643 protein-coding genes, 7 tRNA genes and 5 pseudogenes (2 of these 655 cut by a window edge) are annotated in these 922,746 nt (G+C 52.2%); 325 read left to right on the forward strand and 330 right to left on the reverse strand.

Annotated features, from left to right (window positions below):
• Together ptsP and P8N76_19675 are read left to right on the forward strand one after the other, a co-directional pair.
• Positions 1-203, forward strand: partial view of a phosphoenolpyruvate--protein phosphotransferase gene (gene ptsP / locus P8N76_19670; GenBank protein MDG2383902.1) — the final stretch only. Its footprint begins 2,095 nt before the window's first position; 203 of the gene's 2,298 nt are visible here — the last part of the coding sequence; its start codon lies off the left edge, out of view; it ends in the stop codon at positions 201-203.
• 57 nt (positions 204-260) lie between these two features.
• Positions 261-1,102, forward strand: a pseudogene (locus P8N76_19675) (HAD-IIA family hydrolase).
• Positions 1,103-1,175: 73 nt separating this feature from the next.
• Here P8N76_19675 and P8N76_19680 read toward each other — a convergent pair.
• The 3 genes from P8N76_19680 to P8N76_19690 all read right to left on the reverse strand — a co-directional run bounded on the left by P8N76_19680 (position 1,176) and on the right by P8N76_19690 (position 5,548).
• Complete coding sequence (locus P8N76_19680) at positions 1,176-1,682, reverse strand: DUF1572 family protein (GenBank protein ID MDG2383903.1); 507 nt, start codon at positions 1,680-1,682, stop codon at positions 1,176-1,178.
• Positions 1,683-1,756: 74 nt separating this feature from the next.
• Positions 1,757-3,538 carry a redoxin domain-containing protein gene (locus P8N76_19685; protein ID MDG2383904.1) on the reverse strand — a complete coding sequence of 594 codons (1,782 nt, stop codon included), beginning with the start codon at positions 3,536-3,538 and terminating at the stop codon, positions 1,757-1,759.
• 90 nt (positions 3,539-3,628) lie between these two features.
• Positions 3,629-5,548 carry a VCBS repeat-containing protein gene (locus P8N76_19690; protein MDG2383905.1) on the reverse strand — a complete coding sequence of 640 codons (1,920 nt, stop codon included), beginning with the start codon at positions 5,546-5,548 and terminating at the stop codon, positions 3,629-3,631.
• A 94-nt stretch (positions 5,549-5,642) separates the two neighbouring features.
• Here P8N76_19690 and P8N76_19695 point away from each other — a divergent pair, with 94 nt between their 5' ends.
• Positions 5,643-6,914 (forward strand): PEP-CTERM sorting domain-containing protein, encoded by a 1,272-nt coding sequence (locus tag P8N76_19695; GenBank protein ID MDG2383906.1) that lies wholly within the window; start codon positions 5,643-5,645, stop codon positions 6,912-6,914.
• 306 nt (positions 6,915-7,220) lie between these two features.
• Here the strand turns inward: P8N76_19695 and P8N76_19700 are convergent, their stop codons facing one another.
• The 3 genes from P8N76_19700 to P8N76_19710 all read right to left on the reverse strand — a co-directional run bounded on the left by P8N76_19700 (position 7,221) and on the right by P8N76_19710 (position 12,148).
• Entirely contained in the window at positions 7,221-8,978 is a 1,758-nt protein-coding gene (locus P8N76_19700; GenBank protein ID MDG2383907.1) for an ASPIC/UnbV domain-containing protein, read from the reverse strand.
• 21 nt (positions 8,979-8,999) lie between these two features.
• Complete coding sequence (locus P8N76_19705) at positions 9,000-10,874, reverse strand: VCBS repeat-containing protein (GenBank protein ID MDG2383908.1); 1,875 nt, start codon at positions 10,872-10,874, stop codon at positions 9,000-9,002.
• A 65-nt stretch (positions 10,875-10,939) separates the two neighbouring features.
• Positions 10,940-12,148: a PEP-CTERM sorting domain-containing protein gene (locus tag P8N76_19710; GenBank protein ID MDG2383909.1), complete on the reverse strand. Its 1,209-nt coding sequence runs from the start codon at positions 12,146-12,148 to the stop codon at positions 10,940-10,942.
• Between the two features lie 523 nt (positions 12,149-12,671).
• On the opposite strand from P8N76_19710, the gene P8N76_19715 reads away from it, so the two are divergent.
• The 4 genes from P8N76_19715 (at position 12,672) to P8N76_19730 (ending at position 22,698) form a co-directional block, all read left to right on the forward strand.
• Entirely contained in the window at positions 12,672-13,457 is a 786-nt protein-coding gene (locus P8N76_19715) for a LamG domain-containing protein (protein ID MDG2383910.1), read from the forward strand.
• Between the two features lie 235 nt (positions 13,458-13,692).
• Complete coding sequence (locus tag P8N76_19720; GenBank protein MDG2383911.1) at positions 13,693-19,806, forward strand: lamin tail domain-containing protein; 6,114 nt, start codon at positions 13,693-13,695, stop codon at positions 19,804-19,806.
• 412 nt (positions 19,807-20,218) lie between these two features.
• A complete protein-coding gene (locus P8N76_19725; protein ID MDG2383912.1) occupies positions 20,219-22,255 on the forward strand; it encodes a vanadium-dependent haloperoxidase in 2,037 nt (678 codons plus the stop codon).
• Between the two features lie 296 nt (positions 22,256-22,551).
• Positions 22,552-22,698: a hypothetical protein gene (locus tag P8N76_19730; GenBank protein MDG2383913.1), complete on the forward strand. Its 147-nt coding sequence runs from the start codon at positions 22,552-22,554 to the stop codon at positions 22,696-22,698.
• A 553-nt stretch (positions 22,699-23,251) separates the two neighbouring features.
• On the opposite strand, the gene P8N76_19735 is transcribed toward P8N76_19730, so the two are convergent.
• Together P8N76_19735 and P8N76_19740 are read right to left on the reverse strand one after the other, a co-directional pair.
• A complete protein-coding gene (locus P8N76_19735; GenBank protein ID MDG2383914.1) occupies positions 23,252-25,009 on the reverse strand; it encodes an arylsulfatase in 1,758 nt (585 codons plus the stop codon).
• 52 nt (positions 25,010-25,061) lie between these two features.
• Entirely contained in the window at positions 25,062-27,542 is a 2,481-nt protein-coding gene (locus P8N76_19740) for a glycoside hydrolase family 127 protein (GenBank protein MDG2383915.1), read from the reverse strand.
• A 170-nt stretch (positions 27,543-27,712) separates the two neighbouring features.
• Here P8N76_19740 and P8N76_19745 point away from each other — a divergent pair, with 170 nt between their 5' ends.
• A complete protein-coding gene (locus P8N76_19745; protein ID MDG2383916.1) occupies positions 27,713-28,978 on the forward strand; it encodes a hypothetical protein in 1,266 nt (421 codons plus the stop codon).
• Between the two features lie 253 nt (positions 28,979-29,231).
• Here the strand turns inward: P8N76_19745 and P8N76_19750 are convergent, their stop codons facing one another.
• The 6 genes from P8N76_19750 to P8N76_19775 form a co-directional block, all read right to left on the reverse strand.
• Positions 29,232-31,199 (reverse strand): sulfatase-like hydrolase/transferase, encoded by a 1,968-nt coding sequence (locus P8N76_19750; protein MDG2383917.1) that lies wholly within the window; start codon positions 31,197-31,199, stop codon positions 29,232-29,234.
• Between the two features lie 44 nt (positions 31,200-31,243).
• A complete protein-coding gene (locus tag P8N76_19755; protein ID MDG2383918.1) occupies positions 31,244-32,701 on the reverse strand; it encodes a sulfatase in 1,458 nt (485 codons plus the stop codon).
• 128 nt (positions 32,702-32,829) lie between these two features.
• Positions 32,830-34,155 (reverse strand): sulfatase, encoded by a 1,326-nt coding sequence (locus P8N76_19760; protein ID MDG2383919.1) that lies wholly within the window; start codon positions 34,153-34,155, stop codon positions 32,830-32,832.
• 169 nt (positions 34,156-34,324) lie between these two features.
• Positions 34,325-35,965 carry an arylsulfatase gene (locus P8N76_19765; protein ID MDG2383920.1) on the reverse strand — a complete coding sequence of 547 codons (1,641 nt, stop codon included), beginning with the start codon at positions 35,963-35,965 and terminating at the stop codon, positions 34,325-34,327.
• A gap of 54 nt (positions 35,966-36,019) precedes the next feature.
• Complete coding sequence (locus tag P8N76_19770; protein ID MDG2383921.1) at positions 36,020-37,843, reverse strand: arylsulfatase; 1,824 nt, start codon at positions 37,841-37,843, stop codon at positions 36,020-36,022.
• Between the two features lie 261 nt (positions 37,844-38,104).
• On the reverse strand, positions 38,105-39,463 hold the full coding sequence (locus tag P8N76_19775) for a sulfatase (GenBank protein MDG2383922.1): 1,359 nt from the start codon (positions 39,461-39,463) through the stop codon (positions 38,105-38,107).
• On the opposite strand from P8N76_19775, the gene P8N76_19780 reads away from it, so the two are divergent.
• Positions 39,462-39,644 carry a hypothetical protein gene (locus P8N76_19780; GenBank protein MDG2383923.1) on the forward strand — a complete coding sequence of 61 codons (183 nt, stop codon included), beginning with the start codon at positions 39,462-39,464 and terminating at the stop codon, positions 39,642-39,644. The two genes, P8N76_19775 and P8N76_19780, sit on opposite strands and share 2 nt — an antisense overlap.
• A gap of 218 nt (positions 39,645-39,862) precedes the next feature.
• Here the strand turns inward: P8N76_19780 and P8N76_19785 are convergent, their stop codons facing one another.
• Both P8N76_19785 and P8N76_19790 read right to left on the reverse strand, forming a co-directional pair.
• Entirely contained in the window at positions 39,863-41,278 is a 1,416-nt protein-coding gene (locus P8N76_19785; protein MDG2383924.1) for a DUF1501 domain-containing protein, read from the reverse strand.
• Between the two features lie 26 nt (positions 41,279-41,304).
• Positions 41,305-42,069 carry an FCD domain-containing protein gene (locus P8N76_19790; protein ID MDG2383925.1) on the reverse strand — a complete coding sequence of 255 codons (765 nt, stop codon included), beginning with the start codon at positions 42,067-42,069 and terminating at the stop codon, positions 41,305-41,307.
• Between the two features lie 381 nt (positions 42,070-42,450).
• Here P8N76_19790 and P8N76_19795 point away from each other — a divergent pair, with 381 nt between their 5' ends.
• Together P8N76_19795 and P8N76_19800 are read left to right on the forward strand one after the other, a co-directional pair.
• A complete protein-coding gene (locus P8N76_19795; protein MDG2383926.1) occupies positions 42,451-44,244 on the forward strand; it encodes a PEP-CTERM sorting domain-containing protein in 1,794 nt (597 codons plus the stop codon).
• 175 nt (positions 44,245-44,419) lie between these two features.
• Positions 44,420-49,591 (forward strand): CotH kinase family protein, encoded by a 5,172-nt coding sequence (locus tag P8N76_19800; protein MDG2383927.1) that lies wholly within the window; start codon positions 44,420-44,422, stop codon positions 49,589-49,591.
• A gap of 407 nt (positions 49,592-49,998) precedes the next feature.
• Here the strand turns inward: P8N76_19800 and P8N76_19805 are convergent, their stop codons facing one another.
• The 16 genes from P8N76_19805 to P8N76_19880 form a co-directional block, all read right to left on the reverse strand.
• Positions 49,999-51,027: a DUF1559 domain-containing protein gene (locus P8N76_19805; protein MDG2383928.1), complete on the reverse strand. Its 1,029-nt coding sequence runs from the start codon at positions 51,025-51,027 to the stop codon at positions 49,999-50,001.
• 274 nt (positions 51,028-51,301) lie between these two features.
• Positions 51,302-51,733, reverse strand: a complete 432-nt coding sequence (locus tag P8N76_19810; GenBank protein ID MDG2383929.1) for a hypothetical protein — start codon at positions 51,731-51,733, stop codon at positions 51,302-51,304.
• 19 nt (positions 51,734-51,752) lie between these two features.
• Positions 51,753-52,766, reverse strand: a complete 1,014-nt coding sequence (locus tag P8N76_19815; GenBank protein MDG2383930.1) for a DUF1559 domain-containing protein — start codon at positions 52,764-52,766, stop codon at positions 51,753-51,755.
• Between the two features lie 134 nt (positions 52,767-52,900).
• The gene (locus tag P8N76_19820) at positions 52,901-54,439 is read right to left on the reverse strand and encodes a permease (GenBank protein ID MDG2383931.1); all 1,539 of its coding nucleotides are present in this window, start codon (positions 54,437-54,439) and stop codon (positions 52,901-52,903) included.
• On the reverse strand, positions 54,436-54,915 hold the full coding sequence (locus P8N76_19825) for a hypothetical protein (protein MDG2383932.1): 480 nt from the start codon (positions 54,913-54,915) through the stop codon (positions 54,436-54,438). Before P8N76_19825 ends, P8N76_19820 begins: the two co-directional genes overlap by 4 nt.
• Before the next feature lie 77 nt (positions 54,916-54,992).
• Entirely contained in the window at positions 54,993-55,904 is a 912-nt protein-coding gene (locus tag P8N76_19830; protein ID MDG2383933.1) for a MoxR family ATPase, read from the reverse strand.
• 74 nt (positions 55,905-55,978) lie between these two features.
• The gene (locus P8N76_19835; protein MDG2383934.1) at positions 55,979-58,270 is read right to left on the reverse strand and encodes a transglutaminase-like domain-containing protein; all 2,292 of its coding nucleotides are present in this window, start codon (positions 58,268-58,270) and stop codon (positions 55,979-55,981) included.
• A 10-nt stretch (positions 58,271-58,280) separates the two neighbouring features.
• The gene (locus tag P8N76_19840) at positions 58,281-59,660 is read right to left on the reverse strand and encodes a DUF58 domain-containing protein (protein ID MDG2383935.1); all 1,380 of its coding nucleotides are present in this window, start codon (positions 59,658-59,660) and stop codon (positions 58,281-58,283) included.
• On the reverse strand, positions 59,657-60,157 hold the full coding sequence (locus P8N76_19845) for a thioredoxin family protein (protein MDG2383936.1): 501 nt from the start codon (positions 60,155-60,157) through the stop codon (positions 59,657-59,659). The genes P8N76_19840 and P8N76_19845 overlap by 4 nt, the downstream gene beginning before the upstream one ends.
• Before the next feature lie 51 nt (positions 60,158-60,208).
• On the reverse strand, positions 60,209-60,790 hold the full coding sequence (locus tag P8N76_19850) for a MerC domain-containing protein (protein MDG2383937.1): 582 nt from the start codon (positions 60,788-60,790) through the stop codon (positions 60,209-60,211).
• A gap of 352 nt (positions 60,791-61,142) precedes the next feature.
• Positions 61,143-61,595: a hypothetical protein gene (locus tag P8N76_19855; protein ID MDG2383938.1), complete on the reverse strand. Its 453-nt coding sequence runs from the start codon at positions 61,593-61,595 to the stop codon at positions 61,143-61,145.
• Between the two features lie 54 nt (positions 61,596-61,649).
• Positions 61,650-62,393, reverse strand: a complete 744-nt coding sequence (locus P8N76_19860; GenBank protein MDG2383939.1) for a hypothetical protein — start codon at positions 62,391-62,393, stop codon at positions 61,650-61,652.
• A gap of 1,374 nt (positions 62,394-63,767) precedes the next feature.
• Positions 63,768-65,048, reverse strand: a complete 1,281-nt coding sequence (locus P8N76_19865) for a hypothetical protein (GenBank protein ID MDG2383940.1) — start codon at positions 65,046-65,048, stop codon at positions 63,768-63,770.
• A gap of 491 nt (positions 65,049-65,539) precedes the next feature.
• Positions 65,540-66,691 carry a GTP-binding protein gene (locus P8N76_19870; GenBank protein ID MDG2383941.1) on the reverse strand — a complete coding sequence of 384 codons (1,152 nt, stop codon included), beginning with the start codon at positions 66,689-66,691 and terminating at the stop codon, positions 65,540-65,542.
• Between the two features lie 81 nt (positions 66,692-66,772).
• On the reverse strand, positions 66,773-67,210 hold the full coding sequence (locus tag P8N76_19875; protein ID MDG2383942.1) for an SUF system NifU family Fe-S cluster assembly protein: 438 nt from the start codon (positions 67,208-67,210) through the stop codon (positions 66,773-66,775).
• A gap of 118 nt (positions 67,211-67,328) precedes the next feature.
• Positions 67,329-67,937 carry a hypothetical protein gene (locus P8N76_19880; protein ID MDG2383943.1) on the reverse strand — a complete coding sequence of 203 codons (609 nt, stop codon included), beginning with the start codon at positions 67,935-67,937 and terminating at the stop codon, positions 67,329-67,331.
• Positions 67,938-68,217: 280 nt separating this feature from the next.
• Here P8N76_19880 and P8N76_19885 point away from each other — a divergent pair, with 280 nt between their 5' ends.
• A complete protein-coding gene (locus tag P8N76_19885; protein ID MDG2383944.1) occupies positions 68,218-68,682 on the forward strand; it encodes a transcriptional repressor in 465 nt (154 codons plus the stop codon).
• Between the two features lie 539 nt (positions 68,683-69,221).
• On the opposite strand, the gene P8N76_19890 is transcribed toward P8N76_19885, so the two are convergent.
• The 4 genes from P8N76_19890 to P8N76_19905 form a co-directional block, all read right to left on the reverse strand.
• Positions 69,222-69,295 (reverse strand) — tRNA-Ile (locus P8N76_19890).
• 651 nt (positions 69,296-69,946) lie between these two features.
• Positions 69,947-70,078, reverse strand: a complete 132-nt coding sequence (locus P8N76_19895; protein ID MDG2383945.1) for a hypothetical protein — start codon at positions 70,076-70,078, stop codon at positions 69,947-69,949.
• Between the two features lie 162 nt (positions 70,079-70,240).
• Positions 70,241-71,857 (reverse strand): arylsulfatase, encoded by a 1,617-nt coding sequence (locus tag P8N76_19900; protein ID MDG2383946.1) that lies wholly within the window; start codon positions 71,855-71,857, stop codon positions 70,241-70,243.
• Between the two features lie 179 nt (positions 71,858-72,036).
• A complete protein-coding gene (locus tag P8N76_19905) occupies positions 72,037-72,321 on the reverse strand; it encodes a hypothetical protein (protein ID MDG2383947.1) in 285 nt (94 codons plus the stop codon).
• 265 nt (positions 72,322-72,586) lie between these two features.
• Between P8N76_19905 and P8N76_19910 the strand changes: the two genes are divergently transcribed.
• The gene (locus P8N76_19910; GenBank protein MDG2383948.1) at positions 72,587-72,976 is read left to right on the forward strand and encodes a VOC family protein; all 390 of its coding nucleotides are present in this window, start codon (positions 72,587-72,589) and stop codon (positions 72,974-72,976) included.
• Positions 72,977-73,185: 209 nt separating this feature from the next.
• The gene (locus P8N76_19915) at positions 73,186-73,521 is read left to right on the forward strand and encodes a tyrosine-type recombinase/integrase (GenBank protein MDG2383949.1); all 336 of its coding nucleotides are present in this window, start codon (positions 73,186-73,188) and stop codon (positions 73,519-73,521) included.
• Between the two features lie 52 nt (positions 73,522-73,573).
• Here the strand turns inward: P8N76_19915 and P8N76_19920 are convergent.
• From P8N76_19920 to P8N76_19930, 3 genes are all read right to left on the reverse strand, one after another.
• Positions 73,574-73,658: transfer RNA gene (locus P8N76_19920), tRNA-Leu, on the reverse strand.
• An 81-nt stretch (positions 73,659-73,739) separates the two neighbouring features.
• Positions 73,740-74,069, reverse strand: coding sequence for a rhodanese-like domain-containing protein (locus tag P8N76_19925; protein MDG2383950.1), 330 nt, complete (start codon positions 74,067-74,069; stop codon positions 73,740-73,742).
• A 137-nt stretch (positions 74,070-74,206) separates the two neighbouring features.
• On the reverse strand, positions 74,207-75,373 hold the full coding sequence (locus P8N76_19930; protein MDG2383951.1) for a DUF1559 domain-containing protein: 1,167 nt from the start codon (positions 75,371-75,373) through the stop codon (positions 74,207-74,209).
• 427 nt (positions 75,374-75,800) lie between these two features.
• Between P8N76_19930 and P8N76_19935 the strand changes: the two genes are divergently transcribed.
• From P8N76_19935 to P8N76_19945, 3 genes are read left to right on the forward strand one after another with little or no spacing between them, the layout of a single operon-like run.
• Positions 75,801-77,129, forward strand: a complete 1,329-nt coding sequence (locus P8N76_19935; GenBank protein ID MDG2383952.1) for a CCA tRNA nucleotidyltransferase — start codon at positions 75,801-75,803, stop codon at positions 77,127-77,129.
• Positions 77,130-77,147: 18 nt separating this feature from the next.
• Positions 77,148-77,765 carry a hypothetical protein gene (locus tag P8N76_19940; GenBank protein ID MDG2383953.1) on the forward strand — a complete coding sequence of 206 codons (618 nt, stop codon included), beginning with the start codon at positions 77,148-77,150 and terminating at the stop codon, positions 77,763-77,765.
• A gap of 17 nt (positions 77,766-77,782) precedes the next feature.
• Entirely contained in the window at positions 77,783-77,953 is a 171-nt protein-coding gene (locus P8N76_19945; protein MDG2383954.1) for a hypothetical protein, read from the forward strand.
• Positions 77,954-77,995: 42 nt separating this feature from the next.
• On the opposite strand, the gene P8N76_19950 is transcribed toward P8N76_19945, so the two are convergent.
• The 7 genes from P8N76_19950 to P8N76_19980 form a co-directional block, all read right to left on the reverse strand.
• Positions 77,996-82,462, reverse strand: a complete 4,467-nt coding sequence (locus tag P8N76_19950; protein ID MDG2383955.1) for an SdrD B-like domain-containing protein — start codon at positions 82,460-82,462, stop codon at positions 77,996-77,998.
• 37 nt (positions 82,463-82,499) lie between these two features.
• Entirely contained in the window at positions 82,500-83,582 is a 1,083-nt protein-coding gene (locus P8N76_19955; protein MDG2383956.1) for a WD40 repeat domain-containing protein, read from the reverse strand.
• Positions 83,583-83,924: 342 nt separating this feature from the next.
• Positions 83,925-85,229: a citrate synthase gene (locus P8N76_19960; protein ID MDG2383957.1), complete on the reverse strand. Its 1,305-nt coding sequence runs from the start codon at positions 85,227-85,229 to the stop codon at positions 83,925-83,927.
• 484 nt (positions 85,230-85,713) lie between these two features.
• The gene (locus P8N76_19965) at positions 85,714-87,063 is read right to left on the reverse strand and encodes a peptidyl-prolyl cis-trans isomerase (GenBank protein MDG2383958.1); all 1,350 of its coding nucleotides are present in this window, start codon (positions 87,061-87,063) and stop codon (positions 85,714-85,716) included.
• A 265-nt stretch (positions 87,064-87,328) separates the two neighbouring features.
• Complete coding sequence (gene mfd / locus P8N76_19970; protein ID MDG2383959.1) at positions 87,329-90,562, reverse strand: transcription-repair coupling factor; 3,234 nt, start codon at positions 90,560-90,562, stop codon at positions 87,329-87,331.
• Positions 90,563-90,657: 95 nt separating this feature from the next.
• Complete coding sequence (locus tag P8N76_19975) at positions 90,658-92,106, reverse strand: NADH:flavin oxidoreductase (GenBank protein MDG2383960.1); 1,449 nt, start codon at positions 92,104-92,106, stop codon at positions 90,658-90,660.
• 34 nt (positions 92,107-92,140) lie between these two features.
• A complete protein-coding gene (locus P8N76_19980; GenBank protein ID MDG2383961.1) occupies positions 92,141-93,991 on the reverse strand; it encodes a carbon starvation protein A in 1,851 nt (616 codons plus the stop codon).
• A gap of 324 nt (positions 93,992-94,315) precedes the next feature.
• Between P8N76_19980 and P8N76_19985 the strand changes: the two genes are divergently transcribed.
• From P8N76_19985 to asnS, 3 genes are all read left to right on the forward strand, one after another.
• Positions 94,316-95,374 carry an FAD-dependent oxidoreductase gene (locus P8N76_19985; protein ID MDG2383962.1) on the forward strand — a complete coding sequence of 353 codons (1,059 nt, stop codon included), beginning with the start codon at positions 94,316-94,318 and terminating at the stop codon, positions 95,372-95,374.
• 118 nt (positions 95,375-95,492) lie between these two features.
• Complete coding sequence (locus P8N76_19990; protein ID MDG2383963.1) at positions 95,493-97,265, forward strand: divalent metal cation transporter; 1,773 nt, start codon at positions 95,493-95,495, stop codon at positions 97,263-97,265.
• Between the two features lie 121 nt (positions 97,266-97,386).
• Positions 97,387-98,778 carry an asparagine--tRNA ligase gene (gene asnS / locus P8N76_19995; protein MDG2383964.1) on the forward strand — a complete coding sequence of 464 codons (1,392 nt, stop codon included), beginning with the start codon at positions 97,387-97,389 and terminating at the stop codon, positions 98,776-98,778.
• Positions 98,779-98,808: 30 nt separating this feature from the next.
• On the opposite strand, the gene P8N76_20000 is transcribed toward asnS, so the two are convergent.
• The 3 genes from P8N76_20000 to P8N76_20010 all read right to left on the reverse strand — a co-directional run bounded on the left by P8N76_20000 (position 98,809) and on the right by P8N76_20010 (position 100,855).
• Positions 98,809-99,687: a sugar phosphate isomerase/epimerase gene (locus tag P8N76_20000; GenBank protein MDG2383965.1), complete on the reverse strand. Its 879-nt coding sequence runs from the start codon at positions 99,685-99,687 to the stop codon at positions 98,809-98,811.
• Between the two features lie 93 nt (positions 99,688-99,780).
• Positions 99,781-100,491 carry an orotidine 5'-phosphate decarboxylase gene (locus P8N76_20005; GenBank protein ID MDG2383966.1) on the reverse strand — a complete coding sequence of 237 codons (711 nt, stop codon included), beginning with the start codon at positions 100,489-100,491 and terminating at the stop codon, positions 99,781-99,783.
• Positions 100,492-100,588: 97 nt separating this feature from the next.
• Entirely contained in the window at positions 100,589-100,855 is a 267-nt protein-coding gene (locus P8N76_20010; GenBank protein ID MDG2383967.1) for a DNA-directed RNA polymerase subunit alpha C-terminal domain-containing protein, read from the reverse strand.
• 235 nt (positions 100,856-101,090) lie between these two features.
• Here P8N76_20010 and P8N76_20015 point away from each other — a divergent pair, with 235 nt between their 5' ends.
• Entirely contained in the window at positions 101,091-103,412 is a 2,322-nt protein-coding gene (locus tag P8N76_20015) for a UvrD-helicase domain-containing protein (protein MDG2383968.1), read from the forward strand.
• A 24-nt stretch (positions 103,413-103,436) separates the two neighbouring features.
• Here the strand turns inward: P8N76_20015 and P8N76_20020 are convergent, their stop codons facing one another.
• Both P8N76_20020 and P8N76_20025 read right to left on the reverse strand, forming a co-directional pair.
• Complete coding sequence (locus P8N76_20020; GenBank protein MDG2383969.1) at positions 103,437-104,378, reverse strand: flagellar motor switch protein FliM; 942 nt, start codon at positions 104,376-104,378, stop codon at positions 103,437-103,439.
• A 43-nt stretch (positions 104,379-104,421) separates the two neighbouring features.
• Positions 104,422-105,693 carry a glutamate-5-semialdehyde dehydrogenase gene (locus P8N76_20025; protein MDG2383970.1) on the reverse strand — a complete coding sequence of 424 codons (1,272 nt, stop codon included), beginning with the start codon at positions 105,691-105,693 and terminating at the stop codon, positions 104,422-104,424.
• A 29-nt stretch (positions 105,694-105,722) separates the two neighbouring features.
• Between P8N76_20025 and P8N76_20030 the strand changes: the two genes are divergently transcribed.
• The 3 genes from P8N76_20030 (at position 105,723) to P8N76_20040 (ending at position 108,463) form a co-directional block, all read left to right on the forward strand.
• Positions 105,723-106,517 (forward strand): hypothetical protein, encoded by a 795-nt coding sequence (locus tag P8N76_20030; GenBank protein ID MDG2383971.1) that lies wholly within the window; start codon positions 105,723-105,725, stop codon positions 106,515-106,517.
• 66 nt (positions 106,518-106,583) lie between these two features.
• A complete protein-coding gene (locus P8N76_20035; protein ID MDG2383972.1) occupies positions 106,584-107,162 on the forward strand; it encodes a hypothetical protein in 579 nt (192 codons plus the stop codon).
• A 425-nt stretch (positions 107,163-107,587) separates the two neighbouring features.
• Positions 107,588-108,463 (forward strand): hypothetical protein, encoded by an 876-nt coding sequence (locus tag P8N76_20040; GenBank protein MDG2383973.1) that lies wholly within the window; start codon positions 107,588-107,590, stop codon positions 108,461-108,463.
• 203 nt (positions 108,464-108,666) lie between these two features.
• Here the strand turns inward: P8N76_20040 and gmd are convergent, their stop codons facing one another.
• The 12 genes from gmd to P8N76_20100 form a co-directional block, all read right to left on the reverse strand.
• A complete protein-coding gene (gmd, locus tag P8N76_20045; GenBank protein ID MDG2383974.1) occupies positions 108,667-109,695 on the reverse strand; it encodes a GDP-mannose 4,6-dehydratase in 1,029 nt (342 codons plus the stop codon).
• Between the two features lie 269 nt (positions 109,696-109,964).
• Positions 109,965-111,680: an exosortase U gene (gene xrtU, locus P8N76_20050; GenBank protein MDG2383975.1), complete on the reverse strand. Its 1,716-nt coding sequence runs from the start codon at positions 111,678-111,680 to the stop codon at positions 109,965-109,967.
• Between the two features lie 135 nt (positions 111,681-111,815).
• Entirely contained in the window at positions 111,816-113,009 is a 1,194-nt protein-coding gene (locus tag P8N76_20055) for a glycosyltransferase family 4 protein (GenBank protein ID MDG2383976.1), read from the reverse strand.
• Positions 113,006-114,211 carry a glycosyltransferase gene (locus tag P8N76_20060; GenBank protein ID MDG2383977.1) on the reverse strand — a complete coding sequence of 402 codons (1,206 nt, stop codon included), beginning with the start codon at positions 114,209-114,211 and terminating at the stop codon, positions 113,006-113,008. The genes P8N76_20055 and P8N76_20060 overlap by 4 nt, the downstream gene beginning before the upstream one ends.
• 57 nt (positions 114,212-114,268) lie before the next feature.
• Positions 114,269-115,609: an O-antigen ligase family protein gene (locus tag P8N76_20065; protein MDG2383978.1), complete on the reverse strand. Its 1,341-nt coding sequence runs from the start codon at positions 115,607-115,609 to the stop codon at positions 114,269-114,271.
• Positions 115,606-115,764 carry a hypothetical protein gene (locus P8N76_20070; GenBank protein ID MDG2383979.1) on the reverse strand — a complete coding sequence of 53 codons (159 nt, stop codon included), beginning with the start codon at positions 115,762-115,764 and terminating at the stop codon, positions 115,606-115,608. The genes P8N76_20065 and P8N76_20070 overlap by 4 nt, the downstream gene beginning before the upstream one ends.
• Before the next feature lie 317 nt (positions 115,765-116,081).
• A complete protein-coding gene (locus P8N76_20075; protein MDG2383980.1) occupies positions 116,082-116,705 on the reverse strand; it encodes a glycosyltransferase in 624 nt (207 codons plus the stop codon).
• Positions 116,706-116,745: 40 nt separating this feature from the next.
• Positions 116,746-117,801, reverse strand: a complete 1,056-nt coding sequence (locus P8N76_20080; protein MDG2383981.1) for a hypothetical protein — start codon at positions 117,799-117,801, stop codon at positions 116,746-116,748.
• Positions 117,802-117,889: 88 nt separating this feature from the next.
• The gene (locus tag P8N76_20085; GenBank protein MDG2383982.1) at positions 117,890-118,927 is read right to left on the reverse strand and encodes a CapA family protein; all 1,038 of its coding nucleotides are present in this window, start codon (positions 118,925-118,927) and stop codon (positions 117,890-117,892) included.
• Positions 118,924-120,234 carry an oligosaccharide flippase family protein gene (locus tag P8N76_20090; GenBank protein MDG2383983.1) on the reverse strand — a complete coding sequence of 437 codons (1,311 nt, stop codon included), beginning with the start codon at positions 120,232-120,234 and terminating at the stop codon, positions 118,924-118,926. Before P8N76_20090 ends, P8N76_20085 begins: the two co-directional genes overlap by 4 nt.
• The gene (locus P8N76_20095; protein ID MDG2383984.1) at positions 120,231-121,133 is read right to left on the reverse strand and encodes a sulfotransferase; all 903 of its coding nucleotides are present in this window, start codon (positions 121,131-121,133) and stop codon (positions 120,231-120,233) included. Before P8N76_20095 ends, P8N76_20090 begins: the two co-directional genes overlap by 4 nt.
• 39 nt (positions 121,134-121,172) lie before the next feature.
• Positions 121,173-123,512 (reverse strand): polysaccharide biosynthesis tyrosine autokinase, encoded by a 2,340-nt coding sequence (locus tag P8N76_20100; GenBank protein ID MDG2383985.1) that lies wholly within the window; start codon positions 123,510-123,512, stop codon positions 121,173-121,175.
• A 961-nt stretch (positions 123,513-124,473) separates the two neighbouring features.
• Between P8N76_20100 and P8N76_20105 the strand changes: the two genes are divergently transcribed.
• Together P8N76_20105 and P8N76_20110 are read left to right on the forward strand one after the other, a co-directional pair.
• Positions 124,474-125,928: a Coenzyme F420 hydrogenase/dehydrogenase, beta subunit C-terminal domain gene (locus P8N76_20105; GenBank protein ID MDG2383986.1), complete on the forward strand. Its 1,455-nt coding sequence runs from the start codon at positions 124,474-124,476 to the stop codon at positions 125,926-125,928.
• On the forward strand, positions 125,906-127,120 hold the full coding sequence (locus tag P8N76_20110) for a polysaccharide pyruvyl transferase family protein (GenBank protein ID MDG2383987.1): 1,215 nt from the start codon (positions 125,906-125,908) through the stop codon (positions 127,118-127,120). The genes P8N76_20105 and P8N76_20110 overlap by 23 nt, the downstream gene beginning before the upstream one ends.
• 29 nt (positions 127,121-127,149) lie before the next feature.
• Here P8N76_20110 and P8N76_20115 read toward each other — a convergent pair whose 3' ends face one another.
• Positions 127,150-127,896 carry a polyprenol monophosphomannose synthase gene (locus P8N76_20115; GenBank protein ID MDG2383988.1) on the reverse strand — a complete coding sequence of 249 codons (747 nt, stop codon included), beginning with the start codon at positions 127,894-127,896 and terminating at the stop codon, positions 127,150-127,152.
• A 366-nt stretch (positions 127,897-128,262) separates the two neighbouring features.
• Here P8N76_20115 and P8N76_20120 point away from each other — a divergent pair, with 366 nt between their 5' ends.
• Complete coding sequence (locus tag P8N76_20120; GenBank protein MDG2383989.1) at positions 128,263-129,219, forward strand: SDR family oxidoreductase; 957 nt, start codon at positions 128,263-128,265, stop codon at positions 129,217-129,219.
• 22 nt (positions 129,220-129,241) lie between these two features.
• Here the strand turns inward: P8N76_20120 and P8N76_20125 are convergent, their stop codons facing one another.
• Positions 129,242-131,311, reverse strand: coding sequence for a hypothetical protein (locus tag P8N76_20125; protein MDG2383990.1), 2,070 nt, complete (start codon positions 131,309-131,311; stop codon positions 129,242-129,244).
• Between the two features lie 473 nt (positions 131,312-131,784).
• Here P8N76_20125 and P8N76_20130 point away from each other — a divergent pair, with 473 nt between their 5' ends.
• Positions 131,785-133,236, forward strand: coding sequence for a PEP-CTERM sorting domain-containing protein (locus tag P8N76_20130; protein MDG2383991.1), 1,452 nt, complete (start codon positions 131,785-131,787; stop codon positions 133,234-133,236).
• Here P8N76_20130 and P8N76_20135 read toward each other — a convergent pair.
• Complete coding sequence (locus P8N76_20135; protein MDG2383992.1) at positions 133,233-134,807, reverse strand: transglutaminase family protein; 1,575 nt, start codon at positions 134,805-134,807, stop codon at positions 133,233-133,235. The genes P8N76_20130 and P8N76_20135 overlap by 4 nt on opposite strands.
• 242 nt (positions 134,808-135,049) lie before the next feature.
• On the opposite strand from P8N76_20135, the gene P8N76_20140 reads away from it, so the two are divergent.
• From P8N76_20140 to P8N76_20150, 3 genes are all read left to right on the forward strand, one after another.
• Positions 135,050-138,151, forward strand: a complete 3,102-nt coding sequence (locus P8N76_20140) for an O-antigen ligase family protein (GenBank protein MDG2383993.1) — start codon at positions 135,050-135,052, stop codon at positions 138,149-138,151.
• Between the two features lie 211 nt (positions 138,152-138,362).
• The gene (locus P8N76_20145) at positions 138,363-139,646 is read left to right on the forward strand and encodes a PmoA family protein (protein MDG2383994.1); all 1,284 of its coding nucleotides are present in this window, start codon (positions 138,363-138,365) and stop codon (positions 139,644-139,646) included.
• Between the two features lie 101 nt (positions 139,647-139,747).
• Complete coding sequence (locus tag P8N76_20150; protein ID MDG2383995.1) at positions 139,748-144,763, forward strand: DUF1080 domain-containing protein; 5,016 nt, start codon at positions 139,748-139,750, stop codon at positions 144,761-144,763.
• Positions 144,764-144,767: 4 nt separating this feature from the next.
• On the opposite strand, the gene P8N76_20155 is transcribed toward P8N76_20150, so the two are convergent.
• Complete coding sequence (locus tag P8N76_20155) at positions 144,768-146,165, reverse strand: MBL fold metallo-hydrolase RNA specificity domain-containing protein (protein ID MDG2383996.1); 1,398 nt, start codon at positions 146,163-146,165, stop codon at positions 144,768-144,770.
• Between the two features lie 250 nt (positions 146,166-146,415).
• On the opposite strand from P8N76_20155, the gene P8N76_20160 reads away from it, so the two are divergent.
• The 7 genes from P8N76_20160 to P8N76_20190 all read left to right on the forward strand — a co-directional run bounded on the left by P8N76_20160 (position 146,416) and on the right by P8N76_20190 (position 155,989).
• Complete coding sequence (locus P8N76_20160; GenBank protein ID MDG2383997.1) at positions 146,416-147,492, forward strand: MoxR family ATPase; 1,077 nt, start codon at positions 146,416-146,418, stop codon at positions 147,490-147,492.
• Between the two features lie 5 nt (positions 147,493-147,497).
• Positions 147,498-148,358 (forward strand): DUF58 domain-containing protein, encoded by an 861-nt coding sequence (locus P8N76_20165; protein MDG2383998.1) that lies wholly within the window; start codon positions 147,498-147,500, stop codon positions 148,356-148,358.
• Between the two features lie 2 nt (positions 148,359-148,360).
• A complete protein-coding gene (locus P8N76_20170) occupies positions 148,361-149,209 on the forward strand; it encodes a hypothetical protein (GenBank protein MDG2383999.1) in 849 nt (282 codons plus the stop codon).
• Positions 149,210-149,215: 6 nt separating this feature from the next.
• Positions 149,216-150,145: a VWA domain-containing protein gene (locus P8N76_20175; GenBank protein MDG2384000.1), complete on the forward strand. Its 930-nt coding sequence runs from the start codon at positions 149,216-149,218 to the stop codon at positions 150,143-150,145.
• A complete protein-coding gene (locus P8N76_20180; protein MDG2384001.1) occupies positions 150,139-151,161 on the forward strand; it encodes a VWA domain-containing protein in 1,023 nt (340 codons plus the stop codon). Before P8N76_20175 ends, P8N76_20180 begins: the two co-directional genes overlap by 7 nt.
• Positions 151,162-151,317: 156 nt before the next feature.
• A complete protein-coding gene (locus P8N76_20185; protein MDG2384002.1) occupies positions 151,318-151,911 on the forward strand; it encodes a hypothetical protein in 594 nt (197 codons plus the stop codon).
• Positions 151,912-151,924: 13 nt separating this feature from the next.
• Positions 151,925-155,989: a hypothetical protein gene (locus tag P8N76_20190; GenBank protein MDG2384003.1), complete on the forward strand. Its 4,065-nt coding sequence runs from the start codon at positions 151,925-151,927 to the stop codon at positions 155,987-155,989.
• 69 nt (positions 155,990-156,058) lie between these two features.
• Here the strand turns inward: P8N76_20190 and P8N76_20195 are convergent, their stop codons facing one another.
• Positions 156,059-156,952 (reverse strand): DUF4922 domain-containing protein, encoded by an 894-nt coding sequence (locus P8N76_20195; GenBank protein ID MDG2384004.1) that lies wholly within the window; start codon positions 156,950-156,952, stop codon positions 156,059-156,061.
• 17 nt (positions 156,953-156,969) lie between these two features.
• Positions 156,970-158,931: an acetate--CoA ligase gene (gene acs / locus P8N76_20200; protein ID MDG2384005.1), complete on the reverse strand. Its 1,962-nt coding sequence runs from the start codon at positions 158,929-158,931 to the stop codon at positions 156,970-156,972.
• A gap of 85 nt (positions 158,932-159,016) precedes the next feature.
• Here acs and P8N76_20205 point away from each other — a divergent pair, with 85 nt between their 5' ends.
• Positions 159,017-159,145: a hypothetical protein gene (locus P8N76_20205; protein MDG2384006.1), complete on the forward strand. Its 129-nt coding sequence runs from the start codon at positions 159,017-159,019 to the stop codon at positions 159,143-159,145.
• Positions 159,146-159,729: 584 nt separating this feature from the next.
• On the opposite strand, the gene P8N76_20210 is transcribed toward P8N76_20205, so the two are convergent.
• Positions 159,730-160,338, reverse strand: a complete 609-nt coding sequence (locus P8N76_20210; GenBank protein MDG2384007.1) for a thioredoxin family protein — start codon at positions 160,336-160,338, stop codon at positions 159,730-159,732.
• 246 nt (positions 160,339-160,584) lie between these two features.
• Here P8N76_20210 and P8N76_20215 point away from each other — a divergent pair, with 246 nt between their 5' ends.
• On the forward strand, positions 160,585-161,769 hold the full coding sequence (locus tag P8N76_20215) for an endonuclease/exonuclease/phosphatase family protein (GenBank protein ID MDG2384008.1): 1,185 nt from the start codon (positions 160,585-160,587) through the stop codon (positions 161,767-161,769).
• On the opposite strand, the gene P8N76_20220 is transcribed toward P8N76_20215, so the two are convergent.
• Both P8N76_20220 and P8N76_20225 read right to left on the reverse strand, forming a co-directional pair.
• Positions 161,766-162,815, reverse strand: coding sequence for a sigma 54-interacting transcriptional regulator (locus P8N76_20220; protein MDG2384009.1), 1,050 nt, complete (start codon positions 162,813-162,815; stop codon positions 161,766-161,768). The genes P8N76_20215 and P8N76_20220 overlap by 4 nt on opposite strands.
• Positions 162,816-163,047: 232 nt before the next feature.
• Entirely contained in the window at positions 163,048-164,427 is a 1,380-nt protein-coding gene (locus P8N76_20225) for a hypothetical protein (protein MDG2384010.1), read from the reverse strand.
• Positions 164,428-164,861: 434 nt separating this feature from the next.
• On the opposite strand from P8N76_20225, the gene rpsB reads away from it, so the two are divergent.
• The 4 genes from rpsB (at position 164,862) to frr (ending at position 168,328) form a co-directional block, all read left to right on the forward strand.
• A complete protein-coding gene (gene rpsB / locus P8N76_20230; GenBank protein ID MDG2384011.1) occupies positions 164,862-165,656 on the forward strand; it encodes a 30S ribosomal protein S2 in 795 nt (264 codons plus the stop codon).
• A 310-nt stretch (positions 165,657-165,966) separates the two neighbouring features.
• Positions 165,967-166,800, forward strand: a complete 834-nt coding sequence (gene tsf, locus P8N76_20235) for a translation elongation factor Ts (GenBank protein MDG2384012.1) — start codon at positions 165,967-165,969, stop codon at positions 166,798-166,800.
• 114 nt (positions 166,801-166,914) lie between these two features.
• Positions 166,915-167,670 (forward strand): UMP kinase, encoded by a 756-nt coding sequence (gene pyrH, locus P8N76_20240; GenBank protein MDG2384013.1) that lies wholly within the window; start codon positions 166,915-166,917, stop codon positions 167,668-167,670.
• Between the two features lie 97 nt (positions 167,671-167,767).
• Positions 167,768-168,328: a ribosome recycling factor gene (frr, locus tag P8N76_20245; GenBank protein MDG2384014.1), complete on the forward strand. Its 561-nt coding sequence runs from the start codon at positions 167,768-167,770 to the stop codon at positions 168,326-168,328.
• 340 nt (positions 168,329-168,668) lie between these two features.
• Here frr and P8N76_20250 read toward each other — a convergent pair whose 3' ends face one another.
• Positions 168,669-168,836, reverse strand: a complete 168-nt coding sequence (locus P8N76_20250) for a hypothetical protein (protein ID MDG2384015.1) — start codon at positions 168,834-168,836, stop codon at positions 168,669-168,671.
• A 675-nt stretch (positions 168,837-169,511) separates the two neighbouring features.
• On the opposite strand from P8N76_20250, the gene P8N76_20255 reads away from it, so the two are divergent.
• From P8N76_20255 to carA, 3 genes are all read left to right on the forward strand, one after another.
• A complete protein-coding gene (locus P8N76_20255; GenBank protein MDG2384016.1) occupies positions 169,512-171,434 on the forward strand; it encodes a peptidylprolyl isomerase in 1,923 nt (640 codons plus the stop codon).
• A 238-nt stretch (positions 171,435-171,672) separates the two neighbouring features.
• Positions 171,673-172,971 carry an aminotransferase class I/II-fold pyridoxal phosphate-dependent enzyme gene (locus tag P8N76_20260; protein MDG2384017.1) on the forward strand — a complete coding sequence of 433 codons (1,299 nt, stop codon included), beginning with the start codon at positions 171,673-171,675 and terminating at the stop codon, positions 172,969-172,971.
• Positions 172,972-173,323: 352 nt separating this feature from the next.
• Positions 173,324-174,472: a glutamine-hydrolyzing carbamoyl-phosphate synthase small subunit gene (carA, locus tag P8N76_20265; protein MDG2384018.1), complete on the forward strand. Its 1,149-nt coding sequence runs from the start codon at positions 173,324-173,326 to the stop codon at positions 174,470-174,472.
• A gap of 22 nt (positions 174,473-174,494) precedes the next feature.
• Here carA and P8N76_20270 read toward each other — a convergent pair whose 3' ends face one another.
• Positions 174,495-175,769: a hypothetical protein gene (locus tag P8N76_20270; GenBank protein MDG2384019.1), complete on the reverse strand. Its 1,275-nt coding sequence runs from the start codon at positions 175,767-175,769 to the stop codon at positions 174,495-174,497.
• A 386-nt stretch (positions 175,770-176,155) separates the two neighbouring features.
• On the opposite strand from P8N76_20270, the gene P8N76_20275 reads away from it, so the two are divergent.
• The 6 genes from P8N76_20275 (at position 176,156) to P8N76_20300 (ending at position 182,471) form a co-directional block, all read left to right on the forward strand.
• Positions 176,156-176,518: a hypothetical protein gene (locus P8N76_20275; protein ID MDG2384020.1), complete on the forward strand. Its 363-nt coding sequence runs from the start codon at positions 176,156-176,158 to the stop codon at positions 176,516-176,518.
• 79 nt (positions 176,519-176,597) lie between these two features.
• The gene (locus P8N76_20280) at positions 176,598-177,104 is read left to right on the forward strand and encodes a hypothetical protein (GenBank protein MDG2384021.1); all 507 of its coding nucleotides are present in this window, start codon (positions 176,598-176,600) and stop codon (positions 177,102-177,104) included.
• 169 nt (positions 177,105-177,273) lie between these two features.
• Complete coding sequence (locus P8N76_20285; protein MDG2384022.1) at positions 177,274-178,557, forward strand: hypothetical protein; 1,284 nt, start codon at positions 177,274-177,276, stop codon at positions 178,555-178,557.
• 518 nt (positions 178,558-179,075) lie between these two features.
• Entirely contained in the window at positions 179,076-180,464 is a 1,389-nt protein-coding gene (locus P8N76_20290; protein MDG2384023.1) for a circularly permuted type 2 ATP-grasp protein, read from the forward strand.
• 74 nt (positions 180,465-180,538) lie between these two features.
• The gene (locus P8N76_20295; protein ID MDG2384024.1) at positions 180,539-181,501 is read left to right on the forward strand and encodes an alpha-E domain-containing protein; all 963 of its coding nucleotides are present in this window, start codon (positions 180,539-180,541) and stop codon (positions 181,499-181,501) included.
• A gap of 58 nt (positions 181,502-181,559) precedes the next feature.
• Positions 181,560-182,471 carry a transglutaminase family protein gene (locus tag P8N76_20300; GenBank protein ID MDG2384025.1) on the forward strand — a complete coding sequence of 304 codons (912 nt, stop codon included), beginning with the start codon at positions 181,560-181,562 and terminating at the stop codon, positions 182,469-182,471.
• Positions 182,472-182,517: 46 nt separating this feature from the next.
• Here P8N76_20300 and P8N76_20305 read toward each other — a convergent pair whose 3' ends face one another.
• Positions 182,518-183,888: a hypothetical protein gene (locus tag P8N76_20305; protein ID MDG2384026.1), complete on the reverse strand. Its 1,371-nt coding sequence runs from the start codon at positions 183,886-183,888 to the stop codon at positions 182,518-182,520.
• 469 nt (positions 183,889-184,357) lie between these two features.
• Here P8N76_20305 and P8N76_20310 point away from each other — a divergent pair, with 469 nt between their 5' ends.
• The 3 genes from P8N76_20310 (at position 184,358) to P8N76_20320 (ending at position 187,324) form a co-directional block, all read left to right on the forward strand.
• Positions 184,358-185,665 carry a Gfo/Idh/MocA family oxidoreductase gene (locus P8N76_20310; GenBank protein ID MDG2384027.1) on the forward strand — a complete coding sequence of 436 codons (1,308 nt, stop codon included), beginning with the start codon at positions 184,358-184,360 and terminating at the stop codon, positions 185,663-185,665.
• 127 nt (positions 185,666-185,792) lie between these two features.
• Positions 185,793-186,491 (forward strand): bacillithiol biosynthesis deacetylase BshB1, encoded by a 699-nt coding sequence (gene bshB1, locus P8N76_20315; GenBank protein MDG2384028.1) that lies wholly within the window; start codon positions 185,793-185,795, stop codon positions 186,489-186,491.
• Between the two features lie 59 nt (positions 186,492-186,550).
• Entirely contained in the window at positions 186,551-187,324 is a 774-nt protein-coding gene (locus tag P8N76_20320; GenBank protein ID MDG2384029.1) for an AMP nucleosidase, read from the forward strand.
• Positions 187,325-187,349: 25 nt separating this feature from the next.
• Here the strand turns inward: P8N76_20320 and P8N76_20325 are convergent, their stop codons facing one another.
• Both P8N76_20325 and P8N76_20330 read right to left on the reverse strand, forming a co-directional pair.
• Complete coding sequence (locus P8N76_20325; protein MDG2384030.1) at positions 187,350-189,755, reverse strand: peroxiredoxin family protein; 2,406 nt, start codon at positions 189,753-189,755, stop codon at positions 187,350-187,352.
• Between the two features lie 62 nt (positions 189,756-189,817).
• Complete coding sequence (locus P8N76_20330; protein ID MDG2384031.1) at positions 189,818-191,077, reverse strand: PQQ-binding-like beta-propeller repeat protein; 1,260 nt, start codon at positions 191,075-191,077, stop codon at positions 189,818-189,820.
• 363 nt (positions 191,078-191,440) lie between these two features.
• Here P8N76_20330 and P8N76_20335 point away from each other — a divergent pair, with 363 nt between their 5' ends.
• Positions 191,441-194,494: a M20/M25/M40 family metallo-hydrolase gene (locus tag P8N76_20335; GenBank protein MDG2384032.1), complete on the forward strand. Its 3,054-nt coding sequence runs from the start codon at positions 191,441-191,443 to the stop codon at positions 194,492-194,494.
• Between the two features lie 58 nt (positions 194,495-194,552).
• Here P8N76_20335 and P8N76_20340 read toward each other — a convergent pair whose 3' ends face one another.
• From P8N76_20340 to P8N76_20355, 4 genes are all read right to left on the reverse strand, one after another.
• Complete coding sequence (locus tag P8N76_20340; protein ID MDG2384033.1) at positions 194,553-195,179, reverse strand: hypothetical protein; 627 nt, start codon at positions 195,177-195,179, stop codon at positions 194,553-194,555.
• 151 nt (positions 195,180-195,330) lie between these two features.
• Complete coding sequence (locus P8N76_20345; protein ID MDG2384034.1) at positions 195,331-196,818, reverse strand: hypothetical protein; 1,488 nt, start codon at positions 196,816-196,818, stop codon at positions 195,331-195,333.
• Positions 196,819-197,007: 189 nt separating this feature from the next.
• The gene (locus tag P8N76_20350; GenBank protein MDG2384035.1) at positions 197,008-197,553 is read right to left on the reverse strand and encodes a hypothetical protein; all 546 of its coding nucleotides are present in this window, start codon (positions 197,551-197,553) and stop codon (positions 197,008-197,010) included.
• Positions 197,554-197,577: 24 nt separating this feature from the next.
• The gene (locus P8N76_20355; GenBank protein ID MDG2384036.1) at positions 197,578-198,462 is read right to left on the reverse strand and encodes a DUF4339 domain-containing protein; all 885 of its coding nucleotides are present in this window, start codon (positions 198,460-198,462) and stop codon (positions 197,578-197,580) included.
• Between the two features lie 452 nt (positions 198,463-198,914).
• On the opposite strand from P8N76_20355, the gene P8N76_20360 reads away from it, so the two are divergent.
• Positions 198,915-199,520, forward strand: coding sequence for a hypothetical protein (locus tag P8N76_20360; GenBank protein MDG2384037.1), 606 nt, complete (start codon positions 198,915-198,917; stop codon positions 199,518-199,520).
• Positions 199,521-199,556: 36 nt separating this feature from the next.
• Here the strand turns inward: P8N76_20360 and P8N76_20365 are convergent, their stop codons facing one another.
• Positions 199,557-200,522, reverse strand: coding sequence for a hypothetical protein (locus tag P8N76_20365; GenBank protein MDG2384038.1), 966 nt, complete (start codon positions 200,520-200,522; stop codon positions 199,557-199,559).
• Between the two features lie 130 nt (positions 200,523-200,652).
• Between P8N76_20365 and P8N76_20370 the strand changes: the two genes are divergently transcribed.
• Complete coding sequence (locus tag P8N76_20370; GenBank protein MDG2384039.1) at positions 200,653-201,750, forward strand: FAD:protein FMN transferase; 1,098 nt, start codon at positions 200,653-200,655, stop codon at positions 201,748-201,750.
• Between the two features lie 28 nt (positions 201,751-201,778).
• Here the strand turns inward: P8N76_20370 and P8N76_20375 are convergent, their stop codons facing one another.
• Positions 201,779-203,326, reverse strand: a complete 1,548-nt coding sequence (locus P8N76_20375) for a DUF1598 domain-containing protein (GenBank protein MDG2384040.1) — start codon at positions 203,324-203,326, stop codon at positions 201,779-201,781.
• Between the two features lie 66 nt (positions 203,327-203,392).
• A complete protein-coding gene (locus tag P8N76_20380; GenBank protein MDG2384041.1) occupies positions 203,393-203,935 on the reverse strand; it encodes a hypothetical protein in 543 nt (180 codons plus the stop codon).
• A gap of 939 nt (positions 203,936-204,874) precedes the next feature.
• Between P8N76_20380 and tpiA the strand changes: the two genes are divergently transcribed.
• The 7 genes from tpiA to P8N76_20415 all read left to right on the forward strand — a co-directional run bounded on the left by tpiA (position 204,875) and on the right by P8N76_20415 (position 209,263).
• Entirely contained in the window at positions 204,875-205,651 is a 777-nt protein-coding gene (gene tpiA / locus P8N76_20385; protein ID MDG2384042.1) for a triose-phosphate isomerase, read from the forward strand.
• A gap of 44 nt (positions 205,652-205,695) precedes the next feature.
• Positions 205,696-206,139, forward strand: a complete 444-nt coding sequence (gene secG / locus P8N76_20390; GenBank protein MDG2384043.1) for a preprotein translocase subunit SecG — start codon at positions 205,696-205,698, stop codon at positions 206,137-206,139.
• A 48-nt stretch (positions 206,140-206,187) separates the two neighbouring features.
• A complete protein-coding gene (locus P8N76_20395; protein ID MDG2384044.1) occupies positions 206,188-207,072 on the forward strand; it encodes a YicC family protein in 885 nt (294 codons plus the stop codon).
• 51 nt (positions 207,073-207,123) lie between these two features.
• Positions 207,124-207,690: a guanylate kinase gene (gmk, locus tag P8N76_20400; protein ID MDG2384045.1), complete on the forward strand. Its 567-nt coding sequence runs from the start codon at positions 207,124-207,126 to the stop codon at positions 207,688-207,690.
• A gap of 51 nt (positions 207,691-207,741) precedes the next feature.
• Positions 207,742-208,005 (forward strand): DNA-directed RNA polymerase subunit omega, encoded by a 264-nt coding sequence (locus P8N76_20405; protein MDG2384046.1) that lies wholly within the window; start codon positions 207,742-207,744, stop codon positions 208,003-208,005.
• Positions 208,005-208,544 (forward strand): flavoprotein, encoded by a 540-nt coding sequence (locus P8N76_20410; protein ID MDG2384047.1) that lies wholly within the window; start codon positions 208,005-208,007, stop codon positions 208,542-208,544. Before P8N76_20405 ends, P8N76_20410 begins: the two co-directional genes overlap by 1 nt.
• Positions 208,545-208,615: 71 nt before the next feature.
• Complete coding sequence (locus tag P8N76_20415; GenBank protein MDG2384048.1) at positions 208,616-209,263, forward strand: phosphopantothenoylcysteine decarboxylase; 648 nt, start codon at positions 208,616-208,618, stop codon at positions 209,261-209,263.
• Positions 209,264-209,273: 10 nt separating this feature from the next.
• Here the strand turns inward: P8N76_20415 and P8N76_20420 are convergent, their stop codons facing one another.
• Positions 209,274-210,380 (reverse strand): HD domain-containing protein, encoded by a 1,107-nt coding sequence (locus P8N76_20420; protein ID MDG2384049.1) that lies wholly within the window; start codon positions 210,378-210,380, stop codon positions 209,274-209,276.
• A 293-nt stretch (positions 210,381-210,673) separates the two neighbouring features.
• Between P8N76_20420 and P8N76_20425 the strand changes: the two genes are divergently transcribed.
• Positions 210,674-211,777 (forward strand): glucose 1-dehydrogenase, encoded by a 1,104-nt coding sequence (locus tag P8N76_20425; protein MDG2384050.1) that lies wholly within the window; start codon positions 210,674-210,676, stop codon positions 211,775-211,777.
• A gap of 76 nt (positions 211,778-211,853) precedes the next feature.
• Entirely contained in the window at positions 211,854-213,515 is a 1,662-nt protein-coding gene (locus tag P8N76_20430; GenBank protein ID MDG2384051.1) for a fucose isomerase, read from the forward strand.
• Positions 213,516-213,521: 6 nt separating this feature from the next.
• Here the strand turns inward: P8N76_20430 and P8N76_20435 are convergent, their stop codons facing one another.
• Positions 213,522-214,751 carry a PQQ-binding-like beta-propeller repeat protein gene (locus P8N76_20435; GenBank protein ID MDG2384052.1) on the reverse strand — a complete coding sequence of 410 codons (1,230 nt, stop codon included), beginning with the start codon at positions 214,749-214,751 and terminating at the stop codon, positions 213,522-213,524.
• 233 nt (positions 214,752-214,984) lie between these two features.
• Between P8N76_20435 and P8N76_20440 the strand changes: the two genes are divergently transcribed.
• The 6 genes from P8N76_20440 (at position 214,985) to polX (ending at position 221,569) form a co-directional block, all read left to right on the forward strand.
• Entirely contained in the window at positions 214,985-216,040 is a 1,056-nt protein-coding gene (locus tag P8N76_20440) for a hypothetical protein (GenBank protein MDG2384053.1), read from the forward strand.
• A 14-nt stretch (positions 216,041-216,054) separates the two neighbouring features.
• Positions 216,055-216,444 carry a hypothetical protein gene (locus P8N76_20445; protein MDG2384054.1) on the forward strand — a complete coding sequence of 130 codons (390 nt, stop codon included), beginning with the start codon at positions 216,055-216,057 and terminating at the stop codon, positions 216,442-216,444.
• Between the two features lie 10 nt (positions 216,445-216,454).
• Positions 216,455-217,060 (forward strand): hypothetical protein, encoded by a 606-nt coding sequence (locus P8N76_20450; protein ID MDG2384055.1) that lies wholly within the window; start codon positions 216,455-216,457, stop codon positions 217,058-217,060.
• Positions 217,061-217,440: 380 nt separating this feature from the next.
• Positions 217,441-218,646 carry a hypothetical protein gene (locus tag P8N76_20455; GenBank protein ID MDG2384056.1) on the forward strand — a complete coding sequence of 402 codons (1,206 nt, stop codon included), beginning with the start codon at positions 217,441-217,443 and terminating at the stop codon, positions 218,644-218,646.
• A gap of 179 nt (positions 218,647-218,825) precedes the next feature.
• The gene (locus tag P8N76_20460; protein ID MDG2384057.1) at positions 218,826-219,815 is read left to right on the forward strand and encodes a 50S ribosome-binding GTPase; all 990 of its coding nucleotides are present in this window, start codon (positions 218,826-218,828) and stop codon (positions 219,813-219,815) included.
• A 23-nt stretch (positions 219,816-219,838) separates the two neighbouring features.
• On the forward strand, positions 219,839-221,569 hold the full coding sequence (polX, locus tag P8N76_20465; protein ID MDG2384058.1) for a DNA polymerase/3'-5' exonuclease PolX: 1,731 nt from the start codon (positions 219,839-219,841) through the stop codon (positions 221,567-221,569).
• Between the two features lie 13 nt (positions 221,570-221,582).
• Here polX and P8N76_20470 read toward each other — a convergent pair whose 3' ends face one another.
• From P8N76_20470 to leuS, 6 genes are all read right to left on the reverse strand, one after another.
• On the reverse strand, positions 221,583-221,864 hold the full coding sequence (locus tag P8N76_20470; protein MDG2384059.1) for a hypothetical protein: 282 nt from the start codon (positions 221,862-221,864) through the stop codon (positions 221,583-221,585).
• Positions 221,865-222,085: 221 nt separating this feature from the next.
• On the reverse strand, positions 222,086-222,988 hold the full coding sequence (locus P8N76_20475; GenBank protein ID MDG2384060.1) for a sugar phosphate isomerase/epimerase: 903 nt from the start codon (positions 222,986-222,988) through the stop codon (positions 222,086-222,088).
• Entirely contained in the window at positions 222,985-223,941 is a 957-nt protein-coding gene (locus P8N76_20480) for a hypothetical protein (GenBank protein ID MDG2384061.1), read from the reverse strand. The genes P8N76_20475 and P8N76_20480 overlap by 4 nt, the downstream gene beginning before the upstream one ends.
• Entirely contained in the window at positions 223,941-224,606 is a 666-nt protein-coding gene (locus P8N76_20485) for a hypothetical protein (GenBank protein ID MDG2384062.1), read from the reverse strand. The genes P8N76_20480 and P8N76_20485 overlap by 1 nt, the downstream gene beginning before the upstream one ends.
• Before the next feature lie 125 nt (positions 224,607-224,731).
• A complete protein-coding gene (locus P8N76_20490) occupies positions 224,732-225,292 on the reverse strand; it encodes a hypothetical protein (GenBank protein ID MDG2384063.1) in 561 nt (186 codons plus the stop codon).
• Between the two features lie 536 nt (positions 225,293-225,828).
• Complete coding sequence (leuS, locus tag P8N76_20495) at positions 225,829-228,666, reverse strand: leucine--tRNA ligase (protein MDG2384064.1); 2,838 nt, start codon at positions 228,664-228,666, stop codon at positions 225,829-225,831.
• A 364-nt stretch (positions 228,667-229,030) separates the two neighbouring features.
• On the opposite strand from leuS, the gene map reads away from it, so the two are divergent.
• Together map and P8N76_20505 are read left to right on the forward strand one after the other, a co-directional pair.
• Positions 229,031-229,840: a type I methionyl aminopeptidase gene (gene map / locus P8N76_20500; GenBank protein MDG2384065.1), complete on the forward strand. Its 810-nt coding sequence runs from the start codon at positions 229,031-229,033 to the stop codon at positions 229,838-229,840.
• 9 nt (positions 229,841-229,849) lie between these two features.
• Entirely contained in the window at positions 229,850-231,463 is a 1,614-nt protein-coding gene (locus P8N76_20505) for a solute:sodium symporter family transporter (GenBank protein MDG2384066.1), read from the forward strand.
• A gap of 19 nt (positions 231,464-231,482) precedes the next feature.
• On the opposite strand, the gene P8N76_20510 is transcribed toward P8N76_20505, so the two are convergent.
• Positions 231,483-234,815 (reverse strand): DUF4332 domain-containing protein, encoded by a 3,333-nt coding sequence (locus P8N76_20510; protein MDG2384067.1) that lies wholly within the window; start codon positions 234,813-234,815, stop codon positions 231,483-231,485.
• 451 nt (positions 234,816-235,266) lie between these two features.
• Between P8N76_20510 and P8N76_20515 the strand changes: the two genes are divergently transcribed.
• Both P8N76_20515 and P8N76_20520 read left to right on the forward strand, forming a co-directional pair.
• Complete coding sequence (locus P8N76_20515) at positions 235,267-236,571, forward strand: HlyD family efflux transporter periplasmic adaptor subunit (protein MDG2384068.1); 1,305 nt, start codon at positions 235,267-235,269, stop codon at positions 236,569-236,571.
• 57 nt (positions 236,572-236,628) lie between these two features.
• Positions 236,629-237,864 carry a terpene cyclase/mutase family protein gene (locus P8N76_20520; GenBank protein ID MDG2384069.1) on the forward strand — a complete coding sequence of 412 codons (1,236 nt, stop codon included), beginning with the start codon at positions 236,629-236,631 and terminating at the stop codon, positions 237,862-237,864.
• A 1-nt stretch (position 237,865) separates the two neighbouring features.
• Here the strand turns inward: P8N76_20520 and P8N76_20525 are convergent, their stop codons facing one another.
• The 6 genes from P8N76_20525 to P8N76_20550 all read right to left on the reverse strand — a co-directional run bounded on the left by P8N76_20525 (position 237,866) and on the right by P8N76_20550 (position 243,765).
• Positions 237,866-238,231, reverse strand: a complete 366-nt coding sequence (locus P8N76_20525) for a hypothetical protein (GenBank protein ID MDG2384070.1) — start codon at positions 238,229-238,231, stop codon at positions 237,866-237,868.
• A gap of 44 nt (positions 238,232-238,275) precedes the next feature.
• Positions 238,276-239,661: an amidohydrolase gene (locus P8N76_20530; GenBank protein MDG2384071.1), complete on the reverse strand. Its 1,386-nt coding sequence runs from the start codon at positions 239,659-239,661 to the stop codon at positions 238,276-238,278.
• Positions 239,662-239,841: 180 nt separating this feature from the next.
• Positions 239,842-240,462, reverse strand: a complete 621-nt coding sequence (gene rdgB / locus P8N76_20535) for an RdgB/HAM1 family non-canonical purine NTP pyrophosphatase (GenBank protein ID MDG2384072.1) — start codon at positions 240,460-240,462, stop codon at positions 239,842-239,844.
• A 172-nt stretch (positions 240,463-240,634) separates the two neighbouring features.
• Entirely contained in the window at positions 240,635-241,774 is a 1,140-nt protein-coding gene (locus P8N76_20540; protein MDG2384073.1) for a hypothetical protein, read from the reverse strand.
• A 128-nt stretch (positions 241,775-241,902) separates the two neighbouring features.
• A complete protein-coding gene (gene mtaB / locus P8N76_20545; protein ID MDG2384074.1) occupies positions 241,903-243,201 on the reverse strand; it encodes a tRNA (N(6)-L-threonylcarbamoyladenosine(37)-C(2))-methylthiotransferase MtaB in 1,299 nt (432 codons plus the stop codon).
• A 216-nt stretch (positions 243,202-243,417) separates the two neighbouring features.
• Positions 243,418-243,765, reverse strand: a complete 348-nt coding sequence (locus P8N76_20550; GenBank protein ID MDG2384075.1) for an ATP-dependent Clp protease adaptor ClpS — start codon at positions 243,763-243,765, stop codon at positions 243,418-243,420.
• Between the two features lie 186 nt (positions 243,766-243,951).
• Here P8N76_20550 and P8N76_20555 point away from each other — a divergent pair, with 186 nt between their 5' ends.
• The gene (locus tag P8N76_20555) at positions 243,952-245,352 is read left to right on the forward strand and encodes a dipeptidase (GenBank protein MDG2384076.1); all 1,401 of its coding nucleotides are present in this window, start codon (positions 243,952-243,954) and stop codon (positions 245,350-245,352) included.
• A 7-nt stretch (positions 245,353-245,359) separates the two neighbouring features.
• Entirely contained in the window at positions 245,360-246,640 is a 1,281-nt protein-coding gene (gene serS, locus P8N76_20560) for a serine--tRNA ligase (GenBank protein ID MDG2384077.1), read from the forward strand.
• 41 nt (positions 246,641-246,681) lie between these two features.
• Here the strand turns inward: serS and glmM are convergent, their stop codons facing one another.
• Positions 246,682-248,025: a phosphoglucosamine mutase gene (gene glmM / locus P8N76_20565; protein MDG2384078.1), complete on the reverse strand. Its 1,344-nt coding sequence runs from the start codon at positions 248,023-248,025 to the stop codon at positions 246,682-246,684.
• A 144-nt stretch (positions 248,026-248,169) separates the two neighbouring features.
• Positions 248,170-248,316, reverse strand: coding sequence for a hypothetical protein (locus tag P8N76_20570; protein MDG2384079.1), 147 nt, complete (start codon positions 248,314-248,316; stop codon positions 248,170-248,172).
• Between the two features lie 137 nt (positions 248,317-248,453).
• Here P8N76_20570 and P8N76_20575 point away from each other — a divergent pair, with 137 nt between their 5' ends.
• Positions 248,454-250,283 carry a phospho-sugar mutase gene (locus P8N76_20575; GenBank protein MDG2384080.1) on the forward strand — a complete coding sequence of 610 codons (1,830 nt, stop codon included), beginning with the start codon at positions 248,454-248,456 and terminating at the stop codon, positions 250,281-250,283.
• A 101-nt stretch (positions 250,284-250,384) separates the two neighbouring features.
• Positions 250,385-251,734 (forward strand): excinuclease ABC subunit UvrC, encoded by a 1,350-nt coding sequence (locus tag P8N76_20580; GenBank protein ID MDG2384081.1) that lies wholly within the window; start codon positions 250,385-250,387, stop codon positions 251,732-251,734.
• Positions 251,735-251,771: 37 nt separating this feature from the next.
• On the opposite strand, the gene glmS is transcribed toward P8N76_20580, so the two are convergent.
• Positions 251,772-253,649, reverse strand: coding sequence for a glutamine--fructose-6-phosphate transaminase (isomerizing) (gene glmS / locus P8N76_20585; GenBank protein MDG2384082.1), 1,878 nt, complete (start codon positions 253,647-253,649; stop codon positions 251,772-251,774).
• A 446-nt stretch (positions 253,650-254,095) separates the two neighbouring features.
• On the opposite strand from glmS, the gene kdsB reads away from it, so the two are divergent.
• From kdsB to P8N76_20600, 3 genes are all read left to right on the forward strand, one after another.
• Positions 254,096-254,887 (forward strand): 3-deoxy-manno-octulosonate cytidylyltransferase, encoded by a 792-nt coding sequence (gene kdsB, locus P8N76_20590; GenBank protein MDG2384083.1) that lies wholly within the window; start codon positions 254,096-254,098, stop codon positions 254,885-254,887.
• Positions 254,888-255,038: 151 nt separating this feature from the next.
• On the forward strand, positions 255,039-256,703 hold the full coding sequence (locus P8N76_20595) for a CTP synthase (GenBank protein ID MDG2384084.1): 1,665 nt from the start codon (positions 255,039-255,041) through the stop codon (positions 256,701-256,703).
• Positions 256,700-257,104, forward strand: a complete 405-nt coding sequence (locus P8N76_20600; GenBank protein ID MDG2384085.1) for a DUF1844 domain-containing protein — start codon at positions 256,700-256,702, stop codon at positions 257,102-257,104. Before P8N76_20595 ends, P8N76_20600 begins: the two co-directional genes overlap by 4 nt.
• 252 nt (positions 257,105-257,356) lie before the next feature.
• Here the strand turns inward: P8N76_20600 and P8N76_20605 are convergent, their stop codons facing one another.
• Positions 257,357-257,860, reverse strand: coding sequence for a division/cell wall cluster transcriptional repressor MraZ (locus P8N76_20605; GenBank protein ID MDG2384086.1), 504 nt, complete (start codon positions 257,858-257,860; stop codon positions 257,357-257,359).
• A 310-nt stretch (positions 257,861-258,170) separates the two neighbouring features.
• On the opposite strand from P8N76_20605, the gene P8N76_20610 reads away from it, so the two are divergent.
• From P8N76_20610 to P8N76_20650, 9 genes are all read left to right on the forward strand, one after another.
• Complete coding sequence (locus P8N76_20610; GenBank protein ID MDG2384087.1) at positions 258,171-259,448, forward strand: beta-ketoacyl-[acyl-carrier-protein] synthase family protein; 1,278 nt, start codon at positions 258,171-258,173, stop codon at positions 259,446-259,448.
• 107 nt (positions 259,449-259,555) lie between these two features.
• Complete coding sequence (locus tag P8N76_20615) at positions 259,556-260,218, forward strand: phosphoribosylanthranilate isomerase (GenBank protein ID MDG2384088.1); 663 nt, start codon at positions 259,556-259,558, stop codon at positions 260,216-260,218.
• Between the two features lie 109 nt (positions 260,219-260,327).
• Entirely contained in the window at positions 260,328-261,641 is a 1,314-nt protein-coding gene (gene ahcY, locus P8N76_20620; GenBank protein ID MDG2384089.1) for an adenosylhomocysteinase, read from the forward strand.
• 103 nt (positions 261,642-261,744) lie between these two features.
• The gene (locus tag P8N76_20625; protein MDG2384090.1) at positions 261,745-263,049 is read left to right on the forward strand and encodes a DUF1015 domain-containing protein; all 1,305 of its coding nucleotides are present in this window, start codon (positions 261,745-261,747) and stop codon (positions 263,047-263,049) included.
• A gap of 366 nt (positions 263,050-263,415) precedes the next feature.
• Positions 263,416-264,162 carry a ParA family protein gene (locus tag P8N76_20630; protein ID MDG2384091.1) on the forward strand — a complete coding sequence of 249 codons (747 nt, stop codon included), beginning with the start codon at positions 263,416-263,418 and terminating at the stop codon, positions 264,160-264,162.
• Positions 264,155-265,222 (forward strand): ParB/RepB/Spo0J family partition protein, encoded by a 1,068-nt coding sequence (locus tag P8N76_20635; protein ID MDG2384092.1) that lies wholly within the window; start codon positions 264,155-264,157, stop codon positions 265,220-265,222. Before P8N76_20630 ends, P8N76_20635 begins: the two co-directional genes overlap by 8 nt.
• A gap of 105 nt (positions 265,223-265,327) precedes the next feature.
• Positions 265,328-265,401 (forward strand) — tRNA-Pro (locus tag P8N76_20640).
• 103 nt (positions 265,402-265,504) lie between these two features.
• Positions 265,505-266,122 carry a hypothetical protein gene (locus tag P8N76_20645; protein ID MDG2384093.1) on the forward strand — a complete coding sequence of 206 codons (618 nt, stop codon included), beginning with the start codon at positions 265,505-265,507 and terminating at the stop codon, positions 266,120-266,122.
• The gene (locus tag P8N76_20650; protein ID MDG2384094.1) at positions 266,115-266,378 is read left to right on the forward strand and encodes a hypothetical protein; all 264 of its coding nucleotides are present in this window, start codon (positions 266,115-266,117) and stop codon (positions 266,376-266,378) included. Before P8N76_20645 ends, P8N76_20650 begins: the two co-directional genes overlap by 8 nt.
• A gap of 577 nt (positions 266,379-266,955) precedes the next feature.
• Here P8N76_20650 and P8N76_20655 read toward each other — a convergent pair.
• Entirely contained in the window at positions 266,956-267,654 is a 699-nt protein-coding gene (locus P8N76_20655; protein MDG2384095.1) for a sulfotransferase family 2 domain-containing protein, read from the reverse strand.
• Between the two features lie 461 nt (positions 267,655-268,115).
• On the opposite strand from P8N76_20655, the gene P8N76_20660 reads away from it, so the two are divergent.
• From P8N76_20660 to P8N76_20710, 11 genes and pseudogenes are all read left to right on the forward strand, one after another.
• Complete coding sequence (locus tag P8N76_20660; GenBank protein MDG2384096.1) at positions 268,116-268,526, forward strand: hypothetical protein; 411 nt, start codon at positions 268,116-268,118, stop codon at positions 268,524-268,526.
• A 663-nt stretch (positions 268,527-269,189) separates the two neighbouring features.
• Positions 269,190-270,347, forward strand: coding sequence for a methyltransferase domain-containing protein (locus P8N76_20665; GenBank protein MDG2384097.1), 1,158 nt, complete (start codon positions 269,190-269,192; stop codon positions 270,345-270,347).
• Between the two features lie 567 nt (positions 270,348-270,914).
• On the forward strand, positions 270,915-271,160 hold the full coding sequence (locus P8N76_20670; protein MDG2384098.1) for an acyl carrier protein: 246 nt from the start codon (positions 270,915-270,917) through the stop codon (positions 271,158-271,160).
• Complete coding sequence (locus tag P8N76_20675; GenBank protein MDG2384099.1) at positions 271,157-271,306, forward strand: hypothetical protein; 150 nt, start codon at positions 271,157-271,159, stop codon at positions 271,304-271,306. The genes P8N76_20670 and P8N76_20675 overlap by 4 nt, the downstream gene beginning before the upstream one ends.
• Before the next feature lie 23 nt (positions 271,307-271,329).
• Positions 271,330-271,931: pseudogene (locus tag P8N76_20680) on the forward strand (hypothetical protein).
• 39 nt (positions 271,932-271,970) lie between these two features.
• Positions 271,971-272,375: a hypothetical protein gene (locus P8N76_20685; protein MDG2384100.1), complete on the forward strand. Its 405-nt coding sequence runs from the start codon at positions 271,971-271,973 to the stop codon at positions 272,373-272,375.
• A gap of 264 nt (positions 272,376-272,639) precedes the next feature.
• Positions 272,640-273,206, forward strand: a complete 567-nt coding sequence (locus P8N76_20690; protein ID MDG2384101.1) for an AMP-binding protein — start codon at positions 272,640-272,642, stop codon at positions 273,204-273,206.
• Positions 273,181-273,799 (forward strand): annotated as a pseudogene (locus P8N76_20695) (AMP-binding protein). Before P8N76_20690 ends, P8N76_20695 begins: the two are co-directional and overlap by 26 nt.
• 60 nt (positions 273,800-273,859) lie before the next feature.
• Positions 273,860-274,165 carry a hypothetical protein gene (locus P8N76_20700; GenBank protein ID MDG2384102.1) on the forward strand — a complete coding sequence of 102 codons (306 nt, stop codon included), beginning with the start codon at positions 273,860-273,862 and terminating at the stop codon, positions 274,163-274,165.
• Between the two features lie 446 nt (positions 274,166-274,611).
• Positions 274,612-275,847, forward strand: a complete 1,236-nt coding sequence (locus tag P8N76_20705; GenBank protein ID MDG2384103.1) for a sialidase family protein — start codon at positions 274,612-274,614, stop codon at positions 275,845-275,847.
• A 483-nt stretch (positions 275,848-276,330) separates the two neighbouring features.
• Positions 276,331-277,440 carry an SGNH/GDSL hydrolase family protein gene (locus P8N76_20710; GenBank protein ID MDG2384104.1) on the forward strand — a complete coding sequence of 370 codons (1,110 nt, stop codon included), beginning with the start codon at positions 276,331-276,333 and terminating at the stop codon, positions 277,438-277,440.
• A 267-nt stretch (positions 277,441-277,707) separates the two neighbouring features.
• Here P8N76_20710 and P8N76_20715 read toward each other — a convergent pair whose 3' ends face one another.
• Positions 277,708-279,162 carry a sulfatase-like hydrolase/transferase gene (locus P8N76_20715; GenBank protein MDG2384105.1) on the reverse strand — a complete coding sequence of 485 codons (1,455 nt, stop codon included), beginning with the start codon at positions 279,160-279,162 and terminating at the stop codon, positions 277,708-277,710.
• A gap of 241 nt (positions 279,163-279,403) precedes the next feature.
• On the opposite strand from P8N76_20715, the gene P8N76_20720 reads away from it, so the two are divergent.
• A complete protein-coding gene (locus tag P8N76_20720; protein ID MDG2384106.1) occupies positions 279,404-279,928 on the forward strand; it encodes an RNA polymerase sigma factor in 525 nt (174 codons plus the stop codon).
• A gap of 76 nt (positions 279,929-280,004) precedes the next feature.
• The gene (locus P8N76_20725) at positions 280,005-280,724 is read left to right on the forward strand and encodes a hypothetical protein (GenBank protein MDG2384107.1); all 720 of its coding nucleotides are present in this window, start codon (positions 280,005-280,007) and stop codon (positions 280,722-280,724) included.
• Positions 280,725-280,742: 18 nt separating this feature from the next.
• Here the strand turns inward: P8N76_20725 and P8N76_20730 are convergent, their stop codons facing one another.
• The 3 genes from P8N76_20730 to P8N76_20740 all read right to left on the reverse strand — a co-directional run bounded on the left by P8N76_20730 (position 280,743) and on the right by P8N76_20740 (position 282,629).
• A complete protein-coding gene (locus P8N76_20730) occupies positions 280,743-281,093 on the reverse strand; it encodes an STAS domain-containing protein (GenBank protein MDG2384108.1) in 351 nt (116 codons plus the stop codon).
• 90 nt (positions 281,094-281,183) lie between these two features.
• Positions 281,184-282,053, reverse strand: a complete 870-nt coding sequence (locus tag P8N76_20735; protein MDG2384109.1) for an endonuclease/exonuclease/phosphatase family protein — start codon at positions 282,051-282,053, stop codon at positions 281,184-281,186.
• Between the two features lie 21 nt (positions 282,054-282,074).
• Positions 282,075-282,629, reverse strand: coding sequence for a hypothetical protein (locus tag P8N76_20740; protein MDG2384110.1), 555 nt, complete (start codon positions 282,627-282,629; stop codon positions 282,075-282,077).
• A gap of 927 nt (positions 282,630-283,556) precedes the next feature.
• Here P8N76_20740 and P8N76_20745 point away from each other — a divergent pair.
• From P8N76_20745 to P8N76_20795, 11 genes are all read left to right on the forward strand, one after another.
• A complete protein-coding gene (locus P8N76_20745) occupies positions 283,557-285,326 on the forward strand; it encodes an OPT/YSL family transporter (GenBank protein MDG2384111.1) in 1,770 nt (589 codons plus the stop codon).
• An 8-nt stretch (positions 285,327-285,334) separates the two neighbouring features.
• Positions 285,335-285,892 carry a hypothetical protein gene (locus P8N76_20750; protein MDG2384112.1) on the forward strand — a complete coding sequence of 186 codons (558 nt, stop codon included), beginning with the start codon at positions 285,335-285,337 and terminating at the stop codon, positions 285,890-285,892.
• 523 nt (positions 285,893-286,415) lie between these two features.
• Positions 286,416-286,820, forward strand: a complete 405-nt coding sequence (locus P8N76_20755) for a metalloregulator ArsR/SmtB family transcription factor (GenBank protein ID MDG2384113.1) — start codon at positions 286,416-286,418, stop codon at positions 286,818-286,820.
• A 124-nt stretch (positions 286,821-286,944) separates the two neighbouring features.
• Complete coding sequence (locus P8N76_20760) at positions 286,945-287,445, forward strand: RNA methyltransferase (GenBank protein ID MDG2384114.1); 501 nt, start codon at positions 286,945-286,947, stop codon at positions 287,443-287,445.
• A gap of 321 nt (positions 287,446-287,766) precedes the next feature.
• Positions 287,767-289,095 carry an adenylosuccinate synthase gene (locus P8N76_20765; protein ID MDG2384115.1) on the forward strand — a complete coding sequence of 443 codons (1,329 nt, stop codon included), beginning with the start codon at positions 287,767-287,769 and terminating at the stop codon, positions 289,093-289,095.
• A gap of 136 nt (positions 289,096-289,231) precedes the next feature.
• A complete protein-coding gene (locus P8N76_20770) occupies positions 289,232-289,957 on the forward strand; it encodes an isoprenyl transferase (GenBank protein MDG2384116.1) in 726 nt (241 codons plus the stop codon).
• An 18-nt stretch (positions 289,958-289,975) separates the two neighbouring features.
• Positions 289,976-290,875, forward strand: coding sequence for a phosphatidate cytidylyltransferase (locus P8N76_20775; protein MDG2384117.1), 900 nt, complete (start codon positions 289,976-289,978; stop codon positions 290,873-290,875).
• 200 nt (positions 290,876-291,075) lie between these two features.
• Positions 291,076-292,041 carry a PhoH family protein gene (locus P8N76_20780; GenBank protein MDG2384118.1) on the forward strand — a complete coding sequence of 322 codons (966 nt, stop codon included), beginning with the start codon at positions 291,076-291,078 and terminating at the stop codon, positions 292,039-292,041.
• Between the two features lie 3 nt (positions 292,042-292,044).
• A complete protein-coding gene (locus P8N76_20785; GenBank protein MDG2384119.1) occupies positions 292,045-294,468 on the forward strand; it encodes an HDIG domain-containing protein in 2,424 nt (807 codons plus the stop codon).
• Positions 294,469-294,470: 2 nt separating this feature from the next.
• Entirely contained in the window at positions 294,471-294,959 is a 489-nt protein-coding gene (gene ybeY, locus P8N76_20790; GenBank protein ID MDG2384120.1) for an rRNA maturation RNase YbeY, read from the forward strand.
• Positions 294,956-296,251 (forward strand): hemolysin family protein, encoded by a 1,296-nt coding sequence (locus P8N76_20795; GenBank protein MDG2384121.1) that lies wholly within the window; start codon positions 294,956-294,958, stop codon positions 296,249-296,251. The genes ybeY and P8N76_20795 overlap by 4 nt, the downstream gene beginning before the upstream one ends.
• 105 nt (positions 296,252-296,356) lie before the next feature.
• On the opposite strand, the gene P8N76_20800 is transcribed toward P8N76_20795, so the two are convergent.
• Positions 296,357-296,830 (reverse strand): helix-turn-helix domain-containing protein, encoded by a 474-nt coding sequence (locus tag P8N76_20800; protein ID MDG2384122.1) that lies wholly within the window; start codon positions 296,828-296,830, stop codon positions 296,357-296,359.
• Positions 296,831-297,617: 787 nt separating this feature from the next.
• On the opposite strand from P8N76_20800, the gene P8N76_20805 reads away from it, so the two are divergent.
• The 3 genes from P8N76_20805 to P8N76_20815 all read left to right on the forward strand — a co-directional run bounded on the left by P8N76_20805 (position 297,618) and on the right by P8N76_20815 (position 302,143).
• A complete protein-coding gene (locus P8N76_20805) occupies positions 297,618-297,839 on the forward strand; it encodes a hypothetical protein (GenBank protein ID MDG2384123.1) in 222 nt (73 codons plus the stop codon).
• A 1,431-nt stretch (positions 297,840-299,270) separates the two neighbouring features.
• Complete coding sequence (locus tag P8N76_20810; protein MDG2384124.1) at positions 299,271-299,840, forward strand: sigma-70 family RNA polymerase sigma factor; 570 nt, start codon at positions 299,271-299,273, stop codon at positions 299,838-299,840.
• Positions 299,837-302,143 carry a serine/threonine protein kinase gene (locus P8N76_20815; GenBank protein MDG2384125.1) on the forward strand — a complete coding sequence of 769 codons (2,307 nt, stop codon included), beginning with the start codon at positions 299,837-299,839 and terminating at the stop codon, positions 302,141-302,143. The genes P8N76_20810 and P8N76_20815 overlap by 4 nt, the downstream gene beginning before the upstream one ends.
• Positions 302,144-302,166: 23 nt before the next feature.
• Here the strand turns inward: P8N76_20815 and P8N76_20820 are convergent, their stop codons facing one another.
• From P8N76_20820 to P8N76_20835, 4 genes are all read right to left on the reverse strand, one after another.
• Entirely contained in the window at positions 302,167-302,499 is a 333-nt protein-coding gene (locus P8N76_20820) for a hypothetical protein (GenBank protein ID MDG2384126.1), read from the reverse strand.
• A 50-nt stretch (positions 302,500-302,549) separates the two neighbouring features.
• Positions 302,550-304,169, reverse strand: a complete 1,620-nt coding sequence (locus P8N76_20825; GenBank protein MDG2384127.1) for a tetratricopeptide repeat protein — start codon at positions 304,167-304,169, stop codon at positions 302,550-302,552.
• Between the two features lie 478 nt (positions 304,170-304,647).
• Positions 304,648-304,718 (reverse strand) — tRNA-Gln (locus P8N76_20830).
• A gap of 35 nt (positions 304,719-304,753) precedes the next feature.
• Positions 304,754-305,410 carry a redox-sensing transcriptional repressor Rex gene (locus P8N76_20835; protein ID MDG2384128.1) on the reverse strand — a complete coding sequence of 219 codons (657 nt, stop codon included), beginning with the start codon at positions 305,408-305,410 and terminating at the stop codon, positions 304,754-304,756.
• 1,079 nt (positions 305,411-306,489) lie between these two features.
• Here P8N76_20835 and P8N76_20840 point away from each other — a divergent pair.
• Entirely contained in the window at positions 306,490-308,334 is a 1,845-nt protein-coding gene (locus P8N76_20840) for a hypothetical protein (GenBank protein MDG2384129.1), read from the forward strand.
• Positions 308,335-308,428: 94 nt separating this feature from the next.
• Here the strand turns inward: P8N76_20840 and P8N76_20845 are convergent, their stop codons facing one another.
• On the reverse strand, positions 308,429-309,031 hold the full coding sequence (locus tag P8N76_20845) for a CPBP family intramembrane metalloprotease (GenBank protein ID MDG2384130.1): 603 nt from the start codon (positions 309,029-309,031) through the stop codon (positions 308,429-308,431).
• 255 nt (positions 309,032-309,286) lie between these two features.
• Between P8N76_20845 and ppdK the strand changes: the two genes are divergently transcribed.
• Positions 309,287-311,950, forward strand: coding sequence for a pyruvate, phosphate dikinase (ppdK, locus tag P8N76_20850; protein MDG2384131.1), 2,664 nt, complete (start codon positions 309,287-309,289; stop codon positions 311,948-311,950).
• A gap of 51 nt (positions 311,951-312,001) precedes the next feature.
• On the opposite strand, the gene lpxA is transcribed toward ppdK, so the two are convergent.
• Positions 312,002-312,865, reverse strand: coding sequence for an acyl-ACP--UDP-N-acetylglucosamine O-acyltransferase (gene lpxA, locus P8N76_20855; GenBank protein ID MDG2384132.1), 864 nt, complete (start codon positions 312,863-312,865; stop codon positions 312,002-312,004).
• Positions 312,866-313,129: 264 nt separating this feature from the next.
• On the opposite strand from lpxA, the gene P8N76_20860 reads away from it, so the two are divergent.
• A complete protein-coding gene (locus P8N76_20860) occupies positions 313,130-313,468 on the forward strand; it encodes a scaffolding protein (GenBank protein ID MDG2384133.1) in 339 nt (112 codons plus the stop codon).
• Between the two features lie 37 nt (positions 313,469-313,505).
• Here P8N76_20860 and P8N76_20865 read toward each other — a convergent pair whose 3' ends face one another.
• Positions 313,506-314,636: a cysteine desulfurase family protein gene (locus P8N76_20865; protein ID MDG2384134.1), complete on the reverse strand. Its 1,131-nt coding sequence runs from the start codon at positions 314,634-314,636 to the stop codon at positions 313,506-313,508.
• An 86-nt stretch (positions 314,637-314,722) separates the two neighbouring features.
• Here P8N76_20865 and P8N76_20870 point away from each other — a divergent pair, with 86 nt between their 5' ends.
• The gene (locus P8N76_20870) at positions 314,723-315,859 is read left to right on the forward strand and encodes an NAD(P)-dependent oxidoreductase (protein MDG2384135.1); all 1,137 of its coding nucleotides are present in this window, start codon (positions 314,723-314,725) and stop codon (positions 315,857-315,859) included.
• 31 nt (positions 315,860-315,890) lie between these two features.
• Here P8N76_20870 and P8N76_20875 read toward each other — a convergent pair whose 3' ends face one another.
• On the reverse strand, positions 315,891-320,219 hold the full coding sequence (locus P8N76_20875) for a tetratricopeptide repeat protein (protein MDG2384136.1): 4,329 nt from the start codon (positions 320,217-320,219) through the stop codon (positions 315,891-315,893).
• 565 nt (positions 320,220-320,784) lie between these two features.
• On the opposite strand from P8N76_20875, the gene P8N76_20880 reads away from it, so the two are divergent.
• Entirely contained in the window at positions 320,785-321,942 is a 1,158-nt protein-coding gene (locus P8N76_20880) for a polysaccharide biosynthesis/export family protein (protein MDG2384137.1), read from the forward strand.
• 57 nt (positions 321,943-321,999) lie between these two features.
• Positions 322,000-322,995, forward strand: a complete 996-nt coding sequence (locus P8N76_20885) for a hypothetical protein (GenBank protein ID MDG2384138.1) — start codon at positions 322,000-322,002, stop codon at positions 322,993-322,995.
• Positions 322,996-323,098: 103 nt separating this feature from the next.
• Here P8N76_20885 and P8N76_20890 read toward each other — a convergent pair whose 3' ends face one another.
• Complete coding sequence (locus P8N76_20890) at positions 323,099-323,701, reverse strand: glycosyltransferase (protein ID MDG2384139.1); 603 nt, start codon at positions 323,699-323,701, stop codon at positions 323,099-323,101.
• 647 nt (positions 323,702-324,348) lie between these two features.
• Between P8N76_20890 and P8N76_20895 the strand changes: the two genes are divergently transcribed.
• A complete protein-coding gene (locus tag P8N76_20895) occupies positions 324,349-324,813 on the forward strand; it encodes a RidA family protein (protein MDG2384140.1) in 465 nt (154 codons plus the stop codon).
• Positions 324,814-324,866: 53 nt separating this feature from the next.
• On the opposite strand, the gene P8N76_20900 is transcribed toward P8N76_20895, so the two are convergent.
• Positions 324,867-326,267 carry a trypsin-like peptidase domain-containing protein gene (locus tag P8N76_20900; GenBank protein MDG2384141.1) on the reverse strand — a complete coding sequence of 467 codons (1,401 nt, stop codon included), beginning with the start codon at positions 326,265-326,267 and terminating at the stop codon, positions 324,867-324,869.
• A gap of 363 nt (positions 326,268-326,630) precedes the next feature.
• Here P8N76_20900 and metG point away from each other — a divergent pair, with 363 nt between their 5' ends.
• Both metG and P8N76_20910 read left to right on the forward strand, forming a co-directional pair.
• Positions 326,631-328,703, forward strand: coding sequence for a methionine--tRNA ligase (metG, locus tag P8N76_20905; GenBank protein ID MDG2384142.1), 2,073 nt, complete (start codon positions 326,631-326,633; stop codon positions 328,701-328,703).
• 319 nt (positions 328,704-329,022) lie between these two features.
• Positions 329,023-329,904 (forward strand): alpha/beta fold hydrolase, encoded by an 882-nt coding sequence (locus P8N76_20910; protein MDG2384143.1) that lies wholly within the window; start codon positions 329,023-329,025, stop codon positions 329,902-329,904.
• Here the strand turns inward: P8N76_20910 and P8N76_20915 are convergent.
• The 4 genes from P8N76_20915 to P8N76_20930 all read right to left on the reverse strand — a co-directional run bounded on the left by P8N76_20915 (position 329,850) and on the right by P8N76_20930 (position 334,840).
• A complete protein-coding gene (locus P8N76_20915) occupies positions 329,850-331,256 on the reverse strand; it encodes a hypothetical protein (GenBank protein ID MDG2384144.1) in 1,407 nt (468 codons plus the stop codon). The genes P8N76_20910 and P8N76_20915 overlap by 55 nt on opposite strands.
• 206 nt (positions 331,257-331,462) lie before the next feature.
• Positions 331,463-333,067 carry a hypothetical protein gene (locus tag P8N76_20920; protein MDG2384145.1) on the reverse strand — a complete coding sequence of 535 codons (1,605 nt, stop codon included), beginning with the start codon at positions 333,065-333,067 and terminating at the stop codon, positions 331,463-331,465.
• A gap of 5 nt (positions 333,068-333,072) precedes the next feature.
• On the reverse strand, positions 333,073-333,813 hold the full coding sequence (locus P8N76_20925; protein MDG2384146.1) for a glycosyltransferase family 2 protein: 741 nt from the start codon (positions 333,811-333,813) through the stop codon (positions 333,073-333,075).
• 235 nt (positions 333,814-334,048) lie between these two features.
• Entirely contained in the window at positions 334,049-334,840 is a 792-nt protein-coding gene (locus P8N76_20930; GenBank protein MDG2384147.1) for a Nif3-like dinuclear metal center hexameric protein, read from the reverse strand.
• Positions 334,841-335,012: 172 nt separating this feature from the next.
• Between P8N76_20930 and P8N76_20935 the strand changes: the two genes are divergently transcribed.
• Positions 335,013-335,807: a sugar phosphate isomerase/epimerase gene (locus P8N76_20935; protein ID MDG2384148.1), complete on the forward strand. Its 795-nt coding sequence runs from the start codon at positions 335,013-335,015 to the stop codon at positions 335,805-335,807.
• 59 nt (positions 335,808-335,866) lie between these two features.
• Entirely contained in the window at positions 335,867-336,412 is a 546-nt protein-coding gene (locus P8N76_20940; protein ID MDG2384149.1) for a hypothetical protein, read from the forward strand.
• A gap of 4 nt (positions 336,413-336,416) precedes the next feature.
• Here the strand turns inward: P8N76_20940 and P8N76_20945 are convergent, their stop codons facing one another.
• Positions 336,417-337,166, reverse strand: coding sequence for a 16S rRNA (uracil(1498)-N(3))-methyltransferase (locus tag P8N76_20945; protein ID MDG2384150.1), 750 nt, complete (start codon positions 337,164-337,166; stop codon positions 336,417-336,419).
• A gap of 320 nt (positions 337,167-337,486) precedes the next feature.
• Between P8N76_20945 and P8N76_20950 the strand changes: the two genes are divergently transcribed.
• From P8N76_20950 to P8N76_20970, 5 genes are all read left to right on the forward strand, one after another.
• Entirely contained in the window at positions 337,487-338,302 is an 816-nt protein-coding gene (locus tag P8N76_20950) for an AAA family ATPase (protein MDG2384151.1), read from the forward strand.
• A 287-nt stretch (positions 338,303-338,589) separates the two neighbouring features.
• Entirely contained in the window at positions 338,590-339,162 is a 573-nt protein-coding gene (locus P8N76_20955) for a hypothetical protein (protein ID MDG2384152.1), read from the forward strand.
• 346 nt (positions 339,163-339,508) lie between these two features.
• On the forward strand, positions 339,509-339,898 hold the full coding sequence (locus P8N76_20960; GenBank protein MDG2384153.1) for a (2Fe-2S) ferredoxin domain-containing protein: 390 nt from the start codon (positions 339,509-339,511) through the stop codon (positions 339,896-339,898).
• The gene (gene trkA, locus P8N76_20965; protein MDG2384154.1) at positions 339,895-341,244 is read left to right on the forward strand and encodes a Trk system potassium transporter TrkA; all 1,350 of its coding nucleotides are present in this window, start codon (positions 339,895-339,897) and stop codon (positions 341,242-341,244) included. The genes P8N76_20960 and trkA overlap by 4 nt, the downstream gene beginning before the upstream one ends.
• A gap of 13 nt (positions 341,245-341,257) precedes the next feature.
• Positions 341,258-343,123: a TrkH family potassium uptake protein gene (locus P8N76_20970; protein MDG2384155.1), complete on the forward strand. Its 1,866-nt coding sequence runs from the start codon at positions 341,258-341,260 to the stop codon at positions 343,121-343,123.
• 53 nt (positions 343,124-343,176) lie between these two features.
• Here the strand turns inward: P8N76_20970 and P8N76_20975 are convergent, their stop codons facing one another.
• A complete protein-coding gene (locus P8N76_20975; protein MDG2384156.1) occupies positions 343,177-344,469 on the reverse strand; it encodes a hypothetical protein in 1,293 nt (430 codons plus the stop codon).
• A 331-nt stretch (positions 344,470-344,800) separates the two neighbouring features.
• Here P8N76_20975 and P8N76_20980 point away from each other — a divergent pair, with 331 nt between their 5' ends.
• Positions 344,801-348,247, forward strand: coding sequence for a right-handed parallel beta-helix repeat-containing protein (locus tag P8N76_20980; protein MDG2384157.1), 3,447 nt, complete (start codon positions 344,801-344,803; stop codon positions 348,245-348,247).
• On the opposite strand, the gene P8N76_20985 is transcribed toward P8N76_20980, so the two are convergent.
• Positions 348,244-350,439: an alkaline phosphatase family protein gene (locus P8N76_20985; protein MDG2384158.1), complete on the reverse strand. Its 2,196-nt coding sequence runs from the start codon at positions 350,437-350,439 to the stop codon at positions 348,244-348,246. The genes P8N76_20980 and P8N76_20985 overlap by 4 nt on opposite strands.
• A 159-nt stretch (positions 350,440-350,598) precedes the next feature.
• Between P8N76_20985 and P8N76_20990 the strand changes: the two genes are divergently transcribed.
• From P8N76_20990 to P8N76_21000, 3 genes are all read left to right on the forward strand, one after another.
• Positions 350,599-353,700: a c-type cytochrome gene (locus tag P8N76_20990; GenBank protein MDG2384159.1), complete on the forward strand. Its 3,102-nt coding sequence runs from the start codon at positions 350,599-350,601 to the stop codon at positions 353,698-353,700.
• A 386-nt stretch (positions 353,701-354,086) separates the two neighbouring features.
• Positions 354,087-354,425 carry a hypothetical protein gene (locus P8N76_20995; protein MDG2384160.1) on the forward strand — a complete coding sequence of 113 codons (339 nt, stop codon included), beginning with the start codon at positions 354,087-354,089 and terminating at the stop codon, positions 354,423-354,425.
• 40 nt (positions 354,426-354,465) lie between these two features.
• Complete coding sequence (locus P8N76_21000) at positions 354,466-355,077, forward strand: fatty acid--CoA ligase family protein (protein MDG2384161.1); 612 nt, start codon at positions 354,466-354,468, stop codon at positions 355,075-355,077.
• A 288-nt stretch (positions 355,078-355,365) separates the two neighbouring features.
• Here P8N76_21000 and P8N76_21005 read toward each other — a convergent pair whose 3' ends face one another.
• The 3 genes from P8N76_21005 to P8N76_21015 all read right to left on the reverse strand — a co-directional run bounded on the left by P8N76_21005 (position 355,366) and on the right by P8N76_21015 (position 360,957).
• Positions 355,366-357,576: a TolC family protein gene (locus tag P8N76_21005; protein MDG2384162.1), complete on the reverse strand. Its 2,211-nt coding sequence runs from the start codon at positions 357,574-357,576 to the stop codon at positions 355,366-355,368.
• A 345-nt stretch (positions 357,577-357,921) separates the two neighbouring features.
• Complete coding sequence (locus tag P8N76_21010) at positions 357,922-359,079, reverse strand: ASPIC/UnbV domain-containing protein (protein ID MDG2384163.1); 1,158 nt, start codon at positions 359,077-359,079, stop codon at positions 357,922-357,924.
• Positions 359,080-359,100: 21 nt separating this feature from the next.
• Positions 359,101-360,957 carry a VCBS repeat-containing protein gene (locus P8N76_21015; protein MDG2384164.1) on the reverse strand — a complete coding sequence of 619 codons (1,857 nt, stop codon included), beginning with the start codon at positions 360,955-360,957 and terminating at the stop codon, positions 359,101-359,103.
• Between the two features lie 279 nt (positions 360,958-361,236).
• On the opposite strand from P8N76_21015, the gene P8N76_21020 reads away from it, so the two are divergent.
• The 7 genes from P8N76_21020 to rfbA all read left to right on the forward strand — a co-directional run bounded on the left by P8N76_21020 (position 361,237) and on the right by rfbA (position 368,585).
• Positions 361,237-363,288 carry a PEP-CTERM sorting domain-containing protein gene (locus P8N76_21020; GenBank protein MDG2384165.1) on the forward strand — a complete coding sequence of 684 codons (2,052 nt, stop codon included), beginning with the start codon at positions 361,237-361,239 and terminating at the stop codon, positions 363,286-363,288.
• A gap of 59 nt (positions 363,289-363,347) precedes the next feature.
• Entirely contained in the window at positions 363,348-364,478 is a 1,131-nt protein-coding gene (gene rffA / locus P8N76_21025; protein MDG2384166.1) for a dTDP-4-amino-4,6-dideoxygalactose transaminase, read from the forward strand.
• Positions 364,479-364,520: 42 nt separating this feature from the next.
• Positions 364,521-364,739 carry a hypothetical protein gene (locus tag P8N76_21030; protein MDG2384167.1) on the forward strand — a complete coding sequence of 73 codons (219 nt, stop codon included), beginning with the start codon at positions 364,521-364,523 and terminating at the stop codon, positions 364,737-364,739.
• Entirely contained in the window at positions 364,736-365,434 is a 699-nt protein-coding gene (locus P8N76_21035; GenBank protein ID MDG2384168.1) for a GNAT family N-acetyltransferase, read from the forward strand. Before P8N76_21030 ends, P8N76_21035 begins: the two co-directional genes overlap by 4 nt.
• Positions 365,435-365,517: 83 nt before the next feature.
• Positions 365,518-366,540, forward strand: a complete 1,023-nt coding sequence (locus P8N76_21040) for a hypothetical protein (protein ID MDG2384169.1) — start codon at positions 365,518-365,520, stop codon at positions 366,538-366,540.
• 37 nt (positions 366,541-366,577) lie between these two features.
• Positions 366,578-367,672 (forward strand): dTDP-glucose 4,6-dehydratase, encoded by a 1,095-nt coding sequence (rfbB, locus tag P8N76_21045; protein MDG2384170.1) that lies wholly within the window; start codon positions 366,578-366,580, stop codon positions 367,670-367,672.
• A gap of 40 nt (positions 367,673-367,712) precedes the next feature.
• On the forward strand, positions 367,713-368,585 hold the full coding sequence (gene rfbA / locus P8N76_21050) for a glucose-1-phosphate thymidylyltransferase RfbA (GenBank protein ID MDG2384171.1): 873 nt from the start codon (positions 367,713-367,715) through the stop codon (positions 368,583-368,585).
• A gap of 82 nt (positions 368,586-368,667) precedes the next feature.
• On the opposite strand, the gene P8N76_21055 is transcribed toward rfbA, so the two are convergent.
• Positions 368,668-369,306, reverse strand: coding sequence for a metallophosphoesterase family protein (locus tag P8N76_21055; GenBank protein MDG2384172.1), 639 nt, complete (start codon positions 369,304-369,306; stop codon positions 368,668-368,670).
• Between the two features lie 679 nt (positions 369,307-369,985).
• On the opposite strand from P8N76_21055, the gene P8N76_21060 reads away from it, so the two are divergent.
• Positions 369,986-374,479, forward strand: coding sequence for a lamin tail domain-containing protein (locus tag P8N76_21060; GenBank protein ID MDG2384173.1), 4,494 nt, complete (start codon positions 369,986-369,988; stop codon positions 374,477-374,479).
• An 85-nt stretch (positions 374,480-374,564) separates the two neighbouring features.
• Here P8N76_21060 and P8N76_21065 read toward each other — a convergent pair whose 3' ends face one another.
• From P8N76_21065 to P8N76_21080, 4 genes are read right to left on the reverse strand one after another with little or no spacing between them, the layout of a single operon-like run.
• Positions 374,565-376,820, reverse strand: coding sequence for a glutamine amidotransferase (locus P8N76_21065; GenBank protein ID MDG2384174.1), 2,256 nt, complete (start codon positions 376,818-376,820; stop codon positions 374,565-374,567).
• An 18-nt stretch (positions 376,821-376,838) separates the two neighbouring features.
• Positions 376,839-379,181, reverse strand: a complete 2,343-nt coding sequence (locus tag P8N76_21070) for a VWA domain-containing protein (protein MDG2384175.1) — start codon at positions 379,179-379,181, stop codon at positions 376,839-376,841.
• Positions 379,182-379,216: 35 nt separating this feature from the next.
• On the reverse strand, positions 379,217-380,110 hold the full coding sequence (locus P8N76_21075) for a DUF58 domain-containing protein (protein ID MDG2384176.1): 894 nt from the start codon (positions 380,108-380,110) through the stop codon (positions 379,217-379,219).
• Positions 380,111-380,126: 16 nt separating this feature from the next.
• Positions 380,127-381,125, reverse strand: a complete 999-nt coding sequence (locus P8N76_21080) for a MoxR family ATPase (protein MDG2384177.1) — start codon at positions 381,123-381,125, stop codon at positions 380,127-380,129.
• Between the two features lie 240 nt (positions 381,126-381,365).
• Here P8N76_21080 and P8N76_21085 point away from each other — a divergent pair, with 240 nt between their 5' ends.
• Positions 381,366-383,705 carry a DUF4159 domain-containing protein gene (locus P8N76_21085; protein MDG2384178.1) on the forward strand — a complete coding sequence of 780 codons (2,340 nt, stop codon included), beginning with the start codon at positions 381,366-381,368 and terminating at the stop codon, positions 383,703-383,705.
• Positions 383,706-383,744: 39 nt separating this feature from the next.
• Here P8N76_21085 and P8N76_21090 read toward each other — a convergent pair whose 3' ends face one another.
• The 5 genes from P8N76_21090 to P8N76_21110 form a co-directional block, all read right to left on the reverse strand.
• Positions 383,745-384,761 (reverse strand): rhomboid family intramembrane serine protease, encoded by a 1,017-nt coding sequence (locus P8N76_21090; protein MDG2384179.1) that lies wholly within the window; start codon positions 384,759-384,761, stop codon positions 383,745-383,747.
• 197 nt (positions 384,762-384,958) lie between these two features.
• The gene (locus P8N76_21095) at positions 384,959-386,479 is read right to left on the reverse strand and encodes a hypothetical protein (protein MDG2384180.1); all 1,521 of its coding nucleotides are present in this window, start codon (positions 386,477-386,479) and stop codon (positions 384,959-384,961) included.
• 229 nt (positions 386,480-386,708) lie between these two features.
• Positions 386,709-387,923 carry a tetratricopeptide repeat protein gene (locus P8N76_21100; GenBank protein MDG2384181.1) on the reverse strand — a complete coding sequence of 405 codons (1,215 nt, stop codon included), beginning with the start codon at positions 387,921-387,923 and terminating at the stop codon, positions 386,709-386,711.
• Positions 387,924-388,108: 185 nt separating this feature from the next.
• A complete protein-coding gene (locus P8N76_21105; protein ID MDG2384182.1) occupies positions 388,109-389,419 on the reverse strand; it encodes a hypothetical protein in 1,311 nt (436 codons plus the stop codon).
• A 374-nt stretch (positions 389,420-389,793) separates the two neighbouring features.
• The gene (locus tag P8N76_21110; GenBank protein MDG2384183.1) at positions 389,794-390,930 is read right to left on the reverse strand and encodes a HEAT repeat domain-containing protein; all 1,137 of its coding nucleotides are present in this window, start codon (positions 390,928-390,930) and stop codon (positions 389,794-389,796) included.
• 186 nt (positions 390,931-391,116) lie between these two features.
• Between P8N76_21110 and P8N76_21115 the strand changes: the two genes are divergently transcribed.
• The 3 genes from P8N76_21115 (at position 391,117) to P8N76_21125 (ending at position 393,579) form a co-directional block, all read left to right on the forward strand.
• Positions 391,117-391,836 (forward strand): lipoate--protein ligase family protein, encoded by a 720-nt coding sequence (locus tag P8N76_21115; GenBank protein MDG2384184.1) that lies wholly within the window; start codon positions 391,117-391,119, stop codon positions 391,834-391,836.
• Between the two features lie 76 nt (positions 391,837-391,912).
• On the forward strand, positions 391,913-392,539 hold the full coding sequence (gene tmk / locus P8N76_21120; protein MDG2384185.1) for a dTMP kinase: 627 nt from the start codon (positions 391,913-391,915) through the stop codon (positions 392,537-392,539).
• Positions 392,536-393,579, forward strand: a complete 1,044-nt coding sequence (locus P8N76_21125; GenBank protein MDG2384186.1) for a DNA polymerase III subunit — start codon at positions 392,536-392,538, stop codon at positions 393,577-393,579. Before tmk ends, P8N76_21125 begins: the two co-directional genes overlap by 4 nt.
• A gap of 9 nt (positions 393,580-393,588) precedes the next feature.
• On the opposite strand, the gene P8N76_21130 is transcribed toward P8N76_21125, so the two are convergent.
• Positions 393,589-394,026, reverse strand: coding sequence for a secondary thiamine-phosphate synthase enzyme YjbQ (locus P8N76_21130; GenBank protein MDG2384187.1), 438 nt, complete (start codon positions 394,024-394,026; stop codon positions 393,589-393,591).
• Between the two features lie 394 nt (positions 394,027-394,420).
• Here P8N76_21130 and P8N76_21135 point away from each other — a divergent pair, with 394 nt between their 5' ends.
• Complete coding sequence (locus tag P8N76_21135; protein ID MDG2384188.1) at positions 394,421-394,651, forward strand: hypothetical protein; 231 nt, start codon at positions 394,421-394,423, stop codon at positions 394,649-394,651.
• Between the two features lie 114 nt (positions 394,652-394,765).
• Here P8N76_21135 and P8N76_21140 read toward each other — a convergent pair whose 3' ends face one another.
• The 3 genes from P8N76_21140 to P8N76_21150 form a co-directional block, all read right to left on the reverse strand.
• On the reverse strand, positions 394,766-394,939 hold the full coding sequence (locus tag P8N76_21140) for a carbon storage regulator (protein ID MDG2384189.1): 174 nt from the start codon (positions 394,937-394,939) through the stop codon (positions 394,766-394,768).
• A 53-nt stretch (positions 394,940-394,992) separates the two neighbouring features.
• Positions 394,993-395,295, reverse strand: coding sequence for a hypothetical protein (locus P8N76_21145; GenBank protein ID MDG2384190.1), 303 nt, complete (start codon positions 395,293-395,295; stop codon positions 394,993-394,995).
• A 384-nt stretch (positions 395,296-395,679) separates the two neighbouring features.
• On the reverse strand, positions 395,680-396,459 hold the full coding sequence (locus P8N76_21150; GenBank protein ID MDG2384191.1) for a hypothetical protein: 780 nt from the start codon (positions 396,457-396,459) through the stop codon (positions 395,680-395,682).
• Between the two features lie 103 nt (positions 396,460-396,562).
• Here P8N76_21150 and P8N76_21155 point away from each other — a divergent pair, with 103 nt between their 5' ends.
• Positions 396,563-397,897 (forward strand): nucleotide sugar dehydrogenase, encoded by a 1,335-nt coding sequence (locus P8N76_21155; GenBank protein ID MDG2384192.1) that lies wholly within the window; start codon positions 396,563-396,565, stop codon positions 397,895-397,897.
• On the opposite strand, the gene P8N76_21160 is transcribed toward P8N76_21155, so the two are convergent.
• The gene (locus P8N76_21160; protein MDG2384193.1) at positions 397,887-398,435 is read right to left on the reverse strand and encodes an endonuclease V; all 549 of its coding nucleotides are present in this window, start codon (positions 398,433-398,435) and stop codon (positions 397,887-397,889) included. The genes P8N76_21155 and P8N76_21160 overlap by 11 nt on opposite strands.
• A 170-nt stretch (positions 398,436-398,605) precedes the next feature.
• Positions 398,606-398,905, reverse strand: a complete 300-nt coding sequence (locus P8N76_21165; GenBank protein MDG2384194.1) for an MGMT family protein — start codon at positions 398,903-398,905, stop codon at positions 398,606-398,608.
• 112 nt (positions 398,906-399,017) lie between these two features.
• On the opposite strand from P8N76_21165, the gene P8N76_21170 reads away from it, so the two are divergent.
• The 5 genes from P8N76_21170 to P8N76_21190 all read left to right on the forward strand — a co-directional run bounded on the left by P8N76_21170 (position 399,018) and on the right by P8N76_21190 (position 404,613).
• Positions 399,018-399,986 carry an SDR family oxidoreductase gene (locus tag P8N76_21170; protein ID MDG2384195.1) on the forward strand — a complete coding sequence of 323 codons (969 nt, stop codon included), beginning with the start codon at positions 399,018-399,020 and terminating at the stop codon, positions 399,984-399,986.
• Positions 399,987-400,054: 68 nt separating this feature from the next.
• A complete protein-coding gene (locus P8N76_21175; protein ID MDG2384196.1) occupies positions 400,055-401,017 on the forward strand; it encodes a GDP-mannose 4,6-dehydratase in 963 nt (320 codons plus the stop codon).
• Positions 401,018-401,093: 76 nt separating this feature from the next.
• Positions 401,094-401,771: a DUF1080 domain-containing protein gene (locus tag P8N76_21180; GenBank protein ID MDG2384197.1), complete on the forward strand. Its 678-nt coding sequence runs from the start codon at positions 401,094-401,096 to the stop codon at positions 401,769-401,771.
• 162 nt (positions 401,772-401,933) lie between these two features.
• Positions 401,934-403,103 (forward strand): hypothetical protein, encoded by a 1,170-nt coding sequence (locus tag P8N76_21185; GenBank protein MDG2384198.1) that lies wholly within the window; start codon positions 401,934-401,936, stop codon positions 403,101-403,103.
• Positions 403,104-403,260: 157 nt separating this feature from the next.
• Entirely contained in the window at positions 403,261-404,613 is a 1,353-nt protein-coding gene (locus tag P8N76_21190; GenBank protein MDG2384199.1) for a fatty acid--CoA ligase family protein, read from the forward strand.
• A gap of 15 nt (positions 404,614-404,628) precedes the next feature.
• Here P8N76_21190 and P8N76_21195 read toward each other — a convergent pair whose 3' ends face one another.
• From P8N76_21195 to P8N76_21205, 3 genes are all read right to left on the reverse strand, one after another.
• Positions 404,629-405,768 (reverse strand): aminotransferase class I/II-fold pyridoxal phosphate-dependent enzyme, encoded by a 1,140-nt coding sequence (locus P8N76_21195; GenBank protein ID MDG2384200.1) that lies wholly within the window; start codon positions 405,766-405,768, stop codon positions 404,629-404,631.
• A gap of 57 nt (positions 405,769-405,825) precedes the next feature.
• A complete protein-coding gene (locus P8N76_21200; GenBank protein MDG2384201.1) occupies positions 405,826-406,248 on the reverse strand; it encodes a hypothetical protein in 423 nt (140 codons plus the stop codon).
• A gap of 400 nt (positions 406,249-406,648) precedes the next feature.
• Positions 406,649-408,202 (reverse strand): MraY family glycosyltransferase, encoded by a 1,554-nt coding sequence (locus P8N76_21205; protein ID MDG2384202.1) that lies wholly within the window; start codon positions 408,200-408,202, stop codon positions 406,649-406,651.
• A 385-nt stretch (positions 408,203-408,587) separates the two neighbouring features.
• Here P8N76_21205 and P8N76_21210 point away from each other — a divergent pair, with 385 nt between their 5' ends.
• The 4 genes from P8N76_21210 (at position 408,588) to P8N76_21225 (ending at position 414,771) form a co-directional block, all read left to right on the forward strand.
• Positions 408,588-410,213, forward strand: a complete 1,626-nt coding sequence (locus P8N76_21210; protein MDG2384203.1) for an alginate lyase family protein — start codon at positions 408,588-408,590, stop codon at positions 410,211-410,213.
• Between the two features lie 495 nt (positions 410,214-410,708).
• Positions 410,709-411,647, forward strand: a complete 939-nt coding sequence (locus P8N76_21215) for an exosortase/archaeosortase family protein (GenBank protein ID MDG2384204.1) — start codon at positions 410,709-410,711, stop codon at positions 411,645-411,647.
• A gap of 57 nt (positions 411,648-411,704) precedes the next feature.
• A complete protein-coding gene (locus P8N76_21220) occupies positions 411,705-414,017 on the forward strand; it encodes a polysaccharide biosynthesis tyrosine autokinase (GenBank protein ID MDG2384205.1) in 2,313 nt (770 codons plus the stop codon).
• A 25-nt stretch (positions 414,018-414,042) separates the two neighbouring features.
• Positions 414,043-414,771, forward strand: a complete 729-nt coding sequence (locus P8N76_21225) for an exosortase-associated EpsI family protein (GenBank protein MDG2384206.1) — start codon at positions 414,043-414,045, stop codon at positions 414,769-414,771.
• Between the two features lie 27 nt (positions 414,772-414,798).
• Here the strand turns inward: P8N76_21225 and tadA are convergent, their stop codons facing one another.
• From tadA to asnB, 4 genes are read right to left on the reverse strand one after another with little or no spacing between them, the layout of a single operon-like run.
• Positions 414,799-415,257, reverse strand: a complete 459-nt coding sequence (gene tadA, locus P8N76_21230; GenBank protein MDG2384207.1) for a tRNA adenosine(34) deaminase TadA — start codon at positions 415,255-415,257, stop codon at positions 414,799-414,801.
• A gap of 36 nt (positions 415,258-415,293) precedes the next feature.
• Complete coding sequence (locus tag P8N76_21235; GenBank protein MDG2384208.1) at positions 415,294-417,033, reverse strand: TIGR03790 family protein; 1,740 nt, start codon at positions 417,031-417,033, stop codon at positions 415,294-415,296.
• Between the two features lie 28 nt (positions 417,034-417,061).
• Entirely contained in the window at positions 417,062-418,225 is a 1,164-nt protein-coding gene (locus tag P8N76_21240) for a glycosyltransferase (GenBank protein ID MDG2384209.1), read from the reverse strand.
• 9 nt (positions 418,226-418,234) lie between these two features.
• Positions 418,235-420,112: an asparagine synthase (glutamine-hydrolyzing) gene (asnB, locus tag P8N76_21245; protein MDG2384210.1), complete on the reverse strand. Its 1,878-nt coding sequence runs from the start codon at positions 420,110-420,112 to the stop codon at positions 418,235-418,237.
• A gap of 319 nt (positions 420,113-420,431) precedes the next feature.
• Here asnB and P8N76_21250 point away from each other — a divergent pair, with 319 nt between their 5' ends.
• Positions 420,432-421,802, forward strand: a complete 1,371-nt coding sequence (locus tag P8N76_21250; protein ID MDG2384211.1) for an O-antigen ligase family protein — start codon at positions 420,432-420,434, stop codon at positions 421,800-421,802.
• Positions 421,803-421,815: 13 nt separating this feature from the next.
• On the opposite strand, the gene P8N76_21255 is transcribed toward P8N76_21250, so the two are convergent.
• The 9 genes from P8N76_21255 to P8N76_21295 all read right to left on the reverse strand — a co-directional run bounded on the left by P8N76_21255 (position 421,816) and on the right by P8N76_21295 (position 433,656).
• Complete coding sequence (locus tag P8N76_21255) at positions 421,816-424,506, reverse strand: NPCBM/NEW2 domain-containing protein (protein MDG2384212.1); 2,691 nt, start codon at positions 424,504-424,506, stop codon at positions 421,816-421,818.
• Positions 424,507-424,753: 247 nt separating this feature from the next.
• Positions 424,754-425,764, reverse strand: a complete 1,011-nt coding sequence (locus tag P8N76_21260; GenBank protein ID MDG2384213.1) for a DUF1559 domain-containing protein — start codon at positions 425,762-425,764, stop codon at positions 424,754-424,756.
• Between the two features lie 195 nt (positions 425,765-425,959).
• Positions 425,960-427,204, reverse strand: a complete 1,245-nt coding sequence (wecC, locus tag P8N76_21265; protein MDG2384214.1) for a UDP-N-acetyl-D-mannosamine dehydrogenase — start codon at positions 427,202-427,204, stop codon at positions 425,960-425,962.
• A gap of 8 nt (positions 427,205-427,212) precedes the next feature.
• Positions 427,213-428,343, reverse strand: a complete 1,131-nt coding sequence (wecB, locus tag P8N76_21270) for a UDP-N-acetylglucosamine 2-epimerase (non-hydrolyzing) (GenBank protein ID MDG2384215.1) — start codon at positions 428,341-428,343, stop codon at positions 427,213-427,215.
• Positions 428,344-428,482: 139 nt separating this feature from the next.
• Entirely contained in the window at positions 428,483-429,121 is a 639-nt protein-coding gene (locus P8N76_21275; GenBank protein MDG2384216.1) for an acetyltransferase, read from the reverse strand.
• A gap of 42 nt (positions 429,122-429,163) precedes the next feature.
• Positions 429,164-429,889, reverse strand: a complete 726-nt coding sequence (locus tag P8N76_21280) for an SDR family oxidoreductase (GenBank protein ID MDG2384217.1) — start codon at positions 429,887-429,889, stop codon at positions 429,164-429,166.
• Between the two features lie 30 nt (positions 429,890-429,919).
• Positions 429,920-430,180: an acyl carrier protein gene (locus tag P8N76_21285; protein MDG2384218.1), complete on the reverse strand. Its 261-nt coding sequence runs from the start codon at positions 430,178-430,180 to the stop codon at positions 429,920-429,922.
• 13 nt (positions 430,181-430,193) lie between these two features.
• Positions 430,194-432,050: a sugar transferase gene (locus P8N76_21290; protein ID MDG2384219.1), complete on the reverse strand. Its 1,857-nt coding sequence runs from the start codon at positions 432,048-432,050 to the stop codon at positions 430,194-430,196.
• 64 nt (positions 432,051-432,114) lie between these two features.
• Positions 432,115-433,656 (reverse strand): NAD(P)-dependent oxidoreductase, encoded by a 1,542-nt coding sequence (locus P8N76_21295; GenBank protein ID MDG2384220.1) that lies wholly within the window; start codon positions 433,654-433,656, stop codon positions 432,115-432,117.
• Positions 433,657-434,537: 881 nt separating this feature from the next.
• Here P8N76_21295 and P8N76_21300 point away from each other — a divergent pair.
• The 8 genes from P8N76_21300 (at position 434,538) to P8N76_21335 (ending at position 445,475) form a co-directional block, all read left to right on the forward strand.
• Positions 434,538-435,086 carry a hypothetical protein gene (locus P8N76_21300; GenBank protein MDG2384221.1) on the forward strand — a complete coding sequence of 183 codons (549 nt, stop codon included), beginning with the start codon at positions 434,538-434,540 and terminating at the stop codon, positions 435,084-435,086.
• A gap of 456 nt (positions 435,087-435,542) precedes the next feature.
• Positions 435,543-438,818: an AmmeMemoRadiSam system radical SAM enzyme gene (amrS, locus tag P8N76_21305; protein ID MDG2384222.1), complete on the forward strand. Its 3,276-nt coding sequence runs from the start codon at positions 435,543-435,545 to the stop codon at positions 438,816-438,818.
• Between the two features lie 3 nt (positions 438,819-438,821).
• Positions 438,822-439,340: a PaaI family thioesterase gene (locus P8N76_21310; GenBank protein ID MDG2384223.1), complete on the forward strand. Its 519-nt coding sequence runs from the start codon at positions 438,822-438,824 to the stop codon at positions 439,338-439,340.
• A gap of 170 nt (positions 439,341-439,510) precedes the next feature.
• Positions 439,511-439,780, forward strand: a complete 270-nt coding sequence (locus P8N76_21315; GenBank protein MDG2384224.1) for a hypothetical protein — start codon at positions 439,511-439,513, stop codon at positions 439,778-439,780.
• 40 nt (positions 439,781-439,820) lie between these two features.
• Positions 439,821-441,170, forward strand: a complete 1,350-nt coding sequence (locus P8N76_21320) for a DUF1080 domain-containing protein (protein MDG2384225.1) — start codon at positions 439,821-439,823, stop codon at positions 441,168-441,170.
• A gap of 317 nt (positions 441,171-441,487) precedes the next feature.
• The gene (locus P8N76_21325) at positions 441,488-442,150 is read left to right on the forward strand and encodes a hypothetical protein (protein MDG2384226.1); all 663 of its coding nucleotides are present in this window, start codon (positions 441,488-441,490) and stop codon (positions 442,148-442,150) included.
• 49 nt (positions 442,151-442,199) lie between these two features.
• Positions 442,200-443,981: a HEAT repeat domain-containing protein gene (locus tag P8N76_21330; protein ID MDG2384227.1), complete on the forward strand. Its 1,782-nt coding sequence runs from the start codon at positions 442,200-442,202 to the stop codon at positions 443,979-443,981.
• Between the two features lie 153 nt (positions 443,982-444,134).
• A complete protein-coding gene (locus tag P8N76_21335) occupies positions 444,135-445,475 on the forward strand; it encodes a DUF1501 domain-containing protein (GenBank protein MDG2384228.1) in 1,341 nt (446 codons plus the stop codon).
• Positions 445,476-445,480: 5 nt separating this feature from the next.
• Here the strand turns inward: P8N76_21335 and P8N76_21340 are convergent, their stop codons facing one another.
• Complete coding sequence (locus P8N76_21340) at positions 445,481-447,121, reverse strand: SLC13 family permease (GenBank protein ID MDG2384229.1); 1,641 nt, start codon at positions 447,119-447,121, stop codon at positions 445,481-445,483.
• Between the two features lie 119 nt (positions 447,122-447,240).
• Here P8N76_21340 and araD point away from each other — a divergent pair, with 119 nt between their 5' ends.
• From araD to P8N76_21365, 5 genes are all read left to right on the forward strand, one after another.
• Complete coding sequence (gene araD, locus P8N76_21345; protein MDG2384230.1) at positions 447,241-449,001, forward strand: L-arabinonate dehydratase; 1,761 nt, start codon at positions 447,241-447,243, stop codon at positions 448,999-449,001.
• 170 nt (positions 449,002-449,171) lie between these two features.
• Complete coding sequence (locus tag P8N76_21350; protein MDG2384231.1) at positions 449,172-449,651, forward strand: thioredoxin domain-containing protein; 480 nt, start codon at positions 449,172-449,174, stop codon at positions 449,649-449,651.
• Positions 449,652-450,185: 534 nt separating this feature from the next.
• Complete coding sequence (locus P8N76_21355) at positions 450,186-451,997, forward strand: polymorphic toxin-type HINT domain-containing protein (GenBank protein MDG2384232.1); 1,812 nt, start codon at positions 450,186-450,188, stop codon at positions 451,995-451,997.
• Positions 451,998-452,370: 373 nt separating this feature from the next.
• The gene (locus P8N76_21360) at positions 452,371-452,568 is read left to right on the forward strand and encodes a cold shock domain-containing protein (protein MDG2384233.1); all 198 of its coding nucleotides are present in this window, start codon (positions 452,371-452,373) and stop codon (positions 452,566-452,568) included.
• A 324-nt stretch (positions 452,569-452,892) separates the two neighbouring features.
• Positions 452,893-455,571: a glucosidase gene (locus P8N76_21365; GenBank protein MDG2384234.1), complete on the forward strand. Its 2,679-nt coding sequence runs from the start codon at positions 452,893-452,895 to the stop codon at positions 455,569-455,571.
• Positions 455,572-455,599: 28 nt separating this feature from the next.
• On the opposite strand, the gene P8N76_21370 is transcribed toward P8N76_21365, so the two are convergent.
• The 5 genes from P8N76_21370 to P8N76_21390 form a co-directional block, all read right to left on the reverse strand.
• A complete protein-coding gene (locus P8N76_21370) occupies positions 455,600-457,141 on the reverse strand; it encodes an FGGY-family carbohydrate kinase (protein ID MDG2384235.1) in 1,542 nt (513 codons plus the stop codon).
• A 475-nt stretch (positions 457,142-457,616) separates the two neighbouring features.
• Entirely contained in the window at positions 457,617-458,558 is a 942-nt protein-coding gene (locus P8N76_21375; GenBank protein MDG2384236.1) for an NAD(P)-dependent oxidoreductase, read from the reverse strand.
• A gap of 4 nt (positions 458,559-458,562) precedes the next feature.
• Entirely contained in the window at positions 458,563-458,859 is a 297-nt protein-coding gene (locus P8N76_21380; GenBank protein MDG2384237.1) for an NIPSNAP family protein, read from the reverse strand.
• Positions 458,837-459,850 carry a hypothetical protein gene (locus P8N76_21385; GenBank protein MDG2384238.1) on the reverse strand — a complete coding sequence of 338 codons (1,014 nt, stop codon included), beginning with the start codon at positions 459,848-459,850 and terminating at the stop codon, positions 458,837-458,839. The genes P8N76_21380 and P8N76_21385 overlap by 23 nt, the downstream gene beginning before the upstream one ends.
• Positions 459,850-460,542 carry a 2OG-Fe dioxygenase family protein gene (locus P8N76_21390; GenBank protein MDG2384239.1) on the reverse strand — a complete coding sequence of 231 codons (693 nt, stop codon included), beginning with the start codon at positions 460,540-460,542 and terminating at the stop codon, positions 459,850-459,852. The genes P8N76_21385 and P8N76_21390 overlap by 1 nt, the downstream gene beginning before the upstream one ends.
• 163 nt (positions 460,543-460,705) lie before the next feature.
• Between P8N76_21390 and P8N76_21395 the strand changes: the two genes are divergently transcribed.
• Together P8N76_21395 and P8N76_21400 are read left to right on the forward strand one after the other, a co-directional pair.
• A complete protein-coding gene (locus P8N76_21395) occupies positions 460,706-466,642 on the forward strand; it encodes an amino acid adenylation domain-containing protein (GenBank protein ID MDG2384240.1) in 5,937 nt (1,978 codons plus the stop codon).
• A 254-nt stretch (positions 466,643-466,896) separates the two neighbouring features.
• Positions 466,897-468,123, forward strand: coding sequence for a potassium/proton antiporter (locus P8N76_21400; protein MDG2384241.1), 1,227 nt, complete (start codon positions 466,897-466,899; stop codon positions 468,121-468,123).
• 94 nt (positions 468,124-468,217) lie between these two features.
• On the opposite strand, the gene P8N76_21405 is transcribed toward P8N76_21400, so the two are convergent.
• From P8N76_21405 to P8N76_21420, 4 genes are all read right to left on the reverse strand, one after another.
• Positions 468,218-470,131 carry a sulfatase-like hydrolase/transferase gene (locus tag P8N76_21405; protein MDG2384242.1) on the reverse strand — a complete coding sequence of 638 codons (1,914 nt, stop codon included), beginning with the start codon at positions 470,129-470,131 and terminating at the stop codon, positions 468,218-468,220.
• Positions 470,132-470,291: 160 nt separating this feature from the next.
• Positions 470,292-471,056 carry an ROK family protein gene (locus P8N76_21410; GenBank protein MDG2384243.1) on the reverse strand — a complete coding sequence of 255 codons (765 nt, stop codon included), beginning with the start codon at positions 471,054-471,056 and terminating at the stop codon, positions 470,292-470,294.
• A gap of 291 nt (positions 471,057-471,347) precedes the next feature.
• Positions 471,348-472,844: a PQQ-binding-like beta-propeller repeat protein gene (locus P8N76_21415; protein ID MDG2384244.1), complete on the reverse strand. Its 1,497-nt coding sequence runs from the start codon at positions 472,842-472,844 to the stop codon at positions 471,348-471,350.
• A gap of 134 nt (positions 472,845-472,978) precedes the next feature.
• A complete protein-coding gene (locus tag P8N76_21420; GenBank protein ID MDG2384245.1) occupies positions 472,979-473,233 on the reverse strand; it encodes a hypothetical protein in 255 nt (84 codons plus the stop codon).
• Positions 473,234-473,548: 315 nt separating this feature from the next.
• Here P8N76_21420 and P8N76_21425 point away from each other — a divergent pair, with 315 nt between their 5' ends.
• A complete protein-coding gene (locus P8N76_21425; GenBank protein MDG2384246.1) occupies positions 473,549-475,687 on the forward strand; it encodes a bi-domain-containing oxidoreductase in 2,139 nt (712 codons plus the stop codon).
• Positions 475,688-475,756: 69 nt separating this feature from the next.
• On the opposite strand, the gene P8N76_21430 is transcribed toward P8N76_21425, so the two are convergent.
• The 3 genes from P8N76_21430 to P8N76_21440 form a co-directional block, all read right to left on the reverse strand.
• Positions 475,757-476,209, reverse strand: coding sequence for a YaiI/YqxD family protein (locus tag P8N76_21430; GenBank protein MDG2384247.1), 453 nt, complete (start codon positions 476,207-476,209; stop codon positions 475,757-475,759).
• Between the two features lie 206 nt (positions 476,210-476,415).
• Positions 476,416-477,279, reverse strand: coding sequence for a sulfotransferase (locus P8N76_21435; GenBank protein MDG2384248.1), 864 nt, complete (start codon positions 477,277-477,279; stop codon positions 476,416-476,418).
• A gap of 140 nt (positions 477,280-477,419) precedes the next feature.
• Positions 477,420-477,492, reverse strand: a tRNA-Ala gene (locus P8N76_21440).
• Between the two features lie 86 nt (positions 477,493-477,578).
• Between P8N76_21440 and P8N76_21445 the strand changes: the two genes are divergently transcribed.
• Positions 477,579-478,679 (forward strand): lysylphosphatidylglycerol synthase transmembrane domain-containing protein, encoded by a 1,101-nt coding sequence (locus tag P8N76_21445; protein ID MDG2384249.1) that lies wholly within the window; start codon positions 477,579-477,581, stop codon positions 478,677-478,679.
• 13 nt (positions 478,680-478,692) lie between these two features.
• On the opposite strand, the gene P8N76_21450 is transcribed toward P8N76_21445, so the two are convergent.
• Positions 478,693-479,634: a right-handed parallel beta-helix repeat-containing protein gene (locus tag P8N76_21450; protein ID MDG2384250.1), complete on the reverse strand. Its 942-nt coding sequence runs from the start codon at positions 479,632-479,634 to the stop codon at positions 478,693-478,695.
• A gap of 173 nt (positions 479,635-479,807) precedes the next feature.
• On the opposite strand from P8N76_21450, the gene P8N76_21455 reads away from it, so the two are divergent.
• Positions 479,808-480,362 (forward strand): macro domain-containing protein, encoded by a 555-nt coding sequence (locus P8N76_21455; GenBank protein ID MDG2384251.1) that lies wholly within the window; start codon positions 479,808-479,810, stop codon positions 480,360-480,362.
• On the opposite strand, the gene P8N76_21460 is transcribed toward P8N76_21455, so the two are convergent.
• Complete coding sequence (locus tag P8N76_21460; GenBank protein ID MDG2384252.1) at positions 480,359-481,393, reverse strand: bile acid:sodium symporter; 1,035 nt, start codon at positions 481,391-481,393, stop codon at positions 480,359-480,361. The two genes, P8N76_21455 and P8N76_21460, sit on opposite strands and share 4 nt — an antisense overlap.
• Positions 481,394-481,670: 277 nt before the next feature.
• Here P8N76_21460 and aroC point away from each other — a divergent pair, with 277 nt between their 5' ends.
• Both aroC and P8N76_21470 read left to right on the forward strand, forming a co-directional pair.
• On the forward strand, positions 481,671-482,810 hold the full coding sequence (gene aroC / locus P8N76_21465; protein ID MDG2384253.1) for a chorismate synthase: 1,140 nt from the start codon (positions 481,671-481,673) through the stop codon (positions 482,808-482,810).
• Between the two features lie 15 nt (positions 482,811-482,825).
• A complete protein-coding gene (locus P8N76_21470; protein MDG2384254.1) occupies positions 482,826-484,007 on the forward strand; it encodes a hypothetical protein in 1,182 nt (393 codons plus the stop codon).
• Between the two features lie 12 nt (positions 484,008-484,019).
• On the opposite strand, the gene P8N76_21475 is transcribed toward P8N76_21470, so the two are convergent.
• The gene (locus P8N76_21475) at positions 484,020-484,778 is read right to left on the reverse strand and encodes an alpha/beta hydrolase-fold protein (GenBank protein MDG2384255.1); all 759 of its coding nucleotides are present in this window, start codon (positions 484,776-484,778) and stop codon (positions 484,020-484,022) included.
• Between the two features lie 816 nt (positions 484,779-485,594).
• Between P8N76_21475 and hpt the strand changes: the two genes are divergently transcribed.
• From hpt to glgC, 3 genes and pseudogenes are all read left to right on the forward strand, one after another.
• On the forward strand, positions 485,595-486,116 hold the full coding sequence (gene hpt, locus P8N76_21480) for a hypoxanthine phosphoribosyltransferase (GenBank protein ID MDG2384256.1): 522 nt from the start codon (positions 485,595-485,597) through the stop codon (positions 486,114-486,116).
• A 33-nt stretch (positions 486,117-486,149) separates the two neighbouring features.
• The gene (locus P8N76_21485; GenBank protein MDG2384257.1) at positions 486,150-487,253 is read left to right on the forward strand and encodes a glycosyltransferase; all 1,104 of its coding nucleotides are present in this window, start codon (positions 486,150-486,152) and stop codon (positions 487,251-487,253) included.
• Between the two features lie 902 nt (positions 487,254-488,155).
• A pseudogene (gene glgC, locus P8N76_21490) lies at positions 488,156-489,418 on the forward strand (glucose-1-phosphate adenylyltransferase).
• Between the two features lie 72 nt (positions 489,419-489,490).
• Here the strand turns inward: glgC and ispD are convergent.
• From ispD to P8N76_21510, 4 genes are all read right to left on the reverse strand, one after another.
• Positions 489,491-490,231 (reverse strand): 2-C-methyl-D-erythritol 4-phosphate cytidylyltransferase, encoded by a 741-nt coding sequence (ispD, locus tag P8N76_21495; protein ID MDG2384258.1) that lies wholly within the window; start codon positions 490,229-490,231, stop codon positions 489,491-489,493.
• Positions 490,232-490,404: 173 nt separating this feature from the next.
• Positions 490,405-492,348 carry an acyl-CoA/acyl-ACP dehydrogenase gene (locus tag P8N76_21500; GenBank protein MDG2384259.1) on the reverse strand — a complete coding sequence of 648 codons (1,944 nt, stop codon included), beginning with the start codon at positions 492,346-492,348 and terminating at the stop codon, positions 490,405-490,407.
• Between the two features lie 179 nt (positions 492,349-492,527).
• On the reverse strand, positions 492,528-493,685 hold the full coding sequence (locus P8N76_21505) for an acetyl-CoA C-acyltransferase (protein MDG2384260.1): 1,158 nt from the start codon (positions 493,683-493,685) through the stop codon (positions 492,528-492,530).
• A gap of 75 nt (positions 493,686-493,760) precedes the next feature.
• Positions 493,761-495,896, reverse strand: coding sequence for a 3-hydroxyacyl-CoA dehydrogenase NAD-binding domain-containing protein (locus P8N76_21510; GenBank protein ID MDG2384261.1), 2,136 nt, complete (start codon positions 495,894-495,896; stop codon positions 493,761-493,763).
• Positions 495,897-496,279: 383 nt separating this feature from the next.
• Between P8N76_21510 and P8N76_21515 the strand changes: the two genes are divergently transcribed.
• Complete coding sequence (locus tag P8N76_21515) at positions 496,280-496,696, forward strand: DUF4430 domain-containing protein (GenBank protein MDG2384262.1); 417 nt, start codon at positions 496,280-496,282, stop codon at positions 496,694-496,696.
• A 56-nt stretch (positions 496,697-496,752) separates the two neighbouring features.
• Positions 496,753-497,334, forward strand: a complete 582-nt coding sequence (locus tag P8N76_21520) for a hypothetical protein (protein MDG2384263.1) — start codon at positions 496,753-496,755, stop codon at positions 497,332-497,334.
• 141 nt (positions 497,335-497,475) lie between these two features.
• On the opposite strand, the gene P8N76_21525 is transcribed toward P8N76_21520, so the two are convergent.
• Positions 497,476-498,744 (reverse strand): hypothetical protein, encoded by a 1,269-nt coding sequence (locus P8N76_21525; GenBank protein ID MDG2384264.1) that lies wholly within the window; start codon positions 498,742-498,744, stop codon positions 497,476-497,478.
• A gap of 258 nt (positions 498,745-499,002) precedes the next feature.
• On the opposite strand from P8N76_21525, the gene P8N76_21530 reads away from it, so the two are divergent.
• Together P8N76_21530 and P8N76_21535 are read left to right on the forward strand one after the other, a co-directional pair.
• Positions 499,003-499,488 carry a hypothetical protein gene (locus tag P8N76_21530; protein ID MDG2384265.1) on the forward strand — a complete coding sequence of 162 codons (486 nt, stop codon included), beginning with the start codon at positions 499,003-499,005 and terminating at the stop codon, positions 499,486-499,488.
• 31 nt (positions 499,489-499,519) lie between these two features.
• On the forward strand, positions 499,520-500,176 hold the full coding sequence (locus P8N76_21535) for a hypothetical protein (GenBank protein ID MDG2384266.1): 657 nt from the start codon (positions 499,520-499,522) through the stop codon (positions 500,174-500,176).
• 13 nt (positions 500,177-500,189) lie between these two features.
• Here P8N76_21535 and P8N76_21540 read toward each other — a convergent pair whose 3' ends face one another.
• Positions 500,190-501,557 (reverse strand): PQQ-binding-like beta-propeller repeat protein, encoded by a 1,368-nt coding sequence (locus tag P8N76_21540; GenBank protein MDG2384267.1) that lies wholly within the window; start codon positions 501,555-501,557, stop codon positions 500,190-500,192.
• A gap of 636 nt (positions 501,558-502,193) precedes the next feature.
• Between P8N76_21540 and P8N76_21545 the strand changes: the two genes are divergently transcribed.
• The 3 genes from P8N76_21545 to P8N76_21555 all read left to right on the forward strand — a co-directional run bounded on the left by P8N76_21545 (position 502,194) and on the right by P8N76_21555 (position 504,568).
• Positions 502,194-503,651 (forward strand): multiheme c-type cytochrome, encoded by a 1,458-nt coding sequence (locus P8N76_21545; GenBank protein MDG2384268.1) that lies wholly within the window; start codon positions 502,194-502,196, stop codon positions 503,649-503,651.
• 171 nt (positions 503,652-503,822) lie between these two features.
• On the forward strand, positions 503,823-504,341 hold the full coding sequence (locus P8N76_21550; GenBank protein MDG2384269.1) for a hypothetical protein: 519 nt from the start codon (positions 503,823-503,825) through the stop codon (positions 504,339-504,341).
• Between the two features lie 26 nt (positions 504,342-504,367).
• The gene (locus P8N76_21555; protein MDG2384270.1) at positions 504,368-504,568 is read left to right on the forward strand and encodes a hypothetical protein; all 201 of its coding nucleotides are present in this window, start codon (positions 504,368-504,370) and stop codon (positions 504,566-504,568) included.
• Positions 504,569-504,770: 202 nt separating this feature from the next.
• Here P8N76_21555 and P8N76_21560 read toward each other — a convergent pair whose 3' ends face one another.
• From P8N76_21560 to P8N76_21635, 16 genes are all read right to left on the reverse strand, one after another.
• Positions 504,771-505,241, reverse strand: a complete 471-nt coding sequence (locus tag P8N76_21560; GenBank protein MDG2384271.1) for an EVE domain-containing protein — start codon at positions 505,239-505,241, stop codon at positions 504,771-504,773.
• Between the two features lie 96 nt (positions 505,242-505,337).
• Positions 505,338-509,261 (reverse strand): HEAT repeat domain-containing protein, encoded by a 3,924-nt coding sequence (locus P8N76_21565; GenBank protein MDG2384272.1) that lies wholly within the window; start codon positions 509,259-509,261, stop codon positions 505,338-505,340.
• 20 nt (positions 509,262-509,281) lie between these two features.
• Positions 509,282-510,424, reverse strand: a complete 1,143-nt coding sequence (locus P8N76_21570; GenBank protein MDG2384273.1) for an ABC transporter ATP-binding protein — start codon at positions 510,422-510,424, stop codon at positions 509,282-509,284.
• The gene (locus P8N76_21575) at positions 510,424-511,419 is read right to left on the reverse strand and encodes an ABC transporter ATP-binding protein (GenBank protein ID MDG2384274.1); all 996 of its coding nucleotides are present in this window, start codon (positions 511,417-511,419) and stop codon (positions 510,424-510,426) included. The genes P8N76_21570 and P8N76_21575 overlap by 1 nt, the downstream gene beginning before the upstream one ends.
• Before the next feature lie 5 nt (positions 511,420-511,424).
• The gene (locus P8N76_21580; GenBank protein ID MDG2384275.1) at positions 511,425-512,603 is read right to left on the reverse strand and encodes an ABC transporter permease; all 1,179 of its coding nucleotides are present in this window, start codon (positions 512,601-512,603) and stop codon (positions 511,425-511,427) included.
• The gene (locus P8N76_21585; protein MDG2384276.1) at positions 512,600-513,544 is read right to left on the reverse strand and encodes an ABC transporter permease; all 945 of its coding nucleotides are present in this window, start codon (positions 513,542-513,544) and stop codon (positions 512,600-512,602) included. Before P8N76_21585 ends, P8N76_21580 begins: the two co-directional genes overlap by 4 nt.
• A gap of 43 nt (positions 513,545-513,587) precedes the next feature.
• On the reverse strand, positions 513,588-515,438 hold the full coding sequence (locus tag P8N76_21590; GenBank protein MDG2384277.1) for an ABC transporter substrate-binding protein: 1,851 nt from the start codon (positions 515,436-515,438) through the stop codon (positions 513,588-513,590).
• Positions 515,439-515,593: 155 nt separating this feature from the next.
• The gene (locus tag P8N76_21595) at positions 515,594-516,004 is read right to left on the reverse strand and encodes a hypothetical protein (protein MDG2384278.1); all 411 of its coding nucleotides are present in this window, start codon (positions 516,002-516,004) and stop codon (positions 515,594-515,596) included.
• A gap of 23 nt (positions 516,005-516,027) precedes the next feature.
• Positions 516,028-517,149, reverse strand: a complete 1,122-nt coding sequence (locus P8N76_21600; protein MDG2384279.1) for a DUF1559 domain-containing protein — start codon at positions 517,147-517,149, stop codon at positions 516,028-516,030.
• Positions 517,146-517,550 (reverse strand): hypothetical protein, encoded by a 405-nt coding sequence (locus tag P8N76_21605; GenBank protein MDG2384280.1) that lies wholly within the window; start codon positions 517,548-517,550, stop codon positions 517,146-517,148. The genes P8N76_21600 and P8N76_21605 overlap by 4 nt, the downstream gene beginning before the upstream one ends.
• Positions 517,550-518,119 carry a type II secretion system protein gene (locus P8N76_21610; protein ID MDG2384281.1) on the reverse strand — a complete coding sequence of 190 codons (570 nt, stop codon included), beginning with the start codon at positions 518,117-518,119 and terminating at the stop codon, positions 517,550-517,552. Before P8N76_21610 ends, P8N76_21605 begins: the two co-directional genes overlap by 1 nt.
• Complete coding sequence (locus P8N76_21615; protein MDG2384282.1) at positions 518,116-518,514, reverse strand: prepilin-type N-terminal cleavage/methylation domain-containing protein; 399 nt, start codon at positions 518,512-518,514, stop codon at positions 518,116-518,118. The genes P8N76_21610 and P8N76_21615 overlap by 4 nt, the downstream gene beginning before the upstream one ends.
• The gene (locus P8N76_21620; protein ID MDG2384283.1) at positions 518,511-519,743 is read right to left on the reverse strand and encodes a type II secretion system F family protein; all 1,233 of its coding nucleotides are present in this window, start codon (positions 519,741-519,743) and stop codon (positions 518,511-518,513) included. Before P8N76_21620 ends, P8N76_21615 begins: the two co-directional genes overlap by 4 nt.
• Before the next feature lie 8 nt (positions 519,744-519,751).
• Positions 519,752-520,798 carry a type II secretion system F family protein gene (locus P8N76_21625; protein MDG2384284.1) on the reverse strand — a complete coding sequence of 349 codons (1,047 nt, stop codon included), beginning with the start codon at positions 520,796-520,798 and terminating at the stop codon, positions 519,752-519,754.
• Positions 520,799-520,883: 85 nt separating this feature from the next.
• The gene (locus P8N76_21630; GenBank protein MDG2384285.1) at positions 520,884-521,957 is read right to left on the reverse strand and encodes a type II secretion system F family protein; all 1,074 of its coding nucleotides are present in this window, start codon (positions 521,955-521,957) and stop codon (positions 520,884-520,886) included.
• Between the two features lie 13 nt (positions 521,958-521,970).
• Complete coding sequence (locus P8N76_21635; protein ID MDG2384286.1) at positions 521,971-523,182, reverse strand: GspE/PulE family protein; 1,212 nt, start codon at positions 523,180-523,182, stop codon at positions 521,971-521,973.
• Positions 523,183-523,362: 180 nt separating this feature from the next.
• On the opposite strand from P8N76_21635, the gene P8N76_21640 reads away from it, so the two are divergent.
• The gene (locus P8N76_21640) at positions 523,363-524,031 is read left to right on the forward strand and encodes a sigma-70 family RNA polymerase sigma factor (GenBank protein MDG2384287.1); all 669 of its coding nucleotides are present in this window, start codon (positions 523,363-523,365) and stop codon (positions 524,029-524,031) included.
• Complete coding sequence (locus P8N76_21645; GenBank protein ID MDG2384288.1) at positions 524,028-525,710, forward strand: serine/threonine-protein kinase; 1,683 nt, start codon at positions 524,028-524,030, stop codon at positions 525,708-525,710. The genes P8N76_21640 and P8N76_21645 overlap by 4 nt, the downstream gene beginning before the upstream one ends.
• 96 nt (positions 525,711-525,806) lie before the next feature.
• On the opposite strand, the gene P8N76_21650 is transcribed toward P8N76_21645, so the two are convergent.
• The 5 genes from P8N76_21650 to P8N76_21670 all read right to left on the reverse strand — a co-directional run bounded on the left by P8N76_21650 (position 525,807) and on the right by P8N76_21670 (position 533,357).
• Positions 525,807-526,301, reverse strand: coding sequence for a DUF1499 domain-containing protein (locus P8N76_21650; GenBank protein ID MDG2384289.1), 495 nt, complete (start codon positions 526,299-526,301; stop codon positions 525,807-525,809).
• A gap of 78 nt (positions 526,302-526,379) precedes the next feature.
• On the reverse strand, positions 526,380-527,348 hold the full coding sequence (locus P8N76_21655) for a hypothetical protein (GenBank protein MDG2384290.1): 969 nt from the start codon (positions 527,346-527,348) through the stop codon (positions 526,380-526,382).
• The gene (locus P8N76_21660) at positions 527,345-528,229 is read right to left on the reverse strand and encodes an ABC transporter ATP-binding protein (GenBank protein MDG2384291.1); all 885 of its coding nucleotides are present in this window, start codon (positions 528,227-528,229) and stop codon (positions 527,345-527,347) included. Before P8N76_21660 ends, P8N76_21655 begins: the two co-directional genes overlap by 4 nt.
• Before the next feature lie 215 nt (positions 528,230-528,444).
• Positions 528,445-531,744 (reverse strand): DUF1549 and DUF1553 domain-containing protein, encoded by a 3,300-nt coding sequence (locus P8N76_21665; GenBank protein MDG2384292.1) that lies wholly within the window; start codon positions 531,742-531,744, stop codon positions 528,445-528,447.
• Positions 531,745-531,845: 101 nt separating this feature from the next.
• A complete protein-coding gene (locus P8N76_21670; protein ID MDG2384293.1) occupies positions 531,846-533,357 on the reverse strand; it encodes a hypothetical protein in 1,512 nt (503 codons plus the stop codon).
• A 991-nt stretch (positions 533,358-534,348) separates the two neighbouring features.
• On the opposite strand from P8N76_21670, the gene P8N76_21675 reads away from it, so the two are divergent.
• The 5 genes from P8N76_21675 to P8N76_21695 all read left to right on the forward strand — a co-directional run bounded on the left by P8N76_21675 (position 534,349) and on the right by P8N76_21695 (position 547,349).
• Positions 534,349-542,109 (forward strand): Ig-like domain-containing protein, encoded by a 7,761-nt coding sequence (locus P8N76_21675; GenBank protein ID MDG2384294.1) that lies wholly within the window; start codon positions 534,349-534,351, stop codon positions 542,107-542,109.
• A gap of 622 nt (positions 542,110-542,731) precedes the next feature.
• Positions 542,732-544,105, forward strand: coding sequence for a mandelate racemase/muconate lactonizing enzyme family protein (locus tag P8N76_21680; protein ID MDG2384295.1), 1,374 nt, complete (start codon positions 542,732-542,734; stop codon positions 544,103-544,105).
• A 61-nt stretch (positions 544,106-544,166) separates the two neighbouring features.
• Positions 544,167-544,880, forward strand: a complete 714-nt coding sequence (locus tag P8N76_21685) for a hypothetical protein (GenBank protein MDG2384296.1) — start codon at positions 544,167-544,169, stop codon at positions 544,878-544,880.
• A 10-nt stretch (positions 544,881-544,890) separates the two neighbouring features.
• Positions 544,891-546,318, forward strand: coding sequence for a sulfatase (locus P8N76_21690; GenBank protein ID MDG2384297.1), 1,428 nt, complete (start codon positions 544,891-544,893; stop codon positions 546,316-546,318).
• 44 nt (positions 546,319-546,362) lie between these two features.
• The gene (locus P8N76_21695; protein MDG2384298.1) at positions 546,363-547,349 is read left to right on the forward strand and encodes an amidohydrolase family protein; all 987 of its coding nucleotides are present in this window, start codon (positions 546,363-546,365) and stop codon (positions 547,347-547,349) included.
• Positions 547,350-547,360: 11 nt separating this feature from the next.
• Here the strand turns inward: P8N76_21695 and P8N76_21700 are convergent, their stop codons facing one another.
• Positions 547,361-549,928: a hypothetical protein gene (locus P8N76_21700; protein MDG2384299.1), complete on the reverse strand. Its 2,568-nt coding sequence runs from the start codon at positions 549,926-549,928 to the stop codon at positions 547,361-547,363.
• 354 nt (positions 549,929-550,282) lie between these two features.
• Positions 550,283-550,645: a cupin domain-containing protein gene (locus P8N76_21705; GenBank protein ID MDG2384300.1), complete on the reverse strand. Its 363-nt coding sequence runs from the start codon at positions 550,643-550,645 to the stop codon at positions 550,283-550,285.
• A gap of 344 nt (positions 550,646-550,989) precedes the next feature.
• Between P8N76_21705 and P8N76_21710 the strand changes: the two genes are divergently transcribed.
• The 5 genes from P8N76_21710 (at position 550,990) to P8N76_21730 (ending at position 565,467) form a co-directional block, all read left to right on the forward strand.
• On the forward strand, positions 550,990-557,781 hold the full coding sequence (locus P8N76_21710) for a lamin tail domain-containing protein (protein ID MDG2384301.1): 6,792 nt from the start codon (positions 550,990-550,992) through the stop codon (positions 557,779-557,781).
• A complete protein-coding gene (locus P8N76_21715) occupies positions 557,768-558,400 on the forward strand; it encodes a c-type cytochrome (GenBank protein ID MDG2384302.1) in 633 nt (210 codons plus the stop codon). Before P8N76_21710 ends, P8N76_21715 begins: the two co-directional genes overlap by 14 nt.
• Before the next feature lie 330 nt (positions 558,401-558,730).
• Positions 558,731-560,938: a hypothetical protein gene (locus P8N76_21720; protein ID MDG2384303.1), complete on the forward strand. Its 2,208-nt coding sequence runs from the start codon at positions 558,731-558,733 to the stop codon at positions 560,936-560,938.
• A 299-nt stretch (positions 560,939-561,237) separates the two neighbouring features.
• Complete coding sequence (locus P8N76_21725) at positions 561,238-562,962, forward strand: cytochrome c peroxidase (GenBank protein ID MDG2384304.1); 1,725 nt, start codon at positions 561,238-561,240, stop codon at positions 562,960-562,962.
• A 117-nt stretch (positions 562,963-563,079) separates the two neighbouring features.
• Positions 563,080-565,467, forward strand: a complete 2,388-nt coding sequence (locus P8N76_21730) for a CRTAC1 family protein (GenBank protein MDG2384305.1) — start codon at positions 563,080-563,082, stop codon at positions 565,465-565,467.
• 77 nt (positions 565,468-565,544) lie between these two features.
• Here the strand turns inward: P8N76_21730 and P8N76_21735 are convergent, their stop codons facing one another.
• Positions 565,545-567,044 carry an oligosaccharide flippase family protein gene (locus tag P8N76_21735; protein ID MDG2384306.1) on the reverse strand — a complete coding sequence of 500 codons (1,500 nt, stop codon included), beginning with the start codon at positions 567,042-567,044 and terminating at the stop codon, positions 565,545-565,547.
• Between the two features lie 272 nt (positions 567,045-567,316).
• On the opposite strand from P8N76_21735, the gene P8N76_21740 reads away from it, so the two are divergent.
• The gene (locus P8N76_21740) at positions 567,317-568,978 is read left to right on the forward strand and encodes an asparagine synthase-related protein (protein ID MDG2384307.1); all 1,662 of its coding nucleotides are present in this window, start codon (positions 567,317-567,319) and stop codon (positions 568,976-568,978) included.
• A gap of 42 nt (positions 568,979-569,020) precedes the next feature.
• On the opposite strand, the gene P8N76_21745 is transcribed toward P8N76_21740, so the two are convergent.
• Both P8N76_21745 and P8N76_21750 read right to left on the reverse strand, forming a co-directional pair.
• Positions 569,021-569,497, reverse strand: a complete 477-nt coding sequence (locus P8N76_21745; GenBank protein ID MDG2384308.1) for a hypothetical protein — start codon at positions 569,495-569,497, stop codon at positions 569,021-569,023.
• A gap of 82 nt (positions 569,498-569,579) precedes the next feature.
• Positions 569,580-571,646 carry a hypothetical protein gene (locus P8N76_21750; protein ID MDG2384309.1) on the reverse strand — a complete coding sequence of 689 codons (2,067 nt, stop codon included), beginning with the start codon at positions 571,644-571,646 and terminating at the stop codon, positions 569,580-569,582.
• Positions 571,647-572,109: 463 nt separating this feature from the next.
• Between P8N76_21750 and P8N76_21755 the strand changes: the two genes are divergently transcribed.
• On the forward strand, positions 572,110-574,791 hold the full coding sequence (locus tag P8N76_21755) for a hypothetical protein (GenBank protein MDG2384310.1): 2,682 nt from the start codon (positions 572,110-572,112) through the stop codon (positions 574,789-574,791).
• Positions 574,792-576,164: 1,373 nt separating this feature from the next.
• Positions 576,165-576,536 carry a DNA polymerase ligase N-terminal domain-containing protein gene (locus tag P8N76_21760; protein MDG2384311.1) on the forward strand — a complete coding sequence of 124 codons (372 nt, stop codon included), beginning with the start codon at positions 576,165-576,167 and terminating at the stop codon, positions 576,534-576,536.
• Here P8N76_21760 and P8N76_21765 read toward each other — a convergent pair.
• The 10 genes from P8N76_21765 to rpmI form a co-directional block, all read right to left on the reverse strand.
• The gene (locus tag P8N76_21765) at positions 576,503-577,258 is read right to left on the reverse strand and encodes a hypothetical protein (GenBank protein ID MDG2384312.1); all 756 of its coding nucleotides are present in this window, start codon (positions 577,256-577,258) and stop codon (positions 576,503-576,505) included. The genes P8N76_21760 and P8N76_21765 overlap by 34 nt on opposite strands.
• 451 nt (positions 577,259-577,709) lie before the next feature.
• Positions 577,710-578,993 carry a tyrosine--tRNA ligase gene (tyrS, locus tag P8N76_21770; protein MDG2384313.1) on the reverse strand — a complete coding sequence of 428 codons (1,284 nt, stop codon included), beginning with the start codon at positions 578,991-578,993 and terminating at the stop codon, positions 577,710-577,712.
• 31 nt (positions 578,994-579,024) lie between these two features.
• Entirely contained in the window at positions 579,025-579,543 is a 519-nt protein-coding gene (locus P8N76_21775; GenBank protein ID MDG2384314.1) for a DUF1877 family protein, read from the reverse strand.
• A 46-nt stretch (positions 579,544-579,589) separates the two neighbouring features.
• Positions 579,590-580,684, reverse strand: coding sequence for a hypothetical protein (locus tag P8N76_21780; protein ID MDG2384315.1), 1,095 nt, complete (start codon positions 580,682-580,684; stop codon positions 579,590-579,592).
• Positions 580,685-580,703: 19 nt separating this feature from the next.
• Entirely contained in the window at positions 580,704-582,017 is a 1,314-nt protein-coding gene (locus P8N76_21785) for a DUF1501 domain-containing protein (protein MDG2384316.1), read from the reverse strand.
• 26 nt (positions 582,018-582,043) lie between these two features.
• Complete coding sequence (locus tag P8N76_21790) at positions 582,044-584,029, reverse strand: PSD1 and planctomycete cytochrome C domain-containing protein (GenBank protein ID MDG2384317.1); 1,986 nt, start codon at positions 584,027-584,029, stop codon at positions 582,044-582,046.
• Positions 584,030-584,234: 205 nt separating this feature from the next.
• A complete protein-coding gene (gene pheT, locus P8N76_21795) occupies positions 584,235-586,253 on the reverse strand; it encodes a phenylalanine--tRNA ligase subunit beta (protein MDG2384318.1) in 2,019 nt (672 codons plus the stop codon).
• 64 nt (positions 586,254-586,317) lie between these two features.
• Positions 586,318-587,358: a phenylalanine--tRNA ligase subunit alpha gene (gene pheS / locus P8N76_21800; GenBank protein ID MDG2384319.1), complete on the reverse strand. Its 1,041-nt coding sequence runs from the start codon at positions 587,356-587,358 to the stop codon at positions 586,318-586,320.
• A gap of 174 nt (positions 587,359-587,532) precedes the next feature.
• Positions 587,533-587,889 carry a 50S ribosomal protein L20 gene (gene rplT, locus P8N76_21805; protein ID MDG2384320.1) on the reverse strand — a complete coding sequence of 119 codons (357 nt, stop codon included), beginning with the start codon at positions 587,887-587,889 and terminating at the stop codon, positions 587,533-587,535.
• 166 nt (positions 587,890-588,055) lie between these two features.
• Positions 588,056-588,259, reverse strand: coding sequence for a 50S ribosomal protein L35 (gene rpmI, locus P8N76_21810; GenBank protein MDG2384321.1), 204 nt, complete (start codon positions 588,257-588,259; stop codon positions 588,056-588,058).
• A 260-nt stretch (positions 588,260-588,519) separates the two neighbouring features.
• On the opposite strand from rpmI, the gene P8N76_21815 reads away from it, so the two are divergent.
• Together P8N76_21815 and P8N76_21820 are read left to right on the forward strand one after the other, a co-directional pair.
• The gene (locus P8N76_21815; protein ID MDG2384322.1) at positions 588,520-589,029 is read left to right on the forward strand and encodes a hypothetical protein; all 510 of its coding nucleotides are present in this window, start codon (positions 588,520-588,522) and stop codon (positions 589,027-589,029) included.
• Entirely contained in the window at positions 589,022-590,332 is a 1,311-nt protein-coding gene (locus tag P8N76_21820; protein MDG2384323.1) for a glycosyltransferase family 4 protein, read from the forward strand. The genes P8N76_21815 and P8N76_21820 overlap by 8 nt, the downstream gene beginning before the upstream one ends.
• 125 nt (positions 590,333-590,457) lie before the next feature.
• Here the strand turns inward: P8N76_21820 and infC are convergent, their stop codons facing one another.
• Positions 590,458-590,946 (reverse strand): translation initiation factor IF-3, encoded by a 489-nt coding sequence (gene infC, locus P8N76_21825; GenBank protein ID MDG2384324.1) that lies wholly within the window; start codon positions 590,944-590,946, stop codon positions 590,458-590,460.
• 259 nt (positions 590,947-591,205) lie between these two features.
• On the reverse strand, positions 591,206-593,206 hold the full coding sequence (gene thrS / locus P8N76_21830; GenBank protein ID MDG2384325.1) for a threonine--tRNA ligase: 2,001 nt from the start codon (positions 593,204-593,206) through the stop codon (positions 591,206-591,208).
• A 314-nt stretch (positions 593,207-593,520) separates the two neighbouring features.
• On the opposite strand from thrS, the gene P8N76_21835 reads away from it, so the two are divergent.
• Positions 593,521-593,595, forward strand: a tRNA-Val gene (locus tag P8N76_21835).
• 126 nt (positions 593,596-593,721) lie between these two features.
• Here the strand turns inward: P8N76_21835 and P8N76_21840 are convergent.
• Positions 593,722-593,982, reverse strand: a complete 261-nt coding sequence (locus P8N76_21840) for a hypothetical protein (GenBank protein MDG2384326.1) — start codon at positions 593,980-593,982, stop codon at positions 593,722-593,724.
• 200 nt (positions 593,983-594,182) lie between these two features.
• Between P8N76_21840 and P8N76_21845 the strand changes: the two genes are divergently transcribed.
• The 4 genes from P8N76_21845 to P8N76_21860 all read left to right on the forward strand — a co-directional run bounded on the left by P8N76_21845 (position 594,183) and on the right by P8N76_21860 (position 600,681).
• A complete protein-coding gene (locus tag P8N76_21845; protein MDG2384327.1) occupies positions 594,183-596,204 on the forward strand; it encodes a neutral/alkaline non-lysosomal ceramidase N-terminal domain-containing protein in 2,022 nt (673 codons plus the stop codon).
• 504 nt (positions 596,205-596,708) lie between these two features.
• Positions 596,709-597,347, forward strand: a complete 639-nt coding sequence (locus P8N76_21850) for a PEP-CTERM sorting domain-containing protein (protein MDG2384328.1) — start codon at positions 596,709-596,711, stop codon at positions 597,345-597,347.
• Positions 597,348-597,481: 134 nt separating this feature from the next.
• Positions 597,482-599,905: a fused MFS/spermidine synthase gene (locus P8N76_21855; protein MDG2384329.1), complete on the forward strand. Its 2,424-nt coding sequence runs from the start codon at positions 597,482-597,484 to the stop codon at positions 599,903-599,905.
• Between the two features lie 167 nt (positions 599,906-600,072).
• The gene (locus P8N76_21860; GenBank protein MDG2384330.1) at positions 600,073-600,681 is read left to right on the forward strand and encodes a class I SAM-dependent methyltransferase; all 609 of its coding nucleotides are present in this window, start codon (positions 600,073-600,075) and stop codon (positions 600,679-600,681) included.
• Positions 600,682-600,818: 137 nt separating this feature from the next.
• Here the strand turns inward: P8N76_21860 and P8N76_21865 are convergent, their stop codons facing one another.
• Together P8N76_21865 and P8N76_21870 are read right to left on the reverse strand one after the other, a co-directional pair.
• Positions 600,819-602,261, reverse strand: coding sequence for a DUF1501 domain-containing protein (locus tag P8N76_21865; GenBank protein ID MDG2384331.1), 1,443 nt, complete (start codon positions 602,259-602,261; stop codon positions 600,819-600,821).
• Between the two features lie 33 nt (positions 602,262-602,294).
• Complete coding sequence (locus P8N76_21870; protein MDG2384332.1) at positions 602,295-604,994, reverse strand: DUF1553 domain-containing protein; 2,700 nt, start codon at positions 604,992-604,994, stop codon at positions 602,295-602,297.
• A gap of 737 nt (positions 604,995-605,731) precedes the next feature.
• Here P8N76_21870 and P8N76_21875 point away from each other — a divergent pair.
• The gene (locus P8N76_21875; protein MDG2384333.1) at positions 605,732-606,733 is read left to right on the forward strand and encodes a sulfotransferase; all 1,002 of its coding nucleotides are present in this window, start codon (positions 605,732-605,734) and stop codon (positions 606,731-606,733) included.
• Between the two features lie 189 nt (positions 606,734-606,922).
• Positions 606,923-607,858 (forward strand): glycosyltransferase, encoded by a 936-nt coding sequence (locus P8N76_21880; protein ID MDG2384334.1) that lies wholly within the window; start codon positions 606,923-606,925, stop codon positions 607,856-607,858.
• A gap of 139 nt (positions 607,859-607,997) precedes the next feature.
• On the opposite strand, the gene P8N76_21885 is transcribed toward P8N76_21880, so the two are convergent.
• On the reverse strand, positions 607,998-608,123 hold the full coding sequence (locus P8N76_21885; GenBank protein ID MDG2384335.1) for a hypothetical protein: 126 nt from the start codon (positions 608,121-608,123) through the stop codon (positions 607,998-608,000).
• Positions 608,124-608,147: 24 nt separating this feature from the next.
• On the opposite strand from P8N76_21885, the gene P8N76_21890 reads away from it, so the two are divergent.
• The 4 genes from P8N76_21890 (at position 608,148) to P8N76_21905 (ending at position 612,676) form a co-directional block, all read left to right on the forward strand.
• Positions 608,148-609,032, forward strand: a complete 885-nt coding sequence (locus P8N76_21890; GenBank protein MDG2384336.1) for a PP2C family protein-serine/threonine phosphatase — start codon at positions 608,148-608,150, stop codon at positions 609,030-609,032.
• Between the two features lie 157 nt (positions 609,033-609,189).
• Positions 609,190-610,698: a tryptophan 7-halogenase gene (locus P8N76_21895; GenBank protein MDG2384337.1), complete on the forward strand. Its 1,509-nt coding sequence runs from the start codon at positions 609,190-609,192 to the stop codon at positions 610,696-610,698.
• Between the two features lie 221 nt (positions 610,699-610,919).
• On the forward strand, positions 610,920-611,591 hold the full coding sequence (locus tag P8N76_21900) for a hypothetical protein (GenBank protein ID MDG2384338.1): 672 nt from the start codon (positions 610,920-610,922) through the stop codon (positions 611,589-611,591).
• Positions 611,592-612,088: 497 nt separating this feature from the next.
• Positions 612,089-612,676 (forward strand): CIA30 family protein, encoded by a 588-nt coding sequence (locus P8N76_21905; GenBank protein MDG2384339.1) that lies wholly within the window; start codon positions 612,089-612,091, stop codon positions 612,674-612,676.
• Between the two features lie 53 nt (positions 612,677-612,729).
• Here the strand turns inward: P8N76_21905 and P8N76_21910 are convergent, their stop codons facing one another.
• The 11 genes from P8N76_21910 to P8N76_21960 form a co-directional block, all read right to left on the reverse strand.
• A complete protein-coding gene (locus tag P8N76_21910) occupies positions 612,730-614,103 on the reverse strand; it encodes a hypothetical protein (GenBank protein MDG2384340.1) in 1,374 nt (457 codons plus the stop codon).
• Between the two features lie 387 nt (positions 614,104-614,490).
• Positions 614,491-616,086: a phosphoenolpyruvate carboxykinase (ATP) gene (gene pckA, locus P8N76_21915; protein ID MDG2384341.1), complete on the reverse strand. Its 1,596-nt coding sequence runs from the start codon at positions 616,084-616,086 to the stop codon at positions 614,491-614,493.
• Positions 616,087-617,078: 992 nt separating this feature from the next.
• Positions 617,079-619,484: a patatin-like phospholipase family protein gene (locus tag P8N76_21920; protein ID MDG2384342.1), complete on the reverse strand. Its 2,406-nt coding sequence runs from the start codon at positions 619,482-619,484 to the stop codon at positions 617,079-617,081.
• Positions 619,485-620,035: 551 nt separating this feature from the next.
• Entirely contained in the window at positions 620,036-620,527 is a 492-nt protein-coding gene (locus P8N76_21925) for a hypothetical protein (protein MDG2384343.1), read from the reverse strand.
• Between the two features lie 213 nt (positions 620,528-620,740).
• Positions 620,741-621,706 (reverse strand): DUF1559 domain-containing protein, encoded by a 966-nt coding sequence (locus tag P8N76_21930; protein MDG2384344.1) that lies wholly within the window; start codon positions 621,704-621,706, stop codon positions 620,741-620,743.
• A 140-nt stretch (positions 621,707-621,846) separates the two neighbouring features.
• The gene (locus P8N76_21935) at positions 621,847-624,630 is read right to left on the reverse strand and encodes a serine hydrolase (protein ID MDG2384345.1); all 2,784 of its coding nucleotides are present in this window, start codon (positions 624,628-624,630) and stop codon (positions 621,847-621,849) included.
• 360 nt (positions 624,631-624,990) lie between these two features.
• Positions 624,991-625,875 (reverse strand): alpha/beta fold hydrolase, encoded by an 885-nt coding sequence (locus P8N76_21940; GenBank protein MDG2384346.1) that lies wholly within the window; start codon positions 625,873-625,875, stop codon positions 624,991-624,993.
• Between the two features lie 414 nt (positions 625,876-626,289).
• Positions 626,290-627,606 carry a sugar-binding protein gene (locus tag P8N76_21945; protein ID MDG2384347.1) on the reverse strand — a complete coding sequence of 439 codons (1,317 nt, stop codon included), beginning with the start codon at positions 627,604-627,606 and terminating at the stop codon, positions 626,290-626,292.
• A 302-nt stretch (positions 627,607-627,908) separates the two neighbouring features.
• Positions 627,909-629,693 carry a CRTAC1 family protein gene (locus P8N76_21950; protein ID MDG2384348.1) on the reverse strand — a complete coding sequence of 595 codons (1,785 nt, stop codon included), beginning with the start codon at positions 629,691-629,693 and terminating at the stop codon, positions 627,909-627,911.
• Positions 629,690-631,051 carry a tetratricopeptide repeat protein gene (locus tag P8N76_21955; protein MDG2384349.1) on the reverse strand — a complete coding sequence of 454 codons (1,362 nt, stop codon included), beginning with the start codon at positions 631,049-631,051 and terminating at the stop codon, positions 629,690-629,692. Before P8N76_21955 ends, P8N76_21950 begins: the two co-directional genes overlap by 4 nt.
• Before the next feature lie 147 nt (positions 631,052-631,198).
• Complete coding sequence (locus P8N76_21960; GenBank protein MDG2384350.1) at positions 631,199-632,077, reverse strand: sugar phosphate isomerase/epimerase; 879 nt, start codon at positions 632,075-632,077, stop codon at positions 631,199-631,201.
• Between the two features lie 399 nt (positions 632,078-632,476).
• Between P8N76_21960 and P8N76_21965 the strand changes: the two genes are divergently transcribed.
• The 4 genes and pseudogenes from P8N76_21965 to P8N76_21980 all read left to right on the forward strand — a co-directional run bounded on the left by P8N76_21965 (position 632,477) and on the right by P8N76_21980 (position 637,732).
• Positions 632,477-633,088, forward strand: a complete 612-nt coding sequence (locus P8N76_21965) for a response regulator (GenBank protein MDG2384351.1) — start codon at positions 632,477-632,479, stop codon at positions 633,086-633,088.
• Positions 633,089-633,170: 82 nt separating this feature from the next.
• Entirely contained in the window at positions 633,171-634,817 is a 1,647-nt protein-coding gene (locus tag P8N76_21970; protein ID MDG2384352.1) for an ATP-binding protein, read from the forward strand.
• A gap of 108 nt (positions 634,818-634,925) precedes the next feature.
• A pseudogene (locus P8N76_21975) lies at positions 634,926-636,542 on the forward strand (FAD-dependent oxidoreductase).
• A gap of 35 nt (positions 636,543-636,577) precedes the next feature.
• Positions 636,578-637,732 (forward strand): sialidase family protein, encoded by a 1,155-nt coding sequence (locus P8N76_21980; GenBank protein MDG2384353.1) that lies wholly within the window; start codon positions 636,578-636,580, stop codon positions 637,730-637,732.
• Positions 637,733-637,806: 74 nt separating this feature from the next.
• Here P8N76_21980 and P8N76_21985 read toward each other — a convergent pair whose 3' ends face one another.
• Positions 637,807-637,938, reverse strand: coding sequence for a hypothetical protein (locus P8N76_21985; protein MDG2384354.1), 132 nt, complete (start codon positions 637,936-637,938; stop codon positions 637,807-637,809).
• Between P8N76_21985 and P8N76_21990 the strand changes: the two genes are divergently transcribed.
• Entirely contained in the window at positions 637,937-639,208 is a 1,272-nt protein-coding gene (locus tag P8N76_21990) for an LssY C-terminal domain-containing protein (protein MDG2384355.1), read from the forward strand. The two genes, P8N76_21985 and P8N76_21990, sit on opposite strands and share 2 nt — an antisense overlap.
• A 311-nt stretch (positions 639,209-639,519) precedes the next feature.
• Here the strand turns inward: P8N76_21990 and P8N76_21995 are convergent, their stop codons facing one another.
• Both P8N76_21995 and P8N76_22000 read right to left on the reverse strand, forming a co-directional pair.
• Positions 639,520-639,915 carry a redoxin domain-containing protein gene (locus P8N76_21995; protein MDG2384356.1) on the reverse strand — a complete coding sequence of 132 codons (396 nt, stop codon included), beginning with the start codon at positions 639,913-639,915 and terminating at the stop codon, positions 639,520-639,522.
• A 4-nt stretch (positions 639,916-639,919) separates the two neighbouring features.
• Positions 639,920-640,132 carry a hypothetical protein gene (locus P8N76_22000; GenBank protein ID MDG2384357.1) on the reverse strand — a complete coding sequence of 71 codons (213 nt, stop codon included), beginning with the start codon at positions 640,130-640,132 and terminating at the stop codon, positions 639,920-639,922.
• A 231-nt stretch (positions 640,133-640,363) separates the two neighbouring features.
• Here P8N76_22000 and P8N76_22005 point away from each other — a divergent pair, with 231 nt between their 5' ends.
• The 3 genes from P8N76_22005 to P8N76_22015 all read left to right on the forward strand — a co-directional run bounded on the left by P8N76_22005 (position 640,364) and on the right by P8N76_22015 (position 642,765).
• Positions 640,364-640,660 carry a DUF167 family protein gene (locus P8N76_22005; protein ID MDG2384358.1) on the forward strand — a complete coding sequence of 99 codons (297 nt, stop codon included), beginning with the start codon at positions 640,364-640,366 and terminating at the stop codon, positions 640,658-640,660.
• A gap of 306 nt (positions 640,661-640,966) precedes the next feature.
• The gene (locus tag P8N76_22010; protein ID MDG2384359.1) at positions 640,967-641,776 is read left to right on the forward strand and encodes a HEAT repeat domain-containing protein; all 810 of its coding nucleotides are present in this window, start codon (positions 640,967-640,969) and stop codon (positions 641,774-641,776) included.
• Positions 641,777-641,802: 26 nt separating this feature from the next.
• A complete protein-coding gene (locus P8N76_22015) occupies positions 641,803-642,765 on the forward strand; it encodes a transglutaminase-like domain-containing protein (protein MDG2384360.1) in 963 nt (320 codons plus the stop codon).
• Positions 642,766-642,843: 78 nt separating this feature from the next.
• On the opposite strand, the gene P8N76_22020 is transcribed toward P8N76_22015, so the two are convergent.
• The gene (locus P8N76_22020) at positions 642,844-644,337 is read right to left on the reverse strand and encodes a BBP7 family outer membrane beta-barrel protein (GenBank protein ID MDG2384361.1); all 1,494 of its coding nucleotides are present in this window, start codon (positions 644,335-644,337) and stop codon (positions 642,844-642,846) included.
• 530 nt (positions 644,338-644,867) lie between these two features.
• Between P8N76_22020 and P8N76_22025 the strand changes: the two genes are divergently transcribed.
• Positions 644,868-646,577: a hypothetical protein gene (locus tag P8N76_22025; protein MDG2384362.1), complete on the forward strand. Its 1,710-nt coding sequence runs from the start codon at positions 644,868-644,870 to the stop codon at positions 646,575-646,577.
• Between the two features lie 180 nt (positions 646,578-646,757).
• Here P8N76_22025 and P8N76_22030 read toward each other — a convergent pair whose 3' ends face one another.
• Both P8N76_22030 and P8N76_22035 read right to left on the reverse strand, forming a co-directional pair.
• A complete protein-coding gene (locus P8N76_22030; GenBank protein ID MDG2384363.1) occupies positions 646,758-649,619 on the reverse strand; it encodes a hypothetical protein in 2,862 nt (953 codons plus the stop codon).
• Positions 649,620-649,792: 173 nt separating this feature from the next.
• Positions 649,793-650,941 (reverse strand): lactonase family protein, encoded by a 1,149-nt coding sequence (locus P8N76_22035; GenBank protein MDG2384364.1) that lies wholly within the window; start codon positions 650,939-650,941, stop codon positions 649,793-649,795.
• Positions 650,942-651,128: 187 nt separating this feature from the next.
• Between P8N76_22035 and xdhC the strand changes: the two genes are divergently transcribed.
• A complete protein-coding gene (xdhC, locus tag P8N76_22040; protein ID MDG2384365.1) occupies positions 651,129-651,923 on the forward strand; it encodes a xanthine dehydrogenase accessory protein XdhC in 795 nt (264 codons plus the stop codon).
• Between the two features lie 213 nt (positions 651,924-652,136).
• On the opposite strand, the gene P8N76_22045 is transcribed toward xdhC, so the two are convergent.
• The 6 genes from P8N76_22045 to P8N76_22070 all read right to left on the reverse strand — a co-directional run bounded on the left by P8N76_22045 (position 652,137) and on the right by P8N76_22070 (position 663,259).
• Complete coding sequence (locus P8N76_22045) at positions 652,137-652,958, reverse strand: hypothetical protein (protein MDG2384366.1); 822 nt, start codon at positions 652,956-652,958, stop codon at positions 652,137-652,139.
• 9 nt (positions 652,959-652,967) lie between these two features.
• Positions 652,968-654,254 (reverse strand): hypothetical protein, encoded by a 1,287-nt coding sequence (locus P8N76_22050; protein MDG2384367.1) that lies wholly within the window; start codon positions 654,252-654,254, stop codon positions 652,968-652,970.
• 403 nt (positions 654,255-654,657) lie between these two features.
• A complete protein-coding gene (locus P8N76_22055; protein ID MDG2384368.1) occupies positions 654,658-656,238 on the reverse strand; it encodes a glutamate synthase subunit beta in 1,581 nt (526 codons plus the stop codon).
• A gap of 71 nt (positions 656,239-656,309) precedes the next feature.
• Positions 656,310-660,899: a glutamate synthase large subunit gene (gene gltB / locus P8N76_22060; protein ID MDG2384369.1), complete on the reverse strand. Its 4,590-nt coding sequence runs from the start codon at positions 660,897-660,899 to the stop codon at positions 656,310-656,312.
• A gap of 83 nt (positions 660,900-660,982) precedes the next feature.
• Positions 660,983-661,924 carry a LysR family transcriptional regulator gene (locus P8N76_22065; protein MDG2384370.1) on the reverse strand — a complete coding sequence of 314 codons (942 nt, stop codon included), beginning with the start codon at positions 661,922-661,924 and terminating at the stop codon, positions 660,983-660,985.
• A gap of 201 nt (positions 661,925-662,125) precedes the next feature.
• On the reverse strand, positions 662,126-663,259 hold the full coding sequence (locus tag P8N76_22070; protein ID MDG2384371.1) for a peptidylprolyl isomerase: 1,134 nt from the start codon (positions 663,257-663,259) through the stop codon (positions 662,126-662,128).
• 177 nt (positions 663,260-663,436) lie between these two features.
• Between P8N76_22070 and P8N76_22075 the strand changes: the two genes are divergently transcribed.
• On the forward strand, positions 663,437-664,042 hold the full coding sequence (locus tag P8N76_22075) for an RsmD family RNA methyltransferase (GenBank protein MDG2384372.1): 606 nt from the start codon (positions 663,437-663,439) through the stop codon (positions 664,040-664,042).
• A 104-nt stretch (positions 664,043-664,146) separates the two neighbouring features.
• Here the strand turns inward: P8N76_22075 and clpB are convergent, their stop codons facing one another.
• A complete protein-coding gene (gene clpB, locus P8N76_22080; protein ID MDG2384373.1) occupies positions 664,147-666,834 on the reverse strand; it encodes an ATP-dependent chaperone ClpB in 2,688 nt (895 codons plus the stop codon).
• A gap of 280 nt (positions 666,835-667,114) precedes the next feature.
• Entirely contained in the window at positions 667,115-669,055 is a 1,941-nt protein-coding gene (gene dnaK / locus P8N76_22085) for a molecular chaperone DnaK (GenBank protein ID MDG2384374.1), read from the reverse strand.
• Between the two features lie 370 nt (positions 669,056-669,425).
• Here dnaK and pheA point away from each other — a divergent pair, with 370 nt between their 5' ends.
• Positions 669,426-670,532: a prephenate dehydratase gene (gene pheA, locus P8N76_22090; protein ID MDG2384375.1), complete on the forward strand. Its 1,107-nt coding sequence runs from the start codon at positions 669,426-669,428 to the stop codon at positions 670,530-670,532.
• Positions 670,533-670,555: 23 nt separating this feature from the next.
• Here pheA and P8N76_22095 read toward each other — a convergent pair whose 3' ends face one another.
• Complete coding sequence (locus P8N76_22095) at positions 670,556-671,068, reverse strand: nicotinamide-nucleotide amidohydrolase family protein (GenBank protein ID MDG2384376.1); 513 nt, start codon at positions 671,066-671,068, stop codon at positions 670,556-670,558.
• A 259-nt stretch (positions 671,069-671,327) separates the two neighbouring features.
• Here P8N76_22095 and P8N76_22100 point away from each other — a divergent pair, with 259 nt between their 5' ends.
• On the forward strand, positions 671,328-672,566 hold the full coding sequence (locus P8N76_22100) for an LL-diaminopimelate aminotransferase (GenBank protein ID MDG2384377.1): 1,239 nt from the start codon (positions 671,328-671,330) through the stop codon (positions 672,564-672,566).
• Between the two features lie 117 nt (positions 672,567-672,683).
• Here P8N76_22100 and P8N76_22105 read toward each other — a convergent pair whose 3' ends face one another.
• The 8 genes from P8N76_22105 to P8N76_22140 all read right to left on the reverse strand — a co-directional run bounded on the left by P8N76_22105 (position 672,684) and on the right by P8N76_22140 (position 681,231).
• Positions 672,684-673,343, reverse strand: coding sequence for a response regulator (locus P8N76_22105; GenBank protein ID MDG2384378.1), 660 nt, complete (start codon positions 673,341-673,343; stop codon positions 672,684-672,686).
• A gap of 162 nt (positions 673,344-673,505) precedes the next feature.
• Positions 673,506-674,945: a DUF58 domain-containing protein gene (locus tag P8N76_22110; protein ID MDG2384379.1), complete on the reverse strand. Its 1,440-nt coding sequence runs from the start codon at positions 674,943-674,945 to the stop codon at positions 673,506-673,508.
• Positions 674,942-676,123: a MoxR family ATPase gene (locus tag P8N76_22115; GenBank protein MDG2384380.1), complete on the reverse strand. Its 1,182-nt coding sequence runs from the start codon at positions 676,121-676,123 to the stop codon at positions 674,942-674,944. Before P8N76_22115 ends, P8N76_22110 begins: the two co-directional genes overlap by 4 nt.
• Before the next feature lie 341 nt (positions 676,124-676,464).
• Positions 676,465-677,628, reverse strand: a complete 1,164-nt coding sequence (locus tag P8N76_22120; protein MDG2384381.1) for a hypothetical protein — start codon at positions 677,626-677,628, stop codon at positions 676,465-676,467.
• A 12-nt stretch (positions 677,629-677,640) separates the two neighbouring features.
• On the reverse strand, positions 677,641-678,432 hold the full coding sequence (locus tag P8N76_22125) for a hypothetical protein (GenBank protein ID MDG2384382.1): 792 nt from the start codon (positions 678,430-678,432) through the stop codon (positions 677,641-677,643).
• The gene (locus P8N76_22130; protein ID MDG2384383.1) at positions 678,432-679,310 is read right to left on the reverse strand and encodes a hypothetical protein; all 879 of its coding nucleotides are present in this window, start codon (positions 679,308-679,310) and stop codon (positions 678,432-678,434) included. The genes P8N76_22125 and P8N76_22130 overlap by 1 nt, the downstream gene beginning before the upstream one ends.
• 4 nt (positions 679,311-679,314) lie before the next feature.
• Positions 679,315-680,283 (reverse strand): stage II sporulation protein M, encoded by a 969-nt coding sequence (locus tag P8N76_22135; GenBank protein ID MDG2384384.1) that lies wholly within the window; start codon positions 680,281-680,283, stop codon positions 679,315-679,317.
• A 27-nt stretch (positions 680,284-680,310) separates the two neighbouring features.
• The gene (locus P8N76_22140) at positions 680,311-681,231 is read right to left on the reverse strand and encodes an RDD family protein (GenBank protein MDG2384385.1); all 921 of its coding nucleotides are present in this window, start codon (positions 681,229-681,231) and stop codon (positions 680,311-680,313) included.
• Positions 681,232-681,411: 180 nt separating this feature from the next.
• On the opposite strand from P8N76_22140, the gene P8N76_22145 reads away from it, so the two are divergent.
• Positions 681,412-682,140 (forward strand): SDR family NAD(P)-dependent oxidoreductase, encoded by a 729-nt coding sequence (locus P8N76_22145; GenBank protein ID MDG2384386.1) that lies wholly within the window; start codon positions 681,412-681,414, stop codon positions 682,138-682,140.
• A 382-nt stretch (positions 682,141-682,522) separates the two neighbouring features.
• The gene (gene msrA, locus P8N76_22150) at positions 682,523-683,044 is read left to right on the forward strand and encodes a peptide-methionine (S)-S-oxide reductase MsrA (protein MDG2384387.1); all 522 of its coding nucleotides are present in this window, start codon (positions 682,523-682,525) and stop codon (positions 683,042-683,044) included.
• Positions 683,045-683,099: 55 nt separating this feature from the next.
• On the opposite strand, the gene P8N76_22155 is transcribed toward msrA, so the two are convergent.
• Complete coding sequence (locus P8N76_22155; protein ID MDG2384388.1) at positions 683,100-684,143, reverse strand: type II secretion system F family protein; 1,044 nt, start codon at positions 684,141-684,143, stop codon at positions 683,100-683,102.
• A 272-nt stretch (positions 684,144-684,415) separates the two neighbouring features.
• On the opposite strand from P8N76_22155, the gene P8N76_22160 reads away from it, so the two are divergent.
• The 3 genes from P8N76_22160 (at position 684,416) to purQ (ending at position 689,064) form a co-directional block, all read left to right on the forward strand.
• On the forward strand, positions 684,416-685,261 hold the full coding sequence (locus P8N76_22160) for a prephenate dehydrogenase/arogenate dehydrogenase family protein (protein ID MDG2384389.1): 846 nt from the start codon (positions 684,416-684,418) through the stop codon (positions 685,259-685,261).
• Positions 685,245-688,163: a phosphoribosylformylglycinamidine synthase subunit PurL gene (gene purL, locus P8N76_22165; protein MDG2384390.1), complete on the forward strand. Its 2,919-nt coding sequence runs from the start codon at positions 685,245-685,247 to the stop codon at positions 688,161-688,163. Before P8N76_22160 ends, purL begins: the two co-directional genes overlap by 17 nt.
• 112 nt (positions 688,164-688,275) lie before the next feature.
• Positions 688,276-689,064, forward strand: a complete 789-nt coding sequence (gene purQ, locus P8N76_22170; GenBank protein ID MDG2384391.1) for a phosphoribosylformylglycinamidine synthase I — start codon at positions 688,276-688,278, stop codon at positions 689,062-689,064.
• Between the two features lie 3 nt (positions 689,065-689,067).
• Here purQ and P8N76_22175 read toward each other — a convergent pair whose 3' ends face one another.
• Positions 689,068-689,502 carry a DUF393 domain-containing protein gene (locus P8N76_22175; GenBank protein MDG2384392.1) on the reverse strand — a complete coding sequence of 145 codons (435 nt, stop codon included), beginning with the start codon at positions 689,500-689,502 and terminating at the stop codon, positions 689,068-689,070.
• A 291-nt stretch (positions 689,503-689,793) separates the two neighbouring features.
• Here P8N76_22175 and P8N76_22180 point away from each other — a divergent pair, with 291 nt between their 5' ends.
• From P8N76_22180 to P8N76_22190, 3 genes are all read left to right on the forward strand, one after another.
• Positions 689,794-691,455 carry a hypothetical protein gene (locus P8N76_22180; GenBank protein ID MDG2384393.1) on the forward strand — a complete coding sequence of 554 codons (1,662 nt, stop codon included), beginning with the start codon at positions 689,794-689,796 and terminating at the stop codon, positions 691,453-691,455.
• A 270-nt stretch (positions 691,456-691,725) separates the two neighbouring features.
• Entirely contained in the window at positions 691,726-692,958 is a 1,233-nt protein-coding gene (locus P8N76_22185; GenBank protein MDG2384394.1) for an SHD1 domain-containing protein, read from the forward strand.
• Positions 692,959-693,019: 61 nt separating this feature from the next.
• Positions 693,020-694,441 (forward strand): acetylxylan esterase, encoded by a 1,422-nt coding sequence (locus P8N76_22190; GenBank protein MDG2384395.1) that lies wholly within the window; start codon positions 693,020-693,022, stop codon positions 694,439-694,441.
• On the opposite strand, the gene P8N76_22195 is transcribed toward P8N76_22190, so the two are convergent.
• On the reverse strand, positions 694,429-699,369 hold the full coding sequence (locus P8N76_22195; protein MDG2384396.1) for a c-type cytochrome: 4,941 nt from the start codon (positions 699,367-699,369) through the stop codon (positions 694,429-694,431). The two genes, P8N76_22190 and P8N76_22195, sit on opposite strands and share 13 nt — an antisense overlap.
• A gap of 695 nt (positions 699,370-700,064) precedes the next feature.
• Here P8N76_22195 and P8N76_22200 point away from each other — a divergent pair.
• Complete coding sequence (locus P8N76_22200; GenBank protein ID MDG2384397.1) at positions 700,065-703,508, forward strand: c-type cytochrome; 3,444 nt, start codon at positions 700,065-700,067, stop codon at positions 703,506-703,508.
• Positions 703,509-703,529: 21 nt separating this feature from the next.
• Here the strand turns inward: P8N76_22200 and P8N76_22205 are convergent, their stop codons facing one another.
• Positions 703,530-704,816 (reverse strand): Nramp family divalent metal transporter, encoded by a 1,287-nt coding sequence (locus P8N76_22205; protein ID MDG2384398.1) that lies wholly within the window; start codon positions 704,814-704,816, stop codon positions 703,530-703,532.
• 869 nt (positions 704,817-705,685) lie between these two features.
• Between P8N76_22205 and P8N76_22210 the strand changes: the two genes are divergently transcribed.
• The 3 genes from P8N76_22210 to P8N76_22220 all read left to right on the forward strand — a co-directional run bounded on the left by P8N76_22210 (position 705,686) and on the right by P8N76_22220 (position 712,531).
• Positions 705,686-706,480: a YdjY domain-containing protein gene (locus P8N76_22210; protein ID MDG2384399.1), complete on the forward strand. Its 795-nt coding sequence runs from the start codon at positions 705,686-705,688 to the stop codon at positions 706,478-706,480.
• Positions 706,477-710,091, forward strand: coding sequence for a DUF6288 domain-containing protein (locus P8N76_22215; protein MDG2384400.1), 3,615 nt, complete (start codon positions 706,477-706,479; stop codon positions 710,089-710,091). Before P8N76_22210 ends, P8N76_22215 begins: the two co-directional genes overlap by 4 nt.
• 151 nt (positions 710,092-710,242) lie before the next feature.
• Complete coding sequence (locus P8N76_22220) at positions 710,243-712,531, forward strand: sialate O-acetylesterase (GenBank protein ID MDG2384401.1); 2,289 nt, start codon at positions 710,243-710,245, stop codon at positions 712,529-712,531.
• A 342-nt stretch (positions 712,532-712,873) separates the two neighbouring features.
• Here P8N76_22220 and P8N76_22225 read toward each other — a convergent pair whose 3' ends face one another.
• The 3 genes from P8N76_22225 to P8N76_22235 all read right to left on the reverse strand — a co-directional run bounded on the left by P8N76_22225 (position 712,874) and on the right by P8N76_22235 (position 717,721).
• A complete protein-coding gene (locus tag P8N76_22225; protein ID MDG2384402.1) occupies positions 712,874-715,276 on the reverse strand; it encodes a CotH kinase family protein in 2,403 nt (800 codons plus the stop codon).
• A 1,336-nt stretch (positions 715,277-716,612) separates the two neighbouring features.
• Positions 716,613-717,095 carry a hypothetical protein gene (locus P8N76_22230; GenBank protein MDG2384403.1) on the reverse strand — a complete coding sequence of 161 codons (483 nt, stop codon included), beginning with the start codon at positions 717,093-717,095 and terminating at the stop codon, positions 716,613-716,615.
• 552 nt (positions 717,096-717,647) lie between these two features.
• Positions 717,648-717,721: transfer RNA gene (locus P8N76_22235), tRNA-Arg, on the reverse strand.
• Between the two features lie 304 nt (positions 717,722-718,025).
• Here P8N76_22235 and P8N76_22240 point away from each other — a divergent pair.
• The 3 genes from P8N76_22240 (at position 718,026) to P8N76_22250 (ending at position 724,260) form a co-directional block, all read left to right on the forward strand.
• Complete coding sequence (locus tag P8N76_22240) at positions 718,026-718,769, forward strand: FHA domain-containing protein (protein MDG2384404.1); 744 nt, start codon at positions 718,026-718,028, stop codon at positions 718,767-718,769.
• A 197-nt stretch (positions 718,770-718,966) separates the two neighbouring features.
• Positions 718,967-722,518, forward strand: coding sequence for a DNA polymerase III subunit alpha (gene dnaE / locus P8N76_22245; protein MDG2384405.1), 3,552 nt, complete (start codon positions 718,967-718,969; stop codon positions 722,516-722,518).
• Positions 722,519-722,769: 251 nt separating this feature from the next.
• Positions 722,770-724,260 carry a DUF1598 domain-containing protein gene (locus P8N76_22250; GenBank protein MDG2384406.1) on the forward strand — a complete coding sequence of 497 codons (1,491 nt, stop codon included), beginning with the start codon at positions 722,770-722,772 and terminating at the stop codon, positions 724,258-724,260.
• A gap of 57 nt (positions 724,261-724,317) precedes the next feature.
• Here P8N76_22250 and P8N76_22255 read toward each other — a convergent pair whose 3' ends face one another.
• The 8 genes from P8N76_22255 to P8N76_22290 all read right to left on the reverse strand — a co-directional run bounded on the left by P8N76_22255 (position 724,318) and on the right by P8N76_22290 (position 734,770).
• The gene (locus tag P8N76_22255) at positions 724,318-726,549 is read right to left on the reverse strand and encodes a penicillin acylase family protein (GenBank protein ID MDG2384407.1); all 2,232 of its coding nucleotides are present in this window, start codon (positions 726,547-726,549) and stop codon (positions 724,318-724,320) included.
• 479 nt (positions 726,550-727,028) lie between these two features.
• On the reverse strand, positions 727,029-727,463 hold the full coding sequence (locus P8N76_22260) for a response regulator (protein ID MDG2384408.1): 435 nt from the start codon (positions 727,461-727,463) through the stop codon (positions 727,029-727,031).
• Positions 727,464-727,582: 119 nt separating this feature from the next.
• Positions 727,583-728,485, reverse strand: a complete 903-nt coding sequence (locus P8N76_22265) for an NAD(P)-dependent oxidoreductase (protein MDG2384409.1) — start codon at positions 728,483-728,485, stop codon at positions 727,583-727,585.
• Between the two features lie 111 nt (positions 728,486-728,596).
• Positions 728,597-729,277: a hypothetical protein gene (locus P8N76_22270; GenBank protein ID MDG2384410.1), complete on the reverse strand. Its 681-nt coding sequence runs from the start codon at positions 729,275-729,277 to the stop codon at positions 728,597-728,599.
• Positions 729,278-729,304: 27 nt separating this feature from the next.
• Positions 729,305-730,357: a flotillin-like protein FloA gene (floA, locus tag P8N76_22275; protein MDG2384411.1), complete on the reverse strand. Its 1,053-nt coding sequence runs from the start codon at positions 730,355-730,357 to the stop codon at positions 729,305-729,307.
• An 85-nt stretch (positions 730,358-730,442) separates the two neighbouring features.
• Positions 730,443-731,018, reverse strand: a complete 576-nt coding sequence (locus tag P8N76_22280) for an NfeD family protein (GenBank protein MDG2384412.1) — start codon at positions 731,016-731,018, stop codon at positions 730,443-730,445.
• 32 nt (positions 731,019-731,050) lie between these two features.
• Entirely contained in the window at positions 731,051-733,315 is a 2,265-nt protein-coding gene (locus P8N76_22285) for an NfeD family protein (GenBank protein ID MDG2384413.1), read from the reverse strand.
• Positions 733,316-733,618: 303 nt separating this feature from the next.
• A complete protein-coding gene (locus P8N76_22290) occupies positions 733,619-734,770 on the reverse strand; it encodes a TIGR03009 domain-containing protein (protein ID MDG2384414.1) in 1,152 nt (383 codons plus the stop codon).
• Positions 734,771-735,514: 744 nt separating this feature from the next.
• Between P8N76_22290 and P8N76_22295 the strand changes: the two genes are divergently transcribed.
• The 3 genes from P8N76_22295 (at position 735,515) to P8N76_22305 (ending at position 739,637) form a co-directional block, all read left to right on the forward strand.
• Positions 735,515-736,909 carry a sulfatase-like hydrolase/transferase gene (locus P8N76_22295; protein MDG2384415.1) on the forward strand — a complete coding sequence of 465 codons (1,395 nt, stop codon included), beginning with the start codon at positions 735,515-735,517 and terminating at the stop codon, positions 736,907-736,909.
• A gap of 293 nt (positions 736,910-737,202) precedes the next feature.
• The gene (locus P8N76_22300) at positions 737,203-738,897 is read left to right on the forward strand and encodes a Calx-beta domain-containing protein (GenBank protein MDG2384416.1); all 1,695 of its coding nucleotides are present in this window, start codon (positions 737,203-737,205) and stop codon (positions 738,895-738,897) included.
• Between the two features lie 101 nt (positions 738,898-738,998).
• A complete protein-coding gene (locus tag P8N76_22305; protein MDG2384417.1) occupies positions 738,999-739,637 on the forward strand; it encodes a prolyl oligopeptidase family serine peptidase in 639 nt (212 codons plus the stop codon).
• Between the two features lie 111 nt (positions 739,638-739,748).
• On the opposite strand, the gene P8N76_22310 is transcribed toward P8N76_22305, so the two are convergent.
• From P8N76_22310 to speA, 3 genes are all read right to left on the reverse strand, one after another.
• Positions 739,749-741,683 (reverse strand): hypothetical protein, encoded by a 1,935-nt coding sequence (locus P8N76_22310; GenBank protein MDG2384418.1) that lies wholly within the window; start codon positions 741,681-741,683, stop codon positions 739,749-739,751.
• A gap of 98 nt (positions 741,684-741,781) precedes the next feature.
• The gene (locus tag P8N76_22315; GenBank protein MDG2384419.1) at positions 741,782-742,300 is read right to left on the reverse strand and encodes an ACT domain-containing protein; all 519 of its coding nucleotides are present in this window, start codon (positions 742,298-742,300) and stop codon (positions 741,782-741,784) included.
• A gap of 121 nt (positions 742,301-742,421) precedes the next feature.
• Positions 742,422-744,326, reverse strand: a complete 1,905-nt coding sequence (gene speA, locus P8N76_22320; protein MDG2384420.1) for a biosynthetic arginine decarboxylase — start codon at positions 744,324-744,326, stop codon at positions 742,422-742,424.
• A 124-nt stretch (positions 744,327-744,450) separates the two neighbouring features.
• On the opposite strand from speA, the gene P8N76_22325 reads away from it, so the two are divergent.
• From P8N76_22325 to P8N76_22335, 3 genes are all read left to right on the forward strand, one after another.
• Positions 744,451-745,089, forward strand: a complete 639-nt coding sequence (locus P8N76_22325) for a hypothetical protein (GenBank protein ID MDG2384421.1) — start codon at positions 744,451-744,453, stop codon at positions 745,087-745,089.
• Positions 745,090-745,385: 296 nt separating this feature from the next.
• Positions 745,386-746,465 (forward strand): PEP-CTERM sorting domain-containing protein, encoded by a 1,080-nt coding sequence (locus P8N76_22330; protein ID MDG2384422.1) that lies wholly within the window; start codon positions 745,386-745,388, stop codon positions 746,463-746,465.
• A 52-nt stretch (positions 746,466-746,517) separates the two neighbouring features.
• On the forward strand, positions 746,518-748,116 hold the full coding sequence (locus tag P8N76_22335; GenBank protein ID MDG2384423.1) for a PEP-CTERM sorting domain-containing protein: 1,599 nt from the start codon (positions 746,518-746,520) through the stop codon (positions 748,114-748,116).
• A gap of 93 nt (positions 748,117-748,209) precedes the next feature.
• Here P8N76_22335 and P8N76_22340 read toward each other — a convergent pair whose 3' ends face one another.
• Positions 748,210-750,027, reverse strand: a complete 1,818-nt coding sequence (locus tag P8N76_22340; GenBank protein ID MDG2384424.1) for an arylsulfatase — start codon at positions 750,025-750,027, stop codon at positions 748,210-748,212.
• Positions 750,028-750,231: 204 nt separating this feature from the next.
• On the opposite strand from P8N76_22340, the gene P8N76_22345 reads away from it, so the two are divergent.
• From P8N76_22345 to fae, 5 genes are all read left to right on the forward strand, one after another.
• On the forward strand, positions 750,232-751,092 hold the full coding sequence (locus P8N76_22345) for an ATP-binding cassette domain-containing protein (GenBank protein MDG2384425.1): 861 nt from the start codon (positions 750,232-750,234) through the stop codon (positions 751,090-751,092).
• A 154-nt stretch (positions 751,093-751,246) separates the two neighbouring features.
• A complete protein-coding gene (locus P8N76_22350; GenBank protein MDG2384426.1) occupies positions 751,247-752,146 on the forward strand; it encodes an isochorismatase family protein in 900 nt (299 codons plus the stop codon).
• A 276-nt stretch (positions 752,147-752,422) separates the two neighbouring features.
• Positions 752,423-753,364: a CHAD domain-containing protein gene (locus P8N76_22355; protein MDG2384427.1), complete on the forward strand. Its 942-nt coding sequence runs from the start codon at positions 752,423-752,425 to the stop codon at positions 753,362-753,364.
• A gap of 446 nt (positions 753,365-753,810) precedes the next feature.
• Positions 753,811-756,291 (forward strand): heavy metal translocating P-type ATPase, encoded by a 2,481-nt coding sequence (locus P8N76_22360; GenBank protein ID MDG2384428.1) that lies wholly within the window; start codon positions 753,811-753,813, stop codon positions 756,289-756,291.
• A gap of 184 nt (positions 756,292-756,475) precedes the next feature.
• A complete protein-coding gene (gene fae, locus P8N76_22365) occupies positions 756,476-757,024 on the forward strand; it encodes a formaldehyde-activating enzyme (GenBank protein MDG2384429.1) in 549 nt (182 codons plus the stop codon).
• 340 nt (positions 757,025-757,364) lie between these two features.
• Here fae and P8N76_22370 read toward each other — a convergent pair whose 3' ends face one another.
• The 4 genes from P8N76_22370 to P8N76_22385 form a co-directional block, all read right to left on the reverse strand.
• Positions 757,365-758,975 (reverse strand): hypothetical protein, encoded by a 1,611-nt coding sequence (locus P8N76_22370; protein MDG2384430.1) that lies wholly within the window; start codon positions 758,973-758,975, stop codon positions 757,365-757,367.
• Positions 758,976-759,102: 127 nt separating this feature from the next.
• A complete protein-coding gene (locus tag P8N76_22375; protein MDG2384431.1) occupies positions 759,103-760,497 on the reverse strand; it encodes a DUF1552 domain-containing protein in 1,395 nt (464 codons plus the stop codon).
• Positions 760,498-760,579: 82 nt separating this feature from the next.
• On the reverse strand, positions 760,580-762,862 hold the full coding sequence (locus P8N76_22380) for a DUF1588 domain-containing protein (protein MDG2384432.1): 2,283 nt from the start codon (positions 762,860-762,862) through the stop codon (positions 760,580-760,582).
• A 277-nt stretch (positions 762,863-763,139) separates the two neighbouring features.
• Positions 763,140-764,291, reverse strand: coding sequence for an acetylxylan esterase (locus P8N76_22385; GenBank protein MDG2384433.1), 1,152 nt, complete (start codon positions 764,289-764,291; stop codon positions 763,140-763,142).
• Positions 764,292-764,648: 357 nt separating this feature from the next.
• On the opposite strand from P8N76_22385, the gene P8N76_22390 reads away from it, so the two are divergent.
• Positions 764,649-764,879: a hypothetical protein gene (locus tag P8N76_22390; GenBank protein MDG2384434.1), complete on the forward strand. Its 231-nt coding sequence runs from the start codon at positions 764,649-764,651 to the stop codon at positions 764,877-764,879.
• 79 nt (positions 764,880-764,958) lie between these two features.
• Here the strand turns inward: P8N76_22390 and P8N76_22395 are convergent, their stop codons facing one another.
• Positions 764,959-765,216 (reverse strand): hypothetical protein, encoded by a 258-nt coding sequence (locus P8N76_22395; protein ID MDG2384435.1) that lies wholly within the window; start codon positions 765,214-765,216, stop codon positions 764,959-764,961.
• A 241-nt stretch (positions 765,217-765,457) separates the two neighbouring features.
• Between P8N76_22395 and P8N76_22400 the strand changes: the two genes are divergently transcribed.
• From P8N76_22400 to P8N76_22415, 4 genes are all read left to right on the forward strand, one after another.
• Positions 765,458-766,900, forward strand: a complete 1,443-nt coding sequence (locus P8N76_22400) for an amidohydrolase (protein ID MDG2384436.1) — start codon at positions 765,458-765,460, stop codon at positions 766,898-766,900.
• 54 nt (positions 766,901-766,954) lie between these two features.
• Positions 766,955-768,136, forward strand: coding sequence for a DTW domain-containing protein (locus P8N76_22405; GenBank protein MDG2384437.1), 1,182 nt, complete (start codon positions 766,955-766,957; stop codon positions 768,134-768,136).
• Between the two features lie 103 nt (positions 768,137-768,239).
• On the forward strand, positions 768,240-768,590 hold the full coding sequence (gene hspQ / locus P8N76_22410; protein MDG2384438.1) for a heat shock protein HspQ: 351 nt from the start codon (positions 768,240-768,242) through the stop codon (positions 768,588-768,590).
• A 109-nt stretch (positions 768,591-768,699) separates the two neighbouring features.
• Complete coding sequence (locus tag P8N76_22415; protein MDG2384439.1) at positions 768,700-769,959, forward strand: hypothetical protein; 1,260 nt, start codon at positions 768,700-768,702, stop codon at positions 769,957-769,959.
• Positions 769,960-770,032: 73 nt separating this feature from the next.
• Here P8N76_22415 and P8N76_22420 read toward each other — a convergent pair whose 3' ends face one another.
• Both P8N76_22420 and P8N76_22425 read right to left on the reverse strand, forming a co-directional pair.
• Positions 770,033-770,950, reverse strand: coding sequence for a diacylglycerol kinase family lipid kinase (locus P8N76_22420; protein MDG2384440.1), 918 nt, complete (start codon positions 770,948-770,950; stop codon positions 770,033-770,035).
• 207 nt (positions 770,951-771,157) lie between these two features.
• Positions 771,158-773,344, reverse strand: a complete 2,187-nt coding sequence (locus P8N76_22425; GenBank protein MDG2384441.1) for a Tex family protein — start codon at positions 773,342-773,344, stop codon at positions 771,158-771,160.
• A gap of 253 nt (positions 773,345-773,597) precedes the next feature.
• Between P8N76_22425 and P8N76_22430 the strand changes: the two genes are divergently transcribed.
• Positions 773,598-773,957 carry an antibiotic biosynthesis monooxygenase gene (locus P8N76_22430; protein ID MDG2384442.1) on the forward strand — a complete coding sequence of 120 codons (360 nt, stop codon included), beginning with the start codon at positions 773,598-773,600 and terminating at the stop codon, positions 773,955-773,957.
• Between the two features lie 9 nt (positions 773,958-773,966).
• On the opposite strand, the gene P8N76_22435 is transcribed toward P8N76_22430, so the two are convergent.
• Positions 773,967-775,052: an AI-2E family transporter gene (locus P8N76_22435; GenBank protein MDG2384443.1), complete on the reverse strand. Its 1,086-nt coding sequence runs from the start codon at positions 775,050-775,052 to the stop codon at positions 773,967-773,969.
• Between the two features lie 182 nt (positions 775,053-775,234).
• Here P8N76_22435 and P8N76_22440 point away from each other — a divergent pair, with 182 nt between their 5' ends.
• From P8N76_22440 to P8N76_22465, 6 genes are all read left to right on the forward strand, one after another.
• Complete coding sequence (locus P8N76_22440; GenBank protein ID MDG2384444.1) at positions 775,235-776,764, forward strand: sulfatase-like hydrolase/transferase; 1,530 nt, start codon at positions 775,235-775,237, stop codon at positions 776,762-776,764.
• Positions 776,730-778,166 (forward strand): adenosylmethionine--8-amino-7-oxononanoate transaminase, encoded by a 1,437-nt coding sequence (gene bioA, locus P8N76_22445; protein MDG2384445.1) that lies wholly within the window; start codon positions 776,730-776,732, stop codon positions 778,164-778,166. Before P8N76_22440 ends, bioA begins: the two co-directional genes overlap by 35 nt.
• A gap of 97 nt (positions 778,167-778,263) precedes the next feature.
• Complete coding sequence (locus P8N76_22450) at positions 778,264-779,562, forward strand: Gfo/Idh/MocA family oxidoreductase (GenBank protein MDG2384446.1); 1,299 nt, start codon at positions 778,264-778,266, stop codon at positions 779,560-779,562.
• 61 nt (positions 779,563-779,623) lie between these two features.
• Positions 779,624-780,697, forward strand: coding sequence for a PilT/PilU family type 4a pilus ATPase (locus P8N76_22455; GenBank protein MDG2384447.1), 1,074 nt, complete (start codon positions 779,624-779,626; stop codon positions 780,695-780,697).
• Between the two features lie 192 nt (positions 780,698-780,889).
• Positions 780,890-781,774: a cation diffusion facilitator family transporter gene (locus P8N76_22460; protein MDG2384448.1), complete on the forward strand. Its 885-nt coding sequence runs from the start codon at positions 780,890-780,892 to the stop codon at positions 781,772-781,774.
• Between the two features lie 87 nt (positions 781,775-781,861).
• The gene (locus P8N76_22465; GenBank protein ID MDG2384449.1) at positions 781,862-783,493 is read left to right on the forward strand and encodes a cyanophycinase; all 1,632 of its coding nucleotides are present in this window, start codon (positions 781,862-781,864) and stop codon (positions 783,491-783,493) included.
• A 34-nt stretch (positions 783,494-783,527) separates the two neighbouring features.
• Here the strand turns inward: P8N76_22465 and P8N76_22470 are convergent, their stop codons facing one another.
• A complete protein-coding gene (locus tag P8N76_22470) occupies positions 783,528-784,679 on the reverse strand; it encodes a VCBS repeat-containing protein (GenBank protein MDG2384450.1) in 1,152 nt (383 codons plus the stop codon).
• 165 nt (positions 784,680-784,844) lie between these two features.
• Here P8N76_22470 and P8N76_22475 point away from each other — a divergent pair, with 165 nt between their 5' ends.
• A complete protein-coding gene (locus P8N76_22475; protein ID MDG2384451.1) occupies positions 784,845-786,098 on the forward strand; it encodes an acetylxylan esterase in 1,254 nt (417 codons plus the stop codon).
• A gap of 707 nt (positions 786,099-786,805) precedes the next feature.
• Positions 786,806-787,033, forward strand: coding sequence for a phosphopantetheine-binding protein (locus P8N76_22480; protein MDG2384452.1), 228 nt, complete (start codon positions 786,806-786,808; stop codon positions 787,031-787,033).
• 91 nt (positions 787,034-787,124) lie between these two features.
• On the opposite strand, the gene P8N76_22485 is transcribed toward P8N76_22480, so the two are convergent.
• Complete coding sequence (locus tag P8N76_22485) at positions 787,125-787,667, reverse strand: GNAT family N-acetyltransferase (GenBank protein MDG2384453.1); 543 nt, start codon at positions 787,665-787,667, stop codon at positions 787,125-787,127.
• Between the two features lie 98 nt (positions 787,668-787,765).
• On the reverse strand, positions 787,766-790,258 hold the full coding sequence (locus tag P8N76_22490) for a CehA/McbA family metallohydrolase (protein ID MDG2384454.1): 2,493 nt from the start codon (positions 790,256-790,258) through the stop codon (positions 787,766-787,768).
• A 302-nt stretch (positions 790,259-790,560) separates the two neighbouring features.
• Here P8N76_22490 and P8N76_22495 point away from each other — a divergent pair, with 302 nt between their 5' ends.
• Both P8N76_22495 and P8N76_22500 read left to right on the forward strand, forming a co-directional pair.
• On the forward strand, positions 790,561-791,277 hold the full coding sequence (locus P8N76_22495) for a hemolysin III family protein (protein ID MDG2384455.1): 717 nt from the start codon (positions 790,561-790,563) through the stop codon (positions 791,275-791,277).
• Positions 791,278-791,341: 64 nt separating this feature from the next.
• Positions 791,342-791,590: a hypothetical protein gene (locus P8N76_22500; GenBank protein ID MDG2384456.1), complete on the forward strand. Its 249-nt coding sequence runs from the start codon at positions 791,342-791,344 to the stop codon at positions 791,588-791,590.
• A gap of 160 nt (positions 791,591-791,750) precedes the next feature.
• Here P8N76_22500 and P8N76_22505 read toward each other — a convergent pair whose 3' ends face one another.
• On the reverse strand, positions 791,751-792,701 hold the full coding sequence (locus P8N76_22505; protein ID MDG2384457.1) for a CorA family divalent cation transporter: 951 nt from the start codon (positions 792,699-792,701) through the stop codon (positions 791,751-791,753).
• A 530-nt stretch (positions 792,702-793,231) separates the two neighbouring features.
• On the opposite strand from P8N76_22505, the gene P8N76_22510 reads away from it, so the two are divergent.
• Both P8N76_22510 and P8N76_22515 read left to right on the forward strand, forming a co-directional pair.
• Complete coding sequence (locus P8N76_22510) at positions 793,232-794,908, forward strand: dicarboxylate/amino acid:cation symporter (GenBank protein MDG2384458.1); 1,677 nt, start codon at positions 793,232-793,234, stop codon at positions 794,906-794,908.
• 33 nt (positions 794,909-794,941) lie between these two features.
• Positions 794,942-796,003 carry a lactonase family protein gene (locus P8N76_22515; GenBank protein ID MDG2384459.1) on the forward strand — a complete coding sequence of 354 codons (1,062 nt, stop codon included), beginning with the start codon at positions 794,942-794,944 and terminating at the stop codon, positions 796,001-796,003.
• 50 nt (positions 796,004-796,053) lie between these two features.
• On the opposite strand, the gene P8N76_22520 is transcribed toward P8N76_22515, so the two are convergent.
• Positions 796,054-797,508, reverse strand: a complete 1,455-nt coding sequence (locus P8N76_22520; protein MDG2384460.1) for a phospholipase D-like domain-containing protein — start codon at positions 797,506-797,508, stop codon at positions 796,054-796,056.
• Between the two features lie 18 nt (positions 797,509-797,526).
• A complete protein-coding gene (locus P8N76_22525; protein MDG2384461.1) occupies positions 797,527-797,793 on the reverse strand; it encodes a hypothetical protein in 267 nt (88 codons plus the stop codon).
• Positions 797,794-798,486: 693 nt separating this feature from the next.
• Between P8N76_22525 and P8N76_22530 the strand changes: the two genes are divergently transcribed.
• The 8 genes from P8N76_22530 (at position 798,487) to P8N76_22565 (ending at position 812,881) form a co-directional block, all read left to right on the forward strand.
• Complete coding sequence (locus P8N76_22530) at positions 798,487-799,512, forward strand: MoxR family ATPase (GenBank protein ID MDG2384462.1); 1,026 nt, start codon at positions 798,487-798,489, stop codon at positions 799,510-799,512.
• 66 nt (positions 799,513-799,578) lie between these two features.
• Positions 799,579-800,484: a DUF58 domain-containing protein gene (locus P8N76_22535; GenBank protein ID MDG2384463.1), complete on the forward strand. Its 906-nt coding sequence runs from the start codon at positions 799,579-799,581 to the stop codon at positions 800,482-800,484.
• Positions 800,485-800,600: 116 nt separating this feature from the next.
• The gene (locus P8N76_22540; GenBank protein ID MDG2384464.1) at positions 800,601-802,643 is read left to right on the forward strand and encodes a BatA domain-containing protein; all 2,043 of its coding nucleotides are present in this window, start codon (positions 800,601-800,603) and stop codon (positions 802,641-802,643) included.
• A gap of 46 nt (positions 802,644-802,689) precedes the next feature.
• Positions 802,690-804,888, forward strand: coding sequence for a hypothetical protein (locus tag P8N76_22545; GenBank protein MDG2384465.1), 2,199 nt, complete (start codon positions 802,690-802,692; stop codon positions 804,886-804,888).
• Positions 804,889-804,948: 60 nt separating this feature from the next.
• Positions 804,949-807,633, forward strand: a complete 2,685-nt coding sequence (locus tag P8N76_22550) for a hypothetical protein (protein MDG2384466.1) — start codon at positions 804,949-804,951, stop codon at positions 807,631-807,633.
• A gap of 66 nt (positions 807,634-807,699) precedes the next feature.
• Complete coding sequence (locus P8N76_22555; GenBank protein ID MDG2384467.1) at positions 807,700-808,260, forward strand: hypothetical protein; 561 nt, start codon at positions 807,700-807,702, stop codon at positions 808,258-808,260.
• 329 nt (positions 808,261-808,589) lie between these two features.
• Complete coding sequence (locus tag P8N76_22560) at positions 808,590-809,654, forward strand: squalene--hopene cyclase (GenBank protein ID MDG2384468.1); 1,065 nt, start codon at positions 808,590-808,592, stop codon at positions 809,652-809,654.
• Between the two features lie 71 nt (positions 809,655-809,725).
• Positions 809,726-812,881 (forward strand): TlpA disulfide reductase family protein, encoded by a 3,156-nt coding sequence (locus P8N76_22565; GenBank protein MDG2384469.1) that lies wholly within the window; start codon positions 809,726-809,728, stop codon positions 812,879-812,881.
• Between the two features lie 85 nt (positions 812,882-812,966).
• On the opposite strand, the gene P8N76_22570 is transcribed toward P8N76_22565, so the two are convergent.
• From P8N76_22570 to P8N76_22585, 4 genes are all read right to left on the reverse strand, one after another.
• Entirely contained in the window at positions 812,967-815,366 is a 2,400-nt protein-coding gene (locus P8N76_22570; protein ID MDG2384470.1) for a DUF1559 domain-containing protein, read from the reverse strand.
• Positions 815,367-815,730: 364 nt separating this feature from the next.
• Positions 815,731-816,513 (reverse strand): DNA-formamidopyrimidine glycosylase family protein, encoded by a 783-nt coding sequence (locus P8N76_22575; GenBank protein MDG2384471.1) that lies wholly within the window; start codon positions 816,511-816,513, stop codon positions 815,731-815,733.
• Positions 816,500-821,065 (reverse strand): DEAD/DEAH box helicase, encoded by a 4,566-nt coding sequence (locus P8N76_22580; protein MDG2384472.1) that lies wholly within the window; start codon positions 821,063-821,065, stop codon positions 816,500-816,502. Before P8N76_22580 ends, P8N76_22575 begins: the two co-directional genes overlap by 14 nt.
• A 6-nt stretch (positions 821,066-821,071) precedes the next feature.
• Complete coding sequence (locus P8N76_22585) at positions 821,072-821,410, reverse strand: hypothetical protein (protein MDG2384473.1); 339 nt, start codon at positions 821,408-821,410, stop codon at positions 821,072-821,074.
• Positions 821,411-821,575: 165 nt separating this feature from the next.
• Between P8N76_22585 and P8N76_22590 the strand changes: the two genes are divergently transcribed.
• The 3 genes from P8N76_22590 (at position 821,576) to P8N76_22600 (ending at position 823,901) form a co-directional block, all read left to right on the forward strand.
• On the forward strand, positions 821,576-821,788 hold the full coding sequence (locus P8N76_22590; protein ID MDG2384474.1) for a carbon storage regulator: 213 nt from the start codon (positions 821,576-821,578) through the stop codon (positions 821,786-821,788).
• Between the two features lie 506 nt (positions 821,789-822,294).
• Entirely contained in the window at positions 822,295-823,035 is a 741-nt protein-coding gene (locus P8N76_22595; protein MDG2384475.1) for an SDR family NAD(P)-dependent oxidoreductase, read from the forward strand.
• A gap of 107 nt (positions 823,036-823,142) precedes the next feature.
• A complete protein-coding gene (locus P8N76_22600) occupies positions 823,143-823,901 on the forward strand; it encodes an isoprenylcysteine carboxylmethyltransferase family protein (GenBank protein ID MDG2384476.1) in 759 nt (252 codons plus the stop codon).
• 48 nt (positions 823,902-823,949) lie between these two features.
• Here the strand turns inward: P8N76_22600 and P8N76_22605 are convergent, their stop codons facing one another.
• Entirely contained in the window at positions 823,950-824,786 is an 837-nt protein-coding gene (locus P8N76_22605; GenBank protein ID MDG2384477.1) for a hypothetical protein, read from the reverse strand.
• A 296-nt stretch (positions 824,787-825,082) separates the two neighbouring features.
• On the opposite strand from P8N76_22605, the gene P8N76_22610 reads away from it, so the two are divergent.
• The gene (locus P8N76_22610) at positions 825,083-826,066 is read left to right on the forward strand and encodes a DUF1559 domain-containing protein (GenBank protein ID MDG2384478.1); all 984 of its coding nucleotides are present in this window, start codon (positions 825,083-825,085) and stop codon (positions 826,064-826,066) included.
• 47 nt (positions 826,067-826,113) lie between these two features.
• Here the strand turns inward: P8N76_22610 and P8N76_22615 are convergent, their stop codons facing one another.
• Positions 826,114-827,898 carry an ABC-F family ATP-binding cassette domain-containing protein gene (locus P8N76_22615; protein ID MDG2384479.1) on the reverse strand — a complete coding sequence of 595 codons (1,785 nt, stop codon included), beginning with the start codon at positions 827,896-827,898 and terminating at the stop codon, positions 826,114-826,116.
• Positions 827,899-828,843: 945 nt separating this feature from the next.
• Between P8N76_22615 and P8N76_22620 the strand changes: the two genes are divergently transcribed.
• From P8N76_22620 to P8N76_22655, 8 genes are all read left to right on the forward strand, one after another.
• Positions 828,844-830,073 carry an efflux RND transporter periplasmic adaptor subunit gene (locus P8N76_22620; GenBank protein MDG2384480.1) on the forward strand — a complete coding sequence of 410 codons (1,230 nt, stop codon included), beginning with the start codon at positions 828,844-828,846 and terminating at the stop codon, positions 830,071-830,073.
• Positions 830,074-830,106: 33 nt separating this feature from the next.
• Entirely contained in the window at positions 830,107-833,298 is a 3,192-nt protein-coding gene (locus P8N76_22625; GenBank protein MDG2384481.1) for an efflux RND transporter permease subunit, read from the forward strand.
• A 121-nt stretch (positions 833,299-833,419) separates the two neighbouring features.
• The gene (locus P8N76_22630) at positions 833,420-833,665 is read left to right on the forward strand and encodes a hypothetical protein (GenBank protein MDG2384482.1); all 246 of its coding nucleotides are present in this window, start codon (positions 833,420-833,422) and stop codon (positions 833,663-833,665) included.
• A gap of 63 nt (positions 833,666-833,728) precedes the next feature.
• Positions 833,729-834,028, forward strand: coding sequence for a hypothetical protein (locus P8N76_22635; GenBank protein ID MDG2384483.1), 300 nt, complete (start codon positions 833,729-833,731; stop codon positions 834,026-834,028).
• 205 nt (positions 834,029-834,233) lie between these two features.
• Positions 834,234-835,271 (forward strand): galactitol-1-phosphate 5-dehydrogenase, encoded by a 1,038-nt coding sequence (locus P8N76_22640; GenBank protein MDG2384484.1) that lies wholly within the window; start codon positions 834,234-834,236, stop codon positions 835,269-835,271.
• Positions 835,272-835,284: 13 nt separating this feature from the next.
• Positions 835,285-836,085, forward strand: coding sequence for an SDR family oxidoreductase (locus P8N76_22645; GenBank protein ID MDG2384485.1), 801 nt, complete (start codon positions 835,285-835,287; stop codon positions 836,083-836,085).
• Positions 836,086-836,146: 61 nt separating this feature from the next.
• A complete protein-coding gene (locus P8N76_22650; protein ID MDG2384486.1) occupies positions 836,147-837,238 on the forward strand; it encodes a galactose mutarotase in 1,092 nt (363 codons plus the stop codon).
• Positions 837,239-837,494: 256 nt separating this feature from the next.
• Entirely contained in the window at positions 837,495-838,910 is a 1,416-nt protein-coding gene (locus P8N76_22655; protein ID MDG2384487.1) for a sulfatase, read from the forward strand.
• Between the two features lie 41 nt (positions 838,911-838,951).
• Here the strand turns inward: P8N76_22655 and P8N76_22660 are convergent, their stop codons facing one another.
• Positions 838,952-840,721, reverse strand: a complete 1,770-nt coding sequence (locus tag P8N76_22660; protein MDG2384488.1) for a redoxin domain-containing protein — start codon at positions 840,719-840,721, stop codon at positions 838,952-838,954.
• 326 nt (positions 840,722-841,047) lie between these two features.
• Between P8N76_22660 and P8N76_22665 the strand changes: the two genes are divergently transcribed.
• The 3 genes from P8N76_22665 to P8N76_22675 all read left to right on the forward strand — a co-directional run bounded on the left by P8N76_22665 (position 841,048) and on the right by P8N76_22675 (position 845,254).
• Positions 841,048-843,450: a DUF1592 domain-containing protein gene (locus tag P8N76_22665; GenBank protein MDG2384489.1), complete on the forward strand. Its 2,403-nt coding sequence runs from the start codon at positions 841,048-841,050 to the stop codon at positions 843,448-843,450.
• Between the two features lie 100 nt (positions 843,451-843,550).
• Positions 843,551-844,729, forward strand: a complete 1,179-nt coding sequence (locus P8N76_22670; protein ID MDG2384490.1) for a DUF1552 domain-containing protein — start codon at positions 843,551-843,553, stop codon at positions 844,727-844,729.
• Positions 844,730-845,035: 306 nt separating this feature from the next.
• Positions 845,036-845,254, forward strand: a complete 219-nt coding sequence (locus P8N76_22675) for a DUF1731 domain-containing protein (protein ID MDG2384491.1) — start codon at positions 845,036-845,038, stop codon at positions 845,252-845,254.
• Positions 845,255-845,383: 129 nt separating this feature from the next.
• Here P8N76_22675 and P8N76_22680 read toward each other — a convergent pair whose 3' ends face one another.
• Positions 845,384-845,629, reverse strand: coding sequence for a hypothetical protein (locus P8N76_22680; protein MDG2384492.1), 246 nt, complete (start codon positions 845,627-845,629; stop codon positions 845,384-845,386).
• Positions 845,630-845,931: 302 nt separating this feature from the next.
• Here P8N76_22680 and P8N76_22685 point away from each other — a divergent pair, with 302 nt between their 5' ends.
• On the forward strand, positions 845,932-846,684 hold the full coding sequence (locus P8N76_22685; protein ID MDG2384493.1) for a hypothetical protein: 753 nt from the start codon (positions 845,932-845,934) through the stop codon (positions 846,682-846,684).
• Between the two features lie 88 nt (positions 846,685-846,772).
• On the opposite strand, the gene P8N76_22690 is transcribed toward P8N76_22685, so the two are convergent.
• Together P8N76_22690 and P8N76_22695 are read right to left on the reverse strand one after the other, a co-directional pair.
• Positions 846,773-847,096, reverse strand: a complete 324-nt coding sequence (locus P8N76_22690; protein ID MDG2384494.1) for a sulfatase-like hydrolase/transferase — start codon at positions 847,094-847,096, stop codon at positions 846,773-846,775.
• A 327-nt stretch (positions 847,097-847,423) separates the two neighbouring features.
• The gene (locus tag P8N76_22695; protein MDG2384495.1) at positions 847,424-850,888 is read right to left on the reverse strand and encodes a VCBS repeat-containing protein; all 3,465 of its coding nucleotides are present in this window, start codon (positions 850,886-850,888) and stop codon (positions 847,424-847,426) included.
• A gap of 412 nt (positions 850,889-851,300) precedes the next feature.
• Here P8N76_22695 and P8N76_22700 point away from each other — a divergent pair, with 412 nt between their 5' ends.
• A complete protein-coding gene (locus tag P8N76_22700; protein MDG2384496.1) occupies positions 851,301-852,902 on the forward strand; it encodes a hypothetical protein in 1,602 nt (533 codons plus the stop codon).
• A 178-nt stretch (positions 852,903-853,080) separates the two neighbouring features.
• On the forward strand, positions 853,081-854,532 hold the full coding sequence (locus P8N76_22705) for a neutral/alkaline non-lysosomal ceramidase N-terminal domain-containing protein (GenBank protein ID MDG2384497.1): 1,452 nt from the start codon (positions 853,081-853,083) through the stop codon (positions 854,530-854,532).
• Positions 854,533-854,552: 20 nt separating this feature from the next.
• Here the strand turns inward: P8N76_22705 and P8N76_22710 are convergent, their stop codons facing one another.
• Positions 854,553-855,578: a PmoA family protein gene (locus P8N76_22710; GenBank protein MDG2384498.1), complete on the reverse strand. Its 1,026-nt coding sequence runs from the start codon at positions 855,576-855,578 to the stop codon at positions 854,553-854,555.
• A 137-nt stretch (positions 855,579-855,715) separates the two neighbouring features.
• On the opposite strand from P8N76_22710, the gene P8N76_22715 reads away from it, so the two are divergent.
• Together P8N76_22715 and P8N76_22720 are read left to right on the forward strand one after the other, a co-directional pair.
• A complete protein-coding gene (locus tag P8N76_22715) occupies positions 855,716-857,128 on the forward strand; it encodes a sulfatase-like hydrolase/transferase (GenBank protein ID MDG2384499.1) in 1,413 nt (470 codons plus the stop codon).
• A gap of 55 nt (positions 857,129-857,183) precedes the next feature.
• Positions 857,184-857,747 carry an HD domain-containing protein gene (locus P8N76_22720; GenBank protein MDG2384500.1) on the forward strand — a complete coding sequence of 188 codons (564 nt, stop codon included), beginning with the start codon at positions 857,184-857,186 and terminating at the stop codon, positions 857,745-857,747.
• Positions 857,748-857,803: 56 nt separating this feature from the next.
• Here the strand turns inward: P8N76_22720 and P8N76_22725 are convergent, their stop codons facing one another.
• The 4 genes from P8N76_22725 to P8N76_22740 all read right to left on the reverse strand — a co-directional run bounded on the left by P8N76_22725 (position 857,804) and on the right by P8N76_22740 (position 862,095).
• Positions 857,804-858,283, reverse strand: coding sequence for a hypothetical protein (locus P8N76_22725; protein MDG2384501.1), 480 nt, complete (start codon positions 858,281-858,283; stop codon positions 857,804-857,806).
• Positions 858,284-858,401: 118 nt separating this feature from the next.
• Entirely contained in the window at positions 858,402-859,586 is a 1,185-nt protein-coding gene (locus P8N76_22730; GenBank protein ID MDG2384502.1) for a hypothetical protein, read from the reverse strand.
• Positions 859,587-859,711: 125 nt separating this feature from the next.
• Positions 859,712-859,882 carry a hypothetical protein gene (locus P8N76_22735; protein MDG2384503.1) on the reverse strand — a complete coding sequence of 57 codons (171 nt, stop codon included), beginning with the start codon at positions 859,880-859,882 and terminating at the stop codon, positions 859,712-859,714.
• 53 nt (positions 859,883-859,935) lie between these two features.
• On the reverse strand, positions 859,936-862,095 hold the full coding sequence (locus P8N76_22740; GenBank protein MDG2384504.1) for a family 16 glycosylhydrolase: 2,160 nt from the start codon (positions 862,093-862,095) through the stop codon (positions 859,936-859,938).
• 301 nt (positions 862,096-862,396) lie between these two features.
• On the opposite strand from P8N76_22740, the gene P8N76_22745 reads away from it, so the two are divergent.
• A complete protein-coding gene (locus tag P8N76_22745) occupies positions 862,397-863,767 on the forward strand; it encodes a hypothetical protein (protein MDG2384505.1) in 1,371 nt (456 codons plus the stop codon).
• Between the two features lie 175 nt (positions 863,768-863,942).
• On the opposite strand, the gene P8N76_22750 is transcribed toward P8N76_22745, so the two are convergent.
• Complete coding sequence (locus tag P8N76_22750) at positions 863,943-865,340, reverse strand: DUF1552 domain-containing protein (protein ID MDG2384506.1); 1,398 nt, start codon at positions 865,338-865,340, stop codon at positions 863,943-863,945.
• Positions 865,341-865,425: 85 nt separating this feature from the next.
• Entirely contained in the window at positions 865,426-868,179 is a 2,754-nt protein-coding gene (locus P8N76_22755; GenBank protein ID MDG2384507.1) for a DUF1592 domain-containing protein, read from the reverse strand.
• A gap of 678 nt (positions 868,180-868,857) precedes the next feature.
• On the opposite strand from P8N76_22755, the gene P8N76_22760 reads away from it, so the two are divergent.
• From P8N76_22760 to P8N76_22770, 3 genes are all read left to right on the forward strand, one after another.
• Positions 868,858-869,103, forward strand: a complete 246-nt coding sequence (locus tag P8N76_22760) for a hypothetical protein (GenBank protein ID MDG2384508.1) — start codon at positions 868,858-868,860, stop codon at positions 869,101-869,103.
• Positions 869,104-869,427: 324 nt separating this feature from the next.
• On the forward strand, positions 869,428-870,600 hold the full coding sequence (locus P8N76_22765; GenBank protein MDG2384509.1) for a cytochrome c peroxidase: 1,173 nt from the start codon (positions 869,428-869,430) through the stop codon (positions 870,598-870,600).
• 309 nt (positions 870,601-870,909) lie between these two features.
• A complete protein-coding gene (locus P8N76_22770) occupies positions 870,910-871,305 on the forward strand; it encodes a BlaI/MecI/CopY family transcriptional regulator (GenBank protein MDG2384510.1) in 396 nt (131 codons plus the stop codon).
• A gap of 73 nt (positions 871,306-871,378) precedes the next feature.
• On the opposite strand, the gene P8N76_22775 is transcribed toward P8N76_22770, so the two are convergent.
• Both P8N76_22775 and P8N76_22780 read right to left on the reverse strand, forming a co-directional pair.
• Positions 871,379-872,464, reverse strand: coding sequence for a hypothetical protein (locus P8N76_22775; protein MDG2384511.1), 1,086 nt, complete (start codon positions 872,462-872,464; stop codon positions 871,379-871,381).
• 200 nt (positions 872,465-872,664) lie between these two features.
• Complete coding sequence (locus P8N76_22780; GenBank protein ID MDG2384512.1) at positions 872,665-872,811, reverse strand: hypothetical protein; 147 nt, start codon at positions 872,809-872,811, stop codon at positions 872,665-872,667.
• A 221-nt stretch (positions 872,812-873,032) separates the two neighbouring features.
• On the opposite strand from P8N76_22780, the gene P8N76_22785 reads away from it, so the two are divergent.
• The 3 genes from P8N76_22785 to P8N76_22795 all read left to right on the forward strand — a co-directional run bounded on the left by P8N76_22785 (position 873,033) and on the right by P8N76_22795 (position 878,833).
• Positions 873,033-873,725 carry a GDSL-type esterase/lipase family protein gene (locus P8N76_22785; protein ID MDG2384513.1) on the forward strand — a complete coding sequence of 231 codons (693 nt, stop codon included), beginning with the start codon at positions 873,033-873,035 and terminating at the stop codon, positions 873,723-873,725.
• Between the two features lie 606 nt (positions 873,726-874,331).
• The gene (locus tag P8N76_22790) at positions 874,332-877,355 is read left to right on the forward strand and encodes a PSD1 and planctomycete cytochrome C domain-containing protein (protein MDG2384514.1); all 3,024 of its coding nucleotides are present in this window, start codon (positions 874,332-874,334) and stop codon (positions 877,353-877,355) included.
• 17 nt (positions 877,356-877,372) lie between these two features.
• On the forward strand, positions 877,373-878,833 hold the full coding sequence (locus P8N76_22795; GenBank protein ID MDG2384515.1) for a DUF1501 domain-containing protein: 1,461 nt from the start codon (positions 877,373-877,375) through the stop codon (positions 878,831-878,833).
• Between the two features lie 40 nt (positions 878,834-878,873).
• Here P8N76_22795 and P8N76_22800 read toward each other — a convergent pair whose 3' ends face one another.
• From P8N76_22800 to P8N76_22835, 8 genes are all read right to left on the reverse strand, one after another.
• Positions 878,874-879,665: an SDR family oxidoreductase gene (locus tag P8N76_22800; protein MDG2384516.1), complete on the reverse strand. Its 792-nt coding sequence runs from the start codon at positions 879,663-879,665 to the stop codon at positions 878,874-878,876.
• Positions 879,666-879,671: 6 nt separating this feature from the next.
• Positions 879,672-880,124, reverse strand: a complete 453-nt coding sequence (gene aroQ, locus P8N76_22805; GenBank protein MDG2384517.1) for a type II 3-dehydroquinate dehydratase — start codon at positions 880,122-880,124, stop codon at positions 879,672-879,674.
• 51 nt (positions 880,125-880,175) lie between these two features.
• Positions 880,176-881,243, reverse strand: a complete 1,068-nt coding sequence (locus P8N76_22810; GenBank protein ID MDG2384518.1) for a Gfo/Idh/MocA family oxidoreductase — start codon at positions 881,241-881,243, stop codon at positions 880,176-880,178.
• A gap of 125 nt (positions 881,244-881,368) precedes the next feature.
• Entirely contained in the window at positions 881,369-882,157 is a 789-nt protein-coding gene (locus P8N76_22815) for a hypothetical protein (protein MDG2384519.1), read from the reverse strand.
• A 38-nt stretch (positions 882,158-882,195) separates the two neighbouring features.
• The gene (aroE, locus tag P8N76_22820) at positions 882,196-883,017 is read right to left on the reverse strand and encodes a shikimate dehydrogenase (GenBank protein ID MDG2384520.1); all 822 of its coding nucleotides are present in this window, start codon (positions 883,015-883,017) and stop codon (positions 882,196-882,198) included.
• On the reverse strand, positions 883,014-884,267 hold the full coding sequence (locus P8N76_22825) for a CoA transferase (GenBank protein ID MDG2384521.1): 1,254 nt from the start codon (positions 884,265-884,267) through the stop codon (positions 883,014-883,016). The genes aroE and P8N76_22825 overlap by 4 nt, the downstream gene beginning before the upstream one ends.
• 59 nt (positions 884,268-884,326) lie before the next feature.
• The gene (locus tag P8N76_22830) at positions 884,327-885,217 is read right to left on the reverse strand and encodes a MaoC/PaaZ C-terminal domain-containing protein (GenBank protein MDG2384522.1); all 891 of its coding nucleotides are present in this window, start codon (positions 885,215-885,217) and stop codon (positions 884,327-884,329) included.
• A 61-nt stretch (positions 885,218-885,278) separates the two neighbouring features.
• Positions 885,279-886,289, reverse strand: a complete 1,011-nt coding sequence (locus P8N76_22835) for a 2-dehydropantoate 2-reductase (GenBank protein ID MDG2384523.1) — start codon at positions 886,287-886,289, stop codon at positions 885,279-885,281.
• Between the two features lie 463 nt (positions 886,290-886,752).
• Here P8N76_22835 and P8N76_22840 point away from each other — a divergent pair, with 463 nt between their 5' ends.
• Complete coding sequence (locus P8N76_22840; protein MDG2384524.1) at positions 886,753-887,250, forward strand: hypothetical protein; 498 nt, start codon at positions 886,753-886,755, stop codon at positions 887,248-887,250.
• 286 nt (positions 887,251-887,536) lie between these two features.
• On the opposite strand, the gene P8N76_22845 is transcribed toward P8N76_22840, so the two are convergent.
• Entirely contained in the window at positions 887,537-888,412 is an 876-nt protein-coding gene (locus P8N76_22845; GenBank protein MDG2384525.1) for a hypothetical protein, read from the reverse strand.
• A 517-nt stretch (positions 888,413-888,929) separates the two neighbouring features.
• On the opposite strand from P8N76_22845, the gene P8N76_22850 reads away from it, so the two are divergent.
• The 4 genes from P8N76_22850 to P8N76_22865 all read left to right on the forward strand — a co-directional run bounded on the left by P8N76_22850 (position 888,930) and on the right by P8N76_22865 (position 894,195).
• Complete coding sequence (locus P8N76_22850; protein ID MDG2384526.1) at positions 888,930-890,672, forward strand: alpha/beta hydrolase; 1,743 nt, start codon at positions 888,930-888,932, stop codon at positions 890,670-890,672.
• A gap of 57 nt (positions 890,673-890,729) precedes the next feature.
• Positions 890,730-892,244, forward strand: a complete 1,515-nt coding sequence (locus tag P8N76_22855) for a sialate O-acetylesterase (GenBank protein ID MDG2384527.1) — start codon at positions 890,730-890,732, stop codon at positions 892,242-892,244.
• Between the two features lie 62 nt (positions 892,245-892,306).
• The gene (locus tag P8N76_22860) at positions 892,307-893,419 is read left to right on the forward strand and encodes a metallophosphoesterase family protein (protein MDG2384528.1); all 1,113 of its coding nucleotides are present in this window, start codon (positions 892,307-892,309) and stop codon (positions 893,417-893,419) included.
• Between the two features lie 113 nt (positions 893,420-893,532).
• Complete coding sequence (locus P8N76_22865) at positions 893,533-894,195, forward strand: thiopurine S-methyltransferase (GenBank protein MDG2384529.1); 663 nt, start codon at positions 893,533-893,535, stop codon at positions 894,193-894,195.
• Positions 894,196-894,287: 92 nt separating this feature from the next.
• Here P8N76_22865 and P8N76_22870 read toward each other — a convergent pair whose 3' ends face one another.
• The 8 genes from P8N76_22870 to P8N76_22905 form a co-directional block, all read right to left on the reverse strand.
• Entirely contained in the window at positions 894,288-895,280 is a 993-nt protein-coding gene (locus P8N76_22870; protein ID MDG2384530.1) for a class II glutamine amidotransferase, read from the reverse strand.
• The gene (locus P8N76_22875) at positions 895,281-896,300 is read right to left on the reverse strand and encodes a 6-bladed beta-propeller (protein ID MDG2384531.1); all 1,020 of its coding nucleotides are present in this window, start codon (positions 896,298-896,300) and stop codon (positions 895,281-895,283) included.
• Between the two features lie 102 nt (positions 896,301-896,402).
• Positions 896,403-898,046, reverse strand: coding sequence for an APC family permease (locus P8N76_22880; protein MDG2384532.1), 1,644 nt, complete (start codon positions 898,044-898,046; stop codon positions 896,403-896,405).
• 1,102 nt (positions 898,047-899,148) lie between these two features.
• Positions 899,149-900,327 carry a PEP-CTERM sorting domain-containing protein gene (locus P8N76_22885; protein MDG2384533.1) on the reverse strand — a complete coding sequence of 393 codons (1,179 nt, stop codon included), beginning with the start codon at positions 900,325-900,327 and terminating at the stop codon, positions 899,149-899,151.
• Positions 900,328-900,505: 178 nt separating this feature from the next.
• Positions 900,506-902,389: an ASPIC/UnbV domain-containing protein gene (locus tag P8N76_22890; GenBank protein ID MDG2384534.1), complete on the reverse strand. Its 1,884-nt coding sequence runs from the start codon at positions 902,387-902,389 to the stop codon at positions 900,506-900,508.
• Between the two features lie 6 nt (positions 902,390-902,395).
• Positions 902,396-904,336: a VCBS repeat-containing protein gene (locus P8N76_22895; protein MDG2384535.1), complete on the reverse strand. Its 1,941-nt coding sequence runs from the start codon at positions 904,334-904,336 to the stop codon at positions 902,396-902,398.
• Positions 904,337-904,414: 78 nt separating this feature from the next.
• On the reverse strand, positions 904,415-905,422 hold the full coding sequence (locus P8N76_22900; GenBank protein MDG2384536.1) for a hypothetical protein: 1,008 nt from the start codon (positions 905,420-905,422) through the stop codon (positions 904,415-904,417).
• 261 nt (positions 905,423-905,683) lie between these two features.
• Entirely contained in the window at positions 905,684-906,895 is a 1,212-nt protein-coding gene (locus tag P8N76_22905) for a sialidase family protein (GenBank protein ID MDG2384537.1), read from the reverse strand.
• Positions 906,896-907,540: 645 nt separating this feature from the next.
• Between P8N76_22905 and P8N76_22910 the strand changes: the two genes are divergently transcribed.
• Together P8N76_22910 and P8N76_22915 are read left to right on the forward strand one after the other, a co-directional pair.
• Positions 907,541-909,481, forward strand: coding sequence for a hypothetical protein (locus tag P8N76_22910; GenBank protein MDG2384538.1), 1,941 nt, complete (start codon positions 907,541-907,543; stop codon positions 909,479-909,481).
• Positions 909,482-909,484: 3 nt separating this feature from the next.
• Positions 909,485-913,534 carry a CotH kinase family protein gene (locus P8N76_22915; protein ID MDG2384539.1) on the forward strand — a complete coding sequence of 1,350 codons (4,050 nt, stop codon included), beginning with the start codon at positions 909,485-909,487 and terminating at the stop codon, positions 913,532-913,534.
• Positions 913,535-914,272: 738 nt separating this feature from the next.
• On the opposite strand, the gene P8N76_22920 is transcribed toward P8N76_22915, so the two are convergent.
• On the reverse strand, positions 914,273-915,028 hold the full coding sequence (locus P8N76_22920) for a DUF3592 domain-containing protein (GenBank protein ID MDG2384540.1): 756 nt from the start codon (positions 915,026-915,028) through the stop codon (positions 914,273-914,275).
• 541 nt (positions 915,029-915,569) lie between these two features.
• On the opposite strand from P8N76_22920, the gene P8N76_22925 reads away from it, so the two are divergent.
• Positions 915,570-916,871, forward strand: coding sequence for an outer membrane beta-barrel protein (locus P8N76_22925; protein ID MDG2384541.1), 1,302 nt, complete (start codon positions 915,570-915,572; stop codon positions 916,869-916,871).
• Between the two features lie 35 nt (positions 916,872-916,906).
• Here the strand turns inward: P8N76_22925 and P8N76_22930 are convergent, their stop codons facing one another.
• Positions 916,907-919,273: a PA14 domain-containing protein gene (locus P8N76_22930; protein MDG2384542.1), complete on the reverse strand. Its 2,367-nt coding sequence runs from the start codon at positions 919,271-919,273 to the stop codon at positions 916,907-916,909.
• A gap of 862 nt (positions 919,274-920,135) precedes the next feature.
• Between P8N76_22930 and P8N76_22935 the strand changes: the two genes are divergently transcribed.
• On the forward strand, positions 920,136-921,530 hold the full coding sequence (locus P8N76_22935; protein ID MDG2384543.1) for a DUF1501 domain-containing protein: 1,395 nt from the start codon (positions 920,136-920,138) through the stop codon (positions 921,528-921,530).
• 76 nt (positions 921,531-921,606) lie between these two features.
• A protein-coding gene (locus P8N76_22940; GenBank protein MDG2384544.1) for a right-handed parallel beta-helix repeat-containing protein crosses the window boundary here: on the forward strand, positions 921,607-922,746 show its 5' portion. 198 nt of this gene lie beyond the right edge of the window; the window shows 1,140 of its 1,338 coding nt (coding positions 1-1,140); it begins with the start codon at positions 921,607-921,609; the stop codon falls past the right edge of the window.

The raw sequence follows: 922,746 nt of genomic DNA on the forward strand, positions 1-922,746 counted from the left end.
TGGGCATACGCGACTTGAGCGTCTCACCTCACCGAGTTGGCGAATTACACAAGTTCATCCAGTCGACCGACATCGTGGTTGCAGAACGTCAGGCGAAAAGATTACTTTCAGAGGCAACCATTGCTGGCGTGGAACAGTGGCTTGAGTTGACGGCCGACTTTTCATCAACTGATGCGTTGCCGATCGATGCTCCCGCTTCATGATAAAGAAGACGGAAACGTCATCGGAGGATGGTCTCCCTTGACCCGAGGAGAGCTGGAATGATTAACGGATTCCTAATCGACATGGATGGAGTGATTCACCGAGAAAATCAGCTAATACCCGCCGCAGATCGGTTCATCCGCACGTTGCTGGCAAAGCGAATTCCCTTCCTCTTCTTGACGAAGAACCGTCCAAGGACTCGTCGAGACGTCGCGATGAAGCTGAGACACATGGGGATCGGTGTGGATGATCGTCACGTTTTCACCTGTGCCATGGCAACACTCGGTTCCTCGCCAAGCAAAAACCATCAGGAACGGCATTGGTGATCGGCGATGGTGTTCTGCTTAACGCCCTGCACGAAAAGGGCGATGCCATCGTTGACAGCCAACCTGATTACTTCGTCGGCGAGGGGCGAACCATTAATTTGGAGATGCTCGAGGCAGCAACGCAAATGATTTTGAACGGCGCCCGTCTAATTGCTACCAATCTCGACTCAAGCTGTCCAACCAAAGACGGCCGAACGCGCCCCAGTTGCGGGGCAACGGTCGCCTATTTTGAAAAAGCAACGGGAGCAAAGGCATTGAGCCTGGGAAAACCCAGTCCGGTTATGATGCGGGTCGCACGTAAACAACCGGGCCTTTCAACCTCTCAGACAGTCATGATTGGCGACACGATGTCGACCGACCTTCTGGGAGGTGTGCAATTGGGATATCGGACCGTGCTGGTGCTGTCGGGCGGTACACAAGTTGACGACGTCACTCGTTATGCCTACTCCCCAGACGTCATCGTCAACTCGATCGCTGACCTCTGTAATACGGAAGAAATTGCAGATCAACTCCCCGCCCCTAACCCGGATGATGACAGTCATGACCTGGATCGTTGGCGTGCTCTACAAGCTTAATACTCCATAAGCCGCTTCAGCCGTGCGTTGCCGACGCGTTCATTATTGTGTCGGCTGAGAGTTCTGTTTGGACTCAGCATTGCCGCTCATTCGGCACAAAATAAAACTCGTACTGTTCGCCTAACAATCGACGCGTGATATGCACGATCTCCTGGGTATGCCCCTGAAAATGCGCTACCGAATGAAGGATTGCCCGGCTGCCCGAGACCTGAAAATCTTGAATGGTTCTCACACGGACCAAATCATCCTCACTGACTTGACTTAGGATCTCGCAGGCGCGGGCCACTGTGTCGTCAATCTGCTTCATCAAATCAGTGCCAGACTCAGAACCTCGAGCATCAAACTCTGCTTGGCGTTTGCGAAGATCAAGCTCGCAACCAACGCCCGCAATGATCCACTGACGAACGTTACCCGAGAGATGCAGCAGCAAATTTGCGATGCTATTCATCGAATCGTCGCACCGCCACCATAGTTGCTCTTCGTTCAATTGACTGACGCAATTTCGGATCCGGCGCATCGCCTCACAAAGCTCACTGTTTGCAGCCTGCGTCAAGGAGAATTGGAGAGATGATTCGGACATCGTGGTTTTACTCTTTTCGATGAAAAGCTAAGAGTCAGGTCGCGGAGTCACCAGTCGCCCTACATCGACAACGCTTATTGTTGAGTTACGTCGGTGGCGGCGGATCGATAGGGCGATCCTTGTCGGTAAAGCCGCCATCTCGCTTCAATCTGACCCGCCAAATTGTAATGCGTTTGTCTCTTTGCTAGTTCGACCGCCCTTTGAGCAACTTGGCTCGCCTGATCATAATCGCCGTTCTCTGCTAGGCTGGCAGCCCAAGTATCCAACGCCGCCGGGTGACGACCTTGTGTGATCTCGGCTGCCGTTTTGGCCAAACGGAGCGCCTGATCCCCATCACGAATCGTGTCATCAGGACAGGTTGCCAACAACCAGGCCAGATTATTCATCGCGGGCAAATTGTCAGGGCTGATCTTCATTGCTGCAACATAGTAGCGACAAGCTACTTCGTATTCACCGCGTCCCTCATACCACTGTCCTAGCATCATTTCGGGGCCAACGGTCTGGGGTTCAATCCGTCGGGCCATCCTGAAATGTTGTGTCGCCAACTCTTTGGATCCTTGTTTGAAATGAGCGACACCTAAGCGAACAACCAGGTCGAGAATTGTTGATTTTGAATACAAGGATTGAGTTCGCTGTACAAGTTCACTGGCTTCGTTGAGGAAACCGGCTTCAATCAGCTCTAACACCAGGGCTGCTGTTTTTAACGTTCGCTGCTCGCCGGCCCAGCGTCCCGCAAACGGCACGGATGATTCTCGTCGCTGCTCCGGCCTATCCTGCAAACGCTGAAGATCTATTTTCAGGCGATTCGGTGACAAAGGTCCACGATAAATGGCTGCCAGGCGATTATTTTTGTCAATCAAAAAACTAGTCGGTACTGGCAGGGGCTGATGCAGGCCAAAAAGAAAGTTGTTGACCAACTGAAGCTTGGCACTGGTCTCGGCGGTTGCCTCACCGAACGAGTAGGGAAACGACAGCTGCTGGAGGATATCTTTGGCTACAGCTGCATCTGCCGCCTCCTCCGGAGAGAGGCGATCGACACACAAAGCCAGAATCTTGAGTCCAGAGTCTTCCCATTCCTGCTGTCGGGCGGACAGTTCGGTCAATTCGGCAACACAGGGTTGGCACCAGCTTGCCCACAGGACGAGCAGCACCGGCGAGCCGCGAAAGAACTCCATACTTGATCGTTGCCCGGTCGAATCCACATAATCGAGTGACGGCATGTGAGGCTTAACGAAGGAAGTAACCGACAGACCTGCGATCGAATTAACTTTTGCAATCGGTACGTGAGCCAGGTTGACTTGACGGTCGCTGTTCACCTGCCTGGCCTGGGCCTCGCCTTCCACCAATTGATAGCGTTGGCTAACCGGCAGATCGGAGTATTCGCTCACCCAACCGGAAGGCCACGTCACGCGGACGTCGCATCGCCGCAGATCAGCTCCTACGCCGATCGTGATCCATTTGCTGGACTGAGTCAAATAGCCATCGCCGGCTCGCACGGTCCGCGTCAAGATTGGCTCGGCAGCTGGCGTTGCGATTAATTCCAACCGCGCACCAATCGCATCGCGATTCGACTTTCGGCCTAACAATCGAAAGGCAATCCAACGATTGTCGCTGCTGCTCGCAAGGTCGTTACGCAAGAAACGAACTTGAGGAGCATTCCGATTCGAGACCCATAAATCAAGATCTCCATCCGCGTCCCAATCCACCCGTCCCACTGCCCGGGCATCGTCTGGAAAATCAATACCGCTGACGGCTGCCACATTCGAAAACTTTGAATCGCCCGTGTTAAGGAAAACACAATTCCGCTCGTTGCCACTAAAAGAAAGACCTCGTTGAACCAAACGGATCATCCGCATGGCAGGATCCGCATGCCTACCGCTGGCAATGGCTCCGGAGCTAATGGGTCCCCCTTCTTCTTGCGACAGTACCTGCCGCCAAAAGAAACTTCACAAGTCAGTTGAGTCAGCAGCCGTGATGTAGCCATTCGCTACAATTAAGTCTTCCCAGCCATCATTGTTGAAGTCGGTAAAAACGGAACTCCATGCCCAACGACCCATTTGGGCTCCCGCGCGCTGACTGATATCGACAAACTGGCCTGTCTTATTTTGCAGAAACAGAGAATTACCTTTCGCCATCCGACGGTAAACGGACCGTTGAGCCGGATCGGCATGCGGCTGAAATGAATCCTGCTGAGTAACCCGACTACCGGCCGATGAAAACATGTTGCCAACGTAAAGGTCCATCCGACCATCGCGATTGACATCCCCCCAACTGACCGACATACCGAATCCCGTATCGGCCAAGCCGAATTCTTGCGTCACATCGGTGAAGTATCCTTGCTCGTTCCGATAAAGATAGTTACGTCCGTAATCGTTGGCGACGTAGAGATCCTGATCGCCGTCTCGATCAAAATCCTCCCAAGCGCAGGCTAACGAATAACGATTGCCTCCATCACCCAGTCCGCACTCTCGGGTTACATCTGAAAAACTCCACTTACCCGCCTCAATCCGATTTTGAAATAGGTAATTCATGCCACCACGGGTCGCATTGTGAAAGACAAAGTCCCCGCTTCGATTTGGTTGCGACGGTCGATAAACACAAACAAACAGATCGAGGTCACCATCTTGGTCGAAATCTGCTGCCGATAGCGATTGAGTATCGCAAGGCTGTTCGCCCAACTGTTGTTCAAGCTTGTAGTTGCCCGATGAGTCGTTTGACATCAGCAGTAAACCGCCCGAGGTGGCAATGGCAAGATCTTGGTCACCGTCATTGTCGAGATCAACGAATAGGGCGCTGCTGGTTTGGTCCAACCAGTCAACTCCCGCCGCTTCAGAGCAATCTTGCACCGTTCCATCCGCCTGTTGAATCAACAGGCGATTTGGAAGTCCTGGGCCTTGGCAACGGTACAGATCTTCCAAACCATCGCCGTTGGCGTCGCCAATCGCCAATCCAGTTCGAACAGAATCGTCCATCCCGTGAGCTCGTTCGACACGCTGTATCCAATGATTCAGCCCAAACGAAAGCTGCTCTGTGTAAGCTGCATCGGCTCCGATAACAGCTTGCGTGCAGTCCGCAAAAAAAGTGGCTCGATTCGCCTGGGTTGGGTGACCTCTCACCAATTGATATTGAACCTGCTCAAAATCATCACATCGGATCGATCGCAGCTTCATTTCAGATTCCGTAACCGAAGTCCAATCACAAGTGAGGCGCCCCGTTTGTTGACAGGAACGCTCACTTCCGACCGCATCCGCCTGAAAGAGAGCAACCGTCTGCAACCTTTCTTCATCGACCTCGATGATTTTTATCGCAACCCGGATCGCACCGATTTGCAGTAACGGTTCTAAGAACGCCCGAACGTTCTCGGTAACGGGTAACCGCTCAGTCGAATCTCCTGATTGCCGCCAGATTTGCAGTTGGTCATCCTGATAAAGTTTGCTTAACAAAGGGAGCAACGCCGGCATTTGATCCGTCGCAAAAAATGGTTGTCGTGATGAAACAGTTTTCCCAACCGTAAACAGATCATCTAACCGATGCTTGGCTCGGTCAGCAAATGCTTCCGATTCCCAACCATCCTGATCCGGATCGAGCAAATTAGCGTCGTCTTCCTTCCGCGCGGAAATGTGGCTGAACGTCACCTGAGTTAAGTCACCCGAACCCTCATCGACTTGTTCAACCATTGAAACATCAGGCCTCGGGCTTTGCGTCGGCCGAGCTGGCTCAGTCCGTTGACAACCGACCCAAAGAGCCAGCAACAGAACCGAAAAATGGACTCGTACGATCGTTCGATCGATCGCCATCACCTGCCCCGACAGACTGGTTTTTTCAGGATATCGCTCGCGCTCTGTCAATCCACGGCGCAAAAACATGTTTTCCGATTCCCGGGCAAAGAAAAAAATTGATCACATATGACAATTGTGTTAAACCAGACATTCTAGTCGACGGCAGTCGCGAGATGGGAAGTTGTCGCAAAGTAACATTGATGAACCTCGCATTGCCATTCATTTCCTTGTGTTTCACAGTCGTGAGGTTGTTCCAATGAAGTGCACTTACCTGTTTGTCTTCTCTCTTATCATGTTTTCACCGGTCGCAATAAAAGCCGCTGAAATCTCTTGGTCACCAGCCTTTGAAATTGAAACCGATGCTGACATCGATGTCTCAAAGCCAATTGTTCGTGCCGTTAACGTCGTTTCCCCGGGTGATGTCGACGAAATTGAAGTCGAATTCCCCGGTGATATCACTGTCGAATTCGAGCCGGAACATACGTTTGAATTCAACCTCGAGTTTGATGAAGGAATTGGTAGTGGTTCGGTGACGGGAACCGGAAACTACTACACCGTCGACGGCCTGACGACGGAGAACGATGAACTCGATGCGATTTTTGACAATCACGGTTGGGTCGGTGGTGGCCCTGAGGGTGGCGCAATTGCAGTTCTCGAATTACTTGATCTTGAAATTGGCGAGAGCTACCAGATCCAATTGATCGGTGCGGCTGACGATCGCGGGTGTTGCGAATATCGCCAAATGGAAATCTGGAATGACGATCTCGAAACAGTCGACGACGATCTTTGGTTTGGTCGTAGCAACGACTTTGACGAAGACGACGAACGAGGTCCCGGTTCCACGATCGGCACTTTCGTTGCTGATGCAGATAATCAATTGATTTACCTCGTGGGTACAAGCGAGCTCGACGACGGCGCAGGCAACTTGGGCAACGGGGCCGATCCAGGCTTATCAGCCTACGTGCTTTCTTTGGCCGGTCCCACGGGTCCACGTGGCGATTACAACGGAAACGGTGAACTGGACACGGCAGATCTCGACCTGCAATCGCAAGCGATCAAAGACGGCGATCTTGCATTCGACGAGAATGCGGATGGGGTCGTGAACATCGCCGATCGCATTCTCTGGGTGAACGAATTGAAGAACACTTGGATGGGTGATGCTGATCTGAATGGCGTATTCAACAGTTCGGACTTTGTCGTTGTCTTCAGTTCGGCCAAGTACGAAACAGGGCAACCCGCCGTTTGGACGCAAGGTGATTGGGACGGTGATGGAGTCTTCAATTCGAGTGACTTTGTCGCTGCCTTCTCCAACGCTGGCTATGAGACGGGTCCTCGCCCCGGCGGACCTAACCCCGTTGCGTTAGCAGTTCCGGAGCCTTCGAGTGTGGTGATGGTTCTGATCAGTCTCGTCGGACTCATGGGCTCGATTCGACGTCGCCAATCATCCGAGTGAGCAAGAGCTGGAATGAATCATCTCCAGTGAAGAGTCAACATCAAATTCACAGGCATGCTCCGTTCATTCCGAGTAAAGTCTTGTCGGATGACGCTCCAGGGAGCGTGCCTGTTGATTTTACATTTGGCTGGTTGACTCTGCGGGTAACTCGCGAATCAGGCTCGATTCGCGAAGTCTGATCACAAGCTGACAGGCAAGCGATTGAAACGAACTAGCAACGGCCGATTTCAGCTTGAGTTGATCGGCAGGGAGAGTCAGGCATTAGAAGCCCCGGCCCTTTCAAATCGATTGTGATCAAAAGCAGACCTACTCCAATTTAGAGCGTTTCGCTTTCAAACGCGTCACGAGCTCTGTCTGCTCCCGTTGCTGGGCGATTTCAATTGCTCGATCGAGCGTGGCTCGAGCCTGATCAGATTGCTCAGCCGCCTCGTAAGCGGTTGCCAGCGTGTCCAGGATTGAGGCAACGCGATAGTTGGTCAACTTCGCAGCCGCTTCCGCCTGTTGGATTGCCAGTTGTGGGTCGCGCTGACTTGGATCCGGATGGGTGGCCAAGTGCCACGCCATGTTATTCAGGACGGGCACCGCTTTGGGATCCGCTTCTAATGCCTTGCGGTACATTTCCAAGGCCTGTTCCAAATCCCCTTTTTGAGCCAGCAGCGTCCCCAGATAGCCGACGACTTCGGCATAACCCGGTTGCTGAGACAAGTCCGATTGATGAACACGGACATAGTCAGCTGCTTCCTGAGCTGCCTGGTGATCAATCAAGTCGGCAACCATACCAATCGGTACCGAGCGACGGCGACCATCGAACCAGACACCAGGAAACGGCAGGGCGGCTTCCATCAAACCTTTCGGGTCCGCAGACAAAGTGGCAGCGTCAGCTAAGAATCGATCAACGGAAACAGGACCACGATAAATCGCGGCAAGTTCGCCATCAGCGGTAATCAAAAAACTAGCCGGCAGGTCGGTTTGACTCTGACGACCGAAAATCTGTTGACTGGCAAATTGCAATCGCCGAATCGTTTCGGCCGGAGCCGCTCCAGCGATGAACGGAAACTTCAAATCCTGTACGCAGCGTTTTGCATCCGCCAAACTGGTCGGTTCAACGTTTGGCTGCTCAAAGTCATCGAGCGACAGGGCCACCACTTTTACTCCCGCAGCTCTCAACTCATCAGCTCGCGAACTGATCTCTTGTAGTTCTCTAAGACAAGGTGCGCACCAGGACGCCCACAAATTTAACCAGACGGCCTCTCCTTCCCCCTGAACCACCTGCTGGGTCGCACCATCAAATTGCTTAAATGAAAGCGGTGGCAGCGGCAGTCGACTCGACAACAAGATTTGCGCTGAGTCGCTCGTGCCCGGTAGCTCAAGAGCTTTTGAGACCAACTGTTGGCTCAGATCTCGCCGCCGCGCTAGCTGCTTTGGAACCGGGACATCTTGCATGATTTCGTAAAAGAAATCAGCTTTCAAATCGCGAAAAGATTGTGGTTGAGTCGCTCCAGGCCAAAACACGTCCAGCGATTCAATGGCGGGCGCTGTACGAAGATCTGCGGGTGGCGGACCCAGACCAAAGTGAAGCCATTTGGATGATTGCGACAAAAAGCCTTCGCCAGCGTTTAAGGTCTTCACGATCGGACGCTGTCCGGTCATTTTGACTTCGACACGAGCCCCAATCGCATCGCGATTACAGGATTTCCCAATCAGTCGTAAGGCGATGAATCGATTTTCGTTGGTCGACTCATTGCGCATCAGGCGAAGTCGAGGTGCTGTCCGACTCGTCGTGCAAAGATCAACATTGCCATCTTGATCCCAGTCAACGAGCGCATGAGCCCTTGAATCCTCGAGAAAATTCAACCCCGTCAGCGCTGAAACGGTAGCAAAATGAACCTGTGCGGTAGACGAATGATTCGTTCCCAGATTGAGAAAGGCACAATTCCGCTCGTTACCGCTCCAAGACTCGCCATTTTCCAACATTTGATCAAGACGAGATAACTGCTGACGGTAACCACTCTGCGAGCGCTCTGCTTGACGGGCACTCTCAAGATCATGCGGTGAACGCGACACGACCTGTCGCCAAAAGAAGCTTCACAAATCATCTTGGGGACGGTCGCCCGTAATGTAGCCATTGGCCACGATCAGATCTGGCCAACCATTGTTATCGAAGTCAGTGAACAAGGATCCCCAACTCCAACGTCCCATTGTCACTCCCGATAAAACGCTGACATCCTCAAAAGCCCCACCGGCTGAATTGCGAAACAAGGTATTCCCTCGAGCCAAATGCTGATACTTAGCTCGTTTGGTTTTATCCAATTCCGGCTTAAAGTCAGCCATGCGACTAATACGACTGCCCGCAGAAGAAAACATATTGGCAATGTAAACATCTTCCCAACCATCGCGATCAAAGTCACCGCTGGTGGCAGACATACCAAACGCACCATCTTGCATACCCACTTTGAGCGCGACGTCAGTGAATTTCGGCGGATCGCCAGGAATGCCATCATTGCGGTAGAGATTATTGCGACCAAAGTCATTTGCCACGTAAAGATCTTGGTCCCCGTCGTGATCGAAATCAATCCAGATCGCCGCGTAGCTAAAACGATTGTTATTTTGATCAAGACCGGCAGCCAGAGTCGCATTTGACGTTCGCCACTCTCCTTCATTTCGAATGAGGTAATTCGCCCCACCATTCTGTGCATCAAAATACGGAGCGGGAATCGGCAAGGCAAGTGAATCGGCATCGGCCCGATAATAACGACAGGCATAGATATCCAAATCGCCGTCGTGATCGTAGTCGGCGGCTGCCATCGAATACGCATCAACAATCGCAGTGATATTGTTCGCCAGCGTAAAACGGCCGTGACCATCATTCCTCAGAAACAAAACTCCTGATACGGTCGCCAGTACTAAGTCCTGACTGCCATTGTTATCAAAGTCGATCAGCAACGCGCTGCGTGTATTATCGTGAAAATCGACTCCGGCTTCGGCCGAACCATCCACCACCGAACCGTCAGACTGTTGAAGATAAAGTCGGTTTGGAAGACCACCTGGCTGGCAAACGTACAAGTCATCCAGTCCATCCGAATTGATATCGCCAACTGCGAGACCATGGTGTCCCGACTTGTCGATGATGTGATGCCGTTCGATTCGTCTGCGCCAATGGGTATTGTCATAGGCCAACTGTGTTGAAAACGATTTCGAGTTTCGAAATACGGCTGCCGTCATGTCACCGAACCAAGGTTTCGTTCGCTTCAAAAGTACTTCTTCAAAAGCAGCAACCTCAATCTCCAACAGCTCCAATGATTCCTCTGCCTTGGACGGTTTCCAAGTCACATGCCAATGAGCATCAATCTCAACCAATCCTCTATCGCTTTGCCCGTCGATTTCAATATGGGCGCGGGTGACGATCTGGTCGGCTTGTTTTTCGACCTCGTAGACATGAACAGAAAAATGAATTTCCTGATCCGGACTGAACACCTGCCGCAGTTGTGAAAAGGCTCTTTGAAAATCGAATCTCTGTTCATCGCCTAACAAAGATTGATCCTGACGCCAGACGGTGAAATCCTCGCTTCGAAAAATAACCGCAAGGTTTGAGGGCCGAAGTGAAGATGCTGAAAATCGCTCGGTGACCCAAACCGGAACATCGGCGTCCGGTGATTGCAAACATTGCTGGAGAAGCTTCAGTTGCCGAGTCACTGCCGGAACGACAGATTCGTCGGTGAAGCGGATCGCGTCTCCCACCGCTTTTGACGCGTCCGCTGGCGAGGCCGTCGCGGAAACAGCAGATGCTGCCTTCGCGGGCTCTGCCTTCGCGGGCATCCGATCGGTCGGCCGATCCGGCAACGCATGAGGGGATGAGTGGGTTGCTATTTCTTCCGCCGAACGATCACAACCAACCGAGCCAAGACAAACGAGCAACAGCAGGCAAAGCCGCCACTTTTTTTGAGCCGACAAATGATTCACGACTGATTCCAAATAAAGAAAGAACGGCGACGGCACACGGCCGCCGCCTAATTCATACCTCTATTTTACTTGGAATTTCGTCGCAGACGAGCGAATCCGATCAGCGAGATCAGAAGTAAAACCAAGCTACTGGGCTCAGGAACGGCAGCTGCAGCTGCAGCTCGTGGTCCAATTTCATAGCCAGGACCCTTGGGACCACCGGAAAAAGCCGCCACAAAGTCGCTACTATCGAATTCGGCATCGGCGTTCCAGTCGCCCGTTTGCCAAAGGGAATTCCCTGCAATTCCATCTTCATATTCGGCTGCAGCGAATACACTGACAAAATCGGTGCTATCGAAAACAAGGTCAAGATTCGCGTCGCCCAAGTAGGTATTCTTCAACGACTCTACCCAAAACAGGTGATCTGCCGTGTTTACCACGCCGTCTGAATTGACATCAAAAATCTGCCCCGCTCCACCGGTCAAAATTTCCTCCGTCAACGCGTTAATGTCAGCAGCGTCTAGGACACCATCATTGTTAAAGTCACCGGCGACCCCATCGCCTCCCTCCACAAATGCAGCAACACCATCCGTCATGATTGATTGAATCGCTGTTTGTGAAAGCGTTTCATCCCAAACCGAAACATCGTCGATCTGGCCGATAAAGAAGAAATTGGTACCGACGTCATCGCCTACACCAATCAAGAACGGGTTGCTTTCTTCAGGATTTGCTTCGTAACCTTGATTCGAAACAACGTATCCGTCCTCGCCATTAATGTATAGCGTTTTCGTATCACTTTCACCGTCGTAAGTGATCGCCAAATGCTGCCATTCATCAAGCTCCGAGAGATCACCAAGATTACGTCCCCACGATCCTGGTGCGCCACCGCCACCGGTCCAGAAGTCCCACTCCTCACCGGGCGTGTTGTAGAGGATATATCCAGTGATGTATTGACCTTCGTCTCCTGTCGAATGAGACCTGGTTGAGACAACCGTATTCCATCCCGCAGATTCAGCTGGGTTCACCCAGGCAGTTACCGAAAACGCGTCTTCCGGATTGAGTGCTTCATCGTAGGGCACAGCGATACCACCAAAACCTTCGAACGATGCCGCGCCGCCAAACACTCCGTTGCTGCCATACTCAACTTCGGGGTCATCGCCTTCAAAACCAGAGATCGTGTCGATCGAATCTTCATCAAGCGGAAAATGGGCGACAATGTCAGCTCGGAGCAAGCCGTCGGTCGAGATTGCGAGAAGCAATGCAAAGAAGGTTAGAAACGTGGTCTTAATTCTCATTAGTCAACCTCTGATTCGATCTAAAACATTCCATAAAAACAGATACAGACGACACCGGCCATGGTAATCATTCCTGCAAGAATCGCAATAAGATTTCTACTCAATTAGGAACCGGAATGAGCACCGAGCGAGAGAGCGAGAGAGCGAGGAGAAATAAACCGAATCGGATCTCGCATTGTTAAGCAATCTGAACGAATAGAGTTTTCGATCGTTCACTTCGCGAATCATCGTTTAAATTCGTTGCCAACAAATTCAAATAAACGATTCGATAAACCCAAAAAACTTAAATTGCTGATTGATTTACCACCAAAATCACTTACCATTGTCGCTGTAACTAAAAGAGCTATGAGAATTCGTCGGGCATTCCGACGACAATCGCGGAACGCTACTGACGATCGAACAACAATCAGGAACGCAGTCGAAGGACGTCGCCATGGGCGAGGTTTTTTGACTGCGTTCCTTTTTTTGTTGCTCAAGATCGTCCACAACTTTTGTAAACACTTGTGCATACTGGACCACAAACATGAAAAAGCTTTTTGCACTTGCCTTGGCGGCAACCATTTCAATTGGACTTAGTGGAACGACTAACGCTGACCTTGTAGCACACTGGCCACTGAACGATGGCGGGAACGATGTTGCAGGCGGTCACGATGCGGATTTCATCGCCGAATCGGTTACTTTCGATTCACCTGGTAAATTTGGTAACGCCGCATCGTTCGCGGGATCCGGTGGAATTCAGGTTCCCTTCAGTGCGGACCTCAATCCCGAAAGCTTCTCGTTGACGGCTTGGGTCAACCCGGCCGACACTGCGGGTTGGAATTCGGTTGTGACCAGCCGTGAAGACAATGGCTCGACCGTCAATGGTTACATTCTTTACAACACCCCGGAAAACCAATGGGATTTCTGGACCGGTGGCGGTGGCGCACCTGGAACCTGGGGTCGCGACATTGGACCGAACGGTGCACTCGACACATGGAGTCACCTGGCGATTACCTACGACGGATCAACGGACACGAAAATCCTATGGCTCGACGGCGAAAACGCAGCTGAAGTCAGTGGCCAGGGTTATGTGCCCAATGGTTCGACCGATCCAGAATCAGCTCGACCCTTTAACATTGGTGCTGGCGAAGATTTTGGAACCAACTTCTTCTTCAACGGGCTCATTGATGACATTGGACTTTTCAACTCTGCTCTGAGCCAAGGTGAGATTCAGTCGGTCATGGTGAACGGTGTTCCCGAACCCTCCTCTGCCCTCCTCGCAATTGTTGGCATGCTTTCGCTGCTGTCCTTGCGACGCCGAAAAGCATGAGCTGATTAAAAATCCGACCTGTGATTAAACAAACAACAACGCCGTTCGGCACGCATGCCGAACGGCGTTGTTTTATTTCTTGAGCTTGAGCAGGCGAAATGCCTCGTAGCAAGAGGAATCAATGCTCGCAGATTGCTCTGAAAGCGGCACGCAGGAAGTTAAAATACTCCATTTTTCCCGACAATCGTTACACTGAGAGTCTGGGGCCTCTTCTAGTGCTTGAAAGATGTCATGAATGAATCGCAGACACCACCACTCTCGGATTGAAAGCTTGGAAGCTCGTTGCCTCTTGGCAGCGGACCCAATCATCTCCGAATTCATGGCCAGCAATCGCGGTTCTCTCGTCGACACGTTTGGCGAAACGTCTGATTGGATTGAAATCTACAACGCCGGCGATGCAGCGGCCAATTTGGATGGTTGGTTTCTCACCGATGATCTGGAACAACGCGACAAATGGCAGTTCCCAGTCACGAGGCTAAATGCGGACGAACACTTGCTCGTCCATGCGTCGGGGCGAGACATTACGATCCCCGGCGTAGCACTTCACACCAATTTCCGTTTGTCAGCAGCGGGTGAATCACTGGCCCTGGTCAAATCAGATGGCAACACGATTGTGAGTCAGGTGACCTTCCCCAAACAACTACCAGACGTCTCTTACGGCGTGATACCCGACATTGTTTCGATCGACTTAGCGGGTCCCAACTCACCCCAACAAACGCTTGTTCCTCAGGATGATCAACTCGGGACCCGTTGGACCCGTCATGACGCAACGATCGATGAATCGTGGACGGTTGCCCTCCCCCCTGAGCCAGGAGCCCCTTGGGCCGTTGGATTTGACAGGGGAGCACGGCAACCCGACGAAGGAGCTTATGCGACAACCGTCTTGGCAGATCGTCCCACCGGATACTGGCAGTTGGAAGAATCTTCGGGGCGCGTTGCCGAAAACGTCGGCAGTACGGGACTTTTTCAAGCGGGGTTTCATCAACCACAGATCGAACAAGTGGCGGATGGTGTTTTGATCGGTCAGTTAGATCACGCGCTTCGATTCGAGTCGACGGAAGAACGCAAAGTCGACGTACCCTTTGATCACCAGCTCAACAACGAAAGTTTTACCGCCGAAGCTTGGGTTCAGATTGACGAGGGAAGCGGCTATCGGTCAGTTCTGACATCACGTGACGTTTCACCGCAAGCCGGATACATGCTTTACGCGGGATCTTCGAATCATTGGGAATTCTGGACCGGTGATGGCAAAGGATCTTGGAATATCCTCCGCGGTCCACAGATCGAAACAGCGAAATGGACTCACTTAGTAGGAACCTATGACCAGGAAACCAACCAGCAGGTGCTCTATGTAAATGGCGTCGAGGCAGATCGACTGAATGTTGAGTTCGCGCCCAACCGAGAAAATCCGTTACGTATCGGCGCTGGAGCCACCGAAGGAGAAGCCGACTTTTTCTTTACTGGAACGATCGATGAGGTAGCTGTTTACGACCGAGCCTTATCGCCCGGTCTGATTAGAGCTCATTTCGATCAAGGAAAACCACTACCCACCCAGCTGAGTGAACGAAATCTTCTCTTGGCGGAATTCTCCAATTCGGGACCATCTGCGTTAGGGGAAGATGCCACCCGCTTGGCCGTGGTGGGGAAAACATCTGAATTTGTCACCTACGCGAATCCCGATGGTCGTTTGTTGATCGATGGAGGTGGCAGTGGTAGCGCGGTGTTCTTGTCTCCCCTCTCAGAATTTAACTTTGAGCACCCAGTGGTAGTTCGCACCGAGGCACGCTGGGAGATAGGTGAGGCACCCGGTGCTGATGCGAACGCCAACTTTGGGCTTGTTGCTTTACACCGTCAGGGCACCGGAGCAAAAGGCGGTGATCGAAAAGGGGGGCTCTTTGCCCTGGCCCAGCCACTACAGAACGGTACGGTCGAGTTAAAGTTGGGCTTCCAAACGAATTCCACGGGGACGTTTCGAGACAGCTTCGTGGTGACTTCCAGCGATCAATTTGCTACCGCCATGGATCCCGGCCAACCCTTGCAACTGGAGCTTATTTTGGGCGGCGTTGAGGAAGCCGATCGAATCCGATTCCGAGTCGTGCAACAAGAACAGTCTGTCGAAATGAGTACAAGCGTTGGTGACTTTCGCCGATCGTTGATTAACGGCTCCTCGGTTCAATTGGCATTTGACCAGACGTTGGCCGAGATCCGGCAAGATCCGAGTTCGATGAATGTCGGCTTGATGCGGACACGCCCCACTGGGAACGCCAGCCAAAATGTGGCGGCCTACGACAGCTTTTCGGTTGCGCAACAGATACCTGTGGATGAATCGACGGTGGCGAATTATTCCAGTCAAATCCAGATCGATCTCGCGGGATCCATGCATGGCAAAAACGCAACTGCCTATGTTCGTTTACCATTCCAGACTGATCCAGACATTTCATTTCAGCAACTATCACTCTCGGCAAAATACGATGACGGCTTTGTGGCCTATCTAAACGGCCAAGAAATCGCGCGCAGAAATGCACCCGATTTGTTGAACTGGAACTCAGCTGCGACCGCAAGGCATCCTGACGCGTTGGCATTGGTTTCGGAAACGATCAATCTAACATCTCATCGAACCAAGCTACAGCCGGGCGAAAATGTGCTCGCCGTGCATGGACTCAATGCGGATGCGAATGACGTCGACTTTCTACTGGCGATGAAATTAGAGGGAAAACAATCGAACCTAGACCGTCATGAATTCGCTTATCTGGGCGGCCCATCCCCGGGGGCCGCTAATTCGATTGACGGGGTAACCCTCGGCCCAGTGATCGATCAAGTCCAACACCAACCATTAACTCCCACTCCAACACAACCGATCACAGTGACGGCAAAGCTCGCCACAGCACCTGATGAGTCCGATCTACTCACACTCTCCTACCGAGTGATGTATGAGTCAGAACAACAACTTCCCATGCGAGACGACGGCGTACTACCCGACACCTTGGCGGGAGACGGCATCTACACGGCAATGATCCCCAGCAGCGTGGCGAACCAGGGAGAAATGATCCGTTATTTCGTTTCGGCTCAGGACAAAATCGGAAATCGGTTCCGCTCACCCTACCTGCCAAATCCCGTGGAGACCGACGGCCAAGATCGTTACTACGGCACGGTGATTCGTGACGAAGCGATCGAGACACCGTTGCCCGTGTTTGAATGGTTCGTACCCGAACCACGTTGGCACGTTTCTGGCGGAGGCAACAACACGAAATGGTCAGAAGCATCCGTTTACTATGAGGGACGATTCTACGACAACGTGCAAGTACGTGCTCGTGGATTGACAACCATCAGCTGGACAAAACCAAAGTTCAAATTTGAGTTCAATGAGGGGAACTATTTCCACCACTCCGACGAGTTTGAGCCAGTCGAAGAATTCAATCTCCAATCGCATTATCGTGAGACGGGAGCCGTCTCCTATATGGGTGAAACGCTGGCGTTTGAGTGGCTACGTGAAATCGGGGTAGCAGCCCCCCTGGCCTTCCCCATGCATACACGCCAGAACGGCGATTTCTACAGCCTGGCATCTTTTGTCGAGCAAGTCGACGAAACCTTCCTGCGACGAAATGGCTTCGATCCTGAGGGATCCATGTACAAGGCAAATTCAGGCGCCGTCATGTCGACACTTCGCCCGAATCCTTCCCGAGCACACTACCTGAAAGCAACACGCAAAGACGAATCATTTGACGATCTGACCGCGTTGACCAACGGCATCAACAACCGTATCGATGGGGTCGATCGATCGACTTATATTTTTGATCACATCAATTTGCCTCAGGTCATCAACGATATGGCTGGCAACGTGATCATGCCCAATCATGATCGGCTGACCAAAAACTATTACATGTATCGCGACGTCAATGGCAGCAACCAATGGAGTCGTTTTCCCTGGGACATGGATCAAGCCTTTTCTCGCTTTACCGTCGACCACTTCTCCAGTGTGCTCTACGGTGATTCAGAACATCCCCAGTCCCCCAATCCGATCCATCAAAACCATCTTTACGACGCAATTCTGGACACCCCAGCCACAAGAGAAATGTACTTACGTCGCGTTCGCACGCTTGTGGACCAATACCTCAACACAGGCTACTTCGAACGGGGCGTGGATAAGTACTACAACCTGCTCACCGTTGACGCGGATCGAGATCATCTCAAATGGCGAGCTGGCAACATTCGCAGTGGAGTCAATCGCATCAAATCAAACGTGGCCTTTCGACAAAAACAATTAGAAGCAGAAGGCTTATTACCCGGAAATGAACCGATTACTGCCGACTTGGTTTTGCTCGACGAAAATGTGACTGTCGCTGCCATGGTGCCGCAAGATGATTCGTTGGGACAAAACTGGACAGGGGGTAACGAACCGTTCGATGAATCGACGTGGATCGTCGGGCCTTCGGGAGTGGGCTTCGACAACGGTCGAAATCCGATTTACGCACCCGACATTGGAGTTCGCCTAGAGCCCCGTGAAGTCTGCTCTCGCTGCACCTCCATCTTCGCTCGCTATCGTTTTCAGGTCGAAGATCCGACTGCCGTCAACAATCTGATCTTGCAAATGAAATTCGATGACGGGTTCCTAGCCTATCTCAATGGCGCACCGGTCTGGCAGGAAAATATTGAGGCGAATCCGGGCTGGGACGACCGAGCCAGCTCACCGGCCACTGAAACGACCGACTACCACGACTTTGACATTTCCGCCTTCCCAAACCTGTTGAAACCAGGAGAGAATATACTCGCAATTCATGCGATGAACGCTTCGACCTTCAGTAATGACATGCTACTGCGACCGCGATTACTTGCCGGTGAACAGCGCGTGTCAGAAGCAAAACTCAGCTTTGGGCAAGTGGAGTTCAATCCCGCGTCCGGAAATCAAGACGAGGAATACATCGAGCTCGTCAACGAAGGCAACTCATCCGTTGATCTTTCCGAATGGCAAATCAGCGGTGGTGTCGAATTTCGTTTTCAGCCCGGTACCGTAATCCCCGCAAACTCAACACTCTACATTTCTCCCAATCTCAACGCCTTTCACCGTCGTACGGAGGAGCCTCGCAGTGGCCAGCGGCGGTTTGTGCTCGGCAACTACCAAGGCCATCTGTCGAATTTCGGTGAACAGATCCAACTGATTAGTAATACCGGGGCCGTTGTCGCCACGCACTCCACACCTCAAGCGCCCTCGAACGTACAACGCTTCTTGCGGGTTAGTGAATTACATTACCATCCCTCACAGCTTTCAGATGCCGAATTTATTGAACTCACGAACATCAGCCAGGCCGATCAAGCCACCCTGCTGGACCTGAGCGGTGTGCAAATCAGTGAGGGGCCCAGCGAACCGTTTGTGTTCCCTCCGGGAACACGGCTTGAACCAGGTGAGAGTTGGCTAGTCGTCAAAGACACCAACGCTTTTGTGACTGCGTTCCCCACAGCCGACATTAACCGAATCGCTGGTAATTTCGTCGGACGCCTCAACAACCAAGGTGAGCGGATCAAAGTCGACGATGCAACGGGCAGTACTGTCTTGCAATTCACCTACCAAGATCAAGCTCCCTGGCCAAATCAAGCTGACGGTCAGGGCGCATCCTTGCAACTTGTTAACTTAACCAACGACCCAAATGACCCGAGCAACTGGCAGGCCATTCAACCAACCCCAGGATTGACCCAATCGATAACAGCAGACTTGAATCAAGACGGACAAGTCAATGAGGCTGATATCACTCGCATGTGCCATTTGATCACGACCACCGATCAAGCAGCTGACTTTAATGGCAATGGCTCCGTTGGCATGGAGGATGTGAGATTCTTCATTGAAACGGCCATGGGAACGGATGTGGGTGATGCAAACCTTGATGGACGCTTTGATTCCGCTGATTTTGTGTTGGTGTTTCAGGCAGGTGAATATGAAGATCAAACCATCGGCAACTCAACTTGGTCGGAAGGTGATTGGAATTGCGACGGTGACTTTGCTACCGAGGACTTGGTGTTTGCCTTCCAAGCGGGTGGCTTTTCATTAGCTGCCCAACCTCAACTGCCAATACCAGCAGCAATTGCTGCGGCCCGACTGCGGAGTGAACAAAACGCTCGCGATCCATTGAATGAGGGGCAACAACAACCAAACGTCACAACAGCAGATACGCAAAGCCCATCAGCCTTGCGAGTACGCGAAATGGTTTTTTTGGACTGGGGCTTGCAAGCATCGGAGGATCGAAAACGCACCCTCATTGGCAGAGCCAATCAAAGACTGGCGACCTCGACAACGAGCACGCACGATCTCTTGCTCCAAGAAGTCGACGATCATCATTTTGATAGGTCCACTGATTGAGCGGCGTTAAGCGGCGTGACTTGCCACCGCCCGGTCGGACAGCCAGAGAACGAAACCAAGTTGGATAAACATGACCTCGTAGGAATCGACGGCATGCCTCCTGCCGGCGTTCCCGTGCAGACACTCTATTGATGGCTGATAGCGGAAATCCGACAACGATTACGATACTTAACGATCACGCCGTAGAAACCCTTAATTTCAAACAATTTAATTTTTTTTCCTGGGCTTGGCAACTAATCCCACTATGCTGAATCAACAGGCGAAGGCGGATCGAAGATAAATGAGACGCTGATAACGAAACACGCACCAAGAAACGTGTTTCGTTTCAAAACCACATAAACATGGCAGCGAAACCCGCACAGAGTTTCGACTGATGCGTTTTCACCTTTCAAACGTGTAGCCGAGAGTAACAATGTTGCGCCGAAAAAAAAACTCACTCATCACACTATCGTTGTGCCTAATGAGTTTCTATTACTGGCCAGGCGAGGCAGATGGCCAGTCCGTTGCCCGTCAATGGAATCAAGCACTCTTAGATGCAATCCGCATTGACTTCCCTGCACCAACCGTACACTCCCGAAATCTCTATCACACTTCGTCAGCAATGTACGATGCTTGGGCCACCTATGACCATGTGGCTCAAGGCCATTTCTTCACCGAGAAACACAACTCACCGGATCCCCAGAGTGCCCGCGAAGAATCGATTAGTTTTGCCGCCTACCGGGTGCTCTCACACCGTTATGCACTCGCGTTGGAACCCACGACGTCACAACAACATTTTGCCAATTTGATGACGAGACTCGGGTTTGACCCCTCTAACACATCGACCATCGGGAATAGCCCCTCGGCCATTGGCAATCGAATCGCCGCAATTGTTATCCAAAAAACAATCAATGACGGTTGTAACGAAACTGATCCCATCAATGCCTACCGAGACAACACCGGCTATGTTCAATCGAGTACCGCGATGCTTGTTGACTACCCGTCTGTCTACGACGGAAATCTTAATGAAATCGATCCAAATCGGTGGCAACCACTTCTTGTTGATTCACTCGTCTCGCATAACGGCGGTCCGCTGGAAGCCCGCTTGCAAGAATATATCGGCCCCCATTGGGGCCAGGTGGCAACGTTTGCACTGGGGCGTGAGCATCCGACCGGCACGAATCGTTGGTCAACCATTGACCCGGGGCCACCACCCCAATTCGGTGGAGACGATCATCAAACCTATGTTGATAACGTGTTGGAATTGATCCGCTACAGTCGAAGTCTCGACCCTAATCAGGGTCCGGGCGCTAAGCCGATTAACACTTCACCTGCAGTTAATGGAAATCGTCCGCTTGGAACTAACACAGGCGTGGGACATGCCGTCAATCCCACCACAGGAAAGCCCTACCCTGCCAACTACGTCAAAACAGCGGACTACGGCCGGGTGTTGGCAGAGTTCTGGGCTGATGGACCCGGTTCAGAAACGCCCCCGGGACATTGGAACGTCATTGCAAATGACGTCTCTGATCATCCATCGCTTGTGAAGCGTATTGGCGGATCAGGGCCGGTTGTCGACGACCTCGAATGGGACACAAAATTATATTTTACGCTCAACGGGGGTACCCATGATGCGGCGGTCGCCGCCTGGGGCACAAAACGACAGTATGACTATGCACGACCAATCACAATGATTCGTTACCTAGCGGCGCTGGGGCAATCGACGGATCCTTCACTCCCCTCTTACCATCCGGACGGATTGCCATTAGAGACTGGCCTGGTTGAAATGATTACCGCCGACTCCATAGCGCCCGGTGGTCGGCATCACAATGCCTTCATCAATGCCAATCTTACCAGCGACGGCGTGGTCCAAAACTTTGTGTCACTCGACCAGATCGTCGGTAAATTAGCCATCAACGCTTGGAATCACAAACCGACTTCCCTAGAAAATGGAAACAGTGGAACCGATTGGATCCTCGCCGAGAATTGGGTGCCCTACCAGAATGACGACTTTGTGACTCCCGCATTTGCCTCCTATGTCTCGGGGCACAGCACTTTCAGTCGTGCGGCTGCAGAAGTATTGACGCGGTTCACTGGTGATGCTTACTTCCCCGACGGCTTGGCCGAAGCTACCTTCACGCCCGAATTTCTTGACTTTGAAGCCGGCCCCAGTGAGCCAGTCACGCTCCAGTGGGCAACCTACTACGATGCGGCTGACGAAGCCGGTATTTCCCGCCTCTGGGGAGGAATTCATGTACCGGAAGATGATTTTGCCGGGCGAATCATGGGCCAAGTGATTGGCAATGACAGCTTCAACCTGGCACTCCAACATTTCCATGGCGTCCCGGAACCTTCCTCCTACCTCCTGCTGTTGAGCTCACTTCTGTTCGCACTCAAGATCAAGCGAAACGGAGGCCGAAATCTCAGAATTCTCGACCAACTTTTGCGCCTCGCCGCCCCACGACACTAGAAAATCCGCGACGACGATCTTATTCTTGGATGCTCGAAATAACGACATTGTGTTATTTTTTTCACACCTTGCTAAACCTCAATAAACGAGGTGTGTGGACTTCGATGAACACGTCCATCGATACCAACAGATAGCAACTGGATGCGAGGCTTCACGGCGGCCAACGGACAGAAATTGCCTGACGAAACGGATCTGCAGTACTTGACATTGGCCTGAATGGTCTGCACCATAAAATCGTTTCGTCAAGCAGACAATCAATGTGCGCTGGGTTCGTCCGTGTTCAACGAAGGAATTGAGTGCATTGGCCAGGAGGAATGGAAATCGTGGAATTATTCGAGAAGCCCTCTTTTGAAGCGGATATGACACTGACCACGATTCTGATTCGAGACGACTATTCCGATTCATGCTTTGAAGGTGAAGTACCAGGATACGGTCACGTTTAGCTGACCTACCGGGCGCAATCCGGGAACCAAACTGGCCGGTGATTTTACTGGCAACGGTCGTGGACTACTGGAAGACGGTACACTCATCTCTGGAACCGTGCGGGGAATCTGGCAGCGAGCTGGTTCAGTCATGAAACTGTTCACACTGACCGACAATTCCAATGTCACGCAAACGTTCCAGGTCATCGAAGTTGACCTTGTCGCCAAGACGGCTCACGCGATTGAATCACGCCGACCTGATCGCGATTGACCACCACGTCACCTCAGCCTCGCAAATTACAGCTTCTATGATCTTATTCTTTGGATGCGAGGCTTGCTGGATCACAGCCGTGCTGAAACATCGGTAAAACAGCAACTACGACTTGTTGAAAGAAACACAGCATTCATTGACGGAAAGTGATTTGCGCGTAATCGACTGCCCATCTTTCACCGGATCGGACAAGCCAACGGCCCGGATTCCCAGGAAACTTTCAGCAAAGAAACCCGGTTCGTCCAAGGGAGACACTGGGTGGCAGCACCGTTGTCAGCTTTCCCCTGTGGAATGAGTGCCCCGTTACGGATTGACCGATTTCTCATCGACGCGCTGCTCCGGAAAAGGAGTCGCGGAAACTCGCTCCGCCCATTCGGCCCACTTGCCTTTCAACAACGCGACTTTCTCAGGTTCGTTTGCGGCCAGGTTACGGGTCTCACTGCGATCGTCGCTGAGATTGTACAGCTCCCAGGTTTTGTCTGATCGGTCATTACCGGTGACCAGCTTCCAATGGCCGTCACGGACAGCCGAGTGATTTTCGTGTTGCCAAAAGATCGTTCGTTTCTTGGCTGGCGCGTTTGGATTCTTAATAAAAGGTAGCATGCTAATACCTTCCATCGGCGGAATCGCTTTTCCTTGGTACCTCTTCGGATACTCCGCCTCGGCAATATCGCAAAGCGTTGGCATCACGTCGATTAAGTGGAAAAATTCCTTCGATGAGATGGAGCCAGGTCGATTGATTCCGGCTGGCCAATGGAGAATAAACGGACTCGCAATGCCGCCTTCATGAACAAACTTCTTGAACTTCCGCAGCGGCGTATTTGAGTAGGCTGCCCAGCACTGGCCCTGCGAGATTGACCAACCGCTCTTATTGCGCCACTCTTGGTAGTTATCCGATCGGTAATCATATCGGTTCCAGCCAGATTTCACGTGGTCGTCCCGGCCCTTCTTCCAATTCATACCAAAAAGCCCCATTTCTCCGGAACAGCCGTTGTCGGAAATGAAAGCGATCACGGTGTTGTCGAAGATCCCCTGCTGCTTTAAGTGAGTTATCAACCGGCCGATATTCTGATCCAGATTGTCGATTTGGCCAGCGTACATCGCTCGGCGAAAGTCCATTTCTCTTTGATCTTCCGGGGAGAGCGATTCCCAGGCAGGAAGGCTTTCGGTTTCGACACCGACCTCGCTGAAGCCAGGAACTTTGTCGTTACGGAATCCTTTGACCTCGGGCAGTTGTTGGTTCTGTGAAACCAGCCCCATCCGTTTCATTCGTTCGAGCTTCTCCTTGCGAAGCACATCCCAGCCCCTCATGTATCGACCTCGGTACTTATCGATCAAGTCGTCAGGCGTTTCGAGTGGAAAGTGCGGGACGTTGTAACAGAGATGCAGCAGGAATGGCTGGGACGAACTGTTCGTCGCCTGACTAATGTAATCGAGCGCAACATCAGTGAAGAAATCGGTTGTGTAAAATTCGGCTTCCGGACGATAGGGATTGGTAGGATTTTCTTGAGCTTCGATAAACAGCTGCTTGTCACGGTAGATATCGCAGCCTTTGAGTACTTTCCAGTAGCTATCGACGTGGGAATAGATCCCGGTGAACTTCTGGAAGCCGCGGACTTCCGGGCGGGCGATCAAATCCGTATGCCCCACGTGCCATTTCCCTGACATCATCGTTTGGTAACCGGCGTCTTGCAAAACTTCCGCAAAGGTCACGCACTCCTCGATCAGATTTGGACGATAACCGTGACCGTAGTCACGATAAGCCATAAAGCCGATTCCTGTCTGATGCGGATAGAGCCCTGTCAGCAGACTTGCCCGTGACGGACAGCAGCGAGAGGTATTGTAGAACTGCGTGAAACGAACGCCGCCCTCGGCAAGTCGATCAAGGTTCGGGGTATCGATTTCACCGCCATAGCAGCCGAGATCAGAATAGCCCAAATCATCCACCAAAATGGTAATGATATTTGGGCGTTGAGACTCAGCAAACGAGGGTTGAACCATGGTGAGAAATGCGGCGGCAACAATGCATAACGCTGAAATTCTATATTTTCGAATCATCATGAATATCCGTGTTCTGAAGCGATGCTATGAAGCGAAAAGCATTCCACGTCGTCTATGGATTCTCAAATTCTGTCATCAATTCGAGTATCCCCACACAAGCATTTTCGCGGGGCGTCATTCGCACGCGAATCGCGTCGCAGTCGACAGGCCCTGCCGGGTGGACAACGTTGTATTGATTTGCACGCGTTCCGTACTCGTCCGTCACATACAGTTGGAACGGCTTCCACTTCCCATTCTCTTCGACTTCCAGCGACCATTGAGCCGGAAATTTCACATCGAATTGGTCCTGCATCCAATAAACGCCAACACTTCGCAGACTCTTGGTTTCCTCGAATCGAGCTTCGATCCATTGGGGCTTTCCTCGCTGCGGACGACTGGTCCAACGGGCAACTTTTCTGCCGCTGGAATAGTGCGGTTCCTTCCTGTCACCAATGGCAGTGACGGTGTCTTCGTCAAACGTGTGCGAGGCAGTGACTTTCGAGAAAATGCTCTCCTTGGGCAATCGATGTGGGTCAAATACCGCCAGCTCTTGATCACGAGGAAACCAAACGGTCATCGAACTGACACCCCGATTGTTCCACGCGTAGTAGGGAATCAAGTTCAACGGTAAATCTTTCACCGACGCGTCTGCCGTGACCGTCTCGGCATCGACTCTTACTTGTAGGAACGACCCTGAGTCAATCTTATTTGTCGTCACGCTCGCATTTTCAAGATCGGGAGTCTTTGAGAAAAAGAAACGTTGTGTCGCACCACCGTTATCGACACCCTCCGCACACAGGACAAAAGGGCCGCGTGTCAGTGCAATGCGTTGCACATTTGCCTTCACCGAGGGATGACAATCGTTGATACGGACCTGCATCGGCAGAATCAACCGCACGCGATCGCCCGCTTTCCATTGCCGGTCGATGGCCACGAAGCCCTTCTCGATCTGCATTGGAATCTCTTCGCCGTTGACAGTCAGTTTAACGGGCTCAGCAGACGGACCCATATAACGGTATAACTCCCCCGGCACAAAACGCTCGCCTGTCCAGGTCGGTATCCTTAACAGCATGCGAAACCGCTGAGGCTTATCGGGATTCACGACCACGCTGATTTCGCCATCATTCGGATAAGCCGTCAGCTGCTCAAGTCCAATCTTCACCTCGTCCAACAGAATCTCCGTGCGACTCTCGGCGTAGAACGTGATGTAGATGTCCCGATCATCATGGGCATAAGTCATACCGGGCACCTGCGGCAACAGACGAGCCATGTTCGACGGACAGCAAGCCGTACCAAACCACGGAGCTCGCCCGGCAGTACCGTGATTGAACGGATGCTTGCCGTCCGCGTCCAGCGGGTTGACGTAGAAGAAACGATTGCCTGCAAGGTTCACCGCAGCAAGCACATTATTCAGTAATGCAACCTCTGCAACATCCAAATACTTGGCGTCTTTGTGCAACAGAAACATGCGGTAGTTGAAAAGCACATTGCCCACTGCGGCGCAGGTTTCATTGAAAGCGTCCGCATTGGGAAGTTCGTACTGAGGCCCAAAACCCTCGATCCCATGAACCGCACCGAGCCCACCGGTGATATGCATCCGCGTATTGGTAATGTTTCCCCAGATTTGATCAAGCGTCTCGCCATAACCGGCCTCTCCGGTCAGCGTTCCAACATCGGCCATCGCCGAGTAAAGGTATGTCGCGCGTACCGCATGACCGACGGCTTCTTTCTGCTGCATGACAGGCGCATGCTGTTGAGCGTAGGTGGGTGCCATCACGCCTTCACCCTGCGGAACGTACGTTACGCCGCGTATTTCAAGAAACTTTCTCGCCATGTCAAGGTAGAGCTGCTTTCCGGTTACCCGATGCAGCTTGACCAAAGCTAATTCCAGTTCCTGATGACCAGGTGCCTGGCGGATCGGCTTGCCCTGATTGTATTTTGGATCGCCAACAAAGAAGACTTGATTGATGTGCTGAGCATTCTTTTCAGCGACATCGAGTAATCGCCGTTTTCCTGTAGCTTGATAGTAAGCGATCGCTGCCTCGTAAAGATGCCCGACGTTGTAGAGCTCGTGACTATGAACGACAAACGTAAATGGCGAGTCCCCCATCATGTGTTGTTTTTTACCCACACGCGTTGTGTGCGAGGGATAAAGATATCCGTTTCCCTCTTGCGCGGCCTCGATCAGCGTCGCCAGTTCGTCAAGCTTTGCTTCCAGATCCAGATCTCGACGCAACTGCAACAAATAAGCCGCACCCTCCATCACCTTATACAGATCGGAGTCAATAAACCGGTGTGGCCGATGCCCTTTCAATTCCTTGCCCGCGAGAAAATCGCGGGCAGCTTGAAGGTGTTCGACCCCCGGTTGAGTGCGTTCAAACGCAAAGGGCACAAGCGTCTTACGTTGCGTCTCCAACCGTGGACGCCAAAAATCACTCGTCATTTCCACTCGATTGAACGGCACCGGCTGCAAAGGATAGTCAGCAACTGCCAAATCCACCGTCACTTGAAGACAAAGAGGCAAAACAAGGATTGCCAAAACCCCAATCTTCATCGCTATCGCCCCCAAAACAGGCCCGGAAGGGATTTAAACACAGCGGATTTTAACATAATCAATTTATCCGTGGTTTTTTTTGCAATCAACAAATGGTTTTTCTAGAATCGCGGCAATCGTCTTAGTTTGTTAATTTCTAGGCTTTGCCAGACAAACCATCGGAGCACAACATGAGGACACACGCTTTCCTAATCAAGATTCTTTCGTTACTAATACTAACCGCCTCTTTGTCATCTTTGGACGCAGGTCAAAACTTCACCGACTTTGGCGATGATCATCTCTGGAGCAATCCAGACAATTGGTCCACCGGTGTCGTTCCTGATGACTCCCTTACCCACCCAAGCGAGGTCGATCCAAAATGGCATACGGATATTCAGATGGTGTCGGATGACACCACTCTTTTGATCGATTCAACGGTCGACGCCAATGTTTTCAGCTTACACGTAGGCGCGTTTGGGGGTGATAACCGACTCGAAATGACCGGGGGTTCATTAACAGTTGGCAATTGGGCCTTGAACGTCGGTCGAGGCGGAAATCGTGCCAATCATGAAGGCTCATTTGGCCATATGATCATGTCCGGTGGAACCATCAACGCTCCTTTCGTGGTGGTACCCGAACAGTTTGTTGGTAGCGACGACGATCAAGTACAAAAGGGAGAGGTATCGATGAGCGGAGGCACCATCAACGCGAACTGGCTTCGTGTTGGCGGAAAGATTGGCGAAGGATCGATGTCGCTGAGCGGCACGGCAGAAATCAATCTCTCAAGTCACCTAGATATGAACCCGGATAACACAGGAAAAGCTGCGATCGACCTAAGTGACGAAGCCATTGTGAATATTTCCGGCGCTCGGAATTTCAACAAGTATCAAGCCTACATCGACGAAGGTTGGTTGACTGCCAATGGAGGTTCGACATCCGCAATTCTTAGCGAAACAGACAATGGACTCAGCATTAGCGCTGGTTCCGCGGTGGCCGGTGATTTTGATAATGACGGCGCTTGCACCGTCGCGGACATCGACATTTTACAGACCGCGATTCGCTTGAATGATGAACAAAGCCCATATGATCTGGATCAAAATGGAACGGTAGATTTGCAAGACCTGGAATACATGATTCACGAAATCAAGAATACATGGCTTGGAGACGCCAACCTGGATGGGGAATTCGATTCGTCGGATCTTGTTAACGTTTTTCAAACAGGCGAATACGAAGATGACATCGAGTTCAACTCAACGTGGGCAACTGGCGACTGGACCGCCGACGGCGAATTCTCATCAGCTGACTTTGTTGCTGCCTTCAGTGACGGTGGGTATGAAATGGGAGTGAGGACAGCCGTTCAAGCAGTTCCCGAACCCAACTCGCTCGTATTGTTTTGTACAGCTTTGTTGGCCGCATGCTTGAAGTTGAATCGGATGCCGCGTTCGTCAAGGTCTTAACCATTCGCCTGATGCCAATCCGGCCAACCGCTTCGTCTCACCAGACCGCTAGAGCAAACTTTGCGACAGAAGGCTCATCCAATAGCAGCAGTCTGACGAATGCTGTTTTCCGCAGATGACCGGAGCACGTCACACTCGTTTCTATCAAAACGCCCTCATCGATGACGGAGGGCGTTTTTCGATCAGGAAACGATAACGTTTTACCCATGACATGGGTTCGGGATTCAGACGTCTACCAAAGTTGATAGACGCTTCATGGCGATTCCTCATCCCGGTATTGCCCTAAGCCATCCGAACTCCAACGATAATAAGTTTCTTCCCCAGTGATGGCTTTCATCGCACGCTCAAATGGCTGATTGAGCCCGTAGGGAATACCTCGCAATTCTTTTACGTTCATCTGGGCGGCCGCACCTCGTAATGCTGCCAGGGCGGGCTGGAGTGCGTTGTTGGCAGATGGAGGCTGCGTGTCGAGAATACATGAAGCCCTCACTCGGGCAGCTGGAACCGGATGGTTCAACGCAGCGATGATCGCTGGAAGCCCCGCTTCATAGCGGCCGAGGTTAAAAAGGCCGTCGGCCGCAGTTGTTGAAACACTGACCGATTCGTCCTTCGTGGCATCCAACAAACCGGCAATGACATCGGTATCGTTGGACCGAAGAGTCACCAACCCAAGCACGGCCCAAAAGCGGACGGCTGCATCAGCATCTTTCATCCGGTCAAGCAGCCGAGGAATTGCCGTTTTGCCCTGGATCTGCAGGTCAGCCGTGTCGAGGATCTGCTCGTAGTTTTCCAGAGACTGACCCAAATCCCAGTGCGATGCGTGGGATACCGCCCGTTGCAACGTTTCAGACTCCTCGATCAAGGCCAGGTCGCGGGTTTCGAGCATCCAATCGTGAAGCCGCTTCCGCATCTTTTCCGCGACTTCTGCATAACGAGGATCATCGATCACGTTATGAATCATGTGAGGATCGTATTGGGAATCATACAGCTCCTCCAAGGGCTTAAAACGTCGGTTAAGCATCGCCTGCGGTCCGGTTAGCTCACCCTGTCTCGCGAGCTCAACCCATCTCTTTAAAACCGGAGCGTTAAATTCATAATCTTCGTATGGTTTGAAAGGCAGGTGAGAGAAAAAGTTACGTTGATAACGAAATCGATTGTCACGCACGCTGCGAACCATTTCATAGCGGCTATCTAAGCGATCTCTCATACCAATCAAGAAGTCGTGATAGTCAATTTCACCGGGCCCCGTCTGACACAGCAAGGGCTGGCCATCCATCCAGCTAGGCGTTTCTAAATCAGCCATTGCCAGGACAGATGGTCCGAGATCCATTAGTGTCACCAGACCGTCAATCGTCGATCCAGGATTTGCTGGCGCCAAGTGCTGATATCCCTTCGGAAATCGAACGATCAGTGGAACATGCGTGCCCTGCTCCCAGGCGTTGTGTTTTCCTCGCGGCATGCCAACACCATGATCGGCCCAGACGAAAACAATGGTGTCTTCCCAGAGTCCGTCATCTTTCAACTGTTGGATGATTTCACCGGCCTGATAGTCCACCTGAGTGACCGCGTCGTAGTAGCGCGACCACGCCTTGCGAAATACAGGCACGTCGGGATGATAGGGAGGAATCGGAGCCTTCGCAGGATCGTGAAAATCTTCCGACTTAAGTCGATCCAATCGCTGCTGAACGATCCCATCTTCAGAGATCTTTGTGATGCTGGAATGGCAGGCTCCAAAATTGAAGACGGCAAAGAACGGCTGCTCTTTGTCAGGCCGATTCCTCCAATGGGCTTTCTTCGAACTTTCGTGCCAACGATCACCTCCAATGTTGTAATCCTTCTTAGCGTTGTTGCTGGTGTAATAACCCGCTTCACGCATCAGATTCGGAAGCATTTCGACAAACGCAGGTGGTTGTCCCACATTGCTGCGATGATGTTGCGTTCCCAATGAAGTTGGATACATACCGGTGATGATGCTCGAACGAGACACCGAACAAACGGGCGCAATTGAATGTGCCTTGGTATAGCGAATACTCATGTCCGCGAGCTGATCGAATACGGGAGTGCGCGCGTATTCGTCGCCATAACAGCCCATCATCGGCGTGATATCTTCGAGTGAAATCCAAACAATGTTGGGGCGGGCAGAGCGTTCTTCGGCAGCAAGCGTGATACCCCACAAAACAGACAACAGGGAGGTCGCGATTGTCAAAATGAATTTCGACATTTGTATTTAGCCCGCCTTTGCGGCATCAAAAGGGTAGGGAGCAGTTATCGGAAAGCAGGTTCAACCATTTGCGAATTGAGTTCGTTCCAATCGTTAACCAGTTCATCGAGTCGTTCAGGCTGACTCGCTGACAAATCATGTTGTTCCGAAATATCTTTGGACAGATCAAAGAGTTTCCATTGTTTGCTCGGAAACTGCCGAACAATCTTCAGGTCGCCTTTACGCAGGGCCCGCTTCTCGCCTTGGCGCCAATAGAGGCTCGAATGGGGATCCCCCTGCGCTTCACCTGTGAGATAGGGCAAAAGGTTAACGCTATCCAGCTTCGCTTTCTGGGGGAGGGGAAGCTCCGCCGCCGCAGAGAGGGTTGCAAACAGATCCGTGCTGATCACAGGCCGGTTATACGTTTTCCCGGCAGGCAATCTGCCAGGCCAACGCACCATCATCGGAACGCGAATGCCGCCTTCATACATTTGCCCTTTTTCTCCCCGAAGAGGCAGGTTGCTGCTCGTCAGTTCTCGAGTTGGGCCACCATTGTCACTGAGAAAAACAAGAATCGTGTCCTGCTCGAGGCCCAAGCGACGAAGTTTGTCGGTAATCGCTCCAACGCTGTCATCAAGATTCGCAAGCATGGCAGCAAAGATACGTCGCTGTACATCTTCGATCTGTTCAAATTTTTTCATGTACTGATCGGCGGCCTGGAGAGGACTGTGGACCGCGTTGTAGGCGAGCAAGAGGAAGAACGGTTTGTCTTGTTGTCGGTCGATGAAATCGACTGCTTCACGTGTCAGGGCATCCGTCAGATATTCCTCTTCGTTAATGGGTTGGCTTCCGCGTACGATCGGATTGTTGGCGTCGTAATCCGGTTCGCTGTATTTCATGTGCGTGCTGTAGGTGACCTTTCCAAACGTTCGGCGTCCCTTGCCACCGCCAGGCAAAGTTGCGCGACGCAACCACGTCGTCACGCCCTTCCAAGGTTCGGGGACGAAGTAATGTCCCTCGTGAGTGAACCCGAAAAATTCGTCGAAGCCACGACGCATGGGGTGATAATGGGCCGATCCACCCAAATGCCATTTACCGAACAGTCCTGTGACATAGCCATTGCTTGTCAGCGCATCGGCCAGCGTTTTTTCTTTCAGTGGAAGTCCCTTTTCGGGGTCTTCGTTTTTCGCACCAGTGGGATTGAACTCATGGCCAAAGCGAGTGCCGAAACGACCAGTCAGAATCCCCGCTCGCGACGGACTGCAATTTGGTGCGGTGACATAGCCCGAAGTAAAACGAACCCCTGCCCCCGCAATCGCATCGATATGAGGTGTCGGGATTTGTGGATTCCCCTGGCAGCCAAGCTCTCCGTAGCCTAAGTCGTCGGCCAGCAGAATGATCAAGTTGGGCATCTGGGACACACGCTGATTGCTTGTATCGGGCTGATTCGATTCTTGGGCGGCGACTGCGGCAGGGAAAATCAGCAGCAATACCACAAAACCAGGGAGTTGTTGTTTTGACATATTGAAATCATTCGTCGTTGAAAAGCCATCATTTACGAATTCGTAAAAATGTCAGTGGATCCGTCGAGGGTCAAAAGCAAACGCGGCGGAGGCACGCGATCCTGGAACCGGGATAGATCTTATGCCATTTATCGAGCGTCCGCCTTGAGTTGCTGGAAACGTTGACGCATCTCGCCAAGCTTTTTCGCGTAGTCGGGGTTTTTCGCGAGGTCAGTCTCCTCACGTGGGTCCTTCTGTAAATCGAACAATTGCTCGACGTCGTGATCCGGCCAATACATATATTTAAACTCTTTGCGCACGAGTGCTTCGGAGGCGGGAATAAAATCCGCATTTCGAAACGTCGGATGCTCGTAAAAGAATTCCGTGCGCCACTGCGGTTTCTGCTGGGCGAGATAGAGTGGTGCGATGTCGCGTCCTTGCATCCGTTCCGGGCTTGAAATACCGGCGGCGTTGAGGATTGTTGGGGCAAGGTCGACGCTGAGCGTGAAGTCGTCATTCGTCGCACCCTGTTGGGATTTTTCCATCCGTGGATCTCGTATGATCAGCGGCACGCGAATGCTTTCCTGATGGGGATACCACTTGTCCGCCAGGCCATGCTCACCATGATAGTAGCCGTTGTCTGTCGTGAAGATCACGAGTGTCTTATCGAGCACGCCCTGCTGTCTGAGTTCGTCCAGCACGGCGCCACAAGTCGAGTCAACCTCGCTCGCCATACGGTAATAGTTTTTCATCATCCTTTGGTACTTGTCGGGATCATCGAAACGCCAGTGCCAGCGATTACGGCCTTCATTTTTCTCGTCGAAAAATTCCGGCAGACGCTCCCAAGAAGCCTCGGTTGCGTTGGGCGGAACAGGAATCGCAACATCCTTGTACCGCTGCATCGATTCGGGTTGAGGCAGGAACTGGTCCTTGTGCTGGTCCTCTGCGTGAGTCGCGAAAAACGCGACTGTCAGATAGAAAGGCTTGTCTTGGGGTCGCGTCTTGAGGAACTGGAGTGCATCCCGTTCGTTGCGTTGAGTCACGTGGATCTTACCGCCCGGACTGTTCTTGTCTTGGTACCAATGTCGGCCGTGATAAACCGTGGAAAAATCCCACTTATCCTTCGGGAACGGTGCGTTGTGCCACTTCCCCACATGCCCAAGGTAATAGCCGTTTTCACGTAGTAAACCTGGATAGGTTTCCTCCCACGGAGTCTTCCACATGATAAACCGGTCAGCCCCGTGCCGTGACATCCACTGACCAGTATAAAGATTGGCTCGGCTAATCCCACAAATCGAGGTGGTGACGCAGTTGTGAGTAAACCGCATACCCTGTTCGGCGAGTGCATCAAGCGTCGGTGTCTCGACGACTGGATTTCCCGCGCAGCCAAGCGTGTCATGCCGCCAATCGTCCGCGTAGAGCACAACAATGTTCATCGGATCGGCAGCTTGGCTCAACCCGGTCAGCAGACTCATGCTGAGAAAAGAAACATTCGCAATCAACTTCAATGAAGGTTTTATGTTGATCATAGTTATCTCTTGTGATCTCTCTATTCTTTTGGAAGATTTGCTTCGCACTGTTTCAATTTCCGCTCACAACCATGCGAGCAAATTCGCCCATTTTGCTCAGCAACGCCGCTGAATTCTATTCCCTGGATCCTGTCGACCTTTCTCGCTGCGGCTTGAGGAACAACGCGTCCAACTGCTCGAGCGTAAGCCTTTCTTGCGGCTGTTCCAAAACAGTCGGATTGTAGTTTTCATCCGCTTTAATTTCCTCAAGTCCAACCTTCAAACGATGAACGATATCCGGGTGTTTCCGGTAAAGGTTGTCGGCTTCGCCCAAGTCGACTTCCAAGTTGTAGAGTTGAGCTGGGGGCGCTCCGACTTGCGGTTTCGGCCAAGGGCGTTTCTTGATAAATTCTCCATAACCACAATCCCCCTGACCTTCGATCAGCTTCCATTTGCCAGCCCGAATCGAGATGGCTCCCGTCCCACCACTCGACAAAACCACAGGGCGTTCGGGGTGCGGCAACGCTTGCCCGAGCAAAGCAGGAAGTACATTGTAGCTGTCCGGAGCCGTACCCGTCGGTAAATCCTTGCCGACGATCGCCGCAAAGGTGGCCAACATGTCGGTCGTAGAAATAATTTCCTGGGAACGAATCCCTGACCTGATTTTGCTGGGCCACTTTGCCAAGAATGGAACTCGAATCCCGCCTTCGACCAGATCCCCCTTGCCGCCACGCAGGACAGAACCGCAGGGCTGATGACCGTTGAAGTTCCGAGTGTACCCACCGTTATCACTTGTAAAAATGACGAGTGTGTTTTCAGCCAGGCCCAGACGATCGATCGTTTGAAGAATCACACCAACCGACCAGTCCAATTCGTGAATCACGTCACCGTAAGGGCCTGCCTGGCTTGTTCCTTGAAAGCGGGTATTCGGCCAGTGGGTTTGGCCTTTTACACTGCGAGAACCGATATGTGGTTGCGTCGGGGTGTAGCAGAGGAAAAATGGTTGCTGCCGTTTTGCGAGACTCTCCAGTTGTGAAACCAGCGTATCCGCAAATCGATCGATCAGTTCTTCGTCCGTCCAGCGAGCTCCCTCACCACCCTCCATCTTTCCGTAGTTCTTCGACTCGAGTTTACCGATTGGGCTGTCGGCACGGAGTCCCGCCACGCGGCGATTGTTAATGAAGACATAAGGCGGAAAGCTGTTGGCCACGGGGATCACGTAAGAGTACTCAAAGCCATTCTCAAACGGACCAGGTTTCAGCTCGCCATTCCAATCCGGCCCGCCTGCTCGCGTCTCCCAATAATTCGGAGCCAAATCGCCACGATTATCTTCAAAGCCTTTCTCTTGGCCATAACCGAGATGCCACTTGCCAACGATCGACGTCGAATAACCAACCGACTTCAAAAAGGAAGCGATGGTCACTCGATCTTTTTCGATCAACAACGGAGCATTGGTACTGAGGGCACTGTATTTACACCACGATCGCCAAGGATGACGGCCGGTCATCCATCCATATCGGGTTGGTGTACAGGTTGAGGCTCCGCAGTGTCCATCCGTAAAGAGGATTCCCTCTTGAGCCAGTCGATCAATGTTGGGTGTTTTGATTTTCGTAGCGCCATAACATCCAAGGTCTCCATACCCCATGTCATCCGCCAAAATAAAAATGATGTTGGGCGGTTCTGTCTGCCCAGTTTCTCGCTCAATGCCTACGATGGTTGCCGTGTTCAGGAGCAACAGAGTGACCGTCAAGCCCGCTGCATTCAGTTGGTCGATCATCGGATGGTCCTGTGTGCTCTTAGCTTATTGCGTAAATCCTTCGGCAACCCCAACTCATGGAGACGGTTGGTGAATCTCGCTGCCTTCAGCCTTGGAGGACTCGAAGGGATGTGAGTTTAATGTCAGTACGAGAGAATGGATATCTGCAACGGCCGAGCCTGGTAGATCACTCGCTTGCAAGGTCAGGATGCCCGGACCTTGCTTTAGCTTAATCGTGCCAAGATTAAGAGGCTTGAAATCTTTCACAAATGATTCCGAAGCTCGAGCAGTACGGTCAAATTCTTCGCCGACCAGCGGTGGATCAAATGCCTCCTCAACCTGGGCGCGACCGTTACCACCGGTCGACATCTTGATGTGGATTGTTGACCCGACATTCTTTGGCGCACAGGTATAATAGGCGACTGCTTGGTAACTCCCTGCCGTCCCGACATTCACGTCCCAGGTGATGCGATCTTCGCTGCTCGTCCAATTCGTGAAAAAAGAATGATTCGGTGCCCTATTGCTTCTCTGGATATTCCCTACGTAATTCCCATCTCGGGCAGGCAGCGTGGTGATCGGGCCATAACCGACATGAAAAGGACGTGCCTTACTAGCTTGTAACTGTGGCACCATCTCCCGGGAAAAATCGGCTGCAACTTTCTTGAGTTCACGAGTCAACTCAGGAAACTGTTCCGACACATCCGCACGCTGTCCTGGGTCGACCTCCATATCGTAGAGACAGGCGTCACTGTCGAGCCGATATTGTTGGGTGCGCACACTGACTTCGGCCGTGTTGCCTTTCCTACCTCGCTTAATAGAGATCAACATCCGCTCTGGCCAGTCTTGAGTTTTCCCAAGAAGCAAAGACTTGATGCTGATGCCGTCCAATGTTTTTTTGCCCACGGGCTCGATGCCGGCCATATCCGCCAAGGTCGGCAAAAGATCGATAGCCCCGGCAATTTCCCGTACCTTTTCCCCGGCAGGGATATGCCCAGGCCAGCGTGCCAAGAAGGGCACGCGTACACCGCCTTCATCGATCGCTCCTTTCCGACCCTTCATCCCATCATTCCACCGGTTAGAGTTGGGACCATTATCAGAAAAATAGAGCACAATCGTGTTTTCAGCGATCCCCAGTTCGTCCAATTTCTCGAGTACGCGTCCCACATTCCAGTCGATGTTTTCGCACATCGCCAGCGCTGCCCTGGTCTTAGGCACATCCTCTTTTTCTGGATCGCGATGCTTGAGCTTCAATCGCTTGTCTGCGAACTTGTCATAAAAACGGTCAGGCACCTGCATCGGTGAGTGCGGAGTATTGTAGGGCAGATAGCAGAAGAATGGCTGGTTGCGATTTGCTTCGATAAATTCGAGCGCATGCGTGGTGAAGTCATCAACGATATAACCCTCACCTCTAACCGGCTTACGGTTTTTGTCCATTGGCGCGTCAAAATACAAACCCCAGTGGCCTGAAGTAAAGCCGTAGAATTCATCAAAGCCTCGATCATTGGGATGCAAAGGCGGCTGAGTTCCGTTGTGCCATTTCCCAAACGCGCCCGTCGCGTATCCTGCCGACTTGAATGTATCGGCGATCGTACTCTCATCAGCATTTAGCCTGCCTTCTCCCCGGCTGACACCACTTACTCCTGTCCTAGGATAGTAGCGCCCAGTAAGAAACTCCGCACGGGTAGGTGCACACACATTACAGACATAAAATCGATCCAGGATGGTGCCATCTTTCGCCAGGGAATCGATATTTGGTGTGCTAATATTGAGATTCCCATTTGCACTCAGGTCCCCCCAGCCCTGGTCGTCGGCCAAAAAGACAATCACGTTCGGTCGCTCTACTGCGGTTGCGGAGAGGGCAAAAAGCGAGACGAATCCAAGAACATAAACCCGAAGCATCTGCAACTCCCATGGCTTGATGAATGGTTTCACAGTGGATCGTCTACCGGGAGCAAATCTCACCAACGCTTGAAATAATTGCGCCCACCCTCTGGCGTTCGTAGTTGCGACAGTTAGGTGCCCGAGTGCCATCTGTGTAGTATTCCAAGCATCCATCGATTTGAATTTACTTTTATTTCGTCGGCTGCACTTAAATGAATCACGTTGCCCGCAATTCGGCCAGACTCCAGTTGCTATTCGTGGAACGACGGCATTATGAATTCAGTCGTAGCTGGTGATAACTTGTCGCTCTTTGACAGGCCACCATGCGTCAATCTTGGCAGCGAGATCAGCGACGACTTCGGGATGTTGTTTGGCAACGTTTTGCTTTTCGTGGGGATCCTTTGACAGATCAAAGAGTTGCGGACGTTTTTCGGTTCGAGGATGGCTGCTCTGATAACGATTCACCTCACCGTCGTATGTCAAAAGCAATTTCCATTTCCCCTCGATTCGCCAGCGATAAAGTAGCGAAGCTTCTGGATTTTCGATATCCGCAATATCGTGCGCGAATCCCTCACCGAAGATACCTGATCGCTCAATCGGACGATCGTGCTGGAGATTGTCCAAGATATTTAAACCGGGTAATTCATCAGGTGTCCGAGCACCGGCTGCGGCAAGCACAGTAGGAAACAGATCAATCGACGAAACCAACTCGGAACGCTTGGTCGGTTTAAGTCCGCCGTTTGGCCAAGCGAACATGATGGGCGTTCGGGTACCACCTTCATACGGACTCTGCTTGGATCGCAGAGCATAGGCGGAACGATCAGTTCGATTGATCCAGCCATTGTCCGTTACATAAACGATCAGCGTATCGTCTCTGATTCCGCGTTCCTCGAGCATGTCGATCAGCTGACCACAAGTTTCGTCAAACCACTCACAGTTGGCGTAGTACTTTGCGACAGGCAGAGGGTGTCCTTGTGCCTTGTATCTCTTCAGAATACGCTCCGGAGGATTGTGCGGCGTATGCGGAAGAAAAACGCCATACCAGAGAAAGAACGGTTTCTTCTCTTCGATGGCATGGTCAACAAATGCTTCAATCGGTTCCATCCCCTGCCGACCAATTTTCAGGCCATCATCACCATGGCGACCGCCAGGTTTCGGAAACCCGCGAGTCATTCCATGGGTGAATCCCCCGCGTTGGAAACTTCCTTCCCACCATTTCCCGCTCTGGTGGCTGAGATAACCTCGTTCGGACAACAGTTTAGGCAGCGTCTCGAACTGATCGAGATAGGAAATAAGTTGGGCACGGCGTTGATGGTAAAGGTCTGTATCGGGCTTGGCATGTTTGGGAGAAGGATCGTTACCTGTGATTCCATGTCGGTGCGTGAACTGTCCCGTTGCCAGTGTTGCCAGCGAAGGTCGACAAAGAGCAGTTGGAACATATCCGCGTTCGAAACGAACACTCTCTGCTGCCAACTTATCCAGATTGGGAGTCTTGATATGAGGATGCCCCATGAAACCGTAATCGGTCCATGCCTGGTCGTCGGAAATGATGTAAACAATGTTGGGCGATGTGTCGGCTATCGCGCCAGAACAACTGACAATCAAGGTCCATAGACCAAAGAGGAATCGTGTCTTCATGGGTAGGATCTTTCGAGATGGTGTTCGGGGCGTGGTTGAAGAGAGCTTCGCGTTTTGGGGTCGCTTGGGGGCACCCTCTCAAAGCTCGGATTGTCGAGGCTGGTTTGCCAGTTTGATTGATTGGTATCGTCGGCGATCTCGCAAGGCAACTCTTCGAATTGCAAATCAAGGACTGCTGTGATGGCAGCAAGATGATTGTAACAGCTCAATGCGAACAATGGCTCGATTTATTTCGCGATGGGCGAGCTAATGCAACTGCCTTCTCGAGCGATTTTCAGGTTGTGGGTTGGCGACACAAGTTGCCCTGATTCGTCACGCCAAGGGGCGCTTCGATCGATTGCCAATCTCGGTCACTTTCTTGTCGGAGTGAAGTCCAACAACAAAATGCTCTTGAAGAGATTATGCAATAATCTCTTCCACCACTCGACCGGCGACGTCGGTCAGTCGGAACGGACGTCCGTGATGGGCAAAGGTTAGCCGTTCGTGATTGAGCCCCATCAGATGGAGCATCGTGGCGTGCAGATCGTTGATGTGAACATGCCCTTCGACGCCGTAGTAACCAAAGTCGTCGGTTTGCCCGTGCGTGACGCCGCCTTTGACGCCGCCGCCGGCCATCCACATCGTGAAGCCGTGATGATTGTGCTCGCGACCGTCACCATTTTGTGCGTGAGGCGTCCGACCAAACTCACCGCCCCACAAAACGAGTGTGTCGTCGAGCAGGCCACGTGATTTCAGATCGGAAAGCAGGCCAGCAACCGGCTTGTCAGAGACGGCACAACGATCGGGCAATCCCGTGGCGATCTTATTGTGATGGTCCCAACCGCCAAGCGAGACTTGCACGAATCGCACGCCTGCCTCAGCAAAACGTCTCGCCAACAAGCACTGCCGCCCGAAGCTGTCGGTTGGCTCTTCCCCCACACCGTACAGAGCGAGCGTTTCTTTCGACTCATTTGCCAGATTGACCAGCTTCGGAGTCTCCGTTTGCATGCGAAAGGCGAGCTCGAACGATGCAATCACACCCTCCATCTGTTGATCCGTCTCCAATCGCTTGAGTTGCTGTCGGTTCATCTGCTGAATCAGATCGATGCGATGTCGCTGGATATCTTTTGGCAAAGAGGAATCGGTCAAGTGCCGAATGGGAGCCTTGTCCGCCGAAGACCCCACATGCTGGATCGCGGTGCCCTGATGAATTGCCGGCAGAAACGCACTGCTGTAATTACGTTCGCCTTCCTTGGGAAGAATCGTAATGTAGCTCGGCAATTGCTGGTTTTCAGTTCCGAGTCCATAGGAGAGCCAAGCGCCCATGGAGGGTACCGTGTCAAACAGATTGCCAGTGTGCAATTGCCGAATCGCAACCGGATGGTTCGGGCTGTCAGCCTCGACTGCTCGCAAGACACACAGGTCATCGGCATGCCTAGCCGTGTGGGGTAACAGTTCGCTCATATAGAGTCCGCTTTCGCCGGCGTGCCGAAAGCCGGAAACCGGCCCCAAGAGTTTCGTGTCGTCGAGACCAACAGTCGCTTCGGTCGTGGGCAGCTCGTACGGCAAACCTCCGCCAGATCCTTTTGCCAATTGCGGCTTGTAATCGAAGAGGTCCATCTGCGATGGACCGCCTGACATGAACAGAAAAATGATCCGTTTGGCTTTGGGCGGAAAGTGAGTTGGCTTCGCACCTAATGCAGATCCACTCGCTGAGGTAACTGGCGAGGCTTGGAGCTGCTGCTGAAGCATGCCGCTTAGCGCCAAAGCGCCAAACCCGCAGCTTGTTGTCCGCAGAAAGCTGCGACGACTCGTCTTGTGATGGGTCGGTTTCATCGATTTTTCGGCCGAGTGTGAGTGATTCATTGAGACCGGCTGTTTTCGCCGTTCATCGGAGGAGGATCTCGCAGTTCATCCAGCAAACTGTTGTAAGCCGGGCGAATATGGTCTCGCATTTCTCGTGTCGCCTGTTCCGCGTCACCTGCCACCAGAGCAGAATAGATCCTTGCATGTGAACCTTTCGTCTGCTCTCGGCGATTCTCTGACCAGCGAATTCTCGCTAAATTGGGCTGTAACTTTCTCAAAAGCGAATCAAGCAACGCAGCCATCAAGCTATTTCCCGATAGCCGTCCAATCTCGACATGAAATTCAATGTCAAGCTCAGCAAATTTGGGTGATGCGGTTGAAATCGGAATTGCTGCCATGTCTTCGAGAATTTGCCGTAATCGGAGCAACTCCGGAAGCTCTCTTCGTTCCGCCGCGCGAGCGACCATCGTCACCTCCAGCACTTCCCGTGTTTCGAATACATGAAATAGGTTGTGGTCTTGCTGATCCATCAAGCCCTCGAATTCGCGGCCAAGATCGACTCCTGTCGACTGCCAATCTTCATCACCGTTATTGGATTGGACGATCGCACCGACACGAGGAAGCACCTTGACGAAGCCCTTGCCCTGGGCGTCCAACAAAGCGTCTCGCACAACGCCCGCCTTCACGCCAAACCGAACCGCCAGCTGACGAATGGGCGGGAGTCGCTCGCCATCTTTTAGACCGTTGTTCACGATCAGTTCGTCAATCTGGTCGACGATGGCGGCAGCGTCGCAGGGTCCCATTGTCATTGGATTGCCCATGCAGTTCCCTTTTCCTGATAATCAGTGGTGTGGATGCGTCGATTCTTTCTAGTTTAACGCAACTCACATCTGATCGTCAATCCAATCGCCTGATTAATCAGAGATCTCTTCGGCTTTCAAATACAGCCCAATAACGCCATATAGCGTCAGACTTATTTCCTTCAGAAAAATTAATTGTTTATCAAATTTCATGTCTGTACAATCAGCGGCAATCCCTGTGCTGGTCATTGCAGGTTGGCGAACGGATCCAGCATCAATTACGCTCGACGGGTCATTTACCCCCGTGGCGGCGGAAGAGCGCTCGATGAGAAAAGGCAACTGGTGGAGAGGCAAGAGTCATTCTGGGTGGCAGACAATTTTATATGTGATTGGATTGAGACCATGAAAATTATCCGAACGACTGTACTACTAGGTTGTGTTCTGGGGGGAAATCTGAGCTACGGCGAAATCTTTCGTGAAGATTTCAATTCGTTTTACCTTTCTGAAGCGGCCCTTGGGCAGCCAGGCAATGGCGTTGAAACGGATTGTGATGACCCGTTACCAAATTGTGGCATCCAAGCCAGCACGGACCTCGATGTGTTTGGTTGGGGATGGGTTGAGGGCTGGGAAGCGACGGGGCGTCATGCGGCTCACGGGGTGGACCTGGGGACCTTTGAAAACGAGACCAATTATGCGATCCAATTTTTCAACGGTATTCCGATTGAGCTCCCGAGGGCAGAAACGATTACGGCGGTGGATCCGGCGGTCATGATCTGGCAGAACAACGTGATCACGCTGGAAGACGGCATCGCAGGTTCGAACAGTTCGGATGTGACCTGCACGTTAGACTTTGACGCGAGTCCAGCCGTTTATCAGGCGCCTGGCCAAGTGACAACGGCCGACGATGGACTGCTGATCGAAGTCTTGCGAGACAATGACAGCGTGCTTGCCGCCCATACGAACATGCCGGGTGATTGGGCTGGAGACATCGAGCTCGTGCCCGATAGTTTTCAGTACGTCGGTGACGGCTCTGGTGACATTCGCTTGCGGGTCGGGCCCTCGAATTTCGGTAGCGGTCACTTCGGCGGAGCAATCGATAATTTGAAGTTGACTTGTGGGGCCGAGGTCTTCAGGGATGGTTTTGACGGCTTTAATGCTCCGGCTGCGAACTTTAACGGCGTTCAGTTCGAGTCCGGTTTGCCGGTTGCTCACAGTGGCGACTTGCCGAATTGGAGCAAGGAAGGCGGTGGAACCGCGCATGTCGTGGATGTCGCTGGTGGTGAGGAAGAGCCACCAAAATTCACCAGCGATACGAACACGATGACGCTTGTCGAAGGCATCGACGCCAATGAGGCTGGAGCAAACTATCAACTCAGCGCGCGGATTGGACCCAGCGCCTGGGGCGGCGAGGGCCAGGCCACCACGGAAGATGATTTCATCAAGATTCAGTTGTTACGCGAGGATGATTCGGTGCTAGCCAGTTTCGATGCACGTCCGGAACCTTGGGATCAGGGTAACCCGGATGCCCAGGATCTGGACGGTGACGGCATGCTGGATACGCCGGTGGAGTTTGAGTATGTGGGTGACGGATCTGGTCCAGTACGCATTCAAATATTCGGTGCGGTCGGAGGAACTCGACGATTTGGGGGTGCAATCGATGATTTGGTAATCTCTCGAGGCGCGCTTGCCGGAGATTACAACGAGAGTGGTACACTGGATTCTCGCGACATTGACTTCTTAACGGCGGCGATCGGTTCGGACGATCTGACCTTCGACGCCAACGGCGACGGCAGCGTCAGCGCGGAAGACCGAACGACTTGGGTTGAACAGCTTGCGAACACTTGGTTTGGAGATTCAAACCTGGACCGCGAGTTCAATTCGAGTGACTTGGTTGTCGTTTTTTCAGCCGGCAAGTATGAGCTGGATGAATTTGCGGGTTGGGCAGGTGGAGATTGGAACGGTGATCAGCGATTTGGCAGTGGCGATTTGGTCACCGCTTTTGCCGGCGGGGGTTACGAAGCAGGTCCGCGAAATGGTGTGGCCGTTGTGCCAGAACCATCGTCACTATTCCTGTTGGGAATGGGGCTGCTCTTTATTTCTCGTCGCAAATCATCGCATCAGGTAAGCTATCTGCTTGTCAGTCTGTCATCCACGCACCATGCGGCAGTCGAAGGCTTACGCGACTGTCGCGTGTGAGTTTGCTCGTTGAAAATGTCACAATCGAGACCCGAGGATCCGTATGGGTGTCAGGCACAGTTCAAAATGGTATCGGCATTCAGTCCGGCGCGCTGGCCTTCGTCGCGGCGATCGCAGGTTGGGGCTGCCGCGAGCCTTTCAGCCGCAGCTTGAACGTTTGGAGTCCCGGCAGCTATTGGTTGCAAATCTTACGGCACATTGGTTGGCAGAAGATTTGACTGCGACGCACGAGCAAGGCCAAACGGTTACCAACTGGGTGGACTCGATCGGTGATGTGACGGCGGTGGCTACGGGGGCGCCCGAGCTTGTGCAAGACGTGTTCGGCGGTCAGTCGATCGTCCGCTTTGACCCAAGCAACGGTGGTGATTACTTCCGTGTTCCTGCGACCGACAGTCCGATGTCGGGAGCCAATGACTATACGGTTGTCGTGGTTTTTGCGACTTCGTCAGCCGATCTGGGCAGCGATTCCCGCTTTTGGTTTGATCAGACAGGCCTAATCGACACCAGCCAATTCGGTTTTGCGGACGATTGGGGAATGTCTTTGAATGGCGAAGGACAAGTGGCCGCTGGGATTGGCAAACGCGCGACAACCCAGTTATCAACCCAGACCGGTTTGAACGATGGCAGCCCTCACGTTGCGACCTATACCAAAGGAGGCGACACGATTTCGTTGTACGTCGACGGTCAAGTCGACAGCACATCGGGTGTGTCCCAGGCGCCGCGTGCTGCGCGCGAAATGTGGATCGGAGCGATCACGGGAGGCGTCTTTCCCTATGCAGGTGATGTCGCAGAAATTCGTATCTATGATGATGATCTGACTCCCGACGAGGCCGAAGAACTGAACAGCGAATTGCTCGATCAGTATCAGAACTCACCACCTGTCGTTCAAGACGATACCTTTCGTGTGCATGAAGACAGTCCGCTTGTCGTGGACGCACCCGGTGTACTCGAAAACGACAACGCCGCTGCTGGTACAAATTCGCTGAAGGCAATTCTGGTTGAGGATCCCAGCTACGGCAAAGTGGATTTGCAAGCGGATGGTTCATTCGTTTACTTGCCGGCTGCCAATTTCTTTGGAAGTGATTCGTTTCGGTACCGAGCCAGCGATCAGCAGCAGGATATCGACGCCATCTTTACCGAAGATTTCGATGCAATTACTGGTTCTCGCAGTGAGTTCAACGGCAGTCAATTGGAATCTGGAATGCCTGTGCTTTACGGCGGTAATTTGGGCCGATGGACCGAATCGGGAAGCGGTTCGGCACATGCAGTGGACACGGCCAATGTGACGGCCTGCGCCGAAAACTGCAAGGATGCGACAGATATCGTCAATCCGCGCGATTGGGCGGTGATGATCTGGGAGGATAACTTGATCAAGACTCGTCGGACGATTTCTGAATCGAATACGGCAGGAATTATCTATGCGGTTGATTTCTCTGCGAGTGGTGCCGTCTATCAATCCGGCACGCAAAAAACAGGGAGCACGGATGGTGTAAAGATTGAAGTTCTTCGCGCTGACAACACGGTACTTGCATCCTTTGTTCATCGCCCCGGAGCCTGGACGGGGAGTACGGTACTCGCTCCTGATCGTTTCCATTATGTTGGCGACGGCAGCGGCGACATCCGTCTCCAAGTGGGTCCGGCAACGCCTAATCGTGGTCGCTTTGCGGGGGCGATCGATAACTTGTCGGTATCCGTCGTCGCCGATGCAAGCAGCGCTGGCTTGGTCACGATTGATGTGAGTCCACAGGCGGACGCACCACAGGCGGTCGCTGACAATTTCATCGTGGCTCCTGACTCTGAGACGTCGGTGGGACAGAGGCGGGGAGTCCTCACCAATGATGTTCATCCGGACGGAATTTCCGTCACAGCCGATTTGGTTGACGACGTTCAACATGGAACGCTCCTGCTGGCATCAGATGGATCGTTTCGTTACACGCCAGAACCGGGTTTCGACGGTGTTGATCGTTTTCGCTATCGGCTGGACGACGGTGTCCGACAGTCCGATATTGTCACCGCCGAATTGGTGGTTTCCGCTGCCTCCGTCTTTATTTCAGAGTTTATGGCTCACAACGATGGAGGGCTCTCCACACGGACACGGTTGACGGATGATGCGGATTTCGTGGGGGGAAGCGTCCGTCCTGATTGGGTCGAAATCACCAACCTGTTGAACGTTTCTGTCGATGTGAGTGGGTTTCATCTTACCGATGAACTCAGCGATCGTAAGAAATGGGAGTTTCCCACCGGTTCGGTGATTCCAGCGGCCGGAACGCTCGTCGTTTTTGCTTCCGGACTTGATATCAAGGATACAGCCCTGGACGAGCAGGGGCGGGCTCATACGAACTTCAGGCTGGACGCTCGAGGTGAGTCGTTGGCGATCACCTGGGACGATGGTCGGTTGATTGACACTTTGACCGATCTTCCCCACCAATTTACCGACGTGTCCTACGGAGTCGGGCATGACGGGCTGATTGGCCATTTCACGGATCCATCCCCCAATCAGGCCAATGAGGCGGTTGCCACCACAGGGCCGGTGATCTCGGCAGTCACCGAAAATCCAGGACCGTTGGCCGTTGGTCAGGAGTTGACGGTTACCGCTCAGGTGACAAGCCGGAACCTACCGATCGATTCGGTGAATTTGGTCTATGCGGTAATGTACGGTGCCGAGCAGACGGTCCCGATGGTTGATGACGGCACGGCAGTTGATGCGGTTGCGGGAGATGGCATCTATTCGGGACTCATTCCGGCCGCGGCGAACGCAGCAGAGATGCTGCGTTGGAAGGTTGTGGCCAGAGACCAGCAGGACAACCTCACCAACGCGCCACTCTTTCTCGACGAGTCCTCGGCGAGGCAGTCTCCCGAATACTATGGGACAGTGATCACGGATCCCAACTTGCAAACTGAATTGACGACCTTGCATTGGTATTTGGAGAGTCCCAGTCGAGCGAATCGAGCAAGTGGTAGTCGGGCATCGGTCTATTTGGACGGTGAGTTTTATGACAACGTTTTTGTGCGCGTCCGAGGAGCGTCTTCTCGGAGCGTCCGCAAGAAGTCCTTTAAATTCGAGTTCAATGTGGGCCATGATTTTCGATATACGTCTGATGCACCTCGCGTGACCGAATTCAACTTGAACACCACGTTTCAGGACAAGGCCTATCTCCGTTCACAATTGACCTACGAGTATTACCAGGACGCCGGAGCGTTGGCGAGTAATTCAGGCACCTGGCGAGTGCAGCAGAACGGCGAGTTTTACAGCGTGGCTGCCTTCGCCGAAAATGTCGATGCGGATATGTTGGCAAATCATGGATTCGATCCCGACGGCGCACTCTATAAATTAAACAACGGTAACGGTGTCAGTTCGCCCACGACGGGTGTTGAAAAGAAAACTCGACAGCACGAAGGCAACTTTGACCTTCAGGAGCTTGTCCTTGGCGTAAGACGGTCGAACCCCAATCGAAGCCAATACATTTTTGACAATATTGATATCCCAGGCATGATCTCTTATTTAACTGCTGGAATCATCAGTCAAGATTTTGATCGCTGGCAAAAGAATATCTTCGTATACCGCGACACCAATGGAACCGGCGAGTGGGTGACGATCGGTCATGACAAAGATTTGACTTGGGGTAACCGGTTTTATGATGACGAAATCAGTGGCGACGGATTTTCACACGAACGAAACCTTTCACCAGCAAAACGTCGGGCACACCCCTTTCAGACCGCGATCGCTCACAATTGTTGTGGGCCAAACACGAAGAATGATGCGCTGATCACCGACCCACGTATGCAGGAAATGTATCTTCGTTACCTGCGGACCTTGATGGACCGGCAGCTCCAATCACCCAATACGCCGCCAGCCGAACGAAGGCTTGAGACCCAGATTGACGAAATGGCCGCCGCGCTGGCACCGGACGCCGCGATGGATTTAGAGAAATGGGGAGCGATTTACGGGGAAAGAATCGACTTCCTCACTGCGATCGACGAATTGAAAACCGACTATCTGGAACAGCGTCGAGTTTATCTTTATGAGACTCATGGGCTAGATGGACCTGCCGATTTTTCGGTGGGAATTCCCGGCCCTCAAGTCGGTAACCCAGAGCTGATTATTGGTGAGCTTGACTTTAATCCTGTCAGTGGCGATCAACGCGAAGAGTATGTCCGCATCGACAATCCACACGACGTCGCGGTAGACATTTCCAACTGGAAATTAACCGGGTTGGTGGATTTAACATTCCGCCCTGGCACCGTGATCCCCAGCCACGATTCGATCTACGTTTCACCCGATGTGCAGGCATTTCGTGCACGGACGACGGGCCCGAGTGGAGAACAAGAGCTGTTCGTCCAAGGAGCCTACGAGGGGCGTCTTGCCAATGCGGGTGGTTCGGTACGTGTCATCGGGGCCGATGGCCAGGTCGTGGCCCAGCACACTTACGTTGGCGATCAGCCGACGATTGCTGCCCATTTACGGATTAGCGAACTCCATTACAATCCGGCCAATGCTTCGGATCAAGAGATCGCCGCCGGGCACGACAACAATGATGAATTCGAGTTCGTCGAATTGGTCAACATCGGACCCGATCTCATTCAACTTACGGATGCTCGGTTGACACAAGAGACGATCGCCGAGCGACTCAGAGGCATTTACTTTGATTTCAGTGAAAGTCGAATTACGCAACTTGGGCCCGGTGAACGTGCGTTGGTCGTTGAGGACCTGGACGCGTTTGAGTCTCGATATGGTGGTGAGCTGCCCGTGGCCGGTGAGTGGAGCGGTCGTCTCAGCAACGATACCGAAACGATCACCCTGCGGTCTGGCGATGCAACGATCCATCAATTTACCTACGACGATGCTTGGTATCCGTCCACCGATGGCGCAGGAATGTCTTTGGAGATCGTGGATGTCACCAACTCGGATTTAGCAAGTTGGTCGGCAGCTAGCAGCTGGAATCCGAGCAGTGTTGTGGGTGGAACTCCCGGGACGGCAGCGGATCTCACCGTGCCAGGGGATCTTGATCAGGACGGACAAATTGATGCGACCGACATTGATCTCTTGTCAGTCGCTCTCCGGTTGGGCAGTGACGACAGGCGATTTGATTTGAACGCCGACGAACAAGTGACTCAATCGGATCGTGACCATCTCGTTCGTGAGATCTTGATGACGGATTTTGGTGATGCAAATCTGGATGGAGTATTCAATTCGTCAGATCTTGTTAGCATTTTTCAAGCAGGCGAATACGAGGACGAATCAACGAATAACTCAAACTGGAATGAAGGCGATTGGAACGGCGATGGCGAATTTGATTCCAGTGATTTAATTCTTGCGTTTCAGGCGGGAAAGTTCATGCGCACCTAACGGCGAAACTTCGACCAATTCACCCGTTTGATTGCTGCGTAAGCAAATGAGGCTTACACGAGTAACCAACTCAGGCGTTGGCTTTTCATCTTTTGTTTCAGTCGGAAAAAGGGACGCAAGTAGCCGAAAAGTTTACTAAGGACCTCCAAAGAAGTCCAGCTAAGAAAGCGACGCGCGAGGAATTACAAAGGCCCTGTTTCCCGATACGCTTGCCACTTCTGCCTTGTGGACCAACCAATGAACTTAACTGCTTGGCAGGTCACTCGAGCGCGACGAAAATCGTAACGGAGTGGGAGCGATCGATTTCGAGGCTGGATGACAACGGTGTTCGGTTGCCGTCGTGAAAGCGACGATGTTTTGGGTTGAATCAGATAACTCCATCACAACCGAACAGGCCTTGCCTCTCGCTATGGTACGGCGACGTGTCCCTCCTGATTAGGTATGTGATTAAAAGGATCTTCCGAATGTTCCCCGCAAATCACACAAACCCCCTGCGTTTGAGCACTACCGCCGGACGGATTGACTGGCGGAACTCGACTAGTCAACAGGACCAATTCATCGACCTTGCCTCCGTGCAGTTGAATCGTGGCAAGTTCCATAAAGACATTACGCGAATGTTCGTCATCGCTGAAGAATTCGACATGCGCGTCGCCATACACAAAATGGACACCGCCTGGATGATGACTGGAAAATGCCTCGTCGGCCGCATCATTGATCGCGAACGCCGCACTCCCCAGAACGAGGGCATATGGATTATCAGTTCCCAATCCGATCCCAGGCCAAGTTGCTCTCGGATGTTTCGACACTCGATCTGAGGACCGCTCACCCACCATGATGGTTTTGCTCGTCCCTGCTTCAAACTTTCGATATCTGACGCGACTATTGTGATAAAAAGGCCCTCGGGCGGGGTAGCCGTCGCATTGTCTTCCAGTTCCGATCAAGCGATTGCAGTCGACCAACTTGTTCGCGCCAAAGTTACCGACATAGTTGGCCTTAGGAAACTCAAACGCGCGGTGTCCGGAATGGTAAACAACAAGGCGACCGACGCTCACATCCGAGGGGCATTGCAACACATTAATAGGCAACTGACCGGCCGCGTTTTTCTCATGCAGCATCGGCCGCTGGAGAGACAATCGCTTTGCCAAAACGTCTTCTTCCAACAACGACAATAGATGGGCAGACCATGCCCAACTTCCTGGCCCTTGAACCTCGTGCTCATGAGTCGCGGAGCGCCCCATCCAACCCGGCGGCAAATGGCCACGTATACCGTGAAAAATCTGCAGAGCAATTCCGATTTGTCGCAGGTTGTTCTTGCATTGAGTTTGTCGCGCCGATTCGCGTGTCGATTGGATGGCTGGCAGAGCAAGAATCAAGAGAATTGCTATGACCGCAATCACGACCAAGAGTTCAATCAACGTGAATGCAGATTTTCGCATGGATTAAAAGCTCAACGAATCTTCGTTTTTTAAAATTTATCTTTAGACGAATAAATTGCAGCAGCCCATTCCCATTGTAACCCAAGGATTCGGCTCAATTGGGGCTAATTATTCGAGTTCCGCTCAGCACAAGTCGCATCGTCGGCGCACCTGGTTCATCGTGGTAGACCGCGATCATCGCTCAAGGACAGACCGCCCCAATCGCAACTCGGTAATCATCGTCCCGCACGGAGTTCGACAAGGAACTCGCGTTCGCAAACGCGGGCTACTTCTCTTATTCGCTGACAGTGAAGTTGCGAACGTTGTCACCCTGCTCGACGTTACAGGTCAACGAGGAAGTTGCATACCCTGCGTACGCTTTGTCAACGTGACGCCCATGATGGTGCTCGCGACTGGCATCCGCTGGACTCCGTTTTACAACAGGATTCGGCATGAGCATCTGAATGACGACGACCTGATGTTCTCCGGCGATCGCACCATCATTGACTTGGAAAGTACTCAGCTCGTACCTCCCATTACGATCAATGGTTCCCCGAGCGGTCACGTCGTGCTCTGGATTGTAGAACTCAATCGAACCAAACCGAACAGGATCGCCATCTTCGAATCGAACGCTTCCCGAAGTCGGGTACGTAGGCAGATGGCCTGCACTGCAACCAACAATCGCGAATGCACAGAGACTTAGAGCCAAAAAGGTAATGTGTTTCATTGACATTTTCAGATCAACACTAGCGATCTAACGAGGCCAGGCTGCTACCGTTGTTTCGGTGTGAAAGCTTCTCTAGCAGCCGTGTATTCGTATCCGTTGAGAGGCTGACGACCGAGCAGTCTGCCATGGCGAAGTTGCAGACTTGGGAATGAGCACTGCCAAATGCCAACGGACTTGCCCCCTCGTCGGATGCTCCAAAGGCGATCGGCGCGCCAGGTCCCGCAACACGGGCAAAGCCCCCTAGGTAGTCACCATCGAACGCGGGGGGATCTTCGGGAAACGCTTGGATCCGCGATCTCGGTACGTGCCGCTCGCCGATCAGAAAGGTTTTACTTAATCCATCCTTGATCTTCTTGCTGGAAATCCGATCGATCCAATTGGTAGGCTGACCTCCACGACAGGCGGGACGACTCGTGATAATCGTGCCAGTACCGTTTCCGCCGTAGTAGAAGTCACTCTCGTCGCCCGTCGCGCCGGGGCTCAAATCACCATGATTCGCAGCATAGTCCGTCACGACGCCGGACACCGTTTCAAACGCCTCGCTGTCCGGCACGGTGAAGGTACATCCGCAAGCCGATCGCATCGTCTTTACTGCCCCGGGCTGCGGTACGTCCCGGGTCACCAGAGCACGATCAAGACCTCGGCGAGATGGGCAAATAAAGCCGACGACCTTGGGATTGCGGGCCTCAGCGGGTTGTTCGTACCACGGCCGATAAAGATCCCATTCCGCGTAGACAGCCTGTTCTTCCAGATAAGGCAGGATTCGAACCAACCAAGTCGCCTCGGCGCCGCCACATTGATTCGGATCGCCGGGCCGAGCAAGCAGCCGCGCCGGTGGAAATGCTTGGTGAACCGAGTGGTGATGCTCCGCCGCGATCGCCAATTGGCGTAGACGATTCACGCATTGTGTTCGTCGAGCCGATTCCCGTGCCGAATTAATCGCCGGCATCAGAATTGCCGTCAAAAGTCCGATTATCGCGATGACGATCAACAATTCTACGATCGTGAATGCTTTTCGATATTTTGATGTCATATTGAGATCCAAAAGAGCAAGAACGGCCCCGTACCTAATTGTGGTCACTTCAGCTAGATTTTTTTTGAAAAAACCAGCTTGGTATTGGAAATCAGTTTCAATCCCTCAACCGATTCCCACCGTGGTTTTTTGCTTCATAGTTGAAAGGCTTTTCTGCATCTTCTGTGGGCCAAGAAAATTGGATTCGACATTTTTCTAGCAGACTCAAATTCACCAGCCTCCGCCAAGTCTTTACACCGCTCCAACCAGCCACGAAGCACGCGGCATTGGGTGCGTTGGAAGTCAGTCAACGTGCCATTCCGCAGATAGTAGCCCACCTGCAAACGGCGTGTTAACTCGTCGTACCGCTGGAGATTCCTAGTGGCTGTTAGCTTGTCGCGTGAGGCAACGGCCGAGATAGCCTCAGCACGTACATATTTCATCTCGGCCAACGTCTCCGTTGGGGCTGGATAATAGATGTAACAACCTCCAATACTGGCCGCAACGAGTCCGAAGATTACCACCAACCCCAGCATGGAACTGGGCAATTGCCAATCAAGTCGGCTTGAATCGGACAGATGACTCAATGACGAGCGGGACAACCATTCTTCGAGATCGATCTGTCGAAGCATGACACGAGCCGATAAACCACAGATGCTCATGAACACCAGGATCGAAACGGCGATTCGCTCATAGCCCAATGAAGTTTCAGCCAATTGTCGGCGAAACATAAAATAAGTGTTAGTCGCCGTCCTTTCAAACGGTGCACTGTAGATATCGAATGCGTGCGTGTGAGGATGGTCGACCGTGCCAGCAACACGCAACGGACCTTGAATTCCATAAGCGATTACCGTTACCGAGCCTGCGAAAACAAGCAACAAAACAAGTGTTCGGGATAAGCCATGATTTCGTGCTATCCAAGCCAACAGTCCCAAGTTGACGCCCGTACCTAACGCCAGCAACGTATAAGCCGCACCGATAGAATTTCCATGCACAAACATCGATCCGATCTGCGACATGATGGTCAACGGTGTGGCGTAAACCGGTATTGCCAAGGCCAACATGATCAATGGCGCCCCTGAGTCACCTTGTCCAAACTGGTTTTGCAAGCTTCCCACGGGAAACATGATGCACAACAGCAAATTTCCAGATAGCGCGATCAAGTAGTACAGCAAAATGGAGCCTGACAAATACTGACAAGCTACGACAAAGATGCCGGCAATTCGCTGCCAGCCGGGGGCGATTTCCGGCGTTCGAACCGTGGTCCTATTTCCTTCTGGAGCATACAACCAGTCCCAGCCGCAGCCGAGCAACGTGACCAGTACAAGCGATGCGGTGGCGAATGCGATCACAATCACAGGAGTCGACAAAGTCAGTCCGTAAAGCAGCGAAAGCGGATTGAACAACGGCGCTGTCAGCGCAAATGCAAGAATCGCCCCAGTTGACACGCCCGCGCGTCGCATCTCATACGCGATGGGTATCACGCCAAGCGAGCACACCGGCAAGAGCATCCCAAGTGCCCACGATTGAGGTATGCATCGCCACGTTCCGTTGCCAAAAATGCGCCGCGTGCCCTCCGCATGTAGCATGTGTCGGAATACTCCCGCCAAAAGGACACCGATCAGCAACGTCGGCGCACCCTCCAAGACCGACTGGATGAGGCGAAGTAGCATCCCGAGAGCGAGTGTCGTCATGGTTGAGATTCCTGACTCGGGCTGGCAAGGACGGCGACCTTTTCTTTCAAGACCGAAATTGCATCTTGGACATCTTCCTCAACTTCAGTAAACTTCACGCCTTCCTCTTCGCCGTGAAACCGTGCATCGACTTTGCCAAAAGAGACCATCAGGTTGTCCGATGCCTGCTTGACTTGGTTCCAATCCGACTCATCCAAATCGGTTTCGGCAGCCGCATCGGGCAGCTGTGTGATGAGGTGACCGATCTCATGAAGAGGATCATGTGCTTCATCTTGCTTGTCGGCGTCAAACGCCGCCTTGATGGCATCGCGATGTCCGCATATCCGGATGACCAGCGAATCGAAGGGCATGCGGGTCTCCGCTGAATGGTCGTGGCCGTGGTCGTGGCCAGTCTCCTGCTGATCGTCCGCAGGGGTGCAACCGATAACAAAAAGGCAAAGGAAGAGCAGACAAAGCTGGGACATTATTCGCTTCATATCGGTGGATCCTATCTGATGGTGGCTACGATGAACGTGATTAATTACAAACGGGGAAAAGACGAGAGTCGCACCTCTCATCCGTGAAGTGGAATCGGTTCGGATTGAAGCAGTTCGTCAACGAGCGTATCGATGGAATCAGAATCACTCTCAAGTCGCACCGACAAAACTGACCTCGCAACGGCTTGAATATCATCAGGGGTCACAAAGGATCGATTGTCCAGATACGCATGGGCTTGAGAGAGCGATTGCCAGGTAAGTAGTCCACGTGGACTCATTCCCAACGTGATTCTTGGATCATTGCGTGTACGATGTCCCAGCGCGAGCAGGTATTGTCGTACTCCATTGGACAACTCAACCTGCGACACCTCCGCCTGCAACCGTTCCAGCGCATTAATGTCCAACACAGGCGCGATATCACTCCGATCCAATCCCTGGTTACCGACTGCCGTCGCCAGCATTTCTTCCTCGTTCGCGGCGGCTGGATAGCCAATGCTCAATTTCATGGCGAATCGATCGAGCTGCGCTTGCGGCAGTGGATACGCACCATGACTGTCAAGCGGATTCTGGGTGGCAATGACAAAAAACGTGGGCGGTAGTTCGTACGTTTTGTCGTCGACTGTCACTTGTCGTTCGGCCATCGCTTCAAACAGTGCGCTCTGGGCTCGCGGCGTAGCTCGATTGATCTCATCAGCAAGCAGAATATCAGAAAATACGGGCCCACGCCGAAAATCAAATTCGCGTGTCTTCTGATTGAACATGCTGAATCCCGTCACATCGCTTGGCATGAGATCGGGAGTGCATTGGATGCGAGCAAAACTACCCGCAATAGCTTTTGCGACGGCTTTGGCCAAGGTCGTCTTGCCGAGTCCCGGCTTATCTTCAAGCAGTAGATGCCCACGAGCCAACAGGCACGCCAGGACAAGTTCAATGATGTCCGACTTACCAACAAGAACGGTGTTCAAAGTAGTGCGAAGATCGCGAATCATCTTCAACTTATCTGCAGTCAACTCAGTTGAATCTGATGCAGTCACGGATGTCCTCATGGCGGTAAAGTCTTTGGTTAGGTTGATCTCGGCTGCCGACGGGGCAATACCGACTCAAGGAAGGCGTGACAAATCTGCCGTGGGTTGCTCGATGTTGGACCGTGCTCAGGGCCCGCATACAGGGCCCATTGAACGAGGCGTCGAAACTCTGCTGCCACTGGAATGCGACTCCCCCTGGAGTCCTCAATTACGGTGCGAAGCCATTCTTCAACCGTGATACCTATCGGGCGCTGGCGTCCGCGCAGACACGCGTGTGCATCCAAAACAGTCAGTGACGCTCGAACTAGCGCTCGTTCAGTCCTTGGCAGCGGCAACATCCAAAAGCAGTACAACATGTATACGTAGATGTGTCGACGGTAGATCGCGACCACGACGAAGCACGATACGCCAAAAAGTAGAATGAACTTGTGTGACCAGAGCATGACCAGCGATTCACGCCACCACCGGCCGAGGCGCTCTAATCGGGAAAGTCGAGCATGCTGTATTTCGTATCCGGGACTTGGTTCGATCGTGATCCACGATTGGTCGTTTGCTTGCACTTCAACCCAGAAGTGAACATCGTCTGCATACACGGCGGTCTGCCCCGACGCACGATCATAGTTCTTTGGCCGCGCGTAGAAACCGCTTACAACATGTGTCCGAAAACCATTTTCGCGCAGCAGCCGCGCCGTTGCAATCGCGAAAAGATAGCTTGGTCCGCATTGTTCTACGAGAAGAAACTCGTTGACGACGTCGCTTTCTGTTTCATCAATCGAAGCGATTGGATCAAGCCGACATGTTTCCTGGATGCCGGCCACGATTGACGTGACACAGTCCCAATCTGTCTTCGCTCCCGCCGTCCAAGTTCGAAGTTTTCGCACTATCGCAGGATCAAGACCGGAATCAATGGGAGGCTCATCACGAATCAGACGCACGGCCTGCACAACTTCGCGTCGTGGCGGAATTGAGCGAACGTGAAGAACCGTCATGCGGGGAATCTCACCGCCCGCAAAGCTAAGGACACCATCCTGCGTCCACTGAAAAAACTTAGCGGTGTGTAGTTTATCGATGCCAACGGCGTAGCAGTCCATGGGCAACGGCACGCGACGAGTGCTCAATCGAGCGATCCGAATGACGTGCGTTTCAGAGTCGTCTTGTACGATTGAGTCAGGGCGAGCCGCACATGACACCCAAGTCCGTTGATCTTTGACGAGCGTCAGCTCCGGTCGCTGCACGTCTCCGCGGAATGATAGAGTTGTGCCGTCCCAGGAATTGTAGAGTTCATGCTTGAGATGCACTGGCACACGCCCTTTGAGATAGAACAGTGCCTTACTCTTGATATCATCCATCTTCCCGCCCTCTTTGCGACGAGATTTACGACGTGTAGCCGAAAATTCACGCGACGCGACTTCATTCTTCGCGAGGCGGCTATGGTTTGAAGTAACGTCACTGGGTGCGAGCGGAATCGCCCGAGTCATTTTCTTAGGCTTTCCGGCGGGCTCCTGATAGAGATCGTTGAAAACGTCGTAGATCGACGGCATCGTAGATTCGAGAAACAAATCGCTTTCGATCGGCCCGATTGATTTTGCCGAATCGGTTGCTTCCACCATCTGATCTCCGTTACCGACACCACCGAAGGCGTACGGATCACTCCAACGACTACCACCTGAACTCGGCATGAACCCTGCAATTGCCGTCGTCGTCGTGGTCGCTCGTAACGAAAACAACCCAAACAGCGCGCACGCAAGCGTCAGTCCAACAACGCCTATTTTTGCAGAGCGAGGAATCTGACGTTGAGAGCGGGAAGGCGCCTTGAGATGAAACTTCATCCAGTGCCAACCAATCAGCCAACATATACCCAAAACGCTATAGATAAAGACAATGACAGACGTCGCTAGGCCGTGATCTTGCAGATAGATTGACAACACCGACAAGAGACTCACAGCCACACCGGCACACTGACAACGTTGATCCTTGGGAAACAGGAAGGGCAGAAACGTTAGGTTACGAAGTGCACACATGGCTGTTGCTTCCAGCGGCAATCCCGCCAAGAACATCGCACGGCTGACGATTTCGACCCCAAACGGAATCGCAACCACCACGGGAATAACGATGCTCAATAGTTTCCCTGTCCACCGTTCATGAGCTCTGCGCAGACAATACCGCATTGCGAAGAGCAGTCCCAATGAAATCATCAACTCTGCGACGATCAAACCAACAGGGACGCCGTTTTTCATCAAAACGAGAAACACACCCGTTGTTACGCTAATGGCAATCAATAAAGACGTTGCATTCCCGCGTATATTTTCAGCTGAGCCATCAGTTCGCATGGCTTCACTCTCATCTCTGTTGTGAGGATTGATGAAAATCGGGTCGATTGAACGACCCACTCAAACGCTGGCATTCACGGTGAAAGTCTTCGATCGCCTGCGGCCCCGAGCTAACCGTATGGATTCGGTGGCACGTCGACCGGCCGCCCATCTGCCACGTCATTTCAATGGCGAAGGGCTGCATCGCCACCTCGCCAAGGTTTTGGTCAATCGTGATCCGCACCTGCGATTCGTGCGGCCGCCAGGGAGATGTCTCGTGCAATCTCGTTTTGAGTTCTCCAAGGTCCGCAACCGCCAGCGCATCCATCGCTATTTTTCGCTCATGACGGGATCGTACTTCGAACCGGTGCTTGCCGAACTGAAGCGTCACAGGCATTCGAGTTCGAAAATATGCCTCGCAAAGTCCCGCCGCAACCCGGATCGCCCAATCAAGCGATTCGTCCGAATCGCCGGAAAGCTGCGAGGCAACACGTGGGTACACATCCAAGACAATTTCGGTGTGAGACTCTGCAGCCCCCTGTCGCTCCTTGACCCTGAGCTCATTCAGTCGAGCTGTCGCCGCCCAATGAACGTCACGCATGCCGTCTCCTGATCGATAGGGGCGAATGGCGGTGACGTCCGAATCTTTGCCCACGATGATTGTCGAAGGCTCGACATTTCGGACACGCCGCTGGCTATTCCAATAGCGAGTTTTCATATTCAGAGGCGATGGCCATACGACGATATGCTGGTCGACCATCACTTTTTTCCTCGCGGTCCAAAGACCGAAAGGGAAGGCGATCGTGACCATCGGCGCTCCTTTCGGGTAAACACCGCGGCGTAGTGGTGTGAATTCCCAAGCGAACTCTGTTCGAGTCCAGGCCGGTACATGAGCCAATGCCAACGAGACACCATCGCTCAGGGCCCCGCCCGCTTCGCACCAATCAAAACCTCGTTGGACTGCCAATCCCCAAATGGGAATCGGCCACCGGTTATGCACAATCAATTTTGAACATACGACATCTCGTTCGACGACTCGTTGCTTTCCAAAGGCAATACGACACTCAACGGCCCTGATCGCAAGCCACGGATAGACCAGCCCCACCGTGATCACGCAGACGGTCGCCGCGAGCAAGAGAAAAATCTGCGGAGCCACCAACACCCCACAGACCAAGGTAATCGCAGAAGTCATCAGAAGCACCGAAAGCGGCGTCCTCAGATAGCGAAGGAACGCATTCCACTTTGGAAAGAAGTCTGCGGTAATTAGCCAATAAATCCAGTTGAGCATCTCTTGGACGAGGTACTTAGCCGAGACCATCCCGCGATCATGGAAAATGGTACGGATGCGATTTTTTTCTCCCAGCTGCTTGTCAGCTCGATCAACGAACGTTCTGCTCGACGATGGTCTCATGGTGACACCTCGACAGGATACGTTCGCGGCGCAGAAGAAACTCCAGAACTCATGTCGTGTGAAATGAGGCGAGAAAGCTTGGACTTGAGCAACGGCAACATCGTGGGACCATCGCAGCGATCGACCAGCTTGCCGTTGCGGTAAAACAAGTAGCTGGGGCATAGTCGCAGTCCAAGTTGGGCTTGAACCGCGGATGACGCATTGAAGCTTGCGCGAACGATTCGTGCTTGACCTTTGAACTGTTGTCCTAGTTCGTTCACGACCGGCGTCATCTGCTCGCAACGAGCACAATTGAAGTCAACACCGAACTCAACAAGAATCGGCTCGGTGCTCGTACGGACAAGCTGAGTCAACTCGAGTTCCGTAATCGAATCGTATTGTCGTTCCTGCAGCCCAGAGAACGAATCGCTCTCGTTTGCGTCGGGTGAAATCCGGTCGACCGACAATGGGCGCGAACAGCCTGCGACAATGGCTATTGCAATGAGCAGGAATGTCATCAGCCCATCCCTACCGTGCTGACAACTCACATTCAGCGGTCTAGCATCCATTCAAGACGCCCCCATGAACGATTGACAGTCCTGTTTATCCGAGCAACATCGGCAACCGAACCGATGATTGAGCAAGTGGGCCACAATCAGAACGAATCCGCCGAACGGAGTCACGTAAGGCCTGAGTGTCTTGCCCCAGGATGGCGATGATTCCGACTTAGCCGCGGTTCCTGGTGCGCACGCATCGCACTCGTCACAGGCTACTGCCGCCAGTGAACTATGCATCGTCGTTTTTTGAATCGATGCATCATGCTCGCAGCAGGGTTCCAGCACAAACGCGGCGGAAGATATCAACCCGATACCAACCACACCCAATATCGCTGGGGCGATCAGCCCATGGCACTTCCAACCGGGAACAAAAGCCGCCAGCGCGATAACCACGCAGCTAACGGCCATCCACTGATGAAAACCCTCATCTGCAATCCACGTCAGTCCGAGTGACGGAAGGTAGCCAATCACGAGCGGCATCGTGGCACAGTGAATTGCGCATCCCAACGAGGCCGTCATTCCAGCCAGGTCGGACCACACCACGCGAGAGGTCGGTAAACCCGCTTCGCTAGAAACCATCAGCAAATTATTCATCGCTTAGATCCATCGCTCGTGTGTTATTTGAGTCGCCAGAAAGGTTTGCATGTTAGCCATCCGTCATCAACTCGACGCTACCGACACCTCCGAGCAACCACCCAGCACAACCTTGGTTGATAATCGCCGAATTGGATGTTGCAATTACACAATGGATGTTGCAATTACACAGGACAGTCACGACCCCGCTGCCGCCCTCGTCACCACGGTGCGGTGCTCAAGGTGCGGTGCTCAAGGTGCGGTGCTCAAGGTGCGGTGCTCAAGGTGCGGTGGTCGAGGTGCGGTGGTCGAGGTGCGGTGGTCGAGGTGCGGTGGTCGAGGTGCGACAGTCGAGGTGCGACAGTCAAGGTGCTCAAAGCGTGCAGGCGGATACCAACAGAAGAGGTGGACCACGAGGGAAAATGCTACCGTGATTCAGATTCCAGACTTCGCAGTCGGGAAGACTTAAAGAGGAAAGAGCAGCAACTTCGACCGCAAAACGCACGGGCTGAGCATGCTGCTGCGCGATCGAAAACCAATGGCAAGCGGGGCAATATCGATCCGCCTCAACGAACGTGCCGGGCTCGATCCGAGTGCGTAAACTGTTGCGTTGAAAACCACACCTCTCGGCGTTGGGAGCGGCGGAAGTTCCGATCGCCACCATGAACGCAGCGTCCGTATTCGGAGCACTGCGGGATAACGACCTGCCCGAATGGCAATGGCAGCCCCAACCCGGGAGCCAATGCAACGCCTGGCCCGCCAATACGATCGCCGCGTACGCAACGAGACTTGCGCAAGTAACGAGTTCCAAGCGTTGGCGTTTCATCTTTTCTTCCAGTCGGCAAAAGGGACGCAAGTATCCGACAAACTTGCCAAGGACTTAGGAAGAAGTCCGGTTACGAGTTCGACGAACGAAGGGAAGAGCGCCGAAAATCGCCAGCAAGGATAACAACGCACTGCTCGGTTCCGGAACCAAGCTCGCAAACGCTCCCACACCTTCTTCGAACCTTTCCTCTTCTAAACCGAAGTTGTAGACCATCGCGAACTGATCGGAATCAGCGATCCCAGCGGCATCCGTGCTGATTGAGACCATAAAGCCATAAGCACCAAACATCGATGGATCGGCTGCATCACCTTTCGGCTCCAGAAAGAAGTCCAAATCGCTATGGAAGTCTCCATTCGCCTCGGCTGCGCCGACGCGGTTGATCGCCGGATCGAAGCTTCCAGGCTGAGCACCCGTGATAGCGCTGATGAGCGTGTCGGGAACCAAGGGTGACGGAGGACGATTTACAACGCGAAGCTGGGCGCTGTCAGGAACGGCCTGGAAGCCATCTTTCCAAAACAGCAACTCACTCATGACGTTGTAGACGATCTGGTCGTCTGCTCCGATGCCTCCACCCTCTTCGATCTCCGAAGCGAACCCAGGCTCGCTCGTAAACTGTAGATCGATGCCTTCAGTCGGAAACTCTCCTTCAAAGACAGCACCTTCATCGCCGAACTCAACAGCAATCTTTCCATCCTCGTAAACAAATTCGACATCCGAGTGCCCGTCTTCCGAGTAAGCGATTCCGCTCACGCAGAAGGCTGAAACACACGCCAGGATACATCGTGACCAAATTTTCATCTCTGTTGTCCTCTCAAAAGTATAGATATAAGTAAAGATGCAACATCCATGGAGGATTTCCCAGGAATACATCTTGTTTCCCTGTTTTGGCGGCGATGCGTGTGCCGCATCTCAAAACCGCCACTGACTCGAATTGCAAATCGCAACAAAACTAAGATTCCAATAGCCGTCCCGACCACCAGCAATCGACGAGCGTGAAAGCCCGTGACCACCCAGATTTACAGTTAGAAACCACTACTTCCGCTTAAGTGCCGTTCGCTGCCAAAACCTCAACCCCTTCAATCTGAAAGGCTTGCCTCAACTCGCCGTCGGGACACCGCGTGAACGACTAGCCACGTAAGTTCCGCTGCGCAACGCGAGAAGCGCACCGTTCGCCTTTGAGGAATCAAAGATCGCTAGATGCGAACAATCCTAAAGACTTCAACCGCGTAGCAAACGCCAAGCTGGTTTCGAACTAGCCATTGAAAGACTGGCTTGCGAGAGGAGGTGCGCGGGCAAGATGCAATGCGACAAGGGAAAGAGCCATGCGAAAGGGCTGGCGATCATTCAACAGGTCGCAGTTGTGGGCGAGAGGCAGCTCAATCCGCCAATCCGTTTGAAACTGCGCTTGAGCGAGGAATCGACAGATTAGGCAGTCGTAAGCCAATGTCGAATCAGAGTCAGTTGTGGGATCCGCCCCATGCTGGCAACAGTGATCACACCCGTGCGTTTGGCTCGAGAAATGGTTAGCACTCGGAAGAAAGTGCAAACCTTGTCCAAACACAGAGACAAGGGCGAAAACGCCCAGCGCAACAAGAGCGATCGGATTCCAACGTAAACACATTTTTGCGTTCCAACCAAGCAGGAACTAACGCATGACCGACCGGTTCCCATGCTAAGTCTTGCCGTGATGATTGTCAACCAGCAATCCCTCAAACCACCACTCAGTTGACAAAAGCGCGTGACGAAAGCGCTGCCGTGGCACTCGCTTGATACAGGTTAACAAGAAATTCACATTCTCGGTTTCGATCCGTCGGCACTTCGCGAGAAAACGGTCCGCGATCAGAAACCAAAAACGGCTAACCGATACGCGCGTCGTTGACAAAGTCCAATGCCACCGTAGCCGCTTCGCTGAATCGACGACTTGTCGACCGTAGCAAGTTCGCAACTTTTCAACTTGGAGTAGGAATCTTTGCGAATGCCTACAGAAGTACTTCATCCAGCCGTGTCGAGCATGTCGCTACGAGGGGGCCTTCTGCCGAGTTCGCCCTCGGCTCGACAAGGTCGCTGGATCGCAAAAGACATACGATAACGATGCAGCGGAGAAGATGCTCGAGGAACGACACGCGTTGCGACAGGATTTACTACGAACGAATACTTAACAGAGATGAGCCCTCACGGACAAAGGCTGAACGACCCTCCCGGCCGACCAGTACGACTACGTAGACTGGCGACAAGCAAGATCACCCCGAAAACTATCCCGCTTGAGCCTACGGGCTCTGGAACGGAGTTCGCGATCGAAGGGCGCAGCCCCTTTTCATAACCGCTGTCTTGAAATGCCATGACCAGGTCGCTACTCCCAAACTGCCCACTGGCGTTCCAATCTCCCTCACGCCAAGTTGCTCCCTCTTGAGATTCATATCGACCCGCTTGAAACACAGACACCAAGTCCGTGCTCGAGAATTCGCCATCCAAATCAACGTCGCCGTGCCATGTGTTGGCAATCCGAGTCACCCAATTGTCGAGATCTGAAACGCTCACTCTATCATCTCCGTCGAGATCAAAGCGAAGGTCAGTCGAATCCGTTCGAATGGAGGCGACAAGTGCCTCTGCGTCGCCGACACTAAGCTGACCGTCAAGATCAAAATCCCCGGGTGATGTCGGCTCAGACAACGACTCCTCGAAGAACGCGACGGCGCTCTCGTAATCATCGATGTCCGCACCGTAATGCCAAATAAAATAGAACGGGTCCGAATCGGCAATCGCAGCGCGGTTGGTCGACATCCCAAGCTGGATGGCGTAGGTCCCTAAAGGTGGCTGCGAGTCATCATCGGTGGACTCGAGAAACCATTGCAGGTCAGAATGAAAATTGCCCGACGCGGACGCGCGGCCAACCCGATTGCTTGGCGGATTAAGGCTTCCAGATTGCACGCCCGATTCGACCGATAAGATCGTGTCCGGAACAGATGACGGACGATTCCGTACTCGAATCTGAATGGCATTTAGCTGCTCAGGCTGCAATGCTCCGTCGACCCAGAATTGCAGGTCCGACAGGACGTTGTAGACGATTTCGTCGTTTGGCATGATCCCTTGGTCTACATCCGACTCTGACGCAAAACCTGGCAACGTTTGAAACTGCTTGGAAATGCCGCGGGTCGGAAAATAGCTGGTGAAGGTCCGGGCGTTGACCTCAATCTTGCCGGAATCATATTCGAATAACACGTCCGTGTGCCCAAAATTCTGCGCCGAACAATGCTGAAACGGTATCAGTGATAGCGCAACAGCCGCGCAACATGCGCAAAACGAATCGCCAAACTGACATCGACTCGCGGGACGACAACATTTCGAACACGTCTCGAACGCCTCGCACGAACTCAATGAGTCATCCAGCGCGAATCGGCTCTTCACTCGATGCGTTTGATAGGCTCCTTGCACCGTCGGATTTAATGTTTTCATCTAATTGCATTTCCTTGTTGCAGACAATCAAAAAGAGCCTCATTCCCTGCCGTTTCTTCTGTAACGGCAGCCAAGACTCCCAAGGGAATCTCCGACGCAAGCGTGCATGAAATCAATTGGGTAATTTCTGACGTCACCATCGGGCGTGTAATTTAATCCCCTGACAAAAGTCCCCGTCTCAGGGACGCCGTGGCCAGAGGCCGTGGGCAGAGGCCGTGGGCTCAGTCGCAAGGATCGGAGATGGTGGCTCGCAGGGCGGAAGGCTTCCACCTCAGGTCGACCTGCAGAATAACGCAGATGCAATTGCTTTGCAAGTGCGGACTCAGACCCATTAAGCCATGAAGGCATCTGCAAATTTTTTGCACCAACACAGCGAGAGACGTGACGCGGACGAAGCAATCCTTTCGGGATGCGATCTGCGTGCGAGTGCGGTGAGGGTGGCGATGCTGAAGCGATTGGCGTCGAACGCAGACGCATCGTAGCGTCTGCGTTTATTCAGCCAAACACTGAAGCAATTCGATTTCAAACTCGTTCCAGCCCGACGTCTTGCGGTCAAGAATTATTTCAAGGCGACTATCACGCCGATAAGCTGAGGGGGCGTACGAGGTCCCATCCTTGGCTCGATTGATCATCCACCAATCGTCTTCGCATCGAAATACTCCTTTCAATCGAACGATGGGATGGACGTAACCCAACAGATCAAGCAGCTTATCTCGATCAAAGATGTCATCAACGTGAAAGATCCAGCCGCATGCATCATAACCAGGGTCGTCGTTTTGGAATCGAAGTGGCTGGCGTGGAACAGGGCTTCGTTGAGCAAGATCGGTCCCTGCTTGTTTGTCCGGGCCATCTTCCAAGTGATGATGACTGCTTTCGTCCAAATCGAGAACCGGTAGGTCCGGACGGTTCGGTCTTGGTAGTGGGTGGGCATCGGCAAACATCGGAAAACGCACGGTATCGAATACCATATCCAGCAATCCGGAGTCGAGCACGCCGAAACTAGTTTCCAGGATCAATTGTTTCGCTGGGCTAAAACTCTCGACCCAAAGGCGACAGCGATCGATCAACTCGCGATCACGGTTGTCCGTCCAGTTTAAAACGACGATATCTGCCAATTGCACTTGATCTTGAAATACCTCCGTTTCGCGCCACCGAGGATCCTCAAAATCTTTCGGATCGATCAAACAAATGATATTGCGAAGGTCGATGGCCCTGGAGAAATTTGGTCCGCGAAGAATGTCGACGACTTTCGCCGGATGACTTACCCCCGAAGGCTCCAAGATCAAGCGATCGGGTTTCGTACGACGGATAAACTGCGCAAGCAACGGCTGAAACAAAAATGCCAACGTGCAGCAGGCACAACCGCCACCTAACTCCTCAACAGCGATCCCCTCCTTGCTGGATTCAACCAAAGCATGGTCGATGGAGACCATGCCATATTCGTTGATCAGAACCGACCAATTTTCACCCGCGGGGCGCTGATCGATCAGCTTCGCGATGGCGGTTGTTTTTCCCGAACCGAGAAAACCGACGATCACGTTCGTCGGAATACGCTCTCCCTTTTTCCAAGTCATCTTCGGTGCTCCATCTCCCGCATTACCCCAAGCCGACAACTGGGCTGCGGTTTCGAATCTCTGCTTCATCTAGAGCAACATACGCTCGTGTTGGTCGAATCAGACTCCAAGTATCCGTAGCCCCACGACGGTCACTCATGGTATGTAAGGTCAATTAGATTCGTAGTCCTCAATTATTTCGTCGAGCGCGACCCAGGCCATCGCAGCACATTTGACACGTTGCGGATTACGTGACAATGATTCAAACGCCGATAGGTCACCGAGTGCATCGGTCGATCCATCGTATTGCCCCCGAATCAATGATTTGAAATCAGCCGTCAGCTTCCTTGCAAAATCAACGGTCTGCCCTCTGAGTGATTCCGCGAGCATCGATGCTGAGGCGCGGCTGATGATGCACGCATCCGTATCCGTATCCCATTTAACCTCATCGACCACGCCAAGATCATTGATGACGACGTACAAGGTGATATCGTCACCACAAAGCGGATTGTACGCATCGGCACGCCGCGCGGGATCAGCCAGTTCGCCCTGAAATTCGGAACTCTCCCCGTGATCCAGGATAGTGTCGCTATATAATTCGTCAAACATAATCGATATGAAATAGGGATGCAGCAAACGCGTACGCTGGCCCGATCGAACAGAATCGGAAGCAGCACTTGCTGGGTGAACAGGAAAACCAATTGTCTAGCAGCGTCGAGCTGTCACGTCATGCATACCGACGACTCCGGGGAATGAAGTGCTCAGGATGATCTGCCACCGCCGCGCCTAGCATCCGCCAGGCGTAAGTCATCTGCTCCGGTGGCACCGATCCGTCCTTTCCGTTCCAATCAAGCAACGTCTCGGCTCGGTAATCAATTCCCGCGCGCTCTGCGATCCAAACTTCGTACTGGTGAACCCAATCAATCAAGGTCAACAACAACCGCTGGCAGCACGGCACCTGGCCTGCACGCGGTGAAACAAGTGGTGGCAAGTCTGCCACCAACCATGGCGGCCGAGACAAATCCGCCGCCGGAGTGAACTGCGGTTTGAAATCGAAGCGACGCAGGAACACACCTCCCCAGCGGTTGTCGCCACAGAACAGGCCGAAACCTCGCAAGATGACGCGCGACGTCGGTGATAAATCCAACCGGTAAAGACTGGCAGCGCTGCTGCCCGTCGGCTTTTCGATACGCTGAAATCCGTGCTGCACCAGAAGGTTTCCCTCGGAACCCTCGATATCGCGTCCCCAGCACCAAATCTGCTGGTTCAGCAGACTGGCCGCTTGTTGTGCCGAATCCGGGAGGCCAACTGCCGTACCGTCAGACCCTCGCTTCACAGTAGCTACTCCTCTATCCCTCAACTGACTGCGTCCAGGCTGGAAATGAAGTAATCAGTTTTCAATCGCCTCCAGGCCCAACGCCTCCTTCGCGACCACAGATGCGACTATATCACACCTGCAATCCAATTGCAATACCTAGAGGCCGTCGATCGCCAGCAGTAGACTGTAAAGGAATGCGTCTTACTTGACTTGCTATTGCAATGCAGTTGCAAAGACATTTGCCGCTGGCTAGAATTCCATGTGGACAGTCAACCTCGATAGGGGAGTAGCCTCGCGCATGAGTCGTACTAAAACAGACGCCGCTTGGGCGAAGCAAGCGCTGCGAGACGTGTCTCTACGTGCTACCGCTGCAAGAGTGGCCGTATTGAAGCTGCTGGCGTCAGAAGGGGCCCCGATGAGCCACTCGGAGGTCGTTGAATCGCTTGCCGAGTTTGGATTCGATCAGTCGACGCTGTTTCGCTGCCTGAACGAAATTGCTGATGCCGGACTGGTATCGCGACTTGACCTGGGCGACCAGACAAGACGCTTTGAGCTGAAAAAATCAAGCAGCGAAGCCGAGTTCACCCACCCGCACTTCATGTGCGTCGATTGTGGTGAACTCAAGTGTATGAATGATTTTTCGGTACAGATCACTCCATCACGAGGCCCCCGGCGGAACAGCCTGGGTTCGATCACTGAAATCATGATTCGTGGCCACTGCGGAAACTGCAAGTCAGAGTCGCGCGACGGTCGTACCGTTTAGCGCAAGAGTCGCCTCTCAGTCGTTCCGCTTACCAACGCACGCGGATGAGACTGCAGGTGCGTTCGCTTAGCACTTGGGGAAGTTTCCCACGAAATGCCACACACGTCCCCTGAAAACGTGTACGGCATTTCGCGAGCGAACCCGTGCCAGTCTATGGCCTGGCAAAACTTCGCAGCCGGCAATTCAATCGACGATCGACCGAAGTAGCGGCACGACATCGGACCTGCTGCGCACGGACGTGCCCAAAATTCCGCGCATTCCAATGAGAAGTCGAAGCGTCAACCTGCGGGGAGGCCGCTGTGCATCCTAAATCGTACAAACGATTAATCGTGATCCGTACGACGACAGCGGGCCGATCATTGCGACTCTGTCCACTTTGCCAAAACTGACGAAGAACACAGAGACTTTGACAGAGATCACAATCCCTCCCTGACAAGGCGGTCACCCGATAGCATTCAAGCTGCCAAAGCGATATCGCGCAAGCTGAGAAAAAAACAAGCTGTCATCCCATGTCTCTGGGAAACACAGGATGACGCAAATAGGCCCGGAGGGACTCGAACCCCCGACCAAGGGATTATGAGTCCCCTGCTCTAACCAACTGAGCTACGGGCCCGAAGGCCATTTTGCTGCTATCAAAACGCGGCATTCAAGCCAAAACGCATTCGTCTCTGACTAATGATCACCCTGAGCAATGCAACTTGCCCGACAAAAATTGGCAACTCATCCCGCTATCTCTTCCTGACAACAGGAGCAAGGATGAGACAGGACAATATTCTAGCAAGGAGAGGAAACGGGCAAAACCACACCCGAATTCCCATCGCCACAATAAGAAACTCGCCCAACCCGCAAAAATGGAGCGAGATGAGCGATGCCTTCAGTCCCTCACTCAGCAAAATCAGAAAGTGAGGACACGGAGCATTGGCGATTGGGCTTTTATTGAGTGGCGCCAAGCCCGCGAAGGCCGTAAAACCTCCGCCATTGCCTCACGCTCAGTAAGTCGAGAATCGGAGCGAATCTTCTGGGCCAACCTTAGCGCGATCACCGCAACCGCGAGACGATGGCTCGATCACCTAGCCAGTATGGCAACGAAAACTGAAGAGACATCGGCAGAAGATGACAAGCCGGCCATTGCGGCTAGGCAGCTGCATTACCCCGTTTCATTACCCCGTTTCATTACCCCGTTTCATTACCCCGTTTCATTACCCCGTTTCATTACCCCGTTTCATTACCCCGTTTCATTACCCCGTTTCATTACCCCGTTTCATTACCCCGCTTCATTACCCCGCTTCATTACCCCGCTTTGCGGCGACGAGTCCCGAACCGTTTCATCAAAGGCGTCCATCTCCTCGCGGATGACGGCTTTTGCCGAATGGCGTGGATCATCGTTATTTTCCATGGCAGGTACGCCACAGTTTATTGCCTGGTGACGTGTCAAATCCCGTTGGCGATCGACACTTTCAGCTTTCGGACTTTCTCGTAGTCACCTGCTTAACACGATGTCAATCCATGTCCAAGTATCTTGCCGCCGCCAGCACGGCGACGCCTTTCGATCGTCGGACTATCGACCGCGAGCGGCCCCTTCAATCATCTTTTGAACCTTTTCCAGATTGAAGGATCCCGGAGTCTGGCTGGGTGGGTACTCTTGCATTGTCATCAGAAAGTTCCCGGCCAACTGCTGCATCGGCAAAATTACATAAGGACGATCCAAAAACCAATCGTGGTAGGTATTCGAATTGTGTTGAGCTTTTTCGAATGGATCGCGGCGGAGGTGAAATAGCAGCGGAATTCGCAATTCCGTAAACGGCTCTCGCCAAAGTTGGAACGTTTGGGCGCGGTTTTCCTGGAATACAGCCTTCCATGGACCTAGCCGCATGGCGACAATCGCGCCATCATCATTGACGTAGACAAACTCTTTCCGAGGGCAAGCCTTAATGTTTTCACTTAATGTCTTATGCTTATTCGCGTTAGACAAATACGCGTTCATATCATAGCCGTCGATGTAGTTCCGATACTTGCGACCATTGAGTTCGACTCCTTCCTTGAGCTTTTCTTTGATGTCGGCAGCGCCGGCGACAGACGCAAAGGTTGGAAGCCAGTCTTCGTGAGAAACAATTCCATTGACCGTCTCTCCCGCAGGATATTTCTTCGGCCAACGCACAAAGGCGGGAACCCGATAGGCACCTTCCCAGTTGCTGTTCTTTTCACTGCGGAATGGAGTGGTCGCGGCGTCGGGCCAGGTGTTGTAATGCGGCCCGTTGTCGGTGGAGTAATACACAATCGTGTTGTCCGCAATATTCAATTCATCGAGCAGATCGAGCAATTGGCCGACGTGCAAATCATGCTCCACCATTCCATCGTGATAGACGTTGCCGTCGGGTCCCGAGAGCCCGGTGTGCTCTTGCTTCACATGCGTGCGAAAGTGCATTCGCGTGCCATTCCACCAGCAAAAAAAAGGTTCACCCGCAGCATTCTTCCGCTTGATGAAATCGATCGCTGCTGCGACCGTTTCGTCGTCGATGGTTTCCATGCGTTTCTTCGTGAGCGGGCCCGTGTTCTTGATCGACTGCCCTCCCTTTCCATCCGCCTTGCAGTGCAGGACGCCACGCGGTCCGTACTGCTCAAGGAACGTCTTTCCGTTCGGTAAGATTAGATCGCGGGGATAGTCGCGGTTTTCCGGCTCCTCTTCGGCATTTAAGTGGTACAGATTCCCAAGAAACTCGTCGAATCCATTCACCGTCGGCAGGTGCTCATCGCGATCACCTTGATGGTTCTTACCAAACTGACCGGTCGCGTATCCCTGACTCTTCATGACCGTGGCAATGGTCACATCCGTTTTTTGCCAACCTTCCTTCGCACCAGGCAGACCCACTTTGGTCATTCCGGTCCGCACAGGCACATTGCCCCCCAGAAAAGCAGCCCGTCCTGCGGTACAGCTCTGTTGTCCGTAGTAATCGCTAAAGGAAATTCCTTCCTTGGCAATGCGGTCGATGTTAGGCGTTTCGTAGCCCATCATTCCCCGATTGTTGTGGCTAATATTCCAAATGCCGATATCGTCTCCCCAAATAACAAGCACATTGGGCCTGTTCTGAGCCGATGCGTGATGAGCCAAAACGGCCGTTAGACCAAACGCTACAAGGGTGGTGACCGGAAAAAAAAAACGGTGATGTCTAAACACGCTGTTAGTCCCTTTCGAACAGATTCAATCAAAACCGGAACGCCCGAGAGTGCGCCCTGAATTTCATCTTAGCGAGAATAATTCCTCGATCTTTTATTTGACCCTGTCAGTCTGCTTTTCCATGGTGCACTGACGCCGATCTCACCTCCGAAGAACAAATCTCTCCAGCAACAATGGCCTCATTGAATGGAGATTGACGTGGCTCGCAACATGGCAGCGAAACCGCTGAAGTAACGGACCAAAGTTCCACGCGCATTGTTTCGGATCTTGCTCATTTTGACAAGCTGATCGTCATGCGTAAAAACCATCGCTTTTCGATTCGTTGAATTGTCGCAGTCGATACGGCTCGGCCCCAATCCGGCAGATGTCAGCAACAAGACCAACAAGCGGAAAAACTCATGCTCACTGATAATGGATGCAGCATCCTCATCAAGCAATGCGTAGTAGTCGAGTTCAGTTTTCATCGCCCAAGCCTCCGATGAACCATCAATACGTCAATCGGACGTTCAGTTCCACCGTGTAAGCCGATGTAGCCCGTGTGTCGCGACGATCCTACCCCGCTAAGTGTATCCCCGCAACGACGCAGCCTAAGATAGTCAAGCCTCTTCTTACAGGATTGATGCTTGGTGGAATCCGGAAATCGAAGGCCCAGTGCGTGAAGAATTGAAATAGAGTACAACAGAAACGCCCGGTTTCCATGTCATCTCACACACACCTGAGCGAACCATCATGCAATTCGATCATGTCGCTTTTGAGGTCGTCGATCTTGACGCGTCGATTCGATTCTACGTCGACCGGCTCGGCTTCGTCGAAACCTGGCGGCATCGCAACGACAAGGAAGCGGAAGAGTGCGTCTTCCTTACCGCCGGCGATGTGCGGCTGGAATTGCTCTCCCGGCTGGAGGAGGGAAAGTTCCAGCGACATGAGATCGGGCCACCCTACTGTCCGCATCTGGCGATTGGGGTCGACGACATGGACGCGGCCGTTGCCAATCTGACGGAACACGACATTCCGATCTTGCGTGGTCCGCTAATCGTCGAGGGCGAAGTTCGCTGGCTCTACTTCGCCGACCCGGACAACAACATCATTGAATTCGTGCAATGGCTGCAAAAGAAGTGAGAATATCTAACACGTCGAGTCTGCCGCGCGGAACTGATCGACACCTGCTTTTGACTTGGAATCGATAGTTGTGCGTGAGCTGGCCGCCGCTTAGACCACTGCGAAAAGGAAAGGCAGCGCACTACTTACTCCACGGTAGGGTGGCGAGTCCCCACAGACTCTCAGAGGTGATGAAGCTGTCGTTCCGATTGGGTGAAACCATCAAGACTATGGAACGCCGTCCAACCGAAGAGGGCTACGTCTTCACACCACACAAACTCGACGATAGGTCTGGACGTCCAGCTCATCAACAGGTCGGGAGGATCATCCGTCGAGTTGGTAAATCCGCCGGCATCGAGGTCAACAAATCTGGAATGCACGCATCGGCACACTACCTGCGGAAGACGGGTCTGCAGCGACTGGCGAACGCCGGCATACCACCAAGAGACCTGCCGTTTGTCGCCCGCCACAGTGAGATCAAGACAACCCAGACCTTTTACATTTCCAACGACGCACATTCGATTGCAGATCGGCTTGGGAACATTTCTGGGAACATGCAAGTTTGAGTCGGTGCCCCAGGGCAGTGCCGAAAGAGCGTTTGGCACCGCGATATAAGAGTGGGCCTGAGAGGAGTCGAACCTCCACGTCCGTTAAGGACACTAGAACCTGAATCTAGCGCGTCTGCCAATTCCGCCACAAGCCCTTGTCGCCACGTCATCCGCGGCTAATGCTGTTATAGGCCAATTAGGTCAGCAACCGCAAGTGGCCAGCGGAACGATGATCATCAATACCGAGGCAATTCCGGGGCAACATGACATGCCCACGCATCGATGCCGCCCTGCATGTTCTGCACGCGTAGAAAACCCTGAGCACGCAACCAATTACAAACCATGTCGCTGCGGCCACCATGGTGGCAATAAACCACAACATGCTTTTCTCGGTGCTCCTCCAATTCGGCAACACGTTGAGACAGCTCACCCATCGGGATAAAAACAGAGGCCTCAATCGAAACCAGCTCCCGTTCTTCCGGATTACGACAATCCAAAAGCAGGAAGTCAGCGCCACTATCCTGTAATTTCTTCACGCCCAGAACATCAATTTGCTCATCTAACATGCGATCGCTCATAGCTGTGCCGAAACTACCCCTCGCCACCAAAACTCGTTGCCCGGAGACCGGAAAGAGATTTAAAAAAAACTGCTGCGTCCCTTTCGGCACGCAGCAGTATCGATTGTCATCAGATCTTTCGAAGACTACATCGCATCTGGATCAACTTGCTCACCACCACCACGAGTAATCAGGCGTAAGTAGGCCGTTGAATCAATCGAGTCCGAAATGGCTTGCGTGTGACCATCCGCATAGCTGTGGATGACAACACCACCGCTGTGATCACTACTGGGACCCCAGTCGCGAGCAACGCCACCTTCGTAGGTGCCTTCGCTGGCGTACCATGGTTCGGGATTTTCGCGATTCGAATCAAACGGATCCACATTCAAGTAGGACTTGCCTTGGTTCAAGCCGGTTCGGGTCATATTAGGATCTTGATTGAGACCCATGTAACCGTCTGGCTGCACCATGATATTGCCGGACATTCCCGAATCAACATCAGGCATGAAACCAATAACCCAAGCAGATTGGCCGGAGAACCATGAGTTCATCAGCTCTGCTTTGGACTCGGTGATGATGACCGTCTTCGACGTCCCATCCGTCAGTTCACGAATCTTCAATCCACGCATAGTTGGCGTCATCTTGGAGATAATGGTACCGCCCAGGGTGGGGTCATGGTCATCGACGTAACCGGAGCGATCACTGCAACCTTTGGTAGCAGCCGCGATGGCCACATAGTTGTTACCAGCCACCTCTGCATCGCCAAGATTGTAAGCACCATCCATTACCGAAACAGTTTCACCCGCGAACGAAGGGCACTGCAGGAAACCAACTTTGGTCTCCGCGAGGTGAGGACTGTCGGGCAGAGCTGGGTTCGATCGCACTAACGGCGAAAAGGCCGGTCGTGTGAATTGCTCACTGGAACGAGCAACTTGGTCGTAAAGAGTGTCTTCTTCCATAAAAGCCAGACATTTCACAATCCAGCTATAACCGTCATTCTTCCATCTTTGTCGACCGCGTTGATCAACGTAGTAGTCGTCGTTTGCAGCACCCGGTTCAACCTTACCAAGGTTGCTTCGATTCCCCGTTCTGGGAGGAGCCGAGTTTGCCAACGGGAAACGGCCCGTCGTACTTTCGTGATTGACAACCGCCAAAGCGAGTTGGCGAGAGGTATTGATGCAACCATTCCGGCGAGCCGCTTCACGAGCAGCATTAATGGCCGGCAGCAGCAGCAACACCAAGATGGCGATAATGGCAATCACCACCAAGAGTTCGACAAGGGTGAAACCTTGTCTGCGACTACGCGTCGTCATAGGGAACCTCCGTAAACAGAAAATAGAAATAAAAAAATGAGACATCGAGAATGATCTCGCACCTGCCCCTTCCCGAAAAATAAAGCGAGCAAACACTCGCCTGGAATTCGAGAAATCAGCCTTAATTTAAGCTGGAATACAGTCAATAGTCAATAGTTCGGGCGATCAAGCCCACCCGGAATCCCGATAAGTTTCGGACCCCGTTGAAGATAGGATGGCTCTTCCACGATCATTTCAATATCCCTTATTCTTACGCCAGAAAGATAATTCGTGCAAACATTTGCGGACCGCTGCCCGTGGATCGATTACACCGATCAATGTTTTCCAGCGAAAAACAGTCAAAACCCAGGAAAAAAGAGGGAACCGTGGAGCAAGATGTCAAGCGAACCCGGCGGCCTAGCCCCCTCCCTTTGAGGGAACCACTCCCGTGACGCCCCCAATCGACCCACAACACGCTCGTCAATTCGCCTTGAAGATCGTTTCGACGCTCCGCCATGCAGGCCACCAAGCTTACTGGGCGGGCGGCTGCGTTCGAGACCAATTGTTGGGAAAACAACCCCAAGATTACGACGTGGCGACTGCAGCCCATCCAGAACAGATTCGCACCCTTTTTGGTCGACATCGAACCCTGACCATCGGTGCGGCGTTTGGAGTCGTGACAGTACTGGGGCCGCCCGGTGCGGGACAAATTGAAGTCGCAACTTTTCGACGGGACGAAGGCTACAGCGACGGCCGACATCCTGATCAGGTCGCGTTCAGTACGGCCGAGGAAGACGCACGTCGACGAGACTTCAGCATTAATGGACTGTTCTTCGATCCGGAAAACAAAGAAATCATCGACTACGTTTCAGGTCGAAATGACATTCAAGATCGTGTCATCCGTTGCATTGGCAACGCAAGAGAACGATTTGATGAGGACAAGCTAAGAATGCTTCGCGCGGTGAGATTCGCCACCACGCTCGGCTTTACGATCGAATCGACAACCTTCCAATCAATGAGGACATACGCCGATCAAATCGACTGCGTGAGCCCGGAGCGGATCGCCGCCGAAATGCGGCGGATCCTCGTGCACCCCCATCGACTCACGGGACTCAACCTCTTGCGGGAAAGTGGACTATGGCGAATCGTGCTTCCTGAATCCGTGCTTCCTGAATCCGTGCTTCCTGCGCCCCCTTCTCGGCACCAGCCACAGCAACTATCGACTTGGCAACCGCTGAAGAATCTTTTGGAACATCTATCCACTCACGACTTCTCCACGGCAATCGCGGCCTGCCTTTGGCCTGTAGCACAGTACTCAAATAGAACACGTGTCGCCGCAGAACTAAGTCAGCGTTGGCGATTATCCAACGACGAACACAAGCGAATTGATTGGTTACTTGCCCATGAATCCGAGTTACGTCGCGCGCCACAAATCCCATGGCCACAATTACAGCGAATTTTGATCCATCCCTGGATCGATCACTTGGTGGAATTGAGCCGAGCAATCGCACAAACCCAAGCGGGTGAACAAACGGCTATAGACTATGCAGCACAGAAGCTACAATTAGCTCCCAACGAGCTAAACCCAGCTCCTTTGATCAATGGAAATGATTTGTTGGCAGCCGGAATTCCCCGGGGCCCGCAATACAGTCTCATTCTGCAGGCCGTTCGTGACGCACAGCTCAATTCCCAAATTAGCACTCAAGACGTCGCGATCGAATACGCCAAACAATATTGGAACGAGAGCCGCGATGAATCGGCCCTGGACAACAACTAACGGTAAACCACACGATCAATGATTGCCTTTGATATAATTTTTCGCTGGATCCATCTCCTGACTGCTGCAGTGCTAGTTGGTGGTATCTTCTACCAACGATTCAGCCTGCTGCCCTCACTTTCATCCATTTCTGGCGACGCACAAAAGCATTTGGAAGAAGCATGTCGAAGCCGTTGGGCTCGGATCGTGATGCTAACAAGCGGCTTGTTGCTCGTGTCAGGGCTGGTCAATGCGGTTCGCATTCTGTTAAAAGACGAGTTCACGGGTGACATGTACCCGTTGCTACTGATGGTCAAAATGATGGGCGCACTCGCCATCTTTTGGATTTCGGCCGTACTGTCGGGACGAAGTGCAATGGCGATCAAGTTCCGGGAACGAACTGCATTTTGGCTCAACGTCAACGTGCTGCTCGCCATCCTCGTTATCGTCGTGGCGGGAGGCATGAAAATGACAAAACGAGCGACGACGATGGGCGACGAGATAAATTGCAGGTCCCAAGACATGGACCTTCTGGCCCGAGGCGTAATTACCTCGGGAGAATTGCTGCCTGGGAATGGCATCTACGCATCGGATTTCCCACAGCCGATAGTCGTGGCAGTTTCCCAGCAAAGATCACCCGCACAAAACACCACCTAGTCAAACAAGGTTATGCGATGGATAAAAAAGCCAAGAAGCGAATCGAAGTATTACGACAACGAATTGTCAAAATCCAACAGCAATTGTCTGGGGCCCGCCAACAGGACGACGAACCGGGCGAAGTGGAACGACTCGAGCAGGAGATCAACGACGTCAAAGCGGAAATCGAAAAGCTGAAGTCGAGTTAGCTCGCATCATCAGGGCCGGCAAATCAAGCGCCGGCAAATCGATTAACGAGGATCGATCTCGGCGAAACGGATCGGCTGTTCAACAACTCCAACATCGTCCGTACCGTCGCCATTCCAGTCGCCAACAACCGGCCGTCCTCGTGGTGCAGCAACCACCTGATCTCCCTCATCAATCCGGTGGTTTCGGTTCGTATCCATGATAAATTGAGCACCTCGATAGACGGCAATTTCATCCACCCCATCACCGTTAAAATCTCCCACGACCGGGATATCACCGACCGACCCGAATTTGGCCTCAATGTCATCGTCGCCGAAGTTGCCATCACCGTCGCGATCCAGCCGCCATTCGCCTTTTTCGAACACTCCGATCGTGGCGACCCCATCACCATTCCAATCGCCTGCCACGGGGTGATTGCCGATCGCACCGTAATGAAAGACGTGATCGATTTGATCAGATCGTGTCTCGCCGCGGACCGTGTGTTTTAAGGTACGCGTGGCCTGATCCGTTTCATCACCGTTGTCATGTGCCAGATTCTTTGCCTCACCATGGGAGTCACTTTCTCGGTCTGGCAATCCCCGTTCGCGTCCAACCGCGCGTGGATCACCCGACCAAGCAAGGCCGTAGATCCCAATGTCGTGCTTGCCATCGCCATCCCAGTCGCCTGTAACTGGCAGATCCCCCTGATGGCCCAGTTGGGCCCAGAGATCGTTTTCATCCCACTTGCCATCGCCATTAAGATCGATAAACCACTGGCCTTCCGCGAAGACGCCAATCTCGGTGAATCCATCGCCGTTGAAGTCCCCCGTCACGGGAATTCCATGTTCGATTCCGAACAGGCGTTCCAGCGTTTCACCATTTTGGATCAAGAGCGTCCATTTCATTTCGTGAGCAGCCGGATTGGACCAAGCAATTTCATATTGCCCATGCTTAAGCCATATAGGTCCTTGTGGCGGCACCCGTTCACCATTGCCGCGAGGCGAGCCACCATCAATCACACTCAGATGCCACGTATTGGACCAAGCGTTTTGTGCAAAACCATAGCCGGGCACTTCATAACTCAGCAACTCCAAATCCGGCACGCGGACTGGCTCAATCACCGGAATCTGCAGTCGATAAGCAGGCAAGGCAGCGACGGGGTCTGGGCCGTCGAACGGCACCACGATCAACTTTCGCCCGACATCAATCTCACTAAAATTATTCTGTCGGGAGTACTGGCCTGGCGGCAGCGCGATCCGCACGATCGCATCAAAGTTCGGGTCACTTTCTAATGCATCTAAGATGGTGGGCTCAATCTCATCTTGACGATTGATCGCGACCGAAGGAATCGTACCACCCGAGTCCAGACCGTCGATAAAGCCATCGGGTTGGATTTGGTAGACGGCATAATTTCCTTTATGGAGTCCCTTAAACAGATAGAAGCCATTAGCATCCGTGGTCGTCGTAATCGGTCCTTCAGGATAAACACCCGGCAAGGCAACCGCAGACGCCAGAAGCGGTATACCCGTCACGCCATCTCGCAACTCCAGCACGACATCTTGCAAGCGCTGATCGTCTGGTGTCAGCTCACCATCGCGAAGGGTCGTGATGTCGTCGGGCAAAGACTGGCCCACTTGCAACTGGATCACGGGGCCATCTTGGAACACAAAACCTGAAATGAGGGAGGGAGGTTCCTCGCAAAACGCGTAATCAGTCCAAGCATCGCCTGATCCCACAACGATCTCGGTGATCAAATCCGCTTCCCCAATCTGACCGCCACCAGAACCAGCACGCTGTCCTCCTTGAAAATATCCGTCGGGTTGAATCTCGCGAAGCGCGTAAGTTCCAGGTAACAAATCGTCGAAAAGGAATCGCCCGTCACCCCCCGTCAACATCGCATCGACAACCTGCCCCGTCTGATCGAGCAGTTCAACTCGAACCTCCACGAGCCCTGTTTCTCCCTCTTGCTGGCGACAATCCGCGTTCAAATCGAGATGAACCACGCCCTCAATCCGGCCCAACCGCATCTCACCGAAATTGTAGTCCTGTCCTGATTCCCCCCAAGACAGTCGCAGTTGACCGATCTGATCGCCCGGATTTTCTGCGCGTCCTTCTGGTCGACCATCGACGTTACCGGCCAGATCGATACCGTCGACCCAACCAACGGGTTGTTGCTCGCGAATCGTGTAAATCCCGGCAGGCAACCCTGAAAACTCGTAGCGCCCCGCTGCATCGGTTTGCGTCTCGGCGATTCGCTGCCCCATATCATCGAATAACGTGATGCGGACATTCGCGATCCCTTCCTCAGCGGCAGCTCGCTGACCGTCGTTCGAGCGATCATGGTAAACCACCCCACGAAGTCGGGAGGGTGGCAATTCGCAGAAATCATAGTGAACGGCCTGTTGTCCGGAATTCAGCTGCAGCCCGACAATCTGGCTCGGATCCAACACTTGTCCCATCGCTTTCCCAGCGACCAAACCGACTTGAGCGGCACCCTCAAACAATCCATCCGGAGTCCGCTCGACAATCGAATAAACGCCGGGCATTAAATCGACAAACTGATAGTTTCCCTCAGCATCAGTGCGAGTCGATGTCACCAATTCACCAACTTCGCTCCACAACTCAATCAAAACATCCGGCAACGGATGTGCGGTAATCGAATCAGCAAAGCAGTCAGCGTCAACTCCCGACAAGTGAACATTTCCTGAGATTCGAACGGCTTCTTGCTCACAAAAGTCAAACGAAACTCCTGCTTCACCAGACACGAGGTCGATCTGGGAAATCCGTCCGCGTCCCTCCACAAAGCCTCGCGACAATCCGTCAACGGTTCCTACCTGCGCCGATCCATCGATCAAACCGTCCGGTGTTTTCTCGACGAGCGAATAGACGCCTGGAGCCAAATCACGAAACTCATAATACCCTTGCTGATCGGTAACTGTTTCGGCAATCACAATTCCCTGATCATCTTCTAAACGCACCACAGCGTTCACTACAGGACGATGATCGATCGATTCATCAAAACAATCACCAGCCAGGCTGGGAAAATGGACCTGTCCACTAATTGACACAGGCAAAATCTCACCAAAATCGTAGTCGCGGCCAACCGATCCCGACGAGAGAAAAATCTCATCTATTCTATCGCCAGGATTAATGGCGGTTCCAATCGACACACCATCAATTGTCCCAGCGCTGTCGATCCCATCGAGATAGCCGGGCGGTTGTTCGACTTCGAACAATTCATAGGATCCAGGCATCAGGTTTTGAAATTCATAAAAACCATCCAGATCGGTAACAGCCACTACTGCATCCTGCTCGTCAAACGTGTCGCCAGGCACAGCCTGGATCGAGACGCCAGCAATGGGCTCCTCTCCATCGTCCGGTTGTCCATTTCCGTTGCGATCGTGGAAGACATACCCGCTGATGGAAGCGGGTAATATTTCACCAAAATCATAATCGACGCCCACGGCCCCGCCTGGTAGGAACACGTCATCGATCATGTCTCCGGGGTTCGTGGCAGTTCCAACCGGCCGACCATCAACGGTTCCGGCCCTGTCGACACCGTCGTAATACCCAACGGGCTGTTCGACTTCGACCAACTGATACGAACCGGGCATCAGGTTGCGGAATTCATAAAAACCATCCGTATCAGTCACGGCCAGTACCGAGTCCTGCTCGTCAAACGTATCGCCGGGTAGAGCTCGGATGGAGACGCCAGCAATCGCACCTTCCTCGTCGTCTCGTCGTCCATTTCCGTTACGATCGTGAAAAACGTGTCCGCTGATCGAGGCAGGGATTGGCTGCTGCTGTAAACGAACGACGGCACCCGCGGTTCGATCCCGTTTCCCATCAACGTTATCGGCCGGCAAATCGAGCGATGTGCCGGCAAATCCATCGTCATAGCGATTAACAAATGTCGCAAGCGTTTCCACGGTCTCGAAATGAGGGGCCGTCAGCGTTGCGGACAGCGAGGAATCATGAAATTCAACACCGGAAGTGACTGGATCGAATCCATCGTTGATTCGTGTCAGCTCGCGTTCCGACGGGTCAAGGAACTCGACCTCGTCCACATCAATCGAAAAACGGAGCACTTCCCCAGCATCGAAGCCATCAAAATCTAACACTAGCTCAGACGATCCATCGACAACGATTGGCGTGACACGGTCGATCCCTTCCCGACTGACAATTGAAAAAGGAAACGATGCGTCAGCTCCGAAACCCGAATCAGTTGAATCAAAAAAGATATCGCCACCATCAAATCCGGCACCATTTTGATCGCCATTAATTACGATCCGTTGCAACTCGGAGTTCGGCGCTCCCCCCTCAAAGCTGACTTCGATTACGTCCCCCTGCGCATCGCTGCCAAAATCCTCTTCAATATAGACGGCACCGACAAAAGCCGGTGCAACGCTTAACATCAGCCGAGGTTCGATCTGTTCGAGACAGGCGACAGGGCGACGACGCGCGATTTGCGAAGAGTTACTCGATTCCTGAGCTGTAAATCGCCGACAACGGCGGATTGTGTTTAATAGCATTCCGAGCTACCTCCATGTGCTCGACCGATGCAGACGATTAGCGGTCGCGTTCTAAAGATGTAGGCTGTGTGGTGTTGGCCGGTGGAACTTTGCTGATCGGTTCGTTCGTACCCTGCAAATTCGCTGTGATGCTGCGATCAAGCTCCTCGAGATTCCATAAACGGATTGTCGTGTCAAATCCACCCGAAACCAGCCAGGTATCGTTGACATCCAACGTCGCCACGGAACCCGTATGCCCGCGAAGCTGCGTCAACATCGATTGATCAACTAAATCCCAAATCCGAATCATGTTGTCGCTACAGGCTGTCGCGAGTCGAGCGTTCGGCAGAGCCGTCATCGAAAACACGCGGCCCGAGGAATTACTGAGACTAAACAGATTGTTACCCGAGTAAATATCCCAGGCACGTATGGCTCGATCCTCACCCGCAGTGATCACATGTTGGCCTCGACGATCAAACGTAATGGCACGTATTCGCTGACGATGGGCAGCGAATGTTTGAACTTCTCTGCCCTGGACCAAATCCCAAATGCGGACTCGACCGTTGCGTCCACCAACGGCTAACCAACGATCATCGGGCGAAAAGGCGGCACAACGGATGTCGCGGCATGGACAGTTCAATCGTTGAACAAGTTCACAATCCTTCGTGTCATAAAGTCGCAATTCGTTCGAAAATCCAACCACCGCAATCCGACTGCCAGCATGATTAAACCGCACGTCGGCCACCGCGCCATTCAGGTCATTCCATGTTGCCAATCGATCTCCGGAAGCAACATCCCACAAGAGCACCTGTCGATCACGTCCGCCAGTAACCAACTGGACCCCATCCGGAGAAAACGCCAACGTCTCAACCCAATCGCGATGACCATCAAATTCGCGAACGATTTGTCGAGCCTTTAGATCCCAAAGGCGCACCAGATGGTCATCCCCCCCCAGAGCGATCCACCGTCCATTGGGATGAAGTCGCACACTACTGACCACAGGCGCCCGACTAGGATCGTCGCCTGCCTGGATGCGGATCACTCGACTAGAAAGATTTAACGATTCAGCCGGCAAGGGACGATGCAGCGTGCCCATGATCACCGTCAACAGTAACATTCGAAATAGCCAGGTCTCTAACATCCACTCTTCCTCGCTGGATAACGCGCGACGAAAGCTCTGCCCCGATTCGTGCTCAATCGGACCGATCAGCCATAGGAGCAATTGCTGTTGCGCAATGCTTTAACTTCTGTATCGGTTGCGAAGACCAGTTGGCTAAGAGGAAAACAAGCGGGTCAAACTTTAGCGATTGCAGAGAATGCAGAGACTTCGATCCCTTGCGGCGAGAAAAAGTCCTGTTTTCCAGTGAAGAACGGCCCAGACGAACAGGCACTCCAGCCTGGCGTCATGGAAAACCGTCAACCCGCAGGCCAATCAAACTCGATCCGAGCCCCGGCCAGCGGGAATAGCTCAACAAAATGGATGCTAGCGGTCTTCAATCGGGACAAAAGAACGCTCGGTGGGTCCCATATAAATTTGTCGCGGTCGGGCAATACGTTTCGTGGGCGAATGGTGCATTTCCATCCAATGGGCAATCCAACCCGGCAACCGCCCCATCGCAAACAACACCGTGAACATCTGAATCGGAATCCCTAACGCCCGGTAGATGACACCGGAGTAGAAGTCGACGTTGGGATACAGGCGACGTTCCACAAAATAAGGGTCATTCAGCGCAACTTCTTCCAACTGTTGAGCCACATCGAACAAGGGATCGTCGATCGACAGTTTGGCAAGCAACTTGTCACAGGCGTCCTTGATAATCAGTGCCCGCGGATCGTAATTTTTGTAGACGCGGTGGCCAAAACCCATCAAGCGGAACTGGTGAGTTTTATCCTTTGCCATCCCCACGTAACGCTCCACATCACAGCCGTCAGCGATAATTTGATCGAGCATGTTCACGACAGCTTCGTTCGCACCGCCGTGCAGCGGCCCCCAGAGGGCGCTGATACCGGCCGAGATCGATGCAAACAGATTGGCGTCGGAAGAGCCGACCATTCGCACCGTGGAAGTGCTACAGTTCTGTTCGTGGTCTGCGTGCACGATCAGCAACATGTTTAGCGCCTGAACAAAATCAGGGTCAAGTTCATACGGTTCACTCGGAACCGAGAACATCATGCGGAGAAAGTTTTCGCAATATGTCAGATCATTTTTCGGGTAAACAAACGGTTGTCCCGCCGATTTTTTGTAGGAGTAGGCAGCGATCGTCGGCAGCTTGGCAAGCAAACGATGAATCGATACTTCGACTTGAGCCGGATCACGCGGATCCAATGAGTCTTGGTAGAAGGTCGACAACGCACTCACTACCGACGACAAAATCGCCATCGGGTGAGCGTCACGCGGGAAGCCGTCGTAGAACGACTTCATATCCTCGTGCAGCAACGTGTGTCGCCGGATGGACATTCGAAAATGCTCCAACTGTTCCTGCGTCGGAAGATCTCCGTAGATCAATAGATAGCTGCATTCGACAAAGTCACAGCTTGTAGCCAGTTGTTCAATCGGATAACCCCGATACCGAAGGATTCCGCGTTCGCCATCGAGGAAGGTAATGGCGCTGGTGGTCGATCCGGAATTGACGAACCCTTCATCGAGGGTAATGGCACCGCTGTCGCGTCGCAAGGAAGAAACATCAATCCCGCGTTCGCCCTCAGTACCCTCAACGATCTGTAGCTCCAACTCTTTGTCGTCCAACGTCAGTTTCGCAACTCCAGCCGAGTCTGCAACTTCTGGCATCGACGTCGTCCTTTCAGAAATATGATTCAGAAACTCTTATTGACTATATTCGGCAACTCAACGTTGGCATCGTCCCTTGTTGGCATCGTCCCTTGTTGGCGATACTCGCGAGACCCCGAACATTTGTGTTGATTGAAAGGCCGAACTCACTACCGATTAGCTTTACACGACTCAACTACCCGACCTACACGGCCGAAAGTTGACCGCTTCACGTTCCAGTCCATTCGTTCCAGTGGGAGATGTTTGGGTATTCCGCAGGACATCCAGCCTCCCCGAGAATTTCCCCTTCTCGACAATGCAGTTTAACCGGGGAAGGCTTGCGGGGCAATTCGCCCAGGCAGTCGCTGCTTATCTTTGCTGCAGGCAACTGTTTATGAGAGGGAAACGGAGTTAGGAGAGGTCAAACTGCCGCAGCTAGTTTACGGCTCCTGGGGGGGGTTTGCGGTCTTCGCCGGCAAATTGCTCCCCTTCGTGTGTCAGTAGATTAGCGTTTTAACGCATTGGATCCGTTCGCTGTTTGGGTTTCCTGCTCGTCGAAATAACTCCAGACATAGGTATCTCGCTTCAGGCGCTCCAAATATTCCTTCACCCGTTCATCCCGTTTCTGCTCTTTGATTTTTTCGCGAATACCGACCTGGGCCTCAGTAAATGGTGTAAATCCCCCCGCTTTTCGTTCCAAAACTCGCACAATATGGAACCCTTTTTCGTCCTCAAGAATCCGGCTCATCTGATTCACCGGTAGCGTGAAAAGGGCATTATCGATCACCTCCGAAACGAGACTCCCCTCGCTTGTCCACTCAGAGACTTCATCTGTTTCCCGATTGAGAGCATCCGATTCGCGATTGGCAATCACCGCAAAGGGTGCCCCCCGCAAAATTTTATTACCCATTGTCGCGGTCTTGTTGTAGGCATCCGCTTTGGATTTTCCGTTCGCAAAATAGGAAGAAACAATCTCCCAGCGTGCTTTGCCGGAGAATGAATATTCGTCTTGGTGCTCTCGATAATACTCCAACAATTCATCATGCGTAATTTCGACATCTCCGTCGGTTTCACGGCGAATCATTTCGCGTGCCGTAACCTGCTCGAAGAACGTTCGACGAGTATTATCCAATGACGTTCCCAAGCCTCGGAGACGGTCGTCAAGCTCGGCGAGTGACTTCAGCTGTGCCTTTTCCATCAAGACTGGCAACTGTTTTTCGTCAAATTGCTGGTAGACCTTGGCTCGTACTTGAGACAAATTCTCTGGGGGCATCGATCGAGTAAAATCGAGGTAGACGACTTTTGATTCGATTAAGGAAGGCATCATCCGCTGCATCAGCATCCAACGCTGTTCTTCCATCTGTTCGTCAGTCGCTCCCGCCGCGTAGGGAGCCAGCATTTCATTGATCCGCCCCAACATATCCGCCGCAAGAATCGGCTCACTGCCCACCGTCCCCATAATTTGGCTGGACTTGATAATCTGCCCGTTCGGAGCCACACTACGCATATCTTGTTTTGCGTCAACAGCTCCGATCGTCGCTTGAGCTTCTTCATTCCACCATTTCGCGTTGTTATCTGTTGCCGACCCTCTCGGGCTGGCATTCGCGTCGGGAGATTTTGCTGACGTATTTTGCGCCGAGGGCGCTTGTCGTCGGTCGTTGGGGGCATCTGGATTGGAGCTATCCGTTTGCGGCAGGACACGGGTCCGACCGGCTGATTTCAGCTCGCCCGCCGCCATATCTGATCGCCAGGGAATGTCGTATTTCGTTGGTGGTAATTCCTGCGAAAGTACGACCGACCAACTTTGCATCGCCAAAGCAACCAGTGCGATTCCTCGCATTGTCTTCAACGACATCAATTCTTGCACCGTGAAATGGATCAACGTTACGGTCCTGTTAATACGCAAGCCACGTCACGCCTCAGCGTCGATTCGTTGAATGCGTGTTCTTGTTCGCTTTGCTATGTAGTCAAACTCTATCCGTTACACGACGAGATTCCGTGTACGAACCTGACCGGCCATCGAACCCGCACTGTCATGCCACTTACCTAGCGTCACTGCAAGCATCGGTAAGTCGCTGGATCAACATACCGGATCAGCGCGGGGGAATTCTAGGGAGCGATCAGTTTGCTCGCAACACTGATTTGACTGTTTCGATGATTTGATCGGGATCATCCACCGAATTGGGCAAAGTGAGATAGATTGACTGGTCATCGACAATACGAAGCCGTCCATTGCTAGCCTTGACCAACTGCCGAGCGCGGCCCAAATCCCCAAAATGAAACACCAAATAGGGCGATTCAATTTGAATCGCACTGACTTGCCAGAAAGCCGCATCGGTTTTGAGCTGAGTGAGCTGGAGCAATCGTTCCACAGATTCCGGGGGTGGCCCAAAACGATCGAGAAATTCCTGTCGCAACTGCTTCAGCTCATCATCGCCCACACTCCGAGCCAAGCGACGATAAAGATCGATCTTCGTACGAATATCTTCGACGTAGCTACGGGGAATGTATGCGGCTCCCGGCAATTCGATATTGACGTCGGCGCTGAGTTTCGGCGGCAGATTTCGTTTTCGGCGAACCGCCGCTTCTAACAGTTGGCAATACAGTTCGTAGCCGACTTGAGCGATATGTCCGCTCTGCTGAGTCCCCAACACGTTGCCCGCACCACGAATTTCCAAGTCTCGCATGGCGATTGAAAACCCTGCTCCCATATCGCTAAATTCTTCGATCGCACGCAATCTTCTGGCAGCATTCGGATTCACGGCCTTGTCGGGATCAACCAACATGTAGCAATAAGCACGATGCTTGTACCGACCAACACGTCCACGCAACTGATGCAAGTCGGCCAAGCCATAGCGATCGGCGTCGTCAATAAAGATGGTGTTGGCATTGGGAATGTCCAATCCACTTTCGACAATCGTGGTGGCCAACAACACGTCGAACTGATGGTTGACAAAATCTACCATCACCTGCTCCAGTTGGCCTTCCGGCATCTGGCCATGCCCAATTTCGATCGTGGCTTCTGGCACGATGAACTTCAATTTTTGAGCCAGTGCCTCGATGTCATGAATTCGGTTGTGGACGAAATAGACTTGGCCGTCACGACTCAGTTCCCGCATGATTGCGTTGCGGATCAGTTCGTGACTCCAACGCGTCACACGAGTATCAACAGCGACGCGATCCTCGGGAGGCGTTTCCAAATTTGAGATATCTCGAATTCCAGTCAAAGACATGTGCAGCGTGCGTGGAATTGGAGTTGCGCTGAGAGTGAGCACGTCGATCGTACTGCGCATGGTCTTCAATCGCTCTTTGACTTCCACGCCAAAACGTTGCTCTTCATCGATGACCAACAACCCCAGATTACTGAAGCTCACATCTCGAGAGGCCAGACGGTGGGTTCCGATTACGATGTCAACACGGCCTTCTTTCAAACCGGCGACTGTTTCCCGTTGCTCTTTTGAACTGCAAAAGCGACTCAGCTTCTCAATCGTAAAAGGAAATTCTGACATTCTTTCGCGAAACGTGTGGTAATGTTGCTCGGCCAAGATCGTAGTCGGCACCAGCATGGCAACCTGGTAGCCATTGTCGATTGCCTTGAACGCCGCCCGCATCGCGAGTTCGGTTTTCCCAAAACCGACATCGCCGCAAATCAGCCGGTCCATGGGGCGTGATTTCTGCATGTCAATCTTGATGGCATCCACCGAGACAAGCTGGTCATCTGTTTCGGTGTAAGGAAACGATGCATCGAACTCCTGTTGCCACTCGGTGTCGATGGCAAACGAGATCCCAGGGCGGGATTCACGTTCGGCCTGCAGTTCGAGCAAGTCCGCTGCCAAGTCCTCAACCGCTTCTGCGGCAGCCTTTTTCTGTTTAACCCAATTCTTGCCCCCGATCGTAGCGAGGCGAGGACGGCTCTTGCGAGCTCCGACGTATTTCTGAACCAGTTCAATCTTGGTCGCCGGTACGAAGATTTTTGTACCACCGTGGAATTCAATCTCCAGATGTTCTTCGACCTGCTCTTCCTTACGGATCAGCTGTAACCCCCGGTAACGGCCAATGCCATGGGCCAGGTGCACTACCAAGTCGCCCTGCCGCAAATCGAGGAAACTTTCAATCGCTTTGCCCGCTCGATTCCGGGACGCTCGACGCAGGGGCGTGCGATGAAACAATTCGTTACCGCTGACCACTAACACCTGTTCTGATGCCAGGTGGAAACCAGATCGCAAACGACCGATCACAAAATGCAACCGATTCGCAGTGGCGACTTCTGTCGGCGCTAGGATTTCACCAAGTCGCTTGATCTCGGCCTGAGTTTCGGCGATCAGAAACACTTGATGCTGGCGAGCGACATTGTCAAGTTCCTGACGAACACGCGCGATATCACCGCTGAAACGTTCCACCGTTTCCACTGGCAACCGCTCCATCACCGCCTCGCGACCACTCGCCAACCCGGCAGCGTGGATGGAGCCAAACTGACGAATTTTTTTCGACAACTGGGTGTAGGAAAAAAGCTCTGACGGATCTTCGGTTCGCTCAATCAGATGCTTGGCTTCGGCCTGAATCTGGTCAGGTTCAACGAACACGCAAACGGTGCCCATCGGCAGATAGTCCGTCAAACATCCACGACCGCCTTGCTGCCCGCCAAGAACCGTGATTTCGACCTGGTCGAGCGGTTCTAGACTGCGTTGCGTCGCCACATCAAATCGACGAATCGAGTCAATCTGATCATCAAATAACTCGATGCGAACCGGATCGGCCCAATCCCAAGCAAAGACATCGAGAATCCCACCTCGGATCGAGAACTCTCCCGGCAATTCAACCGCACTTGTTGCGTGAAATCGATTTTTCGTCAACCATTTCGCGAGCGTCTCAACATCCAGCGTCTCGGCACCCCGAATCAATCTCGAATGGCGCTGTACGGCTTCACGTTCAGGAGACGGCTGCAACAAGCTCTGGACAGAAGCCACCACAAAACCAGCAGTTGGCCCATGCAGCATTTTCTTCAGCGTGCGAAGACGATCACCAAAATTATCATCTTGAAGCACCGTGCCCGGCCGATTCTCTAACGCAGGAAAGGTCAACACGGGAGCTGAGGAAAAAAGGGTCAGATCGTCGACCCAATGGTCAATCTCAGCGGATCGCGGACAGATAAGAACGACGGGGGCCGGATCGGTGCGGCCGACCAAAGCGGCAGCCACCAGCGCGCACGACGATCCACAGACTCCGTCGAGCGTCGCAGATTGCCCGGCGGTTACCGTCTGGGCGACTCGATCAAAGCCCGCATCCGATAAGAGTCTTTCGCGAAGCTGCATCAATTGCTGCGACGCGGTTGGCTTCGTCTCGATTTCTGGCATGATGCTGACTGTGCCACATTGTAGCGATCCGCTCGAGATCGGAGAGACCAATTCCGCGAAAGCCGAGAAACGTCTCGCGGGTTGCCAGCGAGAGCTCAATCGTCGGACGAGGCCTTTTCCCCCGTCTTGAACGCCCTCAACTGCTTGGCAGCTTCCATCTGTTTGTAGTAGGGATCCAAGGGGAAACAGCCTGAGACAAGACCATTTCGAGGCGCTGTGGTGCAATCGCTGAAAGTCCTGCAGACTTTTTTCCTTCGCATTCCCCCCTGCTTCAGCGTATGACAGGGCAAATCAGGATAGGACAGGACCATTCGTCCTAGGCCAACCAAATCAATCCAGCCCGCACGGACAACCGCCTGAGCCACGTGAGGCAGATAGTCTTGCAAATAGCTGTAGCCGGTTCCCACCATCGGTAAACTGGGCACGGCTAACTTGCAGATTTTGGCCGCCTGGATCTGTCGTACGACCCCCACCAACGGATCTTCAGGCGGTGCATAACCATCGGAGGGAGGAAAAATGGCCGGACGTTGAACATGCGGATTGTAGTAAGGACTGCCGCAGGAAATGTTGATGGCCAACACGCCCAATTGCTGCAGCTGTTGAATTAACCGGATTGGCTCGGCCAAATCCATCTGACTCGGATCGCCCGGATCGACTCCAAAGCCGAAAGCGTAGGGCTGATCCGCCTCCCAGTCCATTGGCCGACCCACACCGCGTCCTGATTGATACGGCAAGGTATCGAAAACGCTCAAGCGTACGACAACGGACAAATCGGGATATCGGCTTTGAACCGCCTCGATAATCGACGTCAGCAACTTGGTGCGTCCCGTAAAATCGCCGCCAAAGGGACCGGGGCGAGAGCGAGCGCTGAGAAATTCATGCAGCAAATAGCCGTGACAAGCTTTGATGTCGACAAATTGATATCCCGTTTGATAGGCCAATCCAGCGGCAACCACATAGTTGTCGATCAAACGTTGAAGATCGTCGTCGGTCCACACCACCGAATCATCACCCGGATCGATCCGAAACTTTTCGTCGAGCAGCGGATGGTGATAGGCGATACGAGGTTCCAGCTGCTTCGAATGAGGTCGACAAAATCGCCCGGAGTGGGTTAATTGCAAACCCACCAAGAGATCATCGGCCGTTTCGCAAACTTCAAGATGGGCCGCAATCAATTCGTCGCGTAGCGCGGCGAGCCCTTGCTTGTTACTGGGAATCGCAAGTGTTTGATGAGGATTCGCGCGACCATCGGCTTGCACTGCGGCCGCTTCACCACCCCAGATGAGCTTCGCACCGCTTTCGCCAAATTTTCTCCAGCGTCGAAGCGTGTGAGCAGACGGCGATCCGTCCGCGTTAGCGTCCCATCCTTCCATGGGGTGAATCGCCCAACGATTCCCCACATCATGCCTGCCAATCTGCATCGCCTGCGCCATGGGAGACTCTTCTGCTGCGGTGAGAATCCGATCATCGGCAGGCAATTCAAGCTTGAGCTCGTCAAGTCGTTTTCGGAAATCGGAAACCGATTTAAGCTGCGCTATTTTCATGGTGTCACCTTGACCGCAAAGCCCTGATCACGACTCATACTTCCATCTTCGAACGAAGGGGCGGCAAGCTTTCTTCGAGAATACCTTTCACTTTGGGCCCCATCAGCAGAGCTTCGACAAAGATCCAAATCTGCAATCCCGTGATCAGCAGTCCAAAGGCAACGAGAAGATAGTTGGGTTCCGAATCTCCAAGCCCCAGCCAGCCACTTTGCTGATTAAACAAGTTCCATAACATGGCCCAAACAGGCATCGTCATCATCATGAGCATCGGGATGGCGACGAACCAAGTCGGTTGTCCGCGCCGCCAGAGGTAGAAGACGATCACCAACAACGCCAGTCCGGCCAGGACTTGATTGGTCGCACCGAACAAAGGCCAAAGGATCATACCACCGGTCCCGTATCCTTTCGGACCGGGAATCATGGCAACCGCAAACGCTAATGTCAACGAGACAGCGGTGGCCACATATTTATTATTCAACGCATGAAATCCAATAGTGCTGGCCAGTTCCTGTACCACATAACGCTGCAACCGCGTGGCCGTATCGAGTGTCGTGGCGGCGAAACTGGCCACCAGCACGGCCACAATTCCGATTCCCAATCGGAGCGGAATGCCAATTGCTGTTAAAAAATTCGCGCCTCCCTCCACAAACGCACTGATCTTGTCTCGCAATCCGTGATGTCGCCACCCCCCTACAGTCGTCTTATTTCCACTCTCGTCAACCGTCGTCACAATCTGGGCTTGATACTTGCTTTGCCATGCGGCTCGCCCGGTGAGCATTTCCTGCCCTGCTCCGTCGGGCACTCCCATGCCAACCCCGGCACAACAGGCCAAAATCACAATGACAGCCAACGCCCCCTCCAGCAACATCGCTCCGTAACCGACGTACTGCGCATCCGCTTCGCTATTGATTTGTTTGCTACTCGTGCCGCTGCTAACGAGACAATGGAAACCACTAATCGCGCCACAAGCGATGGTGATGAAAAGAAAGGGCATAATTGGCGGCGAATCCAGCGGTCGTTCACTGACTGGCACGATGGCCGGTGCACTCGCAATGAGATCTGCCGAACCCATGAAACTGGCCACGAGTAAACCGGTCACGAGTAAACCGAGAGCGACAATTAGCTGATGACTATTAATGTAATCACGTGGCTGCATCAGGACCCAGACAGGTAACACCGATGCAACGAAGCAGTAAATCATCAGCACGATGGTCCAAACGATCACCGGCGACAGTGGAAGAGATGCGGGCAATTGGATTGGCAGGTAATAGACGCCGACAACGATCGCCACGTACATCAGGATTAAAGCAATCAGGGATGGCACTAGCAGCCCGCCGCTACGACGATAGACAAACAGGCCAATCACAACGGCGATCGGAATTTCAATCCAAACCGAAAGCACGGATTCGGGATAAATGCTGAAGATGGAGGCAATCACCAGTCCAAAAATCGCGAGCACAATGGTCAGCGCGAAAAACAGAATCAACAAGAAGAGAATTTTCGCTCGAGGTGAAATCATGCGGCCGGCAATTTCGCCCACCGTTTGCCCCCGATTCCGCAAACTCACAATCAGCGACCCAAAATCGTGAACCGCTCCAATAAAAATCGACCCCAGCACCACCCACAATAAAGCGGGCAGCCAACCCCAGAAAACAGCGATCGCGGGTCCGACAATCGGTCCCGTTCCCGCAATACTTGTAAAATGGTGTCCGAAAATGACCTCTCGTTTCGTCGGAATGAAATCAACGTCATCACGCAATTGATGGCTCGGCACCTCCGCTTCGCTCGAAACGCCGAAGACTCGGCCTGAAAGCCACCTGCCATAGGTGTAATAGGCCAGAATAAAACCAGCAAAAGATGCTAACGCGATCAGCAACGTACTCATGAAAACTCCCTGCAAGCCAGACGCCATTTCATTGGCCTCCATAATAGCAGGTCGGGGAAACCGGAAATAGCAACGACAGCTGGGGCACCGCTGGGATTCGAGGCTGAAAAAACGTTCAACTCAGCTGTCCCCCATCCGCCATGCTCCGATTCGAGCGGAGCCCGCAGCCCCCAACAACAATCGGCCTTGCCGAAAGGATACTGTTGAAATGGCAAGCTGGGCGACGATCCGATCCAGGAACGGCAGTCGGGACCTACCGTCGCCGAACGGCTGATCTATAATAGCCGCTCAAGATCGCGGCAATGTATGAAAGGAACCCTGAAGTTGCCTGAACACGTCGTCATTATCGGAAGCGGTCCGGCCGGTTGGTCAGCCGCCATTTATGCAGCTCGCGCCAGCCTGAAACCGTTGCTTTTTGAGGGCACCGCCAAACCAGAGATGATTCCACTGGGCCAACTGGCGTTCACGACCGAAGTCGAAAACTTTGCGGGCTTCCCCGCCGGCAACATCCGAGCCTTCGTGGAGAGCGCCGTCGATAAAGACCGGCACTACAATCTGCCACCTGTGCCCGAAGGGCACAGCCAGGATGACCAGCCACATTACGCCGTGCAAGGCGTTGAGCTGATGGAATTGATGAAACAGCAGGCTTTGAATTTTGGCACGCGAGTAATCGGGGATGACATTGTTAACGTTGATCTTTCTCAACGTCCCCTGCGAGTGATTCCCAGCAATGGCGATCCGATCGAGACAGAAACAATCATTATCGCAACCGGCGCCCGGGCCAATTATCTCGGTCTGCCGTCGGAGGAAGCATTCAAGAATCTGGGAGTGAGTGCCTGTGCGGTCTGCGATGGAGCTCTACCACGATTCCGCAACGCTCCCGTCGTCGTGATTGGCGGGGGTGATTCCGCAGTGGAAGAAGCGAGCTATTTGGCCAAATACGCCTCCGTGGTCTACCTCGTGCATCGCCGTGATGAGCTACGAGCTTCCAAGATCATGCAACAAAGAGCATTTGACGATCCCAAGATCGAAATCCTTTGGAACAGCGCTGTCGAGGAAGTCCTCGGAAATGACACCGACGGCATGACGGCGCTGCGACTGCGTAGCACGCAAGACGACTCGCTGAAAGAATACGAAGCCAAGGGCATGTTCTTAGCGATTGGACACACACCCAACACGAATTTTCTAGTCGATAAACTGGAGATGAATTCCAGCGGCTATATCACGTGGACGCAACCCTTCCGCACCAACACGAGTGTCGAGGGTGTATTCGCCGCCGGCGACGTTGCTGATGACAACTACCGACAAGCGATCACGTCGGCGGGTACAGGCTGCATGGCCGCTTTAGACGCCGAACGATACCTGGCAGCCAAGGGGCTCTGATCCGCGAAACTTTCCACGCTGTGCCCCAAAGATGATGTTGGGACACGTTTAATTTCACTGTATCGTACGCATTCAAATCGAAATGGGTGCCAGCTTAAATGACGACTGTAGGGAAATCATGAATCACACGGAATCAAAGATTGAAGCCGACCGCAGGATGCTGGAAGAGGCGAAATCCCAAGGCTTGGGTGGCAAGTTTGCAACGTTCGCCAAACTGTCTGGTCCGGGGTGGTTACAGAGTGCGATTACCTTGGGCGGCGGTTCTCTGGCAAGCAGCCTGTTTCTCGGAATCCTCGGTGGGTATACGTTACTGTGGGTTCAGCCGCTGGCAATGATACTCGGTATTATCATGTTGAGTGCAATCGGCTATGTGACCCTTTCCACCGGGCAACGGCCCTTTCACGCGATCCGTGATCACGTGAATCCTGTGCTCGCTTGGGGCTGGGCGTTGGCGGTCGCCGCAGCCAATATCGTTTGGTGCCTGCCTCAATACTCTCTCGCCTTCGGCGTCGTGAGTCAAAATCTCTTGCCCGGCCTGTTCGGACAAGAAGGAACCGTTACCCAGGCAGGTGGTGACAACGGTTCCTATTTGAGTATGGCCATCGTTTCATCAACTTTGTTGATTATCTGTACCATCATCACTTGGAGTTATGATCGGGGCGGTTGGGGAATCAAGCTCTATGAAACAGTGCTCAAGGTACTAGTCGCCTTGATCGTACTGTGCTTCATCGGCGTCGTTACCGTCTTGACAGTTAACGGCGCGATTGACTGGGGAGCCGTCACTCAGGGAATTATTCCGAACTTTGGCCAATTCTGGAAACCGGCGGCAAGTTTCGAACCGATGCTGGCCAATCTGGACGAATCAGCACGAGAATACTGGTCGAAACTGATCGTCTCCAAACAGCAAGATGTGATGTTCAGTGCCGCCGCGACTGCCGTCGGTATTAACATGACTTTTCTCTTTCCCTATTCGTTATTAAGCAAAGGTTGGACGCGCGAATTTCGCGGCCTGTCAATTTTCGATCTCTCAACCGGCATGTTCATTCCTTACGTGATCGCGACCGGCTGCGTGGTGATTGCCGCATCCGCTCAATTCCATACGAAGGTCACCGATGACTTCCAGGTGGTCGGAAACAAGCTGGTTGCCCCCGCCGACCTGGCCGGTGCCTATCAAGGCACCCTCGAACAGCGGATGTTGGCCAACAACGATTATGCGAGAAAACAACTCCAGGGAACGCCTGCGAACGCGGTTCCGGCGTTGAAGGCCCAGATGATGGCAGCTTTTCTTGCCGAAACCAGCATGTCCGAGCAAGAAATTGCAGCCGCTTTGGTCAATCGCAAGGCCAAACATCTGTCAGGTGCCCTCGCTCCTTTAACAGGCAAATTCGTTGCGGATATCGTCTTTGGACTTGGTGTTCTTGCCATGGCTCTATCGACAATCTCACTCTTGATGCTGATTTCAGGATTTGTTTTTTGCGAGATGTTTGGCTTTGAACCGGGCAGCTGGTTTCATCGCTTTGGAACCCTTGTCGCCGGCGTAATCGGCGCTTTTGGGCCTTACATTTGGAGCGGTGCGTCGTTCTACCTGGCTATCCCGACGTCAGTCTTTGGACTTGCCCTCCTACCCTTCGCCTACATCACGTTCTTCCTGCTGATGAACCAAAAATCGCTACTAGGTGACGACATGCCTCGTGGCGGAGCCCGCGTGGTCTGGAATCTGCTCATGCTGGTCGCAGCAGTCACCGCAACGGCTGCCAGCTTATACGTGGTCTACACCAAGACGCTGAATGGCTTTGGTTCCGGTTGGTATGGACTCGGCGGTATCGGCCTCCTGTTGGGACTGATCCTGGTCGTGCAATTCACGCGCAAACCAAAACACATCCCGGAATAGGCCGGAATAGGTTCGTCATCAAAATTCGTTCGGAAGTAGAAGACAGCCCGAAGCCGTCACTCGATGTGGCGGCTTGGCTGGAAACAAACTCTCAACCTTATTAACGCGACAAAAAAACCGCATGGATACAATCTCAGTTGCTGTAGCCCGCCAAACGGATTCGATCGGTAAACAGGTCAGACTGCAAGGTTGGGTCCGCACACGACGTGACTCGAAAGCTGGCTTCAGTTTCGTCGAGCTAAATGACGGGAGTTGTTTGGCCAACATCCAAGCCATCTGCGATGCCGACTTGCCCAACTACGAAGCTGAAATCAAGAAGCTTTCGGCAGGCTGTAGTGTTTCGATAACAGGCGAAGTCAAGGAATCGGGCGGGAAGGGCCAAGCGACGGAGTTGTTAGCTCAAACAGTCACCGTTCATGGCTGGTCAGACCCGCAAGAATTTCCGCTCCAAAAGAAACGACATTCGTTTGAAAAGCTACGTGAATGGGCCCATCTGCGCCCCCGCACAAACGCTTTTGGCGCCGTGGCACGTGTCCGCAACTGCATTTGCAACTCAATCCACCAGTTCTTTCAGGAACATGGGTTTCTCTATGTCCATACGCCCGTCATCACCGCAAGCGACTGTGAGGGTGCCGGAGAAATGTTCCGTGTTACCACACTGGACCTCGAAAATGTCCCGCGACAGGACGGCAGGATCGATTATTCGAAGGACTTCTTCGATCGTCCCGCCTACCTCACGGTGAGCGGGCAGTTAGAAGCTGAGATTTTCGCCACCGCACTCGGCAAGGTTTACACCTTTGGGCCCACTTTCCGTGCTGAAAACTCGAATACATCACGTCATCTGGCCGAATTCTGGATGATTGAACCGGAAATGGCCTTCTACGAACTTCCCGAAAACATGCAATTGGCGGAAGACTTTCTGAAACGCATTGCCTCTGACGTGCTGTCGAAATGTGGCGAAGACATGGAGTTCTTCAACCAAAGAATCGACGACACCGTATTGTCGACACTGCAAAAAATCATCGACAGCGACTTTGAACGTTTGACTTATACCGCAGCGATCGAACTGCTGGAGAAAAGTGGTAAGAAGTTCGATTTCCCAGTGAACTGGGGGACCGACCTTCAATCCGAACACGAACGCTTCTTGACCGAAGAACACTTTCATGGCCCCGTCATCCTCTATGACTACCCGCGATCCATCAAACCTTTTTACATGAAGGTCAACGACGATGACCGCACAGTCCGTGCCATGGATGTACTGGTCCCACGCGTCGGTGAAATCATTGGCGGCAGCCAACGTGAAGATCGACTCGATGTGCTCGAAGCAAGGATGCGGGAGCAAGGCCTGACTCCCGAGGACTACTGGTGGTATCTCGATCTCAGACGATTTGGCACCGTCCCGCATTCCGGTTTTGGGCTGGGATTAGAACGTGTAATCCAATTCGCTACCGGCATGACCAACATCCGGGACGTCATTCCCTTTCCCCGGACACCAGGCAGCGCCGATTTTTAGAAAACTTCCATCAGGCAGCCGTGTTCAGAGCTACCAGAAGCCGATCATTTTGCCGCGCAAGAAGCTGACACTCTCACGCAACTCTTCCATGCCATTGACTCCGTCTTCGATGCTCACCCAACCGTCGAAGCCGGCAGCCTGCAATGTGGAAAAAATCGCGTCGTAATCATTCAGGCCTTGTCCGATCACACCGTGCGATAGTCGAGCGGCGTAGCCGACGGAATCTTCTTCCTTTCGCAAATCTTCGATCGTACCTTCCGTCAAATAGCGATCGCTCGCATGCATGGTGACCACGCGATCTTTCACGCGTTCGAGTAGTTCCAAGGGATCTTCGCCGGCAAGCAACGTATTGCTCGGATCATAATTCACACCAAAGTTTTCCGCTTGAATCTGATCGACCAGTTCACAGAACACATCCATTTTTTGAGCGAACTCAGGATATTGCCAATAGTTGTCCTTGTAATGATTTTCGATCACGAGTGTGACACCCCGCCTTTCGGCATAGGGTAAACAAGCGTTAATCGCATCGACGGCGTATCGCATGCCGTCTTCGTGGGAAACCTCAGGCCGACGTTGCCCTGATAAGACGCGACAGTATTTACCGCCCAACGAGGAGGTCATCTCAATCCAAGTTTTCTCCAACGCGATCTGTTCCTTGCGAAACTCAGGATCCGGATGGGTAAAATCGGGTGAGCAGCAGAGCATGGGGATGGTAAGCCCTTTTTCGTCGACCAGTTTACGAATTTTCTTCCACGACTTCTTTTCTTTCAGGTCTAAAAAGCCGCTATAGAATTCGAGTCCATCGACGTCCAAGTCGGCGGCCATATCGATCCAGGAGCGGAGCGACATTTCGCCGGTGACACACAACTGGTCCATGAACGCTTTGGGGAATACTGCGAGATCAGCCATAGTTCACGACATGGGCACCTGCGAGGCACCGTCCAACGAGAGTTTCCAACGAACTAAATTGTTCAACCATCGAGCTACAACGATGCGATGTTGTTATGACGAACCACCCAGAGGGACGTCGCCATAGGCGTGAATTGCTTCGCAAATCCGAGCCAAGGAAGATTCCAAATCACCGTCAGCAGTTTGAAATCGTTCACTGTCGATGACCAGAGGTGCCCCCAACACGACAAGTGGAGCTCCATACTTGGGCGTCTGGATCGCTTGATCGAGTGACAATCCCCCGACAGCCTGGACCGGTACCTCAACCGCTTGAACGATTTCTCGCAATTGATCAAGCGGATTCGGCGCGCGATCCCCACGGGCTGCGATGCCTCTTCGTTCATCGTAGCCGATGTGGTGAATCACATATCCACAGCCTAAGTCGGCGAGACGTTGAGCACCGGCAACCATATCCTGAGCAGCTAGGTTATCGCCCATCACACCAACCCCATAATCGCGCCCCGCCTTCACAACACAGCGAATCGTCTCTTCGTGAGCCTGAGACATGACGACCACATGGGTGGCTCCCGCCTTGGCCATCATTTCGGCTTCCAGGTAACCGCCATCCATCGTTTTGAGATCGGCGACAATCGGCACGTCAGGAAATTCGGCTCGCAAACGCTCTACCGCCAGCAAACCTTTGGACAGCAGCAACGGTGTTCCAGCTTCGAGCCAATCGACTCCAGCACGACGCGCCATCCGCGCCGTTTGCACTGCCTCATCGATGTCGATCAAATCAAGTGAGATTTGGACAATCGGATTCATAATCATGCAATAGCGAGAAGCTACCAAGACGCTCTCAAGGAGCGTCTCTAAACTGCAACTCCAGCGCCATGATCTCCTACCTTAGCCACCAACGACCTTAGCGGGGCCGACGGTTATTTCGAAAAAAACCAATCGTTTCTAAAGAGCTGTAGACTTCTTCCAATGTTTTCTCACCGAAGTTCGAGATACTCAGCAAGTCTTCACGCGTGCAATTCAAAAGATCTTGAACGGTGAAAATGCCTCGCTCCTCCAAACAATTGGTTGTACGCACGGACAAGCCGATCTCCGCGGTACTCATATCAAGTCGTTCATTGAGACTTTTCGTCTGTTCGTCGGCGGTGATCAACGGAATACGAGTCGACATAGGGTTCCCTCCCCTTCGCAGATTAAAGCATCTGGTTCATGATGCCCACCCAGGCATCACTTTCCAAGTAAGCCCGTGAGTATACCAATTCTGGCGCGCCATCAAAGGTCTAGGCGGCAGGAGTTGCTAGCGTTCCGGGTGACGAACCCGCCCCGGGCCTTCTATAATGCGGGTTCTTCGCTTCCCCACCTGGGCTGCGTCGGGCAAGCCTATTCGAGACCTCGGGACACGGACGATGACGACTGCCAGCTTTGATTCACTGACCGAGGCACAACGTGCTGCGGTACTCCATCTGCAAGGTCCTCTCTTGATCTTGGCCGGCCCTGGGAGCGGAAAAACACGAGTAATCACGCATCGAATCGCCCATATGATCGATCAGGGCATCCACCCCCGTTCCATTTTAGCGCTCACCTTCACCAATAAAGCGGCTGACGAAATGAGCCGCCGAGTGGAACGACTCACATCGACCGATTCGGTCTGGATCAGCACCTTTCACCGGTTTTGCTCGCGACTGTTGCGGCGATATGCCGACCACGTGGGGCTTTCTCCAAATTTCACGATTTACGACACATCTGACAGCCTCCGCGCTTTGAAGCAAGCGATTGAAGGCACGGACGTCAAACTGTCGATCACAACCCCGGAGCAGATAGCACGGCAAATCAGTGCAACCAAGAACAGCCTGATCACCCACGACCAATATCAGGCGCCCAGCGGCAGTGAAATGGGCACAATCTTACGGGAAGTGTATCCGGCTTATCAAAAGCAGTTGTTGAAGTCGAACGCGGTCGACTTTGATGACCTACTCGTCCACGTCGCCAGCATGTTACGACAGTCCGACGAGTTGCGTCGTGATTTAGATGAATCCTATCAGTACATCATGGTCGACGAGTACCAGGACACGAATCTCGCCCAATACGCGATCGTCCGCGCACTCTCGATCGATCATCCCAACCTGGCGGTGACGGGCGACCCCGACCAATCGATTTACGGCTGGCGGGGTGCCAACCTACAGAACATCCTGGGCTTTGAACGCGACTATCCAGAAGTCAACGTCGTGCGACTGGAGCAAAACTATCGCAGCACTCCGAATATCCTACGAGTTGCTGACGCATTGATCAGCAACAATGTCAAGCGCAAGCCGAAAGATTTATTCACTGAAAACGAGGACGGGGCGCCCGTTCGACTGGTCAGTTATCCGACACAAAAAGAAGAAGCCGACGAAATCATCGCTTCCATCGTCAATCAGATCCAGGAGGGTCGTCGTCGGCCGAAGGACTTCGCTATTTTTTTCCGAGTCAACGCGCTCTCGCGTGCCTTTGAGCACGCCCTACGCGACATGGGTCTCGCCTATCAGATTGTCAACGGCGTCGAGTTCTACCAGCGTAAAGAGATCAAGGACATGTTGGCCTACTTGCATTTGATCAACAATCCTCAGGATGATGTGGCGGTCCAACGGATCATCAACGTTCCAGCTCGTCGGATCGGCAAAACGACGTTCCAACGCCTGAGCGACTTTGCCCACCTCCAGGGACTCTCACTGCTTGACGCCGCTCGACAATGTGCCGCGATCGAATCAATCAGTAAGTCGATACGCCCACGTGTCCTGGACTTCGTGCGTGTGATCGACCGAATCAGTGCGCACCCCGATCAACCGGTCACGGATCTACTGGAATGCATCCTGTCAGAAACCAAGTATTTGCAGCCGCTTCAAAAGTCAGAAGCTCCCGAAGATCACGATCGGCTGGCGAACATCGAAGAACTACTAACCGCCGCGTCAGAATTCGACACTGCTTTCCATGACGTTTCTCCGCTGGAGGCTTTTTTGGAACAGGCGTCGTTAGTGAACGACACAGACGCTTGGAGTGAACAGACCGATCGCATCACCCTCATGACTTTACACGCCGCGAAAGGGCTTGAGTTTCCCGTGGTCTTCATCGCCGCAGTGGAACAAAACCTGTTACCGCACGAGCGTAGCATGGCATCGGAGGACCAGCTCGAAGAGGAACGACGACTCCTGTTTGTGGGCATCACAAGAGCGGAAGAGGAACTCCAATTAAGCTGCGCACGCTTTCGCTCTTATCGGGGTAGCATGACGCGTTGCGTTCCGAGCTGTTTCTTAATGGAATTGCCTCGCGACGAAATGAAATTCGTCGACGTGGGTGAATTCGCACCCTCGATGCATCCCAACGACATGGACGCCAACGAACACGATTATTGCAACGAGTTTATCGATATTGAACCCGACGAAGACGCGGAGATCATACAGACAACGGATGATCACCGAGCGATGGATACCACCATTCAGACGGCGGCGGACATGGTGATCGATGGCGAACTTCACCGCGACGCGACCACCGACGAGGCACACCAGGAGCCTGCGAATATCGACCCGGATCACTTCCGAGTGGGTATGACCGTCGTGCATCCCGAGTACGGCCCGGGCAAGATTAAGTCACTCAGCGGCCGAGGAGTGAAACGCACTGGAATTATCAATTTCCCCACTGCGGGACAAAAAAACTTCGTCCTTGCCTTTAGCGGCATCCAGCCGATCGGCTGACGCCAGAGCGACAGTCCTGCTGGGCTAACGGTCTCGCAATTCCACCGCTCGATGACCGTCGATCGCACCGGGGCGTCCAGAAAAACGGACTTCTCCATCGATCAGCACATCAACCATTCCATCAGCTGGCACCTCTGTCAGAACCACGTCGCCGACTTTCACCTGACTCCATTCAGCAGCCGACAAGGGTTCCATGGCAAGCTTCACGACTAACTCGGACGTCTTGACCGCCTGCTCCTTCTGTCGTTCATCGGGTGCAACGATACCGTACTCACCACACAACAGTTTATCGACCATCTTTCGGATCGCCTGGGTGGGTAAACAGAGCGTAAAGTCACCCGTTTGTTCCGCCACGCGGGTTCGAAAGATCAAAACGATTACCGGGTCACTCGGCGAGACCAACCGTACGCGTTGCGCGTTGCTTTCCATCCGATCGACGGTCAAATTAACCGCCAACAAAGCCTCCCAAGCATCCCGCAATTCATTCAAAAGCATTTCGGTGATGCGTCCTGCCAATCGTTGTTCAAGTTCGGTGGGAGGACGATCGGGGATGGAACAGGGTTGCTTACCACCGCCAAGCAGACAATCCAGCAGCGGATAGAGCACCGGCGGGCTGAGATCCAGGGCCAGCGGTGACGGCAGTGGAGTTGCTTGCAGAATGACGAAGCAGGTTGGCTTAGCCCGACTAAAAGCGAACTGGCTGTAAGTCATCGCCTGAACGTCTTGCAGCTGCACATCCACCAATTGCTGCAAACCGCTTGAAAGGATGTCTTCGAATCGTCGCGCCAGATCAGAATGAAATGACTGGATTGCATCCAGCTGTTCCTGAACATCTCCCAAGTCGGGATTTCTCGGCGGCTCGTCGTGAACCGGCTTGGCACAATCGTTCCCAGGCTCGCGATCGACCTGGATCATCCCGGAGGATAACAGTTCTCGTTCTTCTGTCGTCAAACTTTCTTGTCGCATCCATGCACCTATGAAAGTTAAGGCTTTCCTGGAGCCATCCCAACTAACGAATTTGCCCTTGGCCCTCAACAAGATATTTATAGCTGGTCAATTCTCGCAATCCGCAGGGACCACGAGCATGAAACCGATCGGTGCTAATACCGATCTCCGCACCCAAACCAAACTCAGCCCCATCGTTGAATCGAGTGCTTGCGTTAACCATCACAGCGGCACTGTCTACTTGATTGGTGAATTGTCCGGCTGCTCTCAAATCGTTGGTCACGATGGCGTCCGTGTGCCCCGAGCCGTATTGATTGATATGTTCGATCGCCTCCTGAACCGAATCGACCACCTTGATAGACACGATCGGACCGAGGAACTCGGTTGAGTAATCTTCGTCACTGGCAGGTTTTGCGGCGGGCACAAGCGTTCGAGTTGCCTCATCACCACGGATTTCCACCTCGTATTCGGCAAGCGCGGCGGCCAGCTTTGGCAACGCATTTTCGGCAATTTCACGATGCAGCAAAATCGATTCCGCTGCATTACAAACGCCCATCCGTTGACACTTCGAATTAACAGCAATCTCTTCGGCCATCTCCAGGTCAGCAGCTTGGTCAATATAAACGTGACAATTCCCATGAAAATGTTTGATGACTGGCATGGTGGCTTCTTCGGAAACCCGACGAATCAATCCCTCACCACCCCGCGGAATTGCCAGATCGATGTATTGTGAAAGAGTTAGAAAATGGCCCACTGCCTGACGATCGAGTGTCGCCACCAATTGGACGGCGTCGATTGGCAATTGGCATTCGGCTGCTTCTTTACGAATGATATCAACGACTGCAAGACTGGAGTGGGCCGCTTCTTTGCCACCACGCAAGATGACAGCATTACCACTCTTTACGCAGATCGAGGCAGCATCCGCGGTAACATTTGGACGAGATTCATAGATAAAGAACACCACCCCCATAGGGACGCGCACACGGCTGATGCGTAATCCATTTGGACGGATCGTCGATTCGATCACTTCCCCCACCGGGTCAGGCAGCATCGCGACCTCTTCCATGCCAGTCGCAATCGCGTTGATTCGTTCCGGGTCTAACCGCAAACGATCGGTCTGAGCCTCCGTCAGCCCAAAACCTGGTGCTGCATTGACGTCCTGAACATTTGCTTTCAGGATCAGTTCCGTCTGGTCACGGATCGCTTGCGCCGAGCGACGCAACCAATTATTCTTCTGTTGCCCGGTAGTAAGGTTCAACAGCGCGGCAGCCTGCTTGGCGTTTCTTGCCACTTCTTCACAGTAAACTTGCAGTTGTTGATTCTCAGCTATCGCCATGGATTTCCTCATTTCGACCGTTCATTCTGATGGTCCCTTCATCATATTACATAGGTCGAGTAGACGGCACTCTCAAACCGCACCCCGGAAGATCAAGTACCACCGATGGGAAACCATCGATCAAGGGTTCCCACCCGCTGGCGGTCCGCGCAGACGCTCCCCACCGGTTCGGCAGAAGTATCGGAGAAGAGCTCGGGGCGGTCAATGCAGAAATACAGGCGGCGGCTGACGCTGACATGGAAGCGGCTGCCGTTGACCTAAGTTCCTGGTTTGCCTATAGTTGCCGAGACAGGGAGCCTTCTTTCGATGGACACAAAGGCAGCGAGCAAGACATGAGCAGTGGCGATGACCTGATCGGGGAACTCGGAACCATTCGGGGCCGCAACTACCCGTCGATCCGACAATTCACAGTTTTTCTTGAAAATCGAGTGGGCCAATTGCTCGACGTCGTGAGACGATTTGAAGGGAGCAAGGTCCAGATCGTCGCCCTGTCGATCCACGATTCGACCGAATGCTCATTCGTTCGTTTTCTACTGAGCCATCCGGAACAGGGTCGTGAGATTCTGGAGCGTGCAGGCTTGGCACTGATCGAAACCGATTTGATCGGCATCGAGCTACCCGAGGGCTCCCAACCGTTGCTGCAAGTTTGCACGGCCCTCCTGCAAGCAGAAGTCAACATTGTGCAAGCCTACCCGCTCCTGATGCGGCCACACGATAAACCCGCGGTAGCGTTGATGGTCGACAATCTGGAGATGGGACAAGAAACGCTTGCAGCGAAAAACTTCCAGATGATCACCGAGCGCGACTTGAGCGACGTCGACTGAGGTCGCTCCGCCAGCCGCCCTCTGCGGTATTAAGGCGTTGAGCCATGCTGGGCGATCGCGAAACGCATGTCGAACGAGAATCCCTACCACAGTCCATCTACGAGAAGCCTTGAGGACGTCGCTACAGCGAGGAGAGTTCCCGCGTCGCTCTTTTGGACCGGCATGTTCGCGGGTTCCTTTGTCGGGGCAACCTATGGCGCTGCTGCCGGAGCTCTCTGCGGACTCGGTGCCGGATTATTTTCAATTACCACGACGACAAACGGGGATGCGATCGGACAAACTTTCATGTTCATTGTCGCATTCGCAATTGCCGGTACGCTCTGGGGAGCGTTACTCGGCATGTGTATTGGAACGCTGATTGGCGTCGTTATGACGATTGGCCATCGCTTCTCAATTCATCGCTTACCAACCGTCACTGCCCTGATCTCAATTGTGACTTGTACAAGCGTCACGGCACTTTTGCTCGGCGCATGGAGCCAACAGCGAAACGAAAGCGCCAGCGATTTACAACCCTGGATGCTTCAGTTGGCAGCTTTCACTCTGACAACCATTACGAGTGGACTGGGGGGCCGCACACTCGGACGCGGCTTGCTACGCGTCGCGACAGACTCGCCCCACCAATCAGCCGCTGATCCAGTTGAGTGACAACCGGTCGATCTCTGATCAGATCACGATCGCCACACTCACCTCCCAGGGGTCAACATCGCTGACCGGATTGCTTGTTCAATGAAATCGACCTTTCGCTGTCACCACCAGGTTTCATGATCCTTTGAAGAATGAAATCGTTTCCCTCACAATCTCGACTTCCTGAATGAAGTTCAGAATGACGGGAAACGAACGATGCACATCACAGCGAATCTGAGCCGGCAATCGGTTATCTCCCTGCAACTCCATGATGGCGCACTTTTTACTTCCTTCTGGTGCGCGATCAAACCGAACCGACAATCGCTCATCGCGTTTCCAACTTGAACTTCATTTCGACGCCGGTGCGTGATCCGCCATCGCACCGGCGTCGGTTTTGTTTTCATTTCATCTTTTCGAACTTAACTTATCAAAGGAGCGTTGAGACCATGATTATTTTTCGTCCAATGTTGCCCGCAACGATCACTCGAGGATCGGCCCATTTATGGCGCACCCATTATTTATTCACATCGCATGCAGGAGCAAATCATCCCAAGCGAATCCTAGGAAACCCGGCTCCCAGCATCTCTGACAACTGGAAAGCGACTGGTACTTTGCGGGATCAATTGCCAGGCAGAGGTCAACTTCGTCTTCGCATAATATTCGCGCTGGTGATTGGCTTCGCAAGCTTCAATAACCTGATCGAAAGCGTACTCCGAGCAGAAGTGATCATCGCCTACGACGCGATGAATTCAGCTACGGGTGCAGCGGCAACAGAAACTTTCCCCGACCTCATTCCGCTCGAACTGTCACGTGGCGACGGCCTCGGAGCTGCAAGTGGCGGGACCTACAATTCGTCCGGTTGGACCACGGATGCCAACGACTATTTGGCCTGGGGTTGGCAATCATCCATCCCGCTTGACCTTACCGACCTCGACCTGCGATACGATCGCTCCAATTCAGGACCGACGCAAATTGAAATCCTGTTAGCCATCAATGGGGGCGATTTTACATCCGTCTACTTCGACAGCGATGTGATGCTTAACGGAGAAGATGGCTGGGACATCAATTTGTCGGATTTCATGAGCGTCAGCAGCGCAGAATTTAGGTTGCTTGGCTCTGGAGCCACCTCGGCCAGCGGTACACTCGACATCGAACCTTTATCCGGTGTGATTCCCGATCGCGGCATTGTCGTCAATGGCGTCAAGTCGGTCCCGGAACCCAGTAGCCTGCACTTGTTGGGAGCAGTCGGTTTTCCCGCTTTGTATCTTTTGCACCGATCACGCAGGGAGCCAACGAACCAGAGCTTACCTCGTGCCGTGTGAGGACGAGCTGGATGTGCCACGCGTTGTGAAGGATGCAACAAGTGGCATCTCCTCTCGTGCTGACTCAGCTACCTGACGCCAAGGGACTCCAAGACGGTTTACAAGAAAGGATCTGGATTTGAACGGCCACCATCTGTTGCACTCCAGATCGCTCTTCCTTCAACAGACGTGGACTAATCCGATTGTCCAAAACCTTAGGCGAGCTAGGAAATAGCATCCAGATCCGCGCGAACCATCATGTCCACAAGCTGCTCAAACTTCACAGTCGGATTCCAACCGAGTACTTCCCGAGCCTTACTCGCATCTCCCAGCAGCAGATCAACCTCCGCCGGACGGAAAAAACGTTCGTCGATCGAAATCAAGGTCTGACCTTGAGGGCCGATTCCTTTTTCTTCCATGCCCGTTCCCTCCCAAGTGATTGGCAACTGCACTTTAGCAAACGCCCGTTCGCAAAACTCTCGAACAGTGTGCGTCTCACCGGTGGCGATCACGAAATCATCCGCATTCGGCGCCTGTAATATCTGCCACATGGCCTCGACATAATCGCCGGCAAATCCCCAGTCCCTACGCGCATCGAGATTGCCTAGTAAAAGCACATCGGTCCGACCTCGCTGAAAGGCTGCGGCAGCCCGTGTGATTTTACGAGTTACAAACGTTTCGCCACGTCGCGGAGATTCATGGTTAAAGAAAATCCCATTTGCTGCAAACATGCCGTAAGACTCACGATAATTCCTCACAATATTGAAGGCGAAAACTTTTGCACACGCATAAGGACTGCGTGGATAGAAGGGTGTCTGTTCGTTCTGTGGGGTCTCGCACACCTTGCCAAATTGCTCCGAGGATCCGGCGTGGAACAAACGGGCGTCGCAGCCGACATCCCGCATCGCTTGTAGGATTCGCAAAGTGCCAAGGCCGGTCACATCCGCCGTGTACTCAGGAACATCAAAGGAAATCTTCACGTGTGATTGTGACGCGAGGGCATAGATTTCATCTGGCTGAGACTCCTCGATCACCGATTGCAATGACCCCACATCGGTCATATCCCCGTGACTCAGATGAAGCCGTTCATTGACGGGACAATCTCGCTCTCGCAAATGCCCAATCCGCTGCAAGTTGGTGGTGGAGGATCTTCTAAGCATCCCCCACACCTCGTAGCCTTTACTGAGCAACAATTCAGCCAAGTAGGAGCCATCTTGCCCTGTAATGCCAGTAATCAAAGCGGACTTTTTCAATTGCGTTTCCATCTACAATCAATATGACAGCGTATTCGCCGCCCCTTCACCGAAAGAAATGGCCGGACGAAAATGATCCGACAGCCTCTCAGAGCAACAATTCAACTAGGAAAAGGCTCCATCCGCAACAGGGCGTCCGAAAACTTGACGTTGCGCCCTGCCAAAATAAGGTGGCCGTCACTGTTGTTTCGCATAAGATCGCGTCCACGAAGAATACCGATCGATGAAAGATCTAACTCATCGACGATTCGCAATACAGCATCCGGGGATCAAATTCGGCGGAAATGCTCTCGAAACTGCTCTCGCAATTCGAGCAGTGTTTCATTCACCCGATCTTTGACCTCGCTGGGAATCGGTTCATCGCTTGAGACCCAGACTTGGACTTGGAAAACCTGACTTGAGATCGTCTTTAGCATTCGACGCCTCAACCGTCTCCAAGGGCGAAAAAAGATCAGCTCCGTCGGCGGCGAAAGCCCTTCGGCGTCGGCATTGAGATTACTGAACGCGACATAACCAAATTCATTCTCTCGTGAAAACTCTCCGATGACGAACGGCCAATCGGGGTCCAGAGCAGACGCGTCAGGCAATTGCGCTTTCCGCTTGTCGAGAGTCCATCCGGTGTTCTTGTAGCAGACACAAAGCTCATGCCAGCCACCAGAAAATGGATAGTCGAAAGAGATGAGGTAGTTCAGTTTCGAATCTGGGTCGCGATAGGTAAACGTCTTTGAATAGTCACCAAGCTCATGTTGCTGAGGACGATGAATGGATTCGAAGTCGACAAAGTCCAACCCCGCAAGTTGTTTTGGCAAAAAGTCCTGTTCCACCGTATGGGCGTGATCGACCGACCAAACTCTGGTTTGCGTGGCAAATGCGATGGGCACGATTGAGACCATCCCAAGCAGAACGAAAGCCACCGGCAGCGCGCCCCGGAGCTTCGAGGCGGGAGTTTTGGAAGATGGCTGCGGCGCTGCTGGTCGCGAGGAACGGTCGTTGGCCACGACGTTGGAGGCGACTTTCTTTGGATCTCCGAACTGCGTGACCGTATTCCAAACGGCGGCGAAAGGGTTTTGCTTTTGCCGACCTTCTTCCACGGCTGCAATCGTGATGGGTCGCAACAGAAAATAGAGTATTTGATCCGAGCTGGTTAAGGCGATAAACGTAACCGTGAATAGCAGGAATCCCAACACATCATGCGGATAGCCACCCGAAAGATCAGCTCCCCACCAGGCATGCGCAATGGCAATGACACAAATCCGTGCGACATTCAACGAGATCGCCCACACAACGCCAGCAAAGATAAGCAAAGCAACGTGCAGTGGACTCCGATTAAGCCAGACGGCGTAGATTGCCGCACACGCGATGACGGCCATGATCGAGACAATGCCACTGCAGGCTTCGTCAACGAAGAACTGCTTATCAGGTACCTGCAAGACGTTTCCGAACATCAGGTGGTTGACCTGTAGTAGATCGAGAATGGCGCTGCTGACAGCCGAGCTGATTTGTTGAAGCCTTACCACGATTCGGGTATCGACATCAAACGGTAACGGAACGAGTAGCCAGAGCAGAAACCAAATGCCCCACAAGTTTTGAATTTTCCGTATTCGTGACAGCGTAAAAAGCACGCCAGCAACCAAAACAATGAGTGAAATCGTGGCCAGCCATGCCGATTGAAATAAGGTGGCAGCGGCCAACAGCACCCAAGCAAAAACGTAGCAACCACGTCCAAGCGTTTCGCTACGTTGGGTGACAACGGGCGGCTCACCTGCTTGAAATCGCGTGTAAAGCAAATAGCCAAACGCAGCGATCACAAAGGGAAAGTACTGATACTGTTCCTTGGACCAAAGGTTCCAAAAATGCATCAAGAGCAGAGGCGCATATCCAACGATAACGCAAATAATGCTGATCAATGAAAATGGCAGGGCAGGCAAGCGATACGATTTCAGTCGCGACTGCGGATCGCCAACACTACCAGCGACGCTGGACATTTCCAGAACCTCTTCTCATACGAACTAATTGGATATCGCGTGATTCGTTGCCGACCCATCGGCAACAGGAATTGTTTGACAAGATTCGTCAGAGCCGTTTGCTCTACGCAAACCGGCCCGGCCTCCGCTCTCAATTTAAATCTCAACCTGATCGCGAGTTGGTATCTGCTGAACCTGTTTCTTGGCTTCGTCCAGGAGCTTCGGAGTAAGCTGCCGATAGAGTTCGAGAATATCGTTAATTACGAATTGTTCGTCGAACAGCAACTCGGCCCGTTCCCGAGCATTTTGGCCAAATTCAGTGCGGCTTTCAGGACTTTCAACCAGCTGAGTGATGGCGGAAGCAAGTGATTCAGAGTTACGTGGGGGCACCAACAACCCGGTTCTTCCGGACGTCACTACTTCCCGGCAACCGGGGACGTTGGTGGCAACAATCGGCAGGCCCATCGCCGAGGCCTCAAGCAGCACACGAGACAGACCTTCGCGATAGGAAGGTAGTACAAACATGTCTGCTTCTCGCAAAGTCTGCCGTATATCGCTCACATGACCAGGGAATTCAACGTGGCCTTCCCGCTCCCAGTCCGCTAAATCATCGGCGTTTATGGCAGATCGATTCCCATAATCAATTTCACCACAAGCGACAAAAGTTACGGAAGGATGTTCTTGCCGAACGGCCTTCGCGGCGGAAACAAACTCTCGAATCCCCTTTTCTTCAATCAAGCGACCCGCAAAGACAACTCGCAGTTGAAAAGGATTTCGATTAGACACTGAGACAGGCTGAAAATAATCCAGATCTACTCCAGACCCGGCACTGACAAATGAATTGCTACGAAGCCTTGGAGCGTAGGCTGAAAGCAGTCCGAGATCGACCTCGTTTTGAAAAATTGGATTCGAGCATTTCATCCCCAGCGTGTTTGCCCACAATCGCAACAAGATGGGCCGAACCAATTTAAACTTTGGCGAATCGGACAAAACTGCGTGCCCAAGACCGGTCACACTATTGACGGCATGCATCGTGCCATCCCAGAAGCAAGCGAGCGTCCCGTAGAGACAGCACTTGATAGTAAAGTGATGAACAATGGCAGGTTGATAGGCGCGATAGATCCGGTAGAGATTGAAGAGGGCAATAAAGTCCTCAAAAGGATTAACCCCTCGACGATTCAGCTGCCAATCGATACAGGTAAAACCCAACTCTTCGAGCTTGGGCGTATATTTGTCAAATGGCGCAATCACGAGAACTTCCAGCCCCTGCTTTCTCATCTCAAGCGCGAGATTCAAGCGGAAGTTGTAGACATACCAAGTGGTATTAGAGACTAACGCGATTGGCTTCATGAAGAATGGCTCACTGGAGCGACACTGCTGGCAAGTTGGTGGGCGCGGGCATATGCATCACTTAAACGCGTCGCTGACGCGGCGAGCGAAAACCGCTGTTCATACTGACGCCGGGCAGCCTGGGAAACCCTCTCGGCCTCGGCATCATCCGTGATCAGCTTTAGAACCTGATGTGCATATTGATCGATCTGACCGATTTCCGCAAGGAATCCCGTGTCCCCGTCGGCAATTGCTTCAGAAATGCTTGGAATATTAGATGCCACAATCGGAATCTTGGCGGCAGCTGCTTCCATCACAACGATCGGCAGTCCCTCGTACAGGGAAGGCAAAAGAAAGACGTCAGCAACGGCCATTAGTTCAGAAACATCGTCACGGAGCCCAAGAAACTGAACATCTGCCAGCTGCCTATCGCGGACTTCTGTTTCTATTGTTTCACGTAGTGGTCCATCGCCCACCAAAAGTAGCTTCGCGTCAGGTTCAGCTTCCTTTACCTTAGCAAAAATGGCGAGCAAACCTGAATGGTTCTTCGCAGGTCGAAACGATCCGACATGCAAAACAATTGGGCTGCTGCTATTTCCAACCAACGACTTGCGAATCTGATCTACACGTGGCTTGTCGATTGGTTCGGGTTCCGTCGCCCCGAGATATAAGACTTCCGTCCGATCGGATGGCATCTCTGCATATCGCATCAAGGCTTGAAGTACAGCCTTGGAAACGGGTGCGATGATCTCAGACTTTCGAGCAACGTATCGAACGCTCCAGTGACAGTACAGCTCACTCAACTGTTTCACAACAAATCGGGCTGTTTGTGGACTTAGTCCCACAAGTCGTTCACTGTGAAAGGATGCGACGGTCGGAACCCCGACTTTCTTGGCTCCTAACACTCCAACACCATTATGACTATTGAGGTGACAATGAACCACATCATAGTTATTTTGTTTGATCGTCGTTGCAAGCCTATTGGCAAACGCCAAGGGACGGTACCCCATAGGGGTGTGATGGACTTGAGCTCCATACCCCCGAGCAACATCAGCCAACTCCCCAATCTGCCCGCCCTTGCAACACACATCCATCTGCAACGATTCACGCGAAATCGTTTTTAACATTGTCAGTAACCAAGTTTCGATCCCACCTCTCCCGAGCGTCGAGATCACATGCAAAATGCGAAGTGGTCGACTCGATTGACAGCTCGAATCGTCCATCGCTTGATTGGAAACTGAGGATGCCACTACGTTTTCTACTCCACAGGTATCAACGGTTCATTGAACCGCGACAAGAGGTCGCCTTGAATTAGTCTTCGTGCGACGGCGTTGATTCCATTCATGCTTGATCTCGCCAACGTGATAAGCTCGATAGGAAATCGCCAACAAAAGAGCAAGAAGGCACATGAACGTCTTTTGGTAATACATGACGGCAAAGATTTCGAACGTGGTGAAGGAAAGTAACGTCGCGACAATCCAAATGAACACCGACGGGACGATATACCGTCGTCGAAAGCCGACAATGGTCCGCCAGAGTATCCCAACATGGATTGAGTAAAAACAAATAAAGCCCAATAAACCGTGGTTCGCCAGAATTTCAAGCACATTACTGTGGGAATAGACTCCTAGGAAATTCTTTTTGGCAAACCCCTGGACCCCATGGCCAAAAACAGGGCGTTCTAGCCAGAGTTCCAGAGCGGACCCATAGAGCGATGAACGATGATTGATGCTTCCTTCACTGACGTATTTGCCTTGCATCCAGTGGATCGCGGTAATGAGGCGCTCGGTGTGTCGAGTCGAAGTAAACGTTTTATACACACCAAATCCCATACAAAGAATCAAGAGGACAGCAACAATAAGTCTTTTCGGAGTGACTCGTCCGGAAAACCTGGTCCCTCCCTTAAAAACGATTGAGAAAACGCTGATCAACAAGAGTACCACAAGGATCTGCCCCTTGCGCGAACCAGACTTCACGATCACTTCATAAACGGCGAAGGAACTCCCAGCCGCACCAATCATAACGCGAACATAGTCGAATGTGGAACGAAGGGTTTTCTCAGGAAACACGACAAAAATATTCCAGACGGCGATGAAAGCATAACTGCAGAGATAAAACGCATAGATATTGGGATTTAAAGCCCCCCCCCCCTCATCGCCAACGTCGAAATAAAACCGGGATCTTTCAGTCGCAAGGGAAACATTCCAAGAAGCGTTGTACCAAATGTAAACCAAGCCGAATAAAAGCCCGAACTCCATTGACCAGGTCCGACCTGACAAGACAACAATGAAATAGACGATTACAAAAAGTGAAAACACTTTTAAATTCGTTATGAGATGCTCATTATCATTCGACGCGAACATCGATGAAGCCGCAATCAAGACCACAAAGGCAGCCAGTGGCCACACGGGTTTCGCCAAGACGAAAAGGCGGCCCAAAACTCCCCGAAAGGCAGCCTCTGCCACAAAGACAAGTAGCAGCAGCACACCGATGGCATTCGAATACTTTGTGAGCTTTGGATCAGCGCCAAGCAGCAACACGGACGTAATATAGATCGTCAGCAAGGATTCCGATGCGAACAACGGTACGGTCGAAAAGATATTCGTCGACTTTGGAATCACGCCAACACCTCTCCATAACAGTTCATCATCGCATCCACCATCTGGTTGATACTGCACAACTCCTCGGCGCGTGGTCGAGCGTTTCGGCTCATCTCATCCAACTTTTGAGATTCTCTTAACAATTCTTGCAACGCCTTGAGAAAATCGTTTTTCAAATTAACTCCACAAGCGAATCAATCGACCTCATGTCGCACAATTTGTATTACATCCCCAACGTCCGACACGCCCCCCTCGGCCCGATGCCATTGCCTCAATCACAAGACTTGGCGTACCCTCGTACAATGGGTCGAAATCAGCAAATGGTGGTCTCTCACGACCTCGGAAATGTTGGATTGAAATTTGTGAATCGTCACTTGCATCTCAAGGCCGAGTTGCTTGATTTGTAATTACAAATCAGTTTGCAATTCACCAACACGGTAAAGATCCAGAGTCCAACCTTGACAAGTTTGATTGAGGCCGTTGAGCAAATCGATCAGGTAGCCCCAATTTTTGAGGCTACGAGTCGCCCCACGGCCAAAAACCGCAGCGGCATCTCCGCTTGACTTGCACTACCGGAAAAGAGTTCAAGATCAATTGCATTCCCAACATAATGACAGATCCCTCCGCCGGCGCCAAAACGGCTCTGATCAAATTGGCGGTTCGCGTTGAGACTATTGGCGATTAAAACTCGAGGAAAACGAGCAGACAAGAATCCTCGAACACGGTCAACATTTGCAAGTTCCCGCTGAAAATCACTCCGAATCCCACCAATAGCGTGAACTCCGACTAGCTTTGCGGCCAGCCAAACAGGAAAATTACTGATAAAGCAAAATGACTGTATTAAAGTCGGGCGAAATCGTCTTGCAGTCGCAATGAGTCGCACAATTCTTCCCGGCATACCGAACCGGCTATTCACGTCCGAAACGGTAATACCAAGCTCTCGAATCGGCGCGACATAAACATCATCTTTTCGATATCGCCAAACGGCAACTTCAACATCACAGCCAAGCTGACTAAGTTCGCGAACTAAGTAATACAACTGTCTTTGATAACCACCGCCCACCAACGATCCCGCAACGATAAGCAGTCGAGGTAGGGTAGGAGAATCGCCAGACATGACTGGCTTCACGTTCTCACTGCAACTGGATTTAGCGACCTTACTCACGATTGCTCACCAATTGGTCCAGCGTATTCTGCAGAATTACATCTTGAGGCCAGATACCACCTTCGTGCCAAGTTAAGTTGCGATCCCACCAACCATTGGCATTGTAAACTGCTTCAGGAACAAAAGCATAACTCATCTCAATCACCCGGGGTTCGCCTTGCTGATCATTCACAAAATCGAACGCCAGGCATTGGGCATCAAGACGATCCGTCAATTCGAATGCGATCCGCAGACAACGATGGTCAATCTCAGCAGGTGAATAGTCCAGCAACCCGCTTCCCGACGCGCGAAAATCACCGCCTCGAACCATGCGTTTGAATCCGAATGCGTGGTCACCAATAATCGTTATTCGAGTATCACAATCGTTGTTTGGCAGGAAGTCTTGAAAGTAAACGTAACCGATGTCATGGCCCAAAAGTCGATCGGCTCTACGCAGATGGGCAAAGGTCCGAGGGAATCTGCGCAACTTTCCGATGAAGTCAAAATGCTTTCGAGTTTTCGAGGACTTGAGCTTGGAAATCCGGTCACCAAGGTGGCCTCTCATCGGACGAAATCCACGAGAAAAGGCTTTTGTCACAATACGATGGGCTGCGTCACGCGATTTAATGAGTCTTACATTGGTGGCACCCGCACCACGGCGCAACTTAAAGACTTTAGGAAAGACGGTAGAATCAACCCACTTATGGGCCTCAATTTCATCGAAAAACACGTAGGAAGGAATAAGAGGAGCATCAATTGCTTCCAGCAGGTATTTCTGTGCCACCTTGTCATCATAGGTCCAGTAGGTCGAGGAATTTGGAAACACGACCAACCCCATTGATTCCAACGCTTTAATCACGTGTCGCGCCGACATACAATCTGCAGCATTTGCAAGATTGGTGTGCAGGAGCGCGATGTCGTAATCGGCCACCTGTTGTACGATCTCGGAAGCATGAAAGTCGAAGAGCTTGAATGACAGGTTGCGGTCCGCGCAAAACGCCTGCCAGCGGTCTGAAAACGAGCCTGGTCGATCATTAATTGCGATGCGAATATCTCCGTAAATTGACATTTTTTCCCTGCCGCTACCCGTTTCTAAGAACCTATTAGAATTCACAACACAGCTGATCGTATTTGATTCGTGGCTGAGACTGCCACCTTCATTTACAGTACCGCTTCTGACCCGAAATTAGTTTAAATAGTGTTTGAGCATGTCGAAGGCGGGGAAGTTTTGGCCGAGCAAAATAGGAGGCAATCGCCGCCCGAGCCTGCCCAACCGCGACCGCTCGTTGAAACTCCGCCGACAACACCGGATGCCGAGTAAAATCACGAAAATAGCTTTGGCAGCTTTTGCTACTTGCAACCACCGTCTCACCACGGCGGTAAATTTTCCTAACCGAGGCTTCCCGACGATCCAAGTCAAAGCTCACCCACATGGAAGCATCATTCCATGATCGTTGTTTCTTTCGACACCGCATCGGATCACCATTTTTAGATCGATAGGCAATATCGATATCAGGAAAGAAGAAGTTCCCCAGACCGAAGCAAACAGTGACATCCTCAAACCGTCCAAACGACTGTATACAATGGGAGTGATGACCAACGATCAAATCAACACCAAGCGACACGATTTCCTTAGACATCTCGACATCTCTCGGCCTCGGTAAAGAGACCTCGAGCACGCCCCAATGAATCGCGACGACGATGTGAGTCGCGTTGTTGTCCCGTGCCTGTTCGACATCACGTCGAACGCGTTCGAAATCCAACGGCGCTACTCCCGTAACGGCCCCTGGTGTTTGAGCCTGACCCGTCGGGCCACAGTAGGAAAGAAATGCAACAAGATGTGGACCGACAGCCATAATCCGAGGATTTTGAAAATTGTCAGCCTCACCTCCCGCACCGCAAACCTCGATAGAATCCTGCTGTAATTCTTGCAAAGTATCGGCCAGTCCCTGCTCTCCGTAATCCATGATGTGGTTGTTAGCGACTGAAGCAAGCAGTGGCACTCCAGGAAACGTTCGCCTCAAAAAACACTCGCTTGTTTTCAGGTGAATCTTTCCGGGCACTGGCGATGAACTATCTGTAACAGGAGCCTCGAGGTTAATGACGACCAGATCCCCAAGTTCACTCGGGTCAAGTTTCACATTAACGGGTCGATCAAGAAATGCATCTCCAAAGAACGACACTCTGTGATTCACGCGATTACCCATGGACTGCGGGAACTCCGGGTTAGCAAATTAGCGTAAAGCACAAGACCAATGTTCAGCACGGCACTCGAGATTGCGAATAAGGCAATTGCCGGAATCGCTCCCAACATCATTCCAGCAAGAGTCAAGACACCGGCACGAACAGTAAGAAGTACAATCTGATGAATCAAGATAATGTATTGCCGTCGCATCACCTTCAAGAAGCACACCGAAGGAACGTTCAGAACCATGCACGCTCCCCAGAAAATTAACCATCGGGCATACTGACCTGCCAGCTCCCACTCCGGTCCAAGGACAAAGGCAACGACAAGAGGGGTTGCCAAGAAAAACAGTACGAACACAACAAGCATCGCACCGGCCAGGATCAAAGTCTGTTGTCGTACAAAAGCCAACAGGTCTTCTCCGTTTCGCGACATTCCACTCATTCTCTGCAGGACAACATGTCGTAAAGATTGCGAGATGAGGTTCAACGGGGTCATCACGAGCCGTACCGCCATCGTGAAGGCACCGGCAACACTAAGCCCAAAAAAGGTTGTCAACAAAAAGTAAGGAAGATTTCGCGAAAGCGAGTTAAGGAGTGCGTTGAGGGTATCGTAGGTCCCAAAATCACGAAATTCTCTCGCCAGTTGCCACATCCCCTTTGAACTCGTCTTCCAAGCACGAACGATGTAGTTGAACGTTGCCGGTTCCGCGATCACCATAGTGGCTCCACCCAACATAAATCCGAGAATGTGGCCTCCAATCAGTCCGATCGCACCGACACCGAACCAGCCGGCAACCACCTGAATCACCACTTTCGAAACGGTAGAGACAACCAATGCAACGGAAACGGCCTTGAATTTCGTCAGGCGAACCGAAACCGCACGAAAAACAAGAAAAATTGAGTCAACAGCTATTCCAAGCGGAATCGCCAATAACATGGCGGAATCAATCGGGCGCGGAACGAATGACGGATGAATCACAGAGAGCCAGAGATAAATTAAACATGCAACCGTTAAGCCCGTTGAAATCGTCAAGGCGATTCGCAGGGCCAGTGACGCCAGCCGCTCAGAATCGTCATCATGGTCAGCAACAATGACTGCGTCATCAAACCGAAACGTTCCGAAGACCTGCAGCACGCCGACGACAGCCAGATAGACTCCCAGAATCCCGAATTCACTTGGCGTGTAAATTCTGGCGAGTAATGGAAATGCGAGAAAGGCACAAGCTTGCGCAATGACATTACCAGTAGCAACGGCAGCTACGCGTCCCAGGAAAGTCTTTGCCGAGGGGCGATGCTCAGTTCCTTGCTTATTCATCGATCCCAATGACTCAAATCACGCTGAATGATTTGCGAGAGCCGTTTCACGTCAGGCCGAAAGTAATCGCGCAATTCAGCACGTATGTCACTTGCCATAGGCTCATTAATAGTAACGGGTTTCGGACAGACGCCATTCAATGCGCCTAGAATGGTACGCTTCGGCCAACCGGAAACCAACTTACTTGCAAAATGAAACTGTCTTGGAAATCTTCGTCGGAGCCAAACGACTCGTTCAATATCTAATTTCGCCGTTACATTTCGTGGTTCGAGATCAATCACAGCGTCAGTCGGCTGTTCAAGAAATCCGAATAGATCGGAGCAGACCTGCTGGGGTTTATCAGCGAGATCATCAAATAAAACGACGCACACTTGTGAGCGGTGAAATAGCGACATGTATCGCTCAACCTGACCTGCAAATGATGCCGCATCACGATAAAGGAGGGCAGTCCTAAGGTTCAGGGGCGCAGGTAGATTTTCCCCTCGGGTTCTCGCCGGTTCTGCAGCCAAAGCATCACGAAAGGAACGAATCGTCTCACTTCCATTCTTAACGGCAAATCGAAAGAGTGAGTAAACCATTTCAACCGGATTCCGCAAGGTTATTACGATTTTCGCATCCGGGTTAAAGTCGTAAATCTGCTGGGCTGCGACCTTGGAATAGAGGTACCAAACGGAAGATTCCCCACGAGTCGAATATCCGGCTGCATTTCCAAACAGCTTAAGATAAGACGCTTCCGTGTTGAAAGTTTCAGCTAGAAAACGCCATTGCAAATCGGTTGAAAAGTAATGGGGCTCTTTGGGATCCGACATAAAGATGCCGGGATGCTGTCCAAGGTAATTATGCAGGGATGTAGTGCCACACTTGGGAGCACCCACTAGGAAAAGGTTCGGCTTGGACACGTTCATAATACGGCTAGATGAATATTCAACGTCGAGAGATCAGGCAGTTGGCTTGGAACTGTGTTCGGCTTCCTCGTCGTAGTAACTCTGGATCGCTCGGTTCTCATCCGACTCCGAACCATAGGTGCCATATCCCTCACCGTAACGGTAGTTATAGGCGTAGCGATAACCACCACCGTAGTTTGAACTGTAGCCGCTGTAATATCCGCCGGCGTCTTGCTCCACACCATTTACAACAACACCAATCACTTCAACACCCGTCTGACTCAAAACCTCACGTGCTCGAGTCGCCAAAGGCTTGGCTCGTTTATGAATTCGAAAAGTCATGATCACACCATCAACCCGGGCAGCAACTGCGGATGGATCAGACACAGCCAAAACGGGAGGCGTGTCAACGATCACAAAATCGAATTGCTCCCGCAATGTTTCCAACACATTGGCAAAGTCCTCCGAAGAAAGCAGTTCGGAAGGATTGTCCGGGCGGGGCCCACAAGCCATCACGCGAAGATTCGGCACCTGAGGAACCTCTCGCCAAGCATCGGCCGGATCAGCATCCCCCGCGACGACAGATGCCAGTCCTACCTCCAGCGAATTAATTGCGAACACCTTATGTTGGGTTGGTCGCCTAAAATCAGCATCGAGAAGCAGTGTCGATTTTCCAGACTGCGCGATCGTCACAGCCAAATTTGCTGCCAGTGTGGATTTCCCATCTCCTGGCATCGGGCTAGTTACTTGAATCACCTGATGCTTACTACCGCGACTGTTAAAATACAACGCCGTTCGCACGGCTCGGTACGATTCCGCTTGTGGTGATTTAGGCTTGTGAACGGTGCAAATCACAGCATCGATTTCACATCCCGGCAGCTGCTGAATACTGGCCACATCAATCAACGGCACATGCCCAATCACCGGCAAACGCATGACCTGCCCAACTTCATCTGGACTCCGGAAAGCGTTGTCGGCCATATCGATCAGGTAGGCGATACCAAAACCAAAGAGCAGTCCGCAAAACGCTGAGATAGGCAGAATCGTTCTGACACTTGGTGCCACCTTATCACCGAGTCCGGGGGCTGCAAGTGTTTGGTAGTTATATCCTTCATAATCAGAGACCAAACTGATTTCTTCAAGACTCTTGACAACGACCTCAAACAGTTTTTGTGTCCGTTCGATTTCGTTACGATATCTCTCATCTTTGGCCTGGAAGCTTTGTAGTTTCTTGGCAGATTCTTGCTCTTGTTCAAAAAGTTTGCTCAACGCGGAATCCTGATTTTTCAACTGAATTTGTCGTTGGGTCAACGACTTCAAATAACTCTTCGCAAAGTCCAGCAATTGCTCACTGGATGCAGCCGTTTCACCATCGACAATTTCAGGAAAAGTATCTTCATACCGTTTTTTCTGCCGCTTTTTCGTCAGCACATCCGGATGGTCCTTTCCATAACGACTGACGAGTTCCTCTTCTTCAAGCACTAACGCCATGTAGCGGTCGCGTATCAAGGCTTCGCGGTGCGACATATTCTCTTGGGTCATTCGATTGCCGTTTTGCTCTGCCAACAAGACAATCGACTGTAAATCGACATTGTCTGCAATCGCTGACTCAACCGCATTTATCTGCGCGCTAAGGGCGGCAAGCTGCTTCTGCAAAAGGACGCGTTCTGCCTCATAGTCCGCTTGTCGTTCCGAATGCATATTGATCGCTACCTCACCTTTGTACATCAAAGGCGTGGACACCTTAAACTCCCCATAATCACCTTCTAACGTCTGCCATTTTCTCATCAAATCGTCTTTTGCTGTGACGATAAGCTCCCGAGTCTCTCGCCCCGTATCCCGATAGGTTTCTTGAAGGAACGTCTGGTAAGTGGTTAGAATCGCCGTCAAAACGGCTTGAGTATCTTCGGGGTTGGCTCCCCGAAAACCGATGCTTAAGACATTTGTTCCATCCTGAACGAGCTGGACATCAAGGTTTGAAGTCAGCTTTAACATCGGATCATCCGACTCCGAAAACGTCGTTAGATTCCCAAGGCTATAGCCGTCGAACGCCTGCAACAAAATCCGCGGACTCTGGATCATGATCGCGTGCTTTGCCTCAGCGGACGCATTCATAAATTGATTGTCGATGCCTGAGAGGGCAATCGATGGAGGCTTCTTATCTTCGATGAGCACCTGACTCAGCGATTCGTAGACGGGAGAAGCTTGCAGCAAGTAGATGTATCCCAGACCTACCCCCAGCATCATCATCATGATGATGATCCATTTCCTTCGAAGCAATATCCCTACGACATCAATGCCTTGCTCAGCTGGGACGTTTTCCACTTCGTTCGATTGAAAAGCCATGCCGGAAGACGAGAATTCTGGTTGCTGTAGCTCAGTAAGTTGGCTCATGTTTGACTGTCCGCTGACAAATCTAAAATCGTTTCAATCGTGATAATCCAATCCATACGATCAACCCAGTCGGCGCGGACTCCGTCCCTGTGGGTTGTCGATCATCTGAAAACCGCTTGCTCTAGACATATACCTACTACCTAAATGACATTCATGGGGAGAACTCAGTGATAAATCAGAGGAGACAAATAATCGAAATGTTTACGAAGGAGGGCGTCTCCCGACAATTATCTACACAGGCTAACCTAACTTTCCATCGTATACGTCTGAGGCGAGTTTGAGTGTTTCCAGACCACGAAGCGTTCAGATCCGTTGATATTTCTCACAAAGCAGATCCGATTTTCTTGGTTGTCGCGATCGCTCAGCCAAGTGATCCCACTCCGCCACACCGACTCGATCTCCAGACTGATTCAGTTTATTCGTCGATACCCCTCCGAATTTCATCAGTTACGAAAAAAGGGCTGTATTTTCTAAAAGCAAAAAACGGACTGTTCCAAACAAGAACTCGCAAGCTGTTCAGATCTTTGTCCCTGGGAACAAGCAATCCGAAGGAGGCAAATGGACTTCGGTCATCCCTCCCTGATCGATTTCATCGCAACAAGAGATTCTTGCAGAGGAATAGCCCATCATGAAAACCCTTCCCCTACAAGCCGCATCAAGCCGATGCGGCTAAAAACTTTCCGGGAGAATCGACGAGTAAATAGATAGAGAAAAGACGACTCCGTCATCGTACTCTTGTTCGGGCGAATTGTCACGAACGAGGCCGGTCAATAAAATCCTCAGCGAGAATTCTTACCGTCGGCCCCATGCATCCCTCTCACCCTGTATCCCTTCACAAGCAAATCGATCACCTCCGTCCTGAAAAAATCACCTATAACTGCCTATTCCGCCTCTTGAATCACTCATTTATTTGCATCAACATGCGTTAAGGAACGCGTCCTCCAACCGCAGGAAATTGCTCGTGGATCGCAATTCAACCCAACCGTCAGAAGTAGACACTTCTTTGGACCTGACGGTCTTACAGGGAGGCTATTGCGTTGGATGTGGTGCTTGCGCTTCCCTCCCGGATTCTGGATACCGCATGGAATTCACGGAAGATCGTAATTACCAGGCGATTAAATCTGAGCCCGCGGGGGATGAAAGCTTGGCGGCAAAAGTCTGTCCGTTCTCGGATGAGGCGCCGAACGAGACGGAAATTGCCGAGCAGCTGTTCGGCCAAGATTGCCAGCAGCATGACAAACTCGGCTACTTTCTAAGTGCCTATGCAGGACATGTTGAAACGGGCGAATATCGAACTCAAGGCAGTTCTGGAGGCATGGCAACCTGGATCGCCCAACAATTAATGTCACGAGGCATGGTCGATGCGGTCGCACACATTCACGGTCCCTTGGAGACGACTTTAACGGATCAAGGCGTGCTGTTCAAATTCGGCATTTCCCATGATGAACAGCAGCTAACGGGCAATGCCAAGACGCGCTATTACCCCGTTGAAATGTCGGAGGTAATTGAACAGATTCGGTCCTCACCTGATCGTATTGCCTTTATCGGTGTGCCTTGCTTTATCAAAGCGATCCGATTGTTGTGTCGACACGATGCGGATCTCAACAGCAAGATCAAATACTGTATTTCGTTGGTATGTGGTCATCTAAAAAGTTCACGCTGGGCAGATCTCAGTGCTTGGCAATGTGGCATTCCACCGGCTGATCTGAAAGCGATCGACTTTCGAAAAAAATTACCGGACCGTCCAGCCACCGCCTATGGCGTACAGGTCTTGGGCCGTACCGAAGGCGAGCAACGCGAACAGACACGTCCCGTGTCTGAGTTATTCGGCAAGAGCTGGGCCTACATGTTCTTCGCCTATCAGGCGTGTGATTTCTGCGATGACATTCTCGGAGAAACGGCTGACGTTTCCGTGGGAGACGCTTGGTTAGCCCCTTACAAATTTGATTCACGAGGAACCAACGTCCTGGTGACACGCAACCCGGAAATTGAAGAGATCCTTCGAGATGGGATCCAACAGGGAACCGTCAGTCTCGATCCCCTGGAAATGGACGACGTTGCGACAACGCAAGCCGGCAATTTACGACACCGGCACGATGGCTTGGCCTATCGGCTCTCTTTGGCAAAACGTGCAGGCAAGTGGACACCACGCAAACGAATCCAACCTTGCGAATCTCATTTATCCTCGAAACGTCGTCAGATGTTTCAGCTCCGAATTCGTTTGCGAGAACTCAGCCATTCTATCTTCCGAGAAGCCGTCGCGAAAAATGACCTAGAGGTCTTCATCAAGAAACTGCGTCCGCTCACAGTCAAACACGACGTTTTGGCGGCAGGCGGTCTATTCCTACTCAGCCTTCGAAAAATCAATCGCCTGGGGCGAAAAGTGATCGCATATGCACGCGGAACCCACCAATAAACGCTTCCTGCTGATCGGAATCGGCGGTGTCTACAATTATGGCTGTGAAGCAATCGTGCGAGGAACCACTGCTTTGCTGCGACAACAATGGCCAGAAAGCAAAGTGTTCTATGCTACACCCCGACGTGACCAAGATGCAAAGCAACTTGCTGACATCGATGTGGAAGTCATACCCCGAGAACAAATTGGTCGATATTCGTTGCCGAGCATTGCCAATAAGCTGTCTCGGATGATGGGATATTCGGCCTACGTGCGTCGTGATAAGCTGCGCATGGCACATTCGGTGGATGCGGTGCTATCGATTGGCGGAGATCTTTACACCATTTACGCAAGCGGAAATTACCCGGGCTCGTTAATCAAATATGGCGATGCGGTGCTCGCCAACGGCAAACCGTACGTTCTCTGGGGAAGTTCTATCGGCCCCTTCAGCGCACGTCCTGATGTGGAACGGCTCGTCACACGTCATCTCAAACGCACTACCTTAATCACGGTACGTGACGTCTCGACGCTCGAATACCTCGACAGCTTGGGCATCCAAGCTAATGTAGTCCCCACCGCGGACCCTGCCTTCGCCGTTGCCCCCGAGATCAAGACGTCGCCCCAGGGTCCTGAAAAAACGAAAATCGCTATCAATCTCAGCCCACTTTCCATTCGCTATACAAAACAAACGCGAGACGAAGCGGTCAACCAATCAGCAACAGCCATCGAAAAAATCGTTGAACGATTAAACTGCGACATCCTGCTGACACCTCATGTGGTTCTCAAATCGATGCCAACAGACGACGACCTGGCATTTCTCGCAGAAATTCAGAGACAACTTTCAGCATCAACTCAAAGTCGAACAGAGCGACTGCCCGGTGAAGCCGGATTCATCGAAACAAAAAGACAACTCTCAAACTGCTCTGCCGTCGTGGCCGCACGGATGCACTGTGCAATAAGTGCCATGTCAGCCGCCGTACCCACGTTGCTCTTGGCCTACAGCAAAAAAGCAATTGGAATGGGCAAGTACGTCTATCGTTCGGAAGAGCACGTGCAACCCGTCAATAACTTTGGCGACGAACATTTCCTGGACGGACTCACCGACATGATCGACAATCGATCTCAGATTTCCAGATTTCTTCTTGAGAGAAGTGAGCAAATCCGAGCGGATGCAGATCGTGCTGTGACACAGCTTGCTGCAACTCTGGGCTAACCAAACCAAGTCACACACCATCCGTTCGCCTACCGCATCGGCGGTTCCGCACTTTGATCAGATTTGACGCCGAACAAACCAATGCAAGTCAAAATCCGCAAGGCTGTTATCATCTCACGATGATTGATTTTCGATTTACCAAGTTCTCGGTCGACGAACACGATCGGCGTTTCGGCAAATCGACAATTCAGACGGCTCAGGTGGTAGAGAATTTCTTCAAAAAAGGAATATCCTCGAGACTGAATCAAACCAAAGTCAAGACGCCGTAACGCTTCACACCGGTAACAACGAAACGCACCGCTGTTATCTCGCGTTTTCAGACGCAATAAAATCCGAGCGTACCAGTTGACGGCACGACTCATGCAGCGACGATGCAAGGGCCATCCCGCGATTCCTCCACCGTCGACGTAGCGAGAGCCAATCATTACGTCAACGGCGCCACCGTTTTCAGGATTCATGCCTGCGAGGATATCGGGCAGATGGCTTGGCTGGTGGCTTAGATCGGCATCCATGGTAATGACAAACTCATAGTCATTATTGAGAGCATATCGAAGCCCTTCCACCGTCGCCGAACCCAATCCGAGTTTTCCGCTGCGATGAATGCACCGTACACGCTCATCTTGCCGTGCCAACTGATCGCACCAATCACCCGTTCCATCCGGAGAATCGTCATCAACGATCAACAGATGACAATCCGGAACAAAATGAAAGATGCCTTCAACAAGCTGAGGCAAGTTTTCGATCTCATTGTAAGTTGCGATAGAAATGAGCACCATTTGCTCTAGGATAACGAAATCGCGGTCGTTTCGGCAGATGCCTCTTCGGAGCTTCGAGACTGACCGCGTCGCATTTGGTGGTTGCCAGTAACGACTGTCCCAATTGTTCGAACTCTGCAGGGTAAATTAGCGAGTTGCCGAAAAACCCCATCGTCTAAGAAAAGCTATGTTCTGAGGTAAAGGTAAACGAAACCAGAAATCCCAGAGATTTTGAATCCCACTTCAGCCGTCTAAATCCGAGGATTCATCTCGAAAAACGAGGCCGGAAAGATCTCCCAGCAGCAGCAACAACTGTTTCACTGCCAATCACTTGCAATAAAAGCTCAGATCGAGATACTCGTTTGAAGCGAAGGAGAAGATAGAACAATGACGCGATACCTGGTTACGGGCGGCGCTGGATTCATTGGGTCACACATCGCGGAAGCGTTGGTAAAACGTGGCGATTCTGTTCGAATCCTTGATAACTTCAGCACTGGGTTTCGCGAGAATTTCCAAGATTTTGGCGATGCCATTGAAGTATTTGATGCTGACGTAACGGATGCCGAAACGGTCGCCGAAGCAGTAGACGGCGTTGACTGTGTTTTCCACCAAGCAGCGTTGGCCTCTGTTCCACGCAGCGTGGAACATCCGTTAGCGACGAATGCGGCCTGTGTCACCGGCACACTCACCGTTTTGGATCAAGCACGTAGGGCGGGTGTTCGTCGAGTTGTCTACGCAGCCTCCAGCAGTGCGTATGGCGACCAACCCTTCAGCTCAAAACGCGAGGTCGACTTACCGAGCCCACTTTCGCCTTACGCAGTGGCCAAACTGGCTGCTGAATACTACTGCCATGCTTTCTATCGCACGTACGGCTTGGAAACCGTTTGCATTCGGTACTTCAACGTTTTCGGGCCACGGCAAGACCCAGAAAGCCCTTACTCGGCAGTCATCCCGTTGTTCATCACCGCCTTACTGGAGGGTAAATCTCCAGTCGTGTACGGCGACGGCGAGCAAAGCCGAGACTTTACTTTCGTCGATAACGTGGTGCATGGAAATCTTCTGGCTGCCGAGGCCGAGGGCGTTGCCGGCTTAACAGTGAATGTGGCTAACGGACGGACCACCAGTTTACTCAGCCTCATCCAACAGCTGAATCAACTGTTAGGCACCGATGTTCAACCCCGCTTTGCTGAACCACGCATTGGAGACGTGAAGCACAGCCTAGCCGACATCACGCGAGCAGAGCAACTGCTCGGGTATGCTCCGCCAGTTACATTCGAAGAAGGCCTGCGCCGGTCTATCAAATATTATCGATCGATTCAAAAAGTCGGTTCCGTCGACGAGTAAGCGTTCCAGAGATAACGTGCCCTTACTCCTCGAGATCCGTAAACGACGACTTGACGTGTGAGACAAACACCTCGTCTTCAAAATACGAAACGCCACTGGTAGTGTGGAAACACTGGATCACATCCAAAATCACATTGACCTGATCCAAAACACTTTTATCCACCACTGCTTGATCCGCGGAAATTGAGAAACCGTACTCGATCCAGGGTCGAGCCGTATCAACAAAAGCGGCCAAATTAAACTCGAAAGCTGCCGCCAAAGGACGCTCAAGCGTAGGAAGTTGATCGGTCCGTTCCAACGTCTGGCTTTTCAATAAGCGGCGGCTCATTTCAGGCATGAGAGACATGACCATCAGGTCATCGGAGACGCCCGAATTCGGTGCGATCCGCTTATCCACGCCAGCAACCGAAGGAAGCGGATAGTAATAGAGGGTCGCGTCTCCCGCATCGGCTTGCTGAGGCGGAGTCAATTGCATCGGTGGAACTTGCTCAGGCATGATCGTCGCCAAGTCGGTGATGGCTGTTTGCAACACGTCAAAATATTCAGCGACGCCTGCTTCCAAGAAGTTCGCATTATCCAGACCTGCCACGTAACTTACTACCGGAAATGGCAGAGGTTGCTCCGCGGGCGGCATCGATGCGATCCAACCGTCTCCAAGAATTGCATCCAGCACAATCGCGCTTTGACCGTCCGCAAAGGCAGGAATAAGTTTTTCTCGATTGACTTTATCAAGTCGTTCCACAAGCGGAGTCATCGCGGTTTGGATCTTGACGAAAAGATCTCGCTGTTCGGCATCTAAAAATGGCACCGCGATGCGTTCAGCATAGTTCATCAGCGTGCCAAACCACTTGACCGAAAAATCGTACGCCTTGACATCTGGCTTTTGTCGAAATGCAGTGTAGCCAATCGGGGCGCCACCGATGTGATTGAGAATCGAGAGCGGCCGACTCCCATCCAACCTAATTTCACCCCAGTTGTATTTAAATGATTCAAAGCCATCGTCGGTCGAATATTGATAACTCATGATCGACCCAAGTTTCGGCAATCGCGCCTTCCATTGCTCCGCAAATGAGTCGACATTGATCTGAACACCAACCTTCACATCCTCAGCAATCGGCACCATCGGCAATACGGCCTTAACGGCATTTGCCATCTGATCGATTTGCTGATCTACGGAGGAAGCACGTCGGAGAAAGTCACCACTCACATAGCTGATTCCAGTAACGGGTTTACCCCGCGCGTTATCCAACGCTGCAAACTCCTTGCGATCGACCAACAGTTTTCCTGTGCCGAGCGATCGAAGCGGCTCAAGCGTTTCGGCCAATGAAATCAACAGGTAATCATTCCAAAGACCCAACGCAACTGTGAGCTCCATTTCCTTAAGCTTGGAAATAATCTGCTCTTTCTGATTCGCTGGTACAGCATCCCCCTTCAACACTTCTGTCCAGGGCACGAGCGAGCCGTCAAGATTCAGGGTCAGAAATGACGCGTCCCCGATCGATTCGCGTTTAAACCGATCTTTTAACTCGGGAGATTGTTCTTGGATCCGCTGCTGCACCAAGGCTTCTAAGCGATCGATTTGACGTTTCACTCGATCACCATCACTCACCTTGAATCCGATCACGGCGGATGGAACTTTCAAGATTCCGGGATTCTTATCAATCAGCTCCAGCATCTTTGCGGACGTAATCTCACTCGCGCCCTCACCATTCTGCAATCCGTCCAATCGTGTCATCTGCATCGCATTGTTGAATTGGTTTAAAGCGGCGACCCAAGCTGCAAACCCCTCATTCCCAAAGGCAAATACTTCGTCACCAATCGCTTCGCGCAGCATGGCGAACAATTCTAGATTTTGAGGATTCCCCAAAAAACGACGCAACTCAACCAGATCACCGTTCGCATCAACCTGGCTTTTTGCGGCTTGGATTCCTGACTGAACTAACGGCAACGAACTGAGCTTTGCGAAAGCGCGACTCCGCAGGAATTTGCCGTAAGTCTCTCGATTGCGCAAGGCACTCGAATAGAAAGCGACATCGGCTGGCACGAACTTCAACGCACTCGTTTCCCTGACCGTCTGAGCACCAACTGGCATCGCTGATGCCAAGAGAACAACAAACAACGAGTAAATTGCACAGCGCCTAAGCCTTGGCAGAATCAGCATCACGCACCCCTCATAAAATAAAGCTTGAGATATCAACAGCCCAAACAGAGATCGTCTTTTCGAAGTTCTCGTGTGATTCTTGCGATAATTCCGCGCGAAAACCAGCAGGGCGTTGAGGCCTCTGTCTCATTTTCCAAAGCCGCTCCGCACGACCTGGCAGCTTTTCAGCCGGTTGCTCCGTAAAAAGGGCCTTCCAACCGGGCAAAACCATTCCCCGACCGCCAATTGCCGCGAATTAATGCCGAATTTGCCAGTTTAAAGCAAAAAAGCGGCACAAACACGTGTTTGCCGGCGGATTCCCGCAGATTAACGAACCCCTATTTTTCAGTTCATTGGTAAACTGAGAGTTGGTTGCGTTTTTCAGCCGTCTTCTTACAAATCACACCAGCTGCTTTTGGATGTCAATGATTCGATACTTTCTTGCATGTCTCGTCGCGATCACAGCGTCATCTCAGGTCGATGCGGGGCTCCAGTTCGACTTTGATTACCGCTACGATTCGATGGGTTTTTTTGATGATCCTGCCCGGCGAGAATCATTAGAACTGGCCGGTCGCCTGATCAATCGATATGTAGACGACCTCGAGGCAATTATTCCCGAAGGTGACAACGGCTGGACATCGTTTTTCACACCCCCCGACGGGAGCGGATCCATCTTCCTGTCAGACTTACCAGTCGCCGAAGATACGATGCAGATTTTTGTAGCAGGCCGGTCGCTGCCCGGAAGACTGGCTCAGGCAGTCGACACAAGCCCAACGGGAATCGGCGATGAGGAATGGGTAGCGACGGTCATGTATCGCGGAGAAACCGGCGCCGCAGATACGCCTGCCAGCGATTTCGGTCCGATGGGTGGCCGCATCAGTTTCAACAATGATCCGGAAGAAGTCGCATGGCATTTCGACCAATCGACCGCGAGTCTGGCAGCCGAAGAATTCGATTTTGTCACCGTCGCCATGCACGAAATGTTGCATTTGCTTGGTATTGGCGTCTCTCGTTCGTTCGTTGGTCAGGTGAATTCAAATCGTTTCATGGGACCCGAGGCGGTTGCCACAGGTAGTCCCACCAATCCAGATTTACGCCTGGACGTTTCGGAAGCTCATTACGAGAGCGGCACCGAGAGCCCATGGAATGGAAAACTGCAAGAAGCGTTGATTGCCCCTGGCATTTTCCCGGGCGTCCGTGCCTTTCCAACGCGATTGGATCTTGCAACTCTCCGCGACCTAGGCTGGGAAGAAGCAAAGCCCGGCGACGCGAATCGCGACCGAGAGTTCAATACGCTTGATTTCGTCACAACATTTCAAGCCGGCTTGTACGAGACAGGAAACGCAGCTGGATGGAGTGATGGCGATTGGAACGGAAACGCTACATTCGAGAGCGGTGACTTAATTGAAGCCTTGCAAACGGGGACCTACGAGCAAGGTCCTGACGCGGCGATCGCGGCAAACGAAAGCCGAATGGACGGACAGATCACCGTGATCTATGACCCAGCCACCGGCGACATTCAGATCGATACCGATCAACAGCTCCTGACTTCGATTCAGCTAAGCTCGCAAGGCAAGATCTTTCTACAAGGCATGGGAATGGAACTCGAGGGAGTGTTCGATGTCGATCGACCCGACAAAATCTTTAAGCTCGGCGTCGACGGCTTTGCAGATTTGAATCTTGGTACGATCGCACCAACAGGTCTAGCTGCGGGATACCTGGAATCCGACCTGTCACTCGAAGGTTCGATGTTAGGTGGCGGTGGATTGGAAGACGTAAAGTTGCTGGTCATTCCCGAACCAAGCGCATTATTGCTGCTCGGCATCGGACTGCTTGGCCTGCGATCGCTTGTGCGTCGCAACCTACGGCAACACTAAGCTCCTGAGGAGTCGATCAGTTCGACCTGCATCCGGTCGATCAAAAAGACGACCGGCGAGACCAGGCTGTAGGGAGATTCATCGGCCAAACTGCTGTCAAGAAGCTTCAGGTGCCCAGCACCGATCCCCCGATTCCCCAACGTTGCATCCAAAGGAATCCAACGATCCTTAATCCAGACTTCATTCCACATGTGGTAGAGAAAACGCTCATCACGGGGTGAATAAAGCAACCCGACCACAACACGAGCGGGAATACCGCGGGCGCGGCAGGTAGCTGCCAACAGAACAGCATGCTCGCTGCAATCTCCCCTACGAGCTTCTGCAACCTCAGCAGCCGAAGTAAAAATCTGACTGAAATCTGTCTTGCTGATGCCGAGATAGAGATACTGTTCCAACGCCACAGCAGCCTGCCATGGATCTTGAATTGAACCGGCTACCGCTTCGGCGATGGCAACGACGCGCCGGTCATCGCTTTGGATCAAGCGATTCGAAGCAGTATCTGCTGGCGTGGGTGGCTGCACGTCTTCGGTAACAACGGTCGGTGAATCGGGTGTCACACGACTCACAGTCACCAGCGCCGAACCATCTTCCGCGTCACTTACCTGCTGCGACAAACCTGTCGCAAACACGTCAGTGGGATCAAGCCCGTCGACAGTAACTCGAAAAACTGCGTGACTCGTTTGATGTGGCTGCTCGAACGATTGGGGAAGCGGCACCCCAACATCCAGACCAACATCTAACTGGCTCAGGTCGTTAGGTCGCATCGCCTCAGTTTCGGTGGTACGAATCGTAACGCGATCTAAAAAACCTTCGTGTGTCTTTAAGATTCCACCTTCCCCATCGACCCAGTAGATCGTTGGAATCCCCCACTCATTGGTTAAGTTGTCGGTTGAAACCACTCGCAGCAAGGACTTCGGTTCACCTTCGATTTCGACAACTTCCGAATCGACCGCGATCAATTGCAGTTGAACAACTCGATCCAACAGCGGTAAAAAGGCTTCCACCGTTCGCTTTTCACCGGGAATCATGGGACTGTGCAGCAAGTTGCGCTCGACTGCAAACAGGCCACCGTTGTCTTTCGTCCAGCGAAATCTTTCTTCTTGGATCTTACCACCGCGCCTCGTTTCAAAATTCAGCACATCGCCATCGACATAGCCTTCACCACGATAGCCGGACGCAGCGGAACGGTCCTCACCGCTCTGCACTTGATAGGCCATTTGCAGCACCCGGCCCTGCGAATCTTCCAAACTCACACAATCTAAGTGCTGTCGCGCCACATCACCAAAACGTTTCATCTCCAAGAAATCAGAAGTCTCCCGACGTCGACGTACGGTACCCTGATGATCGGTTTGAAACACGCGAGTTCGACGATGTCCGATTTTCGCCTCGCGGACAAAGTGAGCCTCCCAAAACTCGCTCACCAGATGGCCCGACTCGTCGGTCAACAAATCGTTATATTTGAACTCACTTGATGCATCGCCCGGACTGGGAGCTTTCGGCAGACAGCCAAGTAATAACTGCAGACTGCAGACGAGTACGATCCCACGAATTGCATTGTGTTGGAAACGCATGTTTAAGTCAGAATCCGTGAGTCGAATTAAATACTTCCAAGACGCTATTCTAGAATTGTAGCCCTTCTGAAATTGTAGCCCGATTTTGATCAACGGATAGCATTCGTTCAAATGCAAATCACCGATACTTCCGCCACAGGCAAAATTTCCGGAACAGTTACACAATTGTTTTTGCCAGGAAAAATCACGGCCAAGACTCGAGGCGACACGAAACAGTATGATATTGCAGAGAATAATCACTCATGAATGTATTGGCCAACTTAATTCGAACATCCCTGTTGCTTGTCCTGTTCGTAACACCATGGTTCTTTGGCGGTGTCTGGGCAAGTGTCCAGTGGGTTTTACTGCTGATTCTTGCGATCCTATTGTCCCTCGAGCTGGTGGGAAGATTCGGTGACGAAAAGCGGCCCGGCCTCATTCCCACCGCCTGGATGCCACTAATTATTGGCATCGCCTTGGGCATATTCCAATTGATCCCCTGGACCCCTTCTCTGGCAAATCGGTTCGCCGCCGAATCACAACAATGGCAGCAAGAGTTCACGGAGCCCGTACCGAGCAGCACGACTCTTCAGCTAACCACGAAACGGGCCACTGATACCACGCTGAAGCGGGTCACGACTCGTTCGCTATACACGGTTGCAACTCGTGAATACCTTGCCCTGCTGTGCCTTGCCACGGCGGTATTGATACTGTCATCTTTACATCTCGTGGATCGACAATCGATTCTCTGGCTTTGCACCTCCTCGGCTGTATGCGGAGCCGCGATCTCTTTCTTCGGATTGATCCAGCGTCTTTCCTGGAATGGAAAATTCTATTGGCTTTTTGAGCCGATGTACGGAGGCTGGGAATCCTTCGGTCCTTTCGTGAATCGAAACAACGCGGGCGGCTTCCTAAATATGTGCTTGGCCGCTGGACTGGGGATCTTGATTTGGACACACGGTGCACCACTCGAAAAATCGACCGAATCGACTCAACCGCGGCGACGCCATCGCTCGCAGTCACGACAGAGTCCCTCGCGACGACGCTCCTCAGGACGGACAATCGATCAAACTGGCCGATCATCCGAACACCCTAGTAACGCTTCGCAAAGCTCCAAGGCGCAAATCCCGCAGGGCTCGGAGGACACAGAGAGCGGTAGAGCAAGTCGTCACCACGGAGACGTCATCTATCCCTCCGATGTTCAAACGACCCGCCCTGATTTTTCTCGGCGATCTTTTTCGCAAGCTATTTCTAGATACCTGGGTGAACTCAATGCGCCTCGATTGGGCGCCATCGCACTTGTGGCATTTATGGTCGGTGGAGTGTTCTGTACGGCCTCAAGAGGCTCCATCCTTGCCATGTTCGCCGCCACCATGGCCACCGTCGCCTCACTCGCGATGCATTCCGGGAATCGCAAATACGCAGCCGGACTGTTGTTCGTCATGGTTGCAGGCCTGGGATTGATGAGTTGGGCCGGGCAATCCGATTTTGTCAAATCGCGATTCGAAGACATGGTCACGGACAAACAGTATGAAACTGGACGAGTACCCAACTGGCTAGAAGCACTGGAAACAGTCCCCGATTTCTGGGCCGCTGGCACCGGACTTGGCACCTATCGATTCGTCTATGAAAGATTCCAGCATCGCTACCTGAGCGACATTTCACATTTCCATGCAGAGAACCAATACATCCAAGCATTAGTCGAAGGCGGCGTCATTGCACTCTTCTTGCTACTCGCTGCAATCGCCTTGGTCATCATCGCGATCACCAAACTGTATCGAGCGGGTGGAATCACAAACACGGTCTTAGCAGTCATGGGAACCTTTGCATTGGTCAGTCAAGCCGTGGGAGGATCCTTTGATTTTGGACTCTATATTCCATCAAACACGATCTTGATGGCCAGTATTTGCGGTGCCGTCATCGGTCGAGCTGCCTTACTCACGATCTGGCCCAGCCACGACCTGGATCACATTCATCCCCTCGGCTCCTACGACGCAGATTCTGATTCCTTAGGCCCAATAAAAAGTCGCAGCCCAGCCCTGGCCTCGGAGGATGCTGACGTGATTCCTGGCACGGCCCATACCAGGTCAACGCGCCGATCGCATAGACGGCCCGGAACATCTCGACACAAACAGCCAACCGCATCGCGACTGATTGCCTTCAAGGCTCCAAATTCATTCATCGCCCTCATCATTGGGTTACTTGGGCTTGGTTGCCTGTTCGGATCACTGGAGCTCAACAAAGCGGCAAAGATCGCCGTCGCGATGCGTGAATCTTCACTCGACATCATTTCCGAAATGGACGACCCTGACAAGATTAGCTACGCAATGAGCAACTTGGTTAAAGTGTTGCCACAACGCTGGGACGATGCGCTGGCTCATCGTCGAGCTGCTGTAATCCTGATGCAGCTTTACCAGGCGGAAACTTACCAACAGCTTCTCAGTGAAAAACAATCCAAGTCAGACCTTAGCGCAACCGAACAGGAATCAACCGACACGGAAGACAAGTCATCGCGAGACGAAGATCTTTGGCAGCGTTCATCGGTCTGGCATCTTCACGGAACGATCCGTGAATTACTGCGGAAAGGCGATCGGAAAGCCATCGAGCAGCTCCTGCAACAGCCGACGGTCAAAGATCGTCTCCTGCCGGCCATGAAGCATGTCATCATTGCACGAGACGCAGCTTGTACAATCCCACAGCTTCATTACATGGTCGCTGAACTTCTCGCAAGCAATGCGCCTAACGCCAATGATCAGATTTACCTTGATCGCGCCAAGACCTTGGCCCCGGGGGATGCGAGTCTTTGGTATTGGGCTGGCCTGCTCGATCTCAACAATGACCGAAAAGATGCCGCGTGCCAAAGCTGGCACCACAGCTTGACACTTTCCGATGTCCATCTTAACGACATCATCGAAAATGCTCGTGGCAAACTGACACTGAGAGATCTACTGGAAAAAGTACTTCCCAAGCGCTCGGACATTCTCTTGAAAGTGATTCAACGGAATTTCTTGGGTGATGACAAAATCAAAGTGCGAAATATTTTCCTGCAGCGGGCCGAAGAGTTCATTGAAACCACCGATTTACCGTCAGCCGAAATGGCCTACGTCAAAGGATCCATTTATGGACTCCAAGGCCGAACCACCGAAGCCGCAGCAGAACTCAAGCAAGCCGTCACGTTTGATGGTTCACAATTAAATTGGCGGTTCGAATACGCTCGACGACTCCTGGAACTGGAGGAGTTTGAGGAAGCTCTAAATCAGGTAAAAATCTTGCAAAGCGAGAGACCCAGCCGAGGTGTTTACCGGCGCCTTCGAAAAGAGATCAACAGAAAACGGTATCGGGTTGGAGCCCCTGACACAAAGTAGACGTCAGGCGACACGCCTACCGAGACCACCTCCCCCAATCGAATACCGATCAGCGCCCCCACGAACAGAATTAGCTGGGCGCTAAGCCTCGAAGATTTCGGAAGAATTTTTTCCGGCGATCTTTGCCGCGGTTGACTGTTGTTTTCACCGTGAGAGTGCTTTAGGATGCATCGGCTTAACTCATCATGAACCCGCCGCACCATCATCCATCATGCCGCTCAAATGTCAATCCAAAATCTGCACGCATTTGCTCATCGTCTTGGTCACTTGTGGTTTCGTCGCGAAATCGACTCTTCGTGCCGCCGAAACTCAATTTCAGGTAACCGTCGATGCCGGCGATGTCGATCGTCACCAAGTGCCGGTCACCATTCCATTTCAATTGCCTGAGTCGCTTCAGAACGAAAAAACTGCACGGGTCATCGATGCCGATGGAAAAGCGTCCGTAGGACAAATCACGCGTCCGGCTCTCCTGGCAGGAGATGAACAAGATGCAAACTCACGCGAACTTGTTTTCATTCTCACCAAGCTCGCCGCCGGCAAATCAGCAACCTACGACATTCAGATTTCAACAGATGCTCAAGATCTGACTGAAGGTAGCTTTGCCTGGGACGATCATGTGGGACAGTACACCCAACTAAGTTATGACGGCCGCCCTATCCTGCGTTATATGTACACGCCTTTCGATACTTCGTCGATCGAATCGAGAGAACAAACGATCAAGGTATTCCACCATCTATTCGATCCCGCTGGGCAGCAAATCGTCACGAAAGGACCGGGTGGAAAATTCTCACACCATCGCGGACTATTCTACGGCTTCAACCGAATCCGCTACGGAACAAAACAAGCTGACATTTGGCATTGCCGAAAAGGCGAATCCCAGCAACACGTCTCGTTTGAGGCTCTCGAAGCGGGTCCCGTCTTAGGTAGACATCGACTCGCAATCGACTGGCGAGGCCAGGATGGTGAGGTCTTCGCCAAAGAATTGAGAGAAATGACGGTGTACCACGTTCCCGGCGGGCAACTGGTCGAATTTGCCTCCCAGCTTTCGAGTACTGTGGGGCCCGTCAGATTAGACGGCGATCCCCAACACGCTGGCTTTCAATTCCGAGCGTCTCAGGAAGTAGCCGCACGAACCCATCCGCAAACCTACTACCTTCGTCCCGACGGTCGTGGCAAACTGGCTGAAACACGGAATTGGAAACCCGATCAACCCAACCATCGAAACTTGCCGTGGAACGCACAATCTTTTGTGCTCGGAGATCAAAGATTTACCTGCTCCTACCTGGACCACCCAGCCAATCCCAAACCGGCACGTTACAGCGAACGAGACTATGGAAGGTTCGGCTCTTACTTCGAATACGACTTGGATGAGGACCGACCGTTAAAAACGAACTATCGAATTTGGTTACAGACGGGCGAAATGGATGTTGCCGCCGTCTCAGCGAGGAGCAGTGACTTCGTCTCACCGCCGTCGGTAACCCTGAAACGTAAGTAACACGTAATACCGTACCCGATATCATCTTTTGCCTCGGTTCTGCAACCTCAACTGGATGTCAGCTTGCGTTCCAAGGCGTTGCCTTGAAGGGAAAACTTCGTATGAAACGACGACCTTTGTGGATCCTTCTTTTCGTGTTAGCTTTAAGCTGGCAAGCCTCCTCAACCACCGCAGCGGAAAAAGGATTTAAATCCTTATTTGATGGCAAGACACTCAAAGGCTGGGAAGGCAATCCGGCTTTCTGGAGCGTAAAAGACGGCGCGATCACCGGTCAAACCACCGCCGAGAACCCCACCAAAGGCAATACGTTCCTGATCTGGAAGGGAGGGGAGCCCGCGAATTTCGAACTGCGGATGAAGTTTCGAATTGTGGGAGGCAACTCCGGTGTGCAATATCGTAGCAAAGATCATGGTGACTGGGTCGTGGGCGGCTATCAAGCTGACATTGACGCAGAAGGCAAGTTTGCAGGAATCCTTTACGAAGAGCGAGGTCGTGGAATCCTGGCAATGCGAGGAAACAAGGTCCTGATCAAATCGGACGGCACCAAACAAAATGTCGGAAAAACGGCTGATGAAAAAACGATTCTCGACGGCATCAAAAAAGAAGATTGGAACGACTATCGCATCGTTGCCAAAGGAAACCACTTGATCCATGAGATCAACGGCAATGTGTCAGTGGACGTAACCGACGAGCAAGAGGCAAAGCGAGCCATGTCCGGCGTCATCGCACTGCAATTGCATGCAGGCCCCCCGATGCTCATTCAATTCAAGGACATCGAGATCAAAAATCTAGATGACAAGAAGTCAGCCCAATCTGATCAAGACCCAAAGAAAGTCGTTTTCGTGGCTGGACGCCCCAGCCACGGCTATGGGTCTCACGAACATAATGCGGGCTGCCTGTTGCTGGCTCGATATTTGCGCGACAACGTACCCGGATTCGAAACGGTCGTCTATCAAAATGGCTGGCCGGCCGAAGGGATGGCGGCTTTTGATGGAGCCGACGCAGTAGTCGTTTACTGCGATGGTGGCGGCGGTCACTTATTAAATGCTCACATCGAAGATTTCAATCAACTGATGGAACGCGGCGTCGGTCTAGCCTGCATTCATTACGGAGTAGAAGTCCCCAAAGGCAAGTCGGGGGATGCGTTTCTGGATTGGATCGGGGGCTATTTCGAAACTCATTGGTCCGTCAATCCGCATTGGGATGCTGAGTTCAATTCATTCCCTAAACATCCAATCACACGAGGCGTCAAACCGTTCACGATCAATGACGAATGGTATTTTCACATGAGATTTCGGCCCGAGATGAAGGGCGTGACTCCGATCCTTTCTGCGAAGGCCCCGGCAAGCACCATGTCACGAGCTGATGGCCCACACAGCGGAAATCCTCACGTTCGAGCTGCCGTACAGCGAGGTGATCTACAACACGTCGCCTGGGCTTCGGAACGCCCCGACGGGGGACGAGGGTTTGGCTTCACCGGCGGACATGTCCACTGGAATTGGGGAGATGACAACTTTCGAAAAGTGGTTCTCAATGCGATTGTCTGGGTCGCCCAAGGCGATGTTCCAACAGCTGGAATTGGTGTTCCTACGCCTTCCAGACAAGAACTCGAAAAAAACCAAGACTTCTCCAAACCGGGCGAGAAAAAGTCAGCAAAGGCCAAACTCCCCAAGGATGTAAAACCGATTTTCTCAAGCAAGGTAATCACCCCATCGACCCCCAACCACTCCGTCGACATTGATGTAAAACTTGGCAACGCCAAGAAACTGTTTCTGGTGATTGATGACGGCGGCAATGGCTTCAGCTGTGATTGGGCGGATTGGATCAATCCTCGCTTGGTTGGCCCTAAAGGAGAGCAAAAGTTAAGCGAAATCAAATGGAAGACAGCCACTGCTGACTGGGGACAAGTTCGAGTCAATAAGAATTGCGGTGGACAGGCGATGCGAGTCGCCGGCAAATCCATCTCGAATGGGATTGGCGCTCATGCGACATCTTTGATCGAGTTTGATTTGCCGGCGGGTTTCAACCGCTTTGTTGCCCAAGGTGGTCTGGACAATGGTGGAACGGACCAACCGGGTGGCAAAGATTCCAGCGTTCGATTCCATGTCTTCACTCGCAAACCCGACCAACTTGCCGTCGCGAAAAAAAGCGAGGAGCGCACACCAGAAACAGCTGTTGAAAAACTCGATGTTCACGAACAACTAAACGCGTCATTATTCGCAGCAGAGCCAATGCTGTTGAGCCCATCAAACATCGACATCGACCATCGTGGACGCGTTTGGGTCTGCGAAGTCGTCAACTATCGCCAGCATCGCGGCAAACGACCGGAAGGCGATCGAATCCTGATTTTGGAAGACACCAATGGGGATGGACAAGCCGACAAAAAAACCGTGTTCTATCAAGGAAACGACATCGACTCACCGCATGGCATTTGCGTCCTGGGCAATCGCGTCATTGTCTCTGCCGGCCCCCATGTTCTGTGCTTCACCGATGAAAATGGTGATGACAAACCCGATAAGAAAGAAGTTTGGTTCAAGGGTATCTCTGGAGTGCAGCACGACCACGGAATCCATGCATTCTTGTTCGGTCCGGATGGCAAGCTTTATTTCAACTTTGGTAACGAAGGCAAGCAATTGCTGACCTCGGATGGTGAGCCCGTGGTCGATCAAGCCGGAAACGTAGTCGCCGCTAATCGCAAGCCCTACCAACAAGGCATGGTGTTTCGCTGCAATCAAGATTTGAGCCAGTTTGAAACGCTGGGCTGGAACTTTCGCAACAACTGGATGGCGACCGTCGATTCCTTTGGGACGATTTGGCAATCGGACAATGATGATGACGGCAACCGCGGAGTTCGCATTAATTACGTCATGGAATTTGGCAACTATGGCTACCGAGATGAGTTGACGGGGGCAGGTTGGCAGGCAGCGCGAACAGGAATGGAAAAGGATACTCCAAATCGCCATTGGCATTTGAACGATCCGGGCGTCGTACCCAATCTGCTACAAACCGGAGCTGGCTCACCCACCGGAATCACCGTCTACGAAGGCAATTCTCTTCCGGAACTATTCCACGGTCAATTGATCCATTGCGATGCGGGTCCCAGTATTACGCGAGCCTATCTGGTCTCCCCCGAAGGAGCCGGTTATCGTGCCGAAATCGCAGACATCCTCGATGGGAAACGAGACAAATGGTTCCGCCCCTCCGATGTCAAAGTCGCACCGGACGGATCATTAATCGTTGCCGATTGGTATGACCCGGGTGTTGGTGGACATGCCATGGGAGATTTGGGGCGAGGTCGACTTTTCCGCGTAACAGCCAAAGATGCCGATTCCAAATACGAAGTCCCTCACTTTGATTTTGCGACGCCCGCGGGAGCAACAGCAGCGTTGAAAAATCCTAATTTTTCCGTGCGATATTTGGCATGGACGGCCCTGCATGCCATGGGCGCCGAGGCAGAATCAAATCTCTTAGAATTGTGGCAAAGCGATATTTCGCACGAACGAGCCCGAGCGCTCTGGCTACTTGGAAAAATTAATGGTCGAGGCCAACACTATGTCAACTTGGCAAGCCAAGATTCCGATGCCAACATTCGCATCGTCGCAATCCGACTCGCCCGACAGCTGCCCGAGATCGACACGCAAGCCGTGATTCAATCACTTGCTAATGATGTGTCCCCACAAGTTCGCCGAGAATGTGCCATTGCCTTACGAGAAATCCAGAGTCCCAACAAAGCAGACCTTTGGACAACCCTCGCAACACAATATGACGGCGAGGACCGGTGGTACCTCGAAGCGTTGGGAATTGGCGCCGATCAAGATTGGAATGACTGTTTGTCGACGTGGCTCAAAACCGTCGGTGATCAATGGAATACCGCAGCCGGCCGCAATCTGATTTGGCGATCTCGCAGCGTGGAAACGGCCGATCTCCTAGCGGAAATTATTCAGAATCCAGCCACACCCTCAACCGAAATCCCCAAATACTTAAGAGCTTTTGATTTCTTACCTGAGGGAAGTCGGGGACCTGCCTTGCTCGACTTAGCATTCGCCGACTACGACCAAGTTGACGATTCGCGACGACAACTGATCGTCGTCGAAGCCTTGAGTCGACTCGACAGCTTGGACCCAAAGACTCGAAAACAGGACGAAGCGAAGCTGTCATCAATGCTGGATTCGTTACGAGGCACACGCCAATTCATCGATTTGATTGCTCGCTTCAACCTCAATGATCGCTACGACGAAGTGGCAACACTCGCCAGCACGCGTCCTACGGAGGCAGAAGGAATCGAAGCCATTCGCATGCTGTTGGGAAAAGGGCAAACGCAGCGCATCAAAAATATCGTCAATGGTAAAAATGCTGATCAAGCTCTTGGCATGCTTACGGCATTGGGAAATTCGGCAGACAATCGAGCCGTGACAATACTCGAACCAATCATCGATGATAACTCACTGCCGGACGACGCACGGCGTCAATCGTTACGAGGCATGGCCAAAATTCGCCGTGGCGCTGAATCACTGCTTAACATGGCTGAAAAAGAACGAATCCCCACGGAACTTCAACAAGCTGCAGCAGCCGAGTTGAACAAACTACCGTGGAACGACTTGCGAGAACGAGCGACAAAGGTGTACCCCTTATCACCGTCAAAGGATAACCAATCACTCCCGTCGATTCGTGATTTAGCTCGCCAACGAGGCAATGCGGAGGCCGGCATGGCCGTCTTTCGCGAACAAGGTACCTGCGCGAAATGTCACGTCGTTCAGGAACAAGGCAAACAAGTCGGCCCTGACCTTTCGGAAATCGGAAGCAAACTGAGCCGTGAAGCTTTGCTCGAATCAATCCTCTATCCGAGTGCTGGGATCAGTCACAATTACGAAATGTTTACGCTTGAACTGGCCGACGGCAACTTAGCCAGCGGCGTCATCGTGAGTCAAACCAATGACGCTGTGCAAATCAAAGATATCGAGGCCATTGTTCGCGAATTCCCAAAATCGGAAATCGAATCGATCACTAAGCAACCGATTTCCCTTATGCCTGCCGACTTGCACAAAAATCTAACTCAGCAAGAACTTCTCAACTTGATCGAGTACATGACCACGCTGAAAGCTGTCAAGAAGCAGTAACGACCTACAGATCAACCGTCGACTCATAATCGGGTACGAGCACTCGCCAATCAAGATCCGTACGGATGTGATTGGCGAGGCTCAAAGCTGCGTCTTCGTCACCGTGAGTCAAGAAAAGTCGCCTCGGCGCTTTCCCGAAATGCTTGACCCATCTCAACAAAGCTCTCCGATCGGCATGTCCTGAGAAACCGTAAATTTGGGCGATGTTTGCTTTGACCGGACAATTTCGACCGTGAATCCTAACTTCCGGTCGACCGCCCAAAATCTGGCGACCAAGCGTTCCGTGCCCCTGATATCCAACAAACAAAATGGTGGACTCGGTCCGAGAAATGTTTTGACGTAAATGATGCTTGATGCGGCCGGCCGTACACATACCGGAAGTCGACATCACAATGCTTGGCTCAGTCCGAGCATTAATCGCCTTGGATTGTGCGGTACTTCGAGAAATCTGCAGGCCTGGAAATTGTAATGGAGACTCCCCTTGGTTGATGTAATCCCATGTTTCATCATCAAACCGATCTCGGTGGCGCCGAAAGATTTTGGTCACGTCTACCGCCATCGGACTGTCCAAATAGACAGGAATGTCTGGAATCCGATTTTCATGCACCAACCGACTGATGTAATACATCAACTCTTGTGCTCGTTCGACGGCAAAGGTAGGAATGATCACCTTTCCCCCTGCCTCCACCGTGGTATTAACGATTCGTGCAAGCTGGTCTTCGATGTCACCGCCTTCTGCATGATCACGATCGCCATAAGTTGATTCCATCACAATGTAATCGGCAGCCGAAAATAGGGTCGGGTCATGAATCAGAGGCCTCTCCCATTGGCCAATGTCTCCAGAAAAAATAATTCGAAGAGACTCGCCGCGTTGACGAACCTCGAACTCAAGCATCGCAGAACCCAAGATGTGCCCCGCTTCGTGAAACGTGACCGTCACATCCTCTGAAATCTTGACCGGGGTGTTGTAAGCCTCTGGACGTACCCACGGTAAGGTCTGATCGACATCGCGCCCATCAAATAGCGGTTCCGCTGGAAACCTGCCCGACCGACCTTCACGTCGATGCCGTTTTTTCTTATAAGCCGCGTCTTCAGCTTGAATATGTGCCGCGTCTCGCCACATCAGCTCGACAAGGTCAGCGGTGGGGGTCGTCATCAACAAAGGCGAAGCCAAGCCCTCGCGCACGGCACGTGGTATCAAACCACAGTGATCGATGTGGGCGTGAGTGAGCACCAATGCGTCGATCGTTTCTAGAGGAATCGGACTTTTCCGCCAATTCCGCGTCTTATACTGTCGCTCCTGAAATAGGCCGCAGTCGATCATCACGCGAGACTGCTCTGTTTCCAAGCAGTACCGCGATCCGGTAACCTGACGATTTGCCCCAAGAAAATGCAATTTCACCCGATTAACCTTTGCTCTTTCCTAACCATGGATTCATTTGGCGTTTGCTTCCGTTGACATCGGGCGCCATCCGGCGCCACGAGATCGGCCAAATCGGCTAACTTTCCAGCTTAAAAACCTGCCGATTCGATTTCATGGACACGAAGAATTGTTTCTCCCGTTCCCTTAGGTTCCATAGATATCTTCACAGCTCTGGGTTTTAATGGAAAGAACAGAAAACCGTGACGCGTGACTTCAGGACAAAACAACGATGACGAGCGATCCCACCAACCAAAACGCAGCCCCCAACCGAATTCCTGACAGCACAATCCAATTTGTACAGGACGTGAGAAAGCGGGTCGGCACCGTGGTGGTTGGACAGGACGTAGTCGTCGAGCGTTTGTTGATCGCCCTCTTCACCAGCGGACATCTTCTGCTCCAGGGTGTACCGGGGTTGGCCAAAACGCTCCTTGTTTCGGCTTTATCCAAATCAATTGACTTACAGTTTAGCCGAATCCAATTCACCGTTGATCTTTTGCCCTCAGATATTCTTGGTTCGGAAATTCTCGATCAACAAACACACGAGTTCCGGACTCACAAGGGTCCAATCTTCACGAATCTCCTGTTAGCCGACGAGATCAACCGTGCGGCCCCGAAGGTTCAAAGCGCTTTGCTCGAAGCCATGCAGGAGCGAAGAGTCACGATCGGCAACGAGAACTACCGGCTGCCGGCACCTTTCCTCGTGATTGCAACGCAGAATCCGGTGGAGCAAGCGGGGACCTTTGAGTTGCCTGAAGCTCAGCTGGATCGCTTCATGCTCTGCCATCGACTCGAATACCCAACGGTTGAAGAAGAAAAAGAGATACTCCGTCGGAATGCCGTTTTGGGTATTCGCCGCGAATCAGGCGGTGCTGTCGCTCGTACCGAGTTCGACGTATTGGAAAGCCAACCCGTCGCTTCCCAAGAAGAGCTAGTGACAGCCATGGAGGCCATTGAACATGTCCACGTCAGCGAAACGTTCATCGATCACGTGATGACTCTTGTGGATCGCACACGGAATCATCCCGCCATCGAGCTTGGCTGTAGCCCTCGAGCTGGCATTGCCCTGCTCAAATCTTCCCGAGCTCGCGCATTGATAAACAACCGGCATTACGTCATCCCGGAAGACTTATACGCGTTGGCTGAGGATGTGGTCTTGCATCGTATTCGATTGAACTATGAGGCTTTAGCAGACGGCCTGACCAGCACGGCAGTGCTTCGTGAAATGCTGAACCAACTCGGCAACGGATCGAACTCCACTCAAATTGATAACGCCTCCTTCAATGGCGACAGTAAGGCGATGGCTTAGGCACGATGAAAGGCTATATTCGCGAACATCAGTCATTAGACTCCCGACAGTTCACGATCGCGGTGAGGCGATTGGCGGACAATCTGAGTTACGGCACCGATTCATCCCCTTATCGCGGTTCGGGTCTTGAGTATGTGCAATCACGACCGTACGTCGCCGGTGATCCGATCAAGGCGATTGACTGGCGCGTGACTGCCCGCACGGGAAAGATCTTCATCAAGGAATACGAAACTCCGAAGCGATTACCGGCCTACTTGCTGATCGATACTTCGGCCTCCATGATGCTGGGAAGCGCAACTCGCACAAAATACGAGCATTCGTTATTTGTGGCCGGAGGTTTAGCTTTGGCCTGCCTGGACCGAGTCAGTCCTGTCGGCGTGATGTCGGTTGGATCCCGTCCCTTCCATGTTCAGCCCAGTCTTTCGAAGCAACAAGTGATGCAATGGCTGCACCACTTGCGACATTTTCGCTACGACGAATCAACGACGCTGAGCAGGCGAATTATGGAACTCGGGCCAAGCCTGACGAATCGAGCTTTGGTGATTGTGCTAAGCGACATGCATGACCCGAGCGGACTAGACAGCCTTAAACGCCTGGCGCAGAAACACGATTGTGTCGTCATTCAGTTCCAGGACCCCGCCGAGATCGGCTTACGAGGTGCCGGCCTACTGCGTGCCCGAGAAGCAGAAACCGGCCGAACCTTCGTCACCCACGGACGCGCTCAATGGCTTGATCAGACAAAACTTGAAACCGGATTAAAACGCGCCGGAATCGACCATCTCTTGATTCCAACCAACCAACCCTATGCTCACACACTGCGAAACTTTTTCCAGTCGCGGAATCTTCTTGGCAGAGGAGCCCGATAACGATGCAAATTGTCGCAAGGCTGTTGTGCACGGGCGCAGTGCTGATCACCACCCTCTCAACAGCTCACCAGGCTGCGGGGGAAGAGTCGAACTTCGATTCCCCGATCGGAATGAGTGCCACCATTGAGGAGTTGATCCTACCGGGCACCGAACTCGAAGTAAAACCATTCGCAGAAGACCCGCTGGTCGTGTTACGCATCACCAAAGTCTTCCAGCACGGATCATCTTTTCGCTATCACTTGACCTACTATGGCTTAGAATCGGGCAGTTACGATCTGGCGGACTATCTACAACGCAAAGACGGTTCAACCGCCGATGACCTCCCGGCCATTCAGGTCAAAGTACACGGGATCTTGCCACCTGGCCAAGTCACCCCCAATCCACTGGAGACCGCAACATCTCCAGCCTTGGGGGGATACCGACTGTTGTTAACGCTGGGAGTAATCGTTTGGCTCATCGGCCTATTTTTGCTGCTCCGCTCCAACGGCCAGAGCAGCCTGGGGAAACCCAAGTCCGCCAATCAACCGGCGCGAACGCTGGCAGATCGTTTACGACCACTCATCAAATCAGCGTCAGACGGATCACTGAACGATCCACAACGTGCCGAACTAGAACGATTATTGCTCGCTTTTTGGCGCAAGAAGCTGGGCGTCCACGAATTATCACCAGGAGCGGCGATGGCCGCTTTGAAAGCCGACCCAGCAGCCGGCGAGTTAATGCAGCAACTAGAAATCTGGCTCCACCATCCGAACCCCGATACGGATATCGACTTGGCTGCCCTTTTAGCACCTTACCGTTCGGTCCAAGACCCTGACGCCTCCGAATCATCGTTCACGGGCAGGCAGTACTAAGACACCATGAACTGGCTGAGCTTTTCCCACCATTCTGTCCTATTTTTATCCATCATTCCCGCAATGATGTTGGTCTGGATTTGGCGCCAACGCGGTGGCGGTATCGTGATGCCATTCGATCACGGATCACAAACATCCGGGACGGCCACTCGATTCTTGGTGCAGCTGGCAGAAAGTATCCCGGCATTGATTCTGTTGGTTGTATTGTTGATCCTGGCCGGCCCTCAAAAGACGGGAGAACCCAAGACACGCCGGGTGCTGACCAACATCGAATTCTGTGTCGATGTATCGGGAAGCATGACCGCCTCATTCGGTGAGGGAACTCGGTATGATGCGTCAATGGAAGCCATCAACAGATTTCTCGACTTCCGTGAGGGTGACGCGTTCGGCTTAACTTTTTTCGGCGTCGAGGTCCTGCATTGGGTTCCGTTGACAACTGATGTTTCTGCATTTCGCTGTGCACCCCAATTCATGAATCCGAAGAACCCGGGACATCCACCTTGGCTGGGAGGGACTAGAATTGGCAAAGCATTATCAGAGTGTCGCAAGGTGCTCGCATCCCGAGAAGAAGGCGATCGCATGATCGTGCTGATCTCTGATGGCTCGAGCTCTGATTTATTCGGTGACGCCACCGATGACTTGATTCGAAAACTACGAGCTGACAAGATCTCCGTCTATGCGGTGCACATCGCCAGCGGAAATATCCCCGATCCAATCATCGAAATCACGGCGAGAACGGGGGGGGAAGTTTTTAGTCCTGGTGATCAAGATGGACTGGAATCCATCTTTCGTCACATCGACGAAATGCAAGAAACACGCATGGAAAAAGTAGCTGCGGAAACAACCGACAATTACGTCCCCTTCTGTATCAGCGGGCTGTCGCTACTCGGCATCAGCCTAATCGGTCTATTTGGGATTCGGTTTACACCGTGGTAGAACTTTTAACTGCCATCTCGGTTTTCCTGATCGCTGGAACGGCTGAATTGCTCCATGCGGCTCGCTGCCGTGCAATTGCACCGCTCGCGTTTGGGCCGGCTCGCCGCCCTCGCGTCTGGGCTTCTTTGGCTCCGTTGCTGCGAGTAATTGCCGTCACGCTCCTTGCCTGGGGGATGATGACACTAATGTTACTTCCCCCCAAGGTTCATCGAGCTGCCGCCACCTCTGAGGATAAAATCAAACACGTTATTCTCGTACTCGATGTATCTCCAAGCATGCGACTCGATGACGCTGGACCGTCACACATCCAAAAGCGTTCCCACCGAGCAGCCGACATTATGGAGTCATTCTTTGACCGCGTTCCCATGGAACAGTATCGAGTCAGCGTCATTGCCGTCTACACCGGTGCAAAACAAGTTGTGATCGACACTCGTGACATCGAAGTTGTCCGAAATATCCTTGAAGACCTGCCGATGCACCACGCCTTCAATTCGGGTGACACCGAACTCTTCAGCGGACTCGAAGCTGCGGCTGACGTTGCGCGAGAATGGAAACCGAATAGCACCACCGTCCTCGTCGTAAGCGATGGGGATACCGTACCCGCAACAGGGATGCCCAAAATGCCGGCTGCCGTCTCAAACGTCTTGGTGGTCGGCATTGGCGATCCCCAAAAAGGAAAATTCATTAATGGTCGCCAATCAAGACAAGACACCTCCACCTTGAGACAGATCGCCACAAGGTTGAGAGGCATCTATCACAACGGAAATGAAAAGCAGATCAGCTCAAAAACTCTTTCCATGCTAACCAAAGCCACTGAGACCAGCCCTTTGGCGCAACTCACCAAACGAGAATATGCTTTGGTCGCATGCCTAATCGGCGCCGCTCTCTACGCGTTACTGCCGATGCTGCTCCATTATTTTGGGACGAGATGGACACCGGGCGTTACCTTGAGCGAACCGGATGCTCGACGTCTTCAACCCTCCAGCCGGGAAAGCGGACTCACATCGAACAGCTAATTTGCGAAAATTGGGCCGATTCCAAGGCGAAACAGAAAAATTAAGCCCGCGAAGTCAGATCAAAAGCAGCCGTTTTTGCAACCAAAGTTGAACCATTACCCTCTTGCGGGTTATGATGCACGGAGACATCGATTCAAGTCCTAAACGGGGGTTCGCATGAAAAAGCTGGTGATACTCGTCTGGTTGCTGCTTCCTGTTTTGGTGGGAGCGTACCATCTGGGTCCAGGCCAGAAACAAGTGATTATCGACCGAGCTGGCCAAGCCGCTCGCATTGGTGATCAGATGGCTCAAAACGATCAATGGGCTCAAGCGATCGCTCAGTATGACCTGGCTCTCGAACTCTTGCCGGAGGGTCACGTCGCAGATGCACAGCAGTTGCGTTTGGCTAAGGCAAAAGCACAAATGTTTGATGCCCAGTTGCCGGCCGCTCGACAAGACTTGCAAGCTTTGGTCGACGAACTCAGTGATGATTCCTCGGCAGATCACAAGCTGCTGAATGAAGCACGGGAATCTCTCGCGAATTCTCAATACTACACGACTTGGCTCATGCGTCTCGAAGGTCAACCGAAAGAAGTTTGGCAGCCGGAGATCGAATCATCTCGCCAAATCTACAAACTGTTGGCAGAAGATGCAGATCAGTTCAACGAAAAACAAAGAAAATCACGCCACCAAGAAGATCTTGAGTCCTCCATCCGATTAGCCAGAATGGATCTCAAGGACTTGCAAGGGCTACCATTGCCTTCCCAGTGAAAAGGCACCTGAAGTGGCACTGGCCAGGGTCGCGGTCGCGGCAAAAAACCAAGTCAAGGTAACAAGTCAAAAGATTCACGTGGTGCGAGTTCAGGTCCACCACCCGACAATTCAGGTTCTTGAACCGAAAAAAGGGCGAGCCATGTGCTCGCCCTTTTTCATCGATTCACAACTTTCCTTTGATTCAGCCCACCTGTGGTCGCAAACCATGTTCCTACGCAACAAGCTTATTGCCAGCATCATCTTTGGATTAATGACGACCTCCGCTTACGGACAACCTCCGACAGCGATCCTCGTCGCGCCCGTTCCACAAAGCTCTGCTATTCCTGCGCAAAAGCTAATTCCCGCCAATAGCTCCCCCACGCAAACGGCCCCGGACAAGCCAAACGAAACAACCATGCCGACTTCGACAAGTGGAGAATCGGACAAACCCAATGCCGACAACAACACCTCCCAAGTTAAGCTCGAGCAGGAACGGATCAAGAAACTCACAAAACTACAATTCGATCGCCGCCCCTCGACCATCCTGAAAACTTGGACGAAACCGGTCGAGGAAAAGCAACCCAAGGCAACCGAGCCGCCCAAGAAAACCGAACCGCCAACGCCCGAGGAACAAGCCAAGCAGCAGGCTCAGGCGGCAAAAGCAGCCCAACAGGCAGCAGCAGCTTCCAAGGAATTTGACCAACAGCTCGTCACCTTCCAACGCTCAGTAACCCTGGGAGATTGGAATGCGGTCAAAGAATTCCTGCGCCAATTATCTGAGGCAGAGCAAAAAGCTGGCTATCGTCATCTGCTGCAATCATTGAGCCGTGGCGTATCGACACGACGTCCGTCTAGCTCATCCACCACGAGCACAGGCAGCACATCGCAAAGTCGATCTGCAGCAGCGAAGTTTCGCGAAAAAAACGTCTTTTCATTCAACGACATTATTGGGCTGATCGAAGCAGGCCCGATGCCAATTGAGAAACCGCACCTTGTTTTTCTCGGCACCATTTTGCGACAAACGCTCACAAGTGGTTATGACCTGGACGCCATGCTGACGCGTCTTCGAGCGGAAATGGATCGTCCGGAAAATGAGCAGATTCTATCAAGACGTCAAACGGCCTTATTATTGTTCGCTGCTGGTCAGGACTTAAAAACGGGAGAGTTTCTTCCTACCGCCCAGCAGGCTCAGGCCGAAAATGATCGTGACGCATTAAACCTGCTGTCACGTCACGCCTTATCAAGATATGCCAAAGAGAAGAAGGTGGAATTCCTGGAGCAAGCCTGGGATGCCACCCAAGCGGCTTTAGCGGTGGGTACCGTTGACGAGACCACCAAGCAGGAGGCGTTAAAGCGAGCGGTCGAACTGGCCCCCAAAATCCGTCAAGAACTCGGTTTAGCATGGCTCGAAGAAAGTTTCCAAAATCGCAAGGAACGTGGAGACGAAATTCTAGCCGCGATCGGGACAGCCACCTCGACCAACATGCAGAGCCAAATCATGAATGCCGCAGTGCGACTCAAAGCGCTGCAATTGCAAAAAACTGCCGTCGACGCTTTACTGGCAGCAAATCCGGAAACGACCGCATCGTACGAAATGCAACTAACGGTGTTGGCTGAGAACTGGCTACGAGAAGCTATCTTCACCCAACAACAGGGCACGACTTCTTCCAGCGGCCCTGAACTACGCCGCGACTCGTTCGGCAACATCTACTACGCCGACAAAAACCAAACTTACTATCGATCAACTCGATCAACTCGTGGACAGCCCATCGCAACATCGGACATCATCGATGTACGACCTGATCAGCCATGGCTCAAATACATCAACCAAAGTGTGCGGCCCAAGTTTGACGTTCTCTTTGCTCAGCTTTATTTGAAAGTCAATCAAGAAGAACAGGCTTTCCCCTACATTGAAAAGTTTGCTGAAAACCAACCAGCCAAAGCCTTGGAATTAGCGCACGAATTCCTACGAGTCTGGACCAATAACCACAATCCTAATCAGGCCCGACAGAAAACCAGCTCGTACATGTTCATGTACGGGTTCCAACGACGAGCCAACCAAATCCCGCTGACACGTTCAAAGCAACAACGCAATCTCGAAGAGCTATCGGAATGGGTACACCGTTTAAGAAAGTTGCCGATTGGCGACCTGGACGAAAACCTCATGGTGGCAGCCTTTACCACGTGCCACAGCACAGCTGAAGTTTACCGTCTTGAAGCATTCGAAGACGTCTTCGGCTCCGTCGATGGCTTAAGAGCCGACACGTTGGCCCAGATGGCTCAACAGATGCGAAAGAATCTCGCCGGTATCTGGCGAGATCCGGCAGAACAGAAAAAGAAGAAGACCAATCGCAAACAGAAAGATCTAGAGTCAGAGGTGCAACGAGGCTATCAAGTTGCGAATCAAGTGCTCGACCAAGGTTTAAAGAAGTATCCCGACAGTTGGAGAATTCGACTGGCGAAAGCCTGTTTGTTACACGATCAAAACGACTACGCTCAAGAGATCAAAAAAAGCAGCGACTACTCGGCTCGACGAGAGGCCGCCATGCTCGAGTTTCGTCAGGCCGCCGAAATCTACGCCAATCAGGTGGCCGAACTCAGCGAAGAAAAGGAAACAACCCACTGTTTTGAACTTTGGTTTTACGCCAGTCTTGGTGCCGTTGACCTGGGTGGCATTCGGGAGACGAATCATCCGGATTTAAGCCAGATTGCCATTATTCGTGAAGCCCTGCAGGCCTTACCAGACCCAACCAGCGAACGACACGTCGGACAATTCGCAAACTCGCTCTTCACCCGACTGAGCGCGGTCAAGCCAGAGCTAAAATATCGATACCTGCGCAACGGGTTCGAGATTACCGGCAACCACCCACGAGCTCGCGAAGCAAGAAAGGTTTTCGATTATTACAACGACTTGGTCACCGAAATCAAACTCAATACTCGCATTGATGGAACGGACGTGGTGGGATACGACCAGCCTTTCGGGCTGTTTGTGGAAATCGAGCACACCAAAGAGATCGAGCGTGAGTCTGGCGGGTTCGCAAAGTATCTCCAAAACCAAAACAACCAATATTACGCATTCAATTACGGACGACCAACAGAAAATTACCGGGACAAATTCGAAGAAGCTGCCACGGCCGCACTGCAAGAACATTTTGAGGTAATCTCAATCACGTTTAATCATCCCGACAGCAGTTCCCAATCGCTCTCGGACTATGGTTGGCGACGAACGCCTTACGCCTATCTTCTTCTGAAGCCACGGGGCCCGGAGGTCGACAAAATACCTCCGCTGCGCCTCGACCTCGATTTCCTCGACACTTCCGGATACGCGGTAATTCCCGTTCAGTCAGCCATCATTCCCATCGACGCCAAGGACCAAGGCGAACCGCGCCCCAGTGAAAAAATGCAACTGGTGCAAACGCTCGATGAACGGCAGGCTGACGAAGGCAAATTAATCTTAGAGATCAAAGCCACAGCACACGGCTTAGTTCCTCAACTGGAAACACTCATCGCCTTGGAGCAAAACGATTTCGAGGTCGTTGAAATTGACGACCAGGGTCTTTCAGTGACTCAATTCGAAAAAGACAGCAGCGATCCTCGCATTGTTTCTGAACGGCTTTGGACCGTAAAAATGAGCGCCAAGTCTCCCGACCACACGGCAAATAGTTTCACCTTTCCTGTCGCAAATATCACAGGTACCGAAGTATCGTACCAGCGTTATGACGATGCGGATTTGATTGAATCCCAAGGAACCGTTGAGTTGGCGGGACAGTACAGTCAACCCAACCGCAGCTGGATTTGGGCTGCACCACTGATCGGTCTTGGATTGGTGGGTGTCGCTTTGCTACTCGTCCGCTCTTCTCGTCCACGACAACCTCAACAGCAGACCGGACGATTCCAGATGCCAAACGAGGTCACACCATTTTCAGTTTTGGGGCTATTGCGCCACATCGAATCCAACAATGAGCTCCGGCCAGAACAGCGAAGTGAATTGCAATCCTCGATCCAGCGGCTCGAGAAACATTACTTCGATGCGCCCAGTGCAGCAGAACCCAATCTGGAACAAATCGCTCGAGAATGGATTCAGCAGGCAAAATAACAAAAGGAATTGCTGCTTCAGACGGGGCAAAGCCCGCGTGCGTCCCGGAAAACCGCTTCAGCTTCAACCTCAGCCCTCTGACGCTGTTTGTGGATCTGCCACCCGAATCAAAGCCGTCATCGGGCCGGCAGCGCTCAAGAGCTCCAATTGCTGTTCATTCTTCACGAACAGCGAACCAACAAACGCCATCGAGTTGAGAGAAATGCCTTCGAAACACTCGGCTGTACGAGGCACAAACAGCAGCCACTCTCGAGTCACCAAGAGATTGTAGGGCGTGGTCGCATCCACCTCTGCCCAACCCACGTTCGCAATCATTTCTTCGTAGTAACGGCTACAAAGTTTAGCGGCGGCCAAACTGTCGCTAAGCGGAGGCAAGCGTAACAGTCGGTGCCAAAATGGAATTCCAGCAGATTGAGTCACGGAACCCACGGGCTGCTGCGACAGTTTCCATTGCGACTCGAGTGGAATTGCCCCTCGATGAACTCCAAGCGGCAAGAGCTGCAAATGCTTGTGTGGCTGACTGGCGCCTGCATTGGTGCCTCCGTTATAAAACCCAATCGAGTCGAATTCGAGCAAGCAGCGCCACAACGCTTCAAAGTCCTCAATTGTCAATCGACTATCCTGTGACTCAAACTGTCGAGTAACAATCAACAAATGGTGGTCGACGACATTGAATTTGTTCAGCAATGCAACATGATGTTCGGAAACGTTCGCGACAAACAAATTCGGATCATAGGGCAAGAATGGATTGAAACCCTCTGGCCGCTCACGCCGCTGAATCGATTTACGCTGAAGGTTATCCAGAACGCGTACGTTGAACACCACATCACCGTCCGCAAGCTTTTCGGCTCGCGTCGGAATCGGTTCTAGATGCTGACTTAGCAGCGATTGTTGCGATACGTCGACTAGCCGCTGCCACAAACTACCGGCAGCAAACGGCTCCGTATCATGAAAAGCAGCCATAGCGTCCTACGAAACGTTTAATCGTCATCGTCTCGCAGTTTCGCGAGCACCGTGTAATCCTCAAGCGTGGTCGTGTCACCGATCGTTTCACGACCGGCAGCGATATCACGCAGTAACCGTCGCATGATTTTCCCGCTGCGGGTTTTAGGAAGCGATCCGGTGAAGCGAATATCATCGGGCTGGGCCAACGCTCCGATTTCCTTACGAACATGCTGCCTCAATTCTTGACGCAACTCATCACTGGGCTCCACATTTCGCAAGGAGACGAAAACAGCAATGGCTTCTCCCTTCAGATCGTGAGGGCGTCCCACGGCTGCGGCCTCGGCAACAGCCGGATGGCTTACGAGTGCACTCTCGATTTCAATCGTACTCAAACGATGTCCGGACACATTGAGCACGTCATCAATTCGCCCCATGATCCAGTAATAACCGTCCTTGTCACAACGAGCATTATCACCCGCCAAATAACGGTTCGGGACCTTGCTCCAATATTGCTCACGATACCGTTCATCGTCCCCCCAGATTCCACGCAACATGCCGGGCCATGGATGATTGATGACGAGCCAGCCGCCCTCATTCGTACCGACTGAATTACCCTGCTCGTCGACAATGTCAGGTATGACCCCGGGCAACGGCTTCGTACAACTTCCTGGCTTTGTGGCAATTGCACCCGGCAGGGGTGACATCATGATGCCCCCCGTTTCCGTCTGCCACCAAGTATCAACAATCGGACAATTACCACCGCCGATCTTCTCGTGATACCACATCCAAGCCTCTGGGTTGATTCCCTCGCCAACCGTACCCAGAAGTCGCAAGCTTGACAGGTCATGTTTTTCGACATGCTCATCGCCCCATTTGATGAACGCACGAATCGCCGTGGGAGCCGTATAAAGGATCGTCACCTTGTGACGCTCAACCAAATCCCAAAATCGATCTTCCGCTGGAAAGTTGGGAGCGCCTTCGTAAATCAACGCAGTAGCGCCAGCTGCCAAAGGACCATAAACGATGTAGCTGTGACCGGTAATCCAACCGCAATCAGCCGTGCACCAGTAAATATCATCTTCCCGATGATCGAAAACCCACTCGAACGTCTTCTTCGCATAGAGATTATAGCCAGCCGTGGTGTGCTTGATCCCCTTCGGTTTTCCAGTCGATCCGCTGGTATACAGAATGAAGAGCGGATTCTCGCTATCCAACGGTTCTGCCGGACAGTCCTCTGACGCTTGCTCGACCAGGTCATGCCACCAATGATCCCGGCCTTCTTTCATCACAACGTCGTTTCCGACGCGTTTCAAGACGATGCAGTTTTCAACCGTCGTACTCGATTTTTCGAGAGCCGCATCCACGGTTTCTTTTAGCGGTAGAGCTTTGCCTCGACGCCATCCCGCATCCGAAGTGATCTGGAGTTTGGCGCTCGCATCATGATTACGATCGGCAATCGCTTCAGAGGAAAAACCGGCAAAGATCACCGAATGAACTGCGCCAATTCGAGCACAGGCCAACATCGCGACGACCAATTCGGGAACCATCGGCATATAGATCGAAACCACGTCACCCTGGCCCACTCCCAATGACTTCATCGCGTTGGCAAACTTGCAAACTTCCCCATGCAACTCTTTATAGGTCAGCGTTCTTTGATCACCAGGCTCACCCTCCCAAATCAGGGCAACCTTATCACCTTGTCCCTTCTCAATATGGAGATCCAGACAGTTATAGGAAGCATTGGTTTCTCCACCGACAAACCAGCTCGCGTAGGGCTCCTTCCACTCCAACACCTTGCCGTAGGGCTTAAACCAATGCAATTCGTCCTTTGCCAGACCGTCCCAAAAAGCCGTAGGGTCTGCTTTCGCCCGATCCCACAACTGCTGGTACTCGTCCATTGATTTGATTTCAGCCTGAGCGACAAACTGCTGATTGGGAGCAAACAGTCGATCCTCGTTCATAACTGAGTCGATTTGACCGGACTTGGGTTGATTCATCGGGCACCTCGGCTGAAAGCAACTTTACTGCTGGAAAGCGGCAATTCTATGGGCGCTAGAATAGAGTGTCAACGAAGCCAAACGGATGCATCACCCGCTCACCAACCAGCTCAGACGGTCGTTTCCCAAACAATCATTCGGTGAGCAACTGACAAATACACACTTCGATCTCAGTCTGATCGAAGATCTCACCATCACCAAATATGAACCGTAGTTGCCCGGCTCGATCATCGAGCTTCAAGGTCGGAAGTGTGCCAGATTGATTTTAAAACGCATTCATCGCCTCCCCACCTGCCCCCGTTAGTAGAAGTAAAAGCCGTTACGAGTGCGGCTTCGGCGGCAAGAAAAGCTTTGATCGCAGGTAGATTCTCCGCTTCGCCGATAGCAACCGGCCGATAGCAACCGAGGGTTACGACCAGATTTCGATAACCCTACCTCTCACTGATAATCTACAACTGCACGAAATTCATCTAGGCAAGCAGCGCACCGAGTCGCCCAAAATGAACCAAGATAACCTTCCCAAATGCTGGCTAATAAACGCATTCAGTCCCGAACCATCAATCGGAGTGACTCTCGTCGCAGATTTTCTTTATGAGAATCCATTCCCCTCGTCTTTTCGATCTCACCCTACTCGGATTCTTCGAGACTCGATCAAGATTCACCCAAACAGCCCAACGGAACGAAAATCGAGAGGGCGAACATGAGAGCCTTCATGTAATTCAACGCTTGCCCCCGCCCCGCCAAAATCAGGGCTGACCACGTCAACGGGCTCCTGGCCAGCCCAACAACACGCGAGGGCTATTGAATTTCCCATTTGATCGCGCAGCCAATTTGGCGTGACTCCTGAACCTTCGGCTTTTTCCCAGCAAGCACTGCCTGAACGGCTTCTCGCAGATAATCTTTCTTGACGCCATTCGCGTTCTGCCAGTTGTCGTCAATTGCACCCATGTAGGCGATTTGACGATCCGGCGTCAGCAGGAAAGAGTGTGGCGTACAAACCGCGCCAAGACCGCGAGCCGTTTGCTGAGACGCATCGTGGAGATAAGCGAAAGCAAATCGTTCTTTCTGTGCACGTGACTTCATCGCCGCCAGACTCTCCCCACGATTCACGTTGATCGCAACTACCTCCAGCCCCTGATCCCGAAAATCCGTGGCAAGCGAATTCAAACGAGACTGATAGGCCGATGCTACCGGGCAATCGTTGCTCGTAAAAATTACGGCAATCGCTTTTGCCTGCTTGTGATCCTGCCAACTGTGGTGCTTGCCATCGACACCCGGTAGATCTTTCCAGATCGATACCTTGTCACCGATTTCCACAACACGGTTGTATTTCCCCGCTGTGACTAAAGCACTGCTCAGCAGCAGCAGCAGCAAAGTGCACGAGATAGTCTGACGTTGGCAGTGCATCGAAAGCTCCTGAAAACAAATTAAACCAGATCGATGGGGCAGCCCTCCTCGACACCCCACCAATGAATCGCATTCTAGGCGGCTGAATCAGTCAGTCAAGAATTCTCGCCGCCTGCACCTCGACTGTAAGGCAATCACGATCCAAATCGGCACTTCCTGCCGCAATTTCGGCAATTCCTGCGGACACAGCTACAATGACAGCAGTCACCTAGTCGGGCGATTAGCTCACAGTCTGGAGAGTCCCTCATGGTACCGCTGTTGCTCGGTCTGTTCATTCTACCTGCCGTAGATCCCGCCGAGTCGGGCCAGTGGCGGAAAATTCGCATCGCCACGTTCAACACCTCGTTACACCGCGACAGTCCGGGTAAATTAATCACGGACCTACAACAGGATGATCCACAAGCTCGCCAGATCGCTACCATTATCCAAACGGTTCGCCCGGACGTCATTCTCCTGAATGAATTCGATTTCGACCCAGCCAACAAAGCGGCTGATCTCTTTCGACAAAACTATCTGGCCGTCAACCAGGAAGAAACAAACGCCATTCAGTATCCCCACGTGTTCGCGCGACCCGTCAACACGGGCGTGCCGACAGGGCTTGACCTGGACGACAATCAACGAATTGATGATCCAGCCGACGCTTTTGGGTTCGGCAGACACCCGGGACAATACGGCATGCTTGTGCTTTCCAAGCTACCGATCGACACCCAACGCGTGCGAACGTTCCAGAAATTCCTTTGGCGTGAGATGCCTAACGCTTTACTCCCAACCTTCCCAAGCTCTCAGCAATCTTTTTATACCGAAGAAGCATTACAGATCTTACGACTGTCATCCAAGAGTCACTGGGACCTACCACTGCGGATAGGCAATCAGTCGCTCCACTTTCTGGTCTGTCATCCCACGCCTCCCGTATTTGATGGGCCGGAGGATCGAAATGGGCGGCGGAACTTTGACGAAATCCGACTCTGGGCCGACTACGTCCACCCTGATTCGCAGCGAAGTGCTTACCTACGCGACGATCAAGGCGGGGCAGGTGGACTGGCGAGCGATGCCAAATTCGTGATTGCCGGCGACTTGAACGCTGACCCCGTCGATGGCGCAAGTCGAAAGGGCTCAATTGAGCAGCTTTTGTACCACCCTCGCGTGAACGCAACTCTCGTTCCTGTAAGCCAACAGGGCCAGAAGCAGTCTCAGATCCAAGGAGCGGCAAATCACGAGCACCGCGGAAACCCTGCCCATGACACGGCCGACTTTCCTGATCGGCACACTGGAAACCTGCGAGTCGACTACGTCTTACCGTCCAAGGGGCTTCAGATTCGCGGCGGCGGCGTGTACTGGCCGAAGCAGGACAATAAAAACAGAACCATGCTGGACGCCAGCGATCATCGACTCGTCTGGATTGATCTCCAGCTCAATCCATCACAAGACTAACGGAACGCCCCAGCATCGTGCCCCAACGGCGATAACGCGATACGATGTTGGGCTATTTTCGACATCAAATCGTTGAGGGGAATCGCCAGCAATCGAGCTGCAACAACCTGATTGTATCGCGCCTCGACGAGCGTTGATCGGATAAACTCGGCTTCCATCTGTGCAAGCGTCTGCCACTTTCCATCCACCACGTCAATCGGCAAGATAGATTCGTGTTGATTGACCGATTCAATGGCCTTTGTCTGCGGCTGATGCCGATTCGAATCGGGCTCTTCCATTAACGCAGAGAATGCTTCCGGTCGCAGCCGATGCTCATCATTAAACAAGATGGCACGTTCGACAACACTTCGCAGTTGATCGACATTACCAGGCCATTCGTAGCTTTGCAGCAGTGCCATGGCAGCGGGTGTAAGCTGTTTAAGCGGCAAGCCGTTCTCCAAAGTGACTCGCGCCATCCAATGACGTACCAAAGGCTCGACGTCTTCTACACGATCTCGTAAGCCGAGTGAAGTTACCGGCAAAATATTTAAGCGATAAAGCAACTCGAAACTGAAACGTCCGCCTTGAACCTCACTATCTAAATCCTGGGAGGTTGATGCGATTAGCCGCACGTCGGCCGAAGACGAGCGTTCTGCACCAAAGGGTACGATACGTTTCTCGCGCAGTGCAAATAACAGCTGCAACTGAGAATCTTGGTCAAGGTCACCGGCTTCATCGAGAAACAATGTCCCGCCTTCGGCTGCCCCAAAACAACCCAACGTGGCCGCGCGGGCCAAACCAGGGGCACCGTCGACTTGTCCAAACAATTGCGAAGCGCGCAACGGTTCAGGAACAGCACCACAACGAAAGGGGATGAAAGGATGATCAGCTCGAGGACTGTGAGCGTGAATCGCCCGAGCGATTAACTCGCGACCGGAACCAATCGGTCCAGTGATCAACACGGGATAAGAGTAATTAGAGACCTGCAGAATCCGTCGACGAGTTCTTTTCGTCCACGCAGACTCACCAATTATTTTTTCAAAAGCAAAGGCAAAGGTGTCATGCATTGTAGTTTGAGGTCACTAGCGGTTCCTGGGAATTGTTTGGTAACTAAGTGGTGGTAAGTATCATCCAAACAGCTGAAATTGCAAACACTTTTCAAATGTTTTCGGATACACTCTACTGGCCCGGTAGACCCCCCCCCCCCCACAATTGACTGTTATCTTGTCGCATTAAGATGACGACCGTCAACACAAATAGACAAATCACCGAACCGATCTTTGTCGGTGGTTCAGCAATCTAAACAAGCAGACGGCGGAAGCAGCCGATCGTGACGAGTGCGAAACACAACAAGCTCAGGCAACTGGGCTCTGGAATTGCCGCTGCGGGCGCAGGAATGAATTCACTGCGAGGACCCACATCGTAGCCACCCGTTTGCAGGGCCGCCACAAAGTCAGTCGTGTCAAACTCGAGATCCCCATTCCAATCACCAGTAGCCCACGTCGAATTGGCGGCCATGCCATCCTCGTACTCGGCCGACTGAAATACGGTAATGAAATCTTCCGAATTGAATTCACCGTCGAGATTCGAGTCACCAAAGTAGGTGTGCTTCAATTGTTCAATCCAAATCACGCGATCCGCTTGGCCCAGAGCCCCATCCCCATCGAGGTCAAACTGCGCCTGATAATCAGCCTCGACGCTGGCTAACGTCAACAGATCAATATCAGCAGCCGTCAATTGACCATCGCCATCAAAATCGCCTGGCACGACGACTTCGACAATCTGGTCTCGATACGTCGCCAAGTCAGCATGGTAGGTGATACTGCCGAAAACAGCATTACGAATGATGTTGGGATGTCGCGGATACCCTTCAACAGCGACTGCCATACCCGCCAATTCCCACACGTCATTGTTTTTGACAAACAAAGGACCACCCGAATCATTCACGACCGCCTGTGATTCAAAATTCGAAATGAAGTCACCATCAGACACGACAGTACGGTCTGAGTTACCTTCGCTGTAATCAAACTCGGTGATCAGCGAGATGACATCACCATTCGTCTGTACCACTTTCGTGATGTCATCATCAAATTCGCGACGTCCAAAGAGCTCATCATCCTCAATCAGATTCGTGCCCCATCGCAATGAGTTGGAACCTTGGGTTTGGAATCCAGAATACCGACTTGGGGGGTCCGTTTCCTCCCATCGGCTGTTCCAATGGGTTACCTCGTCCATCCGATCCTTCCCGTAGCCGACGACAATCGCCTCCGTACCTACCGGAGGCGATATCTGGCTGATTAACAGAGGCGGGAGCCCAGGATCTTCGGTAAGCTGAAATAAAATAATATCAGTGTCATTGCTCAAACCGGAGCGACGGGGGTTTTTCAGCCTGACCAGCGAATCAGAGTCAGCTGAAAACAGTCCCTTTTCGGGAAAGTTGACACTGCCCACTCCAACATGATCTGCCGTCATCACCCAGAGATTGCCCAGGTAGATGCCCGTCGACCCCCGAATCACCGCCACATTGTCCCATCCCGGATCGTCGGGCGGACGAGTCGTATTCTCCGTCGTTTGACTGACAACGACCGCTTCGAGTCGGCTCGGCAGAATCACGACGACCAAGCAAAGCAAGAGCCCAAGCCATTTGATCGCCAGACATTTCAAGCAGGGCAAACACATAAAGATGGGCAATTCAAAAAAGGCTGGGAAATGCGGTCCTGAATGATGACAGTCGATACTAATCCATCACCCTTCATATTAGCCTCGGCCCTAATTCTGGACAAGGATTTTGGACCCGCGAAGCCGTGTTAAGCTACGCAAACGGAGCCAAAATCGCCCGGCCTACCTGATCACTACAATCAACACAAGCGATCGAGAAGATGTCGTATCTTAACAGAATCAGCCTTCCCGACCAATTGACCGCTATTCTAGGACCTGTTACTATCCTCGGTTTCCAGCGTATGGAATAAAACCAGCTCGGGGCCTGAGCATCGCCAGCCGATGTCGACAGCTTCTGTTGAAAATAGACCGAGCGGTAGAACTTAACGGCGTGTCTGTTGAGTTCCACTTTCACAGATGTCGATCGGGTGATGGCTTAAGCGAGGAGATTGTTTGTGGCGGAATCGTTGGCAAAGCGTTTAATTGAAGCGGGAGTTCACTTCGGACATCGAGCCAGTCGCTGGAATCCGAAAATGTCTCCGTATATCTACGCCCGCAAAAATCTGATCCACATCATCGACATCCGGGAGACCATTCGAGGTCTACTGCGAGCCGAGCGTTACGCACAGCAGATCGCCGCGCGTGGTGGACAGATCCTGTTCACCGGTACCAAGCGGCAAGCGAGCGACACGGTCGAACGCGAAGCATTGCGGTGCAACATGCCCTTTGTCAGCGAACGCTGGCTTGGAGGCACCTTGACAAACTTCCGCACAATCCGGAGTCGCCTGGGTCGGCTGGAAGAATTGGAATCAATTCGCGGCGGTGACGAACTGGCGACGTACTCGAAAAAGATGCAATCTTCGCTGAATCGCGAATATCGCAAAATGTACCGCAACCTAAATGGCATGCGGACCATGACACGTCTTCCCGAGTGCGTATTTGTCGTTGATCCACGCAAAGAGAAAAACTCGATTCGAGAAGCAAAGAAACTGGGCATCACGACGATCGCCCTGATCGATACCGATTGCGATCCAGACTCCGTTGACTTACCTATCCCAGGCAACGATGACGGTATTCGATCGATCGAATTGATTGTTTCGCTACTCGCCGATGCGATCAACCGCGGTCGTGCGGAAGCCCCCACTGCCAAGGGCGAAGCAGTTGGCGCTGCAAAAGCTGACACGTCAGCCAAAGAAGCGTCAGCCAAAGAAGCGTCAGCGGAGGCCAGCGTTGAGGCAGCCGCCGAGTAAACGGATCGGGTTTTGATCACAAAACGGGGTCGCGACGGACGACAACGGCGAGCGAGGCACTTTCACTGAGAGACCTGTTCACTGAGAGACCTGTTCACTGAGAACTAGCTCTCTCGCTCGTTCAAGCTATTCGGACACCTCCATGGATCGTGAGGGCCAAAGCTCGACTGAGTTGGCAAAGGATGCTCAGTCTCACCGAATTAAGCTCTTCGCCAACAACCTTCTATAAATGTCACGCATCCTCAAATTTCGAAGATGCTTTTCAATTTTGCAACCTAACGATTGAACAAGATTTGGGAGACCTAACACTATGCCCGGTATCACTGCGGCGGCAGTCAAGGCGCTTCGTGAACGAACGGGGCTGCCAATGATGGACTGCAAAAAAGCCTTGACCGAATGCGAAGGCGATGAGGAGAAAGCCGTTGACTGGCTGCGCGGTCAAGGTTTGAAGACGATGGAAAAACGAAGCGGACGCGAGACCGCTTTCGGACGCATGGGACTGTACAAAGGTCTCGACAAGAACAAAGGAGCCATGGTGGAGCTCAAGTGTGAGAGTGCTCCCGTGACTCAAAACGAGGAATTCGTCCAGTTGGCGGATGACCTCGCTCGCCAACTTGCGGAAGGCCCCGGTGCGGAAACAGCTGACGAACTGCTCGACCAACCATCGCCAAGTAAAGACGGCATGACGCTGCGTGAGCAAAAAGAGGATCTGTTTAACCGTATTCGCGAAGTCTTCAACGTCGGGCGCATGCTCCAGTTCGAAGGCCCCTGTGGCGGATACTCGCACAACGCGGGAACAGTCAGCGGTGTCCTGCTCGAAGTCAGTGGTGGCAACGACGACGCGGCAAAGGATATTTGCATGCACATTGCCGCGATGCGGCCCCAAGCCCTCAGCGTCGACGAGCTCGATTCGGTTGTGGTTCAACGCGAACGCGAAGTTCTGACCGAAGCTGCCCGCCAAGAAGGCAAACCGGACAACATTATCGAAAAAATGGTCGAAGGTCGCATGCGTAACTTCTATGCCGAGTCCGTTCTGAAGGAACAGCCCTTCGTGAAGGACGACAAACTGACCGTTAGTAAATTTGCTGATGCTAACGACATGAAGATTGTTCGCTTTGCCCACTGGGAATTGGGAAAAGAATAACTTCCCGGAATTCAACCTTGAGGAACACCCTTGGTTCGGCACCTGCCGAACCAAGATCCGATAGGTCATCGCGATCATCCATCTAATCAGCCATGAAAGAAAGGTATTTTCGTGATGAACTCAGCTGAGAACCAATCGCCTCGATTTCAGCGTATTGTGTTGAAGCTGTCCGGTGAAAGCTTCGCACCCGCCGGAGAACGTGGCATCTCGATGGATGAGGTTGTCGAAATATCTCGGCAAATTGGCCAGGCACAAAAATTGGGCTGTGAAGTCGCTGTGGTGATTGGTGGCGGCAACATCTTGCGCGGGGCCCAGTTCAAGAGTAGTTACGCCGAAATCCAAGAAGCAACCGCTCATTACATGGGCATGTTGGCTACCGTCGTCAACGGCTTGGCACTGCAAGACTCACTGGAATCGATCGGCTGTAAAACGCGATTGATGACTGCCATTCGCATGGATGGTGTGGCGGAACCCTATATTCGCCGACGAGCTCGGCGACATCTCGAAAAAGGGCGCATCGTCATTCTCGCCGCCGGCACCGGCAGCCCATTTGTGACCACCGACACAGCCGCCGCCCAACGAGCCCTGGAACTTGAGGCGGATGTCGTGTTGAAAGCCACACGCGTTGATGGTGTCTACAGCGATGATCCAGAACGAAATCCACATGCCGTGCTGTATCGAGAACTGAATTACAGCACCGTTCTGGAGCAAAACCTCCGAGTCATGGATCACACTGCCATCACCCAATGCATGGAACATGGCATGCCTTTGCTGGTCTTCAATTTCAAACGGAATGGCAATATCGAACGGGCCGTGCTGGGGGAAACCGTTGGAACATTCATTTCCAGCGATGTCAAAGTCGAAACCTAGCCAACGCGGTTTGCCACAGCAATTCGCAAAACGTACAATCGGCCAGAGTAAATACGGTTTGAGCCTTGGTCGTTGACTTGCAAATTGGATCGAACTCATGAGCGCTGAAGAAATTCTGTTTGATACTGAGGAACGTATGGAAAAAGCGGTTGATGTGCTCAAAAAGAGCCTCTCCGGCATTCGCACAGGCCGAGCAAATCCCGGCCTCGTCGATTCACTCCGAGTCGAAGTTTACGGCTCCCCGACTCCCATCAAGCAGATTGCCTCAGTCAGTGCACCAGAGCCCACTCAGATCGTGATTCGACCCTATGATCCCAGCACGATCAAAGATATCGAAAAGTCGATCATCGCTGGTGACCTCGGATTGAATCCGCAAAACGATGGTCGTGTTGTTCGCATCAACATTCCGCCTCTTTCAGGCGAAGTTCGCAAAAAAATGGTTTCTCGGATCAAGGAGTTGGGAGAAGAAGCAAAAGTTTCCATTCGCAATATCCGCCGAGATTCCAATAAAGCAGCCGAGACAGCTGAAAAAGATAAGACCGTCAGCGAGGACACTCGAGACGATATCAAAGACCAAGTTCAAGAATTGACCAAGAATTACGAAACAAAAGTAAACAAGATGACCAAACAACGGGAAGTCGAAGTTCTAGACGATTGACTCGTGCAGAGGCGGCAATCGCTCTCATCAACTGCCCCTGGGATATCAAAAAACTTCTTAGTCACAGCTTCTTTTCTCTCGCTGCGAAACGATTTCCTACCCCTGATGATCTCGTCAGATCCACTCGGGATCGATTCGACAAACAACCGCCGATGCTTTTAGAACGCGCCGGATACGCAAAAATCGGCAGTCGTGCGCGGCTTGCAAAGGACGCCAATCGACCCTGTGCCGAAAAAAACCAAGGCTCTCCCTTGCCCCAAGATCACCCCGCAAAGCTAGTCTGCTACGACGTGTAACCACTCAACTTGCCGACCAAGCAATGATTCAAAAACGATGGCGGCTAGAAAACGAAGAGGAAACCGTTCAGCCCCAAACCGACAAACGTCCGCACGATCGCTTGAATCACCACGCCACAGCAGATCGATTCGGAATCGGTCACAGGAGCTCGCACAACCTCACCGCAAGACCAAACAACGCGATTCCCAGCCAAAGCCGTCAACAACGACATTCCCAGACGAGTCGTCAGCGACCTGTCGTTCGTAGGACAGCAAAGGAGCCCTATCCCGGCTCCAATCAACGGTGCGGCAAGCCAACCTCCCCAAACAGTCGGGCCGAAAAACTTGGCGCCCAGACCGTGTATGCGATCATCGCCCAAAAACACTCGAGGCGGCCCAACTCAAAATACAAGCCGAGAGCGATCCTTTCGATTTGAGCGGTGATGGCCATTGCGACCCGCAGCCGCTGTGCAAGGATTTCCATTGTTCATGCTAGCTTCAAGCGCAAATATAAAACGATTGTTCAACCGCCGAAGCTCATTCACACCTTGGCGAAGTCAAACTCAGCAACGATTCAAGAAGCAAAAAAACGCAATCACTTTAATCACCGCAGCCGCGATCAGCCTTTATCCTACCCAAAACCACTCTCGTCTCGCGTTGAGCCGTCCACGACTCAACAATCGACGTCAACGTGTCGTCTCCAAAATCGGAGCGATACTCTAACAATTCGCGCTGAAGCGGCTCACAGCATTTCACCGTCGGTTCGGCTGACTCAACCATTCAACTCGAATCCGATTGCTTCGATCTTGACCCAGCAGGCGAAGCATCCTAAACTCCTCGGCCCGTGAACTGAGACCCAAACAGTTCAACGCTAGCTTGTCATCACGTTCGGTTTAAGGAGGAACCGCATGTCCCGCAGGCGCATGATCAACAAATCACGCATCCGATTCGTCGCCATCACGGCGATCATCTGTTGGCAAGTCGCAACAACGTCCGCGATCCTTGCCCAAACAAAAAAGCAACCAGCGGATCCAGCTTTGGCTTCTGCCGCAGGTAACGCCAGCTCAAATAAAAACGTTGTCGCCGTCATCAACGGCCAAACGATCACTCGGCAGGAGCTGGCACAACAATGTTTGGAGCGTTATGGCGAACCAGTCCTGGAAAGCCTGATGAACAAACATTTGATCCTGCAGGCATGCAAATCCAAAGGTGTGCGGATCACGAATCAAGACATCGAGGACGAGATTGAGGCAATTGCTAAGCGATTCAACTTAGCGAAAGACCGTTGGCTTGAGATGTTGAAGCATGAGCGAGACATCACCGCGGAACAGTACCGTCGCGACATCATTTGGCCCACATTGGCATTGAAAGCGCTGGCCGCGGACAAAATGGTTGTCAGCGAAGATCAGCTCAAAAAAGCATTTGAATCCGAATACGGACCAAAAATCCAAGCACGCATGATTGCGGTGAGTAACCGAGCGCGAGCCGAGAAGCTGCTAACGGCTGTGAAAGCAAAACCCGATCAATTCAGTGCCTATGCAAAGAAGTACTCGGAGGATCCCAACAGCGCCGCAGCGCGAGGGTTGATTCCTCACATTCGCAAGCATGTCGGTGAGCCCAAAGTAGAGACCGCGGCGTTCGCGCTTGAGCCGGGTGAAATATCCGACATTGTGGAAGTTGCAGGGCAACATCTGATCTTCCAGTGTGAAAAACGCTTACCGGCAACACCGATTTCTCCCGCCTATCGCAAAGTCGCTCGTGCCCAACTCAAAGAGCGTATTGTCGACAACAATCTACGTGACGCTTCCACCACAATTTTTCAGGATTTGCAATCGGGAGCCAACGTGATGAATGTCCTGAACGACTCGGAGCAAAAGGCAAAGCACCCCGGTGTTGCGGCAATGATCAATGGTCAGCAGATCACGGTTCGTGAACTTGCCGAGGAATGTATCGCGAGACACGGGCAAGCCGTACTCGACAGCGAAATTAATCACCAGCTCCTTCGGCAAACGCTGAAGCGAAGTGGCAAGTCAGTCGCAAACGAAGATATCGACGCCGAAATCGCTCGTGCCGCAGAAGCGTACGGCTTTGTAACTCGCGATGACAAGCCGGACGTCGAACGATGGCTAAAAGATGTCACCGCACAGGAAGGCATGGATGTCAAAACTTATATCCGCGACGCAGTCTGGCCTTCTGTGGCCTTGAAAAAAATCGTCGCCGATGAAGTGAAGGTGACGGATGATGATCTAAATCGAGGCTTTGAAGCTAACTACGGTGAACGAGTTGACGTGCTCGCCATTGTGGTCGGCAACCAACGAGTTGCCCAAGAAGTATGGGATATGGCTCGCGGCAAAAAGACGACCACCTTTTTTGGTGAATTGGCCGCCCAATATTCGATCGAGCCCGTTTCCAGGGCCAACCTGGGTGAAGTCCCGCCGGTTCGTCGTTTCAGCGGACAGCCAGCCATCGAACAAGAAGCATTTAAGCTCTCCAATGATGACCCACTCTCGGCAATCGTCGCCGTGGCTGACAAATACATCATCATGTATTACAAGGGTCGTACAAAGCCGGTCGTCGAAGAGCTTTCAGAGGTCAAAGACGAGTTGGAAAAAGATCTCAAGGAAAAAAAACTGCGGGTCGCGATGGCTCAACGATTTGATGACATTCGTGATGGGGCCCAAATCGATAATTTTCTTTCCGGAACGTCCCAATCGGGCAAGACACGCACGCAGTCGACAGTCGGTCAACCCACCGAGACCGCGTCCCGACCCGCTCGTCAGAGCCCTCAATTGGTTCGCCCTGCGTCTCAGAAACGGCGCACGAGTCGCTAAATCCGGAAAATTCGTTCTCCCAACGGCCTTGCGGACCGAATCGCAAGGCCGTTTTTTTTTTCAAATCAAGCGGTCCAATTCGCCAATTACTGTGTTTTTCAGCCCATCTCTTCGTTTTTTAGTTGTTTCACCCTTCGACGCCTGCCAGATACCGAGTTAGCCGTTTGCTCTACCGCTGCAACCGTCTATCTTTAAATGGTGCGACTCATCCCACTTGTAGCCGAGACAACCTGCAGCCATGTCGGAATACGAAATCGACCCGATCGAACAAGCCGCCACTTCGAGTGAACCTTTCCAGGTTCAACTTGCCTCCCGCGTCCATCGGCTGCCACCGTACATGTTCGGGCGCATCAATGCGCTTCTCTATCAAAAACGCCGAAACGGCAATGACGTGATCGACCTCGGCATGGGAAATCCATCCGACCCTCCCGAAGAGCTGGTCGTCGACAAACTAATTGATGCAGCTCGAGACCCCAACAACCACGGCTACAGCAAATCAAACGGAATTCTGAATTTACGCCGTGAAGTCGCCAGCAAGTATTTCAAACGATTTGGCGTGCGACTTGATCCGGACAATGAAGTGATGACCTGCCTGGGTTCGAAGGAAGGATTCTCTCACATGTGCTTGGCAATAATGGGGCCAGGCGACACGGCGATCGTCCCAGCACCCTACTTCCCTGTGCATACCTACGCAGTCGCGCTGGCCTCCGGTAACGTGATATCCCTGGATGTTCGAGACAATGAAACTTTTTTGAAAAACATTGCCTACACATGCCAGCAGCTCTATCCAAAACCCAAATTGCTCATCATCTGCTACCCTCACAATCCATCGACGGCAACGGTCGAACCCGAATTCTTCGTCGAAATCGTTAAGCTGGCGAAGAGATATGGATTCATGGTAATCAGCGACTTTGCATATGCTGACGTGAGCTTTGAGGGCTACAAACCACCGAGCTTCCTTGCCGCCCCAGGTGCTACGGACGTGGGTGTCGAATTCACCACGATGAGCAAGGGCTATAACATGGCCGGCTGGAGAGTTGGGTTTTGCTGCGGCAATTCGGAAATGATCAAAGGACTGGGCGTGATCAAGGGATACTACGATTACGGCCTATTCCAGGCGATTCAAGTCGCGGCCATTATGGCTTTGCGACACACGGATGCAGCCGTCGAACGTCAATCAGAGATTTACCAGCAACGGAGAGACGTGTTGGTGCACGGACTGCAAAGGCTGGGCTGGGATGTGAATCCGCCTCGAGCCGGGATGTTTGTCTGGGCACCAATCCCAGAACCCTGGCGATCCTCGATGAGTACGATGGATTTTGCCATGATGCTCTTGGAAAAGGCCGATGTGGCCGTCAGTCCGGGCAGTGGATTTGGCGATGCGGGCGAGGGACATTTAAGACTGGCTCTCGTCGAAAACGAAAATCGGCTTCGCCAAGCGGTCCGTCAAATCGGTCGCTGCCTGGAAAATGAGGCCAAGAGCCTCTCTTCACCCGCAAATCGTGGCACGACCGCAGAAGCGAAAGCTTCTCCTTAGTTCGCGTCAGGGGCCGCTGTGAAAACACTGCGGAACGCTTATAATGGGGCCGTTTTCGCCACCGTCGACCAATGGCCAAGTCGGTTCGTCGGCGCAGACAGGCCGCCGCGCATAAAAAAAGGGCCCTTGCTCGCCGCAACAAGGACCCAAATTTTGGCTGCCCAGACTCTACCGAGGTATTGTCCGGAGACCCACAGCCGTACAACACTTATCGGGGAGATTGTGGCTGTGACTTTAGGTAGGAAACTGGAACTATCTGTACAGAGCCCAAAAAACGGAATGACATGATCCAGTCATGTCATCTTTTGCGATCAGAGAATATCCGATTCACCCACTCTTAAGTAGCGATTCCATGAAACAAACGGCAAAGTTGGCATTGGAAGACGGCACAGTCTTTACCGGCGAGGCATTTGGCGCCGATGGCGAGGTCGACGGCGAGGTGTGCTTCAATACCTCCATGACAGGTTATCAAGAAATTCTGACCGACCCGAGCTATCGTGGCCAAATTGTCACCATGACCTATCCCCAAATCGGTAATTACGGCGTCAATTCTGAGGATGTTGAAAGCTCTCGTCCGCACCTGTCGGGCTTTGTCGTGCGAGAACTCAGCCGGATTGCCAGCAGCTTTCGAGCGAATGAGGGCTTGAATGAATACCTGAAAAGAAATGGAATCGTTGGAATTGCCGGTATTGATACTCGCGCCTTGGTCCGACGAATTCGAACGCAAGGCGCGATGAAGGGGGTGCTCTCTACTAGCGATCTCGACGATCAGAGTCTGATTGCAAAGGCTCAAGCAAGCCCCGGCCTGGTTGGACGAGACCTTGTCCGAGAAGTCGTGATCGAGGAAAAGCGAGAATGGACCGAACCTCTGAGTGAATGGGCAACTTGTGTGGATCAAAAAAAAGCTCCAGAGTCGGAACAGAAGCTTCACGTCGTTGCACTCGATTTCGGCATGAAATGGAATATTGCTCGCCACCTTCACGACCTCGGTTGTCGAGTCACCATCTTGCCCGGCACGCAAGCAACCGCCCGTGAAATTCTCTCCTTGAATCCAGATGGCGTTTTTCTATCGAACGGCCCAGGTGACCCAGAACCACTTAGCTACGCGATCGAAACAATTCGTGAATTAATTTCAAAGAAGCCAATCTTCGGTATTTGCCTCGGCCATCAGTTGCTGGCACTCGCCAGCGGTGCTCGTACCTTCAAGCTGAAATTCGGTCATCGGGGTGCCAATCAGCCCGTGATCGATTTGGAGACGGGACGGGTCGAAATCACGGCGCAAAACCACGGCTTTGCGGTCGAAGAGGAATCGCTGCCCGAACACCTGGAAATCACGCATCGCAACTTGAATGACCAAACCATTGCCGGATTAAGACACCGCAATGCAGCCGCCTTCGGCGTGCAGTATCATCCTGAGGCGTCATCTGGACCACACGATAGCCAATATTTGTTCAAACGCTTTCATGAACTTATGCTGTCACCGGAAAACGTATCGGCTTGAACCTGATCCAGACTGCCCCGATTCAACTGGATGCGTTCGAAAACAACAATCGGAGCACGTCCATGGCTAGCCTCGCCGTCGATCGGTCGACGTTTCCGGCTGTCTGCAATTGTCGATCGCACTGATCAACGATCAGACGAACATATTGATCCCGCGACTCCTCGATCAATTCACTTGCCAAATGAGCCTTTGCCTGAGGCCAGAGTGTTTCAAGTCGAGAAAAACCTTGATCTAAACCAGCAATCGCATCAAAGATCGCATCGTCAAGTTGGTCGAGTTTCTCTAAAGTTTCTCGATGTGCTAGATCCAACTTTGGCATCGTCAACTGCTGGCTGTCACCGAACTCATTTTGCAATCTTTGCCCTTGATACGATGGGTGGACATCCTGCTGATAGCAAAATCCGGAGTTCGCTGCGATTGTCGACGAGACGTCAGCTGAACTGCTACCACGACAGAGATCATCTTGGGTCAGTGCGTCGTTTGCCAAACTTTTTAAGCTGGCGAACGTCGTCGCTGCCGGCGCCGATCTGACAAAGTCATGACAAGCGTCGGCACCAGACCGATCGAGAAGTCGCTGAATCACATTTGCCCAAGGATGTCGCAAGTCCGTGATCATCCCCAGGCTGTCATCTAGACTCACGACGGAAACACCGGGCGTGTGAAACATGGAAGTCCATGAATCACCCGTATCACGAGCCATACACAGTTGAAATGGATAGGCAGAAAAAGACGAGGTCAAGCCATTCAGCGAAAGTTCACGGCGACACGAAACGGGTAGCAATTCGTAGAGCGAGGAAACAAGACAACGAGCATCCTGCTCCAACAATACGCCCAGTTGCCCGGCCGTCAATAAACAATCCACGAGGCCGCTAAGCACTCCCACCGTCCAGCGACTTTTCGCAGCCTCGAGTTCCTGCATCGACGAGAGCATCCCTCTCCAATCCGATTCATTGCAGGCAGCAACGTCAATCGATTCCACCGTCAACGTCGATTGACGTGCCATCGCATAGTCCAACAACCAAAAGGGCTGGAATTCAAACTTTGCGAACACTGCTTCCGAAAAAAACAGAACGCGCACTTCCGTGTCCCCTTCGGCCTGATAGACAATCAGATAGCGATCAGTCGGTGATGGGCAAACCATCATGCGACAGGGTGGAGATTCCCGTGTACCTTCTGCAAGTAATTGACGCACAAATGCAAGCTCGCTGTCAGTCACCCCGATCGTCGCAACGACCTGACTCAAGTGCGTTTCCGAATATCTGCGTTCGACTGACAGGATGGCTTGGTCAATAATCACTCAGGAAAACTCATTCACAAAAGGCAAAATGGACGGAACCGTGCATCAAAGTCGATGCGCGAAACCAGGCATTCTTAAACAGATAACGAGCAAGCAAGACCCAATGGGAGGGAACGGCCAGGAATCGATTGGACAATCTGCTCCAAAGCGATTTTTCACACCAGCCAACAGCCGTCCGTGCTGCGAGACCGATATCGATTCTCGTCACCTCATCAACCCTATGGCCGAATCTGGCAGAACGCAAGATTTAACGAGGCCTGCAACCCTCTGACATCACGCCCCGACGATTGTGAATGGCGATTTTAGCGATTCCGGGTGTTGCGTTCGCTATTGTCGTCGTAACATGTACCGGTTGTTCAATCGCTATCTTCGAATGCAGGATTAAAATGTCTCGCCCCAAAAAAGGCCAGCGAAAAGCTCCCCAACCGAGCCCAGCCGACCTGGAATCCCGGACGGCCGTGGCAGCAACGGTCGCGTGGATGCTGGCGTTGATGTCCACCATTGCCGCCGAATGCAGCGGAATTTTTGTGCGAATCTTGTTGATGACCAACGACGCGTCGGACCGGTTGCGAGTGCTCTCGACAACGCTGCTGCTGGTCGCATTCCTGTCTGGCACCATCACGCTGATTCTGACTCCCGTCGCATCCCGTCTCCGAAGAACTGCACCGCCTCGAAGCATTGTCATCATCGCTTACATAATGGGAATCGTTCCGCTCATAACAATCGCGTTGCTTAGCATGCTGCCTTGACGTGAAATCCAAGGGGACGGATTTCGATCAAATGTGTACCCACCTGTGAGCCCAGCCCTCCGCTGGTGACATCTCAACCATGTCCGTTCGCTGTAGCAAATGTGGTGAGCAGCTTCTCGGCTCAGTAAATCGTTGCTGGCAATGTGGGCAAACATTCACTGGCAACGCTCAGACAAGTGAAGTCCCACCCATTCGTCGACAAACGGTCGCCTTTGCCGGACAAGAGGTGGATGATTTCGATACCGCAGCTGGGAACCGGGGGACTGGAGATAGGGTGCAAAGCCCGTCCTACCGTCCGGTCAAAGCTCTTTATCAGCAAAAAATATTCCGTGAGAATTGTGCGATCACTTCGGTCGTGGTCGGCGTAATGACGCTCATTGGGTCAATCTTCACATCTTGGGTTTCCTTGCCAGGTACGGTTGGCATTTTCCTGGGCACTTACGGCCTCCAGTCACCCCGTCGCCGCATGGCGTTGGTGGGGATTTCCTTGTGTTGCTTGGCACTAATGGGCAGCGCGACACGGGTGTTAAGCGGACTTTACCAGTCGTACCAACAAAGCCAACAGGAGGAATGGGGCGATTTTTAGTCCTGTTTTCTGGCCGACAGCGAGCATTCCCATGGACGGCTGCGATTTTTGCTTGTCGTCACGTTTCGATCTCATAAAATCGGGGTGAGGGCTGCTCTCCCATTGTAAGCTTTCCTGAAGCCTAAAAATCCCGAGCGTGACATTCAAAAAGGGCGGAGTTTAGATTCCGGTGCGGCGAGCCAGTCCTGAAAACTCGAGAATCGGCGAAGAGATTGATCTTCCTCAGCGTGAAAACCCTGCGGAGCTTTTTCTTGACGCCCAACCTCCCCTCACTCGTTTGACTGGAACGGATCCCGCGAGACGCTGGCTGGACACCTCTAGTTGGATGACCAGTTTGATCCTGCATCTCATCTGTTTCCTACTGATCACTTCGATCACCATCCCTTGGGCTGCCCAAAGTGCTTCTTCCGGCTCACGAGACGGGATCACATTAACGCTAGGTTTTGCAGAAACAGATCATGACGCAGACGGTCAATCACGATCGATTGCGATTGAGCCATCCCCCGAGACAGATGATGGAAAACAGGAAACGGACACTCCTACGGAGCAACCGTCTGGATCCCCTCCGACGCCTCAAGCGGAGCCACAACGGGCTCAGAGTCGGCAGCCGAATCAAGTCCAAGCCAGACGTCAACAATCGCAATCCATGTTTGGCCGTTGGGTCACCCAACGGATGACAGAACCGATCCAGGTTGATTCCTCCTCGAAATACGCAGCCATTCTCAATCGCAAACGAGAGAACATCGAAACATCCTCTCAGCCGGCGCAGCTTCAGACATCCAACACAGCCTCAGCAGAAATCCTGGACGCCCAGCAATTACGTTACGACAAGGTTGTAAACGACTTCATTCAATACGACATTGGGCAACTGCGAGGCAAAGCAGGTCAGGCCGCACGAAAGCGTTTCATGAATTTGGGCGAAGACGCCATTCCGGCTTTAGTACGAGGCTTAAATAAGTCAGCTGGAATTCATGCCAGCTGCCCCGTCGGTGTAATCGCCGGAAAGCTGATTCAGTCACTCCGCGGTTTGAGCGACTCATCATTTTCCCAATATGCGATGGAGAACATTGGTCGGAATGTTCCGGAAGACGCCCCACACTTTCGACGAATACTCGCCTTTCGACGTCGTTGGTTAGGCCAAACAAATCAAGTTCCCGAGGCCGTGGCTGCCGTTGTCGCGGAGCAGACAATGCGGGATGACGGACAGTTACTCGAACTTGTCCTAGCGCTCTCAGAGGCCCCCACTGACACTTTAATTGCCGCCTTAGAATCGGGCGACCAACGTCTTTGCTGCGCGGCGATGATCGCGCTGACCCGCAGTCGAGCCAAGCTCCCCAATCTTCAACAAAGTCGTCTGGTGGGTACGCTATCGCGACTCTCACATTCCGTGGAGACACCGCAGGAAAAGGCCTTGGTCAAGGAAGCGATCTCGTCTGTTCGATCAAGGATCTAGCGACGAACGAGGCAATTGGTTCGCATCGCTCGCTCACCAATAGGCACGACCGGTTCGCCCGCTTTCCGAGACGCAGGCTTTTTATTCCTTCTACTTATCGCGCGGCTTGACAAAAGAAAAGTCGAGCGATTTCTGTAGCGAAGATCCACCATCTGACGAAGTTGTCGATTATGCCGAAAAAACCAGCTGAAGAAACGGCGTATCCCGACTTTTGAGTGGGCATCACCGGATCACTCTCAGATGGTGGCAGCGCAATTCTGACCTTACTTTTTGACAAGCCTTGCAAGGAACCCATGCTTTCATGATTGGATGATCGTGCGAATTGCTCCGAGCAATAACGGACAACTTCTCGTTCCAGACCCACTTCCAATCTTCGTATCCTTTGATCGCGTCGATGGACGTACGGAGAGTTTATGTCAACTGATTTGTTGGAAACGCAACGCGTTGACTTACAACCGCAAGAGCTTGCACCTACGAACGACCGTCCAGTTTACGAAGTTGGTAATTATTACGACGAGATGTTTCGCGGTGATGGTCGACCCCGAATCAGTTGTGAGCCTCTAAACGACACAATCAATTCCATTTCGCCAGATGACCTGAGGCGTCGTCAACTGGCCGCAGACCGTTCGATGATGCAAATGGGGATCACCTTCAATGTTTATGGTGACGATCGAGGCAGCGAACGGGTAATTCCTTTCGACATTGTGCCACGTGTTGTTCAAGGTCGAGAATGGAGTTGGATCGAAGAAGGGCTCAAACAGCGAATTACCGCGCTCAATCTGTTCTTACAAGACATATACAACCGCCAATCGATCATCCGAGACGGTGTTATGCCGCAGGAGGTGATTGAAACCTCAACCGCCTTCCGTCGACAATGCATTGGTCTGACACCACCAAAAAACATCTGGTGTCACATCACCGGAACGGACCTCGTCCGCAATCGTGATGGTCAAATGTTCGTGCTCGAAGACAATTTGCGTTGCCCGTCAGGTGTTTCCTACGTGCTGCAAAATCGTCGACTGATGAAACGATCGTTTCCAGAACTATTTCAGCAATCGGGAATTCGGCCCGTCGACGACTACTGCAGCCGCCTGTTAGACGCCTTGCAGTATTTGTCAAAAGACGCGTCCTCGGAAACTAAAGTCGCGTTGCTGACACCGGGATCTGCGAATTCAGCTTACTTTGAGCATTCGTTTCTGGCACAGCAGATGGGCATCGATCTTGTCGAGGGGCGTGATCTCGCAGTATCGAACGGATCGGTTTACATGCGTACGACGCAGGGTTTCGAGAAAATCGACGTGCTTTATCGGCGCATCGACGATGACTTCCTTGATCCAAACTGCTTTCGATCCGGTTCATTGCTGGGTGTGGCCGGCATGATGGAGGCCTATCGAGCGGGCCGCATCGCCCTAGCCAATGCGCCGGGCACGGGCTTGGCTGACGACAAGGGCATCTACACTTACGTCCCGGCAATCATTCGATACTATCTCGATCAAAACCCAATCCTGCCGAATGTCCCCACTTACCGTTGTTGGGTTAATTCCGAGCGGAAGCATGTACTTAATCATCTGCGTGAATTGGTCGTCAAACCGGTCAATGAGGCAGGCGGTTATGGGCTAATGATCGGTCCTCATGCAAGTCGAGCAGAGCAAGCTGCGATGGCTGATTCCATCTGCGCCAATCCGCGCAACTATATCGCTCAACCGACGCTCAGCCTGTCACGGGTACCGGTCGTCACTCCCCAGGGGCTGAGGGGACGACACGTTGATTTACGACCCTTCATCATTTACGGCTCAGACATTTTTGTCTTACCAGGTGGTCTCACTCGTGTCGCTTTAAAGCCCGGATCACTCGTTGTCAATTCGTCGCAAGGAGGCGGAAGCAAAGATACGTGGGTCTTGACCTGAACTAAGTCATCGCTCAGCGCGATGAAAATCCCCATCTTACAACCGATCGTCGAAGAAACCCCGGAGATCGAAACATGTTGAGTCGAGTTGCCGAATCAATTTACTGGATGAGTCGTTACATTGAACGGGCGGAAAATGTCGCAAGGTTCATTTCAGTCAACCTCAACCTCAGCCTCGACATGCCGGGCGAAGCGGGTGAACAGTGGGCTCCCCTGATCGTCACGATGGATGACGACGAAGCCTATCTCACGCGGTACGGCAGCTACACGCAGAACGACGTCATTCGCTTTATGACGTTGGATGTCGACAATCCTAATTCGATCATATCCTGCCTGAGAAAAGCTCGTGAAAATGCTCGCAGCGTCCGTGAGATCATTTCCGCTGAGATGTGGGAGCACCTCAATAAGTTCTACTTGCTGATGGAAAACTGCAATGGCATCGAAGCAGTGATGAATGATGCCCATTCATTTTTCTCGAGCGTGAATTTCTCGGGCCAACAATTCCTCGGGATCACCGACGCCACGATGACGCACGGTGAGGGTTGGCATTTCAGTCAAATTGGTCGCATGCTGGAGCGAGCAGACAAAACTTCTCGAATCCTCGACGTCAAATATTACATCCTGTTGCCAGATCCCGCCGATGTGGGAACACCCTACGACGACATTCAATGGCTTGCCTTACTTCGATCGGCAAGCGCTCTCGAAATGTATCGCCAACGGCACGGTCGAATTTCCCCCGTGAAGGTCATTCAATTCCTGATCCTTGACCAAGAATTCCCTCGAGCTGTGCTCCATTGCCTCACCTTGGCAAACGAATCACTCCACAAAATCTCGGGAACCTACCTGGACAGTTTCAGCAATCCGCCCGAGCAAAAACTGGGCTACCTCCGAGCCGAGCTTGCTTACACCAAAGCCGAACAGATTGTCTCCGATGGTCTGCATGAATTCGTGGACAGCTTCCAAAGCGGGTTAAATATTGCCGGCAATGAAATCCACGACTCCTTTTTTGCCATGCGTCCGATGGAAACACCCAGCTGATTGACACGCCACTTGTCCGCCTTTGTTAATCCGGCCCAAACCGAGTGACAGGGAAGCCGTGCTACTCCACATCACACATGAAACCCATTATCGTTACTCCGCGCCGGTTGAAATCCAACCTCATCTGTTGCGATTTCAACCACGGAACGACGGCAGCCAAACGACCCAATCTTTTCAACTCGATCTGGACCCGAAACCAGCAGGTTTCACAGAGCAACTCGACTTGGAAGACAATCTCGTTCGATTTGCCTGGTTCGAGGGCAACCACCGGGAGTTATCGATCAAGGTCGCCGCCACAGTCAACACGATCCGACCCAATCCATTCGACTTTCTCAAGCCACACTTAGGCCTGAGTCTCGCTCATCTCTATGACCCGGCTGACCAAACACGACTACGGCATTACCTTTGCCGGGACAAACGGCCCGCCTGCGCTGATCGCGTTGGAGAACTGGCGTCCCGGATCTCAAAGCTCGCAGCAGGGGATCCCGTCCGCTTTCTCATCGATCTAAATCAAGAGATCTGCAATCAAATCCAACTTGAATATCGTGACTCGGGAGACCCTTTCACACCCCACGAGACGCTGCGCAGGGGCGCGGGTGCCTGTCGAGACACGGCCGTGTTATTCATCGATGCCTGCCGGTCGGTTGGGATGGCCGCCAGATTCGCCAGCGGCTACCACTTGAATGAAACTCCTGACGAGTCGAATGAATTGCATGGCTGGGTCGAGGCCTACCTTCCGAACGCCGGCTGGCGAGGCTTTGATCCCTCTGTCGGAATTGCCGTCGCTGATGAGCACGTTACCGTCGCCACTGCCTCATTGCCCCGCAACACGTTTCCAGTCACGGGCAATTATTGTGGGCAAGCGATCCCCGAGATGAAAACGCGAGTTGCCGTGCAAAAACTCTCACCGCCAACTCGCGAATTCTCCAGACACAAAATCGCAGGCCGAAAGCAAAACCTGCTCGTCTAACAATGCAGGCCCGGCACGATTTCATCTGCTGATGAAAACAGTCACACTAGAACTCGATTTTGCAGTCGGGCAAAGCCGCTTGCAATTCCGCTTGACCATCGGCGGAAATTCCTGGATTGAAGGTAATAATCAAGTCCTTCATCGCCTTCAATTGCCCCAGATTACCGACACATTCGGTTGTCAAGTTATTGGAGCCAACGTGTAACCACTTGAGCTTCTGGAGCGGTCCGAGAGCGGCCAATCCCCCATCGGTAATCGTCGTCTTATCCAGGTTCAACCAAGTCAGCTCCGTCATCTCGCCGATCGGCTTGAGACCTTCATCACTGATCAAAGAGAACCAAAGATTCAAACGATTCAATTTTGGCAAATGCTTGATGTGCTCCAACCCAGCGTCGCCGATGGCCGTCTCACTAAGGTCAAGATTCTCCAGGTTCTCAAGCCCGGCAAGACTCTCTAGTGACTCGTCCGTAACAAAGGTTTCACGGAGCCGGAGAATTCGAAGCTTGGGAAACGCCTTCAGCTTAGACAAATCCGAAACTTGCGTTTTGTAGAGATAGAGTTCCTCCAAGTTGGAGAGATCTTGGAGCTGCTCAAGACCTTCGTCTCCCACAGCTGAGAGATCCAGCTGCAGCGATTTCAAATTCGTCAAATCTTTCAAATGCTCCATGCCACGATCAGAAATTCGATCGGTCGAGAGCTTGATACTCTTCAATCGGTTCAGATTCTTGAGATGAACCAAACCATCATCCGTTACCTGTGTGTCACGTAAATCGATCGAAGCCAACGTATCCACATTAGCGAGCTTGGAGAGCCCTTCATCGTCTGTCAAGGTTCGCAGCAACTGCAACGAGCGCAACTTGGGGAGTTGGGCGATGGAAGTTAAACCTTCCGTTCCCACGCTGGCATAGGGCAAACTCAGTGCGGCTAAATTGGGCATCGTCTTGATGGTTTCCAATCCCGCATCTGTCACATTTGTTTTCTCGAGCGTCAGATCTTTCAGCGATTCGATTTTTGCGATGTGTGTCATTCCTACATCGGATACATCACGACCAAACAATCTCAGCTGTTGTAGCTTCTTAAGTTCGTGCAACTGCTCCAAATCGGCATCCGCAACGGGAATCGACAGTTTACCGTCGTAGAAAGAAATTCCCGTGATTTGCTGATCTGCGTTGCGGGTGATTAAAACGCCACTCGACTCGAGTCGTTCCACTAACTCGGGAGGGTCCGGCACGACATTTTTCTTGGGAGCCGGCTTATCCACACTGCTCGCCGAAGCCGTCGCAGCACCGGATGACCCCTTGTCGCCCGCTGCACCCGATGAAGTGTCTCCCTCGGGTGGCGTTTTTTTCGGACATCCGGCCAAGCTCAAGAGACTCAAACTGAAAAGAAGAGTTAACAACAATCTTGGCAATCTCATCGATCAATTTCTCCGGGCCGATTTCGAATTTATGCGAGCCGTCGCAAACCAATCCCACCAACACGCAATTCGGCCGCAAACATTAGGTGCGTGGGTGGCGTAGATAACAATCATGGGGGTTTCATAGCTGAGAAACGACGTTCAACCCTGTACCCCCTTCAGGCTAACGGTTGCGGTGGCTCGTCGTAAAGCCGGCCCAAGTCGCAATTTCCTGGAAAACTACCTCTTCTGAGCCTTTCCAGGCTTGATGATCTCACTTTCAGCCGTCGGAACGGAAACAACGGGGCAGGAAGGGCACAACTTATGCCGAAGACAGCGAAAACAGGAAAGGTTTCCAAAAGAGGGTGAATATTTGTATAATACGGGACCGCTAAAAACTCGGGGCGAATCACTTCTTGTGACTTCATTATTTTGATCCTACCTCAAGTGCCCTTCCATTTTACCGATTACCTTGAAGGAGAAGATTGTCATGGCAATAAAACCCGATCGTCGTAAATTTTTGCAGAGCTCTGCGGCGGCAGGCGTCGGCTACTGGGTTGCTGGTGGTGTCGCCAGCGCCCAAAGCAAATCCCCGAATGAACAGATTCAATTCGCTTGTATTGGCGTCGGCGGCAAAGGTCAAAGCGATTCGGCGGAGGCGGGCCGTAACGGTAAAGTCGTGGCAATTTGTGATGTCGATGACAACACGCTCAAGCGAGCGGGCCTGCGTTTCCGAGAAGCGAAGCCATACAACGACTTCCGTCGACTTTTCGACGAAATGGGCGACAAGGTCGATGCAGTAACGGTAAGTACACCGGACCATAATCACGCCGTGGCGGCCGTGATGGCAATGAAGAATGACAAGCACTGCTTCTGCCAAAAACCGCTCTCACACAGCATCCATGAAGCTCGAGTCATGGGGAATCTTGCTCGCGAAAAGGGCGTAGCAACGATGATGGGAAATCAGGGCACAGCCCTGGACAGTTTGCGCAAAGCCTCCGCCATTACGAATTCTGGCGTACTCGGTGACGTCAAAGAGGTTCACGTTTGGACGAACCGCCCCGTTTGGCCGCAAGGCACGGATCGTCCCAGCGAAGTCAGTGGTGTCCCCAATCACGTTCACTGGCACCAATGGATCGGTCCGGCTCCGACCCGTCCCTACCACGAAGCCTATCACCCCTTCAAGTGGCGTGGCTTCTGGGATTTCGGTACGGGCGCTCTGGGCGACATGGCTTGCCACACGTTGAATATGCCATTCATGGCGCTTGATCTACGTGATCCTACTGCCGTGACAGCCACAACCGCCGGTCATAACAAAGAAACCTACCCAGGTTGGTCAATCATCGACTTCGACTTCCCGGCCAACGACAAGCGTGGCCCGGTCAAATTGACCTGGTACGACGGCGGAAAGCGTCCTGACCCATCTTTGTTTGGTGGTGAAAAGCCGGAGTCCAGCGGTGCCTTAATCATCGGTGAGAACGGTTCTCTTTACGGTCTTCAGGACTACTGCAACAGTTACAAACTGTTGGGCGGCATTGAAGAGCCCAAAGTCGAATTCGACAAGTCGCCAGGCCACTTCACCGAGTGGATCAACGCGATCAATGGCAAAGGTCCAGCAACGTCAAACTTCCCCGACTATGCCGGACCATTGACCGAAACGATCCTGCTCGGCAACTTGGCCGTTTGGGTTGGTGACGGCAAGCGAGTCGAATGGGACGCCAAGAATCTCAAGAGCACGAACATGCCGGAATTGGCTTCGTTCGTCAAACGCGATTACCGACCGGGCTATACCCTCTAGTCACGACATTACATCGATTGACCTACTAGGGCGCGAGCATCATGATTGAGGCTCGTGCCCTTTTTTTAATTTCACGAGATTATCTCGCCCCATTCCCCAATTTCAATTGGCAGGAGCATCACCATCGATGGAAAACTCACTGGATGTACTCGTGATTGCACCACATCCGGACGATGCAGAATTAGGCATGGGTGGCGCCATCCTGAAGTTGCTCGCCGAAGGCCATCGTGTTGGGGTTCTCGATCTTACGAGCGGCGAACCGACGCCGCATGGTAGTCACGAGATTCGGGCAGCCGAAACCCATGCCGCCAGCCAAATCCTGGGACTCAGCTGGAGAAAAAACTTGGGTCTTCCCAACCGGGCACTTCAAGCGACACTCGAAGCTAGACACCAACTGGCCGGCGTGATCCGGGAAACCAAGCCGCGGTGGCTATTCGCCCCGTTCTGGACCGATGCCCATCCCGATCACGTAGCCGCCACCGAATTGGTCGAAGCCGCTCGCTTCTGGGCAAAATTAACAAAGAGTGACATCCCCGGTGACCCCCACCACCCCGAACGCATCTACAACTATTACTGTGTCCACCTGCGACTCGCTCCCCAACCCGCATTCGTACTCGACATTAGCAACCAGTGGGAACAAAAGCTGGCAGCCATTGCCTGCTTTAAAAGTCAATTCATCAAGGGGCGGGAGCATTTGAACCCCAGTTTTCTCGAGCGACTCCGCGACGAAGCAGCCTATTGGGGCAAGACCATTGGCACTCAATATGGTGAACCATTTGCCTGCCGGGAGCCTCTCGGACTCTCGAGTATGAATCGCTTGATCTAACAATCCGACCACTGCACCTTTTCGACTCCGAACCGTCGAAACAACAGAAAGGGTACCTCATGGTCAGCAAACGCGAATTAGTGATGGATTGGCTGCCACGTTACACAGGAATGCCTTTGGAAGAGTTTGGCGAATACATCTTACTGACAAACTTCCGCAACTATCTGGATCGTTTCTCAGAACGATTCGACTGCGAGATCCGTGGCCAAGATCGTCCGATGCAGGCCAGCACCAGCAGCAACGGATTGACGATGATCAATTTTGGTATTGGTTCGCCAAATGCTGCCAGCGTGATGGATCTGCTGACAGCCGTTCATCCCAAGGGAGTGCTCTTCTTGGGTAAATGTGGCGGACTGAAACGGTCGACGGAAATCGGCCACTTCATTTTGCCAATCGCCGCAATCCGAGGCGACGGTACATCGGATGACTACTTGCCGTCCATGGTCCCCGCCCTTCCCTCCTTCAAACTCCACAAATTTGTCTCCGAGAAGCTGGTGGAGCGATCGTTGGACTACCGAACCGGAGTGGTCTACACAACGAATCGTCGCGTGTGGGAGCACGACCAGGATTTCAAAGAAACGCTACGCAGCATGACAGCAATTGCGATCGACATGGAGACAGCGACTCTATTCGTTGTCGGTCACACGAACCAAATCGCACGCGGTGCCTTGCTATTGGTCTCCGACCTACCCTTAACACCCGACGGAGTCAAAACCGAATCCCGCGATGCAAAGGTCACGCGTGACTGGGCCAACCTGCATCTCGATATTGGTATCGATGCCCTCTCAGAAATTGGCAAGAAGGGCGAAACGATCAAACACTTTCACTATTGAGTGACGAAGCCAGAGGTTGATCGGGTCAACGCGCAACTTTCACTAGCGGAGGCGACGAGTCCTTGGCGTCCTGCGCCAGCAATCGCTTCGCTTCTTTCAAAACAAATTCGTGATCCATGAAAGGTTCATAACTAATATCGTGCCAACGAATCCTACCTTTGCCGTCGATGACAAACGTTCCGTGCAAGGGTTGATCTTCGAAATCATCATAAGCGCGATACTGCTTAAAAACGTCTAACGTTGGGTTGGCCAACAGCGAAAACGGTATATTTCCATCGGTGTAGTTTTCTCGTGATTTTTGCAATCCAGGCTGGTCGTCGGAACTGACCGCCAACAACTCGATGCCGGCATCTATAAATCTTTGCCTTTCAGGCCCGAAAGCTTGCAACTGCTCGGCACAATGCAGGCATCCATATCCAAGATAGAAGATCAGAACAATCGGTTTGCCCCGGTAATCACTCAGCGACACTGTCTCTCCATGATCACTCTGCAACGACCAGGCTGGCGCCGCATTCGGTTGCCAACGAAACGGTCCAAGCGTGTCAAGCTCCGGCCGATCCCCCAGATCATCGGCTCGCTTCAGTTCGGGTCGCCAGTCTTCCGACCATTCCATCGCCGTGGCGATCGGCTTTAGACGTTGAAAGCCTGGAATATCAAGATCGATTTCGGCACCATTTTCCTGCAATTCCTTCATGGCTTCCATCGCCTCGTCCTGCTTACCAGCTTGCCAGAGAATGTGTGCCTTGTGCGCAAGCGGCAAGCACTCGCCCGGATGACTCTTGGCATAATCAGCAACCCGTTTGATTGCTTCGTCGGTTTTTCCCGCTTGGAGCTGGAGGAACGCGAGATACCAGCGGTCCACCTCACCCGCTTTGTCGAACATTTCGATCGCAAGTTCATTCGCTTCGCTTTGCACGGCTAAGTGTCCGTACATTTCCTGCAACGATCGTTCGACTTTTCGAATCTCCAAATCCACGCTACGGCGGGCTGCCTTCACCATTTTCTCCGTGGCTTTTTTATCCTTGCTCTCTTGCTTGGCTTTTGCTTCAGCGTCGCTGACTTTTTGTTCGCGCGAAGCGAACTTCTCGCAAAGCTGTGTCTCCAGTTCGGCGACGATCATGGCGCCATTCGCGAAATCCCCCGAACGAAAATAGGCCCGTCCCAGCAATCGCAGCTGCTTGATTTGTTCGGAAAAGCTGTCGGTAGGTTCGAGGTAGGGGCTGTCAGCCAGAGAAATTGCATCGCTCCACAATTCGGCCGCTTGCAGCACTTGAAATAATCGGGTCCTTCCGTACGCCGCGCTCGACCCTCCCTTTGAGACCAGATTGTACTTTGGATGTCGAGGCAACTCAGTCATATTCTTCGCCAAGTCAACCGCATCATGAATCCGACCGATGTGAATCAAGTCCCGAATCAACCATTCGTTATTGTGAGCAAAGTTATGGATTTGATCGGGCAACAATTGATCTCGCATCATCTGTGCGTGATCGGTACGTGCCGAGGCCTCTTGTTGCCAAGCAGCATCTGAGTAGCGTTTCAATTTTGCATAGATGTGACCAGGCATATGCCACATGTGGGCGATGGCAGGCGCAGATTGTCCACACAACGCTGACGATCCGAGGGCTCGAGACGCCTTTTCTGCATCCCAAAGATGAATTCGGTAATGATGTACCGGATGCATGGGTTCGACATCCAAGACCTGTTGAATCAAACCGTCCACGGCCAGATGGCTCGTAATCTTGATCCCATCGCGCCGTCCCTTCCACAACTCGACCGCGATAAAAGCCTGCGCATCCAAATCATCGGAATAGTCGTAGACGATTTTCTCCAATGCCTTGACGTAAGCCTCTGTCGCTGACTTTCCCTTCTTTGTATTCAAGTAAGTGGACAAAGCGGTGATGTAGCGGCACACTCGATCTGTTGCAAGGTATTTGCGATCAACGGCTTTCTGAATCAGCTTCTTAGCCCGATCGCGATTATTGGCATTGGCCATCGCCATTCCCCAATAGGCCGCGGCGCAATCAGGATCAAGGGCGGCAGCTTGGCGAAAAGAACGCTCGGCTTCAAAAAACCAGAATCCGTGTAACTGCCCAACTCCCTGATTGATGAATTCTTGAACCTCAGGCACCTTGGAGGCCACCGGAAAGTTAATCACCCCCGTCCCTTCCATCAGGTAAGCCGCTTGGCGCGGCCCCTCATTGAAAACCTCACCATGAAATGAATGGCCGGCCAAGGTTTCTTGCGAATCGGGCTCCTCGTCGCTGGTTGATTCCTCAGCAGAAGTCTCAGATGCATTCTTTGAATCCGAATCTTGTTTTGAACTGGCTGCTGGCGGATCCGAAGATGACGATCCGCTCTTCGTCTCCCAGCCCAACGCCACACTCGAGATAAACAGAAGGCCAATCGGAATGACGTTTTGCATGATTTGCATTTTGATTAACTCGTTTTACGGTTGAGCCCCCTGAAGGTTCTCCGCCTGGTTCCTCAAGTCACCTATTGCTGTTGCTTCACATCGTAACAGAACAATAGCTCCTGATCTCGCAAAAAGAGCTTACCGTTCGCAACAATTGGGTGCGTCCAGATCCGACCCTTCGGTTTGCGCAACTCGGTCTGAGGATCAAGTTTGAAACGGCCGTGCTCCCGCCAGCCATCCACCGTCGGTTCAACCAGAGCAACGAAGCCGTCATCTTTACTCAAACAATACAGCCGGCCATCCGCATAACAAAGTGCGCCCTTGCCGAACGCTTCACGCTCCCTCCAAACCAATTCACCACTCATCCATTCCTGACATACCCAACCAACACCATCGGAGTATCCGAACAAATGATCATCTACCAGAACAACTCCTCCGTGATGGTTTTTCATCACCTTCTTGGCTTCTTTACCATAGACACCTGTCACTTCTCCGTCGGCACCGATTTCAAACAAGTCACAACCGCTACCGTATCCGGAGGAAACGTAAACATGGCCGTCGCTGTAGATGGGCGTTGGTACGACGGCAACCCGCCCTGGCCAATCCGTCCGCCAAAGCACGTCTCCTGTCTTCGCGTCGATGCCGACAACGCTATGCTGAGTCAGCTGAATGTACTGACGTCGCCCGTCGAAATCAGCAGCGATAATTGAGGAATAATGAGCAGCATCGGTGAAGCTCTCCGATTGCCAAATCTTTTTTCCTGTTCGTTTATCGAGAGCAATTACCGCGCCTTCGTCGCCCCCCGGCGTGCAAACCAACTGATCCCCATCCACCAATACCGATTCTGAGTAGCCCCAATTTGGCACGCTGCCGCCAAAGTCAGCCAGACTGACTTTCCATTGGACCTGGCCACTTGTTAGATCCGCGCAAATCAAGTTTCCATTGGCTCCCAGCGCAAAGACACGATCTCCGTCAATTGTTGGACTTGAACGCGGTCCGTCGCCCCATCCATTTTCATAATTGTCGCCAACATCAATCGCCCATGATTCCTCCCCCGTATTGGCATTGAGACAAATCAATTGCTCGACCTTATCACGAGCTCCCATGGTAACCAGACGATCCTTCGCAACCGTGGGTGCCGAGTATCCAATTCCGCAATTATCGTTCAACCACAACAGAGGCGGCCCGCCTTCCGGCCAAGCTTGCAGCAGCCCTTTCTCTTGCGAAAGCCCCGTCCGGTCGGGACCTCGCCACTGAGGCCAGTCATTGACCTCAGCAAATGTACTAAGTGTCACGGTCATTCCAATCGCGAACGGGATAAGCAACAAAAGTCGGGACATGGGATAGACTCGTTCGTTTCCAGTTGCCAAAAGGGTTAAAACACGGACAAAGCGAGATGGACGCGAGTATCGTCAGCAATGGTGGGATGGCTGAAAACACTCAAAATAACAGCATTATGATAGCAAAAATGGGGCGTCGAGAACGGAGTAAAAGGGGCGGTTCTTGAGCTCTGCGAGCAAGCCGCTCAGGACGGTCCGGGCGGAGGCCACCAACGCGGGCTACGAAGCAGTGTGGACAAGGCTATGATATAGGAACAGACCAGCTTGGAATCCGCTCCAGTCGCCCCCGCGTTCTAGCAATCGGCCGACGGATTTCGACACGCCTTCCCGCACCGGACATGAACTTGAGGAACCGAGAAACTCATGTTAACTCAGCAACCGACTGTCCAATATCCCTTACAACTGTGTTTGATCCTGGCCTGCCTGGGCGTTTTGAGCAATCCGTCAACCGCCCAACATCCGGACCAGCCTGAGTCGACAAACTCGATTGACTCTGCTGAACAGGAAGGTCAACTTTTGTCCGGCACACGTCAATTGACCTTCGAGGGACGTCGGGCGGGCGAAGGTTATTTCAGCCAAGATGGGTCGAAGATGGTGTTTCAGAGTGAACGAGACACAAAGAATCCATTCTTTCAAATCTATCTACTCGATTTCGAGACAGGCGATGTGGACCGAGTTTCACCAGGTCATGGCAAGACAACCTGCGGCTGGATTCACCCCAGCGGCAAAGAAGTCCTCTTCGCGTCAACCCACGAGGACGACAAAGCGGTTGCCAAACAACAGGAAGAACTCGAATTCCGCGAGTCTGGCAAAGAACGACGATATTCGTGGGATTACGACGAGAATTACGACCTCTTCTCTTACGACACGGACAGCCAAGAATACACGAACTTGACCTCCACGAAGGGCTATGACGCAGAAGCTTCTTGGTCTCCGGACGGGCAACACATCGTCTTTGCCTCAAACCGAAACGCCTATCAACAAGATCTTACTCCAACGCAGCGTGAACGATTCAAGATGGATCCGGCGTCCATGATTGACCTCTATCTGATGAATGCCGACGGCAGCAACGTTCAACAGCTAACCAACGTGGAGGGTTATGATGGCGGCCCATTCTTTTCACACGATGGCAAGCGAATTTGCTGGCGCCGATTTTCGCCTGACGGGGCAACCGCCGAGATCATGTCGATGAACACGGATGGCGGCGATGTCCGCACACTGACTCGCTTGGGTGCCATGTCGTGGGCGCCCTACTATCATCCTAGCGGCCAATATCTCATCTTCGCCACGAACGTCCACGGCTTCGGGAACTTCGAACTCTATTTAGTCGACAGTGAGGGAAAGCGAGAGCCCACCCGTGTCACCTACACCGATGGTTTTGATGGACTGCCAGTTTTCACGCCTGATGGAAAGCAACTTGCTTGGACAACAAATCGGACTCGAGGAAAACAGTCTCAAATCTTCCTATCGGACTGGGACCATGACGCCGCGTTAGCACGACTGGGGTTATCACGCAACGACTCACCCGGGACGGACGTATCCGTGGCCGCGGATGCTGCCGCGGACTCGTCACGAATCACGACAGCCACCTGCAATCCCGAGGACATCCTTCGTCACGTTGGCTATCTGTGCCGACCGGAATTGAATGGACGTCGCACCGGCACTCGCGGTGAATTACTTGCAACGGCCTACGTAGCAGCTTACATGGACCAGCTTGATCTTCGCCCCGCCGGTGACGATGACGGCTGGTTCCAATGCTTTGAATTTGCTTCAGGCGTCGCATTGGGCAAAGACAATCAACTGAAGGCTGGCGACCTCTCCTACCAGCTTGAAAAAGATTGGACCCCGCTGGGGTTTTCCAAAGTCGGCCCCGTCAATAAAGCGCCCGTTGTTTTCGCGGGATACGGCATCGTCGCACCTAGCGATGATGGTCAAGCCGAGTATGACTCGTTTGTGCATTTGGATGTAAAAGACAAGTGGATCATGGTCTTTCGGTTTATGCCGGAAGATATCAGCCCTGAACGCCGTCAGCACTTGGCAAGTCACTCGAGCCTGCGATTTAAGGCGATGACAGCAAGGGAGCGTGGCGCTCGCGGCTTGATCGTTGTCAGCGGTCCGACTTCGGGTGTCAAAAACCAACTCGCTTCATTTCGCTTCGACGGATCGTTAGCGGGGAGCGGCCTGCCCGTGATCAGCGTTTCCGACCAGGTCGCCGATTCGTGGCTCAAATCCACCGGCAAGTCACTGAAAGATCTCCAAACCAAGCTAGATAGCGGTGACCCGCAGATGGGTTTTGAGGTTGAAGGCGTGCAAGTCACAGCTAACATCGACATTGAGCAAATCGAACATCAAGGACGAAATGTCTTGGGCCGCCTGCAGGTAGGCGAGCAGCCTTCAAAACAAATTGTGATTGTCGGGGCTCACATCGATCATCTGGGTTCCGGCCCAAGCAGCTCCTCGCTGGCTCGAGACGATGAACAACAGGGCGTTCACTGGGGAGCCGATGACAACGCGTCGGGCGTCGCCGCAATGCTGGAAGTCGCCCAATGGTTAAGTTCGCTCAAGGAAGCCAATCAGCTACCGATCAAACGAGATATTATCTTTGCGGCATGGTCAGGCGAAGAGGAAGGACTGATCGGCTCCAGCCATTTCGCGAAAACTTTTCAGCTTCCAAGTCACGATCACCACGCGCATGCGCTGGCTGGAGATCCTCATGCGCTGGCTGGAGATCCTCATGCAGGCCCCGAGGCGCCGTCCCTTTACCCCACAATCGCCGCTTGCATCAACATGGACATGGTCGGACGATTGGACAAAAAACTCATTCTCCAAGGCGTCGGATCTTCCAGCGTTTGGAAAGGTGAAATTGAACGGCGAAATGCCGTCACCGGGTTACCCATTACGATTCAAAACGACAGCTTTATTCCTACGGATGCCAGCACTTTCTTTATCCGGGGAGTTCCGATTCTATCCGCTTTTACGGGTTCCCACGAAGACTACCACACGCCAAGAGATACGCCGGACAAGCTGAACTACGACGGCAATGCCCAGATCGCAAAATTCATGGGTTTGGTAACTCGTTCCATCGCCAGTCGTGATGATGCGCCCGACTATGTTTCGCAAGAGCGTCCCAAAGAGACTCGGGCCAACTTGAGGGCCTATCTGGGAACCATACCGGACTACGCCGAATCCGACGTAAAAGGGCTACAAATCTCAGGGGTGGCGAAAAAGGGCCCCGCTGCCCTGGCTGGCCTGAAAGGTGGGGACGTCATTGTGGAATTAGCAGGCAGAAAGATCGAGAACATCTATGATTACACTTACGCAATCGAAGCATTAAAGATTGGTCAACCAACCAAGATTGTCGTGCAACGAAAGGGCAAACGACTCAAGCTCGAAGTCACGCCCGGCTCGAGAAATTAGAAACAAACAGGCAGCCGATCAAACGACTGCCTGATGATAGGCTAAGCCATATTCATGCCTAGCGTTGTAGACCTGGGCGTTGCGCTTGTCGGATTTGACTCGGCTCGTTTCGCCTCGCAATCTCAGCATCGACCGCATTCCGCTTTTGCTGTGCATCTAAGGGATCCTCAAAGTTGAGAATCAAGGGATCTTGATCTTCGAAGACCCGCGTGGCCATCCCAGCAATCGCCCAACCCGAATCTTCCTTCCGCAAAATCCAAACAATCTCATAGGTCTGTTCTTGTCCACTCTCGTCCTTGTCTGTCCAAGTACAGAGGACGTGAGCTCCACTCTGCTGTTTACCAAAATACTCGACCTCGTCGACATTGAATTTTGCAGTTGGGCTTCCGGGAGGCTTAATCGCAGCCTGAGTACGTTGCATTTCAGCCTGTGCAACCTTGGTCAGCATTGATGTGGCGAGCGCCTCATCACCACTTTTCAACGCATCAAGGAAGCTCGATACAGCCAAATCGGGCGCCGCGGGAAGATTCGTCGAAGTCGTGACTGTCGACTCACCTTGAGAAGCGGGCGCTTGGGCCGTCGTCGCATTGCCGTCTCCCGAATCGGCCGGTTTGCAACCAAAATTGGCGAGAAGCACCGCACAGGCGGCAAACAAAACAGTTTTACTTGTTGGGGGCAACAGCATAGTCGGGCCTCCATTTCCCGAATCCAATGTCTCGCGATAAGCTCCTGCTCGAAGAAACGCTCTCATCAAGCCGAGTTGGGGCGAAGTGTGCCAAGAACCCCCCGGAACGTCAAGACGGATTCATCCGTAAAATCGGTTACCGTGCCAGCAGCTAAAAATCGGCCATTTCTCGCTCATAGAGAGCAAGTTCTGATTCGAAGCGATCTTTGGGAATTTTCCAATGCGGATCGTCATCCGTGTAAGCGTTGCAGTGAGCCACGAGCAATCGATAGAGGAATTTATGCAGATGTCGTGGTACGCGCAACGATCGGAAGCCATCGAGTAGGCGTGCGTGGGTGATCGAATCATCGAACAAATCAGAGATAACTGGTTTCTTTCCGTCTGCTGCACAAGCCCTGAGCCGAGCATTGGCAACATCAAAGAGCGCTTCCCCGGTCCAAGCGAGAGATGGCACCATATTTTGCTTATCGAGACGCGCCCGCTGTACGAACTCCCGCCCCTCGCGTTCGATGAAGTATTTCAACTCGGCTGGCAGCATCATTTTCACGCCAATTCCTGGATGCTTGAGAAACTTGTTGTCCAACATTGGCCAAATCAGTGCTTTCATCAAGTCAGCCGAACCATTAATCGCATGGGGCTCATCGACTCGGTCGACTAAAACCAAAATACCGCCGAAATCAAGCGCCTCGAGGACCGATTGGAGCTTGCTGATCAATTCGTAACGATCATCGGACCGTTCATGATTCGGTAGCGGTTGTCCGGCGATTTCCCCCACCGTGAATTGCATTAAAACTTTGCGGAGCGCGTTGGTCGAACGCGAAATGACACGCAAACCACGATTAATCCCCATCGCGGTTAACAGTCGACTGAAAAACTTCCAGATCCATGGTGACCAACCGATTAGGAGCACCAGGAAGTAGACCCAGGTGGGTGTTTTTTCCCAGACTTCCTGCACCTGGGGATTTCCATTGGCGTTCAGAAACAGGGCAAGTGCGGTAATTAGCGTAACGACCGAGACCCCCATCCCCAGAATAACTGGCATGCGAGCTTTGAGCGTCCAGAAATGAAGTTTGCGGCGCAGTCGATTCCAACGACTTACAAACGGCTCATCTATCGACTGGTCGTAGCAGGCCGCCAACAGCAACAAATCACGCCGCTGATGTCGATCAAGTTTTGACAGATCTTTAATCGGACCATCTGGGTGATGCTTCTTGAGGACCCGGTTTACGAGGTCGGTGACCCCAAGACTCAGAATCGCATCCATATGATCCCACAACCGCCACGAAGCGAGGGCGCGATCGATTCGTCTCCGCCGATGCGGTAATCGATTGACGAAATGATCAATGAACGGATTGAAATCATCGTATTGAATCGTGAGCAATCGTTGGCTGGGATGCGTCCGATTAAACTCATCTAAGTGCCGAACGATTTGCAGCCGCATGGCCGTTTTACCGGCGCCCTTTTCGCCGAAAACAACGGATGTGGACGGTTCGGCTGGGTCACCGTAAATCTTATCCCAGGAGGGATGGTAGGTGTTGTTGATGCAGAAATCCTTGAAGACCGGATCGGACTGCGCGTCCTCTTCTGCAAACGGATTGCGACCAATGCCGTAGTGGTCCAAAAAATTTTGAATATTCATCCGACCCTATACCAGAATTGTGCCCCCGTTTGATCGGACGCAGGACACACGGGAAAGAAACCTTAGAGCGATTTATCAGTGCGAACGGATCGAGCATCACAATGCGACGCCGCCCTCGACTCTTCTCCGGACAACCATCTAGTATAGCCCACTCTTCGACTTGACCACCGAAAGGATCAGAACTGCCAGCTAGTTTGATTTGATGCTGTTGATCATCTGCTGGAATGCTTTTTCATTTGCCGAAATGGTCGCGGCTGGGCCATAAAACTTGAGGAAATAGAGCCCCCCCGATTTCATCTCAACGATCGCACCAAGCATGCGGTAATCGGCTCGTTTTGTGGCTGGCGCAAACGGACCTCGACGGTCATTATAGGTACCCCGAAGATCGATCTGATGGACCTTCATTCCGTTAACCTGACTGTCCTTGACTACCTTCTTCACACCCGCTGCGTCAAACTGGCCAACCCATCGAGCAAGATTATCCTTTACCGACCCACCCGCCGCCATCATCGTCAAACGACCGGCAATCGAGTCTCCCGCTTTCGCCGGTGCACTGTACTCGTGCTCAATAATCCGCACGGAAGGCTGCTTGCTATCCCACTGGCCGGGTACCTGCAGCGATACGGCACCGTTGGCTCCCTGTACCGGTTTACTCTCCGCAGCTGTCAACCCACTCGCCAAACCATGGAACACCCAACCACCCAGCAACAGTCCCGTCATTACAGCAGCACGCATCGTAACCTTCCTTTCAATCGGTGACTAATTCATAACTTGTACGACGTAAATGAGAGCGGCAAACAGGATCACGCAAGCCACAATCAATGATCCCACCAGCGGTAACGTCATTTTGGTCGATTTACGTTTCCGATGAATCTCCGTAGACGCAACCACGCTCGGCTGAGTCACGATTCGAGGAACCTCCGCCAAGGCGGCGTGACTCCCCGGGGTTAACAAGCCGGAAAAAGTACTGCCTGCTGACTGCCACTCCGGCCATCCTTCTCGCCAAACGAGCGAATCAATCGTGACTCGTCCTTCGGCAATCCAGCTCCGCATGATATCGCCAGAAGCCGGACCGAACTGACCACCTGACGGTGGTCGAACGTACCAAACCGCATGCGGCGCCTCGCTGATCGGATCTACCGTCGCTGCCGGTGTCGAACGGTCCAACTCTGCTCCTTCAGTCATAACCTGAGGCGTTCCAACGGCCTCCGGTATCTTGGCAACTTCCCTGCCGTGGGGCTCCGCACGAATTCGCAAATCTAGACCAGAGGGGTCTGCTTTTTGCCGAAGTTCGGCTCCAAAACCCACATCATCAACGGGGTCACGCCCCACGGGGTTAACGGCAGGTTGATTCGCATTGCCCGCGATTTTGGCTGCAGATACGCCTGGAAGAGCAGCATCACCCGATTTGGATTGTGTGGGCGGATGTCGCTCCGTGGCCGCCTTGATCTGCTCTTTCCCAAGCGCCACCCCTGGATCGACGGACACCTCTTCGTCTGATTGGACATTTTTGACCAGATCTGAATCAGATTCTGCGGGAATCTGGAATTTCGCCCCGCATTTGGGACAGATCCCACGTTTTCCGGCCAAGAATTCTTTGACGTTCAGTCTGTGGCCACTCGGACACCGAAAGCGAATACCCATCTTTGGTTCTCTGTCCAATCGCTGATTCGGGGTGAACGCATCCTCGAGCGTGCACCGACGGGAAGGCAAAAAAGGGGTAACACTTTTATTCAAATTAACTTATATTATAGGAGTCTACTATGGGTAGAGGTAGTTAGTCTGCACATTCGCGACCTGTTTCCTCCCCGCAAACCGACTGAAATAGCGGCTGCTAATTAAGACGTTCCTGCTCAATTTACCGACCAAACAATGTCCACATGCCCTGATTTGGCCTGAGGATACGCAGCTATCGGCTCTCTCGCTTTGGATCAACCGGTAATTTCGATTCGAGCCCGATTCCATTGCTAATTTCACTTGCCCATCGCTTAGATCCAAGACATTTTTAAGGGTGGCTTGCTTGCGGCAGCGAACCCTCTGAGCAAGATCTGTCGAACAACACCCCAGAAATTAGATAAGACCCAGGAAATTCTGAAATGGACCGGATTGAACATCGCCACAACGATGAGTACGAAGGCCCCATCGAAATCGCGTTGGTTGGCGATTTGACGGATAATGAAGGCGAGCTGACCGATCGTTTGCTGGCTGTACCTCCCAACGGAGAATGCACGCTTTTCATCGATTCCCCAGGTGGCAGCCCGTACTGCGCAATCGCCCTCACCACCTTGATTCGCCTCCGTGGCATTCGAGCGACGGGCATTGTAACGGGCGAATGCTCATCGGCGACCTTGTGGCCCTTTGCAGCTTGCGAGCGTCGGATCGTGACTCCGTTCAGCGTGCTCCTATTCCACCCGATGAAGTGGCAGAGCGAAGAACACGTGGGTTTGCAAGAAGCGGCAGAGTGGGCTCGACACTTCGGCTCGTTAGAAGGCGACATGGACCGTCTTTTGTCGGACCTACTGGAAGTCGACTCTAAACTGCTGGATGACTGGATTAACCCAGGGCGATATGTGTCCGGACGCGAATTCGCCGAAGCAGGACTTGCCGAGCTAATCACACTCGAACAAATCACTCGCAAGCCGCCGGCAGCAAGCAACGGGACCAAGGTTACCGCCGCCAAAACTAGCAGCCACACCTCCTGATGCTGGCGGGTCAGACGACTGCTCGATAATCAGCAATCACGCTCGGTATAACTCATGGCAATCGCTGCAACTTTTTTGCATCTTTCCCGCCGATTCACGCGCCCCGCCATAGTCCTCTCGTTTCACCGCATCGACGATCTCTAACGCCGCATCTTTCAGTTGGCGACAATAAGCAACGTAGTCATCGTCATCCGCATCGACCATTCCTTCTCGTGTCAGCACTTCAGCCATACTAGCCATGAGCTGTCCCTCACGAACGATGCGCTCACGCTCTTTTTTGAATTCCTGTTCCGAGGCAAGCCACGACGCCAAACGGTCTTGTTGAGACTGCTTAATCCGCATCATCAGCGGTGCACGCTCGCAAATTGCAGACCAACCGGCATCGGTGTCAGTGGCATCGGTGTCAGCGGCGAGAGTCGATCCACCCACCAAATCTTGAAAATCGATTTGACGCTGTTTTGTTTCCCGATATACCCCAGTTGTGCCGATTTTTGCATTCTTGGCGGTATGAGCCATTCGATCTCGAGCAATGCGAGCCGACTTCTTCCAACGCACTTCCCCATCGTACTGGTCGACGATGGCAAACAACATGGCGGCGGCAGTCAAATCGATTCGCGCTTGTCGGTAGCCTAGCCCCTTAAAATGACCTGCTGAGGTGAGTGATTGATCTAGGCGAAGCTTGATCGCTTTCACTTCATCCTCGATGGTTGACGGAGAAACGATGGCACTCCATGCGAACGAGCCGGCCACTTGGTTTGCTTCCCCTGTCGGAGACTTGACGGTCTGGCCGTCGGTTGCCCCAGCTCGTGTCGACCGGCGGGGGCGTGAACCGAGCAAACCTTCCGCAAAAGCGTCGTCGAAGAAAATACCAGCGGCACCCTGTTCAAAACGGGGATATCGAGCGCGAGGCTCCTGCGGTTTTTGAGTTTGCCCCCACAACAGCGCAAAACTGACAAACATGCCAAGCCCAATCGCAATGCTGGCAACAAACGACTGTTTCATGGGAAGCCTCAAAATCGACTTGGCGAATATCAAAGGAGCGTCTAAGACCAGTATAGTCAAGTTTGCGCTTTTCTCGGCTATAATTGCGTTAATCGTAAGAGCCTCCAGTATCATCACACGATCGAATTCAATGAATCGAAAACCGGATCATTCCACGAGGCGGCAGTTTCTCACTGGACAATCAGCCGTTGATGCCATTGGCAACCTCGGACAATCCGTCCAGCAGAAGCTTCCAACACCCGCTGGGAGCGATTCGTTAGAAGGGCGCACCTATCTCGTCCAAATCGGTCGCCGAGCGATGGCGTGTGAATTTGACGTCTACTTGAACGCCGGGGAGCATGAAGCCGCCACCGAATATGCGATCGAAGCATTGGATTTGATTGAAGAGATCGAAGATCAGTTGAGCGTTTATCGACATCGAAGTGAAGTCAGTCGGCTCAATCTGGTGGCCGCGACTCGACCAGTTTCCGTCGATCGACGGCTTTACCAGCTTCTGAAAAGTGCGATTCAGCTCCACAAAGAGACCAAGGGCGCCTTTGACATTACTTCCGGCCCGCTAATCAAAGTCTGGGGGTTTTATCGTCGTGAAGGAAAACTACCCACATCGGATGCTCTCGAAACCGCCCGCGCATCTGTCGGGAGCGACTACTTGAAATTGAGCGATGACTTCACAGTGGCATTTCGCCGGGCCGGCGTCGAAATCAACCTCGGTGGAATCGGAAAGGGCTTCGCGTTAGACCAATGTCAATCTCTCTTGCGTGAACGAGCCGTGGAAGATTTCATGATTCATGGAGGCAACAGCAGCATTCTGGCTTCCGGCGACCGTGCGGGTTCGGCAGGAAGTGGCTGGACAGTAGGGATCCGCCACCCTTTACGACCCGAGCGTCGCATCGCCGAAATTCGCCTGCGTGACAAATCGCTCGGCACGTCGGGAACCGGAACACAGCATTTCTATCATCAAGGACGCAAGTACGGCCACATTATCGATCCCCGCTCGGGGCAACCTGCCGAAGGTGTCTTGTCGACGACTGTTGTCGCCCCACGTGCTGCCATCGCAGACGCATTGTCAACTGCTTTCTACGTAATGGGAGTTGACGAAATCCGTCAGTACTGTGAGTCCCATCCAGAGATAGGAGCTTTGATCATCTGCGCGGGAAAACAAAGCGGCGTGGTCGACATCAGTGAGTTCGGCATGGATGACACAGCGTGGAGCCAGTTGGAAAACTAACTCCGCCGTCCGCAGCAAACGACAACTCTTAGTCCCACCACCAAGACGCGTGTTTTTTTTTCGAATCATTGCGAGGCTGAGACATCTTACGGATGCGAATGCCTCCCGACTTAAAACCCCGTGCATACAAGTCAGCAGGTCGAAAGCTTACTCCACCACTGACCGCTGCGATCACATACTTGCGATTGATCACACGATGGTTGACAACCGACAGGACTTCGCGCGGTGCGCGACCATGCGGGACGCGATATTTTTCTTCTGTCAACCAGAATCGCATCGGCCAGTTGACTCGCGACGGAATATCCTCGTGCTTAAGTACGGCAGCGACAATCGCCAAGCGGAATAGATTGTCCAATTCCGCGTAGACAGGATAGAGCTTCGCAAGCTCGGCAAAATGATCCGTAAAGCTCTGGGCGAATTCACGATTCAATCGCTCAGACTGCCCCGTATGAACCCGCAGACCTTGGCGCGACAACAATTCATTCTCACTCAAAACTCGGACCACCTGAGGTGCGAAACGGACCCCCGTCTTGTCATCATTCCAAACGGCCAGCCTCTCTCGCAAGGCGAACCACCAACGCAGAACGTCCAAGTCAGGCGGTGCCTCGCCTGGAGCCACTTCAATCCGATCCAGATAGCTGACCACCTCGGGGGAACCGGGCTCCAAACCAATTCCAATTCGTTTCATGTGGTAGTCAGCTTCGATCAGCACCCTCGCAACTCGTGTGTCTGAAGAAATCCCATTGATTTCGATTTGCTGGTGTCCCAATGCGTCTCGTAATCCGATTAACCATTGCTTGCGCTGGCCCGGCTTGAGAGGTTGTTGACTTGACCGGGCCAAAAAGTTTTGAGTTTTCAGCAATCGGTCTTGAGTGGGTGTGATTGAGCAAACAAATAAGCCATCGCTCAAAAAAGCGTTTCGAAACAAAACGACCAGGTCGTCGAGTCGCAACACAGGACGAAGTGTGAGCTGATCAACCACTCTCCCCTCGCCGTTGATAAACCAAGGTCCAGCAGGACCGGCAATAATCACATCCGAGTTATTTTGATCAATCACCAGGTAATCAACCCGATTCAGCCCGGCAAGAAAACGCATTTCCGGCGTCGCAGGCAAACCCTCGGCAACGCGTAACGCCAGTTGCCGTTCCAAACGATTCAAAGAAACTTTTCGTAGGTGGCTAGAACGACCAATCTCTTGTCGAAATTTAACTCGTTCGGCAATCGCATTTGCCGACTTCCAGACAGGCGATAGATCGTTCGCAACCCGCTCCTCGAGTCTGTGCATGACACCTGAAGTGTCAACGAATACGCCTCCTGGAAATCCCTGTAGAGATCCTTCCCCACCGACGTCAGCCCAAGTCGTCGGCGCAATGGTTGCCTGGATCAATTCGATCAAGGTATCGAAGTCTGCCTGGGCAGCGCCCCCCGCTCCCCCAGAAGCCACGTCAACCCGTTCGGTAACGCTTGGATCCTCTGCTTGGCAACGACCAGCGGTAACGATCAGCGTAAGTAAAATCACGCCTGACATGAAGATGGTTGACCAGGTGACAAATCGCCGCTGAACGACACGTGCCATTTCGACCTCCCCGTTCTCGTGGACAAACCCCACCGATCGGAGCTTGACAGAAAAGAGAAGGCCGAGTCAAGCAGCAAGTTGACACAAAAAAAACCCTTGGCAGATGATGCCAAGGGTTTTTGCTTCATTAAACGCATCAGGACGCGTCACTGCGCGTCCATTCGTCGTTTTAGTTGCAACCGCAGGACGGCTCGCAACCGCAAGCGGGCTCACATCCGCATGCAGGTTCGCAGCACGACGAGTGGCGTCGCACCTTGTTGAGCAAGTGCGAAAGCAAACCACCACCGCAACGTTTGTGACCACATCCGCTGTCACATCCGCAGGAAGGCTCACAACCACAAGCGGGCTCGCACGATGCTTCGCAACCACAAGCGGGCTCGCAGGACGTTTCGCAACCGCAAGCAGGCTCACAACCGCAGGCAGGTTCGCAGCATGACGTGTGACGTCGTGCCTTGTTGAGCAAATGCGAAAGCAAACCACCACCGCAACGATTGCGACCACATCCACTGTCACATCCGCAGGAAGGCTCACAGCCACAAGCGGGCTCGCAAGATGCTTCACAACCACAGGCGGGCTCACAAGATGCTTCACAACCGCAAGCCGGTTCACAACCACATCCTAAACGCGAGAAAAGTCCAGCCTCGACGCTGCTACTGCTGATAATCAACAGGGCGATCGCCATAACGGCCGGAGCAACATGACTAAATTTCATGGGAGGGCTCCTTTTGTCATTCCCAAGTACGAAAACACACCTAGCGACTATCTGCTTCGCCGTGGCTCGGGTCCCGCGATGAAGATCGGCGGCAACACGCGTTAAACACATGGCGATCAGCTGAGTTACATTACTCAGGTCTTGCGTTCGTATCGGCTTACCTGTCACGCAAGACTTAACCAGTCAACGCATACTTCGTGTTTTCCGTAAATGCAAGGACTGCCTATAACGGCAAATTGACTTGGAGCAAAAATATCGATTATGCCGGGCAGACGGAGTTTTTGGATCACACGAAGAAAGCGGCCTCTTATCCCGCTACAGCTGGTGAAATCTGCATAACAGACGAGTCATTGGAATGAAGAATCGATACAACCGCCCAAGCCCGTTCCAATCCGCTCACAAACCCATCGGAGCTTGAACTCGGATGACAAACGGCACTCGGCTTTTTCCGACTCGTCGATCTCACTCACAGGATCGCCATTGAGGCTGGCTCTAAAAAGGATGACGAGTCGTCGGAGGTCGTTGTAGAGTGAGGCCGTTGCGAATCTTCCGGCGTTGGTCATTTTCACCCCATCTGCTGCTCTCAACGAAACGACACGGCAAAGGCAATCTGGGCGAGCAAGAAACCGGTAAACCAATGTAAGACAACATGTTACAAACCAACACACCCCCCCCCAACCCTGGCAAAAAGAGCGGACATCAATCGATTCATCTGTCTGCAGCTCGAAGTATCAGTCTCCCTCGACGCATCCCCCCTTTGTCTGCTACACTCCGGGATTGCTTTGAGCCCCTTGTCCTGGGGCTTCCTGACCTCGTGGCAAATCAAACCTGATTGAATGGAGCCCAACGTGAGACGCCCCTTTGTCGCTGGCAATTGGAAGATGAACATGACGCGTCAGAGCTCCATCGACTTGGCGAAGGCCTTGGCGTCGGAATGTTCAGCCGACATCGACGTCGCCGTCTGTCCGCCGAGCGTTTATTTAGACGCCGTTGGCCAAGTCATCAATGGCTCAAAAATTGAGCTGGGAGCTCAAGACGTCTACCACGAAGCCTCGGGGGCCTACACGGGCGAGATTAGCACCGACATGATTCTCGACGTCGGCTGCAAGTACGTCATCCTCGGACATAGCGAACGACGAAACATCCTGGGTGAATCAAACGCAGAGGTCAATGAAAAACTGACAGCAGCACTCGCCTCTGGTTTGATTCCAATCGTCTGTGTTGGTGAACTTCTCGAGCAACGAGAGGCAAATCAAACCCTGAATGTGATCAAAGAACAATTCGATGGTTCGTTCGCAGGTATCCGTTCCGAGCAAATGAAGAAGTGCGTCATTGCCTACGAACCTGTTTGGGCGATCGGGACAGGCAAAGTCGCAACGCCTGAACAGGCAGAAGAAGTTCACGCCGACATTCGTCGAATTCTTACCGAACAATTTGATGCCGCAATTGCTGACGCTGTGCGAATTCAATACGGCGGAAGCGTCAAACCTGACAACGCCGGAGAATTAATGGGACAACCCAACATTGATGGTGCGTTAGTCGGTGGCGCCTCACTCAAGGCCGACAGCTTCTTGGCAATCGTTGGCGCATCACAACAAACACAAACCGCGTGAGCAATCACGTACCAGATACGATTTAACGTAAGGGAGTTTGATCGATGCTTGAGACCATGGTCTTCGCAAGTTTTTTGCAATACGCATTTGGCATCCTGCTAACCCTCACGGCCATCTTTCTGATCCTGCTTGTATTGGTGCAACGTGGTCGGGGTGGCGGCTTGGCTGGTGCCTTTGGCGGCATGGGCGGGCAAAGTGCCTTCGGCACCAAAGCTGGCGATATGTTTACCAAAGTGACGATCGGAGCTTCAATTTTCTGGATTGTGCTTTGCATCGCCTCCATCAAGTTCCTTGGATCCAAAGATGCTGGAGCCTTTGACGACGGGACAATGCCAACCCAACAAAGTGCACCCGATCGATCGAAACCTATCGATGACGGCAGGTCGGGCAGCAACACGCCACCCGCTGATTCCACCGCGCCCGCTGATTCGGCCGCACCCGCTGATTCCAAGGCGACGACTCCGACTCCGCCGGCCGAATCCAACTAGATTTCCCATGGCTTGCCGACTTGCCAGACACTGCAGAGGATTTTCGACGTGTTGTTAAGTATGACTGGGTTTGGCGAGTCTCAGCTTGAAGTCGATGGCTTGCGAATTCGAGCCGAGCTTCGTTCTGTCAATAGTCGCCATCTCAAGCTTTCTTGCCGACTCCCCGATGGATACGCAGGTCTTGAACCTCGGATTGACTCCTTGATCCGAAGTGAGATTCGCCGTGGAACGATTCAATTGTCGTTGCAGATCGATCTGGCAGCAAAAGCCGATGACTACGAAATCAATCGGGCGGTACTGGTGTCTTACCATGAGCAGCTAAACCACATCGCGGGTGAGTTAGAACTCCCTTTGGACTTGCAACTTGAACGGCTTGTTCTCTTGCCGGGAGTGATCCAGGAAAAACGAGAGTCTTCCGAGAATCTCGACGAGCTCTGGTCGACCATCGCGCAGGCTATTTCACAGGCCATGAAACAGCTTAATCAGATGCGGGGGGAGGAAGGCCATGCGATGGAACAGGATTTACGTGAAAACTGCCGCATCGTCGGCAACGAATTAAAGAGCATTCGAGCCCGAGCTCCCGAAGTCGTAAAGGCTTATCAGGCCCGATTGACGGAGCGAATCAGCGGATTATTAGAAGATCATAACGTTCAGGCTGAGCCTGCCGACGTAGTGCGCGAGGTGGGAGTATTTTCCGACCGCGTCGACATTTCAGAGGAAACGGTCCGGCTGGAAAGTCATCTGCAACAGTTCGACAAGATCATGACAGACAGCGAATCTTCCGGTCGCAAACTAGATTTTGTGATTCAAGAAATGTTCCGAGAAACGAATACGATTGGCTCCAAAGCCAACGATGCCACGATCGCCCGACATGTCGTGGAGATTAAAACAAGCATCGAACGTCTTCGGGAGATGATTCAAAACGTTGAATAGTCGGTCGCTGATCAGCGTCACGTCGTCGCAAACGAATCGTGAGTTTCAAGCATGGCTACGGGAAAGGTGGTAATTGTCTCCGGCCCCTCAGGGGCTGGAAAGACGACCGTCGTGAAACGGCTCATTCAGAGCTGCGCCGTACCCCTGGAATTGAGTGTTTCAGCCACCACCCGACCAGCTCGCCCCGACGAGCAAGATGGTATCGATTACCAATTCATGTCAGACGAAGAGTTTCAGCGACGCAAATCTGCCGGGGAATTCCTGGAGTGTTTTGAGGTATTCGGCAGTGGATCCTGGTACGGTACGCTCCGAAGTGAAGTAACTACTAGCCTTGATGCGGGCAAATGGGTACTCTTAGAAATTGACGTTCAGGGTATGCAATCCGTTCAAGCCCAATTCCCGGGTGCTATCTCAATCTTCATTCGACCCTCCAGCCTTGCAGAACTCGAACAGCGCCTACGCGGTCGAGCGACCGAATCGGAAAAGACAATTCAACGTCGGCTCGAAGTCGCGGCGCGCGAGTGGTCCTACAAAACTCAATATGCTTACGACATCGTAAATGAATCGGTTGAAGATACAGTCACCAAGATCAGTCAAGCGTTAAGTTCGCACACCTAATCTAAATTCAAACGCATTTATTGCGTCCTGCCATCCCAAAGAGAGGTATCCATGCTCGAAGAACTGAAAGAGGAAGGTATCGTCAACAAAGTTGGGGGTCGGTTCAAGCTTTCAACGTTGATTCAAAAACGGTTAGTTGCACTCAGCGCAGGCAGCCGCCCTCTGGTCGAGGTCGACACTCAAAACAAAATGGAAATCGTGCTTCAGGAAATCATTCAAGACAAGATTTTCTTGGATGCCTCCAACGAAATCCGCATCACGGGTGAGCCGGAAGAAGGGGCTGGTTTACCCGACCTTGACCCGACGAATCTGTAATGAACGGTCGGCGACTACTGGTTGGCGTCACGGGTGGAATTGCCGCTTACAAAACGGCTGGGCTAGTTAGTCAACTGGTCCAGGCGGGTGGTGATGTTTCGGTCGTAATGACTCGAAGTTCGCTCGAATTCATCGGCCAAGCCACATTTGCCGCCTTAACCGGTCGCCCCGTCGCGACGCAACTCTTCGACCCTCAGTTCCCCTTAGGGGCCCACATTGAGCTGGCTCGAGAAAATGAACTGTTGTGCATCGCCCCGACCAGTGCGCATTGCCTGGCACGTCTCGCCCAAGGGCAAAGCGATGATCTTCTTTCGACGCTTTACCTCTGCTTTGCCGGACCTGTTGTGTTGGCCCCGGCGATGAATCATCAAATGTGGCAAAGTCCGGCCGTGCAACGCAATGTCCAAACACTACGTCAGGATGGTGTTCACTTCATCGACCCTGAGGAAGGCTGGCTTAGTTGCCGTCAATCGGGGGCGGGTCGCATGGCAGACCCGAACGAAATCGCCAAGCGTATCACCCAATTGCTCAGCCAATAAGGTTCGATTATCGACGGAAGTCCCCCCCTTCTCGGCTCCTATCAACTATCAACCGGACCAGCTCCCCAATCATGGCGCGTATCCTTATCACCTCTGGCCCAACGCGACAATATCTCGACCCAGTTCGTTATTTGACCAATGCCTCCAGTGGACGAATGGGAAAAGCTCTCGCCAATGCGGCGGCCCTCGCGGGACACGAAGTCATCGTCATCAGCGGGCCGGTTGAGGTCGAATACGACAAAGGCATGGAAGTCGTTCCGATTGTTTCCACCGAAGAAATGCTCGATGCGGCCAAGCATCTTTTCGAATCCTGCGATGGTGCAATCGGTGTGGCCGCCCCGTGTGACTATCGCCCCACCAAGGTCGAAGCACAAAAGATCTCAAAAACGGGGGAACCCTTGACGTTGCAATTGATCGAGACACCCGATGTGGTAGCAACTCTAGGAGCTCGCAAGCGATCAGACCAATGGGTCGTTGGATTCGCACTCGAGACGGATGACCACCGCTTCCGTGCAATTCGCAAGCTCGAAGAAAAGAGTTGCGACCTGATTGTGTTAAATTCGCCGGAGGCGATGAACTCCCCCGAAACACGTGTGGAAATCCTGAATCCCGCCGGTAATGTTGTCCGGGCAATCGCCGGGGCCAAGTCAGCTGTCGCAGCTGAAATCGTCACCATCATCGACCAGCAACTTGTCAAACAGGTAAATCTCTCCAATTAACTGCTACGGATTAGCCGCCACACATCCGCGAGAGCTCACGCAGATATTCAAGCGCCGCATCCAACTCAGAGGCAGGGACTCCCACCTGGCGACCGTCCCGATCGCACTGAGACAAAAGCATCAACTCCTCGAAGCTCTCGGACTCCCTCAACCGCCGTTGCGCTCTAGCACCCAACGTGCCGTCACGAATCGCGTTAGCATCCATGTGGTGCGCAATCAGCCATGCCGTACGTTCGGTGATAAAACCTTCCAACGATTCGAGTCCCGCCTCCACATGTTGCTCGCTGTCCACAGCCTTCCCCACATCATGCAACAATGCGGCCAGCAAAAACTCTTCGTCGTAGGGGAGTTCGTCACAAGCCAAATCAAACACTTGCAAGCTGTGATAAAGCGCGTCCCCTTCGGGGTGATACTTTCGACTTTGCTTCACATTTTCGAGCGGCAGCAACAACGACTCGTAGAGCTGAAAACGATCCACTTGCTCGCTCGCCTCCGATAGCGCCCGTTGCAAATCGAGTTCGGGATACTCCGTGGCCAAAAACGTTTTGAATTCTGCCACGCTGGCCCGCTCGATTCCCTTACCAGTAATAGAACTCTTGAACACATAATGAGCCCGATTGGCGGGATAGACCGTCAGTTCAACGGGATATTTGTCCTGCAGGTGGATGTGAGTAAAAAGGCGTGTTTGCCCCTGCTTTCGCACTGTTTTCCGTTCAATCTCGAGGACCCAACCCTCATCCTGCAAACAGAGGGCAACCGCCTCGGCACTATCGGAAAACACGTGGAGGTCGATATCAGAACCGTGGCGGATGTGACCGGTGAGAACGCTACCGATTAAACGAGGGCGAAAGCGTGCGATAACCAACATGATTCGCAAGGCTTCGATTCGCATCTCGCGAAGACAATGGGTCCGTTGGTCCCCCTCAAAAACCCTAGCAAACAATTGAACCTGATCGCGGATTTCGGCATTGCTAGGCAAATCAGCCGGTTTTACCCAGCCTCGACAAACCTGCCGAGCCGCTTTCATCTTGGCACGATAATACTCCGACTCCTGGCGATCGTAGAGCAGGCGAGCGGCTTCCCAAGCAATTTGCCTTCGCAATTTCGAATGTTGCATGAAGAGCCGCGTTTAAGCCGGTGTGCGGCGCGAGGCGAAAGGGGATTTGACTCGAATCGGGCGTCCAGGAGTGCATTTCAGCAATCGATTGGACTCATTATACAAGCCTCGGAATCGGCCTCTCAAGTGCCAATTTCCATGCGACAGCCGCTTGCGGGCCGAACAAATTCAACTTGAGCTCCCTGCCACTCGAAATTCCGCGGTCAGATCGCTACCATATGAGGTTCCCCACGACGGCAAAACATCCGCCGGTCCACTCCCCTGTGATTTCAATCTCGATTGAAGGTTAGAAAATGAAAGCAGTTGCCGTTACCCCAGGCAAGCCAAATAGCGTTCACCTCGAAGAGATTGACGTTCCCCATGTCGATCAGTACCCGGATGGAAAAGGCGTTCTGGTCAAAACACTCAAAGTGGGTGTGGATGCGACGGATCGAGAAATCAACGATGCCCTTTACGGAAATTCGCCTCAGGACGACGAATTTCTGATCATCGGTCACGAATGTTTTGGCATCGTGGAGGCAGTGGGGCCAAACGTCACCTCTGTCAAGCCAGGCGATTACGTCACGGCAACCGTGCGACGGCCTGGTGGATCGATCTATGATCAGATCGGCACCTACGACATGACGAGTGAAGAAATCTACTACGAACGCGGCATCAATCTCCTTCATGGTTATCTGACGGAATACTTTGTTGACGGGGAAGATTACATCGTTCGCGTCCCTGGCGGGCTCAAGCACCTCCACGTCTTAATGGAGCCAATGAGCTGTGCCGCCAAGGCGATTCAACAAGCTTTTGAAGTTCAGCGCCGCATGAAAGTCTGGCGTCCCAAAATTGCCTATGTGATGGGGGCCGGCCAGATCGGCCTGCTCGCGACCTTGATTCTGCGTCTGAAGGGGCTCGAGGTTTATACACTCGCCCGTCGCCCCGCACCTCGTCTAAACGCTGAAATCGTGGAGGGGTACGGTGCCACTTACGTGAGTACCAAAGATCAATCAATCGCTCAACTGGCCAGCGAAGTAGGCAAAGCAGACCTGATTGTCGAGGCAACTGGGAGCAGTTGGATTGCCTTTGAAAGCATGAAGGTTTTGGGGCACAACGGAGTTCTTGTTTGGCACAGTGTGACCGGCGGAGACAAGCAGGTCCAAGTACCAGCGGATCAACTCAACATCGAATTTGTCCTCGGAAACAAGCTTCTACTTGGTTCGGTGAATGCGAATCGCGAACACTTCGAAGCCGGGATTCGCGATTTAGCTCTGGGCGAAGCGATGTATCCCGGAGTCACAGAAAAAATCCTGACAACACCCGTTGATGGTTTAGATAACTACAAAGACTTGATGCGATTGCTTGTAGAAGACAAAGACGCGTTGAAAGTCTACGTGAATGTCGCCACCGCATGATCAGCGAGCACCCCTATGAGGCGGCGTTTTTCATGTCACTGCAGGTTCGCTTGTTGAGAGAGGAACGAAAATCGCGATGACCTTAAAGACCCCCCAACGCAAACGACCAACTCGAGCTGGTAAAAAGGATGTGCTGCTCATCGCCAGCGGTGACCTGCGCCTTTCGGCAAATCAAGTTTGCTGGCCAGCGCAAAAAGAAATGGAAAAAGCGTTATTTGAGGCAGTGAAGGATCATGGCTACCGGGTGGTCCGAGCTCACTCCTACCAGAACGCCCAAAAACACGGATTCATTGCATCTCAACGCGAGGGCATGGACGTGTTTGCAGGAATCGATCCGCAGGCGCCACTGATTGTTGCCGAAGCGGTCTGGCAATACTCACATCACGTTCTTCCCGGACTTTGTACGCATGAAGGACCGATTCTCACGCTAGCGAATTGGTCGGGAACTTGGCCCGGCTTGGTCGGCATGTTGAACCTGAATGGCTCATTAACCAAAGCGGGTGTCAAATACTCCACCCTGTGGGCCGAGGATTTCCAGGCCTCCCACTTCCGACAAAAACTTAATCGCTGGCTCGAGACGGGGAAAATCAGCCATCCAACTTCGCATGCCAAGCGTCTGTCGCGCATCAAGATACCCGCCAAACTACAGCGACTTGGGTCCGCTCTCGCCTCGCAATTGAAAACCGACAAGGCAATTATGGGCGTCTTCGATGAAGGTTGTATGGGCATGTTCAATGCGATCATCCCCGACCACCTTTTGAATCCAACGGGCGTCTTCAAAGAACGCTTGAGTCAATCGGCTCTGTTCTACGAAACGAATCAAGTCAGCAACCAGGAAGCGGACGAGGTACGAAGCTGGATGGAGAAACGCGGCATGACGTTTCACACTGGCCGCAAACACGCAACCGACCTGACGGACAAACAGATCCGCACACAATGCAAAATGTACGTTGCTGCCCTGCGAATCGCCGACGACTTCGGCTGCGACACAATCGGCATTCAATACCAGCAGGGACTGAAGGATCTGCTACCTGCTAGTGATTTGGCGGAAGGCACATTAAATAACACGAAGCGTCCACCGGTGAAAGCACGAGACGGCTCAAAGATTTTATACGCGGGAGAGCCCCTTCCTCACTTCAACGAAGTTGACGAATGTGCTGGCCTGGATGGATTGATGACACATCGCGTGCATCGTTCCCTGGGACAACCTCCCGAAAATACCCTTCATGACCTGCGCTGGGGCGATCGCGACGCTTCTGGCACAACCGATGAGTATGTCTGGGTATTCTTAATCAGTGGATCCGCGCCGCCGGAACACTTCCCAGGAGGATGGAAAGGTGCCTCAAGCGAGCGACAACCGGCAATGTATTTCCCCAACGGCGGCGGCACCCTGAAGGGCATCTCAAAACCAGGGGAAATTGTCTGGTCACGGATCTTTGTCGAATCCGGCAAACTAAAAATGGATCTTGGACGGGCCAAAGCGATCGAGTTACCCGAGAAAGAAACTCAGCGACGTTGGGCAGCCACCACGTCGCAATGGCCGATACTGCATGCCGTGACTTACGGCGTCAGTCGCGATCAAATGATGGCACGGCACAAGAGTAATCATATCCAAGTGGCTTATGCTCATGACGCCAAGCAGGCGGATCAGGCGATGCTCGTCAAAGCTGCCATGGCGGCTGAGTTGGGCCTGGAGGTTGCCATCTGCGGTACGCGAGCGGACGGCAAAGCTTGGTAGCGTGGTTCACGGTCGCATGTCCAAGCAAATCAGCTCCCCCTTGTCGCCTTGATTATCACGCACCAGCAGTCTGCCGTGACTCAAAGCGGGCAAGGCTCGGGTACTATGCGGGGAGACGCGATGACGACTGATCTCGCTATACTGCGACGGGCTTGCCTTGGCAATGATCAACTCACCTTCGTTCGTCATTGCCAACAGTCGCTCACCAACCAAAATCAGATTCGCAACACCGAAATCCGGCTGCGACCAGATCACACGTCCAGTCCCAATCTCAATACATCGCAAATCGGCCGACCCCAAATCCTCGCGTCCATGAATTCCATATAAAAAATCAGCTTTAGCAACCGGCGTATTGTATTGGCTTGACATGGAACGATCGTTTTCCCAGATCGATCGTTCCGGTGACCGCAAATTCAACAAGGCGGCACCCACTTGGTAACTCGATGTCAGGAACAGTCGATCTTTAATCACGATCGGCGTGGCCGCATTTACCGTTGGACCGCGACGTCCAAACGGAAATCGGAAAGCGAGTTTACCGTTCTGCGGGTTGATGGCCACCGCATTGTAGCGAGTCACGAACACGACGGATGGGTTTCCACGAACGGAAGCCACGGTAGGTGACGAATAACTCGCCCCCTCATCAGTCGCATGCCACAGCGTTTTCCCATTGCTCAACGACAACGCGACAAGACCCGCCGACGGTCGGCCCCCAACGTTAAACAACACTCGATCATCGACAGCAATCGGGCTGCTACCCGCACCGAAATAACCTTCCTGAGCGCCGTAATCGCCGTACAAGTCGCGAGTCCACAATTTGGCTCCCGTCTTGCGATCGACAGCATGGGCCACACCGGCAGCCCCAAACAAGATAACCCGATCCTGGTGAACCAGAGGAACGCATCGCGGTCCCGCATCCGGATTGATACCACCTCGATAGGTGGCCTCAAAATCAACCTTCCAAAGACGTTTGCCTGTTTCCAGATCCAGTGCATCCAAACGCTCCACATCGTCGACTCGATGGAACAAATAGACGACAGAATCGACAACCGCAGGCCCCGCGTACCCCTGCCCCACTGGGAAACGCCAACTTTGCCTCGGCTCGCTCACGATTGGCTCATCGGCGGCGACACCGTTTCGATGGAGTCCGTGAATCTGCGGCCAATCGGCCCCTCTGGCTGGCGACAGCCCCAATTGGCCTCCTAGGCTAGTCAGCAGAAGGACTAGTATTGATACCATTTCACCGCTAGATCTCTGCTTTACTTTGGCAATCGTCAAATGTTTCCCCTTTCTTCTCGCAGACGGGCATTGCGTTAATCCCCGCCTACTGGGGTACAATGCCGATCTGGATGAGCAGTTCTGGTACAGCTTCATTGTAGCCGGATCGAACTGATGAATTCGACCCTGCAAACTGAAACGGAACCGCCGAAGACTTGTTATTTCGCGAAAAGGCCCCTCAAAGATCAAGACCTTTGAAACCAGCTAAACTCGCTCGCCGTTTTCGGCTCTGGGAAAAAAAACGAGGCGACCGTCGCACGGGCTCCAAGTTATGGGGAACAGCGGGCGAGGCGTTTTTTTTTGCTGCGCTTTTTCTTTTCGGATCCATCTCACTCGCAACTCTCGTGACTGGTGAGCCAATTCCGATCGAAGACGGCTCTTCCTGGGGCGGTTGGGACTGGCTGATCATGATGGTTTTGGCCTCAATGGTCCTGGTCGGAGCGGGTGGCACCATTTACACGATTCTAATGGTCGGCACGACGGCAGAACGTCGTCGTGCATTAGCAAAACGAGCGACCGACATTGATCTTCTTGCCGAAACCCTACCCTCCCCCAAAGAATTCCCGAATGTGCCTCGGGACGTTAACCTCCGGAACAGTCCCGGCATCAAGCTCTCGTACCGACTCCCGATTACATCCTCTCCTGGATGGCAATTGCTGGTAATCGGTCTCTTCAGCTTGCTCTGGAACGGGATGGTCTCGGTATTGGTTGTTCTGGCGTTCCGCAAACACCTAACTCTCGGGGGTGAACCCGACTGGTACTTGGATGCACTTATCCTGCCATTCGCCGGAATCGGGATCATTTCGCTCTATTCCCTGTTTCGTCACCTGCTCGTTGCAACAGCCATTGGTCCTACCAGCCTGGAAATTTCCGACCACCCAATTAATCCGGGTGGATCCTATCGGGTTTATCTCACCCAGGCCGGTCGGCTTTCGGTAAAATCGTTCTCCTTGATTTTGGCCTGTTACGAAGAAGCAACTTACCGACAAGGCACGGATACGCGAACTGAACGACGATTAATTCATGAACATCAAGTGTTCAGCCACGGCAGTTTTGAGATTATGCCCAGCATACCGTATGAGCACGATTGCGAATTAACGTTTCCGAAACGGATCATGCACTCGTTTCAGTCAGAACACAACGCGGTTCAATGGCGACTCGTTGTTCGTGGCACGGTCGAAAAGTGGCCAAAGTATGAACGCGTATTTCCGTTGGTTGTATCTCCATCACCGTCGATCTTGGAAATCTGAGGACAACCGGTCCCATGATGGAGCCATTAATCAGCATCCAGATTCAGGACGATCGACCGTTTCTCAATCCGGGCGACACAATTGCCTGCGATTACCAAATCGATGCGGTCGAAGCGAGCGATATCCAAGCCGTCGAAGCTTCTGTGCTGTGGTATACCGAGGGCAAAGGCGACGAGGACATGGGCGTGCATTACTTTGAGCGCCGCGTTCCTACAGAAACCGAAGAAGATCTGCGGAAATGGCGCCGATTTCAAACGATTTTGCCCAACAGCCCACTCTCGTTCGACGGTGAATTAATCCAAATCCGCTGGTGTGTTCGCGTGAGAGCCTTTCTAAAACTTGGAAAACAGAGTTCCTTCGAACTGCCATTTCAACTGGGTGATGTCGAAAGCCCAAACGGCTGAATCCCAGATCATGCTAAGAACTCCGCGCAATCCGTTCCGCACCCGAAGAATTCGTCCCGAGGCAATGAACTACCTCTTCGATGATGCCTACTCCTGCTCGACGGTAGTGAAGGCACTTCAGCAAAACCATTGGCGTGGCCAAATCATCGGCCCGCACGGTTCGGGAAAAACAACTCTCCTACAGGCACTCCTCCCAGCCTGTCAGCAACGAGATCGTCAGGTTGCACAATTCAGCCTGCATGATCGCGAGCGGCGGCTCCCTTTTCAGTGGAAAGACGCAACAGCTTGGTCCGCAAAAACATTGATCGTCATCGATGGTTACGAACAGCTGAACTGGGTCGCCCGAAGTCGACTCCGAATTCTCACGCAGCAGAAAAAGTGTGGATTACTCGTCACCACGCACCGTGAAGTCAGCTTGCCTGTCATATTCCGCACAAGCACTTCAATCGAACTCACACAGAAAATTGTCCGTCAACTGGTCTCTCATGATTCGCAGATTAGTCCAGCAGACGTCACTTGCGCTTACCAGCAATGTCAGGGCAACGTCCGGGAAACTCTCTTCGCTCTCTACGACCTTTACCAAGATCGACATCGGCAAACGCGTCGCCTTGGATAACGCATTAAGCCCAAATCGAAACCAAATGTCAGCCAGCAATGCAGTCACTCAAATTCACTGGGTAACTCTCGCCGTTTTCGTAGTCCGGTCATCTGGTTAAAGCGAACTAACCGGCGTAATTGATCCCGTTTTAATGACTGCTATCAGCGACATGCTGCTCGCATCAAACTGCTCAATTCAATAGCGTTTTTCTTTACTGAATGATCTTCGTGTCCTAGGATTCATCGAGCGGTGTAACACATGAGGTATCCCCGGGGGGGGAAGCTGCTGAACACGGCAGCCTTCTTGTGATGCTCTTCACAACCGAGATCCAGCCATGGCTGCTGAATTCGACTGTGAACCTTTGTAGAAAACAGGAATAGGTTTCGGAGCATACTCAAATGGACCGTGAATCCATTAAAAGATGGGTAGTCATCTCTGCACTAACGGCGACCAGCCTGATGATTCCGGGCGAGGCAAAAGCTTGCTTCCTTGACTGGTTTCGGCGCCGTGAACCCACCACTTCGTATTACCCACCGGCAACAGCCGCACCGGCTGGCGCGTCCTGCGGAGCGGCCTACTGCGAACAGACCGTCCTACGTTACGTTCCACAAGTGGCTTATCGCACGGTCTGGCAACCGGTTCCGGTCACAACTTACCGCAGAACGGTCAGTTACAACCCCTCAAGCGGCCTGCCAATGACTTGCACACAACCGTGCACGTCCTACACCTACCAGGCTCGACGTGTACCCTATACGTCGTTTCGGCCGGTCTACACGCAAGTCCCGGTTACAAACGGCACTTCCGGATGCAATTCCTGCCAAACAACGGTCGCTCCGCCAGCAACGGCGACGCCTTATTACCAGTCTCCAGCTGCATCACAACCGGCATTTACGCCTTCGACAGGCGGTCTTCCAACCACCTCGGATCTGCCTGGCGCGTCTCCCTGGGAGCCAGTACAACCAGCCGTTCCCAGCCCTGCCGCAACCAATGGTGGCTACCCTGCTCCGCCACCGACAACGACCGATCCGGCAGACGATCGGCCGCGGATTGATCCACAAGCTGCTGACTTCAGCTCAATCCAACGCGTTCCTTCCACGGTAGCAAACAACCGTTTCTCGATTACTCCGAGCAACATCACACCACTGCAGTCAGAGTCTTCGTCGATTTCGGCAGCCGATCCGTTCAACCGAAGAATACCGAATTCCGCTCCATCCACGAGTCCAGCTCCACCGACAAGTTCCGCTCAGTCAACCTGGACCAGCGAGCCCACGGAGCCAAATGTCACGAGATCGCCACCAACGACCACCGATCTCGACATCCGCCCAATCCCGAAAATCAACATCCAACCTTCCGAGGCGCGTGAGCCGGTACCTCCAGTGCTCAACCAACCTCGCTCAAACACGGCCCTAATTCGTCCCATTCCGACAGAATGGGCTTCGAATCGAATTCAGTGGTCAGAACAACAAGTGAGCCACAATGTGTCGCCAGCGGTCAATGATGACTGGAAATCGACAACACCTCGGCGGCTCGATCGTCATCGGCTTCAAACTCCCGAGCAATCTCCGCAATGGGACACTTCAGGCTGGCGATCTGCCCACCGATAAGAAAAATTGGCGACGCTGAGACGCCACCAAGTAGGCCGCGACTGACCCACAGTCCACCGCGAACTCCTCACCGGGGTTCGCGGTTTTTTTTATGCTAGAAAGGTCCTGGCAGGCTTCCAGTCGGTCCATGATAATCACGGTTGATTCGCAATCGATGCCAGCCGGTTGATGTCACTCCCATGCCCGCAAATCTAACACAGAAGTACCACAAAGCGGAACAAGATTATCGTCGTGCTTGCTCGCCAGACGATGAGTTCCGCTGTCTCCAAGTGATGCTTCGCGAACTTCCAAAGCACAAGGGCACCGACAAATTACAAGCTGATTTGAAACAAAGAATCAGCAAGGCCAAACTCGATGCGGAAGCTGCCAAGAGCAGCAAAAAAGGTTACGGAGTCCGTATCCCTCGACAAGGCGCGGGACGTGTGATCCTGCTCGGCAGCCCAAATTCAGGAAAGAGTCAATTACTCTGCTCCTTGACGCGTGCGACTCCAGAAGTGGCCACCTACCCATTCACAACGCGCGACCCGATCCCGGGAATGATGCCTTGGGACGACATTCAAATTCAGCTCATCGATACTCCGCCAATTACAACGGATTTCCTTGAACCCTATCTACAAGGGCTCATTCGAGGTTCCGATCTGGCCTTGCTCGTGGTTGACCTTGCCAGTGATGACGGAATCGAGCAATGCCAGGAAGTTTGGGACCGTTTAGACGGGACAAAAACTCGATTGGCAAGTCGCTCTTATCTGGATGTCGAAGACATTGGACAATCTTTCACGCAATGCTTTCTCGTTGGCAACAAGATCGACGCGGACGGGGCCCCTGCACGGTTGAACTTCCTGTCCGAACTATTGGAGCTTGGCCTGAAAACCTTCCCCGTGTCCGCCCAAACCCAGGTTGGTCTTCACGAACTCAAGCAGTCAATCTACCGCACTTTAGATATCGTTCGCGTCTATACAAAACATCCAACGAAGCGGGAACCGGACTTTGACAATCCCTACACGATTCAGCGTGGGGGAACTCTCGCGGACGTGGCAGCCATGATCCACCACGACTTTGCAACTCGATTAAAATTTGCGAGAGTGTGGGGCTCGGCAGTCCATCATGGTACGACCGTCAAAGGCGACTATGTCCTGCACGACAAAGACATCATTGAACTCCACATCTGACGCATAAATTGATATGGAAAACCATGAACAACGTTAAAATCGCAAATACTTTCGACCAAATTGCCGACTTACTCGAGTTTAAATCGGCGAACCCTTTTCGGGTACGCGCCTACCGACGAGGTGCTCGAACTATTGGCGATCTTTCGGAGCCCATCTCCACGATCCTGAACGACAGCGAACGCAAATTGACCGACATTGACGGTATCGGAAAGGATCTGGCCGCCAAATGCGAAACGTTTGTCGAGACCGGCAAGATACCTTTGCTCGATGAGTTACTCGAGGACATCCCACGAACCGTTCTGGATTTACTTCGCGTTCCGGGCTTGGGTCCCAAAAAAGCGGCGGCCGTTTACCAGGAATTGAATGTCACAACTCTCGACGATCTCAAATCAGCCTGCGAGTCAGAACAAGTCCGCAACCTCAAGGGATTTGGAGCCAAAACTGAGCAGGCGATTCTCAGTGGTTTGGCGATCGCCAACGCGGCAAACCAACGAATCCTTTGGTCCGAAGCGGATACGATCGCGAACGCATTGCTGAATCATATGCACGTGAATTCGAAGATCGAAGAAATGTCGCTGGCCGGCAGTTATCGTCGCGGAAAAGAAACCGTCGGTGACCTCGATCTTCTCGTTGTGGCTCAAGATTCCCAACACATCATGGACCGATTCGCCGAATTTCCAGAGATCAATACCGTCAGCGTGCGTGGTGAAACAAAAATGTCCGTGCGTCTGGATTCCGGTTTTCAGATTGATTTACGAGTCGTTCCCCGCACTTCATTCGGAGCAGCGATCCAATACTTCACCGGCTCCAAGGAACATAACGTTGCCCTCAGAGGTCTCGCCAAAAAGAAAGGACTCAAAATAAACGAATACGGTGTCTACGAAGTCAAGACTAACAAATACGTGGCAGGGGAAACTGAAGCAGAAGTTTACGGCGCCTTAGACCTCATTTGGATTCCCCCTGAACTGCGGGAAGCGAGAATTGAATTTGAAAGCGACCAGGAAGCATTACCTGAATTGATCGAACTTTCCGATATTCGCGGCGACTTACACATGCATACCAATGCAACCGACGGAAAAGCGACGCTTTCAGAAATGGTCACAGCAGCCAAAGCACAAGGACTCAAGTACATCGCGATCACCGATCATTCTCAGCGAGTTTCCATGGCAAATGGACTCGACCCACAGCGACTCCTTGAGCAGTGGGTTGCAATCGACGCGATGAACCAAAAGGAGGGAAAGGCATTTACGATTTTAAAAGGAATCGAATGTGACATTCTTGAACGAGGCGGCATGGATCTTCCGGATGAGGTGCTCAGTCAAGCAGATTGGGTACTTGCCAGCATCCACTACGGCCAAAAGCAGTCTCGACAGCAGATCACGGATCGACTGATTGGCGCTATCCAAAATCCGTATGTCTCCGCAATCGCTCACCCAACGGGGAGGCTTCTCAACCGTCGCGAGGCCTACGATGTCGATCTAGATGCGGTGATGACGGCTACCAAAGAACACGGAAAGTTGCTGGAACTGAACGCCAATCCCAGACGACTCGATTTGAACGAAATCCATTGTGCTCACGCAAAACGTCTTGGTATTCCAATCGTCATCAACACCGATGCACATAGTGTCGAAGGGCTCAGCGTCATGCGATATGGACTCAAACAAGCTCGCCGCGGTGGCCTGACGAAGCATGACGTGGCGAACACGCTCACATGGTTGCAACTCAAAAAATTGATCGGCAAGAGCAATCAATGAGTAAGAAAGTCCGCTAGTTCTGCAGATGGCTCTCGTCATACAGAAATCGCCTCTGCATGTTCAGAGTGGGTCGCGGGGGGCCAGGATTTTCGCTGCGACTCTGACGACTCACTCGCCCGATCAAATAGCCCATCGCCATCAGCCCAAGAAAGGGCCAGAGCAAAACAAAGGTGAAGGCTGCCAGGATGGTCATCGATCGGCTTGGCCGATAACCAGAGACAGGTGGAAAAAGAGCAAAGAGAAATCCGGTTACCAGCGACCCAACCAATGCGTAAACGATTGCCACTAACAACATGAGGCCCACCCTAAAACATTTAACCTGACTCGTCTTGTATCAATTTGTGTCAATCAAAAGCCCACACTGCGAACCCAAGACTATACAGAAAATAATCCGGAATGCCAGTACCGTCTGTCGCCACCGTTCCAGTCGGTAAAATGGGTAGTCATCTATCCGGTCACGTCCCCTGTTGACACCGAACGAGCAGAGTCTCGATGCCTTCGAAAGGGAACCGAATATCAAGAAAAAGCGGCTCGCAGATCGCGTAGCGCGTTTCGGCACTCTAACCGCGGATTACCCGACTCTTCGTATTCGAGCGCCACGTAGCCACGATAGTTTGCGACTTTGAGAAGTTGGGCAAGACGAGCGTAGTTTACAGGATGCTTTACCTGATCGGGTCCGGCCATCACCACTTTAACTTGCACGTTAATCGCGTAAGGAGCGACACGTGCGAGATCGCCATAGATGTCAGCAGAATGAAAATTACCCGTGTCAAGGTTTACACCGAACCAGGGGCTATCCACATCCTTCACAAACCCAAGTAAGCCACTCGCGGTGGCGGTGGGTCCACCATGATTTTCGAGTGCCAAATGGACGCCGTACTGGCCAGCATACTGGCAGCATTCACGGATTCCATCAACGATCAACTCATGCGTTCTGGTTGAGGAATGCCCCTCATGCGCGTGACCTGCAAAAATGCGAATCACGGGAGCCCCTAGAATCTCGGCATAATTAACCCACCGTTTCACGTGGGCGATTTCGCGATCACGCTCTGGCCCAGGAGCTCGTCCAAAGTCATTCCGGACCGCTGTCCCCGACACCCCCAAGCCAAGTCGAAAACAATGGCGTTTCAACCGTCGGAGATAATCGTCTGTTATTTCCAAAGGGAAATAGTAAGAGGTGAGCTCCGTACCCTGCAGGCCGAAGCTGGCACAATCATCAACAAAGTCGAATAGACTGAACTTTGGTGAGGCCCTTTTCAGCAATTTTCGATAGCTATAGGCCGCTAAGCTGAATTTAAAATACGGCTCAGTCCGATTCAGCGGCTCAATTGCCATTGCCGCCGATCGCAAAGAGTTCACACAAAAACTGGCCGCCGAAGCCGCCAGAAATTCACGCCGCCGAAGCTGGATTTTTTTCAATTTGCCAGTTCCGAACCGATTACCTGGGATTCTGAACGCCCCAGCACCGAACGCCAAAAGTCACTCGGCACAAAGGACAAATTCGCCACGATCATTACGGCCGAATGAGCAAGGTTCCCCGTCACGAGAGCAAGTGAGATCCAAATCAAAATGGAAACCACAATCGCCAACGGCCGCAACCATTCGTTCCAAACGCAAACGACGAAAAAGAATGTACCAATTAGGACTGTGTGTGTCCAAAGATTTATAAGAATTGGGTATTCTCGCAAGAAGGTAAAATCAACGAGTCGACTATCGGGCTGCGCGGAAATCCACCAAATCGCATCACCATTCCACCAGGTTTCGCTTCCCAGGGCAGTCAGAGCCATCGCCAAATAGACAATGATCAAATGAACCTGGATTAAGCGGCGAGCCAACGTCGCCCACCAAGTCCAAGTCAACTGGAGGGTAGCCCGCTTGCCCGAGCGAGCATCGACCGAAAGATAGGCACCCACGGGAGCAAAACACAAATAGAAGACGAGCATCGTCAGAACCGGCTCAGCTGGCCCGGCCAGAATCAGCGCCCGGTGCGCGTAGGAGAGCATTACAACCAACGCTCCTATTGCGGTAAATCGAGTCCACAGCCCAATCATAAACGCGAACAGCACACAACTACCTAGCCATTGAGCGATCCAAAGCACGGTGGGATGATTATCGAAACGCAAATAAGAGTAGTTATAACCTGTTGTATCGGCCAACAATCCACTGGCCACTGCATCGTTGAGCCAACCATCAGCTGCGAACCAAGTCGTCAAATCGGCAGTGAACGAGACCTGCCAAATCAACGCCATTGCGCCAACAAGAACTCGCAAGACACACAGATCAAATACATCACTTGGCTCAAACCAAAAACGATTCCAACCACCACTCACATAACCGCTCAAGCCGCCAAAATATGACTTTGCACTGTTCATTATGAACCGGCATCCAACGGAGCCGCCTCCCCTGCATCCACCTTTTTATGAACCATCACCTGCCCAGAATCGGCCACCCAGACATCGGCCTCGTAAATGGTTTCGTAGGCGTTTGGGCCGCCCTCGTCAGCGATCGTGACTCCGCCCAATTCGATGGGCATCCGACGAGTGATTGTCACGACCATCCGATCGCGATCTTCCCGGAGTAAGTTTCGGCCAACGGCCTGGCAAACTTGCGCTAAATACGGATCGTTTTCACTTTGCACGTTCATTGCCAAACGGCGAGTCAGCATTTTCCAACGATGATGCCTGAGACCACCTCGCCAACCGGACCAATCACTACCGGGTTCGGGATAACGCACCTTGCTTTTGGAATCCTTGAATTGAATTTCCACAAAGTGGTCATCTTCGAACTCCATCGCATGAGTCAAGTGGAAGCCCGAAATGACCTGCGGATCCAAGTAAAAGAAGCGGCTGTAAGGACCAAAAACACGAGCCATCCGAATCTGGAGTTCGGATGCATATTGATTGCCCATCACCACCGTTAGAACACAGATGAAATGCACAATGATCAGAAGCGAAACGATGCCGCGTGTCTGATGAGACAAAACTTTCGGCGGCGATGGTGCGCTGCGCGCATCAACCCTCTCAGATGATTCGGACATCTGTTACCCCCCCCTAGATCTCATTCCCCCACGAAAAAAGATCGGACTTCCGGGAAGCCCGATCTTTCAAGATTAGCATGTTTTTTTAACCAAGGCTCTCAAAGTGAGAGTTTTGGCCAAATTGCCTATTTGCGGTAGACGACCGAGCGATAGACAACTTTGCTGTCCGACTTCTTCGAAGCGGAACCTTCAGCGGGTGCATCAGGTACTGATGGAGCTTCTTTAGCAGGTGCTGCTTCGTGATGATGTGCATCGTCACCGTGGCAACCGTGATCGGCAGCCGTACCGCAGCATTTGGTCTCAACAACGCCGCAGCAGTCGTTGTTTCCATGGCAACGGCCATGACATCGACGTGCCTTCAGGCGAGCGAACAGTCCACCGTGGCAACGACGTGAATGGCAACCGCCACAATCTTTGGAACTGTGACAGTCATCAGAGCTGTGACAGCTCGAACCGCTGCAGTTCGAACCACTGCAGCTCGAGTGACAACCTCGCAGGTGACGGAACAAACCGCCATGGCAACGATTGCGGTGCTTGAACCAACCACCACAGCCACCATTGCAGCCCGAGTCGGCGTGACATCCACCACAATCACTACCAGCCGTTGCTTCTGTACCATTCCCCAAAACAGCAATACTTAGGATGGCAAAAAACAATGCCAATCCGAAACCTAGTGTGCGATTCATCGCAAATTCCCTCCAGTAAGTAACAAACATTAACCAATTGGCTCGCCGTCGATACCTTACTCCACCCGACTCGACGGCGGATCGCCGGAGGAGAAGTTACTTATGTCCCCAAGAGATAGTTGGGGCCCCCGCCACGACACTGCTGGCAGAGTTTACCGATCACGGAAAATATAGAACCTAAAAAAGATAGCGGGCTAAATTAACATTCTTCTTTTCCATGTCAACCGGCCGGAAGTCAATTTACACAGATTAAAAGGACAGGGCCTAGTAGGCTGACTTTAACGACAACACCGATTTAATTTAGCGTGTTGTGGACGGCTGTCTATGGGGCACTCGCCCTAACCGCCTGAATAAAAGAGAGCGCAATAAACCCATGTCATTTATGGGGTTTTGATCGCCCTGGAATCGCTCGTTCCATAAGTTGCGAAACAATTAGGACCAAGCGGGCCTGGAATCAGAAATCTAACGAGTTGCCCTGCAAAGTGAGTCCCCCTTCAAAACTGCGAGGCCCCCACATCTGCTTCCGAGCTAGATCTTCAACGAATGACGAAATTCACTAAACGGCCCGGGATCACGATGACCTTCACAATCTGCTTGCCTTCGAGTTGCTCAACAATTTTTGGATCTGATTTCGCGACTTGTTCCAAATCAGCGGCGGAGCAATCGGCCGGTACCTTCACACGAGCGCGGAGCTTGCCCTTGATTTGAACAGGCACTTCAATCACGTCGTCCACGGTGAGCGAAGGATCAAATTCAGGCCACGGTTCATAGGCTAGCGTCGTCTCGTATCCCAACTGGGACCAAAGTTCTTCGCAAATATGAGGTGCCAAAGGGGCCAGCAACAGCACAAACGACTCCATCGCTTGACGAGGCCGATTGGGCTGCTTATTGAAGAAATTGACGAATTCCATCATGCGCGCGATCGACGTATTGAAGCTGCGGGACGCGAGATCTTCGGTGACCGCCTTGATTGTTTTATGCAGAAACCGGCTCTGATCATCTGTACAGTCGACATCCTGGAGCATCGGGTGGAGCGTATCTGTTTCGGCCCGATCATCAATCATCAGCCGCCAAACCCGATCGAGGAATTTGCGGACGCCGTCGACGCCAGACATGCTCCAAGGTTTGGTCGCCTCCAGAGGCCCCATAAACATTTCATAGAGTCGCAAGGCATCGGCTCCGTACTCCCGCACTATCTCGTCAGGATTGACGACATTTCCGCGACTCTTGGACATCTTGAAGGCCCGAGAATCAATTCGAATTTCCGGGTGATCAGCAAGCACAAATGAGTCACCCTGCTTCTGAACATCCTCGGGAGACACATTAACTGATTGCAAGCCCGCCCCGTCAGAGCTTCGCACCGCCTGCCCGTTCGCAGCGCTTGTCGCATCGCTTGTCGACACCCAGTTTTGCTGCTGATCTTGCCAGCCGGTGTACTCCATTTCGCCAAGAATCATTCCTTGGTTCACCAGTTGTCGGAATGGCTCGGGGGAGGTCACATGGCCTCGATCAAAAAGTACCTGATGCCAAAAACGTGAATAAAGCAAATGCAAAACGGCATGTTCGGCCCCCCCAATGTACAAATCGACGGGCATCCAACGGCGTTCTTTTTCCAAATCGATGAAAGCGTCCGAATTTTCAGGATCGATAAATCGGAGGAAGTACCAACAAGATCCGGCCCATTGAGGCATCGTATTCGTTTCGCGACGATACCGTTTGCCATCGATCACAGGATACAACCAATCGTCATCAGCCTTGGCCAGCGGCGGCTCGGGACGACCATGCGGCTTGTAATCTTCCAGGTGAGGCAAGTCGACTGGCAAATCCGCGACTGGTACCGGTCGCTTCAATCCATTCGGCTTTCCATCCTCATCCAATTCATGCAGGATCGGAAACGGCTCGCCCCAAAAACGCTGTCGGCTGAATAGCCAATCTCGCAGCTTGTAGTTAACGGCCGCCTGTCCAATACTCTGCCCGTTCAAATCCCCAATGATCTGATCTTTGAATGCCTCGGTGGTCAAACCGTCGTATGCCGCTGAGTTGATCGCCGTTCCGACACCGGCAAAAACTTGTTTGCCCCGCAATACTTGCTCGCGGTCGACGTCCGAAGACTCACCAGGATCGACAACGGCAACGATCGGGATTTTGTACTGCGCCGCAAATTCAAAGTCACGTATATCATGGCCAGGCACCGCCATAATGGCGCCAGTTCCGTAGCTAATCAACACGTAATCGGCAATCCAAATCGGGATCTTCTTACCGTTCACTGGATTGATCGCATGCGAGCCTGAAAAGACACCACTCTTGGTTTTGGTCAATTCCGTCCGTTCCAGATCGCTCTTCGACGCAGCAGACTGGCAATAAGCTTGCACAGCATCGGCTTGCTCAGCAGCCGTCAAACGTTCAACAAACGGATGTTCGGGCGCGATCACCATATAGGTAGCGCCATACAACGTATCGGGCCGAGTCGTGTAGACTCGCAGTACATCGTCCGTTGGATCAAGAGGCCATTCAGTCTGCGCGCGGCCCGCCTTCCAAGCGTCGAAATCTTCAGCAGCTCCGATGAAAAAATCGACCTCGGCGCCCGTGCTGCGGCCAATCCAATTTCGTTGCAACGCTTTGATACTTTCGGACCAATTAAGGTCGTCAAGTCCTGACTCCAAGCGGTCTGCGTACGCTGTAATTCGCAGCATCCACTGACGCAGCGGAATTCGTTTCACGGGATGGGAGCCCCGTTCACTCAATCCATCGATAACTTCTTCGTTTGCCAATACGGTTCCCAGCGCGGGGCACCAATTGACCAATGCGTCACTTTGACAGGCCAGACGATGCTCGTCCTGGTATTCACGAACGGCTCGCTCCCCCTGGGCTGCAATCTCAGCCGGTATGGGCAACTCGTCGATCGGCCGACCTTTTTTTTGGTCCGTGTCGAACCAAGTGTCGTAAATGACCAAAAAAATCCATTGCGTCCAACGAAAGTAATCTACATCCGTGGTGGCAATTTCCCGGTCCCAGTCGTAGCTAAAACCGAGCATTTTTAGCTGGCGACGGAAAGTTGCAATGTTTTGTTCGGTCTGTACCCGAGGCGGAGTGTTGGTTTTGATCGCATGCTCTTCGGCCGGCAAACCAAAAGCATCAAATCCCATCGGATGAAGAACGTCATATCCCCGCATGCGGTAAAATCGACTGACAATGTCGGTCGCGGTGTAACCCTCCGGATGCCCCACATGCAAGCCATCACCGCTTGGATAGGGAAACATATCCAATGCATAGAGTTTTTTGTCGCCCGGTAGCTCGGGGGCACGAAACGTCCGATTCGACTCCCAAAAAGACTGCCATTTGGGTTCGATCTGGGCTGGATTGTATCTCGGCATGGGAGTTTCCCCGGACGTGATTGAGAGTCGCGACAAGTGCGAACAGTTCGGCGGTTAAAATCGGCGATTCTACTGTCTCCCGAATAGACAGCAAAGATGTCGCCGGAGAAGCCAAGCCCCAGATATCAAGATTTTGTGCAATTCCATCCTGATCCCGAGCGATCAAGATTATCGTGATTCGCCCAAGAATCTTCCGAACTGCCCATCTTCTTGTTAGAATCGGAGAGGAAGGACTAACGTCGGCGATCGCATTGCTGCCTTTCGATTTGCCCCGTGTGATTCCCACCCTAAATCGGCCCCCGCTTCGGCAATCTGGATGCTCCGCGGTTGGACCTCAACCCCTATTTAGAAACAACCTACTTCCATGCTCTATGGTCACCGAAACCTGATTTTGGCAGAAGTCGAGCGAGATGCGATGCGTCAAGCAGCCGCCTTCAATGCAGAAGTGATGGATTTTGTTCGCCCTCATGTAAAAGAGGGCGTCACGACTGCGGAAATTGATCGACTCGTCCATGACTACACCAGCCAACATGGCCATGATCTCGCCTGCCTGGGCTATCAGGGATATCCGAAGAGCTGCTGTACGAGCATCAACGAAGTCGTTTGTCACGGAATTCCGGACAACTACGCGCTTCAAAGGGGTGACATCGTGAATGTCGACCTCACATCGATCGTGGATGGCTGGTTCGGTGATCAATCGGAAACCTTCTTGATTGGAGAGGTAGCCGAAGAAGCGAAACAAGTCACACAAACCTCGTTTGATTGTCTCTATTTGGCCATCAATGCCATACTCCCCGGATGTCGAGTGGCAGAAATCGGGCGTGAGATCGTCCGACATGCACAAAACGAGGGACTCAGCGTCGTTCGCGAATATGTGGGTCACGGCATTGGTCGCCGATTCCACCAAGACCCCTCCATACCTCATTACCCAAACCGCCAATCATACTCAGACCGACTCGAACCGGGCATGTGTTTTACGATCGAACCGATGATCAATGTGGGAACAAGACACACCCAACTGGATCGTAAAGACGGTTGGACCGTCCGCACAAAAGATGGAAAGCTCTCGGCGCAATTTGAACACACCATCTTGATGACAGAAGATGGGCCAGAAATACTTACACTCACAAAGCTCGGGCCCCAAGCAGGCCATCGGTTCGATTCTCAAGCTTAAGTGAGCGTAATGGCGTTAATTACAATCGGTTCATTTGTCTTCTTCACAGCCCTTGTTGGCTTGCTCACCTACCGATTAACGCGAAAGGACGATCACGAAAGTTCGATCGGTTACTTTCTTGCTGGTCGTCGATTGACCGGCGGATACATTGCCGGCTCGTTGATGTTGACCAATCTGTCAACCGAACAGCTGGTAGGTCTTAACGGTGCAGCCTTTACGGACGGCATTTCCGTGATGGCCTGGGAGGTTCTCGCCGGTCTCTCTTTGGTGGCGATGGGATTGTTCTTTTTGCCCCGTTATCTCAAAGGTGGGATTGCCACGATCCCTGAATTGCTGGAGGACCGATTCGATAAAACCACGCGGCTAATCACATCCTTGATTTTCCTCGTGGCTTACACCTGTATTCTGCTTCCCATCTTGCTCTATACCGGAGCCGTAGGACTTTCTGGCATCCTGGACGTCCAATCATTACTGGGCATTGGGTCGGAACAAACCATCCTCTGGGTCGTCGTTTGGATGGTTGGCATCATCGGTTCCATCTACGCAATTTTTGGGGGTCTTCGTACGGTCGCCGTATCCGACACCATTAATGGGTTTGGTCTGTTCGCGGGCGGTGTGTTGATAACGTTCCTCGGTCTCCAAGCAGTGAGCGGAGGCGAAGGCTGGTTAGAAGGCTGGCGAATTCTGCGAGAAAGCAACCCCGAAAAATTCAACTCCATCGGCAGTGCGAAGCAATCCGTGCCGTTTTCGACGCTCTTCACAGGCGTCATCATCATCAACCTGTTTTATTGGTGTACCAATCAGCAGATCATTCAGCGAGCACTTGGAGCCAGCAGTCTGGCCGAGGGACAGCGAGGTGTGATGGTCGCATCGGTGCTCAAACTGTTAGCCCCCATCATTCTGGTCATTCCCGGCATCATCGCCTTTCACCTGTTTGCAGCGGACGGCATTCACCAAGACCAAGCGTATGGTGCGTTGGTGCGAGAAGTGCTGCCCGGGTGGATGCGGGGATTCTTTGCTGCGGTCGTCGTGGGCGCCATCTTAAGCTCATTCAATTCCGCCTTGAACAGCACCGCTACTCTCTTTAGTTTGGGAATCTACAAGGCTCAATTGAATCCGAATGCGAGCCAAGCCCAGGTCATTCGCTCGGGCAAGATCTGCGGCACAGTACTGGCCGTTACGGCCATGTCGACGGCCCCGTTACTTTACGGACAAGACAGTATCTTTGGATACTTGCAAAAGATGAATGCACTTTACTTCATTCCCATCTTTTCCGTGGTGATCATCGGATTGACCACGCGACGCGTTCCGGCGGCAGCCGCATCGACGGCCTTGATTCTTGGCTGCGTGCTGATCGCACTGGGCTATTTCGTACCGAGCTTCGCTGGGTTGCTCAAACCGATCGGCGACTTTCACTTCGTCGGTGGAGTGTTTCTGCTGTTGATCGTGATGATGCTCGCATGGGGCGCCATCACCCCCCGCTCGACACCGTACGAGCAACAGTATACCGGGGATGTTGACCTGACCCCCTGGCGTTGGGCCAAACCGATGGCCGCCATGATTGTCGTGATCGTTTTGTTTGTCTACGCCTATTTTGCCGACTTTTCCATCCTGTCCCAATAACGACCGGACGGATTCCCAATCAAGCGGACTGCAACTCACGGGCACTCTCCGCCCATTGAATCCAGGCAGTGACTTCTGCCAGATCAGGTCGTTTACCGTTTCGCATAATGCGTTTTCCTTCACTGGTTCGAATAAATCGCTTGACTTTATCGTGCAACTCATCGGCGAGTGAGGAGGCCAATTGACGCGGGGTGGTGATGCCGCAGGCGACGAGAATTTGCGCGTCATGTCCACGCAAGTTGGGAATCCGACAAACTAATTGCGTCTGCAATTGCCATTCGCGGATCAGTTTTGACGTAATCCGCCGATAATCAATTTGATCTGCAACCTTGTCAGGGTCTTTATCGAGTAATTCGGCAACGGTGTGGACATCAACGGCTTGGAATCGTTCGGCCGTTTTCGGACCAATCGATGGTGCATCGACGATTGGATCTGACAGTTCGAGGAAAAACCGCATCGGTGCCTCGCGCGATGGCGTTTCCGCAATTGGCTGAGCAACGACACGCGACCGCGTTGACCTTGGCTTGCTGGACTCGGATCGCGGAGCAACCTTTGGTGCAGAAATCCTTGGTGGGATAGCACGCGTCATCACGGTTCGATTGCGACGATAGCGGGATTGACGGGCGGCTTGAATCCACCGAGACAGCCGCGATCGCTCGTAACGAGAAATCGCCCCAAATCGATTCCGGTGCTCCGCACTGACCAAACACTGCTCAATCCGACGATGCAATTCAGACACATCAATGTAGGAGAGTTCCTGGGGATCATCGACCCCGCACACGACCAACAACGTGGCGTCATTGGCACTTAAACCCACGTAGCACTGCATCGTCACAATGGATTGCCAGTAATTCACTGACGGCGCCGTGATGCCGGTACCGGCCAACAGTTGTTCGGCCCGTTCAGGATCTAACTCAAGAAAGCTGCGAACGACTTCGACTTCAATCTCTTGGAGCCGCGTGACAAAGGTGGCGTCCAAGCCTTCGACTTGCGTTAACAGCGTATCGTCGGAAACATTTCGTTCGCTTCGCACAAGGCTTTCACTGTCAGCATACTCGGCGCGAGCCCGGCGACTGGCATCCCATTGCTGGACCCAGTCATAGGTATGATCTCGTCGATTCCCTTGCGGTGGTTGCGGATAGGATTCAGCCATTCGACTTGGAATCCGATCTAATTGCAGAGCATCGCGACGGGGAGAAGTTTCCACGCTGCTTTCTCGTTGCTGCAATTTGAAACGACGGCCCCGCATGTTGGGAAAGAGCTGCAACACATGCTCATGCCGTGTAAACAAAATCGTCTGATGACCACGACTGGAAAATTCTTCCAACACTTCCGCAGTGGATTGCGCGCGGGAGGAATCGATATTCACAAACAGGTCATTCAGTAGTACAGGCAGCACCACGCCACGTTGATGGTAGGCGGCCACAAGCGCTAAACTGAGGCTCAAATAGGTCTGGTCCCGCGTACCGCGGCTGAGTTCGCCGTAACGAAACGGTTTGGAATCCGCGTCATCGATCCAAACCTCATGCGACTCATTAATACGAATCCGACGAAAAGCACCGCCGGTCATTCGCTGCAATAGGACTGACGCATCACGTATAATCGCGGACGGACCAAGCGTCGCTTTTAGCTGTTCAATTTCGCGATACAAAGCATTATCACGATCTCGCAGTTGCCGACGCTCCTCAGCTCGGCAAATGCGATCCTCAACATTAGCAAGGTCGTGACGCAACGACTCAAGACGACGATGCTCCTCAATTTGCTCCCGACTCGCCAGCAGCAACTCAAGACGCCTTTCGAGTGTATTCATTTCCGCTTGCAGATTTTGAACGCGTGTACCGAGAAAGTCGCGGCGCTTAACAAGGTGATTCAATCGAGTCTCAAGCACGAAATCTGTCGTCAGTCGCCGATTGAAAGCGGTCGATCCATCGCTGACGGCAGCCTGACCGCTCATCGTCTCGCTGATCTCATACCAAGGTCGAATCACACTGTCACCAATATAGTCAGTCCACTGAGCTGATCCTTGCGGTGGTGCCAATTCCCCGCTCATTAACGAATCACGTCGTTGCCCCAGTTCCTGAATCAGGTCGGTTAACTCGGACTCGCAACGACGCAAGCTTTGTCGTTCTCGAGCATGGTCCTGATAGCGAGCCGCAGTCTTTTGACGCTGCACTTCACTATGTAAATGTTGAACATCATCGCGCATCGTTTGCAACGCAGCGCCAAGAATAGACTTCATGTAATCTCTGGCCGCCACGTGATCCTCGAATTCGTCTGGCAAGGACAAATCACTCACATCCTGTTCGATGTCGTCAATCTGGAATCCAAGCGTCCTCAAGAACAGCTTCAAGTCGGCTTCGTCGCGTCCGGACGTCGAGCGAGCCTGTGTCTCCCACTCCGACATGCGAGCCTGCAATCCTTCGAGGCGTTCACGAATTGCCTGCAAGACGTTGTGCCACTGCTGAATTTGATCGTCGATTTCTGAAACTTCACGCCGTCCGGATTCAATCGTTTCCTCCCGCAGCTTCGCGGCTTCCCGAGAAGCTTCCTCAATCTGTCGTCGACGCAACTCGATTTTATCTTCCGCTCGCCTCAAACTCGCCTCGACCTCGACCAATTGAGCCCGACGTCGCGACATATTTCCCTTAATCTGATTTGCCTCAGTATCGATCTCGGCAAAACGTTCCAGTCTGCGACGTTCAAAGGCTTCTATCTCTCGCTGGATCTCTTCGCGCCGACTCGACAACATCGGCAAACCTTCTTCCGATTCTGGCATCCCTTGATAAGTGCGCTGAACATCAGCAAGCTGTAAATCAAGCTCTTTCAGACGTCGGATCTGATTTTGATCGTAAGTCAACTCAAAGCCGCGTTCCGCGGCGATTTTAACCGTCCTGTCAATCGCGGGCGGCTGATTAAAACCAAATGAAAAGAGGTGCGCGTACTCGTCGAGATCCACCCCCGTCAATCGCGTCTGTTCGTAATCGACGAAATCACCGGTCGCCCGTGAAATGGAAACGTGGCCGCCCGTCGACCCATCGTCTCGCCGTGTCACGACTCGCACTTGTTGGTCACCATCGACAATCCGCAATGATCCAGCAGCCTGTGTCGTGGAGGGGGCCCGATAACGCCGGCTCACTTCATCGTCATTGCCATACAACACCCAACGAACAAAATTGATGATCGTTGTCTTCCCGGACCCATTTGGACCGTACACCACGTTCAGCTGCTGCGACAAGTCGTCGAGTTGCAGATTGGATCGAGCACCAAATCGTTCGATGTTGAGGAACGCAAGCTTCACCGGAAAACTCCTAAAGTTAGAAAACCGAACATCCCTGCTTGGAGTCGACGACATTGTCGAGTTCCGTGAAAATAACGAATCCTGCCCCGTGCGCGAACACGAATCCCGCATTGCGATGCTAGCTGAAGCGCCGCCCGAATGGCTATTCTCTACCACGCTCAAATTGCCACAGCCACGCTCAAATTGCCACAGCACGCTCGAATTGCCACAGCGAAGCGTTGAAATCATCGCTCCAGTCAGCCGGAACGCGCCTGGCAAGCAAAAGTTCGGAGCATGCGAAAGCGATCAAATCACGAAAACAGACCGAATCTCTGCAACATTGCACGGCGCAACCAATAACGCCTGATTGACCGGTCGGGAAACAAACGGGCTTTCGCCACTCGATCGCGGAGTTGCTTGACCCACGATATTGGCTGGAGTAGTCTCCAAGCAGAGAAGGGTAAGATTCTTTTGACCCAATTAATTCTGCCCTCGCCCACCCTTTTAACCTACCCGAGAAACAACCATGATTTTTTTGCTCAAGTTGCTGGGCTTCGGCTCTCTCCTTTTCTGCCTCCACTGGGGCTCCCTTGCCCCCGCGCAAGAAGCCAAATCACCAAGTGACAATCAAAAGCAGAAGGACGGGCAGACGGCAAACACACAAGATTCAAAGCCAACGGACGAGGTTGAGCTCAAAGGCATTTTCGAGGCGGCGAAGAGTTCACCCATTATGTTGGCACCGAAAGAGTGGGCAACGTTGACACTTGATGAAGCCGTCGCGCACGGAACAACGGTCGACAAGGGAGATGTTCTCTTGAGCCTCGATACGGACAAGATCGACGAAGCAATCGATGATGCCAAAGGGGAATTGCAAACAGAGACACTGGCACTTGAGAATGCCGAAATTCAATTTAATCTTTTGCGCCGCACAAGCGCCATGTCGCTTGCGGACGTGATCGCCGCCGAAAAACTTGCCAGTGAAGATCTGAAGGAATTCATCACGACGGGCCGCGACCGCCGAGTCACATCGGCTGAGCGAAGTGTTGAGTCAGCTCGCAACAGTCTGGCCTACCAGACCGAAGAGTTGCGGCAACTGAAAAAGATGTATCAGGCCGATGACCTGACCGAAGACACGGAAGAAATCATTTTGAAGCGCACCCGGGATGCTGTTGATCGAGCCGAATACTTTCTTGATACAGCAACCGATTCGAAACGTCGCAGCCTTGCTTACACCATCCCTCGATCCGAGGAAGAATTAAAGACCGCTTTAAAGCGAGCCACTTTGGCTTTGGACGAAGCACAGCGTACGACGCCCAACTCGCTAAAACAAAAGAAGCTTGCCCTCGACAAACAGCGACAGGCCCTCGACAAACAGCGGAAAAAAATCGCTCGACTTCGCACTGACCGAAAAATGCTAAAAATAAGATCTCCGCGCGCTGGCGTCATTTATTTTGGCAGCAGTAAGCGGGGAAAATGGACCGATTCAGAAACGATCTCGGCGATGCTGCAGCCTGGAAATGCGGTCAAAGCGAAATCCATTTTAATGACGGTCGTGGAACTCGAACCACTCACCGTGCACGTAACGGTTCCAGAAAGTTCGCTGAGATTTGTGCAACCTGGCGTGGTTGCGGAAATCCAACCGATTGCGTACCCCGATCGAAAACTTCCAGGAAAAGTTCAGCGTGTTTCGCCAATTCCAATTTCGGACGGAATTTTTGACGCAATCCTAACTGTCGACCAGAAAGACGGGTTGGCCCCAATTGTTCCAGGCATGAAGGCCGAGGTGAAGATCAAGAAATCCAAATCCCCGCAGTCGAGTGGCAATGAATAAAATCCTTGTCTCGACATTGTTTGGTACATTTCTTTAACGCTCCACCTTGAGTCCGTCATGAACAAGCTCGTTTTTGCGTTCACATTTTGCCTCGTCATGTCGACCACCGTTTTGTGGGCAGATGACCTTCAATCAACTACCAGTAAATGGTTACTGGATGTCCCCAAGCCCAAAGCGGTCGACCCTCCCTCCGACGAAATGATTCAGGCGAGCATTGATCGTGGCCTGGACTTTTTGATCAGGCATCAAAACGAGAACGGAAGTTGGGGTTCCGCAACCAATACCAAAGGGCTGAACATCTACGCCCCAATCCCAGGTGCACACCACGCCTTTCGGGCAGCAGTCACCGGACTCTGTCTCTCGGCACTGATCGAATCAGGGGATCGCCGCGTTGAGATCGTCGAAGCGATTGAAAAAGCAGAACGTTGGAATGAAGAGTGGCTCCCAAAAGTACGCCGAGCCGAGCCGACAGCCATTTACAACGTTTGGGCACATGCTTACGCCATCCGTGGCTTGGTGGACCTTCATGCCTTTCACAAAGAAAAACCGCGGCGACAAGAACGAATCATCCAGCTGATTCGACAGCAAGCCGACCGCCTCGAGCGATACGAAGGCATCGACGGCGGTTGGGGCTACTATGACTTTGGTGCACAAACCCAAAAACCAAACGTCGAACCAACCAGCTTCACAACAGCGACCGTCTTGATCGCCTTGCACGAGGCAAAACAATTAGGAGTCGATTTTCCAGAGCGTCAAATCAAGCGAGCCGTCAACAGTTTAATCCGACAGCAAAAGCCAGACTTCAGTTACTACTATTCGGACAATGGACCGACGAAGAATCGGCCCATGTGGCTAATCAATCGCCCAGGTGGCAGTCTAGGAAGATCGCAGGCGTGTAATTTGGCATTGAAAATTTGGGGAAGTGACAAGATCACCGATCAAGTCATCGAGGCTTGGCTTGACCGGTTGTTTTCGCGGAATCTCTGGCTCGACATCGGTCGCAAGCGGCCCATCCCGCACGAATCGCACTTTCTAGTCGCCGGCTACTTCTTTTATTACGGTCACTTCTATGCCGCGGGCTGCATCGAAATGCTTCCGGAAAAATCACGGCCGCCACACAAAGCTCAACTCTCAACAATCATCTTGCGACTTCAAGAAAAAGATGGGAGTTGGTGGGACTACCCCTTCTACAACTATCACCAACAATATGGAACCGCCATGTCAATCATGACATTGCTGGGTTGCCAAAGTGAACCGCGTCCGGGAGTCGGATTCTCGCTATTCAGCGACTAAATCACCGCAGCGAGTCGTCCTCAAGGGGATCGGTTTGCAAGAGAATCCCGCGAATCATAAAGGCGAACGTCCCGAACAATGCCGAAGTCAAGATGATCGAAATCGTCAAGCATTGAACAAAGTAATCTCGCAGCAGCACCAAACCGGGAGGCTGTTCGCTTGCGGGAACGCGACGTTGAACGGGTCCGCCCCCCGCGACAGAATCTGAAATCGCATCTCGAAATTCTTGCCATTCGCCCTGGGCAACCGTGTTGGAGTATGTGTCTTCCGTCCAGCGGCGCATCACAAAAAAACCCCACACGACACCGCTAATTAAAAGCATGTAGAGAACAACTAAGCCGAGATTAACGACCGTGGCTCGATTCAATTCACTGTTCCTTTGCGATCCTTTGTGGCTTCGGTCGACGCCCGTTAACGACTGGCGTCGACAGCTTGCCCCGACTTCAAAAGTTCTAAGGCTAATTCCGTCGTCGCCGTAATCGCCGTGGCAAGGGTTAACTCCGCATCCGGGTAAAACTTTGAGGAGTGCAACGAGGGTGGCACTTGGCCCAATTGCTGGTAACGGTCAAGTCGTCGTTGCTCGACCGTCCCCAGCCGAAACATCAAGATCGGGACCCCTTCCCGACCATACCGGCTGAAATCTTCCCCGCCCATCGACTGCTCCGCCTGCTCGACTCGCTCGGCTCCAAACACTCGCTGAAAAACTATCCCAGCCTGATTCGCCAGATCCTCATCGTTAAACAAAGCAGGCGTACCTTCGCTGATCTTAATCTCAGGTTCCGGAGCTTTAAACTCCATCGCAACTGTACGCGTCTTGCGTTTAATCCCCTCGAGCAACAGCTTGCGTACATGATCAGAGTAGCTGCGAACGGTAATCTGCAAATGGCAATTATCACCAATCACATTGTGCTTCGTTCCCCCGTGGATTGAGCCCACGGTAATCACCGCCGGTTCCGTAGGGGGCACCTCGCGACTGACAATCGTCTGCAAGGCTAACACGAGTTGCGCCGCTTGGACAATCGGGTCGACGGTTGTTTGCGGATACGCACCATGCCCTCCCCTGCCCTTCACTGTGATGTCGACGCTGTCGACGTTAGCAAGTGCAAATCCTGCCCGGTAACCCACTTTGCCTGCCGCCATGGCTGCATCAACGTGCAGCGCAACCGCAAAGTCCGGACGAGGAAAACGAGTAAACAGGCCATCTTCAAGCATCGCTTTCGCACCCGCACCCCGCTCCTCCGCCGGTTGCCCGATAAACATCACTGTGCCACTCCAAACGTTGCGATGCTGAGCCAGGTACTGTGCCACACCAATCAGATTCGTGAGATGAACATCATGACCGCAGGCATGCATCACACCGACGTCATCACCCGTTTGGTTAACCGCACGAAGCTTGGACGCGTAAACCAATTGTGTTTGTTCGGTCACGGGCAATCCATCCAAATCCGTTCGCAACATGAGCGTCGGTCCAACACCATTCCGCAGAATCCCCACGACACCATGTCCGCCGACACCCGTCGTGACTTGGGCGCCGAGTCGCGTCAACTCCTTCGCCAGTCTTGCGGCCGTCTTTTTTTCCTTGAACGAGAGCTCGGGATTTGCGTGAAAATGGCGGTAAATCTCCACGAAATCCGGGAGCTGTTTTGCCGTCCATTGCGCCACATCATCCGCAACGAGTGGGGTGGGAATTGCAGTAACCAAAAACAAAGTTATCAAAACGGTAAAGTTCGATCGTTGACTCGGCATCAGCTCATTCCCGTCTAGTAAAAAACTAAATTCAAAACGCAACTTTCTCATCAACGTAGCCATTTACAAACCGTGCACAGCGGACTATATTTCGTGCCTCATCCTTCATGGTTTCATTTTAGCGGGTGGCGGTTTTTGAGCGCACATCCGCTATTATTTTGCGCTATTATTATCCGCTCCGTTTTTCGGAGAGCAGGCGGAATCGGCTGGCGAATTTGAGATTTCGCTGGCTCAGCCAATGAATTCGGCCCGCAAGAGCTGCACCAACTGCGGCACGAATTGTCGCATTGCCCGAGCCCGATGACTGAGAACCGATTTAACCGCACTCCCTAGCTGGCCAAATGTGCGGTGATATTCGACCAGTTCGAAGAGCGGGTCGTAGCCAAATCCCGCATCACCAGCAGGCTGCACGCGAATGCGGCCACGACAGATTTCCTCACACGTCAATCGGATCTGACCGCTCGGATCCGACACAGCGACGTGACATGTGTAATGGGCCGACCGTCGCTCAAGAGGCACTTCGGCCAATTCGAGTAAGAGTCGATCATTGTTGGATCGATCGGTTGCACTCTCGCCTGCGAAGCGCGCCGAAAATATGCCGGGAGCACCGTTCAAAGCATTCACAGAAAGACCACTGTCTTCACCAATCACCCACTGCTGGAGATGAACGGCCTGCTGAGTCGCTTTGAGCGCAGCGTTGGCCTCAAAGGAGTCGCCATCTTCGACCACTTCAATTGAATTGGGGAAATCGGCCAATGTGCTTAAGTGCACGCCACGCGGCACTAAGAACTCGTGAAGCTCAGCGCCCTTCTTGACGTTATGGGTCCCCAATACGATCGTCGGCTGTGTCATTGTCCTTGCGTTCTACCCTCCCAATATTTCTGTCTGACTGGGAGCATCGCGGGCAGACTCAGGCGAGAAAAATAGGCTGGCTAGCAAACCAGCAAGACGAAAGTAGGCACACTGGTCTCCCACAAGTTCAAAAGTGTTATGCCCCCTGGTGCGAGAGACAATTGATACAGATTTAGTGTTTGCGAACATAGTCGGTGGCAATCGATCGCTTCGGTACTTCAACCGGCCAAGGCTGAACATCAAAGGGGATGCCTTCGATGGCACGTGGTTGCAATCCCGCGAGTGCCTGTCCTGAGTTGCCCACCACCGGTTGATGAACCGGTCCATAGGCTTTGATCACTTTCAAAACTTCAGGATTCATTTCTTGCTTTCCATCAGCACGAGGACGCCCGACCCAAGCGAATTCACCAACGGTCACATAACTTTCGTGAATATCGTGAAACTCGTAGGCCTCGATGCCCTTTTTGCGTAGCAAAGCGGTCAACTTGTTCGCTTGAATTGCCGCCTCTTCTAAGCGACTCTTCATCTTCTTGTTGCCTTTTTGAATATCCTGAACCTTACGTTGATCGATGACAACGTTTCCTCGGAAGGTCGCCACACGGACGGTGTAAGGTTGCGAGCAGTCGAGCAGACTGTGCTTCACGTTCTTATTCATTTTCAGAACAAGACTGTCGATTCCCTTAGGAGCGAAATACTCACGTGGAATTCTTGGATTTGGAACAGCAAAAGCGCTTCCCATTGGTCCTTTCTTGCGTTTCTCTTCGTTCCGGTTCACCTTTTTGTGAAACTCGCGCAGTTTGGCAAAGCGACGAGTCGTCTGCTCAGGCCGTTTCGAAAGGCATTCGGGATTTGCCAGTTTGATCTTCTTCAGGGTCTTCTGCAAATCGGGATCACTAACAGACTCGAAGTCGCCGACAAGTACTGCGTATTCATCTAGCACACCTTCCTTGTCATACTTCATCCGTTTTGGAGAACGATCCGGATTAATACCAATTCCATCCATCTTTTCGGTGAAATCGAAACTTTTCGCATGCATGTAGGCTGGTATTTTATAGGTTTTGCGCAGCTCCAACACCAATTGCTTCGCTTCTCTGGCAGCTCCGTCCCCAGCAAAGGAAGCAGCAAAAATCAGCCACGGACCGCTCTTTTCCGAAAGCTGATATTCCTTATTCGGATCTGCTTCGACGCGCCGAAAGGCGATTAGGTGCCAGGGCGGCTTCGCGGCACTTGGCCAACAGAGCGTCAGACTAAAAAGCACTGCGAAACAGCAGGACTTGGCGAACCAGGACTTGGCGAACAATGACCTGTGCATGCACAAAACTCCTCGACCTCACCATCGATTGATTCAAGAGCAGAACTTCATCCCCTTCGAACGCGCGGGAGGCGATCAGATGAAAGGTTCCACGGGCGGCGGAGTGTAGCAGGCGACCAATTCGGCAGCTAGACCGTTTTCCCGAGCGTTCCCAAGATGAATTCCTCACTGTTTGACATCGCAAACAGCTCAACTAATTCACCGAACTGGGGACGAGAGCCAACGTTTTCAAGTTGAACCGGCGCATATCGGCAGGAGGTACCGACAACCCGATCGCTGTGGCCGGGCAAACTGCCTTCGACCATCACTTGCAGTTTTTCACCGCAAAGAGTGGAAAAATATTGACTGCGAAGTTCCGCTTCAATGCGAGCCAGTTCGCGACCGCGAGCTGATTTGACAGCTTTTGGCAGTTGATCGGGCATCTCTGCTGCTGGCGTGCCGCGTCGCGGACTAAAGGGAAAAATGTGCACCTTGGAAAAGCCGACTTGCCGGACCAGTTCACACGTTTGCTCGAAATCCTCGTCTGTTTCTCCCGGAAATCCCACAATCACATCCGTCGTCAGTGCCGGTTTATGCAGTTTTTCACGTGCCAGCACACACCGATCGATAAATCGTTTTGTCCCCCAACGGCGTTTCATCGCTCGGAGAATACGGTCCGAACCGCTTTGCAGACAGACATGCAAATGGGGGCAAATACGATCTGAAAAATCCGACATTACTTCCAACAATTCTCGTGTCACTTCGGTCGCTTCGATGCTGGATAGCCGCACTCGAAAATCAGCGGGAAGTTCCATCAAACGACGAAGTAAAGTCGACAATCTCAACCAATCCTGCTTGGGCTTATTCCAATTCTGATCGACGCCGTAGTGCCCAAGATGAATGCCCGTCAACACGATCTCACGATATCCATTGTCAGCGAGTCGCCTTGCCTCATCGATAATTTCCTCTAGCGGCCGACTACTCATTTGCGGGCGCACTTTCGGAATGATGCAATAACTGCACCGCAACAAGCATCCATCTTGCACTTTGATGTAGGCCCGATGACGATCCCCAAACCGCGAGATCCCATTGGGAATATCAACCACTCCGAATCGCCCGAGCAGATCAGGCAGTTCCCTCTTGTCAGTAACTACCTCAACAACACCGGGGAGTTGGGCCAGTTCCTCCGGCGCTCGCGTGGCATAGCAACCCATGACGATCAGCCGAGCATCGGGATTTTGGCGAGCCATTTTACGAATGGCCTGCCGGCTTTTCGAATCGCCCTCGTTAGTCACCGTGCAAGTATTCACAACGCAAAGATCGGCAGCCTCATCTTGCTTTGCGTCACGAAAGGCGCCCGCATCAACGAGTCCTTGGCGGAGAAATTCGGTTTCGTACTGATTTACTTTGCAGCCCAGAGTCAGGGTACGAAGTCGGCTTCGGGTCATCGAGAGTGCCTTTGCAGCGGTGGGCGCATCACGATGCAGCTTGCAAGGCGACCGCAGGTCAAAGTATTGGTTACCATTTGATATCGATTGACAGGCGATCCACTGCGTTGGCTTGTAGCATGGACCGATTTCAAAAACAGATTGGCCACCCAACTGAAAGATCGGATCACAACCAAGCGGGCGTTTTGATTTTGACCCTCCTGGGCCAACGCTCGTTTAGACTTCCGGTTCAATTGTGGAGGACATTGAACCCTTACAACAGGCAATTCGATCATCCCGTCCAAAAGCGTGAATTTGATCCCGTTTCAGCTCAGCGTGTTCCATCGTTGTCGTTAGGCAGATGGTTCGACCAGCCGAGTCAACCTGAGAGGCCATTTCGTAACCCCGTTCGTAGGTATGACCGAACAGCTTCTGCATCATGCGAATGACATAATCGTAGGAATGGTCATCATCGTCCCACAGAATAACGTGATAGCGAGGTTGCTGCTTGGGTCGACGGTCCTGTCTTTCCTTTTCATCTTCAGCGATATCCTCTTTCGGTTGAACAACAGACACATCTGACATAACAATTCTCACCCAACTGGAAAAATCCGCGAAGCAAACCAACATCCGGGCCTCCCCCAGATGCTCGTTTTCAGTCCGATCATTATATTTGACGCGACCGGCGGGAAAAGTACTATTCCGGCTTTGATGCAACCGTCTTATGCTGTTTGGTTCCCATTAATCATTGCAATCCCGTGGAATACCGCAATGTCACAGATTGAAAACTACCTAGACGAGCAAAAGCAGCAGTTTGAAGACGATTTATGCGAGCTTTTGCGGATTCCAAGCGTGAGCACCGACGGCCAACACACGGCCGAAATCCAAGCCGCTGCTCAATATTTGCTGGCCCAATTCGAGCAAATCGGGCTCAAATCCGAATTAATTGAGACCTCCGGTAATCCGTTGGTTTACGCCGAATCCGAGCCCGTTCCCGGTCGGCCAACGGTCCTGGTTTACGGACATTACGATGTTCAACCCCCCGATCCGCTCGAGGAATGGGAAAGCCCTCCCTTCGAACCGACCCGGCGCGATGGCAATATTTATGCTCGGGGCGCCACCGATGATAAAGGTCAGCTCCTGACCCATGTCAAAAGCGCCGAAGCTTGGATGAAGACGGTGGGCAAGCTCCCAGTCCAGATCAAGTACCTGATCGAAGGCGAGGAAGAAGTTGGCAGCGAGGGACTCAACGAATTCATGCTGCGGCCAGAAACGGTCGCCAAGCTTGCCTGCGATGTTGTGGTCATCAGCGACACGAGTCAGTTCAGTCGAGGCCAACCGGCAATCACCTACGGACTGAAAGGTATCGCTTACTTCGAGCTAACGTTGCAGGGTCCCAAACAAGATTTGCATTCGGGAACATTTGGTGGTGCTGTCACCAACCCGGCCAACACGCTCTGCAAACTCCTTTCGTCATTGGTTGATGATCAAGGTCGAGTCCTCATTCCAGGATTTTACGATGATGTTGACCCAATGTCCGAACGCGAGCGAGAACAATTCTCGGCATTACCGTTCAACGAACATTCTTTCATGGAACAAATTGGCGTCTCTGGCTTAAGCGGCGAGGCGAGCTACTCAACGCTGGAGCGACGTTGGGCACGTCCGACCTTCGATGTCAACGGCCTCACGAGTGGTTACCAAGCCGAAGGCGCAAAAACCGTTCTGCCAGCAAAGGCTTCGGCCAAGTTCAGTTTCCGATTGGTACCTCATCAGGAAGCTGAGAAAATCGCGACAAGTCTGCGCGAACATCTCGCTGCCCTTTGCCCACCTGGTATCGAAATCGATCTTCACGAAATGCACCACGCGCCTGGGTTCGTCGTGTCTCTTGACAGTCCCTATATCGATGCGGCTGCCAAAGCTATTGAACAAGGCTTCGGACGCTCCCCCGTTTTCATCCGTGAGGGTGGATCCATTCCGATCGTCACTGAATTTTCAGAGAAGCTCGGAGTTGATACGCTTTTGCTCGGCTGGGGGCTCGATGACGATAATACTCACAGTCCCAATGAAAAATTCTCGCTTGCCGATTTCCACCGTGGCATTCGCAGCAGCGCCCACCTGTGGCATGAACTAGGCCGCATTGAAAAAGATTCCAAGCCATCGAAGACAAGTTAGGAAAAGCATGCTGGATCGAAAATTCATCGTCGAACACGCTGGGGCAGTCAAACAGAACTGCACGAATCGCGGTCTGCCCGCAGACGTTGATCGTTACGTCGAACTTGATCAGTTGTGTCGCGAACAGGCACAACGTGTACAAGATCTCAATCGGCAAGCCAACGAAGTGTCCAAGACGATTGGCAAAGCGAAAGACGCCGAGGAACGAGAAGCAAGAAAAAACGAAGGCCGACAACTTCGCGAACAAAAAGACAAAGCTCAATCCGAGCACGATGAACTGCTAAATCAACTCACTGAGATCCAGCGTGGCATTCCGAACATAGCCCACCCCGACGCCCCCATCGGCAAAGATGACAAGGCGAATCTTGAGGTCGCGCGAGGCGACCACGAACCCAAATCGTTCGACTTCAAGCCACTGGATCATGTCGATCTCGGAGAAAAACTCGACTTATTCGACTTCGAAGCTGGCGCGAAGACAACCGGGCATGGCTTTTATTTCCTGAAAAACGATGCGGTCCTGTTGGAATTGGCTTTGCAAAGATATGCCTTGGAAGTGTTGATGCAGGAAGGCTTCACTTTGCTCACAACTCCCGATCTGGCTCGCAATGAAATCCTCGAAGGCGTAGGCTTCAATCCACGCGGAACAGAAACTCAGATCTACAGTATCGTCGATACTGACCTGAGCCTCGTCGCCACCGCCGAAATCACTCTCGGTGGCTACCTGGCAGGTGAGACCCTCGAACTAGAACAACTGCCGCTGAAAATATGCGGAGTCAGCCACTGTTTTCGAACCGAGGCCGGCGCACACGGTCGAGCAACACGCGGTTTATATCGCGTCCACCAGTTCACAAAAGTCGAAATGTTCGCCTTTACAGCCCCTGACCAAAGCGAAGAGATGCTGCAACAAATTCGCGGTATCGAGTGCCAACTGTTCAACGGCTTGGGAATTCCGTTTCGCGTCGTCGATACGGCAACCGGTGATCTGGGATCACCGGCCTACCGCAAATTCGATCTTGAGGCCTGGATGCCCGGACGCGGCGAGAATGGCGAATATGGCGAAGTAACGAGCACATCAAACTGCACTGATTATCAGGCACGCCGATTAAACATTCGCTTCAAGACGAAAGGGGAAAAAGGAACTCGCTTTGTCCACACCTTGAATGGCACGGCGATCGCCATCAGCCGCGCCATGATCGCGATCATCGAAAACTACCAACAGGCAGACGGCACAATCGCCGTGCCTGATGTGCTTCGCCCGTTCATGGGAAAAGAGACCATTGGAAGTTGAGAGCGGTCTGAACAGTGGTTTCGCTCAATGGTTTCGCTCAATCAGTCCATCAGTTCGGCGGCTCGCTGACATAGCCGCTCGGCCTCATCGGCCGAAGGCGCTTCGGCGACCAGACGGACAATGGGTTCTGTATTGCTGGCCCGCACAAGCAGCCAGGCGGTGGGCCAATCGAGTCGAAGACCGTCAAGACGATCCGCTTTTGCATCAAAGAAACCACTTGCCAAACGATCAAAAGTGGTTGTCAATTGATCAGCAGCCACAGGCACTTTGGTTTTGTGTATCGCATACTGCGGCAACTCAGCGATCAACTCCGACAGCGTCGCCTCCCGCGCTGCCATTGCGTCCAAGACCAACGCCATACCCACAAAGCTATCGCGCACAAATCCCACGCGAGGATCGATCGGACCTCCATTCCCTTCCCCGCCAAATACAGCTTGATGCTGAATCATTAATTCTGTCACGTTTGCCTCGCCAACTTTCGATCGATAAAAGGGCACCCCGGCTTGCTCTGCCAAATCTTGGGACATCCGACTGGTCGAACAATTTGTGACAATCGGACCTTTGGCTTGCTCGAGCACGTGCCGAATTACCACTGCGAGTGTAAATTCTTCGCCTACATAATGCCCCGTGTCATCAATCAATGCGAGTCGATCCGCGTCGGGATCCTGGCAAAATCCGAGCTGCACGCCTGCTTCCCGCACCTGCTGAGACACGCCCGAGAGATTTGCTGCAGTCGGCTCGGGCGTGTGCGCAAATAGGCCGTCCGGCTTCGCTCCTAAGGCGACAACTTCACAACCAAGTTCCTCGAGAAGCTTTAACCCAAGTAAACTTCCGGCCCCATGATTCGAATCAAGTAGCACCTTAAACTTACAAGACCGGATACGGTCCACAGCAACCGTCTTGAGCACTCGACGACAATGTTCGCTGAGAGAATCTTTGAGTGTGCTGATTTCACCGAGCCGATCATGGCCCACCCATTCGGGAGAGGAACCTGCACGAAACCGATCGAGCACGGGCTGCCCTGCAGCAGCCGAAATAACGCGTCCCTCGCCACTAAATAATTTCAGCCCGTTGTATTCGGGCGGATTGTGACTGGCTGAAATCTGAATCGCACCGGCAGCTTTTAATTCCTGCACCAGGACGCCCGTCGTCGGTGTCGCGGCAACATCCGCATCAATGACGTCACGACCCACCGCACTGAGCGAGGAGCGCACCGCGTCGGCAATCATGCGTCCAGTCGCCCTTCCATCCCGCGTGATTACCAGTGGGCCTGGCGAAACCTGCCTGGCGAAAGCACAGACGTAGCGAGCCGCCACATCGGGCGTCAGCGTCGCGCCAATGACTCCACGTAATCCAGAAACGGAGATTATCGGTTCTTCGTTCATCAATCTCATCCTTTGCAAACAAGCCTTTAGACTTCCATCACTCGTTTGAAGCAGCAATCTTGATGAGAAATCGCAGCAAAACCATTGCCTTTTTTATTAATGAGCGAATTTAATCCCTCGACCGATCCGGCGGGCATTTCTCCCTCAGGAGTGGCGTCTGATCGCACCTACAACCGCCTCACTGTTGAAGTCGAGTGCGATCGCGCCAGAAGTCGTCGCACTCGCCTGACCGTGGCCTTTTCCAGGCGAAGCGATCCAACCCCATGAGAGAATGGCGCTGTTGTATCGCATGCGGCTCTCGTCGTAGAATTTGGGCGGCAACCCCCAACTCACAAGATTGAAGCACCCCAGAACGGCCCGTGTTCACTTAAGTTTGCCAAAAAGCTTTGAGATCGATTCCGCACATGTTCACTTGAGGAAAAGCAACGATGCCGGAAACTACGACCCGATTTGACGCGAAGCAAGCGCTCGTATCCGCCGAACAAGCAGTGGTCGATGGCAAGCTTTCAGCAGGAGCCATCACCAACATCAAACAGTGGCTTACGGAAGCCCGCTATGCCGAATACGCAGGTCAAGTTGCCGAGCAAATCGCGAACGAAGAATGGCAGGCCCTCGATGATGCCTTTTGGACCGTGATCCCGTTTGGAACAGGCGGACGCCGTGGTCGAATGAATCCTATTGGATCAAATGCAATCAATGACCGCACGATTGGAGAGAGCGCTCAGGGCTTGGCGGATTACGTCAAAGAACATGCTGACAATGCTTCACTCTCCTGCGCCATCGCCTTTGATACACGACACAATTCAAAACACTTTGCCCGACTTTGCTCAGAAATCATGGTCGCTGCCGGATTCAAAGTTTATCTGCTGGATGAAATCCGCAGCACACCTGAACTATCGTTTCTGGTTCGTTACAAGAAATGTTGTTGCGGAATCATGGTGACCGCCAGTCACAACCCACCAAGCGACAACGCGGTGAAGGTCTATTGGTCGACGGGCGGTCAAATCCTCCCCCCCCACGACAAAGGGGTGATTGATCGGGTGATGACCGTCGACGCAATCACAAGAGCCGATTTCGACCAGGCAATCAGCGATGGAAAAGTGATTCCCTGCAATGCTGAAGTCGACGCGGCATTTTTCGGTGAACTAAAAGCACAAGCATTTGCAGGCCCTCGCGACCTCAAGATCATCTATTCGCCCTTACACGGTGTCGGCTCCACTGCGGCCGTACCCGCCCTGAACAACGATGGGTTTACGGATGTCGAAGTGTTTGCCGATCACGCGGAACCCGATGGAGATTTCCCAAATGTCCCCAATCATGTTGCCAATCCGGAAAACGTCGCTGTTTTCGATCGAATTATCGAACGAGCCCAACAGGTAGGCGCCGACTTGATCCTCGCCTCAGACCCCGACTGCGATCGTCTGGGAGTTGCTGCTCCCGTTACGACCGACTCCGCCGGCGAATGGCGAACATTCAATGGCAACCAAATCGGCGCATTGCTCACTGACTATATTCTCGAACAGTCAAAAAACTCGGGTAACCTTTCCAACGAACATTACGTCGTCAAGACGCTGGTTACCACAGAAATGATACGGCGTATTGCGGATTCCTACGGTGCTAAAACATTCGGGGAACTGCTGGTTGGATTTAAATGGATTGGTGGCGTCATGGACGAACAAGGGGCAGACAAATTCCTGTTCGGTACGGAGGAATCACACGGCTACCTGGTCGGACAATACGCTCGTGACAAAGACGGTGCCGTAGCGGCGATGTTGATGGCCGAGTTAGCCGCCAACTGCAAAGCCAGTGGACAATCCCTGCATGAGAAACTGGAGGCCCTCTTTTGGCAGCACGGGTATCACGCTGAGCGTCTGATGACGCAACAGATGCCAGGTTCCGAAGGGATGACGCGGATGCAATCGCTAATGAACAAATTCCGCACGGATCCACCCAAGTCAATTGGTGGCATCGCTGTTGCCGCGGTACGAGATTACAAAGCCAACACCCGCACCCTAGTCGGTGATCCTCCTGAGGCTTTCGTAGGACCGACGGGCGACTTGATCATCTTAGATCTGGCAGAAACGGGCAATTACATCGCCGCGCGCCCCTCGGGAACCGAGCCCAAGGTGAAATTTTACATGTTCACTTACGTTGCACCCGAACAACTGGCTAGCCTTGAGTACAGTCAGCAAGAGATGAATGATCGACTCGACGCCTTCCAAAGCGACCTGACGGCATTTGCGGAAACGATCAAATAAAGCTCGCGGAACTGCCAATCACCTCATTCTATTGCCGGCGAAACCATCCTGCGCATGCCATGATTTGCCGTCCGAGACGAGACGACTACGATAAGAGTGCGATGGCCAACTCATCCCTGCCCGACGATCAAGCCCCCCAGTCCAGCTTTGCTGCGGCAGCGAAAAAGGTACGGAAATTTCCTCAGCTGCCCGGCGTCTACCTCATGAAAGATGCTTCGGGACGCGTGATCTACGTGGGCAAAGCGACGAATCTGCGATCACGAGCGGGAAGTTACTTTCTCAAACAAGCCGCTGAAGAACCGCGCACGGGCTATTGGGTGCGCGAGATCGCAGATGCCGATTACATCGAGTGTGAGAGCGAAGTCGACGCCCTGTTGGTCGAGTCTCGTCTGATCAAAGACGTGCAACCAAAATACAACAAAGAGCAAAAAGACGACAAAACATTTCCCTACCTGATGATTACAACTCATGAAGATTTCCCACGAGTCGAGGTCACACGAGAACCGAAATCCACCGCTGCAAAACTTTACGGTCCGTTTGCCAGCGCCGGCGCGTTGAGAGGTGCGATTCAGGTCTTGCAAAGAATCTTTAAATTCCGCACTTGCAGCCTCGACATCGAAGCCGAGGATGAACGCTGGAATTGGTTTCGCCCCTGCCTTTTGGCGAGCATTGATCAATGCACCGCACCTTGCAACCTCCGAATCAGCAAAGAAGATTACCGCCGAGACATCCGCCGCTTGCAATTATTCTTAGACGGCAAGAAAAGCCGTCTCTTAAAACAGATGCATGAAGAGATGAAAGCAGCGGCCAAACATCTTCAGTTTGAAAAAGCTGCAAGACTTCGTGATGAAATCCACATGCTGGAAACGCTAGATCAGCGAGGTGAATTAGACACCCATGCACAGCCGGAGGTGTTCTACATTGATCCAAAAAAAGGGCTCGCCGGCTTACGAAAGGTACTGAAGCTTCCCCAGACACCGCGAACCATCGAGGGCGTTGATATCGCTCACTTGGGCGGCCAAGAAACAGTCGCCAGCTTGGTCAAGTTCATTGACGGCCTACCGTTCAAACCGGGTTACCGCCGCTACAAGATTCGCGGTGTAACGGGAATCGACGACTACCGCAGCATTCATGAAGTGGTGGGGCGACGTTTCCAACGCCTGCATGACGAAGGAGAAGCGTTTCCTGATATCCTCTTGATCGACGGAGGCAAGGGCCAATTAAACGCGGCCATGTCAGCCTTCGAAGAACGACAAATCGAACCACCTGTGGTGATTTCGCTGGCGAAACGCGACGAGGAAATCTTCCAGCCCGGAAAGTCCGATCCTCTCCGTTTGAGCCGGCATGCATTCGCCTTGAGGCTCCTGCAGTATGTGCGTGACGAATCCCACCGATTTGCCCAACATTACCATCACTTGTTGCGAGGCAAAAAAATAACCGATCCGCAATAAGACGAATCGGTTAAAATGAATCGCGAATCAGCAAACGCTATTCGACGGTAACGCTCTTTGCCAGGTTTCGGGGCTTGTCGACATCACAGCCTCGCAGCAAAGCGATCTCGTAAGCCAGCAACTGCAACGGAACGATCGTGGCGATAGGCTGCAGGAAATCCTCCACGTCCGGCACTTCGATGACATCGTCCGCCAACTTCTCGACTTGTTTGTCTCCATGACCTGCAATCGCAATCACGGGTCCTCCCCGGGCTTTGATCTCTTCTAAATTCGCCATTACCTTTTCGTAGACCAATCCTTGAGGCATCACAAACACACTCGGGGTCGCTTCATCAACGAGTGCGATCGGACCGTGCTTCATCTCCGCCGCCGGATAACCCTCTGCGTGAATGTAGCTAATCTCCTTGAGCTTGAGTGCACCCTCCAAAGCCGTCGGGAAATTGTACTGACGTCCGAGGTAGAGGAAATTATCGCATTTATGATACTTCGCTGCGATTTCCTTGATGCGATCATGCGTTTCCAGAGTTTCTGCCACGCGATCAGGTAGCTCATGTAATGCGCGAATGATGCGGCGTCCCGCACCGTAGCTTAAATGTCGCAGTCGTCCGAAGTAGAGCGCCAACATGGTGAGCACAACCACTTGGGCCGTGTAAGCCTTGGTCGAGGCCACACCGACCTCGGGTCCGGCGTGTAAATAAATTCCTCCATCTGCCTCCTGTGCGATCGTGCTTCCAACCACATTGCAAATGGCCAAGGTGGGATGCCCTTTGCGCTTCATCTCGCGTTGAGCAGCAAGCGTATCTGCTGTCTCACCGCTCTGCGTAATCGAAAACAAGATCGTATCGCGGTCGACGGGCGGATTACGATAACGCAGCTCGCTGGCGTACTCGACTTCCACTGGTAAACGAGCAAATTCTTCCATCAAGTACTCGCCCACCAAGGCCGAATGCCAGCTGGTACCACAAGCAGTCAACAAGACTCGACTCACTTGCCTCAGCTGTTGTGGCTTCAAATTCAAACCACCAAATTTGGCCGTCGCATCGTCATCACAAAGCCGACCTCGCATCGCATCTTGCAACGACTGGGGTTGTTCATAGATTTCTTTGAGCATGAAGTGCGGACAATCTTCTTCCAACGTGACTGTCGAGCTGTCAATATCCAGCACACGAATATCATGCTTCACCTGGCCCTGATCTCGGTGGGCAACTCGAATACCTCCAGCTGTCACAACAGCCATCTGATGGTCCGCAAGGTAAACAATCCGATCCGTGTAGCCGGCAAGCGGGGAAGCATCACTGGCAATGAAATGCTCCTGATCACCGACACCAAGCACCAAAGGACTGCCAAGACGTGCGGCAATCAGAACGTCCGGGTAATCTCGGAACATCACAACCAAGCCATAAGTGCCACGCAATTCGGCGATCGCACGCTTCACGGCCTGCACCAACGGAGCGTAGGGATTGGCATCCACATCAAGCGGGCCGCCCAATTCCTGCTGTAAATAAAAGGCAACTAAATGGGCGATCACTTCGGTATCCGTCGCCGATTGGAAAAGAAAACCCTCCGACTCCAGCCGCCCTTTTATCTCCTGATAATTCTCGATGACTCCGTTGTGAACCACGACGACAGAATCCTCAAGTCCGCCCATGTGAGGATGTGCGTTCACCTGAGTCGGCGGACCATGCGTTGCCCAGCGAGTGTGGCCGATGCCGATGCTTCCCCCTGCAGGTCGCGACGCAAGTTCATCAGCTAGTGCTTGGATTCGACCAGCTGTCTTCCGAACATTGAAATTCGTCTCACCGTTCAACGTGGCGACGCCTGCACTGTCGTAACCACGATACTCAAGACGACGAAGTCCCTCGAGAAGGAATTCAGTCGCCGGACGCGTGCCAATGTAGCCGACAATACCGCACATATTTTCGTTATCTCCATTTGATGCTCATAACCGGCGTGCCTCATACCACCCGCAAGGCTGTCACCGTCCTGAACGGTGAAGAATTCTCGCTTAGGCACCTCCACGGGAATATACCTCAGGATTTCGCTATATCCACACTTCAGACAACCTATTCCACCTATCCACCGAATTATCCCGGGAGAAATTCGTAAAATTCGACCAAGTCAGCCCGCAACAGCAACCTGCCCCCCAACCGAGTGCAACGGTCAAGGGCCGACCAGTCGGAATCATGTTTCGATCGAACTTTGCGGCGGGCGGATGGTTTCAACGTTGACACACGTGGTGCCAATGACCAGCATTGGGAATCCAACGACAAGGGGGTCCTTATAACTAGGACGAGAAATGGCCCTAAATTGTTCAGTTGGAGATCAAGAGAGCGCGCAACACCACCATTGGAGGGGAATCGCATGGATGCGAGCGGCCGCGACCGAGAAACTGTGATTGTCATTCCGGCCCGCCTGAATTCCAGTCGACTGCCGCGCAAGCTGCTGCTTCGCGAAACGGGACAAACACTGCTTCAACACACCTATGAGGCCGCCCGAAGGGCCAATTTGGCCTCGGACGTGATTGTGGCGACAGACCACCCTGAAATCTCCACGGTTGTCCGCCATTTCGGTGGGACAGCAAGAATGACAGATCCCGAGGCGACAAGCGGAACCGACCGCGTTGCCGAAGTCGCTCGGCAGCTACCGGAAGCGAAGATCATCGTCAACGTTCAGGGTGACGAGCCGGAACTTGCCGGAGCGTCAATTGATCTTTCGATCCAGTTGCTGCATGCGTCTCCTGGAGCCGTGATGTCCACCTTGGCCACCCCGATTCGATCACGCGAGCAGCTCGAAGACCCGGCATGCGTGAAGGTCGTCTTCGATCAACAGGGTCGGGCGCTCTACTTCAGTCGCAGTCCAATTCCCTTTGTAAGAGACTGGGACGAGACCTACCTGACCGCCGAGAAACCATTTTTTTTCCAGCACATCGGCCTCTACGCCTATCGCCGAGATTTTCTACTCCAACTTGCTGAGTTGGCTCCGTCTCGCTTGGAAATCCTCGAAAAACTCGAACAGCTTCGAGTTTTGAATGCGGGCCACACGATCACGGTCGGGGTCGTCGAAGAGTCCTCGATCGGGATCGATACACCTGCCGATTACCGGGCCTTTGTTCGGCGTCACGGGCAGCGTACAATGCCCTCCAGGGTGGCATGAGCCGCGAAGTTGATTGTCGGTCTTGGCGACCGACTCACAATTCTTGCCCATATCTGATCGATTGTCGGCTAGATTGAGACGAGTCTGCCAAGCTCAGGCTGACCAGACTTGTCTCAATGTCTGGTCCAATTTGTGTATGGAGCCGACTAAGATGACTAAGCATATTTTCGTGACCGGTGGCGTCGTAAGTTCTTTAGGCAAAGGACTAACCAGCGCTTCGATCGGTATGTTGCTCGAAAGACGCGGACTTCGCGTGCGGATGCAAAAACTTGATCCGTACATCAACGTCGATCCGGGAACGATGAGCCCCTATCAACACGGCGAAGTCTATGTCTTGGATGACGGCAGTGAAACGGATTTAGATCTCGGACACTACGAGCGATTCACAGACAGTCCGCTGACCCGGGACAGCAACTACACAACGGGACAAATCTATCAGTCCGTGATCGAGAAGGAGCGGCGTGGAGAATTCCTAGGCAAGACGGTCCAGGTGATTCCACACATCACCGACGAGATCAAAAGCGTGATTCACAAACTGGCCAGCCCCGACGTGGACGTGGTCATTTCCGAGATCGGCGGAACGGTAGGCGATATCGAAAGCCTGCCGTTTATGGAGGCGATTCGACAATTCTCCCAAGACATCGGCAAAGAGAACTGTCTTTACATCCATCTGACCCTGGTCCCCTATCTGAAGGCAGCCGCAGAGCTAAAAACCAAACCGACCCAACATTCAGTCGGACTTTTACGTCAGATCGGTATCCAACCTGACATTTTAATCTGCCGGACAGAACGCTCGATCAGCCAAGACGATCGGCAAAAAATCGCCCTATTCTGCAACGTTCCTCTCGAGGCCGTCATCGAGGAACGTGATAAAGATTTCTCGATTTACGAGGTGCCGCTCAGCCTTGTCAATAACAGCCTTGATGAGTTGATCGTGCATCGGATTGGCTTACGTTCCGATAAGCCGAACCTATCGAAGTGGCACGATCTGCTGCATCGGCTTCGAAATCCTTTGCATGAAATCAGCATCGCCGTCGTCGGCAAATATGCCGAGCACAAAGATGCTTACAAATCGATTTACGAAGCGATCGATCACGCAGGCATTCACCACAAAGCTCAAATCCGTGTGGGCCGCATTCAGAGCGAAGAGATTGAACGCGAAGGTCCCGAAAGGATCTTAGCAGGGTATGACGGCATCCTGGTACCAGGTGGTTTCGGCGAACGCGGGATTGAAGGAAAAGTCGATGCAATTCGATTCGCCAGAGAGCGAAAGATCCCCTTTTTAGGCATTTGCTTAGGCATGCAGTGCGCGGTGATCGAATTCGCCCGCAACGTCGTTCAGCTCAACAACGCCCATTCCACAGAATTCAGCAAAGACACCGAACACCCTGTCATCTGCTTGCTCGACGACCAAAAAAACATCGTCGAAAAGGGCGGCACCATGCGGCTTGGCTCTCAACCGGCTGTCCTCAACGAAAACTCAAAAGCGGCACAGAGCTACGATAAAACAGAAGTCGACGAACGGCACCGACATCGCTACGAATTTAACAACTCCTACCGCCAGCAGTTTCAGGCGCACGGCATGCAGTTTTCTGGCACAAATCCGGATGATTCACTCGTTGAAATCGTCGAAATCGAAGAACACCCGTGGTTTTTGGCGGTTCAATTCCATCCCGAGTTCAAATCCCAGCCGACAAAAGCACACCCCTTGTTCGCAGCCTTTGTCGACGCTGCCGTCCAGCGGCATGCAACACGCCGCACCGATCGAAACCAGCCCAATCCAATCCAAGAATCCCATCCGGAACCCAAATCATGAGCGAGAATCCCCAGGAAGAAAGCAAAAAGATCATTATCGACGAAGACTGGAAATCCCAGGTCGAACGGGAACGGGAAGAGATCAACTTAAAAGAGGAAGGAGGAGACGAAGAACCCGCAATTGATCCGCAAACAGGTATCCCCCCAGCATCCTTTCTAATGCTCGCAACAACGCTGGCGACACAGGCGATGGCGTCACTTGGCCAGATCCCCGACCCCATCGAGCAAAAACCGATCGTCAATCTTGAACTCGCGAAACACTACATCGATACGCTTGCCGTGTTGGAGGAAAAAACCAAGGGAAATCTCTCAGAAGAAGAATCCGAGATGCTTTCGACCGTGCTTTATCAATTGCGATCGGTCTTTATCGCCTTGGAAAACCAATCAACCCCGGAAGCCTAAGCTGCGACCGGCTCTTCGCCCAGTTGCAGTCTGCCCAGTTGCAGTCTGCCCAGTTGAGACCAATGGGCGGAAAGATATCGGCCAACCGGTGGCAGCAGCCTGGGAGCGCCCGACGCGAATGGAAAAGGGCTTCCGTGCCGTGTTGCCCCATTCCTTGGTGACTTACATCTCCCCACAACGGTTACACGGGTAACGGGGAAACAAATACGATTGTTCGCGTCGGACACACCCTCGCTGCCGCCAAGATAGGTCCTACCGACTCAACTCATCCAGGATTTCGCCAAAACGTGGAATTTCGCTGTTGAGACAAGCAACCCACGCCTTCACCTCCCAGATTTCAATACAAATCGCTGCTCCAATCACGAGCACGTCTTGCCCGGCCTCGCCCCCTAAAAAATCCCGAAATCCTTCTGGGATCAAGAGTCGCCCTCGGCCAGCCAGTTGCACCGAGCGATGTCGAGTTGAGAGCAAGCGTCCCAGGGCCTGAACATCATTTATCCGATCGGATAAGCGTCCGGCTGCCCATTTGCTCTCAATCACTCTGACTCCACTCTCCAGGTTGGCCTGCCAATCCGCATTTCGCCACAGACTGAGGCAACCGGGCTGCTGCTTGACGAGCACACAATCCTGCTTTTCACCCTCGCTCCTCTCACCCTCCCATAACTCCAACAACTCACCAGGAATCGACAGCCGGTACCTTTCGTCAACTGTGCGACGAAATTCCCCCAAAATCAGCTTTGCAGATCGATTTTGCACGCGTGATCAGGTCATCCAATCGGTATGCCAGCTGACTCCGCAACCGACACACAACCTCATAATGGGCTGATTCCCCCGTGAATCGCAGGTTCCACATCTAAAATGGGCACAAAACCCACTGCCACGAGTTTAGCGGCGACCAACACCGCCGCAAGTGTGCTGGCATCAAAAATTTCCGGCCTGCGCGGCAGAAGTGAAAGAATCCCAGGAAACCAAGCTGGAATCATTAAAGGATTTCGAGTAATAATTTGCGGAATCGACAGGACGTCGCGATGCCAAATTCGGCATGAACCTCCATGGATGGTGGTAGATGCTGCAGATCAATGTTCCAACCCGAAGCAGTCAAGACGAACCGGTTGTCATCACCGGGATCGGGATGATTACGTCTGTGGGACGTGATCGCGAGAGCAGTTGGCAGGCGATTCGTTCCGGCACGAGCGGCGTTCGACGCCTGATCAACGAACCGGAAATTCCAGAGCAATTACAGATTGGTGCCGTCGTGAACGACGTGCCAGGGTTGCCAAAACAGCTCAAGGTGATTCGACTGGCAAACATCGCCGCGGATGAGGCGTTTCAGGACGCGAGTCTGGATCTCAAAAACGTCGACGGCAGTCGTTTTGGCTGTGCAATCAGCGGCCATATGGGCGACTGGCGATGGCTACGACAGAACCACGGTTACGAACCGGCCGACTCCCCCGGCGATGTGTCAAACTGGGACCAATGGTTTCCCAACAGTGGATGTTGGAACATTGCTCATCGTTTTGGTCTGAATGGTCCACGAATCTGCCATTCGACGGCCTGCGCTAGTGGACTCATCGATATCATGAGTGCCGTTCGATCGATCCGCGACAATCAATGCGACCTCGCACTCGCCGGTTCAGCCGAGGCGATCGATCCCCTCTTTGCCGCCGGTTTCCAACGCATGCGGGTACTGGCCGATGCGGAAAATCCCCGGGAGGCTTGCCGGCCATTCGACCGATCCAGAACCGGTTTTGTGATGGGCGAAGGCGCGGCCATGTTTGTGATCGAACGACTCTCCCACGCAACGGCTCGCGGTGCTCATATTTATGCCGAAATCGCCGGCGGAAGAATGATGGCAGATGCCCACCATGTCACCGGTTTGGACATGGAAAGCGAATCGCTCACGCGTTTAATTCGCGATACACTCAAACGGGCTAAGATGGAGCCTTCTGACATCGGATACGTCAACGCACACGGAACAGGGACAACGCAAAACGACATCATGGAAACGCGCGGGATTCGCCGCGCCCTCGGCAACCACGCTGATGAGGTTTGTGTCAGTGCGCTCAAGTCGATGCTTGGCCACCTCGTCAATGCATCCGGCAGCGTCGAATTAGCACTCACCACGCTAGCACTTCGAGATGGTTTTGTACCTCCAACGTTAAATTTGACCGACCCAGACCCAGAATGCGATCTGGATTGCATTCCGCTGGTCGGGCAAGATCGACCGATTCAAAACGCCTTAAAACTGGCGCTCGCATTCGGCGGACATCTCGTGGCTGTCGCTCTCAGACGTTGGAGCGATGCAGAATCAGGTGTCGGCGAACCGTTGCGACGGGCCGCCTAGATTTCCTGCCGAACTACTGGAAAATTCGCTGCTGAATCGGCTAGCACCGTTCTCTCGCGGCGAAATACGGGTGTGATCGCGACTCCGCGAACGACTACAATTCAGACATGCCTGAACTGTTCCACATCAAGATCTGCGGAATCACCTCACCCGCTGATGCGAAAGTCGTCGTTGATTCTGGCGCAGACGCCGTTGGAATTAATTTTTTTGAGGGGAGCAAACGTTTTGTCGAACCGGCAATCGCAAAACAGATCACAGCAAACATCCCCAGTTCAGTTGCGAAAGTCGGCGTCTTCGTGAACGGGGAAGTCGATTGGATCGAAACGGTCGCTCAAGCGGTAGGACTCGATTGGATTCAGCTGCACGGCGACGAATCGCCCGAACTCGTCTCCCGCCTGCAAAAACGCCCTCTGCTGAAAGCGTTTCGTTTAACTCAAGCCGGTTTGCAGCCCGTTGCCCAGTTCCTAGCTGACTGCGAGCAGCTGGGCCGCCCAGTCGACGCCCTGCTGCTCGACGCATTTCATCCGACTGAATTTGGCGGAACAGGCCGCACGATCGATTGGCAAACACTCGCCGCGGAAACCGCTCTCATGGGTGGTTACCAATGGGCCCTTGCGGGTGGACTCACACCGGTAAATGTGGCCAACGCAATTGCTCAAGCCCGTCCTCACGCCGTCGACACAGCGAGTGGGGTGGAGTCCAGCCCGGGCAAAAAGGATTCCGCCCTCACGCGCAGCTTCGTTGAGCAAGCGCGAGGAGCGCTCGAGTGACTTGCGTAAAGACGTGTCAGGCCTATGATTACTTAAGATATTCCCTTTTTAAGGGGCAATTTAATGCCCGTCTGACGAATCGCCCAGTTTTCTGATGCAGGAGATCATCGTGACCCAGCTTGAAGCTCGTGAAACCTTTAAGGTCAAAGACATTTCGCTCGCCGACTTTGGTCGTCGTGAAATCATGTTGGCAGAGAACGAAATGCCGGGTTTGATGGCAATCCGCAGCAAATACGGCACGCAACAACCACTCAAGGGCGCCCGTATCGCTGGATGCTTGCACATGACGATTCAAACCGCCGTCTTGATTGAAACGTTGACGGAACTGGGAGCCGAGGTTCAGTGGAGCAGTTGCAACAAATTCTCCACCCAGGACCATGCGGCTTCCGCGATCGCTCACACCGGAGTTCCGGTCTACGCTTGGAAGGGTGAGACGGACGAAGAATACGACTGGTGCGTTGACCAGACGATCTACTTCGAAGACGGCCAACCCCTGAACATGATCCTCGACGATGGCGGTGACCTGACTGCTCTGGTCCACAAGAAGTATCCGGAATTGTTGAAAGACGTGCGGGGACTTTCAGAAGAAACAACAACCGGTATCAAAGAGCTGCGAAAGATGGTCGAAAAAGGGGAGTTAAAAGTCCCAGCCATCAATGTCAACGACGCGGTCACCAAGGCCAAGTTCGACAATCTGTACGGCTGCCGCGAGTCATTGGTGGATGGAATCAAGCGAGCCACGGATGTGATGGTCGCCGGCAAAGTAGCCGTTGTGGCTGGGTATGGAGACGTCGGAAAGGGTTGTGCCCATTCGCTGCAGCGGTACGGCGCTCGCGTCATCATCACCGAGATCGATCCCATCAATGCGTTGCAAGCGGTGATGGAGGGTTTCCAAGTCACGACCATGGAAGAAGCGGCTTCGATCGGCAACATCTTTGTTACGACAACAGGCAATCGAGACATTATCTCGGGCGAGCACATGAAGGTGATGCCCAACGACGCGATCGTCTGCAACATTGGACACTTCGATTTAGAAATCGACATGGCTTGGCTAGACTCGCAAAGCGATGTATCCCGGCTAAACATCAAGCCACTCGTTGACCGCTACACGTTCGCTGACGGACACTCGATCATCGTCTTAGCTGAGGGTCGACTGGTGAACCTCGGCTGTGCGACGGGCCATCCCTCGTTCGTCATGTCAAATTCGTTCAGTAACCAGGTTTTGGCCCAAATCGCGCTCTGGACCGATCCGGATCAATTTGAAGTTGGCGTGCACGTCCTTCCTAAGAAGCTCGATGAAGAGGTTGCTCGGCTACACCTCGACCAACTCGGAGTCAAGCTCACGAAATTGTCCGAAAGCCAAGCGGATTATATTGGCGTTCCCGCAAACGGTCCGTTCAAGCCGGACTACTATCGCTACTAAATCGGGTTAAACGGCAAGACTCATTGACAGTTGAGAGGGGCTCCGGCATAACAACCGGAGCCCTTTCTTTTGTCGTTCCCAGCCTGCCGTCGAGCTTTCAAACATGCCAAAGATTCAAGCCTTTCCTGGACTACGCTATGACCTGGGTCATGTCGGCTCATTGAGCGACGTAATCGCCCCGCCCTACGATGTGATCGACGACCAGCTGCGAGACAGCCTGTACGAGAAACATCCAGCTAACGTGATTCGACTGATCCTGAATCGTGAAGAGCCCGGCGATGACGAACAATCAAATTGCTACAGCAGAGCTGCACGATTCTTAAAGAATTGGCGGAGTGAGGGGGTTTTGGAACGTGAGGCGGACCCCGCCATCTACGTCTACCATCAGTCGTTCGAAGTCGACGGACAGCCTCTGACCCGGCGCGGGTTTATGTGTCGAACTCAACTGGAGAAGTTCGGCGAGGGCTCGATCTATCCGCATGAAGAGACCCATGCGTCCGCCAAAGAGGACCGGCTCAAACTAACACGAGCCTGCCATGCGAACCTGAGTCAGATCTTTGGGCTGTTTCCGGACCCGGAAGGAGAAGCCCAAAACCTGCTGGAAGCTCACATTACCAACCAGCAACCGATCGAAGCCACAGATCACCTCGGAGTCGTCCATCGGATTTGGCCGGTCACCGATGCCAACGTCATTGCTCAAGTCTCGGCGTTAATGAATGCGAAGCCCGTTTTTATCGCCGACGGCCATCATCGCTACGAAACGGCCTGCAATTTCCGCGAAGAGCTACGGGAACAACAGGGGATCGACGAAAAACACCCAGCAAACTGCGTTTTGATGATGTGTGTTGGCATGAATGACCCGGGAATGATCGTTCTTCCCACCCATCGGTTGTTCCGTGAGATGCCTGCGTTGACCTCAAGTGAACTCATCGAAAAGCTCGGCGATCGCTTTGATTGCCAAGTTGCCGGGGAAAGTCCCGAGCAGGCGGAATCGATCTGGTCGGAAATTGAAAATGAAAACGAACAGGGAACGATTGGGCTCTTCACCGCCAAAGATCAAAAATGGGTGATTGCCCGTATCACCCCGGCAGGTCGTGAACGGATGAAAGAAATTGCCTCGGATCAGAGCTCCGACTGGCAAGGGCTGGGCGTCAGCATCCTGCATCGAATGATTGTTGAAGATCAGCTCGGACAAACGAAGCTACCAAAGCCGAAGTACGTTCATCTGGTCAGCGAGCTCCAGGACGGTCTGGCCAAGCCAGACGAGTTTTCGCTCGCCGCGCTCGTGATGCCAGCCACGCTCGATCATATTCGGGCAATCAGCCAACACGGCGAACGAATGCCGGCCAAGAGCACCTATTTCTATCCGAAGCTGCTCAGCGGCTTGGTGATCAACCCGCTCGATTGAACGACGGGCGAAATCGAGGCAGTTCGGCAAAGCCGGGTCCTACCGGCATCTTGGACTAGAATTCACTGGCCTGTCGATTGATTCCGGCGGCGCGGAGCTTGCCGATTCGATAAAATCGGCTGTTTCACGTGGAACCGTCAACTAGACAAGATACGGGGTTTCACGTGAAACGGGAGATTATTCCCTGAGACCCGTTCTTTCCGGCGTTTACTCGAGGAACTGACGTTCCTGAATCTTCGACTCCCGGTTTACAATGCGCGCCGCCGAAGAGCGATCCTTCGGAAGCGTCGAACCACTTGCTTCGGATGACGATGGATCGGAATCGTTTGGCGACAGAGCCAGGGGCCCACCAACGGAGAATTATCTGTGCCGCGGATCATATGCGTTGCCAATCAAAAGGGCGGAGTTGGCAAAACAACCACCGCGATCAATCTTTCGGCCGGATTGGCCCTCAGTGGTAATCGAACTCTATTGATTGACCTCGACCCTCAATGCAATGCCACAACCGGCTTGGGACACACCGCCATCGATCGACATCCGCTTCTGACCACCTCGCCCCTTGAACATGTGCTTCCCAACGTCACCATGGACGGGCTCGACGTTATGCCAGGTAGTCGCCGTTTTGACGATGTCCAGTCGCTCGCAACGGGCAAGGCAGATGCATTGGCCCGAATTCAAGACTTTTTTAGTCGAGATGTTTCGTCCTATGAATTTGTGTTGATCGATTGTCCGCCCTCCTTGGGTGCACTCACCGAAGCGGCCCTTTCCTGCTCGAACGAAGTGCTGATGCCGATCCAATGTGAATATTTCGCGATGGAGGGGCTCACTCAGATGATTCAGGTCATTCGTCGTGTGATGCACCAACCAGGAAACCAACTGCAGTTCGGTGGGATCGTCCTGACAATGTACGATCACACCCTGGAATTAACACTCGAAGTGGACGCAGAAGTGCGTGATTTTTTTGGTGACGTCGTCTTCGATACGGTCGTACCACGGGATGTCTCGGTTTCCGAGGCTCCTAGCTACGGTCGTTCTGTCTTACAGTATGCGCCTCGATCCCGCGGGGCTCGTTCTTACGTGGAATTATGCATGGAGGTTTTAGATCGTGTCTAAAGAACGAAGGTTAGGACGCGGATTAGCAGCATTACTCGGCGAGGACAATGAACCGGTCCACGTCCCTCAAGCGGTAAGCTCGCCACGGCTCCACAGCCCGGAAGAAAATGGACAAACTCCGCCAGCTCAACACGATCCTGAGCTGTCGGAGCCACAACCCAGCAGCGAATTCCATCCCGATCAGGGTGCCGCCAGCGAAGCTTCGGCAGCTAAGGACGGAGACCTATTGCTACTAAGTGTTCACCAAATCGCTGACAACCCGTTTCAACCTCGTCGCGAGTTCAGTGAAAGTGAAATCACTTCCCTGGCCGAAAGTCTGAAAGAGCATGACATGCTCCAACCAGTCTTGGTCCGACGAGTCGAGGATCGCTGGCAGTTGATCTCCGGCGAACGCCGCCTGAGAGCCGCGATTCAAGCCGGTTGGAGCCAAATCCCGGCTCGCGTTAGGCAGGCCGATGATCGTCTCGTCGCCGAATTAGCCATTGTCGAAAACTTGCAGCGAAAAGATCTGAACGCAATCGAAAAAGCGTTCTCCTTCCGCCGCTATCTCGATCAGCATCAGTGCACACAGGAAGATCTCGGCAATCGACTCAAAATCGATCGTTCCACCATTGCCAACCTATTACGACTATTGGAGTTACCAGAACGAGTTCAAACCGAGCTTCAAGGCGGATCCATCTCAGCTGGACATGCACGGGCTTTATTGCCACTGGGCGATGAAGAAATTCAGATTGAATTCAGCCAACGCATCCATCGCGAGGGAATCAGCGTCCGTGAAACGGAACGTCTCGTCCAGGAGCGAATTGAACTGGAAGATGGCGATGGTTTGGGGAACGTCAGCAGGAAATCGGGACGAAGAAAGAAAAAAACCCGAGATGGTCACGTCGCCTCTCTGGAACAACAGTTACGCATCCTACTAGGCACGAAGGTCGACATCCGACAATCAAGTCGCGGCCGTGGACAAATTGTGATCCATTTTCGTAGCAATGACGAATTTGAACGGCTGCAAGGAATAATTACGAATCAAGATCAAAACGAACATCAAAGCTTTGCCGGTTAGCCAACCAACAAGCTATTATGTACACCTGAACACTACCGGTGAGATTGCGGAAAACAGGAGCGAGTGATAGCATGGATCACTGGCATCGGGTTACCCAATCCGATTCGGGGCGTAGCTCAGCCTGGCAGAGCGCTACGTTTGGGACGTAGAAGTCGCTGGTTCGAATCCAGTCGCCCCGACTCACTTCGTAACTACAGTTCCCGTCAACAGTTGCGGCATCAACGACGGAGTTCTGCTCATCAGGCCGTATTGCAAGCGTGCGAACTCCCGATCGCGGTCATCGTGAACAAAAACCGGCATATCTACCTTTCGCCGCACCACGACGATGCCGTCTTGTCCTACGGAGGCACGATCTATCGGCTCTCTGAGGCGGGGCACGCGGTCACGGTTCTGAGTGTCTTTACCGCCGGTCTGTCGTCATGGGAAACGGTCTCGCCACACGCTAAGCACCTGCTCAGGCTTTGGCGGTTGCAAAGAACATCTGCAAGGCGCTTGGATCGAACTCCCTCTCGGCCCTTGTGCTACAGCCCGCTCGGCATCGGGAGGCATGTCGATCACCAATTGGTACACCTGGCAGGGAAGCATCTTGCCGCAGAGGGGTGCCGGGTCCTGTTTTACGAAGATGATCCGTATTGTGATCCTGACTTTCAATCGGTGCTCCCCCCTGAGTCGCGCGAGCGGATTGCGTCTCGGGTCTCCTCACTCACGCCTCAGGCCAGCTGCCTCTCTGCTTCTCATTTGGCCGGCAAACTTCGAGAGCTTCGGGCCTACTACTCTCAATTCCCGGTGACCTTCGGATCAGAGGAAAACATGGCCGAGAGAATTAGCCAAGTCCGGAAAGAGCGATTGGGGCATCCGGACTCCAAACAATTCGCAGAGTTTCCTCTCATCAATGCGTAAGGAACACCTATCTCTGCTTTCCTGCCCAGAGACTGAGGAGCCGTTGCGGCTGGCAGAGGTCTGGGAAAAGGATCCTTTAACGAGTGACATCCTTTTCGGGGTACTCGAGGGAGGCGGGAAGCGGTATCTCATCTTTGATGGCGTACTCATCATGGACACGAGCTCTGGCAAATCCGTTGATATTGCCGGCGCGGTTCTCTCGGATCCGGCGCTGCGAAGCAGCGATCGTATCGACGAGTTCCTGAAGAGGACTTGAACCTCCACGCCCTTGCCTCTAAAACCCTTTAAATACAAGTGCTACAGACCTAGTGTCTCACAAAAGTACAGCTAGATGTACAGCTGGTGGGCAAAAGTACAGCCAAAAGTACAGTCGTGAATCCCAGAATCCCGAAGGGGGGTGCGGGGTTTTTCTCCATAGGAAATATTTGTGGTAGCACCCTGGTTTCACGAGAGGTCAATTTGAGAAAGGGGGGTAATCGGTATCCCTGTGCCGAAAAGTGCTTCTGAGGAGCGAAGCGGCGCACGGGAGAAACCCAAATTCGGACTCCTGATTCTAAAAAAAACTGAAAATGGGACCCTCCCGCCTCGATGTACTATCCTGAGATAGCATGGACACTCAACAAGACAGAGCCAGCCTGCGGGAGCTGCGGGAGAAGTAAGCGGTATAGCTGGGCAAACGAAAGAGCTATAGAGATACCAGCAGAAGATTCCTGCGGTCTTAGCTGTTCTTTGTGCTGAATAGCCTTTGCTAAGAGAACCTGGCAACATCTAAAGGCCCAGCCTCTCCTTGGCTAATCATCTAAGCTTTTTAGGCACATCTACAAAGCCGGAAATTAGAATTCGTAGCCCAGCAGAGCTGTTTCGTATGAAAACAATTCGGCAACTTTTTGCCTCTCTGCTTCACCAAAAATCTCTCTATAATGACGCTTATCTTTTCGATATTGTGACTTTGCCCGCGGCAATTCAAGCTTCTTTGGCATATGCAGCCTAAGCCTGATTGACTCAAGTTCCTCTTCAATACTTTCGAAACGGCAAATTTTGTCTACAGCGACACCTCCATCTATCGTGTATATCCCACATCCCCTTTCTTTGAGAATCTGGCTGTGAGACTCAATGTGCTGACTGAGTGGTGGCCAGTCCTCTTTGTTGCGCCCCCCCCAGCGGTAGTGGTAATGTGAAATCATCCTATCCCACGGGTTTCTCTCAAAGCAAAATTTAAAATAGCTATTCCAAACTCTCGCACCAATATTTTTCCTAACCTCTTTTGCTCCAACGTGGTTGAAGTATGGGTCTTTTCTTTTGCCTTGTGAAGGCAGCTGTATCCAATCACGTAGCTGGTAGTGGCCCCAGGTATTCTGATAATTTTGTGACCCTCGATAGCCCAATTTACTTCGTATTTCCTCATCTTCAGGCGCGATAGGCGTAATAATATCCTTAGGCCCGCAGTACTTTGATAGCGCTATTTCTATCGAGGTCCCTGCAGTCTTGTTCGTCTTCAAAAAAATGTATTTGTATCTGTGCGAAATAATCATCAATGAGCACCACGTTTTTTTAAGGCATTCAGAAACGCAGTGTGTTGAATTCGTTGTTGATTCATGGTTTCCGAAAAAGCTTGAGTTCAGTACATAGAACAACTCTACCAAGTCCCGATTCAAACGAATGTAAAGTCTTAGCAGTCTTAAGTACAGAAACATCTATCAAATCATTTTGTGTGTAACGGTGATAGCTCTGAAAAATTGACTACTGCAGTTACCTGTTTCCTCCCGCTGTCTAATGGGCAATTTTTTCGTGGAGAAAAAATAAGGCCTCCTCTGTTACACAACTCCTTTCAGCTAGTCTCATAGCTTTGTCGCAATTGGTCATTATCTTGGCGTGCTGAGCCATTAGGCCGCGCACAGAAATATGGTGTTATAGCTCACAAGGAATTCCAATCGAAAGCTGGTTGATTGAAGAAGCTTATTAATATTCTCATAATCATAAGGAGATTTTATCTATGCATACCAAAAATATTCTCGTAGTCGCTGCGCTATTTTGTAGTTTTCCCGCGTTCTCGCAAGTTGAAGCAGTAGAGCCCAATGCCCAGCCAGTTTGGACAAAGCAGTCGCCTCACGAGCTTCCAGCAGCGGTTGCCCCTGCAACTCTCACCATAACTGGCAATGGTCAATGGTTCCAAGTGGATGTTTATGCTGGGGATAGTCCTGTAATTTCAGCTTATTCCCCTTCTGGTGAACTGCTGCCAGACGGAATCTATGAGTTTGATTTTAAGAGCATTGCAGTAGGCAACGAGGCGAATACGCTCAGCTCCAACAGTGGTTCTGCATTGTTATCACGCAACAGCGAATCCCCGTCTCAGCATGTAATCGGCCGGTTTGAAGTATCCGGCGGCTCGATAGTTTATCGATAGCGTTAAAGTCCATTTAAGGAGAAATGAATATGAGAAAAAAATTATTGCTCTTAGTATGATGACCACTATGGCCTTCCCTCCAGTCGCTATAGCGGGGAGCGCTGTTCTAGATTACCTGGCTATTCAGGAGACGCAAGGCACTGGCTCTTTCCTGTTCTTTGATAATGGCTACAGAAACCCGAATTATGACTGGGGAATACTTAACGACTCTAACGACATGGCGCTAACGTTCGGTACATTTATCGGAAACGTTTTATACGGCGAGCCAGTTGCTTTTTCCTATGGCGCTCCGAATGCCTCTCTTCTTCTCAGCCTGTGACAGTTGGTCGATGTTGGCTGACTTCAGTGTTGCCACGTACTCAGTGTAGGTCTGGTGAGCTTGTTCCCACGCTGTGAGTACATCGGCATCGGTATCCCTTGTGGTGACACCTAGTGCCTTGCGGTAGATGGGGTTGTCTCGGACCTGAGGGTGGTCCCGTAAAGCCTTGGGGAACCTTCTCTGATACGAGATATTCCCACGTTTACCAGTGACCATGATGTGCTTGAGTTTCACTGTACCTGTCTCCTTCATGTGAATAGAAGTAGCACGAGTACAGCTGGATGTACAGCCACGGCAGTAACTGCGGTGGTGTAAGCTGTTGAATACTAAAGGGTTGTTACTGTATGTATGGTGCCCAGAAGAGGAATCACCCGGTCCTTCATCGTTTAAGAACCTTCCCCGAAGGAGGGTCTTTCGAGGAGTTTATCAGCCGCTGGTTCCCGCGAGGGCTCTTCGCTGCTGACGCGCTTGCAGAGCGGTTGCACGCTGTATTCGGGAAAGCCGGGCCCAGCCTGTCCGGGCTTCACTTGCTCTTCAGGCGCATGGCTGGCATCAAGGGGATCGAGGAAGCACCAAGCGGGCCTGGGCATCTTCGCTGGCGAACAGCAAAAGCCTGCTACCACGCGGCGCTGCCCGTACTTGGGCTTCTCGACGGTCCCTGCATACTCGACCTTTGCAGCAGTGTCGGGCATTTTCACCCGTTGATTCGGCTCGCCCATCCCGAAGCACGGATCATCTCTTGCGACAAATTGCTAATTACCCAGATGGTTGCAAGGCGTTTCTTTCGCCCGGACGAAAATGTTCTGTATTTAGCACTGGACGCAAACCAGAACCTGCCGTTTTTAGACGATGCAATCAGTAGCCTGTTCAGTTGCGACAGCCTCTGCTACCTAGAGAGTCTGGAGAAATGTTTGTGCGAACTCTCAAGGGTACTGCCGCCAGATGGGCAAGCCGTGTTTCCGATGTGCATGCCCCCGGCGCATCCCAATGCTTCACAGCCCACTACGCGAGCGCGCAGCAAGGAAATGTGGGAACAGCTCTGCTCCATCCTCGACGGTGACGAAGAGGCACTGTTCGTCGATCAAAAAGAACTCACGCGGATGGCGCTGCAAGCGGTGCAGTTGAGCGACGATACCTTCAGTGAGAAAGGTGCGCTGGTTGAATCGTATACTTATATACGAAAGCCGTCACCGCAACGGCTGGGATGGTCGTGTCCGGAAAACGGCGAGGCCTCCTGGTCCATCAACCCGATTTACAACGTTAAAAAGAGGGGCTCCACGCTGTTGCTCCGGAAACGGTTGAAACCGCGAGCGACCCCGGACTTAGAGTTCGACTCCTTTCCCGATCACCTCGAATTGCCAGCCACTCGGTTCGACGAGCGTGTCGCTTGGGCTCAGCAGGCCCAGATTCTCCAGCCGATCACGGCTCGCGTCTACACGCCGGATCGATACTGGCCCTGCTCCCCTCCTGCATCACAAATCCCCAGCGATTCCCGAACGTAAGAAGGATTGCAACTTTCTTGGCACAACGCTTGCCTGCTATCTGCGGTCTCCCGAAGCAATCGCCCCGTGCACGCGAGAGATGGCTTGAGATTCTACTATGGATAATCCGAATAACCCCACGCATCAACCCAAGCGACGTCAGGATCAATCGATACGGAGTCAGAAGAAAGAACTAGCACGGCAAACGTAAAAGCAAGGTTTAGAACGATCAATTCCAACCCACTTGATACCTGGAACCAGGTAAAACTTCTTCTAATTTTTCCGCTACGTTATGGCAAATGCCTGATTAAATCTGCAGTGCCTGAAAACGTCTTGTTACTTTTCTTCGCAAATTACGACGTATTATTTTACTCCGTAGTCTGTTGCATTAGACGACACGATCACCGTCGATCGATAATCGCCTGATTACATCCCCACCGCTGCCTCAAGTAGAAATCAAAAGCTTCGAGTGAGTTTGATCGCGTCTAGAATCACAATGACATGATTTCGACAAGGAACAGTTCAACTTTCATTTCATCGCAGGTTCGAAAGATTCAACTCAATTTAATTACAAGATGAACAACCAACATGACCGAATTGAGCGAAGAACTGAAGATTCTGTTTTCCGATGAACTGCGAATCGCAACGGAAAACATCAAAGCAGACACTTCGTTATTTAGTTCGGGAATCATTGATTCATTTCAACTAGTTTCGCTGATGATCCTGATTGAAAAGAAGTATGACATTGGAGTGAACTCCGTTGATGTCAGCTTGGACAACTTCGATAGCGCCGAAAAAATCGCCGCGTACATCTCGAGGACGAAAGCGGAGTGATCACCGACCAACAGCAGCGTTTTCTGGCCAAGGCGGCACAGGATCGAGGGACGCCTTGTTACGCTTACTTCTTGAGCGATATTCGACAACAGTTCACCAATTTGCGTGAAGCGTTCGGGGTCGGTTTTCTGTTAGCTATGCCGTAAAAGCGAATCCCAATCAACAGATCTTGCGTTCGATCGCACCTCTAGTTTCTACGCTTGACGTATCCTCAGCCGGTGAAATTGACCATGCTCTAGAGATTGGTTATCCGGCTACTAACTTAACATTTTCCGGTCCGGTAAAACGCCAAGCTAAACTGCAACGGCCGTCTCGGTTGGTTGCGGTGAGATTGTCTGTGAATCAGATGCTGAATTAACGCATTTGAATTTAGCAGCTCGAAAACAGTCAACATCGGTAGATGTCTACTTGCGGATCAATCCCAAAGATGCACCCAAGTCGTTTGGACTCCAGATGTCAGGACGACCAAGCCAATTCGGAATCGACGAAGAAGATCTGCCGGATGTCCTGAGTAAATTTGATCAATTCGAATCGCTGAATCTCTGTGGATTTCATATTTATTCCGGAACAAATTCTCTGAACGAAGAAGCGATCTCTCAAAACTTCGCCATTTTCATCACGCTCTTTTCAAGGTTTTCAGAGATGGCGCAGATCGAACCGAAGAAGCTTATTTTCGGTTCTGGCTTCGGGATCCCTTATACGGAAGGTGATTGCCCGCTAGATCTCCAACAACTCAGTCAGCTCATCAACCCGCAGATTGATGCCTTCCGGTCGCAAACAAGATTCGGATCAACCCAATTCGTTTTGGAAATGGGGCGCTATTTGGTTGGACCTGCCGGTTATTTTCTGACCTCGGTAATTGGCAAAAAAAAGAGCCGTGACGTTGAGATTCGAATGTGTGATGGTGGCATGAACAACCACTTAGCCGCCTGCGGACTCATGGGCATGGTGATTCGCCGAAATTATCCAATGCAACGACTCGGCGAAGCCCCACACGACATTCAAGACTACATGCTAGTCGGCCCGCTTTGCACGACAATTGACACGATTTCATCGAGCGTCGCGCTTCCTCAATTGGAATGTGGTGATGTGATCGCGATTGCTTCATCGGGAGCGTACGGATTCACCTGTAGCCCCCATCAATTGATTAGTCACCCCATTCCTCAGGAACATGTGATTGAAGGCAATGCGGACGACTACCAAATTTTGACCTAGTGGGCGACTGCTCCCATTATTTTCTCAAGCATCCGAACGGATTGAACCAATGATGACCAACGACTACGAAGGAGTATTAATCGTTGGTGTCCCCAGAAGGGGCACAACGCTGCTCCGGCGCATCTTCGATTCGCACCCCAACATTTGCTGTCCTCCTGAAACCTATCTGTTTGGGTCCTGTCGCAGTGCAGGAGATCAGAGAGCGAGACTGATTCCCGTCGTCGAATAGAGTTATAGCTACGAGTGGCTCAAATGAGGGCAACAATGCAAAAAACGCTAGTTGAAGCTTTTCTGTCAAACGTTGAACACCGAGCAACCAATCTAGCCCTTGTTCAAGCCGATAATTCGCTTACCTATGAGGATCTATACTCACGTGCTGCAGCCTTGACGGCGTTGCTGAAAGACCAAGGGATTTCTAGAGGCGATCGAGTGCTATTCTTCATGGACGCCTCGGCTGACTTTTTGTCACTACTGATCGCGACATGGAGTCTGGGCGCTATCACTGTTTTGCTCGGTCGCCAGTCCAAACTTGAACAACTAAGATACGCCGTCGACAAGACGCAACCGAGACTGGTTGTTTGCGATGGCCCACCGGCGGATACAGCCGGACTGGAAACGTCAACACGCATCCTGCATTTAGCGAATTATTCATTCGAACAAACAGCACAAATCGACTGCCCTCGTGAAGCTAACTACGCTTCCATCGTTTTTACTTCTGGATCCACAGGAAAGCCGAAAGGAGTAACGCAGTGCCACAGGAATCTCATGCGTGGCGCATCAAAAGTTGTACGTTATTTAAACATTGATGAAAGCGATCGATTTAAACATTGATGAAAGCGATCGACTGCTCTGTCCGGTTCCATGGGCGTTTGATTATGGATTCTTGCAAGTCCACAAGACAATTCTTGCAGGAGCCACTCATGTCCTGCCGGAAAAACTGAACCTCTTTGCAATTTGCAAAGCGATTTCAGAATCCAAACCAACGGTCTTTCCTGGACACCCGTCGCTATTTTCGTTTTTGCTGCAAGGGCTTTCACCTTTTCAGGCAACCGATCTAAGTAGCTTTCATCTTGTAACAAAATGCGGGAGGCAAACTCTCACGTCCGATCTTAAATCGCCTGCGGAAACTGTTTACGAATGCGAAGTTTGTCTTAAATTATGGCCTGACAGAATCATACCGCAGCGCCTTTCTCAGCCCCCACCTCATCGATGAAAAACCTGATTCACTTGGTCTGCCCGTACCAGGCGTTCAACTCGACATTGTCGACGAGGAAGGAAACGATCTTCCCGCCGGTCAAATTGGGCAAATCGTTCATCGAGGCGACTTAATTTTCCACAAATACTGGGATGATCCAATCGCCACCTCAAAAGTCTTAAAACAAGACGCTGCCGATCGGAAGTGTTTGTTCACTGGAGACGATGGCCACAAAGACGAAAATGGATACATCTATTTTAAGGGGCGAATTGACCGACAAATCAAGACCATGGGGCGACGAGTCTCACCGGAAGAAATTGAAGAGGCAATTCGACTCTCCGGCCTCGTCGAGGAAGTCGCTGTCTTCGGAGTCCCTCACGAACTCATGGGGCAAATGGTTTCGGCCGTCGTCGTACCGCAAGCTGCAGTCAAAAATATTAAGAAAAGCTTGCTCGAATACTGCGATACACACCTGACTACGTTCATGACACCACGAAATACCATCGTACGGGACATGCTGCCAAGGACACCAAATGGCAAGGTGGACTACGAAAGCATCAAGATGGCTGAGTTCTGCGAGGAAGCAGGTAACTGAAGTCGCTAGTCGCGGAATTCTGCAACGGCCTCACGAAGCCGTCGATTAGATCGGCATCTCGCGATCATCGACGAAGGGCTTCAAGCGCTACTAGTACCGAGTATGCTTAAACGACGATCAAACACGATTTCGATAAGCTGCACGACTCAGAATGGCACGCGAATGCCATCACTCTGTTTCCCCCTGCAATTCAACTATCTGATTGGTGGTCGTGTCGTCCCTTGTCGGATCACTCCATTCATTGCCAGCAAAACAGATCGTTGGCCCCTGATTCGGTATACTTTAGCTGCCTTCCCTCAGCTAGGTTTCCAACGATTGAGACTTGTCGGCTTGACTCCGAACTATCGCACTAACAACCTGTAACCGCGCAAGGCACTGTAGACCACTACATCGTTCAAGCGATGAGGATGCAACCTTGGCTGGGTTTGATTAAAAATGAGCAGAACATGAATCCTTCTTACTTGATCGCCCCTTTACTTTGTAGCCTCGGGATCGTACAGATTGTCAAATCCGACGAGAGCCCACCGCTGATCGCTTCCATCACCAAGGAAACGCTCCTGCGAAATCGTGACGGCAAGGGGAAAACATGGTTTCATCCCAGAGTGTGCATGCTGCCAGGAGCTGATCAAACTCCGATTGCATTGATGACTTTGCAAGAAATTGGCGGCTCCGACTACTTTGGCCAAGTCCACTGGTCCACCTCGGCAGACCTTGGCAAAAGCTGGAGCACTCCCCAGCCAATTGCGGCCTTTGGTCGTGAAACAGTCCCCCAACGACGCGATGGGCTCAAGGCGGCCGTTTGCGACGTCACGCCACAATATCATCCGGCAACGGAATCTGTGATTGGGCTCGGCCATGTCGTGTTCTACAAAGGTGACTACTTCGCCCGCAACGAACAGTTACGTCGCTATCCAATCTATGCGGTTCGAGATAAAGAGGGCCATTGGTCGGATCGCAGGATCCTCGAATGGGACGATCCGCGAAGTGCCTACATCTACTCGAACAACTGCGGACAAAGAGTTGTCCTCAACAATGGCGATGTTCAAATGTCATTTACATTTGGGCCGCAGGCGATCCACCGAATGGTCGCTGGTGTGCGAGCGAATTTTGATGGAGAACAATTGACAGTACGCGAAGTAGGTCCTCCTTTGCACAATCCCAAAGGACGCGGACTGCTTGAGCCTAGCGTCACCCGTTTCGACAATAGATTCTGGATCACCATGCGCGCCGAAGACAATCGCGGCTACATGAGTGTAAGCGAGGACGGACTCCATTGGTCCGACAAGCGGCCCTGGTGTTGGGAGGATGGCACGTCGCTCGAGATGTCAACAACTCAGCAACATTGGGTGACTCACAGCGACGGACTCTTTCTCGTCTACACTCGAAAAGCCCCTGAAAACAGCAACGTCATTCGCTGGCGTTCCCCGCTGTGGATCGCGCAAGTCGACACCAAAAGCTATTGCCTCAAAAGGTCTACCGAGCAGATCGTGCTCCCGATTGTCGGTGATGGCATCAACCAGCCCGACAAGGTTGCATTGATGGGTAACTTCAACGTTACCAATGTGAATTCCCGAGAATCCTGGATTACTGTTGGCGAGATGATGCCGCGCAACGGCTACCTAGGTGATGTGCTGCTCGCTCGCATCCGATGGACAAAACCGAACAAAACGCCAATCTGGTAGTACCGAGAAATCTCGCCCTCGCATTAACGAATGACCATCGCGGAAACAATTCGTCGATCTGCCATCGGACCTTCCCGGAGTCTACCGCGCTTCGACCGTCATATTCGAGCTGGTCAATTAGAGGCTGAATCGGGTTTTCGATGCCGCAGCCGTTTGCAAGCGACTGAAGCTTTACCGGATGTAAACATTTCACGAACCTGACAACGCAACTGTTAACAACATTAATCGCAAGCCCGAACCGATCCGCCTCCCAACAGTTTCAGAGCGAAACAGTAGCACACCATGACACGCTCGCACAACAATGCCATTTGACGACCTGAGAATATCTTGGGGGCCTGGAATACGGCCAACTATAATCGAAACCTCCGAAACCAATTACAAAGAGCTTGGCTTAGATTAGTTGACAAAGATTCTTGACCAGACTCATTCAAACTTACTCAACCCGTTTACCGCAGCGCCTCCCCAATCAAAGCACACCGACTCATGACATCATCACTTGGCGATGACGAGAAACGACCTCCCAAAAGAGGTCGCCTTCGAAGCAAGTTGCTCGTTTTGACAATCAGCTGTTGCCTCTGCCTGTTGTTTCTTGAGGTCACCTGCCAGATCTTTTTGGCTCGTAAATATTCGCGGCTCACGACAAGACAAGCTTTGTCTCGAATCTTTCAGGCCGCCCCTGTCGATCAGAAGGCGAAACGTTTCGATGCCGAACTGGGATGGGCTAACATCCCGAACTATTCGAAAGACGGCATCACTCATAATTCTTTCGGTTTTCGTGGGCCCCGCGAATATCCGCTCACGGTTCCACCGGGTAAGACGCGGATCATTTGCATCGGTGATTCCTTCACCTACGGGCAAGGTTGCAAAGACGACGAGGCCTATCCGGCTCGCCTTGAAAGTCTCAATCGAAATATAGAAGCAATCAATTTGGGTACAGGCGGATACGGAATCGACCAAGCTTACCTCAAATACAAGCGGGATGGCGTTGACTTTGAGACGGACCTCTTGCTCTTTACGTTCATCCAAAATGATTTTGAACGCATGGCATTACCCACCTTCTTGGTAAACAATCCCAAACCTTATCTTGTGGTGAAAAACAAATCGCTGCTGGTTGCCAACGTACCTGTCCCCGACTGGAGCGACCCCACCCGCAGCTGGCTCGAAACCTTCCCCAACAAGACAGCTCTTTTCCGAGTTTGCAGGAAAATAATTGACGAACGCTTTAAACCCAAAGACGTATTCCCTGTAGCGAGCAAGGTTTTTGATGAGCTCCACCAGCTGTCCCTAGCTCGAAGTCAGCAACTCGTGTTGGTCTATCTACCAACCATTAGAGATGACTTCAAACAAAGGCCCAAATACACTTCCCGTGTCAGAGAGTTTGCAAAGCAAGAGAAAATCCCCTTCATTGATCTTACAACTACTTTCAAAACTCTATCCCCAGAAAGGCTGCTTGCGCAAGTCCAGAAAGACGAGCCTAGCGGCCATTACTCAGCAGAAGGCAATCAACTCGTTGCCGAGACCTTAATGAGGGAACTGAAAGTGTTGATGCCTCAGATCGCTCAAGGCACACGCAAAAAAGAGACACAGGACTAAGGGTGGCACTTTCAGAATCGAACCCCATCAGGACGATTCCTTTGCAGCGCATTTTTGGATTCACTGTTGGGAGCCAAGGCGATCCGTTTCACGCAGTGACCCAACCCCTTCCGCAAGACTGCCCTTCAATCATGCGATACTAAGAAAATCTTCACGGCGCGTACCAACTACCCAAACAAACTATTTCTTGTGCACCATCTCTGCGCATAACAAATCACGCTTGCTTAGCCTTTTCCATCCACAATGGGCGACAGAATCATCTTGTTCCTACCGAGATTGAAAAGCTTGCATCTGCTTGAGAAGCCGCTGCACAACTTCAGGATGAGTTGACGCAACATTCCTTTGTTCGCTCAGGTCATTCGCTAAATCAAACAACAAGGGCGGATCATGTTTGATCGAGGGAACCGATTGACGCGTCACTGGATCCGAAAGATGAGACAGCGTGCTGAGATGAATCTTCCACTTACCGGACCGAAACGCATCGGCATCCCTTTCATCCATGAGCCAGGCAGTTCTGGGACTCTTCCCACCATCAAGAAGCGCACTTCGCAAATCCTGAGAAACATAGCCGGCGTTCCCTACTGGTTGCTCGGCACCAATCAGTGCAGCAAATGTTGCATACAGATCGACACTTGCACCAATTCCGTCGACGGAGCGAGGTCTGATTTTCCCCGGCCAACGAAAGATGGCAGGAACTCGATAACCGCCCTCCCAGGAAGTACCTTTTTCACCTCGCAGGGGACCTGACGATCCGCCGTGTACTTCAAAGGTCTTCCAAGGTCCGTTATCGCTGGTGAAGACAAAAAGTGTTTTTCGAGAGAGTCCTAGATCGTCCAAGGTCGCGGTTAGTTGGCCCACCGACCAATCAATCTCTTCGATTACATCTCCATATTGTCCTGCTTCGCTCCGTCCCTGAAACGACTTGGAGGCAAATACAGGTGCATGCGGCATGTTGTGTGGCAAGTAGAGAAAAAAACGTTCATCTCGGTGATTGTGGATCCACTTAATCGCCTCCGCCGTGTATCGCTGCGTGAATAACTCTTGATTTGCCGGATACTCAATGACTTTGCGTCCCCGAATCAACGGAACGGGGAAAGTAAAATTGTCGCAATGATCAAACAGTTCCCGATTTTGAATCTTCCCTGGGGGAGCCGGAATATCATTGCTGGCGGGCGTACCAAAATAGTGTTCGAAACCACATTCCAACGGATGCATGGGACTCTTAACAAAATGATCTCGTCGCCAATCAGCAAGATGCCACTTTCCAATCACTGCGGTGGCGTAGCCATGTTTCTTGAACATGGATGCCATCATCGATTGGCGCGAATCAACTAGCTTTGCCCCTGCTAGGAGAGACGGATGACGTCCACTCATCAGACCAGTACGACTCGTCACACAGGTCGACCCGGCGGAGTAAAAACTGGTCCACCGTTGCCCCTGAGTGGCAAGTCGATCAATGTTGGGGGTACGGATTTGGACATTCCCGTAACACCCTAAGTCCCCATACCCTAAGTCGTCCACAAAGACGAGCACTATGTTCGGTAAATCAGCGTTCGGTAAATCAGCGTTCGGTAAATCAGCGTTCGGTAAATCAGCGTTCGGTAAATCAGCGTTCGGTAAATCAGCGTTCGGTAAATCAGCGTTCGGTAAATCAGCCGCGGCCAACGCGTTCGTGAAGACGAAGATCCAAAGTACAGCAAAGCGACTTGGCTTTATTTTCATGGAAAAACAATTCCTTTTCATCTCATTGGACGGACGGCATATTTTACCATTCAGTCTGCACCGACACGCCCCTTCGACGACGATCTTAAGCCGGATTCAGGGGCGAATGCCCGAAACGAGGTTTTTTTTCGATTTAGTTGACCCTTTCCGAGACAAAAGCGCTACAACCCGAGGAGAGATTTCCCAATCTCCCAGCGGGGTATCCGCTACCTCTTCCTGATCCGTTGCAGAGCAAAACCGCATGAGCGCAGATGCCGCTGACATCGCCGCAGTCCTGGCCGCAGTCCTGGCGGGTGACGACGATTCATTTCATTCAATTGCAGCTCGATACGAAACAGCCTTGATGCGTGTGGCGTTCAGTCGACTCGGCCAACGCGATCAAGCGGAAGAGGCGGTACAAGAAACTTTTCTGAATGCGTTTCGATCGCTCCATACCTACGACTCTCACTACAGTTTTCGCACTTGGCTTTGGACCATTTTACTTAATCAATGCCGACGACAATACCAGAAAAAAAAGCGAACTCCGGCGACTGTTAGCTGGGATTTCGAGTGGCATCGAGGTCCGCCGATTAGCCATCCCGAGGAGACGATCACCGCTGAGAACATTGCCATCACTCAGGAAAAGAAGATGGTGCTGGATTCATTATTGGACAAGCTTCCCCCCAATCAGGCAGATGCTTACGATTGCGGTTTTACGCGGACCTCAAGTATCAAGAAATCGCCGACACGATGCGATGCCGTCTCTCCACGGCTAAGAATCGAGTAAGAAACGGCTTGCGGAAACTAACGGAACAACTCAATCACGCCCCCCACATGCGAAGCCGCTTACACGGAGATTCCCCATGACATCCAAGCTTGATTGTCACGCGGTTTTCGAAATACTCACTCGTGCCCCAGATCCGACCGGTCGCTCGACGGATTTAAATGTTCAGCGACATCTCGCCTTATGCCATGAATGTCGCCAACTCGCAGAGAGCGTGCGCCCAGCCACCGACTTATTCACCGAAGCATTGAAGGAAGCAGAACGTATTCGTTTGCCCGCCTTTGATGGAACGGCTCAAACCGTGATGGAGCAAATACGTTGTGAAGTCGCATCACGACCGGCCGCAAAGCGTCGATCGCCGCGTCCCATTTCGAAACAGACCGAATGGCTACCGGCCTTCGGGCTCGTAATGCTGCTATTGATCGCTATTTCGTGTGGACCCAATATTCCTGAGACTGGGAAGGCCCACCCGTTACCAACGCCCCTTGGCAGCGTGGCGGATGCCAAATGCCTTATGTCTAATCTTGCGATCCCCTCCGATTGCGTTTCGATCTCAACCGTAGGCCAACTCCGCATTGCCTCTGGAAAGACAACATTGCAGCCAACGACTGCGCACAACAAATCGCCATCGCGAGAAATCACAGCCTTCGCAAAATGTCAGAGTTGCCACGAAATCCAAACAGCAACAAACCACCAGCAAACGTGCTGTACTCACTGCCATCATGCCCGCATCCAATCGGCCTGGCCGCAAGCATCGGCATCAGAATTAGCGGCAGCGTGTTCAACCTGCCACTTATAAACAATCTTGCAGGAGCATTCAGACCTCGAAGGCTGCAACCGCTTCGTCAACGGTTGGGTAGATTTGCAGCACTTTGTCGAGCATGACCAACTTAATCACATCAGCAATCACGCCATGCACCCGACTCAATTTGACATCCCCACCATTCTTTTTGGCTTTCGAATGAATTCGAATCAGCATCCCCAACCCGATACTGGAAATGAAACGCAGGTCATGACAATCCATAATTAGCTGATTGCGACCATCCTCGATTTCACCATCAATGACGGAAAACAAAAATTCACAGGCTGCAGCATCTAACTGGCCGGAAAGCTCCATCAAAAGCACCTGACCATCAGCGCCGACCTCCCGTCTTCGGTAATCAATCATTTCAACATCTCACGATTCAACGAGTGCGCAAACCAACGCGTAAAAACACTTATCTTGCGACCAACAATTGTCGCTCCCCAACGTTGGGCGTCAGGGCGCTATCTTAAAATCCACAATGACCGGATAGTGATCGGAAATTTTTGCGGTTTCCAAATCGACGATTGAGCGCGCCGCCACGCACTGTTTCGCGACAATTGGATTCGCAAACACGTAGTCTAAACGCCGTGAATCACCGTCATCGCCCGGTTTTTCGATTTCCGTGGGAAACGTACCTTGAAAAACTTCACGAAACTTCGCCTCCAAATCCACGAAGCCCTCCGCTTCAACACGTTTCACCACCGAATAATCCAATTGCCCTTCACGCAAATTGACTTCGCGAAATCGGTCGTCCCGGTTTGCAAAAAAAACTTCCAACTTCGACTGATAGTGGTCTTTATCCTTGGGTGAAAAGGTATTGAAGTCACCGACGAGGAGCACTCGCGCGTCATCGGGTAATCGTTCAAAATCCGCCAGAACGAACTCGATCTCCTGCTGTCGTGTGCGCCAATTACTCGGATGCAAGTGAATCACATAGACGTAAGAGCCCGCAGTCAAGACTCGCATGGCACCATGCTGGAATCCTTTCCTTAAGCGTTGGACGTCTTGAATCGGAAATCGCGAAGTCAAACCGGTCGGAAAGCCGTCTTCTTTGAGCAACACGCTATGTTCGTGCCCCCAACTGGCTGCATCTCGCTTCAATTGATCGGAAGTGTAGCCGTTCAATTCTTGCAAGCACACCAAGTCGGGTTGTTGCCGCGACATCCACTCGACCCAGCGAGTTTTGCGTTGCGGAAGTTTCGTAAACCCGTACCAAACGTTATAGGTAATCAACCGCATTCGTCCGGGCACCGCCGTAACCTGAGCTTGCCCATCTCCAATCAGCAAGCTAACTAGCGTCAGCATAACGAATAATGCTTTCATATTTGTGAGCTTTCTATTGATTTAATCGGGAGGAAGGAGTCCGCTCTGGGGAACTCGCTGCGAAATCGCTTCGAAGAATTCTTCGTCCCGATCAAACTCGCTGGAAACGGGAAACCAAATCGACCAACCCTCCCTCGCATAAACATTAATCTCGCTGTCACTAAACACCGTTTCAGACCGGTCAAGTGTGACATCCTCAATTTGCTCGAATTCAATTATCGTCAACGGATCCGGTTGTATCGCATTTGAATAAACGACGACCTTCTTGTCACTCACAAAGTAAAAACCATCACGAATATTGGTCATCGCATCGGAATAAAAGAAGATAATCTTCTCCTGTTCTTCTAAGGCACCAACATCCGACATAATGCGAACGAATCGTGGGGGCACTTGGTTTCCGCGGTAAACCCAAGTCTCCGGCCCATAAATGCCGACAAAGGCTAGCCAAGAGAATCCCAAGAGCACCACACCGCCAAGCACCAACCCGACGAAACAGAGCAACACTTTCCCAAAGGGCAGGCGGCGTGAATTCTTATCCGGGGGATTCACCAATTCGGATTCGAGTTTTCCTTGCATTGAATCGTCTTTCCTTACGACTCAGTTCTTGCTTAGGCGCCCCAGCATTCGCTGGCATCGCCGAGGTGCGCAAAGGCACTTTTCATTTCAGCTGGACTTTCACAGTTTACGCTGCTTCTTCCCCCGTCGAAAGACTGTGCTTCGCCCCAAGCTCCAGAGTCGCGGAAGCCACTTACCGGGTCGCTAATAAATCAAGAATATGCCACAACGAGCATCTTCGCCCGCTTTTGACGCTGAGAGTGGAAATCAAGCTATTGAAGGCGACTCGGCCAACATTTTCGATTAAAGTCATTCTCTGATGAGCGCCACCGACAAACGATCACCTTTGGATGCCCCTTCATTAACGCCCCCCGAGGTGGAGGTATTGAACTGGCCTCTCGTACAGGATGGCTGGCGGAGCGTGTTTTATTTGCTGCTGACGATCGCTTGCATCAGCCTTCTTTTTTATCTTTCCGGAAGCGCCGCCTGTGCGCTCTTAGGTTGCCTCGCCATCTTGATCTCCCTGTGGAGATTCTGGCTCCCGGTTCGGTTCCAGCTGAGCCCGTTGGGAATCGTCCAGACCTGCCTCGGTCGCCAGCGTTTTATCGCCTGGTCTAACGTCAGACGATGCGAAAGGCTACAAAGCGGCATCTTATTTTTCTTCAGCACTGACCGTTCGCCGTTGGCGTTACTCTCAACGCTTTACATCAGCTGGCGAGACCAGCAGAATCCGTTTTTGGAGTTGATCGACAACTGCACCGAGGGAGAACATCTCTCACAAAGATCCACCAGCAGACAATCGTAGGGTGGTGTTCGCCCGAATTCACTAGGACCTGGGCGAGCATCAAGATACGATGCGTGCGGCGACAAATGCTCCGTGACCTTTCACTGTAAGCACAGATCGCGGTGCCTCCCTCAACCAGTCGGCACCGAAATGAGAAGCTCCGGATGAAAGAAACCACCACCAAATATCGAGAACTGACTGTGGCGGCTGTCGTCTTGGGTATCATCCAAGGTGTATGTTTAAACGTTGCATTTGTTTACGCAGCATTAAAACTGGGGTTTTCTATCGGTGGCTCTACCGTTGCAGCGATCATGGGTTACGCGATCCTGCGTGGTGTGATGCGCAAGGGGACCATGGTTGAGAACAACATCAACCAAACGATCGCATCAGGCATCAACACCGCCGGCACAGGAGTCGTATTTACTGTCCCAGCCTTATTCATACTTCAAGCCAAACTCGCCTCTGCGGGCAATGACTCTCTCACATTCGAACCGTTACCATTGGCAATTGCTGGAATCGCTGGTGCAATCCTAGGAGTGATTGTGATCATTCCTTTGCGAAAACAGATGATCGAACTGGATCGACTACGTTTTCCGTCCGGTGTTGCCACGGCAACCATCATTCGCGCCGGATCATCGGGAGCCAGCAAGGCTCTTTTGCTCGCCATCGGTTTCGCGATTAGTGCGGCCTGGAAAGTCGTGATGGACTTTGGACTCCTTGCGACGCCTGATGCGTTGCTGGATTCGCGAGGTTTCGGCATTTCCGCCGGCGAAGAACTACATTTCGGCTTCGGTGTCATCCCTGACTACTGTGCGCCCGTCGTGTACCTCTCGCTGATGAATTTGGCGGCTGGCATGCTCTCCGGTCGCGGCGGCCTTCCATTCTTCCTGGGTGGCGCGGTGGCGTGGTGGCTTATCTCTCCCATCGCGGTCCACTTAGGCTGGGTTCCTAATGTGTTGGAGGCGACGTCGTTCGTGGGTGGACAAATGCTGCGGCCCTTGGGAATTGGCGTGATCATCGGCGGAGCATTGATGGGAGTAGTGATGGCTCTGCCAGCCATACGCGGAGCCTTTGCAACGCTCAGTAGCGCCGCAAAAACGGCAGGGTTGGGTGGTCGGCCCCGAGATGAACTGAGTCTTCGCACCATCGCATTGGGTACGATCGCAGCACTCGTGCTGTTTTTTTTTGCCTCGCGCATGACAGCTGACGTAACCACAACCGAAGCAATCATCTCCGCAATCGTCGGTACCATTTGGCTAGGACTTGCGGCATTGATTGTGGCTCAGGCAACAGGACTGACCGACATTTCACCCATGTCAGGCATGGCGTTAATTTCCGTCACCTTGATGATGTTTTTACTGAACAAGAACATTGCTGCCGCGATGATCGTGGGAGTAGCCGTCTGTGTGGCCATCGGACAGGGAGCCGACATGATGCAAGACTTGAAGACGGGCTTCATAATCGGCGCACGTCCCATCAGGCAACAGATCGTACAATTTGGCACCACCTGGATCGGCGCTCTTGTCGCACTCGGAGTCGTCTACATTCTGTGGGCTGGTGGTGCAGGTGGAAAAAATGGCTTTGGAGACAACACGCCATTGCCGGCCCCGCAAGCCGCTGCTTTGGTGGGCGTACTCGAAGCTGTCAGCAACGGCAATATCCCTGTGGACAAATATGTTTCCGGTGGTGCAATCGGCGCGGTGCTCGGCGCCGCGCCCGCCCCCGGAATCGGAGTATTGGTTGGCTTAGCCATGTACCTGCCATTCTCAATCACACTCGGCTACGGAATCGGTTGCTTGGTTCAGATGGGAATTCAGCGGTTGCGGGGCGCCGCCTTCTGCGAGGAAAACTTGGTGCCACTCGCAGCAGGGCTTATTGTCGGCGAGGCCATCATGGGTGTGATGCTAACCGCCTACCGAATCTTGGGGAGCTAACGACAAAAATGGATTCAACCGCAAGATTCTCAAGTTACATCCTCCTGTTTGGTGGTGTCATCGCGGCGGCCATTGCCGCGGCTAAGAACCCAGCACCCGGACAAACTTTCGCCAACACATGGCCGATGACCACCCTCGCTGTCGTCGTTGCAGTCGCAGGAGTCGGCGTCTGGCGTTGGACACTGACCCGTGATCGTCACTTCACCGCCAAAGTCACCGAGCAGCCGTCGGATCCTTTCGTGTTGATTACGGCTTTTGGCAAACCACTCAACGAACTCCATTCTCATGCCAAGCATGCCTCGACCGCGGAGATCACCGATCAAATTGAGCAACTCAATACGAATTTCGTCATCCCATTTTCGCTCGTCCGACATCAAGTGATCGAACGCCTGGGAATGCGCGAAGGCGCGGAGATTCTAGTCAATCTTGCAGTGGTCGAGAGAATGCTCAATCGCGCCTGGTCCGCAGCTGCCGATCAGTGTGAAACGGAATCGGTCGCAGCAATCCATGAAGCCTTTGAGGTTTACGCTCAAGTGCAACAAAGATTAACGATCGACACGAAATGAAAACCGGGGCGATCCGTGCGATTGTCGCTTGATCCGATTGACATCCATCACCTTGGAATCATGGTAACCCCAGTGAAGGCAGACCGTTCTATCAATTCGCTATCGGCAACGGCCGCTCCCTGACCATAGCGTGACTCATTGCCAAGTTCCAGCAAAACGTGGTCGTTTTTTTCATTCAACGACCGAGGAACTACTCATTTTCCTTGACAAGGTAGCGACTGCTATTTTTCCAAGTTACAGAGTTCCAACTGGGTTGGCGGTAGCTTACAATGCGAGGCAACCGATCTTCACTTGAGGAGATTATCGTTCCGACAAATGAATTCTCGTTTGTCGAATGCGAACGTTTTTCAAGTGAGCTAAACGTTGAAAGCGTAAGCCAACGCCTGATTCAATTCACGTTCTGTGAGGCGACGGCTAAGACGCAACTGAAAGTAGGTATTCGGAATCTAAGACCGATCATTTCACGACCGTGCTTATGCGCTCTGAACACAGCTCAAAACACTTCTAAGGAGCAAGTTCGCCGATGAACGACTGGACGACTCACAATCCGATGGCGACTCAACCTTTCCCCAATTCAAAACCTTCGCTTGCTTCGAACACACCGGAGCAAACCCAAGTCGATCGCGAAGCACAGCAACCGGCGTTGAAAGATCTCGCCAGTGCATTCCGACTACTTGCCGATGAAACCCGATTGCGCGTGTTGAGCTTGCTCGTTGAGTTTGACGAATTAAACGTTCGGGCACTTTGCGACATTTTGGAGCAAAGCCAGCCGGCCGTCAGCCATCACCTCGGCCTGTTGCGCACGGCCGGTTTAGTGAGAGCTCGCCGTGACGGCAAACACAACTTTTATCGAACCGTGCCCGAAAAGCTAGAATCGGTGATCGAACTAGCGCGCATCAATGTAGTGCCGCGTCATTCAATCGGTTAGAGGAAAGATCTCTCACGCGGATCAATACGTGAACCATCTTCGTGGATGGATTCGTTACGCCATTTGGGTAGAATCATCTACCCTGCTCCCTTCATCGAGCGACTGCGCGAATTCCCCCACATTGATGAACGAATTTATCCACCAAAGGCACAAGCCGCCCAGCTCACTAAATCGCCCACGCGAGCTAATCGTGGCGCTGCCGCCGATGCGCAGCAATGTCAATCTTGCCAGAATCGTCCGGGCGGCCGGATGCTGTGGGGTCACCAAGGTGATCGCTTGCGGCAATCAGCGAGTGGATCCGAAAATCGCACGTGATGCGTTGAGCTTTGTCGCGTTGGATCGCCGGCGCAGTTTGCCGCCCGTGCTGAAGGATCTCTCAGCAGAGGGCTACCAACTGGTTGGTCTAGAACAAAGCAGCGACTCCAAAAATCTGCATACGTTCAAGTTTGACCGCAAAAGCGTGCTCGTGATTGGGCACGAACGAGACGGCATTTCCGACGAAGTCTTGAGACTTTTGGACGAAGTGGTCGAAATCCCGGTTTATGGCATGCCATTCAGCTATAACGTCGCAACAGCCGGTTCCATGGCACTCTATGAGTACTGCCGACAATTCCCAAGCGGATAAGCGACGCTCACCCGGCCGATCTCTGGCAATCCCACACCCTCTCAACGATTCCTGCGGGGGGCGAATCGGCCAACACTAAATTGGCCGCTTGCCGAACCGCCTCGGCTTGCCATAAGATGGTGAGTTTGCCCTGCTCCGCATGGCGCCCTCCGAACCATGGCCGAAGGCTGAGAAGTACGGCTCTTCGTTCGGCATGTCACTCGGATAACAGTACGAGTTGAATTACCTAGAACCCCGTTTCGGGATGATCTCAGCAATGAATCGCCCGAGGGATCAGCAACATCAGGTCCCAAAGGGCCATGAACTTTAAGGGGATACAAAGTGCCCGGAACTTGCATTATCGGTTTGCAATGGGGAGACGAAGCCAAAGGCAAGCTCGTCGACTTGCTTACATCGCAATTTGACCTGGTCGTACGTTACCAGGGGGGTGCCAATGCGGGACACACGGTCGTGGTAGGGGAAGACACCTACAAGCTACACCACATCCCCAGTGGCATTCTTTCGAGCCAAGCGAAGAACCTGATCACGCCAGGCGTTGTGCTGAATCCTCCCACTATTTTGCAAGAGATCCAGTCGCTCACGAGCCGCGGCGTAAAAGTCACGGACAACCTGCTAATCAGCGATCGCGTCCATGTCGTCCTGCCGTGGCATCTTGAGGAAGATCGGATTCTCAACCAGGCCATCGTGGACGGTGAGAACATCGGTACGACCCTGCGTGGAATCGGCCCCTGCTATCGGGACAAGGTCGGCCGAACATTCTCCGTACGATTAGGAGATATGTATCGTCCTGACTTTCGTGAAAGAATTGAGCGAATCACGAGTGCAAAACAGACCTTGCTCGGTAGTTTGGACGCGAACAACAAAATTCAATTAGACGCTGCAGAAATCCACCGCGAGTTTGCAGGTTACGCCGAGCAACTACGCCCACACGTCATCGACACAACCCCCATCCTGTTGAATGCGATCGAAGAAGACGCGCGAATTCTTTTCGAAGGGGCCCAAGGAGCCCTGCTCGATATTGATCATGGTACGTACCCCTTCGTCACCAGTAGTAACAGTTCCGGCGTCGGTGTTGCGGCTGGATCAGGCGTACCCCCTCGATGCATCAATCGAGTCATCGGAGTCGTCAAAGCCTACACGACGCGAGTCGGTGGCGGCCCATTCCCAACGGAACAAGATAACGAACAAGGACAGCATATTCGTGAACGGGGTAACGAATATGGAACCACCACGGGGCGACCTCGTCGCTGCGGTTGGTTTGATGCAGTTGCAGTTCGCTACACGGCGCGCCTCAGCGGTGTTGATATGCTCTCCTTAATGATGCTCGACGTTCTCAGCGATCTCGCCGAAATCGAGGTTTGCGTAGCCTACGAAATTAACGGGGAACGGGTCACAGACTTCCCCAGCCATGCAGAAGACTTGCGACGAGCGAAACCGATCTTCGAGACTCTTCCCGGCTGGCAAACTGATGTGACTGAGATTGATCGAGCCGAGGATTTGCCCGAGAATGCGCATGCCTTCATGAATCGCATCGCCGAACTCGTTGGCCGACCGGTTGGAGTGGCATCCGTGGGACCCGATCGTGCACAGACAATATTCTTGGATGACCAACTTTCACAGCAATATGGCAAGGCCGTTTCGCGACCCTAAGATACCTCTGTCTGGATCGCGAACTTTTTCCGAGCAAATCGCGTAACCAGAGAACTGACGCTGCAACCCCAGCTTCCAGTTCCCCGAGCAACCATTGACTGACGTGTCGACATCACCCACCACTACCGCGCCTGAACTGAATCTGGAACCAGATCGACGCCCGAAGCATATTGCCGTCATCATGGACGGAAACGGTCGCTGGGCGCAACGCCGCGGTTTACCACGGATCGAAGGGCATCGACAAGGCGTCGCCAGTGTTCGACGCACGACCGAGGAGTGTGCTCGACTGGGAATCGATCAACTTACACTTTACTGCTTATCCAGCGAAAACTGGAAACGCCCGCAGCATGAGCTTGATTTCCTGATGCATCTGCTGGAACAATACATGATCGAAGAGCGTTCTTTGATTATGAAACAAAATGTGGTCGTCAAGCTGATCGGCCGTCGCGATGACATTCCCGATTCCGTGCTGAAAGAAATCGACAAAACCGTCGAAATGAGCTCCACAAACGGCGGTACTCGACTCTGCTTGGCGGTAAATTACGGCGGGCGTTCTGAGATCGTCGACGCAGTCCAACGGATTGCAACTCAAGTAGCCAACGGTAAAATATCGGCGAGCGAAGTCAACGAGCGGACGATTTCTGATTCGCTTTACACGGCAGGAATGCCAGATCCTGACTTGCTCATCCGAACGGCAGGCGAGATGCGAGTCAGCAATTTTCTGTTGTGGCAAATCAGCTACGCAGAGCTGTGGGTAACAGAAAAGAGCTGGCCTGAGTTCGAGATCAAGGACTTGCATGAAGCGATGCGAGATTTTGCCGCACGAGATCGCCGCTACGGTGGCTTAAACATGAACGACTAAAAGAGGAAGGAACGCGGAGTGCTTCGTTGGCGTCTAGTCGTGGCCGCAATCCTGATCATTCCTCTCCTGACGCTGATCTGGCTTGACGACCAAGTAAATGGAGGTCGCCCCGGCATCTGGCTCGGACCCGTCGCGCTGATCATTGGCGTGATGGCCTGCCATGAAGTCAATGCGATCTTCCGAACCGGAAAGTTCTCGGTCTCGGCCGTCCCCAACCTGTTGGCGTCCTTTTCGGTCCTGACCTTTACTCTCGCACCACTCCTTTGGATCAAATATCCAATCGACTGCCCCATTGGCAAGCCAGGTTGGACCCTGATCGGCATGGCTGTCGCAGTGGCGATTGTCTTCTCCTGTGAACTTGTCAGATTTCGGCAGCCGGGCGAATCTCTCTCCCGACTCGCTACAGGCATCTTCGCAGCAACCTACACCGGATTGCTGATGAGTTTCTTGATGCAAATTCGCTATCTTCACTCCAGCCGCGTCGGACTGATCGCCCTCGTCGCCACCATCTTGATCGTTAAACTTTCCGATACCGGAGCCTATTTCGTAGGCCGTTCAATCGGACGCCACAAACTGGCTCCGCACCTCAGCCCCGGAAAAACCATTGAAGGCCTGCTGGGAGGAATCGGTGCCGCCATGCTCGGCGCCTGGGCGGTCCACTCACTGATCTTGCCACAACTCGCTGGCGACACCCAAACGGGATCCCTTGTTTGGTTCATGCTCTATGCGATCACGCTCACACTGGCGGGCGTGCTGGGAGACTTGGCAGAATCGATGCTAAAACGCGAAGTGGGGCAAAAGGACTCGAGCAGTTGGCTCCCCGGAATGGGCGGTGTCTTGGATGTTGCCGACTCCATGCTCAGCACGGCTCCGGTTAGCTTTGCTTGGTGGGCCAGCGGAATGCTGATCCTCGTTTAACGCTCAAATCCGTGTCGATTAACTAAGTGGCAGGCCAACATGACTGAGAGTGCATTGCGTAAGTCAAGCAATCAAAATAACTTACGCGAGATAATCGCTTTCCGACTTTCGCGGCAGGTGCATGGAGTACTATAGTTGTTAGTACTTCTCAACCGGAGGGAACACGTGCGGTTCGATGATAGACGCGACCGCCCATTTTAATGACAGAATCAACCATTTCGCTGGTCGACGTCAATTCGCTGCTGTCTCTGTTTGGAGCTCGCGATCAGCACATTAAGCGAATTCGTTCCGCATTGGGCGTTGAAATCACGCATCGCGACGGCAAAATTCGTGTCGCCGGATCCGATCAAGGTGTCGCGAAAGCGACCCAGGCGTTGGAACAACTGAAATCTCTCGTGGAGCGCCGAGGCAGTTTGGCGGACGAAGAGGTCAGCGAAGTACTACGACTGGTGACCCATGCCGATTCCGGCGAAGTCCAACCTGAGCCGATCCAAGTGCTGGCGCCAGGGCGAAAAGTCAACGCTCGCACCCCCGGTCAAGCCAAATACATCAAGGCAATTCGCCGGCATGACCTCACTTTTGCAGTCGGCCCCTCCGGTACCGGCAAAACTTATTTGGCGGTCGCCTTGGCAGTCGAAGCCTTGAAAGAGGAGAGGATACGTAAGATTGTGCTGGTACGGCCGGCTGTGGAAGCGGGTGAAAGCTTGGGATTTTTGCCGGGAGACCTCCAAGCAAAAATCAATCCTTATCTTCGTCCGTTGTTGGATGCCTTGCATGAAATGATGGATTACGATCAGATCAAGCGTCAGATGGAAGAAGATGTTATCGAAGTGGTCCCGCTTGCCTACATGCGAGGGCGAACGCTTAATGAAGCGTTCATCATTCTCGACGAAGCGCAAAACACCACGGTGGCTCAAATGAAGATGTTTCTGACCCGAATGGGGAACGGTTCCAAGATTGTGGTCGCCGGTGATGAGACACAACTTGATCTACCACCCCACACTCGAAGCGGCTTGACGGACGCCTTAATGAGACTGAAGAACATTGAAGGTTTCAAACAAATCCGCCTGGAGAAGTCGGACATTGTAAGACATCCTCTCGTAACCCAAATTGTTCGAGCCTACGAAGAGGGTTCGAATCGAAGGCGATTAGGACCCAAAAACTAGATCATGTCGTCTTCCACCGGCAACCCGAAACGCACACGCTCTGATCGCGTCGCAACGCTCAAGCTTCCGCCAGGAACAATTGAGCGGGCGATAGAAACAGTGCGTCGTGGCGACGTTCTGTTACGCGTTTCACTTTGCATCATCACGGCATTGGCTGTCTGGGCCATCACAGGCGGCTGGAAACCGCCCTTTTCTTTTCGAACGGGCGACGTTCCTTCACGAAACGTCATCGCACGAGTGAATTTCAGCCGCGTCGACGAAGACGCAACGCGAAACGCCAAGAATGAGAAGAGACGTTTGCAGGACTGTGTCTACACGCATGACCCTCGCAACTTGGTGGAACTACAGCAAGCGTTGAAGGACCGAGTGTTTCAGCTCAAAGGGACTGCTTCCTTCGAAGACGTCGACAAGGCCCTTTGGAGTAAATTTGCGACGGCAACAAGCTCGGAAGATCCGGCCGCCGAGGATCTTGAAAAACTAAACGCCGTCAATGGACTGATCTCGTCTTTAGCCCCTCAGTCAGCAAGTCCTGCCATCGACTTAGGCCCCGGCCAGCCAATCACCAAGGAGCTTCGGAAGCGCGCCGAATTTGAACAATTCAAGAAATCGCTCGCGGATGACCCCAACCTGGATGCGTTTGTACAAGCAGTGCGAAGGAGTTTGGCCGAATTTGAAGAAAACGGACTACTCGAAAATCTTCAACACGGCTTAGAGGATGGAAATCAATCTCAAATATTGATTGAGGATGGCAATGACAACTACCTGCGAATCGTGGAAGCCGACAAGGTTCGAATTGGCCAAGTCATTCCACGACTCGAAGCCAATCTGAAGGCCAACATCGCGTCGTCCACCCTGGCGGCCCAGGTTTTTGCTTGGCTCAAACCACAACTGAAGACCACGCTGCAGTACGACAGAGAAAAGACGCGGCAGCGCACCGCCGAGATCATTGACGCACTTGAACCGAAGCTCAAAGAGTATCTTGCCAACAAAGACGTATTGGCGGATGCAGGCGTCGCGATGAATCCAGAAACCGTCGCGTTACTGCGGGATGAATACAAGGCATTCGTCGACCAATTAGATCACCAGCGATTCCTTTATTTTTCAACATCCAAATTCGGCATGTATTTGGCGATCTACATGCTTTGTGGATTCTACATCTTTTTTCGTCGACGGAGGATACTCACCGACATTGGAAGTCTGGCCAAGCTATTAACGTTGGTCTTTGCAACCGTTGCCATCAGCTGGTTCGCCGCGCCTTCTCGATTCGAACTGATACCGTTGCTGCTATTCAGCATGACGGTTGTAATCTTGTATCAACAAGAGCTGGCTCTGTTACTCTCGGCTTCCGTTGCAGTGGTCTGCGTACTCTCGCTTGGCTATGGCCTAATGGATTTGGTAATGATTCTGGCGAGCATGGCAACAGCCATCTTGCTATTACGCCATGTCCGCAGCCGAACAAAATTAATCTACGTCGGCTTGCTCACTGCCGTGGCAACCTTTTTCACTGCGATCGGCGTCGGCACTTTATGTCACTTCATCGATATCGCCCCTGTAACCGTGAGCGCCAGTGAAGGCATGAGCTCGCTCGCCCCACCCGCCTGGTTTTTGCTCGTTGATGCAACCATAGCCGGTGGATGTGCCATTGCGGCCGGCCTTGTCCTGACAGGCCTACTTCCGTTCATCGAAAAGTTCTTTGGCGTTCAAACCGATTTGAGCCTGCTTGAACTGGGCGACCCGGCTCATCCACTGCTGCAGGAGCTCGTGCGACGGGCTCCGGGCACTTATAACCACTCGATTAACGTAGCCTCAATCGCTCAGGCAGCTGCCGAGTCAATCAATGCCAACGGCTTGTTGGTACGCGTTGGTGCCTATTACCACGACATCGGGAAAATGTTGAAACCGGGCTACTTCGTAGAAAACCAGCAGGGCAAGGACAATTGCCATGAGACTCTGCTACCGGCCATGAGCACACTCGTGATTATCGCTCACGTGAAAGACGGTGCAGATTTAGCTCGCCAACATAACTTGCCCGACTCAATCATTGATTTCATCCAACAACATCACGGCACCACGTTGGTTGAGTACTTTTACCGCCGGGCTAACGAACAAAAAGAGTCCGATCCGGAAGCAGCGGCGGTGGACGAGGGCAGCTACCGCTATCCTGGCCCGAAGCCACAAACACGAGAAGCCGCCGTCTTGATGTTGGCAGATGCAGTAGAGAGTGCGGCGCGTACACTGGTAGAACCTGCACCAGCTCGAATCGAAAGCTTGGTAGAAGATATTTCGATGAAGAGATTGCTTGACGGTCAGTTCGACGAATGCGGACTGACCTTACGTGAGTTACGAACGATCCAAAACAGTCTCGTCAAATCCGTCGCGGCCGTCTATCACGGTCGCATCAAATACCAAGACCAACAAACGGCCTGATCGTGATTCGTGTAGAGGTATCAAATCGCCAAGCGGTTTTGGATGTGGACACATCCAAATTGCAAGATGCCATTACTGCCGTGCTGAAAACCGAAGGCATTCAGCAAGCAGAAGTGAGCCTGGCAATCATCGATGACGTGGAGATACACGAACTGAATCGACGTTATCTCCAGCACGACTACCCGACGGACGTGTTAAGCTTTGTGCTGGAACGCAGTGCAGCAGGACTGGACGGAGAAGTCATTATCAGCACGGAAACGGCTTTGGAACGCTGCCAGGAATTTGGCTGGTCAGCGACAAAAGAGCTGACACTTTACGCGATTCATGGCACATTACATTTGGTCGGATTCGATGACAAAACGGCTGTCGACCGGGCGGAGATGCGTGAGCGAGAACGATTTCACCTCGCCAAGTTAGGCATTGAAATCCCAGCCCATAGCTCAACTTCTCGACCACAAGACAGATGGGCAAAAGGAGACCATTCAAAGTGACCCAGGGGTCCCTCATTTGGATTGCGATCGGCAGCTCTGTGGCAGCATTTTTTACTGCAACAGCCACCAAGGTATTGAGTGAGCTGTCCTGGCACGAACTGGAAGAATATTGCCGCATCCGAAAACAGGCTGAGCGATTCGACAAGATCCATAATGACGCAGATTCCGTTGCGCTGACCACGGAAACGCTGCAAATCATCTTCTCAATCGTTTCGCTACTGATCAGCTCGACCCTGCTCTTCTCTAGCGAAAATACGTCCGCCAATCATCCGCTGACGACTCTGGCGATTTCTGCACTCCTTTGCTTCGGTTTTCTGACAATCTTGCTGTGGATCCCGCGAGAAATTGCCCGCTGGTGGGCTCCGCCCTTCCTCGTTCGCAGCTGGTTCATTTGGATCACGGCTGACCGAGTTTTGCGTCCGCTCCATCTCGTTTCCTGGGGCGTGCGGCTATTGCTGCGACGTCTCAACGGACGTTCCTCGGAACCCAGTGAAGAAGAAGCATTGGAAGACGAGATTCTCTCCATCGTCACCGAAGGCCAACATGACGGGCTCCTTGAGGCAGATGTCCGTGAAATGATCGCGGGTGTGATCGAACTTGACGATGCAGACGTTGGGGACATCATGACGCCTCGGTCAAAAATGGACGTGATTCCAGCTGATACAGACTGGGATCAGATGCTTCAATTCGTGGTCGCCATGGGGCGTACTCGCATCCCTGTGTATGGTGACAATTTGGACGACATTGTTGGCGTACTCTACGTCAAAGATTTACTCACCAAGCTTTCGAGAAACGAACCGCCATCAGATCGCAACCTACGATCCGTCCTACGAGAAGCTTGGCAAGTCCCTCGCAGCACCCGGCTCGATGAGCTGTTGCAAAAATTCCTTCATACTCGTAATCACTTGGCTATTGTCGTTGATGAATTTACCCACGTTGTTGGTCTCGTAACGATCGAGGATGTCCTTGAAGAAATTGTTGGCGAAATCGTCGACGAATCAGACAAAGAAGAGGTCGGAGAAATCCGATCGGTCTCGGAAACGGTTGCAGAGATCAACGCGCGTGCCCATCTAGAAGAAATCAACGAACAACTGGGCACCGAACTCCCTGAGGATCAAGAGTATGACACACTGGGAGGATTTGTGCTGAGCGAACTGGAGCGAATCCCCAAAGTCGGCGAATCGTTGCATTGGAAGAACCTACGACTCACCATCCTCGATGCGAACAAGCGACGTGTTGAGTGCGTTCGATTGGAAATCGTGCAAAACAAAAAAACCGCCGGAGCAAATTAATGCTCCGACGGATAAAAACAACGCATGCCACCGGCAGATATGAAACACCGGATCATGCATGCGTCCGATCTCGATGAGATCGATCAGGAAGGGAAAAAATAAAGTCTATTCAAGCTGCGGCTGCAAATCATTGAAGGGTTGTTCAAGAATGCGTCCGAAGCACTCGTGTGGCTTTCGGGGAGTTCCCGCTCTTGGCCACGGTTTCACATCCTGTAATTCAGGCATAATCTGAATCAATTCATTCCGCAGGTTCTTTGCCATGTTTTCCACGGCGGAGTCTTCTGTCACCTCTAAAATCGAGCCCACTGTCTTCATCGCCTTCAACAGTTTGGCTCGATCCCAAATGCCGTCTGGCGTCGCATCCGCCCCGCCAACCAACAACTCCCCCATCGGCACATCCAACGCTTGCTGCCAAGCGTAAAGCAAGCTCAGCGGCAAATCGATGTATTCATCCTCCAACCGCTCAATATGGGAGGCTGGAACACCAAGCCGGGCGGCCGCTCGTGGAGTCGACATTCCTTCCAGCTTTCGTACAGTTGCGACACGGTGATAACGCTTTCTCTCATTACTTACGATCATCTTTTTGTTCCCTCACGTTACGGCGCGACTATCTTACATGCGTCGCACACACGCCTCAAAATCCGTCGCTTCCACGGTCAGTTTCGCGAATAAGGGCTAGGCTCGAATTCCGTAACCACACCCTCATGAAGCAAAGCCTTCCGTAACCGTCAGAACCCAGTGGCAATCGTCATGGCATCGCCCAACATGAGCGACCTGCCACAGCCACCATTTCTTGCGATACTTTTGGAGATACTCTCACTAGGTCGAAATCCTTCTCTGGCGTAACTGCAACAGCCGCCATTTCCTCTGCTGCCTTCCCAGCCTCACATCCCCAAACAAATCCGAGCTAGAACGACCGTTTTGGCGTTTACTCGAATCCTCCTCATCGGCCTCACGAATAACGCGTCACCGTTACCTGATTCCCGCCAGACAATTGAGAAATCCAAGGATGTCAATCTTTCCTGACACGAGGTTCGGACTGAGCCCTCCCGGGCGACACCAGCCCGACTAGTCGGCTATATGGGGTTGGAGAATCGGTACGCCGGCGTTTGACATGCCTCTCGAAACATTCCCTCGCAACAAGGCGATGTGAGAATTACGGCATAACCAACAATCATGAAGTAGCAGATCCGCCTCCACCCGTGAGCCATGCTCGTTCTAGCCAACAAATACAGGGGCAGAGTCTCCCGGCCGCCGCTCAGCGATCCGGGCCATCCGCGGACGTTTTAACATCGATCTTCCCCGCCCTATCCAGGCGTCGATCGTCGCGACGCCGACCGACTTAAGCCCGGGTGAGCAGTATCGATTGGTCTTTGTTACGTCGGGGACCACCAAGGCCACGTCGGATGATTCAGATGAGATGGAAGACTACAACACTTTCGTGGATGGATACGGCGACGTTGCCCGAGAGTCCGATTGGAAAGTGATCGGTTCTACCGCATCACTCAACGCAAGAATTAACACCGGTACCGCCGATGGCGGTGGAGTCCCCATCTACAATTTGGCGGGACGGAGGGTCGCCGGATAATGAAAGAAAGCAGCCAGCTCCGGAGAGGTAGAGCAGAGCTGCCGCTGAGCCAAGCGGTGAAGTACGTTGCCGCTGGCGGGGATGGTCGATTATTTCTTTGGTCGTGCTGGTCGCTGTCGGACGACAATGCACTTCATTCTGTGGTACTTCCATGACGTTTATCTGATTCGGCAACGTCCGAAGGCATGATGAAGGCTTGCCGCTTCGGATCAATTAGTGGTGGCTCTTTCGGTTGTCTGTTATCACATTTGCGGATACTTATCACACCATGCGGCTCGCGTTCGTTGTCTTCCATTGTGTGTGTTCCTGCGAACAGGTGTGGCTGCCGACACCCGTGGTATCTGGAATGTCGACAAACGAGAAAGAAAACGCCCACTTATCCGATCTCACCAGCGGGCAGCTCGGCGATACATGCTGTCAACACCTGGGTTGCCGTCTACCGAGCGTCAAGCTTCCAGGTATGGATCGAGTCCGCGAGAAGTCATGCTGGACAGCTCGACAGAGACCTCCTCAAGCTCCTGAGGGGTACCCGATAGGTACTTGTTCGCCCCCTACCCCGAACCTCCCAATGGTGATGGTCGATCTTCCTGACACCGTACATTTTTTGTAACATCCGCATGCTGCACACACGGCGGATAGACTAAGTGCAAAGCATTTCAGGACAATCGCATGTTCAAAACTGTCTTATTTTTAGCCATTTTTGCGGCAATCTATGGAACAGGATTAGTTTTGACCAAGAAGATTGCATGGTACGCATCAAGTCTCGTTTCCACCCCAGCCGCTGCAATTGCCGTCAAATTTTTGATTTTCGGAATCGTCCAAATCCTAACTTTGGGGTTGTCATTCGGCTGGGTCAACGGCTGGTACTGAGAACAGACCGATACACCCACTTTGGTAATCCAGATGAGGAGCGGGCACGATTCGAGGACTCTGTGCCATTCCTCCGAGGTGGAAATCGAGGGCATTCTGTGGAATCGAGCGGTAATCGATTGCAAAAGGCGCGTATTTCTTGGAAAAAAGAGCACTTCCATTTCCACCCCTTAAGAGACGTGGAAATGTGGAATTCACCTCTCAGCCACACTCACGCCAGCCGTAGTGCGAAGCACATTACGGTGGAACAAGATGCAAGTGGTTGGGACGATGCTGTGGGATTAATCGAAGCAGACGGCAGATAGCCAGTTTCTGGCAGATGCGGCCATGTCTACCCACCTTAACACGTATCATCCTCGAATCTGAGAAGAACCTTTGGCCAGACGCTCGCGAGTTCGGGTGTCGCAATCCATGATGTGCAATATATGATGCCATATGGCCCAATTCAGACGCGACCCAAGACTTTTATTTGCGTCCTGATTCCGACGTTGTGGGCAACCGAATCTGGGAACAGTTAGGGAACAGTAGTCCCTGAAACCACTTAACCAGTGAGTTTTCGATATGACTAACAGTCAAACGACAGATATCTTGCTCGATCTGGAACAGGGTGATCGACAGCGCGTTGATGAGCTATCCGACATCGTCTACGACGAGTTACGGAACATGGCGCAATCGTTTTTGCGACGAGAGCGATCCGACCATCCGCTGCAGCCAACCGCCCTGGTTCACGAAGCATTTCTGCGAATGGCCGATCAGAGTCGTGTCAATTGGCAGGGCCGCTCACATTTCATGGCAATTAGTGCTCAGGCGATGCGCCGAATCCTGGTCGATCATGCTCGCTCTAAGAAACGCCAAAAGCGAAGCGGTCAATGGCATCGCGTATTGTTAAACGATGATGCGATGTTGAGTCGCCATCGAGACGAAGACGTGTTGGCAGTCAACGAAGCATTGGAAAAGCTCGAACAAATTGATCCGGTTCGAGCGAAGATCGTGGAGCTACGATTCTTTTCAGGGATGAGCGTCAAGGAGGTTGCCGAGGCGATGGATTTGTCGCCTCGAACGGTCGAACGAAATTGGACGGCCATTCGAGCATGGCTCCGAAAGGAACTCTCCGAGGAGACGGATGAGTGACTGAAGATCGCCAGAAAAAGGCGATGAGCATTTTCTTGCGCATCACGGAGGTAGACGACTCGAGTCGCACTCCGTTACTCGATGAAGAATGTGGCTCTGATCGGCAATTGCGAAAAGAGGTGGAGTCGTTACTCCGACACCACACTACCAAAACGCTTATTTCGTCCCAGCATGAGACTTTTACCTCTCCGCCTTCCCATAACGCTCTGAAAAATCGTCGTAAGACGTTTATCAGACAAGCATCCATCGGGATCAAACGGCAAAGGAATGCATTACTGGCTGCAGGCGTGATGGTGTTGATCATTGTTGCGACTGCCGCCTGGGCCTTCACAAAGGTACGCAGTTCACTGCAGCAAAGCGTCGAACGCCAACTCACAACCGTATTAAACGCAGAGATCAAAGCGTTAGAACTGTGGATCGACGTGCGGCAAGAGGAAGCCACCGTGTGGGCAGAAAATGATGAGGTGAGATCTCTCGTCACAAAACTGGAAGAAGCGGTTCAAAAAACCGATCCAGATCAGCAACAAGCGATCAACGACGCGCTCATGGCATTACTCGAGCCACTTTCTTCTCAAGAAGGCCATCAAGGGCTAGCTGTCATCAATCTGTCAGGACGTTTCATTGGCGGTAGCGAAGAGTTGATTAACCGCGTCGCAAATGAAAAAGCCGCTCCCTATTTGAGCAAGCTCTTCGCAGGCAAACCCTTTTTTGCCATCCCCAGCAAGGAGCGGCGTTATGTCGCTGGAATTCACTCCCCCATTCGAGATCCATCGGTCACTATTGGAGCTCCCGTTTTTGACTTGCAGCGTAATGTGATCGCTGCCTTGTGTTTTGGCTTTGATGCGGACGAAGAATTTGCTCGCGTGTTTTCCGTCGCAAACACGGACAACAACGGAGACACGTATGCTTTCGAATCCAACGCGCTGTTGATTTCAAATCTATCCAACCGATCTAACGAAAAATGGGTTCACAAACTCGGACTAATCCCGTTCGCCGCGGAACAAACTGCGCTCAACTTGAAGATCGTCGACCCCGGCGGTGATCTCACAGTCGGGCAAACGGCGGCAACAAGAAACGAACAACAACCAACCGAAATCGTTCAGCGAGCGTTGGCCACTCGCAAGCTCAAAACAACGGAGATCGTCAAGGATGTGCATGGCTACCGAAACTACCTGGGGGTTGAGGTCGTAGGGGCCGCAAAATGGCTCGACGAATGGCGTTTCGGCGTAGCCACTGAGATGCCCGTAAAGGATGCATTCGCACCTCTACGCTATGTCACTTCGGCCTTTATCTTTCTGATTATCAGCGTCACCTTGCTAGCTCTTGGGCTACTTGTGTCTGCGCTGTCCTTGATTCGCATGCGAGATCGAATCGGCGAAGCCGAACACCTCGGCGCCTACCAGTTGCAGCAACTGATCGGCGAAGGTGGCATGGGACGAGTCTACAAGGCCCAGCATGCACTGCTTAAACGAGAAGCGGCCGTCAAACTTCTCGATGGTCTCGACTCAAGTCAGGAGACCATCGACCGCTTTGAACGTGAAGTTCAACTGACCTGCCAATTGACTCATCCGAATACGATTCAGATTTATGACTACGGTCGCTCTGAAACAGGTGTCTTTTATTACGCGATGGAATATCTCCCGGGCATCACGTTGGAGCAATTAGTTGCACACGTCGGACAGATTCCACCGGCGCGAGTGATTAATCTGCTGAGTCAAGTCTGCGCTTCACTCACCGAAGCACATGACGTAGGACTGATTCATCGCGACATCAAACCGGCTAACGTAATGCTTTGCAATCGTGGAGGAATAGCGGACTTCGCCAAAGTCCTTGACTTTGGCATCGCCAAAAAACTTGACCCCGAGCACGAGATTACACAACACGACAGTGTTGTTGGCACACCTCATTACATCGCGCCAGAACGAATCTCGAATGGCTCACAAGTCGATTCAAGGTCTGACCTCTATTCCGTCGGCTGTGTGGGATTTTACCTGCTTACCGGCTCGACTCCATTCCAAGCTGACTCACCTGTGCAACTCTTTCATCAGCTTTTAAACAAGACAGCACCGGCCCCCTCAAAGCGAACAACTCAACGGATTCCCGTGGAATTAGATCAAATCATTTTTGCTTGCCTCGCTCAAGAACCAAACGAACGTCCGGCATCTGCAAAAGAAATGGGACACGTTCTCGACCAACTCAAAGAGCAGCATCCTTGGACTCAAGACGAAGCCCATGCCTGGTGGAACGGTTTCCGTACGATGAAAAGCTCATTCACCCAAGCAGACGAGCCTTTTTCGCCTTGAATGCGGATTTCGCACTCAGCTGATTATTCGTCGGTGGAGTCCCCATCACTTGAAGCAAGAATCGCCAAAGCCCGCTCAAAACGCTTATGCTGATCCCGGCGTGGCACAAGTCCCGCTTCACCGGTCACAAAACACAAGCCCCTGGACGTCTCCGCACAGTCTTGTGCAAGTGACATCAGCGTATGGACAGCTTCACGTCGCTCAGAAGATTCCAGATTCAAATCATCGACCAGCTGATCATGCTCCCGCTGCAACTGCCTCCAGAATTCCGGCGTGATCCGACCCGGACCGCGATCCAAGTAGTTGCTCCAAAGACGCGCAGCGGCTTGCCAAAATCCGCACAATCGATCATTCATCAACGCAACTCCTGGATCCGATTCCGTGGTACGAGGAGTCGAGCGAAAGACTAAAGAGGTCCGACATTCGATCCGTAAGTGGATTCGGCGTCTCGCGTCTCATTATCCACCCGTTCCAACGCTTGGGTTCGATACGTCTTAGCCTGCTCGTTGTTTTGATCTCGACGAAGCACGTTGTTGAAGTCGCTGACCGCTCGATCGTTACGTCCCATGTTCATGTATGCCAGACCCCGATTGAGATAAGCCGGAATAAAACTGTCTGACACGCGAATTGCTCGTGAATAGGCACGAATCGCGTCCAGCTGATCACCACGCTGAGAATGTGTCAAACCTTCCCAAAGACTGGCTCGCGGCTCAAACTGATAAGGATTCCGCGGATCGGTCGAAGCGGCTGAAAAATCCTGCAACGCTTTGTCATATTCCTGCCGATGGAAAAAGCAAATCCCACGTCGCAGATAGGCCTCGGTATAAGTCGGAAAGAATTTCAGCGCCGTCGTATACTCGGCAATTGCCTGGTCTAGATCATCCAACATCCGGTAAGCATGGGCACGTGCAAAATGGGCACGTGCAAGCTCGAGCGGATCGGACGACTGGTCGATGATGGTTGTCGTGTCGCGAATCGCTTGCTCATACAACCCTTTGGTCTCTTCTCCTACCAGCTCATTCGCGAGGGCAATCATCGTTTCTGCCCGAGAAATCAACATACTTTCTGCGCGGACTTCCGTTGGATCACCGGGCTCCCATGATTTCTGCTTTTCACCCAACTTGGCGGCTTTCACAAAGCCATTCATGGATTTGACTGCAGCACGCAAATCGTCGACGATCTTCTGACTGTCTCCGTCAATTTTCGAGGACTCAACATTAGCACGCTGTGAATAAGCCAGTCCCAAATCGGCGGCCGCCGCCGAAGCAGGTCCAGTCATCGCAACCGCTTTTTCCAGATCTTCAATCGCAAATTCTGTTTCGCGAATTCGGGACAGAACACGCCCACGCTCGAGGTAAGCCTCGCCATTGTTGGCGTCCAGTTCGATCGCACGATCTAACGATCCGATCGCAAGGATCAAACTTCGCTGGCCAGCCTGATCCGTCCCCTGACTCGGTGAAGTCATAACGAGCCGCAGAAGAGCCTTCCCTTGCTGGAAGAGATTCTCTGGATTCGTTGGATCCTGTGCCACAGCCTGTGCAAAATCATCAGCCGCCTCGCGGAAACGTGCGGTGTCGAGATATAGCTTGCCTCGCTCTAAATGACTTTGCGTTACGAGGCCCTCGTATCGACTTGCACTCGGACTCACAATCGCACGAGAATAAGCCTCAATCGCATCGTCCGGCGCACCCAATTGTTGGAAACATTGAGCTCGACCAAAGTGGGCCGGTGCAAAAGTTCGGTCCAGTGCCAAAACCTTGTTGAATTCAGCGAGTGCTTCACTCCACTTCTGCTCCGACATCAAAGCCTCGGCAGCCGTGTTGGCTCGTTCAAATTCCGCCTGTGGGTCCAGAACATCACTTCCGAGCCCCGAGCCGCCCGACTCTGATCCCTCCAGTCCACCACTCGCATCACCGCTGTCAACTGGATCGTCAAAGATTCCTTGAGCCGAAACAGAATGGGCAGCAAGAAAAAGCGTGACCGCAAAACAGACAGAGAGGTTAAATCGAAAAGTGGCCAATTTCATAGAACATTCCTCGGAGTTCAGCTCTCAGGGCAAGCAAACGTGCTTAATTATAGTCCGCGCTTTAACTGTTGATGGAAGATCCAAACGTCGGTGGGCAACTTGCCGGGCTTTGGCCAAGCTGCCATGCGCTGGTCACTTGGAAAAATCGATACGGGCCCAATCATACGACGTCAGCTCCCTCCCAATCGGAAGGATTACGCTGAACAGGGATGGTTCGGAATTGCACAATCGTTACAGCAAGAAAAAACCGCAGTTTTCTAGAAATCCTGCGGTAAGCTCCACGGTTCGATACGTTCGAAAACAGATTCCGTTCGGGAGTGATCATTTGGTGGGCTGAAAAGCAACAAGCAAAGAGCCACCTGTAAGCTGAAATCGAATGGAAACGTTTGAGAATCGAAACATCCCTTTTCGATCACGAATTTTGGCAAACAAAAAGCCCCGTGATCGTTGTCACGTGGCTTTAGCTTGGCTCGAAGAGTCCGGGGACAGGGATTTGAACCCTGACTAACGGAATCAAAATCCGTGGTGCTACCATTACACTATCCCCGAATGGCTTGGCTCGCTGCCGCGCCACTCGTTACACTTTACGCATTAGGGGGTCGGTTAACAACTGCGAAAGAAAGCTGTTCAAGCTCAATCGCCAAATCAACCGCCACTATTCGTATTCCTTCCGGTAAATTAATCGTAACTGGTGCAAAATTGATGACCCCATCCATGCCTGCCTCGACCAGTTTGTCGGCCACTTCTTGAGCGGCAGAGCCGGGCACCGCAATGATTCCCAATTTGATTCGCTCACGACGAGCCACATCAGTTAACGCATCAATGTGATAGACCGTCACCCCTTCAATCTGCGTGCCTGTTTTGGAGCGATCAGCATCAAAGGCCGCGACGATCTTAAATCCTTGCTGCTCGAACCCCCGATAGCCCATCAAGGCCCGACCCAAGTTGCCAGCGCCAACAATCCCGATGGGCCAATCCTGGTCCGTCCCGAGAATTTGTTTGATGGCAGCCACTAATTCATCACAGCGATAGCCAATGCCCGGGTAGCCAAACTGGCCAAAATAGGCCAGATCCTTCCGAACTTGAGCATCGGTAAATCCCAGCAATTTCCCAAGCTGTGTCGAACTGGTCGTTTCCCGACCCTCTCGCCGCAACTGCTGCAATTCGCGCAAATAGAGACTCAAACGGCTCACAACCGCCTGCGGAACGGAGCTTTCAGGCCCAATACGGGGTAAATTCATCTTCGATTCGTTCATCGCACCGTTTGCGGACGCAATCCCGTCGCGTCTTGTCTGATCGCTACTCTAATGACTCCCTGAGAAGGTCTCAAGATGCCCGCTCTGTTCCTAAAGCGGTATCACAACACTAGTTTTGAAAATATCTGGTGTGGGCAAGCCAAATGCCACCGGAATCTCAGATTTTACGACTTCGCCCCCAATTTCTCCGATTAATATCGTCCTGCCCGTGTGGAACGGCTTCAACCATCCGAACGATCAGCTCAGTTGGCAAAGCGCGAGCTCCTGACGTTTTCGAACGCCAATGGAGCAGATACGAAAACCGGACGGGCAGTGCATCGATGCTCCGGGCTGATCGCTCACTGCTCTTCACCAAGACAGCCTCAATCCACCGCAACCGTTCCGACAATCCAACGAAATTCGACCTCGATACAGCCGGAATCCCCGACATTTAAGGGAACTCAATCATTGCTGATTCTTCTCCATGTGCAATTGCAACTCGGCTAAGCGACCAAGATCTCGGGCGGTACCTCATCGGCGAACAGCAGTAGACAGTTTAAAACCAAATCGATCTCCAACATCCAGAAAGCGGACGCCTGGGCGGGTCGCCGGCAACCGCGAACTCGATCTGACCAGTCGACTGGCCGTTGCGACTGCCACAATCATCAGCACCTACCCTCGGAGGGGTAAAAAGGGCCGTGCAAGCGGACGCATTCATAGCAATGCTCTCACGTCGCGACACACTCCAAGTCGATCTACCTTACGTCGTCTACGCAAACTACTTCAGCAAATAAATCACTGAAGTCGCGAGCGCTGACTGATTCGTCAAGGTAGCAGTTATAGGGCCAAGCCAAAATGAAATACCTATTCTGTGCAAGCATTTCATTACCCGTTAACTACCTATATTGACGATATAAGTCGACGTCGGAACTGCTCTGACAAAGATTCAGCACAAGTGACCCCCTGTAGCGGTCATTGTGACTCCGTTCAGTCCGAGTTGAGAGCAGCTTCCACAAAGAGAGTAATGCGACATCAAGTCGCCAGACTAGTTCCCGGTAACATGTGTTTTGTGAAGGAGATCGGAGATGAGCACGCGTTTTGGAGTGCCGATCCTAGCAGTCCTTCTGACTGTCGGTTCGGCGAACCTGGCAAGTGCCTCGTACTGTGGCGCGGCCAATTACCGCAATTGCGATTGTTCGTCGGGCGGAGTGTCCGAAGGCGCAGGTGCTGCAGCGGGTGAGACAACTGTCATGGTCACCCGTCGTAAAGTCGTGTGTGTTCCAGAGAAGTACACGGCCTATCGCACTGTCTATGACACGGTCTATGAAGACCGAACAATCAATTGCACGAAGTATGTCCGCGAAAATCGCGTGCGAACCGTCAACTACACGGTTCGAAAGCCAGTGTGGGAAACTCGTCAAAAGACGATTAACTACACGGTAATGCGACCCGTATGGGAGACGCGGCAAAAGCAGATCAACTACACGGTGATGAAGCCCGTTTGGGAAACTCGCCAGCGAGAGATCAACTACACCGTAAATCGTACGGTGTGGGAAACTCGCCAGCGTGAGATCAACTACACCGTGATGCGTCCGGTCTGGGAAACAAAGACTCGAACCATCAACTACACGGTCAATCGACCTGTCTGGGAAACTCGCCAGCGGGAGATTAATTACACCGTGATGCGTCCGGTTTACGAGACGCGAACAAAAGAAATCCCCTACACGGTTCGTCGACCTGTTTGGGAAACTCGCGAAAAGACGATCAACTATACGGTGATGCGTCCGGTCTGGGAAACCAAGACTCGAACCATCAATTATACAGTGATGCGTCCTGTGCATGAAACTCGCACTCGCAACGTAACTACCTACGTTCGCCGTGCAGTTCCTTACACTAAGACGGTCAATGTTAAGGGTGGAAATTGGGAAACCCGCAAGACGGTCATCCCCGGTCGCAGTTATACGCGAACGGTTCAGATGCCCGGTACTTGGACCTACGACTGCTGCACATGCCGATGCGTTTACTGCCCCGGTCCGTGCAAAAAGGTTTGCTGCAAACGCCCCGATCGCGTCTGCTGCAAGAAGGTCTGGGTTCCCACCTGCACTCAGAAGACCATCAACTGCGTCAAGTATGTATGTGAGCCTTGCACCAAGCAAGTCAAGTACACTTGTTGCAAGATGGTACCTGAATGCAAGACGCGAACTTGCACCTACAAGGTTTGCAAGATGGTACCCGAGTGCAAAACTCGAACTTGCACCTACAAGGTATGCCGTTACGAATGTGAGCAAAAAGTACGTACTTGCACCTACAAGGTTTGCAAGATGGTGCCCGAATGCAAGACTCGAACGTGCACCTACAAGGTTTGCAAGATGGTGCCCGAGTGCAAGACTCGAACGTGCACCTATAAGGTTTGCAAAATGGTGCCCGAGTGCAAGACTCGAACGTGCACCTATAAGGTTTGCAAAATGGTACCCGAGTGCAAGACTCGAACTTGCACCTACAAGGTTTGCAAGATGGTACCCGAATGCAAAACTCGAACTTGCACCTATAAGGTTTGCAAGGTCGTACCTGAATGCAAAACCAAAGTTTGCACTTACAAGGTTTGCAAAATGGTGCCCGAGTGCAAGACTCGAACGTGCACCTATAAGGTTTGCAAAATGGTACCCGAATGCAAAACTCGAACTTGCACCTACAAGGTTTGCAAGACGGTTTGCGAAAAACGCTCGAAAGACATTTGCTACACGGTCTGCAAGCCTGTTTGCACGACCAAAACTATCAAAGTCTGCAAGCGTGTTTGCCGCAAAGAGCCCGTCGAATGCTGCCGAATGGTACGCAAGGTCGTTTGCGAGCAGGTACCGGTTAAGGTCTGCTGCCCCACGCCCTGCTGCTGCGAGCCTACTTGCGGTGCAGAGCCAAGCTGCGGTGCCTAGTGACCGCTACACCTCTTTGGTATGAGACCAAAGAATAAACTGGTCTGGCGATTTTTCGGCGACCCGATCTTCACTGATCGGGTCGCTTTTTTTTTTATACCGTACGGCGGGTCAGGTACAACAAGGCGCAGAAATCGTACAACGCATGGCAGGCGATCGGAATTAAAAGACTTTCAAAATACCAGTACAAAAAACCCAGATAGAGACCTGCCACCACGGCCAACCCGAAGTAGGCACGCGTAATCGCATGGGCAAGTCCGAAGAGGCCACCAGCCACCAACCAGGCAACGACAAGACCGAGTTCTCTGCTCCAACCCTGTATTAGCCAACCCTGTGTCAGACCTTGCTGAATCAAGCCACGAAACAACAGCTCTTCGCCTAACCCGGCTGCCAGTGAAATCAGGGCCAGCATCCACACCGAAGCTCCGTTGAGAACCGGAAGTATCAAGCGATCGACCACGTCACGAAGCTGCCGAAATGGAGCCAAACGGCTACGATCAACGAGCAGCATCCCGCCCAGAAGCGGTAACGTGGCGAGAAAACCGACAATCAAATCAGCTGACAGTGAACGCCCCAAGAACGGCTGGACAACATTGACCCCCGACCACCAACCCAGCAATAGGGAGATCAATGCCAACGTCATTTCGCCGACAATCCCAAGGACGAGAACCTGATTCGGCCTAGGATCTTCGTGCATTTCCACTCCTCATGGCCGTTGGCTCCATCACCCGTGTTTAACCAAGCCGCGCTGCCCCCCGGCCTTGACCGGATTATTTCGGTCTAAATTCCGCCTAGCAAGTAGCTTGTCGCTTCCTTGACGGTCTAACCGCCCATTGTTAAACTTCCGGATTCATTCTGGCTCGTCAGCGAGCGCCGGAGCCGTGGTGAGTCCGACTCACCCCATCCAGTCAACAAACAGATCGAATTGCTCGGCAATCAAAGGAATAACCGAATGGCCAAACGAAAGACATCCCGTTCCAAAAAAATGATCTACTACTTTGGCAAGACGCGCACCGAAGGACGTACCACCGGCAAAGACCTATTGGGTGGAAAGGGCACGAACCTAGCAGAGATGACCGGCATCGGACTACCCGTGCCCCCCGGCTTCACGATCACAACAGAAGTCTGCGATGACTATTACAAACGGGGCAAAAAGCTACCGAGCGAGTTGATGGACCAAGTCGAAAAGACCGTCCGCACACTAGAAAAAGAGCTCGACAAGAAATTCGGGAATGACAAGAATCCCTTACTCGTCTCAGTTCGGTCCGGGGCGGCTGTCTCGATGCCCGGCATGATGAATACGATTCTTAATCTTGGATTGACTGATGATTCTGTCGTCGGCCTTGCCAATGCCACGGGTAATCAACGGTTCGCTTACGACGCCTACCGGCGACTAATCAACATGTTTGGTGACGTCGTGATGGAAGTCGACCACAAACACTTCGAAGCTGCCTTCAGCAAGATCAAACAACGTTATCGAGTGAAAGATGACAATGAGGTACCCGTTGAGGGCATGATCCAGCTATGCGACGAGTACAAGAAAGTCTTCCGCAAGCACGCCAAGCAAGACTTCCCACAAAACCCGTATGAGCAACTTGAGCTTGCGATCAAAGCTGTTTTCGCAAGTTGGAACACGACCCGTGCAATTCGCTATCGAGAAGTTGAAAATATCCGAGGACTAAAAGGGACCGCGGTTAATGTTCAGTCGATGGTATACGGCAACATGGGAGAGGACTCTGGTACAGGAGTCGCTTTCACCCGAGATCCCTCGACCGGCAAGAATGAATTCTACGGTGAATTTCTGATTAATGCTCAGGGCGAAGACGTGGTGGCTGGTATTCGAACACCTTCACCTGTCGATGAAATGCCCAAATGGAACCGCAGAGTTTACAAGGAACTGTTGGACATCAAAAAGGTATTGGAAAAACATTACCGAGATGTGCAAGACATCGAATTCACCATCGAACGCGGCAAGCTTTTCATGCTACAAACCCGTAACGGAAAGCGCACGGGAGCGGCCGCTGTCAAAATTGCATGCGATATGGTGAAAGAAAAACTAATCGATGAGAAAACCGCCTTGCTGCGAATCCCGGCTGGTGACCTAACTCAACTCCTGTTGCCCAGCTTTGCTCCAGCAGCCAAAAAGAAGGCCGATGTTCTCACTTGCGGACTGCCTGCGTCGCCGGGTGCTTCCGTCGGAAAACTGGCTTTCACTGCCGAAGAAGCGGTCAAACGTTCTGATGCGGGCGAAACGGTCTTATTGGTTCGCAAAGAAACCAGCCCTGAAGACATCGATGGCATGCACCGAGCGGCTGGAATCCTGACCAGCACAGGTGGCATGACGAGTCACGCTGCGGTTGTCGCGCGTGGCTGGGGGCGTTGTTGCGTCGCCGGAGCTGGTGAAGTCTTGATCGACGAGAAAAGTCGCAAGATTAAGGTCAATGGCAAGACCTTCAATCACAACGACACACTCTCGATCGACGGTTCAACCGGTGAAGTCATGAATGGGACGATTGCCACGACGCAACCAAAGTTGTCCGGAGACTTTTCCAAGGTAATGAAATGGTCGGATAAGTACCGCCGCTTAGACATTCGTACCAATGCCGATACTCCGAAGGATTCGACTCGGGCCCGAGAATTTGGTGCCCAAGGCATTGGACTCTGTCGAACTGAACATATGTTCTTCGAGGAAAATCGAATTGGCTCAATGCGTGAAATGATCATCGCCGAAACGGTCGCTGATCGTGAGAAAGCTCTAAAAAAACTGCTTCCATTTCAACGCCGAGACTTCGAGGGAATTTTCAAGGCGATGAAAGGACTGCCGGTCACAGTACGACTGCTTGATCCCCCGCTGCACGAATTCTTGCCACATGATGCGAAAAACCAAGCCGAATTAGCCAAGGTACTCGGCATCACCACCGCAAAATTAAAGAGTCGGGTTCAACAGCTACATGAGCAAAACCCGATGCTCGGGCACCGCGGTTGCCGACTCAGCGTGACCTACCCGGAAATCTTGCGGATGCAGGTAACGGCAATCGTTGAAGCAATGATCAATTGCAAGAAAAAACGCATCGATGCCCGCCCGGAAATCATGATTCCACTCGTTGGTACGGCGGCGGAACTGCAAGCGCTTCGTGCACTGACGGAACAGACAATCGAAAAGACGATTGCCGCCAAAAAATATAATGGCAAGTTGGACATCCTGATCGGAACCATGATCGAGATTCCTCGGGCAGCCTTAACCGCCAACGAAGTGGCCGAGTTCGCCGACTTCTTCAGTTTTGGCACAAACGACCTGACCCAAATGACCTTTGGTTATAGCCGCGATGACATCAACACGTTCCTTCCGGACTACCTCAAGCAAGAGCTTTTGCCGGTAGACCCGTTCCAATCACTCGACACATGCGGTGTTGGGCAGCTGGTTGAGATGGGCGTTAAGAAGGGTCGATCAACTGCCAAGAAGCTGAAGTGTGGCATCTGCGGTGAACACGGAGGCGACCCAGCCTCAATCGAATTCTGTCACCTAGTGGGACTCGATTATGTTAGCTGTTCGCCATTCCGAGTACCGATCGCTCGTTTGGCGGCCGCTCAAGCAGCATTGAAGAACAGCAAGTAAGCGAGCGGGACTCGTCCCCACTCAAAAACACCGAAGGCGTCATCCTGCGAATCAGGCTGACGCCTTTTTCTCGCTCTCTTCAGCCTGTTTCCCTTTCGCATCCGGCACGTGTAAACGAATCGTGGCGGGCTTCGGCATTCGTCGCTCCTGGACGCATCCACGTTTGGTTCCCGCCATAAAATCGGCCAACAAGGAACAGTGACCCTCTGGGAATCGCTCGCGCAATGCAGAAATTGCATCATCCCATCGAAGCCCGCTGCGAAACGCTAAGCGATAGCCGTCCTTGAGTTCCTGGATCTGAGACCGATCAAAACCACCGCGCCGAAGCCCCACGACATTCAGGCCGACGATAAGACTCGAGACTCCATCAACGGTCACATAGGGAGGCACATCTTTCGTGATGTGGGCTTGCCCACCCACCATGGCAAACGTGCCCACGCGACAAAACTGATGGATTCCCACGGCGCCTGATAGAAACGCGGAATCCGCCACGTGCACGTGGCCGGCAAGCATCACGTTGTTTGCCAAGATCGTCTGGTTGGCCAAAAAACAATCGTGGGCGACGTGGGAATTTACCATCAGTAAATTGTCGTCACCGATAGTTGTGACTCCCTCTTCCGAAAGGCCGCAATGAACAGTCACATGTTCACGAAACGTGTTGTCGTCGCCCACATCCAGGCGCCCCGACTTGAGCCCCCCCTGCTTGTGCTGCGCCGGCCCGCCTAATACGGTTCCTTCGGCGAGATAATTACGTTCTCCAATGCGGGTGCTAGCGCGTACAACGACATGACTTTCAAGAACACACCCCGTACCAATCGACGCTCCGGACTCGACAACGCAAAACGGGCCAATTTCAACACCCTCACCGACCGAAGCTTTTGGCCCAATGTAAGACGACGGATGAATGCCGGACATAGACTTTCCCCTGCTAGATGCCATCACAAGACGTTTTTCCACCGATCTCTCGAGCAATCAGTTAACCGCCCCCAGTTGTTATCGGACGGTGACGATGCGACGGTTAAAACGATTTCACCGATAAATCCACCTATTCCATCCCCCCTGCGATATCGACAGAAACGTGATAAACTCAAATGGAGGACAGTGTTAGCTGCCCTTGTGCCAGGCCAACACGGGGTGCTGGCATCGATTAAGCCAACCGTCTATGGATAGGTGCATTGAATGTCAAACGTAAACGAGATGTACAACGAGGCCGAGAAACTCAAGGACGACGGCAAGCTGGACGAAGCCATTGAGAAACTCGAAAAGTTACTGAAAACCGATCCAAGCCATGTGCTGTCACAACTGGCATTGGCGGTGCTTTATGGCCGACTTGGAAAACACGACCTCGCAGTTCAGCATGGGCAAAAGGCCTGTGAGTTGGATCCTCAGGATGCATTCAACTTCACCGCCATGAGCGTGACTTACCAACGAGCTTGGCAAGGCACGCAAAAGCAGGAATACATTCAGCTGGCCGAAGACGCAATGGCTCAAGCGCATGCGTTACAAGGCAACATGTAACCTACCGCACCACGATCTGGCAGCCAGTGAATCGGGCCTAGACGAGCGTTTCCCAATTCTGGAGCAACAAACCGACGGCCTTATCTACTTCTTCTTCTGATGAGGTCCAACCCAAGGTCAGGCGAATTGTGCCTCGTGCCGCTTCGGGATCTAAACCGATCGCGGCCAACGTGGCGGACATCGCAGTCGTACCGCTGTGGCAGGCAGAACCAGTCGACGCACAAATGTCAGGCACGCGGTCGAGCAATTCCTGACCGACAACACCCGGAAAGTTGACACTCAACGTATTTGGCAAACGTTGAGTAACGGGGCCGTTATAGGTCAGGTTTTCGATTCTTCGTTGTAGGCCCTCGAACAGGCGTTCTCGCAAGCTGGTCAATCGCTGTTGGTTTTCCTCGAGGCCTAAATGGGCCAGATTTGCAGCTTGCCCCAGCCCAACAATGTAAGCCACGTTTTCGGTACCCGGACGAAGTCCTTTTTCGTGACCGGCGCCGTGCAAGACAGGCTGCAACGGTGTACCCCGACGCACGTAAAGAGCACCAATGCCTTTCGGTGCATAAACTTTGTGGCCGGCGATTGACAACAGATCGACGCCGAGTTCATCGACTTGGGTACGAATTTTACCGACCGACTGTGCCGCATCGGTGTGAACCAACACGCCTCTTTGACGACAGACGTTTGATATTTCTTGAATGGGTTGAATCGTTCCAATTTCATTATTGGCATGCATGATGCTCACCAACACAGTGTCATCTCGCAGAACTTCGGCCACAGCCTGAGGGTCAACCACGCCATTCTGGTTCGTTGGCACAACTGAAACGGAACAACCCATTCGTTCCAAATACTTGGCCGGTTCTGTTGTGGCCGGATGCTCAACTGCGGAAATGACAATATGGCCTCGAAACGAATCCTCAGCTTGGCTGACGCCGAGAATGGCTAGATTATTGCTTTCCGTTCCGCCCCCCGTGAAATACAGCTCATCCGGTTGCGCCCCCAACATCGTCGCCACCAACTCGCGTGCATCCTCAATCGCCTGGTTACAAATTAGTCCTTGGGAATGATGACTCGAAGGATTTCCACAATAGCGAGTCAAGAATGGAATCATCGCTTCATAAACACTGGGCGCGACAGGCGTTGTCGCGTTGTAATCGAGATAGATTTGTCGCATGGATTCCTTCGCTTATCAACGCGGGATACAAATATCAGGCTGGTTGCAAGTTTATCACCTCGCTGACGGCCTGAAAACGAGGTAACATGCCAGGTTCCTCAATGCAGCCCCCTGACGTAAGGCTCAAGATCCCGCGTCCGAAGGCCGCCATCGCGACACCTTCAACCGAGGTAGTCAAAACCATGGGCCAATCGTTGCCAGGCGTGATTCAAGATGTGGTGCAACTCGAAACGCTGCTGAGCGAACCGAGCGAAGCGGCTATTGCAGCCATGTCCAAGCTCGACGGCGATATCATGCTACTTGGTGCTGGCGGGAAAATGGGACCATCGCTCGCACGCATGCTGTTGCAAGCGAGTCGACTGGCCGGACGCAATCGCCGAGTCATTGCCTTAAGTCGGTTCTCTTCTGAGCAAGTCAAGACCCAGCTCGCCGAATCAGGCATTGAGACGATAACCTGCGATCTGCGGGTTGAAAATGCAGTCGAATCACTTCCCGAAGTGAAAAACATCATTTTCATGACGGGCACCAAGTTCGGCACAAACCGGCAAGCGGCAAGAACTTGGGCCATGAATGTTCTCTTACCCGCTCGCGTGTGCCAACGTTTTCGTTCGAGTCGTATCCTGGCATTCTCGACGGGCAACGTCTACCCATTTGTGTCAACCCACGGCCGCGGCTCCGTAGAATCAGACAGCTTAAACCCCGTCGGCGAATACGGCATGTCAGCCTTAGGTCGAGAACGCATCTTTGAGTACCATGCCCAAGAGCTCGACATTCCGACAACAATTGTTCGACTGAATTATGCAGTCGAGACGCGGTACGGAGTGCTTGTTGATCTGGCTCAACAGGTCCTGTCACGCCAGCCTATCGACTTGACCATGGGTTTTGCGAACGTGATTTGGCAAGCCGATGCGAACGCGATGGCAATTGCAGCTTTGATTGACGCCAGCCCCGAGCCATTTATTATCAACGTGGCGGGTGATGAGATCTTCTCGGTCGCCTCTGTCTGCGAGACTTTCGCAGCAATATTTCGACGGCCCCTGTTACTTCAGGGCGATAGCGCTGAGACAGCATTACTCAATAATGCCGAACGTGCCTATCACCGCTATGGCCGACCCCGCGTCCCGTTACAACGCATCATCGAATGGACCGCTGATTGGCTATCCCGTAGCCTGCCAATTTTGGGGAAGCCCACGCACTTCGAAATCCGCAACGGACAATTCTAATTCTGACCGCCCAGCTCTCGAGATTCGAAAATTACAACTGAGGCTCGTTTTGAGGCATATAGTCTTTGAGTTGCGTCTTTAACCTCGTCAACAGCTTGGCCTCCGCAGGAGAAACTTTCCCCTCAGTCAGCCCCATGTCCAGTGCCTTTTTCAGTTCGATCCCCGCCTTCTCTTTATCGCTTTCTGCGTAGGCAAGTGCCAAATGAAAGTGCATTGGCGCTGTCCCATCGCCCGACTTGAGTGCCAACAAAAGATCCTTAATCGCATTTCCTGAGTCGCCGCTAGAAAGATAAGCCAAGGCACGCGTGTCAAGGAAATCGGCACGAGGACCGAGCTGATCGATCGCATCACCTATTACTTCTACGGCTTCGTCGCCTCGGCCATTCACCGCTAGTTGGAAGGCCAGATTGTTTCGAATGATTGCTTTCTGGAGGTCGGTGACATCCGCACGAGTCAGGAAATCACGATACATGGAATCAAGTCTTGTAAAATCTCCGCGAATGTCGTGGAAATCGATCTCAATCCAACCCAAATGCAAGTCATCCATTTTATATTTTTTGGCTGCATTAAACCATTTTGAGACGCGATCAAAATGCTCTGAATTACTGTCAACATATTGCTTGTTGGTTCGTAATCCTTGCAGCGCCACGTTCATGTAATATTTCAACGCGTTTGCATCCTTGGCTTTGATCGCTTTGGCAACCTCCTTCTCACACAAACCTAACGCATCGCCCAGCCGCTCCGCCTGCGGAACCCGTGTGTAGTATTCAACCAGACGTCGCGAATCCTGCGGTCTCATTTTGACATACTTAGCCCACTGCTTTTCTGCCAGTTTGTAGAATCCGGGTTCAATTTGCCCCAACTCCTCCATGATCAGGGCCACGGCCGACACCGTATCAGCTTGTGTCGGACGTTTCGCCCGACTGGAAACTTCCAACAAAGCTCTGGCAGCGTCGGATGATTGATTATTTCGAACGAGCAAAATCGACTTAAAGCGAAGCGTCTCTGTCGATTGTGGAGACAGTTTCCTTACCCACCTATCTGCGTCCGCAAACTCACCTTCCTCCAACAGCCATTGCACAAATACGGTGACATAGGCTTGATTGTCAGGAGATTCGGCCAAGACATCCATGATAGTTTTCCTGGCATCTTTCCAGCGCCCGCTCGTCTTATAGACCTGGGCAAGGATTGCTTTTTCACCTGTCTTCAACTTCCGCTTATTCTGAATCTCAGTCAGCCGATCTGCAGCCAGTTGCCGTGACGAGGCTTCTGGGCGACGAGCACACAACTGCAACCACATTTGCAGATCTTGTCCGCTCAGCTCGCCCTTCTCGTTTGCGTTTTCGTCCAGTAAGGCAAGTGCCGCAACAAAATCTTTGTAAGACATGGATTCGGCAATGAACGAAGCCTTTGTTCGTCGTGCCCATTTCGAACTCACATTATTCGCTGCGGCAATGCGATCAAGCGTCGCGAGCATTTTGGCACGCTGCCCGGATGCCTGATAAAGCAGAGTGAGGTTGCGTAAGAGGACATCATCGTTGGGATTCAACTTCAAGGCATTGACATAACTCGCCTCCGCCGCTTCATAATCACCAAGCAAAGCCTTGGCCTGACCAAGTGCCAATACTTTTTCAGGACCCGTTCCCTTTGCCTCTAACTCCGCAAGAACCGCTCTCGCTTCCGAATCTCGCTCACGGAAGGTCAGAAAATCGATCAGTCGCACCCAGGTTCTCGATTCTTCGGGAGCCACTTTAACTGCGTTGCGAAGCGTTTTCAGAGCGTTATCTTCATCACCGGCCTGCTTATAGATATCAGCCAAAAGCACCAGATCCTCACCGGACGTCGAATCCACGGGGATCAGGGATTTGGCCTTCGCCAACGCCGCGTTGGGATCAGTAGCCGCTAACACTTTAAGACCTTTCATCACATCGCCACGACTTTTTTGAGTGTCCGGTATCTGGCTCATCAGTTGCCGTGCCTCTGCCTGCCGCCCTAAGTTGCGATAGACTCCGGCAAGTTTCGTGATGGTCTTCACATTTCCAGGACGCTTTTCCAAGGCGTCCTTCAACGCAGCCTCGGCTGCCTCGAAATTCGCTTCTTCTATGAAAATGTCAGCTTGCAGCTCATAGATTGGCGCCCAGTCCGGCCGATCATCACGTGCCTTTTCAACCAAATCTCGTGCCTGAGACAAGACATTCTTTTCTTTCTTGTCATTCTGATAAAGCCACAGCAGACGACTCGCTTGAGCAATCCGCCATTCGGATGACTCTTTACCGGATCGAGTGGCCAAGTCACCTAAAACTTCCTTCATCAGGTCGTCATTGCCGGCCTGCAGAGCCAAATCAAAAATCGCAGTTCGCAGAGCCAGATTGTCTTGGTTGGCCTCCAACATTTCCTGCATGACAGCGATCGCCTGATCGTATGCGTTGATACGAGCGTAGCTATTCGCAACAACCGACTTCAAGGCTGCTTGTTCTCGATAGGGAAATTGACTGATCCCTTCAAGTAGCTTCCCAAGCTGCGCTATCGCATCTTCGGGATTTGCTTGAATGATTCGAGTCGCTCTGGCAGCCCGTAAAGATGCTGAGTCACCGAAACGCTGTGAAATCTGGTCAAGAATTCGCATCCCCTGCTGATCGTCCGTCGTCAGACTGTTAAGCAGCATGTAGAAACGGGCCGTCTGGGGATATCTGCGTGTGGCTGCTTCCGCACGACTTCGGGCTTCCGACAACTTGCCCTTGCGGCGCAGCATATCGATGTTGAATTCTTCGAGTTGCCTGGGCGAATAATTCTCCTTCTTCGTCCAAACATCGATCATTTTGTCGACGGAAGTCCAGTTGCGAGCTGCTTCCGGTTTGCTCTGTTCTTTTCCGATACTCGCATCCAGCGTCAACTTGTAGACAAACCTTCTGCCATCATCATTGAAATCGCCGCTGTTCTTCTGAAGCTCGTTAAGAATTTTCAAACATTCGTCGTAACGCCCCTGGGCGTAGAGCGATTGAGCGAACTCGGCCATCGCAGTGCTTGACTTTTCACCCACACGATCAGCGATCGCTTCAATCTTGTCGTTAAATCCAAGACTTTTGTAACAAATCAGCAAGCTCGTATCGATTCGCCGCTTCATCGACTCATTTCGCCCTGAAACCGAACGAAGTTGCTCAAGATTCTTCGCTGCTAATTGGAAGTTTTTCTCGTGCATCAACAAGCGTGCTTCGAGAAATTTCAGCCGAAAAAGATCAAAACGAGATTCTCGTAAACGGTCAATTGCTTCTTTGCAATCTGCCACTCTGCCCATGTCGAGCTCAAGCCCAGCCCGTTGGTAAATCAGATCCGGATTGAGCTTCAATTTACTCAAACCAACTTTTAGGATCTGCAAGGCACCTTCCTGATTCCCTTCTCGCTGAGCGAGGTCAGCCAATGCAGCGTACATGCGACGGTCATCCGGATGCTTTTCCAAACCATCGTTGAGCAAGACACCGGCTGCATCAAGATCACCGACTGACATCAATGTTGTTGCAGCCACCAGGATGACCCGCACGGATGATTCTGCTTCATTCCGATTGATCTCAATTGCCTTGTTGACGTCCGCAAGGGACTTCTCTTTGCCTTCCTTTCCATCAAACCTTCGCTGGAAGAACGTCGCCCGTTGCAAATAGGCCTCTGCGTCTTCCAAATTTTGCTCCACCATTTGGTTCATGAGAGTGGAGGCAATGTCCAGATCAACTTCTCGATCCTCCTGTCGTCCCAGGATTCGCAACAGCACGACGTAGGCAGAGATTTCGTGGGGATCCGCGGCCTTTTCTAAATCAAAACTGTTCGTCGCGCGATCGTAGCCTGTCAACTCGCACAAAAGGGCAATCGCTTCCTCGGGCTTACTCTTTGCCTCCAAGCAGTTCGCGTAAGTCACTTTGTCGGTTGAGTTGAGCGATGAAATAGCTTCAATTTGCTCAAGATGGTCCATCGCATCCTTCACTCGCATCACTTGCCGATGCAAGGCAAACTCCAAACCAAGACGACGAAGTTCGACGTCGCCGGGATATTCGCGAATCGCTTTCTCTAACGCCAAGTACTGTGTCATCAGCTCCCGATAATCAACCGTCTCGGCCGACAAAGTTCGATCGCGTGCGGCAGTAAGCAGTCGCTTCAACTGGTCGATGTCGTCAGGCCGGTAACGCATATATCGCTGAAGTAGTCGAATCTGCTCATCAACATTGCCTTCCGCCTCCGCCTTTTCCGCTCGAGTCCGAAGACCCTCCGCATTGCGAGACATTTGGTACCCGTGGAGAAAATGAGTACCAACGACAAGCACCATCGAACCAAAAACAAGAAAGAGCAGAAAAGGGATATTCAGTTTCTTCATGACTTTTTGATTACCGATTTCACCAACGGGCTTTCTGTGACGGGTTTGCTAAATAGCCGGTTTTCCTCGTGCTCCTCGCTGAAGAAGCCCGCTTGGGGGCTTCTAGGAGGACTCAGAGGGAACGCCGAGATCTCGAGGGAATGAGTTGGTTAGCTCCACTGCGGGCGTCTCGTACCTCATTGTACGGTTGTCACCTGCATTTTGCTCGTTTCGGTTGCGGCACACCGGCCTAAATACCAGCTCTCTTCTTCCAGATCATGACTGGGAACGGCCCTGCAAAGAGGATCCCTGAAATACCTATACCACGCATCTTACCCCAACTCACCGCATCGAAACATTTAGAGAGCTCAAAAACATCGCGAAACCCCTAAGCTCCGCAAACAGGTAGCGAATGGGGCAAATGCAGCGAATGTCGGATGATATTTAGACAAAATCGCCGAAAGCGAAAAAGGAAAGCAAAGATCGTGGCAAAGTTTGTCGATTATTCCGGCTGTAGCGGTCAGGAAGACTTATCCATCGTCACGTCCGGTGGGCTCCGATTGCGCCTCGGACGAGGAAAGCAAACATGAAGACGACTTGCACAACCGATCGAAACTCAAGCAGGCGGCAGGCGGGTTCAGCGGGATTGCTGTTAGCACTGATTAGCTGTGTGACAGCGGGCGGCTGCGTGGCTTTGCCAACCGATAACCTTGGCATGCAGACGCACGAATTGAACGCCCACCCCGACTTGGCGCCCATTATGAATGGAGCCACGCTGGATGAGAATGGCAACTTGGTCGAAGGGCCTCCACCGGCGACCAGCCCACCGTCGGAACTCGCCAAAGTTTCCCTGCCTCGATATCGAGTGGCTCCGCCAGACATTCTCGTGATTCAAGCGATTCGCTTGTTCCCACGAAATCCGTACTACATCCAGTCCTCCGACTTCCTGCAGATCATTGTGCCAAACGCACTCTTTGATCAACCAATTGCGTCGACCTTCCAAGTCGACTCCGGAGGTCGCGTGAACTTGGGAGCCGCTTATGACTCGGTCAAGATTGCCGGCTTAACGCTTGAAGAAGGTCAGGACGCTATCGCTCGGCACTTATCACGCTTAATCGACCAACCTCAAGTTTCCGTTTCGCTTCTTCAAGCATCGGGAGTTCAGCAGATTGCTGGTGAGCACCTGATCGGCCCCGATGGTTTTATCAACCTGGGGATTTATGGCAGCGTCTACGTTTCTGGTTTGACGGTCGACGAAGCACGCCTGGCGATCGAAACCAAGTTATCCGAGTACCTTGATCATCCCAAGGTGTCCGTGGACGTGCTCATCTACAACAGCAAGTTCTTTTACGTCATCACAGAGGGGGCCGGCTTCGGCGACAACGTTGTGCGAATCCCGGTGACAGGCAATGAAACCGTCCTTGACGCAATCGCACAGATTGGCGGCCTGCAGCAGGTTTCGAGTAAACGGCTCTGGATCTCCCGTCCATCTCCAAAAGACAACGGCTGCGACCAAATCTTACCCGTTGACTGGCAAGCGATCACACGAGGAGCTGCCACAGGTACGAATTATCAAATCCTTCCAGGCGATCGCATCTTCGTCGCTGAAGACAAACTTATCGCAGTCAACTCGCTGGTTACAAAAGTGCTGAATCCAGTCGAACGCATGATGGGCTTCACGTTGCTCGGTGCTCAAACGATTCAGTTCTTACAACGGTTCCCACGAGGAAGTTTCACATTCTAGGATCACTTGAACCGGAAGTTTACGGATAGCACCGAGTGCCTTAAAAGGACCGCCCCCATGGTTAAACATCTATCAGGAAAACTGATCCTGGTCGCAAGTGCGGCATTCGTCGTCGGTCACCAGGAGGTATCGGGTCAACACGGATTTCACAAAAATCCACCAGTAGAAAGTGCGTCTTGTGCCATCGGCCAATGCCCGACCAATTTCTTGACCTACGGATTTTTCCAAGAAAACTGGCGAAGGTGGCCCGAGGAATCCGCACGAGAAATTGCGGCAGCAAAATCCTCTGCTTTAAATCCCTTTGTCATTCCCGATCGGAACAAGATCAGTCCAATCATTCCGAACTCGAGAGACGAGGCAGTTCAGGTTCCTCGCAAACGAAAGCCGATTGAAGCGACTGCCGAAGATGCAAGTGTCCAGTCGATCGGGCAACCCAGCGCGCCCGCCCCCGTCCCCAACGACAACAATGGGTTAATGGAACTGGAAGGACTTCCCTCGGAAGTTCCCGGCACGGAGCCAGGAGTTCCCGGCACGGAGCCAATCCCAGAGATACCCGATGGCAACAATTTGTTCGGCCCCTCGGACGACGACACGTTGGAACCAAGCGAACCGAAAGAACCCGAATCCACCGAAGACGAATTTGATTTCGATTCCCTCGATCTGTCGAACGATTCGCAACGTCAGCAGCGAGCGGGCTCAGGCCGAAAGACAGCAAGTCAACCAAAAACCACGCGAACGGCTGCTTCCCTGGAACCGAAACCTCGTCCCTTGCCACAACTGGTAGCACGAGAATTGGGACAAGAGATTCACCACGATGTCACGCGGGTCGACCAAGTCGCGGCCACCGTTGACATCGGCAGCGATGATTTGCGTCGAGGTCGCAACCCGTTGCGATTCAAGACGACACGGAAATCACGACCCGTGACGACCGTGCAAGATCCAGCGGCTCAGTCATCCAGTAAAGCAACTCTCGACGTCCCTGAAGTCCGACAGACGCAAGCTCGAACCCAACGGACTCGATCAAGCCGCTCGAATCCGTTGCGACGCCGGTAAACAGTCGCCAAGTCGAATTAGCAATCGATCCAAGGGCCGTTCGCTTCTTCCGTCATCGGATTCGAAGCGAGCGGCCATTTTTTGTATTTCAATGACCGGGAACCTAGCCTGCCACAAATCGCTGGAGTCGCGCTGCCAGATTGGGACTCATCGTCTCCGCCGATCCGGGCTTACGAGCCAAGTCCTTCCGAGTGAAACAGTCAAAAGCCATTGGTTGATCGGCATAGGCAGCTTGCGAACCACTGGGTGCGGATCCACGTCGAGTCAAATGAAGCGACTGGCCCCTATCAACACGATGAGAGGATCCAGCGTAGGCCCGATTCATCACACCACTCGCATTGCGGGACCGAGGCGTTGTCGAACGATTCTCTTCGCGTGTATCCCAAAGTCGACGCATCGTCTGTTGACTAAACGGCATCGACGCATCGTGTACGAAAATGAACTCGCCCACCGTTTCCTGAATCCCATCGTCTACCGTTGCTAGCGGCTCGCCGATAGCCGAGCGGTCGAGTAAGCGAACCTGTGGATACGATGTTGCCAAATCCGAGGCGACTTCGGCCGTCAGATCGGTGGATCCGTAATCCATAATCAGGATTTCGAATTCCGTCGTTAAATCGGACAACACTTCCAGAATGCGATGAACGCGGTTGCTGAGCACATACTGCAAGTTACGAACGGGTAGGATGACACTGATAGATGGACTCAAAGGAATTTCCTTTCGGCAATTGGAACGACCAATCAACGCCGATCAAAAGATCTCAGACCGGATGCGATGGCGACGACCGTGTCTTCTCGATCGGACCTCGACCGGGCTGTTCTGCAGGCATTGCCGTCGGGTGACCGTTAAACGCGACTTTCCGCCATTGCGGATTCTGCAGAATGTCGGCAGCAGGTAATTGAGTCACCTGATTTGCCCCCTCCCACCGCCAACGAGGCCGAAGCGCGTAGCCGCCTGACTGGTAACCGCTACCCAATCGGGATATCCTGAGTGTTTCGGCGAGCAAACTCGTAATGGACCGACCGAGACGGCGACCGAGCCTGATCGTCGGAATAACCGCTTGTCGCGTGGTCAACTGGCCACCGCGCGTAATTTGTGTCCTCCTCACTCGGCAAATGGCAAACATGGGCCAAATGGAAAACAAAGATCAAGACTGGCCAATTCGAAGCAGGCCCTCTTCGCACAACGCGTGGTAGGGGCCTCACAAGCTCCAGCCAGCGACCGCTCCAGCCAGCAACCAAGTCGGGAGCTCGGCTTCCAGCCAGCGATGTGGCCCGACGAAAAGCGACGGATTCGACATCCCCAGCCATCAACGGCTTACCCACTACTTCTTATTCAGGAAAGGACCCTAACCGATGTCAGCTGATGCCAAAATCACCGAACTCAAATTAGAACTTCCCCCTGCTCCCAAACCGGCAGGAGTTTACAAACCCGCATTGATCATCGGTGATCTGTGTTATGTCTCAGGGCACGGTCCCTTGAGATCAGACGGCAGCTTAATCAGCGGCCGTGTGGGGGATGACATGAACGAGGAGCAAGCCTATCAAGCCGCACGCCAAACAGGGCTCGCCATCCTGGCAACCCTTCAGGCACATTTAGGCACGCTCGACCGCATCGAAAGAGTTGTCAAGCTGCTGGGAATGGTTAACTGCACGCCAGACTTCGGCGCGCAGCCAGCGGTCATCAACGGCTGCAGCGAATTAATGGCGGAAGTATTCGGTGCCGATGAAGGCGTCGGAACGCGTAGTGCCGTAGGCATGAATGCACTTCCCGGTGGAATTGCCGTCGAGATTGAAGGGATGTTCCAACTTAAGTCGTAACACGACCGGGCAAAGCAACGCCAGTTGTTCAGATGGAACTCGAGGAAACGCGCTTAGCGACGATCGCCTCCGCGAGAATCGATGCGACGGTTGACTCGTAATTCCGTCAATCTGCGATTTTGATGCTCTCGATCTTCGTATTGCAGTTTCGCCATAAAATCGCGAGATGGTCGATCCAAGACAATTAAACGGTCTTGGGTTGGCTGCCCGGAAGATCGAATGATGCAAATGACTTCAGCGCGACCGTCGACCGGCTGTGAAGCAATTGCCAATGGAACCGACGACGGAGTCGCCGATCGCGACAACAAGCCGGGTGAAGCGGAGGTTGCCGAGCTTGTGCTAGGCTGACGTGCTCGACCCACCGCAGCCACGCCGGCTTGATGGGTAGCCGGCTGAACGGCAGCCCGACCCTGCGCCGCTAGGTCGATCTCTGGTCGGGACTGATAGACAAACGACAACTTGGATTGATCCAGCTTCGAATGAATGGATTGGTAGGCGGCGTAGAGACCTTCGTCGCTCGTGGGATCGGCTGCGTTGCAAACGCCGATCAAATAGCCATCGGTGGAGAATAAACCACCCCCACTTCGTCCATCCACCGGGCGGCCGGAAACGGTTAGATTCTCTGGCCCAAGGAATTTATTCACCTGCTTAACTTGGCCACGCATCACAGAAGGATCCTTACCGTGATTACAGCCAATACTAAACGTGGTTTGCCCCGGTTGAATTCGATAGGCGGAACCGGCTACTGGAACCGGCTGTATCGGTGTTTGCAACTTGATCCCCACCAACGCCAAATCCCGATCAAGATCATAGCGAATCAAAACTCCACGACGCGACTCTCGCTTTGGAGTTGCAAACAGATCAACGGTAATCTCACCCTTCCCCTTGGAATCACGAAAAACATGTCCGCAGGTGAGAATCAACGCATCAATCGAACTTCGATCGCGATGCATATCAATGATCGTCCCAGTCCCGTAAGAGTGCCCCTTGGCATCCTCAATGCGAAGCCGCACAGTCGCCTGCATTGCCAGCTGCTCAAACGACGGCCGCTGCCCTCGACTCGTACTCGCAGGCGGATTTGTTGGCGGCCGAGAATTTCGTTGGGCCGTTGGACGTGTAGTCGTCGGCGCCACAAAGGATGGGGCAGCAGACGCATGGCGTTTGATCAGTGCCAGCAATTGCCCCAACGGAACCGCACCTACAATGCGGTCAACCGGCTTGCCGTTAGCGACCACCAGGTAGGTAGGAACCTGAGTCACTCCAAATCGCTGAGCCAAATCCTGACGTTCATCGAAATCGAAGGTCCGAACCTTATAGCCCATCGATCGGATTTCCTGAACCGTTCCCTTCATGGACTGACAAGGACCACACCAGCTAGCGGTAAACTCAACTAATTCAAAGTCGCCCGTGGCCGTTAGGGCTGCTGCGAGAATTATCGACTGTAACGAGAGCATCCTTTCCCTCCTTGGTAAGCAAGCTGCCCATTCAAAAGTTGAGCAGGAAGCGTGCGGCGTTCCATCGCCGCGGAATGTTCTTCGAATTGGAAAATATTACAAGGTCGATCCTGCCAATTGATGGTAGCAATGCCACCACTTTTTCGACTCTTTCTGCCAAACTTCTCGCAAAAACCAACTTTTGCTCAAGTGCGAGCCTCCGCAATTTTTTCCAACAAAAGCAGCTGGCATGCCGAGTCGGTTCATTTCTGTTGGAATTTGACTCGCTCAACCGTCAAAGCATCGAGCCCTCCCGAGAGCCCCGTGTCTTCGTTACAATGTCGCGTTCGTTCTGCTTGAACATGGAGCTTGGATTGGAAACGCATGTCGAATCAACGCCAAATCTTGGTTACCGCCGCTCTACCCTACGCCAACGGTCCGATTCACATTGGGCATTTGGTTGAGTACATCCAAACCGACATCTGGGTCCGTTTCCAACGCCTGCGGGGCCATCGCTGCATCTATATCTGTGCAGACGATACGCATGGCACAGCGATCATGATTCGGGCAAAGCAGGAAGGTCGCAGCGAGGCCGAATTGATCGACGAAACGCAGGCGCATCACGAACGCGACTTTGCCGGCTTTGATATCTCATTCGATAACTATGGCAGCACCAACAGTCCCGAGAATCGCCAACTGTGTGAAACCATCTGGAGCTCGATTCGTGATGCGGGACTTGTCAAAGAAAAAGACGTTGAACAGCTCTATGATGTTGAAGCCGGAACGTTCCTGGCTGATCGCTTTGTACGCGGAACCTGCCCCAACCCCAAATGCCAAGCCAAGAACCAACCGGGCGACAACTGCAGCCTTTGCGGCGGCACCTACACACCGGCAGAATTAATCGATCCAATCAGTAGCCTCTCAGGCACAACACCCGAGATTCGAACGGCTTCTCATTTGTTTATCGAATTGGAACAATTACACGACTTCTTGGAAACCTGGACCCAAACCGACAATCACCTGCAACCGGAAACGGCGAATTACCTAAAGGGCCATTTTCTCGGCGATCCCAAATCAGCCGAAGGTCGTAAGTCACTGAAAGATTGGGACATTTCGCGCCCCGAACCTTATTTCGGATTTGAAATTCCCGACAGCCCCGGTAACTACTGGTACGTTTGGTTCGACGCCCCCATTGGATACATGGCCTCCACGCGCCAATGGTGTGATAAACACGGCGAGCAATTTGACGACTGGTGGCGAAATGACCAAACCGAAATCCACCATTTCATCGGAAAAGATATCACTTACTTTCACACCCTGTTCTGGCCCGGCATGCTCAAATCGTCAGGATTCAACCTGCCGACCAAAGTCCACATCCACGGTTTTTTGACCGTCGGCGGCGAGAAGATGTCTAAAAGTCAGGGTACGTTCGTCATGGCATCGACTTATTTAAATCATCTCAACCCCAACTACCTGCGTTACTTCTACGCGTCCAAATTAGGACCTCGAACTGACGATCTCGATCTGAACCTGGAAGAATTCGCAAGCAAGGTGAATTCCGACTTGGTGGGAAAGGTCGTCAATCTGGCAAGTCGCACCGCCAAGTTTGCTCACAAATTGGGACTCGCCGAAAGCTACCCAGACGATGGGGGACTGTTCCGACAAGCAGCAGAAACCGGTGAAGAAATCGCCGCGGCCTACGAGAACTGCGACTACAACCGCGCCATGCGACTGATCATGGAACTGGCCGACAGGGCCAACCCGTACGTCGAGTCACAAGAACCCTGGGCGCTCGCCAAGGATCCAGAAAAACAAGATCAACTGCAACAGGTGTGTACGGTTGCCTTGAACCTGTTTCGACAATTGGCGATTTACCTAACGCCCGTCCTTCCACAACTCGCCAAACAAACGGGTGAATTGCTCAATGATCCGATTCATCGTTGGGATCAATCACAAACCCCCCTGACAGGCACGCCCGTCCAGAAATTCAAGCACTTGATGCAACGTGTTGATATCAAAAAGGTACATGAGATGATCGAAGAAAGTAAACAAACCGAAGACGTATCGGATGGGGCAACGGATACGTTTCAGGACAGCGACCAACCTCTTAAAGATGAACCGCTTGTCGAACAGATTACGATCGACGAATTTGCGAAAGTTGATCTGCGTGTCGCACGCATTGTTCAAGCAGCACACGTAGAAGAGGCCAGGAAGTTGCTCAAGCTGACGGTCAGCCTCGGTGGAGACGAACAACGAACCGTCTTCGCAGGCATCAAACAAGCTTACGAGCCCGAAACGCTCGTGGGACGACTGGTGGTCGTGGTGGCCAATTTAGCTCCCCGAAAAATGAAGTTTGGCACCAGTGAAGGAATGGTGATTGCCTCGGGACCAGGAGGTTCTGATGTATTTTTGCTTGGCGCTGATGAAGGCGCCCTGCCCGGCCAGCGAGTCCACTAACAGACAAAAACAGCCCGTTTTTTCCGCTTTCCCCCCTGAGTCGGACCGAAGCAGCTTCCACCCAGCTCTCTGGCCATTGACCAACTTGCGGAGATTTCGGTAGGCTAATCGATCTGGGGGACGATCGGGCCTGACGGGTTCGTCTTGGTCCCTTTGGTTTCCTGCCCCACCGGATCGGCTGAACTGCATGCGTGCGGTCGCAACTTGGACGGGGATCGACTCGGTTGTCGAAACGACTTTTTTCCGACCGAACCCAGGTGGTGGATTTGACTCACAACCGATTCACAAACCGATTTGAAGCAGGCACATTTTTTACCCGATGACCGTAATCGCACAGATGATTGCTGACCGACTGATTCTGCGTCCCAGTCAGCACTCAATCTCGACGACCGAAAAAAGCCGCCAGATGCTCCCATTTGGCCGTGGCTCCATTGAAACATGGATGCAACGCGTCGGCACCAATCGCCCCAAAGAGGTTGATGTCTTCGTTCTCAAATTCTCGGGGACCGCCGGTCGAGCAGAGCGAGCGACCTATCATCCGCTGGATTACTGGACCAACCTGCGAGCGGAGTTATGGTCAGTGAACCCTCCGGGCTACGGCAGCAGTTCAGGAACCGCAAGTCTCAAAACACTGGCGGAATCAGCGCGTTGCGTCTACTCGGAAATCAAGGCTGTCGCGCAAGATCGTCCGATCGTGATCATGGGCAACAGTCTCGGCACGGTGTCCGCCTTACATTTGGCAAGCCAGTATGACGTCGCCGGCCTGATTCTACGAAACCCGCCTCCCTTGCGTCAGCTAATCATGGGGCGACACGGTTGGTGGAATCTTTGGCTCGGCGCTACGATTATCTCCAGGAAAGTACCGCCTCAATTGTGCAGCATTCAAAACGCACAAGCTTGTCGGTGTCCGGCCGTTTTCTTGACTTCTCGCCAAGATGAGACCGTACCCGCCGTTTACCAAGACAAGGTCATCCAGGCTTATGGCGGTCCACGAAGGATCGTTAACCTCAGAGAAGCGGACCATGCGACAAGTCTAAACCTAGTTGAGCAGCGCGAATACAGTCGAAATCTCGAATGGATTCGCCACGCAGCGATTCCCGGGCCCCCCTGTGATCTTTCTGTAACACGGGCGGCCGGCTATCCAGCTCAATTTGAAGACGGCAGATCATCGAGTGTCGATCGCCACAAAGTGACGCGTTGAAATATCTGTCGGGCAGTGTCTCGAATCGAAGACGTCGCACAGCGGATGCCAGCGGGAAGATGTTTTTCTCCCAAGCCACCGCCAAGCAGCAGCGAGGTCACCTGAGCTCGACTTGTCACGATCTGGCTCCGAGCCGCCTTGATTGGCGATATTCGCAAGCCACGGCGTCCTTTTCCTTGAATCATCACTGACTCGTCACCCAGCTTCAACCCAAGCTTTGTGTCACCCAACTGTTTTCCAAGCTGACCTTGAGCATGCAAACAGATCAGATCCAGCAACGATCGTGGATCAACGACAAAGACAGCTTGTACCGATCGGCTTGTCGAAAGCTCGTCCGACTGCAAACCGAACAGGTGGCGTAAAGCCTTAACCGTTGAGTTGTTGATGGGCGGCTGAAACAAGCGAATACGATGCACGTCCCGTTCGATCGCATCCGCAGCCACTCGCTGAACCAAACGAACGGCCGCCTCAGGTCGATCCGGCTTGACCATCAATTCGACAATGTGGCTCCCGCGGACAAACGCATATCCAAGAATATCCTGCTGATGCAGTGATTCCTGCTCATCGTTTTCGGCATCCGCCGAAACTACGACAAGGATTTCGTCATACCCACGCCGGATCAGCAGCCAGTGCCAATATTCATCTTCGCGTAACGGCGTCCCCTGACATTGACGCGTATTTTCTTCGTAGATTTCCATGAGTGCTTGCTGCTCAACATAGCGCCAAGGTCGCACTCGTAATTGCCTTATATCAGCAGACCTTTCTACCTGTACCGCGCAGTTAGCAAGCAGATCACGTGGCGACCCTTCCAGACAACAAACATCGCCATTGGCGACCCAACCAGAATCCCCCGAAACGGCCGCACCATGCATCCTTGAAGTCAGCAATACGGCACCCTGATCGAGTGCTTGTTGTTTGGCTGCCGCTAAAAAGCAGGACCGATGGGTCTCCGTGGCATCATACTCTGGCAACAAAGCAAATTCAGAAAGATCACAGGTCGGAAGCCAAGTTTGGTGGAGTCGCAGTAGACGTGGAGTGAGTCGAATGTGACCAATTAGATCGTCACCATGCTTCAACAGCAAACGCTGTGACGGATCGTAATCCGGACGATCAAGATTGAGCTGGAATTCCGCTTCGCTTGGCGAATGCAGTAGCGACAACAGGAGAGCGTGAATTGACAGGTGATCGCCCGCCCGTCCCTGCAAAACTTGAATCGCTGGCTGAACACTAACGCCCGAATGATTGCGAGTCTCGCGGGAACGCGAAAAACTCCTGGTCGACAACCGCTGTCCAGCGCGGGGATGAGCTAATGCAACGCGATGAGGTAAAATAGAAGAAGTCTGCAAACTCATTGTGACGAATCCCTTCCTATTTCAGGCGAGACACGGGCGACCCGAACTGGACACACCACGGCTGTACTCGCGTGCAATGCGCTGCGTTGCCGTCTTCAATCACTTCCACGAAAACGGCTCGCAGATCCTTCCCTGGGTTCCGGTTGAGCTGCTGACACACAAGAGAAAATCGTCTGGACCGGATCCACGCAGCCCTTTTTAGATGGTTATGCGCCAGATAGCAAGCATTCACTCAAACCATCCCGAATCTGACTCAAAGGAAACAAACAGAATGAATAGTCCCGAGAGGCCAAAATCGACTGATTTCGGAGAGCTTGCGTCGCCCTCGTTAACTCCGCCTCAATGGCCATTACGTCCTCCTTCAAAAAGACGCGTAGGGCTGAGTTCGCCGCTTCAATTTCATCATGTCGTTGTTTGCGTTGACCGCGCGGCAACTGCTGCTGAATCCAGTGACATTTTTGAGCAACAAGGCGAGATACCTGATCGTTCTCATGCAACCTGGAAGGTAAACAGCGTTCCGGATGAAACCGCAACTCGTGCAAACGCTGCTTCAGTTCCGAGGGCGGAACGGCGGGAACCCGCACTCCCTGGATCGGCAATCGCAAGGTGGAAGTCGCGGTCAGATAGCCGGGCGCATCAACTTGAAAGAGTCTCAAAATCAAGAGATCCGTAAGTTCGTCATAGTTGCCACCGCCAATTCCATGCAAAAACAGATCGCTAAGAAACAAGCGAGCAAACAGCGTCGTGATCAACGCTCGGGGCCGTATCTTGACACCTTGACCGCGGAGTTTCGAAAAGTGCTTCCCGATCGCTGATTCGCAATCGCCGAGTCTCCAAGCGGCACCGCCTTTGAGGTCGGAAAGTTCGAATTGCTTTTGATGTCGCCGCACAAACAACGCCCGACGATGTGGATTCGAATCGGTCCAAATCCAAAACGGCAACTCGTGCCAATCATCACGAAGCGTTAGATTGGGGACCGGATGGACCTGGCTACGAATGCGATGGACGAGCCGATGCTCCATCAACGACTGATTATAGGTCTGATAAACCTGCTCAAATCGAGAAAACAAATTTGCAGCCAAGACATCAAACGTTGAATGATCACAAACGGAACTCAAGGGAAGCTCAAGAGTCTGCAGGCCGATCTTCGCTTCCTGCCGATGGCGAAAACGGGCCAGTCGATAGCCGAGATTATTTTCTCCTTCGTCTGCCTTTAACGATTCTTGCCAATTCTCGATCAACAGTGGATCTGGCACCAGCGTTTGAATGGCCGAGTAAACTCGCTGATCAAACGACTGATAAAGCAAGTCATCTTGAATGAATCGTTCTTCGAAGGGGAAAGCTGTCGGCCGCTCCAGGGCGATTGTCTGAGTCGTTGGATTGGCTACTGTTCCTGAAGGGATACGAATCGCAGTCGTCTTGGGAATGTCATTGTCGATGATTAGATGAATGGGAACTGCTTGAGATTGCTGAGCAATTCGATCTAACACAAAATTCTTAAACCAGACACCTGCGTGAAAAAGCTCGGGCTGATGACCGGTCACAACAAAGAGTGAATCAGCGGAACGATCTGAGGGCAAGCTGACGTCGCGATATTGGACCGTGTACTGCCTTGCTTGCGTCAGCAAATAGTTACGAATATCGGCCCGCAATGCTTGAGGCGACTGACCAGCAAAGTCAAAATCCCAGCGATCCAAAATCAGCCGATTTTGCTGCAACCGCTTTGCCACTTGGGACAAGGGAGGATCGATGAGCGACTCTCGATCACCGCTTGGCGCCCGCCGTTTGGATCGCTGCCCGTCGTGGGACATCGCGATTACTCGATATCCTTGGCGGCGGTTCCACAGAGACGTTCGCTGCCAGAGACGGCAGCCAAACTGCGATCCACCACCAGATTATAGTAGTCCAGTCGCGTCTGATTGTCGTCAAGCGTACCACCAAAGGAACGGTCTTCGTCGAGATAAATCAAAGGCACCGGATACTCCTTAATGCGCCAACCCAACTTGGCGGCTTGCACCCACAGTTCGAGCGGCATCGCATAACCATGTTCTGTCAAGCGCAGAGAATTCAGTGCCGAGACACGGTATGCCTTGAAGCCACAAAACGCATCGGTCAACTGGAGACCCAGTTCCTGATTCAACCGATTGGTAACCAACTGATTGATTTGTCGTCGGTCCGTCGGAGGATCACTGTCGCCGTCGAATTGCTGCAAATAACGGCTCCCAGAAATCAAATCCTGGCCCGCACAAGCTTCGACAAAAGCCGGAATTCGTTGCGGCACATGCTGCCCATCACAGTCAATCGTGACTAAATACTCAAATTGATGCGATTGTGCATAGGCAAATGCCGAAATCAACGCCGCACCGTAGCCACGGTTCTTGGCATGGGTGAGAACACGAACATCGTCGCGACGCTTCAACAAATCGCCCGTGCCATCCGTTGAACCATCGTCAATAACCAACACCTGTTCGCTATAATTACGAACTTGATCCAAGACCTCGTCGACATGTTTGACTTCGTCGAAAACCGGTAACGCCGTTAAGTATTGAGCGGGCATACTCCGTTGAATTCCTCGCAAGAGATTTGATGGAGTGATTCCCAGAGAAGGTGGGAAACACACGATGCAAGGGGTGATCCGTTTCTCAGCGGGCGATTCTATTCTAGAAACCCCAAGTCATCCGTCAACGCAAGCAAGCCAGCTTGAGACACCCGTTGCGGGCTCCGGGCATAAAAACAAACCCCATGCTAAGCGGTGTTAGCGTCTCCTGAAGCCGATCACAGCTCGCAAATCGCTAAATCCAGGCGACGGGATCGGTTTCCCGCTCGCTTGCCCAAATGGACAAATCCGGAAATTCACTTATCAGAACGGTTGCCAATTGCTCCAGCGAAAATCGCTCGCTCGCAAAATGTCCAGGCAGAACCAATGCGACACCGAGGGATTCTGCTTCCAAGCAAGTATGAAAAGTTGTTTCTCCAGTCAACAAAAGCTGACAGCCGGCTTTGGCCGCAGCTGGGAGAAACGTTCCCGCGCTGCCACAGGCGATTCCTACACGTCGCACTTCCGCATCAAGTTGGCCGACATATTGCAAGACGTCCAACGAAAGGAATGATTTCACTCGTTTCACAAAGTTTGTCAGCGATTCCGGCTGCGCAAGAACACCTTTTCGACCGCTTCCCAAGCGATCGGGATCGTCAGCGATCGGTTCCAGTGGTTGAATTCCTTCCAGCCCCAAGCTATTTGCCAATTGCTGATTAATTCCACGAGCCGCCGAATCCCAGGCCGTGTGCGGACTGTAAATCGAAATCTGCTTCCCCGCCAGCTCCCACAATAAACGACCTACGGTCGAATCGGTTGTCAATCGTTTGAGCGATCGAAAGGGCAGGGGGTGATGGGTGACGATCAATTCTGCAGACTTCTCAATCGCCTCAGCTGCAGTCTCCGGTGTAACCGTTAGGCAAGTCATAATGCGGGTCAACGTTCGATGCTTATCACCGACTAGCAAACCAACATTGTCCCACTCCTCGGCCAAGCGAACCGGCGCAATTGCCTCGAGGTAGTCACATATTTGGCGGATCTTGACCATGAAATCCTTCCCAGGTTGGGGTCGCGTGTGAACTCATCTCCCCACATTATTGGTAGAATGCGGCTTGAGCAATAGCTGGGGGTGTCTATTCCCGATCCGAGATCTGCCAGATGTCGGATCTGTCAACGCCCCACGAATGAACTGACGAGACGGAAGAGAGAGAGAGTCACTCGTGCCAGATTTAAAAATTGGTGTCCAAGTTGCCAGCCTACGCATGCCTTTCAAGAAAGCTTTGCCGCATATCGCCAGGATGGGTGCAACGGCTGTTGAACTGGATGCTCGCTACATGTTCAACCCGCGAGAAATGTCGGAATCCGCGATGCGGCAGATTCGAAAATGGCTGAACGATTACAACCTGCAAGTCTGTGCAGTCAGCTTCCGCACACGCCGCGGCTACGACGTGGCAGAGGATTTGCAAAGTCGCATTGACGCCACCAAATCAGCCATGCAGTTCGCCTATGCAATGGGCACTTCCACCGTGATCAATCAGGTCGGCCAAGTTCCGTCTCAAGACGAAGTCGACGACAACAATCCACGTTGGGAAACTTTACTCGCGGCACTCACCGATCTTGGAACCTATGGACAGCGCACAGGCGCCTGGTTAGCCATGGAAACTGGTACCGAAAGCGGTGAAGACTTAGCCAGATTGATTCAAGCGTTGCCAGAAGGTACCGCAACCGTGAATTTGGATCCGGGCAACTTAATCACGAATGGATTTTCACCAGGGGAAGCCGTCCAATCCCTCGGATCCATGATCAGTCATGTCCATGCCAAAGACGGTGTACGGGATCTGGCCCAAGGACGTGGCCTGGAGGTTGCATTGGGACGGGGGTCGGCCGATTTCCCTCACCTGCTTGGTCAACTAGAAGAATTCAATTATCGTGGCTACTTCACGATTGAACGAGAAAATGCTAACGATCCGCTCCAGGAAATCTCTTTGGCGACCCAGTATCTGAGAAACATCTGAGAAATTACTTATCCACCCAGTCGTTTACCGTTTGTCTGCAAACAGTAAAAGGGAAAGCAATGAAAAACCATTTCAAGGTCGTGTCTCTGACCATCCTTTGCGTTATCCTCACAACCGCTCCTGGCATCTGTCAAGAAACCAAGAGCGAAACGCCAGTTCCGCCCGAAAAGACTCCCCAACAAAAACTGTTCGCACAGTTTTCAAAACAGATGAGCAACAGCACGCTCGTGGGAAACTTTACCATCGACGGACAACCGGGAAAAATGAAGGAAGAGCGGTATGAACTCAAGGGCGTCAGCAAACTTCCGCTAGGTGATTACTGGCTGTTTCGCGCTCGTATTCGCTATGGCGATCATGACGTCACGGTGCCGCTGTCACTTCAAGTCAAGTGGGCGGCCAGTACTCCGGTCATTACGCTCGACAAAGTAACCGTACCAGGGCTCGGCACGTTTAACGCGCGAGTGCTCATTGATGGAGACCGATACGCCGGAACCTGGGACCATGGCGAGGTCGGTGGTTTATTGTTTGGCCGAATCGAACATGAGGAACCTGAGTCACCCAAAACGAGCAAGCCGGCACACCAAGAAGAAGACGATCCTTCGTAACGTCTCACAACTCGGGACAAGGCGGCGTGTTCAGCATCAGCCAAGCCGCCATCGCCAAAGCTGCGGTTTCGGTTCGCAAAATCCGATCTCCTAAATCAACGGCCTGCCAACCGTGCCGTTGGGCCTGCCGGACTTCGTCGTCTGTGAATCCACCCTCGGGACCGATCCCCACGACGATCATATGATCGGCGCACTGCTCAACCATCTCAGACAGCCCTATCGCCGGTGCATGGGCGTCCGGCATCGCATGCGTCGGATGAGCGAATAGACGGGTCGCTTGCTGATCGGCGGCAAGATGCTCTTCAAAAGAAACCGGTTCTGCAATCCGCATCAATCGATTTCGCCCGCACTGCTTGGATGCTTCGATGACCTGCCGCTGTAATCTTTGCACCGTTTTCGCATTCGGCAGCGCAACGCTGCGGCGCGTCTGCCAGGGCCTCAATTCAGAAACTCCCAACTCCACCAACTTCTGAGTCAGCCACTCAGATCGATCACCCCGAGGTAAAGCGACGGCAAAATGCACCGAACGAGCCAATTCACGATCGATCGCTCGTTGGCTAAAGACTTCGAATTCGACATCATTCCGTCCCAAACGGCAGACGCGTGCCTCAAACTCATCCCCCGCCCCATCAAACAGGATCACTTCATCGCCAATCTTCGCGCGCATCACACGCAACAAGTGATGAGCCTCAGCCCCCTCTAGAAGATATTTGCCCAGAGTCAATGATTCCGGACTGTAAAAACGACGCGACATACGATCCCCATTTCCAACGCAGATAGATGCAATCGAACTGTTCGTGATCCCTTCCCCCGACATCGTTCAGCAACGGCAAAGATTTACGTGCTGGCAAAACCATGGGGCTGCTGGCGACGCAAGCTTACCCAACTTCGTGCATCGAAATCGTTTCAAATGCTTGAAGGTTGTGACTCGACATACCGATGATCAAGTGCGGACGCGATGCGTTGCGCTGCTAAGCTAGCGGGAAAAATCATCTTTTACGATCCTCAATTGACCTGAATTGCCTGACCATTTAAAGTCCTCTGCCGACTAAAACGCGTTTGGAGACAAGTTGCATGTATATCGACCACTGGGCTTTGGACCGCTCACCGTTTGCCGCTCAATTGAACCCCGCAGATTTCTTTGCAAGCGCCACCCATGAGGAAGCGTTAGCCCGCCTTCAATTTCTGATTGAGAATGGCCGGAGGCTTGGCTTTCTGTTGGGCGCAGCGGGCACCGGAAAAAGTCTGCTGTTGGAGGTTGCTGCTCGCCAATTGCGACAAAACGGATGCAACGTCGTAAAAATCAACTTACTCGGCCTCTCAGGAACCGAATTTGTCTGGAATCTGGCTTCCGGACTCGGACACTTGGCCTCCACCGATGCGAGTCCGGTCGAATGCTGGCGGGGCATCTCGGATCGCCTCGCGGCGAATCGCTATCAGCGGATTACAACCGTGGTCATGCTCGATGACGCCGAAGATTGCGAGGATGCCGTTTACTCCGCCATCAGTCGCTTTGCCTTGACGGAACAAAGGCCCGAGTCTCGAATTACGCTCGTTCTGGCCAGCCAACGCCAACGTAGCCGTTCTTTCGGCGCCAAGCTGAACGAAATGTGCGACCTGCGTATCGACATTAGCCCCTGGGATGTGGTCGAAACGGTCGAGTACATTCAAGATGCGCTGCTTCGCGTCGGTGGCACGGCAGAAATCTTCGGTATCCGCGCTCTGGAGCGAATACACGAATTGACTCAGGGCGTACCGCGGCGCGTCCGACAACTGGCAGAACTCAGTTTGGTGGCAGCGGCAGCGGACGGCACAGATGAGATCGAAGCGGATGTGATCGACGCTGTTTACCGAAGCCTCGACGGCCGAAATGTGACCGAGGCCGCTTAACAGCCTCTGACTCAGTTGCCTTCCATCATCTGTGAGTCAAGTCACTCAGGTCGCCACCAGCCAGGAAAGGCGGGACATCTTCTTCATTTTTGTATCGAAATCATGACACGAGATGACGCCCCCCGACTGCCCAACGGGGGCTTGCCTGTCGAATTCGGCCCATTTCTGCGGCAAACGAGCGTTGGGAGCCGAAGCGGCTCCCCCCCAACGAGAGAGGTGATCTAGTTTCGATGTCGACGATCAGTACAATACGGAATTCCCGGTAACTTGGCCACATCGGCAAGCCTATGAACAAGATCGTCCGCTCTCCCGATCCGGATCATCCGGTCGAGGTCAACCTGAGAAACCCCGGTCTAGCCGCTTTCCTCGCTTGGTTACTGCCAGGCGTGGGTCACTTTTATCAGCGGCGATACGCCAAAGGCGCGCTGTTCATGGTGTGCATCTTGGGCACCTATTTTTTCGGATTAGCCTTAGGCGAAGGAAAAGTTGTCTACGCTTCCTTTCGAGCTCCCGACATTCGTTATCCCTACATTTGTCAGTTCGGTGTTGGCATTCCGGCCCTACCGGCTTTGATTCAACGCCAGCGCGTCATCGCTAGCCGCCCGCCCAAGGAGCCGCTGTGGGGCGGTCTAATGGCGCCCCCCAAACAGCCGGTTCTCGAATCGGAATCGGATCAACTGGCAGATTGGCACAACGACTTACGAAGTCGTTTTGAACTTGGCACACTCTACACAATGGTCGCTGGCTTACTCAATGTATTGGCGATCTATGACGCATTCGCAGGTCCTGTATTCACAACATCCGAGGACTCAAGCAGTAAGCCGCCGCCAAAGGATGATGACGAATCGGCTGGATCCTAACTCTGGCAATACCCCCCGAATTGGCGAAGCATGAGTCTGTTAGCAACGTCCCCCGGACACACGCAAATAGCACGCATTCATCGAGTGAGGCAGTAGTAAATAATGACGGCTCCATTGGCAACGCTCTGGATTCTCTCCACTTTGTGGTTTGGGCGCATATGGTATAGCGTGCCTTTAATCTTAGTGATCAGCCTCGTGTACGCCGCCACACGACATGAAATGATGAAACCCATTTTGGAGCACGCTCTTCGGTTTGGATTCTGGGTGATTGGCTTCATGGCGATCGTGTTTGGCGTGCTGACGATTTTATCCGTGTGGCTTTAATCACGAGGCACACAGGAGTTTTATGACCCCGTTCACGCACCACATTTTCGTCTGCTGCAACCATCGGAACTCAGGACATCCCCGGGGCTGCTGTGACCCAAATGATGATGGATCTCTGAAACAAGCTTTCAAAGAAAAGATCGCCCAGAGCGGACTGCGAGCACAAGTTCGTGCGAATCTTGCCGGCTGTCTTGATCAATGTGAACTGGGGCCAACCGTGGTCATCTATCCGGCAGGAATCTGGTACGGGAAGGTGAGCCTCGCTGATGTCGAACGTATTGTAGATGAAACCATTCTCGGTGGAAAAATCATTGACGAACTCCTGATTTCTGATGCGATGCTAAACACCAAAGGAAAGGGACCGCCGTGCATACCGCTTCACGCTGATCAATCGGCGGAGCAAAATCCATGAGAATCGTCGTTCTCGGGGCCGGTACAGTCGGAACCTGGATTGCAGACCTGCTCTGTCAGCATCGGCACAGCGTCACGATCGTCGATAAAGATTCGGAACATACTCAACGGATCAACGACGAACTTGACGTACGAGCAGTCACTGGCTCCGCATCCGAATCAAGTGTCTTGTTTCAGGCAGATATTCTGGGAGCCGACATTTGCTTGGCAGTCACCGGATCGGACGAAGTCAACCTTGTCTCAGCAAGTATGGCGAAAGAGATGGGAGCCAGACGGAGCATCGCGCGTGCCTTCGGACCCATCTTTCGTGACCGCAGCACCTTTGATTACGAACGCCACTTCAAGATTGACCGACTCCTCAGCTTGGAACATTTGTCGGCCGTGGAGTTGGCTCGAGGGATGCGTGGACCAGGATCTCTGGCAATTGAAAGCTTGGCCGATGGCAAACTCCAGATGCAAGAATTGACAATCCGAGACACCACCTCCTCGCTTGGAAAACCGTTGAAGGATCTCAGCCTGCCAAGCAGCGTGCGCATCGGCACGATCTACCGAGATGGCACGATGTGGATAGCCGGTGCGGAAGATCATGTGCAATTGGAAGACCGCATCACGCTGATTGGGCAGCGACAAGATATCGCCGACGTCAAGGAAAAATTCCAGCGCAAATCAGACCCGAAACTCGGCATCGTGATCGCCGGCGGCGGCGAAACTGGATATCACCTGAGTCGGATCCTGGAGGATCGGCGCTACGCCATCACCTTGATGGAATCGGATCCGAAACGTTGTGAGTTCCTGGCAACCAACTTGACTCATGTTACCGTCATCCAAGCCGACGCGACTCGCCGAGCCGTATTAGAAGAAGAGCGAGTCGGCAGTGCGGACGTGTTTGCCGCCTGCACGGGAGACGACGAAAACAACATCATGGCTTGTGTTGAGGCCAAAGACATTGGCTGTAAACGCATGATGGCGATCGTGCAACGGCCCGATTACGCAAATGTTGTCGGAAAACTTGGCATTAACTTGGCCGTTAGTCCTCGGGACGTCATGGCAAAACAGATCCTAAGCTTTCTTAACAAAGGACCTGTCATTTCACGATCCATGTTGCCGGGCGGAAACATCGGCGTCTTTGAAATTGAAGTCAACGAAGGTGCTCGGGCGACTCACTTCGATTTACTGAGCTTGCCGCTTCCCCCGTCATGCTTGATTTTGGCAGTTATGCGGCATGAGTTTGTCCGAGTTCCCGGCGCAAATGATCGCCTCAAAACGGGTGACCTTGTGGTGGCATTGGTCGATGACTCCGCAGCCGAAGACATGCTGACATTGTTCAATAACAAAGCTGCGAGTTAAGTCGAACCGCATCATGAATCTTAGACTGCTGGCCAAACATTTGGGTACCATCTGCCTGCTGATTGGTGCCACCATGGTGTTCAGCCTACCGTGGGCATTGCCTCAACTGGGCCAGCGAGAAGAAACCTTAAACTCAGCGGCACGGTTTGAGACTGATGGTTTCATCGCGTTACTCTGCAGCATCGCCATCAGTGTCGCGGTCGGAATCGGGCTTAAATGGTGGGGGCGATTCGCAAAAGGTGAGATCTACCGCAAGGAAGCGATGGCGATTGTGGGTTTGAGTTGGGTGCTGGCCACGATCCTCGGTGCGTTACCTTTTATTCTCAGCGACACCTATCGCAGTTCATCGGTGCGACTGAATGCGCCCTCCGAGTCCTTTCAAATCTTCGACTTCGAATCTTGGCGGTGGTCGTCGTGGAAAACCGTACCCCCGTTACCGAGCGAAAGCTACGAAGTCATTCATGCGTTATCGGAAGCGGGTGCGAAGGGGCTCACCCATCAGCAACTCACAAAATTCCGCGCGAATGCAGCCGAGGTTCTCGCCAATTTAAGGAAGAATCGCGACTGGCAAAGTATCGTCCTCTTGCCAGGAACTCCCGGCCCCGACGACCGGATAAACAATTACCGTTTGCAGTGGGTGCGGATGACGATCACCGATTCGATGTTCGAATCGCAATCCGGTTTTAGCACGACTGGCGCGACAGTCATGTCCGACCTGGAGGATCCATTCCTCGTTTCACACTGCATGCTGTTCTGGCGGAGCAGTACCCATTTCCTGGGCGGGCTCGGCATTATCGTGCTGTTTGTTGTGATCCTGGGCCAAGGCTCTGCTGGCAAGGCGATGATGCGAGCAGAAATGCCAGGGCCGAGCAAAGACAGCAGCCAATCTCGAATGCAACACACGGCCTGGCTTTTTGCAGCCATGTACTGCATCCTGAATTTGGTCTTAAGTATCATCCTCCAGCTGATGGGCCTGAGTTGGTTTGATGCCATCTGCCATGCATTTGGCACCATGGCAACCGGGGGATTCAGCACTTACAACGATAGTGTGGGCCACTTCCACAGCGTTTCCATCGACTTCGTGATCATTCTCTTCATGGGTTTGGCCGGCACGAACTTCACCCTCTTGTATTTCGTGCTGCGGTTCCAACCCGGACGCATGTTTGCGGATACGGAGTGGCGAACTTATGCGGGTCTGATCCTAATCGTCACCTTGCTCGTGATTCTGTTTGGAACCGCCTACCACGATTTCCGTATGGACGAAGAAGACACGCTCGCGATGGAAGCCTTAAACGGTTTTCGCTACAGCCTTTTTCAAGTTGTCTCCATTATCACAACCACCGGATATGGCACCCATAACTTCGATGCCTGGAACAGCTTCGGACGAGGAATCCTTTTTCTGCTCATGTTCGTGGGTGGGTGTGCAGGCAGCACGGGTGGTGGCCTGAAAGTCATTCGCCACGTGCTATTTATCAAAATCCTCCGACTGGAAATCGAGCACACCTACCATCCACGCGTGGTACGACCACTTAAGATAGGAGGACGAGCCGTCGAGGATCCGGAGTTACGCAAAAACATTCTGGTCTATTTTTGTCTGGCGCTGATTGTCTTCGTACTCAGCTGGTTGCTTATCATCACGATTGAACCCGATGTCACCTGGGGCAACGATTCGCAACACAAACTGCTTGACACGGCCAGTGCAATTGCCGCAATGATGAACAACATTGGCCCCGGCTTGGGTACGGTGGGTGCAACCGAGAATTACGGCAACTTCACCGCTCTGGCAAAACTCCATTTCATCTGGCTAATGATGTTGGGACGAGTCGAATTTTTCGCCATCGTGGTCCTATTTGTGCCGAATTTCTGGCGAGACCGTTAACGACTCGTGGCAACGTTGATTCGATACAAAAGTAACACGCCGGCCCTCTCCAACTATTTAACATGCTTTCGCCAGCCTACAGGCTGAGCCCAAGCTTGCTGGCGTTGCCCGCTTTCAAAGGGATTCTCAGCTTTCGCAGAAGACGTGATCGTCGCACGAACATACAACTCGTCACCCGTCAGTCGATAGGTCGCCGAATCTCCCTTCACCACTGCTAGGGTCTTACCAACGTCACCCGAATAGCGACGCGTGGCTCGAATCGGTTGCTGATCAGCATCCAGCACAGGGCGACTCGTGGCATCGTAATCAATTACCGTACCAATAAATTCAGTCGTGTAGGTTTCACCCGGCTGAGCGTCAATCTCGATCGAATAAGTCTTCTTAGCCGAATCATAGTGAATGGAATTGAGAACAACGCCACTGGAAGCATAGAAATCACCACGGTCGATCGCCTTCACGATAGACTCCGGTGTCAAATGCGTCGCTCGAACCATGACCCAACCTCGACCTGGCGAAGCGCCTCGCAAACCAAAATAATTGTGGGAATCGTCAGTTGCGACACCATAGAGTGGAACCGCCTGCATTTCACCCAAGCGAATCGTATTCGCAATATCCCACAACCTTTCCGTACTCGCGTGATTTTCATCGCCTCGATGACCAACGCTTGGATGACCGTTGTAGACTTCGAAAAAACGTTCTTCAACGACGTCGGCAAGATCTTCGGCTGTAACACCGTAACCGAAATTCGGATGATTGAGATGCGCCAGAATCGGTCGTCCCGCCTGCACACTTTGCGATTTAACAGCATTTAAGTTGTTACGAATCGTATCGCGAACCGTATCACCTCCTTGCGGATTAATCACATCCCGCAAATTTGAGGCATTGATGTGGACGGGCAAACCTTCGGCAGAATCCGTAATCTCTTCGGCCTGAATGAGAATAAATTCTCCTCGCTGCTCAACCAACGCTCGGTATTCCGAAATCGGTTTCAGCCGGATCTGCCGTTGGCCATCGTGCTCCCGCACCTCCACCCACTGATCACCAAAGCGTTCCAAGTACCTTGCCACACCGCCGATCGCTCCTCGATCTGCCGGCACCGTATCGTTGATCCACTTTGCACCGCGACTCAACACATTGTGGTCACTCATGGCAAGGAAATTATATCCATTCGTGCGGTACCACTCCGCAATCACCTCTGGAAAATCATTGCCGTCACTCCAAAGCGAGTGGGTATGCAGATTACCTTTATACCAGCGAGCTTTCGGCTTGGCGGGAATCACATCATCGCCAAGAAGAAAGTGGGGAAGGCAGAACACAAACAATAAACAGAAAGAAAAGTAACGCATCAGCTAACACCTTGCGGCTTGCCGAACCATCGGTGGAACGGACGAATGAATCAAATGAAAAAAGCACGATAACCACATTTCAACCTTCACAGTTTATCGTAGCCAGTGAACCCTTGCACGTTTCATCTTCTTGATTGATTCCCGCACCATTGCCAATATCGTGGCAAGAAGAGGGTCCCTGCCTTAGAATGAGGATTGTCGTAAGCCTACGACGCTCGGAACAGACTAACAGATCTCGGGACGGACTGACAATCAGGCAGCCCTGTTCCTGGCGGATCTCCTTTCGACAGATCTCCTTTCGACAGATCAGAGAGCGATTCGAACCATTCCTATGAATACACGGGCTGGCAAGAGGCATCGACCGCGTCACATCTCCGCTTGCTTCGAATCACTGGAAACACGTCGGGTACTTGCCCAAGTCGCTGGCGCAATCGATGTGGACACCGTTTGGTCACTTGCCGATTCCCCCTACGAAGTCACGAAGGATGTGACGGTGAAATCCGGCGCGACGCTCACGATTGAACCGGGTGTCGTGGTTCAATTTCGTGAAAACACCGACTTGGAAGTCACGGGCCAATTACTCGCCGAAGGAACACCTTGGCAACGAATTACGTTTAACAAAGCCGCGGGTGAATCCGGTTGGGATGGGTTGAAATTTGTGGACACACTGCAAGACAACCGAATCACTCACGCCGACATGTTGCATGGGGATGACCAGGGAGAAGCGATTGACATTTCCAATTCGCGTCTGCTGCTCGACCATGTTACTTGGTCCGGAACAAGCGGAACGATTCTCGAGCTAGATCATCCATCGCTAATTGTAAGAAACTCTCATTTCCCAACTTCCCGCGGCGGCGAGATAATCCACGGAGAGCACATTTCTGACAGTGAATACCTGATCATCGACGGCAACGTCTTCGAAAACAGCGACAACGGTGGAGATGTCATTGATTTCCTCGGAGCGGAACGACCGGGTCCCGTCCTCCAAATCCTGAATAATGTTTTCAAAGGCGGAGGCGACGACGGGCTCGACCTCGACGGGACAGATGCCCACATCGAAGGCAATCTGTTCATGAACTTCCGCAAGAATACCGGGCGGAACACGACCTCCAACGCCATTGCTACTGGCCTCCCACAAAACGGTGATGACAATCGCACTGAGATCACGGTCGTGCGTAATATTTTTTTCGACAACGATCATGCACTGTTGCTTAAGGAAGATGCCTTTGCAACAGTCCAGCACAACGTATTTGTGGGTTCGAAAAAAGCCGTCATTCAATTCAATGAAGTTGGTGGAACGGCCGTCAAAGGGGCAGGGCGGGGGGCGTCACTGACAGGAAATATCCTTTGGGAAAACAAGCTTCTTTTCAAAAACTTGGTCAGTCAACCCAAGTTCACCACCGAATTATCGGTTGATTATTCGTTATTGCCAAATGAAATGGTCGACTTGGGTGGCACATCGATCAACGCTCACGAACTTGGGCAGGGCAACCTCGCAGGTGATCCACAGTTTGTCAATTTAGAAGATGGAGAATTTCAATTGTCAGCTGGATCGCCAGCGATTGCCGCAGGTCCCGCGGGCCTCGACATGGGTGCCTATGTCGAATCGGGGCCGACCGTTATCCCAGTGGTCATCGACAGTGAAAACGATTCCGTCACCTCGTTTCTCGTCGGCGGACCAGGAATTACTCGCTATCGATACCGCTTGGATGACGCCGCGTACAGTCAGCTTACAACCATTGATCAGCCGATTCAGTTCGCTAAGCTACCGCAAGGCGAGTTCCTGCTGGATGTCGTCGGTATGAACAGTGCGGGTGAATGGGCAATCCCAACCGTGCCCGCTTTTGGCAATCGAATTGGAACCATCATCGCTCCGCAACAAGTGCGAGCCAACGAAATACTTCCCATTGTCATTCGAGCCCTCGATTGGCAAGGCAACGTTAACAGTAACGTTTCCATCCCCGTGCAACTGGATAATCTGCAACAGCTTGATGCGACCGATGTCCAAATCAAGAAGGGGGTTGGTTCCTACGCACCGGTCGTCAACGCGGAAGCTGATTTCCAACTTTCCTTGACTGGCTCAGATGACTCGTACGATATCCAGGTGATCGATGAGACGTTCCCGGTGGAACACTACTCCGGCGCCTTGGTCGGTGACACCGTCTGGGATGCCAACGTTGAGCACCGAATCACCGACGACTTGCTCATCCCTGAGGGAAGCACGCTGACCATTCAGCCGGGAACACGTGTACTTCTTGGCGACAAAGTCAACTTGCGAGTGGAAGGGACCATCCTTGGCTTGGGATCGATGGAAAGCCCTCTTCTTTTTAATTCGCTGAACCGAGATTTAGCTTGGGGTGGCATTGAAATCGACGGAGGTCATGGACAATTCTCTTATGCCCTGATGACCCACGGCGGTGCCGACAACGCTCGCAATTTTGGCCATTCGAACAGTCAACCTGTTGTGATGGTTCGAAATGGAACCCTCAACTGCAACCATCTCTTTGTCGTCAACAATGTGGGCAAAGCCTTCGGTGCACGGCGATCACAAATCACCATCGACCACTCAATTATTTCAGATGTCGACACGGGCGGAGAGTTTTCGTCAAGCGTAGCCAAGATTTCCGATACATGGATCAAGAACATCTCGAATGGAAACTCCAATGGATTCGTTGATGATGACAACGACGGACTCTACTTTGCAGGTGTTCATCCGTCTGGCGAACCATCTCAGTTCACCGACAGTTTTGTAATTGACACCCAAGACGATGGCCTCGATCACAACGGAGCTCACCTCGAGATCGTGAATGCTTGGATTGAAGGCGTCACCCACGAAGGCATCGCGAGCAGTAACGCGAATCAAGTGACAATCCATAACTCAGTCTTCCAAAAAAATAACCAGGGAGTTGAAGCGGGCTATGGTAGTCCACAGCTCGTCGTGAAGCAGAGCGTTATTACACAGAATACAAACCAAATCGATCCGAACAGTCCCGTCACTGCCGGGTTGCGTTTTGGCGACGGCTATGACGGGCAAAACGGCGACTACGAAGGTCAAATCACAGCCGAGTATCTCGTCATCAGCGAGAACGGTGACAATGTCCGCAACTATGATGGCACCATTCCCGGGGCTCGGCCTGGCGCGATTGTGATCACGAATTCGATGACGAACGATGAAGAATTCAACAGGACCGACAAGAACACAACGGGCACACCTATTTTCAGCAACAGCAAACATCTGTTACGCGGCTCGGCAGGCTTTCAATCGGGACCCGACAATTTACCCCTGGGACGCTCCATCAAGCCCAAAACGGTGGCCTTTTCAGTTGGCTCCAAAGCCGACTTCAATAACGACGGCCAATTGACAGCCGAAGACATTGATCTACTGTGCGAGCAAATCCAGCAAGATGCTCCTGATTTTCGATTCGACCTGAACAACGACGCGCGCGTCGACGCGCGCGATCGAGACGAACTGATTTTCTCCCATTTCCGAACAACTTACGGTGATGCCAATCTCGATGGCCTGTTTGATTCAACTGACCTTGTCCAGATTTTCCAACGCGGTCTGTATGAAGATAACATTCTACGAAACGCAGGTTGGGCGGACGGTGACTGGAATTGCGACAGCGAGTTTTCCTCAAGTGACTTGGTCTTATCGATGCAAACCGGCGACTACAGTGACGCCGCAGCAAGTCGCGCGGCAATATCAGCCGCACTAGCTGACCTACCTGAAATTAATGATGGTAGCCAGAAACGGCACCGGGCTTCCCCACTCACTTAAAAAGGTCGTTGGCGTCGCCAACTCACCCACAGGACGAACAGTGGCAACAAAAAGCCAATCTGCGGTTCCGGAACTAAGTGAGCGGCGGCGTGACCGAACACCGGCGGCTGCTCAAAGCGTCCAGTTGCGAGTGCAAGCACCAAATCACTGGTAGTGAAATCGCCGTCGTGATCCCAATCGCCAGACAGCCAATCGGCATTACCGTTTTCGCCATCTTCGTAAGTTCCAAATTGAAAGACGGCAACCAAGTCCTGTGTATCAAACGCTCCGTCACCTGTTGCGTCACCCGCAAAAGCTCGATAGTTCGTTAAGCTGACACCGTTGGCATCGTGCTCCAAAATCCGAAACAATCCATCTCCTGCAAAATGCGTTTGCGATGTGGCCGTTTGAGAATCAAATCTCAAGGAGTCACCGTCGTATTCAAAAAAACGCAAGTTGCCGACCCGCCTGCCCACCGACAAGAAACGAAACTGATCGAATTCCGCCGCGTTTACTGGATCAAGATAGTCATCCGTGGTTTCCACTGACATTCCACCACGGATAATCAATCGATTTCCGACATGAATGAAATCGTTCACGGGGCTACCATCCGCGGCAGCACCAATTTGCATTTGCAAAACGCTTGCACCGCCTAGCGTCAGATCTCGCTCGACTGAAATCGCCCCGATCTGATCACCGGGTCTCACATCATTGAAAAACGTCGCCGATCCTTCTACCTCAAACTCACCTCCGATAGGGCCGCCTGCCCGAAGCAAATCGGGAACCACTCCGTTGATCTCTATCAGGCCAGTCCCTCGTACGATCAAACTGGTTGCGCTTGTCATCCGCCCGTTCATCTCGACGAATACGTTGTCTGCTAAGTCGACCAGACCGCTAACAATATGTAAGTCACCTTCATCCAAAAGATAATCACCCTGAAACTCAGCTGAGTAAATAGTGCGAGGCCCATCCAAATGAACAACCTGTGATTCGGAATTCAGACTAAACAGCAGGTGATCTCCTGGGCGGGCAATCGTATCCTGACGAGCAGTTCGTGACCAATTCAACGGATCATCCCAATGCTTACCATCTCCAGGATCACCGGCAGTTGGATCACTCCCGTGCCAAACAGCTTGTCCCGCGTGGTCAATCAAGAGATCCTGTCGGGCATTAATGATTGATCCATCAACACTGGGAAGTCCCAGTAAACTCATTGATAGATTGGCGCCGTCACCGTTCCGTATTGGTTGCCACGGCGCTTCGTAAGGAATTTGGTCACTCTGTGGCCGCAGACGAGTGCCACGACTTACTTCATAAAGATCAGTTCCTCGACTTACCTGCTTTCCCCAGACAAAGAAAGGAACCGTGTACATATTTGGATTCGTTGCATCATCATGAAACAGCCCAAGACCTCCATGGTCGGATGTGAGCACAATGGTGGTGTTTTCACGCAAGCTATCATTTTGCTCAATCATTTCAAAAACACGCCCCAAGTGTTGATCGACTAAGGCAACAGATGCATCCCAGGATTCAGTACGCCAACCCCACCTGTGCCCCGCCACGTCGGGTTCTGCCAGATGCAGGAACGTATAGTCAAACTTTTCGATTGGCATCTCAAGCACAAAGCGATCGATCAACTCGGATGAAGTGCCATTGGAATTAAGGAACAGATAGCGATCAATCTTGTCTGTTCCCTGATCGCCGTTTTCCAATGCCTGGTCCCGACGCCCTCCATCCGTCTCGTCTGTGCTGTTATACGACTGTTCAAAAATGACAAACTTGGACTTATTGGCGTAGAACCCGGTTTTTAGTCCTAAATCATGGGCAATGTCGAAAGTGCTGGGTACATACGATAAATTTGGATTACCAGCATTGTGCAATGTGTCACTCGCGCGCGGCGTAGAATTATTCGTATAGCCGTGATGCAGGCTCGCATCGTCACCCGACTGGTTGACGGGTCTTCCAGTCAACATCGTGGTGTGATTTGGCAAGGTAAAGGTATTCGAGTAGTCCGATCGCGCGTTGAAGGTCGTGCTACCTTCATCAATAAAGCGTTGAAAGTTCCCAAATGAATCGGGCTGCGAATCCAAGAGTCGCCGGAGGCCTTCTGAGTGCAGCCCATCGACACTGAGCTGGATCACATGCCGGTTGGTTTGCGCTGATGAGGAAGCGCAAATGGAAAGCAAAGCCGCCAACAGAAACACAACTCGCATCCGCTCAACTCGTCTGCATGCAGGACAACTTAAAACATCACAAAAAAACAGCTCGCAAGCAACTTTGTATCCTGGCAGGGCAGTATCCTGCTCCCGTACAATTCCGATTCCTGCTGCCAGCCCCTATTTTCCCATGATAACCCGGCAACCAACATCTGTATGAAAATTCGAGACAATCGGCCAAGAATCGCCCCGAGTCCTGAAAACGCCAGGGAGATTTACCTAATCGCCCTCCGGAGCGGCTTATGTCTGTTTGCATGTTATTTTGCGATAACATCGATCAGCGAGGGGGACGAAAACAACAGCCTGCCGAAGAAGTTTCCTAATACACAAGCGAAACAACAGACCCCCGATCCCCCCGACAAATCGCTTGCTCGCATGTCGCTGCCACGCGGATTTCACGCCACTCTTTTCGCAGGCGAACCGGATGTCACTCAACCTATCAGCATGACCATTGACGATCGTGGTCGCCTATGGGTGGCACAATGTTTCACATCACCCGATTGGGTTACAACAGCTACCGGACCAGATCGCATTCTGATCTTCACGGATACAAATCAAGATGGACATTTTGATTCCAAACACGTTTTCGCAGACAATCTCCCCAATCTAACCAGCATCGAAGTTGGACTGGGTGGTGTCTGGGCATGTTGCGCACCCAATTTAATTTTCATTCCAGATCGAGATCGGGACGATCGTCCCGATGGACCAGCTGAGATTCTTCTGGACGGATGGACGACTCCCGAACACAACGTGTTCAACGGTCTAACTTGGGGGCCAGACGGTTGGCTCTACGGTTGCCATGGCATTCTCGGGTCATCGTTCGTCGGATCTCCTGGCACGCCCAAGTCCCGCCGACAAGAAATCAACTGTGGTATTTGGCGTTTCCATCCACGTGCAAAGCGTTTTGAAATCGTCTGCCATGGAACCACGAATCCGTGGGGTTTGGATTTTGACGAACGAGGGCAGGGTTTTTTCACCAATTGCGTCATCGGTCACCTCTGGCAGATGATCCCGGGTGCCCGTTATCAACGGATGTTTGGTGAGCACCTCAATCCTCACCTCTATCAATTAATCGACTCGTGCGCGGACCACCGTCATTGGCACGGTGGAGACTGGACCAGTTCTCGATTTGGTATCACCCACGATTCGGCAGGCGGCGGACATGCTCACGCGGGCTGCATGATCTATCTGGGTGACAATTGGCCAGACACTTATCGCCAATCCGTCTACACCTGCAACATTCATGGCAACCGCGTCAATCGTGATCTGCTACAACGCAAAGGATCCGGATACGTCGGTATCCACGCAGACGATTTCATGTTGGCCAACAGCCCCTGGTTTCGGGGTCTCGAATTAATTTACGGACCTGACGGAGGTGTATTCATCAGCGATTGGGTGGACTATGGAGAATGCCATGATAACGACGGCGTCCATCGGTCTAGCGGACGGATCTACAAAGTCATACACGAACCTGTTCGGCGGATACCCACCGACTTTGATCTCGCCGAGGAAACGAATGAACAACTGGTAAAACGCCAATTCCATCACAACGCTTGGTACGCACGGCGGGCCCGGTTGCAATTACAACAGCGATCCATGGAATCCCCCACATCGACCACATCGCTTCAGGAAGAACTTGTCGCAAAGATTGCCAACCATCAGCTGGATGACCTCTTCCGATTACGCTATCTCTGGACGCTTCACGTTACCGGTCTCGACAACGAGCACCTACTGGCGAGCCTGCTGGATGACCGTTCAGTCGACCTCCGAGTCTGGGCAATTCGACTATTGACCGACCGCAATTCCATTTCGACATCAACCAAGGTCAAACTGACAGAACTCGCACGGGAGGAACCATCACCCTTCGTGCGTTTAGAGTTGGCATCTGCCTTGCAGCGTCTCCCCGAGACGATTGGATGGAAAATTGGCGAGGCTTTGCTAACCGAACACGATGTCGCTGACGAAACGTTAACGCTGATGACCTGGTACGGGATCGAGCCTTTGGTTTGTCGTTCTCCCGGTCGAGCATTGCGGCTCGCTGCGTCATCACGCGACGGCAAGGTCAGCGAATTCGTGATGCGTCGCCTGGGGGCGTCACCCGCCACTGAATTTTGGGCAACAAAAATAATTTCAACACTTACGACCTCGCCCAATACGAAACGGCAAATCCACCTACTGCGTGGACTTCAGCAAGGAATCCGCACTCGCAACAGCCAACAACTCGCACTACGTTGGCCCCCATCATCGGCAGACCTTTATGCACACACCGATCGAGAGCTTGGTCGACTGGCATTGATGACTGGGTTGGCATTAGGAGATTCAACCGCGAGAAAACAGCTGCAAGACTTGGCACGCAATCCCAACGCGAAAAAGCATCATCGCCAAACAGCGATTTCGACGCTCAGTGAAGAAGCGCATTACGATCTGGCGTTTCTGTTGCTCGACCTGCTAGAAGACAATGAAGTCCGCGTATTTGCCTTGCGAGGACTCTCAAACACCAAGCAGGGGAACGTGGCCCAGGAAATACTTTCCCGCTATCGATCCTACAATGCGGATGAAAGGCAGGCCGCCATCAACACAATGGCGTCGCGTCCTCAATGGGCATTTGCGTTGCTGGATGCCATCTCAAGAAAGAAGATTCCTCCATCGGATGTGACAAATTTCCAGATCCGCCAGATGAAACTGATGAAGCAACAAACTATCAACGCACTGATTGCTCGTATTTGGCCAGTGACTCGATCCTCTTCAGCCGATCAACAACAGCAGATTGCGAGGTACAAATCGATTCTCGGTAACGACTTCCTCAAGCTTGGAAACGCGGGCGAGGGCAGGGCGGTCTTTAAAAAACGGTGCGCGAATTGTCATCGATTATTTGATGACGGTGGAGATTTCGGACCAGAGCTGACGGGATCCGGCCGAAAAAATCTCGACTACATCCTGCAAAACATTGTCGATCCGAGTGCGACCTTGGCATCTTCCTATCGGATGACAATCTTGGAAACGGCGGATGGGAATGTTCTCTCTGGGGTCGCCATCGACCGTGGTAACGGCGCCATCGAGTTACGGACGCCCGAACATTCGAGAGTTTTTCAAAAATCACAAATCGAAAGCCTCACTCCATCACGACAGTCACCCATGCCCGACGGATTGCTCGACTCGCTCAGCGAAAAGCAACTTCGCGATTTGATCTGCTACCTGTACTCTGACGAACAGGTAGCAATGCCTACAGTTCCAACTCGACCAGCAGAAACGCCATGAAAAAAACTTCAGTCGGCGGAAGATCGAACAAGGTATCTTCCGAAAACCAACCCTTGGTTTTGAAGACCGCGGTCAGCACCAGCTAAACAAGCACTTCCTGCTATTTTCACAGGGGTTTCCGGGAGTAACCTCTTTCGCCTGACGCCCGTTTGACGCCTGCACCCCCCGGTTTTGAGTAGTAACACCGTTGGTACATTGTCAAAAATGCCACCACCGATGTGCGTCAGCGGTGGCGTTCTAACACGCGTTTAGGTTTAGGAGATCAACGCATGGCGAACGCCAATTCTATCGCTTCGTGTGGCGGCGCGAAACCAGCGAAACCGTATCCTTCGTTTCCGTTGTATGCTCACAACACGAAACGATAGGCCAAAAAGTTCAAGGGTAAGGTGTACTACTTCGGCTCGTGGGCCAACCCTCTGGGCGCTTTGCGGAAGTACGAGAAATGGCGAGAGTTGCAACGCACTGACTACGCGCCTCGCGACCGAGGCGGCCTGACAATCAAGCAACTCTTTGACGCTTGTCTGGCGAGTCGCGAAGCCGATTTGCGATCCGGCGAGATCGTCCAGCGTACATTCGACTCGCTTCTAAAGACTGGCAAGTTTGACGCCGACTTCTTCGGCCGACAGCGGCCAGTCGCGTCGTTAAAGCCGAATGACTTCGCAGCACTCAAAACCAATTTCGCCGAGCGGAAAAACCCGGTCGGCGCCACCAATGAGATCAACTGAGCGAAGTTCTTTTTTGACTGGTGAGTCAAGAACAACCTCATTGACCCACCTAAGTTCGGAACGCAATTCGAGCGGCCGAAGCGATCGACTGGGACTCCTCCTTCGCCAGTCTTATGGCAGCGTGGAAACGGGTGTGCTCACGATCAACATGGCCCAAGATCCAGAGACGACCGCCGAATCTGTTGGACGCCCATTACCGGGAATTAGCTTGGCAATACTCGACGAGGCCGGGAATCCGCTTGCTGCAGGCACGGTTGGTGAAGTCTCTGTTCAAAGCCCCGGGGCCGGTAAGCCATGCCGAGCGGACGCCCGCCGTTACCTCAAACCTTTGGACGGCTGGATTCGAACGAATGATCTCGGTCGCCTTGACGACGAAGGCCGATTCTACCTCACCGGACGCAAGGGAAGAATCATCAACGTGGCCGGGCGGAAGGTACTCCCCAGCGAAGTCGAAAAAGTCCTCAGTCATCATCCGGCGGTAAAGCAGGTCGTTGTCGTACCTCATCGCGACGCCTATGGAGAAGAGGCAGTCCACGCCCTCGTAGTGGTTGGAGAGAAGTGCACGGCGTCTGAATTAGTAACGCATTGTCGAGCCTTAATGGCTGACTACAAGGTGCCCCGGTTTATCGAATTCCGCGACTCGCTGCCCTAGAGATTTGGAAGGCAGTCAGACTGAAACCGGCAGCAGTGGGCGGCGACGTCTCAGAACGCCGACATAGTCCCGGAAAAATGTCTGCCACCCAAGGCGTTCCAGGCACAGGGTCATGTACAAGTCGACCTACAGCCGCATTCCGGTGCCCCAATGGGCCAATTCGACGAGTCGCATTCGGCAACCTTGACGTCCAACCACCTACATACCACGTGCCGAGGTGGTTTGACGAACCCTCGAGGGATGAGCGGACGCTCGAAAATGAACGACCAACCCACTCGGCAATTTCATCTAGCGGAACAAACCATTCCAATCAAAGTTCTCAGCCTGACGCGGCGTTTCATCTTTCATCTGCACCGATCCATCAGCGGGCATTAGCTCCAAGTCATCGTCCGCCGCGGGTCCCTTGTCAGTTCCAGCCTGTAGGAACCGCAAGGCACTTCGAGGTTCTGCGGGCTTTTCTTCCGGAGTCGGCATGCTTTCCGTAGCAGGTTGCGACTTGGGCATTCCACCCTCGCTACCTCCCGGCAACTCTTCGTCGAGCTTCGATTTCGGAATCACCTGCTCTTCTTCACTCAGAGTAGTCGGATGTCCTTGAATGATCTCGGCAGCCCCTTGTGGAACCGCACCGCGACTGACGACAGCAGGACGCGTGTAACCGTAGTCAAAGTAGTAACTCGCATCTCGTCGACGAGCACGTATCAAAGCATCAAAGTACCCCTTCGCTGGCCAGGGCCCCTCTTGCAACATCACACCGCAGAACTCGATTAATGAGCCTTTGCGGAAATGGACTTCGACAATTGACATATTGTATTGCGTCAGTGACTGATAAAAGGAAATTTGTGCATCCGCCGCTCGTCGCTGGGCATCGAGCAGGAAGTCAAGCGTGACGGTTCCAGCATCAAGTTTGTTTTGTAGAACCTTCACCTGTCGGAAAGCTGCGGCCCGCTGCAAGAAGGCTGTCTGCGTGAGGGCAAAGTTTGCATCCAGTCGCTGTACAGCGTCGGTAAGAGCGTGGGAAATCTCAAGTTCGAGATCATCCATTCGTGCCTTGGTCCGGGCCAATTGTAGCTGCTGATGACGCACGGCCGAATGTTCAGCACGGAACCCTAGCGGCACTTGCACATCGACTCCAAACCTCCATTCCTGAAAACGACCGTCGGTCAGACTTTCAAAAGCAGTCGAGCCCGGTTCAGGAAAATCCAAGCCATTGCGAGAATTCAACAACTCATCGCCCAACCCAACCCAACGGTAAAGGGCGACCAAGTCAACTTGCGGCAACAAACTGTTCTTGGATGCTATGTATTCAAGTTCGCGTTGCTTGACTAACCATTTCTGACGTCGTATTTCACTGCTTCGAGTCAACGCTTCTGCAAGGATATCTGACCAATCAAATTGGACACGAGCAATCGTAGGTTCATCCGAAGGTCGAATAATCCGACCGTCCGTTGGGGCGATGCCCAGCAAATAGCGAAGCTGACGTTCGGCGATGAGAAGATCTCGCTTTGCCTCTTCAACTCGCCCTCGGAAGAAATAGTATTGTTCCCGAGACTGCGGTTCCTGTTCGCCGTCAACATCGCTCGCATTAATTCGTTTCCAAGTTAGCAGAGCACTGTCGCGACCAATTTTGGCGGTTTCCAGATTGCGATACCAGTAATACAGCTCCCAGTAAGCTCTTTCAACGGACGCTAAGTGATTTCGAACTGATTGCTCGAACTGCACAAGAGATACGTCTGTTCGAATGCGAGCCAACAAAACGGGAACGCGGTTAATCTGAGTACCCCCACCCCGCATTAGAGGATGACGCGCCTCCGCTTCAAATGAAGTCAACCATTCACTGGCCAACACTCGCAGAGGTCGGTTGGAAGCATCGTAGGTCGATACGTTTCTAAATGACCATTGCGTTCCAGTAGCGGCTCGCTTTGTCAGCTCTGACTCGAAATTCACGTTGTCCCGATCCAAGATACGAGCAAAAATCACAGCCGGATCAGAATCGTCATCCACATTTTGAGGTCGGTCGGTACGATCCCAAAACAGATTCGTATTCCATTGTGTGTCAAAAGCTGACAGAGCCGTCTCGACACCATTCGGTCCGGACTCCTCAATTGCCGGATCGTAGATCGTCGGAGTGAAGTCGGCGTTGATACTCAGATTCTCAGGCGGTCCAGCCACCAACTGCCCAACCTGTCGCGTTTGCCTTACGGCTGCGATCGTACGCATCACTTTGCTGTTTTTCAAAGAAATCGAGATCGATTCCTCCAGCGACAGCTCCCACGGAACACCAGGTTCTGAATGGGTGATTGAAAACGGAATATGGGCATTCGCCGCGTCGGGAATGACTTCCGAATTCACATCGGGATAGTCCAGCTGAGTCGCCTCATCGAGTAGATGGGACAGATCACCGTCTTCGTTAAGAAAAAACGGTTGTGTTGGCTGACACCCGGTGAATAGAAAAAGTGATAGTAAGGTGTAAACCGTTACTTTTTGGAATCGCCGATGCATCAGTTTGGCTTCCTACTAGGCGTTGCGTACCGCTGCGACAACATCAATCCGGCCACGGAGAACCGAACCGAACGCACGCAGCGCGAGCGCTCGATCATCAAATAAGTCCCCCCCAGCCAATGTCGTCGCCCGTGCGATGTAGCGCAACCCGCAGACAAATCAATCGGCAAGAATGATATCGACGCAATAACCGTCAAACTTTGGCCAATCCGCAAACTTTCACACCCGTCGCCTGCTGGCATCGACAGCAGGGCAGCCGACACCGATCACAAACGCCATAAATCGCTATCGGTGAAGTCGGCGATAGCCGCGTTTCGCTACGGCCACTTAGCTAGAAATGCGCGATTAGTCTGCAGGGAGAAGATGTGTTTCAGCAGCTTTCGCGAGCTCCGAAACAGAAGGCACTCCCGCTTGCACGTGCAAGCGCAAGCCGTCGCGATCCACGAGAATAGACGACGGAAGTGCATCCGACTTGGTTTCCGATCGAATCAACGCCAACACGCGCTGGCGGGTCGTATTATCGATGTTGGCCAGCAACTGATAATGGGGCTGATACTTATCCAAATAGCTTTTGAAATCTTCCCTTGTTTCAATCGGGTCAGCGGGAACCGCCCAGATCGTTAATTGTTCCGTGGAAAATGCCTCGCGCAGCCGTGCTATTTGCGGCAGTTGACGCTTGCAAGCTTCGCACCAGGTTGCGGTAGTCACAATCAAGTGTAATTGAGCACGATCGACATCCGACAGAAGGGCCATGATCTCCGTCTCAAACCGATCCACGGTGGCTGCTGCCGGGGTAGTCGTTGCCCTGTAAGCCCGTTTTTCAAACAGTTGCCCATCGACGGCTTCTTCGTAAGCTATCAGCAATTGATTAGCAGCCAGTTTTTCGATCGACGTTGATTTCCCAGAAGGCCAGTTAACTACCAAGTTGTCGATCGTATCGGACTGTCCAAGACCGACCAACATGGTGTCCGAATTTTGAGCAGCAAAGCCTTCCCCACATCGCAACTCACGCATCAGTTTTAGCTCACCCGCAGCAATCCGGACGCGTACACCGTAGGCGTCACGAGCACTGTATTGGTCAGTTGAGTGCGATTGTTGGTTACCGCCGACAAATCGTATTGCGATAAACCTTCCGTTGAAAGAATCGACCTCTCGCATCCGATTCCGATACAAGTTCAGAAGCGGTCGATTTGCATTCGTGAGTGCAAGATCAAACCAACCATCATGATCATAATCCCAAACTGCAAAAGCTCGACCATCAGCAACATTATCAACGCCCGAGATGGCCGAGACATCCTTGAATCGTGTGCCCGCTTGATTGAGAAATAAACAATTTCGTTCGTGCCCACTGAAGGAATGCCAGCGTAACTGGCCATCGACCGTCTCTTTACCGCGACTGTAACGAGTCGCCATCAGATCATCGATTTCACCGGTGAGCGGATCAAGCTTCCACTGTGGGCTTCTGCGAAAGTGATTCTGCGACAGGGTTTCATCGGAACGCACGACCGTGCGCCAGAAATTGCTTCACAAATCGACATCGGTTTCGTATTCAGCCGGAGCTGTGTAGTAACCGCTGGCTACATAAATATCTTGGAACCCATCGTTATTAAAATCGGCCAACTGTCCTCCCCACGCCCAACCAGCCTGCGCGACGGACAATTGCGGCGAAGACAAGCCTGACACCAAGTCGAAACGACCGTTCGTTTGTCGATACAAATAATTACCAGTCGCAAGTCGCGTGATGCGATGATCGAGTCCATCGACCAACCGTGTGATGCGCCGTCCCGCCTTGCTATACATATTACTCACATACAAATCAGGCTGGCCATCATTGTCATAGTCGCCCCATGAAGCGCCCATCGCAAAACCAAGCTTATCGATCCCTGACTGTTCGGATACATCACTCCATCCGTTGGATCCATCGTTGCGAAAAAGATGGTCCGGTGCAAAATCATTCGCCACATACAGATCGACATCGCCGTCGGAATCATAATCCGACCAGGTGGCTTGAAACGAGTTTCGCCAAACAGCTAATTGCTCGTTAGTCGCCGCAGGTCGAAATCGACCATCGCCCACATTTTCCAGCAACAGGTTGGGAGGACCAATTTGGTTGATAAAAGAACGGTTTCCTTGTTGGTGTCGTTGTTTCAGTTCCGCCGATTGTTGATCGGTCAGATAGCCATGAATTCGATGTTTGGGATTCGACAGGTCAGCGTCGATTCGACGACTCACATCGTCTTGATGGTAAGTCGAAAAATAAACATCGATTAATCCGTCATTATTAAAATCAGCCGCCGATACCGAGGTGGCTTCGTAGGGCAACTCCCCTGCCACCCATTGGCCTGATCGTTCAATGAAGCGACCATTTTCGTTCACCCAATACTGACTACGCTCAAGACTTCTAGCCAGCATCAGATCCTTGTCACCATCATTGTCGAAGTCAACGAAAACCGCCGCATTCGAACGTCCATCAATGTCCAATCCGTACTGAGCAGCAACCTCCTCAAAAGTCCCATCAGCTTGATTCCGCAATAGTAAGTTCTTTCCCCAACGAACAGTCAGATACAAATCGTCAAATCCATCCTGGTCAATGTCGACAACTGCGATGCCCGGGTGATGGGCCGTTGAGATCGGAAAAAAACGATCATCGCTATGATTGCCTGATAAGGAAGCACGTCGTTGCGGATAGTAATGTCGCGTCGCATATTGCCAATGCTTCGATTCTTCGAATTGAAGTCGAGTCGACGTATCCGAAATTGCAGACTTCAACTGGTCTTCGAAGAGCAGTTGAGGACTTTCAAGCGTCTTGAGCTGCTCCAGTCTCCAACCTGCAATCAGCCATTGATTTCTCACCCTTTCCCAATTCAACTGCAAGCGCGCTTGACAGTCTGCCCAATGACCGTTGAGTAAGCGAGCTCGGCCTCGGAATTTAATGCGGGTGGCAAACTGACTGTTCGATGAACTCATCCTGTGGGCATCAATAAATGCGAATTTTGCGTTTTCGAAATAGGCGACATTCGCCAAGAATCGCTTCCACAAGTTAAGCTGCTCGCGGCTTTGAATGGACGGCTTCGAAACACAGGTCCATGTTTGATCTGGCGCAGGCACCTGCCTTGAAGGTGGATCAGGTACCAGATCGGTTACGAGCACCCGATCAGCAAACAAAGCTCTGGCCCGCTGGTCCGGTAATTTCAAATTGTGAATACTCGCTGAAAGCCGTTGCATGCTCGGCGTCAACGCGATAATCAGCTCTTCATTGCCCACGATCTGAGCTACCGGATCAGGAAGCATTGGAGTCGTCGGCTCGTCCGCAACAGGTGGGGCACAACCGATGGCGAAGATCAAAAAACTGCCCGCTGCCATGCTGAATTTACAACACATCTCTCCAGTATACCGGTCCGAGATCGAAAGGCGCTTGCTCAATGCCGAAACGGAAGATCATTGAGCAAGCTGAAAAAATCATTTACTGGAAAAGATTTCGCAAAAAAGGCCTCAGACCGGAACTGACCGAGGCCAGCCAACACAACCCCCTCCAAGGAGGGATGTCGAATTATCTCACCTTAGCGGCGAATGGCAGGATTTTCTTGTATTCGCGTTCAACCACGTTTATAAATTGAGACTCGTAAGGATTTCAAACAAACAACCAGCAGGATAGGCACAATGAGATTTTGCAACTCCCCACGATACACGACAATTTGCACGATCGCATTGCTGGCCGTTTATTCGACCAGCCCAGTCGCCGCCATCGAAGTCGCGGGTGAACTCTTTGTAAATTTAGATGCTTCCACATTTTCGACAGGTGATGCTGCCTGGAGTAATGCGGGCAGCTACGTTGACTTCGAAGCGGTTAACGGTCCCGAAGCTGGACTCATCGAAACAACACCTGCCATCTTTTTCAACGGCAGCAACGCATTCGTCGGTGGCTCTCTGGAAGAACCGATCGAAGCTCCCGAGGGACTGACCGGTTTCGACCCAACTCGAACGATTGAAGTTTGGGCGTTGAATCCACAAATCAATGCCGAAGAAACGCTTGTGTCATGGGGTAAACGAGGCGGCCCTGACGGGACCAACATGGCGTTCAACTATGGAAATCACGGAAACTTCGGAGCCGTCGGCCATTGGGGTGGCGGTGGACCCGATTTAGGCTGGATTGATGACGAATTCACGGCTGGAGCTCCGGACAAAAACGAGTGGCATCATCTGGTTTACACCTATGCGGGTGAGGACGATCCGTATGCTCGAGTCTATTCAGACGGAGAACTCTGGTACGAAGAGGACATGGATACATGGGGGGGCCTCGACACCTACCCCGATCCAGCGATCGCCATTGCCGCACAATGGGAAAATGATGGATTAACGCTCAACACCGGCTTGATGGGAAATCTAGCAATTGGTCGTGTGCGAATTCATGACGGAGTGTTGACCGACGATCAAATCATGGCGAATTACGATGAAGAGAAGGCTGCATTCGTCAACCCGGGTGAAAAACCTCCCGTACCCGCTGAGTCTTTGCGTTTCTCTCCGATTCACCGTTACGACTTCTCTAACGACGTCGCTGACTTAATTGGCAATGCGAATGGCGTGATCATCGACGAAGGTAGCACCCAAAATTTCGAGTTCGGCAATGGGAAACTTGATCTCTCAGAAAATTCTGGGGAACGCTCAGCCGAGATCACCGAAGATGCCTATGTCGATCTGCCGAACGGGATCGTTTCCGCCGCCGCGAACTCCAATTCAAGCGGAGCCGTCACCTTCGAGTTCTGGGCATCTGTCTCAGAGATACATACCTGGCAACGATTCGGTGACTTTGGCAATAGCAATAATGGTGAGGACACTTCCGACGGCGGTAGTGACGCCGACTATTTGCTGATCACACCGAATTCAGGACGATACAACAATGGTCTTGAGATCACCAACCATCCTGCCGGCGGTCTAGAACCTAACGTAGGAGCGACGGGTCCCTTTCCAATCGACGAAGATGTTCACGTGGTGGCCGTTTACGATCACGAAGACGATTCGAATGGTGCGAACGGATCCATGCATCTGTATATGGATGGTGAATTGATCGGGTCCAATGAATTGGCTGCTGCTTTTGACCTCAGATCAATAGAAGACGAAAACAATTGGCTAGGTCGATCCCAATGGAATGACCCTGTTTTCGACGGATCGTACGATGAGTTTCGCATCTATGATTATGCTCTCACGGAAGGTGAAGTCATTGGCAATTACAACTCGGGGGCTGACACTGTCAATACAGGCGGCGGCTCGGGGGACTACAATAACGACGGATTAGTCAACGCGGCAGATGTAAATCTGCAAGCCGAAGCGATCGCCTCGACGGAACCGGATTTGGCATTGTTTGATGAGAACAACGACCAAGTGGTCAACGATGTTGACCGTTATATTTGGGTGCATGAACATGCTCAAACCTGGATTGGTGATGCAAACCTCGACGGGGAATTTAACAGTAGTGATCTTGTCACTGTTTTCAGCGCCGCCAAATATGAGTCAGGGCAAGCAGCCCTTTGGGAAGAAGGGGATTGGAACGGCGACCAGCTCTTCAGCAGCGGCGATCTTGTCGCAGCATTTAGTGACGGTGGCTATGACAGTGGCGCCCGACCTCCCGCGGCTGTTATTCCAGAGCCATCAAGCATGTTTTTGACACTGGCCGGGCTGCTGTCAGTCGGACTTGCAATCAGACGCCGACGGTAGAAAAAATCCAATTACGGCACGGATAAAAAACATGATCCAGATCTCCTGGAATCACCAACTTGCAAATCCCTTTCAATAAGCCTTTCATCGCTGGCAAAGAGCTTTATTACACTGCCCAGGCGGTTACTTTTGGCAATATCGCCGGGGACGGTGTCTACACGAAGCAGTGTGCTCAAGTCCTTGAGGAACTTGGGGCTCATCGAGTTTTGCTGACCCCGTCCTGCACGGCTTCGCTCGAGATGGCGGCCATACTTTGCAATATGGAACCTGGCGATGAGGTCATCATGCCGTCCTACACCTTCGTCTCGACGGCGAACGCGTTCGTACTGCATGGCGCGAAGCCTGTCTTCGTCGACGTTCGGCCCGATACGCTCAATATCGACGAAAATCTGATCGAACAAGCGATCACGGACCGTACAAAGGCGATATGCCCGGTCCACTACGCCGGCGTCGCGTGCGAGATGGACCCGATCATGGAAATCGCCGATCGGCATGGACTTATGGTCGTAGAAGATGCTGCTCAAGGCGTCCACGCGTTCTACAAAGGACGTGCCTTGGGTTCGATCGGACATCTCGGCACCTACAGCTTTCACGAGACGAAAAACTACATCTGCGGCGAGGGTGGCGCACTTTGCATCAACGACGAGAAACTGGTTGAGCGTGCCGAGATCATCCGCGATAAGGGGACCAACCGACAGCAGTACTTCCGTGGGGAAGTCGACAAATACACCTGGGTTGACGGAGGATCCTCGTACGTCCTGAGCGAATTGAGCGCTGCCTTTTTGTTCGCCCAGTTGGAGGAGATGGACTCGATCCAGCAGACCAGGAAACAGCTATTCGACACCTACAGGGAAGGGCTTGCCGACCTTGAGGAAAAACGTCTCGTGCGTCTTCCGATCATTCCCGGCCACTGCCAGTGCAATTACCATATGTTCTACATCCTGCTATCCGATCAGGAAATTCGGGACGCACTGATTCACTACCTGCGAGAACGCGAAATCTACTCGGTCTTCCATTACGTACCGCTCCACACATCGCCCATGGGCCGCACCTTCGGCTACGAGGGAGGCGAACTACCGATCACAGAAGAGTATTCGAATCGCCTGCTCCGGCTGCCGTTCTTCCATGACCTACAGGACTCGGACCAGCGGATGGTTATTGATGCAATCGCAAATTTTTTTACAGGGTGACGAGTGCGAGAACAGGTTCTTCCTGAAAGGTGAAATTTTGGGATGGGTTACATCTACATGTTCGGCTGTATTTCACCTCCCGTTTACGACCCACTCATCATCAAATGGCGAATGACCTCGAAGGGTGAATTGCCCAAGGAGGCTGTCGATCAGCTGGTATTTTCTGCTCCAGGCGTTGTTGGTATGTACGTTGGCAAGACATTCGACCAAGCTAAAAATCGCCCCACGTATGTTATTCAAAGCATGAAGAATTACGAATGATTGTTCAGCCACTACCATGGGATGAAGAATTTTTCGGCTTTACTGTCGGGTCCTTGGTGGTCCCTCCAGCGTCGAGCCCAGATGACGTGTCTGATATTGTGAAATCCTGTGATTGTGATGTGGTTTATGTACAAGTCAAAAACCCCAAGCCGGATCAGCTTGAATGCTTTTCCTCACTGGCTCCGTTGGCCGATCACAAGATCGTGTATAAAAAGACGATCTCGACAGATTTCGTTTTCCCGAAGGAACAATTGTTGCCTTACGAGGGTGGCGTAACAGACGCTCTGTTAGAGATGGCATGGGCAAGCGGCATGCACTCCCGCTATTATTTGGATTGCCGTTTTCAGCCGCACTATCGACGCTTCTATCGCACTTGGCTCGTCAACTCAATTGAGGGTGACTTTGCGGATGTAGTATTCGTTCCCCAAATTGGCGATACACAAGTCGGCTTCGTATCGCTCGTGACCAAGGGCTCCGTTGGACGGATCAGCCTGATTACGGTATCGCAAAACTATCGCAAGCAAGGAATTGGAGGCCAATTGCTCCAGAGCGTCGACGCTTGGTGCTGGGAGTCCGGCCTAAACCAAGTGCGGGTTGCAACTCAGGAAAGAAACACAGACGCCTGTCGGCTTTACGAAAGACACGGCTATCAGGTCGACGAGACCATCGGTATTTATCATTGTTGGAAGTCGTAACGTCCCGGCCATTCACCTCTCCTTGACGATAGTGCCCAACCCCATACCAGCGCAACCACGTAGCTCACGCGCGAGAGAGAAAAATGAATAAAGACATCTCCCCCCAAGAGCAATGGCAACGCTGGTTTCTGATATCGGTCTTGGCCTTTATGTGCCTCGCGATCGCCATCACGAACACATATTACGTTGGAGACGCGACGATTTACCGAGAAGACAAACAAGCCGAAAACCGTGCATTCCACAACAACTTGCTTTACAATCAGCTTCCGGAGGGCGGGTGGGAAGCACATGGTGCAAATGGCACAAACTGCCGGATATTCGCGATTTATCTAGCCGAAACAGTTCACCGTTATTCCGGGGTCGACATTCTCCGCATCTATCGATCGATGGACCTGATCTTCATCGCTCTAACGCTGTTTTTGTCGTTCTTTTTCTTCCGCTCTCTTGTAACGACGAGCACGGCGATCATTGGTATCCTTTACCTTGGCTGGATCCTTCCTCTCACCTATGCCTTCCATGTGTTTCACCCGTGGGATCGAATCGGATGGTTCGCCTGGCTTCTAGCGATCTTCGCTATCAGGAAAGACAAACCTTATCTGCTCGCTATCATTGTCGTCCTGGGAGTCACAATCAAAATGGACCTCCTCGCAGTTGCTGGGCTGTACTTTCTTGTTTACTTGAATCGGACAAACTGGAAACGGGTGACGCTGACGACTGCTGTTATCTCGTTGATGGGTATTGCGACGCTGGCTTTCCTCTCCCATTGCCTTCCGGGAGGAGTAGACACCGACAGGGTCTTCACTCTGATCGGTTGGATGAAGAATAATTACTGGGTGCTTTGCAAGCATCCCATAGATCACCCAGCATTCCTGGCATTCCCTACAATTTTTTGCGTCGCACTAATGGGGCTGAGGAGCAGAAATCGTTTTGCAATAGCATCTTTTTCGTACGGGCTGTTCCTGCTTTCATACATAGCTAAAAGCAATAATTTCATAGAGATCCGGGCACAGATGGGTTTCGTTTTGTTACTCTTGCCGCTCGCCCTTATTGGACTTGATCGAATATTCCAGGCCGAACACGGGCTCCAGGAAGGCGCTCAACCTTAGGCTGAGAGGATGTCTTAAACTCTAAAAGGCCCCCAAAATGCCCAAAAACGAACAACCCAAAACCTTCCTCATCACCGGCGGAGCAGGCTTCATCGGGAGCTGTTTCGTGCGGCTATTGATTGCCGATGGTGTGAAGGTCGTTAACCTGGACCGGCTCACCTATGCCGGGAACCTCGATTCCTTGGCTGAGGTCGCTGACTGCGAGAACCATACGTTCGTCGAGGGCGACATCGGCGACGCCCCGCTCGTGACTCGTTTGCTCAAGGAGCATCAGCCCGACGCGATTGTCAATTTCGCCGCCGAGTCACACGTTGACCGGTCGATTGATGGCCCTCGCGATTTCGTGCAGACGAACGTTGTAGGAACCTTCGAGCTGCTCATGGCCGCACGAGCGCATTGGGGTCAACTGTCTAAACAGCAACGAGACGATTTCCGTTTCTTGCACATATCGACGGACGAGGTCTACGGCTCTCTGGGAGCGACAGGCCGGTTCAAGGAAACGACCGCCTATACTCCGAATTCGCCCTATTCCGCGTCGAAGGCGGCGTCCGATCATTTCGTTCGCGCGTTCCATCACACTTACGGCCTCCCTGTATTAACAACCAACTGCTCGAACAACTACGGTCCTTACCAGTTCCCCGAAAAGCTGATCCCGCTCATGATCCTCAACACGATCGAAGGCAAGCCACTTCCGATCTATGGTGATGGGCAAAACATCCGCGACTGGCTCTACGTCGAAGACCATTGCCGCGCGATCCGATGCGTGTTGGAAAAAGGCGCTGTCGGCGAAGTCTACAATATCGGCGGCGATTGCGAGCGGGCGAACATTACGGTCGTGAAGGAAATCTGTCGGATCGTCGACGAACTGCAGCCCGACTTGGCGCATGCACCGTGCGTATCGCTGATCGAGTTTGTAACCGATCGCCCGGGGCACGACCGCCGTTACGCGATCGATTGCACGAAACTGCAAACGGAGCTCGGCTGGAAACCGCTTGAAACGTTCGAGTCGGGCCTGCAAAAAACCATCGAGTGGTATCTCCGCAGTCCACAGTGGGTCGAACGCGTGACCAGCGGGAAATACCGTCGCGAACGACTCGGGACGTTGGACGAAGCTTCCCGCGATAACAAATAAATCATGGCACAGAAACAAGTCAGAAGGGCGCGACATAACCATGGGTAAAGGAATCATACTGGCTGGCGGAGCAGGAACGCGTCTACACCCGGCGACGCTGGTTATTAGCAAGCAACTTCTCCCGGTGTACAACAAACCGATGATCTACTATCCTCTGTCGTTGCTGATGCTGGCGGGCATCCGGGAGGTGTTAATCATTTCCACGCCGAACGACTTACCGCTTTTCGAGCGACTCCTCAAGGACGGTAGCAAATGGGGCATGCGGTTTGAATACGCCGAACAGCCCGAACCGCGAGGATTGGCCGAAGCCTTTTTGATCGGCGAAGAATTTCTCGATGGCAGTCCTGCCAGCCTAATATTAGGCGACAACATTTTCTACGGGAACACCGTCGGATCAATGTTGCGAAATGCTGCCGCGAGAGAAACGGGGGCGACCGTTTTCGGGTACCCCGTAAGAGACCCGCGTCGCTACGGTGTTGTCGAGTTTGACGACAACGGAAAAGTGCTGAGCATTGAGGAGAAGCCTGAAGCCCCGAAGAGCCGCTATGCGGTGCCTGGAATCTACTTCTACGACAATAAGGTTGTGGAACTGGCAAAGCAGGTTCGTCCATCCGCACGAGGGGAACTGGAAATCACGACCCTGAACGAACTGTACCTGCAAAGCGAAAGCTTGCATGTGCAAATCACCGGACGCGGAATCGCCTGGTTCGACACGGGCACGCACGAATCTCTGCTACAAGCGTCCTGCTTTGTCGAGGCCATTGAGGAACGGCAGGGAACCATGATCGCATGCCTCGAAGAAATTGCGTACAGCAACGGCTGGATCAACGAAGACGAATTGCGATCTCTGGCATCGGGATTTGGCGAAAGCAACTATGCACAGTATTTGCTCCAAGTTCTGGGAGACGCCTGAGAGCAAATCGGAATGCTCGCTGTTCATCGGCTCGGCACGAATGGATCGTGTGTTTTTTTGCAACGCGTAACTTTCATGAGTGTCATCCAAGGTAGATTGACATTCCTTGGGGTCCAGCATTGACAACCTGCGTCGATCCTAAACTCATTTTCTGACCTGCGCTTTCGTGAATGTGGCCGCATACAACCCCAGCGAGCTTCTTCTCTAGAATGGCTTCACGTACCGCCAGACTCCCCAAGCTTTGCCCCGTGGATGAGACATCCAGTATCCCCTTGGGTGGAGAATGACTCACGAGCACTGCACCCCTGGGACAGCCTCTCAACTTTTCCCTCGCCTGTTCTTCGGTAAGATCGTAACTCCAATCACCGAAAGGTGTGACAGGCACACCCCCTCCCAGGCCGTAGTAATCCACACCTTCTACAGTGACGCCCGATCCGTGGAGAACATGCGCCGATTCCCAGCCGAGACAGGCGGCCTGCAGTTCACCAAAAGACTCGCTGTTACCCGGCACAAGCACGCACGGCTGATCGATCGATCGTAACACATCAATGATTCTGCTCAGCCCCCGGCGAAGACTACCAAAGTCTCCCGCACCAATAACCACATCCACTAGCTCGGCTCGCTCAACAATCGACTGTGCAGCTTTGACATCACAATGCAAATCACTAAATACGAGCAGGCGTTTTTCGATTGGGCGCCTTGGGTCTGACTGGAAGCTCATTATAAAAATCGCTTTTCAAAAGGTAATCACAGTCTGAAGCAAGATGTCCTATCGACGGTCAGGGAGACCGAGAGGGCTGCTTATTCTCTGACAAGAACTTTACGCTTGCTATCAATATTTTCCAATTCGGCTACCGCAACAGAAACGGTCCCAACACATCATGGCGCATCAGAACCCAAGAAACGCAGAGCAGCAAACCTATACCGCTCAGGCTTCTTGCATCCACTCGACCCACGATGAACCGTTAAAAACGTTCGACTAGCACCGATCACGACACCATCAAAAATCCTAGATCGATCCATTTTAAAAAACATTCGACCATGCATCATCAGCCAGCTAGTCCTATGCGTTGTTCCCTCGACAATTCAAATTGGAATCAACCCATTCTGGAGTTCAAGAACAACAACAGCCAAATGAACTTATTTTCGTCGTCAATAATTTTGGCTTTTGTGTCAGAAGATTTGAGCGACAACAACGACGTCTGAAATCAGCGCTACCCCCGGCGATTCGATCAAAATAATTTCCATTCACAGTATTGTTGGTATAAACTACGATCTCGGATTTACGCTCCTTGTTCCTTTGTCCACAGGTATTTTTAATGCAATACCATGTCGTTCGAAAACGCAGCAAGATCAGAAGAACACACCAGGCGGCGATCGAGGCGTTGGAACCCCGCCAAATGCTGGCACTCACAGTAGCTTCCCTACCGGCGAGTGACGTTGAAATCCGCTCCGCCACCATTGGCCTCGACCTCCAGGAAACAGGTATCTTCAAGCCCAACGTCTTCATCTATTGGGGTGATGATGATGCGGGCGATTCGACCGTCGCCTGGGATCACTCAATCGATCTAAAAACTATCGGCGCCGGACAACATACGGTGACCTTGGCGGACCTTGAGGTCAACACGACTTACTACTATCGTTCATTCGCACTCGACGTTCTCGGAGGCGAAGTCAGTTGGACTGAAGCGGCTTCGTTCACAACGCTTCCTCCAGCAGAAGCTCAACTTCAAGTCGCCCCTCCCGCGCACATTGGAGGCACATCGGCTCAAATCAGCGGACAGATCCTGGACGATGGCGGAGACCCACCGATCGTTTCAGCCTACTTCGGCACACTTGACGCTGGCGAAACCAAAGACGCATGGCAACACTCACAGCAAATGGGGTTTTTCGATGGCCCGTTTACCTACCAACTCGATCAACTAACGCCAAATACAAGCTATTACTACCGTTTGGCTGCAGAAAACGGTGCAGGCACTAGCTGGAGTGAACCGCACAAAGTGACCACGGTGGAAATCCCGACCTTGCGGATCAGCGAGTTTATGGCAGCCAATCTATCCACCGCATTAAGTCGCACACGGGTTTCTGCTGATCACGAATTCCCCAAAACAGAAAAAGCCTACGACTGGATTGAAATACAGAATGCGACACCGGAAGCCAAAGAGATCGGTGGATACTACTTGACCGACGATTCTCAACGGCCGACCCAATGGAGTATTCCTGCGGGAACCGTCCTGCCCGCTCACGGAACGATCGTGGTTTACGCTTCAGGCGAAAACATCACGAATCCGGCTCTCGACGAACAGGGACGTTTGCATACAAATTTCCAGCTTTCAAGTAAAGGAGAATATCTCGCTTTCGTGGGGCCCGATGGCCGAATCGTGCAAGAGTTCACAGAAGTGCCCCAGCAGTATCACAACGTATCCTACGGTGTTTTCGGAAACGAAGAGGGCCGATTCACAGCCCCCACACCAGGCGAGTCCAACGGCCCATTAGGTCCGCACCTCGAAAACGTTCAGCACAGCTTTGTCACACCGAATGATCCGCTCTCCGAGTTAATCGTCACAGCCGAAGTGCAAAGCGGCCTCTCTGAAATCCAAGCGGTCACACTCCACCACCGCTCAATGTACGAAGCACCCGTCTCAGTTGCGATGGTAGACGACGGTTCTGGTTCGGATCAGACAGCCCAAGACGGCGTCTTTACAGGAGTAATCCCAGGCGGCATTGTCGAACCGGGACAAATGCTGCGTTACTACGTGACGGCCAGCGCCGTGGATGGGCTCGAAAGTCGAGCACCAACCTTTGTCGACGAAAAAGCATCGCCTGAATACTATGGACTCTTACTAGAAAATCCGACCGTCGACTCGAACTTCCCCGTTTTCAATTGGTTTGTTGAGACACCGCGACGAGCCCAGTCAGTACGAGGCACACGGGCAAGTGTCGCATATCAAGGAGAATTTCACGACAACGTTTTTGTTCGACTACGCGGCGGGACCGCTCGGAGCTGGCCCAAGCGAAGCTACAAGATCGAATTCAACGACGACCATCATTTCCTAATCCGGGAAGGTGTACCTCGTGTCGACGAATTTAATCTCAACGCCACCTACACGGATAAGACCTATCTTCGTGCTCGCCTGACTTCGGAATTTCAGTTAGATGCTGGGACACCCTCACCGGAAACGTTTCATCTACGCGTGCAACAAAATGGTGAGTTCCACAGTATCGCCTATTTTGTTGAACAACCGGATCGCGATTTCCTCCGACGACATCATCTCGACCCGGAGGGCTCGTTATACAAAGCAGGCCCCGGTTCGACTTATGTTTCTACCGCCGGTTTTGAAAAGAAAACACGACCCGACGAGGGCCGAGATGATCTCGCCGAATTCGTGAAGGGATTGCGTGCGACGGGAGATGACCTAGACCGATTTCTGTTCGACAATGTCAACATCCCAGCTCAAATCAACTTCATGGCAACCCATGTCATTGTGCAAAACATTGATGGCTCGGACAAAAACCATTACGTCTACCGTGACACAAATGGAACAGGTGAATGGTTCATGATGCCATGGGACTTGGATCTGGTCTTCGGCCCGGATGCTCTCAATACCGACCGAATCGTGGCCAACGAAAATACGCGGGGTGCAACCTACCCCAATGCGGTTCACCCCTTCCTGGGTACGCGTGACTTCCCGCTCCATGGTGGTAAGATCAACGTACTATTGGACAAGATGATCGAAAATCCACGCACACGAGAAATGTTGTTGCGTCGAATCAGGACCATGGCGGACGAATTCCTGGCAACCGGTTATTTCCATCAACGCATTGACCAACTTGTTGACTTGTTACAACCAGAAGTTGCTCTTGATCGTGAGCAATGGGGCCGAAATGCTCACTTTGGTTCTAATCGACCTTTTGATGAAGAGAGCGAGCGAGTCAAAGTCGAGTACCTGGACCGACGACTTCCCTATTTGACCGAATACCATGTCCAAGGCGGCGTTGGTATTCCCACAACACAACCGCCGAATCCCCAACTCGTCTTTGGCGAAAATCTTGAATTTTCCCCGGCTTCTGGAAACCAAGGCGAAGAATTCTTTTCGATCAGCAATCCAAACGACTACGCTGTCGACGTGTCGGGCTGGAGCATTGAAGGCGCAACTTCCACCACACTCAAACCGGGCACCGTCCTACCCGCTGGAGAATCTCTCACCTTAGCAGCCGATGTGGCGACCTTTCGAAAACGAACGACGGGTCCGCGGGGAGACCTGGGCCTTTTCGTTCAATCCTTCGGCACAGAACTCCCTAATACGGGCGGTGAACTGAAACTTGTGGATCGCTCCGGGCGACTCGTCGCGGAGACTCAGTTTGGGACCATTTCTATCCCTGCAAACGCAGACAATCTTCGTATTAGCGAAATCAATTTCAATCCACTCAGTGGCTTGACCCAATTCGGCGAATCTCAAGCCGGAGGGTCGAATTTCGAATTTGTCGAATTCACGAATATCGGACAGCAGCCGATTGAACTGGCTGGAGTTCAATTAATCTCGATTACGAAGGACGATGATCAGGAAGGAATTGAGTTCAGCTTTGATTCGCAAACCTTGGAACCTGGGCAGTACCTGGTTGTGGTTAAAAACCGGGAGGCGTTTGTTTCAAGATTTGGTGATACCGCCCGAATTGCTAACGGAAGTAATGGTCAACAAGGACTCGCAGGTGAGTTTGCCAATCGGTTAGGAAATGGCGGCGAGACGATTACGGTGACCAACGCCTCCAATGAATTAATTCAGCAATTTCGTTATGAAGACGAAGCGGACTGGCCAGCGCGGGCTGACGGACTGGGCAGTTCTCTGGAGGTGATTGATTTCACCACGGACTACAACGACCCCAACACTTGGCAGGCGAGTCGTGCATTTGGAGGATCACCAGGCAGGGCAGGGGAGCAGTTCGCATCGGGTATTGTGATCAATGAATTGTTGGCGAACAATACCCTACCAGCAATCGATCAGGTGGAACTCTACAATTCCTCGGACCAAACCATCACGATCGCCAACTGGTATCTCAGTGACAGCGGCACTAACCCGCTCAAGTATCAATTCAGCGCCGACACGGCTCCCATTAATTCAAATTCTTACCTCATCATCAACGAGACGACTTTAGGATTCGGATTCAAAGGCGACAATTCTGACGACATCTACCTGATCGAAGCCGATTCAGAAGGGCATCCCGTTCGTTTCGCCGACTCAGTCGTATTTGGTCCCACACCCTCAGATACCTCAATTGGTCGCTGGCCAAACGGGACAGGAGCATTCGTCAACCAACAAGAAACCAGTTGGGGGCAGACAAACCGAGGCGGACCAACATTGGCCGGTGATTTCGATTTAGACGGAACCGTTTCGATCACCGACGTAGATTCACTTCGCGACGCGATTCTGACAGCGAATCCCCATGTCGATTTCGATCTCAATGGCGACTCAGCCATTGATCGCCAAGACTTGACTTTCATGATTGAATCGATCCTGGGTACGCATTTTGGTGACGCAAATCTCGATGGCTTATTCAACTCATCCGATCTTGTACTTGCCTTTCAGGCAGGTGAGTACGAAGACGATGTTGAAACAAACTCCGATTGGAGTGAGGGAGATTGGAATTGCGACGGAGATTTCTCTAGCAGCGATCTAGTCCTGGCATTTCAGTCGGGCAGTTATACCAATACGGTGTTACCAGTAACCCAAAAACCTGTGGCTCTGGCTGCGGCAATCCTGGCTAGTCACCGCAACTCTCTCGATAAACGTGAGAAAGGTAAAAAGGAGTTTGAATCAGAGCAGCCGAAACAGATTAACTCCCGTCCCGTGACGCTGCTGAACCCGCATACCGTCGATTCAATTTTCCGCAGCTGATTGAACCGCGAGATTTCAAACTCATGTCGCAATGGTACGCTCTACTTTGAGACTCGTTCTGTCTTCGATCCGTGAGCGAATCGGCTCACACCATCCCCCAACGCTTTCGCAGCCACCATTCGCTTCCTAACACGACAACGAACAAGATAAAGAAAGGCCAAGCATCCCAAGTGGAATCTCCGAATCGCCATTTAGATTCAAGCTCGATCTCAATTTCGGGAGGACGCTCTTCGATTTCCTGAAGCAAACGCGACAATTGTTCGGGCAATACTGTACGGCCACCGGAATCTCGAGTCACCCAGGACATGCGTTCCAATTGAGTTGGATTCGCCGCCGGGTCACTCAATTCGAGGTCACGATCTTGAACTTGGAATCGAGCAACTGCTTGTCCAATTGCCTCGCCGTTTAGGTTCGCATCAACTTCAATCCGATACTCACCTGCTTCCCTCGCCTCCTCACAAACCCCGTTCCATTCATCTCCTTGGGGAGTTAATCGAAGGGGCTGTCGATTGCCAAGAGGATCTACGAGGTTGGCAACTAGCGTGGCATTCGATAACGGATCTCCGTCTTCCCCTCGTGCACCGGCTGACAGTTCAATCATTTCCCCTGGACGATACCTTCGACGCGGCAAACTCACCCAAACGTCGCGACGTGCCAATTCATCCTTATTCCCCAACCACAAAATCGATTGTCGCCAGAAGCGACGATGCGCATCTTGCTGACCGTAGCTCCACCAGAGGTGAGTCGAGTCACCAGCAAAAGCAATCACTCGGCCAGCATCGTAAAGCCACACCACCAAGATCGGTAAGCCGCTGTCGGTTTTCGCCAAGACGGTAGCCCGCGGCTTTGTTTCAAATCGATTGGCTCCCTTCAAGGGCTTAAGCTCTTTCCAAACATCATCCTTACCAAGATGCGTAATGAAGTGTTTTCGGGAAGGGATCATGGAAAGCGGACCATCCAAATGCAAATCTTTGCGGACCTCCACTTCCGGCCCGAACTCCTGCCGATCGAAGCGCCCCATCACAACGGGTAGAACAGGCTCTAAGGGTGTTCCGAAATATCCACCTGGGCCGAACGTATTCAGACCACCCGTCATCATCAGCCCTTTCCCTTTTTGCACCTGCTCGGCAATGTAAGCAAGATTCTTCGTACCCAGGGCTTCCGCGTCGACATCTCCGATCAGGAATACATCATAGTTGGTCTTTTCAAAGACACTGCTCAGATCAACTGGCCAATTCGAACGCAAGCGAGCATCAATGGGGCGATAGTCCAACTGAATATCGGGCGAAGCGGCGAGAGAACGTCGAATCATTTTCTGCTCGTATCCGATCAGGTTTCCTTCGAGGTACAACACTTGCAGACCACCATCGAGGGCCGTCAAGAATGCGGTCACTTGATTGTTGTCGACAACCAGTTCTCCAACCTGAGGTTCGACTTCCACTGTCAATTTGTAATCACCCGGTTCCTGGGGTGTGTAGATAAACTCAAAGGGTGCCAAGGAGTCATCTTCCGTTGCAGTCACGGTAATCGGCCCCAGTATTTCACTCTCGCCGTCGGGCCGAAGTATCGTAATACGAACCGGTAGTGGGCGATTCACGTATCCTTGCACGCGCAAGGCACCACGAATCGCGAGTTCGTTTTTCACAAAAACAGTGTACTGATCTCGCAAGTTTTCGACGGCCACATCTCGAGCTTGAGACTGTTCGCGAGGTTTCCCAAAAGCAATTGTGTAGAGCGGACAATCAAGTCGAGCAAGATTTCGAGCCACCTGTTGGACATCAACCTTTGGATCATAAATCCGTTGAGCTCCATCGCTCAACAGAATCACGCCCGCCAAGCGTTTCCCGGTCTCTCGACTCAACATTTCATCAAGGGCGGCTCCAATGTCCGTTTGCGTACCGCGGGGTAAATCCGGGAATTCAATCCGACCATCTGCCAGCTCGATTGATTCAAGATCTCCCGAAAAGCCATAAACACGGACTTCCAGAGACTCGGACAAGTCTCTGAACTTTTCCGAAGCAGCATCGATCGCGCGAATCAGCTCTTGCCAACGAGAAAGTCCGCTCGACCCGTCTTCGATTTTCATACTCCGACTTTGGTCAAACAGGACCAAGAGTGTAGCAGTCTGCGGACGACTCGTCGTGCTAACTCGTGCTGGGCGCAACATGGCGATCACCAACAGCAGAATCAATATGGCTCGCAAGATGACAAGGGCTGTCTTTCGTCGGGAAAGTAGATTACTGGTCGGACGCACCATCAGTAAAAGCGCTAGCAGCAAAGCGGCCAGAAGACCGACTGCCAGATAGCTTTCCAAAATCGGTTCGAGTGTCCAACGAGCCATATTGGTCTTCTAAGTTTTTTATCCGTGCGAGTAAAAGCGATTCGAAAGCACAAACTCAAGGGCGAGAATCAGTACAAGAACAGGCAACAGAAACGGATAGAATTCTCGACCAATTCTAGCCTGATCAATTTCTCTTATGATCTCGTCGCGTTCACGGGCCAAACGAAAACGGGCGACGCCAAAAGTTTCATCTAATCGTTCTCGCGTAATACGATCGAGTAGCGTCGCTTGCTCATTAAGATTGACAGAAAAACCTCGAGCCGTATCAGCCGCCTCGCTCGCTTTCAAGCGATACACGCCGGGATCTTCAGTGAACGCGACACGAATTTGACCGTCATTTGAGGTAACTTCCTGCCAATCACCGCGAGGGGTGAGGAGTGGCCATCGCTGGTCCCGCGTATTCGGTGCGGCAATTTGTGCGATCTGCCCAGTCTGATAATTTAGCGGTGCATCTTGACTCTGCACCAAATACAAAAAAAGGCGATCAAGCAACATCACGAAGGGCCATGGATCAGGACTGTTCAACACCTGATTCCAGGCTGCCATCCCCGGCGATTCGGCTTCCGACACGGGCGTTGCAACCAGAACCATCCTACCAGCACCAATCAATCGTTCGACAATGGCCGGCTTATTGTTAGAAAACGGCACGATCACGGACGCGTCTTCTGTCAGCTGTTCGATAACCCAATGCCGAAAGATCGGCATCGATTGCCAAGGAACTGTCGAGCGAATATCGCGAAACAGTGCCATCATCGGATGATCGAATTCTCGGGGCGCGTAGAAGATACCCTCGTCGTCTCGCCACTGGCGTTGGATGTTACCTGGCATGACGTCAGCGGCCGCCTCGCTGTTAAACTTCTCGGCGCTTTGTGCGTTACGTCCCAAGAACAGCGCAAGCCCTCCTCCGGCTTCGACATACCGTTTCAACTTATTCCATTGATCGTCCGCTAATGGCTTTGGATCAAGGACCGCAACAGCGGAAAAATCCTGCAATCGTTGTTCTTTGAGTTGCGACTGCGAGACAACAGTGCAGTCAAACTTCGCACTCCGAAAACCCCGCGGTGACAATACGGACGTCAAGAAATCACTATCCACGCCATCAGCAGCAACAACGAGCACTCGCCAAGCAGGGCGCACGTGCACCGTGAAGTACCGACGATCATCAATCTCCAAGCCATCGTCACCATCGATTTCAAGATATCCGTGATGGGTTCCAAACGGCAAAGAAGACAATGAAAAAGAGATCCATGCCGATGAATCCTCAGCCAAATCAATTGTTTGCTTGCCCCGCATCGTGGTTTCCGGCAGCTGAAGTTCGCCATCCACGATAATGGGATCCTCGCTATCTTCGCTTTCCACAAACAATCGAAGTGTGCAGCTTCCAGCCGATCCTGACCGTCGGATATTGGCACGAAGATTGATGGGACTGCCGCTCGGCACCATCTCTTCAGAAAGTTCAAGCGCGACAACTGCGTCATTCCTCGATTCCGCGACCCCCACATCGATGACTTGCAGGGTAACATTGGCAGCTGCAGCCAGGTCGCTTGCGAACGATCCGTTGACCGCATCGTCCCAGGTTTCCGCAGTCAAATCAGAAATGACATAAAGTTCTTTACGTTCATATTCGCTCTGCTCGAGTAATTGCAAAGCGTTTTCCAGTAGCTGATTCCACATCTGGGGCTGATAGCCAACTCGAATCGCCTCAATGGCTTTCACTGCGGCACTTGCATCGACGGCATAGGCCGCCGTCCTCGGACGAGATTCGATAATAGCCACATCACTGTCGGCCGGAAGTTGCAAGACCAACCATTTTGCCATCTCCTTGGCTTTGTCCAGACGAGTCCGATTCTGATGCCGGTAGGCCATTCGTGGCGAAGTATCAATCAACACAACTGCCGCCACCGGCGCCTGACTGTCACCCAACATGAGCGGTGCAGAGCCTCGAGTAATCGCCAACGCGGAATTCGCCAAGGAGACCATCAAGATCAGATTCAGCAGCAAGAGCGCTCCCAACAGGAGCGGTCCTCGGCGATACGTGTAGACTGCCAGCGTGACAAATGCGAATAGCAACAGCAACAAGAGCTGAACACCCACCGCGAGCCATTGCCCCAGGTTTGCCGAGGCTACGCTCGGCCTTGCCAACGCCAACGCCAACAAGAGAACCACCAGGCATCTCAAAAACAGCAGCAACCATTGGCGTAATTGGAGGCGACGTTTGTTCGTCGTCTGTCGCACTTGGAGAAAACGAATTGCCGGGAATACCTGATGCCGAGGCTTCTGTCGCATCGCCAAATGCAGCGCAATCGGCAGGACTAAGAATAGTCCACCGATACTAAGCAACGACAGGTGTATAAACGACATTGGCGGCTCTCTCGGATACCGATCATCGACAAGAGTCAACGTCCACGACGGCTTACCAAATACTCCATCAGGGCCTTATCAAATTGCATACTCGTATCGAGTGGAACGTAGTCGACTCCAATCTGGAAGCATTCTCGACGGTAACGCTGGCGGAAATCCTCCAGTTCCTTCAAGTAATCCTGCCGAATGCCTGTCGCATCCACCTGAACCCGCTCTTTGGCTTCCGGTTCCTCAAACTCGACAACCCCGTCAAAAGGAAATTGCACCTCCGCTTCGTCCAAGACATGAAAGAGGATCACATCGTGACCGCCATGTCGAATTTGTCGAAGCGACTGAATGATTGGCTCCGTATCCCCCAGTAAATCGCTGAAGATCATGATCAAACTGCGATGTTTCATCATCGCAGCGATTTGCGACAAGCTCTTGGCAATCTCCGTCTCACCTTCCGGCTTGAGTTGAGAAAGATGCGACAGCAAATTGCCAAACTGTGTCCGCTTGGACTTGGGCGGTAGACTACTACGAATCTTTGTGTCGAAGGTGATCAAACCCACGGGATCATTCTGGTAAACCATTAAGTAGCAGAGTGCGGCAGCCAGACAAATGCAGTAATCGAATTTGGTTAATTCTTGACCATAGGAAAAGGACATCGAACGACTGAGGTCCATTGCCAGATACCCCGTAATGTTCGTCTCAGCCTCGAACTTTTTGACATAGTACTTGTCGGTCTTCGCATAAACCAACCAGTCAATGTCCTTGGGGTCGTCTCCAATCGTATACTTGCGATGCTCGCTAAATTCTACGGAAAAACCGTGAAACGGGCTCGCATGCAGACCCTGCAGAAAACCCTTGACTACAAACTGGGCGCGAAGATCAAGACGCGAAATCTGGCGAGCCACCTCGGGCTTCAGATATTTCTCCACGGTAGACATGAAAGCGCCGTTCTGATCAGCCGGCGGGCTGAGTAAATTTAGGGACTTCGGGTTCCGGAATGATCTCCATCAAGCGGATCACAATATCTTCATTTGACATCCCTTCCGCCTGTGCCTGAAAATTCGTGCTGATTCGATGTCGCAAGACAGGAATCGCAATTTTCCGAACGTCTTCGATCGCCACCGAAAAACGTCCATCCATGGCGGCCAGAGCTTTTCCTCCGTTGATGAGAAACTGCCCCGCTCGTGGACCTGCCCCCCAGTCGACCAATTCGCGGACAAATTCCGGCGCAGACTCATCCTTGGGTCGCGTTGCTCGAACCAACCGAGCGACATATTTGACAATGTATTCGCTTACCGCCACGCTGCTTACCAGCTTTTGCAGATTCACAATCGCCTTTGCGGAAAGTACCTTCCGCACTTCGACTTTCTCGTTTCGAGTGGTCACCGAAAGGATTTGCTCCTCCTCTTCGGCTGTCGGGTAACCCACCTTGATGTTAAACATGAAACGATCCAGTTGTGCCTCCGGCAGGGGATAGGTCCCTTCTTGCTCAATCGGATTCTGTGTCGCGATCGTAAAAAATGGCTCGGGCAGCGTATAAGTCGTGCGCCCGACCGTGACTTCGCGCTCCTGCATGGCTTGCAACAGTGCGGCCTGAGTTTTTGGTGGCGTCCGGTTAATCTCGTCTGCCAGCAATATATTTGAAAAAATCGGACCTTCGACAAAACGAAATTGCCGGTGCCCCGACTCATCTTCATCGATCACATTCGTACCCGTGATATCGGATGGCATCAGATCGGGGGTAAACTGAATACGATTGAAGCCAACATCCAGAATTGAGGCCAAGGTGCTAACCATCAGCGTCTTCGCCAGCCCCGGCACCCCCTCTAACAGGCAGTGCCCGCGCGTAAAAATTGCCGCAAAGAGCTGTTCGATCACGTCGTTTTGGCCGACGATAACCTTTTGCAACTCTTGCTGCATCAATTGACGATGTTGACTGAATTCTTGAAGAATATCGCCAAGACTACGGGATTTTGTGGCCACCGTGTCCGATTGCCTTTCTGTTAGTCGCAAGCAGAATATGGTCCGGAAGGATCATCTGCGGATGAGTTGGGGCGAGACTACATGGCGCCCCAATTGATTTTATCGGTCTGTCGACGGGACAGCAACGAGCCAGAATGATTCATTGCTGTCGTAACGTCTGAATCCTAAGATAATTATGACGATTCAATTTCTTCCGCAGAGGATTTTGTGATGACCCTACGAAGCGTCCAATTCAACGTTTTGCTTCTTGCGCTGATTGGATCAATTGTGACGCCAACGTGGGGACAGATTACAGCTGAAAAGGTAAAGCGGTCGCTGGAACGGGGCATTTTGTATTTGAAAGCTGAACAAAATCCGCGGCTCGGCAACTGGAGCGAACAAAATGGCTATCCGGGAGGCGTTACGGCTCTCTGCACACTGGCTTTGCTCAACGCAGGTGTTCCGGCCGATGATCCGGTGATTCGCAAATCGCTTGAGTATTTACGCAAACCTAAGAGTCCACTTCGAACCTACAGCGTCGCCTTGCAGACGATGGTGCTTTGCGCGGCGGATCCTCAACAAGATCGTTTGCAGATTCGTGAAAATGTGAAATGGCTTCAACAAATACAAATTACCGACGGACCCTTCAACGGAGCTTGGGCGTACGGTGAGCTCAAGCGGGGAGGAGACCCATCCAATACGCAGTTTGCCATGCTGGCCCTCTACGCGGCAGAAACGATTGGTATCAACGTCGAAGAATCCACTTGGCGGCGAGCGTTGGGATACTGGACGCGCACTCAACGGGACAATGGATCGTGGGGCTACAACCCTGAGATGCCATCGACCGGCAGCATGACTTGTGCCGGCGTGGCCTCCGTCGTGATTGCATCCGGTCAAGTATCCGAATCCGATGCTAAAGTCACAGGCGATGTTGTGGACTGCTGTGCACGACAGAGCAACAACAACGTGGCGCAGCAGGGACTTGATTGGCTAGGGCGCAACTTCTCGGTGAACAGCAATCCAAATTCCATGGCAAGTCGTCGTAACCGAAGTTTTAGCCGCACCTGGCTTCTTTACTACATGTACGGCATTGAGCGAGTTGGGCGACTATCCGGGCGTCGATTTATAGGGCATCACGACTGGTATCGAGAAGGTGCTGAAACGTTACTCGAACAGCAAGATCGGCTGCGAGGATACTGGCGAGGTACGGGAATGGAGGCAAACACTCACATTGGGACCGCGTTGGCCGTTTTGTTCTTGGCCAAAGGCCGTCGCCCGGTCGTCATCGCCAAACTGCGTCGTGAACCGGAAGCAGATTGGAACCGACATCGCCATGACCTGGCCCACTTAACGCGCGATATCGAACGTCGTTGGGAACGGGATTTGAGCTGGCAGATCATCGAGGGCAGCGCCGCGACGGTAGAAGATTTACTCGAAACCCCGGTTCTGTACCTTTCCGGACGCGACAGTCTACAGCTCTCGAGACAACAAAAAGACATTCTGCGGCAATACATCGATCAGGGCGGATTTATCTTTGCCGAAGCCTGTTGTGAGGGTAGCGGTTTCGACAAAGACTTTCGGGAACTGATCGCCGAATTGTTTCCAGAGAATCCGCTTCGATTGCTGCCTGCGGATCACCCCATTTGGTACGCAGAAGAGAGAGTGAATCCCGACCACATGCGTCCCCTCTACGGTGTCGACTCCTGCTGCCGAACCAGTATCGTCTACTGCCCGGGAGAACTGTCGTGCTACTGGGAATTGGCAGACTCACGACAACAATCTAGCTATCCGCCAGTTGTTCAGGAAGAGATCAAGGCAGCGTTGGCGATCGGAGCGAACGTGATCACCTACGCGACCAATCGCGAGCTCAAGGAAAAGCTTGATACGCCACCAGTACTCGCATTTGAGGGCGACCAGGGCGTACACGAACGAGGTACGCTCTACATCGCGAAACTAGCCCACAATGGCGGAAGCGACGATGCACCCGCAGCCCTGGCAAATCTGCAGCGATTACTGGGATCCAAGCTGAACCTTCGTGTCAGCAGCGAAAAGCGTCTGCTACCGTTCACGGACACGACTCTTTCCGAATACCCCATCGCATTCATGCATGGGCGACGAAGCTTTCGATTGACGGCTGCCGAGCGTTCGGCGCTGGTCGATTTTGTGAAGAATGGTGGATTCATTTTTGCTGATTCGATCTGCGCGAGCCAACAGTTTACCGACTCTTTCCGTAGGGAGATGAAAGCCGCCTTCCCGGATCATCCCCTGCAGGCAATCCCATCCGATCATCCTTTATTTACAGATGCGTTCCAGGGCTTTGATCTGTCCAAAGTACAACTCCGCGATCCACAACAACGACGGACAGAAAACCAACCGCTGCGATCGCGGGTTGAAAGTGTCCCACCTGAGCTCCAGGGGATTGAAATCGATGGGCGACTGGCCGTTGTTTTTTCACCCTACGACCTCAGCTGTGCCTTGGAAAATCAGGGCTCCATCGAATGCAAGGGTTACATGCGCGAAGACGCAGCCAAGATTGGCATTAATGTGATTCTCTATGCCATGCAAAACTAGCATGTGGGATCGAGTCAAACGACGGAATTTCCGGGCATCCTAACGATGCTTCTGCTGCATCCGCCGACTGTAATCCTCCAGCACACGACGTTCCTTCGCACTGAGACTCGTTTCGCCTTCTCGGTGCAACTTCTTCAAGATAACATCCGCCTGTTCATCGAGTTGATCGTAACGAACATCCGGATCGTGAACCTTGAGCTTTGGGCGACGCTTGGGAAGGCGTATTCGATGGACCCAACGCTGTGGCATAAAAATGGTCACCAAATCCGCCCTGGTCTTGAAGTAGAGATAGCCGTAGATGGCTCCAAACAGGTGAACGTCGAAGGCAATTCGCTCAGTTTGTCCGTCCGGTCCTTGATGCATTCCCAACAGATTAAAACCAACGATCAAGAGACCCAAGACCCATGCCGGCATGGGAATGAACATCATGAACAGCACCTTTTGGTGCGGAAAATTCAAAGCGAATAAGATCACAACGGTCGTCACCGCACCCGATGCACCGATTAGTGCCCCGTTTCTGTCACCTAGCAACAAACTGGTCAATGACCAAGCAACAGAACAGACCACCAACGATGTCAAATACATCCTCAGAAAGGCTTGCCTGCCGTAAAGCTGCTCTACCTGTTGCCCGAGGAAGAAAAGCCCCAACATATTACCGATTAAATGAAAAGCATCAGTCGGTGAATGGGCAAATCCGTAGGTCACGAACTGCCACCACAATAATGGATTCAGCAACGTCTCGCTCTTCACAGCCAACAAGTTGCTTAAGTTGTGAGTGACGACCAAGCCATCGGAAACCTCCATCGTGGTCTTCGGCCAGATGAAGACATCCACAACGAAAATAACCGCGTTTACGATGATCAAATTAAGAATCATCGTTCGCTGACCCGCCATTCGCGAAAACGAATTGCCGGATTCATCCTGATAGTAGGGTCGGTCGTAAAGTCCCATCGTGGCAGTCCAGTTTGAACCTCGGTTGACGACGAGCCAGCTTAGATTCCAGCCGTCGATTCTGCTTTCACTCCCCCGCACTCCCAAATCGAGCAGGCCGAGCATCAACGGGTAAGGATATCGTACGCGTGTCCGTCATAAAAGTGCAGTCATGCACACCTAAGGCTTTACCATGCCAGAAAGAAATCGCGAAAAACGGCCAGCGGTTCGGTAGAACGCTTCAATTGCCGCCAACGCAGCGGTCGCCGGTCATTTCCCACCGGGTCCACCGGGTCTTTTCCCCGGGTACTCAACTCGATCGGCTAGAGTGACCGAGGGCGATTGGAGTTGGGCTCGCCAGAGACTTGCTGCCGCATCTGCTGCTTATTCGCTCGGTAGAGTCGGCTAAGATCGCTAAGCAGCGTCTTCCATTGCTGCTCCAAGGCTTGCTGGTACTGCTGGATAATCGCCAATTCCATCTTGAAACCATCTCGATCTTCCGTCAAAAGCTGACGTTGATTGGTGACAAACTGGATTTGGCTCCGCAGATCAGCCAACGCTTGGTTTAGCTTGTCAAGATCCGTATTTGTCACGCCGATCTCGCGACGCGACGCGTCGATCTGATTCACGTTCGCTCGAAAAAACCGCTCGTAATCACGCAATTGCCGAACGTAGATCGGCTCAACCAATTCGGCGATTCCTTGATTAATGAATTCCTGACCGGTTGAAAAGTCGACGACCACCTCATCGCCCTTGGCAAATCCAACCGACTCAAACTGTCGAAGATCATCGGCGTTGGCTCGACCACTTGGATCAAAAGGCGCATCGGGAATAGACGTCGGTTCGCTGACATCCACGTCAATATCCGACTTGGATTCCGTGAATTTCACCTTCATCCATTTGCGTTCGGGGGGATCCATATCATTGGCTTGGGTTTGATCGCGAACATACTGATCAAGCACAGCCTGATAACGATCTTGATCCTCCATCATGGGCGGCAGCCACAGCTGTAATTGCTCAGGAGTGAGACCTTGAGTCGCCTCATGCGAATCAATCGGCAAAACTTCGTAGAGCACCCAAGACGAACCCTCTTGGAGCTGTTCGATTTGCGATTTGTCCAACGGCAGATTAGGTTCAAGCTTTACCGTGTTGGGATCCGCCTGGGGATCATTCGTAACCTTAAATTCGCCAAGGTAGAAATCGGGAACTTTGCAAAAGCCTTGCTTGTCGTTTTTAACGAGCGGATCATCACCATAAAGAAGCTGCTGGAGAGGCTGTGGCAATTGTGCAATCGGAGCTTCTTTGAAAGCAAAAACGATGGAGTTCTGCTGTAGCCCAAGAGGCTTGGTGTTGCTCGCCGCAGCCGCCTCACCCTCGGCTGGAATCGGCTCTACTGGTTCATCATCGAAGTCATCATACTCGTCAACGCCGGAGCGTGGTTGATAACAAGCCTCGTCGCCCCAATTCGTAGCATCCAAAGTGATCGAGCCCTGACCAATCCCCGCAACGGCCAAATTTCGCCAGACGCGGCCTCGATCGACAAGCAAGCGACGAAGATCACTCTGAATTTGAGGTAGCGACGGATCGTCGGTCTCAAAGATCGAGCCCTTCGTTAATTGAAGCTGTGTTTCTTGAGCTTGCGCCAAATCTTTCGTCGACCTGACGTACTGAGTTCGCCATCGTTCTTGAGTCTTCAGCGTAGCAGCAGCAAATGCCATAAAGCAGAACGTCGCGATGAACAGCGCGAACATTAGGACAACATGCCAAATCTGCCATGTCTTTGCACTGAAGACCGCCAAAGCGATGAAGGCTAGGACGAGCACGCCCAAGATTGCCAAGCCCATCGAGCTTCCTGTTCCATGTTAAAGGGTCTGTTACCGACACGCCTTGAATCCCACGATTCAGGAGTTCGACCAAACCCATGATAAATTGGGCAGTCTAGCTAGTCAAGATTCTGATAACGAAGGGGGAAGACGTAAATCCTACTGTGGAGGGGATTTAATAGCCTACAGCAGAACCTGAACAATCGGCCAAGAGCGTTAAAATCGACATAATCCCTTGAATCTCCGCAACTCAATGCCCGTCGATACCGATTCGACTGCGAGCTTCAGCTGCCCAGGGGCTGTCGGGAGCCAGACGAATAAACTCTCTCCAATGGTGTTCCGCCTCATTAACTTGCGAATTTTCATCGAAAGAACGGGCCAGATGGTAGTGCACGTCCGGATAGTCTGGATGAGAGCGGAGTGCTCCTTGAAAAGCTGCAATGGCCAACTCCAATTCGCCGGTTTCTGACAAGACACAGCCAAGATTCGCACGTGCTTCGACGTAGTTCTCGTCAAGCTCAACAGCCGTTGAATAGCGTTCTCGCGCGGCTGTCACATCTCCGATCAAGTAAAGCAACTCGGCCAAGCGGAAGCAAATTTCCGCGTGCGGGCCACCAGCCACCAGAGCAGCTCGATACATTTCAATCGCCTCGCGAGTTTGTCCCGCGTCCTCCAGATCGTTGGCCATGCGAATCATGTCGTCGCAGGAAAACTCATTTTCGTCTTGAGATAAGACCGATTCCATCGAAAGCACCACGGGCTCTGCAACTTCGTCGAGCAGGGGGCCTTCTAATTCGCTCTCTTGCTCCGAATCAAAATCGAGCCGCATCTGGCCGCCGGCCTCGATCAAGCCTTCCCCCTGCCGCAGCAACAATTGCCGCCCCTCGACAATAACGGAGAGCTGAGCCAACGGTCGATCGACATCAGGGACCAAACGGGCAAGCTGTTCAAGATTCTTTTCGATAGCAGATGGCGATGCGCCTGCCGCAAGCAGTTCAGCAAGCCGACGAGCTGTCGCCACTTCTTGAAAGTCAAAGTAGGGTAGCCGATGGACTTCGCGAGCAGGAACGATCAAGCCACGTCGATGCCAGCGTCGCACGGTTGCAACCGGTAAATCGAGTAATTGGGCCAGCATGGCGGGCGTGTAGAGTCGCCGAACATTTCCCTCTTTCTCGTTCTCGCCAAAGCCGAGTCGGTGCCAAAACTCCGTCTCTGAAATGACCTCCAGAGTTCCACGCCCCGCAGCGTCGCGCATGGCCTCGCTCAACATCGATTCATCACCAATCGGCAGCTCATCCGCACCGATCACCGCAATGTTGACTTGTTGATCAAGTTCATCGACGGGAATCGCACCGTGTTGGCGCAGCAAGCGAGAGGCCTCACGCCGATTAACTCCACCAAGTTTGCCGACGAAGGCAACACGTTTCCCCGAGAGCTGCGATACGAGATCCGATTCGACCGCCATATTCTGCTCACAACCAGCGTTAATTTAAATAAGCACCAACCGATAGCTTGGCGAAGGTGCCAACGAGTGTCAATCGGCACCCAACGGCAATTGAGCCATGTCCGGGAGAGCGCAAAGAAAACGACACAATCACTCGATTGTGTCGTTGGGCTTGATCACACCTGATTTTTGCGTCACGAGGGCCGTCACGGGGAGTTTTTACTGGGAGGATCTGGCTCACTAAATTCTTCGATCTCAATTTCCAAGTCTTTGTCAATTCTTGGGCGATCTAACTTCTCCTGCCCCGTTGTTGGCGGCTTGGCCTCGGTGCCCTTTTTGGCAATCGACTCTTCAGTGATCACAATTCGTTCGGTGACGGTCGCCCCCGATGGCCCATCAATGGGCACTCGGGAAACAATCGTCCGAGCGACGGTTTGGGTACTTTGATGCGGAACCCAGCGAGACACGTTTTTGCGAATCTTTTCAACTCGCTCTTCCTTGACCCACTTACGAACCTTGACGGAATAGTCTTCCTGCCGTAACTCCCGTTCATAACGCATGGTCGTGACAGGAATCTTTCGCACAACTTCCTGACGCTCCCAACGAAGCCGTTGCACGGGCACTTTGCGAACCACCTGCTCAACAACAGGTCGTTGAACTGTTTCGGGAACCATCCGTCGCTGTTCTTCGCGTTCCATCCGAGTGGTCGAAACGGGAATTCTGCGTACTTCAACGGTCGGCTCGTAGCGCGTCACCTCGACTGGAACTTTACGACTTACGGTTTCCGGCAAGTAGTTTGTCTGCTGAACAGTCTGTGGTACGAGGCTCGACACATAATTTTGCTGAACCTGGTAGGTGCCCCGTTGCTGCTGAGGTACCCAATACAATCCGCGACGCTGAACCGTTTCCAATCCGGTAGTTGGATTCACGTAGACGGTACGAGGCCTCCACCTTACACGCGTTCGCGTCGCACCCGGCTGGTAAACGTACTGATTCACATAGCCGCCTTGGTTGACCCACTGAGTCGATGAAGTGGTTACAGGTCGAAGTGTCGTGTAGGACTCGTCCCGCATTTGGGTTTCTGTGACCGGACGCATCACGGTACGTCGTTCCTCACGAGTCGAAGTTTCCGTTACCGGCTTCATGACAACGCGTCGCTCCTCCCGCATCGTCGTTTCGGTAACGTAATGAGTTTTCTGAATGGTCTCTTCGCGAAATTCTGTTTCGTAGACGGGCTTGAGCACCGTATACCGTTCCTCGCGCGTACTCGTTTCCGAAACGGGCTTTAAAACCGTGTAGGACCGTTGCCGCATCTGGGTTTCCCAAACGGGTCGGTAAGTGGTCACCGGCCGTTCTTCGATCAGAGTTTCCGTCTCGAGTCGATAGGTGGTAACTGGACGTTCCTCATAAATCGTTTGTGGAACAAGGCGATAGGTCTCACAGGAGACTTGCGCCGAAAGAGAATGACTCAAGCCCAAAATCAGGCTGAGTGCCGTAGTGAATGCGACCTTTTTCATTGCGAATATCCGGTCCAGAAAGGAAGACGTACGAATGTGACTCGAGTTAAAGTCAGTTTACTGATTTTCACTTCGATACCTGACGAGTCGGCGTGTCTCGCTGCGCATCAGTTGGAACAACCTAATAACGAATGTGAATGAAGTTGCTCGTTTCATCAAGCGCTTTTGCCGGCTCAAGCGGGCCGAACTGTTGCGAAGTGAAACGAACGCAACGGTTTAGCAATCTTAGAATTCTTTCCGCGGCTTGTCGCTAGCAAGAATGCATTTTGCTCATTTCTGCGACGTAAACCCTGACAGCATAGACAGGTTGCGACACAACTTTAACTGACCGTTACAATCGGCACAAAGCGACGAGAGCTCTCCTGGGGGCTAATTCAAGCAGCCTCGCCCACCGGCCAGTCGGCGCACCGGGACCGCTTCATCGCTCGGGCGCAACAAACGTTTTGCTTCGCATTTCGTCGCAGTGTGGCCACGTTACGAGCCTTCAAAGCTTGCAGGGTTACTTTTGCATCCACGCCAATGGCACCTTGCGGATCCTTGTCGACGAGCTGCTGCACGGCAACTTGAAGTGCCGATAGATCAGCGGTCGAGTTGACGTCGTTCAGTTGCATGATCGCTCGCAAGCCGTTTCGAACAATCGAAAACGATGTCGCAGGATCAAGCGGTTGGCCGTCAACGCCCGTCAAATCGGCTGGCCGCAACATGGCAATCAATTGATCGACACCACGGGCATCTCCATTGCGGGCTAAGCCAGTGGCCGCATTAAATCGAACAGCCCACTCCGGATCAGAGGTCATCTTAGCCAACGTGTCTTGGCATTGTTCGCCACCAATCACTCCCAAAGCGTAGGCAGCCCGTTGGCGCAGTTCCGCGTTGGCCTGCTTCTCCAAACCGGTTTCATCAAATTCTCTCGCAGCCGCATCGATGGTTTTTATCAACTTGGGATTTCCGCGCATCAATTTTTTTCCATCGGGAACCCCATCCGCGAGTGTTGCCAGAGCCTCGAGCGCTGCTAGGCGCACTTCGAGTTCCTTGGGATCGCGTTGCGTCGATGCGGCGGTGATAAGCGCCGGCATGCCATTGTCGACTTCGAAAACGCCCAACGCTCGACAAAGGTAGACGCGCAACTGAATCTGCTCGTCGCTCATGGCACCCACTTCCATCTGCTTGTCGAGAACCTCAGCAAGCCGATCTGCCATGAGTTGATTTTGACGCAACTCAGACTGATTCGGATCACAGAGGTAATTCGCAATCGTCAATGCTTTTTGCCAGCTTCCCGGATTCAGTCTTTCGAGATCATCCACCAAATCTTCCGGCCGAGTTCCCAAATGGGCCAACCAATTGAACATCAAACAAACCATGACGATGATGATAACGATCACCATGGGCACGATGAACAGTTGCATCAAAAAACCGGCGGTCGGCGGGCTGACCGGCGGCAGTTGGTCATCAGCGTCAACAGTACCGGCTGGCCCGGGATCGCCAGAATCTGGGGTTTCATTTTCCGACATGACGATCCTCTTCTGATAATTCGGACGGGCAGAGGGGCGGGTAAGCAGAAGGCCGCAATCAAACCAGTATTGGACCGGCCAGAGAAATGGTCAAGCCACCGCCAGAAGCCCCGCGCGGGCCTCCTTCCACCTTAACTCGAGCTGGGCATGGTACCCAAGCGGTCTAATTCCTCATAAAAAGGTGCCATGAAAGTACTCGATCTCACCATGCCAACTGTGGCCGAAAATCTCGCGTTGGACGAGGCGTTGCTTGATCGGGCTGTCGCTCGAGGCTCCCAAGCCGAGGTTTTTCGCCTCTGGGAGTCCAACCAGCCGGCGGCCATCATTGGTCGCGCGTCGCGGGTGGAAGAGGAGGTGAATCGTGACTATTGCCAAGCAAATCAGGTGGCCATCCAGCGGCGCTGCAGCGGTGGGGCTTCCGTCATGATTGGCCCTGGCTGTCTGATGTACGCGGTAGTGCTCAGTACAGTGGCCCGCCCGCAGCTGTCAGTCGTCGACCAAATTCATCAATACGTGCTTGGTCACCTGCGAACTGCGTTAGCTCAAGCATCAATCAAAGTTGACGTCTCGGGAACCAGCGACCTGACCGTGGGCGAGAAAAAATGCTCTGGAAACAGCCTTCGATGTAAACGGGAAGCCGTCCTCTACCATGGCACGTTGCTCTACGGCGCATCCATTCCTGCGATTAGCATGTGCCTGAAGATGCCGCCCCGGCAGCCTGCCTACCGAGAACAAAGGTCACATCGCCATTTCCTGACGAATCTGAGCGTCGAAAGGGACTACTTGTCTCAGGCATTGAAAAAAGCATGGGCCTGCGATGGCCCACTATTGGATTGGCCTGCAGAGGAAACTCGCCGGCTGGCGGAAACCAAGTATTCCACCGATCAGTGGAATCTGCAGCGCTGACCGTGCTGCTCCTAGCTGCAACGTCAACAGATTCGTACAATAGGGCCGCCAAGCCTTCTTCGGAGAATTCTTCAGCATGTCCAGGCCATTCTATTGTTTCGACGGGGTCGATGGAGCCGGCAAGACGACTCAAATCCAATTGTTTCACGATTGGCTGCTCGAACTCGGCCATGACGTCGTGCTCTGCCGTGACCCGGGTACAACGGCTTTGGGAGAAGAGATCCGGAAGCTGTTGCTATCGCATTCCGACACACGCATCGACATGCGGGCTGAAATGTTTCTTTACATGTCGGCCCGAGCCCAACTCGTGGAAGAAATCATCCGACCCGCATTGAATGCTGGCAAAACGGTGATCGCCGATCGTTACTTGCTCGCAAATGTGGTTTACCAAGGCCACGCCGGAGGAATGGATCCAAAACAGATCTGGCAGGTCGGTGACGTTGCAACCGATACGATCCTGCCAGCCATTACCTACGTGCTTGACCTGCCGCCACAGGTGGCTGCCGGAAGACGGGTGGGGGAACCTGATCGCGTTGAAGGTCGTGGTGAGCCCTTCTTGACTCGAGTCCGCAATGGTTTTCTGGCCGAAGCTCAAGACCGATCCGACATTGTGATCATTGATGCCGCCGCATCACCGCAAGAAGTCCAAGCCCGCATCCGGTCAGCTGCCGGCCAGCCCATTAAGGCAGGAGATACACCGTGAGCTGGTGCGGAGTCGAAGGTCATGATGAAGTTGTGGATCGCTTTCGTACGAGTCTGTTCCGAGGTCGACTGGCAAGTACTTTTTTGTTCGTAGGTCGATCGGGCATCGGCAAACGATTATTTGCCCGTCGGCTGGCCCAGGCGTTGCTTTGCGAACAGAGTGAAGAAGCAAAATTCCAACCATGCCTCGCATGCAATTCTTGCGTTCAAATTGAAGCCGAATCCCACCCGGACGTGGAAGTGGTTGGAAAACCGTCCGATAAATCCTTTATCCCAATCAAGACCTTTATTGGAGATCGCGAACATCGCAATCAGGAAGGACTCTGTCATCGGATCTCCTTAAAACCGTCACAGGGGAACCGGCGGATTGCCATCATCGACGACGCCGACCACCTCAACCACGAAGGCGCAAATTGCTTGCTCAAGACGTTGGAAGAACCTCCCCCCAATGCGGTGCTGATTCTGATCGGTACCAGTGAACAAACTCAACTGCCAACGATTCGTTCGCGCTGCCAAACCATTCGCTTCCGACCCCTGGAACATTCGTTCATCCAACAGTACTTGGTTAACCAAAACCTAGCCACAGATGCGAACCAAGCCGCCGAACTTTCTTACCTGAGTGAGGGAAGCCTCGATCAAGCAATTGAATTCTCCGATCAAGCTTTAAGCGACTTTCGTGAAGAACTCTGGACAACCATCGGTCAGGACAGCGACATCGATTCGGTTTCTCTCGCAAAAGTGGTGAGCTCCTTTGTCGATGGGGCAGGCAAAGAGGCACCCAAGAGGCGCCAGCGATTGAGACACGTGATTCGGCTCTTCCTAATGGTCTTTCGCCACCAACTATTCCAAACCGTTGACGCTCCACCCCCATCGCAGGGACGGTTGGAACAAGTGGCGAGCCCGCTTTCTGACTCCCTGACTGAATCCGTCCAAAACCGCATCGACCGCTGTCTGCTGGCCCTCGGCGAAGTGGATGCCAATGCAAATCTAGCGACGCTAATTGAATGTTGGATCGACGAACTTTATGCGTCCCCAGCTTAGACGGCGCGCTCAGGCTGCCGAAGGCTCCGCAGCACCAAAAGCGGTCACCACAATCTTACGGGGTCCACCTCGATCACGATGCTCACAGAGGTAAATGCCCTGCCACGTGCCCAAATTGAGCCCACCGCCTGAGATGGGTAAACACAGTGAGTTTCCCAGCAAAGAGCTCTTAACATGAGCTGGCATGTCATCGGGGCCCTCCATCGTGTGCACATATGGAAAATTTTCGGGCGCGATCTTTGAGATCGCCATCTCCAGGTCGACCCGTACGTCAGGATCAGCGTTCTCATTGATCGTTAACGAAGCGGACGTATGCTTGATAAAAACGTGAAGCAAGCCAGTCTGGATTCGTTGTAAATCGGGTAGCGCGGCGCAGACGGGCCCTGTAATCAAGTGAAAGCCACGAGAAAAAGGAGGTAACGTGACGTTGGCTTGCGACCAGATCATTCAACAGTACTCCAACAGCCAAAAACAATCTGAGAGAGGGACATTACAGTCAAACCGCGTGGCCCATCCCAAGTGTCCAGTGCAGTCGACCTAGGTTACCGAGGTTCAGGAATCCTATCGATTGGACTGACGAAACTTCTAAGTTTGCAAAACTTAGGCGATTATCTTACTAAAACGTTGACTTTTGAAGTGGCGAGGGAATAATCACGTGCTTTCCCGCTCGACCTGCTTGGCCTTCGTCGGCGAGCACCCACCGCGAGTGATAGGGTCTGATAAGTTGTAACGCTGCATCTAGCTTAGGGTTCGGCCACATCTTCCTTCAGCTAGTGAAAGCGATCTATTTTTTTCGTGTTTTCGGTTCAGATGAATTGAGTGGAGGTTAAAAGAAGCACAAATGCACTCTCAGAAGGTTCGGAACGTTTTTGAGGCCATCCTAAAATATGGCCACGATGAAGATTTTGCACCGCTTAAGTCGGAAGAGTTCGAAGCGACGGAGGCCCCGGCCGGCTCCGCCGCAAAGATCGATATCTTACGTCGACGAGTGGAATCCGGGGACCCCTTATGGCACATGGAAGATCGGTCCGACTATAGCGGCTTGACCGGAGCCGTTCGCCCTCGAGAGTAAATGGATGCACGCTCTGGGTCAGTACGTCTGCAAGACGTCAGATAACGAGAAAAACGGGATCCGTATTGAGAAGGACCCCGTTTTTTATTTGTCTGCACAAAACTCATCAACCTCTTAGGGGTCTCCCGTCGGAGAATCCGCCACCGACAACTCCTGCCTCAGGACCGATACGTCGGTTGGAGCTCGAATTCCTATTCGAACTTTGTTTCCGCTCACACGAACCACGGTAATTTCGATCGAGTCACCTAACTTGATCTTCTCGCTTTTTTTCCGCGAAAGAACGAGCATTTCACTGTTATCTCCGTGTATCCAAGGGACACCCTTCAATGGGCACCGCCTCGTTAGTTGGTGGATTCCGTCACCTTCAGTGCGGGAGCCTGGGCTAAACGCAGCTTATGGAAGCGTTCGCCAGTTGACCCGTAGAAAAGCACGGTGTTTCGATCCGTTTCCCAAATCGCCGTGAATTTGACACTCCTCGGGCCGTGCAAGCAGAAGTAGATTCCGCAAGGCTCGGTTCGACGTCGCAACACGCGTTCAGTCATCGGAAACACGCCTATTTCCAGTTTTTCATGTTCACAAAGCGTTTGATAAATGTAGTCCTTAAGACTCTGAAGATTTAAATCTGGAGGTCGATTCGCGATCATCAGCTAGACTAACTCCTTTAGGCTTTAACGCTGAAAAATGCGTAAACTCATCGAAAGGTAGGCACCCGAAGCAAAGTGCGACCGCTGAATACCAGGGGGTGGTGGAAACAAGGTCGAAACAGAAAAAGCAACTGAGGTGGAGTTGCTGGGGGATCGCCAAATCGTCGGCGTGGGCTTGGGGGAACCGTACAATGCTGTCACGCAATGAACGACAACAACGTGTCAGCAAGACTAAGTATCGGCAGCTTGGGAAAAGTAATTGCGAAACTACCAATCTTCCATCTGGGGAATTTGTAACCCCAGGTCGACGGGACCCGTCATTTTAAGGATTCATTAATGTTTGAATCTCAGGCAACGTTAAAGGCGATGGCCTACAGCCAATTACTAACGTTTTTCACGGCCACTGCGGCCTTTGGCGATCGGCAACTGTTTGGTCTGATATTCTAAAAAGGGGATCAGCTGGTAGCTACCTCGTTCGATTTGCCATTGGGACAGCCGATTCGCCTGCTCGGACGAGAGTTGGGTCAAGAGTCGATGACGGCTCTGCTGGCTGACAATCACCTTACCGTTCTTTTTGATCTCAACGGCAACGCGAGTCGGCAGCCGCCCTCGTTTCTCAAGCTCCTCATTGAGCCGCATTCGGATATTTGGAGGCAGCGGACGAAATAGGGCATTAAGTTGAGTAAACCATTTCGCAAATTCGTTGTAGCGTTTAAGTTGAGAGTCCGAGGCACGCATCGTCTGAACCCGATAGATCCACAGCGGGCTACTTAACTGGAGATCTCCATTGGATTCGTCGAATTCCACGTCGAAATCCGGGTTCGCCGCGAAACGGATCAATTCGATGTCGAGACCAGCAGCCCGAGTCTGTGTGGCAGCGACAAATCGGATTAATTCTTCGACTGTCAGTGAAGCTTGAATTCGATCTTGGGAATCAGCGACGGTAAATCGCTTGGCCGTTGGATCGAAGATGGTGACGGCATGCTCTGGAACCATGGAGAAGTCGTAGACCATGGCATCTTTGAAGATCGTTAGATTGCTGGCTTGCACTCCATTTTGCCCCGCCACAAAGATTTCCGTTTCGATCGCGAAATCTTCCGCTAGCACCGAAGACGAAAAAAACAAAAGAAAAACAACAACCGCTTTCAGTGGCTGAAAACTCATGGCGATCTCCATGAAATAATCTGATACACTTCCTGGCCAAGTGCCAAGTTATTTCCGACAATACTCAAGTCCTACAATCTCTGTCCAGTCGAGAACCTCAAACATGTTAGCGACAGCCACGAATGAAAAGCTGCTTGCATCGATCCAGAAAAAGACAGCAACGGTTGGAATTGTCGGTCTCGGCTACGTCGGCCTTCCTCTTGTCAATGCCTTCGTCCATTCTGGCTTTCGCACGATGGGCTTTGATGTTGATGCCTCAAAAGTGGAGAAACTGCGAGCAGGTCAGAGTTACATCAAGCATCTGCCGGGCGAGTGGATTCGCGCCTGCGTCGACAATGAACAATTCATTCCAACAGCCGACATGAGTCGTCTCGGGGAAGCAGACACATTGCTGATTTGTGTTCCCACTCCGCTGAGTGACAGTCGGGATCCGGACCTTTCTTATGTCGAATCGACGACGCGATTCATTGCCAAAACGCTGCGTCGAGGTCAGATTGTAATTTTGGAGAGCACAACTTACCCAGGCACCACCCGTGACGTGGTGCTGCCGATCTTACAGGAATCTAACCTTGAGGCCGGAAAGGATTTCTTTCTTGCCTACAGTCCAGAACGCGAAGACCCAGGCAACCCAAACTTCTCAGCAACCACGATCCCAAAAGTCGTAGGCGGAATCGATGCTGACAGCCTGAAAATCGCACAGGAGCTGTACTCCAGAGCGGTTGTAAAAACCGTCCCGGTCTCGAATTGCGAAATCGCCGAGGCTTGTAAGATACTTGAAAACACCTACCGTTCAGTCAATATCGCCATGGTCAACGAGCTGAAGGTGCTTTTCACAAGGCTGGACGTGGATATTTGGGAGGTCATCGACGCCGCGAAAACGAAACCATTTGGTTTTCAAGCTTTTTACCCAGGGCCCGGGTTGGGGGGACATTGTATTCCGATCGACCCGTTCTACCTCAGTTGGTTGGCACGTAAACATGAACTTTCAACACGATTCATTGAGTTAGCGGGAGAAATCAACGCCTCGATGCCAAAACACGTCATCAATCGTGTGGCAGAAGCGTTGAATGCGCGCGCGAAACCCATTCGCGGTAGTAAAATCGCTGTGCTCGGTGTGGCTTACAAGAAAGACGTCGATGATCCGCGTGAGAGTCCATCGTTCAAATTGATCGAACTACTCGCCGAAGGCGGAGCCCTACTCACCTACAATGACCCTCACATCGCATCACTCCCAGCGATGCGTAGTTTCGACGTGCCTGCTTTGGACAGCCAGGCGTTAACCGCAGAATACGTCAGCGCTCAGGATTGCATTCTGATCGCAACAGATCATTCCGCCTACGATTACACGTCGATTGTTCAGCATGCCCAACTTGTGGTCGACACTCGAAATGCGACCAAGAATGTGACCCAAGGCCGAGACAAGATCGTTAAGGCTTAGTCAGGGTACTGTTCTTAGCGGCTTGTCGGCTAATTCGGTCAGCCCAATAGATCGGATCCGGTGTGGGGCAGCGTTCCAAAAACGGTTTGATAAGCTGCTGCACTTGCGACACGGACAGGCCAAAACCGGGTGAAATAAAAACGGGCTTCCGATTTCGCGAAGCGGTCAATGCCGCATAGCCTAATTTCTTTTTGCAAACGCGAATTTCTCGCATCGAACAGACTTCAGCACTTTTCGTATCGACTGATCCGAATAGCAGCTTCTTGGTAACTCCGATAGGTAATATCTGAGCCACCGCCCCTAACATCGTTGCAATTCCCGCCGTTCGCGGATGTGCAATTCCGCTCCCATCAACAACCCGTACATCGGCTAACCCGTGGTCGTTGCTAACCTCATCAATCAACATCAATAACAAAGGCAACTCTCGAAAGGCCAGATCAGAGCTCAGATAAGGATACCGAATTTGCTTGGAAACCGTCCGGGACCACCCCACCAAGCCCGTATCCGGATCGACCTCGACATCGGTTGCAAATCCCACATCACCGACCTAGGAAATGTCAACTCCGGCAAAAATAGACGGTGGGAGATCCGACTGACAAGTCGCTCCCTGAATGATCTCCTCTTGGAGAGCACGTCGCTTCCTGAATGGGCCTTTCGAGTCAAAATCATTAAATTAGTGCCTGCTTAGATCAACACGAGAGTCGTGGATCAGGACACCTTCGCCGGAAAGCTGCTTCTTTTTTTGCTCTGGTTCTCCCGTGATAAACTTACCCCGTCCGCCTGAGACCCGCACAATCCGGTGGCAATGGCAGAGATTAGTGTGCTCATGGTTAGAAGAACTTTTCCCACCCAACGAGTGGCAACGCGATCTCCCAACGTCTGAGCTAATTCCCCGTAGGTGGACACGCTTCCAATCGGAATCTGCTCGATAAGCTGCCACAAAACCCGATACAGATCTGTTGGATTCTCCGTACGACGACGTAACTCGACAAGACTCAGATTCCTCATTTCGGCTCCAAGTGCTACCTTGGTAACAAGCTATAATTCTGTATTTCCCGCCAGCTCGTGGAAATCGGACTACCTTTCCCTTAATTCTCTCCAGGAATCGATCGCCGTGGCCTTGATTCAACGAGTCCTTGTTACCGGAGGAGCCGGATTTCTCGGATCTCACCTCTGTGACCGCTTGGTTGGTGAAGGACATGACGTCATTTGCCTGGACAATTTCTTCACGAGCCAAAAGAAAAATGTGAAGCATCTTTTGGACAAACCGAATTTTGAACTGATTCGACACGACATCACGATCCCACTCTGGTTAGAAGTCGATCAAATCTACAACTTGGCTTGTCCCGCTGCACCTGGACATTACCAGTACAATGCGATCAAAACAATCAAAACCTCCGTTTTGGGCGCGATCAATGTTTTGGGGATGGCAAAGCGATGTGACGCGAAGGTACTACAAGCCTCCACGAGCGAAGTCTATGGTGATCCTGAAATTCACCCTCAACCCGAAAGCTATCGAGGAAACGTCAATCCAATCGGTCCTCGGGCTTGCTACGACGAAGGTAAACGAGCAGCAGAAACCCTCTTCATGGATTATCACCGAATGAATCGTGTCGATTCACGCATCGTGAGAATCTTCAACACTTACGGCCCTATGATGCATCCCTTCGATGGTCGAGTAATCTCGAACTTCATCAGACAAGCGTTAAATCATGAAGATATCACCATCTTCGGCGATGGCAGTCAGACGCGTTCATTCTGTTACCGAGACGATCTCGTGGATGGCATCATTCGTATGATGAATGCGCCAAAGGGATTCACGGGCCCTGTCAACCTTGGCAATCCGGTTGAATACACCATCTTGCAGCTTGCTCAACAGGTGATCAAGCAGACGAAATCAGAATCAAAACTCGTGCATCGACCACTCCCCACCGATGATCCAACTCGTCGTAGGCCAGATATTAGCTTGGCACGTGAAAAACTTGATTGGAATCCAACAGTCGCATTGGAAGCCGGATTAGCTAAGACCATTGAATGGTTCAACATGATCGACTTGGCAGCCTATCGCCCACCCACTCCAAATTATTGATTCGTTAAACCTGACTTCGGTTTTCAGACCTAGTAATCCTCTGTTTCGGCTACGAAAGTATTAATCGAATGGCAATATTAATTACTGGTGGAGCTGGTTTCGTCGGCAGCCACCTGGCGGAGCTAATGGTCGCTGAAACAACGGAGCAAATTGTTTGCCTGGACAATTTCAACGATTATTACGATCCTCAGCTCAAACGGTCAAACGCCGCCAGCATCGATACTCATGAACGCATCAAGATAATTGAAGGTGATTTTTGTGATTTTGAAGCGAACTGTCAGCTGTTGAAGGCGCACGATATCGATCGAATTGTTCATCTTGGGGCCTACGCGGGTGTGAGATACAGCGTCGAAAATCCATTCATTTACGAACAGTCCAACGTCGGCGGAACTCTTTCGCTACTCGAAGCAGCACGCAAGCATCCCGTGAAACGATTCTTGCTGATTTCATCATCAACGGTTTATGGCTGCGGTGCAGCGATTCCGTTTCGCGAAGACGCCCCGTTGGGAATTCCCGCGAGTCCCTACGGCTCCTCCAAAAGAGCAGCAGAACTGATGGGACTTACGTATCACCAGCTTCACCAAGTTCCCGTTGTGTGCCTCCGCCCCTTCAGCGTGTATGGCCCCCGACTTCGTCCCGATCTTGCGCTGACAATCTTTGCCGATGCAATTGAAAACGGAAAGACTTTCCCATTGTTTGGCGATGGCACCATCCGCCGAGACTACACCCATGTAAGTGATATTTGCTTTGGCTTGAAATCCGCCTTGTATACCGACGGTATCGACGGCGAAACATTCAATCTCGGACATAGCCACCCCGTTGAAATAAGACAAATCATTGAAATGATCGAAAACTCCCTGGGAAAAAAGGCTCAGATTGATCGACAACCTGAACGGCCAGAAGATCTGCCTGTGACATTCGCCGATTTAACAAAGGCTGAACAACTCCTCGGATACTCTCCTAAAGTTCCAATCGAGCAAGGCATAGACGAATTTTGCCATTGGTTCCGTGCGTGGCATCAAAACCAATGAGCATTTGTCGGACACAAGGCTTACAATAATCCCAATCTTCGTTGACCATTCCTCTCGCCTATTTTGGGATGTTTGAATGTTAAACCGGCCTCAGATTGGACGTCTGCTTTGGCAAACCACAATCGCTCAACTGCTCGTATTTCTCACAGTGCCGGGAGCGATTGCTGCCGAACCAGGGGCGACAGCGCGATCGGACGAGTGGCGACCCCTGTTTAACCGTAAGGATCTCACCGATTGGAAAATCACCAAATTCGGTGGTGAAGGAGATGTCTACGTTGAAGACGAGCAAATCAACTTGGATTTCGGCTCCTCCTTGACAGGGATCACTTACGATAAAGAATTCCCCAAAGACAATTATGAGATTCGTCTGGAGGCAAAACGGCAGGAAGGGACCGATTTCTTTTGTGGACTTACTTTTCCTGTCCAAACCAAACATCTGACACTCGTCGTGGGCGGCTGGGGCGGCGCGGTCGTGGGACTTTCGAGCATCGACGGTGAGGACGCCTCGGAAAACGACACTCAACGAAGCATGGCGTTCAAACGCAATACTTGGTACCGCATTCGGATTCGGGTCCAGAGCAACTCGGTTTCCGTTTGGATCAACGATCAACTCGTGATCAAAAAACAGCTCAAAGGTCATGAGCTATCGATTCGCCCCGAGGTCAATCTGTCACGTCCACTCGGCATCTGCGCTTGGGATACACGTGCGGTACTTCGCAAGCTCGAATGGCGTTCCGTGGACGGCCAAGATTGATTAGATCTGCCACCACTCGTTACAACCTGACCACGCCTGTCAATCTGCACAAGATCGGAAAAATTCCCCGGTCACACATAAACCTTCCGATAACGAAAGACAGGAAGAATTGAGGCGGCTTGAATCGAGCACCAATCACGGAATAGAGAGGGGGGATGAGCCTTGGACAGCGGGAATGATTACCGATACGGTACAGGCGACACGGGTGATTTGTCGCGTCACGACAGGACTAGTAGCTTCGGCTGGAACATATTCCTGTTCGCCGTTGCGATCACAATGATTGCAGTCAACTGGGGATTCTTACGTCCAGCATCAAAACAGCTGGAGGAGATGAAACAACAAGTCAGCTCACTGGAACAAACGGTTCAGTTGCTGACCAGACAGCAAGGTTCGGCCAGAGAAGCAACGAATCTGCTGCAATTGCTTTCCGAACAAGGAAAGCACACGACAAACGCCGCAGAGGGGCTCGCGGAAATCCAAAGGCTGCACAGCCAATTGATCTCCCAAGCCAAACAACTCAAGACGGCCAACATGGCGATCGACCGCTTGGGTGACTTGCGTAAAAAGGTGTCAGAGCACAGCCTGCTGATCGACGACGCAGTTTTGGCGTTGTCAGAGTCAAATCAGGTGCAGGAAGATCTGATCGATGCGGCGGCAACCACACACGATGCCGACGAAGCTTTGGATCGACTGGCCACTTTGCGGATGCGACTTCTCCGTTCGATCGGCTATCTTGAAGAAGCAGCACCGATTGTCGAGGAAGTTGATCATCTGACGGAGCGGCTCAAGGGCTCATCCGAATTGGCTGCCGATGCGTCCACGGTCGCCGATCAGCTACTTGATCTTCATCAAACTCTCATCAACGAGGCAGATCGTGCATCCGAGGCAGAGTTAGCGTTGAACGAGTTGGTTGATATTCGCACGCTACTCGACGCTCAATCCATCGACATCGTCAAGACCAAGGACACTCTGCATGACCTTGTCGAAATGAAAGACGATGTGCTCGCACAGAATGCAAACATTGCGGATGCGATTGAGACGCTTGAGCGAACTGTCGACCTGACAGATCAATACCAACAGGCCTCGAAATCATTCGAAACGATGCGGCGCTGGCTGACCGATGTGATCTTGATGGAGCCCACCGTGCAGCGAGCGATGCAAACCCTGGAACCGATCTCCGAACTTGGCAACCTGCGACGGATCAGTCAGGCCGAGCTACGACATGCGGCTCAAGTGGTACGGGACATGCGGCGAACAGAAATCGCCCGCCGGTCCTACACCGTGCGATCAACTCCAGAAATCGCATCGGTCGACGAGCTGGAACGTGAGTAGCAGCCATGATTGGCGCTGAACCGGATACGGGCCTGCGATCTCTTTCTTCCTGAAAGCGTTCAAGCCTTGTTCTTATCAACCGCTCCAACGACAATTAGAGTCGCTGGAGCGGTTTTTTCATAGGACATTAGCAACCCCGCAATTCGAGTGTGACGTGATGCTGTCAAACGTACTGAATAACACCGCTTCCACCGATAACCGCGAAGCCATTCACACGGTTTCATCCTCCGTGTCCTGGGCCGCGCTGAAATCACAGTACCAACACCATCTGGAACAGTTTACGGGGATCCGGGGACAAAGGGTTGGTTTTGCCTTGCCTGCGACCGCCAACGGGATAGCTGCTCTTGCGGCCTTTGAACAGCTTCGCGTTCATTTATTCTTGGTCGATGCTCTGACCGGGCCCCAGCACCTTCAGCAAATCGCTGACGAGCTTCAGCTTTCAGACATGATCACCGCAGAAACACTGACCAGGAACGCAACGGTTTCGCGTGTTCCCGAAGAAGCTCTTGCCAAGGGAGCAAGCGATTTAGGTTCGATTACCATTTTGACCTCAGGTACGTCAGGTCGTCCCAAAGCCGTGCAGCATCATTTCGACAATCTTGCCCGCCCCGTGCGACGCCGCGGCGATCAGGAACAACGCTGGCTGATGGCCTATCGACCGCACCTTTATGCGGGCCTCCAAGTAACCCTGCAAGCGCTCTTAAATCAGGGAACGTTGGTGATACCTGCCGTCGACGCATCTCCGCAAGCGGTCGCCAATTTAATGCTCGATGCCAACGTCGAATACGCATCAGCAACACCCTCTTACTGGCGCCGACTGTTACTGTTTGCAGACCCCAGCGATCTGCGACGCGTACCGATGAAACAAATCACCCTCGGTGGTGAAGCGATCGATCAATCGATCCTCGATCAACTATCACAATCATTTCCAACCGCCCGCATTGTTCACATTTACGCGACCACCGAAGCCGGTCGATGTTTCTCCGTATCTGACGGGATAGCCGGCTTCCCCACCGCGTTTCTCGATGCACCATCCGCTGACGGCGTCGAACTCAAAATCACAGACGGCGAACTTTGCGTTCGTTCGGCAAATGCGATGGCAAGATATGACGAACGTTCCGAATTACTGGAGAACCGTCAGACAACAGACGGCTGGTTTCGGACTGGAGACCTCGTGGAAATTGAGGGAGAGCGAGCGTTCTTCGTAGGACGCTCAACCGACATGATTAATGTGGGTGGTAACAAAGTCCATCCCGTCGAGATCGAACAAGTCATCCGAGCAAGAGACGATGTGGCTGAGGTCCGAATCTACGCCCAAAGTTCCTCAATTGCGGGGGAACTCGTCGCCTGTGACGTGGTGCCCATCCCTTCAAAAACCGATTTCGAAGAATTTCGCCAAGCCATCGTCGAGCACTGCAATGCTCAGTTGAACCGATTTCAACGGCCGCGCATTGTGCGGATTTTGAAAGAGTTGGAACTCAACGATTCAGGTAAGATGAAACGGATCTAAAGCCGGCCGGCCGAATCAGCGATTGACCGACTGAATCTCTTCGATCAGTGAACAGATTCGATCCAAATCGGATCGCGTCAATGCAGTTCCACTCGGTAGACAGAGGCTGTCGGAAAAAATTTCCTCCGCCACTTCGCCGCCACGACAACGGCAGTTCGAAAATGCGACCTGCTTGTGCAGTGGAATCCAGACCCGCCGCGACTCAATGTTGTGTTCTTCTAATTTTCGCCGAATCGCCTCGCAGTCAACGCCGAACTTCAAGGAGTCAATGCGTGCTACCGTCAACCAGCGATTCGAGTGACCAAAATCGGCTTCCGGCATGAACGTCACCCCAGGTAGGTCACCCAACCGGTCTGCGTAAAACTGAAAATTCTTTCGCCGAGTCGCCACTCGTTCGTCTAAAACGTCGAGCTGGGCTAACCCAACCGCAGCAAGAACGTTGCTGAGCCGATAGTTAAAACCGATTTCCGAATGTTGGTACAAATGCCCAGCATCCTTGGCCTGAGTGGCCCAGAATTTCGCTCGTTCAATCAACTGATCGTCATTCGAACAAAGCATGCCACCACCGCTCGTGGTGATAATCTTGTTCCCATTAAATGAAAAAGCGCTGGCCCAACCAGACGCACCGGCTGGTCGATCCTTGTAAGTGGCTCCCAACGCTTCTGCCGCATCTTCGATCACCGGAATCTCATACCGATCGACCACTTCACGGATTGCATCCATGTCCGCACTCTGACCAAGAATATCAACGGCAAGTACCGCCTTGGGCAGTTTCCCGCGATCCGCACATTCCTGTATTTCGTCGGATAGCAGATTTGGATCCAGGTTCCAGCTCGTTCGATCCGAATCGATAAAAACGGGCTTGGCACCTTCGTAAGTGATCGGATTCGCAGAAGCACAAAAGGTAAACGTCGAACAGATTACTTCGTCTTCTGGCTTGAGTTTGAGTGCATGAAGTGCCAGATGAAGCGCTGCTGTCCCACTGGAAACTGCAGCGGCAGAACTCACGCCAACCTTCGCGGCGAACTGACGCTCGAATTCTGCCAAATCAGGGCCGACAGGAGCAACCCAGTTCGATGCAAAAACATTTGCGATCAGTGACTGCTCTCGGCCAGACATGTGAGGTGGAGACAGATAGATACGAGCTTGCCCCATGGTCGACCTACACCTCAGATACCAGAAAAGTTTGTCGACGAGCTGCGAGCATGCTCCCTAACGCCCTATGCGTTGGAAACCCGGATAAAAATTGAGGTAGGTGCCGTGGCGAGGCATACCGCGACTGGACCACCCCATACGTCCGGTGATCATCGCCGATGCGGCTTGGCTTTGTGACTGACGAAATTGGCTCTGTATTTGACCCAGCTCCTGTTGCTGACGACTCGCCTGCTGTTGCCGCCGGACATTCACTTGCTCTTGATCCAACTGGGGTCGAACCATCGTGTGGTAGTTCGACATCCCATTGGAACTGCGAGAGGTCAAGTTCAGGTAGGGACTCACCGTCGGGCGATTGTACAAAAAGTTTCGCGTGGCAGTGTAAGCGTTCGAGCCACCCTTGTATTGGGCCTCAGCAGCTTGCTGGAAGCCTGCAACCACACCGCTAGCAAGAACAACGATCAATGTCGATTTGGCAAGCATTCTTCGATACCCTCTTACAGACCGCAACGAGACACAGCCTTAGAATTATAGGAAAAACAGCAAGTAAGGGCAAAAGGCCGCTCACTTTCTTATCTCGCTCCAAAGCACATAATCGGCAAAGTCGGCAGAAAAATTAACAGAAAATGGGCGCGATCGAGCAGATTGGCTCAATTAATTGAACCAGGACACCCGCTTCCAGCTCCCCCGAAGCGGTCTAGTTCGCCGCCCAACGACAGAGGGCAGCTGGCGACCCCATCACAAAAGTCTGGCCGCAACGGGACTCTTGGGCGATCCATCCGGCCGGCGTTCGATCACCCAACACGTTTTTCGGCGGGGACGCGTCGCATGGTCATCCGCGCAATGAGAAAAGGCGTTCTTGAGATGGTGATTGCAGCTGAGATTAGACGCGTTCAACCATGGCGTTGTCGGAAGCCGAATCACCCATCAACGGTTTGTTCATCGTTGAGTGTTCTTCAATGCGAGAAACTTCTTGATGAATCAGGAGATTCAGCTGCAACTCGAGCGTTTCGACAAAGTCGATGAACTGATTCATCTCCTTGCTCGCATACTCTTCGTTTTGCAGACCAGTCACGTGGAGTCTCCCGACCGACTGACCTTCGACGATCAAAGGAATATCCGCCTGCCAGGATAGATCGTGCGAATGTCGCCCTGGCTTCGACCAAGTGGCATAGAAACTTTCATGCAGACGTGGCATGGAAAGATTCAATTGCATTTTCACAAGATGGAACTTCTGAGCAGATTCAACCAGAGCGCCCCAGAGTTCCTCCCATTGACGCGTACCCTGAAGACTAACTCGCGTATGCTTGGCTTCTTCATCACCTTCCGACGTGGAAGTGCGAGAGAGAAATCGTCCAAAGCCAAAAAGCCTGGCGTTCAAAAGTACAAACTCGACGTGTCCGAACACACGAGTGAAGATCAGAAAACCGATAACAGCAAGAACGGTAGCGAAACCCAGCCATTCGATTTTAAAATACAAACTGACAACTGCACCAATACAAGTAATGCTGCACAGAACGACAATAAAAGAAACGGCTTGAAACGCACTCATGCCTCGAGTCAACAAGACATGGTGAATATGCCCTCGATCCGTGGCATAGATGCTGCGGCCCGTCAGTTTGCGACGTAGCACAGCCGCAAACGAATCGAACATCGGAATCGACCAGATTGCCAGCGGAGCCGCAAAGGCGAGTGTGGCGGCCTGCTTGATCGAACAGCGCAAGGCAATGGTGCCCAAAACAAGACCGATAAACATACTTCCCGCATCACCCAGATAAATGGTCGCGGGAGGAAAATTAAACCGTAGAAATCCCAACAGAGCTCCGGCTAGCGCGAAGGCAATAATCGCCTCAAGCTGTTGACCGCCGAGTATTGCGATCAGTCCGAAAGTGAGACTAAAGACCACTCCGACGCTGCCTGCCAATCCATCCACGCCATCGATCAAATTGAACGAATTGATGGCCCCCAGCAACCAAACAATGGCGAACAAACTTCCAAGTGTCCCAAGCGGAACGACATAATCAAAGATTCCAACCTTGGGTACCGAGAGTCCAGTCCCCATCACCAAACCTGCAGCGAGCATCTGCCACAAGAGTTTATAACTCCCTCGAATGCCGAACCCATCATCCAGCAATCCGACAACCGCTAGGAGTATTCCTGCGATGGCAAGCCCAATGATCGCGCCCGGTTCTTTCGACGATTGGCTTGTCATCAACCACAAGTCGGGACCCCACCAAGCAATCACAATCGCTACAACCAGAGGTGCCGCGATCAGCAGCATAAGCCCCCCACCTAAGGCAACCGGAGTCGACTGGATCTTGCGCTTCCCATCAGGACGATCAACAAAGTCATATCGTACTGCCGCTCGCCTAACGAGCGGCGTAAGAAGGTAACTGATTAAAAATGCCAACCCAAGGGCGGCAGCGGCAATTGCCATTTATCTTAATCCGATCGGGACAAACGATCCAAAAAACTTATCTTTGATAGGACTAATCCATACTGTGTTCAAACAATTCAATTCCACTGTCCCAAACTTCGTGAACAGTCGCAAGAACCGGCAACTGTCCAGTAATGCGATTCGAGATGCAAAACCGAGTGTTAAATATTGAAGTCGACCGACTATGTTCAGATGTGTTTCTTCTCTGATCAACATTAAACCAACGGGCCTTCAAACGGTCAAGAAAACAAACCATTTACGACGCACCACCACCAGCCCTGTGGCGGTTATTCCGATGATTCTGATCATTCACGCAAATTGAACCATCAAGTAGCTAGCAACGGCTCGAGTTGTTGCCACTAAGGCGCGAAAGCGACCCATTCGTATGAATAAACCCCAGCTTTTACGGTTGCTGCAAACGGCTCGACACCTGAGACCGATCCAGATTGCAAATCGTTTCCAACGTCGATTTCGCAGCGCGACGCCCTCCAAATCCCCACCCCCACCCCAACGAAAACGTTCAGGTAATTGGACACTTGCGGCACAACGGAATCCGACCCTATTAGCCCCAAATAAAATAAAAGTTTTTGAAAGCGAGATCGAAGTCACGTCGAACAGCTGGGACGATCCTGAACTCGAGCATCTCGTCCGATACAACCTCCACTACTTTGATGATCTGAACGCCGTTAATGCTGAGAATCGATCGAATTGGCAGCAAGCTTTGCTAACGCGCTGGATCAGCGAGAACCCCCCCGCTGAGGGCACCGGCTGGGAACCCTATCCACTCTCAATTCGGATTGTGAATTGGATTAAATGGTCCCTGGCTGGAAACGAATTATCCACTGCCGCCTCGAAATCATTGGCTTTGCAGACGAGAAGCCTGGAAAAACAGATCGAATTGCATTTGATGGGCAACCACGTCTGGGCAAACGCCAAAGCGTTGATCTTTGCTGGCCTCTTTTTTTCCGGTCCAGAGGCAGACCGCTGGCTGTCACACGGGCGATCTCTGCTCGAACGCGAAATGCAGGAACAAATCTTGCCGGATGGGGGACATTTCGAACTCAGCCCGATGTATCACTGCATTCTGCTTGAAGATCTCATCGATCTGGCAAACCTTTCACACGTCTACGGGCAAAAGTCGGTCAAGGGGCTGGAGCAAACGATTCAATCGATGGGGCGTTGGTTACGTGTCATGTGTCATCCGGATGGCGAAATATCATTCTTTAACGACGCATCCTTCGGAATTGCGTTGAAGCCGAGTCAAATTGAGGATTACGCCTGCCGTGTCGGATTCAGCGCATTCCCCCCCTGTCGCGGGAGCGTCACTCATTTGGCCGACACGGGCTATGTTCGTATTCAGTTTCCGAATCATGCCATGCTAATCGACGTCGCGGCAGCTGGTGCAAGTTATCAACCGGGTCACTCACACGCCGACACGTTGTCCTTTGAGTGGTCCCTGTTGGGCCAACGCGTGTTAGTGAACTCTGGAACGTCTTGCTACGGTGTTTCAGCCGAGCGTTTGCGACAGCGTGGCACAGCCGCCCATAACACGGTGATTGTCGATCAAACCAACTCATCCCACGTCTGGAGCGGCTTCCGATTGGCCAGTCGGGCAAAACCTTTTGGATTGACCATCGACGAATCGAACGACCATGTTTCGATCAGCTGCTCTCACAATGGCTATCGACGACTCCCCACACGGGTAACACACACCCGCAAATGGGAAATTGGCCCGACTGAATTCTCCATTTCCGACGAAGTAGGACCGCGATTTCAGCAAGCCCAGTCGCGACTTCACTTTCATCCGGACTGGTCGGTCTTCAAAGTCAATTCCACTGTTTTCGCCGAGTCGCAGGTTATTCCCGAGAAGTTAGAGATTACGACAAAAGCTGAAAAACGTCTGCTTCCTGGCAGCTACCACCCTCAATTTGAACAGTCTCTGCCGAATTCCGTGCTGGAGTGTGACCTTGAACCGGATGTGGCCTCAAAGATTCGAATCGGCTGGTCATAGCTCCATGCCAATCACGGCCACATTTCCCCGAGCCCGCAAGACCGTCACACATTGCGCAGACCCGCTGGACTGAAGGGTTAGATCGGCGATTCCGGCTATTTTTTTGCAAGCCCGGTGAACCGGTCGCTCCCCAACACCGTATACCCAGGGTCCGGGGTAGTTTCTCAGGACGGGGGTAGTTTCTCAGGATCAGAGAGGTGGTAACGACGGTGACGGCACCGAAGTCTCAAGAGGGCGCTCGTTTTGTTTGACCACCAATTAGGGCACGCTTATTCTTAAGGTGATGCTTTCTTCGAACATTGTTGCTGTCCGGCAACGAAAACGAAAAACGCTAGTTTGGCTTTTTTGATTCGCTATATTTAAAAATTAGATCATTAAGCTGTTTGGCTGATCGGCCAAACAGCACACCTCAAACGAGTTCAAAACCTGACGCGGACCCACAGTGCTCAACCGCCGTTGTTCTCTCCATGCTGACGAGACATGAGGAAACCAAAAGTGACCCAAGATCAACCTGAAACCGAAGAAACGGAACTGAACAAGCCAGTTAAGGCTTCACCCAAATTCGACAACCCTCAGTTCAGCGCCTGGTTGATGATTGGAGTCTTGAGTGGGCTGATTATCCTTTGCTACTTAAACACACTCATCGGAACGGCCGTGGCATGGGACACTCCGATGTATAGCCATGGCTACTTGATTCCGCTGATTGCCGCAGGGCTACTCTATTACCGGCGTGAACAGCTCCAACCATCTACCAACGCGGAACGATGGTGGGGCGTTGGAATCATTTTATTTGCCACCATCGCGCGTGTGTCAGCGGCCTATCTGGTCCAATTCAGCATCGATCGCCTCAGCTTTATCGCCTGCTTGATTGGCGTTTTCGTGATGGTTGGCGGATTCAGAACGTTGCGTTGGGCGGGCCCAGCGATTGCCTTTTTGATCTTCATGTTTCCGCTCCCTCGCGTACTCGTTGACAACATCCTGCGTCCGATGCAAACGATGGCCACCATTTCCAGTGTCTATGCTTTGCAAACATTTGGCGTTGACGTTTATCGTGAAGGAAACCGAATCATACTCGAGCACACCCCGATGAACGTTGTCGACCAATGCAGTGGTTTGCGCATGCTGACAATATTCATCGCAATTGCAGTTGCAATCGTCATGATCAGCAACCAGCGTCCGCCATGGGAACGGATCCTGATTCTGATCAGTTCTGTTCCAATTGCCCTCCTCGTCAATTGCATTCGAATCACGATTACAGGGTTGCTGTACAACCTTGAAATTGGTGCGGAGGAAGTGGACGTCATCTTCCACGACTTTGCAGGGATCATCATGATGCCACTCGCACTAGGCTTCCTGCTAATAGAAATGCAAGTTCTTTCCCGACTGTTCATTGAAGATACATCCTCGCGACAAATGAATGTCGGCATCGGATAGCGCACTTATTAAACGACTGACAAGCCGAATTTTTGGCACCCTTGGAGTGAAATCTTTATGTCTGACAATGGCCCCCATCCGGTAGATCCGCAGATGCCATCTGAAAACAGGGCGTTACCTGCGATTACCCAAGAACCTGTTGGCGCGATTGGCAACCCGATGCCCGTCGCACCTTGGATGGAAACCAAGGAAAGCAACGACGGATTTAACTTTTCTGGATTTCTCCATTCGCTCCGCCGTCGCTGGCTGGCAGGAGTCGGTTTTGGCTGTATTGCAGCCACTATTGTCGCGACGCTCTTGTATCTCCTCGTGCCCGTCAAGTTTGAGGCATTTGTGACGCTTCGCGTTCGACGTAATCCGGACGAGATTCTTCGGCAAAATCGACGGACGAATGTGCACCCGGCCGACTTCGAAATCGAAAAACAAACACAAGCAGCCTTGTTGAAGAGTCCGTTCGTAATCAACGCGGCTCTGCGGGACCCCACCATCAACCAAATGCCCCTCGTGAGAGACGAAGCCTGGCCATTTGGCAAGCGTAAAAAACCGGAAGCGTGGCTTGCTAAGCAGCTCAAAGTCGAATACTCCGAGGGTTCGGAGATCCTTGTGCTTAGCATGCACGAAAAAAACGAGAATGAACAACTCGTCAAATTGCTCAATGCAGTAACACGTGCATACATGGAAGAAATTGTCGATGCGGAAGCGGCGGAGCGGATGATCAAGCTACAAAAGCTACGAGATCGCTACCGCGACTTAATGGACGACATGAACGCCAGCCTTAAGAAGATTAGCGAACTGGCGAAAACGTATGGATCGACCGAATCGGAAAGCGTCAAACTCCAAATCGATCTTGGACTTCGGCAACTGGCAGCTCTCGATCGCGAGCGAATGAGCGCGGATCAACAGTATTTTGAAGCGTACGACATGATGATGCTTCAACAGCAACGCATCAACGCTCAAATGAGTTACGACCCTCGTCCGTTCGAAATCGAGGATGTGTTGCAGTCTCAATATCCTGATTACGCCATGCTCAAAACCCAAAAAATCGAACTCGAGCACATGATGAAGTCTCGAAGTGGCGGACGAGCTTCGCCAGCTGGTGCCATGCAACCACAGCTGGCTGCGATTCAATCACAACTGGATCAGATACGTTACGAGAAGAAGGATGAAGTGACGGAGCGACTACGCATGATGTCAGGTAACGACAGTCGAATTCTGCAAGAAGACTTATCCGTGCTACAGCTGAAGGTTCGAAGTCTTTTGCAACGCCGCAACAAGACCTATTCCGAATACGAAAAACTTTCGAACCAACTGAAGTCGATGGGCGCCTACAATTCGGAGCTTGACGGTGAGAAACTTTCACTCCAAGCACAGCAAGAGTTTGTATCGGACGTCAAGAAGGAGATGGAAACACTTGAACTTGAGGTAGCTTCAAAACCCCAAATTCGTGTGCTCCAAGAGGCAGTCATCCCCGATGAAAACAACTTGCTATCGAAGTACTTCCAGGTGATCGCTGCGTCAATCTTGACAATGTTTGTCACCGTGCTCGGTGTTGCGTTCTGGGACATGCAAAGCAAGCGAGTTAACAGTTCCCAGGAATTGTCCGCTTCAGGTGACCTGCGAGTCATCGGTTCGCTGCCACAGATCAACGCCCGCCGCGCCGCTGGGCTGCTACCGATGACCGAATCCAATAAACAACGAGTTGAAATCGGCCTTACTCGGGCGATCGACAGCATTCGCACCGCACTGTCATTTGCCAAGACGAGTCGTCCGTATCAAATCCTCATGGTCACCAGTGCCCTCGGGCAAGAGGGTAAAACGACAGTCGCTAGCCAACTGGCAGTGAGCTTTGCTCGTTCAGGGAAACGCACCTTGTTGATCGACGCCGATGTCCGCAACCCACAGCAACACGTCGTGCTCGGAATGCCCTTCCAACGTGGCCTGTGTGACCTGCTAAGGTCCGAAGCGACTGTCGAAGAACTGATTCAGCCAACGCCTGCTGAAGGCCTGTGGTTGCTTGGGGCTGGCACACGAGATGCGGGCACCGACCAACTCATGGCATGCTCGTTTCCAACCATCATCGAAGATCTCCGATCCCAGTTTGAAATGATCATCATTGATACCGGCCCAGCTCTGACTTGCCCTGATGCAATGCTGATTGGTCAAACCGCTGATGCGGCCTTAATCTCAATCATGCGTGATGTCAGTCGCACTCCAAAAGTAACGGACGCATGCCATCGCCTGCAGTCGGTAGGAATCACTATCGCGGGAGCTGTCCTGAATGGTGACACAATGGACATCCGCGCCAGCGATTTGCAAATGACGAATGATATGAGTCATGACCCGCAACTTGAAAAGTCAAACGCCAGCTAAACCGACCAGCTAAGAGGAATTCGCTGTGAAGTATTTACCTATCGCCGTCGTGGTCGTTGTGCTTGTAATCGGAACCATCATCGAAGGAAATTACTCCGATCGATGGGGGGAGGCACAGTCCGAGAAGCTCGACCAGTTCACCGCCGCTGTCAATCGCGTTCCCAAATCGTTTGGACACTGGACAAGCATTGACGATGAGATTAACCAAAGAGAGTTCGAAGCTTCGAACTGCACAAATTGCATTTCTCGAACTTACACCAATCGGGAAGGGGAAGTCGTTAACGTTTACCTCGTTTCCGGAACCGGTCGTCATGTGACCATCCACACGCCTGACTGGTGCTACGTGGGAGCTGGATACGAAATTGTCGACGGGGAAGCTCAACAGTACACCGACCCAAAAGCGACAAATCTGGAGGTGGCTCCTGAATTCCTCACGGCGATTTTCCGTAAGGAAGATCCGATCAATCCGACGGAACACATTCGCATCTTCTGGACCTTCTCCGATGACGGCATTTGGCGTGGACCAAGAATGCCCAAGCCGACACTCGGCTCCAAACCCGCCATGTATAAGATCTACATGATCACCAACGTCAACAGCGGTGGGGCCGACGTGTCAACGAACCCAACGCTCAAATTCGCGCGTGAGTTTTTGCCGATCATCAACAACGAGTTATTCAAAGAAACACCCGTCGACACCAGTTCGGAAAGCTTGGCAACTGGCTCAGAAACCGCGACCAGCAGCTCAGCAAGGTAGGTTCGAGAAAACTCGAGATACCAAAACCTATTTCTTTCCGCGGCCACGCTGCTGCTGAAAGAAGTCGGTGAGAATCTTTCCACACCGATCCGCAAGCACGCCGGAAGTAACTTGCGTCTGGTGGTTGAGGCGAGCGTCCGTAAGCAGCTGAAACATGGAGTGCACCGCACCCGCCTTCGGATCCGCAGCACCATAAATCAGATGGGGAATTCGAGCCTGCAAGATTGCACCTGCACACATCGGACATGGTTCTAAGGTCACATAGATCCTACACCCTTCGAGTCGCCAACTACTGAGCGATTCGGCTGCTTGCGTAATGGCAATCATTTCAGCGTGGGCGGTCGGATCATGCAACTGTTCTCGCTGATTGCGTGCTGCCGCAATCACACGGTCTTGAAACACAACCACGGCCCCAACCGGCACTTCTTCTTCGGCCCAGGCCTGCTCTGCTTCTGCAAACGCCATCCCCATGTAAGCTTCGTCCATCGTTCAACCTATCCCAACTCTATCGATCGCCAAACACTAGGGTTGCCCAACCGCTGAAAACTCATCGGCAGGCCTCACAAAAAACTGAATCGGCTTTGAATAGACCTTATCCCCCCGGCCCTTGCCAATCCCAATTGCCGTCAAGGTGATCGGACCACTACCGAGACTCGACGTATCGATCGTCAGTTGTCCCATCCCGCCCTTTATGACTCCGATGGGCTGCCGCCGATGAAACAGGTGAATCGAAACCGCATTCTTACAGCTGACAAAAAGCTGAACCTGTTCGTTTTCATAAATAACGCTAGGTCGCAGCGCCCATTCCATTTTCATATCTTGATTAGCGACATCAATCGGCAATAAAAGTTGTGCCTGCGATTCAATGACTGATTCTTCGATTGCCACAATACGCAAATCTTGCCAACCGTTCGCCAAACCGTTCGTATCAATCTCAAACGAGTCGCCCGGCCTGGTGATACGCCGCAAGCGTCCATTGACGAAAAACTGATATTCACGAATCGCAACTCCAGGTGCGGCTTGAGGCGTCATTCGAATTGTCCCCGTCACTTTTTCGCCCGGCGATATTTCGTCGACGATGAAAGTTGGCGAACGCGCCCAGGGACGGCAAAGCGGGTCACCAACAATCAGCAATTGATAAGGGGCCGCCACGGACTGATAGAAGGATTCTGCCACCGTCGCACCACGTGCGTAATGCACCTGAACCCACGGGTGAGGAAACTTGGCCTGCAGGGCAAATGGCTCGGCAACGGTGCCGCTCGAAGCCGTCGCGCCATAGCGCAAACATTCCGTCAACGGAGTCTGCTTCGCACTCTGCTTGAGAACCCCGCCAAAACTCGTCAAATTCTCACAAATTGCGCCCGGAAGTATTGTACTCCCTGATTTCTCCCAACTGTATTGTGCTCGACCGATAACAGCACCTAACACATCATTCTTTTTCGACGGCAAAACGCCATTCACAACGTCGGCTTGAACGCCAAGTTTCGCAAGCGCCTTAGCAACCTCTGGAAACGCGTTGTGTCGGGTCCTCGATCGAACTTCCGCCTCATTTTGCATCAGATACACCGTCCCACTTGGCCGAGAACAGTCCGCCAATGCGCTCCGTCTGAGGTATTGAACGACCTCTTCCAGGCTATTACCGCGACCATCCGTGTAACCAAGCATCATTGACAGATAATAGCTCTCACCATCCAGTTGCACCTGTTGTCCGCGTTTGTTCCAAGCATACTGACTTCGAAATCCACGCGTCCTTGTACTCTGGTAAGAGTTCGAACGATCATTCTTAAAAGTAAATGCGTACGACGAATCACGTGCTCTGACTCGTCCTTGAAAGAATGTCAATCCCGTCAGTGAAGCCAATGTGCCCGCTTCTCGCGGCAAAGCGGTCCGCACGTCTGCAGAAAAGTCAACGGCGTAAGGAAAGCCACTTGAGTACACAATGTAATCAATCTGAGACTCTAATCTTCTTTCACTCATCTCAGCGAGAATGGGAGCCAATATTTGCTGACGAAAGGTGTCGATCTTGATCGCTACTCTGGAACCACCCCACTCGAGCTCAAATACATTAATGTCAGGTATTTCCCTGAGATCCGTGTAGTAATTGGCAATCGCGCGGGAATCGGGACTCAATGAATTCACGACGAGGAAGACATTTTCGGGTCCACCGCCAGCACAACAGGGCGTCCAGGTTACTGCTCCGAAAGCTGTGATCACCAGCCAAAAGGCGACAGACCATGCTGTGAAGCTCAATCGTTGATACATAAATGCCTTTCATTTCAGGCGATGTTTTCTATTTACTCTCTGCTGAGCGATTACGGTCAGGCATGAGTAGTTGTTCAAAAAAGCGATTGAGCTTTTCAAACTCTGCATCCCAATTATAAGTTTGTTGCACGGCCTCACGTCCGCGCTGGCCACATGCCCGCGCGAATTCGGGTTGTTCTAACAGCTGTTGGATCGCATCTGCCAGTTGCAGTGGAGCGGTTGGGTCAACACAAATACCACACTTACATTCATCAACCACGCGACGATATAAGGGAAAATCAGAGACAACCACCGGCATCCCGAGCGCCATGTATTCAAACATTTTCGTTGGAAAGGACGCAACAAAGTTCGGCTCAGGAAGCAGAACAGCCAGACCAACTTCACAGTTTTCGATTTTCCCAATGGCTTCTGCGCGCTGAAGATAGCCGTAAAAGGAGACTTCGGTCAGTTCCTTTTCGCGTGCCAGATTTTTCAGCTCAACTTCGTGGTCGGCCGGAGAAATCGGACCGACGCAATGCCAGCCGACGGACATCCCTCGCTGCTTTAACTCGCTCAACGCTGCCAGAGTCAATAGACTGCCACGATCCCTCGAAACGGCACCCAGGTAGGCAACCGCTGGGCGAGAGGAGGGTGTCAACGGAGCACCCCGATGCTGAAAAGAGCTGAGCTTGGCAAAATTACGAGCAACAATGGCTTGTTTCACCCAGGGATAATCATCCACGTAGGAAGATTCGGCAAAGATCACAGGCATGCGTCCGATCAAGATGCGTTCGAGCATTCGCATGGTGGAGGAGAGCGGACGACGCAAAGCCTTCGGAATCCAACTCTTGGACAACAAATCCTTCGGCACGTTTTCGTGCATATCGTAAATAACCGTCTTTCCCAGGAGCGTCATCAAACGGGCCCACGGAAGCAACTCGGCATCATGAATCACATACAGATCGGCAGATTGTTTCCAAGCCTCACGAAAAACATGAAACGCGGTCCGCGTCATTCGCGAAAAACGTCCTCGTGGTGGAGAAATCGCCTTCAATTCAACGCCATTGATCTTCACATCACTATCGTGCACGGCCACCAACACGACTCGATAACCGGCTTCAACCGAGGTACGGCAATGCTTATCAAAGATGCGAACATCGAAAGGCCGATGCACGGAGGTAAGATGAACGATTTTGAAATTCGCTTGTGTCATTGAGTCGACCTAATTCGGCGAAACTTGAAAACGATCGAGCCAGACTGCAAGACACGCCATGCGATAGAGAAAGAAATGAGGAATTTGCTTCGAACCCTGGCGATAATTGCGAAACGCTTTGCATGCTAACTCGCGATTCAAAATCGGTTCGAGTCGATCACAGGCCCGCACGCGTTCTTCCAGTAATTCACCGAGTCGCCCTTTCATCCAACGCGATTGGGGCGTATCAAATCCGAGTTTTGTCTTTCGTCGCCGTAACATTTCCGGCAAACGATCCCCCATTGCATCAACTAACACACGCTTCGTCATTCCCTTTTTAAAGAAGAGTTGCGTCGGCAAAGTCAATGCAAGTTCGATGAACTCATGATCAACCATAGGCACCCGAGCCTCGACGCTATGCGCCATGCTGTTTCGATCCTGATACCGCAATAGAATTGGCAAACTCCATTGACGCAAGTCAGCCCATTGATGTTCGTGAAGATCCACAATACCCTTCATCTGAGATCGCCAGGCCGACCGAGAAAGTTGGTACCAATCCGGCTTCAGAACGTCCGTCATCACATCGTAGCGACGCCTGAGCCAGGCAGGAGCGTAACGAGTCCCCTGCCAGAATTGAAGGAGTTGCCGATCGCCAAAAGCGAGTAAGCCTAGCAAATGGGATGTGGCTGCTGCATAACGATGCTCGCTGAGCAGTTGCTTCAGATAAAAGAATGCAAACTTCCTGTACCCGCAAAGTGCTTCGTCGCCACCTTGGCCATTTAATAAGACGGGTACTCCATGCTCGCGTGCCAAACGCATCACACAAAATTCACCATATTGGCTCAGCGAAAACGTTGGCTCATCCTGGTGGTAAATAAACTGATCGAGATTTTTTTCAGCATCATCATCACTGAGAAAAAACTTTACAGGCTCGGCTTGGCATTCGCGATTGACGACGTCGATGTACGGCTGTTCATTGATTCGTGGATCATCGTTACAAACAGAAAAGGTTCGCATCGATGTCGAAAAATCCCGATAGGCAACAGCCACAATGCTGGAGGAGTCGATCCCGCCGGAGAGACAAGTTCCAACAGGCACATCCGATCGCAACCGCAATCGAACAGAGTCACAAAAGACATCACCGATCTGTTGAACTGCGTCTTGCCAAGAAATGGCAACCTCCGATCGACTCGGTTGCCAATAGGAAGTCGCATTTGCCAAGTTGGGCCGCTCACCCAACGACCACGTCAAGCATTGACCTGCGGGTAAAGCATGCACTTGGTCAAACATTGTCAAAGACGGATCATGACCCAATAGTCCTTCCGTTAGATAATCCACGCACTGCTGAGCTTGCAAGCGAGGTTGGAATTCTGCAACCGACAACAACTGCTTCGGCTCGGATACTAGGTGAGTTTGGTCTTTCCCGGCCCAAAAATAAAGCGGCTTAATTCCAAGTCGATCGCGAGCGACAAAAACGACAGATTGCGCCAGATCAACAATCACAAGAGCAAACATGCCCCGAAATCGATTCACCGATTGCGAACCCCATTCGCGATAAGCAGCCAAAAGTACTTCCGTATCCGACCGGGTCTCAAATTGGTGCCCGAGGCTTTGCAGCTCTACCGCCAACTCAATAAAGTTGTAGACCTCGCCGTTGTAACTGATCCAAACCAAACCATCTCGGCTTTTCATTGGCTGAGCACCGGCCTCAGTCAGATCGAGGATCGCCAACCGCACGTGGCCCAACGACCAGGTTGCGGGGCGATTCGCAACAACTCCGCCAACGGTGCCACAAACAATTCCGCTCCCGTCAGGACCTCGATGTGCGACCAAATCGAGCGAAAGCCGAGTTTTTTCTTGCAACTCGAGGTCGGGAAAGTCAGAAAATACTGCGGCAATTCCACACATCAGGCTTCTCGTAGGGCGGCTAAGACCCGCCGTGCCGCTCGATTTACATCCAGCGGCTTCCGGGGGGCGTAAGTTGGACGGGTCGCGTCTCGAGTCGTTTCAGGCTCGCGAGCTCACGAAGCCGTATTCCAATAGTCGACTCCAGCCGCTACCTAACGCAAGCAGCAGCAATCAAACCACCAAAATCATACTTTTTGACTCAATCCTCACAGACTGTACTCATGGTCAATTATGAGACGAACCAAGTTCGGTATGTTAAACTACAGCTGTGCAGCGAGGCGTTCTTTCAACGCCCATTCAGGCGTTTACGAGGCAATCCATGTTTGTTATCTCTGTCGTAATGCTGGCCTTCGTGATCTTTGCGATCGCGATCGTGTGGCGTCCTGCTTCCGTGCTTGCATTTGCTGTTTGTGTCTACCCGTTCGAGCAATGGGCGCAAGCCAATTCTGCTTACTTCGGCGCGAATTCGGCATTGATGAACTACGGACTGGGGTTATTAACCTTGTTTGCACTCGCATGTGTGATCATGCGTGGGAATAATCCGCTACAGCCAACCAGCAGCGCGATGTGGATGTGGCTTGCTCTTTACGTTTATGCCGGTGTGAGTTGCATTTGGTCACTCGACCGTGAAACGTCTCTATTCCTGTATCGATATCACGCCCCCTACATGATCACTTTTGTGGGGCTGTTGCCGCTCGTAATCCAAAAACCCGATGACATTCGAATTGGATTCTTAAGCACTCTGATCTTCGGCACGATTGTAATGGGACTGTTGTTCTGGGACACGGGAATTCATGCTTGGGGACGAACCATTGAAGTCGCAAAAGGGGCCGGTGTTGTCGACCGTGTAGGTCAATCGCACACGCGTTTGTCACCACTGGCAGTTGCCGAAGCGGCTGGTGAAATTGCGATCATTGCAATGTTGATGAATTTCAAAGGCGTCAATCGTATCTGGCAAATCCTACGCTGGGGAATTGTCTTCGTCGCCCTTGCCTTGATTTATCGATCGGGTTCACGAGGCCAACTATTTGCCACAATTCTAGCGGTCATGGCCTTCATTACGCTTAGCCGCGGAATGGCTTCTGCTCGGGGATGGATCACAACTTTTGCGACAGTCACGATCATCTTCTTCATTGCATCGTTTACTTTTGCGATGTTCGGTGATACCACCGGTAGTCGATGGAAACTCGATCGCATGGGCGACACACTCTCGGCGACTCGATTTGACTACAGTATGATCCTGCTCAAGTATTGGCTCGATAGTTCTCCGATACACTGGTTATTTGGTCTCGGTAGTTCTGCTTCCTTCGATGCGAGACTCCTGGGCATCTACTGTCACGTGGTAGTCATTGAAATACTCGCAGAACTTGGCTTGATTGGTTTCCTGCTAATCAGCGCTTTTGTTCTATTAGTGATTCGTGACGGCTTTCGGCTGTACCAAGCGACAAAGGATTCCGACACCGAACGTGGAACGGCCATGGCATTATGCGCGATGTTCTTCTTCCAGATCATCCTGACATTCAAAGAGCGGTCATTCTTGACACACACACTGACTCTTGGCACCGGATTGATGATCTGTCGTTACGCGGCAATCGTCACCGCTCACAAGAAGCAAGAGCGAATCCGAGCCGTAAAGAGATGGTTCATTGGACAGTCGCAGATGGCTGCCCAGCTGCAGTCGACCCCTTGAGCAATTCTTTGCCTTAGAAGGTGAATTCAGGATTAACCCAATAGGTCTCATCACCTTGGGCAGATTTCTGCGACTCGACACGCAGCACGATTTTTTTTGCCTTCTCGGGTAAAGGAATACTAATTGGAATCGTGCGCCCGCGTGTCTTAACCAGACCGCTTGAGAATTTCTTTCCGTCGACCTGGACCACAAACTCTGCCCCGTCAGTGGAGTCGGCATTCAAGACAGCGACAGCACGAAACATCTTCGCACCCTCAGGCACATCGTACTCCACCATCGAAGGTGCGTGTGCCCAGAGAAAACGAGATATGGGCTGCCGCCCTAAACGCGGCAGCTCATGGATCGGTCCAACGCTGGCGGATGTGTTCTCATTGATACCCAAACCTCCGTAGCCACCCTTGGATGCATTTGGATGAAGAACGGTAACATCAAGTAAGCGTTCTTGCCTCCCAATAGCGGCGGAAATCTCATTCAAGATTTTGCGTGTCGGTCCGGTTTGTGCCACCGGTAGACCGACCAAGCTCAATTGGTACCAATGGCGAGCTCTTTCCAACGCGTGCAATGGAACAAGCCCCTTCCCTTTGCGGGCGTAGGTTTGCCAGCTCTTGGCAACCTGTTTTCGATCCTCCGCATTTCGTGGATTGGCCAAATCTGCCGCCGCCAATTTACGCAACGCGGCGTCCTGCCCCAATTTAAGATGCGGGAGACCGGCCTCAAAATCACCTTTTGTAAAACAAAGGAATTTTCCAACGGTGGCATTCGCAGCAGGGTCATCGGAGTTTTCTACAAGCCGATCGCGTGCCTCTTGCGATGCTTCAAAATCGTTTGCAATCGACTTGATTTTCTCGCGATGCCGACTTAACCGCGTGCGCAACGAAGCATTTCGCGTCAGTCGCCCGCCAATCGAGTTTGCGAGATCCGAAAATCGATTCGCACTACTATAATCGTCACCCGAAACCCCCAGCTCCGAAATATGCAAAGCAGCATCGACTAGACCGCCACGCTGATCGCGTTTGGACGAGCGACTAAGACGTTGAAGGAAATCGAACTGAAGATCTCCCTGATTTACCCGATAGCGTTCACTCAACAAATCAATGGCCGCCAACCCTGTCTCAAGGTCCTGGTCGATTAGCGAGAGTCGGGCAGCTTCTTTCAACAACACGAATTGAGCATCGGGGCGATCATCTTCTTCGCGGGCAATCTCCAAGCAACGAGCTGCCTCCGACTCCAACATATCCTGTTTCTTTAACTCTTGGCGGGTTGCTGTTTGCACCGCTGCAGCCGGTACGGGGAGACGAGAATCATTCGTTTGACCCGTTTTCGTTCTTTCCAAATTTTCATCATCGGAGGTGGGTACGGCAACGACCTTACCGTGATCCTCGCCGGTGACCATTTCCAGGGCGCGAACGATAAAATCTGCGTCGAATCCATGGCTTTCCGCTCGCTTGAGATATTCTTGCCCTCGCGTAATATCGCCAAACTTGTCGATAAGTAAAAAGTTGCCAATCCACCGCCAACCAACTGGAGCGGCCTGCTTGAATCGATGCTCAACCAAGCTAATCGCAAGCTCCACATCCAACGCCTGAGTCGGTAGATCAAACTTCTTGATCTGCCCATTCACGGTCTCCAAAGTTATCTGCAAAGAGTCTACCTGCCTTACCGTCACCGTCTCACCTCGGTACGACAGAGTTGTGCCTTTTTGCAACGCCGATTTCGCTTCGTCGACCGACTGCCAAAATCGCTGCATGTTGTAAAGTAAAAGCTTAGCCCGATCGTATTTTTGTCGATCGCGAACGGTATCGAATTGCTGTGCTCGTTTTGCCGCAGTAACAGCCGCTTTCAGATTTCGATTTGAAAGCTCAAGCAGAACAGCCTCAAACGGATCCTTTGCTGAAAATTCCGGACGTGGTCCAGCGGTCATTCGAACTGGCGCCCAGGGCTCCGGTGGGTTGACCTGATCAGCTTCGGTTTCACCACCGCTTGTTTCTGAAACTGAATCCGAGGGCTGTTCTTGAGTCTCAGCATCGGGCTTAGATGGATTTATCGCTTCGACTTCGGATCTTTCTTCGCGATTCTCTTCGGTTGGACTTTCTTCGGCTTGCAGCTGCTCTTCGACTCCATCATCTGCCGGTGCTACTTTTTCGTCCTGTTTCGTTGACTGCTCGAATTCGACCAGATCTTTCCCTGCAACCGAGTTGCGATCAGCTGAATGATTGATAAAACGAAATGTCACCATAGCAATCAAGATAACGAGCGAAATAACGAGCACGACAGTCGGTAATCGCCGACCCAGATTCCCTTTGCGAATACTCCGCCCGGGACGGTTTAATACCCCCTGATCTTGCTCTGAAACAACGATCTCCGGCCGATTCCCGTTGCTAAACGAATCCAATTCGGGATCCCAAGGGGGCGGTGCGTCAGGCGATTCGGTTTCTCGGAGGCGACGGTCGTATTCTGACTTTTTCTCCGGATCGAGCAGACAAACCTTGGCAGCGGACACTTCGTTCAGTAACCGCTCAGACAAATCAACATTCTTACCCTGTTGATAAGTGCGCAGATGGGCCATTTGACGATCCGCAGCCGTCGCAATCACTTCGCGATTCGACTCGAATGTCTCGATACCAAGTAGCCGATAATGGCTTGGCGGTCTCGCGAGATCACGAATTCCCAGCCATTGATGATAGGGATCAAAACTGTCGGGCATGTTTGCCAGCCTGACGCTCTATTGAGCGACCTAAAACGAGCTGCGTCTCTTTTTGCCGCATGGTGCAAACCTACCCCGATGATAAGCTCCGAGCTTAAGAAAGTCACGCCATGTGGATCACGGCAAGCAAATCCCTTGAGGATCAACGCTTGCCAATCCGGATGCCATTCAAGAGCGAACAACAACAGGCTGCCAGCACCGATCAGTCAGCAACGCAGAGATTCTCAATCATTGTCAGCCGTGCGAATTAATAGTCACCGGCGGACAATGTCGTGTTGAGCTGCGACGGAATCGGTGTTTGCTGCCAACTTTTCCCACCTTGGCGAGGGTGACGGGCTTGCGATCGCGACGCGGTAAGTAATTGAGCATAGACATTCGGGGCAACGTCCTCCGATAAAAAGCTCGCATGCGAGTCACAAAAAACAACGTTCACGCCACCACTGTGATTACTGGATGGACGAGCAAATGAAGCCATCTCAGAAACGTTGTTTCCTTGGGACGCCTCAAGCAGCTGTTTATCGGTCAGGCGATCACTACCTTTGTTGATCTTGTAGAGCCGACCCTCTGTGGGACGCTCATTCTCTTCCATCCACCTATCCTGAAGGGTCCAGACAATTCCGTGGAGACCTTCTTCAAGCGATGGCCAGTTGACTGCATTTAAATTTTCGGCCAACAGCAACGTGGAACTCGTCCCGTCGTTTTTTCCAAGGTAGCCAAGATCCACTTTGGACTGCGAATAATTATTGCGGATGACATGCCCAATTCCGTTTGCTCGCAAGTCGTTCCAACGTTCGGGGCTGTCGCCAAACTCACGATCCCAGATCCCCGCATTGATCACGTAGCTCAATCGCCCCGGTATTGCTGAACCATCGCTCGGATCACTCGGGCAGGTCATGATTTCCAGCTCAAGAGAATAACGGCTTGGATCGTTTGGATTAGTCGCATTTTGGTCGTTTACAACCAGGTCCCAAACATTCTGCTTTTCGATGTAAGGCAATAACTTGGCGACCCATGACACTGGCAATTGATTGCCTGAATTGGTCGTTACCAAGTTGACTCGCCCTGGAAAATATTTCTTTGACGTCTCATGCTGAATCACCGCTTGACCGACGCCGCGAACGTTGTTGAGACACTGCGTTTTACGGGCTGATTCCCTAGCGAAGTTCACAGCAGGTATCAACAGCGCAACGAGTATACCAATGATGGCAATTACGACGAGCAATTCCACGAGTGTGAAACCTCGGTTCTTCTTCAGCATGATCTCTATTCCTTGGACTGCGGGTGACTCAAGGCCCCTCGAACACCAACATTAATTATCACAAAAGACCGCTCATTTGTCGAGCGAAACCAGAGGCCCACCGTCAACCGCGTCACGCTGAACCTAACAATCACCTCAGTCCAAAATCGACTTAGACGTCAAGTTTTGGATACGTCAACGGTGAGCTTGGACAGCCTAGCGCCAGATACCACGGGTATCGACAATCACTTTTTCCTGCAAAATGCGACGCGGGACCGCTCTGAATTGTCGGTGATCTGTCAGCAAAACCACGATGTGACTCTGCTCCAAAACGTCGGCCAAGTCATACAAGGGAAACTCAGAGAATGTCTTTGAGGATACGTAAGGGTCGCAGGCCATCACCTCACCAATACTTTTTTCTCGTAGCGCCTGGACAATCTCCAGTGACGGACTCTCTCGCAAATCATCGACATCCGACTTATAAGTCAGTCCCAGACAACCAATTTTAGGAGCGGCAAATTGCTCTGCAAGCTCCGCAATATGCTTCACGATATGATGTGGTTTTTGATCGTTGACTTCTCGGGCCATCCGGATCAAAGGCGTATTCTCCGGATCGGTGTGCACGAGAAACCAGGGGTCGACGCTGATGCAATGTCCACCCACTCCTGGACCGGGTGAAAGGATATTTACGCGTGGATGCCGGTTGGCGAGCTCAATGATTTCCCAAGGATCAATTCCCAAGCGGTCAGCCAGCATTGAGAGTTCATTGGCAAAAGCGATGTTGACATCGCGGTAGGAGTTTTCGACCAACTTCGTCACTTCGGCTGCAATCGCACTCGTCGCGAGTACGTTGCCGTTGACAAAGGATTCGTAAAAAGTTTTTGCCTTCTCAGTGCACGCATCGGTAACGCCACCGACGACGCGATCGTTTTGCACCACTTCCAGGAGAATCCGACCGGGTAATACTCGCTCCGGACAGTGCGCCACAAAAACGTCTTCACCCACCGTGAGTTCCGGTGGAATCGCGTTGGGAACGACGATTGTCTCGGTTGTTTGCGGCGGACTGGTCGACTCCAGAATAATCAGGTTCCCAGGCTGGACATGCGGTTGGATCGCTTTCGATGCCTGTTCGACGTAAGAAAGGTCGGGGGAATGGTCGGGGCGGATCGGCGTCGGAACACAGAGAATAAAAATATCCGCGGGTTGAGGCTCGTAGCCGGCCTTCAGTTGTCCGCTGTTCACCGCAGAACGAACAACAATGTCGAGGTCGGGCTCTTCGATGTGAATACGACCATCGTTAATAGTGTCCACAACATCAGCTCGGACATCCATCCCAAAGACGTGAAAGCCCTTCGTCGCCAATACACTTGCTGTGGGCAAACCGATATAACCAAGTCCGACGACGCAGACCCGTATTTCGGAGGGTACAAGCGTTTCAGGCATAGAGGAAGATAAGTTCATTTCAAGTTTCATGATTGCCAGTTTTGTTTTAGCATGAGATCAACGATACGTTTTGCAGCCTGCCCATCTCCATATGGATTTTCATCGATTTGATGCCGCGAGTATTCAACCGCATCATCCAACAAGGCCGAAATTCGAGCGATGATTCGCTCCGCGGATGTGCCCACAAGCTCCACCGCACCAGCATCCATCGCCTCGGGCCTCTCAGTCGTTTCTCGCATGACCAAAATCGGTTTTTTCAGCGAGGGAGCTTCCTCTTGAACACCACCCGAATCTGTCAGGATAACGCTGCTTCGATCCATTAGCCAGACAAACTCAGGGTAGGGGGCTGGCTCGACAAGATGTATATTGGCGTGATCTCCAAGAATCTCAAAAACAGGCCCGCGAACATTTGGATTAAGGTGCACCGGGTAAACGAATTCCACCTCGGGGTAGCGATCAGCTAAGGTTCCAATCGACTTACAGATATCTTGAAATCCATCGCCAAAGTTCTCCCGACGATGTCCGGTGATCAAAACCATTCGGTGGTCGCCAAGCTGAGCGTATTTTTCGCGCCACTGCTGATCATTCGCTCGCTCGCGTTCCACGGCCCAGAGCAAGGCGTCAATCACCGTATTTCCAGTAACGTGCACCGAACTTGGATCAATCTTCTCATCGAGTAGATTTTTTGCTGAACGAGCCGTTGGCGCGCAATGCAATGTGGCAATTAGACTCGTGATACAACGATTCATTTCCTCCGGCCATGGTGCCCGCATGTTCCCAGTACGCAGTCCGGCTTCCACATGCACTAAAGGCACATGACGATAGAAGGCTACGAGTGAGGCAGCCATCACGGTCGTGGTATCGCCTTGAGCGACGATACAGTCGGGTTGCCGCTGCTCCACCACTTGGTCAAGTCCCTGGACACAACGCGCAGTCAGCTGAGCAAGTGTTTGATTGGGTTGCATCAATTGTAGGTCCACATCTGCTTTCAGCCCAAAATAATCGGTCACCTGCTGCAACATTTCTCGATGCTGGCCAGTCAAACAGATGACTGTTTCAATGTCTTCTGGACGATTGAGGCACTCCCGCACGACGGGAGCCATCTTGATGGCCTCAGGACGCGTTCCAAAAATGAGCAAAGCTTTCAACTTGGACATGGGTTGTTCTGACGCCTATTTGGTGGAAGGTTTTGCGGAAAGTATACGTCTTGGCAACGAATGGCGACGGCCGAATGCGCGGTCAACGAATATCATTATCCTCTCGACCAGCACCAACGCTGCACAGGTTAATTTAGCCTTAATCCATACGCCGCACCTGCCGTCCTGGCACGCCAAACACGAGTGTCGACTCGGCCGCATCACGCATGCAGGCAGAATTCGCGGATAGCTTGGCGTTTCGATGCATTTTACAACCGGGAGCCACTGTACCGTGTGTACTGATATAAACCTGCTCTTCAAGCGTCACAAAGCCATTGAGTGTGGCATACGGCGCTAATAAGCACATCCGCCCAACTCGACAATCATGGCCCACGGAGGCGTAATAATTCAAATGAACATGAAAGTCCAGTTCTGCCGCATTGGAAACGGTCGCAAAGGGATAAATCACCGCACCCTCGCCAATCTTTGCGGTGGTCGCGACCTGAGCCTTGGGATGGATGAAGGAAACGAACTGCCCTCCCTTTCCCGTGACCGCATCAACGGTTCGTCGCCTAGCTTCCATGTGACCGATCGCCAAGAGAAATCGATCATTCGGCTCTGGTTGGTAGTCTTCCGGTGCCGCTAGAACGGGAGCCTCGATCTGCCACTGACTCAAGTTGCCGTCATCGTTCGCAAGAAACCCCTTCAAGCGATACTCATCTTGAGAAAACACGTGCCACAACATTTCGTGCAATTCTCGCCCGAAGCCACCAGCGCCGATTATGATAAGTTCCAACATGGCGTTTCAAATCAATTGAAGTAATCGCTAACTTCTAGAAGACTAAACGGAAGCACCACCATCGATTGCAATAACTTGCCCGGTGACAAATCCACTCGCAGGCATCAACAGAAACTTGACCCACGGCACCACATCCTCGGCCGTTCCCAAACGTTCCAAAGGTGTTCTACGTACGATCTGAGCCTTGCGTTCTGGACTCAGCGAATTCGACATGTCGGTTTCCATGTAACCCGGCGCAATTGCATTGACGCGAATATTCCTGGAGCCCAACTCTCGGGCCATCGCCTGGGTCATCCCCACCATACCCGCCTTCGTCGCTGCGTAACCGACCAACCCGGAAAAACCTCTCAATGCAATCACGGAAGAAACGTTGAGAATATTTCCGGAACCTTGCGTCAACATCAACCGGGTGCACTCTTTCGACAGAACAAGTGCGGCCTTGAGATTGATCGCTAACATCCGATCTAAATCTTCCTCGTGAGCAAGTGCTAGGACACCGTCCACCGCGACCGCTGCATTGTTGATCAGTGCGTTTATCTCTCCAAACCGCTTATTCGCATCCTGCACAAATTGTCTCAACCTTTCCGACTGCAAGGCGTCAACTTCTTGGTAAAATAAACGATCTCCGTACTGCGACGACACATCATCGATAAAAGTCGTTCTTTTCCGACTGAATGTGGCCACGCGACAACCGTCCTCAAGCAGCGCCTGCACGATCGCTTGCCCTAAACCGCGGCTGCCACCTGAGATTAGTATGGATTGGTCCACTTGTTTCACTTTCCGAGGATTCCCGGCTGATCAAGACGCATTCATCGCACTGCGATAGATTTCAACCAACTCACCGACAGTCTGTACCGCCTGGGCTCCACTCCGAAACGGATCGACTCCCAGCGATTGTTCAAGCCCAACCACCATCACAGCTAAATCCAACGAATCCAGACCGATTGTGTCCATAAACGTGTCCGCATCGGCAATCTCACGAGCATCACGGCCCGAATCGGTTAAGATTCGATTGATCACACCAGTAATCGTCTTTTTGATATCTACCTGTTCAGTCATTCATTCCTTGCCTTTAGATTTGCGAGGCGTTGGCAGTGTCAGCGGTTGCGTCGGTCCCCATAAACTCAGGCATCGTTGCATGCCCCGTTGAACTGATACCTTGCCGTCGAAGGACACAGTAACTGGTTCTCAGCAAAATATTCAAATCGAGCCAAGGAGAGCAATGATCGACGTACCAAACATCTAATCGAAATTTTTCTTCCCAGTTAATTGCGTTACGACCGTTAACTTGGGCCCACCCCGTAACACCGGGACGAACGTCGTGTCGACGTGCTTGTTCGGGAGTGTAACGTGGCAAGTAATGCGTCAGCAAAGGTCTGGGCCCAACCAAACTCATATCACCACGGACGATATTGAACAACTGGGGTAATTCATCCAAACTGCAGGCTCTCAAGAACCGTCCGAACTTTGTGAGTCGCTGATCATCCGGGAGAATATCCCCCGTTTCGTTTTCAGCATTGAGCATCGTGCGGAATTTTAAAATCGTGAATACGTGACCGTTACGACCAGCTCGAACCTGCGAAAAAATCACGGGCGAACCAAGCTTCCAGCGTATCAGCAACGCCGTGATGAGCATTACCGGACTCAACACAACTAATAAGCTGCCAGCCATACCCAAATCGGCAGCCCGCTTAAAAAACCGACTGTAAAGCGTCGGTCTCGGCTGGCGATCCACGACCCTTTCCAGGACTGACTCAAGCAGAGCCGCTTGATCCGATCGCTCAAAGTGTTGCTCAACGTATTCTCGAGCTGCCTGACCGTGCCTTTTTCGTAAATCAGGATCTTCACGGTACATGAGAATCGCGCGAGCCAGTGCTTCGGCATCACCTGGCTGAACAAAGGTGCCTCCGCCCGCTGCTTCGATCACCTCACGAATGACGCCATCAATCGCGATAACAGATGGGCGACCTGCTGCCATGTAGTCAAAAACCTTGTTGGGATAGGTTGTGCGAAACATGCTGAGATTGAGTAAGGTTGCCAGACACACATCTGAGGCAGCTAAGACTTCTGACATCCGTTGTTTCGGAAAGAATCCACCTAAGATTACGTTGGTCAGCTGCCGATCCTTCAATTCCTTTTCCAACTGAGGCAACTCCTTACCTCCGCCAATCAACACAATTTTAATCTCTGCTTGATTTCGCAGCCGATCGGCAACGTTAACCAACGTCGCCATGTCGTTAGAACGCCCAAGAGCTCCGGCGTAGGTCGCGACAAAATCATCACCCAGCTGCAATTCGGTGCGAATAGATCGTCCGTTATCCCCGGGATCGAACATATTTGTTTCCACACCATTGGGAATGATCGTCAACCGATTGGTCGCAACGCCACGCTCAAGCAAATGAGAGCGAAAGCCGGGTGAATTGGCGACCACCCAATCGGCTCGATGGTAAAAAAACCGTTCAATGTGTTCAGCGATCCAGATCACCGTACGGTTCTTGACAACACCCGTTTCAATCGCAAAGGCGGGCCACAAATCACGAACCTCAAGCAGAAACGGCCGACGACGCAAGACGGCGACAAGCCATGCCGAAGGCAGTTGAAAAATGGGAGGGGACGTTCCAAGGACGGCATCGATTTCCCCGGCTCGCAGGGACTCCCAGACACTCGTCAGCATGAAGCAAAGATACGAAAGTACGCGGCCCAGGTAGCTATGATGTAGTGTCGGAAAAGCATAAGCGCGACGGACCCGAACACCGTCGATGTCAAAAACTTCCCGAGGCAAAGGACGCCCCGTTAGAAAGTCGACACTTCCTGCAACAATCGTGCATTGATGACCGTTGCGTACCAAATGCCGCGCTAACTCAAGATGCCGCGTCCCGCCAGGATGCTGATGGTCAACGAAATTCTGATGGACAATCAGCAGATGCATCGAGCCGCCAAATTACTGGAATTCAGTTCGAAAGTCAGACAAACACGAACGCTACTCGCGCTGCTTACTGACTGGTCAGATCCTTGATCAGCTCGCGCGCCCATCGATCTCGCTCTAAGCCTTCCGTACCTTCCTGACTCAGAAAGGCCACGTTGCTGTACTGTGGGTCTCGGTAGTCGGTTACTTGCCCACTGGCTATCGCTTCTAAAACCTGCTGGATTCCATCTTGCACCGTCCACTTCGGCTGAAAGTCCAACAGGTTTCGAATCTTACTGAAATCAACACGGTAGTCACGACGGTCATTTTCCGTTTCCGACAGTAACAACTTGGCCGTGATCACCCGCTCGTGAATCAACTCTCCCACCTCTTTAATCGTGAAGTTCTGATCGCTCGCTCCGACGTTGAAAATCTCATTGTTTACGGTAGCAATCGGGGCATTCAGAACTGAAACGATCGAAGCCGCTGCATCTTCAACATGCACAAATGGACGCCACTGGTCACCATCGTGCACGGTGATCTCACCATCGATCTTCGCTTTGGCAGACAGCAGATTAACAACCAAATCAAAACGCGTTCGCCCCGAAAATCCATAAATCGTGGCAAAACGTAGAATGGTCGGAGCAAATCTGGAATCCGCCATTTCCATTAATAACGATTCCGAAGCGTATTTTGTATTGCCATAAATCCCCAACGGCCTGGCTTCTGATCGCTCATCCAAAAGATCCGGACTCGCCCCATACACAGAACAGGTGCTGGCGAAGATAAACTGCCGAACGCCATGTGCTTTGGCAAGTTCCGCCAACATTCGTGTGGCCGACAAGTTGATATCAATCGTGAGAGATTCGTCCAAGGCACAAGCCGGATCGCCCACAATCGCACCCAAATGAACCACACAATCAATGTCCTGCAAAGCTTGCACCACATTGTCAACCTGCCGAAAGTCCCCTCGGACCACCTCGAGGTTCGGATGTCCGATCACGGCGGAGAGCGATTCGCTGCCGAACATCATGATGTCCAGAACGCGAACTTGATAACCATCGTCCAACAATTTCGGCACCAATGCGGAGCCAATGTAACCGCCACCACCAATGACGAGGACTCGCCCCGTGTCACTCGGCTTGACCAGCGGTCGCACCTCAGGATTTGCCGTCTTCTGCCAAATCTGATTCCAAACACGTGCCCCGGCTAGCAGCAAAATGCTGAAGCCCCATGCCAAAACCATGGCTGACTTCGCGAAGGACAGCTGACCGTCGTAGACGTTAAAGAATAAAACCGCACTGATGTAAACCAAAAAACTCACAGAAACTGCTTGCGTCACCACCAAGACCTTGTAGCGACTCTGATAGGTGACACCACGGGTGTAAAAACCGGTCACATAAAAAACAAAGAGACACAATATCGTGAGCGGCGCAGCGGCGCGGACATACCAACCCTGATAAAGAGCCAATAATTCACTTACAGTGGTCGTCCCCAGTTCCTCGAAATTTACAACCACATAAAAGCGAACGACCAACGCCAAGATGATCGCTAACTGGAGTAAAACGACATCGGCAACCATGCGCATCACAGCACCAGGCGTCAAACGAAGTTGGCTAAATTTGATCACGCGATGAACTCGGTTGGGTCAAGGGAACGTGTCGGAAGTAGAAGCGTCGACAACGGCAGGAACCTGCCGCCTCTTTTCATTGTACACACCAAGCTGACTCTGTGTTTAGGTTCTCGACGTCCGATTCGGTCGCTCGAACCCAATTGGCTGCCTCTCCACAAAACTCTCTAACTCACTGCCTGCAGCCGCGTTAACAGCCTTACTCGACACTTTGAGAAAACGACGCAACTCGTTCTCTGGCAAGGTCATATCTTCAGCATAACAAATGCGAAACGTTTCCAGAGCCTTGCCGTTTCCAGCAACAGCGAAGTTTGCCGATCAAAATCCTTTTGTAGCAATTAAGCCGAATAGGCAAATCGACTCCCCCTCCATCCATCCCCCCCAATAAACACCCCCCCCCCCAAATAACTATCCCTGATATTTGCTCGATCCGGAAAAGTCTCTGCCATCAACCGTTGGAAATTGCCTCCAACTTCAGCCGCTTCATGCTTCCCATCCCGCCGCATTCAAATTGGCTTGATTGATTTCCAAAAATTTGAGTACTTTCGGACGGTCCAAACGTTCAGGGTGTTGTGAGTATCCCGCCAAGGGCCGCTTACAGGGCAAAGGGCCATGAACTTCGGCACTGGGGCAGAGAGATTCCTCTCATGGTGCCGGCTTTTGTGAAATTTCGAAGAGGAAAGCATGTCATGTGCGGCGTATCCGATTGAAGCACTTGTTGGATTGTGGTCTTCAAGAGAAGTGTAGCGAGAGATCCTGCGTTTCGGGCGTTTGTAGCTTGACGCATCAGTACGAAATCTCCTGCCTAAACCGTTTCCGAGACCACCTTCCAATCGCTTCGAGTCAACGACGTCCGCTGACATGGGATCGGAGGTATTCTTATGTCGATCGCTCCAGACAATACGGCAACTGCACAACTCGGCGCCGATTACCCACACACACCTGGATCGCCAAATAACCATTTAGCGCAAGAGCCACGCCATCGCATTCAGGAAGTCCGGCAGCAACAGGGCGTCTCGCTCCGAAGCGTGGCGCGGCAAATGAAGAGCACGATCTCAACGGTCAGGGAGCAGGAAAAACCTGACTCGGACGTGATGTTGAGCGATCTCTTGAAATGGCAAAACATTCTGGATGTCCCACTCGTTGACCTCCTGCATGACGTTGATACCCCCTTGTCGCGTCCGGTCATGGAACGGGCTCAATTAGTCAAGCTCATGAAGACAGCTGCCTCCATTACCGACCAAGCTGAATCCGACGGTGTTAAGCGGCTGGCGCGGATGCTAACCGATCAACTGATCGACATGATGCCCGAGTTGTCCGAAGTCAGCGCTTGGCATTCGGTGGGTCAACGACGAAGCCTCGATGAGTACGGTCGAGTCGTTGATCGAAGGCTCGGCGATGACTTTTTCTCGGCCTTTCGTGAAGATTAACCATTCTGCTTGGACATTTTGATTTGATTGCTCCCTCGGGGGGGTAGAGTCGTCAAGACTCTGCCCTCTTTTTTTGATTGCCCTACAAATCAGATCCTTTGAGGCTCGACAAAATCCACCTTCGCAAGTCGAATTCTTCATGAGAACTGATCGGAATAACCGCCGCTATCGCTTGGACGAGAACTGCGGCACCAGATAACCAAGTCGCCAGTGGGATTGAGAGGCGATCGCGATTCCGATCCCGATTTCAGCTTGATCGTCTCATCGAAAACTCACGATTCCGCCTGAAGGTCCATCGGCGGTACAAAATTGTCGAATCAAGCTTCGCGATCAGCTGCGACAACTTGTAAGCTGCGACAACCGGAAAAATTATATCGTGGTAACTTATCACCTGCGGCATTTCGCACTCCCATCGAACGGTTCGATCAAAGGGGTCGAAATCAACGAGTGTTCGGGATGTTTGCCATTGTGTCGCATGCGCGTTTCGATTTCGTTTCGATTTCAGGCCAGTCACCCATGTCTCAAAAAACAAGGTTCCCGCCGCCCCGGCGACCTGCGCCCGACGGCTCCGTCGAAGCAGGCTGGTGGCACCGGACGGATGACGACCGAATCGTCTGTGATCTTTGCCCTCGAGAATGTCATTTAAAACCGGGCGATCGCGGATTCTGCTTTGTACGTGAGAATCGTGATGGCGAAATGCGATTGACCACCTACGGTCGCAGTACCGGCTTTTGCATTGACCCAATAGAAAAGAAACCGCTCAATCATTTTTTCCCTGGAACGAGTGTACTTTCGTTCGGGACTGCCGGCTGCAATCTTGGCTGCAAATTCTGCCAAAACTGGTCGATCTCGAAGTCACGGGAAGTTCGCCAACTGAGTGAAATCGCAACCCCCGAAACGATTGCGAACGCGGCCGAGCAGCATGGGTGTAAGAGCGTCGCTTTCACTTATAACGATCCGGTAATTTGGGCCGAGTATGCGATCGATACGGCGCGTGCTTGCCGTCAGCGCGGAATCAAAACTGTCGCTGTCACGGCCGGATACATCAGTGAAGTTGCTCGCCGGCCATTCTACGAACAGATCGATGCGGCAAATGTTGACTTGAAGGCATTTTCGGAAGCTTTCTATCAGGAACTCACGCTTTCACATCTCAAACCTGTTCTGGAAACGTTAGATTGGCTGCATCACGAAACCAAGGTCTGGGTTGAAATCACAAATCTAGTAATTCCCCAAGCGAATGACGGGGACGACGAATTCCGAGCGATGTGCGACTGGCTACTCGATCACGTTGGTGACGAAGTACCTCTGCATTTCACCGCCTTTCATCCTGACTTCCGCCTAAAAGATCGTGATGCGACTTCGCTCGAAACACTGTTACGTGGCTACGAGTTGGCAACCCAAGCAGGTGTCAAATATGTCTATGTGGGCAATGTGAACGACGTTCAACACCAAAGCACCTACTGCCCTTCGTGTAAGCAAATGTTAATTGAACGAGATTGGCATCAACTTGGCCGATACAATCTCAAAGACAATCGTTGTCAAGCATGTCGACAGGTAGTCGCCGGACATTTTGAGACCACACCCGGTGACTGGGGGCGAAAGCGATTACCTATTCGAATATCGGAATTCGCGACCGAACGATCTCCGCTCACCCGATCAGACGTCGGTGAGTCACAGCCACCCGCGGGAGAAACTCAGATGAATCAACCCATGGCAGATCCGCCCAATGGAGATGTCGATCGCCCGGAACTCACGAAAAGTCAACAGCAGGCAATCGTCCGCATCACCAGCGAAATCGTGCGAGCTGCGGTGATGAATTGCCAACCCGAGGTAACCGAAGAGATGTTTGCTGGCGCCGCAGAAATCCCGGTGTTTGGCTGCTTCGTTTCGATCAAACGAAAACAGAAGCTGCGAGGTTGTTGCGGCTTTCTCGGACGCCGGATGCCGCTCGTCCAGGCGCTCGTCGGATCCGCTAAAACATCTGCAACCGAAGACAGTCGCATGCCAAGCGTCTCACCAAGCGAACTTCCCTTCCTGGATTTCGAAATCTGGTTGCTCTATGGACAGCAGCCAATTACGTCTCAAGGTAACGATCGTCTCCAAGACATCATCATCGGCAAGCACGGCTTGCAAATCGAACATGGTGAGACACGCGGGCTGTTATTACCAGGAGTTGCCAGCGATCACCGCTTGGACCCCGAAGGGTTTCTCCAACAAGTCTGTATCAAAGCCGGACTACCTCCGACAGATTGGCGAGAAGATGACGCGCAACTTGCAACCTTTGAAGGCCTGTTAATTGAAGGGCCATTCCAGCGTGATTTGCTCGCGAACGAATCTCCGAAAACAACAGAGCGTTTCTCGAAGGAAGAGCTCCAGGCACTGAGTAGTTGGTGTGCACAAAACATTTGCGCCAGTTGCCGTGGCGCCGTCCCCACCTTTTACCTACCCAATATCTCGGATAGTTCAATCCATGGAGTGAATCTTGAAATCAATCTGCAAGGACGATCGGAGCCTCTTCGATTGTCCCAAATGTCGCTCCGCCAAGTAGTCCCATTGCAAGCGACCCTGTTTCAAATGAGTGAAACAGCAGGCAAACAATTTGAACTGGAAGGACTCTCTCAAATCACTCCGCGAGAGCTGAGTGTGGCAATCAGTCTGGCCTACGATCCGGCGATGCATGGAACACTCGCTGAACCCGATATGGATGGCTTCGATCCGTCGCAGCGCGCGCTCCTCGTAAATCAGAATTCGAAATCGGCGTGGGCCTTCGATCCCAATCTCGCTGTGCCTCAACTGCTGGAACAATTAGCAGAAAAAGCCGATATCACGATCCCTGAGACCGCCTCCCTTTCCAGCTACACCGCACAGGCAAACATCACGCCAATGTGGGTCGTAAATGTTCCACGACCAGCCATCGGTCCGCAGCAACGCCCGCCGGCTGTCGCAGGAATGTTCTATCCCGATAACCCCGACCAGCTAAAAGCGGTCGTGCAGGATTTGATTCCCACGGATCACGTCCCGAAGCGATCATGGCGAGCGGCTCTTGTTCCACATGCTGGATTAATGTTCTCCGGCAAAGTTGCAGCCGACGTTTTGAGACGAATTGAATTTCCACCGACGATTATTGTGATTGGACCAAAGCACACCGGATTAGGAGTCGAATGGGCAGTTGCTCCCCATGACAGTTGGCAGATCCCCGGCGGAAACATTCCCTCCGATCCAGAATTGGCGCAGCAGCTCTGCGATTCGATTGAAGGGCTCCAACTGGATGCAATCGCTCATCTGCGAGAACACGCGATTGAAGTCGAGCTACCATTTCTAGCACAATTCGCACCCCAATCAAAAGTCGTGGGCATCGCGATCGGTGAAGCAAATTTCGAGCATTGTCAACGAATTAGCCAGGGCTTAGCCCGGGTCCTGGAAGATCGGCTTGAAGAAACGCTGTTGATCATTTCAAGCGATATGAATCACTATGCAAGCGATGATGAAACGCGACGAGTCGACGAATTGGCGCTCCGCGCGCTCGAGGGCCTTGATCCTCAGCAGCTTTTCCATACGGTTAGAGACAATAACATCAGCATGTGCGGCATGTTGCCGGCGTGCATCGTCCTTGATTCGCTGCGGCGTCTGAATTGTCTCAGACGCGCAGAACGAGTCGGTTACGCAACAAGTGCCGATGTATCTAACGACAAGTCGCGTGTCGTTGGCTATGCCGGCATGCTTTTTGAATGAACTATGAAACGGCATTCTGTTACGGGTAAACAGCCCAACTCGAAAATGTGCCTCGTCTGCGGTCTAGGTAATCAATTCGGCTTGCAGACGGCATTCTACGAAGTGGATAGCAATCAGTTGGTCGCCGTCTTTTCGCCTCAGCAAGCGCATCAAGGTTATCCTGATCGACTGCACGGAGGAATCGCCGCATCAATCCTTGATGAAACCATCGGTCGCGCAATTCGTCTCCAACATGGCGACGAGCTGTGGGGTGTCACCATTGAATTAAACACGAAATTCCGAGCGCCGATTCCACTCGATCAGGAAATCCGCGTGGTAGGCCGTGTCACCAAGGATCGGCGTCGTGATTTCGAAGGAACAGGCGAATTGCTGCTGCAGGATGGCACCGTCGCAGCAGAGGCACGAGGCCGATACCTCAAGATGTCTGTCGATCGGATCGCGGATTTCGACTATGAGGCTCAAGAATGGAAAGTCATCCCATCCGATGGCGATCCGGCCGAATTCCATTTCAAAGAGCGTTAGTTTTCAAACCATGCGAGTTCGCCGGCCTATTGGGACCGGCCATGGCGGCTGTCGTTTTTTAGCCAATTCCAGCCGCAATTTCTTGACTCGCCAGTCGCTAGGCTCCAAACTGCAGCCGATACCCATTTACCCGCTGGAGGCCATTGACCCGGGAGAAGCGAGGAAACCGCATGTCTGAGAATTCAACCGCGATCAACAACGAACCGGACCCGCCCACCCAGGCAGAACTCTATGACGACCTACGTCGAATCGGTGAACTAGAAGACGAGAAACAACAAATTCAAGCCGAAATCGACGTCAAGACGCAAAAACTACAAGCTGCCGTCAGCACGCTCGACCCCCAGAGCCTACTCTGCAGAATGCTCAAAGCTGTCCTGCAACCCGTGAAAACCGCGGGCCGCAAGACCGCCGCACGCAAGACGGGTCGAAAACGCTCCTAAAACAACAAACTGCTCCTTCCCAAATCTTGAGAACCGGACCATGGATTTTCCAAAGTTGACGTTACCGCTTGTTTGCCTGCATCTTGTTCTGGCAACGCCGGCGATCAATTGCCAAGCCCAACAAACCGACACCCAACAAACGGACGCAAACGGATTCATTCCACTGTTCAATGGGCAAGATCTGAAGGGCTGGGTCAACGTCAACTGCGCGCCAAACACTTGGACCGTGAAAGAAGGTGTAATCCACTGCACGGGTAAACCAATCGGCGAATTACGTACAGAACGGATGTACCAGAATTTCGTGTTGGAATTAGAGTGGCGACACTTACGCCCGAAGGGGAATGCGGGGGTCTTTGTCTGGGCAGATGCCTTACCGGCACGCGGCCAGCCGTTTCACCGTGCGATCGAAGTTCAGGTCTTGGATGGTCGCGAAGCAGACTGGTACACATCCGATGGAGACATCTTCCCCATCCATGGAGCTACGATGATTCCCAAAAATGGACGAGGTGGATCGCGAGCTTTTCCGACCGAAAAACGAAGCAAGCCTTCCCCGGCATGGAATCACTATCGCATCGAATGTCTTGACGGTAGCATCAAACTGTCCGTCAACGGAAAGGTGGTCACCGAAGGCTCGCAATGTACGCCAAGGAAAGGATACATCTGCTTGGAATCGGAGGGCTCACCGGCCGAGTTCCGCAACATTCAACTCAAAGAATTGCCCGCGACCTCCGTCCCTCCCACGCAAATTGCCAAACCGACCGAAGGGTTCATTAGTCTTTACAACGGAGTCGATCTCACCGGCTGGAAAATGCATCCAGGCCTCGTCGACCACTGGAAGTCCAACGATTGGCGTCTGACTTACGATGGAAAAGCAACCGGTAAAGAAAAAAATCTTTGGACGGAAGAATCGTTTGGCGACTTTCAGCTGATTGTCGATTGGCGTTGGAACGGAAAATACGACGCAACGACCCAACGGCCCGTCATTCTCCCCAGCGGTCAGCATGCCAAAAATGAAGACGGCTCAGAAAAACAGATCGATGTGCCCATCGCAGATTCTGGCATCTACTTACGAGGCACTCCGAAAGGGCAGATTAATATTTGGCAGTGGCCGATTGGTTCTGGTGAAATCTGGGGCTACCGAACCGATTCGAGTCAAACGGATGAGGTACGAGCTGCCGCGACGCCCCAAGTGCCGGCCGATCAGCCGATCGGTCAATGGAATCGATTTCTGATCACACTAATCGGCGATCGGCTCTCTGTTGAACTCAATGGCCAGCAAGTCATCAACCAATGCCAACTCTCCGGTTTACCCGCCGAGGGGCCAATCGCCCTGCAGCATCATGGCGATCCGATCGAATTCGCGAACATCTTCATCAAGCGGCTGGACTGATGCCACATCCAGGCCGGCCGGCCCCTTCATCCTGAGCCACAGGATGGCCAATGGGTGAATTTCATGACGAACCGTCCCGGATCGTGCCACCGGATCAATCGGAACCCTTCGAAGCCGAAAGTTAATCAACAAACAGGGACAGACCGGCCGTTGTTGGTTGAGACTTTTGCTATAGGAAGGTAGGCTATTTGGATAAAGAGACGCCACGGCGTTCCGATCGGGTCCAATTGCACCCGAAAACAGGTTCGTACGTGTGTGTCACTGTTCACGCCTGAAGTCCAGGCATCTTGATTTAGGAAACGCGGAAAGGGTCAATCATGAAACTTCTGGCAGCCGCAATGTTAATCATGGCGGTGTTTGCGGTCAGCGACGCTTGCGGGCAAGCTTATCCGTACTACGGCGGCGGCGGCGGCGTCTACGGTGGTTACGCGCCTCGGTCCTCCACGGTTGGTGAGAGCTACCTACGAGGGTCAGCTGACCTCGTGAGATCGGCGGGCGAACGCAACCTATTAGATTCGCAAGCCGCGCAAGGTTACGCGCAAGCTCGATCCATGGAACTCGACAATCGTCTCAAATATGCAGATACCTATTTCGCACGGCGTCGAGTCAACCAGGAATACCGCGACGAAAATCGCAAGCCGGCTCCGACCGAAGAACAAATCTTCCGCATGGCGAAAGCAGCTGAACCTAAACGTCTGGCCCCCAGCCAAGTCGACCCGGTGACGGGAAAAATCAATTGGCCGCCGCTGCTAATGACCGATCAGTTCGCTGCCGAGCGTGAGATCATTGACCCCTTGTTCACAAGAATGATCAAAGATGGACATCTCGACTACAACGACGCGCTCAAGGTTCGAAAAGCGTGTGGTGACATGCGGCAACGACTCATCGCCATCATTCGCAGCGTTCCTGGTGCAGACCAGCGACAAGCGAACACATTTGTCAATCAGCTTGAGTATGAAGTGCGACAGACCTCCAGCTAGGTCGAGTCAGTAGACACTGAGATACGTTCGTCATTACCGGAGAATCAACATGCCTCGTTCGAAGGCCTTTCTATTTTTAGTTTTGAGTTTGCTTGTGGGCTCGCTCACGACAGCTGCGCTCGCCCAAGAGGCAACAGTGGCTCGTCTGATCAAAGCACTCGGTTCCAAGCAAGCATCGACACAGATCAAAGCCGCCAAAGCGTTATCCCAGCGAGGTGCCGACGCAGCTCCTGCAACAGCCGCTTTAGCAAAGGCACTAAACTCACCCACCGTTCAAGTCAAGAACGCGGCCGCCTTGGCACTCGCAGCCATTGGCCCTGACGCAAAAGAAAGCTTGACAGCGTTAACCAAAGCGTTGAGGGACAAGCATCCTGGCGTTCGCGCTCGAGCTGCCTACGCCATCGGCAAAATTGGAAACGTGAACGACGCCACGCTGGAAGTCATGATCGGCAGTGCCCTGGATCCCGACGTGACCGTTCGGCGTCAAGTTCGTGACGCACTGCGAAATATCGAAGCACCACGTGAAAAGACACTTCCCATCTGGGTGCGTACGCTGAAAGAGGCGAACGATGAAGAAATCATGCCGGCGTTAATGACGCTGGCCGAAGAGGGCAAAAACGCACTGCCAGTTCTCGCGGACGCTCTAAAACACGAAGATGCCTCCTACTGGGCAACTCTGATCATTGCAGAAATCGGACCCGATGCGGCTCCTTTGACGCCGAACTTGATTGAAGTCCTCAAACATGACGACCCGGAAACTCGCATGAACGCCCTCGTGGCACTCGGCGAGATTGGACCTGGAGCTGCTGCTGCAACGAATGAGATCATTACCCACCTCCAGTCCGAGGATTCCGACAACGTACGATACGCGGCTGCCTTTGCACTCGGAGCGATCGAAACAAGAAAGACCGCCAGCCCGGCTGCAAAAGCAGCCTTGGAAAAATTGCTGGACACCCCTGATCTCGGACTGGGAAGTATTGCGGCTCGCGGTTTGTTGCTCAACCATTTAGATGACGATGACGATGAAAAAGCGATCAAGGTGACGGTTCAAGCACTCGGCTCCGATGATCCCAACATTCGTCATCTGGCAGTCCGCACGCTTGCAGAAATGACGCCACGCGGCTCGGAACCCAGTCCCGAAGTGGTGGATGCTTTTGTAAGAGTCATGAGTGATTCGTCTCCCCACGTGGTTGGCGAAGTGATCGGTGCTTTGGCCGCTCAAGGGAAGAGCGCAACTCCACGAGTCATTCGTGGCCTCGGCAACAAAGAACTCCGACCCTATGCGGTTCAGGTGGCGATCTTGTTGGGGCCCGATGCCGCAGACGCAGTTCCTGCATTACTGAATGCTTGGGGAGACACCCAAGCAAACGATGGCCTGAAACAGGAAATCCAATTCGCGTTGGGAGCCATTGGACCCGCCTCCAAGCCTGCGATTCCAAAATTGATTGAATCGTTGTCGAGCAAATCCCCGGAAGTGCGTTACAGCGCCTGTTACGCGTTGGGGCGTATCGGCCCGGCTGCCAAAGCGGCGGTGCCAAAACTGAAGGCGTTGCTCGGCGCCCGTGATGAATTTGACAGACTGGCCGGCGTCTGGGCACTCATTCGAGTTGAACCCGGTAACTCCGAAATTCAGGCTCTGGCGATTCCGTTACTGACGAAAACTCTCAAGGACCCGCGGGGACACCTTCGCATCAAGGCGGCCGATTCGCTGGGCCATATCGGAGCGGCAGCCAAAGCGGCCTTGCCAGCCCTGAAAGCCGCATCGAAGGACTCGGACCCAAATGTGGCCGAGGCGGCCAAAGCGGCGATCCGCGACATTTCAGGCAATTAGCTCGAAAATTCGGCGGCAGATGGCTCTTCACCGCTGAGCCATCTGCAGGCCGTTTTCACCGTTGCCACCGGCAAAATCCCGACTTCAGCCGGCTGAAGTCGCCTCACGGATTGGGCGTTCGTCTGGGCAACGAAATACGGCTATAATCGGGCCATGTTTACGATCCAATTAGGCCAGCGCCAAAGCCGCATCTGTGATGCGATTCCCCGCCGTACGTTCTTGCGAGTCGGTGGCCTCGCCGTCGGTGGATTAACTCTCTCTCAATTGCTGGCTGCTGAGGCCGCACAGGGAATTCGAAATTCTAACAAGTCGATCATCATGATCTACTTGCCTGGTGGACCACCTCATCAGGATCTATTCGACCTGAAACCCAACGCTCCAGTTGAAATCCGGGGAGAATTCAAACCGATCAAAACGTCAGTGCCTGGAATTGAGATTTGCGAACTCTTACCACAACTCGCACAGCGCATGGATCGACTGGCTCTCATTCGATCACTTGTGGGAGCCAAGGATCGACACGAATCATTTCAATGCCTGACGGGCCGTCTACGCGACAACCAACCGGCCGGTGGTTGGCCTGAAATGGGTGCGATCTTATCCAAACTTCAGGGACCAAGAGACATTTCAGTGCCACCCTTTGTCGGTCTCTCACCGCGCATGAAGCACACCCCTTACAACAACGGAAAGCCAGGTTTTTTGGGCCCAGCCCACGCGGCTTTCCAACCCAATGGTGACGGTCGCAATGACCTCTTATTGGGCGATGTGTCCGTTGACCGCTTGGAAAATCGCCGACACCTGCTCGGCTCGTTGGATGCATTGCGCCGACGCGCAGAAGTGTCTGCCACAATCGCCGGTGCGGGAGCGCTGCAACAACAAGCATTGGGAGTCCTGACCTCCAGTCGCCTCGCGAATGCACTTGATCTCACTCGGGAAGATCCCAAGATACTCGCACGCTACGGAAAAGGTACCGAGCGAGTTCAAGGGGACGCCGCGCCACGACTTAATCAACAATTCCTTTTGGCTCGACGCTTGATTGAAGCAGGAGTACGCTGCGTCACCTTGAGCTACAGCTTCTGGGACTGGCACGGAAACAATTTCGGATTAGCTCGAAAAAATTTCCCGGACCTCGATCAAGCAGTCTCCGCCCTTGTGGACGATTTGCACGAGCGAGGACTGGAACAGGACGTGACGGTCATTGTCTACGGAGAGTTTGGTCGCACACCCCGGATTAATAAGAACGCCGGACGAGATCACTGGCCCAATGTTGCCTGTGCATTGCTGGCGGGCGGAGGCATGCAAACCGGACAGGTCATTGGGTCAACCGATCGTCACGGAGCAGAAGCGAAAGATCGACCCGTCCATTTCCAGGAGATTTTCGCGACCCTCTACCGCAACCTGGGAATTGACGCGCAAAACATGACCGTCAGCGACCTGACTGGTCGTCCGCAATATCTGGTCGACGGCGATTTCGCAGCCTTACCCGAGCTGATCTAAGTCGACTAAATCAAGGGCAGTACCAGCGCACCAACTACCGTTACCGCCAAGCCCACCAACCCCATCAGCGTCAACGCCACCGAAACAGTTCGCAGAGTCTCACCCTCTGACATCCCGGTCATGCGCGTCACCACCCAAAACCCACTATCGTTCATCCAGGGAATCGGTTTCGACCCGCAGCCAATGGCCAGGGCAACATAAACCGGATTAAAAGCGAGTTCCACATTGGCAACAATCGGCGCGACGATCCCCACGGATGTGATCATCGCGACAGTCGCTGAACCTTGGGCAATACGGACTACCGATGTGATGCCAAAGGCCACTAACAGCAAGGCAACTCCTCCTTCCGCCACGGGAAAGCGATGTTCGATCGCCGGGGCGATTCCTGTTTGACGTAAAACATGCCCGAACGCACCTCCTGCAGCCGTGATCAACACGATATTGCCGGCACTCAACAACGCCTCCTGCACTTCGCTGCTGATCGTCAATGACTGGTCAGGATAGCGAACGAGCATCAACAAGGCGACAGCGGCGGCCAAAGCCAGGGCAAGGTTCTTATCACCGAAAAAATTCACAACTGGGGCGACACTTGTCATCCAACTCGATCCATCGGATGCTGACAGGGTCATGTCAAGAACGGTTTTCGAAGAAAGCAAAACAATGGGAAGAAGAATCGGCAACAGAGCCAACAACAGCGGTGGACGTAACCGATCGGTTTGCTGCTGTTCCAACTCACTCGACGATAAATCCCGCATCGGTAGCTCCCAACGACGGTTGGCCCAAACCGCGTAGAGATACCCTGCCGAAACAGCCACCGTGCCCACGACGCAACCAGCCAAAATCATCAAACCCAGATTTACATTCAACTCTCCAGCAACGAAGAGAGGGCCGGGAGTTGGGGGGACCAGGGAATGAGCCATCGTGGCCCCAACGACGATCGACAACACATAGAGCAGATAATTACAGCGAGTCTTCATCCACATGGCGCGAGCGAGAGGCAGTAACAAGTAGAACACGGTATCAAAAAAAACCGGAATGCCAACGACGAATCCACTCACCGAAAAAGCCAAAGGCGTCCTGCGGTCACCAAACGCATTTCGAACCGAAAGCACAATTTGTTCGGCCGCACCACTCGCCAGCAAACAACGTCCGATGATGGAAGCCATCGCAATGAGAATACCTATCTTCCCGCAAGTTTCACCAAAGCCCTTCGAAATCCGAGAGCCGACTGACCGCTGGCTCAGCTTCTGAGCCGCGACAATATCGCGTTGATGCACCAGGCGATCCTTTCGTTCAACGGATACCGTCGCGTTAGCAATTTGAACCACCGCCCCCTTCCCGAATGCCGTGACAACCACCTGCCCCACCGGCTGCATTTCATGCTTCATCGAGCGGTAAATCTGGTAAGTCCCGAGACTTACCAAATAGCCACGGGCTGGCCTTAACTCAACCTCCCCTTCATTCACAAGAGCGACAACAGTGGCCGAATGAGTTTGCAGCTCGTTTTGAAAGACCGCTTGGCTGGGCGTCAACAAAGCAACGGCCAGCGCACCCGCACCCAAGGCAAGGAACGCATGGAGCCGCAACAGCAAGACGCCGGCAATCACGATAACCATTCCCACCAATAAAACTATAATTGGGTCCATTTTGATCCTCGCAATTCGGTTAACGCTGCATCAGCTTGGATCGATCATGGTACAATCCGCTGGCTGAATTCGCGAGATGAGAGATCACCAGAAACTCTAACCGTAAGATCGAAACTTTTATGAGCGAGACCCCGACGATGCCTTCCGACTCATCCCAAGCAAGCATAAATCCCGAACAACTTCGCAGCCACCGTTGGTTCGGGCCTGATGACATGCGGTCATTCGGACATCGCTCGCGACTCAAGGGGATGGGATTCGCCGACGAGGATTACAAGGGAAAGCCCGTCATCGCGTTACTCAACACATGGAGTGAGCTGAATACTTGCCACTCGCATCTCCGCGAGCGAGCTGAGGAAGTTAAACGGGGCGTTTGGCAATCTGGCGGCTTTCCCGTCGAAGTACCTGTCATTTCACTCGGTGAAATGCTGATGAAACCCACCACGATGCTCTATCGCAATTTATTGGCGATGGAGACCGAGGAAGTGTTGCGTTGTCATCCGATTGACGGTGTCGTGCTGATGGGAGGATGTGACAAGACGACGCCTGCGTTGCTGATGGGCGCCATCACCATGAACATCCCTACCATTTTCTTTCCTGCAGGACCTGCCTTGAATGCGAAGTGGGGCAAAGAAACTTTGGGCAGCGGTAGTGACGTATGGAAATATTGGGCCGAACGATGTGCTGGTAATCTGTGCGATGAAGCTTGGTGTCAAATCGAAAACAGCATTGCGCGTTCTGCCGGCCATTGCATGACAATGGGCACCGCTTCCACGATGAGCTCCATTGCTGAAGTACTCGGCATGATCCTGCCAAACGGATCCTCCATTCCCGCAGTCATCGCCGATCATGCCCGCCTGGCAACCGCCACAGGACGTCGGATTGTTGACATGGTTTGGGAGGACCTTAAGCCCTCCGATATCATCTCCACCGAATCTTTTGAAAACGCAATCATTACGGATATGGCGATTAGCGGATCAACCAACGCAATCGTACATCTGATTGCACTCGCCGGGCGAGCGGGATTGAAGCTTACGATGGAAGACTTTGACCGACTGTCTCGAATCACGCCAGTCGTGGCCAATGTTCGTCCAGCCGGTAAATATTTGATGGAGGACTTTTACAATGCGGGCGGCCTGAAAGCTCTGCTCAATCAAATCGGTAACTTACTGCACTTGGATAGCATGACGGTGACCGGAAAAACGCTGGGCGAAAATATTCAAGGTGCGGAAGTTTTTGACGATGACGTGATCCGCTCTCGTGACAACCCGATTGCCGAGTCCGGCGGAACCTACGTTCTCCAAGGCAACCTGGCTCCGCATGGGTGTGTGATCAAACCGGCAGCAGCCGACCCTAATCTGCGCAAACATCGCGGACCAGCCGTCGTATTCGACAATTATCGTGATCTAAAAAGTCGACTAAACGACCCGGAATTGGAGATTACGGCAAATTCCGTGATTGTACTTCGAAGCGCTGGACCTTTAGGAGCACCGGGATTTCCCGAATGGGGCATGTTACCCATCCCCAATCACCTGCTGAAGGCTGGTGTACGCGATATGGTGCGAATCTCGGACGCCCGCATGAGCGGGACCAGCTACGGGACCTGCGTTCTTCACGTGTCACCAGAATCACACCTGGGTGGTCCACTGGCGTTAGTGAGAGATGGAGATACGATCGAATTGGATGTTGACGAACGACGACTCCAAGTGATGGTCAGTGAACAGGAGCTTGCGGAGCGACGTGAAAAGTGGCAGGCCCCGGCTCCGAAATATGAGCGAGGATACGGCCAGCTTTTCACGAAACATGTGACCCAGGCACACGAAGGCTGTGACTTTGACTTTCTTCAAGAAAAGAAGCAGACACCGGACCCTGAAATTCATTAGGAATTGAACGGTCTATCTCCAGCCACCGATCGGCGCGGCACCTACCGCTGCATTCGTATTCCAAACGATCGGTAGGACCCGCAAAGCCAAGTTGTTTTTTCAACTTTGACTGTCGCCTGTCGATAACACAGTTGGAAAATGGTTTTGCTATCGCTCGCACGGAGGCACTCATGGGGCGCGTTATTGAAAGTCATTGGACAGTAGCCCTGCTGCTTGTCCTCGCAGTTGCTTGCAACACAAATGGAGCAGAGCCAGCACAGGAGAAGTCGACCGCCGTCAATTGGCAAACCGATTATCGCCAGGCTCAACAGACACGCATCGACAAACAAATGCCGATGCTAATCTACCTGACGATGGACGGTTGCCCTCACTGCCACCGGATGTTGGAAACGAGCTACGAAAACAAGCTTGTTGCCGGTCAAATCACCACCCAATACGTGCCGGCAATCATCAACGGTAGCCGTCAGGAAGATTTGGCCAAGCAGTTTGGTGTTCGCATTTATCCGACCACCTTCATCGTCGGACCCGACAATCGGGTCGTCGACAAAATGGAAGGCTTTACAACCGCGAGCGAATTACACCGTCGGCTGACGATTGTCTCGCGTTATTACGCTCGGCTGGCACGGATGAAAAATAATCCTCGGCGGTAAACCTCGCCTTCCGTGTTCTCATCGACAATCTGTCATCGAGCCCAGGGATACATCAACATGGCTCGAACGGGTTTTGTCGATTTATGGTGATGGTGATCAAGCTCTTCTCACAGCTGAATCTTTCAAGCTGCAGGTTGTTAGACAGATAAACACCGTCGGCTTCCTGAGCTAGCAACGTTGGCGATACGCTAATTCAGAAAAAACATCGCGAACTCTCCCGGGCGACGTTCCGCCCGAAAACTCAAAAGCCGAACCGGAAATCGACGTCGTCCGACTTTAAGGCTTCCATGCTTTCGCACCCTCCTGAACGGCACGCTCGGACTGACAAACAGCCTGTGCTCCATCCAGACACATACACCCACCAGGGAAATTCTAAATCTTCGCTGCACTTGTAGGATCAACGAGCCACGCCAGAAAAACGTCGTTCTTTTTTCTTGTGTCAATGCGGCAGATTTTTTTGACGACCCACTATCGATTTTGCTAAAACGCAGGATACGGGGTGACAAAAACTCCATTCAAATGAGGAGGTGTGGTATGTCCAAAAAGATCAATCATTCGGCGCAGCTGCAATGTTTGAAAAATTTCTTTTCTCGGTTAGCGGCAACCGTGCTGATGACTGTCCCTCTCGTATCGTCGCTTCAGGCTTTGGACCAAACACCGGAAGAGCTGCAAGCTCAAAAAGCTCAGCGACTTGCCGAAACGGGTGTCCGATTTGAGCTGGATGGAGCAACCGATTACGCGCGCTTTGCCTGGGAATCCGCATTACGAGCAAATCCCGACTGTGAGTTAGCCAGATGGCGACTTGGTTACGTTCGCACGAATGGTGAATGGGCCTCGACCAATCAATCACCGTCTGTCGAATTGCAGACGAAGCTGATCGAGTATTCTCGTCGCCGCGACCTTAATTCTGATCGCCACCTGAATGAGCTTGCGCTGGCGACCTGGTGTCAAGCAAATGGCATTAGAGATCGATCGAAAATTCACTTTCGTCGGATCGTTGATAATCCAAAAGCTTCCGAACATGCGCGCCGAACAGCAATTCAAGCTTTAGGTCTCCGCTCGTTTGGTGATCGCTTTTTATCAGTCGAAGAAATCACCGCTTTACAGGCCAAGATGCGACAAGCACGGCAGAATCTGGCGAGTTGGTCAAAACGGCTCGCAGCTCCGTTCAGGCAGCTGGAAAGTGGTCGGCTGCAGAAACGCATGTTGGGCTTGGAAAATTTACGACAAATCGATGACCCAACCGCGATCCCGGCGTTGGAACTTAATCTTTCGAGCCGAAATGAAGCACTGGCGAATGAACTGGTCCAAATCATTGGACGCATCAACGCTCCCGAGGCGTCAGAATCACTGGCTCGACACGCGGTCGCTTCGCAGTGGCCAAGTGTACGCCAAGAGGCCACAAAGCTGCTACAGACACGCTCCTTGCACGATTACATCCCTACCTTAATGACAGGCCTGCGAATGCCAATTCGCTCGGTGTTTCAAATCACTTCCGGCAACGATGGCCAAATTCTTCACGAACACTTGTTTGTCCAGGAAGGCGCAGAAGAACATCATCAGCTGCTGGTGAGCAACCTGGCAGTCGCGACCACGACCGATGAGAACGTCGACAATCGCGACGAGCTACGGCGGCTCAAACGGCAAGCCCTCCAAGTCGATCGGAATGTGACGATGATGAACCTGCAGCACAATGGCCAGAATGCGAGGATCTACCAACTGCTGCGATCGACCACCGGCGAAGAGCTCGATTCCACACCGACGGCTTGGTGGGATTGGTGGAAAGAGTACAACGAATATGAATTGGTCGCGAACAAGCCAGTCCGTCGCGAAAGGCGAAGAAGACAGTTCGCCTATCAACCAATCAGTCGCCAGCCAAGGCGGTCGTCTTCGGAATGCTTTCCCCGCGGCACCCTTATCTGGACAGAACTGGGCAAGCGGCCAATCGAGACCGTAAAAGTTGGGGATCGCGTGCTTTCGCAACGTACGGAAACAGGCGAGCTTGCCTACAAAGTCGTCAAGGCCGTGACCCGTCGCGAGCAAGCTCCCATGCAGACCGTCTCGCTTGGAAGTCAACAACTGACTCTGACAACAGGGCATCCGCTCTGGATCAACAATACGGGTTGGCGAATGGCCAAGCTCTTGAAGCGAGGCGATCAAGTCCACTGCCTCAACGGCTCTCGAAAGATCGATCAATCATCGCCCGCTCCGCCAGAAACGGCTTTCAACTTGATCATCGATGATTTCGGCAGCTATTTTGTGACAGAACTCGGTATTCTCGCCCACGACAACACTTATCGTCGTCCGAACCGGGTGATTAGTCCCGGCCTCGTCGCAAAAAAATGAAAAAGGGCTCTTCGATTCGAAGATGATATACATTTGCTTTGAAACAAGGTAGAATCTGCCGCGGATCTCAGCACCGGAAAGCCCGATGCTGAGATCCAAACAGCGAACCGAGTAGACGGCATCACCGGAGTGAACTCAATCGTGTTTGGAGACCGAATGCAGTCACGACAGATCGGTTGAGTTTTTACGATCTGTTTTTTCGACGACATTCAATGGAGCGTAAAATGGGCGATTCAGGACAAACTCGCCCATGAACTTGATCTTGGGAAAAACCAAGCACCAGACCGAGTGAACTCAAAATTACGTTTTATGTTGAGCATCAATTGGATGCTTAGCTCCTCAAGTTCGTGAGTTTTTTTTGGAGGTCGATCGTATGCCGGAAGGTGCGATCAAGAAGCTAATCTCGGACAAAGGTTTTGGCTTCATCGAAGGTGAGCGCGGCGATATTTTCTTTCATCACTCGGCTCTAGTCGGGATGAGGATTGAGGAGCTGTGTGAAGGACAGCGTGTTCAATACGAAGTCGGCAACGGACCGAAAGGACCACGCGCCGAAAACGTAGAACCGATCTAATCCGAGGTAAGTGACGCGAGTAACTTACCCAATCGTTTGAACTATCAGCAACCCTGGTGTTGCTTGCTGAACAAACGGGCGAGGCAAATTCGCCCGTTCTCTTTTGACGCACACATTTGTGCAACCCCTTTGCGACATCAGCGCTTCGCTGACCATAATCTGAGCCCCGTCGAATCAGATCGCTAGTTGCCGATCGGCAAACGGCGTTTGTTCCCGTCAGTGGGTACCGTCGATCATCAGCCTACCGTCCCTTGCCAACCCACTGTGGCTCACTAAACTAAAACGCGACTTTCTACTCTCTTTCCTCGTTCCTCGTGAGTGCTGATGCCCCCTTCACAATCAACCGCTGCAACTCCCGAACATATTCGGTTGTCAGAAGATAAAAAACGAATCGACAACTGGAAACGCTGGGGTCCGTATCTATCGGAACGACAATGGGGGACCGTACGCGAGGACTACTCTGCGGATGGAGATGCGTGGAATTACTTTCCACACGACCAGTCGCGGAGCCGGGTCTATCGTTGGGGAGAGGACGGATTACTTGGCTTCTGTGATCGGGAATGTCGACTTTGTTTTTCAGCGGCGCTTTGGAATGGTCGTGATCAAATTCTGAAAGAGCGTCTATTTGGTGTGACGGGACCACAAGGCAATCATGGCGAAGACGTTAAAGAGTGCTATTACTATCTTGACTCGTCACCAACTCATTCATACGTCAAAGGGATGTACCGCTACCCCCAATCAGCCTATCCCTACGAACAGCTTGTTGAAGAAAACAAACGTCGTCCATTGACAGAGCGAGAGTATGAACTGGCAGATACAGGAGTTTTCGAAAACAACCGTTTCTTCGACATCTACGTTGAGTATGCAAAGGCGAATTCGAATGACGTTTTGATCAGAATGACAGTGATCAATTGTGGTCCGGAAACAGAAACGGTTTGGCTCCTGCCAACTCTTTGGTTCCGTAACACTTGGATCTGGGGTTGCCGACACGAGGGCTGCACCATGAAACCGTCAATTCGTGAGACGGCGGCAGCCGCTTCTGGCAGTCATCGTGTGGCAACTCGCCACGAAACCTTGGGAGACTTTCGCTTCGATTTTGGCAGTCACCCCAATGGGAATGAGACGAATCTGCTTTTCACTGAAAACGAAACAAACACCAAGCTTTTGTTTGGTTCGGACAACTATACTCCCTACGTTAAAGACGCCTTTCATCGCTACCTGATCGATGGAGAACAGGATGCGGTCAACCCTCAACCGCATGGCACCAAAGTAACTGTCCCCTATCAGTTACGACTGGATCCTGGACAGCAACAAACGATTGTCGCTCGCTTAAGCAAATCGGACACCGACCTGGATTCTCCATTCGACCACAGATTTAGTGAGGTTTTCGAGCAGCGTATCGACGAGACAGACAAATTCTATGCGACAGTCATTCCTGCCAAATGCAACGAAGAAGAACAGACTGTCGCTCGACAAGCGTATGCTGGGTTGCTTTGGACCAAACAGTTCTACCACTATATCGTTGCGGACTGGCTACGCGGAGATGCAAACGTTTCCTCACCACCGGCAGCTCGCTTGCGTGGCCGCAATCACAACTGGAAACACGTTTACGCACGCGACGTGCTATCGATGCCAGACAAGTGGGAATATCCTTGGTTTGCAGCCTGGGACTTAGCGTTCCACATGATTCCGATGTGCCGAATCGATCCGCACTTTGCCAAACGCCAACTGCTCGTACTGCTGCGGGAGTGGTACATGCATCCCAACGGCCAGCTGCCTGCCTACGAGTACGCGTTTTACGATGTCAACCCTCCTGTCCATGCATGGGCCTGTTTTCGCGTCTATCAGATGACCGGGGGCGTCGATCGTGATTTCTTAGCGAAAGCATTCCAAAGACTGCTCTTGAATTTCACTTGGTGGGTCAATCGGGTCGATGCGAATGGCGACAACGTCTTTGCGGGTGGATTCTTGGGCCTCGATAACATTGGGGTCTTCGATCGATCGAAAGGCTTACCGGACAACTCGTCGCTCGAACAGGCCGACGGCACAGCATGGATGGCATTCTACTGCGGAACCATGCTCTCGATTGCCCTCGAACTAGCGAGGGAAGACGAAGCTTATGCCGAAATGGCCTCAAAGTTCCTCGATCACTTTGTGCGAATTACCGATGCGATGAATACGCTCAACGGCAGTGGACTCTGGGACGAAGAAGATGGTTTTTATTACGACTATTTGCATTCCGACGATCAATACTTACCGCTCAAGATACGGTCGTTAGTCGGACTTTTACCGTTAATTGCAGTGGAAATCCTAGACGAAACGCTCGTTGAGCGATTGCCATCCTTTGTGCACCGCTTACGCTGGTTCATGCGTTACCGTCACGATCTGGTCAAACATATTTCCTTCGCAGACTCCGAAAACGGTGTGCGAAAAATGCTGCTTGCCATTCCGGCCCGCAAGAAGCTTGAACGAGTACTTTCTGTCTTGCTAGACGAAGGCGAATTTCTGTCTCCATTCGGTGTGCGGTCGCTGTCAAAATATCACAAACAACATCCGTTTGAACTGGATATTCGTGGAGAAGCTCATCGAGTGAGTTATGTTCCCGGAGAGTCCGACAGCGGGATGTTTGGTGGAAACTCAAACTGGCGGGGTCCCATCTGGTTCCCAATCAACTTTCTGCTGATTGAAGCCTTGGAACGATATCATTCGTTTTACGGAGATGATTTCCAAATTGAGTGTCCGACTGGGTCCGGTAACCTGATGACACTCGACGAAGTAAGTAAAGAGCTTAATCGCCGACTGACAAATCTGTTTTTAGCACCTCAAACGGATCAACCACGACCTTGTCTTTCAGCGGCACCAGATACGAGTTCCCACTGGCAACGTCATCTATTGTTCCACGAATATTTCCATGGAGATACGGGTGAGGGATTGGGAGCCAGCCATCAGACAGGCTGGACAGCCCTCGTCGCTCAGTGCATCGAAAAACTCGTGAAAAACTGAGTTCCCCAGGCCGGCTTCACATCCGCACTCAACGGACACGAGCGACGTACTCAGCAAACTGCTGATACCGGTCATCGTACGCTGCTACTGTGGCCGCAGCGGGTTCCCAAGTCTGCGACGTTCCCGTTGTTTGTTCCTTACAGAAGTCGGACAGAGATTGCGATTTGTTTCCAGCTTGAACCTGAACCATGTAAGCGGCAAGCAGGGCGGCACCTTTCGCCGTACCCTCTTCATCGCCCACTCGTCCAATCACGGGTACGCCAAGGATGTCGGCAAACATTTGCGGAGCAAACCCGCCCTTGGACCGTAGCGCTCCACCAGTCAAGATGACTTTTGTGATTGAGCCGATTTTAGATTTAAGGCTCTCGATACCATAACGCATGGTCATCGCTGGCGATTCAAATAACAAACGTGTCATCACACCCGGATTCGCCAGCAATTCGATGCCCGCACCCTGCAACGTTGCCTTCGCATGCGGCAGCTCAACAACATTCTCACCTTGAAAGAATCCCCACAACATTCCACCGTGACAATCCAGGGGAACTTGCCTAGCCTGATCTGTAAGCTGATCCGCAATCTCGCCAAATGAGCGGCCACTCAAATCGGCCAAGGCGGTAACGTACTGTGCAAATCCAATCGTGCCATTCCTGGCACAGACCATCAACATCGTCAACCGATCAGGAGTCTGTAACACGTTGATTGTCTCGCCTTCGGCCACTATTTTTGTTCGACAAGGCAGATTCCCGGTAAACGAGGTACCCGCGGAAAGCGCAAGCTCCAACTCCCCAGCGGCGGTCGCTACAAGCGTTGTCTGCTGGTCTCCTTCAGGTGCTGCGATCGGCGTTCCTACGGGCAAACCGCCCAACAGATCGCTACCAGCTTCATTGAGTTCGGCGGCAATTTCGCCGGCAGGCACAATTTGCGGAACCAGTTGTTCCAATGGCGTGAATCGACCTTCCAACAACTGATCAAGCTTGCGTAATTTGGTCCGATCAATCTGCCCATCTTCGTCGAGGTTGCCGAACATTCCAGAAGCATCACCAGGCCCCAGCACCCATTGACCCGAAAGATCGTGCACGAGTGAACCCGATGTCACCGACACCCCAGTTACCTTGGCCCACTGATCAGGCTCTGTCTGCATGCGAGCCAGCACATGACAACCGGTCCACCGCGCCGGCATGTGTTCGCCAAACAGCGCAGTCAATTGCTCGCTTTCTGTAACTCCCCGAGGATCATTCCACATGTCACAACCGAACGGTTTTTGACCATCCCCATCAAGTCTTACCATGCAGTGCATGTGCCCGGTAACACCAATGGCAGCCACCTTATCGATTGACTGTTCCTGTACGCTCCCCCGCAAAGCGACCATCGCTTTGCGTAAGGCATCTGTCCAGTAGTGCGGATACTGTTCCAAGTGGCCATTGGAAAGCCCTGGAATGTAATCCTGCTCGTAACTTGCCTCACCGACGGCGATCAGCTTTTTTCGCTCGGGACAATATAGGATCACCGAAAGACCTTGGGTCCCCGCATCGATCGCCAGTACTTCGTTACCACTTAATTGGTCTGTCATCGTATCATCGTTTCTAGAAGGAATTTCGTAGAGACGATCAGAATATAGATTGAACGATGTCGTTGCAACGGTGGAGAGCAATAGAAAGAAACGTCGAGAAAAGGATCGAGGGCTAGACGACGACCGATTTTCGAAGAAAAAGCTGATTTTCCGTCTCGGTGTCGCCTGCAACGGAAAACTTACTCGAAGCGGCCTTCAACCAGAATGGTCGCCAATCTGCCCAAAACATGTTTCGCAAAATAACAAGCGGGCAAGCAAAGTTCGTCCTCTTGATAGGTCACAGAAGATCAAGGGTCTTACAGATTAGCAGCCGGTTGAGGCAAAGACTTCCTGCTAAGAAATAAGCTCGATTGAGAACACAAGCGACGAATTTTCTCTCAGGCGTGAAATTCGAATCACCCGGACTTTCCGTTTCGGCCTCAGAGACAGAATTTATTTCTTGCTTCGTGACTGAGAATTCGATGCTACGATCCGATCACTCGAATACAGAATAGCGAGCCACACGTTCTTCAAGAATCCGTAAAGCTTCCTCGGCGGCATACTGCCGCACTCGTGCAGACGCCTCCGCAGAATGAAAGGCAACATGGGGTGTTATACAGACTCTGCCTTCGATTTCGGCAAGATTGTTCCGCCATGCTTCAAACAAAACCGATTTGGAGGGAGGCTCTTCGGGCAAAACATCAAGTGCAACTGCCGAAAGTTGTCCTTGGCAAATCGCATCGAGGAGTAGAGCATCATCGGCCACGAGCATTCCCCTCGCCGTATTGACCAACATCGCCCCTCGCTTCATTTTCGCAATGAACGTACCGTCCACCATTCCCCGGTTTTGCTTATTACCAGGAACGTGGAGAGATACGATATCCGCCAAACCCAACAAGCTATCCAGATCAGAAACTGACTCAGCTCCCTGGCAGGCATTCACCGCTGGGTCATAAAATATTCGCCGAAACCCAAACGGCTCGGCTCGCCTTAAGACGGCATCACCAATACGACCTGCTCCAATCACTCCCAGCGTTAGTTGAGATGTTGACCTTACTCTTTTCAAGGCGAGCGATTGCCAACGCTGCGGGTTCTTCTTGAGAAAAAATTCTATTTCTCGAATACCGCGCAACATATCCAGAATCATCGCCAAGGCGGTGTCCGCTACTTCACCCACGCAGTAGTCGGGCACATTAGAAACGACAACGCCTCGATCATGACAAGCTTCCAAACAGATCTTATCGTAACCAACTCCCTGCCGAACCACTCCACGAAGGCTACGAAACTGGCCCAAGAATTCAGAATCGACAATTGTTTGGTGGACCACTGCGACTTTAATTTGGTCAGCCAAGCTGGTGTCCGTTGTGAGCTGATCACCTAAGATGCTTCGTTCGATTTCCAAACCATCTGTTGCTGGTTCTACTAGAAGGATTTTCATCTAATCAGTCTGTCGAATCCAAAAAATATTCCGTGAACTTCAAACCATGCAAACCTGCTTGACGCCGATAAATTGCATTTTCAGTGGTTACAGGATCTTCCGCGACAGTTCGTTGTATTGCATGACATGCTGCTTCATTTTCATACAACCACATCACTACAACTCGACCCTCCTGATCGCAATAACGCCCTAGGAAGCGGGCGCCGTGTCGCTCATGAACCGGTTTCACCAATTCATAGAACACTCGGTCGGCAGAGTCGTGGTCGGACCCTTGTGACTCATAGATTCGCATTCGAATCATCAAGTATTTCTTTCTGTTTAAGAGCAGCGATGAAAGGTTCGAGATCCGATTCGCAGAACCATGGTCTTCTCGGCATGCTGGTCAACAGGTCAAGGGTACGACCCGATCCAAGTCGATCAATTAGCGGCAAGACCCACTCTTGTCGAATGTTGCACTGACCGGCTAGTTGGAAGAGACGGTATTCAGCCCCAGGCGCAGCCAATCCCAGGTCGGCCTCGCTCACAAGAAAAGCCGCCTCGTCTGGCGACAGGTCATCCCGATGTTCGGAAGCAAGTGCAATTGCATCTTCAAGCCGTAAATTTCGACCACCGATTCCCACGCCAGCGATGGAACCATCTATCCAGGTGCACCCCGACAGCAATGCAGATCGACTCGTTTCGATGGCCAGCCCTAGATTATTGTGGGCATGGTATCCAATCGCACCATTCCATTTGGATCGAACGGCTGACACAATTCTTGGCACCTCTTCCACCCTTACCGCACCACGCGAATCTGCAAGATAAATGGCGGCAACTTCTTGCGGTACTCTTTCCGTTACAGCAGCGATCCGCTCAAGGGAAAAGGAGCTGACGCTCGTAAAATTCAGCGTAACTTGAAATCCATGTGCAAGACATTGTTGCGCCAGTGAAATCGCCCGATGTGGAGAAGACACATCCACTGGTATTCGCAACAAGTCGATTAATCCAGCGCGTTTTTCCAACACCTGTGCCGGATCGTCAACGTTCGGTCGAATCATTCCCGCGAGAATGATCGATTCACCGACTTGACTCCGTATCCGACGGATCATCTTCGGAGGACATCCGGCCGCTTCGGGAAGAGATGCCAGATCATCGCAATAACCGATTTCGATCACATCGACATCGGCTAGCACATTTGTTGCCACGGCCTTCATCACGGCTTGATCAGAAAAACACCAATCATTCAGGTATCCTCCGTCTCGAAGTGTGACATCCAGAACCACAGGTAATTTATCGGTAAGACGAATCATCATCAGTCTGCTGACACCCGATTAAAATCAAGAATAAGGATATCGCGATAACCTATTTGCTGAGACCGCGAGCGAATGGGCGAGACGCTATGGTACGTTCTACGATCATCAATCAGGATCAAGTCGAACGGTTCTAACAACGTCGTCTCAAGAATCAATCTCTTTCCTTCGTCAAACACGCTGTTCTCACCTCCAACAATGCCCGATCGGTTAACCCCCACAATTGCAACGTAATCGTGGCCATCCCGATGTATGCCTTCAGGTGCCGGCAGGGACGGCTCGACAGTGGCTTCACTGCGGATTTGGTGAACATTCACCTTCCAATTCACCAGCGATTTACCAATTTGCATGACGAGGAATCGTAAGAGACCGCGCAACAGGGAAGAATTTCGCACACTTGCATCTAAAGGAAAGAATTCACGTTGTATTCCACCCGCAACCGGATTGAGTTCGAGCGATTGAAAAAATGGTGAATGAGGCAAAGGGGTGATCTCATTGCCCTCATCGCAAACGGCAAAAGAACCAAATCGACGTCTTCTTAGACCCCCGATTTCTTTCGGATAATAAGCGTCGAAAGGGAGATCGCCAAAACTAGAAAAAAATGTATTACCGTCACAAGACTTACAATTGTCCATGATCACCGGCTCGACATCAAAACCATTCATCTGCTGCAGGGGGCTCGGCTCAACTTTCATTTGGCAACGCCTTCAATTTTCAAAAAAACGGAATTGACAGTATCGCCGTTTCCGCTAGTCCATAACCTAGAATTCGAGAGTCATCAGAACTTATACGTCATTTCTACAACTCAAGCGACAATTTCGTCAGCAAATTGTTTTGGAACCACACTCAGATAGTCACATGAGAACTGCGAATCAGAATGGCACGGACCCTATGAATGCCAATGACAAGACCAAGAACTACGGTCCGAACTCTGAAAATCAAACCGAATGGTCATGCAACGATTTAACAGTTGTCGATCGCTTTGAATCAATCGTTTCGATCTGTGCAGAACGAAGCGCTCTCAACTGCGACAATCGAACACTGTCGTACGACGAGCTAAATCGCTGGGTCAATCGTATCGCCCACAGGGTGATTCATTCGTGCAGCTCGAACAAAACCCTTGATGGCGATCTGCCAGATCGCCTCATCAACTTAGCGAACCTAGGACCTGACAAGGTGGCCGCGAATCTTGCCGCTCTAAAGTCGGGTAAGACACTGATTTCGCTTAATCCCAACAGTAGCGCTCAACGGCTGTCGAAAATTATTTCCGACTCTAAACCAAGCGCAATCTTGACATGCTCTCAGATGACCAGCCGGGCAAAACAGCTTTCCAATGGTTGTTGTCCAATCATCGACGTTAGTCGCGAATCGGTAGCCTTACCGGAAAACAACCCAGGCTTATCAATTTCACCACAAAGTATCGCCTACATTGCCTTCACCTCAGGATCGACAGGATCACCCAAAGGTGTCATCCATACTCACAGCAGTCTCGTCGAAAGCATAAAGGTTTGGCATGACATCATCCCTATCGTTCCGAGCGACCACTGCGTGTTGTTTACTCAGGGAACTGGGTCTGCTTTAAAAATCCTTCTAAGCAGTTGCCTGTTCGGAGCGACACTTTTCGCAAAAGACATCCAAACCCAAGGATTCACGAACTCGGCAGATTGGATCCGACGAAATCGAATTTCGGTTTTAACGATTCCTCCTCAACTCTACCGAACATTGACCGCTGAGTTGTCGCACGACGATCACTTTCCGGACGTCCGAATACTTCGACTAAATTCAGATACCGTATTCCCCTCGGACCTAACTGAAGCGTGTCGACGCTTCGGCCCCAACTGCACCTTTATCAATGCTTTAAGTACAACTGAAACTGGAATGGTATCGGCCCTCTCCGTGCAATTGAAAAACGTTGATGAGAATTGCGATGTTTCTCCTTGCGATCCAGTCAAGGGTACGGACATCTTCATAATGAACGGCGACGACGCTCCTTTCCAGCGGAAGGGCTCGGGAATCCTAGGCATCACCGGCAACCAAGTGGCGTTGGGATACTGGACCGATCCAGACTTAACTGAAAAGCATTTTTTCTCATCTCCCGCCGATCCACAAAAACGATCTTTTCGGACAAGCGACGTGGTCTATATTAATGACGACGGTCAACTTTCCATCCTCGGGCGGAGCAATAATCAAATCAAAGTCCGTGGCAATTTCGTTAATCTGAGCGAAGTTGAAGGTTGTTTATTGCAACATCCCAATGTGAAAAAATCCGCATTAAAGGTGGACCGAGACAATGAGCAAGGCGCGCGGATAATCGCCTTCGTCCAGGTGGACAACGTCGACAAGAACATTCGCGCAGATATCATGAGCTTCCTAGAAAGCCGAATTGAATCTTATATGTTACCTGCAGACATCGTGACAATTCAGGAAATGCCACTTTTACAAAATGGCAAGATCGACGCTGATCAATTAGAGCTACCAGCTACCGTTTCCACAAACGAATCACAAGCCACCAACGACATCGAACGCGAAGTCTTGACAGTCTGGTCAGAAATCCTCGACAACAAAGCGATTCGTTTGGAGGATGACTTCTTTTATCTCGGGGGCAACTCCCTACTCGCCATCCGCATGATGATTCGACTCGAACAGCGCCTGATGGTTCATGTTCCGATGCACCTGCTGAGTGAAGCATCCACGGTTGAACATTTTGCTGCCGAATTAATCAAGATCGAAAACGTCTCCCCGCCCAAACCAGTCCGTGGAACGGCAGCGAAGTCTAGCTATCAGGGATCCTACCCGCTTTCATTTCCTCAGCAACGCCTTTGGTTTATCGCCCAACTAGAAGAACAAGTGGCGGCCTACAACATGTCGTCAACCTATGAATTCGAGGGCGAGCTCGACAAGGAAAATTTACGTCGCGCCGTTGAACGAATTGTGCATCGACATGAACCGCTGCGAACCGTTTTCAACCAAGGCGATGACGGTCAAATCTACCAATCCGTTCTACCAAAAAGTCATTTCAAACTTTCCTTTTATGATTTGACGTCTCATTCAGAAGCCGAACAAGCAACGAAAGTCGCCGAACATCAACAGAGCCAGGAAAGAACAGTATTTGATTTAAGCTCCGACCTGATGCTCCGAGCCATTCTGATCAAACTAAATGCAGATCGCCACCTGCTTTTACTCACGATACACCACATCGCCACCGACGGATGGTCCCATCGAATTCTGCAACGTGAATTATCCTACTTCTACACGGCTGAGCACGCTGGAGAGGAGCTGCCACTTACGGATCTAGATGTTCACTACAAAGACTTTGCAATCTGGCAACAAAACTCTGCATCGCGTCACGCTTCACAATTGGATTACTGGCTAACACAACTAAGCAACTTGCCTGATCTTGATCTCCCAACCGATCAACCTCGGCCAAACATTCAGACGCATCGCGGTGGTTCGACACCTATCAGACTAACCCTACCCCTGGCAAAACAACTGCAAAACAAAGCAGCTGAATCCCACGCAACGACTCACATGCTGCTGATGGCAGTATTTCAGGTCCTGCTACAGCGATATGCTGGACAAGACGATTTTGGCATTCTGGTACCGATTGCAGGTAGAAACGATCCCGACTTGGCCTATCAAATCGGCTGCTTTATCAACGTACTCGTGATTCGTGCAGATCTGTCTGGCAATCCTTCTTTCGATGAACTCGTGAGTCGCGTACGGGACACATCCCTTGGCGCGTACAGTCAACAGGAAGTCCCCTATGATCAGATCGTCGAAAACACTTGCGCACAAAGAGATCTAAGTCGCAACCCGCTCGCCCAAGTCCTATTCCAGTATTCCGACACCGATACAAACGAACTTGATTTCCCGAACTTAAACGTGAAGCGACATCCCTCACTTGGATTGAATGCGAGATTCGATCTGGAATTGAATCTTGTCGCAAATGAAACCGGGATCGCCGGTGAGTTGGTCTACAACACCGATCTTTTCCAAGCAGCGACGATCGATCGCCTTACGGGACACTTCTACCAGCTACTTGAGTCGATTGCCAAAGACACAAGCCAACCGATCGCAAATCTGCAAATGCTTTCGGCACCAGAACAGCAACAAGTTTTATTCGACTGCAATCAGACTTCCGTTGACTTTCCTTCAGAAAACAGCGTCCATCAGCTGTTCGAAGAACAGGCCCAGCGAACCCCCGACTCGATTGCAGTTGAGTTCGAAGAACAAAGGCTTACCTATCAGGAGCTAAATCAACGAACCAATCAACTTGCACACGACTTGCGTCATCGAGGAGTACAAACTGGCGACTCGGTGGGGCTCTGCCTGGAGAGATCTCCGGAAGCGATCGTCGGAATTCTGGGAATCCTGAAAGCGGGTGCCGCCTATGTGCCTCTCGACCCCGACTATCCTTCACAACGGCTTGAGTTCATGATTCGAGATACCAATCTCGCCTTCATCGTGACGAAACCAGATTTCCGAGAACTTCCGGCAACGGATATCAGCGAGGTTTACCTGGATACGAACGTCAGTCCAACCAATAAGAAACCCTGCGACGCCCCGCCGATCAATCTCACACAAGAGTCCACTGCCTATGTGATGTTCACCTCGGGTTCCACGGGCCGACCCAAAGGTGTCGTGATGCCCCATCGTGCGTTGCGTAACTTAGTGCAATGGCAAATGGACCAGGAATGGATGGGGCCGGCGCGTACTCTACAGTTTGCTTCGTGCAACTTTGATGTTTCCTTTCAAGAGCTAATGACGACGCTCGGCAGCGGTGGCACCTTGGTTTTGGTTTCCGAGTTAACTCGCCGAGATCCGGTCGAACTCTGGAAGCTGATCAACCAGGCACAGGTCGAACGCCTGTTCTTGCCGTTTGTCATGTTGCAGCAACTCGCCACGGTGGGTACTCACGGTGGAACAACCTTACGTGAGATTATTTCAGCCGGTGAATCGCTTCAACTCAGCCCTGAAATTCGGCAGCTTTTCCACCGACTCGAAAGCTGTCGTTTGCACAATCATTACGGTCCCACTGAAAGTCACGTCGTGACTTCTCATGTGCTGGATTGTGACATTGACAACTGGCCGAACGAAGCACCGATCGGAAAGCCGATCGCAAATACGCAAATCTATCTGCTTGACCAACAACAACAACCCGTACCGATCGGGGTAAGCGGTGAGCTTTACATCGGTGGCGAATGTCTGGCCAACGGCTACTTAAATCAACCCGAATTAACCGCAGAGAGATTCATCTCCAATCCGTACAGCAACGAGCCCGATTCTCGGCTTTATCGCACAGGCGACCTCTGTCGCCGTCTGCCCGGCGGCACACTTGAGTTCATGGGGCGATGCGATGACCAGATTAAGCTGCGAGGATTTCGTGTTGAACTTGGCGAAATCGAGTCGGCTCTCCTAGCACATCCCGATGTTGCCCAAGCCGTTGTGGTAGTGCGTGACCACCAAGCCAGTGACCAACGTTTAATTGCCTATTGCGTTCCGCATGAATCGGCAACCTTGGAGATTTCCTCAATCAAACGAGAACTCAAAGATTTGTTGCCCGATTACATGCTGCCTTCTGCATTTGTGGAATTGGAAACCTTTCCGCTTACAAACACCGGCAAGCTTGACCGTCGTGCCTTGCCCGTTCCCGATGATTCGAGACCCGAATTGGATGTTGGTTACGTCGCACCAACGACTGAAAGACAAGAACAGCTTGTAGCGATTTGGCAGGAACTTCTAGAGCTGGAACAGATCGGCATCCATGACAATTTCTTCGAACTCGGAGGGCATTCCCTACTCGCCATGAGGCTGCTGGCGATCATCGATCGACGACTTAACATCACCTATTCGCTGAAGGATTTTTTCCAAAATCCAACAATCGACGGATTGATTCAGGCGAGCGATGAACCTATCTCTGTCGCGCCAGAACTGTTGTCGATCCATCAACCAGACATTTCGAATCAAAACAAATTCCCGCTCGTTGTTGCTCCCAATCTCTTTGGCCATATCAACGAATGGATTTCATTTCTCACAGAGTTCCAACTGGATCGGCCTGTTTATGGTCTGCAACTAGCCGGTCATGCTCCCTATTGGACTGAGAATCCTTCCATCGAAGAGATCGCGACCAGAATGATAGACGCTTTGGACGATCGCATCATGGAGCAACCAATCCATTTCCTAGGGCACTCTTTCGGAGCTTACCTGGCCTACGAAATGGCACAGCAACTTGAGCGCCGAGGCAAAAAACCTGCCTCGGTTATCCTGATCGATGCTCGCCCGTTCACTCAACACCCTTCTTGGCGATTTCGCGACTTTTTATCGATCGCGTCCAACGCACCTTTCTGGCTGGTGAATGAATTACAAGTTTACGGTGCGGGTGATTTAATGCAGCGTTTTCAACGCCGTCTGAAAAGCAAACGCACCTCAAGCGATGCAACAGATAACCCAGCGTCATCACTTGAACAGTATGCCGTGCGTGCGATGCAGCAAATATTCAACTTGTCTGACTTTTCCAGCCTGTACCAGGATCGCTTGGTTCAAAGCTACTTGGCGTTTATTGCTTATCAAATGCAACCGACAAACAACCATGTGATTTACTTGAAGAGCCGAGTAAGAAATCTGATTCACCGTCACTCACACAACGGGAACTGGGACAACCTGGTAAATCCCGGATCACTGGATGTCTTTACGATTCCGGGCGATCACGGTGAACCACTCCACGACTTGTGGCAAAACGAGTTCTTTCGAATTTTGCAAAAAGCGTTGAAAAAGATCGATCAGGTCGATGGCTGACGGGACGCATCAAATATCACTCGCTAGGTCAATTCGGAATCATCTCAAACAACGGCGGCCAAACAAGTTGCCTGACGAACGGTTTGCGCCCAAATCGCGAAAGGTGTTCCAGGGAGGTCAAAACCATTTCCCCTCAAGGCACACGGTGAATTCCCTCCGAGGCATCGCATCAAAAAGCAACTTCGCCTAATATCATATGAGACCACTGATGCTCCGCCTCTAATCACCTTCCATCCACCCCGCCAGCAGCCATCATGGATTTTGCCGTCGAACCCATGGTTCTCATCGCAGGCACGTTATTATTTGCCAGCATTGTATTCAGCAAGCTTTCTGATCGCTTCGGAATCCCAACCCTATTGCTTTTTCTCACCGTCGGCATGTTAGCTGGCTCCGAGGGCATTGGCGGGATTGCCTTCGAATCCCCACAAATAACCCGAGCTGTCGGCACGGTTGCATTGCTCTTAATCCTCTTCGCCGGTGGTCTTGATACGGAATGGAAATCGATCAAGCCTGTACTCGCGCCCGGCTTAGTACTTTCCACCGTCGGCGTCGTCATGACTGCCCTGCTTCTCGGCGCCTTCGCTTCCTTTATTTTAGGAAGTTATTCTGAAATCCATATCGGTCGAGGTGGTCTTGCTTGGCTGCCCGCCTTACTACTGGCAGCCATCGTTTCTTCCACGGATGCAGCGGCTGTTTTTGGTGTCTTTCGAACTAGCGAAGTTCAGCCCCCGGAACGAATTCGTTACTTATTGGAATTTGAGTCGGGCAGCAATGACCCCATGGCAGTCCTGTTAACCACCGCGATTCTAGGATTCATGACTCAGGATGAAGGGATCGCGACGTATCTCGCCTTAGATCTCGTCTTACAACTTGGTTTGGGAGCGATAATTGGATGGTTGCTCGGCTTCACGGGCACGTTGATCGTCAATTACCTTAAGCTCTCTTCGGAGGGACTTTATCCGTTACTTGTGCTTGCAATTGGACTGTTGACGTTTGGAGTCACCGAACTGACGGGCGGCAACGGATTTCTGTCTGTCTATGTCGCCGGGCTCGTCTTAAGAAACGGAATTGTTCCCCGGCGCGAGGCAATTATTTCATTTCACGACGGGCTCTCCTGGCTGGCGCAGATCAGCATGTTTATCGTGCTGGGTTTGTTTGTATTTCCCTCTCGGCTTCCAGCGGTCGCGATCCCTTCCCTCGTGATTGCCTTATTCCTAATGTTTATTGCTCGCCCGATAAGCGTTACCCTCTGCCTGCTTCCATTCCGTCAAAGCCGCGAACAAATTGCTTTTGTATCCTGGGTCGGCCTGCGTGGTTCAGTGCCCATCGTATTGGCAACTTTCCCTGCAACCTACGGCATCGAAGGAGCTGACGACATTTTCAATGTTGTCTTTTTCATTGTGCTCACGTCAGTCCTCATTCAGGGACTGTCATTGATCCCATGTACGCGGTGGCTATTTCCGCCCCACAAGAAATTCTGAGTGCGCCTCATCACGTGCAAACGTCACCAGCAGCAACCGATCCATCCAGCTTGGATCTGGAAACACTTCGATTTAGAACCATTCGAACTGCGGCTTAATCAACGGCTCTTCTGCCAACGGCGATTTCAGCAGCCGATGCCCAAGCCTTGCCATTCACTTCGGACAACACTTGGATTTTTACGTAGCGTGCCTTGACAGGCGTACCACATGGAACGGATTGTACTGTGCGAACTTTTTCAAATTGGGTTTCCACAACCGGCTCACCAAATCCCTCGGAACTATCACCAACAAAGAACCGCGTTTTCGCAAACGTTCCATTCCAGCTTTCATCTTGCCGTGCGAGATAATAAAAACGATCGATTTCGAATTCACCACCCAAGTCCAATACCAAGCTATGGGGATGTTTATCGAGACGGCCAGAAAATCGCGTATGCCAATGGGTACGAGAATCCCCATCGACTGCGGACGCAGCATCGCGACCGGCCACATCACGTTCGCTACTCACTTCAACAACCTTCATTTGCTTTGCCGGAATTCGATTCTTAACTCGAATCTGATTCACCCGCTTACGTTTTTGTTGTGGCGGCCGGGTGGATCCCCATTTCGCTTGCCGATCACGTTCATGCAGCGCACGACCTTGATAGCTGCCCGGTTGAACGGGATCATGAGATTGCTTTGCGAATTGCTTAAGCCGATCGAGAATATCAGGGTGTTGTGCTGCCAAATCGTGCTTTTCACTAATGTCGGCTGCCAGGTCATAAAGGGCCCACTCGCCATTACGTTTCGTCCGGATCGCTTTCCAATTCTTCATTCGAACAGCAACCTGGGAACCATATTCCCAGTAGAGAAATTCATGCTCGACTTGTGGTTTACCCACCGCTTGCTCTCCTAAGAGTTCTGGCAAAAACGACAAACCGTCAATGTCATTCGGGGTTCGGGCACCGGAAAGTTCTGCAAGCGTCGGTAGAACATCAGGTTGATAACAAAGCAAATCACTAACCTGCCCTGCCTTAATTTTCCCAGGCCAACGCACCAGATAAGGAATTCGTAATCCTCCCTCAAAAAGATTGCCTTTACCGCCTCGAAATTCAACACCCGTGCGCGGATCAACGTTCGGGCCAAAAAAACCTCTCGGATACTGAGAGCTACGGAATCGGTCCTGCCCGCCGTTATCTCCCGTAAAGAAAACAATCGTGTTTTCCTCGAGGGAAAGTTCTTTCAACAACGCAATCACTTGGCCTAGATTACGGTCGACCATTGTCACCATCGCAGCATAGTTCTTCACATCCTGAGCAATCTTCTTATCGTCCATCCACGCATCATCTCGGTAGACGTCCCAGGCAGGATCATTCGCGGGAATGTCATACATCCCATGTGGAGGAGTAATGGGCAAGTAGCAAAAAAACGGGCGATCTTGATTGTCGCGAATGAACTTAAATGCTTCCTTCACAATTTCGTAGTGCGAATAGGTCTCACCCGAACGACCTCCTTGATTGCCAGCAAGTGGCACCTCCTCGCTGTTTCGAATCAGGTAAGGCGGGTAAAAGGAGTGCGCATGTACTTGATCGTAATAGCCGTAAAACAAATCAAATCCATGTTGCTCAGGAACCCCCGTTGAACCTCTGCCGCCCGCACCCCATTTCCCAAAACCACCGGTGACATACCCCTGCTGTTTAAGCAACGACGCAATCGTCACTTCATCAGCACGCAAGGGAGTTCCGCCATCATTTGCCCGCACCGATGCATGCCCCATATGTTTACCGGTCATTAATCCACAACGCAAAGGTGCACAAACGGGTGCAACGGCAAGTGCCTGGGTAAATCGGATCCCCTCACGCGCCATTTGATCAATATTTGGCGTTCTCAAATGTGGATTTCCCATATGAGACAATTCGAAATATGCAAGCTCATCCGACATCAAATAAACGATGTTCGGCAAGCGATCCTTTGCCAAACAATCAGCTTTTGCAATCACAACGACAGTCATCAAAAACACGATATGTTTCATGAATTTCCCTTTTGGCCGCGTACCGATTAGGTAACGGAAAATCAACCGCAAACCGTCATCATACCAATCGACAGCGCAAGATAACTGACTTTTTTCGGCCATGGAAACAACAGCGCGAAACGGGCCATATTTGCTGGGCTTTTCGCAATGCGATGAGCAGCTAGGGCAGGGCACTTGCCTCGAGCGCAAGTGCCGCCCCGATGATCCCCGCATGACCGCGAAAATCGGCTGGCACGAGCTTGGCGCGGGTCTGCAATTCGTGCAGAAACTTTTTTGATTCGCCGCTAATCCCACCACCAAAGATAATGAGATCAGGCCAAACGAGCGAATCCACATGACTCAAATAACGCTGCACTCGTTTCGTCCATTGAGCCAAGGTTAACTCACCGTCTTCGAAGAACCGACCGGCTGCTCGCTGTTCGGCAATATAACCATCGAGCTCAAGTTCACCCAATTCAAGATTCGGCGAAAGCTGCCCATCGACAAATAGAGCGCTGCCAATTCCAGTACCAAAGGTAAGCATCAGCACGACGCCCTGTTGCCGAAATTCTCGCCCGGCACCAAATTGCATCTCCGCCAGACCAGCAGCATCCGCATCGTTGATCAAGCAAACCTTTTTACCGAATCGAGATATTAGCAAATCACGTCCGTTCACACCCACCCAACTGTCGTCAACATTCGTCGCATTGTGCACGACACCAGCTCGGACAACTCCCGGAAAAGCGCAACCCATGGTATCGCAAGGTCCAAATTGCATGGCAATCTGGTCTACGATTTCCCCAATCGTTTCGATGACAGCGGTCGGAGTCGCTGGACAAGGCGTTGGGATTCGGACGCGTTCATGTAACATCTGACCTGAACGCAGATCAACCGTGGACCCCTTAATGCCCGAGCCACCCACATCGATCCCAAGTGCAGTGGTCAACGCCGGTCCCCTCCTTGTAAATCATGGTAACTTCGACACGTCCGCTTGCTGACCATAGAAAGGTTTTTCATGGATTCACAGAATAGGCAATCACGACGCTAATTTTACGAATTCATTGTTCATGGAGCAATGGCAGCCCGTTGCCGACTTCCCCACGAAAAATACCGAGTGCCACGATAGCGGCCGATGATTCAATTCAACTCCAGGCGGCGTCACACCGGATCCAATCCGTGTTCCCTCTATCACGCGGGCACCGTCGACACGCCTGACGGGTAGGTAACTCGACAAAGTCTACTTTGTATCAAACGCGTAGAGCTGGGAAGCCGTTCGCACGTATAACGTTCCATCAACAATCGCGGGAGTTGCCAAGATCGGTTCAGCAAGATCGTTTCGAGCAAGTTGTCGGGGAGTGTCTCCGCTGACATCAATCGTTGAAACGATCCCAGAAGCTGAACAAAGATAGAGTACATCACCACAAAGAATGGGCGATGCATAATAGGTCCCTGTCGCTCCCATACGCTTTCGATACAATCGTTTGCCACTCACCAAATCGATGCAGGTGAGAATACCACCATTCTTGACCATGTAAATCCGACGTTTGTGATAGATGGGAGATGGTACTTCCGGTATTGCCTTGCGTTCAAGTACGTCAACATTTGCATCCGTCACCTTTCCTTTTGCATTAAGTTGAACCGAAAGCAAACCGTGTTCACGGATACGATCGCCTCGATCACCTAGTTGGTCACGAAACCGATTCCATTCAGCCCGCTCCACATAGCCACTCCTGTCACGATCCAAACTCCGGAACATGATTGGCATTTTTGTTTGAGCCGCATCGGCCCCTTCGGGACGATGAAAGACCGCGAGATATTTCGGTAGTTCTTTCTTGTCGAGACGTTGATCGGCATCTTGATCATGCTTTTGCAACAACAGTTCGTATTCAGGTTGTTCTGGAACGAGTTCCGGTTCGCCCGTTTGATTCCAAGTTGCAACAAATAATTTACCTTCAGCCAGAATCGGAGTGCTGGTCGCTGTTGTGCTGGCCTTGATCGACCAAACAAGTTCGCCATCATCCCGCTGGTAGGAGGCAATCCCATTCGAGCTATGCAAGACAATTTGATCCTCCCATCGGATGGGAGTTCCCGTACATGATTTGTCAGGTCCAAACCGACCCGCACACTTTTTTTTCCAAATCAACTCCCCCGTTTCCATTGAGAGCGCAAGCAGGAAGTGATCAAAATAAGTGCCGCGATAGAGGATTACACGATCGCCCCAAATGATCGGCGAAATCGCATTTCCGCCATAGGTCTTGGCCGTCGGCATAGAAAAGGTCCACCGTTTGTTTCCCTGGCGATCAAAACAGATCAGACCACAAGATCCAAAATAGGCCACCACCGACTCACCATCGGTTGCAGGGGTACTGCTCGCTGGGCTAAACGCGGGATGTCCCTTTTCGATCTGTTTGCTGGGGACCTGTCTGCGCCACTTCACCTGGCCCAACTGCCGGTCAATACACCACACTTCTAAAAGCTTCTGGGTTGAATCGTATGACGTGAAGAATAAATCATCCTGCCAAATACATGGAGACGAATGCCCCTCGGGCACCTTGAGACTCCAAAGAACCTTTTCATCAGGTCCAAAATCAATCGGTGCGGCGACTGACGAATCGGCAATACCACTTGAATTCACACCGCGAAACTGAGGCCACGTCACCTCACCCCTTGCCGGTAATTCCGCGATAACAAGAACAACAGCGATCACACACCACGGATAAAATCTGAAAACCATCGGAGTCACTCATAAAATGAAAAAGCATCGACTAGCAAAATACAGCCTGGCTGTTAGATCGAGGCAAGTAACCGTTTTCAAATCCAATCAGACGCTCTGATCTCACACCACAAGACCTTGTCCTGCAGTATTCATCAGAGAAACTGGCCGTCAAAAATCACCACCATTGTCTCGATCCAAGTCTTCGGAAACGTTTCCTTCTCAGCGTAGATCTTACCAATAAGCCTCACGACACGCACACGTTTTCCAAACCGATGAATCCACACAGCCGAAGGACGGATACCATCAACATCACCGGCGTCGCAGATGATTACGCGAACAATTCCGGAACAGACCAAGCATTGATAGAGAATTGCCTGGCGAGTGCCGATTGGGAATGATACCGGCAATTATTTTGTTGCAACGAAATAAGACAACCACGCATTGAACCGAAACCGGTGTTGCCTACAGCTGGTGCAGAGGCGTTCACTATTTGCCCGCTTCATGAATCGATTTTGGAATCACAGTTAAAATAAACAAATGGCTCGCCATACCGTAGGCAAACGCTTCTGTGCAAATTCCAAGGATTAACCTACATTTCAATGAAAGGCGTCAAAATCGGATCGTTCGAAACTTGAATCGTTGACGATCGAGTTCCGACAGGTACGCATACATTCCGATTGAGTTCGCTACGTTTGAGACGTCGCCCTAAGGAGCTTCCGGACGTGAAACAAGTTTTGCAACATCTACGCACGGGCAAACTCGAACTGGCCGAAGTTCCCTGTCCAGCTCTTCGATCGGGTCACCTGTTAATCCAAACGACGCACAGCCTGATCTCTCCTGGCACAGAACGGATGTTGGTGGAATTCAGCCGAGGAAATCTCATCTCCAAAGCCCGCTCGCAACCCGATAAAGTGAAACAGGTTTTGGACAAGATTAAAACCGATGGACTGCTGCCAACCTTGGAAACGGTTTTCAGTCGATTGGATGAACCGATCCCGATGGGCTATTGCAATGTTGGACGAGTCATCGAGGTAGGTCGTGGCGTCCGCGATTTCAATGTGGGTGACTTAGTTGCTTCCAATGGAAACCATGCCGAGATGGTGTGTGTGCCATCGACGTTAGCGGCTCGCATTCCAGAAGAGGTTTCCAGCGACACAGCAACCTTCACGGTGATGGGTGCCATCGCGCTTCAGGGTACTCGGCTGATAAACCCAACTTTTGGAGAGCGGTTCACCGTTGTGGGACTTGGCTTACTGGGGCTCGTAGCGGTTCAGTTCCTGCGTGCGCAAGGCTGTGGAGTTCTCGCAGTGGACGTCGACCAGGGACGTTGCAATATGGCTGCAGCAATGGGCTGCGAAACCGTCAATGCGAGTACCGGCGATCCAATTCGGGCAGCGACGACCTACAGCAATGGGAAAGGAATGGATGGCGTACTCATCACCGCTTCATCACCCAGTGATGAAATTATGCATCAAGCTGCTACGATGTGTCGAAAACGCGGTCGCATTGTCCTCATCGGCTCAGTGGGCTTGAATCTAAAACGTGCTGACTTCTACGAAAAAGAACTATCATTTCAAGTCTCTTGTTCTTATGGACCAGGACGCTATGACCCAACTTACGAAGATCAAGCTTGTGATTACCCACGAGGCTTTGTCCGATGGACGGTTGCTCGGAACTTCGAAGCTGTCCTGGACGCCATGGCAAGAGAACAAATCAATGTCGCGGAGCTCATCACCCGCACGATGCCACACACTGAAGCTGCACAAGCCTATGATGCAATCCTGAATGACCGCTCGGTCATCGGCGTTGTGATGCAGTATCCAAAAGGCGATCCGCCGCTCACCCGCACCATCCGCCGCTCAACTGCAAAAACAGTCGTGAGCCCGCCGACCGCACCCGTCGTCGGCATGATCGGCGCCGGCTTATTCTCCAAAGGCGTGCTGCTCCCGGCAATTCGAGACGCCGGCGTAAGAATTGCTTCGGTTGCGTCAGCCGGTGGCCTCTCCAGCCAACATGCAGGAAAAAAATTCAACGCCGATGAAATGACAACTGATACGCGGGGCATCTTACAAAACGATAAAATCAACACGGTGTTTATCACCACTCGACATGGTTCTCATGCGGATTTCACGATCGATTCGCTTGAATCCAACAAACATGTCTTCGTCGAAAAACCATTAGCCATTGACGCCGAAGGCCTCGCGCGCGTCACCGCCGCCTATGAAAAGCATGCTCAACAACACTTGATGGTCGGTTTCAACCGTCGTTTTGCACCCCACGCTGTCAAAGCGAAAGAATTACTCGCCTCGCGATCAGAACCCATTGTTGTCAACATCCTTGTCAATGCGGGCGACATTCCACCGGACACCTGGCATCACGATCCGGAAGTTGGCGGCGGTCGAATCATTGGTGAGGGCTGTCACTTTATTGATCTCGCCATGTTCCTCGTCGGAAATCCGATTCGAACCATTCAAGCTGTCATGTTTGGTCCAGATTGCGGTACCCCGCGAGATGACAAGACTTCAATTAGCATGACTTTTGATGACGGTTCGATCAGCACGATTCACTATTTGGCCAATGGCCCCAAGGCGTACCCGAAAGAAACAGTGACAATTTTTAGCGAAGGGCGCGTGCTGGAAATTGCCAATTGGCGACGCATGAACGGCCACGCCTGGGATCTACCCAAAATGCGGCAAAAAATGGACAAGGGGCATCGTGCCGAGGTGGCGGCTTTCTTGAAAAATATCGAACAAGGTGGCCCACCCCTGATTCCCTACAGCGAATTGGAACTGGTGACTCGTGCAAGCTTTGCTGCTGTCCGTGCGGCCATTGAGCACACCACCATCAACCTCGATGACTAGCAAGCGCCCCATCGCCTCTCGCTAAGCGCCTCTCGCTAAGCGCCTCAAACGCTTGCTATAAATTATTGACTATCGCGTTGCTTTCGTCAGCCATCGGTCGAGTTGGTTGGCGAACGCCTGTTTATCTTTCGAATTAAAGTTAGACGGACCACTGGTAACTTGCCCATCAGCTCGTAAATCGTCCAACATATTGCGTACGGCCAAACGCTCGCCCACATTTGCTTCGGTGTACAATTCCCCACGTGGATTCAATGCTTGACCTCCATCGGCAACCACGTTTGCCGCAAGTGGAATGTCGGCAGTGATCACCAAATCACCGGGTTCCATAAGTTCGACAATACGTCGGTCAGCGATATCCATCCCAGTCTGTACGGGAACACACGCGATGTATTCCGACTTGGGTATCCGCAATTGTTGATTCGCAACGAGCGTCACCTTCGTCTTGGTGCGAACTGCTGCTCGAAACAACAACTCTTTCACCGCACTCGGACAAGCATCTGCATCGACCCAAATTTGCATCATCTACTCCCTCAAACCACTGAGAATATCCTGGCAAACAAAGGGATCCAATATCGACCCACTGTCGCACCGAATTTGGGAAGACACTTCGGAAGACCGAAAACAAAAAGGAAAGACTTTGAATCGATCCGTTCTTCGCCAAATCAGTTTCCATACACCACTTATTCTCTCGAAATGAGTAGTACACAGTTGACTGAGAGCGTTTCCACCTATTGGAAGTTTTTCCACAAACTAAAATCCACCTCTGGGAAGTCATGACCTAGCTTCGTGACATCATCGCGATAGGCGTCGATCAACGATCTTCGGTTGGCTTCGGTCAGCACGTAATCGCCTCGATTCCAAGTCCGATTTTTACTCACCCTAAAATTGATGGAATCGAACGAAATCTCGGGAAGATCGAGGAACTCAAATGTCCGTCGCAACTGAACCTTGGGTTCGAGCTTGCACTTTTCATATTGCAGTATCAAGAATTGCGATCGCGAAAAATCCCCCAACCACCGCTGTAACTGCTGAAAATAAAGGCCGTGTGTAAACTGAAGGGTCGCAATAGCATTCGGAGAGATCACAGATTTTAGCAATGCATTATCTGCCCGTAACTGGTGCAGCATGCCAGAAACAAATCGATCGATAGGATCTCGAAGGATAACAATGAACTTCGCATTGGGCGCAGTCGCTTTCATAAGTGGCGGCACCCAATAGCTAAACAAATATGCCGGAGTCCATTCACCTGCCAGCATCCCGTCGGGCCTTGCAAACCATTTGGCATACTCAGCTTGATCTGCTGCGGTAAAGTTTCTTTCGCAAAAGCAATCGAAAAAATGACGTTCTTTCACCAAGTAAGCCGGCTGAACCTTGCCGATGAGACAGGAGCTGTCATAGACCCGGGGATGACAAGTAATGAGTGAATGCCACCAAGTCGTCCCGCACTTCATGGCTCCAAGACCAACGAAATCGGGAAGTTGACAGTTGTATCCCTCCGGCGGAAGGATCGGTTCCTGCGCTGACGACGGCGCACCTTTCCCATACCAAACGTCCAACAAAACTTTTCGCAATCGCCGATAAATGAATCCCATCTCGATACACCTGGAAAGGCCGCACAGAGGTAATGGCCTACTGGGCGAGGCCAATCTGCGGAGAAGCATCTTCCAACAAAGCAACCAGCCAGGGTCTTGCCTAGACACCTCTTGCTTCACGATAATGCTTGCATGAACTATGGAGGATAGGGGACTCGAACCCCTGACCTTCTGGCTGCCAGCCAGACGCTCTCCCAACTGAGCTAATCCCCCAAGACCGAGCGTGGACCCGATCGGATAAAAAACGGTATCACCACCGGGCTAGTATGTCAAGGAGTGGCGACCATCCTCGATGCCAGGTGAACGAATTCCAACTCGATTCACCAGAAGAAAACGATCATTTGCGAAATCTATTACGAACTCGACTCGCCAGTTTGCTCGGATTGATCATTCCAATCATCATTATCGCGACTCTTTTTTATCAGACCTGGAGAAATGACCCCGATGCTCTTCGAATGTTGTCCGATGGCCCGCGTTCACCTTGGCGACTGTTTAGCTGTTTTGGTTTGATCATCTTGGCCGCGACCATCTCCTTTTTTCGCTGGCATTTGTTATTACGAATCGTTCAGATCCCGATCCGTCTTCGTGACACGATGCGTCTCGGGTTTCTTGGTCAACTACTGACCTTTATTTCTCTCGGACAGATGGGAGGTGACTTGTTCAAAGCCGTGTTTATTGCACGAGAACAAGACGATCGCCGAGCCGAAGCGATCGGCACCATCATTGTCGATCGCCTATGCGGATTGTACGGCTTGCTGATCGTCGCGACGGTAGCCCTGCTCGCCTCAGGCGTCGGTCATGAGGATACAGAACTGGAAGTGATTGCCAATGGAACCTACCTGCTCACGGGCATCGGCTCGATTGTCGCGGCGCTCGCCCTGATCCCTCAGGTCGCACAGAGCAAATTGACACGTCGCCTGACTCAAACCCCAAAGCTAGGTGGCCTCTTTAAGCGGGTGTTGGATGCTCTGTACTTATTTCACGATAATAAGCTGGGACTGGTGGCAATTGGTGGAATCAGCCTAATGGTCCACATTCTTACCGCGTTCGCAATTTATTTCGCCGCAACGAGCCTTTATTCGACAACCCCTTCTATCGGGCAGATCTTCGTTGCAAGTCCAATCGCCTCGGTCGCTGGGGCACTACCGATCACTCCCGGTGGTTTGGGGAGCTACGAATTAGTGATGGACTTCATGTACAACTTATTCAGCCCGGCAGACGCACAAGGGCGAGGAATCGTCGTGGCAAGTTGCTTTCGCATCGGCACATTCGCTGTGGCCGCGATCGGTATCGTTTTCTACTGGATGCGCCATCGAGAACTTGGCAAGATCCTGACAGAAGTCGAGTCCGAAAAGGCCGACCACAAAAACCCACAGCCGCCAGCAAATAAACCGCAATAACAATCGCTCGAGACTAAGGTCGATCCAAGGGCGACGAGTCGACGTTGATCGGAATTGTTCGCTTACGCTCTTGGTCTTTGCCATCCACAGAAAGACGGCCGCCATCCATCTTCCAGGCGTTCGTCCCAACAAATTTGCAATCGGTCGCTACCACATGCGACCATCCCTCGGTTCGCAATTGGGCAACACCATTGTCCTCTAACAAACAATCCTGCACCTTAACGCGGGACGCACCTCCGACTGAAATGCCACTGCGTCCATTCCAGCGACACGTCAAAGTATCTAGCCGACAATCAAACGAATTATCGAGAGCATTTACCCCGTCAAGTCGAAAACCCTGAATGAACAGATTTCTCACGACAACATGGCGAACGTTATAAAGCGTAATCCCCATCGAATGGAGTGAGACGCCTAAATCCTGTTCATTCAATGGCACATCTGATTCCGGACGATAATGAATGGATTGTTGAAACATGCACCACTGTCCCGGAGCTAGGCTGGCCAAGCGACCCTTGCGGTCAATGGATTGAGCCGCCAACGGTCGACCGTTGAGAAACAGTCTCTGAAAACTGATCCGTGGCGGCCGATAGCGAAGCAAGCCGGTTCCTGCTGGTTGCCAAAGATCAGCTGCAATCCGAGCGGTCCCATCGAGCGTGGCCCCATTGCCCTCAATGATAAAGGGTGACTGAGATGAACCGCTATTTCGGGCACCTTGCACCGACACCTGTTCTCGGTACGGTTCTCCCGTGTTTGCCAACACGATTCGATCACCAAATTCGGCGTACCGCAAAGCACGTTGGATAGTTCGAACCGGTCCGTTTCCCTCAGAAACAACTCGCGGAGCCGCTCCGCTCGCCCGATCGTCACCCGTCAAATTGTTGACATAGAGGTCGCGTGCCTCGGCAACAGGGACCAGGACAACACCTACAATCATCACTTTTAAAACATCACGCATATCACTTACACTCAGCCAAAGGTTCCAGCAGTGATCGAGCCTCTCTTTGATTATTCGTCATTCCACGACTCGATTCTTTGTCAATCGGGGTGTGCTTTGCAAACTGTTACCGAAAATCTGCTGAAAATCGGAAATGGAGCCATTCAGAGCCAACGAGGAGCGAGGAAAAAAGCATGCGAATCTGGTCCCAAGCTGAACAGCGGCTTGAGCTCATCCTAGGTGACATCACCGATCAGCGGGCAGATGTCATTGTGAATGCGGCCAACCCTCAACTGGCTAGCGGGGGCGGTGTGGATGGGGCCACTCACCGCCGGGGAGGCCCGGCCATCATGGCTGAAACTCAGGCACGATATCCTCAGGGTTGCAAAACGGAATCCGCCGTTATTTCAACCGCTGGTAAACTTGAAGCCCGCTTCGTCATTCATGCGGTCGGTCCGGTTTGGGCTGGAGAAAATCGTGGAGAAGCGACACAGTTGCGTTCCGCCTACCAAAGCTGCCTGACCCTCGCAGAGGAACATCAATGTCAGAGCGTCGCTTTTCCCTCCCTTAGTACGGGCGTCTACCGGTTTCCTGTTGAGGCAGCCTGTCATATCGCAGTGGACACATCGATTGCATTCCTTTTGGCGCAGCCAAGCTTAAAGCGAGTCGTTTTCGTCCTCTTCGACAGACCCACGCTATTCACCTTTGAAAAAGCACTGACCGAAATTGCTCCCTCGCTCAAAGACTAAGCCGACGCTTCGGCACCAGCCTGTTGATCTCTTCGTCGCCAGAAATCAGCCACAATGGTATCGATTAAAAGCTGAGCAATGTGATAGATCACCATGGGAATTAGAACGAGCCCCTCAAAATAATTAATGGTAATGTAAAGGCCTACCATCAGCGTCTTTTGACTACCCGCTAACGCGATCGCAATCGCATCCGCTCGATCAAATCCAAGCCAGCGTGAACCCCACACGCCCACGACTAAGCCGATTCCATGCAACACGACAACGAAAATCAACAATACGAGAAAATCGCGAAACGTCGGTAAGTCAATCGCCGAAATACCAGCGAGACTTTCCTGTGCATTCACAGCCCCAATCAACACCATGCAAAGCATGCCTAGTTGCGCGAACGTGCTTAGTAATTGCTTGCGGCGAGCGGCCATCGCGGCAACGACTTTCGCGCGCCGGGTTAGCTGCGCGACAACCAGCGGCAAAACAACCAACAAAGCCAATTTCGTCACCATCTCCGGTAAACGAAGCGATGTGGACTGGGCGGTCATCAAGACAATCCAAAGTGGAGTCAATACAAAACAAGTGACATTCGTCAACAAGGTGACCATCAAGGCAACCGCGTCATTGCCGCCTGCACGACGGGTCCATACAGCGGCAGAAGCGAGCGTGCATGGCACGGCCGAAGTCACAACAAAACCAATCGCTAAATCGCCTGTCAAACCAAATGACATTGCCCATGCAATCAGCGGTAGAAGCCCCATGTTGATCAGGCTCGACAAAAAGGCTGGCCCCGGTCGCCGGATCGTTTGAAAGACAGCACTCGTTTCTAAAGGAAGAGCCATCACAAATAGCATCGATGCAACAATCAAATTTCGGATTAATGTGGAATGAGCGATGGCTAAAAACGGAGTTGGCAACCAAAACCCCAACGCGAGCGCAAGTACTAACAGCAGCAAAAACCATTGATGCTTGACAAATCGCCACATGGAATCAGTTACCTCCGCAGAAAGCTCTCGCACAGCACCCAACTCCAATTGAGCCATGATCGCCTGCCAGTTCGACCGAACGATGCCATTTTGGCTCAAAATCAAGTGAGACCTGTGAGGGACAGCCGTCCTTGGCCCGACTCGCAGCCGCTCAATTCGAATGCCATTGAAGCGGCAGTGTCACCGCTGGCAGCGACAGCACGAACCGCTCTCGGCCACCAATCGCACTATCGATTTTTGCCCTTCGCGACTATACTAAACCGGTTTGTCGATCAACCATTGCGGACCACGAGGGCACGGTCCTCATTTCCATTTCAGGACAAAGCAGACCACTATGTTGCGGTATTGGACGGCTGGCGAATCACATGGCAAAACCCTGTTGGCACTTATCGACGGTTTTCCTGCCGGCGTCCAACTCGAAACGGATTCGATAGACGAGGAGCTGAAACGTCGTCAGGGCGGATACGGACGAGGTGGACGTCAGCGAATCGAAACTGATCGGGTTGAGATTCTGACCGGCATTTGGAACAACACGTCGTTGGGAAGCCCGATCGCACTTCAAGTCATCAACCGCGATTACAAGCTCGAACGACTGGACGATTTGCAACGCCCCCGTCCTGGGCATGGTGACCTCACCGGCGCCATCAAATACCTAGGGTCTATCCGAGGCGTTCTGGAACGGGCCAGCGCTCGCGAAACGGCCGTCCGGGTAGCAGCGGGAGCACTCGCCAAACAACTGCTGAACCAGTTCGGTGTCACAACTCTTGGCTACGTCGTGGAACTTGGAGGTAAAACGGCCGATCCAATCGCAGGGACGATCGAGCAACATCGTGAGTTGCGAGATGAAAGCATTATCTATTCGCTGAATCCGAAACAAGACGCCGAGTTCAAGGAGTTAATTGACAATACGGGCAAGGCAGGGGACACCCTCGGCGGTATTGTCGAGGTTCGAGTCGAAGGACTTCCCTTCGGCCTTGGCACCCATGCACAGTGGGACATCAAGCTTGATGGTCGACTCGCTCACGCAGTCATGGCCGTACAGGCGATCAAGGGTGTCGAGATCGGCTTAGGATTTGAAGCCGCCCGACGCCCGGGTTCCCAGGTTCACGATCCGATCAACTACGACGAGGCGACGACCGAGTCGGCCACACTGGGATACGAGCGGCCTACCAACAATGCGGGTGGTTTGGAGGCCGGCATGACAAACGGTCAACCGTTGATCATACGAGCTGCCAAAAAGCCGATCAGCACTTTGCGAAAACCATTAGGCTCAATCAATCTAAACACCAAGGAAAAGGAAGAGGCCGAGTACGAGCGAAGTGACGTTTGTGCGGTCTCGGCAGCCAGCGTGATTGTAGAGAATGTGGTTGCCTTTGAAATTGCTCGAGCGATGATTGATAAATTCGGCGGAGACAGTCTTGCTGAAATGAAAGCTCGGTGGGATTTATTCCACGAAATGGCAAAAAACCGATAAGGGATGATCGGACTCATGCGTGAAGTCACTCAGCGCCGTACCGTGCGCTGCGCCTTTCTGCTGCTCTGCTTGACTCCTGTCCTAGGGATTCTGGGATGGTCGGTCGTGTGGGCATTGCCGACGCACACACGCAAGATTGAACGTCAGATTCGCCGCCAAATTGGCGTGACGGTCAGCATTGGCCTGAGTGAACATCCTCGTCCACAACATCTACGGTTGAACGACCTGCGATTGTACGATTCGGAAACAGGCAAGCCGCTTGGGCAGATCAACCAGTTGACGCTCCAACACACCGAAAACACAATCAAGCTCGAAGCGGACGAACTGCTTCTCGTCTCGGACCAACGTGGGCGTCTGTGGAATTGCGTAAACAACGCCATTTTGGGACAGGCGGTACTGAAAAACAAACGAGTTCAATTCAATATCCGCAGTGTCCTACTGATGAATCAATCCAATCAGCTCGAGCAACACCTGTATGATGTCTCAGGACAAGCTTGGTCGGCCGACGATTCTGTTGCCGCGACCTTTGCGTTTCAACTGAACCCACCTACGAATGCACCCCATTTGGAAGTAACTCTTAGGAGAGACCAAACTGACGCTCCCTTGACAACGCACATCGCCTTCGACACCAAGCAACAAAAACTACCCATCGATGTGATCTCGGCGGGTTTGAAGGCCAGACTTGGCGATCAAGCTACCGCACAGGGCATAATTAACATCGCCTACCGTGAGCGTGATTGGCAGGGAACATTTTCGGGCACGCTAGATAACATTTCTCTTGAAAAACTGTTGCCGGCGGCTTCCACCACGACAACAGGCGTAGGTTCGATTCAGATTGACAAAAGCGAATTCACTTCGAAGCAATTGACTCGTGCAATCGGCTCAGCCAACTTTTCGGATGGATCAGTCGACAGTTCAATGATTCACCGCTTCGTCGAGAAGAAGGTAATCCAAACGATCAAAAACGCGACTGACGCTCGACTTTCCCCAAGCGAAACGACACCATTCCGTCGACTCGCTTTCGCATTTGATTTTCATGGCGACTTTGTTTGGCTCAAAGGACGATGTGGTACCAGCCAAGCCCACAACCTGGGCCACCCCATCATGATCAACAAAAGCGGGGATTTACTGATGCTCACTCGAACGCAACAGTATGTCGTGATCTTGAGACAATGCTTCAATCCCCCGCCAGGCTAACCCCGACGGGACTCAGACGACTCGCAATCGCTCGCTGTTCAAGCGATTGACGAGAAACTGAATCACCGGTTCAGCCATTTGATTGTAATACTCAAAACCGTGGCCACCGGCTGAAGTATCCAGATCACATTCGAATGGCACACCCAGTGAAGACAACTTCATCCGTAACCGATCCGAACTATCAAACCATCGAACGTCTGTCGGATCGCAGCAAAAAAATTGCCCACGTGGCCAGTTCAACGGATGAATGTGCAGAATGGCAGTATCCTGTCGGGCCGATTCAGGATCTTCATACATTTGTAACAACGGATCGGTTTCGTCTTCAATCTCCTCCAAACGCTGTTGAAAATCGATTGCCGGAGAAATCGCTGCCACAATGGGAAAAGTGTCCGGATAGCGATAGGCCAAGTTCAAAGCACCCTGACCGCCCATGCTTGTTCCTAACAGCGCAATCCGTGGAGGCGTCGCACCCAACCGCTGCTCGACAAAGGGCAAAACATTGGTGAGCAGATGTTGCTGAGCCGTAAGTTCCGCATCGAATTCGGGACAAATACGATCTGTCCACCAACTTCGCTGCGTGATCGGTCCCACAACCCGCAAGCCATGCCGCTCAAATAGTTCAGTAAAGCGTGGCTGGTCCCGCAAACGTCCCAGATGAACTCCATGAAGATAAAGCACGACATAACCATTGGGATTTGGTTCCGTCGGCTCGAAAAGGTCACAAGCATGACCACCCACCACGTCTTCTGTCCAACCTGCCGCCGTCATCATTCAACCCACTCCGTCTGCAACATAATTCGAATCGCCAACGCCAATCTGTTCGATGGAGCGACGGCCTCAGCTTGTCTCTTTTAACCCAGCGACCCTCACTCGGCAATGACGATGCGCGGAAAGTCCTGCCGATTACTCCCATCACTCCGATTGGCTAAGTTGGCATGACAGAGCCAGCCCGACCAAACAACCAAGGCCTCGTGTGGCAGCCGGCGAGACAAACGTTGCTAAAGTTTCTTGTTGACACCCCTGCGTTTCCGACCGCCGTTCGCGATCGTGGATCATGATCAGTGGCTTCTCCGTCGACAACCGCTAAAAAATGAATCGCCACCGCCGATTGAAACGGACTGACTCGTGGCAAAATTAGGTTGCAGCACCTTTTCGGCAGGAAAACAGCTGGAGCTTGGGGGGGGGGTGAGTTTCGTTGCGAGTCACCTGCCGAACTTACAGAGCTCAGGGGCGGAAACGAAATGAAACAACAGAATTGACTGCCCTCAACAGCCGATCAAGCCAAGATGAAATCCGTTCCAGATCCCAGAATGAGTCCAGCAGCATTTCATCGATCGAACCCCGCTGAAACCAGCTTTTTGTCGCTGCAACACGTCTCGGCACCTTTGCCGGCTTTCAACATGAGCCTGCGACCGTTAAGTTGACAGTCGTTCCGGCCGAGATCGGGGCAACGGTCGACAAGGAAAAGGTTTGAACGGCAACGCCGACACCCCTATCCCAAACGGGGTGAAAAAATTCCTGTACCATCAGGAGAATATCCATTACCTTTGACCAATATCAAGAACTGGGCGATGGGGATTCCAACCCATGAAGACGTTACTCAGCCAAGAGCAAGTAGAAAATGGCGTCACCCGAATGTCGCAAGAAATCACCGACACCTACGGCAACCTTCCCTTGACTATCGTTGGTGTTCTTACGGGCAGCGTTGTGCTATTGGCAGACATGATTCGCCAACTAAGCATGCCGTTACGGGTCGGAGTCGTTCAAGCTAGTAGTTATCGAGGGGCGACCCAACGCGGGCCTCTGGTGATCAACTCAGATCTGATGCCTGGAATTGCCAATCACGATGTTTTGATCCTGGACGACATCTTCGACACGGGACATACGCTGGTCGAATTGATTAGTTTGATGGAGAAGCTGGGACCGAAATCAATTCGAACCGCTGTGCTGTTGAGGAAGGTGGGACAACAGGAAGTCGATTTGGAACCAAATTTTGTCGGATTTGATATACCCAACGAGTTCGTTGTCGGTTACGGTCTGGATTACCAAGACGAGTATCGCAACCTCCCGTACGTGGCCTGCTTAGAGCCCAAAGATCTGCGAGATTGAGGCCAGAGGCCCACCGTCAATACCCCAAACATCATGACGACACGCTTGCTGCATATCGTGCCCACCCTCGAATACGCTGGGCCGCAGAAACAAATGATGCTGCTCAGCGGCCAATTGCCGCGCGCCGATTTTGATGTCAAGGTGTTCAGCCTGAATGGCGTCGGGCCACTGGCAAGCGAACTGGAACGCCAATCGATCAATGTGATTCCAAAAAAATCACGACACCAGAGTTGGGGACACACGTTCCAACAATTGTCCCAGTCGATGAAGGACTGGTCGCCTGACATTGTTCATACTTGGACCGCCACCGCAAATTGGATCGGCCGAGCCGCCGCAATTCGCCATGGCGTGCCGCAAATCGTCGCAACTCAGCCGACCCAGTCACGCGATCGCTCAACCACCGATCTAATCTCAGACCGATTTCTCGCCAGGTGGACAAGCAGTTACGTCGTCAGAAACGATCAAGTCAAGCTCGCCTACCAAACGCGTGGAGTTTCAGCCAACAAAATTCACGTGATTCCCAATGGTGTCGAGCAGCCCGGTTCCCCACACTTGTCGCGAGCCAATCTCCTGGAAAAATTAAAGCTACCCAGCGATGCTCGTATGATCGGAACGGTTGGCCCGTTGAATGCCGAGAAACGGATCAAGGACTTAATCTGGGCTGCCGACTTACTGAAGGTCGTAAGGGACGACACCTATTTGCTCGTCATCGGCGGTGGCCCCCACGAAGAACGGCTTCACCAGTTTCGTGACCAAGTCCGAATCCGCGACCGAGTGCTCTTCCTGGGAATACGCGATGACCTGCCCCAACTGCTACCCCACCTGGATTGCTTTTGGCTTGCCAACCGGTTTGAATCGCTTACGAACTCGCTGTTGGAGGCGATGGCCGCCGGAATCCCTGTGATTGCCACCAACATCGCGGGAAATCGACACGTGATTACGCCGGGAGAAACTGGCTTTCTGGTGAAGATCGGTGACCGTGCTGGATTTGCTCGCAAAACGCAGACGTTTCTCGAAGATCCAACTTTGGCCAAACGCTGCGGCAAAGCAGCTCAGGAGAGGGTCCAACAGGAGTTCAACGTCGAATCCATTGCGAATCAATATTTACAGGTCTATCAGCGGCCAAGACCGTCGTAACAGCGACTCCGACATCTGACCTCGTCCGCAATTCGATCAAGCTGCGAACCAACAAGGTCGAGAATTCTCCTTTTCGGAACGCCGTGCGATCGATGCCATCGATTCAACCCCGGCTCAAATCATTCTGGATTTCCGGTGGAGCCGTTTACGGAATTCGTCGTTCGCAGAAATAGATATTGAAAGAGAATCAAGCCAGGAAAACTATGGGCCAGACGGCTGCTTGCTTCCGTCCGCCGATCGGCGATCGGCAGCTTAGCGTGGCCAATTTTTTGCAAGAAAAAACAGGGTCCCTCAAGATGCATCTCCCCACCAAGTAACGTTCGATCTGAAACTGAACTTGGCGGAGCAGTGCGTCAGAGCTTGAGATTTCACTCCTTTTTTCGGCTTGCCAAAGGAATAAACCGAATTCACCAACCCTCGTTTCGACTAGGAAAAACCTGCTGAAACGACTGCTACCACCCCCCTGACCGGAACTTGGTTGCGGTAATTCTTCGTAGGTCAGGCCAATCACGGGATGCATTTTAGACGATTCGAAAGATCGACCGGCGAACAAATTCTCGATGCTTCAGAAAGAAATAAACGCTCGTTGGATCGGCGTTTTGCTAGGTACCTCTGCCTTGAGCGGTAGGAAAACCATCTGAATGACGAATAAATGTCACACGTCGCGGGCCGGCAGAAAGAATTACGAGGTGATGGCGGACAAATTGCTTGCCCGGATTACCCTGCACAAACCGACCAGAGTACGGGGTTACAGTTTTCCTGTTTTTCGCAAATGCCTAAACCGATAGAATGCGAACAGGAAAGTAATCGCTTTGCGCGGCAATACAGAGGCTGTCGAAACTGGATTCACTGCGAAGAATCCATTCAAACAGTGATTCGAACAACCCAGACGAAGTCGGAGAAGGTCGATGAAGAATTGTCTAGCCGTTGTTTTGGCAGGTGGAAAAGGTTCTCGCTTAGAACCACTCACGCGGGATCGAGCGAAGCCAGCCGTTCCCTTTGGCGGATCCTACCGCATCATCGACTTTTCACTCTCGAATTGTCTCAATAGTGGTCTGCGAAGAATGCTGCTGTTGACGCAGTACAAGGCAATGAGCCTGGACCGCCATATCAATCTCGGCTGGCGGCATTTTTTCTGTCGCGAACTGGGCGAATTCATCGATGTCGTGCCACCCCAGCAGCGAATTGACGAGCAATGGTATCAGGGCACTGCCGATGCCGTCTACCAAAACATCTACACGATCGAAAAAGAGCGTCCAGAATACGTTGTGATCCTGGCAGGTGACCACATCTACAAGATGAACTATCGCAAGATGGTCGAGTACCATAAAGAGAGCAACGCGGACTTAACGATCGGGGCCTTGCGCGTCAGTAAGGACGCGGCCAAGCAATTTGGCGTGATGCAAGTCGACAACGACCAACGGATCGTCGGCTTCCAAGAGAAGCCGGACGAACCTCGTCCCATTCCCGGTGACGATGAACACTGCCTGGCTTCCATGGGCATCTACGTTTTTACGGCTCGCTTTTTGTTTGAGCAATTATGCCAGGATGCCACTCGCAATCGGAGTACGCACGACTTTGGCCGTGATCTTATTCCGGCCATCATCAATTCGCATCGTGTATTTGCATTTCCCTTCCGCGACGAAAATCGCAAAGGCGACGCATATTGGCGAGATGTTGGCACCTTGGACGCCTACTACGAGGCGAACATGGATCTGATCTCCGTTGATCCACAATTGAACATGTACGATCAACGCTGGCCACTACGAACCTATCAACCCAATTTCCCACCACCAAAATTTGTTTTCAGCGGGGCGGATGGTGATTATGAACGATGTGGCCGAGCCATGGACAGTATCATCTGTCCCGGATCCATCATCTCAGGTGGCTTGGTGGAGCATAGCATTCTGAGCCCGAACGTTCGCATCAATAGCTATGCCCATGTCGAAGGTTCGATTGTCTACGAAGGCGTCGACGTTGGTCGTCGAGCCCACATACGCAACGCAATCATCGACAAAGGAATCTCCATTCCGGCCGGAGCTCGAATCGGCATCGATCCCGAAGAGGATCGTGCAAATGGCTTCACCATCAGCCCCAATGGAATCGTCGTCATTGCTAACAGCGATGGGGTCGAACATTTGCGACCTCAAGAACAACTCGCGTAAGGCGAGTTGTGTTCGGTGGCAAGCTAGGGAGCATCTCCGCCTGATGCTCCTTAGCCCTGTCTGGCAACCAAATCACCGCCACATGTCACCGTCAGCAAACGGATTCCCCGGCCCGTCTAGCTTAGGCTTGGGCAGCGCTTTCATCATCTGTTCGGCAATCCGCAAATCACCACGTGAGGTGATCTTTATGTTCACCATCGTGCTTGGCACGATGGAGACCGCGTGCCCTGCGTTCTCGATCACTTGCGCGTCATCGGTAGGCTGCTGATCGCCAACTTGGGCGTACGCATTCAACAACCAATCTCGCCGGAAAACTTGCGGGGTTTGAGCAGCCCAAAGCGAGTCACGCGATCGCGTTTCGTCAATCGTTTTTCCGTTGGCAGAATACTTCAGCGTACTGGTTATCGGGGCGGCCAAAATCGCAGCTCCCGTTTTTTCCGCCTCCGAGAACACATCATCAATCCACTCATTCGCGAGACAAGGTCGAGCCGCATCGTGAACGGCGATGTAATCGATATCGGATTGCACCTGCGATAACGCGGCTCGAATCGACTCAAAACGAGAAGCACCTCCAGCGACGACCTCCAATCCCAGGATCGCAACATTGGCTCCAAACTTCACCTGGAACTCTTCCCGATCCTCCGGAGAGATCACCAAGATCAGTTGCTTGACGTCCGGCCGATTCAAAAACCGCTCGGCTGAATGCAGCCAAACGGCTTTATTCGCTAACGGAATGAACGGTTTTTTGTAATGCTGATCCTTAAACCGGCTGCTCTTCCCTGCCGCAGCAAGGATGACTGCATAACGAGACATGAACCACTCCGCCTAGGGCTAGTGAGCTAAGAGGCCTCGCCAAGATCGGGGGTCGAACCCCGCATCGGCCTCACCCAAGATCAACCCTTGAAATGTTCTTGGGGAGCCCGGTTTCTAACGGACGTGGCCAATTTGGGGAAGCCCGCCTTGCCCCCGTTTTGGCAACCGACCGTCTACCCCGCGTCGTACTGCATGAGGACTTCGTCGGGTTTCAAACCGGCGATTGACTTGAAGCCACCGTCGACAATCTGCTGGCCAAGTTGGGTTACCGCGCGGAAGTAGCGATCCGAGGGGCGCTTTCCAGAGAGTTGTCGCCGAAGATCCTGGCAAAGAATGTCCGCTGCTGCATGAATGACCTCATCATCGGAACGTGACGCATTCATACTCGTGCAGAGAATAATCACGTAATTTTGGATTCGAGCGGAAAGTTCGGACATTCTGCATTGACGATCAGCCAACTTGAGCTGATGTTTTTGCATCACGCCATTGATTTCCAAGGGACTTCTTTGCAACTGATCCGCTGCAAATTCGGCATGAGCTTTTAAAGCGGCCGGCATTGAAGGCAAAGCCGCCTTGGGCTTCCCGCTGAACTTCTCGCTCAGATACCACTTCGCATAAGGGGTAATCACCTTGCGAAGCGCCCAGGCATGGGCCGGATTAGCCGGATTAGGCTGTCGAATCCCTGCCGCTTGCAACGCTTTACCAATCGGCTCAAAGTAGGTTGTGCCGTGTTGTTTAACAAGCGATTTAAAGAAGGCCATCCCCAGCATCTCGCCTTCCCCTTCGTAAATACAGGGCGCCAGATATTCGTGAACATTGTCGCCAAACATATGGCCATGCAAGAACGATCGTCCACCGTGGGTTTTCATGAACAACTCGATCGCCGCTTCTTTTTGCGTTTCGCTGCCAAAAATCTTGGCAATAATGCACTCCATTTCACCGCGGTAGCCTTTGTCGATTAATTGCGAGCACCAGGCAACCAAAGCATCACAACCAACGATCATTCCGGCCAATCGTCCCAGCCGTTTCTGCACTAATTCTCTCTTCGCAATCTTTTCACCATAGGTGACTCGGTAACCCGCCCAGGGCAACATGCTGGCCATCATCAGTCGCATCGTACCGGCAGCGTTCGCACATAAAGCAACGCGGCCTAGATTGAGTCCGTGATAGGCAATTGTCAAACCGTTGCCACGTTTCGGTTCAAGCAGATTTTCTTTCGGCACCAAAAAGTCTTTGAAAATAATACCTTGATTGTAAGAGTGCTTCAAAGCCCACAATCCGTACTTACGGAGTTGGAACTGATCGTTCTCTTCGGCCGGCAGATCGCAGACGAGGACCGCCGGCGTGTTATCGATCAAACAGACCAATCCGATCGTGCGCCCGGGAATGACATTCGTGATGAACAGCTTTTCGCCATTCACCACGTAGTGATCGCCTTTGAGTTCGGCACGTGTTTTCAGAGCGGTGAGGTCCGATCCGGCACCCGGTTCGGTAAGCGCGAATGCCGACAAGCGTTCACCACTTGCTAAACGCGGAAGGAAACGCTGTTTTTGCTCTTCATTTCCAAAGGAACTAACCGGGTCAACAGCACCAATACAACCGTGGACCGAGGCAAGTCCAGCGATCGTCGGATCTGCAAGGGCCATCCGAGTCAAAAATGGCGCAAAGTCGCGGAAAGCGGTGCCCGAACCACCATAGTTCTTATCAACCAACAGGCCCCAATAGCCGACTTCACCCAACTCGTCCAAAACAACGGAGGGGATCTTTTTATTTTCATTCAGCAGTGTACCTGCGTCACGATGGCGGCTGACAACACCGACGGAGTCGTCCATCACCTTACGAATATCTGCCGGAGCTTCAGTTGATTCGCATTGGAACAGTTCGACCGGCAGCCCCCGATCCCAGACGGCCCGATGGGCCGGACTGTTGATCGTTTGATACTGAGGCTTAAAGAGTTGCTCAACGTTGTCATCCGCCGAGTCAATCACCCCGGTGCGGCGAGCCTCCTCCTCGCTCTTCCCCCCCAGCTTGAGGGCCGTTTCCGCGAACGACTCTCTTGGAGCATCATCGGCTGGGCTGGATTGATCAGATTCCGTACGCGAGGCGTCCAAGGTCATGTTCTTTCCTTTCCCGAGATCGCTGCCCCCCGCGAACGACTCAGCGTCGTAAACGCGAAAGGGCCTACTATTCATCATATTCTGGTAGCCGACGAAGGTGAAGCAATGGCACGATCATCGAACCCCGTTCTCAGCCCTAATTCCCTTCGGGACCCGCTCCTCCAGTTTGTCGACAAATGTTAAATTCGCTGAAAAACTGTGGCAATTCCTTGCCCGGCGCCTATGCACATCGTTGCCAGTCCATACTCCACATCCTCATCGACCATGGCATGAATCAGGGTGGTCGCAATTCGAGCGCCGCTGGCCCCTAAGGGATGCCCGATGGCAATCGAACCGCCTCGCACATTGACGCGATCTGCATCGAGTTTCAACATTTGCATGCAAGCCAGTGCTTGTGCGGCGAACGCCTCATTCAACTCAATCAGACCAATATCGCTTAGTTCCAATCCAGCTCGCTTCAGAACTTTGTTCGTGGCTGGCACCGGCCCGGTCCCCATTACGGAGGGTTCCACACCTGCGACGGCAGTGCCAACGATGCGAACCAAAGGCTTAAGTCCCAACTCGTCTGCCGACTCCTGCGACATGATTAGCAAGGCTGCAGCACCGTCGTTAAGCGGCGAACTGTTACCAGCCGTGACCGTGCCCATTTTTGGCATAAAGGCCGGATTCAATTTGGACAACGCCTCGATATTCGAATCCGCTCGAACACATTGATCGCGATTCGCCAGGATTTGATCCCCCTCCTCGTCCAACGCGTAGGTAGGAACAATCTCGGCTGCGAACAACCCTTTATCGTGAGCCGCAATGGCCAGTTGGTGACTGCGCAAGGCGAATTCATCCTGCTGCTCGCGCGTGATCCCATTAGTTTGCGCCAGGAATTCGGCCGTAACGCCCATCATCATCGCTCCCTTGGATGTTCGCCGAAACATCTTGGGATTTAAGTCCAAACCATAATCCATGGGCAAGTGCTGCATGTGCTCCAAACCCCCGACGATTTGCACATCCTCAAAGCCAGCCATGATGGCGTGAGTCCCTTGATTGAGTGCTTGCAGACTACTCCCACAAAGCCGGTTAATCGTGGCCCCCCCGGTTTCGACGGGTAGGCCAGCCATCAGCGCCACATTTCGAGCCACATTCAAACCTTGTTCCATGGTCTGTTGAGTGTTCCCCAGAATGACGTCCTCGATCACAGCCGGATCGACACCTGAGCGTTCCATCAAGGCGCCGATGCAGGAGACAGCCAAATCATCACTACGGATGTGGCGATAGTAACCTCGCTCTGGATGGGCTCGGCCAACCGGGGTTCGCACGCAATCAACGACGACAGCGTTTCTCATTTCGATCTCCTTGATGCACCGCTCATCAAGAACGGCAGTTTTTTGTCAGCAACGGGGAGCAGAATTCCAAATCGCTCAGTCATAAAACTTACGTCCTTCAGCCGCCATCTCGAGCAGCAAAGGAGTGGGTTCGGCACGAGCCCCCATGTCTTCCAACGGCTTCAGCAACTCCACGATTTCGGCAGCCCCAAGGGTGTCAGCCCAGTAGAGCAATCCGCCTTTGAACGGAGGAAATCCGACACCAAAAATGAGCCCCAGATCGACGTCGCGCACATTGCGAACGAGCTTTTCTTCTAGAATACGCGTCGCTTCCAGCAGCATCGGCAAAAACAGCCGTGATTCAATTTGTTGAGCATTGAATTCACGCCGCTCCGACCTCATGTAAGGTTCCACGAAATTCGCTAATTCCGGATCGGGCTCAGAACGTCCCTTCTTGTTTTGGTAAGAGAAAAATCCGAGGCCCGACTTTCGTCCCAACCGCCCTGCCTTGACCAACGCCGGCAGAATGGGTGATGCTTCGATTCGATCGGGAAAGGCTTCCCACATCGTGCGTCCAGCATAAAAAGCCGTATCCAAACCGACCATATCGTACAACGTGATCGGTCCCATCGGCATCCCGAATTGCTTCGCCACTCTTTCAATCAGTTTAATTTCAGCGCCTTCCACAATCAGCTCAAGCGCTTCGTTCATGTAGGGCAAAAGCAGCCGATTGACCAGAAAACCGGGGCCATCGTTGACGACAATAGGTGACTTGCCCAGCCGTTTGGCATAGTTTACGGCTGTGGCAACCGTTTCATCGCTAGTTTGTTCGCCACGAATCACCTCAACCAGCTTCATCCGTCGTACCGGGTTGAAAAAGTGAATACCGCAAAATCGATCTGGACGTTTCAGCCCTTGGGCCAACTGAGTGATAGGAATCGTTGAGGTGTTGGAAGCCAAAATCGCGTCGTCACGTAATTGAGGCTCAAGCCGGCTATAGATCTGACGTTTAACGTCGGCATTCTCAACGACCGCTTCAATCACGATATCTGCCGCAGCTACCTCGGTGTCTGATTCAGTCGCGTTCAGCAGAGGCGCGAATTCGACCATTCGATCGATGTCGGGCTTGCGCGTCTTCTTGTTGTATGCAACTTCATCGAGAATCCCCTTAACGCCTTGCTGCAGTGCAGCCTGATTTGCGTCGGCCAGCGCTGTGGGAGTGCGACGTTTGACATTTGCTGCAGCAATCCCTGCCCCCATGATCCCCGCACCAATCACCGCCGCTGCTTTTATCTCTCGCGGCGCAATATCACCATCGACCCCCGGGTCTTTTTTGTTTCGATCCGTCAGGAAGAAAACGTTCAAGAGGGACCCGTTAATGGGTGAACCGAACAGCTGGGCCATACCCTCCGCTTCCAACTCTAAAGCGGCATTCACATCCAAACCGGCTCCACCCAACATGACTTCGAGTGCAGCCAAAGGCGCTGGATACTGACCTTTTGTCTGTTGCTGGATGAGTGCCGAAGCCGTCGCTCCCAAGAAACCCAGTTCTGTTTCACTAATATCGACGGGCGATGACCACAAAATCCGATCTTTCAGGTACTGTCCCGATTGTTGCTCGCTCCGCACCAACCGGATGCCTGATTCCTGCAAACGTTCCACCGGGACAACGTTGCTAACCCATCCCAAAGCATAGGCCTCTTCCGCACCAATCGAAGCACCACCCGTGACTAACTCGACCGCGTTCGAAAGACCCACCATCCTTGGCGTTCGCGCTGTTCCGCCCCATCCTGGAAACAGACCCAGTTTGACTTCCGGAAAGCCTATCTCCGTCTTCGGCCCGTCACTCATGATGCGACGATCGCACCACATCGAGAGCTCAGCACCTCCCCCTACGCAGATGCCATCGATCGCCGCAACCGTTACGAAAGGAACTTCGGCAAGGCGTTGAAACAGCTTTTGACCCAATCGACACTTCTCAACAATTGCATCTTTCGGAGCATCCAGAGACTGCACAAATTCCCGCAAATCGGCACCCGCGATGAAAATCCCGGGCTTCGCCGAAATGATCACGAGCCCTTGCAGTGCTGGATTCTCTTCCAGACGATCAATATTGACGGAAAGCTCTTCTAAAATCCCTCGAGAAAGTATGTTGGCTCCTTTACCCGGCATGTCCAACGTCAGAACTGCAATATCCGACTCGGGAAAGGAAAGCTTCATCGATGTGGCCATAGCACGCCCCGTTTGATTCCTTGGGTTTGAGATGCGCCATGCTCGACACATCTACTCGCAATCCAAATTTGCTAGTCGAAATGGGAAATAAGACCCAACTTGCCCTTTTGACCGAGCTCCAAAATTTCGCCTAGTAATAATATCCGCAATCTGTGTGAAATCGAGCAGACTAAATAGATCGTACGGACCAAATTCCTCGCGTCAACGCTTCGCAAACCATCTAGCCTCACTAATCCAAAGTGTTTACCGTGTCGTTAAGTTCGTCAGGCTATTCGTAGTCGATCAAATCCGACATCATCTCAACCCCAAACCCGAAGCTTACGTTCGCTGACGAGCAGACGGTCTGGGACGGAAGCACGATATCTTTGAACTGCGAGAAAAAAATGCATCGAATAACTGGCCGCTGTCTCGGCACCAGCATTCTTGTACTCTGCCTATTCTGCTGGCCGAATTCCACCAAGACACTCGTTTTTGCCGCGGAAGATGCGCAAACCGTCAAGTTGATCATCGATTACGGGGACGGGGTGGAAAAGCATTTCCCACAACTCAAATGGGCCGCTAAAATAACGGTTTTTGAGCTCATGCAACAAGCCAGCCAGCACCCTCGCGGAATCCAATTCAAACACCAGGGACGAGGATCAACCGTCTTGCTGACCCAGATTGACGAGCTGAAAAACCAAGGTGGAACGGCCCAGAATTGGATCTATCGAGTCAACCAAAAACTGGGGAATCGCAGCATCGGAATTCAAGAGCTGAAACCGGGTGACACCATCTTGTGGAAATTCGAGCCATATCAGTAGAATTCGGGCTCGAGCCCGTGACCAATCGCGCCGCCTGAGAAGGAGCATCGGATTAAGTGAAACAACGCACCGAACAAATTCTGGTCTTTGGAATTCTGGTTGCCGCTTGCGTGGGATTACGTCTGTATTTCCAAACCATTCCAAATTTTGCCCCGGTCGCTGCTGTCGCCCTGTTTGCTGGCTACTTTTTTAAATCCCGCCGGCTTGCAGTTTTGGCTCCGATCACGGCGATGGCGATCAGTGATCAGTTCACGGGAGCTTATCAACCGATCCTCATGGCCACCGTCTATGGCTGCCTGGCGGTTCCCGCCTTGGTGGGTGGCCCTTTGCGTCAGAAACTTTCTCAGAGAGGTCCGATCGCCTGCTCGCTCACTCTTTTGAGTTGTAGCTTGGCCTCCTCGTTGCTTTTTTTCCTGGCAACCAACCTTGCCACCTGGCTCGTAACACCCTGGTATCCGCGTACAATCGCCGGTTTGACCCAGTGCCTCATAAGTGCCGTACCGTTCTTTCGCTACACACTCATGGGTGACCTCTTTTTTGCCGCTGCCCTGTTCGGAAGCTATGCGGCCATCTGTCAGCTAGTCACGAGCCACCGACGGCCAATGCAAACGAATCCGATGGCAATGCAGAAGAGCTAATCGTTGCCATCGATGACCGACCAATTCGATTGAGCGATTTAGCGTGGCTCAATTGTCCCAACTCGAAGCCGCGGCTTTTGCCCAAGGAAGTCTGCAGAAAGCTTCGTTTACCCGAGCGTCCGAACTCAACCCTCCGACAGGTTATTGGATGGCTTGTTCCAACTGCATGGCGGGAGGACCGATCTTCTCGAGCAACTGCTGAGGAGTCGTCGTCTCAGGATTGTCATCCAGCTGCCGTTCAATGGCGTCAATCTGGGAATTGATGGATGCGACGAGCGTTGTCTGATCGCTGGCCGCCGCCCCCACACCTTTCAATCCAACTTTGACACAGCCAAGATTGTGCTTCAACACTCGGCGTGCTTGTACGACGGCTGGATTCGCCTCAACCTGCTGTGCCTCCAAACCAAATCGAGGTCGGTTCGCATCGGGATCGACCGGGTTCTCTTCCTCGTGTCGTTTGATCCGTTGAATCTCTTCCACACATGCCGTCAGAGCAACATTGCCCAATCCCTTAATGATTGCCTCGCCATCGAGATTCTTCGCATTGCGATAATCCAGCTCTCCCAACGATTCAGCCGCCGCACATCGAACCCAAAGCGGTAGCTTCTGATCGGCGACAACCTGTTGAATCGAACCAGCCGCCCCACTCAGTCCCACGGCACCCAGCGTTTCAATCGCCAAACGCATTTTCCAATAATGAGCGTCGTGATCCAGATCATTGGCCGGTACCGGGGCTTTGATAATGGCCAGCATTGGAGGCACGATTTCCTTGTCAGCACCCCGCTTTCCATTGGCCCTTAACAACTGAGCTTGTCGGCGCAAACCAATCATCGCGGCAACTTGAACTGCCTGAGGCTGTTTATTTCGAGGATTGATCAACTTCAGTAAGAACTCTCGAGCAGGTGCGTAGGGTACGGCGTAAGGATTGCCGTTCACACGTGCCTCGGTCTCATTGAGATTACCTAAGATCAAGACCGCATTGTAACGACAGGCGGGGTTGTAGTTTCCGGTAGAAAGTGACTTCAACGTCTTGAAAACAATTTCGTCGCGGATGTAGTTATGAAGCGACGGCTTCTCACGAACCGCTTCCAACTGCTTGGCAATTTCAGTCCGCCATTTCGGAAACTGATCCGGACGATCGGCGGCGGATGGAAGCGTCATCGCGGCAAAAATACAAAGTCCATACCACCGTTTGAGTGCTCTTTGATCTTCCTGCGTCAGCGGTCCATCGGAGACAAAAACGCGACGTACGTCGCGTTTGGCAGCCGACACCTGCTTTGCGTCCGTAATCGCACTCGCCGCCCGCTTATAAGATTCCCCTTGGGCAGTGGCGTGACTCGTCGTTGACGCCAAAATCGCTGTGATTAGACAAACCTGCAACCACTTAGCAAGAGACGGTGACTTCATCATGGCAACTCCAGGCGCAAAGACGGGGCAGGGACCGTGTTAACGGTAGGATACCTTGAGTCCAGCGAAAATTCTGTTCCGAAAAGCAAAGGAGAATGTCCTATCCTCCCAGAGTACTCAAAGGCAAACTTTCATGTCAACGATCGAGTAGTCCGTTTGACAGCAATCGCGGCCATCCCGTACATTGGGTATTATCCAGTCGGATACACGTAAGTTCAAACCATGAAAAGATTTCCGGGCATCTAAGGCCCGCTCACAACGATGACTGAATTCGAAAAGCGACTCTCAAAAGCGATCGAACGCGGTAGCTACCGAAATGCGGAACGGGCGCGAAAGGCCAAGGAAAAGGCCCTTTCCGAGGAAGAGTTAAAAAATCTGCACACGAAGTACCGGTTGGAATTCTCCGAACATATCGAAGAGTGCATGAAACAACTTCCTAACCATTTCCCCGGTTTTCAGCACGAGTCCATCTATGGTGATCGCGGATGGGGCGCTGCCTGTAGCCGGGATGACCTCGGCCCCGGTAATGCGGGTCGCCGCGCCAACTACTACAGCCGTTTGGAGATGAGTATTCGGCCGTTCTCGGACTATCACGTGGTCGATCTGGCCGCAAAGGCAACCATTCGTAATAAAGAAGTTTTCAGTCGCTCTCATTTCCAGTTGCTGAACGAAGTGGACACCGATACTTTCCTGCATCTGATTGATGTCTGGATTCTCGAATATGCGGAACTTTACGCGGCATCCTAAAAGGGTTGCCGTGTAGGAATTGGGTTCACTCGTGACCCCGGCATCGGATCACCAACTCAACCAGCGTCTTGGCATTGGTCACTTCATTCTTTGGACCAGTTGTTGTGCCGTTTTTTTCGCAGTCTCAAAACACGCCGCGCCGGATCGTTGGGTCGCGCCAATCGGCATCCTGCTGTTATCGTTAATAGCCGGTATCTACGGCACATGCTGGGCTGGCTGCCTGATCGTCGTCTATCGCTGTATTCGCTTTTCACGGCCACAAATTCAACCGGGCGAATGGCTCTTGTTCTGTCTCGGCCTGATTCTCACCGTTGAAATTCTGACCAACCAGTTCCCCCCCCATTTCATTTTCAGCAAGGCAGCTTTGCAAATTGCCACCGCCTGCGGAGCGTTGGTCATCCCAACCCTCAGTCGCCAACTGGCCACGCGTTGGAAGTTGCTTTTCATCGGTTTCGTCATCGCTTATGCCGGCCCACTTTACCTCGTTTTTGGGGAAAGCATCGGCTTTCCCGTAGGCCTGCAATTTGCCAAATGGTCCACTAGCGTGATGTGGGTTCGCCCTTTTCTCCTGGCAATAATGTTGTCCGCCGTCGTCATACGAGACGCTCAACAAAAGCAGCCCTACGGTTGGAGCCATTGGCTAGGCATCGCTTGTACAGCCTGTTGGATCGCAAGCAAGTGGCTGTAGTACAAACCGCTTACTACTCCTGCTGCTGCAAACAGTAGAGCCGATCCGCCGTACGAATTAGGAGGCGATCGTTTGCAATTGCGGGTGTCGCCATACACAATTCGCCCTCTTCCAACTCGTTGGTTCTCAAGATTTCGAATTCAGGGCCGGCTTTGATGACGAACGTCTTTCCATCTTCATTCAGGCAGAAGATTTTTCCATTATATGCCCACGGTGATGCGGTGAAGGCACGCCCATTGGGAATGCGTTGTTTACCGTAAATTTTTTCACCCGTCAGCGCATCGTAGCAAGCAAAAAAACCACGGTCATATAAGACATAAATCAATCCTTCGTACAACAAGGTCGAGGGATTATAAGGAGCCGCTTGCAATTGACACCACGCGATGAATTCGTTGGAAGTCTGATCAGCGCCCAGCGAGATATCTCCGGAAGCTCCAGGACGAATAGCGAAGATTGGCTTCTTCTTATCAAGCACGTAACCAGAAGTTACATACAACAAGCCGTTCTCGGCGTAGGGATTGGCAATCGTGATGGATGAGCAACCACCTAATTCATAAAGCAAATTCCCATTCAGGTCATAGCTGCGAATCTTCCCCGTACCAGGAGTGACAATCTCTGTTCGCTGTTCGTGCTGCCAAACGTAAGGAGTCGCCCAATTGCTCTTTTCGTCCCGCTCAACCCTCCAAATCGGATTCCCTGTCTGAGTGTCCAACGCGATCAAATACGAATTTTCTTCATTGTCATTCACGAAGATCAATCGGTCTTCATAGACGACCGGCGACGACGCGGTTCCCCAATCGAAGCGGGTTTTATGAGGCTCAACTTCGTGTGTCCAAATAAGCTCACCGTCCATCGTCAAACAAAACAGACCCACATTGCCAAAGTAGCAATAGAGTTGCTTTCCATCGGTAACTGGCGTTTCCGACGCATAGCTGTTTTTTAAATGCATGCTTGTCGGAGGAACGCCTTCGTGGAGCGTACGGTCCCATAGTTTTTCACCCGTACTGAGGCTCAAACAAATGGCCTTCCAGCGATGATTCGATTTGGGGGGCTCGGAACGATTGCCACCAAAGTACAACCCCTTCTTGACCGGTTCGGTTTCTCCGTCATTCGCCACTGTCGTGAGGAATACGCGATCTCCCCAAACGATCGGAGATGACCACCCTCGCCCCTCAATCGGTTCGCTCCAAACAACGTTTTGGGTTGTTGACCATTGATCTGGCAAGCGATCACTGTCCGCTGCAACGCCCCGCGCGTCGGCTCCGCGGAATTGGGGCCAGCGGCCTTCATGCTCTGCAGGCAACGTTCCCAACAGAAGTCCTGAAACAAATAGCCCCACAATGCCCCTGATTGGGCTGCAACGGTGGTGAAATGAAAACATTGCAGTTAAGCTCCTGCGAAAGTCGCGCCGGCACCGGACTCACGGCGCAAATCAAGCATAATTAGTTCAAATATGTGATACCAAGTGACGACTTAATGAGTCGCTGACCATTCGATACAACACATCGGGCGTTGGCAACACCGGAAAGCGAGTTTCTCATCTTTGCTTCGTCTGCCCGGCATTGATCGAAACCTTGCGGATCGACATTTTACCAATCGCCAAAACAAGATAGAACCAATTGTATAGGCCCAAATAGCGCACTCCATCTGATGCGGAATGGCGACTGCTGGGTCGCTCAAGAAACGTGAAAATCAAGCAGTCGCACGATGCGGAATCTGCCGTAAGACTTGGCGATTTCGCCCCCGACAACCGCCAAGAGGGGAGCCCGCCCACAACAGGACGCTATAATTAGAGGCCGAAGTGGCGCTGCCACCTCCGGCCTGGTACCCCTGCGTTTTGGCTCGCTTGAGCCGACAAACGCCGCAGGACTCTGCGGCCAATCCCTCGGAGCTTGTCAATCTGTTGAACCATATCGCATCTTTCATGAGGGCATCCACAATCCCATGCAGGTTGGGTCGACAAGCTCTATGCGTCGGGCTCATCACTGCCTCCCTCACCGGTTGTGTGCGTGAACCGATGTCGGATCCGATTGCACCCTCAACGAACGGGCATGGCATTTATGGCCAGGTCACCGCGGATGGCAAAGCCGTTGAGGGAGCACAGGTTCGCATCAAAGGTACACCTCTCAACACGCGTTCGGCTGCCGACGGATCGTTCGAGTTCGACGTGTGCCTCGACGTTGAAAATCCGCAAGTCATCACCGGCTCCAAAACGGGATACTTCATTCAAGGCCAAACTGCGGAAACATTACCCGTCGCACTAAACCTCGAGGCGTTACCAACATACGATGACGAGTCCTACGAATGGGTCGATCCCACGCCGGATGAAACGGCCAGCCTGAATTGCGGCAATTGCCATCCTCAGATTTATGAGGAATGGAAGTCAGGCGGCCACGCAAGCTCAGCAACCAACCCACACTTTTTGAATCTGTATAACGGGACAGACTGGCACAACAACCCAGATGTGGGCTGGAATTTATTGAAGGATTATCCCGAAGGGGCAGGGGTTTGCAACGCTTGCCACGCACCTGCCGCATCAATCGATGACCTAGCCGTTTCGAACATCCAAGATCTCGACGGCGTGGCAAAACATGGAGTTCACTGCGACTTCTGCCACAAAATACAGGACACGGCAATCGGGACTCCCGGTCTGACTCATGGGCGTTTCGGCATGTCACTCCTTCGACCCAGCCATGACCAGCTCTTCTTCGGTCCACTCGACGACGTTGATCGCGGCGAAGACGTCTACTCACCTCTGCAATCACAAAGCCAGTTCTGCGCCAGTTGTCACGAAGGCATTGTTTTTGGGGTACACGTTTACAGTACTTATTCCGAATGGCTTGAGAGTCCGGCTCGACAGGAAGGCAAACAATGCCAGACGTGTCACATGCGTCCCACCGGTGAAATGACCAACATCGCTCCCGACCATGGCGGTATCGATCGTGATCCATTGACATTAGCAAGCCACCAATTGCTAAGCGGCAGTCGGGAAGAAATGCTGGCGGATTGCCTGAAAGTTAATGCGACGCTGGAACACGTCAACGATGCGGCTGTCGTTCGCGTCACCATCAGGACGGAAAACGTCGGTCATCGCGTTCCGACTGGATTCATCGACCGGCATCTCATCTTAGCCGTTGAAGCTTTTGACGACCCTGAGGCAACCTCTGAGGTCGAACTCAAAGAGGGGCCTACGCTACCTGTTGCGGCTGGCAATTTAGCCACCAAGCCGGGCAAGCTATTCGCCAAACAACTCAAGAACGCTCAAGAGCCCAAACCTTTCTGGTCGATGAGCGGCGAACTGATCGATACCCGCCTGCAACCCGATGCAACCGAAGTGCAGGATTTTTTCTTCCCCGCGAAAACTCAACGAGTACGTGTTCGCTTGATCTACCGCCCATTTTGGCAGGAAGTCGCCACCCAAAAACAGTGGCCCAACGACGAAATCATGGTCTTTGACAAAACGCTCGGTGACTGACGGATGGCAACTTAATTTGACCCTACACGGCAACACGTCAGGGATTTAATCGGTTAAATTCGCGTAATGTCTTCGCCCCACCGACCAATCATCCCGCCGCAAAAGCAGCTTGCAATTTGTCTCTTGTTCCTCGTTTTCGTACGAGTTTACTATCTGCTAATCGAGTCCAACATGCGGACTCTTCACTCCTGGTTCGACAACTATCCCTGGTTTTTGTTAGTCGTCTATCTGTTGGCAATTCTCTGCGCGACAGGGGGTGCGTTGGCAGCACGGCACGGGTTTAGCAAACTCCTGATTATCCCCACGGGAATTGCCTGCGGCGCACTCGCAACGTTGATGCACAACAGCTTACCCGGTGGTTTCATCGGTTTTTTGTGCGGACTTTTCGTCTTTAGTTCCAGGTTACGGAATTCACCACGACAGCTGTGGCGCCCCGTCTTCCTCGCCTGGCTCCCAACATTTCTGATTGGCCTCCTACTGGGCTTTGCTGTTGCACAGGTGACCCTCCAAGGAAATCCCGTGCACGCCTGGCTTTTGATCGGGCAATGGTGCCTCGGGCTAATCGGGGTCGGTGGGGCCACGACCTTGATGATGAGTAGCTCATTAATGGCGAGACGACGATCGATTCGTTGCTTGATTGCCTTGGGCATTATCTTCAGCCTAGGGGTTGGTTTTCTGCGAATTCACTGATTGGTGTTTCATTGCGACGGACCGGCGTGACGGACGATCAGATCAAACAACTCAATCGACTTCAAGCTCCGCAACTCACGCTGGACGCGAGTCGATTATCGGTTGGATCAAAAACCGCACTCGCCTCGGCTGACGAGGTCTCACTTTTCATTGACAAGGCGAGAGTCACCGCCCCAGATATTGACCGCCTCGATGAACTCGGCGTCGAATTCACCTTCCAAGGCTGATCATTCACGGACGAGGCAAAGGAACGGATGAAAACCGAAAACTGCCAAACGGACTTTTTACATTCGACGCTTGGCACCTCAACAATGATCCGGGACAATGAAATTAATCGACGATCATCGGCTGACAGTCAGCGCTGGAGATTCATTCACGCGTGACGCATGAACACCTGCCGAAGCAGCCAACATTTGACTTGAATACGACCTACTTTTGCTTTGCCGCAAGCTTCAGAATCAAATCAAATTCCTTCTTGCGAACGGGCTGGACAGAAAGTCGCGATCCCTTTCGTAACAGCTCCATCTCTTTTAGTGCCGCAACTTCTCGCAAATCGGCGAGTGCCATGGGAACCTTGAAGATTTGATCAAGCTGAATGTTGACCATGAACCAACGAGGATTTTCAATGGAAGACTTGGGGTCGAAATGCTTGTCTTCAGGATCCCAAGCGGTGTGATCGGGATAGGATTCCTTCACGACGCAAGCGGTCCCGACAATGGCACTCGGATTCGCGTTCGAATGATAGAGCAAAATCCGATCACCTAACTTCATGTCATCACGCATGAAATTGCGAGCCTGATAGTTTCTTACACCATCCCAGCACGTGGTTTTCTTTTTAGATTTCGCCAAATCCTGAATCGAGAACTCATTCGGCTCGGTTTTCAACAGCCAGTATTTCATCTTGTATCTCAGCTAGAATCGACCTCTCCATCGCAACTCGGACGATCCGAATTGCTTTATTGCAGAGCTAATTATTGTCGACTCTCGCCTTAAACTCTAGCGGCGATCGGTCTTAGCCGGTTTCTGAGTGAGCTTTCGACCACCCGATGCGAGGTAAGCAAACAGGTCGGTCACCTCATCGAGTGTCAGTTGATCGATCAATCCCTCTGGCATCGCGGAGGTACGACTCGGTTCCGACTCGTCAATCTCATCGGCTGGAATCCGGACTTTTTGGCCATTGGCCTGCAGCACAACGACTTCTTGATCGCCCGTCGGGGCCACAAGACCGGTGTAAGTTTTACCATCCACGGTGATGATCGTCTTGGCCGCGTATTGATCCGAAATCACTTTCGAAGGATAGATCATCGAATCCAAGATCTCCTGCGGCAAAAATCGCTTGCTCACCGTCGTGAGGTCCGGTCCCATCGACTCGCCATTCGATTCAAACCGATGGCAATTGGCACATTGGGCTTTGGCAAATACCAACCTTCCGGCCTCAATTGAGCCACTGCCGTCTTCTGCGGCTTGCTTCAGGTGATTCAACAATGCATCGTAATCCCATTTTCCACCGGACGTGGTCGACAACTCGGGTACCGGTTCGTCGGGATAGGTTTCAGCAAACCAGTTTTTCCAAGCAGCAACCCCCTTTTGCCAAGGAATCCCCCCCTGCGAGGCGGTAAATCCCTGCCAATGCTCAAGTAAGCGAATTGCATCTTGGGCTCCGTCGTCACCTAATCGCTGTGCGGCCAAAATCACTTGTCGGTAAGGCTCGGCGTCCTGCGGAGCTCTCTCTTGTTCACTGAGCTTATTGAGAATGTATTGAACCGATTGTTTATCGAGTAAGGGCAAACTGCGAATCAGAATCTCCCAGTTTTCACCGGTCGGTTGTTCAGCAAGTCCCAATGCAACTTCCACACGGCGACTCGGATCTCGCTCGTAGAGCTTTCTCAAATAAACAAGAGATTCCGAACTCCCGTCTCTTGCAAGCACAGCGATGACCCCTACCTTGAGCATTTTCGCCGTATCGGTTTTCTGCTCGGCAATCTGACCATCCAACTGGATTATTTGTTTGATTTGTTCACTGGCAAGTTGATCAGGAAGTTGAAATAAGCAGGCAAGTGCGGCCCCCGGAACGCGGTCACCCTGTTCAAGCACGACCTGCATTTCCTGCTCGGTAAGCGTCTTTCCAAAATCTCGAGCTACGTTTTGCAGATAACCTGGAACACTGTTTCCATCCTCCGGAGTCGCTTCCAGATTCTCAAACACAACCAACTTCTGCTCCGTCGACCAATTGGCCTTAATCCGCGTCAAATGGGTTGCCAAGTGGACACGATCGGCCGCCGGCAGATCTGTCTCCAATTCGGCCAAGTAACGGTCCAAAATCGATCCGACCTGCAAATAGGCCAACAAACGCACTAGTTCACGGTTAATCAATTGACTGCTAGAAGGATACTCCTCCGAGAGTCGTTGACTGAGCAAGGGGACATCGTTGCGGGTGAGATTACCGCGCAACAGGGCCAATTGCTGGACTCGCAATAGATTGATGAAGTCTTTATCGCTAATAAAGCCATTCATCAAGGAGAGCGTGCGATCCAGAATCGCACGTGCGACTCCAGGATCCGGATCGGCAATCAAGATAGCCGTCGCACCCTGCAGGAAGATCGCTTGATTGTCGGATTGAAGAATTGTTTCCTGCCACTTCGATCTTGGCATGCGTTCCAGCATCCGTCGCGCGGCCCAAATTTGGTAGCGATCTTTCGAGGTTAACAGGTGACTCATGCTATCGAAGCTTGGCACATGTCCCAACCGAACGATTGCCTCACACGCGCGGCGTTGAACGACAGCATCTTGATCCTTGAGCATTTCCGTCAAACGATCAGCCGCTTCGGTTTCCGACATCAGTCCTAAGCCACAAGCAGCTTGCCGACGAACGGCCGGGTTCTTGTCGAATGACAAAGCGACCAAATCTTCCAGACTCGGTTTCGGCCCCAGCCATTGCATCACGCGTAACGCCTGAACGCGTTCTGCAGTTGGACGATTTGTATCGAGAGCTGCTTCAGCAATCAACGCATTCCACTTGTCGCCTAACTGCTCCTGTAGCTTGGCCATTCGCTGTCGAGCCCAACTACTGTTGAGTTGCGGTTGTCGAAGTACTCGGTCGATACCAGTCCCCAGGATCTTTTCGTCAAACTCATGCCCCTTCCAAGCAACTCGATAGATATTGCCTGCCGTACCACGACCGCCAGTGACAAAGTAAAGCGCTCCGTCCGGTCCTACTTCAATATCGGTAACATTCAAAGGCGTACCACTGATAAATGTCTCCGGCAACGCTCGATAGGAGGCTCCCACTTCCCGTAAATTCATCGAAACGATTTTGCCTTCCGACCAATCACAGGAAAAAATCGTATTTCGATATTGCTTGGGAAAGGCAAGGTGTTCATAGACGGTTAAGCCGGCTGGCGAACCCCGATCCGTGTCGGCAATTCCGCTGAGTCCGTCGAGATGGCCTTCTGGCCATTTCGACCATCCACTCCGCCATCCAAACTCGGCTCCCGGCACCACATGATACAAGCGAGTCGGTCGAGACCAGGACGTACCCAGATCCGATTCCATATCGGAATCGTGTGTAAAAATCTCACCCGCCGCGTTGATCGCAAGGTCATAGGCATTTCGCAGTCCACCGGCTACGATCTCAACCTGATTGCCTTCCCCATCTGTTCGGAAGACAAGTCCACCCGGCGCTTTGATCCCCGCAGCGTGTCCGCTCGGATCTTCCAGCTTGGGCTGAACCAGATCTCCTTCGTAGAAATCCCGATAGGGACTGGCAGGATCGACCTTTACATCCAACTCGGTATGATTTCCAACCACACCGTAAAGATATCCGTCAGCACCCAAAATCAGACCGTGAGGCCCATGTTCAAGATTCTCACCTTTGAAACCTAACACAAGCTTTGTTTCGTCTAAAAAACCGTCGCGATTCGCATCTCTCAGCCGGTAAAGTCCCAACCCCTGCGGCCCCGTCCCCACCACAAACACATTGCCGTTCATCGCCAAAATACCCTGACAGTTTTTCACACTGTCAGCGTACTCTCGAATGGTATCGAAACGGCCATCCTTGTCTTTGTCGTAGACCAACAATAGCGAACCACCTTCAGACGCCGCAATCATGTGTCCGAATTCGTTAAATGTCATCGCGATCAACGAACCCACATCCTGATTTCCGGCAATCTGTTCTAATTCAAACTCACGAGGTACTTCTAAATTGCCACCCGATTTCGGCAAATTCGTGATCGTGCGCAAAGCATTGCCGCCAACGTTGTCGGTTGGTAATGTGTTCGCTGACCGTGGCTTTGCTTGAGTCATCTGCGATGGTTGTGATTTCCCCGCTTGGGAATCCTTTCGCGGACCTTGACTCGCACCAACTTGACTCAACTGCCGACTCACGAAGTCCGAGAATTCACCAACCGGCTTGGCCGACGACCAGCGACGATCAGAATAGGAATTAAGATTCCACAACGGCAAAGGTGAGAGCGAAGTGCGCCAACTGCCGTCCGAGACAAAGGTGAGTTCCTTTTGGTCCTGCTTCAACACGTTTAAACGCAACGCAAGACCCGCCGTGACTCCCTTTCGATTGCTGACTCGCACCGCCACAACATTGGCACCCTTGCGAAGTCGATCACCCACTTCAAACGAAACGATCCCTTGATCGCTTGTGCCCTCACCAACCCGCTTACCATTCAGGAATAGTTCGAAACGATCATCCGCAGCAATCGCCAACTGTGCCGATCGCACCCCCCCGTCAAGACGAATGGTGCGGCGAAAGTGACAGGAGGCCTGCGGAACGTGACCCGCATTATGATTCGGAGACCAAATCCACTGCGGGACAGGTCCAGCAAACTGCCAAGCGAGCAGGCTGGATGCAGTGGCTGCGACAATCCCAAATAGGCAACAAAACAGGACCGCGGTGTATCGTCGACTCATCCTGACACCTCGTAGCGCGACTAGTTCCAGAGAAACGGTGGGGGACGGTACCACCAAGCAAGGCTGGAATGCAACACGTTTTTCACAAATCGTACCGTCAACGCTCTCGCTAGCAGGGACAGCAGCCGATCGAAGTGGCAAAACTGAGTCAATTTATCGACTGTTGAACCGGGAGGCCGATTACTCGACGGCCTCACAGGCGACTCGACGGCCCAACAGGCGACTCGATGCTGAGGGCCGTAAGCGACGAGTGGAGGCATCTCCCGCTCACAGCGATCCTGTTTCACCGGACAACGACTCACGAAGGGGCAGCCCATCGGCGGATCATAAGGACTGGGCACGTCTCCCTCCAACACGGTCAATTCATGCCGAAGGTCCGGATCGACAATTGGGTTGGCGCCGAGCAGCGCCTGGGTGTAAGGATGCTGGGCTCGCTCGGCCGCTTGCCGACATTCAAGTTCCTCCACAATCGTTCCCAAATACATTACGAGCATGCGATCGCAGAAGTGTTCGACAACACGAAGATCATGAGAAACGAACAGCATCGTCAAAGCAAAATCTTCCTTCAGATCAACCAGTAAGTTGAGAATCTGTGCTTGGATCGACACATCAAGAGCCGAGACAGGCTCATCGGCCACGATAAATTCCGGCTTCACCGCCAAAGATCTGGCAATGCCGATGCGCTGGCGTTGTCCACCTGAAAATTCGTGGGGAAACTTAGATTTATCATCGGCATGCAGCCCGACCTTCGCAATCAATTCATCCACGTAGGCATTAACATCGGCTGCTGGAACAATTCGATGAAACCGCACAACTTCGGTCAACGTTGCACCGACTGTCATGCGAGGATTCAACGACGAATTCGGATCCTGAAAAATGATCTGAAATCGTTGGCGAAACGGCATCATTTGGCGATGATTCAAATGACTAATGTCTTGCCCATCAAAGATCACGTGCCCCTCCGTCGGCTCCAAGAGCCTGACCATCACACGCCCGAGCGTTGACTTACCACATCCAGACTCACCCACAACGCCAACAATTTCGCCACTTTGTATTTGAAAACTGACACCGTTCAATGCATGCACTTTTGCGACAACACGATTGAGGAAGCCACCGTGTTTCGGAAAATGTTTGACCAGATTTTGCACTTCGACTAACGCCATCAAATCGCCTCATCGAGTGGAAAATGACAACGAACTGCCTGGGTGGGACGCAGGAACTCCAGCTCGGGAACCTCCGTTCGACAAAGGTCCTGACAATAGCCGCACCGATCGTGAAATCGGCAGCCCTGAGGTAACGCGTGCAAACTTGGCACGATTCCCTCAATGGTTGGCAATCGTTTGCCGTAATATTGGGAATCCGTTTTCGGAATCGAAGTCAACAACGCACGCGTATAGGGATGCTGTGGCCGATGAAACAGATCATGGACGGACGCCGTTTCGACAACGCGTCCCGCATACATCACCACAACTCGATCACAGATTTGCGCGACCACTCCCAGATCATGGGTAATCAGTAAAATCGCGGTACCGATTCGTCTTTTCAAATCATTCATCAGTCGCAAGATTTGAGCTTGGATCGTCACATCCAAAGCGGTCGTGGGCTCATCCGCGATCAGCACGCCCGGCTCACAACAGAGCGCCATGGCGATCATCACACGTTGCCGCATACCGCCCGACAATTGATGAGGATACTCCTTGAGCCGTTTCTCAGGGTTTGGCATTTCGACCAATTGGAGCATTTCCAGACAGCGCGCCTGCCGCTGCGATCGGTTGAAGTCCGTGTGATAACGCAACACTTCATCCATCTGCCAACCGATCGTAAATACGGGGTTCAGCGCCGTCATCGGTTCTTGAAAAATCATCGCAATCTGATTTCCACGAACACGACGCATTTGGCCTGCGGATAGCTTGAGTAAATTCTCGCCCTCAAATTCAACTTGGCTATCTTCGTCAAACGAAGTGACGTGTTCTGGCAACAAGCGCATGATCGACTTGCTGGTCACCGTCTTACCACAACCACTCTCGCCCACGATCCCCAACGTCTCACCGGGGAATAAGTCGAAACTAACCTGATCAATCGCCTGCACGGTTCCGCGATCCGTTTTAAATCGGGTCGTCAGATTACGAAGTCGTAAAATGGCTTGAGCTTCATTCATCCGCATCACACGTGTTTTGGATCAAACGCATCTTGAAGTGCGTCAGAGAGTACATTAAACGCCAGAACCAGCCCAAACATCAGAATGGTTGCCGATCCGATCTGCCAAAAAAAACCATTAATTACTTCAGGACGTGATTGTTCGATCATGATGCCCCAACTCGTGCCATTCTTGATGCCAAGTCCCAAGTAGGTCAAAATCACCTCGCCTTTAATCGCAGCGATGAACAACAAAGAAAAATTGATCAACATCAAGTGAGAGGCGTTGGGAAGAATGTGTCGCACCATAATGTAAGGACGGCTATAGCCGAGAACCGTTGCCGCCTGCACATATTCCAACTCACGCAGTTTCAAGGTCTCACCTCGAATCACGCGACAAGGACCGATCCAATAGGTGGCACTAAAGGCAATGTACATCGGCACCAAAGTACCTTCGAACACCGACCCAGTGAACATGTAGGCCAGCAACACCAAGAGGACAAGACTAGGAATGGAAGAAAAGGTCGTGAATATCCAGGTGACGAGATGATCAACCCAACCCCCGTAGAATCCTGCTGCCGCACCCAACAGAGCACCGATCAAAACCGAGAAGAATGCCACCACCAAACCGATTTTGATGGCAACTTCGATCGAGTAGAGCGAACGCAGTGAAATCGAACGTCCTTGCGCGTCGGTACCTAGTAACAAATCAAAGCGGTGTTTCCACAACCGCGTTCCGACCAACGGGACAAACAGCGAGTCCGTCTCGCGCTGGAGTTGATCAATCTCACTGCTGGCGGAGGGACTCGCGTTTAAATCGTCACGCTCCATTAACCGATCGTAAGTGTTCCAAGCTTGATCGAGGAGTGCTTTCATTTCGTCAGGGGGAAGATCCTTAAGGTGCATCGCACCGAGCTTAATTTCAGCCAGAGCTTGAGCCGGATCCTGTCGTCCCAGGGCACGATCAACTCGATTCAGCAAGTATTCGCAATCCTCGACTTGCTTCTCGGGTTCCTGCTCTTGAAAAAAACCGGAAACATTCTTGGGGCCGACACGTGCAAACGTGTCATTCAAATCGATCACACCGAACAGCGAAGTACCAACGGCAATCGCCAGATAGATGGCAACGATAAACAACGCAACCACGGCCATTCGATTTGAGAAAAACTTCCGAGTCGATCTCAGCTTCCACCAACGTTTCATCATGAGAGACGGACCCTCGGATCAAACACGGCATACAGCACATCGGTGAGAATAATCGACAGAATGTAAACCGCCGCAAAAATCGCCGTGAAGGCTTGGACGACAGGAAAGTCCTTGACACGAACCGCCGCAATGAGTGTTCGTCCCATTCCCGGAATGCCGAAAAAACTCTCCAATAAAATGGATCCCATAATCAGAAACGGCAAGGAGATTGCTACGCGAGTTACGATTGGAATCATGGCGTTTTTCAGCATGTGGACAAACATAACTTTCGGCTTGGAAGCACCCTTCGCCAGGGCCGTTGTGATGTAGTCGCGCTGTGATTCCTCGACCATCACCGCCCGATAATATCGCGTATCGTACCCCATACCGACGATCACACTGATCATCACCGGCAGCAGACAATAGTGCACCCAATTGGAAAGGCCAGGCTCGTAACCCTCGATCGCAAACAACTCCCAACCAAGACTTCGATTCAGCACGTAGGCACCGAAGTATTGACCGAGAATAATGTAGACGAGAAAACTAACACTCATCCCAAGCACCGCACCGATCACCAAAGTGCGATCAACGATCCGACCTCGAAAGTAAGCGGAAACAATCCCAACGCAAATCGAAATCAATGTCGTCAGCACTAAAGCAGGTACTGTGATCGAGAGACTTGGCCCTACCGAAGAACGCAAGATTTCACCAACCGTTCGCCCGTGCTGATCCCAACTCTCGGTCCGCAGGTCAAAAGTCGTCAGAAACCGAGCGTACTGAACCAGAAAGGGCTGATCCAAACCCACTTTTTCTCGGTAGCGGATAATGTCGTCGGGATTTGCATTCTTACCGAGAAAGCTGTAGACCGGGTCATGGACTCGCAAGGCAGCCATAACGAGTAACACAATCGTCAAATAGACGGGCACGTTATAAACGAGCTTACGAAAGATATAGGCCCACATATGGCAACTGCCTAACCAAATTCAGTGTATTACTCAACCACAATCAACGTTGCTCGGACGGATCCAGATCGAGGTATTTGTACCACGTCCAAAAATCTTCCGTTGGCTTGCAATTCTTCAGCCAGGGTTGCACAAGATAGTAACGAGTTCGAGCCATCGATCCGATGAACGGCGAATCAACGATTACCATGTCTCGCATCTTTTCGTAAATGGCAGTTCGTTCTGGTGAAGGCGGCATCACTCGAATTTGTTCATACAGCTTGTCGAATTCCGGATTCTTGTAGTTGAAATGATTGGCACCCGGCGCCTCGTTCGGTCCGTAAAACAGGGCAAGGTTATTTTCGGCATCTGGATAATCTGAATGCCAAGCAAAGGCAAAAAACCCTGCCTTGCGATTATTGACTGCTTCGATAAACGAAGAAAACACATCGAGACGGGGGTTCACTTGGATCCCAATCTTCTTGAGTTGCCGCGTGGTCATCTCCGCAGCCTGGCTACCCGGACCTTCTAAAGAAGAATAGAAATCGATCGTGGGCAAACCCTCACCATTAGGATAGCCGGCCTTCGCCAGCAATTCTCGAGCCCGCTGGAGGTCGGGACCACGAAAACTGACCGGCCCCTTGCCATCGGGAGGATAGCCAGCAAGACCTGGTGGGATCATCCCGTCATAGATGATGCACAAATTATTGTAGAACGCATCGTTCCGTTCCTCCCAATCAATCGCCAGTGCGATCGCTTGCCGTAGATATCGATTTTTCTCACTGTCGCCACCAAACAACGGATCGTCCATATTAAATCCGTAAAAGATGAAGTCCAACAAAGGCACGGCGTGTGAGACCATCTTCTCTTTTTTGAATTCCGGCTTCAGTTTCTTAGTTCGCTTGTTGAACACTTCACCAAAGTTGTCTTTCGGCACACGCGCAATATCCAACTTGCCACTGCGCAATTGGAGCCACATTGGCTGATCGTCAACAAAGAATCCAAAATCAATACCGTCGACGAAGGGAACTTTCTTGCCAGCCATTGCCTGCAGTTCTAGCTTTGCATCTTCGGGCATGAAGTCACTCGGATAGAACTCCTCCCGGAAATTCGGATTTAACCTCAGCTTCATGCTCTTGTTAGGCGTCCAATCGGATTCTTTCATCATGAACGGACCAGTGCCAACCGGATGCCGGCCAAACTTCGATTGATATTTCTCCACCGCTTCGCGGGGAACAATGGAGGTTTGAAACATCGCCAACGTCCAAACAAAACGCTGCACAGGCTCCGTCAACTTGACCTCAAATTCGTGATCATTGATCAACACAAAACCTTCGACAGGCGCGTCGTAGTCGAATGCTTCCTTCGCATTCTGTTCACGTCGAAAGTCATCCAATCCAACAATCGTGTTCTCAACCAGCCACCAGTTCTTCAGCGAAAGATCCTGATCGGCCAAACGTTTCCACGAATAAAACACATCTTTTGCCACCAAAGGTCGTCCCTTTCCATCGGGGAAACAGGGATCGTCTTGAAATCGAATATCCTTCCGCAGCTTAAAGCGATAAGTTTTCCCATCATCACTCACCGTTGGCATCTCGGATAACAGCAGCGGTTCGAGTTCGAGTGGCCGAACCAGATACTTATACTGCAAGAGGGGTTCATAGACCTGCGAAATGCACATATTGTCATACTGAGTCGAGCCGAGTGCAGGATCCATCGACTTGGGACCATCGCTCGGGATCGGTAGCCGCAGGATTTTTTTCGCCGGTTCCGTTGAGCCATCGCCTGGGCTGGAGGAATCGGTCGACCGAGGGCCACAACCAACCAACATCAAGCAAAGCAAAACCCAAATACTCAATTCCTTCAGTCGCCACCCAGAGCAACTTGCTGCAATTAAATTCAGACTTTTCGACATCGTCATTCCTATTTCGAATTTCGATCGCACGGCAATCTCGAGCAACCAAAACTATTCTCGAGCAACCATGATAGGGTTGTTTACACAGCACCTTGCAGGTGCAACTGGAAAACACGCTCTCTGCATGCTACCAGGAACACCAAACGGTCTCCAGATCACGCTTTATCACTCATTCGGAAGCGACGCGTCCCGACCCGAGCGAAAGCCCCGTAGCCGATAAGCAGCAAGCTGCCGATGATACAGGTCGCTGCTAACTGATCATAATCATCGATCGTCGCCACCGGACCAAGACAGACTCCTGTGAGCAAACCGCTCAGCCCTCCCCATCCTACACCACGCCAACGACGGTAATGATACAAACCGATCACACAACCAAGCAGCGCACCGAGAAAGCCAAAACCAACTGGCCAGGCAAGCAGCGCGGGTAAGGAAGCCGCATCGCCCGACAACAAGCTTGCAAAACTTGGAAGGGCCGCAAATGCGGGTGCGATGAGCGAGATCGCCACACCGGCGACAGTCACGAGGAAAAACAAGACTGACAAGGGAAAACGACGAGGCGAGTTCATGGGAAACCTTTATTAGTCCTGATTTATTCAAGATGCTGTGCGTCGATCAACTGACCATCATCTCGGCAGCCTAAATCCCGGTAAACCTGCGCATCAATACTGTCGGCCAGAAACAGGACACGACCATCGGCAAAGGCGAACATTGCGCCACCATGGTGGCGGCTGCCAAAACCGCCGACATACAACCCGCTCTTTTTGGCAGCAGCCCATGGATCGTTGGGATCAATCTCTTCTCGCGTTTCGGTTTCGGTCACGACCTGAGTCCCATCATCGTCCGTAACTTCCGCCTCGAGATAGTCGCCCGGCACATCTGCGGTGGTATTTTCTGCGGGTACCTTTTCAGTCGTGTTGGCTTCGATCTTTTTCGTAATCGCTTGGGCGTCGTCCACGCCAGATGCAGCGGCTTCATCACTGGGCTCATCTCCCGACTCCTCAACGGATTTCTGAACAGTCGACTCCGTCGCCACAGCGAGAGGCTGAGTCTGATTGGGTAGCGTTCCCGTATTTCGCAAGGTGGCACGAGTTCCCGACATCCAACCCATGACATCCAATTCGGGCGTCAGCTTTTCACCGATAAGAAGAGTGTATTGACCACCGTCCGTGATCTGATCGCGAGTGATACGACTGTTCAGAAATAGCACCCCCCGATTATTGCTGTTAATCGGTGCCTCAACTTGATGATGCACACCGGCATAATCACTCGTCCCGATTGGACCGAACCCAGACGGTGAAGAAGGGCAGAGCAGCAGACTCAGCTGTGTCTCACGAGCAGGCAGATTCTGCTTAGCGTAGACACTCACGTTTTTGTCGATCGCGTTGTACAGATTATTCTCTTCCAGATGCGGCAGAAGCTGAATGATCCAACCTTGATGAAACCCTTTTTCTTCGCTGATGATTGGCCCCGGTGCGGGATCGGTCACACCGGCTGGGAAGTGCCCTGCTGCCATGTAATAACTTTGAGCAGCCAGGCTGATTTGTGTGAGCTTATTCATGCATAACGTGCGCCGAGCCGATTCACGCGATGCATTAATCGCTGGCAATAGCATCATCACTAGCATGGCGATAATGACAATAACCACCAACAGTTCTACCAAGGTAAAGCCAACGCGCGTTGACTTCAAAGTCGTTGTCTGTCTTACTCTCATGGCTTCACCTCATTACCAATGCGTATTTCTCGTTCCACCCGAACGCCTCGCAAAGACGGGTCTGGATAGCGGGCAATCACTTTCAACGTCTTTGATTCGGGAATCCATTCCATGTCGGCTCGTCCCGATACTTCATCGCCCCATTCGTCGGAATCGGGCCGCCAAGTTCCACCGTTGTAGTCGCTTTCGACTGACAAGCGCGCGGCGGCCAAATCGGCTGCCGAGCGAGCGATCCATTGGGACTGTATTTGGTGTTGTCGTAACACGGTCTGTTTTTGCACGAGCAGCACTCGTTGCAACATGGCAACGGCCAGCATGACGCTGACCACCATACAGATCAAGGCAAGCGCCATGATCACTCCCTTCGGGCGCCGTGATCGATACGACCGTATCGGACTCATCAATTTACCTCCTCCACAACCTTCGTCTGCTCGATCAATTGCTGGAACTGGCGTCCCAACTGGCTGATCACAACAATGTTTTGATCGGCGGCTGAAACGATTTGCATCGTAACAAATAGCTGCCCTTGGGCATCCGCGCGACTCCATTTCACAACCGTCTTTGTCGGCAGACGGTATTTTGCTCGCCTCAAACTTTTTTTGTCTCGCTGCAGTGTGCGTGTTACGGCACCAAGCTCCGCCGTATAGGCTGCCTCTAGATCATCGTCCAGATCAACCGTCAGCCGATCCTCTCCATCGATCGACTCAATCATCATTCCATTCGCTTGATGGATGTCTTGGCGAAATTGATCCGACAACTGACCCATCGAGAGGAGATCGCTGACCTGAGAGCGAGTTTTAAGCTCAACATTCATCATCCGTACCATCACGACCGAAAGCAGAGAAACGATCAGACTGATGATCGAGATCACCACTGCCAACTCAACCAGCGTGAAAGCAGAGCGAATTGCACGGCGAGGTGGGCCAGTCAGAGACTGCCTTCGTTTTTGTGGAACTCGAACCCTACTCAATTTTTCTTAAACCTCCAGGCAGTCAGCACAACTGGTTTTTCCGTCGAGAAGGGTAGCCGGTGAATCACAGCCAACTCAAGTCGCTTTCCGATTGCCGGATCATTGACCGGTTCTACCTCGAGGTCAAGCTGCCAGTCTTGGCCAATTTCCAGGAACAATTCCTGCAGCAGGGGACGTTCCATCAGCTTGGCATCAAGTTGTGAATAGGGTTGCGCTGCAACAATCTCCATGGCGCTAGCAGCCACTTCGTTTGCCGTCATTCGTCGCTGACTCCGGCGAGTTTGTTCTGCCACGACCACCAACATTTGCGTCGTGACCAACAACAACGCGGAAACAACAGCCACGGATGCTAACACTTCAATGAAGGTAAATCCCAACTTTGCAGCTCTTGTCATTGTGACAAATCCCCAACAATTTGTACCAATGGGAGTATGATGGCGACAGCAAAAATGGCAATCGGCACTCCAATGCCAATTGCCAGAACTGGCAGTAACAAACGAGCGATCCTCGCCGCTCGTTGGCGAATTCTACGTCCGATTGTTTCTGCCAACTCGCGACAAGCCCATTCCAAGTTACCGGCCCGCTGAGCCGACTTGAGAACGGCTGCGTCGGCCAACCCGATCAGTCGGAACTCAACCAAACAATCACACCAATTCACACCGGATTGCAGGCTTTCATTCGCCAGAGCCAGTTTCGTCGCCACCGACTTGGTCGGATACCATTCTGCTAACAGATGGATGCTCTCAGGAATCGATCGACCCTGGGCAACGCCACTGCCAATCGAACGTACAATCACCGCGGTGTCACACCATCGTTGAAATCTACCGACAATCGGCAGACGAGGTAGGCGAAATCCGAGATAAGCGATCAGAGCATAAACAAGCAACACACCCACCAAGAGCACAAACGGCAGCAGCAGAAAAAAGAAGTTATTAAAGGCGTGCGAGAACGAGGCCATCCAGGCGATTGGCCAGGAAATCTGCGCATCAAAATCGAACATTATCTGCTCAAACGTTGGAAACACTTGGCCTGACATGAATGTCACGATGCCCAACGCAACGAGAACGACCACTGCAAAATAGAGCAAAGTCCCGTAGATCGCGTGGGATGAGTCTGAAAGCTGATCCTGGTCTTGGGCCGCTTCCCGCAAAGTTGTCGCAAGCGTGTCGGTCGCATAGCCTAGCCGAGCGGCCAATTCGCCATCCGTCGGCAATGGATTTCGCGAATGCTCAAGGGCAAGCGGTAACGGCACTCCCATTTCTAATTGCCGCGCCAGGCTTGCCGCGCGAGATCCCATTTCGTCAATTCGACCCAGCGCGTAAGAATTAGCTGCTTCTGACAACGGAATATCACCTTCCGCAGCGATGGCCAGCAACCACAACAACGTACGGCGCTCCGCGTCACGATAGCGTGCAACCACCATTCCCCCAACGATCAACGCGAGAACGAACATTAACGGACCGAACACAAGTCCGACCCCCAAATAGATCAAAACCCAAGCAGATACCGTTAAGAACAAGATGATCGGACTATCGCGAGTAATTTGCTGCCTCGCAAATACAAGCTGCAGACTCCAAAGCAAAGCAAAACCCAGGATCGGAACTGGTAGGAGATGAAAATACATTGAAATCTCTAAATACCCAAAGAGGAAATCATGTCGATGAGCGGTAAAAACAGGCTGAGCAACAAAGCCACCGAAGAACCAGCCACAACCAGGAAAACGATTGGCGGTAAAACCATGATCAACAGTTGAGATCGAAGTTGAATCTGACCCGCAAGTAAGTCGGAAACCACGCTAAGCGACTCGGGTAACCGATCATGCTCTTCCCCCATGCGGATGGCCGGAATCACGTGGCCAGGAACTTGTTCGTTGCGCAACATCGCTTTAGAAAGCATCGAACCCGCTGCCACTTGATCACTGAGACTGCGTGTTGTTTGTGCTACGTTCGCATTCCGAATCGCTCCCGAAGTCAAACGCAACGCCTCCGGCAACGGTACCTCCTGAACTAAAAGCAATCGCAACAGATGAGAAAACTCTGTAAAACCGTGCCAATGGAGCAGTGGACCAATTCCTGGCAGCCAGGACACGACGCGCGTCCAGCTTTCCCGCCCTCCCACAAACCGAATCAACAACGAGATGATGGTCAGGAACACAATGGCTGCCAAGCCAAACTTCCAACCCGTTGTGGAGGCCCAAATAACACTCGCAGTCATTGGCGGCACCTCGACTTCGAATTCGCTGAAGATTTCAGTTACCCCCGGTACCACCGAAAACAACACGAAACAGATTACCACAAAAAGCAAGAGCAGCAGCGTGCAGGGATACATCAACGCAAGCCAGATCTGTCGCCACTGATGTTGGCTCGTGCGATAGTGATCGGTCAAATCGGCTAACACGTCCGGCAGAGTCCCTGCACGCACCGCCGACTGCAACAACCCAGCCAGAAAAGCTGGAATCTTTAGCTGGGAGGAATCGAGCCCGTCCTCCAAGGATTTCCCATGGTCGATTGAGTTGGCCAATTGCTGCAAAGCAGCCCGCACTCGGCGGTTGGTAATTTCATTGGCCGTCGCGCGCAGACCAGAAACGAGCGGTACATTGACAGCGGACGCCTCGATCAGGCGTTCGGTAAACTCCGTCGCTTCATCCGCGGAAAGATAGTCAGTAGAAAACCAGCCCATACAACCTTCTTTGGGGATCTTTCCCCAAGCATCAATGCGCCGCGATAATCCGCAGCTTTCTCTTGTTGTTCGATCGATCCTTCACTTAAAACGTTGTCCCAGGTGGATCGGCAAGTCGCAATAAAAGCGAGTACCAGGGAGCCATCACCGCCAACGCATAGATTAAGGTCGCCCCTCCCCCAAGGACGATCGTAAAGATCACGGGCAATTGCAAACGCAGCCACTCAGCCAAGTGATCAGCCCGACGACGTTCTGATCGGGCACTTGCCTGAAGGGATCGGCTCAACTCCGATTGGCTGGTATGCGAAAGCAACTGCCAGCAAACCAAAGAGGGAATCACTGAAAACCTCGTAGCATCAAATTCGCGTTCCCCTCGCTCTAAGGCCGTCGCCAAATCAGCCGCCTCGCGTTCCAGCTTTTCATCGCCGCTCGCTTGCGCCGCCAATGCCAGCGCCTCGTGGAGCGGTACGCTTTGCTCCAACAGCAGGGCGAGCACATCTAAAAAGGTCGAAAGGCAAGCATGTTCCAAAAGGTCTCGTGTCCAGGGAACCCAAATCATCCAGCGCATAAGTCGCTGAGGTTGCAGGGCTCTGGCCTGTCGCGTGAAGACCACCCAAAGCAGGAAGGCCACAATCACCAGCGGACCGGAAATCCACAACCATTTGCCAAGGTGTTCCATCGCCGCCAGTCCGAAAGGTGCCCCATCAACTCCTTGTTGCCAAAGGGTGGAACCATAAGACTCCGTTAATGCTAACAGTGTCGCAAAACAGAGGCCACTGACGAGCAACAACACCAAGAGTGGGTAGATCGTTGCTTCCAGAATCGATCGGCGCAACTCCGTGACTCGTCGAGCGGTGGTCGCCATTCCTTCTAAAGCGATCGTCAGTTTGCCCGATCGAATCCCTGCGAGAATCATCGCTCGCAACACATTCGGCATTGAAAGCCGATCGCTCTGGACAATCTGTTCAAGCGACTGTCCGGCGGCGCCCCGCTCGCCAATTTCTGTAGCAGCCTCTCGCAATCGTCCCGGAAGTTCATTAGCCGTCAGCATCAATCCACGTTCCAATGGAACACCACTCTTGGTCAACGCTCGCATTTCTTCACAGAGCGCCGTTAACTGTTCGACGGTCAATTGGATCGAGGAACTCTGTTCATTCATGCTACGGCTTCCATCAGCGATACGGCCCTTCGTGGCGCAGTCCCATCACCCGGCGAATTTCCGCAGGACTTGTCCAACCCGCCGTCACTGCATCAAGTCCTCTTTGCTGCAACGACACCATTCCATCTGCGATTGCTGGGTCTTGGATCTGGCCAATATCCTGACGTCGCAGAATCGCTGCGCCAACTCCCGAGCTCGTCAAATCCATGATTTCAGCCAACATCCGACGACCGCGATATCCCGTCTGTTGACACGCGTCACAACCAACCGGAACCGACACTTGAGTGACAGGCAAGTCTAATCGATCGGATTCGTCCGAAGAAGATCGGGCGCAATCGCACAAACAGCGCACCAATCGCTGGCACAAAACCGCCATCACTCCACTTCGAATCAAATAAGGTTCGATGCTCATATCCATCAACCTTCTCAAGGCTTCTGCGGCACTGCCCGCGTGGAACGTCGTCAGCACCAGCTGGCCAGTTAATGACGCTTGCATGCAGAGCTCTGCCGTCTGCTCATCACGGATTTCGCCAACCATAATCACTTCCGGATCTTGCCGAAGCAACGATCTCAGCCCGGTGGCCAGATCCAACCCTGCCGCCAGATTCACCTGAGATTGAGCAACTCCATCGACGGCAACTTCGATCGGATCTTCGAAAGACACGACACTTCGCTGGTGAGTTGACTGCTGGATAATTTCACGCAAGCAGGCGTATAAGGTCGTTGTCTTGCCGCTGCCGGCAGGTCCGGTAATCAGCAGACCGCCGCTCGTTTCGGCCAAGATTTCACTGATTTTCCCCGGCAGTTGATCGGGTAATCCTAGTTGGTCAAGAAAAAGATACTGGTCTTGAGCCGCGAAAAATCGGATGACCGCCCGTTCACCATAGAGCGTCGGAAACGTGCTGACTCGCATCTCGATTTCACGATCGTCATTTTGAATCCGCCCCTCCTGCGGCGAATCCGTGCGATAAGTCAACAAACCGGCCAATACTTTCAAGCGTGAAACAATATTCGTGGTCGTTCCCTGGGGAAACACGCCCACCGTTTGCAGCACTCCATCCAGCCGCCAAAGTACCCGCAGCCCCTCCTGAGTCGGCTGCAAATGCAAATCACTCGTCCGCACGGACTTCGCAGCCAAAAGCAGTTCCTTGACAAAATCCGTTGCATAATTGTCACGATCCGCTGGAATCGCACGCAAACGATCATAAACGCCAGCAGAATTCATTAAAGTGCCTCATCGGTCGGGTCGGATGACCGTTTTGGTGATTTCTCTCCCATTCGGCATCCTAATCGGCATCTTGCAAAAGAAAAAGGGAAACTGCTGCGGATCGAGTTACCTTGCCCAAAGCTAGGTAATTGGACGATAATCAGTGAGGTCTGGCGCTGGCCGCGAGATTCTAGCTAAATGAAAGACTCAGAACGACAAGGAGAGCCGATGTGGCCTGAAGGCGACCATACGCGTGAACTTTTGAACGGCGCCAAAGATGGTGACGACCTCGCGGCCGGTGAGCTACTCGATCGCCACAGGGAGGCATTACGACGAATGGTCGCGATGCGGCTTGACCGTCGGATTCAACAGCGAGTCGATGCAAGCGATATCGTCCAGGAAGTGATGATTGAGGCAAATCGACGGCTCCAGCGTTACCTAGACGACCCGGTAATGCCGTTTCACCTTTGGTTACGGCAGATGGCCAAAGATCGCATCATTGATGCACACCGTCGACATCGTGCAAGTGGAAAACGCAGCGTCGATCGAGAACAAGGAATGGTTGCACCCGCAGCCATGGATCGCTCAACGATGGAGTTGGCAGCTCAACTGTGCGACCCGGAACTGACACCCGCCGCCGCCGCAACGATGCAGGAGCTGCAACGACGATTCCAAGCTGCGATTGATACGATGGACGAAAACGATCGAGAAATCGTGATGATGCGTCACTTTGAGCAGCTATCCAATCAAGATGTGGCTCAGTCACTCAGCCTTTCCGAGCCCGCGGCCAGTATGCGTTACTTGCGGGCCATGCGACGTTTGCGAAAACTGCTTGCTGAACCATCCGACGAAGGTGAACCGGCTTGAATCCATCGAACCCAAGCTCTTCCGGCTCAAAACAAAAAAAGATAGACGACCGCGACGAACAGCTGGCCAACATTCTGGCCGAACTCTCCGACCGTGCCGCGCAGGGCGAAGAGATCAATATCGAAGCCGAGTCGAAGGCACATGGCGACTTAGGCGAAGAGCTGCGCGAACTCTGGGGCGCCGTCATGCTCGCGAACGCTGTGGGCAGCCAAGTCGATAAACCGAATTTGCCGACCACACCGGTCACCCCAGCACTTGCCCTCGAATTACCTTACTCGTTTGGCGACTACGAACTGCTCGAAGAAGTCGGCCGGGGTGGTATGGGGGTTGTCTTCCGGGCTCGTCAACAGAGCTTGGGACGAGAAGTCGCCGTAAAAATGCTTCTCCGCGGAAAATTCGCATCGCATGCAGACCAAGTCCGCTTTCAAGCTGAGGCGGAAGCAGCAGCCGGCCTCAATCACCCAAACATCGTACCGGTCTACGAGGTGGGGGAATACGAGGGCAAGAACTTCTTCAGCATGAAATACGTGGCGGGACGCACGCTGTCCCAACAACTTAAGTCTGGCCCATTATCGCCACGACAGTCGGCTAAACTGTTGGCAAAAGTGGCCGGAGCCATCGACTTTGCTCATCGACAGGGAGTACTCCATCGGGACCTGAAGCCCTCCAATATTCTGATCGACGAAGAAGGTGAGCCACACGTTATGGACTTCGGACTGGCCAAACAGGTCAGCGAAGCGGACCACCTGACTCGAACCGGAGCCGTGCTTGGCACACCAGCCTATATGTCACCGGAACAAGCTTCCGGGAATCGGGGCCAAGTCGGAGTCGCCAGCGATGTTTATGGACTGGGCACAATCCTGTTTCACTCGCTGACAGGAAAACCCCCGTTCGAAGCTGATTCACCCATGGAAATTGTGCTCAAAGTGTTAGAGCAAGATGCGCCATTAGCCCGCACAATCAATGCCAAGGCGGATCGCGATTTAGAATTCATCACGATGCGTTGTTTGCAAAAGCCCCCCGATCTGCGCTATTCGTCCTCGGCGGCTCTCGCTGGCGATCTAAACGCCTATCTGAATGACGAACCCCTTTCCGCCCATTCTGGCCGTTTTGCACAAATTGTCGGTCGCTTATTTCGTGAAACACACCACGCGAATGTCTTAGAGAATTGGGGCCTATTGTGGATCTGGCATAGCTTAGTCTTGATCGTCGTTTGCTTTCTTACAAACACGATGTACCTGATGGGCGATCGCGATCGGATTCACTACTTCGTGCTCTGGAGCGCTGTGCTGGGAGCGTGGGCCGGTGTGTTTTGGGCACTCCGACGGCGGATGGGCTCGGTCACCTTTGTCGAACGACAAATCGCTCACATCTGGGCAGCTAGTATGATCAGTACGGCGATGCTGTTCCCCGTCGAGTACATTTTACGATTACCAGTCCTCACGTTATCACCCGTCATTGCCTTATCCAGCGGCATGGTTTTCTTGATCAAAGCCGGCATACTTTCTGGTGCGTTCTACATCCAGGCCATCGCGCTGTTCGCAACATCACTGGCCATGGCCCGCTGGCCGAATTACGCGGACTTTATCTTCGGAACGGTCGCCGCAGCATGCTTCTTTTTTCCCGGTTGGAAATACTACCGCCAGCGAGTGCGGGCAGACCGACGTAAAGCGGACTAACCTAGCCAGCCTCATCGATGCTCCCTGGGTCTTCATCCTGGCTAAGCACTTGGGTAGCACTTGGGTGTATTCCCATCGCATCCCGTTCCGATCGTCCTAGGACTCCGTTTCAAACCGCTTGACGATCTCTGTCATTCGGTTGCGATTTACTCCCATGTCGGAATAACCAGCGCGAGAAGCAGAGCGGAATTGAATCACACCCGCTGCCGAATCAACATAAAACTCGACATCATCGACAAATCGAAATAACGAGCTGCTAAACTCAGCTCGAAGATAGTCCTCTTTTTGGGAGACAATTACCGTCCGCGGCATCGACGCGACAATGGCAGCCAGCCGCTCAATGGCCGTAGCGGGTGCACCTGTCCAAGCAATCGGATCCATTCGCTTTGTCTCGTCGTCGCATTGTGTCGAGACGCAGTTAGGTGTGTCACCACATTTCGCCAAACGTCCGTCTCGAACACCCAGGTTGGTTGGAGGCTCTGAAAAAAAGCTAACTGCAAACATCGCAACCACCCAACATCCAACTGAGACGCAGATGATGATCAGCGTTCGCTGACCCCATCCCATTTTTTTTTTGGCCTCTGATTTCATCGCCATCATCCATTCGAGTCCGAGCAACGCTCGGAGCACTCCCGATCACCTGCGCTCCATCCCCCAATATACTGCTCGCTACAACGGTGCGGGTAAATCGCGCCACCTGAAGATTAACATTCCAAGTACGAAACCAGCCAGCCCGAGACTCAACAGAATCGCATCGTATCCCAGCGGCCCCAAATCGGGAAAAACACCATTGGATTTCTCGGCCAGAAAACGCCAGCTGGAATCCAGCTCCTTCGAAGCCTGGGTGGAGAAGGCCACTGGTTCGTAGATTGAGAAAAAAGTAAATCGCAACAGCCAGCGGAATCCGTCAACGGCCATCCCGGTGAGTTCAAGGATTGTTTGAAACACATAGAACCCCACCACAAGGGCGATCGTTCGCCAGCGGTATCGGTCGCAGCAAGAAAGTACCGTCGTGATGCCAGCCAGGAAAACCCCTAAACAACCATAGTTGATGGCAGCCGCTTGAAACACTTGCGGCTTCACGTAAGTTGTCATCGGAATCAACTTGACGTTTTCTGCGGCGTCGCCGGTTTGCAATCCAAAGCCAAACGGCGCCTGCCAGCGGGCCACGTTGACTTTGACGCTCACATTCGACTGATTGATGCCCAAATGGGTGCCTGCGTAAGCCGCCGTAGCAAGCAACACGATGCCCGCCAGCGTGACACTCGAATGGACGAGCAAATATTTGACACGTCCAATGGGTTGCGAAAGCAACATCTCCATCGTGCCCCGACCAATTTCACCACTAACACAATCGGAGGCACGCGAGACCGTCCACACCGCCATGATCAAATACACAATCGGCTCTTCGAAAGTGAAACCGATGAGACCCGGATAATAAATTAAATCCTCGATAGGAACCGGGGAAAGCCGTTTGATCATCTCCGGGAGATTTTTCGCAATACGCTGTAACTGGTAGGTCTGCATGCTGGAGACAATCGCAACTCGAATCCAGGCAAAAGCGAACAGTGTGGCGATGCTGGAGAGTAACAGCCAGCGCGAATCATTGATAATCTTGCGAAGCAGCGGAAATATCACGGCATTGCCTCGGCAACATGAAATCGATCATAGACAGAAGTCAATCCACTCGGCTCAATGGTAACTTCCCGGAGTGGCAGGGAGGCAATCCAGTTCATCAAATCCGACAAGTCACCCACCGTGTCGATTCGGAGACGATCGTCCACTTGACTCACTGAAACTCGATCGGCCAAATCAGCGGGAATCGCCGAGAATTCAGCGGTCGCGATGGCGTTAATTCGATGACGTTGACGCAGTTCAGACATAATTTGCGTATGGACCAACTCACCACTTCGAAGAATCACGACGCGATCGCAAGACTCTTCCATCTCTGACAAAACGTGTGAGCTGATGATCACAGCGCATCCTTCAGCTCGTTTTTGACGCACTAATTCCATCACCGTTCGTCGAACATTGGGGTCAAGATTCGCCGTCGGCTCATCCAGAATACAGACTTCGGCGTCGTTGGCTAGAGCCACCGCAATCGCGAGTTTTTGTCGCATACCTGTCGACATGAAAGCCACTCGACGACGAAGGTCAAGGTCAAGCCGTTGGGCCAGTTCCAAAGATTGTGCCAGCTTTCCACCTGGTCGCATTTGGGCGAAGAAATCGAGAACTTCGCAGCCCTTCATGCGACGAAACAATCGAGCCTCTCCGGGAAGATACGCAATTCGCTCGCGCACCCTGATCGAGTCTCGGTGGCAGTCGAATCCGGACACTTCCGCACGACCCGAACTGGGTTGCAAAAAACCGAGTAAGAGTCGCAGTAAGGTTGTCTTCCCTGCTCCATTTGGACCCAACAGTCCGAAGACTTCGCCCGCTTCGGCAGTCAGCGTACAAGCGTTTAGAGCGATTAAATCGCCATAACGCTTCGTGAGCGAGTGGGTCGAAACAATGGCCAAAAATTTTACCCGTGGCTTGGTTCTTCTTGAGTGTTGCAGCAACAATTAGCCGTATTGTCGTTCACAAAGCTGGTAAGACAAGACGCAATTCTCAGTTTGACTTTTGATCAGGCCGGTCTAGCTCCGCCGACGAACGACATCCGCAGAGGAGAACCCGCAGGATTTGCTCGCAATTAACAGCCAAGCGAGAAGAACGAGTGAAATTTCCTCTCGCTCTAGCGATTAAAAAGAAAGGCCGGATTGTTAATCAAAGCCCACGACAAATCCTGAGCACCGGTCAATCGATGAGCTTTTGCCTGCGCGTCCACCATCTCAAATGACGCCTGGAGCGCTCTCAGTTTTTCATCAAGGCTCAGATAATAGTCAGTCATTTTTTCTCGTTGTTCAGTCGTCCGTTCATCCGGCGCTGTCTTGGCAATTGGGCCAATTTCAGCCGGCAATTCAGAACGAGTAAACGGGCGACGGGAGTCGGTCACCGAAATACGAAACCGGCCGATATTATGTTTGCCATCATTGAATTGGTGGTCCAGCTCAATGGCCAACTGCTGAACATCCTTCAAATCATTGACGGTCTCAAAGGTAGCCGTGTGCAATTGATTAAATTTGGGTGAGATCCCCCATCCGGAATCTAGTTTCCCGTCGATCGCACCTTCGACACTCCAACCGTCTTGGCTAAAGCTGGCCGCCGCATTTTGCAACGCAATTTCGACCGGACTGTCAGGATCGTCAGTCGTGGTTGCCTGCAAACGAATTTCATTGAGGACAAGATTACCATTATCAGCGCGTCCTGGCCCGCCAGCAGCGAGCGAACTGTCGGGAATCAATTCCACTTGGATACCTGTCACACTGGCTAAAGGCGACTTCGCCTTTAGCAAATAAGTATCTTTTTCTAACGGCCCTGAGACGAGAATCGATTGATCGTCCTGCAACTGAAAGACCGCACTCGCCTTTGATTGCATGGCGGGCGTTTCGAGCACGACCCATTCCGGAGAGCCCACCAGGCTCTGCTCCCATTCAGGCTGCTGTTCGAGCAATTTCGTTTTGCGCTGCTCGATTTGTGCCCGCAACTCTGCATTATCCCGCTTGGGTTCGGCAAGCGCTTTCAACCCAAGCTTCTCTTCAGCAGCAGTCGGTTTACGAGCAAGAAAGCGGAGAAAAATCTCCTCGACCAACTTCGTATCATCGGGCTGGCTGGCAACCAATTGGGAGATTTCACTCTTTGGCGAAGTAATCGCGTTGTTCACCGTGGGACCATTGATCAACTTCATGATCGGCCCCAACACGACTCCACTCGAACGTTCGCATTCGCAGGCGCTTTCTCGAGCGGGCCGACCAAAATCATCCAAGAAAGGTAATTTGACCCCAACGTCTGGCAATTCGGCAGCGCGAAAACCTGCAGGTACGCCCGGAATCGAAGCGTCCACACCCACCGCTGCATGAATGGAATCGAACAAAACTTCCGCCGGCAAACGACGTGGCACGGCATGTGAATAGTTGATCGTGTCGTCCTCGTTCCATTTATTTGCAGCGACCGAATGCTGATAAGTACGAGACTTACAAATGATTTTTAAAATATGTTGAGTGTCAAAGTCGTGCTCGATAAACTCGCGAGCTAGCTGCTGCAGTAACTCCGGATTTGTCGCTGGATTTCCGGCTCGAATATCATCAATCGGTTCGATCAATCCGGTGCCCAATAGGTAGCCCCACAATCGATTCATATAACTGATCGCGAAATAACGATTCTGATCCGACGTGATCCAGCGGGCGAGTTGTTCGCGCCGTGAAGCCTTTTCTGCGACACCAAAGTCGTGTGAATAAGGAAAGGACGGACTGACTTGCACACCGGTCCGATCGTGGTTGGTTTCGCCCTTCCCGGAATCAAAGATAACTTCGACCAATGGAGTCGCCGATTCGACCGCAGAACCCCCAATCTTTTGACCGGCGAAAAGCGGATCTTCTTTTCGGCCAACTTGCGCAAAAAAAGCGGTCAGGTTGTAATATTGGTCTTGCGTCCAGCGTTCAAACGGGTGGTCATGGCACTTGTTGCAATTGAAACGCACGGCCAAAAACAAGTGCGTCGTGTTTTCCATCGCAATCGCCGGGTCGCGCAAAATCTTCCAGTAGGCGGCAGCAGGATTGTCCAAATTCGATCCGCTGGCTGTGATGAGTTCGTAGGCAAGCTCATCGTACGGCTTGTTGGTGGCAATGGAGTCTTTGATCCAGTCACGCAAAGCGACAGCGCCTTGCTCACCAAGATGTTTGCGATTCACCTGCAGCAGATCAGCCCACTTGTTGGTCCAATGTTCGACGTAGTTGCGACTCCCAAGCAATTCATCAATTAACGCATCACGCTTGACTCTTGAGGCTCGCGGATCATCTAGAAAAGCACGAACGGCATTTGCATCAGGTGGCAAACCCGTCAGGTCCAAGTATAGGCGTCGCACAAATTCAGAATCGGTACAAAGACCACTCGGAAGAATCTTGACGCGTTCAAGCTTCGAATAGACGAGTTCATCGATGTAATTGTTCGTCTCGGGTTGCTCCCAAGCAAATCCGCTCCGATCACCCATCACCGTGATCGTCGTCGCCGTGTACGATCCCTCGTAACGAGCCAACACGGGAGCCTCCCCGCGCCGAAGGGTCGTCACGATGCCGGTTGGTTCTGCCTTGATAACTTCGATATTACCACTTTCGATAAACGCATCAGCCGTCACGTCGCGCACCGTACCATCGGCATAAGTCGCGATGACCACCATTTGCTGCTGCAGTTCGGCTCGCGGCAAGATCGGATTTTTTGGCAGCAACTCGATGCTGGCGACCTGCGGACTGTCTAAATCGAGTTTTGCGCCCGAAAGAATCCATTCACGCAACATTTCGTAACGACGCTCTCCCGACCGTGTGAGCACACCACCCACGTGTGGCACGCTTCCGGATGCCTTCAACAGCATCAGGCTCTGATCAGGATTGGCTCGATTCATACGCCGAGCACGAATATCATCGGTCAAGGCTCGATGATCATAGAGAAAGTCATAACCACGCAGCGAGAGTTTAAATCCTTGCTTGCCATCTTTGGAACCGTGACAAGTCCCTTGATTGCAGCCCATTTTCGAGAGAGCAGGGGCGATATCTCGTACAAAACTGACCTCGTGATCGGAATCGATCCCGGAAACAACAACGTCCATTTCCGCCACCAACCCGTTGATTTCGAAACGCAGTCGTTGCTCGCCATTCACGCGTGGTCGCACTTGTCGCAATTCGTTCACACTCACGATTTCCGCATCGCTCACGAGCGTTGCCATTCGCGTTACATCAATCTGCTCGCCAGTCGACAGCCCTCCGGTAATGAGGATCTGTCCCAGATCCGACTTGTGCTGCAACTCCATCTGTGAAGGCAGTATTTTGATGGAATCTAATTTCAATCCGGCGGGAATTACTTCAGCAGCACGCAAACTTGTGGACATGCCCACTGACAACAAAAACGCCGCAAGTATCGTTCGTCCGATCCGATTCAACATGACATCCCTCGCCCAATTTGACTTTTCCAACACGCGTAAATCGGTGTCCTATCGAAAAAAACCTATTGCTTCGCTGCGTCCGTCTACTTCGCTGCGTCCGTCTACTTCGCTGCGTCCGTCTGCTTCGCTGCGTCCGTCTGCTTCGCTGCGTCCGTCTGCTTCGCTGCGTCCGCGATAATTTCATCATTCTGCGTAAATGGAATGAACTGTCGTTTCAATTCTCCATTCGATGCATCATGAAGAAACACGTCACCGCTAAAGCCGCCGCTGGCGACCGTCTGTCCATCCGGACTCACCGCCACGGAAAAAATGGCTGAACCAATTCCCTGTAACTCCGTGACAAGCTTTCCGTCTTCCGCATTGTAAACATTCACGAATCCGTCACCATTAAAACTACTGCCCGCCACAACGCGAGTCGCATCACGCGAGAAAACGACATCGTAGATTCGGCCAGGTAGCCCTGGAAACTTGCGAATCAAATTAAAGTCATCACCAATCTTGCGAGCTTTTTCACGAAACATCCGGTAGATTTTTGGTACACCATCGGCCCCACCGATTAGAAGCTGATCCTCTGTGGGATGACGGTCTACCGCATTCAAACCACCTTTGAGTGCACCCGGTGTGATACTGGTGATGTTGTCAATAAAACGCTCAGTGCCAACTTCGATTAACTTCATCGAACGATCACGACTCACCGTCACGATGTGTGTTGAGTCTTTCGAAAAAATGGTGTCGAGAACCCAATCGTTGTGGGCCCCATTGAAGAGCACTTGTTCCCCCGTATCGGCCTTAATCGCGCGAACCGTGTTGTCCGGACATCCGAAACCGATCAATTTCCCGTCTGCCGACCAGCTCACACCGTAGCAAGTATCGTAGGTCACCGGCACCGAATATTTCAGCGAAAAGTCATCCGCATTCCAGAGTTGAACTTCGCCCAATCGTCCCGGCGATCCCCCAGCAACCGCCAGCTGTTTCCCATCCGGTGAGTAAGCAATCGATTCAATCCGCTCTGACATGCCAATCAAACGGGCAAGTAGCGACGGTTGTTTGGCCATCAATTTGTCAACATCGTGAATTAACACTTCGTGATAACCGCCCACCGCCAACTGTTTTCCATCAGCAGAGAATTGCATAGCGGTTAAAACGGGCGGCGCTGAATACTGCGGAGGGTTCTCTTGATCGAACAATTGGGCGGTGGAGGCAGGAGTGTCGTTGTTCGCCCCTTCTTTGACCCAACGCACCACCCTGGCAATCTCAACTTCACTCAGCGGAGGCTTGCCGACCGGCATCTCAGCCTTGCCGTCTTCCGGAGTAATTTGATCAATCAAGTAACTTGCCTCAGGATCGCCTGCCACGATGGCGGCTTCTCCGCTTTCCCCACCACCTATCAGTAAATCAAAGGCGGTCATGACATATTCGCCGCTCCGTTTTGCCGGCTGATGACAGCCTTGGCAATGCGTCTGAAAAATCGGTCGAACCTCAGTCCAATAGCTGATAGGGGCTTCGCCTTCCGTTACCGAATCCTCGTCTGCCGCGAGACACCCTGTCGCAAGGGCTGCAGCGACGAAACCGGTCAACAGCAACCTCGTTGGAATTAAACAACGCGTGTTCATTTCGTTCCTGATTCGGCGTAAGGCAAGAGTCGTATAAGTAGAAGCAGACGATCATGGTGTGAGTCGAGGAAGACAGGGGAAGCATGGCGCATCAAGGGATACACCACTCCTCGAATCCCCCGACTATACACAATCGCTCATGCCTGAATCAACAAAACCATCGTGGAAGCGGCTGAATTAGCCGTCGCGTTACGCATTCCAGGCAATCTACGAAATCGCGGTAGTTCCACGAGCGTCTAAGATTCGCGATCTTGACATCTAATCCGATTAAATCTGAAAAATCCGAAAAAATCTCGCTGCCGATCCTCCGTCTCCAGCTCGAAAACTGATGCAAGGGCTCAAACTTCTTCCGGCCACAGAAAACCCGACTTTGCGACAAGGCTTTGCGATAAGGCGAGGTTCACGCCACTCGATCCGCAAAAAGATCCGTTCCACCGCCAGGTCAGAGTCGACACCCGGCGTCCCAAGAATTCCCTACCTGCATCCCCCATCAAAGTCACCAACAACCGCTGCGGGGGAGACTGTCAAATGTCCCCAGACAGCGCGCGCTCAAAGTTCCCCGATCGCGTCAAATCATAAGGATTTCTCTCCCGGCGGATTGCAAGGGCATAAAGATTATTGAACATCTTTTTGGTGTCAGCAGTAATTTTCATTTTACCTTGCAACGATAAGTTAGCAGGGAGCTACCTTCTGTGCTGGCAATCAATTCTTTCGGGCAAGGTGGTTGTCTCGTTCGGACAAATTCTTGTCGAAAACCGCATCTGAAAAAAATTTCATCACGGAGAGTCACCTTAAAATTAAAAATGCGACTCGCTACTCCTCGATCGAGAAGTCAAAAAAGACACAAGCATTTGCCGCAAATCGGCCCGAAGAATTTCAGTGAAATCCTTCGTTGTTTGGGTTAGAATACCGTCACATTTTCATTGGCGACTCCCGATTTATTGGCAACCCCGATGACTTCGGCTACTTTTGAATAACTCAAGGATTATCTATGCGCAGGCGGCACCCCAAGCGACGTTCTCATTCGCATTCCACATCGAATTGTTCGCTCGAAACACTTGAGCCTCGTCATTTACTCGCCGGAGATCTGATTGGACATTGGCTGGCAGACGATCTCACGGCTACCACCGCAGATGAGGCGATCATTTCGGATTGGTCAGACTCCATCGGCACCATCAGCGCCCAATCGATCGGCGAACCCACCCTGATCCATAACTCGATCGGAGGTCGTGCGGCCGTCCGCTTCCAACCCAATAATGGTGACGACGGTTTTCGAATTCGGGCCTCACAAAACCCGATCGGCAGTCTCGCAGACTTTTCGGTGGTCGTAAGTTTTGTCACCAGTGCCACATCCCTGCAAGGCGACAATGGGGCTTGGTTTACCAACACGGGCCTTGTTGACTCGAATGCCCAAGGTTTTTCGCAAGATTGGGGTTTATCGATCAACCAGGACGGAAAGATCGCGACAGGGACAGGCGGTGGTTTTATCAAGCCACAAACAACCCTCTATTCCGATGCGACCGGTTTGAATGACGGTGAACTGCACACCGTAGCGATGAGCTTGACCGCAGGCAATTTGAGCATCCATATCGACGATCAACCGGTCACGACTCGCACGGATCCAAACGCAGGGTCCCGGTCCCCCTTGGATGTCACTTTCGGGATCCTCCAGGTCGACACGTTGCCATTTGAGGGTGATATCACCCAAATCCGTTTCTACGACGGGGCTTTGACACCGGAAGAATTTTCAGGAATCCGAGAGAATATCAATCAATATTATTCGAACGGTGCGCCGGTCGCTGTGGACGATACTTACGAGACGGCGGAAGACACGGTCTTTTTCACGATTCCCGCTAACATCGGTTTATTAGCGAACGATAGCGATCCAGACGGAGATGCGTTGAGTGCGGTCGTCGTTCAGCAACCGCAGGAGTCGAGCGTTTCGGTCAGCGCTGACGGATCATTTGTCTACTTTCCAGCACGAAACTTCTTTGGCACCGATACGTTTACCTATACGGCCAATGACTTCCGACCTGGAAACGAGGCAACAGTCACGATCACCGTGACGCCCAAATACGATCCCCCAAGGGCCGTAGCGGACAGCTACGAAGTCACTCCAGGCGAGGTGTTCAACCTTCCAGGACTTGTTGGCCTGCTCATCAACGATCAAAACCCTGACGAAGCGGACCTGACCGCTGTCTTGGCAGACAACGTTGGCAACGGAAGCTTAACGCTGTCCCCCGACGGAGGATTCACCTTCGATCCGGGTGAATTTTTCGGAACCACTACTTTCAGTTATCGCGCCAGCGACGGTGTTTCGGAATCCGCCGCTGCCACCGTGACGCTCATCGTCAACAGTGCTCCCATGACGGCAGATGACGCGTACTCGGTCGACGAAGATGACGCTTTGACGGTCAACGCAGCCGAAGGTCTTCTCGCCAACGACGTCGACCGTGAGGGCGATCCGCTCACTCTCGAGTTATTGACCGAACCGCAGCACGGCAGTTTAACCGTCGAGCAAGACGGTAGCTTCCAATACCAACCCTTCGCAAACTTCTTTGGCGAGGACAGTTTTTCTTATTTGCTAAATGATGGTCGCGATGCATCAGAACCTGCAACGGTTGCACTTTCGGTCAAGTCCGTCAACGACGCTCCCAACAGCCGCAGCGACTCATACATTATCACGCCCAACCAAGAACTCAACGTGGCTGCCGATGTGGGAGTTCTCAGCAATGACACGGATATCGATGGACCGACCTTAACGGCCACGTTAATCAGCGAACCGAGTCGTGGAGTCGTGACTCTGCAATCCGACGGTTCGTTCAGCTTTCAAGCCAATCCAGGTTTTTCGGGACTTGATTCCTTCACCTATCAAGCAACCGATTCAATCGATTTATCGACGATTACGACTGTCACGATCATCGCCGACGGCGGTGCCGCACAAACGTCGGACCCCACCGGCGATTCCGTCGTCACGTTCAACGAGATCATGTACAACCCCGTGGGTGTGGAAGCCGATGAAGAATGGATTGAGCTGCACAACCAGATGGGGATCGACATGGATATCTCCGGATGGCGTTTGGCTGGCGGCGTCAGCTACGACTTCGCTGAAGGCACGGTGATTCCGGGCAACTCCTACCTGGTCATCGCCGGCAACCCGGAAGCCTTCAAATTAGCCACGGGTGTCGATGCCATGGGACCTTTTGAAGGACGGCTAAACAACAACGGTGAAGAGTTGCTGTTAATCAATAACTCCGATCGCTATCTCGACATTCTTGATTACCGCGATGGAGGCAATTGGCCGATTGGAGCGGACGGAACCGGTGCCACGCTCGCTAAGGCAGCTTTGCATCGGGCCAGTGGTAAATCCGAGAACTGGCGTGCGAGCCTCGAGATTGGTGGTACCCCAGGCGCTGAGAATTTCCCTCTGTTTAACGCCGATCGAACCGACACGATCGAGGTCTCCTGGGGCAGCGAATGGCGTGTAAACGCAACCGGAGCGGACCTTGGCAGTGACTGGCTCGCCGCTAATTTTGACGACAGCCAGTGGCAAACGGCCACCGGCCTGTTCGAAGCGGGCAATCCCGAGTTTCCACCTGCAAACGCCTCAAAACTGGCGGAAGCGGGCGAGGGACTCGTTGGCTACTGGAAGTTCGACGATTCCGGAGCAAACGCGGTCGACGGCGGGACAGACGCCGAACTCATCTCCGGGGCTCGATTAACTTCTGATCCATCACGCGGACAAGTTGTACGCCTTGACGGAAGAAACGACTACATCACCGCCGGGGAACTTCCCGCCATTGGCGTCAATGATGACTTTACCTGGTCGGTTTGGGTCAATCAGGATGACGCGGACAACGTCAACGCGGTAATTCTTGGCAACCGTACGGGAGGCCAACAAAATCCACTGCAATTCATCAAAGTGACACCCACCAACTTTGAGTATTACAGCGACGGTGGCGACCCGATCATTCCCTACGCCATTCCCAATCAGCAATGGGTTCATTTGGCAGTCGCCAAAACAGGGCCAATGCTGACCTACTATATCAACGGTGAATCCGTGGGTTCCGGCGAGACATCCGCCGACATGGGAGCCAATCCGTTCTACATCGGCGGTGACCCGAATGCGAGCCGGGAATTTGCTGATGGCTTGATCGATGACGTGGCCGTTTGGACACGTGCGCTTCCCATCGAAGCAATTGAAGGCTTGGCAGCTGGCACCTATGACCCGCTAACGGCCCCGACCGTCTTGACCGATGGCCCGGTCGTGCCAGACGGACTCCCCGAGACTACCACTGAATTACCCGCTGATCTCACGACCTACTACTTCCGAAACGATTTCTTCTTCGAAGGTGATCGCAACCAAAACCCTGTGCTTCAGCTCACGAACCTCACTGACGACGGTGCGGTTGTCTACCTAAACGGTGAGGAAGTCCACCGCCAAAACATGCCCACCACTGAAATCTCCAGCGACACGTCCGCGTTGGAAGAGATCGACAACATTGGCGCATTGTCCGTCCTGCTGCCAACGAACGCTCTGCAACAGGGCAGCAACTCTTTAGCCATCGAAGTCCATCAAAATCGGCCCGGTGCTGGCGATATGTTTTTCGCCGCCGAATTGGTCTCGACCGCTGTGCCATTGGACCCGAACGCCGTGGCCTTGCCGGTACTCAACGAGATTGCCTCGGCCGATGATGCCAATTTCCAAATCGAAATTCTGAATCCGTCTTCGCAAGCGATCAACCTAGCTGATTTCCAGCTCAACTCAACCGACGCCGAACATGCCTCGATTCCCTTGGGAGACGGGCAACTGGCTGCGGGTCAATTCACAACAATCAGCAGCCAACAACTTGGCTACCAGCCGGTTGATGGAGAACGATTATTCATCACGTATCAGGGCGGTCAACGCTTGGCTGACACCCAAGCCGTTGACGATCAACTGCGTGGCCGATCCGGTCAGCACGACGGGCGATGGCTGTTCCCCGACGCGGCCACCTTCGGTAGCGGCAATGGATTCACGATCGAAGATGCAATCGTTATTAATGAAATCAACTATCACGCACCAGGTTTTTATGCTGAGCAACTCGACCGACTCTTTGAAAACGGCGAACAGTGGGTCGAACTCTACAACCGCAGTGACACGCGTACCATCGACCTGTCTGGTTGGGAATTTTCAGAAGGCATTGACTTTGAATTTGCAGCTGGAACAACGCTCGGTCCTCAAGAATATTTGGTGATCAGCAACGACCCAGACTCACTAGCAGCATCTCGTATTGGCCTCGACGCCGGCAAGGTTTTGGGACCATTTGATCAAAACTTGTCAAATGCAGGAGAGTTGATCGAGTTATCCGATGCAAAGGGCAATCCGACCGATTCGGTTCATTATTACGACGGTGGTCGATGGGCAGGTTCAGCCGATGCAAAAGGTTCATCCCTGGAACTACGAGATCCATTTGCGGACAACAGCGTGGCGGAATCCTGGGCTGCCAGCGATGAAACGGATCAGAATGGCTGGCAAACGATCACCTACGGTGGCAACGGAAAACGACTAAACGGAGATCCCACCAAATACAATGAGTTCCTCTTAGGGCTCTTGGATTCCGGAGTCGTGTTAATCGATGACGTTCAAGTCATCGAGAACCCCGGTACCCCGGACGAACGACAACTCGTCCAAAACGGAAGCTTTGAAAGTGATTCCATCGGGGCGGACGCCGAACATTGGCGAGTCGTTGGCAATCAACAGGGTATGGTCGTGGAAGATCCCACCGACCCGAATAACCGTGTCCTTCGATTGACTGCCAGTGGTCCAACAGAACACATGCACAACAATGGGGGCACCACCCTCAAGGACGGTGACGAGTATATCAAGCTGAGCAATTCGGCAGATTACGAAATCTCTTTCCGAGCGAAATGGGTTTCCGGCTCTAACCAACTGCACTCACGACTGTATTTCAACCGACTGCCTCGTGTCACACGAGTTGCACGACCGGTTAGCGTCGGCACGCCCGGCGAAGCCAACTCACAGGCAGAAGCAAATATCGGCCCGACCTACGTCGGCATGGTGCACAGCCCGGCAGTCCCAGACGTCAATCAGCCCGTCACCGTTTCGGTAAACGCCGCCGATGCGCAGGGCATTGAGGAACTCACCTTACGGTATTCGGTGAATGGGGCTGATTTCAACAGCGTGGCGATGCAGGCCGGCAATTCTGGCCAATATACGGGTGTAATTCCCGGCCAAGCACGAACTGCACTGGTTCACTTTTACCTCGAAGGTCGTGACCAATCAGGCGCCACTTCGATGTTCCCAGCCGCCGGTCCCGACTCTCGGGCGTTGTTCCGAGTCCAGGATGACAAGGGCACAGAGGATCAACGTCACAACTTGCGAATCCTGATGACCGATGCAGACGCCAGTCGCCTGCATGAAAAAACAAATGTCATGAGTAATCACCGTTTGGGCACAACGGTCATCTATCGCGAAGGCGAAATTTATTATGACGTGGGCATCCGCCTTAAGGGCAGCCAACGCGGACGAGACAAAGTGGTCCGAGCTGGATTCAACCTCGGCTTTGACCCCTCGCAACTATTCCGTGATGTCCATTCGACCATCGGTGTCGACCGCAGTGGAAGCGGCGACGAATACAGCCAGGAAGAGATCATCGTTCGGCAAGTCTTCAACCATGCCGGCGACGTACCACAAATCTATGATGACCTCATCAATGTGATCGCGCCTCAATCGCGGCACGATGGCAGTGCCATGTTGAACTTGGCACGCTACAACGATGTGTTCTTGGATTCACAATACGAGAATGGCAGCCAAGGCACCGCCTTTGAATACGAACTGATCTACTACCCCACCTCACAAGAAGGCGGTATCGAGGGTCTAAAAAAACCCAACCCCGACTCCGTCGTCGGCGTTCCCATGGCCACGCCTCGAGAAGAATCCGACAACAAAGAATCCTTCCGCTGGCATTGGCTAATAGAAAACAACCGACCGGAGGACGATTACAGTCAGCTGCAAGAGGCGCTTGCTGCGATTGGACAACGGACTTCAAGCGACACCTTCCACGAAGACACCCAACGACTGTTGGATGTCGATCAATGGCTCAGATCGTTTGCCGTCGTCGCCTTGACTGGCATCGGTGACAACTACGGTAATGGGTCGCAACATAACGGCATCTTTTACGTACGTCCTAGCGACAACCGACTGCTATTCATGCCTTGGGACATGGACTTCTCTTTCACGCAAGGTGCCACTTCGGGAGCGGTTTCCAATGGTGAGTTACGAAAACTACTCACCGATCCAGGCAACGAACACAACTACTACGGTCATTTGCATGACATCATCAGTACGACGTTCAATGCAGACTATATGAGTGGCTGGATCGACCACTTCGATGAACTCGTTCCTGGACAGAATTTCTTCCAGGGATACAAATCCTATATCAATACACGAGCGGGCGCCGTCACCAAGTCAATCGAAAGAGCCATCGACGTCGTTCCATTCGAAATCTCGGGCACCGATGCTCTCGACGTGGGTGATTCGGCCATCGCCGAACTCACGGGTACGGGTTGGGTCGATGTACGGGAAATCCGTATCGCCGGACAAGATCTTACCTTGCCCATCACCTGGACAAGTCCTAACGAATGGCAAGTCAGCATTCCTGTCGACCCAGGCACTCACCCGATCGTACTCGAAGCTTACAACTTCCAAGACGAATTGGTCACATCGGATACGATCACAATTACAAGTTCTGCCGTGACACCGGTGCGATCATCTCTACGAGTTTCGGAATTGCAATACAACCCGTCTGGAGCGGTTGCGGATGAACCCGATGTCAACAATGACCAGTTCGAATTCGTTGAATTGACGAACGTAGGTGAAACAGCAATCGACTTGGCGGGCGTGCGTTTCGTACAAGTGGAACAAGGTGACGACGTCTCAGGGATCACCTTCACCTTTAGCTCCCAATCTCTCGAACCGGGTGGTTTTGTCATCGTGCCGCGAGATCTGGATGCGTTCCAAGCCCGATATGGCAGTGAACTGCCGATGGCAATTGGCCAGGGTAACGCTGAAAACCAAAATCAATACCGGGGTCGATTGGACAACGGTGGTGAGACGATCACGTTACTGGATGCAACGGGCGCCACGGTACAGCAATTCACCTATGATGACGCTTGGTATGCCAGCACTGACGGTGATGGAAACAGCTTGGAATTCATCGATCCTAGTCAGAGTGATCTGAACGCCTGGAACGAATCGTCGCAATGGCGAGCAAGTGCTGCCCTGGGCGGCACACCAGGGCAAGCCTCCCTGGTCATCGGTGATTCGAATTTCGACGGCGTCTTCAACTCGTCGGATCTCGTCGTTGTGATGCAAGCGGGACAATACGAAGATGATATCCTTAATAATTCCACCTGGGCGACAGGAGACTGGGACGGTGACGGCGATTTCACTACGAGTGACTTTGTGTTCGCCTTTGCGGCTGCCACTTACGTCGATGCAGAACCGCTCGCCGCCGCCAACATCGAGAACATTGCAGCGGCCCTGCTCAGCGCACAACAACCGCAGCGAAGCGATCGTGCCGATACAAATCGGACTGGACGACTGCAACCCAAATCCGTGGCGCGTGAAACCGACTTGGAGGCGATCGCCGTTGATCGAATCTTTGAACGAGATCAGCATCCAGCTGAATTCGCGGAGACGCATCACGATCTCCTAGAAACGCCAGATGACGAGTTCGATCTGTTCTAATCCGATTCCAGCAACCATCCAACTTCGAGGTTGCCGCATCGCCAAGCCATTTGCGTCAATCTGATCAGCGCCCCGTGCTGATTCAAATCAAAACGGGGCCGGGGCGAAACAGGTCGACTACTTTCGCGGCGAAGCGTGACGACAGCCATTTCCGCAATTCGGTTCCTAGGGCACCTCCTACCGAGCGTTCCTCATCCCGCCTAAGCAAGGTAGGCCGTCGCAACTCACCGATGCAAAACAGCCTCTCCCGAGCAGAGGAATACTGGCATTCGACTCTCCCACCTCCTGCTCAACTCCCAACTCATTTCAGCAGTAAGGGCGCATCCCCAGAACGGCTCAGACACCGAATTCACCGAATTCATCATCAAAGAGCCAGTGCAGTCATACGAATGGCATGCTCTAATTTGGTCAAGTCAGTCGTTTCATCTTGCCTTATAATCGGTTGAGTACCGATCAGATTAAACGACCATCAAACACCTTGAGGATTCCAACCCTTACAAGCCCTCAACAAGATTTCCGCCAGGCTGGGCATCATCGATGAGGGACTGCCACCGGGCCAATCCGTCCCGGTGGTTCGGTCGAAAACCAACCACCGATTCATCGCATATTTCGAGTCAAACTCATGCCCCATTTGCAAAACGAATCTCGGCGACGATATCTCAAAGCTGGACTACTATCGGCCACCACCGGTCCATTCGCTTGCTCAGTCGCGGCCCAGCATGACCAAAGTTTTGAGATCAAGAACATCGAACGCACCACGATACGACTACCCTATCGGACCATTCCGCGGCGAGCGATGGATCGCGAATTGCCCCACTGGCGATACGTCGAAATCTTCGAAGTGCAGCTCAAGTCCGGCGAGGTTGGGATTGGCGAAACTCTGCTCTTCTACACGTGGGGCGTCAGTAATGATGATGACGTTGCGCGTGCGACGGGAAAGAACGCAGCAAGTTTGATGTGGGATGACTCACTTGGGGCCGGTCTCCAGATGGCGCTATTCGATGCCGTGGCGAAGACCATTGGCGTCCCGATTCATCGCCTGCTGGGCCCACAAAGGCATGAGCGAACACCCCTGTCTTGGTGGAACATTGATATGGCTCCCGCAGACATGGCCGCCGAATGTGCGGAAGCCTACCGACAAGGCTATTTGTCATACAAGACAAAAGGGCGTCCATGGTTTGATCTCTGGCAGCAGATCGAATTGGCTTCGCAAGTGGTGCCTGAAGAATTCAAACTGGACATGGACTTCAACGACACGCTGCTTGACGCCGACCGCGCGATCCCAATTTTAAAGGAGCTGGAACGCAATCCGCGCGTGGACATCTATGAAACTCCGATACCGCAAAGTGACTTGGAGGGCAATCGACGAATCTGTGCTGCCACACGCGTCAATGTTGCCTTGCACTATGGAACCCCGGCTCCGATCGTGGCTGCCGCCGAGAAAGCCTGTGACGGCTTTGTGATTGGTGGCGGAGCAAGCAGTCTGTTACAGAGTGCGGCAGTTGCAGCCACCGCGGACCTACCGTTTTGGTTGCAATTGGTCGGCACGGGCATCACCGCGGCTTTCTCACTCCATTTCGGTGCCGTTTGCAGCCACGCAACCTGGCCAGCTGTTAATTGCCACCAACTTTACCAGCATGATCTCCTCCAAGAACCGATTCGAGTCGAACAAGGATATGCACAGATCCCAACCAAGCCAGGCCTCGGCTTCGAAGTCGATTGGAACGCGATTCGTCGCTATCAAGTTGCAAAACCGAACCAACGGCCTGACCCGCCCCGATTGCTCGAAGTGTCTTGGCCCGATGGACGACGTTTATTCATCGCCAATAACGGCAAGGTCAACTTCGTCCTGACCGCAGGCAACCGTAGCCTCATTCCATTTTTTGAACGGGGCGTTTCAACGCGACTAGTCGCCAACGACGGATCGACCGAATGGAAGCAGCGATATGAGCGAGCTCGCAAACAACCATTTTTCGACCAATCAACGAAACAGTGAGACCGTATGATCGACCCTCCCTCTGCACTTGTCGTAGATCCCTGCTGAAATCGGCTACAGCATGAAAAGTCAGCGTCAATTCGGCATCACCACGCTTTTCTTCGTGATTGCGATCAGTGCTGTTGCCTCGCTGTGGGTGGCAGTTTGGCTTCGACGTCGCGAAGCGATGCAACACAGCTGGAAGCCTTGGAACAAATCATCCGTACGAGTAACGGTCGAGACCAATGTTCCACAACATACGTTTTCAGATGACGGCGCCGGTGTTGGGACCCGCACTCAATCGAATGCGAACAACAGCCAATCCATCCATCAACCTGTGCCCATCGACGTGGAGTCACTTCGAAATGTGCAATTGTTACGTTTTGACAAAGCACATTTCAACGACGAATCGATCGAACGTTTGAGTTCGGTGAAACAACTGTCGGATCTGCGCATCAAAAACTCACGGATACCACGGAATACGATCCAACAACTCAGGGATTTACCGTTGGTTCGGCTGGACCTGGTCCACTGCAGTTTGACGGACAGTATGCTCGAAGGCTGTGAAGACTTGCAGCGGTTGCAAATCCTCTACTTGGTCAACAACAAGCTTTCGGATGACTGCGTAGCGAGACTCGTCAAATTAAAACAACTTGAAAAACTGGATTTACGCGACAATCAAATCAGCAGCTCGGCGTTAATCCGATTAAAGTCCGGCCTGCCACGATGTACAATCGAGTCAGGCCAATCCAAATCACCCAATGATGCCCCACCTGCTCGGACCCAAATCCCGTAGAGGCGATGTAATGCCACCAAGACTGAGACCTTTGATCGGTTTTTTATTGCTGTTTAGCTGTCCGATCGCGGCGGCCCAGGATCGGTTGAACGTGCTCCTAATAACCGTCGACGACATGAACTGCGACTCAGTAGGTGTCTTCGGTTGTGGTGTTGACGATATCACACCCAACATCGATCGACTCGCCTCGGAAGGCATGCGTTTCGAACACGCGCACGTGACGATTGCAATCTGTCAACCGACGCGTGCTGTCTGGATGACTGGACGGTATCCTCACCGCAACGGAGCCTTAGGCTTTGACCCTATTCACGCGGACGTACCTACCGTGCTCGAGATGCTCCATTCGGCGGGCTACCAAACCGGCATTCTGGCCAAGGTAAACCACGTGGTACCAACACGAAAAACGGCCTGGGATGTGATTGTTCCCGCTTCCGAATTGCAAGTCGGCCGAAGCCCCAAACGGTACTACGAGAGCTCTCTTGCCTTTTTCCAACAAGCCAAGCAATCCGACAAACCATTCTTTTTGATGGCGAATTCCCAAGACCCACACCGTCCATTCGCTGGCAGCCAGCAAGAGAGCAACCGGATACGCAACGTAAAACGGCAAGGGAACGATTTTCCTGGAACGAGTCGGAAATACCGTGCAGAGGAGGTCGACATCCCTGGCTTTCTACCGGATCTACCCAACGTACGACGCGAGATGGCCGAGTACTATTCGTCAGTCCATCGAGCAGATGAGATTGTGGGATCGGTGCTACGCGCTTTAGAAGAGTCGGGGCTTGAGAACCAAACGCTTGTGATTTTTCTCTCCGACCACGGCATGCCGCTCCCGTTTGCAAAGACCAATTGTTGGTATCACTCCACTCGTACACCTTTGATCGTGCGTTGGCCTGGTGTAATCACAGCGAAGAGTCACGATCAGCGGCACGTCGTGTCTGGCATCGATTTAGCTCCAACCATTTTGTCAGCTACCAATCTCCCTCCGATCAAAGCTGCAGATGGTCGGTCATTTGAAACCATCCTCCAAGGAAACCAACAGTCGGATCGCGAATTCGCAGTCACCCATATCAACCGAACCGCCGGAAAAAACAACTATCCGATGCGGAGCATCATTGACTCACGATTTGGCTACATCTACAACGGTTGGGCGGATGGAGAGACACGCTTCAAGAATGAATCTCAAAGCGGGTTAACGATGCAGGCAATGCATCTCGCCGCCAAATCGAATCCAATCATCGACAAGCGAGTTCGGCATTTCGTATTTCGCACACCCGAAGAATTTTACGACTACGAGCAAGATCCGGACGCACGAGTAAATCTGATCGATGACCCGCGACACGAGCAACGAATTCAACAGCGGCGTCTCTTGCTGCGAAAACACATGGAAGAAACCGGTGATCCACAGCTTGAAGCCTTTCAGCAGCTGATTCAATCCTAACTCAAGACAAACCGATTACCGGTTGTCGCCTGGGAGATTTTCAAATGCAAACAGCAGAACGACGTCAGTTCTTGAAGCAAACAGCCGTATCCATCGTGGCCGGCGCAACGTGGACCCGATCGAGCGCAGCAGCGCAAGCGGAGTTATTGCCGATTGTAGATACCCACCAACACCTCTGGGACATGAAACAGTTTTCACCACCTTGGTTACAAGAAGCCCCCAAGGCGATTGCCACGCCCCATGTAACGTCGGACTTTGTAACGGCGACCGAGGGACTGAATGTGGTGAAGGCGGTCTACATGGAAATTGATGTCGCCCCGCAACAGCAAACAGCTGAAGCAGCGCATGTTATCGCCCTATCAACCAACCCCAGTCATCCCACTGTGGCAGGCGTGATTTCCGGACGCCCGAACTCACCCCAGTTCGCCGATTACATTAAGCAGTACCACAATAGTCCTTACATCAAAGGCGTGCGCCAGGTCTTGCAAGTCGACAGCACGCCTGCTGGATTCTGTCTCCAACCTGAATTCACCAAGTCGGTTCGGTTACTGGGCGAGTTGGGAATGAGCTTTGACCTCTGTATGCGTCCGATGGAACTTTCCGACGGCGCCAAACTGGCAAAACGCTGTCCCGGAACTCGCTTCATTGTGGATCATTGTGGCAACGCCGATCCCAAGGCCTTCCTGACACAATCTCAGCAAACCGAGCCAGCTTGGCACGACGTGGATGCGTGGAAAAAGCAGATGGCGATGCTTGCCGACTGTGATAACGTCGTTTGCAAGATTTCCGGCATTGTGGCTCGAGCCCCCCAAAACTGGGAAGCAGATCAATTAGCACCGATCATCAACTATTGCCTTGATCGTTTTGGTCCCGATCGCGTGATGTTTGGTGGAGATTGGCCCGTCTGCAAAATCGGCGCGTCCTACCGAGATTGGGTCAACGGTCTAAAAGTCGTGATTGCAAATCGGCCCAGGAAAGCTCAGCGACAACTACTGCACGACAATGCGATTGAGTTTTACGCGTTGAGCTAATGACAATCGATTCATTTCCTCGCCCGGGAAGCGACGTTCGCTTCTTGAGGTTGGTCAGGGGGATTTTTCGGTCCGACCGAAACACCAACCCAACCATCGCGGACAACAAATTGCGTCACCGATAGATTCTTCAAGCGAGGATCCGTGGCGAGCCGACCGCGAATCAGATTCAGACGATGGTTGCGAGCCATGACTTTGGTGAAAATTCCTCGCAAGGCAATTTGATCACGGAATCCAAGTTGCTCACTAATGAGTTCGATACCACCCTCGCGTTCCAAGTTGACATGCATGGAAACAACATCCGCCCGATACCGTCCCCGCACGACGAAGTTGCGCCATTTCCTCCGCGGCGTCGAGAGTTCGGCGAGCCGAATCGTGATCAAAATGCGGTCTTCTTCGAGATCAATTTGGATCGGACGGTCTTCACCCAAACGCAACTTGACGCCCTCCGGAATGTCCTCATGAATATCAGACCGTCGAATATCAAGCTTTTCCGACATCCGCTTCATCAGATCTTCTAGCTCGATACGTTGGCCGTCGAGGTCCAATTGCTCAAGCAAATTATTTGCGGCCGACTCGTGAAACTGGAAACTCAACACGCTGTCACGCAGGGCTCGGGGTCGAGGCGTGTAGGCTGCCAATTGGGAGTTAGCTGCCAATCGGCACCGCATTAAGATGCGTTCCTCGGTGGTACGCATTTCAATCGCACTCGGATCCAGCTTCAGCTTATCCAAAGGTTCCAGTACACGCTGTTTCCATTTGAGTTCGGCTCCTGAAATTTTCGCTTCGAGTGTCTCATCCAGACGTTCTCGAGCCGCACTGGAGACGCTGTTACGAACGGTTGATTGCATTAGAGCCCGATTGTCGCGTAGTTCGTCAATTGCCAGCTGCCGCATCAACCATCCGATCAAAGGAACTTCGTCGTAGTCGGTTTTGAGTTGAGTGACTCGGGTCTTCCCAGCAGCCGTGGCCGTCGCTTTTTTCCTCGTGACTCCGCGACGACTGACCATCAATTCCTGCCCGGCAGCAAACTTAGCACTGCTGCGGGAAAAGAATCGAACCGGACCCTTTTGAGACAAGGTACGTGATCGCGTGCGTCCGGAAGCGACAAACCGCAAACGAATCTGCTGATCGTCCTCAATCAACTTGACGCGTAGTTGGGTCCAAGTGTTATTACTTCCCCGCACCGAAGCGCCTAACACCGTGTCGTTGACACTCTCTTGGATGGGCTCCAACACCGGCAGCAGATCGTTTACCAACTGCCCCGTAATGGCAATCCGTACATTGGCGTTCCGATAATGCGTATTCAGAACCCCTTTTAGCTGGTCAGCTTCGGACGTGTTGGCCCAGCGCAGATCGTCCATCGCCTCCATGACTCGCTCACCCAGATGGGCCGATCGAGAGGCTTCAAACTGCTCAATCGTGCGGGTAATTTGCGGATAATCCTGCGTGACCTGCGCCCAAACCTGCAGCTGATCCGCGAATTCCACGAAAGGCTCAGAGCTCAAGAATTGACGCTGCCGATCTGACATACGCGGATTCGCCAGTCGTTTCAGAACCAGCCGCGAGGTTGTTTGTCGCACGGCCGGATCGGTAACCCAGGTGGAAGTCGCAATTTGATTAAGCTTATCCAGCTCGAGATAGGCTCTCCAGCCAGCTGCCCCGTCCCCCACATCGAATTTTTCTTCCGCTTGCTTCAGAACGGGCAAAATACCAGAAAGGTTCACAGCAGGAGCCGAAACGGGTGATTGAGCCAGTCGATGGACGGCTCGCCAAACGGCCACACGACGTTCGATGCCATAGGCAATCTGACGCAGTAATACTCGATCCGATTCGGCCACAGTCTTTTCGACATGCGGCAGGACCTCAGCCAGTTGTCCCAAATCATCAAGGATCGATCCAACGTCGGCACTTGCCAGTTCGTCAGTCGCTTGCAATTTCCACAACAAGTCAATCGCCGCACTCCGCCAAGCTTCGACAAGCGGCACGTCGATGCAAACTTCATTCAGACTACCAAGCAATGACGTTGGCTCAGGCCACTCGCTTGGTAACTCGACCAACTTGCTCGGCTCGGACTGCCGATTCTTACTTGGTAGCGACGATGATACATCGTTGAGCTCAAAATCAGTAAAATCCGGTGAGTCCAACAGCGAGCCAGACGTGTTGTCTGTAATCAGTGACCGAGCCTGATTGGAATGGTCACCCCCACGAATCGCATCCGCTTGATCGTCGTGGCCCGCGAAATCCTCAGCCGTAAATGGCGTCGCTTGGTCTCGTAACGGCTCAATCGTGACCCGCTGTGCTACGATCGGATTCATCGGAGCGACATGAGGACGCAGCCAGTCTGGATTGAAATCAATGTGAATTCGACTCGGCAGCGAGACCGCTGGCGGGGCGGATACGATCTCGCTATCTTCCGTCTCGTGATCATCGTTGTAAAAAGTTAACTTTTCCGTCAGATTTTGACGTTCTGCATCATCCAAAGAACGCCACCAACGCGGCGAGACAACTGCGACCAAAAACAGCGCAAGCACGAGCATCAAGTGAGGCCAAGTCAATGTTCGAGGATATGGTTCCATCTTGGTTTCCAATTTCCTTGGTGAGTGCCAACTCACCTTTCCCCTCAACAGCAAGCTCATTCATTCCATTTGTCTAGAAATCGGCGCATGACACCCTTGAAATCGATCCCGAACGACTGGGGACGACGGCGAACCAGAGATTGCGTTCCGAATGTTGTTCCAATTCGGATTGAAAGGGACTTTCCGGAATATCTGAACTAGGCAAGATAGCGAATCTCTAGCCGGGCAAGTGGCCCTCAGCGAACGTTACTCGCTCGACAGGATCCCCCCATGCGTCCCATCATTCGCTCCTCGTACCAGGCGCATGCTTGCCAATCGTCAAGCACGGCCGCATCGAGGGCCGAGTCCGCCAGGTTACTCCACCAAGATCGTGTCGTCGTGTTCGTAGGGAGGCGCACAACAACAAAGAAAACGCAATTCTTGTTCACCCGAGTTTAAGATCGTGTGAATGGCTCCTGGCGGAATCGCAATGGCATCGCCAGGCCCCACTGTTTGAACATCGTCGCCAATTCTCATCTCAGCCTGCCCCTCCAAGATGTAATAAATCTCTTCTGTCTTTTCATGAAAATGAGGGGTCGTCGCACCACCGGTGGGCAGGCGGGCCTCCGCTAAGCTTTGCTTGCGAATACACGAGTTTCGATGCGCAAGTAATTCGCGAATCTCCGAGCCGTCAGCAGTAATAAAGGCTGCAACGCGATCAAGATTGACTACATCCATTCAAAGGGGCTCCTTTTTCGGCAGGTCGCATCCATGAAATCGTAAGCTCTACACCTATCCACCGCCTAGTTTGGTTGACGTAACCAATCTGCACAATGGCCAGAGGCAAACTGCCAGCGCCACAGCAACTGAACAAGCTATTAGCTTTCAATGGCAAGGCAAAATCCTGAGAAATTTCATTTTGGCAACGAGGAAGTTCAAAATTCTGTCGCATCTGATCGGCCATGCGTGTAGATTAGGTTGCTCATCGGGCAGTTGGTTCTTCCTTCATGGCCCCCTGCTTCATGGCCCCCTGCTTCATGGCAACTCATAAATTCTTTCACGATCCGATTTGGAGACTTGGAATGCGCTTCTTTGGCTGGTCCCAATTCATCAATAACCGTAGCTACGATCACCAACCCAGAAAGCCGCTCACTAAACGACGAGAGCGAGCGACCGGTTTAGAGGCACTGGAAGATCGGCGCGTCTTAACAAGCGTGCCCGTGATCAGCGAATTTTCAGCGATCAACGAGTCCGTGCTGGAAGACATGGATCGGGACGATCCTGATTGGATCGAATTACACAACGCGGGTGACAGCGATATGTCACTCAACCGTTGGTATTTGACAGACGACGCGGATAACTTGCAGAAATGGCGATTTCCAAACGTCGCTCTTGATGCGGGTGATTACCTGGTAGTTTTTGCATCCGGAAAAGACCGCAACACCGAAGGTCAGGAACTTCACACCAATTTCAAATTGAGCGGCGAAGGGGAATACCTGGCTTTAGTGGAGCCGGACGGGGCGACAATCGGCTTTGAATACGCCCCAAATTACCCTGACCAAATCACGGACGTTTCCTTTGGAATTCCGACGGGCATTAATCCCACCACTCTCATCGACTCCAACGCAGTGGCACGAATTCTGATCCCAACAGATAGCAGTTTGGATCCAGCGGAGCCAGAAGTTGTGCAGGGCACTTGGCTGGATCCCGATCTGGATGACAGTACGTGGATGGCAGGGAAAACGGGCGTGGGTTACGTGCCCCCCAACGAGCCGGTCACATTGGCTGATTCGGTCGCTGATTTTTCTGGATTGCAAAACCAGAACAATTGGTACTACGGCGTCTGGAACGCTGACGGCGCCTATTTACAAAACGCCTTCAACACCCTCAGCCCAGATGTTTTTGACGCGAACAATAATCTGTGGGACTCATCACCAAATGGCGGAGGGGCACAGATCACCGCCGAGGGAGGGCTTCCCAATTCGGTCAATTTGGGTTTTTTCACAATTACGAATTGGTCGTTACGTCGCTGGGTAAGTGAGACGACGGGCGAAGTCACAATCTCTGGAACGCTCAACAACGCGGACTCCGTCGGAGATGGTGTGATCGGTCACATTTTCGTCAATGGGGAGGAAGTCTATCAACAGGCGGTTAACGGTTCTAGCAGCGACTATTCCATCACGGTTGATGTAAAAGTCGGCGACAAGGTCGACTTCGCTATCAACCCGGGAGCAGCTCGCAACGTGGTCGGCGATGCGACAGTTTTCACATCCCAGATCGTTGGTAGACCGTTTGTGGAAATACCGCAGGTCGAAGTCGCCAATTCCTCCGAAGACTGGTCCAAAGTGGGCCTCCAAGGTCAAAACGGTTGGATTTACGGAGTCTACGAAGCCACCGCTGATGCAGACAATTCCTACAGTGGGGAAGAATTCCAAGCATTTTCAGGTGCTGCCTGGACAGGTCGTCGTTATGAATCGCCCGTTTCCGGAGTCGAGACGGAAATGAGCGCTTCAAATATGTATCCGCACGCGCAAGATGGCTTGGTTCAGTGGCCCATTCGACGTTGGGAATCAACCCTGGATGGCAACCTATCAGTCGCCTGGAGCGTTTTAAAATCATCCTCCGATGGCGACGGCGCCGTGGCGCGTGTGTTTCATAACGGCGTCGAGGTCGATCTGCTGGAAATCGATGGGAGCGACCGTTCTCAAGCGGACCGAGTCGTTAAAATCCTCGGAGTCAAACGAGGTGACTCGATTGATTTAGCGATGGATCCCAAAGGACCTGGACAAGCGGTAGCGAATGACAATGGCGATCGTTTACGCGGCTACATGACGATTGCTCGCTTGCCCAATCTTGCCGACAGCATCACCACGAACGTTCGCGACGCAATGCTAGACGTCTCGTCTAGCGCCTACCTGCGTATCCCTTTCCAAGTAGAAAGCATGGGACAGCTCGACACAATTGAATTGAACATGCGGTATGACGATGGATTCGTGGCCTACGTCAACGGACAAGAGGTAGCATCGAGTAACAGTCCGGACGTGATTGGATTTGATTCAACCGCCTCTGACATTCGAAGTGTGGAAAACGCAACTCTCTACGAATCATTCGACATCACGGATCGCCGAGATATTTTTCGCACTGGTGAAAACGTACTGCAAATCCATGCTCTTAATGCGACAGCGAATGACGAAGATCTGCTGATTGCTCCGCAACTCATTATTGGGACACTTTCCGTACATCCTGAAGAACGAAGATATTTTCCACTACCCTCACCGGGTAAGCCCAATGGATTAGGAGCTGAAAAACTGGGACCTTTGGTGCTCGACGTCGAACAATCCCCGGCTGCGCCTACCGCAGCAGACCCGATTGTCATCACTGCGACGGTTGCCCCCACCTTCGATAGCCTCAATTCTGTCGAGTTAAATTATCGTGTCATGTTCGAAGACGAAATTTCGATGGCGATGGTAGACGACGGGACCGATGCTGACGCGCAAGCCAATGACGGTATCTACACCGCTACCATTCCGGGTGCTGTCGCCGAATCAGGCCAAATGATTCGTTGGTATGTGACAGCTCAGGACGTGAACAGCGTGGCCGGCAGACTTCCCCTCTTCTCCGATCCAAAACTATTGGAACAGTACAAAGGGACGGTCGTCGACGCCGATTCCATTGAGACTCAACTACCCACTTTCCATTGGTTCGTGGAAAACGCCCGACGAGCCACTTCCGGTGGCGGTTCAGGAGCTCTCTACTACGAGGGCGAATTCTATGACAACGTTCGATTTAGTGGACATGGCCAGTCATCTTCTGGTTTCCCCAAGAAGAGCATGAACGTTGACATGCCAAACGATCATCGGTTGCTGCTGCGAGCCGATTTACCTCGTATGGAAGATTTCAACTTTCTGTCCAACTACGCTGACAAATCAAAAATGCGCAATACGTTGGGTTACGAACAGCGAGCTGCCACCGGAGGTGCCCATCACCTAGCCTTTCCAGTGCGTTTACAGCACAACGGTGAATTCTTTGCGGTCTATGACTTTGTCGAGGATCCGGATGAGCGATGGCTCCGACGCATCGGGCTGAACGAAACCGGCTCGCTCTACAAAATCTATAACACCTTCAATTCACCCTCTAGCGCGGAGAAAAAATCGAGGAAGTACGAAGACAACCAAGACTTGAAGGATGCAATCGCAGGCATCAACCAACGAGCCATCACGGATGCCGTTGACTTTATCTACGACAACGTCAATCTCGCTCAAATGGCCAATTATTTAGCTGGCTTTGTTCTCACCTCAAACGTGGATTGTTGCCATAAGAACTACTACGCTTACTACGACATCGAAGGAACGGGCGAGTGGTGGTATCTTCCCTGGGATGTTGACCTAAGTAACGGTCGCACTTGGGGGGGGTTTGGTCGGGCCTATTTCGACGACACGATGTACAGCGAACGTGGGCTGTTGATGGGTAGCAACAATAGCCTGATCACCCGACTCTACAACAGCACACCCGGCTTTAAGGAAATGTATTTCCGGCGCGTCAGAACGCTCATTGATGCCTATGTGAAACCTCCAGGGACCGCCCGTGAGGATTTACCCCTGGAAAGTCGCGTCGACGAATTGGTCGCGTTGATGAAGCCCGATGCGGACTTGGACAACGAAAAGAATCCGGCAGACTGGGGCCAGATTGGCTTCCAAACCTTTGACCAAGCCGTCCAGATTTTGCTGGAAGAATACGCAAAACCAAGGCGAGAGTGGCTTTACAACACGCAGGTCAAAGCCGACACAGCGGACATTCCCGTGATTCTTTCTGGTGAAGCAGGTTCTGTCATCGGCACCTATTTTGTGCCGAAAGATGGCTCGCTCGGCAAGTCCTGGACCGCTTTTGATTTCGATGACAGCAATTGGAAATCCGGTCCTGTCGGCTTCGGCTATGAAAACAATCCCGATGATTTCGCCGATCTTATCAAGACAGACACCAAAGCCGACATGACAGGCTCCACGTCGGTCTACACCAGAATTCCTTTCCAGGTTGAAGACCCGGAAGCGCTCCCAGGTCTTTCTTTACGAATGAAATTCGACGATGGATACGTTGCCTATATCAACGGCGTCGAAGTCACTCGCCAGCGATTACGCCAAGATGAACCTACTTTCGATTCCACAGCTCGATCGCGTTCCAATCGATTGGCGGTGGAATTCGACAATGCGAATATTTCTGAATTCCTGCATCTGCTGCGACCCGGCGAAAACATCCTCGCAATCCAAAGCATCAACTCATCCGCCACGGGTAATGACATGTTGATGCTTCCCGGACTCGTGGGAGGCGCGTTGAGTTCAGGGGAAGGACAAATCCCAACGGCGCAAATCGGAAACCCAAAGATTGACGTTGGCACGATCGAATTTAACCCCAGCAGTGGAAATCAGGCAGAAGAATACATTCAGCTAATCAACAACCATAAGTTTGCAGTTGACATTTCAGGATGGCACTTGGCCGGAAACGTGGAACACACATTCGACCCAGGCACAGTGATTCCCGCCGGTGGCAGCTTGTATGCTACGCCAAACGCCAAAGCATTTCGGGCGCGATCCGAAGGCCCTTCCGGCGGAATGCGATTGTTCGTGCAAGGCAATTACCAAGGTCAGTTACCCAATCTGGGCGGCAACCTTCAAATCGTCGCAGCCGATGGTGAAGTCGTAAATTCGGCAACGTTCACGGGAGAATCGACATCCGTTCAGGACAATCTACGTATCTCTGAAGTGATGTTCAATCCGCTCAATGCAAGCGGCGCTGAACTGGCCTTAGACAACAGTCTGGTAGCAGATGACTTTGAATACATCGAACTCGTCAACATCTCGGAAACCGAGACATTGGACTTGCGAGGCGTACATTTCAACGAAGGGATTGTATTCACCTTTAATGATGCAACCGTCACCGAACTGGCACCCGGCAGCAGAACGCTACTCGTGCGAAATTCCAACGCGTTTCAGATTCGCTACGGAAATGACCTCCAAGAGATGATCGCAGGCGAATTCGCTGACAACAGTGGACTTCGCAACAACGGCGAGATCTTAACACTTGTCGACAGCGTTGACTCTACGGTAAATCAATTTAGCTACGGTGTCCAAACCGATCAGAGCTGGCCTTCACGAGCCGATGGTCGTGGCAGCTCAATCCAAGTCACCGATTACCATGGCAACTACAATGACGGTGCCAACTGGCGTGCGAGCAGTGAAATCCACGGGTCTCCCGGAACTGCTGGAATTGACCCGGTCGATGGATTGAAAATTAACGAAGTGCTTTCAAGACCAGCCGATCCGGCAGTGGATCAAGTCGAACTGATCAACCCCACTGGCCAACCAATTGACCTGAAAAACTATTATCTGAGTGACTCCAGCAACAGTCTCGATTCACTAAAACTATTCGCCCTTGGCACCGGTAGTATCGAAGCCGGTGCTTATCGGGTTTTTGACGAACCACACTTCAACCCAGGCAACGGCGAAAACGCAAATGATTTCGCCCTGAACGGTAGTGAAGGCGACCAACTCTTCCTGACTTTTGGTGATGAGAATGGCCCGACACACTTCGCTGACAGCGTTCAATTTGGCGCCGCCGGCCTGGGTGAATCGTTTGGGCGTACACCCAATGCTACAGGTGTACTTGCCCCCATGCTGAAAACCACAATGGGCACGGCCAACAGCGATCCGCGAGTTGGCCCGTTGGTGATCACCGAGGTCAACTATCAGCCGGCAACGCCTTCGGCCGACGCTCTCGCGGCATTTGATCAAATCACGGTCGACGATCTTGAATTCATCGAAATCCACAATCCCACCTCGGAAACGGTCAGTCTGAACAATTGGCGAATCCGACGAGGCATTGATATAAATTTTGATGATGGCACTGCGATTGAGGCGGGTCAAACCTTGGTTGTCACGTCGTTCAATGCAAATCGAGCAGACAACGCTGCTCGCACGGCAGCCTTCCGAGCCCACTATGGGATCGGCGAAAACGTAACACTGCTCGGCGGTTACGCCGGCCAACTCCGAGACCTGGGCGAAGGGATCCAATTGCAACGCCCCGATCAACCTGCACCGGACGACCCCACCTCGATTTCCCACTTGCTGGAGGACGAGTTGATTTACAACGACGTCGCCCCCTGGCCCACCAACGCACAGGGAACGGGCCTGACTCTGACTCGTACCTCCATCAACGCATTCGGCAACGTACCGGAGAGCTGGATCGCGACGGAAGCCTCACCCGGTGAAATTGGTGATGTACCGGGTGACGTGACTGGCGACGGAATCATCGACGTCGCTGACATCGATGCCGTCTGCGTTGGTCGTCGCACGGCTGATCTGCAGTTTGACGTAAACGGCGACGGCAAACTGGATGAAGCCGATACCCTCATGCTCGTAAATGACTCACTCGGCACCAGCGTGGGGGATATCAACCTCGATGGCGCCTTCGACTCGAGTGACTTGGTTTTGATTTTCCAGGGTGCCCAGTTCGAAGATCAGCTCGCCGACAACTCGAACTGGACGACAGGAGACTGGAATTGCGATGGTGAATTTACAAGTGAAGATTTGACATACGCCTTGCAAAAAGGCGAGTATCGCAAGCAAATCGAGCAGGCGCCTGTCGCAGCGGTTGCTGCCGCAATCCTGAATCGCAACCAAAACGAGTTCGAGAATGTCTCGACGATTACGAATCGAGGGACGCAGCCCATCGTGAGGCAAACACTCAATCAAGAGCGACTCGGTTTTGCTCAGCACGACGCCATTTTCGAAGCAGACGAACGCGAGTTCCAACTGGCAGCAGAGAAGAATAAGGAAGTCGCTGATGACTTGCTGAATAGTCTGACCGATGACACCTTCTAGTCAAACGCAGACAATGGGCGTGTTCGTTTTTACGATCGCCGCCTTCCTGCTGAAAAGTCCGCCTCCTATAACGACGGCTCAAGCCGCCCAGGATGGAAAGTCAGCCCAAGAGACAGTCTGGACTTTCGACCAACTGGCCGCGGACATTTCTGCCTTGCAAAATCCATCCTTCCAACAGGGCCAACGCTTGTACCAACAGGCCAAATGCTCCGCCTGCCATCGCATGAATGGCCAAGGCAATGAGTTTGGTCCGGACCTCGTCCAACTGGACAACAAATGGAACAGTTCGAGAATTCTGAAACATGTGCTGGAACCCTCGATCGAGATTCACAAAGAATTCCAGGCTCACATCTTTGAGCTAAAAGATGGTCGCACGATCCGCGGTTTGATCGTCGCAGTCGGCCCTCGCTTTATCAAAGTCATTCAAGATCCACTCAAAAGTTCTCAAACGAAGCGTATCCAACGAGACACGGTGCGAAATCGTCAAAAGTTGGGAACCTCATTCATGCCGTCGGGACTCCTTAATTCTCTTTCGAGAAAAGAAATTGTCGATCTCATCGCCTATTTGGATTCTCGGGGCAACGATCAACACTCACTCTACCAACACGTTGTAAAATAGTTTGCGACAACGGACGAGATAATCGATGCTTCAAGTCGATCGGGTCCGCAAGCTGGCCGGCTCGATTCATCACACCCATCGATTCGCGCAACGGGCGTCATTCGTTGCCTGCCCGATCGATGGGCCTGTTTCGTCGGTTGGAAATGCGACCCATTTCGCTCTCTCATCGTGGAGGCGGTTCCCATTCTCAAGCACAATCCACAAGCTGAAGCAAAAATCCTTTGTTCCTGAAAGATTCCGCGCCGACACATTCACCAACCGTTGCGATCGGCTTGTATATTAGGTGGGTTATGATACCCCTGACCACGCTTAATTTTAGGGTGGAGCCCGATGAAACAAATATCCTTCGTTGCCCTGACGATCGGTTGGTTCTGCGCAACAAACGTGCTTGGCTCGGAAGCAATTCGAATCGCTACATTTGAGGTAGATGCTTCCCCCCCACTGCAAAGCCCCGTTGCTTATGCAATGGCACGCGAGATCACGGATCCACTCAGTGCTCGCGGTATCATCCTGCTCGGATCGGGCGAGCCGATTGTCATGTGTACTCTTGATTTCTTGGGCATCGGCAATGGCGGATACACAGCTTGGCGAGAACAACTCGCCCAAGCTGCCAAAACCTCCGTCGATCGGGTTGCTCTGCACACACTCCATCAACATGATGGACCACGTTGTGATTTTGACGCAGAACAGATTCTCGCGCAGCACGGCATGGCTGGCAAAAAATTCGACCCTGTTTTTTGCCGCCAGCTAATTAAAAAAGTGGCAACGGCGGTTCACGAATGTCTTCAGCGTGACCTTGATTCAGTAACGCACGTGAGCGTTGGGACAGGTCGTGTCCAACAAGTCGCCTCCAACCGGCGCCTACTAGGAAATGACGGCCGTGTCGAAATTATACGGTTTAGCAAATCGACCGATCCCAAAGCGATCAACGCGCCAGAGGGCGTAATTGATCCTTGGCTCCGCATGGTCACTTTCTGGCACAAGAATCAACCACTGGCGGTGCTGAGCTACTATGCAACCCATCCTCAGAGCTACTATGGCCAGGGCGATGTAACCAGTGAGTTTGTCGGCTTGGCTCGCAACAAGCGCCAACATGATTCGGGAGTACCCCACATCCATTTCAACGGTGCGAGTGGCAACGTGGCAGCAGGAAAATACAACGATGGCTCCCCACAAATGCGGCCTATCTTGGCAACTCGTCTCGAACAAGGGATGAAAGAGGCGTGGCAAGCGAGTCGACGTTTCCCTGTGACGAGCCAAGACTTTGATTGGCGGGTCGTTCCCGTGTCATTACCCGCAGCCGATTACCTGAATCGCGATCGGATCCAAAGTCGATTGAAAGACCCAAACGCCGACGCTCGCGACAAGTTGCGGGCTGCGAAAGAGCTGATCTGGCTCGAAAGAAGCAGTGTGGGTCAGCCGATTGAACTTAGTCGCTTAAAGATTGGCGAAACCTATTTATTGCATTTACCTGGCGAGCTCTTTGTCGAATACCAATTGGCAGCCCAGGCGATGAAACCCAATTCTTTTGTTGCACTCGCCGCTTACGGTGATGATGCACCAGGATACATTGGAACGGCGATCTCGTATTCGCAGGGAGGATATGAAGTGCAACCTGGAGTTTCACGCGTATCATCGGCTACCGAGCAAGTGCTGATTGATGCGCTCCAGCGCCTGCTGACCGATTCGCAAAGTGGCCAATTTTCTGCGGACGCAATCACCATTGACGGCAACTTTAACGATTGGTCCAACATCCCCGCTTACTTCGATCCGCTGTACGACACGCATGACACGGATCATTCGCAGGTAAGGGACCTACCACGTTACGTGGATCATCCCGACGCGGATCTGATCGAATATAAAGTCACCAACGATGACCAGAATCTCTATTTCTACTTTCGATCGCGAGGCCAAATTGGCAGAACCCAGGTGGAATCCAACCAAAGCCGAGCGGGCCGATACTATGCCATCGTGACCATTGACGTAGATCGAGACAAATCAACGGGCTACAACCTGCACGAAGGCGGGTATTATCCAACGAGCGACGGATACGACGTAAATGCTGAAATTGAATTTTTCGACGGAGAAGAGAATACGGCTCACTACCTGAACCAGGCAATCGACAATGAAGCCGACCTACGCCAATCGTTTCAAGAACAATCGCGCAACAAGTTTAAGGAGGACCGTGATGGTCCCTATCCTGCGGGCACGATCACGCTTCGGCCCGGCCACTACGATTACTACACGCAATGGGTCTATCACGCCGACAACCACTTAACCTTTGTGCGGGACAAGGGACCGGTAGTCCAAGGCATCGCTCGCGCAAAACGATCGAAACAGGGCTCGGAACTCGAAGCGGTCTTTCCGCTGAAAGGTTTCCTACCACTCCGCGACGGTCGGTTATTGATCTCACCAGGACAATCGATTGATCTCTCTTTTTCGCTTGAAGCGAGTGGCGAACTGGCACCGGGAGCCGAGTGGGCATCCGACACGGCCGTACCGATCCTAGGCTACCGGCTAAAAACTGCTCGCCACTGAAGAGGAGTTACTTTGACACGATACAGATTCAACTTTCCGAGGTGAATCACCACATCGGGATGAATCATCGTTCCAAATGAAACACGACCGCGGAACTCCTGTCGCCCGACCCGCTAAATCGACTGGTCGCACTGTTAGGATTGAACTAGGATACTTGAGGTGTCGTCGTGAGCCTGCTCCGATTGACAAACCGCCTATTTCAAACCGACTCGTTTAAGCGGATTGAGTCGCCTGTCCCGCAGGCAGCTGACTCGCCGAAACCAGCTCTACACAACCCTCCACTGCACGAGTTTTTCTTCATGAAGTATTTTGCTTCGCTGATCACGACTTACCTGCTGACAACGCCGTTGTTTGGGATCGAATTCGATCCCAAGCCCCAATTGAGACGACCTATCTCACTTAGCTGGGTCGATGCGAATCAGCTGGCAATTGGGAATCAGCTCGGCAGCATTTCGATTGTGAACCTGGCCGACCAGAAAGTCGTGGACGAAATAGTTGTCGCAGATCGGATCGCTGATCTCCACGCGATAAATGACCAGACGATCGCGGTCCTCGACGAGTCGCGTCACGCCTTGGTGATAGTTTCTCATCAAGCAGGCAGCTGGAGCGAGTCCGGTCGCATTGCAATCTCGCACACACCGGTCACGCTCGCTTTTAATCCGCGCGGGACCACCGCGACTGTCGCCTCACTTTGGTCACAACGTCTCACAGTGATTGACTTTCGAATTCCGACCAATCCTCAGATCATCCGGACCATCAACCTGCCCTTTGCGCCTCGAATCCAAAAGCATCTGAACGATCGTGAGGTGCTCGTTGCAGGCGCTTTTGGTGGCCATTTGGCGATCGTGAACTTCAAAACAGGCACCGTCGTCCGCCATCGAGAGCTAAACGCGTCGCACAATCTCAGCGGTCTTGCCTTGGTAGATGAAACCACGGCCCGCGTGCCACACTTGATGCTGAATCACGAACAGGCGACTACCGGTTCGAATGTTCACTGGGGAGACGTGATGTCGAATGTGGTGCGAAGCGTCGACCTGAACTGGTTTCGTTCACAGGCCGCAGAAGAGACGACGGCCGCGGATCTTTATTATCTGGGACATCCTGACGACGCCACAGGCGACCCTACCGGGATTTGCATCACCAAGGACCAACGTCAAATCATTGCATTTGCGGGAATCAACCAAGTGGGAATCAGCGATGTTGGTGCGAATACTTATCGACGCATCCCGGTTGGTCGCAGACCTGGTGCATTCATTCTCGACCAAGACCAGCGTCTGCTGTATGTGGCGAATCGATTTGACGACTCACTCTCCATCGTCGATGTCACTCGACGTCGAGAGATCAGTCGAATAAGCCTGGGTCCCAAACGTGACTTAAGCCTCATTGAGCAGGGCGAGATTCTGTTCTTTGACTCGACGCTTTCCAGTGACGGCTGGTTTAGTTGCCACAGTTGCCACACGGATGGACATTCGAATGGCCAGCTAAGTGACACCTTTGGCGACAACTATCAAGGCTCCCCCAAACGGGTAATGACACTGCGAGGCACCTCGCATACGGCACCCTGGGCCTGGAATGGTAAAGTGAAATCGCTCGAGGATCAGATTCGCAAATCGATTGAAACAACAATGCGAGGTGAAGCGCCAACCCCAGCTCAAACCGCCGCCCTCACGGCTTATGTTCGCACGCTGCCGGCAGCCCCATCTATCGCTTCCGCTCGCCGCGAACTCAATCACGTTACGATCGCTCGAGGTCGGCAAGTTTTCGAGTCACTTGGATGTGTCGATTGCCACGCGACAAATCACTACACGTCGCCCCAGGTTTATGACGTCGGACTTGAGGATTCGGCTGGAAACCGAGACTTCAATCCTCCCTCCTTGCTTGGAGTCAGTCAAAGACCACGTTTACTCCACCATCGCCGAGCAAAATCCTATCGAGAGGCTCTCCAGATCCACCCTTATGGCGAACCGGTTGAGCTTGACGCGGAACAATGGCAAGAGTTGACGCAATTCCTCAATAGCCTCTGAACTTCCATCGAGGAGAGGTCCGAGTCACATTCGTGAAAACTGAGTCTTCGCATGTTAGACTGAACTGTACTCGAAACGTAAGTCCCTCGCAGTATTTCCTGTCATTAGCGTATCTCCATGTTCCATCGCGTTACAGTCTTGTCTCTGTTGGTTGGATCGGTCTTCAGTTTGACCTCGTGTGATCGGAAATCCGCACCAACGGGCAGCTCACAGCCTGCCAAGCAAACGACTGCTGGTTCAAAAGACGAAGCAGCTGCGTCACTCTCACCAAAAGTCACAAAGACAGCAGAAGTCAACAAAAATGTGTTGGCATCCCAACGGAATCAACTTGACGAAACCGTCTGGAACAAAGAGGTCATCGCGCAGCAATATGAAATGGCGCTAGTGAATCTTTGGGATGCTTTACTGGACCAGAGTCGCTTACCAGACGGCGATGAACTGTTTGTGTTACAGCATCTCCAGTTCGAGACAATCACGCTTGGTCATGCAGGTGAAGCACGAAGACTCGACCACGGAATCTCAATTTCACCTTTGGATGCCAACGCAAGTCAAATCCTTCCGACTGACTGGAAGATCCTGGTCGGCAAAGCACGCGATGATGGCTATCGCCTCATCCAATCCGAATGGCACCACGCGGCATTCGATATCGACGAAGACGGTAAGGCCAAATCCACCATATTCATGGCTCTATATGCGACAAACGCGATAAAACAGGAACGGTGCGTTATTCGTGGCAATCTTATCGTCGACTGGCAACCCCGATCTGACAGCCAATCGATTCCCATCGCAGCGTCGATCGACGCAACCAGACTCGAGCGACTGTCTCGCACAGGCCCTGGCGGATTCAGCAAGATTCTTACCGTCGACCATACTCGACCCGATACGCGTTCCGGTGTTCAACCGGTCCTGGCACATGATTTGAACGGGGACGGTCTATCAGAGATCCTGCTTGTCGGCAGCAACGAATTACTCATAAATCAGGGGGACGGTTCTTTCCAACGAGAACGCCTCTGCCTTCATCGAGAACGAGTCTTCGAAACGGGAATCGTTGCGGAAATGACCGGCGATGGATTACCTGACTTGGTGCTTCCGGGAGTCCGAGGTGATCTACTGCTTTACGAGGGGCAGCAGAGCGGACGCTTCACAAGCCCGCCTATCGGAAAAGCTCGGCAAGGCGGTCCGTTGGTCCAACCGCAAGCGATGACCGTGGGTGACGTTGATCTGGACGGGGATCTCGACCTTTGGATCGGTCAATATAAGATCGCTTATATCGGCGGACAAATGCCCACACCGTATTACGATGCCAATGATGGATTCCCTGCTTTTTTACTACTTAACGATGGACAGGGTCGCTTCAGTCCAGCCACCGAAGAATCGGGCTTGGCCGAAAAACGTTTCCGCAGAAGCTACGGAGGCTCATTGATCGACCTCGATACGGATGGCGACTTGGATCTCTTGGTGGTCAGTGACTTTGCCGGCGTTGATTACTACGAGAATGATGGCCGGGGCTATTTCCGTGACGTCACGGATGACACTTTTGACGAGCGCCACTTATTTGGGATGTCAGTATCTTTTGCCGACTTCGATTTAGACGGTCAGACGGACATCTTCGTCACAGGTATGGCCTCGACCACAGCACGCCGTCTCGAGCACATGAAACTTGGCCGACGCGATCGTCCGGAGATTCATTTAATGCGTTCACGCATGGGCTATGGGAACCGCATGTATCTCGCGAATGGAAACCGATTCACGGAACCGACTTTCCGAGATCAAGCGGCGAGAACAGGCTGGTCTTGGGGTTCAACTGCCTTTGATTTTGATAATGACGCTGATCCAGACATCTACGTTGCCAACGGCCACAGCAGCGGAAAATCAACGAAAGATCATTGCACTCATTTTTGGTGCCACGACATCTACGAAGGAGACTCAAAACCCAACAAAGCAACTCAGGAACTATTTCAAGAAGTTTTGTCCGGCTATTTTGATCGTTCGGAATCTTGGGACGGCTACCAAAAAAATGCGTTGTTGATGAACAACGATGGCCAAGCGTTCGAAAACATCGCCTTTCTGCTCGGCCTTGGACACGAGTTCGACGGTCGAGCGGCAATCAGTGATGATATCGACGGCGATGGACGAGTCGACTTGCTTGTTGTGGAGGACAAATGGAACAACGGCCAACGTCTTCACATCTATCGCAACGGACTAGATACTGAAAACCACTGGATTGGCGTTCATCTGTCAGACAAAGTTGCAGGGCACAGTCCCATCGGTTGCCGCGTTACACTTTTTTGCGATGACTATTCGACGTCCGACGTAATTGTCGCAGGCGACTCCATTCACGCGCAACACGCTCCCACGGCTCACTTCGGCATCGGAAAACGAGATAACGTACAGGCAATCGAAGTGACATGGATCGACGGACACAAGGAAAGAATCGACAATCCGGCGATTGACCAGTATCATCGCATCAAGCGCAGCGATCCCTCTTCGCCATCAAATGAGTGATCCTCTTCAAGCCGACTCGGCAGATCGTTGCAACACGATTGGCCGCCAGTTCACAAACGGACGCATCAGCTTCCCAACTAAGCAGGTAGGAGTCTCTTGGCTCTCAGCAAAGCATCTTGCCACACATCGGCCGCCAGCCAACGGATCAAGGGAAGGTAGACAACGAGACTGACGATGGTAATGACTGCAATTTGAACCAGGTGTTGAATCGTTGAATGGGTCGTCAACACAGGCAGGGCCAAGTAGCCGATTGCAGTGGCGATCGCCACCGCCACGATGGAAACTAACATGGGCAGCACAATGACTGACGCAAAGCGTGACAGCACATGACCGTCGGGGCGCATGACTACGAAAAACTCAAGAGTCGTCGACAAGGTATAGAATACGGCAACAGCAATCGACAAACCAAAGGCCGAGCCTAACCACGTCCCCAGGATTGTCAAAGGAAAGAACAGGCAAATGGAGAATGCAGAAAGAATCATATGTGTGCGAAACCGTCCCTGAGCTTTGAATAAGCTCGCTACCGGCCAACTCATTGTCCGGATTGTCATTCCCAAACACATGATCTGCATAAGTGGTATTGCTTCGTACCACTTCGGCTCAAAGCACACCTTCACAATGGGATCTGCAACGCTTGCCATTAGGAGACAAATTGGGAAGCAGACTGCCGCGATGAGTCGGGCGGCGCGGACGAATGCCTTGAACTGTTTGCCAGACTCTAAGGACAACTGACTCAATGCAGGAAATAGCACCCGAGCCATCTGAAAGGTCAGCAGAGACATCACATGTCTTGACATCCGATAGGCAAAGAAATAGACGCCTACCACCGTCAAACTCGCAAAACGCCCCAACACAACATAATCGCCCTCCTCAATGACCCACATGAAAACCAACGAGCCCACGACCATCACACCATCGTTCAACAAATATTTCCACCTGCGGACCTGTGGTCGAAATCGAATTTTTATCGGCGCAAAACACCAGCAGAGAATAAGGTGCCCGATCGATGTAATAATGGCTCCGTAGGCAAAACTGAAGGCCCCAAACCCCATCGATGCAAATGAAACTTTCAAAACAAAATCTAATGTTGCGACCAGCATACCGATAATTGCCAGTTCGCGAAAACGCATTTGAACTTGGAGTTTTGCCCGATTGACAGCGCCGGCTGCACTTATCGGAAATACAATCGCCAACGTGCCAATCAGCCGAACAAGTGTCGCCGGATCATCAGTACGATAGAAACGAGCGGCCACCGGCGCCAAAAGCAGGGTGAACAAAAATGCCAAAATTCCGATCGTCGTCGAGAGCCAAAACCCAACACTGGCCCAGGTATTGAAGGAACGTTGGCGAGCAACTAACACCTCCAGCACACCGGCTTGGTGAAACATTGCGGCGAAACTGTAGACCGTGAGAGCGAGTCCATAGAGTCCAAATTCATCTCGGAGCAGAAGTTTGGCCAGGATCAACTGTAGAACCAGCGCAGCCGCTTTGACGTAAATCGCTTGCCCGGTCATCAACACGGCAGCATGAGATGCCCGATCACCTAACGAGGTCTTAGTTTGCCGGTTTGCAGGCATACGCTGAACATTTTCTATCGACAGGTCAAGCCAAAGGTGGCAGCAAGCGAATCGCCAAGCATCTTTCCGTGGGCGATGCCGAAGACATCAATCCTGAGGCCCTTCAATGCGGAAGGCTGAATAGATGCCTCAATCTTTGCCGTGCGTTCGGTCGATGATCTCAGTATTGTGAAGTGCACCACCGCCAACTATTATCGGTTGAGCACTTCATTTCGGTAAGCTTATTCCCGACATCTATTTGTGACGCTCAACCCGAATACAAAGTTTATCCCATGCAACCGTCTGCTCACATCTCACTTAACGGCCAGGGCATTGATTACAGCAATGCAAACTCAGTGGAGGAGTCAGATTATACCATTGCTTGGGATGGTTTCCTTTACGACGCTGACGGCAAACCCCATCAGATCGCAATTCGTCGATTCATCGATCGACTCAGGCAAGGCGACAATCTGATTGACCTTTGCGGCACTCTCGGAGGTTCTTTTTTTGTTGCGATTTGGGATAAGCAGAAACAACATGGCCATGCGTTTGTCGACGAAAACGGCCTCTATTCTGCTTACCGCAATCGCCATGCGGTGGCAAAATCGTTCCTCCATCTGCTGGACGATACCTCGCAGGACGAACACTCCCTGAACTCGGAATCAGTCGTCGAGTTTCTCCAGATGGGCAACGTCTATTTTGGGAAGACTCTCTCAGACGGCATCACGAAAATTTCCCAACGAGAAATTCTTAAAGTCAATCGAGAGGGCGTGTCGGTCATTAAGCGAACAGTCCCCGAGATCAACGATCCGCCCGTCTATGCGAATCTTTTTGATGCGATGGAACCCGTTGCCGAGGCGGCGAAACAATGCAATCCGAGTATCGATCTCACTGGAGGATTCGATTCACGACTCGTCGCTTGCTTGATGAACCATCACCAGGTTTCATTCGAAGCCGCTTTATCCGGCGAATCCGACCATCCAGACTGCGTGCTCGGCCAGCAAGTTGCTGAGGCTTTAGGCTGCAAGTTCGTCTTCACCACCTGGAAAACAGATCAACTTGAAGCCGACTTACCTGATTTAATGGGCCGTTTGGATGGTATGTGCGGCTATCTAAGCACCTTTCACCGCTTGTGCCAGCTTACGGACGAACGCCAGAATCGAGGAATCGATTTGTCGTTCAAAGGCAGTGGGGGCGAGCTCTACAAAGATTTCTTTTGGGCTCAAGACTTTCCTTTTTATGCCAGCAAGAAGTCAAGGCTAAATCGCCTACACCGGCTGCGGCTAGAATTTGAATTATTGTCGCCAAACGTACTGACCGAGGAGTTTTTCGAGCACTTTCTTTCGGCAAGAAAGTATCGACAACAACGCCTGCAAGAATACAGCCTTCCGCTTAATACCCAGACTTACGACAACGTGTATTTCAACGAGCGTGTGCAAACTTGGAACGGTCGCCTAATCACCTCCTGTCAAGCGCCTACGATCGCTTCCCATTCTCCTCTCTGCGAGACGCGTGCTGTCCAAATTGGTTTTTCTGCGGCCCGTAGTCTACGCTTTTACAATCGGCTACATCGCCATTACATTTCGCAAGAAAGTCCAGCTGCGGCTCAAGTCTACACGACTGATGGCACAACAGCGTCAAATCGAGCGAGTGATTTGGTCCGAGATGGGGCGGGTTACGCTTATGGAAAATCACGAAAGCTACTGAAGAAGCTCAACCAATTGCTCCTGAACCGGACGCGATTTGAAGCTTCCACTTTCTCAGCGACTGACCGCATCCTGAACACCGACCTGGCGAGACAAAGTTTGAACGCCTTGAAATCGTCCGGAATCGTGCAAGAGCCGGTCGAATACTCGAACATCTCACCGAGATTCCGAGAGTTTTTCTTCGCAATGGGCTGGCTGCTTGCCCGATCATCCGCTTTGAAAATTGAGGCACCGACCCGCAAACGATGACCAAGCGGTCATATCTCTTATCAACCCCAGGCGATGATTGGACTAAAGATACATGCCGACGAATCCACCCGCATCATCGCTTTCCTGCTGAATACGATCAATTCGTTCTTTGGCAAGTTGTAAGTCGCCGGCTTTGATATACCTATCGAACTCCACAGCAACCGACCGGGAAACCGTGTCGCAGAACCATCGCACGACCGACTCCGTCAACCAATCGCACGTCTCACCCAACAGTTCGACTTGCAGATCACAATTTCTGGAATGGCAATCATCCCGATCCGTGAGCACGGTGCCTTCGAATTGAAACTCGATCGCACCTCGTTGATCATCATTAAGTAGGTGATAGACGCATCGTGCATTATGCAGGTAATAACTATTGTGCGACCCATGCTGCTCAATCGCTGCTTTAATGCGATCGCAGAATGCCCGATACTTGGGCGACGCGTCCATCGGAACATCGAACCGAGAAATCGTACGTAGCGGCAAACAGTCGAAGGAAATTTCCACCCATTGGTTCATGGCGGCTGACCTCGCGAGAAACGAACCTGCGAGCGCGCGACAGATGCACTCGTCTACTCACAACGTTACTTCGGAACGCCGACTAATTCCAGCCCAGAGTGAGCCATCCATCGGCAGAGGAGACGTAATCGAGCTTCAAATCTTCGAGTTCTCGCAAACGTTCGGGCAGTTTCAGTCCCTCTCCATCGATTTGCGATTTGAATAAACCCTCGAACTTCTTCGTCATAAACGTCTTATTTCGCAACTCCAGTAAACTCAACCGCTGGCCCTCTTTGCCTGGATAGGTGACATTAATGTCACCATCTCGAACGAGCCGCGCTTTGCCATTTTCCGACGTGAGTTTGTAAGTTGCTGCCACCTGCATATTCTTTCGCACAACTTGATCGCCACGAGTAAACCGGCGGCCACGGATCGCAATTGTGACTCTTCCGTCGTCGAACGTAATTTTCATCGGTTGCAGACGGTCAAAAGTGATCGACCATGGGTCATCATCTTCGTTGATGAGCAACTCGTCGGGAACCTCCCCAGTCACCTCTTTCACTAAATCTTGAGCCCGTTCGTCGGTCATTAAGAATCCACCAACCGCATTGACGGCCGAATTCAGAAACAGTGATTCGTGAACCTGAACGACAACACTGTGCTCAGGCGTTTGAGGTGGGACGTTGCTAGCCGACAACTGGACCTGTTGCCCTTGTAGAGCACGCAGATTTAGCCGATTCTTCGTTGTCCAAAGTCGCACCCAGCGGGGATAAATGTTTCGTCGTCGCAAGGGCTGTCGCAAATCAGTATTCAATCGTTGATTACTCTTCGCAATCAAATCAGCCGCTTGCTCATCCATCATGCCAGCGACACGACGTTCGGCCAGCCCCGAGGAGATTCGTTCCGCTTGACCTTGTTGCTTCCGCGCCTGTTTCCATGCAATCTTCTCGATCAGTTTCGAACCGAAGTCACGATCAGCCCGAATGCTATAAATCTGTGAATCCGTCGAGCAACTGACCGTAGCGGGCTCGCCAACGACTCCTTCGGCATCGACCATCAGCAGCTTACGTCCCAAAATTTGGGTTTTGCCGAGGCTGTAAATTCTTACCGGTTTCCGCCGCCCCACCGTATCGGAGTCCGAAACGCCCGTCAGCACCACTTCGATGGCTGCTTTGTTCTTGTAAGGAATAAGCTGAGCCGACAAATTGCCAACCGTATGTGCAACCCCGCGGATACGCGTACCGAGAATCCTCTCGTTCAACGAGGTATTCTGATCGATCTTTTCCGCCAATCCCTTGGCTACCGTTTTCGCCGAGGCGGAGAAATAGAAATTCGCTTTTCCATATCGATTGCGAACTTCTGAAACAATCTCCGGAGTTTGCCCTAGCTGTTCAAGCCAAACTAATCGGGTCGCAATTTGGGAAGGCGAAAGTCGCGGGTCCGCAAGCTCAGCCGATAGGGCTTGCAATTGGTCGGCAAATCGCTTCTGAATCGCCGGATCAGACTTGGCCATCAACAATCGTCGATACTCAAGCAGGGTATCACGCAACTTGACAAACTCTCGTAATTCAAGACCAGGTTGGCCGCTATACAGTTTCGCGACCACACTTCCAAGCGATTCCGCGTTGGGTGACGTGTCGCTTTGAAGCTGACCTTGCATCGAATCCCACAACAGAAAGTCTTGCCACGCCTGGGCATTAGCTGATGTCCCATGGGACAACATTTTTTGCAGCTCTCCAGCAGCCTTGTTAGCTCCTAAGCGAGCCGCTTCGACACGCTGCTCTGAGATGGGTGCGAACTGAGTTGAATAATCTCCCACCCAGTCAGCAATCGCCTGATCTGTCGTGGTAGCATTTAACCACTCTCGAACTGCGTTCCTCACAGCTACAAAGGCGGGTGAATCGATGCCTGACACCGGCTGGCGAAAACGACTCAACACCGACATGATTTTTGCCGGCTTCGCCTTGTCACCCTGGTCGAGCAATTGGGTTAATTCGTCAACGTGCAAGAAACGCCGCCAGGCGTCGGCGTTGTCACCGACACCAAGCCATTGGTTCATCGTGTCGGTCGCCTCTCTCACTCTGTCGACAGACGAGTCAGCCCGTACTGCCTGCGAAGGGCTGATCGAAAGAGAGACCAGCAACAAAACGAAGATCCCAAGCGAACGCATCTAGAAACTCCTTCGCTGAACCTGAAACCCCAATTCAAAACCACCCACAATCATGAATCGGGTTCAGTTGGTTCCATCCCGCCGAATGCATTCCGACCGGGCTTGAAATTCGATGACAAGCATCTTAAACGGCAACGGCCGCAAAGACAACCTAGATTACGCAAACCAACCATCGCTTTCAATCGATACCCTCTACTCGTTGCCAGTATTTAACCAAGACACACTAACTTAGCCCACGTGATCGCCGATTCCCCTCTGGCACCTTAACCGCCACCGTCTGGCAGAGAAGTTGCCTGACTCAATCGATATGTCCCATACGGACGGCCCAGTTGTTTGATTTTTTCAACATTTGGCGTTGCAAAAAGACCACCTTACCCATCCTGACAAGGTACGTTTTTCATGGCCCAACCGAGGCATGCCAAGTTGCTTGGATGCCACCGTAAAAACGTAAGGAGACAATCTCGTGTGGTGTCGGAACCAACAGACGCGAATCTTGTTGTTGGCATGCGTCTGCATGCTTGCAAACGGATGCGCGTCGATCAGGCTTCCGGCGATTGATCCCTCTGGCGAACGAATCTTACTGCCCGCCCCGAACTACACGACGCTCAATCGCAATCATTCGTCCGATTACATTCGTCCAAGTCGCGAATTGTGTCCTGATGGGCCCGTCTTCAAACAACCCCCGACCTCGGATTGCGTCCTGCCGCCAATCATTCCGAATACAGCTCCAAAGTCGCCTGCCGTCACTCTGGTTTCCGAAAATGGGCCAACCTTGCCGCGGATCCTCGTGCCGGGAGGCTGCGAAACCAGCAAGCACGAAATCTACGACAGTTATCCAAAACGAGATGGTGAGACCGACAACAAATCCAATGTCACGCTTTCACCTCGTCGACACATTGCAACGGTAGGAACCGAGGTGGTTCTCATTGGTGGTGTTTGTGGTAAAGACGGCTACTACCGCACCCATGAAGCAATGGAATGGGGACTAACGCAAGGCAGCGTCGGCCAATTCATTGATCCGGGTAAACCGGCCGTTGGCTGGAAACGCCGTCGCGGGCATCTGGCATCGCTGGCAGCAGGGCCGCGAGCTAAGTTGCTGTCGAACAACTACGCCCTAGCGAGAACTTCGAAACGCGTTCAAGTGCTGACTCGCGGCACGGCGAAACCAAGTGACGATATTTTCGTTCTACAAGGCCAAACTTGGATCGGGGTGACATCGGCCACCGAAGGCGAGACTTACGTCACGCTCGTCGCCCCTGCCATCGACGGTTGGGAACAACGCCAGGAAATGGCCGTTGTCCATTGGATTGACGGACAATGGACGTTACCCGTTTCGGTGGCTTCACGTTCTGTCGAACCGATTACTTTGACAACGCGGATCAACCGCAAATTGACGGCAAGTCCGGTGGCAGGTTGGATTGTGCGTTACGAGATCGTTGAGGGCGCAGCCGTTTTCGACGGCGGTGCAACCATGGTCGAAGTACGAACGAATGACATGGGCACAGCTCCCGTGCGCGTCAGCCCTGCTTCCTTGCGAGGTGGCGCTGCAAAAGTGAAGGCAACAATCATTCGACCGGCCGGCATGGGAAGCGGAACTCCAGATCGGCTCGTAGTGGGAGAAGGCATCGTAGACGTCTCATGGAGTACCGCGATGCTGGAAGTGCAAATGACAGGCCCTGAGTCAATGGAAGTGAATGACACGGCCGTCTATCGAGTCAACGTCACGAACACAGGAACAATGCTTGCCGACAGCGCGTTGGTTCGCGTAATGGTCCCACCGGGTGTCGATCTTGTTTCCAGCCTCCCTGCGGCATCGACTTTTGGAAGTCGCCTCGACTGGAGTCTGGGCCAAATGCCACCAGGTGAAAGTCGTACGATCGAAGTCACCTATCGAGCAACTCAAGCGGGAGTCATTCGCCACTGTGCGTCTGCACAACCTGCCGGTGGAACCTCGGTCGAAAGCTGCGTCACGACAATCGTGACCGCTGATTCTCTCTTCATCGAAATGGTAGGGCCTAACCCCGAGATTCCGCTCGAAGTGGGACAGAACGTCCAATACCAGGTCACGATCACCAATCGGGGCAATCAACGATTGACCGACGTTGTGTTGAGTGATCGCTTCGACCCGGGCCTACGACATAGTGAAGGGACAAGCCCGATCGAACGCCCCCTTGAGCCTCTGGACCCTGGTCAATCGCATCAAATCGGCCTGAACTTCCAAGTGATTTCACCCGGTCGGCACTGCCACACACTCGAAGCGACTGCATCCGGTACCAAGCCAGCTCGGACGAGCGCCTGCATCACGGCTGAACTGCCACCACAGGTTCAACCGGGTGCTTTGACCTTGAAAAAAACGGGACCTGCACAGGCCATCGTTGGGCAGCAGGTCAACTTCCTGATTACCGTGCAAAACACCGGACAAAGTCCAGTCACAAACATTCAAATCGTGGATCAATTCGACCCCGAGCTACGCCCCACCGCGACAAATCCCCAGGCAGTGAACTCGAGCCAAAACCAAGTAATCTGGTACTTATCACGATTGGAACCGGGCGAACAGAAGACGTTCCAAACCACCTGCCAGGTGTTATTTGATTCCCAACGTTCCTGCAGTCGCGTCACGGTCCGCGCTGCGGACGGCATCGAAATCACCGACGAAGCTTGCTTGCTTATTTCCGGCCAGCCAGTTGGAGGTAATCCGAATCCACTGCCAGGCGTCGCGCCGCCCGCCAACGCTCAACCCGCCACGCCTCCAACCGGCCCCGCAGGTAACATTTCGAATGGCGGTCTCCAGGTTTCCATCGACGATCGAGGAGAACAATTCAAGGTAGGCGGCCAGATCGAATACCTGATTGTGGTTCGCAACAACAGCCAATCACCTGATAGCAACGTTATTCTCACGGTGAAGCTACCACCTCAATTGCGATTGAAGAACTACTCTGGTCCGGTCACAGCGGAAACCCACAGCGCTGACTGGCGAACCATCGTTATGGCTCCCCTGAAAACCCTCCGTGTCGGAGAAACGGTCCAGTTTGAAGTGATCGCAACCGTTGAGCAATCGGGCAACATTTCGACTCGTACGGAGCTTAGCAGCCTGCGGATGCTGCAGCCCGTTGTGCAAGAAGCGCGGTCAGTGGCAGTTCAATGACTTCTCGGATAAGCTGTGAGTCATCATCTCTTCAAGCGATTCGGTCACATCACCAAAACGGGGCGTTTTCAGTTCGAGTCGTTGTAACGTGAATAAATGCAAACGGGACAAACTCGTTTCCCGGTCGAATTCAAGCTATCGGCTCCGAATGACAATCGATCATCAAACGCATATATCCCTGGTGATCAACCGGGATGCCCGCCAGTGGGCGAACCAACCGCTTGATGAATGAACGGTTCTGTTTCGCGCGCTTCCTGTTTTGAGCAAATTCGATCCATTTTCCGACACTCTGCACTGCCTCGAGATACTCATCAAGATTGCAAGTGTCAGCTGGCCTCAGGCGTCGCATAAGTTAGGCGAGCATCTGAAAGTACTTGATCAAGCCCCAATTTATCGGAGACACCACGCGTTCCGCGGCGAAACATCCGATCGAAGATCGATACGTGGCTCCCCATTTCGCGGCATCCGCCCCCTCTGGGAACTCCACGAAATCGCGTCGCGAGAGTTCCAGCAAGGGCAACAGAGTCTCGCGTCCTAACACGGCCGCGGCCTGTTGATCAACGAAAATTACCCCCGCGTCGATTTTGCGATTTCGGCTTTCTCAATCTGCGGCTGAAGATCAACAATCTGGTTGACCGTCGCTCGCAGTTACACACCGGCTTTTTCTCGCTCATTATTAGAATCTGGATCAATGATTTGGTCGCCCATTGATTGAGCTGGTATTCCAACGGGTCAATTTCCAGAAAAGATCATGCGGCTTTCGCTCCTGCTTCCTCCCGGAGATGACGATATTCGCGGAAGACCTCTCTGGACTCCTGCAGAATTCTCCAGCTTCCTCGGGCTGACTCGATAGGAGTTCATCCTGAGCAAATAAAGCAGTGGAAAAAACGAGGATCAGGACAGAAACAAAGAAAACGAAGTTCCGCATCAGATTTCCCATGACTCGATCCAAATCATTCAGTTTGCGATCGAGCGGTCTGTTGTGGTGCCGGCCAACTGCTATAGTTTCGTAATGGAATTATGCTTTTTAGTCGACGCTTCCAATGTCAAACGATGTTCAAACAGTCATCAAAACCTACCTTGCTCGCCTGCCTAGGTTTCATTATTGACACTCTGAAAACATTTTCCGTGCGAATGCTGAGCCACCTTCCGCACGTATCGTGAGCTAACTACTAAGCATCGTTCCAAGTGCGTGACGAGGCTGTCCGCCGATCTCGCTCCTGCATTTCAATCACAGTTAAAACAAAAATAGAGTTAGACGCTGCCGCATGCTGCTTACCCTAAAAGTAAATGTCGTTCCAACTTTGATTTGGCAAGGTAAAGACCGGTGTTGCGATTTTCGCGAAGAACTTGTTCGAGCAGGAAAACCGTAAATGCCCCGCTTTGTCCTATTACGGCATGAATTGCCGAATGCTTACGATGCGCCTCGTGACTCTCACTGGGATTTGATGTTAGAAGACGGAGCAACGCTACAAACTTGGGCAATCTGCCAGATTCCAGACGTTGGCTGTTGGGTGGAGGCACTCTCTTTGCCTCCTCATCGAACGGAATATCTCGACTATGAAGGTCCCGTTTCTAATAACCGTGGAGAGGTTACCCAATGGGATCACGGTGATTTCGATTGGCTGGAGAAAAACGAAACAAGAGTCACCATTCGACTGCGAGGAAAGCGCATTCAGGGCGAGGCGATTCTAGAGCAACTGTCAGCCGATCATGGCTGGCGGTTCATGATCGCTTCAACTTGAGTGGCCAACGATCCGAATTTGAGAGCGTGATCACGATATTGCGACACGTCAACTGATTCGTCGGCCTTGCCTGAAATGTAGAACTTTCCGTCTTCCACACGTATTCGTTCAATCACGATACCCGACTCAAGTTCCGGACGATCAGTGGGAACACGAAGTAGTGCAACCGGGTCACCTTTCGACTGAGACCATTGCAGCGGCAAGTGAGCCTCGATCGCGGCGGCAGAGACCTTGTCCAAGAGTCCCTTTAGTGGAACCGGCACGCTCCCAGCCCGCACATACGCCACTCGAATCGCCACTTCATTGGGTTCTTTTGTGAGATAGGGTTCCAATGCCATCGACAACACAGTGTCGACTTGCGGTGTTTTCAGTTGGCAAGCAATGTGGGTTTCACCATCCAGGAAGTTCACGCGAGGTTGACACACTTCGGGCGGTAACAAGTCGGGAAACTTTTCTTCCAAATCAGTCGCGAGCCAACCGTTTACCTGTTCCGCAGTCACGACCAACTCCCATGTCTTCCCCTGTTCCAATTCATTGTGAAGTTCGAGCACCTGTTGCTCGAGTTCGTCTCCAGCTTGATCGGCCGATACAGCATCAAATTTCAAGGCTACCGTGTAGAATTCCGGCACGGATTTCGTGGCGAGATAGAGCCCAACTCCCGCCAGACTCGCAACGACGACGAGCAGAACAAAGCCAAGCAACAACCGCCGCAAGATCCGCATCGCAGATGTCCTCACAAAAACGTTCTAAGCAGCGCCCTTTTTACAGATTCCACGATCGGCACTTCACCATCAGACCGAGTCAGCATGCGTCCGCTTCATCTCAGTCCAGTCGTGGGCCAATTGAATCAGGCTAGAGTAGTACGTGGCCCGGAGGATAGTAGTTCGACCAAGGTAGACCGTCAATTAGAATCAGCCGATTAACGCTCTCACGCACCGACATCCAATCCGAGACAAGTCGTCGAAAGTGACTGAAGCTGAAAGAGTTAGGCAAGAGGAGCGATGAGTGTTTGCTTTTTTTCCCACCTGGACCGGGAATCAGACAATTTCGAAAGTTCCCGGCTAACTTTGCATGCTGATCTTTGCCAGCATGCGGGCGACAGCAGCCGAATTTCCAATCGGCCTCCGCCAGTCGCAATGAATTTTGTTCGTTTTTCAATTCGGAGATCGCGCATCATTTGAAACGCAACAGCGCGTACTTCTTTTTACCAGATCGCAACACGATTGTTGTTTCGCTTGCCAAATCTTGCTCTGTCAATAAGCGATCGAGATCCGACTGGCGATGATTGTTCAGGTATGCACCACCTTGTTTGACTGTACGGCGCGCTTCGCTCTTACTTTTCGCCAGGCCGGATTCAACCATTGCGTCGACCAATGAGATTCCCTCAGCACTCAAGCGTTCACGCCCCAAGCCACAGCTCGGCACGTCAGCAAAAATCTGTGCCAGTTGCTCATCACTTAGTTGACTGATTTCGGCACCGAAGAGCACGTCTTTCGCACGGATCGCAATTTCCAGGCCGGAATCCCCATGAACCAACTTGGTCAGTTCTTCAGCGAGTCGAATTTGGCTTTCACGTTTTTGCGGTTCAGAATCACGAGCCTGGTCGAGACCCTCGATTTCTTCTTGACTGAGGTCCGTCAAAAATCGCAAGCACTTCCCAGCATCATCATCGGCCACGTTGTACCAGTATTGATAAAACTCATACGGGCTGGTTCGATCGGGCGACAACCAAATCGTGCCGGATTCTGTCTTACCCATCTTGGAACCGTCACTCTTCGTCAAGAGCGGACAGGTGATGCCATAAAGTTGAACACTCCGCATACGACGACCGAGATCGATACCCGCTGTGATATTGCCCCATTGATCACTACCACCGACTTGCAACTGACAATCGAGCTGATCGTGGAGGTGAACAAAATCATAGGCTTGTAGGAGCATGTAGCTGAACTCTGTGTAACTTAACCCGCTCTCTGAACGTTCGAGTCGTCCTTTGACAGAATCCTTATTCATCATCACGTTGACGGGAAAATTCTTGCCGATGTCGCGAAGGAATTCGAGATACGAAAAGGACTTCATCCAATCGAAGTTATTGATCAGAACGGCAGAAGATTCTCCACAATCAAAATCGAGAAATGATTGCATCTGCTTTCTGAGACCGGCAACATTGTGCTCTAGCTGATCGACCGAGAGTAAGTTTCGTTCTTGACTTTTTCCGCTTGGATCACCAATCATCCCAGTCGCACCACCCACCAAGGCGATCGGGCGATGTCCAGCTCGCTGAAAACGGCGTAAATAAAGCAGTGGCATCAAACTACCAACATGCAGACTATCTGCCGTGGGATCAAAACCAACATAGACAGTCCGACAACCTTCACTCAACCATTGGGGGAGAAAGGCTTCATCTGTACATTGATGAATCAAGCCGCGCCAGGACAACTCTTGATAAATATCGAACATAAATAGACAATTCCCTTTGGAACCAGCAGTTTCAATCGATGTGGCGAACACAAAACAGCACGGCTTGTCGCTGGCTCGCCGCCAACTCATAAACCGCTCGCACCGACTCAAAGATGGGTGTGAGCATATCGATTTGTGCGTCTTGCACCGAACGATCGTCCGTTGCTGACTGCGCTTGTTTCAGGCGATCCTGCAGCTCTTCGAGAGTTAATTCCTGAAGCGCTTCGAAAATATGCGGAACCATATCAGGGCGTACAAGGATGACACTCATCTCATCTCCCTGATACATCGGACGCCCCCCCAAAATGCACTGTCTGAGTGGCAAGTCGCCGCCATCCGCATCGATTGAACCGCCCGTAAAGATTCGATGCAACGTGGACCATTGGCCCTTCAAATCCGCTCGGCATTGACTATCCGTCTGAGCCAGAATTTCAGCCAGCGCCGTTGCCAGCTGTTCATCTTGACGGGAAGAAAAGACACTTTTGGCCTCGTCCCGTCCAAGTGCAAGGAGGAGCCCACGGTGGAGTTGTGATGGAACGGATTCAGACATGATTCAGAGAGCAAAGATGGAGGAAGCGACAAGACCAGCGATAAGCTTAAACAAGATCGTAGATATCGACGACACCAAATGGCTTCCATTTGCCATTCTTTGGCTTGGGCTGTTTGTCACTCCCACAGGTAAAAAGGCTGTTTCCGGCCTGATTAAAACAAGCCCCAGTCATTCGATATCCGGTATTTAGGCTATCAAGTCGATTTCCATCTTGGAGCGAGAACAAGGCCGCATTCCACTTACCGCCCCGAAGCCGCCCCCCCATGATGAACAGTTTTCCCGCTGGGTGAATGGCGAGGGTTTCCATTAACCCTTCGCCACTCTGGCCGTCGTGAGTCTGATCAACCAGTTTCGGTGTTGATTCCTGCCAGGAAAATCGTTGCCACAGCTGTCGCCCATTGCCGGCCATCGGATCACGCATGGGCCCCATACCGGCCAGCAACAAATGCTGGCTATCGGGTGAAAAGGCCAAGGCATAGATCCCACCGATGTAGCAATGACTCTTAATGATGCCCCAACTGGTAAAGGCATCCGTCGTCCAATTGGCCAGCAAGTCACCACTCTCAACATCCCAGACTCGTACTTCACCCATCAGATTGCCAGCTGCCACATAGCGGCTATCAGAGCTGAACGCGACTGATTGAACAGGTGGGGTGTGCGACCATTGTTGACACAACTGCCCATTTTTGACATCGAACAGCTTTACCGATGGTTCCTTTTCAGCGCGCGGCTCATACTTTTCACCACCGGCCAAATACTGACCGGTTGATGAAGCTGCATATTTTCCGTTGGGCGATAAAACCATTTGCCAAGACCAAAAGCGGTGGGCTTGGATCCGCCGAAAAACCGATTGGCGATTCGTGTCATACCATTGCAAGACACCATCGTACCCCGCCGACATCAGCGTGGTCTGATCAGGCAGACTGGCCACACTTGCCGCGTAGCTTTGGTGTTCGTAAAGCCGACGATGCGTACCATCATTCGGAAATAATTCGTAGACGCCGTCCATACAGGCCGCGAAGATACGATCTTCACTGTAAGACAAGCCAATCCCCAACACACCAGTCGGTAAAGGATATGATTTTTTCTTTTTAGTCTTCACAAGAGGATTTGCTTCGGTACCTTGTGGTTGCTCAGTCATAACAATCTCCCCCAAAGACTCAGCTCAGAATCTCGTGGATGGGTTCGGCTTCGTTTTCAACTCGGTGGAACGTCGGCAATCCCGGCAACTGATATTCCTGATAGGGATCCAAACCCAACGCCTTGAAAATCGTCGCAAACAGCCGGCGTTGATCGACCGGGTCGCGAGCGACGTCCACACCGTCTTTGTCCGTCGCTCCAAAGACCACCCCAGGTCTGATCCCGCAACCAGCCATCGCAAGACTCCAGGCATTGGGATAGTGATCGCGTCCTCGGCTTTCGTTCAACCAGGGAGTTCGCCCAAATTCCCCCATCGCAATTACGAGTGTATCCTCGAGCATGCCACGCTCTTCGAGGTCATTCACGAGATGAAACAAGACCTGGTCCAATTCCGGCACCAAAAGCTGATGAATTTCATGGTTCATCACATGGCAGTCCCAGGGCATACCATTGGACACCATGACGAAAGGGGCACCATTCTCAACAAGATGACGAGCCAATAACGTATGCCGCCCGAATGTACCTGGTCCATATTTTTCGAGTTCAGTCTTAGGTAAGCGTTCCATATCGAATAATGACGCGCAGCTCATCATGCCGTTGACTCGCTCAAAAGCTGCGTTGTGGGAATCAGCCGCTGCGCTGCGTGAATCATTCGCAAATTTCTTGCTGAAAAATTGCCGCAAAGCCTCTCGATCAGCATGATCAACTTCTGACAATTCCTCGGGGCGAAGAACGTTTTCCAATTGATACTGTCCACCCACTCGAACCGGCCCATACTCAGCACCCAACCAGCCAGCCCAATTACCCGCCTTGAAACGCTTATATTCGTTTCCCTCCGGACAGGGATCCAATAGCACAAAACTTGGAATTGGACTGTCGAGCTGTTGTAACGATTGCCCGAGCACAGCGCCCAAGGTCGGTCGAACAAACGGTGGCCTAGGGCCGTCCCCTCGATTCAGCAGATCAATCGCCTGAAAGTGTTCGGATTGATCGGTCTTCATGGATCGAACAATCGCCAGCTTATCTGCCATCGTCGAACATTTGGGCATGAGTGAACTAAAACGGATGCCTGGCAGATTTGTGGGAATACTCCCAAATGGACCGCTTGTGGGGCGGCCTGGCTTGGGGTCCCAAGTTTCAAACTGACTGGGGGCACCGCACAACCAAAGTAAAATGCAACGTTTTTCTTGCCGCTTCACTTCTTCGGCGAGAGTGGGCACGGAAAACAAGCCGGAAAAGCTGCCGACAGAGGCAGCACCGGCCGCGACGCTGCCTTGCAAGAAAAGGCGCCGATGCAATTCATGATCTGGACTTCCACAATTCGATCGTTTCATCTCAGCTACGCTTTCGCTGATCTCATCTAATGATTGATCCGAAACTCGGCACTACCAATCATCGCCCATAACAGTTGACGAATCGCGGCGGGAGTTCCATTTCGTTGCTCAAGATAACCCGTTGCGGCCATCATTTCTTCGGCGTCAGGTTGACGCCCAAAAAGCTTCCAAAAAGCAAATTCTACCTGCGTTTTCGCATCGGTCATTTCCTGAAGAGCATCAATTGTCCTGGCTTGCTCCGAAGCAAATAAGCCGTTCATGGCAGGATTGTTTGTCATCAATAACGCCTGAGTTAAAGTGGCCGTCCACTCTTCAGGGAAAACATGAGGAAAGTCGCTACGAAACTGGTTCATGAGCGACTGATTCGTGCAAGCTTGATCGGTCAACGCCAAATAGATCGAATTCAGGTAGCTTTCGGCCGTTAATGGTTTGGCCAGCCCATAGGTAAAGTCGGCGGGCAAAGCTTGAGGCGAAGGAGGGATCGAATTCAACTGATAGCAGCGAGAATTAACGATGCTTCGAATTAAGCGTTTGACATCAAAACCATGCTGGCGAAAGTCTTCGGATAGCCATTCAAGTAATTCCGGATGCGAAGGCGGGTTCGTGGAATCCATTCGATCAACAGGGTGCACAATTCCACGCCCGATGAGCATGGCCCAAATCCGATTGACGAATGCTTTGGCCACCAGCGGATGTGCCGACAAGATCTCATCAGCAAACAGTTGCCGACGTGAAAACCGCGGAACACGTGGCTCGTCCATCCGAGATTCCGCTTCGGCGCCCCGATAGTTGTCATCCGAGTCTTTTTGCTCTGCACCCTCTTCGGGTTGGGCCTCTTCGATCGTGGCGCTGGCAAAGTAAGTCAAAGAAGCGTCAAAAGCGTCACCGCCCAAATCCGTAAACTTCTGAAAGCCCCCCACGGCCGATTCGACAACACGAGGCCCGGCCTTGGTGTTTTGATTTTTCCCTCGATTGAAGAATGCCACGAGCCCCCAATAATGCCGCTGTTCAATCTCAGCGGCCAAGGGATGGTCATGACACTGCGCGCATTCGATCCGAATGCCAAACAGATTCGGAGATACCGCTTCAGCGATTTCCTGATAGTTGTTTTTCCGTTCGTACAGAAACCAGCCAGCTCGAACATCCGTGTCATCACTAACGCGGGCCAGCACCATCTCACGCGCCATACGGTCCCAAGGACGATTTGTCGCAAACGAGTTTTCCAGATAATCACGCCAACCGTGTTGTTGACGCTCCTGCAAAGATCGGTCACCACGTCGACCTAAGAGGACAACATCGAAGACATCTGCTAAGTGCGAGGCATAAAGCTCGCTGGCAATTAGCCGATCAACCAACTGACGACGCTTATCCGAATTCGTGTCAGCACAAAATCCATTGAGTTGCTCGACGGTCGGTATTCGACCTGTTAGATCCAAATAAACTCGGCGTGCAAAAGTTGCATCATCACACCGTTCGGCCACGGTCACAGCTTTATCTCGCCATCGACTGCTGACAAACAGATCAATCGCCAAGGTTGGATCAACGCCAGATGGAAGAATTAAGCGAGATGTTTCAATCTCTGCCGGGTCGCCGGTTGCTTGACTTGCTTTGGATGAGGCTTCGCTCTGAGGCTTATCGGAAACAACATGAGCTTTATTCGGCGGAAGCGCCGCGACCCACGTCTCAAGCTGTGCAATCTGATCGGCTGACAGTTGTTTGTTACCAGGCGGCATATGGGGCTTCGCGCCAGGGCGGACCAACTGCAACAGACGACTCTCGCCGACGTTACCAGGAATCAGTGCCGGCCCCCGTTTCCCGCCCTGCAGCATGCTTTCTAACGTCCGCAAATCCAAACGACCGGAAGTCTTTTTTTCACCGTGACACTTCAAACACTGTTCTTGAAGAATCGTCGCGACCGCAGGATTGCTTAGCTCGGACGCTGACAAACCAGAGGTGAGGATCGTCAAACAGAAAAGCAACAACAGGCCACTTCGAAACGAATGAGTGCGCATGCTTCTCACAACAAATGATCTTTTCGGAGAGGGAAGGAATCTAACGGTGGGATGCCCTATAGTTTCGTCGAAACTACGGCCAGCGCCAAGCGAAAGCGGGACAAAACGACATCCGCAAAGCAATCTGCCCACCACAGCAAGCGTGAAGAAAGTTATAAATTCCAAACAGATTCACGAAATTCCCGGCAGAATTGACTAGAACGAGTCAACTCAACAATCCAGCACCGTGTTGTTGTTCGCAGGCAGTGATGATCGCCTGACGAATCTCGTCAGCCTGCTCGCCCGTCATGGTTTGATCTGCGGATCGCAAACGCACCGACAAGAGCAAACGCTTCCGACCCACACCGTCCCTCTCGGGATCTCGATAGGTTTCCTGATAGTCGATCCGTTCAAGACATTCTCCAGCCGCTTGGCGGACGGATTCTGAGAGTGCCGCCCAACTAATCGCCTCGTCAACGATGAAATTGAAATCATGACTGATGGCGGGATAAGGACTCAAGCGACTGAACTGAGGCACGAGACGAGCCGCTGCCTGTAAAAGATCAAACTTCAGTTCGGCAATCGTCGTGGGGTTACGTAACGAAGCGGCTTTGGCTGCTTTATCCCCAACCAAACCCAGGTAACCCAGCACATCACCATCAAGCAGCAATTGGCAGCTTTGTCCGGCATCAAAGAAATCCTCGTTGGCCGCCGCAACTTCCAGCTTGGCGTCGATATGCAAGGCGGCGAGCAACGTTTCAATAACTCCCTTCACGGCCGCAAACTCGCGACCACTGGTTAGCGACAACATCACCGGCTCGTCGGGCAGTTGGCCAGGACGAGGCAGGTAAATCTTGGCCGTTTCGAACAGCTCAATTCTTTCGTTGGCCAGAGACTCGTTGACCTTACGTGCCTCAAGCAAGCTAGGGATCAAGCTACGTCGCAAGCAGTTGGCACCGCGCAACATGGGAGTACTGGACCGAATCGGTTCGATCGAGCTCCAAGGACTGAACGCGCCCGAGTGTTTTTCGTCGACAACGCTAGCCGTCATGGCTTCACTGAAGCCGGAAGCCAGCAAGACTTGTCGGACAGTCTGCTTCACACGATCAACCTCCCGTCGATGCGAAGGGGCCATCGGCACACCTACGTCCTCGGGAATTTCATCGTAGCCATGAATCCGCGCGACCTCTTCAATCAAATCGATTTCCCGGGTCAAATCGCGTCTCCAAGTTGGCGATTGGAACGATGCTGACTCGTCGTCGCTTTGCAAATGTTCAAGTCCCAAGCGTTCGAGGATTTCGATGACCCGAGACGCTTCCAACTGGATACCAAGGATTCGTTTTAATTGAGAAAAGCGAAAGACGACAGGCGTCACGGCAGCCGACTCGTTCGGCTGCACGTCGATGACCCCGTCCACCAGTTCGCCTCCGGCCAGATCGAGAATCATTTCACATGCACGCAAACTGGCCCATTCAATCCCAACCGGATCCACTCCTCGTTCGAAGCGATAGGAAGAGGGGCTGTGGAGTCGCAAAGCTCTGGCTGTCGAGCGAATCGCCAGAGACGCAAAGTCGGCCGACTCGATCAACAAGTCGGTCGTTTGCAAGCTAACTTCGGTATCAGCTCCACCCATAACGCCAGCCAAGGCAACCGGTCGGGTTTGATCCGCAATCACGCACATGCCGGGACGCAGCGCGTAGTTCCGGTGGTCGATTGCCACAAAAGGCTCATCTTTTTTAGCGTCCCGAACAATAATTTTTCCTCCATCCAGCTTGGCAAAATCGAAGGCATGCAAAGGCTGTCCAGATTCCATCATCACATAGTTTGTGATGTCGACCACATTGCAGATCGACGCTAAACCAAGCGTCTCTAATCGCTTGATCATCCAGTCGGGGCTGGGCCCCACTTTGATGCCACGAATGAGTCGGGCCGTATAGCGTGGACACAACTCAGGCGCGTCAATCGTGACACGGGTCAAATCGCTGATCGACGTCCCAGAGGACTTCGGCGAAGGTTGAGGGATTTTCAAAGGCTGATCCCACAGCACAGCTATTTCACGTGCGACACCGATGTGTCCCAGACAGTCAGGGCGGTTGCTGGTGACCTCCAAGTCGATCGCAAAATCATCACCAACAGGCTCCGTCGACTCGTGGTTCAATCCCGCCATCGCCAAGCGTTGCTCAGCTTCAGAAAGCGGCATTCCCAGATCGACATAGTCTTTCAACCAATTCCAGGAAACGATCATCGTTTAACAATCCGAGCGGCTATTGCCGCAATGAGAGTGGTTTCTTGTCCTTGCCATTCCAGATTCAAAACTGCTGAAGGAACCGCACATCGTTCTTGTAGAACTCTCGGATATCCGTAATCCCATGCCGTCGCATGCAAAGGCGCTCGACACCCAATCCGAACGCAAAGCCTGTGACTTCATCCGGATCATAGCCCACCGCTTTCAACACGTTCGGATCGACCATGCCGGCACCTCCGAATTCGATCCAATTGTCATTCCAACTAAAGTCAGCTTCGACACTTGGCTCCGTAAACGGAAAAAACGATGGACGGAAACGAATGTGCACCTCGGACCCGAGGTAACTTGTCGCAAACAGCCGCAACACACTTTTCAGATCGGCCATCGTCACCTGCTTGTCGATCAACAAACCCTCCATCTGGTGAAACATTGGGTAGTGCGTCGCATCGGCCGTATCGGGCCGATAGACACGGCCCAACGAAATAATGCGAATCGGCGGCGGAGTCTTCGACATCACTCGAATTTGAACCGTACTGGTCTGACTGCGAAGCAACAACACATCGTGGTCAGAATTCGAATCGGCTGAATTCTGCTGAGCCGTCGAGAGGTAGAAATTATCGAGCGGATCACGAGCCGGATGTTCACGAGGGATATTCAACGCTTCAAAATTATGCCAATCGTCTTCGATTTCGGGCCCTTCAGCAGCCGAGAAGCCCAATCGCCCCATGATATCTATCAATTCGTCAATCGTCTGAGAGATAGGATGGAGCCGTCCATAGGGCACCTCGGTGGTGCCTGGCAAGGAAGGGTCAAAGGTCGCTTCGGAGCCATGCTGAGCTGATCCGACAGTCAGCCGCTCGTTCGCCCCGTTGAAAGCTGACTCGATCGCCTGCTTGACCTGATTCAATCGCTTGCCCGCTTCTGGTCGATCTGACTTGTCGACCTTTCCCATCTGTTTTTGGGTCGTCTTGAGCCGCCCACTTTTGGCACCGAGAAACTCAATCCGCGCCGCCTCCAAGGCTTCAATGTCTCCAGCAGCCGCAAACGCCTCAGACGCCTGTTGCGAGAGCTGATCGAGTTCATTCACAAAATCGGCAAGAGCCATCTTGGAGCTCCCTATAAATTTCGCGACAAGTTGTTGCCGCCAAGCACGGACGAAGCGATGAATAAAATATCGGAGATCGAAGCAGATTTCACGACAAAGAATGGAGCCGATAATCAACAAGCCGCCAGTTAACCCGGCGGCTCGTCATCTATCTGTGAGAACATCTTGGCCAAATCAGGCAGCCAAAGCATCTTTGGCATCCTGGACGATCTTGTCGAAACCGCCTGGATCCGTCACCGCGATTTCGGCCAACGATTTGCGGTCAAGCTCGATCCCCGCCTTGCTCAGCCCATGAATGAACTCGCTGTAACGGATACCTCGTTCTCGGCAAGCCGCGTTAATACGGATAATCCACAGCTTGCGGAACTCTCGCTTGCGGACACGTCGATCTCGAAATGCATATTGGCCAGATCGCAGCAAGCTTTCCTTGACCGTTCGCAACAGGGTTCCACGTCCGCCGCGATAACCTTTGGCTCGCTTGTAGAGCCTTCGTTTGGCCTTATTTCTGGCCGAACCTTTTGTTGTTCTCATTGCTGATCACATCTCTTTCGTTTTCGTCCGCCAGGCCCCGCTCCGAAATGGAAACGGCGTTGTCTTGCCCGCGTACGTGACCGACCCGATTCGAAAACCGGATCCTGACCCCCGTGATCGTTCCAATTACGAAACGAGCACGGCAGCTTCATTCAACGGCACAGCCTCAATAGCTGTTACCGGCAAGTGCCTCACGGATTGATGCTTCCACCGTCTTGTCGAGCACCGTCGTTCCGCGTAGGTTTCGCTTGCGTTTCTGACTCATTCGGGCCGCCAAATGGCTTGTACCGGACTGGCGATGTTTCGCTTTTCCAGTGGCCGAAAGCCGAAAACGCTTCTTCGTGCCTTTGTGTGTCTTCTGTTTGGGCATGATAGGATCCCAGTTGTGAGTAATAACCGCGTTCGAAGCCCCTCAGTTTATGCTTTTTCGGCCATTTCATCCAGGTGAGCTGCGACCAAAACGGACAATCTGGTAAATAAAGCCTTAAGCCCTTATTTTTTAGTGAGTTACGTGATGGACAAAGTTTTTCAGGCAACCGCGGTGAGCTCGCCCGAACGACTCTGCAGCCATCTCGAGATTCTCAGCCACCAACAACCCTGAATCTCCGAAGCCTCGCCCGGGAAATCGCCATGCCAGCTGAAATCTGGATCCGCTGGACCATTCGACTCTCGATGGGGCTTTACGCGCTCTATCTGCTGCTTTCGCTCACCCAGCCTCAGCAAATACGAGTAAGGCGTGGCCTCTGGACCGCCGCATGCCTTACCTTTCTAGCCCACTTTATCGTCGCTTTTCAATTCGCCCATGATTGGAGCCACCAGCATGCGTTTCGTGATACGGCCCAACAAACGGGCGAGCTGATGGGCTGGGAATTCGGTGAAGGGATCTACTTTAGCTACCTATTCCTCGCAATCTGGCTTTTTGACGCGGCTTGGTGGTGGTTGGCAGCGGACAGCTATTCAACTCGGCCAGCGTGGCTATCATGCTTGGTGCAGGGCTACATTCTATTCATCGCGGCGAATGGATGCATTGTGTTTGAGTCGGGCATGACGCGATGGGGCGGCTTCTTGGTCGGCCTAACACTGATTGCCATCTTGATCGAAAAGCGGTGGTCACGACGGACGGAACCTGCAGATGAATGATCCCCAACCACGTATTGCCTACCTCACGGCTGGTGCGGCCGGCATGTTCTGTGGCAGCTGCATCCACGATAACACGCTGGCTGCCGCCTTACATCGCTGCAACGTGGACATCGCTTTGATGCCCACCTATACACCCATCCGTACCGATGAAGATGATGTGAGTATCGATCACGTCTTCTTTGGCGGTCTCAACGTTTATCTCCAGCAAAAACTACCGATATTTCGCCACCTGCCATCCTTTCTGGATCGACTGTTGGACCGACCGTCGCTCATCCGTTGGCTCGCCAGCGGTAGTATTGAAACTCAGCCCGAACACCTTGGCGATCTGACAATCTCCATGCTGCGCGGCGAGGCAGGTTTCCAAGCCAAAGAAGTGCGCAAGCTCACGCGTTGGCTTCAAACCGAATACCGACCCGATCTGATCAATCTCAGCAACTTGCTCATTGCCGGTTGCGTACCGAGCCTAAAACGAACGCTGCAAGTACCGATCGTCGTCACCTTGCAGGGCGATGATATCTTTCTTGACTCACTGCCGACCGAATACCGTCAACAAGCCATCCAACACGCGAGGAAGCTTGTTCGTGACGTCGATGCCTTTGTGGTGTTCAGTGAATTCTACGCCGAGTACATGGCGGATTATTTTGAGATCCCCGAAGACAAAATCTACCAAGTGCCGCTTGGGATTAAGACGGATGATTATGCGGATCCTCCCTCCAGAAACGAAACGACCCAAGTGATTGGCTACCTCGCGCGCCTCGCCCCCGAAAAGGGGCTCCATCTCCTCGTGGACGCGTTTCTGCGCCTGCGCGAACAGCCCCAGCACCACAACGTCCAGCTACGGGTTGCCGGTTGGCTCGGCAAGCAAAACGAAGCCTATGCCAAGGAACAATTCGCACGGCTTGACGCCGCCGGACTCGGCAGCGAATATGAGTACCTTGGCACCATCGAGCGACAACAAAAGCTTGATTTCCTCAGACAACTCGACATCCTCTCGGTACCCACCGTCTACCGTGAGCCCAAGGGGCTGTTTGTGTTAGAAGCCTTGGCAGCAGGAGTACCCGTGATCCAGCCGAACCACGGTGCTTTTCCAGAATTGATCAACAACACCCAGGGAGGCTTACTCTGCGAGCCAAACGACGCAGAAGATCTAGCGAGTCAGTTGGGACAGCTTCTTTTGGACTCTGAACAACGGAGCCAATTGGGGAGGGTCGGCCGCGAGAATGTCCTTGAGCGATTTAACGCAGGGCAAATGGCGCAGAAAACTCTGGAGCTTTATCGACGACTTATCTCGCACGCAAACTGAACGATCGAGACACGAGCGTTCGAGAACCGTACGATACTCGCCACCTCGGATACTCGCCGGCCAATGCATAGAGAGCCAACCGCAAGTCAACTGCGGTTGGTCAACGAAACAGTTTCCCGGTCAATCTATTTGGGCGCCAGCGTACAAACGATACGCCGTCCCTGCTGAGCAGGCGGCACCTCGAGTTTGCCACAATCCAACAACCCTTCGATGACCTGTTGAATCACTCGACGCCCTTCGTCGACATGCACAATCTCTCGTCCACGAAAGACGACTGACACTTGCACTTTGTCTTTCCCTTCCAGGAAAGTGCGCGCTCGCTTCACTTTGAAATCGATATCATGCTTCCCTGTTTTGGGCCGCAGTCGAATTTCTTTCGTCTTCGTGTGATGGACTTTTCCTGTGGCATTTTTTTTGCGTTGCTGATACTTGAACTTTCCGTAGTCCATGACCCGACAAACCGGGGGCGTCTCGTTGGGTGCAACCTCAACAAGATCGAGATCAGCTTCTCGAGCAATTCCCAAAGCGTCCTCGGTCGGAATGATTCCGAGTTGCTCTCCATCGGCCGCGATAACACGGATCGGGGTTACTCGGATCTGATCATTAATCTTCACAAACTTGCGATCGATTTTTTTACCCTTTCGTAATCAATAAAATCGGAACAATCGTGATTTGCCAAGATCACGAGTCTTCGCAAGTATTTGCTTTCAAAGGGCGGCTCGTCAACCAGTTTCACCCATCGGATTGATGGTTTCTCAGGAGCCGTTGGCTGCTGAGCTCGCAAATCGGAGGCTTGCTCAGATCGAACCGTCTGCGGCCCCGGCCACGGCCAATCACACAAACCCCTTCAAACAAACAACTTAGGAAAAACGGTCAATATTCATTCTCCGCACCACGATCTCCCAAACCGGCCGATCCACTGAATGTCTGACGAACCGTGCGAGCCTGAATTTCATCGAAGAGTTTCTGGCGGGCCTCCTCAATCGAGACCGCACCGAGGTCACCTTCGATTCGATCGCGAATCGAAACGGTCCCGTTTTCAACATCCCGAGGCCCAACGATGAACATGTAAGGAATCAGCTCCAGTTGAGCATCTCGAATCTTCGCTCCCAGCTTTTCAGCCCGAAAGTCACCGGTTGCTCTCAAACGCGAGGAGGTCAGTTTTTGAAGAATTTCGCGTCCGTAGTCTTCTGACTTTTCACTGACGGATAAGACTCGCACTTGCTCGGGTGCCAACCAAAGCGGAAAGGCACCGGCAAAGTGTTCAATCAAAACGGCAATAAATCGTTCCATCGATCCAAATGGTGCGCGATGAATCATGACGGGTCGATGGGCTTGATTGTCGGCACCGATGTACTCAAGGTCGAAGCGTTGCTCGCTAGGCAGATTGTAATCCAACTGGACTGTTCCCACTTGCCATTCACGACCAATGCAATCCGTCACGACAAAATCAGCTTTCGGACCGTAGAAAGCAGCCTCTCCCGGTTCCTGCTGTGCCTCGATCCCAAGCGATTCACAGACTTCGATCAGCGATTGCTCAGCGCGTTGCCAACCGTCAAGCGTGCCAACATATTTGTCACTCTCGGGATCTCGAAATCCCAACCGAACACGATAGTCGTTGAGGCCGAGCGATTTGAGTACAAATTGTGTCATTTCGATGCACGCGCGAAACTCTTGTTCTACTTGATCTTCGGTGCAAAAGATGTGTGCATCATCCTGAGTAAACCCACGCACTCGTGTCATCCCAGACAACTCGCCAGATTTCTCATAGCGATAGACAGTTCCGAATTCTGCCAAGCGCACCGGCAATTCCCGATAGCTACGAGGGCGCGACTTGTAGATCATGATGTGATGAGGGCAATTCATCGGCTTTAAGATGTATTGCTCATCATCCTCCATCACAATCGGCGTGAACATGCTGTCAGAATAATAGGGATAGTGGCCCGAGGTTTCATAGAGCTCAATTCGTCCAATATTGGGCGTGTAAACAGCTTCGTAACCGCGCTGCGTCAACTCATCGCGGACAAAGTTTTCCAAAACACTTCGAATCATGGCTCCTTTTGGCAACCACATGATCAAACCGGAACCAACCATGGGATTGATCGTGAACAGCTCCAACTGCTTGCCCAACACACGATGATCACGCCGCTTGGCCTCTTCAATGCGCTGCAAATGCGTTTCAAGATCTTTCTTGTTGAAGAAAGCCGTCCCATAAACCCGTTGCAGTTGATTGCGTGACGCATCGCCTTTCCAGTATGCGCCAGCCACAGAGAGCAGCTTGAAGGCACCAATCGCATTCGGGCTTTTCAAGTGAGGACCACGGCACAAATCCAAGAACTCGCCCTGACGATAAAATGATAGCGTTGGATCGTCGGCTAACCCTTCCTCGATATGTTCGATCTTGTACTTTTGAGCCAAATCCTTACAGATCTGGAGTGCCTGATCGCGAGGCTCTTCCAGCCTTTCAAACGACTCGCCCAACTTGATGATCTTGGCCATCTCTGCTTCGATCGCTGGAAAGTCTTCTTCCGTCAAAGCTTGATCCAACTCAAAGTCATAATAGAATCCGCCATCGATGGTGGGGCCGAAGGCCAGCTGAACCCCGTCGTAGAGTCGCATGATCGCGCGGGCCATGATATGGGCACAACTGTGCCTCATCACCCCCAACGACTCGGGATCCTTCTTCGTGAGAATCTTCAGGCCGACAGCCCCGTCGGCTGGTAATGGGTGGTCGAGTCCGACGACTTTTCCATCAACTTCGGCCGCCAAGGCCGCTTTGACCAGCCCGGGCCCGATATCCGCTGCAACATCAGCGGGAGTGATTTCTGTTTCGAATTGCTTTTCCGATCCGTCCGGCAAATTTACCTTCAGCATGACCCCGTTTTCGAACCTTCAACTTGGTGGAATGCGTTTGTCAGCGGCGGACGTCGATACAAAGGACAACCTAGAATGCCAGCTGAGCGTGCAGAGCCGTCAAGTATAGAGACTGTGACACCTGGAACAAGGCGGAAGCAAACGAGCCTCAACTCCCCGCAGCTTGACAATTATCTACCTTCGGCCGCCATTCTGATAGCATTTCGGGCGATCCATTACGACCTCCCTACGCGCCCCTTCAAGCCTTGGTTATAATTCGAAGCTTCACGGGTTGAGTTCACCGATACGGTTTCACCTTTCGGAAGTTGACCTGCGGGCGATTAGCTCAGTTGGTTTAGAGTGCTTGCTTGACATGCAAGAGGTCGCTGGTTCAAATCCAGTATCGCCCACTTTTTCTAAGGCTTGATTCTCAAGCGAGTTGCGGCAACGGACATCACAGCCGCCTCACGTCCCGACCAATCACCAACAGGTGATTGTGATGGCTGATCTCAACTGGGTTGGACAACTCTCACCAATCAGTCCCGAACCGTTTCGTAACATGGGTCAATCGGGACGTCGAGCGAATCCGGCAGCCCTGGAAAAATGCCAACGCCTCCACAGCGACCACAACGTCTCACGACTTTGGGCCACCGAAATAATTGCGAGCCTCGATTGGAATCGACTTGTACCGGTTCGGAATCGGCGAAGGCAAAAACGGCTTCCAACCTTGGAGTTTCATCCGACACACCGATCATGAGCAGAAAATCCTGCGATGCAGAAAACGTCGACTCAGTCATTATCGTCTCGTTTCTAAGCGGCCTACCCGTCAACAGCTTAACTGCCGCGTCTGTTTGAATCGTAGAAATTAAGATGAGTATTCACAATCGGGATCGCTTAAGATTGGACGGGCAGCAATCACCGCGCAACCTCATCCAGAATCAACGCGTTGCAGACAAAGGTCATCCCCCCCCCGCCATTCAAATCTCCAGGATGAATCATGACTTTAAAATGCCTTGCAATCTGCTTGTTACTCATGCCGGTTGGCACGTCGTTCGGCAACACCCCCATTGGCATTGCCAAGGTCGATGTGACGCCAACAGGCCCTGTGTTGCTTGCTGGTTACGGCGCCCGAACAACAGAGCATCAAGGTATCGACGAGCGACTCTGGGCGCGAGCCCTGGTAATCGGTGGTGACTCGCCGGTCGCGATCGTGGTCGTCGATAATTGCGGAGTCCCGGCCAGCGTCAAACAACGCCTTGTGTTAGAGCTTGAGGAAACGGGAATCACTGCCGATCGGCTGGTCTTGGCAGCCACCCACACACACAATGCCCCAACATTGACTGATTACGCCACGATCCTTTGGAAAGGTCGGACGACGCCTGAACAAGACCATCGCGTGCGACAATACACAGAGTTTTTGATCTCAAAATCGCGTGATGCGGTCCTGGAAGCCTACGGCAATCGGGAACCGATGCAATTGGAATGGACGCAGGGCCGCGCCGAATTCGGCGGCAATCGTCGCAAACTCAATAATGGAAAGTGGGCCGGATTTGGATATCAACGCAACAGCCCTGTGGACCACAGCTTGCCAATTTTGGCAGCTCGAGACCTCAGTGGAAAACTACGTGCTGTCTGGGCAAATTATGCTTGCCACTGCACGACAGTCGGCTCACGCAACCGAGTGGGTGGCGATTGGGCAGGATATGCCAACGATGGGATTGAATCCTCATTCCCAGACTCCATTTCGTTAATCACCATCGGCTGTGGCGCCGATATCGGGCCCCAACCCACAGGCAATCTGCAGCTGGCGAAAAAACATGGTCAATCGATCGCCAAACAGGTCAAACTGGCCCTGGCCGGCAAAACTCAAAAACTGCAACATGCTCCGCAAGTCAAAAAACTGCAGGTCAAATTACCGCTGGCAAAAGCACGCTCTCGAGCAGAATGGGAAAAAAAACTTAACGAGAGCACTGATGGTTTTCATCGACAACACGCCCAATCGATGCTAACCAAGCTCGACCAATCAGGCTCACTCCCCGACAGCGTCGATTACACGGTATCAAGCTGGACCTTTGACGATGAACTGGCCATCCTGTTTTTGGGGGGTGAAGTCGTTGTTGATTACGCAGTCCGACTTAATCAAGAATTGGACTGGTCGCGGTTATGGATTACGGCCTGGGCAAATTCAATGCCGGGATACATTCCCTCGCGACGCGTGCTTTTGGAAGGAGGCTATGAGGCCGATTTCTCACAGATCTACTACGACCAGCCCGCTCCTTACGCTCTTCAGGTGGAAGACGTCTTAGTCGCATCCATCGTCGACTTCATCGGAGATCAATTCGCGGCAAAGGCGACACAAACGCCAGCACCTTTTCATCAACCACCGAGTGGCGCGGACACGACCTTTAGGAAGGTCCAGAACTGGTCGACCGCTCAAAAGCCCGCAAACGAAGTTGAGATCGCGAACTGGATCCGAAGGCAGATCAAAGGCGCTAAAACTCTCGGATCGCGGCTCCAAATCCACGGGGGTGCAACGACCGACTGGCACAACTTTGCCGGCGACTTTACCCAGCGATCCTTCATTCGCCAACAATCAAAAGGGAACGATCTACAATGGCAAATCCCTCGTGACGCCAGCCATCCTAAACAACCAACCACCGTGTGCTTTACGGGCGGTGTCGGCTGGTTGTCGGAACCCAAAACGGGTGGATTCCTACTTACAATCGACAGTGAATCGCCGATTCAATTCGATGTCACGCGAAAGCCGGCACATTGGCGTTCCGCAGATGGGCACGCAGAATTAATCTACCTCCCCACCTGGCTATCCGACGTCGATTCAGCCGGATTCTTTTTTCTTCACCTCAAAGATTCCCCCAACAAAGTCAGAATGGTTCGGGTGAAATCATTGGGCGAAGATTCAAAACGTTGGTTTGCCATTGACTCAAACCAACAGATCAACAATTCGATAAACCGGCTCAACGAAGCGCTCAATCAAACCTTGCCGTCAGAGCAACCCTGACCATCAGAGCGAATCATCAGTGACGAGAACTGCTTCGGAGTTAGAAAGAAGAGCGTTGAGTGATCAATCACTTCATCCCGACAACGATCAAGCTCTCCGGAATGATCAAGCCAACGAACCTTCCAAATTCGAGGGAATCAAACAGCGAGGCATCCATGGTAACACCCGTTGAAACGTGGTTTGTTCAGAACGGTTAATGATCAAACATTGAAAATCCAAGCTTGGCGCCAAGAAACTGAAACACCGTTCGCGATTTTTTCACTTTTCCTTGGTCATTTAGAAAAACTTAGTTGAAGAGGGTGACACCGTTCGGTATTCTCGGCTTGCTGCACCGAAGCTGTGCAACAAGAAAAACGATCAAAAAAGGAAACGCTAACGAAGGCATTCAACGCGAACACTTTATCCATTGGCGACCATTGCGTCGGCGATCGGATGTGTTTGGGTTGGGTGCCTTTTTTTTTTGAATTGCAACTGGGTGTCCCAACAAAACAGGAGTTCTTCATTATGCAACGCTTGACGCTTTTTGTCGCAGCAGTACTGGTCGCAGGCGTGACCGTTCCGGCCGCGGCTCAGACAAAAATCAGCTGGGGACCTGACGCGAGTCTAGATACCGCTGCCTACCCAGAATTCACTGGTTACCTCGGCGACGATGGTTCGGCCTATGGCGATCGAGGCAACGGTCATACTTACGGTTGGTTCAACGGTGCAGGCGAACCCGATCCGCAGGCTCAAAACCGTAATCGTAACAACGAAGCATCGCCTGATGAGCGTTATGACACGGTGAATCACATGATCAAAGGTGACAACAACAGCTGGCAAATCGACCTGCCAAATGGCGATTACAGTGTTCTTCTCGTTGCTGGCGATCCCAACCACACCGACCAAATCAATGATCTTTCGGTTTCTGGTGGCGCTGAAGCGTTAATCCTCGAAGATATCGATGGCCAAGACAACTTCGACGAATACTCGTTCTCGTACTCCGTCACGGAAGGTTACCTTCGTCTGTCGCCAAACCCCGGTGATGACCTCGGGAAGAACCAAAAGCTGGCATTCATCGAGATCGTTCCCGAGCCCGGCAGCTTTGGCCTGATCGCCATGGGTTTGATCCCGCTATTCGGTATGCTTCGACGACGCCAGAAGTAACCGGCTTGAAGCATCAATAGATTTCATACAAAGGGTCGCTAGAATCTAGCGGCCCTTTTTTTGTCGTTAATTCACCGACTCACGTCCGAAAAGAGAATAGACAGGTAACTCCTATTTAATTGAGGACGAGTGCATTGCCACATAATTCTCGGGATAAACACGGTCAGCTCGCCGTTTTAAGCGTCTTTTTCCTCTCCGGTGCCGCCGCGCTGATTTACGAGATTTCCTGGTCTCGGCAGATCGGCATTTATTTTGGGCACACCGTGCACGCGGCTTCGATCACCTTGGCCAGCTTCTTCGCAGGGATGACGCTGGGCTACCTGGCCGCGGCTCGTTTAGCAGGAAGAATCCAACCGCTCGTCGGATACGCGGTGGCCGAATTGGTGGCCGCCATCTGGGCCTTATTGCTACCACTCGCAATTCAACTGTTCGATCATCCATCCATCCAATCACAAATTCAGTCGTCAGCACTTTCTGCTCTTGCCATTCGCGCGATCGTTTGTTTTCTGTTGTTGTTGCCGGCAACGACAGCTTTAGGAGCCACGCTCCCTTTCATGTCGGAATACATGTCACCACGGCGAAAACTAAACCCGGGGCGCGTCAGTTTCGCTTACGGTCTCAACACCACCGGTGCCTTAGCAGGTGTCATCTCCGGCACCTATCTGCTTCTGGCTTGGGCAGGTGTCGTCAACAGTAGTCGTGTCGCAGCGGGACTATCAACCCTGTGCGGCATCATGGCACTTTTACTCTCTCGGTATGACGCAGGAAGCCAAACAGCCGATGTGAACTCATCGCGTTCAGAAAATCGCCAGGCCAGTCCACCGATTGCTGATAGGAAGTGGGAGCCGTGGCACTGGTATGGCATTGCGGCACTATCGGGTTTCGTAACGATGGGTCTACAAGTCGCGTATGTCCGGATGTTTGCCCTCGTGTTCCACAATAGTTCGTACACTTTTGGAGCCGTGATCGCCATATTTCTCGCGGCCTTAGCACTCGGATCATTTCTCGTGGCAAAGTTACAAGCTTGGTATTCAGCCGCGACGATGGCGGGCTGGTCGAGCGCAATCGGCGCAGGACTCGTGGGAGTATCACCGGTAATCTTTGTGCGCGCCACAGGCTTGGAGTTCTTCGATTACGGTGAAACCTTTTTCCAGCACATTGTGGGTGCTTTATTTGTGGTTGCGTACGTCGTTTTGGCTCCCATCATCGCCTTAGGCACCCTGTTGCCCCTCTGTTGGAAAGCAGCCGCCCAAGCATCCAACGACAGTCCAGGTCGGAGCGTCGGCAACATGGCGGCGGTCAACACGATTTTTGCTGCTGCCGGGGCACTGGTCGCGAGTTTCATGCTATTGCCAATTTTTGGGCTGTGGACGACTGTCGCTATCCTTGCCACGATCGCGGCGACACCTGCCTGCTTTTTGCTCCTCAAACAGCTAAATCAACTGCTCATCGCAGCCAGTCTCGTCATTGTCAGCATTGCCTGGGGCACCTACACGGGACATTCGGCACCGACCCTCGGCGAAGGGATACCGGCCAAAGTCGTTCGATCCTGGGAAAGCCCTTACGGACTGATCGATGTCATCGCCTCAACTCAAGGTCCACGTTTTCTGGTTCTGCGCGAGAACATCCATTACCAACACGGTGATACGGGTCCAAGTCGAAATCGCGAATACCGTCAAGGCAATCTGCCGTTGCTACTGCACCCTTCGCCTCAAAGAGTACTGTTTCTGGGATTGGGAACTGGTTTGACTGCCGCAGCTGCCGTGCATCATCCAGAAGTGGAACAGATTGATGTTGTCGAATTAATCCCGGAGGTGGCCGAGGCCAGCAAAATGTTTGGAGAGTGGAATCGGAATCTGCTGCAGGATCCGCGAACTCAATTGCATATTGATGATGCCCGACATTACCTGAGATCCGCCCCGCAGTCGTTCGACTTAATCGTCTCGGATTTGTTCGTTCCTTGGCAAAGTCAGACCGGTTACTTGTACACGCGTGAGCATTACGAAACCGCGCTCGCTCATCTAAATGATGATGGGATCTATTGCCAATGGGTTGGACTGTACCAGCTGGGTCCCACCGAGTTTGAAATGATTGCCAACACTTTCGCGAGTGTCTTTCCTCACACGAGCCTTTGGTGGGGACGAGTATCTCAAGGCATGGTCGCCTTAGTCGGCTCGAAGCAGCCACTTTCCTTATCCGGCGCTGAGATTCAACAGCGTCTTGCGACCTTACCGGACGCGAATCGCCAGTCGCCCGACTTTGACCCCTATCTGGAAAACGTTCCCGGTATTTTCCGCCTCTACATTGGCGATTGGACGGCAAAGGAGCAGGCGTTACTCAACACGGATGAGCACCCACGCATCGAGTTCCAAATGCCAGTAACTTACCGGAACCAGGGTCTTTTGAAGGCAAATCGGCTGTTGAACTACTTTGACTCAACCTTATCAAAATTACCTCAAAACAATGTAATCTTCCGTCCGGCGCAGGGTGATGTTTTGGAACCCCCTTCGCAGCGTCTGAAGATGCAGCGAAGCGTGATTGCTCGTCCTCGCTCCTAAAAGTTCAACCCGCCACGCAGCCTTCCGCTTGCATCGCCACCGCAAAGGCCAGCCTCGACTCGTGTTTCCGATCTGGCGGGTAGAAGCTACACTCATTCGACTTTGGACAATTCAGCACGTGGAAAAATCACGTATGGAAACACACAGCTTCATGGAACCCTAAGTACTTGAACGAAAAACAAAATCAATCGAGATCGGCCAACATCAGTCACGATTCGCATGACGCGATTTTACTGAATGAGTTTGCCGACTTATGGTCCGATGCCGAAAAACTCTGGGACAAACACCAAGAATCTCCCGGCTTCCACGCTTACGTCAGTGCAGATTACTCGGCGATCTTTACCGCTTTGCAACAACTCAGAAATAGCGCAGTCACGGTATTGGAGTGGGGCTCTGGCCTTGGAATCGCCACCATCATGGCAAGCCGAATGGGTTTTGAAGCATATGGGATTGAAGCGGAGCAGGAATTGTTGGAACATTCAGACCGTCTGGCGAACGCTTATGGTTCCACAGCAACATTCGCACAGGGCAGCTTTGTTCCAGATGAATTCCGCCATCAATCCGAAGCGAACCACGAGCAGAGAAAAACAATCATCGACCTTGCCGACGCTTATGGGAAGTTGGGCTTAAAACTCGACCATTTCGATTTAGTCTATTCGTACCCATGGCCAAACGAAATCGATCTCTATAAGCGAATCATGCAAATTCATGGCAAGCAGCCGAGCGTGCTGTTGACCTACCATGTTCGTCGGGGATGTGAGCTGACGCATTTTTAATCACGTCGGAACCCATCGCAGCTTGAAATCACGTTGAGTCACGAAACATCTCTCAGCGGCAAGTGACGCGGTCTTGGAATCCAAAACGCTATGTCAGAACACCGAGTGTCAAATGCAGGCACTACAGATCAGCAGCATCAAATCAGAATCTCTCGAATAACGTGACCGAACTCTTTTTCAAGTCGCTTGCGACCTGGCACCACCAGCTTCCGTGGATTCAGTCCCAGTTGATGGAGAACCGTCGCGTGGACATCGGTCACATAATGTCGATTTTCCACTGCATGAAATCCAAGTTCATCGGTTGCGCCATGAACCATCCCGCCACGAATCCCGCCGCCAGCCATCCAAATCGAAAAACCATAGGGGTGGTGATCGCGACCGTTACCATGTTGCGACCCGGGCGTGCGTCCAAATTCGGTGGCCCAAACCACCAGCGTTTCATCCAAAAGCCCCCGCTGCTTCAAATCTTTTAGCAGACCGGAAATTGGCTGATCGATTTGTCGACAAAGTTTTGCATGTCCTGCTCGCAGTCCTTTATGACTATCCCATTGACCCGCTCCACCATTGCTACCATGGTAAACCTGGACAAAGCGGACACCTCGTTCGACAAGTCTCCTTGCGGTCAGCATCTGACGCCCAAAAGTCTCCGTTGGTTGCTGGCCAATTCCATAAAGTCTCTTCGTCGCTGCCGTTTCCTGGTCGAAACGAACCACCTCTGGCACAGCAGTTTGCATCCGGTACGCCAGTTCGTAAGATCGAACTCGAGCACGCAACGCATCGTCATCCGGATACTGGGCAACGGCCAACTGATTGAGCTTGCGTAGCAACTCGAATTCGCCGGCCTGTTCTTCCTGGTACACACCCTCAACAGGGCGAGCATAGGGCAAGGGATTTGCGGAATCGATCTTAAGTGGAACACCGTCATACTGCGGTCCCAGATAATTTGCGCGGTGACACTCGCGCCCACCACAACAATCAGCCACAGGCGTTCCCATCACAACAAAGGTGGGCAAATTGTCATTCAGTGAGCCAAGCCCATAATTTGCCCAAGCTCCAAGCGAGGGGAAAAAACCATCAACCCGATGTCGCCCCGTGTGAAATTGCAGTTGTGCACCATGATTGCTATCCTCGGTCCACATCGATCGAATCAGGCAAAGATCATCCGCCGAATCACCGAGCTGCGGCAACCAATCGCTAACCTCTAAACCGCTCTCACCGCGTCTTCGAAAACCAACTTGCAATGGATAAATCTCGTTGCGAATGAAACCGTTATTTGGATCAAACGCCACCACTCGCTCATTTTCAAGAAACGGCGAATTCAGCACGCCGGCCAGCGGCGTCTCTTCGATCGTCTTGCCCGCAAACTTACTGAGCGCCGGCTTGGGATCAAATGTTTCCAGATGACTGGCACCGCCAATCATAAACAACCAGATCACATTTTTGGCTTTTGGCAATGGAGTGACCAATGGGGCACCGTTGGCCTCACACTCTAACATCGTTGCCAAGGCAACGCTGCCAAACCCCAATCCCATTTCGGAAAGAAACCGACGACGAGTAAGCGATTCAATCGGTTCGTACATGAGAAAGGCCCTCGTAAATGCAATCAACGATCATCATCGCAACGTCACAAAGTCATTATGATTCATCAGAGTGTGGATCAGGTTCTCTCTTGCCCGTTGTGCGGCACTCGCTGACGCACTCGTCTGACTACGGCTCTCACCCACGAGCAGCGTCAGGGATTGCTCTTCCCTCAGCAGCTGCGTTTGTTGCCTGAGAAATTCGTCACACACTTGCAACTCATCCTTACGGCCTTCACGACCCAATAGTAGTTGAAAAGCTGCTTCCACAAAGGACCGATCATCACCCGTCCCAGCAACCGTCAACGCTCGAGTTAAATGCGAGGCCAGCGAACGAGCTTGATCAAAGGAGAGTGGACTGTTTGAAAGTGCCAGCGCTTGCTGAGGAATGATACTAGGACTGCGTTGGTAGCACTCCGTGGGTGCTGCCGCATCGAACAGCACCAACATCGTCATTTGTTTCTCATACGCATGTCGAAAATAAATACTCCGACGGCGCACCGTTTCGCCCTTAGAAAAATCGATCTCTGGACCGCCATGTTGACGATCCAGATTACCGGCCACAAAGAACAAACTATCGCGTATCACTTCCGCTTCCAAACGTCTGACATTTCCACGCCAAAGAAACCGATTATCTGGATCAACTCGTTCATTTGTCTGCCAATCGGTACTCGCATTTTGCGTACTCGCCAACTGATAGGTTCGAGAAGTAACGATCAGCCGGTGAAGATGCTTGAGACTCCAATCGGACTCAATCAATTCAACCGCCAGCCAATCCAGCAAATCCCGATAAACGGGTTCAGGCGACCGTAAACCAAAGTCGAACACATTGGCGACCAGCGGCTTACCCAAATGATGCATCCAGACGTAATTGACCGCAACTCGAGCGGCGAGAGGATTATCAGGCCGAGTAATCCAGCGAGCGAGGGCCAAACGTCGCCCCGAACTTAACCGTGGGTAGACCTCACCGACCGAGGTGTATTCAGCATTTTTTTCGGGATCTTTGAGAGCTTGATCATGTTGCTTTTGTGCCAACTCAACTTCTTTCTTCGCCTTGTCAACCGAATCTTGCTTCTTGGTTGGATCCTTAATTTGTTCTGCAGCCATTAGGGCTTTGTTTTTCTGTTTTAGCCCAAGGCGTGTCGTCGCTAGATTGGCCTGCTGTTCAGCAGCCAAAGCGGCCCATTGCTTTCCAGCAACATCTCCAGTTTTTGCCAGCGCAAGATATTGAGACTTGTCAGCCTCCCATCGAGCCTTCAAAGCATCCAGCTCGGCCTCGGCAGCCGCCACCGCTAAGCGAGCGATCTCCAGATCGAACGCATCAACTAACTCCTTCGCTTTGCCATCGTCAGCTACCGCGCCTTCGGCCGACAACAATTGTTGCCGAGTTTCAGCAACTGCTTGTTGGGCAACGGCCAATTCTTCTCGCTCTACAAAGGGACGCAAGGAAGGATGCCTGGCAAAGACGGGCAATTCAACGGGTTCCACTTCCAACGGCAATCCGAAGACCTGTGGCACAGCGGCGATGATGGAATGAGTTTTGTCGACATGTTTTTCGTTTCCAGCAACATACAAATAAGTAGGCGCCTCAGGTTTTGCGTCAAACGCGCGAACCAATCCATCAAGTTGGATATCAGGCTGACCCTCCAAGCGATCAACACGAACCTCATGCGGTTCGAAAATGGCGCGAAAAGCATAGTATTCTCGTTGCTGCAAAGGATCGTACTTGTGATCGTGACAACGAGCACAATTGATTGTCATCGCCAAGAAAGCTTTTGCGGTGTGCTCGACCGTGGCATCCAGCCAAATATTGCGATTGCTTTTGTGGTAGTTGCGGGCAAGAAACCCCGTGGCGCGCAGAACCTCGTCGTTATCGGGGGCCAACTCGTCGCCCGCCAACATTTCGACGATCATCTGATCGTACCCTTTGTCTCGATTCAGAGATTCGATGATCCAATCTCGCCAACGCCAGATGTGACGTTGACTGCCTCTCAGCTGGTCTTTATATCCATCCCAATCACTATAACGCCAGACGTCCATCCAATGCCTGGCCCAACGTTCACCGTAGGTCGGATGTTGAAGCAATTCATCGACTAAGTTTGACCACGCTGCAGGAGCTGAATTACCCAAGTAACGTCGTTGCTGAGCAAGCGTGGGTGGAAGTCCTGTCAGACCCAAGTACAAGCGACGCAAACGTGTAGCCTTATCAGCAAGAGGATACGCATCAAGATCATGTTCCGCATGCTTCGCAGCCACAAATGAATCAATCGGATTTGGTAAATCAAATCGGTCCTGTCTCGAAGGGAGAGCAGGGCGTTGAAGCGTTTGCCAGGCCCAGTGCTGATCCGGTCCGATCGGGATCACTTCATCTTCCGGCGAGGGAGCTCCCGCAGCAATCCAAGCCGATAGCAAATTCACTTGCTGCTCTGAGAGAGGCGCGCCTTCGTCGCTAGGAGGCATCCGCAGCTCCAGATCCTTCGTCGTCACCCGCTGCAACAATCGACTGTCCGAAGGACTCTGCTGATCGATGACAACACCCTCGTCACCACCGCGACGCAGTAGCTGGCCGTGATCCAGTCGCAAACCTGCCTCTTGTCGTAAAGCGCCGTGGCACGAACCACACTTCTCCGTCAATAAAGGTCGGATGTCGCGTTCGTACTGGGTTGAATCAGCGTCGACCGCACCCCCGAGTGACATCATCAAAAAGTTTGCGATGATGAGACGTCTACACGACATGGCAACTCCAAGAGCTTTTTTCCGAGCGAGTCACTGCATCGCGATTATATCCGGATGAAACCGGCTGGACCGCATTTAGACGCCAGAATCTACCGATCACCTGCGACCAGATCACCTGCGACCAGATCACCCCATGCGTTCCTGTTGCTCACTACGACCAATGCAAAGACTCTTATCAAGATGAAAACTTACTACCATCGCGTTGTGAACGGAATGGAGAGGAGGCTTCCCCAACCGGGGCGCAACCTACGACTAAAAACGATTCAAATACTTTACCATGACGATCTCGGCGGATAAACGCCACTAAGGGAGTCCGCTGGCCGCCGATAATTAACGCTCTTAACGATTGTCACGATTTGATCACGGTTCCCGTATCGAGCCAGCAACATGACTTTTCCCATTCGAGATCGTGTGCAAGTTGAAGACCGAGTGAACAAGTCCGGATCGGTTGTTCCTGAGTCGTAAAATCATCGGAGTCAATTAGGATAGAGACTATAACGTTGAACAGGAAAGGGTGGTATTCATTCCAAGAAGTCGCAATGATGAGCAGGCCACGCAACCTGCACAAGATGACGCTAACCACCGCACCCAACACGTTCCTTGCCACTGCCTTGAAAAGAAAACACACGACGTTACAAGGGTCACCACACCCTTTGCAACTGCTTGAAGTTATTCCTGAGTTTGCTACGTGTCACGACAACCCTAAATTACCAGACTTGTAAATTACGACAAAGCAAATGACCGAAGCTCCAATCTTCATCGTTGGTCATCCGCGCAGTGGCACCACGCTTCTGCGGGATCTGCTCAGATCGCATCCCCGCCTTTCCTTTCCGGCCGAGTCACACTTCATCCCTAAGTTTTATCGTCAGTTTGGAGATCCCCAAACTGATCAAGAAGCGATTCGCTTAGCAAAACGTATACTAAACCTTATTTGGGTCCAGCGCTGGCAACTCTCGATCACCCCTGAAACATTGGCACCGTGCCGCAGTTTCCGAGAGATAGTCAATATGCTTTTTCAGGATTGGGCCTCGAAAGATTCCAAGCCACGATGGGGTGACAAGACACCTCAGTACGTAACGGAACTTCCAACGCTGCAAACAATATTTCCAGACGGAAAATTTATCCACATCTATCGTGATGGTCGGGATGTCGCCCTATCCTGGCTTCGACACCCGCTTGGAAGCGAGAATCTTTATGCTTCTATCGAAAGCTGGAAACGCTCCGTTGAGATTGGCTGCCACGACGGCGCCAACTTACCCAAGGAGAACTACCTTGAAATCCAATACGAAGCCCTCTTGGATGATCCGCCGAAAAATCTCAAACAAATTTGCGAGTTCATTAACGAACAGTACAGCGATGACCTATTAAAAGCTACGAGACTGCACACGAGTCTTCCTCTTGGCGCCCCCCGCAAAAAATACGCCAAAGAATCACTTGGGAATTCCGAGAGTATCGCAAGCCATAACAGCGACAAATGGATAAAGGGAATGTCCGTCATGGAACAACAACGTAGTGAATACCTGGCCGGAGAGTTATTAAATCAGCTCAATTATCGGACCATGGGCGAACGTCGCACTGTTCCGACCTGGCAACAAGTTATGTGGAAAATCCATGACGCATTCCACCGGTACTTTCGACACATCAAGCGAATTCATCACTATCGTTGGGTACACACACACATCAATTTGAAATGGATGGAACTGCGACAATCTATTTCCAACCGGCTTCGAAGCCGCTAGCGCCTGTCGATTCGCCAACGGATCATCCGATCGGCTGGAAATGAATATCCCCCGCAACGGTTATGAAAAACCAGTATACTAATCCAGGACTGCGTCGTTGTTTTGGGGATTGCAACCACCACACGTTGCCAACTTACCTTGCTAGAAAACAACGACACAAAATATTTCGCGATACAAGGTAACATCACATTGGCGACTTCTACTGTGCAATCGACCGTACCCACATTTTCAATCGTGGTCCCAACACGTGATCGTCCGCTCCAACTGGCCACATGCCTCGCAGCATTTCCTGATCTGAATTACCCAACCGACCACTTCGATGTCATCATTGTTGACGATGGCAGCAAGGCACCGTTGTCTGAAGTTGCTGCACGATTTCAGAAAAGACTCAATATTCGCCTGCTAACACAAAGCCCATCTGGACCAGCCACGGCGCGCAACTTCGGCGCATCGCATTCACAAGCGGAATACTTAGCATTCATCGATGATGACTGCGAACCAGACGTCAACTGGTTGAAAAATATTGCGGATATGTTTCGATTGAGCCCCGACAGTGGAATCGGCGGCAAAACAAACAACGCCTTAACCGACAACCTTTACTCAGCGACAAGCCAACTGATCATCGATCGCATCTACAACTACTACAACGACGACAACTCAGGTTCCGCAAAGCCACTATTCTTCACATCAAATAATTTGGCAATTCCACGCAAACTGTTTGAGCAAATGGGAGGATTCGACAAATCATTTCCGATCGCGGCGGCTGAGGATCGAGAATTTTGCAATCGCTGGATAAAGCAGGGGAACCAATTCGTCTATGCGCCTGACGCGACGGTAAAGCATTCCCATTGGTTATCGTTTAGAAAATTCCTGAGGCAACACTTTAATTATGGTCGCGGATCTTTTCTGTTTCATCGAATCACCAAGGATTCCGTGCAGAAACGTATCCGACGGGGAACCCTGTCGTTGTACCAACAATTACTGCAACCACCGCCGCCAGGCACGAAAAATCGACTTACCATCACGAGCCTGCTGCTTGCCTCACAAATAGCAACGACGGCTGGTTATTACCGAGAAAAAATACAGATAAAAAAATCCAGCGCCCGCGGAACAATACTCAATTGACGCAAAACTTGGCGAACATCATACCAATCTCCCGACAGATTGAGATCCAAAAATAACCCACGATCTGTTTTGCTTCCCGCTGTCATTTCACGAATCCCCGCTTGACCGGGACGCAAGAAAGAAACTCGCCAAACGCGTTTCAGCCCCCATGGCATTGTGAGTCCTGCTTTGAAATCGGATTGGTGTCGATCACCTTCGCAATAAAGTAGACACGATCGTTGACGACAAGCTCGTACTCGGCGATCTTTAAAGGGGTACATTTCATGACCGACCTAAGTGGACTCGCAGCGTGTCAGATCAACTTCCTCATACCCCAAGCTCAACGGATCGCATGCAATGCATGGAAATCTGGGGAGGCAACGCTCCAGTAGATCGGAGCTTCACAGTTCCAGGACTCGAAGTTTGGGTTTACAGTCAACCCTATAAGCAAGACGCCCGCGGAGGCGACGTTTATTATGTATCCTCTTGCCTTTCAGGTCGCATCACCCGTCTCCTGGTAGCCGATGTCAGCGGGCACGGCCAGGCCGTCGCGGGCGTGGCGACTGGACTCCGTGATCTGATGCGGCGAAACGTCAATTTGATTAATCAAAGTCGTTTCGTTCGTGAAATGAATCAGCAATTCCCAGTGGGACCTGACTTCGAAATCTTCGCAACAGCACTCGTTTGCACATTTTTTGCACCGACACAATTCTTACAGTTTTGCAATGCGGGAAATCCGGTCCCCTATCTTTTTCGTGAACAGGCAGGAAGCTGGTCTTCGGCTGAAGAGTTGGCCCAGGTGGTCAAAGGCCAAGGTCGCATGGCAGACACCCCTCTCGGTATCTTTCAGGATGCAGATTATTCGCAATTCGAAACCAAGCTTTTCCCAGAGGACATGGTACTTTGTGCCAGCGATGCGCTGACAGAATCGCTCGACAAATCCGGTAATTTGTTGGGAGCTGACGGACTACTGAAAATTGTGAATCAGCTGGATCCAACGCAACCCTCCCAACTGATTCCCCAAATCTTGCGGCAGGTGGCTGCCCAACACCCAGGAAATTTGAGCCAGGACGATACAACCCTATTGCTATTTCGCGCCAACGGCACCAAGTCGCCTCGTAAAAACGATTGGCTCGCTTTTTTCCGTTGGTTGCGTGGCGTTCGTGATCGAACTCAACTCACCGAAACTCCTTAGATCCCGACGCACCATGGAATTCAATCGCTCGTTTGGCGTGAAACGAGCTTTCAAGAGGCTATCGACTCGCTGATAATGAGGACATCTCGACTTTCCAGTTTCGATCAGACTTTTTCGGCCGCCTTCACCAACCATCACGATCAACGAGTGTCATCTCTTGAACGAACACTCTAATTCCTCGCCTGCCCCAATCGATCGAATCCTGATCATCGGTGGTGGAACGGCTGGCTGGATGAGCGCTACCTACTTGCGGCGTCTGACCAACTGCCAAGTCGCATTGATCGAGTCACCGAATGTGCCGACTGTCGGTGTAGGTGAAGCCACCATTCCTGCAATTGTCGACTTCCTGAAAGTCCTTGATCTCAATGAAGATGAATTCATGCGACGGTGCCAAGCAACTTATAAGCTTGGTATTGAGTTCATCGATTGGTTACACGAGGATCACCGCTATTGGCATCCTTTTGGCCTCTGCGGCGGTCAGTTGGACAACCTTGATCTATTTCATTTCTGGCTGAAACGTAAACGCGAAACTCAAAATCAAGAGGAGTATGCTGCTTATTCCCTGCAGGCTTTGCTGGCGGAAGCAGGGAAAGTACATCGAACAATCGGCGGCAATCCCATTGTTCAAAACTATGCTTTTCATCTCGACGCCGCTGCCTTTGCAAACTACCTGCAATCGATTGCAACAAAGCACGGCGTTCGGCATGTTTCGGCAGACGTGCAGCAAGTCGAGACAAATGACAATGGCTGGATCAAGGGCGTTGAACTAACAGATGGTCGAATGGTTCAAGCTGACCTCTACCTGGATTGCACCGGAAGCAGAGGGCTACTGATCGAGCAAGGCCTGCAAGACCCTTACGTCGACTGGTCGGAAACGCTGCTTTGTGATCGAGCTGCCGTGGTCTCTCTTCCCGTCGACCCGCAGATGCCTCCCTATACTCAGGCAACCGCAGCGTCCGCGGGTTGGATCTGGCGAATTCCACTGCAGAATCGAGTAGGTTGCGGATATGTTTACTCCAATGCTCACCTCTCAGAAACTGCCGCGACGCATGAATTACTTGAATTCACCGGATTGCCGGATCGTGCCGAGTCCTCCGTTCGGCACCTACCCATGCGAGTCGGTCGCCGTAAAACCTTTTGGAAGTCGAACTGTGTTTCCATCGGCCTATCCTCTGGATTTATTGAACCTCTCGAATCGACAGGAATATTTTTGGTTCAGCGAGCGCTGGAGGTACTGCTTGACTGCTTTCCAGATCAAAACTGTCATGAAACATTGCGACAGCTCTTTAACGATCGGCTTGAGGAAGCCTACGAGGAAACTCGAGACTTTGTGTTGTTACACTACCTCCTTTCACGGCGCAACGATTCACCGTTTTGGTCAGCTGCCCGCGACGTGCCCATCCCGACTTCGCTGGCCGATCGACTTCAACGATATGATGAAACCGCTATGATTCTTGAATCCGCGCATCCTGTGTTTCGAGAAATGAATTTTTATTACATTTATGCCGGAAATCAGCGACTGCCAAAACGTCACCACGCACGAGCCAACTTCTCAAATTTCGAATCTGTTTGCCAGCTGCTCGATCGCATCAAGACGAACAATCACAAACTGGTTAAGCAGATGCCTGGGCATGCCGAATTCCTCGACGATCTATTGAGTAAATAGTCCCTGTCTAACAGCAAACATAAACCTCATGACCATGAGATCGACCGGTCGTGAGAGCGTAAAGCAAAGAACACTGGAGGGCTTCCATCGTGGGCGAGCTGCTCCCTTTTGCGAATCGCGTCGCCATTGAGCAGCACGAGACTGGCTCAAATCCAACAATCCGATCAGGGGTTTGGTAAAATCCGGCTTCTCCTGCCCGCTAACCGACGAGGAACTGATTGATGTCCCCCAAAAATGCTTCGCGATTCTGGTTATCTCTGGCAGTTACAGCAACATGGCTCATCACGCCTTCCGGCAAGGCAGACGAATCTAAAACAAGAAAGATTCAGTCGCTTCAAGTCAGTGACACATCCGTAACGGAGATTCTTAAGCATCTCGGTGCCCAGCTCGAGCATGGAACCTCATCCAAACAAATTGCCAGCTACGAAAATCTCTTCAATCGAACAGACCCCAATCAGGACGGAAAACACTCAAAACGAGAATACGTTGAGCAGGGCCAATATCTAACGCCCCGAGCAAGAGCCGGCATCTTTCAGGCTGCGGATGAAAACGCCGATGACTTCGTCACAAGAGACGAATATGTCTTAAATCGAATCATCACCGACGAAGCCAAATCCCTGATTCAGGGCATGGACCACAGCAAAGACGGTCTCGTTGACCGAGCCGAATTTGTCAACCGGACAATAGATCAATTGTCCGATCCGAAACTTGCCAATCAGGTTTTCTCTGCCTTGGATACAAACGAAAATGGTCAGATCACCATTCCAGAATATCTCCAAGTATGGGGCCGCTGGGCGCGTTCCGGACAACCAACCGCCGCAACGCGCATCATCGCTCGAAAAGAAAAGCTGAAGGACGCAACATCAAAACGCCAGTCGACTCCGCCAAAATGATCGTCCACGTCGGGCAACTTCCCAAACCGCAGTTCGAATCCAGCCCCGTTAGACACCCTTGAGCACCCGCCCTAGCCGCCAGCGGTCACTGGCTCCCTCTCAGTGAGCCGTCGAGCAACATGCTCAGTTCGTACCGAGCAATCAACCAAAGCACACCTCCCATCCGAATCCATCGCACCGTTCGCGCCGCGCCCCCCGACTGCTCCAGAAGGCGAGACAGACCGACACCATCTTCACTAGGAATCAGGAAAAATCTCAACACCAGCAGTGCGCGCAACAATTAAATTCGCATTTTCTTGCCGCGACGGGTGCTCAAACTGGGTTTCGCGCATATCATGCCGTGGCGCTTTCGCGGACTGTGATCGCAGGAAGATCGATATTGGGAGACCAATACGGCGGACTCGAAGGCCTACCAAGACGTGAGGCGAGCCAGACCCTTCGCCCCAAACATCTCCTATCCGATCGCCTTCAAACAAAACCAACACAGTGAGCTTCCCATGAAATCTGCATTGCTCATCCTCAGCACCGTTCTCTGTCTCCCAACCGTCGTCTTTGCAGGCGATCGCATGCTGTTCACTTTTGATCGCCCTGATTCGGCATCCAGGTGGCGAGCAGTAAACGATACCGTCATGGGAGGACGCTCGGACGGTCGCTTCAAAATCAACGATCAACAACAGTTTGAGTTTTACGGTAACCTGTCACTCGAAAACAACGGCGGATTCGCTTCCGTCCGAAGCCGGGGAGGACGTTTGGGTTTGGTGACAGGCGATACAATCGTCGCAAAGGTTCGTGGAGACGGTCGCAAATACAGTATGAGTCTCTACACGCCCCAACGAAGAATGGCTTTTTCTTATCGCGCGAGCTTCCAGACGAAGCCGGACGAGTGGATGATCGTAAGGCTTCCCCTCGACAAGTTCGTGGCCACTTCATTCGGTAGAGTCTTACCGGGCCGGCAACTCGATCCCCGCACGGTAGTCGGTATTGGTCTCTTCCTCGGTGACAAGAAGCCCGGTCCGTTCGAACTAGAAGTCGATTGGATCAAGGCAACACAAACCGATCTCCGACCGGTTAGTTCTGGAAAGTAACCGCAGCGAACAGCTTGGTGAGAGGGATCGTTGCTGTCGGACAGTGGGTCATCTCACCGATGTCGCCGCAAAGCTTGGCAACCTACCAACAGTCCAATCCACAACAAGCTGAGGGAGGATGGCTCCGGCACCAGTGAAAAACTCCAAACGTCATTGTCGACGTTGAGATAGTTGACTGGATCAACCGGGTTGAAGGTCTCCCGATCGCCACCGAAGGAGTAAATGGCATCCTGCCCGTCCGCTGTTGAAGCAACAAGCGCGTCAAAGTCGTACTTGACATCTCCTGGCGAGCTTGCATTCCAGGATTCCTGTTCAAGCATTTCCCAGGTAACGCCATTCGGACTACTCCACATATCCATTGGATTAGCAGGCTTGAATGGATCGGTCGGGTCCACGCTGAGTCCGAAACCGCCGAAGACGACGATCTCGTCTTCCAGAAGTACGGCTTGGTGTCCAGGCCGAGCCGGCCACCCGGCAGATTCTGTCACGAGTTCCCAGCTTTCGCCATCTTGTGTTCTCCAGACGTCGTTAAAATACGGTGGACAACGGGGGCCCGAGTCACAAGTAAATCCGTCCTCTCCTCCGAGCAAATAAATAAAGTCATCTTTTACGACCACGGCGGCCCCAGCACGGGGCATCCAAGGAGCCGCGTCAGTCACTTGCTGCCAATCAGCGCCGTCGTTGCTAGATTTCCAGACATCATTGAAATAGATCCTTGGAGGCCCCTGAGGTCCGACGATGGCCGCATCATCATTGGTCGAACCGCCCAGCACATAAATCTCATCCCGGAACACAATGCTGCTCAATCCGGCGCGACCCGCCCAACCTGAATCCATCGTTTTCGCAGTCCAGTTAATTCCGTCTGAACTACTCCAGACATCGTTAAAAAATTCTGAGCTCGGGATTTGCGGTGGACCAAAGGGAGCAGGATTATCAATGATGTTAAAATTCTGACCGCCCAAAACATACATCTCGTCACCCTTGGTGACGCTCTGAAAGTAAGCACGGGCTGACCAATGTCCCGCATTATCGGTTGCTAAGATTTCCTGCCAACTCGCACCTCGGTCATCACTCTTCCAAACATCGCCCCACAGATTACTCGCCCCAAATACAGGAACATCGACGGGGTTTAATGGAGTGCGTCCGCCCATTAGATAAAACTGGTCGTTCAGTTCGACCACTTGCAGTCCGGCTCGCGGTGTCCACGCTGCACTTGAATTCACGACATCCCATTGATAGTCGCTGAATTCAGCAGATTTCACTTCGAGTGACAGGATTGAAAAAAAACCGAAAATCACGAGCGACCAACTAATTCCATGCAGCGGTTGCTTGTCGTGCTTTCCAAACGAGAACATTTCGACGAGCATATTTTGTACCTGAATCAAAAGATAACCAAAGTAACTGAACTCCATTAACCTAAACGGCAATCAGCGAATCGTCAAAGCGCTTCATGAAAACACAAGCGAGTCGAGACATTTTTTTTGACAGGTTTACGTCAGCACTTGGATGTCATCGCAATTTGGTGGCCAACCATTCGAAACCGCTCACGCGCAAGCAAGAAAAAAAAATAATGAAATCCGGTTAGCATGTTTACCAGCGATCGCAACGCTTACGCGTTAGCTCGATCAAGAGCTGGACAGAATCGCTCCCAACGTATGCGTTACACCGCGAGCAGAGCTGACAGGGTCTAGAATCGACCGAGATGAATCGGGCCCAAAAAAAGCGATCTTCCAATAATTTTGGAAGATCGCTTTACCATCTGTCTTGGGGGCGGTAACCATCCACCGAGGTGAAGGGTTACCCAATAGTTAAAACTACGAGACAACCTGCGGGGAACGAGGTCCGGCAGCTCGCACTGCCGCACTGACTCCTTCCGAGTAGGTCTTAAAATTCTCATGGAACAAACGGGCAAGCTTAGCTGCGACTTGGTCGTAGGCCTCTGAATCCGCCCAAGTGTTACGAGGAACGAGGATTTCATCCGGGACACCTGGACATTTCTTCACGACATCCAGCCCAAAGAAGGGCTCACGTTCAACAGGAGCATTAGACAGGTCGCCGCAATGCACTGCATTAACAATTGCGCGTGTGTAGGCAAGCTTAATTCGCTCACCAACGCCATGAGAACCTCCGCTCCAGCCGGTGTTGATTAACCAGACATTGGCGTTACTTTTCACGATTTTTTTCGACAACAATTCAGCATATTTGCCTGGATGCCAAACGAGAAATGGTCCGCCAAAGCAAGGCGAAAAAGTCGCCTCAGGTTCAGTCACACCTACTTCTGTACCGGCGACTTTCGCCGTGTACCCGCTGATGAAGTGGTATTCAGCCTGTTCGGGAGTCAGCCGACTGACAGGCGGCAAGACCCCGAATGCATCACAAGTCAAAAACACGATATCCGTGGGATGATCGGCCATACAGGGAATTCGCGCATTTGAAATAAATTCAATCGGATAGGATCCGCGGGTATTCTCGGTGATGCTTGAGTTGGCAAAATCAACGTGGTGATCCGCCTCGTCATAAACGACATTCTCTAGAACCGCACCGTACTTGAGCGCGTCAAAAATATCAGGTTCGGCTTCGCAGGTTAGATAGATGGCTTTCGCGTAGCAGCCTCCTTCGATATTAAAAATCCCGCTGTCGGTCCAACAGTGCTCGTCATCACCAATCAATTGACGATTGGGATCTGCTGAGAGTGTCGTCTTCCCAGTCCCTGAAAGTCCGAACAATATCGACGATTCACCGGTCTTCGGATTAGCAGTCGCCGAACAGTGCATCGGCAATACGTCCTGTTTCGGCATGAGATAATTGGCAAGCGTAAAAACAGCTTTTTTCATTTCGCCGGCATATTGAGTGCCCAAAATCACAACCTCACGACGTTCAAGGCTTAAATCGACACTCGTCTTGGACGTCATGCTTTCCGTGTAACGATTGGCGGGGAAAGCACCGGAGTTCAAGATCACACAGTCCGGCTCACCAAAATCTTCTAATTCTTCGCGGGTCGGGCGAATCAACATATTGTGCATAAAGAGTGCATGATAGGGACGGGCACAAATGACACGCACTTTTAAACGGTACGCCGGATCCCAACCGGCAAAAGCATCGACGACATAGAGCCGTTCACGGGTGTTCAAATAATCGATCGCCCGTTCTCGATTGACGTAAAACACATTTTCGTCGAGACCAATATTGATCGGCCCCCACCATACGTCATCGGCCGAATCAGGATGACGTACGACTCGCTTGTCTTTGGGTGACCGCCCGGTTTTGTCACCGGAATAGGCTATTAACGCTCCCGTATCAGACAGGGTCGCACCCTTTTCATAGCGTAGTGACTCTTGATACAGCTCAGCCGGAGAAACATTTCGCAACACTTTGTCGACGTCGATTCCATACTCGTGTAAGTCAAACATTCTCGTTACCCTCTTCTGATCTTCCTCTGACAATTGACCTTCGTTGTTAAGGAAACGACCGTATGAAGACCGTTCTATCGAGTCTACGCCTTTGGATCAATTTCGGGGGTAGAATCCTACGGATTTCATAGCGAGATCGATCACCTTATGTTTCCACATGGGTGAATACTACGGGTGAGCCGGCAAAGTTCACCACGAAAAGACCGGAATTTTCGATAGAAGCGTAAGGCGCGTTTCGACCGACGATTAATGCAACGCGACCCCGGGTCGGATTTTCGAAAAAACGACGCAGCTGAAAGCCCCCATCAGCAGCCGCAACAAGCCGGCGTTCCAGCCTGAAAACGGCTCACAAATCGACTTAAAATAGCAGTTCACCACTCGTCGCCGAGCCACTGCACCGTCAGCTGTGAGCCAATGCCAAGCGAAGAACGCGCTTCCAATCTGCTAGCGGCTGACAGCCTCCGCTTTCGTTTCCCGACTGAAGTCAGATGGTCGCTTGACAGTTGGGGCGATCGAACTCGCCACCTAGTCGCTGATCTTTCTCGAGCGGATATTCAAAACGATTTCGGTCAGAAGCGGGAACAAAGCGTGGTGAGATTTGCAATCACTTTCGATCGATTATTGAGGCCATTTCCAGATCACCAATTCGTTACCTGATTGAATTTTCTCAACTGATCAGTTCCGTCGCTGTCGGCATCCCAAATCCCCAGATCGCAGCTTCCAGATCGAGCCGTCCCAAAACCAGCTGTCTCGCAAAGATGCGGTAACCGCATGACCTACCTCATGCCAATTTCCCCAGCGGGGGTACGATCCAGCGGGCAGCGTCGATGTATTTGGCATACGATCAGCGGTGCCACTTCTGCCAAGCAAATCTGGCACTCCGATCCGGTTTAACAAATCCGGTCAAGCATGCGACGTGCACCAGGCCAAGAGCGTCACGGGGGATCCCTTCCAGCTTGAGCGATCCATCATCGCTGATGGTGATGACCCTATCAGGACCTCTTATCAATCGTCCCGTTGAACTGACTTTGCTTCTCTGCATCAGCGAGCGCGGAAGCCGCCACGTGAAAACCTAACTCTCGGTAGACTTCAAATCGCGTCTCGTCAAAAAATTGATCGGCAGTCGACTCATGAGGAAAGGCGTTTACTTTTCGCTTATAGAATCGAATGTATTCAGGCTCGTCACCTGTGTAGGAGAGTTTGAGATAGATCAACGTGCCCTGCTTACCGTCTCGATAGGTAATGTTCCCGATCGCAAAGTGTTTTTTCGAAACGCCATGCTTGTCAGGCAAGATATCCGCTAGATCAATTTCAATTCGAACGTCCAAGTCGATACTCGCATAGCGTTGCAGAGTGGTTAAGTCGAAGAATTCGAAATTGGGATCGGCGCTTCCGTCGACACAGATAATCGTTCGACACCTTCGTTTCAGCAATTCATAGACTCCCAAGTTTTCAATATGCCCTCCATCAGAACAATTCACAAATCGACCTCGATCACTGACAACACCGCAAGCTTCGGACAGAAGGGAAAACAGTCCCGGATTTCGTTGCACAAGCCAATCGGTCCAAGTCGCTCCATGCAGACGTCGCGGACTAGGTAACCAATAGGCTAAACGGACATTGAGCATTGCCAGGAAAAAGGTAATGGACCGCACCGTTTTGGCACCCATCATCGGTCCAGCGGCAGCAGCAGAAATAGCCATCGCACTCCCTAAATCAAGATTGTTATCAACTTGTTCCATTTGTTGAGTTTGACAATAACTTGTGTATTCGCTCCCGCTATATCTTTTCGACAGCAAGAATGGAACCGTCTTGCGTTGGCGAAGCTGTGGATCTCGACTTCCTTGCAGATTCAATGCCGTATTAACCAGATGATAGGGAGCCGTACTATGCTCCCCGCCAAGCTGGCTAAGCCGCAAGGAATCGGCCGACTCGAGACCATCGTCGCCACCCCGAATTAAGAAAGTCCGACTCAAACGATCCCGGTAAAAAGGATGGAGTGATGTCCGGTTCACATTAACGAACAAGTAATTGAAGAGCCACAACACACAAGCGGCGAGATAAATATCCCACTCGGTCCGAAATCGCAGAATTGACAACTCGGGTATCCAAGCCTCACTTTTGCGGTCGGGCCGCAACTCAATGGTGAGCTGCTCGCTTCGACGCGTTGTCAATCGCCGCAAGATGGGCGAACGATTCCACCATTCTGTTTGGGGCGCAGATACTCGGTACAGTTTCAAAGCCGTCGTTTGAATTTGGTCAGGATCGATGGCCGCATAGTCAATCCGATAGTCTTCAAACCGTTGCTGTTTACGCGTCAAGATCTCACTTACGATCTTATCGAGAGCCGTTGTGTCCCCAGTCGCTGCATATCGTGCCAAGGCAGCCCGATATTCGGTCAAGACGTTCCTGTCGATCTGAGGTGAATTCACGACAAAAACACAACAAAACATGAAAACGGCTAACAACGTCAACGGTGCGAGAATCCCACATGCCCAAAGTAGCACCGTGCGCCGATAACGAACCGCACCGAAAACGAAGCTTATCACAACCACCACAACCACCCAAAATAACCAGCTACGATAGCCAAGCCCGATATGAGTCTGAAGCCAATGGCGAATGCTATTGAATACGGCCGTCGAGTTATTATCGATCAGAAACTCAAGCCCTCCCAGAACAGGCAGAGCTAACAATGAGAAAACGGCAAAGACCAAACAGGCTCCGGCCCGTCGGTCAGCCCGATCGCGTTGTTCCCAGTTCAACCGGCGCAACTGCCGGACTGGCCGCAAAAACACGGTCAAGATAAGCGGCGCTACACCAAGTAACGCGAGCATAAAGCTCGGCATAGGTAACGACATCCACTCGGTTACTTCAAAAAACACTTCCGTTATAAACACTAACAAGATGATCAACGGCAACAACATCAAGAATGTTTGCAATACACCGATCATGAAGAGCGATGGCATGCGGACACCATTAAACAATCCTCCGGGAACCAAGAAATTGCTGTTATTCCGAAGATGATTCAATGCTGGCGGCTCTTCCACACCGTCGCGATGCACTAGTAACTGCTCGCCACCATGACCCTCCGCCATCAATGCACTCAAACACGCCCCCGTATAACCGCCACCTGACACGGTGGAGAGATAATCAACATATTTGAAAAGTCCGCGTTTGATCAAGAATTGAGTAACGCCCAAACTGAACGAAGCAGCGCGTATACCGCCTCCCGAAAATGCCAGTCCGGTAAGATCGAGGTCTGCGCTGGGCCCTGTTTCGCCTGCGTCTTCTGGCAATTTCCGTTGATCGTTCGCTTCACGACGACGACGACGTATTTCCTCGATTTCTGCCGGAAATACGGCTGACCGAAAATCCTCGCCCTCAAAATTACGGTGCATAAATCCCCTTATTGCCAGCCATTTCCAGATTCTTGATGACGGATTTCAAACCACTTGTAGTCGCATCAGTCTCACCGCAAGCCTAAGTCTTGTCAAACCGAACCGGATTCAAAGCCTAAAACTTCGTCACGCGAAATTGATTCGCTCAATATTGCAGCCGCAGCTTGGCATCGAATGCTTTTAAGTTCAGGTACCAATCCCAGGCAGACAGCGATCCTGCATCACCAACGTCAGCCGCTACATTCACTGAAAGCTACAATCTAATGTAGATTTTGATCAACTGTTCCACTCATTTCATGGGGCAGAACAGCCCCGTCGAACGTTGCCCTTCCAGCGGCACTCGAATACAGCCAAGGAGCCAGATTGGCAGGCAACGAAACGAGAGAAAAACAGATTATGAGTGGTCCCGATTACTCCTTTGGTGCCGAACCATCCGCAAACGCTAGTCATGATTTGATTTTGACTGCTATGATTTTCCCATTGGACACCGCAACCCCTCACGCTGAACGGCAATGAATCATTGCGATGCGAACCATTCAACCCTCTAAGGGCTAGGAAACAAATGGCTGCCAGTCCAGACCTAGCCTCTTCTCTCGAATCGTCACCGGTCGAATCTCTTCGTGACGAAGTTGTCCTCCGAGGTTGGCAGCTCTCGCCATCAGAACAAAGGTAATCACGGTCAGCACAGAGGTCACAACAAGCGACCAAACGGGAAGACGCCGACTACCTCGACCAAGATAAAGGCCCAGCATCGACGCGAGTCCCAACAGAAAGATCGCGGATGTCGCTTGATCGGCTGCCTGCTCATGAGCCTGGGCAATGTCGGCGGGCATCCAGTCCGCCTCTGCCATCGATTCATAGGCAAAATCGCCGGTGAATTTAATCGGAATTGAGATCACCGTCAAAGTCACGAAGGCAATTAGGCTCAACCGCGTTAATTCCGGACTTCGCTTCGCGAACGCTATGACAAAGAGTATCCCGACAAAAAGCGTTCCCAGAACCGGGATGTGATTCAGAGCTAAATGAAGATGGACCCAAGTCATGCATCAGTCGCCTGTTCTTACGTGAAAGGTCAGATTGTCTCCTGCGACCTCAATCCTGTCAAACATGGCGTCAGCCATGGAAGTGTGGTCAGGTCAAAACAGAGGGCAACCCTCAGCGTCGACTACGACGGAGCAACACACGAATTGGAGACACGCTCAACGAATCAAAATCGAATTAGATCCGCTTGCCTTTGCCATTTTCATTTTTCGCATTTAACCGCTCCCTCGATCAGATCGATTCGCTTGACGCTGGTGAAGCTTTGGATCAATCTCAAAGTCGAGTCCCCGAACGGATCCATCGCAAAACACAGCGTACCAAACGGCATGTGGCCCACCAAACCTGAGAGACAATGACATCTCGTCATCAAGTCCATCATTCCTCGGCATAATCTCCGGATTACAATAGCGATTCAGATCGATACTGTAACCAGCGTACATACTTTCATTGTCGCCGCTATCCTCTCCATTCTGGTAATCTCTCACAAAAAGATATTTCTCTGCGGCGAACAGTGTTTTCGTACTTCCATCGCGGATGTGCTTATCACGAATCGAACTCCTAATAAAACTAACTCCATTGTATTTTCGCGTTTCGGGCCAATCGAATTCCCTAGCATCTTCCAGCGAATCGGGTCCAAAGATGGGTACGGGTCCGACGAAGCTACCCGAGTTCACCGCATAACAGGCTCGCGCTACCTGTTCGACGGAGCTTCCATCACGCGGACTGCGAATGTGTTCCGATGGTCCAGCAATCGGCCAAGCCCGTGACTCACGACGCGTCGGACAAGTAAATACAGTGAGCGGTGATTGAAGTCGACGCGAGGTTGCTTCCCGACGAGTGTCCCCCGTGGCATTCCGTCCCAATTCATGGAGTGTATTTTCTTCCAAGTAAGGAAGAATGTTATAGATCCAACCACCGGGCTGATTGCGACCGTAACCCATCTCAGGAATTCCCACCCAAGCCGCACCCCATCCACCTGAAGGATATTCTTGATGAGCAGCAACATACGACAAGGCGGCCAAGCCAATCTGCTTTAGATTATTGGAACACTGCATACGACGAGCTGCTTCTCTGGCAGCATTGACAGCCGGCAACAACAGCAGGACCAAAATACCAACAATCGCGATTACAACCAGTAATTCAACAAGCGTAAAAGCACGGGTCGATCGTTTTCTCAGCACGTTTTGTTTTCCCGGTCACAGAATGAGGCTGACAAAGAAACACCATCAGACAGGACGTCCGTCCATGAACTTATCAGAAAACGGATCAACCATTCGTATCGTATTGTAAGATCGGAGACAAAACAGCAAATGAATGCGGACTATTTCATACCGCGCAGGATTGGCAAACTCGTTGTCTTCATGGAAAGATTGCGCAGCCTCCGCACAATCACACCATTCCCATCGAAGTCAAATGTAATTTCAAGCCGAGCAGGCGTTTCATAAAAGCATAGATGGATCTGATAGGTGTTACCATCCGTCCAAGCACCGCTTCCAGCTACCCCCACATTCGTTTCGCTTGGCAATCTGTCTGCCAAACTACCAATCGACGGCATGCGTTTCTTTATCCATTCACCATGGCCACAAACAAAATCGAAGCGACCTGTTTTGGCTTGGATAGAAAGCGTTGTCTGATCTCCAGTAAAATCGAGCGACATGGATTCCACACCTTCCGCATTGCTGGGAAATTTGAATTGTTGGCCGTCAATTTCCTGCTGGATTTGCGACATCGATTTTCCGACGACGGCTGGCAGGCGAAGCGTTTGCAACCGATCATGCAAGGCTTTTTTTACGCGACGATTTGGCAGCAACGGCGCGGATGAAAACCCCGGCAGTAAATAATCCCAGGCTTGTTGCATCACTGCGCCCATATCAGCAGTACCACTTGTGATTGCAAGTACGGCATCCTGCGCTGGCAACACAATACAAAACTGACCAAAAGCACCATCGCCTCGGTAACTCGCGTGGCGGCTGCGCCAAAACTGATACCCATAACCTTGATCCCAATCGCTATCAGGACTGCTGCCATTTGATGTTTGACGCGTTGTCGCCGCATCCACCCATTCTGAGGAAATCAACTGCCTTCCATTCCATTCGCCCTTCTGCAAATAGAGTTGACCAAAACGCGCAATATCTTCGGTGCGCAGGTTCAAACCAAACCCACCATGGCAAATTCCCTCCGAACTTTCCGTCCAGATCGGTGGCTTGATTCCTAACGGATCGAACAACCTTACTTGCAGGTAGTCTACGAGCTTTTCTCCAGTGACCTTCTGCAAGATCGCCGAGCACATGTAGGTTGCGGGCGTGTTGTAGAGAAAATGCGTGCCCGGCTTGTGCTTCACCGGTAATTCCAAAAACTGTTTCGAAATCGGCATCGCGGAATCCAAGGAGATTCGCTGGAGATCGCTCGCATCGTGCCCACTGCACATCGACAAGAGATCTCGAATTCGCATGCTTTTCAAAAATGGACTTGGCTGCGGCGGCAATTCATCAACAAAAAACGATACCACCGTATCATCCAGGCTTAATTTCCCTTCTGCCACAGCCAATCCAACTGCAGTTGCTGTGAAGCTTTTGCTAAGCGAGTACAACTGATGGGGGTCTTCCGCTGCATAGGGCGCCCACCAGCCTTCCGCGACAACGGCCCCATGTCTCAGCAACATAAAGCTATGAACCGAGTCGATCTTATCTAACGCTTCGACGAAATCGAGAATTGCTTGAGACGACACACCTTGGGTTTCCGGGTTACTCCGCGGCAAATCCGACTTGATTTCCTTGATTCGAATGTTTCGATATTCAACTTGGCCTCGATCTCCCTCGACTCCAATCGGACCATTCGCCGGAATCACGAAAGCCTGCTCTAAGAGTTCACCATTGCAGGTACACACGGCAACATTATTTTTCACAACAACGACTAACTCATTCCAATCCAAGTGGCGAAACTTTTTCAATTCTCGATAAGGACCTGCTAACAAGTAATCACGACACTGCAATTGTCGTCCACGAAGAAACACACCACTGTCCGCATTTGGACTCGCTCGGAATTCCAACTTCAACACAAAATCGTTTGGAAATTCACGTTTCGTCCACAACTGTTGAATCTTGCGGCCCTCCGGTGGCGTCGTCACAATTAGTCGACCTGACTTGGCCACAAAACGACCGTTGGTAGTTGAAATCTCGCCGGCGAAATCGACCGACTCGGTCAAGATCGGCCAAGGAGGCGCATTGGGGTCGCTCGCGTGCCAATTTGCTCGCGTTGTTTTGTCAGCTTCGCTACTAGGACGAAATTGCCAATCGGTCAGATCCCGTCCATTCAAAAGGCTTTCGTACCCGACAGGTAATTCCTGACTCAAGACATCTCTTTCGAGAAATCCGTGCGTCGCCAAAATTGGTCGCAACGCAGCGCCCCATTTCGCATAACCCAATGCATTGGGATGGAGCAAATCGGGAAACTCTTCGAGCTTGGCATCACCGTCAGCATTGGCAAACAATGTCCAGGTATCCAGCAACGTAATCTGTGAATCACCTTTGACAGCCTCCGCAAAAAGCCGATTAATTTCCCGAATCTTGGCTGAAGGTCGTTTTTTCGCCTCCGAGCTGGGAAAAACACGGCAGAGCACAATCGGCATTTGACGGTTGTGTTTTTTCAAGTCTGCAAGGATTAGCTTGAGATTGCCAGCGATCAGAGCCGGTGCTGCACCCTCCTCTAAATCATTCGTCCCCATCAAGATCACAACTCCGGCCGGATTTAAGGCCACCACATCCTCTTTTAATCGCAGCAGCATCCCCCGCGTCGTATCGCCACTAATTCCGCGATTAGCAACTTTCACACCAGGAAATTCGTTTGCTAAGTTCGAACCCCAACCTTGCGTAATGGAATCGCCAAGAAAAACCAGCGCGCCTTGATCTGCCGCAACCGCTTGCGACCATTGAAGGCGACGGTGCTCCCACAGCTTCTGAAACCATGGGTAACGGCGTATCGGACCACTTCCCAGCAACCCCTCATCTGTCGCAGGAATCGCGAGACTCGAAGGCTCAGCGAGATTATCTACAGGCTGTGCAGACAGGATGTAAGGAAACATTAAAAGGAATGCAACAAGACACATTCGTTTTCCATAAGTGATCATAATCTTCCAATTTCGTAAAAGACGACAACTACCTGAAGGGCGTAGTAGGACAATCCTTATTGTAGATCATGAGATCCTGCACCTGCAGAACACACGGCCCCGTTGACGAGACCCAAGGCCCCGCATTACCACCGCCACGTCTCGGTCTTATCTGAACGGGGCGGCATGCCAATCAGCGATCGTTCCGATAACTCGCGACCAGCAGATATTGATCATCGTTCAATTAGATCAGGCATGCATCGCTGGATTCCCAAACGGCAGAATGCTTGATGCGATAACTCAAGCGAACAAAGCAGTTTGCGACAACGGCCGTTTCCCTGATTTTCTACTTTGGAAGTCTTAACGGCGGTGACGAAACTTACTGGCCAAAAAGAGGAAACCCACGATCAACAGGCTCGCGGAACTCGGCTCCGGAATAGCATGAGAAAACATCCAGTCATACATTTCGGGTGTGTCGTAGACGCGACCCCAAATCACATGGTCTCCGAGCGGATATTCCGTATAGTTCAGGTCGAGTAAATCGTTTGAGAACTCAATCGTTGTCTCACGATCTCTCCGTGAAGGAAACTCTGCAATCATCGGCTCTCCTGCCGACTCCAAGATATTGTTCACGACATTTTGACTGTTGCGCGCTGGTACGAGGTTGTCATTTCTCGCGTGAAATGCCCAGGTCGGTGTCGCAGCCATGCTCGTGGGGTCAAAGTCAGCAGCAGTTCGAACACCGGCGATAGGAACCGCAGCGGCAAATCGATCGGGAGCACGACTCGCCATATTCCAAGCCCCGCCGCCTCCCATGGAAAGTCCAGTAATATAAATCCGATCGCCGTCAGCGTTTTGCTCATCGAGAATACGGTCAACCATTGCCATCACGCTGTCAGTGCGCTGTTCGTCATTCCAGTTAGAAATTGAACCGACTCTCGTCGTCGCCTGCGGCGCATAAAGAAACGTCCCACGCTCTTTGGCTGCCGCCAGTAGATTATCGATATTCCCATTGATCTGATTTCGATTGTCAGTCCCCGTCTCACCCGCGCCATGAAGAAAAAGAATTACTGGCCGACCAGTCGCATGAGTTTCTGCCTCGGGCGGTACGTACAATCGACCCGGTAAATCTTCCATACTGAAATCGATAAAATCATCGACGTCAGCGGAATAGCCGATCGACGAGTGATTCAGATGCAAAATCACAATAAGAAACAAGAACTTAGGCACATGTCGCGACATCATTCTCTCCTTAAGCTACAGACTCGCTCTCCTTAAGCTACAGACTCGTCATCCTTACGCTCTTTGGCAGCGGGTGAAAAATCTCATGTTTGAATTGCTGTTGCCCCTACTGCGCAAAAAAAACCCGAATCGCTCTAGGCTATTCAACCAGCGCTGAAATTGGGCGCTGAATGCAGTCTCTAGAACAAATCCGGGGTCGTTAGCTTTACCTCGAAAGGCATGACATTTTGAGTTCGCCTACTGAACTCAAGAATGATTGAACATAAAAAACAAACGGTATTCTTTAACAAACATCGAGAAACAAATCGAAATTAATGGCTCAACAATATTCGTCTTCCATGCCCTTCTCAGCGGTAACAAAAAAGCCACGCTCAACACGAGCGTGGCTTTTGTTGAATAACAAACTAATTGCTAGTGTTACGAACGTTTTCGCAAACCGAGCAAAGCGATTAAGCCGAGGCACATTAGCGTAGCCGTGGCCGGTTCTGGCACAGCTGCTGCGGCGGCACGTGGGCCCTGTTCGTATCCGCCAGCTGAGAAGGCAGTTACAAAGTCGCCACTATCGAAAACCAGGTCACCATTCCAATCGCCTTGGGCGTAACCGGCCGCACCACCCGTCTCGTATTTGGCGGCACTAAACACAGCAACAAAGTCACCACTGTTGAATTCGCCGTCAAAATTGGAATCGCCAATGTACGAATTTTGGATTTGAACAGTCCAAGCGATTCGGTCATCGAGATTCGTTACGCCATTTCCATCAAGGTCACCCTTGGGATCATTGTCCGCCATGTATTGGCTTTGAACGTCGAGGTCGGCAGCTGTAATTGCGCCGTCTCCATCGTAATCACCTTCGACACCCGTAACCTCATCCGACAGTAACAGCGGAACGTTCCAACAGGTCTCTCCACAACCAAACGGTGAACCAGCACCATCGGCGTGCCACATCAAGTGATGACCCGTCTGTCCAGCCAAGTTGTCGTCTTCGTCATTATCGTCGATGGCCGTGTTGATCATGATGTAGTCGCCAGTAGCAGCCGGAATCGGCTCACCTTCATCGCCACCTGCGGTGTCGAGCGATGCCAGCGGAATTTCGATTTCAACGACGTATCCCAATTCGTTCTCGTTAGGAATACCAGCGCTGTAAAACTCGCCTTCTTCCGGACCTGGCTCGGTGAGAACTGAAATACCGGCAGTTGAACCGCGATTGTTGAATTCGGGATCTTCATCGCCATCGAAAGCATCAACGTAGATCTGAAATTTACCGGGACCCCAAGGATCGCCGGAATCAAGGTCAGCATTGATAAAGATCTCAACACCATCGTTCCTAAACGAAGCACCTGGTTCCAAGTCAAGGAAGTCATCAGTGACGTCAAATGCCACAAACAGTGAATCTTCTGTGTGTGCAAAGTGAATCATGGTCGTTAGATCGGGATCACCATCATTCAGATTGTCAAGATTCGGCCACGAGTGACCGGGATTCTCATTATCTGCATAGGTGAAAAAACATTGATTCGCATACTCGCCCTCAGTGATCACGCCATCCGCGATCGGACTGGCCGACATAAATGGGGCGGCAACTGCAAATTCAGGATCTTCAAGAAGACCGATGTCATCAACATTGAAGACCGAAGCGTCAAGCGAAATTGTACATTCCCCATCGCCTAGCTGAGCACTCGACGTGCCCGCTAATTGCAGTAAGAGTGCGACAGTCGCACAAGCTTTAAGTAAACGCATTCTCATTAGACTCCTGTTTCAAAGGACGTATTTACCATGGACGACACCAGATCAATCGCCTGGCGCAATTGTCGACTTGCTTCCACAATTGAAAATTTCGACAGCATAGCCACTGCGATCGTTCATCTAAACGGTTCCCCAGAGTCTACCCACGACGCAAAGATTCAGCAATTGTTTTAAACTTTATGAAGATCGGAATTAAGAAGATAAGTCGCTTTCACTCGGGCTTAACGTTAAGAGAATTGAATACATTAAAATTGATTAATTAATTCTCACTCCATCGCTGGCAAAAGATCAACAATTTAATCCTGCTGAATCACTCGATCGGGTCGGATTTCTGAATGCGTGGACTGGGTCCCATCGGGCCAAAGAACTTTGATTTGTTGCGGTAGTTGACCGTCTCGCAAGCCAAAATGAACATGTGGCTCATGACCGGAAAGGTAACCGGCAGCCGGACCCACAGTTCTCCACGTCCATTGATCGCCCGCCAGCAAACCCACCATCGCTCCGACGGCGTCTCGCCCAAACGAATCGAGCACGCGAAAACGGAGCGACGAGCCCGGTGGACCAATTTGATTTTCAAGTAGTCTCGCTTGACCGCCGTTATTAACCACTAACAGATCCAAATCACCATCGAGATCATAATCAGCCACGGCCACCGCACGACTCGTTTCTACAAGCGCAGTTGAGGTGCCGCCAGCGGGCAGCTGTTCGTCAAATTTACCCCCGCCCACACCGGAAAAGAGTTGATTCGGTTCAGCGAACGGATCACCCGGCAAGAGCGATTCGCGGTTTCTACCAACTCGTCCATTGGCTATATAGAGGTCAAGTAACCCGTCTTGATTCAGATCACCCACCGCAAGTCCGAATCCGGTGTACGCAAAACTGGGGGCCGCGAGGCGGGCCGCTGCGGTTCGATCATCAAAGAATTTTCCTTGATTGACATAAAGGGTATTCGTTTCTTTTCCCAAATGGGTCATCAACAGATCCAAATCACCATCCGACTCCACATCAAACGCCACAACACCCATTCCCGCTTCAGCAGCGCCAACTCCGTTCACGGCGCATCCCATCAACAATGATCGATCGCGAAATTTCCCCGACTTATCTTGTAACCACAGTTGATTGGGAGTTCCATCGTTGGCAACGTAGAAGTCAATTCTTCCATCGGCGTTGAAATCGGCGACGACCGCGCCAAGCCCGTTTCCATAGGCCGCTCCGATTCCACTCTTCAACGTCACATCTTCGAAGGTACCATCACCGCGATTCCGATAAAGCACATCCATCGCAGGAGCCTGATAATGCAAGGGCGAGCAGTAGTCTTGCACATTGTTGTTCGTCCGGCAGTCACCTTCCGTTTCGGGTGACCAGCGAATGTAATTGATTAGCAATAGATCGAGATGTCCATCGAGATCATAGTCAACAAAAGCGGATGCAGTTCCCCACCCATCGTGAGCCACACCACTCTCCTGACTCACATCATCAAACGTCCCATCGCCCTGGTTGCGATAGAGCACATTGGGTCCAACATTCGTCACATAAAGGTCGAGATGACCGTCGCGGTCATAATCACCGACGCTGGCGCCCATCCCGTAACCCGTATCCCCCACACCGGCCTGCTGGGTAACCTCCTCAAAGGTCCCATCACCTTGATTTTGGTAAAGCTGATTACCGGGCAGTTCGCCGGTTTGCGTTAAGTCACCTCCCTGCACGAAATAAAGATCCTGATCGCCATCAGAATCGTAGTCAATCCAAACGGCTCCCCCCCCCATGATTTCGGGTAACCAGTTTCGGATCGGCCCTCGTTGATGTTGAAAATCAATTCCAGCATCCCTCGTTCGATCGACGAACCAAGCCGCTTCTTCATGCGGATGCTCCGAAAAGAGATCTGCTGCTTTTGCATCCGCCTCATCCGTCACTGCCAGCACTTCCTGGGACTCGGCCACCGGCTCCTGCTTGGATTCGCTGGGAGAATTTGAAACGGTTGATGTGCTGCAGCCGGCAAGCGACAGCGTACTCAAGCACAAGCCAATACTTAGCCAAAGGCCATTCATCAGTAGAAGCGTCGCAGCGACAAACGATTTCACGGTTGGCCTAGCCTTTCCTTAACGGTCTTCGCGTATCGAACCAGCATGGGATCAGCAGGGGCCAGTCGCAAAGCTTGAACCAACGCTTTGCGAGCCTCGAGCATCCGATTCATGCGGATCAACGTTTCGATTCGAACATAGTGCGCCGTCAGCACCCAGTTCGCGCGTTCAATGGCAGCTTCGGCATTTTCCAATGCGTCGGGTAACTGGCCATCGTTCAAGTACCACGAAGCCAAGTTGACAAAAGTCGTGCTATTTTGCTCATCCAGCCGTTTGGCTTGCTGCAAGACTTCAAACGAGCGTTCAGCGCGACCACTTTGCAGATAGGCCCCAGCCAATAAGTTAAGCATGGCCAAATTGTCCGGATCTTCGACAAGCGCTGCTTCTAGATTTTCCGCAGCTGCTTGAAATTCTCGATCTCGCATCTGCTGCAACGCGCGTCGGTGTCTGACTCGCAGCGTCACCGCGTATTGTTCACTGCGTTCTTCGAGTTCATCTCGTAAAAATCTTTCTTGAGCGCCTTGGCCTCGCTGCAAAAATCTCACAGCCTCCGACAGACGATCGGCACGTCGCAATGCGGTTCCCATTAAGTAATAGGAGACACGATAAGACGGATCCTTTTTGATGGCTGTATTCAAGACCTTCATCGCTTCGTTCACCTTGTCCTGCTGCAGCATGCACGCAGCGATCCCAGCCAGCGGTTCGGCCGTAGACGGAGCAAGTTGATTTGTACGACGAAATGCAGACTCCGCCTCCGGCAACTGCCCCATCGCGAGTCGGATGTGACCGATGCGTTGATAGGCAGGCGCCAAGTCCGGCGCATCCTCGACCAACGCTTGCAAAACGTCAAGCGATTGTTGCAAATCATCCGTTTCGTAAAGTGCGATGGCCCAATGCAATCGCAGTGACGCATGGGAAGGGTCGATATCGACCGCAGTAGCAAACGCCTCTCTCGCTTCCGGCCACAAACCATTGGCTTCATAAATTAAGCCCAGTTCGGCATGTTCCATCGCAAGATCACTGGGTGCGGAGGCCTCGATGGTGGCCACCTGTTTGTCAATCAAGCGACGAATGACCGGCTCAACTCGTTCCAAATCCGCTGGCAGTGAAATTGCCGGTCCTTCATCGGTCAGATTGTCTGCAACCGACCGATCAACCGACCCCTGCGACTGATCGGCGAGTTCCTGAGATTGCTCGTCTGATGAGCCATGACAGCCAGCAACCACCAACCAACCAAGAAGCATCCCAAACACAAACAGTGTTCGTCCGGCGCGGCTGAGGAGAGGGAGATCACGGCAAGTCGCGATGTCAATCAAATTTCCATCCACAAAAGAAGGTAGCGGGGAAGGGTTGCCCATTCCTTCCATTGAAATCAACTTTGCCAAGATCTACAACCGTTGAATTCGAGGTTTAGGAAAAGGCCCAGCAATCCACATCGCCAAATCGGGCAAACGCTTGCCACCCGGTAAGCTGACAAAAAACCACTGCTTGCCTTCCCCCGATTATCAGCGACGCATGTAGTTCATGCTGACACCGATGCTCTTGAGTGGATCGGGAGAACGATCCTGCTCAACATGACATTGGGCGACATCGATTTCTTGAGCAACCTTCAGCACGGAATCCAGATCCACAATACCGGCGCCTAATTCCTTGAAAGTTTCGTGCGGCACGGCTTTCTCGTCGTAGATCACCGGTGTGCCGTCAAGTAGATCCTTGAGATGCAGTTGACAAACACGACCCTTGAGCCGTTGCATCGTCTTGGCCGGATCCAAGCCGCCAATTTGAAGCCAAAACACATCAAGCTCAAATTGCGTCAATTTCGGGTCAAAGCGTTCTACAAAAATATCGAAGCCAGTCTGCTGCCCCGGAAGCGGAAGAAATTCAAACGAATGATTGTGGTAACAGAGTTGTATTCCAGCTTGCTGGCACATTTCTCCGGCCCGATTACTCGCATCCGCGATCGCTTTGAATTGATCGGCTGATTCACGATACCCTTTTCCGATGTAGCCAAACACAAGATATTTCAGCCCTAGTTTCTTTGCGGCTTCAATATTCTGTTCCATGCTAGGCGTATCATCGGCGGTCGGATTCACAATCGTATTCCAATTGATAAACGCCGACGTCATCTTCAATCCCAGATCTTTGGAAATTCCAGCAAACTTTTCCGACTCGGTCACATCCATCAATTCCACTTGGTCGTAGCCTGCATCAGCAACCGCCTGCAAAGCCCGCTGCGGATTCTTTTCTAACTGGAAACGGATTGTCCACAATTGAAGACCGAGTGAGTCCGAAAAAGGACGATCGGCTGTTAACGCCCAAGAAGATTTCATTGGAAGATTCACGGCAGCAGCGCCTAAAGCAGCTAAAAAAGTTCGACGTCTCATTTCAATCTCACAATTCAACCAACTCACCAAGACAAGTCTGGCGACTGTCGGCAGTTCGCCAAGCTGTAAAGTAGGACCAACGCGTACTACCCGACATCGATCGATCGTTGCTCGTCATTCCCACGAGCGGTCATGATACTGGTAGATGAGTTGGCTTCGCAATCAAATTGAAATTCTCTTTGCGTCCCAGGACTAGTTAAAACGAGTCGCATTACCCCACAGCCCCCCCTTTCACCCACATCTCCAGAGTCATCTTCTGTAACAATTCGTACCGAAACAAGGCAAACAAAGGACAAGACCTTGCGAACTCACCAGATACGGTGCAGACTCGTGGATGGAAGTTGCTCTCCAAGCGAACTGTTTTCCCAGAATTCCTCCGCAACGATTGTCACTGATCTGATGAACTCCCTCGCTAACCGGCACCAAGTTCTGCTTGTCGAAGACGACCAAGAACTCGCGTCGATGGTCACCGACTTCCTGCTGCCACATGGTTTTTATGTATCCGTCGAGCAACGCGGAGATGTAGCCGTAAAACGGATACCCCAAGAAAATCCCGACGTAGTGATCTTAGACATTTCCCTGCCGGGTCTTGATGGGCTTTCGGTTTGCAAAAAAGTGCGCAATAACTACAACGGTGCGATTGTCATGCTGACAGCGCGAGGCGAGGAAGCAGACGAAGTCCTCGGCCTAGAAGCAGGTGCCGACGACTATCTGGCAAAACCGGTCCGACCTCGGGCACTGCTGGCTAGATTACGATCGCATCTGCGACGGGTTCCCAGCACCGATCAGGAACAGAAACCAATCCTTGTCGGGTCATTACAAGTCGATCCGAGACGACGATCTGTCGAAATCTCGGGTGAGTCACTTGACTTGACGACCGCCGAGTTTGATTTGCTGTATTTCATGGCCATGCACGCTGGAAAAACCCTCAGCCGAAACGATATCTGCCAGGAAATCCACGGCATGAAATACGACGGACTCGATCGATCGATCTGCGTATTTCTCGACTAAGAAAGAAAATCGGAGATGACCCGGCCCACCCACGTCGCATCAAATCGGTTCGAGGTGTCGGCTACATCCTCTCGGTGGAAAAATGACAAGACTGTTTGTTAAATTCTATTTGGGTGTTTTGGTCGTACTCTTCTTGGCCTGGTACATCTACGGTCAGGTCTATCGAGAACGCGCTGGTAAAGAACTGGCAAGAGTTGCTGAAGAAGCCATGGGTGGTGGCGTGCGTTTGGTCGCTGAAACGTTAAGCGGTGTGCCGGCCGAACAACAAAAGGAAGTGTTGAATAAATTACAAGAGAATTTCGATTACCCTGTCAAATTGCTCAAGACCGACGAATTGGATGCGTCAATCCAAAATCGTCTGGCCATCCCTAAAACGGTTGTTTATGGGATAGAATCCAACTCGATATATACGGCTTTATCGAATCAGCAAATCGTCGTCTGCCTCGGACCTCTCCCGAACTACGATTTGTACGAAATCGAAAATACGTTTGAAGGCTGGATGTCGTTAATCGTTGACCAACTCGAAGAGAACAAGGATCAACCAACGGAGGAAGTATTAGCCAAGTTAAGAACAGAATATGATTTTCCGATCAGTATTGTCGCAAATCAAAGCTTACCCGAATGGCCCCGATTCCGCCTCGAGGAAGGAGGGGATGACAATGAAACTGTTTTTTATGGCGACCCCAATACTGATGAATGGTTTGTGGTGACACCATTGCAGAACAAGGATCAGCTTTTGCGAATTGGCCCCTTGCCAAATTTCAAACGCACCGATCAGAGAGCAGCCACGACGACTCTGACGCTTGTCCTGCTGCCAGCCGCTGTAGCCATCTTGCTGCTGCTCCGACCCGTGGCACAACAACTGCGTCACATTGAGCATGCAGCTAACGCAATCACAAACGGCAACTTGGGCGCCCGAGTTAACGAACAGCGTGTTTCTTCGGCAAAACCGCTTGCCCAAGCATTCAACGCAATGGCAGATCGAACTCAAACGATGCTGCGAACGCAACGTGAATTGCTGCAAGCTGTTTCACACGAATTGCGAACCCCACTCGCTCGTATCCGTTTTGCCATCGATCTGATCGAATCCGCAAAGAGCGAGACCGAGCGACGCCAACGTCTCGAGTCGCTCGATACGGCAACCGAAGAACTTGACGCGTTGGTGGGTGAGTTACTGAGTTATGTTCGCATGGAAACAACTGACGTAGGGTTGGAATACGAATTCGTTGACGTGCACAACGTCGCAAGCCTCTTGATCAACAAGTACTCCACGTTGCATCCAAATATTGACATTTCTGAAGTAGGTGAAAACGCGAACCGTGATCTGATAATTTCGGTTGATCGGCGAGGATTCCAACGCGTCTTGGAAAATCTACTCGGTAACGCAACGCGTTTTGCCGAGCAGAAGGTAACCATTTGCTTTTCTACGACTGGGACATCATTATTTGTCGACGTTCATGACGATGGGTGCGGAATCAACGAGGAAGATCGCGAACGAGTGCTGCAACCGTTTGTGCGGATTAACGAGCAACCCAACGACAATCGGAATGGGGTAGGTCTCGGCTTGGCTTTGGTCCAAAGGATCATGAACCAGCACAGCGGATCACTTGAAATCCTCGCGAGCCCGTTGGGCGGTTGTCAAGTCCGCACCACCTGGCCCACTTCAAGCAGACCCAACTCCAGCAGACCCACCTCAAAAACGGAACAAGAAACTCAATCAACTCGTTGATATAATGTCGACTCATTTGATTGGCATTTACGAGGACAGGTTTACATGACGTTTCCAGACCGACGGTACATCTTGGTGATGATCATTAGCTTGATAAGCTCAAGCCAGATCGCCGCCGATCCCAACCCAGCCCCTCAGTACAAAGTCGAAGTGCACGACTTTATCATTTATGGTGGCTCGAGCGCAGCAGTGATCGCAGCAGTGCAGGCGGCTAAGATGGGAAAAACCGTTGCCGTCGTCTGCCCAGACAAGCAGTTAGGAGGACTCACTTCTGGGGGACTTGGCTGGACCGACACGGGAAACAAGTCGGTGATTGGCGGTCTGGCGCGCGAATTCTACCACCGAGTCTGGCAACATTATCAGCAAGATAGCGCTTGGGAATGGCAAACTCGTGATGAGTATGGCAATCGAGGCCAGGGAACACCCGCGATCGACAAAAAACAACGCACCATGTGGATCTTCGAGCCTCATGTCGCAGAACAGGTTTTTGAAGAGCTCATCCAGGAACACAATATCCCCGTCTATCGAGACGAATGGCTAGATCGTGAACAGGGAGTTCACACAAAAGGAAACCGCATTCGCACCATCAAAATGCTCAGCGGCCGTCAGTTTCAAGGGCGCGTGTTCATTGATGCGACTTATGAAGGCGACTTAATGGCGGCGGCTGGTGTGAACTACCACGTGGGTCGCGAATCAAAGCAGACCTATGGCGAACGATGGAATGGAATCCAAACAGGTGTCTTGCATCACGGACATCACTTTGGTGCCGTTGACAAACAGATCAGTCCGTTCGTACGTCCTGGCGACCCTAACAGTGGATTGTTACCCCGCATTAGCTCTGATCCACCGGGTGAGTATGGCGAGGGTGACCGCCGAATCCAAGCCTACTGTTTTCGCACTTGCTTGACCAACCATCCGGAAAACCGCGTACCATTCGCGAAGCCGAAAAACTATGACCCAACCCAATACGAACTACTGGTGAGAATCTACAACGCTGGGTGGCGAGAGACGTTTATGAAATTCGATTCCATTCCAAATCGCAAGACAGACACCAACAACCATGGCCCAATGAGTTCAGACAACATCGGTTTCAATTACGACTACCCAGAAGCTTCGTATGAACGCAGACGGGCCATACGAGATGAACATGAAACCTATCAACGGGGTTGGTATTATTTCATCGCTAACGACCCACGTGTACCAGCGAAGGTGAGAGCGAAAATGCAGACCTGGGGTTTAGCAAAAGACGAATTCCAGAAAACGGACCATTGGCCTCATCAAATGTACATTCGCGAAGCACGGCGGATGATCGGCCCTTTCGTCATGACCGAGCATGAAGTATTGAACCTTCGTCCCACACCCCAATCCGTCGGTATGGGATCCTACACGCTCGATTCACACAATGTGCAAAGGTATGTGACTCCCGATGGCTACGTTCAAAACGAAGGTGACATCGGCGTGAAGACAAATGGACCTTATCAAATCGCTTACCAATCACTCATCCCGAAACCAGATCAATGCGACAATCTGCTCGTCCCGATTTGCCTCTCCAGCTCGCATATCGCCTTTGGCTCCATCCGCATGGAGCCAGTTTTCATGATCCTGGGACAATCAGCAGCGACCGCCGGCGCACTGGCGATCGATCAGGATATCAGTCTGAGTGAACTACCCTATCAACAGCTTCGCAAGGTTTTAATTGCCGATCGCCAAATTCTCGACCAACCCTAGATGCAACGATGCTCGACCACCTGGAGCGATTCATGATCCGACCCCTTACTTGGCTCATCCTTTTCATCATGATGCTCACGGCACCCGTCTCGCTTAGTGCGAGCACTGGTCCCACAGTTGAAAGACACGTTGTTGTTTTTGGCGCAGCGGAACAATTCGCGGGCTGGCCCGCCAATCATGGCATTTGGAACTGGGGCAACGAAATCCTGGTTGGCTTCAGCATCGGCATCCACAAGAAATTGGGCGAAAAACGTCACAACATTGATCGCGACTTGCCCGAGGAGCACGTTCTGGCACGTAGCCTTGATGGGGGACAAAGTTGGCAAGTCGAATTTCCCTCCCAAAAAAGCATGTTGATCAACCAAGGTGGAATGCGACACGGCATCACCGACCCCAAACACAAAGAAACGCTTCCTCAACCGATCACGAAAAAAATCAACTTCGGTCACCCCGATTTTTGCATGACGATGCGTTTCCAGCAGGTGCACGGCGGTCAGTCTCGTTTGTACTACTCGTATGATCGAGGGCACAACTGGCAAGGTCCGTATGCGATTCCTACTTTAGGACAGCCAGCCATCATGGCTCGCACCGACTACATCATTAATGGCCCGGAGGACTGTCATTTCTTCCTAACAGCATCCAAGCAGAACAAAAAAGAAGGCCGTATTATCTGCGCACGCACGCGTGATGCTGGAATCAGTTGGCAACTTGTCGGCCAAGTTGGTCCTGAGCCGCACGGTTTTTCCATCATGCCCGCAACCGCACGGCTCAGCACAAACCGACTTGTGATGGCAACACGTCGCCGAGAAGGCCAGGGGCAACCACGCCGTCGTTGGATTGACTTTTGGGAATCGAATGACAATGGGTCTAATTGGCGTTACATCAACGACGCGGTTGCTGACGTCGGTGAAGGGAACCCACCCGCTTTGACACGACTCCGAGATGGAAGATTGTGTTTGACCTACGGTGATCGCAAACCGCCTTATGCGATGCGCACTCGGCTCAGCAAAGACGGCGGCCAAACCTGGGGTCAAGCATTCACCTTGAGAACGCATGGTGCCGGACAAGATATGGGCTACGCACGCACCGTGCAGCGGCCTGATGGAAAACTGGTCACTCTCTATTACTTCTATACCGCCGATAACATCTATCGACGAGTGATTGCCACGATCTGGGACGCAGGCTGACCCGAATCGGCGAACCCCAGTCGCTTGATCTTCCATCTTTCGGGGGTTCTGCTTCCCAAAGCTCTCGGCTCTTGTCAGAATTGCAACCTCGAGGGTCGTCCATTCTGGTCATTCGAAAGACCATCCGGCAGACTTGCCAGAGACATACCACTCACACAGCGTTTTCGTGTTTTGGCTAACCATTTTTCAATTCGGTTGGATTTCATGCATTTTTTCCGCAAATTGGCCAGCTTGTTTACGGTGGTCTACAGGCCACAGCCTGATGACAAATCATTTCTTGAGCGGTCTCAAAAACAAAGCCGTGAGGGCTTGACCGTCACCTTAGCAGTGATGAGCGATCGCGAGAGCAAACGTTTTTTTGGCACATCGCTGGCTCGACGTGGACTGCAATCGCTCTGGATGGATTGCGAGAATGACACGTCAGATCCACATCGTTTAGATTTCTACAGTGTCGACCCCACCTATTACACACCTCTGGAAGCCGCCCATGTGTGCCATTATTCGATTGGAAAACGGCTCCTGAGTTTTGGCTTGCTGGCGTGGCTATTCCTGCTATTACTCCCGCTGCTGCCCTTTAAGTTAGCGGGAGCCAAATCGGCAAATCGCCGCATGAACGAACTGTTTAAGCAGCAGAGTTTTCGCTTTGGACCAATCGCTCCCGGCAGTCGCAGGTCCGGCGTTGTGTTTACTGCTCTTGATGAAGGAGCAAAAAATGTCGACTTGAAGCTGCTTACCCACAATGATGTGAAGGAGTTTAATTTCTCCTTTGAAATACCCGGATTGGCCATTCGCGATACGCTGGTAGTCGACGGACATGAGAAGCTTCGTGAGATCAGTGAAGAAGACCTGAAGACCTGGATCAATCAATTCGCACGATGCACGTCGAACAAATTGGGCAACAAGGAAGGTGACCCACTCAACCTCGTCGTTGTGGGTGATCGAATCACCATTCGACAATGCTTCGGTGGAAGATGGGACGAGGCCGAGTCAATCACTTTCGCCACCTGCCTGAAAACGGGTCGTGCCTTTTTGTTCGATGCAGAGTATCGCTACTCGCCCGTAAGTTCGCTCTACATCGACGGAAAAATGCAGGATCTTGCCCTGCAAAAAGCACGCTCAAGCATTAATGAACGTATTCACTTGCGACTCTGGCCCACGCCTCTGGCAGTCAATCAGCAACCGGTTTGGATCGGCCAAATCAGTCGAGACATCGGTGTCCGATTCACTCCCAAAACCTGGAACCTGACGACGCACCGCATCGATCCGAATATCGACGAAGCTCGTGACTACGTCACGGATTTCCTGATCGCCGCAAAGCGAGTCTCTCGATATGGATACACAGAGGGAGTCGAGCCTGCGACCGCTGAGCAGCCGCGACATAACTTGACGGGTGACCCATATTTCACGGACGGAAATCGAGTTCTGCTAATGCTGTCTTCCCGAAGCACTGCTCCTACTTACCTGCCTTGGAGCTAGGCCGTACGCCGGTCACACACGTGATCAGCAGTGAAGCAGAGATCATCGACTGGCAAACGGTTCAAACAAAGCCGGCTTTTACCCAATTCGCCATGGATCGCAGATTCGGTGGAACATCGATATTCAATGTTCGATCCACGATGGAACATCTTGAAGTCAGGCCAGTAAAGCTGTGGCGACAGCCGACCGCGCAACACCGGCCCCTCGGTTACTCGGGACCGGCATTTTCTTTTTCACAACCATGGCTGTCGTCGATCATCGAAATCGGTACGGCTGACAACCATGTTGTGGCTAACGATCAGAGGACACCCTTAGCCGTTTAAAGCTTCGTGAACTTTCCCAACCATCTTTTCCGAGGGTTTGAGCGTCTTGTCCCCTTTGTCCTTCCATTTAGCAGGACAGCCTTCGTCAGATTTTTTCGACAAGTACACGTTCGCTTTGAACTTCCGTAACATCTCGTCGATGTTTCGGCCCATGTTGTAAAACTTGACTTCTGAATTCATCAACTTGCCTTCGGGACTGATGATGAAGGTACCACGCAGGGAAAGTCCGGTGCCTTCGTCATACACGCCAAACATCCGAGCAAGTTTTCCTGTCGGGTCGGAGCCCATCGGATACTTCACATCCGCCAACTCACCTTCAGCGTTTTTCCAAGCGAGATGAACAAACTTCGTGTCACAGCTAACTGTGATGACTTCGCATCCCATTCGCTTAAAACGGTCGTACTGCTCTGCCAGAGCAGCAAACTCGGTCGCTCAGACAAAGGTGAAGTCGGCTGGATAAAAGAACAAAATACTCCAACTTACCTTGTTCTTTTAAATCGCTCAAACTGATCGAGCCAAAATCCTCGGGCACCGGATCGTAGGTATCGAGCGTAAAATCGGGGACTTCGCCCCCGACCGGAATCGCTCGAACTTCACTCATTTTGGTTCCCCATGTATCGCACTAGGTGGACGATTGATTATTCTCCAAACCCGCATGGTTCAACAAACGCTCATGTTTTCAAGCGGTGGACCGACGGCCAATCGAATAAACTGCATACCCTGGCCTCGCCCAGGTCGACGGTGTCGGGTTCAGTAAATACCGGAGCCAGCCTGACAGGCGAACAGAAATCGCGAACTGACAGCAATCCGCGAGGTTTTGGAGAATCAAAATATGGCTTCCCATTTCCGCTGGTCCGCGGAAGAACTGCGACTCCAGCTGAGGATCAGCCCCCGAGCTTCTCGCGACCAAGTTGGCTCTCTGATGGGTGAACGACTCAAGATTGCAATCACGGCTCCACCTGTCGATGGCAAAGCGAACCAGCATTTGCAACAATTTCTCGCCAAGCAATTTGGGATTTCACGGTCCCAAGTGTCGATTGAAAGCGGCCTCTCGAGCCGAGACAAAACAGTTTGCATTCGGAGTCCTGCTCGCCTGCCCCCACCGTTCCTTGTCACCAAAACCTCGTAGTTGGGCCCTCTGCCGAAATCGGCTGACGGGCCCCGACTGGTCAGGGACCTGATTCAGTTTGCGGATTTTAGCGTTTACTGGGGCGATCATTTCAAACGGGAAGGCTCAATCTGAGTCATTTTCCCATCCCCTCCCATCCGAAGCGCGTTAAGATAGAAGTTGACGACGTGCCAAGATTTGATCGGGATTCTAGATTCGACCCACCTCTGCACCACAACGAATCCCCTCACAAATAAGACGTGGCTCTTGGATTCAAGCGACCATTCGGTTGCTCCAGTGTCAGGCAAAGCACGTTGAGGTCAGCCGATGGATACACGAAACAGCAAATTGATTGTTGCGTTGGCCGGTGCAATGGTTCTGATCGTTACCGGTGTGACCCTGTTCGGTTTGCGGCAGATCAAAGAAACGGCACCCGAACGGATCAAGGTCGAGAACTCCCAAACACACCGACGCCCCAGGCACAAATCCCCACCAAACAAACTCAGCGAAGAGCGACTATCCAAGCGACGATTGCGAGAATTACTGCATCAGCGCGGTCGTGACTTACAGAGTCGATCTGCTGAACTACGACAACAGAATCTGGCCTACGAGAAGTTACTGAACAACTTCACCAATTTGCAATCACGATTCGATGAGCTGGAACAAGATTCAGCGCAAGATACAACTCTGCTGGTTGATCTGGTAACACGCATGAATGAAAACGTGGAAATCGACAACCAACCGTCACCTCCCAGATTGCCAGATATGCAATTGATCGACATGGAGAATGAAGCAGCAAACCCACAAAACGCCGAACTGACCTTAATCCAATGGCAACTGGATGTGGCCAACGAGCGCGTTCGTGAGCTAGAGAACTCTATTCTGCAAGAAATGGTTAAATCAACGGAAGCCACCCGTGCCCTCATCGATGGAGGCGAGGCCGTCGTGGAATCGATTGCCGATTTATTAAATGACGAAAATGCAGAGATCCGCTTGTGGGCCGCTGAAGTGCTGGGCAAAATTGGTCGCCCTGCATTGAACGCGACTGACATCTTGATCCAGGCCATGTCAGACCCCAATCAAGAAGTACGCAAAGCGGCAGAAGCGGCCCTCGATCGAATTGAAGGACGTTCTTGATCCAACCGACACACGCACCCTACTAAATGACAACGATGCGATTCACGTTCTTAATCAGCCTGATAGGCTGCCTGTCTCTCACCTCAGTTTTGACAGCCCAATCTATTTCGAAAGCGGCGTCAGACTCTCGCCATTCTCAATGGGAGTTTGGAATCCGCATTGTCGCGAGCGGTAAAACAACCGGCATCGTAGCAACAGCCCCCATTCCGATCGAATGGCCGGAGCAGCAACTGAAGCAAATCGCAATCGCCAAATCGAGTAATGTGGAACGCGCGACATTCAAGATACTGGATAAAGCCGTGAAGCAAATGACGATTCGCGTCAAACAACTGAAAGAAGGCGAAACAGCCTCGGCAACCCTGACGTTCGATGTGACCAAGGAATGGACTCAGCAACCTGAAGATCCCTCGGCTTGGAACTTTGCCAAACCAGCGCCGCGCAAATTACGAAAATACCTGCTGCCCAGCCCATTCATTGAAAGTAACAGTCGCACAATCAAAATCTTTTCGAATGAGATTCCAATCAACGAACAAGACCCTGCCTGGGACCAAGTACGCACGATCTATGAGACGGTGCGAAAAAAAATCAAATATGAATTCGACCCTACCATTCGAACTTGCCAAGAAGCGATCGATCGAGGCCAAGGTGACTGCGAAGAAATGACATCTATTTTTGTGGCGATTTGTCGAACACGAGGGATTCCCGCGCGAGCTGTTTGGATTCCGGGACACACTTACCCTGAGTTCTATCTGGTCGATGAAAACAAAGAGGGTCGTTGGTTTGGCTGCCAAGTGGCCGGCGACTATGAATTTGGCAGCATGTCTGAGGACAAACCGATTCTGCAAAAAGGCGATCGGTTTCGTGTGCCGGGACATCGAGAAACGCTTCGTTACGTGCAGCCAACTTTGACCGCTCGTGACACCCAGTCGCCGCCGACCATCGAATGGATCATGCGGCCAATCAATCCAACAAACGCCACGCCTCAGTAATCGCCCCTCGACCGTTACAGAACAGGCATCAAGAACTCGCCTGGTCCGAGTGAAGGCAGGAGCTGGCACTCGTAATGGCTAGAACTGATATTCGATGCCAGCGGTTAATCCCTGAGCCCAAAAATCGTCCGTAATAAAACGGAAGGTCGATGCTCCGCTTACCGTGGTCGGCGGGATCTGATCCGGATCGACTTCCGGACTGACATGATCTAATACACGGGATACGTCGGACCAGTACATGAAGGTATACCCGACTGACGCTCGCAACTGGCAGCTGAAATCGTATTGGGCTGAAATGCCAATTTCGGAAACAAAAGCTAAGTCATCCTTCGCATAGCTACCAAGATTCGACGGTTGTGCGAGAACGCCCCCCGCATATTCAACCGTCTCTGACGGGTCCACCGAATTATTCACGGTCGTGGTTCCACCGTCGATGAGGATATCTTGACGTGAATTCCCGAGTGCCGTCTTACCGAGTAGTTCCCAGGACCAACAACCACGCTGCCAGCGGCCAACAAGGCCGACCTCCCCGCCATGAAAATCGTTTTCCGCGCGGAAGCGATCAAAACGCGAAATACCTAAACCGGATTCAAAGCCGCTGGCAGCTTCAAGGGAGGTGAGTTCTTCGTTCACGCGAAGTGAATCGCAGAGTCGAGCGTATCGATAGCCACAGAGAGCATCGATGCGATGGTAACAGCCGGTCGACAAGGCTCGGCGATATAAGGCACTTGCACCGCTAAAGGCCATGTCGACGCGAGCTTGAATTTCGCCCTCGACGATACCATCGTAAGAACTCAAGACGGACGCCTCCAAATCGGAAAGGCTGTTGGTGTAGGGGCGAGCGAGAATCGGCGTATCACTCCGAAAATCAATCTCCTCCCCATCGATCAAGAAGTATTGGAGTTCAATTCCACTTATTTGATCCGTATCAAACCACCAGCCTCCGGTAAGCCTTCCTCCCGGCTGCAGACTATTGAAAAGCGTCTCGTTGCCGGCCAAAGTTGTCGTCGAACTGAAACCAAGCACACCCGCGTCGGGGGAAGCAGTTCCATCTGGACTGGTCGTCACCAGCGATAATGCTTTTTGACTCTTGGACGACCAAGCGAGCGCCTCAGCATCAAACCATAAATGGCCCAAATAGAACGCTCGATAGACGCGGGTGTGACGACATTGGCCGTTACACATTCCGGGGTAGCTGCAGCATTGGCGGCCCCAACAAAGAGCTCCCCAGCCCGATTCGCACTCGTTGCAGCTCGTACAGCCGTTCTGCCAAATGTCCCCGTTGAGGACTTTCTCCGTGACTGGTGGCAGCATCGACTCCGTCTCAACGACCTCGGGTGTCACCTCCTCAGCGTCGGGTCCGACCTGTTCAAGCAGGTCAGACTGAGAGGCGTAAGAGTTTCGGGCGACCCAATGAACAAAGTCGCCACGAGCATCCATGCTGACCGACGGCAGACTGGCAACTTGTTCAGCCGCTGCCGGCAACCCCAAGAAGATCACCACCCACACCACGATCACTTGTGGTAATTGTGTGCTGACCGTCGATCGATTGTATTCCTCATCCGCTCGCATGGCTTCCTCCGTGACACCCGCGTTTCGCTGAGTAAGTCTATCGGCTACGCAATTACGGTAAGATAAACAACTGATTTTCAACCTCTACAACCGGCCTGGACTGCACATCTATTAACGAAGACTCCGCGATTTCAGCAAACGAAGCCTCTTCTTCCCGTTTCGATCTCAGTTGAGTGTTGCGATTCCACTTCGTTGACAGAATTCGCTCGTGAGGCGATTCGTCCAAATTATCACGTAGTCGGGACGTTGAAGAAACACAAAAAGGGCCAAGGACCCATCGGCAGAGCTAATCACTGTCCCAAGAATCGATCACTCCGCCCTTCTCCGAGCAGCGTTGCTTTTAACGACGCGGAGTATCGAATCAATGAAACGGTTATTTTGAATATCGATTCGATCGATCAAGCAATTCTTTGCCGTTCAAGCCGCATCCCTCGTGACAAACTCTCTAAACATTTTACCCGGCATCTTTCGCAACCCATCCGCTCCAGCCCGGGCGACAAGGATTCCATTCCAAGGCTATAATTCGAGCTATGTATCACGACTATTTTTTGACAAATCGAGCTTTGCAGATTCAACGTCTCTGCGAGCGAACGGATGGCAATCGAATCGAAGTGCCAGACCGTCAATCGCGAGCGGGCATCGACCGACCGTTGGCAAATCTATTCAAGCTTATTGACAAAATCCTCAAATTACCGGTGGGTGACAAGCAATCCGGAGGATTGCTGACCAAGCTCAAGCTGCCCTCTCTGCTGGCGGCTTGGGATCGTTCCTCACAGGATGGGCAAAAGCCGCTGCTGAAACCTGCCCAACGCGCGTTATTGATCGACTTTGAACGTAGTTTGGTACGGGTACGCCTTTCCGAAGATGCGACTTCGGCGCGAATTGGGACGGGAATCTTTAATTTACTTTTAAGCGACCACGAATATTTCAACGGCCTCAAACCGCTTCCGCAATACACCGATGATTTCGCTTACGAACTGCTTTATCCCACTTGGATTAATCTGAATACGGTGATGCTGCAACCGACTGCCGCGACGAAGGAAACACGCTTCACACGAGAGCAACAACAAACGATCATCAACTTCCTTGATGAATGGTCTGAGGGCGCGGGTGATTCTGAGGTTAAGCTTGTCGCAATTCTGACGTTAATTGCCAACCGTTTTGAGCCGCCTGAATCGCATGAAATGATGCAACGAACGATTGACCTCTGCGTCGACCGTGACGGCGATCCGACTACGGACGCGATTGACCGACTCTGGCGATTGCAGGAGGACTGCGACTCGGCTCCGGAGGTCACCAAACTGATCCTTGACTTCGTGCTGACCAACTCTTCACTGCGTCCCACCTCGATTTACCATCGTTTTCCAATCACTTCCTCTCGAGTGAATCCTGTTGATTTGCCCCGATCGGTCGCCCAGTGCTTAAGCACCCTTGAGGCAGATGAGGATCAAATGGATGACTATAGAAAGATGCTGTCGTTGAACCGTACCGTGATTCAACAAGCGGAAGCTTTTGATTCGGATTTTGAAACGCTCTTAAATGATCACGAAACTCAACTGGTTGATCTATTGCAGCTGATCGCAAACGGCGATGATCCGATCGCCGCTGCACCGCCTCTGGTCCAAGGCATCATTGCAGAGATTGCCACGCGCGAGCTAGGCGAAGAAGGGCAAGTTCAGATAAAGCGACTACAACCGTTCACGAAACGGCTGGCGCCTCGAATGAATGGCCTTTCCAGACCGACGGTAGTCTTTGTCCATGCCGACTTCATTCGCAAAAATCCCAATCGCAAAGCATTACTGAGCTGCGCTGGCGACCCAACAAAACGATCGAAAACAGCCGCCCAATTGTTAAAAATCGCCAAGAACACGAAGAATCTCGATCGGTTCCTCAACCTACTCTCAGTCGCAGCAGTCGTTGATCCCGAATTTGACGAAACCCAATTGAAGGGCATCCAAAGCTCGATTGCCGTACTGCAACTAGCTCATATGGAAAAATCAATTGGTCGCAAAGAAGTGAACGATCTGGAGGATGACATTCGAGCGCACTTGCCAGACTCTCTCGCTTTGCTGGCCACTCCGTTGCAAGCAGCACTACAGAAGAACGAACGGCTGGCAAAACTTTACCTCGCCCTCAACGAGGAAGTGCAGATCTTGCAACACTCCGGCACTGTCTCGAATTTCGGAGTCACACGTGCCTCCTTCAGTCATTTGGAAAAGCTCGCCGACGAAAAAGAATAACGTTTGCTGAGCAGCGTGTTGGGGAGACTCGTCTCTTGTTATTAATGGCAGCCAACCGCCTGCTTCCAGCAACTCATTCGCCATCAAGCAAATCCTCAAAATCCTCCAAGCAAATCAGCTGCGGTCCGCCATCTGCTCAAGCATCCTACGATGCTCTGCATTCGCGTCGACTCTCAACTCTTACTGATCCGGCAACGACTCAGGCTCCAAGATGGGTTGAGGGGGTGGAGGCGGAAGCTGTTCGAAGGGATCTTTCTCGGCGGGTTCGATCTGACGCGGAGATTTGAATGGATTGTCACGAAACAGATTGAAGAGTGGAAAACCGTCTTCGTTTTCTTGCTGAGAGGACTTACGTTGCATATCTACCTGAGCGTAAGCAATGACTCGGTCGTCCAGCATCACCAGATCGGCTTCCAAACCTCGAAACCATTCCATTAGGGGAGAATCATCTTGAGTTTCCGTTTGCTTCTGGTTTTCTTCTTGATCTTCGATCGCTCCTGACCAAGCTGTGGAAAGCCAGCGTCGCTGCCCATCTGCATCCTCATGCAACACATAATCTCCGCCAAGCGTACAAATCAGGTTTACGTCAAGAATCGATTCGGCAACCTCCAACGCTTGCTCTCGAGGCACACCTAGTTGCTGCGAAACGGCGTGCAGAAGATCTACATTTGCTTTCGACGTTTGAAAAGCGCGATGATCGCTCCAAGCATCGATCCATGGTCGCAACTTCGAAGCGGAAAGATCGCCGACTCGGACGCGAACCTGAGCCAAGTATTCAGATTGCTGTGGCGTCAATTGTGGTAACGTCGTTTTCAGCACTTGCTGATCAAACGAGAGCAAGGAAAAGCCATCGGGCGACTGCCTTCGCCACAGACCGAAGGGCAAGCGGGAATAGCCGGCCACATCCGCTCCCGCCCCAATCGGCAGCAAATCCAGCAATCCTAACTTGGGCCAGGTTCCCAAATAAGCCGGAGCCGATTGAAGAATCATCAACGTTCGCAAGATCGAACTGCGGCCAAAATCGAGCGGCATAGCCGCATCTTGAAGTCCCATCACAATCAGGTGTGGTCCGATGTCCTGCATCAGCATTCCGCCTCGCATCAACAGCTGTACGTTGACAATGTCTTCCGAGGGTCGCTTCAGCTCCAATTTGGATGGGGGACCAATCACCGAAGTAATCAAACCATACTTTTCGCGATCAAAAGGTAGCATCCGAGCTTCAATGCGTAAACGTTCCCGATCAGCCTCCGGCAGCGAAAATCGCTTTAAGGCCACGATCAGCGGATCCATTTGATTCCAATTCGTCGAATGAAACTCAAATAGCTTCTGGTACATCTCGGTCTCACGTCGGGTCAGCCCCGAAATCTCCATATCAGGTATCGGCACAAACGAGCCGCGACCACCTCGAATGGAATCCACATATTGGTCGCCCTCCGCGATCGGGAAACTGCCATCCGGCCGCATCTTGACGCTTTCGGGCACCAGCTGGGCGGAGACGAGTGCATCCAACGAATCATTGAGTCCCTCCCAGCGAGCGACCCACTGAGCCATCTGTAACACTTCCAGATCGTTCACCGCCTGGAGGCGTCTTCGCAACTCAATTTGATATTGAGGGCCCATTAATCCCTGGAAGAACTGAGGTGATAAATAGACGAAAACTGTATCCTGCCGGTCTAACGGTAACTCCTGGCGAGCCAGCAAGAATTCGGGGGTCTGTGCTAACGAAAGCGCACCATCCGCCGTCGCCAAGAACGCCTCAACCACCGCGCGTGATGTGGTGACTAAATGGTAGTTGCCATCGATGACATAAAATGATCGCAATCGGTTATCGGGGGTTGATGCAACAGAAACCGTGCGACCTGCGATTTCAATCGTCGACATCGAAGCGCCATTTTCCGCCTCGCGTTTGACTGCATCCCGACGTTGTTTCATCAAATCCGGCTCAAGTAACTTATTCTTGGCCTGGAACAGGATTCCAAAGGCGGCTCCTTCACGCAAATAAGTGTCACGCCCGATCATGGCTACATCCGCAATGACTTGACCACCCACGATTTTGGCTAAAGCCGATTCTTTAAGTCCCAGCTGATCCTGTAGACGTTGATTGAGTTGCGGGTCGTGACCTCGAGCAGTCACCATCCGACTAAGATCACCACCAAAGTCATCCAACAGTTGACGTAACCAAAGGTAGTTTTTAAAACTCCCAAATCGAAGGTAAAAACATTGGGCGGGCACACGCTTGGCAATCGGCTCGACCTCAACATCTCCGAGATCTTCCGAGACGCGTGTCGAAATCCAGGGGATGTCCGCGGGTAGGGGCTGATCAGCCGGGCCCGCATCCCTTGCTCTTCCCGTTAACGATTGCTCCAAACTTTGCTGACGTGCTGACTCGGTGTTTAATAATAAGGAAAGCGTCTGGTTTCCAGCTTCGTTTGACTCTCTCAAGTCCACCAGTCGACCTAGCAACGGATCTGAAAAACCCAAACGACGCGCTAGCACGGTGGTGAGATAAGATTCAATCACCGGTGGATAGTCGCTCTGACGTATCTGACTCTCTGCCGCAGCTGAATACTGTCGCCACCAAGCTCGTAATGTGCGCGCGTGCCCTCGAGAGTCTCGCTGTGGAGTAATCCGAAAAGTGCGCGTCTTATCGGCGGTGATCGTGATATCGAGCGGTTCGGCACCTCGAAAAAGAAAGTAGACCGACACCGGTCCGCCCAGCGCCGGTCCGCCCAGCGCCGGTACTCCATCAGCTAACCGCTGTCGCAAAATACCCAACGGTCCACCGGTGGTAAACACGGGATAGAATACCCGACCATTCGCTTCACTCAAAGAAAATCCTGTCGTCCCAGCTTCCGCAGTCGCTGCGACGGGTAACGACATCCGGACTACACCAAATGGCTGACCCACATAAGCCTCACCTCCACGCTGCCCACGCAACCCAAATCGCTGCGCGTTCAGTGAATGTCCAGACACGACTAGCAAGAAAACAGCCACCCCAAATGGCATCAAGCCACTCGCGGAAACGAGATTACGAATTGTCATTCGAATTTCCACCCAGCTAATTCAAGAAACCTTGCCTCGCGACAAACGCCAGCCATGATTGTTGCGTGGCGCATCGCATCAGGAAAGAACCAACTGGGATGGATTGCATTCCAACCAGACAGATCCGAAAAAGGTGGAGCGAAAATCCTTGGTGCAAACAGGCGATTAAGACACTAATCGAGTGGCAGGAATTTGACACAAACCGGGGTTGGCACTGCCACTTGTTGCCCGGTGGGCTGCAGTTTTCCCGTTGCCAGGTCAATTTCAAACAAAACAATCGAATCGCTTCCCTGATTTTCGGCAAACAGGTATTTTCCGGTCGGATCGATGGCAAAATTCCGTGGAGTTTTTCCACCGGTTGGCTCGACTTCGACCAGCGTCAGCAATCCTGTGTCGGCGTCAACCGTATAACAGGCGACGCTATCATGCCCCCGATTCGAACCATAGACAAATTTCCCGGAGGGATGAACGACAACCTCTGCCGTATAACTGGTTCCGTCGAAATCAGAGGGCAGGGTGGAGATCGTTTGAATCTTTTTCAGTTGTCCTCGTTCGGGATCGTATTGAAAAGCATTCACCGTCGATTTCAATTCATTGATGACGTAAGCCGTTTTACCGGATGGATGAAAGCTAAAGTGACGTGGCCCTGATCCGGGTTCAACGGCTGCCGCACCTGCGCGAGATAATTTTTGTTTATCCGCGTCAAATCGATAGACGACAACTTCATCGGTACCCAGATCTGCGACAAAGGCAAATTCGTTTTGAGCATCTAGATTAATGGAATGGGCATGGGGGGCCTCCTGCCGAGATAGGTTGTCACTTGTCCCTTCGTGTTGATGAAAATCAGTTTGCTTGCCCAACCGTCCATCGGACTCGATGGCTCGCAAACTCACGTTGCCCCCGGTGTAGTTGGCCGTCAGGAGCGTATTGCCAGCTTGATCAACAACCAGGTGACAGGGGGCAGCGCCAGCCGACGCAACTTGATTCAATGGCTTAAGTCGTCCCGACTCTTGATCGATGGCAAAGGCGGTCAGTGCTCCGCTTTTCTTACCCTCAAAGTCGGCCGTTTCATTGACCGCGTAAAGATATTTTCCTGTCGGATGAATCGCTAAAAAAGAGGGATTAACGGCCTCAGCGGCGAGTCGCGGCTTCGACAATCGTCCGGTTTCTGCATCAAATTCCGCCACATAGATACCCTGACTACCTGAACCGGTATAGGTACCGATATAAACACGAAACATGTCTGCCCTTGCTCCTAATCCAAAGTTTCCCCAGAGGAAGCAGGCCCACAGCACATATTGAAACCAAGTTCGTACGTTCATTTCCGTTGACCTTTCTTCGTCATGATTCACCAAGCTTGCTCGCCATCTTAACAGATTCAACCGCCCAAAGTGCGGATCGAATAAAGTAACGCACTGCACCGAAAGGCCAGCAGCCTCCTTGAACGTAGTGCAGACTTGGTTCACGATATCATCAGTGCACGCAACCATGTTTTGAGTGAGGCTTAAAGTGAGCTATGCAAACAAATACGTCGAACGGTTAGCCGAACTTGATCGCAAGGGTCACCCGTTTGTGTCGGTCACGATGGTTGATGCCATTGGCAGCACCCCCCAAGACATCGGCTCGAAAATGCTGGTCGATCAAGACGGCTTAGTGTTTGGCACGGTAGGCGGTGGTCGCGTCGAAAGACAGGCAATCGAAGCGGCCCAATCGATGCTATCACACATCGATCCCACCACGACCTCCGAATTAGTTGAATGGAATCTGCAGCAAGATGTCGGGATGACCTGCGGTGGCGTCGTGCGTCTATTCTTCGAAACCTTCAATGCGCGTCGCTGGCATATTGTTATCTTCGGCGCGGGACATGTTGCTCAGGCGTTAGCGCGATGCTTACTGTCATTGGACTGCCAAATCACTTGTATCGATCAGCGTGAAGACTGGTTGGCCCGATTCCCAACATCGCCAAAGCTTTCAATTCAGCAGAGTGATAATCCGGCGGACGAAGTCAAAATATTACGAGACGAGGATTTTGTGGTCTGCATGACGATGGGGCATCGCACCGACCGACCTATCTTGGAGCAAATCTTTCAGCAGAATCGCGAATTTTCGTTTTTGGGGGTGATTGGCAGCCGCGCCAAGAGAAATGTGCTGGTGAGGGAACTGTTGGACGCAGGCATTGATACACAGCGCGCCGAAGCATTTTTCTGTCCGATTGGCCTCGCGATCGGCAATAACCAACCAGCAGAAATTGCACTAAGCATTGCCGCACAGTTATTAGAGCACCGTGACAAAATCTGGACCTAGGCGGGATCGGGTGCTTTGCCGGAAAAGTTGTCCAACGTGGCGAGTTGGGATCTTGTGATCTGGTGGTTTCTGAAAACAGTTTGCCACGCGACTGCCTGACAGTTCTGCGAAGCGCGCAGGTAGCGGTCGGGAGATGTGATCAGCCGCTGAACCTTTTCTGCAATCTCTTCGGTGGCTCCCGGGTGGACGATCCCGCAATCCAGGATGATCTCCTCATCCTGCCAGGCCCACGTGAGAGCAGGGCCGAAGATCGTCGGAACCCCAAGCAAGCAAGAGCTCGCACGCATTGTAGGAAAAGGACTCGGACAAGCTTGCGCAAAGGCCCAACGCTACCTTGTCAAGAAGCGATCGGTACTCTTGCTCGGGCAAACTGCCAACCGCAGTCAATGACAGGGAAAAGAAATCTGCGCACTCCCACAGGAGGGGCGACGCATAATTCGTCAGAAGGTCAAAGGAGACGTTGCTTTCCCGTTCGACAATCGCCAGAGCGGCAATCTGAGAATAGGTGTTCTTGTGCCGGTAATAGTCATCCTGGTCCTGAATGGTCAACGGCAGCCAGATCTTTCTATTGCCACTCTCCGTGCATGCTCTCTTCTGCGGCAATTCATCCCTGCCCGTGAAGCCGGGCAGGCAGTGAGGAAGCCAGGTTGCGCTGAGCGTCGGCACCGTTCTCTGGAGAAGTTCCGCTGCGTCCTTGTCAGCGCAGAACAGGCGGGTACGATGCCCCCATTCCTGTATCTCCCTCATCACTGCGATGGTACCGCTGAGTTCATTGGAGAGGTCCATTTGCAGTACAGGGCTGTGGAGGAGCACTCCATAGCGAACGTCTTTTTTTTTCCAGCGTTGCATGTGGGAGCGGCAAGCGCCGTTCAGCTGGTCGTTGAATATGACCAAGTCGCCTGACTGAGGCTGCAGGTCGCCAAGTTCAGACTCGCGGTGGAGCGACACTCCGCCGTCTGCGATATCTCGCAGGCCTTGAAGATAGGTCGTCATTCCGCTGTGCGGATGGGGCTCCTGGTAGACGATTCGCAACATTTGCTTTGCCTAGTGGCTTCTCGAAGCCGTAATGGTGTCTCGTAAACGATCAAGTTGCAGTCCGGATGTCCGGTACACGTCCTCAAAGCTCGCGTTCCGTTCGGCCGATCGTCCTGCAGAAGGCATGGGCTGCGGCTCCGTCAAGGCATGTCGGTATCGCTGGATGTGGCCGGACATCGCCTCAAACAACACAGTACGTCGAGGCTCTTTCTCCTTGAACCAATCGTTCCTGTTGATCAGCCAAATTCCGTATTGGATCGAAGCGCTTTGCAGAAAATCGCTTGTCTCGGGTTCGGGGCAGGCGACGGGTTCATCCCCCAGGATTACGCAGCCGCCTTGTTTCAACGCCGCGGCTTCCAGGGGATAGGTTCTGCACCAGATGGGCCACAGTGAGATCGGGAGGAGGAGTGGCCAGCCCTTTTCCTGGCCGAAGAGGTTCGGATCGCAGCCGAATCGGTCGGCAAGAACAGGAGAGAAGGCGAAGCAGAATCGCCGGATCGATGAAATCGCCTTGTGCAGCTGCTCTTCGCTTGCATTGTCAGGAACGAGGAAACCGAGGCTGAAAGATCCATTGTCAGCAGGACTTCGGCAGAACAAGATGCTGAGTTTCTCGAGTTCCCCAAGATCGGGGACCCTGTTCTTGGTTGGCACCGCATCCACGGATGTATCGCCAGAAAGATAGTCCCGGAGCAATGGGAGCAGTTCGTGAAACTTTCGCATCGCGTCGAAATCGCTGAACTGGGCCCGGCCGCCAGAGAGCTCGAGCTGGTCGGCCATCTTTTCCAGTGAATGCTCCAGCAACGCCGTGGAGATACCGATCGGCTGCTCCGTCTGGAAGAGATGTGGCAACACGAAGTAGTGGTACCCCATTATAAGATTTCGCCGGTGGTCACGAATGTTGGCCTGCCGATCCTTTGTGGTCATGGCATCTTGAAGAGCTCTCTGCTCATTCGGTGAAAGTCTGTTCAGAATGATCTGGAATGTCTTGCGCGACTGCATCGGCGCACAGGCAAGTCGCAGGCTATCTGCAAATTCCTCCAGGGTCAGAATGTCCACTTCGACCAACATCGGGGCGACCCATCGCAGCTGTGCATACCGTCGCCAGAACCGCTCCAGAAACAACAGCCGCTCGGGAATCGAATGGACACGGACGATGACGGTCAAGTCAATGTCGCTGATACCCGGGCGTGGTGATGGTTGAGCCGCGCGGAAAGCGTCCTTGTTCGTGCCACTGTTCTCGCTTGATCTCACCATCAGGGCGAGGATGTCTCCTTCACGTCCCAGGAAGCGATTCACCAACTCCAGGGCAAGCCGGTAATATTAGATGTACAACCAGCGAAGCCCCGGAGTCTCACTGGTGGCAACAATGAGCATTCGGAAGTAGTGGAAAACACGGGCTTTGAATAAGACAGACACTGGATTGGTCGGTGAAACGCTAGGAAAGTGTAGTGAATCCTGCCGTTCCAACTTTAGCTTTCACTGCCGTATAGTAAGCGTGAAAATCTTAAATAGCAGTCATCGTGAGACCCTGCCCGCATATCTACCTTCCGACCCATCTCGAGAATGTCGTCTTATCCGGCGCAAAGCGGTCATTGGGCGTAACCGCGAGAGTGAATCTGTCGCCCACTGTTGCCCCCTTATTCGCGATATGGACGGCGGTTCGGTCAGGGGCGAATCTCTGCGGAGATATTTACCACTGCTAGTTTGCTGCGAGAGTCGAACCAAGCGAAACCCCGGGGGCGGGCAGACTGGTTTGGCCCATCAGGAATTCGTCAACGGCACGTGCTACACCGCGACCTTCGTTGATCGCCCAGACAACCAACGACTGTCCACGCCGACAATCCCCTGCGGCAAACACTCGGGGCACGTTAGTTGCATAGTCACCGTGTTCGGCTTTGAACGTCTCCCAATTACCGCGCGGATTCTGCATTTCGAGTCCAAGCATTCCGCCAATTGTTTTTTCAGGGCCCAGGAAGCCGGTGGCAAAAAAGACCAGATCGGCAGGCCACTCTTTCTCAGATCCGGCAACCTCTGTAAACGGGGCTTTCTCTCCCGGTTTCGACCAATCCAGTTCGACGGTCTTCACGCTTTTTACATTCCCTTGACCATCGTTGACAAATTCCTTGGTCAATACGGCGTAAGTCCGAGGATCATTTCCAAACCGAGCTTCCGTTTCCGCGTGTGAATAGTCGACACGAAAAATGCGTGGCCATTGGGGCCAGGGGTTGTTATCCGCTCGCTCTGCCGGTGCTTTATCGAGCAGTTCAAAATTGACAACGCTCTTGCACTCGTGACGCAAGGAGGTACCGATACAGTCCGCTCCCGTATCGCCACCACCGATCACAATGACGTCCTTGCCGGCTGCCGAAATAAACTTTTCATCGGCCAAGTGCGAATCGAGAAAGCTCTTCGTATTTCGCGTCAGGAATTCCATCGCATTGTGAATCCCTTTCAGTTCTCGGCCAGGGCATTTCGCCATTGGATCGAACGGACGTGTGGCACCAGTAGCAAGCACCAGCGAGTCAAACTGTTCGAGAAGTTCGTTCGGATCAATGAATTGCACATCACAGTCACGATCTTGCATGATCCGCGTCATGTGCCCTTCGCCAAAATCCTCCTTTTTACCGATATGAGCATTCGTAACGAAATCAACACCCTCCGCACGCATTTGGTCAACTCGTCGCGCCACAGTCTGCTTGTCGAGCTTCATATTGGGAATGCCGTACATCAGCAAACCACCAATCCGATCGGCTCGTTCATAGACGGTCACTTTGTGCCCTGCCTGATTCAATTGTGCAGCAGCAGACAATCCTGCCGGGCCAGAACCCACGACAGCCACCGTCTTGCCTGTGCGGCTAGACGGTGGGTTCGGAACGATCCAACCTTCTGACCAACCACGATCAACGATCGCGTTTTCGATATTCTTGATCGTCACCGGGGGTTCAATGATCCCCAATACACAGGCCCCTTCGCAGGGAGCAGGACAAGTGCGACCGGTGAACTCAGGAAAATTGTTGGTCTTGTGGAGTCGGTCAAGCGCATCGCGCCAGCGTTCCTGGTAGACCAAGTCATTCCACTCGGGAATCAGGTTATCGATTGGGCAACCACTGTTGGATTGGCAGAACGGCACACCACAATCCATGCAGCGAGCCCCTTGCAACTTGAGATGACTCGCATTCGCTTGCGTGAAGATTTCCAAAAAATCATTCGCCCGCTCAACCGGATCGCGGTAAGGAACAGGCTGCCGAGGAAACTCTTTGAAACCGGTTGGTTTTCCCATCTTTGAACATCTTTTCTACGAGGTGAATGTGAACGGTGGCTGAATCCGATCAAGCACGTGGCGTGGAAACATTATGACTTCACGGAAGCTTCGACTTCCTCGTCGTGCTTCTTTCGTTCCGCGAGGACTCGTTTGTAGTCGGTAGGCATTACCTTGACAAACTGTGAAGTCGCTTGGGGCCAATTCTGCAACAGCGAGTCGGCCACCGTCGATCCTGTAAATTGGTGATGCATTTCGATCATCTCGAACAGTTCGCTAATGTCCTCGTCGGTTTCAACGCGTTCGAGTTCGACCATCCCGAGATTACATTTGTTATCTCGAAAGTCATCATGGTCGGCCAGAACGTACGCAACTCCACCACTCATTCCGGCAGCAAAATTACGTCCCGTATCCCCCAGAATAATCGCCCGGCCACCTGTCATATATTCGCAAGCGTGGTCACCCACTCCTTCGATTACGGCCCAAGCACCACTGTTACGAACACAGAAACGTTCGGCGGCTCTCCCACGAAAAAAGGCGAAGCCGCGAGTGGCTCCGTACAGCACGACGTTTCCGACAATGATGTTCTCCTCTGCGACAAAGCTACTATTGGTTGGCGGATAGATCATGATCTTCCCACCTGACAATCCCTTACCCACGTAGTCATTTGCATCACCTTCCAATTCCAAAGTGACACCTTTGGCCAGAAAGGCTCCAAAACTTTGCCCGGCCGAACCGGTTAACTTAATCTTGATCGTGTCATCCGGCAGCAAATCCAGGCCATGGGCCTTCGCAATTTCATGGCTCAGAATTGTCCCAACCGTCCGATTCGTATTTACAATCGGCAATTCAATTTGCACCGACTCTCCGGATTCAATGGCCGGCTTAGCGAGTTTCACCAGCTCATTGTCCAGCGCCTTATCCAAACCATGATCCTGCGACATTTGACAGTAGACACCCACATCAGGATGAGGCTTCTCAGCCATAGTCAACATTGGTGTTAGGTCAAGGCCGTCCGACTTCCAATGCTGGATCACCGTTTCTGTTTCCAAGCAATCCACACGCCCAATCATTTCGTTGACCGATCGGAATCCAAGCTCGGCCATGATTTTCCGAGCCTCTTCGGCGACCATGAAGAGATAGTTGACGACATGTTCTGGCTTGCCCGAAAACTTGGACCGCAGAATTGGATCTTGTGTCGCGATTCCGACCGGGCAGGTATTTAAATGACACTTTCGCATCATGATGCAGCCCAGCGTCACCAAGGGAGCCGTACTGAAACCAAATTCTTCGGCACCGAGCAAGGCCGCGATAACCACATCCCGGCCGGTCTTCAGTTGGCCGTCGGTCTGCAATACCACACGTGATCGTAAATCATTCAGCACTAACGTTTGGTGCGTCTCGGCGATACCAAGCTCCCAAGGCAATCCGGCATGTTTGATGCTGGTCAGTGGCGAAGCCCCCGTGCCTCCACTGTCACCCGAGATCAAAATGTGGTCCGCATACCCCTTTGCCACACCCGCGGCAATGGTTCCCACACCCACTTCAGAGACCAACTTGACACTAACACGAGCAGACGGATTCGCATTTTTCAAGTCATGAATCAACTGTTTCAGATCTTCGATGGAATAGATATCATGATGAGGTGGTGGACTGATCAGTCCCACGCCAGGGGTCGAAAATCGCACACGAGCGATTCGGTCATCCACTTTTCGACCGGGCAATTCCCCGCCTTCACCCGGCTTGGCACCCTGGGATATCTTGATCTGTAACTCATCGGCATTCGACAGATAATTGATCGTGACACCAAAGCGTCCCGATGCAATTTGCTTGATTGCACTTCGGCGAGAATCTCCATTCGGATCGGGTGTCCAACGTTCGGTTTCTTCGCCGCCTTCACCCGTATTACTTTTTCCACCCAAACGGTTCATGGCAATTGCCAATGACTCGTGAGACTCGGCCGAGATCGACCCGAAACTCATGGCTCCGGTACAAAATCGTTTTACGATCTCTTTTGCGGGCTGGACTTCCTCCAACGGAACCGCGTTGCCAGCAACGCCGGACTTAAATTTGAGCAAGCCGCGAAGGGCACAGCGGGTCTTTGCGTCGGAATTCGCATAGTCAGCAAAGCGTTGATAGGCATCCGAACTATTGGTTCGGGAAGCCACCTGCAAATCAGAGATTGAAGTTGGATCCCACATGTGGCGTTCACCATCAGCTCGCCAATGGAACTCGCCCACATTGGGCAGTGCCGACATCCGTTGCTCATCTCGTTCGGGATAGCCGATCGCATGGCGACGCAATAATTCCTGAGCCAATACCTGAAAGTCAACTCCTTTGATTCGACTCGCGGTACCCACAAAACAGCGATCGATCACTTCTCGCCCCAAACCAACAGCTTCAAAGATCTGAGCTCCTTTGTATGACTGCAAGGTGGAAATGCCCATCTTGGCCATGACTTTCAACATGCCTTTGGCGACGCCCTTTCGGTAGAGCGCCACAATCTTTTCGTCACCCATCTCATCGGGCAACAATCCATCACGTTTCGCGCTCCAAAGCGACTCGAAAGCAAGATAAGGATTAATCGCGTCGGCTCCAAAACCAATCAACAGGCAGTGGTGATGCACTTCCCGTGCCTCACCTGTTTCAACCACGATTCCGATGCGAGTTCTTTTCGCTTGCCGAACGAGATGATGGTGAACAGCCCCTGTTGCGAGCAACGCACAAACGGGGATTTGATCCGGTCCAACCTCACGATCACTCAAAACAATCAGGCTGAAACCGTCATCAATCGCCTGTTCCGCCTCGGCACAAATACGATCGATTGCCTTCACGAGCCCTGCCGTGCCTTCCGCTTTCGGCCAGGTGATATCAATGGATTGGGCGCGCCAATCGCGTCCACTCGCGTTTTCCTCAATGTTCCGCAGTGCGGCAAGTTCTTCGTTGCTGAGAATTGGATGAGGCACCAACAGACGATGAGCTTGCTGTTGGGACGAATTGAGCAGGTTGCCCTCGGGCCCGATGTAGCATTCCAGCGACATGATGATCTCTTCGCGAATCGAGTCGACCGCCGGATTCGTGACCTGCGCAAACAGTTGCTTGAAGTAGTCGTACAACATACGAGGTTGATCCGACAAACAGGCGAGTGCCGAATCGTTACCCATTGAGCCTACCGGATCGCGCTGCTGCTCGATCAACGGCAGCAACATGAACTGCATCGTTTCTGTCGTGAACCCAAAGGCTTGCATACGAGGCAGCAAGCTCTCCGAATCGTAACCGGGGACCTCGCCCGACGGCTTCAGATCGGCGAGCCGAATTCGTTCTTTTTTCAGCCACTCGCCGTAGGGACGTCCCTTGGCGAATTCCGACTTCAGCTCCTCATCGGGAATCAGTCTCCCCTGCTCAAAATCGATCAAGAAAATTCGGCCTGGCTGTAACCGCCCCTTCTCCTTCACGATCGCCGGATCGACCGACAGAACACCCACTTCACTTGCCATGATCACACGGTCGTCGTGGGTCAGATAATAACGAGAGGGTCGCAAACCGTTACGATCGAGTGCTGCACCAATGTAGTGGCCATCGGTAAAAGCAACCGAAGCGGGACCATCCCATGGCTCCATCAAGCAAGAGTGGTATTCGTAAAAGGCCCGTTTCTCCTCTGGCATCGTCTCGTGATTCTGCCAAGCTTCCGGAATCATCATCATGACCGCTTCTTGCAAAGTCCGTCCCGACATCAGCAAGAATTCCAAGACGTTATCAAACGTCCCACTGTCCGAGTGATCGGGCTCGACGACAGGAAAGAGTTTCTCAAGATCCTCGCCGAACAAGGGACTCTCCACCACGCCTTCTCGGGCTCGCATCCAGTTCGAATTGCCACGTAGCGTGTTAATCTCACCATTGTGACTCATGAACCGCTTGGGCTGGGCTCGATCCCAACTCGGGAAGGTGTTGGTCGAGAAACGAGAGTGAACCATCGCCAGGTGTGTGGTGTAGTCGGGATCCTTCAAGTCAGGATAATAATCAAGCACCTGCCAGGACATCAGCATGCCCTTGTAGATGATGACTTTGCTGGACAGGCTGCTCACGTAGAACATTTTCGCCTGTTTCATCGAACTGTCTTGCCGCAAAACACGGGTGCCACTTTTGCGAATGATGTAAAGCTGTCTTTCGAACGCATCACCTTCGAACCCGTCACCGGCAGCGACGATCAATTGCTCGACATACGGCTCAGACTGCAACGCCGTCGGTCCAACATTGGCCGTTTTCGAATCAGTCGGCACCTTTCGCCAGCCCATCAATCGCTGGCCTTGCTGTTTGATCATCTGATCAATCGTTGCTTTGCATTTCGCCCGTTCCTGCTCCCGCTGTGGCAGGAAGACAATTCCAGCAGCAAATTTCCCCGGTTCCGGCAAGTCGGCGCCCAGATCAGCTTTCGCAACCTTGCGCAGAAATTCATGAGGCAAGGCCGTCAACATGCCGGCACCATCCCCCGTGTTCGCTTCGCAGCCGCATGCGCCTCGGTGATCCATATTTTGCAGCACTTCGTCAGCATCCAGAATGATCTGGTGGCTACGCTGACCCTTGATGTGTGCCACAAAGCCAACACCACAAGCGTCCTTTTCGTTGGCAGGATCGTAAAGACCGTGCTGCCGCGGAAAACCGTAATCGTTATGAACCTTCATGCTACTCCACCATCTTCCCAAACAATTTCAATCGTCTTGGAGCCGGTTTGAGAGACCAATCCGACTGCGACTTCGCCGGTACCCTAGTCGGTCACAGTCGACGCTGCCAATGCGCCCGCCACCGGACCAAGCTCACCAACAAGCGGCTGTGCCTGATGCAATAAGAACTCGACAAACTGTCGCGCGGTTCTTGATTGCTCTTTCCCCCGACGTTGGATAATGCCCAACGGCCGCACCAAGGGAGTCTCTAATTCAATCGCCACCAGCGTTTTGGACGCAACTTCGCGTTGCACCGTCGGAGCGGGCAGCAAACCAACGCCCGCATTGATCTCAATCGCACGTTTGATCGTTTCCGTGTTGTCGAACTCCATCGCGATTTCGACTTCCACTCCTGCCCCCGCCAACACTCGATCCATCTCTCGCCGAATACGGAGGTCGCTCGTGAAGGTCACCATGGGGCGTCCCTGCAACAACGCTAACGGAAGCCGACGAAATTGTGTTAGTTCGTGGTGTGGAGCACAGGCCAGGATCATCGGTTCGTCGCGCCACGGAGTTGCCGAGATCTTTCGATCCGACTGCGGGTAGCTGACAAGACCAACCTCAGCCTGATCGCGATTTATCAAATCGTAAACGCGGTCCGGGTGTTGGTACTCAATGCGTAAATTCGACTTCGGATAACGGGAAAGAAAATCTTGAACCGATTGGTTCATGTGACTTAATCCGACCGAGTAAATCGAAGCGACTCGCACCAGTCCCGATACATCTTCGTGGAGGGTGCGGACATTTTCCTCCAAGGCAAAATAGCGATCAATTATCCGACGGCAACCGCGGTAAAAGACCGCACCTTCCGAGGTCAACGCCAAGGGGCGCTGTGAACGATCAAGAAGCTTAACACCCAAGCGCTCTTCCAACTGCTGAACCATTTGGCTGGCAGCCGACTGCGACACATCATTTTCGCACGCACCTTGAGAAATACTTCGGCGCGCAGCAATGTCGCAAAACACTTTCAGTTGCTTGATCTGCATCCTCGCCCCACAGACTATTAGCGATTCGGATATTGATTAGCAGATTTACTAATCTGCGATTCGACACCTTAAAGGCTGTAAATCGCTGCGTCAAGCGCCCAGCGGCAGTTTCAAGAAAGAAGAGCGAAAAGAGCGGCGGATTCGGCCACCGGCCGCCGTAATTTCGAAAGCAGAGTCAGCCGCTTACTCAACAAGCCATTACTACACATCATCTTGCGATGACTTATTGGGTGCGTATTGGCGATTCGGTCGTTTCCGAATCACCTCGGCTTTCAGGATTTTATCGGGGATGATGATCAATTGTTCCGAGTGATCCGGATCACGGCGCTGAATTCGTGCCAGCCTATCCTGGCCCTCGAGTATCCGGCCAAACACCGTATGCTGTCCATCCAATCCGCTCGTGGGAACGAAAGTCATGAAGAACTGCGATCCTCCCGTATTGGGATCGGAAGTTTTCGCCATACTCAGACTCCCGGCGAAATGGCGACGAATCTGATCTTGCTGCGTCTCACAAAAGATCGTGTAACCCGGACCGCCCGAACCATCGCCATTCGGACAGCCGGTCTGAGCCATAAACCCTGGCAAAACACGATGGAAAGTCAGTCCATCGTAAAAGCCTTTTTCCACAAGTTGGATGAAATTGCCGACGGTAGCGGGAGCTTCGTTTTCGAACAGTTCCAGGACAATATCGCCCCGATCCGTGGTTAATCGAACCCGGGGCAGATCATCGGCTTTCGCCTCCGCCTCTCGTATTTTCAATTCTTCCCGCCAATTCTCCTTTGCCGTTGCCACACTTGGCAAATAATTTTCCCCCCGCTCTAGCACACCGAGCTGCGCGGCTTGCTGAAGATACTTATCTGCCGCATCAAATCGGTTGGTGCAAAAAGCGGCGGTCCCGGCGAGATCATAAAGCTTTTTTTCATCGCAATTGTTTCGCAGCAGGGCGTCCGAAATTTGAAAGGCTGCATCATATTGGTCAGTTTTCACCCCATCATCGGCAAGTTTAATGAGAAAGCGGGTCAAGCCAGGGTCCGTATTAGGAGCGGCCAGGTATTTACGCAAGGCCGTCTCTCGCAAGCGGGGAATCATCTCGTGACCGACTTGAAGGCATTGGTTGTATCGATCTCGAATCTCAGCAACTTCGGCTTCTTCCGCAATATCGAAGCGGGCCCGCAGATCCCTTAACTCTTTGAGCAAATCCTTCCATTCGGCAAAGACTTGATCAAATGACTCCTGTTGAGCAGCATTTTCTTGACTTAACCCATGGCTAGATAAGCAGAATAGGCTGAAACTGATCAGCATCGACGACAATGCGACTCGCCAGAAAGAGAGCATGTTCAACGGCTCCTACTTGGATTAGTCTTTGCTTAACGCAAACAGGTAGCAAATTTCGCAATCGAAATGGCAAACGTGTCGCTTGTTACACTGTTTGCACTATCCAAAGTATTTCGCCTGTCCGCAGGCAACTCAAGGGCACAATCGCCTAAAACTGAAATCCCCCTCGGAAAGCTCATGGCACGACGGCCCGATTCGCAATCTCGACGCACCAATCACCCTCTGACCTTACGCATCGTGGGTGGTACCCATGGAGGCCGTCGCCTGAAATATTCAGGTGACCCCCAGGTCCGTCCAATGAAGGATCGCACCCGGGAAGCGGTCTTCAATCTGCTCGGTCCTTTGAGCAAGCCGATCCACGCGGTCGACCTTTTCGCCGGGACAGGTGCGATGGGACTGGAAGCGATAAGCCGCGGCGCAACGCAAGCAACGATGATTGAACGCCACGCGCCGACAGCGCGTATCATTCGTGAAAATGTGGCGACCCTCGAAGCAGAGACCCTGGCGAGCGTTGTGATGGCGGACGCCTTTCGCTGGGCACGCGAGAATCCCGCATCGGCCACGCCTCCTTGGCTGCTATTTTGCTGTCCTCCCTACCGGTTTTATCACGAACGATGGGATGACCTCAAGCGGATGTTGGAGGGCTTGCTCGACCGAGCGGAATCCCAAAGTATTTTCATTGTCGAGGCAGATCAGCAATTCGCCCCCGAACAACTACCGAATGCCGATCTTTGGCGTGTTCGTGATTATGCACCAGCCCGCGTCTGCATGCTACGACTGTGAGCTTTGGCACCATCGGGCTGCAGACAGGCTAGAAGGGTCTCCAACGGGCAGAACGCAAATCGACTCACGCTATTCCTGATAAGGCTCGCAAGCCGACCTGGTGGTTAGTCGTCAACGGAGACATTTAGGATCTGGCTTGGATCCTGAATCGTTGCCGAATCGCGACCAAAAGTGAACTCACCATCACGACAATCGATTTTCACGCCGGATCCAACTTCGTACTCGCCCTTCAGAATCTCGGTCGCCAGTGGATTTTGCAATCGTTGCTGAATTACGCGTTTCAATGGACGAGCTCCATACTGCGGATCAAACCCTTCGGCAGCGATTTGGTTTCGAGCCGCTTCGGTGACAACCAACACCAAATCATTCTTCGCCATTAGACATTCAAGATGAGCGACCTGCAGGTCGACAATCCGTCGGATCTCTTCACGACTGAGCGGATGAAAGACGATCGTTTCATCAATTCGATTGAGGAATTCTGGAGCGAAGCGGCCCTTAAGACTTTCTTGTACCGCTTCGTCAATCTCCTCCTGCCCCCCACCTTCCGCGGTAATTTGCTGGATAAACTGGCTCCCAATATTGCTCGTCATCACCACGATCGTATTTGTGAAATCAACCGTACGACCCTGGCTATCGGTCAAACGACCATCATCCAACAATTGCAGCAGAATGTTAAACACATCCGGATGAGCCTTTTCAATTTCGTCGAACAGAATGACGGAGTAGGGACGACGTCGAACGACTTCCGTCAGTTTTCCTCCTTCTTCGTAACCCACGTATCCAGGAGGTGCACCGATCAAACGACTTACGCTATGACGTTCCATAAACTCGCTCATATCGAGTCGGACCATTGCGTGCTCATCATCGAACAGCACTTGAGCCAATGCCTTGCACAATTCGGTTTTACCGACGCCGGTCGGACCAAGGAACAGGAAGGAACCGATCGGTCGATCTGGATCTTGCAAGCCGCTTCGACTTCGACGTACAGCGTTCGAGACGGCTTCTAACGCCTCGTTTTGTCCGATCACGCGCAAGTGGAGACGCTCCTCCATCACGAGCAATTTGGCTTTTTCCGTTTCGATCATTCGCGCAACAGGCACTCCCGTCCAAGTGCTGACAACTTCCGCGATTTCTTCTTCGGTAACTTCCTTGCGCAGCAATCGCCGTTCGGGGACAAGCGGACTATTTTCGCCCTCCTGATCCTCTTCGGACTCGACGCGTTCTTGAAGTTTTCGTCGTTTCACATCGAGTTCGTAGAGCGTTTGATATTCCGCTTCGCTGATGGGCTGTCCCAGAGCCTGTCTTTCTTTGAGTGCCGTATCCTGATGGCGAAATTCGCGTTCGACCTCTTCGAGATCCTGTCGCACTTTCTGCACATCACCGAGCCCAAGCTTTTCTGCTTCCCACTGTTCGCGGAGGCTGGCCAGCTTGAAACGCAACTGCTCCATTTCTTCTTCAACCAGTCCCAGCCGCTCTCTGGATGTGTCTTCCTCTTCGGCAGCCAGTTGGCGTGCCGCCAACTCCAGCTGAGTCAATTTCCGCTGCAACTCGTCAATCTCGGTCGGTACGCTCTCAAGTTCCATCGCGACTCGACTTGCCGCCTCATCCACCAGGTCGATCGCCTTATCCGGTAGGAAGCGATCGGTAATGTAACGATTCGAGAGTTGAGTTGCAGCGACGAGTGCCGAATCTTTGATCTTTACGTTGTGATGTGCTTCATAGCGAGGCTTGAGACCTCGCAAAATGGCAATTGTGTCATCCACGGAGGGCTCGCCCACATAGACCGGCTGAAACCGTCTCTCCAACGCGGCATCTTTTTCAATGTACAGACGATATTCGTCGAGCGTGGTCGCTCCGATGCAGCGCAACTCACCTCTCGCCAACGCTGGCTTCAAGAGGTTCGCCGCATCCGACCCACCTTCGGACCGTCCGGCGCCCACCACGGTATGCAGTTCGTCAATGAAGAGCACAACCGAGCCACCCGCTTCTTCGACTTCGCGCAAGACCGCTTTCAGACGTTCTTCGAATTCACCCCGAAACTTGGTACCAGCGATCAGTGCTCCCATATCAAGCGCAATGACCCGTTTGTTTTTCAGACTCTGCGGAACGTCACCTTCGACAATTCGCAATGCGAGACCTTCGGCAATCGCCGTCTTTCCGACACCCGGCTCACCGATTAGCACCGGATTATTTTTGGTTCGTCGGGAAAGAACTTGAATCACTCGGCGAATTTCTGAATCACGACCGATCACAGGATCGAGCTTTCCGGCATTCGCACGTTCAACCAGATCGATTCCGTATTTCTCTAATGCCTGAAATTTGGCTTCTGGATTATCGTCCGTGACACGAGCGCCGCCACGAATTGACTGCAACGCTTCCAGGATATCCTGCTCACGAACGCCGCTGAGTTGCAGCAAACTCTGCGCAGAGCTCTTCGTCTTGGTAAGTGCCAGTAACAGATGTTCGGTCGAGATATAATCATCTTTCATCCGATCGACTTCAGCTTGTGCCGCTTGGAGCACATCCACTAAGCTTTGCCCAATCGGTGGAGATGGACCGCCGGACACCTTGGGCAAACGTCTGAATTCGGACTCGACGGTACTTTGCAACTGTTTGACGTCAACACCGATCTTTTCGAGCAAGGGATGAACGATCCCATCCGCCTCTTGCAGCAAACTGACCAGGAGATGTAACGCTTCGAGTTGCGGATTACCCGCTTGCGTCGCTAAGGTTTGCGCACGGCTGACAGCCTCTCGGCCTTTGACGGTTAACTTTTCAAATTGAAATGTCATATTCTTTACTCCCCTGACTGTTAGCACGACTGCAGTTGCAGTGGGCAATGCTCTTGAGGGCAATGCGTTTGTCGCGCAATCGTCAAATGCGCATCACGGCAGCAGCTACCGAATCGTCTCGTTGCGGTTCCCCTGTCGCAACCCAGCCGAACAAACTCGCGAAAGCGATGAAGAATCAATCGGCTTTGACATCCTACTCACCGCTTTTTTTCGCTCCGGCCGAGGCGTCTGGTGACGCCTCGGAGGCACTTTTGATACGAAACGCGGCACTCGAATCCGATTAGGAATCTTTCACTTCAAATTCGGCGTCGATCGTGTCTTCATCGGCCGACGAATCGGAAGCTTGGCCGGCAGCGGTACTCTCAGCTCCGCCTGCTGCACCGTCCTGCCCGGAATTTTCGTACAACGTTTTGCTGAAGGCTTGAGCCGCCTGTTCGAGTTCTTCGATGGCAGCTTTCATCGCCGGCACATCATCGCCTTTGACAACCTCCCGCGTCTTCTCAATCGCTTTCTCCATCGGTTCACGATCGGCAGCTTGCAATTTTTCAGCGTTATCCTTGATCTGCTTTTCAAGCTGAAAACAGAGTTGGTCAGCTTGATTCCGCAGTTCGGCCACCTCTCGCTTCGCCTTATCCTCCGCAGCGTGATCCTCGGCATCACCACGCATGCGACTGATCTCTTCTTCTGATAAGCCCGACGATTGCTCGATCCGCACCGTCTGCTCCTTACCCGAACCAAGATCTTTCGCGGACACGTTCAGGATGCCGTTTTGATCGATGTCAAACTTGACCTCGATCTGAGGCACACCGCGCGGCGCCGGCGGAATCCCATCCAAGTTAAATTGTCCTAATAAGCGGTTATCAGCCGCCATCGGTCGTTCTCCCTGGAACACACGCACCGTGACTGCATTCTGATTGTCTTCGGCCGTACTGAACGTCTGCTTGCGTTCCGTCGGAATCGTCGTATTGCGTTCCACAAGCTTCGTGAAGACTCCACCCAACGTCTCGATACCAAGCGACAGTGGTGTCACATCGAGCAACAGCACGTCTTTGCGATCACCCGCCAAGACACTGCCTTGGATGGCTGCACCCACAGCAACAACTTCGTCGGGATTCACACCCTTGTGGGGATCCTTTTCAAAGATCTCTCTGACAAGTGTTTGCACACGAGGAATTCGAGTGGAACCACCCACCAAGACCACTTCGTCAATCTCGCTCGGCTTCAGTTTCGCATCAGCGAGCGCCTGTAAGGCAGGCTTACAGCAACGCTCGAACAGATCGTCTGCGAGCTCTTCAAACTTGGCTCGAGTTACCGTAACCTGCAAGTGCTTCGGACCGTTTTGATCGGCCGTGATGAACGGCAGATTGATATCAGTTTGAGCCGTCGTGCTCAATTCCTTCTTGGCCTTCTCACAGGCTTCTTGCAACCGCTGCAAAGCCATCATGTCTTGCCGCAGATCGATCCCCTGATCTCGCTTGAATTCATCGGCAACGTAATTGATCAAGACTTCATCAAAGTCGTCACCACCCAGGTGCGTATCACCACTCGTGCTAATCACCTCAAATACCGTGACGTCGCCCTCTTTGCCTTCTGTGGAAGCCACTTCCAAGATTGAAATGTCGAACGTACCACCACCCAGGTCGAAGACAGCGATCTTCTCATTCGCCTTCTTGCCAAGGCCGTAAGCGAGTGCAGCCGCAGTCGGTTCGTTGATGATACGAGCGACTTCTAGACCGGCAATCTGCCCGGCGTCCTTTGTCGCCTGTCGCTGCGAATCATTGAAGTAGGCAGGCACCGTGATCACGGCTTTATTAACTTTATGACCCAGATATGATTCGGCAGCCTCTTTCAGCTTGCGCAAAATCATCGCCGAGATTTCCTGCGGCGTGTATTCCGAATCTCCCGCTTTCACCTTCACGTAATCGGAATCCCCCCCCGTGATGCCGTAGGGGACCATTTTCTCTTCCGATTGGACTTCGTTGTGGCGACGTCCCATGAAGCGTTTAATCGAATAAATCGTTTTTTGCGGGTTCGTCACCGCCTGGCGACGCGCCGGTTCGCCAACAAGTGTCTCGCCTTTGTCCGTGATGGCGACAACGCTGGAAGTTAAGCGATTACCTTCCGCGTTGGCGATGACCTCAGACTCGGCCCCTTCCATCACAGCAACGACCGAATTGGTTGTTCCCAAATCGATTCCAATAATTTTTTCGCCCTGAGCCATAATTGTGCTCCTTTTCTAAGGACTGCGGTCGTGCAGTCGTCTTCCGAATAACGGGATCTTTCCAGATCTATCGGACTGAAACGCTGAAAAGCCGTTGTTTAGTCAAATCAACCGACCCAAAGTCGGATTTCGGGAGACCTTCAATAGCAAAGCCCGTGCCAGCCCCTTTGACAGCGCGGACGCGCCTGTTAAGTGTATAGGCTAGAATAAGTTGCGGTGCGGCCTTGCCCGGCGTTTTGTTCGACTCCCTTTTGGACGCTGCCATTTTGACACCCTGAAATTGGGTCGCATCAGGACGCTGCCAAATTGACAGGCTAACAACCGTGCTTGGATTCGTAGCCTTTTTTCCGAATTGGATCAAACTCTTCAAATGACGAAAAAAAACAGCTCCCCCTCCTCGACCCGCCGAAAAAAGCTGACTGCCAGTGAGTTGGTCAAAAGCATCGCCGAACTGGATCGCCGGATTTTGCGACTTTGCAACGACCGAGCTCAACTGCTACTCAACCAAGTGACTCCTGATCAATTGACGCGTGTTCTGGACGGCCGACGACAAAAGTCATGGCGAAAACTACTTAACAACAATCCGGGCCCGATCAACGAAGCGGGCGTGCGGGCTATTTTTCGTGAACTGGATAGCGCGGCACGCGCAGTCGTCACCACAACCCGCGTTGCCTTTTTGGGCCCCGAGTTCAGCTACAGCCACTTGGCCGCGATTGAGCGATTTGGCCAAAGCACTCAGTTGGTACCCGTGACATCAATCAGCGCTGTCTTTGAAGCAGTCAATCGAAAAGAAGTGCAATATGGAATCGTTCCGGTTGAAAACTCGACCGACGGTCGCATTGCCGATTCGCTCGATATGTTCTCACGTTTACCGGTACGAATTTGTGGGGAAGTCCCCATGCGAATTCATCACAACCTGCTGGCGAAATGTGAGCTGACCAAGATCAAGGAGGTTCACAGCAAGCCGCAGGCGCTGTCACAGTGTCGAGACTGGCTCCAGAAAAATCTCCCGAATGCACGGCCGATTGCAACGAGCAGCACGACAGCCGCTGCCGAAAATGCGGCGAAGAATTTGGGCGTTGCTGCCATCGCGAGCTGCCAGGCAGGCGCGAACTATCGACTCGATGTGATGGCAACGAATATCGAAGATAACCCTAACAATCTGACTCGATTTGCTGTCATCGGCGAGAACGCTGCTCCGAGCTCCGGCAATGACAAAACATCGCTAATGTTTGAATTGGCACATCAACCTGGGGCGTTGGCAGACGCCATGAATACCTTTAAACGCAACCAGCTGAATCTGACTTGGATTGAATCATTTCCGAAGCAAGGGTCCCCGAACGAATACCTTTTTTTCGTTGAATTGGACGGCCATCAAACGGACTCACCTGTGCGACAAGCGATCATGACACTTGAGAAAAAGACGGTGCGCATTGAAACGCTTGGATCCTATGCCAAGATGAAGCCAATCGGATAAAGTCGCTTCCACGACCGGCACATTCAAACGTTATCGGACAGAGTGCGATTTACCGTGAAAATCACCTGTCGAGCAGTTTCCAGTTGTCGCTGAATTCGATCTGTCGACTGTAATCGCTCCTGTTGTTCCATCACCACTTCAACCGAATCTCCTCGAGGCAAATCGCGCCAACGCCTCGCGACGGCGATGTAGATCATGCCGTCCAAGTCGGCGGGAGCATTCGGACCCAGGTGGCCGGTCACGGCAGCGGACAAATCGGCGGACGGCGTTTTCGCCAGGACCGCAAGCGCCATCGATCGGGACACTGGTGAGCTAACCGTGGTGTGCTGTTCAATCACCTCCGGTGACACTCCCAGCCAATCGATCTTTGCTTCGGGTCGATAGGTGACCATTGAGCCAATCAGATAGGCCGAAATTCCAGGGACGCCAGCCAAGAGTCCCGCAACCATTCCCGCTGTGCAGCTCTCGGCAAACACGACGCGAAGCCGGGTACGATCCAGCGTTTCGGCCAGTCGCTGAGCTTCAAGACCTGTCATGATCGAACTCAATTCAAATCTAGCAGGACAAAGGACTTATCAAGCAGTCGCCAGGCGACCGGTTGACCGCTCGGGAGACGGTCCGTTAGCCTAATCGGAATGGAACACGGTGAATATCCCTGGTCCCCAGCAAGAATGGTTCAGGCGCTGGTATCCGAGCGGCGGAATTGCCATCGATTTCTGACACCGTAACTCATCCACTGACAACTCGTTCAGCTGAGCGGCCTGCTAAGCTGGCACATCCCACTCCGAGCCACCTATGAGCGACCCCTATTTCCAGCAGCTTTTCGCCGATCGAATTGGCGGTGCGAATTACGGCAAGGGCACTGACATCTATAAGTTTGAGAAAATCAAACGCGCCAAGCGACAGGCGTTGGATGACTATCCCCAACGATCCATTATCGACTTCGGCATTGGAGAAAACGACTCCATGGCGGCCGCCCGCGTCCGCGAGCAAATGACTCATGAGATCAACCAACCAGAAAACCGCGGGTACGCTGACAATGGGATTGCTGAATTCAAGGAAGCAGCAGCCGCATTCATGCAACGCAATTTTGCCGTTGAACTAGACGCGCAGACCGAGGTCAATCATTGCATCGGTTCGAAAACCGCCCTGGCAATCTTACCGGCAGCATTTATCAATCCGGGCGACGTGACGTTGATGACCGTGCCCGGCTACCCTGTTGCCGGCACGCACACTTCTTACTACGGCGGATCCGTTTTCAAGTTGCCACTGCTCACCGAAAACAACTTCTTACCGGATCTGGCATCAATTCCGTCAGATGTGGCGAAGAATGCCAAACTGCTCGTATTGAATTACCCGAACAGTCCCACCGGGAAGGTGGCCACACGCGACTTCTATGAACGTGTCGTTGAGTTTGCGCAAGAAAACAAAGTGGTCGTCATCCAAGATGCAGCCCACATCATGCTCACATTCGAGGGCGAACCGTTGAGTTTCCTTTCGGTCCCCGGAGCCAAGGACGTGGGAGTCGAAGTGCACTCCCTATCAAAAGGCTTCGACATGATCGGCTGGCGAATCGGCTGGGTCTGCGGGCACGCACGACTCGTCAACGCTTTTTCTGATGTGAAAGACAACTGCGATTCCGGACAATTCATCGCCATCCAAAAAGCGGCTGCGACAGCATTGAATGACCCGTCCATTCCCAAAGACATTCATCACAAATACAAGCGGCGATTGGAAAAGCTTGTAGCAATGTTGCAACGTTGTGGTATGGAGTGCAGCATGCCCGGCGGTACTTACTTCTTGTACTGCAAATGCCCTGCCGGCGTGAAGAATGGACCAAGCTTCAAAAATGCTGAGGCAGCGAGTCAGCATCTCATCACCCAACAATCGATCGTGACTGTCCCCTGGGATGATGCAGGATCTTTTCTCCGGTTTTCCGTCACCTACGAAGCGGCGGACGAAGCCGCAGAAGACGCACTGATGGGGGAAGCTGAAAGTCGCATTCAACAGCTTAACCTGATCAGTGACGCCTGAAAAAGATCAGCGATTCTGGTTGGCTTCGAGAGAAAAGCAAATCGCAGCAATTCGTCGATTGCTGCGATTTCACAGCGAAAGTAGTTCGAACAAGATCGTCTTCACCACTTTCGCATCTCAGACTGGCGGGTGACGCTCGGGCGACGACATCAATTCCAATCCGGAACATTTGACGAGTTCAGCCACTTCAACCTCAGAATCAACTTTCATTTTCTTAAAGATTTCGTGGCGTCGGCGTTCGACAGTCCGCAATCCAATCTTAAGAATTCCGGCAACCGACCCATTGGACATTCCCCTCAACATATACTGCAGGACATCCATTTCTTTGCTCGTGAGTTTTTTCACAAGAGCAAGCGATTCCTCCGACTTTTGCTGTTCTTTTCGACACGTAACGTCGATCTTCACCGCCCGCGTGATCACATCCAACATCGCATCTTGCGAATACGGTTTTTCCAACAGCGTCAGAGCGCCTAGTTCCATCACTTTGACCGCAACCGTCACGTCCGCAAAAGCACTCACAAGAACAAATGGCGGTTTCGTCCGTTGCAAATTCAGTCTCTCAAGAATATCGACACCGCTCAGCCCTGGAAGTTGGTAGTCCACCACCAAACAACCCGTCTGGGTCAAATCACCATCCTCCAGAAACGACTCTCCCGTCGAAAAACACTCGGTACGATAGCCAGCTGCTTCAGCGACCGCGGCCAAAGACTCCCGCGACCCTCGATCATCATCAACAATCGTAATCAGCGGTTCACGATTCACTAATTGGTAATTCATTGATCTCACCCCCCGGGCAACTTGCTTGACGCCTCCCCCAATTCAACTTACACCCCCAACCTAAGCGAACCGAACACTGATTTCAAGCGAGATCAAATTTTCGTCCCCCGCCTCCTCACCCTCACCGACGAGTCATTAGTCGGCTCATATATTCCCAACCAATTACAGAAGATGCCGAGCCTTGATCTCCAAATACTGGTTGATTAAGGGTGCCGTCATGGTGCTCGGAAATGCGTCGAGCACCAACACACCTTGATGCTCTAAATCCGTTAAGACTTGCTGTCGCCACGTCAGGATCTCGGCGGCAGCGGCACTTCGGTAGAGCGCGGACCCTTGCATTCGCGAATGATCCGAATTGGAGATGTCGACCGCATCAAAGAGTTGATGATCACGAAGCACAACAGCTAATGACAAGTGCTGCTTCGAAATCGCACTGAGATAATCGTAAACCTGAGCGGCATTCACATCATCGATCAAATTGGTAATCAACACGACCAAGGAACGTTTTCGACAGCGCGCAGAAAGATATAAAAAAGCTTCCTTGTAACGTGATTCAACAAGCGTCGGAAAGCGATCGAATGAAGCGTGTAAGAGATGATTCATTTGACTCCGTCCGCCTCTCGGCGGAACGAATGAATGAATCTGATCTGAAAACGTCAGCAAGCCCACCGTGTCACCCCGTTCGAGCGCGACATAGCTCATCATCAACATCGCGTTTAAAGAGTGATCAAGCAAACTCAATCCGCCAGCTTGGTTGGTCATCATTCGACCACAATCGAGCAAAAAGATCACCCGCTGACTTTGATTGGTCTGAAAATCTTTGACTGTCAGCTTGTTGCGACGTGCGGTACTGCGCCAGTCAATATGTTTATAGTTGTCATCATGGGTGTAGTCTCGCAAGCGTTCGAATTCATTATCCTGACCAATCCTTCGAGTCCGTCGGACGCCAAGCAGACTTAAGCGATTCGTTCTTGCCAGCAGTGCATATTCACTCAGTTGTTTCATATCCGGATAGACATGAATGGTCGACTCAATATTGAAGTTGATTGGTTTCTGCCACAGCCCAAGCCGACTTCGCAACATCAGGTAAACCGATTGCAACTGAAATGCTCCACGCCCTACTGCTCGCATCTCATACGAGACGGTTGTCCTACTGCTCGGCCCAACGATCACGTCTAACTGCTCGGGTGCTGCGTTGAATCCCTCCGGCACGTCATCTTTCACTTTGATCGCGTAGGATGATTGGGAACGATTGGTTATCGTTATCGAGACAGGATGTTTTTGCTCTAAGGAAGCAACTCGCTGGCAGCTTCTTGTCACAGACAAATCACTCACCCGCGGCAACAGCATGAGATCGATCATTGCCACGACAACAAACACCAGGTCGATCGTAAGCACGAACAGGAACGCGTCTTGTTTCAGCAACAACCCGAGAGTGCAAAAACAGGGCACCATCAGCAACAGCACTGCAAACAAGCTAGGAAACAGTCGCCGAAAAAAGGCCAGCGCTGCCAACGGGGCGCTGATGAGCAACAGCAACAGTACGGGGTTACTCCGTAAAGTTGTTTGGATCGTTTGCAGAAAATCGAACAACGGAGTCAAATTCGAGGCACCTCCATCGAGCGGATCAGATCGGTCAAAAGGTCATCCACCGCATGGCCTTCAACATCGGCTTCCGCCGTCAAAATGACTCGATGGCGGAGTACGGGTAAAGCAATTTGGACCACATCGTCCGGCACGGCGTAATCTCGTCCATAAAATGCAGCCAATGTTCTGGCACCCTGCATGAGGGCTAAGCCAGCTCGCGGCGACGCACCCATATGGAATTGGGGCCATTCGCGCGTCAAACGAACGATCTTATTGATGTAGTCAATCAGCCGTGGACCGACACGCACATCACTATTGGAGGCCGTGATGCGTTCAATCTCAGCGGGTGAGGTAACAGTATCGACTTCTTCGGCGAGTCGCCGATCGATATTCACCTGCTGACTATGCAACTCGAGAATTTTCGCTTCTTCCAGCTCGCTGGGATAATCGGCGACTAACTTGAACATAAAGCGATCTAGTTGCGCTTCCGGTAAGTTGTAGGTACCCTCAGATTCGATCGGATTTTGTGTCGCGAGAACAAGAAACGGGCGTTGCAGTTGATGACTGGTACCATCCACTGTGACTCGATATTCCTGCATGGTCTCCAGGAGCGCCGCATGCGTCTTGGCTGGCGACCGATTGATTTCATCCGCCAACAAAATCTGGGTAAAAACAGGCCCGGGTCGAAAGCGAAACTCCTGAGTCTTCATGTCGAAGATCGGCGCTCCCGTGATATCCGACGGCATCAGATCCGCCGTAAATTGAATACGTCCAAAGTCACAGCCTAGCACGCGACCCAACGTGCGGACGAAAAGAGTCTTTCCTAAACCGGGTACACTTTCGATCAACACATGACCATTGGAAAAGAGGGCAACGAGTGTGCCCAACACCAATTCGTCTTGGCCCACATAGATCTTCGACACTTGCTCGAGGATACGATAAAAAAGAGTCTGCGTTTCTGTTTGCCGTCCATCCGCAGCGGTAACCTCATCGATACTCAAACGACTTGAAGCTGGAACTCTAACAGCCGCCGAGGAAACCGGCGCCGTCGCCGCGAGTTGCGGTTCCGACTGCGTCGACGAATCCTCTGCCGCAGCGCTGAGGGACGGAGAATCGGCGGGATTGGAAGGCGAATTGCTCGAAGCCGATCCTTCACCCGCAGGCTGTACAAATCCGCACTTGGGACATCTCACATTTGTCGCTGTGGCCGCCCTCGGGATCTGCAGTTTCTGGCCGCATTGAACGCAGTCGAATAAAACGAATTCGGACTCAGACGATGATGAATCTGGGGTCGGTGTCTCACTCATTCGGCTATTCAAACTTCCTGAAGGATTGCGAAAGGATTTCTCGACGGACTGAACCACTCGCGGCGGAACCATCGATCAACAATGATCGTGGCGTGGACCGTGAAGTCGAATTGTCGGACGAGCTATTGAGTTCATGATTGTACGTTAGCCGTGCCACGGATCGTCAACCGGGGGCAGGAATGGCGACAAGATCTAACGGACAGGGAAAAAACCTCATTGCGAAGGGATCACTTAGGATGGCTCTTCTCTCGATAGGTCTCAATTTGGCGGCGTGCCTGAGTCTCATCACCGGCACGCTCCAGTAATTCGCCAACAGCCGTGACGTGCCTGCCAAAATCCGATAAGGCTTCCGGAGGTAGCCGTTTTGGACGACCAAATATTGGAAAAACGGCGAAACAAAAGAAGATTCCCAATACGGTCAAATGCAGCAGGATCACGTTGACAGGCCAAACCGTAAACGCCCGAAGCATTAAGGGAAGCGTCGAATCCGTCTCGGAAATGCGCAGATCGGAGGGCCCACTCTCCAAAAAACACACTCGTGACGGTGGTCCGCATTCATCAATCAGCATCTTGGCCAAAACTCGATGCTCCGGATTGACCAACGGCAGATTCAACAACCACGATCCATTGGTGATCAAAATAATCTTGCTGCCCTGCCAACGAACTCGCCTTAATTCCGTTGCGACGACAGCTTCGGAGCTTTCCAACAGTGAACGTATTCGGAGTGACGCTCGATCCTTTTGATTCGGAGGCTTGACTCTTGTTTGTACGGTGATCCCGGATTTCGAAAAATCAACACCATCACTCCAAGGCCCTGAGAACTTTTCATGCTGAAGTTTTTTACGCCCTCCAGCTTCCAGTGAAAACCACTCACAAGTCATGCTAACTCCTTCACGATCATGTGGCTTTTCTCGAGCCGCAGTCTCGCCTGACCTGGCCCGCGCCAATTCACGTCGGATTTCGATTCGTTGCTCCGGCGGTGCAGTTACAAGCACTTGCTCCCAAAAATCAATCGCCGCATTGTAATCTCGTGCAACATAGATCAGCGTGCGATTCGGCTTCGCTGCTAACCATTTCTCGAGGTAGTCAGTCACCGGCGTGGCAGGCGGCTCGAAGTCATCGGGCGCCCAAAAAATCACTTGATCACGTGCCAGCTTCGGCGATAGTCGCCGCCAGCTGCTGACGCGAAAACCGGCCTGCTTAAACATCTCACCAAGCACTGCAGTGCCATTCACACTCCTCACCCCTTTGCCTCGACGATGGCCGTAAAGATCGCTCACCTCCTGGGAAGATCCGCAACCAAGCACGAACAGCAACCCGCAAAGCCAAAGGTTACGCCAGCCGACTTGATCGAACAGAGCACGAGCGAGTTGTCGTTCAACTTGGTTCAATTGCAGAACACCTTAATGAGGCGGAGATTCGTAACGAACAATTTCATGGAACTCGTCGAGTTGCTCCCAACAAGATTCGAACCGTTCCTTACTCAGCGAATAATGACCGAAGAACACATCTTCAAATGCAAGCATCGTTGAACTTACCATCTTGCGTACCTGGTCACGACCGCGCAATTCGACCAAATATTGACGATTCGTTTTGCCTTTACTCAATCGAATAAAATGAAATTCATCAAGCTTGATAAGCTGATAGCTAAACAGATAAACAATCGCTTCTTGGTATTGACCGTTTTGATAAAGCCGGCGAGCTTCACTCAAAAAATCTCCCCGAGGGCAGTCCACCGAAAAGGGAAGTTTCTCGATCCGATCGGCTATACGTTGCGGGTCGCTATCGTGATTCTCCTGCGGCTTCACACCGAGCAGCCGTACCCCAAAGGCTTTCAGAAAATAATAAAGCAAGACAGCCGCCAGAATCACCAACAGAATCCAACTTACCCACTGAACAACATCCCAAAACGTTGTCCAATCAACGTTGCTGGGCGCTACCGATTTCGATTCCCATTCATTGGATTGCCGCGGTGGCTGATAGGGACGCAACTCAACCCGTCTCACACGATCCTGGTCCGCCTCATACCAAGGAAATCTGGCGCTATCACGCAAAGCGCTAGCTCCTGATTCTTGAGCTTCCTGTCGGTCGATCGCCTTCGCCGACAACGACAGCTCGAAACCATTCCAACGACCCACAAGAAAAAATGCCAGCGTGGTTAGCAAGGTGAGGCGAAGAATGGCTCCAGGTAACATCACACCGCCCCCTTCAGCTCATTGGCCGCAGCTCGCACCTTCAACTCAACCTCCCAACCCTCGCGACGAATCCGCAGGTCCAGGTAATTGAGAAATCGAACGACCGCCATGAACATTGCAACCAGCCACATGGAAAGTGGAATCAACAACTCAACCATCAGAGAGCCCCACCGCCATTGATTGCTGATTGCGCCCGAGCAAAACCAAAACCCTGCCGAAAGACACAAGGTTAATAAAATCCCCATGGCCGCAAACACAAGCCAATGTGGGATCAAATCGCTTTGACTAGGACGATGCAAAGCCGAACTCCGACGTCGCACCGTGATCGTCGCAGGATTATTGGAGCGAATCGGATTCTTCTCCAACAGAATAATCTCATTTACAAAGGGTCGTGTTGCACGAAAAAGTGCTGAAACCAGGCAAAACACCGGGAGCAAGATTTCGGCTTGGCTAATTTCCACGTCGGACGAAACAGTGGCAGCCAGCAGGAAAACCAGGAATCCCCCCCGCACCACCAGTTGCGTCCAAACAATCCGCGGGATGTACTTCCACAACTCGGCCAATAGCGACCGATAGTCCACAGGCTGTAAAAACATGAATCGCCCCAAGAATATCGTGGTCAACAGGGTGGCAAGAGGCGCTTCCAGAAAAACCAATTGGGCCATCACGAATACTTGGCGACTCATCGTTTCCGTACTCAACTCATCAGCCACCATCCAGTTCGTGGCCCACAGATTAAACAGAAAGAACGGCAAGACACCCAAGGCCGTGTAAAACAACAGCGGCTTGTAACATCGGGCGATGACGCGCAGAGATAGATCCAACAGTTCCCAAAGGCCCCGCTCTCGAATCGCGATTTGTGTCCGATCCAGTTGCAATCGACTAGTTCCGTGGATATCCCAAAACGACAAAATAAAACATCAACAAGCCACTGGAGGCCAAGGCGACCAGCGCCTTGACGGTGTAGGGCGCAGCCGACGGTGACAAAAAGGCTTCGATAAAGGCCGCCAGCAGGAACAGAATTAATGCTGCCCCCATGATGGGCATCGCCTGTTTCGCGGTGACACGCAGAGAGGCGGTCCGCGAGAGGCCATTCGTCTTCATCCAGGCCAACCCTAACCGCAGCCCGGCCCCGGCGGAAAGCACAATTGCCGTCAACTCAAAAGGGCCATGCGCCGTAACAAAATGAAAAAAATTCGCTCCAGCCGGCACGTCGGGCCTCGCCATGTAACCAAATGACGCCCCCAGAACGGCCGCATTAAATGTGGTCACCAGCAAACCGGGAATCACGAGCAGCCCACCGGAAAAACACTTCAAACCGATGCCCGCATTGTTGTAGATATAAAAACCGGCCATGACGGGATTGACCGCCGATTTCCCACCGCCAATCGGATTTGCAAAGCTCGTTTCCATCTGCTCAATTTGCTGATCTCCAAGAATCTGTTCTGCATAACTAGGCCACAAATCAGCCGAGCTAGCCAGAAATGCGGAGATCAGGAACACGCCCCAGAACAACAAGAAGGCACCCTGGACGCAACCATCCTTGAACACCTGTTGCGGCACTTCCGAGAACAACATCTTGGCCCAAGCCTGATAATCAAACGCACGACTCCGATAGAGCTGATTATGAGCTCGCCCCACGAGTCGATGCAGATATTGAACGGTATTCGGCGGTAGCTGGTAAGCATCAGCGAGGGCCAAGTCGGCACATGCCGACCTATAAAGAAATGAAAATCTGGAAACCGTTTCTGCAGACATCGATCGAAACCGCCGACTTTCGAGCTGTGCACACATTAAGTCCAACTCTTCCCAATTGAGTCGACGTGATGCGAGCAGTTCTGCGATTTGCATTGATGCTACCTCAATGATCGTTGGGCATTAGCCCGGCTTGGTTGCAATAGTCGGCGTAATTGCAGGAGGCGGCGTGATTTCAGCCAAATACGATGGACCAGTCTGCAATTCATCAACTGGCGGATCTGAACCAACATCGCCCTCCTTTTCCTCAAACGTACGACGATACAAAGAGCAGAGTAGCAAATCATAACTGGTCGTCGCCGGGAGATTCAATTTGGATATCAGCAAACCTCCTAAATGAGCGGCAATCTCTTGTCGACGTGCAGGCGAGAGAACCCGGCGTCGGTCGACATAGGAGGCTAGTGCGAAACCAAGTTTCCGAGTCACTTGAAAGCTGGCCGGTAATTCCGCTGCCAGCTGTTCAACTCGCGGATCATCCAACTTAGCACTCGATATCAACCAACCGCGTTCCTCGACCACCACCATTGTGCCGCAAACCAGATCACCCAGACGTTGAAAACGAGGGTTGAACACCGGAGTCAACAAGCCGATCAAGCAAGTCGGCAGCGCAATCCCACCCTCGACTCCAGCCCAAGCTCCCATCGGGATCACGGGCATCAGATCGACCAATCGCAAAATGTTTCGCATCACAGCCTGAAGTCCATTGATCGGCTGACCATCCACCCGCAACACACGAAGGCCCAACAATCGCTTACCCACGGTTTGTCCATTCCAAAAAGTTTCGAGCAACCCCCCATAAAACCATTCCATGACAAACCAGAGTACCAACCAGATTGCGAACCCGAATTCGCCGCCCCCACTGCCAAAAAGCCCCGTCATCGTCATTAGCAAGGCACTCCCAAGCCAGATGCCGATTCGCACAGCTAGGTCGATCAAGAAAGCCGGAAATCGGCGAAATGGACCCGCCACCTGGTACTGGAAAGAGATATTCTCTGGCGTTACCACATCAATTGCGGAATCGATCTGCTTGAAATCTTGCGCCATTCACTCAGAATTTGCTCAAGGCTAATGAAATAATGGTCCACTGACGAACTTCGATACCCGGTCGAAGCTTGGGCGTCTCTGGAATATTATTGACGCTGACCGATGAAAGCGAAAGTCCGTATACCATTGAACAAACGATTGATGTCGATCAGCTTTCACTGCTGATTGGGGAGGAAAATCTTGAATCTCAAGGAAAAAAAAATCTTGATCACGGGGGCCGGTACCGGCATGGGGCAAGGCTGCGCGATCGCTTTTGCCAATCAGGGCTGTCAAGTCACGGTAGCGGGACGCCGACTGGAAAAACTGCAAGAAACGGCTGAACTCTGCCGTCCAGCGACCGTCCTGCCCCACACGGTGGACGTCGCCGACCGAGACAACGTCAACGAACTGGTCGCTTGGGCCACCGAAAAAATGGGCCGAATCGATATCCTCATTCACTCCGCTGGTGTCAACATTAAGCAACGCTCAATGCTCAAAATGGAACCGGAGGAATGGGATCGTGTCTTGGCCATCAACGCGACAGGACCCTACAACTGCATGCGGGCCGTTCTGCCGCAGATGCGAGAGCGAGCGGACGGCTTGATCGTCAATATTTCATCCGTCGCCGGCAAACGCGCTTCCGATTTGGGTGGGATTGCCTACTGTGCGTCGAAATTCGCAGCAACCGGCCTGGGAACGGCCGCTGGTTTAGAGGAGGCTGCTCGCGGGATCCGCATTACGAACGTCTACCCAGGCGAAGTCGACACGCCGCTGCTGGAACAAAGACCGAATCCGGTTTCCGATGAACATCGGCAACGCATGCTCAAGCAAGAGGACATCGCGCAAGTCGTGCTGGCAATCGCACAATTGCCTTCCCGAGCTCATATTCCTGAGGTGGTTGTCAAACCGACGGTTCAAAATTACTCGTGAGGTCGATCGAGATCCAATCTTGCACGTCGGCCGTCATCCCGACCTCAAAACGATGAAAACTTTTGTATTGGACCGTCAGCTGACATTGTCCGCGGAATTGTTAGCGGCCATGATAGAAGAAGTCACCTGCAGGTGGTACGGAAACAGTTGGTACCAGAAACTAGTCCCTCGTTGGTTAGGTAAGAGAGAGATCTCCATGCTCCGGACAATGAACGCTGTACTCTTGGCAGTTTCCTGTGCTCTTCTAGGGTGCGCTGGCTGTGCAAAGTCGACGAGCGAAATCAGCTCCCCCGCGAATGATTCCACGGCGTCAACCCAAGTCGATCCAGCATCAGCGGATCAGAATGAGAAAACGCCCGTCAATGAAACGGAGACTAAGAAGATGCAAAAGGTCACCTTGGGAGCCGGCTGTTTCTGGTGTATCGAAGCCGTGCTCGATCGCGTGAAGGGAGTTGAATCGGTCGTATCCGGTTATATGGGCGGGGATATCGAAAACCCGACCTATGAGCAGATTTGCACCGGAACGACAAATCATGCCGAAGTGGTAGAAGTGACTTTTGATCCGGAGATCATTTCTTTCGATCAGTTGCTCGAGGTGTTCTGGCAACTCCACGATCCCACCACCTTAAACCGCCAAGGTTTCGACGTGGGTACCCAATACCGCTCGGCTATTTTCTTTCATGACGATGAACAGCGAGCCAGTGCCGAAGAATCAAAAAAGAAATGGGACGACAGCGGAAAATTCCCGTCGCCAATCGTGACAGAAATCACGCCCGCCGTCGTTTTGTACCCGGCAGAGTTGTACCACCAGGAATACTTTGAAAAGAATCCTGGCAACCCATACTGCCGAGCAAACATCCTTCCCAAGTTCAAAAAACTTGGCTTGTTGCGAGAGGCAGAATAGCCGTTTTGTAGCACGGTTCGGCCACCGCTGGTCGGCGGGAAGATTTTTTGAGCCGCTAGATCTGCGTCGCTTCCTGCAAGATTCCAAGATAAAAACTGAAGACTCGGAAGATGAGCACAATCAACAAGATGACGACGCTCCCCCAGACAACCATGCTACCGATAACGGTCAACACCTTAGCAGCCGTTTCGGCTTGTTGGTGATAATTAGTCGCCAGCTTGTCCATCATCTCCGTTAAGCGGCCCGAATCCTCACCCACCTGCACCGAGTCAATAAATTCAGCTGGAAACGCGCCGGTCTTCCGCAACACTTCGTGCATTTCCTGCCCCGACTGGAGCCCCAATGCGATTTGGTCGGCGTGCTGCCGATAATAATCATTCATCGTGCTGTCCAGTGACAACCGCATGGCTCCCTTGGCATCTGCTCCTGCATCAATCGCAAGGGCTAACGTCCAAGCCATGCGAGAAAGTGACATCACCTGAACACTCTTTCCGATGCCGGGAAGTTGGATCAGCAGACTCTGACCAATCTTTGCAAAAGGGCCACGGGTTACGAACAAATAGATTCCCCAACCGATCAACCCGAGAAATGTCAGACCGATCAGGTATCGAATAAAACCCGAAACGCCGACCAGTCCAAATCCGAGGATGTCAACGTTTTCGCCCGTCATACTGGCCACCCAACCAAGCGCCAGAATCATGATGCCCAGGATCACAATCACAGCACCTAATTGCAACATGGGCCAGATGATCCCCGCAACAAATATCAATCGCAAACTCTTTAGATGCTCATAGTGGTCGGCAAGCTTCAACAGAACTCGATCCAACGTGCCAGTCTTTTCACCCACTTTGACCATTTCACAGAAAAAGGGTGGAAAATAGCCATCGGCCTGCTGAAAGGCATCGGTCAAAGAATCTCCACGGGAGACAGCTTGCTGCACCGCAGTCAGTTTTTCGCAATAAACACGTCCGCCCCCAGCCCCGATCTCCGTTTCCATAACCCTGCGGACATCAATGCCTGCATCCAACGAGGTACCCAAGCGTCGGCAGAACGCGGCAAGCGGTTTCAGACCGACCCTTGGTGCCAATCCTATCGCCATCTCTTGCTCCTAAATCTATTTTGAGGCCTCGATTCCCAAACTAGCTTAACCGATTCGTTAGCGGACCAAAGGCTCGTGCGAAGGCTATTTTGCCTGAATCAAGACAGATCAGGCCGCGTTGATCCCGTCAACATCTGTCCTCAGGCCTAACTGAACCGGCGAAAAGCCGGTAAGATCTGGGCTGGCGTCGATTCGAGCCTACGCCCAAAAGCGTGGACGAATTTGACGGGTTTGGATTCGAGCTATTCCTGGTTCTGGAAAGGTTTTTACCGGTGGCCCCATCGTGGAACACGATCGCCATTGTCGGTGTTGGCATGATCGGCGGATCGATCGGCCGCGGCCTGCTGGCTCGTGGAATCGTGGACCGAGTGATTGGTATTGGCCGCAATTCGAGCCGATTAGAATTAGCGAAGCAGGTTTCCGCCGTCAGTGAGACGACCACCGATCTGGCGGCTGGGGTCGCAGAAGCCGAGCTGACAATTATCTGTACACCGGTTGGCACAATCGCCGATTTCGCCAGACAAATTGCAAAGAATTGCCCGACCCATGGTTTGATCACCGACGCAGGCAGCACCAAACGGAAGATCGTTGAGTCATTGCAACAAACACCTTCTGTTTCACAATTTGTGGGCAGCCACCCGTTGGCAGGCAGCGAGAAAGCGGGCGTCGAACATGCAGATGGCGATCTGCTGGTAGATCGACTGGTGATTGTCACTCCCAGCGAGTTAACAGCTGCGGGCAACACCGAAAAAATCAGCAGGTTCTGGACTTCTCTGGAAGCCAACGTGCGGGAAATGTCTCCAGCGAACCACGATCAAGCAGTGGCAGCAATCAGTCATGTGCCACACGCGGTTGCCTCAATGCTGGCCGCCGCGACACCGAATTCATTCCTGTCGCTGGCCTCGACCGGCTGGCTCGACACGACTCGTGTTGCGAGTGGCGATGCAGAACTTTGGCGACAGATCTTGACTCAGAATCAAACCTGCGTCTTGAACAGTTTACGTGACTTTGAGAAAGTGCTGACTTCATTTCTGAACGCTCTAGAACAGGGCGACCAAGAAGCGATTCTGAAACTCCTTACAGCGGGAAAGCAGCGACGCGATGCTCTGGCAGATTGAGATTTATCCGGCAGTAGGATTACCCGACCAAGACGCTCAACAGGTGGCTGCGGAAGCGGCGGATCTGGGCATCAGCTCGAATTTAAAAATTCGAACAGCCCGAGGCTACCTGATCGAAGGGGTTCTGGAGCAGCCTGAGGCACAACTGTTGGCCGATCAGTTGCTCGCTGATCGAGTGGTTGAACGAACCGTAGTCGCCCCCGTCGGCGCGGCCCAGCTTTCAGAATCATCCAATGGGACCCCACAACTGGTTTACGTCTTACCCAAACCGGGGGTGATGGACCCGGTGGCTCAGAGTGCTCAACAAGCTATTGCGGACTACAACCTGCCAGTGACTGCTGTCCGCACCTTTCACAAATATTGGCTGGGAGAATCCTCTACCGACCAACTGGATGAATTGTGCAACAAGGTTCTGGCTAACGATTCTGTTGAACAGGTTGTTCACGGACCACTCCAGCTGGATCGACTCAGCGTGGGTTCAAATTACCGATTCGAGCTGGTAACCATCCCACTGCTCGACTTAGACGACGATCAACTGATGGAATTGAGTCGTGAAGGCCAGCTGTATTTGACGTTAGTGGAGATGCAAACGATTCAACAGCATTTTCGCGACCAGCAACGCAACCCGACTGATGCCGAGCTTGAATCGATCGCTCAAACATGGAGTGAACACTGCAGCCACAAGACGCTTGCCGGTCGCATCGCTTATCAAGACGAAAATGGTACTCGCCAATTCGAGAACATGTTGAAGGAAACCATCTTTGCCGCCACCCAAACCATTCGCAAAGCGTGGGGTGAAAACGACTGGTGTGTCAGTGTTTTCGAGGACAACGCTGGCATTATTCGATTTGACGATGAATTCAACGTTGTTTTCAAGGTCGAAACACACAATCATCCCTCTGCGTTGGAACCCTACGGCGGCGCGAACACAGGCATTGGTGGCGTGATTCGCGACCCGCTAGGAACTGGACTCGGTGCCAAACCCGTTTGCAATACGGATGTCTTCTGTTTTGCTCCACCCAATACTCCCGTAGAAGAGTTACATGCCGGCGTGCAACACCCACGCCGCGTCATGAAAGGAGTTGTTGCAGGCGTCCGTGATTATGGCAATCGAATGGGTATACCAACGGTCAACGGCGCCATCTATTTCGATTCCCGCTACCTAGGGAATCCACTCGTCTATTGTGGCAATGTGGGCATCTTGCCACGCGACAAGTCGCACAAGGAACCTCAAGCGGGTGACCACATCGTGGTGATTGGAGGCCGCACGGGCCGTGATGGAATACATGGAGCCACCTTCAGTTCCGCCGAATTGACAAGCGAAAGCGAGACACTATCCGGCGGCGCTGTTCAGATTGGCAACGCAATCACCGAAAAAATGGTCCAAGACGTCTTGCTTGAGGCGCGTGACCGCGGACTGTACAGCGCAGTGACCGATTGCGGGGCTGGTGGTTTATCGAGTGCCGTCGGTGAAATGGGTGAAAAAATCGGAGCCGAAGTCTGGCTGGACAAGGCGCCAGTCAAGTACGAGGGATTGTCCTACACTGAGATCTGGATCTCCGAAGCCCAAGAACGAATGGTTTTCTCAGTACCACCGGAGAAGTGGGATGAATTCCATCTCTTGTGCGCCTCGGAAAACGTCGAGGCATCCGTCATTGGCCGCTTCGTACCTACCAATCGCCTACAACTAAAGTATCAGGAAAACGTGGTTGCCGATGTGGCGATGGAATTCTTGCACGATGGTCGGCCCCCAATCATCCGGCAGGCTACCTTCACGCCTCCCGTCAACCAGCCGATAGAAATGCCCGCTCGCAGTGACTATTCGGACGATCTGCTCAACATTCTCGGCAGCCTAAATGTGGCAAGTAAAGAATGGGTCATCCGACAATATGATCACGAGGTTCAAGGCGGTAGCGTCATTAAACCGCTGGTGGGCGTCGCCAATGATGGCCCCGGTGACGCAGCCGTCGTGCGACCCGTTCTAAATTCGAGACAAGGGCTCGTCATCAGCTGCGGAATGAACCCACATTTCGGTGATCATGACACCTACCACATGGCAGCCAGCGCCATCGACGAGGCGATCCGGAATGCGGTCGCTGTCGGCGCAGATCCTAGTCGAATTGCCATTCTCGATAATTTCTGCTGGGGTTACACCGATCGACCGGAAACATTGGGGTCACTGGTACGAGCCGCTCTCGCCTGCCACGATCTCGCAGTCGCCTTTCAAACTCCTTTTATCAGCGGCAAAGACAGCCTGAATAATGAGTTCAGCTATCTCGACCAAGAAGGTGAAAAACAAACCATTTCAATTCCACCCTCTCTATTGATCAGCGCGTTAGGACAAGTCGACGACGTTTCCAACTGCGTCACGATGGATTTGAAGTCCGCTGGCAATCTTGTATTCCAGGTGGGAATCACACGAGACGAATTGGGCGGATCCCACTTTGCAATTGCAAATCAGTTGAAGGGTGGAAAAGTTCCAGAAGTTGATACCCATCTTGCCAAGCAGATTTTCCAATCTCTGCACCAAGCGATTCAGGCTGGATGGGTGCGGGCCTGCCACGACCTGAGCGAAGGCGGCTTGGCCACCGCCGCTGCTGAAATGGCATTCGCAGGCGGACTAGGGCTCAAGCTTGACGCCAGCCAAGTGGCCCATGACTTGGGCGAAAACGCCGCAAACGGGGCCGCGGTGATCCTGTTCGCCGAATCCAATTCACGTTTTCTCTGTGAAGTCAAACCCGAACACTGCTCGGCCTTTCGAGAACTGTTGGGAGATGTGGCCCGTGAAATCGGCGAGGTGACCGACAGCGATCAAATTGAAATCCTGCTGGACAACCAAACTCTGATTGCATCGTCTCTGACCGAGATGAAGGCAGCTTGGCAAACACCGTTGCAGTGGTAACACGAACTGAAACTCTTGAGCAAACAACGACGTGAATCACTGCACGATTGAGACCACCCAAACAATATCAGACCGCAGCTAGAATTCACCCGAAAGAAATGACGACTCCACCATGGCAGCACCACGCGTATTGATTCTTCGCGCACCTGGCACTAACTGCGATCGCGAAACCGCATTCGCCTTTGAACAAGCCGGCGGATCACCGGACATCGTGCATATCAATCGTCTGCTTGAAACGCCGAGCCTGGCAGCAAGCTACCAAATCCTCTGCCTACCCGGCGGCTTCAGCTACGGCGATGATATCGCCGCGGGCCGCATCGCTGCTGGACAAATGCGACACCACCTCTACGATTCATTGCAAGACTTCCGACAGCATGACAAATTGATTCTCGGTATCTGCAACGGCTTTCAGATACTGCTCAAAGCCGGAATTCTTTTGGCCGACCACGGTGAACTCGGCCCACAGGCAACATTGGCCTGGAATGATTCATCACAATTTGAAGATCGCTGGGTCCACCTGAAAGCAACGGGCGACCACTGCGTCTTTCTACGAGATATCCAATCTATCTATCTACCAATCGCCCATGCCGAGGGTAAGTTCATCGCCCGAGACACAACGACACTGAGCCAGCTTGAAGCCGCAGGAAACCTCACACTGAGGTATATCAAACCGCAACAAAATGGACGTGCTTTGTCGGAAGCACTCCCGTTTCCATTTAACCCAAACGGCTCACAGGCAAACGTCGCTGGTGCTTGCGATGATTCTGGCAGAGTCTTCGGATTGATGCCGCATCCGGAACGCTACATCGATCCGACTCATCACCCACGCTGGACTCGTCAACCGACTGATGAAATCAACGGACTGAAGGTTTTCCAAAACGCAGTTGATTTCTTTGCGTAACCATCACTTGAAGTGAATGTCGCAGCTACTCGATTCGCAGCTGACACGCCCCCACCGATAGCGTTGCTTCGCCACGCACCGATACAACCATTGCCAAAGCCCCGTGGTGCCTGGCAGATTCAAAATGGGTGCCAGCGGCCATAACATTGGCAATTGACGACTCAGTCGAATGAGCGCCCCGGCACCGGCGTAACGATTCCCCCGCGGATCGATTAAATACATCTGCTTCATCAAGTCGTCGTGAGTCAGATCGGGAAAACGTCGGGCAACCTCGGGATCATGCAACGAAAGAAACGCCAAAGCAGATCGCCGATCCCAACCCGCCAAACGCTCAACCTGACGGCAACAAAATTTGCACTGACCGTCGTAGATCACAAGGCTGGCAGCGGGCCGGTCGCTTGGTGAAGGTAGTCTTGGTTTGTCGTTTCTATCAATCATGACAATCCGCCTCGTAAATAAAAACGGCTTCGCATCAGTCAAAACCGCTACTATTCAGCGATGATAACTTACCCGATCGGCCAGCCAGGAGGGGAACAGATAAAGATCTACGTTTATTCTTGAGCCGATCCGGCCAATTTCGCCTCATCAGCGTAAAATATGGCAGACAAACGAGAAAAATCAGCCGGCGCGGACAAAACGGGAAAGGTTTATAATGCGGGCAATCAGGCCACTCTCAAACGATCGCGAGTCAGGTGAGATCGAACAGGCAGAGACCAGGAGCAGAAGCAAATGAACGACCTACGCAAACAGATCCGTAGCGCCCACCATCGAATGGTGCTGCAACAGTTCATCTCGATCACCCTGTGGTCTGTTTGCGGCGCCCTGGTCGTTGCTGGGATTGGAATCTCCATCCCCAAAATCTGGCCGATCACCGCGGACAAAAGTTTTTGGACCATCGGTTGGCTCGTCGGGTCGCTCGGAGTGGGCCTTATCGTGGCCGCCGTCATGACCTACGTCCAACGAAAGAATGCTCTCGACGCGGCGATTGAGATCGACCGTCGTTTTGGACTGAAGGAACGCGTTTCAAGCTGCCTATCGCTGAGCGAAGAACAGCAAAACACTGAAGCGGGGCGGGCTCTGGTTGATGATGCTGTGCGCCGTGTCAATCAGGTTGACGTCAGGCAAGAATTTCGGGTTTCACCCGGTCGATGGGCTTGGCTACCCTTCAGTATGGCAGCAGTCGTGTTCGGGTTGGCATTTCTCACTGACGCAACGCCTGTCCCTCCATCCAAGGTCGAAGCGGCGACGCTATCTCGGAAACGCGTTCAAAAATCGACAACTGAACTGAAAAAGAAAATCGAACAACAACGCAAGAAGGCGCTCGAACAAGGATTGAAGGATGCTGGGAGTCTCTTCCAGAAAATTGAAAAAGGCATGGACAACATGGCCAATAAGAACGACGTGGATCGCAAAAAAGCGATGCTGAAACTCAACGATCTCGCCAGCGACATCAAAAAACGTCAAAAAAAGCTGGGAAGCCAAGACGAAATGCGGAAGCAACTCAAGCAGCTCAAAGATCTGAAACAAGGTCCCGCCGAGCAAATGTCCAAAGCATTGAGCAAGGGTGATTTCAAGACGGCGATGAATGAATTGAACAAAATGCAAGAGCAGCTTCGTCAAGGCGAGATGTCAAAAGCGGATCAAGAGAAGTTGAAGCAGCAGCTCGATCAGATGAAACAAGGGCTGCAACAAATGGCTGATGCTCACGAAGCAAAAAAAGCACAGTTGGAAAAAGAAATCAAGAAACAGATCGCCCAAGGTGATCGAAAAGCGGCAGGAGAACTGCAACGCAAACTCGATAAGATGAAACAGCAAGACGAACAAACTAAAAAAATGGCCAACATGGCCAAACAGCTTTCTGAGTGCTCAAACTGCATGAAAGAAGGTGATGCCAAAGGTGCTGCCGCTAAAATGGCCCAGATGTCGGAATCATTGCAGCAGATGGCCCAGGAAATGGAAGAAATGGAAATGCTCGAGGAGTCACTCGATCAAATTGCACAAGCCAAAGATTCAATGGATTGCAGCAACTGCGAAGGAGCCGGCTGTTCAATGTGCCAAGGTGGTGGTGCTGAGGGAGGCATGAACGGATCCGGGATGAGCGAAGGCGGTCGCGGACTCGGCGAAGGTCGGGGACAGGGCGATCGCCCCGAAGAAGAAACTAAAAACGGATTCTACAACTCGCAGGTTCGCGCAAAAATCGGACGCGGACAAGCGGTCGCGACCGGCACCGCCTCGGGCTCCAACAAAGCAGGCGAGGCATTAGAAAGTATCAAAACGGAAATTGAGTCCACAAAACGATCCGACGACGATCCGTTGACCGGCCAACGACTGCCAAAGCCCCAACGTGAGCTGGCCCGCGAATATTTCGACGCGATCCGAGAGGGCAAATAAGCTCAGCTTGCTCCACTTTTTCCCTGCAACCGCTCCATTCGGCCACATCGAGAACCATTTCTGGGGGTGATAGTTGTACCCAAGACGAAGGATAGGTAAGATATCCTGACTAGGAAGGCTGCTATCGCGGCCGTTTTCGCCGATTGCCAAACCTAACTTTCTACGTCTTTCAGCATTTTGTTGCGTCTTAATCAAACTGTAAGCAACAATTCGTTATGGATTTCACAACGATAAAAGATTCGCTGACCCTATGAAATGAGGACGAAGTCAATGCGTCGACTATCAATTGGACGACTGATCGCTGTCATTTTTTCCGTGACGGTTGTGTTGTTGTTCAGCATCGACACGACATCCGCATGTCGTTTTCTATGGCGATCACGCTGCTACACGCCCGTGTATTGCTGTCCACCTACTTGTGAAGTGGTTGTCGATTCGAGCTGCTGCTCCGACAACAGCGACGGTCACGCCGTCGACGCGACGACACACGAAACACCAACCCACGATCACGCTGCACCCGCTGATCCTCCCGCGCCTGCTGATCCTCCGGCACCTGCTGATCCTCCGGCACCCGCTGATCCTCCGGCACCCGCTGCAGACGATTCTACGAAGGCACCGGCTACCGACGACGCGGATCAATCTCCAACCGAAGACGCCACACTTCCCGGCGACGAACCCAAACTCGATTTGCCCGGAGACGATAGCGACGAGCTGAGCCTGTTTGATGAACCGGCAACGGACGATGCGGGATCTAACGACAGCTTGCCGCCGATGCCCGAGGATGACAACGATATTCTGTCCGATCCGCTGCCTGACGACAGCTCCGAGGATGAAACTGATATCGATGTTCTCCTGCCGGCAGACGAAGACGAACTTCCCGCGGACGACGCCCTACCGGCCGTTGAGCCACCGGCGGACGATGACGAGCTGGACGATCTGTTTGGCGAATCAGAACCGGCGGAAAATGGTGACGAACGCGTCGCCAATAACCCGGAAGACGAAGGCGACGACTTGTTTGAGGACCTCGACGTCGAAGTTGACATTCAAGAACCGGCTGATTTGCCAGTCGATTCGGATGAGACGGAGGATCTTTTCCCAACGGACGACGCAGACGCACTCCCCAGTGACTCCGATGACACGGAAGATCTTTTCCCAACGGACGACGCAGACGAAACTCCCAGCGACTCAGAAGATTCCGATGACGACCTGGATAACTTGTTCGGCCAAGCTTCGGCAACAAAAGCCCCAGCAACCGCACAAGTCACAACACCTGTCGAACAATCGAATTCGACACCACTTTTCCGCGTGTGGACCGACGATACGGGCGACTACCGCACCGTAGGTCAACTCGTCAAGATCAGTGACACACATATCCGACTGCTCAAAGACAATGGACGTTTTTCGACAGTTCCCAAACATCGCCTCAGCGAAGGTGATTTGGCTTATGTGCAGCAAATGGCCAAGCAAATGGGAATTGAGACGATCGAACAAATCGCGAGTCGATAAAACGACATTATTTGTTTGAAACCAACGAAGCGGCTGTCCGAACGGGCAGTCGTTTTTTTTTATGAGCCCTTCGCATGCCGGATCTCGCATCCGCAAGTTGGCAGAATCACGTGGAACTCGCTACGATTGGGACACGCGTTCCCTTGCCGAGTACCCCGAACCCGAGCAACCTGCCATGTCTCCCATGACTCTTTCGGCTGCACTGATCTCGTTAGCCCTTTTTACGACCCTCTGCGCAGCTCAGGACAAAGTCGTTTATGACGAAGCTCAAGTGCCACGTTACACATTGCCAGATCCGCTGATTTCGAAAGGGGGCAAGCCAGTCACCTCAGCCGAACAGTGGCGGAAGCAGGGCCGACCGGAATTGCTGCAGATGTTTCGTGATGAGATGTACGGGAGCGTACCGGTGGCCGAGATTGCCTGCCGTCATCGGATTATCGAGCAAGCCGATGACGCATTGGATGGCTCAGCCATTCGCAAACAAGTCAGCGTCTTCTTGAGCGAGAATGATGATGGACCGCGAATGGATATTCTGCTGTATTTACCTCGTGACGCCAAAGGACCGGTACCAACATTCCTTGGTCTCAATTTTTTCGGCAACCATTCAATTAGTCACGACCCAAACGTTCCGATTTCCACTCGATGGATGCGTAATGACAAACGAGCGGGGACGAAGAACCACCGTGCTTCCGACGCTTCGCGGGGCACATTTGCCAGCCGTTGGCCGCTCGAACAGATTTTATCTCGCGGCTATGGGGTTGCCACGATCTATTGTGGTGACATCGATCCGGACTTTGATGACGGATTTCAAAACGGTATTCACCCTTTGTTCTATCGAGATGGGCAAAGCTCTCCGACTTCATTGGAATGGGGTACGATCGCGGCCTGGGCCTGGGGGCTCAGTCGTGCCCTCGACTATTTCGAACAGGACACAAACATCGACGCGGAACGCGTCGCCGTGCTTGGTCATTCCCGTCTGGGAAAAACGGCACTCTGGGCAGGTGCCGAAGACGAGCGTTTTGCACTTGTCATCTCAAATAACTCGGGGTGCGGTGGCGCAGCTCTTTCGCGCCGACGCTTCGGCGAACGAATTCAAATCATCAACCGATCATTTCCTCATTGGTTTTGTGACAACTTCCTCAAATACGATGATCGAGAAAACCAGCTGCCATTTGATCAGCACTCTTTAATCGCACTGATCGCACCTCGTCCCGTCCTTATTTGCAGTGCAGAGAAAGATCTTTGGGCTGATCCACGCGGTGAATTCCTAGCTGCCAAGAACGCTGATTCGGTCTACCAACTGCTGGGCCAGTCAGGCATGAATGCCAGCAATTTCCCCGACACAAATCAATTAATTGGTTCCTCCATCGGCTATCACAGACGGCCGGGTGAGCATAACGTGAAGCCAGCGGATTGGAAAGTTTACTGCGACTTTGCTGATCGATTTTTGAAGCCTGCCTCGGCCACGATTCAGAGTGACTGAACATAGGCAATTACATCGGCAAGTCCCTGCGGCGTTAATTCTTGCTCAAGTCCATTCGGCATGAAGGATTGTCCCGTACTCTGCAGGAATTCAATCGACGATCGCACGATTTGCTTGCGAGTCCCATCGAGTAGTCGCAACTCCAATGACTCGCCGGATTCGCCGGAAATCAAACCGTGCCACGTTTGCCCAGACTTCAACTCGATCGCGTAGCCAAGATAACGGGGCTCGACTGCCGCACTTGGATTCAAGACCGCAGTCAGCAGCGATCTACTCGAACGATCGGTCAATGAGCGCAGGTGGGGTCCGATCCGCTTTTTCTCATCGGCGCCATGGCAATTCGCACACAATTTCTCAAACAGTTCCTGGCCGTGTTTGACACTTCCGCTCAGCTGCAAGCTGTTACGGTACCTTTTGATCACTTGCTTACGATCGGCAGCAGTTACGTCCTTTAGTACATCGGCGGCCTGTTTGGCCACTGTCGCATCCTGATGCTTGATCAGTTGATCACGACGCGCAGCATCCAATTCAAGGGGACTAATTTCCCCTGACTCAATCGCATTCAGCAGCGTTTGTGCTCCGACCACTTGCCCCAACAACTGATCCAACACTTGAATTCGCAAGCTGGGAGAATAGGTGGTCCAAGCGTCTAACAAAAGATCGCTCGCAGCCTGATCCATCCGCACCCCCAAACGAGTGACGGCAGCAGACTGAACCTTGAACGGCTGATCAGCTTGAAGCAACACTTGAAGCTGTGGGTGAAAATCAATCACCGGACGCGGATCATAACGAACGAAACCCAGTGATTGAACGCGTTGCATCAGATCGACATCCGAATTGCCCGCAAGCTGCCATGCGCGATCGAACATTGCTTCCAAGCGACTGAGAGCAGCCAACCGATCAGGATTAGCTGCAATGAGATTATCAACCGAGTGACCTTGCTCAGCAACAATCGCCAGCCATTGAGTCGTTAGTTTGATTTGCCGACGAGTCGGCTGAGCTTTGTCGGCAGGGATAAAGACCTCAAGGAGTTGACTAAGTTGGGTCGGTCGGCGTGAAGACAATCGCAAAACAGCATCCCAAAAACGCGAGTCAACTGTTGGATGCACCTGCAATAGATCAGCAACAGCCTCATAGTGTTGAGGCAATGAACTAATCAGCGCCGAGATGATCGACGGATTCTTCGTCGTCTTGACGAGCCTGAGAAACGCAGTGCTCGCAGCAGGATCATCTAGCTCTCCTAAGGTAAATGCTAGTTGTAATTGCACTTTTTCATTTGGATCAGCATGCAACCGAGTTGCCGCTGTCACCAATTCGTGATTGAGCGATCGTTGCTCGAGGCATCGGAGCGCAAAACAACGGACGCCACCGTGCGAATCGCCTAGACCCACCAGAAGATCTTGATTGGTTGCCGAGGACAAACCTTCCAACGTAGCCAGGGCGTGCAACCGAGCCAACGGTTCATCACTTTCAAGGAACAATCGACGCAACGATGGTATCGCCTCCCGCCGCTGTCCCGCGACTAGATGGGATTGAATCTTATCTCGCAAGCTGCCATTTGAACTTTCCAGCCGAGTGACCAAGTCTTCGATCGACTCATCTTTTTGACGAGTCGTGAAGGGGCGGGTTGTCTGATCGTCGGGAACAATGCGATAGATTCGGCCTTTCGACTCGCCGGCTCGATAATAGGGCTTCAGTTCCTGGCGTGCTTCCTCAGGTAGCCAATCAGGATGCTCAATCATGTAGCGATACATATCGACGATCCAGAGCGCACCATCCGGACCCGTTCGAGCCATGACGGGTCGAGACCAACGATCAGACGACGCAAAGAAATCGTGAGCTGCCGAAGTCGGAGCTCGCATCCCGTCGAAACTGACGCCAGCAGGTTGAAGAACATGATGCTGGACTAGATTGTGAAACGGCTCGCAGGTGAAAGCATGCGTTTGGTCACCGCTCGAAAACAACAATTCATCTCGGTAAATACAAGGACCGCAGGCCGACGTGTAGTGACCCGAATTCTCAAAACTATGGTACCGCTTCTGAGGTGGCTTGGTCGAATAAACAGGCGGATTTGCTGGCAATCGAAGCTGCTTTCGTGTGTCCCCATAGGCAACCGCAACGTTGCGGCGAAGATAGTGATCCTGCAAGACATAGTGCCACAAAGGATAGCTATTTTGAACACCAAACCAGTGGCCCCAATCGTCCCGCACGCGTCCAAACTGGGACGGCCCCGACTGCGGATGCAACTGACCGGTCACTGGATGAAATCGAAAATCACGACTGCCCAACGCCACCGATTCACCGGTCTTGGATAGACGAATTGAATTACTCGCACCAAAACCAGCATGGTGCCCACCGTTCGCGCAGTAAACCCAATTATCGAGCCCCCATCGTAGGCCATTAACTCGCAATTGTTGATTGCCTTCCATAAATCCCTGAAACAGCACTTGACGATCATCCGCTTGACCATCGCCATCGGTATCCTTGGCAAACATCAAGTTCGGCGCAGCCGTGATGAACGCACCATCACCCCATGGCATCACTGCAGTTGGAAAGCTTAATCCATCCAAGAATAGAGTCGACCGATCGTATTGCCCATCTTGGTTCGTATCTTCCAAAATCCGAACTCGACCGCCCGGTTTCCCCTGACCGTCCATCCCGTAGGGATAGTCGGCCATCTCGACAACCCAAAGGCGGCCCCGAAGATCCCAATCGATCGCAACGGGATCAGCCACCAATGGTTCCGACGCAACAAGCTGTATCGTATATCCGTCATGAGTCTTCGCCCTTTGCATCGACGCGGAAGCAGATAACGGTGGAAGATCGGGAACAGCTCCACCTTCAACGATCATAGGAACGTTTTGCGGCGAGTCATCTCTGGCCAGTTGCTGGCTGGCTGCACGATAAAGATTCGCAATCTGCGACGCATTAATTGCTTTGCCAAACAACGCCACTTCATCAAGCTTGCCTTCCCACGAACAATTCGGCTGGTTCGAACCACCGAGTTGAAGTTGTCGTCTTTTTTCGTCAGCTTTCGGAGCGGAAACTCTGAGTTCTTCTTTTCCATTGAGATAGCAAATTCGTTCGTTCGTATCACGCACCAAAGCCACATGATACCACCGCCGAGCAACGATTGGAGTTGTCCCAATCTTAGTCCCCATTTGCAGACGCCCAGGTTGCTTTTCTGCCGATCCGGTTACTTGCAAAGTGGCTTCTTCACTACTCACAAGAACACCTGTTATCTCGCGCCAATCTACGGGAACGGACAAATAACACCAGAGAGATATCGCATGGTCGGTATCCAATTGCACGTCAGACACCTGGATGTGCCCTCCAGCTAACTGGACAGCTCGGCTACTTCCCGTGCTGGGCTGATGCAAATCGATGCCTGGCAAGGAAAACGCATGCCCGCCGATAAATCGCGCCTGCGAAGATGTCACCACCGAGTCACGCGCCACCTCGCCCTGTAGATCATCGAGCCGCCAAAAGTGTTGCGGATTAAGTCTGACAACCTGACGGGAGTGCGCCGTTTCTAGCTCGGCGCTAGCGAGTCGCTTTTCCCCTGACAATTCCTCAAGCATGTCCAATAGGGAGGCGACTATTTTGGGCTCCGCGTCGACAGCCAGTCCTGCGGTCCGAGCTGGCCAGGTCGTGTATCCACCCAGCGCATGTTGTTCTGGCGGCGGAATGTAGCCGGCTGCACCATTTGCCAACTCAACATTGAACGTCGAGGGCAGGGGACTTTGGGTCTTTAGCTTGAGTCCCGTTAAGGCATAGACCTCGTTAGGCATCGCAGTGATCGCCACGTCACCGATGCGAATCGCCTGCAGTACAATTTCTTCTGAGGGATTTTTGTCCAGGTAGACGGCTTGCTCAGCATACACCTCAGGTCGATCCTTCGGTCGCCGATCTCCCATCAGCTTCAGCTTCCTTTGCGCCCACGCCAATCGATCCGAATCTGGCGTGCGCCGATCGATTTTCATTCGTCGCTCTTGCATCTGCAATTTGCCAGCCGGCTGATGCTGAACTCGTTCCAGCTCTGTGTTGGCAAGTGCTACCAGTTCATCCACAAAATCTGACATCGAACGTTGTTGCGGCGGCCGGGAATAGTCTCCCCACCAAAGATCACCACTGGTTCCTTGCGACATCATCGTCAGATGCTGGGGATCATTCGGCGCAAGTCGTTCGGACATCCGACGACAAAAGAGTCCAAAATAATCAGCGGAAATACCGGGATGACCGCCGAAATAGTGCATCGAAAAATTGGCCAGTACCGCCAAGGGGCGTCCCTCCGGAGTCTGGAAACTCAAGATCGACAACCAAGGATCTACCGGCCCCGAAGGTCCCGTGAAATTCGGGTTCTGGTGGCCAGGATGCATCATCGCTCGGACCGTACGTTCGCCAAAGGGATCGCTCTGTAAAGCGTCAGGTCGCGTAATCCAACGACGATTTTTGGTGAATTGGCTCGCATCGGCGACTGCGACGGCTAACTTGGCCTCTTGAAGATTTTTGGTTGCCGCTTCGATCACACGAACGAGCTGCAGCGGAAGCTGTTCCGCATAATTAGGATCAGCTCGGCAACCTAGTGTAAAATCCATCACACTCGGCGCGCTGTGCGTGTGGGTCGCAGCAATCAACATTTTGTTCGGAGCAATTCCGGTCGTCTTTGCCGCTGCTGTTTTGACAGCGTCACACATCGTGCGAGGCATCATACAACTATCGACAATGACAACTGCAACTCTCGTGTCGTCATCCTCCAATACCAAACAGCGGGCATGGATCGGATCAAGAACCCGGTCCACTGATGCCTCCACGAATCCTCCGTTACGAAGCACCGGAAGCTTACGGGGCGTGACGTCTACCACCGCGCGACCGACACGCAATTCGGCTAATAACGGAGCCGAAAAACATGAGATCAACAGACCCATCAAGAGAAACCTTGAAACCACCCACCGGTGTTCAAGAAGCACCCTTTGATGACAAGTTTGATCTCGCTGATAGATTCGCTCAAACGAAAAACACAGACACTTGATCCAATGCATCAGGTGGCTCCCTATTTTTGATCCACTTTTAAATCCATCACTGCCGTGACGGAAAGGTCGATCCTGTTTCATTTCGCAACAACGGCCGCCCGATCGATCAGGTGGCTGCTTTGAAGCGATTATTGTACCGTGCTTTGTCCAACATCTCAGCTACAGCTGGATAAATCGCTCAAGCAGGCAGGATCCGAGAGAAGCAACCATTCCTGCCGCCGAAAACTTCAAGTTCAGCAGCGATATCTTGCTGTGAAACATTCGAGCTCTTGCATGACAATCACAACCGTCTACCCTGACGAAACCCTTCCAACCGGACTTCAAGATACAGACAATCTGGCTGGCAAAAAAATCGACATCCGCGAGTGAATTCCTTCCCCTTTAATGACTCCGCCCATCCACTGGAATTCATGCCGATGCGACAGTTCTTTGGCTATTATTCCTTGACTCCAAATCACGTCACAAGTTAAGGTGCCCCCAAGGTCAGCGGCATCTTGTTTTGCCGGCCTCGCAGTTTAGGATTGAGAGGGCCTACCGAATCGGTGCCCACCCACCAACCCAACCATACTCGAAGCCTGCCGAAGTGAACCATGAATTTCATCCTGCTCACATCCAGCCTGCTCGCCATCACAGCCCCTCCCGAGGCTTTCCAAGCTCAGGTTCGCAAGACCGAGCCATTGACGGCTCACGAACAGCAAACCACGTTCCATCTTCCCGAAGGCTTTGAAATCCAATTATTTGCAGCGGAGCCTGACATTCAAAAACCAATGAACCTTGCTTTTGATGCACGCGGTCGATTGTGGCTGAGTGGTTCAGTGGAATACCCGTACGCAGCCAAGGATCATTCTGGTCGTGACGCGATCAAGGTCTTAGAAGATACGAACGGCGATGGCACAGCCGACAAGATCACCACTTTTGCCGATGGCCTCAATATCCCGATGGGGCTTTGTCCCTACAAGAATGGTGTCATCGCTTACAGCATTCCCAACATTTATTATTTCGAGGATACCGATGGCGACGACAAAGCCGACCAACGTCACATCCTTTACGGCCCGTTGGGCGAACCACGAGACACACATGGGATGCAAAATGCGTTTCGTCGCGGCTTCGATGGGTGGCTCTATATCAATCATGGTTTTTCGAACACGTCGACAATCCAAGCCAGCGACGGAAGTTCGATTTCGTTAAACAGCGGAAACACTTATCGAATTCGAGTTGATGGTACGACCGTCGAGCAATACAGCTGGGGTCAGGTGAATCCGTTTGGCAGCACTTGGACCTCCGAGGGCGACTTAATCACAACCGATTGTCACAGCAAACCACTCACGTTACTGATGCGTGACGGATACTATTCAAGTTTTGGCAAGCCACATGACGGACTTGGTTATGCCCCTGAGTTGACTCAACATCATCACGGGTCAACCGGTTTGGCTGGCGCTGCTTACAGTAGTCAAATCGCTTTCCCAAAGCAGTTTCAACAAAGCCTCTTCTTGGGCAATGTGGTCACGAGCCGCATCCATCGAGATACGATCGCCTACACGGGATCCTCGCCTCGCGCAGTCGAACAATCTGATTTCATTACAACGGACGACCCATGGTTTCGCCCTGTGGATGTTCGGTTTGGTCCGGATGGGGCTCTCTACATTGCCGATTTCTACAATCGCATTATTGGTCACTATGAAGTCCCCCTGGATCATGCGGGGCGCGACCGTCACCGTGGTCGGATCTGGCGTGTGGTCTATCGAGGCAACGGCTCATCGGCCCCAACGATCGCCCCTCGCCTCGACCAAGCCTCCGCAGCTAAACTCGTCCAGTCGCTCGGTAATGCCAATCTGACCGTCCGCATGTTGGCGATGGATCAATTAACAGATCGAATCGGGAACGAATCGGTACCCGCGTTACGACAAGCAGTCACCAACTCCGAATCGCCAATTCTTGCATCCCATGCTGCCTGGACGTTGATGCGACTGAATGCACTTTCAGATGGAGAACTGGTTGCCCTCCTGAACGCCACGGATCGCCATCGCCGCATTCACGGCTTGAAAATTCTCGCTGAATCAGACAATTCATCGACTGCCTTGTTAGCTTGCCTAATCGACGGACTTACGGACCAAGATCCTCGTTTACGCCGCACTGCAGCCGAAACGGCAGCTCAGCGCGTGGATCTTTCCGTCACCCAAGAGCTCTTAGATCAATTGACCACCATGCAGGAGAATTCGAAAGACGATGTTTTTCTACAGCATGCACTGAAGATTGCTTTACGAAATCAACTCCGCTCAAAAGCCAATTTCCAAAAGCTACAAGAATTGACGTTGTCACCCCAGGACCAGAAGACAGTGATCGATGTTGCGTTAGCGATTCCAACAACGCACGCGGCAGCTGCCATTCTGGACCATCTAAGACAAAGTCCGCAATCACTCAAACCCGAGTATTTGGCACATGTCACGCGGCACCTACCGATCAATCGCTCAACTGAGCTCGTTGGTTTAATTCAAAATCAGGACAACCTCGATATTAGCCTCCAAGCTAATCTCTTCCAGGCCGTTCAAGGGGCGATTGAACAACGAGGCGAAATACGTCCCGCCGCCGTGAATGTGTGGGGACAAGAACTCGCCAAGCAGCTCCTGAACTCCACCAACGACGGACCATCCACCTGGCAATCTGTCGGCAAAGATCACCCTTGGAACTTGGAGCCACGCACCTCTGCCAATGGAACACAGCAAATTTTTTTGAGCAGCCTTCCCGGCGGCGAAACGAAGAGAGGCGTATTGCGATCCAACCAATTCAGGCTACCAGCCAAGCTTACGTTTGAAATCTGTGGCCACCGCGGCCCACCCAACCAACCGGCCAGTGATAAAAATCTTGTCCGACTCGTGACCTTGGACGACAGCCAGACAATCCGCCTAGCTTATCCACCTCGTAACGATGCGGCACAGAGAATCGAATGGGAGCTTGCCGAGCACAAGGGAAAGCTCGCCGTTCTCGAGATCGTCGATGGACTCAACGTGAAAGCTTTTGCTTGGCTGGCAATTGCCAATATTGATCCGCCATTGATTTCAATTCCAGTCGTCGCTCCCCTCCAACAGGCCGAGCGAAAAATTGCTGCCGTCAAGATCGCCGAACAACTTCAACTCACTCAACTTGCGGATGAGCTTCGCCAACTGGTGGTTGAGCGAAATACTTGGCCCGTAAGAGCGGCGGCTGCCCGTGCACTCGCCAAAATGCCGGCCTCCATCTCAGCCTCATTCCTGATTCCTCTGCTCGATGAAGACACCGTTTCGTCGCCAATTCGCGAGCAAATTTGCACAATCCTAACCGAAGACGATTCAACAAACGAATTGCTCAAGAGTTTGTTTCGACGTTTGCCATTGCGACATCAGCTGACTGCCGCCCAACAAATGGCCTTAAATTCAGAAAATGCTACGCAGCTACTGTCGATGATCGATGGCGGTGTGGCATCCCGACAACTGCTTCAAAACCCCACAGTCCACGAGCGCATGGCAGCTACGGTCGATCCAGAAGATCAAGCTCGCATCGAAGCGATGCTGAACGATTTGCCGCCCGCCAATGAGCAAATACAAGCAACGGTCACTGAACAATTGCAAGCGATGGCAAACCGTCGTGGATCAGCCGCCAACGGAAAAGTCATTTTCAACAAGCAGTGTGCCAGTTGCCATCAAGTAAATGGCCAAGGCACGCTCGTCGGCCCACAGCTAGATGGGATCGGAAGTCGTGGCCGCGAGCGACTTGTAGAAGACGTGCTCGCTCCACACCGAAATGTAGATGTCGCCTTCAAAACAACGATCATTACACTCGTTGATGGGCGCATTATTTCTGGATTAGTCAGAAGAACAGAGGGTGAGACACTGGTCTTAGTCGATCAAAAGGGAAAAGAATTCACAGTCGCCACATCAAACATTGAAGAACAACAAGGTTCTCGAACATCGCTGATGCCGGACAACTTTTCGACCACCCTGGATTTGGCGACACGAACAGACTTGTTTTCCTATCTCGAATCACTCAAAAAACAGTAGCACGCCGACAACCCACTCGACCTAGCAAACAACCGGCAAACTCATTTCAATTCCCAGCGAAAAAGCGGGTAGAATTTTCTGAGTCACTGTGTAGCCGGCCATGAACAACAACAAGACAAAGCCAACGCAAGCAGCGAAATTCGTCAACAGTGAATTGCGTTCTTCTCCCATCACATCCCTACGGCTCGTCAACAACCACAGCGCGAGAGCCAAAACGGGTGACGCCACGACTGTGGCAGCTTGGGCCGCAATGATTGCCGGGTAAACATCGATCTCAAGCAGAACGACCCCCAAAGCCATTAACATACCCACAGTAAGAATCAGGGCTGTGAAGATTCGGGGCCAAACATCTTCGGGGCGACTTCCCAAGCCGAGACCATCTGACAAGATGAATCCTCCGATGAGGGAGTTAACGAGAAAAGAAGAATAAGCGGCTGAAAAAAGACCAACACAAAACAAAAACGTGCCAGTCTCACCAAACAAAGGACGTAGCCCCAAGGCAACCTGCTGCACATTATCGAGACTTTTTCCATGAAACACCGCAGCTGCTGTCGCGATTAGCATCAGCGTAATCGCTGCCATTATCACGGCGCCAACGCGAACATCGATGACACCATCTTGAAGCTCATTTCGTGTCCATCCCTTCTGCTTGACAAGATAGGCCTGATAGAAGGCCCCGGAAATGACAAATGTGGTACCAATCAACCCCAGTACGGCGAGATCCAATTCACCCCGACGAGGAACCATCCCTGCCGCCATTTGCTCAACGTCGGGTTGAGCTGCGATAAGATTCACCGCAAAAGCCAGCAACATAAGACCCACCAGGCAGGTCATCAGTTTTTCCAAGACCTGATACAAATTTCGCAGGCTGAACAAAAAGAGGATGGTTAGCAAATTAAAAATGACAATCGTGTACTCAAAGTCAAAGTAGATTTGAAACGCTGAGTAAACGCCCAGGTTATTGCCAAACTGAAAACTGGCAGAAATAAAGAACACCGACAAACCAACAAAGGCAGCAGCAATCCGACCCAATCGAGCGGCAATCAAGCTACCTGGCGATTCCTCTGCGACAACACCCAATCGCGCACCCAACCGCATGAAAAACGCCATAAACAGGACGGCAACCACAACCACCCACAACATCGAATAGCCACGGTTCGCACCCACTTGCGAGCTCGTCAGAATGCTTCCCGGACCAATGACGACGCAAGCCGTGATCAAACCCGGTCCGAGTCGGCGATACCATCTCGCGCGCGACGAGACCATTCGTGCTTTCGAAGCCTGTTTGTTTGTCGATTCCTGATTCATCGCCCACTCACATCCAGCAACACGGAAGAAAAGAGCGCCAAAGCGTGCATCCAAGCTGCAATCTGAAAAACTGGACAATCCGAAAACTCACCGCGGACGCATTATCGTCCGATTGAGAGGTCAAATCAATCGGGTGATAATCGCTGAACAAACCGACGCTCAGTTCTACACTTGGCAACTTCCGATTGACCTCGATACTCTGCTTAAGTTGGTCACCGTCTAGCACGCTGGCGTGACACCCGACATGGCTTTGTCCTGACGTCACGCCTGACAAACGAGTCGCCCAAAAAATGTCACCGCAAAGAAACAACATGAAACGGCTAGTTCCAAAACATCAGACATCCACAACCGACGCACCTCGGAACAGCGACGTTTCGCCGACAGGATGTCAGTTCCGCCATTGACTCTCACGGTACCGACACTCGATGTCAATCATGAACTTATGAAACGACAAAAAGATGGTTTTTACTCACTCAATCTTACAGCCAACTCGTAGCGTGCATTGATGAGAAACAAACTGTTTCCAAATGTTAATGCGGTTTTGACGAATCAATCTGCTTATCAGATGTTGTTCTTCTACCGTCAGCGATGATTAACGAAAACGACACGATTCCGTTCCGAAAGCCGACACCCGTGTGCTAGGATGAGTAGGCTTTTCCTGAAACATGAGCCAAACAGCGACTCTATTCTGACAAGATCGTCGTCCAGCCGCTCAGCTATTTCGATTGACTAGCGAACTTCGCAACAACAACTTGGATCGAATTCAGGCAAGGAAGGTTGAGGAAATTTTGCTTTCCAAGCCGCATTCGACACAGTTGATACCGAACCCAACAATTCCGCGAAAATTTTCGGTAAAACACAGCAACAAGATGAACACCTTACCCCGCAAGATTTGCGGAATCGCAATCATCGCATTATTCGCACATCCGGCAGCGAGTGCTGAACCGACGTCGACAAAGCCAGCTCGCAAGCTTGTGAAGTTACCTGGCATTGTGATCGACTTTGAGCAACGCTGTGTGGATCTTGAAGCAACTATTTGTCTCGAAAATGGATTGCTTGAACTGATCGCTTGTACGAAGGGCAGTAAGGAGCACGAATCGATTGTGACAGTAGCTGCTCGAGCCATGCACATCCATACGGCATTGCTTGCGATCGGAGCCAACAACGGTCATCCTGCGATGCGAAAGCTAATGGGCGAACAGGAAAAACGCTGGGTCCATATCCCGCCAAGTGGTGATCTGATCGAGGTATTTTTGGTGGTCACGAACAAGGACGGCGTATCGATCGATCGACCGATCAACGATTTCGTTGTCCGATCCAATCAGCGAATTGATGAGGTAGATGGAACTGTCATCGTTGCCACTGGGGAGACGACCGATCACAAAAACGACAACTCGGATCGATTGCCTTCGACGTTTCTGTTCGCCGGGTCCCAGCTGAAAGGGAAAGGTTCCGGACCACGGCAATATTTAGCAGACACGAGCGGCAATCTGATTTCGATTGCCACATTTGGAGACGAGCTCCTCTGCCTCCCGTTCCATCAGACTCGGGACAATGACGCATTGATGTGGCGAATCAAACCAGACAGCTTGCCAAAATTTGGGACGAAAGTCACGCTTCGCTTACGACCTCAGAGAAATCAAAGAATCGGATCCGACGAATGACAGTTCGATCTACGCTGATTACGATCATGCTGCTGATTGGCATTGGTTCCGCAGCGGGTGAATCGTTTTACGAAAGACCGGCAATTTTCTCGACCCGCCCAAACGAGACGAAGTCGCTTCAAAGCATCAAGCGATTTGGCCCGGTGGGTATCGGAATCGACCTCATTCCACCTGCCTTCGTGATGCGAATCTCCCACATCGAGGAAGGCTCTCCGGCCGCCGCAACCGGTAAGCTGTCAAAAGGTCAGATCATTAAGTCGATCAACGGGCAAGCCCTGGCCAATATCGACCCTCGCATTCAATTAGGCCAAATCCTCGCTAAGGCAGAAGCCACCGACGGGAAAATAAGGATTGTTGTTAAAGATCAAGCCGAACCCATCATGGTCAGCATCCCTATCCTTGGTTCCTACAGTGACACATGGCCACTGAATTGCCCCAAGTCCGACAAGATCGTGCGACAAGTCGCGGATTACCTCGCGACACCAAAATCCAACAAGGGCATCGCCGATATCGGAATGTTATTTCTGCTCTCAACGGGTGAGGAGCAGGATCTGAAGATCGCGCACGAATGGGCTCGAAAGGTAACAGCACCGCGTTATCCCTGGTATCTTGGCTACGGCGGAATTCCGCTTTGCGAATGTTATCTTCGAACAGGTGACCAAGAGATCCTCAACAACATTCAGCAATGGGTCGACAACGCGGTCAAGACCCAGTACCTCGACGGCTGGATCGGCCGAGGTGGTGTAAGTGCCTCTTACGGAAACGGACACCTCAATGCAGCCGGCACATCGGTGGTCACCTTCCTGCTATTGGCAAAAGAATGTGGCGCTGAAGTGCCCGATCACGCCCTCATGGGTGCGCTGGTTCACTTTTATCGTTATGCCGGTCGCGGCTCGAATCCCTACGGTGACCACCGGACTGAGGTTGGATTTGTCGACAATGGCAAAAACGGGAAACTGGCCTTCGCCATGGCTGCCGCCGCGGCGTTAACGCCGGACGGTGAAGATTCGGTCTACGCTGCGGCGCGCGACGTCTGTGCCATGCCTAGCTTCTACACCACCGCATTCATGCTCCACGGTCACACCGGCGGTGGCATTGGTGAAATCTGGCGTAGCGCAGCCATGGGACTGCTGCATGAAAGGAAGCCAGAGCAGTATCGTGAATTTATGGACAACCGCCAATGGCATTACGACCTGTCCCGACGCTTTGATGGTTCGTTCGGCATTCTTGGCGGGAGTGGCTACGACAAAGAATTGTGGGGAATTGCTTACCCGCTAACCTATACAATTCCGCGCAGGACGTTGCGTATCACCGGCGCACCGCGAACCAAGTTCTCACGACCTTATCAACTACCAAAACAACCTTGGGGTACCCAAGCCGACAATTTATTTCTGTCGCTCAAAGCCGTTCCCGATGCGGATGGCCACGCGCAGGATCTTTCTGGTGAAACCCTGGCACACGACTCCAGCATGCCATTCCTGAAACGATTCCACCAATCGAACGAGGTTAGCGATGAACTGATCCGTCAGTACATTCACCACCAGGACCACAACATCCGCTTCGTTGCTGCCAACAAAGCGTTAGGTATCAACAGTGAATACATCGGCTGGCGAAAACCCGGTGGAAAAGTGCGCGAAGAACTCGTCATCGAATTCCTGACCTCCCAGGATCCGCGCGTGCGCCGAGCAATGTTCATGGCTTTGCACGAAATCCTTTCGCGGGAAAAACGAACCGAACTGCTCACCCGAGAAGTCTTCGATCTCGCAATTCAAGTCCTCAAGGATCCTGCCGCATCGTGGTCGGTCAAGGATCCCGCACTTCAGGTAGTGGGTCGAGCTCCAGCGGACTGGGTCGTATCGCACGTCGATCATCTGATTTCTTTCCTTCAACAGGAAGACTGGTGGTTGCAGAATGCCGCGTTGACGGCGCTTACCCCCGTGGTTGCGGACGAACGTTGTTATCGAAAGGTGCTCCCTGCAATCGGCGAACTTGTCAGGGGCAACCAACGCACGGCCCTCACCACCGGCTTGTTGCCTGCTATCCGTGCGAAGATCAGGGCAGCCAGTCCGGCAGTGCACCAGTTGGCCACAGAAACCCTCAAGGAAACCTACACCGGCTATACCGGCGTAAGAACCGCACCCGGCGGGCAAGACATTTCCTCTACCTACGACTCGCATCTGGAATTCATTGCCGCCTCTCTGGCCGATGTGCCAGGTGGATTGGATGTGCTCTACGAGATCGCAAGGGAACGTTTTCCGCATGAGATTCTACCGTACAAACAGTTCTTCCTCAGCGCTGACCCCGACCAATTTGGCCCCAAACTTCGGCAAGCCATCGTTCCTATCATTCAGGAAGAATTGATTCCCGAATTTGTCGGCAAGAATCGGGAGTTACTACGAAAACTAGCGACCGTCGAATCGCAGTCGGGCTATCCGGGCAGTCACCGCGATCAGATTTCACAACTTGTTGCACTCTACAAGAGAGCGGGGCTGGACGAATTCGACTGGCACATCTTCGCCGATCTGCGACAGGCGGAATGGTCGTATCATTCGTTCGAACCGATCGCCACCGAACAGATACCTTTCGATCAACTCATCACGCGTTACCGTCCGGTCACTCTGCCCCGAGGTATGGAGAACTGGTACGCTCCAGCATTCGATCCGGCTGTGGCCAATTGGAAGACAGGAAAGAGCCCCTTTGCCCACTTCCAGGGAAAACTTCCTCAACACCCGATTCACAAGTGCTCGTCTACCTGCACCGGACCGAACTGCTATGGCGGCACCAAAGCGAATACGCTCTGGGAAAAAGAAGTTCTACTTCTGCGCGCTAGCCCCACCATTCCACCACTGAAAGACGGTCATCGCTATCGAATTCGCATCCATGATGGCAACCATGTCGGCTCCGGCGGTGGACATATCATCTATATCAACGGCCGTCCGTTGGTCGAAACAAAAACCTGCAACGGACGTGGCTCGGGAGGGCAACCCAAAGGATCCTTCATCACTCGAGAATTCCTCGATGACTTCCAAGGCGGCCAAGTCACGATCGCAGTTAAAACATTCCTCCGATTCAACGACAAATACAAGGTCAAGCCGAGCGCTCGCATTCCGCAAGGCAAGTTCAGCCTGCACATTGAGGAGATGAAACTGCCACCGATGAGCGACGATCTGGTTATCAAGTCAGCAACCATTGTTCCCATGCGGTGCTCCGAATGGCAGGCCGTACAGGATCCCGACAATCGAGAATTGCAGCCAGACGATTACTTGTTTCGCTGGGACGGCAAGTTCCACGCCAACGCACGGATGTTAGGCAGTTGGAAGCTTGTCACCAAGGTACCAGAAATCATCAATTTCGATGCGTCAAAACCAACAAAACCCCGGCGTCCGCTTTTTTCCGAGATGACCTTGAAGGATGGGGGCGAGACTAACCAGCCAACCTGGATTTGGTCCGGTGACCGTCTGATGGATCTAACGCGTTTCCAAGCACTAAGAATGCATCTGAAAACAGTCGGGAATACCGACTACCTGTTCGTCGAAGCAGGTGGCTTCAGCGAAAGACAAAAACTCGATTGGAAATCACCGTGGCTTGTATTGAAGAAGTCACTCGACTAATAAGCCTGTAATCGCTCGGCAGTCAGGGTGATCATCGATGGTGATAAAAAGATTCACCCCGACGGATCGAAGTTTTGCCCTTCCCAAGAATAAAAAAACTCTCTCCAACACGGATTGAATTCACAGCTTGAAAGCCCGTGCAGAATTTAACATGAAAACAACAAATCTATTGATTGTCTTCGCCTCGCTGGCATTCCTTCTTCCCGTTTCTGCGGCAAAGGTGCCATCTCAATTGCCTGATCCCGACGACAAACCGGCTGATGCGACCAAGCCGGTCCAGGTCTACATTCTCGCCGGCCAGTCCAACATGGTCGGCATGGGCAACCTGCAAGGCGCAAAGAACATCTACAACGGTGTCTACTTCAGCTCGGATCCAGCAGTGCCCGATGGTCCGATGACGATCTATCGGGTCGGTAGCTATCGAACCGCGCCATTGCGAATCTATCTGCCAGATGGAACGCGCCATGACGAATCGATCGCTGAGGGACTGCTCGAAGTACCGCAACAGGGCGTCTATCGTTTTCAATGCGGGTTTGGAGAAAACTCCTATAACCGGCTGCAGGTCGACGGCACAGAAGTCTACCAGCGTCAGCTAGGCGGCTCACCGATTCAGACAGAACTCAGGCTCGCAGCTGGCAAACGATATCCCTTCAAGATTAGCGGCTTCCAAGCCGAGCCGCCGCGTTTTTGGCTCGAAAAGACTGACCTGCTGGGAAACGGCGACCTGGAAGCGGTCGCCAAGCGCGAAGGAAAATTTCCCTGGCTGGTCAACTCCGATGGCCAGTGGACAGTCCGAAAGGATGTTTACTTTCAGGAAGCGCGTATCGCCAAGGAAGGCAAAGGCTCGCCACTCAGTACGAATTCCAATGGCAAGTCAATCGGACCGGAACTGGGCTTCGGCCATGTATTGGGAACCTTCCATGACGAACAAGTGCTGCTGATCAAAACGGCCATGGGCAACCGTGCACTCGGCTTCGATTTCCGGCCCCCTTCGAGCGGTCGCACCGATCCGGCCAACAATTTTGAATCGCTCGAGTACAAGCTAATGATCGACGGGGTGCGAAAGACTCTCGAAAACATCAACAAAGTTGTGCCTGACTACCAGAACCAAGGTTATGAAATCGCAGGCTTTGCCTGGTTCCAAGGACACAAAGACAGTTTCAGCGAAGAGTTAATCAATGAATACGAAAAACATTTAGTCAATTTGATCAACGATGTCCGCAAGGAGTTCAAGACACCCGATCTACCGGTCGTTGTCGCCACGGTCGGATTTGGTGGACGAAACATGCAGGACAAATTCCTGAGGATCTTGGCAGCGCAAATGGCCGTCGGGGATGCAAAGCAACATCCCGAGTACAACGGCACAGTCACTTCCATCGACACGCGAAATTTTTGGCGCAGCGTCGAGAATTCACCGGCAAACCAAGATTACCACTACAACCGCAATGCCGAGACGTACATGCTGATCGGCGATGCACTTGGACGGGCGATGGTCAAATTGAAGGGTGGTCAAGCAGAACCTCTGCCGCTGAGGGCATTTCCCGAAGAAGCTAAAACCACGAAGGTAGTCGAGTTATCGGAAGCCGATCAAACACGGGCTCAACGTGCGCTGCGTCCAATCCTTATCGATGGCATTGCCACGTCGTACGCAGCCAACCCGCGCTATCAAAAATCCCTGTTGGAGGAGATTCGTGGTGAACGTCCCAAACGTGCAAACCAGTTCTTAAGAGGTTCGATGTATGGATTGTTAAACTGTTATCGAGCTGTAGGAATCAACGATTACGATTGGCACCCATTCGGTCCGAATCTGAATCAGGTACAGTGGAACTACTACAGTTTCGATCCCCCAGAAAAACTGGCGACTGACAAAGGTAACCGTTTCCGCGAAGTCACTTATCCCGAGGCAATGGCAAATTGGATTGCACCGGAATTCGATGCGGATCAAATTGGCTGGCAGAAAGGAGTTCAACCGTTCGGTCAAATGGATGGTAAATTGGCAGCGATTTCCGAGAACTGCACGTCTGCCTTTTGCCGCTGCGGTGAAACACCTCGTACGCTCTGGGAAAACGAAGTCTTACTGGTCCGCAGCACGATCAAAATCCCGCCACTACAAGAGGGGCATCGTTATCGCATCGTGGTGGGTGGCGCCGCCCATGTCAATTCGGGCGAAGGTTTTGCCGTTTACGCTAACGGAAAATTACTGGCTCAATCGACGACCGGTGTCGCTGTTCGGCAAGGCGGGCAACCACGTGGTGCCGTGATCTACAACGACGTCCGCGATGCGTTCCAAACCGGTAAGGTCACCATCGCGGCAATCAGCTTCCTGCGTTACAACCACCCTCGCCATGGCATTCAACCACCTCGCGGTCATCTCACTTTGCAGATTGAAGAGCAAAAATTGCCCCCCATTGCTGCAGCAAACAAAAGTCAACCAGAATGATTGTACGCCACTCAACCGGGCGGGCTTTCGTTGAGCAGCAGTGTGATTCGACAACCAATCGGAGCCAACGTGACGGAGCCAACGTGACGGAGCATCCGACGATGGCTGCCGAACTGGTTGACTCGTCGATTGTCTCACAAGTGCCATCAAACAATCAGCCACCATCAACATGGCCCAACATTTGGCAGCCATGAACAAATTCCGAGCAACGTCCAGTTCGAGGCACCAGTGGCGAAACCAGTTTTCGCAAAGCGTCTGCAAATGGATCCATCCTGCCTCGACCTTTCCTGTTCCACAGTTGTCGGTTCGATCTGTCAACGAGAACGGCACTTGTCGCCAAAACTACTTAAATCGTTGATTGGGTTTGCCTGGAGTCGGCGTCAGCTCACACCATGTTTCGCGCGAGTTATCCAGCCACCCGGACGAAACATCTGTCTTTTGCGCGTCGAACTCGACTTTATCGACGAGCGTTTCGCCTGAGACCAATGAGACCGACTCACCTTTTGAAGACAGCTTGAAGTTCGCGTGGAGCCCCGCATCGCTTCCATCTTCATCTGCCCAGATAACAAGATATCGTCCGGCTTCTAAAACGGTACCGTTTGGAATTCGCCACTTGAACATGTTCGTCGGATCATCGCTCAAATACATGCCAGACAGATCGACTCTGTCGTCGCCATAATTGACCAACTCAATCCAATCTTCGTGGTCGCCCTGGGGATCTTTACTGCTTTTCTTATTGGAGGCTAAGAGTTCGCTAATCGCGATGGAAGGTTTTGGCCCGTTTGTCGTCACGGCTGGCGGTGCGAATCTGTCGGGATCAATTTCAATGCTGTCAACTCGCTTGATCTCATCATGATTCAGTAGAAATTCTCGACGCTCCTTCAAGGAAGTGTAGAGGCTGGGACTTGGCCGTCCATTCGGATCAGAGTTCCCACTCGACATCGAAACGAAAGCATCGAAGCTAGTCAGCTTGCGAGTGTCTGCCTTCACTTCATCGAACAGCAGCTCTCGATAACCCTCAATGACCGGTCCAATTATCTCGACGTCTAATTTTTTCTCGGCAATTGCTCGTATGTACTGCAAATACTTCTGGCGGTACGCCGGCACGGCCAAGATCTTACTCCGCAACGGCATTCGATCACTGTCGATACCTACCAAAGGATCAAGCGTCGCATCGCCGTGTCCTGGACCTCCGCCTCCACCTCGACGACCTCCTCGAGAGCCACCGCGTCGCCGATCGCCACGTTCCGCCGGTCCTCTGAAATCATTCCGCCGCTCTTCGCCCAATTCCCCAGGCCGACCATTATCGAAGTCCGGAGGAGGACCAAAACCTGGGGGAGGCCCAAAACCTGGAGGAGGACCAAAACCTGGGGGAGGCCCGAAACCCGGACGCTCGCCACCCGGGCGGCGTCCGCGCGGACCGCGTGTCACAAAGGCTTCGTTCATATCGTGAGGTATAACATGAAAGACTCCGGCCGAATCAAGAAACAAGTTATAGTCGCTGGCCCTTGTCCAATAACCGTCGCTATTTACCAGCGCAACATCCATCGCCAAGAAACGCAATAAGCCATCCACATTCAGAATCGGCTCGATTGCTTCAGACAGTTCTGAGCTCGGTGTTTCGTTCAGTAGCTTGCACAAATTGACGAGTGCACGCCATGACTTCTCTTTGTCTTTCGACTTAATCTCGAACCGTTGCTTATAACCTTCGAGTTGATCACCCAGGTACCGCAAGCCACCATCGGCTCCGGGACTACCTGGCACTTTCCAGCGAGCCCCCGACGAATTTCGATAGTGTTCCTTCAAAAAGTCTTTGTTGAACTGTTGCACATTACTGTAGATCCCCCAACTTTCACCATTGATGACGACCTTGACAAAGTTCGCTTGGGGAGCAGGAAGAAAATCTTGCGCAACGAACGAGTAGAGAGCGCTGCTCATCATTGACGAATCGCCATTGCAATTAAGCAGGTTAAGAGTCTTGTATCCGTACAATCGTTGATCGGAATCGACAAGGTCCATCGAAAGATTGAGTGAACGTTTTAGACCGGCCGATAGGTGACTGAAGGACGATTGGCCACGAAAGCTTAGCCCAACCATCGGATACGTCTTCCCGTCAACGATGACGGTTGCGGGCATCTCAACATCGGTGTGTTTCAGAGCAGCCATTTCCTCTTCCCAGTTATCAGAATCAAACTGGATGAAGAGTGTTCGCAGGACCGCCGGATCATAGAGTGCCTGGTCGGGATAGACTTCCACCTGATCGGGAGCGACCTTCGGGCCCGGTCGCCCCGGTTCGCGTGCTCCACCGCGTGGACCTCGGCTTGGCCTTCGTCGACTGTTGGCGTTAGAGGCCTCAACTTCCTTCAATGCCGATTGACGTTCCGCAGCATCAAGATAACCGCTGCCATCTTTGTCGTGTTTTTCTAGCAGTTTCAATTCTGGTCGATTTGGCCCCATTCCGCCGCCTCGCCTCCCACCCGGACCAGCGGGAGGAAAATCCGGAACTAATTCGTCAGAGCTAAGGGCCCCGTCCTGGTCTTTGTCCAACGTCCGCAAGAAATCAGAAACCTTCTCGATTTCTGCCTCCGACAAGGCCCCATCACGATCCGTATCAAGTGCCTGATAAATGAAGTCAGGCCGAGCTCTCGATCGATTAAACGGCCCTTCTGATCCGTTCAGCTGCGCATAAATCCATTGTCCACAGAGGACTACTAAAAGCGCCACAACGGTAAGCAATCTGCGCATCGAACAAAGCTCCACAAATAGATACAGAGACCAATCCTGATGGATAATAACGGAAAACCACCGAGATCGATTTAATAACCCCAGAATTCGTCAAAAGTTTCGGATCAATCCAATCCAGCCAGAACGGTTCAACGGTTATTTTCGAACCGATGTTTGATGCGAATGATCGGGTGAACAAAGTCGCTAAAGCTAAGGGATCAGGGCAGTGCTTTTCAGAAAGGAAACCGTGTCCGGTGGTGCGATTGCCTCTCAGTCGACCCGGACCGTCCGGTAGCCAATGAAACTTTGCCGAACGGCAATCCTTGGGGAATCGTCAGCGACTTAGAAACCGATTTTGACAAACGAGGACAGATAAAGGCGGAGTAATAAATCCGTCAGACGCGACCGATGACCTTTTCCAGGCCCGCCCGCATCAGAAATCAAATCGAACTGGCTCGGATCTGGATTTTTCTTCAAATTGGGCCTCAAACGACTCTTCCGTTCAAGACCAACGCGCGTTAATCGAGTACGCCCGGTAGGTGTCAAATAGGTTAAAATTCCAGCTATTCAATTCACCTCAATCAAGCTGGTATAAGAGTTAATCATTCTTCTCACGACCACGATCTCCAAAACAACAGTCGAACCTGAATTACTTCGGTCTAGTTTTAGGGGTTTTGGCAAGATGAAAAAAATCGCGAAAGCTTTCACAAGCGTGTTCATCTTGTCGGCAATGGCTTCTGTGATGGTTTTTTGGTGGAACTGGCCTGTTGCAGTGGTGGTGTTTCTGTTTGCTTTTTTCGGCTTTCGGTCTTGGCAAATTCTGAACCGCCCCTCACTCTATCCATTCACCTTACCCATGAAAATTTCACCGTATTTAATCCTGCTGCTTCGATCTTCTATCTAAATACCCCAGTGAAATGAAGACCCCCCCCCCAAACTAGTATTCGAAAGACGCAACTTTCATCAATAATTTGCGGCCAATACCCTGACATTCCAAATATCAATAACACACAAAGGAGACCGAAAGGAAGATGCCAGGGAAGCTGCTTAGGGAAGTCTTTGAAAATTCTCATCTGATGCCCCCAAACAATTGACGAAATTTACAAGGCAACAATCAATCCATGTGCAAACACATTAAATGAAACATGACCCTGACAGTGTCGATTGCGTCCTCTAATGGAAAAAACTAAGGAAAGTCTGATAGCAGAATGAAGCTCTAATTGTGTTTGCACCACCTGCGAATTCTGAGCCCAAGATTGTGGAATACAATTTGAACATAAAACTACCCCAGGCTTTCTAGCTTTTGATAGTCCACCACGAAGAAGAGTTCATTTTGCATTACTAGATTCAAAACGCATCAATCTTCGTTATCTGAAGGATCTACGAACTGTTGAAAGGGTTGGCTTACCGTCGCGTTTGCGAAGCGAGTATTTACACCACCCAAAGACGCAAAACGTCTTCTCTGTTTTTCGCAATCTTGCAACCAGTGCTGTGTTGGTTCGTAACCGTGATTTAGGAGTTTACGCACAGCCGCTTTTGCACCAATTTCAGGAGCGTGGCCCTTTAAAACAAAAGGATCTGCCACAATTGCAAAGGATTCACCAACTTGATTCGCAATATCTATCAGCTGTTCTGGAACTAGTTTTTGTAAACCTTTTCCACGCTGATGACGACTGACGTCGATCAACCTCACGAGCGGTGAATACACTTCTTTTAGTGGCTGATTGAAATATCTGTTCACGTCATCTCCATCCTCCCAGTCTGGACTTGGTGGCGTGACTTGGGTTGTTTTGTCAGATATTTCAAGAAAGAATTTGTCGTTAGGGTCGATTAGCAACAAGGACGGGACACCCTAAGACTCGTCGAGAAATGCGTCCTAGAGACCAACGCATTCTCTCAGTATTTTGCTCTTTATTCCCTGCGGATTAATGTCCTCATCAATCTTTGCTTTTCGACCTTCACGCAATAGCTAGCCCCTTGTGCTTCTGCTTTGCTCGTGCGATTGTCAACGCTCGATTGACCAAAGTAATCAGGAGATCTGGACTAACTGCTTGGCCATAAGCATGACATGCGATCAGAGATTATCGGATTAATGAGCTAGAACGATTGGAGGACAGACAGTCCGAGATTTCAGCTTGGCGTGGGAATTCAGAAGCTACTCGGAAAGTCCATTAAAATGCGACCGCTGTTGCAGCAGACGACCGTCGAAAAGCGGCGAGTGCAAGAACTGAGACCGCTGGTCTAGGAATGGTGCACGAAAAATCCGCTGAAACACAATTGGAGCGGATGATTCAGACGATGGCCAAAAACGACCAAACCCCTGGATTACTCGAGATAACCCAAAAAGTGTTGATTCAATCTCACTCAAACGAATCAACAGAATTCTACAAAATACGCCCGGTAGGATTCGAACCTACAACCCTCGGTTCCGAAGACCGATGCGCTATCCAATTGCGCCACGGGCGCGGCTGCAGCTACCAGGATAAGCATTGTTGGATTTTATTTCAACGGACCCTCGAACTGCAATTTTTTCTCGCAACAAATCCTACCGCCAAGAAAGCGGCAATTTCGCCACATGCGACGATTCGACGATTTCGACAATCCTTGAGCTCAGCCCGGTTAGTCAGAGCACGCCAAAGTGAATACAATAGAGGCCCATTGAGGGTGAGCCCTAGGAAAAGTCTTCATCTTGGGCTGAGATTGCATCCCGGTTGGGCTGAGATTGCATCCCGGGAAACAAGCACGGATCCGATTTAATTCCAGGAGGGCAATGCGTGGCATCGAAACACCGGGTACCGAAGAGGCGATTGCGGCGCTGATTGGCTTTTGCATCATGACCACTATCACGTTGAGGGTACTGGACGGCGCTGATCGAGGCCAAGTCTACGAGGACTTGGAGCCGCCGATCACGATTGGCCGAGAGGAAGGAAATGGCGTCCAACTGAATGACGATCGCGTCAGCCGCTTTCACGTCAAAATCCAGGAGGATGAAGATCGATTGGTGCTGACGGACCTGGAAAGCACCAATGGGACTCGAGTCAATGGCGAAGATATACAACTCCGTATTCTGCGACACGGCGATCTGATCACCGTTGGCCGAAGTGTGCTGTTGTTCGGCTCACGGGATGAGATTGCACATCGATTGGCCGAGTTGCGTGGCGCGCAACAACCTGCAGCCAACACACTGGACGATGAAGACGCTCAAAAAATCAAAAACGCAAGTTCCCTTGATTTCGAATTGCACTTCGGCGACGACGAAGATTTGCAGGCAACCATGCACGTTCTGCAACCTCCGGACCTTCCGGGGCGTCTTTCTCCCGGACAAGCTGCCCAGTTGTCTGAGCTAATCGAATATTTACACATTCGTATTCGACGATTGCTCAACAGCGTAGAAGTGGACGACGAACAAGAACGAGCTTCGCTTGATATGCGGCAATGGCAAAACTTAGTCGATTTGCAGTCACGTCTTTCGGTTTATCTTCGCTCGATCGGCAATCCGAGCGACGAAATGTAACTTGATCAAACGGATGAACGCTTGCTTCGAAATGGTAAAACTTCCAGACGAAGAGAAACCCTTGCTTGAGTTTCCGCAGCTTCATTGATCAACTGCCAACCTGAAACTCTTCGCAACATTAACGGGCATAACCGTCTCGCTGACGACTGTAGGCAAGACCGAACAAGGTTGACGAAAACAAGGACGATTGATTCACGATGACTTCGAAACCGTTCACCCATCTCCACTGCCACAGTCACTTTAGCTTGCTAGACGGAGCCGGTTCGATCGACAAACTGGTGGGCCGCGTCAAAGAACGAGGCATGAATTCGCTGGCAATTACTGATCACGGTAATTTGCATGGTGCATTAGAGTTTTACCGCAAAGCCAAAGCGGCCGATATCAATCCGATCATTGGCTATGAAGCCTACATCGCGCCAGGCAGCCGCTTCCAGAAAGATGGCGGGCGGATGAAGGATGCGAGCTACCACCTGACTCTGCTCGCCAAAAATCGCACCGGCTTTCGCAATCTTGTCAAAATGGCTTCAAAAGCCTATCTCGAGGGTTTTTACTTCAAGCCAAGAATCGACAAAGAACTCCTGGAAGCCCATAACGAGGGAATCGTTTGCCTCAGTGGGTGTGTTTCCGGAGAACTTAGTCGCCTTCTGTTGAAGGGCGGAATGAGCTCTGACGAAGATTTAGCAGAGCCCATGGAGACCGCTCGTTGGTTCCATCAGGTATTTGGTGATCGTTACTTCATCGAGATCCAGAACAATGGCATTGAGATCCAGCGGATGGCGATGGAGGGATCGATCCGGATTGCTGATAAGTTAGGGCTTCCGCTGGTTTGCACAAGTGATGCTCATTACGCGGACCGGGACGATGCGGAAGCTCATGACGTAATGCTCTGCATCAACACGGGCAGATTTCGCACCGACACCAGTCGGATGCGAATGGACGGAAACGAGTACTTCCTCCGTACTCCGGAAGAGATGTACGAAGCATTTCCGAACCATGCCGATGCGGTTCAACGCAGCCAAGAAATTGCAGATACGGTCCATATCGATCTGGAACTAGGCCAACGGCATTTCCCGACTTACTCGCCATTACCGGAAGGAAAGGATGCGGAACAGTTCCTGAAAGAGATCTGCATTCAAGGTCTTAAAGACCGATATGCGGGTAACGAAAAGATGCTCCCGAACGGGGAATTGGCACAGGTCGTGGTTGATCGCCTCGACCGTGAATTAGGCGTCATTAACAAACTTGGATTTCCCAACTATTTCCTCATTGTCTGGGACTTCGTTGTCAAAGCACGTGAGATGGACGTGCCGACTACCGCACGTGGCAGCGGCGTGGGCGCTCTCGTCTGCTACGCAACCTACATGAGTCATGTATGTCCGATCGAATACGATCTGCTTTTCGAACGATTCCTCGACGAAAGTCGCCTGGAAGCTCCGGATATTGACATCGACTTTTGCAAGGAGCGGCGTGCAGACGTTATCCGCTACGTAAAAGACAAATACGGTGCCGACAATGTGGCACAGATCGGAACGTTTGGAACACTGGCCGCCCGTGCAGCGATCAAAGATGTGGGCCGCGCTCTCGGCATCCCTTTGGGACGCGTGAATGAAGTCACCAACATGGTGCCCGATGAACTGGGCATCAGCTTGGACAAGGCCATCGAAAAAAGCGAAGAGCTGGGCCAGACTTACGAAAGCGATCCCGAGATTCGCGAATTATTGGACTTAGCGAGAAAGATCGAAGGCCTGGCTCGAAACATGGGCACCCATGCCGCAGCCGTTGTGATCGCCGACAAACCGCTTGAAGAATACGTGCCGCTTTGCCGAGTGTCGGGAAAAGAAGACATCATCACTCAGTGGTCGATGAATGATGTCGAGGCGGCCGGCCTGTTGAAGATGGACTTCCTCGGACTGCGCAACCTGACCATTCTGCGGAAAGTCGTGATTCTCATCGAGCAGACAACAGGAAAACATATCGACCCGCTCAAATTTCCGTTAGACGACAAAGAAACCTTTGGCTTGCTTCAGCGGGGCGAAACAAAGGGTGTATTCCAGCTGGAAAGCGGCGGAATTCGCGACCTGTTGCAACGTATGAAACCTGACCATTTTCACGATGTAATCGCCACCAATGCCCTCTACCGACCGGGCCCCTTGGAAGGCGGTATGGTGGATGACTATGTCGCCGTGAAACATGGTCGCCAACAGCCAGAATACAAGCATCCCGTGCTCGAGGAAATCCTCTCAGAAACCCATGGCGTGATGGTCTACCAAGAACAGGTGATGCGGATTCTGAATCGACTCGGTGGCATCCCACTCGCAAAAGCGTACACCTGTATCAAAGCGATTAGTAAAAAGAAAGAGTCCTTGATTGCGGCAAACTACGAAAAATTCATCGAAGGCTCCGTTTCTAGCGGCCTTGCCAAAAAAGATGCAGAGGACATTTGGAATCTGATCCTCAAGTTTGCCGGCTATGGATTCAACAAATCCCATAGTACGGCCTACGCTTTGATCGCCTATCAAACCGCCTACCTCAAGACTCACTATCCGGTCGAATTCATGGCCGCACTGCTGTCCGGCGATATTCCAGGTCGAAATTTCAAAAAGAAAGATGCGCTCGTTGAACACATGGAAGACTCGGAGCGGATGGAAATCGAAGTCATCGCTCCGGATGTCAACCGATCCGACGTCGAATTCTCCGTCGCCGACGGCAATGTCCACTTCGCCCTTTCCGCGATTAAGGGCTGTGGAGGATCGGCCGCCGAAGCAATCGTTGGCGCCCGCAAAAAAAACGGCCCCTTCAAAGATCTGTTCGACTTTTGCGAACGTATTGACACCTCATCCTGTAACCGATCGACCATCGAGACGCTCATTAAAGCCGGCGCTTACGATTCATTCGGTCACCGACGCGCCCAATTGATAGCCGTTCTTGATAGAGCAATCCAAGCGGGTGCTTCAGCATTAGCCGATCGACGATCCGGACAGAAAAGTCTGTTTGGTGACGCCGAAGATGACGATCAAGAAACGGTTGAATTACAACTGCCCGATCTGCCCGAAATCGAAGAACGCGATAAACTGCTGATGGAAAAAGAGGTGCTCGGCTTCTACCTCTCAAGTCATCCACTCGAAGAATTCCGTGGACAATTCGAGACGTTCTGTAGCCATTCTACAGCCGACCTGGGCGAACTTCCCGATCGATCTGAAATCACCATTGGTGGCATGTTGTCATCCATCAAAATGGCACACGTTCGCAAAGTACGGCCCGGTAGTACAGCAACCAAGTATGCCAACTTTGACTTGGAAGACATCAGTGGCATGATTCGCTGCATCCTCTGGCCCAATGATTTCCAGCAATACGGTGAAATGATTCAAGCCGATGCAGTAATGGTAATCCGAGGCGTGATCGATCGCCGAGGCGGCGGCGACGAAGCCAATTTGATCGTCAATGAACTGATCCCCATCGAACAACTCGATGCCCGATATACGAGTGGCATTCAAGTTCGAGTTAACGAATTGACACATGGAGAAAAAGGGTTAACCCAGATTCGCGAAATCATGCGAGGCTATCCGGGAACTTGCGAAGTACAACTGTTACTCTGCCTGGAAAATGGCAGTCGAATCCAACTCAAATCCGGTAATTTACAAGTGGAATTGAGTTCGGAGATGAGGAATCGAATCGACGACCTGCTCGGCCCCGGCAACTTTCGCCTCCTCTCCCGTAAAGGACGCGCATCGGCTGGAGCCCAACGCTAATCGGGCCCCATCAAAGGGGCGATCGTGTTTCCGCCCCGAAAATCGGAATTTGAGGCTCGAACGGCCCCCAGAGCGCCGCAACAACGACCTAACCCCCCTGGTTTACTTGCTTTTCCGGCCATGCCCAATTAAGATTTGAAGGCGAAGGTACTTACGGAAAATGAGTACTCAGTCCAAACATGGCGTCACGGTCATCGACCGTCCGCCGTTTTAATTCTGAACAGATGGCTTACAGAGTAAGAGGTCGCTCCATGGTTCGGTTTCGGAATCCCGCACTTTTTCGCTTCGCGGTGATGCTTTTCCTTGCACTGTTGCTAGCGAGTCCCGCTCCGGGGCAACTCGGGCCTGACGGTCTTCCCCCCGCAGACGACGGTGGCAACGACGATGGCGATGGGGGCAACGCGGACGGCGACGGCGACGAGCAAGATGGAGACAATGTCAATATTATTGGGGGGCGTATCCCCGGTGCAGGTGTCATCATCGATCCCCAGGGCGTGCTAAGCGTCAAACGCATCGATCCAACCGGTCGCCTCGATCGACGAAGACGCCAACAAGCGGCAGCCGCACTGGACCCCGATCTGGCTCGCCCAAGTGACCTGCGAAAAGTTTCACTGAATCGACTCGAGCAGTCGATCTCCGAACTGCTGGCCGCCGGCCAGCAGCCAACCGACGACATGTTGTATCTGGCTGGTCTAACGGAAATCCAATATGTGTTCTACTATCCCGAGACGCGAGACATTGTGATCGCAGGGCCAGCAGAAGGCTTCATGCTGGACGACATGGCCCGTCCTCGTGGAATCATTTCCGGTCGTGCATCCTTGCAACTGGAAGACTTAATCGTCGCTCTTCGAACTTATGGCCCCAACAGCAAACCGGTTCGCTCCGTAGGGGTTTCGATCGACCCGACCAAGGAGGGCCTGACGAAGATGCAGGAGTTCCTCGCGCAGTTCGGTCGTCGAGCCGTCCCCGCAGATACTCGCCGAATCGTCGATGGCCTGAAATCAAGCCTGGGTAACCAAGTGGTGTCGGTCAGAGGCGTACCAGCAACCACTCACTTTGCCAATGTGTTGGTCGAAGCCGATTATCGCATGAAGCTGATCGGCATCGGTCTAGAGCAACCGCCGGTGAAAATTTCAAGTTACGTGCGTCGTGCCAGCCCAAGTAAAATCTCCCGCAACGCGCTTCAACGCTGGTTCTTCATCCCGGATTACGAGTCAGTTCGCGTTAGTGATGACGGTCTCGCGATCGCCTTGGAAGGGGATCGCGTCAAACTCGTGGGTGCTGACGAACTCGTACGAACAGACGGCACGCGCGTCAAGTCACGCAGCGGTGATCGAGCGAGCCAAATGTTCGTTCAATCATTCACAGCTCGTTATCCCGAATTGGCTCGGAAGGCTCCCGTCTACGCTCAGATGAGAAACTTGATCGACATGCTGATCGCAGCCGCCTACATTCAAGAGCAGGACTTCTATGGACAAGCTGATTGGTCGATGGAGGTCTTTGGTGACGAAAGCCAGATGCCCGTTGAAATCTACACAGCGGCCAAAGAAGTCGATACGGCGATCAACGCTATTTGGAAAGGAAACACGTTGATGACTCCGATCGGTGGTGGCGTGCACATCAACGCACGCAAGGCGATTTCGTCGCAACAGATCCAAGCGGATACCGAAGGCGCAGTGTCTGATCAACGAGAAAAAGTTGCCCTCGATCAACTCAAAGACGGGCAATGGTGGTGGGACTAACCCACTGGCCTGATAATAGAAAAGAAAACGCCGACGCCTCATCGCCCCGGCGTTTTTTTATGCGCCGGATGGTGCGTCGTCATCAAAGGGCGAAAGCCGCTTGTAATCGCCATCGAGCCAGCGTTGTACATCGGATCGATAGAAACGCGAAAAGGGGCTTTCACTGGGACCGCCGGGAAGATTCGTCCAGGCCTCGTTCTCACCCATATCGGTTACAAAATGGTACGACGGAGCAAATGTCTGCTCGTTCGTTGCGGTCTGCAAGACGTGCCCCTGAAAAAGAGTCGCGTGGCATCCGGGCATCGGTAACCGTTTGGACTCAAACATCCGCCCCACGCGTCCGGAGCCAAAGAAGCGGTTGACGAATTGAAAGTTATTCCGCTCTCGCCAGGGAATATCGAACGATTTGTCAAGTTGCTGTACAGCTTGTCGAATGACAACACCCGGCTCACAACGACGCCACCAAGCCGAATGCTTACTTTTCAACTGCCGATCGATCGCGGATAGCACCATGGTCGAGTATCCGGCCCGCGTGCAGATATAAAGCGCGCGTCGCCAGCCCATACTTTCTTCCTGACCATAAACGTTCATGATGATATTCACGTACAAACGCTGAAAAAGCGAGGCCTCATGGCTTTCCGCCTCATAGCTGCAGTCCCAACTCTCTAATCGTTGCTTGATTTCGCCATCCGGCATATGGGGCAGAAAGATAGCCAACAAGTCGCGCGCCTGAAGGCTAACCAGGTCGTACTGCAAGCTGCGCATGTCATGCAGTGTCGCCTTAGGTAAATCCATCAACCGTTCATCGATCCGCCGCTTGCGATAATCGGGCAAGAACTGGGTCACCAGCAACGGCCCATTCAACGGGTTTTGCTCCTCATTCGCCGTAGCCACGAATCCTTCAGGAGGATCGTAGACGCGAGGCAACAGGGCGCTCGACAAAAAGCCGTTCCAATGATTCTCTTCATCCCAAGCAGGCAAAGGGAGCAGCCCCTGATCCGGCTTGTGACGTTTGGGAAATCGCCCACACCCCTGCATTCCGATGTGGCCATCCGCGTCGGCAAACACAAAACACAAAGTAGGCTGCGGGCAGGCCCGGGCAATCTCCATCGCATGGGCTGTATTTTCGGAAGCGACAATTTTCAACCAGGCGGCAATCGCATCCCCACCTCCACCAAAGTTACCTGTCCAATTGAATGACAGGTAGTAACCCGGTCCGTGCTCATTGGGATCGCTTTCAATCGTGCCTTGATCATTGCTCAAGAATTCAACATCGACTGCTGCCGCGCCTTTTCGCGCAATCGATTCTCGACGAACCTTGAAATCATGCCACTCATCCGCTCGACGATACTGCCAACTTTCATCCGTTTTCCGGCAATCCTCGATAAAGTAGTCGATCGTGTCACCCTTCATATAGGTCACACCCCAACTCAGCTTCTCGGTACGCGCCACCGCAAATAACGGACAGCCGGGTAGCGTCGCACCCATCACATAACTGCTACCCCACTTCAAGACGGCCTCATACCAAATTGCGGGCAAACGATTAATTTCCAAGTGCGGATCAGAAGCCAATAAGGCGTGACCGCTGGCACTCCGATCGGGACTCACCGCCCAAGCATTACTGCCTGCTAACCGCGGCAAATCAGTGAGTAAATCAAGTGCGTTATCAGACAATTGATTCGACATATGAACCTGTCTGAGCAGATCCAAATCGACTCCGTCCAACCGTGGCGAAAACAATTCTTTGAGCGATTCCTCGTTCGCACCCGCATGGATCAACTCAATCAGCAAGCGTTCATTCTGCATTTGGCTGATCGCCAACCCACCAAAACTCAACAACTTACCAACCAGCAGCACAGCTTCGGCATCCCAAGGTTGAGGCTGGAACCCGGTCGCCCACATTGGCAAAGATCGGCCCGTTGCCTGGATACCGTCAGTGACTCCTTGGCAATAATTCTCAATTTGCTCACGGATATGGTCATCCAGATCAACGACTTCTTGTCTCAATTGCAGATCAAGACCAATGCAACGAAAGAGCCGATCCGTCTCAACAAGTTCGGGCTTGTCGGCAATCCGCTCCGCGGCAGTCCCACGCGCGACGACGCGGGAGAATAGAATTTGGGTCCCTCGGTCGATCGCATGGAGATATCCCAACCCATACAACACATCGAGCCATCCATCGCCACAAATGTGCGGCACACCATTCGCGTCTCGTTCAACAACAATCTGGCGTCTAGCGTCTTTTAATTTGACGATCGATCGAGTTCGATTCGGTTTCGCCCGCCCCATCCCAGAGTCCTAGCCAAGTCGTAATTATCGTCAACTCGTCCGAATCACTGTCTTGAATCGACGTCATCGATTCGCCAACGTCGTAAGTGCTATTCATCGGCGCGCGAGTTGGGGTTCGATTGAACAAAAGAATGCTAATTCACTTCTTAGCGAACGTCCCGAGCAATGGGGCGCACAGAAACAGTCCGCGATTCACACGGATGTTTTATGTCAATCGGCCAGGCGATTTCACCGTTGCATGGCCGTTCAAGCGAAACGACCGCTGCAACAATCGGGTGGACTACTTCTTGCGATGCCGAATCTTAGCTCGCATGCGTCGCTTTTTTCGTCCAATTTTTCGCCGACCTTTTCCAGTTCTCTTTGTACCCACCGGGCATCCCCAACAATTACTGTTGTCCAATTTACCAAAAGCCGAATCGGCCAGTATAGCAAAGTGAGTCGAACTCGCAAATCATGATTTCGAGTAATCTGGGAACTCCTCAGGCCCCTGATTCGCCGTCCGCTAGAACGTTCTCCACGATTAACAGCAGCGAGTTCGGGTCGTAGGGCTTACGCAGAAAATAGCGGCAACCGGCCGTCCGAGCCCGCCGCACAATATCCGGGCTTTCCATCCCACTCAAGATCACCACCGGCGTAGCGAACGTTTTGGGATCATCTCCTAGCTTTGCACAGAATTCCAGTCCATTTCCATCTGGCAGGCGAATATCGAGAATAATGAGCTCGGGTAAGCGATCCTGGATTTTTTGCGTTGCGACCGCCAGATCGTGGGCCACAGCAGCTTGGAACCCCAGACGAGTCAAGGCTGTCGCAAGGACAAAAGCCTGATCGCGATCATCGTCAACGATCAAAATACGACCGCATTGGCGTTCCGATTCAGCCAGCGGTGGCTGAAGTAAGGCATCGTTACAAACCATCTCTCCCCCCTGACCGGCTTCGCAATACGACCGTTGTGGACATGTTGCAGACGCCGTTACGAAAATCCCGAGGAAGAGTAGGACACTTAGTCCTTGCCGTCAAACATTTGGGTCAGCCATCACCAATCGACCCCAGATAACCGGGCCAGTGCCAACTGAAGCGCCTGAGTTCCATCAGAACCGTGCCCTTGAGCCTTGAGGGCGACATACAACTGATGGGCAAGCGACAAGCCGGGTAGTGCCAGGTTCATCCGCTTTGCTTCATCCAGCGCGATCCCCATGTCCTTGATAAAATGCTCGACAAAAAAACCTGGATCGAAGTTGTGATCGATGATCCGCGGACCAAGATTCGACAAGGACCAACTGCCCGCTGCACCCGAAGCGACCGACGCTAAAACCGTCGTCAAATCCAAGCCAGCCTGATGGGCGTAAAGCAACGCTTCGCAAAGACCAACCATATTGGAAGCAATCAGTGTCTGATTGACCATTTTTGTATGCTGACCAGCACCCGGCCCACCTTGGTGAACAAGCGTTTGTCCCATCGCGGTAAAACATGGAGTCAGCGCTTCGACGGCCTCATCAACACCACCAATCATTATCGACAGACGTGCCTCCCGTGCCCCAACGTCCCCACCCGACACAGGCGCATCCACACTGAACACTCCCTGTTGCTGAGCTCGCTCGGCAATTTCAATTGCAAGACTCGGTTCACTGGTTGTCATATCCACGAGAATATTGCCCGCATCGCAACCCGCCAAGGCGCCCCGCTCACCCAAAATCGTCTCTCTAACATCAGACGGAAAACCAACAATCGTGAAGATCACGTCGCTTTGTTTTGCGATCTCCAAGGCTGAATCGGCCCAAGTCGCGCCTTTGTCCAGCAGTGGCTGTGCCTTGTCACGTGTGCGATTAAAGACGGTTGTTTCAAAACCGTGGTCGATCAGATGGCCGCACATACTGACGCCCATCACCCCTGTTCCGATCCAACCGATCTTCGTTTGCCCTGCTTCAATCGATTTCATCTGCAACGGCCTTTCTGCCCAAAAGAGCCCAAGAATCGAGGTCGTAAGAAGGCCGCATTTTAGACAAAGGCTGAGTCATCAACCATCCGGGGCGGAACTCTTCAATCGACGTTACAATTCCGGACGTCGTAGGATCTCATTGAGCAAGATGGCTGCCTTTACATCCTCAGGGGAATGCAGCATCTCTACGACTCGCGATGCGAGCATGCCAACCTCTTCCCTTCCTTGCTGCGACGATTGAGTCATCTCCGGAAGTCGCGAGGTTGATTGGAGCTTTCCCAGTCTGTGATCAAACTTCTTTTGAATGCGATCCTCGAGTTGCTCATCGATCTGGCTGATGTCGGAGCGAAGCGGTCTGGCTGAATCCGTCAAGGACTGACTCGGACCGCCCATGTGACGGCTAACATGCTCAGCGATCGACTCTCGCTGAGACGCGGTCCGTTCCGCCGTAATGACCGGTTCGGCAACAAGTTCGGCCGAAACAATCGGTTCGGAGCCAGCCGACTGCGAACGGGGACGCGTTCGCGTTATTTCGACTTCCTGCTCGAGTTGCGGCGGTTGCTGATCTACCTTCTCAGCCCCGACGGCGCGCCGCAACATAGCTTCGATCTCATTTTCGAGTCTCGGCCGATCACCGTCCTCAATTGGCTGTCGATTCCGACGCTTCACCTTGTTCCGCTCGGCTTTGCCTTTGAAGAATTGCCCCGCCAATGAGCTAATTACGATGATCGCAAACACAACGATCTGTAGAATATTATCGAGATCAACAGCCAATAGAATCGGATCGAGCATCGCTTGAATCACCTCTGGCGAAGCAGTTTAGTTCGTATTGCCGCTTGGACGTTGCATGCTTCCCGCGCCCGCGATGGAGCTTCTCATTTCGGTATCGGCCTGTACATTCCTCAGCTTGTAGTAGTCCAAGATCCCGAGGCGGCCGCTTCGAAATGACTCTGCCATCGCGACAGGCACTTCGGCTTCGGCTTCGACTAGTTTGGCGCGACTCTCTTCAATGCCAGCAATTTGCTCTTGCTCGGCTGCTGCCGCCATCGCACGACGTCCTTCCGCTCGAGCACGTGCCACGCGTGTGTCGGCCTCGGCCTGATCCGCTTGGAGACGGGCGCCGATGTTGTCACCCACATCGATATCGGCAATGTCGATCGAGACAATTTCAAAAGCCGTTTGAGCATCTAACCGTCGCCCCAGTACGGCCTTCGAAATCATATCGGGGTTTTCCAACACGTTGTCGTGTCCCCCGGCCGAGCCAATCGCACTGACTATTCCCTCACCAACGCGGGCGATAATCGTCTCTTCGGTCGCTCCACCGATTAGTCGCTGCAGGTTCGCTCGAACCGTTACACGGGCTCGGACTTTCAACTGAATACCATCTTTTGCGACCGCGTCCAACGTCGGCCGAGCCGAACCTTTGGCGGGGCAGTCGATCACTTTTGGATAGACACTGGTCTGAACAGCCTCCAGCACGTTTCGCCCGGCAAGGTCGATCGCCGTCGCCTCTAAAAACGTCAATTTAATCGTCTTTGCTTTATTGGCAGCAATCAGCGCCCGAATCACGAGCGGCACATTTCCACCTGCCAGATAGTGGGCTTCCAAAGCTTTGCTCGTGATTCCTGTCGACTCGTCCAGACCCGCTTGAACGGACATGACCTTGCTACGCACAATCACAGACGGAACGACCCGGCGGAAGCGCATCCCCAACAGATCTAAAATCCCAATGCTTGCCCCGGTCGTAACGGATTGGACCCACAACCAAAAATAGGAGATGAAGATGTAGAGCAATATCAGACCGAATACAAATACCCCGATTGCAACCACAATGACGGCGATATTTGTAGAGGTCAGTTGAGCGACCAACATTTCCACTTCCTTTCAAGTTCAAAACCATTTAAAGGCGACAAACCGTATTGCCTCCTCGACTTGGTATCCCAGACGGGGTCGGTTGTCAAGGTAAAGGATCCTCGAATGGATCGGGGAGAATGACATCCAGTTGTTGCTCGGAAGCTGTTTTCGCGGAGGTTGTGGCCGGGCGGACAACGAGATGGTTACCTTTGGCAGCAACCACATCCACTTCCGTTCCGACATCGATCACCATCCCCTCGCTGACGGCATCGATCGTCTGTCCCGACAATCGGATCGCTCCGCTCGGTAACATCGGAGTCACCGCCTTGCCACGCTGGCCGATCAATTCTCGCAGAGCTTGAACCTCAGCTGGCACCAATTCGTCAGCTGGCTTTGGCTTGATTAAGACCCGCTTACCAATCGATGTTTTCGGCCACCATCGCACAATCAAGACCAACACGATTGGTAACAGACTGACGGTCGTGCAAGTGAAGACTCCGCCCCAAAAGGATCCAGCGGTGACGAAAGAAGTGATAATCGCCCCCAAAAAAAGCAAGCCGGAGATGATCGAGAGCAGTCCACCTGACGGGACAAACAGTTCCAGACAGAGCAGACCCAGTGCGACGACCAGCAGGATCAGTGGCCAAAACAAATCTGTTATTTCCACAACTCCTCCCATGCTCTTATCTCAATCGCACCATTTAAAATCGCTCAGTTCGAACCGTTTAGCTCGACTGGCTCGACGACAATGCGGCTGCCACTGACCTCAATCACACGAATGGGCTCGCCTTTCTGAATCACCTGGCCGTCGCTAATCACATCCATCACTTCTGATCCGAAGACGGCCTTTCCCGAGGGAGTCAATTGAGTTCGTGTCAATCCAACCTCATCCATCAGATGATTGTAGTCGACAAGTGACTCACGACGAGCGAGTTCTACGCGAGCCTCCTGGTCAGGTGGCAAGAGCATCATTCTGCTCAAGATCGGTGCACGATGCAGATATTTGCTCAGCACAAATCCAGAGACAATCAGTCCAAAAACTGCCATGGCGACCATCATTAGGGAACTCGAAAACCGATTGTACTGGTAGCTGTTGCTAGGCAGAACAAAAGTTTGAGAAGCCAAAACGAGCGAGGAGATGACCAAAAAACCACCGCCGAGACCAAAGACGCCGAAGCCTGGGATCACAAAAATTTCGATGATCACGAAGCTGATACCTGCCAAGAATAACATCACCTCGAGAATCTCGGCCGTACCATTCAAGTAGTTTGCCCAGAAATAGAGCATGAAACAGAGAATCGAAAGAAAGCCGCCTAAACCAAGGCCGGGTGAGGAAATCTCTGCCATCAAAGCAAAGGCCCCGATGAACAAAAGAATGCCTCCGAGTTCGGGAGACGCCAAGGCATCAACCACATCGAACGCCCAGTTCGGCTCCACAATTTCAGGTGACTCTTCGAGCTGATAAAGCTGGGCAAACTCATTGAAGTCGTTGACGACGAATCGAGCCAATCCGAACTGTTCAGCTCGCTTACCGTCCAATTCCAAAACCTTTCCCGCCGTCGTGATGGGCTCACCGCGAATCCAGTCTCCCACTTCTGACTCTTCGGCCGGAGCGACTTCAGCTTGCTCAAGCGGTGATCCCGCCCCCTCCGCTCCATACTTTTCTCGGAACTCTTCCGGCGACAAATAAATCGTTTGATTCGAACCCGCTCGCCTGTAACGAAAGACTTCCAACTCAGGATCGATCATTGCCAAAACAAGCGACCAAGTGTGTGACTCTCGCTCTGCAATGCGTTGAATGGGTTCCTTCAGATCGGCAATTTCCTGACCCCGTATTGCCACCGCCCCGTCGCCACCGAGAATGGCCTCCGCCTCCACCACAATTTGATCACATGCCAACGCGATAATCATCGCATCCGACCGAGCTTCCCGCGGGATGTAAGCCACAGTCCGCAGTTGAGACGCCTCAAGGTCCGCAAGAAATCCAGCGAGCCTCACGCTTTCGTTGGGTGATCCGCCCGGACTGTTGATGCGCACGCAAACAAAGTTGACTTGCCGCGTATCCAGTTCGCGCTGAATAATTTTCACAATGCGATCCACGGTCATGCTGTTGACTGGCCCGTTGACCTCGACCTGGATCGCTTCCCAACCTTTTCCCATGGAAGGGTCAAAGGCGAATTGATCCGCTGGGATTCGCAAGGCAGCCGCGAGCTCCGGAACATCGTCCGCAAGATAACTCACAATTCCCAGTTCGCGAAGTTTGTCACCGCGGAATCGCCCCATCTGGCCGGCCGGAATGAAGGTATTGATTTCTTGGATGTCGTTGCGCTCACGCTTCAGCCGCTGAAGCTCCTCCGGCCACGCATACAACTCACCGTTGCTTGTCGTCACGCGTGAGATCGTCAAGTCGGGGTCAAGCATGCCCAGCGCGATTGCCTCGGGAACCGTCCGCCGACTACGAGCAATTTCAGCGTAGCCACCCCGCATCGTAGGCCCGATCGTCACCTCGCCGGCACCCGCCTCTCCAAGCACCGCATCCTCGCTCATGATGATTTCTTCACAAGCAAGTGCAGCCAACACCGCATGGCCGGTCGCCGACTTGGGAATGAAGGCGATCGTTCGCACACGCTCTAGCTCAGGACCCGTTAAGAATCGAGCCAAAGAGAGAGCTCGCTCGAACTCGGTACCACTTCCATCACTGTTTTCTGGCACCCAGAAGTCAAAGACAATCACCGGCCGCTCACCGCCCGCCGGCTGCTCCGCGAGTACCCGCTGAACCATCTGCTTGATGACCCGGTCCGACGAGTCTTTCAACGGCAATGGCACCCGGATCCGTCGAGCCGTCACCGGTTGCTCCTGTGCCACGATGGGGGTAGCCGGTATCAGCTGTAAACCAAGGCCGATCGCAAGTGCCGCGAATGGAACCGCGTTGAAGGTGAAACCGATCAATGGCTTTCTCAAATCGTGTCGTGTCATTCCAATTCGCTTGGGTGGACGCGGTCGGGATTGGCACCCAGGGCCCTCGGGCCCGACCTGCGACTGGGAGGTGCGGGCAGACAACCGTCCACTCGCTCGGCCGTCGAATTATAGGTCGAGTAGTCGGTGCGGAAAAGCAGCGTGGCTAGGACAAACCGATTCCAGGCCATTGATAACAGCTGTTAGAGCAGGGGCAATGTCAAGCATTTCCCCTTAACTTCATGCCGTGACGCTCGGCTTGAGCGACTGCGCTACTCACAAAACGACTCTCATTGGCTGACAGTCGGTGGTCAGAGACTCGGCCTAACGAGGCGTCGAATTGAGTTTCGTTCCCAAACGAGGTTCCGTGGCCGACGGGGCGTTGGTTGGCGGCTGATTAGCGATTTGCGGATCGTTCCATTTTTCGATCACTTTCGTCCAACCTCGAGGAGTTTTCGGACTCACAAAGGAACGAAAGAACCCGGCCACTCGATGCGTCGCATTATTAGGATGGTGATCGCTGAAACGATACATCAAATATCCTTGTTTGTTAAAGACTTTGATGTTTTCAGGCAGGAGTTGACTCCCATTCGATTTTGGCTTGGCCAAGATCACCTGAATTTTGGCAAAATTCGCGGCGTCATCCGCTCGCTTGGGGACCGCTTCCAACCAAAACTTGTCTTTGACTTCAGCGGGTGGACGCAACTCCCGAATCCAGTACCGCTGCTTCATCGTTGAAGCTTTTGCGCCAAACAGAAATGGTAACGGCCCTTCGGCGATCGCCTTGCCCCGCATCTCTGGCGGTAACTGCGTTTCGGTTAACACTTTGGTCCTGGAATCAAATTGAAAGATTGCCTTACCATCGCAAACCCAATACTCACCGAACTGAGTTTCTTGTTTCTTAAATCGATTCTTCTTGTCGGTGGCCTCGGGATCGAAACTGTAAACTTCGTCAACTCGCATCAGTCCCTTGTCCGGTTTTGCGAAGCGAATGGTTCCCCGATCGATTGAGCGAGGGGCATCCTTGGGGCCGAATACAAAATCCCAATTCTCTCGGGTGAATTTACACTGAAAGGTTTTGATACCGTCGGTCTTTTTTTCCCAATAGTTCAGAATCATATCCAACCGTTGCTGGTCGGCCGGCGTCAATTGGAATTCGGCCGGAGGACCACTGGCTCGACGATTCGGAACCTGTGTACTACTCGTCCTCGATGATGGCGCAGCAGCCGACTGCGAATCCACAGCGGCTGATCTCAGTTGGGGCGATCGGTTGTATTGACCAGAACTTTGAGGAGAACGGGAGGCCGCCGGCGAAGCGGTCTGACGTTGATTTGTCGTGCCAACTCCGGCTTGCCTAGCTCCGGCTTGCCTAGCTCTGGCTTGCCTAGCTCCCGGTGCATTCGATTGAGCCAGTCCATTTGTTCCGCTAAAGAGCGTCAACACGCTGACGAAAAGCGGTAGGTATCGATACCCCATCGGTCATCTCATCCTTGAATCCAATGGAAAAATGATGCCGCGTTCCGTTTTCGCGACACAGATTTACGCCCCAAATCAAATCAGAGCCGAGCTCAAGACGATCGCTTGTGTACGGCCAACCCTGAAGCGGGCGGCGGAGTCTAGCAAGATTGTTGGAAACACCCTAGGCCGGATTCCGCATAGCCGTCAGAACAGCTGCAATGAGTCGAGTCCAATCCCCCATCCGATCAACCGACGAATCCTTCCGTCACCCCTGAGAAGAGGAAATCTTGCGAGGATTCGCGAAAGCCCACCGGTTTTTGATAGCAGTGCTATAACCGGACTCTTCACAGCGGCCTCTTCACAGCGGCCTCTTCACAGCGGCCTCTTCACAGCGGCCTCTTCACAGCGGTGGCAGAATGCGGCCGGTGCCAGCATCCCGATAAAAAACAGTCCAAAAAGCTTCCATCCATCGATCGATCTCAAGCCAACTTTTGACTTCATCGGGATGTGACGTAAATAAAAAGGGGCCGAGCGATCAACTCTGACTACGACACCCTCTGATTTTACCGACGCTCGGCCCTTTTTTTTCCTTCGATCCCAACCCGATTTTCATTCGGGACCCGACTGCCTTCTCGGCAGCACGGATCAGTAAAAGGCCGCACAAACGGCATCTATAACGGTCCTTACTTTTTTCCGCTGTGTTGGATTGCACCAGTTAATTTTCTATCTTTTGGGAGCCTGCTTCGTCTAGGATGACGCAGTATGAACGACTCCCAAGGGTCAAGATCTCAGCAAGTTGTGCGCAGAATTGGCTTCGTCAGTCCATTCGCCTGGATCATAGTCTTAGGCAGTCTTTCGTCGCTCAGCACTGAGTGCGACGCACGTCCGCCGAATTTTGTGCTCATCCTCGCTGACGATTTGGGCTATGGAGATCTCGGCTGTTACGGAAATCCTGTCCGGACCCCACAGCTGGATCGATTGGCACAACAGGGAATCCGTTTCACCGATTTCCACAGCAACGGCACGATGTGCACCCCGACTCGAGCCGCCCTGCTGACAGGTCGTTACCAACAACGGTTCGGCAACGAGTTTGAAGGTCCCCTCTCTGGTGCAACCCAACGCAGTTTGGGACTACCTTTGAGGGCAGTCACGATTGCCGAAGCCCTTAAGCCCTTGGGCTATGCGACAGCGATGTACGGAAAATGGCATCTTGGCTACCAAGCACCCTTTCTGCCAACTCGACAAGGCTTTGACCACTTCGTTGGTTTAACGGCCGGCGATGGTGATCATCACACACACATTGACCGCTGGGGACACGAAGATTGGTGGCAAAACGAACAACTGCAGGCTGAATCCGGCTACACGGCTGAACTGATCACGAAACACAGTTGTACGTTTATCGAACAGCATCGAGAGCGACCCTTTCTTCTTTATGTCGCTCATCTTGGCATCCATTTCCCTTGGCAGGGACCCAAAGATCCACCTCACCGAGTGAAGGGCGTCAACTACGCCAACGACAAGTGGGGACGCTTAAAAGACAACAGCAACGTTCGTCCACATGTTCAATCGATGATTCAATCCCTTGATCAAAGTGTTGGCACCATCATCGAAAAGCTGCGCGCCTTGGAGCTTCACGAAAATACGCTCGTCCTTTTCTTGTCCGACAACGGTGGTTACCTGTCCTACGGTAAGACGCACAACAACATCTCCAGCAATGGCAAACTGCGTGGACAAAAAGGGCAACTTTATGAGGGTGGACACCGTGTTCCCGCGATCGCTTACTGGCCCGGTCGAATTCAACCCGCTGTTCGCGACGATACGTTGATCACGTGTGACATCTTGCCAACCTTCATTGATTTGGCGACAGAACAACCGGGGGCACCGTTTGAGTCGGACGGAATCAGTTTTGCTCCCGTGTTGCAGGGAGCGAAAATCCAGCTCGACAGAAATTTGTTCTGGCGCGACAACGGCAGCTATGCTGTTCGGCGGCGTGAATGGAAACTCGTCACTTACCAGGGCCAGCCACCCCAGTTATTCAACCTGTTGCAGAATCCAAATGAACGGTTCAATCTGTCTAAACAGCACCCCCAGCAGGTTCGCGAGCTGACAGACGCCTACCTGATTTGGACAGCTACTGTCACATCCGAGCGGCAATGAGGGAGCAAATCGCCAGGCCAATCGGGCCGCCTTTGCCGCAAAAAATCGCAATTTTTGTTCTGATTGCTACGACTGACGATCGTGCTGCTGTCAGTTTGGAATCGGAGGCAATTTCGTTTTGGCCGAAAATCCCGGTCGCTGATACAATGAAGTCATCTACACCGCTGGCTTAACGTATTGGTTTCTTAACACGCCCAAAACCCGTCTGGAATCTGATGCACTATTCTGTTTCGCATCGGCGCAAGCGCCTCTTTTCAAAGCCACTTCATCTGGAAGCTCTCGAGCCACGTCAGATGTTGACGATCGCCACATTTCTTCCTGTGCAGGACACAACACTTTTCGAAAACAGCACCAATGCATACGGTGCCGGCCCGGATCTGTTTGTTGGTAACACCAACGCCGGTCGTGCGAGAAGAGGGCTGCTGCAATTCGACCTCAGTGAGCAAATTCCTGTTGGATCCGTCATCTACGACGCCCACCTTGAACTGTTTGTCACCAAGTCTGACACAGCTCCTCAAACCATCTCTTTGCAACCGTTACTGGCCGACTGGGGCGAAGGCAGTTCCAGTGGAACGACTTCACCAAGTCAAGGTGGTGGTAAAGGTTCACCCGTCACTGATGGCAGCGCCAATTGGCAACACCGGCGCTACAGCAGTGACACATGGTCTTCACCGGGCGGCGATTTTTCATCGACCAAGTCTGCTTCAACGCTTGTCTCTGACGTCGGCAGCCACACTTGGCAAGACGACAAAATGCTGGAAGACATCGAAGCTTGGATCGATATGCCTGAAGAGAATTTTGGCTGGATCTTGACCGGCGACGAATCGGCCGTAAAGACGACAAAGCGTTTCGGCTCTCGAGAAAACGGGAATACAGCTCGTCGCCCTGTGCTAACAATTGATTTCGATCCGCCCATTCGCCCACTCGTTTCAATCGAAGGCTTTACCGCTGACGAGGGCAACGAAAATTCGAACAGCCATGATTTCCAGATCACGCTATCGGATTTTTCACCCGCACCGGTCACGATCAGTTATCAGACAAATTCCGACACAGCCATCGCGGATGAGGATTTTTCACCGGTCTCCGGTGAACTCGTCTTTCGGCCCGGAGATCCGTTAACGCAAAACATTTCAGTAGCGGTCACCGGTGACAAGCTTGATGAAGCCGATGAGCAGTTCTTTCTCGAAATGACGGGAATTCAAGGGCCAGCCGATTTCGTCGGCGCAACACTAGCAGTCGGAGCAATCAATGATGACGATCCACTACCAAAGATGGGCGTCGAGTCAGTTGAGCTGCTGGAAGGCGCCGATGGAACCACGGCCGTGGAGCTCACCGTCAGATTGTCTGAATTCAGCGGGCGCGAGGTAACCGTTCAGTACGAGACGGCAGACGACACAGCGGAAGCAGATGTCGATTATCAAGCGAACAGTGGACAAGTCACTTTCGCTGCCGGCGAAGACTCCCAAACGATCACCGTCATCGTGAATAGCGATACGGAAATCGAACAGGACGAAACATTCACTTTGACGCTCAGCGATCCAGAAAACGGACAGCTAACCGATCAAGCCACGGCCACGGTAACAATTCAAAACGATGACTTCCTGCCGGCCAGTCCCTGGCAGAACAAACAAATGCCAGAAGACGTTGACAATGATGGATTTATCGTTCCTCTGGACGCACTGTTGGTGATCAATGACTTGAATAATGTCGGAGCAAGGGCATTACCGAACCCACCTGAGCCCCCCAACGTTCCCCCGCCATTCATTGACGTCAACGGTGATGATTTCGTCTCACCCGTCGATGCGTTGATGATCATCAATTACCTCAATGCACCGCCTACCGCAGCCAAGCCGGCTCAGCCAGCGTTGGCGACAACCACAACGGGTGGCTCAGCTGAAGCAATTATGTCAGACCATCTGATAGCGGCAGCGTTGGCGGACTTGGACTGGCTCCAAGAGTTGGATCAAAAACGTCGCACTCTGCTCTAATCAGCATCACACCTACTCATCATCCGGTGCATTCCTGAGTAAGATTAACGTCGGCAGCTGAAATTGAATCGAAGTACCGACGAATTCTTGGCAGGATGATCATGCCCCAACAACGCTCCGTTGAATTTGTGACGTCCCACGGCATCCGAATGGACCATCTGCTCTATCAACCGGATGAGTATCAGCCGGAACAAGATTGGCCGCTGATGATTTTTTTGCACGGCGCGGGGGAACGAGGTAATAACCTCGAAATGGTCAAAAGCCACGGCCCTCCCAAACTCATTGAACAGGGAAAGACTTTTCCTTTTCTCGTCGTCTCACCACAATGCGAAGCCGGAAAGTGGTGGCGACCGGATGCCGTTTGCCATTTGCTCGACAAAGTGATTCAGACCAAGGTGATCGATCTCAAGCGGATCTACCTCACTGGCCTCAGCATGGGCGGATACGGAACCTGGTCTACCGTTGCCCATTCTGCCGATCGTTTCGCCGCTGCGGCTCCAATTTGCGGTGGAGGCGATCCGGCCCAGGTTAATCAACACCGCCAGGTCCCCACCTGGGCATTTCATGGTGCAAAAGACCCCACCGTACCCCTGGCCAATACCGAACGAATGGTTGCTGCCCTCAAGGCTGTCGATGGATTGATTGAATTCACGGTCTACCCAGAGCTGGCCCACGATGCCTGGACACAAACCTACGAAAACCTCGCGTTGTATGAGTGGATGCTCAAGCAATCGAAATAGCCTGATCGACTGCACTTCGATCGCTAATCACAACCAATTTCGCAGCCGTTTTGCAGCAGCTCATCAACCTGACAATAAGAAATTTCGTCGGCAATTTCGTAACAGGTCGCATCAGGGTTGCCGAGCGCCGAATTCCGTTTTTGGCTGCAGGATCTCACTCAACCAATCTGTTTTCTCCAAACGGGACAACGATGGATACCGTGGTCCTCCCTGGTAAGGTAACCGCTTAGCATGAAAGGTGTCATTATCATCAAGCAACAAGAGTCTAATTTCTCCGCTCGTCGTTGAATCGTGCAATGCGTCACGAAATCGATCCGTCGTAAACTTCTTCTCATTGATTCCAACGATTTCCATCTCTTCGGAAATACCAACCTGATCGGCCAAACTCGCCGGCACGACTGATGAAATTTGATTCTCCTTGTCAACGGTGATACCGATCGAGTATTCGGCGGAGATGTAATCGCGTTGTTTTTCACGCAGCTTCAGCGCTTCGGTCGGTTCGGATTCAAACGTGAGCTCATAGCCAACCTCAGCCAGCACATCGAGAGGCAATTGCTCCTGAGGAATTAAGATTCGTCGTTGGATCAAACCCTGCCAGTCGTAGGGTGCAAGTTTCTCTAATTCGGCAACCACCTCATCAACAGTGAACGGTTTGATCGGTTGCCGGGCGTTCGCCGGAACGGTAAAAAAGGCACGACAAAAATCATCCAGTGATTTCCCACCCGACGTCAGGCGGCGTAGTGTGGCATCGACTTCCAGCCAAAACAATGCTCCCTCGTCGTAGTAGTCTTGGTTTCTACGCAGATCGCTCCAACGTCTCGAACCCCCTCGCAAGGTGTAAGCGGCAATCGCCGTATCTTGGAGCGAGCGCCAGTCACGCCCCGCTCGATTCTTCAAGTATCCGACTCGCGCCGCCAATTGATCTTTTTCCTGATCGGCCGATATCAAGCCTGAGCGAGTAGTGAGAATCTGACCGAGATATTGAGTTAAGCCCTCATAAATCCATAACAACTCAGTCTGTTTGCCATCATGAAAGTTGTCACGATACATACCTGCCGGCCGACGATATTTTCCACACCAAGCATGCACCAGTTCGTGTGGAAGCAGTCCGGAAGACCACCCTTTCAACTCATCTTCCTTCACCAATGACTGTTCATCAATGGAATTCAAGGAACTCGACAGATGCTCTAAACCCAGCCCAGGAATATCATCGCTACAAATGACAAGAAAATCGTACCGATCAAATGGAGCGCCCCCAAAGAGATGTGCTGCCTCAGCAACAAGCCGTTCATATTTCCTGACCTGTTCGTCATCAAATTGCAGCGCGGCTGGATTTTCGGAGACAAAGTGAAAACCGACCGGCGGAAAATCAGAGGACTCAACTTCTAACTGGCGATAGTTCTTACCCGCAATCAGAGGCGAATCCACCACGCGTTCCAGCGATTCGGCCTTGAAATGATGCCATTCACCGTCCACACGATCCTCTCGCAGGGAAGTCGCGTAGCCCCAATCCGCCGGAAGGTTGATCGCGACTTTCACCGGCAGCTTGCGTGCTGAAGCGTTCTCTGGGTAGATCAAGCAGGTGTTGAAGTTGATCACATAAATACTATTGTTCCCGTAGCTATCCACTCCGCGAGAAACACGAGTCGGTTGGCTCGCAATGTAGGTCAACTCAGCTCGAATCGTCTTCACGCCAGCCGGCACATCGACAAAAAACCGATAAAGGTCGTCCGGATCACGTTGCCAATTCAGACGACCCGCGGAAGATAAAATCTTTAATCCGCCAATATTACGAATCTGTTCTCCCGGTCCGTGGATACCGGGGATCCACTTGGGGTACCAAAATGCCTGACGTCCTTCTTTGACAGGAATTTCTACCTCACTAACGAGCAGATGGCGATTAAGATTTGATGTGTCGACGGTGACAGCAATTGATTCCGTCGCGTCAACAACTTGTTGGCTGCCGAGCACCCAAGCGCCCACGACGACGGATCGCAGGATCCAATCCAACAGGCACTTTTTTCGATCCAAGGTTTGTTTTCCCATCGACTTGTTTCTCCCTTGAGCAAAGCGGCAAATCAAAGATTCGACTGACCCGAGATTATACGCGCTGCAAACAGTTCGCTGGCAACTCGATTCCCAAATCAGTCCGACTTCAGTCGAATGTCCACCATGAGATCACTCGCAATTTCTTCCAATTCTTGCTGGAGCTGTAACACGGTCAAGTCGGTGGGAAGTCGCAATTGGGCCGTAGCGCGGAAAAGCTTTTCTCCCGACATGGGAGCGCTGACACATTCCGTCTGAAACTCTTCCACATTGACATTTCGACCTGCTAAAACACGACTCACTTCGCGTACAATCCCTGGCTGGTCGCTTCCGACGACCTCCAGTTGCAGTGGCGCAAATGAATCGTGCGTTTCCTGAGCCGCTTCCGCTTGCACGATGACGGTCAATCCCTGCTGATCCAGTGAACGTAACGCCTCAATCAACGCGTCCACTTTTCCGGGGTTCACCTCGACATGAACAATCCCTGCGAATTGCCCTGCCAAATGAGCCATTCGACTTTCCAGCCAATTCGCACCATGTTCGTTGACAATTTCTGCAACGGATTCAACAACTCCAGGTCGATCTTCACCAAGAATTGTCATCACCAAAGACGTCATTTGAGAACTCCACTCGACATTGAGTTGAAACGCTTGAAAACCGTACCCTTGGCGACCCCAGTTTAGTTACCACGGATTTACCTCACTGTGAGGAGCGTTCGGACGAATCGCCTGGAACTTTTTAATCGAGGTAAGTGTATCCCCGCAACCCAGACTCATAGAAACGCAAGAACGAGCCAGCATCTTGGTCATCAATTCGATCGCGACGAACCGCTGTTTCGATCGATCGCTGAAACTTCTCGGTTAGCTCATCGCAATTGAATTGTACATAATGAAGGACCTCGCTCACGCTATCACCTTTGACAACAGACTCAATCGTGACCTCATTCTGCTCGTTGAGCCCCACATGCACCGCGTTCGTATCGCCAAACAGATTGTGCAGATCCCCCAGAATTTCCTGATATGCCCCGACCAAAAAGACACCGAGTTGATACGGTTCGTGGTTGAACGTGTGGAGGGGCAGGGTTCTGACAGAACCTTGACGGTCAACAAAGTCCTCGATTTTTCCGTCAGAATCACAAGTAATGTCGCCCAGAACGCCACGATGGGTCGGTTCCTCTTCCAACCGATGGATTGGCATCACAGGAAACAGTTGCTTGATGGCCCAGCTGTCAGGTAATGATTGAAAGACCGAAAAGTTGCAGTAATAGGTTTCTGACAACAGGAGATCCAACTTTCTCAGTTCCTCCGGTATGTGTTCCAACTGCAGTGATTCGCGCTGGATGCGATTGCAGATCGAGCCAAACAACCGCTCGGCAAGGCTGCGTTGGGCAAGTGGTAAATAACCACTGGCGAAGGCCTGGATCGCCATGTCCATCGCCTGCTGTGCATCGTGGTAACTTTCCAACAAGTTATCTGCTGACAAGTGGGTGTGAGTCACATGCAAGTCACGTAAAGGCTGCTCTACATTCGCCGGCAAATCGATCATCGATTCATTCCGATCTTGCTGCGAAACTCCCAAGACTTCGAAGATAAGCACACTGTGATAGGCAGCAATGGCCCGACCGCTCTCGGTCAAAATCACCGGATGAGGAACCTTGGTCTCATCACACACGGTTTGCACGTGGTAGATGACATCATTCGCGTATTCCTGCAACGAGTAGTCAACGCTTGAATCGCGACTCGACTGCGAGCCGTCGTAATCAACACCAAGGCCGCCACCCACATCCAAATATTTGAGACCTGCACCTCGACAAACAAGATCTGAATAAATCCGAGCGGCTTCGATAACTGCGGCTTTGATATGTCGAATATTCGTAACCTGACTTCCTAGGTGAAAATGGACAAGCTGTAAACAACCGGCCATCTTCAAAATCTCCAACTGCTCCAAGGAATCAAGCGTTTCCGTGACGGTCAGTCCAAATTTTGATTGATATCCAGCCGATGATTGCCAACGTCCGGCACCGCGAGCCGCTAACTTGACACGAATCCCAATCTGCGGCCGAACGCTCATCCGCCGCGAGATCTCCAAAATCAAATCTAATTCCGTCCGCTTTTCCACAACCAGCAATACAGTTCGGCCAATCTTCTGTGCCATCAATGCGGTTTCAATGAATCGCCTATCTTTGAATCCATTACAAATGATGGGCCGGTCATCATCGACTAAGGCAATCGATGCCAGCAATTCCGGCTTGCTCCCAGCTTCTATACCAATTTGACTTGGCTGACTGTGCTTCAGAACCCGTTCCACGACCTGGCGCTGCTGATTCACCTTGATCGGATAAATACACTGATACTTCGACTGGTAATCGTGATCATCGATCGCGGTTTGAAAAGATTGTTGAATCTGCCTCAAACGATCGGTTAGCACATCATCAAAGCGAATTAGCAAAGGCAGATCGACGCCCCGACGCGAAAGCTGGTCCACGAGAGTTTTCAGATCGATCGATCGATCTTCATTGCGATCAGGATGGACAACGACGTGACCCTCGGCGTTGATCGAAAAGTAGCCATTGCTCCAACGACCCACGCCGTAGAGTTCGTCGGCTTGAGTAGGGGCATACCCTTCGACATCATGTTTCAGCATCGTCGCTCCTAAGGCATTAAGTCCCGTATCAAGGAATTGAGTCAGCCATCATAATCGAATCATCAAGCGACTGGCAGTCGAGGGCCCGTCGCTCGTCCACAGCCTTTGGAGACCAGTAAGCCCCATGAATTGCCAACTCACTTGGATTTCTGATCCGCACTTCTCGATGATTTATGCCCTAAGATCTCGAGCGATTGGGGGAACCTTCGTTGATGAGAAGTTGGCGGATGCGTTGGCTGACCTCGCCCAGCGAGTGGACTTGACGGATCCAAACTGGCGGCATCAACAGGTCAAACTCGATTCGCCGAATCACACGGCAAATGAGCAACAAAAACTGCTTCGGGCCGCCAACATAAGAATCAGCAGTTTCTACCCTCGTTTGACGGAAGAACTCCTCTTGCGTCAGAGACCACTCCGGGAGCTTTGGGAAGCTCATGGACCAGGCTTGCTCTACCAAATCTCTCGCCAACAATCCCTCGAGCTGCCGTCCAAAGCTCAGATTGTGACCGTGCTCCCCATCCATGGTGGTGGCGGAGAGGCGATCGCCGAACATGAGTCGGTGGTGATTGAAACCGTACTGGCCAATCCAATCGGTAACTTACCCGAAATTTTGCGTCTTGCTTGGTTGATCGCTCAGTTATCTCCGGACAGCGATCCCCAGAATCTGATTTCATCCTGCTTGGCTGCTGGGTGTGAGCTGGGCATCGTTCATGGCGACTTGGAGCAAGCTGCTCGAACAGCTTGGCTACCAAACGCGTCTTGACACCTACGAGGGTAGCTTGACGCCTGCGACGGGAAACCTAGCAGAAAAATTTTTGCTGTTTTCTTTCTTTCACCTCCTGCTCTTCCGCAGTCCAACGATTCGAGTTGTGAACAAGAACAGCACGACTCGCTCTTTTTCTGACTCGAATTCGATCGAGTCAGCGAATGCTCATTGTGGTGATTTCCAAGCGAGAATATAACCCAAGAATAGGGACAGATTTGACCGCACCCTCATCCTCGAGCCATCGTGGCAGCAAAGGATCGTTTGCGGTGTACAAGAAGAGCGAGGATTGTGAGATGAATTGGATTGAGGCTTGGCAGAAAAATCGTCTTCGCCTAGCAACTATTTGCGCCATCATCAGCCTTTCAACGTCGGCATTCGGCGCAGTCAAGGTTCGCTACTACCCGATGGGAGAAGCAGATGCAGGGGCGACCGTTGGCGGCGTCGCGCTCATGACCGAGGACATTATGGAACCTCCAACTGAGAACGCAGACGGCGATCCCGTCTTCGACGATCAGGGAGAATTTGTTCCGTTGGAAGCGGTAAACGCAGGAGAGGCTCCGACCTATGTCGAGGGACGTGATGGCGCCGGATCGCTTGCCTTGGAATTCGACGGAGACGCAAATCTCTTGTCTTCTGGATCATTCGATCCACGCAACTTCAGTACCTTTGCAGCTCTGAGCCAAGCTTGGGTCAAACCAAGTTCCGAGGGATCTGAAACCGAACAATTCATCTGGGGTTTGGGAACCGACAACGGTGGTGTTGGAATCACACCGGATAACGTTTGGCAGATTCGTGCTTCCCGCGGCGTGCAAGATTTGGCATCGGACGTGGCAGTCGACTTTGATGCCTGGACTCATGTGGCAATCTTCCGTGGTGGTAACGGAGCAAGCCTCTACATTAACGGTCAACTTGAAGCGACAGGCGACGCCTTTTGGAATGGGCCGGGACCGGTTGCTGTTGGGTCGATGCTCGACGGGACCGCACCTTTCGCAGGCACCATCGACGACTTCAATATCGCAGGTTTTTCGGACTTCTCGTTCGATCCGACACGCGACCTCGATTTCGAACCACCGATCGAACCGAGTGGAGTGGCGGGTGATGTCGACCAAAACGGCATTGTCAACCAAGACGATTACTTGATCTGGTCTGACAATGTTGGCTTCAATAACGATTTGGGGGCAGGCGACGTCAGTACGCTCGTCCAGGGTGATGTTGACCAAAACGGTCGAATTAACTTCTTTGATTTTCAAATCATTGCCGAACAGGCAGCAGCAGCCGGAGCGGAACTGCAGCTTGTTCCAGAACCGACAAGTCTGACTTTGCTGGGCTTAGGCATCGTCATGATGTTGCGGCTACGACGCAGGCAAAAATGACATCAACAAGAGCCATGATTTGAGAAAAACGACCGTGATGGGAGATACTGAAATGAATGACTACCTTCGAATGATAGGTTTTGCAAGCGCCATCTGCTGCTTGCTGGTTGGCAATAATGTCCGCGGGGAAATCGTTGTCGCCGAGGACTTCGTGTACAGTCAACCGACCAAAGAGTTGGGTCCGGGCGGTGGATTCACGCGACAAGATTATGGTGGAGGTCAAAGTGGCCCCAACGCAGGCTGGACAGGACGCTGGGTTTCATCGGGCAACGGCATTATCACCGGCGCCGACTTTGAAGAACCAGCTGATTTCGGTTTAGGCATTACCGCAGCGGGACTCTCACCTATTTACGCCAACTACTTGAATCGTGGCGTGGATCTGAGTGGCTTAGCAGCCGACCAAACACTCTACTTTTCAGTTCAAGCTAGGATGGCAGAAGACGATGTCACCACATTGCCACATTTTTGGATCAATGCTCCCGTTGGCGATCCATTCCTGGACGAATCGCAAATCAGCGTGGGCATTGATGACTTTGGCAGTGTCACCGCGGAACTCGGACTGGATATCGAATCTAACGACGACGAATTGCTGAACGATGGCGATTTCCATTTGTTAGTCGGAAAACTAGAAATCAATGCTGATGGAAACGACGAACGATTGACCGTTTGGGCCGACCCAACCGGTACCGAGGAAGGTTCATCCGCCAGCGTAGAAGCAGATGTAATTGGATCCCTGAGTGACCTGCGGTCGCAAATCCAACTGGGAAGAATGGGCGCAGGCGGAACAGCTTACTGGGACAACGTCGCCATCGGCACGAGCTGGGACGATGTCGCCGAAGTCGACGTTCCTCGAGCAACATTGCAGATCAACCCAGCAACTGGTCAGACATCGCTGGTCAACACAAGTGGCACCGACTTTGAGCTAAAATACTACGAGATTAACTCAGAGTCTGGCTCGCTAAATGTGGCTGGCTGGAACAGCTTGGATGACCAAGGAGTTGGTGGCGAAGCATGGCTGGAAAATAGCCCAACCAGTAATTCCATTACCGAATCCAATTTTGGTAGCTCGACAACGTTGGCGAATGGCGATTCGCTTTCGCTCGGATCAGCATTCGACCCGGCTGGAAGCCAAGACATCGTAGGACGATTCGCAACAGACCGTGGATTACTCAACGTCACTTTGATCGATTACTCAGACGCTGTGATTGGCGATTACAATGGCAATGGTCTGCTTGACGCTGGAGACTTGGACTTGAATGCGGCAGTAGGCATTCCGGCCCAGGATTTGGCTTATGACCTCAACAACGATGGCATCGTCAACACAGCAGACCGCGTCGTCTGGGTCAATGAGCTGAAAAACACCTGGATGGGTGATGCCGATCTGAATGGTGTGTTTGACAGTGGTGATCTGGTGACTGTCTTCGCAGCGGCGAAGTACGAGACCGGTCAAGAAGCATCATGGGGACAAGGCGACTGGAGCGGTGACCAAAAGTTTGACTCCGGTGACCTCGTCGTTGCCTTCAGCAATGCGGGTTACGAAGCCGGCGAGCGTCCGGGCGGTCCCAATCCGGCAGTCGCTGTACCCGAACCATCCACGGCGGCCTTGCTAGTCGCTGCCCTCGGAATGCTTCTCCTTCGTCGCCCGCGTTAAGCGGATGAGAATCCTGTCGCGTTCCAGCATCTTGTTGATATGGAACGCGACGAAACGAATCAGCAGATCGGGTCCCGCGAAAGCAAGACTCCGTCAATCGATTCGCTCTAATTGGACCGACTTCAATTCCATGACCTCGTCCGACTCTCGGTCGAGGCATTTCACGGTCAACTTTGCGACACCCGCCTTCAACGGCAGTTCGCCGATCTCCAGCCATCCCCATTGCCGTTCAAATACTTCTTTGCGAGCCACCCGATCGGGGCTCGGAATTGGCGGGGCTTGTTGAGACGCGCCGATCTTCGCTTGGATGCGCTGCTGTCCTAGGGCCACTTCAATCACGCTGCCAATCGCAGCCGTATCAGCCGCATACTCCAGTGATAGGGCGTACCGACCTGGCTTAACAACCTTCACATTCCAGCTAGGAAAAGCCGTCGGATCAGTCCAGCGGGTCACAAAATCATTGGCCCAACCTGCTCGACCACGGTAGCTGATCCCCTGGCCACGTCCAGGATGGAGATTTGCTTCGTGTCCCGGCAGCGTCACCTTGGGAGCGGCCGCATGTCCAATTTCAGTTGGAACCACTGCAAATCCATCACGTGTCACGTCCTGAAACCATCGCTCATATTGCTGCTTCAACCCGGCCAGGACTTGCGGATGCTCTCCCGCCAGATCCTGACGTTGTCCAGGATCTTTTTGCATGTCATAGAGTTCCCACTGTCGATTGTATTGAACAGCTCGCCAGCGATCGGTCCTGACAGCTCCACGATCGGTAAGCGGTACCCCACGAGCATTATCACCCCAATGCGCGAAGAGTGTTCGCTTCGGCTGATCGTCCAATTTATCCAATAGCAGCGGAACCAGGCTCGTTCCGTCAAGCTTCAGCGATGATGGCAGCTCAACCTGAACAAGCTCAGCCACCGTTGGCAACACATCGATATGAGCCGAGATGCTGGGAATGACCGTCCCGGCAGGAATATGGCCTGGCCACCGAACAAAAAAGGGCACACGGGTGCCGCCTTCGTGCAATGAACCTTTTCGGCCCTTCATGCCCGCATTGTAGCGATCGGAATTCGCACCATTGTCCGTCAAGAAGATAACAATGGTATTCTCCGTTTGCTGAAGCGATTCTACAGCCTTCAACAATCGCCCCATGTTGTCGTCGATATTCTCCACCATTGCGTAAGCACAGCGAGCTTTGTCATCTTTCAAGTCAGCTGATTTGTATTTATCCCAATAGCGATCTGGTACTTGCCATGGACTGTGAGGGGTATTGTAGGGCACATAGCAAAACCAAGGACGGTCGGAACTGCCTTGAATGAATTCAATTGCCTCGTCCGTCATGCGATCGATAATGAACCCTTCGTAGTTTTCTCTTTCCCCATTGCGTTCGACAAATGTGTCGAAGTAATTGTTCCAATGGCCGGCGCAAAAACCGTAGAACTGATCGAATCCCTGTCCGTTTGGATGCTGCGGAAAATGAGCTCCGTTATGCCATTTCCCAAATGCGCCCGTCGCATAGCCAGCATCCCGCAAAATCTCTGCCAAGGTAATCTCATCGGAACGCATCGTCTCTCGACCACGAGTAACACCGTGCACTCCCGTACGAAGATGCCAACGACCTGTTAGTAAACTAGCTCGCGTTGGAGCGCAAACTGGACTAACAAAAAACCGATCAAACCGAGCCCCACTCGCCGCAATCTGGTCATGCACTGGAGTATCGATCTGCGGATTTCCATGGGAGTGGACATCACCAAAACCTTGATCGTCAGTCATGATCAACAACACGTTGGGGCGTCGATTGTTCTCCGCACCAACCACTTCTGCCGACCAACAACTCAGACCCGAAAAACTCGCGACGAAGACAAAAAGCACTACTTGCTTTTGTGGTGGGAATTGAATCGTTGTGAACATCTAGTCCCTCTTTCAATCATTTCTTTCGCGTCGTCTCAATATTCGGTCAAAATCTGGCGACCTACTGAGACCCAAACCATCTCCCATCGAACCTTTCCACAAGTCTACCACAATCAGCGCAATATCGACGAGTAAGAAACAACAGTCGTACCATCCGCAATGATCCAGCAAAGCCAGTCAACAAGGGGGTCACGACAAGTTATCATGCGGCGCGATATACTCGGACAACCCCTGGGAGAAAACCTTTTGTCTGATCGACTTGCAATTGATTTAGAGAACGTTTGTGTCGACGTACCGAATCGAAAGATTCTACAAGATGTCAGCTGGCAAGTGGCTCGTGGTACTCGCGCCACAATCATCGGCCCCAATGGCTGCGGCAAATCAACGCTGCTCAAAGCGATTACCGCTTATGGCCATTTGACGTCGGGACGAGCGACTATCTTGGGCGAAACACTGGGAGACACGCTCGTTCATCAGCTGAGACGCCGCATGGGCATCGTCGATCCGACGCTAGTTCGCCTTCTGGATGAGGACGTGACGACCCAACGTTTGGCAGCAACTGGATTCTTTGGACATCTCACCACCCTGTTCGAGCAACCAACGCAACAACAACTTGCGACGGCTGCAGATTTACTGGCCGAAGTCGGCTTAGCCAACCATTTGCAACAGGACGTAATGACCCTTTCCTCCGGTCAGCGTAGTCGACTTTGGCTGGCAAGAGCCTTGGTCCATGAACCGGAATTGCTCATTCTAGACGAACCGACCGCCGACCTGGATCTACTGGGACGCGAAACGTTACTGGCCACACTCGATCGTATCGCCTTGCAACGCCCTGATTTGTCAATCGTCATCGTGACCCATCATCTGGAAGACCTTTTACCGAATACCGACCACGTCCTGTTGCTCAGCCAAGGCAAGACAGTTGCCAACGGCTCCCCTTCCGAGGTACTCACACCGGAACACTTGTCGACAGCATTCGGCTGCGATGTCGAAGTCCACCGCCGCAATGGGCGTTGGCACTGGTCAGTCGCTTCACAGACTTGGCAACATTTGGCGCAGGAATAATCGCCTTTTTAGTCAACCAATGGATCGTCATCGATTCTTCGTCCGCTCGCGTTTGCAATCGACGCGTTTTTTTGGTCTACAATAAGATCTCACGGGCATCATCAGATCGGTGGCTACTTTGGCCCGGCATCCAAACACAGTAAGGATAATGATCATGGTATCACGACCCAACTCACGTTGGCTTCCCATGCTCCTGGGACTTATCGTCTTGCTTTACAACACGCCGCAAACCAACGCCAACGATCGTGAAATGCTCAACCTCACCCTGCGCAGTCGCTCGGCAACCGGATCAAATAAGAATGATGCGCAACACCGAGAAGTCCAATGGGATCCCCAAAAGACCGCGGTCGTAATCTGCGACATGTGGGATGACCATTGGTGTGCGGGTGCTGCAAGCCGGGTCGTTGAGTTGACGGAGCCAATCAATAACCTGATTGCTGCAATGCGAGCAAAAGGCGCCATCATCATTCACGCGCCAAGCAGTGTTGTCGACTATTACCAAGGCACTCCACAACGAGTCCGCGCTCAAAAAGCACCGTTTGCCAAATCACCCATTTCACTTTCCACCTCCGAACGTTGGGGCACCTGCTGGTGCTGGCCCGATCCAAATCGAGAAACCGACTTGCCCATTGACGACTCGGATATGGGCTGTGACTGCGACAAAAAATGTGAAATCCGGGAAGCATGGACTCGACAAATCAACAAACTGCAAATCGCCAAGCAAGATTTCATTACCGATCATGGCCAAGAATTCTTTAATGTCCTCCAACAACACGACATCGACAACATCATGATCATGGGTGTCCACTTGAACATGTGCGTCCTTGGCCGACCATTCGGAATCCGCCAAGCCACCAAACTCGGTAAAAACGTCGCACTCGTTCGCGACTTGACCGACAGCATGTACAACCATCGAAAGCGACCATTTGTCGATCATTTTTCCGGACACGATTTGGTCGTCGAGCACGTCGAGCGATTTTGGTGCCCATCGTTCACAAGCGATCAGCTCGTTAACGGAAGTCCACATCGGTTCGCCGCCGACAAACGCCCCTGACAACGGGAAGTTTTCTTCGTCCGAATCGATCACAACCCGCCACGACCAGGCGCTGAAATACTGCTGGAAACGTTCACAAATCCAGCGCAAATCAGCCTTTCTTCCCGAATCTTCACAAACATGTCGATCCGTAGATGACATCTGCCTCAACGCTGATTAACCTCTCTTGTTGAGTCAATGTCTCCGCCTCGTCTCGACAAGTAGAAATCGCGGTCAACTCGTGCCTTGGCCAACGCTTCGAATAATACGAATCGATGGTTGAGTGGGAAACAACCGATGGCATCTGGCAAGTGGATTGAGAATGTCGCACCCGACGCACCCATTTCGCTGGTTGCGATGGACACAATTCCGCTACGGTTAAGAACGGTTGCAGCCACGTTGCCACGGGCCGCTCGTCAAAAACAGCAACCGGTCAAAACGGTTCGTGAGCTGCGTGTTGCTACGCGTCGCGCCGACTCAATTCTAGATTTATTCACAGAGGTGCTGCCTCGCCGACGCTGTCGATCGATCAAAAAACGGCTGAAACAAATCAGACGAGTGGCTGGTGACGCCCGAGATTTGGATGTTCTTTGTGCCCGATTACGGAAAGAGATCGAGGATTCTCAAAGCGATGCACTAACCAACATCGGTTTTAACCTACAAGAAAATCGTCAACGTGCTCAGTACCCGATCGAATGCGCAGCAAAACGCCTCAAGAAAAAAGCTTTTTCGCAAGAGTGTTCTGCACTCCAAAATCGCATTCATTGGCGAGGGGATGGTGAAGAACCCAGCTTTAATCAGTTAGCAGTCACCACACTAAGACCCCTCGTTCAAGATTTCTTTGACTTAGGACAAGCAGATCTTCATCTCGCCGTGAATCTGCACGAACTACGAATTGCTGGCAAACGACTTCGCTACAGTATTGAATTGCTCGCTGCCGGACTACCACCCTTCGTTCGCAATGATTTGTATCCAACTTTTTCAACCATTCAGACGATCTTGGGAGAAATCAATGATCACGCCACCGCCAAAGAATTGTTTGATAACTGGTTGGTGCAATCCAATCACAAACCAACGATCCGTGAACTCGCGAGACTCAGCCACAAAGAGCAGCTTGAATTCAAGGTAGCCTGTCAAACATTTTTCGACTGGTGGACGCCATCCACCGTCACAAAACTTAGCGCTCAGTTTGAGCAGGCGTTGTGCCGCGAAAGTGCTCCCAAAGAACGAAACCCTTGATCCGCCATTTCAGAGCCCCGCTCCGGTGAACAATTGTCCAAGCAGCCGAACCCCATTGATTGCTCGCGATGAATACAAATCCGCTTTCCTTATCGGCCAAGCTGAGCAACCTTCAAAATGAATGCCTACCCTGGCACGCGAAAGAAGCCCAAAGCGACCGAGATTGAGTCACCCGTCGCAGCGCTTCGCCATCGATCCAACCGCCCGCTTGACGGGGTTCGATGGTAGCGCAATTAGGTGATTGATCGCCATAGGAGAGCCGAAAGTCTTTCATTCGTGATATTCTCGAGGAAAAAATCTCAGGTCCGCCACGAAGTTCGCAGCAGTGGAAATCGAACAAGTTGCAAACGATTCTCACAAAGAGCTGGACACGCACATTGACAGGCCGCTCTCAGACAAACACATTGATAGGCGAATCTCCCGCACCCAAACGAAAGTTTGAAGTCATGCCGATCGACCCGATTTGCGGAATGGAAGTTAACGATTCGAGTCAACATCGAGCCGAGCATAAGGGTGAGACCTTTTATTTCTGCTCAGCTGGCTGTCAAGAGAAGTTCCTTGCTGCGCCCGATGAAGTGATTGAGGCAGCGACGGATTCGGCCGTCCAGTCATCCTTGCCTCTGGCGAGCTGTTGTGGCGGCGGTGCCCCCACTCAGCAACCACCCGCCGATGCGAAGCCAGGTACCTATTTTTGTCCGATGTGCGAGGGTGTGACGAGCGAACATCCAGCGGACTGCCCCAAGTGTGGAATGGCACTCGAGTCAACGACTCCGCTTGCGTCGGTCACCGTGTACACCTGCCCAATGCATCCGGAAATCGAACAAGACAAACCCGGAACGTGTCCCAAATGCGGCATGGAACTGGAAGCAAAAACGGTAACACCGGACTCAGAGGATGGCGGCGAATTGCAATCCATGACCCGACGGTTTTGGATTGCGGTGGGACTTGGTCTTCCCATCGTGCTACTCGCTATGTTGCCCATGGTCGGGGCCTCAATCGACCAGTGGGTTGGCGGTCCAGTCGTCTCACGTTGGATACAGTTATTGCTTTGCACGCCAGTCGTATTTTGGGCTGGTTGGCCGTTCTTCGCGAGAGCTTGGCGGTCATTTCAAACAATGAACCTGAACATGTTCACGCTGATCGCATTAGGAGTGGGAGCCGCTTACATTTACAGCGCCATCGCCTTGGTGTTTCCTGGCATGATCCCCGCTGAATTCAAAGAACATGGCCAAGTGGCCGTTTACTTTGAGGCTGCAGCAATGATCGTGGCACTCGTTTTATTGGGACAAGTCCTGGAACTGCGAGCGAGACGTCGCACGGGAGGCGCAATTCGTGCCTTGCTTGACCTCGCACCGCCCGAGGCCACGCGCATCCAAAACGGTATGGAACAAACGATCCCTTTGGACCAGGTCGCCGTTGGAGACCGTTTGAAAATTGTACCGGGTGACAAAATTCCCGTTGATGGCGAAATCATCGATGGGCAGAGTACCATTGACGAATCGATGGTCACGGGCGAACCTCTCGCTATCGAAAAAAAGAGCGGAGATTCGGTCACCGGTGGCACAGTCAATCAGACGGGATCATTTCAAATGGTGGCAAAACGTGTCGGCAACGACACCATGTTGTCACAAATCATCGAGATGGTGTCCTCGGCACAGCGCAGCCGGGCGCCAATTCAGCGGATTGCCGATCGAGTCGCTGGCTGGTTTGTCCCCATTGTAATTCTGGTGGCCGTAACCGCCTTTGTCGCTTGGGCGATTTGGTCGCCATGGGAGCCCAAATATGCTTACGCATTTGTCAACGCAGTGGCCGTCCTGATCATTGCTTGCCCCTGTGCGTTGGGGCTTGCAACGCCGATGTCCATCATGGTCGGTATCGGTCGTGGCGCCCAAGAAGGCGTCTTGATCAAAGAAGCCTCGGTCCTGGAAACACTTGAAACAATCAATACGCTGTTGGTCGATAAGACAGGTACTTTGACCGAAGGCAAGCCGCAAGTCACCCAAATCACTGTTTTGGGGAGCGACCCAGAAGATCTTGCTGCCCAGCAGCAACTTTTGCTGACAGTAGCGGCGGTGGAACAGAACAGCGAACATCCCCTTGGACAGGCCATCGTTGATCATGCACGATCGATAGCGGAGCAACTGCCGGAAGTGCAAAATTTCCAATCACACACCGGACAGGGCGTGACGGGTCTCGTCAATCAGCAGCGTGTGCTAATTGGAAACCCAAGCTTGATGACAAGCAATGAAATCCAAAATTTGTCGGAACTTCAGCCCGCTGCCGAATTACGGCAACAACAGGGCCAGGGTGTGGTACTCGTGGCAATCGAAAATAATTTGGCGGGCATGATTGTGGTAGCGGACCCTGTCAAGACAAGTTCAGCTGCCGCGATCAAAGAGTTGCATCAATTGGGAATTCAAGTCGTAATGCTAACCGGCGACAACGAAAAAACTGCAGAAGCGGTCGCCCAGCAGACCCACATCGACAAAGTCGTTGCCAATGTGGATCCAGCAGGCAAGCACCAACAAGTGGTCACGATGAAGCAATCGGGACAGATCGTCGCCATGGCAGGAGACGGTATTAACGACGCGCCCGCCCTCGCCGAAGCGAACGTAGGTATCGCCATGGGTACCGGGACCGATGTCGCAATTACGAGTGCCGATGTAACTTTGGTCAAAGGCGATTTGACAGGGATTATTCGCGCGATTCATCTGAGTCGAGTCACGATGCGAAACATTCGCCAAAACTTATTTTTCGCCCTGTTTTACAATGCGGTAGGCGTGCCCATCGCGGCGGGCATCTTGGTACCCCTATTTGGATCAAAGCTGTTGCTTAGCCCCATGTTGGCTGCGGCCGCCATGAGCTGTAGCTCTGTGTCCGTGATCGTCAACGCACTTCGTTTGCGTCACACAAATCTGTCACGCTGAGTGACAGCTGCATGGGAGATGGGTGAACCAATGTTGGCTTGATTTTGTAGGTTGAAGCGACTTCCGGCCGGCTTGTCCCGAATACCAAGACACAAAGCACGGACCTCACGTAGCATGCGCCGGCGAAGTCAGTAGAATACCGCTTTCAAACTTGCTTTTAATCTAAGAATGAGGACGAAGAATCATGAGCGACCGTATTGTGATGCGAACGGGTGAAAGCCTGGTTGGCGGAGGACCTCCGTTTACGGCAGCCGAACCCGAAGTCGTCATCGGAGAACTTGACGGACCTGTGGGTACAGCTATCGCAACACTAACCGGCGACCAATCTGCAGGACACTCCAAAGTCTTTGCCATCCTGAACACAGATATCCAGGTTCGACCGGTGACTTTGATGGTCAGTAAGGTCACGGTCAAGAGTACTGCCTACACGAATATTTTGATGGGAACCGTGCAAGCAGCCATTGCCAACGGCGTTCTCGACGCTGTGCGAGCCGGTGATATTCCGAAGGAAAAGGCAAATGACCTTGGCATCGTTTGCTCGGTCTGGCTCAACCCGGGAGCAGCTACGGACAAAGATCTCGATCACAAGGCCTTGTTTGAGATCCACCGTAAGGCAACGGCACAGGCGATTCACAAAGCGATGTGCAACGAACCTTCGATTGATTGGCTGTTGGAGCATCAGGAAGAAATCACGCACAAGTACTACCAAAAAGGTCTGGATGGGACCCTCTAGGCAGCCTTGGAGACGACCGAATGGCACGCGATGCGTCATTCGGTATCGGTAATCTTAACCGGAAATTTTATTTTCGAGAGCAAAACGAATCCGTTCTGCGGTACTGAAGAGATTAAGCTTTTCGAGGATTCTGGACCGACAAATGAAAACCGTGCTGGTGCTGACTTTCATTTCGGCAGCACACTCTTGCAGACTAATTTCCGTGCCAAGCAGACGCAGGACGTCAAATCCTCGCTGCGAGAGAGACTCGAACCCAAGACGTTCTCGCTTGGCAACGCATCCCTTGATACCACGGAATGCGTTGCCCTCCGACTTGCCATGAAGGGTCAAAAGATCGAAATCAACGTAACTGCTGTTCGCACCAATGTTGAAAATCCAAGACCATTTGACGTTGCTGTTTTGTCACGGAAACATCTTGATCAGCGCTCAAATCTGCTCGCAACTTATCAGCAAACATGTAGGCGGCAATCTCATTCGGATGCTCTAAACCTCGTACGGTTGGAAAGCGACGGGCGTGATTTTGCAAGCTTTCGAGATCACGAAACTTCGGTATTCCTTGGGGAGTGCAAACCACCGAAAATCGTCCGGATCCGTCATCTTCGACTTCGACGGCAATGCTGCGGAAATCTCGCCCCATCACAGGCACTTCCTCATCCCCTTTCAAAATCGTCAACGGCCAATAACAGGTCGCAGCGGGTACATCGGGTGCATCTGAGTCGCGAATTAGCCAAGTCGATCCACTCGCATCTGGATTTGTCATCAGGCGTTCTTCGATCCACGGATGAGGAACCACCTCCGCTTCCATCAGTCCAAAAGTTTCGCGATACAACTTGGCAAACTTGCGAGGATAAAGCCGTTGCAGAACGTGCAACTGTTCGTGCAGAAAAAGTGTGCCCACATCGAGTAACGCTTGTTCCGTTGAGCCCGAATTGCGTGCAGCAACAATCCGATCGACCGTTGACTGGCTAAAAATGATGCAAGGGCCACGAGTATGCGAGAAGTTACCACAGAGCCCCGATCGGACCTTGATAAATTTCCAGGGCTGTTGCCATAGCAGGGGAAACTTGATTTCCAGTCGTTCTTCTAATTCTTTCACCACCCAGGTGATACTTTCCTTTTCCCGCTCACTGAATGATCGAATTGCATCACGAAATCGATTTCTTGCCGTTTCACGATCCTCTTCGAGAGTGCCTGACTCGAGCGCTTCACCCGTCAAGGTGGCAATTTCGCGACGATGCAAGCGTCCAAAGTACGACTCGTAGGATTCATCCAAGACCGCCTGCTTGGCACGATCTCCTTCGAGAAAATCAATCCGTGGCTGCACCAGCGGATTTTCACGTATGATTTTAATCTGGTATTCCGTCAATCCTCTGGGCCCCAAGCGTTCCAAAAAAGGTCCATCCCCCATCAAGTTGGGAACGTCATTGGGAACCTTGTCGTCATCCACCGCGTGTTGCAAACCGAGATTGTGCCCTGATTCATGAGCAACCACAAAAGCATCTTCTCCTAGCTCCCTTTCTTTCTCGGTCAGCGCGATAAAAACGATCGACCCCGGCGTCTGAGCACGTCCAAGTGGACCTGATTTTCCATCAACCTTATTGACGAACAGCATGTTAATCTGCTCTCCAACTCGCTTGAGCACACCCGACTTTTCGGTGCGCTCAACAATTTGATCGAGATTAATCTCACCATTACGGGCCTCCTCACTGTCGTAATAACGAGGCTCCAGAAAATGGAAGGTCAAATCGGCTGACCGATAGACTTGATCGATGAGTGCATCCGCAATCCGAAAATGTGCAGGAGCGGTTCCGTCATCACCGCGGACAACAATCGGTTGTATGAGAACGCAATCAGTAACTTCATCCGCAACGCCACCGAGAGCCTGACACAGTAGGATTATCACAGCAGTCAATCGACTGAGATTTGAAATTTTCCGGACACGTGACATCATGATTGGAGCTCGCGTGATGTGCAAAATCTTTCCTGAACCATAAGATCGAAAAGAACTGCATAACAAGGTTGAGAAGGATAAGTGTGAGCGGCAAAGCACGGTCAAACCAGGCAATTTCATATTACCGTTAAACAGACGACAACAACAACTCCGACAGCGGACCGACTTGGCTATCTTTGCTTAAATTTAGATCTCGATTCCCAAATTCATCCTGGGCTTGTCCGACGGCGTGCATCAATGAAAGATAAAGGCTGGCGATCGTTCGGTGACCTGACTGCCCATATTCAGGAAATTGCAAATAGCGGCCACCGCGGGGCACCTGCAATTTCCCACGTAGACCGCCGACCAGCACAAACGGCCACTCGATACAGCTACCGTGATGTTTCTCCGCCGCATCACTGAAATAGACAATCAGTGTGTTATCGAGCATTGAGCCATCCGCCTCGGGAACAGCCGCCAATTTGCCTGCAACTCGAGCAATCTGGTCGACATGAAATTTTCGAATCCGATTGCGAGCATCCACCGGCGTCATGCCATCGACAGATTCAGCATGCCCGATGCCATGGACGTGCTTCGAAATGCCCAATCCCCGGTAAGTCACATCTAGTGTATCAGCCCGTACCGTCACCACATTCGAAAGTCCTGAGATCAAAGTCGCGGCAGCGATATCGAAATGTGCTTCGATGCGATCGGTTTCGATATCCGAGACATACTTGTCAGTCACCGTTGGGGCATGCTTACGAATTGTCGCCTCCAGTCCTTTTAACTCCCGACGACGATCCCGCAAACCTTCGAAGGCAGCCAAGTAGTGATCAAGTTTTTCCTGATCAGCACTCCCAATATCGCGTTGCAAGCGACGAACATCTCCGACCATGTGATCAAGTAACATCGTCTTGAGCTTTTGTTTGGCCTGTGCTTGTTTGCCTCGCACAGCAATCCCAAAAAGATTCTGATAAGCCATCGAGGGGCTGGCCTGATAGGGCAGGGGGCGATCCGTGTCGATTGCTGAAATCCCCGGATAGACGACAGAATCCTTGATCCCCGAAAGAACTTTGCCGCCTAATGTCAATCCAACGTGTGGAAAGATCGCTGGCAACGCTTTCGCCAACCGACCATCAACCGTCGGATAGACGGGGCGGCCAGGGCTTCCCTCATCTCCCGTCAAATAACAGCCCATCGCTCCGTACCAGGCGGAATGACCTCCACGGCACATTTTGCCCGACAATCCCTGCAGAATTGTCAGATGATCTTTTAAGGGCTCCAACGAACTTAACGATGGGGAAAGTCGTTTGTCCTGCAGGGAAAGATCAATCAGCGAGTCGGAAGGCCGCAACCTATCTGGCCAACCTTGCTCTTCGCCTTTCGTGACCTTCGCAACACGCCATTCCTGCGGAACAAGTTCGGCGGGCGTCAACCCACTCGACTTCACCACAAACAGAAATCTTGGTGGGCGTTTCGCCTCCGCTGCAAAGAGTGTCTGATCCAGAAATGGCCAGAGCAGTGGAGACAAACTAGCTCGCATCAAAACATCTCTTCGCGATAGATTCATAGTTGATCACGATTTCGAAAAAAGGCACGGTTTCCAGGTCAGATCGGACGAGTGATTACTTTCGGTAGATAAAGGAATCAGACGACAGGAGCGATGCGATCAGTGACTTCATGCTGCCACCATTTTCTGCATACGCCTTTTCGGCGGCGATCAGCGTTGGGGAATCAGCAAATGTCTCGTTCCGCCCCATCCAGAAGCGAAACGCATGTCGGACAAATGATTGTTGCACACGTCGGGAACTGGCAAGACGCTCAACAAGCTCCAGCGCCGATTCCACCGGACCGTCAATTTCGGCATCACCACTGGCAATCAGCTCACCGGTTTGATCCGCCGCAGCAAACTTCGCCTGCTGATGACGGTCTGTGAAAATCGTCAACATTTCGCCCAACATTTCCTGGTCGCGATGACGGCCAAAATCATCGAATCCTTCGAAGGCAAGTCCCAACGGATTCATCTTTTGATGGCATTTCCAACAGGAATCTGCTCGTGTCACCTCCAGTCGATCGCGCAAGGTACGGTGATGATCCTCGGGCACGACCGCATTTACCGTAATCGGCACATCGGGAATGGTATCTGCCAGCAAATGCTCACGAATCCACTTACCTCGACGAATGGGGTCATTATCAAAATTTCCTGACCACGCAATTAACCACGCCGGATGCATCAAAATGCCTGCCCGCTGACGTTTCGGCAGCGGAAACGGTTGTTGCGTTGGATAGTCCCATTTTAGAGGGTCTAAATTATAGAACTGCACGTAGTTTCTAACGGACGCACTTTCAATCGGGATTGGATGCCTACCAGCCTGCTCAGCGCGACGGACATAGGCTGAATTGAATTCGAAACCTTGATCATTCACATTTGTCTTAATGTAGTGGAGATCCTCGGCGATTTTTTCCAACGACCCCAGATAGGCAACAAAATATTTGTTGGAAGTTAGCAATTCTCGCAAGACATCCTGATCCTGATCAAAGATATGCATCACAAATTGATCGGCGTCATTGACGAGTCGCTCGGTATGGAATTGGTCATCATTACCAATTCGCTTTGCGTCTTTAAATACTTTTGGGGCATGGTGATAACCAAAGAACTCTCGAAAGAATCTCAATACGCGTTTATTGCCGATGCGATGATCGTCTCGAAACATACGATAATCAGCGACCGCCATCGTCTTGGCATTCAAGAAAGCCAAGACCACGCGTTCAACGTCATCGGACGTTGACAATTTCCCTGCCTCGGCCAACTCGAGTAGGTTAGGGGAATGATCTGGATCCTGACCAGCACGATCGGCGACGTCGGGAATCCGAACTTGATCGGGTCCGTCATCCGTAAGCGCATAGGCGATGGCGAAGGCAAGTTCGTACGGTGACAGCTTTCGTCGGCCATCCGCCTCGCGATCTCCGAAGCCGATCTCAAGACGATAGATCGCTTCGGGCTGGAGCATCATTGCCATCAGTGTCGTCTGCAGCGCTTCCACGTTGCCTGCAATGGCTGCCGATCTGCGAAACAGATCAACGTATTCCGTTTGCTCCTGCTTCGTGGGGGAGCGGCCCAACAGTTGATTGAACTCGTATTGAACGGCTGCTTGGATTTGCTCGACAGCAACGGGATCCGATGCGTCGACAATTGACTGAAACTCCACCGGTGTGCGCCGTTCAATGTGAAGCTCACCCTGCTCTCGCCGCTTGATACCCGTCGTCTGATACTTCGCTATCGTTTCACAATTCATCATCAGCAATTGCAACGTAGCCGCATCGGCAAACTGCTGTGCAGCAAAGTCTGCAATCGTCCCGCGTGTCTCGTCTAGCATAAACGGCTGATGAATCGCGGTGGCATGCCTGACACCAGGCCCAAGTTTTTCAACAACTTGGTCGTAAGCTTGCGGCCCCAGGCGCCAAAGTCGCGCGGCGGAATAGGCCGGACTGGTTTCAGAACCATCGAACAATCGCTCGTGATCCAGACGATTCCCGTAGGTAGGTGACCTGCGTTTAAAACCAATCGTGGACCGCTGGCCCACCCGTGCCAATTGCTCGACAATGTATCGGGAGAGTTCACGTTGATCCGCCCGAGCAGGACGAGGCTCATTTCGAGGGGGCATCGCTCCCAGTTCAATTTGTTCCAGAACCCGTTGCCACAACTGGACCGTTGCCGGTTTTTCAAAATCGCCGGAAGCGCGCGATAGGCTTAAACCGGCCTCAGGCGAGTCGCCATCATGGCAGCTGACACAGTGCGCATCCAGGAACGACTGGGCGACAAAAGCAGACTGCTGCGATCCACTCTCTTCCGCAGCCCAGCTCAAGGAACAGACGGACAGGATCGCTAAAAACACGCGATAAAACATAAAGACGAACTCATCAGGAGGAACTCAACCAGATCACTAGGGCAGAGACCTGCCTTGTTAGTTTACACGCAATGACGTGAAGAAAGCAGCCAGTTTCTGGAATCGAATCCGTCGAAGACCGAACAACCATGCCAACATTGGATACCGCGTGGTCAATTTGGCTTCCCGCTTCAGCTCGATCCACTTTATCACGAAATTGCCAGACCGCAGGGAGATCGGTAATGTGATTTCGAGATCGATCGACTCGGTCTTTTACGATCGCGGGCCAGACCAAAAATCACGGCTGAAAACAACTTGGATCATCCGGCTCTTTTCCCCACCAATGCCAATCTGCGAAGGCGAGAATGGCATTCCAGTCGGCGGCCAACAGGTCATGGTCACCGTCACGAAAATGCAAACCATTTTTTGCTTCAGCGCCTAACAGTCGAAAGGCCTCAGCAGCCGCTCGACTCGTCATTCGGGTCCCTCTCGGATTGGCCCAATAATCATTCCGAGCTTCGGTACAAATCAGCGCTCGCGGTGCCACAAGTGCCTTCAGAAAATGCTGATCAAACGGCAACCGATTTTCCTGCCCAACAAACCAGCGCAATCTGGGGTGAAACCAATACGCGAATCGATTTGGATCCGTAATCTGTTCGAGGGTCTCACACCCCTTACCTTGAACCCAAAAACTTCCAGCGCCGCCTGCGCCTGATCCATTGGCAGCCACGAGAGTGAAACGTGGATCCAAAGCCCCCGCCAACAAGGCAGCCTTTCCACCACGAGAATGGCCAACGATTCCGATTCGCCGCTCATCGACATCATCACGCGACTCTAAATAATCAACAACCCGCATACCTGCCCAAGCCCACACGGCGATCGTGGCCCAGTCATATTTGGGATAGGCCTGCTGGGCAGCTCCCACTACATCCGGCTGATCCGGATCCAAATCATCTCTTGCATATTCAACATATAAGCAGCCGTGCCGCATTAAACGTGGAACTTCCTCTAAATGGCCTAAGGCGGCTTCTTCTCGAATCAACACTGGCAATCGCCCGGATCGCTGCGGTACGTAGACAGCGATCCGCATTCGTAGCTGATGCTTTGAACCAATAACCAATGTCATCAGCTCTTCGCTCGCTTCCACCTGCTCCAGCTGACGTTTCTTCAAGCGCTCAACGGTAATGCTGTCAGGACGAGGTGGCATCTGACCATATTGATAATGCTGCACAATCGCCGCAAGCTGAGCCCTCCGCTGCTCCCAGTTCTCAGCCGTGATCTTCCGATGATCCTCTGGAAATTTAAACAAATCGGGTAATTCTAAGCGTACGGGTAATTCATCAAGCGACTTTGGAGGCACCCAGTCGTCAGCTCGTAAATCAACCGCCAGCAAACGCAGTACGCTGGCGGCCAGACCAATTTGCAGCAAGGTTTTCGTCGAGATCATCATTCAGCTCGTGCAGGGAAAGAATACGACAGAACGGATCCTACCGGTCGATCCGCCGATCGCCTCTCAGTATGACAGCCGGCATAGACGTAAGAGCCCCCGACAGAGGAATCTAGACTCAGGATACCCAAATGAGCTTCGCTGACCCAAAATAGGACCCCAGACGCGGGAAATGAAGATCCGCTCGTACATCCTGCGAGAAAACTACAGATTGCAAGCTCCTGCGCCGATCTTTTCCGTGAGAAATTCAGCGAGCGACCGCGACTGAGAATGCCTAAACGCGACAATCATGGTACGGTATTCAGTCTGATTGGTTTCTCAATCTCCCCCATGAATAATTGATGATGCAAAGGCAGAACGATGAATAAGCATTCTCACGATACGCCTCACGGCCACCATAAGCAAGAAAAGCACACCAAGAAAGGAAAACACACAGAAGCGAAGTCCAAGAAGCGTGAACCGCACAAGGATTGGCGACTGTGGATCGTGGTGGGCATAATGCTGGTCGCAATGGCAGGATACGTGGTGACAATGGATGAATCACTTGCCCCGGGTGGGAATGGAGAAGAGGTACCGGCCGCCGCCGAATAAGAGGATTGGCGGCGCCCCATGGCGAGCATTTCCCGACCGACTCGACGGAGATTTCCCGAACGTATCAACCCAGAGCGCGTTACGGCTGACTCGTGCCGCCGGACGCACCAGCTTTCGCGGCTCCTTCGTGAATCACATGGCCAACTTCTTCGCCGAGTTCTTCCGCTTTCTCAGCGACTTGTTGGGCATCTTCTTTGACTTTTTCTTTATCAATATGCATTTCGACATTGGTATTTCCCTGCTGGTCTTCACCGGAAACGGTAAACCAGCCGCGCCCGTAGCCGACTGCAAAGATGACCAAGCCAATTACAACGACAGTTCCAAGCAACTTACGCATCGATGGACTCCAAACTAAACGAATCATCTTAAACGGGAACAAAGTGGTCAGCTTTTCGTTGTTAATTGCACCTGATCGAGATGCAGAAAAGACGGCCAGCCTGATTGACGATGCGATAAGCCTAACCGGAATCCGGACTGTGAACCACATCGATGTAACCTCGGGGCCGACCCGCAGGTCAATCCGCCGTTTTTCACGGTACAATGGGGGGTATATCCCCACTGTTTGAGGAGCTTTCTCGATGACCAGCCAACGAGTCCGATTTGCCTTGGCAAGCCTGTTGATCTTGCTGCCTATCAAGGGTGCCTTCGCCCAGAAGCACGTGATGTTCGATACACTTCAAAGCCGTGACGCGGAACTTTGGGACACTGCCTTGCAGATCTGGGAGTGGGCCGAACCGGGTTATCAGGAAACACAATCCGCCAAACTTCTCGCTTCCCTGTTAGAATCCGCCGGATTTCGTATCGATCAGGGTGTCGCCCAGATTCCGACGGCATTCACGGCCGAATTCGGCAAGGGTCAGCCGATCATTGGCATCTTGGGCGAATTCGACGCCTTACCCGGATTGTCACAAGTCGCCGAACCCCAGCGTAAGCCGCGTCAAGGAGCCAGCTACGGTCACGGTTGCGGACATCACCTCTTCGGTGTGGCCTCCGCTGCGGCCGCCATCGCCGTTGCCGACCGCATCCAGGCAGGTGATTTAAAGGGGACGGTTCGCTTCTATGGCTGCCCGGCCGAGGAGGGAGGCGGTGCCAAGGTTTTCATGGTCCAGCAGGGACTGTTCGACGATTGCAATGCGGTCCTCCATTGGCACCCCAGCAGCAAGAACACGGCCGGTGATCGCAGTTCGCTAGCCCGCATTGCCGTCAAGTTCCGCTTTCGAGGCAAGAGTGCTCATGCGGCCGGCGCCCCGGATCAAGGGCGATCGGCCTTGGATGCGGTCGAATTAACGAATCATGCGGCCCAGCTCCTGCGAGAACACACACCCGATTTGTCTCGCATCCACCACGTGATTACCGCCGGCGGATCGGCTCCCAATGTGGTCCCTGATTTTTCGGAGGTCTACTACTACGTAAGACATCCTCGAGCAGAAGTCGTCGGTCCTTTATATGAGCGTCTCGAGTTGTGCGCAAAAGCCGGTGCACTCGCCACAGAGACAGAATTGGAAATCGATCACCAGGGCGGCATTCGCGAGATCCTGCCAAACAATGCGTTGACTCGGATCAGCATGGCAAATCTGAGAAAGCTGAATGATTTAGCGTATAACGAAGAAGACGAGAAATTCGCAGTTCGTCTGCAACAGTCACTCAGCCAACAGCCAGCTCTGGAAGAGATCCAAGATGTTGTCGACCAAAGCGGCACGGTCGGCATGGGATCAACCGATGTTGGCGATGTTTCCTGGGTCGTACCCACCACGGGATTTACAACGGCCTGTTGGGTGCCAGGCACTCCGGCGCATTCCTGGCAAGCCGTCGCGTGTGGGGCAACGCCCATCGCCCGAAAAGGAATGAACCTGGCAGCTCGTGTTTTGGCGGCAACTGCCTGGGATCTGTTCCTACAACCCGAGGTTCTCGCGGCTGCCAAAGAAGAACACCGATCACGCGTCGGCAACCAGAAATACCAATCCCTCATGCGACCGGGTCAAAAGCCGCCGCTCACTTATCGCGATCCTCCGCAACCCTAACGAGCTTAAGACTGAGTCCCTCAGGACATGCTCAGAACAGAACGGACGAACCTCGTGAGCGAAACGGTTGACGATCCAGATGACGGCAGCACGCGCCGACGTTGTTACGTCTGTTTTCGTCCAGAGAATCTCTGTTTTTGCGATGCCATTCCGCGAATCAACAACCGCACATCCATCTTGATTCTGCAACATGCTCGTGAAAGATTCCACCCGTTCAACACAGCTCGAATCGTCAAACAGGCACTCGCAAATTCTCAATTACTAGTGGATCGAACAGAGAACCTCGCCACCGCTCAACTCCCGTTTCTTGACCAAGCTGGTCTCTTGTACCCCGGTCGTGATGCACCGGTGTTATCCGATGTGGCCGTGTCAGAACGGCCTCGCCAACTAGTAATCATCGATGGCACTTGGCATCAGGCCAAAACATTAGTTCGAGACATTCCACGATTATCAGAATTACCCTGTTATCGGTTGGCTCCCGACTCGCCGGGTCGTTATCGCATTCGACGCGAACCGAATGCAACGTCGCTTTCGACTCTCGAAGCCACGGTGGCGGCGCTCAAAGTCTTAGAACCCGAGACGCAGGGTCTCGACCAACTTGTGTCCGCTTTCAATACGATGATCGAACAGCAACTGGCCGTACCAAAAGTAGCGACGAGTTGGCGAGTGAATCAACACCGGCGGCGCAATCATGTCAATATCCCTCGGGCAATCTCGCACAGCTTGGACCACGTAGTCGTTGCGTACGGGGAATCATCGGCCGGACAACCAGGGCAAGCTCGCAGACCACGGCCGCCTGTTTATTGGGTCGCCGAAAGAATAGGATCCGGTGAGCGCTTTGAGGCGGCGATTCAATCCGACAAGAGTAACAGCGACCCGTTTCTCACTCATCTTAAGTTGACGGCCGAGCAGTTCAAATCCGCGGTAACCGCCGAAGAATTCCGCAGCCACTGGGAGAATTTCTTGCAACCCGAAGATACGCTGGCCGTTTACCACCAAAGCAGCGTACAATTACTCAAAAATATCGGTGGCAAGGTTGTCAGATGCCACGTTTTGAAATCGGTCGATTTCACCAACCATCGCGGCACGTTGGAAGAAATCATACATGCAGAAGGAATTGTAAGTGGCCCAATCCATCATGCCGGACGCGCCGGCGAGCGACTCGCCAAGGCTGTCGCATTGGTCCGCCACCTTCGCGAAATGGCCCAAGCAGATTGTGGCCTGCCTGACAACTAAAAATCATTTTATCGAGGGGCCAACACCCTTTGCACTTATCGGATTTTCAAATTAGCATGCGAACCTTTTCCCAATCCGCCACGCCGGCTGGCGGAAAACAATCATGATCGCAATCAATCGCCCCAACTCCGACAGCAATCAAGATCGACCGAGCCTCGAACCAGGGCAACTTATCCGCCATCGCCGATACGGATACCGAGGCGTCATCGTCGATTTCGACGAATCTTGCCAAGCCGACCAAACTTGGTATCACAAGAACCAAACGCAACCAAATCGGAATCAACGCTGGTACCATATCTTGGTCGACGGCACTGCAACTTGCACCTACGCCGCCGCCGAAAATCTGACCGTTGACTCGAGCCAGTTCCCGATCGATCACCCACTTTTACAACACTTTTTCTGCGGATTTGAAGACGGACGTTACATCCGAAATGAGGTCTCCTGGCCTCAATAGGAGTCTCCCATCAGGCAACGTCTCTTCTTGGAGATTGACCGCCCGATTGGGGACCGCCACAATCGACTGTTCGTTTACTTTTGTTCAAACCCCCAACTGGTTGATTCGTATGATGTTCAATCTTGATCTCGCTTCGACTCGATTCCTATGGGCGACCTTATTGACACTGTCATCCGCCAGCGGGTTGTCCGCCGACGATTTCTCACTCGAAACCCAACAAATCACTCAAGGCCCCGACCACCACTTCTTTGGCTACATTGGCCAAAGCTTGACAACACCCTGGAACGCGAGCGGACGTTACATTCTTTCTTTGCGCACCTCTTTTCATAATCGCATGCCTCATCCGGGTGAAGCGGCAGATGTCGTTCTCATCGATACACAGAATGCCTACCGTGTGAGCCCTATCGAAAAGTCACGTGCCTGGAATTTCCAGCAAGGCACGATGTTCTATTGGCATCCTAAACATCCAGAAACGCAGTTTTTCTTCAACGATCGAGATCCCAACTCCAACACAGTGTTTACCGTGCTCTACGACATTGAACAGCAACGTCGCATCCGCGAATATCGCTTTGAAGACATTTCGGTCGCCAATGGAGGCGTCTCACCGACCGGCGATTTCTTCCTGGCAATCAACTATGGAAGAATGGCCAAGTTACGCCCCGTGACAGGCTATCCGGGAGCCGCTGATCATACGAATAATCTGCCTGCACCCGACAATGACGGCATCTTTCGAGTGGACATCGAGACCGGTAAACAACGTCTGATTGTTTCCTTTGAACAACTGCACAATCTGCTGCAAGATCAAGCTCTTGATGTCAACGATGCCCACTTCTACATCAACCATTCATTGGCCAACCGCACAGGGGAACTGGTCTACTTTTACGCGCGGGCACGGCGGGGCGACTCAACAATGGCCATCAATGTGCCCTGTTCTATCCGCACCGACGGAACCGAACTACGTGCTCACGAATACATTGGCGGACATCCTGAATGGGATCAAGGCACAGTCGTGATCGGATCCAAAGGGAAAAAACAGGTTCGGTACGATGTTCACTCCAGCAAAATCATCGGCCAAATCGCAACACCCCAGATCATCCCGGGCCCTGGGGGCGATGTGTCGCTGTCCGCCGACGGCAACTGGTTCGTTTGCGGATATTCGACAAAGGATCGTCAACAAAATAAATATGTCGTTTACCGTCGATCTGACGGAGCGTTTGCGGCCTCAGAGCCTTTTTCACGCGGCCCCTACCAACGGGGTGAATTGCGCATCGATCCCGCACCACGTTGGAACCGGGACCAATCTAAAATTTTGATTCCAGCTTTCACGCCTGACGGCACGCGGCAATTACAGCTACTTAAGATCAACTAATCAAACACCGATCAACCCAACTCACGCCTAACCAGCCCGACCGGCAACACCTCTAACCGAGGCATTTCGTCAGCTAATCGATGCTCACTGAATCGGCCGGGTTCCAAAGAACTCGCAATGCCTGGGGAATCACCTCTGCGTCAAATGGAGACACACCCTCGACTTCCCCATCCAGATTAAGCGGACTTGCGGCGGCCTCAATCCGCAGCTTGCACACTTGTCGAGATTCAACGAAGGGTAGCTGGAGATGCGAGCCATCAAACACGCGTTGAAAAAACTTTATCATTTGGCTTCGCGTGGCCTTACGAAGAATGACAACATCGACTCGACCATCATCAATCTGGGCATTTGGAGCCATCAACATCTGCTTGCCAGTCGTCTTGGTCACACAAGCAATCACGAATTGAAAATCACCCTCGATCACCTCGTTATCGAGGGTAATTTTCGCGTACCTCGGCCGAGGCCAAGCGATCTCTAACAGGGCCGCAACCGCGTAACGACGCCCTCCCAGCATCCGCAACTTTTCAGCCTTCTGATTGATCGTAGCGATCGCACCCCAGCCAACGATATTCACGCAATAGGTCGTCCGATCGGTTGATTTCACTTCAACCACATCGAGCCAACGAGATTGTGCTGTCAGGATTGCTTTTCCCGAACTGGCAACCGTTGAACAATTAAGATCTTGGTGCAATGTGTTTCCCGTCCCAGCAGGTACGAGACAGATGGGCAACTTCGGCCGTTGCTGTCGAAGCATCAAACCACCGACAACGTCATGCACCGTCCCATCTCCACCAATCACGCAAAGACAATCGTAATCATCCAAACTCAGGTCACGGCAAAGCTCGATCGCGTGTCCCGGATACTGTGTTGGCTGCGAATCGAGCGAAACACCGGCCTTAGATAGTAATTCGCCTAATTCATTCAACACCGATAGACCTTGGCGAGATCCACCTTGTGGATTGACGATTGCAACACATTTTTTGAGAGCCATGTCAACTCCTACCGCTGGGATCTTCACCGAGATGTTAAGTCAAAAAACCGACGGCGCGTAGAGCAATCACCGTGTCTCGCAAATCGTGTCTCGCAAATCGTATCTCGGAAATCGCGTCTCGAGATTAACGTTAGCCTATCGCGGTGACGCATCTCGATCTCACCAACCGGAACCTGTAGAAATGGCTCAAACTACCGTTCCGTTCAATTACTCGGCATCAATTTGCTTTCGCGAAAGGGCGATGCGCTTGCGATCGAGATCAACTTCCAGCACGCGAACTTGCACCACATCACCCACGGAAACGATATCACTCGGATCAGCAACGTAGGTATCGGCCAGTTGAGAAATGTGAATCAAACCGTCTTGGTGCACACCAATATCGACAAAGGCTCCAAATTTCGTCACGTTCGTCACAACACCCTCAAGCCTCATGTCGACCTGCAAGTCCTGCAGTTGGTCGATTCCTTCCGCAAAGCGGGCAACTTTAAACTCGCTGCGCGGGTCACGGCCCGGCTTGGCTAACTCGGAGAGAATGTCTTGGATTGTAGGAAGCCCACTCTTGTCGTCCACGAATTCATTCGCATTCAGCTTTTCAGAGAGCGTCACATTTCCGACGAGCTGCTGTGTATCAGCAGCTAATTTCGTCGCCATCGCTTTGACAATGTAATAACTTTCCGGATGCACGGCCGAGTTATCCAGCGGTTGGCGGCCGTTAAGAATCCTAAGAAAGCCAGCACATTGCTCGAATGCTTTCTTACCAAGCTTGGGCACTGACAGCAGTTCTTGCCGACTCTTAAATCGCCCATTCGCATCGCGATAGTCAACAATTTTCTGAGCCAATTTGGGACCGATTCCCGCTACATGAGCCAGCAACGGCGCACTGGCAAGATTCACATCCACGCCCACCGAATTGACACAAGACTCGACTTCTCGAACAAGAGACTTCTTCAGCAATGTCTGATTGACGTCATGTTGATACTGGCCCACACCAATCGACTTGGGGTCAATCTTCACCAATTCTGCCAATGGATCCTGCAGTCGATGAGCAATGCTGATCGCGCCTCGCACAGTCACGTCCAAATCAGGATATTCGCTGACCGCCAAATCACTAGCGGAATAAATCGATGCGCCCGATTCGCTCACCATGACTTTTGTCACGTCCTTCAAGCTCTCTTCACGCACCAGGGTTGAAACAAAAGTGTCCGTCTCTCTCGAGGCAGTACCATTCCCGATCGAAATCAATTTCACATCGTGCTCGGTAATCAGTTTGCACAAAGTTTTTTTTGCAGCTTCGGTGTCATTACGCGGTGGTGTCGGGTAGATCGTGGCGTGTGCTAAAAACTTTCCCGTACCATCGACAACAGCCACTTTACATCCGGTACGAAAGCCCGGATCAATTCCAACGGTAACCCGGGGCCCGGCTGGCGGTGCCAACAGCAACTCCCTCAGATTTTTCGCAAAGACAATGATCGCATCGCCGTCGGCATCTTCTTTCAATGATTGAACCACCGTCGATTCGGTGGCCGATAACAGCAGGCGTTCATAGCAATCCACTACGGTTTGTCGCAAAGCATCGCAAAACTCAAACTGGTGATTGTGTATCAGCTTTTGTTGCAACTTACGTGTGACATATTGATCATCCAGTTCGAGTGAAATACGCAACAACCCCTCGGCTTCACCTCGTTTCATGGCCAAAAACCGGTGCGATGGAATGCGATTGACCGATTCACGGTGATCGAAATACATTTCGAACTTACTGGCAGCTTCTTTTTTTCCTCGTTTAACATGCGACGCAATCTGACCATCGTTAGTCGCTTGTTCAACAAGCCATTGACGGGTCTCCGCATCTTCCGACCACACCTCCGCGACAATATCGCAGGCACCTCGCAAAGCCGCCTGAGTATCTGGCACGTCGAGTTCTGGACGAACAAACTCTTGCAACACGCTGCCAGTTGAACGATTCAGTTTTTCTTGGTTGAGCAACAGATCGGCCAGTGGTTGCAATCCCTGCTCTCGGGCGACGGTCGCTCGTGTGCGACGTTTAGGTTTGAATGGCAAATACAGCGATTCCAAAGTTTGCTTGTCATTGCATGATTCAATTTGCCTTTGCAATTCCGGCGTCAGAAGCTCCTGTTGGTCGATCGACTTGAGAATTGTTGCTTTTCGATCGGCCAATTCGCGTGCTCTCGACAAAGCGTCTTCCACACTTCGCAAGGCAATTTCGTCCAGCGTTCCAGTCGCTTCCTTTCGATATCGAGCAATAAATGGGATTGTGTTGCCCGAATCCAACAACTCAACGGTCGTGCGAACTGACTTCTCAGAAACACCAACTGCCTTTGCAATCTGCCGAACCACTTTATCCAAATCAAAACAATCAAACTTCTTCGTTACCATTTTGCTTTCCATGCGTCATCTCAGAGCACCTACTAAAAACCGAGACAAGAACCGCCGCGGTCAGCCAGGATTTAAACATGCGGATCACCCCAACGTCTATCCCCTAGTATTCCTGCTCGACCAACCCTTTCGCCGAACAAATCAATAACCCATGCTTCCTGCAAACGCCCCCCCCACCTGATACGACCCGACAGCCGACGATAAAATGAGTACGGAATTCATTTTCACCCCTCCGTCTACGAGGTTACCCCGCATGATTGTCGTCACAAATCGGATACCGGTTGCAAAAGGTCATGAAATTGACTTTGAAGACCGTTTTCGCAACCGAGTCCACTTGGTCGATCAGGCACTTGGATTTATTCGCAATGAGGTCCATCGGCCTAAACCGGCTAAATTCGACCACGAAACGGGTAAGTTCCTCGAAGATCCTGATGCAGAGGGCTTTTACGAGGTAAAAACCTGGTGGAAATCGTTAGACGATTTCACAGCCTGGACGCGCAGTGAAGCTTTCGCCGAAGCCCACGCGAATCGCCCTCCCAAAGAAATGTTCCGAGGACCAAGCAAATTAGATGTTCACGAAGTATTTCTGACCACAGACGAGATTGACGTCTGATCGAGACGATCAACTGTTACCTTCGGCTTTCGAAATCGTCTCGCCAAATGTCTCAGCAAAAATCTCCCATGCCGTCATGAACATTGCCGCCACAGTTGGACCGACAATTAACCCAACCGCGCCGAACGCCGACAGGCCACCAAACGTGCTAATCAGAATCAAGAGATCTGGCATCTGAGTATCACTGCCCACGAGTCGCGGTCTCAACACGTTGTCAATCGTACTGACCACGACAGCGCACCACGCTGCTAGGCCGATGGCTGCGACCGTGTGGCCAGTCACAAAAAGATAAATCACAGCTGGCACCCAAACCAGCGCGGTACCGATCCCTGGAATCACTGAAAAAACTGCCATGATCGTGCCCCAAAACGCAGCCGAATCAATCCCAGCAACAGCAAATCCCAAACCTCCCAACAAACCTTGGATCGCCCCGATCACGAGCGTGCCTTTGATCGTGGCCCGAGTCACGGAACTTCCTTTTTGAATCAACAAGTGCTTAACATCATTCGGTAAAGGGATGTACCCCATCGCCGCGTCTTTGAGTGCGGGACCGCTGCGAAGAAAGAAGAACATAGCGTACAGCATGACAAACAAATGCAGAAAAAAGGCTGCGGTGCCTTGCGTCGCTGCAGTCAGATTACTGAACAATACCTGGCCGATCTTCGCCGCTAATTCGCCCAACTTCCCCATCACCTGCTGAGAAGTTAAATGAACTCGATCGTGTGCGGGAACCCAGGCCGGTAAAGTCGGTTTCCAGTCGTCATCAGCGTCCAAACGATCCTGAATCCAAGGCAGCGCATTTTTGCTCAGGGTAACGCCCTGCTCAGCAACCGTCCCCACGAGTCCCAGCAGGGGCAGCACCACAATCAAGGTGACAATCGCCAATGTCAGCATCGCCGTAATGGTTCGCCGATTACCGCACCAAACCAGTAGCTTTCTATAAAGCGGATGGGTAATTCCACTAAAGACCGCAGCCAAAAACAGCGCGACAAAAAATCCGCGAATCATCCGAAAGAAAATGATTGTGATCGCAAGCGTTAGCAATAAAACAACCGTCTTACGCACTTTGTCTGGGTTGAGTGTGGAATTGTTCATAGACCGAGACCATCAAGATTCTGGGAGCGGGCTGGGGTAAACACCGTCGTCCCCCTATCAAGTCGCAATGTGCAAGAATCGCATCATGTACAGATGATGCCATCACTCACGGAAACGACGTGTTTTCGGGCGGGAGGGGGGGGTTGGCGGAATGACCGGGTTACTATGGTACACTGTTATCCATGATTCGAATGCAGCATTTTTTGCTTTTGTTGGCCTGGGCAACCACGGTAATTGGCGGATTCGTCCGTGCCGAGGAACGGCCGAACATCGTCGTGATCTTAGCCGATGACCTCGGCTATGGAGACGTTCGTTGCTACAACGACGAATCCCAAGTTCCCACACCGAATATTGACCAACTCGCCCGTCAAGGCATGATGTTGATGGATGCCCACAGCCCATCAACCGTTTGCACCCCCACACGATACAGTCTGCTGACGGGTCGAATGGCTTTTCGCACGGGTCAAGCAGGTGTTTTTACCGGGGCGGGCGGACCATGCCTCATCGAAGCTGATCGTTTGACCTTGCCGCAGATGCTAAAGGACTGCGGCTATGCGACGGCCTGTTTCGGCAAGTGGCACATCGGCATGACTTTCTTTGATCGGGATGGAAAGGCAATCCATCAAGGCGGACTCGAAGCTGTCAAACGCATCGACTACGATCGGCGCATTCCAGACAGTCCCATTCATCGAGGCTTCGACCATTTCTTCGGAACCGTTTGCTGCCCGACCACCGACTGGCTTTACGCCTATGTCGATGGCGACCGAATTCCCGTGCCGCCAACCCAAATCGTTGATCGAGGGCCGCTCCCCAAGCATCCCTATTCCAAAGACAATCGCCCTGGCATGATCGCGCCCAACTTTGATCTTGAGAGCGTCGATTTGGTGTTCTTAGAAAAAAGCCAAGCCTTTCTCAGAGAACATGTTGAACAGCACCCCGAGCAACCATTCTTCTTGTTTCACTCGGCTCAAGCGGTGCACTTACCTTCGTTCGCGGCGAAGCGTTTCCAGGGCAAAACAAATGCCGGACCCCATGGCGACTTCATCCATGAACTTGATTACATCGTCGGCGAATTAACCAAAACGTTAGAGCAACTGGGAGTCGCTGATAATACGCTGGTACTATTCTCCAGTGACAACGGTCCCGAGGTCACCAGTGTGATTCATATGCGGAAGGATCACCAGCATGATGGGGCCCGACCTTGGCGCGGCATGAAGCGAGACCAATGGGAAGGGGGACATCGCGTACCATTCATTGCACGATGGCCAGGCAAGATCAAGGCGGGCCGCGTTTCGCACCACACCGTCAGCTTAACCGATGTCATGTCGACATCCGCCGCCATTGTCGCTGCTTCCCTGCCAAAAAATGCGGCCGAAGACAGTTTTAATATCTTGCCAATTTTAAGGGCCGGTGACGAAGCGGAAGCCGTTCGACGCTACACGTTGCAACAAACAATCAGCTTGGCACTCGCTATTCGGCGTGGAGATTGGAAGTACCTGGACCACCAAGGCTCGGGGGGTAACAATTACCAACGACCTTCGTTGCAGCGTTTCGCAATCGCCGACTCCCAGCCGGAAGCACCGGGTCAGCTGTATAATCTGGCAAAGGACCCTGGAGAAACCATCAATCTCTACTTTGAACATCCCGAGATCGTTAAGGAATTGAAATCTCAACTCGATGCATTCAAACGGAGTGGAAGGTCGCGACCATGACGCAACCACAGATGCCTCCTATGACAATCACAACAGAGAGCGGACTTTCGATTCAATTCGAGGTGATAGTTTGGCCGTCCAAGACATTCACGACTCAACACAACAAGACGATCTAGCGCAAATCGACCGCGCACATATCTGGCATCCCTATTCGTCGATGATTGATCGCCCCGCGATGCTGGCGGTTGAGTCGGCAACTGGCGTTCGGCTGAAGTTGACGAATGGCGATGAATTGATTGATGCCATGTCATCATGGTGGTGTGCAATTCATGGATACAACCATCCGCATTTGAATCTAGCAGCGCGTAACCAGTTGGATTCCATGTCACACGTCATGTTTGGGGGACTCACCCACCAACCGGCTGTCAAACTCACCCAACAGTTGTTACAAGTCACCCCTGCTTCACTGGAAACCGTCTTTTTCGCGGATTCAGGATCGGTGTCGGTCGAAGTGGCCATCAAGATGGCGCTCCAATATTGGCACGCAGCCGGAGTTCCTGACAAAAAACGACTGCTCACCGTCAGAAACGGATATCACGGCGACACCACTGGCGCCATGTCGGTCTGCGACCCCATCAACGGCATGCACCACATCTTTGCAAACCTGCTGCCGCAACATCGATTCGCGGAGGCCCCATCGTGCCGTTTTGGGCAGCCATGTGACGGTAGCCAGATCCAACAGCTCCACGAGCTATTTACGGCACATCGGGACGAAATTGCGGCGGTGATTCTTGAGCCGATCGTCCAGGGCGCCGGTGGCATGCGGATTTATTCGGCCGAGTACCTGGCAAAGATTCGCGAACTTTGTGATCAACACCAAGTGCTGCTGATCCTTGATGAAATCGCCACCGGTTTTGGTCGAACGGGACGATACTTTGCCTGTGAGCACGCCCAAATTGAACCGGATATCATGTGTGTCGGTAAAGCACTTTCCGGTGGGTACTTGACGTTGGCCGCCACACTCACCACCCGCACAGTCGCCGACCAGATCTCGGACAAGGGGCAGGGCGTCTTGATGCATGGCCCGACGTTCATGGCAAATCCCCTCGCCTGCGCTATCGCTTCCGCCAGCCTTGAGATTCTCGCCGAAGGTCATTGGCAGCAGCAAACGAATGCGATCGAACAGATCCTCCGCGAGGAACTCTCGCCGATCCGGGACGAACCTGCAGTGGCTGATGTTCGAGTACTTGGCGCCATTGGAGTGCTCGAATTTCGTCAGCCCATTGATGTCGCATTGGCCCAATGTATCGCGGTGGAGCAGGGCGTCTGGCTGAGACCCTTCGGCCGACTTCTCTACACAATGCCACCCTACGTAATCGAAGAGTCTGACTTACGCAAAGTGACGCAAGCAATGTGGGAAATTGCCAAACAACATGCCCCTTTCGCTGCCAATAGTCGTTAAACTGCTGGGATCGAATCACCCTCCCCATTGATAACCATGGAATCATAGCTGCTCTTCACGCGAGCGACTGCCAATCACGTTTACAGGAGACCTGACGATGACCAACCAGCTGAAGCGACGCGACTTTATCAAGACATCAGCCGGGATTGTAGTTCTGGGTGCTCTGCCGAATCGCGCACGCGCTATTTCGGCAAATGGCAAGTTACGCACAGGCCATGTGGGCGTCGGTGGCATGGGGGGTGCCGATCTTGCTTCGATTTCAAGTCATCCGGCAGTCGAAGTCGCGGGACTGTGTGATGTCGACTCCACGCGACTGGAGAGTGCCGGCGGACGACATCCCAACGCAAAAAGATTCCGTGATTTCCGCGAGATGATTGGCAGTCTTGGTGACACGCTTGATGCGGTCGTCGTATCCACCCCTGACCACACGCATGCCCCCGCGTCACTGGCAGCACTTTCCGCAGGCAAGCCCGTTTACTGCCAAAAGCCGCTAACGCACGAAGTGAATGAAGCTCGTCAGATGCGTGTGCTGGCAGAACAAAAAGATCTACCAACCCAAATGGGCATTCAAGTGCATTCGACGCCTCCTTACCGGCGGGCTGTAAAAATCATTCAAAGCGGGGCCATCGGCAAAGTCAGTGACGTTCACGCGTGGTCGAGCAAGAATTGGGGATACGACGGAGGTCCCTTTCAGGGCAATGCTGCCGTTCCCTCCTCGCTCGATTGGAACCTCTGGATAGGCACGGCACAGATGCGCCCCTTTCACCCCGGCGTTTACCATCCGGGAAACTGGCGCAAGCTGGTCGATTTTGGCACCGGCACGTTAGGTGACATGGGCGTCCACATCTTTGACACACCCTACGACGCGTTGCAACTGACAAACCCCAAATGGGTCCAAACAACCTGCCGAGCGCCAACCGGAGTTGGCCATCCGGAGAAGAACATTGTCCAATACGAATTCCCGGGAACCGATTTCACGACGGACTCCCTGATCTGGACATGGTATGACGGCGCTACCGCACCGCCAGCACTAGGCTCACTCGTAGGCCCTACACTGCCCGGACAAGGCGCACTGTTCATCGGCGAAGAAGGACTTTTGTTGTTGCCTCACGTCGGCGAGGCTCGATTATTTCCGGAAGAAAAATTCACCTCGTACCAACGGCCCGATGTTCCTGGTGCAAATCACTATCATCAATGGGTCGACGCCTGTCTGGGGAAAGGCAAAACGAGTGCAAGTTTCGCCTATGCCGGGCCACTGACCGAAGCCCTCTTACTGGGCGTCGTCGCAAATCGCTTTCCTGGCCAAAAACTAACTTGGGATGCCGAAAGCCTCAAAGTCACCAACATTCCCGATGCTAATCAGTTGATCTCAGCAAGCTATCGAAAAGATTACTAGACAGTCCGTTCGCTGTCTTTTCTGATCGCTCGCCTTGAAATGGAAATCGAGACGTTGCCTGATGAGTCATCCTGGATTGCTTCAACAATGGCTTACCACCGCAGCTTGCCAGGGCGCGTCCGATTTGCATCTCGTGCCTGGATTCCGTCCAACCTTGAGATTACACGGTAATCTCAAGGAATTACGGACCGACGAACTGACCAAAGAAGTCGCTCACGATCTGTTGATGGGTCTCTGCCCCGAGTCCGCCCGATTGCAGTTGCAAGAACAATTTAATGCCGATTTTGCTCTGCAACTGCACATTGACGGTCAACCGCAACGTTATCGGGCCAACTATTTCATGAGCAACCAGCAGTTGGCTGCCTGCTTCCGGGTGATTTCTGGGCAGATACCCGACTTTCAATGGGCGGGCTTTCCAGAAGAACTTGGCCAACGTCTGGCCCATCTCCGTAATGGCCTTGTATTGATTTCTGGTGTCACCGGAGCCGGCAAAACGACATCGCTGGCAATGATCGTCAACCTGTTGAACCAAGAAACGGGTTATCGAATCATCACCATCGAAGAACCCATTGAGTATTTATTTTCACCGCAGGCGAACTCAATCGTGACCCAACGAGAAGTGGGGCAGGACGTCCAATCATTTGCCGATGGCTTGAAATTTGGACTACGCCAAGACCCTGATGTCATACTGGTTGGGGAAATCCGTGATCGTGAAACGGCGCAGATGGCGCTCAGCGCCGCGGAAACCGGCCACTTGGTATTCTCAACGCTGCACACAAGAGATGCGAAAGGGGCTATCTCAAGATACGTCGATCTGTTTCCTCAGAGTGTCCAACATGAAATTCGCTCACAATTGTCACTCAGTCTTCGAGCAGTCGTTAGCCAACACCTGCTACCCAGTATTCTTCCTGGCGAAAAACGCGAACTAGCACTTGAAATCATGTTCAACAACATTCCCATTTCGAGCGCAATTCGTTTTGGCAAGATAGAAACCATTGAAACCAATATCCAGACCGGCCGCAGTGACGGCATGATCAGCATGGACGAGGCCGTAAAACGTTTGCTTGACGAAGGACGAATTTCCCGAGAGACAGCTGAACGATTTGTCACCGATCGCAATCATCTGGGGCGTTAATCGGCACGGAAAATTCCCTCGTGAGTAACTCGATTTCAGTGAGCGATTTAAGCGAGAAAAGGCTTTTCATTGGATCGAAAACTCAGTCATGGTGGCTGACAGTTCTAACTTCCGCTAGGATCTACCCACACGGGACACCTTAATTTTTTCAGCAAACGACAATCGTCCGATTGGCGGGAGAAAAGCAACAAGTTGGACACACGCCACAAAGCGATGGCTGCTAGCCTCGCCATCTCGTTTCTGATGCTCGCCGGCAAAATCACAGCCTATTGGGTAACGAGCAGCGCTGCCGTCCTTGCTGACGCAGCGGAATCGGTGGTCCATGTGGTCGCAACCGCATTTGCCGCGTTTAGCCTGTGGTATGCCTCTCGACCTGCGGACGCCAACCACCCATTCGGGCATGGTCGTATCAGCTTTTTTTCGGCCGGCTTCGAGGGCGCGTTGATTCTGATCGCCGCAGTCGCCGTCATCGGTGGAGGAATCCAGGAGTTGATCAAAGGGGCTGACGTCGAGCACATTGGCCTGGGGCTTGCCATTACCGCCTCACTGGCAACCATCAATCTGGCTTTGGGCGTCACCCTGGTCATGATCGGCAAACGACAGAATTCCTTGGTGGTCAAGTCGAATGGAATACACGTACTAACCGATGTATACACGACGGCCGCTGCAATTGTTGGCTTAGCTCTGATTATGCTGACAGGTTACAAAAATCTCGATCCAATCGCTGCCATCTTGATTGGTTTTTTGATCATGTACAACGGCTTCGGAATGGTCCGTACTGCGATTGCCGGATTGATGGACGAACTTGACCCGATGATTTCAAAGCGACTTGACGAAGCGGTCGAAAATGCGATGCGTGGCAGTGTCGTAAAAGATATTCATGATCTCAAGGCAAGACGTGTGGACGATCAATTGTGGTTGCAATTCCACGCCCTTGTGGATGGCGATACCAATGTCCTGGAGGCCCACTCGGCAATCACCACTTTTGAGCAATCTTTGCGGAGCGAATTCCCCGACTTCAAGGTTAACATCAACTCACACCTGGAGCCTGCAGATCACGATCTTGAGGCACACTAGTGCGTTGGACATAAATACAACGAGCAGGCAATGGACAATTTGAGTCAAACGACAAACAAGCGCCGTGATGCCGTGGAGTCCCTGACAATGCAACCAACAATGCAACCAACAATGCACAAGCTCCGTTTCTCATTTCTGCTGTTGATTCTGTTCAACACCTCCGTCTCGCTCACATCGACTGGCACTGATCTCCAAGCCGATCAAGCGGCAACCGGCGAACGGCCGAAAATCGATCCTCGGGGCATCCAAGGCAGCTTAGTTCTTGCTGGCACCCCAATGCCAGTGGATACATTTCAACAATTCCTGAGACGGGCAGGCAAGCAGGTTGTCCTGGTTCAATTGGGTTCGGAACCGGACGCCGTAGAGGCCGTGCAACGTTTCCTCGCAACTTGGCAGGATTCTGAATCGGCACAGCTCACCATACTACATCTGAATAACGAGGCCACTCACGATGCATTGGCTGCGGATGCGATCTCGAAAGCCAGTGCCGTCTGGTTAGCAGGGAACGATTCAACTGCCATTTCTACCCATCGCGATCTGGGCGAAGCAATTGAAAGCGTCGTGCAAAGAAATGGCGTTGTCGGTTGTGCTGGAAACTTGGCAACCTTCGTCGGGAGTCGCGCTCTATCCGAACTCAGTCTTCAAGACACTTCAGTCGAAAAACAGTCCACCCTCCAGTTACTCCCCGACTCCGTGATCACCGCGACCTCGCTCGATTCCGCGACGATTAATTTGGTTAAGCAAACAACAGACCGAGAGCCGAACCTTGTCGGCTACGCAATCGGAGCCAACGCCGCGGTCATTGTTCAAGGTCGACGTTTGCGAACGATCGGCCCCGGAAAAGTTCAAGTCTACCTGGCCGCCACCCAGGACGGTGTAAACGATTCGATCGAGCTCTCTAAGCAACAGATCGGTGATCTCACCGCTTTGCGACGAGCGGCGCGCGATCCGTTTCCAGCAGAACAACCGCAGCCTCCCATCGTTGAAAACGGCACGTTGATCGCTATCGGTGGCGATGGAATGCCAGCCGGGATCATCGATCGATTCGTCGAACTTGCCGGAGGCAAAGAGAGCTCAATCATCGTGCTGCCAACGGCCATGCCGGATCCTATCCGCAAACAAAACGGCATGGCGAACGAATTCCGCAAAGCCGGTGCAGGGCAGGTCACCGTGTTGTCGCAGCGCAGCCTGTCGCAAGTCGAGAGTGCGGAGTCCCTGAACGCGTTCCGTGAGGCCACCGGAATCTGGTTCGGCGGAGGTCGCCAATGGAGATTTGTTGACGCCTATCAAGATACAAAGGTCGAACCGCTGATGCACGACGTGCTGAAACGAGGCGGAGTTATCATGGGAAGTTCGGCGGGCGCATCGATACAAGCCGAATACCTCGCCCGCGGCAATCCACTAGGAAATACCGATGTGATGGCAGCCGGTTATGAACGGGGACTGGGATTTCTGCCTGGCGTCGCAATCGATCAACATTTCACCAGCCGCAAACGATTTTCAGATATGACAAAACTCGTCGCACGTTATCCACAACTGCTGGGCATCGGCATTGATGGGGGAACAGCAATCATCGTACAAGGCAACAGAGCTGAAGTGGTCGGCAAGGGCAGCGTCCACTTTTACGATAGCCGAAAAGTTCCTGCCCCAGGAGAGGTGGACTACGAATCGGTCAAAGCCGGCAGCGCCTACAACCTGGAATCGCGACAACCCGAGTAAGGTAAGCGCGCTTAGCATTGTCGTGTCCCGATGATCAGTCTGGTTGTTCGAACCACACTACGTTCTTGCTTTGTTGCCCCGCCACCAAAAGGTCAAGATCGCCATCGACATCCATGTCGACGGCTCGCAAGTCATAGGCAGCTTGGTTGTGAGCAATCCGGTGCGTCTTAAAATTGCCCTTCCCATCATTTTCGAACCAGGCAGCCACCTTGCTTCCGTAAGCACACGTGGCAACGTCGATATCGCCATCGGCGTCAAGATCAACCACTTGTAAGCAGTGCGGGTACTCAAGATCCGAATTGATCTCGTGCACCGTCCATTGCGGGTTCTCAAACCAGATCACGCCATATCCGTGACCGCGTGTGGCAACCAAGTCGAGCTTTCCATCGCCGTTCACATCCGCCTGTTGAATATTCGTGGCACCAGGATGCCTGCCGGGTAATCGCCGCTTCAAAAAGGGTTGTCGCGGATCGCTAGTCGCTTGCCACCAAGCAAACCATTCACCCTTTCCAGAACGGTCCGAAGGGCCGCCCTTGGCAGCCAACGCAAGGTCTGGTCGACCATCACCATCGATGTCACCAAAACCCAGATAATGGCTCAAACCGGGTGCGTCTCGGTCAGCAAATACGTTTCGCTGCCAACGCACGGCTTGCTTGGGTTCAACCGTTCGCCGTAGCCAAACCGCCGAGTTTGGAAAAGCCCCGGTCGGCTGCCCACTGTTCGCAATCAGATCAAGCTGGCCATCCCGATCCACGTCACCGGTCAACAGCCCGTGAACTCCATTCACCTGATCATCAATCACCCGACTTTTCCAAGGTTTGCGAGTCGGCTCGTCGGGACATTCGAGCCACGTGATCAAACCTGGTGAGTACCTGGCACCAATGAAGTCCAGGTCACCGTCACGATCCACATCCATGGTTTCGCTATGAATAAAATTGTGTTCGGCTGTTTGATCAATCACCACCCCTTTCCAGTCTGGCCCGACAAACAATCGTGTCTTCCCGTTACTGTTGGCGATCACATCTGGCTGACCATCACCATTGAAATCGGCGGCAATCGCCGTATTGGTGTGGAATCCTTCGTGAATCACATGCCGCTGCCATGGTTCTTCCGCCGAAAGCCCCGCAGCAACAACCAGGAGTAACCCGCAGCAAATCACGACATGGTTCAATGAACTCTTACACATAATTGCCTCTTTGCATGGAGGATTTTGCTTCAACCCCAATTATGACATTCAGTGTCCCGCGAAAGCAACTGACGCCTAGCTGTTTGACAGTTACACAACCGATGCTTAGACTCCGATCCCTACGAGTCTTCTAGTCTCCAGCCAACGATCTGCCAGGAGCGAACCATGATTTACCAGCAACGATGGGCCTTAGCACTTCTCCTGATCGCGTTCTGCGTGACCCAGGCCGACGGTCGAGAGCAGAAGGAATACGATAGTGACGTCAATTACGACGAAAATCGCATTCCCCATTACGACTTACCGCCTCTGCTGGTCACCGCGGAAGGCGCCGCGGTAACAACGAAAGAACAATGGACAAACGAGCGACGCCCCCAAATCGTTTCCCTGTTCAGCAGCCTAATCTATGGCCGAGTTCCAAAACCAGAGTCACCTATCAAAGTCGAATTTGATGTAGTTAAAGTCGACGACCAATTCATGGATGGGAAAGCAACTCGCAAAGATGTGGTAATCCGCTTCAGCAATGATAAGGGGAAGGCGGATATGCTAGTGTTGGTCTACGTTCCAAATCATTTGGAGCAACCAGCACCCGCATTCATGAAGCACAGTTTTAATAATACAAAGTCACGAGACTTCGAGGCTGACCCCGCTCGACCGGGACAGCTTAAGAATGGATGGCCTCTGGGCGAATTCTTCGACCGAGGATACGGATTTGTTGCCGTCTATCAACAGGATCTCATCGGCCACAACGAGGTCAGCTTCTCTCGTGGAATCCATCCCTTGTTTTTCAAAACCGGACAAAGCTTTCCCAAAGCGAGAGAATGGGGCGTACTCGGTGCGGTCGCCTGGGGTGGCATGCGTGCCATGGATTATCTTGAAACAGACGAGGATATAGACGCAGCGCGGGTGGCGATCATGGGCCACTCCAAAATGGGCAAAGCGACGCTTTGGACAGCGGCTCAAGATCAACGATTCGCGCTTGCCATTTCCGCACAGTCCGGCTGTGCGGGTGCCGCCCTGTGGCGGCGAAAGTCGGGCGAAACGTTGAAAAAAATGATCACACGATTCCCTTATTGGCTCTGCCGAAATTCCTGGAAATTTGCGGATCAGGAAGACGACTTGCCGATCGATCAGCATATGATGATCGCGTTAATGGCACCCCGACCGGTCTATGTAGCCAGCGGCATCGAAGATACCTGGGCAGATCCTCGCGGTGAATACGCCTCCGCCTTTCATGGCAGCAAGGTCTATGAATTATTTGGAAAGCAGGGGCTGAAATCCGAAAAACTACCTCCGCTCGGCGAACCGATTTTGCAAAGCAACGTCGGTTACCACGTCCGAGAGGGCGGACACTCCGTCGAACTTTACGATTGGCGACGTTTTATGGATTTTGCAGACATTCACCTGAAACCCAAAAAGTAGTCCGTCACGTGATCCAATAGGTCAACGAATGCCCAACGATCGAAACGGCTCGTTCAAATAGAGCCTGCTGTTTCGGTTGTGGGCGATCAATCTTCACCTCGGCGTCCGCACGCATCCGCAACAAAAAAACAGATTGACTCGGTTCTCGAGGTTTATCTATTTCCCCAAGCGTCGTGGTCCCCGCGCGAACAGCCCGGCTGCCTACAATGGGGCAATCTGCGCAACTTTTGCTTCTGCCATAAAATCGGTTGCGGGAAAGTCAGACTGATTATTCTCTCACGATCGCTTCCGCAACTTATCGCTTCAATCAACTTGGCTCAGCCGAATCTGCAACCTTCAACGGTGGCAAAAAACGAGCATCCATCTGCCCGAAAATCTTGCCCGACCCCTTCGCTTCCTTGCGACACGACTCCTCCGAACAGCTAGCAACTGATCTGGCAAGAAATCAAGAAGATTTACGGGTCGGATGCTAAACCATGTTTCCGGAATAGGTTATAAACTAAAGGATGCTTCCATACCGCACGGTCAAACGCACGCAGAAAACCATTTTTTTCATGTCCGAGCCGGTCTTGAGTCGACAATACTCATCGCTGGAACGCGACACGAATTCGCACGGCCGCGTCAATCAAGCGTCTGTTCAAGCAATCCGTTGAGCCGTTTGACGGCCGCCCAAATGGGCCCCCACCCTGTTGACGAAAAGTCGGTTCATGAAATCCCACCAGGCCCGAGTTTTACAGATCATTGCGAACAAGACCGGTTCACGCCCGTCTCTATCCGATCCTATCGATCAGCTCGGCATCGATTCTCTGGCGATGGCTGAAATGATCTACGATCTCGAATCAACCTTTGGGATTCGAACAGACGACCAGTTGCTAGAGCTTTGCACGATCCAAGATTTGTGTGACTATCTCGAGGAACGTGTCTCGGTCTCGTAGGCAGCTCGGGCTGGAGCCGACAAGTAACCGCTAGACCGTCCTAAATTTCATCCGCCCAACCGGCTGCGCTGATACGGGGCACTGCCTTTACTCACTCGACAATTCGCGCGAAGGTTTGCAAGTTGAAGAATTTATCTTCCTTTCGTTCCGCTTTACGCAACAGGCCCTCGAGCTGAAATCGATTCTTGGCAAGCACGCGAGCTGATGCAACATTCCCCGCTCGAACTCGCGCGCCGATACGAACCAGATTCCACGCGTCAATTGCGTACTGGCACATGGCACCAACTACATCGGTCATGATGCCCTGGCTCCAGTGCGGTTTTGCCAACCAGTAGCCAATCTCCACCGAATGATCGTAGACAAGGTTGTCAAAACCAAAAACACCTATCAACTGTTTCGATTCGCTTCGAATTGCAAAATGCACGGGATGGCCGAATTTCTTGGTCGCCTGTCGGACGGATCGCAAAAAATCCTTTCCATCCGATCTGCGATAGGGATGAGGAATGCGCGAGGTGGCCAGATAGATGTCACGATCGTTGAGATGTTGCACAAAGTCTGGTAAATCACTCCTGCGAATCTCGGAAAGACGGATCGCATTCTTGGCGTCTAATGAAATTTTGGTGGTGGGCAACATCCTTAAGCACCTATCAGCAGTACAAACCAGAAAACAACCTCGCAGCGAAGGACACCCCTCTGGGCCATTGGATTCGGAATCTTTTGAAATTGATTCCTTCAGTTTCCCCGGCTTGCCGCTTCAGCGGCAATTCGGGCAAAAGTCGCTCTGGCCCGATCATAGGCTGTCTTGGCCGCAGGACGCTCCGCTTCATCAATCCAAGTATGCCGTCGTTCCCAGAGCTGGCGAACCGTTTCAGCACACCAGCGTGCACTTGCATTCGAGGCACGAATCGGCTGCTGACGGATCAGCACATCGACCGGGTTCGTATGAAGCTGCGGAAATTGCCTCAGAGCGACCCAGCTACTTTGATCAATCGAAACGGTGAAATTCACAGCATGCAAATGGCCATCGGCTGGAACATCTCGAGTTGCAACTGCGACACCATTTACAATCAGCTCAACCGTTCGACTTCCTCCGGAGACGACGTCTTCCGTTCGAGGTGCGTGCAGGTTGATGGTATCGCCGACAACTCGGCGACCAGCGGCGGGCAACAGCGTCCCGTAGGCCACAGCGCTTGGCACGTTTTCGGCAAAGGCAACCCGTGCGTGGACGTTTACCGTTCCCGACTCCGTCAAATGCAGTGCATCTTTTCCTGCGGGTTGCCCTTCAACGTTAAAACCAATCGCGTGGGCAAAGCCATCGCAAACATAAGACTTACCTGTCGCGATCCCCTCGCACCATGCCTGAAAATCGATCGATTTAACGTCGCCCAACTGCACATAGACCCGCCCCTGGCCAACGCGCCGACTGCTCATACAGGGGAAGTCCGTTTCTCCGCTAACCTTCAGAGGAAACCCACAATTCATCAAGTGATACCATGTATTCCACTCGGACACGCGGCGAGTGTCCATCGCACTAATAAAGTCACAAACACCTTCGGCAACGGCAACGCAAATCTCCAACGATCCGGCACCATTCATTTCGGGAACTGCCAAATTCGGCAACTCGTCTGCAGCACGATCGTGACTTTGACGCAGTTCGACTTCCGACACCAAGCGATCTTGATTTTGATCAATCACCCGGAATGATTCTGGCAGTAGTTCGTCTGCCACTTCGGTTTTCGAGAGTTGACCATCCGCATCACGATCCAATCGTCTCACTAGACGTTGGGCCGCGGACGCTGGATTAACGATCATGGCCGAATGCGGGAAACCCGTGACACCTCCCTGCTGTTTTGCCCACCGCATAACGGGTACGGTCCAGGTCGGCCACCCCTGTTGCTTGGTACCTTGGGATCCAGGAAAGGTTTGATCCTTGAGATTCAATAAGCAGACATGTCCGAGAGCGGCTGATCCAAATCCGCTAATTTCCAAATCATATTTGAGAAGGGTCAGTGGTTCACTGACTGCATCCGCTATCGGCGAGAAGAACCGACGCTGGTAGTCAAAGCAGGGCCCCCAAGTGAGAACACAGCCAACGTTCAATCCCTCTCCTTTGACTTGACGAAACATGTCTGCAGGCGTGACACCTTCGGTTGGCTGATTGTAGTGAGAACAACCGGCTCCATGGATGTGATGGTCGCCACTCGCGTAACCATAATCCAGCGGTTTAATCCAACGCTTCAGATCAAGCTTAAGCAACGAAGGTTGCGAAGGCGACACGGTAAACCGTTTCCGCCGCGTAATGTATTCCGGACCCCGCGAATACTCGACTTCGTAGTTGCCAGGCGACAAAGGAATCACTTCACCATCGGCACGATATATTTGAGGTTGGAAGAAAAAATCAGGAGCTAACCGCTTGGCCTGTGGCGGTACCACATGATCAAGATGATCTCGAATTGTTAAACGCGCCATCGTAGGCTGCCCATCATGATCATGAATGGACAATTTGACAGGCAACGCTGGTTGGACATCGAACAAAACGGGCACTTCGCCGCGAAATCCCAAATCTTGGCTGCCGGCTCCGACGTCAAAGCCGATCGTTGCCTCGCGCTTGCCCGACTCGTTGCTGTAAATCAGCGCAATCGCGTATTCGACAACAAGCCCGCTCAGATTTTGTGTCATGGGTGGTGATTGAAACATTTCGACTAGCAAAAATCGATTTTGATCACCCGCTCTATTTTCATTCCGATTTAATTCTGTCTGCGCTTGTCGTTCAAGAATTCCCAAAGCAGCGCCAGAATAAACAGCACCCGATTGAGGGCTTAAGATTCGCAACTGCCGTGTGACGGTGCTTTCATTGATGATTTTGACAAGCACCGGAGTGAAGCCGATTTGCGTCAGGCTGGCCGCTGCCGGGCCCCGCTGCACTTTGACACGCACTTCCGGGTTCAACGATACGACAAACAACACCTGCGGATCGAGCAAGTCTTGTAATCGTTGGGCGTCGCGTGTTTGGATTGCAGCGTCAATTTGTTGCGTCAGACGAGCAGGCAACGGCTCTCCAAGCAAGCGAAGACTCTTCATGAGCCGTGAAATATTAGCGCCTAATGGCTGCCCTTCCACATCCGCCAGTTGGGCTACTTCCACCTCCGCACGAACAAGATTTGCTGAATTGAGCGGATTCCCTACAGCGATCCCGCAGCATAAAATGGCTAAGATGGGGCGCATGTCGTCACGGCTCGCTGACAGAATCATTGAAATTCGAGTCGTCCGTCATCGTAACACACGGGCAGACGGATCTCGACAACGATGCCCGCACCGAACTGCTTTGCGGCCCCCAAGTGCTTCAAATAGTAACATTTACGTCACAATCAGGGAGGCTTTCGCTAGCTGAGCCGTGGCCGCTTGGGGGGGGCGTCAAGCGCCGATCGGGCTAAATCACTCGATTCCAACTTGTCGCCTGTCCGATGCTATAAGAGTATCCGTCGATGGATGGAAATGAAGAAGGCAGCAACTGCTCCGGAGACTATATGTCCACTGTAGACCGGCCCCATTCGCAACTTCGTGACGCAACGGCTCCCGTTCCTCTAGCTCGACCCAACATGGCAAATCCATCCGAAATAAAGATTTCCGAAGAAGAATGGGCCAACGGACTAACCCATGCCGTTGGCTTTCTAGGCAGTGCGATAGCAGGTGTTTACCTCATCCAAGCGGTCATCACTGGTGGCACAGCCTGGCAAGCTCTGAGTTGCTTCATCTATGTGACGACCCTGGTTGCAGTCTATGCAGCCTCAACTCTTTCTCACTGGGTCTCAGCGCCCGCCTGGCGAGATCTGTTTCGAACCTGGGACCAAGGTCTCATTTATCTTTTGATCGTAGGCACCTACACTCCCTTAGCCGTCGCTTACGTGCACGGCCCGTGGCAATGGGTGACGGTAGCCATGTGGACACTCGCGATTGGTGGGTTCCTCTCGAAGGTAGCCGTCAAACATCGGATCAATGGTATTTCGCTTTGGCTTTATCTCGCGTTAGGTTGGATGCCAATCATCGTCTTGCCCTGCATGTTGGTGTCTCCCTCATCGCTTTGGCTGGTGCTGGCCGGCGGTATTGCCTACAGCATCGGTTCCATTCTCTTGATGAATGATCATCGAGGTCCCTATCTGCACGTTGGCTGGCACTTATTCGTCATGCTCGGCAGCGCGATTCACTTCTGTGCAATCTGGCAATGCTCGATTCCCTCCGCATAGCGTGAAAATCGCTGCTATACTTCTTGCAACTCGTGTCACAAACGATCGTGACGCGATGCCGTTCATGTCCACCCTGATCAAAAGCCCCGATGGCAAGCAGAAAGCGATAATGAGCAACGACAACGAACGTTTTTCCGAATTAGCAGAATGGCTCCAGAGGCAAGGCCACTCGCTTCCTGAGATCGATAAGATCTTGAAAAAGGTTCAAGAATATGATCAGCGAGTCAATCTCGATTCGGTCATGGACTCGATTGACCGTGGCGATTTCAACATCTCCAAAATAATCCAGGAAGCACTCGCCGAAGCCGAGTAGCCAAAGCCGAGTAGCCAAAGCCGAGTGGCTCAAGCCGAGACGCAACGGGTTACGGATCCGCACTCAGTCGATTTGTGCGTCGATTTGTGCGCTGTCACTCGAAATATCGCTGGAGCTTGACTGCGAAGTAACAGCCAGTCACTCAATGACAACGTAGCGATCAACTGAACCAGCCTCGCCAATAAAAAAACAGCAGCATGACTCCGGCGATCAATCCCATGTTCGCGAGGGTTATTTGATACGCAAATGGTGCTGTCAAAACCGGCATCTGGTGAAAATTCATACCGTAGATGCCGGCGATGAGTGAGAGAGGCAAAAAGATAGCCGAGAACACGGTCAGTATCTTCATGCGACTGTTGGTTTTTTCTTGGAGCATCAACGTACGAAATTGCTGAACGTATTCCAATCGTCTTTCCAGTCGATTCATCATGCGCAACACATGATCGATACTCTTGATGAGATCCCGATAGCGTTCACGAACGCCCTTATTTTGCAACGCCGGAACGTCAGCTTGGCTGAGAAAACTCAGACAATACATCTGGTCGTCAAAGATCGACATGTAACGAAACAGTTGCCGTTTCAGTGGCAAGATTTCCGCTGCCTCAACACTTTTCATTGGATCATCGACATCTGCGACCAGTTCATCGATGCGCTCACGCAATTTGAGCGAACTTTCGACATTATCTTTCATGACGGCTTCGAGGATCACATAGAGCAACACGACGCGATCAGAGGAGATGAGGCTTATTTGTCGTCCCAGCACATCATCCAAGAGCGTCGCGTGTTGACCGCGAATGGTCACCACGCGGCGGGGATCATAGACAAAGGACATGTAGGTTTCAAAATCGTCTTCGGCCTCGGCTACAATTGGCAACTCAAAGAATATACAGTTCCGCACATGTAGAAATCGCGAGTAACTATGTTTGTGCAAACATTCATCGACGATGCGATCATCTATTTCCAGCGATGTCAGGAGTTTACGGACCTCGGAAGCCTTATCATCTTCAAGATCCAACCAATCAAAATCAGACGAATCGCATTCATCATCGAGTCCGCCTGGATTTTGAATCAGTGCACCATCATCACCGATACGAAAACAACGAAGCGACATAACGGCTACTTTTCCCAAAAAAGTCCACTGACAATAACAAACATCGACGATGATGCTGATGAGTCACGGCGCAAGGCATCGAACGGGGCCTTTATTTTACCACTTCCGATCTCTCGTACCACTGGCTTTCCCGTCGACTGTTGAGGCAGGGTGCGGCCCCAAAAAACATCGCCACGGCTCAGTCGACTGACAATGCGAAGTAGCCCTTCCATTGCATTTCCCGTGCAATCGCATTTTGCCTGCAATCAGGGTAAAGTGGTAAATCAAAGCGTGTCACACCAGTTTGTTCAAGTCGAGTAGACTTTTTCACGTGAAGGCGCATTGCTTTTCGATTCACCGCGTAACAAGGGCGCGCACGCCCTCTGGGTAGAGGTCCGATACCACTCGATCCAACGCGCGAGGGTGTGAAGCAACACAAGCAATCGCGAGGGATTATTGCGCCGTAACGGCCGCTTTGCCACCTGAAAGGCACGGCACCTTGCTCAAAAAACGAAACGTCGTCGTTGCAACCTTATCCAGGAGATTCATGGATGACAGACGGAACTGGCAAAAAAGCGCATCATCTGACAATTTACATCGTGATTGCAATTGTCAGCGCCATCGTGATCGCAATTTTTGCACCCCAATTCGCATCCAAACTGAAACTTGGTGGTGAAGTCTTTTTGCGACTACTTCAGATGGTTGTGGTACCACTTGTCATGGCGAGCGTGATGAGTGGGATCTTGGGTTTAGGAGATGTCAGAAAGCTGGGGCGTCCTGGCGGTGTGGCAATTCTTTACTATCTGACTACCACGGTTTTAGCCGTCTTAACAGGACTGGTGGTGGTCAATGTGATTAACCCTGGTACTGGAATCAAGCGAGAGCTTGTTGAGGACGCACGCCGCGACGGCGCGGAAGCCGTCGAGGCCGCGAAAAATGCAATGCGTCCGGATCGAAGGCAAGTCACCTGGTCGCGACAATTCGGCAAAGACCAACTGATACTCGATCAAAAATCCGCTACCGGCAATAGCAATGAACTGTCGATCCCAAGTGACGAACATCTCGTGGTCGCAGTCACGATCGAACAAGTTGGGACAGCAAGCGAGCCGGCCGAAGTCCAGGTCATGTGGCGTCCGAAAGGTGACAGTGCATTCAAACCGATCATGTGGCAAGAGGGCGAGCAGTCACAAGACCACTTCGTTGCCGGTAAGCAGGCCGACCTCTACCTTAAAGCGATTCCTATCCCGGATACGGCTCGGCATATCAAACTTGTCTATCAGGCTCAGCAAGGTGGTGCCTCGAGCACCATTAGTGCCGAACTAATGCACGGTCCGCCTAACTTGAGTGACATCTTCTCAAATCTCGTACTGATGTTGTTCACGAACAATCTCTTGGAATCGATGGTAGAAATCAACCTGCTACCATTAATCATCTTCAGCATCGTCTTTGCTAGCATGCTCACCACCATGGGCAAACGATCGGAAGGAATCGCCAACCTGGTCGTCAGCATCAATGATGCATTGATGAGTTTCATCCTGCTGCTAATGAAGCTGGCCCCCATCGGGATTTTCTGCCTGGTCGCAGCCAGATTTGGCAAAGCTCAACTCGAGGGTCAGTTCATCGCCCTCTTGCAGATCCAGTTCAAATATATGTTGACCGTACTCAGCGGACTTGCGATCCATGGACTGGTCACCTTACCAGCCATCCTGTACCTGGTAACGCGTCGCAACCCCTATCGTTTCATCGCGCAAATGTCGCAAGCCATCTTAACGGCATTTTCCACAGCCAGTTCGACCGCTACCCTACCGGTAACGATGGAGTGTGCGGAAACGCGAGCTGGTGTCTCACGAAAGTCAACCGAGTTTGTGCTTCCATTAGGTGCCACGATCAACATGGACGGCACAGCACTTTATGAAGCAGCTGCTGCTATTTTCATCGCGCAAGCTTTTGCGATCGTCAATCCCGATTACCAACTCACGCTGGTGCAGCAGGCCACGATTGCCATCACCGCTACTTTGGCAGCAATTGGTGCTGCGGGCATTCCTGAAGCGGGACTGGTAACGATGCTGATCGTCCTCAATGCGGTCAACTTGCCGCTCGAATTGATCGGACTAATCCTCCCGGTCGATTGGCTTCTCGATCGCTTCCGCACGGCCGTAAATGCTTTTGGCGACTCCGTCGGAGCGGCGGTTGTCGACCGGAGTTTCGACAAGGACAATACAGGGTGAAACACTTACCCTTTCGATAAATCGAGGACTACGATGAAAAGCTGGACTGCTTTCGCCTTGGCGATCACGTTGACGGCCTGCACCACAACCTTTGGCAGTACGTTTCTATACGTCTCACTGAAGGGCGAAGAAGCCATTACGATTTATCGATTCGATGAACCTTCAGGAAAACTAACTCAGACAGGTAAAATTGCAATTGCTGGCGAACCTGGCGCCATGACGACGAATCCGAATCGCAGCCGACTGTATACAGCGATCCGCTCCCGGGGCGAGTTGGCAAGTTTTGCCATCAACGCCAAGACGGGTCAGCTAACCCCCATCAACACAGTCACTGCCGCTGCCGATCCGGCGCATTTAACCACCGACCAGAGTGGCTCCTTTTTGTTATCCGCCTACTATGTGGCAGGCAAAGTAGCAGTCCATCCAATCCAATCAAACGGAGCGATCGCCGCCGAGGGTACCTGGTACGTCACGGATGACAAAGCTCATGCCGTCGCGATTGACGACCAGAATCGCTGGACTTTCGTGCCGCACACGGGCCCCAATGCGATCTTTCAATTCGAATTCGATCCCACCAGCGGACGACTGAAGCCCAATACTCCAAACAAATTGACCAGCGCTGCAAATACAGGTCCGCGGCATTTTTCCTTCCATCCGACTCAAGACTACGCTTACAGTGATAATGAGCAGGGTAGTAGCGTAACGGCCTTCCATTTCGATCGCATCACCGGGCAACTGAAACCCATCGAAACGCTCTCAACGATTCCTCAGACCTTCCATCAACCGAATACTTGTGCGCGGATGGAAGTGACGCCGAACGGCCGTTTTCTGTATGCGGCGAATCGAGGTCACGACAGCATCGCCGGATTTCGCATCGATGACAAAGACGGTTCGCTCACGCGCATCGGCATCATCCCAACAGAAAAAACACCACGCTCCTTGAATGTCGACCCAACAGGTAATTTCTTAGTCGCTGCTGGGCAAGATTCTGATCGATTAGCCGTCTACCGTATCGAAGCAACCGGTACCCTCACTCGAATTGACACCGTTTCTGTCGGCAAAACTCCATGGTGGGTCATGTTCGTGCGACCTTAAATTGTGATCGCACCTCATCGCAGTCACTGCCATATTGGAGGATGATGTCACTACAAATAGGGAGTGAACAGACGGGCGATGCCATCTCGGAGCTTTACCGGCAACGATCTTGCATTCACATCGGCCAGAGTCAGCCTTTTCGCCCGGGCGATCTTTCCATCAATCAGTTGCGTGATCTGTTCACACAATTCCGTACTGTAGGTCTCGACGTTAAATTCGAAATTAAGTCGCAGACTCCGAGCGTCCCAATTGGTCGATCCGAACAGCATGTACGCGTCGTCAACTAAGAGTACCTTGGAGTGGTCAAAGGGAAGGGGTGACAAATGGACGCGGCATCCACGATCAAGTACTTGCCAGAGGGTGGCCATACAGGCCCACTGAATCAGTCGTAAATTGTTGACTTGTGGCACGACAATATCCACTTGAACACCCCGTAAGGCCGCAATGCCCAGCGCATTCACAATACTTCTGTCCGGCAGAAAATAGGGTGTGACGACAATCAGCCGTCTCTGTGCCACACCAATCGCCCCCAAGATCGTCAACAACAGTTTTTCGAAATCTTCGTCGGGACCGTCCGGAACACCTCGAGCCCACATCTCGCCGACCAGCCGCGGTCGGGTTACCCAGGCTTCTCCATTCAGAATTTCTTGAGCGACGAAGGCCCAGTCACCCGCAAACACTTCTTGAAGTTGGGTGACCACGGGCCCCTCGAGTCGGAAGTGAATATCTTGTACGGGATATTTTGGATCCCAATCCAGCCGACAGGACTCGCGAATATTCATTCCTCCGGTAAAGCCAATTTCCCCGTCAACGATCATCAGCTTGCGATGATTTCTAAGATTGGCATATTGCACCGAGCGAGGCCCGCGCCTCGGAAGAAAAGTACGACAGGGAATTCCAAGCCGCTGAAACTCACCAACAATCGACGGTCTTGAATATCGCGCCCCGACATCATCGATCAAGACTCGGATTTCAACCTTTCGTTGTTGTGCCTGCTTAAGTGCTTGGACAAATTCAACACCAGCACGGTCAAAGTCAAAGATGTAACTTTGCAACGCAATCGACTGTTTTGCATTGTGGATCGCCTCCAACATGGCAGTATAAGCCTGTTCGCCATTGATCAGTGGCTGGATTCGATTGCCTGGCAAGAGCGGATTCCCAGTCAGGCTGGTAACGAGATCCACCATTTGAGCAAAGCAAGGATAACGTACCCTCGCCTGCTCGAATTGCTGCAACACTTGTTCGGGCACGTCAACGCGGATCTCCCGAAACGAAGCTGCCAGTTGTTGCTGAAGCGCACTCCCACGTCGACGAATACGGTTAATACCAAAACAGAAGTAGAGCATCGCACCAAAGAGCGGCGCTCCCAGCCAGAACAATCCAAGCCAACCGATGACAGATCGTATCTCTCGCTTATAGAGAATTGCGTGCGCCGACGCTCCAACCGCGACCACAAAACAAACGGGCCACAACCAGATCGGCATGTACCATAAGACGAGAAACACAGCCAAGACTTGCGATGATTAAAGGGCTTTACGGATACGGTGAAAACTTTCTTTGATTTCATCCGCGACCAGACCAAGAGAAGTCAACAAGCCATGGGCTGACTCACCCATCGCATCGGTTAAGGGCTGAAAATCATCAGACAGCTTGTCCAGCTTCTGCCGTACTTGTTCCCATTCTCCCTTGGCCTCCACCGAGGCCAGGTGAATTTGCAGCGCCAGTTCATCGCGCTGCTGTTTGAGACTACTGATTGACTCGGCCAGTACTTTCTTGTTTTCGGCCATCATTTCGACTCCTTTTCCCCTGGATTTCGCCGTTAGCTTCGCAGTCCACTGACCCGCGATGGTTTATCACGGCACCTCGTTATTTTAACGAATTCACCGTCAAACGACCATCGAACTTCGCAACTCAAGCAACCCATAAAAGCCGGTTGAGCCAGACCATCAATGACGGATGCCAGCGGGTGGCGTCTGCGTTTTGACTCTGATCAGGATCTGAACGTGTCCACCGAGCCCTAGCAGCAACTATCAAAATCGCCTAACCGGACCGAGTGGTAAGACAAAAACCCGTCGTTGTTCAGCTTGATTGATGGACTCGCTTGTTACTAATTCTTTTCTAAGTTCTGAGAACAGAGCTGGTTACAGACTTTGGCATCGGCGACAATCACGATCCGATCACCCAAGAGTCTAAAACGTCCTTACAGCCACCTCGCCTTTGCGACGTCATTTTCTTATCGGGAAAAGGCTGATTTCGAACGTGGTTCCAATCAGCCATAATAGAATTAGGACAGATTAGAATGATCAATCGGCAACCGCTTGCCAAGCAATCGATACGAGTCGGATCAATTAATGGGCGGTGGCATCGATTACAGCACCATTTAGATTTCAAAATGCGACCAACAATCGACGCAACCTTCAGATAGGGGTCGACAAACGTCGCGGGTACAACGAGAGCCACCTTAAGCCGGAGTAGATAAGGACATGTCAACAAGGGAAGCGAATACAACACCCCAACTTGCCGCTGATCACGTATCTGCAATTGACGAGTTGCGGGATGTGAATCAACAGCTACAGGAGGAACTAAGTCGTATTATCGTCGGTCAAAAGCAAGTCATCGAACAATTGGCGATTTGTCTTTTTTCCCGCGGACACGCCCTGCTGATGGGTGTACCCGGACTCGCCAAGACACTCCTCGTCAGCCGACTCGCCGAGACAATGGAACTGGAATTCAGCCGCATCCAGTTCACTCCCGATTTGATGCCGATGGATATCACCGGCACCGATATTTTACAAGAAGCACAAGGTGGAAAACGCGAATTCGAATTCGTGAAGGGGCCGCTGTTCGCCAACATCGTTCTCGCTGACGAAATCAACCGCGCGCCTTCAAAAACGCAAGCTGCCATGCTCGAGGCCATGCAAGAACAAAAAGTCACCGTGGTCGGTCGAACTTATCATCTATCCCCACCCTTTTTCGTCTTGGCAACTCAAAACCCAATTGAACAAGAAGGAACCTACCCACTGCCGGAAGCCCAACTTGATCGCTTCATGTTTTTGATCGAAGTCGACTATCCGGAGCGTCAGGAAGAAATCGAAATCGCCCGCACGACCACGGGCGCCGAATTGCCCGAACTGACCACTATTATTAAACGCGACAAGGTACTCGAATATCAAGAATTGATTCGACGAGTTCCGGTACCGGAACACATCTACGAATTTGCCGTTGACCTGGCCCGAAGCACCCGGCCCAAAAGCCCGGAATCGCCCGAGTGGATCAAGCCGCTGGTCGGCTGGGGTGCCGGCCCCAGGGCCGTGCAATATTTGATCCTGGGAGCCAAGGCCCGTGCCGCCTTAAGCGGCAGTTACATGGTTCGCATGGAAGACGTCGTCGAAGTTGCCGAACCAGTCCTCATGCATCGCGTCATTACAACCTTCGCCGCAGAATCAGAAGGCATTTCAAGTCGTGAAGTGGTGCGACGCCTGGTAGCCGACCTTCAAGACGATGCATAGTCCGACCGTCGTCCTGGAGCCTCCTCTCATCCAGCGGCAATAACCTGAACTGACAAAGAAGCAACCATGGCAGTGCAAATGCAACGTGATTTTCTTGAGCCTCATGTCCTGGGGCGACTCGGTGCGCTCCCCCTTCACGCGAGATTCCCAATGCTCGGAAATGTGGCGGGCCGCCATCGCAGTCCAATCCGAGGTTCCAGCATCGAATTCGCTGCCTATCGAAAATACGTTCCCGGTGACGACACACGGCGACTTGATTGGCGGGCCTTTGCTCGCAGCGATCGTTTCTATATCAAAGAATTTGAAGCCGACACGAATCTACGCCTGTGTCTTGTTGTCGACACGAGTGGATCGATGGCTTTTGGCAATGAGCAAACCAATAAACTCGATTATGCTCGACGAGTCGCCGGAACTCTCGCCTATCTGGCCTCACAACAGGGGGATGCCGTTGGGCTCTATTGTGCGGGCACACAATTCATTAAAGAAATCCCCCCCAAACGTAATGCAGCTCATCTCAAACACGTCCTCGATGAATTGGCTCTGGCCAAAGCAGATGGCGAAACAGGTTTGGCAGAGGCGTTGCACGAAGCGGCAGAACGAGTCCCGCAACGAGCCTTGATCGTAATCCTTTCAGACCTCTTCGTCCCCCCAGAAACCCTCAAGGACTGCTTTCAACATCTTCGCTTTCGAAAGCATGACGTGGCTGTCTTTCACTTACTCGAACAAAACGAACTCGATTTTGAGTTTGATCGACCAACACGCTTTCTCGACTTGGAGGGTGGCGCTCCAATTCTGGCCGATCCTAATTTGATCGCCAACCAATACCGTCGTGCCATGGCAAAATACATGGAAGATATTCGTCTCGTCATGCGAGATGCTGTTGTGGATTACAACCACGTCCGCATCGACGATCCATATGATGACGTGCTCGCCCGCTTCCTACTTTCGAGACTCCCCAAAGGAGCCAAATAACCTGTTTCGATTCCGATTAAAAATGCGCAGCTCACGCAGCCCGATCCACATACCAGTTATTCAGTAGTTCTGACCGAGCCCCCTACGCCCACTGCAGAGAGTGAACGAATCCAACCGTGACGTTTCTTCAGCCATTTCTGCTCATCGCGCTGCCGCTGATCAGTTTGCCGATCATTATCCATCTGATCAATCGGCAACGACACCGGACGATCCCCTGGGCAGCCATGATGTTTCTGCTCGATGCCAAACGGATGTCTCGCGGCATGGCAAGGTTACGTTACTGGCTCATCATGGCCATGCGGATGCTGGCGATTGCCGGTTTGATTTTCGCCGTCAGTCGTCCACTAGCCAGCGGCTGGCTCGGTTCGGCCATCGGCGGAGGCGCCGACACCACCATCGTAATTCTTGATCGGTCAGCTAGCAACGAACAACAAGAGCTGCAAACATCACAATCCAAACGCAGCTCGGCACTCGACAAACTGACCGATCTGTTTGAAACGGTCGGTTTCAAGGGCCAGCTCGTGTTGATCGAGAACACGGAAAACAAAGCAATTCCCATCGAGCTTGCCGCACGATTGAAACAGATGCCGGAAACTCAGGCCACCGCAACTTCATCCGACATTCCCGCCATGCTACAAACGGCATTGGACTATTGCGTCGCCAATCAAACGGGTCGCACCGACATTTGGATTTGTTCGGACCTGAGGTCCCACGACTGGATACCTGACGACGGCCGCTGGACAGCCTTACGAAACGAATTCGAACGACTTGATGGTGTCCGCTTTTATCTCCTTTCCTACCCAGAACCGGCCGATGACAACCTGTCAATTTCTGTCCACAATGCACGGATTCGAAAAGCGGCTGGCACTGCCGAGTTAACCGTCGATGTCAGCATCCGACGCGATGGCACCTCCAATTCAATCGAACAGATTCCCATCGAATTCATTATCAACGGCGCCCGCTCAGTATTGAACATCGACTTAACAGAAAACGAATTCTCACTTCGGGGACACACGATCGAACTGGATCCATCCACGACTTCTGGCTGGGGTCGTGTTGAGTTGCCCCCTGACTCGAATCCACAGGACAACGTATTCTGCTTTGTATTTGCTACCCCCCCCATCCAGCGTGCCGTCATTGTGGCGGACGACGAGCAGTCGGCCGCAGCGTTGCGCACCGCTCTCTCGGCGCCTATTGATCCGAGCATCACCGATGAGTCGATTGTCCTGACGCCAGATCACATCGACGAACTAGACTGGACGACAACCTCATTAATCGTTTGGCAGTCACCATTACCTGACGCACGCGTGGCCGAGCAACTGGAAGCGTTTGCAAAGTCGGGCCGACCCGTCATATTCTTCCCGCCCACCCGTTCAACTGCAGGAAGTGCCTTTGGTATGCAGTGGGGCAATTGGAAGGTGGGAACTGAGAATCAAGCGATACCCATTACCTCCTGGCGAAGTGACAGTGGATTGCTGCGACAAACTCAGAACGGACAGCCGTTACCTGTTGGAAACCTTAAAGTGTTTCGACATTTGGAGCTAACGGGCGAAGCCAATCACTTAGCTCAATTAGACGGCGGATCTCTGCTGCTGGGGCAAGCCACTCAAACGGATGGTCCGGTCTTTTTTTGCACCACTTTACCACGCGCCAGTCACTCAACACTGGCGCAAGACGGCGTCGTTTTTTATGTCATGTTGCAACGCGCCCTCTCGATCGGATCAGCAACGCAAAGTACCGCGCGACAGGTCACCGCCGGCAGTGAAGCTGCTCGACAAATCAACAATTGGAATCCACTTTACTCAACCCGCGAAGATATGATTTCGTCCCTGCGTTGGACGCAAACAGGAGTCATGCAGCAAGACGACGAACTCGTTGCACTCAATCGCCCGACTGCAGAAGATGCACTCACAATACTCGATCAACAACAAATTAATGATCTGTTCGGTGCACTCGAATTTCGTCAGATCCAAGAAGAGCTGAGCAACCGCAGTGCTTTGGCAAGTGAGATCTGGCGAGCCTTTTTGATCACCATGGCTTTGGCATTGATCCTGGAAGCCTTGTTGTGCATCCCCGAACACAGATCCTCGTCCAGTACCGATCGCTCGACTCGCCTAGCCCAAACCCGAACAACGCCAGAACCCGTCACCGATCGCTAACCCTCTTTCCACCGATTGGGAGTTTCAAGGAATGAAAACGTAGAAAATGATCCTGGCTTCACTCACATTCCAATGGTCAGTGACGAGCGTTGCTCTAGGAGTCACACTTGCCAGCATTACCGCTGCGCTTTGCCTATTCTCCTGGCGCCGCAGCGGCTATTCCCGCGGAACAGGATTACTCGAGTTTATTCGATTCTCAATTGTGGCCCTGGTCGCCATCACCTTGAATCAACCCGAATGGCTGGAATCTTTTCAACCCAACGAACAACCGACCCTGCTGGTTTTGTACGATGCTTCCAACAGCATGCAAACTCAAGATGCGTTGCCTACCGGATCGGTTGGCCAGCCACCGCAAACTCGAGCAGATGCTATCCGACCACTCCGCCAACCCGAATTATGGAAACCGTTAAGCGATCAATTGAATGTTGTGATCGAACCGTTTTCTTCCGCACTGGCGACACCGAACGATGCCACCGACCTTCATGCGGCTCTGACAGGAGCAATTAGCAAGCACCCAAATCTCCGCGGACTTGTCGTTCTCTCCGATGGTGACTGGAATCTGGGTGATCCGCCCGTCCAAGCTGCCAGTCAACTTCGCCTCAAGAAAATCCCCGCTTTTGTGATCGGTGCCGGCAGTGAATCTCGATTACCCGACATTGAGTTAACTCGGTTCGATCCGCCTACCTTTGCTGTCATCTCCAAACCACTGCGGATTCCGTTTGTGATTCGAAGTGCACTTCCGCAAGACTACGATGTGACCGTTTCGCTGAAAACCTCGCAGGGTGAAAACGTCACCAAACAAGTGCGTGTTCCCGCCATGGACCAACTGGAAGATGCGATCTTGTGGAAACCCAATCAGATCGGCAATGTCGAGCTCACCTTATCCGTCCCGCAACATGAGAATGAATTGGTCATTGAAAACAATCAACGCACGGTGCCCATCGCAATCCGCAAAGAGACCCTGAAAGTGCTGCTCGTCGAATCAACACCTCGCTGGGAATATCGTTACTTACGCAACGCATTGGAACGTGATCCGGGTGTCGATGTCTCCTGTTTGCTGTTACATCCAGGCCTTAGCAAAGTCGGCGGTGGCAAGGGATATCTATCCGCGTTTCCAGGCACGTTGGAAGAGTTGTCCCAGTACGATGTTGTCTGCCTGGGTGATGTGGGTGTCGGAAACGGTGAATTGACCACCGAACAATGCCGAATGATCAAAGGTCTTGTGCAAAGTCAAGCCAGTGGTTTGATCCTGATTCCTGGCATTCGCGGAGCGCAGTTTTCACTGCTCGACACCGAACTGGCGGAACTTTACCCCGTAGCTCTCGATTACTCCCAACCCAAAGGTTGGGGCTCTCGTGTTCCCTCTCAATTCGAATTAACCGAATCGGGGCGCCGAAGTCTACTCACCAAGCTTGAGGATTCCGAAGATGAAAACGCACGAGTCTGGGCATCGCTGCCAGGATTTCAATGGCACGCACCCGCACTTCGGGCGAAAGCCGGTACCGAAGTACTCGCGGCCCACAAAACTGAATCGAATCGCTATGGTCGAATTCCGTTAATCGTCACTCGTACATATGGAACCGGCAAAGTTTTGTTCATGGGCACCGACGGAGCCTGGCGCTGGCGAGAAGGTGTCGAAGACAAGTACCACTACCGATTCTGGGGACAGGTTGCTCGTTGGATGGCCTACCAACGGAATATCGCTCGCGGCGAAAACATGCGACTCTTCTTTTCGCCGGATCGGCCAGAAGCCAACGAGGTTGTTACTCTCAACGCAAATGTCATGGGCGCGAACGGAGCCCCGTTGCAACAAGGAAAGGTGACGCTGCAAATCATCGGGCCCAACGGCCAAACCGAAACCGTTCGACTGACAGCCAATGATGACGAATGGGGGTTGTTTACTGGCGCTTTTACCCCAACCGAACCGGGCGACTATCAACTGCAGCTGAGCTGTCGTGAAAATAATTCGACGCTGAACGCCAGCTTAGCCGTTCAGGGTGTACAGCGAGAACAACTTGGACAACCCGCTCGCTTTGACGTGCTGGCTGAAATTGCCCAGGTCACCCAGGGTCGGTTAGTAGAGAGTGACGAAGTCGAAACACTTTTCGCCGAAATCGCCACGATCCCGCCACCAGAGGCCGAAATCCGGCGTCTGAGAATCTGGTGCCACCCGCTGTGGGGAGCTTTTCTCGTTTTGCTTTTGGGTATTTTTTGGACAGGGCGTAAAATGATCGGTGCTGTCTAAACGCATTGCCAGGTTTTTTTGCTTGCTACGTAGTGACGGTTCACCGACCGAGGACAAATCATGCAGATGCAAAACCCACATCACAATCTTGAAATCCCAACCGGGATGCGCGACAAGCTAGAAGATTTTCGGCGCCGCGTCTGGATCGTGAAATTGGCTGAGGGTGCTTTCGCAGCCGTGTTCGGCCTGCTGATTTCTTACCTCCTGGTGTTCAGCCTGGATCGCTTCTGGGACACCCCAACCTGGCTGCGATTTGCCATCTTGATGACGGGCACCACCGGCTTGGCCATTTGGTTTCCGATCAAATGGCACCGTTGGGTTTGGCAAACGCGGCGACTCGAACAAGTGGCACGGATTCTGCGACACCGTTACCCAAGGTTGGGTGATCAGATGTTGGGAATTGTTGAGTTGGCAAAGAGCGAAGTCGAACAAGAACGATCGGAGGCTCTCTGTCAAGCAGCCATGCAACAAGTCGATCAGGAAACCGCCAAGCGAGATTTTTCAGGCGCCGTACCAGACCCGCGCCACCGCCATTGGGCTGGGGCCGTTGCTGTTCCATTTGGAATCGTCTTGCTGGCGATGATTCTTGTCCCCTCAGCCGGCATCAATGCCTTGACGCGCTGGCTGATGCCATGGTCAGCGACCGAACGTTACACGTTCGCACAACTTGATCAATTGCCGGACCAACTCGTGGTTCCTTTGGCCGAGCCATTTTCATTGCAAGCCTCTCTTTCGGAGCATACCGCCTGGTCACCTCAAGCGGGATCGGCCCGTTACGGCCAGCAACCTGCGGTACGAGCTGAGTTGATCGAAGGCGAATACGATTTCCAGATCGCTCCGCAAAAACAGTCCGACGTTCTGACGATCGCGATTGGTGACGCGAAAAAACAGGTCAAAGTCGCACCCATGACGCGCCCGGAACTGACAAGTCTGACTGCGTGGGTCACCTTGCCCGACTATCTTCAGTATTCCAACCAGCTCGAAAAAGATGTACGCAGTGGGACGCTTTCCGTGGTCAAAGGTAGCAAGACGAATCTGTCGGGTACCGCCACGCGCGAACTTGAATCTGCCACGCTTAATGGCGCAGCGCAAACCGTCAGCGGCACGCAGTTAAACTCGTCACCAGTCACAATCGAAGCTTCGACTCAACACCAACTGACTTGGCGAGATAAGTTAGGCCTTCAAGCCAAGCAACCTTTCGACCTTTCCTTTGTCGCTCAGGATGATGAGCCACCGTCGGTCGCTTGTGGGGATCTTCCCAGACAAAAGGTAATGTTAGAACACGAAGTCCTCGCCTTCGAGATCGAGGCAGCGGATGACTTTGGCGTCAAATCAATAGGCTTAGAATGGTCGGGGATCGAAGATCCTCTCCGAAACCCACAACCCTCCAGCGGTGAAAAACTGTTGTCGGCTGGTCGCCCCGAATCACGCAGCATGCTGGCAAGCGGCACTTTTTCCGCCAAACGATTGGGTATTAAGCCTCAATCGTTGAGACTAAGACTCTATGCCACCGACTATTTACCAGATCGCGAGCGTTCCTATTCGCCTACTTACATCGTGCATGTGCTTACAGACCAAGAGCATGCGATTTGGATTACCAATCAACTGCGACAATGGTTTAGCCAAGCACAGGATGTTTACGAACGCGAGCAGCAACTCTTTGAAACCAATCAAGCGATTCGAAATCTATCGCCCGAAGAAATCGACCGGCCTGAAGTTCGACGGCAAATTGAAAGCCAGGCAGCAGCTGAAAAAAGCAATGCACGTCAACTGGGCGCACTCACTTCGTCGGGACAACAGCTGATCGCCGAAGCGATAAAGAACGACCAATTCAATATTCAAACGCTCGAAAACTGGGCCGGTATGCTGAACGCGTTAGAAGAAATCGCGGGTCAACGTATGCCTTCGGTTGCCGATCTACTTCAGCAAGCCGCTTCGGCACCTGGCAGCCCACAAGCAGGTCAACCTGGCTCCCCGACCGACCCCCAGCCGTCTGAATCGTCAAAGAGCGGCCCCCAGGTAGGTACAAATCGTGACAACCGTTCTCAAACAGGTGGAAAACCTCAAGCCAATCCCAATTCGCAACCCGTGCCCACGATCAGTGACGTCGAATCGGGTTCCAACGAGCTACACAAGGATAAAGAGAAATCTGAAAAAGCTCAACAAGCCAGCCAACCTCGTCTTACCCTGCCCGGCACCGTCGTCCAAGGCGGTGGCACGAAGCCTCAAAATGCGCCTCCCCCTCCAGCTCAGAAAAAGGTAGACGAAGCGGTCGTCCAACAGGAAAACCTGCTGGCTGAATTTTCCAAAGTTTCCGAGGAGCTTCAACAAATCCTCGCGAACCTTGAAAGCAGCACCTTTGTGAAACGGCTCAAAGCTGCCTCTCGACGCCAGCTTGAAGTGGCTGGTGACCTGAATCAATCGCTGACCAAAAGCTTTGGCTACAACCGACTTGACGTCGACCAAGAGGTTCGCGACGAGGCGGACGCGATCGGTGAGCGTGAAATCGCACAAAGTGAAAACATCTACGTCATCCAGGAAGACCTTGAAGCCTACTTTAATCGGGTCCAACAAGGCAAATACAAGACGGTAATCAATGAGATGCGAGATAGCCACGTGGTCAACGAGCTGGCCAACCTGGCGGACACTGTGCGCATCAATCTCAACGGCCAATCGATTGCTCAGGCCGAATTCTGGGCAGATACTTTAGACCGATGGGCGGAACAGCTCGTCGGCCCTGGCTGACCGAACGGCGGCTCGACACCGGGCAGCAAAGGTGGCAGTTTGCCACCGTCGATTGTGTTGGAATTGATGAAGATCCTGGAACAAGAAATCAGTCTCCGAGATGAGACACGTGCCGAAGAACAAACGCGTGACGCGTTGACTGCAGAAACTTACACAAATCGCGTCTTGCCTCTGGCACAAACCCAGGTGGAGTTAAGCACGCGTTTGTCACAAGTGCTGGCCAGCATCCAAGGTTTACCCGACGGCATCACGCTGTTTGCAAAAGAATTAGCGCTGCTCACGCGAGCCGAAGCAGTGATGAAAGAGGTGACCACCTTGCTCATTCAACCAGAAACTGGAGCACCCACCCTTGCTGCCGAAACCGAGGTGATTGAACTGCTGTTGCAATCCAAACGCGTCAATCCCAAAAGCGGTGGCGGCAGCGGTTCAAAACCGGGACGCGGCAGAAACGGAACCACCGAGCAGTCGGCACTGGCGTTACTCGGTACGGGAGCAGAAAAGAACGCGGCGGCGGTCGAACGCGATGTCAACCAAGCGACGGGTAGCACCGGAACTGAATTGCCAGCCGAGTTCCGCTCCGGCCTGGACGCCTATTTTGGTGCGTTAGAAGAAGGTCAGAGTGACTAATCCACTTTACGATCGCAAGAGGCTCCTCATGAACAATCAGCTGCGACTCTTTATTACTGTACTCCACAGGATCATCGCTGGTAGTCACGATAGCCGCGTGCGATTTCAAATCGTTGACGAACTGGCCATGCCAGTTCCACATCACGATCCGGCCAACTTAGCTTCAGTGAGCAAACAGCCGCGATCAAATCATCATCGCTCACTGCGAATAGGCATCAAGAAACGATCGCCCGCGGTGCTCCTGCCTCAATAACAAATAAACTGCGAATGCCTTAAGAGCACCCCCCCTCGTGACCAGCAAGAATCAAACACGATCGAAAGTCTCGCCCATGGCAACGAATTCTCCATTTGGACGTGAATGCGCCATCGCTTGCTTGCTGGTGATTGCAGTAAGTCCATTCAGCTTGTCGGTATCGCTGGCTCAAGTCCCGACGATTCGGTACGGTGATCGCACATCGCCCGAGGTCAAACTGATCTATGATCGAGGCCTCAATTATCTATCTGAGAAACAACAAACGGACGGTTCCTGGGCGGGCGGACAACGCGGCGGCGGGATCACCGGATTGTGCCTGATGGCATTCCTCGCCTCGGGCGAGGATCCGAACTTTGGTCAGTACTCGTTGAATGTTCGCAAGGCAATCCGCAATCTCCTGCGCAGCCAAAATTCTAACACCGGCTTTATCCCCAATAGCATGTACCACCATGGATTCGCCACATTAGCATTGTCGGAAGCGTATGGCGCGGTGGATGAAAGTCTTTTGTGGGACGACGTGCAAAACGCTGATGGTAAAACGATTGGCACTGCCTTGGAATTAGCCGTACGTTGTGCCGTAACTTCGCAAAAAAACAATCGCCAAGGTGGTTGGCGATATTCTCCTGCGTCGACAGATTCTGACACGTCCGTTTCCGGCGCAGTCCTCATGGGATTGCTTGCGGCACGGAACGCGGGCATCGAGGTTCCGGATGCGTCGATCGATCGAGCGCTACAATATTTTCGCAGCAGCACTTCGGATACTGGTATGGTCGCCTATTCCGGTGGGCTTGGCGGATTTGGTGAATCCATGAATCGATCGGCGATCGCGACTCTAGTCATGGCGGTGGGCAAACGCAAAACCTGGCCCCAATACAAAGCCACAACCGAACACATCGCGACGCGATTGAACCATCAAGAAACGGGGCATCCGTTCTACTTTCGCTACTACATGGCACAAGCCTTATTCCAAGCTGACTTTGAAGCATGGCAGGACTGGAAACGGGAAAATCTAATTGTTCTGCGGGAAACTCAAGCGAAAGACGGCAGCTTCCAGAGCGGTCATGGATTTGCCTATGGAACCGCCATGTCGTTGCTGTCACTGGCGTTGGAATACCGTTTCTTACCTATTTATGAACGTTGACCGGTCGAACGATCACCTCGACGGTTCGACGCTTCGAGTCGTCACGGCAATGAACAATTAGGACTCCGTTTATGAAACTTGCAACTGCGTGGCTTTGTAGCGCTGTGCTCATGAGCTCGTTAACCAGTCACTTGGGGGCCGACCCGATGCCCGCCAAATTGAATTGGAACAACGGAGATCAGCTCGCCGGAAAATTATTGGGCGCAGATCGAACTCACCTCGAATGGGAAGCTCCCGTCTTCACCCAACCATTCCAAATCGATCTCAATCAACTCCGCTCTGTTCAACTTCAAAGTGCTGATCAACTTCTTGACAGCGATGAATCGTTCCGCTTCTTCCTGCAATCCGGAGACGTCATCAACGGTGATCTGATCAAACTTTCCACAAAACAACTTATCATCCAATCTAAGCGTCATGGACAAATAAGTCTCGATCGAAAGCAGGTCCGAAGCTTCCGCAGGCTCAACGATCCCGCCATGATCTTCGAAGGCCCTGCAGGATTGAACGGATGGTCCACGATTAGCCGATCGCGAACCGTAGACGACTGGAAAGTAGAACCTCAAGGTGTGTTATCAACCGAGATTGTCGGGTCCGAACTTTATCGTGACCTTAGCCTACCTGAAATCGCCGAAATCGAAATCACACTCAGCTGGAAACAGAAACCTGGTTTCCTCATCACGTTTGTTGAACCGGGTGCTCGACGAGTCCCTCGTCAAACCGTCAAACTTGAAACCTGGGATGATGAACTAGTCATGCAAGCACTCGCAAGCACGGGTGATTTTGAACAGGTACAAACCTTAGGACAGGATGTCAAGCGCATCCAACTGCGATTGATTTGGGATCAATCATCCGGCGAGCTGACGGCTTTCTCACGCACGGGTGAATTACTTTCCAAGCTCAAGGCAGATCGTCAAGTCGGCAAAAAACTGACTTGCCTTTATATCAAGAATAAAGGCGCACATCTTCGACTCGAAGGTTTGCGCGTCCGCAGCTGGAATGGGACCGCCTTATCGGCTCTCGCCGAAGGACAAAGTCACATCCATCAATTAGATGGAATATTCATTTACGGCACCACTCAAGAGTTGCGGAACAACGAACTCGTCTTTGTTGGCGATCAGGACGAAACACTCATTCCGTTGGAATCGGTTTCCGCCGTGGACTTTGGTGAAAGCGACTCGGACCCGTCGAATCAACAACCGTTCCGTGTCAATTTCACGGATGGCACAGCGATCGGTGGTGAATTGCTGTCGATTGATCAGAATCGCATCACCGTTCAAACCCGCTATAGCGAAACACCTATAACTTCCAGTCGGAATGGCATGTACTCGCTCTCGTGGCGTCAGAACAAACAGGTCGAAGAGATTCCGACCGATATTCTGGAAAATCGTGGTGGCCGACTGCACGGCAAATTAGCCCCCGTCGGTGAGCGGGGTCTGCTGGGGTGGAAACCAACCGGAAGTAGAAATGCGAGCCCGCTAACATCGTCCCATCCGGCTCGCATCATTCGCCAAACAGCAAATTTGGAATCACCGTTGGAACAGGAAAATGACCAAATCTATTTCCGCAACGGCGATGTGATTCCGGGCCGCATCCTGTCAATGAATGAGCAACAGATCGAGTTAGATCCGGCGTTCGCTGCCCCAACGAGCATCTCGCGAAATTACGTTCGGGCAATCGATTTCGGCACGTCCGAGGACCACATCGGCTTACCATTTGACCAATCGGAGTGGGTCATCTCAAACAGCAGCAAAGGAGCGATCAATCGCACGGCTGACCAACTAGTGTTCCATCAATCCACCACCATCATCCACCCGGCCTTGCCAGCCGGAAACAGCGTATCATTCCATGCCACCTGGACAGAAAAAGAACCTGTTAGTTTAACCATCGGCTTACGAACTCAAATTGGAAAACGACCGCCCACACCCTACTGCAAGCTGTACTTCATTGGCGAGCAAGTGCACATCCAGGATCTGAAAAGAGGGCAAAGTTTCGTCTATCGACGTCGACTGCCCGATCGAAACGCTGAAATCGAAATGTCGCTCACTTCCAAGCGTTTCAAACTAGTCATTAATGGTGAGACCACGTTGAATGAAGCCGTTGGCAACGATCGTCCAGAAATACTCGGGCTTATGCTTGCCGTCAAACGAGAGCGGCCCAATGGTCGACCTACCAACAATCTCCTCACAATTTCGATGCTGAAAACGGGCAACGCGTTTCGACCTGCCGGTTCAATCGCCATCGACGACGATCGGAAACAACAGATTTTGACCATACCGAGAAATCGAAAAAATAATCCTCCTACTCACCTGCTTGCGGCGCGAAATGACGATCTTTTACGAGGTCGGCTGGTCAGCATGAATTCCGAACAGGTCAACTTTCGATCTCGCTTGTCGGATCTTTCATTTCCACGTGAACGCGTGGCAATCGTGCTTTGGTTAGATCCGCCCCAGAACCCAGATCAAAACACTGCTCAACCGGCCCCTTCCAACACAAAACTTGATCACCCCATGCAAGCCGTCCTGAACGGTGGAGTAACCTTCAGCTTTTCCGCCGATCGCATGTCGGAGGGACATATCCTTGGCACACACCCATTCCTGGGCCAATGTCGAATCCCGATGAAACAAGTTCGCGAAATCCGGATTGGTCAGCACACGGCTTCGGAGCCAGAAAGTCCCTTTGCCGACTGGGTACTGACCCATGCGCCGGAACCGCGATTCGCGACAACATCCAGTACACGAGACAATCCCGGACAAGGACAAATCTCCGGTGTAGACTCCCCGCTGGTCGGCACAAAGGCAAAAGACTTCCAGGCGAAGCTAATCGACGGCCAGACATTTCGACTCAGCAATCACTCTAAGAAAATCTTGATCCTCGATTTCTGGGCTACTTGGTGCGGACCTTGCCTTCGTGCGATGCCGGAAGTGATGGAGGCAGCTGCCCGATTCCCGAAAGACAAGGTTCTGTTGGTTGGAGTCAATCAACAGGAATCACCCAAGACCGTTCGGGATTTCCTTGCCGCGAAAAAATGGAATTTGTCCGTCGCCTTCGACCCGGAAGGAGCAATCGCCAAGCATTTTGAGGTGGAGGCAATTCCCCGAACAGTCATTATCGGCTCGGATGGTCAAATCAAACGCGTCTACGACGGTGCAAACAATAACCTGCAGCAAGAAATCACTCAGACCTTGATCGAACTTGGAGTTGAATCATCCGCCAAGGACAAGTTTTAAACTGCCAGATTTTAAACTGAGCCTTATCGACCACCCTGTTCCGAATAAGACAAAACATGGTTGGTTTTTGGACGCTGATTAGCGATCAAAAACTACCTACCTCTTCCGCACCATCTCGCGTGAACAGTGCTCGGAGCTTCTCCGGACTCAGACTTTCCGCAATCGCTCGCAAACTGCCATCGCAAAAAGAAGCCATCAATACACCTTGATGTAATCCCATCAAAGCTTTCACTGGATTACCATCGCCTGGAGTCCAGTCATCCGGTTTTGTCCAGACAACAGCTTGTTCATCGCCCGCTTCGACCATCATGATCGTGTTCGACGTGCCGTCTGTGATTTCCCGCATCCTCAGACCGCGTGGTGTTGTCTTACCATTTTGGTTACTAGCGGGCAGGACAATCACTCCGTGCGGATCACGAATGGTTACGTAATTTGTCTTGCCCGGATCCGCTTGACTGTTGGGGGCCCGATAAAACCTTGGCATTCTCGCAATCAACTTACGATTGCGTGGGCTGTCCCAAGGCTCGTCGAGTTGAAAATCGTTATAGAGATCAATTTCTTCGAGATACGGCAAGATGTGCACTCGCCAGCTTAATAATGGCTTACCGTTTTTATCCGTGTTATAAGCGGCCGGATAACTTTTGTGAACGGATTCGTAATTCATTATCGCAAGTCCCAATTGTCGCAGATTGTTTCCCGAGGTGGTGCGACGGGCAGACTCACGAGCAGCGGTCACTGTCGGCAGAGTCGCGGCGAAGACTAATGGTGCCGTCGCAGCCATGCTACTGCCAGGCAAACTGTGGAATGACTCGATGCGATATCTATTGTCTGAGTGACTCAGGGTCCACCAACTTGGCTTCACATTGCGTGTCAAAGCCGACATACTCGGCAAACGTGTGACATCGATGTCGATGCCTTCATTCGCAAGCATGCTGCTAACGCTTTGAATTCCCATTTGCACAGCCGGGTACAACTCGCGCATCGTATAGCTTGTGTCTTGGTAGGCGACGATGCAGGGAGCTTGACCGCCACGAAACAATTCCTTCACTCGCGGCAAGTCTGCCAACGAGGCGCGATCCTTGTCTCCTCGAAGATGCTCGCGCACGGCTTGCGGAAAGAGCCCAAAGACTAATTCACTTCCCGTTAGACACCAACTCGGCGCGAATGGAAACGCGGCGTAACGGATCGTTTTCACAGCATGCCCATCAACTTCGTTGTGAATCACCTTCAAATTTTTAGTTTTATTCAAACTTTCAACGATCTTTGCTTGGCTTGCTTCCAGAGCTGCCGCGTCAACGACAGAAATCGTGGCAATCCAACCTGTCAGCATGCCGCCGTCTTCTACCGAGGTGTGAACCGTCAAGACATCTCCCAAGCATTGCAACAATTCTTTTTTCAGGTCGATGGAAAGACTTCGAGCAAGAGCATCCAGCAGATTGTTAGATTCTTGTCGGCTCGCAAGATTAACGACAGCGAACAAGTCCAAGGCTGACTCAAGGCTCTTCTGAAGATTAGTCTTGATGGCTACGGCAACGATCGCGTTCGCTGGGATGGGGCGAAGCTCTTTGATCTTCAACGGCTGAGAAGGTACTGCGGGGAGTTTTGCTTGAGCCTTTTCGTCAAGCAAGAAATCGGTACGACAGATAAAACGTTCGGCATTAAGTCCACTGACCGAAACATACGACCTCAAATGCTGCAGTGGCGATTCGGCGAAAAAACCTGCCTGCGCAGAGTCCGGTAACACCGCCGCACCTATCTTGATCAACGCTTGCAGATCAGCGTATGTCAACGTCGCCCGACGCGGCAACGTATATTCCGCTTGCAAATCGCTCAGCCAAGTGGGTGCGGGGGTTTTTGCTCGATCCAAAATGCCGGCCATGGAGCCTTCCCCAACTCCCACCATTAAATAGTTACCATCAATCCCCCAAGTCAACTTTGTTGATGCAATTTCCGTCTGACGGAACGTATGCGTGTCGTTAATAGTCACATCGATCACCGTTCCGCGAAAGATGGCAGTCTCCAACTTTTTCAACACTTCCTCTGTCGTTTGCTTATTGTCATCCAGTCGTATGACCAAACCAGCTTCGACGTCAACGGGAGCCATCTCAAGATCGCTCACAAATAGCGAGAGGGGTTGAGTTACCAATAATTTCCCACCCAGGTGACCAGCTTCGACCACTACCAATCCCTGGCGATCACTACTTGCTGGAGCAGAATCCAAGAGTGCCTTACCAAAACCTGTGTTCAAATAGCTCGCAAAGGATCGCATTTCCGTTTCGGAAAGAAGTTTTTCGATCTGATTGTTACTCTTTGGGTCGGGCGGTACTGCGCCAGCCCAGTTCGTGTAATACACACAGGTCTCTGGAGCGATTCGAGACAGGAACGGATCCTCGACGCCAGGTGGCATCGAAATCGGAATTCCAAAACCAATGAAACCAAACAACATCCCAACAACATAAATCAGCTGATTCATAACGATTGACACGTCAAAATCCCTTCTTCGCTTACCCAACCACATCTGATGGAAATTCAAAACAAGTCTTCGCTAAATTCTATCGCCTGATTTAAATTCGTGCCACGGACGTTATGAAAGCCCCGCCGACCATCGCATTCCTGTACTTCCAAGCCTGAGAACCTAAATCCATTCACGCTACCGATGGAGATCTTATTTGCAATCAACCGAACTGACAGGCACGTCGTTTAATCCTGCGACTGGCTTGGATCGACAGGGTGCATCAACGGTAGCACGGGCTGCGGAAATCACAGTCACGGTTGTTTTCGTTGACCGTTGTTGAGGGCGGAAAGGCTTAAAAATCAATGGTTTTTTCAGGTTTCGACGCATGTCGAAATCATGATTGGCAATCCGCGCACCAATAGGTGGAACGTCCAAGGTCACCTTGCCTGCGCATTTGGATACGTGTCCCACATCGCAAACAGGATTCGTTCAGTCGGCCGTAGACCCACAGCCGTTGTCCATCCTGACCAAAGCGAGTTCGACGCGGATAGCCTCTGCGATTTTTCTTCATTAGCTGCTGAGCTTTTAGTAGAACAGTTCGCCATTGTTCATCTGTCAGGGTTCGACCCGTCGCAAAAGGATTGATCTGAGTCAAAAAGAGAACTTCTGACTTGTAGATATTTCCAATCCCGCAGATGATCGTCTGATTCATTACAGATTCGCCAATCGGCCGCAAGTCATGCACACGACAGCGTGTGATCGCGTCGCTGACACAAAACTGTTCGCTGAGCAGATCGGGTCCCAAGCGAGAGAGATAGGCATGCCGCCTCAGCCCACTAGCTGTCAATAGTTCCATCTGTTTCGGACTGAAACAAACGCAAACCTTGCCACTCACTTTTAGAACCACGGAAGCCTGCCGAGGTGCTTTTTGCCAAGGTTGGTCGGGTGCGTAAATGTGCCACGCTCCGGTCATCCCCATATGCGAGTGCAGCACATGACCACTATCAAAATGCAGCAATAGATGCTTTCCTCTTGCTTCGGTGGCAGTAATCTGTCGGCCCACGACCGGCGCGAAATCGACTGCGGCTTGTCTCGACTCGGCGGCCTGTAATTCCTGACCATTCAGGACGGCTCGCAAGCGGGTAGCCGTGCGAAAAATCGTGTCACCTTCGGGCATCCCATAACCTTTCGGCGCTGGACTGTCGCTTTGCCTCAGCCGTTACCGTCGAGTCACGCAACATCAGCCCGCGACTGGTGTTAAAAAACCCAGCTTGTTTCAGCGACTCAAACAACTCGGATTCGTGCGCCGGTACGCCATCCACTCGCGAAAGGATCACGGGTTGGTTAGTCGCGGCTTCAGCCAACATGGCCGTAAGCGCTTCAATTGCGTGCGATCGTTCGACAGGATCCGTGGGTAGGAAGCTGATCAGGGACTGTCCCGTTCGTCCTCGGTAAGCAATCAATCCTCCATTCTTCAGAATCACATGAGCGCCGGCGATCCGTTGCGGTCGCGCGTTCACTTCCTCTTTCTTGGGCCAGGGAATTGCCGCACCATAGGGATTGGCCGGATCGGTAGCCGCCAGTATCAACGAGGTTTCATCGGCGTCCTCGGAACGGTTACAATCCCGCAACTGATCATCCGCACCGGGTGCTGCAAATTGAGCCGCACCCAACCCGGCCACAAAATAACCGCGTCGAATCTTGCCAGCCTCCTCCATTGCCTTGAGCACGGGATACAGTGAGGAAAAGCCGCCTCGGACGCCATCGCTCAGAATCATTTCTCGCGTCAGCACACCGTAGCGATCGATCAATTGGGTCGCGTAACTCACTTGTTGTTCAGTCGGATTTGGCAACTCGTTCGCTGACGGCATCAGCAGTGCCCAGCGACCTTCTGCTCCTCGTTGTTTCGCCTGTCGCCGTGAGCGAAATGATCTTTGGCCCGTACGTTGTCGATTTTTCCGGCGAGACCCCGGCTTATTTTTTCGCAGGGAGCGTAGCGGTCCAATCGTGTCATTCGTGACGAGGCCGGCCCAGACCAACTGCCAGAGACTAGCCAGTAGATCGTTGCGAAATCCTCCCAGCGATCGAGCGATGTCATCGAAGAACAAAGCGCCTCGATCGCCCAACAGCTGGTAAATTGCCTGAGCGATTCCGTCTTCTGGCAGGATCGTGGCGGGCGCTAACATTGCCAAATGATCCGCCAAATAAAATGCGACCCGACCATCATCGCTGCCGAGGCTATCGAATCCTCGCCAGACAATTTCACCCGCGGCACATAGCTCGTCCAAGTCCGATGCTTGATAGCCTTTCAAACGTTGAGGCAGTATGTCCGACTCCCAGACCGATGCGGGCAGTGCCACTCCTTGTAGTTGTTCAATGACATCCAAGAGTCCATCCAAGCCTACCTTTGGATGATGAATCGATTGCCAGCGTGGCAGAAACTTTGCTAGTGCATTTTGTTCGACCGGCGCGATCTGTTTCCGCAGCTTTGCCAGTGATCGACCTTTCAAACGTTTTAGCACTTGAGGATCACACCATTCTCGCCCCCGTCCTCCCGGCAAAAACTCACCCTCCAACACTCGCCCTCGCTCGGCCAACTCCGTCAACGCAGTCTGAACGGGAGCTACCCCGAGTCCAAGCCGTCGAGCAACGTCCTCAGCTTGAAAGGGCACGTGAGTACGAGCGTAGCGTGAGACCAGATCGTGGAGTGGAGATTGGGTTGTTTCCAGAAAGGCATCCGGTAAACCCAGCGGCAAGGCGACTCCCAAAGCATCACGAAGTCGACCAGCATCCTCAGCAGCCGCATAACGGGTCTCTCCGGCGACTCGGACTTCGATCACGCGCCGCTGGTCGACCAAGGTGGCCAGCCAGCTGCGCAGTTGCTCCATCGATACCGGCTCATCGACTCGTGCAAATAATTCCGTTTCCGACAAATCACCCAATTGCCGCAATTGATCGCACAACGAATCTGGATGCGAGATCGGGTAGCGGCCATCGAGCCGCAGCAGTTCCAGGTTCAGCTCATCCACTGCATCCGCATCCAACAACTCGCGCAGCTCAGCGTCGCCTAACAACTCACACAGCTGCGAGTGATCGAGGGCCAGTGTTTGGGCCCGCCGTTCGGCCAAAGGCGTATCACCTTCATACATGAAGTGGGCTGTGTAATTAAACAGCAGCGAAGAGGCGAAGGGCGAGGCAAGTTGCGTCTCGACGGTTTTGACTCGAATGGTACGACTTTTGACATCGCGCAACAGTTGCTTCAGACCTCGAATGTCGAACACATCGCGCAAGCATTCTCGATAGGTCTCCAGCAGTATTGGGAAATTGGGATAACGTGATGCAACCTGCAACAGATCGGCAGAACGGCGACGTTGCAACCAGAGAGGGGTCCGTCGACCCGGCTGACGCCGTGGTAGTAACAAAGCACGCGCGGCGTTTTCGCGAAAACGGGCCGCGAACAATGCGGTCGCACCAAGTTCACGAGTCACGAGCTCCTCAATCTCATCGGGGTCCGGAAACAACAAAGCTTGATCGGGCAAGTCTGTCGATTCAGGCAATCGAAATACGATACCGTCATCCGACCACATCATGTCCACTTCGGTATCGGTTTCCGCGCGTAGGCGCGCTGCCACGGCAGTTGCCCATGGAATATGGACTCGGGAACCGTAGGGGGTCAACAGAGCAACGCGCCAATCGCCCACCTCATCCAAAAACGTCTCAACAACAATGGTCTTATCACTGGGCGCTTCACCAGTCGCTTCTGCTTGATCACGTAGATACTGCAGTAGGTTTTGCGAAGCTTTTTCATCAAGACCATGTTTTTGCGTCAGCCGCTCATCGGCCCGTTCGGGCGATGTGCTGAGTAATTCCCGCGTCAACTTACCAATGGCTTGCCCGAACTCCAGTGGACGACCAGGCCCATCCCCGCGCCAAAAAGGCATCTTTCCAGGCTCCCCAGGCGCAGGCGTGACCAGCACACGATCATGCGTGATGTCCACAACGCGCCACGACGATGCTCCCAAAAGAAAAATATCACCTGGACGCGTTTCGAAAACCATCTCCTCATCCAGCTCGCCCACTCGACTACTGCGACCATCATCGCCCGCCAGAAACACCCCGTACAAACCACGATCTGGAATCGTCCCGGCATTGACGATTGCTAGACGTTGCGTCCCCTTGCGCGGGGAAATCATCCCGCTCAATCGATCCCAAATCACGCGTGGCCTGAGCTCGGAAAATTCGTCAGACGGGTAACGACCGGATAGCAAGTCCAACACGTTCTCAAACGCGGACCGTGGCAAATCGTGAAAGGGTGCCGCTTGCGTCACCAACGAGAACAGTTCGTCCACGGTAACGGGTTCCAATGAGACCATCGCAACCAGCTGCTGAGCCAACACATCCAAGGGATTGCGGGGATAAAAGGTTTCCTCCACCTCGCCCGCCGCCATCCGTTCCGCTGCGGCACTGCAGGCCAGCAGGTCACCTCGGTACTTCGGAAACACCACGCCATTTGAACGGGCTCCCACTTGGTGCCCCGCTCGTCCCACTCGCTGAATCCCTGACGCAATCGACGGCGGAGCTTCGATCTGCACGACCAAATCGACAGCTCCCATATCGATGCCGAGCTCAAGCGACGAAGTCGCCACGATCGCGGGTAACTGACCACGTTTCAATTGATCTTCGATTTCAAGTCGAGTTTGCTTGGCGATGGAGCCATGATGGGCTCGAGCAATCTCTGCTTCGGCCAATTCGTTAATCGAATTGGCGAGCCGTTCTGCCAACCGACGGCTGTTGACGAAAATCATCGTTGATCGATGCTCTCGGATTAACTGCACCAAACGCGGGTGGATTGCCGGCCAAATCGATGGGATCGATGGGCCAGAAGCGGCCGGCGACACTTCGACACTCCCACCTAAATCGCTCATATCCTCAACTGGCACTTCAATCGATAACTCGATCTGTTTCCTGCGGCCAGCCTCGACAATCTCAACCGGGCGCGGCACAAGCGTCGCAGGCTCACTCGCTGACCAATCAGCGCCGCCGAGCAAGCGAGCAATCTCGTTCAACGGACGCTGCGTCGCCGATAACCCAATCCTTTGCAACGGCTGCTGCTGACCCGCCGAAGCCCGTAGGTGTTCCAAACGTTCTAAGGATAAAAACAGATGGGAACCTCGCTTCGTCGACACCAAAGAATGAATCTCATCGATGATCAATGTATGCACATTGGTCAGGATTGAACGTGCTTTCGATGTCAGCATCAAATAAAGCGATTCAGGAGTTGTGATCAAGATGTCCGGCGGGTCGCGATTTAAACGTACTCGATCGGCTGCCGGTGTATCGCCCGACCGGACACCGATGGTGGGCGTCCGATATTCCACTCCTTCCCGCTCCGCGACCGCTTTCACACCTGCAATCGGTGACCGAAGATTTCGCTCGACGTCGACCCCCAAAGCTTTCAGCGGGGAAATGTAGAGCACACGAACCTGCTTCTCTGTCGGGGCTTCATCCGGAAACATGATGCGATTGATCGCCACCAAGAAAGCCGCCAAGGTTTTGCCAGAACCTGTCGGAGCTAAGAGGAGCGTGTTGGCACCACCAGCGATCACTGGCCACGATTGGATCTGAGCCGCAGTTGGCGCGGCAAACGCCTCCCCAAACCATTCTCGAACGACCGGTGCGAAGGGATCGAGCGCTGCTCGCGTCTGAAAGGATTGAGAAGCAGTACTCATCGCGCTCTATTCAATTCTGCTGATTTTAATCGTGGCAACTCGCAAAACCTCGTAGCCGGAGGCTCCTCGCCATCCTAGTGGCCACCCACCTATTTTGCGATCCAGAACGAGAGTTTGGATCGAATCAGTCGCCCACAAGCTGAGAAAAAGTTCAGCAGCAGCCGCGTAGCTACTACCCGTAGGGAGGCCAAAATCACGGCAAAGGTGAGCCGGTAGTTGCTCCTGACAGCCACTTAAGCTATCAAGAAGCCGTTCTCCGTCATCGACGGCGTCAAAGCTCTCCAACCATACGTGAAACGCCCAAATTAGCTGCTCAGAACGGTCGATATCGTCAAGAAAAATCACTGCTACAAAACTCTTTTTCGATCCCAAGGTGAAAAACAACGAGCTTTCTACGACCTTCGTCAGATTCGGTGAAGGGGGCTCGAATTGTAGTTGACACTTGTTCAGCATATCAATAGATTTTGGATCGGCCCGAGGAATTGACCGTAAGACATGGAGGGAAATGAAATGCTTGTATTGGCCAGGAAGGAAAATCAGTCGATCATCATCGGCGACGCGATCAAAATCACGATCGTGGGTCGTAGCGGATCTTCAATCCGAGTTGGGGTGGAAGCCCCTCGTGAACTGAAAGTGATTCGAGAGGAATTGGAAATTGGGTTGGAAGAGACATCGCTTCCGACGGAGATTTCGCTTGCCTCACCAACCAAAGAGTTGAACTGAAGCGAGGTCAACCGGGCAGAATGCCTGAGGTGCTCTCTCCTTCTGCGTCGGCAAAGCCGATCACGCAAGGTCGCCGTGCGACACCACGCTAAAGAACGCAAATCGTCGCTGATCGGACGAATGCCGAGCTGCAGGAGCGAAGGCCTACTGCTAACCCTCTCCGCGGCGAGATCACCCGAGGGTGTTTCGAGTTCGAAACACCGCTAAAGGCGAATCTCTCTAGCCGCGGCTCTTGCGAGTGAGCCAATTGTCCTATTGGCGAGCCACGCTCAATCAGATGTGGAGTCCGCCGAACGTGGCTCGCATTCCTCACCTCCGCCCCCGAGGTTAACCGGCGAAAGTTAGGGGGCTTAACCAGAAATCTGTACCCCCCTCGTCTCCTCCGGTGATGGAATTCTCTCCGAAAGGAGACTTGGCAAAATGAGCGGAGACTTGGCAAAACGAGTTCCGCGAGTCATATTGCAACCCGCCAAACCGAATTCACCCTTGAGCCACGGGAGTCTCAAATGCCAACAAACAATCCAGTTGTATTGATCACAGGTGGGGGTACCGGTGTAGGTCGCGCGACGGCAGTTCAACTCGCGGAAAAAGGGTTTGATGTGGTCATCAATTATTCTCGTTCTGCGAGCGATGCCGAAGAAACGCGAACCACCGTTGAACAGCTGGGGCGTCGGGCAATCACTTTGCAGTGCAACGTCTCCAAGGATGCTGAGGTCCGTGCCATGTTGAAGAAATGCGAGCAAGAATTCGGCAGACTGGACGGATTGGTCAACAATGCGGGCACCACCCATTTCGTTGACTTGGTCGACTTGGAGGGGATGACCGAATCGATGTGGGACGACATTCTGGGAGTCAATTTGAAAGGCGCATTCTTCGTCAGCCGAGCTGCCGTACCGTTAATGCGACAGACCGGAGGCTCCATTGTCAACGTGGCCTCGATCGCTGGTATCACCGGCGCTGGAAGCTCGCTGGCCTACGCAGCATCGAAAGGTGGAATGATTACGCTCTCCAAGTCTTTGGCGCAAGCACTTGCACCTTCGATCCGTGTGAACTCGGTCTGTCCGGGTGTCATCATTTCTCGCTGGCTTGCGGACCATCAGCCGATGATTGATCGTGCCGTAGCCGCGACACCGATGGAACGGGCCTCGTCAACAGACGATGTGGCAGATGCGATCACCTTTCTCATCAGCGGCGGAGAAATGATCACGGGTCAATCAATCGTTGTCGATGGAGGCTACACACTCTAGGCTCGGGGCCAAATTACCGATCGCGGAGAACTGTGTTTTCGGGCCAATCGTGTTTTCGGGCCAATCGACAGGTCCCAAGTACCACTTTGCTGCCAAAGGCGATTGAGATGGCTCGCTATCTGTTCTTGATTTACGGCGTCATCAGCTATGGGATCGGCCTGACTGGAATACTTTTTTTTGGGTTCTTTCTCAACGACCAGACGCCGTTTTGGGTGTCAGTCGATGAGAGCTCATCGGCTCAATTCACTCCAAACTTCCTAATCAACACAGGCCTGCTGTTGCTGTTTGGGCTGCAGCATTCGGTGATGGCTCGCCATGGATTCAAACGGCACTGGACGCGTCTTGTTTCTCCCGTAATCGAACGCAGCACTTACGTGTTGTTATCGGGATTCGTGTTGATGCTAATCTGCGTCTACTGGCGACCTTTGCCTGGCACGGTTTGGATTACAGACAAGACATTCATTCGTAGTGCCCTCACCACGCTACAGGCAGCGGGCTGGATTCTGGCCGCATTCTCATCCTGCTTGATCAACCCACTCGAGTTATTGGGTCTTCAACAAGTCTATAACTTTTTCACAAACCAACCGGAACCTACCCACAACTTCACCGACCGTTATCTTTACAAATGGGTCCGCCATCCGATCCAATTGGGAATCCTCTTAGGTCTTTGGTCGGCACCAACGATGACGATATCTCGATTGATGCTCTCAGCTGGAATGACGGTCTACATTTTCATCGGGCTACATTTTGAGGAACGCGATTTAGTGAACCGGTTTGGGCTCGAATACCTGGCATATCGCAGCAAAGTTCGTCAATTGATACCTGTTCCCAAACGGAAGCCCCGCCCTACATCGAAGATCGACTGATTGTGGGCGCATCACGATTGCGAATTCCATCTTGAACCGAATGCCTGACTAACGGGGTGACAAGGTCAGCTCGACAGGTCGATGATTACTTGTTCGTCGATCATCAGGAAAATCACCCTTACGCACCAAAACACGTGATCCGGCAAGCCAATTCTGCGCGCCGCCGGCAAGAAAAGCGCAATCCGACAATGTGTCTGGCTGGTCGTCATGGCCATCTTGATTGCGATCTAGCCAATGAGAATCTGCGATTCCACTCGGTCGAATGTAATGCCAACGGTAATCCAACATAAACTCGTTGAACGGCGTATTCCCCCGCAGCGTTTTCGTATTGAAATCAAAGTTGTAATCCCCGATACCGATGACAGCCAGCTTCTGCTCTTCGCACCAAAGGCGTAAAGCCTTCGCCTGCTCACGTTGAAACCGAACATCATCACGTTCCAAATGGTTCAAGACGACGAGCAAGTCAACCTCAGAGGGCCGATCGCGCAAACGCAACAGCAACGGTTTCCGATAGGCTATCTGCTGATCTTCAGCACGAAGGTCGTCAAAGATATTCAGCTCCCTCGAACTCACCAGAGCCAGTCGATCGGTATCATATAACATCATCAATCGTTCCGGGCCGCCAGCCATTGACAACTTAGCAGCGAACGATTCTCCAAGTGACTTTGCGTATCGCTCTGCTTCTCCAGGATCCACTTCGGTCAATCCATACAAATGATAGGTACCGATCGTTTTGAGTTGTTGGGCAATTGTGGACGGATCGGATCCACCTGAATCGAGATTCCAACTCACAATTCGCAATTCGTCATCTGCGGCAACAACATTCCCTAACAACCCAAGAACCAGCAGAGCGGTCCCCCATAAACCTGATTTCCGAATCATCATGATTCTGCCTTTTCAATTCACGCCGATCGTTGTCGCAAGAGAACACCAGACTACCCCGTCCACCAGCTTGATACGGTTTTGCACTCCTGTCCAGGGTTTTCAGGTCAAATAGGCGACGCCTAGAGAGCACGTGCTCTCCTTGGATGATCAGTTCTCACCATGGCAACAGTAAAAACAAGCATTCTCTGCTGTTACAACTCGATACGAAAAGTACCTTTTAAAACCACGATTGCCTGAGTTAATATGAAGGCCCACAGAAATCTCGATCTCCAGCCTTTTCGAGCATCATCGATTTCATGAAAAAATACACACGCGGATTCACGCTTGTTGAACTGCTCGTCGTAATTGTGGTAATTGCAATTTTAATCGCGTTGCTTCTTCCGGCAGTCAATGCAGCACGTGAAGCCGCGCGTAAATCGACCTGCCGTAGCAACCTGCGACAAATCGGTATTGCGCTCAACAGCTACTATTCCGCACGCCAAAGATTCCCACCCTTCATCATTAACCGGAGCGGCAATCCTCAACGAATTGTTGACGGGAAAAAAGAGGTCAACTGGTTGGTGTTACTCTTGCCGTACATTGAGGAAGACGCCATTTATCAAAGGTGGGATCGTTCATTACCGGCGAGTGAAAATCCGGGACGCTCGGCTGAGATCGCCGTCTATAAGTGTCCGAGCGACCCCAATAGCACCGGCAACCATTGCAACTATGGCGGCGGCGGCTGGGCGCGGGGCAATTACGGCATGAACGTCTCACCTTGCAGTTTCAACTCCAACTCAAAGAAAGAAGGAGCGAAGAGTAATCTCGGCGGCATCGGAGCGGCCAATTACACCGTGCGCATGCGTCAGATTCGGGACGGCACGTCGAAGACGGTTGCAGTCGATGAATTACGAGTTGGCTTGAGCCCAAGCGACATTCGCGGTTGCTGGGCCATGCCGGGACTCGCCTCGGGAACATCCGCGCTCTTCGGCGACGCAAATCGGCCCAACGCCTGCGGTGGCAACTCTGACGACATGGAAAACTGTGAGGCAACGGGAATGGCCGGCAACAACAGTAAATGCATGGGATGCTACGACAGTGATAGCTCTTCCCAGATGGCCGCCCGCAGTTCCCATCACACGGGAGTCCATGTGATGATGGTCGACAGTTCCGTCCGTTACGTCAGCAACGACGTGGACAGCAAAGACGGGCGTTGGACGGAAGGATGTGGTTCCCACCCGCGTGGAATCTGGCAGTCCCTTCACACTCGCGCAGGACGCGAGCACGTGAAGGAATTCTAGCCGCGAAGCAAAATTAAGCGGAGATCGCGATCGTTATAGAGATCGAGCTATGACTCTTCGGTCAACTCCAACCATCGCTCTTCCGCCGCGTTCAATTGATCAGATATTTCCGTAAAGCTCACGTGCAATTTGAGTGCTTCATCAGCGTCAGTTGTCTCCATCAACTTTTGGTTAAGCGATTTCTTCTCTTCATCGAGCTGCGCGATTTTCTTTTCGAGATTTTTGATTTCCTTGCGTCGTTTCCGTTGCTCTTTATTTGCTTCTTGACCGGCTGACGACTTACCTTTTGGAACTCTTTCTGATGGAGAACTCAGTTTTTTCCCCGCCGCCATCTCTCGTTCACCTGCATCGATTGCCTGGTTGATCGAGTAGACATAAGCATCGTAATCACCTAAATAATTTCGTGCACATCCGTCGCGAACCTCAACGATATTCGTGGCAACACGTTTCATGAAATGGCGATCGTGGCTGGTAAACAAAACGGTTCCTTGATAGTCAAGCAACGCGTTAGCCAGCGCATCAACCGTTTCTACATCTAAATGATTGCCCGGTTCATCAAGGACCAAAATGTTGTAATCACCCAACAGTAATCCAGCCATGCACAACCTGGCTCGCTCACCTCCCGAAAGCACGGAGATCTTCTTTTTCACGTGAGAGTCGCGAAACAACAATGCACCGGCGAGGGCAAGAATATTCTGAGTCGTGGTCCCCGCATTCGCTTCGTACTCAAGATACTCAAGCACCGTCAAATGCTCGGGCAACGATGAATAAACGTGTTGAGCGTAGGTACCGATTTCGCTCGCATGCCCCCACTTTACTTTGCCACCCAGCAATTCCAACGAGCCCACCAGGGTGCGCAATAGGGTGGTCTTTCCTTGACCATTGTCTCCCACAATCGCGGCACGTTGCCCGTGTTCGATTTCCAGATTGATACCTTTGGCAACTTCATGATCTGAATAACCAATTGCCAGATCAGTACAACGCAGCACAGGACCTTTCCGAGGCGTTACTACGGGGGCTCGAATGTGGGCGGTCGCTTCATCCATCGCAATCTCGGTTGTCTGGAGCCGATCGAGTTGCTTTTGTTTGGATCGGGCTTGGCTTGCCGTATTCGCTCCTGCACGATTCTTGTCGATAAATCGCTGTAGCTGTTTCTGCTTGGCGATCACCGATTCGTTCACACGTTGGTCGTGCTCACGCCGCTCGCTCTGGAATTCCAGAAAGGAATCTATCTTGCCGGGGTACAACGTCAGTTGGCCCCGCGTCAAATCCAATGTCTGTTCACAGGTCTGCTTCAAGAAAGCTCGGTCATGAGACACGACGAGCACGCCAGCGCGGAAAGTTCGCAAGAAATGCTCCAACAACAATTGAGTCCGCAAATCCAAGAAGTTTGTCGGTTCATCCAGCAACAAAAGATTGGGTTCATGAAGCAACAAAGCGGCCAGCTTGACTCGAGTCTGCCATCCTCCCGACAGTTCAGACACCGGCCCGTTTAGATAGGCACCTTTGAGTTCGAACTTTCCTGCCACCTCGCCGCACTTCCATTCCGGTTGCGAGCTATCCCGTATCAGGAACTCGAGCGCCGATTCATTGGGCTGAAACGGATCATGTTGTCGCAAATAACCGACACGTAGATTCGGATGCTTGATCACCTCACCCGTATCCAGATCCTCCTCCCCCAAAATCACTCGCAACAAAGTCGACTTGCCAGCACCGTTGCGACCGACAAAACCGAGCTTCGCATCCTCGACAATGGATGCCTCGGCTCCGTCCAGCAGCACCTGTTCGCCGTAGCTCTTATGTGCGTCTCGAATTTGGATCAGAACAGCCACGATTTTTCACGCAAGGGAATAAAAAAGGGGAGGTAACACAGCGAGATGATCACAAAATTAAAATTGAAGCCCCCCAATCCGTCAATGACAGAGTCACAACTTTCAAACATCGGAGTCGTTTGACTTGAAATCTCCACGACTGCGAGTGGATTCGATTTGAGGACAACAGATTGAAACCATTGAGGGCATTTCCCCAAAGCCATTCACTGGGTCATCAACTTGAACGCTGCAAATCGAGTGACGTACCGTGTGAAGGGATCGAATCACGCGTTCCCAAACGGAATTGCCGCGCGAATCGGATTCAATGATACCGTTTCCGGCAAGGTGCTTCGCTCTCGCATCATTTCCCGGCAACAGATGGTGGTCCGGATGCACCGCCCCCGAACACGCACGGTGAGCCGCCTTCGGCTCGATGCGGCAGGGGACAAGCAAGTGGACCCAACGCGTCTCAGATCTGCTCCACAAGGATTCAGTATCTTTTGCAGAAACGGCAAGGGCAACATCGAAGTTGAACTCACCTTTGCTCTCAGAAGCCGCTGTTTTCCGATTTCGCCCCCGGAATCGGTTATTACCAGGCAAAAGATTTTCGGAAAACGAATTGTTGCCTGATTGAGTTCCCCTGATCGGCCAGTCCTGCCTCCCCATGCCATCGAGCGACGGCAGTCGTCAGTCTCCTGAGTAGTAACCCATTCCTCGGCGCTCCCCGCAACCCCACCCACCGCAGTAAAGGCGAGGGATTGCACAAACCTTGCGGTCACGAAATATACAATTCGTTACTCGATAGCGTTGTCGTTAGTGACGAAAGTTGGTTATTGTGGTGGATAGTCTAATAGGAAACCAACGGTGCATTTCCCCTGTTAATGAGAATAGACGCCGTCCAGACGGTGGTGGGTCCACCGATGTCTTGTCCCGATGCGCCTCTCAAACTCCGCCGAGTCAAAATTGGTGAGCGAAAAAACATCAACAACTAGATTTGTTGGTTACCTCACTCGGATTGCCATACCGGTTGTGATCCTTGCCGTGGGTGTTGCATCGTTCGCGATGCTCGCTGTCGAATTGGAGGAGGAAAAAAGTCCACCGGTCCCACTTCAAGTCATTCAAACTCGCGTCAAAGAGCTGCAGGTTCTCGACTACGATGTCGTGGTTAGAACACACGGCACCGTTCAAGCCCATAACGAGGTGAGACTCAGTGCCGAGGTTTCCGGCCAGATCGTTCGCGTTGCCTCAAATTTTGAGGTTGGTTCCTATTTTTCCCAAGGGGACGTTCTCGTCGAAATCGATCCGCGAGATTACAAAACCATAGAGAAGGTCGCCAAGGCACAGCAATTGGGAGCGAAGGCCGCCGTCCAACTTGCGATTCAAGATCAAGAACGCAAGCTAAAACTCTCAGAACGAATCGCGGTCTCGGACGCCGAAGTAAATCAAGCAACGGCGATCCGATTGCAAGCGGAAGCCCAACTCGACGCTGCCATTGCTCGTGTCGAGCAGGCCAAGCGAGACCTGGAGCGGACAAAGATTCGAGCCCCGTTCGATGGTCGAGTTCGCCGCAAGACGGTCGGCCTGGGACAGACAATCGACCAGGGCGCACCACTTGGTGAAGTCTTTGCCATCGATTATGCAGAAGTCCGACTGCCCATCGCTGCCCGCGAATTACGATTCCTCAACCTTCCAGAGATGGCGATCGATCCACCAATCGACGTCTTATTACATGACGGCATCACGGAAGATACAACATTGTCATGGCAGGCGAAAATCGTTCGCACTGAAGGAACACTTGACGAAAACTCTTTGGAGCTCTTTGCAATCGCACGCGTCAAAGATCCTTTTGGACACCGAAGCCGACAACCCAGCCTAAGAATTGGACAACCTGTGACGGCCACCATTAAGGGTAAAGTACTAAATGACGTGATTGCAATACCGCGAGCGGCCGTGCGACAACTGGATCAAATCTTCATCGTAAACAAGGTCGACCTGACTTTGATGTGCGTCACCATCAATCCACTTTGGTCCGATGAAAAACACATTATCGTACGCCACGCTTTGCTCCAGAATGGTGACCTACTCTCAACTACTCGTTTGGTTTACGCACCCGATGGAACTCAAGTTGAAATCATTCCCGATTCGGGTATCGCGACCGCCACGACGCAGGCTGAGCCCGAGTCCGTAACGAACTAGCTCATATTTTGACGCGGTGAATGAGACCCATCAATGATTCGCTGGTTCGCTAACAACGGAATCGCCGCAAACTTCCTGATGATCGGTCTCCTCGCGGCCGGAACCTACACGGCTTTTTACCGTCTGCCTCTCGAGGTAACTCCCGCCCTAAGTTGGGATACGGTAATAATCGAAATGCCGTATCGTGGTGCGACCGCAAAAGATGTCGAGCGTGCGATCCTGATTCCGATCGAGGAATCATTGGAAGGCGTCAAGGGCATCAAGCATTTGCACGCCGATGGTTCACGCGGCATGGCCCGATTCTATCTGAATGCCGAAACTGGCACCGATTTACGAACTTTAATGGAGGACGTACGAGGTCGTATCGATACGATTACAACCTTTCCCAACGAAACCGAACGGCCTCGCGTCTTCATCCCCGAATCCGGAAACTACTTCGAAGTACTTAGCATCGCAGTGACGGGTGATCTGAGCGCACACGACTTGAGCAGCGTCGCGCGACGCGTGCAAGAAGACCTACTGGAACTGCCAGGGATCAGTCGAGCTAAGATCGAAGGAGGGCGGCGTTACGAAATCTCGGTCGAAGCGGACACGAATAAATTGCTCGCCTACAATTTGAGTTTTCAGGAGCTTGCAGATGCCATTCGTAAATTCTCGATCGATCTGCCTGCCGGTGCAATCGACAGTGAGAGTGGCACTTTTGTGCTGAGAACAAGAGGCCAAGCTTATTCCGAACAAGAATTTGCGAAGATTCCGATCCGATCCGCCAATGGCTCCGAGGTGCAACTAGGCGAGGTTGCCGATATCAACGATGGCTTTGAGGAAGGCGATAAAAGAGTTGAGTTCAATGGTAAATCCGCCCTATTTGTGGAGGTCATGCGCACCGGAAATGAGAGTGCAATTGATATCTCCAATAAGGTTTGCGAATACGTCGCCAGCTCACGTGAACGATTTCCCGCAGGCATTGATCTTTTTGTTTGGGACGACGATTCCGTCTCCATCCGAGGTCGTTTAGGCACACTGATCGTTTCCATGGTTCAGGGTGGTCTCTTAGTACTCCTCGTGCTGGGATTGTTCTTGCGTCCGACACTTGCCTTCTGGATCGTGATTGGAATTCCGGTCGGCTTTGCAGGTGGCGCACTGATGCAACCATGGTTTGGCGTGACCGCCAACGTGATGAGCTTGTTTGCTTATATCATTGTGGTTGGCATTGTCGTCGACGATGCCATTGTGACTGGCGAAAATATCTACTCGAAAATCCGAGAAGGTTTACCTCCGCTGGAAGCAGCCGTCCAGGGAACTCACGAAGTCGCAACTCCCGTTACCTTCGGCGCGTTGACCACGATGATTGCATTTATTCCTTTGCTATTTTTTGAAGGCACGTGGGGCGATTTTGCTAAACAGATTCCACCGATCGTCGCACCGGTACTCTTTTTTTCTTTGATCGAATCTAAACTCATTCTGCCTTCCCATTTAAAACACCTTAAGCTAAAAGCGGATACCAATGCATTCTCCCGCTTCCAATCAAGGGTTGCCGATGGACTTGAGATTTTCATTAAGAAATTTTATCAGCCGTCATTAGTCGGGGCAATCAAACATCGCCCCATCGTACTTGCAAGCTTCCTTGCCATGGCATTGATCATGGCGGGCTACTGTGTCGGCGGCCGTATGGGTTTCGTCTCTTTCCCGTCGGTAGATGCACAACGCATCACCGCCATACTTGACCTACCCGATGACACTCCTCGGGATACCACCGACAAGTACATGGATCACATCTACGACGCATTGCTGCAAGTCAGGCAGGAATTCGTTGATCCGGGCAGCGGTGAATCCCTGATTCGTCATGTAACACGTGTCACCGGAGGTTACAGTGCTGGTCGAAGATTCGACAAGTCGCGAGGTTCGGTCTCGATTGAGGTCGTACCGCCTGATGAGCGCAGCGAACCGGGACCGCGCAATAGCGAAATCGCCAATCGCTGGACAGAAATTGTCGGGTCGATCCCAGAGGCAACCACCTTCCGCGTTTTCGCAGAAACGACTTTAAAAAAGCGTCGTGAATACGACGACGAGCATCTTAACATTGAACTGCGAGGCCCGGCGTCTCCCCAAAAAGCCGAAGTCGCTCAACAAATCAAGAATCTACTCGAAAGCTTTGAAGGCATCAGCTCGGCCTGGGCTCGCGTGAACTATGGTCAAGACGAATTGGAATTGAGCCTAAAGCCCCGAGCGGCAGAATTGGGGCTCACCCAGTCGTTGCTGGCCCAACAAATCCGACAAGCGTTTTACGGCGAGGAGGCCCAACGTCTACAACGTGGCATCGACGATATTCGCGTCATGGTGCGATTGCCGAAAAAAGCACGAGATTCACTGCATACTTTAGATCAACTCAAGATCCGCACTCCTCGAGGTGCAGAAGTGCCACTAGCAACCGTGGCAGACATCAAATTCACCAAAGCACCCTCATTTGTCGAACGAAATGACGGAGCTGAAGTGCTGCGATGTGGCGCACAACCGGAGCACGAAAACGTCGACATCATGGGAATCGCCCGAGAGATCAAGCCACAACTGGATGCGATGTGCCAAGAAGCTAATTTGTCCTATCAGTTTTTGGGCTACGTCGCAGAAGCAGAAGAGGCTAAACAACGCACGATCCTCGGTAGCATCATCTTATTTTTGGTTTTGTATGCAATCCTCGCCATTCCGTTGAAGTCAATCATTCAACCATGCTTTGTCATGCTGGCGGTGCCGTTTGCGATTATCGGCGCGTTACTCGGACACATTATCATGGACATCACGCCCTCTTACCTCTCCATTTTCGGGATGCTCGCGTTGGCTGGCATTGCCGTCAACGACACGTTGGTGATGATCGACTACATCAATCGCCAACGCAGCAATGGTCGAAATCTACTCGACGCAACTCTTGAGGCCGGCAGCAAACGTTTCCGGCCGATCATGTTGACATCCGTCACGACTTTCGGGGGACTTTTTCCATTAATGATGGAACGATCACTGCAAGCTCAATTCTTGATTCCCATGGCGGTTTCACTGGGATTTGGAGTCATCTTTGCCACGGGCGTTACACTTTATTTGGTTCCGTGCTCGCTCTTGCTTGCCCAAGACCTTCGCAAAGGAGTTTCCAGATTTCGAACTTGGTACGTGCGTCCGTTTCGGGCAGATCGCTTCGGCCAAATAGAAGCCCCCGCTGAGAGCAAACCGTCTGCTTGAGCAGCAATACCTTAGAACTGCTTTGACCTTCTGGCAGGCATGGAATAAAAAAAGCAACGTTCGAGCCAATCAATGGCCACCCTGACTGTTCCTCCTTTTTGGCTAACAAGGGCAAACTAATATGGCTTATATCTCGCAAATCCCCGTCGAAAAAGCGACGGGAATCTTAAAAAAAATCTACCAGGTCGCCACGGCGCGACAAGGGTCGGTCGCTTCGATCATTCAGGTGATGAGTCTGGATGAAAATTCCGCGAAAGCTTCGATGCAGCTTTACACCACCCTGATGAAATCCTCCAATGAACTTGAACCCGCGTGTCGCGAAATGCTGGCAACTGTGGTCAGCAATGCCAACGGCTGCTACTACTGAACACTCTCGCACGGAAACGACTTCGGTCAGGAGTCAGGGCGTGAGGATCTTGCTAAGCAACTGATGATCGACTACCGGCAGGCCGATCTGAGTCAGCAAGAGCGGGCGTTGTGCGATTTTGCCATCAAGTTAACCCTGTCCTGCAATCAGGTGGATGAGTCGGACATCGCGAGCCTTCGCGCTTTCGCACTGAGTGAAAAACAGATTACGATCGCAACGCAAATCATCAGCTACTTCAATTACATCAACCGTATCGCAGATGGATTGGGTGTTGACAACGAAACTTGGATGGATGAACGACCTCAGACCGAGTGGGAGCAGCAAAGAGGCAGGGATTATTTGACGTCTCTGCGGGACGGATAGCCGGTCCCCAGAGAGCTCAGCATCTGCTGCGACAAACAAGTTCTGCTCAGTTCCCCGATTTTTCTGCGGATCCTGCCTCCCTGGCTCATTGCAGTCCTGAGATTTCGCTGTATGTTCGACGGTTTGCCTGAGCCGGATCTCCCGCCATCCGGCCAGTTACAAGACCGATCACCTGACATTTTTTACTCACGGGAGCTAACCGTCGATGAAGGCACTCTTGTTGTCCGAATACAAACAACTCAATGTGACCGATCTGGAGACTCCAACAGTCGGAGGAAAAGATGTCCTGATTGAAGTGCGTGCCTGTGGCATCTGTGGTAGCGACATCCACGGCTATGACGGCAGTTCGGGACGTCGAATTCCGCCACTCGTGATGGGACACGAAGCGGCAGGCATCGTGACAGAAGTCGGTAACGAAGTGACCGACTTCAAACCGGGCGATGCTGTCACTTTTGACTCAACCGTTTCCTGTGGGGAATGCTATTTTTGCCGCCGCGGTGATATCAACTTGTGCGACAACCGGATGGTGCTAGGGGTTTCCTGTGGCGAATATCGCCGCCATGGAGCGTTTGCCGAGTATGTTTCCGTACCGCAACACATCTGCTATCGCTTACCAGAGGGACTTCCCTTTGAACATGCGGCAATGATCGAAGCGGTCTCTGTCGCCGTCCATGCCGCCAATCGCACCCCGGTGACTCTTGGTGATACGGCCGTTGTCGTGGGGAGTGGGATGATTGGGCTGTTGGTGATTCAAGCCATTCGCCTCGCCGGCTGCACCCAAGTCATTGCGGTAGACCTCGACCCGAATCGTCTGGAAAAAGCGAAGCTGCTGGGAGCCGACATCTGCTTGAAAGCGGACGAAGTGAATGTTGCGGAAGAAGTCTACCGCGCAACCGGAAACCGGGGAGCCGATGTCGTACTGGAAGTTGTCGGCGCCACAGCGACAATCAACACAGCAATTGCAAGCGCGCGCAAGGGTGGATCAATCACCTTGGTGGGTAATCTCAGCCCCAATGTGGAAATGCCCTTGCAGTCAATCGTGACCCGCGAGTTGTCGATTTATGGAACATGTGCTTCTCGGGGCGAATACCCAGCCTGCATCGATCTGTTGGCAAGTGGGGCAATTCGAGTTGCCGACATGATCACCGCAACAGCTTCGCTGGAAGAAGGTCCCGACTGGTTCTCCCGGCTCTACGCCGGAGAGGCAGGTGCCATGAAAGTCATTCTCGATCCAACACGTTAAGGCAAAATCCGTTATGAAACCACTCGCAGGAAAAAACGCCATCGTTACCGGCGCCAGTCAGGGCATCGGAGCCGCCACAGCGATTGCATTAGCGGAAGCCGGTGCTAATGTGGCCATCAATTTCAACGGGTCAGAAGAAAAAGCCTGTGAAGTAGCCGATCGCTGTCGCAAACATGGCGTAAAAGCTCGACTCGCTCAAGCCAATGTGGGTGTTCAAGCCGAAGTCGAAAGGATTGTATCCGAAACGGTTGCAGACTTCGGCGGGCTGGACATTGCTGTTTCTAACGCAGCCTACAGTGATCGAGAACTGTTTTATCAAGCCAACATGGCAGGCTTCGAAAAAACAATCCAGGTCACGATGTGGGGCGCTTTTTACTTACTGCGCGCTGCCACGGAACACATGATCGATTCGAAAACAGAAGGAGCGATGGTCGTGGTCAGCTCACCTCACAGTTGGCGACCAATCCCCGGTTCAATGGCTTACAACATGGCCAAAGCAGCCATCGACCAAATGGCACGCACCGCAGCCACCGAACTGACAGCTCACCGCATTCGTGTCAACATCTTACATCCTGGTTGGATCGACACCCCCGGAGAAAGAAAATTCTTCAGTGAAGAAAAACTGCAGAAGCTCGGAGCCGGTTTACCTTGGGGACGACTGGGGCGTCCGGAAGAAATCGCAAGAGGAATCGTCTTTATGTGCGATCCTGCCAGTGCCTACATGACGGGCAGTTCGATGATGATCGACGGCGGCATTGAGCTTCCCATTCAAGAAATGCACCGACTCGACACACCGGATCCTCTGATCGAATAAACCAATTAGAGACAATCATCCCCCCACTCAATCCCACCTTACCGCCCACGGAGAGCCAGCTATGAAAACCCTTTGTTGCCTATTCCTCGCATTGATCACTTCAACGGTGTCAGCGCAGGTGGCCGACTTCGATTCCATCAAGCTCTACACTCTTAAGAACGACAACGGCATGATTGTTACCGTGACCAATTACGGCGCAATCATCACATCAATCAAGGTACCCGATCGTGACGGAAAGATGGCCGATGTGGCTCTGGGATACAACCGCGTCGAAGACTACATCAACGCCGTTGACAAACCCTATTTTGGCGCGATCGTTGGCCGATATGGCAATCGGATTGCCAAAGGAGAATTCACACTTGATGGCCAAACCTATTCACTGGCGACCAACAACGGTGAAAACCATTTGCACGGCGGAATCATTGGCTTTGACAAAGTGGTCTGGGCAGTCGTCAACGAACGCAGCACGAACTCGATCCAACTTGCTTATCAAGCCAAAGACATGGAAGAAGGATACCCCGGCAATCTCGAGATGACGGTCAAATACACGCTCACCGATGACAACTCAATCATTGTTGATTATCTCGCTACAACCGATAAAGCTACGCCCGTCAACCTCACACAACACACCTACTTCAATTTAAAAGGAGAGGGTGAGGGCAATATTCTTGGTCACGAGTTGATGCTAAATGCGAAGCAATACACGCCGGTTGACGCCGGCATGATTCCCACCGGCGAAACTTCCTCGGTCAAAGGAACGCCTTTCGATTTCACAACGGCAAAACCAATTGGACGAGATATTAATCAAGATCACGAGCAACTCAAGTTGGGCGGTGGATTTGACCACAACTGGATTCTCGACAAAGGCAACAAGCAAAAGGAACTCACACTTGCCGCTCGGGTTCATGAACCGACTAGCGGTCGCACACTCGAGGTCCACACCACGGAACCTGGAATACAGTTCTACTGCGGCAACTTTCTCGACGGTCGACTCAAAGGAAAGTCGGGGAAAGCCTATCTCAATCGCGGTGGCTTCTGCCTGGAAACACAACATTATCCCGACAGCCCAAATCAACCGAACTTTCCTTCAACGATCCTGCAGCCGGGCGAAAAATATGAAAGTCAAACCATTTTCAAATTCGGTACTCGATAGCAGTGAAACGAGCAATCCTCGATTCCCAATGCACTCGATTCCCGCCCGAGTGCCTTGCATAGCGGTAGCAATGAGTAACGGACCAATTCAAAACGTGTACACACATTGCAATTCCGTCAGTTTTCCACGGGCCTAATCCGGCATGACATGATTTTTCCAGACTAAAATAGAGCCGGGTTCCACGTGGTTCACCGAGCACCCGGTCAAAATCATGCAGCCAACGATCCGTCATTCCACGATTACTAAGGGCAGAATCATGAGCCGTGTAATTTTTGTGTTCGCCATTGTGACTCTCGCAAACTGTTGCCAAGCGGACGATCGGCCCAACGTCTTATTGATTTCGGTCGACGACTTGAACAATTGGACTGGTTGCTTACAAGGGCACCCTCAAGCGAAGACGCCACACATCGATCGATTAGCCGACCGTGGAACACTATTTGAAAATGCTCATTGCCAATCGCCAGTTTGCAATCCATCTCGCGCAAGCATGATGACAGGCCGTTACCCTCATACGTCGGGCGTTTACTTTTTGAGCCCGGATCTAAAACAGGCCCCACAGCTAAAGAACTTGGACACCCTACCCGAAATGTTTGCAAAACACGGGTACACCACGCTCGCAGTTGGCAAACTTTTCCACGGCGGTGACCAACGTTTCTTTCAAACCTACGGGGGCACAAACGGCGGCTTTGGTCCACGTCCCGAAACGAAAATATCTCAGCCCCACGGACACCCGCTCTGGGACTGGGGAGCCTATCCCGATAGCGACGAAGAGATGCCAGACGTCAAGGCGGCTCACTGGGCAGTCGAACAACTGAGTCAAAAATTTGAAAAACCTTTTTTTATGGGCGTCGGATTTTATCGACCGCATGTTCCCATGTACGCGCCTCAAAAATGGTTTGACCAGCACCCACGAAGTTCGATCGAATTGCCATTGGTCAACGAACAAGACCGCACTGACTTAAGTCAGTACGCAATCAACCTGACCAATCTCAAACACGTCTCACCACTTCATGAATGGGTCACCTCTGCCGGCGAGTGGGACCACGCGGTCCAAGCTTACCTCGCCTCAACGTCTCTTGCTGATCATTGCGTAGGCATGGTCTTGGATGCCCTGGATGCGAGTGACTATGCCGACAACACGATTGTGGTCTTATTTTCAGATCATGGATTTCACTTGGGAGAAAAACAACGTTGGGCTAAACGAACGTTATGGGAAGACGGAACGCAGGTACCGATGATCATTGCAGGTCCGGGCTTGCGCCCAGGTCAAAGAACGCAACGACCGGCCGAACTACTTGATTTGTTTCCCACGCTGTTGGAATTGGCCGACTTACCCGCGGATGCAGCCCAGGAAGGTCAAAGCCTGGTACCGCTGCTCAACGACCCAAAGACGGAGTGGAACCATCCGGCCATCACAAGCTTTGGCAAAGGCAACTACGCTGTGAGATCGACCCGATATCGTTATATTCAATATCTGGACGGGTCACGCGAACTCTATGACCACGACAGTGACCCGCATGAGTGGTCCAACTTGATCAATGAGGCAAATTTAGCGGATGTGGTTGCTGAACATGCAAGCCATGTGCCCACGATCGAGCACGACATTTTGCCCGGCAAGTCGACCGGCCACAAAGCCTATCAAGCTTCACTGGAGCTGATGAAACAACCTTGATCATCCGCAATGGGAGACGTGAAACCCGAGGTCCCCATCACTTAGTCGGTTAGATTTCGCTTCTCGACTGGCATGCTCGTGAAGAAACCGTGCATCATTTCTTCCCAGGTTTGGTCGCCGTATCGTACGGTGGCCGAGGGATCCGGGTTGGCTAGATTGTCCTCAGAGTTGTCGTAGTAAGCAATGCCACGAAGCCTGGTGCCCCTTGGCATCAGCTTCGGCTCGACGAATTCGTAGTTAAGCTGCCAGTTAAAATCGTAATTGGGAACATCCAATAAGATTTCTTGTATGCCATCAGGGTAAATTGCAATGTAACGATACGACTTACCTCGTAAGTGCATGTGTGGCAACATCGACGTGAGAAGCGTATCTTTCCAGAATCGATGCTCACCGACAATCTTGTGTTTTGACTCATGCGGGGGAATCGCAAACCCCCAATTACCCACTAATCCGCCTCCCACCGCTCTTTCTACCTCGGCCTCATCTGCGAAAACAAATCCGACGTAACTACGGTCCTGCTGAGCTGATCCATTTGGCGTATAGTGCATTTGAAATACCAGCTTTGATCCAGCCGGAACAAATTTCGCGACTCCGTCCAAGTGAATGGTTGCCGGGCTCCCAGGAGCGAAGCCTGCCACACTCGGGTAACGTGTCGGATGCCTTCGAGCCTTGGGAGGGATGGCGTACACGATGATGTGATGAACGACGGCTCGGTTGTCTGGGCGTGCTTCCGAGGCCTTGATCCACTTATCCGTGGTCCAACCCGGATCAACGGTAAAGTACTTGTATTCAACAACGCCTTCCGCCGCCACATCAAACGGTTGCTTCGCCATGTAATGCACTTCGTCGGGCTGCGAGATTTGCCATCCCTCAACGAATTTCGGAGGCTCAGGAATCTGCGCTGGGTCACCTTCGGGCGATCCATTGGCTACCCACTTTTTCAAGATTTCCTTCTCGCTCGGTGACAAGCGGCAGTCATTTTTGAATTTCCCAAACTCGGGGTTCGCAAACCAAGGCGGCATCTGACCTTTTTCGATTACTTCCAGAATCATCTCGCCCCAACCGTTCACTTCATCATAGTTGGTCAACGGAAACGGGGCGATTTCGCCTGATCGATGACAAGATACGCAGCGTGCATTGAGGATGCGGGACACCTGATTCGAATAAGTAATGTCACCATGCGGTTCCACCTGCGGAACTCGACCAATAATGCAACCCGTCGGTTCCGTCTCAGGAACCCTCACTTTTCGATGCGCTAACAGGTCTTCAACAGCATTGGCCACAAATCTCGCTTCCAGTTTTGGTTTCGCGTAACCGGACGTCGCGCCCAAACCATATTGATCATCAATGCGACCTGCGTAACGGACAACATGATCGCTGTCCAAAACAAAAGCGTGCGGCGTTCGCTCAGCCCGAAACCGATCGGCGATGGAATTGTTCGGATCCTTGAGGACCGGATAATTCAACTCATGGATGCGAGCAAAGGCACCCACCTTGGTTAACGTGTCCTGGCAGTTTGAATTAATCGCAAACATCCCCACACCCTGGGATTTAAATTCCTGATAGATCGCCTCCAGACGCGGCGCATACAATTTGGCCAAAGGGCAGTCGGAACCAATAAACACCACGACCACCGGGTGCCCTTGATAGTCAATCAACGAATGCTCCTTGCCTCGGTGATCACGTAAGGTAAAGTCCTCGATTTGCATACCGATGGAGGTGCTTTTCTCGTCCTGTTTTCGCGTATCGGCCTGAAGTATTTGGGGGCACCAAACTAACAGCCAAACCGAACATGCGATGGCATTTTTCATCACTTGCACTCTCCGGTCACATTGCTTCGACAAAAAAACGATCTTTCAAAACTCAATCTAAGTGGCACTGCAGTTTAACTGACGAAGAGCGAAAACCCCAACGGCAACCAGACGGTGCGTATAAAATGGTACAATTTGAGACAAAAGTTTTGATACAATAGCAGCTTCTTCGGGCCCACGAATTAATCCAGCCGCCTACCCGAAATGATGCTGAAATAGGGACCCTTTGCTGGGGAAAACAATTGTCAATTTCCTTGCTTTTCTCTTGCTCGACTTCTGTCGCCCACCATCCTCAAAAAGATGGTTTTGCTTAAGGATAACGGAAGATGAAGTCCAACCGGATCTGGTGTTTCACCGCCTGCCTGTTGATCTCAAATGTAGCAAGCGGAGAATTGTTTCGAACAGGGATCCAGCCGCTCATCAATTCATCGTGCGTGGAATGTCACGATGCCGATACAAGTACGAGTCTGAATTTCGAATCCATCGGCAACAATCTTGCCGACCCCACGACATTCCGCAGGTGGGAAACAATCTACGATCGCATCGAGAATGGCGAAATGCCTCCCAAATCGGAACCGCGTCCCGATTCGAATCAACGAGACGCGGCGTTGGCTTCACTACGTCAAGCATTAAGATCTGCCAGCCTGAACAGACAACAAACAGTCGGCCGGGTGCCCGCGCGCCGACTGACAAAACTCGAAATCGGATACACACTCCGCGATTTACTGTTGATTGACGGCGACGTCACGAGCGAGATCCCTAACGAAGTAGAATCTGGCTCGTTCGACACGGTCGGTTCGAACCAGCGAATTTCCGCACTTCATCTGGAAAGTTATATCAAGGCCGCTGACCAGGCTCTTGATCTCGCGATTAATCTAAATCGCAATCCCTACCGGAGTCATGACTTCGACTTTCCCAGCAGCTGGTTTCTCAAATCCTTCCATGAGAAACCACTCAGCCTCGGCGGCAACGTCACCCGTGAAATCGACGATGGCGTCGCGTTATTTGCCGACATTGACTACCTACTTCGCTCCGACGCCCATGGTTTTCCCGTACGAGTGCCGGGCGTTTATCGCATCAAATCCAAGGTTGCGGCTTTTCAATCGAAGGATCCGATCACCTTCAAGTTGATCTCAAAAGAGCCGAGTGGCGGAGCACAACTACTGACGTCCTGTGACTTGGTTCCTGGCAAATCTGAAACGGTCGAGGTCACTGCTTACCTCAAACCGGGCGACGCAGTCTATCCAACTTTCGACACGAGCCAAAGTAATCCGTATGGAGGTCTGGCGGCTGCCGGTGGGGCCAAAAACTATCGCGGCAAAGGGCTCGCTATTCTGGGACAGCAAATCGAGGGTCCACTTGCGGATCAATGGCCTCCGGCAAGCACGGAACTATTACTGCACGGAACAACACTTGCTCCCAGCGGCTGGTTTTTCAAAAGAACATTCGAGGTCAAGCTATCAAAACCCGCTCTGGACCACATCCAGGAAATCCTCGAACATCTTGCACCTCGAGTTTTCCGTCGGCCCTTCGTTCCAGGTGAATTAAATGCCTTCACAGCCCTCGCAAAACCGGCGATCGAAGAAGAACGAACGTTTGTCGATGCACTCCGCATCCCTCTGCTTTCGATGCTCAGTTCCACCCAGTTCCTGATGTTCGAAAACCAACCCGGAAAACTAACCGATCATGCTCTAGCGAATCGACTATCGTACTTCCTCTGGAAGAGCTTACCCGACGAGGAACTGTTTTCACTCGCGGATCAAAATCAACTTTCCGACCCTGATGTACTCACCCAACAGGTAAATCGAATGTTGGATGACCCGAAGTCAGAACGATTCGTCAAGGATTTCCTCGGCCAATGGCTCATGTTGAACAAAATCAATGCGACGACGCCTGATAGCAAACTCTATCCTGAATATGATGAACTCTTGGGCAACGCGTTTGCGATGGAAACCGAATTGTTCTTCACCGAATTATTGAAGGAGAATTTGAGCATCACAACTTTGCTTGACTCGGACTTCACTTTCGCCAATCGAAGATTGGCAAATCACTATGGGATCCCGGACATCGCCGGACAAGAATTCCGGAAAATCTTCCTTCCCAATGACAGCCCACGGGGCGGAGTTCTAACCCAAGCCGCAATCCTCAAGACAACCGCAAATGGAACAGTTACATCGCCCGTGATGCGAGGCAACTTTGTGCTGACCAACCTGCTGGGCACTCCACCCTCTCCTCCTCCGCCTGCCGTCGGTTCGATCGAACCCGACACGCGAGGAAAAACGACGATTCGCGAAACGCTTGCCGCCCATCAAAACAACGAAACGTGTGCAAGTTGCCATCGATCGATCGATCCGCCGGGATTCGCCCTGGAAAGCTTCGATCCAATCGGTGGATTCCGGACAAACTATCGTACTGCTGGGGGCGGACTCTTCTCGTTTTTCACCGACCAAACCTATCGCGATGGCCCTGTTGTCGACGCGAGTGGTGTAACGGCCGACGGGAAAACGTTCTCTGGAATCAACGAATTCAAACGACATCTGTTCGGCCAAAAAGAACAACTCGCAAAACATTTCGTCTCGCAGCTGGTGGTCTATTCAACCGGCGGCCAAATCCATTTTGCTGATCGCGATGAAATTCAAGAGATTTTAAACAAAACCTGCGACCAGGGTTATCCCATTCGAGACCTGCTCCACGAAGTCGTCCAAAGCAAACTGTTTCAATACCAGTAATAGGTCATCCTGGAAAAACGCAATGAGCTATCAGCCACTTGATCGACGCACTTTCCTCAGGAGCTCAGGAGTTTGCCTGGCGCTACCACTCTTGGAATCCATGAATCCGCTTTTTGCTGCGTCTGCTTCGCAGCCGCCGAAGCGAACAATTTTCGTTTGCACAACGCTTGGCCTTTACCCACCCAATCTTTGGCCCAAGCGATCCGGCAGCGACTATGTATCCACGCCTTATCTCGATCTCCTGAGCGAACACCGCAACGACTTTACGTTGTTCTCCGGCCTGCAACATGAAGACCAAACTGGACGTCAACCTCACGATAGTGAAATGACTTGGTTGACCTCGGCCCGCAAACCGGGTGTCGGAGGATTCAAAAATACAATCTCCGTTGATCAGGTCGCCGCTTCCCAATTGATCAACACGACGCGATATCCATCAATCACGTTAGGCACAATGAAGGATCAAAGCCAGTCGTATACCAGTGGCGGTGTGATGATACCGTCACAGACCAGTCCCGCGAAGCTATTCGCAAACCTTTTCCTCAAAGGCACGCCGGCAGCAGTGCGTGCACAAAAACAAAAACTCAAGGACGGTCAAAGTATTCTTGATGAACTTGGGGCGCACGCCAAAGTGCTTCGCAACAAAGTGAGTGCCTCAGACAATCATCTCCTGGACGACTATTTCACATCGGTTCGCAACGCTGAAACAAACCTTGAGATCGCACAAGGCTGGATGGACAAGCCCAAACCAGAGGTCTCTGAGGAACAACCAACGGACGTGAAAGATGACGCTGATTTGATTGGTCGAACACAACGTCTGATGGACTTGGTGCCGTTAATTATCCAAACTGACTCAACACGAATTGTCAGCGTGATGATTCAGGATCATTTTGTCGTACCGAAAGTTGAAGGCGTCACTGGCAATCACCACAACCTGTCACACCACGGACGCGAGAAATCAAAAATCGAACAACTGCAAAAAATTGAAACGGAAATCATTGAATGCTTTGGAAGTTTACTTGGTGAACTCAAAGCCAAATCAGAGGCGGATTCCACGCTACTGCAGAATACGACCGTCCTTTTCGGAAGTAACCTCGGCAACGCCAACGCGCATCACGCTCACAATTTGCCGATCTTTCTCGCCGGAGGCGGATTCAATCATGGCCGCTACATCGAAGAGCCAGACGGCACCCCGCTGTGTAATCTGTTCGTCTCACTGCTGAACAACCAGGGAATTGAAACTCCCTCGTTTGGACAAAGTACGGGCACATTAAGCTGGTAAACGTGTCCGGTACACACATCAATTCTACATTGCGTAAGCCGCCGACGAAAATCGATTCCACCTTCCCTGCTTGCGTTGCTCGACATCTTACCAGTTGGTCTGTCGTGCAAGACGATTCGATACGATTAAGAAACGTCTGGTATCCATTCGACCGACAAAGCGATCGGGCTGCGAGGACCGCATGCCAGGCATTATCACACGCCACGACTTATGATTTACGCGCTTAGATCTCGTAGTGCAAAAAGCCGTTTTACGGTTCTTTCCAACGTCGACGCCTCGACCATTTCCCAGTCGCATTAAGAATTCATGGGTGAGTTAAAACGAGTGATTGGAATACCAATCGGGTTACCCGCGACCGCTTGGATCGTTCGCTTGGCTTCGCACTACGTATTAAAACTCGCTCCGGAACTTGTTCTTTACGGTCGTTATGTCGTTCCAAAGCGACCACAAGACGGAGGCTTCGAATTCACTTTCTCCGACCTGGGCCAAGCGTTGCAAGATCCACTAAAAATCCGCAAGCGGTAACATGCCAGTTGTTGGAAGCGATAAAAAGATCAGAGTAGGGGAGGCGCTCTGCACCTTCCGTGTGATGAACTCAGTGTTTGGCAGCAGGCTTCTCGTTGTCTGCTGTTCGACTCCTACTGCCTTGCTGCTCTAACGCATTTCATTCGTTTCAACAGCGGTCGGCCTGCCTGGAAAGCGGCGTTCTAGCTGTCGCCCCTGCGTGGCGGGATCACTTCGAAGCAACCTGCCGGCGCGTCCGGCTAACTTGAGATAATGGTCGCTAGGTAGTCCTTCATAGGCCAGAAAACTAACGTCCTCGCCGACAGGAGGCTGATTCGTACATTTAAAATTTGCAGTGGCTTCATCGACTTCATCAAACATGGCGATGTAAATCATCTGACAGCCAATACGCTTCGCGGCTTGGCGGTTTTCAATAAAACGTATTCGATTTAGTAGGTGCTCGAATGAACCGTTTCCTATTTCCCCCAGTGCGCACTAGGAATGTTTTCTAAATAGGTTATGTATATTTAGTACGGATATGCTGGCGGAAATTTTTTTGGCCTGGGTTTGACTAATGTTCTCACAGGGATGCCCCAGTCTTTTCTGAGGCGCGAACTCAGCGGTACACGGATCGCATGGACTCTAGTCGTCAGGAGCCCACTCTCTAGTGACGGGTAAGCTCGAACACACGGAACGTTATGAACCATGAGGAAAAAGGGAAAGACATGCCAGTCCTTAGCACAAATTTCTATTGGGTGAGCGGATTGAAGCCGACCCGAATCTACATTGAGACGGGCTCATATCTCGGCGACGGGATAAAGCACATGCTAAAGCAGTCTCAATATGAGCAGATACACTCCATCGAACTGGCTGAGCAATGGTACGAGCATTGCTGTCAGCTTTTCAATGATGAGCCACGCGTGCACTTGCACCATGGAAACAGTAAGTCAAAGCTCCCCGAAGTCGCAGGTGACTACAACGAACCCATTACTTTCTTTCTCGATGGTCATTTCTCTGGGCGGGCTGAGCAATGGGGGGACGAGGAAACCCCGCTAATCGATGAGCTTGAGTTTATTGCAGCTAGGCAATGTGTCGGTGATATCGTCATTATTGATGATTGCCGCATGCTTGGAAATGTGGGCGAGTCGGGCGCCGAAGGTAGCGAAGTTTGGCCGCTTATGACCTACGATTGGCGGCACATAACGCAAGAGACCGTCAAGGCTAAAATGAAAGGCTACAAAATGCTTGATAATGCTGGTGGTTTTTATGCTGACCTTGCTGAAGATCAGATTATTTTCTTTTTGTCTGATAATAAGCGAAGCATATTCAGCACTAGCATTAAGGATCAGCTTTTTTTCTTTTTATCTATCCTTCTGCGAAGTACTCTCAGTACTCTAACAGGGTTGCGAAAATTGATTCGACGTTTGAAGCAGTCTGCTTCAAAAACGTAAGAGAGCGCTGAACCGGCAGGCTCATCGTTGGGCGGTGCGCTTTCCGTTTAGCACTTCACGGCATGCATAGTTGCACCGCGTGCTCGAGCTACGGAAGAAACACGTCACGATGAATCGCATCGTCAGGTTGATTCAACACGGTGGCGATCGATCTTCCTTCCAGTCCGTCCGCGACGGGTAAATCACATAATTCGACAAGCGTCGGATACATGTTGATCAGACTGACCGTGGCGTCGACTTTCGCACCGGTGGCAATCCCCGGTCCGGCCCAAATCATGAGAACGTTTGACGTCCGTTCCCACAGGGTATGCTTACCCCAGTCACCTTTTTCACCATGGTGATAGCGGTGATCACTCCACAAGCCCGCGATCGTATTATCGGCGTAGGAACTGTTTTGCAATGATTTCAACACTCAACCCAGCATGGCGTCGGCGTATGAGACCGATGCAAGATAACCATGAATAGACTGGCGAAAAGAACAGAAACAAATCATCGATCCTGCATTCTAATGAAGCTCCCTGCACTTCTGCTCATTGGTGATCGGTCGATCGGCCCATGATGGTAAACAAACATTGCCTCAATCAATTTTTTTGCCATACGACAGGGTCTTGCCTTCTCTTGTTTCATACTTGCGAATCAATCCACAGCATTGTCCGACCAGAGCTTTCATCAACTTTTTTCAGGCGACAACCCCCAGTCGAATCAGATTTTTCGGTACGACTTTACGAGGCAAGTTTTCTTAGCGACTTGTATTCAACAACACGGTTACAGGGCCATCATTTTCGGCAAACACCAAATCGGGCTGCCCATCTTGATTCAGATCAGCCGTTTCCACTTGACGCGTATCGCCGGACAAATGAATCCCGCTCTCCTGCGGCCAAACGACTGAAAACCGCCCATTACCATCACCTTTGAGCAATAAACTCAAACCACCATTCATCCGACCGGTTTCCCTTTGGGCCGAATTGAAATTTTGGGCTAAGACAATGTCCTGCTGGCCATCCTGATCCACATCCACAAAGATGCCGCTCATGCTGGGTGCGACCTGAGCCAACGCCGGTAGAGCCTGAAATCGAAATCGGCCGTCTCCTTGATTGATCAACAAACCACTTGAAAGCGAGTTGACTTCCAACCGTTCACATTGCGACATTCGGCTTTCCGTGTAGAGATCGTTAAGCGTCGAACTCGCGAAATTGTGAAACGTTTTCATTTTGGTCGTCAAAAACGGCATCGCGTTTCGTGAACAACTAAATCCTCGACGCGGTAAACAACGCTCCCCTTCGAATTTGGCTTCGACGATATGAGGCTTACCGGTTGCGTCAAGATCTCCAAAGAACAACAACTCTGCCGTTTCGCGAGTTGCCTTGTACTTGGTATTCTTGCCAAAATTGGTCACTAACAAATCGATATCCCCATCCGCGTCAATGTCGGCAGCATCAACCGAATTCCACCAGCCAAGGAATGGCTTGAGCCCTGCCTTTTGCGTCCAGTCGGCCAACTTGCCTGACCGGTTAACAAAACACCTCACGGGCCCCCATTCGGTCGTGACGACGAGATCAGGCTGTTGATCGGCATTAATGTCCGTCCAAATGGCGTCTGTAACGATACCTAAATCGCTCAACGACTCAGGGCTAATGTCCACAAGTCTTCCGTCTTGATTTTCAAATAGTCGGCTTTTCGCTGGACTCGGATACAACCCGGGGATCGCTCGCCCTCCGACGAATAGATCAACGTCACCATCCTTGTCAAAATCACCCGTCGCAACACAGCTACCGTTGTCGAACAGATCGGGGATCGCAGCGTGGTCGCGAACAAACCGCCCCTTGCCATTATTGAGATAAAGTCGATCTTGATAACTTGCCGCACCCGTTTTCAATTCATTACTACCACTTACAACGAACAAGTCTTGATCGTTGTCACCATCAATGTCTAGGAAGACAGCATCCGTGTCCTCGGCGCCAGCATCTTTGATGAACGCAGAGGGTGAACTGGCACGAAACCGAGTTCCATCATTCAGTAAGAGCTGCCCCCCGGAACTCGTCGATCCGCCTAAGTATGCATCGACGTCACCATCGCCGTCGACGTCCCCCACTGCCAGCGTCGGCCCCATCTGAGACTGGCGGTTCGGCAGCAGCGGTTGGATCGCAAAGTCATCAAATTCATTTTCTCGATGACGAGCCGAAGTAAAATTCTCCGCAATGCTGAACCAGGGCTTGCTGCCTGAACGAACACCCTGCCGACTGGCAGCAACGGTCTGCGAGGCACCCGCCTCAGGTTCAGCAATCGTCACAATCTGATCTGCATTGAGATCTGCAAAAGTCTGAATGTAACCACTCGGCCACTTGATGGTCAGACGATCCACTTTCGTCGTTTGGCCCAAGCCAAAGTGCAACCAGGGCTCACACGCTGAAAGCCAGCCGCGCGCCAAAGTGAGATAGCGTATCTGCTTCTTGCCACCGGCCTCAATTTGAACCGTCGCTCCCACGCCAAATCGATTACTTTCCGAACCCTGCAAACGGACTCGTAAGCGGTGACCGGCTGCCGATCGATTTTCAAACAAACTCATTTTCGCATCGGCATTGTTAACGACGAGATCCAGATCGCCGTCATTGTCAAAATCGGCCGTTGCCGCGCCGAAACTGACGCCTACACGATCCAACCCCCATTCACGACCCGTTTCTTCAAATTTCAAATCACCCTTATTTTGAAAAACCCGATTCGCCTCTTTCAGGATCGGCTGATTCGCCCAGTAGTTGGCCCATTGCGGAGAACCAGGTTGGTACTTCTGAGAAACAAACTGTGCTTTATCAGCATTCATCACATCGCGCAGAGTTCCGTTCGTTGTGAACACATCCAATCGCCCATCATTGTCAAAGTCTGCCAACCGTGGTGACCAAGTCCAGTCGGAGCTTGCCAGACCAGTTTGGAAGGCAACTTCAAACACTTCTGTCGTGCCCGCATTCAGGTAGACCGCGTTCCGCATATACTGCCGAGGTTCTGCGAAATCAAGAAACCATGCCGAGGTCTCCATATTCCCCATCATCATTTTGTCGCGATAGTGATTGGTGGCCGACATATCTGTGGCAAAAAAGTCAAGTAAACCGTCGTTGTTTAAATCTCCCACATCGCTGCCCATCGAAAACCAAGGCGTATGCGGAACCGTATCGGCAATTACGTCGGTAAACGTGTTATCTCCATTATTGCGATACAACTTATCCGGTCCGGTGAAATCATTGGACACGTACACGTCGGGGAACCCATCTTGATTGTAGTCCCACCAAGTTGCAGACAAACTAAAGTAAGCTCCATCGATACCGGCTGCTTGAGTGATCTCAGTAAAATGAGTTCCATCATTCCGAAACAAGTGGTCATACTGGCCAGCCTCAGTACGGCGAGCCCGATCTCCAGGCAAATAGAGTAGCTCCCAATACTCACGGAGCTCTTCCAGCACAACGGGTTTCTTACCTTCGAATCGGACGCGGAATTTTGTGCCCGGTGGCGGTTCCTTTGCCGTCGTTGCCAAGTAGCCGTCCAGGTCACCATCGTTATCAATATCAGCGAACGCCATCGTCATACTGGCACCGTTGAAATCCAATCCGTATTTACTTGCTTGATCCGTGAAGACACCACCGTCGTTGATCCACAATTGGTTGGGGACGTTGTAGCCACACGCGTAAAGATCGAGATCTCCGTCGTTGTCGACGTCGACAAAACTGGCGCCGGTACCCCAAAACTCACGACGATACAGGCCTGCCTCTTTGGTAACATCCTTGAACTTCAGGTCGCCAAGATTCCGGTAGAGTCGATTCCCACCGACTGGACTGGTGACGTAGATATCGGAGAATCCATCTCCGTCATAATCTCCTGTGCAAATCCCGCCATTCGGATTCAGAAAAATCAAGGCACGAATCTGCTCTACCGGATCATAGAGCTGCATTTGAAAATCGAGACCCGTTTCAGCAGCCGGCAACTCAGCAAACAACGTCTCGTGGCTCTGGCGCTTCGAGCTGCCGATCAACAGCGGAGTCGACTTGAACAAAGGAGCGGCGGAATCCAACTGCCTTACATGGGAACCAACGGAATTCGTGTTATGCGACGAACGCTTGCAATTAGCACTCAAGGCCAACAACAGCAAAAGTAACACGCGGCAAATTGGTGTGTTTACTGCCGCACCGCATTGAGTCTTGATGTTCTTATTGCGCACAATCGGTTGGTATCCAAGCTAGTCTTATCGCTCCATGCGGTCGCCACTCTTTTGGTATTTCCACGCCCGCAATCGAACGAGAGAGACAGATCGAATCACTCGTTCTCTGCCCCACGCCGATTGCCGGAGCCAGATTCTCATTAGTCCACATGCCATTCAACTTTACCAAATCACTGCGTTCAAGACCCAAAACAATCTCTGATTTACCTCAACATTTTGTTTAGCCCTGTGAATCAGTTGGGAATCGACCACCTGACCTAGGGCTGCTGAATCCGCTCAAAAATAGCCGCACCGGTAACAGCCGTACGGTATATTTAGTCAAGGCAAATCGATTTGATAACGTGGGAAAGGCGGCAACCCAACCACCCATCTCAATCGGTACATCGGCAATCAGGTAGAGGAATCATTTCGGATGTTTGAACGCTCAGCGATGTTTGGCATGATTACGATCGGCATTCTCTTGCACGATGCCCCGCTCCTTGCTCAAGGAACCGTACCGACGAAGAACAGCAAGCAGCAAGCTGACAAACAGTTACCAGTGATTCCTGATGAACCCAAGGCAATTGATCCGGGTCAATTATTACCCGCGATTTTGGCCGTGAAAGCCACTCATGACTTTTCAGATTCCTCGTTACGTGAAGTGGTCAGTTGGCTCCGTGACAAACAGAAATTCGTCGTGCTAGTTGACAACAACGCTTTGAGTGAAATTGGTATTTCGCCCGCCGAACCACTCTCGGATCGCCTGACGAATGCTCCTGTCTATTTGTTACTTAATCGACTCAAATCGATGAACTTGAACTGGTACTATGATGACGACGTTCTGTACATCACTTCGTCCGAAGCAGCCGACTCGAGAACAATAACGCTCACCTACGAAGTGGGTGACTTGATGGACAAGAAGTTCGATCTTGACGACTTGATGGCGGTCATTACCCACACCATCGGTCCCGCCACTTGGGAGGATACTGGAGGTGCGGGGGCTTTGAACTCACTGGGCGATGTGTTGTTTGTGCGGCACACCGATGAGCAACAGCGCAGCGTCCGTGCACTTTTGGCAGCTCTGCGCAACCACGGTCGCCAAACTTTTTTGAACGACCCACCAGAACACGCCGTATTTCGGCAAACACTGCAACAGAATGTGTCTGTCGATTTTTCTGATACACCGCTTGAGACGGCAGTCCAGCAGTTAGCCGAAAACGCGAAAAGCGACATTCGATTAGACCGGGCTGCCTTGCGCGACGCTCGAATTCGCAAGCGAGAACCTGTCACGCTTAAGTTGGCTGAACGTAAACTGGCAACGGTCCTACAAGCAATGCTGCTCGATTTAAATCTGACCTGGATTCTACGTGACGGCGTACTGTGGATTACAACGCCTGAGATTGCTAATGCATTCCTACGTACTGCCGTCTACGATGTGCGGGATTTGTGTCGAGACAGCGAGGAATCAGATGCACTGATTGAGGCCATTGTCTCACAGGCAGTTCCAGATTCATGGAGTGAAGTGGGTGGCGTCGGCGAAATCGACTCCGCGAAACCGGGAACTCTGGTTGTGACTCACCAGGAACAGGTCCATCGTGAGGTACTTCACTTGCTGAATACCTATCGAACGGCACTTCAATCTTCTAAACCGCGTAAGCTTGACGAAGAAAAAACAAACGAAATCGTCACGGTTTACTACCGACTCAATTCTAAGATCGCCACCGATCTCTCTGAAGTACTCCCGCTAATGATCCAACCCAATACCTGGAGTGCTGACGGACAGGAAGGCAAACCGGGTCACATCCGACTTGTCGCCTCGCAGCCCGATTTATCCGAGGCGGCCCGCCTCGATGATAAGGCGGACGGACCTGCTCTGACGCTGCTTGTCGAACGATCGACCTTGATCATTCGGCAGACACGAGGCACTCATAAAGAGATTGCTGAAATCATCCGCCGTGTTGAAACGGGCGACAGTCCACTCGGTGATTTCGGAGGAGGCCAACTTGGGGGAGGCGGATTCGGGGGAGGCTTTTAGCCACTTAATTCCTACCTGCCCACAGGTATCTCGCAAAACATCGATCGAATTGATAGTCTTAATCGACCGAAGTTTTCCCCGGAACGCACCGAGGTCACCTTCAGCTCGTTCGCGCGATGGTCCCTGTTCTTTCTCGATTCCGATCAATCCCCCTACCCACACGTCGGTGAGTCCCTCGATGACCAATTTCACCAAGAGCCTTTTTCCATTTGTTGTCGTAATTTGCGGGATCGCTCTACCGACGCCGGTCCGTGCCGATTATTTCCGGGCCGGAGCTGCAACCAGCAACATCACCCCGGAACTGGGTCGTGAGATCATCGGTGGATTTGTACCGATTCCGTCAAAACACATTCACGATGAGCTTCACGCAAAGTGCATCGTTTTAGACGATGGTCAAAAACGATTGGCAATTGTTGTTTGTGATTTATTAGGCATCGACCGTATCGTTAGCGAGCTTGCTCGCCAACAGATTCAGAAACGTCATGACATCTCGACGGAAAACGTGCTGATTGCGGCAACTCACACACATTCTGCAAGTAGCGCTTTGGGCGAACACCCTCGAGTCCTCGATCAGGCACCGGACGAGTACCAGCAGTTCGTAGCAAGTCGGATTGCAGACAGTGTCACGAGGGCCATTAATAATTTGAGTCGGGCGGAATTCGCTTTCGGCACCGTTGCCATACCGGAACACGTATTCAACCGGCGCTGGCACATGCGTGCCGGCACAGTCCCCGCGAATCCGTTCGGCGGAAGCGACATGGTCAAGATGAATCCTCCCCGAGCCAGCGGCAACCTTGTAGAGCCCGCTGGGCCAGTAGATCCCACCGTTTCCTTCCTTTCCCTGCGACGTCCTCACGGCCAGCCAATTGCGGTATTTGCGACTTATTCGCTTCACTACGTCGGAGGAGTTGGTCAGAGTCACATTTCAGCCGACTACTTCGCTGTCTTCAGCGAACGACTCAAACAGCTGATGATGGCAGAAAAGCAAAACGACTCCCCATCCGCTGATACGCCACCCTTCGTCGCCATGATGGCCAATGGCACGAGTGGCGACATCAACAACATCAACTTCCGACAAACACGTCCACAACGGAATCCCTACGAACAACTTCGGCACGTAGGCCGCGACGTAGCCGCGAAAGTCTATGCTGCGATGGAGCCGCTGCCTTACACCAATGCCGTAACTCTCGATGCTGCCTATCGGGAGCCAGAAATTGCTTGGCGACGTCCGACCCCTCAAGAACGAAAGTGGGCGGAAGAAACAATCACCGCAGGAAAAAAAAAGAAAAGAGATCTCTCCTTCATTTATGCCGAGCGGACCATGCGATTGGCCGAGTATCCCGAAACGACCACCGTACCGCTTCACGCGCTGCGTATTGGCGATATCTGTATCGGGACAATGCCATTTGAAATCTTTTGTGAAATCGGTTTGGAGTTCAAAACGCGTTCCCCAATTCAACCGGCATTCTTGGTGGAATTGGCCCATGGCTACTTCGGCTACCTACCGACACCACGTCAACACCGGCTCGGTGGGTATGAAACGTGGCTTGGGACAAACCGCGTTGAAGCCAATGCATCAGACAAATTGCTTAACGTATTGCTGGAAATGGCCGCGGAATTGAAGAGATAGAGACCAGCAACGACAGCCGTCTAAGGTTGAATTCGCGTCACTTCATACTGACGATGCGGCTTGGTCGACTTGGTAATCACAAATCCAGGTGACTGGGCAAACTGATTCGCTAGCGACGCAGCTTGCTTGACGTCGTATTCACCCGCGTGCACATGAAGCAAATAACGAAGCGTCAAAGGCTCGCCAGGGCTGACGCGAAGCCCCTCTTGCATGCAGAATGAAGCCCCCATCCAACCATCTTGACGGACGTGCCAATGCGTTGGGTATCGGGGATTACCAGGATGATCAAAGTAGGTAATTCCTTCCGTCGTCCTTTCCCGATTCGGTCCCCTGCCCACGGAAACACTGCCTGAGTAGTCCATCCAACGTGCTCGCTTACCAAAGATCTGTTTTTCGCCAACCAAACCTTCACTATTTGAAATCTTTCCGTCGCCAAAATAAGCGGAAATCGATTTGGCCACACGTACGGCCAGAAAACCAAAATTCGTTTTCCCCAACTCCACCGACTTACGACCCTCGGGCACACGGCACGTGAGTTGAATTTCCAAAGTGTATGGCCCATCGTCCAGGGGACGCCCATCGTCCAGGGGACGTAGCGTCGTCACGACATCACTCTCCATGACTTCGACGCCCTTCCCGTCGTACCAGCCTAGACGCACAGCCATCGTCGTCTCTTCGCCCCCGTCGAGATAGCGGTACCAATGTTTTTGACGAATCCGCGCAGGTGAACGGTTCGACCAAAAGTCGACCCCTTCGACATCATGGTGCGCAAACCAGACCGAGCGATGGTGGTCATGGTTTTCCGCGCCAGGGTGTCCAATGCGTGTCAGTGAGGAACCACTCGGACCGTTGATTGGAAAGAAAAATGGCCGCTCATAGGACCGACTGGAATGCCAAGCCACCTTCTCGATTCCATCGACACGCATTGAAACTTGATGGCCCGGGAGAGGTACGCTTTCACAACGTTCTATCGGATCACTACGCTGGGCCAAGGCGCTGGCACTGAACAGCATCACGGGGAGTATGACGGTCAGAATTGATTTCATCCGTTGCTCCGATTCGATGACTTTCTCTTGTTTCTCTTCTTTCGAACACTGCAGCAGCTTATGATAAACGGTAACAGGCCATCGCCCCAAAACGGCACACAAATAACGCACACAAGCGATAATCAAAGAATCAAGCAATGAAGATAGCTACGATAATCATTGGTATTAGCATTTACCTCCTGGGACTCAGCAATTTCGCGGATGCGGAACTTCAGCCTGTCGAGAAGCCTAATATTCTCTTTATCTTTGCTGATGATTGGGGTTGGGGAGATCTTAGTTGCCATGGACATCCTTATGTGAAGACCCCGAATATTGATCGGATTGCGAAAGAAGGCACCGACTTCCATTGTTTCAGCGTCGCCAGCGGGGTCTGCTCTCCGAGTCGCACAGCCGTGATGACAGGCCATTTTCCAGCTCGATATAACATCGATGGTCACTTCGCTTGGGTGCCTAACAATGCGAAGCGAAATATGCCGGATTGGCTGAACCCAATATCTCCCCTCCTACCTCGGTTTCTTCAGCAGGCAGGTTATCGAACGGCCCATTTCGGCAAGTGGCACCTATCGAACAATATGATCCCGGATTCTCCTTTGCCCAGCGCGTACGGATTTGATGAGTACGCTGCATTCAATTGCGCGGGCGAACAAATGCCAGTTCACGAAGACAGTGAGCACGCAATTGCTTTCATCGAAAAAAGTCAGCGTGAGCAAAAGCCCTTTTTCATCAACCTGTGGATCCACGAACCTCACACACCATTTCACACACTGCCAAAATACCGCTGGCGTTTCCGAGAACTGAAGGAAGCTGACAATATTTATGCTTCTGTGCTGTCACACGCCGATGATCGGATCGGCGAAGTACTGGATGCACTCGATCGCTTGAATCTAACCGACAATACCCTTGTTATTTTCAGTTCAGATAACGGCCCGGCCAGAGCTTCGCGACCCACGGAACTCAGTCTCACCCACGATACGGCCACAGGTGCTGGCTATGGCCTTGGTGCCGCCCAAGGAATTACCGGCGGCAGAAAAGGTTATAAGAGCGCGCTTTTCGAAGGCGGAATCGGAGTCCCCTTCATCGCCCGCTGGCCGAACAAGATCTCAGCCGGAAAGATTGATCGCGAATCGCTTATTTCCGCGGTCGATCTGCTGCCAACTTTTTGCCAATTAGCAGGCGTTCAACTGCCGCAAACTTACCAACCGGATGGAATCAGCCAAGTCGCAGCCTTACTGGGCAAGGGAAGTAAAACTCGCGATCGGCCCCTCTTCTGGAAGTTCAACTCGCCCTGGCCGATTCCCAAAAGCCGCCCCTATCATTGGGTCTCTTATGCCATCGTTGATCATAATTGGAAATTGCTCACCAACTTCGATTCGAGCCATCGCGAACTGTACCATTTGGTGAACGACCCCTTGGAAACAACCGATCTGAGTCAGCAGCAACCGGCGATCACCCAAAAACTATTGAAGCAAATCGCCCAATGGAAAACCACGCTTCCAACCCAACCCACTGGCGACGTTTTTTCCGAAGAACGAACAAAGGCCACTCCCTAACGGCAAGTCAAGGGTGCGGTTAATCACTTGTCATCTCGTAGATCATGAGACTCGCATGCAACCGATTCTTCAACGTATCCTGGCGACCTTTGAACAACGAGGCAACAGACAATATGGCCAGGAAGCAGTCACACAACTTCAACACGCATTGCAGAGCGGTCAATTGGCATTGCGATCGGGCGCGACCGACAAGCTGACTGTCGCCGCACTCCTGCACGATATCGGCCACCTACTGGTCGAGGAAGCGATGCCCGAAAGCTGCAAACAGAATCTTGACGACAAGCACGAAACCATTGGATATTCGTTTCTCCACACTCACTTTGGGAAGGCAGTCGCCGATCCGGTTCGCTTACATGTCGTTGCGAAACGGTACTTATGCACGACGAAGCCGGACTATGAGTCGAAACTGTCCCCAACTTCATGCAAGAGTTATCACGATCAGGGCGGTCCGATGACACCCGAAGAACAACAAGCTTTCGAAGCCGAACCTTTCTATCACGACGCCTTGAGGCTAAGGCACTGGGACGATACCGCAAAGGACCCTCAGGCCGAAACCGTTGATCTAAATACCTTTCTGCCCCAGATTCAATCCTGCTTGAAAGAAAACATCGATCGCTAACGCTGCGTTTTCAACGGATCAATTCAAACACGATAGAGTATCGACTCGCGGTCAGCCTACTTGTCCGACTTCTCTCCGCGGCGACAACGGAACACAGCAAACTCGCTTGCTTCGCCCTCCGCTTCGACAGTGAAAGTGTTGGCATCCTTAAAAACCAGGGTCTGTTGATCTGTCACGCCATTGTGGTCGGTAAGCTGAACTTTGATTCGGTCACCCTTGTCTTGCAGCACCTTCCAATCTCCGTAACTGTCTTTTGACAACGGTCCCAATTTGATGGAGAGGGTGTAGGAATCGTCATCTTTCAAATCAAAATCCATGGATCCTAGCTTCACCGCTCGGATTAATTCTTCCACAAGCGCTTTTTGGATCGGATGCCCTGACGTTTCCTTCAACTTCTGCTGGTATTTCGCATTGTCGATTTCGACTTTGCCTGTCCAATGACCCACCAGTTTATCTTTCGCAGAGGTGCCACATCCGGAAAGCAGAATCGCGAGCAAGAAACATAAAGTGTACCCAAGCGATCTTTGAGGTTTCATCAGAAACTCCTTTGGCGAAGACTGTTTGGTATCCCACGACAACAAAACATGCCGCGTCTCCCTACGAACGGCTCGTTCTAGACCTCAGCGGCCCGCAAATGGGGGTTCCGCTCGACGACTAATCGGGACGAACGGCTTCGCGAGAATGCGAAACAGTCCCAACGGAATGCTTTCTCGGACTCTCACGGTTGTGTGTCAACGTCGCTGTTGCTTGTGAAAGGACAATCCCAATCAACAAAGTCGATCCGCTGAAAATCAACACGCCGATGAAAGCGAGGTGGTGCAGCAGATTAGCGCGCGTCGCCTGGAATGCGGGTAAAACCCAAAATGGGGCGGCCAGCGCTAATGATCCAACCCCCAAAATGGCCACGCTCCAAACCACCCCTATTCCGACCGACCATGGCCAACTGCGACGTGGCTGTCCGTCCAAATGGACCGACGACGACTTTGCACGGCGCCGTCCCAAAATTCGCCCTACTCGCCAACAGGAAATTGCTCCCCCAAGGAGAATCACCCCCAGAAGAGCAAGACTACCATACAGCACCGTATCATGAGCCCAACCTTTGGGAGCCTGTACGGTTAAACCAATTGCATCTCCAGGAAGCGAATCAAAGCTCCCCACCAGTGTGTCGTTCTCGCGGAGTAAATCCAGCGTCGAGGCGATCTCCCAGCTCTCGGGGAACTGAATTCGGACGTCGAGACCACCAAATCCAGCCCATGATCGAGCCGGTGCCAACACGTAAGCCAGTTGACGATAGACCGTCGGGTAACCCTCAAAGTTGGTTGTGGCTTCTGCCTCGTAACGAACGGTGAGCGTGTGGACTGCAGGCGGAATCGTGAGCGAAAACTCCATCGGAACAACATCTGTGGCCTGACCATAGCGGTGGTAAATCAAAGGTCGCTCGCTTTCAATTCCTGGCGTCGACTCAGGCGCTTTCCAGCTGTCAGGAATTTTCGCATCTCTGGCGGGAACGGTGGTTATCGGCTCGTCATCAAGCCAGACCTGAAAGCCCGCAATCCCCGCCGCACCAACCGCAAACAACAGATCCAAGTCTTGCGATTCGCCCTCATTTTGCAGTTGATAAACCACTTCGACTTGAGCCATCCGATCGTCAGCCAGCGGTCGAAGATCGATCGCCAACATTTCACGAGTGATCGCGACGGCCTCGATACCCACAGGTTCACCCACGAGGTGGCCTCCGGTAGATCCCGGTCCGACATTCGCCAACACGGTTGGAGTTTTAGCGCAACAAACCAACAGCACCGTAGTCACGGTCAACCATCGGAAATCAATTGTTTTCATCCGAACCGCCTCGTCGACATTTTTCCTTCGCAACCGTTCGTCCCTCCTATCTGAACCTTCAAATCATAAGAAATCCACTGACGAACATCCACCTTGGACATCGAGCCTGCGAGCAGACCGATTTGCTAACTAATTCGCTGTCGCTTGAAAAGATCGCCAATTTTTTCCAAAAATAATGCGAAGGAACGCCCCTGAACAGCATCCCAAACGACTGGCCCACTGATATCAGTAGACTGTGAGTTATCAGTAGGTTGTGAGCTGATATTGGCGGCCAAGTCTCGATAAGAGTTTGACACGACTCCCTCATTTTTCTGCCACGACAAGGAAAAATGACCGATTCTATTGAGGGTCAATCAGCAGCTGGAAACAAAACGGGCCGAACAGAAAGGAGCCATGCGAAAGCCACTCCAAGCAATCCAAAAATCGGATTTGGTTCTGGAACAAGACTGAGCTTTGCAGCGTTTTGTTCATAACCACCAACTAGAAATGCACTAACAAGATCTGAGGAATCGAATTCTCTGTCGCCAGTCCAATCCCCTGTAGTCCATGTTGCGTCAAGCGGAATGTCGTTTTCATACTGACTCGCAGTGAAGATTCCCACCAAGTCTCGACTGTTGAAATGTCCGTCCCCATTTGCATCACCTTGCACGGCGGCAAACAGTTCAACCTCTGCATCGGTTTCCGAGTAAGTAACTCCCCGGACAAAGTAACCATGGTTCAGATGGGATAGGGAAACGTCTTCAAATTCAAAATCCAACTCTCCAACGAGGGAAGCACCCTCCAGAACAGTTTCTCGATGCACCTTTCCGCGATTGGTTGAATAGCCATCCAGGACAAAACGTGGATTCTGCAAGTGAATATCGCCGATCGCATGAAGCGTGTCGCCTTCTCGTTGAAGATTGATTTTTCCGAAAATCTTCAAATCCCCCTCAATCGTGCCGCTACCGGTAATCGTCCCGGTTGATTCAATCTCAACCTGTCCGCCGAGATTTGCTTCCAAGTCTAAAATGCCGCCATCGGACACCGTGGTGGAATGGGCTACCACGTCGCGAGTCACGCGAACGCGATTCGAACGAATCCTGGCCTGGTCAAACTCGGTGGGTCGGTCATAGGGGCCGCCCAACCATGTTTTCGACGACCAGATCCCATCTCCATTCTCAGGCCAGGCGACAATCGTATCGCCAGCGCGACCGAAAAACACATCGTCTACATGCACGGCACCCGACTGGTTCGAGCGTTGGTCGAACACGAGGGCAACCCTGGCTTCGACTGCGTGAGGGGGAACCGTACTTCGAATCTCTTCCTGGAGCCACCGATTGGAACGAGATGAGCCGTCGGCTAACTGGATCACGTCGCTTTTGATGTAGTCATTCGAGCCATATTTCCCATAGTTTTTTCGATAATAGTCAATCTTCAAATCCACCGCATTGGAAGTACCTCGGATCGAATCGGCAGACCGAATCAAGGCACTCGCGACGGCACGCAACTGCTCGCCCGATTCGACCGTTATCCCTTGTTCAACTCCGGAATAGTTCCTGCGGTTATTGAATTGACCATACAGCTTGAGCGAGCCGTCGCCGGACTGGACGGCTTCCACATGACTTTGAACGTTGGGGAGTTTATTCCCAAAAGTGGACCAATGTGCCAACGATCCACCATTCGCTTCAAAGCCTCCATTTTCAAACGTAAGCAGTTCGGCTTCATCCGATTGATTATAGACGTGAACATAATCGATCAGAAACTCTTGCGGCCAATCGGTTGACCCATTCGGATTGTCGAGAAAGTCACCGCCGATGGCCGTATTCATCACCAACTGCATGGGCGCCGTGTCCTCAGAAATAAAGTCACCCACATCGGAGTCATGAACGGTCTCAAAGTGGACATCGTCAACAAAGAATCGAATTTGATCTGGCGCCCATTCCACGGCATAAGAATGAAACTGATTGTGATAATTTGATCGTTTCCCAGACTGATAGGCCTGCTGTTCTTCCACAACATAGGAATGTCGGTACGGCGGATTCGTGCCGTAATGAAAAGCGCTGCTCGTCAGATACGGTTCGTCACCACGATTTTCCATGATGTCAATTTCACCACCGCTGGGCCATCGATACTGTCTAACGTTAGGAAGCAGCCAGATCGCGGGCCACATTCCGCGTGACGTCGGCAATTTCGCACGAGCCTCCCAACGACCGTATTTCTGCTCCGATCGGCTGATCACCTGACCTGAACGATAACGCAAACCACCATAGGATCGTTTTTCAGATGTAAGTACCAGATTGCCATCCGAAACTGACACTTGAGAACGGACGTAGGCATGTAAGGAGTTATTCGTCGGGTTGGTACTCGTTTGTGGCGTCCAGAGTGTTTGGTCGAGTGAAGGGGCATCAAATTCATCGTACCAAGCCAACTCCCAACCCGATCGCTGAGGTGGCTCTGCATCGACAACGTTCACACCACCGATTAACGTGGCAATCAGCAGCCAAAATGATCGAAGATCTTGTCTCATCATCAAACCGTTTCCCTAAATCGCCACCCAAGATTGGCCTTGAAAAAGCGGCCACATTGCTCGCAGGTCAAAGTAGTCTGATAAGAGATTTCTGTCCAATCGTTGGGTTCGATCTGCCAAAAAATCTCCGCAACAGACGAAATATCACATCTGGTAACGAACTGCTTTTTGACGGTCTCAATCCTTGATCGTGATTGCAGGATCAGATCGAGTCAGACCATTTTCACGACTGCCAATGTTTTTTGAGCAAACACGCTATACTGACCGACCCAGAATGTGGTTGTAATCATCAGGAGGAAGAAGAATGCGATTTGGCCGAATCAGTACAGTGACCGCGTTTGTGTTCAATGCATTTGTAATCATCGCATGCATCAGCATGAACGGATCGGCCGACGCAGACGACTCTCAATACGCAGTCGTCGTTTCGACGGCGACGCAAGCCGATCAAGCCTGGGGGGCTGTTGTTTCAGCCCTCGTCGCGAAACACGACGCCCAAGTGTTCACCTACGACAAAAATGTCGACGAGACGCTGACTCAACTCCAAACCCAGTTCCCACGTTATAGCTGTTTCGTCGCAACGCGAGAAGAAGCAAACCGCGCATTTGTACGACAAGTCCACCAGCTGACTCGCCAGCTTGATGATGATCCATACACGGACACGCTTTGGGGCATTCTGACAGGCTTCGACGCCGGAGATGCCTTGCGAATTGCCAAACATGATCAGCCGTTAACGGTCCACAAAGTCGCAGCGGGCACAGAGCTTGCGATGGAGATGGTGGAAGAAGGCATCTGGTATTGCGAGTTACAGCAACATCGAATGGTCCAAAAAGCGAAAGCTGGAATTATCGAAGAAAAAAAAGGGCCCGCTGACACAACCAAAGCATTAGTCGACACGCTGAATGACTATCAACCCGATCTGTTCGTAACTTCTGGACACGCAACCGAGCGAAATTGGCAAATTGGTTTCCGCTATCGCAATGGCTACTTCAAATCAAAGGCCGGTCAATTGTCAGGTCTTGATACGCAAGGATCCGTCTACTCGATCAACTCGCCAAATCCTAAGCTGTACCTACCGATTGGTAACTGCCTGATGGGTAATATTGACGGGCCGGATGCCATGGCCCTTGCCTGGATGCACAGCGCTGGAGTGAACCAGATGATTGGATACACAGTACCCACTTGGTTCGGCTATGGCGGCTGGGGCTGTTTGGATTATTTCATCGAACAACCCGGTCGTTACACATTTGCCGAGGCCTTCCATGCCAATCATCACGCACTGAATCACTGTCTGGTTACCGGCGAAGGGAATCAACGAGGATTAGCATTCGATCGGGATGTTGTCGCCCTCTATGGCGATCCGGCCTGGAACGCGAGGATGGCAACACAACCCAACGCCTATACGCAAAGCTTAACGGAATCCGACGGTATCTTTACCTTCACCATCGAAGGTAATCGAGGTGAAGCAAGTTTTCAGCCGATTAACAACAATGGCTCTCAGCGAGGTTGGCGGCCCATGATCGCCTACTTGCCCTATCGAATCACGAACACCAAAGTGTTGGAAGGAGATGAATTAAGCCCCGTCATCACCGATGATTTTGTCTTGGTTCCCAACCCTCGCGAACACGACCCAACTCAGCCCTATGTGGTTCGATTCACAGCCGACCCCATGAACTAGCGAAGTTGGATCCAAGCTGGATACTGGCCGAACTATTAGGCTCGGCGGTCGAGAAATCCCCAAAATCCGTTGGAGCAATGGCTGATCCCAAACAATCGCCGCCCACTTCCAATGGACCGCTCCACACTTCTATTCTGCGTGGCAGTCTGAACGCATCATTCCGGCTGATGAATCCTCAGACTTCTTCGACGATGCCTGTGCTGTCCGAGAAGCTGTCAACCGAAACTCCGAGCCGTTGCAGCATCGTGACAAACAGATTCGACAGCGGAATGTCTTCGTGAGCAATTTCTCGTTGCCAAGGCTCTCGACCGCCAGTCCAGGGTCCACCCGCGGGCTGATCAGGTCCATAATTGAGATACTGACCGTGTTTGAACCCCATCCTTTTTCCACCGGCAAGAATCAGCGGATAATTGCGTGACAGATGAAACGCGCTCGAAGCAGACCCAAACAATAATAATGTGTTGTCTAACATATTCCCGTCGCCACCCGTTTCAGGAGTCGCTTTCAGCTGATTGGCAAAGCGCACAAACTCTTCGCAGAGAAACTGGCAATAAGTTCCGAAATTCTTCCAGCCACCTGGTTGTTTTGTATTGTGCGAAAGTTGGTGAGTTAGATTGAAGCCCACAGCTCGACCCAGATAGTCACTGATACCCACACCATTTTCTCGACCGATCTGATAGCTGGCAACGCGCGTCGAATCCGTCTTGAAGGCAAGATAAATCAGCTGAAACATCGTTTGCAAATAGTTGCGAGGATCCTCTGGTGTGACATCCAGTTTCAAATGATCGACATCAACCTGCGGAAGTGGAATATTTGTCCAACGCTTCGCCTTTTCGATTTTGATTTCGGTGTCACGAACCGATTGGAGATACTCATCAAGCGTTTTCTTATCGGTATGTGACAAAGTCTGGCGTAATGACCGTGCGTCGGACAACAAGTCATCCAGCGCACTCTGGCTCAGCGCAAGTCGGCGCACCGCATCCCCATCGCTTTTCACAAACAACATGTCAAAAATCCGCTTGGGTCGGTGTTCGGCTGGAATCGCTCGACCACTGCGATTGAAGGAAAGCGTGTGCGCGCCGCGAGGAGTTCCGGTTCCACCATCGGTCGACATCACAAGCGATGAGTAACGAGTCTGATCACCGACATGAGCAGCAAATTCCTGGTCAAGCGAGATCGAGTTTCGATAGTCACCAGACGGACCCGTCGAAGCGCCCGTTAAAAACTGATCCGCATTCGAGTGCCCATGAATGCTGCGGACCGAAGGATGTGAAAATCCGGACAACACCGTTACGTTGTCACGTAATGACTCCAGTGGTTCAAGAGATTTCGTGAAAGTAAAATCTTTACCATTGCCATGCGGAAACCAAGCCCAATCTTGATGCGCCGGATCTTCCGCCAAAGGCATTGGCACTCCGTCAGGCATATAGAAGCAAGCGAGTCGTTTTCGATCGGCAGTCTGTTCGGCAGCGTCCGACAAGCTGACCAGCGAATCGAACCAGGGCAGTGCCAGGGCGACTCCCGTCCCACGCAAGAATCTACGACGATCAAGCGATGCAAAATTGGCGGTCATAACGTTTTCTTTCGTAGGACGGACAGACTAGCCTGCAATTTTTCCTCACGAACGACACGGACAGCAAACCCGCGACACCTGCATATTACTTCGATTGAAACAACTCACTGTTCACGATTAACGCGACCATTGTAGCAAGTCCATCTCCTTGTTTGCGAACATCTGCTGTGATCTGATCGACGCTTGACCGATCACTAAACGTCAAAGGCCGCCCAAGTGCGTAGGTCGCCATTTTGTGAACCATGGCTCGCACAAACTGATCCTGTCGATTCTGCAGCAAATAGCGTTTCAAGCCCTGCATGCCATCCAGTTTTTGCCCATTAAATAACAGGCTCGTCGCATCCACGGGCTTGCCGGCAATTTCTTTGCGATAACTGCCAACCGCATCAAAATTCTCGAAGGCAATTCCCCACGGATCAATCTTTGCATGGCACGACCGACAAGCGACCTGATCGCGATGATCCTCCATGCGTTCCTTCAGCGTTAGCTTCGCGATTTCGGGATCGGCCAGGTCGATTTCCGGAACAGCCGGTGGCGGAGGAGGCGGTGGATCGTTCAACAAACTCTCCAACATCCAGATCCCTCGCTTTAACGGGTGGGAATCTTTGCCATCGGAATTCATCGCTAACAAACCTGCCTGAGTCAGCAAACCACCTCGGTTGTTCTGCGGTGCAAGATCGACCCGACGAAAATGGTTTCCTTCCACTCCCACCAATCCGTAGTGCTTGGCAAGTCTTTCATTGACCAGGGTGTAATCGGCATGAACAAAATCCAACACGCTATCATTGTTTTGTAAAATCTCGTGATAGAAAGCGATCGGCTCCTCTTGCATCGCTTCTTTCAAGGCAGGATTGAATTGGCGGTAAAGCTTCCGATCAACCTGAAGGAAGTCCAGTAGTTGCATTCCCAACCACTGGCGAACGAACTGCTCCGAAAAGCGCCGAGACCGCGGGTCAGCCAACATGCGATGCACTTGTTCGGTCAGTGTATCGGCATCATTCAATCGTCCTTGCAAGGCAAGACTCATCAATTCCTTATCCGGTGTACTCGACCACAAGAACATCGAAAGACGAGTTGCCAGTTCTTCCTGATGAAGACTCTCCGTTGCTTCCTGTTCAGAATCGATCTTGACGAGATAGAGAAATTTTGGCGATGACAGGACAGTCGCCAACACTTCGATCACAGCATGTTGAAAATCATCACAGTCGGGGCGAATCATTTCGAACAAGGCCAGTTTTTGATCGATCTCACTTGGCGTCACTTCACGGCGCCAAGCACGTGACATGAAACCCTTCAATAGGGCTCGCGCGTGCACCTTTTCATCGGACTTATCAGCGCTATCGACGAAGATACGAGCGTGCGAGGCAGGCGGCCATTGGGCATGAACGGGAGCCGTAATTTCGACGTAATCGATCTGTACATCGCCTCTCGAGACCGAGCTATTGACGAACTTTACAAACTCGGACGGACTAGGGGTATCTCCCATCTTGGAGACCTTGCGAACCGAGTTGCGCGGATAGATTTCGCTTAAGGGAATGTCCCACTGGTAGAATTGGGGGTTATCCGGAGCCGCATCGATCATGATGTCACGATCGCTGATTCTGGTGGAGGCGGCCGAATCGTTACTTGCCTGCCAGCCGAACTCCAATTGGAGGCTCGGCACAAATTCGTCTTCTACCGAAGCTCGCGCGGCTCGAATGCGAACTTGAAGCATCCCTTCATCTGGCAATTGATCTCCCAGTTCGACAATCCATTTTTGTTGGGGAGGAATGATCGCCACAAAGTTATGATCTGCGGGAACCTCAGGTCGCACCGATGTCGGTTTCCATGCGTATTTCGCCCCTCCATAGCTCCAAGAAACCGGCTCCGTGTGACCCTGACTTAAATCCTTGTAATGAGCACGGTTATGCCTGCGTCGAAACTTGGCGGCTTGCTGCTCCAACTGTTGCTCCCGTTTCTCGGGATCGTCTTGATACTTCTGCTTGATCTCCTCAACTTCTTTCGCCTGACGCTGCCAGGCAGTCGCCGAGGCAGCCTGCATCGAAACACCCCAGTAGATCGGCGCGGGTCGGGATCCGCTCACCGTGGCACGTCGTAAGGCTTTTCGAGCCAAGTCCCGATAAATCCCGAACTGATTCGTCGACATGTGCAGCATCTCGGAACTGTTCTGAAACCCATCCTCTGAAGTCGATTCCGGTGGTAGATCTTTGGAAAAATCAAAGGGAAGTCCAAGTAAATCCTGGAGCACATAATTGTATTCGTAGCGCGTCATTCGCCGAAATGATGAGTGCCCCTGTTCGATGCGGCGCACCCGCGAGGCGACTTGCATCTCAGCAGAAAGCCAATCCACTATCTTGCGCCGATCTTCCGCCGCTAATTCCGCCTCGTCCGGTGGGGGCATTTCACCGTTACTCAGTACAGCAAAAACTTCCAACCACCAATTCACATCGTCTCCGTGAAATAGATCTGGATCGAGCACGTCGATCCGGATGTTCCCCTCCTGGGACTCCGCTCCATGACACGACACACAAGCCTGACGGAGAATCGGCTTTACTTGCGTTTGAAACGTAAGCAGGTCCGGTTTTGGAGCTTCCGTTCCAATGACACGCGATTCATGTTTCTGATAACTCGAACGCAGCGCACCGGCTGCCTTTAATTCTTCGAGTGTCACAAGGTTCGATGGAGGATCGCTGTTAGAAATCGACGGTTGATCGACGCCGAAGTCAGTTTCGGAACCGTGCGAATCCTCCGCAACTCCAGCGACCCACATGCCAGTCAGCAGCGCGAGCAGCGAAACGACCCATCGATTGTTCGAATTCGAGTGATTGCTCTTCATCATGCTGGGGTGGGTACGTCGCGAAAAGTGTTGTCCGTGCAACCGGCGTCTCAGGAAGGCAGGGGAGGAGAGCCACCTGTGACACTTATCCTAACGCGCCGACCGACTGAGTAGAAACTGTGATTTCAGTCGATCGCACCGGAATCAAGCCAACATTTGTTTACATCCGTTGACACTTAATTTCCGAGTTACTTGGCTTGTCAGACCGGGTGGTCGCTGGAACTGAAAGGCAGGCTTCCACCGGGACCAACCAGGAAACGGACCGGGGGTACGAGCGCCTACCGCTGATGATTGTTGCTAATCGTTGCAAACGAAAAAACTGACAAACCTCCAAACCCCATCCCGCAGATGGCCGGCTCCGCGACCAACGGACGAAATTAAGCCGACCAACGGAGCAGTCAAGGATCGTTGAAAACAGCGTAATCAAAGGCGATTACCGTGGGAAACATTCTGCTCGACCTCGATTTTGAGCCTCTTTTGGCATCTTCGCCCTACCACCAGCCCCATTCCCCCAAAAAGCCTCGTCAGATCTAGACTACTGCTACAGCTGCCCAAATCAGCCCGTTCCCCCCAACAATCGTGTGCTTTGCCACTTGCAGCTTGCGCCTCGCTTCCCCTTGGACGGTACGAAGAAGGGTATTGTATGTGCCGGCAGTTCATCGATAAAATGTGGTTTGGAAAATGACAGGTCGCCAATGGTTGGTGACGATGTTGGACATCTTAAACGAAAGGGGACCGATGAAGCTGAAGCATCTTGCAGCATTCGTGATGCTCTTGGCTCTCGGCTGCGCGAAGCAGCCTGGCGGCGACACCAAGACGCCGGCACCAGAGTCCGCTCCAAAAGCGGATGCGGCCGAGACCTCACATCTCGAGCCCGAGACGCAAACACTGGCTACAGTTAGTTTTGACGTCACGGGCATGAAGTGACCGACTGGCTGAGGGGGCAAAATCAAAGCCGCCTTGGCAAAGTTACCGGGTGTAACTGTAGACGAAGTAAAAAAAGATTCTGTAACCTGTTCCGGCTCAGACCTTGATACAGCGAAAATCACCGCTGCAATCGAGGGACTTGGCTATGGGGCAACTGTTGCGAAATAGTGTGGCGATGTAAAATCGCACGATCAAAATATAACGGCCGAGCATTCATTGCTCGGCCGTTTTTTTTTCGAACTTGCCGAATTCCAATTGACCCCGCATTCGCCCCAATTGCCAAATGGATCGTCAATACGATCTGTTCTGGTATGATGTGTTGCAATGCAACCCCTACTCGCTTTGATCACCATGCCCAATCCACTATCGCCTCATCCACGCACCCGCTCGGTCAAGTTCCAACTTCCGAAACTTGCCCTGCTGCTGGCATTCTCGCTCCTCTGCTGCTCCTGCACACGTGCTCCAAACAGCAACGATCCAATTTCCGCCGCCTCGAACGAGACGCAACCAACCGGCTCAGGAAAAACTGTTTCGAAAACCACCGACGCGACAGTCACCGCGACACCCTATGAACACTCTCTTCCTCTAGGCTTACCCGAATACCACGTGTCGGACAGGAACCCGATGACGGTGGAAAAGGTCGCGCTCGGACGGAAACTATTTTTCGACACCGCACTTTCTGTGGATCACAGCATGTCCTGCGCAACATGCCACGATCCCCAAAAGGGTTGGTCGAACGGGCTCAAGGTGGCGGAGGGAGTCAATGGAAAAGAAGGGAGCCGAAACGTACCTTCGATTCTTAACGCCGCGTATTATCGTTCACTCTTTTGGGACGGTCGTGCTGGCACTCTTGAGAGTCAGGCACTCGGCCCGATTCTTAACCCAGACGAAATGGGAATGCCCTCAACCGAAACGTTGATCGTGCGACTTCGCGAGGATGACGATTACCCAACGCTGTTTGACCAGGCGTTTCCCAACGGATTAACGGCAACCAACGTGGCTCGAGCGATTGCCTGTTACGAGCGGACCATTGTCGCGGGCAATTCGCCGTATGATCGCTATGTCGCCGGTGATGAAAGCGCATTGTCGGAGGCGGCAAAGCGAGGCATGGAGATTTTCTTCGACAAACGTAAGAGCAAATGTACGGTTTGCCACGAGCCACCAACATTTACTGCTCTCTTTTATCACAACCTTGGCGTGGGGATGGATCAAGAAAGTCCAGACCTGGGGCGCTATGAAGTCACCAAACTCGAAAGCAACAAAGGAAAATTCAAGGTTCCCACCGTTCGCGATGTGAAAGATACCGGTCCCTATATGCATGATGGTAGCGTCGCAACACTCGAAGAAGTGATCGAACTCTATGATCGCGGTGGTATCCCGAACCGATACCTTTCCACTGAAATGCGGGGTCAGCTGAAGCTGACCAAGCAGGAAAAGCAGGATCTCGTGACGTTCATGGTCGAAGGGCTTAGCTCCGACCAACAACCGACCCCGTAACTTTCTAGCACTCCTACGACTTTGCACCCGTAAAAGACGCGTTCGTGACGTGCAAAGTGGCGGGATCCTGCCAAGCCACGACAATAAAACATAGCGACCGCGACCCTAAGCATATTTTCCGTTAAAATGCTTGCTCGATCCGCTGCCATCTGAGCAAATTGGACCAGCCCTGAGTCGGCAATCTGCAACGGGCTTCGCAAACAAGTCGGCAGAGCTGTGAACGGAACCGAGGCGCATCGCTAATTTTTTAGAAGGCCTTGGCATGACTCAGGGACAGACGCACCCTAAGAAAAGATAGAGGCATCGCAGATGGCACCGAATCCCGAACAAGAGTTTTCTCGCCGTGAACGCCAGATCATGGACGCCATTTACGCGGTTGGATCAGCTACGGCATCCGAGGTGGTCGAGGCTCTTCCCGAAAATCTCGCCAACTCGACGGTAAGAACCTTTTTGCGAATTCTTGTCGAAAAAGGGCACCTCAAGTACAAGCTTGATGGTCAAAGCTATATTTACCGGCCCACACGTTCGCGACCGAAAGCCGCACAGCGAGCATTGAAGCGAGTGGTCAACACCTTCTTCGATGGGTCGATTGAAGAAACGGTCGCTGAACTCCTGCGTTTTCGAACTGTCAACTTGAGGGAAAAAGAAATCGCCAAGATCCAAAAAACGATCGCAAGAGCAAGCAAAGGAAAACGACGATCGTAATCAGAGACACCGACCGATCGGCCGTCATTCGCACACCCGACACCGCGCGATACCGAGACAAGTCGATCGGAACCTAAGGAATCGCCTGTAAGACTTGGCTGATGCTGAGCTGACCATCAACTAATTTAAGCTGCAGATCAAAGAAGCCCGAATCTTCGCCTCGATGAGAAAAAGAAACGGAAATCGCGTCGCCATGCTTTGAGAAGCCCAATGGATGAGTCCAATCAACTTGCTTGAGACTCGGCTTATTAACCGTCGGTCCGGTGGTGTATTCACCTGCTAAGAGCAAACTCAAGATGGATTCAGCTTCTCCGATGCTCAACGCCTGAAGCGAACGGATTCGATATTCCTGATTTCCTACCTTCAGAATGACCGCTTTTTCTGTCCTGGGTTTTCCTGCCCAGAAATCGCCCGTCTGCAGATCATTTTTTCCTGGCGATTCATTCGGATGCCACCAGTTTTTGTAACGCACGTCGAGCACCTTATTGGAAACGTGGCGACCGTCAATCTCGTCCGCACCCTTCACGCGAATACCACGAGCCGCCGTTGGGTAGAGGTTGTAGGTATCGATCTTTTTGATTTTCTTGAGACCTCGTTGCTTCGCAAGATTGAGTACGATCTGCTCTTGTGCATCCGAAAGTGCGGCACCCTTGACGTATTGTGTTTGCACTTTTACATCAGCATCCGAGGATTCCTGACCTTTTGCTTTGGTCTTGATTGTGATTCCATTCGGCATGAAGGGCTTAAATTTATCTTTCGACTTTTCAGACACGTACACCGTGACCTTATCTCCCTTGTCTGGAATTGGCACATTGCCCTGCAGCCCCGGTATAGGCGGTATGCGAACGGCAGGCTGCCAAGCCTCGACCGTAATCACCTGGCCAGGCTTTACACCCGCGCCTTTCATGATCGCTGACACCTTGAGCTTAATCGTATAAATCCGATCACGGTGAATGCCAAAGGCTCTTTCAACCTTTGAATTTGTAAGTCGAGAGGTCACTGAAATGACGTCACCGGAAACAATATACTTCGATTCCTTTTCCAACTCTTCCTGACTCATTGGCGGCAAAGCAGCCTGAAGCTCAACCGCAAACAGAAACAGCATGATGCAGGTAAATCCGGCCAACGATCTTTTCACAAGGAACATTTTTGGTTTCATTTTCTTTCCAATTCCTGTTTGGATTGACTGCCGTGAGATCGAATCAATGCGAGACCCTCGCCGATCGCACTGAAAAACAGTCGGCATAACGCGTTAATTACACTTTGACTGTTCTCGCCTTTCATTGCAACGGATCAAACATCGAATAGTCAGCATGACGAGCACTCAACGATAGCATGCTCGCACCCGCTAACAATCAGTCAGTTACTGGTTAACGCAGCAAATCCTTTCTCATCATTGGGACCAGCGATCAAAGATTGCCGCGAGAAGGGTTTGCGATGTTGACCAACTGGCACATCAGCCGAATCCACATCAGCCTGAGTAACCCGACGACATAAGTCAATCATCTATCTCTCATCCTGGCTTACTCAGGCTAAACAGAGCAGCAGACCGAAGTTGGATGACCAAAACAGTTCTCGGCAATGCTTTCACGAACAATGTGCTTTTGACAGTTCCCAAAGACTGCGAGAGAATCAATACAGATCTCATTACTGGGTTCCTGATTCGAACATGGCTCTCACCGCAATATGACCGACCCTGAGAAAGCGGTTTCGAAAGCGAAAAAACCATGAAGATGATTCTTACCATTATGTTTTCCGCCACCATCGTTTCCAATGGGGAAGCGAGGATCTCTCAAGCCAACCCAACACGTGTCGCTTGCCTAGGCGATAGTATCACCGCAGGTGCCAGAGTCGATGCGAAGACGGAGTCGTACCCAGCTCGTTTACAAGCCATTCTCGGTGATGACTGGACCGTACGAAACTTTGGAATCGGAGGAGCCACATTGATCAAAACAGGTCAACCGAACGTCTGGGCAACGCTTGACGCGGTGAAAAAATATCAGCCAGATGTCGTGGTTATATCACTCGGGACAAACGACACTGTCAGCGGTAATCGAAAGAACTGGGAGCAGATCTCCCGATTCGATCACGATTATTCTGAGTTAATCACCCGTTTGCGGCAGCTCGCGTCAACACCACGAATTGTAGTTTGCACCCCAACGGCGATGGTTCTTGAAACACCAGGGCTCTCGGCCGTGCGCGTGGCCGGACTGCGGGAACGCAAGCCTCGCCTGCAAACCTTATGCGATCGAGTTCGACGTTTGGCTGAAAAACACGCTGGACAAAACGTCTCGTTGCTAGAATTAAACTCGATTCTTCAGCGACGACCCGAACTGCTCACCACAAGTGACGGCGTCCATCCCAACGCTAACGGCTATACAGCGATTGCCAAAGCGGTGGCAGCGCACCTCCACCCCTAGTGGAACTTACTGTTCTTGAGGGTAAAGAAGATGAGCAAGCATTACGGGTCGATGTAATTTCATTTCGCACCGACCAAATGGAAGGCGCATTCCTGAATGCCAAACATGGAACAACACGCGAGCCATGAAAGTTCAGTAAATCAATCATCTCTTGTCAAAAAAAACCCTCGCAGATTTCCGCCACTCCGACGCGTTTAGAGATATTTGCTCTCCCCCCTCTCCTGGTGTACGATGAAATTCGTCAGAAGCGCCACCTCTTTGCAAATGAGATCCTTGCTGCCCCTTTTGGCTGGCACCCCATTTGTCAACTTTTGGCATCGATTATCAAGACTTGCCAAGAGCGGCAATTAAATCGCTGAGGCGCCGAGACCATGCAGGGGCAACGAGCTTAACTTCTAGAAATGAGTAAGTTAGAGTCACGTTTTTACCAGAATAACATCACCAGAATAACGATGACGCTCGTTTCCGCTGCAAGTACCTTGAAAGCCAATTCCGACCTACCTGGCTAATCGATGCCACCCGACTTTTTTCGCATCATCCCCCGGCAACGGTGATCAGGTGGGGCCCGCCCCCAGCATTTGTTGCTTCAGACTGAAATGCCCCGTAATGAGCCGACATTTTCAACGAGCGATACTCGTGTTGACTCTGTTTAACGGCGCGACGACCAGCGCTGAACAAGCGATCAACTTCAACCGTGACATTCGGCCGATTTTTGCCGCCAAGTGTTTCCCATGCCACGGCCCGGACGAGGAGACGCGAGAAGCGGATCTTCGCATGGATATCCGGGAAGCAGCAATTGATCATGGTGCGATCACCGCCGGTCAGCCAGACGAGAGTGAGTTCATTCGCCGAATCCTCTCGGATGATCCTGAAGAAATCATGCCGCCGCCTCAAGCGAATGATCTCTTGAGCGACCAACAAAAACAGTTGTTAATCGCTTGGGTCGAGCAAGGTGCTCCCTATCTTAAACATTGGGCCTTTGTTTCGCCCACCCGGCCGACGGTCCCGCAAACACCCAACACGAACTGGCCCAACAACGAAATCGACCACTTTGTCTACTCACGGTTGGCAAGCGAGGGGCTGGCGCCTTCGCCACCGGCCGACAAGTATACTTTGGTACGTCGTGTATATTTGGATTTGATCGGTCTGCCTCCCACGCCTGAGGAAGCTGACGCCTTTGTCAAAGATCAAGATCCAAGCGCCTACGGAACGCTCGTAGACAAGCTACTGCAATCGAAACACTACGGTGAGCGATGGGCACGAAATTGGTTGGACTTGGCTCGCTACGCTGACACGAATGGATACGAAAAAGATCGCGAACGTAAAATCTGGCCGTATCGCGACTGGGTCATTCGTGCACTTAACGAAGATTTACCATTTGACCAATTTACGATCGCGCAAATCGCCGGCGATATGCTTCCCAATCCAACTCAAGATCAGCTGATCGCCACCGGCTTTCATCGAAATACAATGCTCAACGAAGAGGGCGGAATCGACCCTCTCGAATACCGTTTTTATGCCATGGTTGATCGCGTCGCGACCGTGGGGAGCATCTGGCTGGGACTTTCCACAGGCTGTGCACAGTGCCACACCCACAAGTACGATCCAATTACTCATACGGACTACTATCGGCTGTTCGCACTGTTGAACAATGCGGACGAACCTGATTTCGTGATCAAATCGCAAGACATTTTAGCGAATCGACATGAGCTCCAAGAACGGATCCGTCAGCTCGAAGTCAACCTGCCCAATCAGTTTCCTCCGATCGAAGGTAACGGACCAGCGCCGCAACGGCGTCAGCAGAATCTGGCGAACCAATTTTCCGAATGGCTGAAATTGTCACGACAGAAAGCGTTGGTCTGGAATCCACTCTTACCTAATTCGATGAAAACCAACCTGCCTCGTCTGGAACTCTTAGATGATGGTTCCATTTTTTCCACAGGGGATATCACCAAGCGAGACCAGTTCACACTGCGATTTCAGCGAGATAAATCAGCTCGGCCAATTACTGCGATTCGACTCGAAGTCCTTCCTGATGATCGCTTGCCCGCTGGTGGTCCTGGCCGCGCCTATTACGAAGGTCGAAAAGGAGACTTCTTCTTAAGTGAAATCGACGCACGTCTCGATGGCCAACCGATCGAGTTCAAGTCTCCTTCGCGGAGCTATGGAAAGATCGCGATCGGTAGCGGCAATGCCAACGCAGAAAATGTGTTGGACGATAAGGGTTCGACAGGCTGGTCCACCGCACAGCGAGAAGGAGAACCTCATCAACTTGTTCTCAACCTGGTGACGCCAATTACAAGCGCAGATCCATTGGAAGTTGATCTATTGTTCGAGCGACATTTCGCTGCCAGTTTGGGTCGCTTTCGATTTTCTGCGACTGCAAGCAGTCGTGATGCAAAAGCGAATAGTCTACCGGTCGAGATTGAAGCACTCCTAACTCGATCCGACGAAGAATTGAACGAAGAGGAACACCACATTCTGAAAAAGTATTTTCTTTCCGTTACACCCAAGTTAACTGAGGCCCGCAAGCCAATCGAAGCGTTGAAAAAGCGGCTACCGGCTTTTCCAACGACGATGGTTATGCGAGAGCGTCAACCCGACAATCCTCGACAAACATTCCGCCACCACCGCGGAGAATACTTGAGCCCAAAAGAAGAAGTCGCTCCGGACCTACCAACCTTCCTCTCCGTTCCATCCGACACGGAACCATCAAACCGTCTCGAGTTCGCCCAATGGCTCGTCAGTCAGAACAACCCACTGGTGGCTCGCGTGGCGGTCAATCGTGCTTGGCAAGCGATGTTCGGCACTGGCTTACAACGGACAAGCGATGACTTCGGCAGCCAAACGGACTTGCCAACCCATCCTCAACTGTTGGATTGGCTTGCTTGCCAGTTTGTCGAAGATGGCTGGTCACTGAAACAGCTGCATCGATTGATCGTCAACAGCGCAACTTACCGGCAGCGGTCGCGTCTAACGCCCCAATTGCGGCACCAAGATCCTGCAAATGATTTGCTGGCTCGCGGTCCGCGTTATCGGGTTCCTGCCGAAATGGTTCGCGATATGATGCTCCACAGTTCCGGATTACTCTCGGCCAAAATGTACGGTCCGGGTGTAAAGCCGCCCCAACCTCAGAGTGTGACTGCAGTCGCCTATGGGAATCCGAAATGGGATCCGTCACCGGGCGAAGACCGCTATCGCCGCTCACTCTACACGTTCATCAAACGGACCGCTCCATTCGCCGCCTATGCGGTCTTTGACGCGCCAACCGGGGAAAACTGCGTCGCTCGACGAGATCGCAGCAATACTCCACTGCAGGCCCTGACATTGCTCAATGACGAGATGTACCTCGAAATGTCACGTGCTCTGGCGAGGACGGCGAGTGATCGAGACTTAAGCGATCAGGAAACGGCAACATTCATCTTTCGTCATTTGTTGACGCGTCCCCCCACCGACAAAGAATTGTCGGCGATCGTCAAATATTATCAAACACAACTCTCGCGATTAGAAACTCAACCATTACAGGTGAGCCAGATCACCCACGACAACGAAGCTACCCAACAACGAGCTGCCTGGACGATGGTCGCACGTTCCCTGATGAACTTGGACGAAGCGATCACGAAACCTTAGCAACTGAGAGTCTGACGATGGATAACACAATTCCACAACAAACTCAGCTTGAGCAAACGCGACGGCATTTTTTTCACGATTGTGGTATCGGCGTCGGCAAAATAGCCTTGGCATCGCTCATGTCCAAAACGTTGAGCGGCCCTCGGCCTCTTTTGGCTGCCGAGCACACCAGTCCATTCGAGCCCAAAAAGCCACATTTTCCTGCCAAAGCGAAGCGAGTCATTTTTCTGTTCATGGCGGGAGCGCCAAGCCAGTTGGAACTTTTTGACCATAAACCGAAGCTTGCCGAGTTAGAAGGCAAACCAATTCCGCCGTCTGTGATCAAAGGGCAGCGCTACGCCTTCATCCAACCTGATGCGGCCGTATTAGGTCCCCGCTTCAAATTCGCCAAGCACGGGACGTGCGGTGCGGAAATCTCGGAAGTTATGCCTCACCTGGGCAAAGTCGTAGACGAACTAGCGATCGTGCGCTCGGTCCACACCGATCTTTTTAATCACTCTCCAGCTCAGCTGTTCGTCAACACGGGAAGCGGCGTACCCGGTCGTCCCAGCATGGGATCGTGGCTCAGCTACGGACTTGGTAGTGAAGCCGACGATTTACCTTCGTTTGTCGTCCTTCAGAGCGGCGGCAGTCTTAGTGGCGGAGCGGCCATGTGGAGTTCGGGTTTCTTGCCGTCGGTGCACCAAGGTGTTGGTTTTCGCGGCCAAGGAGATCCTATCCTGCACGTTTCCAATCCGCAGGGATACGACAAGCAGGCACAACGCGACTCACTCGACCTCATTCGCACCTTGAATGAAGAACAATTGCGACAAGTGGGTGATCCCGAAATCACGACTCGAATCAATGCTTACGAGATGGCATTCCGTATGCAAGCTCGCGCGCCGGAACTGATGGATTTTTCACAAGAGTCAGCGGAAACACTCGAATTGTACGGCGTCAAAGCCGGCGATGCGAAAGGCTCGTTCGCCAAAAACTGCCTATTGGCGCGACGACTTGCTGAACGGGGTGTTCGCTTTATTCAGGTGTATCATTCAGGCTGGGATCACCACAGCAACGTCGAGGGCGGAGTCCGAGGACAATGTCAACAAACCGATCAAGCTTGTGCAGCATTACTCCAGGATCTTAAACGAAACGGAATGCTAGACGATACGCTTGTCGTTTGGGGAGGCGAATTTGGACGCACCCCGATGGTCGAAGCCAGCGCAGCGCTCGGTCGCAGCATGGGACGCGACCACCACCCACAAGCCTTTACAATCTGGTTAGCGGGCGGAGGCATCAAACCTGGCATCAGCTATGGAGCGACCGACGAGCTGGGCTTTCATAGTGTGGTAAATCCCGTCCATGTTCACGACATCCAGGCAACCATTCTGCACTGCCTGGGACTCAACCACGAACAATTGAACTTTCGACACCGCGGCTTGAACTTCCGCCTCACGGGAGTGGAAGAACACCACCCCGTCACCGACATCCTCGCGTGAACCCCGACGGATCGCGGCATCCTGCCCCATCATTCGTCGTCTAGTAAACACCGGCCGTGGAGCCACCATCGACCGCCGTCGCAGTGCCTTGAATGTGACGTGCCTGCTCCGAACAGAGGAACAGCGCCAGAGCGGCCACATCTTCGGGACAACCAAGGCGAGTGAGTCCATCCTGGGCGATCAGATCCGCTCGAACTTCATCGACGGATTTCCCCGAAGCGGCCGCGCGTTGCTGAAACAGCTGCTCGACACGTTCGGTTTCCGTCAACCCCGGCAGAATTGCATTCACGTTGACTCCGTCTCGCTTTCCTAACCCGGCGAGTCCTTTGGTGAAGTTATTCATCGCCGCATTCACCGAGCCACCGATCAAAAATTCGGCATCCGGTGTTCGCGCAGCTCCACCAATCACGTTGATGACATGACCTTTCGCATCACGCAGGAATGGCCACAACATCCGGCAAAGGCGCACACATCCGAAAAACTTGAGTGCAAATCCATCGTGCCAAATATCATCCCCTTGTTCCAGAAACAAGCCGGCCTGAGTAGCGCCTGCCGAGTTAACAAGCACATCACAACGCTGATGTCGCTCGACGACAAAATCCAACACCTTCGCACATCCCGCGTCGTCTCTTAAGTCAGTGGTGCAAATGTCGGGACGAGCTGCCCCCGTTTGTTCGATCGCATCAGCGGCCGCCACAAGGTTGGTTTCCGTCGAAGCCACCAAGACCGTCTGCGCACCCTCACTAGCAAATGCTGAGGCCACACCACGCCCGATGCCACGACTACCACCCGACACAACTACCACTTTGGTTTCAAAACGCTTCGTCATCATGATCTCTCATTTGTCTGTTTGATCGTTAGCTGCTGCTACTGCTGCGCGTAAACCCAATAAGTAGCTGTCAAATCCAAAACCGGCAATGTAACCTTTGGCAATGTCCGAGATAACCGAATGCTGCCGAAACTTGTCCCGTGCATGGTTATTGGACATATGTATTTCGACGATTGGGCAGGGCAACATCGCCAACGCATCGCGCATCCCGTAGCTATAATGCGTCCAAGCACCCGGGTTGATCACGACACCATCGACCTTGTCAAAGAACGCTTTGTGAATTCGATCCACCAATTCGCCTTCACTGTTGGTTTGGAAATAGGTCACTTTCACACCCAGCTCCTCGCCCAGTTCAACCAACCCTTCGTTAATCTGGTCCAGCGTGATCGTTCCGTAAAATTCCGGCTCGCGCTTACCAAACATATTGTGGTTGATGCCATGCAGCATCAGAAACGTTTTCATCGTACGGGAAATCTCCTCAGTAATTTCTTAACCTAGTCATTAGTCTTGTAATCAAGCGACGGTATTCACAACCCGACCTGTTTTAGCTGCTTCAACGATTGCATCAACAACGCGAAGGTTTTGTAGACCATCACGTGCACTGACTAAGGGCTGGGCACGCCCACAAATAACGTCTGCAAAATGATCGATTTGCACTGCAAGGGGATCCACAACCTCGAGCTCAACCGTCGACTTGTCAAACGGCTTGTGCCACGACTGTTCGGCTGCCGAACCATATCGGCTGATCCGCATCGTTGGAATGGACAGTGAGCCCATTGTTCCCGCGACATGGTAACAATCGGTATCATCAACATGCGATCGATCGTAACGAGGATCTTCGCCAGCCGTATGTTCCCAACTGTGATCCGAAGCAGCCGTATCCGACAAGATAAAGGTACCCAGCACACCATTCGCAAATCGCAGCGAAATCGAGGCGGTATCTTCCACTGGAAAGCCGCGCGTCGCGTTGGATGTGAACGCCTGAACAGCAATAATTTCGCCACACAACGATCGAAGATTACCAATTTCGTGAATCATATTCAACAAAATCGGCCCCCCGCCCGGCTCACGGCGCCAGGAAAACGGCCCGTCGAAATAACCTTCATTTTCTGCCTTATAAAACAAGACAGAACCCACCATCGCAACAAGCTTTCCGAGCGTTCCGCTTTCAATCACTTCGACAGCTTTCGACATGATTGGGCTGTAGCGACGATGATGTCCGACCAGTATCGGTACTTTTGCCGCCTCCGCCGCTTCGCAAAGTCGGATCCCCGCTTCGAGCGAATGACCAACGGGTTTTTCCACCAGTGCGGGTAGACCGATCTCGACGCATTGCAAACCCTGTTCAACGTGCATTTGGTTGGGAGTCGCCAACACCACTCCTTCCGGCCGATCTTTTTCGATCAACTCGGCGAGGGTCTGATAGAGTGGCACGCTGTAGCTGGCGGCAATTTCCTGAGCAGCGGGTGCCGGATCGACGATCGCTGACAACTGAGCCCGTTGGGCCTTGGCTGCCAAATCAATGTGCCGCTTTCCGATCAAACCTGCTCCGGCGACGGCGATTCGTGTTTTCTGGCTCATGCGTTTTTGGGTTCCGCTTCGTCCGTCAGGCAAATCATTTCAAATCACCCGAACAAAAAATGACTTTCTACTCCACCACGGAGGGGAATTCAGACAACTGGCGATTTCGCCCTACCAATCCACAACTAGCTTCCCATGGTGACTGATAGTGTTCCTAAATCACCAAACTGTCCCACATAGGTCTGGCCGGGTCCGAGCGGAGTCGGCATGGTCAAAGAACCGGTAGAGATTAAATCATCCTTGGCCACTCCGCGACCACGCGCCGACAAACCGTTAATCGTCTCGAGCACAATATCTGCCGGGTCACAACGGTAGTCACCCGTATACATCTCAATCGGATCGCCGTCATCGATTTTCGCGACGATATTCATATGTTCCAGATCCAGACCGTGCCAATCGGTGATGTCGTTCGAAGTCACATAGCCTGCACCCGTACCGCTGTCAGCGATCGAGTCGTACGTGGTCACCTTGCGATCTTGCGGATCGACGACCCATCTTGAACCCGAAATTTCGAGCCCAGGATGCAACACAATCAGCGGATCGATTTCCGCTCGCGTGTAGGGGCTCGTTCGGGGAGCAACATCCTGCAAAAAACGAAAGGCAAATTCGCACTCGATCTTGTAACCGGCGTACATCTCAGCCGAAACTCTTGCCCCATTCTGATAGATGCGGGAACGCATTAACCAACCAACGACTGGGCCGTCGTGACCCTCCAGGATCTGAACCGCCCGCGTCGAGGCACCGACTTTCCAGCCCACAATCGTATCACCTAACAAACGTTCAATCTGTTCCTGGATTTCAAACGCTTCTGCCCTGGACTGCGGAGCATCATCGGCAGCTGGCAGACGCACCGTCCCTCGCGAGAGCCAGGCAGTGGCTAGGTCTTGAGCCAAAGCTTCGAATTTCGGATTCATGCTAACGTCTTGCTTTCATTAGGGAGGTTCATTACCCGTCATGCCAACGGGACGGTAATCTTTTCAATGATCTCACGGGTCAAGGGTCGCATGCCGCGCCACCAGGCAAAGGCTTCGGCCGCCTGCTCAACCAGCATTCCCACACCATCGGCGAGCTTGCCAGCGCCAGCGCTTTGCGCCAAGCGTAGAAACGGCGTGAGACCTTTCCCATAATTCAATTCATAGGCCAGACAGCCTGCACGAAAGGCATCCGACCGAAGTTCTGGTAACGCTTCTCGTTGACTGGCCGATGTTGCATTGATCACCACATCAAAGCGGTCCTGTTTCAGCTCCGAGTACCCGGACGTTTCCACTTGGCCAAACTTGGAGAACTCAGCGGCCAAGTGTTCGGCTTTGGATACGGTTCGATTGACAATTACGAATCGAGCAGGCGATTCGCGAAGAAATGGCAGCACCAACCCACGCGAGGCACCGCCAGCACCGAGAAGCAACACTCGCCGTTCAGCCAGAGGAAAGCCAAGGTTTTGCACAATATCACGAACCAAACCGACCCCATCAAAGTTTTCCGCCAAAACTTTTCCACGCTCGAACTTCATCGCGTTAACCGCTCCAGCTGCTCGAGCTCCATCAGACAATTCGTCGGCATATTGGAACGCATCCAACTTGAACGGCGCCGTGATATTGAGTCCGCGGGCACCTTCGTCACGAAACTTATCGACCGTCGGCCTAAATTCTCCCAAAGGTCCTTCAATCAAGCCGTAGCTGATATCTTGGCCTGTTTCTTTGGCAAAAGTGGAATGAATCAAAGGTGACTTACTATGACTAATCGGATTGCCAATCGCCGCATACTGGTCGGTCATCGTTGATCTCCCGACTCTTGACAAAACTCGGCAACATCGGGTTCGGCATAGAGTACGCCATCCTGCTGCATTTCAGCGATCTGGCTCTCCCGGTAACCCAACTCAGATGCGATTTCATGATTGTGCTGGCCAAGCAACGGGGCGGGGCCTCGAGGCGTCGTATCGTAGTCTGAGAATCGAAAGGGCAGATTCGTCAATTTGATCGTACCCAACAATGGATGATGCTGTTCAATCACCATATCGCGTTCGAGTGTCTGCGGATCGGTCAGAACTTGGTCAATGGTCTGTACTGGCGCTGCAGACACGCCCGCCGCATCCAGTGCTTCACAGCAAGCATTGACCGACGATTGTGACATCGTCCATTTGCGAACCTTGTCGAGTATTTCATCTCGATGTTCATTACGACCAGCCTGCTGATGAAAGCGGGTATCCGCGGCAAAAGCATCCCCGCCAATTAACTGAGCCAAGCGTCGCCACGTCTCGTCGACTTGGGCGGCGATAACGAGATAACCATCCCGTGCAGGGAACACACCATAAACGGTACTTTGTGGCAAATCATGACCTGTCTGCTCAGGTAACTCGGTGCCACCGCTCATCAGATAACCTTGCGTGGCGTAATCGTGCATCGACACCATGCAATCGTATAAAGCAATGTCGATATGCTGCCCTCGTCCGCTCGTGACACGGCCGAACAGAGCAGCACAAATGGCTGATACCCCATGCATGCCCGCATACATATCGGCGATTGGCATGCGAAACAGGGGCGGTGGTTCACCAGGGACTCCGACCAACGACATCGCTCCACTTTTGGCTTCGGCGATTAGGCCGAAGCCCGGACGAGCTGCATCCGGTCCTGTGTGTCCGTAGGCTGACACCGAGCAGTAAATCAAACCCGGATTACGACGTGAGAGCTCTTCGTATCCTAAGCCTAGTTTGTCTAAGGCACCCGGCCGATAATTCTCGACAAAGATGTCCGCCGTATCGGCAAGCTTGTGCATTAAATCCAAGCCGCGCGCATCCTTCAGATTGATGCACAGACCGCGTTTGCCCATATTTTGTTGTAGAAAGTAGCCGCTTTGCCCTTTAACTTGTGTGGGACTCGAACGCCCCGCGTCACCGCTGATAGGTCGCTCGACCTTGATGACGTCCGCACCCATCGCACTCAGACAGCGCGACATGTGAGGCCCAGCCAGAAAGTGGCTGTAGTCAATCACTCGGATGCCCTGTAAGGGCAGTGCTTGCCGGTTCAAAAGAAAATCTCCATCCTACGCACGACAGTGCGTTTCAAACTTGGGTTTCGCGGCACCAATCAGTTATTGCGTCTCGGAATCATCAAACGATGCTCACCTTTTTGCACGATCTGATCATCCTGATTGATCAGCTCCGAATCTAAAATCACGATGCCCCATTCTGGTCGACTCTTGGAGGGACGTAATCCACCAACGGTGAAGCGAACATGCAGAACGTCATTGATTTTGATCGGCAACAAAAAATCCCAGGTCCAGCCTAGTGACATTCCAGGAAGAAATCGGTATTCGCTTTGTGTCTTCAATCCATCCGCGATCGCCAAGCCAAACAATCCGTGCGCGACCCGTGTACCAAACGGTGTGGTCTTGGCATATTCCTCATCAATATGAACCGGTGTGTAGTCCCCGGTCAATTCGGCATACGCTTGAATCCGCTCCTCCGTCACCAAGTAGGTCGGGCTAATGCAAACATCTCTGTCGCGCGCATCATCCCAGGTTTTCTCTGGTGTGGTGAATTCTCTCGTGCGAGGCATCACGGCAAAATTCAACGCGGGAGCGGGTTTGTCGGAGCGAGGATCGACGGCCAAAACGTCCGCCACGGCGTTGCCACAAGCCTGCAACAATTCGATCGCTAAGCCGTCAGGAAGCTGCAACCAATTCGGACCCTTTTCAAGTTGAGTTGCTCCAAACCGTTGACAGGCAGCAATCGCTTCGTCTAACTCTTCCACCATGATCCCCAGATGAGCCAACCAACCGCTGTCATGGCTCGGCGGAGCGACAAAGTCGAGATCGCTTATCAGCTGAACACCTCCAACTGTCCAATACTGCTTGGGAGACGTAGAATCCCCATCGACTTGGCGCATTTCCATGCCGAGCGCTTCGCGAAAGAATTTAATGTGCCAATGAATATCTTGGACACGAATCGCAACATGTTCGACATAGCATCGGTTCATTGTGTGGGTCACGGGACGGATCTCAACAGGCAAAAGGTTTCGGGAATAATTTGGGATAGATTTATGCCAGCAGCCGGCGTTCCACACCTTTGATACAAGCGACCAAGGTTTGGTTAATCGGTGTCGGCACGCCCACCTTCCAACCCTGTCGCACCACCGCACCGTTAATGTAGTCCACTTCGGTAATTGATCCTTTTTCCAAGCTTTGCAGAATCGATGCCTTGAACTCTAAGGGGAGCCCATCGGCTGCCTTCACCCATGTCTCTCTTGGGTCAGTTGTCGAAAGAACGATATCGCTGGCCTGAGCGACGGCCATCGCTTCGGCCACTGCGGCGAGGGCACAATCCACAACTTCTGGTGTTTGATACAAATCGCCATAGGTCAATCCAGTGATTCCACTCAAGGCACCTGTCGCCACATTGATCAACAACTTATCCCAGATCGTCCCCAGGATGTTGGTGGTAACGTGCGTGAGCAAATCCGCGCGATTAAACAACTCGGAAATCTGTTGAACGCGATCGGAGACGCTTCCGTCGAGTTCGCCAATATACGTATCCCTGCCTCGAGTACCGATGATTACATGGCCAACACCCGCTTGGGTGCCACCCGCATAGGTTTTCCCGGCAAGCACACGATCACGGCCAACCATGTCGGACAAGATATCCTCGTGCCCCGCGCCATTTTGGAGCGAAAGCACAACTGTCTCAGGGCTCAACAATGACATTGCCGCCTGCATCGCCTCACTCGTGTGGAACGATTTGACCAACACGATCACCAAATCAACAACACCGACTTCCGCAACCGTTGTGGCAGCACGCACTTTGACCGTACGGTCTTTCCCGCCATCGCCTAAAACCAAACCGCGGCCATTCATGGCTTCCACTTGATCCTGATTGCGGTTAACCAACCAGACATCATTCCCGGCCTCGGTCAAGACTCCACCGATAGCACATCCCAACGATCCGGCACCTAGTATACAGATCTTCAACAAACAAACTCCTGGATTGACATCTGGCCGTTTCCAAGAATTCACCCCAACACCTGCGATCTCATCGATGGACCAATCACGCATCCCGAGGATTCTTGTGGCCCACCCGAATGGGAGCTCGGTGAGCAAGAAAACAGTCGTCCATGGGTAAATCCTGGCCGGATTGTAGAAGATTTGAGCCGCCAGTTGTAGCGACCCAACCGAACGGCTGAATCCGAATCGAGCGGAGTCCCCCGGGATCTGCCCAAGACAGGCGCTCTGCTTGGCCATGGATCCTTATTGGGACAATCGATCGCAGCAAGTACAGGTGGCCGTACTTTTCAAGAATTTTGGATTTCGGTCTGAGATTGCGACCTGGCGGAGGGGGGCTTTCCTGCGATCGGTATCTCCGAACTCGAGTTTGTCGTCGCGAATTGCAACCACTCGATGGGCGCATCATTGCGGACCAATCCAGGTAAAGAGTATTCTGTCGGTCAGATCTACCGTGATGTTGTTATACCGTGATGTTCCAGTTAGGACTTATCAATTCACAAAAGGACCTCGAGCCTTGAAGACAGAACCAAACGACAATCGACTGCGACGATATCTCCTGCTCATTTCAGGCCTTTGGTTAGTGCCCGCGTTTACGACGATCGCTGCCCCATTGTTGCAGGCGAACACGCCGATCGCAGAGACCACAAAAATAGAACCGGTCGAAAGCGATATGCATGAGTTCATGGAATACTTTTTCCAACCAACTTACAAACGACTCAAGGCTGCCATGGCAAACGAGCCCAATGACAAAACGGGTTGGAAGGAAGTCAAATCCAATGCTTTAATTCTGGCTGAGGGCAGCAACCTATTGCTTACTCGAGCGCCATCTGCTGATGATGCAGCAGACTGGAACAACCACAGTGTGCAAGTTCAGACCTTCGGATCCCAACTGTACAAAGCGGCCAAAGCGAAGGATTATGCTACTGCCAACCGCAGCTATCGAGCGATGATCAAAAACTGCAACGCTTGCCATCGACAGTTCGAGAATGGAAAGCACATTCTCAAACCGTAGCGATCACCGTTTACCGCGGCAGCATCGGAAGGCCGCAAAAGATCTCTGTCGCCGACGCCAAATCGTGATGAATAGACCAGGCAGCTGACTTGCAGCAGATCCACGGAGCCTGAAAAGGATTATTCACCGGTCCGCTCTGATCCAACGACCCACCACACTCCGAACAATCGCCATTCAAACTGGCAAGACCCGCAGAATATCGAGGAAAGACCTTTCTTCGGCTCCACCTGAGACATCAACAACCGAGGCCTCGATTTGCCAAATCGTCAAGCTGTCGCCTAATTGGCTACTCCTTCTTTTTTTCAGCCCTACCAGGAGCGGCAAAGAGTTTTCCATCGTTGAACCTCGGGTAGCCCATCCAATCGCGCATGTCATCATGAACAATTGTGCAATTGGGAAGAGCCCGCCGAAGCTTCTGAACACCCTGAGACGAAATAAAAGTACGGCTAATATCCAGGTCACGTAGGCCGTTCAATTGAGCGAGCTCCTCGACCGCCACATCCGTAATGAAGGACTGACTCAGCGACAAGCGTTCGAGCTCAGGAAGATTCCTCAACGCGGCTACACCTGCATCGGTAATCTGCGGACGGGACTTCGCCAACGAAAGACCAACGGCGGAAAGTTCCAGTTCGCGCAATTTAGTCATCCGTTTGAGATGGATGAGGCCAGCGTCGGTAACCTTTGTCTGGCAAAGATTCAATTTTTCGAGGTTTTTGAGATCAGCAAGCTGCGCCAATTCGTCATCCCCAATGTTCACATTAAGCAGGATTAGCTCCTTGAGCTTTCCCTGTTTCGCCAACTGACGGATGCCACCCATTCCTAAGCGTGATTGCGTTAGATCAATCTGCTCTAAGGCTGGAAGCAATTCCAGATAGCCCATCAGCGAATCAATTTCCGGTGCATCATCAACATCACCCTGAGCCGATTCGGGGCGATATCCTAGGTCGATGCTCCGAACCCAACCATCCACCAGGATGGCAGACTGTCCGTATTCGCCCAACTGCTCCAGCGCGTATTGCTGCCGGCGAAGCCTTGTAGTTTTCCACACATAGGGAGCAAGGCAGACGGCAAGCAGTGTCGTTCCGACAAACAGCCAAACCAATCCGAATTGGATTTTTTTTCGAGGGGCGCACAAGTTGCCGCCAGTGTTCTTCTGAATCAACCAGCACTTTTTTCCAAGGATGTTCCACCGAGCTTCCGGATCTGGTTCAATCGTTTCTCAATAGGGTCGATTGCCGAATCGCCAAGCAGATCAAGACCGTCCTGTGATTCTAGATGGTGAAGAACTGCGTTGGATTGAAAGTCCACCCCTCCCCAATCGTTCGGATACCCTGGTTTTCGGTATCGCAACGATTACTGAGAATGTATCATACGACTTGTTAATGGTTTCATCTGGAAACGCTGCCTCGCCGGCCTTGCCGACGGCACGTCGTGTAAATCATCGGCGATTCAAAACGTGATGAGTCTAGCCTCGTGACACTCATACTTTGTTCTTTGACGAGAGAATCGGATCACCCAGCCTACGCAAAGCTCGTTTCGATCTCACGCATCGGCTTGAAAACATGGCGATGCCAACACCAGTTTTCCAATATCACATTGATTCTATGGATGGATCGTTACCGTTGGCGGCCACAGCCAAGAAAGCTTCAATGTTCATTTAGCCAAAGACGGGTACTTATATGTTTGGTCAGCTCATTACAAAACTTGTGATGATTGTTGGTTTCGCTTTGATTTCCGCCAGTAGCATTTTTTCCCAGGAGGCAGCCAATTCGCAGCAGTGCTGGCAAGGAACCCTCGATGTGGGCGTTGCCAAATTGCGTCTACGTTTTGACATCGAAGAGCTCGGAAATGACAAATACAAATGCACGCTAATTAGCCTTGACCAGGGCAATGCCAAAATCCCGGTGGATGTCTGCACGATCGCAAATGGCCAGATTGTCATCAAGTCAAATACCCTCAACCTGACCTTTGAGGGCCGCTATCAGAACGGAAAGACGAAGATTGCAGGCAAGTTTGCTCAAGCGGGAAAAACCTTTGATCTCAGCCTCACGCCGGTCGATCCACCTGCCGTGAGCCGGCAGATCGAGTGTTGGCAAGGCACCATGAAAGCGGGCAGCCGCTCGTTTGATTTTCAATTTCGTGTCTTGGAATCCAACGACAAAGGTCGAACGGTCGAACTGGACAGTTTCAGTGAAGGCCTCGGTGGCGTGGAGGTTAAATCGGAATTCCGAGCTGACGGAGTCACATTTGAAATCCCGTTGAGCCAAGCTCGTTTTGAAGGCAGCTACAACGACGATCAGACGCAAATCTCAGGTCACTGGCTACAGGGTGGGGACAAGTTTCCATTAAAGCTCGCCAAAGTGGCACCGTCGGATACACGATCTGTTGGACCGCTGAAACGGCCGCAGAATCCCAAGCCACCTTTTGCTTACAATTCGAAAGATGTTACTTTCGAGAACCTCGACAGCAAAATCACTTTGGCAGGTACGCTCACGACGCCGAAAGGGAAGGGCCCCTTTGCCTCTGTCGTGCTGATCACCGGGTCCGGTCCCCAAGACCGTGATGAGTCACTGTTAGGGCACAAGCCATTCTTAGTGTTGGCCGATCATTTGACCCAAGCCGGAATCGCCGTACTTCGCTACGACGAGCGAGGTGTTGGTAAGTCGACCGGGCAGTTCGACGGTTGTGACTCCCAATGTTTGTCGAAAGACGTCGAGGCCGCCATCGATTTCCTTAAGACCCAACCGGAGATTGACGCTACAAAGATTGGCTTGATAGGTCACAGCGAAGGTGGATACATCGGCCCGATGATTGCGGCTCGCCGCAACGACATTGACTTCCTTGTGATGCTTGCTGGTCCCGGCGTACCAGGCGAACAGATTATCATTGACCAAACAGAGAAGATTGGCCGAGCCGACGGGACACCAGAAGCCGTGCTAACTCTTAACCGGCGACTTCAGGAAGCCGTCTTTGCTGCGATTCGATCAGCCGACAATCAGGATGTGAAAAACGTCATTCGTCGCGAGCTCAACAAGTTCGCCGAGTCGCTTTCCGAGGATGAAAAAGACAACGAACTCGTCGAAAAAGCCCAAGCCGAAGTGACAAAAATGGATGATCCCTGGCTTTTATTCTTTTTGACCTACGATCCTCGCCCCGCGTTGAAAGAAGTTAAATGCCCCGTACTTGTTCTGAGCGGTGCGAAGGATCTGCAAGTCACTCCTAGCTTGAATCTGCCCGAAATTCACAAAGCGTTACAGGCCAACGCCAACAGCCAATACGAAATTCATGAACTCCCCAACCTAAATCATCTTTTCCAGAACTGTGAAACCGGCTCACCATCCGAGTATCGTCAAATCGAAGAAACCTTTTCACCGACGGCAATGGAGATGATCTCCAACTGGATCAATAACCACACCGACTGAACGTTCGCAGTGGCAATCGGTTGATCCAGGCGTCCCAGCAAAGCATGAAGGCGTGAAATGGAAACTCGTTTTACAATCTTATCCAGCCTGGTCATGACCTTAATGGTTGCGACCAACACTTGGGCAGACGTCCAACTAAGCAACCTATTCACGGATCAGATGGTACTGCAGCGTGAGCTGCCCGTTCCCATTTTTGGGACGGCCTCACCGGGTGAACAAGTTTCGGTCTCTTTCGCAGGTCAACTGCAAACCACATTGGCGGATCAGCAGGGCAACTGGATGGTGAAGCTTGCCCCCCTAAAAACGTCTGGCACAGCACAACAAATGGTCATCAAGGCAGCCAACACGATCAGGCTCTCGGACATCCTGGTGGGGGAAGTTTGGCTTTGCAGTGGCCAATCCAATATGGCGGGCAAGTTTTCCGCAGCAAAAGGTCGTTCCATCTCACCACAGGATTTGGCCAGAGATCATGCCGGATTCCGTTTCTGCAACAAGAACAGCGGATGGAAGTCACTGAATGAGAAGACACAAGCCAGCTGTTCTCAGGTTGGTTATTTCTTTGGCATGAAACTGTATCAGGAACTCGGCGTGCCCATCGGTCTGATCCAGCGAGCCACTTCTGGCACACCCATTCAAAGCTGGATGGAGCAATCGGTTGCCGAAGAAATCCGCCAGGAGCTGGCGATTCCCAAACATTGGGGCGATCCCAAGCAACCCAACCGAGCACACCGCGAATATGACGCCTGGATTCGCCCCCTGCTGCCTGTCGCATTTCGCGGCGTGATTTGGTATCAGGGAGAACGCAACGCCAAGACACAAACAGGCTGGGAGTATCAGCATCTGCTCAAACGACTGATCGAATCCTGGCGGAAAACCTGGGCAACGACGAACGGCGAACCGCTGCGAAAATTCCCCTTTTACTACGTGCAAGTCCCATCCCAACAACAAGGGCAAGAGTATCCCTGGCTGCGGGACAGCATGCGGCGAGTGCTCGACACAACAGACAATACGGGCATGGCGATTTTCTATGATCACGGTCCCGACTTACATCCGAAAAACAAAAAACCGAGCGGCGAACGACTCGCGCTTTGGGCTCTCGCCAAGGACTATGGTAGATCGAAACTGGTTCATTGCGGCCCGCTGCTGGACCAAGTGGCGATCGTCGACGACAAGGCGATACTAAGTTTCCGACATGTGGGGGGAGGCCTGCAAAGCATGGCCGGTGGCCCACAGCTTTCTTTTTTTGAAATCGCCGGTACCGACGGCCAATACGTTCCGGCGCAAGCATCCATTGTGGGTGACACGGTCATCGTTCAGAGCGGCAAAATTAGTTCACCTGCCTTTGTACGTTACCTCTTCTGGAAAGGTGAACCGAATGCCGAGATCAGCTTGATCAATGCCGAAGGCCTGCCGGCTTCATCCTTCATGACCGACAATCTGAAACCCGTGAGAAAATCCCTGGGAATCAGCCAATCCAAGTCGACAACCGATCGCGATACAAAACGGTCGACAAAGGGGAAAAAGCGAGACGACAATCGAGCTGCTCGTCGCAGCAAGGACACGGATGCATGAGAACTGGCAGAAATCATTTCTTCCCAAAACGCATAAATGGCTGATAGACCTTGGACCATAAGATGAGACCCAACACCCTCGGTATCGCCGTCGCTTTCAGTTGCGTTCTCATCGGCTCTCGCATCGATGCGATGCCCCCCGCTGCGCAGTCAACCAGCTTGCAACCGTGGACGTTCATCAGTCTTCCCGACTTTTTGAATTTTGATATTGAATACCCACAAGCGGGCTGGGAAGACGCACTCGGCTTTATCATGAACTCGATGAAGAAAGAGCAACCGGCATTTGTGATGGTCGCCGGTGATCTTGTCATGGGCCATTGGGGAACTGAAAAAGAGGAAATCGACAGCTGGGCAAACCGATACTATCCCGCTTGGTTGCAGCGGTTCAAAGATCATGGGCTCCAAGTCTATACGGCAATCGGAGACCATGAGATTGGTGATAACCCCTGGCGGGGCGCCAAAGCCAAGGCGATACCTTTCTATAAAAATGCATTTCGAAGACATCTCAACATGCCGCTTAACGGTCCCAAGCACTTGCTGGGTACGGCCTTTTACTGGATCCACCACAAGGTTTTGTTTGTTTCCGTCGACGTCTTCGAAACCGGCATCAGCAATCAGGGCCAGGTTGCAGCCGGCGTGACGGGTCAACAGCTACAATGGTTGGATCAACTCCTGAACACACATCGAAGCCAGGTGGATCACATCGTGGTGATGGGGCACACCCCCGTGCTCCGACCCGTGCGAAAGTTCAGCTCGTCCGGTATGCTGACCGTCGAAGGCCGAGAATCGCCGTTCTGGCAAACCATGGCCCGTCACAACGTTGATCTGTTCCTTTGCGGCGAGGTCCATGCCGTTACCTGCACACAAAAAGACGGTATTCAGCAGGTGGCCCATGGCGGCTTGATTGGCCGAACGACCAAGCCAAACTACATGGTCGTGACCGTACATCCCAACCGTCTTGAGCTGACCCTCAAGGAAATCGACCTCGTCAACGGCACGGGCAGGCTATGGCAACAAGACAAACGCAATGGCCCCTGGGGCACCATTACCATTAGCAACGACCGCAAACAAACGGGCTTCACTCCGATCGGTCAGATCACTATTAAAAAACTCAATGGCAAGAAATCGTTCGAAGGAGCCGGCGGATTTTTCGACGGAGCAGAGAATCTCGAGTAAAAGAAATTGACAACCATGACCATCACGGAATCACTCGAAAAAAATGACCTTTTTTTGAGCGGCCATCCACCGAAACACGCAAACGCAAACAGGAAAAACCAAAGACGCACCCCATGAAAACAAAGTTATGGAAGGAACGCTGGAAAAACAATCGAATTGGTTTTCATCAGGAACAGGTGAATGCCCACCTGCAAGACTTTTGGAGTCGCCTCAATCCGAAGCCGAAAACGACCGTATTTGTCCCGCTGTGTGGCAAAAGCAACGACTTGCGCTGGTTGAGGTCACAAGGCCACTCGGTCTTGGGCGTTGAGGTGAGTCCGATTGCCGTGCGAGATTTTTTTGCTGAGAACCAATTGCAGCCAACGGTCAGTTCACAGGGATCTTTTGAACGTTGGGAAGCAGATGGAACTGCTATTCTGCTCGGAGATTATTTTTCCTTAACGGCCGAAGATGTAGAACAATGCGAGACGATCTTTGACCGAGCTGCCTTGATTGCGCTGCCTCTAGAAATGCGTGTCGACTACGTGGAACACTCTCGTCGCTTATTCCGCGGCGGGCGCAACACTCTACTGTCTACCCTCGAATATGATCAGTCGACTGCAGACGGTCCGCCCTTTTGCGTGATGGAATCAGAGGTGCATCGCCACTTCGGCAACGACTACGCCATTTCGCTCTTACGTACGACCAATGTCTTGGATGAATTGGGCGGACTGAGAAAACGTGGCGTTTCCACGGTGGATGAAAAAGTCTTTCAGTTAATCACCAACCGAGACTGAGAACTGTCGATCTCGAGACTCACGTCACTGGAACAGCTAGATGACACCTGGCTTCATCAGATAGCGATCTCAGCTTGAATGAGCAATCGATTTCAGATCGGAGAAAACGCACTGACCGTTGTCTTACCATCTTCGACAAGGACAAAGGACGACTCTGGCACTTTTTCCCAGTGTTTCGAGAGTTGGTCGAGCGGTTCGGATAGCACGATGACCGCACCCTCGGGCAGCGGTTCGTAGGTTCCGTGGATATTGCAAAACGCTTCAATGTGTTGACTGTGATACTGCGTGCGTGACTGCTGATTACTTGAGTAGCGAACCGACCACAACCGCGATCCATCCGTCACGCAGGCACTGAATTGTATCGGCTCTCCAATCCCTTCCGCCTTGCGGACTTTTTCGACATGCCCCATCGTGCGAGCCAATGCCCTGTACGGATCTTCTTTCAGCCCAAACGTGATCGCGAGGTAAAATAAGATTTCCGAATCAGTGGAACCAGCAATCGAGTTGAACAATTTTGAATCGACGTCAAACATCAACCGGCGTTTCAGCTGATGAAATTCAGGAATAAATCCATTGTGCTGAAACAACCAGTTTTCAAAACGGAACGGGTGGCAGTTTGTTTTCTGCACAGGTGTTCCCGTCGCTGCACGAACATGGGAAAGAAACAACGACGAACGAATGTGCGCTGAAAGATTGCGGTAATTCTCGTCATTCCAAGCTGGATGTGTATCACGATAAACGCAGGGCGTTTCGTCGGTACCATACCAGCCGACACCGAAACCGTCACCATTGGTCGTTTCAACGTTTTGTGTCGCTCGCAAGCTTTGATCGATCAGCGAATGATTCGGTCGAACCAAGAGATCACCAAGCCGAATCGGTGGTCCCATGTAAGCAAGCCAACGACACATAAAAGCTTCCTTCCTTTTGATCGCGACTGACAGTTCAACAATGCCAATCGCATATTCACCGATGACGAGCCAGTACTCGCGATTCGAGCCATCCGATCGCCGGATTTTGCCACAATCGTTGAACCGCGTAAAGCGCCGCGCTCCGCTGGCAACTGGCAAGTCACATCGAATATCCACTTATTGGATCGATCCTGGAGCAACTCGCACCAGTTTCACAATACGCCCATCAACGTTCCAATCCTGGACGTAAAGATTTCCATCCTGATCCCAATAGGAACCATGTGTTCCGCTGAGAATCCCTTCCTTCCACTGCGACTGCGGAACATTGAAGTTCACTCGTGTTGCAGGGTCAGGGTTGTGTCCCAACACGGCAATGATCGTATTGCTCTTGTCCAAAATCACCAAACGACCATGTAAATCTGGAACTGAGACATAATCACCTTGGATGGAAACTGACGTCGGCATTCCCAATCCCGTAACAACCTCTTCGATGAATTCACCGTTTAGGTCGTAGTGCAACAAGCGACCTTTCGGTTGATGATTACGGTCACAAATCAACAATCGGGCCGGTTCATAGCGAGTATCAAGCGTCATACCATGAGCGGTATTGAATTCCTTCAGGCCGTTTCCTTTTTTGCCGAAATGACTGAGATACTTGCCGTTTTTGTCGTATCGAAAAATGTGGTTACTTGCATATCCATTCGACAAATAAATGTCACCATTCTCCGCCACCGTAATCGCCGTTGGATTGAATTTCTTCAGCCCCAAATCCGATTCCTCCGGAAAAGGTAACCGCAGGACAATCTCCCCCGTCTTCGAATGGAACTTGATTCCCTCCGCGTCGGCATTTCGAGCACCGTAAATAAATTCAGCGCCATTTTCAGATCGAATTTCCATGTCGTGGAGATTGGAATAGTCTTTCCCCAAGTAGGACTGAACCACCTTTCCGTCCGGCGAAAACACCACGACACCTTTCTGAGCACTTGTGTAAATATTGCCCGCTTGGTCAATCACAACCGCCCCATGCGTCGGCCCCAATGCCGAACTCCCATCGGGTCGAAGCCCCCACCCCGGCACCGTTTCAAAGGTCATTTCCCCGCAACCCATCCGTACAGGATGTTGAGCCTCGTCGGCCGAAACTTCGACCTGCACACTTATTGCAATCAGGATGGCCAGACAGTTGTGTAAGTTTCGCATGTTGGTATTCCCTATCCTTGTTTACTGATCATCAGCTTTTACAACAAATGGCGAATCGCTTCGGTCCCGTCTTCAGCAAGGGGCCGCATCCATTCTACCTCGCTAGGGTGGAATATCTTTATCCAAACCGCCGATCGGTTTGTGCGCTTCGCGGTACAATTCCGCCTTTTTATTATCCAAGGAGCACCAAATCGCAATCAAAAAATTCACCATCGTCAATAAAACCAACAACAACAAATCCCAACCGAAGGGAATGGCTCCTGTACCGCCGAAGTTACCCAACCGAGACAGCAGCGTAAGGCTTCCTAAGAAAGGGATCAGCCAAAGCGATTCGCGAATATCAAGCGACGACCACGGTTTTTTCTCAATCAACAATCGCTTGCAGACAAGTGTGACTACCGATGCCACCACGATCAGCAGTAACAGCACAATGCTCGTCCATCCGCTCCAGTAAACAATCAGGGCAGACACCGTAAATCCCAACGTCGCAATCAAGCGAGGAAAAGGGATGTGGAATCTCTTTTCTGCATTGGGCATATGCCGACGCAAGGAAATCACGGCAACCGGTCCAATCGAAAACGACAAAACAATCGCAGCAGAATTGATCGCAACAATGCTTTTGAACTCCAGAAGTGTTAACAACAAAAATCCCAACAAGAAATTCAGGATCATCGCATTGAGAGGAATGCCCCGACGCGTCAATCTTTCAAACATCGCCGGTAAAAATTGATTCCGCGAGAGCGCAAACGCCAACCGGGCATTTGATCCGGTCGCGACCAGAGCCCCACCCGCCGGACCAATCAAGGCACCACCATAAATCACTGCCGTTAACCAACTGATTCCAAGCGTTGCCGAAATGGCCGCTAAAGGTCCCAGTCCGTGAGATGCCTCCACCTTCACCCAGCCATTTTCAAGCTCGCTTGGATCCAATGCGCCAATGAACGCAATCTGCAAAAGCAGGTAGATAAAGAGCGGTAGCAATAACCCAAAGATCAACGCCAATGGAACATTACGTGATGGGTTACGCGTCTCACCCGCCATGTCCAGCGCGTGCCGAAAACCAATCAACGCAAAGACAATACCGCCAGTAGACACTGCGGATAAAATACCGTGGAGTCCATAAGGAGCAAATCCGGCTGTCTGCGAAAAATTTCCCGTATCAAACCGACTCACAATGAAGGTAATCGCAACCAGGACCGGCACCGCAAACTTCAACCAAGTGATCGCGGAATTGGCGCGAGCAAACGCGGCGGCTCCAATCGCATTAATCAGGATAAAAATGGTCAACAAGAAACCAGCGATACCAAAGCCAAGAACGCTTAAACTGGCGTCGCCGGATTGACCGACTGCTGCACCGTCAACATGAGCGACGAGATCTGGCCAAGTCTGGGATGCGTAACGCATCACCACAGCCACTTCGATAGGAGCCGCCGTGCAATAACCCACCCAAGCAGTCCAACCAATCACCGCGGCCGTGATGTCACCGTGGGTATAGCGAGGAATCCGAGCAATACCGCCCGCCACAGGCAACACACTCGATACCTCGGCAAAACAAAAAGCAACTAGCAACATTGCCACGGCGCCGATCGCCCACGAAATAATCGAAGCCGGTCCGGCCAACTGAGCCGTGAGCAAAGGAGAAAAAAGCCAACCTGACCCTAAGATTCCACCGGCAGCGATCAGGGTCAGGGCGACCAACCCCACCTGGCGCTGCAGCGCAGGTTGTTCCGTACTCGAACTCGACATGCGGCCTTGACCCCGTATCTAACTGACTTCACGCTGCGATGAATTTGGAAATAATCGCCTCTCGCCCTCTTCCTTTGCCAGAATGATACCGAGGAAATTTCGAATAGGCACTAGATCAACAGTGTAATTGAACAAATGGTAAAGCCCCACATGATGATTGCCATGTTTCGTTCTATTCCCAAGCTTTCGCTTGCATATATGTTTGAACATGACGATTCGCGATGATGGATAATTTGCTTGTTTCGCTCGCCAGCACGCCTCAAACCTTGCGGATCTGTTACATCTTCTTGATACCATCTTCCAGCTTCATGGCCACGATTCAATCGAAATCGCGTGCCATCGTGAAACGATTGATCGCCAGACTTATTCGCAAATCACACGCATTGAAAGTCGGTTTTTTGCGTCGCCGAAGAAATCCTTCCTAAAAATGAAATCCCGCCGTTAGGAGCTACCGCTGCGGGATGGACCATCGAACTATCAGGGAAAAGCTGATTGCTGATGATGGGCTTCGAGCTAACTGAAAAATTTGGAGTCACAACTTGAACTAGCCAACTATCCGGCAATCCATCTACTTCGACTGACCTAACAAGTAACGAACACACACATTGTCAAGTCGAATGATCACGTCACCAGTTAACAGCTTTATTGCGTAAAGAGGCAAACCGGCTGGCCAGATCGGAGGTACACGAATCAGGGCTTTACCGCTTTGACGAGGGGTGGAAAAAGGTGTTCTCCTCCACCATCGAGCCCCCCGTTGTGCCATGTTCTCCAGCAAGGATTGATCACATCCGCTGAACAAAGATCAGGTACGGCATGATACAGATTGAACCGACAGCCCAACCGAAGACAAGCACCTGAGAAAGATTGCAGAAATATCGCCGACTGAACGGGATCGTTTTCAAGAATCACGGTCGTGTCAGCAGTCGAATAACTCAGGAAGCAAAACGTGAAACCAGCCATTCATCACAGCCATTCAGACTGAATGGCAATTCTCAACCAACGCAGCTCCGAAGATGCACATAAAAAACGGGCGAACTAAAGAGTCGCCCGTTGGATCATTTCAATCTCTCGCTTCGCACATCATGGCTCAGCCGACAGCCGGTCAGGCTGATTTTCGACGTCGGAATAACAACAGTTGTACTGCTCCAACAATTAACAGCAGACCAGCCGTAGGTTCTGGAACGACTGCCACGCCACGGGCACCTTGCTCGTAACCGGCGTCACTAAAGGCTGCGACGAGGTCCGAGCTGTTGAAGAAGCTGTCACCACTAAAATCGCCTTCAGCCCAGCCTGCTGAATCTCCGCTTTCGTATTTGGCAAAGGAAAACACTTGGACGAGGTCCGAGCTGTTGAATTCGCCATCAAGATTGGCGTCGCCCATCCATGTACCCAACACATCGTGTACATAGTTGACACGCTCGGTGGTATCGGTCAGCGAACCATCGTCGAGGCGATCAGCCGGATCTCCGCCGCCTTCGATGGCGGCCATATAGTGAGCCAATACTTGTTCCTCGGTTAGGGCTTTGTCGAATACGGATACTTCGTCAATCGAGCCCACAAATTGCGTGTCACCACCAAAGATCGGACCACCACCAATATTAAAGGGATTGCCGGAGATACCGAAGCTCTCCTTGTCCAAGTCCTCCAACGGCATCGTGTTATCCTGCTGGAGCTCTTGCTCTTCACCGTCGACGTAAAAATAGCTTTCCCCAGTTTCACCATCTGAGGTCAAAGCAATGTGATGCCATTCTTCATTGTCAAACTCATACAACGAGTTGATGTGCACGTCACCACCGTCGGGTAACTCAGCCCAAAAGTGAACATCGTTGGGCCCAATGAATCCAAACTCAATCGCGTTGTCTTGTCCGAATAGCCCAGCGCGATTGGAGAGTTCCGCTTCTTCAGGATTGATCCATCCCTCCAGCGTGAACGCACTAAGATCGTCAAGAATCGGCTCGACAACCTCAACACCAGAAATATCGATACCAAAGTCGAGCCTGATCGCTTTGTTGTCGGGTAGTCCTGGAAGATCAGGACCGGCAGCTCCAGCGATGTCATCACCGAAGAACTCCCCGTTTCCATCCTCACCCAATGTGCCAAGATTCGGTGCAACGGTACCCGCACCACCTTCTTGATCAAGATTCCAGTATCCGATTGGACCATCGGCCAACACGGCATCAGCATAGGCACTGGCGTGCGCACGGACCGTGAACGACATCAGAATCAAGAGCGTAGTTGGGACGACCGTCCACTTCAGTGAGATACGACAAGACCACTTCATTACTTTTACCTCAAATCAGAGATGGGACCTGATAGAAAACGCCCATGGCGCTAAGTCGGTTTGCCTCTTCCCATTTCCAAATCGAATCGTCCATATCATAACTTAACGAAGCGCAAAGATACAGACAAAAACCTTACGATCATGTTAAGAATCCTTAGCGAGATCAGTTTGAACGTGATCAATTCTGTTCAAACGGTCGGTCAGCCTCAAAGAATTCCAGATGCGAACGAATCGTTTTCACAACTCGTGGATTCCCCAACAAATCGGCTTGAGCGATCGCTTTCCGTGCGGTCTGGCGCGCATCTTCGAAACGACCAGCAGCCGCATAGGCCACTGCCAACGTATCGAGGGCTGTCGGTTCTTTAAATTGGGTTGCTCGGCAGATTTTTTCGGCCAGATCAACGGCTTTGGTGGCATCACGAATTTTTGGGTCTGCGCTGGTGGCCATCACCCAAGCGATATTGTTCCATGGCAACGGATGTCCTTTCCGCAACTGGCTCATCTTTCGGTTTTGCGCCAGCGCATCTGCTGAGCGATCCAGGCGAATCAACAACGCCGATAATTCGACATTTGTCGGCCAAGAGTTGGGATCATATCGGAGTGCCCAACGATAGGCGTTAACGGCCTGGTCATTCTTTCCATCCTGAATCAACAGCTTTGCCACATCGTGCAACAATTTCACGAGTTTGTGATTGGTTACACCCAGTTGAACCCAGGCGTCTACGGAACCGACCTTTTCGTCCGGAATGACGCACTGCTCAAGATAGTCATAGGCTGCCTGCCCGCGTCCCAGTCCAACCATTTGCATTGGAATCGCAATCAGATCCGGCGGAAACTCATCCGTGTACCATTTCCCTTGAAAGGGTACAGCGCCATCTCGTGAATCATTCTGTGACTGATCAAGTTGCTGCAAATCCTGGATCAGTTGTTCGGCTGATACCGGACCCTTATAGACGGCAACCAAATTACCACTCCCATCTAAGAGAAAGCTGGATGGGATCGGCAAGGGTTCTTGTTTCAACGTCATGACACGTTCAATCGCTTCCAAGACCTCGAGTCCCTCCACGTCGACAGCAAGACCGGTAAAGGGAAATCCCAATTGATTCCAGGCGTCTCGAATCTGGTCAAGATCCATGGTCGAGTCTTTGGCAGCCAGTTCAACATTCAAAGCAAAGATATCGACTCCGATCTCCTCAAATTTGTGCGAATATTTCTGCCACTCACTCAGTTCTTGCACGCAGGGCTGACACCAACTGGCCCACAAGTTGATCACAACCGGTTTACCTGAAAACTCAAGGGGAGCGATTTGGCCGTCGAAGGAAACGATTTGCAATTTCGGCAATGGAAGACGTCTGGCCAACCGGATGCGAGTCGCTGCACCAGCAACTGTCTGAGGTGAGGGTTCCACTGGAGTAAGAACAGGAGGATTCGTAACCCAGGGCGTGGCTCGTCCATCACCCTGCACAATCTCATAGCGTTGATCAACCGAGACTCCTTTTATTTCCTCGCTTTCACCGCCGGGCCAATGGACGATAATGCGATCAATATCTTTCCGGTCACCCAGGCCGAAGTGCAGCCATTTACTGGACTGGGAAACAAAACCCTCGCCAGCCGAAACCCGACGCACAAATTTTTCGGTTGCATCATCCTGAAAGATCAGCTCTACCCGAGCGCCGATCGCATCCCGATTACAGCGAATGCCTCGCAGCTTGATCGCAAGAAAATGCGATTTCGCGCCGAGATCATTTTGCAGATAACGAATTCGAGGACTGGTCCGATTGACCGTCCACAGATCGAGATCTCCATCGCCATCCCAATCAACCAACGCCAAGCCTCTTGAATCGGCATCATGATCCAGACCGGCAGCGGACGATACGTTTGCGAACCGGGAGCCTCGCGTATTGAGAAAACAACAGTTGCGTTCGTGTCCGCTCAACGATCGCCCACTGTGGATCAGTGCGCCAAGCGACTTCCAACCGGCCAAGTACCGGGCGGTGCGAACAGCATTTTCACCATCGATATCAGCAGTCGTAGGCGATTGCGACAGAACCCGCCGCCACATAAAACTTCACAAATCACCGTTGTCATCTTCCCGTGTGAGCATCCCGTTGGTGACCACCAGGTCTTCCCAACCATCATTATTGATGTCCACAAAGTTCGAAGACCACGCCCAACGCCCCATCGTCACGCCCATGGGTACCGTAACGTCACGGAAGGTTCCTTGACCAGTATTTTCGAACAGCGTATTTCCTCGTGCAAAACGACGATAATCATCGCGCGTTGTCGATGCTGCATCGCGTTTAAATTGACGCTGATAGGCAATGCGATTACCTGCCGATGAAAACATATTACTCACGTAGATGTCCGGATAACCATCCTGGTTATAATCACCCCAACTGACGGACATGCCAGCCGAAATATCTTCCACGCCAGCTGCAGCTGCAACGTTAACAAACTGCCCCTGATCGTTGCGATAAAGGCAGTTTCGACCGTAATCATTGGCAACGTACAGGTCGGGATCGCCGTCGCTGTCATAATCTTCCCAGGCGGCGGCAAGGCTAAACCGAGTGTTGTCCTGATCCAGTCCGACCTGTTTAGTTACGTCAACGTACTTCCACTCACCCTCATTACGAAACAGAAGATTACGAGCGCCATTATTGGCATCGTGAAAGGGAATCGGGTTGCCAAGTCCAATCGTGCCTTCCGCGGCATCTTCCAGCGTGAAGTAGCCGCAAACATAAATATCGAGGTCACCATCCAGGTCATAGTCGGAAGCAGCCAACGACACGACAGCAGAAGGCGTCCGAAAAGCCGATCGTTGATAGAATCTGCCGAATCCATCGTTTGCCATAAAAATAACGAACCGTTCGGAAGCGATCACCAGATCCTGATCCCCATCATTATCCAGATCGAGAAATAATGCAGAGCGAGTTGCATCGAGATAATCGACCTCTGCGACGGCCGATACATCACGTGCCGTCCCGTCCTCTTTGTGCAGATACAAGCGGTTGGGCAGCCCACCGGGTTCACACACAAACACATCATCGAGACCATCTCCATCGGCATCACCAATGGCAATCCCATGCAGGGCCACAAAATCCAGTCCAAGTCTGCGGTCCAGGGTGGATCCCCAGTGGTCCACACCAGCTCGCATTTGCTTCTGAAAACTTGGCACCCGGCCCAAGACGGTCTCGGTACAATCTTGAAACAAGGTTCCATGACCACTGCGAGAAATGACCTCCTCATACTCTTGGACCGCAATCGATTTCAAGCGTGGTGTTTGACTGGAGGAAACCATCCAGTCACAGAGCCAAACTCCAGACTGCTGAATCGCTCCTTCCTTACCTTGACCCCCCAATTGGTAATAGGCCACCGTTTGCGCGCTATTCTCAGCAAGCTCAACTCGCACAAGTTTAAAGTGGACATGCAGACCATCGTTCCCAATGCCCGCTCTGAGTTGATTCAGCGCTCGCGCCAAGCCATCGGCTGATTGAAACGACTCGTTACGATTTTCTGACGCCGGTGAGTCGGAACGACGCACCTCAAGGGGCGAATCATCAAAGACCGTCTTTAGATTCGAGGGACGCAAGGGTCCACATTCGAATCCATCGCTAACAAAGCCTTTCATTTGATTCCCAGCGACTGTCGCCTGACTCTCGATCAAATGAGCCAAGGCTTTTAGTTGTGACATGGCTGATTCGCTAAAGGCCTCGGTATTCCAACCGTCTGCGGTCGGATCTTCACGATCCAAATCTTGCTTAAAAGGTGTTAGGTACCGTTCGTAGGACGAACCGGGAATCGAAGACAGCGAAGACGCTTTGGATACGGAACGAGTGTCAGAAATATTTGCTTGTTCCGGAATCGGTTCGCTTTTCACCGTCGCATCCCGCGAGCAACCCGTGCCATACCCCACCAACACGACAAGGATCACAATCCAACGCAGCGAAGATCTTCGAATCGAATCGAAATTCATCGCGGTCAACGCAATTAATACCATCCGTCGGAGCATACGACGATCCAAGATAGAGTAAGGATCCAGGAAAGGTTGAGCGACAAGAACAGAAAAAAGATCTCTTGTCAGTATCGTTCAGGCTCCGTTAGGTGTCAACTTTTCCGTATCTCGATCTGGCGATGCATACTGAATCACCGCGGAAGGCAAAGCCTGACGAAGTTTTTGGACGCCACTCTGTGAAATCCCCGTTCCGATTAGGCTTAAGCGTTTCAAGCTAGTGAGCTTACTCAATTCATCCACCGCACGATCGCCCAAGGCGTTCCCGCCGAGATTGAGTCCTTGCAACTCCAAGCCCATCAGGTATTGAATGCACTCGGGGGTCACCCGCGTCCTTCCCAGACCCAGAGTTCGCAGTGACTTCAAACCCGAGAGGTGTGATACCCCGCCGTCATCGACTTTTGTGAACGAAAGGTCCAACGCTACGAGCGATTGAAGCTCGCTAAGATGCCGAAGGCCTTCACCGGTTATCGGTGTGCTGGACAGATTGAGACTCTCTAATTGCTTGAGCGACTTCAATGACGCTAATCCATCGTCACTGATCTCGGTTCGGTCGAGTGCGAGGCCCGCAAGTTGATTCAAATCTCGCAGCTGCTTGAGTCCGTCATCGTTGGCACCCGTATCCCCAAGATTGATTGTTTCCAACTCCGCCAGGTTCCGAAGATGCCTTAGGGCAGAGCCTGTAATTTGCGTCGATTCTAAATCGAGGACTCGCAAACCCGACAACGTCGACAGCTTCTCCATACCCTCGTCGGTGATCTCAGACCGATTCAATAGCAGGACCGTAATCGGCGCACCAGCTTCTCGATTCCGGCGACGATAAATCCCACCCCACCGCTCAATCGACTCCAAGATTGAGTCGACGGGACGAGCGGTCGAGTTGGGTGGTTCTTCGGATCTTTTCTCGGCAACGGCCTCTGGTTCGTCCATTGACTTCTCGGAAGTCTGATCTTGACGACTTGGCCGATCTGCACTGGACTCAATCGCAGGCTGATGACAACCAACGATCATCGCCAGCGCGAGCATTATCGCGATCACTACCTTCGACAGGTTCAAGCAGTCTCGGTAACCAAATTCGAGTAACATGGTGTGCAATTACCGACATGGACTAGTTCGTAACGCCTTGGACGCAAGCTGACTTCGAGGACCCCCTCGACCGCATCCAACTATCCTACATCTTGCTCATTGTCTGGCCGCACACCGATGGATGCAAGGTGCACCGGTCGCGAAACACGAATCCGGATCTTTAGGCATCAATAATTTTCGGCAAATGAACCAAGCCAATTGGACCCGTCCAGCACGAGGGTCGATTTCAAGCGTTTGGATCGGAAACCGTCGACCACCGAGTCAATCAATCGCACAACCCGGCGTTGCCCTGCTCGATTTGGCCTGCAGGGCCAAATCAATTTCACTTAACTTGAATCGAGTGCAAACGACAGAATTCTTTTCAGGCCCCTGGCCATATTTGATGTACGTCGTTGCGACAAAGGTTCCATCCGCTAATCGCTCCAAGTCAGAATAGCCACAATCGGCGTTACCCGTGCCAGGCGGGGTGTCTTCGCCGCGGGCCGCATTATGAAGCAGCTTTATTCGGCACTGCCCCTCTCCTCCATGCAGCAAATCCTCAAAATGACCTATCCAAGCAACATAGTGTCCATAAGTCAAACTAGTTTTTGCTCGGTCTCTCATCGCGACAACGAGACGACCGTCTAAGCCGAACTTTGCCACGTGGCGATCCCCGGTCAAGGCAGCCGGCAACTCCCGAGGTTCGCTCCAGGTTCTCGCGTCATCTTCGCTCAATGAAAACAGCGACTGAAATCGGCGTGAGTTTTCTCGCAAGAGCATCAAACATCGCTTTCCATCCGGCGAGCGAACCACGCATGGCTGGCTCCAGCGCGATGGGACACGAAGAATCTTTACCGCGTCGCTCCAGGTCAAGCCTCCATCACCAGATTCCGCTTGCACGACGAAGCCCGGGAGATCCGACCACATGACCAGCCGAGCTCCATCATCGAAACGATGAATTGTCTTGGGTGGCACTTCGCCCTGAACACCGTTCGGACTCATCGGTGACCAACTCATTCCACCATCTTCGGAAACAGCTTGATGCATGGGGTAGGGTGGTTCGCCACCCCGACTCCAATCGAGTCCATCCGCAAAGCAGAATAAACGCGAGCGGCCATCGACACCGACAAGTCGATGTAACGTAGGCGTATTTGACGTTTCGTTCCAATTCTCTGGGACTGGAAGCGGCTTCGACCAACTGAGACCACCGTCACCGCTGCGCGCAATCGGTCCAATCCACTGCGCGTGCCCGAGGCACCAAGCCGCAAACATCGTCTTCCCATCCGGCAACAACACCGTGTCGCAGTGTCCCTGATAAATTTCTTTCGTTCCTCGCGCGACAAAACTGTGCCTTTTGACTTGACCGGAAATATCAACCGTTGGCAGAGTGATGGCACGGAGCACCCCAGATGACGCACCACGGAAAGTCGGTAACTCGGCTGCCGACACCGAAAGCAAGAAGCACACACTGACAACAGGGAAACACCATCTCATGAATCGATCCCAACCTTCTTGAGTCAAAATGTAAAACTCGCTGCTCCCGTGGAATGGGTCAGCCACATGCATCGGACCCAGCCACCTTCCTGGCAAAGAGCCTAATGGATGAAACGATCATAAAACAGCGATTACCGTCAAATAGAATTCACCCACGATGCATTTCAACCGCAGAACCGACCCGTGGTTTTATCCATGCCAAAACCTGTTTACGAATCAACACCCACGTTGAGGGATCTGAAGGTAGAAGACATGAAGATACCAGTGATCTGAACTTGTATTCGAACAGAATATTTGACAACACCCATTTGGACGGATAATCTGCAAACCTCGGTAAGGAACTCTGGAATCACCTCGATAATAAATCGGCTCTTCGAATGTCCCATGCTCGAATACAATCTGCTGTTTCGGTCAGTTTCACTCGACGAACATCGAGCGATGTAATTCTGAAATCTCGCGACTCATTCTGGGGTCAACCGTTCTTGCCAAGCGATCCCGAGAAAAGGATCGTCGCTAAAAACACAAATCAGCAGCCATGCTGCAGACACCTATTGAGACGATCTTTTTCACCACCCAAGATCGATCGACTGCGACCAGTCGGCTTAGGTCATAACCCTGCTAGTGTCATTTTGTGGAGCTACAACGATGCCTCGCCAACTACCTAACATGCTCGCTCTTGGCCTGTTGCTGGCGCTTTCACAGGTCGCCTCAGCCGTCGATATTTACTTTAACTTTGAGGATGCTGACACCCAGTACGCGATCGACAAGCTCACTGACGATGGCAGCCAAAATGGTCGCTATTTCAACAACGTGTCAACCACAACCGCCGAGGTTCCTTTCGGAAACCGTGCAGCTCTATTTGGCGAACCCGAAGGGCAGGGAGGTGTACCGCCCTTTAGCACGTTAGAGATTCCCGAAACCGAATTTGATACCGACTTTGCGCTAACCGTTGCCATGCACGTTGAAAATCGAGAAAGCGAGCCGGACTTCACGCGGCTCTTCTCCACCTTCCAAGGAACTGGCGGCTTAGTTCCCGAACGGTCCATTTTTCTCGACTACGACCCGACTGGAAGCGTAATTCCAGGCCTTCGCGCAATTGTCAATTCAACCGTATTGCAGACCGATTTTGTGCCTGATGGGATGGCAGATCCTGGTTACCATCATTATGCCCTGACCATTGACGACGGCGACGTCACGATTTTCTTCGATGGCGAGGACGTTGCATCCGACTTTGTTGGAAACGGCTATAGCAACGATGTGATCAATATCCACATTGGTGAAGATCCTCACGACGGCGGAGGCACAGCCGATGAGCAATTGATTGGCAACTTTGACGAAGTCCTAGTCCTGGAAAGAGCCCTTTCAGCTCAAGACATCCAACTGCTGGCGGATGGCAATCTGGTATCCAGCGTCGTAACACCACGCGCTAATGAACGGGCCATTTATTATGACTTCGAAAATGACAGCGGCACACAGTTCAGCGATCGTTTCGTTGCGGACGGTAGCCAAGATGGCATTGCTCATCGACTTGTTCGTGTTGACGAAACTGCCATGACCGCCAAATTTGGAAACGGTTCGGCAAAGATCGAACATCCGATCTCCGAGACCACCTCGATCTTCAGCCAAATCGATCTGGGCGAGGTCGGTAGCCTGGGTGAGCAATTCACACTTTCCGCCGTCGTCAACGTTCCCGATGGAGGCTTTCCATTCGGCGGTTTGACGCGTCTATTCAGCAGTTTTCAGGGCACGGGTCCAATCGGCCCCGAGGAACTGGTCTTTGATTTCGACCCCAACGCCTCGGTGGAAAACATCGGCATGCGACTGCTGCTTCCCGGAGGGGAAAGCGTGATCTCCGATATCACTTTTTCAACCGACGAAGATCATACACTGACGGCCGTTTATGACGACGGAGACGTCGAGCTATTTTTGGATGGCGAACTCGTTGCACAGGGCGAAGCTTCTTTCGGCGAAGTCGATCTCGGTACCACCCCACTTAAAATCGGCGAAGACATCGCAGGTATCGTCAACGAAAACTTCATCGGCCTGATGGATGATGTACTGATTTTGAGCCAGGCGTTGAGTGCAGCCGATGTGGTGGCACTGGCGTCGGTTGGCGCGACAGAATTCCTAGGATTAGTCCCACAACACGAAGTCGGCGATTTTAATCAAAACGGAATGCTCGACATTGAGGACATTAATCTGCTGAGTGCTGAGTCAGCAAGGATGGGAAACGACTTAACTTACGATCTCAACCAAGATGGCCTCGTCAACAAATCCGACATCAAAGTCTGGGCACACGATCTGAAACAAACTTGGATTGGCGATGCCAATCTTGACCAACAGTTTGACTCCAGCGACCTGGTGACCGTTTTTGTCGCGGGATTGTTTGAACAAGACACCGATGCCAAGTGGAATCAAGGTGATTGGAATGGTGATTTACGTTTCGACTCGGGCGACCTCGTTAGCGCATTTGCTGATGGAGGCTACGACCAGGGGCCACGACCAGCAGCGGCCGTTCCAGAGCCGTCAGCAATTGTCTTGATCGGCGTCGCCCTCGCTATTCTCGCTATCCAACGTAAGAAATAGCCGATGATGACACACTTTGCGACGCGACGATGTACGAAACGCCTTCGTGGTGAAATCCTGGAAACCCGAAATTTGTTGACTGGGGTTCCCATCATCACGGAATTCATGGCGAGCAATCAAGCTGTGTTGCTTGATGGCTCATCCCCGCCTGAGTCTCCAGACTGGATCGAACTTTACAATCCGGGTGACCAATCGATCGATTTGAAAGATTGGTATCTCACGGACGATCCTTCCGATCTAACAAAATGGAAATTTCCCAAGACACCTCTTGCTGCGGAGGAATATCGAGTCGTGTTTGCTTCGGGGAACGGAAACCCTGATCGCCTGGGCAATCTACACACCAATTTTCGCTTGCGGGCCTCGGCAGAATACCTGGGACTGGTAAAACCAGACGGAGTGACTGTGGTTAGTCAGTTCGGATCGAACACAAGCAATTATCCGGCACAAGTGACGGATGTTTCCTACGGGCGAATGATGACACCGTTACAGGAAACATTCGTTTCATTTGACGCGGATGCTCGTTTCCTGGCACCCACCTCAGAAATCGACAGCGGCTGGACTCAACCCAACTTTGAAGATACACCCGACCAGACCGAATGGTCATTCGTCAAGTCGCCGGTAGGATTCGGTAGCTCCGATCATCTCCAATCACTAATCAACAGTGACTTGGAATCAACCATGCGCGACGTGAGCGGATCAAGCTTGCTTCGATTTCCATTTGAAGTCGCTGACCCGCTCGCATTCGATACGCTCTCATTCCGGATAGCCTTCGACGACGGTTTCGCCGCCTATTTAAATGGAAGACCCATTGCCGCTCAACATGCGCCAGACTCACCCACTCATGACTCTTCTGCCAGTGATGAACACGAAGCGATAGGAAAGAGCTTTGTGTTCGACTCATCACAACGTGCTGTGTGGTATTCCTTTGAGGATGGTGGTGGGCAAGCCATCACTGACCAGCTATCCGATGATGGCCGCCAGTCACCCTTATTTAACAGCGGAGGCAGTGTCGACATCAAACAGGAGCGAGCTGCGTTTGGAGATCGATCGTTGAGATTACCCGGGTCGCCTGGTCCACCCAACATTTTCAATCGACTGCAAATCCCCGACACGAGCAACTTAGGTAATCGGTTTACCTTGGCGGCACACGTCAACGCGGCGGACCGTTTTCAACGCCTTTTTTCAAATTACAACGGTACCGGTGAAGTTGCAGCCGAACGAATCCTGTTCGATTTTGATCCAACTGGCAATGCAATTCCAGGCGTGCGACTGATTATTGGAAATCGAGGAGTGGTACAAACAGAGACGGTCCCGCCCCAATTGCGTGAGGATGGATATCACCACTTCGCCGCCACCTATGAGGACGGTGCCGTGCAGCTCTATCTCGACGGGGAGCTAATCGCGGCGGGCCAGCTGGGCAGCGGACCGCTCGCCATGCCGCTCGATCTATTCCTGGCTGAAGACCCCCACGACGGTGGTGGAACGGCCAACGAACAGCTGTCTGGTAATCTTGATGACGTGCTAATTTTGAAAGACGTGGTACTCTCACCAACAGATCTCGAACTGCTGGCGAGGGACGGAGCCGCATCCTTTTTTGAATCGACAAATCGTGATGCCATCTTTGAGACATTCGATGTGAGCGATCATCTCGACGCGTTGCAAAGCGGAACGAACACGCTGGCGATTCATGGCCTAAATATTTCCGCCGACGATGCGGATTTCTTTATCGCTCCGGAGTTGAACGGCGGCATGGCGCCAGAACGATTCGCACCCGGTTATTTCGCCGAACCCACACCAGCTGAGGTTAATGGTTTCCCGTTGAAAGGAATTGTTCAAACCGTCAGAGCCAGCCATCAGCGAGGATTCTACGAAAAGGGGTTCGAACTCGATTTGACCAGCGACACGCTTGGTGCGACGTTGATCTACACAACTGACGGAAGTCAGCCGACCACAACCAATGGAATCCTCATCGAAGCGGCCAACCCACAGTCGGCCCCTCGAGCTCGGTTATCCATCGAAACCACGACCAATCTTCGTGCAATCGCCATCAAGGAAGACTTTTATCCTGCCGCGCCTATCACCCACACTTATGTATTCCTGACGGATGTTCTTCAGCAACCTAAAACTCCCGAGGGACTACCGAAGCGCTGGGGTCGATCAAGGGCAGACTATGAAATGGACCCTGAGATTGTTAATCAGTCGCCGTATCGCGAGACCATTTTCGATGACCTGCAATCTTTACCATCCGTTTCACTGACGATCGATCAAGAAGACTTCTTTGGAGACAGCGGGATTTATGCAAATACGCTCCGTCGAGGACGAGCCTGGGAGCGACCTGTTTCTGTCGAATACTTCGACCCCCTCAACAATGACCAATTTCAAATTGACGCTGGATTAAGAGTCCACGGGGGTTATTCGCGCGAACCGGCTGCAACCCCACAACATTCCTTGCGTATGTACTTCCGCAGCGAATACGGTGAGGGCAAGCTACGCTTCCCGTTGTTCAGCGATTCTGACGTATCCGTGTTTGATTCATTGGTTCTCAACGCACAATCGAGTGACAACTGGACCAGCATCAACATCACGACTGGCCGCATCGCACAATTCATGCGGGACCAATGGGCACAGGATATACAACGAGAAATGGGGCAACCGCACGTCCCTGGAAAATATGTTCATGTCTACATCAACGGGCTGTATTGGGGCCTCTACGGTTTAATGGAACGGCCGGACGATGACTTTTCGGCTGCGCATTTCGGAGGCACCGATGACGAGTATGACGTGATCGTTGACGAAAACGCCAATAGCGGCAATTTGTCGGTTTGGCATGAACTGTTGCGGCGCTCGAGGCAACAGGATTATGAAGGCGTTTCCGAATTGCTGGACATCGACAATTTCATCGACTATATGATCATCAATATCTTCATGGGTAATTGGGATTGGCCAGACCACAATTGGAATGCGGTACGGCGACGGGCCGAGGGCGAGAAATTTAAATTTCTCATCTGGGACGCCGAAGTCGGGCTTGGTATCGACGTTAATGTCCCGGGACCCACCAAGGGGCAAGTGCTGGACGTTGACTTAGCGGGACGCCGCGCAGATGTTGGAACGGGCGATATTCGCAATGGTCCCGGTGAGATCTATGCGAACCTGAAAAGTAATCCTGCATTTCGCTTGAGTTTCGCAGACCGTCTGCAAAAACATTTATTTAACGATGGCGCGTTAAACACATCACAAGCTGCCAAAGTCTACCAAACACGATCCGATGAAATCGAAGCTGGCTTGGTCGGCCAAGCTGCACGCTGGGGCGATGTACGCCGCAGACGCCCCGATGTGCCCGACGGTGTGTGGGCAGATGAACGAGACTGGATCCTCAACCATTTCTTTGTCGAACGTCCCGCCATCGTTTTAGAAGATTTCCAGGATGAAACGCTTTATCCTCCGTTATCTGCGCCGGAATTCAATCAACACGGAGGTCCCATTCCACTCGGTTTCATGCTGGCCATAGATCATCAAACAGATGCATCCTCTGTCCTTCTAACGCTCGACGGATCGGACCCACGTCTCGCTAATGGTGAGATCGCCGCGAACGCAATCCGTTACGATCAACCTCTCCGAATCCAAGCAACCACGACGGTCAAATCTCGTGCTTGGCTTGCAGGAGAATGGTCCGCGCTAAATGAAGCATCGTTCCGCGTCGAATCTTTACCGGGTGATTTCACCAATGATGGGTTGGTCAACCAACTCGATATCGCGAGTATGTGTCTGGCAATTCGCACAAATGACCAAGCCAAAGATTTGACGCGAGACGGGCTGACCAATCACGAAGACCTTTTCTATCTGGTCGAGCAAATCATTGGATCTCCCGTTGGCGACGTCAATCTTGATGGAAAATTCAACTCGACAGATCTCGTGCAAATCTTTCAGCATGGCGAATACGAGGATGGCCGGATTAAGAATTCTTCCTGGACCACCGGTGACTGGAATTGTGACGGCGAATTTGATTCAACCGATCTCGTATTTGCTTTTCAGCGAGATGGATTTTCGCGATAAGCCATCAAACAACCGAACTCCAAAACCGCGAGTTAATCGCAACGCAGCAAAAGTCTTCCACCGGGCAGCTTCTTGCAGTGACGAAGCTGCCTGTGGTGGATTGGGTATTCAACGCGCAACGGGCGCATCGACGCCGGAGAATAGTCGTCATTCGGAACAAGCGTTCCAACCAGCGAGTCCCGCGCCCCTTTCCGCCTTGCTAACTCAGCGATTGTCCCTGTCTAACAACTCGCGATTCTCCGCAATGACTCGCACGAGTTGGTAGGTCAGCCAAACAATCAGCAAAGCCTCTGTAACGATCGCAAACAGCAAGTCAATTCCCCCCTTTTCCGTCAAACGAGTCGGCGATCGGCAAACCCACGATTCCGGACCGATAGAAACAGCCACCTTTTGCAACGGTTCGCGTGGCTTTTCTCGATTTTGCACAGAAACAAAAAAATGTCACGTGTTTTTTTCAGCATCGATGCTTGGCGTCTCTCGCGAAACAGTCCCAAGGTTCCGCAGTCAACTTCTTAACTGCCTTCGCCGAACTGAGCTTGATCCTTTCACGATTTGACCAAAGATTTTGCAACAGCGAGGACTATGCAATCCACGCATTACTCCACAACACCCAGCCCTCGCATTGCGAAGTAAGCCTAGCAGTTGCTGTGACACCAAAGACGGAAGGCGGGCGTAACGCCAATCCGGCTGAGGCGGATCGCCGCCCACCAAGCAACGTTTTCGTTGCCCACAGAAACGTCAGTTATCAGGACTGTCGCCAAGACTCGCTAACCATCCAATGAAACGACCCCACAGAATCAACAGCAGAAGCAAGCCATAGAAGCAGGCGAATGTTGTCGCGGCAATCTTCAGTACGAAAGGCAATTCAAACATAGTGAGACCTGCGGCAACCGCAACCATGGCAGCGATAATCCAGACATTTCCGTTGCAGAACGTGAATGGAAAGAAGAGCACCTTCAAGGTAAAGAGCAGCGTCTTATCCAACCCGTTTCGTTTCTCGCGCATTGACAAGCGGAGAATAAAATTGAACAGAAGAGCCATACCCAGGGAACCTAAAACCAGCATCATTCCGATCGACTGATAAGCATGCGATTCTACACCAGGTTCGAGAACGGCACGACTCACTTTCTCGGGGTTGTAGGAAACCGACACGTTAGTGCCCACTGGATAACGCGTCACAACTCCCCGGGCGCTGTACTCGTGTCCGCCAAGAACAACGACATCTGAATAATGCTTCACGTCGCCTACCATGTACATATATTCGAGGTCAGCCGAATACGTGACGCCGTCCTCATCAGTATGAGACGTAACTTTTGAGGTAACGATGGTTCCTGGCGCAAGCGGCCAGCGGACGCTGGCTCTGGATTCATTCAGCTTGAGCTGACCATACAAAATCAACATCAAACCAACAGCACCTATCGCGCTCCAAATCGCCAGCAGCGCCAGACGTTGCCTTCTGCCCTCCGAAAGTTTCTTATCAGATTGAGAGTTCATCTGCCTCAAGCCTTTCTGCTATCAGCAGAAACAAGTGACCCTCCATTGGAACGAAAGATAGGATCGCAACGCCTCCTTTGACGATCCCCACCAACTTGGGCAGATCATCGGCAAAAAGTCGATCAATTCAAACCTGCCAGCAACGTTTCGAGAAAATCGTCGTGCGGCCGATGATAGCAGATATCATTTTCACTTTTCTTTCTAATCTTCCAGCGAGTGCCGGCGAGATCCGCGTCTCATGCAACATCAACAAGCCGAAAGATCTGATTTTCAGCCGAATTCCGCCTGGCAGTGGCCGATCATTGGGGTGACTGCAGACAGAAAGGGAGCATTAATCATGTCGTAACGCAAAGTTCACCTGGACAGAAAACATAAAACATGTGATTCTTCGCCGCCTTTCCTCGTCCTATCGTCCGGGTCGTCCACCGAAGCTTCGCATGCATCCATGTTTCACTTGAATCACAGAGTTGACCACTGGTTCGGATTGACGTGTGCTCTTGCGCTATCAATCCAGTGTTCCAGTCTTTGCGCCCAATCGATTTTGAATGAGGCAGACGCATTACCCTCGAATGTAATAACGGACATTGCCAACCCACCGATCGTGGATCAAGTCCGGTTTCCCAATCCATTGCATAACCGGCGTGAATTACATGGTTCCACTGACGGCTCACGAGCAAATCCGAACGCTGATCATCTATTTGCCAAGTTTCTAGACCGATTGGGTGAAGCGTGTGGTCCGCGTTTCGATTTCTATGGTTATCTTGATCAAGGCTTTACTTGGAACCCAGATAATCCGGCCAATCGTACAAATGGCCTTGTGCTTAGCAACTATCGATCGAATGACTACTTGCTGGACGCAATCTATTTGGTTTCCGAACGAAAGATCGATCCCCAACTTCAAGTCTTTCAATTGGGCGGTCGCATTGACACAGTTTACGGCACCGATGCTCTATTCATGCAAACAATTGGACTGGATGAGAACATCGTCACACCAGCGGCCAGCCGCTTCTACAAGTTGGCCTTTCGCCAAGCCTATCTAAATCTGTTTCTTCCCATCGGGCGGGGTGCCAGTGTGAAGATTGGTACGTTTGTGACGCCGATTGGCAACGAAACCGGATACGCTCCGGCGAACTTTTTTTACTCAAGTCTCTTGGTGGACAACATTCAGCCTGGCACCTTGACTGGATTTCTTGCTCAATATCCGTTAACTGACAACTTGCGTGTCAGCTTTGGGCCGAACTTAGGCTGGAGTGCTTTCAACAACATCAACCACTCCATCAGTTACGCAGGCGAAATCACCTGGACATCAACAGACAAAAAGACACAAATCCAATTTGATTTCCAGGATGGCAAACAGAGAACAGAAATTGCCTCAGGAGACGCACTCACAGAAGTTGCCTCAGGAGACGCACTCGTCGTCTATTACTCTCTGATTCTGGATCGGAAGCTTGGCGACAATTGGCATTACATCATGGAACATGATTTGATGACCAGCAACTCGCGTAGCGGCATTTCCGAAGACAATTATCAATGCTACTCACTTGCGAATTATCTGATCTACCAAATCAACAGCCAATGGCGATCTGCAATTCGCGTTGGCTGGCTGCAAAACGACGGAGGGCGTCTGACCGGTGTAAATCCCGTTCCGCTGGCCGCTTCAGGTAATTTCTACGATGTCACCTTTGGCTTTAACTGGCAGCCACGGCACCATCTGCGGATTCGCCCGGAACTGCGATACGATTGGCAGAACCGAGACCCCGACTCACCGCTTCCCCCTTCTTATGACGACTACACGTCAGTTAAACAATGGCTGGTCGCCTGTGACATTCTGTTAGAATTCTAGCGGCAAATAACTTCAGTCGGCTCTCGCTCAATCAATTATTTTTCGGCAACTCTTTTTCGCTGTTTTGCGGCGCCAAGCACAAGCCAAATCAGACCGAGAACTGCGACTGACGAACTGGCAGGTTCGGGAACGATTTCGGCGTTGGGACGAGGCCCCGCCTCAAAACCTTGGCCTTGAAAGGCAACCACGAAATCACTCGTGGTAAACAAGCCATCGCCATTCCAGTCGCCGTGCGACCACGATGCAGCTTCGCCCGTTTCAAACCGGCCCGTCGTAAAGACACTCACAAAATCAGAGCTGTTGAATTCACCGTCCAGATTGGCATCGCCTATCCATGTATTGCGTAGATCTCGGACCCACAGAATTCGATCCTCCAGGTCGACCATTGCATCATCATTCAAATCATACTGCAGATCATTAACCGCGATTGCCGCAGCCTGCAAATCAAGATCTTCAGCGTCTAGCTCTCCATTCTGATTGTAGTCACCAACCATGCCATTCCCATCGGCCACTAATTGCAGTCCCACATTGGGAGAAAACCGAATCGGATCCATCTGTAAAAGCGAAAAGTCGGCTGGTTTGAAAGATTCAACATGATCACCGATTGCAGCCAAAACTTGCATGCCTGCATCCCCGCTTTTTTCGACATGGATACCTTCAAACGGGTAGTCCACTCCTTCCTTGAGAGTAATCACCCCGGTATAGCTGTTCTGGCAACCGTTTTGATCGGAAGCGATGGCATCATCACCATCCAATTCAAGAAAGAATTCGTTGGACACATCTGCAAAACTCTGACCGATGATTCGAAAACTGCTCCGATCATCGGAAGCCACGTAGAAAGAGACTTCTATCGATTCGTTGGCGACTTCATCACCATCATCAACTTGCAATGACCCAAAGATACCACTGGCAAAATTATCGCGATTACCGGACGTGTTCGGCCATTGCGGCGCTTCGCCATCGTGATTGAAATCCCCAAATGGACAGCCAGCCGGATCCCGATTTGAGTCGTCAAATTGAAACCGCCTCACATCATTCGACTCGGCATCCGGGTTGTCGAGGTTGGACAGAATTATTTCCCGCGCAAATTCGATTTCTTGATCAAATTCGTCGATTCGATTCATATTGACCACACGCAAGGGATCCGTCAGCCTGGCAACCGGAAGCTGCTCCATAGCCGGTACACGGGTTGCATCCCCTAAGGCGATCCACTGCGGATTAAGCTTAGGATCGTTAATCACATCCCCGATCTGTACAGCCACCTCGTAGAAGGCAGCACCTTCACGCTCCCAACTCACGAACTCAACATCATATACCTGGCCTGCCTTCATTTCGTAGGTCGCGCGGACGCTGCTGTTCTCGGTATTGCCGGCGTGAAAAACTGTCTCTGCATCATACGGATCCGTGGTTCCGGTTCCGACCACTTCTCGCACCTGCACACCTCGAACCCGCATCGCGAAACCCTCGCTGGATTGGACCTGGAAGGTATAAACTCCGTCCTCCTGAGGGCGGAGCTGGCCGTGTGCCACGCTGATCATGTTGTCATCGTCGGCTGCCCCGGTCAAATTATCGGACGGATAAGGAAACAGTCCGGCATCAAAATCGAGCTTCAGCTGCGGACTTTTCGCACCTGGCTGTTCCGGGTCAGCCACCGTCAAAGTTGGCAACTGGACTGCAATCGATTCGGCCGCCTTGGTTCCGGCCTGAATTCCCATCAACGCACCAAGGACATCCTGGATCGGGCCCTCCAAATCGAGACCGCCGTAATAATCGATCACTCCCCAGCTCCCCTGAGAGCCTGACGGACCATCCAACGGACTGCGGGGCAAGAGGGAATGAAACGCTTTAATACCAGGATAAGGCGATGTTGAATTCGTACTGAATTCGATCACAGACGCGTAACGCTTACCACGAGTTTCATCTCGCGATTCGGAGTCCGGCAGCGGCTGCCCACTTGCAAATCCCGACTCGTCATCGCTCCAATCCGAGTCATTGCGAAAGAGATAAATCGCGTCTTCACTGTTACCAGAGTTGTTGGGTTGCCCTCGCCGCCAATTCACAAACGTCAACGGCTCGCCGCTCACCCAGGCAAACTTACCTTCGCTGGCGTTTGGTGCCACGCCAACGCGATCGGAGAGGCCAATCCATACATGCTGGTCAGTACCGACCAGCCCATGCACAAAACGGTTTTCCACAGCGCTATGGATTGAAGCCAACGTGCCTGGAACACCATCGAAGTCGGCTGCCAATGCCGAATCATAAGCTTCCGACCATTTGGAAGTCTCGTAACACGCCTGATAAACATTCCAGCTGCCATCAACACCAAACGGTGCTTGTACAGGATCCTCGCAGTTGGCGTTCTGTCCATAACCAGAAACTCCCAACAAGAACACAATCACCATTGACCAGCACGCAGTTCTCACGGTTAACCCCGCTTTCTGTCAAAAAGAGCGCATTGCCAACATCACCAAGGTGCCAATCCAGATCTGTTCACCAGCTGACCATGAATGCCATTGTCACCAAGCCGGAGAAAAATTTCAATTTTTAAGACGAGCTTTTCGCCGACTCGGAAAAAATGGGCAGCAGCGGAGAAATTGTCGCTAAAGGAAGAGATTTCCGACAGGCAAAACTACGCCGGATGGCAACAGAAACCGGAGCCTGAATAAAAATTACACGAAGGCTTGGCCGTGAAAACGGTGGACGAGATGATCAGGTCAAACGTAAGCATTCGGCCAAAACCTTAAGCTTTTGCGACGCGACCGAAACGCAAACAACATTTTCCCCCTGTAAATCGCGAGCAACGTCGAAGATAACAGGGCTCTAAAATTTACAAGTTTCGCCTTGGATTGAAGCGAGTCGATGCCAAAATCACATTCGCAACTCGATTGGTGCTCCTCGGACAAGTTTGAAAATCCTTTTCATCACTTAAGCAAGTACAGATCCACTGCTTCGGATTGAAAATCTGGGCAGGTTTCCGAACGGATCGAGCAATGGGCTTCACAGCTCATGTCACTCCCAAAGGAACTGCCTTTCTGCAGCGATGACCTCAAGCGTTGAGAATCCGAGCTAGATGCCATTCGCTTTTGATCGGTTCAAATGTTAGAAAACAGCCTTCTTAGATCGGTTAAAACTGAACTACGCTAGCCTTTGTAGGGCACGAAGGAGTCGCGGCTTTGTGGGCACCAAACACACCGGCTGATTTCACGATCTGGGTCGATCGCCACTCGCAAATTAGCACCGGAAGATGAAATGCAGGACCTCCTCATGCGATCATTCTCCGACCTCAAAGTGATGGCATCCCACGGACTAGCATCCCACGGACTACCCAATCCGCTAATCCGTGTGGGATCTCGCCGTTGGTTTCTGCAAACGAGCGCAGCAGGATTCGGCAGTTTGTCTCTACCGCCACTGCTCAATTTGCAGTCGACGGCCCAGGCATCCTCGAATCCTCAAGACCCTAAGGATGGCGAGCGGAAAGCAGTCATCCTGTTCTGGTTATCCGGGGGTCCGAGCCATATCGACATGTGGGATCCCAAGCCAACGGCTCCCAGCGAAATCCGTGGTCCCTATCGAACCATCCCGACTCGACTTCCCGGAGTTCGTCTGAGCGAGCACCTTCCACGCCAGGCGTCAATTGCCGACAAATTGTCGATCATCCGCTCAGTCGACTGCCGAGCGAGTGACCACACGCCGATTACCATGCAGACGGGCAATCCACTGGCACGGCGTACCAATGACGGTCGGGACGGCGATGGCTACCCGGCCATGGGTTCCGTCGCTTCCAGATTCCGCGGCGCAAACGATACACACATGCCGCCTTTCGTAGGTCTCGCCAACAGTTGGAGCTCCGATGTTTGGGAAGCGGGCAAGATGGGGAATCAATACGCGCCCGTCAAAGGTCATAAATTGAATGGTCGCTTTGGAATGCCGGCGGGAATCAACGTCAAGCATCTACAAGATCGCGATCGATTACGCCAGGCGCTGGATCGATTTGACCGCCGCGTCGACAACAATCGAACCCTGGACCGTGTCGATCGCTTTACTCGACAAGCCTACGAGATGGTAAAATCGGGCAAGGTGCAACGAGCATTCGATCTTGGCGCCGAGTCGACAACCACGCGCGAAGCATATGGATCAACAAGTATCGGTGAGAAAGCGCTACTTGCACGAAGACTTGTCGAAGCCGGTGTTACCTTTGTGCTCGTAAGCGGTGCTTGGGGTTACTTTGACCACCATGGCGACAACGTTCGTTGGGGTGGAATCCAGAAGGGACTCACCCCACTTTTACCACGAGTCGACCAAGTAATTTTCGCGCTGGTCAACGATCTCGAATCGCGAGGACTGTTAGACAACACACTCGTGATGATGATGGGAGAATTTGGACGATCACCGATGATCAACAAGGATGCGGGTCGCGATCATTGGACAAACGTGATGTCAATGATCATGGCCGGCGGTGGACTCAATCACGGACAGGTGATTGGCTCGACGGATTCGCACGGGGGTGCAATTGCGAGCAGTCCGGTACGACCCCAAGATCTCGCGGCGACAACCTACAAGCATTTGGGCGTTGACCTGAACGCCCATTGGACCGATCCTACCGGTCGCCCTGTACCGATTGTTGTTGAGGGTGGTCGACCGATTCCTGAATTAGCTTGATATTCATAGCACCGATCACCTTTCACCTGATTGGCTAATCAGACACCGCCATTCCTATTGCCCCGGGGAAGTTTCGATGCATCGATCGAGCCGACGAGATTTTCTGGCAGTGTTGGGAGCATCTGCGGCGGGCATCCGTGGTCGCTCTGCTTGGGGAGCAGACCCCCCACAAGTCACTCATCCTCGTGCGACTGACGGAGATCATCGATACGAACCGGAGTGGTCAGAACGGTTGACTGTCACCGTCGGTCCAAAGTCAGCGGATTTAGTCGGTAACGACGACAAAGTCCTGCAGGCGGCCGTCGACTACGTCGCTCGTTTAGGAGGAGGAACCGTCCGAATCCTGCCTGGTACGTACCGATTGCGCAACGCAGTCTCGTTACCCTCCAAGCTTCGAATTATCGGCTCGGGGGAAGAGAGTGTGATCACGAAAATCAGCTCTGAATCCGTTGAGCTCGCTGATGACTCGGATTGGTACGACCAGGAAATTACGCTACAAAATCAAGCGTTCCGCGTGGGCGACGGCGTCGTCTTACGGGCGAAGAATCCCGATAGTGGTGAAGCCATTGTAATCAAGCGCACCTTGGTCGCTCGATCTGGCAACCGCTTCAAGCTGAATAACGGCTTACGCAAAAACCTTTGGTTAGCAGGCAAACCGACCGCTGCTTCACTTTTCCCACTGTTCACGAGCGAACGGACAGCCGACGTGGTCATCGAAAATCTGACTCTCGATGGCAACCGCGAAAACAATGAGAATCTGAACGGTAATTTCGGGGGCTGCATCTTTCTCCAAGATTGCAATCGATACACTTTGAAACGCGTCACCGCTCGGAACTACAACGGGGACGGCATTAGTTTTCAGATCTGCCATGATGTTGTGGTAGAAAACTGTCACTGTCACGACAATACGGATCTCGGACTGCATCCCGGATCTGGTTCCCAACGGCCGTTGATCCGCAACAACGATTTGAACCGAAACAACCTCGGACTTTTCTGGTGTTGGGGTGTAAAGTACGGCTTGGCGACGGCAAACCGCATCGATGCCAACCGAAGTTTTGGAATTTCGATTGGGCACGCCGATACGGACAATGTGATGCGCAACAACCAAATCACTAATAGCGGAAAGGTTGGCATTCTATTTCGCGATGACGCGCGTGGCCGTGATTTCTGGCCAAATCGCAATTTGGTGGAAGCCAATCGAATTGTGAACAGTGGC

The sequence above is a fragment of the Pirellulaceae bacterium genome, from assembly GCA_029243025.1.
Lineage (GTDB): Bacteria > Planctomycetota > Planctomycetia > Pirellulales > Pirellulaceae.

Bases quoted from the DNA above. Each gene is read 5' to 3' on its own strand.
- P8N76_21640 (MDG2384287.1), top strand. From the start codon at position 523,363: ATGAAAGACTCAGAACGACAAGGAGAGCCGATGTGGCCTGAAGGCGAC.
- P8N76_19815 (MDG2383930.1), bottom strand. From the start codon at position 52,766: ATGACATCAAAATATCGAAAAGCATTCACGATCGTAGAATTGTTGATC.
- P8N76_22360 (MDG2384428.1), top strand. From the start codon at position 753,811: ATGCCGATCGACCCGATTTGCGGAATGGAAGTTAACGATTCGAGTCAA.
- P8N76_19945 (MDG2383954.1), top strand. From the start codon at position 77,783: ATGGATAAAAAAGCCAAGAAGCGAATCGAAGTATTACGACAACGAATT.
- P8N76_22025 (MDG2384362.1), top strand. From the start codon at position 644,868: ATGTATCACGACTATTTTTTGACAAATCGAGCTTTGCAGATTCAACGT.
- P8N76_20430 (MDG2384051.1), top strand. From the start codon at position 211,854: ATGACCTTAAAGACCCCCCAACGCAAACGACCAACTCGAGCTGGTAAA.
- P8N76_22890 (MDG2384534.1), bottom strand. From the start codon at position 902,389: ATGTGGCGGCGGGTTCTGTCGCAATCGCCTACGACTGCTGATATCGAT.
- P8N76_20125 (MDG2383990.1), bottom strand. From the start codon at position 131,311: ATGCCAGTTGGTGCTCAGACGGTCAGGGAAACGAGTGCGTTGAAGTTC.
- P8N76_22100 (MDG2384377.1), top strand. From the start codon at position 671,328: ATGAGCGACCCCTATTTCCAGCAGCTTTTCGCCGATCGAATTGGCGGT.
- P8N76_20405 (MDG2384046.1), top strand. From the start codon at position 207,742: ATGCTCGAAGAACTGAAAGAGGAAGGTATCGTCAACAAAGTTGGGGGT.
- P8N76_22270 (MDG2384410.1), bottom strand. From the start codon at position 729,277: ATGCTCGATCCGATTCTATTGGCTGTTGATCTCGATAATATTCTACAG.
- P8N76_22325 (MDG2384421.1), top strand. From the start codon at position 744,451: ATGAATTGCCAACTCACTTGGATTTCTGATCCGCACTTCTCGATGATT.
- P8N76_22385 (MDG2384433.1), bottom strand. From the start codon at position 764,291: ATGATGATCTCGACGAAAACCTTGCTGCAAATTGGTCTGGCCGCCAGC.
- P8N76_22480 (MDG2384452.1), top strand. From the start codon at position 786,806: ATGAAATCCCACCAGGCCCGAGTTTTACAGATCATTGCGAACAAGACC.
- P8N76_22545 (MDG2384465.1), top strand. From the start codon at position 802,690: ATGATCCTGGCTTCACTCACATTCCAATGGTCAGTGACGAGCGTTGCT.
- P8N76_22885 (MDG2384533.1), bottom strand. From the start codon at position 900,327: ATGAAGTGGTCTTGTCGTATCTCACTGAAGTGGACGGTCGTCCCAACT.
- P8N76_21315 (MDG2384224.1), top strand. From the start codon at position 439,511: ATGTCTGAGAATTCAACCGCGATCAACAACGAACCGGACCCGCCCACC.
- P8N76_20940 (MDG2384149.1), top strand. From the start codon at position 335,867: ATGAAAAACCATTTCAAGGTCGTGTCTCTGACCATCCTTTGCGTTATC.
- P8N76_22435 (MDG2384443.1), bottom strand. From the start codon at position 775,052: ATGAACAATTCCACACTCAACCCAGACAAAGTGCGTAAGACGGTTGTT.
- secG (MDG2384043.1), top strand. From the start codon at position 205,696: ATGCTTGAGACCATGGTCTTCGCAAGTTTTTTGCAATACGCATTTGGC.
- P8N76_20885 (MDG2384138.1), top strand. From the start codon at position 322,000: ATGGTTAAACATCTATCAGGAAAACTGATCCTGGTCGCAAGTGCGGCA.
- P8N76_21300 (MDG2384221.1), top strand. From the start codon at position 434,538: ATGTCGATCGCTCCAGACAATACGGCAACTGCACAACTCGGCGCCGAT.
- tyrS (MDG2384313.1), bottom strand. From the start codon at position 578,993: ATGTTCGATATTTATCAAGAGTTGTCCTGGCGCGGCTTGATTCATCAA.
- P8N76_20160 (MDG2383997.1), top strand. From the start codon at position 146,416: ATGACGAGCGATCCCACCAACCAAAACGCAGCCCCCAACCGAATTCCT.
- P8N76_22425 (MDG2384441.1), bottom strand. From the start codon at position 773,344: ATGGTAACGAAGAAGTTTGATTGTTTTGATTTGGATAAAGTGGTTCGG.
- P8N76_21030 (MDG2384167.1), top strand. From the start codon at position 364,521: ATGGGTTACATCTACATGTTCGGCTGTATTTCACCTCCCGTTTACGAC.
- P8N76_21040 (MDG2384169.1), top strand. From the start codon at position 365,518: ATGAATAAAGACATCTCCCCCCAAGAGCAATGGCAACGCTGGTTTCTG.
- P8N76_22675 (MDG2384491.1), top strand. From the start codon at position 845,036: ATGGGTGAGTTAAAACGAGTGATTGGAATACCAATCGGGTTACCCGCG.
- P8N76_22905 (MDG2384537.1), bottom strand. From the start codon at position 906,895: ATGAGATGGTGTTTCCCTGTTGTCAGTGTGTGCTTCTTGCTTTCGGTG.
- P8N76_22305 (MDG2384417.1), top strand. From the start codon at position 738,999: ATGCCCCAACAACGCTCCGTTGAATTTGTGACGTCCCACGGCATCCGA.
- rfbB (MDG2384170.1), top strand. From the start codon at position 366,578: ATGCCCAAAAACGAACAACCCAAAACCTTCCTCATCACCGGCGGAGCA.
- P8N76_20175 (MDG2384000.1), top strand. From the start codon at position 149,216: ATGAACTGGCTGAGCTTTTCCCACCATTCTGTCCTATTTTTATCCATC.
- P8N76_21875 (MDG2384333.1), top strand. From the start codon at position 605,732: ATGACCGAAGCTCCAATCTTCATCGTTGGTCATCCGCGCAGTGGCACC.
- serS (MDG2384077.1), top strand. From the start codon at position 245,360: ATGCTGGATCGAAAATTCATCGTCGAACACGCTGGGGCAGTCAAACAG.
- P8N76_21870 (MDG2384332.1), bottom strand. From the start codon at position 604,994: ATGTCGTGTAGACGTCTCATCATCGCAAACTTTTTGATGATGTCACTC.
- P8N76_19845 (MDG2383936.1), bottom strand. From the start codon at position 60,157: ATGACATTCCTGCTCATTGCAATAGCCATTGTCGCAGGCTGTTCGCGC.
- P8N76_20845 (MDG2384130.1), bottom strand. From the start codon at position 309,031: ATGCACGAAGATCCTAGGCCGAATCAGGTTCTCGTCCTTGGGATTGTC.
- P8N76_22790 (MDG2384514.1), top strand. From the start codon at position 874,332: ATGAGCCGACATTTTCAACGAGCGATACTCGTGTTGACTCTGTTTAAC.
- P8N76_22335 (MDG2384423.1), top strand. From the start codon at position 746,518: ATGAATGACTACCTTCGAATGATAGGTTTTGCAAGCGCCATCTGCTGC.
- P8N76_20455 (MDG2384056.1), top strand. From the start codon at position 217,441: ATGGACCGTGAATCCATTAAAAGATGGGTAGTCATCTCTGCACTAACG.
- P8N76_20690 (MDG2384101.1), top strand. From the start codon at position 272,640: ATGCAAAAAACGCTAGTTGAAGCTTTTCTGTCAAACGTTGAACACCGA.
- P8N76_20020 (MDG2383969.1), bottom strand. From the start codon at position 104,378: ATGCGACAAGAAAGTTTGACGACAGAAGAACGAGAACTGTTATCCTCC.
- pheS (MDG2384319.1), bottom strand. From the start codon at position 587,358: ATGGCTCTTGCCGATTTTGTGAATGAACTCGATCAGCTCTCGCAACAG.
- P8N76_21155 (MDG2384192.1), top strand. From the start codon at position 396,563: ATGTTAGCGACAGCCACGAATGAAAAGCTGCTTGCATCGATCCAGAAA.
- P8N76_19825 (MDG2383932.1), bottom strand. From the start codon at position 54,915: ATGAAGCGAATAATGTCCCAGCTTTGTCTGCTCTTCCTTTGCCTTTTT.
- P8N76_20250 (MDG2384015.1), bottom strand. From the start codon at position 168,836: ATGTCGTTGTTGACGGCTTTGGCTGGGAATCGCGTTGTTTGGTCTTGC.
- P8N76_22860 (MDG2384528.1), top strand. From the start codon at position 892,307: ATGAGACCCAACACCCTCGGTATCGCCGTCGCTTTCAGTTGCGTTCTC.
- aroQ (MDG2384517.1), bottom strand. From the start codon at position 880,124: ATGAAAACGTTTCTGATGCTGCATGGCATCAACCACAATATGTTTGGT.
- P8N76_21360 (MDG2384233.1), top strand. From the start codon at position 452,371: ATGCCGGAAGGTGCGATCAAGAAGCTAATCTCGGACAAAGGTTTTGGC.
- P8N76_22075 (MDG2384372.1), top strand. From the start codon at position 663,437: ATGGCACGACGGCCCGATTCGCAATCTCGACGCACCAATCACCCTCTG.
- P8N76_20740 (MDG2384110.1), bottom strand. From the start codon at position 282,629: ATGCAAGGAAAACTCGAATCCGAATTGGTGAATCCCCCGGATAAGAAT.
- P8N76_22510 (MDG2384458.1), top strand. From the start codon at position 793,232: ATGACAGACGGAACTGGCAAAAAAGCGCATCATCTGACAATTTACATC.
- P8N76_22450 (MDG2384446.1), top strand. From the start codon at position 778,264: ATGACCAACCAGCTGAAGCGACGCGACTTTATCAAGACATCAGCCGGG.
- P8N76_22855 (MDG2384527.1), top strand. From the start codon at position 890,730: ATGGAAACTCGTTTTACAATCTTATCCAGCCTGGTCATGACCTTAATG.
- P8N76_20715 (MDG2384105.1), bottom strand. From the start codon at position 279,162: ATGAAAATAAAGCCAAGTCGCTTTGCTGTACTTTGGATCTTCGTCTTC.
- P8N76_20005 (MDG2383966.1), bottom strand. From the start codon at position 100,491: ATGAATCCGATTGTCCAAATCTCACTTGATTTGATCGACATCGATGAG.
- P8N76_22795 (MDG2384515.1), top strand. From the start codon at position 877,373: ATGGATAACACAATTCCACAACAAACTCAGCTTGAGCAAACGCGACGG.
- P8N76_20595 (MDG2384084.1), top strand. From the start codon at position 255,039: ATGACTAAGCATATTTTCGTGACCGGTGGCGTCGTAAGTTCTTTAGGC.
- leuS (MDG2384064.1), bottom strand. From the start codon at position 228,666: ATGCCGAGATACAATCCAGCCCAGATCGAACCCAAATGGCAGTCTTTT.
- P8N76_21235 (MDG2384208.1), bottom strand. From the start codon at position 417,033: ATGTATCAACGATTGAGCTTCACAGCATGGTCTGTCGCCTTTTGGCTG.
- P8N76_19795 (MDG2383926.1), top strand. From the start codon at position 42,451: ATGAAAATTATCCGAACGACTGTACTACTAGGTTGTGTTCTGGGGGGA.
- P8N76_21635 (MDG2384286.1), bottom strand. From the start codon at position 523,182: ATGAATTCTGCTGGCGTTTATGATCGTTTGCGTGCGATTCCAGCGGAT.
- floA (MDG2384411.1), bottom strand. From the start codon at position 730,357: ATGTTGGTCGCTCAACTGACCTCTACAAATATCGCCGTCATTGTGGTT.
- P8N76_22300 (MDG2384416.1), top strand. From the start codon at position 737,203: ATGTTGACGATCGCCACATTTCTTCCTGTGCAGGACACAACACTTTTC.
- P8N76_20335 (MDG2384032.1), top strand. From the start codon at position 191,441: ATGTTAACTCAGCAACCGACTGTCCAATATCCCTTACAACTGTGTTTG.
- araD (MDG2384230.1), top strand. From the start codon at position 447,241: ATGAGCGAGACCCCGACGATGCCTTCCGACTCATCCCAAGCAAGCATA.
- pheT (MDG2384318.1), bottom strand. From the start codon at position 586,253: ATGATCGTTTCCTGGAATTGGTTGAAAGACTATGTCGATCTGGGAATG.
- P8N76_21065 (MDG2384174.1), bottom strand. From the start codon at position 376,820: ATGGCTCGTTGGACACTCGAACCGATTTTGGAAAGCTATCTGGCAGTC.
- P8N76_21760 (MDG2384311.1), top strand. From the start codon at position 576,165: ATGCCCCGCTTTGTCCTATTACGGCATGAATTGCCGAATGCTTACGAT.
- P8N76_20010 (MDG2383967.1), bottom strand. From the start codon at position 100,855: ATGTCGACTCGTATTCCGTTGATCACCGCCGACGAACAGACGAAAAGT.
- P8N76_20360 (MDG2384037.1), top strand. From the start codon at position 198,915: ATGGACCGGATTGAACATCGCCACAACGATGAGTACGAAGGCCCCATC.
- P8N76_20295 (MDG2384024.1), top strand. From the start codon at position 180,539: ATGTTGAGTCGAGTTGCCGAATCAATTTACTGGATGAGTCGTTACATT.
- P8N76_20785 (MDG2384119.1), top strand. From the start codon at position 292,045: ATGTCGTCTTCCACCGGCAACCCGAAACGCACACGCTCTGATCGCGTC.
- P8N76_22660 (MDG2384488.1), bottom strand. From the start codon at position 840,721: ATGAAAAATGCCATCGCATGTTCGGTTTGGCTGTTAGTTTGGTGCCCC.
- P8N76_21650 (MDG2384289.1), bottom strand. From the start codon at position 526,301: ATGAAATCAGAGGCCAAAAAAAAAATGGGATGGGGTCAGCGAACGCTG.
- P8N76_20515 (MDG2384068.1), top strand. From the start codon at position 235,267: ATGATTTTTTTGCTCAAGTTGCTGGGCTTCGGCTCTCTCCTTTTCTGC.
- P8N76_21505 (MDG2384260.1), bottom strand. From the start codon at position 493,685: ATGAGAAACGCTGTCGTCGTTGATTGCGTGCGAACCCCGGTTGGCCGA.
- P8N76_20550 (MDG2384075.1), bottom strand. From the start codon at position 243,765: ATGTCAGATGTGTCTGTTGTTCAACCGAAAGAGGATATCGCTGAAGAT.
- P8N76_21310 (MDG2384223.1), top strand. From the start codon at position 438,822: ATGAAACGGCATTCTGTTACGGGTAAACAGCCCAACTCGAAAATGTGC.
- P8N76_20955 (MDG2384152.1), top strand. From the start codon at position 338,590: ATGAACAAGATCGTCCGCTCTCCCGATCCGGATCATCCGGTCGAGGTC.
- P8N76_22285 (MDG2384413.1), bottom strand. From the start codon at position 733,315: ATGACACGACACGATTTGAGAAAGCCATTGATCGGTTTCACCTTCAAC.
- P8N76_21190 (MDG2384199.1), top strand. From the start codon at position 403,261: ATGCTGTCAAACGTACTGAATAACACCGCTTCCACCGATAACCGCGAA.
- P8N76_19710 (MDG2383909.1), bottom strand. From the start codon at position 12,148: ATGAGAATTAAGACCACGTTTCTAACCTTCTTTGCATTGCTTCTCGCA.
- frr (MDG2384014.1), top strand. From the start codon at position 167,768: ATGAGCGCTGAAGAAATTCTGTTTGATACTGAGGAACGTATGGAAAAA.
- P8N76_20205 (MDG2384006.1), top strand. From the start codon at position 159,017: ATGCATCACCCGCTCACCAACCAGCTCAGACGGTCGTTTCCCAAACAA.
- P8N76_20365 (MDG2384038.1), bottom strand. From the start codon at position 200,522: ATGAAACAGTCGTTTGTTGCCAGCATTGCGATTGGGCTTGGCATGTTT.
- tsf (MDG2384012.1), top strand. From the start codon at position 165,967: ATGCCCGGTATCACTGCGGCGGCAGTCAAGGCGCTTCGTGAACGAACG.
- P8N76_19965 (MDG2383958.1), bottom strand. From the start codon at position 87,063: ATGTCGTTGAAGACAATGCGAGGAATCGCACTGGTTGCTTTGGCGATG.
- P8N76_19940 (MDG2383953.1), top strand. From the start codon at position 77,148: ATGATTGCCTTTGATATAATTTTTCGCTGGATCCATCTCCTGACTGCT.
- wecB (MDG2384215.1), bottom strand. From the start codon at position 428,343: ATGTCCAAGTTGAAAGCTTTGCTCATTTTTGGAACGCGTCCTGAGGCC.
- P8N76_20730 (MDG2384108.1), bottom strand. From the start codon at position 281,093: ATGATTGATTACCGAAGACGGGAGGTCGGCGCTGATGGTCAGGTGCTT.
- P8N76_19810 (MDG2383929.1), bottom strand. From the start codon at position 51,733: ATGAAACACATTACCTTTTTGGCTCTAAGTCTCTGTGCATTCGCGATT.
- P8N76_22705 (MDG2384497.1), top strand. From the start codon at position 853,081: ATGACCAATTTCACCAAGAGCCTTTTTCCATTTGTTGTCGTAATTTGC.
- thrS (MDG2384325.1), bottom strand. From the start codon at position 593,206: ATGCTGAAGGTAAATTTGCCGGACGGATCGGAAAAGCAATTCGAAACA.
- P8N76_22065 (MDG2384370.1), bottom strand. From the start codon at position 661,924: ATGCAGATCAAGCAACTGAAAGTGTTTTGCGACATTGCTGCGCGCCGA.
- P8N76_22895 (MDG2384535.1), bottom strand. From the start codon at position 904,336: ATGCTCCGACGGATGGTATTAATTGCGTTGACCGCGATGAATTTCGAT.
- P8N76_22265 (MDG2384409.1), bottom strand. From the start codon at position 728,485: ATGAAATCGATTGAAGCAGGGCAAACGAAGATCGGTTGGATCGGAACA.
- P8N76_19755 (MDG2383918.1), bottom strand. From the start codon at position 32,701: ATGTCAAAACAACAACTCCCTGGTTTTGTGGTATTGCTGCTGATTTTC.
- P8N76_22900 (MDG2384536.1), bottom strand. From the start codon at position 905,422: ATGTTACTCGAATTTGGTTACCGAGACTGCTTGAACCTGTCGAAGGTA.
- P8N76_21765 (MDG2384312.1), bottom strand. From the start codon at position 577,258: ATGCGGATCTTGCGGCGGTTGTTGCTTGGCTTTGTTCTGCTCGTCGTC.
- P8N76_21400 (MDG2384241.1), top strand. From the start codon at position 466,897: ATGGATTTTGCCGTCGAACCCATGGTTCTCATCGCAGGCACGTTATTA.
- P8N76_20460 (MDG2384057.1), top strand. From the start codon at position 218,826: ATGCCCGCAAATCTAACACAGAAGTACCACAAAGCGGAACAAGATTAT.
- P8N76_19865 (MDG2383940.1), bottom strand. From the start codon at position 65,048: ATGAAAACATTAAATCCGACGGTGCAAGGAGCCTATCAAACGCATCGA.
- P8N76_22465 (MDG2384449.1), top strand. From the start codon at position 781,862: ATGCAACCAACAATGCAACCAACAATGCACAAGCTCCGTTTCTCATTT.
- P8N76_20925 (MDG2384146.1), bottom strand. From the start codon at position 333,813: ATGCCCGCTCAATACTTAACGGCGTTACCGGTTTTCGACGAAGTCAAA.
- P8N76_20880 (MDG2384137.1), top strand. From the start codon at position 320,785: ATGAAGACGACTTGCACAACCGATCGAAACTCAAGCAGGCGGCAGGCG.
- metG (MDG2384142.1), top strand. From the start codon at position 326,631: ATGTCGAATCAACGCCAAATCTTGGTTACCGCCGCTCTACCCTACGCC.
- P8N76_21180 (MDG2384197.1), top strand. From the start codon at position 401,094: ATGTTAAACCGGCCTCAGATTGGACGTCTGCTTTGGCAAACCACAATC.
- P8N76_19690 (MDG2383905.1), bottom strand. From the start codon at position 5,548: ATGTTTTTGCGCCGTGGATTGACAGAGCGCGAGCGATATCCTGAAAAA.
- P8N76_22030 (MDG2384363.1), bottom strand. From the start codon at position 649,619: ATGACAATTCGTAATCTCGTTTCCGCGAGTGGCTTGATGCCATTTGGG.
- pheA (MDG2384375.1), top strand. From the start codon at position 669,426: ATGACGAAAAAAAACAGCTCCCCCTCCTCGACCCGCCGAAAAAAGCTG.
- tadA (MDG2384207.1), bottom strand. From the start codon at position 415,257: ATGGACGAAGCTTACATGGGGATGGCGTTTGCAGAAGCAGAGCAGGCC.
- P8N76_21335 (MDG2384228.1), top strand. From the start codon at position 444,135: ATGTTTACGATCCAATTAGGCCAGCGCCAAAGCCGCATCTGTGATGCG.
- P8N76_22785 (MDG2384513.1), top strand. From the start codon at position 873,033: ATGAAGATGATTCTTACCATTATGTTTTCCGCCACCATCGTTTCCAAT.
- P8N76_20305 (MDG2384026.1), bottom strand. From the start codon at position 183,888: ATGAGATTGCCAAGATTGTTGTTAACTCTTCTTTTCAGTTTGAGTCTC.
- P8N76_22220 (MDG2384401.1), top strand. From the start codon at position 710,243: ATGAAAACAACAAATCTATTGATTGTCTTCGCCTCGCTGGCATTCCTT.
- P8N76_20260 (MDG2384017.1), top strand. From the start codon at position 171,673: ATGTCGGAATACGAAATCGACCCGATCGAACAAGCCGCCACTTCGAGT.
- ppdK (MDG2384131.1), top strand. From the start codon at position 309,287: ATGGCCAAACGAAAGACATCCCGTTCCAAAAAAATGATCTACTACTTT.
- P8N76_20135 (MDG2383992.1), bottom strand. From the start codon at position 134,807: ATGCGTTTCCAACACAATGCAATTCGTGGGATCGTACTCGTCTGCAGT.
- P8N76_21985 (MDG2384354.1), bottom strand. From the start codon at position 637,938: ATGAAATCCAACCGAATTGAAAAATGGTTAGCCAAAACACGAAAACGC.
- dnaK (MDG2384374.1), bottom strand. From the start codon at position 669,055: ATGGCTCAGGGCGAAAAAATTATTGGAATCGATTTGGGAACAACCAAT.
- P8N76_22865 (MDG2384529.1), top strand. From the start codon at position 893,533: ATGAAAACAAAGTTATGGAAGGAACGCTGGAAAAACAATCGAATTGGT.
- P8N76_21945 (MDG2384347.1), bottom strand. From the start codon at position 627,606: ATGCGTTTACTTAAAGCTTGTGCGACTGTCGCACTCTTACTGCAATTA.
- P8N76_21510 (MDG2384261.1), bottom strand. From the start codon at position 495,896: ATGGCCACATCGATGAAGCTTTCCTTTCCCGAGTCGGATATTGCAGTT.
- P8N76_22600 (MDG2384476.1), top strand. From the start codon at position 823,143: ATGGCTCGCTATCTGTTCTTGATTTACGGCGTCATCAGCTATGGGATC.
- P8N76_21105 (MDG2384182.1), bottom strand. From the start codon at position 389,419: ATGAAAAAGGTCGCATTCACTACGGCACTCAGCCTGATTTTGGGCTTG.
- P8N76_22395 (MDG2384435.1), bottom strand. From the start codon at position 765,216: ATGCGTAAGTTGCTTGGAACTGTCGTTGTAATTGGCTTGGTCATCTTT.
- xrtU (MDG2383975.1), bottom strand. From the start codon at position 111,680: ATGTCCAGCGTCGCTGGTAGTGTTGGCGATCCGCAGTCGCGACTGAAA.
- P8N76_19855 (MDG2383938.1), bottom strand. From the start codon at position 61,595: ATGAAACGCCAACGCTTGGAACTCGTTACTTGCGCAAGTCTCGTTGCG.
- P8N76_21430 (MDG2384247.1), bottom strand. From the start codon at position 476,209: ATGATGCAAATTTGGGTCGATGCAGATGCTTGTCCGAGTGCGGTGAAA.
- P8N76_21055 (MDG2384172.1), bottom strand. From the start codon at position 369,306: ATGAGCTTCCAGTCAGACCCAAGGCGCCCAATCGAAAAACGCCTGCTC.
- P8N76_21850 (MDG2384328.1), top strand. From the start codon at position 596,709: ATGCAACGCTTGACGCTTTTTGTCGCAGCAGTACTGGTCGCAGGCGTG.
- glmM (MDG2384078.1), bottom strand. From the start codon at position 248,025: ATGAACGAAGAACCGATAATCTCCGTTTCTGGATTACGTGGAGTCATT.
- P8N76_20900 (MDG2384141.1), bottom strand. From the start codon at position 326,267: ATGCTCTCGTTACAGTCGATAATTCTCGCAGCAGCCCTAACGGCCACG.
- P8N76_22415 (MDG2384439.1), top strand. From the start codon at position 768,700: ATGATGTTCAATCTTGATCTCGCTTCGACTCGATTCCTATGGGCGACC.
- P8N76_22595 (MDG2384475.1), top strand. From the start codon at position 822,295: ATGCCAACAAACAATCCAGTTGTATTGATCACAGGTGGGGGTACCGGT.
- P8N76_19805 (MDG2383928.1), bottom strand. From the start codon at position 51,027: ATGCGAAAATCTGCATTCACGTTGATTGAACTCTTGGTCGTGATTGCG.
- P8N76_20610 (MDG2384087.1), top strand. From the start codon at position 258,171: ATGCTGCAGATCAATGTTCCAACCCGAAGCAGTCAAGACGAACCGGTT.
- P8N76_20875 (MDG2384136.1), bottom strand. From the start codon at position 320,219: ATGAAGAAACTGAATATCCCTTTTCTGCTCTTTCTTGTTTTTGGTTCG.
- P8N76_22380 (MDG2384432.1), bottom strand. From the start codon at position 762,862: ATGTTTTATCGCGTGTTTTTAGCGATCCTGTCCGTCTGTTCCTTGAGC.
- P8N76_20420 (MDG2384049.1), bottom strand. From the start codon at position 210,380: ATGCAACATTCGAAATTGCGAAGGCAAATTGCTTGGGAAGCCGCTCGC.
- P8N76_21100 (MDG2384181.1), bottom strand. From the start codon at position 387,923: ATGGCGGTCGAATCGGATCTCGTATCGCAGCTCTCGGGGAAACGTGTT.
- P8N76_21115 (MDG2384184.1), top strand. From the start codon at position 391,117: ATGAAAGTACTCGATCTCACCATGCCAACTGTGGCCGAAAATCTCGCG.
- P8N76_22340 (MDG2384424.1), bottom strand. From the start codon at position 750,027: ATGTTCACAACGATTCAATTCCCACCACAAAAGCAAGTAGTGCTTTTT.
- P8N76_21920 (MDG2384342.1), bottom strand. From the start codon at position 619,484: ATGCACCGTAATTTTGAGGGCGAGGATTTTCGGTCAGCCGTATTTCCG.
- rfbA (MDG2384171.1), top strand. From the start codon at position 367,713: ATGGGTAAAGGAATCATACTGGCTGGCGGAGCAGGAACGCGTCTACAC.
- P8N76_19910 (MDG2383948.1), top strand. From the start codon at position 72,587: ATGCAATTCGATCATGTCGCTTTTGAGGTCGTCGATCTTGACGCGTCG.
- P8N76_21785 (MDG2384316.1), bottom strand. From the start codon at position 582,017: ATGAAACGATCGAATTGTGGAAGTCCAGATCATGAATTGCATCGGCGC.
- P8N76_20480 (MDG2384061.1), bottom strand. From the start codon at position 223,941: ATGAACAGTGCAAAGTCATATTTTGGCGGCTTGAGCGGTTATGTGAGT.
- P8N76_20720 (MDG2384106.1), top strand. From the start codon at position 279,404: ATGAGCGCAGATGCCGCTGACATCGCCGCAGTCCTGGCCGCAGTCCTG.
- P8N76_22505 (MDG2384457.1), bottom strand. From the start codon at position 792,701: ATGTCGCTTCGTTGTTTTCGTATCGGTGATGATGGTGCACTGATTCAA.
- P8N76_21585 (MDG2384276.1), bottom strand. From the start codon at position 513,544: ATGTGGGCCTATATCTTTCGTAAGCTCGTTTATAACGTGCCCGTCTAT.
- P8N76_21145 (MDG2384190.1), bottom strand. From the start codon at position 395,295: ATGATCGCGAATCGACCTCCAGATTTAAATCTTCAGAGTCTTAAGGAC.
- acs (MDG2384005.1), bottom strand. From the start codon at position 158,931: ATGAATCAACCCAAGTCCGGTCAAATCGACTCAGTTATGAACGAGGAT.
- P8N76_22875 (MDG2384531.1), bottom strand. From the start codon at position 896,300: ATGCGAAACTTACACAACTGTCTGGCCATCCTGATTGCAATAAGTGTG.
- P8N76_22190 (MDG2384395.1), top strand. From the start codon at position 693,020: ATGAGCCCTTCGCATGCCGGATCTCGCATCCGCAAGTTGGCAGAATCA.
- P8N76_21195 (MDG2384200.1), bottom strand. From the start codon at position 405,768: ATGGGGCAAGCTCGTATCTATCTGTCTCCACCTCACATGTCTGGCCGA.
- P8N76_22280 (MDG2384412.1), bottom strand. From the start codon at position 731,018: ATGGGAGGAGTTGTGGAAATAACAGATTTGTTTTGGCCACTGATCCTG.
- P8N76_22525 (MDG2384461.1), bottom strand. From the start codon at position 797,793: ATGATGGCCGAAAACAAGAAAGTACTGGCCGAGTCAATCAGTAGTCTC.
- P8N76_19785 (MDG2383924.1), bottom strand. From the start codon at position 41,278: ATGAAACCGACCCATCACAAGACGAGTCGTCGCAGCTTTCTGCGGACA.
- P8N76_21085 (MDG2384178.1), top strand. From the start codon at position 381,366: ATGACCCTACGAAGCGTCCAATTCAACGTTTTGCTTCTTGCGCTGATT.
- P8N76_20510 (MDG2384067.1), bottom strand. From the start codon at position 234,815: ATGTCGTCGACTCCAAGCAGGGATGTTCGGTTTTCTAACTTTAGGAGT.
- P8N76_22685 (MDG2384493.1), top strand. From the start codon at position 845,932: ATGAACCATGAGGAAAAAGGGAAAGACATGCCAGTCCTTAGCACAAAT.
- P8N76_20990 (MDG2384159.1), top strand. From the start codon at position 350,599: ATGAAAATTCGAGACAATCGGCCAAGAATCGCCCCGAGTCCTGAAAAC.
- P8N76_22760 (MDG2384508.1), top strand. From the start codon at position 868,858: ATGACAGGTCGCCAATGGTTGGTGACGATGTTGGACATCTTAAACGAA.
- P8N76_21790 (MDG2384317.1), bottom strand. From the start codon at position 584,029: ATGCGCACTCATTCGTTTCGAAGTGGCCTGTTGTTGCTTTTCTGTTTG.
- P8N76_22430 (MDG2384442.1), top strand. From the start codon at position 773,598: ATGATTGTCGTCACAAATCGGATACCGGTTGCAAAAGGTCATGAAATT.
- P8N76_21995 (MDG2384356.1), bottom strand. From the start codon at position 639,915: ATGGGATGCGAAGTCATCACAGTTAGCTGTGACACGAAGTTTGTTCAT.
- P8N76_21095 (MDG2384180.1), bottom strand. From the start codon at position 386,479: ATGGGCTTGGCAATCTTGGGCGTGCTCGTCCTAGCCTTCATCGCTTTG.
- P8N76_20870 (MDG2384135.1), top strand. From the start codon at position 314,723: ATGCCAGGTTCCTCAATGCAGCCCCCTGACGTAAGGCTCAAGATCCCG.
- mfd (MDG2383959.1), bottom strand. From the start codon at position 90,562: ATGCCAGAAATCGAGACGAAGCCAACCGCGTCGCAGCAATTGATGCAG.
- P8N76_21565 (MDG2384272.1), bottom strand. From the start codon at position 509,261: ATGAGTCGACGATACACCGCGGTCCTGTTTTGTTGCCTATTTGGGATT.
- P8N76_21710 (MDG2384301.1), top strand. From the start codon at position 550,990: ATGCGCTTCTTTGGCTGGTCCCAATTCATCAATAACCGTAGCTACGAT.
- P8N76_20705 (MDG2384103.1), top strand. From the start codon at position 274,612: ATGAATCCTTCTTACTTGATCGCCCCTTTACTTTGTAGCCTCGGGATC.
- P8N76_19725 (MDG2383912.1), top strand. From the start codon at position 20,219: ATGTTGCGCCGAAAAAAAAACTCACTCATCACACTATCGTTGTGCCTA.
- P8N76_20115 (MDG2383988.1), bottom strand. From the start codon at position 127,896: ATGGTGCTCATTTCTATCGCAACTTACAATGAGATCGAAAACTTGCCT.
- amrS (MDG2384222.1), top strand. From the start codon at position 435,543: ATGTTTGCCATTGTGTCGCATGCGCGTTTCGATTTCGTTTCGATTTCA.
- P8N76_20960 (MDG2384153.1), top strand. From the start codon at position 339,509: ATGACCCCGTTCACGCACCACATTTTCGTCTGCTGCAACCATCGGAAC.
- clpB (MDG2384373.1), bottom strand. From the start codon at position 666,834: ATGACATTTCAATTTGAAAAGTTAACCGTCAAAGGCCGAGAGGCTGTC.
- P8N76_19735 (MDG2383914.1), bottom strand. From the start codon at position 25,009: ATGATGATTCGAAAATATAGAATTTCAGCGTTATGCATTGTTGCCGCC.
- P8N76_21070 (MDG2384175.1), bottom strand. From the start codon at position 379,181: ATGTCGTTTATACACCTGTCGTTGCTTAGTATCGGTGGACTATTCTTA.
- P8N76_22810 (MDG2384518.1), bottom strand. From the start codon at position 881,243: ATGAGCCAGAAAACACGAATCGCCGTCGCCGGAGCAGGTTTGATCGGA.
- P8N76_21500 (MDG2384259.1), bottom strand. From the start codon at position 492,348: ATGACCTTGGACGCCTCGCGTACGGAATCTGATCAATCCAGCCCAGCC.
- P8N76_20745 (MDG2384111.1), top strand. From the start codon at position 283,557: ATGAAAGAAACCACCACCAAATATCGAGAACTGACTGTGGCGGCTGTC.
- P8N76_20665 (MDG2384097.1), top strand. From the start codon at position 269,190: ATGTATGGTGCCCAGAAGAGGAATCACCCGGTCCTTCATCGTTTAAGA.
- P8N76_22455 (MDG2384447.1), top strand. From the start codon at position 779,624: ATGAGTCATCCTGGATTGCTTCAACAATGGCTTACCACCGCAGCTTGC.
- P8N76_22725 (MDG2384501.1), bottom strand. From the start codon at position 858,283: ATGAAACCTCAAAGATCGCTTGGGTACACTTTATGTTTCTTGCTCGCG.
- P8N76_21695 (MDG2384298.1), top strand. From the start codon at position 546,363: ATGCAAACAGCAGAACGACGTCAGTTCTTGAAGCAAACAGCCGTATCC.
- P8N76_19820 (MDG2383931.1), bottom strand. From the start codon at position 54,439: ATGACGACACTCGCTCTCGGGATGCTACTTCGCCTCATCCAGTCGGTC.
- P8N76_20415 (MDG2384048.1), top strand. From the start codon at position 208,616: ATGGCGCGTATCCTTATCACCTCTGGCCCAACGCGACAATATCTCGAC.
- P8N76_20075 (MDG2383980.1), bottom strand. From the start codon at position 116,705: ATGTCTGGCGATTCTCCTACCCTACCTCGACTGCTTATCGTTGCGGGA.
- rplT (MDG2384320.1), bottom strand. From the start codon at position 587,889: ATGAGAACAACAAAAGGTTCGGCCAGAAATAAGGCCAAACGAAGGCTC.
- P8N76_22210 (MDG2384399.1), top strand. From the start codon at position 705,686: ATGAACACCTTACCCCGCAAGATTTGCGGAATCGCAATCATCGCATTA.
- P8N76_22375 (MDG2384431.1), bottom strand. From the start codon at position 760,497: ATGCGAGCTAGTTTGTCTCCACTGCTCTGGCCATTTCTGGATCAGACA.
- P8N76_21900 (MDG2384338.1), top strand. From the start codon at position 610,920: ATGTCCCCCAAAAATGCTTCGCGATTCTGGTTATCTCTGGCAGTTACA.
- purL (MDG2384390.1), top strand. From the start codon at position 685,245: ATGCTCTGGCAGATTGAGATTTATCCGGCAGTAGGATTACCCGACCAA.
- P8N76_20345 (MDG2384034.1), bottom strand. From the start codon at position 196,818: ATGAATATTCAAAATTTTTTGGACCACTACGGCATTGGTCGCAATCCG.
- P8N76_22720 (MDG2384500.1), top strand. From the start codon at position 857,184: ATGCAACCGATTCTTCAACGTATCCTGGCGACCTTTGAACAACGAGGC.
- P8N76_20170 (MDG2383999.1), top strand. From the start codon at position 148,361: ATGCAAATTGTCGCAAGGCTGTTGTGCACGGGCGCAGTGCTGATCACC.
- P8N76_22345 (MDG2384425.1), top strand. From the start codon at position 750,232: ATGCGGCGCGATATACTCGGACAACCCCTGGGAGAAAACCTTTTGTCT.
- P8N76_20210 (MDG2384007.1), bottom strand. From the start codon at position 160,338: ATGCACTGCCAACGTCAGACTATCTCGTGCACTTTGCTGCTGCTGCTG.
- P8N76_20910 (MDG2384143.1), top strand. From the start codon at position 329,023: ATGACCGTAATCGCACAGATGATTGCTGACCGACTGATTCTGCGTCCC.
- P8N76_20340 (MDG2384033.1), bottom strand. From the start codon at position 195,179: ATGCTGTTGCCCCCAACAAGTAAAACTGTTTTGTTTGCCGCCTGTGCG.
- P8N76_20735 (MDG2384109.1), bottom strand. From the start codon at position 282,053: ATGAAAGCATTATTCGTTATGCTGACGCTAGTTAGCTTGCTGATTGGA.
- P8N76_21340 (MDG2384229.1), bottom strand. From the start codon at position 447,121: ATGGACCCAATTATAGTTTTATTGGTGGGAATGGTTATCGTGATTGCC.
- P8N76_20530 (MDG2384071.1), bottom strand. From the start codon at position 239,661: ATGAGAAAGTTGCGTTTTGAATTTAGTTTTTTACTAGACGGGAATGAG.
- P8N76_21530 (MDG2384265.1), top strand. From the start codon at position 499,003: ATGACTGAATTCGAAAAGCGACTCTCAAAAGCGATCGAACGCGGTAGC.
- P8N76_21620 (MDG2384283.1), bottom strand. From the start codon at position 519,743: ATGTATTTTCATCTCCTACCAGTTCCGATCCTGGGTTTTGCTTTGCTT.
- P8N76_22555 (MDG2384467.1), top strand. From the start codon at position 807,700: ATGAAGATCCTGGAACAAGAAATCAGTCTCCGAGATGAGACACGTGCC.
- aroE (MDG2384520.1), bottom strand. From the start codon at position 883,017: ATGACCGACCAGTATGCGGCGATTGGCAATCCGATTAGTCATAGTAAG.
- P8N76_22440 (MDG2384444.1), top strand. From the start codon at position 775,235: ATGATTCGAATGCAGCATTTTTTGCTTTTGTTGGCCTGGGCAACCACG.
- P8N76_22400 (MDG2384436.1), top strand. From the start codon at position 765,458: ATGACCAGCCAACGAGTCCGATTTGCCTTGGCAAGCCTGTTGATCTTG.
- P8N76_20800 (MDG2384122.1), bottom strand. From the start codon at position 296,830: ATGATCGTAAGTAATGAGAGAAAGCGTTATCACCGTGTCGCAACTGTA.
- P8N76_21865 (MDG2384331.1), bottom strand. From the start codon at position 602,261: ATGTACGAACCGATTGAATCGCTTACTCGTCGTCGGTTTCTTTCCGAA.
- P8N76_22700 (MDG2384496.1), top strand. From the start codon at position 851,301: ATGTTTGAACGCTCAGCGATGTTTGGCATGATTACGATCGGCATTCTC.
- map (MDG2384065.1), top strand. From the start codon at position 229,031: ATGCTCTATGGTCACCGAAACCTGATTTTGGCAGAAGTCGAGCGAGAT.
- P8N76_20920 (MDG2384145.1), bottom strand. From the start codon at position 333,067: ATGTCCCACGACGGGCAGCGATCCAAACGGCGGGCGCCAAGCGGTGAT.
- P8N76_20450 (MDG2384055.1), top strand. From the start codon at position 216,455: ATGCTAAGAACTCCGCGCAATCCGTTCCGCACCCGAAGAATTCGTCCC.
- P8N76_22635 (MDG2384483.1), top strand. From the start codon at position 833,729: ATGATCGACTACCGGCAGGCCGATCTGAGTCAGCAAGAGCGGGCGTTG.
- ispD (MDG2384258.1), bottom strand. From the start codon at position 490,231: ATGTCTCGTTATGCAGTCATCCTTGCTGCGGCAGGGAAGAGCAGCCGG.
- rpmI (MDG2384321.1), bottom strand. From the start codon at position 588,259: ATGCCCAAACAGAAGACACACAAAGGCACGAAGAAGCGTTTTCGGCTT.
- P8N76_19960 (MDG2383957.1), bottom strand. From the start codon at position 85,229: ATGCCAGAAGTTGCAGACTCGGCTGGAGTTGCGAAACTGACGTTGGAC.
- P8N76_22930 (MDG2384542.1), bottom strand. From the start codon at position 919,273: ATGGTGATTGTGTTCTTGTTGGGAGTTTCTGGTTATGGACAGAACGCC.
- P8N76_22750 (MDG2384506.1), bottom strand. From the start codon at position 865,340: ATGACCGCCAATTTTGCATCGCTTGATCGTCGTAGATTCTTGCGTGGG.
- P8N76_22800 (MDG2384516.1), bottom strand. From the start codon at position 879,665: ATGATGACGAAGCGTTTTGAAACCAAAGTGGTAGTTGTGTCGGGTGGT.
- P8N76_22225 (MDG2384402.1), bottom strand. From the start codon at position 715,276: ATGCGCAGATTGCTTACCGTTGTGGCGCTTTTAGTAGTCCTCTGTGGA.
- P8N76_21485 (MDG2384257.1), top strand. From the start codon at position 486,150: ATGACGACACGCTTGCTGCATATCGTGCCCACCCTCGAATACGCTGGG.
- P8N76_21665 (MDG2384292.1), bottom strand. From the start codon at position 531,744: ATGTTGAATCGGATCGGACGAACGATACTTGCGGCGTTTTTGTTGTCA.
- P8N76_21730 (MDG2384305.1), top strand. From the start codon at position 563,080: ATGTTCCATCGCGTTACAGTCTTGTCTCTGTTGGTTGGATCGGTCTTC.
- P8N76_22295 (MDG2384415.1), top strand. From the start codon at position 735,515: ATGAACGACTCCCAAGGGTCAAGATCTCAGCAAGTTGTGCGCAGAATT.
- P8N76_21590 (MDG2384277.1), bottom strand. From the start codon at position 515,438: ATGTCGAAAAGTCTGAATTTAATTGCAGCAAGTTGCTCTGGGTGGCGA.
- P8N76_22920 (MDG2384540.1), bottom strand. From the start codon at position 915,028: ATGAACTCTCAATCTGATAAGAAACTTTCGGAGGGCAGAAGGCAACGT.
- P8N76_21750 (MDG2384309.1), bottom strand. From the start codon at position 571,646: ATGCGTTCGCTTGGGATCTTCGTTTTGTTGCTGGTCTCTCTTTCGATC.
- P8N76_20320 (MDG2384029.1), top strand. From the start codon at position 186,551: ATGGTCAGCAAACGCGAATTAGTGATGGATTGGCTGCCACGTTACACA.
- P8N76_22910 (MDG2384538.1), top strand. From the start codon at position 907,541: ATGCCTCGCCAACTACCTAACATGCTCGCTCTTGGCCTGTTGCTGGCG.
- P8N76_20485 (MDG2384062.1), bottom strand. From the start codon at position 224,606: ATGTCCGAATCATCTGAGAGGGTTGATGCGCGCAGCGCACCATCGCCG.
- wecC (MDG2384214.1), bottom strand. From the start codon at position 427,204: ATGAACTTATCTTCCTCTATGCCTGAAACGCTTGTACCCTCCGAAATA.
- P8N76_22180 (MDG2384393.1), top strand. From the start codon at position 689,794: ATGAACGACCTACGCAAACAGATCCGTAGCGCCCACCATCGAATGGTG.
- P8N76_21450 (MDG2384250.1), bottom strand. From the start codon at position 479,634: ATGCGTGATGTTTTAAAAGTGATGATTGTAGGTGTTGTCCTGGTCCCT.
- P8N76_21290 (MDG2384219.1), bottom strand. From the start codon at position 432,050: ATGCATCTGCTGATTGTCCATCAGAATTTCGTTGACCATCAGCATCCT.
- P8N76_20275 (MDG2384020.1), top strand. From the start codon at position 176,156: ATGTCTCGCCCCAAAAAAGGCCAGCGAAAAGCTCCCCAACCGAGCCCA.
- P8N76_19720 (MDG2383911.1), top strand. From the start codon at position 13,693: ATGAATCGCAGACACCACCACTCTCGGATTGAAAGCTTGGAAGCTCGT.
- P8N76_21525 (MDG2384264.1), bottom strand. From the start codon at position 498,744: ATGATGAAGTCACCGTCTCTTGCTAAGTGGTTGCAGGTTTGTCTAATC.
- P8N76_21355 (MDG2384232.1), top strand. From the start codon at position 450,186: ATGTCCAAAAAGATCAATCATTCGGCGCAGCTGCAATGTTTGAAAAAT.
- P8N76_20710 (MDG2384104.1), top strand. From the start codon at position 276,331: ATGACATCATCACTTGGCGATGACGAGAAACGACCTCCCAAAAGAGGT.
- P8N76_22740 (MDG2384504.1), bottom strand. From the start codon at position 862,095: ATGATGAGACAAGATCTTCGATCATTTTGGCTGCTGATTGCCACGTTA.
- P8N76_21615 (MDG2384282.1), bottom strand. From the start codon at position 518,514: ATGACAAGAGCTGCAAAGTTGGGATTTACCTTCATTGAAGTGTTAGCA.
- P8N76_21600 (MDG2384279.1), bottom strand. From the start codon at position 517,149: ATGAGAGTAAGACAGACAACGACTTTGAAGTCAACGCGCGTTGGCTTT.
- dnaE (MDG2384405.1), top strand. From the start codon at position 718,967: ATGACTTCGAAACCGTTCACCCATCTCCACTGCCACAGTCACTTTAGC.
- P8N76_20470 (MDG2384059.1), bottom strand. From the start codon at position 221,864: ATGTTGTTAGTGGCAATCGTTTACGCATTGGTTGGGTCGCTGGTAACC.
- P8N76_20035 (MDG2383972.1), top strand. From the start codon at position 106,584: ATGTCGAACGAGAATCCCTACCACAGTCCATCTACGAGAAGCCTTGAG.
- P8N76_19765 (MDG2383920.1), bottom strand. From the start codon at position 35,965: ATGATCGACCAACTGAATGCAGCGGGCTTGACGGTCACTCTGTTGCTC.
- P8N76_22015 (MDG2384360.1), top strand. From the start codon at position 641,803: ATGACAACGATGCGATTCACGTTCTTAATCAGCCTGATAGGCTGCCTG.
- P8N76_20195 (MDG2384004.1), bottom strand. From the start codon at position 156,952: ATGGCTGCTTTTCATGATACGGAGCCGTTTGCTGCCGGTAGTTTGTGG.
- P8N76_21320 (MDG2384225.1), top strand. From the start codon at position 439,821: ATGGATTTTCCAAAGTTGACGTTACCGCTTGTTTGCCTGCATCTTGTT.
- P8N76_21715 (MDG2384302.1), top strand. From the start codon at position 557,768: ATGACACCTTCTAGTCAAACGCAGACAATGGGCGTGTTCGTTTTTACG.
- P8N76_21210 (MDG2384203.1), top strand. From the start codon at position 408,588: ATGAATAAACCCCAGCTTTTACGGTTGCTGCAAACGGCTCGACACCTG.
- P8N76_20355 (MDG2384036.1), bottom strand. From the start codon at position 198,462: ATGGGTATTCGCTTTCGGTGTCCGAGTGGCCACAGACTGAACGTCAAA.
- P8N76_20970 (MDG2384155.1), top strand. From the start codon at position 341,258: ATGAATCTTAGACTGCTGGCCAAACATTTGGGTACCATCTGCCTGCTG.
- P8N76_20165 (MDG2383998.1), top strand. From the start codon at position 147,498: ATGAAAGGCTATATTCGCGAACATCAGTCATTAGACTCCCGACAGTTC.
- P8N76_22070 (MDG2384371.1), bottom strand. From the start codon at position 663,259: ATGCTCTCTTTCTGGCGAGTCGCATTGTCGTCGATGCTGATCAGTTTC.
- P8N76_19715 (MDG2383910.1), top strand. From the start codon at position 12,672: ATGAAAAAGCTTTTTGCACTTGCCTTGGCGGCAACCATTTCAATTGGA.
- P8N76_20040 (MDG2383973.1), top strand. From the start codon at position 107,588: ATGATTATTTTTCGTCCAATGTTGCCCGCAACGATCACTCGAGGATCG.
- P8N76_21550 (MDG2384269.1), top strand. From the start codon at position 503,823: ATGCGGACTCTTCACTCCTGGTTCGACAACTATCCCTGGTTTTTGTTA.
- P8N76_20490 (MDG2384063.1), bottom strand. From the start codon at position 225,292: ATGAATCGCACACTAGGTTTCGGATTGGCATTGTTTTTTGCCATCCTA.
- P8N76_21925 (MDG2384343.1), bottom strand. From the start codon at position 620,527: ATGACTTGGGTCCATCTTCATTTAGCTCTGAATCACATCCCGGTTCTG.
- P8N76_21780 (MDG2384315.1), bottom strand. From the start codon at position 580,684: ATGACTGAGCAACCACAAGGTACCGAAGCAAATCCTCTTGTGAAGACT.
- P8N76_20375 (MDG2384040.1), bottom strand. From the start codon at position 203,326: ATGGCACGTGTCGTTCAGCGGCGATTTGTCACCTGGTCAACCATCTTC.
- P8N76_21240 (MDG2384209.1), bottom strand. From the start codon at position 418,225: ATGACACAAGCGAATTTCAAAATCGTTCATCTTACCTCCGTGCATCGG.
- P8N76_20915 (MDG2384144.1), bottom strand. From the start codon at position 331,256: ATGAGTTTGCAGACTTCTTCTATTTTACCTCATCGCGTTGCATTAGCT.
- P8N76_19870 (MDG2383941.1), bottom strand. From the start codon at position 66,691: ATGAAGCAGAGATTCGAAACCGCAGCCCAGTTGTCGGCTTGGGGTAAT.
- P8N76_22655 (MDG2384487.1), top strand. From the start codon at position 837,495: ATGAGCCGTGTAATTTTTGTGTTCGCCATTGTGACTCTCGCAAACTGT.
- P8N76_21385 (MDG2384238.1), bottom strand. From the start codon at position 459,850: ATGATGATTCGTCTTACCGATAAATTACCTGTGGTTCTGGATGTCACA.
- P8N76_20090 (MDG2383983.1), bottom strand. From the start codon at position 120,234: ATGAATAAGCAAGGAACTGAGCATCGCCCCTCGGCAAAGACTTTCCTG.
- P8N76_21545 (MDG2384268.1), top strand. From the start codon at position 502,194: ATGTCGGATCCGATTGCACCCTCAACGAACGGGCATGGCATTTATGGC.
- P8N76_21150 (MDG2384191.1), bottom strand. From the start codon at position 396,459: ATGAGTTTTCAGCCACTGAAAGCGGTTGTTGTTTTTCTTTTGTTTTTT.
- P8N76_22575 (MDG2384471.1), bottom strand. From the start codon at position 816,513: ATGCCCGAAGGTGACACGATTTTTCGCACGGCTACCCGCTTGCGAGCC.
- P8N76_22200 (MDG2384397.1), top strand. From the start codon at position 700,065: ATGAATTTCATCCTGCTCACATCCAGCCTGCTCGCCATCACAGCCCCT.
- P8N76_22215 (MDG2384400.1), top strand. From the start codon at position 706,477: ATGACAGTTCGATCTACGCTGATTACGATCATGCTGCTGATTGGCATT.
- P8N76_21675 (MDG2384294.1), top strand. From the start codon at position 534,349: ATGCGCAGGCGGCACCCCAAGCGACGTTCTCATTCGCATTCCACATCG.
- carA (MDG2384018.1), top strand. From the start codon at position 173,324: ATGAAACAAACGGCAAAGTTGGCATTGGAAGACGGCACAGTCTTTACC.
- P8N76_21460 (MDG2384252.1), bottom strand. From the start codon at position 481,393: ATGGCTCAATTGGAGTTGGGTGCTGTGCGAGAGCTTTCTGCGGAGGTA.
- P8N76_19790 (MDG2383925.1), bottom strand. From the start codon at position 42,069: ATGGGCAATCCAATGACAATGGGACCCTGCGACGCTGCCGCCATCGTC.
- P8N76_20255 (MDG2384016.1), top strand. From the start codon at position 169,512: ATGTCCCGCAGGCGCATGATCAACAAATCACGCATCCGATTCGTCGCC.
- P8N76_21940 (MDG2384346.1), bottom strand. From the start codon at position 625,875: ATGATGTCGCGACATGTGCCTAAGTTCTTGTTTCTTATTGTGATTTTG.
- P8N76_22095 (MDG2384376.1), bottom strand. From the start codon at position 671,068: ATGACAGGTCTTGAAGCTCAGCGACTGGCCGAAACGCTGGATCGTACC.
- P8N76_22580 (MDG2384472.1), bottom strand. From the start codon at position 821,065: ATGAGTACTGCTTCTCAATCCTTTCAGACGCGAGCAGCGCTCGATCCC.
- asnS (MDG2383964.1), top strand. From the start codon at position 97,387: ATGGATACAATCTCAGTTGCTGTAGCCCGCCAAACGGATTCGATCGGT.
- P8N76_19980 (MDG2383961.1), bottom strand. From the start codon at position 93,991: ATGAGTACGTTGCTGATCGCGTTAGCATCTTTTGCTGGTTTTATTCTG.
- P8N76_22475 (MDG2384451.1), top strand. From the start codon at position 784,845: ATGATTTACCAGCAACGATGGGCCTTAGCACTTCTCCTGATCGCGTTC.
- P8N76_21970 (MDG2384352.1), top strand. From the start codon at position 633,171: ATGACAAGACTGTTTGTTAAATTCTATTTGGGTGTTTTGGTCGTACTC.
- P8N76_21020 (MDG2384165.1), top strand. From the start codon at position 361,237: ATGAGATTTTGCAACTCCCCACGATACACGACAATTTGCACGATCGCA.
- P8N76_21060 (MDG2384173.1), top strand. From the start codon at position 369,986: ATGCTGGCACTCACAGTAGCTTCCCTACCGGCGAGTGACGTTGAAATC.
- P8N76_22710 (MDG2384498.1), bottom strand. From the start codon at position 855,578: ATGAAATCAATTCTGACCGTCATACTCCCCGTGATGCTGTTCAGTGCC.
- P8N76_21705 (MDG2384300.1), bottom strand. From the start codon at position 550,645: ATGGATGTAGTCAATCTTGATCGCGTTGCAGCCTTTATTACTGCTGAC.
- P8N76_21775 (MDG2384314.1), bottom strand. From the start codon at position 579,543: ATGTCTGAATCCGTTCCATCACAACTCCACCGTGGGCTCCTCCTTGCA.
- P8N76_21570 (MDG2384273.1), bottom strand. From the start codon at position 510,424: ATGGCGTTAGTCGAAGTGCAAAATCTGGTCAAACATTTTCCGAAACAC.
- bioA (MDG2384445.1), top strand. From the start codon at position 776,730: ATGCATTCAAACGGAGTGGAAGGTCGCGACCATGACGCAACCACAGAT.
- P8N76_20220 (MDG2384009.1), bottom strand. From the start codon at position 162,815: ATGCATGACACCTTTGCCTTTGCTTTTGAAAAAATAATTGGTGAGTCT.
- P8N76_21015 (MDG2384164.1), bottom strand. From the start codon at position 360,957: ATGTGTTGTAAATTCAGCATGGCAGCGGGCAGTTTTTTGATCTTCGCC.
- fae (MDG2384429.1), top strand. From the start codon at position 756,476: ATGAGCGACCGTATTGTGATGCGAACGGGTGAAAGCCTGGTTGGCGGA.
- P8N76_20555 (MDG2384076.1), top strand. From the start codon at position 243,952: ATGTCACAGATTGAAAACTACCTAGACGAGCAAAAGCAGCAGTTTGAA.
- P8N76_22850 (MDG2384526.1), top strand. From the start codon at position 888,930: ATGTTTGGTCAGCTCATTACAAAACTTGTGATGATTGTTGGTTTCGCT.
- P8N76_22185 (MDG2384394.1), top strand. From the start codon at position 691,726: ATGCGTCGACTATCAATTGGACGACTGATCGCTGTCATTTTTTCCGTG.
- P8N76_20025 (MDG2383970.1), bottom strand. From the start codon at position 105,693: ATGGCGATAGCTGAGAATCAACAACTGCAAGTTTACTGTGAAGAAGTG.
- P8N76_19925 (MDG2383950.1), bottom strand. From the start codon at position 74,069: ATGTTAGATGAGCAAATTGATGTTCTGGGCGTGAAGAAATTACAGGAT.
- P8N76_19840 (MDG2383935.1), bottom strand. From the start codon at position 59,660: ATGAGACCATCGTCGAGCAGAACGTTCGTTGATCGAGCTGACAAGCAG.
- P8N76_22715 (MDG2384499.1), top strand. From the start codon at position 855,716: ATGAAGATAGCTACGATAATCATTGGTATTAGCATTTACCTCCTGGGA.
- P8N76_20980 (MDG2384157.1), top strand. From the start codon at position 344,801: ATGAATACACGGGCTGGCAAGAGGCATCGACCGCGTCACATCTCCGCT.
- P8N76_21275 (MDG2384216.1), bottom strand. From the start codon at position 429,121: ATGTTGGAACTTATCATAATCGGCGCTGGTGGCTTCGGGCGAGAATTG.
- P8N76_21605 (MDG2384280.1), bottom strand. From the start codon at position 517,550: ATGAGTCCGATACGGTCGTATCGATCACGGCGCCCGAAGGGAGTGATC.
- P8N76_20120 (MDG2383989.1), top strand. From the start codon at position 128,263: ATGACGCGATACCTGGTTACGGGCGGCGCTGGATTCATTGGGTCACAC.
- P8N76_21415 (MDG2384244.1), bottom strand. From the start codon at position 472,844: ATGGTTTTCAGATTTTATCCGTGGTGTGTGATCGCTGTTGTTCTTGTT.
- P8N76_20145 (MDG2383994.1), top strand. From the start codon at position 138,363: ATGCCGCTCAAATGTCAATCCAAAATCTGCACGCATTTGCTCATCGTC.
- P8N76_21435 (MDG2384248.1), bottom strand. From the start codon at position 477,279: ATGGGATTCATTTATCGGCGATTGCGAAAAGTTTTGTTGGACGTTTGG.
- P8N76_22255 (MDG2384407.1), bottom strand. From the start codon at position 726,549: ATGGGGCGGGCGAAACCGAATCGAACTCGATCGATCGTCAAATTAAAA.
- P8N76_20310 (MDG2384027.1), top strand. From the start codon at position 184,358: ATGGCAATAAAACCCGATCGTCGTAAATTTTTGCAGAGCTCTGCGGCG.
- P8N76_22815 (MDG2384519.1), bottom strand. From the start codon at position 882,157: ATGAATCCGAAATTCGAAGCTTTGGCTCAAGACCTAGCCACTGCCTGG.
- P8N76_20750 (MDG2384112.1), top strand. From the start codon at position 285,335: ATGGATTCAACCGCAAGATTCTCAAGTTACATCCTCCTGTTTGGTGGT.
- P8N76_21845 (MDG2384327.1), top strand. From the start codon at position 594,183: ATGACTTTAAAATGCCTTGCAATCTGCTTGTTACTCATGCCGGTTGGC.
- pyrH (MDG2384013.1), top strand. From the start codon at position 166,915: ATGAACTCAGCTGAGAACCAATCGCCTCGATTTCAGCGTATTGTGTTG.
- P8N76_22835 (MDG2384523.1), bottom strand. From the start codon at position 886,289: ATGCGTGATTGGTCCATCGATGAGATCGCAGGTGTTGGGGTGAATTCT.
- P8N76_21990 (MDG2384355.1), top strand. From the start codon at position 637,937: ATGCATTTTTTCCGCAAATTGGCCAGCTTGTTTACGGTGGTCTACAGG.
- P8N76_22020 (MDG2384361.1), bottom strand. From the start codon at position 644,337: ATGCGAGCGGATGAGGAATACAATCGATCGACGGTCAGCACACAATTA.
- P8N76_20350 (MDG2384035.1), bottom strand. From the start codon at position 197,553: ATGCGTGCTGCTGTAATGACGGGACTGTTGCTGGGTGGTTGGGTGTTC.
- P8N76_21130 (MDG2384187.1), bottom strand. From the start codon at position 394,026: ATGATCTGGTCGCAAGCCAACGTCACGTTACCTCCTTTTTCTCGTGGC.
- P8N76_22260 (MDG2384408.1), bottom strand. From the start codon at position 727,463: ATGGTTTGTAACGATGCCTTACTTCAGCCACCGCTGGCTGAATCGGAA.
- P8N76_20975 (MDG2384156.1), bottom strand. From the start codon at position 344,469: ATGCGTTACTTTTCTTTCTGTTTATTGTTTGTGTTCTGCCTTCCCCAC.
- P8N76_20820 (MDG2384126.1), bottom strand. From the start codon at position 302,499: ATGAATGATCGATTGTGCGGATTTTGGCAAGCCGCTGCGCGTCTTTGG.
- P8N76_22055 (MDG2384368.1), bottom strand. From the start codon at position 656,238: ATGGGAAAACCAACCGGTTTCAAAGAGTTTCCTCGGCAGCCTGTTCCT.
- P8N76_19905 (MDG2383947.1), bottom strand. From the start codon at position 72,321: ATGAAAACTGAACTCGACTACTACGCATTGCTTGATGAGGATGCTGCA.
- P8N76_20600 (MDG2384085.1), top strand. From the start codon at position 256,700: ATGAGCGAGAATCCCCAGGAAGAAAGCAAAAAGATCATTATCGACGAA.
- P8N76_19895 (MDG2383945.1), bottom strand. From the start codon at position 70,078: ATGGAAAATAACGATGATCCACGCCATTCGGCAAAAGCCGTCATCCGC.
- P8N76_21325 (MDG2384226.1), top strand. From the start codon at position 441,488: ATGAAACTTCTGGCAGCCGCAATGTTAATCATGGCGGTGTTTGCGGTC.
- P8N76_21395 (MDG2384240.1), top strand. From the start codon at position 460,706: ATGAGAACTGCGAATCAGAATGGCACGGACCCTATGAATGCCAATGAC.
- P8N76_20580 (MDG2384081.1), top strand. From the start codon at position 250,385: ATGGCCAACTCATCCCTGCCCGACGATCAAGCCCCCCAGTCCAGCTTT.
- P8N76_21720 (MDG2384303.1), top strand. From the start codon at position 558,731: ATGAAACAAATATCCTTCGTTGCCCTGACGATCGGTTGGTTCTGCGCA.
- P8N76_20445 (MDG2384054.1), top strand. From the start codon at position 216,055: ATGATGGAGCCATTAATCAGCATCCAGATTCAGGACGATCGACCGTTT.
- P8N76_21560 (MDG2384271.1), bottom strand. From the start codon at position 505,241: ATGAAATACTGGCTGTTGAAAACCGAGCCGAATGAGTTCTCGATTCAG.
- P8N76_22035 (MDG2384364.1), bottom strand. From the start codon at position 650,941: ATGAACGTACGAACTTGGTTTCAATATGTGCTGTGGGCCTGCTTCCTC.
- P8N76_20575 (MDG2384080.1), top strand. From the start codon at position 248,454: ATGCCGGAAACTACGACCCGATTTGACGCGAAGCAAGCGCTCGTATCC.
- P8N76_21390 (MDG2384239.1), bottom strand. From the start codon at position 460,542: ATGAAAGTTGAGCCGAGCCCCCTGCAGCAGATGAATGGTTTTGATGTC.
- P8N76_20055 (MDG2383976.1), bottom strand. From the start codon at position 113,009: ATGAAGCCAATCGCGTTAGTCTCTAATACCACTTGGTATGTCTACAAC.
- P8N76_22355 (MDG2384427.1), top strand. From the start codon at position 752,423: ATGGCATCTGGCAAGTGGATTGAGAATGTCGCACCCGACGCACCCATT.
- P8N76_22535 (MDG2384463.1), top strand. From the start codon at position 799,579: ATGGCAGTGCAAATGCAACGTGATTTTCTTGAGCCTCATGTCCTGGGG.
- P8N76_21200 (MDG2384201.1), bottom strand. From the start codon at position 406,248: ATGCTTGCCAAATCGACATTGATCGTTGTTCTTGCTAGCGGTGTGGTT.
- P8N76_22550 (MDG2384466.1), top strand. From the start codon at position 804,949: ATGCAGATGCAAAACCCACATCACAATCTTGAAATCCCAACCGGGATG.
- P8N76_19875 (MDG2383942.1), bottom strand. From the start codon at position 67,210: ATGTTTGACGAATTATATAGCGACACTATCCTGGATCACGGGGAGAGT.
- P8N76_22155 (MDG2384388.1), bottom strand. From the start codon at position 684,143: ATGGCGATAGGATTGGCACCAAGGGTCGGTCTGAAACCGCTTGCCGCG.
- P8N76_21725 (MDG2384304.1), top strand. From the start codon at position 561,238: ATGAAGTATTTTGCTTCGCTGATCACGACTTACCTGCTGACAACGCCG.
- P8N76_19745 (MDG2383916.1), top strand. From the start codon at position 27,713: ATGAGGACACACGCTTTCCTAATCAAGATTCTTTCGTTACTAATACTA.
- pckA (MDG2384341.1), bottom strand. From the start codon at position 616,086: ATGTTTGACTTACACGAGTATGGAATCGACGTCGACAAAGTGTTGCGA.
- P8N76_21075 (MDG2384176.1), bottom strand. From the start codon at position 380,110: ATGTCTACCGTGGAGAAATATCTGAAGCCCGAGGTGGCTCGCCAGATT.
- kdsB (MDG2384083.1), top strand. From the start codon at position 254,096: ATGGATGCGAGCGGCCGCGACCGAGAAACTGTGATTGTCATTCCGGCC.
- P8N76_22470 (MDG2384450.1), bottom strand. From the start codon at position 784,679: ATGTGTAAGAGTTCATTGAACCATGTCGTGATTTGCTGCGGGTTACTC.
- P8N76_19955 (MDG2383956.1), bottom strand. From the start codon at position 83,582: ATGTTAGAGACCTGGCTATTTCGAATGTTACTGTTGACGGTGATCATG.
- P8N76_20290 (MDG2384023.1), top strand. From the start codon at position 179,076: ATGTTTCGCGGTGATGGTCGACCCCGAATCAGTTGTGAGCCTCTAAAC.
- P8N76_21005 (MDG2384162.1), bottom strand. From the start codon at position 357,576: ATGCATCGGCGATTCCAAAAAGTAACGGTTTACACCTTACTATCACTT.
- P8N76_22515 (MDG2384459.1), top strand. From the start codon at position 794,942: ATGAAAAGCTGGACTGCTTTCGCCTTGGCGATCACGTTGACGGCCTGC.
- P8N76_22915 (MDG2384539.1), top strand. From the start codon at position 909,485: ATGATGACACACTTTGCGACGCGACGATGTACGAAACGCCTTCGTGGT.
- P8N76_21960 (MDG2384350.1), bottom strand. From the start codon at position 632,077: ATGAGACGTCGAACTTTTTTAGCTGCTTTAGGCGCTGCTGCCGTGAAT.
- P8N76_22680 (MDG2384492.1), bottom strand. From the start codon at position 845,629: ATGATTTACATCGCCATGTTTGATGAAGTCGATGAAGCCACTGCAAAT.
- tpiA (MDG2384042.1), top strand. From the start codon at position 204,875: ATGGAGCCCAACGTGAGACGCCCCTTTGTCGCTGGCAATTGGAAGATG.
- P8N76_22770 (MDG2384510.1), top strand. From the start codon at position 870,910: ATGGCACCGAATCCCGAACAAGAGTTTTCTCGCCGTGAACGCCAGATC.
- P8N76_21475 (MDG2384255.1), bottom strand. From the start codon at position 484,778: ATGATGACGGCGGCAGGTTGGACAGAAGACGTGGTGGGTGGTCATGCT.
- polX (MDG2384058.1), top strand. From the start codon at position 219,839: ATGAACAACGTTAAAATCGCAAATACTTTCGACCAAATTGCCGACTTA.
- P8N76_22830 (MDG2384522.1), bottom strand. From the start codon at position 885,217: ATGAACCGATGCTATGTCGAACATGTTGCGATTCGTGTCCAAGATATT.
- P8N76_20030 (MDG2383971.1), top strand. From the start codon at position 105,723: ATGGTCCCTTCATCATATTACATAGGTCGAGTAGACGGCACTCTCAAA.
- P8N76_22005 (MDG2384358.1), top strand. From the start codon at position 640,364: ATGGCTTCCCATTTCCGCTGGTCCGCGGAAGAACTGCGACTCCAGCTG.
- P8N76_21815 (MDG2384322.1), top strand. From the start codon at position 588,520: ATGCCAGCTGAAATCTGGATCCGCTGGACCATTCGACTCTCGATGGGG.
- P8N76_21980 (MDG2384353.1), top strand. From the start codon at position 636,578: ATGATCCGACCCCTTACTTGGCTCATCCTTTTCATCATGATGCTCACG.
- trkA (MDG2384154.1), top strand. From the start codon at position 339,895: ATGAGAATCGTCGTTCTCGGGGCCGGTACAGTCGGAACCTGGATTGCA.
- P8N76_19760 (MDG2383919.1), bottom strand. From the start codon at position 34,155: ATGAGTCTGCTGACCGGGTTGAGCCAAGCTGCCGATCCGATGAACATT.
- P8N76_22530 (MDG2384462.1), top strand. From the start codon at position 798,487: ATGTCAACAAGGGAAGCGAATACAACACCCCAACTTGCCGCTGATCAC.
- P8N76_19685 (MDG2383904.1), bottom strand. From the start codon at position 3,538: ATGCGGATGATCCGTTTGGTTCAACGAGGTCTTTCTTTTAGTGGCAAC.
- P8N76_19835 (MDG2383934.1), bottom strand. From the start codon at position 58,270: ATGCGAACTGATGGCTCAGCTGAAAATATACGCGGGAATGCAACGTCT.
- P8N76_21205 (MDG2384202.1), bottom strand. From the start codon at position 408,202: ATGGCAATTGCCGCTGCCGCCCTTGGGTTGGCATTTTTAATCAGTTAC.
- P8N76_20650 (MDG2384094.1), top strand. From the start codon at position 266,115: ATGCGTAAGGAACACCTATCTCTGCTTTCCTGCCCAGAGACTGAGGAG.
- P8N76_20760 (MDG2384114.1), top strand. From the start codon at position 286,945: ATGAACGAATTTATCCACCAAAGGCACAAGCCGCCCAGCTCACTAAAT.
- asnB (MDG2384210.1), bottom strand. From the start codon at position 420,112: ATGTGTGGAATTGCCGCAGTATTTTCTGACTTTCCCGACCTCGAGTTG.
- tmk (MDG2384185.1), top strand. From the start codon at position 391,913: ATGTCCAGGCCATTCTATTGTTTCGACGGGGTCGATGGAGCCGGCAAG.
- P8N76_20130 (MDG2383991.1), top strand. From the start codon at position 131,785: ATGATTCGATACTTTCTTGCATGTCTCGTCGCGATCACAGCGTCATCT.
- P8N76_22560 (MDG2384468.1), top strand. From the start codon at position 808,590: ATGGCAACGAATTCTCCATTTGGACGTGAATGCGCCATCGCTTGCTTG.
- P8N76_20985 (MDG2384158.1), bottom strand. From the start codon at position 350,439: ATGCGAGTTGTGTTTCTGTTGGCGGCTTTGCTTTCCATTTGCGCTTCC.
- P8N76_22250 (MDG2384406.1), top strand. From the start codon at position 722,770: ATGGTTCGGTTTCGGAATCCCGCACTTTTTCGCTTCGCGGTGATGCTT.
- P8N76_22625 (MDG2384481.1), top strand. From the start codon at position 830,107: ATGATTCGCTGGTTCGCTAACAACGGAATCGCCGCAAACTTCCTGATG.
- P8N76_22745 (MDG2384505.1), top strand. From the start codon at position 862,397: ATGCGATTTGGCCGAATCAGTACAGTGACCGCGTTTGTGTTCAATGCA.
- P8N76_22370 (MDG2384430.1), bottom strand. From the start codon at position 758,975: ATGATGTCACGTGTCCGGAAAATTTCAAATCTCAGTCGATTGACTGCT.
- P8N76_22500 (MDG2384456.1), top strand. From the start codon at position 791,342: ATGTCCACCCTGATCAAAAGCCCCGATGGCAAGCAGAAAGCGATAATG.
- P8N76_21255 (MDG2384212.1), bottom strand. From the start codon at position 424,506: ATGCCCGACAGTTTTGATCCCTATCATCAATGGCTGGGAATTCGTGAT.
- P8N76_22640 (MDG2384484.1), top strand. From the start codon at position 834,234: ATGAAGGCACTCTTGTTGTCCGAATACAAACAACTCAATGTGACCGAT.
- P8N76_21745 (MDG2384308.1), bottom strand. From the start codon at position 569,497: ATGAACCAATGGGTGGAAATTTCCTTCGACTGTTTGCCGCTACGTACG.
- P8N76_19860 (MDG2383939.1), bottom strand. From the start codon at position 62,393: ATGAAAATTTGGTCACGATGTATCCTGGCGTGTGTTTCAGCCTTCTGC.
- P8N76_22645 (MDG2384485.1), top strand. From the start codon at position 835,285: ATGAAACCACTCGCAGGAAAAAACGCCATCGTTACCGGCGCCAGTCAG.
- glmS (MDG2384082.1), bottom strand. From the start codon at position 253,649: ATGTGCGGTATTGTCGGCTACATTGGCACGCGTCCGGCGACTGAATTC.
- P8N76_21250 (MDG2384211.1), top strand. From the start codon at position 420,432: ATGTTTGTTATCTCTGTCGTAATGCTGGCCTTCGTGATCTTTGCGATC.
- gltB (MDG2384369.1), bottom strand. From the start codon at position 660,899: ATGAAGGTTCATAACGATTACGGTTTTCCGCGGCAGCACGGTCTTTAC.
- P8N76_19740 (MDG2383915.1), bottom strand. From the start codon at position 27,542: ATGAAGATTGGGGTTTTGGCAATCCTTGTTTTGCCTCTTTGTCTTCAA.
- P8N76_22105 (MDG2384378.1), bottom strand. From the start codon at position 673,343: ATGAATTACCAATTAGTGAATCGTGAACCGCTGATTACGATTGTTGAT.
- P8N76_19750 (MDG2383917.1), bottom strand. From the start codon at position 31,199: ATGTCGAAATTCATTTTGACAATCGCGACCTCCCTGTTGTCTGTTTTG.
- P8N76_21625 (MDG2384284.1), bottom strand. From the start codon at position 520,798: ATGGGCTGGTTTTCTACTGACTATCTTTCCGCGGATGAAGCGACGGAG.
- P8N76_19885 (MDG2383944.1), top strand. From the start codon at position 68,218: ATGAGTCGTACTAAAACAGACGCCGCTTGGGCGAAGCAAGCGCTGCGA.
- P8N76_21165 (MDG2384194.1), bottom strand. From the start codon at position 398,905: ATGAGGAATCTGAGTCTTGTCGAGTTACGTCGTCGTACGGAGAATCCA.
- P8N76_20505 (MDG2384066.1), top strand. From the start codon at position 229,850: ATGGCGTTAATTACAATCGGTTCATTTGTCTTCTTCACAGCCCTTGTT.
- P8N76_20670 (MDG2384098.1), top strand. From the start codon at position 270,915: ATGACCGAATTGAGCGAAGAACTGAAGATTCTGTTTTCCGATGAACTG.
- P8N76_22175 (MDG2384392.1), bottom strand. From the start codon at position 689,502: ATGATTGATAGAAACGACAAACCAAGACTACCTTCACCAAGCGACCGG.
- P8N76_20325 (MDG2384030.1), bottom strand. From the start codon at position 189,755: ATGCAAATCATGCAAAACGTCATTCCGATTGGCCTTCTGTTTATCTCG.
- P8N76_21680 (MDG2384295.1), top strand. From the start codon at position 542,732: ATGCCCCATTTGCAAAACGAATCTCGGCGACGATATCTCAAAGCTGGA.
- mtaB (MDG2384074.1), bottom strand. From the start codon at position 243,201: ATGACCCGAAGCCGACTTCGTACCCTGACTCTGGGCTGCAAAGTAAAT.
- purQ (MDG2384391.1), top strand. From the start codon at position 688,276: ATGGCAGCACCACGCGTATTGATTCTTCGCGCACCTGGCACTAACTGC.
- P8N76_22610 (MDG2384478.1), top strand. From the start codon at position 825,083: ATGAAAAAATACACACGCGGATTCACGCTTGTTGAACTGCTCGTCGTA.
- P8N76_21380 (MDG2384237.1), bottom strand. From the start codon at position 458,859: ATGATTCGAATGCGAATCTATGAGTCACAAGGGTCCGACCACGACTCT.
- P8N76_20780 (MDG2384118.1), top strand. From the start codon at position 291,076: ATGACAGAATCAACCATTTCGCTGGTCGACGTCAATTCGCTGCTGTCT.
- P8N76_20895 (MDG2384140.1), top strand. From the start codon at position 324,349: ATGTCAGCTGATGCCAAAATCACCGAACTCAAATTAGAACTTCCCCCT.
- P8N76_21685 (MDG2384296.1), top strand. From the start codon at position 544,167: ATGAAAAGTCAGCGTCAATTCGGCATCACCACGCTTTTCTTCGTGATT.
- P8N76_21540 (MDG2384267.1), bottom strand. From the start codon at position 501,557: ATGTTTTCATTTCACCACCGTTGCAGCCCAATCAGGGGCATTGTGGGG.
- P8N76_22330 (MDG2384422.1), top strand. From the start codon at position 745,386: ATGAATTGGATTGAGGCTTGGCAGAAAAATCGTCTTCGCCTAGCAACT.
- P8N76_21965 (MDG2384351.1), top strand. From the start codon at position 632,477: ATGAACTCCCTCGCTAACCGGCACCAAGTTCTGCTTGTCGAAGACGAC.
- P8N76_22290 (MDG2384414.1), bottom strand. From the start codon at position 734,770: ATGGGGTATCGATACCTACCGCTTTTCGTCAGCGTGTTGACGCTCTTT.
- P8N76_20520 (MDG2384069.1), top strand. From the start codon at position 236,629: ATGAACAAGCTCGTTTTTGCGTTCACATTTTGCCTCGTCATGTCGACC.
- P8N76_21405 (MDG2384242.1), bottom strand. From the start codon at position 470,131: ATGAAACATATCGTGTTTTTGATGACTGTCGTTGTGATTGCAAAAGCT.
- P8N76_21260 (MDG2384213.1), bottom strand. From the start codon at position 425,764: ATGCTGAAGAAGAACCGAGGTTTCACACTCGTGGAATTGCTCGTCGTA.
- P8N76_21455 (MDG2384251.1), top strand. From the start codon at position 479,808: ATGCGAATCTGGTCCCAAGCTGAACAGCGGCTTGAGCTCATCCTAGGT.
- P8N76_20825 (MDG2384127.1), bottom strand. From the start codon at position 304,169: ATGAAATTGGCCACTTTTCGATTTAACCTCTCTGTCTGTTTTGCGGTC.
- P8N76_20810 (MDG2384124.1), top strand. From the start codon at position 299,271: ATGACTAACAGTCAAACGACAGATATCTTGCTCGATCTGGAACAGGGT.
- P8N76_21220 (MDG2384205.1), top strand. From the start codon at position 411,705: ATGTCTGACAATGGCCCCCATCCGGTAGATCCGCAGATGCCATCTGAA.
- rdgB (MDG2384072.1), bottom strand. From the start codon at position 240,462: ATGACACAGCCGACGATCGTATTGGGGACCCATAACGTCAAGAAGGGC.
- P8N76_20015 (MDG2383968.1), top strand. From the start codon at position 101,091: ATGACGACTGCCAGCTTTGATTCACTGACCGAGGCACAACGTGCTGCG.
- P8N76_20700 (MDG2384102.1), top strand. From the start codon at position 273,860: ATGGGGCGACGAGTCTCACCGGAAGAAATTGAAGAGGCAATTCGACTC.
- speA (MDG2384420.1), bottom strand. From the start codon at position 744,326: ATGCTGAAACATGATGTCGAAGGGTATGCCCCTACTCAAGCCGACGAA.
- bshB1 (MDG2384028.1), top strand. From the start codon at position 185,793: ATGGAAAACTCACTGGATGTACTCGTGATTGCACCACATCCGGACGAT.
- P8N76_19780 (MDG2383923.1), top strand. From the start codon at position 39,462: ATGGGTAGGATCTTTCGAGATGGTGTTCGGGGCGTGGTTGAAGAGAGC.
- P8N76_21580 (MDG2384275.1), bottom strand. From the start codon at position 512,603: ATGATGAAACGTTGGTGGAAGCTGAGATCGACTCGGAAGTTTTTCTCA.
- P8N76_19915 (MDG2383949.1), top strand. From the start codon at position 73,186: ATGGAACGCCGTCCAACCGAAGAGGGCTACGTCTTCACACCACACAAA.
- P8N76_20655 (MDG2384095.1), bottom strand. From the start codon at position 267,654: ATGATTATTTCGCACAGATACAAATACATTTTTTTGAAGACGAACAAG.
- P8N76_19775 (MDG2383922.1), bottom strand. From the start codon at position 39,463: ATGAAGACACGATTCCTCTTTGGTCTATGGACCTTGATTGTCAGTTGT.
- aroC (MDG2384253.1), top strand. From the start codon at position 481,671: ATGTTGCGGTATTGGACGGCTGGCGAATCACATGGCAAAACCCTGTTG.
- P8N76_20625 (MDG2384090.1), top strand. From the start codon at position 261,745: ATGCCAAAGATTCAAGCCTTTCCTGGACTACGCTATGACCTGGGTCAT.
- P8N76_20425 (MDG2384050.1), top strand. From the start codon at position 210,674: ATGAAAGCAGTTGCCGTTACCCCAGGCAAGCCAAATAGCGTTCACCTC.
- P8N76_20060 (MDG2383977.1), bottom strand. From the start codon at position 114,211: ATGGACGATTCGAGCTGTCAATCGAGTCGACCACTTCGCATTTTGCAT.
- P8N76_20080 (MDG2383981.1), bottom strand. From the start codon at position 117,801: ATGTCAATTTACGGAGATATTCGCATCGCAATTAATGATCGACCAGGC.
- P8N76_20755 (MDG2384113.1), top strand. From the start codon at position 286,416: ATGAACGACTGGACGACTCACAATCCGATGGCGACTCAACCTTTCCCC.
- P8N76_20725 (MDG2384107.1), top strand. From the start codon at position 280,005: ATGACATCCAAGCTTGATTGTCACGCGGTTTTCGAAATACTCACTCGT.
- P8N76_21905 (MDG2384339.1), top strand. From the start codon at position 612,089: ATGAAATCTGCATTGCTCATCCTCAGCACCGTTCTCTGTCTCCCAACC.
- P8N76_20185 (MDG2384002.1), top strand. From the start codon at position 151,318: ATGAAAAAGCTGGTGATACTCGTCTGGTTGCTGCTTCCTGTTTTGGTG.
- P8N76_20685 (MDG2384100.1), top strand. From the start codon at position 271,971: ATGGGGCGCTATTTGGTTGGACCTGCCGGTTATTTTCTGACCTCGGTA.
- P8N76_22650 (MDG2384486.1), top strand. From the start codon at position 836,147: ATGAAAACCCTTTGTTGCCTATTCCTCGCATTGATCACTTCAACGGTG.
- P8N76_19850 (MDG2383937.1), bottom strand. From the start codon at position 60,790: ATGAATAATTTGCTGATGGTTTCTAGCGAAGCGGGTTTACCGACCTCT.
- P8N76_22485 (MDG2384453.1), bottom strand. From the start codon at position 787,667: ATGTTGCCCACCACCAAAATTTCATTAGACGCCAAGAATGCGATCCGT.
- P8N76_22045 (MDG2384366.1), bottom strand. From the start codon at position 652,958: ATGTTGCGAATCGTCTACCAGGAGCCCCATCCGCACAGCGGAATGACG.
- P8N76_20215 (MDG2384008.1), top strand. From the start codon at position 160,585: ATGGTACCGCTGTTGCTCGGTCTGTTCATTCTACCTGCCGTAGATCCC.
- P8N76_20835 (MDG2384128.1), bottom strand. From the start codon at position 305,410: ATGAATTTACCCCGTATTGGGCCTGAAAGCTCCGTTCCGCAGGCGGTT.
- hspQ (MDG2384438.1), top strand. From the start codon at position 768,240: ATGATCGCAATCAATCGCCCCAACTCCGACAGCAATCAAGATCGACCG.
- P8N76_20945 (MDG2384150.1), bottom strand. From the start codon at position 337,166: ATGTCGCGTCGTTTTTACAGTCCGGAATCATTGACTCTGGGCAAATAT.
- P8N76_21670 (MDG2384293.1), bottom strand. From the start codon at position 533,357: ATGAACACGCGTTGTTTAATTCCAACGAGGTTGCTGTTGACCGGTTTC.
- P8N76_22240 (MDG2384404.1), top strand. From the start codon at position 718,026: ATGCGTGGCATCGAAACACCGGGTACCGAAGAGGCGATTGCGGCGCTG.
- P8N76_22490 (MDG2384454.1), bottom strand. From the start codon at position 790,258: ATGCGCCCCATCTTAGCCATTTTATGCTGCGGGATCGCTGTAGGGAAT.
- P8N76_22135 (MDG2384384.1), bottom strand. From the start codon at position 680,283: ATGCAAATCGCAGAACTGCTCGCATCACGTCGACTCAATTGGGAAGAG.
- P8N76_21515 (MDG2384262.1), top strand. From the start codon at position 496,280: ATGCATCGAATAACTGGCCGCTGTCTCGGCACCAGCATTCTTGTACTC.
- P8N76_20110 (MDG2383987.1), top strand. From the start codon at position 125,906: ATGCACGCGGAACCCACCAATAAACGCTTCCTGCTGATCGGAATCGGC.
- P8N76_22665 (MDG2384489.1), top strand. From the start codon at position 841,048: ATGAAGTCCAACCGGATCTGGTGTTTCACCGCCTGCCTGTTGATCTCA.
- P8N76_22605 (MDG2384477.1), bottom strand. From the start codon at position 824,786: ATGATGATTCGGAAATCAGGTTTATGGGGGACCGCTCTGCTGGTTCTT.
- P8N76_21840 (MDG2384326.1), bottom strand. From the start codon at position 593,982: ATGACTGAGTCGACGTTTTCTGCATCGCAGGATTTTCTGCTCATGATC.
- P8N76_20860 (MDG2384133.1), top strand. From the start codon at position 313,130: ATGTCAAACGTAAACGAGATGTACAACGAGGCCGAGAAACTCAAGGAC.
- P8N76_20330 (MDG2384031.1), bottom strand. From the start codon at position 191,077: ATGTCCCGACTTTTGTTGCTTATCCCGTTCGCGATTGGAATGACCGTG.
- P8N76_19770 (MDG2383921.1), bottom strand. From the start codon at position 37,843: ATGCTTCGGGTTTATGTTCTTGGATTCGTCTCGCTTTTTGCCCTCTCC.
- P8N76_21090 (MDG2384179.1), bottom strand. From the start codon at position 384,761: ATGCTCGGCCTGCTCGATTTGGGAGTGCGGGGGAGTGAAAGCAGAATC.
- P8N76_21365 (MDG2384234.1), top strand. From the start codon at position 452,893: ATGCCCCCTTCACAATCAACCGCTGCAACTCCCGAACATATTCGGTTG.
- P8N76_20840 (MDG2384129.1), top strand. From the start codon at position 306,490: ATGAGCACGCGTTTTGGAGTGCCGATCCTAGCAGTCCTTCTGACTGTC.
- P8N76_21140 (MDG2384189.1), bottom strand. From the start codon at position 394,939: ATGCTCGTTCTTTCGCGGAAAAAAAGCGAGAAGATCAAGTTAGGTGAC.
- P8N76_21175 (MDG2384196.1), top strand. From the start codon at position 400,055: ATGGCAATATTAATTACTGGTGGAGCTGGTTTCGTCGGCAGCCACCTG.
- P8N76_21885 (MDG2384335.1), bottom strand. From the start codon at position 608,123: ATGAAATGTACCCCTTTAAAGATCGCCGAGTACGAGCTTGTCGTCAAC.
- lpxA (MDG2384132.1), bottom strand. From the start codon at position 312,865: ATGTCCGGCATTCATCCGTCGTCTTACATTGGGCCAAAAGCTTCGGTC.
- P8N76_19990 (MDG2383963.1), top strand. From the start codon at position 95,493: ATGAATCACACGGAATCAAAGATTGAAGCCGACCGCAGGATGCTGGAA.
- P8N76_22630 (MDG2384482.1), top strand. From the start codon at position 833,420: ATGGCTTATATCTCGCAAATCCCCGTCGAAAAAGCGACGGGAATCTTA.
- P8N76_22565 (MDG2384469.1), top strand. From the start codon at position 809,726: ATGAAACTTGCAACTGCGTGGCTTTGTAGCGCTGTGCTCATGAGCTCG.
- P8N76_20150 (MDG2383995.1), top strand. From the start codon at position 139,748: ATGAAACGACGACCTTTGTGGATCCTTCTTTTCGTGTTAGCTTTAAGC.
- hpt (MDG2384256.1), top strand. From the start codon at position 485,595: ATGAAGACGTTACTCAGCCAAGAGCAAGTAGAAAATGGCGTCACCCGA.
- P8N76_22310 (MDG2384418.1), bottom strand. From the start codon at position 741,683: ATGGGAAAACAAACCTTGGATCGAAAAAAGTGCCTGTTGGATTGGATC.
- P8N76_21700 (MDG2384299.1), bottom strand. From the start codon at position 549,928: ATGGAACCATATCCTCGAACATTGACTTGGCCTCACTTGATGCTCGTG.
- P8N76_22350 (MDG2384426.1), top strand. From the start codon at position 751,247: ATGGTATCACGACCCAACTCACGTTGGCTTCCCATGCTCCTGGGACTT.
- P8N76_20865 (MDG2384134.1), bottom strand. From the start codon at position 314,636: ATGCGACAAATCTATCTCGATTACAACGCGACAACGCCTGTCGCGCCC.
- P8N76_20540 (MDG2384073.1), bottom strand. From the start codon at position 241,774: ATGCACAGGTCATTGTTCGCCAAGTCCTGGTTCGCCAAGTCCTGCTGT.
- P8N76_19930 (MDG2383951.1), bottom strand. From the start codon at position 75,373: ATGACGACGCGTAGTCGCAGACAAGGTTTCACCCTTGTCGAACTCTTG.
- P8N76_21350 (MDG2384231.1), top strand. From the start codon at position 449,172: ATGGGGCGCGTTATTGAAAGTCATTGGACAGTAGCCCTGCTGCTTGTC.
- P8N76_22010 (MDG2384359.1), top strand. From the start codon at position 640,967: ATGGATACACGAAACAGCAAATTGATTGTTGCGTTGGCCGGTGCAATG.
- P8N76_21575 (MDG2384274.1), bottom strand. From the start codon at position 511,419: ATGAATGAAGCTCAAGCCATTTTACGACTTCGTAATCTGACGACCCGA.
- P8N76_21135 (MDG2384188.1), top strand. From the start codon at position 394,421: ATGCACTCTCAGAAGGTTCGGAACGTTTTTGAGGCCATCCTAAAATAT.
- P8N76_22670 (MDG2384490.1), top strand. From the start codon at position 843,551: ATGAATCCGCTTTTTGCTGCGTCTGCTTCGCAGCCGCCGAAGCGAACA.
- P8N76_21595 (MDG2384278.1), bottom strand. From the start codon at position 516,004: ATGAACTCGCCTCGTCGTTTTCCCTTGTCAGTCTTGTTTTTCCTCGTG.
- P8N76_22195 (MDG2384396.1), bottom strand. From the start codon at position 699,369: ATGGGTCTGTTGATCTCATGTTTTTCGGCTCCGTTATTAGCCGAATTG.
- P8N76_20930 (MDG2384147.1), bottom strand. From the start codon at position 334,840: ATGGTCAAGATCCGCCAAATATGTGACTACCTCGAGGCAATTGCGCCG.
- gmk (MDG2384045.1), top strand. From the start codon at position 207,124: ATGGCTACGGGAAAGGTGGTAATTGTCTCCGGCCCCTCAGGGGCTGGA.
- P8N76_20100 (MDG2383985.1), bottom strand. From the start codon at position 123,512: ATGAGCCAACTTACTGAGCTACAGCAACCAGAATTCTCGTCTTCCGGC.
- P8N76_21740 (MDG2384307.1), top strand. From the start codon at position 567,317: ATGCAACCGTCTGCTCACATCTCACTTAACGGCCAGGGCATTGATTAC.
- P8N76_22780 (MDG2384512.1), bottom strand. From the start codon at position 872,811: ATGATTGACTTATGTCGTCGGGTTACTCAGGCTGATGTGGATTCGGCT.
- P8N76_21955 (MDG2384349.1), bottom strand. From the start codon at position 631,051: ATGGGCAACCCTTCCCCGCTACCTTCTTTTGTGGATGGAAATTTGATT.
- P8N76_21690 (MDG2384297.1), top strand. From the start codon at position 544,891: ATGCCACCAAGACTGAGACCTTTGATCGGTTTTTTATTGCTGTTTAGC.
- P8N76_22140 (MDG2384385.1), bottom strand. From the start codon at position 681,231: ATGGCGCAAGATTTCAAGCAGATCGATTCCGCAATTGATGTGGTAACG.
- P8N76_22730 (MDG2384502.1), bottom strand. From the start codon at position 859,586: ATGAAAACAATTGATTTCCGATGGTTGACCGTGACTACGGTGCTGTTG.
- P8N76_20410 (MDG2384047.1), top strand. From the start codon at position 208,005: ATGAACGGTCGGCGACTACTGGTTGGCGTCACGGGTGGAATTGCCGCT.
- P8N76_20950 (MDG2384151.1), top strand. From the start codon at position 337,487: ATGTATATCGACCACTGGGCTTTGGACCGCTCACCGTTTGCCGCTCAA.
- P8N76_21110 (MDG2384183.1), bottom strand. From the start codon at position 390,930: ATGTCGGAAAATGAAACCCCAGATTCTGGCGATCCCGGGCCAGCCGGT.
- P8N76_19975 (MDG2383960.1), bottom strand. From the start codon at position 92,106: ATGAAAATAGCGCAGCTTAAATCGGTTTCCGATTTCCGAAAACGACTT.
- P8N76_20435 (MDG2384052.1), bottom strand. From the start codon at position 214,751: ATGGTATCAATACTAGTCCTTCTGCTGACTAGCCTAGGAGGCCAATTG.
- P8N76_21035 (MDG2384168.1), top strand. From the start codon at position 364,736: ATGATTGTTCAGCCACTACCATGGGATGAAGAATTTTTCGGCTTTACT.
- P8N76_19680 (MDG2383903.1), bottom strand. From the start codon at position 1,682: ATGTCCGAATCATCTCTCCAATTCTCCTTGACGCAGGCTGCAAACAGT.
- P8N76_20660 (MDG2384096.1), top strand. From the start codon at position 268,116: ATGCATACCAAAAATATTCTCGTAGTCGCTGCGCTATTTTGTAGTTTT.
- P8N76_22315 (MDG2384419.1), bottom strand. From the start codon at position 742,300: ATGACGTCTTTGGTGATGACAATTCTTGGTGAAGATCGACCTGGAGTT.
- P8N76_22775 (MDG2384511.1), bottom strand. From the start codon at position 872,464: ATGAAACCAAAAATGTTCCTTGTGAAAAGATCGTTGGCCGGATTTACC.
- P8N76_20000 (MDG2383965.1), bottom strand. From the start codon at position 99,687: ATGGCTGATCTCGCAGTATTCCCCAAAGCGTTCATGGACCAGTTGTGT.
- P8N76_20370 (MDG2384039.1), top strand. From the start codon at position 200,653: ATGAATCGAAAACCGGATCATTCCACGAGGCGGCAGTTTCTCACTGGA.
- P8N76_21935 (MDG2384345.1), bottom strand. From the start codon at position 624,630: ATGTGTCTTGTTGCATTCCTTTTAATGTTTCCTTACATCCTGTCTGCA.
- P8N76_22205 (MDG2384398.1), bottom strand. From the start codon at position 704,816: ATGAATCAGGAATCGACAAACAAACAGGCTTCGAAAGCACGAATGGTC.
- P8N76_22880 (MDG2384532.1), bottom strand. From the start codon at position 898,046: ATGTCGAGTTCGAGTACGGAACAACCTGCGCTGCAGCGCCAGGTGGGG.
- P8N76_22390 (MDG2384434.1), top strand. From the start codon at position 764,649: ATGAATAAGCATTCTCACGATACGCCTCACGGCCACCATAAGCAAGAA.
- P8N76_21375 (MDG2384236.1), bottom strand. From the start codon at position 458,558: ATGAAAATCCTTCTAGTAGAACCAGCAACAGATGGTTTGGAAATCGAA.
- P8N76_21330 (MDG2384227.1), top strand. From the start codon at position 442,200: ATGCCTCGTTCGAAGGCCTTTCTATTTTTAGTTTTGAGTTTGCTTGTG.
- msrA (MDG2384387.1), top strand. From the start codon at position 682,523: ATGCAAAAGGTCACCTTGGGAGCCGGCTGTTTCTGGTGTATCGAAGCC.
- P8N76_22935 (MDG2384543.1), top strand. From the start codon at position 920,136: ATGCGATCATTCTCCGACCTCAAAGTGATGGCATCCCACGGACTAGCA.
- P8N76_22495 (MDG2384455.1), top strand. From the start codon at position 790,561: ATGTCCACTGTAGACCGGCCCCATTCGCAACTTCGTGACGCAACGGCT.
- P8N76_20140 (MDG2383993.1), top strand. From the start codon at position 135,050: ATGAATGTATTGGCCAACTTAATTCGAACATCCCTGTTGCTTGTCCTG.
- P8N76_22590 (MDG2384474.1), top strand. From the start codon at position 821,576: ATGCTTGTATTGGCCAGGAAGGAAAATCAGTCGATCATCATCGGCGAC.
- P8N76_21285 (MDG2384218.1), bottom strand. From the start codon at position 430,180: ATGACTGAACAGGTAGATATCAAAAAGACGATTACTGGTGTGATCAAT.
- P8N76_20615 (MDG2384088.1), top strand. From the start codon at position 259,556: ATGCCTGAACTGTTCCACATCAAGATCTGCGGAATCACCTCACCCGCT.
- P8N76_22765 (MDG2384509.1), top strand. From the start codon at position 869,428: ATGCAACCCCTACTCGCTTTGATCACCATGCCCAATCCACTATCGCCT.
- P8N76_21820 (MDG2384323.1), top strand. From the start codon at position 589,022: ATGAATGATCCCCAACCACGTATTGCCTACCTCACGGCTGGTGCGGCC.
- P8N76_21735 (MDG2384306.1), bottom strand. From the start codon at position 567,044: ATGCCTGCAAACCGGCAAACTAAGACCTCGTTAGGTGATCGGGCATCT.
- P8N76_20570 (MDG2384079.1), bottom strand. From the start codon at position 248,316: ATGCGATACAACAGCGCCATTCTCTCATGGGGTTGGATCGCTTCGCCT.
- P8N76_19830 (MDG2383933.1), bottom strand. From the start codon at position 55,904: ATGATTCGCGATCTTCGCACTACTTTGAACACCGTTCTTGTTGGTAAG.
- P8N76_22755 (MDG2384507.1), bottom strand. From the start codon at position 868,179: ATGATGAAGAGCAATCACTCGAATTCGAACAATCGATGGGTCGTTTCG.
- P8N76_22000 (MDG2384357.1), bottom strand. From the start codon at position 640,132: ATGAGTGAAGTTCGAGCGATTCCGGTCGGGGGCGAAGTCCCCGATTTT.
- P8N76_20225 (MDG2384010.1), bottom strand. From the start codon at position 164,427: ATGTGTTTGCCCTGCTTGAAATGTCTGGCGATCAAATGGCTTGGGCTC.
- P8N76_19950 (MDG2383955.1), bottom strand. From the start codon at position 82,462: ATGCTATTAAACACAATCCGCCGTTGTCGGCGATTTACAGCTCAGGAA.
- P8N76_21630 (MDG2384285.1), bottom strand. From the start codon at position 521,957: ATGAATGAACAGAGTTCCTCGATCCAATTGACCGTCGAACAGTTAACG.
- P8N76_22125 (MDG2384382.1), bottom strand. From the start codon at position 678,432: ATGTTACCTGGAGCCATTCTTCGCCTCACCTTGCTAACCACGCTGGCA.
- P8N76_21470 (MDG2384254.1), top strand. From the start codon at position 482,826: ATGCGTGAAGTCACTCAGCGCCGTACCGTGCGCTGCGCCTTTCTGCTG.
- P8N76_21370 (MDG2384235.1), bottom strand. From the start codon at position 457,141: ATGACAGACCAATTAAGTGGTAACGAAGTACTGGCGATCGATGCGGGG.
- P8N76_22420 (MDG2384440.1), bottom strand. From the start codon at position 770,950: ATGGCTCTCAAAAAATGTGTTGCAATCGTCAATCCACAAGGTGGATCT.
- P8N76_20280 (MDG2384021.1), top strand. From the start codon at position 176,598: ATGTCCGTTCGCTGTAGCAAATGTGGTGAGCAGCTTCTCGGCTCAGTA.